The following is a 908,167-nucleotide window of genomic DNA, read 5'->3' on the forward strand; positions in this document are numbered from 1 at the left end:
GGTTGACGCCGATCAGCGGAAAACGGCCGCGGCGGCGCTTCGGCAGCAGCGATTTCTGGATCGTGCGCGCGAGCAGCATTTCGCGCCGGATGCGCTGCTGCTCGGCGACTTCGAGGGCGAGGCGCGCATTGTTGATCGCCAGCGCCATCGGCGCGGCGATCAGGCGCAGCACTTCGGCGTCGTCCTCGTCGAACGCACCGCCGTCGCGGCGGTTGATGATTTCGAGCGCGCCGATCGGGCCCTGTGCGGTGGCGAGCGGCACGCACAGGATCGCGCGTGTGACGAAGCCGGTCTCGGCATCGACGCGCGCATTGACGCGGGCGTCGCGGCGCGCGTCGTCGACGCGCTGCGGCGCGTTCTCGGCAACGCTGCGGCCGACCACGCCCTGGCCGACTTCGAGCTTGAGTCCGACGATGTCGACCGGGCCCGCGCAGATTTTGCATTCGAGCAGGTTCGTCGCCGGATCGAGCAGGAACAGCGAGGCGCCCTCGGCCTGCATGAAGTCCATGATCCGTGCGAGCGCCGGTTTGAGCGTGGTCTTGAGGTCGAGCGAAACCGCCAGCGACTGCGAGAGATCGGCGAGGAAACTCAAAGCGCGCCGTCCGCCTGCGCGCGCCGGATCGCGCGCGCTCGGAGCGGAGGGCCGCAGCGCGTTCACGGCGGCGGCGGCTCCGCGCCGGGTTTGGTTTCGTCGCCGCGCTCCTCGCGGCGGCCGCGCACTTCGCGCATGCCCCAGAGCGTCATCACCGGACCCGAGATCACGTACAGCGCGGCGATCAGGAACAGCACCGGCGCGGTATCGACATACAGCGCGACGAGGACCAGCACCGCGAGCGGAATGATCGCGAACGGCACCTTGTCCGACTTCGGTCCGGCCTTGAAGCTCCAGTAGCGCACGCGGCTGACCATGAGGCCGCCGGCGAGTACGGTCAGAAACGGTGCAACGAACTGCGCCATGACGCCGTCGATGCCGTATTCGGTCGCGGCCCAGAGGAACGACATCAGAAGTCCCGCCGCGGCCGGACTCGCGAGCCCCTGGAAGTAGCGCTTGTCGACGACGCCGACCTGGGTGTTGAAGCGCGCAAGACGCAGCGCCGCGCAGGCCGTGTAGATAAACGCCGCGCTGAAACCGACCTTGCCCCAGAGCGGGCCGTAAACCTTCAGCGTCGACAACGACCAGGTGTACATCACCACCGCAGGCGCGATGCCGAAGCTGCACATGTCGGAAAGCGAGTCATACTGCACGCCGAACTCGCTCTGCGTATTGGTCAGGCGCGCGATGCGTCCGTCGAGCGAGTCGAGAATGCCGGCAACGAAGACCGCGATCGCCGCACCGGCGTAGTTCCCCGCGAACGCCGCGAGCACGGCGTAGAAGCCGGCGAACAGCGCGCCCGTGGTGAACAGGTTCGGCAGCAGATAAATGCCGCGGCGCGGTTTCGGCGATGGGTTGGCTACGGGATCCACACTGCCCCTGCAAGGTTGATGCAACAGCGGAAGTGTACCGCAAGCCCTCGCAGCGCTAGAATCGCGCCCCGGTTTCCAGGCCTCGGAGCCTTCCATGCCTAGCGTCCGCGCCGCTCTCCCCCGCCTTGCCGTCATGCTCGCTCTCGCCACCGTGCTTGCAAGCGGCGTCGCCGCTGCGGCCGAGCTGTACAAGTGGACCGACAGCAAGGGCGTCGTGCATTACTCCGACACGCCGCCGCCGAAAGGCGGCGAAGCGCCGCAGCGCCTGCGCCTCAACGGCACGGAAAGCCCGACCAAGCCCGATCCGACCGCAGAGCAGAAAGCCGCGGCCGAAACCGAGGCCGGCAAGGCCGCCGAGGCGACGCCGACGACCCTGCCCGACACGCCGGAGAACCGCAAACGCTTTTGCGAACAGGCGCAGGCGCAGCTCGATCTGCTGCAGAGCAAGTTCCAGGTAGCCGACTCGAACGGCAAACCGCTCGACGACAAGACGCGCGCCGAGCGCACCGCGCAGGCGAAGCAGGCCGCGACCACCTACTGCCAGAACCCGAGCTGACGGACGCTTCCGAGCGTCGTTTCGCGGCGGGTTTGGCCGCATTGTGCACTGCAGCTACAATCGCGGACCCTCCCGTGTCCCGCGAGTCACCATGCGCCTGTCCCAGTTCCATCTCGCCACCGTCAAGGAAGTACCCGCCGACGCGGAAATCGCCAGCCATCGGCTGATGCTGCGCGCGGGCATGTTGCGCAAGCACGCCGCCGGCCTGTACACCTGGTCGCCGCTCGGCCTCAAGGTGCTGAAGAAGGTCGAGACGGTCGTGCGCGAGGAAATGAACCGCGCCGGCGCCCTCGAAGTGATCATGCCAACCGTGCAGCCGCGCGAGCTGTGGGACGAAACCGGCCGCTGGCAGAAGTTCGGCGCCCAGTTGCTCAAGATCAAGGACCGCAAGGAAAGCGAGTACTGCTACGCGCCGACCGCCGAGGAAGTCGTCACCGACTTCGCGCGCAGCGAGCTGAAGAGCTACAAGCAGTTGCCGGTCAATTTCTACCAGATCAACACCAAGTTCCGCGACGAAATCCGTCCGCGTTTCGGCGTGATGCGTGCGCGCGAGTTCCTCATGAAGGACGCGTATTCGTTCCATCTCGACGAAGACGGTCTCGGCCGCGAATACGAAAACATGTACGCGACCTATGCGCGCATCTTCACCCGCCTCGGCCTCGCCTTCCGCGCGGTCAACGCCGACACCGGCGCGATCGGCGGCAGCCGCAGCCACGAGTTCCAGGTGCTCGCCGATTCGGGCGAAGACGCGCTCGCGTTCTCCGACAGCTCCGACTACGCGGCCAACGTCGAGCTGGCCTCGTACCTCGCTCCGGGCGCTCGCGCCGCGGCCGCCGAGCAGATGCGCGACGTGCCGACGCCGGGCAAGACGACCTGCGCCGACGTCGCCGCGCTGCTCGGCATCGACATCACGCGCACGGTGAAATCGGTCTGCGTGATCGGCGAGCAAGGTTTCGTTCTCGCCCTCGTGCGCGGCGATCACGAAGTCAACGAGGTCAAGCTGCAGAAGATCGCCGGGCTCGCCGAATACCGCCTTGCGACCGAACAGGAAATTCTCGATGCGCTCGGCGCCAAGCCCGGCTATCTCGGCCCGGTCGGCGCGGATCGGAAAAGGGTTCATATCGTCGCCGACCGCACGGTCGCGGCAATGGCCGATTTCGTCGTCGGCGCGAACAAGGTCGATTTCCATATCGCCGGCGTCAATTGGCAGCGCGATCTGGCCGAAGCCGACGTCGTCGCCGATATCCGCAAGGTCGTCGAAGGCGATTTGTCGCCGGACGGCAAAGGCACGATCAAGCTCGCGCGCGGCATCGAAGTCGGCCACATCTTCGCGCTCGGCACGAAGTATTCCGAAGCGATGAATGCGAGCGTGCTCGACGCCGACGGAAAAAACCGTCCGATGCAGATGGGCTGCTACGGCATCGGCGTTTCGCGCATCGTCGCCGCGGCGATCGAGCAGAATCACGACGAAGCCGGCATCGTCTGGCCCGAACCGATGGCGCCGTGGCGCGTGGCCGTCTGCATGATCAATCCGAAGAACGACGCGAAGGTCGCCGAAGCCGCTCAGGCGCTTTACGACGAACTGAATGCGGACGGCATCGACACCGTGCTCGACGATCGCGGCCTGCGTCCGGGCGCGATGTTCGCCGACATCGAATTGATCGGCATTCCGCATCGCATCGTCGTCTCCGAACGCGGCCTCGCCGCAGGCACGTTCGAGTACCGCGCGCGCCGCGAAAGCGAAAGCCGCCAGCTAAAACGCGAAGAAATCATCGCCCTTTTGCGCGGCTGAAATACGCCGCGTTAAAAGCAACGAATTGCGCGGCGCATTCGGCCGAACATACTCCGGCGTATTTTTATTTGCGCATCGCGGTTTATTTTTGAGGGTTTCAATGGCATCCTAGCGGTTCGCCATGAGGTTCGTCCGTGCTCGTGGCGTAAGTCGACGTCATCCAAATTAGAGGCAAACAATGGCAATTGATCTGAAAAGTCTCAGTCAGCATCAGCTGAATGAGCTCATCAACCGCGCCGAATCGCGCAAGCACGAATTGGCCAAGGAAAAGGTTTCCAAGGCGCGCGAAAAAGTGGTCGCTATCCTCAAGGCCGAAGGCATCTCTCTCGAAGAGCTGTTCGGCGGTCGCAGCCCGGGCCGTAAAACCCGTCGTCCGGCAACGCCGAAGTTCCGCAACCCGGCCGATCATGCCCAGACCTGGTCCGGCCGCGGCAAGCGTCCGCGCTGGTTCAATGCCGCCCTCGCGGCGGGCAAGAAGGAAAAAGATCTGCTTATTTAAGGCAAATCAAAGTTGGAGATTTGAAGAAAAGCGGCCAGTCTTGGCCGCTTTTTCGTTGCGCGTTGCGCAAGCGCGCACATTTACAACGAGCGTCGCGGCGCAACGATCAAATCGCCGAACAGCAGCCCGGCGACGAGCGATACGAGGATCACCAGCAGCGACGCGGCGGTATTGATGCCGAGAAACACGTCGCGACCGACGATCAGCGACACGGTCAGAAATCCGAGACTGCCCGGCACGAGCAGGATGATGCCCGGCTCGCGCACGAGCGCGCCGGGGCGGTCGGTTGCACGCGCGTAGATGTTGCTCAGCGCACCCATCGTCGCGCCGGCGAGAAACACGCCGAACTCCGGGCTGAACTGGCGGCCGCCGAAATAGGTGATCGCATAACCCAGCGCCGCCGCGGCCATGACCAGCGGAAAGTCGCGCTGCGCCGCGCGGAACAACACGGCAAATCCGTAGGCACCGAAAATCAGCGCGACCCAGATGCTCCAGACCGGGATCGGCGGCAGTGCGTCGGACGAAGGCACTAGGCCGAGCGATTTGCACAATTCGTTGGCGACGAGCGTGCCGAAGGCGAGCTTGATCAAGGTCGCGACCGCATCGGCGAAGCGCGCGACGCCGGAAACGAGATGGCGCGTGGACAGTTCGCGTACCGCGGTCGTCAACACCATGCCGGGGAACAGCACGATCAGGCTCGCGAGCACCGTCGTCTTCAAGGTCAGCGGGGTCAGATAGAGGCTGATCAGGGTCGCGAGCACCGTCGCGATCAAGGCGCTCAGTGCTTCGAGCGTGAGACGCATACGCTGGCTGCGCGCGCTGATCTCCGCGACGAGGCCGACGATGAGACCGATGCTGCCCGCCGCAACCACGTCGGCCCAACCGCCGCGCATCAGCACGGCGAGAGTCGCCGAAACGAGCCCGAAGCAAAGCACCTCGTGCGCCTGCGCGCGGCGGCCGATGCGGTCGCTCAGCGTATGCAGCAGATGCGAACCGCGGTCGATGTCGAGTTCGCCCGCAATCACTTTGTCGGCGATCTCGTTGACCTCGACCAGATGGCGCAGGTCGATGTCGCCCGGCGACAGGCGGATCACCTGGGTATTCGCGGCGATATGGTCGCGATCGCCGCTCTCGGCAAATGAAATGATGATCGCGGTCGGGCTCGACCACACCTGCGTGGACAAGCCGAGGCGCGCGGCGAGTTTGTCGACCGCGCCTTCGAGGCGCGGCGCCGCGGTGCCGTACTGATGCAGGCGCCGCGCCGTCTCGACGACGAAGGCGATGCGCGCGTGCAGCGGCGCACGCGCGCTGAGCACGACCGCGTCGCGCGCAAAGGCAGGCTCGTTGGAGATCGGGGCGGACGACATACGCCGCGCATTGTATCCATGTCCGCACGCGATACTGCGTCGGTTCGCGCCGCTAGCCGGTAGTTTTTACGAGAAGCGCGGCCAAGCGCGTCCGCGCTCGATTTCCGTGCTCAACGGCGCGCGCTGATATGCCGGAACGTCAGATTGATGCGCGCGCCGACCGGACGCGCCGTCTTCGGCAGATCGTGGCGATAGTAGCGCTGCGTTGTCCCGGCCATGCGCAGCAAGCTGCCGGAAGGCAACGCGAGTTCGAGGTGCAGGTGCGGATCGCGACGATGACGCAGACGGAAGCGGCGCACGCCGCCGAAGCTGAAGGACAGGATCGACGGTTCGGGGCCGAGTTCGGGTTCGTCATCGCTGTGCCAGCCCATCGAATCGCGCCCATCGCGGTAAAGATTCGCGAGCACGCTGTTGCAGTGCTTCTCGCCGTGCACGCGCAGTGCGGCATTCAGCTCGGCCAGCGCCGGAGTCCAGGCATGCGGCACGAAGCGCGTGCCCGAATAGACGTAGACCGCATCAGGGTCGCCGACCCAGCACGACAATCGCGGCGAATCGACCTCGCGGCCGAAGATGCGCAGGCGATGGCGTTCCCACGGAATTTCCGCATGCAGCCGCGCGAACCAGCGTGCGGCCTCGTCTTCGCTACAGAACTGCGCCAGATGGACGTCGGCGTCGGGCAGGTCGAAGGTTTGCCATTCCATAGGATTAAGAGCGGGTTTCGACACGGATCAACACGGAAGGACACGGATAAGAGCGGATCGAAGGAGTCGTCACCGAACGCTCCTTCCGCTTGGCAATGTTTCGGCCTGGACGCGGGCCGTTCGCCCTTCGATACCTCAGAGCGAACGGGTTCTGCTCATAGCGGATTCTGCTCGTAAAGACACAGCATCACTCATAAAGGCGCGGCATCAATCGGACAGCGCATTCCACGAATTCTCCCATCAATCCGTTCCGCTCCATCCGCTTTTATCCGTGTCCTTCCGTGTTGATCCGTGTCCAAATGCTCTTCCGCTCAACCACCAACCGGATAAGCAGGCGCCGCATCGAGCGCTGCGGCACAGACTTCGGCGAGTTCGAGCAGGCGCAGATCCGATCCGGGCGGCCCTACGAATTGCATGCCGACCGGCAGGCCGTCCAGCGTCAGGCCCATCGGGATCGTGACTGCGGGCAGGCCGGCGAGGTTGGCGATGCAAGTGAAGTCGCCCGCATTGTCGGGCAGCGGCGCTTCGAGCGGGAACGCGGTCTGCGGCGTGGTCGGCGTGACGAGTACGTCGACCTCCTCGAACAGCTTGCGCGCGGCGACCACGGCCGCGTCGAGCAGCCGGTCGGCCGCGGCATAGTCGGCGGCCGATTTGCCTCGCGCGTAATCGAGCCAGGCGCGCAGCTCGGCCGAGACCGGATGCGCCGTGTCGGCGAGCGCGCGCGCATGCGTCACCAGCATCTCGGCTTCGATCATGAAGAACGCCGCGCGCCGCGCGCGCATCAACGGGAAATCGCCGAAGCTGACTTCGCGCCGGTTTTCGAGTTCGTGCGCAAGCGCCATCAGCGCGCGCTCGAAGGTGAATTTGACCCCGGGCTCGACCGCGTAGGCGTCGAGATCGCCGAGCAGGCCGACGCGCAATTTGCCGGGCTCCCAGTCGGGCAACGCGAGTTCGACGCGGCGCCGCCGCGAGCGCGGGTCGGCCGGATCGTGACCGCCGAGCACATGCAGCATCACGCCGAGATCGTGCACGCTGCGCGCGATCAGGCCAACCGAGTCGAGACGGCGCGCCGCAGGCAGCATGCCGCGCGTGGAAATTTCTCCGTGGGTCGGCTTCAGCGCATACAGCCCGCAGTAGCTCGCCGGAATGCGGATCGAACCGAGGCTGTCGGAACCGATCGCGACCGCCGCGAGCCCCGCCGCCACCGCGGCCGCGCAGCCGCCCGAGGAGCCGCCGGCCTGATAGCCGTGGCGGAACGGATTGTGCGCCGCGCCGGTATGCGGGTTGTTGCTGGTCGCCGCGAGGCTCGCCTCGGGCACCTGGGCTTTGCCGAGGATCACCGCGCCGGCGCCGCGCAGGCGCGCGACCACGTGCGCATCGGCTTCCGCCGGCGCGTGCGCGCCCGGCATGCCGCAGCCGGTCGGCAGACCGGCGACGTCGAAATTGTCTTTGACTGCGACCGGCACGCCGTCGAAACGGCCGAATTTCCCGCTGCCGCGGCGCGCCTCGCTCGCCTGTGCCTCGGCGAGCGCATGCGGATTGAGCGCCACGTAGGCGTTGAGCTTCGTATTGTCGGCCGCGATCGCGTCGAGATAGGTCTGAGTGAGCGCCGTTGCGCTCACACGCGAACTCGCCAGCCAGGTCAGCGTCTGGCAGAGGTTCGCCCCGCGCAGCCGCTTCGCATCGAGCGGCGGCAGTGGTTCGAGGGCAACGGCTGGGTCCAACTCCACGTTCATGCGCTCCTCCCCTGATGTCGCCTGCATTATTACCGAATTCTTGTTAGCGAAACGTGCACGCGCGAACTCGAAATCGAAGCGCGGCCAACTGCCGATTTGCCGCGCGCGCAGCAAATCCGCACAATTCCACTTCTATACGAATCCCCGCCCGCGAGAAAGCCAGCATGAGCGAATCCACCCCACGCGATGTGATGGAATACGACGTCGTCACCGTCGGCGCCGGCCCGTCGGGCCTCGCGTTCGCTATCCGGCTCAAGCAGCTCAAGCCCGACATCCGCGTCTGCGTGATCGAAAAAGCGTCGACGATCGGGGCGCAGATTCTTTCCGGCGCGGTGATCGAACCGCAGCCGCTCAACGAACTGCTGCCGGAATGGGGCAAGAACCCGCCGCCGATCTGCGTGCCGGTGACCGAGGACGAATTCTGGTATCTGCCGAGCGCGGAGCGCGCGATCAAGTCGCCGATCGTGCCGCCGCAGTTGCACAATCACGGCAATTTCATCGTCTCGCTCGGCGCCCTGTGTGCGTGGCTCGCGCCGCAGGCCGAGGCGCTCGGCGTTGAAATTTATCCAGGCTTCGCCGCGAGCGAACCGCTGTACGACGACAACGGCGCGGTCAGAGGCGTGCGCATCGGCGACATGGGCGTGGCCAAGGACGGATCGCACAAGCCGAGCTACACCCAGGGCATCGACATCGTCGCACCGATCACCGTGCTCGCCGAAGGCTGCCGCGGCAGCCTGTCGAAACAGCTGATCGCGAAGTACCAGCTCGACGCGGATTCCGATCCGCAGTGTTACGGCATCGGCATCAAGGAACTGTGGCAACTGCCTGCGGGCCGCACCACGCCGGGCAAGGTCATGCACACGGCCGGCTGGCCGATGGATACGGCGACCTACGGCGGCAGTTTCTGCTACCACCTCGACAAGGATCGCGTCGCGCTTGGTTTCGTCACCGGCCTCGACTACAAGGACGCGCTGCTGTCGCCGTTCGAGGCGTTCCAGCAGTGGAAGAATCACGCCCACATCAAGCCGCTGCTCGAAGGCGGCAGCATCGTCTCGGCCGGCGCGCGCGCGATCGCCGCAGGCGGCTGGCAGTCGCTGCCGCGCTGCGAAATGCCGGGTGCGATCCTGATCGGCGACGCCGCGGGCCTGTTGAACATGCCCAAGATCAAGGGCACGCATCAGGCGCTGCGTTCGGGCATGCTCGCTGCCGAGCATGTCGTCGCGACGAACAAGCCCGACGGCTGGGACGCGAAACTGCGCGCTTCCGCCGTCGGCAAAGAACTGTACAAGGTGCGCAACATCAAGCCCGGCTTCCACAAGGGCATGTGGCTCGCGATGGCGAACTGGGGCTGGGAAACGGTCACGATGGGCCATTCGCCGTGGACCCTGAAGAACCACGCCGACTGGTCCTCGCTGGACAAGGTCAAACCCGGCGAGACGCCGGCCGAGCAGCAGGCCAAATACGGCTACGTCGAACGCACCCTGCCGCCACGCGACCGCCTCGCCGAAGTCTATTTCGCCGCGACCGAGCACGACGAAGACCAGCCCGTGCATCTGCACGTCGCCGACACCGACGTCTGCGTGACCAAGTGCGCGAGCGAATACCAGAACCCGTGCACACGCTTCTGCCCCGCCGGCGTTTACGAAATCGTCGCCGACGAAACCGCGAAGGCCGGCAAGCGCCTGCAGATCAATTCGGCGAACTGTGTACATTGCAAGACCTGCGATATCAAGGATCCGTATCAGATCATCAACTGGGTGACGCCGGAGGGTGGATCGGGGCCGAATTACCAGAATCTTTAAGCAGGTTGTGCCACGGGTTTCGAATCGATTGACCCGCGACACAGAGCAAACAGGGGGATCGATGGCGCGATTCACAGCGCGAAGCCGGAAGGCCTTGATAATTATCAGCCTACTGCTGGCAAATCTCGCCTATGGCATGGCGTATGGCTATCGCAGTCCGGAGCGGCTCTCGGCCTCCATCGAAGGCACTTATCTTCTTTCGATAACTCTGCTGATTTTCTTGTGGTATCACGTCGATTCCACGGCGAAAAACTATCCTCGGTCTTCGATGCTCAACGTCTCCATCGTGGGATTGAGTCTGGTCGCGTTACCGTATTATTTTTTTCGATCGCGCGGCTTCGCGAAGGGCGCGGGAGCGACGGTTCTATCGTCGCTGATGCTGCTCGGCTTTGCGGTTTCGTACACAGTAGGCATCTGCATCGCCAATCCCGGCGCGATTGCCGAACCGGCTTATCGCGCACCGCCTGCACCGCCCACAACGCCAGGGCAGCCGAGCATCAAGACTGCGAGCCTCCCTGTCTATCCGCGCAGTTTGGTAGAGCAGGGAGTGGGTGGCAGAAACATAGTACGAGTCCTGGTGGGAGCAGACGGAAGCGTGCGCGAAGCCACTATTGAAACGAGTTCCGGGGAAAGTCTCCTCGACTCAGCGGCGCTCGAAGCCGCTCGAAACACAAAATTCAATCCCGCGATCGTGGACGACAAGGCAGTGTCAGCTTACGCGTTGCTTCCTTTTGACTTCTCGCTGTCCTATCAATAGCGCTCAGCGCCGTCCGCTTCGTTTGAGCTCACATAACAGCACGCCAAACCTGCCATATCAGCCGTTCAAGACCGAAGTCTCGACATTGTCAGGCTTGGCAGGGCAAGGCATGCTGCGCAATCGAACTTACTTGCCAAATTCCCGCGTATGACTGCACCTAAAATCGCCCTCGTCACCGCCGCCGCCGCTCGCGACCTCGACGAAGATCTGCCGCCGCTGGCCGACGCGCTGCGCGCGCAGGGCACGGATTTCGAGATCGTGAATTGGGACGATGTGCAAACGGATTGGTCGCAATACCGGTTGGCGGTGCTGCGTTCGACCTGGGACTACACGGCGCGGCTCGGCGAATTCCTCGATTGGACGGCGCGAGCGAGCGCTGCGACGAATCTGGTCAACCCGCTCGACGTAGTTCGCTGGAACACCGACAAGCATTACCTCGGCGATCTCGCGCGCGCCGGCGTGCCGGCAGTGGCGAGCCACTTCATCGAACCCGGCGAAGACGCGGACACACTGCTCGATCGCTTTCTGCACAAACACGCGTCGGCCGAGTTCGTGGTCAAGCCGAGCGTCGGCGCCGGTTCGCGCGACGCGCAGCGTCATGGGCGCGAGGAACGCGCCGCTGCGCTCGCGCATGCGCAGCGCCTGCTCGATGCGGGCCGCAGCGTGCTGCTGCAGCCCTATCTCGATCGTGTCGACGAACACGGCGAAACCGCGCTGATCCTTTTCGACGGCGAATTCAGCCATGCGATCCGCAAGGGGCCGCTGCTGCGCCGCGGTGAAGGCTCCACGCGTGCCCTGTTCGCCGCCGAACATATCACCCCGCGCGCGCCGACTGCGGACGAGTTGCGCGTGGCGCAGGAAGCGCTCGCGGCGATTCCGTTTGCCAAGCCGCTGCTCTACGCGCGCGTCGACCTGATCCGCGACGGTGCCGACAAGCCCTGCGTGCTCGAACTCGAACTGACCGAGCCTTCGCTGTTCTTCACTTATGCCGAAGGTGCAGCGCAACGCTTCGCGCAGGCACTCGCGCGACGACTGCCGCAGTAGCGAACACGTTTCGATTCAAACTGCGCGTGAGTATTCGCGGGGACGCAATTCAATGCGCCCCGCCTTCCATCCAGCGAGCATGGCCAAGCAGGCGCGATAGACCGCAGCGCGGCGGCTCCCTCCAAGGAAGCGCGCCGGCGGCGGGACTGCGGCACTGCACCGCATTTTCTTCGGCAAAAGGCGCGGTAGACTTGGCGCATGCTTCGCTCCTCGCCAGCGATCAGCCCCCGCCCGGACCCCGCGTCGTCGTGGTTTCGTTCGGTCGAGGGACGCCGCTACGGCCGCCATTTTCTCGGCCTGATCGTGCTCAAGATCGTCCTACTCACGGCGCTCTATTTCGTCTTCATCGCGCAGCAGCCGCGCGCCGACACGTCGCCCGACCGCGTCTTCGACGCGATCCGCGGTACACCGGCCGCCGCCGCGCCCGCCAGCCCACCCGACAGCCAGCCCCAAAGCGAGTCCAAGCCATGATCGACAACGAAGTCGTCACCCTGTCGCGCCTGCAATTCGCCCTGACCGCTCTGTATCACTTCCTGTTCGTGCCACTGACCTTGGGCCTGTCGTGGATGCTCGCGATCATGGAAGCGGTTTACGTGATGACCGGGCGCGAGATCTGGAAGCGCATGACCCAGTTCTGGGGCGTGCTGTTCGGCATCAACTTCGCCATGGGCGTGGCGACCGGCGTGACGATGGAGTTCCAGTTCGGCACCAACTGGGCCTACTACTCGCACTACGTCGGCGACGTGTTCGGCACGCCGCTCGCGATCGAAGGCCTGATGGCGTTCTTCCTCGAAGCGACGTTGATCGGCCTGTTCTTCTTCGGCTGGGACCGCCTGTCCAGGGTCAAGCATCTGCTCGTCACCACGTTTCTCGCGCTCGGCACGAATCTGTCCGCACTGTGGATCCTGATCGCCAACGCATGGATGCAGAATCCGGTCGGCGCCGAATTCAATCTCGACACGATGCGCATGGAGGTCACTTCCTTCGCGACCGTGGCCTTCAATCCCGTCGCGCAGTCGAAGTTCGTGCACACGGTCAGCGCGGGCTATGTGCTTGGCGCGATGTTCGTGCTCTCGATCAGTGCATGGTACTTGCTCAAGGGACGCAATATCGAGTTCGCCAAGCGTTCGATGACGGTAGCGGCGAGTTTCGGCCTCGCCTCTGCGCTCAGCGTGGTCGTGCTCGGCGACGAGTCGGGCTACACCGTTTCGGAGAACCAGAAGATGAAGCTCGCCGCGATCGAGGCGATGTGGGACACGGAGAAGCCGCCGGCCGCGTTCACCGCATTCGGTTTCCCCGACGTGGCCGAGCGCAAGACGCATTTCGCCATCCATATCCCGTGGGTGATGGGCATCATCGGCACGCGCTCGCTCGACGGCGTGCTGCCCGGCATCAACCAGCTCGTCGAGGAAGCCGCGCAGCGCATCGAGAACGGGCGCATCGCCTACGCCGCGATGCAGCGCCTGCGCGCCGACCGCAACGACACCCAGGCACGCGCCGACTTCGACGCGCACAAGAAGGATCTCGGCTATGCGCTGCTGCTGCGCAAGGTCGTCGCCGACCCCGCACACGCGACGCCGGCCGACGTGCAGACCGCGGCGAACAGCACGATCCCGAACGTGCCCGTGCTGTTCTGGGCGTTCCGCATCATGGTCGGCTGCGGCTTCTACTTCATCGCGCTGTTCGGCTATTCGTTCTGGCTCGCCTCGAAACGGCAGCTCGATCGGCATCGCTGGTATCTGAAACTCGCTCTCTACAGTCTGCCGTTGCCGTGGGTTGCGATCGAGCTCGGCTGGATCGTCGCCGAATACGGACGCCAGCCATGGGCGATCGAAGGCGTGTTGCCGACCGCGCTCGGCGTGTCCTCGGTGTCCGCCGGCCAGGTGCTCTTCTCTCTGTGCGGATTCGTGATCTTCTACACCGCGCTCGCGGTCGTCGATGGCGTCCTGATGGCCAAGTACGCGCGGCGCGGGCCTGACGGCCTGGGCATTTCGCCCGAGGTGAAACCTTCCCTGGGAGCCGCGTCATGATCGATTACGAAACCCTGCGTCTGCTCTGGTGGCTGATCCTCGGCGTGCTGCTGATCGGTTTTGCGATCATGGACGGCTTCGATTTCGGCGTCGCCGCGCTGTTGCGCGTGCTCGGCCACAACGACGAAGAGCGGCGCGTGCTGCTCGAAACGGTGGAACCGGTGTGGGAAGGCAACCAGGTCTGGTTCATCCTTGGCGGCGGCGCGGTGTTCGCCGCGTGGCCGTTCGTCTATGCGGTCGCGTTCTCCGGTCTGTACGTGGCGATGTTCCTGCTGCTCGTCGCCTTCATCCTGCGCCCGGTCGGTTTCAGCTATCGCAACAAGCTCAACGATCCGCGCTGGCGTAACGCCTGGGACTGGGTGCTGACCGTGTCCGGCCTGGTGCCGATGCTGATCTTCGGCGTCGCCTTCGGAAATTTATTTCTTGGCCTGCCGTTCCGCCTCGACGCGGAAATGCGTATGACCTACGAAGGCGGTTTCTTCGGTCTGCTCAGCCCGTTCGCCGTGCTGAGCGGCCTGGTCAGCATCGCGATGCTACTTGCGCATGGCGCGAGCTACGCCGCGTTCAAGGCCGACGAGTCGCTCGCCGAGCGCTCGGGCCGCGTCGCGCGCATCGCCGCGCTCGCCTACATCGTGTTTTATCTACTTGCCGGCGCGTGGCTCGCGTTCGGATTGCCGGGTTATGCGATCGTCTCTGCGGTGAACGGCAATGCGCCGTCGAATCCGCTGCTCAAGCAGGTCGCCATACAGGGACACTGGTTCGCGGGCTATGCCGCGCATCCGGCGTTCTGGCTCGCGCCGCTGGCCGCACTCGTCGGCGCGGTCGGCAGCATCGTCTTGATCTCGGCGCGGAAATATTTCGCCGGTTTTCTCGCCAGTTCGCTGGTCTGCGCCGGCACGATTCTCTCGGCAGGCTTCGCACTGTTCCCGTTCCTGATGCCGTCCAGTCTCGATCCGAACAGCAGCCTGACCGTGTTCGACGCTTCGTCGAGCCAGACCACGCTCGGCATCATGCTCGTCGTCGTGATCATCTTCCTGCCGATCGTGCTCGCCTACACGAGTTGGGTGTACCGCGTCCTGCGCGGACGCGTCACTCTAGAGCACATTAAGCATCACCTGGGATATTGAGGAGCCGCCATGTGGTATTTCAGCTGGATACTCGGCATCGGACTTGCCTGCAGCTTCGCCATCCTCAACGCGATGTGGTTCGAGGTGCACGCGGACTCGCAGGCCAGGTCTCCGCGCGACGAAGCCTGAGGCCTCGCGCTCCACGCGCAGCGGCCGACGGCCATGTGGCGCACTGCGAGTGCGCCACATGGCATCGCGATGGACTCAGCCGTGCGAAGAAGAGGTCGGCAGCGGCACCTTGATGTCTCCCGCGTCTTTCGACACCACGACGGCCGTCGCGAGATCACCGGTAACGTTGAGCGAGGTGCGGCACATATCGAGGAAACGATCGACGCCGAGGATCATGCCGATCGCCTCGGGCGGCAGATGCAGGTAGCCGAGAATCACCGCGATCACCGGTAGCGAGCCCGCCGGCACGCCCGCGGTGCCGATCGAGCCGACAATGCACAGGCCGACGACCGTCAATTGTTGAGCGATGCTGAGGTCGAGGCCGAAGCACTGCGCGATGAACAGCACAGTCAGACCCTCGAACAGCGCCGTGCCGTGATGGTTCGCCGAAGCGCCGATCGTCAGCACGAAGCGCGCGATCTGCGGGGGCAGCTTGAGATTCTGTTCGGCGACTTTCAGCGTGGTCGGCAAGGTGCCGGTCGACGAAGCGGTGGAGAACGCGAGCAGGATCGCCTCCTCGCTACCCTTGAAGAATTTGACCGGACTCATGCCGCCGAAGATGCGCACCCATAGCGGCAGCACGATGAACATATGGATGGCGATCGCGAGAACGACACACCCCGCATACTTAAACAGCTTTCCTAGAACATCGGTGCCAAAGCTCGCCACCAATGCAAACATCAGTGCCGCAACAGCATAAGGCGTGAGCTTGATGATGAGCTCCATCAGCTTCATCACCAGATCCAGCAACCCCTGAATGGTGGCCTTAAACGCCGCAGTCGCAGGCGTGGGTTTGAGCACGAGGGCGATACCGAGCATGACGGCGAAGAACATGACTGCGAGGAAATCGCCGTCAGCCGCCGCCTTGATCGGATTGTCAGGCACGAGACCCAGAATGATCTTCACGCCGGACAGTGTCGGCTTGGATGCGGTGATTGCTTGCGCGTCGGCCGAATGCGCTGCGAGCAAACCATCGCGGATAGCCGGATCGAAACCAACACCGGGCTGCAGCAGGTTGATCACAAGGAGACCCACCACGATCGCAATGCTCGTAACCACTACGATGTATATCAACATGCGTAAGCCAACGCGACCGAGACTCGCGATGTCGCCGATCTCGGTAATACCAACGATCAGCGCCGAGAACATCAACGGCAGCACGAGCATCTTGAGGAACTTCAGGAACAGTAAGCCAGCGGGTTGCGCGATCGTGTCGACAAACCAGTTCACCCAACTTGGGTCGCCGCCATGCCGCGCCCACCAAAATGCGAGCGCACCAGCCGCGGTGCCGACGACAAAACCGATCAATACGCGCGTGTGCAACGCCAATTTCATGCAACAACCCCGACAATTTACTAACCCTGGCGGGATGGTACACGAGTCGGAAGGCCGGCTGGACCTTGCCGCCGGAGGTATCGCCTCGTCGCCGAGATCAACCGCTACGGCCGCGCGGCGAGCAGCAGGCTCTGGCCGACTTGCACAGTGGCGAGCCGGCAGATATCGAAGTCATGGCGTACGACGCTGCGTCCGTCGGCAAGACCGATGCGCAGATCGCGCAGGCAGTCGTGATCGCCATTGCGGATCGCGACGGTGACAGTCTCGTCCGGGTTCTGCGGCGAAAACTTGATCGGCACGGGATGAAAACGCCCGCTGCCGCGCGCCGCGATCTCGAACGAGACGATGCGGCTGCCCGCTTCGGTGCGCAGATCGAAATAGTAGACGGCTTCGGCCGAAGCCAGATTGGACAGGCCGGTGAGCAAAACGGCGAAGCAGATGCGCTGCATGACGTTCTCCGCTGAGTGATCGTGGAAGAAACTGCGGCAAGCCGACCCCGGCGGCATCGGGCGATGCCGCTGTTTTCCTATCTCAATGGACTGCCGCCGGGTCGCAGCGGCGATACGCGATTCAGCCGTTGCGCGTGAACTTCGTCGACAAAGCGAAGAAAGCGAGCTGGCCGATGCCGACCGAACCGGCGAGGACGGCGACGACGCCCGGAGTGATTTCGGTCCAGCCGTAGGACTGGATCAGGCCGAAGCCGACGCTGACCGCGACCAGGGCCAGGCCCCAGCGCAGCGAGGACAGGCGCCGCTGCTGCTGCTCGCCGGTCAGGATCGAGCGCAGGAGATCCTCGGATACGGCGTCCTTCGCGAGCAGGCTGCGCATGCGCGCCTCGACGATCGTCTTGACCGCGAACGTGAACGCGTAGGTCAGGCAGACGAAGAGGACGATCGGTACCCAGTCGATTTCCATTGCAGACTCCTTCAATCGGTAACGCAGCACATGGATACGCCATCGGCCGGGGCGGTTGCAAGTTCTGCGTCGGCCCGACGGTGCAACCGCCGCGCGGCTTTGCGTATCTGCTCGGCTTATGGAAGATTCGCGCTGATGAACACCGATCGCGAACTAGTCGATGCCGTGCTGGCGAACCGCGCCGGCGCGTTCGAACAGCTCGTGCGCGATTATCAGGGTTTGGTCTGGCATATCGTCCAGCGCATGACGCGGCACGCCGAGGATACACGCGAGCTGTGCCAGGAAACCTTCCTGCGCGTGCACCGCACTCTGCACCAGTACCGCCACGACGCGCCGCTGAAGGCCTGGATCGGGCGCGTGGCCTACACGATCGCCCTGCGCCACCTGGAAAAAAAACGCGTCGAAATCGCCGAGACGGCCGGCAATCTCGATGAAGAACCGGAGCTGCTCGATCGCATCGACGACGGCTTCGACCTCGAAGCCGCGAGCGCCGACGCCGATCTCGCGCGCCATCTGCATGCGGCGATCGAGACGCTGCCGCCGCTGCAGCGCACGGTGATCACCCTGTATCACCTCGACGAGCTGTCGCTGGCGGAAATCGGTGCGGTCACCGGACTTGCCATCGGCACGATTAAGAGCCATCTTTTCCGCACGCGGCTGCAATTGCGCCATGTGCTCGAGTCACGCTTGGGCAGCTTCGCGTAAGGCGCAGCCGCCCGCGGGTCGAGGACGACCCGCCAGGAATCCGGCGCGAATGCGCTGGATTCGATATAGCCGGGGCCGGACTTGTTTCGGACTCGGCGCAGGCTGCCGGCCTTGGGATGAGGACGCGCGGACCTTTGTTTCGGAGCTAGCGTATGAACGACCAGACAAAGCCATTCGATGATCCCGCCCGCGAAAGCGAATGGCTCGCACAGGAGCGCGCACGCCAGGCCGAGCGCTCTCGCAACGCGACGCGCGAGGACGACGCCCGCGTGCGCCAGTACCGCCTGATTGCACGCGCGCTCGGCGCCGCGCCGGCCAATCCACTGCCGGCCGATTTCGCCGCGTCCGTGGCGCGGCGCGCGCTCGGACAACGCCGCAGCGCGTCAGGGCTCGCCGCCGATCCGCTCGCGTCACCGTTCGAAAGGCACCTGCTGCAAATTCTCGTCGCCGTGTTCGGGCTGGCGATCGGCATTGCCGCGGCATTGTTCGGCGGCGATGACGCGGTGCGCGCCGTGGGCCGCGGCGCGCTGCACATGAGCGCCTACGCGAAAAATTCCTGGCTGCTCGCCCTGGCCGGCTGCCTGGCGTTCTCGGCAATCATGCAGTTCTGGCGCCCGCACCGGCACTAGGCCGGGCCCAGCGGACTCAGTGCAGCGTCCGCGACGATCGCTCGGACTGGATCGAGAATGGATACAGCGGCGGTACCGCAGCCGGCGCCGCGGCCTGGGTCTTCGCAGCGAACTCGAAACCATTGCGGAACGCCGCGGCGACGCGCTCGCCGCTCGACGTACCCGCTCCGGCTGCGTAGAGGCTGCGTTCCAGATCGTTCAACGCCGCGCGCTGCGCTTCGGACGCGAGCGTCGGCGTCAGCTCGCCCAAGGTACGCGCCGCACTGCCGTCGCTGCGCGCCCAGGCGAGCAGCGCACGCGCGACCGCCGACGCATCGTCGCGCTTGCAGGCATCGAGAAACGCCTTGCGCGCGGCGGCTGTGTCGGCATTCACCGGACCCGCCGCCGCGGCGACGGCGCCACCCGCCGCGGCCCTGCGTCGCGCGAGCAGCCAACCTGCCCAGGCGAGTGCGGTCAACAACCATAGGGCCAGCGCTGCAAAGGCGATCGCGCGCCACGGCTGCGCGGTGCCGCCGTCGAGCACCAGTTCTGGCAACGGCGAAGATGCCGTCGGCGCGGCGCTCTGCGTGCTTGCGGGATTGATCGCACCTGGCGCGGCGCCTGCGGTCGCATTGGCCGCGCCCGCGGCGACGTGGAGGCTCAGAGCGGGCAGATCGGCATTCGCGGCACGGTCGTTTGCGGTGTCCCACCAGGCCAGACTCAGCGGCGGTATCGTCAGCTTGCCGGTGCGGTTCGGCACGATCGCGAATTTGCGCGTGCGCTCGCCGTACTGCCAGGTGCCGTCTTCGCGATTGACCGTGGTTTCTTTGTCCGGGTAGATGTCGGCGCCGTCGATCTTCGGCAGCTTGAGTTCGGGCAGTTGCTCGAACGCGAGCCCCTGCGCTTTCATGCGCAGGGTCAGGGTCAGCGGCTCGCCGACGTGCGCGGGCGTATTCGCATCGACGCCGTCGGCGCTCAGGCTTAGCGACTGCGCGGGCAGCCAGGCGTCGGTGCCCGAATTCGCCGGGCGCGGACGCACCTCGAGCGTCTGGCCCTCGACGCGCGCGGTGACCGCGCGGCCGCGGGCGAAGAAGCTGTTCATGTCGTTGCGGTTGACCGCGTGGCCGCGGAACACGATCGGCGCCATCGTCGCGGTGCCGCTCTTCTCCGCGGTCAGCGCATAGTGCCGTTCGAGCACACGGTAGCGGCGGCCTTCAACGTCGGCCTGATAGCCCGCGTCCTGGCCGAGCTTGCGCGAGTTGAGACCCTCGCCGTGCGGATCTTCAAGATTGCCGTCGCTGAGGTCGAGCGCGTAGTAGAGCTTGACCGTCACCCGCACCTGCTGCTGCACATAGGGCGATTTCGGCTCGACCGCGACATCGAGAAACAGATCGTCGCCGGCCTTGCCCGTCGCCGCGCTCGCCGGCGTCACCGTGAGAGTCAGCGCCTGCGTCTGCGCGCCGGCGACGCTGAGCGCCGGAATCGTCAACGCACCGGCATGCTTGGGTTCGAGACCGACGGCCCAGAGGAGCTTCGACGTCGCCGTGCCGTTGACGATATTCATCGAGGTCGAACTCTGCGTGCCGAGCAGATTGAAGTCCGGCTGCAGCACGCTGAAATCGGGCTGGCTTGCGCTCGTGTTGTCGCTGACCTCGACGTTCAAGGTCACCGTCTCGCCGAGCTGCATACTGCTGCGGTCAAGCCAGGCACGGACTTGAGCAGCGTGCGCATCAACACACACGAACAGGACGGCCAGCATGGCGATAACGCGAAGCGCCGAACGCGCGCGGTCCGTCATTCGTGCCAAAACGGGCCATGCAGACGGGACCTGTCCGATGTTTGATTCGGCGATGCGACGAACAGATACGCGCGAATATCGCGCGGACGACGAAAACGGCTTCATGGCGGGTTCTCCTGCGCCGCGCCTTGCTGGCGGCGTTGATGCTCGAGCTGGAACTTGCGGCGCAACAGGCCGCCCGGGTCGTCGGGCACGCGCTGCAGCCATTGCTCGACGGCCTGATCCTTCTCGCTGTGCTGCTCGCCTTCGCGCGCGCCAAGGCGCACGGGCTGCGGCTCCTTGCCTTCCTTGCCGTTTTTGGTCAGCGCCTGATCCATGCTTTGCTGAAATTTCTCCTGCGACTCCTTGCCCGCCTCGCTGCCCTGCTTGGGCTGCTGCGCGGCGGCGTTCTTCTCGTCGCCCGGCTTGTTCTGCCCGTCGGCGGACGAATTCTGCTGCTGCGAGTCCTGCTGCTTGCCGTCCTGCGCGCTCTGTCCTTGCTCGTTCTTGCCCTGTTCCTTCGATTCCTTCTTTTCGCTGTTGTCGTCGCCTTGCTGATCGCCCTTGCCGTCCTTCGAATCTTTCGAATCCTGCGGCTGGTCATTGCCGGGCTGCTGTTGCTTGTTGCCCTGATGATCCTGCGAATCCTTCTGCTGCTGATCCTGCTTTTGCTGCTGCTGTTTTTTGAGGAATTCTTCGACGGTTTTCTTGTTCGTCACCGCATCTTCCATGTCCGGCGCGCGCTTGAGCGCCGCATCGTAAGCCGCGATCGCTTCCTCGAACTTGCCTTGCTTGGCAAGCGCGTTGCCGCGGTTGTACTGCGTATCGGCGGTCGCGTTCTTCGCATCGCCCGCGGCGGCGAAATCGCCCGTGGCCGCGGCATAGTCGCCGGCGCGATAGGCCGCGGTGCCGCGCAGTTCGGGATCCTTCGCCAGCGCTTGCGCTTCCTTGGGCTTGCCCGCATCGAGCTGTGCCTGTGCCTGCTGATCGGAGCGCTGCCAAAGATCCGTCCATACACTCGCTTCGGCGTGCTGTGCCGGCATGGCGAGAACCAGCGGCAGCAACATCAGCCAGCCGCGACGAAAGCCGAGTGCGACCAGCGGCAGCAAAGCGAGCAGCAGCCACGGGCCGCGGTCGAGGAAGCGTTCGCTCTGCACCTGCGCGCCGGCCGCGTCCTTCGCCGCCTCGCCGCCCTGCCTGAGCGGGCCGAGCACCGTATCGAGATCGCCCGCGTCGCCGCGGTACTCGGCATAGCGCCCACCTCCCGCGCGCGCGAGTTCGGCCAGCGCCGCGCCGTCGAGTTTGGGCAGCACGATATTGCCACCTTTGTCCTTGAGAAAACCGCCGTCGCCGAGCGCGATCGGCGCGCCCTGCGCGCTGCCGAGGCCGAGTACCGATACGTCGACGCCCGCGCTGCGCGCGCGCCCCGCAGCAGCCGCCGCATCGGCGCTTGCGCCGTCGGCGAGCAGGACGATTTCGCCGTCGCGCAGGCCGGCCTGGCGGATCAGCTTGACGCCGAGATCGATCGCCTTGCCGGTGTCGTTGCCCGGCGCGGGCATGATCGAAGGGTCGAGCGAGTCGACGAGATTGGCGACGGTGTTCGCATCGTCGGTCAACGGCGCGACGACGAAGGCATCGCCCGCATAGGCGATCAGCGCGACTTGCGCATCGCCGGAGCGTTTGAGGATATCGGCGATCTTATAGCGCGCACGCTCGTAGCGGCTCGGCTTCACGTCCTGGGCCAGCATCGTCGCCGACAGCTCCAGCGCGATCACGCGCGCAGCCTGGTTCTTGTAGAGCGGCTGCGGCAGGCGCTCCCACGCTGGGCCGGCCAAAGCGAGGCTGGCGAGCGTCAGCGCGGCGAGCGCGAGCCATGCGGGGCCGCGCGTGGGTTTGGCCGCTTCGTTGCGCACGATCAAATGTTCGAGCAGATGCGCGTCGACCGCCCCGCGCCAGGCCTGCGCGTCGCTGCCCGCCGACTTCAGCGCGCGCCAGGCGAACGGCAGCGCGAGCAGCAGCAACAGCCACGCGGGACGCAGGAAATGGAAATCGTGCAGCAAATCGTTCATGCCGCCGCCCTGCCCACTCGATCCGCCCGCATTGCGAACCGCCCGGCGACGAGTGGCACTATCGCACCAAACAGCGCGAGTAGCAGCGCGGCCGACAGCGGCCAGAAGAACAGCTCGTCTATCGGGCGGAACTGCTGGCCTTTGTCTGCGCTCGGTTCGAGCCGGTCGATATCCTCGTAGATCTTTGCGAGTTCGGCCGTGTCGCGCGCGCGGAAGTAGCGACCACCGGTTTTCTGCGCCATGTCGGCGAGCATCTTCTCGTCGATTTCGGCGGACGGATTGACCACGCGGCTGCCGAAGAATCCGTCGTTGATGCGCATCGCCTCGGCACCGATGCCGATGGTATAGACCTTCACTTTTTCCGCGACGGCGAGATCGATCGCCTTGAGCGGATCGAGCTCGCCCGCATCGTTGACGCCGTCAGTGAGCAGGATCGCAACGCGCTGGTCCGCGGGCCGCTCGCGCAAGCGCTTGACCGCAAGGCCGACCGCGTCGCCGATCGCGGTTTCGCGGCCCGGCAGGCCGACCACGGATTCGCCGAGCTGCTTGCCGACCGTGTCGCGATCGAACGTCAGCGGCGTCAGCAGATAAGCCTGACTGCCGAACACGATCAGGCCGAGGCGGTCACCGACACGGCGGCGGACGAAATCGCCCGCGATCGCCTTGACCGCGCCGTAGCGCGTGACGTCCTGGCCGCCGATGCGCATGTCGGGTGTGTCCATACTGCCCGACGCATCGACGATCAGCATCAAATCGCGGCCGCTGCGCGCGAGATCGATCGGCTCGCCGATCCACTGCGGCCGCGCCGCAGCGGCGATGAGCAACGCCCAGGCGATGAGCGCGAGCCAGCGTTTCCAGCGCGCCACCGGATTCGCGCCGCCGGCGAGATCGAAACCCGCGAGCACGATCGGCAGGCGCAGCGCGGCGCTCGCGTCCGTCGTCGCCGGCGCCAGCATGCGCGCAGCGAGCCACGGCAGCGGCAGGAGGACGAACAGCCAGGGCCACGCGAACTCAAACATGCGCGGCCCTCTTTACGCAGAGAAGCAATTTTTGCGCAACGCATGCGGGAGAAAGTTCGTCCACGCGAGCGCGCTGTGTGTAACAGAGTACGCTCGCGGCGCGACCGATTTTTCCCGCGCGGAGACCGTCGGTGACGGCCTCGATAAATCGAGCCCTTGCAGCCGACGCGAATGCGGCATCGAAGCGACTCACCGCGAGACCTCGTTAGCGGAGAATTTTTCTGCGGCACGACGCGCCAGCGCGATCAGCGCAGGCTCATCGAAGCTAGCTTGCGCGCGATACGGCGCCTCGATCAGGGCGCGGCCGACGCCATGGGAAAATTCCTCACCCGCCATTTCTGCGTCGAGATGGCCGAGCCACGCCTCACCCTTGAGCGCCGCCGCACCGGGCGACGCGCGCATTGCCAAGCGGCGCAGAAACGCCGAAAGGCTCGCCGCAAGCGCGGGCGCATCTCCACGCGATGCCGCAACCGTGCGCTCGAACTCGGCCATCACCGCGAGTCTGCGCTGACGACGACGGTAATTTCTATATAAGTGCAGAAAGAGAAAAATGCACAGCGCGACGACGAGCACTGTGAGCAGCCACCAGCCCGGCGCGGGCGGCCACCAGGACGGCGGTGCCGGCACGTGAATGTCGCGCAGTTCGGGCCCTTGCATGGCGGTCGCCTGCAGCATCTCAGCCCGCCTTCTTCTTGCGCGCATCGAAGCCGAGCAAGGTCCGCAATGCAGCCTCGGGTTCGGACGAGGTGTCGAGAACGATCGAATTCAGCGCGCGGCGCTTGAGCATCGCAACGAAAGCCGCGCGCTGCTCGTCGAACCAGGCCGGCCAGCGCGCACGCGTGTTCGTCGCGGCGAAATCGAGCAGAACGGGAGCGCCCTCTTCGCCCTGCAGCGCGTAGCGCGCCGGCGGCGGAGCGTGGTGCTCGAGCGGATCGCTCAGAATCACGGCAGCGACGTCGCAATGGCCTGCGAGCAGCGACAGTGCAGGTTCGGCCGCTTCGTCGCAGTCGAATCCATCGGTCAGCAGAATCACTTGGGTGCCCGGCCGGGCAAGACGCTGCGCGCGCTGCAGTGCCTGCGACAACGGCACCGATTCCTTCGAGCCGCGCGTGATCGCATCCCATTCGACGAAGGCGCGCAGGCAGCGCAATGCGCCGCGCATACCGCCGCCGGGCTTCACTTCGGCATTGAGGCCGGGGCCGTAGCCGATCGCGCCGATGCGGTCGCCCGACAGCGCCGTGGCCCAGGCGATCAGCGCTGCCGTACGCGCGGCCTGCACCGACTTGAAGCGCACGCGCGTACCAAAGCGTAACGACGGATTGCAGCTCAGCACGACAAGCACACCGCGTTCGCGTTCTTCGGTGAACAGCTTCGTATGCGGGCGTCCGGTGCGCGCGGTGACGCGCCAGTCCATCTGGCGGATATCGTCGCCGGGCTGATACGCGCGCGACTCCGCGTAGTCGACGCCGCGTCCGCGAAAACGCGAAGCGTGCACCGACGCATGACTGCCCGCGACGCGCTGCGCAAGCTGGGCCAGGCGCGCGGCGCGCAGGCGCATCGAGAGCAACTCGTCGAGCGTCACGGCTACGCCATTATGCGAAGCCGAAGATTGGGCGTTGGCGGCGGAAGAGTTCGAACGCAGCATGATGGGTTTGTGAGAACGCGGCGGATGCGGATTGATCCCCGCAGGCTGGCGGTTTTTCAGACCTCAGCTCGCTGCCTACGGCAGCGGAACCCGATCCAGCAACGCCGATACCACACGCTCCGGCGTCACGCCTTCGGCTTCGGCCTCGTAGCTCAGGAGCACGCGATGGCGCAGCACATCGGTCGCCACCGCATGCACGTCTTCGGGCGAGACGAAGTCACGGCCGGCGAGCCACGCATGTGCGCGGGCGCAACGATCGAGCGCGATCGTGCCGCGCGGGCTTGCGCCGTATGAGATCCAGCGCGCGAGGTCGCTACCATAGGCTTTCGGCGTACGTGTGCCGAGCACAAGCTGGACGACGTACTCCTCAAGCGCCGGCGCAAGATGCAGCGACAATACCTCCGCGCGTGCGCCGAATATTTGCTCCTGGGTCAGCAGACGCTGCGGCACCGAAGTTTTCACCAGGGTCTCGCGGGCACGATCACGCGCCAGTTTCAGGATCGCCGCTTCGGAAGCGCCGTCGGGATAGTCGATGCGCACATGCATCAGGAAGCGGTCGAGCTGCGCCTCGGGCAACGGATAAGTGCCCTCCTGCTCGATCGGATTCTGTGTCGCCATCACGAGGAACAGCGGCGGCAGCGGATAAGTCGTGCGCCCGACCGTGACCTGGCGTTCACCCATCGCTTCGAGCAGGGCCGACTGCACTTTGGCTGGCGCGCGGTTGACCTCGTCGGCGAGCAGCAGATTGTGGAAAATCGGCCCTTTCTGGAACTCGAAACTCGCCGTCTGCGGACGATAGATTTCCGTACCGGTCAGATCGGCCGGCAGCAGGTCGGGCGTGAACTGGATACGGTGGAAATCGCCTTCGATGCGCGCCGCGAGCTCCTTCACCGCGAGCGTCTTGGCCAGTCCCGGCGCGCCCTCGACAAGCAGATGCCCGTCGGCGAGCAACGCGATCAGCAGGCGATCGACGAGCGCGCTCTGGCCGATGATGCAGGCGGACAGTTCGTCGCGCAGTTTGTGAAAGGCGTCGATGACGGCCGGCGCCGAAGCCGGCGCGGACCGAAGGTCGGGATCGATCATATCCATGGTTTGAGAAATTCAGAGAGTATTAGATTAACCGCATCGATGAAACCGCGCGCGAGACGAAAGTCATGCGCGCTCTGCGGTTGACCTACCACCGCAGCACGGCCGGCTGCTAGGACTGCGAACAGGGGAAAAGGTTTCCATCGTGGCTACTGTTCTCGCCCTGGCCCCTCCCGTGATTCAGCTTGAACCGGTGGCAGCAAGGCAGATGAGCATAAAAAAGGGCCGCATTGCTGCGGCCCTTTAGCTAACAATCTAAGCGCCTTGGACTCAAGGACCGTTCACATGGAGTATGCAACTCAATGGGGAAGCGACCGTGGTCGGCACCGACAATGTGGCACTAGAGCCCGATCCTACGCAGTCGCCAGTCCAGTTCACGATCGTCCCAGAAGAGGGCAGCGCAGTCAGCGTATAAACTGAATTCGGCTGCAACAGTACCGGGCAGGTCTGCGTTTTTGCTGCAGCCAACGAACAGGAAGCGCCGTTCGGCGAACTGTTGATCGAAACCGACGCATTGTTGCCATTGTCGGACTGAATCGTGAAGTTCGCCGGAATCGGCGCCGGCCCGGTCACGGTCAGGGTACAAGCGAACGAAGCACGTGTCGACGACATATTAAGCGTCGCCGTCTTATTGGGATTGCCAGGCACGGGTATGCAATCGCCACTCCAGCCAATGATTGTAGTTCCCGTACCCGCAATCGGGTTCGGCGTGAGCGTATAGGTCTGGCCGCTCTGCAATAGCACGCTGCACGAACTTGATGTGCCGGACAGGCTGCAGTTGCCCTGGTTGATTCCCGACAAATCGCTCGTTACATAGGCGTTCGCTACAGCGTTATTGATAGATACCAGGTTGATGGTCACTGGCAGCAGACCCGGCTGCGTGCCGCTGATGATCAGCGTACAACTGAGCGACGACGCATTCGCAGGTACGGCCAATGTCGCTGTAACCGTGGTCGGATAAACGTTGGGCGCCGGTGGCGGCGTCGTATTCTGACAGTCCCCAGACCAGCCAACGAACCTACCCGCAGTGATGACGCCGGTCAGCGTAACCGGTGAAGACGCAGGGTCGACCTGAGGTGTGCAGGACTGCGATGTGCCCGCGATATTGCAGGATACGCCGTTGGCAAAGCCAGTGACCGAAGCAATCACGGATTGCGCGTTGTCCGACTTGATCGTCATTGCTACCGGCACGGTCGCAACCGTGCCTGGGCCGTTGACGACGAGCGTACAACTCACCTGCGTCACCCCGGTCGCGGGCACAGCGAGGTTCGCCGTGTTCCCAGTGCCCGAACAATCACCGGCCCAGCCAACCACCGTCGTGCCGCTGGATACCGATGCCGTCAGTCCATAGCTCGTGCCGGCCGCCAACTGACTGGTGCAGTTCTGGGTCAGGCCCGTCAAACTGCAAGCTACCCCGCCGGGCGCACTGCTGATACTTGCCGTCGCGGTCTTGCCGTTATTCGACTGGATCGTGATGTTGCCCTTGACCGGTGAAGTCAGCGCTCCACCGCTTACCTGCAGATTGCAAGTCAGAGTCTGCGCCGTAGCAGTGGCGGCAGGCACGGAAAGTGTTGCCGTATTGCCTCCGCTCGACTGACAGTCGCCAGTGAAACCAACGATCACTGACGGACTCACTGGGGTCGCAGTCAGCGTGTAATTGCCCGCTGCAGGTGTCGCACTGCAGGATTGCGTCGTCCCGTTGGACAGATTGCACGACAGCCCGCCAGGCTGGCTCGACAGCGAAGCAGTCGCACTGGATCCGTTGACCGAACTAATTGTCATGTTGACCGTGACCGGTTTCGGCGCAACGTAGCCGGGGCAGCGCGGATCAGTGGTAACGCCAGCGCATAGATCAGTCCCTTTGAGATTGACCGTTACCGTCGGCGAACCCGAAGGCGTTGTAAAGGTGCAACTGCCCGATTTGGGACTGCCGTAACCGTCGAGATTAGCGATGATAGCCGCACTCGTCACGCCACTCACATTCGTCACTCCAGGCGGCGACGACAAGCCAATCGTATCGCCAGTACAACTGCCGCTAAGCTGAGTATTCGCCACCGGCACGCCATTTGCGGAGAGCAAAGTCAGCGTGACGCTGCCTCCTGAGCCGCCAAGGACCGACGGGGTAGCGAGCAGAATGAGATTACCGCCGGCAGTGATCGGCACAGCAACAGCTGCGCTCGGCGCGGTGCTAAAGGGGACGTTGAAGGTCAGTGTTGGTGCTGCAGTAGAACCACCAGTCGTGGCACTGGCGATGCCTGCCGTTTTGACCTGAACGACTAGACAACCGGAGGCATCGGTCAAGTCATCCGTCCATCCGGAATTGGTATGCCCATCGACCGAACCGGAACCTGCGCCGAGATTACTGAAATTGAAATTAAAGCGGACTCCAGGGATCGGAATGCGCAGAGCATCAACAACGCATACCGTCATCGGAATGGGCAGATTACCGGGAACCGGGTTCGGGCTGGCTGTAATGCTCGGTTCGGCTAGCGAAGGGTAAACCGTCACCATCGCGTCGGTTACGATACGCGTGCCCCCGATCGGCAACGGATTCGTGGAAAGACCCTGCGCCCATATCACCACGCCACGATTGAGCTGAGATACCGGGTAGTTCAGCGTCGTCGAGGCGGTACCGGTAACTGTCGCGCGACCCAAGCTGTCAGTCATCGCCGGCGAATTGATATTACCGATCGTTGCACGGCCGACTACGTAGGGCAGCGGATCCGTCAGTGTTGAAGAGCTAGTGGTCGCGCTGAGGTTAAACGGAAAACCGGTTATCAATTGAGTTTCGCTTTGCACTCCGATGATGCCGACTGCGCTCTCGAAATCATCGTTGCCCGCCGGTGCGCCATGCTTTTGCTTGCCGAGCACAATGAGCTTGTCGCCCGGACTGGTACCGCCGCCCGCGGTACGGAAGCCACCTTCGGGCGCGCTGAAATAGACCGATCCGGGCTGTAACGTGCCGTCCCAGCCGCAAATCTGGAACGCGCCAAAGCCGTTGCAGGACGAAAGGAAATTAGGGTCCTGCGGGGTATCTATCACGCCGAAGAGGATCGGCGTGCCCGCAGGCACCGGATTGCCCTGACGATCTGTCGCAATTGCACTGACGGTGAGGCTGTATGTCGCATCAGGCTGTGTCGGAACCGTGCCACCTGGTGGAGACGACGCTGTGACGCCGTTAACCGCGACTGCATTGACCTTCGGCGATGTGATGGTGAGGCTATAGAGCTGGCCATCCGAGACGATTACCGTCGTCGTTGCCGAGATCGGTGCGGTAATTCCGTTGTCTATGTTGCCGTCGAAACCATCAACCGTTGCCTTGATTTGCACGGGGCCTTGCACCGATCCGGCTAGCAGACTGATGTACGCTGCTCCACCTCTCGTCGCCGTCTTGACCGAACTCCCACTTTGGATGGTGCCGCTCGCATCCATGGAGTACAGAGTAGCGTCGGTGCCCATCGGACCGATGATCTGAAACTGCACGTTGTTCGTGCCGAAATCCGGATCGTCGACTGCCGAACCACCGCCGTCTACCACCGTGGCCTTTATCGTCTTGCTCTGCGGGCCGTTGCCACCGTTGATGTAAACGCCACCGGTACTTTGCGACAGAGTCACCGCACCCGGCATTCCACCGCGCACTCGGTTGACGGTGATGGTCACCGGCTGCGCACTCAAAGTGCGATTAGTTTCCGGATCAAGCGCGCTGACCGTCAATGTGGCAGTGCCTGGTACGTCGCCCGCGCTGACAAAAATCGTGCCGACTCCCGCGACAACATTAACCGTACCGCTGCCGAGCAACGTAAGAAACTCGTTGCCTTCCGCCGTTGGCGGATTTTTCGTTTGCCCCACCCAAGGCGTGCTCGGATCATCCAACGTGGAGAATGCGGCCACTCCCACCGGTGATATGGCAACATTGACCTTACCGTTGAGCGGCTGCCCCGAGATCAATCCGGTCCACTGCACTTTCAGCTCGGCCATATAGGGTGAACCCAAATACGGGCCTATGTTGTCTCTGTTCTGCGGCAGTGTTGCTGTGTTCGGGGTGACCTGCAGACTTGAGTTGCTGCTACCTCCGGAAGTTACTTTGATCGTCGTACGATTGACGACCGTGTTCGGATACCCATTGGATGGCGGCAGAGAAACCGTGATCGTCGCCGTCGCAGGGTCGACGCCCTTGTAATTGCCGGCGATGAAGACAAAAGAAGCTACGCCGCCAATCAAGGAGCTAGTGCTGCCGCTCGCAGCGCCGCCTGAACCCACCCCCGCGATCGTACCAAGTGACGAAGGCGACACCGTCGCACTGATGACCGTTCCGTCGGCTTCGGGAGTGCCGTTGCGCCGAGTAACGGTCACCGTCACAGTCGCCGTCGAGTTGGAGCTAACTGATGGTGAAGACAAGTCGACCCTCACAGTGTCGGCCGGCGGGGGGCCGAATCCAGACGCGTACGCCTGCCCGTCGCCTACGACGAGAAGCAATGGGCCGAACAACATCGCGAGGAAACGAATCGGCGTTTTCATAGTTGACTCCGGTATTGCTACGGCTGTTCTTGCGAGTGGGAAAAATGAGTTTGTGGAACAGTTGGAACCCGACGTGACTATTTCAGGTTCTCGTCGAGAATCTTGGGAGTGACGAAAATCAACAATTCCGCCTTATTGTTCGACTTCTGGACATTACGGAAAAACGCCCCAAGCCCTGGCAAATCGCCGAAGAAAGGTACCTTGGTAACGGCGTTCTGCTTATCGAATTCATAGACGCCACCGAGGACGACGGTCTGGCCGTTATCGACCAGTACCGCTGTGCTCATCTCGCGCTTGTCGATGATCGGATAGGAGCCCGACTGGTTCGTGTAATAGCCGGCGAGCGCGTCTTTCTTCACTTCGAGATTGAGGAAAACTCGGCCGTCTGCGGTGATAGTCGGTGTCACCTTTAGACCGAGCACCGCATCCTTGAAAGACACGGTCGGCAGCGCGGCACCGCCGCCGGTCGAGGTAATGGTCGAATACGGAATTTCCTGCCCCTGGGTAATGTTAGCTTCCTGCTGATTCGCGGTGACGACACGCGGACTGGAAATCAACTCACTGCGGCCTTCGGTTTGGCCTGCCGAAATTTCAAGATCGAGCAGATAGTTGGCGCCAAGCACCGACAGGCCGATGCTGCCTGCCTGTGTGGTAGTTGTCGGCAGATTAACGTTGAGACGGTCGCCGAGACTGGTCGCCCCGGTCGTAGTGGACGTGCGCCCTCCGGCCACTCCTGGCGGGTTCACAGGGAGCGCATCGCCGAGAGTTTGGCGATTGGCGAACGCTTGATTGATCATGTACTGAGAGCCGTTCAAATTGCCGCTTGTCGTTACAACCTGGCTACCTACCTTGCCCGCACCCGTGATGCCGAACTTGGCCCCAAGCTCACGCGCAAAATTGTCGGTCGCAACAACAATACGTGCTTCAATCAGCACCTGCTGCACGGGCTTGTCGAGTTTGGCAACGAGTTCGCGGATCGAACGCACCTTTTCGGGCGTGTCTATCACAAGCAAGGTATTGGTACGGTCATCGGCAGATACGCGCCCGCGGTCGGAAAGGAACCCACTGCCAGCCGCCGGCGCTGCACCTCCACTTCCACCACCCGCGCTGCCTCCCTGGTTGCTCTGCTTGGATTTTTGTGTCAGCAAGTCGGCGATATCTTTGGCCTTGCCATAGCTGATCGGAATGTACTCGGTCACCGTTTCGCTGACCTGCTGAAGCTTGAGCTTGGCATCGGCGATCGCCTGCTCGCGGTCCGCAATTTCTTTCTGCGGCGCCACCCAGATCACATTGCCGTTCTGACGTTTGTCGAGGCCTTTGGCCTGCAGCACGATGTCGAGCGCTTGATCCCAGGGCACGTTGTTCAAGCGCAGCGTGACATTACCGGTAACGCTGTCCGCGACGACGATATTGAGTTCCGACATCTGTGCAATCAACTGGAGAACCGCGCGCGCCGGAATGTCCTGGAAATCGAACGTGACGCGGCTGCCCGAATAGACCGGCGGCGCATTCGGATCTTTTTTCTCTTTTTCCTTCGCCTGAGATATCTCGACGATGTATTGATTGCCGGTCTGATAAGCGAGCTGCTCGAACGGCGCCTTGGCGGTGATTTCCATATGCGCGCCGCCGGCTTTGCTGCGCGTCTCTACGAACTGCACCGGCGTGGCGAAATCGAGCACATCGAGGCGTTGCGCGAGCTGGGTCGGCAGACGTGCGTTGTAGATCTCAAGCAGAATCTTGTCGCCTTGGCGCTTCAGATCGGCGCTCGAACCTTCACCCGAGAAGGTGATGATGATGCGGCCTTCGCCATTCTTGCCGCGGCGAAAGTCGATGTTCGAGACTTCCTGGGCCACCGCACCGACGCTCTTGGTCTGATCACCGGCAGCGATTGCCGCCGTGACGTTGGCCGCGTTGCCGTTGTTGACGACAAGGACGAAGTTGTTGCCGTCGGCGCGCGTTTCGTAGCTCGATGCGCGATACAGGTCGACGACGGCGCGCGTGCGGCCAGCGGCCTCAGCGATGTTGATCGCGCTCGTCGCGCCGCTGCCGACTTCGATATGGCGCTGGCTCACAGCAGAACGTGTGCCTGGGATATCCAGCGCGATGCGCGGCGGGTTTTCCGTCGTGAATACACGCGTGCCTTCTGCGGGCCCGCTGAGTTTGAACGTGATCTGCACACGGCCGCCGGAAAGCGGCGCGAAGCCGACGTCCTGCAGCACGTTTTCCGCGCGCGCAGGCGGCGCCGCGAGTACGGCCAGGAGAAGTCCGAGCATCGCGCCGAATCGCTGTGCGCCGGGCCGTCCAATCAAGCCCGCGTTGGTCCACTTCATGGTATTCCCCAATTCAATGTTCATTGCGCAGGTTCAACCCGCCGATTCCAATTCGCCGCTATTTCGCATTCGCACCGATTTCGATCGCCGCCGGCCGTTCCATCCAGCCACCGTTGCCGTTGCTGATCAGCTCGACCAGATCGATGCTGTTCGCGCTGACCGCCTTGATCTTGCCGTTGTTCTGGCCGACGTAATTGCCCGGCCGCACCGTCGATACCGTCCCCTCCGGATCGCGGATCAATCCGAGCATGCTCGCTCCGGCACCGATCGTGCCGACCATCTTCAAGCTGTCGAGCGCAAAGTCTTCGAGTTTTTCCTTCGGATGCGGATCGGGCATGGCGACCTTTTCCGCTTCTTCGGCCTTCTGCTCGGCGAGGCTCGGTGCAAACGGGTCACGCTGGGCCTGCGCCTTGTACTCGAAGGTTTCGAAGGTTTTGAGCACGGGCAGCGGCGGCAGAGGTCCGCCGGGCAAATTCTTTTCGTCGGCAACCCACTTGCGCAGATCGGCGTCGCCTTTCATGCAGCCGGCGAGCGCCAACAGCAACGGCACGATCAGGCCCCAACGCGCGGACTTGGCGCGGCGCATCGATAATCCGCTCATTGGGCCGCCTTCGCCGGCGCACCCGGCTTCTTCGGCGCGGCCGCCTCGGCTTCGTCTTCGTCGACATAGCGATAAGTCTTCACGATGCCTTCGAGCGTCAACATGCCCGGAGCGGGACTGCCCTTACCGCCGGCCGCTTGAGTCGGCTTCAAGGCCACATCGTGCATGGTCAGGATCACGACGCGCGGCAGGCGCGCGACTTCGCTGATGAAAGTCCCGAACTGATGATAAGTGCCGAGCATGCGTAAGGTGATCGGCTTTTCCGCGTAGAACCCTTCTTGGATCGTTTCCGCGCCGGGCTCGAACAACTGCGTTTCCAGACCCGCGGACAGCGCCGCGCGCGACACATCGTCGAGCAGCTCGGGCATCTCCGTCTTGCCGGGCAGCTGGCGCAACAACTGGCGCAGGATTTCTCGCATGTCGTCGAGCTGCGTCTTCAACTTTTCCAGATTGACGACCTTGAGCTGTTTGTCGTGGAAATCCTTCTTGAGATCGATTTCCTGCTTCTGTTTTTGCGCGAGCGTGTCGGACTGACCACTGATCGACCACCACCAACCGAGAAACAGCAGCAGAACGAAGAGCAAGCCGCACGCGGCATACTTGACGCTGTCCGGCCAGCTACCAATGTTATTGCGATCGAGATTGCGCAGGTCGGAGAGCTTCACGATGCACTCCCCGCCGACGAGATGGCAGCCTGCGCGGTCGGCTTGCCCGCAGGCGCCGCGGGTTTTGCAGGCGTACCGGGCGCTGCGACATCGGGTTGCTCGGGTGAACGCAACTTGACCGTTAGGCCGAATTCGTAACGATTGCGCTTGTCGTCGCCTTTGATCTCGGTCTTCTGCAGATCCGAGCCTTGCATCCACTGCGACGAATTCAGATTCCGCATATAACTTGACACGTCACCATTGGCCTGCGCCACGCCTTGCACTGCAAGTGCGTTGCCGCTCTGCTTGATCGAGGTCAGACGCACGCCTTCGGGGATAGTCCTGACCAACTCGTCGAACAGATGCACCATCTGCGAACGGCTGGCCTGCAGTTGTTCGATGATCTGTTTGCGCGCGAGCAGCTTGGCCTTGGTCGTCTCGAGATCCTTGATCTCGGTGAGCTTGCCTTCGAGCTGTTTGATTTCCCCACTCAAATAAGCATTGCGCGCGCCCTGATCTTCGATGCGCATATCCATCCAATAGCCCCACGCGAACCAGGCGAGAACGGCCGCCGCGGCCGCCGCGCCGAGCATCGTGTAGAAGTCGCGTTCGCGCTGGCGGCGCCGCTCTGCGCGCCAGGGTAGTAGGTTGATTGTGGCCATCAGTCGAAGCTCCGCATGGCCAGACCCGCGGCAATCATCAGCGTCGGTGCATCCAGACGCAGCGCCGATGCCTGACTTTGTACGCGCTGCGACAGCGACATGCTCGCCAGCGGATTGGCGATGATGCACGGCACGCCGAGCTGCTGAAGAATCTTCGCGCCAATGTCGGGCACGAGCGCGCAGCCGCCCGCGAGCACGATCTGGTCGACACGGCTATAGTCACTGCCCGCATAGAAGAACTGCAGCAATCGGCTGATCTGCTGCACGATCGCTTCCTTGAACGGCTCGAGTACCTCGACTTCGTAGGACTCGGGCAGGCCGCCCTGACGCTTGGCGAGGCCGGCCTCCTCCTGCGACAGGCCATAACGGCGCATCACCTCGTCGGTGAGCTGTTTGCCGCCGAATACCTGTTCGCGCGAATAGATGGTGCGCTGACTCTTCAGCACGATCAGCGTGGTCATCGTCGCGCCGATGTCGACGACGGCGACGATCGCGTCTGCCGGCACGGTGAGCTGATCGGCGATCAGCCGGCATGCGTTTTCCATCGCGAACGCTTCGACGTCCATGACTTTCGCAGTCAGGCCGGCGAGTTCGAGTGCGGAGACGCGCAGTTCGACGTTTTCCGTACGTGACGCGGCGATCAGCACATTGACCGATTCAGGCGCATCCTTGACCGGACCGAGCACCTCGAAGTCGAGACTGACTTCCTCGATCGGATAGGGAATGTACTGGTTGGCCTCGACCTGGATCTGCTCTTCGAGCGCATCTTCGCCGAGATCCGCCGGCATCGTGATGACCTTGGTGATCACCGCCGATCCGGCTACTGCGGCAGCGGCGGTCTTCGCCTTCGTGCCCGAGCGCGCGAGCGCGCGCCGCAACGCCTCGCCGACCGGTTCGACGGCGACGATGTTCTTTTCCACGACCGAATTGGCCGGCAGTGGCTCGACGGCGTAGTGTTCGATGCGATAACGCCCGCCGGAACGGCTCAGCTGCAGCAATTTCACCGCAGACGAACTGATATCCACGCCGATCAGCGATGTCGACTTGGCCTGAAAGATATTCAACCCAGCTCCCCGAGATCACTAAAGCGTTTGTAAACAAAGAGAACGCGTCGCCCATTAAACCGGATTGTTAAATTTTTGGCAATGGGGAAAACTGCTGGACGAACAAACACTTCCCGAAAATATTTAGAGAACTGCATCGCGTTTTACCCGAAATGAATGACAGATGATCGCTTGCGCACCGCCCGCGTTTCGCCAGAATCCTCCCTACCGACCCCACCGGTACCCGCATATAATTCCATGATCTCGCCCGTCTCGGGCCCGCCGACACTACTGCATGCGTTTTTTCCGTCGTTTGCTTCGCTACGCCTTGATTTTCGGGCTGGTTTGCATCGTGCTTGGCGCGGTCGGGATCGGTGTCGTCTACTGGTTGATCGTGCCGCGTCTGCCGTCGGTCGACTCGCTACGCGACGTCACTCTGCAGGTGCCTCTGCGCATCTACAGTTCCGACAACAAGCTCATCGCGACCTACGGCGAGACGCGCCGCATCCCGGTCAGGATCGACGAAGTGCCGGCGCAGGTGAAGAACGCCTTCCTCGCCGCTGAAGACGCCAATTTCTATGCCCACCCCGGCGTCGACTACCAGGGCATCCTGCGCGCCTTCGGACTGATGATTTCCAAGCGCACTCTGCACGTGCCAGGCGGCAGCACGATTACTCAGCAGGTCGCGCGCGACTTCTTCTTGAGTTCCGAGGTCAGTCTGTCGCGCAAGGCGACCGAAATCCTGCTTTCGTTCAAGATCGAGAACACGCTGAGCAAGGATCAGATTCTTGAGCTTTACTTGAACAAGATCTTCCTCGGCAACCGTGCCTACGGTGTCGCTGCTGCGGCAGAGTTCTACTATGGCAAGACGCTTGATCAACTCGATCTCGCCGAATCCGCAATGCTCGCCTCGCTGCCGAAGTTTCCCTCGACCGGCAATCCGCTCAACAACCGTACGCGTGCGCTCGAACGCCGCCGCTACGTGCTCCAACGCATGGTCGAGAACGGCTATATCGACGAAGCCCAGTTCAAGTTGGCCGACGCTGAGCCGGAGCGCGCCTTCGCGCATGAGCCGCCGATCGAAGTCGAAGCGCCCTACATCGCCGAACTCGTGCGCCAGGAAGCCATCCAGCGCCTCGGCAACAACGCACTCACCGACGCCTACACGATCCGCACCACGATCGACTCGCGCAGCCAGACCGCGGCGAACGAAGCGGTGCGCAACGGCCTGATGTCCTACGATCGGCGCCACGGCTGGCGCGGCCCCGAAGCGCACGTCGATCTCCCTTCCGACGCCTCGCCCGCCGATCTCGACAAGAAACTCGACGCGTTCCGCACCACGTTCGGCCTCGTGCCCGGCATCGTCACGCAAACCGCGGAAAAGGAAGCTCACGTTCACCTCAACGACGGCCAGACCGTCGTGCTGAGCCTCGACGATATCGCCTGGGCGCGCCGCTATCAGGACGAAACCAGCCGCGGTCCGGCACCGAAGCGCGTCGACGCTGCACTCAAGGTCGGCGATATCGTGCGCGTCGCACGCAGCACCGACCCGAAGAAGGACGGCCGCTGGCAGCTCGCGCAGATTCCCGCCGTGCAGGGCGCGCTCGTCGCGCTCGATCCCGAGGACGGTGCGGTGCGCGCCGAAGTCGGCGGCTTTTCGTTCGCGCGCAGCAAGTTCAACCGCGCCGTGCAGTCGTCGCGCAATCCGGGTTCCAGCTTCAAGCCGTTCTTTTACGCCGCCGCGTTCGAGCACGGTTTCACTCCCGCTTCGATCGTCAACGATGCGCCGGTGGTCTTTCCCGACCCGTCCAAACCGAGCGGACAATGGACGCCGAAGAACGACGACGATTCATTTGCCGGCCCAATGCGCCTGCGCGAGGCGATGGTGCAGTCGAAGAACCTCGTGTCGGTCCGCCTGCTCGACGCGATCGGTATCCGCTACGCGCGCGAATTCGCCACACGCTTCGGCCTGACTCTCGAACAAGTGCCGCCGAATCTGTCGATGGCGCTCGGTACCGCGTCGGTGTCGCCAATGAACATGGCACGCGCGTTCGCCGTCATCGCCAATGGCGGCTATCTTGTCGATCCGTATTTCGTCGACGCGATCTATGACCGCGACGGCAAGGAAGTCTACAAAGCGCAGCCTGCCCAGGCCTGCGCTCAATGCCCGGAGCGCGCCAACGATGACGGTCGCGTCGCCGCCACACCCGGCGCGCCCGCCACGCGAACGACGGTGGACAACAACGGCGTGACCACCACTCAGAGCGGTATCTCGCCGATCGGCAGCGCGCAGGCCACGACCACCGCGCCGACGACGCCCGCGTCCGCGGTCAAACTCGCGCCGCGCACTCTCGACGCGCGCACTGCCTACCTGATCGGCTCGCTCCTGCGCGACGTGGTACGCCGCGGTACGGGCAGTGGTGCGATGGTGCTCAAGCGCAACGATCTGTTCGGCAAGACCGGTTCGACCAACGATCATCGCGACGGCTGGTTCGTCGGCTACAACCTGGATCTCGTCACCGCGGCCTGGATGGGCTTCGACGATTTCAGTTCGATGGGGCGTATCGAATTCGGCGCGCAGACCGCACTGCCGATCTGGATCGATTTCATGCGCGCCGCGCTCGAAGGCGTGCCCGAAAAACCGTTCGACATGCCGCCCGGCATCAGTACCGCACAGATCGACGCCGAAACCGGCCTGCTCGCTTCGCCGGGCGCCGAGCGCACGATTTCCGAAGTGTTCCGCACCGAAGATCTGACCCGCATCGCGAACAGCCCGAACCAGCCGACCGAGGCCGAGAAGAAGGTGCAGCAGGAAGCCTACGGAATTTTCTGATGCGCCAGCGCCGTGCCGATACCGGCGCGCGCCGCGGGCACGACCTCGGCGCGCTGCATCACGACCCGATCCGCGCGCGCATCGCCGCAGAAGCCGCGCGCCTGATCAGCGAAACCGGTCTGCGCGACTATGCGCTGGCCAAACGCAAAGCCGCCGCACGCCTCGGTGTCAACGACGAATCCGCGCTGCCGAAGAATGTCGAGATCGATGCCGCGCTGCGCGAATATCAGCGCCTGTTTCACGCCGACGATCAACCGCAACGGTTGCGCATGTTGCGCGAAACTGCGATCGAAGCGATGCGATTTTTCTCGGCGTTCGAGCCGCGCCTCGTCGGCGCCGTCCTCGACGGGACAGCCGATGAGCATTCCGCCGTGTGTCTGCATCTCTTCAGCGACGATCCGGACGCGCCGGCGCGTCATCTCGACGAGCACGGTATCGACTATGAGACCGAGACGCGCCGCCTGCGTTTCGACAGAGAAGACGAAACGGATTTCCCCGTGCTGCAGTTCGTCGCCGACGATGCGGCCATCGACGTGACGATCTTCGCCTACGACGGCCTGCGCCAAGCGCCGCTCGACCGCATCGACGGCAGGCCAATGCAACGAGCGGCAGCAGCGTCGGTGCAAAGACTTCTGAACGAAGAAACCGCCCGCTAGGGCGCCGTTGATTCCAGCCGCTCTTGCGGCTGCATCAGGCGAGAACTTGCTGGCGAAGCGGGGCGCGATGCATTCGCGCCCCTTCGACTCAACGCTTGTCGAGCGGCACGTAGTCGCGATTCGTTGCGCCAGTGTAGATCTGGCGCGGACGGCCGATCTTGGTGTCCTTGTCGTTGTGCTGCTCGAGCCAATGCGCGACCCAGCCCGCGGTGCGCGCGATCGCGAACATCACGGTGAACATTTCGGTCGGAATCTTCAACGCCTTGTAGATGATGCCCGAGTAGAAATCGACGTTCGGATAGAGCTTGCGCTCGACGAAATACGGATCCTTGAGCGCGACCTCTTCGAGTTTCATCGCCACGTCGAGCAGCGGATCGTTGACGCCGAGGTCGGCGAGCACCTTGTGGCACATCTCGCGAATGATCGTCGCGCGCGGATCGAAATTCTTGTAGACGCGATGGCCGAAGCCCATCAGGCGGAAGCCGGAGTTCTTGTCTTTCGCCTTCTCGACTGCCTTCGACACGTTGTCCGCCGTGCCAATCTCGCCGAGCATCTTGAGCACCGCTTCGTTCGCCCCGCCGTGCGCCGGGCCCCACAGTGCGGCGATGCCGGCAGCGACGCAGGCGTAGGGATTCGCGCCGGTCGAACCGACCAGGCGCACGGTCGACGTCGAGGCATTCTGCTCGTGGTCGGCGTGCAGGATGAACAGCAGGTCGAGCGCCTTCGCCGCGACCGGCGAGAGCTGCAGCGGCTCGCTCGGCACCTCGAACATCATGTGCAGGAAACGAGTGACGTATTCCAGGTTATTGCGCGGGTAGCGCACCGGCCAGTCGATCGAGAAACGGTAGGCCGCGGCGGCCAGCGTCGGCATCTTCGCGATCAGGCGGAGCGCGGCAAGGCGGCGCTGCTCGGGATCGGCGATGTCGAGCGTATCGTGATAGAACGCCGACAGTGTCGCGACCGAACCGCACAGCATCGCCATCGGATGCGCGTCGTAGCGGAAGCCGTTCAAGAAATGGCGCAGCGACTCATGCATCATCGTGTGATGCGTCACCTCGTCGTCGAACGCGCCGAACTGCGCTGCGGTCGGCAACTCGCCGTTGATCAGCAGGTAGGCGACCTCGAGAAAGCTCGACTGCTTGGCGAGCTGTTCGATCGGATAGCCGCGATAGAGCAGCACGCCCTTGTCGCCGTCGATGAAGGTGATCGCGCTGCGCGTGGACGCGGTTGAAACGAAGCCCGGATCGAAGGTGAAGTAGCCCGTTTCTTTGTTGAGTTTGGCGATATCGAGCGCCGGATCGCCGAGGCTGCCGGTGACGACCGGCAAAGCCGTGGATTTGTTCGCTGCGGAATCGGTCAACTGCACAGTCTGATCGGCCACGTTAGGCTCCTTCTCTTCAGAAATAAGAAGCAGTGCGCGGGGTTGCCGAGGGGGCGCATCGTTCGATGGCGAGCTCGTTTGGGCTCGCGACGCTGCACTGCACAACCCACGCAGAATATCACACGGATGTTTGATTCCGCGTTACGAAATCATCATACGCAGGCGGGTTGAAAGGCACGGGATCGATGCAAGATGCAAACGACGAAAGCCGGCACTGGGCCGGCTTCGATATCGATCAAAAACACTGTCCGCGCCGGCGCAGGTTGCGCACGACACGGAACAAGGCTTTCCGGGCTTACTTGCCCGCGGTGGCGCCGTAGCGCTTGCGGAACTTGTCGACGCGACCGCCGGAATCGACGATCTTGTGCTTGCCGGTGTAGAACGGGTGCGAGGCGCTGGAAATTTCGATCTTGATGACCGGATATTCCTGGCCGTCTTCCCACTTGATCGTTTCCTTGCTCGTCATCGTCGAACGCGTGAGGATCGCGAAGTTGGACGAGACATCCTGGAAGACCACAGGCTTGTATACGGGATGGATGTCGGCTTTCATGGTTTAAGGCTCCGCGAAGCGGTGTTGCGCTGAGAAAAGAGGGCGATTTTAGCCCGAAAATCGCCAACAGCGCAAGATTCCGGCATCTCGACCGGATTCTGCCCTGTGCGGGCCGATTCTTAGGCGGTATTGCGACCGTACCGAAGTTCGAAGGGCTCGCGCCAAGCGCGAGTTCGTTCTTCTACGGTCCGATTCGAGTGGTGGCGATGGGTGGGCTCGAACCACCGACCCCAGCATTATGAGTGCTGTGCTCTAACCAGCTGAGCTACATCGCCAACGTTGCCGAATTGTACTGCATGACTGGGTATTACGAGTGCCGCGCTCCAACCGTCTGAGCTGTCCAGCCGGAGTTTCGTGCTTTCGCGCGCCCGGGCTTTTGTGACGCCGGCCATCGGAAAGCCACGGAAATCCGCCCCGGCTTGCGCCGAAGGGGGCGTGATTGTTCGGATTCGCGCCGCGCATGTCAAGTAAATCCTCGCGGGTGCGGCGTTTTCCGCCGATTGCATTGCTCGCGCGGGCCGTCGAAAATGACTGCATGCTTTCCCGTGCACTCTCCCTCCCCGACCGCATCCTGATCGAAGCCGAGCGCGCCCTCGGCACTGTTTTCGGCGCAGTTCCCGAAGCTTCGCGCCCGTCGCCGGCCATCGGTATGGCCGAGGCCGAACTGAACGAAGACGAGCGCCGTCACGCCGCCGGCCTGATGCGCGTGAACCACACCGGCGAAGTGTGCGCACAGGCGCTCTACTCCGGCCAGGCAGCGGTCGCACGCAATGCGGATACGCGCACGCAACTGCTCGAAGCCGCCGCCGAAGAAACCGACCACCTTGCCTGGTGCGCGGATCGTCTCGATGCCTTGCACGATCGCCCGAGCCTACTCAATCCGCTTTGGTACGTGGGAAGTTTCGCGCTTGGCGCGATCGCCGCGCTGGTCAGCGACAAAGTGAGCCTCGGCTTCGTCGTCGAGACCGAGCGTCAGGTCGAAGCGCATCTCGGCGAGCACTTGGAAACACTGCCTGCCGCCGATACCGCGAGCCGCGCGGTCGTCGTTCAAATGAAGGAAGACGAGGCGCGGCACGGCCGCCATGCCCGCGAAGCCGGCGGCGTCGATCTGCCGCCGCCGATTCCCGCCCTGATGCGCCTCGCCAGCAACGCAATGAAGGCGGTGGCGTATCGCTTCTGAGTCCGATCCGGGACCGCTTCCGACGCCGTCCCGGCCTGCGCATTGGGCCGAGCCGCTGCCCGGATTCGGCGTGGAAAATCTGCATCGTTTGAGTGACACGCTATATCGCAGTGCGCAGCCGCGCAGCCGCAACGTGCAGGCATTGGCCGAACTCGGCATTCGCACCGTCGTTTCGTTGCGCGCGTTCAACGGCGACGAACGCCGCTTCGCCGACAGCGGCATTGCGCTTGTGCGTTTCCGCATCAACACCTGGAACATCGACGACGCCGAGGTCGCACGCGCGCTCGCGACGATCGAGAAATCACAGAAACACGGACCAGTCCTGATCCATTGCTGGCATGGCGCCGACCGCACCGGCGTCGTCTGCGCCGCCTACCGCATGGTCGTGCAGGACTGGAACAAGGACCAAGCGCGCGCCGAGATGTTCGACGGCGGCTTCGGCTACCACGCTGTGTGGCGCAATATTCCCACCTACATCGACCGCTTCGACATCGGGGCGATGCGGCAGCGACTGAAAGAGCGCTGATTACTTCGGCGCGCCGTCGCGCAACCAGGCGAGTACCGCTTCGCGTTCCGCATCGGTCATCTGGGTGATGTTGCCGACCGGCATCGTGCGCGTCGCAAGCTGGGTCTGCATGGCGACGGTGTGGGCAAAGATATGCTCGGGCGTGTCGAGTAGCACGCCTTTGGGTGCGGCAGGGAATCCGGCGAAGCTCGGTTTCGCCGCATGACAAGGCACGCAGCGCTGATTGACGATGGATTGCACGTCGGCGAAACGCTGCGCGGCCGCGGCCGGATCGGCGACGACGCCTTGCGTATGCGCCACCGTACGCGGCGCAAGCGCGGCGATGGTGGCCACCAGCACAACCAGGCCGATAACGAGCGGCCATGGCGAGGTCTTGCCGCCGCGCTCGTGCGCTTTGTGGCGCATCACGAACCAGGTGCGGATCGCCGCGCCGGCCACGCTCATCGCGATCAGCACGAGCCAGTTCCACTTCGCCCCGTAAGTCAGCGCATAGTGATTGCTGATCATCACAAACAGCACGGGCAGGGTGAAATAGGTGTTGTGCACCGAACGCTGCTTGCCGCGCAGGCCATAGACTGCATCGAGCGCCCGCCCCTCGGCCTTGGCGCGCACCATCTCACGCTGGCCCGGAATAATGACGAAGAACACGTTCGCGACCATGATCGTGCCGATCATCGCGCCGTACAAAATGTAGGCGCCGCGGCCGCTGTAGAGCTGGCACAACGCCCAGGCCGCGATGCCGAGCATCAGCGCGACGAGCAGGCCGAGGGCACGTTCGTTGCGCTGGAAGAAGAATCGGCACAGCACGTCGTAGATCAGCCAGCCGGCGACGAGAAACGCCAGTGCGATGCCGATCGCGATGGGCTTGGACAAGGCCATCACCGACGAATCGATCAGATAAATCTCGGCCTGGCCGAAGTAGAGAAGGCAGAGCAGGAAGAAACCCGACAGCCAGGTCGTATACGCTTCCCAGTAGAACCAATGCAGCGGCTCGGGCAACTCCGCAGGCGCGGTTTTATACTTTTGTGCATTGTAGAAACCGCCGCCGTGTACAGCCCAGACTTCACCACCGACACCAGCGTCGATCAGTTCCTTGCGCTTCGGCGGCAACAGGGAATTGTCGAGCCAGACGAAATAGAACGAGGCGCCGATCCAGGCGATGCCGGTGATCAAATGAAGCCAGCGGCCCAGCAGATTGGCCCAATCGTAGAGGTAATCGATCATTGCCTTGGCTAATCGGAGAAGTAATTTTCAGCCACGGATTGACATGGACATGTACGGACAAAAGCTGCGGGCATGGCGCATCCACGCTTATCTGTGTTCATCCGCGTTTATCCGTGTCCAATACATTAATCTTATCGATCGCGCGCAATACCGACTCCGGCGTAGCCGGCGCAGCGAGATCGGGCAACGCATCGCCATCCCCACAGGCCGCCACGGCATCGCGAATCGCATGCAAGGTCGAGATCGCGAGCATCAATGGAGGCTCGCCGACGGCCTTGGAGCGGTGGATCGTGTCCTCGGGATTCGGCGCGTGTTCGAGGATGCGCACGTCGGCATGCAGCGGCCAGTCGCGCACCGAAGGAATCTTATAGGTCGACGGCGCATGCGTTTTCAGCTCGCCCTTCGCGTTCCACCAAAGCTCTTCGCTCGTCAGCCAACCAACACCCTGCAGAAAACCGCCTTCGATCTGGCCGCGATCGATCGCCGGATTCAGCGAAGTGCCGACATCGTGCAGGATATCGACGCGGGTCAACTGCGTTTCGCCGGTCAACGTATCCACCGCGACTTCGGAGACCGCGGCACCGTAGGCGAAGTAGAAGAACGGCCGGCCGTTGAGGCGGCTGCGATCCCAATGAATCTTCGGCGTCGCATAAAAGCCTGTGGCCGACAGCGAAATCCGCGCCTGATACGCCGACTGGACGAGCTGCGCGAACGTTTTCCGCTCGTTGCCGATATGCACAAAGCCGCCGGCGAAACGCACCTCGTCCGCCTCGACACCGTGCGTCGCGCAGGCATGCTCGACCAGCCGCGCGCGCAGGGTTTGGCACGCCGCCTGCGCGGCCTTGCCATTGAGATCGGCGCCGCTCGACGCGGCCGTCGCCGAAGTATTCGGCACCTTGCTCGTATCGGTCGCCGAGCTGCGCACGGCCGACAGCGGCAGGCCGAACTCGTGTGCGACGACCTGCGCGACCTTGGTATATAGCCCCTGCCCCATCTCGGTACCGCCGTGATTGAGCAACACGCTGCCGTCGGTATAAATGTGCACCAGCGCACCGCCCTGATTGAACACGGTCGCGTTGAACGAAATACCGAACTTGACCGGCGTGATCGCAATGCCGCGCTTGATCGTGCCGTTGACCGCGTTCCACTGCGCAATCTCGGCGCGGCGCGCGCGATAGCGGCTTGTCGCTTCGATCTCGTCGGTCAGACGGTCGAGGATATTGTCTTCGACGTACTGTCCGTACGGCGTCACGTCGCGCGGTGCGGCGCCGTAATAATTGCGCCGACGCACGTCGAGCGGATCGAGTTTCAAGCTGCGCGCAATGTCGTCGATCGCCTGCTCGATCGCGAGCATGCCTTGCGGGCCACCGAAGCCACGGAACGCGGTATTCGACACCGTGTGCGTCTTGCAGCGATGCGAAAGGATCTCGATGTTCTCGATGTAGTAGGCATTGTCGACGTGACAGATCGCGCGATCGTTGACCGGCCCGGACAGATCGGCCGAATAGCCGCAGTTCGAGGCGAGCATGACCGCGAGCGCGGTGATGCATCCGTCGTCGTCGAAGCCGATGTCGTAATCGGCGATGAATCCGTGGCGCTTACCGGTGATCAGCATGTCGGCATCGCGCTCGAGACGCAGCTTGACCGGACGCTGCGTCTTGCGCGCGAGCACGCAAGCCGCGGCGGCGATCAGCGCGGGCTGCGATTCCTTTCCGCCGAAGCCGCCACCCATGCGCCGGCATTGCACGACGACTTTGTGCGCGGGTAGCGCCAACGCATGCGCGACCACGTTCTGCACCTCAGTCGGATGCTGGGTCGAAGAGTGCACGTGCAGCGTGCCGTCTTCGCCTGGCAGGGCAATCGCGATCTGGCCTTCGAGGTAGAAATGATCCTGGCCGCCGACGGTCATCGTTCCCTGCAGCCGATGCTGCGCGGCTGCAAGTTCCTCGCGTGCGCGACCGCGCGCAAGCACCTGGCTCGGGATCACATAGCTGTGCGCGGCGAGCGCGCTGCGAATATCGAGTATCGCCGGCAGTTCTTCGTATTCGACCTTGGCCTTGAGCGCGGCCTTGCGCGCCAGCGTCATCGACGATGCAGCGACGGCGAACAGCGGCTGGCCGGCGTACTGCACGAGATCGTCGGCGAAAATCGGATCGTCGTGGACGATGCCGCCGTAATTGTTTTCGCCTGGCACATCCTGCGCCGTCGCTACGGCGATCACACCGGGCGCCGCCAGCACTGCCGACAGATCGATCGACTTGATCCGCCCATGTGCAATGGCGCTGATGCCGAATACCGCATGCAGCGTCGACGCGGGCAATTCGAGATCATCGGCATAGACCGCGCGGCCCGACACATGCAGGTGTGCGCTTTCATGGCGCACGGATTCACCGATCAGTACACCGGGCATTTCCTGCTTGGCCGAGGAAAGGTCATTCATACCTTTCCCCTCTCAATAATGGCCGGCATTCCCGCATCCGCGCGCGGGCAAACGTGCGACCGAGAAAACGGCGCGCAACGAACGCTCATACCGAAACCTCGACGAGGTGCGTGCGCAATGCCTGCGGTGCCGCATGCGCGAGATAGAAGCGTCGCAGAAGGTTTTGTGCACCCTGCAATCGATACCCCGCACTCGCGCGCATGTCGCTCAGCGGCTTGAAATCGGCGGCGAGCGCTGCGGCGGCCTCAGCGAAAATCGCTTCGGCGAACAGTCTGCCGACCAAGGCTGCTTCGGCATGTTTGGCGCGCGCGGGAATCGCCGCCATGCCGCCGTAGGCGATACGTGCGGCGACGATGCGGCCGTCCGCAACTTCGACGGCGAATGCCGAACAAACTGCCGAGATATCCTGATCGATGCGCTTGGACAGTTTGTAGCTCGCCACGCGCGTCGCCGCATTCGGTACGGGCACGCTTACCGCGACGACGAATTCGCCGCGCGCGAGATCCTTTTTCATGTAGTCGACATACAGCGCTTCGAGCGGCAGCGTGCGCGCCACCACGCCGCGGCGCAGCTCGATCGTCGCGCCAAGCGCGATCAGCGCCGGCATTGCGTCGCCGATCGGCGAACCGTTGGCGATATTGCCGACCAGGGTGCCGGAATTGCGCACCGGCGGCGAAGCGAAGCGCTGCGCCAGCTCGGCAAGTGTAGGCACACGCGCGACGATCGCAGCCCAAGCATCCGCGAGCGAGACCGCGGCGCCGATGCGCAGGGCACCGCCGCGATCTTCGATCTGCCGCAACTCGGCGACCTCGCCGAGGTAGATGAGCGGCGGCAATTCGCGCAGATGCTTGGTCACCCACAAGCCGACATCGGTGCCGCCGGCGAGAAGCAAGGCATCGGGATTCTTTTCACGCAGGGTGGCGAGCTCATCGAGCGTGCGCGGCGCCGAAAACCCGGGCAGCGCAAGCGGCACTTCGCGGCCGAGACTGCGCAGAGTCTCGACATGCTGCTTCGACTGCGCGGCCGCACGCGACCAGCACTGCGGAGCATCGTAGGTGTGCATGGCGCAACCCGCATCGATGATCGGCCGATACCCCGTGCAGCGGCATAAGTTGCCGGCCAGTGCTTCGATGACTTCCTCGCGATTCGCCGCTTCGTTTTGCTGATACAAAGCGAACAGGCTCATAACGAAGCCCGGCGTGCAGAAGCCGCACTGCGAGGCGTGATGGTCGACCATTGCCTGCTGCACCGGATGCAGCTTGTCGCCGTCGGCAAGACTTTCCACGGTGACGAGTTCTTTGCCGTCGATTGTCGGCAGGAAACGGATACACGAATTGATCGCGCGATAGCGCACATGCTCCGCAGCGCCCTCACCTCCGCTACCGGCGTCCAGCTCGCCGAGCACGACCGTGCACGCACCGCAATCACCCTCCGCGCAGCCTTCCTTGGTGCCGCTGCGATGCCGATGTTCGCGCAGCCATTCGAGCACGGTCGTGGTCGGCGCAAGGCCCGCCACTTCGACGACTTCGCCGTCGAGCACGAAACGGATAACTTCGCCCGCGCGCGCGCTCATCGCTCAGCTGCCGCGATACGTCGAATAACTCCACGGCGAAACCAGCAGCGGCACGTGATAGTGCTGGCCGGCGTCGGCGATGCCGAACGCGATCGTCACCTCGTCGAGAAACGGCGGATCGGGCAACGCGACGCCGCGGGCGCGGAAGTAGTCGGCGACGAAGAACGTCAACGTGTAACGGCCGGACTGCAACGCGGAGCCTTCGAGCAGAGGCCCGTTTCCACGGCCGTCGTCGTTCGTGGAGAAGTTCGCAAGCCGTTCACCGGAGAGCGTCGAGCGCAGTTCCACCCGCATTCCGCGTGCCGGAATGCCATGCGCGGTGTCGAGCACATGTGTCGTGAGTCTGCCCATGCTTTCCTCGCCGGCGGCCGTCCGCCGGATTGCGATCGCTGTTGCGTTGTACTCATGTGTACAAAACTATTACAGTCGTTGCAAGCACTTCCTGGGGAGCGAACGACCATGACCGACGCCGCGATGGAGGACTTTATCCGCGCCTTGCCCAAGGCCGAGCTGCATCTGCATATCGAAGGCACGCTCGAACCGGAGCTTACGTTCGAGCTGGCGAAGAAGCACGGAGTCGTGCCGAAATACGCCGACGTCGAGGCGCTGCGCGCCGCCTACGACTTCAGCGACCTGCAATCCTTCCTCGATCTCTACTACGCCGGCGCCGATGTGTTGCGCGACGAGGACGATTTTCACGCTCTCACCATCGCTTATCTGCGCCGCGCGCAGGCCGACGGTGTCGTCCACGTGGAGATCTTCTTCGATCCGCAGACGCACACTTCGCGCGGGATCGCGCTCGACACGGTGCTCGCCGGCATTCGCCGCGCCCTGGCCGACGGCGAGCGCGAGTTCGGCATAAGCCACCGGCTGGTTCCATGCTTCCTGCGCCATCTCGACGAAGACGATGCGATGCGCACGCTCGACGCCCTGCTGCCGCACAAGCAGCACTTCGCTGCGGTCGGCCTGGACTCGTCCGAGCGCGGTCATCCGCCGTCGAAATTCACGCGCGTGTTCGAGCGCGCACGCCGGGAAGGACTAGCGGCTGTCGCCCATGCAGGCGAGGAAGGGCCGCCCGAATACATCTTCCAGGCGCTCGATTTGCTCAAGGTATCGCGCATCGACCACGGCGTGCGCTGCGAGGAAGACGCGGCTCTCGTCGAGCGGCTGGTGCGCGAGCAGATTCCACTGACCGTCTGCCCGCTGTCGAACGTGAAGCTCTGCGTGTATGCGCGTATCGAGGACCACAATCTCAAGCGTCTGCTCGATCGCGGCCTCAACGTGATGATCAACTCGGACGATCCCGCCTACTTCGGCGGCTACGTGCTGCGGAACTATCTGGCCGTCTGGCGTGGCCTCGATCTGTCCAAAGCCGATATCGTCCGGCTTGCGCGCAATTCGATCGAAGCGTCGTTTCTACCAGCGTCGGCCAAGGCGCACTGGGTTGGCCGAATCGAGTCGCTCGCAGCGGCAAGCTGACCCATTGGATGCGGTCGCGCCAGTTGCGCGACCACATCGAAGTGACAGGGAAGCTTACTGGCAGGCGAGGCTGTTGATGCTGCCGAGGCGCTTCCAGATCTTGCCGGTGCCGGTGCCGCCCGGACCGCCGGTCACGGTCGGGGTCGCACCGCTATAGTCGAACTTGATCGTATTGCAGTCGGTGAACTGCACGTTCATCGTGCCCCAGTTGTTGCGCGTGGTTTTGGTGAAGTTGCCCGCGAACCCGCCGCCGGTCGCGTAATAAACCGGAACGTTCAGCAACTGCGTGGTGCCGATCGGGAAATCGGTCTGTATAGCGAGCCAGAACGGAATGCCATTCTGGTCGTACGTGTACCACGAGGCAAAGAAGGTGCGCGTCGTTGCGGTACTATCGAACACTTGAGTCAACAGGCCCTCGCCACCGTGCGTCGGGTCGTACCATGAACCGGTCAGATAGCCGTTGATCGGCATCGGCAGGAACGCAGCCGGATAGGTCTGCTGATTCGGCGCGTAGGCACCGATGTTGAAGATCTTGCGGCCGTTCTGATAGCCGTTGTCGAAGCGGATCTGGAAGCTCTGATTGAAATCGAAGAAACCGAAACTCGGATTCGCATAGTTCTCGAGCACATAGGTGGTGCTGTTGATGATCGGCGCACCGACCAGCATGTCGGACAGCACCGTATTCGGCTCGACCGCCGTACGCACGAAATCGGTTAGGTTCTTGTTGTCGAACTGAATGCCGTTCTGCGAGATGCGAATGTCTGGATACTGCGGGTAGAGCTGGTTGTCGCCTTCATACGCAGCCTGGCGCTGGATGCGCACCAGCGTGGCGCTGGCCGGGAATCCGTCCGTGTTGTAAGGCAGCTTGTCGCCGCTGCTGCTGCAAGCGACGCGGAAGACCGTGATCGTCACGTCTTCGGCACTGTCCGTGTTGTTCGGACCGCGCTCATACAGCGTCACCGTGCCGCTATAGAGCACGCCGCTCGGCGAAACCGGCAGCGGCTGGATCGCGTTCGACGGATTCGGCAGGAAGTCGGAGAAGCAGCTCGCCGGATAAGCGCGATAGCTGTTCGCCACGAGTTCATTCGGACTCACGGTGGCGGCCGCGGAAGCGGCAGACGCAGCAGAACTGTTGCTCGTGGCCACCGGCGCCTTGCGCGATCCCGCAAGCAGCGCGGCGCGCTGGGCCTGCACGGCGCCAGTATCGCTGCGTCCGCCCGCTGGAACCGCTCCACGATCTGCGGCGAAAGCCTGTGAGGTGAGTGCACACGCGAGTATCGCGGCGCCGGCAAAGACGCGGTTCGATAAAGAAGACATGATTGGAACTCCTGCGGGGAACGGGTGGTCCGGATTGTAGGCACAACCTTGACGCGTCGCGGTTAACGCGCGGTGAATGTCATGCCGCTCTGCGATAATGTCGACGAACTCACTGATTACGAAGTCTTAACGCATCCGCATGCAATTGGTCGACATCGGCGCAAACCTTACCCACGAATCCTTCCGCCATGATTTCGATGCCGTGCTCGCGCGCGCACAGGCGCACGGCGTCGCCCAGTTCGTCGTCACCGGCGCAAGTGCGCAGGGCACGCGCGACGCGTATGCGCTCGCGCTGACGCGTCCCGGCGCGCTCTACGCGACCGCCGGCGTGCATCCGCACCATGCCAGCGATTTCGACGCGGAGACGGAAGACCTCCTGCGCGAGTACCACGCCAAACCCGAAGTCGTCGCCGTCGGCGAAACCGGACTCGACTATCACCGCAACTTCTCGCCGCGCGATGCGCAACTGTTCGCCTTCGAGAAGCAGCTCGAACTCGCGGCGGCCTGCGGCAAGCCGCTGTTCCTGCATCAGCGCGATGCGCATGCGGACTTCCTCGCCTGCATGGACAACGTGCGCGGCCGCATCGGCGCCGCCGTCGTGCACTGCTTCACCGGCGAAAAAAACGAACTGTTCGATTATCTCGACCGCGATTTCCATATCGGCATCACCGGCTGGATCTGCGACGAGCGCCGCGGCGCGCATCTGCGCGAATTCGTCAAGGACATACCTGCCGATCGCCTTATGCTCGAAACCGACGCGCCGTATCTGTTGCCGCGCACGGTGCGGCCGATGCCTTCGCACCGGCGCAACGAGCCGATGTATCTCGCGCACATTTGCGAGGAAGTCGCGCGCGACCGCAGCGAGGACGTGGCCGTTACTGCCGCCAACGCGACGGCGACCGCGCGGCAGTTCTTCGGTTTGGATTGAATGCCCGGATCGGGCGGCCCGCCGCTCGTGCTGTACCGCAAGAAACGCCCGCCGGACCTGTTCATCGGCGTCATTTCCTTATCCCGACGGCGAGCCTGCGATAATGCGCGCCGCGCCCGCACATTTCGACCATGACCGAAACCGCCGACACCCCGCACCACACCCAGCCGCCGAGCCTCGTCGCACGCCTGCGCTGGCTCGTGCCCGTGGTGTTTCTCGCGGTGACCGGCTGGCTGCTCTGGCGCGAACTCGGCCATCAGTTCGACCTGCCCGAAATCCAGCGCACCCTGCTCGACGTGCCGACCGTGCCCGCACTCGGCATGGCCCTGCTCGCCCTGTTTGCCGTCGCTTTCACCGGACTCGTCGACAGCCTGATCGGACATTGGCTCGGGCTCGGCCTGCATTGGCGCGACTATCTGCGCCTGTCCTTCGTCGCCAATGCGTTGGCCAATACCTTGAACCTGTCCGGCGCGATGGGCGCAGGCATCCGCCTGATGGGGCTGACTTCGCATAAGGTCCATCTGCCGCGCGCGGCCGCGCTGATCGGCATGCAGGCGCTGTCGTTGCCGCTCGGCCTGTCCCTGCTCGTTGTGCTGACCCTGGCGACGCGTTCGCTGCCGCTGACCGAGGGCACGACCGAGCGCACGATCGCCTACCTCGTGCTCGCTGCGGCCGCGCTGTATCTGCCGTTGTATTTTTTCCTGACCACAAAGCGGCGCCTGATGCGCTGGCTGCCGCACGATCTCGGCCTGCCGCCGCTGCGCCTGAAAATCGAACTTACCGTCGTCTCGCTGATCGACTGGGTGCTCGCCGCCGCGGTCCTCTGGGCCTGCCTGTACATCTCGGGCGCACACGTGAAGCCCGGCCTGCTGCTCGGCGCGTTCGCCGGAGCTTCGGTGCTCGGCCTCGCGAGCCAGGTGCCCGGCGGCATCGGCGTATTCGACGGCCTGATCCTGATCGCGCTCAAGGAGGCCGGCTACGACCCGCCGGTGATCGTCTCGGGCCTGCTTCTGTTCCGTATCGCGTACTACTTGCTGCCCTTGCTCGCCGGGCTCTACGTCGGCTCGGAGATGTTCACCCAGAATTCGCAGTTGATCGCGCGCCTGCGCACTCGGCTCGGCAGCCATCCGCTGTTCGGCCTGCTCGGCCTGCCGGCCGTGCTGCTCGCCGATCTCGGTACGCGCCTCGTCGCCGTGCTGACCTTCCTCGCCGGTGCCCTGCTGCTCGCCTCGGCGGCGATGCCGTCGGTGATCGAGCATATCAACGATGTGCGCGCGCATCTGCCGATCCTGTTCGTCGAAACATCGAGCTGGTTTTCGGTATTGACCGGCGTGCTGCTGCTCGGCCTCGCGCGCGGAATCGACGGGCGCCTGCGCGTCGCCTACCGCGTGACGATGTGGCTGCTCCTGATCAGCGCGGGCCTTGCGGTGGCGAAGGGCCTGCATTTCGGCGAAGCCCTGTTTCTGCTTGCGGTCGCTTTATTGCTGCGCGTGCGCAAGCGCGCTTTCACCCGGCGCGCGATGACCTTGAGCGCGATGACGTCGGCGGGCTGGTACGCCGGACTTGCGGTCTGCGTCCTCGTCTTCTTCGCGATCGGCGCGGCGCAGGTGCTCGGCGACGATTCGTTCGACTTGTTCTACTTCGGCTTCGGCGAACACACCTCACGCATCGGTCGCGGCCTCGCCGCGGCCGCGCTCGGTCTCGTCGTTTACCTGATCTGGCAGTTTTTCGCCGTGCGCCGGCCGGAACTGTCGCTGCCGAACCGCGGTGATCTCGAACACGCGCGCACGATCTACAACGAACACGGCGGCGGCGAGTTCGCCCACCTGACCTTCATGCGCGACAAGCACCTGTTCTGGGCCGCCGACCGCCATGCCGTGGTCGCCTACGGCAGCGTGCGCAACCGTCTCGTCGCGCTGGGTTCGCCGTGCGGGCCGGAAGCGGTGATCGACCAGGCCATCCTCGAATTCCGCCGCCATGCCGACGCGCAGGATCGCGTACCAATCTTCTACGAAGTGCTCGAACCCGATCTCTCGCATTACCACGACGCCGGCTTCGATCTGTTCAAGCTCGGCGAACTGGCGATCGTGAAGCTCGACGAATTCTCGCTCGCCGGCAAACGCTGGGAAGACCTGCGCCAGGCGGTCAACCGTTCGACCAAGGAGCAGCTCACGTTCGAGATCGTCGATGCACCGCACGACTCGGCTCTGATCGCCGAAGTGCGCGAAGTCTCGGACATCTGGCTCGCCGACAAGGGCTCGGTCGAAAAAGGTTATTCGCTCGGCCGCTTCGACGGCGATTATCTCGACTGGAGCCCGCTCGCCCTCGTGCGCCGCTCTGGCAAACTGATCGCATTCGCCAACATCCTGCCGCCGTACGGCCCGAACGGCACCGCGAGCGTCGATCTGATGCGCCACGTCAGCGATGCTCCGCGCAGCACGATGGATTTCCTCTTCGCCAAAGTCATGCTCTGGGCGCAGGCGCAGGGGCACAAGCAGTTCAGTCTCGGCATGGCGCCGCTCTCGCGCGTCGGCGACAACCCGTATGCGCGCATCAACGAACGCCTCGCTTCGCTTGCCTTCCGCTACGGCAACAACCTATACAACTACCAGGGCGTGCGCCGTTACAAGGACAAGTTCAAGCCGGAATGGACCGGCTCGTATCTCGCCTATCCGCGCGGCATCTGGGTTCCGGGCTTGCTGATCGACATCGCCGCGCTCGTCGCCGGCGGCTACGGCCGCTTCCTGCTCGGCCGTTAGCCGGCGACCACCCAGGTTAGTGCCAGGCGTTGACCAAGTTGGCGACGTTGACCGTGCCGATGCCCGTGGCGAAGTCCCAGCCGGTCTGCGCCTTGAACGCGGGCGAGTTGGTCACACTCGATGTCGACAGTACGCCGTAGTAGAAGCTCGACGTCGTGCCAGTGTAGCCGTAGCAGTCGAAGCCGAAGCAATTGACCGTGATGTCGCCCTGGGTCACGTCGTAGAAGATGCAGCCGCTGCCGACCGTATTGCCGTTGCTCGAATTGCAACTCGCGCTGCCACCGCTGCCGTATTCGCTCGCGGCAAGTCGGTAATAGGTGTAGTTCGGATTGCCCTGCGCCGTGCCGGTCTTCTGATTGATCAGCGCCTGCACGCCGGCGAGGATCGGCGCGGAAATCGACGTGCCACCGAGCAGCGTCCAGTTGTCGGGCGTGCCGGTGCACGGATTGCCGCCGTTGGCGACGTCGCTGTAGCACTCGACATAGGCGTGGCCCCAGAACCCATTCGAGGCGAACATCGATACGTCGGGAAGGTCGCGCACGCCGTCGCTCGGCAGGCCGAACACACCGGCCTGCCAAGCCGGTTTCGCCACGCCCTGGCAGCTTCCGAGCCCTGAGATCAGGCCGTTGCTGCCAGTGGTCGGAGCGCCCGACGCGCAGTTGCTCGGGCCGCCGCTGCCGGCGCCTGTCGTGTTCATCGCGTACTGCAAGGCAAGGATGGTGCTGCAGAAGCCGGTCGAACCGTAGGCGATGCTCTCGCTCAGAAAGCCCAGGATCATCGAGCCCGCACAGGAATCGTTCCACGGAATTTCCGGGATGTAGGAAAGCGCCGCGCCGTTGCTGCCCCAATACGTCGACGTGGTCTTCGCGTACTCATCGGAGAAATCCGTGCCGCCGACCGCGACGTTGTACGCCGTCGAGGCGAAGCCGTTGACGGCGATGCCGTTGTAGGCGCCGTTCTGGCCGCCGTCGCAACTCGCCGCGCCGTCGTCGCCCGATGACACGAACACGGACACGCCTTCGGCCACGGCTTGCTGATACGCCGCCGCATACGCCGCATTGCCGGCCGTGCCGAGCGCGGCCTCGCACTCGCCGTAGCTCATGCTGATGATCGGCGGCGGTACGCTCGCCTCGATCAGGTTCTGCACGGCGATAAGGCCGCCGAACAGGGTGCTCGTGTCGGCGCACGCAGCGACCACGATCTTCGCGCCCGGCGCGGCGGCGCTGGCCCATTCCGCATCGACTTCGGCTTCGATCGCGGTGCCGCTGATGCCGGGATCGGCACAGTTGTTCGCCCCGTTTTTCGGCGCCGGGTGGACTTGCACGAGGCTCGCCGTGGTGTAGCCGGCAAGACCGAGCTTGCTGCGGAACGTAGTCCAGTCCTGCGCGCTGTAGACGTCGGTGTCCTCGACCACAACGATCGTCTGACCCTGCCCGGTATTGCCCGCGGCGAAGACCGGATTGAAGTTGTAGATCGTCGCCAGGTCAGCCGGCGCGAGATTGGTGCCGCCGCCGGACGCAGCGTCCTGCGGCAGGAACTTCGCCTTCTGCGCACGCTTCGCCATTGCATGCGGGCGGAAATCGTTGAGCGACACAACGCCTTTGACCACGGACGCGAGCGCGGCCGGAATCTGCGGATCGCTCATGTTGGCGAAATGCCGCGCGCCCTTGACCGCGAGCCGGTGGATCTCGGTGCGGAACGCGTCGTGCACCGCGCCGGCGCTGCCGGAGAAGTCGATCGTCAGCGCATTGGCGTAGACGCGATTGACCGTGAAGCCGTGCGCGGTCAGCCAGCCGGTGACCGCCGCGACGTCGGCCTGGGCGACGCCGTACTGTGCACCGAACTGTTCCGCGCTGAGCCAATGATGGAACGTCGGCGACGCCGGATCGTGCAGCGCGTCGATCGCGCTCGCGAGCGCGCGCTCCTGTTCGGGCGAGCGGCGCAGCAGCAGCTGCATGTGATCGAGCGGCATCGTATCGGCGACGGCGCCGAGATCGTTCGCCGCCGTGGCCTCGGGCCGTACGTTGCCGGCCAGAGTCACGCGCGCGGCGTCGTCGACTTTCGCGGCGACGCGCGCGACCGGCTGGACCGCTGCGGCCTGCGCCGCGCAGGCGAATCCGAGCAGGCCCAGCATCGTCCATCCGGTTCGCTTGATCATGGTCTGCGCCTTGCGATGAGAGTCTGCGCACCGATGCGATGCGGCGAGGAATAGGGTTTTCATAGAGTGCACCCCGCCGGTTGCGGGCCGAGCCGGACGAGCTGGATCGTGCCGCTGGCCGACTGCGAATTGAGCGAGTTCGGCGAGATCGTGTAAGTCAACGTGGCCGCGATGCAGCTTTGGAAGGTGAGACTGACCGACCCGACCGTTGCCCGGTTTACACCGCCGCCGACGGCGAAGCTGCCGCCATTGGCCTGGAGCAGCGGCATATTGCTCATCGAGGTCGCATTCGGCGCGAAGCTGTTGCTCTGGAACGAGAACCACTGCTGCCGCGGCGACGGCGCGGAATAGCCCGTGGGGAAGAACGTGTACCAAGCGCCAAAGAGGGTCGTGATGCCGGGGCTGACGTCGAAGTAGAAACCCTGCCCGCTCTGGTTCTGGTCGTACCAGGCCCCGGAAAGAAGATAGTTCGCCGGCGCGTTACCGTTGTCGCCGCTGGCGCCGCAGGTCGTGTTTGCAGTCAGACGCGTCAGCGGGATCGAACCGGCGCGGCCGTCGTTGAATGCGTAGACCAGGGTGGCGGTCGAGCAGTCGCTGAAGCTCAGCGTCGCCGTGCCCACCTGGCTGCGATTCGGGCTCGGGCCGGCCTGCAGATTGCCATCCGTCGCCGTGAAAATACCGAGCGAGGCCGACGAACTGTTGCTGTAGACGTCGCCTTGCAGCGCATACCAGCGCTGTGCGCCGCTGCCGGCGGAGTCGAACGTGTACCAGCCCGCAGCGAGCGTGCCGTGTCCGGCGCCAACGTTGTCGGCGTAGAGATTGATCAGGAAACCCTGACCGCTCATTTGCGAATTCCACCAGGTGCCGCTCAGGCCATGCTGGTCGAGATTGATCGTGGTTGCGCTGAGGCCGCAGGCGCTGTACCACGGAGTGACGCCGGTCGCCGCGTCCCAGTTGGCGTCGGGCGTTGCGCTGAATGCGTTGCCGCAGAGCACCGACGCACCGGCCTGTAGATTGTTCGGGTTCGGCACCACCGCCACATTGCCGCTCAGTTGATTGCCGCCGACGTCGATGCCGGTCAGCGCGGCGAGGCCGTTCAACGACGGCATCGTGCCGTTGATCTGGTTCGCATGCACGTTGAACGTGGCGAGATTGGCTAGCCCAGTCAGTGCGGGAATCGAGCCGCTCAGCCGGTTGTTGCTCGCATTGAAGAATTGCAGAGCGCTGAGACCGCCCAGGGAGGGAATCGCGCCGCTGAGCTGGTTGGAGAACACATAGAACGCCTGTAGGCTGCTCAAACCGGTCAAGGCCGGGATCGAACCGCTCAGCGCGTTGTTGTCGACGTCGAAAACGACCAGATTGGTCAATCCGCTCAGCGACGGCAAGTTGCCCGAGAGGCCGTTCTTTGCCGCGTTGAAACTCTGCAGGCTGATCAGGCCGGCGAGGCTCGGTATCGAACCGGACAGCCGGTTGCCGCCGACGTCGAAGCCCTGCAGTTGATTCAGGCCGCTCAGCGAGGGAATCGCACCGGTGAACTGATCGCCTTCGATGCTGAAACCGCGCAAGGCCGCGAGGCCGCCCAGCGGTGGGATCGCGCCACCGAGACCGCAGTTGGTGTCGCTGCTGCTCGAACAATAGTTGTTGTCGGAGACGATGAAGGTCTGCAGATACGTCAGCGCGGACAGATCCGGCAGAGTGCCGATGAGGCCGTTCTGCGCCAAATTGATGCTGACGACGTGATTGCCGCCGGCGTCGCAGTCCACGCCGAACCATGCCGGCGTGGTGCTGCTGCCGCACTCGCTGCCGGCCGCGCCGTTGCCGCCGTTGCCGTTGCTCCAGCCGCCATTGTGGACCCAGCCCGAGCCGCCGGTGCTGGTGTAGAAATTCAGCAGCGCCTGGCGCTCGGACGCCGGAATCGCCGCCTGCGCGGAAGCGATCCACAACGCCGCGCACGGTAGCGCGCAAAGCCATTTCGAGTGGAGCCTCATCAGATTTCCTCGGCGCGGCGGATATACGCGCAAAGGTATCCTTCGGCGGTTAAGGCGATCCAAATTCCGCGCGCAAAAAGCATGGAGACGCCGGCACCAGGCGTCGAACATGAACCGAAACGCTACTGCCGGCCGCAGAAGACCGCCCGCGGATGCGGCAGTGCATCATTTCGCGTATGCTGCGCTCCCTTTTTTCGGCGGCACGGGCCGCCCCCGCGCGCCGCGGGCAGCTACACGCACAGGAGCAAATTCATGGGCCTCGACCTCGTATCCAGCGGCAACGACGTGCCGAACGAAATCAATGTCGTCATCGAGATTCCGAAAGACGCGGAACCGGTGAAGTACGAAGTGGACAAGGCCTCGGGCGCGATCTTCGTCGATCGCGTGCTGTCCACACCGATGCGCTATCCGTGCAACTACGGCTACGTGCCGCGCACGCTCGGCGGCGACGGCGATCCGCTCGACGCACTCGTGATCCTGCCGCTGCCGCTGGTGCCGGGTTCGGTGATCCGCTGCCGTCCGGTCGGCATGCTCAAGATGACCGACGAAGCCGGTGCCGACGAGAAGCTCGTCGTCGTGCCGGTCGCCAAAGTCTTCGCCGGCTACGGCCATATCGAGGACATCGGCCAGGTTTCCGGCCACTGGCTCGAGCGCATCGGCCACTTCTTCGAGCACTACAAGGATCTCGAGAAGGGCAAGTGGGTCAAGATCGACGGCTGGCAGGGCGCCGATGCGGCGAAGAAAGAAATCGTCGACGGCGCGAAGCGTTACGAGTCGTCGCCCGAGAAGCCGAAATTCTGATTGTCCGCGGGGCGGCCTGACCGGCTGCCCCGCGACGTTTCTTCCGGTCGGCTGCCGAACGTCAATCGTCCGGCGTATCGTCGGTGTCGGGCTTGCCCTGCTGCTCGATGTGCGGACCGTTGCATAAATCGGCTGCGCGCCAGATCAGAATCCGGCCGAGCCGGTACGGCACCTCCGCCTCGGGCTTCACCGGCACGCCGTACTTGCTGTAGATCGTGATCACCTCGCCGTCCGGATGCGCGGTGCACCAGGTGTACAGGTTGCCCAATTCCACTCTCTCGAACGGCTGGGTCAGACGACCGGGGAAGCCGAACAGGCCGTGGTGATTGCCGATATGCGCGATCGGCTTGCCGGCCTCCTGGGCCGCACGGACACGCAGGGCGACTTCGGTCACATCGACAGTCGGCCCGACCGCCTGGGCGATCGTCAGCATGCCGATCGATGCGGCGCCCGCACTCGCGAGCGCCAGCACAGGCAGGCGCGTATGCGCGCGCGGATGCGCGAGCAGGAATACGCCGATCAGGGCGATAAGCCCGCCCCATAGCGGCCAGATGCCGCCGATCACACGCTGCTCGGTCGGCGAGAAACTGCCGCTGTGCACGAGTCCCGAGAAGTAAGGCAACTGTGCGGAATGCCCGACCAGCCACGGCGCCGCCGCGAGCGCGATGCCGATCACGAGCAGAAGCAGGCCGAACAGGCGGCCACGCACGCGCGCGTTGCCGTCGCCGAGTACGCGCGCGGCGTAGATCGCCAGTCCCGGCAGCAGCGGCAGCAGGTAATGCGGCTGCTTCCCGCTGATCAAGAAACAGAAAATCAGAAACGCCGGCACGAACCAAACGAGGCCGAAACGCGCGGCCTTGTCGGCCGTGACGCTTTCGCGCCACGCGCGCCACGGTGCGCGCAGACTCACGATCCACGGCAAGATCATCACCGGCAGCACCATGAAGTACCACCAGAACGGTCGCGCGTGCGCGAACGAATTGGCGATGCGGCCGGCGGTCTGCTTGAGCACGATCGCTTTCCAGAAGCCGACAGGACCGAACGAAGCGATCGCCCAGACCAGGGCGACGAGCACGCCGCCGAGGATGCCGGCCAGCAGCGCACCGTACCAGCGTCCCGCCTGCGCGCGCGCGGTGTCGCTCCACCACGGCGCGAGCACGGCGACGAAGACGACGTCGAGCAGCACGACCGGACCTTTCGTCAGCAGGCCGAGGCCGAGGCCGAGCGAGAGCACGCCGATACCACGGCCCCAGCGCCGTTCGTCGAAATCGACGAGACCGTGCAGCGCGACCAGTACGAACAGCGCCAGCACGACATCGAACATGATTGCGCTGGCGAACACGGCGAAGAACAGCACGCCGGAAAAAATCACTGCCGCGCGCCGCGCCAGCGCCGCGTCCGCGCTGAGGCGCAGCACGAGGCGCTCGAACACGAGCAGCGAGACGAGCGAAGCGACGAGCACGCCGAGGCGCACGATCCAGACGTGCATACCGCCGACGAGCCAGGACAGGTTGATCAGCCAGAACAGCAGCGGCCCCTTGTCCGCGTAAGGACCGCCGTTCAGATGCAATTGCAGCCAGTCGCCGGACGAGCGCATCTCCCACGCGACGGTGAGATAGCGCGTCTCGTCGATCGGCATCGCCGGCAGAAACAGCGCGACCGGCAGCAGAATCAGAAACCAGTAGAAGCGCCAGTCGGAAAGAATGGATTTCATGTTGCCCCAGGTACCAACGAATATTCGTGCGCCGCCCCACCCGATCGCGGGGACAGCGTAGTGCTTCTGCGCGAAACTTCTAGCCGCGGTTGAGCAGATTTTTCAGATCGATGATCGCCGCGTTCGCGCGCGATACGTAGTTCGCCATCACGAGCGAATGGTTCGCGAAGAAGCCGAACGGGCTGCCGTTGAGGATCACCGGACTCCATACCGGCTTCTGCGATTCTTCCAGCTCGCGGATCACCTGCTTCAGGCTGACCATCGCGCCCTTGCGCTCCAGCACCGGGCCGAAATCGACCTCGATCGCCTTCAACTGTTCGAGCAGCGCCCAACTGTAGCCGCGCGACTCGTAGAAGATATCGTCGATCTTCGTCCACGGCGTGCGCACGATCTGCTGGCCTTGCGCATTCTGTGTCGTAGCGCCGCCGGTCGGCGCATCGCCTTGCAGCTGCAATTGCCCGACGCTCGCCGACAGCCGCTGCGAAAGCGAACCGAGGCGCGTGGAGACGATATCGAGATAATCGGCGAGGCTGTCCGCGCGCGCGTAGAACTGCGCGCCGTTCGGATCGTTCTTGCCGAGGCGGGCGAAGTAGCCTTCGACGCGGCTGATCGCCTTGCGGTACTGGCCTTCCGAGCTTGGCAGCAGCCAGCGGTCGTTCGGAGAAGAGAACAGCGGATCCGCCTCTTTCAATTCGGCGTCTTCTTCCGACTGCGACTGCGAGCGCGAAAATTTGTTGCGCATTTCACGCGCCAGGTCGCGCGTCGCGGTGAGCACGCCGAATTCCCAATTCGGCACGTTGTCCATCAGCACGCCGGGCGGAAATTTGTCGTTGGAAATGTAGCCGCCGCGCTTGTCGAGCAGAGTCTCCGCGCTGCCGATCAGGGCTGCGGTGACGACGCTACCGGTGACGACCGGCTGGTTGTGCTGGGCCGAGCGCTCCTGGGCGAATTTGACCACGTCGAACTGCGCCGGCTCGTAACTCCACCACCACATCAGCGCGAGCACAACGACAACGTACAGCGCGAAAACGATCGCGATGCCGCGCAGCCAGGGGCGGCGGTTCGCCGTGCGCGATTTCGGAATGGCGTTCATCGGAATCTCCTGCCGGCGCCCGGCGCCGATATGGCCGCCATTGTGCCGCATGCGGACGGCACTTACACGCGCGCGCCGCGGACTTCAGCGTGCGGCGAACGCGTCGGCGCGTGTGCGCGTCTCGCGCAGCTCCGCCAGCACGGTTTCGATCTCGGGCTCGAAATGGCGCCATTTTTCCGCATCGGGCGCGGATACCGTGTAGCGCGCAAGCGGCAGCGCGGATTCGAGCGGACGATCCCAGGCAAAGTCGACCGCAGTACACAGGCGCGCGATTTCCGCGGCCGGATCGGCGGTCAGCGCGTCGTATCGCGCGACGTGCACGCGCTCGCGCGGCAGCGCCGCAAGATCGTCGAGCAGGATTTGCGTCACCGCACGCCATTGCGCGGCGACGATCTCGTGCAGCGGTTTGCCGTCGAGTTCGCGCCAGCCCGGCGTCAGCAGGAGAGACCAAGGCGGCCCGCTCCATTCCGGCAGTTGCGGATACGTGCGGAAGCCGCCCGAGTTCCACGCTTCGATCATGCTCGCAAGAACCTGGCGCACGTCGCGATGCAGATAGATGAACTGCGCCTCGGGGAATGCTTTCGCCAGGAACGGAATGCGCAGCGAATTCTTCGGCGTCTTTTCCAGCAGACGCAGCGGCCATGCAGTCGGCGGCAGGTCGTCGCGGTCGCGCAGCGCGTCGCGAAAACGCGCACGCAGTTCCTTGACCACGTCGCTGCCCGCCGCCGCCGCGTCGAGGCGATTCGACGCGAAACCACGCGCCGAAGGATGCAAAACACCGATGCCTTCGATCAGGCCGTGGCTTTCGTCGCCGATCGTGTAGACGCCGGCTGCCTGAGAAAGCGTCTCGAACAACAGCGTCGAGCCCGAACGCGGCGGCGACACGATGAAAACGGGGCGATCGAATTCCGCATCGCGTCCGCTGCGAACTCTGGTCGGCGCGTCGCGCGGCTCGCCGGTCACCACCGGCGTGGCCTCGTCAATCAGCATCGAGCCGAGCAGCATCACGCTCAACACCCTGTGAAAATCGAGATCGTTGCGCAGTGTGAGCCTGCCGCGGAAGCGCTGCATCTCGGCCGCATAGCCGTCCAGCAGCCTGCGGAACGCTGCGCGACCGTCCGCCGCTTCGCCGTAGCGCGACCACAGCGCCTGCCAGCGCCGCATGAAGCGCATCGAGAACTGCTGCGCCTCGGCAGCCGCCGCCTGCTGCGGAGTCAGTTCGCCGAACAGGAAGGTCAGATGCGAATGCAGTTCCCACGGCGACATCACCGCCGGCGAGTTGACCGACTCGAACTGCAGTTCGCGCGATGCCTCGGCCAACGGCGCAACGAGTCCGGCGTTCCATCCGGGCATGTTCATGCGATACGGCCGCGAGCGCGTCATGTGCTCCCAGAAGCCTTCGCCGCCGACCGTATCGGCGACGAGATGAATGCGCACTTCATCGCCCTGGTTGAGCACCCGATGCAGGCGCCAAGTGTCGAAGATCCAGCACTCGCCCGCGGCCATGTTGATTTCGTCGTCGCCGCAATGGAAACGCACGCCGGGCTGCGTCACGATCGGCACATGCACGCGCATACGCTCGGCCCAGTAGTAGGCCTGATCGATATGCGGCGTGACTTCGGCATGGCCGGACAGGCGCATCAGGCGCGTGCGTCCGAGCACGGCGCCGAGCGTGGAAAGCACCTGGCGCAGATAACTGAAACGTTCGAGCAGCGGCGTCGGCCGCATCGGCCCGATCAGGCCGTCGTTGTCGGGATCGCCATCGACCGCAACGAGCGGCAGCGCCGAGTTGCCCGGGAAACCCTGCGGATGCGGGCGCCATTCGGATTCGTCGATCGCGGCCACTTCTGCAGCCAGCGCCGCCGCGTCGAAACGCAGCGGCAGTTGGATAAACGGAAATTGCAGTCTCATGCGACCGGCGTCGAAAAGCGGCGCTCTAGTCTACTTGAGCACGGGGGACTTACGAATGCTCAGGGCACCGGGCGCCGACGCAGCTCTTCGAGTATCGCTTCGAGCGTCGCGGTATTGCGTCGCGCAAGTTCCAGCGATTCCTGCATCCTCGCCTGCTGCGCTTCCTGCAGTGCGGCGGCACGTTCGAGGTTCTCGCGGCTGCGCCGCGTGATGTCGTCGGACGCGCTCAATTGCCGGTTCGCGCGCCGCTGCACGCGTGCTACGGTCCACAACACGGCGGCGAGGAGGGCCACGAGCCCGATCGGCAGGGCATAGTCGAGCAGCCACCAACCGAGGCCCGCTCTTCGCCCGCTGCGATAGTAGGATTTCGCCCAGTCAGCCATCGGCAACCACGTCTGCTTCGCATCGTCGTACACGAAGTTTTGCCGTTCCGCCTTCCAGCTCAGCAGGCCCACCGACCCAGGCAATTGAGTCGATGCAGGCAGGTCGGAAAGATCGAAATCTACGCTGCCGCGAGCTCCCATACCTTCGGCCAGACTAGCCCCGGCGCCGTCCTTGTTGACGATCGCGGTGAGCAATTTCACGCCACCGTCGTAGCCGATCGCTTCGTTGCGATAGTGGTAGCTGCCGTCGGCTTGCAAGTCGAGCGCGCCGTCGCTGCGCAGCGACGCCTCCCAAGCATGGATCAATCCGGCGCGGTCGGGCGCAGCACCGGCGAGTGCGGGCCACAGCAGAAGCCAAAAAATACAGCTACGCATGCCAGCTCCCTTTGCGTTTTATTCGGGGCGATAAATCTCACTGCCTTGCTCGCGGAACTCGCGCGCCTTGTCTTCCAAGCCCTTGGCGAGCGCCTCGGCTTCGTTGGCGACGCCCTGGTCCTTGGCGTAGTCGCGCACGTCCTGGGTGATCTTCATCGAACAGAAATGCGGGCCGCACATCGAGCAGAAATGCGCGTGCTTGGCTGCTTCTTTCGGCAAGGTCTCGTCGTGGAACTCCTGCGCCTTTTCCGGATCGAGGCCGAGGTTGAACTGATCCTGCCAGCGGAACTCGAAGCGCGCCTTCGACAAGGCGTTGTCGCGCGCCTGCGCGCCCGGATGGCCTTTGGCGAGATCGGCCGCGTGCGCAGCGATCTTGTAGGTGACGATGCCGTCGCGCACATCCTGCTTGTTCGGCAGGCCGAGATGTTCCTTCGGCGTGACGTAGCAAAGCATCGCCGTGCCGTACCAACCGATCATCGCTGCGCCGATCGCGCTGGTGATGTGGTCGTAGCCCGGCGCGATGTCGGTGGTCAGCGGCCCGAGCGTGTAGAACGGCGCTTCGTGGCACTTCTCCAGCTGGCGCTCCATGTTTTCCTTGATCAGATGCATCGGCACGTGGCCGGGCCCTTCGATCATGGTCTGCACGTCGTGCTTCCAGGCGATCTGGGTCAGCTCGCCGAGCGTGTCGAGTTCGGCGAACTGCGCCGCGTCGTTCGCATCGGCGATCGAGCCCGGACGCAGGCCATCGCCGAGCGAGAACGACACGTCGTAGGCCTTCATGATCTCGCAGATGTCTTCGAAGTGTTCGTAGAGGAACGACTCCTTGTGATGCGCGAGACACCACTTCGCCATGATCGAGCCGCCGCGGCTGACGATGCCGGTGACCCGCTTCGCCGTCAGCGGAATGAACGGCAGACGCACGCCGGCGTGGATGGTGAAGTAATCAACGCCCTGCTCGGCCTGTTCGATCAACGTGTCGCGGAAAATCTCCCAGGTCAGTTCCTCGGCCTTGCCGTCGACTTTTTCCAGAGCCTGGTAGATCGGCACCGTGCCGATCGGCACCGGCGAGTTGCGCATGATCCACTCACGCGTCTCGTGGATGTGCTTGCCGGTCGACAGATCCATGACCGTGTCGCCGCCCCAGCGGATCGCCCAGACCATCTTCTCGACTTCTTCGGAAATGGAACTGGTCACCGCGGAGTTGCCGATGTTCGCGTTGATCTTGGTCAGGAAGTTGCGGCCGATGATCATCGGCTCGGTTTCCGGATGGTTGATGTTGCACGGAATGATCGCGCGGCCGCGCGCGACTTCGCTGCGCACGAATTCCGGAGTGATCAGTTTCGGAATCGACGCGCCGAAGCTCTCGCCCGGATGTTGCCGCAGCAGCTCGGCATCGCGCAGTGCATCGAGGCGCTGGCTCTCGCGGATTGCGATGTATTCCATTTCCGGCGTGACGATGCCGCGGCGCGCGTAGTGCATCTGCGAAACGTTGGCGCCGGCCTTCGCGCGCAGCGGCGCGCGCGTATGTGGAAAGCGCACGCCGGCGAGCTTGGGATCGACGGCGCGGCGGCGGCCGAACTCGCTCGACAGGCCTTTCAGCGTTTCCGTGTCGCCGCGTTCGGCGATCCAGGCCGTACGCAGCGGCGCGAGGCCGGCGATCAGATCGATGCGCGCAGACGGATCGGTGTACGGCCCCGAGGTGTCGTAGACGGCAAGCGGCGCGTTCTTCTCCGCGCCGAACACGAGCGGCGTGTCGCTCAGCGCGACTTCGCGCATCGGCACTTTCAGGTCGGCGCGCGAACCGGACACATGGATCTTGCGCGAGCCCGGAATCGGGCGGGTGACGGCTTCCGACAGCGCGGTGGTGTCGCGGATCAGATCGGCGGCGAGTGCATTCATGGCATCAACTCCTCAGGCTTGCGGCGAGGCCATGACGGTGGAAGCTGTTGTTGAAAGTCCGCACCGAGCATGCGGTGCTTTTTCTTTCGCACGCCAGCAGACGTGCAGGAACAGACCAACTCCAAGCTCCCTACGCCGGCACGACCCGGATCAGGTACGAAGGGTGTTTCTCAGCCCGCCGGAACGACGAGCACCCCCGCTTCTCTAGCCGTATTGAAGCACGAAGATCGAGGGATGGCGAGCCGTGCGCCCGATCCAGCCGCAGCGAGCCTCAGGCCGGGCGGCCGCCGGATGAACGTCGGACAAACCGCGACGCGGTCAGCATTGCAACGAAAACGCCGTTTCGCCCGTCTTGTATGGCGACCCGGCCGCCCTTACCGTAGTTGGACGGGTTCCATTTGATGAGGCTCGCCATGAAAACACCACTTCAATCCTTGTTCCGCCCCTTCGTCGTCGCGGTCGTCGCCTGCCTGGCACTCGCCGCCTGCGCCGCTCCCGGACCGAAGCAGCCGCTGCCCGAACGCGTCCAGGTCACCTGGGCACCCGACGACCAGCTCAGCGAAGTCAGGGACAACCAGATCCAGCGCGGCTGGCTGCGCACGGAAGACTGGAAGAAATCGCTGAGCGAATACCTGCGCCAGCGCGCGAACCTGGTGCTGCCGAACGGTCAGAGGCTCGACGTGAAGTTCGACGACATCAAGCTCGCCGGCAGCTTCGAGCCGTGGCGCGGGCCGAATGCCCAGGACATCCGCTTCATGACCGATCTGTATCCGCCGCGCGCAACCCTGCAGTACAAGCTGATCGGCGCGAACGGCCAGACCATCCGCGAAGGCCAGAGCAAGCTGATCGATATGAGCTATCTGCAGCGCACGGTGACCACGTCGACCGATCCGCTGCGCTACGACAAGCGCATGCTCGACGACTGGATCAACAAGGAATTCGTGCGCAAGGACGTTTGACGCACTCCGCCGCCCCGGAGATTCCGCAACGGGATTTCCGGATCGGTTGCAGCAGTTAGTGATTCACCCCGGGCGCGCCAATGCGGCGCGCCCGTTTCGTCAGCGCGTCGCGTAGGCGCGCAGGAAGAAATCGACCGTCGCGTCGAGATGCTCGTCGATCTCACGGGCAGTCGGCGGATCGCCGCAGCCGAACTCGAGCCGCGCGTGGCATTCGCCCTTGAGCAGGCAGAAGAACTGCGAAGCGGCGCGGTGCAGATCGGCGATATCGAGTTTGCCGACTTCGACTTCGGCGCGCAGGAACGATTCCAGACCTTCCTGCACCTTCAGTGGTCCGGCTTCCCAGAACAGCGTCGCCAGCTTCGGCGAACTCGCCGCATTGGCGACGATCGTGCGATGGATCGCGATAGCGTCCTCGCTCGTGATCAGATTGAAGAAAGCCCGCGCGATCGCGAGCAGTTGTTTGCGCAGCGGGCCTTTGAGGTCGGCATGGAACAGCTCCTCCGGCATCAGCGTTTCGCATTTGCTGCTTACCGCTTCGGCGAACAGCGTCTCTTTGTCGCGATAGTGACTGTAGACGGTGAGCTTGGACACGCCGGCCTTGTTGGCGATGGCGTCCATGCTGGTGCCTTCGAAACCTTGTTTGACGAAAAGCGCCTTGGCCGCTTCGAGAATCGCGGCGCGCTTTTCCATGTCCTTGGGACGGCCGGGGCCGACGGATTTGGTGACGGCTAACAGAGACATGACATCAACATCGCTAGGTACTCACTGAAGAATGTTTTGGATATTAGGGACGTAATTGGCATTCAAAATACTAGACAGTTCAGTTTAGTATTTGTACGATACCACGAAACGCAGCTCTAGGGCGAAAAAGTTCTCTCATTTCTGCCCCTACTTTTGCGCGATTCGCCAGCGTACGCAATCTGCCCCGCAGCAACGCCACCGTTCGACCTTTAGGGATTCGAGGCCATGTCCGACGTTCTCCTGTTTCGTGCATCCACCCGCGCGGCGACCCGCTGCGCCGCGACGGCGCTCGCCGCGATCGGCGCGCTCGCGCTCGCCGGCTGCGGCAGCCACGCCGCTGCGCCGGCGCCGCCGCGTAGCGCGATCGTCGCCCACCCGCAGACCGCCGATGCGATCAACGCTGAGGTCTATTCTGGCGACGTGCGCGCGCGCTTCGAGAGCCAGCTCGGCTTCCGCGTCAACGGCAAGATCAAGACGCGCAAGCTCGACGTCGGCAATCACGTCGACGCGGGACAGGTGATCGCCGAACTCGACCCGATCGACCTGCAATTGCAGGTCGGCAGCGCGGGCGCGAACCTCGCCGCGGCCAAGGCCGCGCGCGATCTGGCCCAGGCCGATTACAACCGCTATCAGAGTCTGCTCGCCAAACATTACGTCAGCCAGACTCAGGTCGACGCGCAAGCGAACACGCTCAAGGCCGCGCAGGCCCAGGTACAGCAGGCGCAAGCCGCGCTCGCGGTCGCGCAGAACCAGGCCGAATACACCAGCCTGCGCGCCGACCACGCCGGCGTGATCACCGCCCTCAACGCCGAAGCCGGTCAAGTCGTGACTGCCGGCCAGACCGTCGCCACGCTCGCCTGGGACGGTGCCGTCGAGGTCGAGATCGCCGTGCCCGAAAACCGCATCTCGGCCTACAAGGTCGACACGCCGTTCGCAATCGAATCATGGGCCGATGCAGGCAAGCAGCTCGGCGGCCATCTGCGCGAAATCTCACCCGAAGCCGATCGCGTCACACGCACCTACCGCGTGCGCATCCGCTTCGACGACGTCGCCCATGCTCCGCGCCTCGGCCAGACTGCGCGCGTCTATTTCGCCGACGGCGCAAGCGCCGGACAGACTCTGATTCCACTCTCGGCGCTGCACGAACTCGGCGGCAAGCCTGCCGTGTGGCTGGTCGATGCGAAGTCCCGCCAGGTGAACCTCGCGCCGGTCACCGTCGCCACTTATCGCGAACAGGGCGTGACTCTGACCGGCGGCGTCGGCGTGCAGGACTGGATCGTCACGGCCGGCGTGCACAAGCTGCGCGAAGGCGAAACGATCGCCCCGGTCGACGCGCTCAACCGCCCGCTTTCGCTTTGAAGGAGCGCGCGCCATGCTTGCTTCGGCCCTCGCCGCCTTCGCCCACCATCTGGCCGCGTTCGCAATCGCCGCGGCGCTCGTCGTCGAACTCGTCAGCCTACGTGGCGAGCTGACCGTCGCGAGTGCGCGGCGGTTGCTCAACGCGGACCGCATCTACGGCATCGCTGCCGTCGCGATCATCCTGATCGGTGTTGCACGCGTGGTCTGGTTCGAGAAAAGCCCCGGCTACTATCTGCACAGCGTGCCGTTCATCGCCAAGATGGTGCTTTTCGCCGCGATCGGCCTGCTCTCGATCCGGCCGACGCTGACTTTCCTGTCCTGGCGCAGCGCGCTCGCCGACAACCGCATACCGACGTTCGACACAGCCGCCCAGAACAAGCTGCGTTCGATCGTGCATCTCGAACTCGCCCTGCTCGCCGTCCTGATTCTCTGCGCGGCCTTGATGGCCAAGGGCGTCGGCTTCCTCGGAGCATAAAATGATTCCGCATCGGACTTCTTCCTCTTCCGCCGATCCCGGCGTTGCCGGCGGCGTACGCCTCGTACTGCGGCTGGAAGGCCTCGCCGCGTTCTTCGTCGCCACAGCGCTGTACTGGCAGACCGGCTATGGCTGGGGCGTGTTCGCGCTCGGCTTCTTCGTTCCCGATCTCGCCATCGCCGCCTATCTGGCCGGTAGTCGCGTCGGCGCGATTGCCTACAACTGCACCCACTCCTTCCTCGGCGCCGTCCTTGCCCTGCTCGCGAGCGTCTACTTCACCTCGCCCGAGCTGTTCGCCGCCGGCCTGATCTGGTGTGCGCACATCGGCTTCGACCGCACGCTCGGCTACGGACTCAAGTACACCACCGGTTTCGCCCACACCCATCTCGGCGGAATCGGACGCAGCGACGACAGCGCTCCGGCCACCGCTTCCACGCGCCCCACGGACCTGCACGCATGACCGGCTTCAATCTTTCCGAATGGTCGCTGCGCAACCAGCCGCTGCTGCGCTACTTCATCGTCTTGTTCGCCGCGCTCGGCGTCTGGTCGTACATGGGCCTCGGCCAGTCCGAGGATCCGCCGTTCACCTTCAAGGTCATGGTCGTGCAGACGCAGTGGCCCGGTGCGACCGCGGCTGAAGTCACCGAGCAGGTGACCGAGAAGATCGAGAAGAAGCTGCAGGAACTGCCGCAGGTCGACTATCTGCGCAGTTATTCGCGGCCCGGCGAATCGATGGTCTTCGTCGTCATCAAGGATTCGCTGCCGGCCGGCGACGTGCCCGACTTTTTCTATCAGGTGCGCAAGAAGATCGGCGACATCCGCTACACCTTGCCGCAAGGCATTCTCGGCCCGTTCTACAACGACGAATTCGGCGACACCTTCGGCAACATCTATGCATTGACCGGCGAAGGCTATTCCGACGCGCAACTGCGCGACTACGCCGAACGCCTCAAGCTCGAACTGCTGCGCGTACCCGACGTGGCCAAGGTGCAGTTCCTCGGCCTGCAGGACGAGAAGGTCACGATCGAATTGTCGAACGCCAAGCTCGCCACGCTCGGCGTCAGCTTCAATCAGCTGCAGCAGACGCTCGCCGCGCAGAACGCGATCACACCGGCCGGCAGCTTCGAAACCGGCGCCGACCGCATCTACCTGCGTCCGACCGGCGCGTTCGATTCGGTCGAGGCGATCCGCAACATTTCGATCCGCGCCAACGGCAACCTGTTCCGCCTCGGCGACATCGCCAATGTCACGCGCGGCTATGCCGATCCGCCGAATCCGCGCATGCGCTTCATGGGCAAAAACTCGCTCGGCATTGCCGTGTCGATGCGCGCGGGCGGCGACATCATCCATCTCGGCAAGAACCTCGACGAAACAACCGCACGCCTGCAGCAGAATCTGCCGGTCGGTCTCGAACTCGAACGCGTCACTGACCAGCCGCGGGCGGTCGCGCGCTCGGTCGACGAATTCGTGCACACGCTGGCCGAAGCGGTGATCATCGTCCTGCTCGTCAGCTTCTTCTCCCTCGGCCTGCGCACCGGCCTCGTCGTCGCGCTGTCGATTCCGCTTGTGCTCGCGATGACTTTCGCGGCGATGAAGTATTTCGGCATCGACCTGCACAAGATTTCGCTCGGCGCACTCGTACTCGCGCTCGGCCTGCTCGTCGACGACGCGATCATCGCGGTCGAGATGATGGCGATCAAGATCGAACAAGGCTACGACCGTATTCGCGCGGCCGCGTTTGCCTACACCTCGACCGCGTTCCCGATGCTCAGCGGCACCCTGGTCACGGCCGCCGGCTTCCTGCCGATCGCGACGGCGAAGTCGGGCACCGGCGAATACACCCGCTCGATCTTCGAAGTGGTCACAATCGCGTTGCTGATCTCCTGGGTCGCCGCGGTGATGCTGATCCCGTATCTCGGCTACAAGCTGCTGCCCGAACGCGATCAGGCGCCGCCGCCGGCCGGTTCATGGCTGATGCGCCTGCCGCCGCGCCTGCGCCGCATCGTCACCGGCGAACATGCGCCGCACGCCGACCACGATCCGTATGCGACGCCGTTCTATAAAACGTTTCGCAGCCTGGTCGATTGGTGCGTCGGCCATCGCTGGCTCGTGATCGGAGCGACCGTCGGCGCGTTCGTGCTCTCGATCGCCGGTTTCGGCCTCGTCCAGCAGCAGTTCTTCCCCGACTCCACGCGGCCCGAGCTGATCGTCGATCTCAAGTTGACCGAGGGCGCGTCGCTCAACGCGACCGAAGCTCAGGTGAAGAAGCTCGAAGCCTGGCTCGCCAAGCGCCCGGAGCTGGAAAATTACGTGAGCTTTGTCGGCAGCGGTGCGCCGCGCTTCTACCTGCCGCTCGATCAGCAATTGCCGCAGGCCAGCTTCGCCGAATTCGTACTGTTGACGCGTTCGCTCGCCGACCGCGAGAAACTCCGCGCCGATCTGATCGAACTGTTCGACAAAGATTTCTCCGAACTGCGCGCGCGCGTCGTGCGCCTCGAAAACGGGCCACCGGTCGGCTATCCGGTGCAGTTCCGCATTTCCGGCGCGGACGTGGCAACGGTGCGTGAGCTGTCGCGCAAGGTCGCCGGCGTAATGCGCAAGAATCCGATCCTGCGCAACGTGAATCTCGACTGGGAAGAACCGTCCAAGGTGGTCAAACTCGACATCGACCAGGAGCGCGCGCGCGTGCTCGGCGTGTCCTCGCAGGATCTCGCCAACTTCCTGCAAAGCTCGCTGTCCGGCGTGCCGATCACTTATTACCGCGAACGCGACCAACTCATCGAAGTCGACTTGCGCGGACCGGGCGACGAGCGCGCGCGCCTGTCCCTGCTCGAAAGCCTCGCCGTGCCGACGCCGTCGGGCAAGGCCGTGCCGCTCAAGCAGATCGCCAACGTGTCCTACGGCTTCGAGGAAGGCATCATCTGGCGGCGCAACCGCCTGCCGACGGTGACCGTCCGCGGCGACATCTACGGCACGACGACGGCACCAACCGTAACCGCGCAGGTGCTGCCACAGCTCGACGAGATCAAAGCCTCGATGCCGCAGGGCTACCTGCTCCAGGTCGGCGGCGCGGTCGAGGAGTCGGCCAAGGGCCAGACCTCGGTCAACGCCGGCATGCCGCTGTTCCTGATCGTCGTCCTCACCGTGCTGATGATCCAGTTGCGCAGCTTCAGCCGCGTGCTGCTCGTGTTCCTGACCGCCCCGCTCGGCCTGATCGGCGTAACCTTGTTCCTGCTCGTGTTCCACGTGCCGTTCGGTTTCGTCGCGATGCTCGGCACGATCGCGCTGATGGGCATGATCATGCGCAACTCGGTCATCCTCGTCGACCAGATCGAGCAGGACATCGCCGCCGGCCACGAGCGCTGGACCGCAGTCGTCGACGCGACCGTGCGCCGCTTCCGTCCGATCGTGCTGACCGCGCTCGCCGCGATCCTGGCGATGATCCCGCTGTCGCGCAGTGCGTTCTACGGGCCGATGGCCGTCGCGATCATGGGCGGCCTGCTCGTCGCGACCGCGCTGACCCTGCTTTTCCTGCCCGCGCTGTACGCCGCGTGGTTCCGCGTGCAACGCGACGAGCCCGAGACGCATCGTAGTACCGAGGCGGATGTGCCGGGAACGGCCGCCGTCGCCGGCAGTCATTGAATTCCGGTCGTCGCGCCCAACCGTATTGACGCGGCCGTTACCGATCAGTAACATCTCGCCCGTTACTGATCGGTAACATCGCAACGGGTGGGCGGCGTCAACTCGACGTCAGCGGCGATGCGCGATGATCCAGGAAGGTTTGAATGACTTCCGGCACTTCGGCCGCCGGAGGACGATACGGCATCGTACGATTGCCGGCGTAAACCCCACACTTTATGCTTTGATTCTTTTCAAGAAAGCCGGAAACCAGCCATGTCGCTCAACGTCGAACTCGCCCGCAACAACATGATCGAACAACAAGTGCGTCCGTGGGACGTGCTCGATGAGCGCGTGCTCGAGGCGCTCAGCGCGATCCCGCGCGAGGATTTCGTGCCCGAAGCGACGAAAAATCTGGCTTTCGCCGATCTCGAGCTGCCGCTTGGCCACGGCGAAATCATGCTCAAACCCGTCGTCGAGGGCCGGCTGCTGCAAACCGCGCTGCCCTTGAAAAGCGAGAGCGTGCTCGAAATCGGCACCGGATCGGGCTTTCTCACCGCCTGCCTTGCGCGCCTCAGCGCCGAGGTCGTCAGCATCGAGCAGCACGCCGATTTCGTCGAAGCGGCGCGCAGCCGCCTCGCCGCTGCCGGCGTGCGCAACGCCAAGATCGAATGCGCCGAGGCGGTCAACCAATACCAGCCCGGACGCCAGTTCGACGTGATGATTGTCACTGGCGCGGTCGCCGTCCTTCCGCCACGCTGGCGCGAATGGGTCAAGCCGGGTGGGCGTCTGCTCGTTATCGTCGGCGAATCGCCGGTGCAGCGCGCGACGCTGTACGCGGGCGGCAGCGGCGAAGGCACACCTTTGTTCGAAACCGATCTGCCCTATCTCGCCCACGCGGCGCCGGCCGCACGCTTCGCGCTCTGAGCGCGGACGGCGGCCCACAACGAAAAATTCCCAAGGAAATGCACAATGCGCAAAAGTAAAGAAGTCAAAAATGCCGCATCCGGCCGGATCAAGCTCGGTGCGCTTACCGCCGCCGTCGCGATCGCCACGCTGACCTCGCCGCTGCGCGCGGAAGACCTGAGCCAGATATACATGGACGCGCGCCAAGCCGATCCGACGCTCGCCGGCGCCGATGCGAACCGCCTCGCGACCAAGGAAGGCTCGCCGATCGCGCGTGCGCCGTTGCTGCCGCAGATCAACGGCAGCTACGGCTACAACCGCAACAACAGCAACGTCAGCCCGATCACCGACAACAACGGACAGACGACGCCCGGTGAGCAGATCACCCGCGCTCGCTCGCGTCCCGCGTCGGTGACCCTGACCCAGTCGATCTTCAACTGGGGCAACATCGAGCGCTTCCGCAGTGCGAACGCCCTGTCCGAAGGCGCGGATTTCACTTACGATGCCGCTTCGCAGGACCTGCTCGTACGTACAGCGACCGCCTACTTCGCCGTGCTCACCGCCGAAGATCAGCTCACCTTCTCGCAGCTCAACGAAAAGTCGCTGCAGAAACAGCTCGACCAGGCCGACGAACGCTTCAAGGTCGGTTTGTCCGCGATCACCGACGTGCACGTGGCGCGCGCGCAGCATGACGCCGCCGTAGCCCAGGTGATCACCGCGCAGAACTCGGTCGAGACCGCACGCGAAGGCGTCGTGCAGATCATCGGTAAGAATTTCGGCGAGCTGAAGAAGCTGCGCGACCCGATTCCGCTCGAGAAGCCGGCGCCTTCCGACATGCAGGCCTGGGTCGACCTGGCCGGCAAGCAGAACCCGACCCTCGCCTCGGCGCAGAAAACGGTCGACTCCTCGGAGCACCTCATTTCGGCGAACCGCGCGGGCCACTATCCGACGCTCGGTGCGACGGTGACGCGCTCCGACACGCCTTCGTGGGGTAGCCAGGGCTATGACATTCCGGGCCAGCCCGGCAGCTCGCTTCGCAGCAACGGACTGACCGGCAACACGACGATCGGCGTCACGCTGAACATTCCGATCTTCAGCGGCGGCCTCGTCACCTCGCAAACGCGCCAGGCCATCTATCAGCGCGACGCGGCGCAGGATCAGCTCGAACTGACCCGGCGCACGGTCAACGCCAACACACGCAATGCCTACCGTGCCGTTATCGCGGGCATCAGCGAAGTCGAAGCGGCCAAGGCTGCGGTCGTCTCGGCGCAGAGCGCGGTCGATGCGACCCAGGCCGGTTTCGAAGTCGGCACCAAGACCATCCTCGACGTGCTGACTAGCCAGAGCACCCTGCTGCAGGCACAAAGCTCGTACTCGCAAGCGCGCCACCAGTTCGTGCTCAGTGGTCTGCAGCTCAAGCAAGCCGCCGGCGTGATGGCGTCCAAGGATCTCGACTCGGTCAACGCGCTGTTGCAATAAGAAGGCTGTGGGCACGATTTAGTGCGCCAATCTTTCGCTATTTGAATGTAGGGGCGCGAGAAATCGCGCCCCTATTTCGTTTTTAGCTCGACATAACGCTCGTCGCACGCCTTCTTTTTAGCTCCGAAAGGAACGGCCGCGCGGCCACAAGATGCCGCTGCAATATCAGCACGGCCGCTACTGCAGACTGCAACTTGCCGCGACGGGGCCGGTCGGCTGCAGCGTCATGCTTCCGCGCCGGCCATCGTCGAATGCGTAATTTATCGTCATCAAAAAGCAGTTCTGGAATGTGACCTGAGCCGTACCGAGCACCTGAGACGCTACCGGGTGCGCCATGTTGAATGCACCGCCCGTCGCCGTGAGAATTTGCACCGTAGCCGTCTTCTGCCCCGGCGTAAGCGGTCCCTGCAAACTGTACCAGCGCTGGCCGCCCGTGCCGTCGGCAGCATACGTATACCAGCCCGCGAAAAACTGCTGATTGATCGGATTGACGTCGACCATCAGACCTTGTCCGCTCGTCTCGCGGTTGTACCAAAATCCGGAAAGCAGATTGTTCGATGCCGCGGAGCCGTCATCACCGACTGCAGCGCAGGTCACGTTCGCTGTCAGCCGCGTCAATGGCACTGTGCCGATACGACCGTCGTCCAAGGCATAGCTCAATACACCGTGTTCGCAATCGCGTAGCGCAAGCGTGCCGTGGCCGACTTGCACTGCGGGCACCTTGGGCGGGGAATCAAAGCGACCACCCGTGCCGGCATAGATTTTCACATCGGCGGAGGGGCTGACCGGATCGACTTCGCCGTCGAGGTAGTACCAGCGCTGCCCGCTCGCATCGCCCACCGTATTGCCGGATGTATCGGCCGGCGCAAACGTATACCAAGAGCCGGCAAGCAGGCCGTTGCCGGCGCTATTCATATCCGGATAAACCTGGAAAGAGAAGCCCTGTCCGCTGGTTTGCGGGTTGTACCAGGTGCCGGTGATGCCGCGCTGATCGAGATTCACCGGCGTATACCCGTTGTTGAGGTAGGCGTAACCCAGATTGTCTCCGGCGGATTGTCCGGTGTAGCCCTGGCTCTGCATATCCGCGAGCAGCGAGTCGGGGAAAATCGCATAGTCGCCGCGCGTCGCGTTGTATCTGCGCAGCAGCTTAACCGTACCCACGGGCTGCACATCGGCCGCAGAGTACAGATAGCCCTCAATACCATCGAGCAGATAACCCGCTGCAATCAAAGCCTGCATGCTCTGCACGTCGGTCGCATAAGCCACGTCCATGTGCTGAGGGGTGCTTTTGCAAACGTCCGGCATCGGCGACGCCGATTGCCCGCAGCGCCAGGACAAGCGATACAGCGGCACCAACGGATCGGCAGGGTTCTTCGGATTGTCCGGTGTGGTGAACACCCACACCTGCGCGGCGGGTTGCGCGCCGGCGACGCCGGGTATTGCGTAGTCGTCCGGAAGGCCTGTCCCGACCGGGACGTACTTGATGCTGTCATAGCTGCTTACGTTGTCTTCGCACGCGCTTACCTCGCTCTGGATGTCCGCACCAGGCGGTGGATTGCACGCGTTGTTGGGCTGCAGGGTCCCCCTGAGCGCAGCCCCGCCCATCTGCGGCACGATCGTATAGAAATGATCGAGACGCCCGTTGCTGTAGTACGAATAAAGTGGGGTCAAGCGATGGCCGGCTATCTTCATGATTGCCCCTGCGGCACGCGCCGCGTCCACCAAGCCACAACCTACCTCATCAGTGCAATTCGGAAAGTTACTACCGCTGGCGCGGATCACATCGCGCACCTTCGCTTCGGCGTAGGTGGGATGAATCGAACGCAGAATGCCGCCCAAGGCGGCGATAAACGGTGTGGACATCGAGGTTCCGGTGCAACTGGCATAGCCGTCGCCGGGCACGCCCGATTCGTCGCCGAGATAGGTTATGCCGTCCAAGCCCACGGTCGGCCCCGAGTCCGTGCAACTGCCTACGGCTCCCGGCGTGGCCGGGGGCGAGTAATAATTCACACCCGGCGGAAATGTGGACACGATGTGCTGCGCGGGCGCCATGACGCCGTTAACCCCAGGATGGTTGGTTCCGGGCTGATACAGATTCACGAGGTGCTGGTCCCACGGCTGCCAGCCCGCCGCTGGATCGTCTGCTTGCCGTATCTGCGCCCCACCTACGGCAAGCACCCGCGTGTCGGCGGCCGGGTATTCGGCTGCGGGTTTCATGTAGTTGCCGGCGGCGGCAACCAGGAGCACGCCTCGAGCGTTGGCCATGGCAACAGCATCAGCCATGCTTGAATATTGGGCCGGGTCATCAAAAGCAGTGCCGAAACTCATGCTCACGACCTGTACGCCTCGATTCACGAGACCTCGGAGCGCTGCGGCGAAATAACTATCCGAATTGCCCGCCTGGATCATGGCAAGACCGCAATTCGGGCATGCTCCGGCCACGCCGATCCGGTTGTTCACCGTCGCAGCGATGATGCCCGCCGTGTGCGTGTCATGCGCTTGGATCACCGAAGGACGACAACCGGATAAGCAACGCGAGAACTGTTTGCGATAGTTCGCCGCCAAGTCGGCAGGCGGCGCGGGCGTAGTCAGAACCACGGGATTCCCCGAATCATCGACATCGCTGTAGTCCACCGACCACGACACCGATCCGACAATGCCGACGTAGGCCGAACCGGGATAGATGCCCCAAGCAGCAGGAAAATTCATCGCCTGCAGCCCCCATTGGTAAGTGGCCTCTTTGCCAGGCTGATAATGGGGATTGGCGGCGATGTTGTTCGCAAAGTATTCGTCGTTCGGAGTCGAGGAAAATTTCAGCACGTGATTCATGCTGACCGCGTCTCTGCCCAAGATCACCTGCAACTGTTGTTGCGCAGCCCGCGCGTGGGCGATATCCGGATATTGCAGCACGACGCGACGCAACAGGCGCTCTTCGGGATCGTCTTTGCGCAGGCGCGCGCGCGAATGGTGATCCAAACGCTCGCTACCGATCAGGTAGCGTGCGCTGTCGGGAAACGAAAAACGGCTGAGCGCATAGGCATCGCGTGCTCCAATCGCGTCTACGATCGCGTCTTCTCCACGCACAGCGGCAGAGAGGGCGCTGGCATTTCCTTTCGGCAGCAACGTGCGCAACGCCTCGCTTTCACCGTCCACTAATACGATCAATTCGTTGCTGTCGCCCGCAGCATCAGAAAGAAAGCCCAACTCCTCGGGAACACGCAGTGGAGGATGCCAGGCGGATCGCAGCGAATCTGCGCGCTGGACTGAAGATGCACCGACCGACGACGGCGCGTACGTGAACCCCATTGTTGCGATTACCGTGACGCCGACCCAGAACAAATGTCGGATCCATGTTGCCGGCCCAACCGGAGCTGCGGAGGAAACGTGCTTTGCGACTAGCGCAGGAAGAATCCGTGACGTCATTTGCTTTCCCCCTCTCGGTCCAATGGACGATCGCGACGGACGATAGCAACGGCAACGCATCCCGCGCCAGACCTCCCAACTCACTTCGTTCCATTGCACCCGATGTGGTCTACGCGAGCGCCGGCGCGCGAACCCTTAGCGATTGATTGCTTTCTCCACGATTGCCAGCGTGCGCAGCACGCTGCCCTGCTCGCGCTCGAAGGCCTGTTGCGCGGCGGCGCCGACGCGGCGGCGCAGGTCGGTGCCGGAGAACAAGCGCGTGATCGCGGCGCCGAGTTCGTCGCCGTCGAGCACCTGCAGTGCGGCGCCAGCCTCGGTCAGGCTCGCGTTGATCTCGGCGAAGTTGAACATGTACGGCCCGACCACGACCGGCACGCCGAGCGCGGCCGGTTCGAGCACGTTGTGTCCGCCGATCGGCACGAGGCTGCCGCCGACGAAGGCGACGTCGGCCGCGGCGTAGAAATTGAGCAGCTCGCCAAGCGTGTCGACGACGAAACACTGCGTGTCCGCGGCGGCCATGCCGTCCTCGCTGCGCGTGCGCGTGACGAAGCCGAAGCTGCGGCAGGCGAGCGCGACCGGCTTGAAGCGCTCGGGATGGCGCGGCACGAGCAGCATCAGCGCGTCGGGGAAGCGGCGCAGCACTTCGGCGTGAGCCTTGAGCACGGGCAGTTCCTCGCCGTCGTGCGTCGACGCAGCGATCCAGACCGGTCGGCGCGCGCCCCAGGCGTCGCGCATTGCCGCGGCTTCTTCGAGCAGGTGTTTCGGCACGGTCATGTCGTACTTGAGATTGCCGATGACACCAAGCCGCTCGCCCGGCGCGCCGAGTTCGGCGAAGCGCGCCGCATCGGTCGCCGACTGGGCGGCGATGTAGCTCACGCCGTCGAGCGCACGCTGCACGAGCGGGCGGATCGGCGAGTAACCACGCAGGCTTTTTTCCGACAGGCGCGCATTGGCGATGATCAGCGGAATGCCGCGCTCCTCGCATTCGAAGAACAGGTTCGGCCAGATCTCCGTCTCCATGATCAGCGCCACGCGCGGCCGCACGCGATCGAGAAAGCGCGAAGTCGCGGTCGGCAGATCGTAGGGCAGATACAGGTTGATCACGCGGTCGCCATAGACGCGGCGCACGCGCTCCGAGCCGGTCGGCGTAACCGTGGTGATGACGAACGGCGTGTCGGCATAGCGCCCCATCAGGGCGTCGATCAGCGGCAATGCGGCGTTGACTTCGCCCATCGACACGGCGTGGATCCAGATGCTTTCCTTGAGCTGGACCGTGGAGTAGCCGAAGCGCTCACGCCAGCGGTCGAAGTATTCACGGTAGCGCAGACCGCGTACGGCAAGCCGGTAGAGGATCGCCGGCGTCAGCAGGTACATGGTCAGGGTGTAGAGAAGGCGGCGTAGCGGCACGTGCGGGAGCGCGAAGAAGGATGACGAAGTATAAGGGCTGAGGGCCGGCTCCCGAGGGCACTCGACCGGGAACACGCCGGCTTTCGACCTCTCGGCCGATCGGCCGCGCCCTCTATAATCGCGGCGATGACGTCGCCCTCTCCGCAGCAGCCCGACCTGCACGCCCCGCGCTACTGGCCGTCCTGGCTCGGCGTCGGCGTGATGCGGCTGATCGCCTGCCTGCCCTACCGCGCCCTTTACCTGCTCGGCCGCGTGCTCGGCAAGCTGACCGCATTGCTGCCCGGCGAACGCCGCCACGTCGCACGGCGCAACCTCGAACTCTGCTTTCCCGAACTCGACGACGATGCGCGCGAACGCCTGCTGCGCGCCACCCTCGCCGACCTCGGCCTGATGCTGGTCGAGTTCGCTTTCGCCTGGATGGGCAGCGACCGCGCCCTCGGGCGCGTGCCATGCACCGTCGAGGGGCTCGAACATCTCGACGCCTGTCGCAAGAGCGGCCGCGGCGTGCTCCTCGTCGGTGCGCATTTCTCCCATCTCGAACTCTGCGCACGCCTGGTTTCGCAGCGCATCCGCATCGCCGGCATGTACCGGGTGATGGACAACCCGGTATTCGAAGCGACCGTGCTGCGCGCGCGCCTGCGCTATGCGGAGACGATGTTCACCAAAGACGAGTTGCTCGCGACAGTAAAGTACCTGCGGCGCGGCGGCGCGCTCTGGTACGCGCCGGACCAGGATATGCGCGGCAAAGACTCTGTGTTCGTGCCGTTCTTCGGCATCGACGCCGCGACGATCACCGCGACCCATCACCTCGCCCGCCTGTCCGGCGCCGCGGTGATCCCGTTCTTCCACCGCCGCCTGCCCGACGGGCACGGCTATGCGCTGCGCCTCGAAGCGCCGCTGGAGGACTTCCCGACCGGCGACGCCGTCGCCGACACTGCACGCGTCAACGCGCAGATCGAGCGCATGGTGCGCGAAGCGCCCGAGCAGTACCTCTGGGTGCACAAGCGCTTCAAATCGCGACCGCCCGCCGCGCCCGCCCTCTACTGACCTGCTAGCATCGGAGCGGGGGTTTGTCCGCGCGAACCGCGCGGGAAGAGAGGGACGATGACGTTTCTGTGGATGTTGATCGGTGCGATTGCCGGCGGCTGGTTGAGTTGGGTCGTGCTCGACGGGTCGGTCGGCCTGTTCGGCATGGTCTGCGGCATTGTTTTCGGCTGGCTGTTCGGGCGCACGCTCAAGCTCGGCCGGCGCATCGACCAGCTCGAAGCGCAATTGAAGGCGCTCGCCAGCAAAGAGCCGACTTTTCAAACCACGCCGTCTGCGCAAACCCAGCACGCTGCGGCTGCACCGACGCCGGCACCGCAGGCAAAGACCGCCGCGGTTCCTGCGACTGCCGTACCCACTGCCGCAATCGCAACGGCGCCGGATACCGCACCGACCATCGATCTGCGCGATCTCTCCTCACGCACCGAACCCGCGAGCGCAGATACCGATCCCGCGGCTGCGCATGCAGCGCCGACTTTGCGCATCCCGCGCCCGCAGCCGGAACCGTTGCGCGACAACGCCGCCATAGTCTGGATAAAACGCTGGCTCACCGAAGGCAATCCGCTCGTCAAGGCCGGCGTCGTTGTCGTGTTCTTCGGCGTCGCCTACCTGTTCAAGTACGCCGCCGACCAGGGCTGGCTTACCGTGCCGATCGAATTCCGCTTCCTCGGCGTCGCGATCGCCGCGCTCGGCGCGCTCGTGTTCGCGTGGCGCAAGCGCGAATCGCATCGCTCGTTTGCGCTGAGCCTGCAGGGCGGCGCGATCGGTGTGCTGATCCTGACGATTTTTTCCGCCTATCGTCTCTATGCCTTGCTGCCGCCGACGCTGGCGTTCGCGCTTCTCGTCGTCGTCGTTGCCGGAGCGGGCATGCTCGCCGTACTGCAGGACGCGCTCGCGCTCGCCGTGCTCGCGATCGTCGGCGGTTTTCTCGCACCGATCCTCGTTTCGAGCGGCAGCGGCAATCACGTCGCGTTGTTCTCATACTACGCCGTGCTCAACGCCGCGATCTTCGCCATCGCCTGGATCAAGCCGTGGCGCGCGCTGAACTTGCTCGGTTTCGCCTTCACCTTCGGCGTCGGCACGCTCTGGGGTGCACTCCAATACCGGCCCGAACTCTTCGCTTCGACCGAACCGTTCCTGCTGTTGTTCTTCGCCTTTTACCTACTGCTGCCCGTACTGCACGCGCACCGCCAGGCGCAGGACAGACGCGATTTGATCGACGGCAGTCTCGTCTTCGGCACGCCGCTCGTCGCATTCGGCCTGCAGACCGTTCTGCTCGACTACGCGCGCATGCCGCTCGCATTCAGCGCACTCGGCGCTGCGGCGATCTATGCCGCGCTCGCTGCGCTCGAATTGCGCCGCTGGCGCCTGCTTCTGCTCGGCGAGTCGCACGCACTACTGGCGCTTGGCTTCGCCACACTCGCTGTGCCACTCGCGCTGTCGGCGCAGGCGACGACCTGCACCTTCGCGCTCGAAGGCGCGGCCCTGGTCTGGCTCGGCCTGCGCCAGCAGCGCCGCATTCCGCGCTGGATCGGCTATGCGCTGCAGGCCGTTGCCGGCGGCATCTTCGCCGAACGCTACGCGAACGTCGAAAGCACCATGCCGATATTGAACGGCGAATTCTTTGCCGCGGCGATCCTCGCCCTCGCCGGTCTCGTCAGTGCGCGCCTGCTCTATCGTCGCGATGCGCGTGCGCCGCTCGCCGTGCTGTTTCTCGTCTGGGGTGGCCTCTGGTGGTACGCGGCCGGCGGCAACGAAATCGAACGCTTCGTCGCGCACGAGCGGCGCTGGGATGTCTGGCTCGGATTCCTCAGCGCCACCGCGCTCGTCGCCGTCGAAGCCGCGCGCCGTATGGCCTGGCGCGAACTGTTGGTTCCGGCCGCCGCGGTCGTTCCGCTCGGCCTGCCGTTCATCGCGCTGACCGTGCTCGACGGTCACGGCCCGCTCGAAGGCTGGCATCTGCTCGCCTGGGCGGCCTGGTTGGCCGCCGCGTGGCGCACGCTGCCGGCCGTGGTCGCCGAGCACGCCCTCGGCGCGCGCATCCTGCACTTCGCGCACCTATGGATTTGCGCACTGCTGCTCAGCGTCGAACTTGGCCATCTCGGCCGCGATCACCTGCATCTCGGCGACATCTGGCTCGCGCTGACCATGCTCGCCCCGCTCGCCGCGCTGTTCCTGCTCGCCCTGCATCGCGCCGCGATCGCGCGCTGGCCGCTGGCCGACGAGGCCGATGCGCTGCGCACGCCGTTGCTCGGCAGCCTCGCCGGGGTGATGGGCATCGCCTGGCTCGTCGGCCTCGTCCAAGAAGGCCGGCCGGCACCATTGCCCTACCTGCCGCTGCTCAATCCGCTCGAACTCGCCCAGATCGGCTGGCTCGTTCTGCTTGCGCTTTGGTACCGCCAGGCCCAGGCCGAAGGCAAGGTCTACTTCGATGCCGAACTGCGCGCACGCGTGCTCGCCGCCGCCGCACTGGTGCTGCTGACGACAATCACTCTGCGCGGCGTGCATTTCTTCGGCGGCGTGCCGTGGAATGCAGGCATGGCCACGTCGCCGCTTGCCCAATCGGCGCTGTCGATCGTGTGGACGCTCGCCGGTATCGTCGCGATGCTCGCCGGCAAACAGCGCGGCTCGCGCGCAGTCTGGTTCGGCGGCGCGGCGCTTATGGCGCTCGTCCTCGTGAAGCTGATGCTAATCGACCGCAATTTCCTCAACGACCTCTCGGCGATCGTCGGCGTGCTCGTCGTCGGCGTGCTGCTCGTCGCCGTCGGCTATTTCGCACCGGTGCCGCCGAAGCCGGCCGCGGGAGAAAACGCATGAGGCGCCTCCGCATTGCCGCCCTCGCGGCTTGCGCGCTGTTCGCCACGGGACTGCACGCGAACGAATCGCAGCGCTATGCCTATGCGTGGCCGCTGAGTCTCGATGGCGACGGCTCGGCCTGGCAGGTCGAGCTGCCGATCGAGGTCTACGCCGTGCTGACGGATAGAGAGTTGCGCGACCTCGTCGTCGTCGATGCGCAAGGCAATCCGGTGCCGACCGCGTTGCGCGCGACCGAATCGGCGCCAGCGACATCCGCCCTCAGCGCTTTGCCGCTGTTCGCGCTGCCGCCGAGTGCGCAGGCCGCAGACGAGAGCCCGCTCAATTTGCGTATCGAGCGCGATGCCGATGGACGCCTGCGCAGTCTGGACGCCGATCTCGGCAGCACGAAGACGAATGCCGCGACGAACGACTGGCTCATTGACGCGAGCCGGCTCGCCGCCGGCATCGACAGCCTGCGCCTCGACTGGGACGACGCCAACGGCACCGCGCAATTCGCGATCAGCGTGAGCAACGATCTGCAGAACTGGCGTACCGTCGTGAGCACGGCGAGCGTGCTCAGCCTCGCGCAGAACGGTAACCGGCTCGACCGTCACGATATCGATCTCAGTGGCGTGCACGCGAAATATCTGCGCCTGCGCCGTCTCGACCACGGCCCCATGCTGCCCGGCCTGCGCGTCAGCGCCGCCACCTCGGCGCGGGCCGATCCGGTGCGCGCGGCGCGGCAATGGATCGTCGCGACGGCACAAGACGCAGCGGCTGCACCGGCCGCCAGCGACGCGAAGGAATACCGCTACACGCTGCCTGGCGCGCTGCCGGCCGAGGCGCTCAAGTTCGATCTCGCCGACGACAACTCGGTCGCGCGTGTGGACGTCAGCGGTCGCCGCAGCGAAGGCGCCACCTGGTATGCGCGTGCGGATTTCACCGCGTTTCGCCTGCATTCCGAAGGCACGACGATCGGCAACGACGAAGTCGCGCTCGCCGGCATCGCGCGCGATACGCAGTGGCGTGCGCGCGCGGCGACGCCGCTCAATCTGGCACCGCGCCTGAGTCTCGCCTGGCGCCCCGACCGTTTCATTTTTCTCGGCGAGGGCAAAGGCCAGTACCGGCTCGCCGCCGGCAGCGCAACCGCGCGGCGCGCCGACTATCCGGTCGACGTGGCACTGGCGCAATTGCGCGGCAAACTCGGCACCGACTGGCAGCCACCACTCGCCCGGCTCGGCGCGCGCGAAACGCTGGCCGGAGACACCGCGCTGCAGCTTCCCGCACCCACGGCGAAACACGACTGGAAAACCTTTCTGCTTTGGGCCGTGCTGGTGGTTGCCGCCGCGCTGATCGGCTATCTCGCGCTGAGCCTGCTGCGCGCGCAGAAACCGCCCGAATAGCATCCAGATCACGCCGCGCCATCAAGCAGACCAAACGCGCGACAGTCGCGTCCTAGCGCTGGGGATGATTCTCGATCCAGTGCCGCGCGATGTCGACGCGCCGGCAGATCCACACCTTATCGTGAGCAAGCGCGTAGTCGAGAAAGCGTTCGAGCGAGGCGATGCGTGCCGGCCGGCCGATCAGGCGCGCATGCAGTCCGATCGACAGCATCTTCGGCGCATCGAGGCCGTTCGGGTCGCCTTCGCGGTAGAGCACGTCGAACGCGTCCTTCAGATAATCGAAGAACTGCGTGCCCGAATTGAACCCCTGTGCGGCAGCGAAGCGCATATCGTTGCTGTCGAGCGTGTACGGCACGATCAACTGCGACACGCGCGCCTGCACACCCGCGCGCGCGATGTCGACCTGCGTCCAATACGGCAGGTCGTCGGCATAGGAATCGGCGTTGTAGAGATAGCCGCCGTGCTCGGCGACCAGGCGACGCGTGTTCGGGCTGTCGCGTCCGGTGTACCAGCCGAGAGGCGGCTGGCCGACGAGTTCGCCGAGCAGCGCGGTCGCTTCCGCGATATGCACGCGCTCGGTCGCCTCGTCGATAGACTGATAACTGATCCAGCGCAATCCATGACAAGCGATCTCGTGGCCAAGTTCCCTATAAGCGGCAAGTGCTTCCGGATGCCTACGCAACGCCTCGGCGACGGCGAAAATCGTTAACGGTAATTTACGATTTTCGAACGCACGCAGCACACGCCAGAGCCCCGCGCGCGAACCGTACTCGTACAGCGACTCCATGCTCATATGCCGCGCGGCAAACGCCTGCGCGCCGATAATTTCGGAGAGGAACGTTTCCGATGCGGCGTCGCCGTGCAGCACGCAGTTCTCCGCGCCTTCCTCGTGATTGAGCACGAACTGCAGGGCGATGCGCGCGCCGCCCGGCCAACGCGGATGCGGGGCATTGCGACCGTAGCCGATCAGGTCGCGCGGATAAGTCGAATCGGAAGTCGGCTGCATGGCGAACTTGCGCAATGAACGATGCCGTCATCATAGCGATTCGGCACAATGGCGCCATGCCATCGGCGACAATCTCACTCCGCACCCGCGTCCGCATCGTTTGCATCGCAATGATCAGCCTGCTCGCCGCCGCCTGTTCGACCCTGCGCTACTACGCACACGTCGCCCACGGCCAGGCACAGATCGTCGCGCAGCGCGAGCCGCTCGACCGCGTCATTGCCGATCCGGCGACCGATGCGAAACTCGCCGCACGCCTGCGCCTCGCGCTCGAAGCGCGCCGTTTCGCCTCGGCGCGTCTCGGCCTGCCCGACAATCGAAGCTATACAAGCTATGCCGACCTCAATCGGCCCTACGTGGTCTGGGACGTCTTCGCCGCGCCGAAATATTCCGTCGATGCGATCCTGCACTGCTTCCCGATCGCCGGTTGCGTGCCGTATCGAGGCTATTTCGACGAGGCAATGGCCAAGGCCGAAGCGGCGCGCCTCGAGTCGCGCGGCGACGATATCTACATCGGCGGTGTCGCTGCGTATTCGACGCTGGGCTGGTTCGCCGACCCAATCCTGTCGACCATGCTGCGCTGGGACGACGACGAACTGATCGGCACGATCTTCCACGAACTCGCGCACCAGTTGATCTACGTGAAGGACGACACCGCGTTCAACGAATCGTTCGCGAGCTTCGTGCAGGACGAAGGCCTGCGCGAATGGCGCGCGGCGCGCGGCGAAGCAGCACATGAGGCACGCAATCGCACAGCCGGCGACGATTTCGTGCGCCTCGTGCTCGACCTGCGCGAACGCCTGCGCAAACTGTACGCGAGCGGGCTCGATGCGACCGTGATGGAAACGGCCAAGCAGAACGAGATCGCCGATTTCCGCGCGCGCTACGCACAGTGGCGCGATGCGCATTGGCCCGACGATCATCGTTACGACGCCTTCGTCGCCAAGCCGATCAACAATGCAAGCCTGCTGCCGTTCGGTCTCTACGACGGCTGGACGCCGGCCTTCGCCGCGCTGTTCGCGCAGAGCGGACGCGACTGGCCGGCGTTCTATGCACGCGTGCGTGAACTGGCGCACATCAGCAAGCCCGCGCGCGAGGAAAAGCTGCAAACTCTGACGGCGAAGCCGGCCCAGTAGGTTTTGCCGTCTAGACGTCCAAACGCGCAGATACTTGCCTCGTGGCGGCGTTCGTCTGTTAGAATCGGCGCATGCGCACTCTGCCGCTCTCGCCGCTCCTTCTTGGACTCGACCTTACCCTCGGCCGGGATCCGCAGCGCGCACTCGCAAACTGACCTCTCCCTGATCCCGGCCATCGACCAGACCCGCAAGGTCTGACGGGAGAGACGCGCGCTTCGGCAACGACGCCCTCCCACTCCGCTCCATGGCCTTATCATGATCTCCAATCCGCAATCCAAATACCGCCCTTATCCCGTCGTAGACCTGCCCGACCGGCAGTGGCCGTCGCGCCGCATCAGCGCGCCGCCGATCTGGCTCTCGACCGACCTGCGCGACGGCAACCAGGCCTTGTTCGACCCGATGAACAAGGCAAAGAAGCTGCGCCTGTTCGACGAACTCGTGCGCATCGGCCTCAAGGAAATCGAACTCGGCTTTCCGGCCGCGTCGCAGATCGACTTCGACGTGATCCGCCACCTGATCGAGAACGATCTGATCCCGCACGACGTCACGCCGATGGTGCTGACCCAGGCGCGGCCCGACCTGATCGAACGCACGATCGCTTCGGTGCGCGGCGCGCGCCGCGTCATCGTCCACGTCTACAACGCGACCGCGCCGGTCTGGCGCCGCGTCGTGTTCAACATGCGCGTCGACGAAATGCTCAAGCTCGTCGACAGCCAGGTGTCGCTGATCAAGCGTCTCACCGACGCGCAACCGGAAACCGAATGGCGCCTGCAGTATTCGCCCGAGACGTTCTGCATGACCGAGCTCGACGTGTCGCTGGCCGCCTGCAACGCGGCGACGCGCGCGTGGAACCCGGGACCGGGCCGGCCGATCATCCATAACCTGCCGACCACGGTCGAAGTGTCGACGCCGAACGTCTTCGCCGACCAGATCGAGTGGATGGACCGCCACCTGGAGCGGCGCGAACACGTCGTGCTCTCGGTGCATCCGCACAACGACCGCGGCACCGGCATCGCCTGCGGCGAACTCGCTCTGCTCGCCGGCGCGCAGCGCATCGAAGGCTGCCTGTTCGGCAACGGCGAGCGCAGCGGCAACGCCGATCTGGTCACGCTCGCGCTGAATTTGTACACGCAGGGCATTCATCCCGGCCTGGATTTTTCCGACATCAACGCGACCGCGCGCGTTGCCGAGGAATGCACGCAGTTGCCGATCCATCCACGTCATCCGTACGTCGGCGATCTGGTCTTCACCTCGTTCTCGGGCTCGCACCAGGACGCGATCAAGAAGGGCTTTGCCGCGCGCCGTGACGGCGATTTCTGGGAAATGCCCTATCTGCCGATCGATCCGGCCGACGTCGGCCGCAGCTACGAGAGCATCGTGCGCGTCAACAGCCAGTCGGGCAAGGGCGGCATCGCCTACCTGCTCGAACGCGACCACGGCATCGTCATGCCGCGGCGCATGCAGATCGAATTCTCGTCGGTCGTGCAGCGACACACCGATTCGAGCGAAGCCGAGATCACCAGCCGCGATCTGTGGGATCTGTTCGAGCGCACCTATCTGACCTGCGCGAACGATACGAGCGGCCTCGTTTATCTCTCGCACAACGCGCGCGCGCTCGACGACGGCCATGCGATCGATCTCGACGTCAGCGTCGCGGGGCGGCCGCATACCTTGCAGGGCCAAGGGTCGAGCGTGCTCGACGCGACAGTGCAGGCGCTGCCGATCGCGCTGCGCATCGACAGCCATGAGCTGCTCGGCGCGGCCAACGGCGACGCGGTCGTGATCATCGAAGCCGCCCACGCCGATGCGCCCGGTGCGCGTTTCGGCGTCGGCCGCCATGCCGACCGCGACACCGCGGCGATTCTCGCCGTGCTCAATGCGGCGGCACGACTGGCGGCCAAGCCGGCGGCCTGAACGGCATAGCTTCACGTTGGAATCAGGGTTCCCCGTTCGTGGCGAGGTATCGAACCACGAACGGCGGCATCGGCGTAAGGTTCGCATCTCCGCGCCTCGAACTCTATCTGGCAACGGACGAAGCCTGATTTCAAACTCGTCCGCTGCCGCTATCATCCCCGCTTCGCGCAGAGCAAGGATGACCCCGTGACCCGACTTTTGATTCTCAGCGTCAGCGCCGGCAACGGCCATGTGCGCGCCGCGCAGGCGCTCGAAGCGACCGCGCGCGCGCTGCCCGACGCGCCTGAAGTCGCGCATCTGGACGCGATGGATTTTGTCGCGCCGGGTTTCCGCAAGATGTATACCGACTGGTACATCAAGCTGATCAACGAGCATCCGGGCATCTGGGAGCAGTTGCATCATCTCTCCGACACCACGCCGCACAGCGCCGCCTCGCAGCGCCTGCGGCGCGGGATCGAGCGCCTGTCGAGCGGCGCACTGCGGCGTGAGGTGCGCAAGCGCCAACCCGACGCGGTGATCTGCACGCACTTCCTGCCGGCGGAATTGCTCAAGCGCGAAATCGATCACGGCCACCTGCACTGCCCGGTCTGGCTGCAGGTGACCGACTACGATCTGCACAATATGTGGCTCGTACCCGAACTGGCCGGGTATTTCGCCGCGACCGGCGAAGTCGAGTTCCGTATGCGCGCGCGCGGCCTGCGTGAAGACCGCCTGCACGTCACCGGCATTCCGGTGATGCCGGCGTTCTCGCGGCCCAATGCCGAGGAACTCGATCGCACGCTGTGCGCGCGCGAACTCGGCCTCGATCCGGCACGCCGCGTGATCCTGATCGTCGCCGGTGGCGCCGGAGTCGGCGACCTGCCGACGCTCGTCCGGCGCGTGCTGACCCTGCCGGGCGATTTCCAGATCGTCGCCGTCACCGGCCGCAACGCGCAGGCGAAAGAAACGCTCGATGCACTCGCGAACGAACATCCGCAGCGCCTGCTTGCGCTCGGCTTCACCGACAAGATGCACAAACTGATGGCGGCAAGCGATCTCGTCGTCACCAAGCCGGGCGGCCTGACCGTGTCGGAGTGCCTCGCGATCGGCCGGCCGATGCTGCTGATCTCACCGATACCAGGGCAGGAAGAACACAACGCCGGTTTCCTCATGGAAGAAGGCGCGGCGTGGCTGGCGTACGACGGCATCGGCCTCGAATACAAAGTACAGCGCCTGATGGCGGAGCCGGCGACGCTCGCGGCAATGGCGGCGCGCAGCCGTGCGCTCGGCAAGCCGCACGCGGCGCAGGCGGTGCTCGATTTCGTCCTCGGCGCAACGCGATGAACGGAACGACAAATACCTCGGCAGCGCCGGGTTGGCCGCGTACGCTGACTTATATCGTCTGGGTGCTGCTGATGGCCTGCTTCTTCGCCGAAGTCGAAATCCAGATCGAAGGCGCGTCGGGCTGGGCGTCGAAGCTGCCGACCTGGCGTATCGAATCGCACTGGCTGCTCGACATCTTCTGGGGCGGCCGGCCGATGACCGGCTATCACGCCTGGGTTTTCAGCTTTATGGCGCTGGCGTTTTTCGCGCCGCTGGTCTTTTTTGCTCAGTACACCTGGCGCGCCGCCGGACAGGCGCTCGCCGGCGTGATGCTGTTCTGGATGGTCGAAGACGCGGCCTGGTTCGTGTTCAACCCGGCTTTCGGTTGGAGCCGCTTCGCACCCGAGTACGTGCCGTGGCACAAACATTGGGTGCTCGGTGTACCGGCCGACTATTGGGTCGGTCTCGGCGGCGCCGCGCTGATTTTCTGTCTGATCAATCGTAAGCCCAGGTAAATTCTTGCAAAGAAACCGACTTCAATAATGGAATCTCCGGTCTAATCCTGGAATTTTCCTACCCGATGGCGAAAGGTCCGCGCCGGTACGCGAAATTCGCGGCGCGCACAGAAGGCTGGTACCGCCGCATCGGATTCGATTTTCCCAATCTAGTGTGAACCAGTCTTGTCATCCGTTTGCCTGCCTCCGCGTTTTTCGCTGCTGGTTGCACTGACCGGATAGAAAACGGGTGACTGAACTGACGACTTTGCAAGCTGCACCGATTTTCGTCGGTGGCGCTGGCCGCTCTGGTACGACCTTGTTGAGGGTCATACTCGATGCGCATCCGAGTATCGCTTGCGGCCCGGAATTGAAAGTGACACCACTGGTCTGCCGCATGTGGCAGGACTTCCAGTACGGTTATTTCCCAACGCTGCAGCACCATCACCTGACCCAGGACGATCTCGCCGAAGCGTTCCGCAATCTCCTGATATCACTGCTCGAGAAGGATCGCCTGTTCACCGGCAAACCGCGAATCGCGGAAAAATCCCCGAACAATATTTTCTTCTTCCCGCATCTGCACCGCCTGTTTGCAGACAGCCCCCTGGTCCACGTCATCCGCGACGGACGCGACGTCGTATGTTCGTTGCTGACCATGAACTGGCGGGACTCGTCGACCGGACAGCCGATCGACTGCACGCGCGACGCACGCGGCGCCGCCACCTATTGGGTCCAGGCGGTAAAGGCCGGGCGTGCCGCCGCTCAGCAACAACCGTCACTCGCGCAGCGCTACTTCGAGCTGCGTTATGAAGACTTGATCTCCATTCCGGAAACCGCGCTGCGCTCTCTGTTCGCGTTCCTCGGCGAGACATGGGAGCCACAGGTATTGAGCTACTACAAGCAGCGGCGCGATCTGGCCGGTGAGTCGAGCGCAGATCAAGTGTCGCGCCCGATCAATAGCGAAGCGCTCGCGCGCTGGAGGACCGATCTGAAAGAAGCGGACAAAGACGTCGTCAAGGAAATTGCCGGCCCGCTGCTGCAGGAACTCGGTTACGTCAGCGACCAGAATTGGTAGGCGGTGCTGCCTGCGCGGCCTACGCATGCAGCGGATTGCGTGACGCAAAAATCGCGTCGGGGCGGACGTAGTGAAATTCGCTTCCACTTCGTCCGCCCCGCGCAGGTTTCTCACTTTCATTCGTACCGCAGCGCTTTTGCCGCGGCACTGAGTATTACCAGATCGTCACCCGCTTCTCCGGCGGGTTCCACATCTTGTCGCCTTCCTTGACGCCGAAGGCTTCGAAGAACGGCGGCTGGTTGGCGAGCGTGCCGAGCACGCGGTCGACCGGCGGCGAGTGCGGGTCGGACTTGATCAGCTCGATCGCGAACTTCTCGCGCACCTTCGCCTGCCAGGCCTGCGCCCAGCCGAGATAGACGCGCTGCTCACCGCTGAAACCGTCGAGCGAAGGCGCAGGTTTGCCGTCGAGCGAGATCTTGTAGGCCTTGTAGGCGATCGCGAGGCCCGAGTTGTCGGCGATGTTCTCGCCAAGCGTAAGCTCGCCGTTGAGGTGATAGCCCGGCACCGGCTCGAACGCGCCGTACTGGGCGACAAGCGCCTTGGTCTTCGCCGCGAACTTCTCGTGGTCTTCCTTCGTCCACCAGTCGCGCAGATTGCCGTCGCCGTCGTACTGCGCGCCCTGGTCGTCGAAACCGTGGCTGATCTCGTGGCCGATCACCCCGCCGATGCCGCCGTAGTTGACCGCGTCGTCCGCCTTCGCATCGAAGAACGGCGGCTGCAGGATCGCGGCCGGGAAGACGATCTCGTTGAGTTCCGGGTTGTAGTAAGCGTTGACCGTCTGCGGCGTCATGCCCCACTCGCTGCGATCGACCGGCTTGCCGAGCTTGTCGATGTTGCGCTGGTACTCGAACGCATTGCCGCGCATGACGTTGCCGACCAGATCGTCCTTCTTGATCTCGAGCGCGGAATAATCACGCCACTTGTCCGGGTAGCCGATCTTCGGCATGAACTTCACCAGCTTTTCCTGCGCGGCCTTCTTGGTGTCCGGGCTCATCCAGTCGAGCGTGTCGATGCTCTGCTTGTAGGCCGCGAGCAGGTTCTTGACGAGCTGGTCCATGCGCGCCTTCGACTCGGGCGGGAAGAACTTGGCCACGTAGAGTTTGCCGACCGCTTCGCCGATCAGATCTTCGGTCAGCGAAACGCCGCGCTTCCAACGCGGTTGATCGGCCGGCACGCCGCGCAGCTCGGTGCCGTAGAAGGCAAAGCGGGTTTCAACGAAATCCTTGCTCAGATACTTCGCATAGCTGCGCAGCAACTGCCAGCGGAAGTAGGTCTTCAGCGTGGCCAGCGGCGTCTTCGCGAGGATCTTGTCCATGCCGGTGAAGTAGCTCGGCTGGCCGACGATGATGTAGTCGGTCTTGCCCTCGATGCCGGCGGCGACGAGGAAGCTCTTCCAGTCGTAGCCTGGCGCGAGTTTGGCGAGATCGTCGAACGACTTCTTGTTGTAGCCCTTGATCGGATCACGCAGTTGCACCTTGGTCCACTGCGCGCGCGCCAGCTCGGTCTCAAAATTGAGGACCGCCTTCGCGTTCGCCGCGGCGGTCTTGTCGCCCGACAGGCTCAGCATCTTCTCGATGAACTTCGCATAGGCTTCGCGAATCTGCTTGAGCTTGGCGTCGTTCTCCAGATAGTAGTCGCGATCGGGCAGACCGAGACCGTCCTGCTGCAGGTCGACGACGTACTTGGTCGAATCCTTGTTGTCCTGATGGACGAAGCCGCCGAACGGCGCGGTCGCACCGATCTGGGCGAAATGCGCGGTCAGCGCGGCGAATTCCTTCTTGTCCTTGATCGAGTCGATGCGTGCGAACTCGGTCTCGAGCGGCTTCAGGCCCGCAGTCTCGAGGGCCGCTTCGTCCATAAAGCTCGCGTAGAGGTCGGCGATCTTCTGTTTGTCCTTGTTCGCCGGATCGGGCGTCTTCGCCGCGTCCTCGACGATCGTGCGGATGTTTTCCTTGGCCTCGTCGTCGAGCTTGACGAAGGCGCCGGCCATCGGTTTGTCGTCCGGGATTTGCGCAGTGTCGAGCCAGTGCCCGTTGACGTAGCGATAGAAGTCGTCCTGGGCGCGCACAGCCGTATCCATGTTCGCCTTGGTCACGCCGGAAGTCAGCGGCGGAGGCGGCGGCGGCGAGGGCGGAGCAGGCTTCGAGCAGGCGGCGATGAAGCCGGCGCAAGCCAGCCAGACGAGGGTACGTTTCATCGGAATATCTCCAGGAAAAATGCGACCGGGTAGTCTAATCGTGGTCGCAAGGCAGCCGCATAGGCCAAAGGTAATCGTGCGCGGCGGAGAGCGCGGCCGATCCCTCATGGCGGCGCTTTTCTGCTTTGCTTGCCGCGCAATCGGCGGGCTCGAAGCAGCGCGCGATCACCCGACGGGCCGCGCCTGCGCGCCGCCCGCATTCAACGCGGCGCAGTAAAGCGCAAGCAGCCACCAGAACACGAGCCCCCACCACGCCGAATAAAACGCCAGATGGGTATTGAACGGAAAGGTCATCGCAACGAGTGCGAGTGCGGGCGCGAACGCGCGCGCGCGCGCATCGGCATCGGCACGCCGCCATGCGCGCCAGGCGAATACGAAACCGGCGATCCAGAGCAGCAGACCGATTGCGCCGGTCTCGCTGAGCACCTCGAGCACGATCTGGTGTGCGTGCAGCGCGCCCTCGTCGGGATCGGCATTGGCGAACTGATCGTTCGTCCCTGCGTACTGCGCATAGGCATAGCGGAACGCGCGCACGCCGACGCCGTTGAACGGATGCGCCTCGACCATGCGCAACGCAGTCGGCCAGATATGCATGCTGCGCCCCGAACTCGCGTAGTCCACCGCGGCTTCGGTGCCCTGCAGCGCATGCAGGGTGCGATCGACACGTGCGTCGAACGCCGGCGAAGCGTGCAGCGCGAACAGCACGGGCACGGCCGCAACCATTGCGGTCGCCGAACTCCAGCCGACGAAACGCAGCGGCGTGCCGGCCTCGCGCCAGACGAAGGCGAGCGCGACCAGCGCATACATGAGCCAGCCCGAGCGCTCGCCGGCCAGCAGAATCGGCACCAACGCGAACACGAAGGCGACAATGAGACCGATGCGGCCGAAGCGTTCGCGCGCGGCCGCAAGCACGAACGGCGACAACACCGCGAGCGCGGGACCGAGCTTGAGATTGCCCGCGCCGAAAATGCCGGACAGGCGCTCCGGATCGGAAGCACCGGCGATGCCGTAACCGGTCAGCGCCTGTATCCAGGCATCGAGCAACCACAGCGCAACGACCGCACCGATCGCCTGCACCATGCGCGGCCATGCCTGCGCCTTGCCGTGGGCGAGGCAGGCGAAGACCGCGAAAGGCAGAAAGCGCAGCGCGCCGGCGACCGTGCCCCAGGACTTGCCCGGCGCAACCGAATCGAATGCCGAGATCAATGCGGCGAGCCAGTAGCAGGCGAACAACGCAGCGGCCAGACGGACACCGGCATCGCTGCGCAGCCCATGCCGTTCGCGCCAAGCTAAGACGAGGCCGGCGATCGCGCAGAGTGCGATCGGCACGGTCGCCGCGCCGATACCGAGCGGCAGCAGCACGAGCACGCCGAGCACGAGCAGTGCCGGCCACAGATCGCGCAACGGATTCGAGGGTGCGGCCGATGACATCAGTGGAATCTTCCTTGCCGGCCCCGCGCCGGCGCCGCGATTGTAGCCTGCGCGCGCATCAGCCTCGCGCGGCGATGTCGGCGTACAACCGCAAGGTCGACGCTTGCATATCGGCCAGGCGATATTTTTCCAGCGGCGCCACCGGCGGCGGCGCCTGCAGCAATTCGACCGCGCGTTCCCACAGCTCAGCGGCATCACCGAGCGCCACGCCGCCGCGCGGATACAGCTCGGCAAGCAGTTCGCCGACACCGCCATGCGCGTAGCCGAGCACGGGCCGGCCCAGCGACAGCGCCTCGACCACGGTGCGGCCGAACGATTCCGGCTGGGTCGAACACTGCAGGATCAGATCGGATATCGCATAGACCTCGCGCACATCGCTGCGCGGCGGCGTGATCGCGAGACGATCGAAGACGCCGCGTTCGCGCGCGAGCGCCTCGACTTCCTCGATGTAGGCTTCGCGCCCCGCTTCGCGCGCGCCGAGCAGGAGCAGGCGCGCATCGATCGCGCGCGCGCGCAGATTCGCGAGCAGTTCCACCGCGTCGCGATGGCCTTTGAGCCGCGTGCCGCGGCCCGGCAGGGTCAACAGCTTGCCGCCGCCGAGCTGCGGAAATTCGTCGAGGAAATGCGCGCGCCACGCTTCGCTCGCGCAATAGTCGCGCGGAAACTCGGCCGGATCGATTCCGCGCGGAATCACCGCGATACGCCCCGGATCGAGCTGCGGATAATGGCGCAGCACATAATCGCGCAAGGTGTTCGATACGCAGATCACGCGTTCGCCGCGAGTCAGGATCGCGCTGTAGCGCCCAGGCGAATTGAGGCCGTGCACGGTGGTCACGAAATGCGGCCGTGCATCGCGCAGTCCGCCGAGCGCGCGCCAGCCGATCCATGCCGGCAGGCGCGAGCGTGCGTGCACGATGTCCGGATTGATCTCGGTGAATAGACGTCTAAGCGTCCAAATATGGCGAAGGGTCGCAAGCGATTTACGGCCGATGTCGACGGCGATATGTTCGCTGCCCTGCCCGACGAATTTCTCGACGAGGCGCCCGCCGGCAGAAATCGCGATCGAACGATGCCCGGCCGCAGCCAGCGCCGCGCCAATTTCAAGCGTGGAACGTTCGACCCCGCCCGCGTTGAGCGCAGGCAGCAATTGCACGACTGTCAGGGAACGCGCGGGCATCGCGACGCGCGGCGGCGCAGGTCAGCTCTTGAGCGTGTAGACCGCGCCGCAATACGGGCACTTCGCGCTGCCGGTCGCCTCGATCGGCAGATAGACCTTCGGGTGTGAATTCCACAGCGACATGCCCGGCATCGGGCAGGACAGCGGCAGGTCGGCCACGGTGACCTCGTAGCGATTCTCCGCATTGGCGGGAATCGTCTTGGCCGCGGCGGGATTGTTCGGGGCAACGGCGGCGGCGGTCATGGCGCGATTTTCCTTGGAAACTGAGCTGTGGAGCGGCTGGAGAAGCGAATTCTAGCAAGGTTCGCCGCGCCCGCGCAGAAATGTGACGCAATCGGCTGTCGGCCATTGTGCAGGGCCGCATTTCGGCGACACAAAGAATGAGTATGATGCATCGGACGCCACTTCCGACGGGGAAATCGCAATGGACTTCAATAAACTGATCGCGCGCGCCAAAAATATCCTGCTCACGCCGAAAACCGAATGGCCGGTAATCGCCGCCGAACAGGATACGGTGCAGGGCATCTTCACCAACTACGTCATGATTCTCGCCGCGATACCGGCGGTCATACAGTTCCTCAAGCTCAGCATTATCGGCACGGCGATTCCGTTCCTCGGCAACTTCCGCCTCGGCATCGGCGCCGGCATCACGCAGATGGTGGTGACCTATGTGCTCGCGCTCGGCGTCTGCTATCTGATGATGCTGATCATCGACGCACTCGCGCCGACGTTCGGCGGCGAGAAAAATCAGGTGCAGGCGCTCAAGTCGATCGCCTATGCGAACACGGCGGGATGGATCGCGAGCGTGCTCGGCCTGGTCGGAATCCTCGGTTCGCTCGCAGTGCTCGCCGCGGCCATTTACGGCATCTACCTGCTCTACATCGGCCTGCCGAGCACAATGAAGTGTCCGCAGGAAAAGGCAGGCGGCTACGCAGCCGTAACAATCATCGTCGCCTTCGTCCTCTCGCTCGTTCTCGGCGTCGTGCTCGCGAGCGTGACCGGCCTGAGCGCCGCCATGTCGGGCGCGATGACCGGCGGCCTGCACAGCTCGTCGACCTACACGCCGGACAAGGACAGCGCGCTCGGCGCGCTCGCCGCAATGGGCCAGCGCGCCGACGCGGCGAGCAAGAAGCTCGAAGCCGCACAGAAGTCCGGCGACGCGAACGCGCAGGCCCAGGCCGCCGGGCAGATGCTCGGCGCCGTGCTCGGCGGCGGCGCACAGGTGGAGGCGCTCGCCCCCGATGCGCTGAAGCCTTTCGTGCCGGACACGCTCGGCGGCCTGCCGCGCACGGGCTTCTCGGTGCAGAAGCAGTCGCCGATGGGCGTGCAGGTGTCGGTGGCGGAAGCGCGCTATGGCTCGGGCGATGGCCCGAGCTACGAACTCACCGTTTCCGACATGGGCGGCGCCAAGGGCTTGATGGCGCTCGCCGGTTTCGCCGGCGTCGAGAGCGAACAGCAGAACGACCAGGGTTACGAGAAGACCTACCGCCAAGGCGGCCGCCTCACCCACGAGAAATGGAACAACTCGGGCAGCGGCGAATACACCATCGTGCTCGGCGATCGCTTCGTCGTCGCGGTGAAAGGCTCGCGCGTGCCGAACGTCGACGCGCTCAAGGCCGCGACCGGCGCCCTCAATCTCGCCGGACTCGAAGCGCTCAAGACGCAGGGCGTCAAGAACGGCTGAGTATCGCCGGCAACAAGATCGCTGCGTACTTCGCAGCGGGTGAGAAGGATTCCTCACCCACCGCTTTCAGGGCCGAAACGCCCTTTCCTCACCGCCTCGCAGACTTTTCCGCCGCACTCGCGCGCTGCGACTCTTTCGGGTGAGAAGAAACTGCAATCGAAACTTACTTCGCCTGCGCCTGTTTGGCGTCGAGCGTGATGCGCACAGGAATGTCGTCGCTCACCGCAGGCGCGTACTTGCCGACGCCGAAATCCGAGCGCTTGATGACGGTTTCGGCGTCGAAGCCGGCCGCCTGGGCCTTGTACGGGCCCATCTCGAACAGGCCGATCTTGTTGACCTTGGCGTTGAGCGTCACCGCCTTGGTCACGCCGTGCACGGTCAGATCGCCGGTGATCTTGAGGCCGTTGTCGCCGGCCTTCTCGACCTTGGTGCTTTTGAACGTAATGGTCGGATACTTGGCTGCGTCGAGGAAGTCCGGGCTCTTCAGGTGTTCGTCGAGTTTGGCCACGCCGGTGTCGAGGCCGTCGAGCGGCAGGGTGACGGACACCGACGACTTGCTCAGGTCGGCCTTGTCGAGCTGCAGGCTGCCTTCGATCTTGTCGAAGCGCGCGGTCGGGTTGGAGAAGCCGAAGTGATTCCAGCCGAAGGTCACGCCGCTGTGCGACGCATCGATGTCGTACTTCTCGGTGGCGGGCGCCTTCGCGCCATCGGCGGCGAAAACGGGCAGGCTGGCGAACAGCAGTACGGCCAAGGTCAAACGTTTCATGGGGAAATCCTCTCGGGTTGGTGTCGGAACTACAGCAAACAATCGGTAAACGGAACGTTAGGCGAAAGCAGCGCAGCGAAGAGAACCGCTGCCGGTCCGGCAAAGATGGGCGCAGTATATCGACCCGCAATCCCCGTGATTGTGTCCGCGGATAGAACGGTGAGGCATATCAAACGTACAATCGTCGCGTGAAGCAGGAATCACCCCATCGCCGAGGACGCGCCGCGGGAGTCGTGGCCATTACCGACGGCGCGGCCGGCAACGAGCGCCAAGCGCTGTCGCTCGCGCTCGCGATGCGGGTTTCGCCGCGCGTGCTGCGCATCGCACTACGCGCACCGTGGCGCTGGATCGGGCCGGGGTTCACGCGCGGTGCGCGTCTATCGATCCTGCGCTGGCAATGGCAAACGCTGTCGGCACCGTGGCCCGCGCTCGCGATCGGTTGCGGGCGCCATGCCGCCGTGATCACGCGCGCCCTGCGCGAGGCGAGCGGCGGCGCCACTTACGCCGTGCAGATTCTCGACCCGCGCGTCGACCCCGCGCATTTCGATCTCGTCGTCGCCCCGCGCCACGACGGCCTTGAAGGCGACAACGTGATCCAGACGATCGGTTCGCTCAATCCGGTCGACGACACCTGGCTCGCCGACGCAAAAGTGGAATTTTCCACATTGCAACAATTGCCGCAGCCGCGCACGGCCCTGCTCGTCGGCGGCCGCCGCCACGGCCTGAACGTGGACGACGCCTGGTTCGGCGCCCTGCTCGCCCGGCTCGAACAGTGGCGCGAGCGCGACGGCGGCTCGATGCTGGTCACCACGTCGCGACGCACGCCGCCCGAATGGCGCGAGCGCCTGCGCTCCGCGTTGAAGAACGGCACCACCTGTTTTTGGGGCGGCGACGCCGACGGTGCGAATCCGTATCCGGGCTATCTCGCCGTCGCCGACCGCATCGTCGTCACGCCCGACTCGGTCAATATGCTCAGCGAAGCCTGCGCGACCGGCGCGCCGGTGTTCACGTCGCTGCCGGCCAATCCGCCGGCCAAACTCGCCGCCCTCCACGCCGAACTCATCGATCAGGGTTGGCTGCACGATATCCACGCGGAATTTTCGCCCGCGCATCAGCCGCCGCCGCTGCGCGAGATGGCCGCGGTCGCGAGCAAGGTCTGGCATCGCATCGAAGCGACGCGGCCCGACGTCACTGTCGCTCTCGAAGCGACCTAAGCCGCAACGAATCGACGGCTACAGGCCGAAACGCGCCGCGGCGTCGATCACCGTGCGCGTGTGGCGCAACAGTTCCGCATCGCGCTCGACGAGGCGCGGACGCGCGTCGAGCGTGCAGGTCAGCGAACGCGCGAGCAGCGCCGCATGCGCATCGGCAAGCGCGCGCGCCTGGGCGCTGTCGAACAGCCCCGCCTGCCGCGCGAGCGCGATCAGGGTCGCCGTATTGCCACTGCGCAGCAAGGCCGGATGCGCGCGCGAGTGGATCAGCACCATCGCCTGCAGCAGGAATTCGATGTCGAGCAGGGCACCCTGGCCCTGCTTCAGATCGAACAGTTCTGCACTCGAACGGTCGCGCTCCACGCGCCAGCGCTCGCGCATCCCGGCAACCTGCTCGATCACGTCCTGCGCCCGGCGCGGCTGCGCGAGCGCGGCCGCGCGCACCCCGGCAAAGCGCGCGAGCGTCGCCGCATCGCCGGCAATCGGCCGCGCACGCACGAGCGCCTGCTGTTCCCAGACCCAGGCGCGCTCGCGCTGATACTCCGCGAACGACTTCATGCTCGTCACCAGCAGGCCCTTGCCGCCGTCGGGGCGCAGGCGTACGTCGACTTCGTAGAGCTTGCCCGCATGGGTCTGCACGCCGAGCCAGTTGACGATGCGCTGGGCGATGCGCGCGTAGTAGCGCATGCCGTCGAGCGGACGCTGGCCGTCGCTCTCGGCGTGTACGTACGCGTCGTTGTAGACGAAGACCAGATCGAGGTCCGAGCCGAAACCGAGTTCGGCGCCGCCGAGGCTGCCGTAGCCGATCACGGCGAGGCCGGCGTCATCGGCTCCCGCGCCGAGGCGTCCGTGCTGGCGCTCGATTTCGCGCGTCGCCATCGCAAGCAGTTCGGCGACGACGAAATCGGCGGTGTTGGACAAGCCGCGCGCGGTCGCCGCCGCACCGAGATGCCTGCTACGGTAGGCGAGGCCGACGCGGAACGAAGCGCTGTTCTTCTCCTCCTGCAGCACGACCAGGCGCGCCTCGGTGTCTTCCAAGGGCACGTTGGCGAGATGGCGGCGGGACGACGCGATCAGCTCGTCGTGGCTCGGCGCCTGGGTTTCCAGGCGCGCGTCGAGCAGGTCGTCGAGCAGGAGTGGATGCGCGATGACACGCTCGGCGAGCAATGCGCTGTCGGCGAACAGCGCGACGAGGCGGCGGCGCGCGCCGGCCTGTTCTTCGAGCAGCGCCAGATAGGCGGAGCGGCGGATCACGCCGTGCAGCAGGCGCAGCAGGCGTTCGAGGCAGACATCGGGAGCCACACCACGCGCCGCCTCGTCGATCAGGATCGGCAGCAGCGCATCGAGGCGCGCGTGCCCGCGCGCCGACATGGTGCGTGCCGTGTGCACGAGCGCGACGGTTTTGGCATGCAGCGCCTCCGCGTCTTTGTAGCCGAGCACCTGCAGCATCATCGCGTCCGCGCTGCCTTCGGCGACGCGACGCACATAACTCGTCGCCGCCGCGGCGAGCGGGCGCTCGTCGGCCTGCAGCGGTGCCATCACTTCGGCGAAGATCGCGGCGACGTCGGCGCGCACGCGCGCCAGTTCGACTTCGAGCGCCTCGACGTTCGCATAGCCCAAGGTCTGCGCGACGCGCGCGCGCGCGTCGCGGTCGTCGGGCAACTCGTGCGTCTGTTCGTCGCGGAACATCTGCACGCGGTTTTCGGCGCGGCGCAGCAGCAGATACGCCGAGCGCAGGCGCTTGGCGCGGTCGGCGGCGATCACACCGAGCCGCTCGCAGGCGGCAAGCGCGGGCAGCAGCCCGCGTTCGCGCAGCGCGGGCTCGCGGCCGGCGCGGATCAATTGCAGCAACTGCACGATGAATTCGATCTCGCGGATGCCGCCCGCGCCGAGTTTGAGATTGCCTTCGAGATCCTTGCGCGCGACTTCGGCGTCGATCAGCGCCTTCATCTCGCGCAGCCCGGCGAACGCGGTGTAGTCGAGATAGCGGCGGTAGACGAACGGCCGCAGCGTTTCGATCAGATGCTTGCCGGACTTGGCGTCGCCGGCGACCGGGCGCGCCTTGATCCAGGCGTAGCGCTCCCAGTCGCGGCCCTCGCGCTGGTAGTACTGCTCCATGGCGGCGAACGACAGCGCGACGCGGCCCGCGCTGCCGAACGGACGCAGGCGCAGATCCACGCGATAAACGTAACCGTCGACCGTGATCTCGGCGAGCAGCTTGACCAGCGCCTGGCCGAGCCGGGCGAAAAAGGTTTCGTTGGCGAGCGGCCGCGCGCCGTCAGTTTCGCCGTTTTCGTCGAAGGCAAGGACCAAGTCGATGTCGGAAGAGAAATTCAAATCGGCGCCGCCGAGCTTGCCCATTCCGATGACGACGAGCCGTTGCGCGACACCGTCGGCCGAGCGCGGCGTGCCGTGGCGGCGGATCAACGCGCGCTCGCCGAAATCGTGCGCGGCGGCGAGGCAGGACTCGGCGAGCGCGGTCGAACCGGCCAGGGTTTGTTCGACCGTGTCGAGGCCGTTGACGTCGCGCCAGATCAGGCGCACCGCCTCGCGGCGGCGGTAGCGGCGCAGCGCGCGCATCGCTTCGGCCTCGTCGAGCGCCGGGTCGAGCGCGAGCGGACGCGTGTCGGCGTGGTGCGGGTTCGCCATCAGCATCAGGCCGTTCGCCGAGAGCAGTTCCGGCTCGCGCTGGAAACTCTCCGCGGCGAAATCGCTCGCGAGCAACACACGGCGCACGCGCTCGTCGACGCCCGCGTCGTCGTGCAGAACCACGCCGGCCTCGCGACAGCGGGCGAGCAAACCGGAATAGCGTTGGGCGACGAAGCTGGCGAGATCGAAGGCGGCAGTCATGCGCCGATTCTAGGCGATGTTTTCGCGCGGCCGATCCGCGCGCACCGCGGAAAATGCCGCATCTACGCGCCCCGAAACGAAAAAGCCCGCCGCGATTGCTCGCGACGGGCTACCCTCCCCCACAAGCCCTAGGGCTGTGTGGGACGCATTGAATTACAAATCTTTCACGTAAGCACGTCGCGTCGCATCAATTCGCCGGCGTATGTACTTCAGCGTGATCTCACGCCGACGCGGGCGCACCGCTACACTGCGCGTTCTCGACGCAGACGCAAAACGCACGGTGATGCCATGAATGCCGCCATACAGGTGCCGGAAGAATGGCGCGACTGGATCGCGCACAACATCGCACGCGGTTGCGATCTGGAAGTGATGATCGCCGACATGATGCGCGCCGGTTTCGCCGCCGATGCGGCGCGCAGTGCGGTGTTCGGCCTGAGTGGTCGCGATGCGGCCACCGCATCGGCGGCGAACGGCGTCTACGTTTACGAAACGCCGCGCCTGCCCGCAGGCAATCTGATCCGCACGCCGAACCGCGACGTGCGCATCACGCTGCGTATCGAACGGCCGACGGTCGCCTTCGTCGACAACCTCTTCGACGCGCAGGAATGCGACGAACTCGTGCGCCTGTCCGCGCACAAGCTCGTGCGTTCGACCATCGTCGACCGCGAGCGTGGCAGCGCCGAGGTGATCGCCGGGCGCACGAGCGAAGGCACGTATTTTCCGCTCAACGCCGACGCCTTCATCGCGCGCCTGGACCGGCGCATCGCCGCGCTGATGAACATGCCGATCGAAAACGGCGAGGGCCTGCAGATCCTGCACTACCGCACCGGCGGCGAATACACACCGCACTACGATTATTTCCCGCCCGAAGACGCCGGCAGCCACGCGCATCTCGCCCAGGGCGGCCAGCGTGTGGCCAGCCTGGTGATCTATCTCAACGATGTCGAGGACGGCGGCGCGACGGTGTTTCCGAAACTCGGCCTGACCGTCGGCCCGAAGAAGGGCGCGGCGGTTTACTTCGAGTACTGCAACAGCCTCGGCCAAGTCGATCCGCAGACGCTGCACGGCGGCCTGCCCGTGCTGCGCGGCGAGAAGTGGATCGCGACGAAATGGATGCGCCAGCGCCGCTATGGCGGCTGAGGCGGCAGCCGCGGAGCGCATCGAAACGACGCGCTCCGCAGCAACGCGCTACAGGCAGGAGAAACTCGTGTAGCCCGTGTAGAACGTCCCCGACGGCGGCAGGTTTCCGCTGACGACGATGGCCAGCGGCGTATTCGGCGGAACCGCGATGCCGCTGGCCGAGCAAACCTGCGGTACCGAGGTCGACGTCGCCGCGTTGGCTATCGTGCACGAGCCGAGCGTCGCACCGCCCGTACCGTTTTGGCTGGTGAGGCTCGGCACGACCGCCGTCAGCGCATAGTTCAGACCGGCGATCGGTATGAACGAGAACACCTTGAAGGACGCGGTGCAGGCCGTCGGCGCGATCGTGAGCTGGGAGGAATTGAAGACCGCTCCGCCGCCGTTGCCCGCCGGATTCCACTGAAAGCTGGCCGAACCAAGCACGTGTCCGGTCACGCTGTACGGTATGCCGGCCGGGCTCGATCCCGTGCCCGCATTGCCGGGGCCGGTCGGCCCGGTCGCTCCGGTGGCGCCGACAGACCCGACCAGGCCTTGCGGTCCCGTCGGCCCCGCTGCGCCGGTCGGGCCCGTGGGTCCAAACGGCCCTTGGCTGCCCACGCTGCCGGTCGGACCCGTAGCACCCACGCTGCCCGCAGGGCCGGTCGGACCGGTGATCCCCGCTGCGCCGGTCGGACCGGTTGCGCCGTTCAACCCCGTCGGACCGGTCGGGCCAGTACTGCCCGCGCCGGTGGCGCCCGTCGCGCCGGTCGTGCCCACACTGCCGATTGGGCCGGTCGGACCCGGAATGCCTTGCGCTCCCGTTGCGCCGGTAGGACCGACTACGCCGATTGGACCCGTGACGCCGGTCGGACCGGTCACACCCTGTGCCCCGATCGGACCCGTGGCGCCGATTGCGCCGGTCGGGCCCGTAGGGCCGACACTGCCTGTACCACCCGGACCGGTCGCACCCGGGATGCCTTGTGCTCCCGTTGCGCCAGTAGGACCGGCTGCGCCCGTGACGCCGATCGGACCGGTCACACCCTGTGCACCGATCGGACCCGTGGCGCCGATGGCACCGGTCGGGCCGGTAGGACCGACACTGCCTGTGCCGCCCGGACCGGTCGCACCCGTGGGGCCGGCGACACCGGTCGGGCCTGTCACGCCGGCTCCGGTCGCCCCGGTCGGGCCCGTCGGACCGGTTGCGCCCGCGGCGCCGGTCGGACCGGTAGGGCCTTGTGGGCCGACCAAGCCGCCGCCAGAACCCGGCGCACACGGGCCGAAGGTGCCGGTTGCCGTACTGAAACAGACGAGGGTGTTTTGCTGGCCGGCCGCGGCGAGTCCCGGAACGATGACGTTGCCGTTCGCATCGACCTTGAAGCGCACGGCATTGCCGCTGCTGTCCTTGACCACGAAACCGCCGCCGGGCGGCGGAGTCACGCTGACATCCTGAGCATAGACAGTGACGGAAAGCGCGCAGGCAACCGCCAGCGCAAGCCTAGAACAAGGCAAAGCAGACATGAGTATCCCCTAATGAAAGATTAAGCCGCACGGGCGCCCGCAAGCGAAACTCCTGCGAAAAACGTCGATCCCGATGCACGGCGTACGCAACTACGAACCGTGCCACGACGGTGAACCGCGCTCCCCGCAAAGCGCATTCACATAGGCAACGTTTATGCTACGTAGCGGGCGCGCAAAATTTGTTGACCGAAATCACATTACGCTGCGACCTTTGCAAGCGCGATCGGCCCATGCCGGTCTCTCCTGTTCCCGGTTTCGAACTCTGAGACAATCCCCGGATGAAATTTCTGCGCCTCGGCCTCCTCCTGACCGCTCTCGCCTGCCTGTCCGTTGCGCCCGGCGCCCGTGCCGCGGAAGCGGACGAACTGCTGCTGGTCGAGCAAGCCTACCGGCTCGAAGCCAAGGCGCTCGATCGCGAGACGATCCGCCTCGACTGGAAAATCGCAAAGGACTATTACCTCTATCGCGAGCGTATCAAGGCGACGACGAGCGATGCGAACGTCACTCTCGGCGCGCACGACTTGCCGGCCGGCGAAAAGAAGCACGACGAATTTCTCGGCGACGTGGAGGTGTATCACCAGGATTTTTCCTCGACGCAGAAACTGACCGCGCCGGCCGATGCCGCGCAGGTCACGCTTGCGGTGCGCTACCAGGGCTGTCACGAAGTCACGCCGAAGATTTGCTATCCGCCGCACACGGTAAAGCTCACCGTCTCGCTGCCCGCGGCGAGCGGCGGCGGCGCATCGGTGCTGCCGGTCAGCGGCAATGGCGCGAATCTGATCACGGGAGCGAGTTCCGGCAACGCACTCGATCCCGGCGAACCGCTGCCGGTCGACAAGGCCTACGTGTTCGAGGCGATCGCGACCAGCCCCAACGAAGTGCTTGTGCGCTTCACCATGCCGAAGGGCTATTACCTCTATCGCGACAAGACCTCGTTCCGTGCGAGCAATGCAACGCTCGGTGCACCGCGCTGGCCGGAAGGCAAACAGCATGAGGACGCCAGCTTCGGCAAGACCACGGTGTACTTCGATCAAGTCGAGGTGCCGGTCGCCGTGTCGGGGCTCGCTGCCGGTCAAGCGCTCAAACTGACCTCGACTTTCCAGGGCTGCCTCGAAGGCAGCGTCTGCTATCCGCCGACGACGCGCAGCCTCGACGTCACGATGACCAGCGGCGGCGGCACGGCCGGCAACGCAGCCGCGCCGGCGGCCATGGACAGCGCGCAGCAGCAGGCGCGGCCGGAAGCGCCGGGCACCGGTTCGCTGTTCGCCGCGTTGTTCGCCGCGCTGCTCGGCGGCCTGATCCTCAATCTAATGCCGTGCGTGCTGCCGGTGCTTTCACTCAAGGCGATCTCGATCCTAGAAGGCGGCGAGTCGCCGGAGAAAGCGCGCACCCACGTGCTCTGGTACACCGCCGGCGTGATGATTTCGTTTGCCGCCGTCGGCCTCGCCGTGATCGCTCTGCGCCAGGCCGGGCTCGCCTATGGCTGGGGCTATCAACTGCAGCAGCCGCTGATCGTCGCGATCCTGGTCTACGTGATCGTCGCGATCGGCCTGTCTCTGTCGGGCGTGGTCCAGTTCGGCGTCGGCCTGACCAATGCCGGCCAAGGCCTCGCCTCACGCTCGGGACCGGCCGGCGACTTCTTCACCGGCGTCCTCGCCGTTGTCGTCGCGAGTCCGTGCACCGCGCCGTTCATGGGTTCGGCGCTGGCGTTCGCGTTCGCCAGTTCGACCGTGGTCGCCTTCCTCGTCTTTATCGCGCTCGGTTTGGGTCTTGCCCTGCCGTTCCTGCTGATCGGCTTCGTGCCTGCGCTCGGGCGTCTGCTGCCGCGGCCCGGCGCGTGGATGGAGACACTCAAGCAACTGCTCGCTTTTCCGATGTATCTCACCGCCGCGTGGCTGATCTGGGTGCTCGGCAACCAGCGCGGCGTCGATGCGATCGGCCTCGTCCTCGTCGGTGTGATCGTGCTCGGACTCGCCTTGTGGTGGTTCGAACGCAGCCGCTACGGCAACGGTGCATGGCGAGCGCTCGCGCTGGTCGCCCTGCTGCTCGCGCTGCCGCCGCTGTACGCGATCTCACGACTCGAAAGACAGGCTGCCGCGCAGACCAACAACGCAGATCAGGTTGCTTTCAATCCCGCCAAGCTCGACGAACTGCGCAAATCGGGCAAGGCAGTCTTCATCGACGTCGGCGCGGACTGGTGCACGACCTGCAAGGTCAACGAACGCGCGGTGCTGCATACCGACGCGTTCCGCGATTTGCTCAAGCGCACCGACACCGTGTTCATGGTCGCCGACTGGACCAATCCCGATCCCGATATCGAAGCCTTCCTTGCGAAGTTCCGCGCGGTCGGCGTGCCGCTCTACGTGGTGTTCCGCAAGGGCGAGGAAGGCCGCGCCTTGCCGACTGTATTGACCCACGGCATAGTTCGGGAGGCGCTCGAAGGCAAAACGGCCCCCTAGGGACGGACCTTCGCGCAGCACGCCCGAAAAGCATTCAATCGCAATCCACTGCGGCGGACCTCGGCTTCGTCGGCGTGCGGCAAGACACAGGGCGCGAGGAATCGCGCCCTTACGACATTCCACGGACTCGTCATGTTCAATCGCTCCAATCTCATCATCGTCGCCGTCGCCATTTTCGGCGCCGCGCTCGGCCTGTTCGCGTCAAGCCGCATGGGCGGCTACGCCGACAAGCCGGTACCGCCCGGCGTCACCGTGCTCAAGATCGGCGATACGCGCGCCGATCTCGAACTGACCGATCTCGAAGGCAAGCCGCGCCGTCTGTCCGAATTCGACGGCAAGTTCGTGCTGCTCAATTTCTGGGCGACCTGGTGCGGCCCGTGTCGCGAGGAAATGCCGCTGCTCGACGCGACCCACGAAAAACTCGCGGACAAAAACGTCCGCGTAGTCGGCATCGCGATCGACGACGGCGAAGCGGTGCGCGACTTCCTCAAGCAATATCCGGTGCGCTATCCGATTCTGCTCGGCAGCGACGAGGACGATCCGTCGCTGCGTTTCGGCGACACCAAGAGCGTGCTGCCGTACAGCGTGCTGATCGCGCCCGACGGCAAACTACTCGCCCAGCGCGCCGGCTACTTCAGCGAAGAAACCTTGGCGCACTGGCTGGCGCCGCACCTGCCTCCGAGCTGAGGCAAACTACTCAATCGACGCACGGCGCGACGTGCAGACCACTCGCATCGTCCGTCGCCACTTCCTCCGCCGCAGACTCTTCGTGCGCCGCGGCCGTGCCGAGCAGGGCCAGCACGAGCACAGCCGTGACCGCGGTCGCGACGGCCAATCCATAGATCAGCGTACTCGACGCATCGCAATAGAGCCGTGAAAGCGCGCCTACGTCGGCAGCCGCGCCAAGCGTCTGCGCAGCGCCGGCCGGATCGGCGATAGACAGGCGCTGCAGCGCCGATGCCGAGGCATCGCCCTGCAACAACGGCAATGACGCAAGCAGGCGTTTGCCGAGCAGGGTCGCCAGCGCCGCGGCCGCGAGCGCAAGCACGATGCCTTCGCCGGCAACGCGGCTCGCGCCGAAAATGCCGGCGGCCATGCCGGCGCGTTCCTTCGGCACCACGCTGATCGCGAGGCCGTCCATCAGCCCCCACGGCACCGCCGCGCCTATACCGATAACGATAAGCGGCGCGATCCAATCGCTGCCGGCCACGCCCGCGGCAAGATGCCCGAGCCATACCAGGCCGGCCGTCGCGAGCAGCAGGGACGCGCTGCACAGCACGCCCGGCGCGATGCGATGACTCAGCAGCGCGCCGAGAAACGGCACCACGAGCATCGGCGCAGACAAGGCGGCCATCAACAGACCGGCGTCGAGCGCGCTGTAGCCGTCGACGCCGATCAGGCGCACCGGCAGCACGACGATCAGAACGAGATAGCAGAAACCCGTGCCGATCGGCAGCAACTGCGCGCCGACGAAGCGCGGATAACGGAACAAGGACAAGTCGAGCATCGGCCGCGCCATGCGCTGCTCGATGCGCACGAACAGCGCGAGCAGCAGCGCCGATGCGATGAGCGCGGCGAGCACGAGCGGATGACTCCAACCGTACTCGGGCGCTTCGAGCACGCCGGCGGTGAACAGGGCCAGCATCGCGGTGAAGGCCAGACTGCCGGGCAGATCGATGCCGGCCGCATCCGGGTCACGCGATTCGCGCATGCGCGGCACGCCGAACACGGCGGCGGCGACCGCGACGACGAGGCTGGAGACGAAGATCGTGCGCCAGCCCCACTGCTGCACGAGCGCGCCGGCCAGGCTCGGACCGAAGGCGAGACCGACACCGAACGTGGTGCCGAGCAGGCTGAACGCGCGCAGCCGCGCCGGACCGTGGAATTCCTGCGCGAGTGCCGCGTTGCCGCCGGCCAACGCCGCGGCCGCGGCGACACCCTGCGCGGCGCGCAGTAGGTTGAGCACGAGCAGATTCGGCGTGAACACGAGCGCCAGCGACGCGGCGGCGAAGCCGACGATGCCGAGCGCGAACACGCGCTTGCGGCCGATCGCGTCGGCGAGCCCGCCCGCAGCCATAAGGCAGCTGCCGAAGCCGAGCATGAAGGCGTTGGTCATCCAGTTGAGCGCGGCCGGACTGCCGCCGAGCTCGTGGGCGATCGCCGGAATGGCGATCGGCGGCCCGGTGAAATTCAACGGCAGCACGAGGCCGGCCAGACACACCGCGGCCAGGATCAGATAGCGATCCAGACGCGCCTGCGCGGGCTCTGCAGAAGAGGTCGATGCGGGGAGAGACATAAGAAAATCGGGATCGGAAAGAGGGCGTACAAAGGCTATCTGCGCTTCAATTTCCGAAAAATAGGCCGACTTTCCTTTCTTTGTGGAAAAATACGCTTCAATTTCCGCGCTCGATCCCCGCCCATGGACAAATTCGGCAGCCTCCTCGCCTTCGTGCGTACTGCGGAAACGCGCAGCTTCGTCGCCAGCGCACGCCTGCTCGGCATGTCTGCGTCGGCGGTCGGCAAGAGCGTGGCCAAGCTCGAAGCCGAACTCGGCGTACGCCTGTTCGAGCGCAATACGCGCAACGTCAGCCTGACCGAGCAGGGCCGGCTCTACTACGAGCGCTGCCGGCCGCTGCTCGACGAACTGGCCGAGACCGAGGCGATCCTGACTCATTCGATGCAGGCGCCGCGCGGGCGGCTGCGCGTCAGTCTGCCGACCAACGGCTATCGTTTCCTCGTGCCCGTGCTGCCCGAGTTCCGCGCGCGCTATCCCGACATCGAACTCGATCTCGACTTCAACGACCAACTTGTCGACGTGGTCGCCGATGGTTTCGACCTGGCGATCCGCAGCGGCGCCATGCCTGATTCGCGCCTGCAGGCACGGCGGATGATGCCGTTCTGCTTCCGCCTCTGCGCGTCGCCCGACTATCTCGCCGACCGTGGCGTGCCGAAGCGGCCGGCCGACCTGGAAAAACACGCCTGCATCCATTTCCGCTTCGCCCACAGCGGCAAGCTGCAGGAGTGGGCGCTGAAACTCGAGCCTGACGAACGCCCGCCGGCGCTGCCGGTCAGCCTGATCTGCAACAACAGCGAGGCGGCGATCACCGCGGCGATCCATGGCCTCGGCATCATCTACAGCGTCAACTTCCTCGTCGATGCGGCGCTCGCCGAAGGACGCCTGGTGCGCGTGCTCGCCGACTACGAGGCGCAATCGGGCCAGTTCTGGCTGCTCTGGCCGAGCCAGAAGCAGATGCCGCCCAAGTTGCGCGTGTTCATCGATTTTCTCAGCGCGTGTTTGTGCCGCGGTCCCCAATTGCCCATGGCATAGCCAGGGAGGAGATCGATTTCGTCAAACAGCGTCCAACTCCGGCGATTTTGCGAACATCGTGCTGGACAACCTCGGACCGTCGGCGCAAACTTGCGCGCCTTGGCCGGACCCTCGGCCGGCATCCAGCGAACTCGTGGCGAAAATTCTCGTCCTGCACGGCCCCAATCTGAATCTGCTCGGCACACGCGAGCCGGAGATCTACGGCCGCGCCACGCTCGACGATATCAACGCCGACCTGGCCGAACGCGCGAAAGCGGCAGGCCACGCGCTCGAACACTTGCAGTCGAACGCCGAGCACGAGCTGGTCGGCCGCGTGCAACAGGCGCGCAGCGACGGCACGGCGTTCATTCTGATCAATCCCGGCGCGTTCACCCACACCAGCATCGCCCTGCGCGACGCGTTCGCGGCCGTGGCGATCCCGTTCATCGAAGTGCACCTGTCGAACGTCCATGCGCGCGAGGCGTTCCGCCGCCACAGCTACCTATCCGACCTCGCGGTCGGCGTGATCTGCGGTCTCGGACCGATCGGCTACGGCCTCGCGCTCGCAGCCGCCGTGCAGCGGCTCGATGCGGCGTCGGCGTAACGGGCCGCGCCCGCCGAAATCCTAAAAGCAAAAGATAATCGGAACCAAAAGAAAGGTTTATATATGGACCTGCGCAAAATAAAAAAACTGATCGATATCCTCGAGGAATCCAACCTCGCCGAACTTGAAATCAAGGAAGGCGAGGAATCCGTGCGTCTGTCGCGCGTGCCGAAGGGCCTCGTGGGAACGGCGGCCGTCGCGCCGGCGACGCACGTCCAGGTTGCGGCGCCCGCGCACGCGCCGGCACCCGCCCCCGCGGCCAGCGCACCGGCGCCGGCGGCTGGCGGCAAGGAATTGCCGCCGGGCCACGTGCTGCGCTCGCCGATGGTCGGCACTTTCTATGCCTCGCCGAATCCCGAGGCGCCGCCGTTCGTCAAGGTCGGCCAAACCGTCAAGATCGGCGACACGCTCGGCATCATCGAGGCGATGAAGATGTTTAACCAGATCGAAGCCGACGCGGCGGGAACCGTGCTCGCGGTGCTCGCGACGAGCGGCCAGCCGGTCGAATTCGATGAGCCGCTGTTTGTTATCGGGTGAGCGGCTGAACGGTGAGCGGTGAGCGGAAAACGCTCTTGCCGCTGACCGCTCACCGCTGACCGCTCACACGGATCAGTCCAGCCCATGACAAACAGCGAAAGCGTCTCATGCTAGATAAAGTTGTTATCGCTAACCGCGGCGAAATCGCGCTGCGCATCCTGCGCGCCTGCCATACGCTCGGTATCAAGACGGTGGCCGTGCACTCCACGGTAGACCGCAACCTCAAGCACGTCGGCATGGCCGACGAATCGGTCTGCATCGGACCCGCGCCCGCGGCGGAAAGCTATCTGTCGACGCCGGCGATCATTGCCGCGGCGGAAGTCACCGACGCGCAGGCGATTCATCCGGGTTACGGATTCTTGTCGGAGAACGCCGACTTCGCCGAACGCGTCGAGCAGTCCGGCTTCATCTTCATCGGCCCGACCGCGCCGGTGATCCGCCTGATGGGCGACAAGGTCGAAGCGATCAAGGCGATGAAGGCCGCCGGCGTGCCCTGCGTGCCCGGCTCGGGCGGACCGCTCGGCGACGATGCGGCGACCAACGCGAAGATCGCGCGCGAAATCGGCTACCCGGTCATCATCAAGGCTGCGGGCGGCGGCGGCGGACGCGGCATGCGCGTGGTGCACACCGAAGCGCATCTCAACAACGCGATCCTGACCACCAAGTCCGAGGCCAAGGCCGCGTTCAACAACGATCAGGTCTACATGGAGAAGTTCCTGGAGAATCCGCGCCACGTGGAGATCCAGGTGCTCGCCGACGGCCAGGGCAACGCGATCCACCTCGGCGAGCGCGACTGCTCGATGCAGCGCCGCCACCAGAAAGTCGTCGAAGAAGCGCCCGCGCCGGGCATCACGCCGGAACAGCGCGCCGAGATCGGCCGCGTCTGCGTCGATGCCTGCATCCGCATCGGCTACCGCGGCGCCGGCACGTTCGAGTTCCTTTACGAAAACGGCCGTTTCTACTTCATCGAGATGAATACGCGCATCCAGGTCGAGCATCCGGTGACCGAGATGATCACCGGCGTCGATCTGGTGCGCGAGCAACTGTTGATCGCGAGCGGCGAGAAGCTGTCGATCAGGCAGGAAGACATCCAGATCACCGGCCATGCGATCGAGTGCCGCATCAACGCCGAAGATCCCGACACATTCATGCCTTCGCCGGGCACGATCAAGCGCTTCCTCGCCGCCGGCGGTCCCGGCGTGCGCGTCGACACGCACATCTACGACGGCTACCGGATTCCGCCGAACTACGACTCGATGATCGGCAAGCTGATCGTGCACGGCCGCGACCGCGAGACCGCAATCGCACGCATGCGCATCGCGCTCGCCGAAATGGTGGTCGACGGCGTGAAGACGAATATCCCGCTGCAGCAGCGCATCATGGCCGACGGCGGATTCCAGGCCGGCGGACAGAACATCCACTATCTCGAAAAGCGCATTGCTGAGCAGCGCGAGAAAGGCAAAGGGCTGAGGGTCGAGGGCTGAAATTGCCGAAGGCTATGGCGACGAGGAGCGACGCCCTCGTTCGTCATTCCCGCGAAGGCGGGAATCCAGCGACTTCGCTCTTGCAAACATATGCAGCGCAAGAGCGGAAGAGATGACCCACCCTGCGGCTGTTGAAAACGCCCCGCCTTTGCGGGAACGACGGCAAAAATATGTCATGGCTTGAACTCTCCCTGACCCTGCACGCAAAACAGCAGGAACAAATCGAACTCGCGCTCGAAGATCTCGGCGCGCTGTCGATCACGCTGCGCGACGCGGACGCCGACACCCCCGACGAGCGCGCGATCTTCGAACCCGGCGTCGGCGAGCTGCCGCTGTGGAACGAGATCGTGCTGCAGGCGCTTTTCGACGGCGGCACCGACCGCAGCGGCCTCGTCCATGCGCTGCACGAACTCGTGCCCGAACTCGCGCCGGAGCGCATCGCGTTCCGCGAGGTCGAGGACCAGGATTGGACGCGCGCGTGGATGGACACGTACCAACCGATGCAGTTCGGCGCACGCCTGTGGATTTATCCGAGCACGGTCGCGCCGACCGCGGACGATGGCGGCAAGGTCATCGTCCATCTCGATCCCGGTCTCGCCTTCGGCACGGGCACGCATCCGACCACGGCGCTGTGCCTGGAATGGCTCGACGCGACCGCCGTCGCAGACAAGACCTTGATCGACTTCGGCTGCGGATCGGGCGTGCTCGCCGTGGCCGCACTCAAGCTCGGCGCCGCGCGCGCGATCGGCGTCGACAATGATCCACAAGCGATCGAGGCGAGCCGCGTCAACGCCGAACGCAACGGCGTGGCAGAAAAAGTCGAGTTGTATCTGCCGCAGGATTTCCCCGAAATGCGCGCCGACATCCTGATCGCGAACATTCTCGCCGGGCCACTCGGCGATCTCGCCGCACAGTTCGCCGCCTGCGTCGAGCCGGGCGGCCTGCTCGCGCTGTCGGGCATTCTGCAGGGTCAGGAAAGCGAATTGCTCACGCGTTATGCGCAATGGTTCGACGATCTCGCCGTGGCGACGCGCGAAGACTGGGTGCGTATCACGGCAAGAAGGCGTGAGCGGTGAGCCGTAAGCGGTAAGCGGTGAAGAGCCAACTGCGCCGCTCTATTTCTTTTCCCGCTCACCGCTCACCGCTTACGGCTCCCCGGCCCAGTACAATCCCTCCATGTACACGCAGTGCCCCGAATGCCTGACGATCTACCTGATCGCGCCCGAGGCGCTCGCGCAGGCGCGCGGCAGCGTGTCCTGCAGTCATTGCACGGCCGTGTTCGACGCCCTGCGCACGCTGACCGACAATCTGCCGATCGGCGCACAGCGCCTCGCTTCGCACGAATCGGATGCGTCGGTGCCCGACCTTGTCCAGCCGGTCATGCGCCCGATCGCCGCCGCGAACATCGCCACGCATGCGGGGCCGGCCGCCGCGCCGACGCCGGAGTTCGCGCGCACGCATCCGGCGCCTTCGGCGAGGTCGAATCGGATCTGGAAAGGCGGCATCGCGATTCTCGCGCCGCTGCTGCTCGCCCAGATTGCCTGGGCCGAGCGCACCGAACTGTTGCAGAACCCGACTTCGCGCGCCTGGCTCGAACGCGGCTGCTCTCTTTTGCACTGCACGCTGCCGGTGGCGCACGACGCAGAAAACTTCGTCCTGCTCTCGCGCGACGTGCGTCCGCATCCTTCCGTACCGAACGCGCTGATCATCTCGGCCACGCTGCGCAACGACGCCGACGTGGCCCAGGCGTTTCCGATCGTCGAGATCACCCTGACCGATCTCGACGAACAGCGCATTGCGATGCGGCGCTTCAAACCGTCCGAGTATCTCGGCGACGTGCGCACGCTCAGCGCCGGTCTCGCCGCGCACGCATCGACCGCGCTCGTGTTCGAAGTCGCCGATCCGGGCAAGAACGCGGTCGCCTACGAATTCAAATTTCTCTGAGCAATGCACGCCAAATAGGAACGGCGCTTGCATATATGCCTTCGTCTTCGAAGACAAGACAAAAAAATACTTAACTAGTGAGCGCCGCAGCGATAAACTATCCGACCCGCGCTGCAAAATCTTCAGCTTCGATCGCGCACGCAGGGTGCGGGTTTGCCGTACACAGGGAAGACTGGAAACAAAGGGGACACCCAGACCATGAACGCCGCTCCGAACCTTCGCCTCGCCGAGGCGACCGAATCCGCACTGCAGCCCGCATTGCGCGAGTGCGTCGCACGCGCCGTGCGCCGCTACCTGCTCGACATGGACGGAGAAGCGAGCGGTCTCTACGAACTCGTGCTCGACGAGGTGGAAACACCGCTGCTGCGCGAAGTGATGAGCTGGGCCGGCGGCAACCAGAGCAAGGCGGCGACGGCGCTCGGCATCAACCGCGCGACTTTACGCAAGAAGCTCGCCGCGCACGGGCTCTGAGCCTGCGTTTTCGCGATCCGCCGCGATCGCGCGAGTCGAAAAATCTTCTTCCGCGGCCGCATTCAAAGCTTTCTCGGCGATTATCCCGGTCGCCGAAATCGAAAACCGCCCGTCGCGGGCCGCACCTCCCGGCAAGACCGTTATAATTTCCGCCTGTTTGCCTTTGCGGCCACGCGTGGCCGCGTAGTCGACGAGCGGCCGCGAGCGGCCGCGCTTCTTCAACGAACTGCGGAAATCCCATGTCCGACACTCTCGTACCGATCCGGCGCGCGCTGCTCAGCGTCTCCGACAAGACCGGCCTGATCGAACTCGCGCGCGCGCTGGCCGCGCGCAAAGTCGAACTGCTCTCCACCGGCGGCACGGCGAAAGCGCTGCGCGACGCCGGCATCGCGGTACGCGACGTGAGCGAGGTGACCGGCTTTCCGGAAATCATGGACGGCCGCGTCAAGACCCTGCATCCGAAGATCCACGGCGCCCTGCTCGGCCGCGCGGGCATCGACGAAGCGGTGATGGCGCAGCACGACATCGGCCCGATCGATCTGCTCGTGCTCAATCTGTATCCGTTCGAGGCCGTCACGGCGCGCGCCGGTCATACGCTGGCCGAAGCGGTCGAGAATATCGATATCGGCGGCCCGGCGATGCTGCGCGCCGCGGCGAAGAATTATCCACGCGTCGCCGTGCTGACCGATTCGGGGCAGTACGCCGCCGCCCTCGCCGAACTCGAAGCGAACGACGGCGCGCTCTCGGCGGCGACGCGTTTCGCCCTGTCGGTCGCCGCGTTCAATCGCGTCGCGCAGTACGACGCCTTCATCAGCAATTATCTGTCGGCTATCCAGGCCGACGGTTCGCGCGCGCTGTTCCCGGCGCAGAACAACGGCAACTTCATCAAAGTTATGGATCTACGCTACGGCGAGAATCCGCACCAGCAAGGCGTGTTCTACCGCGACCTGTGGCCGGTAGCGGGCACGCTGGCGACGTTCACCCAACTGCAGGGCAAGGAACTGTCGTACAACAACCTCGCCGATGCCGACGCCGCCTGGGAATGCGTGCGCCAGTTCGGCGACGTGCCCGCCTGCGTGATCGTCAAGCATGCGAACCCGTGCGGCGTGGCCGAAGCGGCGGGCATTCTCGACGCCTACGAAGCCGCCTATGCGACCGATCCGACGTCGGCGTTCGGCGGCATCATCGCGTTCAATCAAAAGCTCGACGCCGCGACTGCGAAAACGATTCTCGACCGCCAGTTCGTCGAAGTGCTGATCGCGCCCGACTACGACGAAGCGGCGCTCACGGTCTGCGCGAAGAAGGCCAACGTGCGCGTGCTCAAGATTCCGCACGGAGCCGGCCGCAACAATGTCGACGTCAAGCGCGTCGGCTCCGGCCTGCTGATGCAGACCGCCGACGTGCACGAAGTGCAGCGCGCCGACCTCAAGGTGGTCAGCAAGCGTGCGCCGAGCGTGGCCGAACTCGAAGACCTGCTGTTCGCCTGGCGCGTGGCGAAGTTCGTCAAATCCAATGCGATCGTCTATGCCAAGGACCGCCGCACCGTCGGCATCGGCGCCGGCCAGATGAGCCGCGTGGTCAGCGCGAAGATCGCCGCGCTCAAGGCCGAGGAAGCGGGCCTGATCGTGCCCGGCAGCGCGATGGCGAGCGATGCGTTCTTCCCGTTCCGCGACGGCATCGACGCGGCGGCCAAGGCCGGCATCCGCAGCGTGATCCAGCCGGGCGGCTCGATGCGCGACGGCGAGGTGATCGCCGCGGCTGACGAACACGATATCGCCATGGTGTTCACCGGCATCCGCCACTTCCGCCATTGACGCTTCCCTTCGCCCACCGGAAAAGGTGGCGTGAAGCGCCGGATAAGGGAGGGGTTTCACACGATCCCCTCTACTCGAAAACGGCAAGGCTTATCCCTTATTCGCCTCTAATGAGGCACCTTCTTCCAAGCGGAGAAGCAAAGCAGGAGTCGCTATGAAAGTTTTGGTCATCGGTTCCGGCGGACGCGAACACGCTCTGGCCTGGAAGCTGAAGCAATCGCCGCGCGTGAGCGAAGTGATTGTCGCGCCCGGCAATGCGGGCACGGCAAGCGAGCCGGGGCTGCGCAATGTGCCGATCGCTGCGACCGACATCGATGCCCTGCTGCATTTCGCCCGGACGGAAAACATCGCATTGACCGTGGTCGGCCCCGAAGCGCCGCTCGTCGCCGGCCTCGTCGACCGCTTTGCCGCGGCGGGACTGCGCTGCTTCGGCCCGAGTGCCAAGGCCGCACAGCTCGAAGGCTCCAAGGCGTTCGCCAAAGATTTTCTCGCGCGTCACAACATTCCGACTGCGCACTACGCCGTGTTCACCGAACTCGCGCCCGCGCTCGCCCACGTACGCGCGCACGGTGCGCCGATCGTGATCAAGGCCGACGGCCTTGCGGCCGGCAAGGGCGTGGTCGTCGCGATGTCGCTCGCCGAGGCCGAACACGCGCTCGAAGACATGCTCGGCGCGCAGACCTTAGGCAGCGCCGGCGCGCGCGTCGTGATCGAAGAATTCCTCGAAGGCGAAGAGGCGAGCTATATCGTCATCGCCGACGGCAAACACGCGTTGCCGATGGCGACGAGCCAGGACCACAAGCGCGTCGGCGACGGCGACACCGGCCCGAACACGGGCGGCATGGGCGCGTATTCGCCCGCGCCCGTGGTCACGCCGGCGGTCGAAGCGCGCGTTCTGCTCGAAGTGATCGAACCGACCCTCGCCGGCATGGCCGCGGACGGTGCGCCGTTCACCGGCTTTCTCTACGCTGGGCTGATGATCGACAAACACGGCGCGCCGAAGGTAATCGAGTTCAATGTGCGCTTCGGCGATCCGGAAACCCAGCCGATCATGCTGCGCCTGCAATCGGATCTCGTCGAACTGATCGAGGCCGCGCTCGACGGCCGGCTCGGCACCCAGCGCACGCAATGGGACGCGCGCCCCGCGATCGGCGTCGTGCTCGCCGCACACGGTTATCCGGGCACGGTGCGCACGGGCGATGCGATCTCAGGCCACGACCTCGATTTCGGCACGGACGTGAAGGTGTTCCACGCCGGCAGCAAATTCGACGACGGCCATGCCGTCAGCTCGGGCGGGCGCGTGCTGACTGTCTGCGCACTCGGCGATGACCTGCGCGCGGCGCGGACGAATGCCTATGCCGCCGCCGAACGCATCCATTTCGACGGCGCGTTCTACCGTCGCGACATCGGCCATCGCGCGCTGCAGCGTCGGAGCTGAGCGCGCCGCGAGCGATCCGCCGGACTATTTTTTCGCCGGCGCCGCCGCCGGCGCAGCGGGTTGCGCCGCGACGGCGCGCGTGGCGGTCAGCAGCGGCGCCTTGAAGTAAGGATGCTCGGCCGGCCACGGCCGATCGGGCATCTGCTGTTTGACGAACTGCTGCATCGTGGTGCGGAACAACGCGGCCGCCTCGGCGTCGCGCGCACGCGTCGCCTCGAAGATCGCCTGCGCCTGATATTCCTGTGCCTCTTTGAATTTGCCGTGCGCGGCGAGCGCGAGCGCGAGTGCGGTCGAGTTGTTTGCATCGGGCCGCTCCTTGTAGAGCAGCTTGCCGTAGTCGAGGGCGACGTCGCGCGTCTTCGCGTCGGCATCGGGGCAGGTACTCGCGGTGCGCACGAAGACCTGGAGCAAGTCGCCGTCGTTCTTGTTCTTCGCGACCGCATCGTTGATCGCCGACAGCGCATCCGCGCACTTGCCCTGGGCGAACAGCGCGGCGACGAGGTGCGCGTAGGCGACGGCGTTGGCCGGCTGCAATGCGACCAAGCCGCGATACTGCTCGACCGCCTGCGCGTAGCGTGCGCGGCGCATCTCGGCATTGCCGAGCAGCAGCCACGAATCGGGCTGCTTGCGATCGATCTTCTGCGCCTTGCGGTACTCGTCATAGGCTTTCGCATCGTCCGCACCGTATTCGGCGACGATACCGGCCGATACGTGCGTGACCGCGTTCTCGGATTTCGCCTGGAGCGCCCGGTCGATATAGGTCTGCGCGATCGCCTGGTTGCCGAGCGTCGCCTCGATGCGTGCGGCGAGCGCGAGCGCTTCGACGTCGTCCGGGTTCTTCTTCAGCAGCCCGGCCAACGTGTCGCGCGCGGCCTGGATATTGCCCTCGCGCGCCAGAGCCTGTGCATCGGCGACCGTCGTGCCGACCCGCGGCGGCGGCGAGAGCATGCCGGCGACGAGCGGATCGTTGATCTGCACCGCGACCGACCCGGCCTTGGCGCGCGCCTCTTCGGCGGCCTTGGTATTGCCCTGCCCCGCGTAGGCGTCGGCGAGATAGGTATACAGCCCGTTCGCCTGCGGTTCGAGCTTCAGCGCCTTGTTCAATCCGTCGACCGCATCCGCGTAGCGCTTCTGCTTGAGCGCGAGCTGACCGAGCATCGCAAACGGCACGGCCTGGTCGGCGTGTTCGCGCGCCGCGTCTTCGAGCAGCTTGCGCGCGCCGGCCGCATCGCCGGTTTCGAGCAGGACGTCGGCAAGGCGGAAGCTGATCGGCAAATACACCTTGTCGCGCTCGAACGCGGCCTGGAAGTTCGCACGCGCATCGTCGTTGCGCTTGAGCCTGCGCGCGATCACGCCGCGCAGGTAGTACCAGCGGCCGTCGTTCGGGCTGATCTGTGAGGCGTCGTAAAAGGCGACCGCCGCAGCCTCGTCGAAATCGTTGCGCGCATAGAGCGCGCCGAGGTCGGCGTAGGCCTCGGCCAGCGGCGGACCGACCAGGCTGGCCCTGGCCTTGTCGATCACGGCGCGTTCGTCGGCGATTTTCTTCGCCGCTTCCGGCGCGAGCTTGGAGGTGTCGGGCACCGGCACGGGCTGGATCAGCGAGTCCGCGTGCGCAGCGCCGGCGGCGGACAACGCAATCAACGTGGCGGCAACGAGCGTGGAAATTCGAGGCATGGGATCGGTCTGCGCGCAAGCCGCGCCATAGAAGGAGTGGCGCGTAGTTTATCAGCCATCCGATTTGCTACTCTCAACCCGGGGTGAATGCGCCCGCAGGCCCAGGCGCAAATTGCTATACCGAACCGTGCACATTGCGATACCGCGGCACGAGAAGAATACGAATCCGGCCGATGCGATGATCATGCGCGCATCGGCCACCAAGGAGCGTTCGATGTCGGCACAAAACCAGTTCGACCTGCTGCGCCAGCGACGCTTCCTGCCGTTCTTCCTGACCCAGGGGCTCGGTGCGTTCAACGACAACGTGTTCAAGCAGGCGCTGGTCATCCTGATCGCGTTCCTGACCCCGGGGCTCACCGCCGCCGATGTGAACATGTATACCAATCTCGCGGCCGGCTTGTTCATCCTGCCGTTCCTGCTGTTCTCGGCGACGAGCGGCCAGCTCTCGGACAAGTTCGACAAGTCGCGGCTGGCGCAACTGGTCAAGCTGCTCGAGATCGCGATCATGGCGATCGCCTGCATCGGCTTTCTCGGCCGCAATATCCCGCTGCTGCTTGCGATGCTGTTCCTGATGGGCCTGCATTCGACTCTGTTCGGCCCGCTCAAGTACGGCCTGCTGCCGCAGGTGCTCAACGAGCGGGAGCTGGTCGGCGGCAACGGCCTGATCGAGATGGCAACCTTTCTCGCAATCCTGATCGGTACGATTCTCGGCACCTCGCTGATCCGCATCGACGGGCTCGGCGCGTGGCTGGTCGGCAGCACCACGATCGCGATCGCCGTGATCGGCCTGCTCTGCGCGCTGGCGATGCCGCGCACGCCGGCCGCCGATCCCGCGCTCAAGCTCAACTGGAACCCGTTCACCGAAACCTGGCGCAACATCGGCTACATCCGCGGCAACCGCACGGTGTTCCTGTCCTGCCTCGGCATCTCGTGGTTCTGGTTCTACGGCTCGATCTATTTCACCCAGTTGCCGGTCTACGCGAAGGACGTGCTCGGCGGCGACGCCGGCGTCTACACCCTGCTGCTGACCGTGTTCTCGATCGGCATCGGCGCCGGCTCGATGCTTTGCGAGCGCCTGTCCGGACACAAGGTCGAGATCGGCCTCGTGCCGTTCGGCTCGCTCGGCATGACCGTGTTCGGCATCGATCTCTACTTCGCCCATCCGGTCGCCGTCGGCGAACTCGGCCTGACCGCGACGGCGATGCTGCGCCAGCCCGGCATCTGGCGAGTGCTCATCGATCTCGTGCTGATGGCGATCTTCTCCGGCTTCTTCATCGTGCCGCTGTTCGCCCTGATCCAGACGCGCAGCGACCCGGAGCGCCGCTCGCGCGTGATCGCGGCGAACAACATCATGAATGCGCTCTTCATGGTCGTCGCCGCGGCGCTGTCGGCGATCCTGCTCAACAAGGCCGGCCTGAGCATTCCGCAACTGCTGCTCGCGACCGCGGTGATGAACGCGATCGTCGCGATCTATATCTACACGCTGGTGCCGGAATTCCTGATGCGTTTCCTTACCTGGATTCTCATCAACACGCTGTACCGGATCCGTCTGCAAGGACTGGAGAACATTCCCGACGAAGGCCCGGCGCTATTGGTGTGCAATCACGTCAGTTTCGTCGACCCGCTGATCCTCGGCGGCAGCGTGCGCCGGCCGGTGCGCTTCGTCATGTACTACAAGATCTACGACATCCCCGGCTTGAACTTCATCTTCCGCACGGCGAAGGCGATACCGATCGCGGGCGCGAAGGAAGATCCTGCGCTGCTGCAACGTGCGTTCGAGGAAGTCGACAAGGAACTCGCCGAAGGCAACGTCGTCTGCATCTTTCCCGAAGGCGGAATCACGCGCGACGGTGAGATCGCGCCGTTCCGACCCGGTGTCGAACGGATTCTCGCCGCGCGCCCGGTGCCGGTCGTGCCGCTGGCGCTGCGCGGCCTCTGGGGCAGCATCTTCAGCCGCAAGGATTCGTGGCTCAACCGCGCGCGCCTACCACGGCGCTTCCGTTCGCGGATCGAACTCGTTGCCGGGCCGGCGGTACCGCCGGGCGAAGCGAGTGCAGAGGTGTTAGAAGCGAAGGTGCGCGAGTTGCGCGGCGAGATGGCTTAGTGGGAGTGAGCGGTGAGCGGGAAGCGGTGAGCGGGAAGAGCGAGGCAGCCGATCATTTGCTTTTCCCGCTGACCGCTTCCCGCTCACAAATCTCTCTACCCAAACACACCCGCAATCACGACCACGGCCAGAACGGCCAGCCACACAATCAACACGCGGCGAATCAAGGTCATCGCATCGTCGAGTTCGACGAGCGGATCACTGACGTCGACCGCATGGCCGTCGCCCGCTTCCACGTCGGCATCGACGCTCGCGCGCGCGATCGCGCCGAGAAAACCCGAGTCGAGGCTCCAATATCCTTTGCCGTGCGCGGCGTGATAGTCGCGCCAGGTCTTGAGCACCGCATCGAAATCCGAGGCGATCGCCAGCGCGAGCGCGATCAGATGCGCGGGCAGCCAGTCGAGCAGGCGCGCGAATTTGTCGGCGAGCGATTGTTGCGCGGCAGGCAGTGCCTGCGCATGCGTCGGGGTGTAGGCGAGCAGAACGACGAGACGGTAGAGCAACGCGCCGACCGGCCCGAGCACGGCGAACCAGAAGACCACGCCGAATACGCGCCGCAATCCCGCGGTGAACGTCGCTTCGACGAGCGGCTCGGCCTGGAACGGCAGTGGCGCACTCGACTCTTCGGGCCGCAGCGCCTGTACCGCATCGATGCGGCGGCTGCTGTCGGGCGCCTTGTCGACCGCTTCGACGTCGCGTTCGAGGTCGCGCGGGCCGAGGCAGTAGAACAGCACGACCACGGCAAAGACCAAGGTCGGCAAGCCGAATACGTTGCCGCGCAGAGCGAGTTGCACGATCAGGCAGACCAGCACCGGCAGACCGATCGTGATCGCGAGTCCGAGCTCCGCGCTCGACTGCGCGGCACCTTGGTCCTGCCAGCCGCGCAGCCAGGAAAAATTGCGCAGGCGCTGCGAATCCGGAACGAAGTGCGTGAACAGGAGGACGAGTACGATCGCGACGAACACGATGGCCATGCAGGATTTCCTTCCGCGCACGATGCGCGGGCGCGAAGATTGTAGCAGCGCCGCCGCGGGCCGTTTATGCCTGGGTTTCCAGCTCCGCCTCGGCTTCGGCGGCGACGAAGCCGCCGGTCTGGCGCGCCCACAGGCGCGCGTACAAGCCCTCGCGCGCGATCAGTTCGGCGTGAGTGCCGGACTCGACGATACGGCCGCGGTCCATCACCACCAGACGATCCATGCGCGCGATCGTCGACAGGCGATGCGCAATCGCAATCACGGTCTTGCCTTGCATCAGCTCGTCAAGGCTGTCCTGGATCGCCGCCTCGGCTTCGGAATCGAGCGCCGAGGTCGCCTCGTCAAGCACGAGGATCGGCGCGTCCTTGAGCAGCACGCGTGCAATCGCGATGCGCTGGCGCTGGCCGCCGCTCAGTTTGACGCCGCGTTCGCCGACGTGCGCCTCGAAGCCGCGGCGGCCGTCGCCGTCGACGAGCTGCGGGATGAATTCTTCGGCGCGCGCGCGGCGCACCGCGTCGGCGAGCGCGGTCTCGTCCGCATCCGGGCGGCCGTAGAGCAGGTTGTCGCGGATCGAGCGATGCAGCAGCGAAGTGTCCTGCGTGACCATGCCGACCCGGCTGCGCAGGCTTTCCTGTGTCACCGCGGCGATGTTCTGGCCGTCTATGGTGATGCGGCCGCCTTCGAGGTCGTGCAATCGCAGGAGCAGGTTGACCAGGGTCGACTTGCCCGCGCCGGACGGGCCGACCAGACCGATTTTCTCGCCGGGCCGGATCGCAAGGTCGAGCCCCGAAATCACCCCGCCCTTCTGGCCGTAATGGAAATGGATGTCGTGGAATTCGACCGCGCCAGCGCGCACCGCGAGTTCCGGTGCTCCGGCCGCATCGACGATGTCGCGTGGCTGCGAGATCGTCTCGATGCTGTCCTGCACCGTGCCGATGTTCTCGAAGATGCCGTTGACCACCCACATGATCCAGCCGGACATGTTGTGGATGCGGATGGTCAGGCCCGTGCTCAGCGCGATCGCGCCGGCGCTGACCGCGCCGCGGCTCCACAGCCAGGTCGCGAGCGCCGCCGTGCCGACGATCATGAAACCGTTGACGATCGAGATCGAGGCATCCATACCGGTGACCTGCCGAGTCATTTGCCGGCTCGCGGCGACCTGTTCGCGCAGTGCCTCGGCGACGTAGGCGTCCTCGCGGTCGCTGTGCGCGAACAGCTTCAGCGTGAGGATGTTGCCGTAACCGTCGACCAGACGGCCCATCAGCTTCGAACGCGCCTCGGACGCGCGCCAGGAACGCGCCTTCGTGCGCGGCACGAAATAACAAAGGATGCCGACGTAGACGAACAGCCAGATCACCAGCGGCACGATCAGCCAGAGGTCGGCTTCGGCGAACAGCACCAGGGCGCTCGCGGTGTAGATCAGCACGTACCAGATCGCGTCGACGATCTGCACCGACGATTCGCGCAGCGAGTCGCCGGCATGCATGACGCGGTTGGCGATGCGGCCGGCGAAATCGTTTTGGAAAAAGCCGAGGCTCTGGCGCACGACGTGGCGATGGCTGAGCCAGCGCACGCGGTTGTCGAGGCTCGGCGCGACCGCCTGGTTGATGAACAGGCAATGCAGCCAGAGCAGAAACGGCCGCGCGATCAGCACGACGAAGGCCATCCAGGCCAAGGCGGCGGCGTGTTCGCTGAAGAAGTCCGCCGGCTTGCTCGCGTTGACCAGATCGATCAGCTGGCCGAGATAACCGAACATCATGACTTCGGCCAGCGCCAGCAACAGTCCGGCCACGCAGGCGCCGGCGAACACACGCCAGACCGGACGCAGGTGGAACAGATAAAAGCGCAGTACGCCGCGCGGCGGGGTTTCCGGCGGGGCAGCGACGAATACTTCGATCAGCGATTCAAACCAGCGCAACATGACGAGCGGACAACGAAAAAATAGTTGCGCAGTCTAACAACGCGCGCATGAACGGCATGCGCTCGCGTTCAACGCGATCTCGGCTTGCGCATCGGGTCATCGAGAGTCAGTGTGTCGAGTTCGACGCCGGCCGCTTCGCGCAGCCAGTGCTCGACCAGCCGATAGGACACCGACAGCGGCGACGGCATCAGCAACTCGCCCGAAGCGAGACCATCGATGATTTGTTGCGCGGTGAACCAGCGCGCGTCTTCGAGTTCGGGCCCGAGCTTGATCGTCGGATCGTCCGCGCGCGCGAGAAAGCCGAGCATGATCGATGCGGGAAACGGCCACGGTTGCGAGGAGTGATAATCGCAGTCGACCACGCGCACGCCGGCCTCTTCGTGGACCTCGCGCTGCACGGCGGCTTCGAGCGTCTCGCCCGGCTCGATGAAACCCGCGAGCGCCGAATAGCGGCCTTTCGGCCAACTCGCCTGGCGGCCGAGCAGGCAGGCGTCGCCGCAGGAAACGACCACGATCATCGCCGGATCGGTGCGCGGGAAATGCTCGCTGCCGCAGTGCGGGTTCGTACATTTGGCGCGATGCCCGGCGCTTTCCAGCCGCAGCGGCGAAGCGCAGACGCTGCAATAGCGCGTGCGTTCCTGCCAATGCGCCAGCGCGCGCGCATAGGCGAACAGGCCCGCGTCGAACGCCTGCAGTAACATGCCGACCGCGCGCAGATCGAGGAACTCGCCGCCCGCTTGCGCGGCGATATCGGCGCAAACCGCGTCTTCCGCGCGCCAGACGAACCAATCTTGGTCCCGCGCCTGCCCAAGATAGGAAACGGCGTTTTCCGTGCCGCCGAAGCGCACGAAGTCGTCGTGCTGCAAGCCGCGCAGGCTATGTCCGTCGGTACCGATCAGGGCGCGGCCGTCGCTGCGCAACAGAAGGAAGCGCACCGCGTCGCCGTGCAGACGCCGGTTGATCACCGCCGTGTCGCTGCGCCAATCCGCGTCGCGTTCGATTTCTAGGGAGGAAAAGGTGTTGTTGCGGCTGCGCGAGAGTGAGCTCATGCCGCTATTTTAGCGCCCCTGCATGACTGCAAGAATCGAAAGGCGCTCATTTCCAACGCGCCCTTCTTAGATTCGAATCGATGTCAGACGCTGAAAGAGGAACCGCAGCCGCAGGTCGTCTTCGCGTTCGGATTGCGGATCACGAACTGCGCGCCCTGCAGGCTTTCGCTGTAGTCGATCTCGGCGCCCATCAGATACTGCAGGCTCAGCGGATCGACGACGAGTGTCACGCCTTCCTTCTCCAGCGCGAGATCGTCCTCGGCACGGGCTTCGTCGAAAGTGAAACCGTACTGGAATCCCGAGCAGCCGCCGCCCGAAATGTAGACGCGCAGCTTGAGGTCGGGATTGTTCTCCTCGGCGATCAGCTCGCGCACTTTGTGCGCGGCCGCGTCGGTGAAGATCAGCGGCTGATCGAGGGCGGTCTGATAACTTGGCGTGGCGTCCATGGGGGCTGACATCGTGCCTTTGCGCACGATTTCAAGGGCGAATCATGTCGACGCGGCGCCCGACAGGGCGAATTCGTCGGCGCCTTCGCCTGCACCGCCCGGCGCGGCGAGCTGCCGCGGCGGCTCGGCGCGATGCACGATCTTGCCGTTGATCTGCGCGCCGGCGGACATTTCCATGACCTTGTAGTAGACGTTGCCTTCGACGCGTGCGCCCGCAGCGAGTTCGAGCCGCTGCGTCGCGGTGACGTCGCCGTTGACCTCACCATTGATGACCACGTGCGGCGCGGTGATCTCGCCCTTGATGCGCGCGCTGTTCGACAAGGTCAGCACCGCATTGTCGCCTTCACCGAGCAAGGCGCCTTCGACGCTGCCGTCGACATGCAGGCGGCCGTTGAACGTGACGTCGCCGCGAATCTGCGTGCCGCCCGCGATCAGCGAGGTCGTCTCGGCCGGCGTCGCGACCGGATTGGTCTTACTTCGATTCCCCAGCATTCGTCCCTCCCGACGTGGCCAATACTTCCGCCCATGCGAAATCGCGCGAACTCTTGCCGAATTCGGATCCGGCATCGGCCTCCACGCGAATACCGTTCGGCACAAAGCCTTCCGGCAGCAAGAGAGTACCTTTTATTTGTTGAAAATACTTGAAGGCAAATCCCATTCCTTTGGCGTCGGCATTCCCGGCGAGATCGGTCCAGTCGACCGTCGCGAGCTTGTCGGCACGCATGCCGCTGACGCTGAGCCTGACCTGCCCGCTCGCGACCTGGCCCGGCTTGAGATTCTGGGTCAGGGTAACAGCGAAGTTGAACAGGCGCGGATTGTCGTGCGCGGCGGTGAGCCTGAGCGCTTGCACGCTGAGACCTTCGCGCTTGGCGTCCGCGCGTGTCAGGCTGCTGTAGAAAGCGAGATCGGTGCGCAAGCCGGCGAGTTCTTCCTGGCGCTCGCCAATCTGCCGCTGCAGGTCGGCATTCGCTGCACTCGCCACCTGTTGCGCGCGTTCGAGCACGGCGACGCGCTGTTGCAAGGCCGTGTTCTGATCGAGCGCACGCTTGAGCTGCCCCGTGCCGTCCGCCGGAACGTTTTCGCGCAGCACCCAGGTGACCGCGACGGCGACGAGAATCGAGGCGAACCAGAACAGTCCGATCGTCGCCCATTCGCGCCAGCGCGAGCGTTCCTCGTGCGGGCGGATGACCAGGGCGGGAGGTGGCGGGACGTGGGCCATGCGTACGATCAGCAGCGGACCGGCAGAGCTTAACCAAAAACGCCGGCGTCCATCCATTCGCCGCGGCTATACTGCGCGGACGTTCTCATTCGCCGACATTGCGCCATGCTCTGGATCAAGGCTCTGCATATCGTCTTCGTCGTGACTTGGTTCGCCGGGCTGTTCTATCTGCCACGGCTGTTCATCTACCACGTCGAGTCGGACAACACCGCCGTGCAAGCGCAGTTGCAGATCATGCAGCGCCGCCTGCTCGGGATCACGCATATCGGCGGCGCGCTGGCGCTGACCTTCGGTATCTGGACCCTGATCCTCGTGCCCGGCTATCTGCAGCAAGGCTGGCTACACGCCAAGCTGACCCTCGTGCTCGGGCTCATCGCCTACCACGCCTACATCGCGTACCTGGTGAAGCAGTTCGCGCAGGGGCGCAATACCCGCTCTTCGCGCTGGCTGCGTATTTTCAACGAAGTGCCAGCGCTGTTCCTGATCGCAATCGTGCTGCTCGTCGTGGTCAAGCCGTTCTGAGCGACGGCTTGCCCGCGGGGACCCGGCTACGCGGGTCCCCGATATGAAACTCAGCTGCCGCCGAGCTTCTGCTGCAGATAACCGGTCTCGCTGAGCTGCTTGACCAGGCCGAGCTGGGTTTCGAGCCAGTCGATGTGCTCTTCCTCGGATTCGAGAATCTCCTCGAACAACTCGCGGCTGACGTAATCGCCGATCTTTTCGCAGTGCGCGATCGCCGCCTTGAGGTCGGGATGCGCGATCATCTCGAGCTTCAGATCGCACTTGATCGCTTCGATCGGCGACTCGCCGATCAACAGCTTGCCGAGCGTCTGCAGGTTCGGCAGGCCTTCGAGGAACAGAATGCGCTCGATCAGCTTGTCCGCATGCTTCATCTCGTCGATCGATTCCTTGTACTCGTGCTCGGCGAGCTCCTTGTAGCCCCAGTTGCGGTACATGCGCGCATGCAGGAAATACTGGTTGATCGCGGTCAACTCGTTGAACAGCACCTTGTTGAGATGGCCGATGACTTGCTTGTCGCCTTTCATGTTTGCAGCTCCCGATCGTTCGTGACGGGCGCGACTATAGCGTGCGCGCGCGACGCGTGACGAAACGCGAATCGGGAGCATTTGCAGTGGTTCGCCGAGCGCAAAAAGCACCGGCGGCGAGAAGCGTTTGCGCCGTTACGCCGCCTGCGCGACCAAAGGCAGATTGAATCGTACCTGCCTGCGCGAGTGTGCAGCGCGCAGCACTTCCTCGGCGAGATCCGCGCAACTGCCGCAATCGCCCGAGCAGCCCGTGCGGCGCGTAAGTTCGCTCAGGCTGCGCACGCCCTCGGCGGCGGCCTGATGGATCATCTTCTCGGTGACGGCGTTGCAGATACAGACGTACATGGACGTGTACATGGTGGTGTGACAGCTATATTCAATTGCAAATGAGAATGATTGTCAAATACTTTCATTCCCTGCCATCCGAGAGTTCACAATGTCGCGGTATCCCACGCTTGCAGCCAGCCCCAGTCCGCCACCGCGGGACCTGCATATTTCCGATTTTGCAGGATCACCGTCGACCTCCGCGCAATTCGGCGTAGGCCGTCGCGACAGTCGAAAAACCCATTGCTAGACTCCCGGCCGAGGATTCGATGAACGCAGAAGAACCCAGCCACATCGCCGCGAATTCCGATCTGACCCGCCTGCTGCGCGAATGGCGCGACGGCGACGGGCAGGTCTTTTCTGCCTTGATCGAACAGGCGTATCCGGCCCTGAAGCGCATCGCTGTGCGTCGTGTCGGCAATCAGAACGGCTCGGCCACGCTGTCGCCGACCGAACTGGTGCACGAGTCCGCGCTCGGGATCATGCAGTCGCCGATGGACTTCGCCAATCGCGCGCATTTCTTCGCCACGATGTCGTTGGCGATGCGCTCGATCCTGGTCGATCACGCCCGCGCGCGTGCCGCCGACAAGCGCGGCGGCGGCGACCTGCAGATCAGCCTGTCGCGCGTCGACGCCGGCGACGAGGGCGGCCTGGCGGTCGATCTGCTTGCGCTGGAACAGGCGCTCGAGCGGCTCGAAATGCTCGATCCGCGCTGCGGCCAGGTCATGCACCTGGCTTATTTTGGCGGCCTGCAGCAAGAAGAGATCGCCGCCGTGCTCGGTATTTCTGTGCCGACGGTGAAACGCGACCTGCGTTTCGCGCGCGCATGGTTGCTGAAGGCCATGAACGATGGAGGCTGACCGTTATGCGCTTCTGCGCAGCCTCTACGACGCTGTAGTCGACATCGAACCTTCCTCGCGCGCCGAGACGCTGCGGCGGCACGGCGCCGATGCCGAACTCGCGAGCGAGGTGCTCGCTCTTTGCGCGGCCGACGACCGCGATCGCACCGGCGCACTGACCACCGCGCGCGACCTCGCATTGGAGGACGCCACCGCACCACCGCCCGCCGTCGGCGACGTCTTTGGTGCGTGGCGCATCGTCGAAGAAATCGGCCACGGCGGCATGGGCCGGGTCTATCGCGTCGAACGCAGCGACGGCAGCTACGAGCAGACCGCTGCGCTGAAATTCATCAAGGGCTTGGCCGGCGAAGTCGCCGTCGCAAACTTCGTACGCGAGCGGCAGTTGCTGGCCAATCTCAATCACCCCAACATCTCGCGCCTGCTCGACGGCAGTGCCAGCGCGCTCGGGCAGCCGTTCCTGGTCATGGAATTCATCTCCGGCCAGCCCATCGACGCCTATTGCCGCGCAAACCAGCTCGGCTTGAATGCAATCCTCGACTTGTTCGTCGCCGCCTGTTCGGCGGTGAGCCATGCGCACCGGCAACTGATCGTGCATTGCGATCTCAAGCCGTCGAACATCCTCGTCAACGCACAGGGCCAGCCGATCCTGCTCGACTTCGGCATCGCGCAGCTCGCCGATCGCTATGCCGCCGATGCCGACGCGGCATCCGACCGCGCTTCGTCCGGCTACACGCCGGGCTATGCCAGCCCCGAGCAGCGCCGCGGCGAGCGCCTCGGCGTCGCCAGCGATGTCTACAGCCTCGGCGTGGTGTTACGCGACATGCTCAAGGCCGCGCACGTCGAGGCCGAAGCAGAACTCGCCGCCATCCTCTCGATGGCGACGCGCGAAGATCCCGCAGCACGCTACCCTTCGGTCGATGCGCTCTGCGACGATCTCGCACGCCTGCGCGCGCATCGCCCGGTGCGCGCCCTGCCCGCAACGACGACGTATCGGTTCTCGCGCTTCATGCGGCGCCATTGGGTGGCGACGTCGATCGCGACCGGCATCGTGCTGCTGTCGGCGCTGTTCACCTGGCGCGTGATCGCCGAAAGCCGCCGCGCGCAGGCCGCGGAGCAAGTCGCGCTGACCGAACGCGACCGCGCGCGGCAGGCCGAAGTGGAAGCGCGCGCCTCCGAAACCGCCGCGCACGAAACCAGTCTCTTTCTGACCTCGGTATTCGAAGGCGCCAACCCGGACGCCGGCAGCGGGAATGTCTCGATCGCCGCCCTGCTCGATCAGGCGCTGTCACGCCTCGAACGCGATCTGGCAAATCAGCCGGCGACGCGCGCGCTGATGTCGGCCGCGCTGGCCAAGGTGCTCTTCGTGATTGGGCAGCACGAACGCGCACGAACGCTGTACGACTCGGCCATCGCGCTGGAGCGCACGCAGAAGCGGCCGCTCGTGCTCGCGCAAATGTTGATCGACGACGCGGACATGTCCTTCCGCTACACGGAACGCATCGCTTTGTTCGACTACGTGCACGAAGCCCTGCGTCTGCTCGAACAAAACGCCGCGCCCGATTCGCCAGCCCGGATCAAACTGTCCCTCGCCGCAGCCCATGTGCTCGGAGTCGCCGAACACGACGAAGCCGCAAAGTTGTTCGAGCAAAATCTTTCGCTGATGCGCAAACTCGATCCCGACAGCTTGGACTTGTCGGCCAGCCTCGGCGAATACGGCTGGCTCGAACGCAATCGCGGCAACTACGAGCACGGCATCGCCCTGCTCAAGGAGTCCGCCGAACTGCGCGAGCGCATCGACGGCGACCGTCACGAAGACTATGCGGGAACCCTGGAGTCCCTCGCCAACACCCTCACACTCGCACGCCGCTTCCGCGAAGCCGAACCGATATTCCTACGCGCGCAGGCACTCCACCGCCGCGAGGGCCGCATGGACGGCCGGCGCGGTGCGTGGTCCCTCGACCAGTACGCGACCATGCTCTACGAATCCGGGCGCTCGCGCGAAGCGCTGCCTCTCTACGACGAGATCTTCGCCATCGCCGCACGCAAGGTGCCCAAGGAAGACGATTCTCTGCTGGTGTGGCGCTACAACTTTGCCAAGAACGCGGCGATGGCCGGCGACTTCGTGCGCGGCAAGAAAGTGATCGACGAAGCCGTTGCGGATGCGCGACGGCTCGGAATTCCGGACTATCTGCAGGCGCGCGGCATGCGCACGCAAGCCTACATCCATAGCATGCCCGGCTGCGCAGCCGAATCCGCCGACGCCTTGAGCGCGGCCGAGTCGATTTATGCCACACGCCACAAGCCCGACGATGCCGATCTGAACGCGACGAAGGTCGAACATGCACTCTGGCTCGCCTCGTGCGGGCATGCCGAACAAGCACGAAGTGTGCTCGACGAAGTCACCCCGCACCGCGCCTCACTCAAACCCGCGCCGTCCTGGCAACTGACGCAAGCGCAGGCACTCGTGCGCCTGCAGCGCGACGGCGACGCGGCCGCGCTGGCCAATATGCAGGACACCGAAGCACTCGCCACCAAGGTCTACGAGCCGGCCGATCCGCGTATCGTCCTGGCCAAACTCCCGCGCGCGGAGTGGCTGCATGCCCACGATCGCAAGGACGAAGCGACGAAATTGGCCGGAGATATTCTCGCCGGCGTCGAAGGCAAACTCGTGCCAGACTCGGTTCTGTTCACGCGCATCCGCGCCTTGCGCTGATTTCCCTCGCGGTGCGCGCTATCGATGCGCTCGCAAATGCCACGCGGCGTACGTTGTTGAGTCGGCAGCGAATGGCGAGCGAATGCCTGCAACTAATTCGCGCAAGATCGCCGAGAGTCTTTCGGCTGCAGAAATTCGATCCACATTCCGTGCGCGAATGCCGGCGCGGCATAGACACTCTTACCTTCCACTGACTCACCTTCGACCAGAGCGGAAAGACCGCCGGCCCGAAGCACATCTTTGGTCTTGGCGAGATCGCAGACGCGAAGCGTGACGCCAACGATCGGATGTCCCGGTGCGGCTTCGTACGCGGCCGGTAACAGGCGCACCTCGCCCGCGCCGAAACGAAACGTCGTCGCTCGCGCCTTTATCGGCTTGTCGATCGAGCGGACGCCCTGCACGCCGCCGAGCCGCTGCAGGAGTTGCCGCTCGGCCGAAAGATCCTTGCCGGCAAGCCACACCGCCAGTAGACCATCGGCCCCGTTGGCATGCGCGAAGTGTTGCGGCAGATCGGTCGGAGAGTGATTGAGGCCGCCGAAGAAAATTTCCGCGGCCGGCGCGTCGTCAGGAAAAGAAACGAAGCCTTCGCCACGCTCGCTGGCGACGCCCCAGGTATCCATCGACTGCGCCAGTCTCGCCAGGTCGCGCACATACAGAGACAGAAAGGCGGGACCGTCTCCGCGCGACAGAAAGCGCAGGTATGACGCGGTGATCGAGTCGACGCTGCGCGACGCGGCAATCAGTTCGAGTTCGGTTCCGTCGCGAAATTTGATGTGGTTGTTGCGAATGCCATTGGCGTGCGGCCTTCCCGGCTTGAGGACAAAGCCGAGCCGGGCAAAGTCCTCCGATGCCCGCTGCAGATCGTTGACGGCGGTCGGCACATGGCTCAGCCCATCGACCGAAGGAGGTCCGGCGGCAGCCGCAGCCCGGCACCCGGCGATGGAGGCAGCAAGCAAAACCAGGACGAGAGAGAACAATGTCGAACGCACGAATCGGTCGCGAAGCTGCACGGAGAGCGCAGCCTGCGTTCGGCATGTGGCTAAACGAGGGCGGCGGTATGTCGATGTGCGACGGCGTGCGCGCGACGCAGGCGAATCGGCGGCGATAAATGCATCGTCCGCCGGCAAAGCCAACGGCATTCGTGAGCGCGAAGATGCGCCAGAGTGTGTCGGATTCTTAGCCGGTCTTCGCCAGCGCCGCGTCGGCGAGCCTATCGGCGAGATCCGCCATCGTTTCCGCCATCACGCGCGCATTCTCGGCCATCGACTCGGCCGCGGCGAAGGCGGACTCGGTCATCTGCCCGGCCACCGCGAGCGCTTCGTCCAACGCGTCATGGCTGAAGGTCGTCGCGAGCGGGGCGAGATGGCGCAGCGCGCGCTGATAGACATCGCGCTTGAACGAGACGACATGCGCGGCCGGATACCAGAAATCGACCCAACGCCACTGATCGAACTCGGGCTCGTCGGTGACGTCGAGACGCAGCGCGGATTCTTCGGCGACGAAACGCAACAGGAACCAGACCTGCTTCTGGCCGATGCACATCGGCTTCTGGTTGCGCCGGACCATGCGCGACGGCAGGCGGTAGCGCAGCCAGCCCGGCGTCGCGCCGAGCACCTGCACGTGATGCGGACGCAGGCCGGTTTCCTCGTGCAGCTCGCGGTACATCGCCTCGATCGGCGTCTCGTCGCTGCGCATGCCGCCCTGCGGAAACTGCCAGCCGTCCCTGAACGCACGGCGCGCCCAGAACACCCTGCCGTCGTCGCGCAACAGGATGATTCCTACATTCGGACGGTAGCCATCCGGATCGATCACGCGTTCTGCTCCAATATCCCGGCGCTCCGCGAAGAAACCGATACCAGCCGCGGAACAGCGCCACTTTCGGCCGATTCTTCCATAGCCTGCCGCCCCGGGCAAGGGAACGCGGTACAACGACGGCCGTGCGGCGGAGACCCTCCGCGCGCCTAGATCGGCGCTTAGAGCTCTTCGACCGCCGTGCGCTTGGAGCGGCGGATCAGCCAGGCCACGCCGCGCAGGTCGGAGATGCCGACCAGGGCGCGGTTGAGATTGTTGTACTTCGACACGCCGGCGCCGCGCGCGCGGTGGTTCACCGGCACGCTTTTCACCTGCCAGCCGGCGCGCTGCACGAGTGCGGGCAGATAGCGGTGCATATGGTCGAAATACGGCAGATCGAGGAACACCGAACGCTCGAACAGCTTGATGCCGCAGCCGGTGTCGGGTGTTTCGTCCTTGAGCAGGTTCGAGCGGATGCGGTTGGCCCAGCGCGAAGCCCAGCGTTTGCTGCCCGAATCCTGGCGGTTGACGCGCCAGCCCGCGTAGAGCTTGATCGCGGCCGGCGATTCGTCGCGCATCGCCAGCAGCTTGGGAATGTCGGCGGGATCGTTCTGGCCATCGCCGTCGAGCGTCGCGATCCACGTGCCGCGCGCGGCCTTGATGCCGGTGCGCAGTGCCGTGCTCTGTCCGCTCTGCGCGACATGCCGCAGCACGCGCAGTTCGGGAAACTGCGCTTTCGCCGCGGTCAGCACGGCCAGCGTGTCGTCGCGGCTCAGGTCGTCGACGTAGACGATCTCGAAATCACTCTTGCCGCGCAGCGCGGCGGCGATTTCGCTGAGCAGCGGGACGATATTGTCGCGCTCGTTGTGCACGGGCACGACGACGGATAAGTCGGGCATCGCTACGGTCCAGGGTACGTTGGCTGCGGATTATCGCCTGCCGCACCGGCGCTTGTCGCCCGCCGGCGTCAGCCCGCGATCGCCGCGCGCCAGAGATTGCCGATGCGCGCGAACTCGGCGCTGCTCTTCGCCAGCAGGATCAGGGTGCCGTTGCCGACCGGCATGCTGCGCCCGCGCAGACCGTCGCGCTCGAAATCCTCGGCCGCGGCGAGCTTCTGGTCGGCGACATAGATCACCGTGACCGGACCGTCCGCGGTCGGCATGACGACGTGCACCGAACGATGCTCGCCGACCGGGCACGGGGCGACGAAACTGATGTCGTCGGGCACCTGCTTCAACACCACGCCGCGCTTGGCGAACACCTCGCTGACCTCGTCCGCGGCGATCGGCTTGGTCAGCACGAGCACGTCCTCTTCCTTGCGCAGATGCTCGACCGCCTGCAGCGACAAGGGCTTGGCCTCCGCGCGCATGCCGACCACGCCGATCGCGAGGACCAGCGCCGCGGCCACGGCGAACATCGAGATGCGGCGCAGGCCCGTGCGCCGGCGCCGCTCGGCGGTGGTCTGCGCGAACAGGATCGCCTCGGCGAGCTGCGCCGGCACGGCGACGTTGAGCGCGCGCGCCAAGCCATTCTCGAACGTGAGCGCCCGCGCATGCGCCTCGGCGCAGCGCGGACACTCCGCGCGATGCTGCACGAAGTCCGCCGCGGACGCGTGCGGATCGATCGCCAGTTGTCGCCGGAACTCAACGCAATTCATAAACCTGTGCCTCAATCGGCTCGCCGCCGAGTATCGCCTTCAACTTCTGTCGCGCGCGGAACAACTGGGTCATCACCGCCGCACTGGAAATGTTCAATTCGCGCGCGATCTCCTCGCAGGAGAATCCGCCAAGCACCTGCATCAGCAGCGGCTCGCGATATTTCACGTCGAGCTTCAGCATCGCCGCGCGGATCAGCGCGTCCTCGCCCGCGCCTTCCGGCGTCAGCGCCTCGCGATCGTCGGCGACCTCGACATCGTCCACGTCGACGAGCTGCGGCGTCTTGCGCTCGTACAGGCGCGCATGCTCGCGGCGCAGGATCGTGATCAGCCAGGCTTTCGCCGCGCCCGTTTCGCGCAGCGAATCGAGCGACCGCCACGCGCGCAGGAACGACTCCTGCACCAGATCCTGCGCAAGCGCTTCCTCGCCGCAAAGCCAGTACGCGTAACGAAACAAATCGCCCGAATATCCGCGTACGAGCGCGTCGAACTGTCGCTGCTTGCTGCTCACGGGAGACATGACCGGGCGAATGCTAACGAACTTTCAACGAAGAGTTGGGATTTTGGCGCGGCGCGCTCATCGGCGGATTTTTTCCAGGATGCCCTCGAGCTCGTCGAGGCTGTGGTAGCCGATCACGAGCTTGCCGCGACCGCCGCTGCCGTGCTGGATCGCGACGCGCGCGGCGAGCCGCTCGGACAGCTCGCGTTCGAGCGAGACGATGTCCGCGTCGCGCGCGGCGGTCTTCTTCGCCTTACCCTGCGGCGCTGTCTGCGCCTTGCGCGCCGCGGCTTCGAGCTCGCGCACCGACCAGCCGTGCGCGGCGGTCTGCCGAGCGAGGCCGAGCGCGAGCGCCGGATCGAGGGTGAGCAGCGCCTTGGCGTGACCGGTTTCGATCTGGCCTTCCTTGAGCAGGCGGCGAATCTCTTCGGGCAGGTCGAGCAGGCGCAACAGGTTCGACACCGCGGAGCGCGAGCGGCCGATCGCCTCGGCGACCTTTTCGTGCGTATGCCCGAATTCGTCGATCAAGCGGCGCAGCGCGTGCGCTTCTTCGAGCGGAGAAAGATCCTCGCGCTGAATGTTCTCGATCAAGGTCATCGCCGCGACCGCCGGGTCGGCGACTTCGCGCACGACGGCCGGAATCTCGGTCATGCCGGCGAGCTGCGAAGCGCGCCAGCGGCGCTCGCCGGCGATGATCTCGTAGCGACCCACGCCTGCCGGGCGCACGACGATCGGCTGGATCAGGCCCTGCGCCTTGATCGAGGCGGCAAGCTCGGCGAGCTTTTCCTCATCGAACACGCGCCGCGGCTGGTACTTGCCCGGCGCGAGGCGATCGACCGGCAGCATGCGCAGATCGTCGCCGGACGCAGCCGCTTCGTCGGCGGCATCGCCACCGCCCAACAGTACGTCGAGATCGCGCGAGCCCAAGCCGCGCCGCTTTGCAGCTGCCATGTTTCGTCAATCCGGATTTGAGGCGCGTCAGTTTAGCGCACGAGCAGCGAAGCGATGGACGGCGGCGGCATTTCCGCGGCCGGCGCGGCCTCGGCGGCGTCTTCTTCAGGCGGTTCGGAATGGGTGACGGCCGGCGCAACGGGCGCCGCTGCCGCCGCCGGCTGTACCGGTACGGAACCGGCCGCCGCGGCGCGGTCGCGCCGCAGCAACTCGCCGGCGAGGCCGAAATACGCGATCGCGCCGCGCGACTCGCGGTCGTACAGGTTGATCGGCTGGCCGTGGCTCGGCGCTTCGGCGAGGCGGATATTGCGCGGAATGACCGAGCGCAGCAGCTTGTCGCCGAAATGCTTGGCGAGCTGCGCGGAAACGTCGTTGCCGAGGTTGTTGCGCACGTCATACATGGTGCGCAGCAGGCCGTCGATTTCGAGGTGCGGATTGAGCCGCGCGCGCACCGCCTTGACCGTGTCGAGCAGGCTGGTCAGGCCTTCGAGGGCGAAATATTCGCATTGCACCGGGATCAGCACGCCATCCGCCGCAGTCAGCGCATTGACCGTCAGCAGGTGCAGCGACGGCGGGCAGTCGACCAGGATCGTGTGGTAATGGTCGCCGAGCTTGGCCAATTGCTCCTTCAGCCGGGACTCGCGCGCGAGCATGTCCATCAGCTTGATCTCGGCCGCGGTCAGATCGCGGCTGCCGGGCAGCAGGTCGAAGCCCGCCGGCGTCGGCAGGATCGCCGTTTCGATCGGCGCCTCGTCGAGCAGCACCTCGCAGCCGGTCGGCTTGGCCGTGCGCTTGTCGATGCCCGAGGCCATCGTCGCATTGCCCTGCGGATCGAGATCCACGAGCAGCACGCGGCGCTTCGCCTCGGCCAGCGCCGCCGCGAGGTTGACCGCGGTCGTGGTCTTGCCCACGCCGCCCTTCTGGTTCACTACCGCGATGATCCGCGTCATGGCGCTCTATTCGAAAACTGAAAAGCTAGGAAGATTTTGAGACTGGGCCACAAAGAGTACAGAGCGAGCAAAGACAAGCCCGCTTTCTTTTCTACGAGTTCTTTGTGCTCTCCGTGTTTCAGGCTTTTGCTCCTGCCTCGACTTTTGCCGAGATTTCGCCCTCGCTGCGGCGAATTATGACGGCATGCCGCGCCGCGCCCAAGCCCGGCACGCTCAGCGGCACGATTTCCTCGATGCGGAAGCCCGGCGGCAGGCCAGCCGTTTCGTCCCGGTCGATCACGCCTTTCATCGCGATGCAGACGCCGCCCGCTGCGAGCAACTGCCCGCCGAGTTTCAAAATATCGCCGAGCGCGGCGAAGGCGCGCGCGACCAGGCAATCGTACTGGCCCGACAATTCCTCGGTGCGCGCCTGCTCGACGCGCGCGTTGGCGAGGCCGAGCACGCGCACGGCCTCGCGCAGGAAGCGCGTCTTCTTGCCGTTGCTGTCGACCAGGGTGACGCTGCGCTCCGGCGCGAGAATCGCCAGCGGGATGCCCGGCAGGCCCGGGCCGGTGCCGAGGTCGATCAGACTCGCGCCGCGCACCAGAGGTGCGATCGCGAGCGAGTCGAGCAGATGGCGCGTGACCATCTCCATCGGGTCGCGCACCGCGGTCAGGTTGTAGACCGCGTTCCAGCGCACGAGCAGGTCGAGATAATCGAGCAGGCTGTTGCTCTGCGCCGCGGTCAGGCCGAGCCCGAGCACCTCCGCACCTTTGTGCAGGCGGGCGCGAAGCGCGGCGCGGTCTACGGCGGCGGAAGGCGAGGACATCGTGCGCTCGGACCCGAAAAATCAAACAGGGCCGGAAAGTATCGCGGCTGCGGCCGGCAAATTCCACTGCGCGGCCTTCGAGCGACCGCGCGGGACGTGGTTAAGCCAGCGGCGGAATCGTCAGCGCTTCGCGCAGAAAACGCTCGTCGCAGTTCGCGCCCGGCCCGGCCCGATCGACAACGAGGAAGTCGCTGACTTCGCCGAGCGCGAGCAAAGGATGGTGCCAGACGCCCGCCGCGTAGTTGACGCCCTGATCGCCGCGCGCAAGGAACACGCGCACGTCGTCGGCCTCGAACGTTTCCGCGCGCGCCGCCACGGCGACGAGGTATGGCCGCCCGTTCAGCGGCATAAATGCCTGACTGCCGCGCGGGTGACGTTCGAGCATCGTCAGCGTGAACGGGAGGCTACGCGGCTGCGCACGGAAGATGCTGACGATCGCACGGCCTTCTTCATCGAGATCGATCTTGACCAGATCGTGATATCGCTCGGTCGTGCCGCCGTTGATTGGGAAATGGCGCGCGGCATCGCTCGCCTCGATCACGTCGCCGAACGCGGCGAAGGCGGCGCGCGTCAGCGGTTCGATGCGGGCGAAGCGCGTGCTCACTGCGCCGGCCGCCCCCACAGGCGCAGGCGCGACACGCCGCCGTCGGGGAAGATGTTGAAGCGGATATGAGTGATCGGCCCGAGCGCGGCGATTTCCTTTTCGTAGCGGTGCTCGGCGTCCATCGACAGCTTCTGCTCGGGCAGCATCACCGGCCAGAACATGCTCTGCGTGATCAGTGACTGCTCGGTGCCGCCGTCGATGCGTGCGGCCTGGATCGAACAGCCATCGGGATAGTTGCCTTTGAAGTGCGCGGTATCGACGTCGATGCGTTCGATGGCACCCGGCGCGGCGAGCGCGATTAGGCACCAGTCGTTGCCGGGCTCGCGCCGCCGCCGCGTCTCCCAGCCGTCACCCATGTCGACGCCGCGGCCTGGTAGCAGCAGATTCGCTGCCGCGCCGAAATGCGCGTCGTTCCACGCCACGGCGCGGCCGCCGTTTTCGAGCGCGGCGAGATCGTGCAACGCATTCGCATCGGCCGCGGCGAACGCGCCGTCGATGGCGCCGTAGACACGCAGACGTGCGACGCCGCCGTCGGGATAAATATGCACGCGCAGATGCGAATACGCACCGCCGCCGATCGCTTCGAGCAAGTGATGACTATTGCCCTTGAGCGATGTCGCGGCGAGCACGGGCGTCCACGTCGCCTGCTGCAGATCCTCGAACCGATCGCTCGCCGACAGCGTGCCTTCGATTGCGATCGCCGGCGCGTAGTTGCCGGTGAAATGGCTCGTGTCGACATCGAAACCGACGATGCGCCCGCGGCGAATTTTGACCACGGCCCAGTCGTGCCCGCTCACGCGCTTGCGCCGCGTTTCCCAGCCGTCCATCCACTTGCCGTTGGCGTCGTACTTGCCCGGCACGAACACCGCGGGTGCCGGATCGAGCATGCGCGCGAGCGGTGCGAAGAACTCGTCGCTCGCATGGACCGCCGCGGCGCCGATGCGCGGATCGGCCAGATTGACCGCGCGCCGCGCCCAGTCGGGCAGATCGGCCGCCGCGGCCAGGATCGGTGCGCCCGTCGCATTGGATGAAGCCATGTCGTCTTTTCCTTTTCCAGTCGAATCCGATTGTAGAAAAACCGCAGCGCCAACAAAATGCTCGAATCTCCGCAAGCGCCAAAATACGCCGCAATGGACCTGGACGCACTCAATCGGCTTTCCGCAGCCGAATTCACCCGGACGCTCGCCGGCATCTACGAACATTCGCCGTGGATCGCGGCCAATGCCCATGCACAGGCGCCATTTGCCGACGTGGATGCGCTGCTCGGCGCACTGCGCTCCGCCGTTGCTGGCGCGCCGCACGCGCGCCAGCTCGACCTGCTGCGTGCACATCCCGAACTGGCCGGCAAGGAAGCGGCCAGCGGCACGCTGACCGCACATTCGAGCGAAGAACAGAAAGGCGCCGGCCTGATCAATTTGAGCGAGGCGGAAAAAGCCGAGCTGACCGAACTCAACCTGCGCTACCGCGACAAGTTCGGCTTTCCGTTCATTATCGCGGTGCGACACCACACCAAGTCGGGCATTCTCGCGGAGTTGCGCCGTCGCGCGGGCGGCGACGATGTCGCGCGGGAATTCGCGGTTTGTCTTGAACAGGTCCATGAGATAGCGCGGTTGCGCTTGGCTCATTTGTTGTCTCCGTAGGGGCGCGATTCTTCGCGCCCGGCTTTGCTTCTTTCGCTCGTCATTCCTGCGAAAGCAGGAATCCAGCTCCTGCCTCTGCTCGTCATCCCCGCGTGCTCTTGGCGGGGATCCAGCGACTTTGCTTTGGTTTGTGCTGGTTTAAAAGCAAAGGCTTCCACTCGCCCTACGGGCGAGCGGGTCACTTTCTTGTCTACAGCGACAAGAAAGTAACCAAAGAAACGCCGCCCCGGGAGCCGCGCCGCCTACGGCGGTACGCGAGGTCATGCCGGGGTTCGCTCGATGGACATCCCTGTCCATTCGCGAACTCGCGCGCATCCTGCGCGCGACCCTGAAGGGCGAATCCGTCATGCCCTCGCCGCGGCTGACGGGGACCCGAGAATCAAAAGACGTAGCAGGAGCAGAGCAGAAGCAGAAGCAAAAGCCGAGGCTCTCGCGCACTGCTTTGATCGCTTTTGCGCAAAGCGCCGACGTCATGCCTCTATGAATGCGTCGATCCGCGTTTAGAATTTGCTATGCACAATACGAAATTCCCGATCGCCGAAATCTTGCCTGAGCTACTTGCTCGGCTCGAAGCCGGTTCGCGCCTGGTGCTCGAAGCGCCGCCCGGCGCGGGCAAGACTACCCAGGTGCCGCTCGCGCTGTTGTCGGCGCCGTGGCTGCAGGGGCGCAAGATTGTCATGCTCGAACCGCGCCGGATCGCCGCGCGTGCGGCGGCGGAATTCATGGCCGCGCAGCTCGGCGAGAGTGTCGGCGACACCGTCGGCTATCGCATCCGCTTCGAGGCGAAGGTGTCGGCGCGCACGCGCGTCGAGGTGGTCACCGAAGGCATTCTGACGCGGATGATCCAGAGCGATCCCGAACTCGGCGAGGTCGGTGCGATCCTGTTCGACGAATTCCACGAGCGCCATCTCAACGGCGATTTCGGCGCGGCGCTCGCCCTCGAAATCCAGAACTCGCTGCGCCCCGATCTGCGCCTCGCCATCATGTCGGCGACGCTCGACGGCGAGCGCATCGCGCGCTGGTTCGACGCGCCGCGCCTGACCAGCGCGGGTCGCAGCTTTCCGGTGCGTGTCGGCTATCCGCCGGCGAAGCAGAACGAGGACTGGCCGTTCCATCTGCGCCGCGCCGTCGAGCAGGCGCTGGCCGAGACCGAAGGCGACCTGCTCGTCTTCCTGCCGGGACGGCGCGAGATCGACCGCGCCCAGCAGACCCTCGCCACCCTGGACGCGGCGAACGGCAGCGAGATCGCCCTGGTGCCGCTGCACGGCGAACTCTCGCTTGCCGATCAGCACGCCGCGCTTGCGCCGGCACACGCGGGCACACGGCGCATCGTGCTGGCGACCAACGTCGCCGAGTCGAGCGTCACCCTGCCGGGCATCCGCGCGGTGATCGACACGGGGCTGGCGCGCGAGCCGTACTACGATCCGAACTCCGGCTTTACCCGGCTCGAAACCGTCAACATCTCCCAGGCTTCGGCCGATCAGCGCGCGGGCCGCGCGGGCCGCGTCGCCGCAGGCGTCGCCTACCGGCTCTGGCCGCAGAGCCGGCGCCTGGAACCGTCACGCCGCGCCGAAATCGCGCAGGTCGAATTGTCCGGCCTCGCCCTCGAACTCGGCGCCTGGGGCGCGAGCGATCTGCGCTGGCTCGACGCGCCGCCGCCGGGCGCGCTCGCCAGCGCGCGCGGGCTGCTGCACCTGCTCGGCGCGGCGACCTCGCCGAACGCGGACGCCGGCCTGACCGAGCTGGGCCGCGCAATGCTTGCGGGCGGCGCTTCTCCGCGCCTCGCCACCGCCGTGTTGCGTGCCGCGCCCGCGCAACGCGCATTGGCTTGCGACGCGCTCGCCCTGATCGAGGCGCGCAATCCGCTGCGCGGCGACGGGGCGCGCAACGACGATTTCCGCCTGCGCCATGCCGCGCTCGTCGCGTTTCGCGGCGCGGGCGGGCGCGGCGCGCGCGAATCGGGCGCCGATCGCGGCCTGCTCGCGACGATCGCACAGGCCGCCGACGCATGGCGGCGGCGCTTCGGCGTGCGCGACGCCGCACCTGCGCAAGCACCTGGCCTGACCGCGATCGGCGACGTGCTCGCGCACGCATTCCCCGACCGCATCGCGCGCCAGGACCCGAACAATCCGCGCCGCTACGCGCTGAGCAACGGTCGCGGCGCAAGCCTGCACCAGAACTCCGCGTTGTACGGCGAGCCGTGGCTCGTCGTCGTCGATCTGCGCATGGACGAGCGCGACAGTCTTGTCCTCGCCGCCGCACCGTTCGATGCGGATCTGCTCGAACGCGATTTCGCCGACCGCCTCGAACGCAAACGGACCGTGCGCTGGAATCGCGAGACACGTGGCGTCGAGGCATTCGAGGAATATCGCTTCGCCGAACTCGTGCTCGAACGCCGCAGCGTGCCGGCCAAGGCGGAAGACGCGCTGCCCGCCTTGCTCGCCGCGGTGCGTGAGCTCGGTCTCGACGCGCTCCCGTGGAGCGACCATGCGCGTGCCCTGCGCGCGCGTGCCGCCTTCCTGCGCGAAGCCTGCCCCGAACTCGAACTTCCTGATCTGTCCGACACGGCTCTGATCGCCACGCTCGAGGACTGGCTCGCGCCCGCGCTTGCCGGCAAGAGCAAGCTCGACTCGCTCGGTGCGGCGCAGCTCGGCGACGCGCTCGCGGCCAGGTTCGACTATACCCAGCGCCGCGCGCTCGACGAGCACGCGCCCGAAGCGCTGCGCGTGCCGAGCGGCAACGAACGCGCGCTGCACTACGAAGCGGGCAAACCGCCCGTTCTCGCGGTCAAGCTGCAGGAATTGTTCGGCCTCGCCGACACGCCGCGCATCGGCAAAGGCCGCATCGGCGTGACGCTACATCTGCTCTCGCCGGCGCAGCGGCCGATCCAGGTCACCCAGGATCTCAAGGGATTCTGGGAACGCACGTACCCGGAAGTGAAGAAGGAACTGAAGGGCCGCTATCCCAAACACCCGTGGCCCGACGACCCGTGGACTGCCGTGCCGACCGCACGCGCGAAGCCGCGGCCGCGCTAGATTCGAAATCGCTGTACGACTTGCCCTAGAGCATACTCACGGGTTTCTAAAGAAGCTCCAATCTACTCGTCATCCCAGCGCAAGCTGGGATCCAGCTCTTCGCCCAGCCCGCATAAAAGCGGGACTCCTGCGTGGCCAGCCTTTCGGCTGTTGAGAACCGCCGGAATCAGAGCTTTACCGAAATCAAAGCTATGCAGCAGTTCGCCAAACGAGAATTCTTTTTCCATCGCAGGCGTTGCGCGCGCCCCGCTCGCACAAGACCGCGTGCCTTCAGCGCGTGAGGAACTTGAGCACGAAGTCCGCCAGACCACCATACGGCGGGCGCAGCAGCTTCATGCTGCTAAAGCGTGCCTGATAGAGCACGGGCTTCTGCTTGCTGAAGGTGAGGAAGCCCTCGCGGCCGTGGTAGTGGCCCATGCCGGACGGACCGACGCCGCCAAACGGCAGTTCGTTCTGCAGAATCTGCAGCAGGGTTTCGTTGACCGCAACGCCGCCCGAGGTCGTGCGTTCGAGCACGCGTTGGGTGCGTGCTGAGTCGTTGTCGAAATGATAGAGCGCGAGCGGCCGCGGCCGCGAGTTGATGAAGTCGATCGCGGCATCGACCGACTCGACCGGCACGATCGGCAGAATCGGGCCGAAGATTTCGTCCTGCATCAGCGCCAGGTTCTTCGGCGGATCGACCACGAGCGTCGGCGCAAGGATGCGGTTCGCCGCGTCGCCCTGGCCGAGTTCGACCACTTCGGCGCCGGCCGCACGCGCTTCGTCGAGATAGCTGCTCAGGCGTTTGTACTGACCGTCGTTGACGATGCTCGTGTAGTCCGGGTTCGTCGCCGGATTCGGATAACGCTGCGCGACGATGCGCTGCATCTCGGCGACGAACGGCGCGACGCTTTCCTTCTGCATCAGCACGTAGTCGGGCGCGATGCAGGTCTGCCCGGCGTTGAGCAGCTTGCCCGCGGCGATGCGGTCGACCGCGGTCGCGATCGAATAGCCCGGCGCGAGGATCACCGGCGACTTGCCGCCGAGTTCGAGCGTCACCGGGGTCAGGTTCTGCGCAGCGGCCTGCATCACTCTGCGCCCGACCGTGGTCGAGCCGGTGAAGAACAGATGATCGAACGGCAGCGCGGAGAACGCGGCGGCGACATCGGGGCCGCCGAGCACCGTGGCAACGCGGTCGGCCGGGAATACTTCGTCGAGCAGCGCCTTCAATTCTTCCGAGGTGCGCGGCGTGTGCTCGGACGGCTTCAGCATCACGTGATTGCCTGCGGCAATCGCGGCCGATAAGGGCAGCAGGGCGAGGTTGACCGGATAATTCCACGGCGAGATCACGCCGACGACGCCGAGCGGCTGGTAGCGCACTTCGATGCGCGCGGGCCAGAACAGCCAGTCGGCGAGGTCGCGCTTGCTGCGCATCCAGCCGTGCAGGTGGCTGCGGATATGATCGATGTCCTGGATCACGGTGACTGCGTCGCCGAGCGCGCATTCGTGCTTCGAGCGGCGGCCGAAGTCGGCGTTCATCGCGCCCGCGAGCGCATCGAAGCGCGCCTTGAACGCGCTGCGCAGGCGCTTCAAATCGTCCATGCGCTGCGTGTAGCTCGGCGTCTGCGCCTGCTGCGCGGCGCGCAAGCGCGCGAGGGTGGCGGCGAGATCGGGCTGGGTGACGGGCATGTCCATCGGCTTGCATCCGCAAAGGAGCCAGGCGGACAGTTTACATGCGTATGCGTATGGCGGAGCGGCGGCGGCGACCGTGCGGCGGGGGCAAAGCGGCCACAGTGTTACGATGCGCGCCCGGTTTCTTCCAGTGCGGAATCGAACTCATGCCTCTGCGTTCCTATCGCGGCCAGTCGCCGCGCCTCGGCAAAAATGTCTACGTCGATGCGGCCGCCGTCGTCGTCGGCGACGTCGAACTCGGCGACGACGCCTCGATCTGGCCGTTCGTTGCCGCGCGCGGCGACGTCAACCGCATCCGCATCGGCGCGCGCAGCAATATCCAGGACAACTGCGTGCTGCACGTCACCCACGACGGTCCGTACACGCCGGGCGGCGCGCCGCTGATTGTCGGCGCCGACGTCACCGTCGGCCACGGCGCGGTACTGCACGCCTGCACGATCGAAGACGCCTGCCTGATCGGCATGCACGCGACCGTGCTCGACAAGGCGCACGTGCACAAGCACGCGATGATCGGCGCGGGCGCGGTCGTTTCGCCGGGCAAGATCGTCGGCGAAGGCGAACTGTGGCTCGGCAACCCGGCGCGCTGCGTGCGCAAGCTCAGCGACGCGCAGATCGAGCAGCTCTACTACTCGGCCAAACACTACGTGCGGCTGAAGGACGAATACCTCGCGATGGGCTGAAGACCGGCGGCGCGAAGCCTACGGTTTCGTGTAGACCACCTTGCCGTCGAAGATTGTGTAGTCGATCCTCGTCTTGAGCAGCTTCTCCGGCGGCCCGGCAAGAATGTCGTCGGAGAGCACGACGAGATCGGCCAGCTTGCCCGCGGCGATGCTGCCCTTGATGTCTTCCTCGTGCGAGGACCATGCCGGATTGATCGTGTAGGCGGCGATCGCCTCCTCGATCGTGATCGCCTGCTCGGGATGGAACACCTTCGTCGCGTCCGAGTGCGACGCCTCTTTTCGCGTCACCGCCATGTAGATGTTGCGCAGCGGATCGTAGGTCGCGAGGCTGGCCTTGTTGAACGGGCCCGGCAGGTCGGAAACGATGTTGAGGCGCAAACCGTCGTCGATCATCGTGCGCCAGGCGAACGCGGACTTCGCGCGCTGCGCGCCGAGAATCGCTTCGAGCGTGTCGGGATCGCGCATCATATGATCCGGCGTGATGTCGGCGACGAGGTGCATCGCACCCGCGCGCTTGAGGTCGGCCGGCGCCGGATACCAGACGTGGATCAGGCGATCGCGGCGATCGCGCGGCCGGCGCGGTTCGCCGTTCGCCTTGACCGCATCGGCATACCAGCCGACCAGTTCGTGGATGCCCTTGTCGCCAATGATGTGGGTGCCGATGTCGTAACCGGCGCGGTCGGCTTCGACGATCTTTTTCGCCACCGCCGCCTCGCCCATGAAGCGGTAGGCCCAGTCGCCCGGCAGGCCCATCGTGTCCTTGAGCGGCTCGAACATCAGGCCGGCGTCGCCGAACACCTTGAGCGCGCCGTAGCGCACGAGCGCATCGCCCGAGCCCGGCGTGATCCCGATCGAGGCGAGCTCGCTCCAACTGTCGAGCGGCAGGAACGCGTAGACGCGCAGGCTGAGTTGGCCGCGCTTTTTCAGTTCCTCGAAAATGCGCCGGTCGGAATAGCTGCGCTCGACGTAGGTCGGATAGATCTGCCGCTGCGAAATTTCGTCGTCGCGGGTGATGTCGGCGATCGAGGTGATACCGACCGCGTTGAGCTGCGCCTCGACGCCGCGCGCGCCGATCAGCTTCTGTTCGCGCGTCGCCGGCGGCATGATTTTTTCCATCGCCTCGCCGGCGCTGCCGTAGAGCAAGCCGTTGAGCGCGCCGGTCTTGGCGTCGCGGCCGTAGCGGCCGTTGCGCGGGTCGGGCGTCTTCGCCGTGAGGCGGGCGAGTTGCAGAGCTTTGCTGTTGGCGAACCAGACCCGATCGTAGCGGCGCAGCAGCACGGGATGGTTCGGCGTCAGCTTGTCGACCGCGGCGAGATCGGGCTCGAACGCGACGAACGCACTGGCGCCGCCCTGCCTCGCATGTGTGCCCGCGGCAAAGTCGCTCCAGTCGCCGCCGGTGATCCAGATGCCGGCCGGCACGCGCGTGACGACTTCGGCGAGACGCTGCAGCATCAGCTCGGGCGTGTTCACGTCGATCAGGCGCACCTGGAAGTACCAGTCGGTCGCGTTCTCGAAATGCGTATGTGCATCGTTGAATCCGGGCAGGACGAGGCGGCTCTTGAGATCGATCGTGCGCGTATCCGCGCCGCGCAGTGCGAGCACTTCGGCGTCGCTGCCGACCTTGACGATCTTGCCGCCGGCGACAGCGACCGCCTGCGCGACGGGCTGCTTCGCCTCGACCGTCCATACCTTGCCGTTGTGCAGGATCAGCTCGGCCGGCGCCGCGGCAAACGCGGCCGCGCAAGTCAGACTGGCCGCCGCGGCGGCGAAACGAATCAGCGTGCGTAGCTTCATCTCGACTTCTCCACGACTTTCGATTGCGCGAGGATGGCCTCCCTGCGGACCGCGCGCGGCGGATCGAACGGACCCGATCGCTGTGCCTGTTCCCAATTCGTCTAGATTGTATTATTGTCAATAATAATGCAATTATTTGTCGTGTGCTGGGAGTCTGCGCACGACGCATCGGCGGCCAAGGCCTGCCAGGGATGGGCATACGGTCCCGCCGCCAGATCGGCCAGAGGAGAGTTTGCGTGCGCTACGTCCGGATGCCCATCGAAGTCGAGTCGCCCGAGGAATACGGCTATGCGCGTATCCGCTACAACCTCTCGGAAAGTTCGGTCGCCGACCGCAAGCTGTCCGACCTCGGCTTGGCCGTCCCCGATCTGACCTTACTCTACGGCGAACATCGCGGCCGCGAACGCCTGCGCGCGCTGATCGCGGCGCAAGGCTGCGGCCTTGCGCAGGACGACGTGCTGATCACCACGGGTGCGGCCGGCGCGCTGTTCATCATCGCCACCGCGCTGCTCGGCACCCACGACCATCTCGTCGTCGTGCGCCCCAACTACGCGACCAATATCGAGACGCCGCGCGCGATCGGCTGTGCGACGACCTACGTCGAACTGAATTTCGACGACGGCTTCCACATCGACCTCGACAAGGTCGCGGCCGCCTTCACTCCGGCAACAAAGATCCTCAGCGTAACCTGCCCGCACAACCCGGCCGGGGTCATGTGCAGCGAGACGGAACTGCGCGCGCTGGCCGAACTGGCACAGCGCAATGGTGCTTACCTGCTCGTCGATGAGACTTACCGCGACCTGTCGCTCGACGGCGCGCTGCCGCCGGCCGCTTCGCTCGGCGCGAACGTCATCGGCGTGGCCTCGCTGTCGAAGGCCTACGGCGTGCCGGGCATCCGCCTCGGCTGGATCGCCACGACCGACAAGAAACTGCAGGAAATCTTCCTCGCCGCGAAGGAGCAGATCAGCATCTGCGGCAGCGTCATCGACGAGTGGGTCGGCGAACAGATCATGGAGAACCGCACCGCGATCCTCGAACCCGTGCTCGCGGAAATGCGTCGCCGCCGACAACTCGTCGCCGGCTGGATCGCCGGCGAGGAACTGCTCGAATGGGTACCTCCGGCCGGCGGCGTGGTCTGCTTTCCGCGTATGCGCGCCGCACCCGCAGGCGGCACCGACGCGTTCTACCGGCGCCTGCTCGACGTACACGGCGCCTACGTCGGCCCTGGCCACTGGTTCGAGATGCCGGACAATTATTTCCGCCTCGGTTACGGCTGGCCGACGGCCGCCGAACTCGAAGCGGGCCTCGGCGCGATCTCGGCTGCATTGCGCGGCTGAGAAGTGCAGCGACGCGCGGTTTCGCGGCCAAAACACGATTGCATTTTATTTTCTCTAAATGCAATTTTTCACAAATAACCCGACATTGATAAAGACGAGACGAGTAGCGACATGAACAAACGCCCCTCCACCGCGATCCTGCTCGGCCCTCTGCTGGCTTCCCTGCTGCAGCCGCATGCGCTGTACGCGCGCGACGGATCGACGCCGCCAGCGCGCGGTGAAATCTTGCGGCCTGCAGATCCTGTGGTGCCGCCGTTCGAGTGCGAAGCGCGCGTCGGCTACGACCGCGACCTCGTGCTGCCGGGTTACCTGCTGCCGACCTCGGCCGGCGCACGCACCTGCATCCCGTTCACGAGCACCGCGGCGCACGCGCCGGCCGGCTACAAGGGCGATTACTACGTCGACGAATTCAGCGACGCCAAACTGCGCGAGCGCTGGCAGGCGTGCAAGGCGGACAAGGCCTGCTACGACCGCGTCTATAAACAGGTCATGGCGCGCCATCCGCCGAACAAGGAATACAACGACGCCGATCCGCGCCACCGCTTTCTGCTCGGCAAGGTCGAGGAGAAAGGCGGCGACACCGACCTCAAGACCGTGCGGCGTCCGGCGTTCTTCGCCGCCGCGCCGTACAACGAGCCGATCGCCGCGGCCGACGCGTCGACCTACATCGTCGAATTCACCGCGCCCGCGGAGCCGTACGAGCGGCTGCACAAGAACCTCAGCGACGATATCAGGCTGCGCGGCTGGTACATCCGCGGCGCCGGCGTCGACGACGGCAAGGGCGGCAAGCGGCGCGCGCTGATCGTCATGAGCGGCGGCGGCGGCGATCGCGTCACCGCCGTAGACGATCCGGCCGACACGCTCTACTCGATCGACGCGAAGACCGGCGAAAGCGTGCTCAACAATTACCCGAGCAAGACCACGGGCGCGAAAGGCCAGGCGGCGTGGCGGCGCGTGCAACATAGTCTGCTTCAAGCCGGCTTCGACGTGCTCGCCTTCGATCGCCGCGGCATCGGCGTATCGGGCGGCTTCAGCGATACGAATACTTTGCAGCAAGGCCGCGACCTGCTCGCCATTCTCGCCAGCCTGCGCACCGGCAAGGGTATGCGCGCGCTGACGCCGAGCGGCGATCTGCAGCAGGGCCGCGCCGCAGCGAGCGCGCTGCGCGGCGGCGCACCCGACGCCGGCCTGCCCGTGCTGCTGCTCGGCAATTCGCGCGGCACGATGGCGACGTCGTGGGCGATGACGATGAACTTCGACAAGGACTGCAGCTACGACCTGCCCACCATCGCCTGCAAACCGGCTGCCGGCGACCGCACGATCAAGGGCGCGATCCTCGTCGCCGAATTCTCCGCGGGCGCCGGGCATGTGCCCGCGCAGACCAGCGCGGTCGACGACGGCCGCGGCCCGGGCAAAGACCGCGGCCTGTTCATCGGCGGCATCGAGGTCGAGCACAACATCGTCTTCTTCCCGAGCTCAGCAACGCTCGCCGGCATAAGCAAATGGCCGAGCGCATTCTTCGCGCGCGGCCTCTGGTGCTATGCGAGCGGACTCGAAGGCACGATCGATTCGTACCACCGCGTGAAGGGACTCAAGGATCTCGTCGTCGTGCGCGCACCGCATCCCTACGAAACCTGGCCCGAGGAAGAACAGAAGCGCATGCAGGAACGCATGATCGCCTACGCGCAGGCCGTGGTGCTCCGCCGCAGCGAAATCCCGGGACGGCGCACTTGGTCGAACATGAAGGAACTCGTGGCGACTTCGGGCGATGTCTGGGAGCCGTCGACGCACCCGACGCTCAAGCCGTAGTTTTTAATCTACAGATTAAAGAAGACCTGGTCCGCTTCGAGGTCGGCCGGGATTCTCCCTTCTCCCCCTGGGAGAAGGCGGCGCGAAGCGCCGGATGAGGGAAGAGCGTCACGACTATTCCAGCCCCTCACGCATGCGAGGCTTTTCCCTCATCCGCCTCCCGGTACCTTCTCCCGATGGGAGAAGGGTTTCTCCATAAATTCTTAGCGCAACTCGACTTGGACCGCTGCCTTGATCGGTCGACCAAGATCTTTCCTTCTCCCTCTGGGAGAAGGTGGCGCGAAGCGCCGGATGAGGGAAGAGCGTCCCGACTATTCCAGCCCCTCACGCATGCGAGGCTTTCCCCTCATCCGCCTGCCGGCACCTTCTCCCGGTGGGAGAAGGGTTTCTCCATGAATTCCTAGCGCAATTCGACTTGCACCGTCGCCTTGATCGGTCGAGCGGGATCTTCCCTTCTACCTCTGGGAGAAGGTGGCGCGAAGCGCCGGATGAGGGGAGTGCGTCGCAACTATTCCAGCCACTCAGCTCATGCGAGGCTTTTCCCTCATCCGCCTGCCGGCACCTTCTCCCGATGGGAGAAGGGTTTGTCCGTGGATTCCTAGCGCAATTTTGACTTACACCGTCGCCTTGAGCGAATGATCGCTCAAGCCGCCTTGCCGATCGCCGACGTCAGCTCGCGCAAACCGTTCTCGATGATGCCAAGGCCTTGATCGACGAGTTCGTTTGCCGCGGTCAGCGGCACGAGGATGCGGATGACGTTGCCGTAGATGCCGCAGGCGAGCAGGATCAGGCCGTGCTGCAGCGCGTACTTGACCAGGTTCAGCGCAAGCGCGGCATCGGGCTTGCCGTCCACGGTGAACAGCTCGAACGCGACCATGGCGCCTAAGCCGCGCACGTCGACGATCGCGGGGAATTCTTTCTGCAGGGCGTGCAAGCGCGTGGTCAGATGCTCGCCGAGCACGTGCGCGCGTTCGAGCAGGTTTTCTTCCTCGAACGTGCGGATCACCGCCAGCGCCGCGGCGCAGGCGAGCGGGCTGCCCGCGTAGGTGCCGCCGAGTCCGCCCGGCAGCGGCGCGTCCATCACCTCGGCGCGACCGACCACGGCCGACAGCGGAATGCCGCCGGCCAGCGACTTCGCCGTGGTGATGAGATCGGGCACGACGCCGGAATGTTCGATCGCGAACCACTTGCCGGTGCGGCCCGCGCCGGTCTGGATTTCGTCGTCGATCAGCAGGATGCCGTGTTTATCGCACAGCTCGCGCAGCCAGCGCAGGAACTCGAACGGCGCGACATAGAATCCGCCCTCGCCCTGCACGGGCTCGATCACGATCGCGGCGACGCGCGCAGGCTCGACGTCGTTCTGGAAGATCGTTTCGAGCGAGGCTTTCGCGTCGTCGATCGACACGCCATGCAGCGCGTTGGGAAAGCGCGCGTGGAACACTTCGCCCGGAAACGGCCCGAAGTTGAGCTTGAACGGATTGACCTTGCCGGTCATCGCGAGCGTCATCAGGGTGCGGCCGTGGTAGCCACCGGTGAACGTGATCACCGCCGAGCGCTTGGTCGCGGCGCGCGCGATCTTGACCGCGTTCTCGACCGCTTCGGCGCCGGTCGTCAACAGCACCGACTTCTTGGCGAAGTCGCCCGGCGCGAGTGCATTGAGTTTCTCGGCGACCTCGACGTAGTTGTCGTGGGCGACGATCTGGAAACAGGTGTGGGTGAAGCGCGCGAGCTGCTCTTGCACCGCTTCGACGAGCTTCTCGTGGCGGTGGCCGGTGTTGAGCACGGCGATGCCGCCGGCGAAGTCGATGTAGCGGCGGCCTTCGATGTCCCACAGCTCGGCGTTGTCGGCACGCGCAGCGAAAATCTCGTGGGTCTGCTTGACGCCGTTGGCGACCGCGGCGCGGCGGCGCTGCATCCAGCCGCGGTTGTTGGAAGTGGTTTGGTCCATAAGGGTCTCTACGAGAAAACGGTTCGATCAGCGCGCGATCAGCTCGTCGGCGACGACGGGCTGCAGTTCCTTGCGCACGCCCTGCTTGTTGTCGGCGATGGCCTTCCATTCCGAATTCTGCTTGAGGCGCTCGCGCACCTTGGCCACGGTCACGTCGCGCGCGCCGAGGCCGTCCTCGCTCGCGTACTCGTAGACGAACATCGCGCTCCACGGCCGCCCGGCCGCATAGCGCGAGAGATAGAAGCCGTAGCCCGACAGCACGCCCTCTTCGATCCAGCCGTCGGTCTGCGCGAGCACATAGGCGTCGACGTATTTGATGTACTCGTTGACCGAGACGAGATAGTCGTAGGGAATCATCAGATAGACCGGCGGCTTGCCGTTCTTCGCCGGCTTCGACTTGTTGCGCATCAGGTCGGCGACTGTGGTGTGGATCGCCGTGGTCAAGGCGAGCGCCGCCGCATTGAGGCCGGACGGATGCGCGGATTCGATCTGCGCCCAGCGCGCGGTGCCGTTTTCGGCGGCGAGGGTGACGACGGCGAGCATGTCCCAGTTGTCGGAATCGATGTAGCGGTTGAAGTAGACGTGGTAGTCGGCGATCGCGCCCTCGCGCTTCCACTGGGCGAAATCCTTGAGGCCGGCGCCGAGCATGTAGCTGCGCAGTTTTTCGCGGTTTGCCGGCGCCGTGTGGTAAGCGACGATCAGGCTGCGCGGTCCGCTCATGCGCGGATCGGGCTCGGCGGCTCGCGCGGGCATCTGCGCGAGCAGCAGGAACAGGGCAAAAAACAAGGACAAATATACTTTTGCAAATTTGCAATTCACGGCGAATCTCCGGAGATTGGGTGGTATCCCGTCCTGCCCGCATGCTCCCGGCGGGCAGGACGAGCGTCTTTATCGGTTACGGCTTCAGATACTTGCCGAGGAACTCGAAGCAGCGCTGCATGGCATCGCGCTGCTCGGGCGTGTCGCCGTCCATGAAGATGTGGCCGCCCGGTGCGTTGTCGTAAATCTTCGACTCGAACACCTTGCCTTTGGCCTTGAGCACGTCGAGCAGACGACCGGTGTGCAAGTCATACGGCGCGATCTTGTCGCCCTTGGTCGCGATCACGAGCAGCGGCGCCTGGATCTGGTCGACGTGATTGATCGGCGACACATCCATGTACGCGGGCAGGTTCTCGTCCGGCAGCTTGCCCTTGAAGTGGGCGCTTTCCTTCGCCACTTCCCGGCGCCGGTATTCGGGCTTGTAAGCCATGTAGGCAACGAAGTCGGCGAGGCCGACGATGTCGATTCCCACGGCGAAGCGCTTCGGCTCTTTCTCGAGCGCAAGCAAGGTGACCATGCCGCCGCGGCTCTGGCCGAGAATGCCGAGGCGCGCCGGATCGACATAATCGAGACCGGCAAAATACTCGGCCGCGGCGAGCACGTCGGCAGTGTCTGTCACGCCGTACTCGTTGACGTAGTGGTTCGCGCCGTAGCCGCGGCTGCCGCGGTATTCAGGGAAGATCACCACGTAGCCTTTTGCTACTGCCGCATCGATAAGCTGAAACCAGCGCCAGTCGAAGCGCTCGTGGAAGCCGCCGTGGACCATGACGATGCCCGGATACTTCTTGCCCGCTTCGGGTTTGACCGGAGTGAAAATATAGCCCGGGATCAAGCTGCGGTCGGCGCTCGCGAAGGCGACACGCTTGAGGCGCACGCGCTCGCCGTACTCCTGCATAAAGGTCAGCGTCACGATGCGCTGTTCCTGCTCGTAGAGCGTATGCGTGATCACGTCGATCTTCGTGTTCAGATCGTCGGAGTCGGGGTTGATGAACTTGTCGAGGTCGCCTTCCTTGCCGCCCTTTTTCTCGACTGCTTCCTTCTTCGGCGCCTTGGCGTCGTCGTTGTCCTTGGCCGCAACGGAGCCCGCGGCGACGAGCGCACCGAGCGCGAATGCCCAACACGCGATGATGGGTTTGGCTATTTTCATTTTGTCTTCCTCCCCGAAACGGATCTTGCGCGGAAATCCGGCGTCGAGCCTGCCACCGGATCCTGTCGGAAACCTGAAAACGGCACCGCGGCCGCAGCGGTCGCCGGTCTGTCGATGCGGCGCACGTTCCACAACCGCTCATGGGCGACGCCCCACGGCCGGAAGCCGTCGAGATCGCGCTTGATCGCAACGACGTCGGCCGGGCAATAGAGAACGACGAGCGGCGTGTCTTCGAGCATCAGCGCATGCAGTTTGTCGAACAGCGTCTGGCGCTCGCCGCGGTCGGCGGTCGCGCCCGCGGCGGCGAGCAACTCGATCGCCTGCGGATCGTCCCAGACCTTGCGCTTGCTCTTGTTCTTGTCGCCAAGCATCGCGTCGTAGCTCAGGTACGGATCCGAGCGCGAGGTGTAGCTGAACGATATGAGCTGGTAATTGCCGCTCTGGTAACGTTCGAGCGCGGTCGCCCACTCGGTGACTTCGAGTTCGATGCGGATGCCCGCTTCGCGCGCCATCGACTGGATCATGATCGACTGGTCGTACATGTCCGGATAACGGCGGTTGGTGACGAGCTTGATCTTCTCGCCCCGGTAGTTCGACTCGGCGAGCAACTGCTTTGCGCGTGCGAGGCTGAACTCGTAGCTCTTCTTCTGCGCCGCGGAAAAGTACGGACTCGACACCGGCACGATCGATGCGCTGGCGACACCGGTGCCGCCCGAAGCGATCTCGGCGATCGCATGCGTGTCGAGCGCGGTCGCCAGGGCGAGACGAAACTTCGCATCGGCAAGGATCGGATCGCGCGTCTGCATCAGCAGCGCGTTGACGCCGAGCAGCGGCGCACTCTTCAGCACGACCTGCGGCAACTTCTTGATCTGCGCGAATTCCGACACCTGCACGATCGGCAGCACGTCGATCTGGCCCTTGATCAGGGCGACGCGGCGCGCGGCGTCGTCGCGGATGAACAACCAGCGCAGCTTCTGCGCGTAGGCGATCTTGCCGCCGGCGTAGCCGTCGGGCGGCCCGCCGCGCGACGCGTAATCCGCAAACGCGGCCAGCTCGATGTATTCGCCGCGCCTCCAGGTATCGAGCCGGTACGGGCCGGTGCCGATCGGCGATTTCCACGAGCCGTCGGCGTTCACCGAATCGCGATGGACGATCGCACTCGCACCGCAGTGCAGCGCGGCCATCTGGGTCAGCAGCAGCGGCGCGGCGCGGTTGAGGCGGAACACCACCGTGCGCGGATCGGGCGCGTCGATCGATTCGATCTTGAGTCCGCGGCTGCCGTCGAAGTCGGCGAGGCAGGTCCACATCGTCTTCGGATCGAGATAGCGGCGCCAGCTCCAGATCACGTCGTCGGCTGTCAGCGCAGCGCCGTTGTGGAACTTGATGCCCTCGCGCAGATGGAAGGTGTAGGTCTTGCCGTCGTCGGCGACGTCAATGCTTTGCGCGAGCAGCGGTGCCGGCGCGCCGTCCTCGCGGTAGGCGACGAGCCCTTCGACGATATGCATCATCACCGAGTCGGTATTGCCGTCGCGGTTCACGCCGGGATTGGTCGTGCGGATATCCGAATTCATCGCGACGACGATCGTGCCCTCCGGCGTCACGTCCTGCGCCTGCGTGCGCACGGCGGCGAGCAGGAAAAAAGCGAGCAGGAAAGGAAGACGGGATCGCATGGCGGAGTCGGTGAATGGAGCCTGCAGAGAGCGTCGCCGGATACGAACGACGCATCGATATTGTATTAGATGATAGTAAAATGCAATACACTTATGCCGCGCCATCGCTGCGCATGGTGCTGCGGCAGGCATGCCGCGCACGGGCCGGCCGGGGCGCACGCTATACTCGCGCGCAGCCAGGTTCACTACTAGCAAAGGAAGCCGGATGCAGGACGAGCACGCTCCCCAACCCAGCTCGCTGCAAATCGAGATCGCCAACCAGATTATGGAAATGATCCGCAGCGGCAGCGTCGCGCCGGGCGAACATTTGACCGAGGCGGCACTGGCCAAGCGCTATGGCGTGTCGCGCTCGCCGGTGCGCGCCGCGCTGAAGATGCTGCAGGACCGCGGCTACCTCGAAGCGCGTGCGAACGCCGGCGTGTTCGTGTCCAAGCGCGCGCCGCGCATGCGCATGACCGCGCTCGAAAATCCGAACCCGACCGCCGAAGACCTGTACCGCTCGATCATCGCCGACCGCGCCAGCGGCAAGCTGCCGAAGGCCTCGTCGGAAACCGAATTGATGGCGCGCTACGGCGCGCCGAAAAGCGTGCTGATGCACGCCCTGCTGCGGCTCACGCGCGAAGGCCTGATCCGCCGCCGGCGCGGCCACGGCTGGCAGTTTCTGCCCGGCCTCGATTCCGAAGAAGCGCTATACGAAGCTTATCGCTTCCGCATGATCATCGAATGCGCCGCGCTGCGCGAGCCGAGCTTCAAGGCCGTGCCCGAAGAACTCGCCGCGGCGCGCCGCCGCTACGAGGATTTCCTTGCGCGCAGCCCGCGCGCGCAGACTTCGTCGGCGTTCTTCGAGATGAACGCGGCATTCCACGAAATGTTGATGCGCTTCTCCGGCAACCGCTACATCCTGCAGGCGATGCAGCAGCAGAACCAGTTGCGCCGCTTCGAGGAGTTCTCGAGCTATTCCGGGCCGAACCGCAACGTGATCGAGTCGTGCAAGCGCCTGCTGCAGATCATCGCGGCGATCGAAGCGGGCGACACCGCCTTCGCCGAAGCGCTGATGCTGCACCACCTCAAGATCGCCAGCTCGTTGTCGATCGGCCGCCGCCACGCGCGGCCGCCGGCTGCCGGCGATGCGGACGATCATCTTTCGCCCTGATTTCCTTCGAACGCTAGGCGGCTTGCCGGTGCGCGCGGATCGAGCGCGCGCGTAGCGTCGCGCTGCATCGCGACCCGGCTTGCTCGATCGCTAGACCAAGCAGACCGAAGAGCTTCAACCTTGGAGAACGCAGAAAGCACAGCGAAGATCTGCAATGTTCATCGTTGTTTTCTTTCTCCGCGTTCTGCGCGCATCGATCTTTTGCTCGTTTCGACTTCACCGCACGCAGGATCGGCAAAGCGGGGCGCGCAATCCGGCGCTCGCCGTTTCCCGTGAAATCCACAACACGCCCCCCGCCCTCGCGCGGATGACGGACAGCAATCGCTTTCGGCAGCGCTCTTCACCGGGTTCCCCGGAGCTGCCGACGCGAGCGGACTGATCTCGCACAGGAATCCCGTTTGCGCTCGCCGCAGCTGCCGGGCGTGGCCTGCGCTTTCGATCAAATTGTATTTTTCGTTTTAAAATGCAATCATCTCGACCGTACCCGATTCCAAACCGAGATGGCCGCGATGAATTCTCCGACCCACGACGATCAACCTGCGGCTGCAGGCACCCGCGCCTACTGGATGCCGTTCACCGCCAACCGCCGCTTCAAGCGCGATCCGATCCTGTTCGACCGCGCCGAGGGCATGTACTACTACACGCCGTCCGGCGAGAAGGTGCTCGATGCGATGGCCGGCCTCTGGTGCGTCAACGCCGGCCACGGCCATCCGCATATCACGCAGGCAATCGCGAAACAGGCCGCCGAGCTCGACTACGCGCCGTCCTTCCAATACGGCCATCCGCGTGCGTTCGAGCTTGCCGAGCGCGTCGCCGCGCTCGCGCCGCCGGGCATCGACCAAGTGTTCTTCACCAATTCGGGCTCGGAAGCGGTCGACACCGCGCTCAAGATCGCCCTCGCCTATCACCATGCCAAAGGTCAGGCCGGACGCACACGGCTGATCGGGCGCGAGCGCGGCTACCACGGCGTCGGCTTCGGCGGCGTCTCGGTCGGCGGCCACGCCGGCCACCGCAAGCCGTTCGGCAACCTGCTCGCGAGCGTCGATCATCTGCCGCACACCTACAACCGCGCCGAGACCGCGTTCACCACGGGCGAGCCGGCCTGGGGCGCGCATCTCGCCGACGACCTCGTGCGCCTCGTGCAACTGCACGACGCTTCGACCATCGCCGCGGTCATCGTCGAGCCGGTCGCCGGTTCAACCGGCGTGCTGATTCCGCCGGCCGGCTATCTGCGCCGGCTGCGCGAAATCTGCGACCAGTACGGCATCCTGTTGATCTTCGACGAAGTGATCACGGCGTTCGGCCGTCTCGGCCGCGCGTTCGGCGCAGATTATTTCGGCGTCGTCCCCGACATGATCACCTGCGCCAAGGGCCTGACCAACGGCTGCGTGCCGATGGGCGCCGTGCTCGTGCGCGGCGGCGTGCACGACGCGCTGATGCAGGGGCCGCCGGCGGCGATCGAACTGCCGCACGGCTACACCTACTCGGGCCACCCGCTCGCCTGCGCGGCCGGCCTCGCGGCGCTCGACGTCTACGCGCAAGAAGGCCTGTTCGCGCGCGCCGCGGCGATCGCGCCGGCATTTGCCGATGCGGTGCATTCGCTAAAGGGACTGCCGCACGTGGTCGATATCCGCTGCATCGGCCTGATGGCCGCGATCGACTTCGAGCCGATACCGAGCCAGCCCGGCGCGCGCTCCTACGCCTGCCATCGCGCCTGTCTCGACGCGGGCGTGGCGATCCGCATGGCCGGCGACGGCATCGTGCTGTCACCGCCGCTGATCATCGAACAGGAGCAGATCGAACGGCTCGCCGCGGTGCTGCGCGAAGCGATCGCGAAGCTCGATTGAACCCGCTTGGTGTCCCGATGGGAAATCTGGCCCGTTCGTCCTGAGGTATCGAAGGACGAACTCACGCGAGGATTGCCGTTCGCCCTTCGATACCTCAGGGCGAACGGATTGGGATCTGAAGCCAAGACGCAATTGAGCGCATCTCGCGCTTCTCAAAACTTTCTTTGGGTTTGTCTTCGTGTTCTTCGTGGCTCGATCTTCATCTACTTCATCAGCCGCATCCGACGCGAAACTTTGTCGAATTTCATGCGCTTTTAATATGCCTTTCAGGTTTGCCACGCAGACTCGCGCGAAAAACGAGGGAGGCTACGCATGAAAGTTCTGGCCGTATTTCTGCTCGCTCTGCTCTGCGCTTCGGTGCAGGCGGCGCCGCGCGAACGCATCGTCCTTCTCGTCGACGAGATCAAGCAGATTCGCTCGTTCCCGGTCGTACTCGCCGAGCGCCTCGGCTACTTCAACGACGAAGGCGTTGACGTCACCGTGATGAACATCCGCGACGACATGCCCTATATGGACATGCTGATGGACGGCCGTGTCGACGCGGTCATGGCCTACTACCACCACAACGTCGTGCAGCGCGCCGAGGGCAAGCACATCGAGGCCGTGGTCGCGCTCGGCCTGACGCCGGGCGTGAAAGTGCTCGTCGCCAACCCGGCGCGCGATAAGTACAAAACGCCGGCCGATCTCAAAGGTAGCCGCTTTATCACGGGCGGTGCGGGCTCGGCGAAGACGACCGTGGCGAATGCTCTCGTTCTCGCCGGCGGCCATAAGCTCGACGAGTACACGCGCCTGCCAACCGACGGCAAGGACGCCAACCTCAAGGCCCTGCGCGACGGTTCCGCCGATCTTGTCGTCGCGCCGACGCCCGACGGTGCGTTCTACGAGCGCGAAGGCGTCGCCAGCGTGTTCGCCGACCTGACCACGGTCGCCGGCACGCGCAAGGCCTTCGGCACGACGTTCCCGTCGAACACCATCTTTATGACCAGTGCGCGCGTGCAGGCGCAGCCGCAGATCGCCCAGCATCTCGTCAACGCCTTCGTGCGCACGCTCAAGTACATCAACACGCACACGCCCGAAGAAATCGCCGAGAAGATGCCGCCCGAGGTGCGCAAGCAATACGGCGATGCCTATCTGCAAGTGCTCAAGGAACAGATTCCGATGTTCGCCGGCGACGGCCGTATGCCCGAGGACGGCGCTGCCGCGGAGTGGCGCGTGCTTGCCGAAGCGAATCCGAAGTACAAGTCGGTCGACGTGAAGCGCACTTACACCAACGTCTTCGTCGAGCGCGCGCTCAAGGCGCCGCGTTGATGCGAGGCAGACGATGATCCGGCTGCGCCGCATTCTGCGTCCCGTCCACCGCTGGACCGGCCTCAGCGTCGGCCTCGTCATCGTGCTGATGGCACTGACCGGCGCAGCGCTCGTGCTGCGCAAGCAACTGGAACTGCCGCTCGACCGCGATCTGCTCAGCGCGCCCGCCTGCGCCTCGCGCCTGCCGCTCGATACGCTGACCGCGAATGCGCAGAAGGCGTATCCGAGCGGCAAGCTCGACTACATTCGCCTGATCGCCGCCGAAGCGGACGACGCGCGCACGCCGACGGCGATGGTGCGCTTCACCGACCAGATGTTCGTCTATCTCGATCCGTGCACGGGCGCCGTGCTCGGCCTGCGCAACCGCTATCGCGGCGCGTTCGGCGTGCTCGAACAACTGCATCGCTTCCGCTTTATGCCGAACGGCAATCTCGTCGTCGGCACGAGCGCGATCGTCTTTGCCCTCGTCCTCGTCGGCGGCGGCCTCGTGCTCTGGTGGCCCGGCACCTGGCGCGGCGCGCGCCGCGCGCTGGCCCTGCGTGCACCGCGTGCCGGCGGCGCCGCGCGACACATCGGCCTGCACAAATCGGTCGGTCCCTACGCGGCGCTGATCGTGCTGATCAGCGCGCTGACCGGCCTGCCGCAATCGTTCGACTGGTATCGCAATGGCGTCTACACGCTGACCGGCTCCGCGCCGCCCGCGCATGCGCCGGCTTCGCTCGCTCACGCACCCGATGCGGCGCGCCTGCCGATGGAAGCGATCTGGCAGAAGGTCCAGGCGCTCGTGCCGCAGCCGCGCGAAGCCCTGCTGCACTATCCGTCGCGCGCCGACGACGCGGTCGACATTTACACCATCGACCGCGATGCGCCGCATCCGAATGCGCGCAGCCTGATCGCGCTCGACGCCTACACCGGCGACACGCTGAAATTCACGCCTTATGCCGCGAGCAGCGCGGGACACAAACTGTATTTCTGGACGCTGTCGATCCACACCGGCCTGGTCGGCGGCTGGATCGGCCAGGCGCTGCTGCTGTTCGGCGCGCTCTGCGTTCCGCTGCTCGCCTGGACCGGCCTGCGCAGCTGGCTGCGCCGCGCCGAACGCGATCCTGCACGGCTGCCGCGGCAAGTGCGCGTAGTGCGCAAAGCGACCGAGGCGGCCAACGTCTGCACGTTCGAGCTGGCCGATCCCGACGGCACTGCGTTGCCCGCGTTCGCCGCGGGCGCGCATATCGACGTGCAGGCGCGCGACGGCCTCGTGCGCCAGTACTCGCTGTGCAACGATCCGCGCGAAACGCACCGCTATCTGATCGGCGTGCTGCGCACGGCCGATTCGCGCGGCGGCTCGCGCGCGCTGCATGACGAGGTCGGCGAAGGCGACCTGTTGCGCATCGGCGAACCGCGCAATCATTTTCCGCTCGCGCACGCCGCCGAGCATTCGCTGCTGCTCGCCGCGGGCATCGGCATCACGCCGATTCTGTGCATGGCCGAGCGCCTGGCGAACACCGGCGCGGAATTCCGTCTGCACTATTGGGCGCGTTCGCGCACGCACGCCGCCTTCGTCGAGCGCATCGAACGCGCGGCGTTCGCGGACCGTGCACAATTTCATTTCAGCGAAGGGCCGGCCGAACAGCGCGGCGATCTCGAATCGCTGCTCGCACATCCCGCTGCCGGCACGCACCTCTACGTCTGCGGGCCGACGCGCTTCATGGACGCAGCGCTCGCCGCGGCGCAGCGCGCCGGCTGGCGCGAAGAGAACGTGCATCGCGAATATTTTTCCGCCGATCTGCGCCACGCGGCTGACGACGCCGAGTTCGTCGTCAAACTCGCGAGTTCGGGCAAGAGCTACACTGTCGGCAAGAACACCAGCGCGCTCGACGTGCTCGCCGCGCATGGCATCGTTCTACCGCGTTCGTGCGAGCAGGGTGTCTGTGGCAGTTGCCTGACCGGCGTGCTCGACGGCTCACCCGATCATCGCGACCGCGTGCTCAGCGCGGAAGAACGCGCGCGCAATGACCGCTTCACGCCGTGCTGTTCGCGCGCGAAGAGCCCGCTGCTGGTGCTGGATCTGTGAGCGGGAATCAAGTTCGGGAGAAACCATGTCGCTGCGCAATCGTTGTTCCGTTTTCTTGCGAGGCGCGTGCGCCGTCACGTTGGCAGTCGCCGCCACGGCCGCGCACGCCGATCTGACCGACGAGATCCAGATCTACGACGACAGCATTAACAAGAAAGGCCAGATCGGCCTCGAACTGCATCTCAACACCACGCTCGACGGGCGCAGGACGCCGGACTGGCCCGGCGAGATTCCGCCGAATCACGGCATGCGCGCGACGATGGAATGGTCCTACGGCCTGACCGACTCGCTCGAAGCCGGGCTGTACCTGCCGTTCCTGCGCGACGCGTCGGGCACGACATATTTTGCCGGGCCGCGCTTCCGCATCAAATGGATGGCGTTCAAGCCGGCCGAGGGCGCAGCGGGCATGTTCGCCGGCCTCAACCTCGAAGTCGGCGACGTCAACGAGCGTCTCGAACAGGGCCGGCCGGCCATGGAACTGCGGCCGATCATCGGCTATCGCAACGAGGACTGGCTGGTCTCGTTCAATCCGGTGGTCGGCAAGACCTTCCGTTCGCGCTACGTCAGCTCGAAGCCGGATTTCAGTCCCGGCATCAAGATCGCGCGCAACATCGGCGGCGACAATTTCGTCGGCATCGAGTACTACGACGAGATGGGCGCGTTCGGCGATTTCAAACCGGCGCGCGAGCAGAATCAGCAGCTGTTCCTCGCCTTCGACATCGGCAGCGTCGCGGTGCCGTTCAATCTCGGCATCGGCCGCGGCCTCAACGGCGCCAGCGACAAGTGGACAGTCAAGGCGATCTTCGAAGTGCCGCTTTAAGCGAACTCCCTGTCAAATCGCCGAGATCTCTCTTGTCTCGTCATCCCCGCGAAGGCGGGAATGACAGCGCGTGAATTTCCTGCGCGCCGTCGAATTCAAGCCGACCTCTAGCCCCGCTGAGCCGGCGACTCCGCCGCCTGCGCAAAGCGCACGCCGATGCGCAAGCCCGGCGCGTTGTCGCCGAGCTTGAGTTCGGCCTCGTGCAGCATGGCGACCGCGTGCGCGAGAGCAAGACCGAGGCCGTTGCCCGGCGTGGTGCGGCTGGCGTCGATGCGGACGAAACGCTGCAGCACTTTCTCGCGCATATCGGCCGGAATGCCGCGGCCGTCGTCGGCGACGACGACCTCGACCGCGTTGCCGGTTTGCCGTGCGCGCAGCTCAATGCGCGCGCCGGCATCGCAATGACGCGAGGCGTTTTCCATCAGATTGGCGAACAACTGGGTCAGCAGTTCGCGGTCGCCGTTCACGCTGAGCCCCGCGGCGATGTCTTCGCGCAGCGTCTGCGATTTTTCCTCGATCGCCGGCTGATAGATTTCGCCGACCGTGTGCAGCAGTTCGGACAGATCGACCGTGCGGAAGCTCGCTTTACGCGCACCGCTCTCGATCTGCGCGATGCGCAGCAGCGCGCCGAAGGTCGACAGGATCGCGTCGATGTCGGTCAGCGTCGCGCCGAGCGTCGCGTGCAGCGCCTGTGCATCGGGCGGCCGCTGCCGGGCGAGTTCGAGGCGCTGGCGCAGGCGCGTCAGCGGCGTGCGCAAATCGTGGGCGATGTCGGTCGAGACTTGGCGCAGCCCTTCCATAAGCACGCCGATGCGGTCGAGCATCGCATTGAGGCTGACGGCGAGATGGTCGAATTCGTCGCCGCTGCCGTTGAGCGGGATGCGCCGCTGCAGGTCGCCGGCGACGATGTCGCGGCTGGTCTGGCTGACCGCTTCGATGCGGCGCAGGACCGAGGCGCTCATCAGCGCGCCGCCGACGAGCACGAGCAGCATCGCCGCGCCGAGACCCCAGAGGAACGACTGCGCAACCGACTCGCGCAACTCGTGGACTTCGTGCGCGCCCGTACCGACGAACAGATAGCCGCCGCCGTCGACCGCTTCGCCGCGGCCGCGGATATCGACCTTCGGAAACCGCGGCAGACGCCTTGGCTCGACCCATTCGCGCACGCCGGGCACGGCGTCGAGCGGCGGCAGGTCGCCGGCGAGCACGCTGCCGTCGCTCGCCTGCAGCAGATAATAGAAACCGCCGGCCTGCTTGGTCGACGATTCAATCGCGCGGCGCAGGTTGTCGATGCTGCCGTCGCCGGCCGCCGTGCGCACTTCCTTGATCTCGGCTTCGACGGTGATGTCGATCTGGTGCTGCATGAAGCGCGTCGTCGACCAGAAGATCACGGCGAACAGCACGAGAAAACTCGCGCCGGTGAACACCGCGTAGAGCAGGGTCAGGCGAAAACTCGACGTGCGGACCAGCCGGCGCAGGTTCACGGCGCCGCTTCGCGCAGGGAATAGCCGGCGCCGCGCAGGGTCTGGATCAGGCTCACGGCATGGCCTTTGTCGACCTTGCCGCGCAGGCGGCTGATGTGGCTTTCGACAACATTGGTATGCGGATCGAAATGCAGATCCCAGACCTGTTCGAGCAGCATCGTGCGGGTGACGACTTCACCCGCGTGGCGCAGGAGGAACTCGAGCAGGCGGAATTCGCGCGGCTGCAGTTCGATCGCCTGCCCGGCGCGCTGCACGCTGCGCGCAAGCAAGTCCATTTCCAGGTCGGCCACGCGCAGCACGGTTTCCGCCGCGGTGCGCCGCGGCCGCCGGCCGAGCGCAGCGACGCGCGCGGCGAGTTCGGAAAACGCGAACGGCTTGACCAGATAGTCGTCGGCACCGGCATTGAGGCCGTTGACGCGATCGTCGATGCCGCCGAGCGTGGTCAGGAACAGCACCGGCGTCTCGATGCCGCCCGCGCGCAGCGTGCGCACGAGGGTCATGCCGTCGAGCCCCGGCAGCATGCGGTCGACGAGCAGCAGATCCCAGTCCTGGCCGGTGGCCTGAAACAGGCCGTCACGGCCGTCGCGCGCGACGGCGATGTTGTGGCCGGACTCGCGCAGACCGGCCATTACGTAGTCGGCGGTCTCGGCGTCGTCTTCGATCAGTAGAATTCTCAAGGCACGTGGGCCCGTTGTGGATAGTTGCTTGCGACTCGGGCCGCAACCGCCGACTCAATGCGGCGGATGTTTCCTGTCCGCCGCGGCTTCCTTGGCTTGGGCTTGCGCATTCTCTATTTCCTTGGACACGATCACGCCCGAGACGGCGCCGACCTGAATCTCGGTGATGTCCTTCGACCCGGCGCGTTTGATATCGAACGACCACACCAGCTTGCCATGCTCGCGCTCCAATTCCGAGCTGGCGACGACGCCACCCGGAACCGCGTCCAACGCGGTTTTTTGCGCGGCATCTTTCGAGACCTTGGCCTCTTTGCTCAGATCTTGCGCGGTTGCCGCATCGTGCGCCCAGGCACTCGCGTGGGTGGCGGCCGCGCAGACCAACGCGGAAAACAGAATGCGGCGAAGCGTCATGGCCGGCTCCGGCAGAGATACGGTGAGCATCAGATCGAACACGGCGGCCAAGTTCAAGTTGTGAATCGGTAATGTTGCCGACATCGGGCCACAAGGCGCGCCCACGTATGGTGCTGAGCGATGTCGAACTTCGCAAGCCTTCGAAGCATGTCCTCTTTCCAGCGTTGCCTGCCGCCGTTGTTGTTTTGCGCGCTGTTCGCGTTGGCCGGATGCGCAACCTATTCCGCGCGCCCGCTCGATCTCGCCGCGAGCGGAAAGACCTCGCTCGCCGAACTGCGCCACGACGGCACCCTGCCCGCGCGCCTCGCGCCGGACGACGTCGTGCGCCTCGCGCTCGACAACAATCCCGATCTCGTCGCCGTGCGCGCGCAGCACGGCATCGCCGAGGCGCAGGTGCGCACCGCGGGCATCCTGCCGAATCCGGTCTTCAGCGGCAGCTATGCCAATGTACTCAGCGGACCGGGCACGGTCGCCGCGCTCGCCGCGAGCCTGACCCAGGACCTGAAATCGATCGTCACGCTCTCGTCCAAACGCCACGCCGCGCAGGCCGCCGCGCAGTCGGTCGATGCGACGGTGCTCTGGCAGGAGTGGCAGACGATCAGCAAGGCGCGCCTCGCCGCGATCGACCTGATCGAAGGCGACAAGCAGCTCGCCCTGCTGCGCGACAACGCCGCGCTCTGGCAGGAGCGCGTGCGCCGCAACCGCCGCGCGCTCGAACAAGGCGACGCGACCCTCGCCACGCTCGCGCCCGATCTCGCCGCCGGCTCCGACGCGCAGAAGCAGCACGACGATTTCGAGCGCGCACAGCAAACGCGGCGGCGCGATCTGAACCTACTGCTCGGCCTCGACCCGAAGGTGAAGCTCGACCTCGCCGACGATCTGCAGCTGCCGCCGCTCGACGTCGCCGCGATCCGCGCGCAGTTGCCCGATCTCGCCAACCGCCGCCCCGACCTGATCGCGCTGCAACTCGGCTATCGCGCGCAGGAAGAAAAAGTGCGCGGCGCGGTGCTCGCCCAATTCCCGCTGTTTTCGCTCGGCGCGACCTACGGCCGCGACACGAGCAACGTGAAGACGCTCGGCCCGCAGGTCACCATGGACCTGCCGGTGTTCGACCGCAATCAGGGCAACATCGCCCAGGAGCGCGCCACGCGCGAACAGCTGCACGCCGAATTCCGCGCGCGCCTGATCGCGGCGAAGAGCGAAGTCGAGGCGATGCTCGCCGATCAGGTATTGCTGCAGAAGCAGCTCGAAGCCAAGCACGCCCTGCTCGCGCAGATGGAGCCGATGGCGACGCACGTGCAGAGCGCGTTCCACCAGGGCGATATCGACGAGCGCAGCTACGTCGACCTGGTCGCCTCACGCAATGCCAAACAACAGGAAATCCTCGCGTTGCAGCTCGTCCTGCACGAGCAGCAGATCGCCATCGCGACGCTCGTCGGCGCCGGCATGCCGCATGCCGAGATGCCCGACGCGCAAACCATTACGAAGCAAGGTCAACCATGAAAGTCAAACTCCTCGCCGCGCTCGTCGCGGGCATGCTGATCGCCGGCACCGCCGGCCTGCTCGTCACCTATACGGCCGGCGCCGCCGAAGAAGAAGTAAAGGGCAGCGTGCTTGTCGAAACGCAATCGACCAAGCAAGGCACGATCGCCGACACCCTGACCGCCTACGGCACGGCCGTGCCCGCGATCAACGGCGGCATGAGCATGAGCGTGCAGGCGGAAGGCCGCGTCATGCGCATCGCGGTGACGCCCGGCGAAGCCGTGCACAAGGGCCAGACCTTGATGGAGTTCCATCTGTCCGCGGCCGCGTCGAGCACCTATGCGCAGGCAGTGACCGCGCTGAAAACGGCGAAGGAAGAACAGACGCGCATCAACCGCCTGCTCGGCGAGCAACTTGCCACGCGCGACCAGAAGGCGCTCGCCGACAAAGCCGCGGCCGACGCGCAGGCCGCGCTCGACGCACTCGAACACGAGACCGGCGGTAAGCCGCAGCAGACTCTCGTCGCGCCGTTCGACGGCGTCATCGCCACGGTGCCGGTCAACCAGGGCGACCGCGTCGCCGCCGGCGCGGCGCTGCTGACGATCACGCGCAGCAACGGCCTCGTCGTCACCTGCGGCATCGAGCCGTCCGAACTGAAGCGGCTCAAGCTCGGCCAGACCGTGCGCATCAAGCCGCTGTCGGGCGATGCGGAAGCCGTCGAAGGCAAGCTCGCGCGCATCGACAAGAGCCTCAATCCGAAGACCCGCCTGGTCGACGCCGACGTCGCCGTCGACGACGAGCTGATCCAGGGTCAGGCGTTCCGCGCGCAGATCGAAGTCGGTGAATTGAAAGGCTGGCTGGTGCCGCGCGACGCCGTGCTCGACGACGACGAAGGCACGTACCTGTTCCAGGTCGCCGGCGACAAGGCCAAGCGCGTCAAGGTCAAGCGTCTCGGCATGGACGACGACACCGCAGCGGTCGAAGGGCCGCTCGATCCGAAGCTCGAGGTCGTCGCGGTCGGCAATTACCAACTCGAAGACGGCGGCGCAGTGCGCAAGGAAGAAGCCGATGCTAAGGACGACAAGGCCGATGCGAAGCAGGAAAAGGCCGCGCCGAAAGACGCAAAAAGCAATCCGCTTTGAGGTTTTTAGCCCTCCCCGTCAAGGGGAGGGTTGGGTGGGGATGGTGTTGCTCGTGAATCCCGTATCGACACCATCCCCTCCCGGCCTCCCCCTTGAAGGGGGAGGAGAAGTGCGGCACAGATGCGCCAGTCGCCATATCCATCGGAACCCGGCATGAATTTCATCGGCCTGATCGAACACCACGCCCGCTCGCTGCTCTGCATCGCCTTCGCCCTCGCGCTTGCGGGACTCGTCGCCGCCTTCGTGCTGCCGGTCGGATTGTTTCCGCAGGTGTCGTTCCCGCGCGTCGTCGTCGATCTGTCCTCGGGCGACCGCCCGGCCGACCAGACCGTGCTCGCGGTGACGCGTCCGGTCGAAGAGGCGATCCGCTCGGTGCCCGGCGTGCGCGAAGTGCGCTCGGCGTCGTCGCGCGGCTCGGCGCAGATCTCGGTCGACTTCGGCTGGGGCCGCGACATGATCGCGACGACCCTGCTCGTCGATTCGGCGATCGCGCAGGCGCTGCCGAAGCTGCCGCCCGGTACGACCTACGGCGTGCGCCGCATGGACCCTACCGTGTTTCCGATCATCTCCTATGCGCTGACCTCGGAGACTCTCACCCCGAATCAATTGCACGACCTCGCCCAGTTCGAGATCGTGCCGCTGCTCGCGCCGGTCACCGGGCTGGCGCGCGTCGACGTGCAGGGCGGCGCGATCGACGAAGTCCACGTCGAGGCCGACGTGCATCGCCTCGCCGAGTACGGCATCGGCATGAACGAACTCGTCGCCTCCATCACGGCGGGCAACGCACTGCAGGCGGTCGGCCGCGTGCAGGACCGCAACAAACTCTTCCTCGTCGTTTCCAACAGCAATCTGCGCAGCGTCGATGAATTGAAGAACATCGTCGTGCGCGGCGACGCGGCCGGCGTGGTGCGCCTGTCCGACGTCGCCGAGGTCGGCGCCGGTGCGGCGCCGTTCTGGCTGCGCGTGGTCGAGGACGGCAAGCCCGCCGTGTTGTTCAACGTCTACGAGCAGCCCGACGGCAACGCCGTGCAGATCGCCAGGGACGTGCGCGCGCGCCTCGCTGCGTTCAAATTTCCGGCCGGCGTGAAGCTGGTGAACTGGTACGACCAGAGCGCGCTCGTGCTCGAATCGGGCGCGAGCGTGCGCGACGCGGTCATCATCGGCCTGATCCTCGCCGGCATCGTGCTGTTCGTGTTCCTGCGCAACCTGCGCGTGATGCTGATCGCCGTGCTCGTCGTGCCGGCAACGCTGACGATTACCGTGCTCGTGCTCAGCGTCGCCGGCATGAGCTTCAACATCATGACTCTCGGCGGCATCGCCGCGGCCGTGGGCCTCGTCATCGACGACATGATCGTCATCGTCGAGCACATCGCACGGCGCGCCGGCGCGCCCGGCGTGACCGACGGACGCGCGGCCGTGCTGCCGGCGACGCGCGAATTCCTGCGCCCGCTGACCGGGTCGAGCCTGGCGACACTGATCGTGTTCCTGCCGCTGAGCTTTATGAGCGGCGTCACCGGATCGTTCTCCAAGGCGCTCGCGGTGACGATGGCCTCGGCGCTGATCGTGTCCTATCTGTTTGCCGCGTTCGTCGTGCCAGTGCTCGCGCGCACCTTCATCGACTTCAAGCGCTGGCACGATCCGGCCGCCGACCGCGAGGACTGGCTGTCGCGCACGCATTCGCGCGCGCTCGACCGCGTGTTCGCCAAGCCCGTCATCCTGCTCGGCGCGATCGTGCCGCTGCTGCTGCTCGGCGCGCTCGCCTATCACAAGGTGCCGAGCGGGTTTATGCCGAAGGTCGACGAAGGCGGCTTCGTCATGGACTTCTACACCAAACCCGGCACCTCGCTCGACGAGACCGAGCGCGAGTTGCATCAGATCGAAGCGATCCTGCGCGAACAGCCCGAAGTCGACACCTTCTCGCGGCGCACCGGCACCGGCCTCGGCGGCGATCTCGGCGAGCCGCACCACGGCGATTTTTTCGTGCACCTGAAGCCCGACCATGCGCGCGCGACCGAGGAAGTCATGTCCGCCGTGCTCGAGGACGTGCAGAAGAACGTACCCGGCGTCGACATCGAACTCGCCCAGTTGATGGAAGACCTGATCGGCGACCTCACTGCGGTGCCGCAGCCGATCGAGATCCAGCTCTACGCCGAAGACCCGGCCAAGCTGATCCCGCAGGCGAAGAAAGTCGCCGCGGCGATCGCGAAGATCCCCGGCGTGGTCGAGATCAAGGACGGCGTAATGCTCGCCGGCGACGGCATCGACATGAAGGTCGATTCGGTCAAGGCCGCGTTCGAGTCGGTCACGCCCGACGAAGTGACCAAGGCGGTCGATGTCGCGATCAACGGCGCGATCGCCACGCAGCTGCCACAGGCGAACAAACTGATCGACGTGCGCGTGCGCACGCCGAAGGCGATGAACCTGCATCTCGAAGACCTCGCCGACCTGCCGATCCGCGCGAGCGACGGCCATGTGTTCCCGCTCAAGCGCGTGGCGACACTGACGCCCGTGTCGGGCGAGCCCGAGATCAAGCGCGACAATCTGCAGCCGATGGTTGCGGTCACCGCGCGCATCGAAGGCCGCGGCATGGGCGCCGCGGTCGCCGATGTCGAGAAGGTGCTCGCGCAGAAAGGCATGCTCGCCGCAGGCGTGCGCTACGAGATGGGCGGCCTGTACCGCCAGCAGCAGATCGCCTTCGCCGGCCTCGCCGTGGTCTTCCTCGCCGCGCTGATCGCCGAACTCGTCCTGCTGCTGATCCTCTACGAAGATTTCTGGCTGCCGCTGATCATCGTCGGCACCTCGCTGCTGTCGACGACCGCGGTGTTCACCGCGCTATGGATCACCGGCGTCGAACTCAACATCACCGCATTGATGGGCATGACGATGGTGATCGGCATCGCGACCGAGATGGCGATCTTCTACGTCAGCGAGTACACCGAACTCGCGCACACCATACCGCTGCGCCAGGCGCTGATCGAAGCGAGCCGTAACCGCCTGCGCCCGATCACCATGACCACGCTCGCGGCGATCCTGACTCTGCTGCCGCTCGCGTTCGCGATCGGCCAGGGCTCGGGCATCCAGCAGCCGCTCGCGATCGCAATCATCGCCGGCCTTATCGTGCAGTACCCGCTCGTGCTGCTCGCGGTGCCGGTGCTGATCGCGCTGACGCGGCGCAATGGCAACAGCGTGCATCCGTCCGGCGCAGCGGTTCGCGCGCACTGAGCGTCGCGACGGGAGCCGCCGCGTCTTCAGGCCGCTCCGTCGACGAGACGGCGAGCCAGATCGAATGCGGCCTGCCGTGTGGCGACGGCTTCGTGCGGAATGCCGAAGGCCTTGACCGCGATCGCGCCGGCGGCTTCGATCTCGGCGCGGCGTTCCGCGTCGGGTTCGATGCTGATGAGCGCCTTGCAGAGGCGGCCGAGTGCCTGCTTGTTGTGTTTGAGCCAGATGCCGCGATGGCGGCGGTCCTCGTGGCTCTCGTCGGAGCGCACGCGGTCGTAGACCACGACGAACGGCAGGCCGTTTTCGACGAGGGCGATCATTTCCTTTTCCCAGCGGCCCGCATAGCCGGGCCACGCCGCGGCCTGGTTGAAAACGACGAACGGAAATTCGCCGATATCGTGGACGACGAAGGTTTGCGGATCGAGGTTCATGCCGGCTCGCTGCTTGTGAAAGGAAATCGGATCGTCATGGAGCGGCAACCGCCGTGGCGGCATCCGCCTGTGCGCGAGCGCCGGTGTCGCTTTCGTCGCTTGCGGCGCCGTCTTCGGACCAGCCCGCGCCGAGCGCCTTGTACAACGCAATCGCGTTACGCACTTCGCCGCCGCGCCCAAGCGCGAGCACGTCGCGCGCCGCGTTCGCCGCGCGCTGCGCCACGAGCACCGGCAGGTACGCGCTCAGGCCGCCGCGATATAGGCGCGTCACGCGCTCCAACGCGAGTTCGCTGTCGCGTACCGCAGCGTCGAGCGCGGCGCGGCGGCGGCGTTCGCCGTTGAGGCTCGACACGGCATCTTCGACGTCGCGCAGGGCCAAGCGCACGTCGCGCTCGTAGACCAGCCGCGCCGCATCGGTCGCGGCTTGCGCTGCAGCGACGCCGGCCTGTGCACGGCCAGCGTCGTAAAGCGTGTGCTCAACTTGCAGCCCCGCCGTCCAGGCCACGCTCGCGCCCTTGAACAGATCGTGCAGCATGCTCGCCGTGGTGCCGAGGCTCAGCGGAATGCTGAAACGTGGGAAGCGCGCGGCTTCGGTAACGCCGATCCGTGCGGTAGCCGCGGCGAGGCGGCGTTCGTCCGCGCGCAGGTCGGGCCGCTGCAGGATCACGTCCGACGGCAGCGTCAGCGGCAATTTCGGCGGCGTGGGCGGCATCGGCGCGGGTGCGGCGAGTGCAGCGCTCCAGTCGCCCGCGAAGCCTCCGGCAAGTACACCGATGGCGTGACTCCATCGCCCGATCTCGGCCTCGAACAGCGGCGGCTGTGCCTCCGCGGCTTCGCGCTCGGCGCGCGCCTGCGCCCATTCGGCCGACGTGCCGAGGCCCTGCCGCAGCGCGTGCTCGGCGAGACGTTCGCCTTCGCGCAGATTGCCGATGTTGTCGCGCGCGATCTGCAGCCGCGCCTGTGCGGTGCGCAGCTCGGCGTAGTCGAGCGCGAGTTCGGCGAGCAAGCTGACCTGCAGCGCGCGGCGATCGCTCGCGAGCGCTTCGACCTGCGCGTCGGCCGCTTCGATCGCGCGCCGTGTGCCGCCGAACACGTCGATTTCCCAACTCGCGTCGAAGCCGGCGCGCCAGGTACGCGAGCCGCCGATGCCGGGCGGCCAGTCCAAGTTTTGGCTCGAACGCAGAGCTTGTGCGGTTCCCGCGGCGGATACCGTCGGCCCCGCGTCCGCGGCGATCTGCGCGCGTTCGGCGCGCGCCTGGCGCAGCCGCGCAAGTGCGATGTGCAAATCCTGGTTGTCGGCCAGTGCACGTTCGACGAGCCGCTCGAGCAGCGGGTCGTCGAATGCGCGCCACCAGGCGCGCAGCGCAGACGGGTCGGCCGCGGCGAAATCGCCGTGCGCTTCGCTCCATGCGGCCGGAGCGTCGAGCTGCGGCGCACGATAGTTCGGGCCGACTGCGGCGCAGGCGGAAAGCAGCGCGGCGACGATGGCGGCCGCGGGTCGCAAGTGTACAAAAACGTGAGCAAGGGAATTCATGGCTCGGGTTACAGCCAACGATGCAGCCAAGCGGCGAGACGGCCTTGCGGCACGGAATGCTCGCCCGCTTCGGCGACTTCGACACTGCCGGTCATGCCGGCGGCGAGCAGCACGCCGTCCGGCAAGGCGTCGATCTCGATGCGCACCGGAATACGCTGGGCCAGACGCACCCAACTGAAACTCGGTTCGACGCTCGGCAAGCCCTGCGCATCGGCCTGCTCATTCGCGTTGGTGATGCCGCGGCCGATGCTGGCGACGTGGCCGTCGATCGTCGCGTCGAAGCCCATCAACTTGATCTGCGCCGGCGCACCGGGATGCACGCTGCGCAGCTTGGTCTCCTCGAAGTACGCGGTGATCCAGAAACTGTGCGCGTCGAGCAGGGCGATATTGACCTGGCCGGCGACGGCGTAGTCGCCGCGGCGCAGGCGCAGGTGGGTGACGTAGCCGTCCACCGGCGCGTACACGGCCGTGCGTTCGAGATCGAGACGCGCGACATCGAGCGTAGCCTGCGCACGCCGCTGTTCCGCCTGGGCAATGGCGACGGCGTGCGTCGCGCGCTGGATTTCCTCGCTCGGCACGAGTTCGTCCATGCCGCGGCGGCGGCGCGCGTCGTCGGACTTCTGCCGCAGCGCGGCGCTCGCCGCAGCCCATTGTGCCTCGGCCTGCTCGGCCGCGAGCCGATAGCGCTGCGCGTCGATGCGATAGAGCAGGTCGCCGCGGCGGACATAGGCGTTGTCTCTCACGGCAAGCTCGACGACGGTGCCGGCGACCTCGGGCGCGATGCGCACGACTTCGGCGCTGACACGGCCGTCGCGAGTCCATGGCGCAAGTACATAAGCGCGCCACAGAGCACTCACGAGCACGGCGGCGGCGCCGACCGCGAGCAAGGTGACGACCGCGCGGGCGATCGCTTTGATCAATGACGGAACGCTAGACATAAAGGATCAACGCGGAAACGAGACAAAGCGAAACGGCGAACTCCAGCAGCGCCGGATGCCACACCCAGCGCAGCACGCCGCAGCGCGCGAGCACGAAGCGCACGGCGAGAAACAGCGGCACGGCAACGCAGGCGTAGACGAAAAATGGCGGCAGACAGATGCCGGCGACGGCGAATTCACTGAGCACGGGCGCGACTCCGTGCGGGGGCGAAATAGTCGGCGTGGCGTTCGAGTAGAACGGCCAGATCGAGCAGGATGGCGGCGAGGCGCTGCCGTTCCGCTGAGGAGGGTGTTCGCGCCGCGCACAGCGAGCGCACCGCCCGCCGTGCATGGCGCGCCGCGCGCACGGGATCGTCTGCGCGCGCCGCCATGCGGCGCAACGCCGTCTCCATCAACGGCGTGAGGAATGCGTCGCGCGGCGCCCGGCGCAGCCACTGCCGAAGGCGCAGCACTTCGCGCCCAAGATGCAGGCTCGCAAGCGCATCGGTGATCGCGCGTTCCATCGCGTCGGGCCGCGACTTCAGCAGCGCGCTGAGTTGGGCGAGGCGATGCTGCTGGCGCAGCCGCCACGCGAGCGGGTTCGCGTGCGCGCCGCGCAGCACGGCCAGCGCTTCGTCGCGGATGCGTCGGCGCAGGCGCTCGGTGTCGCGCACGGCATCGCGCGGCCACAACAGGCGAAAGCCGAGCAGAACGAAAAACGTCGCCAAGATCCATGCGACCGACCAGTTCAGGAACAGGCCGGGGTCGTAGTGCATGGGATTGCCGGCGCCGGTCAGCGTGTTGAAGCCGACCAGATAGGCAAGCCCGGCGAGGCTATGCCGCGGCAGCCACGTCGCATAGATGCCCGGCAGCCAGAACAGGCCGAGCGTTGCGAGCAGCAGCGGCAGGCCATCGATGTGCGGCAGCACGCCGAACGCGCAGAGCCATGCCATCGGCACGGCGGGCAGCGTGCCTTTGACGAACTCGATCGCACCGGCGACCGGATTCGCTGCCGTCGCGAGCAAGGCGCAGTACGGCGCGAGCACGAGCAACATCATGTCGCCGTGCGGCCAGCCGGTGACGATCCAGAACGCGCCCGCGAGCACGAGTGTCGCCATCGCGCGCAGACCGTTGCGCAGCGCCATGCCGGGATCGCGATGAAAGTGCACCGGCGCGCCGGCGCCGCGCCGTGGCGTGAGCAGATGCGGCGCATGCAGGGCCGCAATGCCGCGTAGTGCAAGCGCGTAGTCGTCGATCTGTTCGATCGCGCGGTCGATGACGATCGACAATGCGCCCTGCCCTGCATCGGCTTGCGACGATGCGACAACGAGTCGTTCACGCGCACGACGCAACACATCGAGCGCAGCACCGAGGTCACGCGCTGAGGAACCGATCGCCGCGCCAACCTCGCGCCACGACTGTTCGAGTTCGACGCGCAGCCACGCCGGCGCTTGCCGGTCGGCCGCGGCCGAAGCGCCGCCGACGAGCGCGGCGAACAGCGCGGCCATCGCCTCGCGCACGGCGGCCGCGCGCTGCGCGAGGTCCGCCGACTCGGCCTTACCGAGCGCGAGCAGATCGTCCGCGGCGTAGATCTCCGTGATAAGGCTGCGCCGCGCCGAGTCCGTGCGCGCCTGCGCGTCTTCGTTGTCGACGCGTCCGTAGCGCAGCACCAGCGCCTCCGCCACGCCTGCGCCGAGGCGCGCGAGCAGGGCTTCGAGCCGGCCGCGTAGTGCGCGCGCGCTGAACAGCGCGGACACGAGGCCGAGGCAGACGACGCCGACGACCACGGTCGAGCCGCGGCCGACCACGTGCTCGAACGTCGACAGCGGATGCTGCATGGCACCGAAGGTGGCAAGGCCGACGGTGTAGCCGGCGACCACCGTGCCGGAAGCGCGGAAATGCCGCAGCAAAGTCATGCCGGCAACGCACAGGCCGAGCCACGCGCCGAAGCCGAGGACGAACAGCCACGGCATCTGCGCGAACGCACTCATCAGCACCACCGCGGCGAGCATGCCAACCAAGGTCCCGAGCACGCGCCAAGCGCCCTTGCCGATCACCGCGCCCTGCACCGGGTTGATCACGAGCAGCACGGTCGATGCCGCGGAGTACGGCGTCTCCAGTTGCAGCAGATAGGCGACGGTCAGTGCGAGCCAGGCGGCGAGGATCGAACGCAGAACGTAGCGCGCGCCGGGCGCGGCCAGATCGACGCGTGCGAGCCACGCCACGAAGCGTGCCCGCCGTGCGCTCGCGGCGACGCGCAAATCAGATGGCGCCGGCAGCGACGCGGAACGCACGATGGTTTCCTTTCGAAGTGGTCACCCGAAACATTCTGGGTTGCGGCGACCATGTCGAAAAGTGACTTTATCGGAATCGACGTTTGCGTCCGACGCACTATTTGCCGGCGGATTTTTTCCCGCGTGCGCTTGGGCGATTCGCACTCGTGCACAGTTCGCGGATCGTGCGGCGCAGCCATTGATGACCGGGATCGCCCTGCAGGCGCGGATGCCAGGCCTGAGTGATCGGCACCGCGGCGACGGTCACCGGAAGCTCGAACAGTTTGATCCGCAGCCCAGCGGACTGCGCGCCACGCGCGAGGTGTTCCGGCAGCGGCAGCAGCAGATCCGATTCCTGCAAGGCGAACACCGCCGCATACGGCGTCGGCACAACGAGCACGACGCGGCGGCGCAGTCCGAGCGCCTGCAGGGCGTCGTCGATCGGCCCCGCGGACTTGCCGCGCCGCGATACGCCGATATGACCCCATCGCGTCAGCCGCTCCGGCGTGATCTCGGCGCGAAAAATCGGATGGCCCTGGCGCGCCACGCCGACGAAGGACGTGGTGAACAACGGCTGCACGCGCATTTCCGGGCCGAGCTTGCGCGCCGCGCTGATGAACAGGTCGATGCGCCCGCTGCGCAACGCTTCGTCGTCGACATCGTCCTGCTCGGGCGCGAAGCGCAGCATCGCGCGCGGCATCGCCGCGGCCATCGCCTCGAGCAGGCGTCCCGAATAGGTGCCGACGAAGATATCGTTGGCGCGCACATTGAAGCGCCGGTCGAGCGTACGCAGGTCGACTTCTTCGCCCGGCGCGAGCGCCTGCGCGGCCTGTTCGACTGCCGCCCGAACCTGCTCGCGCAAGGCGAGCGCGCGCGGCGTCGGCACGAGTTTCCTGCCGGCGAGGACGAAGACCGGATCGCCGAGGGTCTCGCGGATGCGGCTCAGCGTGCGGCTCATCGCCGGCGCGCTCAGGTTCATGCGCCGCGCGGCGCCGACCACGCTGCCCTCTTCGAGGAGGACGTCGAGGGCGAACAGCAGGTTGAGGTCGGGGCGCTCCATCTCGGCTTCCGCATCGTTGCTCTTGGCCCAATGCTAATCCGACGGCCGCGTCCGCGGCGATGGGCCGCCTAGTTTTCGCCGTCGCCGTAGTACTGCACGCCGATATAGATACGCTCGCGGCCCTGCGCGCGGCGATGGCGGTTGGTATCGCGCAGCGAGTAGACGCAGCCGCAGTATTCCTGCTGGTAGAAGCGTTCGCGCTTGCTGATCTCGATCATGCGCTGGCTGCCGCCGCCCTTGCGCCAGTTGTGCTCCCAATAGCTGAGGCCGGCATACGGCGCGACCGCGCGGCGGCCGCTGTCGTTGATCTGATCCATGTTCTTCCAGCGCGAGATACCGAGCGAACTCGTCATCGCCGCGAAGCCGTGTTCATGCGCATAGAGCGCCGTGCGCTCGAAGCGCATATCGAAACACATGCTGCAGCGGATGCCGCGCTCGGGCTCGTTCTCCATGCCCTTGGCGCGCGCGAACCAATTGTCGGTGTCGTAGTCCGCATCGACGAACGCCACGCCGTGTTTATCGGCAAAGCGGATGTTCTCCTGCTTGCGCAGTTCGTATTCCTTCGCCGGATGAATGTTCGGGTTGTAGAAGAAGATCGTGTAGTCGATGCCCGACTCGACGAAGGCTTCCATCAGTTCGCCCGAGCACGGCGCACAGCACGAGTGCAGCAGCAGTTTGTCGGCGCCGCCGGGCAAGGTCAGTTTTTCCCGCACGCCGCTCACGGTGCTTTCGCCACGAGTTTCACCACGCTGGAAAAATCGAGGTGGCCGTTGCCAGCGCGGCGGTTCATCGCGTAGAGGTTGCGCGCGAGTTCGCCGAGCGGAATCGACGCGCCGACGCCCATCGCCGCTTCGGCGGCGAGGCCGAGATCCTTGAGCATCAGATCGTTGCCGAAGCCGCCCGAGTAGCCGCGCGACGCCGGCACATTGTCGAGCACGCCGGGCCACGGATTGCAGACCTCGGTCGCCCAACTGCGGCTCGTGCTGACCGCCATCATCTGCGACAGCGTCTTCGCATCGAGTCCGTGCGCGACGCCGAGCGCGATCGCCTCGCCGGTCACCGCCATGATCACGCCGAGCGCCATGTTGTTGCACAGCTTGGCGACCTGGCCCGCGCCCGCGGCGCCCATGTGGAAGACGTTCTTGCCCATCGCCGCTAGCAAGGGCCGCGCGCGTTCGAGCGCCGCCGCTTCGCCGCCGACGATAAAGGTCAGCGTGCCGGCCGCCGCGCCCGCGGTGCCGCCGGACACCGGCGCATCGAGCATTGCTAGACCGTGCGCGGCGGCGGCTTCGGCGACTTTGCGCGCGGACGCGGGCGCGATCGTGCTGCAGTCGACGACGAGCGCGCCGGCCGGAATTTTTGCGAGCAGCCCGTCGGCGCCGAGATAGAGACTCTCGACATGCGGACTCGCCGGCAGCATCGAGATCACCGCCTCGGCATCGGCGACCGCTTCGGCGGCGCTGCCCGCGGCCCTGGCACCGGCCGCAACCGCGGCTTCGACCGCGGCCGGAACGAGATCGAATACGCGCAAGGCATGCCCGGCCTTGAGCAAGTTGGCGGCCATCGGGCCACCCATGTGGCCGAGGCCGATGAAAGCGATGCGACTCATGCGGAAGTCTCCGTCGGGGCGCCGAGGTCGGCCAGCGGATGCGCAGGATCCGGCCACGGTGCGGTGAAGAAAGGCGCGGCCCACGCGCTCGTGGCGGCAGCCAGCATCGCGGGGTTCCAGCGCGGGCTGCGGTCTTTGTCGATCAGCAGCGCGCGGATGCCTTCGGCGAAATCGCCGTGCGCGGCGCAGTGCAGCGAGGCGATGTATTCGAGACGGAACGTGTCGGCAAGCGACAAGGTTGCGGCGCGGCGCTGCAATTCATAGCCGAGCCGCGCCGAACCGGGCGAGCCGGCTGCCAGCGTCGTCTTCGCCTGCTGCAGCCACGCGTCGTCCGACGCAAGCTCGGCAATCGCGGCGGCAATCGTCTGCAAATCGTCGTGCGCGCAGATCGCGGCGATCGTCGGTGCGTTGCGTTGCAGCGGGCCCGGTGCTAACGGCGATTCGAAGTCGCGCAGCAATGCGGTCAGTCGCTGGCGATTCTGTGTGGCGTCTCCGTTCCAATCCTGCGTGAGCAAAGCGTCGATAACCGCAGCGCGTTTGGCTTCTTCGATATAGCAGTCGGCAAGACCGGCATGGATGGCATCGCCGGCATTGAGCAGCGCACCGGTCAGCGCGAGGAACACGCCGCCGCGATCGGGTACGCGGTTCAATAGCCAACTGCCGCCGACGTCCGGATACAGACCGACGGTAATCTCCGGAAACGCGAGCTTGGAGCGTTCGCTGACCACGCGATGACTCGCGCCCGACATCAGGCCGATGCCGCCGCCCATGACGATGCCGTGGCCCCAGCACAGCAGGGGTTTCGAATAGGTGTGAATGCGGTAGTCGAGACGGTACTCGGTGGCGAAGAAGTCCGCCGCGTAGGCATTGCCGCGGATGTCTCCGCTGCCGCTGTCGCGGAACGCGAGCATGCTGCGATACAACCCATGCAGGTCGCCGCCCGCGCAGAACGCTTTTTCGCCGGCGCCTTGCAGCACGACAAGAACGATGGATTCGTCGTGCGCCCATTGAGCGAGGCGCGCATCGAGCAGCCGCGCCATGTCGAGCGAAAGGCCGTTGAGCGTCTTCGCCGCGTTGAGCGTGGCGACGCCGACGCGCCTGCCGCGGCCGGCCGCACGTTCCTCGAACAACACCGGTGCTTCGATCGGCGCGACCGTGTCGTTCATGCATTCTTCCATTGCGCCGCACGCTTTTCGAGGAAAGCGTTGACGCCCTCGGCCTGGTCGGCACGGTCGAACAGATCGACGAAGGCTTCGCGCTCGCGCACGAGTGCAGTCGCGTGCGACTGGCTGCGCGTGGCCTGCACGAGCGCCTTGCAGGCGGCGACGCTGGTCGGGCTCTGCTTCTCGGCCTGTTTGGCCCAGGCCAGCGCCTTCTCTTTCGCTTCGCCCTTCCCTACCACTTCCTCGACCAGACCGATGCGCTGCGCGGTCGCGGCATCGAGGCGCTCGCCGAGCAGGATCATGCGCTTGGCCCAGCCCTCGCCGATCAGGCGCGGCAGGTTCTGCGTGCCGCCCGCACATGGCAGCAGGCCGACGGTCGCTTCGGGCAGGGCCATCTGCGCCTGCTCTTCGGCAATGCGCAGATCGCAGGCCAGCGCGCATTCGAGGCCGCCGCCCATGGCGAAGCCATTGATCGCCGCGATGCTGACGCCGCGGAACGCACTCAAGGCCTCGAACGCCTCGCCGAAACGTCGCGCCGCTTCGCGCGCGAGCGCCTTGTCGCCCGTGGCGAACTGCTTGAGATCGGCGCCGGCCGAGAAGAATTTTTCGCCCGCACCGGTGATCACGAGCGAGTAAATGTCGCGGTCGGCATCTAGCTCGGCGACGAGATCGCGCAGCGCGGCGAGACTGTGCACCGTCCAAGTGTTCGCCGGCGGATTGCTCAAGGTGACGATCGCGACGTGGCCGTCGATTTCGAGCTGGAGGCCGGTCCAGTCACGGCTGCGATAATCATTGATAGCGGCGACACTCATCGCAATTCCTCTTCGCTGTTGAGCAGGTGGCGCGCGACGATCACGCGCATGATTTCGTTGGTGCCTTCGAGGATCTGGTGCACGCGGCAATCACGCAGCAGGCGCTCGATCGGATACTCGCGGATGTAGCCGTAGCCGCCGTGCAACTGCAGCGCGTCGTTGCAGATCGCGAAGCCGGCGTCGGTGGCGAAGCGCTTGGCCATCGCGCACCAGACCGTGGCATCGCCGCTGCGCGCATCGAGCTTGCGCGCGGCGGTGTGCACCATCTGCCGCGCGGCGACGAGTTCGGTCGCCATGTCGGCGAGCTTGAACTGCAGGGCCTGGAACTCGGCGAGCTTCCTGCCGAACTGGCGGCGCTCGCCCATGTAGCGGCGCGCAGCGTCGAGCGCGCCCTGCGCAGCGCCGAGCGAACAAGCGGCGATGTTGAGGCGGCCGCCGTCGAGTCCCTTCATCGCGATGCGGAAGCCATCGCCCTCGCTGCCGAGCAGATTCGCCTCCGCCACGCGTACGTTCTCGAAGGTGACGCCGCGCGTCGGCTGGCTGTTCCAGCCGAGCTTGTCTTCCTTGCGCCCGTAGCCGACGCCCGGCGCATCGGCCGGCACGGCGAACGCGCTGATGCCGCGCGCACCTTCGCCGCCGCTGCGCGCCATGACGACGAGCACGTCGGTCGCGCCGGCGCCCGAGATAAACGCTTTGCTGCCGTTGAGCACGTAGCCGTCGCCGTCGCGCACCGCGCGTGTCTTCAGCGAAGCGGCATCGGAGCCCGCGCCCGGTTCGGTCAGGCAGTACGACGCCAGCTTGGCGCCGCTCGCGAGCGCCGGCCCCCAGGCATCGCGCAGCGCCGGCCGCGCATGCGCGGTCAGCATCCACGTCGCCATGTTGTGGATGCTGATGAACGCGGCAGTGGACGGATCGACCGCGGCGAGTTCCTCGAACACGATCGCAGCATCGAGACGGCTCAATCCACTGCCGCCGGCGATCTCGTCAGTGTAGAGGCCGCAGAAGCCAAGTTCGCCGGCCTTGGCAATGGCGTCGCGCGGGAAGATGCTCTCGGCGTCCCAGCGCGCCGCGTGCGGCGCCAGCTCGGCCTGGGCGAAATCGCGCGCGGCCTCGCGGAAGGCGAGCTGCTCTTCGCTGAAACCCAACGGTGCCGCGGTCGCCATGTCCATGACCGCGGCCGTCACTTCAGGCTGATCGTGGTGTTGACGCCGTGGCCGAGCGTGTCGTCGTCGAACCAGCGCGCGGTCACGGTCTTGGTCTGGGTGTAGAACGTGACGACTTGTTTGCCGTACGGACCGAGGTCGCCGAGCTTCGACGCACGCGAGCCGGTGAACGAGAACAGCGGCACCGGCACCGGAATCGGCACGTTGATGCCGACCTGGCCGACGTCAATGTCTTCCTGGAATCTGCGCGCGGCGGCACCGGATTGGGTGAAGATCGCGGTGCCGTTGCCGTTCGGGTTGGCGTTGACCAGCGCAATCGCCTCGTCGAGCGTTTCCGCTTCGAGGATCACGAGCACCGGCCCGAAGATTTCCTCGTCGTAGATGCGCATGCCGGGCTTCACGCCCGAGAAAATGGTCGGACCGACGAAGTTGCCGCGCTCGAAGCCGGAGACAGTCGGATGACGCCCGTCCAGTTCGAGCGTGGCGCCCTGCTCGACGCCGGCGGCGATGAATCCTTCGACACGCTCGCGCGCGGCGCACGAGATCAGCGGACCGACATCGGTGCCGGCCACGCTGCCGGCGTTGACTTTGAGCGTCTTCGCCTTGGCGACGAGTTCGGGAATCCAACGGCGCGTCTCGCCGACGAGCACCGCGGTGCTCGCCGCCATACAGCGTTGGCCCGCGGCGCCGAACGCCGCACCGGCGAGGGCATTGAGGGTCTGCTCCTTGTTCGCGTCGGGCAGCACGACGGCGTGATTTTTCGCGCCCATCATGCACTGCACGCGTTTGCCGGCGAGCAACGCGCGCCGGTAGACATGCGTGCCGACGCGCGTCGAACCGACGAACGAGACGGCCTTGATGTCCTTGTGATCGCAGATCGCGTTGACCACGTCCTCGCCGCCGTGGACGACATTGAGCACGCCGTTCGGCACGCCGGCTTCGAGCGCGAGTTCGACGAGGCGCATCGTCACCATCGGATCCTGTTCGGACGGTTTCAGCACGAAGGTGTTGCCGGTGGCGATTGCCATCGGGAACATCCATAGCGGAATCATCGCCGGGAAATTGAACGGCGTGATGCCGGCGCAGACGCCGAGCGGCTGCAGGATCGTGTACGTGTCGACGCCGCCGGCGACGTTGTTGGCGAGTTCGCCAAGCTGAAGATTGCCGATCGCCGCGGCATGCTCGACTACTTCGAGGCCGCGGAACACGTCACCCTCGGCGTCGGCGAGGGTCTTGCCCTGCTCGGCGGTCAGGATCGCCGCGAGTTCCCGCATGTGCTCGCGGATCAACTGTTGGTATTTGAGGAAAATGCGCGCGCGCGTGCCGATCGGCGTCTTGCGCCAGGTCTTGAACGCGCGCTGCGCCGCGGCCACGGCGGCATCGACTTCGACCGCGGTGGTGAACGGCACGCGTGCGAGCACGGTCTGCGTCGCCGGATTGACGACGTCGCGCCATTGGGAAGTCTTCGATTCGACGAACTGCCCGTCGATAAGCAGCTTGACCGTGGCAACCTCGGTCACCGTTCGGTGCATCTCGTTCATGGTCCTGCCTCCGTATCGCTCACCCGCGTGACGGGGATGCGAGAGCAGGACGGTCGAATCGAGGCAACGGGACGCCGCTCCGAGTCAGCTCGTCCGGTTGCCCGCCGCAACACCCGAGAACAGCGTCGCCGAGGACGCTCGCCACAGGCCGGTCTCCGGGCTTGCGAGCAATGCCTGAAGCATCCCCCCGACACCTTCCCGCGCAAGCGCAGTGGTCGTACGTCGGGTTTTCTCGCCTACCGTTGCGGGGGCAGCGCCGGAATTGAGGACTGCGGCCATTGCTGACCGCTTTCGATCTTCGCGATCGCGGACGATCGCAAAAACCCTCGCACCGACTTCCCGTTTCACCCTGCGCGCCGCGACGGCGGCAGGGCACCTGAGGTGCGTGCAGTGTAGGCGCCCTCCTCCCTCGGAGACAAGCCGAGCGCCCGATGCCGGGTCTGCACGATGTCGAATCGGCCCGCGTAACGACGACGGCGACGCTGTCGTTCAGCCGCGCGACTAAACGCGGGGGCGCGTTTGCTAGTACGATGCGACGTAGGCGCCGGGCACGGCCCGGTCGCAGCGCCGCTCCATCGAACCCCTTGAGGTCGGAAACCGGCGATGCCCGATCGGCATCCAGCCCCGGCGCTGAAAATTTACTTAGCCAAATCAGAATATAGTGCCGCCATGCTGCTGATGATCGACAACTACGACAGTTTCACCTACAACCTCGTGCAGTATCTCGGCGAGTTGGGCGAGGACGTGCGCGTGGTGCGCAACGACGAATTGAGCGTCGCCGAAATCAAGAAGCTCGCGCCGACGAAAATCGTGATCTCGCCGGGCCCGTGCACGCCGAACGAGGCGGGCGTGTCGCTCGAAGTGATCGAAAAGCTCGGCGGCCAAGTGCCGATCCTCGGCGTCTGCCTCGGCCATCAGGCGATCGGACAGGCATTCGGCGGCAAAGTGGTGCGTGCACGCGAGATCATGCACGGCAAAACCTCGCCGATTCATCACAAGAACGTCGGCGTGTTCGCCGGCCTGCCGAATCCGTTCGAGGCGACGCGGTATCATTCTCTCATTGTGGAGAAAGATACTTTGCCGGCCTGCCTCGAAGTCACTGCGTGGACCGAACATGCCGACGGCAGCCTCGACGAGATCATGGGCCTGCGCCACAAGACCCTGCCGATCGAAGGCGTGCAGTTCCATCCCGAATCGATCATGACCCAGCACGGCCACGATCAGCTGCGCAATTTCCTGCGCGCGCCGAAGCTCGCAGCGTAAGGTTCTGAGTTCCATGGCGATCACTCCGCAACAGGCGCTGCAGCGCACGATCGAGCACCGCGAGATTTTCCACGACGAGATGATCGACCTGATGGGTCAGATCATGCGCGGGGAAGTGTCGCCGACCATGACCGCCGCGATCCTGGCCGGCCTGCGCGTGAAGAAGGAAACCGTCGGCGAGATCGCCGCGGCCGCACGCGTGATGCGCGAGATGGCGGCGAAGGTGCCGTTGACCGAAGGCAACGGCACGAACCGCCATCTGGTCGACATCGTCGGCACCGGCGGCGACGGCTCGAATACGTTCAACATCTCGACCGCGTCGATGTTCGTCGTCGCGGCGGCCGGCGCGCGCGTCGCCAAGCACGGCAACCGCAGCGCCTCGTCGAAGTCGGGCAGCGCGGACGTGCTCGAAGCGTTCGGCGCGGCGATCGACCTCGGCCCGGCCCAGGTCGCTGCCTGCCTCGACGAGACCGGCATCGGCTTCATGTACGCGCCGAACCACCACCCGGCGATGAAGAACGTGGGCGCAGTGCGCAAGGAAATGGGCGTGCGCACGCTGTTCAACATTCTTGGGCCGCTGACCAACCCGGCCGGCGCGTCGCATATTCTCATGGGCGTGTTCCATCCCGATCTTGTCGGCATTCAGGTGCGCGTGCTGCAGCGCCTCGGCGCGGGCAACGCGCTCGTCGTCTGGGGCCGCGACGGCATGGACGAGATTTCGCTCGCGGGCCCGACCCTGGTCGGCGAGCTGCGCGACGGCAGGGTCGACGAGTACGAAATCGAGCCGGCGCAGTTCGGTTTCGCCGCGGTCGACAGCGCGGTGCTGCGCGTCGAGAATCCCGAACAGTCCAAGGCGCGCGTGCTCGAAGCGTTGGAAAATCGCGCCGGCGCCGCACACGACATCGTCGCGCTCAATGCCGGCGCGGCCTTGTATGCGTCGGGCCGCGTCGATTCGATCGCAGCCGGCGTCGAAGCGGCGAAAGCGGCCCTGGAAAACGGCACCGCGCGCGCTAAGCTCGATCAATTCGTCGCGACGACGCGACGCTTGAAAGAGGAGTCCGCATGAGCGGGACGGGATTTGCGAAGACGCCGCCACCGCCGTACTACGCGGTGATTTTCACCTCGCAGCGCAACGGCAGCGGCGAGGCCGACTATGCGGCGGCAGCCGATGCGATGTTCGAACTCGTGCAGCAGCAGCCGGGGTTTCTCGGTGCCGAGTCGGCGCGCGGCGCCGACGGCCTCGGCATCACCGTCGCCTATTTCGACAGCGAAGAGAACATCCGCCGCTGGCGCAATCACACCGAACACGCGGCCACGCGCGAACGCGGCAAGCGCGAGTGGTACGAGCATTTCGAGGTGCGCGTAGCGAAGGTCGAACGCGCGTACTCAGGTCCATAAATAGCCGTTTTTTTGTCAATCTCGCGAGAAGCGAGGAACCCGTTTTTTCTTTCGCCGAAGAGCATGAAAAGACGAAGCTGGATTCCCGCTTTCGCGGGAATGACGGCGCTTTTATGCTTTCACCGCTTACCGCTTACGCTCCGACTCCGAATGTCCGATATCCTGAAAAAAATTCTCGCGCGCAAAGCCGAGGAAATCCGCGAGCGCAGTTCGCGCCAGTCCTTGCGCGAGCTGTCGGCGCGCGCCGCCGATGCGCCGCCCGTGCGCGGCTTTGTCGCCGCGCTCGAAGCGAAGATCGCCGCCGGGCAGGCCGGCGTGATTGCCGAGGTGAAGAAGGCGAGCCCGTCGAAAGGCGTGATGCGCGCGGACTTCCGTCCCGCTGACATTGCGCGCAGCTACGAAGCCGGCGGCGCCACGTGCCTGTCGGTGCTGACCGACGTCGATTTCTTTCAGGGCGCCGACGCGTATCTGCAGGAAGCGCGCGCCGCCTGCGCGCTGCCGGTGCTGCGCAAGGATTTCACGATTGATCCTTACCAGGTCTACGAAGCGCGCGCGCTCGGCGCAGACTGCATCCTGCTGATCGTCGCCGCGCTCGGCGACGCCGCGCTGCTCGAACTCGCCGCACTGGCCGACGAACTCGGTATGGACGTACTCGTCGAAGTGCACGATGGCGAAGAGCTCGATCGTGCACTGGCGACCGACGCGCGCCTGATCGGCGTCAACAACCGCAACCTGCGCACGTTCGAGACGCGCCTCGGCACAACGCTCGATCTGCGCGCGCGCGTGCCGGCCGAACGCCTGCTCGTCACCGAGAGCGGCATCGTCACGCGCGACGACGTCGCGGCGATGCGCGCCGCCGACGTGCACGCGTTTCTCGTCGGCGAAACCTTTATGCGTGCGGAAGATCCCGGCGCCGAACTGCGGCGCCTGTTTTCGTGAGTGCCGCAACAGGCGGCCGCAAACGACCGCACTGCGATCCTCGCACCCATGGATGAAGGCGCCAATCGCGTCGTCCTCTTCGATTTCGACGGCGTTCTGTTCAAAGGCGATGCGTTCACGAGCTTCCTGCGTGCGCACTGCCGACGCCAGTGGTGGCGCGTGGCGCTCGCCTCGCCGCTGCTGCTCGTCGCATCGCCGTTCGTCGCGGCGCAGCGGACGCGACGGCGCGCGCTGAACTTCCTCGTGCGGCTCGCCCTGCTCGGCGTGTCGCTGCCGCGTTATCGCAGCCTCGCCGAGAAATTCGGCAGCACGCTTGCGCGCGATGCGCGACACTTTTCCCGACCTGCGCTCGACGCGCTCAACGCGCATCGCCATCGCGGCGCGCGCGTCATCGTCGTCACCGGCTGCGAGGAAACCTTGGCGCGCGCGCTGCTCGACGGACTCGGCCTCGGCGAAATCGAACTCATTGCATCCGTACTCGCCGCTGGCCGCCTCGGTCCGCGCGTCGGCGTGCACAACATCGGCTTTCAGAAAGTGCACCAGTTGCGCCTGCGCGGCGTGCGCGCGCCGTGGGACGTGGCTTACGGCGACTCGTTCGCCGATCTCGACATGCTCGCCGCGGCGCGCTCGGCCGTACTCGTCAATCCCGACCGCGCCCTGCTCGCCAAGCTGTCGCCGCGCCTCAAGCAGAGACTGTCGATCGTCGAGTGGTAGCGCGCGGCGCCGGTCGTCGCACCCCGTTTCGTGAAGCCGCGCACGCTTTCGCCCGCGTTCGATCGCCGGAGCGGCCTTGCGGTCATGGCGCTGTCACGCCGTGTGCATATTGATCTGAGAACGTATGCACACACAGGGGGCGGGTTCGCGCACGGTTGCGCGCCGCCCGTCCGGCATTCCAGTCGAGCCGATGAACTCCGCAGTACAACCCGTCGCGGCGCTTGCGCCCGCTTCCGCTTCCCCCGCCCGTCCATCCACGGCGAGCGTGGAATTGCGTGTCGACTCACTCTGCCAATGGCTCGAACCCGCCGCACCGACCGCCTCGGTGCTAGCGGTCGGCGAGCGCTTTCTCGATGCGGCCAGCGCGCCGTGGCTGTCGCTGCCGGTCGTCGATGATGGCCGTCCGGTCGGCAGCGTCAGCCGCTACGAACTCATGCAGCGCGTCTACATCAAGCCGTTCGGCCGCGAGCTGTACGGCCGCCGCGCGATCGCCAGCGTGATGCACATGCAGCCGCTCGTCATCGCCGCCGACGCCACGATCGAAGAAGCCAGCCGCACGATCGCCGCGCGCATCCGCCAGCCGATCATGGAGGACTTCCTCATCGTCGATGCGGACGGCCTCTACGTCGGCATGGGCAAGGTGCTCGACGTGCTCGGCGCGATGGAGCAGCGCATGGCCGCGCATTCGCACGAACTGGAGCGCGCGTATCACCAGCTCAAGTCCTCGCAGGCGCAGCTCGTACAGTCGGAGAAGATGGCCTCGCTCGGCCAGATGGTCGCCGGCGTCGCGCACGAGATCAATACGCCGCTCGGCTACGTGCGCAATAACGTCGAGATGACCAAGGAGTCGCTCGGCGAACTGCGCGGCCTGCTCGGCGCCTACGAACAAGTCGTGGATTTCTTTGCCGACGGCGGCGACGAAGCCCGGCTCGCCGCACATCTGCAGGAACTCGACCTGCGCCGCGAAAAGTTCGATCCGGCTTCGCTCGACGATCTCGCCGGCCTGCTCGACGACACGGTATTCGGCGTCGGCCAGATTTCCGAACTGGTCGGCAACCTCAAGGACTTCAGCCGCCTCGACCAGGCGCATGTCTCCCGCGTCGACGTGCATCAGCTCATCGAAAGCGCACTGAAGATCGGCGGTAATCTGCTGCGCAAGAAGAACGTCGAAGTCGTGCGTCGTTTCGGTACGGTGCCCGAGATCGTCTGTTCGCCCGCGCAGATCAACCAGGTGCTGCTCAACCTCGTCACCAACGCGACGCAGGCGATCGACCACGAGCAAGGGCGCATCACGATTCGCACGCACGCGGTCGGCCAGTACCTGATGATCGCGGTCGAGGACAACGGCGCCGGCATTCCGGCCGAACACCTCGCGCGCATCTTCGATCCGTTCTTCACGACCAAGCCGATCGGCCAGGGCACCGGCCTCGGCCTGTCGATCTGCTACCAGATCATCGAACAGCACCAGGGGCGCATCCGCGCCGTGTCCACGCCGGGCGTCGGCACGCGCTTCTTCATCGCCCTGCCGATACGCGGCAAGGCGGAGGCAACGCCATGAACGACGAACGCGCGACCGTCCTGTTCGTCGACGACGAGGAGCGCATCCTGCGCTCGCTGCGCATGCAGTTCCGCGGACGCTACGACGTGCTGACCGCCGGTTCCGGCGCGGAAGCGATCGAAGTCGTGCGCGGCCGCCTCGTCCACGCAGTGGTCAGCGACCAGCGCATGCCGGGCATGCTCGGCGCCGAGCTGCTGAGCCGGGTGCGCGACATATCGCCGGCGACGATGCGCCTGCTGCTGACCGGCTATTCCGACATGCAGGCGATCGTCGCCTCAGTCAACGAGGGCGAGATCTTCCGCTTCATCGAGAAGCCGTGGCAGCCGCAGCGGCTGCTCGAAGCGGTCGAACAGGCCGTGCAGATTGCGCGGCGCGAACTGGCCGTGCCGGCGCCCGTCGTCGTCGCGGCGGCGCCCGAAGGGCCTGGCATCAAGCTGCTGACCATCGACGAGGATCCGGCGACCTACGCGCTCGTGCGCGAACTCGCCGGCGTGCGCCACGATGTGCAGTACGCGACGACGCTCGAAAGCGCGCTCGCCGTGCTCAGCGAACAGGAGATCGCCATCGTCATTGCCGGCCTCAAGCATCGCAGCGACGACGTGATCGGCGCGCTGAAGACGCTCAAGCGCTATAGCCCGGGCACGTTGACGATCGCGGTGTCGCCGCTAGGCGACAGCTACGGCCTGATCGAGCTTATCAACCAGGGTCAGATCTATCGCTTCCTGCCGAAGCCGCTGTCGCGCGAACTGCTGCGCCGCAGCCTGCAGTCGGCGATCGATCACTACCGCCGCATCAAGGTCGCGCCGGCGCTCGCCGCACGCCACGCGGTCGAAGAACCGGCCGCCTCCGCGGCTGAGCCGCCCGCAACGTTGTCCGCGCGCCTACTCGGCTACTGGCGGCGCATCCGCGACAACGGCCGCATCCAGCAAAGCGCCTGAACCCGCGTCATGCGCCGCGATTGAGGCGCTTGCGTCGCTGCGCCTGAAGATATACGTTAGCGCTAACGTAATCACTGACGGATATTCCGATGTTCTTGCAATCACAGGCCGAACTCGCGCTCGGCAGTCGCTTCAAGGCGCTGAGCGAACACTGCTACCGCCTCGCCAACGCGGCCTATCGCGCGACCGGCGTCGAACTCGACGCACACTGGTTCCCGGTGCTGCGCTATGTGCAGGTCAAAGGCCCCGGCACGGTCACCCAGATCGCGCAGGCGATCGGGCAGACACATTCGGCGGTGAGCCAGCTCGCCACGCGCCTCGTGCGCGAAGGCTGGCTCGTACGCAAGTCGGACCGCGCCGACGCGCGGCGCAGCGTGCTCGATCTGTCGCCGACCGGCGAACAACGGCTCGCTGAGATGGGGCCGATCTGGACCGCGATCCGCCGCGCGACCGCCGCGCTGCTCGTGCGCCATGCGGGCAATCTCGGTTCGGCGATGACTGCGCTCGAAGCCGAGCTGTCCGGCGAACGCGTGCTCGAAGACATCCTCGCCCAGCATGCACGGCTCGTCGCGGCCAAGGTCGAGGTGCGACCGTTCCGCCCGGAGCTGCGCGAGCATTTCTATCGCATCAACGCGCAGTGGCTGGAACGCTACTGGTCACTGGAGCCGATCGATCGCCAAGTGCTCAGCGAACCGGAAAAGCACGTGATCAGGCCCGGCGGCGCGATCTTCTACGCCGCGGTCGACGACGAAGTGATCGGCACGGTGGCGCTGCTCAAGGATGCCGCGCCCGGCGAGTACGAGCTGTCGAAGATGGGCGTGGAAACCGGCTGGCGCGGCCGCGGTACCGGCCGGCGGCTGCTCGATGCCGCGATCGCCGAATTCAAGCGCCGCAAGGGCGGACTATTGTTTCTCGAATCGAACTCGAAGCTCGGGCCGGCGCTGCAGTTGTACGAAAGCGCCGGCTTCGTGCACCAGCCGGCACTGCGCCCCGGCTCGCACTACGCGCGCTCGGACGTGTACATGATCTATCAGCCCGGTAAACGAACGGCAAAAGGCGGTGAGCGGAAGAAACGCGGGTCCGCCGCGCCTGCCGCTCGCCGCTAGACGGCTCGCTTCAGCGCGAGTCGAACACCACCATGTTCTTTCCGGACACCGATATCATGCCCTGGCTTTCAAGTTGCTTGAGGACGCGCCCGACCATCTCGCGCGAGCAGCCGACGATGCGGCTGATTTCCTGACGCGAAATGCGGATCTGCATGCCCTTCGGATGCGAGAGCGCGTCGGGCTCGCTGGTCAGATCGATGAGGGTCTTGGCGACGCGGTTGGTCACGTCCATGAAGGCGAGGCGGCTGACCTTGCGCGAGGTATTGAGCACGCGGTTGGTGAGCTGGGTGCCGATCGCGAACAGGATCTTCGGCAGATCCTCGCGCAGCGGACCCTCGGCGAGCTGGAACAGACGCTCGTAGCTGATCTCGGCGAGGTCGCAGGGCGTGCGCGTGCGCACGGTGACTTCACGCTGCGGCGTCTCGACGAACAGGCCCATCTCGCCGATGAACTCGCCCGCGTTGATGTAGGCGAGGATCAGTTCGCGGCCTTCCTCGTCCTCCGAGGAAACGGTGACCGAGCCGTCGATGATGAAGTACAAAATATTCGCCGAATCGCCCGGTCGGATGATCACCGTCTTGCGCGGGTAGTGACGCAGGTGACAGTCCTCGAGGAACCGATTGAGGGCTGCCTGGTCCAGAACCAGTGCGGGTGGAGTTTGCACACGCGCTACGGTTTTCTGCAGGGTGTAACGCAAGGGCTGGGGCACGCTCGACCTCATTCTTTAAAGGGTTGCTCACGAATCGCCGATCGTCCCTTGAATCGCAAGGCGATTTCAACAAGGCTCCCGGATCGACCGTTTGCATCTTAGACGAAAAAAAGCGGCGAAAGTTATCTGTGTAGAAAAATGTTATGGGTGAAACCATCGGCAATGCCCCAGGGTGCCGCACAGTTCACGGAATCGCGGTGCGGAGCGGCCTGCGCAGGTGTTCCAGCCCCCGCCGGGACGCCCGTTTCGTGCTCGATTTGGCACACGGTTTCGCCCGTCACGATCTTGGCCCATAATGCGCCCCCTTCACCGCCCCCAAGGTGCCCTGCGAGGAAACGAACCATGGTCAAGCCCCTTCCGCGTCTGAAGCTGCAAGGCTTCAACAATCTGACCAAGGCGCTGAGCTTCAATATCTACGACATCTGCTATGCGGTGACGAAGGAGCAGCGCGACCGCTACATCGAGTACATCGATGAAGCGTACGACTCCGACCGCCTGACCAAGATCCTGACCGACGTGGCCGAGATCATCGGCGCGAACATCCTCAACATCGCACGCCAGGATTACGATCCGCAGGGTGCGTCGGTGACGATCCTGATTTCCGAGGAGCCGGTGATCGACAAGCGCGATGCCGGGCGCGAAATCATTGCCGATGCCATGGTCGAGCACAACGAGGCGAGCGTCGTCGCGCACCTCGACAAAAGCCACATCACGGTGCACACGTATCCGGAGACGCATCCGCACAACGGCATCGCGACGTTCCGCGCCGACATCGACGTCGCCACCTGCGGCGTGATTTCGCCGCTGAAGGCCCTGAACTACCTGATCGACAGCTTCGAGTCGGACATCGTGACGATGGACTATCGCGTGCGCGGCTTCACCCGCGACGTGCGCGGCAAGAAGCACTACATCGACCACCGCATCAACTCGATCCAGGAATACCTGGCCAAGCACATCCGCAACAAGTACGAGATGTTCGACGTCAACGTGTACCAGGAAAACATCTTCCACACGAAGATGCACGTGAAGGAATTCGACCTCGAAACCTACCTGTTCGAGGCGCACGCGAAGGATCTGTCGTTCAAAGAGCGGCTGCGCATCGAATCTCTGCTCAAGCGCGAGATCGAAGAGCTGTTCCACGGCCGCAATCTCTCGTAAGAGCCGCGCACAAAGCAAAGGGCGCGCAATCAGCGCGCCCTTTGGCGAAAGAAACGAATAGCCCGACGGGCCGCGAAGGCCCCGAGCTGCGGTTAGGCGAGCTGAACGCGCGTGACGAGCAGGCCGCGCTCGCGCAGAGAGCGGTTCAATTCGGTCTTGAGGTGTTGATTGCGCGCCGCGGTGTCTTCCGCGGGTGCGTTCGCGATCAGCTGCGGCAGACGCTCGCGCACCCGCGAACCGACTTCATCGATGATCGCGTCGGCGCGCGTGGCGTCGAGCACTTGGTAGTAAATCTTGCCACGCAGCTCGCGCTGACCCGGGGCGGCGACTTGACCGATCTCGACGACGTTGCCGAACAAGCGAATCTTGTGCGCGACGCGTTCGAGCAGCGGCAGGACGAGATGCGTGCCGGCACCGAGCGTGCGCATATGGCCGTCGACGCGGCGCAAGGTATAGGCCTGGCCTTCGGGGATGCGTTTGACCGAGGCAAGGAAGAGCAGAACGGTGGCGCCGAGCAGCGCCAATACTACGACCGGGGTCAGCATTTTTATTACCTCTTCCAAGAGGTTATATGGAACTTGTAATTCGTACTCTGGAAAAGACCGGCATAATCATGAAATACCGGACTTTTGTGAAGTATGCCGCGACGTGTCGGAATCCGTGCTGAATAATTTCGGGAATTTTCCGGGCAGCTGCGACCGCTTGCCCGATTCCGCCGCCGCGCCGCTTGGATTATCGTGTGCGTTCTTGTACGAGGTAACGTCAAACCATGTCCTACCCTGCCACCCGCCCGCGCCGCATGCGCCGCGACGCGTTTTCGCGCGCGCTCATGCGCGAAACGACCCTGCTGGCCAGCGATCTGATCATGGTCGCCTTCGTCATCGAGGGCGAAGGCCAGCGCGAGCCGATTGCGCCGATGCCCGGCGTCGCGCGGCTGTCGATCGACGAGCTGGAGAAACTGGCCGGCGAATGCGTCGAGGCCGGCATTCCCGCCCTGGCGCTGTTTCCTTCGCCCGGTAACGCGGTCAAGAGCGAGGACGCGCGCGAGGCCTGGAATCCGGACGGCCTGTTCCAGCGCGCCGCACGCGCACTAAAGAAGCGCTATCCCGACCTCGGTCTGATCGGCGACGTCGCCCTTGATCCGTACACCACGCATGGCCAGGACGGCCTGATCGACGAGACCGGCTATGTGATGAACGAGCCGACGATCGAAGCGCTCGTGAAAATGTCGCTCGCCCAGGCCGAGGCCGGCTTCGATTTCGTCGCGCCGTCGGACATGATGGACGGCCGCGTCGGCGCGATCCGCACCGCTCTCGAACTGGCGGGGCACATCCACACGCGCATCCTCGCCTATTCGGCCAAGTACGCGTCGGGCTTCTACGGCCCGTTCCGCGACGCGGTCGGATCGAGCGGCAGCCTCGGCAAGGGCAACAAGCACACCTATCAGATGGACGTCGGCAACAGCGACGAGGCTCTGCGCGAGATCGAGCTTGACCTCGCCGAGGGCGCCGACGCAGTGATGGTCAAGCCGGGCATGCCCTATCTGGACGTGGTGCGCCGCGTGAAGGACCGCTTCGGCGCGCCGACCTTCGTCTATCAGGTCTCCGGCGAATACGCGATGCTCAAGGCCGCGGCGCAGAACGGCTGGCTCAATGAAAAAACCGTCGTGCTCGAATCGCTGACGGCGATCAAGCGCGCGGGCGCCGACGCGATCCTGACCTACTTCGCTCTCGATGCGGTGCGGTATTTGAAAGAGTGAGCCGGTGCCTGGCCCGGCTTGAACTGCACAAAACCTCGGACCCGGCGCGCCAGCGCGGAAGGCATTGGGAATGTGGCGACAGGAGTGGAAATGGAGTCCGATCACCGCCATGAATCCACAGCGGCGTGATTTGTACGACGGCTTGATCGGATAGCGGCAAGAGCAGAAACGGGATGCCCGCCTGTGCGGGCATGATGAATAAAAGAAGCAGCACCGAGGACGCAACACCATGCCCCCGCCCAACTACGCCGTCTTCGGCCAGCCGATTTCCCACTCGCTGTCGCCGCGCATCCATGCCGCGTTCGGCAGGCAAACCGGCACGGCGCTGCGCTACGTCGCGATCGAAACGCCGGCGGAGTCGTTCGCGGCGACGCTCGCCCGCTTCGCCGACGAAGGCGGGCGCGGCGCCAACATCACCCTGCCGCTGAAGCAGGATGCGTTCCGTGCGAGCGCGCAGACCTCCGATTTCGCTCGGCGCGCCGGTGCGGTGAATACGCTGTCGCGCGTCGACGACGCCTGGCACGGCGACAACACCGACGGCCCCGGCCTGATCCGCGATCTGACCGAGCGCCACAGCCTCGATCTGCGTGCGCGCCGCACCCTTCTGCTCGGCGCCGGCGGCGCCGCGCGCGCGGCCGCGCATGCGCTGCTCGACGCCGGCATCGGCGAGCTGGTCATCGTCAACCGCAACGCCGAGCGCGCCGATGCGCTCGCCGATTCGGTGCGCGATCCCGAACGCGTGCACACGCGCTACTGGCACGATCTGGGCGACCTCGGCAGCTTCGATCTGATCGTCAACGCCACCTCGGCCGGCGTCGGCGGCAGCCGTCTCGAGTTGCCGTTCGGCCTGGTCGCGCCACGCGCGCTCTGCTATGACCTGTCTTACGGCGCCGCCGCGTTCGGCTTCGTCGCCTGGGCGCGCGCCGCAGGCGCGGGCCAAGCGCTCGACGGCCTCGGCATGCTGATCGAACAGGCCGCCGAATCGTTCTCGATCTGGCACGGCACGCGGCCGGAGACCGATCCGGTCTACGCCGAGCTGCGCGGCGAACTGCCGCTGCGCGCGACGGACTGAAACCGATGCACTGCCGGGCCGGCTGCGGCGCGTGCTGTATCGCGCCGTCGATCTCGTCGCCGATCCCGGGCATGCCGAACGGCAAACCGGCCGGCGCGCGCTGCGTGCAACTCGACGAGGGCAACCGCTGCCTGCTGTTCGGCAAGCCAGAACGGCCCGCCGTGTGTTGCAGCCTGAAGCCTGAGCCGGCAATGTGCGGCGGCAGCGCCGCCGATGCGCTGCGCACGCTTGCCGCATGGGAAGCGGCGAGCACGCCTTAGCCACCGCCCTGGCGAATCAGTACGCCAGGCTCACCGACTTCGTCACGAGGAAAGCGTCGAGCCCTTCGATCGCCCCTTCCGAACCGTAGCCCGACGCCTTGACCCCGCCGAACGGCGTTTCCGGATACGAAATCTTGCAGGTATTGATGCCGATCATGCCCGCTTCGAGGCCCTCGGCAAGCGCGTGTGCATTACGCAGCGAGCGCGTGAACGCATACGCGGCAAGACCGTAGGGCACGCGGTTCGCGCGCGCGACCGCTTCGTCAAGCGTCTTGAACGGCGTCACGCCGATCACCGGGCCGAACGGCTCGTCGCGCATCAGCTTGGCCTCGTCGTCGAGATCGGCGACGACGCTCGGCGCGAGGAAGGCGCCGTTCGCGTCGGCCGCCGGCCGGCCGCGCAAGATGCGCGCGCCACGCGCCTTGGCGTCGTCGAGAAAAGCCTGCACGTCGGCGACGCGGCGCGTGCGCACGAGCGGGCCCATCGCCGTGTCCGCGGCGAGGCCGTCGCCGAGTTTGAGCGCGAACGCAGCCTTGGCGAAGGCATCGATGAAGGCTTCGTAGAGATTTTCCTGGACGAAGAAACGCGTCGGCGAGATGCAGGTCTGGCCCGCATTGCGGAACTTCGACGCGATCAGCAGCGGAATCGCCGCATCGAGATCGGCATCGTCGAAAACAAGCACGGGCGCCTGGCCGCCGAGTTCAAGCGTGAGCTTCTTTATGCCCTCGGCGGCAAGGTGAGCGAGGACGCGACCGACGCGCGTCGAGCCGGTCAGCGAGACCTTGCGCACGACATCGCTCGCGATCAGATGTTCGGAAATCGCCGGCGCATCGCCGTAGACGACGTTGACGACACCGGGCGGCATGCCTGCGTCGATCAGCGCCTGGGCGAGCAGTAGACAGGTTAGCGGCGTCTCTTCGGCCGGTTTGACGATCAGCGGGCAGCCCGCGGCGAGCGCGGCGGCGATCTTGTAGCCGGGATTGCGCGCCGGGAAATTCCACGCGGCGAACGCGGCGCTGACCCCGACCGGTTCGTGCAGCACTTGCTGCTGCAGATTCGGCGCGCGCGGCGGAATGATGCGGCCGTAAGCACGCACGCCTTCCTCCGCGAACCAGTCGTACATGTCGGCGGTGATCTGCACCTCGCTGCGGGCTTCGGCGAGCGGCTTGCCCTCTTCCTGGGTGAGCACGCGCGCGATCGTCTCGATGCGCTCGCGCATCAGCGCCGCCGCGCGGCGCAGTATCTGGCCGCGGTTGAACGCCGGCGTCGCGCGCCAGAGCGGGAACGCCTTCTGCGCCGAGACGAGCGCATCGTCGAGATCGGCCGCCGACGCACCGGTATAGCGCGCGAGCGTGGCGCCGTTGGCCGGATTGACGAGTTCGACAAGCGCCTCGCCGGTGCCGCCGCGCCAGACGTTGTCGATCAGTTGTTTCGGTTGCCGGCAGAGTTCGGGGAGTTCGTTCATGTGGAGGTCTCTTGCGTTTGCGCCGCGCCCACGGCGCAGGCGACATAGTGATTCGGGCCGACGGCGAGCATCTGCGGTTCGCCCGCGCTGAGCGGTTGTCCCGGCAGGCTGCCGTGATTGAAGTAGACGTAGCCCTCAGGCGGCGGCTGCGCGCGGCTTTCGTGCTGTTCGAGCCGGTAGCCCGCGCCGCCCTCGATACGGCGGATGCGCGGCGTCGCCTGCAACAGGCGCAACGTGTACGGATGGCGCGCATCGGCGAAGATCGCGTCGCGCGGGCCGGTTTCGAGAATGCGCCCGCGATAGATCACCGCGACGCGGTCGGCGATCTGCTCGACCACGCCGAGGTCGTGGGTGATGAACAGATAAGCGAAGCCGAATTTTCTTTGCAGGTCTTCGAGCAGCGCGAGCACCTGCTTCTGCACGGTGACGTCGAGCGCCGACACCGCCTCGTCGGCGACGAGGAAGCGCGGCCCGGCGACGATCGCGCGCGCGATGCAGACGCGCTGGCGCTGGCCGCCCGACAGTTCGTGCGGAAAGCGCTCGGCAAAATCGCCCGGCAGGCCGACTTCGGCGAGCATCGCCGCGGCGCGCGCGCGGCGCTCCTGTTTCGACAGCGCGGGCACGCAGCGCAACCCTTCGGCGACGATCTCGACCAAGCGCATGCGCGGATCGAGCGAGGAATACGGGTCCTGGAACACCATCTGCGACTTGAGCCGATAGGCGTCGAGCTCGCGCCGGCCGCAGGCGGTGATGTCACGGCCTTCGAAACGGATGCGGCCGCCGCTCTCGCGGACCAAGCGCACGAGCGCGCGCCCGATCGTGGTCTTGCCCGAGCCCGATTCGCCGACGACGGCGAGCGTTTCGCCCGCATGCAGGTCGAGATTCGCGCCGCGCACCGCGCGGAAGGTTTCGCGCTTGCGCCAGAACGCGAACGGCGATGACGGCTTGCCGAAATCGACGTCGAGGTCGCGGATCTCGACCAGCGCTTCGCCCGGCGTCGGCGTGCGGCAGCGTTCCGCGCGCGCCGGCAGCGAGGCAAGCAGCTTGCGCGTGTACTCGTGCTGCGGATCGGCGATCACGCGCCCGGTCTCGCCCATCTCCATTGTCTCGCCGCGGCAGAGCACGACGACGCGCTGCGCATAGCGCGCGACCATGCCGAGATCGTGGCTGACGAGCAGCACAGCCGTGCCCATCTCGCGCGTGAGCTGAGCCATGATGTCCATGACCTCTTTCTGCACGATGGCATCGAGCGCCGTGGTCGGCTCGTCGGCGATCAGCAGGCGCGGCTCCATCGCCAGAGTCGAAGCGAGCATGATGCGCTGGCGCATGCCGCCGGAGAACTGGTGCGGATAGGCGTCGAGGCAGGCGAGCGGATCGGCGATGCGCACGCGTTCGAGCAGTTCGAGGCAGCGCTTGCGTGCAGCGTCGTAGCGCAGGCCGCGATGCAGGCGCAGGCCCTCGGTCATCTGCACGCCGATGCGCAGCGCCGGATTGAGCGACACCATCGGCTCCTGGAACACCATGCCGATCGCGTTGCCGCGCAGCGCGCGCAGCCGTGCGGCATCGAGCCGGGCGAGGTCTTCGCCGGCGTAGCGGATCGTGCCGCCCAACGGCACGACGCCGGGCGGCAGCAGACGCAACACCGCACGCGCGATCATGGTCTTGCCGCTGCCCGATTCGCCGACCAGGGCGAGCATTTCGCCCGGCGCGATCGAGAAGTTCGCGTCCATGACGATGCGCCGGGTGTCGCCGCCGGGTTTACGCAGACCGATATCGAGATGCTCGATGGCGAGGACCGGGCCCTTGGAGCCGTCAGTCGCAGGCGCGGAGATGGGCGTCGCTGCGTTCATCGCGGGCTAGACCAGATTCTTCATATGCGGATCGAACTCGTCGCGCAGCGCGTCGCCGAACAGGTTGACGCCGAGCAGCGACAGCGAGATCGCCAGACCCGGCGCGATTGCCAACCACGGCGCCTCGCCGACGTAGTTGCGGCTGTCGGCGAGCATGCCGCCCCAGCTCGACGCCGGCGGCGGCACGCCGAGACCGAGGAAGGACAAGGCGCTTTCCGCGAGCAGGGCCCAACCGAACAGCGCGGTCGCGAGCACGATGATCGGCGCGACCGCGTTCGGCAGCGCGTGGCGCAGCATCGTGTAGATTTCCGCGTTGCCCATGACGCGCGAGGCTTCGACGTATTCCTTCTCGCGCAGGCTCAGCACGTTGGCGCGCACGACGCGCGCGACGGCCGGGATATAGGTGAGGCTCAGCGCGACGATCACGCCGATGCTCGACGCGCCGAACACCGCGATCACGCCGAGCGCCATGATCAGCGACGGAAACGCGAGCAACGCGTCGATCACCAACATGACCAGACGCGAGGCCCAGCCGCCGAAGTAGCCGGTCAATGCGCCGATCAAAGCGCCGATGCCGACCGAGAAAAGCACGGTGGCAAAGCTGACGAACACGCTCACGCTCGCGCCGTTGAGCAGGCGGCTGAACACATCGCGGCCCCATTCGTCGGTGCCGAACCAGTGCTGCGCCGACGGTGCGACGAGGCGCGCGTGCAGGTTGTTGATGATCGGATCGTAGGGCGTGTAGATCACGCCGAACGCCGCGGCGACCAGCATGACGGCGATCAGCGCGATGCCGATTTTCGCGTTCGGCCGGCGCAGCAGTCTGCTCATGACGACGTCCTCATGAGAGCCGCACGCGCGGATCGAACAGCGGATACGACAGGTCGATCAGCAGATTCACGCCGACGTAGATCGCGGTGATGAACAGCAGCGCGCCCTGCACCACCGGATAGTCGCGCGCGAAGATGCTGTCGACGAGCAGGCGGCCGATGCCGGGGATCGTGAACACGGTTTCGGTGACGACCGCGCCGCCGAGCAGCGAACCGAGGGTCAGGCCGATCACAGTCCAGGTCGGCGCGAGCGTGTTCTTCAGCGCATGGCGCAGGGCGACCGTCGTTTCAGCGAGGCCCTTGGCGCGCGCGTGGGTGATGTACTCCAGGCGCAGCACCTCGATCGTACTCGCGCGCGCCATGCGCACGATCACGCCGGTTTCGATCAGCGCGAGCGACATCACCGGCATGATCAGATAGCTGATGCCTTCGCGGAAATTCTCCAGCGGCGAGACGTAGCCGACCACCGGAAACAGGTCGAGCTTGAGGCCGAAGAACATCAGGAACAGCAGGCCGAGCCAGAAACTCGGGATCGACAGGAACACGATCGCCAGCGTCATCAACGCCGCATCGACCTTGGTGTTCTGCTTCCACGCCGCGAGCATGCCGAGCGGGATCGCGAGCAGAGCCGCGATGACGACCGCCGGCACGACGATCGACGCCGTCACCGCGAACGAGCCGAGCAACATGTCGAGCACCGGCCGCTGCTGCACGATCGACACGCCTAGGTCGCCGTGCAGCACGCGCGCGATCCACATCGCGAACTGCACCGTCAGCGGCCGATCGAGGCCGAGTTCGGCGTGCAGCCGCGCGAGCGCCTCCGGGCTTTCCATGTCGCCGAGCATGAGCTGGGCCGGGTCGCCCGGAAGCAAATGCAGCATCGCGAACACCGCGACCGCGACGATCGCCAGCGTCGGGATCGCGAGCAAGAGGCGCTTGGCGGCGTAGATCAGCACGGCGCCGAGCTTACAGCTTGTATTCGGCGAAGACGCGGCTCACATAGGGCTGGCGCGCGATCCACATCGTGCGCGCCGCCGTGTCCATGATCGTCGTCGCGACGGTCGCGGAGATGCTGTCGAAGCTGACCGGCTTCGGCGAGCGCAGCACGCTGTCCGGCTTGCCGAATTCGTCGAACAACGCCGTCTTGATGTCATCGACGGTGACATCGCCGCGCTTCGCGCGCAGCGCAGCGGCGACGCGGCGCTGGCGGTAGATCGACTCGGGATTGTTGCGCAGGCCGAGATCGCGCAGCTTGACCTGGGCGATCGGGCTGACCCAGTGGTTCGCGTGCACGAGCACGCCGTCCTCGGGCACGATCCAGAACACTTCGTCGGGCGCGCATTCGAGATCGACCGCCTCGCCGTCGGCGTGGCTCAGCATCAGGTTGTTCGAGCACAGCCGCGACTTGTTGAACACCTGGCCCATCGCCGTGGCGAGGTTGTGCGATTCGAGCAGCTTGCGCCGCAGCAGCGCGAGCGGCGCCTGGCCTGGCTGCGCGTAGTCGCGTTCGCACATGAGGAAGTTGCCGGTGATGGCGACGCCGGCGCCGTTGAAGCCGTGGCGCGCCAGCGCGCCGGCCTCGGCGAAGACGAGGATGTCGGGCGCGTCGTCGTTGCGGATGCGCAGGACCACGCCGGTATCCACGCACTCCTCACGCCAATCCCAGTTGTGCGCGTGGATCAGGCGGCCTTCGCGCGTCGCTTCGGGCAGGACGACCAGGCCGGTGCAGCCGTCGTCGGGCTCGCGCGACGGTTTCAGCTTGGCCTTGCCGAGCGTCTCGTAGCCAAACATCATCTCGGTGCGGCAGTTGATGATGACGATGTCCTCGAGCGCGACGCCGGCGCCCTCGGCGATGCCGCGCATTTCCTCCAGATAGGCCGGATCGTAGGCTTCGATCGTCGGCACGAACCCGCGCGCGAGCCGGTGCTGCTCGGCCTCGTCGACCCCGCGGCGCTGCATCTGGCCGCGATAGAGGGCGACGCTGCGCGCGATGCGCTCGGGCACCGCGGCGCCGTAGGCGCGGCCGCGCGCGTGCGGCGCGCCGGCCAGGTCGATCAGGGGAAACGAAGCTGCGGTCATGGGCATCCTAGGAACGGTCGATGTTGTATAAATAAGTAGATCAATACAATGACTCGTCAGTCTACATATTGACTTCGTTCGATTGTACGTGAATCCATCTCAAAATAATTGTTTTTTTTCATTTCAAAATACAATAGTATCGAAACCCGAGTGTGACGTACAGATGACGGGACAACCCGCGCACTCAAGGATCAGGCCGCAAGATTCGGGCGATCGGACTGCCTTCCTTTACTTTCACGACCGGGGAACTTGAGATGAATTCGACAGGCTACAGACTGACCGCGCTGCCGCTGTGCGTCGCCCTTGCCCTCGTCTGCGCGCAGGCGCGCGCCGACGACGCAGCGGCCGCGGCGGACGCGCAGGCACAAAGCGGCGAGGCGAAAACGTCCGCCGACGCAAACGAACACCGGCTCGAGACGATCAGCGTCACCGCCGACGTCGGCAAGGGCTTCCAGACCAAGACGTCTCAGGTCGGCGCGTTCCGCGACCAGAGCATTCTCGATGTGCCGCTGTCGATCAACGTGTTGCCGCGCGCGGTCATGGACGCGCAGGCGGTCAGCAATCTGTTCGACGTACTGAAGAACACCGCCGGCGTCAGCCAGGCGCAGGTCAACGACACCGTGTCGCAGAACCTCGCGATCCGCGGCATCCCGATCGACAACCGCACGAGTTACCGCCTCAACGGCGCGCTGCCGGTCAACAACCTCATCGAGATGCCGATGGAAGACAAAGAGCGCGTCGAAGCGCTCAAGGGCTCTTCCGCGCTCTACTACGGTTTCACCAGTCCGGCCGGCATCATCAACATGGTGACCAAGCGCGCGCGCGACAAACCGATCGATCAGTTCACCCTGTCGACCGACTCGAACGGCCAAGTCGTCGGCGCGCTCGATGTCGGCCGCCGCTTCGGCGAAGACAATCGCTACGGCCTGCGCGTCAATGTCGCCAGCGGCAAGCTGCAGGCCGCGGCCGACGATCAGTCCGGCAGCCGCAGTCTCGTCGCCGCGGCGTTCGACTGGCGCCTCAGCGACCGCCTGAGCCTCAAGCTCGACTACGAGAATTTTTCCAAGCGCCTGGTCGAGAACGCCTCGATCGCACTGCTGCCGGCGGTCAACAATCAGATTCCGCTGCCGCGCATTCCCGATTCGAGCAAGCTGATCTCGGGCACCTGGGCGAAGAGCAAGGCCAGTTCGGAGAACATGCTCGGCCGCCTTGACTGGACGCTCTCCGACACCTGGGCGGCGGTGTTCGAGTGGGGCCGCGCCGAAACCGACCGCGACGCACGCTCGTTCACTTCGATGCAGAAGTACAACATCGCCACCGGCGCGGGCACGCTCAACGAATCGATCGCGCGCGGGCAGAAGTACATCAACAACAATGCGCGCGCCGAGATCGACGGGCGCGTGCAGACCGGCTTCCTCGACCATGAACTCTCGTTCGGCGCGATGCAGAACCTGCGCAACCAGAACAATCCGACCCAGCAGACCTACAGCATCGCGCAGAACATGTACAACCCGGTCGTGCTGCCGCCGGCGTACTACACGATCACCCCGACCTACCGCCCGCAGGACATCAGCGACCGCGGCGTCTACGTGTTCGACCGCATCCGCATCGGCGAGGACTGGCAGATTCTCGCCGGTGCGCGCCGCACCAAGTATCGCAACGCGTCGACCGGCTCACCGCTGTACGAAGTCGAGAAGACCTCGCCCTCGGTCGGCGTGATCTACAAGTTCCGCGAGGACACGAGCATCTATGCGAACTACATCGAAGGCCTCGAAGAAACCGGCACCGCGCCGATCACCGCGGTGAACAGTGGCGTCGTGCTGTCGCCCGCGGTGAGCAAGCAGAAGGAACTCGGCGTGCGCAGCGAAGTGATCTCGGGGATCACGGTGTCCGCGTCGCTGTTCGAGATCGAGCGCGGCTCGGCCTATCTCAATACCTCGAATGTCTACGTGCTCGACGGCCGCACGCATTATCAGGGCATCGACTTCTCGGCCAACGGCGAACTGACGCCGGAGTGGTCGATCTACGCCTCGGCGCTGTTCCTCGACGCCGAGCTGCGCAAGGCGCAGAACACGGCCCTGATCGGCAAGAAGCCCGAGAACACGCCCGACACCACCGCGAGCCTGTTCGCCGACTATCATCCCGAGGCGCTCGCCGGCTGGAGCTTCAACGCTGGCGTGTACTACATGGCCAAGCGTGCGATAAACAACCTCAACCAGGGCTACATTCCCGACTACGCGCTGTTCAACGCCGGCGCGCGTTACACGACGGAATGGTTCGAGAAGAAAGTCACCCTGCAGCTCAATGTCGAGAACCTTACCGACAAGAGCTACTGGAGCGCGGTCGGCTCGGGTTATCTCGGCTACGGCAAGCCGCGCACGGTGAAGTTCACCGGCCGCGTCGACTTCTGACCGGCGCGGGCGAAGGAGGCACGGTGAATCGCCGGCATCGTGCCTCGTCTCTACTTCATCTGTTTGCCGGCGCCTTGACCGCGGCGGCGTGCATGCCGGCCGCCGCGATCGATCCGACGTCGCAGCCGCCCGCCGAGCGGCTGCGCCTATACGAAGAGCGCCTCGCCGACTGGCCGCAGCTCGCGCGCTACCGCGAGGGCAATGCGCAAATCGGCGCGCCGAAGCCCGGCGAGGCGCGCGTCGTGTTCCTCGGCGACTCGATCACCGAAGGCTGGCCGCGACGCGCCGGCAGCTTCTTTCCCGGCATGCCCTACGTCAACCGCGGCATCTTCGGCCAGACCACGCCGCAGATGCTGCTGCGCTTCCGCGCCGACGTGATCGCGCTGAAGCCGCGCGCCGTGGTCATCCTCGCCGGCAGCAACGACCTTGCCGGAAAGACCGGGCCGAGTTCGCTCGCGATGATCGAAGACAATCTGGCTTCGATGACCGAACTTGCGCAAGCCAACGGGATCAAGGTCGTGCTCGCCTCGCTGCTGCCGGTGAACGACTATGTCGAGCCGAGAACGTTTCGGCGCAGTCCGCAGAAAATCGTCGAACTGAACGCCTGGATCAAAGCCTATGCGCAGCGCAAGAACTCGGTCTATCTCGACTACTACGCCGCGCTGGTCGATGCGCGCGGCGCACTGAAGAAGGAACTGTCCGACGACGGCCTGCATCCGAACGCGGCCGGATATGCGCTGATGACGCCGCTGGCACAGCGCGCGATCGAATCGGCATTGGCGCGCTGAATTTACTCAGGAAGCTCACGCCATCCGGCGCCGAGGTCGTAGGCGCTCGCAGGCTCGTCGACCACGTCCCCTGTTTGAACATATCCATGCGCGCGCGGCGCGGACGGACGGAAACCTCAAGGACGATATTCAGGGAATATCTTCAAGCCTTTCTCGTCGCGCGGCACCGCGACACCAAAGAACCGGACGTCGAGCATCATGCCGGCAAGGACTTGCCTGTCTTTGTCGCACATGCGCTTCGCCATCGGCTTTCCGCGTTGCTCTACCAGCACGCCACCGTTTTCTTCGGCGCCTTCGCCACGGTAGTCCGGAGCAATGCTTTGCGTGAAGACCGAATAAGTCGTATCGCCATTCTTCAAGCTCAGATAGACGAGCGTGCCTCTGTGCCCGTCGCCGAGAGAATTGCCGGCAGCGTAGGACGCAACCGGCATGCTCGTCCCGGGGACTTCCAAATCGAGGTGCTCGCCCGTTCCGAATCGATAGCGCAGGCCGGCGAAAGCGGAGTGGCTGTCCGCGCGGGCGCAAACGGCGATCTTCTTCGATCGCGAGTCGCAGGCAAACATGATCGTTTCGCCGGCGCGGCACAGCGTGCCGTCGCGATACTCGCCGAAGAACGACTGCGCATGCAGCGGCAACGCCGCGACCGAAAGGCACAGACAGGTCGCGGCGCCGAGGGAACGATACACATTCCGACGTTGGGGCATGGCCGGCGGAGTTTTCTTCAACGCAAAAGTGCGGGCGGGCATTGTGGCGGGCTGCCATCCGGGAACGAAACGTTTGCAGTATTGCGGACCATCGAACGGCGGCCCGCATGGCTGCCGCATGTCCATTTCAGGATGGCGCGTAAGCAACCCAGCCCTTGAACGTGAAGCCCGCGTAGAACAACTCGACCGCGTCGAAACCGGCTTCCCGTAGCAGCGCGACGTCTTGCTCTGGGGAAAGCAAAGGCAGCCGGGCGCCGATCGCGTCGATCGCATTGCGCATGTTCGACGCGGGAATTCCGGACGACACCGCGAACGCGGCATATCGCTCCAGCCAGCGCGCCTTCTCGCGCTCGCCTTGAGGAAAGCTGTGGTGGGCGACGACCAGCGGCGCGCCGGGCTTCAGCCGGCGGCGCAGTTCTTTGAGCGTGTGCAGGCGCTCATCGGCCGTGAGGAAATGCAGGGTCAGCAGACAAGCGGCTCCGTCGAAGGGACCGGCCGCCGCCGCATCGACATAGCCTTCGACGAAATCGACACGCGACGCGAGCGGCCCCAGTGTTGCGACAGCGAGTTTCAGCATCTCGGCCGACGGATCGACACCGACGAAGCGCCATCCGGGCTGCGCCTCGGCGAATACCTTCAACTCCAAACCGCCGCCGGCACCGACGACGAGAACATTGCCGTCGGCCGGAACGGACTCGGCCAGAAGCAAGGCGGCCATCCGCTGCAAGGCAAGAAAGCCCGGGACTTGCCTGATGGGCCCTTCGGCATAACGAGCGACCGCTTCGGGATCGGAGAAAGAGGACATGGAAGAGTTCATCGTCAAGGGAATGGTCAAGTTACCGCACGAGGCACGCTGCCGACCGCATTCGCTCGTCTGCGTGCGGCGCGAACGCCGAGAACAATCGCCGCGCGATGCTGTTGCAGCGGCCTGTTGTATGCTGATGCTCATCGCGGCAGCGGCTACTTTCACGAGCATCGAGCGGCATGAAACAACTCCTGCGACTGAGACTGACGGTGGTGGCGCCGCCGAGCGGCGTTGCGTTTGCGGTGCAGCGGGGACATTCCGGGCTTCTCGCGCCGGCCATCCAAGCAGATGGTTCGCTGGTCTTCGATTTCCAAGCCCTCGTCGCCGATCTCGACAGCGTGCCGCCCCGGCTTACCGGCGAGTTCACGCAAGGGCCGCCGGCCGTGCGCTTCGTTTACGTCAACTCGGGCACCTGCGCGGGACAGGCGGATTCCCCTTGGACGCGCCGCGCGAAAGTACCGCTCTTCGGCATCGCCGCAACGCAGATCGAAAGCGCGCTCGCCCAATCGGCGCTGTTGCAGGCGAGCATTCGCGGCACGGGAAAAGATGGCGGCCCCGCCTGCGCCAGCGTGCCGTTGTCGTCGAATTGGTCGATCGCCATTGCCGGTCGATAATTCCTTTATGCCGACCTGCCTTGAACTGCAACTCGTCTCGGCAATCGAAGATCCGCGCGTGGTCTTCAAGATCGGCGCAATCATTCGATCGTCCACTCCAGAACCGTGATCACCGCTCTTCCCCATTCGAATTCTCTCGCGCGCCGGCTCGGCAGAGCCAGAGAACTGCTGTGCCACACGCTCGATCAGAAACTGACGCTCGAACAGGCGGCGCGCGAAGCAGCGCTGACGCCGAGCCACTTCATCCGCGCATTCAAGTCCGTGTTCGGGCAGACGCCGCAACAGATGCGCATCGATGCACGCATCGATCTGGCGAAGAGACTGCTTATTCTCGATTCCATGTCGGTCACCGACGTCTGCGCGGCGGCGGGATTCGCCAGCCTCGGCACATTCAGCCATGTATTTGCGCACCGCATCGGCTCATCGCCGTCGGTGTTCCGGCGCGATGCGCGCACACTGGCGCAAGTGCCGGGAACGCTGCCGCCGAAGCTCTATCCGGGCTGCTTCACGCTTATGGCGTATTGGCCGGCGGGCGCAATTTTTGAGAAGCGCGACCGCGCCGACTCTGCCAAGCTGCGACCTCCCTCGCAACGCCAACTCTAGAAGGTAAGCAACGCCATGAGCCTGAAGATCAAGTTGAACAGCGTCATCGTCGACAACCAGGACAAGGCGCTGAAGTTCTACACCGACGTGCTCGGCTTCGCGAAATGCCGCGACATCGACGTGGGCGGCGGCTTCCGCTGGATCACGGTATTCGCGCCGGACGGACATCACGACGTCGAACTGGCACTGGAGCCGAACGTGAATCCGGCCGGCAAGACCTACCAGGCGGCGCTGTTCGAGCAGAACATCCCGGCGACCGCATTCGAAGTGGAGGATATCGACGCGGAGCATCAGCGCCTGAAGGCTCGCGGCGTCGTCTTCACGACGACGCCTACGCAGATGGGGCCGGTCAGCATCGCCGTGTTCGCCGACACCTGCGGCAATCTGATCCAGATTTACCAAGCGCTGAACTGACGCGACAGCGCGCCATCGCCGACTTCACCTCGGCGCAAAAAACGGCAGCGCGGCAGTCCTCGATACGTCTCGCTGCCCGGAAGCCGGAACGGCCGAAGTTCTCCGGCCGACGGCCCATCCCGCAATCGCTGCGCCCCTTCCACGCGGGAGCCCTCCAGCGACTGCCGGCGTCGACTGCGTTCCGCCTCTGAACGGCTGGACAGACCGCTAACGGAACCTGCCGGCTGACGCTCGGCGCCGAATCCGCATAACCCGCTCCCTTCGCGAGCGAACTTTCTCAACCTTGTGCATTTTACGATTTTTTAATATAACATTGCCTAAGAATCATTCTCATTCGTTTTAAACCTATGTCGCATCGACTGGTGGGCGCATGATCGCTGGGTGGTCGTTGTGTGCGGGCAAGTCCCGCAATGTTTCGCATGGCTTACGCGCGGCGCTTTGCGCCCTGCTGCTCGCCGCGGCTCCGGGCTTCGTTTCCGGCGGCGGCAATACGGTTCCCGCGCAGGCGGCGCTGTCCGCCTTGGGCCAGAAAATCTTCGCCGACGAATCGCTTTCGGCCTCGGGCAAGATGGCCTGCGCGACCTGCCACGATCCGAAGTTCGCCCACGCGCAGAACAACGCGCTCGCCGTGCAGTCGGGCGGCGCGAATCTCGACGTGCCGGGATTCCGCTCGGTGCCGAGCCTGCGCTATCTCAACCTCAACATCCCGTTCTTCTTCGCCAACGACGGCACGCCGACCGGCGGTTTCAACCGCGACGGCCGCGCCAACGATCTCGTCGCCCAGGCCGAGCGCCCGTTCCTCGCCGCGCACGAAATGGCCAACGGCGATGCGGCCGCGGTGGTCGACAAGCTGAGCCGCGCGAGCTACGCCGACGAATTCCGCGGCCTGTTCGGCGCCGACGTGTTCACCAAGGCCGACACGGCGTTTCTCGCCGCGCGCTACGCGCTGTCGGTATACGAAACCACCGAGCCGCAATTCCGCCCGTTCTCGTCCAAGTTCGATCTGTTCCTCAAGGGCAAGCTCAGGCTCAGCGAGCAGGAACTGCGCGGCTATGCGCTGTTCAACAATCCGAACAAGGGACGCTGCGCCGCCTGCCATTTGTCGACCCGGCAGGCGAACGGCGATCCGCCCGTGTTCACCGACTACACCTACGACAACCTCGGCGTGCCGCGCAATGCGGAGATTCCGGCCAACGACGACCCGGCCTATTTCGACATGGGCCTGTGCGGCCCCGAGCGCACCGATCTCGCCAACCGCAGCGATCTGTGCGGCCAGTTCAAGGTGCCGACCCTGCGCAACATCGTCACGCGCAAGGTGATCTTCCACAACGGCTACTTCAAGTCGCTGCGCGAGGCGGTGCAGTTCTACGTGCAGCGCGACACCAACGCCGACAAGTGGTATCCAGCCGACGGCGACGGCGCGGTGCACAAGTTCAACGACGTGCCGCCGCTGCTGACACGCAACGTCAACACCACCGAAGGCCCGTACGACCGCCATCCGGGCGATGCGCCGGCGCTGAGCGAGCCCGAGATCGACGACGTGATGGTCTTCCTCGCCACGCTGACCGACGGCTACGACCCGGCGACCGGCACAGCCGATCCCGCTCGCGACCTGCCGAAGCAATGACGCCTGCGCGCGCTTTCCCGCGCGCGGCGATGTCCTTCCGGGAAAAGTATCTTTTTATCTTTTTGGAGAAACGACATGCAGCGTAAACAGCTGGCGCTGGCTATCCTGATGTCCTGCGCGGGACTCGCGCCGAACGCCTACGCCGACGATGCGAAACTGAAGGCGGAAGTCGAAGCGCTGCGCGCCGAAGTCGCCGAGTTGCGCGGCCTCGTGCACGAGATGCAGGCGCAGCGCACGCAGCCGCCCACGCCGGCAGCGCCCGTCTCTGGGCAAAGCATCGCTGCGACCGCGGCCCCTGCGGCCCCGGTTGCGGCAAACGCGCCGACCGCGCCCGCGCCCACGCAGCCCGTCGCGACGACGACCGCCGGCGAGCCGATTCCGGGCACCGGCGGCAGCGGCGTCGCGCTCGGCGCGAACACCTCGTTCTGGGGCTACGGACAGCTCGACTACAACCGCCCGACGGCGCGCGCAGGCGATACCGTGGCCGACCTGACCCGTGCGGTGATCGGCTTCAACCACGTCTTCGACGAGAACACGCGTGTCTACGGCGAGATCGAGTGGGAACACGCGGTCGCGTCGAGTTCGGACAAAGGCGAAACCGAAATCGAGCAGCTCTACGTCGAGCATGCGCTCGCGCCGAACTACGGCGTGCGCGTCGGCCTCATGCTGGTTCCGCTCGGCCTGCTCAACGAGCACCACGAGCCGAGCAACTACTACGGCGTCGAGCGCAACTTCGTCGAGCAGGCGATCATCCCGAGCACGTGGCGCGAAGGCGGCGTAGCGATGTACGGCAGCACCGAATGGGGACTCAACTGGAACGTCGGCGTCGGTACCGGACCCAACCTCGGCGCCTGGGACCCGACCGCGGACGAAGGCCGCATTTCGCCGCTCGGCAGCATCCATCAGGAATTGCAGCTCGCCAAGGCGCGCGATCCGTCGATCTATGCAGCCGGAAACTGGCAAGGCATTCCGGGCCTGCTCGTCGGCGGCGGCATCTTCACCGGCAAGATCGGACAGGGCAATGCGACCCTGCCGGTCAACGACTCGCGCCTCGTCCTCAGCGAAGCGCACGTGCGCTGGCAGCCGGGCCCGTTCGACCTTTCCGCGCTGTACACGCGCGGCACGATCAGCAACACGCAGGATCTGAACCTGCAGTTCCTCGGCCAGCCGACGCCGGTGCCGAAATCGTTCTGGGGCGGCTACGTGCAGGGCGCGTGGCACGCGCTCGCCTGGGGCAACGATTCGAGCCTGTCGCCGTTTCTGCGCTACGAGATGTTCAACACCGCGGCGTCGTATGCGACGCAGCCGTTCGGTCTCGGCACGGCGCCGCTACCGACTCAGCGCGTGTGGACGGTCGGCGCGAACTACTATCTGAACCCGAACGTGGTGTTCAAGATCGACTATCAGAAATTCCACTACGAAGATGTGGCGCTCAGTTACGGCAATCGCTTCGATCTCGGCCTGGGCTACCAGTTCTGATCCGGGTCGCCTAGCATGCGGCTTCCCGCCGTCCCGGCGGGGCGGGAAGCAGTGAGGTGCTTATGCACGTGCGTTGGTTGATTCCATTCGGTGCCGCGGCAGTGAGCCAGGCGGCGTTCGCCACGCAGTACATGAGCGTGCAGCAGGCGCAACAGGAAGCATTCGCCGGTGCGAGCGAATTTCGCCCGACGGCGGCGCCCGACGCAGCGGCACTCGCGGCGGTCGGTGCGCCTGGCGGCTGGTCGCCGCAGATCTTCACGGCGCAGGCGGGCGACAAGAAACTCGGCTGGCTGATCGTCGATCAGGTGATCGGCAAGAGCGAGGCGATCACCTATTCGCTCGCGCTCGACACGGCCGGCACCGTGATCGCACTCGAAGTGCTCGAATACCGCGAGTCGCACGGCGGCGAAGTGCGCATGCCGGCCTGGCGCAAGCAGTTCGTCGGCAAGACCGCTGCCGACGCGGCCGCGCTCAACCGCGACATCAAAATCATCTCGGGCGCGACCCTGTCCTGCCGCCATCTCACCGAAGGCGTGCAGCGATTGCTCAAGCTCTATCAGGCTGCGTTGAAGACGCCGGCATGAGCGTGCGCCTGCAACGCGCGCGACCGTGGCTCGGCACCCTGGTCGAGATGCGCGTCGATGCAGCCGATACGGCCTGCGCGCGCGCTGCGATCGAGGCGGCCTTCGCCGAAGTCGAAGCGGCGCACCGCCGTATGAGTTTCCACGAACCCGACAGCGATCTGTCGCGACTGCACGCCGCACTGCCCGGAACGGCGGTCGACATCGATCCGCGCACTCTCGACGTCCTGCGCTGCGCGCTCGAACTGGCCGAACGCAGCGACGGGCATTTCGATCCGAGCATCGCCGGCGAACTTGTTGCGCAGGGATTTCTGCCCGCGCCGCGCTCGCCGTTCGTTCCCGATCGCGGCGCGAACTGGCGCGACGTCGAACTGATCGAAGCCGGCCGGGTACGTTTGCATCGGCCGCTCTGGCTCGATCTCGGCGGTATCGCCAAGGGCTATGCGGTCGATCGCGCAATCGAGCAGTTGCTTGCGCACGGCGCCGACATCGCGCTCGTCAATGCCGGCGGCGATCTGCGTGCGGCCGGCGCATTCGAGGAAATCGTGCACCTGCGCGGTGCGGACAATTCGGCCGTCAGCGGCGCCGTCGCGATCCGCGACGCAGCGCTGGCGACGAGTATCGGCGCAGCGACGCGACGGCGCAGCGGCAACGCCTGGATCGGCACGCATTTCGACGCGCGCGACAGGCGAGCCGTCGGCCTCTCCGCCGCGGCCAGCGTGATCGCGCCGACCTGCATGCTCGCCGATGCGCTGACCAAGGTCGTGTTCGCGGCGCCGGCCGCGCTGACCCGGCGCGTGCTCGATCACTATCGAGCGCAAGCCGTCGTCGACGAAGCGGGCACCGCCCGGCATTACTCGAACGCGGCATGAGCGGCCCCGCATCGCGCCCGCATTCCGCGCATCGCCATGCACACGGCACACACGGCCTGCGCCTGTCGCCGCGTCATCGGCGCCTCGCCTACGCCACGTTCGCGGCGATCTGGCTCACCGGTATACTTTGGCTGATTTTCCACTATTTCCTGCAGCGCCACGGAGAATTCGGCGCCGAGCCGCATCCGCTCGAAGCCTGGTGGCTGCGCCTGCACGGCGCCGCGGCGTTCCTTGCGCTCTGGCTCGGCGGCGTGATCTGGATCGTGCATGTGCGCCACGGCCTGGCGCGGCCGAAGCGGCGCCGCAGCGGTCTCGTGCTGATCGCCATGTTCGCCGTGCTCGCCGCGACCGGCTATCTGCTCTACTACGCGAGCGACGACGGCGTGCGCGACGCCGTGCGGCTTCTGCACTGGCTGGTCGGACTCGGCCTCGCCGCGCCGTTCCTGATCCACAGCCTGCACGCGCGCCGTGCACGCCGGACAAACGAAGCGAACACGCGTTGAGCGTTTCCGACACTCGCCAAGTTAGCTGGCACGCTTAAACCTGACAGTGCGGACTCGCATCTTTATCGCTGTCGTCATCGAGGCGGAAATACTTATGCGATTTGCTGTACTCATTTGTTCGACGCACCGCCGGTCTTTATTGTTTTTCGGTTTTTGGGCCGCTTGCTTGACTGCGCCTGCCGTGGCTCGGCCTGCGGATTCCGCGCCTTCCACCGACTGTTCCTCGCAACGGCCGTTCTGCGCAGCCATTGCGCGCTACGCGAAGCAGCTGCGCCTGCCCGGCTACGCGCTGGCCGTCGCGCGCGATGGGCGCATCGTCTACACACAAACGGAAGGTTTCGCCGACAGCGAACGCCGCACGCCGATTCGCACCGACTCGATCTTTCCGATTGCCTCGATCACGAAAACGTTCACCGCGGCGCTGATGATGCGCTACGCCGAAGCGGGACGCATCGGCCTCGACGATTACCTGACCGGCTATCCGCAGTTCGCCAATGCCGCGGCTTGGCTTTACAACAGCCCGGACATCCGCATCCGCCATGTGATTTCGCAGACGTCGGAGGGAGCGAAACCGGGCGCAGTCTTCAGCTACAACGGCAACCGTTTCAACGCCGTCTACGGCGTCTTCGCCAAGCTGAGCGGAGACACGGATTACGCACGCGCATTCGCAGGCGAAGTCCATGCGCAGATCCTCGCCCCGCTCGGCATGCACGACACATTGACTGCGTTTCCCGGCGCGGCGGCTGATGCACACGCCGCACGCATCGTCACTCCGTACCGCTACGACACGCAACAACACGCATTCGTCGCAGATAACGACCTGAAGACCGGCCACCGCCTCGCCTATCCGAACAGCGGAATGCTCTCCACGCTCGCCGATCTCGTGCGCTATATCGCCGCGCTCGACCGCGGCGAACTGATGCGCGCGGCGAGTGTGGAGGAAATGACCACACCTTTCCGGCTCAACCGCGGCGCGTCATCGCCCTACGGGCTAGGTTGGTTCAGCGAGGAGTGGAACGGAACTAAGATTTATTGGGTTTATGGCCTCGGCCCCTCCTACTGTTCGTTCCTGCTCCACGTTCCGAGTGAAAAACTCAGTTTCGTCTTCTTCGCCAACAACGACGCGCCGACCGCTGCTTTGCGTCTCAACTACGGCAACGCATTGCAGTTTCCGCCGGCGGCGGCGTTTCTGCGCCAGTTCGCCGCGCTCGGCCGGACGATTCCCGCCATCGATCCGATGGCGGATGCGCGCACGCTCGAATCCACAATCGCCCGTCTTCCGGCCGCCGCGCGGCAGGCGGCTTTCGCCCAGCTCACCGGTGTTGCGCTGACCCAGCGTTATACAGAAAAAACCTATGAGGAACGCCCCGGTGGCGCACTCGCGCTCGCCGCGATGCTGCGCCGGATCGACCCGGGATACTTCCGTGCGCTGCGGCCGGAACTGATCGCGCTTGCGCTCGAACTCGCCGATCCGAGCCTGACCGATGCAATGGACGATCTCGGCAGTGCGTACGCCGCGGCCGGCGCCATCGATCCACGCATCAGCCAGTATCTCGCCAACTTCTATGCCCAGGTCGGCGCCGAAACCCGCGCGATCGACTATCGCGCTGCGCTCATCGCAGCGCCAGGCTACGAGACCAACGAAGCGACCATCGCCAGCGCTTTCGCGCTCGGTGATCAGTATTTCCACCGTGGCGACATTGCCGCGGGAAGAAACGCCTACTGGATCGGCATACGCGACGCCACGGCCGCAGGCTGGAGCGCGGAATTCGCCAATACCAAGCGACAGCGGATGAACGAGCTGAGCGGCGCGAAGGGCGTGCGCGCGGATTCTCCGCCCGGACAGCCGCGATAGAGCCGGCGCCGGCAGCGTGTAGTGCGGCGGCTGGCACTTCAGTCGGACCAAACCGTCGAGCGGAGTTGGCAGAACATCCAGTCAATCCGAGTCGGACACCGTGATACCGGAGAACTCGGCCATCGCCGGCATCGGCGTCAGCGCATGTCACACACCGCCGCGCTGTTCCGTCTACGCGAAGTGTGTGGTGCACTTCCCAGCCCGTGAAAAATCCGATCGATATGACGACTCTTGCCGAACGCGCGCTGCGCTACGACCGCGAACACGGGCGCAACCTGCGCGCGCTCGCCTATCGCATGCTCGGCTCGCGCAGCGAGGCCGAGGATATCGTGCAGGAGGTCTGGCTGCGCTGGGCCGAGGTGGACGAGAGCAGCGTGCAGCATGCGGGCGCCTACCTTTCGCGCCTGGCGACCAATCTGTGCCTGGACAAACTCGGCTCGGCCGCCGAAAGGCGCGAACACTATGTCGGCATCTGGCTGCCCGAACCGCTGGTCGACGAAGAGGCGGCCTGGTCGTCGGGCCCGGAGGCACACACCGAATTCGCCCAGGACGTGTCGGTCGCCTTCATGCTCGCGCTCGAACGCCTGTCGCCGCTGGAGCGCGCAGCGTTCCTGCTGCATGACGTATTCGATCTCGACTTCGACGAAATCGGCCGGCGCCTCGACCGCAGCGCGGCGGCCTGCCGCCAGCTCGCGAGCCGCGCGCGCAATCACGTGAAGGCCGACTACGCGCGTCGCGAAGTCGAAGAAGAAGAACGCGAGCGCTTGTTCAACGCGTTCAGCGACGCGGTGCGCGAGTTCGACGTGGACGCTCTCGCCAAGATACTCGCGGAAGACGCGGTGATGTTGTCCGACGGCGGCGGCAAGGTCAGCGCGTTGATGCGCCCGCTGCATGGCAGCGCGATGATCGCCAAGACCTTTATCGGCTTCGCCGTGCTGCCGACCAGCGCCGGCTGGCGCTTGCAGCCGGCGCGCATCAACGGCCTGCCCGGCTGCCTGATCTTCGACGACGCGACCGGGCAGTTGATACAGACCGTCGCGCTGGCTCTGTCGGCCAGCGAACCGGGCCGCATCGGTGCGCTCTACATCCAGCGCAATCCCGACAAACTGCGCGGCATTCCGGCCGCGCTCGCGCACACCAACGCGGCCGGCTGAAGCCGGCGCGTCAACACGATCGATGTTTTTCCGCGGCGATGTCACATCGCGCCGTGCCGGATCGTCTTGAGGTTGTGATCGGCAACGACACGCCGATCCGACACCCGAAAACCTCACAGGAAACAGAACGATCATGAGCACCACGCACACCCAGCCGCGTCTGAACTACGCCGCGCAATCGCCCGAACTGGTCAAGAAACTGTTCGATCTCGGCGCGGCCATCGCCGACAGCGGCATCGAACCGCAGCTCGCTTTGCTCGTCGATATCCGCGCCTCGCAGATGAACGGCTGCGCTTTTTGCCTCGACATGCACGCGAAGGAAGCCAAGCTGCACGGCGAACGCGAGCTGCGCCTGCACCACATAGCGATCTGGCGCGAGTCGCCGCTGCTCAGTGCCAAGGAGCGCGCCGCGCTGGCGTGGACCGAAGCGCTGACGCAGATCGCGCCAGGCGGCATCTCCGACCCGCTCTATGCCGAGATGCGCGAGCAGTTCGCCGAGAAGGAACTCTCGACGCTCACCTTCCACGTGATGTCGATCAATGCCTGGAACCGCGCCAACGTGGCGTTCCGCACCGTGCCCGGTTCGCTCGACAAAATGTTCGGTCTCGACAAGGCCGGGTTGGCTTGAGCGACAGGCAGGCGAGCCGCTCGATACGGTCGGCCGCCTTGCAGCGCGATTGAATTGCGCCCGCGCGATCAGCGCTGGATCGTGGCGACCTCGGGCCAGGTCAGCGCAACGCGCAATCCGCCGAGTTCCCGTGAGCGCCCGAGTTCGATCTCGCCGGCCGTCGCCTCGACCAGGTCGCGCACGATCGACAAGCCGAGGCCATGGTGTGCGGTGCCCGATTCGTCGAGGCGACCGCCGCGCATCAACGCGGTTTCGGCACTGACGTCGAGGCCCTGGCCGTCGTCTTCTACGCTCAGCGCGAGGCCGCCTTCGCGCGCGCCCGCGATGCGCACGCGGCGGCGCGCGAAGCGCACGGCGTTTTCGACGAGCGCGCCGAGAATCTCGGTGAGATCGTCCTCGGCGAGCGGCGCGCGCAGGTTTTCGTCGATGTCGACTTCGAAGACGATGCGCGCACCCGCGTCGGTGCGCTCGACCACGCCGATCACGCGCTCGGCGATGCGCTGCGGCGACGACTCCGGCGTATTCGTCGCGTCGCGGATCGCTGCCGCGCGCGAACGCGCGAGTTCGGTTTCGACCGCGGCCGAGGCTGCGGCAATCGCACGATCGAGGCCATCGGCCGCTTCGATCGCGCCCGCTGAGCGCGCGCGCCGGCTCTGCGCGCTGAGCGCGGCGAGCGGCGTCTTCAGCGAATGGGCAAGATCGGATGCACGGCGGCGCGCGCGCGTGAGGTCGCGTTCGCGCGCCTGGGCGAGATCGTTGATCGCCTCGGTCAGCGGCGCGATCTCGTGCGGATGCGTCGCTGAAAGGCGCGCGGCCGGATCGCGGCGCAGCGCGGCGAGTTCTTCGCGGATGCGCTGGAGCGGACGCAGGCCGAGCTGTACCTGCACCCAGGCGGCACCGCACAGCGCGGCCCAGAGCAGGGCGAGAAACAGGGCGAGTTCGCGGCCAAATTCGCGGCGCACGTGGCTCAACTGCGCTTCGTCGATCGCGACCTGCACGAGCACGTTGTCGCCGCTGCGGTCGGGACGCACACTGCGTTCGAGCAGGAACACACGCCGGCCGAACGGCCCCGGCGCAAAGCGCGTGGCCCACTCGGCGGACTCGGTCGCGCGCGCCGCGTCGAGATCGACCGCCGGCAGCGATTCGTCCCAGAGCGAATGCGAACGCAGCGCCCCCTGCTTGGTCGTGAGCTGCCAGTAGTAGCCGCTGTCGGGCTTCTCGAAGCGCGCGTCGTGCGGCGGATCGTCGACCGCCGGCACGCCGCCGTCGAGGCGCAGCCTGGCGACGAGTTCGACTGCGTCGTAGGTCAGCTCCTTCGCCGCGCGCCGCTCGATGTGATGCGCGAACAGCACGGTCATGATGACCCAGGCGAGCAGCATCGCCACGAACACGGCGGCGGCCGCGCCGATCAGCAGGCGCAGGCGCAGCGAGCGCGCCATCAGGCCGGACCCGCGAGCACGTAGCCGAAGCCGCGCCGCGTCTGCACGACGTCGGCGCCGAGCTTGCGCCGCAAGCGCGTCACCAGTGCTTCGATCGCATTCGTGTCGCCCGACTCGGCCGCGCCGTAGAGATGCTCGGCGAGTTCACCCGCGGACACGGCGCGGTCGCCCTGGTGAGCGAGGTAATCGAAGAAGCGGTATTCGAGCGGCGACAGCGCCACCGGCTTGCCGTCGAGCGTGGCCGACATGCGCCGCGTATCGAGCGTGAGCCGGCCGCAGACGAGCACCGCCGAGGCGCGCCCGGCCGCGCGGCGCACGAGCGCGCGCACGCGCACGATCAGCTCGCCCATCTCGAACGGCTTGGCCAGATAGTCGTCGGCGCCGGTTTCGATGCCCTGCACTTTCTCGGTCCAGTCGCCACGCGCGGACAGAATCAGCACGGGGAAATCGCGGCCGCCCGTGCGCCAGCGGCGCAGCACGGACAAGCCGTCGAGACGCGGCAGGCCGAGGTCGAGCACGGCGATCTCATAGTCCTCGACGTCGCCCTTGAACCAGGCGTCCTCGCCGTTCGTGCACAGATCGACGACGAACCCGGCCGCGCGCAACGCGTCGGCGACGTCGGCGCCGACGTCGGGATCGTCCTCGACCAGCAGCGCGCGCAATTACTCGTCCTCGACCTTGATCACGTCGCCGCTGCGCGCATTGAGCACGACCTCGCGCACGCGTCCGCTCGCGGTCAGCACTTTGATCTCGTAGACCGGGCCGCCCTTGAATTCGACCTCGACCACGTCGCCGGGCACCTTGGCCTGGGCGATCGCGAGGATCTTGGTCAGCGGCAGGATTTCGCCGCGCTGCATCGCCGCGAAGGCTTCCTGCTGCGCCTGTTTCTTGCGCGCTTTCTCGGCGTCCTTGTCCCTGCCGTCGCCGGCATGGGCGAGAGTCGCACCGAGCGCGAGCGCCGGAATCAGCGCAATGAGTTTTCTGCGTGTCGTCATGGAAGCGCACCCTGCCAGCGCGCCGCTGACATTTGCCTGACGCGATCCGCCGGATTCGCGTCAGCGTCGCTGATCTAGTTTGGCCCGGCCGCCATCCGGCGACCTCATTCGATACGGAGTTTAGCCATGCCCACCACGAACGCCAAATCCTTGCTCGCCGCCGCGCTGCCCACGCTGACCCTCGCTCTCGCCGCCGTCGTCCACACGCCGGCACAAGCGGCGCCCGCCGCCGCTGCGGCCGCGCCCGTACTGAGCCTCGACGAGATCGAACGCCGCGCCACCGCGCAGGGAGTGCAGGTCAAGGAAATCAAGCTGCGCGACCGCCTCGTCGAAGTCGAAGGCCGCGACGCCGACGCGCAGAAAGTCGAGCTGCTGATCGACCGCCGCTCCGGCGAAGTGCTCTCGCGCGAGACCAAGCCGTCCAAGGGCGAGAAGTCGAACCACAAGCGCGATTGATCGACATCCTCATCCGTCATCCTCTGCGCCGCGCCGGCAATCGCCCGGCGCGGCACCGTCCGAATTAGCAACCGCAAGGCCATTGGCAATGAAGAAATCCGTCCGCATCGCGCTCGGCGCCGCGGTGTTCGCCCTCGTCCTCGCCGGCACCCTCGGCCGGCAGATGTTCGCGCCGGACGGCGCGACAAAGTCGGCCGCGCGCAAGTCCGCGCCGCTGGTCGGCGTGACCACTTCGCAGACGCTCGACCTGCCCGTGCGCTTCGCCGCACAGGGCCATATCGTGCCGCTCAACCAGGTCGACGTGCGCCCGCAGGTGACCGGGGTGATCCGCAGCGTGCACTTCCGCGAAGGCGACGAAGTGCAGGCCGGCCAGCTCCTGTTCGAGCTCGACGCAAGCGACGTCGTCGCCCAACTGCGCCGCGCCGAAGCGCAGGCCGCGCAGATCCGCGCCCAGCTCGACGACGCGACGCGCGATCTCAACCGCACCCTGCAACTGGTCAAGTCCGGTTTCATGTCGGCCGCGGTGGTCGACACGGCGCGCAGCAAGGCCGATTCGCTGCAGGCCCAGCTCAAGGCCGCGCACGCCGACGTCGAAAGTTCGCGCGTGCGCGTCGGCTACACGCGCATCGTCGCGCCGATCGCCGGCAAGGCCGGCGCGCTCGCCGTGCATCCGGGCAGCCTCGCCCAGGTCGGCGACGCAGCGCCGCTGGTCAACCTCGTGCAGTTCGATCCGATCGCGGTCGAGTTCACCCTGCCCGAGCGCGACCTCGCCGCGGTGCGCGCCGCGCAGGACGCGACGGCAACCAAGGTCGGCCTCGATCTCGGCGACGGCGGCATGCACACGGGCGAACTGAGCTTTATCGACAACCGCGTCAACGCCGCGACCGGCACGATCGGCCTCAAGGCCAGTTTCGCCAACGCCGACCGCCGCCTCTGGCCCGGCGCCTATGTGCGCGTCGCCCTCGACGCCGGCACGAGCAAGGGCGCGGTCGTGCTGCCGCCGCAGGCCGTGCTCGAAGGGCCCGACGGCCATTTCGTCTTCCAGATCGGTGCCGACGACCACGTCACCGCGCGGCCGGTCACCCTGCTGCGCATCCAGGACCGCCACGCGGTCGTCGGCGGCCTCGGCAGCGGCGAAATCGTCGTCGTCGAAGGTGCGCGCAATCTGCGCAGCGGCATGACGGTCACGGTCGACCACACCGCCACAAACGAAGCGAATCTCGCCCACGGAGCCGCACGATGAATCTCGCCGGCCTCTCGCTGCAGCGTCCGGTCGCGACGATGATGCTGTGGCTCGCGGTGATCGTCGCCGGCGTCGTCTGCTGGACGCGCCTGCCGATCTCGGCGCTGCCGCAGGTGGAATCGCCGACCATCGAAGTCACCGCCAAGCTGCCGGGCGCGAGCCCGGAGAACATGTCGACCTCGGTCGCGACGCCGCTGGAAAAAGAGTTCTCCTCGATTCCCGGTCTGGTCGGCTCTACCTCGCAGAACATCCAGGGCGAAACCAAGATTCAGCTCGAATTCGATCTCGGTCGCGACATCGACGCCGCCGCGGTCGACGTGCAGGCCGCGCTGTTCCGCATGGGCCGCTCGCTGCCCGCAGAAATGCCGACGCCGCCGACCTACGCCAAGGTCAATCCGGGCGACGCGCCGATCCTGCAGATCGGCCTCAGCTCGCCGACCATGCCGCTCAGCGAGCTCAATGCCTACGTCGACGATCTCGTCGTGCCGACCTTGTCGACGATCAACGGCGTCGCCCAGGTCATCGTCAAGGGCGGCAAGCGCTACGCGGTGCGTGCGGCGATCGATCCCGAACGCCTCGCCGCACTCGACCTGTCGCTGATCGACGTCAACAACGCGCTGAAGACGGCGAACTCGATCACTCCGCTCGGTCAGCTCGACAATCCCCGTCAGACTCTCGCGCTGCAGATGCCGCGCGGGCTCATGAAGGCGGCCGATTTCGCCGACGTCGCCGTCGCCGTGCGCGAAGGCCGCACCATCCGCCTGTCCGACCTCGGCCGCGTCTACGACAGTATCGAGAACACGCAGAACACGAGCGAGGTCAACGGCAGCAATTCGGTGCTGCTGCAGATCAAGCGCCAGCCCGGCGCGAACACGGTGGCGACGATCGACGCGGTGCGCGCGATCCTGCCGCGCCTGCGCGGGCAGTTGCCCGATTCGGTCGAGATCCAGACGCTCGGCGACCGCTCGCAGTCGATCCGCGATGCGATCCACGACGTCAACATGACCTTGCTGCTGACGATCGCGCTGGTGATCCTCGTCATCCTGCTGTTCCTGCGCCGGCTCAGCGCCGCACTGATTCCGTCGATCAGTCTGCCGCTGTCGCTGTTCGCGACTTTCGGCCTCATGTACTGGGCCGATCTGAGCCTCGACAATATTTCGCTGATGGGCCTGACCATCGCGGTCGGCCTCGTCGTCGACGACGCGATCGTCGTGCTCGAAAACATCATGCGCTACATCGAGCAGGGGCTGGCGCCGCGCGAAGCCGCGCTGCGCGGCGCACGCGAAGTCGGCTTCACCGTGCTGTCCATCTCGATCTCGCTGGTTGCGGTGTTCATCCCGATCTTCCTCATGCGCGACTTGAGCGGCGCGCTGTTCCACGAATTCGCCATCGTCGTCTCGCTCGCCATACTCGTCTCCGCGGCGGTCTCGCTGACCCTGATCCCGGTGCTCGTGCCGATGCTGATCAAAGAAGCGCCCGCGCACGACGAGGCGCGTGGCTGGAACCGCGCGTTCGAGGCCGGCTTCGCGCGCGTGCTCGATGCGTATCGGCGCACGCTCGAACTCGCACTCGCCCACCGCAATGTCGTCCTCTTCGTCGGCGCGACGACCGTCGCGCTGACCGCCGCGCTCTACGTCGCCGCGCCGAAGGGCCTGTTCCCGCAGGAAGACACCGGCCAGATCGCGGTCAAGATCAAGACCGCCGAAGACATGTCCTACGAGGGCCGTCTCGTCGTGCTGCGCAAGGTGCAGACCGGCCTGCTCGCCGATCCGGCGATCGCCGCGGTCGCCTCCAAGGTCGACCACGACACCACTGCGCTGACCATCGACCTCAAGCCGCGCGACGCGCGCCCGGCCATGCCGCAGGTGCTCGAACGCCTGCGCGCGAACGCCGCGCGCCTGCCCGGCATCACGGTGAACTTCAGCCCGGTGCAGAACCTCAAGGTTGGCGCGAGCACGTCCGACAGTGCGTTCGAATACACCCTGCAGTCGGTCGGAGCGGACGAACTCGATCCGTGGTCGCGCAAGCTGCTCGCCGAACTGTCCAAGTCCGGCGTGTTCGCCGAGATCGACCGCGACTACGAAACCAACGGTCTCGAAGCACAGGTCGAGATCGACCGCGACAAGGCCGCCCAGCTAGGCATCGACATGGCCAGCCTGCGCACGACCCTGCACGCCGCATTCGGCACGCGCCAGGTGTCGACGATCTACGCGCAGCAGGCGAGCTATCAGGTGATCATGGAACTCGCCGACGAAAGCCGCCGCGACGAGACCGATCTGAGCCGCGTGTTCCTGCGCGGCGGCAACGGCGCGCTGATTCCGCTCGATGCGATCGCCAAGGTCAAGCGCGGCAACGGCACGACGATGGTCGCGCACAAGGCGCAGCTGCCCGCGATCACGTTCTCGTTCGAGCTTGCGCGCGGCAAATCCCTGTCCGACGCAGCCGACGCGATTGCGAGCGCGCGCGAGGCGATCGCCATGCCGCAGACCCTCTTCGGCAGCTTCGGCGGCCAGGCCGGCCTGTTCGAGAAATCGCGCACGAGCCAGCTCTGGCTTATCGCGATCGCGGTCGCCGCGATCTATCTCGTCCTCGGCGTGCTCTACGAAAGCTGGATCCACCCGCTGACCATCCTGCTCGGCCTGCCCTCGGCCGCGGTCGGCGCCCTGCTCGCCCTGCGCCTGCTCGGCATGGAGCTGACCTTCATCGCGATGATCGGCATGCTGCTGCTGATCGGCGTAGTCAAAAAGAACGCGATCATGATGATCGACTTCGCCCTCGACGCCCAACGCAGCCAGGGTCTGCCGCCCGAACAGGCGATCCGCCAGGCCTGCCTGCTGCGCTTCCGCCCGATCACGATGACGACTCTCTGCGCCCTCGCCGGCGCGCTGCCGATCGCTCTCGGCCTCGGCGCGGGCGCCGAACTGCGTCAGCCGCTCGGTGTCGTTATTGTCGGCGGTATGTTGTTTTCGCAGTTCATCACGTTGTATATCACGCCGGTGTTGTATCTGTGGTTTGATTCGATTGGGGCGCGGCGGCATCGCCGCGCGGATGCATCAGCGATGGTGGCGCCTGTCGCGCATTAACGGCGGCGAGGATTGCTTCTTTTCTTGTCATCCCCGCGTGCTCTTGGCGGGGATCCAGTGACTTTGCTTTGATTCTTTTGTGTTTGTAAGAGCAAAGCTTCCACTCGTCCTGCGGACGAGCGGGTCACTTTCTTGTCTACAGCGACAAGAAAGTAACCAAAGAAACGCCGCCCCGGAAGCCGCGCCCTTCGCGCTGCGCGCTACGGGTACGCGAGGTCATGCCGGGGTTCGCTCGATGGACATCCCTGTCCATTCGCGAACTCGCGCGCATCCTGCGCGCGACCCTATGGGCTTATCCGTCATGCCCTCGCCGCGGCTGACGGGGACCCGAGATCAATAGCAAAAAAAAGAGCCTCCATGAAGGCCGCTTTTGCTTGGGCGCGCAGGATGCGCGCTGCTCTGGCTTCTCCGGGTCCCCATTACATTGCGGCGGCAGCGGACGAAAAGGCCCCGCAGGGGTGCGCGCGAGGACCGCGCGCATTCCGCTATTGCACATGGACGTGCAATTAGCGGAACCCGGCCGCTGACGCGGACCCTTCGGGCAGGATGCCCGAAGGGCGCAATGTTCTGGGGCGGCGTTTCTTTGGTTACTTTCTTGTCGCTGTAGACAAGAAAGTGACCCGCTCGCCCGTAGGGCGAGTGGAAGCTCTGCTCTTAAACCAACAGAGCAAAGAGCAACGTCACTGGATTCCCGCTAGAAGCACGCGGGAATGACAAGCAAGAGAAGAGCTGGATTCCCGCTTTCGCGGGAATGACGAGCAAGAGTAAAAAGCCGAACCTCCACCACGCGGGGATGACGCGCAAGAAAAACACCAACGTCAAAACGTCACCAACAGTGCCAACCGAACCCGATCAAGCCAATCGCCCGCATCAAACGCCGGCGTATCGATCCCGTTGTACGGTTTGTAGCGCGCCCAGGTCGCATTGATGAACGTGCCGGGGGCGAGTACGTAGTCGGCGCTCAGCATGTGCTGGCGGTAGTTGGTTGCGAGGCTGGTGTTGTCGTGCGAGAACGCGGCGAAGACTGAGTCGGTCTGCGCGACCGAATAACCGTAGCCGACGCGCCAGTCGCCTTTCTTGCTCGCGCGGCCGAGCAGCAGGTCGACGCCGTAGCCGGTGTCAGCCGAGGTCGCGGCGCCGAAGTTGTGCACGAAGTCGCCGACGATGCGCAGCGGCCAGCGCTCGCCGAAGCCGCTGTAGGTTGCGCCGACGATCAGGTCGCCGAGATGGAAGTCGGACAGGTAGGTGCCGTCGGGCTTGCGCAAGTTGGTGCGGAAGTCCGTCGCGGTCGCGCCCGCGATGCTGCCAAGCGTGTAGTGGTAATAGGCCGCGGCCGCGTCGTACTTCCAGTTGCCGAGCGCGGGCGATTCGTAAGCGAGCTGGCCGCCGAGCATCGTGCTGTCCTTGCCGGCCGCCCATTCGTCGACGACGAAGAACAAACCGTTTGCTTTGATCGCGCCTCCGCCGGCGAGCAGCAGCTTGTAGTTCGCGCTGACGCCTTGCGGCATCACGTCGCCGTCCCAGACCAGTTCGGTGCGCACGAACGGCTGCGGCACGCGGCCGGCGTAGACCTGGGCGCCGCCGAAATCGAGGCGCGTGTAGGCGAGGTCGAGATTGACGCGGAACTTGTTGTCGAAGTTGGACACCGGCACGTCGGTGCTCTTGGGATTGTCGTAATCGCCGGTGACTAGGCGCGCGCCGACGGTGACGAAGTCGGACACGGCATACGTCGCGCCGAAGCGGCCGCGCACCTGCGCGCTGTTGCGCTCGTCGCTCTTGCCGGCGTTGTAGTCGGCTTGTGCGCGTACGCGCAGATCGCCGGCGACGTTGAGCCGCGACGCGAGTTCCGCCAGCGGCGCCGGCGTATTGGCCGGCGCGGGTGCGGCAGCCGCGGACAGCGCGATCGGATTGGTTTCCGTCGCCGGGTCGGGGCCGACGCCGCGCGCGGGCGGACTGGCGACGCCGAGCGAGGCTTCGAGCGCGCGGATGCTCGCCTCGGTGCGCGCCTGCATCTCGGCGATGTGCGCCTGTTCGGCGCGCAGCGCTTCGATCTGCTTGAGCACCTCGGCGACGTCGACCGCCGGCGCGGACTGCGCGCCGACGACGCCGCTTGCGGCGAGCGCAAGCGCGGAGGCGATGAAACGCAATAGCGACGGCGCGCCGTTGCGCCGCCGCTGCGGCAATGGCGGCACGGCGCCGCCGTCTTGTTTTTTTGTATACATATTTATTTTTCCCTTTGTGTATTCAACCCCGGATAACGAAGCGGACCGAGCGGCGAACGAAACCCCGGCCGTGGCCCGCAAGCGACGATGCCGCCGTCGCGCTGACATAAAGCTGACACGGTGCGCGTGCGTCGGACGCGACTCATTCGCGGGGCCGACACCGGCGGCGCGCATCCTTAACGCTTTTTCAGAAACGCTTAAGGCTTGCGTCAGTTTGGGCGCCTACATTGCCCGGCGAACGGACGCGAACGCTCCACGGGGAAGGAATTGCACGCCTACGAATAGAACGACGAGACTCCGCAGCAGACAGGGGCTCGCCCGGGAGGAAACATGTTCGTCAGATCGAGTTTGGCGTCGGCCATCGCGGCCGGCCTTTCGTTGGTTTTAGCGCAAGCCGTACCGGCCTACGGCACGGAGGTGGATGCCACGTCGCCCGCCGCGGCCGCCGCGCCGGCCAATGCGGCCAAGGACGGCGGCAAAGACGAGAAGAAAGAACAGCAGGAACTCGAAGCCGTGCAGGTGACCGGGCGTTTCATCGCCAGCGGCGCGCGCAGCGCGATGAAGCAGGACCTCGACGTGCGCGACACGCCCTATTCCGTCGCCGACTATTCGAGTTCGTTCATGAAGGCGATCGAGACGGCGAATCTGACCGATCTCTACAGCTATATGACCGGCGTGTCGCGCGGCGGCGTCACCGGCTACGACATCTCGATCCGCGGCTTCAAGACGACCCAGTCCGACGAGAACGCGATCCTCATCGATGGTCTGCCGGGTCTGGCCGGCCGCTTCGGCTCGCCGCCGACGGTGATGGCCGAGCGCATCGAAGTGGTCAAGGGGCCTGCCTCGGTGCTCTACGGCGAGGCGCAGCCGGGCGGCTTCGTCAACATCGTCACGAAGAAGCCGCAGGACAAAGCGGCGGGCGTCATCGACGTGCTCGCGACGAGCTACGCGGGCTCCGGCCTCTCGCTCGGCGACACCGCGAGCTTCACCGGCGATCTCGACCTCACCGGGCCGATCGACAACGAGCGCCGCCTGCTCTACCGCGTCGTCGCCGAAAGCAGCGACCGCGACACCTTTCGCGGCGGCTGGGAGCGCAGCTTCTATTTCGCGCCGAGCGTGACCTGGCGCGTCAGCGACGCGACCTCGCTGCGCCTGTCCGCCGAATACCGCAAGCGCACCAACGCCTACGACAACCTGCTCGTCGCGCCGAACAAGGACGCGCGGCTGATCGCGCCGATCACCACGCGCTACCAGGAGCCCGGCGACGTGCAGCAGGAGACCGGCCGCTCGGTCACCGCGGCGCTCGAACACGAGTTCGACAACGAGGGCGTGTGGAATCTCGCCGCACGCAGCGTGCGCGGCTCGGACACCGCGGTCGGTTACGACAACGTCGCCGTGCTCGCCGATCTCGTCACCCTGCAGCGGCGGGCGCGCAGTCAGCAAAATCATCGTCAGTACGACTACGTCGATACGAACTACAGCATGCCGTTCAAGACCGGCTTCATCGAACACAAGTTGCTCGTCGGCGGCGGCGGCGGCACCAATCGCACCGACTTCAACCGCATCCAGTTCTACAACGGCGCGACCACGGGCGCACTCGCCAAGCCGGGGCCGAAGTCGCTCAACATCAACATCTACAACCCGATCTTCGGCATCTCGCCGCCGCTGTCCTCGTTCCCGGCCGGCACGGTCAACGACCGCATCACCACGGAGACCAACGTCGGCGCCTATCTTTCCGACGTGATGACCCTGTCGGAACATTGGAAAGCGAGCTTCGGCCTGCGCTACACGCGCGACGAGCAGAACGGCAAGGAAGTGAAGACGCCGCCGCTGACGAGCAGCAGCAAGGCCGACTCCGACCTGCTGCCGACCGCCGGCATCCTCTACCAGCCGAATGCTCATTGGACTTTCTACTACAGCTACGCGACCTCGTTCATCGCCGCGGCGCCGACCGCGCAGGACATCTACGGCAACAATCCGTTCAAGCCGACCACAGCCAAGCAGAACGAGGCCGGGATCAAAGCCGACCTGTTCGACGGCCGCATCAACACCACGTTCGCCGTGTTCGACATCCAGAAGTCGAACACCCTCGCGGTCGCGACCTGCAATGTCGGCGTGCCGGGCACCTGCTCGCAGCAGGTCGGCGGCGAGGAATCGAAGGGCTTCGAGTGGGAAGTCGACGCGCATCTGAGCGAAAACTGGCAGGTGCTGTTCGGCTATGCACATGCTGATGCGACGGTGACCAAGTCGAACGGCGCGAAGACCTCGCCGCTGGTCGGCTCGCGCCTGACCAATGCGCCGCTCGACAGCGCACACATCTGGTCGCGCTACGACTTCAGCGAAGGCACGCTGCGCAACTTCGGCATCGGCGCCGGCGTCACCTACGTCAGCGAGATCGCCGGCAGCCAGCCGAGTCTCGGCGATTCGCGCGTGCTCGTGCTGCCGGGCCACGTCGTCGCCGATCTGGTCCTGTATTACCAACTGCTCGACAAATACACGGTCACCCTCAAGGTCGGCAACGTGTTCGGCAAGACTTACTTCGAGGGAGTCAATTCGACCACCAACGAAGTCGGCGTCGTGCCGGGCGCGCCGCGCACTATCCAGTTGGCCGTGCGGGTGCCTTTCCTATGAACGCCGCGAACATCCGATCGCTCGGCCGTTTCGCGCGCATCGCGCTCGTCCTCGCCTGCGCCGCCGGCATCGGCTCGGCCTGCGCGGCGGCGCCGCCGCAAACCGCAACCGCCGCCGCGACGCCGGCGCAGTTCAGCGAATGGGTCGACGCGCCGCGCGCGGCGGCGAAGCCGCAGACCGAAGCGGAGGCCGAGGCCGGCAAGCAGAACGGCCGCGCGCTGCCCGAAGCCGAACTGCTGCAGCCGCGGCTCGATCCGGCGCTGCCGGCCTACGTTCCGACCAAGGGCCTAAAACTGTCGGGCACGTTCAAGGGCGCCGCGTCCGACGTGCTGCCGGGCCTTGCGAATGCCTGGTTCGCCGTGTTCGCGAAGTTCCATCCGAACGTGCACCTGAGCGTCGCGCCGCCGTACGCGGGCAGCCTCGGTGCGAAGGAACTGGTCAAGCAGAACATCGACTTCGTCTTCGTCTCGCGCGAACTCAAGCCCGACGACATCGCCGAGTTCAAGACCAAGTTCGGTTACGCGCCGCTGAGCGTGCCGATCAGCGGCGGCAGCTACCGCCACTTCGGTTTTCTCGACACGGTCGGCTTCTTCGTCAGCCGCGACAATCCGCTCGACAAGATCAGCTACGCCCAGCTCGACGCGATTTTTTCGAGCACGCATCACCGCGGCGGTACGCCGATCACCACCTGGGGCCAGCTCGGCCTCGGCGGCGAATGGGCGGACAAGCCGATCCACGCCTACGCGATCAAACCGTGGAACGGTTTCGAGGAATTCGTGCGCCAGCGCGTGCTCAGCCGCGACGGCAAACGCGGCGAATGGCGCGAGGACCTGCACTACGACAAGCTCGTGTTCCCGATGGCCAAGCATGCGGCCGAAGACCGCTACGCAATCGGCTACACCGGCATCGCCTATGTCGACGCGCCGGTGAAGATGCTCGCGCTCGGCGAAGACGCCGCCGGGCCGTTCCTCGCGCCGAGTTACGAGAACGTCGCGCGCGCGAGCTATCCGTTGTCGCGGCTGATCTATTTCAACGTCAACAAGGCGCCGGGCAAGCCGCTCGATCCGGCGCTCGCCGAATTCCTGCGCTTCGTGCTGAGCCGCGAAGGCCAGCAGATCGTGCGCGACCAGGCCGTGTACCTGCCGCTGCGCGCCGGCCAGACCGAGCGGGCGCGCGCCCTGCTCGAACCCTAATGTTTTCGCTTTACCCAACGCCCAGAGGAAACGCCATGAATACGCTGTCGAAACTTTTCTCCGCAAGCCTGTTCGCTGCGGCTGCCCTGCTCGCCGCGCCGGCATCGTCGTTCGCGCAGGCGCCGGCTGCCGCCGCCGAAAAGAAAAAGAACTGGACGCCGCCCGCGCACAAGATCTACGCGCAGACGCTGAGCGAGCAAGTCATGGCCGCGCATCCGGAGCTGCTCAGCCTGACCTTCCACGGCGTGCCGCCCGGCCAGAAAGAGGTCTACACCATGTTCGCCGGCTCGTTCCCCGACCGCCTCGGCAATGCCGACGATCCGGACGATGTCGACGTCATCGTCAAGGGCATCACCATCGTCGATCCGCGCTGGCACCGCGCCAACGACCCGGTGAAGAAGTTCGTCATGATGATGCCGCTGCGCGACGCGTCGAACGAGAACGTCGGCCTGCTCGTCGCTGCGTACAAGCTCGACGCGAACCCGGGCAAGGGCGAGAAGGAATTCTTCCTCGCCGGCACCGAGCTGCGCGACAGTCTGCGCAAGCAGATTCCGAGCTACGCCAAGCTGTTCGAAGCGGCGAAATAAGCACGCCCCGAACGCCGCGGCGGCCATCGCGCCGCCGCGGCCGGCCCGAACCTCTCGCCGTCCAACTCATCTCCGAGGCCTTATGAAACAGCCAACCCCATCACGCCGCAGCAAGGCGCTCGCCCTCGCCGGCGCAGTCTGCGCCGCCGCGCTCTTCGCCGCCGTCGCGCCGCCCGCGTTCGCGCTCAAGTTCGCCGCGGTCGAGCATCACCTCAAGGTCGATCCGGCCACGCCGGTATGGAAGCCCGCCGCGGTGCAGACCGAACCCGAGGAAGAACTCGGGCTCGTCGGCGCCGACGTCATGGACGAAATCTGCCTCGGCTGGGCGAAGATTTTCCGCGAGGCCTATCCACACCTTTCCGTCACCCTCGACCTGCGCGCGTCGGGCGCCGGCGCGCCTGGCCTGATCGCCGGCGCGAAGGCGCCGAACTCGGTGATTGCGCCGATCGGCCGCGAGATGCTGCCGGCCGAAGAGAAGGCCTTCGTCGACAAGTTCGGCTACGAGCCGTTCCGCGTGCGCGTCGCAACCGGCAGCGTCGGTTCGCTCGGCAAGACCGCGACCTCGATCGTCATGGTCGACAAAGACAATCCGATCAAGGGTCTCTCGCTCGCCCAGCTCGACGCGATCTACTCGACCACGCGCAAGCGCGGCCACGCCGACGTGAAGACCTGGGGCGATCTCGGCCTCGGCGGCGACTGGGCCGCGCGGCCGGTGCATAAGTACGGCCTCAAGGCGCCGAACGGCATCGAGTGGTTCTTCAAGATCAACGTGATGGAGATGGGCGATTACAAGGACGACATCGAGTTCGTCAAAGGCAAGGGCTTCACTCACGCCTTCAACGTCGCCGCGCAGGACATGGCCAAGCATCCGGGCGGCATCACCTACGCCCTGCTCGCCAACGTCGAGCCGAACGTCAAGGTCGTGCCGCTCTCAGTCAACGACGGCGGCCCCTACCTCGCGCCGACGCTCGAAAACGTCTACGCACACAAATATCCGCTAAGCCGCTACGTCTACATCTACGTGAACCGCAAGCCCGGCACGCCGCTGGAACCGAAGGTCAAGGAATTCCTCAAGATGGTGCTGAGCCGGCAAGGTCAGGACGTGGTCGCGAAGGAAGGCGTCTACATCCCGCTGATGCCCGAGGTCGTGAAAGAAGAACTCGCCAAGCTCGAATGATTGACCGGCGGCGACGGGATACTATGCAAAGCCTCTCCTGCGTCCCGCGCCGCGTTTTTCTTCTCGCCTGCGCCGGCGCGCTCGGCGCACTGCGCGTCGGCGCGGTCGCCGCGGCGCTGCCCGCCTATGCGCCGAAGACGAAGGTCAGCGGCAGGCTGCGCTGCAGCGGCGCCGAGACGATGCGCGATCTGGTCGCGGCGTGGGCGCACGGATTCGCCGCGCTGCAGCCGCGCGTCGTCGTCGACAGCGCGGCGACGACACTGTCCGCGGAGGGCTTCGACGCCCTGCTCGACGGTCGCGCCGATGTCGTCACCTTCGTGCGCGAACCGTTTGCCGCCGAGATCGCCGCGTTCGTGCGCAAGTTCGGCTATGCGCCGACCTTGATCAACGTCGCCGGCGGCAGCTATGCGACCAAGGGCGGCACGCATGCGTTGGCGATCTACGTCAACGCGGCCAATCCGCTCGCGCGCACCGACCTCGACGCGCTCGACGCGATCTACTCGAAAGAGCGGCGGCGCGGCGGCAAACCGATCTCAACCTGGGGCCAGCTCGGCCTCGGCGGCGAGTGGGAATCGCAGCCGGTGCACGCCTACGGCATGCTGCACCGGCGCGCGAGCGGCAACCCGCCGGGCATCGCCAATTTCCTGCAGCAGCGCGTGCTGCGCGGCGGCGAGTTCCGCGACGACGTGCGCGAACAGGTCGATCGCCCCGGCGAAACGGCGCTCGATGCGATCGTGCGCAGCGTCGCCGAAGACCCGTTCGGCATCGGCTACAGCGGCTTCGCCTATGCCGCACCCGGCACGAAGACACTCGCGCTCGCCGAAACGCAGCGCGGCCCCTGGTATGCCGGCGCGCCGGACGAGGTCGCGCGCCGCCTCTATCCGCTATCGCGGCAGATCTATCTCGGCATCCACCATGCGCCCGGCACGCGCCTCGCACCGGCGCTGGCCGAATTTCTGTCGTTCGTATTGAGCCGCGAGGGACAGCAGGCCGTCGCCGCCGACCGCATGCGCTTTATTCCGCTCAACGATGAACAGGCCGCCTCGGCGCGCCGCGTGATAACGGCGGACGGCTAAGCGGCAGGGCACACTTCGACCAACGCCGCGCATCGAGCTGCTTGAAACTCGCGGCTGTCTTTCGCTCGCGCCGCAGGCTGCAGATGCGCGAAGACTTTCACCGCTCCAGATGCGGGCGCATCAGCATCGCGAACCATTCGGTAAACGCAGTCAACCGGCGCGAGCGCTGGCCGCGATGTGGATACAGCATCGACACGTCCATCGAGGCCGCGCGCAGCGCCGGCATCACTTCGACCAGTTCGCCGCGCGCGAGCAGATGCTGCACGTCGTAGCGCGGCACCTGGATCAGGCCGAGGCCCGCTCGGCAGCAGGCGATGTAGCTTTCCGCATTGTTGACCACGACGCGGCTCGGCATGGCGATAAGCTCTTCGCCGCCGTCGGCGGTTGCCACCTCCCACGGCAGCTCGCGCCCCGTCGTCGGCGAGGCGTAGCCGACCATCCAATGTCCCGAGGCGAGATCGGCGAGCTTCTGCGGCGTGCCGAACTCACGCAGGTAGCCTGGACTTGCGCAGTTGACCAGGGCCAGACGCCCGAGCGGACGCGCGACGAGGCTGCTGTCGTGCAGGCTGCCGATGCGCACGACGCAATCCACGCCTTCGTGGACGAGATCGACCTGGCGGTCGCCCGAACCGAGAGAGAGCTGCAGGCGCGGATGGCGCTGCAGGAATTCCGGCAGCGCCGGCGCGACGAGGCGGCGCGCGATGCGGCTCGGCACGTCGATGTTGAGGCGGCCGGAAACTTGGCGCTGGCCGGCGTGGAAAAGTTGGCCGACTTCGTCCGCATCGGCGAGCAGCGGGCGCACGCGTTCGAGCAATTGCATGCCGTCGCTGGTCAGGCGCACTTCGCGCGTGGTGCGATGGAACAGGCGCGCGCCCATCGCGGTTTCGAGCTGCTGGATCGCCGCCGACACCGACGCGCGCGGCAGGTCGAGCGCATTCGCCGCCTTGATGAAGCTGCCCATCTCGGCGATGCGGACGAACAAGCGGTATTGATCGAGGGTATCCATTCGTGAGCAGCTCCGTTCAAGGCGGTCGTCCGCACAAGATATCAGCCGGCGAAACCTCCGCCGTCGAGAAAGGCTTGTTCCTGCGGCGTCGTTTCGCGGCCGAGCATGGCGTTGCGATGCGGAAAGCGGCCGAAGCGGCGGATGATCTCGCGATGATCGCGCGCATGCGACAGCCACGGCTCGCCGAGTTCGAGATGCAGTTCGAGCGAGCGGTCCTGGTCGGCCATCGCTTCCGAGTGCGCGAACGGCAGGCAGAAGAACACGCGCAGTTCGGGCTCGACCTGGCGCATCTGCGCGGCCTCGTGCGCGCGCCGGGCGAAGTGGCGCGCAAGCGGGTCGGTCGCGTACATGTGCGCGCTGCCGCGGAAGGCGTTGCGAGGAAACTGGTCGACGAGGATCAGCAGGGCGAGGCTGCCGTCCGCGCTCGATTGCCAGTGGTCGAGTTCGCGCCGCGCCGCGGCCAGGTGCGAGGACAAGAAGGCGTCGCGAAAGCGCCGGTCGAAATCGGCGTCCTTGTCGAACCAGCGCGCCGGTCCGGCGCTCTTCCAGAAGCGCGCGATTTCTTCGGCAGCCGCATGATCCATGGCATCAGTCTAGCGGGTCGCGCCGGCGCGGTTGTTCAGGATCGGGCGGCCGGCGCCCGCGCGCGACCTGCGTGGCTTTACCCAGGATGGAAGGTTCGTCATCGGCATCTCGTGCAGCGGTCGGAATGCGGATTCTAGGCAGGACGCGGGCGCGCATTGGACGGCGCGGCCTGGATTGATCGTTCAGAATATCCGACCAATCCGCGGTGCCGCGACCGCGGCGGCTGAAACCTCGATGCAACAAACGTTCGACTGCATCGATGCCGCACCTCGACACCGTTGCATCGAAGCAGGCAGTTTGGTTTTAATGGAACCCGGCCATATCTCTGCAGTCTTCTTTCCTCCTCGTTGTCGCAAAAGGTCCGCGATGATGAACACCGCTACTCTTGCTTTTCCCAATTCGAACTTCCTCAGCCTGCTCGCCGACTCGGTGACACGGGCGCGCACGCTCGAAGAACTGGTGCGCCCGCTGCTCGAACTGCTGCAGTCGGTCACCGATCTCGAATCCACCTATCTGACCACGATCGACTCCGGCGCGGGCTTTCAGTACATCCTGTTTTCGCGCAATACGAGCCGCATGCAGATCCCCGAGGGCCTCTCCGTGCCATGGGAAGGCACGCTGTGCAAACGTGCGCTCGAAGAAGGCAAGCCTTACACCGACGACGTCGCCAATTGCTGGGCCGATTCGGGGCCGGCGCGCGAACTCGGCATCGCCACCTACGTCAGTACGCCGGTACGCACCGAGGACGGCACCCTCTACGGCACTCTGTGCGGCGCGAGCAGCGAACGCAAACCGCTCGCCGACGGCGCCGAGCGCGTGCTCAGCATGTTTTCGCGCCTGATCGGCCAGCAGATCGACCGCGAGCGCATGGTGCAGGCGCTGCGCCATGCCAACGATTCACTCGCCCTGAGCGCGTTGACCGATGCCACCACGGGCCTGCCCAACCGGCGCGCACTGATGGAAGAGATGAAGCGTCGCCGCGAGACGCTGGCGCAGCGCGGCGACGAGCTGGTCGCGGCCTTTATCGACCTCGACCGTTTCAAGGCGATCAACGACCGCTACGGCCACGAGATCGGCGACCGCTTCCTCGCCGCGATCGGCGAGCGCCTGCGCGGCGCCTTGCGCAGCGACGACTTCGTCGCCCGCCTCGGCGGCGACGAGTTCGTCGCCCTGTCGAGCGGCACGCGCGGCGACCGCGCGGCGATCGCGGCGGCGATGCATTCGCGTCTGTTCGCCGCGACGAGCGGGCGCTACGCGTTCGACGGCGTGGTCATCGACTACGCCGGGCCGAGCATCGGCGTCGCCATCGCCGGAACCGAGGAAGAGCCGGATGCCCTGCTCGCCCGCGCCGACACCGCGATGTACGCCGACAAGCAGGAGCGCAAATTGACCGCGACGACGCACTGAGCCCGTGCGTCGCCGCGATTCGCGTCAGCCCGGCATCCCCGGCCGACCGACGAACGCCACCGTTCGATACGTCACGCCGACCTTGCCGTCGCGCGCATGTTCGTCGAACAGCTTGGAAAGAAACTCCACCGCGCGCGCGCCGTCGGGGGTGCCGCGGCCCGGCATCGCCGAGCGCGACAGCGCGAGGCTGATCAGCCCCTCGCGGTCGAGTTCCTGCGCATGCGCCAGCTCGAAGCGTTCGAGCGATTCCGCGGCGAAGAACGCCGGCACCTTGGACAGATCCTGGCGGCGGTCGAGTTCGGCCTGGCGGTCGCCGCCGAATTCGTGGCGCAGATCGGCGAGCGCCTTCTGCAGCGGGTCGCTGAGCGGGCGCGTGTTCCAGACGAGGACGACGCGGCCCTGCGGCTTGAGCACGCGCAGCCATTCGCGCCGCACCGCCTCGACGTCGAACCAATGGAACGCCTGCGCGGCAGTGATCAGATCGAGCGAGGCGTCGGCGAGCGTGGTCGCCTCGGCGCTCGCCTCGATACTGCGGTATTTGCGGTACTGGCCGAGCGTGGCGTCGGCGACGGCGCGCATCTGCGCATTCGGCTCGATCGCGGTGACCGCGTAGCCGCGGTAGAGCAACTGGCCGGTGAACAGGCCCGTGCCCGCGGCGATGTCGGCGATCTGCGCCTCGGCGAACAAGGCGCGGCTCGCGCGCAGGTGTTCGAACAGCGCGGCCGGATAGCGCGGCCGCGCGGCGGCGTAGTCGGCGGCCTTGCTGGAAAACGCGCCGGTCGCGCCGCCGGTGTGGGCAAACAGTGCGGCGAGCGAAGCCACCGCGGACGAAGAAGATGCATTCATGCCGGGAATTGCGCTCTTGCCTCTCTGGCCGTCAATGATACTGCGCCATCGCGATCAGGCTCAGGGTCACCGTGATCGCGCCGCCGATGCGCGTGGCGATCTGCGCAAACGGCATCAGGATCATGCGGTTCGCCGCGGTCAGGATGGCGACGTCGCCGGTGCCGCCCTGGCCGCTGTGGCAGGCGTTCACGATCGCCGTCTCGATCGGATACATGTTCAAGCGCCGGCCGACGTAGAAGCCGGTCGCCATGAGCGAGGCCACCGTCGCCACGATCGTGATCAGATTCGCCAGAGTGAACGCGGCGATCAGTTTGTCCCACGGCGTCATCGACACGCCGATCGCGAACAGCAGCGGATAAGTGACGCCGACCGAGAAGAACTTGTAGACGACGAATGCGCCCTGCTGCAGTTGCGGCGAGACCATATGCGCGAGCTTGGCCGCGACGGCGACGAACAGCATCGTCACCGGTGCCGGAAAGCCGAACAGCTTGTGGCCCATAAGGCCAATCATATACAGCGAGATCGCGGTGAGGCCGGCCGCGGCGATGTGACTGATATCGACGTGCGCGCCGATCTCTTCCTGCGCGGGCTGCATCTCGTCGTTTTCGCCGGGCTGCAGGCGGCCTTCGCCGGTAAGGTGCGGGTAGCGCTTGCCGAGCGAGTTGAGAACGCCCGAAAGCAGGATCGCGGTCAGGCTGCCGAGCATGACCATCGGCAGCACTTCGGCGAACAGGTCGCCCTGCTTCTGGCCGAGGATGCCGGAATAGCCGATCGATAGCGGAATTGCACCTTCGCCGACGCCGCCGGCCATGATCGGCACGACGATGAAGAAGAACGTGTGCCAGGCGCCGAGTCCGAGCAGGGTGCCGACCAGGGTGCCGACGATCGCGGCGACGACCGAACCCGCGGCCAGCGGCACGAAGATCTTGAGGAAGCCTTTGACGAGGACGTTGCGGTCCATGCTCAGCAGGCTGCCGACGATGATGCCGGCGATGAACAAGTAGAGGAAATTCGTCGACTTGGTGAAGTCGGTGACGTTCTTGACCACGACCTCGGGCAGCGCTTTGTAGTATTCCAGCGCCGAAGGAATGAAGGTCGCGAAGATCGCGCCCGCGCCGACGTGGCGGACCAGCGGCAGGCGCTTGCCGAGTTCGGCGCAGGTGAAGCCGCCGATCGCGAGCACGGCGATAGTCACGTTGATCTCGGCCGGCAGGGCGCCGAGATAGACGAAGCCGGCGATCAACAGGACGAGCAGGACATAGATCGGCAGCGGAATCACGCCGATGCGCAGTTCCATGAGCTTCCACCAGCCGTTCGGCCAGAACGGCTCCGCCGCGGCGGCCGGCGATCGGGGAAGGGGCGATACGTTCGTCGTCGGCATGTCGTGATCCTGCGTTGAGAGGTGCCGCGCGTCAGCGCGAGTAAGTGAGCACGGTGAAGCTGTCGTCGTAGTAGGTGTTCGGATAGAACGTCGCCACCGCACTGTTGATCTTCTTCGCCGGGTCGGCGGCGCCTTCGGCGGTCACCGTGTAGACCTTCTTGCTCTTCGCGTCGAGCGCCATCGTGCGCGCGTACGGGCGCGTGGTCACCGCCTCGACGAGCTTGTAGTTGTCGGCGTCGGCCTGAGCATAGACGACGAGATTGGCGTCGACCCCGTTCGACGTGTAGATCTGCCGGGTCGACGCGTCGAAGACGACGCCGTCGTTGCCGCGCCCGATCGGCAGCGTGGTCACGACCTTGCCGCTGTCCGCATCGAGCACGGCAAGCACGGGCTTGTCGCCGCGGCAGCCGACGAAGACACGCTTGCTCGCCGGGTCGTAGTCGAGGCCGGTCGGCTGGCTGCAACCCTCGGTCGGCCATTCGGCGACGAGTTTGCGCTGGGCGACGTCGATCTTGGCGACGCGGTTCTTGTCGCGCTCGGCGACGAACATGTGGCCCTGCCCATCCGCGGCCGAGCCGTCGAGCTTGTGGCTGTCCATCTTGAGCGTGCCGGCGACGTTGCCGGTCTTCGCGTCGACGAAGGCGAGCGCTTCGCTGTCGCCCATGGTGAACACAAGCTGCTTCGATTTCGGATCGTAGAACACCGAGTCGCAGTCCTTGCCGAACGCGATTCGCTTGAGCGTCTTCAGCGTCGACAACTTGAACATTGTCGTCGAGCCGTCTTCGTTCGCCGTGTAGCCGAGGTCGAATTCGGGCACGAGACGGATCGCGCCGGCTTCGTCGGATTGTTCGATGATCTTGACGACCTGTTTCTTGCCGAGGTCGAACACGGTCGCGCCGTCGCCGCGGCGGCCGATGAACAGGTACGGGCGCGTCGCGTCGAGCGCGACGTAGTCCCAGTCGGGCGACTTGCCCTTGATCGTCGTCGCCGACTCGAGCCGGTAGAACGGCTGCGCCGCGGCGGGAGCGGCGAGCGCGAGGCTCGCGGCGAGCGCAGCGCCGGCGCAGAGCAGCGGACGGAGACGGCTGAACCGGGATGCGGGTACGGACGGACGCTTCATTTCGTTTCCCTTGCGCAATGGAATGTAATTGTATTTATCATGCAAATAGTACAATCAAGATGCAACTGAATTCTTTCTCTATTCAGTTTTTTCCGAAGAAACCGTACGCAAAATTTAACTTTCTCTGAGAAAAATCCACCGATTGCGCGGCGGCTTCCTGGCTCTCAAGACCTATTTGAGAACGTTGTAGCTCAACACCGCGGCGGTCGCCTGGGTATCGCCGGGCGAGGCGGCGACAAAGAGCTTGCCGAGTTCCGGCACGAGGATGCCGGTCTTCGCGCCGGGTGCCGACGCGATGCGCGGCAGCTCTTCGTAGTGGTCGGCGTCCTTCTCGGCGAACACGCCAATATAGCCTTCGCCGCCGAGCGCGTAGATGCGGCGGTTGATCTTGTCGAACAGCACCTGGTCGCAGCGTTCGGGCGCCTTGAAGTTGGCGATGGTTTTGCCCGTGTCGGCGTTGAGCACGAGCAGGCGCCCCGGCGCGCGCGTGATGACGAACAGGCGTCGCGTGGCCTCGTCGAAAGCGAGCGGCGCGTTCTTCTGCGCTTCGCGGATCGGCCAGCTCGCGATGATACTGCGCGTCTTCTTGTCGACCACGGCCATCTCGTTCTTGCCGGTGACGTTGATGTAGAGCTTGTTGCCGCGCTCCTCGATCGCCATCGCCTCGACCTTGTCGGTGGCGAACTTGAGTTCGCCGTAGTTGCGGCCGGTGTAGGGATCGATCTCGACGAGCCAGGAATCGGTCTGCTTCATGTCACGGCCGCCGGCGACGACGTACAGGCGCTTGCGCGTCTTGTCGTAGCCCATCGAGTCGGCGCCCTTGGTGTGCTTGAACGAGCCGACGATGCGGTAGCTCGTGCCGTCGATGACCTTGGTCGCGCCGTCCGAGCCGGTCTGGGTGACGACGAGCCTGTTCGCATCGGGCAGATAGAGCAGGCCGTGCGGCGTGCCGACACCCTCGATCGTCTTCAGATGGCGGCCGGTGGCGAGATCGAACACTTCGAGCGTGTCGTGGTCTTCCGCGGCGAGGAACAGGCGGTTGCCTTTCAGATCGACCTCGAAATGATCGAAGTCGCCCGTGTAGCCTGGCAGTTCGACGCGCCCCGCCGCTTCGAGCGACGGCGCCGCGGCGCCGTCCTGCGCGGTCGCGTGGGAAGGCTGCCACGCCGCCACGGCGGCAAAGGCGAACAGCATGAGCAGGGACGGAGTGCGCATCGTCATGTATTTCTCCTTGAGTATTCGTCGGCGGCGCGTTGGCTCAGCCGGCCGGCTGCAGCAGCCGGTCCACGCCGGTAATGCGCGCGGCCATCGAGCCGCGCAGGGTTTCGGCGCGGCGGTGCAGCGCCTGCTGGTCGTCGCCCTTCTTGTACGGAAAGACGATGCCGACCGCGCCGATCACCTTGCCGCCCGCATCGCGCAGCACGCCTTCGGATTCGAAGCGGTCGCCGCTGTCGTTGACTTCGAGGCGCGGCTCGCCGGTGGTGATCACGCTCATGTCGTCTTCGTCGGCCGCCTTGCCGATGCGGCCGATGTTCGAGGCGATGATCGGGTACTTGGCGTTGCTCGGCGCCGGCGCGTGCACGGCGACGATGACGAGATCCTTGTTCGCGTCGAGCATGTCGTCGACGAGCTTCTGCGCGAAGCTGCTTGTCGGAATCGACGCGTCGACCGGCGTGTCCTCCATCAGGTTCGCGAGGTGCGAAATGCGCCGCGCGATGCGGTCGCGGATTTCTTCGGCCTGCTTGCGCAGCGCGGCCTGATCGTCGCCGCGGTGGTAGGCGAACGCGATGCCGAGCGAACCGACCGTGCGCCGCGACGCGTCGAGCAGGCGCTGGTTGACCTCGTAGCGATCGCCGGCCTTGTTCAGCGCCGCGCTGACCTTGCCGCTGGCGATCACGTCGAGGTCTTCCTGGTCGGCCTTCTCGCCGAGATGGCCGTTGCGCGCGGCGATCACGATGTTCGCGGCCGACTTCGGCGGAGTCACGTGCATCTCGATCGCGATGACTTGCGGATGCGCCGCCGCGGCGCGGTCGACGAGTTCCTGCGCGTAGATTTTCTTCTGCGCTTCGCCCGCGTGCGCGGTGGCGAAGACGGCGAGCGTCGCGAGCAGACTGGCAATGCGGAACATCTGTCCTCCCGGTTCTTGATCGGCCCGGCTGCATGGCCGGCGCGTTGTTCGGACCCGCGCGGCGCCGCCTTCAAAGCCGATGCGGCGGCGCTTCTGCGCGATTGCGGCGCACCTTATCCGCGCAACCTTTCGCCGCCCTGAAGCCATTCTTAAAGGGAATTCAGATTGGTGTTGCAGCGCGTATCGCATCTGCGCGGGCAGTCTGATTTATTGGCGCTCCGGCATCGCCAGCGAGTCGCCCCGCCCATGAAGATCATGATCGTCGAAGATCAGCCGCGCCTCGGCCAGTTCCTCAAGCAGGGACTCGCCGAACGTGCCTATACGGTGGAATGGGTGCATAACTGCAGGCAGGCGCGCGACGCGCTGTGCGAAACCAATTACGACGTCATCGTCCTCGATCTCGGCCTGCCCGACGGCGACGGCCTCGCCCTGTTGCGCGAGTGGCGGCAAAGCGGTTTCGTCGAGCCGGTGCTGATCCTTTCTGCGCGCGATACGGTCGACGATCGCATCGCCGGCCTCGACCAGGGCGCCGACGATTATCTGCAGAAGCCTTTCAGCTTCGAAGAACTGCTCGCGCGCGTGCGCGCACTGATCCGCCGCCAGGGCGCGGTCAAACAGACCATGCTCGAATACCGCGGCATCCAGCTCGACCTGCTCAGTCATACCGTGCGCATCAACGCCGATCCGATCGACCTGACCAGCCGCGAGTTCGCCCTGCTCGAAATCTTCATGCACAACCCGGGGCGCACGCTCACGCGCACGCTGATCTCGGAGAAGATCTGGGCCTCGCACTACGACATCGACACGAATCTGCTCGACGTCTACATGAGCCGCCTGCGCGCCAAACTCGAACCCGGTTTCGACAAGCCGCTGTTCAAGACCGTGCGCGGCGTCGGTTACCAGCTCGTCTGAACGCGGACCGGACGGCGCGCGCACCATGATCCATTCGATCGGCATGCGTCTCGCGGTGTGGTACGCGTTCGCCGCGACGATCACCCTTGCCTGCCTGTTCGTCGTCGGCTACGAGCTGCTGCGCAGCCGCCTCGTCCACGGCCTCGACCTGCTCAATGAGGCCGAGGCGCGCCAGATCCGTTCGCATCTCGGCCCCGACTACGCCTCGCTCGACATCGAAGCGATCGACCAGCGCATCCGCGAGACCACCGAATCAGCCTCGGTGCTGTTCTACATCAACGTGCACAACACTTCGAGCAACATCCTGTTCTACTCGCACAACCTCAACGGCGTGGCGATTCCCGATGTGCGCGGCGAACGCATCTTCGACACGGTGATCGACGGCGTCGGCCCGGTGCGCGTCGGCGAGGTCGTGCTCGACGGGCTCGATATCGTCATCGCCACGCCGTCGACTCAGGTCAACGCGACGATGCGCGACTACGTCGAAGTCTGCGCCGCGCTGCTTCTCGCCATGCTGCTGGTGAGCATGGCGATCGGCTACGGCCTGAGCCGGCTCGCCCTGCGTCCGGTGCGTACGATCGCCGAGACCGCACGCCGCATCGGCTCAGACAATCTCGGCGAGCGCATGCCGGTCGGCGAGGTGCGCGACGAAATCTCCGATCTCGCGCGCCTGCTCAACGAGATGTTCGATCGCCTCGAAACCTCGTTCAACCAGATCCGCCGCTTCACCGCCGAAGCCTCGCACGAGCTGAAGACGCCGCTCGCGCTCGCGCGCCTGCACGCGGAAAAGCTCATTGTCGACGGCCGTTTCGCGCCCGCACAGGAAGAAGGCTTGCAGATTCTGCTCGAAGAGATCGGCCATCTCGATCACATCATCGATCAGTTGCTGTTTCTTTCGCGCGTCGAAGCGAAGGTGACGCGCCTCGATCTCGTCGCGCAGGACCCCAGTGCGTTCCTGCGCGGCTTCGCGCCCGACGCAAGCGTGCTCGTCGAACACCGCGGCCTGCGTTTCCGCTGCGACCACGAAGGCGCCGGCACGGTGCGCTTCGCCGCGAAGTGGATACGCCAGGTGCTGCTCAACCTGATCAGCAACGCGATCAAGGCCTCGCCCGCGCACGGCCTGATCGAACTGCAGTCGACGCTCGCCGACGGCGTCTGGCGCGTCGCCGTCATCGACCAGGGCCGCGGCTTGCCGCCGACCGAACTCGAACGCATCTTCGAGCGCTTCGTGCGCGTGCAAGGCGCCGGCTACGACGACGGCAAGAGCAGCGGCCTCGGCCTCAGCATCTGCCGCAGCATCGTCGGCCTGCATGGCGGCCATATCCGCGCGGAGAACGGCGCGGCCGGCAGCGGCCTCAGAGTGATCTTCGAGATTCCCGAATAGATGCCGCAGCGCGCGGCGGCGCAGCTACAGGCCGCCGACCGCCTCTGCGACCGCGCGGAACAGCGCGCGGCACTTGTTCATCGTTTCTTTCCATTCGAGCTCGGGCACCGAATCGGCGACGACGCCGCCGGCCGCCTGCACGTGCAGTTGGCCGTTCTGCACGATCGCCGTGCGGATCGCGATCGCGAGATCGGCCTCGTCGTGCCAGTTCCAGTAGCCGATCGCGCCGCCGTAGACGCCGCGCTTGACCGTTTCGAGTTCGGCGATCACTTCCATTGCGCGCACCTTCGGCGCGCCGGTCAGCGTGCCCGCGGGGAACGTCGCGCGGAACACATCCATGAACGACAAGCTAGGCTTGAGCTTGCCGACCACTTCGGAAACGATGTGCATCACGTGCGAGTAGCGTTCGACCTCCATGTTCGCGGTCAGTTCGACCGTGCCCGTTTCGGCGATGCGGCCGATGTCGTTGCGGCCGAGGTCGATCAGCATCAGATGCTCGGCGCGCTCTTTCGGATCGGCGAGCAACTCGGCTTCCATCGCCACGTCTTCCTCGGGCGTGTGCCCGCGCCGGCGCGTCCCGGCGATCGGGCGCAGCACGGCCTGGCCGGCCTGCGCGCGCACGAGGATTTCGGGCGAAGAGCCGATGATCTGCTCGCCGCCGAGATCGATGTAGTACATGTACGGCGACGGATTCAGCGCGCGCAGCGCGCGGTACACGTCGAGCGGACGCGAGCGGAACGGCACCGACAGGCGCTGGCTGATCTGCACCTGGAACACGTCGCCCGCGTAGACATATTCCTTCGCGCGCTCGACCGCCTTGAGGTAATCCTCTTTCGGGAAACTCGAGACAAAATGCGATTCGTCGATCGCCTTCGGATCGACGCTGTCGGGATAGGCCGCGCTGGTCGAGCGCAGGCGATGCACGAGCGAATCGAGCCGGCGCTGCGCACGCGCGTAAGCGCGCGGCTCGGCGGGATCGGCGTTGACGATCAGATAGAGCTTGCCCTTGAGGTTGTCGAACACGGCCAGCTCTTCGGCGAGCATTAGGCAGATGTCGGGCATGCCGAGCCGGTCGGGCTTGGCGTCCGCCTTGATGCGGCGTTCGATGTAGCTCGCGCACTCGTAGCCGAAGTAGCCGACCAGACCGCCGGCGAATTTCGGCAGGCCCTCCATGCGCGGCACCTTGTACTGCGCCTTGATCGCGGCGATCTCGGCGAGCGGGTCGGCGACCTCGCGGTCGTCGACGGTTTCGCCTTCCTCGGTGATGGTCAGGCGATGCCCAGCGACGCGGATCACGCGCCGCGCCGGCAGGCCGATGATCGAATAGCGTCCCCAGCGCGCGCCGCCCTCGACCGATTCGAAAAGATAGGCGTACGGCCCATCGGCGAGTTTGAGGTACACCGACAGCGGCGTGTCGAGGTCGGACAGCACCTCGCGCACGAGCGGAATGCGGTTGTAGCCTTGCGCGGCGAGCGCGGCGAATTCAGCGGGGGAGATCACGGCGGGTCGGCGAGAGCGAAAAGGCTGCTGAAGATAGCAAGCGACGGGGCCGCATCACAATGGATACGCTCTTCGCGGCGGCAAATCGGCGCACGCGGTGCACAAGGTGGCAGCGATGAGATGCGTTGCCGAAACGCAGCGATTCCGCGGCCGGATGCGACGCTCAGAGGAACAAATACCAGAACAGAGCGACCTCGTTCGGCCGATCGCCAAGCGCCGAGTAAAGCTGCTTGTCGTAGCCGCCGAGGACGAAACCGTAGCGCTTGTAGAAGCGGCATGCGGGAACGTTGTTCGACTGCGTCTCCAGCCTCAGTCCGGGCAGCCCGCGCTGGCGAGCCCATTCGACTGCGCGATCCATCAGACGGATGCCGACACCGGTGCCGCGCGCGCCGCGATCGACGGCGAAGTCGTCGATCAACGCATAGCGGTTCCAGCTTTCGGAGACGAGGATGTAGCCGCCCACGCGACCGGCGCTGCGCGCAACCGCAAGCATGCTGTCGGGGCCGACGTCGGCGAAATCCTCCTCGGCGAATCCGTAGGTTTTGCGATAGGCAGCGACCGGCACGATCTGCTTGAACGGGTTGTCGTACGGCGGCACCAGCTCACGCGTCACGTCGAAAGAGAAATCGCATTGCGCCACGTCCGCGGGCAGGAGCCGGTCCAGATTTTCGACGATCATTCTTCTACTTCCATGCTTTCGTAATGCGGCGGATTGGGCCAACGCGCGCCGGTCGTTGCGGCCGGTCAGGCGCAGCGTCTGTGAACGCAGCGAGGACCTTGTGCGGCTTGCCCATCAGGAAGAAGGCGACGCGGCACGAGGACGGCGAAACGGCAACGCAGGCGCCGGTGCAGCGCACGGCGCGGAGATCGACTCCACCGGCCGCGCGCTGCCGGCGCAGCGCTAGTTCTGCTTCGGCTGCGGGAACGCCTCTTTGGCCGCGCCTTCGGGCACTTTCAGCGTCTCCACGTCGCCGACGGTCACGCGCCCGGTGATGCGTTCGATCATCGCGTTGCGCGAAGAGGTTTGACGGCGCAAATATTCCGCGCCGTTCTCGCCCGCAGCCCCCTGCCCCGTCTCGTACACGAGAACGTTGCCGCTGAAGCCGACGCGCGAACCGGTCACGGCCTTCGCCTGCTGACTGAACACGCCCAGCGCGCGCGGTATGGCCACGTCGTCGCCGTACTTCGCTTCGAGATCGGCGAAGATGTCGCCGGCATCGCGCTTTTCCTTTTCGCTCAGGCTCGCGTAGGCAGCCTGCAACGAGGTCATTGCCAGATCGCCCGACGCCTCGGCCGCGATGCCGAGCCAGGCTGTGCCGCGCGCGCGATCGACCGGCACACCGATGCCCTTGTAGTACATCAGCCCGGCGTTGTACTGCGCCACTTTGTTGGCCCAGAAGCCGGCCAGCTCGAACAGGCGCAGGGCCTCGCGGTAGTCCTTCTTTTTCAGATAGAACTGCGCCTTGTATTCGAAATATTTGCCGGGAAGGAAATTGCCCGGCGGATCGGTGTTGCCGCCGCCCATGGCGAAGATGTTGTTCGGCTGTGCCTGCGCACCGAGGCTCAGGCCGAGCAGCAGAAGCACGAAGACGTTGCGGATGATGCTGAGCTTGCGCATGCGAACCTCCCGGCAGAAGTTGTCCCTAACCCGAGACGAGGAACAACGGCAGATCGTCGCGGACCAGTATGCCTGCCGTCATCCTACCAGCGAACGCCGCGGCATGCCGCGCAGTTCCAGGGCGAATTCCACCCCGGAACCGTCGGCGAGATTGCTCGCCTGCGCCTTGCCGTGATGCAGCTCGGCGATCAGGCGCACGATCGACAGACCCAGACCCAGGTGCGGCGGTTCGGCCGGCGCGCCGGTGACCACCGTGACTTTCTGCGCGCTCGACGGGCGCACGCTGACCAGCGAGTCGAACAGGCGGTCGGCCATGCTGCTCGGCAGCGGCGGGCCCTGGTTGGCGACGCTGACGATCGCACCGTCACCGTGCACGTGCAGCGCAATGCGGATCCAGCCGTCCTCGGGGGTGAAACTCTTTGCGTTGTCGATCAGCTTGTCGAGCGCCTGCGCGATCAGCTCGGGCGCACCGTGCATGACGAGCCGCGCCGCCGGCAGGTCGGCTTCGACGCGGCGCGGCGCAAGCAGCGGCCGGTACGCATCGACGCAGCCGCGCACGACCGCGGCGAGATCGAATTCTTCCGCATCGACGCCGGCGATCGCGCGCTCCATGCGGCTCGCCTCGCTCATCGCGCGCACGATCGCGCCGAGACGCTCGGCGCCGCTGCGCGCGCGCACGAGGTAGGTACGCGCATCGGTGGACACCGCCTGCTGGTCGAGGTTGTCGAGCGAGGATTTGACGATCGCGAGCGGCGTCTGCAGTTCGTGCGACAGCTTCGACGCCAGGGTGCGCAAATAATCCGTGTAAGCGGCGACTTCGTCGAGCAAGTGCGAGAAGCTGCGCGCAAGGTCGCCGAGTTCGTCCTTGGCGCCGATCAGCGGCAGCGGCGCATTGTCGAGTTTGCCGCGCGCGTGCTGGGCGCGCTCGACCGCGTCGCGCAGGCGGCGGATGCGCAGGCCGAGCACGCCGGCGAACGCGAACAGAATCGCGCCGGCGAAAACCAGCGCGCCGAGGCTCGCGCCGATCAGAATCAGCAGCGCGCGGTTGGTCAGCAGCGGCAGCGCGTCGCCCGACTGTTCGAGCAGCAGCGCGCCGCGCACCTCGTTGTTCTCCTTCAACGGCACCGCCGCGGCGAGCACGACCGAACTCTGGCCCGCCGCCGCGAGGCTCGGCGCGGGATGCCAGGCCGTCGCAGCAACGCCCGACAGCGCCTGCCAGATCTCGGGCGAGGACAGGCGCGGCAGGTTGGTCGCGAAATCCTGCGCGCGGGTCATGTCGGGCGCGATCAGGCTGCGGTAGATCAGGTTCTCGAACCAGCGCCGCAGCGCCGGTGCCGTGGCCTTCGATGCCGGCGCTTCGAGCTGGCCGGACTCGGCGATCACCCAGCCTTCCGCGCTGAGCACGCGCACGCGCATACCGTCGGGCGCGAACTGGGCGAGGTCTTCGGACAGGCTCGGCGAGCGCAGCAGCAGCGGCCGCAGTTCGATGTGCGCGTTGTTCGGCGAATCGGCGTCGAACTCGTTGAGAGTCAGCGAGTCGGGCATCTGCGTGCGCGGCAGGCGCAGCTCGACGCGATAACCGTTCGCGTCTTCCTGCCAGACCGCGCTGAGCACTTGCGGCAGCGACTCGCCTTCGCCGTCGAGCACGCGCGCATCGAACCGGCCCGGCGCGGCGCTGGCAAGCAGGTAGCGGCGCAGATCGTTGTCGTGGGCAAGACTCAGGGTCAGATGATCGCGCAACAACGCATTCGAGTCGTTCGCGTCCGCACGCGTGCGCGTGGTGTCGCGCACGACCGCGAGCAGGTACAGATAATCGCCGTCCACGCACAGCAGCAGCTTGGCTTTCTGCGCATCGTCGGCCGGACCGATGTTCTGCGCGAACGGCATCAGCGCGGCCCAGTCGTCGGCATAGCCGTCGACGCGCATATCCTGCGCGCACGGATGCACGTAGAACGCCTGCCCCGCCGGCGGCAGTACGGTCTTGAGCGCGGCCAGGCTGCGCGCAAGCGCCTTGGCCGAGGCGGTCAGGGTCTGTTCCTGGCCCTGGCGCAGCAACTCCTCCATCTGGCGCACGATCAGCCAGCCCGCGAGCGGCAGGGCCAGCGTGGAGAGGGCGAGTAGCAACAATTTGAAACGCAGCGACATCAAACGAGCCGGCTAGTGCCAAAACGCGCGACGCAAGGGCGCCGCGAGTGCGTCATCGAACACGATGCCGGACATCGTCTTTGCGAATGTCGCACAGGCCAACGGCGAACCTGACTTACCATGCATCTCCGCAAGCAGGCCAGCAACACCCACAGAAGCGCCTCGCGTCTTGTCGATGAACGTGTTGGTCAGAACCTTGAATTCGTAGTGTTTTCCGGAGCGTCCGTCGAGTTTTATCGGCTCGAACTTCTCACCCAATTCGGCGAGCTCTTCACTTGACTTCGAACGGTATGGTCCGAACTGGCTGCTTAGAAGAAATTCCACATCTTTCATGTCCATCGACGCGTGCATGCTCCAGAATTTATTGAGCTGACGCACGCCGATGCCGCTGCCAAAGACGAGAAATGCCCAGTAGACCATCAACACCATCACTGGGACGATCGACCAGCGCTTGAATGGCGACATCTGTGGATCGAGAGTCAAAGCGACCAGGATGCCGAGCACCAAAGCAAGCGCAGCCAGTACATGCACGAATCGCGGAACCCAATAGCCATTCTTCCGCCAGTTCAGAAACCCAACGATTACAAAAGCTATCGCAACGAGCCATCCAAACGAATCGCGCAAAGAAATTTCTCCTTAACGAAGAATTCTACGGCCGCCAACGATACCCGGCGCCATGCACCGTCTCGATCGCATCGAAAGACTCATCGATGGCGAGGAATTTTTTGCGGATGCGCTTGATGTGCGAGGTGATCGTCGCATCGTCGACGACGACCTGCGCTTCGCGCATCAACTGGTCGCGGTTCTTTACGTGACCGGGGAAGCGGACCAGGGTGTGGATCATCCAGAACTCGGTCACCGTCAACGGCACTTCGACGTTGTTCCAGGTCACGCGCATGCGCTCGGCTTCGAGTTTGAGCGGTCCGTGCTCGACTACGGTTTCCTTTGACGCTGGCTTGTTCAGCGAATCGACGCGGCGGAACAGGGCGCTGATGCGCGCGGCGAGATGGTGCAGGCTGACGTCCTTGGTCAGGTAATCGTCGGCGCCGAGACGCAGGCCGGAAATCACGTCGAAATCCGAATCGCGCGCGGTCAGGAACAGAATCGGCAGGGTCGGCGACTGCGCACGCAGCTCGCGGCACAGCTCGAAGCCGCCCTCGGGCTCGTCGCCGAGGCCGACGTCGATGATGACGAGCTCGGGCAGGCGCTGCGCGAAAGCGCGGCTCGCGTCCGGGCGCGTGGCGAAGCCCTGCGTCGTATAGCCGAAGCGGTTGAGCGCTTCGACATAGTTCGCGCGGATCGCGGGTTCGTCTTCGACGATGGCGATGTGGCGGCCCATGGTGGAAAGTCCTGCATGATGAGGTGTGCGCAGCTTACGCAACGCGCCCCGCGCCCGGCAATGCCGCCGGCGCATTTGCCACGGCTTCGCCAGATTTGATCGCAGACGCGCCGCAATCGGGCACATTGCGTTCATGCGCGAACGCGAAGATCACCGCACGGCCATCCCCGGCCGCATCCTTCGACGAAAAAGCCGCCCGCCATGAACACCAGCCGCCCCGAACCGAATCTCGAATTGCACCAGACCGAACCGTTCCGCGTCGTCTTCGCCCTACTCGCGCTCGTGCTCGGCGCGGTCGCTGCGCTACAGTTCTGATACTCAAAACAGGGGGTTTGCATGCGTGCGTCTTTCTGGCTCGGGATGACGTTGTTCTGCGCACATGCATTTGCCGGAACAGAGCCGGTCGCCCCATCCTGGCAGGGCGAATGGGGACAATGGAGGCAGTCGCCGCCCGGAACAAACCCCGCGCTGACCGGCAGCAGCATTTCCATCTCCGCCTGCTCGCCGGCGGACGGAACCTGCCGGCTCCGGCTGGAAGCCGCATCCGATAGGGGCCGCTGCAGTTTCGTCGGCAAAAACGCAGGACAAGAAATGCGACTAACGTCACCCGTGACCGCAACTGTCGCCGTCCGCGGATTCGATGGAAGCGCGCACGACTGCCGAATCGATCTCGCCCTGGATGCGACGGACAGCTTGCGGCAGATTCGCGCGTCCTTGAGCGGAGACGAATGCGGCTACTTCTGTGCCCACGATGTGATCGTGCCGGAAACCCATCCATTTCGTACCAATGCCTCCTATCCGCAGCAGGCGGTCGCGGACTGCTTCGCGGATCAGCGTGCATCACGCCGATCCTGGTGTCTCAACACAGATTTGCAGGCGCAAGAAAAACGCTTGAACGAACTGAGCAACACTTACGCCGAACTCAGCCACGATGCCTCGAACCATTCGCTGTCACGCAGGTTGCCGACCGACCGCGAAACGCTTCTGGACACGTGCAACCGCTCGCAGCAGATCGAATCCTGCCTGAAATCGGGATTCGAGCGACTGGTGGTTAATTATTCGCACGAAACGGATGCGGCCCGGAGCGCTCACGATGCACTGGAAGTGCAACTGGCCGCGAAAGGCGACGCCGGGCGAGCCGAAGCGCTTATCGACGCTTACGCGGGAGTGTACAAACGACGCTTCCCGAACGGCTTGGTCGACGGTTCGACATTCACCTCGGAAAACATCCTGGAAGTCGTAAAGGTCTCGCCCGATACGGTCTACTTCCGCACGCATCTCGAGTTCTACAACGGGCATACCTGCGCCTTGTACGGGCTCGCAAGCTACATGCAGACAGGCACGTTCGTGTTCAACGATCCCAGCGGCGTCAAGGATGGGCTGCAGAATCGCACCTGCCGCATGCAGCTTCGTCTCGATGCCGAAGGCGCCGCACTTATCGACCCCGACCACGGCTGCAATGTCTATTGCGGGGCTCGCGGCGGCATCGACGGCACCGCCTTCGCCGCCAAAGAGCGGGGCACGATTCGCTATATGAGCCTGCTCAAGAATTCGCGCCAGTACCAGGAATCGATCAAGCTGCTGCCCGCGCCGGCTGCGCCATAGCGTGCGCATGGGATTGCGCGGCGCGTCTGAGCGATGGCGCCGCGAGGATGTCTACGTCCCGCTCCCGCTCACCGCATCGAAGCGCACGCGGCCGGATAAGGTTTCAGTCTGAGATCCGTTCGCCTTGAGCGTAGGCCCGAAGGGCCGGAGTCGAAAGGCGCTGGAAGTGGCGCTTCGACTTCGCTCGCTACGCGAGCTACGCTCAGCGCGAACGGAGATCGGAAATCTCAAACCGAGACGCCACCCGCTGCCGGGACCGCTCGCTGCCATCCACCGCGACGCACTAGAATGCCCAATCCTTCCGCGCCGCGCCTACCCATGCGCCACGACTACATCCTCACCTTGTCCTGCCCGGATCGCACCGGCATCGTCTATCGCGTCAGCGGACTGCTGTTCGAGTCGGCGTGCAATATTCTCGACGCGCAACAGTTCGGCGACGAAGAAACGCGGCGCTTCTTCCTGCGCATTCATTTCGACGTGGCCGCCGCGTCGGACATGGCCGCGCTCGAAGCCCGCTTCGGCGAACTTGCGCGCGAGTTCGGCATGGACTGGCAGATCCGCGACGCGCGCAAGCGCGCGCGCCTGCTGATCCTGGTCAGCAAGCAGGGCCATTGCCTCAACGACCTGCTGTTTCGCGTGCGCAGCGGCCAGTTGCCGGTGGACATCGCCGCGGTCGCGTCCAATCACGACGACTTCGCCGAACTCGCCGCGTCGTATCGCGTACCGTTTCATCATCTGCCGGTCAACGGTGCGACGCGCGAGGCGCAGGAAACCGCGATCGCCGGACTCGTCGCGAGCGAGCGCATCGATCTGGTCGTCCTTGCGCGCTACATGCAGATTCTTTCGCCGCAGCTCTGCGACGCGTTCGCCGGGCGCGCGATCAATATCCACCACAGCTTTCTGCCGAGCTTCAAGGGCGCCAAGCCGTATCATCAGGCGCACCAGCGCGGGGTGAAGGTGATCGGCGCGACGGCGCACTACGTCACGCGCGATCTCGACGAAGGCCCGATCATCGAGCAGGACGTCGCCCGCGTCGATCATGGCGCGACGCCGCGCGACCTCGTACGCATGGGCAGCGACATCGAGTCGCTCGTGCTCGCGCGCGCCGTGCGTTGGCACGTCGAGCACCGCATCCTGCTCAACGGCCATCGCACGGTCGTGTTTCGGTAAGCGGCTTCGCGAACGGGCGACCTGCCTGGCGGGTCGGGCAGTGTCTCAGTTTGAAATTTCAAAAATTCCGTTCGCGCTGAGCGTAGCTCGCGCAGCGAACGAAGTCGAAGCGCCACCCCAGGCGCCTTTCGACTCCGGCCCTTTGGGCCTACGCTCAAGGCGAACGGGTTTTGAACTGCTGCGCTTCTGAAGATCAAGAGCGTTTGCCACGGATTTGCACGGAAAGACACGGATAGAGCAGATCATTCAAATGCTCTATCCGCAGTTTTGGCTTTTTATCCGTGTTAATCCGTGGCAAACGCTCTTCCGCTCGCGCAGATCAAGCCACCGCGTGCAGCATCTTCGCAACGATGTCGCGGTAGTCCTTGTGGCCGAAGATTGCCGAGCCGGCGACGAAGGTATCAGCGCCGGCGCGCGCGATGTCGCCGATGTTGTCCGCTTTGACGCCGCCGTCGATCTCGAGACGGATCGCGCGGCCGCTGCGGTCGATGCGCTCGCGCACTTCGCGCAGCTTGCCGAGCGCGGACGGAATGAAGCTCTGGCCGCCGAAGCCCGGATTGACGCTCATCAGCAGGATCAAGTCGATCTTGTCCATCACGTAGTCGAGATAAGACAGCGGCGTGGCCGGATTGAATACGAGACCGGCGGTGCAGCCCGAATCGTGGATCAGGCCGATCGTGCGGTCGATATGCTCGCTCGCTTCGGGATGAAAACTGATGTGGCTCGCGCCGGCCTTGGCGAAGTCGGGCACGATGCGATCGACCGGCTTGACCATCAGATGCACGTCGATCGGCGCGGTCACACCGTGCTTGCGCAGCGCCTCGCAGACCAGCGGGCCGATCGTCAGGTTCGGCACATAGTGGTTGTCCATCACGTCGAAGTGCACCCACTGCGCGCCTGCGGCGAGCACAGCGTCGACTTCCTCGCCGAGCTTGGCGAAGTTCGCGGAAAGAATCGAAGGGGCGATGACGGGAGATTGTTTCATGAGCCGGGATTCGGGATTCGGGATTCGGGATTCGGGATTCGGGATTCGGCAAAGGATAGCGCGATGGCCGTCGCGAATCTGCAGCGCTCAGTCGCGCATCGCGGTCATTTCATGCCGCGTTCGCTGCGGATCTGCTCGTAGGCCGCATTGATGTCGCGCGCGCGCTCTTCGGCGCGGCGCTTGAGTTCGTCGGGCACGTTGCCGAGTTTGTCCGGGTGATGCTGGCTCATGAGTTTGCGATAGGCGCGCTTGATCTCGGCATCACTCGCCGCGCTGCCGACGCCGAGCACGGTGTAGGGATCCTTGCCACCCCTGTCGCCCGACGCCGTGCCGCGCGTGCGCTCGCCGCGCTGCGCGCGCACGTATTCTTCCCAGTTGTCGGGCGCGACATAGGCATAGCCCTTCATCACCGCGATGCCGATAAGCTGGCGCTCGTCGACGCCGAGCGCCGCGCAGAGCTTGCGCACCAGGGCGAGCTTGGCCGGCGCAAGCGGACCGTCGGCGCAGACGATGTCGAGCAGCAGGTCGATCAGGATGAAGGAGCGGTCGCGGCGCCCACGCGACCACGCGCGCAGTTGCACGATCGCGCTGGTCGTCGAATAGTTCGGTTGCTTGCCCGCGTTGAACTGGCCGATCGCCGCGTTGCGCAGATCGGCGGAAAGCTGCAGGCGCAGCATCAGGTTCTCGGTCGCGGCGATTTCGGCCTCGGAAACGCGCCCGTCCGATTTCGCGATCGCGCCGGCCAGGCCGAACAGCGGCGCGACGAAGGACAGCGGCGCCGAATCGATCGGCGCGCCGAAGCTGCCGACGCTGCGGTCGAAGATGTGCCCGAGCGCGATGCAGACGAGGATCGCGACCGGGTTGTGGAATACGCCGATGCCGATCGCGAGGCCGATCAGCTTGCCCCAGATATTCATGCGCGCATCCACATGCCGTCGCTGGCGCGCGCCGGCTCAGGAACGAAAAAAGGGAGTGTCATCGATCGTTGCCGCACTTTCGGAGCGCGAATTCTAGCCGAACGCGGCGCGCGCGGCTGAACCGCGCCTATCGGCCGCGGCCTACTCGGGACGGGACCACAGGCCCTACAATGCGCGCCTTCGCTCCGCATATCGAGGTCGCCGTGCCCACTACGCTTTCGCAATCCCACCTGCCCGGCCTCGATCTGATCCATCGCGGCAAGGTGCGCGACGTCTACGCCCTGCCAGCGCAGGAACTGCTGATCGTGGCGAGCGACCGGCTCTCCGCGTTCGATGTGATCCTGCCCGACCCGATTCCGGGCAAGGGCGAGATGCTCTGCCAGATTTCCAATTTCTGGTTCGCGAAAACCGCGCACCTCGTGCCGAATCACCTGACCGGCAAGAGCGTCGCCGCGGTGCTGCCGCCCGGCACCGATGCGAGTCTCTATGCAAAGCGCAGCGTGGTGACCAAGCGCCTCAAGCCGGTGCCGGTCGAGGCGATCGCGCGCGGCTACCTGATCGGCTCCGGCTGGAAGGACTACCACGCGAGCGGCTCGCTATGCGGCATCAAGTTGCCGGCCGGACTGCGCCAGGCCGAGAAACTTGCCGCGCCGATCTTCACTCCGTCGACCAAAGCCGCGATCGGCGACCACGACGAGAACATCGGCTTCGACCAAGTCGTGGCGACGATCGGCGCCGACCTCGCCGAGCAGGTGCGCGACGCGACCTTGAAAATTTATACTTTTGCCGCCGAGTTCGCCGCGTCGCGCGGCATCCTGATCGCCGACACCAAGTTCGAGTTCGGCACCGACGCGGACGGCAAGCTCTATGTCATGGACGAGATGCTGACGCCCGATTCCTCGCGCTTCTGGCCGGCCGACGAATACCGCGTCGGCATCAGTCCGCCAAGCTACGACAAGCAGTTCGTGCGCGACTACCTGGAAACGCTGGACTGGAACAAGACCGCGCCCGGTCCGGCGCTGCCGCGCGCGGTGATCGACGGCACCTCGGCGAAGTACGCCGAAGCGCTCAAGCGCCTCGCCGGCATCGAACTCGACTGAGCGCGACGCGCTCGCACGGAATCGCTGCGTGCCCACTTACGCCGCCCTGCTGCGCGCCGTGAACGTCGGCGGTACCGGCAAGCTGCCGATGGCCGACCTGCGCGCGATGTGCGAGTCGATCGGCTTTGCCGATGCGCGCACCTATATCGCCAGCGGCAACGTCGTATTCAAGAGCCGGCTCGGCGAATCAGCAGTCAAGGCCAAGCTGGAGCGTTGCCTGGAAGCCTACGCCGGCAAACCGGTCGGCGTGCTGGTACGCACCGGCGCAGAACTGGCCGCGGTGCTCGCGGCCAATCCGTTCAAAACCACGGCAGCAAACCGCACGCTCGCCATCTTCCTCGACGCGGCACCGCCGGCGAATACGCTGGCGACCGTGAGCGGCCGGCAAACCGAAGCCGTCGCGCTCGGCGCACGCGAAATCTACGTACACTACCCCGCCGGCATGGCGCAGTCGAAGCTGAAAATCGGCGCCGCCAAGGCAGGCACGGCACGCAATATGAACACCGTGGAGAAGCTGGCCGAGTGGACGGCGGAGTGAATCGCCGGCGCCGGAGCGCGGCCCGGCGTCCGCGCAATATTTGCGCTGGACGGGCGCCCGCTGCAGAAACCTGCGGTCAACGGCCGCTTGTCGCGCGCGGATCGATGTGATATCTGTATGCCCATGACCTCCATCCGTCGCGGCTACTTTTTTTGGTATTACGACATTCCCAAGCCGTCGGCGGAGGAAGGGGCGCGATCGATCTGAAGATTTCGCAAAACGAATACCCTCAAAAAACCGCCGGCCCGCCCGGCGGTTTTTTTATGCGTTGTTTTTACCCTGATTCCCCTACCAGCCAGAGGTTTTCATCATGACCAGCCACCACACCGACGATCTGCGCATCGCCGAACTCAAGGAACTGTCGACGCCCGCGCAGGTGATCGGCGAATTCCCGCTCGACGCGCGCAGCGAGGAAACCGTCGCCTCCGCGCGCGCGGCCGTGCATGCCTCCCTCGACGGCAGCAGCGACCGCCTCGTCGTCGTCGTCGGGCCGTGTTCGATTCACGACACCGCGGCGGCGATCGAGTATGCGCAGCGCCTGCGCAAGGAGCGCGAACGCCACGCCGGCGAGCTCGAAATCGTCATGCGCGTCTATTTTGAGAAACCGCGCACCACGGTCGGCTGGAAGGGCCTGATCAACGATCCCGATCTCGACGGCAGCTTCCGCATCGACAAGGGCCTGCGCCTCGCGCGCGGCCTGCTGCGCGACATCAATGCGCTCGGCCTGCCGGCCGGCTGCGAATTCCTCGACATGATCACGCCGCAGTACATCGCCGACCTCGTCGCCTGGGGCGCGATCGGCGCGCGCACGACCGAGAGCCAGGTGCACCGCGAACTCGCTTCCGGCCTGTCCTGCCCGGTCGGATTCAAGAACGGCACCGACGGCAATGTGAAGATCGCGGTCGACGCGGTGCTGTCCGCGGCGAGCCCGCATCATTTCATGGCGGTGACCAAGGAAGGCCGCACCGCGATCGCGGCGACGCGCGGCAACCGCGACTGCCACGTGATCCTGCGCGGCGGCAAGACGCCGAACTACGACGCGGCGAGCGTCGACGCGGCATGCAGCGCAATTGCCAAATCCGGTCTCGGCGCGCGCGTGATGATCGACGCGAGCCACGCGAATTCGTCGAAGAATCCGGACAACCAGCCGAAGGTCGTCGACGATATCGCGCTACAGATCGAAGCGGGCGAACGGCGCATCATCGGTGTGATGATCGAAAGCCATCTGGTCGGCGGACGCCAGGATCTCGTCGACGGCCGCGCGCTGCGCTACGGCCAGAGCATCACCGACGGCTGCATCGACTGGGACGCGACGGTGCGCACGCTCGACCGGCTTGCACAGGCTGTGCGCACGCGACGTGCTACTGGGCGATCGAATTCCGATCTGGCGGCTTGAAGAGCATTTTTTTGCCACGGATAAGAGCGAAAGAACACGGGTAAGGACGGATGGAGCGGGGGCAGAAATTCGATTCGTTCACTCTGCCGTTCTTGTCCGTGTCCATCCGTGTAATCCGTGTCTTATTGCTTGCTTCTCGGCGATCAGATTCCTAGCCGGCTGCCGTGTACATCGGCCGATCCGTGTCTTAATCTTCTTTCGCCGCCTGCCCGGATTTACAATCGCCGCCATGTCGACGGTGTACTACGACTATATGCAGACTCCGATCGGCCGCCTGATGCTCGCGGTCGATGGTCGCGGCCTGCGTCATGTCGATTTCGAGAACGGCAAATATCCGGCGACGATCGGCGAAGACTGGGAACGCGGCGCCGGCGCCCTGCATGAAGCGCGCGCGCAGCTCAAGGCGTATTTCGCCGGTAAGCTGACCTCATTCGACCTGCCCCTTTCGCCGCAAGGCACCGACTTTCAGCAGCAAGTGTGGCTGGCCTTGCTGAGTATTCCCTACGGCGCGACAACGACCTACGGCGAGATCGCGCGCGAACTCGGCGACGCCAATGCGACGCGCGCGGTCGGCGCGGCGAACGGACGCAATCCGCTGCCGATCATCGTGCCCTGCCATCGCGTGATCGGTGCGAACGGCAGTCTGACCGGCTTCGGCGGTGGCCTGCCGACCAAGCGTTGGCTGCTCGACCATGAACAACAGTACAGCGCTTTTCGGCTGACCTAGGCCGAACCCGTCGATCCGAAGGGCATTGAAGTTTTCGTCCACTTTCAGAAAAAAGACGAGGCGCACCATGGCACTGGTCCACGATCTGCGCGACATCATCAATCTGGCGCATGCACGAGCTTGGGATGCGGCCATCAAGCACGGGAAGTCCTCTCCCGATGAACCCGGCATTGTTTCGCAATTGGTGCGATCCACCACCTGTCAGGACATGACCGCTGCCGTCGCGAAGTGGCCGGCCGCGCTCGGCAACACTTACGCCACGCTTTCGGGGAGCTTTATCCACCAGTCTCCGAAAGTGGAATTCAATTTCAACGGAATGCGGAGAACGACGGAGATAGGAGATTTGCTCCTGATCGCGATCGATCACGCCAATCAAAGCGGCACAGCAACCTTGCTTCAGGCGAAAAAGTCGGCGCAGAGAAGCACCGGCGCACTGGCGGGCGGAAACGCCGACGCCCAATTCCATCTCTACGAACAATGGCCGCAGTTCATCAGCGCCAATAGCACTTTCCCGCAGCATAGTCCCAGAACAAAAAGCGACTGGGATCTGTTGGTACAGCCGGATACCGGAAGTTATCTGACGGTCTACGACGATCATGCCTACCAAGTTCCACCCTTGGCAGGCAGTTGGGCACCGCAACGGGGCCCTCGGCACGCAGCGTTCCAAACCACCTTCGATTGCAGTGTTCAACGAGACGACGCGAGCATGACATTCGGCAGTCCGCTGGCAGCGGGAGCCAGTATCACTACCGGCGTCGATTGCCCCAGTCTTCTCGGCGACTTCATGCAAGCGCTGCTGCTTGGACGGCAGGGGCGACCGTTCCAGTTGCTCACCTTACCCAATGCGATCTTCACCGACTGGGATCATTTCATCGACGAAATGCTCAGACTCGGCGCCAAGGCGAGCTATACGTTCAATCACGCGGCCAGCGGTGCGAAAAACCAACCCCGACATCGCGTCCTCGCTCTCTGCAATGACTTTCCGGCCCAGGCATTGGCTGCGACAACGCTTTTTGATCCGCGGAGCGCCGAAGCCATCCGCACCATTGCAAAAGCGATCTGGGGTAAGACTGACTTTCACTCCTACATGAAGTGGCGTGATTGGTTACACGAATGGCCTGTCTTCGACGCGCCCATGCCGACACCCGGCGTTCCCGATTTCATCCCGCCGCCCGGCGAAGCCGATAGAGGCCCCGAAGGAGGCGGTCTCGGCATGCTCGTATTCCACCTCTTCGGAATGGATGGAGAACAAGCCCGCCCACGTCCCGAATGGGACGGCGGCATTCGCCGTTAGTCCGACGTCGCGTAGGCGACGTACTGCTGCTCAGCGAGCCAAGCAGCATTCGCTGCGACCGCGTAACGCGTTTCTTCGTCTTGGTGGAGTAACCTGACGCTGCGAATCTGCTTCGCGCTCGAAGCACAATCAAACGACCTCGTTCCACTCCCGACCAAAACGCCGATGAGCAAGTACGCCGCCATCCTTGGTTCCTGTCTGCTGGCCGCCACGCTGTCGGCGTGTTCGACGTATCAGGCCTACCGCAAATGCGGATTCGGCGGCTGTCCCGGCGACGAGCAGATCGCGGCGCAGGTGAACGAGGCTCTGCTCAATACGCCCGGTATCAGCTACTGGACCATCGACGTGCAGTCGCTCGACCACGTCGTCTACCTGCACGGCCTCGTCGATACCAATCCCGAGCGCGCGAAGGTCGAGGAAATCGCTTTTCAGGCTTCGGGCGGCAAGAAAATCGTCGACTCGATCGAGCTGCGCAACGCAACGCGCTACTGAAATCGGCGACGCCGGTTTCTCAAGGCCACGCCGCGCAATCCGTCGGCATAACCTTCGTTCATCACGCCGGGACCGTCACTTCGCCGGCTTGCCGTCCGCATCGAGTATCTGCACGTCGGCGATCTTCAGATCAGCGATCGATTTTTCGATCTGCTTGCGGTCACCGACCATGACCCAGGTCAACGCGCCGGGGCGAACGACCTCTTTCGCCGCGGCCTGCACGGCCGCATCCGTCTGCGTTTCGATGCGCTGCTTCGCCGTTTGCACCCAGTCGTCCGCGCGGCGATACACGACCACGCCCTGCAGCGCGAGAAGCACATCTTGCGTGGTTTCGTAGTTGGCCGGCAGCGCGCGCGCGTCGTTGGCCTTGACCTTGGCGATCTCGGCCGCCGTCAGCGGCTTCGTGCCGACGAGAGCCTGCGCTTCGCTCAGCATCTCCTTCATCGAATCGGCGGTCTTGTCCGCCTGCACCGGTGCATAGAGCAGGAACGGACGCTGCCCGAGCGCATTCTGCGAAAAGCTGAAGGCGCCGTAGGCCCAGTGTTTTTCCTCGCGCAGATTCATGTTGAGGCGCGAAGTGAACAAGCCGCCGAAGGCGTTGTTCACGGTGTCGATCTCAGTGGTGTTCGGTGCCAGCGTCGACGGCGAGACGATGCCGGCGATGATCACCGACTGCTGCGAACCCGGCCGGTCCATCAGATACATGCGCGGCCGCGCCGGCACGCTCGCGGACGGCAGACTCTTCTTCGGCAGCGGCGATTTCGGCGCGGCCCAATCGCCGATCGCCGCATCGAGCTTGGCGATGATTTCATCGAGCGTGATGTCGCCGGCAACGACGATCCTGGCGTTGTCGGGACGGAACCAATCGCGCGCGAACGCACGCAGATCCACATCGTTCAACGCGGCGACCGAGGCTTCGGTGCCGCTGCCGGTCAGCGGTGCGGCATAGGCATGACCCTTGCCGTAGATCAGCGGCGGCAGCACGCGCAAGGCGAGCCGCGTCGCGTCGTTCTTCTCCTGCGCGATGTTCGCGAGGCGCTGGCCGCGCACGCGGCTCATGTCTTCGCTGCGAAACGCCGGATTGCGCACCATGTCGCCCCAGAGCGCGAGCGACGCATCGAGCCGCGACTTCAGCGCGTCGAGCCCGATCGCACAGGTGTCGAGATCGCAGCCTGCGGCGAGGTTCGCGCCGAGTTCCTGACGGCGGCGCGCGAGCGCAAGCGCGTCGAGGCTTTTCGTGCCCTCGGCGTACATCGCCGCGGTGAACCCCGCCGTGCCGAGCTTGTGCCCCTGGTCGGCGGCGTAGCCCGAATCGAACAGAATATTGAGCTTGACCAGCGGCACGGCGTGGCGTTCGGCGAGCACTACCTCGATGCCGTTCTTGAGCTTGCCACGCTGCAGCTTGGGGAAATTCAACTCGGGGAACGTGTCGACGGCCGGCACGCCCTGACTGCGATCGACATCGCTCTTCACCGTTTTGTATTCGCGCGCCGGCGGCAACACCGGCTTCGGCGCGCCGTCGAGCGCGGCACGGCCCGGCTGCGCGGCGGCGTCTTCGCTCGCATCGGGCGTGCCGGGCTTCACGGTTAGCGTATAGCTGCCTTTCTTCAGCCACTTGTTCGCCGCGGCGGTCACGCCGGCCGGCGTCGCCGTGTTGAGGCGCGCGAAATTCGTCTTGTAGAACACTGGATCGCCGCGGTAGAGCTGACCCTGGGCGAGCACGGCGCCGACGCCGCTGAAGCCGCCGACTTTTTCCATCGCGCGCGCGAACTGCGCATGGCGCTGCACGCGCGCGCGGTCGAGTTCGTCTTCGCCCGGTCCGTCCTTGAGAAATTTCGCGAATTCGTCAGCGATGGCCGCTTCGACCTTGGCCGCGTCCGCGCCCTGTTTGACGTCGGCCTGGATATTGAACTGGCTGCCGAGCGGCGAATTCGCATCGACCCAGACCGAGACGTTGTCGGCGCTCTTGTCCTTGAGCACGAGACGTTCGTAGAGACGCGAAGCTTTGCCGCCGCCGAGCGCCAACGCGGCGAGATCGAGCAGGGGCAATTCGGCGTCGCCGTACTGCGGCACGTTCCACACGCGGATAAGGCTGGTCTGCGCAACGCGGTCGATCATCTCGCCGCGCACGTCGCGTTCGAGCGGCACGATCCACGGCTGCTGGCGCGCGACCGCCGGGCCGGCCGGAATGTCGCCGAAGTATTTCGTCGCCTTCTGCTTCGCCTGCGCGGGCGTGATGTCGCCGGCAAGCACGAGCGTGGTATTGGCCGCGCCATAGTGATCGTCGAACCAGCGCTTCACGTCGTCGAGCGATGCGGCATCGAGGTCCTTCATCGAACCGATCACCGTGTGGTGATACGGATGATTCGCCGGAAAGGTATTCGCTGCAATGTTTTCCCAGGTGCGGCCGAAAGGCTGGTTCTCGCCCTGGCGTTTTTCGTTTTGCACGACGCCGCGCTGGGTGTCGAGTTCCTTCTGCCCGATCGCGCCGAGCAGGTGGCCCATGCGGTCGGACTCCATCCACAAGGCCATATCGACCGCGGTCGACGGCACCGTTTCGAGATAGAGGGTGCGGTCGGTTCCGGTGTTGCCGTTGCGGTCCGTCGTGCCGACCTGCTCGAACGGTTTGGCGTGCACGTCGCGGTGGTTCTCCGAACCCGCGAACATCAAATGCTCGAACAGATGGGCGAAGCCGGTGCGCCCGGGCGGCTCGTCGGCCGAGCCGATGTGATACCAGACCGACACGGTGACGATCGGCGCCTTGTGATCTTCGTGGACGATCACGGTGAGGCCGTTGTCGAGCTGGAACTTTTCGTAGTTGAGATCGATTGTGTCGAACTTCGCCGACGCGCCCGCCGCCGTATCCGCGAATGCCGTCGCCGCAGCCAATGCCAGCGCGCACGCTGCCGCGGCGCGGCCGAGAAAAAGTGAGTTCAAACGCATCAGTCGCCCTTGGTTGTATTGCCCCGATTCGCCGCAGGAATCGGGACTGCCGTCCAAGCTCTTCCTTTGCGTCGAATAACCCGCCTCACCCACCACCCCGATATCCCCGCGCGCGACGCATCGGCGCGACGACGAGGAACGATCCGGCTTTCTAGACCGGCACATGCGAGAAGTTCTTTCGACGCAGCCGTTCGCCGATTGGGTAGTTCTACCGATTACAGCGACCGGCGCACACGGTTCGATTGTCGGCTCCGACGATCACGGCAGCCGCGCACATGATTCGCACTCTTTGTTGTCTGTTCACCGCAGCATTTCTTGCCGGCTTCGCATCGACGCCGGCGAGAGCGCAACAACCCGAAGCGACACTCGCGGCCGACACACCGAAAGAATTCAAGCCCATTCGCGACGAGTTCGACTACGAGCGCCGCGAAGCGATGATCGCGATGCGCGACGGCGCCAAACTGTTCACCGTGATCCTGATTCCCAAGGGCGCGCAGCGCGCGCCGATGTTGCTCACGCGCACGCCGTACGACGCGGACAAGATGACCCGCCACGCGCAGAGCAACCGCCTCGCCGCAACCCTGCACGGTTACGACAACTTCGAAGACCTGCACACGCGCGACGGCTACATCCGCGTCATCCAGGACATCCGCGGCAAGTACAAATCCGAAGGCGACTACGTGGTCACGCGGCCGCCGCACGGCGCGCTCAACCCGACCGCGATCGACCACGCGACGGACACCTGGGACACGATCGACTGGCTGGTCAAGAACGTGCCCGAAAGCAACGGCAAGGTCGGCATCCTCGGCATTTCCTACGACGGCTTCACCGCGCTGACCGCGCTGTTCAATCCGCATCCGGCGCTCAAGGTCTCGGTGCCGATGAACCCGATGGTCGACGGCTGGATGGGCGACGACTGGTTCCACAACGGCGCGTTCCGCCAGATCAACCTCGCGTACATCTACAACCAGGTCAACACGCGCGACAACAGCGCCGAGTGGTGGGACTCGCATTACGACCAGTACGATTTTTATCTCAAGGCCGGCTCGGCCGGCGCGCTCGGCAAGGCGCGCGGACTGGAGCAGAACGGCTTCTTCCGCAAGCTGCTCGCGCATCCGGCCTACGATGCGTTCTGGCAGGAGCAGGCGCTCGACAAACTGCTTACGCGCGAACCGCTCAAGGTGCCGGTGATGCTCGTGCACGGCCTCTGGGACCAGGAAGACATCTACGGCGACATGGCCGTCTACGCCGCGCTCGAACCGAAAGACACGCGCAACGACAAAGTGTTTCTCGTCATGGGCCCGTGGAACCACGGCGGCCAGCAGGAAGAAGGCAGCTCGCTTGGCGCGCTGCATTTCGGCAGCGACACGTCGCTGTACTTCCGCGAACGCGTGCTGCGTCCGTTCCTCGATCAGTATCTCAAGGACGGCGCGGCCAAGGCCGACATCGCGCCGGTCACTGTGTTCCGCACCGGCGAGAATCACTGGGACCGCCTGCAGCGCTGGCCCGACGGCTGCGCCGCGGGCTGCACGATCGAACCGCGTGCGCTGTACCTGCTGTCGGAGCGCAAGCTGGATTTCCGCGCGCAGACACAGGCCGATGCGGCCGAGTACGTTTCCGATCCGGCGACGCCGGTGCCGTTCGTGCCGCGGCCGGTCAAGTCGGCGGGTTACGAAGACAATATCTGGCCGCAATGGCTGGTCAGCGATCAGCGCACGGCATCGAGCCGCCCCGACGTCGCCACCTTCGTCAGCGATGTGCTGAGCGAACCGCTGCGCATCAGCGGCCAGGCGAAAGTGACATTGAGCGCGTCGACCAGCGGCGGCGACGGCGATTTCGTCGTCAAGCTGATCGACGTCTATCCCGACCTCGTGCCGGCGCAGCCGGCGATGGGCGGTTACGAACTGATGGTCGCCGCCGACATCCTGCGCGGCCGCTACCGCAACAGCTACTCGCAGCCCGAGCCGATGCCGGCGAACACGCCGGTACCGCTACGCTTCGCCCTGCCGCCTGCGCATCACACCTTCCTGCCGGGGCATCGCATCATGGTGCAGGTGCAGTCAAGCTGGTTTCCGCTCTACGACCGCAATCCGCAGACCTGGGTCGACAACATCTTCCTCGCGCGGCCGCAGGACTATCGCCGCGCGACGATCCGCATCCGCCTTGGCGGCGCGGACGGCAGTGCGCTCGTATTGCCGGTCGTGCGCGGCGGCGAACCGAGGCACTGAGAGCTTGTCCACGATGACCCGTTCGCACTGAGCGCTTATCCGCAAATAGCCCGTTCGCACTGAGCGTAGCGCCGAAAGCGCGAAGTCGAAGTGCTGCAGGCCGTGGAATTCCGGGTATTTCGACTCCGCGGAGTTGCGCTTCGCTACGCTCAACACGAACGGTCTCTTAGTTTCTCGAACGATTTCCTATTTCACGAACGGTTTCTTATTTACGGACAAGCTCCAAGCCGCAGAGCTTGCCCGCAAACAACCCCTTCGCACTGAGCGTAGCGCCGAAGGCGCGAAGTCGAAGTGCTGTAAACCGCGACGAGGCTTCGAGTCAGTCGAGATCGACGTCGAGCGCGAGGCCCGCCTCGCGCGCGCGGCGCAGGACGAGCGCGGCGATCGCGAGGTCCTGCAGGGCGATGCCGGAGCTGTCGAACACGGTGATCTCGTCGGGACTCGTGCGTCCACGAATGCGCCCGGCGATAACGCCGCCGAGCGCGCGCACGTCGTCGGTGCCGAGCGCACCGGCCGCGTGGCCGTGCTGGAACTCGCCCATCGTCAGCGACTGCTGCGGACTGTCCGCCCACAGCGACGCGCCAGCCGGCAACTGTGTGGGCAGCTCCTGCTTGCCGGGGCCGTCGGCGCCCATCGCCGAAACATGGCAGCCTGGCCGCAGATCGGCCGCTTGCAGCACGGGCGCGGTCGCCGCGGTCACGGTGCTGACGATATCGGCTTCGGCCAGCGCCTGCGGCAGCTCGCCCGCGCGTGCCGGCAGCCCAGCGTCGCGTAGACGCGCAGCGAGATCGGCTGCGGCTTCGCTGCGCCGCGCGCAGACAATGACCGCGCGCAGCGATCGCACGCGTGCGATGGCGAGGGCATCGTAGTAGGCCTGATGACCGCTGCCGATCAAAACAAGCGTCACCGCATCGGCGCGCGCGAGATGTTTGACCGCGACCGCGTCCATCGCCGCGGTGCGCAGCGCGGTCAGCCAGGTCGCGGCGACGATCGCCGTCGGCAAGCCGGTCGCGTCGTCGAGAAGAAGCGTGGTCGAACCGTGATTGCCGAGTCCGCGCGCGCGGTTGCCGGGCCAGTAGCTGCCGACCTTGAGCCCGGGCACCTGGTTTGCGCCGTCGTATCCGGCCTTGACGCCGAAGCGTGTGGCCTTGTCCGAGCCGTGTCCGCGCACGGCCGGAAATAACAGCGACTCGCCGCGGTCGAGTGCGGCCAGCAGGGCTTCGGTTTCCGCGATGGCGTCATCGATGTCGACGACGCGGCGCGCGGCCGCCTCCGAAACGAGAGTGAGCATGCAATCGATCCGCTGCGCCGCCGTCACCAGCCGCCGATGCGCGGCCACTCGGCTTCCACCGTGCTGTCGCCGGCGACGACATGATAACGATCGTACGCGGCCGAGGTCAGGCAGGCGTGATTCGGCAGGATACGCAGGCGCCGGCCCGGCGCGAAGCGCGTGTAGTCGATCGGCGCGCCGCGGCTGCGCACGATGCCGTGTTCCTGGTAGGCGACGTGCACATAGAGGCCGTCGATCACGTCGCCGCTGTCGGCGTCGGCGACAAGGCCGTAACCCGCATCGCCGCGCACGCCGAGTGCGCGCGTGCTGAGATCCTTGCTCAAGGCCAGCGAACCGGCATCGATCACGAGCTGCTCGCGGCGAGGATGACTGCCGATCACCGTGGCGAGCACGCTGACCGCGATGTCGTCCTGCGCGCAGCCGCCGATCCCGGCCTGGAACAGATCGCCGAGCATGTACACACCCGCACGCACCTCGCTGACACCGGGCAGCGCGCGCGCGTGGATCGCCGACGGCGTCGAGCCGATGCTGACGATCTCGCAGGCGTGGTCCGCGCCGCGCAGACGTTCGGCGGCGCGAACGACGGCCGAGCGTTCCTGCTCGGCCACCGCCGCGTGTTCGTCCGTTGAACGTCCCGAATAGGAATGGCCGCCGTGGGTGAATACGCCGGCGACGCGCGCGCCGGGCGCGAGCGCGGCAGCGATCTGCAGCAGCGCGTCGTCGTCGGCCTCGATGCCCGAGCGCCCTTCGCCGCTGTCGATCTCGATCAGCGCTTCGAAGCTCACGCCGAGTTCGCCGCCGCGGCGCGCGAGCAGGCTGGCGATGGCGACGTCGTCGACCGCGAGCAGCAGGCGCACGCCGCCGCGCATCAATGCCGCGGCGCGTTCGAGTTTCTGCGGCGCGATCGCCACGGCGTAGAAAATGTCGGTATGACCGTGCGCGGCGAAGTACTCGGCTTCGCGCAAGGTCGAGACAGTGATGCCGGCGCCGGCAACGCGGCGCGCGATGTCCGCGCTCTTGGTCGTCTTCATATGCGGGCGCAGGGCCACGCCGAGTGCGGCCGTGCGTTCGCGCATGCGTGCGATGTTGCGCTCCAGCCGCGTGCGGTCGAGCACTAAGGCCGGGGTGTCGATCTGCGCCAAGGTTCTCGCCATCGCCGGAGTCATCTGTTTACGTCACCGTTCGCCGTGCAGGGAAGGCCATGCTAGAAACGCCGGCGAACGGCAGCATCCGCAAAAGTACTGAAGGCCGCGCTGCGCGCACGCAGCGCCGCGGCCGCTGCGGATTCACGGCACGACGTGGCTGTCCGCCGGCGCGAGCACGCGCCCCGGCAGGGCCAGTGTGCGCTTGCCTCCATCGACCACGAAGCGGCCGTTGACGAGCACATAGTCGACGCCGTCGGGATAGACGCTCGGTTCGAGATAGGTCGTGTTGTCGCGCAAGCGCGCGAGGTCGAACACGGCGATGTCGGCCTTCATGCCCGGCGCGATGCGGCCGCGGTCGTTGATGCGCAGCACCTGCGCGGGCAGCGCGGTCATCTTGCGCACCGCTTCTTCGAGCGTGTCGACGCCCTGCTGCTGCGAGTAGTAGGCGATGCGCCGCGGATAGCTGCCGAACACGCGGCGGTTGGTATCGACGTACTTGCGCGCGCCAACGGCCTCCTCGGGCAGAACCACCCAGCCGTCGGTCGAGGTCATCGTCCACGGCTGCCGGTAGAAGGTCTTGATGTCTTCGTCGTCCATGCTGAAAGAGCGCATATGCGCGCCGCCGGCCCGATGCGCATCGCCTTCGAGCTGCAGCGCCTGGATCATCTGCGCTTCGTCGAGCTTGCGCTGCGCCATCAGCTCGGACAGGCGCTTGCCGACATAGCTGCGATCGGGATAGTCGAGCACGACGATGTTCTGCGCGCCGCCCTTGAGCGCGACGAAATGGCGGATGTCCGTAGCCAGTCCGTCTTTCTGTCGCGCATCGGCGCCGGCGAGGAAACGCTTGAACGCGGCCTTGTAGTCGAAGTTTTTGATGCCGTCGGGGTTCTTCACGCCGTAGATGTCGGCGGCGATAGGTATCGCGACGAAGTCGCCGTCGGAGCCGCTGCTGTCGTACGGATACACATCCATGTACACGGCGAGGCCGCGGTCGCGCGCAGCTTGCAGGCGCGCGACGAGGCGCGCGGCCTGGCCGCGATAGCCCGGTCCCCAGGCTTTCATGTGAGTGAACACGACAGTGGCGCCGGCCTGTTCGGCGACGGCGAGCGTCTCGTCGATCGAGCCGTCGAGCGTGTCCGGTTTGCCGCCGAGGCTCGGGCGGAAGAACATGGTCGAGTCGCCCTGGCTGCGCAGATGCGGAATGTAGATACCGTTCCATGCCGGCAGCACGCGCGCGAGTTCGACGAGTTCGTGCAGGTTCGAGGAATCGCCGGTCTTGTACTCGAGGCCGAGCGACAGACCGAACGAACCATCGTGCTCCATTTCGTCGGCGAGGATGCGGCGCATGCCGGCGATTTCCTCGTCGCTGGCTGGGCGCTCGGCGTTTTTACCGAGCACGCGGTCGCGCAGGCCGTTGTGGCCGCTGGTCAGGGCGAGGTTCACGCCGATGCCTAGCGCTTCGAGGCGCTTGCGCTGCTCCTTCATCGGTATCGACTGCGCACCGTCGGGATTGCCGAGCACCGTGGTCACGCCCTGGGCGACGTAGTTCTGCACCGCGCGGTGCTTCGGATCGGGTGAGAACATACCGGCCGCGCCGGCCTGGTCGTCGGCGACGTGGGCGTGCATGTCGAGAAAGCCCGGCGCGACGATATGTCCACGCGCCGAGACGACGCGGTCGGCCTTCGATCCGCCGAGCCGGCCGACCGCGACGATGCGGTCGCCGACGATGCCGATGTCGAGGCGCGTGCGCGGTGCGCCGCTGCCGTCGACCACCTCGCCGTCGACGATCAGCACATCGAAATGCCGCTGCGGCACGGCGCTGTCGGCCGCAGCCGCATGCGTGCCGTGCACGCCGAGCAACAGAAGAGCTCCGGCGAATATCGCCCGACCGCACGCGCTCATTTCGTCTTGTCCTTCGCCTCGCCGGCCGGGAGCTGCGACAGCACGAGCTGGGCGAGCGCCTCGCTGATCTCGGCGCCCTTCTCGGTCTTGCCGGCCCAGGCGTTGACGTGCACGGCGACGACCAGGTCGCTCTCCGTGTAGTTGACCAGATCGGACGAGGTGCCTTTCACGCTGCCGCTGTGGCCGACGTGGCGATGGCCCCACGGATCGGTTTCGAGAAACCAGATCAGGCCCTGATTCGGATACAGCGCGGGAACCTGCGGACGGTACATTTCACGCAAGGTCGCCGGCTTAAGCAGAAGGCCGCGGTTGATCGCGTGGCCGAAACGCACGAGGTCTTCGTCGGTCGAGATTACGCCGCCGCCGGCGTATTTGTAGCTGACATTTTCCTGCGCGGCGTTCTTCAGATCGCCGGTCTTGGCGTCGCGCTCGTAGCCGCGGCCGCGCCGCGGCACGATGCGCGCGGGCACGTCGAACTGCGTGTCGAGCATGCCGGCCGGCTGCCAGACGTGGACGCGCAGATATTCTTCGTAGCCCTGGCCGCTGACTTTCTCGATCAGCGCCTGCAAGAGATTCGTCGCATACGACGAATAACTGCGCTTGCTGCCCGGGGTGAATTCGAGCGGCTCGTTGATCCAGCGCTTCGATGCTTCTTCGATACTGTCGAACTGACGGAACGCGAGCACCTCGCCTTCACCGAACTCGCCGTCCTTGTAATGGCGGATGCCCGAGGTGTGGGTCATGATCTGGCGCACGGTGATCGGCGCCTGCTTGCGCGGAAACCACGGCACGTAGGTCTGAATTTCCGCGTCGAGATTGACCTTGCCCTGTTCGACGAGCTGCATGACCGCGATCGCCGCCTGGGTCTTCGAAATCGAGCCGATGTTGTGCACGACGGTGCCATCCTGCGCCATGCCGGTTTCGACGTCGGCGAGACCGACGCCGCCCGAATAGACCAGCTCACCCTTGACCATGATCGCCGCCGACACGCCCGGCGCGCCGCTCTGCACGCGCAGCTTTTCCAGATAGCGCTCGACCTGCGCGCGATCGACTTCGACCGCGGATGCGACGCCGGCGTGCACGGCCAGCAGCAGACAGAAAACCAACGACAGAGAGTTCCAGCAAGCCTTGCGCAGTTTCATGGGTATTACCTCGATGGTGATGTTTGCCGGCGATCCGCGCGCCGATGCCGCAAGGGTATCGGTGCGAACGGCACGCTGCCCACTCAGAATTTTTTCGACACTTGCAGACTGACGAATTGGCCCACGTAGTCGGCATACGAGTAATTGCTCGCGATGCTGCGCAGGTCGTACGACAGATAGACCGGAATACTCTCGTCGAACAGATTGCTCACGCGCAGACTGATCGTGGTGCCGCCGAATCCCTGCGGCTTGCTCTCGGCGCGATCGAAATCGTAGGTCACGGCGAGATCGCTCGTGCGATAGAAGCCGACGCTGGCGTTGTTGTAGAAGCTGTTCTTGATATTGCCGTAGTAACTCGTGGTCAGACTCGTCGTCCACGGCCCCCAGGTATTGCTGACGTCAAACTTGCCGCGGTATTTCGGAATCGACGCCCAGAGCAGATTGCCGAGCGCGTCGATATCGCCGTTGCCGTCCTGCTGGTTGAACGCGAACTTGGTCATGAAGGTGTTGTACAGACCGAAATTCCAGCGTCCGAAGCGGTCGGTGTCGCGCGAGTACAGCAGGTTCAGATCGATGCCGCGCACATAGCGTGTGCCGCCGTTGACGATCGTGTTGATCACGCGCGTGACGCGGCCGACCGGCTCGCCGGCATAGTGGTCGCCCGGCGTCAGCGTGCCGGAGCGCTCGACCGTGCCCGCAGCCCAGCCGTTGAGCACCGACTGCACGGTCGGCGTGATAAAGGCATTGGTCTGGTCGAGGCGCCACCAGTCGATCTGCGTGGTGAAGCCTTCGAGCCAGTCCGGGCTGTAGACCGCACCGATGTCGTAGTACTTGCCCTTGGCCGGCTGCAGATGCGGATTGCCGCCGCCTTCGATGGTCATCTCGTAGACCAGCGGCTTGCCGTGGGCGTCGAGGATGCGCGGGTCGGTGAAGTAATCCGTGTTGACGTCGCCCGACGGCACGAGGTCGGCAACGTTCGGCGCGTAGAAGCTCTCACTGTAGGAGCCGCGCAGCATCAGCGAACTGTTGTCGAACGGTTCCCAGCGCAGACTCATGCGCGGCACCGTGGCCGAGCCGAAGTCGCTGAACTTCTCGCGGCGCACGGCGAGGCCGAGGTCGAGCGCGTGCACGCCGGTGATTGCATTCGCCGCGCCGAACAGCGGCACGTTGGTTTCGGCATAGACCGAATCCACCGTGCGCGAACCCGCGCCGGGCCCATCGTTGAGGAAGGTCAGCGAGGCGACGTCGCCGGCCTGCATGCCCGAGTCGGGCGTCGAACGCACGCCGAGCCAGCGCTTCTCGAAACCGACCGCCGACGACACCGTTCCGCCCGGCAGGCTCAGCGGCTCAAAGCGCACCACGCCGCTCAGCGAGCGCACCCAGTATTTCCACGAGCGCGAGAACGTGCGCCGCGCCGCGGCGAGTTCGTCGGACGTCACCGCCTGGTTGCCGAACAGGTTCAGCGCGGAAGGATCGCTGCGCGCGAGCGACGCTTCGATCAACTCGCGGCTCAGGCCGTCGTGAGTCTGCTCGGTCTTGCTCTCGGAATCGCTGTAGGCGAGTTCGTAGCTGAAACTGTCGAGATTGCCGCGCAGACCGACGGTGACCAGGGTGTTCGTCTCTTCCGAGGTCATCGATTCGGGCCGGCGCTCCCTGCCGTAGTCGAGCAGGTAGCGTACGTGCACGTTCTGGTGGAACGGATTCCAGTAATTCGCCGCCGGCACGTCGTAGTCGAGATAAGTGCCGCGATGATCGACGATGTCGAGATCGCTTTTCTTGTACATCGCGTCGTAGAAAAACACGAGGCGCTTGTCGAGAAGATCGTAGTGGCCGCCGCTGTACAAGGTCGCGACGTGCTTGCCGTTCTGCAGATTGTTGAACTGGCGCTTGTCGATCAGGTTCTGGTACGGGCTGACGTAGTCATTGGGCGAATGGCCGGTCTGACCGACGCCGAAGCTCGGATTGAGCATGAGCCGCGTGCCGTCGGCGAGGGTGACGAGGCCGGGGTTGTAGCGGTCCGAGCGCAGATCGGCGCCGCCGAGGCTGCGCTGGTCGTCGGTCCGGCAGCGCGAGTCTTCGAGGCAGAGAATGCTGTTCTGTTTTTCGAACTGCGCCGAGACCAGCATGCTGCCACGATCGGAATGCATGCCGGTCACGAACGAAACATAGCTGCGCATGCCGTCGTTGAAATGCGTCGTTTTGCCGTAGCCGGCGTTGACGAGGAAACCGTCGTAGTCCTGCTTGAGGATGATGTTGACCACGCCCGCGACCGCATCGGCGCCGTACACCGCGGAGGCGCCGTCGCGCAGGATCTCGATGCGGTCGACCGCGGCGAACGGCACCTGGTTGAGATCGGCATTGGCCATGCGCCGGCCGTTGAGCAGGACGAGGGTGTATTGCTCGCCGAGGCCGCGCAGGTTGACGCCGCTGTGGCCCGACGCGCCGGCACGCGTGTCGTTGTCGGCGTCGCCGACGAAGAACGGCTGGCTCTGCAGCGCCTGGAACACCGTGGTCACGCCGGTGATCTTGAGTTCCTTCGCGTCGATCACGGTGACCGGCACCGGCCCTTCCATCGCCGCCGAGGTGGTGGCGAGATTGGAACCGGTGACCACGATTTTCTCCAGCGTCTTGCCGTCTTTCTTCGCTTCGTCGTGCACGTCGGCGGGGCTCGCCTGCTGCGCCGCGGCCACGGAGGCAAGCGCGCACGACACGGCGACGGCGAGGACCGCGAGCGCGGGTTTGACTGCGCATCTCGCGGATTTCTTGTTGTTCGATCTGGGGAGCATGGGGAAACGGAACTCCGAGCTGGCTGTTATCGGGTGCGAGCGCCCGCACAAGCGGGCCGGCATCGCAGCGACTGGCTGGATCGCCCGGCAAGTGTCCAAGCCGCCCGTCCGCGCGGCATCGTGGAAAACACGCAAACTGGCATCGCCGCCGCACGGCGGTCGAACATGCGCACGCACGGCGGCGCGGCCGCCAACGCAACGCGCGGCAGATCGATTTGCGGCGAAACGGAATAACCGCGCACCACGCGGGCGCGATGCCCGCGGCCCCTGCCCGACTCCATGCTCAGGCGTGCAGGTCGGCGGTCGGACGCAGCGCTTGCGCGAGTTGCACGCGGCTGTTGATGTCGAACTTCGCGTAGATGGAATTGAGCTGCGACTCGATCGTGCGCCGCGAGCGGAACAGGCGTTCGGCGATCTCGTAGTTGCGCAGTCCTTCGGCGACGAGCAGCGCGACCTTGCGCTCGCTCGGCGACAGTTTTTCCAGCAGCCCCGCGGAGCGCGACGGCGCGGCGTGAGCGCCGATGAAATCGACGAGAAAATGTCCGTTGCCCGCGAACAGGCCGTCGCGCGGCGCGACGCGACGCAGGCGGATGCGCAGTTCGGGAATACGCGGATGCGCGACTTCGTATGGCGCGATGCCCATGCCGAAGCGCCGCCACGGCAAGGCGCTGCCGTCGGGCAACGCCCAGGCCGACCACGGCGGCGACGGCGGCAGGCCGTTGTTCCAGGTCGCGACGAGCTGGCGCGCGGCGGCGTTGACGAAGGCCGGATCGCCGCTTTCGTCGAGCAGCAGATACGGCGCAGCCGCGGCATCGAGCGCCTGTTCGATCAGCGAACGATTGAGGCGCTCGCGCTCGAGCGCGTGCAGGCGATGCACGCCGGCGTCGATCAGCGGGTAGACGTGGCGCAGGAACTGGATTTCGTCATGCGTGAACACCGGCTGGCGATCCGCGCGGCGAATGCTGAATACCGCGAGCAGCCGGTCCGCTTCCCAGAACGCGAGATGGACGAACTCGGCCCACTCTTCCATCGGCTCGCCCTGATCGAGCCGGCGCTGCTGCGCCTGGCGGTCCTGGGCGAGAATCTGCGAATAGGTGTACAGGCGCACACGCGGATGGTTGGCGAGGAACGGCCCGCTGACCGTGAGGCTGGTCGCCGGCCGGTAGTCGCGGCCGCAGGCGACGGCGACGTGATGGCAGGCGGTGCGCGGCTGGGTGTACTGCGCGTCGATGCCGAGCATCAGGCTGCATGAGTGATGCGGTAGGTTTTCGCGCAGCAGGCGCAGGCTGGCCTGCCAGAACGATTCCAGATCGACGGCGCGCAGCAGATCGCGCGCGCCGACGTCGACCGCATCGAACCAGAATTCCGAAGCGGCCCCGTTGGCCGCGGCAAGGCCGTCGCCGTGCGCGAGCATCGTTTGCGTGCTCGTCCCTCCCGGACAGATCATCGTCCTCGCTCCTCCCCAGTCGTCGGTGCGGTCGTAGCGCCGCTTATAAGCCCCCTCCGTGGTGATATGCGGACCCACGGTACGGCAGGCGATGCGGCGCGGCTTCGGTAGAAATACCTAATCCCGACTCGCCGCGGCCACGAAACCGCAACCGGAGTGCAACATGCGCGGCGAACCTTCCGTGCGCCGTGCCGCGCCGGTCGATCCTATCACCGTGCGCGCGGCGGCGAGTAGGCCGTTTGGCCTACTCCGGTACCGCCGCGGCGGCGTCTTCCTGCGCCTGCTGCGGTTCGTTGCGCGCCACGAGCAGGGCGAGGCAGGCGTCGCCCCAGACATTGACGCCGGTGCGCGCCATGTCGAGCAGACGATCGACACCGAGCAGCAGGGCCAGCCCGTCGGCCGGCAGGCCGGCCGCGGCGAGCACTGTGGTCAAACCGATCACGCCCGCGCCGGGCATGCCCGACAGGCCGAGCGTGGTCAGCAGGGCGACGAGGACGACGAGCAATTGCCCCGACAGGCCGAGCGGCACGCCGTAGAGCTGGGCGACGAACAACGCCGCGACGCACTCGTACAGCGCCGAGCCGTTCATATTGACCGTCGCCGACAGCGGCAGGACGAAGCGCGCGATGCGCGGACTCAGCAGGGCGCGGCCTTCCATCGCCTCCATCGTGATCGGCAGCGCGGCCTTCGACGAGGCCGTGGAGAACGCGGTCAGCACCGCCGGCGCGACCGCACGCCACAGGCGCAACGGCGAACGGCGCGCGACAAAGACCAGCAGCAGCGGCAGCACGACGAGCGCATGCGCGGCGAGCCCGGCGAACACGGTCAACATGTACCAGGCCAGTTGCCGCAGCGTGCCGAGGCCGTGCACCGAGAACGCATCGAGCGCGAGCAGGAACACGCCGAGCGGAGCGAAGCCGAGCACCCAGCGCGCCATGCCGATCATCGCCGCGAACACCGCGCGCGCGAGGCCGGCGATCGCCTGGGCCTGCGCTTCGGGCAGGCGCGCGGCGAACACGCCGAAGACGATCGAGAAGAACACCACGCCGAGCAGATGATCGCCGGCCGCGGCGGCGAGCGGATTCGCCGGCACGATGCCGAGCAGCACGTCGAACAGCCCGGCCGGCGCGCTCTGCCGCGCAGCACCCGCAGCCGCAGCCGCGGCCGCGCCGCCACGCCCCGGTCCGATCAGATCGACCAGGGCGAGCCCGAGCAGCGCGGCGGCGAGGCTCGTCGTCAACACCCAGAAACACAGACGGCCGAACAAGCGGCCGAAATCGCCGCCGCTGCCGAGCCCCATCACCGCGGCGACGAGCGAGGACGCGACGAGCGGCATCACCAACATCTTCAGCGCATTGATGAACAGGCCGCCGCCGAGTTTGCACAGCATCGACACGCCGTCGGCGAACGGTCCGTCGGCCGCGCCGAGCAGCGGGCTCAGCGCCATCGCCGCGACGAGCGCGGCGAGGATGCGCCAATGCGCCGCTATGCGCGACCAGCGCATGCCCGCTCCCGCATCGCGCGCGGTTGCTGCGCGCTCTGTGCAAATCTCATCGACTCCCGCCTCCGTAAACGAGGTTGCCCGATCGATACACGCTGCGGGCAAACGCGCGACGATATCGGCATTGCGGCATGCACGCTATGCAATGCGGCGGCGTATTTGTTTTCAGCCTTCACACCGGCGCCGCGACGACGGGCCCACGTTGCAGCGCGAAGCGGCGCATCCATTCGGCCAGCGCGACCTGGCCGAGCAGATCGAGCCCCTGCACGATGTCGGCGAAGACGTCGTCGCGTTCGTCCTGACCGAGTTTGAATTTGCTGCGCACCGATTTGATCTGCGCATGAAAGCCGACCACGCCGGCCGAGAGGCGCGCGTAGCGTTCGCCCATGTCGGCGATGTGCCACGCCGCGGGGCGCTGCGCTTCCATCTGTGCGACGAGGCCGTCGAGCAGGGCTTCAGCGTCGGCCGGCGTATCGCGCAGTTCGATCTCGACATCGAACACGGCCCAGGCGTAATTCCACGTCGGCGCCTGCGTGCGGTCGCGGAACCACGACGGCGAAATGTAACCGTGCGGACCGAGCAGCAGCACCGTCGCCTGTGGCGCTTGCGCGAGCGCGCGCAGTTGCGGATTGCCGCGACCGAAATGGCCGAGCAGACGTTCGGGGCGGCCCTCTTCGTCGCATACCAATTGCACTGGCAGCACGCTCGCGTCGAGCTGCGCCGCCGCGCCGGAGACGATCCAGGCGAGCGGCTGCGCGCGCACCAGATCGATCAGATCGGCGGGAGACTGTGCGGAGAAAATCGAAGTCACGGCAGCGTTCATCGGGAAAATTTCTTTATGCGCCGGACAGCCGCGCGGCGTTGACGACCGAAAGCGCCGGCCAGCGCGCATGCCACGGCGCGGCCTGTTCGAGTTCGTAGGCGAGCGCGAGCAGCAGGTCTTCCTGGCCGCGGTCGACGGCGAACATGCTGCCGATCGGCAGGCCTTGCGCGTCGGTGAACAGCGGCAGCGAGATCGCCGGCGTGCCGGCAAAATTCTGCAGCGGCGTGTAGGCCGCCCACTCGAACAGTGCAGGCAACAATTCGTCGGCCGGCACGCACGGACCGAAGGTGCCGAGCAGCGGCGGCGGCGTGTGCGCGACCGGCGAGAGCAGCACTTCGTATGCGGCGTGGAAACGCGCGAGCTGCGTCGGCAGTTCGGCCAGTTGCGCGTAGATGCGCTCGAGCGAACGCGGCGTCAGGCTCTGCGCGCGTTCGCCGAGCGCGAGCGTCCACGGTTCCAGTGCGCACTGCGCGCGCTCCGCGCCAAGCGCGGCGTACGTCGCGTCGACGCAATCCGCGCCGAGGTGGGTCCAGACGTCGCGAAAGACATCGAGGAACGCCGCGCCGTCGAGCGGCCAGTCGACGCGCTCGACCGCATGTCCAAGCCGCGCGCACAGATCGGCGCTGCGGCGCACTGCAGCGGCGACGTCGTCGTGCGGCGCGCGGCCGTAGAGGTTGCTTTCGACCACACCGATGCGCAGGCGCCGACTTGCCGGCGCCGTGACCGCGACGCGGCGCGCATCGAGATGCGTGGCGGCAAATCCCCACGCAGTGTCGCGCACGCTGCGCGACATCAGGCTGTCGCCGACCAGCAGGTCTTCGAGCAGATGGCGCGAGCGCACGCGCACGGTCGCGTCTCGGCCCGGCTTGAGTCCGACGATGCCGCAGCACGACGCGGGCAGACGGATCGAGCCCGCACCGTCGCTGCCATGCGCAAGCGGCACGAGGCCCGCGGCGACCGCGGCCGCGGCGCCGCCGCTGGAACCGGCCGGCGAACGCTCTGGCGACCACGGGTTGAGCGTGACCGGGCCGAGCAGCGGTTCGGTCGAGGCGAGCAGACCGAACTCGGGCATCGCCGATTTGCCGACCGCGACGAGACCGGCTGCGTCGAGGCGCTGCACGAACGCGTACCCGCTGCGCGCGGGCACGCCGCTGCGGCTGCGCGATCCGGCCAGGCTCGGCATGCCCGGATAGTCGAGCGAATCCTTCACCAGCCACGGCACGCCGGCCATCGGCAGGGCCGGCAGAACGCCGGCCGCACGCGCAAGCGCCAGTGCGTCGGCACGATGGCTCAGCGCGCCGAGCGCGGGATCGAGCGCGTCGATGCGCAGCAGCGCCGCCTCGGTCAATTCCGCCGCCGAGACTTCGCCGCGCTCGCGCAGTGCGGCCTGATCGTGCGCATCGAGCTTGCCGATGTCGAGAGCGTCGGCGAGAGAGAGCGGGGAATTGCGCATCAAGACCGGGCTCCTGAAGATTCGGAAAGAAGAGACGCCGCCCGCATCGCGCGCGGGCGGCCGTAGTAGCGGTAGATCAACCATCCCGCGACGCTGTAGACCGACAGCAGCACGGCCGGCAGAACATCGCCGCGCCGCGCCTGGCCGAGGATGTCGAGGGCGACCGGCAGGGTCATCGCGATGCTGACGACGATCGCCGTCACCGGCACCGTGCCGAGCCAGACGCCGCGCACGTAGACGCCGCCGAACGGCACGCGGAAGCGGCGCTCCAGCTCCAGCTGCGTGCTGCGCAGACGGATCAGGCTGACCGCGACCGCGGTGAACATGAAGGCGACGCCGAAGCAGATGATGTCGGCCATCACCGCAATCGGCAGCAGCGCGGCATTGATCGCCGCGATCGTCGCAAGCAGCAGATTCGCCTGCCACAAACTGCCGCGCCTTGGGTGCACGCGCGTGAACAGCGCCGGCAGCAAACCGTCGCAGGCCATCGCGTAGCAAATGCGCGAATGGCCGAAGGCATTGGCGAGCAGCACCGAGGCGAGACCGGCGAGCGCGCCAAGCTTGATCACGATCGCAAAGCCCGCCCAACCGATGCGGTCCACCGCGACGGCGATCGGATCGGCCACGCCGAGTTCGCGGAAGGGCACCAGCCCGGTCAGCACCGTCGAGGTCAGCACATAGAGCAGCGAGCAGACGGCGAGCGAGCCGAGGATGCCGATCGGCACGTCGCGCTGCGGATCGCGCGTCTCCGCGGCCGCGGTCGAGACCGTCTCGAAACCGAGAAAGGCGAAGAACAACAGCGACGAGGCGCGCAGCACGCCTTCCCAGCCGTAGGCGAAACCGCCTTCGTTGGCGGGAACGAACGGCGCCCAGTTCGCCGGATCGATCGCGCCCGCGCCGATCGTGATAAAGCCGGCGAGCACGGCCACCTTGATCACGACGAGGACGGTGTTGACCAGGGTCGAACGCGACAGGCCCCAGGCCTGGATGCTGCCCGCGGCGAAGGCGGCGAGGCCGGCAATCAGATTGACGCCCGAGCCCCAGGTCAACGCTGTGCGGCCGCCTTCGATGCGCGCCAGCACGAGCGGCGAGCTGATCGCCGCGGGCGCATGCACGCCGAGATCGCCGAGCAGACTGCCGAGGTAGCCGGAAAACCCGACCGCGAGCAGCGACGCGGCCACGCTGTATTCGAGAAAGGCGAGCCAGCCGAGCGCCCAGGCCGGGCCCAGACCGAGCGCCTGCCGACAATAGGTATAGGCCGAACCCGATGCGGGCATGCAGGCCGCGAGTTCCGCATAGCACAGGCCGACCAGCACGCAGGCACTCGCGGCGACGACGAAGGACAGGGAAACCGCGGGGCCGGCGAACTGCGCCGCGGCCGTGCCGGTCATCACGTAGACGCCGGCGCCGAGGATATTGGCGATGCCGAGCACGAGCAGCGAGCGCCAGTTGAGCCGGCGCTGCAGCAGGCCCGAAGTCTCGTCGTTGCCGGCCACGGCGCGCATCAGCGATTTCCGCCGGCGCGGCAAACGCGATGCCTGACGGAAGGATCGACCGCGGCGTGGCGGCGAAAGTCTCTGTGCGAAGAAGTCTGGCGGCTCATCGGCGCCATTGCAGCGACATCGCGCGCACATGGCATCGGTAAAAACTCGGTTCCTTGCACGGCTCGTCAGTCGGAAGGCCGATCTCGCACCGGCGCGGCGTGGCGCTCACCTCGGCTAGCGGCGCACAGTGCCGCCGACTTCTGGCTCCGGCTGCCGCGCCGGAGTAAGGTTCGCGAAGTCGTCCGCATGGCAGCGCAAGCAGATGAAGACTTCACTTCCGCGTTTTCTGTTGCTGATCGCCGCACTGATGTTCGCCGCTGCCGCCCAGGGCCGCGACGAGGTGAAGAAACTCGCCGCACAGACCCTGACCGTCACCACCGACAGCGGGTCCGCGCAATTGCCGATCGAACTGTCGCAAAAACTCGGCGAGGCGCAGCCGAACGCGACGCGCGCCGTCATCGTCATCCACGGCAAGGGACGCAATGCCGACGGCTATTTCGACGCGATCAAAAAGGCCGCGCACGCAGCCGATGCGGGCAAGACGACCTTTATCCTCGCGCCGCAGTTCCTCAACGATGCCGACATTCCTGCGCATAGGCTGCCCTCTTCGTATCTGCACTGGAAGCGCGGCGAATGGACCGGCGGCGAGGACGCGGACGGCCCGGCGCCGATCAGCTCGTTCGCGATCGTCGATCAATTGCTGCTGCAGTTGATCGACAAGACGCGCTACCCGGCACTCAAGGAAGTGGTGCTCGCGGGCCACTCGGCCGGCGGTCAGTTCGTGCAGCGCTACGCCATCGTCGGTCATGCGATCGACAAACTCGCCCAGGCCGGTCTCTCGCTGCGCTTCGTCGTCGCCAATCCGTCGTCGTACTTCTATTTCGACGACGTGCGTCCCGACGACAAGGGCATGCTCGCTCCTTTTGCCGGCGCGGCGGCGTGTCCGGGCTACAACCATTGGCGCTACGGCCCGCTGCACCCGCCCGCGTACGTCGGCGGCGTGGCGCTCGACACCCTGCGCGGCGCGTACTTCGGCCGGCGCGTGTTCTATCTGCTCGGCACCGCCGACACCGACCCCAACCACCCGGACCTCGACAAGTCCTGTGCCGGCGAGGCGCAGGGCCCGTACCGGCTCGCGCGCGGCAAGGGCTTCTTCGCCTATGCCCAGGCGCAACACGCCGATCCGAGTCGGCAGCAGTTCTGGCTCGTGCCGGGTGCGGGGCACGACGACCGCGCGATGTTCGAGTCGAAATGCGGCGTCGCCGCGCTGTTCGACGCAGGTGCGTGCACGACGCGCCTGCCCTGACCGGGCCGCCATTGCATGCGGGGAGCCGCCGCACCGAAGGCCGCGGGCGCGGTAGGCACGCACGCGGGGCCAATTCGATTGACAAGGCCGGTCGCCTCCTCTATATCTGCGCCGCGCGTTGAGAGAGAGCGTGCGGCCGCGACAGCGGCCGGCAGCGCCGCCGAAGGGGTAATCCCACAAACTCTCAGGCAAAAAGATCAATTGCGCCGGAAAAGCACGTGCCGAGTTTTGCGCAGGTGCCGATCCGCACTCTGGAGAGCGATAGGAGTCGAACGCGGATTTCGTCCGCCGCCGATGAACTATCCACCGAAGGGGCAACCACGACGGCTTACGCCCGCCGTGCAATCTCTCAGGTAACGAGGACAGAGGGGTTCTGTTGGCTGTCCGCGTGGCGCGTTCGCGCCTTATGCGGCCTGCTGCAATCCCATTTGTCCGCGCCGCATGCGGCGCTGCCCGAGGTTTTGATGACCGCTCTCAAACACACACCGCTCCACGCCGCGCACCGCGCGCTGCAAGCCCGCATGGTCGATTTCGGCGGCTGGGACATGCCCGTCAATTACGGCTCGCAGATCGACGAACATCAGGCCGTGCGCAGCGACGCAGGCATGTTCGACGTTTCCCACATGCGCGTGGTCGATTTCACCGGGCCGCGCGTGCGCGCCTTCTTCGAGCACGCCGTCGCCAACAACGTCGGCAAGCTGAAGACGCCCGGCAAGGCGCTCTATTCGTGCCTGCTCAATCCGCAGGGCGGCGTCATCGACGACCTGATCGTCTACTACTTCGGCGAAGAATTCTTCCGCGTCGTCGTCAACGCCGGCACCGCCGACAAGGACATCGCCTGGTTCGAGCGACTCAACGCCGACGGCGGTTTCGGCCTCGCCATCACCCCGCGCTGCGAACTCGCGATCGTCGCGGTGCAGGGCCCGAATGCGCGCGAGAAAGTCTGGGCGACGGTGCCGTCCGCGCGCGAGGCGACGAGCGCGCTGAAGCCGTTCAATGCGGCCGCGATCGCCGCCACGCCGTTCGGCGATCTGACCGTCGCGCGCACCGGCTACACCGGTGAAGACGGTTTCGAAGTGATCGTCCCGGCCGCGCACGTCGAGGCGCTGTGGGACGCACTGCGCGAGCACGGCGTGCGTCCCTGCGGCCTCGGCGCGCGCGACACGCTGCGCCTCGAAGCCGGCATGAATCTCTACGGCCAAGACATGGACGAAACCGTTTCCCCGCTCGACGCCGGCCTCGCCTGGACCGTCGACCTGACCGCACCGCGCGCGTTCGTCGGCCGCGACGCACTCGAACGCGACGGCTCGCGCGCCGCCTTCGTCGGCCTGATTCTGCAGAAGGAAAACGGCAAGGCCGGCGGCGTGCTGCGCGCTCACCAGAAGGTCGTCACCGCGCACGGCGACGGCGAGATCACCAGCGGCACGTTCTCGCCGACGATGCAGGAATCGATTGCGTTCGCGCGCGTGCCCGCGGGCGTGGCGCCCGGCGACACGGTGGCCGTGCAGATTCGCGACAAGCAGTTGCCGGCGCGCGTGGTGAAACTGCCGTTCGTGCGCAACGGCAAGGTACTGGTCTGATCCGCGCGCAACGCACCGTACTTCCAGCCAAACCTACGAATTCGACTTCAAGGAACATCCGATGAGCCAGATTCCGAACGATTTGAAATACACCGCAGAGCACGAGTGGATCCGCGTCGAAAGCGACGGCACGCTGAGCATCGGCATCACCGACCACGCGCAGCAGACCCTCGGCGACATCGTCTTTCTCGAACTTCCGCAGGTCGGCAAGACGGTCGACGCGGGCGAAGCCGTCGGCGTGATCGAATCGGTGAAGGCGGCGTCGAGCATCTATTCGCCGGTCTCCGGCGAGGTCGTCGCGGTCAATGCCGCGATCGTCGACGCGCCCGATGCGGTCAACAACGATGCCTACGCGAGCTGGCTGTTCAAGTTGAAGCTCGCCGCCGGCGCCGATACGAGCGGTCTGCTCGACGCCGCTGCGTACGCAAAGCAGATCGACTGAGCCGTCACCCACCCCATTCGATGCCGCGTATCGACTTGTCCTCCGCACGCGCGGCATCTCGTTTCAGCTACGAACCCGAACCCAGGATCGCCCGATGAACCGCACGCCCCTCACCCTCGCCTCGCTTGAAACGCACGACGCGTTCGCCGAACGCCATATCGGCCCCGACGCCGCCAGCCAGAACGCGATGCTCGCCGCTCTCGGCTTCGCTTCGCGCGCCGCGCTGATCGACGCGGTGATCCCCGCCTCGATCCGCCGCGCCGACACGCTGCCGCTCGGCGCGTTCGCCCAGCCGAAGAGCGAAGCCGAAGCGCTCGCCGCGCTGCGCGAACTCGCCGACAAGAACGAGGTGTTCCGCACCTACATCGGCCAGGGCTACTACGACACGCACACGCCGGCGGTGATCCTGCGCAACGTGCTCGAGAATCCCGCCTGGTACACCGCGTACACGCCGTACCAGCCGGAGATCTCGCAAGGCCGCCTCGAAGCGCTGCTAAACTTCCAGCAGATGATCACCGACCTGACCGGCCTGGCGATCTCGAACGCGTCCCTGCTCGACGAAGCAACCGCGGCCGCCGAGGCGATGACCCTGCTGCAGCGCGTCGGCAAGTCGAAGTCGAACGTGTTCTACGTCGCCGACGACGTGCTGCCGCAGACCATTGAGGTGGTGCGCACGCGCGCGCAGCCGCTCGACATCGAAGTGAAGGTCGGCCCTGCCGCCGACGCCGCGGGCGCGAATGCGTTCGGCGTGCTGCTGCAATATCCGGGCGTGAACGGCGACGTGCGCGACTATCGCGCGCTTGCCGAGGCGATCCACGCTGCGGGCGGCCACGTCGTCGCCGCGGCCGATCTGCTTGCGCTGACCCTGCTGACTCCGCCCGGCGAATGGGGCGCCGACGTTGCCGTCGGCAACTCGCAGCGCTTCGGCGTGCCGATGGGCTTCGGCGGCCCGCATGCCGCCTACATGGCGGTGCGCGACGAATTCAAGCGCCAGATGCCGGGCCGCCTCGTCGGCGTGACCGTCGACGCGCAGGGCAAGCCCGCGCTGCGCCTCGCCCTGCAGACGCGCGAACAACACATCCGCCGCGAGAAGGCGACCTCGAACGTCTGCACCGCGCAGGCGCTGCTCGCGATCATGGCAAGCATGTACGCGGTCTATCACGGCCCGCACGGCCTGAAGACGATCGCACTGCGCGTCAACCGCATCGCCGCGCTGCTCGCCGCTGGCGTAAAGCAGCTCGGCTACGCGACGGTCAACGAAAGCTTCTTCGACACGATCACGGTCGAGACCGGCGCGCGCACCGCGCAGGTCCACGAACTGGCGAAAGCCAAGCGCCTCAACCTGCGCCATGCCGGCGACACGCGCGTCGGCATTTCGATCGACGAAACGACGACGCGCACTGACCTCGCCGGCCTGCTCGCGCTGTTCGCCACAGCGGCCGGCGCCGCGGCACCGGCCGTCGATGCACTCGACGCCGCGTTCGGCGGCGAGGCCGCGCTCCCGGCCGGTCTCGTGCGCACGAGCGCGTACCTGACCCACCACGTGTTCAACCGCCATCACTCGGAAACGGAAATGCTGCGCTACCTGCGCAGCCTCGCCGACAAGGATCTCGCCCTCGACCGTTCGATGATCCCGCTCGGCTCGTGCACGATGAAGCTCAACGCGACCTCGGAAATGCTTCCGGTCACCTGGCCCGAATTCGGCCGCATGCACCCGTTCGCGCCGGCCACGCAGACCGCCGGCTACCGCGAGATGATCGATCAGCTCGAAGCGATGCTCGTCGCCGCGACCGGCTACGCCGCCGTGTCGCTGCAGCCGAATGCGGGCTCGCAGGGCGAGTACGCGGGCCTGCTGATCATCCACGCCTACCACCAGTCGCGCGGCGAGGGCCACCGCGACGTGTGCCTGATCCCGGCGTCCGCGCACGGTACGAATCCCGCTTCTGCGCATATGGCCGGCATGAAGGTCGTCGTCGTCGACAGCGATGCGCACGGCAACGTCGACATCGCCGACCTGAAGAAAAAGGCCGAGCTGCACGCGAACAACCTCGCGGCGATCATGATCACCTATCCGTCGACGCACGGCGTGTTCGAGCACAACGTGCGCGAGATCTGCGAAATCGTGCACGCGCACGGCGGCCAGGTCTACGTCGACGGTGCCAACATGAACGCGATGGTCGGCCTCTGCGCGCCGGGCCAGTTCGGCGGCGACGTGTCGCATCTGAACCTGCACAAGACCTTCTGCATTCCGCATGGCGGCGGCGGCCCGGGCATCGGCCCGGTCGCGGTCGGCGCGCATCTCGCCAAGTTCCTGCCGAACCAGCGCTCGACCGGCTACACGCGCAGCGACGACGGCATCGGCGCGGTGTCGGCGGCCCCGTACGGCTCGGCGTCGATCCTGCCGATCTCGTGGATGTACATCGCGATGATGGGTGCGAAGAACCTGACCGCGGCGACCGAGACCGCGATCCTCAACGCGAACTACATCGCCAAGCTGCTCGCGCCGCACTACCCGGTGCTGTACTCCGGCCCGGGCGGCCTCGTCGCGCACGAGTGCATTCTCGACCTGCGTCCGATCAAGGAGTCGAGCGGCATCAGCGTCGACGACGTCGCCAAGCGTTTGATGGACTACGGCTTCCACGCGCCGACGATGAGCTTCCCGGTGCCGGGCACGCTGATGGTCGAGCCGACCGAATCGGAATCGCAGGAAGAACTCGACCGCTTCATCGCCGCGATGATCGCGATCCGCGAAGAGATCCGTGCGGTCGAAGAAGGCCGCGCCGACCGCGAGGACAACCCGCTGCGCCACGCGCCGCACACCGCCGCCGTGGTCACCGCGAACGAATGGCCGCACGCGTACTCGCGCGAACTCGCCGCTTATCCGGTGGCCTCGCTGACGGCGAACAAGTACTGGCCGCCGGTCGGCCGCGCCGACAACGCGCACGGCGACCGCAATCTGTTCTGCTCCTGCGTGCCGATGTCGGACTACAAATAACCGTCGCCGGGGCGCAGCCTGCGCAAAGGCCCGCCCCATTCACTTCATTCCGGGGAAAGAACACATGTTCAACAAATCGATGCAGATCGCCGACTACGATCCGCAGTTGTGGAGCGCGATACAGGCCGAGGATCGCCGCCAGGAATCGCACATCGAATTGATCGCTTCCGAAAACTATGCGAGCCCGCGCGTGATGCAGGCTCAGGGCACGACGCTGACGAACAAGTACGCCGAAGGTTATCCGCGCAAGCGCTACTACGGCGGCTGCGAAAACGTCGACGTGGTCGAGCAGCTCGCGATTGACCGCGCCAAGCAGCTCTTCGGCGCGGACTGGGCCAACGTGCAACCGCATTCGGGCTCGCAGGCCAATGCCGCCGTCTATCTCGCGCTGCTCGTTCCGGGCGACACGATTCTCGGCATGAGCCTCGCGCACGGCGGACACCTGACCCACGGCGCCAAGGTCAATTTCTCCGGCAAGATCTTCAACGCCTTCCAATACGGCGTGACCGACGACGGCGTGATCGACTACGACCAGCTCGAAGCGCAGGCGCTGGAATGCAAGCCGAAGATGATCGTCGCGGGATTCTCCGCGTACGCGCGCCATCTCGACTTCGCGCGTTTCCGCGCGATCGCCGACAAGGTCGGCGCGCTGTTGTTCGTCGACATGGCTCACGTCGCCGGCCTCGTCGCCGCCGGGTTGTATCCCAACCCGGTGCCGTACGCCGACATCGTCACCAGCACGACGCACAAGACGCTCAGAGGTCCGCGCGGCGGCATCATCCTCGGCCGCGCCAACACCGACATCGAGAAGAAGATCAATTCGATGGTGTTCCCCGGGACGCAGGGCGGGCCGCTTATGCACGTGATCGCGGCCAAGGCGGTCGCGTTCAAGGAAGCGCTCGAGCCGGCGTTCGCCGTCTACCAGAAGCAGGTCATCGACAACGCACGCGCGATGGCCGCGGTGTTTATCGAGCGCGGGTATCGCATCGTTTCCGGCGGCACCGACGATCATCTGTTTCTCGTTGACCTGACCACGCGCGGCATCACCGGCAAGGCGGCCGACGCCGCGCTCGGCGCGGCGCACATCACGGTCAACAAGAACGCCGTGCCGAACGATCCGCAGTCGCCGTTCGTCACCAGCGGCATCCGCATCGGCTCGCCGGCGATCACCACGCGCGGCTTCGGCGAAGCCGAGTCGCGCCAGCTCGCCGGCTGGATCTGCGATGTGCTCGACAACATCGAAGATGCCTCGCAAATCGAAAAAGTGCGCGGTCAGGTGACCGAGTTGTGCTCGCGGTTTCCGGTGTACGCGTCCTGACAGACGGCAATCGCGGCCTCGGTAGCGCGGGCCGTGCGCGTCGACACGTAGCCGCCGGGCGATGTTGTTGCCCGACGGCTCATTCGGACTCGTCGGCCGCCTGCGCTTGCGGGTGACACACGTGCAAGGACGCACCCCGGTGTGCGCCTTTGCGTGTCGCGCGAGTGAGTCCAACCATCGCGATCAAAAAAGCTCGATGACGACGCGTCGATTCCCGCGTCCTATCGAATCACCTCGAATGCAAGCGGCCCGGTAGCTCCACCGCCATTGCACCCCGAGGCAGGACAAGCCGACAGCGCAATCGCGAGATCCATCTCGGCGCGCAGGATCATCGAGTCGCCGGCACGCGACTTCGGCGGCGCAATGATCAGACGGCCATCTGCCGCAATCTCGACGTTCATGAAAAAATTGAATGCCGTCGGCAACGGCGCCGGCTCAAGCCCCAGCTCGCGCATGGCCGAGCAGAGATTGTCGTAGCAGTTCGCGTAGTATTCCGTCACGCCGTACTGCATGCGATACATCTCGATGCTGCACGAAGAGTAGAGAAAATCGTGCCGCCCGACCGCATCGGCAACGATGGTCAGCATCGGGTTGCTGCGGTCGGACCACAGAACATCGCCCGTCGACAAATAGATTTTTCCGCCGTAGTCGAACGTGCACCCGTTCGACAGACGCTCGGCGCCGTCGTGGGAGAAGGCGAGCAGATCGCCGCTCTGTCCGCCATGCGGATCGATGAGGCGGATCTGCTCTCCACGCCGCAGCCGCAGGCCGACGCCGTGACCGGCCGGAATCACTTCGGGATTAACCATATATGCCTCCATCCTTGCACTGGCGGAAACGTCTTGTCGGCGCGACAGCGCAAGGCCAATGCGAGAGATGCGTGACTGCTGCGCGAAGAAGATCAGGATAACGCAAGCCGTTCGCAACGGTCCGTGCGGGAATAACCTTGAACTTCAATCGGGCAATTCGAGCAAAGCCGCGGCGCACGATCTTTTGCGTTCCCAAAATTTTCTGTGTGACTCGCTTCGGTCGATAAGCGCATGACGATGCGTGGGGCCGAGCTACGCGAAGCGCATCGCGACATGCGTATCCCCAAGCGCGCTCGTCCGCGCAAAGACCTTCCGCGCCTTCGGCCCTTTAGCGTTTAAACCAATTCCCGCTCCGCGCCAATCCTATCGGGCAAGTTTGTGGGACGAAGCGGGCATTGCGCCCGCACTTCATGGCAGCGAATCCATCCGGCCGACGATGCCGTGCTGACGAACAGCGCGGCATCGCGCCGATTTATGCGCGTCGATCCGCAAGGGGAAGGGGGCCGGATGCCGCGACGCGGTTCAAACACTCATTCACCCTGAGGTCCATCACATGATGCGAGCGGCTCTGTTTGTCCCGATTTTCTTTCTGCTCATGGCGACGGCGAACGCCGCACCCATCCGCAAAACGGTGGAACCTGCCGACCTGGTAAATCTGAAAGGCGTAAGCGGTGCGCAAATCTCGCCGGACGGTGCGTCGGTCGTCTACGTGGTCGATGCCGGAGACAGTTCGTCTCTGTGGGTCGTCACCACCGATCGCAAGAGTCCCGCAAGAACCATAGCGGCGGGCGACGGCTCCGAGACGTCGCCTCGTTGGTCACCCGATGGCCAGACGATCGCGTTTCTCTCAAGCCGCGCCAATCCGCATGCCGCGGACGCAAGGTTTCGATTCAGCGTCGCCAACGCAGACGACCGGATCGACTTTCATGCGAAGAGCGGCGGCGATAAGGACAGCATGGAGTCGGACGCGAAGCCGGGCCGGCAGATCTGGATCGTCGCAGCCACAGGCGGCGAAGCGACGCCTCTCACGAATATCTCGGGCAATGTCAGAAACTTCAAATGGTCCAGAGACGGCAGATTCCTGGCCTTCACCCGCAAAGACCAGGAGACCCGCGCCGAGGTGCGATCGCGGGAGCAGAAACAGGACCAGGTCGTCGTCGATCGGGTTCTGAAATATAGCCGCTTGTGGATCTACGATCTTTCCACGCGTGAGGCGCGCTTGCTGACCAAGGGCGATACCAATGTCGTCGACTACGACTGGTCGCCGGATGGAACACATATTGCCGCCACCGTTTCGGCGACGCCGCGTACCGACGACGTAGAAAACCGTCTGTCGGTTATGACCTTCTCGACCGAGTCGGGCAAGGTCGACCGCACCCTGCCCGGCTACGCCAGTGAACGCATGATCCGCTGGTCGCCGGACGGACGCGCACTGGCGTTCATACAACTGGCGCCGACGACGGACACAGGGATTCCCGTGCTGTTCGACCTGAAATCCGGAAGCAAAATCGTCGTCGGCGCCGGGATTCCCATGGGTGTCGGCGATATGGTTTGGAATGAGGACGGAAAAACTTTGACGTCCTTGGTGCTGCGCGGTGCAACCTATTCGCTAGCCCGAATCGATGCGGCGTCCGGCGCGGTGACGGATCTCGGAATTCTCGAAGGCGCCGCCGACAAGGTCACGGTCAGCCGCGATAGCCGTAAGGCGGCTTTCGTCGAAGAGACGCCGCAGCATCCTGGTGAAGTCCATGTTTTCTCGGGCTCCGTGGCGCGACCGCTTACCGACACGAATCCCCAGGTCGCCTCCTGGAATCTCGGTACTCAGCAAGCCCTGTCGTGGAAGAGTTCGAAGGACGGCCGCAGCATTCACGGCGTGCTTCTGCTTCCGCCGAACTACGACCGCACGAAGCGCTACAAAACGATCGTGCATCTTCACGGCGGCCCGGTTGGCGCGTGGACGTTGGGCTTTCATGCGTCCTGGTACAACTGGGGTCTCGTCGCAGCGTCGCACGGCTACGTCGTCCTGCTGCCCAATCCAAGGGGATCGAGCGGCCAGGGTCCGGATTTCAGCGCGGCCAACGATCGCGACTGGGGCAATGCCGAATTCCAGGACATCCTCGACGGAGTCGATCTCTTGATAACTCGCAATATCGCGGACCCGGATCGTTTGGCCATCGGCGGCTGGAGCTACGGCGGCTTCCTGACCGCCTGGGTCGTGACGCACACCGATCGGTTCAAGGCCGCCGTGGCCGGGGCAGCCATGACCGATCTGTTCGGCATGGCCACCACGACCGATATCGCACCGAGTTTCCTCGACCGGTATTTCGGACCGCTCGTCTCCAACCGGGCGTTGTACGACGCTCATTCCCCGGCGCGCTTCCTCGAAAATTGCCGCACGCCTACCCTGGTTTTGGATGGCGAGGAAGATGCCCGGGTGCCGATCAGCCAAGGCGAAGCTCTGTTCAACGGGCTGCGCTTTATCGGCCGGGAGACGCAAATGGTCCGCTATCCCCGCGAGGGGCATTTCTTCGACGAAAAGCCGCATCAGCAAGACTCGTTGGAGCGCATGCTTGCTTGGTACGACCGGCATTTGGGCGAGTAAATCGATGCGGCGCGGTCGAGCGCACACTCATCCGGATTCCGGCCGGCCGACATGCACGATCCAGAACACCTGCTGCGGAAAGGCTGCCGGCCGCCTATCCCATGTCGTTCGGGCTTGCATTTAGGGTGGCGCGCGATCAGTCTGTCCCATAAGATCGCCATTGCTCGTCTCTATCAACATCAACACCGCTACAGGAAAAAAACATGGCTGCCAAAAAAGCTACCAAGAAAGCTGCACCGAAATCTGCCTCCAAGCCGGCTGCAAACAAGCCGATCAAGCAAGCCCTCAACAAAACCGGTCTGGTCGAATACATCACCGGCGCATCCGACGTCGTCGCTAAGGACGTTCGCGCTGTGCTCGCCGCGCTGGAAGGCGCCGTAATCGGTTCGGTCAACAAGAACGGCGCGCGCACGTTCACCCTGCCGGGCCTGTTCAAAGTCACGGTGGCCGCGATTCCGGCCAAGCCCAAGCGCAAGGGCATCAACCCGTTCACCAAGCAGGAACAATGGTTCGCGGCGAAGCCGGCTTCGGTCAAGGTCAAAGTGCGTCCGTTGAAGAAGCTCAAAGACGCTGCCGCTTAATCAGGAGCTAAAGACCAACGATGGCCAATATCGGCTCACTGCTGAAAGACGAAATTTCGCGGCTCAGCAGACGTGAAATTCGCAAGGCCATCGCGGCCATACAAAGAGCGTCGGCGTCATACCGTCGTGACATTGCTGCGCTGAAACGCCAGGTGGCAGCGCTGCAGAAGAAGTCCGCCTCGTTTGAAAAACGGGCGGACTTCGCGGCCAAGGGCAAATCCACGGAGTTGCCCGATCGCCCGGTTCGATTCGTGGCGAAGGGATTGCGTTCACTGCGCTCACGGCTCGGCTTGTCCGCGCCACAACTGGCGCTGTTGCTCGGCGTCAGCGAGCAATCCGTTTACAACTGGGAAACCAAGAAGGCGACGCCGCGCAAGGAGCAGCTGGCGGGAATCATTGCGCTACGCGGTGTCGGCAAGCGCGAAGCCCACGAGCGTTTGGCCGCCGTCAAATCGACGCCCGCTGCGCGAAAAAAGAAAAAGGTCTCGGCTTAATAAGATCGGAAGTCGAACCTGGCGGTTAAGCCGCTTGGCTGCCCGTTCCTTCTGCCTTAAAGAGAAGCACTTGGGCTGGAGGGAGTTCGCGATGTTGCAGACTGTCCTGGTCGATCTTTTCTAGTCACGAAGCGCCCTCTCGCACATTCCCAACAGTGCGCTATAGGAATTCCGCTCAATTGACGGCGCACGTGGGAATGCGCAACGGAAGAATTCCGATAGCGGTGTTCTTCATATCTTGCATCGTCAATTCCCGCGCTTTGGTCCAAGTTCCGATCAAGCGATGAGTCAACCTTAGTCTTGCACGACACTCAGTTTCGCCGAGACTTCGCTTCAACCTCGCCGCAGGCCCAGCGCGAGTCCGTCGCTGGCATTCCGCGCTTAATCCGTCATCGCAAACATTGCGATGACGACGATCGGATCGCTGCGGTCACCAGATCGGCCATCAGGCAGTCCGCTTGAGCAAATAACGGGGCGTGCTCCGTCTGCGCTGCAGTGGGCAACTTTTGAGAACTTCAGCGCAGCGCGCGCGCAGTCGCCCGATTCAGTGCTCTGACGCTCGATGAGGCGATTGAGTATTCGTCAGGAATCTGACAGGAAGAATCAATAATAATAATGATTCGCATCTGCGATTTCTCAATCCGCCCGATCGATCCGTCCGCCGCATGAATTCACCTCAAATGTCTACGACAAGGTTTTTGACGAAGCTCTTCACCCCGGCCGCAGCTTGGATAGCCAGCATTGTCTATTCGAGCGCGGCGACCGCGGCTCCTCCACCTATCTCCATTCCTGCATCGGGTGACGAGAGCCAAGTCACGCCGTCCGGCCTCTTCGGCTTCGTCGAAGGGATCAACCGCAGCCCCGCTCTGCTCGGCGATATGTGGGGTTTGCGCACGTTCCTGAGCCAGTACGGCATCTCCCTCGCCTTGCAGGAAACCAGCGAGGTGCTCGGCAACGCGTCGGGCGGTACCCATCAGAGCTTTAAGTACGACGGCCTGACCCAAATGGTGCTGCAGCTCGACACTCAGCGTGCCTTTGGACACTACGGCGGCCTGGTCAATCTCAGCGTTCTGAATATCCACGGCGACAATCTGAGCGCGCACAACCTGCAGACGCTGCAGACCGCAAGCGGCATCGAAGCCGATCGCGCCACACGCCTGTGGGAATTTTGGTACGACCAGAAATTTTTGGAGGAAGACCGGCTCGATATCAGAATCGGCCAGCAAAGCCTCGACCAGGAATTCATGGTGAGCACCAACGCCCAGGTTTTCGTCAACACCATGTTTGGCTGGCCCATGCTGCCTTCGGCCGACATGCCCGCAGGCGGCCCCGCGTATCCGTTGTCGGCACTCGGAATCCGATTCAAGGCAACTCCGGTCAACGGCTTCAACATTCTGGCCGGTGTATTCAACGGCGATCCGGTGAAGAACGACAACGGCACCGATCCGCAATTGCAGAATCGACACGGGACCAATTTCCCGCTGGGAGACGGTTATCTCGCCATCGCGGAATTGCAGTATTCCTATCCGGCGCTCGGCAGCATGGTCGAGCCCGATGCGCAGGAACCGTTGGGCTGGACGTATCGGCTGGGCGCTTGGTACGACAGCAAGCGCTTCGCCGACCAGCGCTTCGGCACGGATGGATTGTCGTTGGCCGATCCGGCGAGCAACGGCCTCCCGCTGCAGCACAAGGGCGATTGGGCCTGGTACGCCGTCGCCGACCGCCTCGTTTGGCGGGACACCAAGGATCCCAATCACACCATTGCGGTTTTTGGGCGCGTCATGAGCACTCCGCAGAAGGACCGCAATCTGATCGACCGCAGCATCAACGCCGGCGTGGTAGTGCATAGCCCTTTCCCTTATCGCACCGACGACACCTTCGACGTTGGCGTCGGCTACGCCCACGTCAGTCGCCAGGCCGGGCTGTTCGATGCCGACAATATCGACTACGGCACGCGCCCCGGAGGCCCGATCCGCAACGACGAGACGTATGTCGAAGTTACCTACCAGTATCAGCTCAAGCCATGGATCGTGTTGCAGCCCGACCTTCAATACGTGTGGCGCCCCGGAGCAGGCGTACCGCTGCCTAATAACCCGCTGGGCCGAATCAAGAACGAGCTGGTGCTCGGCTTGCGCGCCAACATCGCTCTTTAGCCAAGAGGTATATCCGCATGTACACCGCCCGTAATCCGCTGCGTCCTGCGGCAACGAAAAAACTGCGCCGATGGCGCACGACGGCCGTCTCGATATCACTGGCCGGGATGGCTGCGATGACGTTGTCCGCCCATGCCGAAATCAAGGGCATGCTGGAGACCATCCACAAGCACAAGTTCCTCAGTTCCACCGTTGCTCCGAACGGCGACCTCAATCCCTACGCCGTCGTCGTCGCGCCCGTATCCGCGGGCCAGATCGAGCAGGGCGACGTCTTGGTCGACAATTTCAATAGCATCGCCAATCTCCAAGGCACCGGCACCACCATCATGCGTTACCGGCCAAGCACGAAGGAAATGAAGCTGTTCGCGCAGTTGCCGCAGAAATTGAAGGACTGCCCTGGCGGCGTGGGATTGTCGACCGCAATGACCATGCTCAAGAGCGGTTGGATCATCGTCGGCAGCACGCCGAGCACGGACGGCACCACGGCGACCAAAGGCGACGGGTGCCTGCTGGTGCTCGACGCCGACGGCAAGCACGTCGCGACCTGGGCCGGTCCGACGATCAACGGTCCTTGGGGCAATATGGCGGTCGTCGACAAAGGCGACCATGCGACTCTGTTCATCAGCATGGCCGGCTTCGGTCTGCAGGGACCGAACGTCATCGATCCCGACACGAAGTTTCCGGTCAAGCAGTACAAAGCCACCGTGCTGCGGCTGGAAATCAGTACCCCGGCGGGCAAGCCGCCGGTGCTTGAGAGCCAAACAGAAATCGGCAGCGGATTCGCGCAGCGCGCCGACAAAGACAATTTTCTGTTTGGACCCACGGGTCTCTTCCTCGGCACCGACGATACGCTCTACGTCACCGATGGTTTGGACAACGAAATCACTGCGATAGCCGACGCCAGCACACGCACGGACAGTGCCGGCAAGGGTCGCCTGATCACCAAGGAAGGGTTGCTCGCGTGGCCCCTGGCCATGCTGGTCACGCCGCAGGGACACCTGGTCGTCGCCAACGGCAAAAACGGGCAGGCCGTCGAAGTCGATCCGCAGAGCGGCAAGCAGATCTACGCGCATTGGCTCAACACCGATCAGGCGCAATCGCCGCCCGGCAACGGCAATCTCTTTGGCGTGGCCCTGGCGCCCGACGGCAAGAGTTTTTACTACGTGGAAGACGACATCAATTCCTTGCGGGTCGCCACGCCGTGAGTCGCCACATCGACTGCGACAGCAAGGGGCGTCGACTCTTCCTGGCGCGCTCGGCCGCCGCCACGGCAACGCTCTCGCTCGGAGCGGCAACGCTCGGCGACGCTCGCGCCGGGACGATCAGCGATGCAGCCGCCGCCAGGACCGAACCGTTCTGGGGCGCACACCAGGGCGGCATCCTCACTCGCATCCAGCGGCACACCTATTTCATTGCCTTCGACCTCGTCACCGACCAGCGCAACGACGTCATCAAGCTGCTGCGCGCGTGGACTCAGGCTGCTGCCGAGATGACGGCGGGTTCTGCCCGCATCGCCGCAGGAGCCGACAAGGATCAACCCGGCGCAGAATCGGGCGCCGCGACCGGCATACCCCCTTCGCGCCTGACTGTCACTTTTGGCTTTGGTCCGACGCTGTTCGACAAAGACGGCAAGGATCGCTATGGACTCGCCGCAAAGCGCCCGGAAGCGCTCGTCGACATGCCCAAATTTCCGGGGGATCAGTTGATCCCCGAGCGCACCGGCGGAGATTTGTCCGTGCAGGCAAGCGCCGACGATCCGATGGTGGTGGAAACCGCAGCGCGTCATTTCGCCAAGCTGGCTTCCGGCATCGCCGTGATGCGTTGGGCGCAAATGGGATTCACCGGCGGCTACGCAGCGGGTGAAACGGGGCGCAATCAAATGGGTTTCAAAGACGGAACGATGAACCCCAAGACGTCCGCAGAGATGAATCAGTTCGTCTGGGTCGGCAAAGAAGGACCCGCCTGGCTTCAAGGCGGAAGCTACATGGTCATTCGGCCTATCCGCATCGCGCTCGAACACTGGGACGAGATGAAGATCGCCTTCCAGGAGCGAAGCGTAGGCCGCGAGAAAACCAACGGAGCCCCGCTCGGCAAGAAGCATGAAAACGATCCCCTGGATCTTGCGCGTGAAGACAAGGAAGGCAACTCCGTCATCCCCGAGGAGTCGCACGTCGCGCTGTCTGCACCCGAGAACAACGGCGGCGCCCAGATCCTTCGGCACGCATTCAACTACGACAACGGTATCGCAAAGATCGCCGAGCGCTGGCCGCCATGGCGGCAAATCGTCACTTTCGATGCGGGACTGTTGTTCCAGTGCTATCAGAAAGATCCGCGCACCGGATTCATCAGGCTATTTGCGAAAATGGCCGTGGTCGACATGCTCAACCAGTTCACCACGCATACCGGCAGCGCCCTATTCGCCTGCCCGCCAGGGGCAAAACCAGGCGAATTTATCGGCCAGGATTTGTTCGCCTGATCCAAGGGCTGCCTCGGCGGCCCACTCTTCATCAACGGCCGGAGCACAGGAGCGTCCTCCATCCCGGGTCGATTGCGTGCGCCCCGAAAGCCCGACGTTGAACGCTCCACTTCCGCTTCCGCTTCCGCTTCCGCCCCAATGCTGTCATTCGCAAGCGAGAGCTTTGGCTGACTATTCAAGTCCTACGGACCGGCGCCGGACTTACAAGAGGTCTTTGAGCACCAGCGAGACATCGCGTTTGCGCCCGTCCTTGCCGACGACGTCGAATGCGATCGACGTACCGGGCGCGCCGCCGAGCAGATCGCGAAAGGCCGACTGCGTCCACGTCGATGCCTCGCGGCCGTCGATCGCCACGATCGAATCGCCGACGATGAGCCCCGCGCCGGCCGCAGGTGTGGCTGCGACCACGTCGATGACCTTGAAGCTGTCGGCTTCGCGCTGCGCAACGAGTCCGCTGCGCGTCGCCGCGAATGGCTGTGCGAAGAGCGTATTCGGACGCAGGTACAAGCGGCGCGAAGGCAGGTCGATGGTCATCGAGAAGCGCCGCCACAACTCGCCGCCGAGATTGCCCTGCGTATCCGGCAACGGATGAGCGAAGTAGCCTTGATCGGCGAGCGAGAGTTCCACGATCACGCGCTCGAAGCGATGCGGACCGATGCGCACTTCCGGCACGCGCACCAGTTCGCCGCGCGTGTACCCACCCGGGCTGATTCCGGTCACCATGCTCAAGGCCGCGCCGAACGAGCCGCGCAAATGCGCGCGCTCTACCGTCGGCGTGAACATCGTCACCGCGTTGCCCGCGCCGGTGTCGAGCGAATACCAGCCGTCGACGCCGGCGGCGCTGGCCTTCACGAAAATCTTGCCGGCCTCTAGATGCAGCGGCAGCGCTTCGAGCCGCGCCGCAGGGCGAAAGCGTTTCGGCGCCTCCAGTTCCAACTTGCCGGCGGCGTAATCGAGTGTGACGACGAAGTCCTTGAACAACGGTATGCCAAGCACGCCGTCGGCGTTCGCCTCTTCGGGCAGCGGCACGATGAAGGCGATTTGCTCGCGCAGTTGCACGTCGCCGATCGCAACGGTATCGAGGTGCACCCAAGGCACCGCGCTGAACGCACCGGCCGCGCCGCGACCGGGCAGCGTCTGCGAACTCGGAACGAGTCCGAGCTTCGCTGCCGCCTTCGCCGAGATGACGTTCTGATCGGCGCCCGTATCGACCACCATGCGCAGGGTCTCGTCCTTGACCCGAACTTCGACCACGGGATGCACTCCCTGCAAAACCATCGGCACGCGCCCCTGCGATGGTATGGACTGGCTGTGCGCTGTCTGCATCTGGGCGCAGGCTGTGACGAGCAGCCAGACTAGGCACCTCACGGTACGGCCCGATGCCACGGCAATCTCCTGCGAAGTCGAACGTTTTGTCCGCCGGCTACTGTAGACGGACGACGAAGTCCGATTCTGAAGCGCACCTAAGCAGTTGAATTTCTCTGCTAGCGGAACGTCCAGCTTTGAGCCTTCCTATGAAAGCGAATCGGATCGATCCCAACGACCAATGTCTCCCTGTGCAGGCGTTATCGCCGATATACATTCCGAAAGAAGCGCTCCGGATAAACGAATCTTCGGCCTGAAATACCGAGTAGCTCACACTCGATCGCAGGTGCAAGACTGCCGCCTTTGATAACGCTCCCTTTTTTTTCGCCAAGCGCGTAATCTCGCAATTCCGCTGCGGCGACTCGAGCAATTTCTGCAAATTCACACGTCGCCGTACGGCATCCGGCTTATCCATCCACACGTTTTTCTACAGGGGGAAAAACATGGCTTTCACTCCAGTACCTGGTGCCAGTTACTATCTCGTTGCCGCGCACAGCGGCAAGGTTCTCGAAATCAAGGACAAGGCCACGCAGAACGGCGCGATCGTCCAGCAGGGCGACGCCAAGCCGTATCTCGACTCGTCTCATCAACAGTGGGAGTTCCTGCTCAATAGCGAGCGCATCTATGTGATTCGCTCGAAACTTGTGGATCGAGTTCTCGATATCGAAGCGGCGTCGAAAGACGACGCCGCCAAAGTGCATATGTGGGGATGGCACGGAGTCGATCACGAACGGTTTCGCATCGTCGATGCCGGCGACGGCACGTTCTATCTTGAAGCCGTGCACAGCGGCAAGGTGATCGAGATTTACGGCGAAGAGAAAGGCGCCGGCCATCCGGCCAAACAGTATCGCAATCACCTCAGCGGCAAGAACCTGCATCAACGTTTTCGGCCGGTGCTGGCCGAGGAAGGTTTCGATCCGAAGGCGCTGCCCGGTTTCACCAATCCGAGCCAGATGGTGCGTGATGCGACGCTCGGCATCGCCGGACTGATTCCCGAAGTCGGCGGCGCGATCAAGGGCGTGGTCAGCCTGCTCTGGCGCGATGGCAACTCGGCGATGATCTGGAACCAGGTCATGCGCTACATCGAGGCTTACGTCGAGAGCAAGCTGCAACAGGAACGCATCAAATACTTGCGTCAAACGATCGACGGCTCGCGCAAGAATCTCAACGATTTCGTCGGTTACACAGCCGGCAGCGAGAAGGCCGGTAAGCTCAACGCGACAATCACCACGCTCAATCTTGCCGACCGTCCGTTCTTCGACGCCAGCGCGCCGGAGCGTACGCTGAGCTACTTCGTCACGATCGGCACGATCAAACTCACGCTGCTGCAGGAACAGGCTCGCAACTACGCAGAGATCGCCGGCGAGAAAACCGACGTAAACAAGAGACAGCACGTCGCGGCGATGAAGGAAGGCATTGCCGAGTACACGCACGCAGCCCAGTATTTCCGCGAACAGGTGCTCAAAGCACGCGTCGACCAGATCGGAAACGACTTTCGCGTGCTCGACCGCACGCCGTCGTACCATCAATTCACTTACGACATCATCCTGCGCGACGGCGGCGACGGCGGCGAGGTCGTCATCCGCATCGGACCAAACGGCGGCGCGCAAACGGTGCAGGGGAGAGAAGAGGCAAAGGTGCGTCTCAAGAAAGCGCGCGAGCAAACCGTGCGCGCCCTGCTCGGCGCGCGGCTCGACGCGATTCTCGCGCCGGCGCTGCTGTGGCGTTCGTTCGATCCCGAGGAAACGCGTCCGTCGACCAAGATCGTGAGCACCTCCGTCGGTCCCTACGGCAACGTGCACGACCCCGTCAAACTGAGCCAGGGCAAGGAAATCGCCAAGATCGAAGTGTGGTCGGACGATCGCGTGCGCGGCCTCCGCGTCACCAACCGCAGCGGCGCACAGAAGATGGTCGGCGGCACGCTCGGTACACGGCAGGAGCTGCTACTGGCCAAAGACGAATTCATCGCCGGCGTATGGGGCAGCGCTTATCACTACCTGCACTCGGTGTTCTTCGAGACAACCTTCGGCAAGCGCCTCGGTGCGGGCCGACTGGACGTCGCCTATCGCTTCCATGCCGACCTGCCGCCGGAATTGTCCGCGCACCTCGTCGACATCACCGCGTCGAGCGGCAACAATCACGTCGACAGTATTCAGTTTGATTGGCAGTACGAACTGAAGGGCGAATATCCGCAACCCAAAGTACTGCGTTCGGAATCGACGCTATGGTCGCCGCTGCCGGCGCAGAGCGAGGAAGCAGAAGTAACCGCTAAACCAAAGCGCAGGTTGGCGGCGAAGAAGAAGGCGACGAAACGCGCCACATCGGAGAAGCGGGCACCCGCCAAGCGGTCGGGCAAGACTCCTCGTCCGAGCAAGGCAGCCACGAAGGCGGCCAAGACGACGCGGCGCAGTCCCGCCAAGAAGGCGAAATCATCTCGGAATAAAGGTAGGGCCTGAGCATCCGCTCGGAGCGCCGGCGTTTCGCACGAGGCCATACATCGCGAAACGCCGGCGCCTGCCTCGATGATTGAGGATACGAATAGGTTATGGCGATGGCGGCAGAACACTCTGCTTGAAAGCCACGCCTTTCTTGATCTTGAACGCGACGATGAATTTGAGCGGCTGCGTGTTGCTCGGATTCCTGAACACTTCGTGGGTGACCTGCGCAAGATCGATGTAACTGTCCCCAGCGTTGTAGTGCTGCAGCGGATAGCCCGCGTACTGCGACTCCACAGCACCTTCGACGATGTAGTTCATTCCCTGCACCGGATGGACATGTGGCTCGCTCTGCGCGCCGGGCGGTACGGTGATAAGCATCATCTGCAGCTCTTCGTCGGCACCTTCGACAGGGATCCTTTGGATTATTTTTCGCTCGATATTTGGGCTCGTTTCACCTGTCGCTTGGGAAATTTGAATTCCGCACGTCCCGAGTATCAACACACACAGAATCGCCAAGTTTCTCTTCACGGCTGCTCCTATTGAAGGCATTGGGTCGATCGGTTTTCGACGGCGGGAAGGAAGTCCCTTTCCTCGAACCGGAGACTCCGGCTGCACACTCCCGCGCAAATGTCCCGAAATCGAAATTTTCCGGGGGTTCGGCTGGACGAAACGCGTTTCAGCCTTTCGCTACCGTTTCACCGAGTTGCTGATTGGTGAGCGCATTTCCGGCAATGCCCCAGGCACCGTCGACCGCGTGCATCACGTTTACCCAGATGCGTTCGACAGGCTGTTTACCGTGGCTCGCATCCGACGCGATCTGGGTGGCTTCTTCGACGTATCCCTGCTGAATCTCGCGAGTGGCGAATGCGAACGAAGGCACCTTCCATTCGATGAACACGACCGTGCTTTCCTGAAGGCCGGCATAGGTCAGCTCTTTGGGCAGGATGTTGATCGAACCGACGACGTTCGGAGTCATCGCGCGGTTGCCGGTCAGGCCATGCCACTTCAGCATGGATTCGCAAAGTTTCTGAAAGACCTGCTTTTCGGTGCCTTGAGGAAAGACACCTGCGGTGGCGGTGAGAGTGAGAGGCATATCGAGTTCCTTTTTCGGTTGGGAGCGGTGACGCGAGCAAAATGATACAGACCTGTCTCTCACGTTACAAGCAAAAAAGATACAGACCTGTATCATTCAGTGCTATCCTTGCGCCATGCAAGCATTTCCGAAAGCAAGTAAAAAGAACGTCGCCTCTGCCAATCTCGCGCAGAGCCCGCTCACAGCCGGCGAGTTGCTGCAGGCGGACATCTCGCAGCTCGCACCGCGCGATCGCATCCTGCGCACCGCTTTGATCCTGTTCAACCAGAAAGGCGTGCACCGGACCGGTACGGACCTCATCATCGAGCAGGCCGGCGTTGCCAAGATGACGTTCTACCGGCTCTTCGAATCCAAAGCGCGGCTCATCGCAGAATGCCTGCGGCTTCGCGACGGCGAGTGGTTTTCCCTCCTGCGCAAGCACATCGAACGGCACAAGAATCCGGAACTCCGCGTCCTCGCCCTGTTCGACGCGTTCGAGGAATGGTTTCGACAACCCGACTATGCAGGCTGCCCCTTCATCCGCGGGCTGTACGATTTCAACATCGAAGAAGACGACAGCGAAATCGTCGGCGTAATTCAAACGCACTTCGCCGCGATCCAGGATCTCCTCACCGAGTTGCTCAAAGCTGCCCGCCCGAAAGACTACGCAGCGATCGCCCCGCTATTCATGTCTTTGCTCAGCGGCTCGATCGTCGTCGCGCAGGTTACCGGCAAGTCCGACATCGCCAGGATCAATCGCGAGCAGGCCGAAGCCCTGCTGAAAGCGAAGCCGAAGCGGTCGAAGGCGTAATTTGCGCTGCGGCCGCGCTCGGAAAATTTTCCGTTCGATGCAAGGGGAAATAGAGCTGTACCGTCGACCAGCGCGCTGAGAACTTGAAATGCCCCGACTTTTCCAAATTCCCGGCGTTGGGAAGGCACAAGCCCAACGGCGCAGGAATCTTGAAACGATTCTTCTCGTTCCGCCCATCATCGGCCGCTTTGTTGCAGCTGCGCCAATGGCGTCGGCACCCGTTAAGGACGGCGCACCGGGTGCCGAAGTCAGCCTATCTCCAAATCGTTCAAATTTTTAGTCTGGGTCAATTATGTCGGGAGAGATCGGCCGCACGGCGGCGCAGAGCCCGCGCGGTGAACAGGGGGAGCAAAGCAGCGAGCAGCCACGGGGCTAGGGGGCCCAGTGGCGCCGGCACGACCGCGGCGGCGACAGCAACCCACGAGACCGCGGCGGAGTCGGTGACACGGAAGGTGCTCGGCGCGACGATCATCAGAGTCTGAGCATGGCTAGCGGCGGTGGCGGTACCGCCCACGGTGTCCGGAACGGAGAGGATATTTCCGGAGACGCTCGAGCCCGCAGCGCTGACAGTGACCGTTGCAGACCCCGCCGCGGTTACCCCGGTGAGATCGATGTAGATATTCTCCCCGTCGGTGACCGCAGAGGTGTTGATCGCCGTCCCGCTGGCATCTGTCAGCGTGTAGCCACCCGTCACCGAAACACTGGCAATCGACTGGTTGGTGTTGACCGTGAACGGGCCGACCAATGTGCCTGCGGTATGCGCGCCGCCCGGAGCAACGATCGTGGCCGTACTCTGAACTTGTGCAGTGGTCATGCCACTGCTGGCGTTCGCCCCATTGACGAGATACCAGTAGGCCGTCTCCGAATTCGTCGTCGACCAATTCCAGGCAGCGTCGAAGTTCAGATCGGTGTAACGCCAGATCGCGTACTGAGCCGCCTCAATGGCGTCACTCGCCGAGATCCCTGGAGCACCGGCGGCGGTACCGAGGTCGGATAGACTCAGGTAGGGATAGCTGTGCGCCATCACCCAGAGCACCTTGGCCTGGATCGCGGCACTCGTGAAGTAGTTGCTGCCCAAGTACGACGGCGGCGCCGCGACCGCCGCGGTCCGAAAGGTCCCTGCAGGGACGTCGTGCTCGACACAGTAGCCCCAATAGTCCGGAGTGCCGAGATTGTTGATGTCAGCCGGCGTGCTGGCGAAGATACCTTCTAAAGCTGTCCCGCCATAGCCCTGCATCTTGTGTGCAACATAGACCGAGCCACCCACGCCGGGCTCAGCCGCAGGAGCCGTGCTCAACGGCAATAATGATGCGATGGCCATCGTCACTACGACCCAAGCGGCGGTAGCCCAGGCCGACTTCTTACGCCAACGCAACACAGCGGTGTTCATAGCGATCACTCCCCCTTGATGCTGATCATCGTCATACAAAAGAAATGGCAAGCAGAAAGACAGAAACGGGATCGGAGTGCCTTATTCGACCCATTACTCCCCATCGCACAACTTGCAGCGACGGATAAACACGGAGCGATTGCTGTGCCCGTACTGCAGACGCGTAAACAGCGGAACTGCATGCGTTTTCATTGATCATGCAAAGGCCCGGCGAAAAACAAGTCACGATGCCATCGCCAACGCCATTGCCGCCCATGCGGCGGACGTTGGTGAACGACGCATCGATCGAAAGGACTACCGTGTTGCCTCAAGGCGATGCTGCTCGAGCCGGCTCCTCGCTTGCTTCTCTATTTCGCAGATGAGCAATGAATCCGGACATGGCCCCTGATGAAAATGCCTTTCGCTCCCGTGGCGCATCAGAGTTGCGCCAGTCCGCCGTCAACGGCGACTTCGCCGGCTGTCATGAAGCTGCTGTCCGAGGACGCGAGAAAGGCAGCCCCACCCCAATCTCCGCAGGATCGGCCATGCGTTGGAGCGGAGTCATGGAAGCGAAGATCCTTGATGCGAAGCTGCAGGCACTCAAGCTTGCGCATGCCAGTCCTGCACAGGAGTCGAAAGACGAGCTGGTGCAACCCAATTGCGAAACGCAGTCGTCGGCATATCGCATCTTGACTCAGAACGACTGGCAAGGAGGCCCCTGGGCGATTGAACCCGGGCTAGTAGTACTGCCTCAAAATTCCTTGCGTGCTTGGTGGTGAGTACGGCAGCTCAAATATCGTAACTGTTCCTCTGCCTTTAGCGGAGTATCCGTATCAGTGTGCCGAAGTTCTATATCAGACTTCGGACTTGCATATCAGCGTGTGCCGCTGCTGGCGACGTCTGAAGGCAGGCGCAAGTCACAGTGCATCTGTGCTCGCTCGGTTCGGTTGCGATGAAGAGTAAAGCCTTCTCTACGCAGCTCTGCTTGCACCGCATACAAAATTGGAGCGAACTTCTTTCGCCGTCGGCGCTGAAGCCATAGGGGCGTAAATACACCCAACGGAAGCAGGCGAATCCGGCACCCTTCCAATTGAATGGATACATCGATATGCATTCCGTCGATATCGTGCCCGTTGGTTCCGAAGATATCCGCAATCTCCTTGCGCCGATGGCAGTAAAGCACCGAGAAAACAAAGACACCTAACTTACGGAATACTGTGCGGGCGGCGCCCAGCGCGGCTGTGGCGGGCTCGTAGCCGCGGGTCACGATCAAGCAGATGCGGTCCGGCAGGGCTACCTGCACCCGAAGCAGTTTCTGCAACGTCAGACTGTCGATGCAGACTTGGCGAGCCGGCCAGCGAGGGCGGATGCATAGAGGCCCGATCGTGCCGTACCGTAGCTGGACTAAGGTCATGAACGCGACCAAGAAAAAGGAAGAGTGATGGTATTTCAGAACAAAGCAACTCGCCATTGAGGAGCGCTACTTACTCTCCAGTCTGAAATACCCGCGGCACTTGGAGGTTTGAAGGACGAGCGCGCCAAGCGGGTTGGGCGGAGATGTGCGACGGCTGAGTGCGGGCGCGATCGAAAATTCGTCGCGCACTCGGCGCACCGACGGATTTTTACGTTCGTGGTACGGGTCGCCGGCAGTTGATACGCGCGACCGGCATTTGTGATCAAGTCGGCCGGCACCGGCATCCCTCTGCGTGATCTGGTCGCTGCATCGGGTGTTGCACTGAATCGGCTGTCGGGAAGATTTCTGATTCCAGTCATGCCTGCGTAGCAAAGCATCGATAGCTTTGCGCGTCGCATCCGCGCCAGACCTAGCCGACATTACTCAATATGTTTAGACGTCTATTTCAGAATGGGCGGTTCCGTCGCTCGCGCTTCACCGCTGCGCTTGTTGCAGCACTATGCACAACCTTGCAGTTCAATCCGATCGACGCAAAAGCCACCTCGAATTTGAGTTCCGCCGCGTCGAACGTAGGAGTCTCTTTCGCCGGTTGGCCGTATGTCACAGGACTGACGGTGCTCGTGAACGGCGCCCAAATTGCTCCGGTGAACGGCGTGTATACAGTACCTTCCGGTAGCAGTCTGACCGTCCTGGTCGAGGGAGTGCAGATCGCCGTTCTCGCTGCGAAGCCGAACATCAATCTATTCAGTCTCGTGTCCGCGCAAACCTGCGGGAGCTCTCCTGAACTCGCCAAATTGCTGAGCCTCCTACTCAGCTTCAATCCCAATCCAAGTTCGACAAACGGCATTTCGATTCCAGCCGTACCCGTGCCGGCGCAACCGGTGCGGCTCAGCGACCTTTCCGAGGCTGCCCTGCTTTCGCTGGAGACAACAATGACGGGACGCAGCGTGGCGCTTACCACAGCATTGCGTACCGCGAACGATGCACTCGACCAGGAAACGTGGACCGAGTCCGCGTCACGAACGCCCCTCGTCAACGACATGAGCGTGCTGCAGAGCTACCTGGATCGCGTGCTCGGATCGTTTGCGTTCGATCCGGCTTCCCTGGAGGGCTTTTCGCGTCTCGCACCGTCCGAAGTCGCGAAGATTCCGGCCACGCTGAGGAGCCAGGGTCTGTCGTTCGACGGCAGTACACCGGTGTTCTCTTGGCGCTATGGTTTGCAGCGCGCCGATCCTGCGACCTGGGAAGCGACGCTCGCCTATCCCTTGGATTTTCCGCAGGACATTCAGGCGATCTTCGCGACCTTCGGCAACAAGCCGGACCTTGGACATATTGGCGACATCGATATCGCCAACGGCAAGCTGTACGCCGCGATAGAAGACGAAGACAACACCAATTTCCAGAGCTACGTTGCTGTGTTCAACGCCAAGACGCTGCAATACACGGGCGAGAAGCATCCCCTCCCACTCGCAACGCATACGGACGGAGTGCCCTGGATCGCAGTCGATGCGCTGCGAAAAGAGGCGTACACGGTTACCTGGAGCGGCGCCGCGGCAGGCAGCTTAAATGTCTTCGATCTGACGACATTCAACTCGGTGAGAATCGTGCCGCTGCAGACGTCGTTCGACGGTATGCGAGTTCAGGGAGCGAAGATTTACGATGGAATGCTTTATGCGGCGAGCGATTCGCATCAGTCCGGCTCTTTTTCCGGCTCTGCTCGAAAGTACATTCTCAAAGTCGATCCGGTCAGCGGCAGTGTGATTACGCTCTTCTCCTACGACGAGCCGCACCGGACCGAGGTAGAAGGGCTGGGTTTCGATCCCAACGGGGCGATGCACGTCATCGTCATTTCGCCCTACACCACTCCGCTCTACGCGACCGGGACCAACAATCCGAAGCCGTTCGATGGGAGCTACAGCATCGATGGCGATGACTGGAATCCTTCGGGTACGTTGCGCCATTTCACTCGCACGGCAATGCCGTTGCGCGACCAACTTTGCAGCTCGCGCTGACACGTGGGCACATGACTCAACACTTCGGGTAACACGCGCACCATGTTGAAGACGATTTCGGTTGCAGTCGCACTCCTTGCTTTATCTTCTCTCACCCAAGCCAAGGCGCTCGACTCCTTCGGCCACTTGCCTTTGGCATTCGAGCTCAACCATGGGCAGACTCATACACCGGCCGACTTCATCGCGCGCGGACCCGGCTATCACCTGTACCTGACGTCCGGAAACGCGATATTGAGCCTGCGTGACTCGACTCATACCGACTCGATAGTGCGCATGTCCCTCAAGGGGGCAAACCCTCACCCGCAGGCCGTCGGTGCAGATATGTTGCCCGGTGTAACCAACTATTTCGTAGGCAATGATACTTCCGCTTGGCGCTCTGGCATTCAACAGTACGCACGCGTCAAGTACGAGGCGGTCTATCCAGGCGTCGATCTGGTCTACTACGGGCATCAGCAGCAGCTTGAATACGACTTCATCGTCGCACCAGGAGCCGACCCTTCGACGATAGCCCTTACGTTCGAGGGCGCAAAAACGCTTGCAGTCGACAAGGAGGGCAATCTCATTTTGGACTCCGGGATTGCCAGGCTGGTACAGCACAAGCCGGTAATCTATCAGGAAGTAAACGGGCGCCGGCGTGTCGTTTCGGGTGGCTATGCTGTAAACGGCCCCAATGCACGCTTCAACATCGGCGCCTACGATCATACTCGTCCACTGGTCATCGATCCGGTTCTCTCTTACTCCACATATCTTGGCAGCAAAAATTTCGACGATGGTTACGGGATCGCAGTCGATGCGATCGGCGATGCTTATGTGGTGGGTTCCATCTATTCGGATGTCTGCTCCATGCCGCCCTGCGGCAGCGGAGACGTGTTCGTCGCAAAATTGTCTCGCGACGGTACACAGTCGATGTACACCACCATTCTTGGTGGCAGCGGGCAGGACTTCGGGCATGCCATCGCTGTGGATTCCCAGGGCAGAGCCTATGTGACGGGATATACGCGATCGGCAGACTTCCCGACTAAATCCGCGATTCAAAACCAATACGCCATCGGCACTACGCAAAATGCCTTCGTCACACGTCTCGACGTTCATGGAGCGCTTTCCTACTCAACTTATCTTGGCGGCGAGAGCAGCGATACCGGAGAAGGAATTGCCGTAGACGCGAATGGCAATGCCTATGTGACCGGCTACACGAGTTCCAGCCGTTTCCCGACCACGCAGGGCGCATTGCAAACGAATCTAAATGGTTTACAGAACGCCTTCGTCGCCAAAATCGCGCCCTCCGGATCAACGCTGGTGTACTCGACATTGCTCGGTGGAAACGACTACGACTTCGGCTCCGGCATTGCCATAGACACCGCCGGTAACGCCTACGTGACCGGCACGACCAGCTTCATCCAGTCGAGCACGTTTCCGGTAACGGCGCATGCCTACCAGGCCAAGCAAGGTGGCGGCAGTTCCGATGCGTTCGTCAGCAAGCTCAGCGCCGATGGTTCGACGCTGTTGTACTCGACGTTCCTCGGCGGGAACGGCTATGACGCCGGTCGCAGCATCGCGGTGGATACCGGTGGAAATGCCTATGTCGCAGGATTCACCCAGTCGAAGGCTTTTCCGACCACAGCGGGTGTCGTACAACCGACACTGAAGGGCACTACAGATGCTTTCGTCGCCAAACTCAGCAGCGATGGATCGACTCTCGTCTATTCCACCTACCTCGGAGGGAGCGGAAGTGACTCGGCCTATTCCATTGCGGTGGGTGCAAATGGCAATGCCTACGTCACAGGCTTCACCCAGTCGACCGACTTTCCCACGAGCAGCGACGCCATCAAGACGGGCAGCGGAATTACTCGTGCCGCGTTCGTCGCAGTATTGAATTCCAACGGCGGCCAACTAAATTATTCCACTTATCTTGGCGGCAGCAATTCCGATGGAGGCCGAGGACTGGCCGTAGATTTGGACAACAACGTCTATGTGACTGGATTCACCAGTTCGTCGGACTTTCCGACCATGGCCGGAGCCTATCGTACGACCCTCGATCCTAGCGCAAGCCAAGACGCCTTCGTCACCAAGATCCAATTTGGAAGCGCAGCCGGGAAGGCCAATGCCGTGGTGTCGTTGACATCGTCGGCGAATCCGTCGGTGTACGGTCAATCGGTGACGTTGACTGCCAACGTGTCCGCATTGAGTACTGGTACGGTCACCTTTTTGGATGGCGCCAATGCGATCGGCACCGGCACCCTCGATGATTCCGGTAAGGTCACGCTCACCACCTCGACGTTGGCTGCCGGCAATCATACGATCACCGCGAGCTATGGCGGGGACATCAACTTCAATGCCGCGACGGGCGCATTGAACGGTACTCCGCAAGTCGTCAACCAGATCGGTCAGACGTTGACGTTTCCGCTGCAAACGCCAGCAAACGAGGCGTTTGCGCCGAATGGCACATTCGCGATCAATCCTCCGGCAAGCAGCGGCGCGCCAAATTCCGGCAATGCGATCACGTATTCGTCGCTGACACCTAGTGTGTGTGCTGTGTCGAGTACGACGGTGACGATGGTTGCCGCGGGCACCTGCACAATCGCTGCGAATCAGGCGGGCAACGCCAACTATGCAGCAGCGGCCCAAGTGACGCAGACCATCGCGATTGGCAAAGCGAATCAGGCGATCACGTTCACATCGACGGCGCCGGCGAGTCCGACCGTTGGCGGCACGTACGCCATCATCGCGACAGGCGGCGCGTCGGCCAATCCGGTGACGTTCTCAGTGGACGGCGGAGCAACGGCCGGCGCCTGCTCCCTCGCAGGGAGCAGTGTGTCGTTCACCGGCGTGGGCACCTGCATCATTGATGCGAATCAGGCCGGCAATGCGAACTATGCCGCCGCCGCGCAGGTACAACAGGTTGTGACGATCAATAAGGCGTCGGGTGCTTTGACCATGAAGAGCTCAGCCAATCCCTCGTTGTTCAGTCACGACATAACGTTCACCGCCACGGTAACGCCGGCCAGCGGGAGCACTCCACCAACCGGTACGATCGCTTTCACCGACGGTGCCGCAACCTTGTGTGCGAACGCGAACCTGTCGGGCGGCAGCGCGTCGTGCAGCACGAGAGCGCTAGCTGTCGGAACGCACACCATCCAGGCCAGCTATTCAGGAGATGCCATCAACCTGGCCTCAAGCGCAACGCTGATGCAAATAGTGGACAAGGACGCGACCACGATAACATTGACGGCAAGCCCGAATCCTGCCGGCGCAGGTCAGACAGTGACGCTGATGGCGACGGTATACGGTGATCCACCTGCCGGCACGGTAGTGTTCTATGACGGTACGGTGCAAATCGGTACGGGCGTCCTTGCAGCAGCAAGCGCGACATCGAGTGTGGCGACTTTCTCGATCAATACCCTGACCCCAGGCATGCACAATCTCAGTGCGAACTACATCGGCGACGGCAATAACCAAGCAAGCGCGAGTGCAGCGGTCGCAGTGGCCGTGAGCGTACCGCCAGTAGCGGCGCCGATGCTGTCCGCATGGATGTTGTGCCTGCTCGGCTGCGGACTGGCGCTCGGGGTCGCGATGAATGCGTCGGCTCGGGAAGCCAGGCGCACTTAACAAGGAATATCGCCATCTACGCTGGGCGGCTTGCAAAACAGCCGCCTTTTCCTGGCGCAGACTCATGCGGAAGGAAGTGCCGCGAAAAATTGTCGCTTACCCGTACCGGCGCACCACGCTGCGCCACCAGACGATTGCAAACATCGACTATATGATCTGCGCGCAAGCTCTGGCCTATCGTGACGGCAAGCTCTTCCCTCGTGAACACATCAACCACGATTGACGGGCTTCGCTGGCTCGCCGTGATGCTGAAGGAACGCGAGCCTTCCAGTGGCCGGTACCGAGAGGGCACGAGCGACGCGTTGGCGGGCTTGGTGGCGGCTGCATTGAGCTCCGATGCGCAGGCTCTGCGCAACATGCTGAAGCGCGGCAGGCGCTTGTCGAAATAGCTGCGGCGCTTGCAGCTATGAACATCCCAACCGCCCTGGCTCTCCAAGAGCGCATTAAGCGGCTGCGATAGCGGTCGAGGGCAGGCTTAGACTCAAAGCCGGCATGGCCAGTCGGCTGGCCAGCGCATTCATTTCCATGACGCCTCCCACCTGAAGCGCGTGCTTGATTTTCATGTGCGGAAAAATATCTTAACTGAGCGCCAATTTCACAGCCAATACCGTTCTTCCCGGCCGTGAAGTAATGTCGAGCTTACCGCCGACGCGTGCAACGCGCGCCCTCATGCTGCGTATGCCAACGCCGGTGCCACCGTGAATGACCGAGTCGACGTCGAGCCCGACGCCATCGTCTTCGATGTTCAGGCAAAACGAATCGGGTTCGGGCTGTTGGCCTGCGATTACGATACGGCGGGCTGCGCTGTGCTTGATCACGTTGGAGAGGGCTTCTTCGACGACGCGCGTCAACGTCAGACATTGGCGCGCGCTTGGCGCGCATTGCCATTGCGGCGGAAACGACCATTCCGACGCCATGCCGATTTCATCGAACACGCGGGTAAAGCGATAGCGAAGCGGAGCTATCCATAGGGTCGGCCCAGCAGGTACGACGTCGTCGATGTTGGAATCCTGATCGACCAACTGGCGCAAGTCGTCGCGCAAGAGTTTGAGGAGAGACAGCATGCGCTCGTTGGGCAAAGGCTCGGGTGCGCGTTCGACCATCGCCATGGCGCGCACGAGGCTGCTGCCCAGGCCATCGTGCAAATCATGGGCAATCTGCATGCGCTCCTCCAGTTTGGCAAGGTTCACTGCGCTGGCTTGCTCGTTGCGAAGAACCAGCGACAACTCCTCGCGCGCGCTCGCGATACCCGCGACGAGTTCTGCATTGAATCCTTCGACCTGACGCATGCTGGATGCTACGTGGCCACCGAGCACGGCCGCCAGGAAGCCGGTTGAAATCAGACCCGCATAAGGGGCGAAAATATTCTGATCAAGGAGGACCCCGAACACGACCAACATATCGTGTACGCCGGCAAAGACAAAGGTCAGATAAGCCACAGCCAGAAGCAGATGCAACGGATTGCGTGTGCGCCAGGCGTACCAAGGAAACTGCAAGCAATTCGCAAAAAAAATCAGTGGAAAGCACGAGAACACGAAGAAAAGCGTCGTGCCGGCCACCGCCGAAGGGCTGAACCAAAGTGCAGCCAGCGCCAGCGCCGTTGCAGCCCACAGCAGTTTTTCGATGCGCGGCAACGATTGGCCGCCGAATCGCCAGGTGAACAAACAGAAGCAACTGATGTACAGCACGAAGGCGGAGAGGACCCAGCGAGCATACGTCATGCTGTCGGAAAAGGGCCAAGTGCTGGTCGCTATCGTGTCATAGATGTACAACAGCCAGAACAGCGACATCAGTGCATACCAACCGAATGCACTCTCCCGGCGCCGTAGAAACCAAATCGCCAAGGCGATCGCCCCCAGCGCTGCGGTCAAACCGATGTTGACAATGAAGACCGTGCGTTGCTCCCACACTGTCACGAAGTGGTTTTTCTGCAAGGCCGCCACGTCGCCCAACTCGACCGCGCGCAAACCGGGGCTCACGAAAGCGGGGCCGACAACGCGAATCCAGATTGTGTTGAGGCCCGCATGCAGCGACGCCTTGGGCAACACCCAAAGGTGCGGCAAGTTCCAACTACGCGAAAGGGGCTCGATCAACGATGCGTCACGCCAAAGCAGATCGTCGTTGACACGAACTTCACCGGCCAGGGCCATTCCCCTCATGCGAAATGCCACGGGTGACGGTGGCAGTACCGCAGCCTGACAAGACCCACCCCAGAGGATGCGATACCACACCGTGCCGTTGTGTTCGGGCCAGCGGCGGTTCCAACGATCGGGAAGCTCAACGTTCACCCAACCTACGGCCGGGGGGATTGCCTCGTCGCCCACGGGGGCGATTGCTGCGGCTACTGAAACGATACGAGGCTGGCATGGCGATTCGTCCGCCCGCGCGATGCTCGAACTGAGCATCGCAAACAGCGACAGCACGAGCCAGGCTCTCACACGAGCAGACCGCGATTGCGTGCCTCGTTTATTGCCCGCGTGCGCGAGCTTACCGCGAGCTTGCGATAAATATGCTTGATATGGCATTCGATGGTGTAGCGGGACAGCGACAGTTTGGCTGCGATTTCGAGATTGCTCATACCCGTCGAAATCATACGCAATATCTGGTCCTCCCTACCGCTCAAGGCGTTTTGGTTCGCAACAGCTGTTGTGCCTTCCGACGCACCGTCCGGCAGCAGTTCGAGGATGCGCTGCGCGATGAAAGGGTCGATGGGGGCGCCGCCGCGCAGCACGCTGCGAATCGACAGCAGCATCTCGATTTCGTCGCGCTCTTTGAGCACATACCCGGTTGCGCCGGCCTTCAGCGCGCTGAGTACGGCTTCGCGCGAACTCCAGGCAGACACCACGAGAATCGGCAGGCTGGGATCCGCGTTGCGCATTTCCTCGATCAGCGTCAAACCGTTGCCGTCCGGCAGACCCAGATCTACGAGTGCCAACGCAATCGGTTGAACCTCGAGCAATGCGCGCGCTTCCGCCAGCGACGCGGCAAAAAGAACCGCTTCGGTTTCGTACCCGGTCTGCTGCAGCAAATCGCCCAGACGCAACCGCAACAGCGGCTCGTCTTCGACAACGAGCACCGGTGCAGGCAATACGGGTGCTTCGGCAAGCATGAGAGGGGGCGATATGCGTAGAGGCAATGTAGTCCGTCCGGCCAAGGAATCGCTGCAGGTGTACCGGATCGTAGACGAACGAGCCTTTCCTGCCCATCCCCAGGATCAGTGATTGTCGCGATGGAGGCAACGAGTCCAAAGCCTCGCATTTCACGTCAACTTACCAAGTTTCAGTGATACCGCCGCGATCGCTTTGCTCCTAAGCTCCTAAGCCAACAGCTCGGAAGCTGTTATCGGGGGGCCTGGATCTCGGCATGCTTGGGGGAATGACAGGGCGGCCGCGATTCAATGCGAATCATGCGGGTCTCCGAATGTCCACCACATGGATGATTTCGCTTCTATGCTCAAAATTTACATGTAAGTTTTTCAAAAACAACCTATCTGCTTTTATTGCTCAGGAGCAAAAAATGATTTCGCGTATTGCTTTCGCCGTCGGCTTGATTGCCTGTGTTATTGCTGTGCCCGCCATTGCCGCGGACCGCAATGTGGATCTCATCAACAAAGCATCAAAGTCCATCAAAGGGCTTTATGCGTCGCGCGTAAGCGTAAATAGTTGGCAAGAAAATATCGTGAAAGGCGACCCGATCAAGCCGGGCGAAACGCAAACAGTTGACGTTGACGATGGAAGCGGCGCTTGCAAGTTCGATTTCAAGGCCGTGTTCACCGATGGCAGCGAGGCTGTGAATGAAAATGTCGACGTTTGCCAAGTCAGCTCGATCACCTACCACTAGCAACGTCTCGTAGCACCTATCAAATTTCAAAGTTACGGCCCGCCCAGCGGGCCGTAATTGTGTTTCTGATTGGGGTCGAGTCTCGGTTGCCCAGTAACGCTGCCAGCCCAAGCGGGCTTCCAGACCTGCCATCGAAGCCTGCCCGCAGCCACCAGCCAGTTGATCTGGTCAATGAATCCGGCGGAACTACGTGACCTGACTTGGAACCCCTGGTCCAGATCGAAAGTTCTTACACTGAGAACTGAGCCGCTACGACTTCCCTGGCCAGAGGCAGAGTTAGGTCGCTACGCAAAATCATCTGAGCGAACGCGAATCACAGGGGGGCCGGCTGCTGAATCCCATTGGAGGCAGAGCAATGCTCTCTCCTTGGTACTTTCCTCGGCATCGTGGCGCTATCCGTACCAGAGATGTGGCTCGGCGGGACGCTCGCTGCCGCACAGGTTAGGCCGTTGCAGCCTAACCATCTTGCTCGGGTCTAGATGAGAAATTGGGCCAAAAGTAGTGGGATGCGACGATCGGCTTTCAGGCGCCGAGGAGAGCAACCTCGTTTTCGCATCATTGACCGGTTTTCGATCTCACTTTACGCGCGTCAATTCTCGGTCATGCGGAACGCGACACTTGCGCGTTGCATCAGCGGCTGCTCGAGGGCCGCCCAGCGTGCGTTCGGTTTGCCGTCGGTCGTCACGTCATTGAAAGTGAGACCGCTGGGCGCGAGGTCCTCGCCGTAGACTAGCATCAGCTCGCGCCGACCAAACCCGGTATCGCCCGGATCATCGAGGAGGCGCACGAGGCGAGCCGTCATCATTCCGTCTGGCATCGAATATCCTGCTTTTCGGATGATCTCGCGAAAATGCTCGGTGTCCGTTCCTGGACGCGGCGTTCGGGTCATCAGCGCCGGTTCTGAACTCGTCCAAACCGTGAGATTCCAGATCTTGGACCGCTGATCAGTGTCAGAGTAATGCATAATATCCTTCGGTCTGCTCGGCAGGTTGGATTCAAAGTGCACCCAATAGAAGCGGCGAACCCTGCGATTGGCATCCGCCTCGACAAATATATGCATTTCGCAATCGCTAAGTTCTTTTAGCACGAAGCGGTCAGCACCGACATACTTTGCTGCCGCGGGCACCGTGACGCGAATATGCGGCGAGCCAGGGCGATCAACAGCGTTGCGCTGAATGCGCGCCGCTAGATCGGAGTTTGGAGCTTGAGCATTCGCCATAGTAAGGGCCATGACCAACGCGACAAGAAGAGACCAACGCATACTGTTTCCTTTCCGAGTTTGTTTGAAGAGCAATCTCGCCGGACGAGCCAGTCAGGCCGTCGGCTTCACTTAGAACATAGCCGGCCCTCTCCCTAAAGCTCAATCCGATGGCAGGCTGCGTACGAGATATGTTGCCTACAAGTCGTACCGTATCTCATTGGGCTGTGGTTGCCTTAAGGACAGTTCGCGGCGGTCAGTCAGCAGCAGACTGACTGGCCTGATTGGATTGGTCCAGAGCGAGAATTAGTTTAAACGCGCGGATTCACATACTAAGTGCAACACCCGATCAGCAAGGAGGGTGAGCGGTGATACTGGCCGCACCTTTCCGGCAAGAAGGGGTTGCAGCCATGACGTATCACCAACTCCCCCAAGAAGAACGATATCTCATTTCCGGTGGAGTGCGATTGAAGCGCAGCCAGCGTGAACTGGCCAAGCTGCTGGGCCGTTCGCCCAGCGCTATTAGCCGGGAGTTGCGGCGCAATGCCACCGCACACGATGGACTGTATCGAGCAGCCAAGGCACACAGCTACGCCTTGGGCCGACGACGACGATCACGTCGTGGCCCGCAATTCAGCCATCAGATTTTCAATCAGGTTGATGCAGCGGTTCGACAGCGCTGGAGTCCCGAACAGATCGTCGGATTGTTCCGAGCCCAAGGCCAACTCGTTCCCGGCCACGAAACCATCTACCGCCGTTTGCGACGCGACAAACGCAATGGCGGAAGCTTGTGGCGATTCACTCGAATCCTGTCGAAGATGGGCCGCAAACGTTACCGCAGCCGTCCGGCTCGCGGCGTACTGCTGGGCAAACGTCACATCAGCGAACGTCCGGAAGTTGTCCAATCGCGAGGCCATATTGGCGATTGGGAAGCCGATACGGTCATCGGCACCGGCTCTTCGCACTGCTTGCTGACTATGGTCGAGCGCCGCAGCGGCTTCACCCTGATTCGCAAGCTCGAAGCCAGGACGATGACCGAAGCAACCAAGGCTGCCGGCCAAATCATGGCTCGCATGCGCGGCAAGTTCCGGACGATCACCTTCGACAACGGCACCGAATTTCACGACTACGAAGCACTCGAGCGGCAATTTGGTGTGACCTGCTACTTTGCTACGCCCTACCACTCGTGGGAACGCGGGACGAATGAGAACCTCAACGGACTGGTGCGCCAGTATCTGCCCAAGGGCCTTTGCCTGCGACGGATCAGCCAAACCCAATGCGGCCAGATTGCAAAGCAACTCAACGACTGGCCGCGCAAGCGGCACAACTCCAGAACGCCGAGAGCCGTGTTCGCTCGGTCCTGCTAGGTGTTGCACTTAGAAGTTGAATCTAGGCGCACTACTGCACGATATTGATGCTTTTCAGTTCACCGTTGCGCTCGTAAAGTGCTTTTGCACCGAGAGAATTTGCAAGCTGGCCAATTTCGATGAGATTCTGCAGAGAGGATGGATTGGGGCCATTGAGCAAGCGAACTTCAGTCACGTGTGGCGCCAATGGTGATTTGAGAGTGCTTGTAAGCTCGTCAATCTGCCAAAAGCGTCCGTGCCAAGCATATGTGCCGTTTTGACCAACGGTTAATTCGAGCACAGAAGATGGGCCGCTCTGTGGCGAGCTACGGCTAGAATCTTTGGCAGAATGCGCGCATGCGGCTAGAAGACCACACAAAGCAGTAGCGAACACAAGATTTATCAAACGCATGTTGTGAGCCTAACGCTTGAGTTAAGCGGCTGGCGCCGCAATGCCAAACAGTCTAGCGCAACCGGCCAGCGCCAGTCCGCTTGAACGAATAGTTAGGCCTCGCGCTGCTTAAGAACTCTCGGCACGATTGCCAACGCGGGCCAGAGGTCAATGCGATAAGAGTCGTTACCCTCCAAGCCATCTTTTGAGACAGACTTTAGCCCCGAAAAATATGCGCGAACCCGATAGACGGGTGCCGGCGCTTCGATGCGCAACGCGTTAGGAAAGTAGTCAGTGCAACCCGCCACGACGATTCGACCCGTGTGAACCTCTAGCGAGCACTCTACGACTTGGCCGTATGGTGTAAAGGACTTTTGAGGCTCTTGGTCAAGCACATTGATAAGCACCGGGACTTCGGCGTTTCGGAGCGTGCCGATTCCAACAGAACGCGGTGAAGTTGCAAGCATGCGTGAAGTTGCCTCTTCGCTCCACGCCTCAGACAGGTCACCACACGATATCTCATCGTCTTGAAGGTAGAACTGAAAGTAGTCAGCGAGCAACTCGACTTGATATGACGCCATTGGCGAGGCCTAGCGCTTAAGCTAAGCGCGCGGTGAGTGTCAGGATGCCGCAACCCGTCGCAGCGGTCCGCTTGAGCGATTAATTAGGTGCTACCACCACGAAGCGGCCTGACCAACTAGCAAGACAATGCTACCAAGCACTGGAATGTATGAAATTGCCGCTAGAAGATGCCAACGGCGCAAATAGAGCACACCCACCGCTACGACGAAAGCCCCGATGAAAAGAGCGATTGCAGAGAACAGCGGATCTACCATGCAGCAGGTAGGCTTATTGAAAATACACCAGTAAGCGCTTGCATCGAACAGTGCGCCCACGAGTAGTAGGCAGCTGCCTAGAAACAGCACACCAAAGACTGTAACTCGATACATGTTATAGCACCTAACGTTTAAGGCAAGTGGCCGCCGCCACAGTGCGTGTCAAATTACCGTGGCACGTCGCAGCGGTCCGCTTGAGCGAATAGTTAGCTACCCATCTGCGGGTGCTGAGTTGCAGGTATGCCAACCATTGGGCTGTGACCACTTGGAAATGTTGAACTTGGTTTGGAAGCAAAGGTGCCAGCAGCCGCCCCCTACTTTGTTGTTCATTCCTTTCGCGATGCATTGAGCTAGACAATCGTCTGCTTCGGAGCAGCGTGAAGCGAGTTTTGAGATGAAGCAGTGCTCTTTGGCAGATAGCAAGTGTTTTGATGGGCCCACCCTGCACTTCGAGTAAGGCATGCCTAAAAAGCTCAAATCCAAGGAATTTCGCCACTGCAGATAGGCCGCTTCCTCTTGATAGGCAGACGACCATGCAGCCCATGCCCAAGAGCTGCTGTAAGGACTACAAGCTACTTGCGGGGGGAAAAAGAAGTACAGGAGAGAAGAGACGAGGCAAAGGCTCACATGAGTAGCTAACGCTTGAGCTAAGCGGCCGCTGCCGCAGGGAGTATCAGAATACCGCAACCCGTCACAGCGGTCCGCTTGGGCGAATAGTTAGGTTGCACCTACGAATTGCCTAGGACCAGGACAACGACGACAGCTTTAAGCCAGAAGTGAGCCAACATTGCAGCGCTTCGGCTGCCTGCGCGCGCCCGACGACCTGCGACGGCAGCACCTCGAATAGCTCATTGTCCTCGTCTTGAAATTGAATGGATGGCCCAACGAATGATGCTCTCAGAGGATCTGATGCGTAGTGTTCTCGATGTTCGTCGAGACGGACGAAGGCGAGGTCTTCGTTATACCAAACATAAAAATTTCCGTAGTCCACGTGGTGGACGATGTGCACTATGAAGATTGCGCAACGGCGGGCGGCAAGACTTGAACCAAAGCGAGTTGCCGCATCGCGAGTAGGAAATGTGTGTCGCTGCTCAGCGGGCACGGCGGAAAAATCTGTGACTACAAATTCGTACATTGGTCCGATGTGCAACCTAACGCTTCGGTTCAGCGACGGGCCGCGCAGCGGACCTTCCGCTGCAACCGGTTGTTATGTGATAGGTCCTCATTTCTGTACTTGGGATAACCTGTATTTCACCATCTTGACGACCAGCGCCTTTGGAATCGGTTTGCTCAATGGGAATTGAATGGATCCCTTGGCGAGCTTGTACCCCGTAAGCTGATCTGCGAATGCGTCGATCACGTCCGGGTTGGGATAGAAGCCGACATGCTGGGCATACCCCGCGATCATGATCTGCTTGTCGCGCTTGCCGCCAACGACCAAGGCAAACGCTGGGATGTTGTAGTTCATCAGTTCGGAAACGCCGGGCGCGGCCTTCCAAATGCATGAGCGCAGTTCTTCAAGCGCACGCTGCGTATCCGGAGGTCGAGTAGCGATGTACGCATCCACTTCCTTTGACTTATTCACTGCTTTACCCATCGCTGCCCCCTGTGATGAATCACATAACGCTTGAACGAATAGGAAGTTGAATCTAGGTGGCCTTTCTCAGTTCTGAACCCCACCCATCATAGTCGAGGCCGAAGATTTCGCTAATGCAAGCCATAAGCCCAGAGATGGAGCAGATGATGTTCTGCTGTATCGGGGTATGAATGACTACAAGAACATCTGTGTCCTGGACTTTGGCGAAACCGTACTGATTGTCGTTGATGAAGCTACAGACCAAGTTGGCTTTCTCAACATTGGAAGCACGCAGCAAGAAATCGACATCTCTTGGCACGTGAAGTTGGTCACCAAGCGAATCGTTTTTGAGCAAAAGCTGCGTATCTTCGTAGGCATTTCGGAGCAGGACGTCGACGATTGCCATACTTGGACACCTAACGCTTGAGCTAAGCGGCAGCTGCCGCGAGGAGTGTCAGCATACCGCAAGCTGTCGCAGCGGTCCGCTTGAGCAAATAGTTAGCCCTCGGCACGCTGTCTGGTGCCACAGGCATACGTGGAGATTTCGATGCCAAGTTTGGCCACTGCGGCGAGCTGGATAAGGCTCGGAGGTAAACAAGAGAACGTGGTGAAGCTGCCCTCAAACAAGGCAACACCGAAGTCGAGAGTTGCTCGACGCCAGCGAAGCTTGCCAAAGCTGTAACAGCCGCTGAGTTTGACGAGAGAAATGTTATGGCGTCTGCGATTTGTTGATCAAAGGCGTCGAACTCTGCGTCACTAGCGATGAAACTCGCGCCGGAGTCAGCGTGTGTACGCGCAACGGCTTTGCTCCGCAGTTCGCCTTTGCGCCATGTCCGATTTGGTGCAAGCGCAACGCTCGACAACAAGGCATCGATATCGAGTGCCGTTCCAGAAATTCGTAAGACACAGGACATGAAGTCGTGAAATTCCGAGGGCTAACGCCTGAGTTAAGCGGCTGCCACAGCGATGTGCTGCAGCCTAACGCAGACCGACACCGGCAGTCCGCTTGAGCGAATGGTTAAGCGCCACTGGGATGATAGTTGTCCATGAACTTCCCCACGAAATTTCCTTCCTCGGACCCGTCGGGCTTGGTGATTAACCAGTCAAGCATTTCGTTTTCGGAAACTGTAATGGGATCACCTGGCTTATAGCCATGAATTAGCTGTATTTGACTCGAAATTCTTCCGGTGATCTTTTGATCGACAATTCTGCTGACAGCGATGAAGACTTGCTCTCTCCTCCCGTTTGAGTCGCGTAGCCGAACTGTGACGAAGAAAGATCCGCCTCGCGGAAGACCATCGTAAAAGCGCTGCTTCGCTGCTGGATAAGTGGCCTTTGCTTGCCTAACCGACGGCTCAATCGCTTTGTCGAGAGCGTCCATCTGGGCGGACGTAGCTCGCTGCGGCATATCAACCGGCGCATTTGGAGAGATTTGCTCGCCATGCGCGATACCTGCAATAAATAACACCGCCGCAGTAAAAGTACCGAGATATGTTGACATTCGTTATGGCGCTCAACGCTTGAGCTAAGCGGCTGCCGCCGCGGACGCTGAGATCTTAGCGCAGACCGACATCGGCAGTCCGCTTGAGCGAATAGCTAGGCCTCAATGACCTCAGGCAACATGAGCGTGACCAATGAAAGAGAACCTTGGGGGTTCGGAGCCCATTGGACGACCTGATTTCGTGAACCACTGCGCATGAAGCGATCAACCTCTTGCGAGAGTCTTCGCGAGGCTGCTGCCGAAGAACGGCCATTCGCGACTGACGGCTTCGGGTCGAAAGTTGTCATTCGGCGTCAGGTACAAACCTTGATCGAGCTATCGGCAGCCTGATCATCTAGGGTCGGCCTACTGATGCATTTCTCGTGACGCACGCACATGTGCGACGATCGCCCATCTGCAGCGCACGATTGGACCAACTCTTTACTCTGATCATAGATAGCGCCAAACAATACAGACTTTAATATTAGTTACAGACTTTATTCTTCGGGATCAAGCCGCAAACTTGGATCGACCGTTACTCGACGGTAACCGATTTCGCCAAGTTACGCGGCTGGTCTACGTCGGTGCCGCGCAGAACGGCGACGTGGTAGGCGAGCAATTGCAGCGGCACGGTGAACACCGCCGGCGCGATGAAATTGCCGCCGGAGTCGAGCTTGATCACGGCGCCGTGACCGTCCTTTGTCGAGACATAGGTTTCGCCGATCTCGGCACGCTCGTCGGCGAAGACGAATAGCTCGCCGCCGCGCGCGCGGACTTCGGCGAGATTCGATTTGAGTTTCTCGAGCAGATGATCGTTCGGCGCGACGGCGACGACGGGCATCTGCGTGTCGACCAGGGCGAGCGGGCCGTGCTTGAGTTCGCCGGCCGCGTAGCCTTCGGCGTGGATGTAGGAAATTTCTTTGAGCTTGAGCGCGCCTTCGAGCGCAACCGGCCAATGCGTGCCGCGGCCGAGGAACAAGGTGTGCTGCTTCGGCACGAAGCGTTCGGCGAGCGCACGCACTTGGTCTTCGGTCTTGAGCGCTTCGGCGACCCGGCGCGGCAGGCTCTCGAGTTCCGTCACGAGTTCGCGCAAGCGCTCGGCGGGCAGGCCGTTGATGCGCGCGAGTTCGAGCATAAGCAGCGCCAGCGCCGCAAGCTGGGTCGTGTTGGCCTTGGTCGAAGCGACGCCGACTTCGGGACCAGCTCGCGTCATCAACACGAGGTCCGACTCGCGCACGAGGCTCGACTCGGGCACGTTGCAGACGACGAAGGTGCCCAGATAGCCGCGCTTCTTCGCCTCGCGCAGCGCGGCCAGCGTGTCGGCGGTTTCACCCGACTGCGAGATGGTCACGAACAGGCTGTCCTCCGGCACGACGAAATCGCGGTAGCGAAATTCGCTGGCGATCTCGACGTTGCACGGGATGCCAGCAAGCGCCTCGCACCAGTAGCGCGCGACGAGGCCGCCGTGATAGCTGGTGCCGCAGGCGACGATCTGCACATGACGCACGCGCTGCAGCAGCGCGTCGGCATCGACGCCGAAGATGTTCGGCAGGATGCGATCGTTGGCGATGCGGCCTTCGAGCGTGTCGGCGATCGCCTGCGGCTGCTCGTGGATTTCCTTGAGCATGTAGTGCGCGTAGTCGCCGCGCTCGACCGCGTCGGCGGACAAGGAAGATTCATGCAGCTTGCGCTGCACGACATGGCCGTCGGCGTCGAATACGGTTACCGCGTCGCGGCGCACGTCGGCGACATCGCCTTCTTCGAGGAAGACGAACTTGCGCGTCACCGGCAGCAGCGCCTGCACGTCGGAGGCGACGAAATTTTCGCCGTCGCCGAAGCCGATCACGAGCGGGCTGGCGATGCGCGCGACGACGATGCGGTCCGGCTGCTGCGCGTCGAACACGAGAATCGCATAAGCGCCGGTAAGCCGCTTGACCGCGAGCTTGACCGCGTCGGTGAGATCGTGGCCCTGTTTGACGAAGTCGTGGATCAGATGAGTGATGACTTCGGTGTCGGTCTCGGAAGTGAAAGCGTAGCCTTTGCCGAGCAGCGCTTCACGAATCTCGAGATAGTTCTCGATGATGCCGTTGTGAATCAGCGCGATGCGGTTCTGCGAAACGTGCGGGTGTGCATTCGCCTCAGTGACGCCGCCGTGCGTGGCCCAGCGCGAATGGGCGATGCCGAGCACGCCGGCGCGCGGCGCCGCGGCGACTTTGTCGGCAAGCCGGGCAACCTTGCCGACCGTGCGCCACAAGGCAAGGCTCCCATCGGGCTGGGCGAGCGCGATGCCGGTGGAATCGTAGCCGCGGTATTCGAGCCGGCGCAGGCCTTCGATCAGGATGGAGGTGACATCGCGCTGCGCGATCGCGCCGACAATTCCACACATGGTACGTTCCTCGAATCAATAGCCGCGCATTTTATGATGTTCCGGACCCGCAATGCTGCGGGCGCGGCTACTTCGGGGCTTTTTGCGGGCGCTTCCAGCCGCGGACGGTCGTCTGCCGCGCGCGTGCGACGGTCAGTTCCCCGGGCGGCGCATTGGTGCCGATGGTCGAGCCGGCGCCGATGGTGGCGTCCTTGCCGATCGTTACGGGCGCGACCAGGGCGCTGTTCGAGCCGATAAAAGCGCCGTCCTCAATGACGGTACGATGTTTGTTCGCGCCGTCGTAGTTGCAGGTGATCGTGCCGGCGCCGATGTTGACTGCCGCACCGATGGTCGCATCGCCGATATAGCTCAGGTGATTCGCCTTCGAATCGTTGCCGATTATCGCGTTCTTCACCTCGACGAAGTTGCCAACGTGCGCGCCGGCATGGATTTCCGCACCGGCACGCAGGCGCGCGTACGGGCCGATGACGCAGGCGCCGTGAGTGACGACGCCGTCGAGATCGCTGTGCGCCTGCACGACGGTGCCGGCGGCGAGCGTGGAATTGCGGATGCGGCAGAACGCGCCGATGCGCACCTCGTCGCCGAGCGCGACGGTGCCTTCGAGCACCACGTCGACATCGATCTCGACGTCGCGCCCCGCGCTGACGCTGCCGCGCAGGTCGAAGCGCGCGGGATCGGACAGGCGCACGCCCTGCGCGCAGAGGTTGCGCGCGGCGCGCAGCTGGTAGCGGCGTTCGAGCTGGGCGAGCTGCCACGCGTCGTTCGCGCCGGCAATCGCATTCGGATCGGTCGACAGCACGGCGAGCGCCGGCTCGCCATCGGCCGCGGCGAGCGCGAACACGTCGGTCAGATAAAACTCGCCTTGGACGTTGTGGTTGTCGAGCCGCGCGAGCCAGCCGCGCAGGCGCTGGGCGTCGGCCGCGATCACGCCGGTGTTGATCGTGCGCACCGCGCGCTGCGCGGGCGTCGCGTCCTTTTCCTCGACGATGCCGGTGACGCGCTGCGCGGCGTCGAGCAGGACGCGGCCGTAGCCTTGCGGATCGGGCAGGTCCGCGGCGAGCACGGCGAGCGGCGCCGACGCCTCGACGAGCGGCTGCAGGGTGACGGTACGGATCAGCGGCACGTCGCCGTAAAGCACGAGCACGCGCGCGGCATCGGGAATGCCGGGGATCGCGAGCTGCATGGCGTGGCCGGTGCCTTTCTGCTCGGCCTGATGCACCCAAGCGAGATCGGTCTGGTTGGCGAACGCGGCCTGCACCTGCTCGCCGCGATGGCCGTAAACGACGTGGATTTTCGCCGGGTGCAGCGCGCGTGCGGTGTCGAGCACGTGGGCGAGCATCGGCCTGCCGGCGAGCGGCAGCAACACCTTGGCGTGCGCCGATTTCATGCGTTTGCCCTCGCCCGCGGCGAGGATGACGATATGTAGGGGAATCATATTCATGCGTTCAGCCTAGCAGAAGACGCCGGGCGAGTTCGGGCGCCGCCGAGGCCGGATTCGGGCTAACCGTTTACGCCGAACAGATGCCCGATCGCCGCGGTCGCGAGCATCGCCAGCGAGCTCCAAACGAGGACGCGCAGCGCACCCGGCAGCATCCGCGCACCGCCCGTTCGCGCGGCGATCGCGCCGAGCACGGCGAGCGAGGTCAGCGAGGCAATCGCCACGGTCAGCGCGAGCTGGCCCGGCGCGGCGAGCAGCACGGCGAGCAACGGCAGCGCCGCGCCGAGCGAGAAGCACAACGCCGAGGTCAATGCCGCCTGTAGCGGACGCGGGCGCTGTTCTTCGGTCAGACCAAGTTCGTCGCGCAGATGCGCACCGAGCGCGTCGTGCGCGGTGAGCTGGTCGGCGACCTGTTCGGCCAGCGACCTTTCCAGGCCGCGACCGACGTAGATGCCAACCAGTTCCTCGCGTTCGCCGTGTGCATCGGTAGCGAGCTCGTGCTTCTCCAGATCGCGCTCGGCATTTTCCGCGTCGGTCTGCGAAGACACCGACACGTACTCTCCGGCCGCCATCGACAGGGCACCGGCGACGAGCCCGGCGACGCCGGCAATCACGACGTTGCTGCGTGCGGCTTCGGCGCTGGCGACGCCAATGACCAGACCCGCCGTCGACAAGATACCGTCGTTGGCGCCGAGCACGGCCGCACGCAGCCAGCCGACGCGCTCGCCGACGTGGCGTTCGTGATGACGGCGGGCAACGCTATTCAGATGTTTCGGTCGCATCTATGGTGTGGATTTAAAGAAAGAAGAAATTCAGCCACGGATTACACGGATAACCACGGATCAGAAAGAGCGGTTGCAAATTTTGCGCAACCCCCACGAGACGGAATTTAGTTTGTTTCATCCGTGTTTATCCGCGTAATCCGTGGCAAAAAGCTCTCGATCGATAACGAGCGAACTTACCAACGGCGGACAAGGCTATCCGGATGTTTCGGTCGCATCTATGGTGTGGATTCAATGAAAAAGAAATTTGGCCACGGATTACACGGATAAACACGGATCAGAGAGAGAGAGCGGTAGCAAATTTGCACAACTCCTACGAGACGGAATTTAGTTTGTTTCATCCGTATTTATCCGTGTAATCCGTGGCAAAAAGCTCTCGATCAATAACCAGCGAACTTACAACTCGTGTTGCCCGCCGAGATCGTCGTGGTACTCCTCGTCCGCTTCGAAGCGCAGGTGTTTGACGCTGCGGCCGTGGCGGCGCACGAGTTTGAGCGCCTCGATGCCGACCTTGATGTGTTTCTCGACGTAGTTCGCCGTGATCGACTTGTCGCTCGCCTCGGTCTTCACGCCTTCAGGGATCATCGGTTGATCGGAGACGAGCAACAGCGCGCCGGTCGGGATGTGGTTCGCGAAGCCGGCGGCGAAGATCGTTGCGGTTTCCATATCGACCGCCATGCTGCGCGTGCGCCGCAGCAGATTCTTGAACTCCTCGTCGTGCTCCCAGACGCGGCGGTTGGTCGTGTAGACGGTGCCGGTCCAGTAGTCGTGGCCGAGGTCGCGGATCATCGTCGATACGGCACGCTGCAGTTGGAACGCGGGCAGCGCCGGCACGATCGGCGGCAGGTAGTCGTTCGACGTGCCTTCGCCGCGGATCGCCGCGATCGGCAGGATCAGATCGCCGAGTTGGTTCTTGCGCTTCAGGCCCCCGCACTTGCCGAGGAACAGCGCGGCCTTAGGCGCGATCGCGCTGAGCAGGTCCATCATCGTGGCCGCGTTCGGCGAGCCCATGCCGAAATTGATCAAGGTGATGCCGTCGGCCGTGGCGTTCGGCATCGGCCGGTCGGCGCCCTGGACGGGCACGTCGTGCCACTTGGCGAACAGCTCGACGTAGTTGCCGAAATTGGTCAGCAGGATGTGCTCGCCGAAGTCCCTGAGCGCCGTGCCGGTGTAGCGCGGCAGCCAGTTTTCCACGATCTCTTTCTTGTCTTTCATATCGGTGTTCCGCTTGGGGTTGCCGATGACGACACATCGGCGGGATGGCAGGTCATGGGTATCGCCGACCAGTGTAGTGAATGCCCGCGGCAATGTGCAGTGTGGCGAACGGGCGCGGCGGGCAGTATCTTTCGCGTTCGCTCACTGCCGGTTGGAACATGCCTTTGTCGTCCGATGCGCTGCAACGAACGCTAGGCGTTTCTCCGGAATCTGCCGATGCGGCGCTAGATCTCGCGCGTGCCAACCTGAATTCGATGCACTACGGGCGCAGCGTCGCGGCGGCACTGGCAGCGATCAAATTTCGCCCCGAAAGCGCCGAAGCGTGGCTCCTGCTCGGCGTCGCCAGCCGCTATCTGAAAGCCTACGACAAAGCCGAAGCCGCGCTGCTTCATGCCATCGAATTGGCACCGGCGTCGGCCGAGGCGGTCAAGGAGCTGGCGATGGCGCGCTACGAGCGCGGCGATCACGAGCTCGCAGCCGTCGGTTTCCACCGCGCAAAAATCTTGGCGCCTCTGGATCTCGGCATCGCCTGGCTCGATGCGCTCGCCCACCCCAAATTCCTCGCCGACTCGGCGCAGGCCGACGCCGCCGTTTCCCGTTTCGAGCACGGGCTCGAACAGGCCATCGCCCTGGCCGAGGCGAATCCGCACTGGGACAAGGCGCTGCAGGCCGCGGTCTGGATCAAGCCCTTCCACCTGCACTACTACGCCCGCGATACCGAACGGCTGAGCTTCCGCTTCGGCGATCTGCTCGAAACGATCGTCGATTCGCACACCGCGCAGTTTTCCGCGCCCATAGCCACGCGACAGGCAGCCGGCCGCCGCCGCATCGGCTTCGTCTGCAGCGCACTGCGCACGCACACGGTGGCGCGCTACTTCGCCGAATGGCTGCTGCGTCTCGACCAGTCCCGCTTCGAGCCGCAGGTGTGGAATCTGAGTGCGACGCTCGATGCAGTCAGCGCGGAAATCCGCGCGGCGATCACCGCGACGCACGAAGTCGGCAATCTCGACGTGGTCGATATCGCACAATCGATACGCGATGCGCAGCTCGACGCGCTCGTCCATCTCGACGTCGGCATGGACGGCCGCACCGGCCTGCTCGCGGCGATGCGCCTCGCCCCGGTGCAGTGCGTCGCCTACGGGCATCCGGTCACGACCGGCTCGACGCGCATCGACTATTTCCTCAGCGGCGACGCGATGGAGCCCGCCGACGCCGACGCGCATTACCGCGAGCGGCTCGTGCGCCTGCCCGGCCTCGGCGCGCTGCCGCGCCGGCCGCCGGCAGCGGGCGACGGCAGCTGGCTCGCTCGCGACGGCGATCGTCCGCTGATGCTCTGCGTGCAGAACCTGATCAAGATCGTGCCCGAGTTCGATGCGCTCGCTGCACGCATCGCCGCGCGCAGCAACGCGACGATCGTGTTCTTCGAGAATCAGCCGGCGATGGCCGCACGCTTCCGCGCACGCCTGGAGAAATCGTGCGCCGCGCAAGGCATCGACTTCGACCGGCACTTCCGCATCGTTCCACGCCGTGCCTACGCCGAGTATCTCGGCGCCGTCGCCGCGGCCGATCTCGTGCTCGACTCAATCCACTTCAGCGGCGGCTCGACCAGCCTCGACGTGCTGAGCCTCGGCACGCCGCTCGTGACCCTCGAAGGCAAGCGCATGCGCGGCCGGCAAACCGCAGGCATGTTGCGCATGCTCGGCGTCGAAGAGCTGATCGCCGCGGACGCGGATGCCTATGTCGAACTCGCGGTCGGTCTCGCCGCCGACCGCGCGCGCCGCGACGATCTGCGCCGGCGTCTGCTCGCCAAACAGGACCTGCTTTTCTCCGATGCGCGCGTGATGCCCGCGCTCGAAGCCTTCCTCGCCGACGTGGCTGCGCCGCAACGAAACGCCTAGCATTCCGCGCCATGCTTTGCTTTTTTTCGCGCGGCGCAGGACGATGGAGCAAACGCCATCGGAGTTCATGATGCTGATCACACTCCTGCTCGCCCTCATCGCGCTCAGCGTCCTCGCCTTCATCGGCCGCGGCTTTCTCGCCTGGGTCGTCGCCGCCGGCATCTGGCTGGTCGGCTGGCGCCTGACCGGCATCGCCTCGCCGCTCCTGTTCGAGGCCACGGTCATCGTGCTGACCGTGCTCGCTGTGATCTTCGGTGTGGCGCCGATCCGCCGCGCGCTGATCACGAGCCGGGTCATGCCGATCTTCGCCAAGGTACTGCCGCGGCTCGGCGAGACTGAGCGCATCGCGCTCGACGCCGGCACCGTGTGGTGGGACGCCGAGCTGTTCTCGGGCAAGCCCGACTGGAAAAAGCTGCTTGACTTTCAGCCGCAGAAGCTGACCGCAGACGAGCAGGCGTTCATGGACGGCCCGGTCGAACAGCTCTGCGCGATGCTCGACGACTGGCAGATCAATCAACTGCGCGACCTGCCACCCGAAGTCTGGGACTTCATCAAGAAGCAGGGCTTCTTCGGCATGATCATCCCGAAGGAATACGGCGGCCACGGCTTCTCAGCGATTGCGCATTCGCGCGTGGTGACGCGGATTTCCTCGCGCTCGGTCGCAGCAGCGGTCACGGTGATGGTGCCGAATTCGCTCGGCCCGGGCGAACTGCTCTTGCATTACGGCACCGACGAGCAGAAGCAGTATTACCTGCCGCGGCTCGCGCGCGGCGAAGAGGTTCCGTGCTTCGGCCTGACCGGCCCGGAGGCCGGCTCCGATGCGGCGGCCACGCAATCGACCGGCATCGTCGAAAAGCACGTCGTCGACGGCAAGGAAATCCTCGGCCTGCGCCTGGAATGGAAGAAGCGCTACATCACGCTGGCGCCGGTCGCCACCCTGATCGGCCTCGCCTTCCGCATCAAGGATCCCGACCATCTGCTCGGCGACCAGGACGATCTCGGCATCACCTGCGCGCTGATTCCGCACGACCTGCCGGGCATCGAGATCGGCCTGCGCCACGATCCGATGGGCGTGCCGTTTATGAACGGGCCCATCGTCGGCAAAGACGTGTTCGTGCCGCTGGACCAGGTGATCGGCGGCCGCGCGGGCATCGGCCAGGGCTGGCGCATGCTCATGGAAAGCCTCGCCGCGGGCCGTTCGATCTCGCTGCCCGCGCTCAGCGTCGGCGCCGCGCAGATGATGACGCGCATCTGCGGTGCCTATGCGACGGTACGCGAACAGTTCGATACGCCGATCGGCCGCTTCGAAGGCATCGAGGAACCGCTCGCGCGCATCGCCGCAAAGACCTACATGATGACCGCCACGCGCACCCTGACCTGCGGCGCGCTCGACGCGGGCGAGAAGCCGGCCGTGCTCTCGGCGATCGCCAAGGCGTATCTCACCGACAGCATGCGCGAGGTCGTCACCGACGCAATGGACATCCGCGCCGGCTCGGCGATCCAGCGCGGGCCGCGCAACTCGCTCGCGCGCGCCTGGGACGCGGTGCCGATCGGCATCACCGTCGAAGGCGCGAACATCCTCACGCGCTCGATGATCATTTACGGCCAGGGTGCGATCCGCTGCCATCCGTTCGTGCAGAAGGAAATCGCCGCGGTCGCCGCGAACGATCTCGCCGCGTTCGATGCGGCGCTATTCGGCCACATCAATCTGGTGCTGCGCAATGTCACGCGCGCGAAGCTGCTCGCGCTGACCGGCAGCCGTCTTGCCGCCGCGCCCGACGTGCAGGACACGCAGCGCTATTACCAGCATCTCTCGCGCTTCTCGGCCGCGTTCGAGTTTGCCTCGGACGTCGCCATGGGCACGCTCGGCGGCTCACTCAAGCGTCGCGAGAAAATCTCCGGACGGCTTGCCGATGCGCTCGCCTATCTCTACCTCGCATCGAGCGCACTCAAACGCTATCACGACGAAGCGAAGACCACGGCGAACCTCAACCTCGTTTCCTGGTGCGCGGAATATTCACTATACAAAGTGCAGGAAGCGCTGCTCGGCGTGATCGAGAACCTGCCGACGCGCGGCGCGGCATGGGTGCTCCGACTCGCCACATTCCCGCTCGGCGCGCATTTCCGCCCGCCGTCGGACAAGCTCGGCGCACGCGTGGCGCGCGACATCCTCGAAAACCGCGAGGCGCGCGCGACCCTGACCGGCGACATCTTCATCCCGCCGCCGACCGAACAGGGCCTCGGCACGCTCGAAGCCGCACTCGACAAGGCGGTGCGCGCAATCCCAGTCGAAACCAAGCTGCGCGACGCGGTGCGCGCCGGCACGCTCGACCGCGCGCCGGGCTACATGCTCGACGAGATGGGCTTGAAAGCCGGCGTGATCACCCAGGCCGAGTACGACCTGCTGCAGGACGCCGAAGCCGCGCGCAACGAAGTCGTTGCGGTCGATGCGTTCGACCCGGCGATTTTCAAGACCTTGCATTGATTCGTCGCTGTCGCGAAAGCGGAAACGGAAACGGCGACGGCGACGGCGAAAAGCCACTCGATCGTGCGTCGGAGATTCGCGCTACGCGTCCGCTAGACTTAACCCCTGCTTTCGGAGAGCGTCGTCATGCAGAAATTTTTCGTCCTCGCTTTTCTGCTGCTGTCGGCATTCGTCACGACAGAGAACGCCTCGGCCGACACACGGCTCGGCGATAGTTGCGATCTTTCCGTGCTCGGCGCCAAGGACAAGGACGGCTTCCTGCGCTTCGACGGCGCGCTGCGTTCGGCGCTCGCAAAGCAGGACGCCGCTGCGCTCGCCCTGCTCGTCGATTTTCCGCTGACCCTGAACTACGGCGACGGCGCCCATGTTTCGCTGAACGATGCGGCCACGCTGCAGATACGTTTCCCCGAGGCCTTTCCGCCGGCGCTGCGCAGCGCGGTGCTCGCGCAGAAACCCGAATCGCTGTTCTGCAAGTACGACGGCCTGATGTACGGCAACGGCGAGCTCTGGGCGAATCTGGTCGGCGAGGGCAACGCGCCGCAATTCCGCATCACCGCGGTCAACCTGCCCGATGTCACCGCGCGCAGCGCCAAGCCGGCCGAAACGAAGGTCCAGCTCGCCTGCAGCACCGACAAGTTCCATATCGTCATCGACGGCAAGGATGACGCTCCGCGCTATCGCTCGTGGAACAGCCCGCATGCGCCGCCCGACGCGCCGGCGCTCGAACTCGTCGGCCAGGGCGACGGCGAGGGCACCGGCGTATGCTTCCACCGCATCTGGCGTTTTCGCAACAGCAATGTCGGCTACGTGCTGAGCCAGCCGGGCTGCAGCGAGGGCAGCGTGCCCGAGAAGGCCAAGGCGCAGCTCGAAGTACGCATAGGCAACCGCCCGCCCCTGACTTCCTGGTGCTACTGATATGGACAAGGCCGCCTGGTACTTCGATTTCGTCTCGCCGTTTTCCTATCTGCAGCTAAACAAGGTGCTGAGCTGGCGCGCGCGGCTCGACATCACGCCGATACCGATCGCCTTCGGCGCGGTGCTCAAGCATCACGGTCAGCTCGGCCCGGCGGAGATCGCGGGCAAGCGCGAATTCACTTATCGCTTCGTGCAATGGCAGGCCGATCACGCGGGCGCCGCGCTGCGTTTTCCACCGCAGCATCCGTTCAACCCGCTCGCCGCGCTGCGGCTTTGCATCGCCGCGGGGACGACCTGGGATGCGATCGAGACGATCTTCCATCATCTCTGGCGCGACGGCAAAGCGGGAGCGACGGCGGGCGAACTCGCCGACGCGGGCCGCGCACTCGGCATCGCCGACGTCGAAGCCGCGATCAACGATGCTGCGGTGAAGAATGCTTTGCGTGCGAATACCGACGGCGCGATCGCGGCCGGCGTGTTCGGCGTGCCGACATTGATGGTCGGCAAGGACGTCTTCTGGGGCAACGACGCGACGCCGATGATCGAAGACTGGCTCGCACATCCGCAGCGCTTCGCCACCGACGAGTACCGGCGCATCGCCGACCTGCCGTTCGGCGTCGAACGCAGACGCTGACGCCACGATCGTCCGCGCGGTCTGCAAGGAGCGATGAGCGGTTACTATGCGCTCCCCCTCCTTCATTCTGCCTCGATCGTGACGCACGCCGATTCCGCCTCCCCGCCCCTGCTCGAACTCCATGACGCGCGCCTCGTGCGCGGCGGCAACGAAATCCTCCATGGCCTCAGCCTGCGCATCGAGCCGGGCCAACACACGGCGATCGTCGGGCCGAACGGCGCGGGCAAATCCTCGCTCGTGCGCATGATCCATCGCGACGACTATCCGCTTGCCCACGACGACGGCACGCCGCCGATGCGCATCCTCGGCCGCACGCGCTGGGACGTGTTCGAGCTGCGCAAGCACCTCGGCATCGTCTCCGGCGATCTGCAGCAGCGCCTGACCGGCGAGGATCTCGTCGACGGCCTCGATGCGGTGATCTCGGGTTTCTTCGCCAGCCACGTGCTCTCGTTCAATCACGAGGTGACCGATGCGATGCGCGAAGCCGCGAACACCGCGCTCGAACGGCTAGGCGCCACGCGCCTGGCGCATCGGCGCTTCTCGACCTTGTCGACCGGTGAGGCGCGCCGCGTGCTGATCGCGCGCGCGCTCGTGCACGATCCCGGCGCGGTTCTGCTCGACGAGCCGACCGCCGGCCTCGATTTCGTCGCCCAGCGCACCTTGCTCGAGAGCCTGCGCGGACTCGCGCACGGCGGCACCACACTGGTTCTCGTCACCCATCATCTGGAAGAGATCCTGCCCGAGATCGATCACGTGATCCTGCTGCGCGAAGGCCAGGTTTTCGCCCAGGGATCGAAAGCCGAGGTTCTGCGCTCGGAGGTATTGAGTGCACAATACGGGGTGCCGATCCGGGTGCGCAGCAACGGCAGTTATTTCCACGCGGAGTTCGACGAGACAGACTCGGGCGGCTGACCTGCGCCGCCTGGGAGGCGCATTCCGCCCAAGGAGTTGAGCGATGCCGACGGCCTCTTCCCGCAATCCCCCGATCCTCGCCTGGATCTTCCTCGTCGCGGCCATCGTCACCGAAGTCATCGGCACGTCGTTCATGGCGGAAGCCGCGCGCGACGGCGGTTATCTCGGCTATCTCGTCATGGCCGTCGCACTGGCGGTTTCCTACTATTTTCTCGCCCTCTCGATCCGCAGCATCGCCGTCGGCATCGCCTACGCGATCTGGGAAGGGCTCGGCCTTACCCTGCTGACCCTGGTCGGCGTGTTCGTGTTCAACGAAGGGCTGTCGATGCGCGAATTCGTCGGCCTGGCCATCGCCGTCGCCGGCATCGTCTGCGTCGCGCTCGGCGAGGAGCACGCAGCATGACCCTCGTACCGATCCTGTTCGTGACGACTTCCGCGCTCATCGATATCGCGGCCAATATGATGATCGCGAAGTCGCAAGGCTTCCGCAAAGTCGGTTGGGGAGCCGGCGCGATCGCGCTGGTATGGATCGCCTTCGCCCTGCTCGGGCAGGCGGTGAAGAGCATGGATCTTGCCGTCGCCTACGCCATGTGGGGCGCGATCGGCGTGTTCGGAACGGCGATCGTCGGGCGCATTCTGTTCGGCCATCGCCTGCGCCCGATCGGATGGATCGGCATCGCGCTGGTCACGACGGCGGTCGTGATTCTCTCGACGGCCTGACGCGGCCTAGGCGCGCTTTCGCCTTTGCCGGGCCCGCTGCGCAATCGATCGGACTAGGCGCGATCGACAGCGATCCGTTTCAGTTCAGATGCGCTTCGATCAGCGCGCGTGTCGCTTTCGCGAGCGAGCTGACCGGGCCGGAATTGTTCGCAAAGGTCAGACGCGTGTAATAGCCGCCTTCGAGCAGCAGCATCAGCGCATCGCCGAGTGAATCCGGCTCGCGCGCACCCATCTCGCGCGCGTACTTGCGCAGGCGGCGGCGGATTTCAGTCTTGTAGTTGTGCACGATCGCGTTAAGGCGCTCGTTGTCCTCGGGAATCTCGACCGCCGCATTGCCGAGCGCGCAGCCGCGGCTCGAACGGCAGCCGCAATCGACCTTCGGCTTCTGCTTGGTCAAGTCGATCATCGCCTGCATCAGCGCTTCGACCTGGCGGCGCGGATCGCCCGCGTGCGGCGCGACGGTTTCGTCCCACCATTGCCAGTAGCTGCGCTCCTGGTCCATCAGGTATTCGGCGACCAGATCGTCCTTCGACGGAAAGTTGCGGTAGAAGCTCATCTTGTTCGTACCCGCGTCCTCGACGATCGCGTCGACGCAGACGCCGCGGATGCCGTGGCGGTAGAACAAGTCGGAAGCCGAGTCGCGGATGCGGTCGCGTACGCGCGGCTTGTCGCTGCGCGAAGGCGCTTCACTCACTAGCGAAACGGCGGCCGCCATTGATTTTGCGGACATGACACACACTCCTCTTGACAGGTTAGTGACTGGTCAGTAACATCCCGTCACGTTACTGACCGGTAACACACATTGTGACAGCTTCGCGCAGGCCGGGATCCAAGTCAAGGCATTACGCAACACAGATCACAAACGGTTCAGTCCAAAGGATACGAGGAGACCGCCATGCAGTACCCGAAATTCGTCAAAGCCGGCATTGTCCTGACCGCAATCGCCGCCGCCGTGCTCGCCGGTTGCTCGCGCTCACAGGCGAGCAATGCCCCGGCCGCGGCGCCCGCGCCGGCGGTCAGCGTTGCCGAGGTGGTCGCCAAGCCTCTGCGTGATTTCGAGGAGTTCACCGGACGCCTCGAGTCGGTCACCACCGTGCAGATCCAGCCGCGCGTGAGCGGCTTCATCGAATCGGCGCAGTTCGCCGAAGGCGCACACGTCAAGAAGGGCCAGATTCTGTTCCGCATCGATCCGCGTCCGTACCAGGCCGAGGTCGACCGCCTCGCCGCGCAGCTCAAGCGGGCGCGTTCGCAGGCCTCGCTCGCCGCGCAGAACCACGAACGCGGCAAGCAGCTGATCGCCAAGCACGTCATCGCCCAGCAGGATTTCGACCAGCTCGAAACCGCGGCGACCAGCAGCAGCGACGACATCGGCTCGGCGCAGGCGGCGATGGAATCGGCGCGGCTCAACCTGGAGTTCACCGAGGTGCGCTCGCCGATCGAAGGGCGCGTCTCGCGCATGCTGATCACGCCGGGCAATCTCGTCGCGACGACGAGCGTGCTGACCACCGTGGTCTCCGACAATCCGGTCTACACCTACTTCGACGTGGATGAGGCGACTTATCTGCGCTTCGCCCACGGCGTCGCTGGCGGCGAAAGCCCGGTGTACATGGGCCTGGTCGACGAGCAGGGTTATCCGCACGAAGGCCGTCTCGACTTCGTCGACAATCAGGTCGACCCGAAGAGCGGCACCATCCGCGCACGCGGCGTGTTCGACAACAAGGACGGTCACTTCACGCCGGGCCTGTTCGCCCGCATCAAGCTCGTCGGCGGCAACGCGCGCGACACCGTCCTGATCGACGAACGCGCGGTCGGCACCGACCTCGGCAAGAAGTTCGTGCTTGCGCTGAAGAAGGACAACTCGCTCGAGTACCGCCCGGTGACCCTGGGCGCCGCGATCGAGGGCCTGCGGGTGGTGCGCGAGGGCCTCGCCGCCGGCGACGTGATCGTTGTCAACGGCCTGCAGCACGTGCGCCCCGGTGCGACGGTGAATCCGACACGCGTGCCGATGACGACCGACAGCAAGGCCGTCGCTCAGCTCACGCCGGCCGCGCCGAAGACCGTTTCGACCGCAACCGGCAATGGCGGACGCGCCGCGTTGAACTGATCTGTATTTCCCTTCTCCGCGTGGAGAAGGTGCCCCGAAGGGGCGGATGAGGGAAAAGCCTTTCGCCACACGATGGCGTTGAAGTAGCGCGGCGCCTTCCCTCATCCGGCGCTGCGCGCCACCTTCTCCCGCGGGGAGAAGGAAAGATTAAAGGCACACTATGAATCTCTCGCAATTTTTTATTACACGTCCGGTCTTCGCCGGCGTGCTGTCGGCGCTCATTTTGATCGCCGGCTTGGTCTCGATTCCGCAATTGCCGATTTCCGAGTACCCGGAAGTGGTGCCGCCGACCGTGGTCGTGCGCACGACCTATCCGGGCGCGAATCCGAAAGTGATCGCCGACACCGTCGCCGGTCCTCTCGAACAGGCGATTACCGGCGTCGAGGACATGCTCTATCAGTTCTCGCAGGCGACCAGCGACGGCGTGATGACACTGACGGTCACGTTCAAGCTCGGCACCGACGTCGACAAGGCGCAGCAGCTCGTACAGAACCGCGTCGCCCAGGCGACGCCGAAGCTGCCGTCCGACGTGCAGCGCATCGGCGTGACGGTGAACAAGTCCACGCCGGACATCACCATGGGCGTGTTCCTTACTTCGCCCGACGGTCGCTACGACCTCAACTACCTCGCCAACTACATGGTCCTGCACGTCAAGGACGAGCTGGCCAAGATCGACGGCGTCGGCGACGTGCAGCAGTTCGGCGGCGGCAACTATTCGATGCGCGTGTGGCTCGATCCGGAGAAGGTCGCTGCGCGCGGCCTTACCGCGGGCGACATCGCCAACGCGATCCGCGAGCAGAACGTGCAGGTCGCCGCGGGCCAGCTCGGCTCGCCGGCGACGCCGAGCGTTTCCGACGGATCGAGCAAGCCGACCTTCCAGATCGCGGTCAGCACCAAGGGCCGCCTCGTCGACGAAGAAGACTTCGCCAACATCATCGTGCGCACCGGCGAGAACGGCCAGATCACGCGCCTCAAGGACGTTGCGCGCGTCGAACTCGGCTCGGACAACTACGCGCTGCGCGCGATGCTCAACAACAAGACCGCGGTCGGCGTCGGCATCTTCCAGCGTCCGGGCAGCAACGCGATCGCGATCTCCGACGCGGTGCGCGCGAAGATGGCCGAGCTGAAGAAGTCGTTCCCCGACGGCATCGACTACGACCCGGCCTACGATCCGACCGTGTTCGTGCGCGGCTCGATCGAAGCCGTGCTGCACACCCTGCTCGAAGCGATCCTGCTCGTCGTCATCGTCGTCATCGTGTTCCTGCAGACCTGGCGCGCGTCGATCATTCCGCTGCTCGCGGTACCGGTGTCGCTGATCGGCACGCTCGGCGTCATGCACCTGCTCGGCTTCGGCCTCAACACGCTGTCGCTGTTCGGCCTCGTGCTCGCGATCGGTATCGTCGTCGACGACGCCATCGTCGTGGTCGAGAACGTCGAGCGCAATATCAGCGAAGGCCTGTCGCCGTACGAAGCGACCGTGCAGGCGATGAAAGAAGTGACCGGCCCGATCATCGCGACCGCGCTCGTGCTCTGTGCGGTGTTCCTGCCGACCGCGTTCATCAGCGGTCTGTCGGGCGAGTTCTACAAGCAGTTCGCGATCACGATTGCGATCTCGACGATCATCTCGGCATTCAACTCGCTGACCCTGTCGCCCGCGTTGTCGGCCCTGCTGCTCAAGGCGCACGACGCGCCGCCCGACCGCGCCACGCGCATCCTTAACGCCGCGCTCGGCTGGTTCTTCCGTCCGTTCAACCGCTTCTTCACGCGCGCGTCGAACGGCTACGTCGGCACGGTCAGCCGCATCCTCGGCCGCAGCTCGGTCGCGGTGTTCATCTACGCCGCGCTGATCGCGGTCACGGCTTACGGCTTCATGCGCACGCCGACCGGCTTCGTGCCGCCGCAGGACAAGCAGTACTTGGTCGGCTTCGCCCAGCTGCCCGACGCGGCCACGCTCGACCGCACGACCGAAGTGATCAAGCGCATGGGCGCGATCGCGCTGAAGACGCCGGGCGTCGAATCGGTGCCGGCGTTCCCGGGCCTGTCGATCAACGGCTTCACCAACGCGCCGAACATGGGCATCGCGTTCACCCCGCTGAAGCCGTTCGACGAGCGCCGTGACGCCTCGAAGTCGGCCGGCGCGATCGCCATGGCGATGAACATGCAGTTCGCGCAGATCCAGGACGCCTTCATCGCGATCTTCCCGCCGCCGCCCGTGCAGGGCCTCGGCGTGGTCGGCGGCTTCAAGCTGCAGCTCGAGGATCGCGCCAACCTCGGCGCCGACGAGTTGTACAAGCAGTTGCAGAACGTGATCGCCAAGGCGTCGAAGCGGCCTGAACTGGCCGGCCTGTTCTCCGGCTTTCTGGTCAACGTGCCGCAGATCGAAGTCGATGTCGACCGCGAAAAGGCGAAGTCCGCCGGCGTGCCGCTGCAGAACATCTACGACACGATGCAGATGTACCTCGGCTCGCTCTACGTCAACGACTTCAACCGCTTCGGCCGCACCTACCAGGTCAACGCGCAGGCCGAGCCCGGCTTCCGCCTGACCGCGGACGACATCGGCCGCCTGAAGACGCGCAACGCACGCGGCGACATGATCCCGCTGGCGAGCTTCGTCACCGCGCGCGAAACCTCGGGCCCGGACCGCGTGCCGCACTACAACGGTTTCCTCGCTGCCGAGCTCAACGGCGCCGCCGCGCCGGGCTACAGCTCGGGCCAGGCGCAGAAGGCGATCGAAGAAGTGCTCGCGCAGGAACTGCCGAACGGCTTCGGCTACGAATGGACCGACCTGACCTACCAGCAGATCCTCGCCGGCGACACGATGATGATCATCTTTCCGCTGGTCGTGCTGCTCGTCTTCCTCGTGCTCGCCGCGCAGTACGAGAGCGTGACCCTGCCGCTGGTGGTGATCCTGATCGTGCCGATGACCCTGCTCTGCGCGATCCTCGGCGTGCAGGTCACGCGCGGCGACAACAACATCTTCACCCAGATCGGACTCATCGTGCTGATCGGCCTCGCCTGCAAGAACGCGATCCTGATCGTCGAGTTCGCCAAGGACCGCGAAGCGCAGGGCGAATCGGTCTGGCAGGCCGTGCTCGACGCCTGCCGCCTGCGTCTGCGCCCGATTCTGATGACCTCGCTCGCGTTCGTCATGGGCGTCGTGCCGCTCGCGCTCGCCACAGGCGCCGGCGCCGAGATGCGCCGCGCGATGGGCGTCACCGTGTTCTCGGGCATGCTCGGCGTGACCTTCTTCGGTCTGCTGCTGACGCCGGTGTTCTACCTGCTCGTGCGCCGCCGCAAACAGCGTGCGGCGCAGCCGAAGCAGGACGATACGGCACCGCCTGCGTTGCCGGCGATCAGTCACTGATCGCCGCGCAGACCTGCACACAGCATCCGCTCATGTCCAATCCGATCTCGATTCCCGCGGGCGACGAATGCCCGCCCAACGTACGCCCGGAAAGTCGCACGAGCCAATGGACGGCGGTGATTGCCATGAGCATCACCGCGTTCATTCTGGTCACCAGCGAATTCCTTCCGGTCGGCATTCTCAATATCCTCTCCGCCGATTTGAACATCAGCGCCGGCACCGCCGGCGCCACTATCGTGCTGCCCGGGTTGTCCGCCGCGATCGCGGCGCTCGCCGTGCCGTACTTCGGCCGCAACAGCGATCGCCGCAACGTCGTGCTGGCCACGGTTCTCGCCAGCGTCGCCGGCAATCTCATCTCGGCCTGCGCTTCGTCCTACGCCATGCTGCTCGTCGGCAGGCTGTTGCAGGGAGTCGCCGTCGGCGGCTTCTGGTCGGTCGCGCTCGGCATCGTTCCGCGAATCGGGCCGCAGGGAATGCACATCGCCAAGGTCATGTCGGTCTATATGCTCGGCGTGACCGCGGCGACCGTGCTCGGCGTGCCGCTCGCCACCTGGCTGACCGGCGCGATCGGCTGGCGTCCGACCTTTGCATTCATCGCCGGCGTCTGCATCGTGGCGATGGTCGGCCTCTGGCGCTTCGTGCCGCGCGTGCCAGCGATCGGCAACTATCGCCTGCGCGATCTGGGGCTGTTGCTGACGGCAATGCCTTCGCGCATCGGCTTCATCGCGATCCTGCTCGTCGGCACAGGACACTTCATGTCGTATGCGTACCTCGCGCCGTTTCTGCAACAGGCCGCACACTTCGACGTGGACTTGATCGCCATCACTCTGCTGATCTACGGCGCCGCCGGCATCGTCGGCACCTGGGCGGGCGGCCACCTCGGCAGCAAGGACGTCCGCTACGGCTTCCTCGCCACCGCGGTCGTCCTCATGCTCAGCATCGGACTACTGCCCGTCCTGGCGAGTTCGACCATCGCGATGATCCTGCTCGTGAGTCTCTGGGGCGTCGCCTGGGGCTGCTTTCCGATGATGGCCAACACCTGGATGTACGTCACCGCGCCGCAAGAGGCGGAACGCGGAATTTCGGCGCTGGTGGTCGCGTTTCAAATCATGATCGGCGGCAGCGCTCTCGCCGGCGGTTGGCTGGTCGATCATGCCGGCGTCAATCCGGTCTTGCTGTTCGGTGCCTTCGCGGCGCTGATCGGCGGCCTTGTCGTGCTCGCCTATGCGCACAAGATCACCCTGCATTCCGGTACCACTGCGCCCTAGCGCAGCCGGCAGTATTTTTTGTATCCCTCTCAACTCACGGAGCATCCCATGACCCAGAAAATCGCCCTCGTCACCGGCGCCACGCGCGGCATCGGTCTCGAAACCGTGCGCCAACTCGCCCAGAACAACGTGCACGTGCTGCTTGCCGGGCGCGACCGCGCCAAGGCCACCGAAGCCGCGCTGAAGCTGCAGTCCGAAGGCCTGCCCGTCTCTGCGATCGCACTCGACGTCAACGACGCGGGCAGCATCGCCGCCGCGGCGAAAGACGTCGAAGCCAAGCACGGCCATCTCGACATCCTCATCAACAACGCCGGCGTCCTTCTCGACGACACGGCGAAGAAATCGTCGGAGCAGTCGCTCGATGCGTGGCGCCAGACCTTCGACACCAACGTCTTCGCCGTCGTCGAAGTGACCCAGGCCTTCCTGCCGCTGCTGCGCAAATCCGACGCGGGCCGCATCGTCAACGTGTCGAGCATCCTCGGCTCGATCACCCTGCACAGCGATCCGAACTCGGGCATCTACAACTTCAAGGTGCCGGCCTACGATGCGTCCAAGTCGGCGGTCAACGCCTGGACCGTGCATCTCGCCCACGAGCTGCGCGACACCGCGATCAAGGTCAATGCGATCCATCCGGGTTCGGTCAAGACCGATATGAACAGCCACGGCGAACTCGAAGTCGCCGACGGCGCGAAATCGAGCGTCGAACTCGCCCTGATCGGTGCCGACGGCCCGACCGGCAGCTTCTCCCACCTCGGCCAGACCCTGCCCTGGTAAACGCCGAAGTTTTTACTGAAATCAGCGGCATGCCGGCGACGCTGGCATGCTGCACTGCACATTGCTTGAGTGTGCGTCGCACGACAGACTTGTCAATCGAAAACCGAGAGGCTTGTCACAGAGCCATATGGCCGATCTGGTATCACCGGACCAGCTGCAGAAATATGTCCCCGGCGAGGTGCTGCTGAGCAGCGACGCCCTCGGCTGGGGCGAAGTGAGCATGCGCGCGTATCGCTACGGCGCCTCCGACGTCAACGTTCCCGCCCTGCGCGATTTCGTCATCGTCACCTACCGCGACGGCGTCACCCATATGCACCGCCGCGTCGACGGCCCCTGGCAGGCCAAGCGCGCGGTGCCCGGCAGCGTCTCGATCCTGACCCGCGCCGAAGAATGCCAGTGGGTATGGGACGCGCCGATCGACGTCATCCACGTCTACCTGACCCGGCAACTGCTCGCAAAAGTCTCGGCCGACGCCTTCGACAAAGACATCGCCGACGTGCAACTGCAGGACGTGCTCAGCACCGAGGACGATCTGGTCAAGCGCAGCCTCAACGCGATCGCCGACGAAGTACAAGCGAACAACCTCGGCGGCAGGCTCTACGTCGACGCGATCAGCACTCAGCTCTGCGTACACCTGCTGCGCAACTACGCCAACGTGCAACTGCGCGAGCCGCGCGAAGTCCACGGCCTGTCGCACATGCAGGCGCGCGTACTCAACCACTACATCGAATCGAATCTCGACCGCCAACTGTCGCTCGAAGAACTCGCCGCCGTCACCCGCACCAGCACCTCGCACTTCCTGCGCCAGTTCAAGGCGCGCTTCGGCGTCCCGCCGCACGCCTACGTGCTGAGGATGCGCCTAGAGCGCGCGCAACACCTGCTCAAGCGCACCCACTTGCCGATCAAAGACATCTCGGCACAGTCGGGCTTCTCCGACCAGTCGCATATGACTCGGGTTTTTCAGCGCTTCTTGAAGACGACGCCGCATTCATATCGGCAGGCGGCTGCTTCCTAATTTCGCGTTCGCGCGATTCGCGAGGGCGCGCCCCTTTTTTGCTTCTTTTCGCTCGTCATTCCCGCGTGCTCTTAGCGGGAATCCAGTGACTTTGCTTTTTTTGGTTTGAGAACCAGGGCTTCCACTCGTCCTGCAGACGAGCGGGTCACTTTCTCTTGCTTGTGCAAGAGAAAGTAACCAAAGAGAACACACCCCGGGAGCCACGCCCTTCGCGCTACGGGTTCGCGAGGTCATGCCGGGGTTCGCTCGATGGACATCCATGTCCATTCGCGAACTCGCGCGCATCCTGCGCGCGACCCTGCGGGCGAATTCGTCATGCCCTCGCCGCGGCTGACGGGGACTCGAGGTCAAAACCCAAATAAAAAGCTGAATCCATCACTGCCGAACGGTACTCTTCGTCCTCTGTCTTCACAGCAGCGCCGGATCAGCATGAAGGGCGGCCAATGGCCAATCGATGTTCAACGCATTCTGCGCGTGAATCATTCAGGCGAATTCGGCGCGATCGGCATTTATCAATCGCAGCTTTTCCTCGCGCGCATGATTTGGCCTTCGGGTCGTGATTTGTTGGCGGAAATGCTCGTCGATGAGCGAAGACACTTGAACGTCTTTGCCGGAATGCTGGCTCAACGGAATATTCGTCCCTGCCACGCCCTACTGCTCTGGCGCATTGGCGGCTACGCCTTGGGTATAACCAGCGCGCTGTTTGGAAGAACCGGAATACTGGCATGCACCGCCGGCGTGGAATCTATTGTTCTTGGCCATCTTCGCGAACAGCGAGCCATTCTTCGCAACAGAGATGCCGAACTCATCGCCGCCATCGACGGCATCGAAGCCGACGAGCAGTCACACCATGATCACGGTCAGGATGGACTGCGTCAACAAAGTAGAGTTGGTGCAGGCGTATTTACTTTGTCTGCCAATCTTACTCGATTCGCGATCTGGCTTTCATCAAGACTCTGATTCGAAGAAGAGGCGTTTCGCTTGGGCGCGCACGATGCGCGCTGCTCCGGCTCTTCCGGGTCCCCATTACATTGCGGCGGCAGCGGACGACAAGGCCCGCAGGGTCGGCGCGATGGATCGCGCCGATTCCGCTATTGCACACGGAGGTGCAATTAGCGGAACCCGGCCGATGTCGCGGACCCTTTGGGCAGGATGCCCATAGGGCGCAATGTTCTGGGGCGTGTCTCTTTGCTTACTTTCTCTGCACGAGCAGAGAAAGTAAGCCGCTCGTCCGCAGGACGAGTGGAAGCCTTTGCTCTTAAACAAAACAAAAAGCAAAGTCGCTGGATTCCCGCTAAGAGCATGCGGGAATGACGAGCGAAGGCAAGAGCTGGATGACCAGCCCTGCGGCTGTTGAAAGCCCCGCTTTCGCGGGAATGACGAGAAAAAAGCGAGCCCCGTGTCAGGTAATCACCGGCGCAGACACCAACCCAAAACTCTGCAGCACCCCAAGCAATTCGCGATGACCAAGCGCCTGACAGCCCGAGGCGAAGCCATAGCGCTTCGGCGGCGCCTGCAGCAAGTGATGCGCGAAATGCGCCTGCAGCAGGCCGGTCTGTTTGTAATTCTGGTTGCCGCGGATGACGACGTGCTTGAATCCGAGCGGGCCGCTCGCCATCACCGAGTCGATTGAAATATTGACGAGCGGATTCTCGCGCGGCGGCATGCCTGCCTGCACGCTGGCTGCCATTTCCGACAGCGCCTTCTGCTGCTCCTTGGGCGGCAGCGGGCGGATATCGGCATCGATCTTCGCGTTCATGGCGACGACGTTGTCCATGACCGCGCGCGCGAACACGCCGCCCATGACCTTGCAGTTGTGCACGCGCGGATCGTTCTTGAACCAGACCGGATGCGCAGTGCCGCCCCACGGCAGCACGAGCGCAGTTTCGTGCTGGCCCGGAACGATCGCGTCCGCTTTCGCACCCTGCTGCCACTTCACGTATTTGTTGCCTTCGAGATAATAGAAGTCGGACGTGAGGATCGCGAAAATCGTCTGCACCGACGCGTAGGTCGGAAAGCCCTTCCACAGCACGAGCATGTCGAGCGTGTGCAATCCCGGCGTTTCGAGCGCGATCTGCGCCGCAATCTCGCCGGTGGTATACATTTGCGCGATACCGGGAGCGAGGCACAGATTCTTGTCGCCAAATTTCTGTCCCCACTTCTCATCGCACTCGATCATCCAGTTCTGTTCGCCGTTCGTGTCGGTGTAGTGCACGCCGGCGGCAAGCGCGGCTTCGACCGCCTCGGGGCCGTACTTGGCGAACGGCCCGACCATGTTGCACAGCACCTTGCTGCCCTTGAGCAGCTTGGTCAGCGCCGGGACGGTGTGCTCGACCTCGGCGATTTCGTAATCGGCCGTTTCGATGCCCGGGATCTTGTCGATCACTTCCTTGATGCGCTTGCCGTCGCGTCCCGCGGCGATGAAGGGGATGTTGTACTCGCGGCAATACTCGGCGACGAGGCGGCCGGTGTAGCCGTTGACGCCGTAGATGACGACAGGCTTTTTGCTGCTCATGGTGTGCTCCTTGGTGAATTCGATTGGGATTTCTGGACGTCTAAACGGCTAGAACATGAACCCGCCCGAGCAGACGACGACCTGCCCGCTGATGTAGTCGGATTCGGGTATGCAGAAGAGATAAACCGCGCCGGCCGCTTCGGCCGGCGTGCCGCCGCGGCCGAGCGGGATGCCGGCCTCCATCGTCTTCATCACCTCGGGGTTGACGCCGACCTTGATCTCGCGACCCTCGACCCGGATCGCGCCGGTGCCCGCCGCGCTCTCGGTCAGGCGCGTCTTGATCAGCCCGAACGCCACGGAGTTGACGTTGACCTTGAAGCGCCCCCACTCCTTCGCCATCACGCGCGTCATGCCGTTGACTCCGGCCTTGGCCGCGCCGTAGCCGAGCTGGCCCGCGTTGCCGCCGACCCCGGCGAGCGAGGAGATGTTGACGATCTTGCGGAACACTTCGCGCCCGGCCTCGGCCTCTTCCTTCGCTTTCGCGCGGATGAAATCCGACGCGGCGCGCAGGATGCGGAACGGCGCGGTCATGTGCACGTCGAGCATCGCGTACCACTGCTCGTCGGTCATTTTTTGGATCACGCCGTCCCAGGTGTAGCCGGCGTTGTTGACGATGATGTCGAGGCCGCCGAACGTATCAACGGCGGTCTGCACGAAGCGTTCGCCGAAGTCCTTGTCGGTCACGCTGCCGACGCAGGCCGTGGCGTCCGTGCCGGCGGCGCGCACCGCAGCGACGGTTTCCCCGGCGAGCGCGGCGTCGAGGTCGTTGACGACCACGCGCGCGCCGTCCGCGGCGAGCTTGAGCGCGATCTCACGGCCGATGCCGCGGCCCGAGCCCGATACCAGAGCGACTTTGCCTTCGAGTTTCTTCATCCGCATTTCCTTCATATCGATGCGTAGCCCTCCCGCGCACGCGCGCGGGAGGGATCAGGTTTTGGGCGCGCTTTCTCGCGCTCGCCGAGAAATGTGCGCACCACGCGCCCGGCTTCGGCCGCGTCGGAAATCAAGAACAGGTGGCCGTCGTGGAACACATGCAGACGTGCGTTGCGAATCAGCCGCGCCATCAGCCGCGCGTTGACCAGTGGGATCACCGGGTCATCGTCGCCGGCCAGGATCAGGGTCGGCTGGCGCAGCAGCGGCAGCCACGGCAGGCTGGTCCAGCCGGCGATCGCGAGCTGCTGCAGCAAATAGCCGACGCGACCGGTCTTGTGGAACTCGCGCAGCAGTCCCGGCTGGGTGCGCGCCTTGCCGCCATAGATGTCGCCGGCGATCGCGCGGCGGAACACCGGATCGTTGAAGCGCCGCGGGGTGAGGAATTTCGCCAGCACCGACGGCTTCGGCGGCACCATCAGCACACCCTGCGACGTCGCGGCGAGGATCAGGCGCTGGCAGCGGCGCGGATTCTGCAGCGCGAACTGCTGCGCCATCGCGCCGCCCCAGGACACGCCGAGCGCGTCGACGCGCGCATAGCCGAACGCGTCGAGCACGCGCGAGCTGAGCAGCGACAGCATCCACAACCGATACGGAATCGGCGGCAGCGAGGACTCGCCTACACCTGGCGCGTCGAACACGATCGTCTCGATGTCGCCGAGCGCATCGACGAACGGCGCGAGCAGTTCGAGACTCGCACCGATGCCGTTGAACAGCAGCAGCGGCGTTTTCTTCTTGTCGCCGGGCCATACCGCGACGCGCAGGCTGGTGCCGAGCACGTCGATCTGGCGCAGCTCGATCCTGCGCTTCGAGCCCGGCTTAAGCGGCGTCGCGACGGCGACCGTCATACGTCCATCTCCATCTGCTCGTCATTCCCGCACGCTCCTGGCGGGAATCCAGCGCCTTTGCTCCAATCCGCGCGCATAAAACTAAAGCTCACCCAACAACCGGCGATTCGCCTGCCGCGACCCGCGCCTTCGCGGGAATGACCAACAGCTATGTACGCTGTCGTGGGATTCACTGGATCACCGTCCTCACACCCGCTCATGCACATACACACCCGGCGCAGCGCACAGCGGCGGATATTTCTTGTTGCCGGCCATCTTCGGCGCCGCGACAAGCGCACCCGCATGCGCGCGCGTCCAGGCAACGCAGTGATCCCACCAACTGCCCTGATGGCGCTCGGCCGAGGCAAGCCATTCTTCGGCCGTGGCCGACAGCGACGTGTTGGTGCAATAGCTCGACTTCGGATTGCCCGGCGGATTGACGATGGTCTGGATATGGCCGCTGTTGCCGAGCACGAACTGGCTGCGTTTGCCGAGCAACTGCGCGCTGCAGTAAACGCCCTGCCAGATACACAGATGGTCATTGGCCGCGCCGACCACGTAACTGTCGATGCCGAGCGCGTCGAGCGCCGGCATCGCCTTGCCGCGCACCTTGAACGCGCCCGGCGTGACGAACGGATTGGTTTCGACGAACTCGGCGAAATCGTAGTTGAACTGCGCGGTCATGCCGGTGCCGTCGCCGTTCCAGTAGAGCACGTCGAACGCGGCCGGCGTGTTGCCGAGCAGATAGTTGCTGACCCAGTAGTGCCAGATCAGATCGTTCGCGCGCAGCATCGCGAACAACACGGTGAATTCCTTAGCGCTCATGCGCCGCTTGCGCAGCGCCTTCTTCGCCGGCTGCGCCACCGCATCCGCCGACGCCGTATCGACGAAGGCGCCGACGCCAGGCGCCTTCGACATCGCGCTCGTGTCGAGCGGCGAGACGAACAGCATCATCGAGTGGATCTTCTTTTTCTTCACCGCGGCGAACCAACCGGCGAGCGACACCGCGACCGGCCCCGCGCCGCAGACGGCCCAGAGGTTCACGTCCTTGCTTTTGCGGATCGCGCAGGCCGCATCGATCGCGGCTTCGATCGCGTCCTGGTATTCGGCCATGCCCCAGCGGTCGTGGCGCGGCTGCGGATTGCGCCAAGCGACGACGAACACGGTCATCGACTGCTTGATGAAGTATTCGATCAGACTGCGCCCCGGCGCGAGATCGAGCACGTAATACTTGTTCACTATCGACGGCACGACCACGATCGGCCGCGCATGCACGCGCTCGGTCTGCGGCGCGTACTGAATCAGCTCGAACATCTCGGTGCGCAGCACGACCTCGCCCGGCGTCGCCGCGAGATTGCCGCCGATCTTGAACGCCTTCTCGTCGACCTGGGACGGAATCGGCCGGCGCTTCCACAAGTCGCCGAGCAGATTCTTCGCGCCGCGCACGAGCGACAGCCCCCAGGTTTCTTTCGCCCGGCGCAATGCGGCCGGATTGCCGAAGAGGAAATTGCTCGGCGCGAGCGCGTCGCCGATCTGGGCGAGGAGGAAATCCACGCGCTCGACCTGGCGCGGGTCTAGGCTCGAATTCTTCGCATAGCGCGACATCGATTCGCGCAGCGCGAGATAACTTTGCAGCAGGCCCGAGTAGATCGTGCTCTCCTGCCAGGCCGGATCGCTGAAGCGGCGGTCGCCGGCGTCGGGCGCGTGCTGCGATTCGCCCGCCGCGACCTTGCCGAGTTCGCCGAAGAAGCCGAGCGAGGCGCGCGCGAGCGCGAGCGGCTGACGCGCGCTCTGGCGCAGCAGGGTGCCGGCGGTGTCCCACAGATCGCTCGGACGGAAATCGCCGAGCGCGTTCTGGCCGAGCACGTTGTCGACGCCGCGCGCGACGAAATCCGCCGCGCCGCGCGGCTTCGCCTTGCGTGACGGCCGGCCTTGGCCCGCGGCGCGCGCGCTCATCACGCGTTCTCCGTCCGCGCGGCTGGTGCGCGCCAGGTGTAGTCGGCCGATTCGTCGGCGAAGCGCACGAAGTAATCGATCGCCTCGGGATTCTGCATCGCGTCGCGGCTAGCGGCCTTCTCCAGCGGCCAGCCCATGAGGATCTTGCGCACCGGCACTTCCATCTTCTTGCCGGTCAGCGTGTACGGCACCGCGGCGACCGCGTAAATCTTGTCGGGCACGTGGCGCGGGCTGCAGTCTTCGCGCAGGCGCTTGTTGATGCGCGCCTTCACCTCGTCGCTCAAATCGAAGCCGGGCTTGAGCTTGACGAACAGCGGCATGAAGAAATTGCCGCCCGGCAGTTCGCAGCAGACGATCAGGCTGTCGGCGACTTCGGGCTCCTGCTCGACCGCGCGGTAGATTTCCGCGGTGCCGATGCGCACGCCGTAGCGGTTCAGCGTCGAATCCGAACGGCCGTAGATATAGCAGCCGCCGCGCGCGTTGATCTTGATGAAGTCGCCGTGGCGCCAGACGCCGGGAAACGTGTCGAAGTACGATTCGTGATAGCGCTTGCCGCCTTCGTCGTTCCAGAATTTGATCGGCATCGACGGAAACGGTTTGAGCACGACAAGCTCGCCGACTTCGTCGACCAGTTCCTTGCCGTCGTCGCTCCACGAATGCACGTCCATGCCGAGCATGCGCGTCTGGATTTCGCCCGCGTGCACAGCCAAGGTCGGCGAGGCGCCGACGAAGCCCGAGCAGATTTCCGTGCCGCCCGACTGCGAGGTGACCCACAAGTCCGGCTTGACGTTGCGGTAGCACCAGGCGAACGTCTCCGGCGTCGATGGCGCGCCGGCAACGAGCATCGATTCCAGGCGCGAAAGATCGAACTGCTCGCCGGGTTTCAGTCCCGCCTTCTCCATCATCTGCACGAAGGTCGGGCTCGCGCCGAACGAGGTCGCGCCGGTGTCGGCGGCAAGCCGCCAGAGAAAATCGAGGTTCGGCCAGGTCGGATTGCCGTCGTAGAGCACCACCGACGAACCGGTCAGCAGCGCCGCGATCAGCAGGTTCCACATCATCCAGCCGGTCGTCGAATAGAAAAACATCGTGGAACCGGGCTTGAGGCCGAGATGAAAGTGCATCAACTTGAGATGCTCGATCAGCACGCCGACATGGCTGTGCACGATCGCTTTCGGCAGGCCGGTCGTGCCCGAGGAGAACACGACCCAGATCGGATGGTCGTACTCGACGCGCTCGAAGCGGAAATCGGCCGCGCTAATGTCGGGCGCATCGATCAACGCTTTCCAGCTCAGCACGCCGCGCAGATCGACCGGCATCTTCGATTCCGCCTTGATGCCGCCGTCTTCGAGATACGGCAGCCAGACGATGTGTTCGAGCGTCGGCAGTTCACCGGCGATCTTGCGCACTTCGGCTTCGCGCGCGAAGGTCTTGCCGCCGAACTGATAGCCGTCGGCCGCGAACAGCAGCTTCGGCGCGATCTGCGAGAAACGCTCGATCACCGTCTTGACGCCGAACTCGGGCGCAGCCGACGACCAGACCGCGCCGACGGCGATACTCGCCATCATCGCGATCGCCGTCTCCGGCACGTTCGGCATGTACGACACGACGCGGTCGCCCGGCTTGAGGCCGAGCTTGCGCAACTGCGTCGCGACCTTGCGCACCGCGGCCGCGACGTCGCCCCAGGTCATGTTCGCGAGCGGGCGGAACTCGGTCAGATGGCGGAATGCGACTTCATCGGCGCGCGCCTGCCCGGCATAGCGCAGCAGATGCTCGGCATAGTTGACGCGCGAACCCTCGAACCACTTCGCGCCGGGCATCACGCGGCGGTCGAGCACCTGCTTGTACGGCGTCGACGAGGTGACGTTGAAATAGTCCCAGACCGAACGCCAGAACTTCTCGATCTCGGTCACCGACCAGCGCCGCAGCGATTCGTAGTCCGACACTTCGGCGCGCCCGCTTTCGCGCAGCCAGTCGATGTAGTGCGCGACGTTCGAGTCGGCTGCGAACTTCGCGTCGGGCTTCCACAGCAGTTGGCCTTCGCTCACCATCTCACTTCCTCCCTTTTCGCTAGCCCCGTCATTCCTACGAAGACGGGATTGCGCTTCTTCTCGCGCCGGCCGGCTATCGGAAACATCCAATCCGAGAACCGGACTGCGGGCTTCGTCTGCAACGACGGCGAATGATTCATCGCACCGCGTACACGTCGTAGCTCGCGCTCAGCGTCGCCAGATCGAACTCGCCGATCGAGATCGCGAACGCGCGATGCAGCCATTGGTATTGCGGATGCGCGGTGCGTGCTAACACGCGGTTCTTCAACGGCAGCTTCGCCGGCAGTTCGCCGCGCGCCATTTTTTCGTAGCCGTCTTCGCCCATGTCGGCAAAGCCCGCATATTCGACATAGATCAGCGCGCCGTCGTCGGCCTCGATCGTGGTGCGCACGTCGGGGCCGCCGATGCCGTCCCGGCGCAGATGGAACCAGTCGCAGCCTACCGGCCGGACCTTGCCGTTGAGCCGCGGCCCCTTCACTTCACCGCCGGTGATATAGAAGTTGCCGCGTATGCCTTCGGGCACTGGCCCGATCAGTTCGGGCGGCGCAAGGCTGCCGGTAAAAGAAAACAGATGCTCCATTTCGTACTTGAACATGGTCACTCCATTCAGAGCGGAATCAAAAGACGTCGACACGGAAAATACGGAGAAGAGCGGAAGATTTTTGCTCTGACTTCCTCTCGTTCTTTTCTCTATGCTTTCCGCGTTCCCCGTGATTCAAGCTGTTCTTTGACATGGCACTCACTGCGCGATGTAACCCGCATCGACGACGAGTTCGATGCCGGTCTGGTTGCGCGTTTCGTCGCTCGCGAGATACACGCAGGCGTGGGCGACGTCGGCCGGTTCGCACAAGCGGCCGAGCGGATGGCGCTCGATCAACGCGGTGAGAAAGGCCTGTGGGTCGGCGAGTTTGCCGGCCGCGCCGGTGACCATGTCGGTCAAGATGAAACTCGGATGCACCGAGTTGATGCGTATCTCGTAGCCCGATTTCGCGCAGTGCAATGCGGCCGACTTGGTGAAGTTGCGCACGCCGCCCTTCGAGGCGTTGTAGGCCGCGGTCAACTCGCTGCCGACGATGCCGTAGACCGACGAGATATTGATGATCGAGCCGCCGCCGCGCGACTTCATCGCGCGGATGCCGGCGCGCGTGCCGAGAAAGACGCCGTCGAGGTTGACCGCGAGCACCGCACGCCATTGCTCGAACGTGCAGTCCTCGACCGAGGCGAGGTGGCCGATGCCGGCGTTGTTGACCAGCGTGGTCAGCCCGCCGAAATCGGCGACCACCTGCGCGACGACGCGGTCCCAAGCCCCTTCGTCGGTCACGTCGAGCGCGTACGCTTTCGCGCTCGCGCCGATCTCGCCGGCCAGCTTCTGCGCCGCGGCGAGATCGATGTCGGCGATCGCGACCCTGGCGCCCTCGCGCACGAAGGCGTGGCAGGTCGCCGCGCCGAGGCCGCGTGCGCCGCCGCTGACGAGGGCGATCTTGTTGTCGAGACGTGCCATTTCCTTTCCCCTTCTTTCAACGCAGCGTCGCGAGCCGCGCGAGCACGGTTTCCGGTTTCGCCGCCGCCGGGATCGTTGCGTAACGAAACTTCGTCGGCGGCGCGGCGGTGTCCGTGTTCCAAAATGCCGCGTCGAGCACGGCGCCGCAGCGCGGCGAGGCCGGCGGCTTTGCGGCCACCGCGTAGCCGGCCGCGCAGGCCGTCGCCTCGTCGATGGCGCCGCCGACCTTGAGGCCCGTATCCCAGCGATAGTTGTCGGCGACGTTGAGCACGGCCTGGTACAGCGCCACGCTCTGCGCATTCGGCGGCACGTAGCCCGGCGCTTCTTCGAGCAGCAGCGCGTCGATGCCGGCCGCGGCGAAGCCGCGCAGAAAATCGGCGAGATAGACCGCTGCGGAATCGGCTTCTTCGTCGCCCGATTCGACCGCCTCGCCGTGTGCCTGCGCATACGCCATCGCGATCCACGCGCGCGGCGACGGCAGAACGAGGGCAAAGATCGCGCCGGCCATACTCGCGCGCAGGCCGTTCGCGAGTTCGAGTAGGTGCGCGCGCAATGCTTCGTCGGCGAGCAGGGTTTTCAATGCGAATACGGCGCGCGACTTGGCGCCCATCGCGGTGCGCAAGTCCGCGTGCACGTCTAGCCACGCGGTGCACGCCGGTGCGAGATGCAGGCCAACGATGTCGGACTTGAGCAGACCCTGCGCGCGCCGCTGCAAGGACACGAACTCGCCGACGTCGAGCCACGGCACGACGCCCTTGTTGAGCAGGGCCGCCGCGTAGTCCGTGCTGTCGAGCCACACGGTGGCGGTGCCTGCGTCGAGGCGGTCGGTCAGCGCGCCCATCGTTCAGATCGCCGTCAAGCCGCCGTCGATCACGAGTTCCGAGCCCGTGACCCACTTGCCCGCGTCGGAGGCGAGATAGACCACGCCGTTGGCCACGTCGGCCGGCTCGCCGAAATGGCCGATCGGGTGCATCGCCTTGACCGCGGCTTCGGCCGACGCATAGTCGGGAGCGAGACCGAGGTCGACCAGATGCTGCATGAAATTCGCACCCATCTCGGTCTGCACGATTGCCGGATGCACCGAGTTCACGCGCACACCAGTCTGCAACTGCGCGCATTCGATCGCCGCGGCCTTGGTCAGCAGGCGCACCGCGCCCTTCGAAGCGTGATAGGCGACGTGGCCCGTGGTGCCGATCAAGCCAGCGACCGAGGACATGTTGACGATCACACCGCCGTTGCCGTTCGGCTTCGCCATCGCGCGGATCGCGTGCTTGACGCCGAGAAAGACGCCGTTGACGTTGATGTTCATCACGTTGCTGAAGTCTTCGAGCGTGCAGTTGGCGATCAGCGCCGCGGTCTCGATGCCGGCGTTGTTGACGACGATGTCGAGACTGCCGAATTCGCGCTTGGCCGCAGCGACCGCGGCTTCCCATTCGGCTTCGACGGTGACGTTGTGTTTGAGAGCGGCCGCCTTGCCGCCCGCGGCCTTGATCTTGGCGACGGTGTCGCCGGCGTCGGCCAGGTCGGTGACGAGCACCGCCGCGCCGGCGTTAGCGAGCGCAAGCGCGATTTCCGCGCCGATGCCGCGCGCCGCGCCGGTGACCAGGGCGACCTTGCCGTCGACGCGAAACACATTGTTTGCTGCTGCCATATCGGACTCCCTCTCTTATCTGGATTTTTTCTTGACGCCGGCCTTGGCGGCGGGCGTCTTCGTCGTTTTCGCAGGGCGAGGCGGCTTTTTCAACCGTGAAATCTCGGCTTCGAGTTCGGCGATGCGCAGGTCTTTCGGGTTCAGCATGAAAGCGCCCTGGATCGCGTCCGCGGGCATCGCAACGCGGCGGCCGTAGCTCGTCGCGTAGATCGTCGTGCGATCGTTCCACGAGCCGTAGTACGGGATGTGCGCGGGCGGTTCTTTCGTCACCCATTTCTTGCAGAACGCGTCGAACGGCTTGCCGCGCTTGATACGCTCGCGGCGCGTCCGGTCGCGCAAGGCTTTCGTCGCCGCCTCGTCGACGACCAGGGTCGTCGCGTCGTAGACGACCTTGTAGATATCGCGCGCGTTCTCGTGCGACATCAGGTCTTCGGCCAGATCTTTCATCACCAGCTTCGGATCGCGTTCGAGCACGTCGCCGTAGCCGCCGCCCGAGCCCTGGCAGATCATGTAGATCTCGCCTTCGTTGCAGATCTCGAAGGTCATGCCCATGTCGTTGCTGCTGTACTGGGCGCCCTGGATCGGCTGCTTGTTCATCAGCTCGACGATGTCGAATACCTCGACCACCTTCGGGTTCTTTTCCAGTTCCGCGAAAATGTTGATGCCCTTGATCTTCATAAGCTGATACGACGGGCACGAGTAGCCGCCGAACAGGCCCTGCGCCGACGGAAATTTCGAGCCTTCGCAGCCGGTCATGAAGCCCCACAGGCCGGTGCCGCGCACAGTCGCGATCTGCTCATAGCCCATGCCGGCGCGGTACTTGCCCCAGCCGATGCGGTCCTTGGCCAGGCGCTGCGCGCCGAGGCGGATGATCGGCGTGTCTTCCTCGTTGATTTCGTGCTCGCCCGAGTCGGCCATGAAACCGAACACCGGCGACACGCTGTGCTCGCCGTCCGCATGCGAACGCGCGCCCTGGCCCATGCCGTTGATGTCCGAACAGAAATTGCCGGTCACGTCGCCGTGCTGGGTGAGGCCGCCGTAGACGAAGGTCGCGGCTTGGTCGTACTGCGAAGCGATCACCGCCGAGTAGCGATGCGGCACCGAGTAGTTGAGCTTGTTCATCGGGATCGTCCAGACCACGCAGGCCTTGAACATCGGCATCAGGCTCATCGACTGCGGCATCTCGCCTTCCGCGTCCATGATCGAATTGCGGTCGGTGAGGATTTCGATCGGCGACAGCACCGCCATCGTGTGCGGCAGGTCGGGCCAGATGTTCTGCAGCAGGCCCGTGCACAGCGCGGCCTTGAAGCTGGCGACGTTGGTGTTGACGCAGCGGTTGAGGAATTGCGGTGCGCTGCCGCGGAAATCGAGCGTCATGCGCTCGCCCTTGACCGTAATCGCGCAGGCCACCTTCTGCATCGCGCTCTCGCGCAGCGACGAGTCCATGAACTGCAGCACGCGCGTGGTGCCGTCGGGTAGCTCGGCGATGCGCCGGCGCATTTCTACTTCGACGTCTTCGAGATGACTGCGCAGCGTGCCGATCAGCGCATCACGTCCGTATTGTTCGAGGATCGCGAGGATGCGCTCGCGCAGGCGCATCACCGCGTGTAGCTTCACCTTCATGTCTTCGAGCTGCAGCTTGGGATCGCGCACCGAGTTCTGCAGGAAGGTGACGAGATCGCGCTTGAGCTGGAAGTTCTCGACGACCTTGAACGGCGACATCTTGATGCCTTCGTCGTACTTGCTCTCGGCCGCAGCCGGCATGCCGCCGGGCTCGCAGGCGCCGTTCTCGCCCTCGTGGATCGTCGACGACAGCCAGCAGATCAGCTCGCCTTTCCAGAACAGCGGCATCATCATCGACTGGTCGGTGTTGTGCACGCCGCCGTAGCGCGCGTCGTTGTGGATGAATCCGTCGCCGTCGCGGACTCCGACCGACGCGTCGTTCACCCAATACTTGATGATGAACTTGATCGGATAGAAGCAGCACGCGGCGAACGCGATGATGCCGTGCGGCGCGATCATCGCCAGATCGCCCGAGTTCGTGTAGATGCCGGTGACTAGGTCGCCCCACTTCGCGCCGGGCGCCGCGCCCATCTGGTTGACCATGGTGAACGCTTCGGACAACGCCGCGTTGATCAGGCCGCGGATATGGTGAGTCTGGTGCTTGTCGACGCCACGGCCGAGGATGTCGTCTTCGGCCGCAGTGCGCGGCGCCAGCGAATGATTGCGCATGATCTCCGGATCGGGGCCGAGGAACAGCATGTTGTCGGCGAGGAATTTCTCGCGCAGCGCGCGATCTTCGTCTTTCGTCAGCACATTCATGCCGCCACCTCGTTCTTGATGAACCAGACGCCGCCCTGGGCGACGGCGTGGTAGGTCCAGCCCGGCTCGACCAAGTAAGTCGTCGCGCGCGTAACGACGATCGCGGGCCCCTCGATGCGCGTGCCGTCGGCGCGCGCCGCGTCGTCGTAGACCGGCGTATCCAGCGCCTTGTCGTGGCCGACGAAATGCACGCTGCGCCGGCTCGCCGGTGCGGGCGCCGGTTTCACAACGCCGTTGAGCTTGAGCTTGGCGAACTTCACCGTCGGCTGTTCGACGTAGGCGCAGACGCGCAGCGTGTTGATGCGCACGCCGGTCTCGGGCGACTGGCTGCCTTCGCCGAAGCGCGCGCCGTAGCTGCGGTGGAACTGGTCCATCAGCGCAAGCACGTCGCTTTGCGAGTCGAGCCGCGTGCGGTCGGTGACGACCGCGGTCTGCACGCGCTGATTGCCGTAGCGCATATCGAGTTCGAGCCGGTAGCGGATCGCATCGGCCTGCATGCCCTGGCGCAGCAGGTCTTCGCGGCCGCGACGTTCCAGCTCCTCGACGCCGCGGTTGAAACTCGCATAGTCGGCGAAGAACGACTTGGTCGCCGGATTGAACAGCACGGTCCAGGTGCTCATCTCGTGGATGTGCATCTGGTTGACGTTGCCCGCGCCGCAGGCCGAGAACGTCGACGCATACGGCGGCGCGAGGATGCGGCCGACGCCGAGCGCGTTGGCGATGCCGCAGGCATGCAGCGGGCCGTTGCCGCCGTAGGCAAGAATGGTGAAATCCTTCGGCTCGTAGCCGCGCGTGCGCAGTTCGGTCGCGATGCCGTTGGCCATATGCGCATCGACATTGCGTTTGATCAGCTTCGCCGTTGCGATCAGGTCGAGATCGAGTTCGTCGCAGAGATGATCCTCGATCGCCTGGCGTGCGCGCTTCGGGTTGAGCGGAATGCGTCCGTTGGCGTAGTGCGCCGGATCGAGATAGCCGAGCACCAGGTCGGCGTCGGTGACCGTCGGCTGGGTGCCGCCGCGGTCGTAGCAGGCCGGCCCTGGATCGGAACCGGCCGACTGCGGGCCGATCTCGACCGCGTCGAACATGCGGTCGTAGCGCGCGATCGAACCGCCGCCCGCGCCGAGCGTGACCAGGTGCACCATCGGGATCGACACGAGCCAGCGGTCGATGACCGGATTGAAGTCGTAGTGCTTGACGCCGCCCTGATCGACGATGCCGATATCGAAACTGGTGCCGCCCATATCGGTCGCGACGACGTTGCCGAGTTCGGCGGCCGCGGCGAGATGTTCGCTCGCCGCGACGCCCGCGACCGGACCCGAGTGCACGGTCTGCAGTGCGTCGGTCGAATTGAGCTGGGCCATGCCGCCCGAGTTGTGGCTGACCAGCATCGGCTTCTTGTAGCCCTGCACGCGCAGATTGAGTTCGAGCGTGCCGAGGCCGTGATACATGGTCTGGTGCAGGAACGCGTCCATGATCGTCGAAGTGCCGCGCGCGTACTCGCCCTTGCGCCCCGCCACTTGATGCGACAACAGAATCGGAATCGCGCCGAGCAGGTGCGCCGGATACTCGTCGCGGAAGATTTCGCGCACGCGCAGTTCGTGCGCCGGGTTGACCACGCTGTTGGTGAACATGACCACGAGCGCTTCCGCACCCGCGTCGACGAGTTCGCGGATGCGCAGGCGCACGTCGTCCTCGTCGAGCTTCCAGAACACCGCGCCGAGATAGTCGACGCGCTCGCGCACCTCGCGGATCATCGGAATCGGCACGATCGGCTGCGGCCGCCGCGCATTCGGGATGTCCATCTGCTCGCTTTCCGGCAGGCCTTCGCCGTAGCCGCGCGCGCGCGACAGCGGGATCGTGCTCTTGAAACCGGTGGTGACGAGTACGCCGATGCGCGGCCCCTTGCGCTCGATCAGCGCATTCGTGCCGAGCGTGGTCGCATAGCGCACCGAATCGACCTGCGAAAGCAGGGCCGGCGTATCGACGCCGAGCTGGGTGCAGGCGTCGCCGAGCGACTCGTTGAAACCGAGGGCGAGATTGTGATGCGTGGTCAGGGCCTTGCCTTCGACGTAGCGGTCGCCCCAGACGACGAAGGTATCGGTGAAGGTGCCGCCGATGTCTACGGAGACGCGTTTCATGGGTGCTCCGGTGTCGCGCGCGGCGCGGCGCGGATGAGCGGGGAAGCGGTGAGCGGTGAGCGGGAAAAACAAAGCAGCGGGCCGACGGCTTTTTGCCTTTGCCGCTCACCGCTCACCGCTGACCGCTCCCGCATCGACGACTCTTGCCGCGACAACAATCCATCAGTGCGCATGCCCATGCTCCTTATGCAGCGCACGCCTATGCAGCGCTTTTTCCAAAGCCAGATCGGGCCCGATCGTCGGTTCCACGACCTCCTTGCGATCTTTCCACTGCGCCTTGAGCGCATCGATGTCGAGTTCGATGTCGTGCAGCGGCGGATGCCCCGGCGGCAGGTATTCGGCCTCGACCATCGTGCCGCACGACGCGCAGTAGTATTCGAGGATGCGGCACCAGGTCGGGTCGGGCGAATAGGTGCGCTCGTACTTGGCCGGATCGAGCAGCGGCTTGTGGATCTCGCGCGGATCGCGGTCGTAGACGAGCAGGCCGCGCTTGTAGTTCTCGCGCGCGCTGCCGTGCGCGTGGCCGCAGCGCCGGCATTCCCACTGCTCGCTGTCGAGATTGATGCGCAGGTATTCGGTGATAAGGACGTTCATTGCGTTGCGGGCCTTGGATTACGTGTTTCGCCGTACTTTCCGCGAGAGCGGTCAGCGGTGAGCAGTGAGCGGGAAAACATTTGCGGTACCTTTGCGGCGTGCTGCTTGTCGCTCATCGCCGATCCTCTCTGCGCAGCAGGATGTCGCCGGCTTCGTTGATCTCGAAGTGCCAGCCGGGATCGATACGGCAGGTGAAGAACGCTTCTTCGAGTACGGCCGGGCCGATCGCACCGGCGCCGGGCTTCTGCTCTTCGACGCGGTAGAGCGGCACCTCGATCGTCTTGCCACCGGCGTGCAGCGCACGCGTCGCATTCGACTTTGCCGCGATCGCCTTCGCGCCGAACTTGCCCGACATCGCCGCATGGCGGATCGGTTTCACCGCATGCAGGATCAGCGAGGCGTCCTTGGTGAAACCTTTCGGCAGCTTCGCGTCCTTCGCCGCGAGCGCGACTTCGTCACCCTGCGCGTTCTGCACGAGCCAATGCAGCTTGCAGTCTTTCAGTTCGACACCTTCGGCGAACATGCCGTGGCGCGCGCGTTCGCTGAGGCGCTTGCGCGTCGCGTCGAGCGCCTTCGCGTCGGCCAGCGGCGCGGCATATTCGTGCGCGATGTCGGAGAAGCCGATGCCGAACGCGGAGAACACCGCGGCCAGGCCGGGAATCAGCACGCGCGTCGCGCCGACCGCGTCGGCGATCTTGCACGCGGCGAACGGACCCGCGCCGCCGAACGCGGCAAGCGTCGTCTTCGGCGTGATCGTCGTATAGCGCTGCAGTGCCGCTGCGATCTTGGCGATCCAGGCGTCCTCCATCGCCGCGGCGGCCGCTTCGACGGAAAGGCCGAGCGGTTTGGCGACGTGCGCATCGATCGCCGCGCGCGCGCGCGCCGCGTCGATATTCAATTCACCGCCGAAGAACGACGCCGGATCGAGCAGCCCGGCGACGAGAAACGCGTCGGTGATCGTCGCTTCGGTGCCGCCGAAACCGAAGCAGGCCGGGCCCGGTGCGCTGCCGACGCTTTCCGGACCGACCAGAATCTTCTTACGGCCTTTGCCGTCCGCATCGACGCGGATGATCGACGAGCCGCCGACGCCGTGGCTTTCCACGTCGCAGAGCGCGAACGACGTCGCCACGCTTTCGACCTTGCCGCGGCGGTTCGCGCGCACGACGCCGTCGCGCACTTCGCCGATGTCGGTGGTCGTGCCGCCGACGTCGAACGAAACCAGATGCGAGAATTGGTAATGTTTCGCGAGCGCCTTCGCGCCTTCGGCGCCGCCACGCGGGCCCGACGAATAGGTCTTGACCGCGATCGTCTTCGCCACGCGCGCCGAATGGCCGTCGTTGCGGAAGATCAGCAGCGGGTTCTTCGTCTTGAACTCGCGCAGGCGGTGTTCGGCGTTGTAGAGAAAGCGCTCCATCGCCGGATGCAGAAAGGCGTTGAACAACGCGGTCCAGGTGCGGCGCACGTCGTCGGCGTCCTCGACGACTTCGTGCGAGTAGAGCAGCGGCACTGCGCCGAGCAGATGCTGCGGAAATTTCTGCAGCAGGATCGCGCGCAGGCGGCGCTCAACCGCCTCGCGCTGCGCGCCGCCGACCGCGATAACGATGCGGCTTGCACCCTGCGAGGCAAGCTGGGTCACGGCTCGCGTCGCGGCGAGATCGAGTTCGCTTTCGCCGAGCGCGATATCGAGTACCGCGCAACGTTCGCCAACCAGGGCGGCGAACAAGGCTTTCGCCTGTTTGTCGTTCTTCAGCGCGGCGGCGCTCAGTGCGCCGCCGACGATCAGGCCGAGCTGCGGCCCCTTGCGTTCGACGAGTGCATTGGTGCCCTGGGTCGTCGAGTAGCGGATGTAGTCGGTCGCGAGCAGCAGGCGCTGGATGTCGTCGGCGCCGTAGATCGCGCGCGATGCTTTCTTCAATCCCTCGAACAGGCACTTCGACAAGTCGTACGGTGTGGTCACCGTTTTCGTGCGATGCACGCGCGCGCCGTCGATCACGCAAATGTCGGTCAGGGTGCCGCCGTTGTCGATATTGATCAGCATCGCCTCGTTGCCTTCACTGCCATCGGGTATGCCGATCCTCGTCCTTGGGCGCGGCGTCGATCTTGTATTTCCGCATCGTTCTTTTGCACATTCTTCGCCGGCATGAAAAAAGTCGGCGTGCGACTGCGACCGAGGTCACGCCGAGCCGAGCCGCATCAGCGCCGCGTTGGTCAGATATTTGTCGTAGATCGCTGCATCGTTTGCACTGCTGCGATAGCCGCCCGGCAGCTCACGCACCTGTTCGAGCCGGGTCATGCGCCCGGTTTGCAGGTCGAACGCATGCACGTGCGCCCACGACCAATACGCATGCGCGCCGTCCATGAAGCGCCGGTCGCCGTTCTCGTAGAGCGCATAGGCGCCGTCGAACGAGCGGTAAGCTTCGCCGCGGCGGTCGTACGAGACCATGCCGATCGGCAGACCGGTGCGCGCGTCGAACCAGACGCGCTTCTTCGACACCGGCGCACGCGGGAATTTGACCGGCTCGGCTTCGACGACGATCGCCTCGGGCACGAGTTCGACCTTGGTGTCCCAGAACGTCTTGCCTTTCGGGCCGCCGTGCGTGGCGTGTTCCCAGTTCGCGTGCGCGCCGTTCCAGTTTTCCGATACGGCGGCGAGAAACGGACCGCGCCCGACGATGCGGTAGTTGCCCCAGGTGTAGAGCGGATCGCCCGCGGCCCACGCGTCGGACAGATACAGATTCGATCCGGGCATCAGCCCTTCGAAGCGCTGATTGGTCGGATAGGTGCGGATGCGCTTGAACTCGGGCAGATAGCCGCACAGATACGGCATCTCGCGCTGGTCGTACGCCCAGATGTTGAGGAACGAAGTGCCGCGCGCGTTCTGCGGCGCGGTGAAGAACACCGACTGGTAGCGCAGCTTGTCTTCGTGGCCCGGCCAGTACGGCTTCGGTTCGAGCACGGTGCGCGCGACCGGCGACAGTTCGGCCCAGCCCGACTGGTATTCGTAGGCGGGATTGCCGTCTTCGAGCAGGTCGGTTTCCTTGACCGCGTAGAACGACGCGTCGTGGCGGCCCCAGCTCATGGTCAGGCCGGCGAACAGTTCGATCGCGCTGTTCGCGTCGGGAAACGGATTGCCGCCGATCCACGGCTTGCCGTCGCGCGTGACGACGTTGCCGTCCTTGTCGAACTGCGCCTGGCCGCGGTTGCGCGCGGTCGCTTCGAGATATTCCCAGGGACCGAGCCGCATCAGTTCGGTCGTGGTCTTGACGATCTGCAGGCGCCGGCCGAGCTTGGCGATCTGCTCGTATTTCACCGGTTCGAGCAGATCCTTGACCTTGTCGACGTTGGCCGCGCTGATCTCGTCGCCGGTCTTGATCGCGCCGCGCGTGTAGTCCTCGATCGACAGCAGTTCATGCGGATAGGCGCGATCGATCTCGCCGTGCGCCTCGATCGCCTGCCACAGCGGCATCAGCACCCCCGCGCCGGCCACGCCGCGCGCGAGCTTGTCGAGAAACACGCGGCGGCTGTGCGAGCGCGGATAGCGGATGGGGTGCATGCGTTTGTTGCCGATCGGGATAAGCGCGAGCCGGAAGCGGGCCGTCGAAGCGGCGGTGCCGGTGCAAAAAGCACGGGGAGAAACGCGTCCTGCATTCCCTCCCCGTGTCGTCCGCACTCGTCGCTTCCGCCACCGGCCGGTCATGAATGGGCGATCAGAACTGGTAGCCCACGCGCACGCTCAGCTCGTTCGCGAATTCGAGTGCGCCGAACATGTTCTTGTTCGGGTTGCCGCCGATCTTCGCGTTGATGTAGTTGTAGAAGATCTCCGCGGTCCATTGCGTGTTCGGCTTCCAGCGCACGGCCGGCTGCACGAGCACGCCTCCCTGCAGGTCGTAGAGCACCGACAGGTCGAAGCGCCAGACCAGGTTCGGAAAAGGCTGCTGCACGGCGAAAGCGACGGCCTTGAAGCCGCCGCCGTGGCCGCTCGCGTTGGTGAACTCGCTGCCGTTATAGCCGCCGCCGTCCTGGCTGCCGGTGTAGCGGCCGAACAGGTCGCTCTTCGATTTGTACATGAACTCGGCGACGAGATAAGTCGCCGGCAGGTTGTCGAAGAAGCGCTGGTATTTTTCCAGCGAGATGTTCGACACCCACTCGTTGGTCTTGAGGAAGTTGATGTTGAGATCGGGCGCGGTGAAGGTGCGGTTCGGCGTGTACAGCACTTCCCAGTTCAGAATTAACTGGTCGGTGATCGAACCGGGCGCGCCGGAGAAGGTGTAGGTGATGCCGCCGCCGAAGTTGTCTTCCTGCTTGTACTCGCGCGCGAGATGGCCGCGCAGGCCGCCGAAACCGAGACCGCCCGAGTTGAGGCCGCCGACCTGGAAGAACGTATTGAGGATCGCGCTCGCCGTGCCTTGGCCGATCTGCGGCAGCGGCCCGCCGGTCAGCGCCTGGCTGCACGGAAAATCGTTGGCCGCGGCGCGCAGCGCCTGGATCGCGTTCAAGCGCGACTCGGCCGCGCCCTTGAACCATTCGTTCGCCGACCAGACGCCGGTCGGATCGGCCTCGAACGGCGTGCACGCGAGCAGAGAGCCCGGCACGCCCGCCGCGGGAATGCCGCGATCGACGCCCGACTGAGTCCAGCGGAACACGCCGTCCGGGTTGTAGCGGTGCGCATAGATCGCCTGCACGCCGAACGCGCCGATCTCGCCCTTGGCGCGCAAGCCGAAATCCATCTTGTCGTTGTAGTTCGCGTACATGTCGTGCACGGTGAACTGCGAGAAGATGATGTTGTACGGCGTGTTCGGATTGCCGAGCACCGACGGCTGGAACTTCTGCACGTAGCCGTCGAGCAGCCAGCCGTTGTTGAACTGGTAGTTGGCGCGCAGGCCGAGCGCCGGCACGCGCTTGTCCGAATATTCTTCGGGCGCATAGTCGAAGATCGAATGGCGGCGCAGGTCGAGGCCGTCGGGTACGTCGAGCACGCGGAAGAACAGCGACTGGCCCCAGGCGATCTGCTGGTTGCCGAGGCGCACGTTGAGCGGGCCGTTGTTGTATTCGAGGAAGAACGCCGGCAGGTCGACCATGTAACTCGATCCCGCCCATTCGAGCGGATTCGGCCGCGCGAGGCCCTCGGTGTAATACTTGAAGTAGTTCGGGTCCTGATACACCTTGCCAACCGCATGGCTGCCGAACGCGGCCGGGCTGTATTCGTCGTACCAGCCCGGATCGTAGAGGATGCGCATCTTGACCACGCCGGTCAGGGCGTCGTTGAAGTGCATCTTCGCGTCGAACTGGGCGCGGAACATCTGCATGTTCAAGCTCGCGTCGTCCTTGCCGCCGATGCGCGTGGCGACGTCGGGCACGCCGGTCCCGCTCGGCGGCGGCAGGATCACCGGCCGCGCGATCGGCACGCCGTTGAAACTGTTGCCGAGCTGGTTGTGCACGTTCGCCTTGTTCGTGTTGATCGCGGTTTCGGAGCGGATGAAGCCGCCGAACTCGACGCCGGAACTGCCGCCCGAATTCGACGATTCCGACGTCCCGCCCGAGGCCGCGGCCGCGGCGAGAGGGTCCGCATCGGCCGGCGCCGCGGCGAGCGATTGCGCGATCGCGAGACTCAAGCTGCCGACGCCCAGGATGATCTTGTTCTGCGACTTCATACTTCTCCTCCTCAAGTATTCCGTGGTAGCGATGTCGATGCTTGCGGCCGCGCGCACGCGCGCGCCGGCCCGCGTCCCGGCGTCTATTTCCCCAATCTCAGAATCTGCGCGGTCTGGCCGACCGCGATCGCGGCGTTGCCGCCCGGCACGGCGGCGAGGCCGGTGTTCCACAATCCCTGCGTGCCCTTGCCGCTCAGTTGCTGCCACGGCTTGCCGTCGTCGCGGCCGGCGAACATCTCGTGCATGCCGGTCGCGTAGATCGCGCCGTCCGCGGCGACCGCAACGCCGAGCAGGTTGGTCTTGATGCCGGTGTCGAGGTCGTTCCAGGTCGCGCCGCCGTCCGCGGTCTTGATCACCGCACCGTCCTGGCCGACCGCGTAGCCCGTGCCGTTCGCGGCCATATCGAGGCCGAACAGCGTCGCCGCGCCCTTGTGTTTGCTTTCCCAGGTCGCGCCGTTGTCGGTCGAGCGCGCGACGATGCCGAATTCGCCGGCAACGACGACCGTGCCGTCGGCGCCGACGTGCACGGCGTAGAGATTCGGATCGGCACCGTCGGCCGAATAGTCCTGCCATTTCGGCGCGGCCGATTCCCAGTGCGCACCGCCGTCGGTGGAACGCAGCAGCGCGCCGAACGAGCCGACCGCGACCGCGGTGCCTGCGTGCATGCCGACCGCAAGCAGGCGTTCCTGGCTGCCCGAGGTCGCCGCACTCCATGCGCCCTTGTCGTCGCGCACGAAGATCGCGCCCTTCTGTCCGACCGCGATCGCGCGATTGCCGTCGACCGCGACGCCGAACAACGAGGCCGGCACGGGTGCTTTCACTTCTTTCCAGGTCTTGCCGCCGTCGCTGCTCTCGCGGATGTCGCCGGCCGTGCCGACCGCGACGCCGCCGGCACCGGCGAACGCGATCGCGAACAGCGCCTGATGCACCGTGCCCGAGGCGACCAGAGTCGTCTCCACCGCCGCCGGTTCCGCGGCGGCGGCGAGGTGCGCGGCGCCGCCGAGCACGGTGGCGCAGACGAGAGCGAGCAGGCGGATGCGCGGCATGGCGATCAGGCCGCGCCCAGGCGCTGGATCGCCTGCACGGTGAGGTACTTGTTGTAGACGTCGACGTTGCCGGCCGAGAGCAGCGACTTGTAGCCGCCCGCGCAGGACTGCGTGTGGCAGCCGCGGCTCATGCGGTTGGTCTGCGAGTCGTGGCTCAGATAGTAGGCCCACGACCAGTCGACGTTGCCCTTGGCGTCCTTCTCGACCGCGCCGCCGTCCTGCAGACGACCGTAGGCGCCCTCGAAGGATTTCCACACTTCGCCGCGGCGGTCGAAGGTGATGTAGGAATTGGCGAGCTGGTTGCGCACGTCGATCCAGACGCGCTTCTTGCCGACCGGCGCGCGCGGATAACCGACCGGCTCGGCTTCGAGCACGATGCACTCGGGCACGAGCGAGAAATACGAGTCGAAGAAGGTCTTGCCTTTCGGTCCGCCGTGCGCGGGGATTTCCCAGTTCGGCTTCGAGCCGCGCCAGTTGCCCGACACCGGCGCGAGCCACGGCCGGCGCTCGACGATTTTGTAATTGCCCCAAGTCAGCATCGGATCGCCCGCGGCCCAGGCGTCGGAGAGGAACCAGGTCACGCCGGGCAGCAGCGGCTCGAAGCGCTGGTTGGTCGGGAAGTCGCGCACGCGCTTGAACGCGGGCAGGTAGCCCTTGAGTTCGGGGAACTTGCGCTGGTCGTAATACCAGGTGTTGAGGAACGACGTGCCCGACACGTCTTGCGGCCCGGTGAACCACACCGACTGCAGGCGCAACAGGTCCTTGCGGTTCTGGAACACGCTGCCGTCGGTGCGCGCCTGCGCTTGCAGTTCGGCCCAGACGAAGTCGTACTGATAAGCCTGGTCGCCGCCTGGGTCCATGTCCCACTGGCGGATCGCGTACTGGCTGTAGTCGTGGCGGCCCCACGACAGAGTCAGGTTGGCGATCGCTTCCTCGCCGGTCTTCGCGTCGGGGAACGGCAGGCCGCCGATCCACGGATTGCCGGCTTCGTCGACGACGTTGCCGTTGGCGTCGAACTTGGCCTTGCCCTTGTTCTTCAGCGTGACTTCGAGATAGTCGGCGGGGAACAGCTCGGCCACGCTCTTCGGCGGCTCGATGATGTTGATCTTGCGCCCCATCGTCTTGATCTGTTTGTAGGTGATCGGATCGAACAGATCCTTGACCACATCGACGTTGTCGGCCGAGATCACATCGCCGACCTTGATCTTGCCCTTGGTGAAGGCTTCGATGTGCAGCAGCTCGTCCGGATACGCCTTGCTCGCGTCGGCGGCGTTGGCGATATGCGACCACAGCGGCGCCAGCACGCCCGCACCGGCGCCGATGGCGGCCTTCTGCAGCAGCATTCTGCGGCCGTAGTCGAAATCGAATTTCTTGATGTGCATAGTGCCTCCTCGTTGCGGATCCGGCTTGCGCCGTGGACGCGCGCGGCGGCGCGCAGTGAAAAATCGTTCAACTCATTCGCGAATAAAGCTTCATGCTTTCGCCGTTCCCGACTTGCCGACGCCGTCGACCTCCTCGTCGTCGGCCGTGTACGCGGACAGATCGACACCTTCGCCGACGAGCAGGTCGGTGCGGCTGACGAATTTCGGCTTGACCAGATAGACGAGCAGCGGCAGCAGGACGAGGGCGAGCACCATGTTGATCACCATCGTCAGCACGAGCAGCAGGCCCATGTTCGCCATGAACTTGAGGCTGGACAGGAAGTACCAGGGCAGGATGCCGATCACCATGATCGTTGCGGTGAACATGATCGCTTTGCCGGTCGTGGTCAGCGCCGCGGTGATCGTGCGGCCCCAGTCGCCTTCGTGGGCGTGGTACTCCTCGCACAGGCGCGAGAGCAGATAGATGCCGTAGTCGATGCCGACGCCGACGCCGACGCAGGCGACGAGCAGCGAATTGATGTCGAGGCCGATGCCGATCAGATGCATGCCGGCGCCGAGAATGAAGTTGGCGCAGTTGACCGGGATCAGCAGGATGATGCCGGCGACGAACGAGCGATAGGCGAAGCTGCAGCCGAGGAAGATGGCGAGATTGAGCAGGCCGAGAATGATCCAGTGGTATTTCTCGACGACGTTGTTCATCGCCTGCTGCAGGGCAATCGTGCCCGAGCCGAGCAGCACCTTGAAGGTCGGATGATCGACACCGACAGTCTCGACTGCCTTGCGCGCCGCTTCGAGCGCCGCATCGACCGTGCCCTGCCGGTTGTCCTTGTACCAAAGCGAGACCGTGCCGTTCTGCTGGTCGAAGTCGATCACGTTCGAGTACGCCTTCGAACTCGTGCCGACCAGCACCGCGTTCGCCGCGGCGTTGACCGCCGCATCGGTGTCGTCGAGCGGCAGCCATTTCGGATTGCCGCCGGCGAACAGGCGGTTGCCTTCCATGAGGTAGTCGCCGAACGACAGCGTCGCGCGCGGCGGATTCGGCCCCTGCTCCATCAGACTTTGCAGGCGCAGCATGGTCAGGATCGCATCGGCCTGGTGCATCAGGCGGTTGCCCTGCTTTTGGTCTTTCGACTCGAGAACGATCTCGAGCGTGTTCACGCCGGGAAAGTTTTCGTTGATCGTCGATACGCCGCGGTTGTATTCGGCGATCGGCCAGAGCAGATCGCTGCCTTCGACCGGATTGCCGATCTTGATCTGCAGAAACGTATAGGTCGCACCGACCGCGAGAATCGCCGCGAGCACGGCCGAGACCGGCGCGACGCGGCCGTAAGACAGCTTCGCCGTGCCGCGCAGCAGCGCCTGGAAACCGTGGTCGAGACCGCCGGGCTTGCCCTTGCCAATCAGGCGGTCGACGTTCTTCGGCGCCGGCAGCGACGCGAGCAGCAGCGAGATCAGGAACACGCCGGTCGGGATCAGCCAGATCGCCCAGAAGCCGCAGAACAGGGCGAAGCGTTCCATCGCCGGGATCGGCGCGACCGCGATGAGGAAGATGCCGACGATGTCGGTGAAGATGCCGAGCACCGACGGCGCCATCATCACGCTCATCGTGATCTCGGCCGCCTTCACCCGGTCTTTCACGTGCGCGTAGATTTCGTAATAGCGCTCGGTGAACTGCACGCAGTGCGAGAACGAGCGCGCGACGAGCAGCAGCGGCACGACCATGAGCAGCGGCTCGATCGGCGACTTGAGCCAGCCGACGAAGCCGAAGCCCCAGATCGCCGCGACCGCGCTGGTCACGATCGGCGTGACCACGCCGACGACGTTGCGCATGTAGAGCACGAGACAGAGGATCAGCAGTCCGATCGTGATGCCGGCGATCCACAGCATCTGGCCTTCGTACTGGTAGATCCATCCGGTCAGCGCCGGCTGCCCGGCCATGAACACTTCGTGGTCGGCGTCGCGTGCCTTTTCGACGATGCCCTGCACGTACTTGAACACCGCGCCGTAGTCGAGGCGCTGTTCGATGAAGGTGGCGTTGATCAGCGTCGCCGAGGCGTCGCGCGAGATCAGGAAGGTGCGCGCACTGGCCGAGCGGTCGACGCGCGAACGGAACTCGTCGATCTCTTCCTTGGTCGCCGGCACGTGGTCTTCCATGAGCGGGCGGATGTCGATGCCGGTCGGCGTCGCCTCGGCGTAGCGCGCCTTCTCCGTCGCGATCGAGAGAATCTGGTCGTGATCGACGCCGGGCGCGAGGTCGGCATCGCGCGTCAACTGCCAGACTTTGGCGAGCGTCGACGCGTTGTAGATGTCGCCATCCTTGCGCTTGACCATGATCGTCACGGTCAACGGATTGCCGAAATTGCCGTGGTTCTTGAACACCTGGACGTAGGGATCGTCCTTCGGCAGCAGGTCGGAGAACACCGTGCGAATCTCCACGCGCAGCATGCCGACCGCGAAGAAGATCGTCGTGACGATGAAGAACGCCGCGGTCAGACCGCGATGCGCCATGACCCAGCGTGCGATGCGGGCGCGCAGGTTCAACACGTTCCTGCCCGCCCGTTCGGGAAAATCGCCGCGTCGTCCCGCATGCCCGTCCTCCCGATGCGCTGTGCGGACTTGCGTGTCCGTCTTGGTCGTCAGCGTGGCGAAAAACTAACAGCGGGTACGTGAGGGGTATTGAACGAACGCGGACTGGCCTTTGTAAAAAATTGCCGATGCCGCGATGACAACGGGAACAGCGCGCGACGCCATCGATTCGCACGCGGACGGCTGCGCGGCTGTGCGACCTGTCATCAATTTGTATACAACTTTACATTTGACTGAAACGCGGCTGCCCCGCCGCTGACTTTTTCCGCCACTAGCCTTGCGCCCGTTGAACGTGCGCCTGGGGAGTCCCGCGCGTTCCGGTTTCGTCCCCACCCGACCGGAAGGCTAACGATGACAACTCTGGACCGCCGCAATTTTCTGCGCCTGACCGGCGCCGGCGCGCTTGCCGCCGCATTGCCGAACAGCATCCGCCGCGCGCTCGCGATCAACGCGAACAACCGCACCGGCACCCTCGAAGACGTCGAACACATCGTCATCCTGATGCAGGAGAACCGTTCGTTCGACCACTACTTCGGCACGCTGCGCGGCGTGCGCGGCTACGGCGATCCTCGTGCGGTGTTCCAGCGCGACGGCCGCGCGATCTGGCGGCAGAGCAACGGTGCGAGCGAAGTGCTGCCGTACCGACCCGACGTTCCCGATCTCGGCGCCACCTTCCTCGACGGCACGCCGCACGACTGGAACACCGCGCATCAGGCGTGGAACGGCGGCCAGAACGACAACTGGGTGCCGGCCAAAGGCACGACGACGATGGCGCATATGGTTCGCTCGGACCTGCCGTTCCACTACGCGCTCGCCGACGCATTCACCATCTGCGACGCCTATCACTGCTCGGTGATGAGCTTCACCGATCCGAACCGCTACTACATGTGGACCGGCTACGTCGGCAACGACGGCACCGGCGGCGGCCCGATCATCGACAACTCCGAAGCCGGCTACGGCTGGTCGACGTATCCCGAGCGGCTCGAACGCAACGGCATCTCGTGGAAGGTCTATCAGGACGCCGGCGACGGCCTCACCGCGGGCGGCTATTGGGGCTGGACCGGCGACGCCTACATCGGCAACTACGGCGACAACTCGCTGCTGTATTTCCATCAGTACCAGAACGCCCAGCCCGGCAGCGCGCTCTACGAGAAGGCGCGCACCGGCACCAATATCAAGACCGGCGGCAGCCTGTTCGACGTGTTCCGCGCCGACGTCGCCGCGGGCAAACTTCCGCAAGTGTCGTGGATCGCCGCGCCCGAGGCGTACAGCGAACATCCGAACTGGCCGCCGAACTACGGCGCCTGGTACGTCGCGCAGATCCTCGATGCGCTGACCGCGAATCCGGAAGTGTGGAGCAAGACCGCGCTGCTGCTCACCTTCGACGAGAACGACGGCTTCTTCGACCACGTGCCCGCGCCGGTCGCGCCGGGCAACGGCGTCGGCGGCAAATCGACGGTCGATACGCGCAACGAATATTTCGCCGGCGACTCCAAATACATTCCGGGTCCGTACGGCCTCGGCGCGCGCGTGCCGATGCTGGTGATCTCGCCGTGGACGCGCGGCGGCTACGTCAACTCGCAGGTGTTCGACCACACCTCGATCATCCGCTTCATCGAGCAGCGCTTCGGCAACGGCAATGCGGATATGGTCGAAGCGAACATCTCGCCGTGGCGCCGCGCGGTCTGCGGCGATCTCACTTCGTGCTTCAACTTCTCCACGCCGAACTCGGCGACGCCGCACCTGCCCGACGTCAGCGCGTTCCAGCCGGCCGACAATCTGCGCCACAACAGCTACGTGCCGACGCCGCCCGTGCAAGGCGCCGTGCCGACGCAGGAAGCCGGCGTGCGCCTCACGCGCGCGCTGCCTTACGCGTTCGAGGTCGACGCCAAGCTCGACGGCAAGACCTTCACCTTCGACTTCGTCAACACCGGCGCCGCGGGCGTGTTCTTCCAGGTGCGCGACGGCGCCGGCAGCGCCGGACCGTGGGGCTACACCGTGGAAGCGGGCAAGTCGCTCAGCGACACGCTGCCGATCGCCGCCGCGAACGGACAGTACGATTTCTCGGTCTACGGCCCGAACGGTTTCATGCGCCGCTACAAGGGCAACGCGGGCGGCGCGAATGTCGACGTGACCCTGCATCATCCGGGCACGAGTTCGCATCTCAAGCTCGATCTGCGCAACGACGGCAGCGCCGACGTGCACCTCAGCGTGCTCGACGGCTATCTCGGCATGCGCCACTCGGTGACGCTCAAGGCCGGACAGCACAAGCCGTTCTATCTCGATGCACGCCTGTCTCTGCGCTGGTACGACTTGATCGTCAGCGACGGCACCGACGGCGGTTTCCGCCGCGAGTTCGCCGGCTATATCGAGAACGGCCGCGACGGCATCAGCGACCCGGCGATCGCGGCCGGTCCGGCGACGTTGCAGGACGATCTCTGACCCGAAAAATTCATCATTCCTTCGGGTGATAAGGCGCAACGGCAACCGCACGGCGCAACGCTGTGCGGTGCAAACACGAAGAGAACGGCGAACCGCTTGACCGCGCGGGGTTTTCTGCTGCGTACGCAGCATGTTTGCGCATGCGTTTTCGGCCTATGAATATGCGCTCGTGCAATGGAATTTGTACATGGAATTAGCACCGCGCTAACGTTGGGCATGGTCGAATGGCGGCTCTCGAAACTCTGTGGACTTGCACTTTATGTCCCAACCGCAAATCACCCTTGCCGCCAACTGGAGCCGCGCCCTGCGCGGCATCACCGAAGGTCTGTACGGCGAGATCACACCGAAAGAAGTCGGCGAACTGCGCGACTCGCTGACTCAGCTCGCCTGGGCCGAAGGCTGCCCGCGCGCCAGCTCGTTCTTCAACCCGACGCAGACGCCGCGCTATCGGCGCCAGCTGATCGCTGCGGCGAACGATGGCGCCTACACGATGCTGCTGATCGCGTGGCCGCCGGGCTACGTCACGCCGCTGCACGACCACGCCGAACTCTGGGGCATCGAACTCGTACTCGACGGCGCGCTGCAAGTCGAGGAGTTCTACTCCGACGGCGATCCGCAGCAGCCTGCGCTGCAGCCGCATCGCTCGCTGATGCTCGGCTCCGGCGACGCCGCCGTGTTCATCGATCCGGCCTATGTGCATCGCTGCCGCAATCTGTCGGCGCAGCAGCCCGCGCTGTCACTGCACGTCTACGGCGGCGTGCTCGATCACTATCAGAGTTTTGTCGAAGTCAGCGACAACCTGTATCGCATCGCGCAGCAGAAAGCCGTACTCGACTCGGTGTCGATCTGACAAAGAAACGGCCGCGCACCCGGCGCGGCCGCAAAACGTGGCGTCACTCGATCTCGCAAAGGCCCCGGCGGAATTTCCGTCGGGCCTTGTCGTTGCGTGACGCCACGCGCTCCGATTCTTTTCTCCGCCATCACAGCGGCAGTGTGAACACGATCGGCACGAGCGCCCAGCCCGAATAAGCGGTGCCTCCGCGCATGCCGGGCTTGAACTTCCACTTCATCACCGCCTCGCGTGCGGCGCGGTCGAGATCGCGTGAGCCGCTCGTGTGCTCGATCTCGATCTGTTCGACGCTGCCGTCGGTGCCGACCAGCACGCGCAGGACCACTTTGCCTTCGGCGCGATTGCGCAGCGCGATTGGCGGATAAGGGATTCTCGTCTGCGTGCCGTAGCTGAGCGCCGATGGCGCCGTATCCACAGCGCCGCTGTCGACAGGCGTCTGCAGTGCGGGTGAGTCCGAAGGCGGCGCGATCGTATTCGTCGGTGCGGCGGGCTCGAACGGCACGGGATTGGGCACCGGTGTATTGAGTACAGGCTGCGGCTTCGAGGGCGCCGGCTCGACCTTCTTGGGCTTGGCCGGCGGTTGCGGCAGCTTCGGTTCGGGCTTCTCGATAGGCGGCGGCTCTATAAGCGTGACGTCGGTCCGATCTTCCGCCACGAAACGTTGCATTTGCATGGCCAACGGCGGCACCAACAGCATCAGAGCAATGATGACGTGCACGGAAAAAGCGCCCGAGTACGCTGCGACGCGCGACCAGTTCAATGCGAGCGCGCGGCGCAGCGATGGGAGCGAGGGAACGTGACTCAAAGCGAGCGCAGTCATGGCGGACTCCTTCAGCAGGTCGGGATGCCCGGCGCATCGCGCCGGAGCGTTTATCAGCGTGGACTACGCTAACAAGCTCGGCCGCGAGGAAACATCACGATTTTCTTGAATCGCTGCAGCGCCATTCCACGCCGCGGATTTCAAGCGCGCTCGGATTCCGCCGCACGCGGATGTTTCGCGTCAGCGAGATAACCGCTCGGCGACACGCCAAGTTCGCGGCGGAACATCGCGCTGAACGCACTCGGACTTGCGTAACCGTGTTCGAGCGCGACTTCGAGCACCGACGCGCCCGCGGCGAGCCGCTGCAGACTCAATAGCAGGCGTAGGCGCCGCAGCCACGCCGCGTAGCTCATGCCGACTTCGCGCTGGAACGCGCGCGCCAAGGTGCGCCCGCTCATATGCAAACTGCGTGCGAGCGCGTCGAGTGCGGGCGTGCGCGCCGGCGCGGCGATGATGCGTTCGCAGGCACGGCGCAGGCGCGCGTCCAGCGGCAGCGGCACATGTAGGGCGAGACGTGGCGCGCTGTCGAGTTCGTCGAGAATCAGTTCCATCACGCGCTCGTCGCGGCTGCGCGCGGCATAATCGAGCGCGATCGTCGTCGCCGCGACGATCGCTTCGCGCAGCAATGGCGACACCTCGATCACCTCACAACGATCCGGCATGCCGGGCCGCGCCCGCGCATCGACGAACACGGTGCGCATCGCCACGTCGCCGGCGATGCGGATCTGATGCTCGGCCTGCGCCGGCATCCACACTGCGCGCCCGGTCGGCACCACCCAACTGCCGCTCGCACCGACCACGGTCATCACGCCGGTGACCGCATGAATCAGCTGCGCGCGCACGTGGCGGTGCGGCGCGATGTGCTCGCCGTCGGCGTGTTCGGTGGCAAGCGCGGCGATCGGCCGCGGGGCCGTCTGGCAATCTTCAACGCTGCGCGGTTTGTCCATAATGCGACGAATGCTGTCCGAAACGCGGCAGAAAGACAAACCCCGTTCTGGCCCAATGAACGCCGTTCCCGTTCAAGTCCGATTTGGTCATGTCGATCTTTTCCTGTCTGCGTCTGCGCGCATCGAGCCTGCCCTGCGCGCTTCTGCTCGGCGCCTGCGCCGCCGGCCCGAGCCGCCCGCCACAGGCGACCGTCGCGCTGCCGGACTCGTTCGCTGCACACAACGACGCGATTGAGAACGCACCGGCCGCTACGCATTGGTGGCATCTCTACGACGATGCGGCGCTCGATGCACTCGTCGCCGACGCACTCGCGAACAACCGCGATCTGCGCGTCGCCGCCGCGCATCTCGCCGAGGCGCGCGCCGCGCTGCGCGGGCGCGAGAACGCGCGCCTGCCGCAGACCCGCTTGAACGCCGGCGCTGGCTACGGCAGCACGATGACCGACCAGCTCGCCGCGGCGCTCGGCAATCAGCCGGTGCGCACCGGTCAACGTTTCGACGCCGGCTTCGACCTGGACTGGGAAATCGATCTGTTCGGCCGCCTCGGCCGCACCGTGCAGGCCGCGGGCGCCGACGCCGAGGCGCAGCGCGCCGTCGAAGACGGCGTGCGCGTCGAAGTCGCCGCACGCACCACGCAGGCGTATCTCGATGCCTGCGGCTACGCGTTCCGCATGGCGACGGCGAAGCGTTCGCTCGAACTGGTCACGCGCAGTTGGCAGACCAAGACGAAACTGCGCGCGGCCGGCGCGGCGCCGGCGCTCGACGTCGCGCGTGCGGCCGCGCTTGTCGAACAGGCACGTGCAGCGGTGCCGCCGCTGGCCGCGGCGCACACGTCGGCGCTTTACGAACTTGCCGTGCTGACCGGCAAGCCGCCGCGCGAAGTGCCTGCAGCGGCCGCCGCATGCAGCGCGATTCCGTCGCTGCGCGCGCCGCTGCCGATCGGCGACGTCGCCGCGCTGTTGCGCCGCCGTCCCGATGTGCGCGCAGCCGAGCGCCGGCTCGCCGCAAGCACGGCGCGTATCGGCGTTGCCGTCGCCGATCTGTATCCGTCGGTGTCGATCGGCGCGATGGGCGCTTCGTCGGCGAGCACGGTCGCCGCGCTCGATCGACACGAGTCGACGATCTGGCGCCTCGGTCCGCTTCTGTCCTGGAATTTCCCCAACTTCGGCGCGGCGCGCGCACGCATAGCCGGTGCGCACGCGCAGGAAGCCGCGGCACTCGCGCGCCTCGACGCGGCCTTACTCACCGCGCTCAAGGAAGTCGAACAATCGCTCGCCGCGTATGCCGCGGCGATGGAAAAGCGCAACGCCCTCGACGCAGCGGCGCGGCAGTCGAACACCACCGTGCGCCTCGCGCGGTTAGGCCGCGAAGCGGGTGCCGCAACCGCACTCGACCTGCTCGATGCCGAGCGCGGCGACGTCGAAGCGCAGGCCGCGCTCGCCGCCGCCGATGCCGAGGTCGCCACCGCGCAAGTGACCTTGTTCAAAGCACTAGGCGGCGGCTGGGAAGACGCGCCTGCCGTGGCCGCGGCCATGCTCGTGCGCGACGCCGACGCGAAACGCTGACCGAATTCCTACTCCGAGACCGACATGAAAGATGCTTCCACAAACCTCGCTGCCGACACCGAAGCGCGGCGACCGCCGCCGTCGCGCTGGCGCACGCTCGCTTTCGCCGGTGCGGCCGTCGCGACCGTCGCCGTCGGCGTTGCCGGCGTACGCTGGTGGAGCGTCGGCCGCTATCTGCAAAGTACCGACGACGCCTATGTGCGCGCCGACATCGTCAGCGTCAGTCCGCGCGTCGCCGGCATGCTCGTCGACGTGAACGTGCGCGACAACCAGCACGTCGACGCCGGCGCCGTGCTCGCGCGCATCGACGACAGCGACTACCGCGCGCACGCTGAGCAGGCCGAAGCGGCGATCGCCGCTGCGCGCGCCGACATCACCGCGCAGGAAGCCGCCGCGGCGAACCTCGACGCGCAGACGGCGCAGCAGCACAGCGCGATCGCGGCCGCGGTCGCCGCGCTGTCGGCACGTGCGGCCGATGCGCAGCGCGCGGCTCTCGAACATCGGCGCCAACAGGACCTGATCAAACAGGAAGTCGCCAGCGTGCAGCAACTCGAAGCTGCCGACGCAGAGGCCAAGCGCAGCCGCGCGGCACAACTCGCCGCCGGCGCCGACGCCGATGCAGCGAGGCAGCGCCTCGACGTGCTCGCGAGCGAACGCCGCCGCATCGCCGCCGCGCTCGACAAGGCGCGTGCGGCGCTGGCGCAGGCAACCGCGGCGCACGAACTCGCGCGCCTCGATCTCGAACGCTGCGTCATCGTCGCGCCCGTCGCCGGCCGCGTCGGCCAGCGCAGCCTGCGCGTCGGCCAGCATGTCGACGTCGGCGCCGCCCTGCTCGCACTCGTCCCCGAAGACGCTTACGTCGTCGCCAACTACAAGGAAACGCAACTCGACCGCATCTCGCCGGGCCAACCGGTGAGCATCGCCGTCGACGCGTTCGGCGGCGCCGTGCTCAGTGGGAGCGTCGATAGCCTCGCTCCTGCCTCGGGCGCGCAGTTCGCCTTGCTGCCGCCCGACAATGCGACCGGCAACTTCACCAAGATCGTGCAGCGCATTCCGCTGCGCATCCGCGTCGACGCCGATGCGGCGCGGCGCGCCGACCTGCGCCCCGGCATGTCGGTGGTGACCACTGTGGACACGCGGCAGCATTCGCATGACGGCGGTTGAGGCACGCGCGCAAGCCGACGACGCGGTTTCGCTGCGCGCCTGGGTCGCGGTGATCGGCGGCGCGGTCGGCTGCTTCATGGCCGGCATGAACGTGCACGTCACCAATGCCTCGCTGCCCGACGTGCGCGGCTCGCTCGGCGCGACGTTCGACGAAGGCTCATGGATCACCACTGCCTATCTCGTCGCCGAGATCATCATCATTCCGCTGACCGCGTGGCTCGCTTCGGTGTTCTCGATCCGGCGCGTGCTCATGGTCGGCACCGCGGGCTTCGTCATGTTCTCGCTGGTCTGTTCGATCGCACCCGACATCGGCACGATGATCGTGGCGCGCGCGCTGCAGGGTGCGTTCGGCGGCGTGCTGATCCCGCTCTCGTTCCAGTTGATCGTCACTGAACTGCCGCCGTCGAAGCATCCGCTCGGCATGGCCCTGTTCGCGATCTCGAACAACGTCGCCCAGGCCGCCGGTCCGTCGCTCGGCGGCTGGCTGACCGACATGTACTCGTGGCGCTGGATCTTCTATCTGCAGATTCCGCCGGGGCTGATCCTGCTCGCTGCGATCGCCTGGGCGATCCGCGCGCAGCCTGCTCAGCCCGGCAAACTGCGCCAAGGCGATTGGGGTGGCATCGCGGCAATGGCGATCGGCTTGTCTGCGCTGCAGATCCTGCTCGAAGAAGGCGGACGCAAGGACTGGTTCGCCGCGTCCTTCATCATCAACGCGGCGATCGTCGCCGTACTCGGCATCGTCGCGTTCGTCGCGATCGAACTGCGCCGCGCCGATCCGTTCATCAATCTGCGCCTGCTCGGCCGCTACAACTTCGGCCTTGCGAGCCTGATGCAATTCACCTTCGGCGCGGTCGTGTTCGGCGTCGTCTTCCTCGTGCCGAACTACTTCGCCGACGCGCAGGGCTACAACGCGCGCCAGATCGGCATGACCATGATTCCGTACGGGCTCGTGCAATTGGTGATGTCATTCGCGACGCCGCCGTTGATGCGCTGGACCAGCGTGCGCACGGCGATCATCGCCGGCTTCGCCATCATGGCCCTGGGCTGCCTGATGAACACCCATCTCAATCTCGACGCGGCGGCGAACGTCATCGTGCCGTCGCTCGTCGTGCGCGGCATCGGCCAAGCATTGATCGTGGTCGCGCTCGGCACGATGGCCGTGCAGGGTCTGGAGAAATCCGAAATGGGTTCGGCGTCGGGCGTGTTCTCGATGGTACGCAACGTCGGCGGCGCGATCGGCATCGCGATCGCCGGCCAGTTCGTCGTCGAGCGCGAGAAGCTGCACGCGATGCGCATCGGCGAAGCGGTGACGACGTACTCGCAGGCCGCGCAGGATCGCATCGTCGAACTCGTGCGCCTGTTCGCGCATGCCCACGTCGAACGCGCGGCGGCCTTGCATGATGCCGCGTTCGCGCCGCTGCGCCAGCGCGCGCTCGCGCTGATCGACCACGGCGTGCATCGCGACGCGCTGATCCTCGCCTACAGCGACGCGTTCCTGTTCGCCGGCATCGCCATGCTCGCCTGCGCCGCCGCAAGTTTTCTGCTGCGCGGAAAGAAACCCGAAGGCAATGCTGCGGCACCTGCGCCGCGAAACAGCGCCGCGCAGAGCATGCCGATCAGCGCGCCGAAAACATGAGCCTGCCAGGCGACGCGCACGCCGTCGCCGAGGCCGGAAAAATCGGCCGGGCTGCCGATCGCCTCAAAACCGGTCTTGAACACGAACAGTACGGCGACGAGCAATACACACACACGCATTCGCCGCGACCCATTCCATAGCATCAGGGCAAGCGCGCTGCCGCAGGCGACGCACAGGCCCGATGCGCCGCGATAGACGGCCAGCTCGGGCACGCAGAAGAACAACGCCAGCGACAACAACGGCGGCGCGCAGAGCAACAGGCTGGCCGTCACGCGGTACTCGCAACGCATTTCGACGGCCCAGGCGAGCACGGCCAACGTAGCGAGATCGACCACGGCATGACGTACGGAAAAATGGACGAGATGGCCGGTCCAGATGCGCCACATCTCACCGGCCGCAAGCGCATGCCGATCGTATTCGAGTGTGCTGCGCCAGGATTCGGGCGCGGCGGCAAGGATCGCGCCGAGCCCGAGCACCGCGAGCGCCGTCCACGGCAATCTAGGCAACGCGGCGCGAGGCATGCACGAGAACGACAAGCACCACGCCAATCAGCAAGCCCGACCAGCCGACGTCGCCGCCACCGCGGTAGCCGGCCTTGTTTTCCACCTTGACGTAGGCGTCGTGCTTGGAGCGTTCACGGAAATCGTCCATCGCGGTCTTGAGCTGCGGAATCAGATCGTCGACCGCTTTCACGTAGCCCGTGTCGCGCGCCTGGCGCGAACGCTCGCTGAAACTCGCCAGCGTGCCGCTGCCCTTCTCGCGGCTCGACCCCGGCGCGCGGAACAGCAGCTTGCGGCTGGCCACGTCGAACACCGTGGCGTCGACCAAGGTCTGCACGTCGTACTTGTCGCCGCGAATCACGTAGGCGCCGACGAGTGTCCAGTACAGCACCGCGGCAGCGCGCGTGTCGTTGAACTGCACCTGGTCGTAGGACAGCAGCGCGACGATCTCGACGTTGAACAAACGCGCGACCTGATCGAGATTGTCGAAACCGCCGCGCGCGCGCAGATAGTTCGACGGAATCACTTCGATGCTGCCGATATACGGATACTGCGCGAACGCCGCCTTGACGCGCTCGAGCAGCAGCCGCTTCGATTCGTCGGACGCGCCCGAATCCCACTGCCCGCCCGGCACAAAGGCGATGCCGACGCGCACCGGCGGCCGCAGGGTCGTCGTCGCCGGCTGCAGTTGCGGCGCTTCGCTCGCGTTCGGATAGAGATAGTCGACGACGCTCGCGGCGCGATGCTCCTGCTGCGCGCGGAACAGCGTGGCGCAGCCGGACAGCATCAAGACCAACAAGCAGGTCGCAACCATTTTCAGCATCGACGAATTACTGACTCGCGGAAGCATCGCTTTTCTCCCTGATGGATGTGGACCGATCTAGCAGTCCCTTGGCGGCAAGCCACGCAGGGAGACGATCGGCAAACAAGCTGTCGTCGAACTCGCAGTCTCCGTGACCGCAATCGAGTGGCACAAAGTCCGCGCGCGGCGAGGCGGCGACGAGGCGCAGCCCCATCTCGTACGGAATCACTTCGTCGCGACGCCCATGCTCGACGAACAAAGGACCGGGAAATTCCCGTACTCGCGCCAGAGTGTCGTACTGATAGCGCAGCAGAAAACCGGGCAGCCAGTATCGATGCGCCATATCCTCAAGCGACGTGAACGTCGACAACAGGATCAGCGCCGCCGCGTGGCGCCTGCCGACGAGATCCGCCCCGATGCCGCCTCCTATCGAATACCCCATGACGACGATACGCTGCGCATCGACCGCCGGCTGTTGTGCCAGCCAGTCGTAAGCCCGGTCTGCGGCCTCATTGATTTCGCCGAACGTCGGTTCGCCGTCCGCGCCGCCGAATCCCGGGTATTCGAGCTGCATTACCGAGACTCCCGCACGTACCAGCGGTTGAACGAGCGCGAACGAGTCTTCGATCCGTTCGTAGTTCCCGTGCAGATAGAGTACGGAAGGCCCTCGTCCGGATGAGGTCTGCGCCGACCAGAAAACGGCGCGCACTTTGCCGAAACTTCCCGGCAGCTCGATCTGCTGAGCGCCTTTCGGCAGCTTTTCGGCAAGAGGATGCCGATCGTCTGAAGCCGCCGGGAACAGAATCGTGCGCTGTTTGGCGAACATCACGCCGCACCACATGGGATAAATTAGCAGCAGAAGCACGACGGCGCGGAAGTTCATGGCGGCTTGGGCGGACGGAATGGCAGGAGCATTTCGAGAACCCGAACGGCTCGCAAGTTCCTTTGCTTATGCGCTACCTTTTAATCTAGCGAGTATCAATTCCTGATACTCAGTGGAGAAACCGCCGTGAGCACCAGCGCGACCCTGCTGCAATCGATCCGCGCCACCTTGCGCGCGCGCAACATGACCTACCGGCAATTGGCCGCGGCGCTCGGGGTCAGCGAGCCGACGGTGAAGCGCGATCTGTCGCGCGGCGATTTCTCGCTGAGCCGACTCGACGCGATCTGCGCCGCGCTCGATCTGTCCCTGGCCGATCTGCTGCAATCGCCGGCACCGACCCTGCTCACGGCCTTGAGCCAGACCCAGGAGCGCGCGCTCGTGCGCGATCCGCGCCTGCTCGTCGTCAGCTATCTGCTCGTCAACGATTGGAAGTGGCAGGAGATCACCTCGACCTTCGCCCTCGACGACAACCAGCTCACGTCGATCGTCCTGCGTCTCGACGCGCTCGGCATCGTCAACTATCGGCCGCCGCGGCGCATCCGCAAACTGACTGCGCGCAATTTCGCCTGGCGCAAGGACGGACCGGTACACGAGTTCTTCGTCGCGCGTGTCGCGCCCGAATTCCTGCGCGCGCGCTTCAACGCGCCGACGGAAGAGTTGCGCTTCATCGGCGGCGTGTTGTCGGCCGCATCGCAGAAGCAGATCAAGGCGGCGATCGAACGTCTCGCGCGCGAATTCGACGAACTTGCCCACCGCGATGCGCGTCTGCCGCTCGAATCCAAGGACGGCTGCTCGGCGCTGCTCGCGTTCCGTCAGTGGGAATTTTCCGAGTTCACGCGCCTGCGCCGGCCTTAGCAGTGCGCCGGCGCGATGGCGCCGCGCTTGTCAGGTGCGCAGGCCGACGCCGCGATGCAGCAGGCTGAGGCAATAGGCCGCGAGCACGACGACAAAGGCGAGCATGACCACGTAGGCCCAGGTCAGGTCGATGTCGGACACGCCGAGAAGGCCGTAGCGGAACGTGTTGACCATGTACAGAATCGGATTGAGATGCGAGATCTCTTTCCACGGCGACGGCAGTTGGGCGACGTTGTAGAACACGCCGCCGAGATAAGTCAGCGGGGTCAGCACGAAGGTCGGGATGATCGCGATGTCGTCGAATTTGCGCGCGTAGATCGAGTTGACGAAGCCGAGCAGGGCGAAGATCACCGCGGCGAGCAGGAAGGTGCTCAGGGTGACGAGTGGGTGATAGAGATGGATCTTGGTGAAGAACAGGCTGATCAGCAGCACGATCACGCCGACCATGAAACCGCGCAGCACGGCGCCGGTCACATAGCCGGCGAGGATGGTCCAGCTCGGCATCGGCGAGACCAGCATCTCTTCGATGAAGCGCTGGAACTTGGCGCCGAAGAACGAACTGGTGATGTTGCCGTAGGCGTTCTGGATCACCGCCATCATGATCAGGCCCGGCGCGATGTATTCGATGTACGAGATACCCGGCGCCATCTCGCCGATGCGGCTGCCGATCAGACTGCCGAAGATGATGAAGTACAGGGTCATCGTGATCGCCGGCGGCAGCAGGGTCTGCGACCAGATGCGCAGGATGCGCATGACTTCGCGGCGCGCGATCGTGCCGAGCGCGATGAGGTTGGCTTGGGCGTTCATGCGGCCTCTTTGTTCGTGTTGCCGTTGTCGCTCATGCGGCCTTCGACGAGGCGCACGAACAATTCTTCGAGGCGATTGGCCTTGTTGCGCATCGAATTGACCGTGATGCTGTGCGCGCTGAGCGCGGCGAACACGGAATTGAGATCGTGCGCGCGCGACATTTCGGCTTCGATCGTGTGCGAATCGATGCGCGTGAGCTTGACCTCGTCGACCGTCGGCAGGCCGTCGATCGGATGGGCGAGATCGAAGACGAAAGTTTCGACGTCGAGCTTCGACAGCAGGTTCTTCATCGAGGTGTTCTCGATGACGCGGCCGTGGTCGATGATGGTGATGTTGCGGCACAGCTGCTCGGCTTCTTCGAGATAGTGCGTGGTCAGGATCACCGTGGTGCCGGCCGCGTTGATGCCTTCGATGAATTTCCACATCGAACGGCGGATCTCGATGTCGACGCCTGCGGTCGGCTCGTCGAGGATCAGCAGCTTCGGCTCGTTCATCATCGCGCGCGCGATCATCAGGCGCCGCTTCATGCCGCCCGAAAGCGTGCGCGTCACCGCGTGCGCCTTGTCCCAGAGCGCAAGCTCCTTGAGGTATTTCTCGGCGCGCACGAGCGCGGTCTTGCGCTCGATGCCGTAGAAGCCGGCTTGGTTGACGCAGATGTCGAGCGGCGTTTCAAACAGGTTGAAATTGATTTCCTGCGGGACGAGGCCGATCTGTTGCATGGCCAGGCCGCGCTCGGTGCGCACCGAGTGGCCGAACACGCGCACATCGCCTTCGCTCGGGTTGACCAGCGAGGAAATGATGCCGATCAGGGTCGATTTGCCGGCACCGTTAGGGCCGAGCAAGGCATAGAAATCGCCGGCCTGAACGGTGAGGGAAATGCCTTTGAGAGCTTCGACGCCGGTGGCGTAGGTCTTGCGCAGGTCGGCGACTTGGAGAGCCGGGACGGGTGACAAAGTGTTGCTCATGGCTGCTTTGACGGTGCTGAACGCGTAGTATAGCGGCCTTTGGAAACTCCGATCCGCTCGGAGGCTTCCCGCAGGCCAGGAAGACCTGCTGCGAACCGGGCGCGCCGCGCCCGGTTCGACGTAGCCGAGTCCGGACCTGTGCCGGGCTTTAGCCAGTCCGGAAGATTCGCGGACGGAATTTCCGGATTCACCCCCTTCCCTCTTGCCGATTTGGTTTTCACGTGGCCGAACATTTCACCCTGCGCCTAGCCGACAGCCGTATGCTCGCCCCGAGCGTGCGCCACCTTTCCTTCGAACGCGCCGACGGTGCGCCGTTCGCCTTTATCCCCGGACAGTTCCTGCAGGTGCATTTCCACTACGCCGACGGCAAGCCGACCAAGCGCAGTTATTCGGTCGCAACGATCGGCGCGGGCGATGCGTCGCCGGTGCAGCGCATCGAAGTCGCCGTGTCCTATGTCGACGGCGGCGCGGCCACCGCGCTGTTCCGCGATCTCGAACACGGCGGCACGATCGAGGCGAGCGGACCGTACGGCCGCTTCTGCCTGATGGACCCGGACGCGAACGGACGCTATGTCTTCGTCGCCACCGGCACCGGTGTGACCCCGTACCGCGCGATGCTGCCGCAATTGAAAATGCTGTTCGCCAAGCGCGACGTCGAAGTCGCCCTGATCTACGGCGCGCGCAACGAGTCCGAGCTGCTCTACGGCGACGAGTTCGAGGCGTTCGCGCGCGAGAATCCGCAGTTCCGCTTCTACGCCTGCTTCTCGCGTACGCCGCGCGCAGTGCCGCGCGCGCACGACCGCAACGGCCGCGTACAGGTCGCGCTCGACGAGATCAAGCCGGATGCGGCGCGCGACATCGCTTATCTCTGCGGCAATCCCGACATGGTCGACCAGGCCTTCAACGCGCTCAAGGAAGCTGGCCTGCCGGTGCCGCACATCCGCCGCGAGAAATACGTCTCCTCGCGCTGACGCCGCCGCGCGACGCGGCGTCAGTAGTTGACGTTGACCTGGACGATGTCGCTGTAGGTATCCGGCGTCACGTCGGTGCTTCCGGTGACCTTGGCGTAGACGGTCATGCTTTGCGCCGCACCGCTGCCGGTACCGGCCATGCCGTTGCCGACCGTCGTCGTCGTCGCCGTGTTGCCCCAAACCGTGGTCAGCGCGGAATTGGAATAGAGCTGATAGGCGATCGTGTCGGTATTCGTCCCGCTGCCTTTCATCTGGCCGACGCCGGTCGTGCTCGCCGTGTTCAACGACGCCAGGCCGACGTAGTACTTCGTCCCGCTCGAACAGGTCATGCTGATCCCGGTATTGCCCGCGGGCGGAACCGTGCCCGACGGCACGCTGGTGAAGATGAGGTCGTTGGCGCTCACCGTGCAATTCTTGATCACGTTCGCAGTGACGCGGAAAGTGAAGGGGCCATTCACCGTGGTGCCGCCGCAATTCGCCGGCGCGGTCGTACCGGTCTGCTCGTTGATCGTCATCAGCGTGTCGCCGGCGCCGTAGGCGTCCACATAGCTGCCCGGCGCGACGCCGGTCTGCCCGCCGATCACGCGGCCGTACATGGTCACTGCGCCGGTGCGGGTCTGATTGGCGGGAATGGTCAGGGTGAACGCGTTCGACGACCAGCCCATTGCCGGATTTCCGCCCCAGACGTCGCTGCCCCAGACTTGGGTGTGTGCGACGTCTTCGTAGAGCTGAAACTGCAGCGTCCCGGTGCCGGACATCTGGCGCGGATTGGTCGGACCGCCGCCCGCTTCGCCGATGCTCAGGCAGATCCGCGCCGAACGCTGCGTGCCAGTGGTGTTCCTGCAACTGTAGGAAACGCTGCCGTTGACGTCGGTCTGGCTCGACAGCGGATCGACCGAAGAGAACAGCACGTCGGTCGCGCTCAGCGTGCAGGTGATGTTCTGCGCGCGCACGGCCGGCGCGGCGAACAACAGCAGGCCGAGGAGGGCGAACGCGTAGAACGGCAATTTCCTCATGGCTTTTCCTTGCGGCACGGCAGTGGCCCGATCTGCGGCACGCCGTCGCCTTCTTTGCGGTAGTCGAACTCGGCGCGGCAGGCGCCGCCCGGGCCCTGCACGTCGAGCACGTTGTGCGTTTCAAGCGTGTCGAGATAGACGATGCCATCGTAGCCGACCAGGGCCGCGTCGCCGGTCTGCCCGGCGAGGCGCACTTCGCTGCCGAGCGCGAGCGGCTTGCCCGCCGCGTCGACGAGCACGATCGTCGCCGCGCGTATCGGCGTGATGCCGAAGCGCACCAGCGTGCCGCTGCGGTCGCCCGGCGTGGCGAAGGTCTTCACCCGGTCGATGCGCACGTCGGCCGGCAGGTTCATCGGATCGATCGCAAGCTGATTGTTCTGATACGCATTGAGCGGCGTGATCAGCATGAGGCCGTTCGTGTCGGTCTTGCCGAGCACGCGGTTCTCGAGCTTGACCGGCACATCGGCGATGCCGTCGGTCGAGACCACGGCGAAGGCGTCGTCGATATGGCGCGCGGCGAACAGATGTCCGTCCATGAAGACCAGCGAGCCGGTCACGTCGGCGTAGGCATAGCGGCTGTCGCCGAGCGCGCTGACGCCAACGGAGTAGCGCCCGGCGCCGCCGAGATAATCGAGTTCGGCCTGGCCGCCGTTGCGGCCTTCGCCCGCGCTGAGGCTCGCGCGCCAGCCGATGCCGCCTTCCATCGGCGTCGACCGGCTCGCGCTGACCACGGCGGCATCGCGGCCGTTGTCGCGGCTCAGGCCCGTGCTCACCGAAGTGTTTCCGCCGAGAGCGAAGCTGAAGCTGAAGAACACGCTGCGGTCTTTGCTCGTGTCGAGGTTCTGATTCAGCGACAGGCCGAGCGAGGCGTTGCTGCCGACCGCCTTGAACCAGCTCGCGTTCGCGTAGCGCGACGCAGGCTTGCCGATTTCGCGCAGATGCAGATAGCCGACGCTGAAGCTGCCGAAGTCCGCAGTGTTGAGACCACCCTGCGCATGCGCGCTGATGCGCGGCGGCGGCGAACCGGACAGCGAGGCGACGTCGCGGTAGTTGCCCGAGGTGCGCGTGCCGCCGAGGTTGAGATAGTAGATGTCGCTGCGCCAGTCGTAATTCAGGCTGACCAGCGATCCCGCGCTGCCGTGATAGTCGCTGCGCGCGTACGCGGCGGAGACGACGCCGAAGCTGCCGATCGCGACGCTGCCGCCGGCGCCGGCGTTGCTCAGTCCGTCGCTCGTTTCGGCATGCGCCTCGGCGGTGAAGCTGTTGCTGAAGCCGTAGCGCCAGGTGCCGCTCGCCATCGGCTTGCCGGCATAGTCGAACGAACTGAGACCGTAGTTCTCGCGCACCGCGCCGAGTTCCACTGACCAGTCCGACAGCCCCTGCGCGAGCAGTTGCTGGGTGTTGTACATGGAAAAGTTCAGCGTCGTCGCGCGGCCGAGCGCGTCGGTCACGACGATCTGCGCGTTGCCGACGCCGTTGACGTTCGGCACCGCGTTGAGCTGGAACGGGCCGGCCGGCACCTGGCCGCTGTATTGCTTGACCCCGTTGATGTAGAGCTGCACGTCCGACGGCAGCGCGGCCGAGCCGAAGAACGCCGGCAGCGGCGCGGTGATGCGGTACGGCTGCAGGGCGAAGTCTGTGCCGAACTGGATGCCGCCGATGCGCGTGGCGCGCGACCACGACAGCGCGTCGGTGATCGTGTCGCCGATGCGCAGCGAGAGCATCTGCTCGGGGAACGAGGTCGTCCACGTCGTGTCGAGGCGGCGGTAGTTGTTGGTCCAGCCGCCGACGTCGTCGTGCGTCGCCTGGGCGAGCGAAGTGAAGCTCAGCACGCCGAAACGATCGAACGCGCGCAATTCGGTGAAGGCATTGACGCCCGCGGCGCCGTGTTCGCCGATGGTGCCGTAGAGATCGTAGTTGAGCAGCGCGCCGGGCGACGTGGTGACGCGCGGAACGCTGTTCTGCTGCGCATTCAGCACCGTCGAAGGCAGGTCGAGCAGGCCGAGCGGCGCGTCGATCGACAGCGCCTGGCGTCCAGCGTCGTACTTCGTCTTCACCCCGGCGAGACTGTCCACGCGCAGCGGATCGCCCGCGCCGCTCGGCAGGGTGAAGCCGAGACTGCGCAGCGCGGCCGCGCTCGCATAGATCGCGCCGTCGTGTTCGCTGAAGCGCCCGAGACCTTTGTCCGCGCCGTTGACCGTCACTTCCAGGTACAGACTCCCGCCGTCCGTATCGGCCGCCGCGTCGCCTGCGGCGTCGTAGCCCGCTATCGCCGCGGGGGCAGCCGCATCCGCCGCGCCCGTCGATACTTCGAGGGCGAAACCAAGCGAACTGAGGGAGCTGTAGAGAAGAGTGGCTTCAACGAGGCGGATCGGCCAGCGAAGCGGCTTGCGTCGCTTTTTCACCATTGACCATCGCCTCGATGTGGCCGCCTGCACTAAACGCGGCTTGTGAGATTTTCAGATTCCAGTGCACGCTGGCGCCGGGCAGCGCGTAGCCGACCAGTCCTCCCGCGAGCGTGGTGCGTTGATCGCCGGCACCGACGAGGGTCAGATCGGCGATCTGTGCATGACCGTTGCCCTGGTTGCCGAGATCGAGAGTGACGCCCTCGCCGTTGCGGCGGAATGCCCAGACCAGCTTCGGCGCGACCGCGGCCGCACCGACCGGCTCGACGAACACCGGCACTGAGTAGTGCAGGACGAAGCGCAGACCTTTCTTGACCTTGGTTTCCACCGGCAGCTCGTCGATCGCGATGCGGTAGGCATCCTCGACCGCGCCCGCACCCGACGGCGGAGCGCCGGTGCGGATCACGCGGATCAGCTGCTTCTCGCCCGGCGCGAGCTTGAGCATCGGCGGGCTGACGACGAGGCCGCGGGAGGGCGTGAGTTTTTCCTCGCCGCCCTCCTGCGTCCAGTGGAACACGCGCACCTGCGCCTGCACGTCGTTGTCGCCGCTGTTCGAGAGCCACAGACCGTCCGCGTTCTGCGTGGGCGTGAGGCTCAGCGACACCGGCGAGACTTGCAGGCCGCTCGCATGCGCACCGGCCGCCGCGGCGAAGCCGGCGAACAGCGCGATGCAGGAAAGAAAGGTACGCGTCGACATGGCTTCAGACTCAGTAGGTCACGGTGACCGCGACGACGTCGAGGTAGTCCGTCGACGGGGTGACGTCGAGCGCCGCCACTTTGCCGAACACGGTGTGCACCTGGTTGGCCGTGGCCGCGGCGAGACGGTTGCCGCTCTTCACGTTGCCGCCGGTGCCGGTGGTGTTGCCCCACACGGTGTTCGCGGCGTCCTGGAACAGCGAGTAGGCGACCAGTTCACCGGTCGTCGCGCTCTTCATGCTGCCGGTGCCGTTGGCGGTGCCGCCGTTCGCCGCCGAAGGCAGCAGGCCGATGGTGTACGGCGTGTTCTTCGAGCAGGCCACGGTGACCGAACCGTTGTTGGCGGTGATGTTGGTCGCGGTCGACGCCTGCGAGCCGAAGTCGAGGTCGGTCGTCGTCACCACCGAGCACGTCTTGGTGACGGTCAGCTTGACGTTGAACTGGCCGGTGGCCGTCGCGGCGGAAACCGACGCCGCGGCGCCGGCGAGGCCGAAGCCGGCGATAAGAGTCGCAAGAGCGAGTTTGGTCTTCATTTCGTTACTCCCGATTAGGTCGATTGAGTTGTCGTTGGTGGATCCCGCTGCGGGCGGGAGACGCTTGAACTTGCGTCTCCTCGGGGCAGGTCGCAGGCCCATCTGCAATCGCCGTGCCAATGAAATACGAATGTAAAGAAACGAAAATCGGTGTAGGTCGTCACAAATTTTCATGAGAGCTGGAACACGTTTCGCGTCGTTATGTGACGCAGTACGGCAAGTCGGCTGCACCGCAGGCAGTTTGCGAACGCGGTTTCGCCTGTGCACAGCGATGTAAAGCGTGCTTGACACCCGGAACGTCCGTCGCTACATTGCCCATGTCAAGCATGCTTTACATGTCGAATCGCCGACCGACACCCCAGCCGAGCAGACCCGCGCACGTGAACCGCAACGCCAACAGGACTTACCAGCGCCAAGTCATGATCACGATGGCGGCCTACACGCTCATCCTGATTCTGGTCTGGCCGCTCGCGCGCAGCGCGACCGAACTGCCGCAGAAAGTGCTGCTCGCGCTGACTCCGGTGCTGCCGCTGATCTACGTGATCTGGCTGATGGGCCGGCGCATCTGGACCAGCGACGAACTCGAACAACGCACCCATCTGATCGGACTCGGCGCCGCGACCGCGGTCGTGTCGCTGTACAGCCTCATCGGCGGATTCCTCGCCGCAGCCAAGGTGCTGTCGCCGTCGACGAGCGCGGCACTGCTGCTGTTCGTGTTCCCGATCCTGATGATCTGCTACGGCGGCACGCGCGTCTGGGTCGCGCGCCAGTACGGCGGCGACGCGTTCTGCGAGGACGACGAAGGCATGCCGCTCTACCTGCGCCTGCTGCTCTGCGCCGCGGTCTTCGCCGCCATCGCAGTCTGGGCGCTGCTGCAAGCCAAGGACGACATGGCGATCGGCGTCGCCAGCGGCGCCGCGGCGACGCTCGGGGTTGCCGCCGTCTTGCTCTACCTGCGCCGCCGGCGCAAGCAGCGGCGCGACGCGGCGGCCGAATGAACAACAAGGTGCGTGAACTGCGCGCCGAGCGCGGCTGGTCGCAGGGCGATCTTGCGGAAAAGCTCGATGTCTCGCGGCAGACCGTCAACGCGATCGAAACCGGCAAGTACGATCCGAGCCTGCCGCTGGCGTTCCGCATCGCCAAACTTTTTCGTCAACCGATCGAATCGATTTTCCAACCGGGGAAGGATTGAAGCATGAGCAAACGAAATCTCCTGCGCATCGCCTTGCTGCTCGCCGTTGTCGGCGTGTTTGCATGGAAGCGCTTCACTGCGGCGCCTGCGGACGGCGGCGGCGCGCGCGCGCCGGCCGCGGCGGCGATTCCGACCAACGCACGCGAGTTCAAACTCGGCGCGCTCACGTTCAAGGCCTGCGATCTGCCGCAAAAAGATTCCGGCGCAACGACCGCCGCGTACTGCGCGCCGTTCTCGGTCGCGGAGAACCGCGACGCGCCGGGCGGCCGCAAGATCGACCTCAATCTGGCTTTGATCAAGGCCGAGACCGAGCGCGCGGACAGCGACATCGTCGTCTTCCTCGCCGGCGGACCGGGCCAGGCCGCGGTCGAGACGTATCCGATCGTCGCCGGCGCGATGGCACCGCTGCGCAAGCATCATCACATCCTGCTGCTCGACCAGCGCGGCACCGGCAAATCGCATCCGCTCGACTGCGCCGCGGTGGAAGAAGCCGAAAAGCATCCCGACCACAGCGACGAGGCCGGCAGCGGCATCGATCCGCAGAAGACGCGCGAACTGATGACCCAGTGCCTCGCCGAAGTCGAAAAGAAGGCCGACCCGCGCTACTACACGACGACGGTCGCGACGCGCGATCTCGAAGACCTGCGCCAGGCGCTCGGCGCGCCGCAGTTCGATCTGGTCGGCGTTTCCTACGGCACGCGCATGGCCCAGCAGTATTTGCTGCGCTACCCGGACGGCGTGCGCAGCGTCGTGCTCGACAGCGTCGCGCCGAACGAACTCGTCTTCGGCCAGGAATTCGCGCGCAATCTCGAAGACTCGCTCAAGGCGCAGTTTGCCGGTTGCGGCAAGAACGCGGCATGCGCGAAAGCCTTCGGCGACTCGTATGCGAGCTTGAAGCAACTGCGCGACAAGCTGCGCACGCAGCCGGAAAAATACGCTTTGCGCGATCCGACCACGTTCCAGTTCAACGACATCCGCATGAGCGCGAATCGCCTGATCGGCCTCGTGCGCATGTTCGCCTACAAACCGGAAACCGCCGCGCTGCTGCCGCTGTCGATCGCCGAAGGACTCAAGGGCAACTACGCGCCGCTGGCCGGGCAGAGTCAGCTGCTGCTCAACGACATGTCCGGCACGATGAACGGCGGCATGTCGGCGTCGGTGATCTGCGCCGAGGACGCCGCCCTGATCAAGCCCGATCCGAACGACGCCGACACCTTGCTCGGCACCACGCTCACCGACGGCATCGCCGCGCAATGCGCGGTCTGGCCGCACGGTGCGATGCCGGCCGATTTCCACGCGCCGCTCAAGTCCGACAAGCCGATCCTCGTCCTCGGCGGCGAGTTCGATCCGGTCACGCCGCCGCGCTACGGCGAGCAGGTGATGAAAGGATTCACCAACGCCAAGCTGATCGTCGCGCGCGGCCAGGGCCACGGCGTCATGGGCCTCGGCTGCATTCCGAAGCTGGTCGGCGAGTTCGTCGAAAAGCTCGATCCGAACACGCTCGACGCGAAATGCGTCGACGCGCTCGGCCCCACCCCCGCCCTGATCAACTTCAACGGAGCCGCGCCATGATCGAACTGAAGAATCTGCGCAAGACCTTCGGCAGCGGCGAGAAGAAAGTCGTCGCCGTCGACGGCGTCAGCTTCCTCGCACGCGACGGCGAGATCACCGGCCTGCTCGGTCCGAACGGCGCCGGTAAGACGACGACGCTGCGCTGCCTCTACACACTGATGCAGCCGGAGTCGGGCCAAGTGCTCGTCGACGGTGTCGACGCGGCGAGCGATCCGCTCAGCGTGCGCCGCAACCTCGGCGTGCTGCCCGACGCGCGCGGCCTGTACAAGCGCCTGACCTGCCGCGAGAACATCGCCTACTTCGGCCAGCTCCACGGCCTCGACGCGGCGACGATCCGCACGCGTACCGACGCCGCGGTGCGCGCGCTCGAAATGGAAGACATCGCCGACCGCCGCACCGAGGGTTTCTCGCAGGGCCAGCGCGTCAAGACCGCGATTGCGCGCGCGCTGATCCACGATCCGAAGAACGTGATCCTCGACGAGCCGACCAACGGCCTCGACGTGATGGCGACGCGCGCGATGCGCGTCTTCCTCAAGCAACTGAAAAACGAAGGCCGCTGCGTGCTGTTCTCCAGCCACATCATGCAGGAGGTCGCCGCGCTGTGCGACCGCATCGTCGTCATCGCCAAGGGCCGCGTCGTCGCCGACGAATCGCCCGACGCACTGCGCGCGCAAACCGGCGAAGCGAATCTCGAAGACGCGTTCGTCAAACTGATCGGCACCGACGAGGGACTCGCCGCATGAGCGTGAGCCTTCGCACGTCCGCCCCGTCGCCGCAAACCCCATCGCCCTTCCCTCATCCGGCGCTACGCGCCACCTTCTCCCGCGCGGAGAAGGAAGGAGCAAACGCATGAAATCCGCTCTGATCGTTTTTCTCAAAGAAGTCCGCGAGAACCTGCGCGACCGCCGCACCCTGATCAACACCCTGCTCACCGGTCCGCTGCTCGGGCCGCTGGTGTTCGTGCTGCTGATCAACACCCTGGTGACGCGCGAACTCAACAAGGCCGACGCGCCGCTCAAGCTGCCAGTGATCGGCGCCGAACATGCGCCGAATCTGATCGAAGCGCTCAAGCAGCAGCGCATCGAAATCCTGCCGGGCCCGGCCGATGCCGAGCGTGCGGTGCGCGAGCAGGACGCCGACGTCGTGCTGCGCATCCCGCCGCAGTACGCCGAGAACTGGGACAAGGGCCAGCCCGCGCAGGTCGAGATGATCCTCGATGAATCGCAACGCGATTCGAGCGCCGCGGTGCGCCGCGTGCAGGCCACGCTCGAAGCCTACGGTCAGCGCACCGGCGCACTGCGCCTACTCGCGCGCGGCCTGTCGCCGAGCGTGATGAAGCCGGTCGTGGTTGCCGAGCGCGATCAGTCCACGCCGCAGAGCCGCTCGGGCACGCTGTTCAGCATGCTGCCGTACTTCTTCATTCTCGGCACCTTCCTCGGCGGCATGGCGCTCGCGATCGACACGACCGCGGGCGAACGCGAACGCCAGTCGCTCGAACCGCTGCTTGCCAATCCGGTTTCGCGCGGGCAAGTTCTGATCGGCAAACTCGCGGCGACGACCGCGTTCGCGATGACCACGACCCTGCTCAGCATCCTCGCTTTCTCGGTCGCCGGGCATTTCCTGCCGACCGACCGCATCGGCATGGAACTCGACATCGGCGCCGGCTTCGCCGCACGCGTGCTGTTCGTCATGCTGCCGCTCGCCGTGCTTCTCGCCAGCCTGCAGACCATGGTCGCCGCGTTCGCCAAGAGCTACCGCGAAGCGCAGACCTATCTGTCGCTGCTGATGTTCGTGCCGGTGATCCCGACGATGATGCTGAGCATCCTGCCGTTCAAGCCGCAGATGTGGATGTACGCGGTGCCGCTGATGGGCCAGCAGGTTGCGATCACGCGCCTGCTGCGCGGCGAGATGGTCGCGCCGCAAGCGCTACTGCTGTGCTTTGCCTGCACCGCGCTCGCCGCGCTCGTCGTCTACTTCGTCACCGCGCACATCTACCGCAACGAGCGCCTGGCGATCTCGGCCTGAGCGCGCGATGCACGCGCGTCTCCGCCTGCCTTGAGCGGCAGGCGGAGACGCGCCGCCGCGACGCTCGCCGCCGATACGCCGCACCAGGTCGAAAAGTTTTCGCGTTCGCGGCATATCCGCCGGGCATAATCCACGCCGCGATCCGGCACAGCGCGATGCTTCGGCGCGCGCCGCGCAGCGATTGCAACGTTCGGGATTATTCCAGGAGAAGTACATGGCAACGGCCATTCGCGGCGCCTTCCTCAGCTACACCGGCAATCCGTTCAAGGACGACGCCGAATCGACCTATCGCCACGAAACCGATGGGCTGATCGTCATCGATGCGGGCAAGATCGTCTATGCCGGCGCCTGGGACGCGAGCCGCGTTCCGGCCGGAGTGACACCCGAGCATCATCGCGACGGCCTGATCGTGCCGGGCTTCGTCGATGCGCACGTGCACTATCCGCAGACTCCGATGGTCGGCGCCTACGGCAAGCAGTTGCTCGACTGGCTCAACAAGTACACTTTCGTCACCGAGCAGCGTTACCACGACAAGGATTTCGCGCGCCGCATCGCGAAGATCTTCCTGCGTGAGCAGTTGCGCGCGGGCGTGACCACGCCGGTCACCTACGCGACCGTGCATAGCGAATCGGTCGATGCCTACTTCGAAGAAGCCGAAGCGCTCGGCCTGCGCACCGGCACGGGCAAGGTGCTGATGGACCGCAACGCGCCGCAGGCGTTGCTCGACACGGCGCAGACCGGCTACGACGAGTCGAAAGCGCTCGCCGCGCGCTGGCATGGCCGCGGCCGCCTGTTCTACGTGGTCACGCCGCGCTTCGCGCCGACGAGCACGCCGCAACAGCTCGAAGCGGCCGGCGCGCTGTACAAAGAAATCCCCGGCGTCTACATGCAGACGCATCTTTCGGAAAACCAGAACGAAGTGCAGTGGGTCACCGAGCTGTTCCCCGATGGCAAAAACTATCTCGACGTCTACGACCGCTACGGCCTCGTCGGCCCGCGCGCGCTGTTCGGCCACGCCGTGCATCTGGTCGAAGCGGAATGGAAACGCCTCGCTGAATCGGGCGCCGCCGTCGTGCATTGCCCGACCTCGAACCTGTTCCTCGGCTCGGGCCTGTTCAATCTCGAACGTGCGCTGGTGTCGAGCAACCCGGTGCGCACCGCGCTCGGCTCCGACGTCGGCGGCGGCACCAGCCTGTCGCCGCTGATCACCCTCAACGAGGCCTACAAGATAGCGCAACTGCGTGGCTTTCCGCTCTCCGCGCATCAGGCTTTCTATCTCGCCACGCTCGGCTCGGCGCGCGCGATCTACCAGGATGCCCACATCGGCAGCATCGAAGCCGGCAAGGACGCCGACCTCGCCGTGCTCGACTTCGCCGCGACGCCGCTGCTCGCCGAACGCCAGTCCTACGCGCAGACGCTCGAAGAACAACTCTTCGTGCTGATGACGCTCGGCGATGACCGCGCGATCAAGGCAACCTACGTCGCTGGGCGCAAGGTCCACGCGCGCGACGCCTGATCCGGCGCGCGACAGCGCGCCCGCGTAATACGTTTGTCACAGCGCCCCCGTTATCGTGCCGCCACTTCCACGGCGCCGCGGCACGGGTGCGCATCGATGCATATCGCCGACATCACCTTGTTCTTCGCACCGCACTCCGGCGGCGTGAAGCGCTATCTGTTGGCCAAGCATCGGCACTTGGCCGGACGCACCGGCGTGCGCCACAGCCTGCTCGTGCCGGGCACGACGACGGCCGAGATCGAGCCCGGCGTGTACGCGCGCGCCGAGTGGAGCATCCCGTGCGCGGGCGGCTATCGCGTGCCGCTGCGGCGCTCGCTCTGGCGCCGCGCGCTCGTCGAGCTCAAAGCCGACGTGATCGAAGTCGGCGATCCCTATCATCTCGCCTGGACCGCGCTCGACGCGGCGCGCGAATGCGGCGCGATGACCGTCGCGTTCGCCCACTCCGACCTGCCGCGCATGATCGCGAGCCGCTTCGGCCGCTTCGCCGGACGCGCCGCCGATGCCTACCTGCGCCGGCTCTATTCGCGCTTCGATCTGGTCCAGGCGCCGAGCCGCCTGATCGCGCAGCGCCTGCGCGACAGCGGTATCGCGCGCATCGTCGTGCAGCCGCTCGGCGTCGATGCGGACCTGTTTCATCCGTCGCGGCGCGACGCGGCATTGCGCACGGAACTCGGCCTCGGCGACGACGTGCACCTCTCGATCTTCGCCGGACGTATGGCGCGCGAGAAGGACGTGCCGCTGCTGCTGCGCACCTTCGCCCGGCTTGGGCCGCGGCATCACCTGATCCTCGTCGGCGGCGAGAAGCGCAGCGCGCTGTCGGCCAACGCGACGATGCTCGCCTACGAGCAGGATCCCGCGCGCCTCGCGCGCCTGCTCGCGAGCGCCGACGCGCTCGTGCATGCGGGCGCACTGGAAACTTTCGGCCTCATCGTCGTCGAAGCGATGGCCTGCGGCCTGCCGGTGATCGGCGTGCGCGCGGGCGCGCTGCCCGAGCTGATCGACGACCAGGTCGGCGCACTCGCCGAAGCCGGCGACGTCGATTCGCTCTGCGCGGCGATCGAAAAAGTCTACGCGGGCGACGTCGCGCGGCTCGGCCGCCAGGCACGCCTGCGCGTCGAGCGCCGCTACGCCTGGACCAGCGTGTTCGACCTGCAGCTCGAACGCTACGCACGCCTGCTGCGCACGCGCACGCATCCGTCGCTCGGCGTCGAGCACGCGTCCGAACCGGCCGACGCGCCGAGCCCGCCGTGAGCGCACAACTCTGCATTGCCCTGCACGACGTGGCGCCGGCAACGTGGCCGCAATGCGCGCGCCTGCTCGAACTCGTCGATGGACTCGGCGCACCGCCGTTGACCTTGCTCGTCGTGCCCGACTGGCACGACCGCGGCCGCATCGATGCGGCGCCCGACTTTCTGCGCGCTATCGATGCGCGCATCGCGCGCGGCGACGAGGTCGCTCTGCACGGTTATCGCCATCGCGACGACGCGCCCGCGCCGCGCTCGCCGGCCGCGTGGCTGCGCCGCCGTGTACTGACCGCGGGCGAAGGCGAATTCGCCGAACTCGGCGAAGAAGATGCGCATGCGCGTCTCTGCGCCGGGCTCGACCTGCTGCGCGGCCGCGGCTGGACCGTCGACGGCTTCGTGCCGCCGGCGTGGCTCGCCGGCGCGGGCACGCGGCGCGCACTGCGCCGCACGAACCTGCGCTGGACATCGACGCATACCACGCTTGTCGCGCTCGACGGCGGCAGCGAAACGCGCATCGCCGCACCCTGCCTGACCGCATCGCCGCGCTCGGCGTGGCGACGCGCAGCGAGCCGCGCGTTCCTGCGCACCGGCCTGCGCTGGACCGCGCGTGCGCCGTTGCTGCGCGTCGGCCTGCATCCGGCCGATGCCGAACATGCCGACCTCGTCGCCTGCTGGCGCGACGTATTCGGCGCACTGTTGCGCGATCGCACGGCGTTGACCAAGTCGCGGGTCGTTGCCGCCGTGGTCCGCGATCGCGCCAATCCGGAGGCCGCCGTCTCCGGCGGCGCAGCAGGTTAAGCCCATGCGCCGCGCCGGCACTTTCCTGATCTTCGTCGCCCTCGTCGTCGCGCTGATCGTGCCGATCTGGCTCGGCGGACGTCATGCGCTGTTCACCAGTTTCGATCTGCCGACTCACGCGTATCTGTACATGCTCGTACTCGTGCTGTTCGGCTGGGCGATGCGCGCGCTCAAGCAGTGGCTGCTGATCCAACGGCTCGGATTGCGCGTCGGCATCTGGCGCAACTTCGCCATCTCGCTCGCCACCGACTTCGCGTTTCTCGCCACGCCGGGCGGTGTCGGCGGCTATGCGGCCGGCATCTACTACATGCGCGGCATCGGCGCCTCGTATGCGCAGGCGACCGCGATCTCGGCCGCCGACCAAGTGCTCGACCTGATGTTCTTCGCGATCGCGATGCCGGTCGCCGCGCTGTGCCTGTCGCAGACTGCCGAGCTATCGCCGCTGCTCGCCCACGGCGCCGCGTTCGGCGGCATCGGCGCGCTCGCCCTGCTCGTCGTCCTCGTGCTCGCGCGACGGCCGCTCGGCGCGTGGTTCTTCGGCCCGCGCGGACCGATCGAGCGCATCGGCTTTCTGCGTCGGCGCCGCGAAACCCTGCGCGGTTTCGTCAACAACGTGCTCGCGCAGACCCAGGTGCTGATGCGCGGCTCGCCTGCCTACTTCGCCCTCGCGTTCGCCTCGACCGCAGTGCAGTGGCTCGCGCGCTACGGCGTGCTCTGGCTGATCCTCGCCGAACTCGATGCCTACGTGCCGTTCTCGCTCGTGCTGCTGTTGCAGGGCGTCGTCCTGCACGTCGCGCAATGGACCGGCATGCCGGCCGGCGGCGGCGGTGCCGACCTCGGCCTCGCCGCGACGCTCGCGCCGTTCGTCTCGACCACGGCGATCGCGAGCGCCTTGCTGCTCTGGCGCATCGCGACCTTGTACCTGAGCCTTCTCGCCGGCGTGATCTCGATCGCGATGCTGCGCCTGCGCAGCAAGCGACGCGGACTGACGCAGATCGGCCCCGATCAGGCCTGAGCACCGCGACGACGCCAGGCCCTCGCCGACCCGACTCCGCTTAGACCGCGCGATGAGCGCCTTGGAAACCCTGCGTGACCGCCCCCCAAAAAAAGAACCGGCGGCTAGGGGGGTGCCGCCGGGTCAGCTTCCTTGCTGAACTCTTCGTGCTTATGCGAAACGCGCTCAGCGCCGACGCCGGGCCTGCTCGGCTCGGCGCCGCACCGACAGCAGCATTACCAGCGCCATGAGGATCAAGGTCCAGGTCGTCGTCGCCGGCACCTTGGCGATATCGGCAGGAGGACCGGGATCATCGACCGTACCCGTTACCGCCGCCGTGCACGGCGGCGTCTGCCCGTTCGCGCAGGTGCCCTCTGCGGGCGGCGTGACGCTGGCGATATTCGTAACGCTTTGCGGCGGCGTCGCTTCGACCTGCGCGCTGATCGCATAGATCAGGCTCGATCCGGCCGGGAAGGTCGCGATCGTCGCGTTGATCGCGCCGCTGCCGCTCGCACTCGGGCATTGTGCGCCGCCGCTTGCGCTGCAGGTCCAGCTCGCACTGGCGATGCCGAGCGGCAACGGATCGCTGACGCTGCTGCCCGACGCATCGACCGTGCCGCTGTTGCGCACGGTGACGACGTAGCCGACGTTGCCGCTCGGTTCGAGCACGGTGCTGCTTGCGCTCTTGGCGATATCGACCTGGGCCTTCGCCGCCGGCGTGGTCACCGTCGACGTGCATGGCGGCGTCTGCCCGCCCGCGCATGTGCCGCCGCCCGGCGGAGTGACCGACGCGACGTTGACGATATTCGCCGGCGGATTCGCCGCGACCGTCGCGGTCACCGTGTAGACCAGGCTCGATCCGGCCGGGAACACGGCCAGCGTCGCATTGATCGCACCGCTGCCGCTCGCCGCGGGACATTGCGCACCGCCGTTCGCCGTGCAAGTCCAGGTCGCGCTCGCGATGCCTGCGGGCAGCGGATCGGCGAGCGTCGCTCCTGCGGCGTCGGCACTCCCGACATTACTCGCCGTGACCGTGTAGGTGATCGTACCGCCGGCCGTCGCGCTCGTCGCCGTCGTGGTCTTGCTGATCGCGACGGTCGGCGCAACCGGGGTCGTCACCTTGGACGTGCACGGCGGCGTCTGGCCACTCGCGCAGGTGCCGCCGCCGGGCGGAGTGACCGACGCGACGTTGACGATATTTGCCGGCGGATTCGCCGCGGCGGTTGCGGTCACCGTGTAGACCAGGCCCGATCCGGCCGGGAACACGGCCAGCGTCGCGCTGATCGCACCGCTGCCGCTCGCCGCGGGACATTGCGCACCGCCGTTCGCCGCGCAGGTCCAGGTTGCGCTCGCGATGCCCGCAGGCAGCGGATCGGCGAGCGTCGTGCCGGCGCCGTCGACGGCGCCGAGGTTGGTCGCCGCCACCGTGTACACGATCGTGCCGTTGGCCGCGACGCGCGTCGCCGAGGTCGTCTTCGACACGCCGACGACCGGCCCGGGCGGCGTGATCGCTGTTGACGTGCACGGCGGCGCCTGGCCGTTGGCGCAGCCGCCGCCGTTCGGCGGTGTCGTCGTCGCAACGTTGACGATGCTCGCCGGCGGCGTGGCGCTGACCGTCGCGGTGATCGTGTAAGTCAGGCTCGCTGCGGAAGCGAACGGCGCGGCGACGGTTTCGTCGAGCGCGCCGCTGCCGCTCGCGTGCGGGCACTGCACGCCGCCCGAGGCGGCGCAGGTCCAGCTCGCCGCGGTGATACCGGCCGGCAACGGATCGCTGATGCGCGTGCCGCCTGCGTCAACCGTGCCGGCGTTGCTCACGACCACGCTGTAGGTCAGCGTGCCGCCCGCGGGCACGACGGTCTGCGTCGTGCTCTTGCGGATGTCGATCAGCGGCGTCACCGGCGTGGTGACGGTGGCGTTGCACGGCGGCGCGCTTCCGTCCGCGCAGGCGCCGCCGCCGGGCGGGGTCACCGTCGCGACGTTGACGATGTTCGCCGGCGGATTCGCCGCGACCGTCGCGGTGACCGTGTAGACCAGGTTCGATCCGACCGGGAACGCCGCGATCGTCGCATTGATCGCACCGCTGCCGCTCGCGCTCGGACATTGCGCGCCGCCGTTCGCCACGCAGGTCCAGGTCGCACTCGCGACACCTGCCGGCAGCGGGTCGGCCAGCGTCGCGCCCGCCGCATCGACGACGCCGGTATTGCTCGCCGTCACCGTGTAGACGATCGTGCCGTTCGGCGCGACGCCGGTCGCCGTCGTGATCTTGGCGATGCCGACCTGCGGCTTGGGCACATAGGCGTTGCTCGCGGTCAGCGCCAGGCTCGCCGCCGAAGCGACACTGAGATTCTGCAGCGCGCCCGGATTGGACAGGACGAAGTTCGGATCGCCGCCCGACTCGACGATGTCGTAGTGGCACGCGGTGCTGCCGTCGCCCTGCACGGGCGGCACGTTGGCGAAGCTGCCGGTCGCACCGGCCGCGAGCACGAGTGGATTCGGCGTCACGCCGGCGACGGAACAGCCGTCGGTCGGCGTCAGGGTGAAGCTCCACTGCGCGCCCGCTGCGGGCGTGCCGCCACTGGTCTGCTTGGTCAGCGCGATACTGCCCGGCGCAACGACGGTGAGATCGCCATAGGTAAAGCACGGATTCTGATTGTTCGCGCAGGCCACCGGACCGCCGCCGACGTCGGCCTGCAGGATCGCGTTGCGGTACTGCCCCGTCGCGCTCGCGACGAGCTGATAGGTGACGTCGCAGTAGGCGTTGGCCGGCACGCTGATCGCGCTCAACTGGGTCTGGTCGTTTGCCGTGCCCGCGATCGTCGTGTTCGAGCCAAGCGCGCAGCCCGCCGCGGAATTCGCCGCGAGCGCCACGCTGCCGGGCACGATCTGCCAGGTGGCGTTCGGCGGCGCGAGATAGCCTTGCGGCACCACGCCGTTCGGATAACCGCCGCTCGGATTGATGCGGTCGAGCACGTCGATATTGCCGATCGCGCCGGCCGTCGTGTTGAGCACGCGCACCGTCGCCGTGACCGGCTGGCCGATCGTCGCGGTCGCCGGCGCGATCGACTTCACCACGGCCGAGGCCGGCACACCGACGATCGTCGCACTCGCGTCGCCGACGTTGGTCGCGCCTTCGCTCGTGGTCACCGTGCCGCCCGCGATGACGTTGGTCACCGGCGCGTTCGCCGTGGTCAACTGCACGTCGACGCTGATCGTGCACGAGCCGCTCGGCGCCAGCACGATGCCGGCGACCGACAGCACCGGCGGCGTCGCGCTCGACAGGCTCGCGTTCGCCGGTGCACCCGTGCTGCCTGCGCTACAAACCACTTGGACGTTCGGATTCGCCGCGGCGATCAGCCCGGCCGGGAACGCGTCCTGGAACGACACGTTGTTGAGCGTCGCGCCGTTGGCGGTCTGCGGATTGGCGACGACGATGCTCATGCTCGTGGTTTCGCCCGCGGTGACGGTCGCCTGTGCGAACGACTTCGACACGGCGATGCTCAGGTCGCCGACCGAAAGTGTGGCCGTGTTCGAGGACTGTGTGTTCGAGATGCCCTGATCACTGCTCATGCTGCCCGCAACGATCTGGTTCGGATAATTCGCCGACTGCGGCTGCCCGGCCGCTTGCTGCACGTACACGTCGAGCACGCAGGTGCCCGGGTTGACCGGCGATCCGGTCGCGGCAGGCACGCCCGCGTTGGCGATGGTCAGCACGGTCTGGCCGTTGACTACGTCCGAACTCAGGCTCGCCGCGCCGCAGTCGGCCGAGAACGCCGGGCTGCCGTTGCCGGCGAGGACCAGGCCCGCGGGCAGCGGGTCCTGGTAGCTGACGCCGGTCAGCGGCATCGCGTTGACGTTGGTCAGGGTGATCTTGAGATCGGCGACGCCGTTCGGCGCGACCGTGGTCGGATAGAACGACTTGCGGATCGTCACGCCGTCATTGACCACCAGGGTGACGCCGTCGGACGGCCCGGCGGAAAAGCCGACGTTGTTCGCGGCGAGGACGCCGGTCACGCTGTCGGCGCCGAGCGCGTCGTGATAGGTGCCGAGCGAGTCGGTGATCGGCGCGGTCGCATCGATGTAGACCGGAAAGCTGATCACGCAGGTGCCCGGATTGATGCTGCCGTCGGACTGCGCCGCGGCCGCCGGCACGCTCGTGTTGGCGAACTGCAGATTGAGCGTCGTCGCCGTCGATCCCGTCGCGGTCACCGTGCCGAGGCTGCAGGTCTGCGCCGTCGTGTTCGCATATGCGCCGTAGGTGACGTTCTGTGCGACCGTGGCCGGATCGATGCGCAGCGAACGCCCGGCGATGTTGGTGAAGCCGGCCGAGTCGAGCACGTCGCTCAAGGTCGCCAGATTCAGCGCGCTCGTGGTCAGCGTGTTCTCGACCGCGACGAAGACATAGGCTACTTCCTGCGTCGCCGGAGCGGCCGGCCGGGTCACGCGCAAATAAGTGTTGAACGGCGGATTGCCCGGCATCCACGGCGCGGTCGACAGGCGCTTGTACAGGTTCGGCTTGTAGTTGCCCGGGCCGCCGCCGTTCGAGATCGTGTTGACCGAAAGCGTGGCCGACGCGGCATTGCCGTTGCTCGTCGGCGTGGTGCCGTTGGCGCCGCCGGTGCCGGTCACCGTGTTGACGCCGAGCTGGTTGACGTAGGCGCCGGCCGTGCTGCCGCGCACCCAGACGACGATCTGGCAGCTGCCGTTCGCCGCGATGCTGCCGCTCGCGACATCGAGCGCGCCGGCGCCGTCGGTCACGTTGGCGTGATTGAAGTTGCACGAGTCGGACACCACCGGTGCGCTGCCGCCCGCGGAGGCGTCGAGGACGAAACCGGGGCCGCCCGGAAAGGCGTCGTTGAACGCGAGATTGCTGACCGGATACTGGGTCGGGTTGCTGATCTGGATCGTCATCGTCGTCGGCGAACCGTCGACGAAGACGTTGCCCGCGGCGAAGCTCTTCGTCACCGACAACTGATTCTGCACGCTCAGCGTCGCGTTGATCGGCGACGTGTTCGCTGCCGCGGCGCCGCGCTGGCTGCTGGTTACCGCGCCGACCGGAATCGTATTGACCGCATTGCCGGTCGACGCCGGCGCCTGCACGCCGACGACAACGGTGCAGGTCGCGCCGGCCGCGAGCGTCGCGCCGGTGATGCCGACACTGGACGCGCCTGAGGCGGCGGAGAGCGTCGCACCGCCGCAGCCGGTCGCGCTCGGCGCGGGTGTGGACAGCAGGGTCATGCCGTTCGGCAGCGCATCGGTATAGGCGACGCCATCCATGGCGAAATTGTTCGGGTTGGCGATATTGATCGTCAGCGTGACCGGGCCGCCGGTCGCGCTCGTCGACGGCGAGAAGTTCTTGTTGCCGTTGAGTGGCGCCATGTTCTGCACGGTCAGGCTGTTGCTCGCGCTCGTCGCCGCGTTGACCTGATTGCCGCCGACCGACGCCGAGACCGCGGTCGGTGCGAGCGTCGTCGGATAGGTCTGTCCCGCCGAGGCATAGCTCGTGACGAGATACTTGACCACGCAGACGCCGGCCTGGCCGGCGTTGATGCCGGGCACGCTGCCGCCGCCGAGACCGTAGCTGCCGCCTGACGGGCCGCCGTTGCCGGACGGCGTGCCGCCGCAATTCGGTTCGCCGGAAGGCCCGGTGCCGCTGCCGTAACCGACGATCTGTAAACCGGCCGGCAAGGTCGAGTCGATCGCGAGAGCGCTGGCGGCCGCCGAATTGTTGTTGACCACGTAAATCGTCATCACCGCCGCGTCGCCCGGCGCGATGACATTGGGATCGAAAGCCAGATTCGTGATCAGGGGGTTCTGCGCCTGCGCGGCGAACGAAGCGGAAAGACCGGAAATGCTGAAAAGAAGCGCGCAAAGGCCACGCGCCAAGCCGCGATCGACAGAAAACATCGAGCCACCTCGGCAAGATCAAAGGAAATTAATGTGATTTCTATCACAAAAATAATGTGAATCAAATCACATTTTCTCGATCCACAGAAAAAGCCAGGGCAAGGCGCGGCCGGAGCGGCGGCCGGAAATCGTGGCGGATTTTTGCGCTGGCGCGGGGCCGGGCGGCGGTTTCAGGGGAGTTCGCGCCGTGCCTCTGCCCCGATTTGCAGTGGAGCCGCAGCAGGTCGGCGGTTTCCGCGCGCGCTTAGGGGGAGTCCGGCACGCGTCGCGCCGGGTAACGCAAGCCTTGGCCGCAGTCCAGCGCCACCCTTATGCGCCCGCAGCAGCTTCTCGCACACATGCGAGGGACAGCGTCGAATTCTTCCGCGCTACCGGCAAACGCCCACGACGAAACGGCTCGTGCACGGCCGCAGCCGGGACGACCGTACTGATCCCAACTTCAGGAAGCCGGCTGGTCGACGACGACCGGCGGCACCGTGCGCGAGCGCCGCAGATTGCCGAGCATAAGGCCGCCGCGCAGCAGGCGGCCGGCGATCATGCGCGTGATGCGGGTGACATCGCGGAACGGCTTGAAGTGGCTCGCGCGCCGCTCTTCTTCGTAGCTGGCCTTGATCGGCACCGATACCGCATGGATGCCGCGCGCGGCACATTCGATGAGGATTTCGCTCTCGAACACGAAGCCGTCGTGCGGCAGCGCGAGCGCCGTCTCGATCGCGCTGCGCGGGTAGTAGCGCTGGCCGCTCTGCGAATCGACGATGCGCTGGCCGCAGGCCCACGACACCCAAAAGTCGGCCTGTTCGTTGCCGAAGCGGTTCTTGTCCGGCTGCGCGTCCTTGCCGAGCAGGCGCGCGCCGATGACGATGTGGTTCGGATACTGTGCCGCGGCCGCGAGCAGGCGCGGCAGGTCGGCGGCGTCGTGCTGGCCGTCGCCGTCCATGGTCAATACGCCGTCGGCGCCGAGCTTGCGCGCCAGCTCGAAGCCGTCGCGCAGGGCCATCGCCTTGCCCTGCGGCGACGCATGGCGGATGCGCTCGATCGGCAGGTCGGCGACCGCCGCGCTGGTGCCGTCGCTCGATCCGTCGTCGACGATGATCACGCGCGCGCAGTAGCGCAACGCGGACTCGACCACGCCGCGAATCGCGCGCTCCTCGTTCAACGCCGGAATCACGACGACGCCGGCCGGCGCCGTATTCCGCGCAGCCTGTGCTTGCTCCCCGGTCAAAACGAAATCTCCAAATGCAGTGCTGATGGCGGTAAATCTTTGTCGCCGTGCAGGGCGAAGTCAAACCCCGCTGCCGCACCGCTTGCAAGAGCGTTCAGCAAAGGCAGGGCCGCGGCCGCGGGATTGCGCCCGCGCAAGGCCTCCAGCGCGGCCGGCAGCGGCACCGATTCGGCCACGGCGCGGTCGTGCACGGACAGGCGCAGGCGCGCCACGCCGGCCGTCGAGGGCGGCGCCAGAACGAAGCCGGCGCCGAACGGCTGGTCGCAGGCGACCACGTCGGCGAGCGGCCCGGCCGCGGCAACGTCGAACGCGGCGAACAGCACCGGCACGCCCTCGGCCGCGGCAAGCGTCGCCGCTTCGAGCATGCCGTTTGCGAACGTCGCCGGCCCCGCGCTCAGCGCGGTCGACGAGGCCATGCAGCCGCTCGCGATCGTCCAGTAGCCGGCCGGCGCATTGTGTACCGAGTTGTGGAACTTGGTCGGCGACAGCTCGAACGGCGCGCGCGCGAGCACGGCGCAAAGATAATCGTTGATCGCAAGATCGCCGTAGCTCGACGCGAACACGTTCGGCAGGTCGCGCGGCGCGCGGCGCGCCATCGCGCAGGCCTCTTCGGCGACGGCGAGCGCGAGCAGGACCGACTCGGGTGCGCGGCGGCGCTCGTTGGCCGCGAGCAGCGCGGGCGCAGGCCGCACGAGCGGCTCGGCAGAAAGCGCGCGCGCGCCGTTGAACACCTCGCGCGCCGAGGCCCAGTCGGGCATGCCGGGCGCACGCACGCCGACGCCTTCGATCGCCAGTTCGAGCGTCGCGCTCACAGCGCGTCCGCCCGGGCGAAGGCGAGGCAGCAGTTGTTGCCGCCGAAACCGAACGAATTGGACAGGGCGATGCGCAGATCCGCTTCGGCGTTGTCGATGCGGATCTGCGGCCCGCAGACCGGATCGAGGTCGCGCGTGGTCAGCAGGCCCGGCGCAAGCCCGCGTTCGAGCGCGATCAGGGAGATCGCGGCTTCGAGGATGCCGGCCGCGCCGAGCGTGTGCCCAGTCCAACCCTTGGTCGAACTGGCGCGCGTCGCTGCGGGGAAACGGCGCGCAATCAATGCCGCCTCGACCTCGTCGTTCTGCCGACTCGCGGTGCCGTGCAGGTTGATGTAATCGACCTGATCGGCGCGAATGCCGGCGCGCGCTAGCGCATCGTCGAGCGCGCGCTCCGCGCCGGCGCCCTGCGGGTGCGGAGCGGACATGTGATGCGCGTCACTCGATTCGCCGCAACCGATCAGCAGTTTTGCCGCTTTTTCCACTTTTCCACTTTGCGGCATGCGTTCGAGGATGGCGAAACCCGCGGCCTCGCCGAGCGAGAGGCCGCTGCGGTTCGCGTCGAACGGCCGGCATGCCTGGCGCGAGACGAGTTCGAGCGAATTGAAGCCGAACAGCACGCTGTCACAGAGGGTGTCGACGCCGCCGACGACGACCGCATCGGCGAGGCCGGTGCGCAGCAGGCGCTCGGCGCTGGCAAATACTTTTGCGCTCGACGAGCAGGCCGTGGCGATGGTCAGGCACGGGCCGGACAGACCGAGCGCATGCTGCACGAACAAGCCGAGCGCGTGCGGCTGGTGCACCTCGCTGCGGCGCTGGTCAGCGCGGAAGCGGCCCTGCGCGTCGAGTTCGCGGTAGGCGCGTTCGGTCTCGCCGATGCTCGACGTCGAGGTGCCGAGCACGAGCGCGATGCGCGCCGCACCGACGCGTTCGCGCAGTGCATGCGCGCGATCGAGGAAACCGTCTTGATTGAGGCCGAGCCAGGCGAGGCGATGATTGCGCGAATCGAAACGCGCGAGCGCATCCGGCAGGACAATCTGCTCCAGGCTTTCGATGCGGCCGATCTTGCATTCGAGCGGCTGGGTCGAGAAGGTGTTGTCGGTCAGGCCGCCGCGGCGCGTTTCGAGCGCGCGCGCAATCGCCTCCGACCCATGCCCGGCGGCGCAGGTAGCGGTATAGGCGGTGACGGCAAGCGGCGCAATGCGGGCTGGCAAGTAAAGCGTGCGGAAGCGAAAATACGGTGATGAAGTATAGGTTTGCGCGGCGAGAAGCCGCAACGTGGCGATGAACATCGTGCCGGATTGCCTGCGGCGCGGGCCGTGGCGGCATCTGTCCGATCTCGACGTGCTGCACTCGCTCGCCATCGCCGTGCTCGCCTGCGTCGCCAGCGGCGGCCTGTTGTTCGTCTGGTATTTCGTGCGCAGTTTGGCGATTGCGCGGCACGCACCGACGACGATGCAGCGCGCGCGCACCTTGCTCGTGTTCGGCAAGCGCCTGGTCGGCGGCCATGCCGATGCGGACTATCTCGCACGCATCAGCCGCGCGCACGAGCAGATCGCCGCGCGGCGCTGCGAACGCGTGTTCCTGCTCGGCGGCGCCGACACGGGTCCCACTGAGGCCGCGGTCGCAGACGCGGAGCTGCGCCGGCTCGGCCTGCCCGCGGGGATCGAGGTGATCCTCGAACAGAGTTCGGTCGACACGCTGGAAAACCTGCGCAACGCGCGCGATCTGCTCGCGGCATATGGCCGCACGCCGGTTGCGCTGCTGTCGAGCCGCTACCATCTCGCGCGCTGTGCCTTGCTCGCGCGCCAGCTCCGCTTCGATTTCGAGCTGGTCGCGGCCGAGGATCGTTTCGTGCCGAGCTGCGCGCGGCTGCGGCGTCTCGCGCTCGAAGCGGGTTACATTCTCTGGGCCGACATCGGCACGCGCTGGGCGCGCCTGATCGGCAACCGGCGCATGCTCGAACGCGTGACGTGATGTTGACGCTCATCCGCGAGCGCGGGAACCAAGCAGCGGCTTTGCACCGCCGCGCCGCTCGATAAAAGTTATTCTCTGCCTGCCTGGAATACTGCATGTCTACCGACTCTCTCGCCGCCATCGAAACGTTTCTGCACGGCCTGCAGGACCGCATCTGCACGGAACTGCAACGCGCCGACGGCGCCGCCGCGTTCGCCGAGGACGCATGGACGCGCAAAGAAGGCGGCGGCGGCCGCTCGCGTGTGATCAAGCGCGGCGCCGTCTTCGAGCAGGGCGGGGTGAATTTTTCGCGCGTGGAAGGCAAGACCCTGCCCGCGTCGGCGACCGCGCACCGGCCCGAACTCGCCGGACGCGCGTGGTCGGCGCTCGGCGTGTCCCTGGTCATGCATCCGCAGAACCCCTACGTGCCGACGACGCACATGAACGTGCGCTACTTCGAAGCGCGCGCGGAGAACGGCGACGCGGTCTGGTGGTTCGGCGGCGGCTTCGATCTGACCCCGTACTATCCGTTCGACGAGGACGTCGTGCACTGGCATCGCGTCGCGCGCGATCTTTGCGCGCCGTTCGGCGCCGACGTGTACGCGAAATACAAAAAATGGTGCGACGACTATTTCTTCCTCAAGCATCGCAACGAGACGCGCGGCGTCGGCGGCCTGTTCTTCGACGATCTCAATGGCGGTGGATTCGAGCAGAGCTTCGCCTTCATGCAGGCGGTCGGCAATGGCTTCCTCGACGCCTATCTGCCGATCGTCGCCAAGCGCGCCGACACGCCGTTCGGCGAGCGCGAGCGCGAGTTCCAGCTCTACCGCCGCGGACGCTACGTCGAGTTCAACCTGGTCTACGACCGCGGCACGCTGTTCGGCCTGCAGTCGGGCGGGCGCACCGAATCGATCCTCATGAGCCTGCCGCCGCGCGTGCGCTACGAGTACGCATACGCGCCGCCGCCCGATTCGGCCGAAGCGCGGCTGGCCGAGTATCTTGTGCCGCGCGACTGGGTCTGAGCCTCGGCAGCGCAACGAAGCACGTGCGCTGCAATGTCGGCGCGTCCCTAGCCGCGCCGCGCCGTCGCGGCCGCTGCCGGCGCCGCTGGCAACAGTGACAGCAGAAACAGGATGGCCGCGAGCACCACATACGCCGCGGTGAATTGCCAGACCAAGGCGCGCGCGCCGGCCTGCAGGGTCCACGGCAGATAGATCGTGCCGATCGGATCGACCGAATGGATGATGCCGAACGCGGTCAGCGCGGCACCGGCGAGCAGGATCGCCGCGGCCTTGCGCGGACGATGGTCGATCAGGGCGACGACGAAGCTGGCCCAGACCATCGAGGTGATGATGAAGCCGTTGCCGAGAATGAAGGTGACCGCCATGACCGGCAGGCCGCCGTCGCCGTTCACGTATAACTGCGCGAATTGTTCCGGCGCCACGACGGTCGGGTCGCCGAGCTTGATCGCGACCATGCGCGCAATCGCCGGGAAGAACGCCATCACCACGGCGGCGAAATATTTCTGCGGCGTCGCCTCGAACGCCTGCATGGTGATCAGGATCGCGATGTAGATCAGGATCGGCGCGAGCACGCAAAGCGGAATCAGCTCGACCAGGTTGGACAGATAACCGAACACACCGCCGAGGCCCACGAAAAGACCGGCAAGCAAGGTGTAGGCATGGCGCGCGCCCATCGCGCGGAACGCCGGCTGGCCGATGTACGGCGTGGTCTGGGCGACGCCGCCGCAGATGCCGGCAACCAGGGTCGCGATCGCCTCGGTCAGCAGAATGTCGCGCACGCGATAGTCGTCGCCGGCCGCGCGTGCGCTTTCGGTGACGTTGATGCCGCCGACGACCATGAGCAGGCCGAACGGCAGGATCACGGCGAGATACGGCAAGGTGTACTTGAGCCCTTCGACGAAACCGAGATTCGGCCACGGCAGGTTGAAGCGCAGCGTCGGCGTACTCGGCGCGTGAAAGCCCGAGCCGAGCAGATCGAACGGGCCGAGCACGTAGTACAGCGCGACGCCGACGACGACCGAGAACAGCACGCCCGGAATGCGCCACGGCAGCGGCGCATGTGCGACCAGCGCATAGAGCACGATGCCGAGACAGGCGAGGCCGACGATCGGCACGCGCAGAATGTCGACGAGCGGGAAGAAACCCATCAGCACGAGGGCGATGCCGGCGATCGAGCCGAGCAGTCCCGCGCGCGGCACGTTGCGCATCACCCAGTCGCCGAAGAACGAGAGGATCGTCTTGAGCACGCCCATGACCACGAGCGCGGCCATGCCGAGCTTCCAGGTCGCATCGGCCGCGGTCATCTCGTCCATGCCTTGCTGCTTGAACGCGAGGAAGGCCGGGCCGAGCACGAGCAGGCCAAGGCCGATCGTCGTCGGCGTGTCGATGCCGAGCGGCATCGCGCAGGCGTCGGGCCGGCCACTGCGCAGGGCCATGCGTGTATAGACGAAGTTGCCGACCAGGGCACCGAGCGCGGTGCCCGGAAACATCTTGGTGAAGATGATCTCGGCCGGAAAATGAAAGATGCCGATCAGCGCGCCCGAGAGAAAGGCGAGCACGGCGACGTTGTCGACGACAAGGCCGATGAAGCCGTTGACGTCGCCCGGGGCGATGCGCAATTTCATTGCAGTCATGTCAGAACGAGACATCCGCAGGCTGGGTCACGCGCAGCACGGACAGATCACCCGTCTCCTTCTTCCACGCCGCGCGGATCGCTTCGAGATCGGCGCGCTGCTTCGGCGCGTCGGCGTGCAGCAGCATGATCACTTTCGAGTGCAGACGTTCGATTTTGTTCTGGCCCTGTGTCCGCCATTGGCCGTAAACGTCGTATACGCTCAGACCGTCGGGAAAGCGCGGCGTCACTTCGCGGTCGAGAAAGTCGCGCCAGCGCTTCTCGTTTGCGGCGGTGTTGGCCTCGTCGCCCTGCTCGGAAATCACGCCGACGCCGAAATACAGTTCGGTGCGCACCCAGTTTTTCGTCGCATCGGGATGCGCGGCGTCGCCGACCAGCGTGCTCGCCGCGGAATGCGATTGCGGCGTCGTGGTCGCGCACGCGGAGAGCAACGCGCCGAACAGCATAAGCGCAATAAGTTTTTTCATATGGACGTCTATTTCACAGCGTGACCGAGTTGCCTAGTATTGGTCGTTTATGCGCCGCGGCGCAACCGCGCCCCTTTATCCTTGTGGAAATAACGATGAAAGAAAACGTCACTTCGGCATCGCGCCGCCCGCTGTTCAGCGCGATCGCCGCCCTGCTCGCCGCCGTTCCCGCGGCCCACGCCCAGCAAGCGCCCGATGCGCAGACTGCCAGTCTCGACACCGTCGTGGTCACCGGCACGCGTGCGCGCAACCGCACCGTGCTCGATTCGACTTCGCCCATTGACGTCGTCACCGCCGACGACCTGAAAGCGGCCGGCGCGATCAACGGCGAACTCGGCCAGGCGCTGCAAACCCTGCTGCCTTCGCTGAATTTCCCGCGCCAGTCGAACGCGGGCGGCGCCGACATGGTGCGCTCGGCGCAGCTGCGCGGCCTTTCGCCCGACCAGGTGCTCGTACTGATCAACGGCAAACGCGTGCACACCTCGGCGCTCGTGCAGACCGAATCGACCACCGGGCTCGGCACCACGCCGGTCGATCTCAACGCGATTCCGATCTCGGCGGTCAAGCGCATCGAAGTGCTGCGCGACGGCGCTGGCGCGCAGTACGGTTCCGACGCCATCGCCGGTGTGATCAATATCATTCTCGACGACGCGCCGCACGGCGGCGAAGTGACGACGAGCTACGGCGCATACCACACCGATTTCGAGCCGACCCACCGCACCATCACCGACGGCCAGAGCCGCTATCTGAGCGCGAAGTTCGGCACGACGCTCGGCGCGGAGACCGGCGGTTTTCTACGCGGCGGCGTCGAACTCAACAATCACAACGCGACCAATCGCGCGGGCTTCGACAATTTCGCCGGCTCTTCGACGCCGGACAATCTCGCGCTGCAGGGCAAGGTCAACTACGCCGCGGGCGATCCCAAACTCGAAAACTATTCCGGCTGGCTCAACGCCGCGCTGCCGCTGTCCGACGCGGCGACGCTGTACGCGTTCGGCACTTACGCGCACCGGCATTCGACCGGCGACGCGTTCTTCCGCTACCCCGACGACGCGGCCAACGTGAAGTCGATCTATCCGTACGGCTATCGTCCGGTCGGCCTCGGCAGCAGCGACGACTTCCAGGGTTCGGCCGGCGTGCGCGGCCGCCTCGGCGAATGGGACTACGACGCCAGCCTGACCTACGGCGACAACGATTTCGACTACGGCCTGCGCAACTCGCTCAACGCCTCACTCGGCACCGCGAGCCCGACTTCGTTCAAAACCGGCAAGTACGAGTTCGCGCAGACCGTCGCCAACTTCGATGCAACGCGTGGAGTGAACTTCGGCGGCCGCGACTACACCTTCGCCGTCGGCGCCGAACTGCGCCACGAGTGCTTCCAGACGCGCCCGGGCGATCCCGCGTCGTATGCGATCGGCCCGGTCAAGGGTGTGCCGGTCGGCGCCCAAGCCGGCGCGAACCTCACTCCGGCCGATGCCGCCGACGTCTCGCGCAACGTGCAGGGCGTCTACGCGGAACTGTCCGGCAACGCCACCGACGCCCTGTTCATCGACGCAGCCGTGCGCTACGAGCACTACAACGACTTCGGCAGCACGACCAACGGCAAACTCAGCGCGCGCTACGAGATCACGCCGGAATTCGCCCTGCGCGGCGCGGTGTCGACCAACTTCCGCGCACCGTCACTCTCGCAGATCGGCTTCGAGTCGACTTCGACCGGCTACGACAGCGCCGGCAACCTGATCAATTCGCGCATCCTGTCGGTCGACAACCCGATCGCGCGCGCACTCGGCGCCAAGTCGCTGACGCCGGAGAAGTCGCACAACTACAGCATCGGCTTCACCGCGACGCCGGCCGAGAAGTTCGACGTGTCGCTCGACATCTACAAGACCGACATCGACAACCGCGTCGTGCTCTCCGAGCAGATCGGCGGCGACGCGCTGACCCAGTTCATCGACACGCATTTCGGTATCCCCGGCGTGCAGGCGGTGAACTTCTTCACCAACGCCGTCGATACGAGCACCAAGGGCGCCGACCTCGTCGCCAACTACCGCCTGCCGCTCTACGACGGCACCCTGACCCTGACCGGCTCGTACAGCTACGCCGACACCAAGATCGAACGCGTCGCCGCGACGCCGTCCGAACTCGTCGCGCTCGGCAACGACAACGTCCTGTTCGGCCTGCAGGCGCGCAACATCCTCACCAACGCTGCGCCACACAACCGCGGCATCCTCTCCGCGCGTTGGGCCGACTCGAAATGGTCCCTGCTCGGCCGCGCCACGCGCCAGGGCGCAACGACGCGCGTGTTCGACTTCGGCGGCGGCTTCACGCCGACGCAGACCTACTCGGCGAAGTGGCAGTTCGATGCCGAGGTCGAATACAAATTCACTCCGGACTTCTCCGTCGCGTTCGGCGCAATCAACCTGACCGACAACTACCCGACGCGCTCGAACAGCAACATCAACTACTTCGGCAATCTGCCGTACGACATTATTTCGCCGATTGGATTTAATGGGGCGTATTACTACGCGCGGGCGCGGTTTACATTCTGACGGTCGAGGGTTGTTTTTTGTTTTCGATGGCAATTCGTTATATCTCGTCGATTGCTCTGCTCGTCATTCCCGCGTGCTTCTAGCGGGGCTCTCAACAGCCGCAGGGCTGGTCATCCAGCGACTTTGCTTTGGCTCTTTGGCGTTTAAAGAGCAGAGCTTCCACTCGTCCTGCGGACGAGCGGGTTACTTTTCTTCTACAGCGAAGAAAAGTAACCAAAAGACGCCGCCCCAGAACATTGCGCCCTTCGGGCTCCTGCCCGAAGGGTCCGCGTCAGCGGCCGGGTTCCGCTAATTGCACATCCCTGTGCAATAGCGGAATCGGCGCGATCCATCGCGCCGACCCTGCGGGCCTTTTCGTCCGCTGCCGCCGCAATGTAATGGGGACCCGGAGAAGCCACAGCAGCGCGCATCGTGCGCGCCAGAGCAAGAAGCAGGCACTCCGCGGATGGCTCTTGATCCGTCTTTTGATTCTGGGTCCCCGTCAGCCGCGGCGAGGGCATGACGGATTCGCCCATAGGGTCGCGCGCAGGATGCGCGCGAGTTCGCGAATGGACACGGATGTCCATCGAGCGAACCCCGGCATGACTTCGCGAACCGCCGTAGGCGGCGCGGCTCCCGGGGCGGCGTTTCTTTGGTTACTTTCTTGTCGCTGTAGACAAGAAAGTAACCCGCTCGTCCGCAGGACGAGTGGAAGCCCTTGCTTTTAGACCAACAAAAAACCAAAGCAAAGTCGCTGGATTCCCGCTAAGAGCACGCGGGAATGACGAGCAGAGGCAAGAGCTGGATTCCTGCTTTCGCAGGAATGACGAGCGAAAGAAGCAACACGGGGGCGCGAGGAATCGCGTTCTACGACGCCCCGTCGGCAACTGCGGCTACCGCCGCCATCGCGGCGACAGCCGTGCGCCAATCGCCCAATCGACATTAGCGAAACTAATATTCACCAGAAACAGGCAACGGCAGCGCCAAGTCAGCGCCTAACTCAACGCAGAACGCGAAGAATCAGAAGGCGTTACAGAGGAGAGAAGAGCCCCCCGCGCCGCGCGCGGAAGACACCGCAAGGAAAACGTCAGACCGTGACGTGAACGCGGCGCGCGCCGGCCCAGCGCTTGGCCCAGTACGGGCTGGCGAGTTCGTCGACGCGGACGCGCTTGCCCGGCGACGGCGAATGGATGAAGCGGCCTTCACCCATGTAGATGCCGACGTGGGTGATGCGATTGCGCACGCCGAAGAAGACGAGGTCGCCGACCTTGAGTTCGTCGCGGCCGATCTTGTCGCCGCTGTGGAACTGGCTCGGTGCGTCGTACGGAAGTTCGAGGCCGTAGGTCTTGCTGTAGACGTAGTGGGTGAAGCCCGAGCAGTCGAAGCCGGTGTCTGGATCGCGGCCGGCGCGGCGATAGCGGATGTCGCGCAGGGTCATGGCGAAATCGGCGACGCGCTTGCGCGGGGTCTTGTAGATCGCGCGCTCGATGACCTGTTCCATCGTCGCGGCGAAGCCCGCGTCGGTATCGAGCCCCGGTTTGGCGGCAAGCGGCACGCGTACGGCGACCGGCGCCGCTACGAACGGGCGGTACTGCGGAACGACTTGATCGAGCGAGAACGCGGCGGAGCGCGCTGCGGGAGACGGGGAAACCTGGACCTGGGCAAACGACGAAATCGGCGCGACTACGGCAAAAGCGAGCACGACAAAACGGACGATTCGAGTTTGCAACATGGTCGGTGTTCCCCCTGAAGCGGACGGTGGAGCGACAAACGAAGGGGCGACCCTAGCAAACGACTTGTTCGGATTCTGTTAATAAACCGTTCAGTTCAAGAACGCTGGTGGTAAAACAACCACTCGATCACAGAAGAGTGATGGAAATCGCAGTCACACCCGGTAGTAGTTCCGATACCAGGCGACGAATTGCGCAATTCCGGTTTCGATCGGCGTCGATGGCGTGTAGCCGGTGTCGCGCGTCAGCTCCTCGACGTCGGCATAGGTGTCGGGAACGTCGCCCGGCTGCAGCGGCAGCAGGATCTTCTCGGCCTTGCGCCCGGTGCACTCCTCGATGACTTCGATGTAGCGCGCCAGTTTCACCGGCTGGTTGTTGCCGATGTTGTAGACGCGATACGGCGCGCTCGACGTGCCCGGATTCGGCGCGAGCGGATCGAACGCGGGATCGGGCGACGGCACCTTGTCCAAGGTCCGCACGACGCCCTCGACGATGTCGTCGATGTAGGTGAAGTCGCGCGAGTGGTCGCCGTGGTTGAACACTTCGATCGGCTCGCCTTTGAGAATGCGGCTGACGAACAGGAACGGCGACATGTCCGGCCGGCCCCACGGCCCGTACACGGTGAAGAAGCGCAGGCCGACGGTCGGCAGGCCGTAGAGATGGCTATAAGTGTGCGCCATCAGTTCGTTGGCCTTCTTCGTCGCCGCGTAGAGGCTGACCGGATGATCGACCGCATCGCGCACCGAGAACGGCAGCTTGCGGTTGGCGCCGTACACCGAACTCGACGAGGCGTAGACGAGGTTCTCGACGCCACCGTACCGGCAGGCTTCGAGAATGTTGATGAAACCGACTAGGTTGGAATCGACATAGGCGCGCGGGTTCTCGCGCGAATAGCGCACGCCGGCCTGCGCGCCGAGATTGACCACGCGTTGCGGCACGAACTCGGCGAAAACGCGATCGACCGCATCGCGGTCTTCGAGTGCGCCCTTGACGAAGCGGAAATTCGCCTGCGGCGTCAGCCGCGCGAGCCGTGCTTGTTTCAGCGCCGGATCGTAGTAGTCGTTGAGGTTGTCGTAGCCGAACACCTCGTCGCCGCGCGCGAGCAGGCGCTCGCTCAGGGCCGCGCCGATAAAGCCGGCCGCGCCGGTGACCAGTACACGCATGGGATTTCTCGATAGGAGCGCGATTCATCGCGCCGCGTACTTTATCTCAACCGCGCAAAACCCGGCGCGACGAATCGCGCCCTACGCGCAACGCGTGCTCACAAGCGGTCGTCCACTGCCTCGCGCGGCAGCACCTGCTTGACGTCGAACACGACGCCGCCCGGCTTGACCAAGGCGCGAATGCCGTCGGCACCGAGTTCGAGGAACAGCGTGTGCGCGACGGCGAGGATCACCGCGTCGTATTTCTCGCCGTCGAGCCGCGACAACATTTCGATGCCGTATTCGCGGCGCGCCTCGTCGTCGTCGGCAAACGGATCGTAGACATCGACCTGCGCGTCGTAGCCGGCCAGCTCGGCGATCATGTCGGCGACGCGCGTGTTGCGCAGGTCGGGACAGTTCTCCTTGAAGGCGAGACCGAGCACGAGCATGCGCGCACCGGCGATGTGGATGCGCCGGCGCGCGAGCAGCTTGACCACGCGCTGCGCCACGTGCGCGGCCATGCCGTCGTTGATGCGCCGCCCGGACAGGATCACCTCGGGGTGATAGCCGACTTCCTGCGCCTTGTGCGTCAGGTAGTACGGATCGACGCCGATGCAGTGGCCGCCGACCAGGCCGGGCCGGAACGGCAGGAAGTTCCATTTCGTCCCCGCCGCGGCGAGCACGTCGGCCGTATCGAGGTTGAGACGATGGCAGATCAGGGCGATCTCGTTGATCAGCGAAATGTTGAGATCGCGCTGGGTGTTCTCGATCACCTTGGCCATCTCAGCGACGCGGATGTTCGGCGCGCGGTAAGTGCCGGCGTGCACGATCTCGCGGTAGAGCGCGTCGACGAATTCGGCCGCGGCCGGTGTCGAGCCCGAGGTGATCTTGAGAATATTTTCGAGCCGCCGCTGCTTGTCGCCCGGATTGATGCGCTCGGGGCTGTAGCCGGTGTAGAAGTCGACGTTGTGCTTGAGGCCCGATTCGCGCTCGATCAGCGGCACGCAGACTTCCTCGGTTGCGCCGGGGTAGACGGTGGACTCGAAGATCGCCACGCCGCCGCGGCGGATCGCCCGGCCGATCGCGCGGCTCGCGGCCTGCAGCGGGCCGAGATCGGGTCGCTTGGCCGCATCGATCGGTGTCGGCACGGTGACGATGAAGACGTCGCTGCCGGCAAGGTCGGCCGGATCGATGCTCAGTCTCAACTTGGCTGCGGCGCGCAGTTCATCGGGCGAAGTTTCGCCGGTGCGGTCGTGGCCGCGGCGCAGTTCGTCCACGCGCACAGCGTCGATATCGAAACCGAGTGTCGGCCGGCTGCGGCCGAAGGCCACGGCGAGCGGCAGGCCGACGTAGCCGAGACCGATCACGGCGAGTTTGGCTTCTGCGAGTTGGGGCACGGCGGCGTCGGACATCGAAACTTTTCCAGAATTGGCTAGAACCATGCTTGTTCCCTTTATAGCTGAGCCGGGAAAAGCGTTTGCAGAATGAACCACGAAGTACACAGAACGCAGAGAAAGAAAACCAAGAGGGAGATTGAAACCGCTCTCTATGTTCTCTGCGTTCTCCGTCGTTGAAGCTGTTCGATCCGTTCCATCAACCGATCGAACGCGCACGAATAAACGAACCACCTTCGGTCGCGCGCAGCATACGCGTAGAATGCGCCGCCTCGAAAGATCGGAAACCTCCATGCGCATCTGCGTCTACGCCGCCTCCAGCCGCTACTGCGACCGCGTTTATATCGACGCGGCGCGTGAACTCGGCGCCACGCTCGCGCGCGAACAGTGCCAGATCGTCTACGGCGGCGGCGCGGTCGGGCTCATGGGCGCCCTCGCCGACGGCGCGCTCGACGCGGGCGGCGAGGTGATCGGCATTATTCCGCGCTTCATGACCGAAGTGGAGTGGCAACATCCGGGCGTCGCCAATCTCGAAGTCGTCGAGGACATGCGCGAGCGCAAGCACAAGCTGCTGACCGGCTCCGACGCGGTGATCGCCCTGCCCGGCGGCAGCGGCACGCTCGAAGAGCTGTTCGAGGCGATCACGCTCAAGCGCCTCGGCATCTACTTCAATCCGATCGTGCTGCTCAATATCCGCGACTTCTACACGCCGCTGCAGGCGTTCATGCGCCAGATGATCGAACAGCGCTTCATGAATACCGAACATCTGGACATGTGGTCGCTGGTCGATACCGTCGCCGAAGCGCTGCCGCGCGCCCGTGCCACGCCGCGCTGGCGCGAGGATGCGCGCGCGCATGCGGCGGTGAAGGCTTAACTCGATTTCCTCCCTTCTCCGCGGGAGAAGGGAACGCATTCAGTCGAAGCGGTTGTTGGCGCCGTCGCCACCGGAGTGCGACGCGCCATCGGCGTCGTCGAGAAACCCCGACGAATGCGCCTCGCCTTCCTCGCTCGACGTGTTCGCTCCCTGCGATTCGCCTGCGCTGCGGTCGGCCTGCTTCTGCCAGCGCGTCTTGATCGGATTGGCCGCTTCGGCCGCTTCCGCGCCGGCAAGCAAGGCCGCCTTGCGTTCGTCCGGCAGGTCGGCCCAATGGCAATCGACCAGCGCGCCTTCGAGTGCGTAGAGCAGGTTCAGGCTCGGGCGGAAGCCGGCGCGCTTGACCTTCATGAACGCTTCCACGGCGCCGAGGCGGACGAGGTCCTCCTGCGTGCGCACGCCGACCTGGCGCAGCCACGCGGCCGATTTCGGCCCGACGTTGCGGATTTTTCCTGCGGTGTCTTTCGCTGCCATCGCCGTTCCTGTTGTTTCAATCGCCGAGCAGCGACTGCAGATAAATGTTCGCCAACGTCTCCATGCCGGCCCGGTCGTCGTCGTCGAAGCGCGCGAGTTCGGGGCTGTCGACGTCGAACACGCCGATCAGTTTGCCGTCGGCAACGAGCGGCACGACGATTTCCGAGCGCGAAGCCGCATCGCAGGCGATATGCCCCGGAAACGCATGCACGTCGCGCACGACCTGGGTCGTTCGCGTCGTGGCCGCCGCGCCGCAGACGCCCTTGTCGAGCGCGATGCGCACGCAGGCCGGCTTGCCCTGGAACGGGCCGACCACGAGTTCGCTGCCGTCGAAGAAATAGAACCCGGCCCAGTTGAGGTCGGGCAAGGCGCCGTAAACGAGCGCGGCGAAGTTCGCCGCGTTGGCGATGCGGTCGCGCTCGCCGTGCAGCAGACCGTGCGCCTGCTCGGCGAGTTCGGCGTACTGCTCGGATTTGCTTGCGGATTGAAGTGCGGCAGCGGTGAACATGGGCGGGCTCGTCAAAGTCGATCCATTCTACTCCAGCGCCCCACTCCGGCGCCGACTTTGCTTTGCGCCTGTCAGCGCCTATGCTGCCGCCTCGTCCGCGCCGAGCCGCCCCATGCCGACTTCGCCCGCTCTGAAAAATGCGATGCGCATCCGCCGCCACCAACCATCGCGGCTGGAAAGTTTCGTCGACGCCTCGTTCGCTTTTGCGATCACCCTGGTCGTGATCGCGGTCGGGCATATTCCGAGTTCCGTGCCCGAAATGCTGCGCGCGCTGCACGGCCTGCCGACGTTCGCGGTCTGCTTCCTCCTGCTCGCGCGCATCTGGCTCGCGCACCGCAACTGGAGCCGCTACTACGACCTGGAAGACACGCCGACGGTCACACTGAGCCTGGCCCTCGTCTTCGTCGTGCTGGTCTTCGTCTATCCGATGCGCGTGCTGTTCGCCCAGGCATTGCTCGGCTGGAGCGGCAACTGGCTGTCGGACGGCAGCGTCGCCCCGCTCGACACCATCGACGAACTGCGCGCGGCCTACACCGTTTTCGGCTGCGGCTTTGCCGCGGTCGCGGCGATTTTCGTCCTGCTGCACGCGCACGCGCTGCGCTGCGCGGAGCGCATCGGCCTCGACGCGGGCGAACGCATCTATACGCGCATGGGCATGTACGATTGGATCGGACACGTCGCCGTCTGCCTGCTTTCGATCGCGCTCGCGCGCTGGCTGCCGATGCGCAACGTCTTCGAGTTCTCGCTGCCCGGTTTCGTCTACGTGCTGACCGCTCTTACCGCGTGGATATCGGGCAGCCGCTCGCGCATCGCGTTCGCACGCCTGTCCCCCTCCGACCTATGAAACATTCCAGCGTCTACATCACCGGCACCGATACCGGCGTCGGCAAAAGTCTCGTCTCCGCGAGCCTGCTCGCCGCGCTCAACGCGCGCGGCGCGCGCGCCGTCGGCATGAAGCCGATCGCCAGCGGCAGCGAGTCCACACCGGCCGGCCTGCGCAATGCCGACGCGGAACTGCTGCTCGCGCACGGTGCGGGCAAGCCGGCCTACGCCGAGGTCAATCCCTACACCTTCGCCGATCCGATCGCGCCGCACCTTGCCGCGGCCGATCAGGGCGTGGAGATCGAGGTCGCGCGCATCCGCAGCGCGTTCACCACGTTGTCCGCGAATGCCGACATCGCCGTCGTCGAAGGCGTCGGTGGCTGGATGGCGCCGCTCGGTCCGCGCCTGATGCAGGCAGACTTGGCGCGCGCGCTCGGATTGCCGGCGATCCTCGTCGTCGGCCTGCGCCTCGGCTGCATCAACCATGCGCTGCTCAGCGCACGCGCGATCGAAGCCGACGGCATCGAGCTGGTCGGTTGGATCGGCAGCGGCATCGATGCGCAGATGGCACGGCGCGAGGACAATCTCGCCACGCTCGGCGAACGCCTGCGCGCACCGTGCCTCGGCGTGCTGCCACACGACACCGCGCCCGATCCCGCCGCGCTCGCTGCGTATCTCGGCGCGGCCTGCGACCGGCTGCTGCGCTGAATGAGCGCGATGTCCTCGGCATCACGACCGTGGTGGCCGCTGGCCTGGGTCGCGCTCGCCGGCATCGTCTTCGTCGCCGCGTGCTACTACCCCGGCGCGATGTCCTACGACAGCGCGGTGATCTGGTCGCAGGCGCGCGGCGCGCCGAGCACGAACATCTACGGTGCCGGCTTGCGCTGGCTGTGGCAGTTGACCGACAGGATCTGGAGCGGACCAGCGCCGCCGTTCCTGATCCAGCTCACGCTGTTGTGGAGCGGTCTGACGCTGATTGCGCGCGCACTCGAATGCTCGCTCGCTGCGCGCATCGCATTTATGCTCGTCGCCGCGTTCGCACCGGTGGTTTTCGTGTTGCTCGCGCATGTGTGGAGCGACGTGTTGCTGCTCGCCACGCTGGCCTTCGCGGTCGGCGCGTTGCTGCGTTGGCGCGACGACAAACAGGCGGGCTGGCTGATCGCGTTCTGGATCGCGCTCGCCATCGCCGCGACCCTGCGCCACAACGCCCTGCCGGCGCTGCTGCCGCTGGTCGCCTACGCCGTCTGGCTGCATCTCGAACCGCGCGCGATCGAACCGCGGCGCAAACGCGGCGTGCTCGTCGGCGCCGTGGTCGCGCTGTGCCTCGGCTTGAACGCGATCGGCGGACTCAGCGTGCTGTCCGCGCAACTACGCGTGCCGATCTGGCCGGCGACCGCGATCTGGGATCTCGCCGGCATGTCGCTCGAAGCGGACGAAGTGCTGCTGCCCGCGCCGGTGCGCAGGCCGGAACTGACGCTCGACGATCTGCGTGCGGCCTACGCGCCCTACACCAACGTGCCGATTTTCTCCACGACGCACGGCCGCGTGATCGGGCCGTACTTCCTTCCGCCCGATCCGGCTCCGGCGGTGCTGCTCCGAGCGTGGCCCGAAGCGATCACCGCGCATCCGCGCGCTTACCTTGCCCATCGCCTGCGTCTGACCGCGGCCTTGTTCGGCAGCAAGCCGCGTGCGTGGCCGCACGAACTCGTCTACGTCGACGAGGAAATCCACTTCGGCGACAACCCGCCGGTGGCTCGCAATGACTCGCCGCTGCACGCCGCATGTATCCGCGTTGCCGAAGCGCTGCGCGATACGGTCGCGCTCGCGGCGTGGCCGTACCTTGTAATAAGCCTCTTCGCTTTCGCCGTCGCCTGGCGCCGGCGCACTCAAGCGAATGCGCAGGCAGCGCTCGCCGTGCTCGCGAGCGGTCTCGCCTACGCCGCGCCGCTGCCGCTGATCGCACCGTCGGCCGAACTGCGCTACTTGGGCTGGACCTGCCTCGCCGCAATGATCGGCGCCGCGCTTGCGCTCGCTAGCACGGCACAGGCGCGCAGAAGCCGGGAACAGGCGAACTGGTAGACTTGGGGCTTCGCCGGAAATAAGGAGTTGCCCATGTCCAAGCAGGCGTTCTTCATCGTCGTCCCCGATCTTGCCAAAGCGCGCGGGCAGGTTCCCACGCTGTCGTACACCGGCGGTTCGGCCGAAGGCTTCGCCACCGAATTGCAGGCCGCCTTGCGCGAGCCGGGATTGTGGGAGCGCTGGCGCTCGATGCAGCCCGATCCGGACGCAGTCGATCCGCTGCTTGGCGCGAGCGATGCGCAGGCCGTGGTCGAGGCGCATCAATCCGATCTGCATTGCGACGTGAAGATCGTCACCTCGCTGCCGCACGCGGTGATAAAGCATCGCCTCGGCCTGCTGATCGGCGCGCACTGGACTCTGCGCGACGTCAGCGCGGCCTGAGATCGCGCTCACAGAATCGAAGCGCGGTCGGGCCCGGCCGCGCGCTTCGCCGAGCAGATAGGAAAAACGGCACATGCCCGCCGCACCGCAACATCGCTACGCTGCGCGTTCGCCTCGCGCCCGCACGAGCGCCTTCCTTTTCACCGCCATCCTGTACGGGGAAATTCTTCCATGCTTCGACTTCGACCGATCGTCCTCGCCATGAGCATCGCCTTCAGCGCGCACGCGCAGCCACCGCAGAAACCCGCCGAGCCGGCCAAGAGCGCCGATGCCGCCAAGGCGGTCAATCCGTTCTTCGCCGCGAGCACGCTGCAGTACCAGGCGCCGCCGTTCGACAAGATCAAGGACAGCGACTACGCGCCGGCCTTCGACGAAGGCATGAAGCTGCAGATCGCCGAAGTCGAGACGATCGCGAACCAGAGCGCAGCGCCGACCTTCGACAACACCATCGTCGCGCTCGAACGCACCGGCCAGACGCTGACGCGCGTGTCCAAGGTGTTCTTCGCCCTCGCCCAGGCGAACACCAACGACGACATCCAGAAGATTCAGGAAGACTACGCGCCGAAACTCGCCGCGCACCAGGACGCGATCTTCCTCAACGGCAAGCTCTATGCGCGCGTGAAGAAGCTCTATGAAGGCCGCGCCGCACTCGGCCTCGACGCGGAATCGTCGCGCCTGCTCGACCGCTATCACCTCGCCTTCGTCCGCGCCGGCGCCGAGTTGTCCGCGGCCGACCAGACCAAGCTCAAGGACCTCAACAAGGAAGAGTCTTCACTGCAGACCGCGTTTCAGCAGAAGCTGCTCGCCGCGACCAAGGCCGGCGCGCTCGTCGTCGACGACAAGGCGCAGCTCAAGGGCTACAACGACGGCGATCTCGCCGCCGCGCTCGAAGCGGGCAAGAACCGCAAGCTAGACGGCAAGTACGTCGTCGCGCTGCAGAACACGACCCAGCAGCCGGCGCAGGAATCGCTCGCCGACCGCGCCACGCGCGAGAAGCTGTTCAAGGCCTCGATCGACCGCGCCGAACACGGCGACGGCAACGACACGCGCGCGACGATCCAGCGCCTCGCCGAACTGCGCGTGCAGAAAGCCAACCTGCTCGGCTTCAAGACCTGGGCCGACTACGGTCTCGCCGACCAGATGGCGAAGAAGCCCGAGAACGCGATCAAGCTGATGACCGACATCGTGCCGATGGCCGTCGCCAAGGCCAAGGACGAAGCCGCAGGCATGCAGAAACTGGTCGACGAGCAGAAGGGCGGCTTCAAGCTCGCACCGTGGGACTGGCAGTACTACTCCGAGCAGGTGCGCAAGAAAAACTACGATCTCGACCAGAACGAGATCAAGCAGTACTTCGAACTCGACAGCGTGCTGCAGAACGGCGTGTTCTTCGCCGCGAACAAGCTCTACGGCGTGACCTTCAAGGAGCGCCACGACCTGCCGGTCTACCAGCCCGACGTGCGCGTGTTCGAGATGTTCGACACCGACGGCAAGTCGATGGCGTTGTTCTATGCCGACTACTTCAAGCGCGACAACAAGTCCGGCGGCGCGTGGATGGACAGCTTCGTCGATCAGAACAATTTGCTCGGCACGCGTCCGGTCGTGTTCAACGTCTGCAACTTCACCAAGCCGGCGCCCGGTCAGCCCGCGCTGATCAGCCACGACGACGCGATCACCATGTTCCACGAGTTCGGCCATGCGTTGCACGGCCTGTTCTCGAACGTGAAGTATCCGTATCTCGCCGGCACCAACGTGCCGCGCGACTTCGTCGAGTTCCCCTCGCAGTTCAACGAGCACTGGGCCGACGAGCCGAGCGTGTTCGCCAATTACGCCAAACACTACAAGACCGGCGCGCCGATGCCGGCCGAACTGGTCGCCAAGATCAAGAAGGCCGGCACTTACGGCCAGGGCTTCGCCACGACCGAATACCTCGGCGCCGCCTTGCTCGACCAGGCCTGGCACAGCCTGCCGAAGGACAGCACGAAGCAGGACGTCGACAAGTTCGAGACTGCAGCGCTTACGCGCTATCACGTCGACTACGCGCTCGTGCCGCCGCGCTATCGCACCAGCTACTTCGCCCACATCTGGGGCGGCGGCTACTCGGCCGGCTACTACGCCTACCTGTGGACCGCCGTGCTGCGCGACGACGCCTACTACTGGTTCAAGGAACACGGCGGCATGACCCGCGAGAACGGCCAGCGCTTCCGCGACATGGTTCTCTCGCGCGGCGGCACCGAGGAGACCGACGCGCTCTACCGCGCCTGGCGCGGCCGCGATCCAAGCGTCGAGCCGCTGCTCGAAGTGCGCGGCCTGAAGCCGGCAAAAGCGGACAAGTCGAAGTAAACTTCCGCCACCACGCAACACACCGTCGCGCCGCTCTGCGGCGCGACGTTTTTCAGCCGAGGCAATCCATGTTCCGCATCCGTCCGATCCTTGCCGCTTTGACCGTCGTCCTCGTCGCGTCCTGCTCGACCGTGGCCGACAAGCCCGCCGCCGATACCGCCGATAAAGCCGCCGGAAAGAAAGACAAAGACAGCGCCATCGCTAGCGATATCACCGACCCGCTGCCGGGCAATCCGTTCGCCGAAAAGAGCGCCCTGCCGTTCGAGGCGCCGCAGTTCGACCGCATCCGCGACGGCGATTTCCAGCCCGCGATCGAAGAAGGCATGCGCCGTCAGATCGCCGAAATCGAGCGCATCGCCAACAACAAAGAACCGGCGACGTTCGACAACACTCTCGTCGCGATGGAAAAGTCCGGCGCGCTGCTGACACGCGTGAGCCGCGTGTTCTCCGCGCTCGCGCAGGCGAACACCAACGACGTCCTCCAGCGCGTGCAAAAAGAAGAAGCGCCGAAACTCGCCGCGCACCAGGACGCGATTTATCTCAACGCCAAGCTGTTCACGCGCGTGAAGACCCTCTACGCCAAGCGCGATACGCTCGGCCTCGACGCCGAATCGTCGCGTCTGCTCGAGCGCTACTATCGCCTGTTCGTGCGCGCCGGCGCAGAGCTGTCGTCCGACGACCAGGGCAAACTGCGCGACTACAACAAGGAACTGTCGTCGCTGTCGACCGAGTTCCGCAGCAAGCTGCTCGCCGCGACCAAGGCCGGCGCTCTCGTCGCCGACGACAAGACCGACCTGGCCGGCCTGTCGGAAAGCGATCTCGCCGCCGCGCTTGAAGCCGGCCGCACGCGCATGACGCCCGGCAAATACGTGATCCCGCTGCAGAACACCACGCAGCAGCCCGCACTCGCCTCGCTGCAGAAGCGCGACACGCGCGAGAAGCTGTTCAACTCGTCGATCCTGCGCGCCGAGCGCTACGACGACAACGACACGCGCAAGACCATCACGCGCACCGCCGAACTGCGCGCGGAGAAAGCCAAGCTGCTCGGCTACGACACCTGGGCGGCCTATGTGCTCGACGACCAGATGGCGAAGAAGCCCGAGAAGGCGATCAAGCTGATGACCGACATGGTCCCGGCCGCGGTCGACAAGGCGAAGAACCAGGCACGCGAGATGGAAAAGATCGCGAAGAAGGACGGCATCCAGTTCAAGCCCTGGGATCTGAAGTTCTACTCGCCCAGTGCGAAGAAGGAAGGCGGCGCGCTGCGCCCGTGGGACTGGGACTACTACGCCGAGCAGGTGCGCAAGAGCCGCTTCCAGCTCGACGCCGAGGAGATCAAGCAGTACTTCGAACTCGACAGCGTGCTGCAGAACGGCGTGTTCTTCGCCGCGAACAAGCTCTACGGTGTGACCTTCAAGGAACGCAAGGACATTCCGGTCTACCAGCGCGACGTGCGCGTGTTCGAAGTGTTCGATGAAGACGGCACCTCGATCGCCTTGTTCTACGCCGACTACTTCAAGCGCGACAACAAAGCCGGTGGCGCCTGGGCGACCGCGTTTGTCGGCCAGTCGACCCTGCTCGAGCAGAAGCCGGTCATCACCAACACCTGCAACTTCACCAAGCCCGCGCCGGGCCAGCCCGCGCTGCTGAGCCGCGACGACGTGATCACGATGTTCCACGAATTCGGCCATGCGCTGCACGGCATGTTCTCGAACGTGAAGTACCCGCTGCTCGGCGGTACCAGCGTGCCGCGCGACTTCGTCGAGTTCCCCTCGCAGTTCAACGAGCACTGGGCCGACGAGCCGAGCGTGTTCGCCAACTACGCCAAGCACTACAAGACCGGCGAAGCGATGCCGGCGGCGCTCGCCGCGCGCATCCGCGAGGCGGGCATGTACGACCAGGGTTTCGCCACCACCGAATATCTCGGCGCCGCCCTGCTCGACATGGCCTGGCATACCCTGCCGCGCTCGCTGACCATCGTCGACAACACCGACGCCTTCGAGCGCACCGCGCTGAAGAAGTACGACGTCGACTACGCGCTCGTGCCGCCGCGCTATCGCACCAGCTACTTCGCCCACATCTGGGGCGGCGGCTACTCGGCCGGCTACTACGCCTACCTGTGGACCGCCGTGCTGCGCGACGACGCCTATTACTGGTTCAAGGAACACGGCGGTATGACCCGCGAGAACGGCCAGCGCTTCCGCGACATGGTTCTTTCGCGCGGCGGCACTCAGGAAACCGACGCGCTGTACCGCGCCTGGCGCGGCCGCGACCCAAGCGTCGAGCCACTGCTCGAAGTGCGGGGCCTGAAGCCGGCGGCAAAGACCCGCTAACTCAAGGCGCTCTTAATTTTTGAATTTCCCACACTTAACTAGCGAATAACGGGGTTTAATTTTAGAATCCAGGAATGGCCAGACCGAGCCGTTCCAAGGAAATCGAAACCGCCCTGTTGCAGGCGGTCGCCAGCCATCCGCGCGATTTGGTGGGCATGGTGGCCGCGCAACTGGGCTTATCGAGCGCAAGAATTACCAACGAAGTGCGCTCGCTGGTCGCGCAAGGCTATCTGGCAAAGGCGGGATCGACACGTCCTACCTATAGCCTCGGACACAATCGACGCTTCGAGCACACCTATCGACGCGAAGGACTGGCCGAACATCTCGTGTGGCAGGAAAATCTCCTTCCACTGTTGCGTGATGTGCCGCGAAACGTGCTCGACATCGCGCAGCACGGCGTGACCGAGATGGTCAACAACGCGATCGACCATTCCGATGCCACGTCGATCATCGTCGGCATGGACCTTCGCGACGGTCACTTGTCCCTCACGGTCGCCGACGACGGTATCGGCATCTTCCGCAAGATTTCACGCGCGCTGCAACTGCCCGATGAACGCCTCGCGCTACTGGAATTGTCCAAGGGCAAGTTCACCACCGATCCGCAGCGGCATTCCGGCGAGGGCGTGTTCTTCACCTCGCGGATGTTCGACGATTTCCAGATCATCTCGGGCGGATTGGCATTCGATCACGCGGAAAAGCGCACAGACATGCTGATCGACATCGACTCGGCGCCCAAAGCAGGCACTCTGGTTCGCATGGCGATCAGTACCACCTCGACGCGCACCGCGAGCGAAGTGTTCAAAGAGTATTCCAGCGGCCCCGATGACTATGCTTTCGCCAAGACCATCGTTCCCGTGCGTCTGGTGCAAATCGGCGACGAAAATCTGGTGTCGCGCTCACAAGCCAAGCGCGTCCTGCAACGGGTGGAAAAATTTCGTCACGTCGTCTTCGACTTCGAGGGCATTCTCACCATCGGTCAGGCATTTGCCGACGAAATATTCCGCGTGTTCGCCTTGGCGCACCCGGAAGTGGAACTGATCGCAACGCACGCCGTTCCCGAAGTGCAGCAAATGATTCGACGCGCCGAAGTCGCGCGAGACGAAACGGCGGCCAACTCTCTCTGATTTGCAGCGGCTCAGTAAGCGAACTCGCCGAACAGCGGATCGACGCTGCCCTGCCACGGCCCGTGGAACAGTTCGAGCTTGCGCTCCGCCGGCGTCTGGTTCGCTTCGACATATTCGATCAGCGGCTCGATGAAGACGGCTTCGGTCGCGCCGGTCGCGTTGAGGCGGTTGCGCCGCGCGAGGCCCTGGCCGGAAATCTTCAGCGCTTCGCGCGCGAGTTCGCGCACCGTGGCGCCGCGGAACGGCAGCTTGAGCGCGTGCTTCGGCACGCCGTCGCGCAGGGCGTGGCGTTCGGCGAGGCTGAAATCCTTGACCAAGTCCCAGGCCGCGTCGAGCGAGGTCTGGTCGTAGAGCAGGCCGACCCAGAACGCCGGCAGCGCGCAGAGCCGGCCCCAGCGGCCGCCATCGGCGCCGCGCATTTCCAGATACTTTTTCAATCGCACTTCGGGGAAGGCCGTGGTCATGTGATCGGCCCAGTCCTTCATCGTCGGCTTGGTGCCCGGCAGCTCGGCGAGGTCGCCGGCGAGGAATTTGCGGAACGATTTGCCGGCGAGGTCGAGGTACTTGCCGTCGCGATAGCTGAAGTACATCGGCACGTCGAGCAGGTAGTCGACGTAGCGCTCGTAGCCGAAGCCGTCGTCGAAGACGAAATCGAGCATGCCGGTGCGGTCGGGATCGGTGTCGGTCCAGATGTGCGAGCGGTAGGAGAGATAGCCGTTCGGCTTGCCTTCGGTGAACGGCGAGTCGGCGAACAACGCGGTCGCGATCGGCTGCAGCGCGAGCGAAACGCGGAATTTCTTCACCATGTCGGCTTCGTCGGCGAAGTCGAGGTTGACCTGCACCGTGCAGGTGCGCGTCATCATGTCGAGGCCGAGCTTGCCGACCTTGGGCATGTAGTCGCGCATGATGCGGTAGCGGCCCTTTGGCATCCACGGCATGTCGGCGCGCGTCCACTTCGGCTGGAAGCCCATGCCGAAAAATCCGAGCCGCAACTCGTCGGCGACGGTCTTGACCTCGTGCAGATGGCCGGTCACTTCCTCGCAGGTTTCGTGGATCGTGCGCAGTTGGCCGCCGGAAAGCTCGAGCTGGCCGGCCGGCTCGAGCGTGATCGAGCCATCGCCGCGCGAGAGCGCGATGACATTGGTCGCACCGTCCACGGTCTCGCTGATCGGCGCCCAGCCGAAGCGCGTCAGGCCCTGCAGCATCGCGCCGATGCCTTGCGGGCCCTCGTATGTCGGCGGACGCAGGTCGTCGAGGCGGAAACCGAATTTCTCGTGCTCGGTGCCGATGCGCCACGCCTCGGGCGTGCGCGCGCCGGACGCGACGTACTCCACGAGCTGGTCGCGGCTTTCGATCGGGGTTTCTTTTACCGCGCTGGGTCCGGACATGAGTTCGCGTGCGTGGGATGGAGGGAGGCCGAACGCGGCCGCTATTCGATTCTAGCGACCGGAGACGACCGCAAAGGCAGATAGGGGCGAAGCCCCGGAACAAAAGACCCCCGCAACCGCGACAAACTTACGCCGCAGCGTATCAGTTCCGTGACAGCAACGCGGTCAAGGCCGTGCGCGCTTCGTCGAGGCCGACCTTGTTCTGCGCGGAGAACAGCTGCGCGGTCGCGTCCGATCCGGAGGCGACGATCTCCTTGTGCACCAGGGCGAGCGTGCGCGCCGCCTCGCTGCGCGCGAGCTTGTCGGCCTTGGTCAGCAGCACGTGGCAGGCGAGGCCGATGTCCTGGCAGTAGGCGAGCATCTGGCGGTCGAATTCTTTGAGCGGATGGCGGCTGTCGACGATCAGAACCACGCCGTGCAGCGATTCGCGCTCGCGCAGATAGCGGTCGATCACCGCGCGCCAGCGCTCGCGCATCGCCTCGGGCACCTTGGCGTAGCCGTAGCCCGGCAGGTCGACGAGGCGGCGCCCGTCGTCGATCGCGAAGACGTTGAGCAACTGCGTGCGCCCGGGCGTCTTCGAGGTGCGCGCGAGGCCCGACTGGTCGCAGATCGCGTTGAGCGCGCTCGACTTGCCCGCGTTGGACCGCCCGGCAAAGGCGATCTCGGCCCCCGAATCCGCCGGCATCTGGCGCAATTCGGCGGCACTGGTGAGAAAAGCGGCGGCGCGGAAAGGATTGTGCTTCATGGTCTGATGTTCACGGGTTTGACCGCCGCCAAGCGCGGCTGAGATAATTCGTCGGTTACGCCTGCCGGCTGGGGTTCGCCGCTGCGCCGGCATCGTTGCGCTTTCTTCGGAGTGAAGTGTATGAGCTTTCGGTACGTGATTGGCATGGCTGTCCTGCTCGGTGCGGGCGTGGCGCAGGCCGCGGACAAGCCCATCGTCGGCGACGCCACGGCCGGCGCGGCCAAGGCAGCCACCTGCGGCGCCTGCCACGGCGCCGACGGCAATCCGGCCATGGCGCAGTATCCGAAACTCGCCGGCCAGGGCGAAAACTACATCGCGCGCCAGACCGATCTGATCAAAACCGGCAAGCGCCAGAACCCGGTCATGGTCGGCTTCGTCGCCAACCTGAGCCTGCAGGATATGCACGACATCGGCGCATTCTACGCGACCAAGACCTCGCTGCCCGGCGTCGCCGACCAGACCCTGGTCGCGCGCGGACAGGCGCTGTACCGCGGCGGCAACGCCGACAGCCGCACCCCGGCCTGCATGGCCTGCCACGGGCCGGACGGCCGCGGCAATCCGGGCGCGATGTATCCGCAGCTCGGCGGTCAGTTCGCCGACTACACCACGGCCAAGCTCAAGGCGTTCCGCGACGGCCAGCCGTTCACCGACGACGAGCACGGCAAGATCATGACCAGCGTGGCCAAGCCGCTCAGCGACGCCGACATCGCCGCGCTCGCGAGCTACATCGAAGGCCTGCACGCGGCGACGCCGAAGACGGCCGAAGTCGCGAAGTAGTCCATTCCGGTTCTCGCCGGAGCAGGACGCCGGCGGAAACTTTCCGCGCCGGCCAGCGTCAGTATCCCGTGGCACCGCCGGTCGTATCGGCGGTGCCATTTCGTTATTGCTGCAAAGGAATCTTCATGTTCGCCCGTCTGCTGACCGCGCTTTTCGCTTCCGCCGTTATCGCCCCGCTCGCCCAGGCGCAGGCACCCGCCGCCGCTCCGGCCTGGAAAGAAGGCACTCATTATTTCGTCGTCGAGCCGACCGTGCCGAGTGAATCGGGTGACGGCAAGATCGAAGTCACCGAAGTGTTTTCCTACGGCTGCCCGGCCTGCAACTTCTTCTACCCGACGATCAACAAGCTCAAGAAGGCGCTGCCGCCGAACGCGGTGATGAACTTCGTGCCGGCCTCGTTCAATCCGAGCGAAGACTGGCCGATGTTCCAGCGCGCCTATCTGACCGCGGTGACGCTCGGCATCGCGGAAAAATCGCACGACGCGATGTTCGATGCGGTGTGGAAGCCGAATGCCCCGCTCGCGATCATGAACCCCGACGGACGCACGCTGAAGAAGCCGCTGCCGTCGATCGAAGACGCGGCGAAGTTCTATGCGCAGTACGGCGTCAAGGCCGAAGATTTCGTCGCGACGGCGAATTCGTTTGCGATCAATGCGAAGATGAAACGCGCCGACGCCTTCCTCAAGGCGACGATGACCGACTCGACGCCGACCATCGTCGTCGGCGGCAAGTATCGTTTCAACCCCGGCTCGGCCGGCGGCGAAGACAAAGTCGTGCCGTTGACGCTGTATCTGATCCAGCAGGCCGCAAGCGCCAAGTAAGCCCTCACGCCCACGTCGTATCCGGAGCCGCCATGTTCAAACGCCTTGCCTTCCTGTTCCTCGCCATGCTCGCAGTGTCCGCCTGCAACGGCGACAAGAGCGCGACCGCCGCTCCGGCCGCGAAGAATGCCGCGAGCACGCCGGCTGCGCCTGCTGCGGCGACGGCCGCTTCGGCTGCTACGCCGGCGCGCGAATGGCAGCTCGGCTCCGACTACTATTTGATCGATCCGCGCGTGCCGACCTCGACCGGCGACAAGGTCGAAGTCGCCGAAGTGTTCTCCTACGCCTGCCCGCACTGCGCGCACTTCCAGCCGACGATGGACGAACTCAAGGCCAAGCTGCCGGCGAACGCGCAGATCGTTCTGATCCCGGCCGTGTTCAATCCGCAGTGGGAGCCGTTCGCGCGGGCGTTCTACACGGCGCGTGCGCTCGGCCTGCTCGACAAGACTCACGTCGCCCTGTTCGAAGCGCTGCACACCGAGCACCAGCCGCTGTATTCGATCGACTCGCTCGCGAACTTCTACAGCAAGTACGGCGCGGATCCGAAGTCGTTCCTCGCCACGGCCAACTCCTTCGTCATCGACAGCCAGATCGCGAACGGCAACCGCCTCGTCACTTCCTACGGCGTCGGCTCGACGCCGACGCTGGTGATCAACGGCAAGTACCGCGTCGAGATGAGCGCCGAGAAAAATATCGGACCGAAGGAAGCGCTCGACATCGCCCTGATGCTGGTCAAGCAGGAAAGCGCCAAGTAAGCGTTCGATTTATCGAACCCGTTTCCTCGCATCGAGCAAAGGCCGGGCGCCGTGAATCGCGCCCGCGTGCACAGCGCCTCGTGATCGCCTTCTTGCGATCGTCACGCCCGCGCCGTAGGCTCGCGGTGTGTCCGCCGTCGTAAAAACCCCCGCCGACAAATCCGCATCCGCAGACTCGCGCCTGCGGATCATGAGCTGCAACATCCTCGCGGGCGGCAGCGTGCGCAAGTACCGGCACTATGTCACCGAGGGCTGGAAGCAGGTGCTGCCGATGCGCAGCAAGCGCGAGAATCTCGACCGCTTCGCCGCTCTGCTCGCCGGTTTCGACATTGTCGGTTTGCAGGAAGCCGATGCCGGCTCGCTGCGCTCGGGCTTTCTCAATCAGACCGAATACCTCGCCGAAGGCGCAGGATTCCCGTACTGGAGCCACCAGCCGAACCGCAAGATCGCGCAGTTCGCCGCATCGAGCAACGGCCTGCTGACGCGGCTCAAGCCCGCCGAAGTGCGCGACTATGCACTGCCGAGCCGCATTCCGGGACGCGGCGCGATGTGGGTACGCTTCGACCTCGACGGCGCCGACTTGATCGTGGTCGTCGTGCACCTGTCGCTCGGCCCGCAGTCGCGCGCGCGCCAGCTCAATTTCATCGCCGACCTGATCTGGGCGAGCCCGCACGCCGTGTTGATGGGCGACTTCAATTGCGCGCTCGACAGTCCGGAAATGACCCAGTTGCTGCGCCGCACGGGACTGACCCCGGCGCATGGCACGCCGCCGCCGACTTTTCCGAGCTGGCGGCCGCGGCGCGCGATCGACCATATCCTCGTCTCGGAAAAAATGCAGATCGAGTCCGTGTACACCGTGCCGCATGCGGTTTCCGATCATTTGCCGATCGCCGCCGAGGTGCGCTTGCCGGCGCCGCTGCGCCTGCCGCCGGGGCGTTGAACGCATTCGCGGATGACTGCTGCGCGCATACCCGGCATCGCTCATCGTCGATCGATCGCAGTCATGCAGACGACGACAACGCCCCGAGAATTACAATAGGATCAGCGCAATACACAGGCCAGTATCTACATCAGCCGCAAAAGCTGCGCCGGCCGCGCCGTCCGGAACTTCGGCGTTTGCTTGAAGTTCATTGAGCTGTCCCGAAACACATCGAACTCATCTCCTGATTCCTCTGCACATGATTCGCCGAACGTCCCTCGCCATCCGTCTTCTCTCCCTGCCCTGCCTGGTCGCGGTTTCCACGGCCGCCGTCGCCGACAGCGCCGAACTCGTGCGCCAGCGCGAACAGTTCCCAGCCGTGTGGGAGCTGGCCAAGCGCGATCCGACCGGCAGCTGGGCCAAGCTCGCCTCTGGCCTGGAGACGTATCCGCTCTATCCGTATCTCGGCCTCGCCTCGATGCAGCGCCGCGTCAAGGACGTCAAACCCGACGAAGCCGCGGCCTTTCTCAAGGCGTGGCCCGATTCGCTGCCGGCGACGATCCTGCGCGAAACCTATCTGCCCGAACTGGCGAAGCGCCAGGACTGGAAAAACTATCTCGCGCTCTACGACGAAGACACGCGCAATCGCGAACTGCGCTGCAACGCGCTGCAGGCGAAGCTCGCGCTCGGCCAGAAAATCGATTTCGCCAAGGACTATCAATCGCTCTGGCTCAGCGCCAACACGCTGCCCGACGCCTGCGACGCAGCGACGAGCTGGGCGCGCGCGCAGGGCAAGCTGACCCCGGCGCTGGTCTGGCAGCGCATCGAACTCGCTTCGGGCAAGGCCGCGAATGCCGGCGTGGTCGCCTCGCTCGCGCCACTGCTCGACGGCGCCGACAAGACCGCGGCCGAACATATCGCCCTCGCCCTGCGCGATCCGGGCGCCGCACTCAAGCAGGCGAACGGTTGGCCCGATACGCCGCGCTCGCGCGATGCGATCGCCATCGCCGTCGAACGCCTCGCCAAGCGCGATGCGGACACTGCCGATGCGAAATGGTCGGCGCTGAGTACCCAATTCCACTTCGATAAAAATCAGCAGGGTCGCGCGCTGCGTACGATCGCGCTGTATCGCGCGTCGAGCTATTCGCCCGATGCGTTCGCGCGCCTGACCGCGCTGCCTGCCGACCTTGCCGACGACGCGACGCGTGAATGGCGCGTGCGTTCGGCGCTCGCGGCGGGCGATTTCAAGGCGACGCTCGCTGCGCTCGACATCATGCCCACGAGTCAGCGCGAGGATTCGCGCTGGCGCTATCTGCGCGGCCGCGTGCTCGCGAAGCTCAATCGCAAGGACGAAGCGAACGCGCTGTTCCGCTCGCTTTCGGGCGAAGCGAATTTCTTCGGCTTTCTCGCCGCCGACCAGATCGACGCGGGCTACACGATCTGCAGCAACGAGTTGCCGAGCGACAAGAACGCCGAAGCCGCGCTGCGCAAAGACCGCAACCTCGCACGCGCATTCGAGTTCTTCGCCATCGACCGGCTCAGCGAAGCGCGCCGCGAATGGGATTTCGCCCAGAGCGGGCTCGACACCGAACAGCGCCGCCAGGCAATCGCACTCGCCTCGAAGCAGGGCTGGCTCGACCGCGCCGTCTACGCCTTCACCCAGGGCGACGACATGCGTTTGTATACTTTGCGCTTCCCGCTTGCGCGCAAGGACCAGATTCTGCGCGACGCGAAGAACGGCGGCGTTGAACCGGCGTGGGCCTATGCGATCATCCGCGCCGAAAGCGCATGGACCAGCGACGCGCGCTCCGGCGCGAACGCCTACGGCCTTATGCAGCTTCTGCCCGGCACGGCCAAACAGCTCGCCGCCGCCGAAGGCGTGTCGTACAGCGGCGCGAGCGACCTGTTCGATCCCGACACCAACATCCGCCTCGGCACCGTCTATCTCGGCAAAGTCGCCGCGCGCTTCGACGGAAGCCCCTGGCTCGGCAGCGCCGCGTACAACGCCGGACCGGTGCCGGTCGATAAATGGGTCAACGCACGTGACAACCTCGATCCCGATTTCTTCATCGAGACGATCCCGTACAAGGAAACGCGCGAATACGTTTCGCGCGTGCTCGCGTTCAGCGTGATCTACGATTGGCGCTTGAACGGCTCGACCCTGCCGCTGTCCTCGCGCCTGCCGCGCATCGGCCAGACCTACGAGCCGCCCGGCGAGAAAGCTGTGCGCAAGGCGGTGACCTGTCCCGCCGCGAAAGACGCCCACGCACCGTAGGGGCGCGATTTACGACTTCGCCCGCTGTCTCATCGCCTGCATGATGCGGTTCCGTGGGCGTGGATGCTGTGCCGCCGCACCACGTGTGCCTCGATCCGTCGTGGCCCGGCCCGCGCAACTGCAACCACACCGTTCGGCACTGCGCTGCTCGGCGAACTGGTGCCGCCGATCAGCTCCGGCGTCGGCACGGCGCGGCCAACGAGTCCTTGTCGGAATCGACCAGACGTCGCGCATAATGCGCGCATGAACGTCTATCTCGTCGGCGGCGCGGTGCGCGACCGCCTGCTCGGCATCCCCGTCAAGGATCGCGACTACGTCGTCGTCGGCGCGACGCCGGACGACATGCTGCGCGCCGGCTACAAGCCGGTCGGCAAGGACTTCCCCGTGTTTCTGCATCCGCAGACGCACGAGGAGTACGCGCTCGCACGCACCGAACGCAAGACCGGGCGCGGCTATCACGCGTTCGCGTTCGACACCGCGGCCAGCGTGACGCTCGAAGACGACCTGCGCCGCCGCGATCTCACCATCAACGCGATCGCAGAAGACGAACACGGCGGCCTGATCGATCCGTTCGGCGGCGTGCGCGACCTCGAAGCGAAAATCCTGCGTCACGTCTCGCCCGCATTCGCCGAAGACCCCGTGCGCGTGCTGCGCGTGGCGCGCTTCGCCGCGCGCTACGCCGATCGCGGTTTCCGCATCGCCGATGAAACAATCGCGCTGATGCGCGGCATGGTCGCCGACGGCGAAGTCGATCATCTCGTGCCCGAACGGGTCTGGGCCGAGACGCAGAAGGCGTTGAGCGAGAAGACGCCGAGCGCGTTCGTGCGCGCTTTGCGCGATACCGGCGCGCTGCGCGTGCTTTTTGCCGAGGTCGATGCACTTTACGGCGTGCCGCAGCGCGCCGAATTCCACCCCGAAATCGACACCGGCGTGCATATCGAACTCGTCGTCGACATGGCCGCGCACCTCGCTCCGGGCAATGCCCTGATCGGTTACTGCGCGCTCGTGCACGACCTCGGCAAAGCGCTGACGCCACAGGACGTTCTGCCCAAACACATCGGCCACGAACATCGCGGGCTCGCGCCGATCGAGGCGATGAATGCGCGGCTCAAGGTGCCGACCGAATACGCGGCGCTCGCTCTGCTCGTCTGCAAACTGCACCTGCTCGCGCACACGGCGCTCGAATTGAAACCCGCCACCGTACTCGGCGTGTTCGAACAACTCGACGCATTCCGCAAACCCGAGCGCGTCGAGCAATTCCTTACCACTTGCGAGGCAGACAAGCGCGGGCGCAAGGGCCTTAGCGAATCCGCCTATCCGCAGGGTGACTATCTGCGCCGCGCCTTCGCTGCCGCAGCCAAGGTCAACGCGAAAACGTTCGTTGACCTTGGCCTGCAGGGCCCAGCGGTCGGCGATGCGATACGCCGGGCGCGCGTTGATGCGATCTCGAACTTGAAAAGCGAGAGCGGTTGACCACGGATTTACACTGAAGAACGACAAAGAACACGGATCGACACGAATGGTGCATTTTCCGCACAGAGCTTTCTTGATCCGTGCCAATCGGCTCTTATCCGTGGTGATCCGTGGTCAACGCTTTTCCGAGAGCAATTGACCACGGATTTACACGGAAGGACCGCAAAGAACACGGATCGACACGGATAGTGCATTTTCCACACGCGCATTTCCTGATCCGTGTCGATCGGCTCTTATCCGTGCTGATCCGCGGTCAACGCTTCTTCAAGAGAAGTTGACCACGGATTTACACGGAAGGACGGCAAAGAACACGGATCGACGCGAATGGTGCATTTTCCGCACAGAGCATTTCTTGATCTGTGCCGATCGGCTCTTATCCGTGGTGATCCGTGGTCAACGCTTCTCCAAGCGCATCACACGAAACTTCTCGCCCATCTCGCTCGGCAAGGTCAAACGCTTTACCTGCTGCGCGAGCGCATAGCGAGAGGCTTCGTCGGCCGCATTCTCGTACGCCTGTGCGAATACCTCGTCGAGGCCGTTGGCGATCAGGAACTGAGCCTGCGTGGCGTGTTCCGCCACGCGCAGTCCTGCCTTTGCAGACGCGCGCGCGAGCGCATCGAAATCGACCCACGCCGTGATGTCCTGCAAACCCGGCAGAATCAGCGGATCATTGTGCGCGCGGTGGCGATAGTGGCAGCGCAATGTGCCCGCGTGGCGCGACGGATCGTAGTAGTCGCCATGCGCATAGCCGTAGTCGATAAACCACGCGCTGCCGTTTTCGAGCGTGCGCGTCACCTCGTCTAGCCAGGGATCGAGCAGGACGCAGATTTCGGAGAGATACGGTCGCGGCAAATCCGCGAGCCGTTCGCCGAGCGCGCGCTCAACCGCGGCTTGCAGTGCCGCATCCGCAGCCGCTTCGCGCCAGACGAAACGTCCATCTTCATCGAAAGCCACCGCACGCGCGGACAAACCTTCGTCGCGCAGGGCAAACGCACGCACCGGCAGCGCGTCGATCACTTCGTTCGCGATCAAGGCTCCGCGCCACGGCGTGTCGGGCGGCGCATCGAGCCAGTCGACGCGATCGGCGAGATGCGCACAGCGCGCAGCGAGCGTATCGCGCTGCCGCGCACGCAGGTCAGCGCTGCGTTCGAGCAAGCGGTAGCGGGCCGGCAGCGCATCGAGACGCTCCAGCTCGAGCAGCAGTTCCGCGGCAAGCGCCGCGGTGCCGGGGCCAAGTTCCACAAGGTCGCGTCCAGAGTCGGCGTTGCCATTGCGCAACTCGGGCGCCAGCGCGCGTGCGAGACAGCGCGCGAACACCGAACCCAGCTCGGGCGCGGTAACGAAGTCGCCCGCGGCACCGAATTTCGTCGTGCCCGCGCTGTAGTATCCGAGTCCCGGCGCGTACAAGGCGAGTTCCATGTAGCGCGCGAAATCGAGTGCGCCGCCGGCGCGGTCGATCTCGGTACGGATGCGTTCGGCGACGCGTTCGCTGTGCGCGCGTTCGTCGGGAGTAGGTTCTGGCAATTCGACGTGCATGCTCGGCTATGAAAAAATCGTCATGAAAGGATGAGCCTTGCGCAGTGACGCGATTTGTCGCACCGCCGCGCAAGCAAAAGCATACCGGTATCCTGAGGGAACGAGGCAATGAACGCAGTCAAAAACGAACGCCCCGTCGTTCTGATCACTGGCGCCGCCAAGCGCGTCGGCGCAGTGATCGCACGCACGCTGCACGATGCCGGCTACGATCTTGCGCTGCATTACCGCCGTTCGCGCGAAGAGATGGATGCGCTGAGCGCCGAACTCGAAGCGCAGCGCGCGAACAGCACGCTGGCGCTGCAGGCTGAGCTGGCCGAGATCGAAAACCTGCCGAAGCTGATCGACTCCGTCGTTGCCCGCTACGGCCGCCTCGATGGCATCGTCAACAACGCGTCCACGTTCTATCCGACCCCGATCGGCAGCGTTGCCGTCCAACAATGGAATGAGTTGTTTGCGAGCAATGCGCAGGCACCGTTCTTTCTCGCTCAGGCCGCGGCGCCGCATTTGCGCAGCGCGCGCGGCAGCATCGTCAGCATCGTCGATATCTACGCGCAGCACCCGCTCGCGCAGCATCCGGTCTATTCGATGGCCAAGGCGGCGCTGGCTGCGATGACGCGTGCGCTCGCGCGCGAACTCGCGCCCGACGTGCGCGTGAACGCGATCGCGCCCGGCGCGATCCTCTGGCCCGCATCGGGCAAGGCCGCCGCCGATCAGTCCGATCTGCTGGCGCGCACGCCGCTCGGCCGCATCGGCACGCCCGCCGACGTCGCCACCGCCGCGCTGTTCCTGCTGCGTGAGGCGAAGTTCACGACCGGGCAGATTCTCAGCGTCGACGGCGGCCGCGAACTCGTCGTCTAACCGCGCCGCGTCAGCGGTTGCGGAAAATGCCGTCCTGCTGCTTCGGCTGGAACGCGTTCGCGATCAGGGCCTGGTCGAATCCCGGGCTGGTGGCACCTTCCTCGGCATAGCGATAGATCGCCGCGGCATAGATGCCTTGCAGTGCGGACTGCACGAGCGCGATCAGGATCACCGCGAGCACGATCAGGGCACATACCGCGCCGATCGCGACGGCGGACTGCGAACCGATCGCCGGGATCACGAGCAGCACACCGACCAGGACCACAACGACACTGAGCAGACCGAAGACGACGCCGATGCCGACGTTGCCGAGCAGGTTCTCACCCCAAGTGCGCTTGAGCAATTCGGCGCTGTGCTTGATCGCATCGACCGGGCCGACGTCGCTATTGACCAGGATCGGCACGACGAGAAACGTCGCCAGCGACCAGGCCATGCCGATCAGGCCGATGACCCAGCGGCCGATGAATCCCGCGCGTTCCTGCAGTGAGCGCAGGATCATGCCGACCGTCGCCGCGATCGCCGCGTAGCCGAGGATCGCCGGCAGGCGCGCCTTCGCCGCGTTGAAGCCATCGGCCAGCGTCGGCTCGCCGCCGCGCAGGCGGATCAACGCCGCTGCGACCAGGGCCGAATTGAAGAAAATGATGACCGAGTACTGCACGAGATAGAACGCGAACAGCAGCAGTGCGCGGCCCGGTGTCAGATGGTCGCCCATATTGCGCGTGAACACGCCTGCAAACGCGGCAGGCACGAAGAAGCTCGCCGCCACGATCACCGTGCACACCGCCGACAAAGCCGGATAGACGAGCAGTTTCTTGTCTTCTTTGAGTACCGCGGCGCTGGCCTTGACCAGGATCCAGCTGCGCGAAAGTTTCTCGAACATCACCTCACTCCCCAGGTTGGTCGCCAGCGGTTTTGTAGCATCGCCGCGCGCTGCGGTAAAGCGGGGCAAGTCACGTTTCGCGGCTACAGGCTTACCGGCCGTATCGACTCGTCGGCCGGCGCATGCTCGGCCCAGAGCGTCGCCAGAGTTTTGCCGGAAATCGGATGCACCGCGTCGGGCGCGATATCGACGAGCGGTTTGAGCACGAAGGCGTGCTTCAATTCGGACCGCGGCAGTTCGAGATGGCCTTCGCCCTGCATCACGAGATCGTCGTAGAGCACGATGTCGACGTCGAGCGTGCGCGAAGAGAAGCGCGGCACGTCGCGGCGGCGGCCTTGACGGTCTTCGAGCGCATGCAGCCAGTCGTTCAGCGCGACGGGTTCGAGATCGGTGTCGATCGCGACGGCGAGATTGAAGAAATCCGGCCCGTCGAAGCCGACCGCCTTGCAGCGATACGCCGGCGAAACAACGATGGCGCCGAAGCGCGCACGCAGTTCGGCGAGTGCCGCTCGCAGGTTCTTTTCCGGTTCGAGATTCGAGCCGAGGCTCAGGTAAGCACGGCTCATGCGGCGGGCTTGCTGCCGCGCTCGATGACGACGCCGACCGATTTCGCACCACGCACTGCGCCGGGCTTGGCCAGCTTCAGGCGCAGCCAGGGCACCTTGAACTCGCTCAGCACGATTTCCGCGCAGCGTTCGGCCAGGGTTTCGACGAGCTCGAAATGGGCGCCTTCGACGAAGGCGATAAGGCGCTTCGACACAGCCTTGTAGTCGAGCGTGTCGTCGATGCGGTCGGTCGCGGCCGGCTTGCGGTTGTCGAAGGCCATTTCCAGATCGAGAGCGACGACTTGGCGGATTTTGCGCTCCCAGTCGTAGATGCCGATGACGGTTTCGATGCGCAGGTCTTCGATGAAAACTGTATCCATTGGGTCGTGAGCGGTGAGCGGTGAGCGGTGAGCGGTGAGCGGTGAGCGGTGAGCGGTGAGCGGTGAGCGGTGAACGGTGAACGGTGAACGGTGAACGGTGAACGGTGAACGGTGAACGGTGAACGGTGAACGGTGAACGGTGAAAGTATAAAGCTCGTCATTCCAGCGCAAGCAGGGCTTTCAACAGCCGCAGGGCTGGTCATCCAGCTCTTTTTGCATCAGGTGAACGGCAAAGGCTGGATTCCAGCTTGCGCTGGAATGACCTGGAATGACATCGAAAGATCAGCCGATCGCGGCGAGGCTTTCCAGATCCCAGCGCGGCGCGACTTTGATCTGCGGCCCTTCGCGCAAGCCCGCTTCGAGGCGCAACGCGCCGGCCAACGCGATCATCGCGCCGTTGTCGGTGCAGAACTCGGGGCGCGGGAAGTAGACGCGGAAACCTTCGCGTTCGGCGGCTTCGGCCAGCTGCGCGCGCAGGCGCTTGTTCGCACCAACGCCGCCGGCGATGACCAGCCGGCGCGCGCCGGTCTGCGCGAGCGCGCGGCGGCACTTGATCGCCAGCGTATCGACGATCGCCTCCTCGAAGCCGCGCGCGATATCGGCCTTGGCGCCCGGCGCCTGCGCATTCGCCTGATAGGCGAGCAGCACCTGGGTTTTCAGCCCGGAGAAACTGAAGTCGAGGCCCGGCCGGTCGGTCATCGGCCGCGAGAATTTGAACCGCCCCGGCTCGCCCGATTCGGCCAGTTTGGCCAGCGCCGGGCCGCCCGGATACGGCAGGCCCATCAGTTTGGCGGTCTTGTCGAAGGCTTCGCCGGCGGCGTCGTCGAGGGTGTCGCCGAGCAGACGGTAGGCGCCGATGCCGCTGACCTCGATCAGCATCGAATGGCCGCCCGAGACGAGCAGGGCCACATACGGCGGCTCTGGCGGATCGGCTTCGAGCATCGGCGCAAGCAAGTGTCCTTCCATGTGGTGGACGCCGATCGCGGGTACGTCGAGCGCCCAGGCCAGCGAGCGAGCGCAGGCCGCGCCGACCAGCAGGGCACCGACGAGGCCGGGGCCGGAAGTGTAGGCCACGCCGCCGAGGTCACGCAGGCTCATGCCGGCCTTGCGCAGGGTTTCGCGGATCAGCGGCAGCAGCTTGCGCACGTGGTCGCGGCTGGCCAGCTCGGGCACGACGCCGCCATAATCCGCGTGCATCTTGATCTGGCTGTAGAGCGTATGCGCCAGCAGACCGCCGCGTACGTCATAGACGGCCACGCCGGTTTCGTCGCACGAGGTTTCGACCCCGAGAACGGGGCGCAAGACAGGGATTGCGTTTGATTCGGTATTCACGTTAAAATGCGCGGCTCTTCGCCCAGTATGGGCAATCATTCGACTCGGAGTTTACATGCCCAGCGTCAAAGTTCGCGAGAACGAGCCTTTTGAGTTCGCTCTGCGCCGCTTCAAGCGCACTTGCGAAAAGGCCGGCGTCCTGGCCGAGACCCGCAAGCGCGAGTTCTACGAAAAGCCGACCCAGGAACGCAAGCGTAAGGCCGCCGCGGCGGTGAAGCGCCATCTGCGCCGTGTGTCGCGCGACGTGACCAAGCGCCAGCGTCTGTACTGATCTGCTGACGTAACAAGCGTCTTTCAAGACGGCCGGTCGCGTACCCACGTGACCGGCCGTTTTTGTTTTTCTTCTCCCCCGGCGGGAGAAGGTGCCCGGAAGGGGGCACAAGGGAAAGCCTCGCGCGATTCGGCGACGCTACTGCCCTGAGAGCCCCTTCCCTCATCCGGCGCTTCGCGCCACCTTCTTCCGCGGGGAGAAGGGGAGACAAGGATTTGCCATGACCCTCAAAGCCCAGCTTACCGACGACATGAAAACCGCGATGAAGTCCGGCGACCGCCCGCGCCTGGAAGTCATCCGCCTGATCAACGCCGCGATCAAGCAGCGCGAAGTCGACGAGCGCATCGTCCTCGACGACGCGACCGTGCTCGGCGTGCTCGAAAAAATGCTCAAGCAGCGCCGCGACTCGATCACCCAGTTCGAGGCCGCCGGCCGCACCGATCTCGCCGACAAGGAGAAATTCGAAGTCGGCGTGATCCAGCATTACCTGCCGGCCCAGCTCAGCGCCGAGGAAGTCGATGCGGCCATCGCCGCCGCGATCGCCGAATCGGGCGCGACCGGCGCCAAGGACATGGGCAAGGTCATGGGCCTGGTCAAGCCCAAGGTCGCCGGGCGCACCGACATGGGCAAGCTGTCGGAGCTGGTCAAAGCCAAGCTCGCGACGCTCGGCTGATCGATTTCGCTCCGCGAGGAGCACTGCAAGGAGACGTGCCATGAAACACTACGCCAAGCTCCACGACCGCGATTGCTTTCGAGGTCATCAGTAAGCGTCGCAAAGGCTATCCCTCGGAAACCCGGGTCAAACGAGGCTATCGCGTCGTACACGGGGACAAAGAGCTGCTGGAAAAGCTCGGCCGCAACGATCCGTGCCCTTGCGGTTCGATGCGGAGGTTTAAGGAATTGCTGCCTGCGTCTCGGCCGTTTCGACGGCGCCGAACGCGACGACTACTTTTAGAGATTGAAAACGAAGCCGGGCTTGCCCGGCTTTTTCATTTGCGCCCGCGGCGCAATAGGTCGCGCAACTCTCTTTCACCGTCGGCGGTAAACAGCACCGCACGCGACTGCCGGGCGCGGCGCGCCCAGCCGAGGGCGAAGAATCGATCGAGCAGGGCCGCGCCGAGCGATCCGGCGAGGTGATGGCGCCGCGCGCTCCAGTCCAGGCAGGTGCGGCACAGCGCGCGTTTCTGCGCCGCGAGCGCTTCGACGTCGATGCCGAAATCGCCGAAGAAGCGCACGCCGCGCGCATTCGGCCGCAAGCCGTGCTGCGGCTCGACGAAGTAACGCGGGACGAGCTGCTCGAACATCTCCACGCCGAGATCGCCGGCGAGATGGTCGTAACAGACGCGCGCATGGCGCAACGCAGGATCGCTCGGACCGCAGCGTTGCTGCGACGGCGCTCCCAGGCGCGTCGACAGGCTCGATAATTGTTCGAGCAACTGCGCGACGACACGATCGCCGAGGCGGAAATAACGATGCCGCCCCTGTGCTTCGACAGCGAGCAGGCGTGCCTCGCAAAGGCGGCGCAGATGCGAACTCGCAGTCTGCTTGGTCACGCCGCCGACACGCGCGAGTTCGGTCGCGGTCAGCGCACGCCCGTCCATCAGAGCCATCAGCAATTGCGCGCGCACCGGATCGCCGATCAAGGCGGCGATGACGACGATATTGGGCTCTTCGCGCATGCGCCGATACTGCCACGATCGCGCCCGGCATGGTTCGATCCGCGTCGAACCATGCACCGTCGCGGCCGCGCTATCGTCGCTGCGCAACCGTCACGGAGACCCGCATGAGCATCACCTGCTTCATCCGCTATCAGATCGATCCGTTCCAGCGCGCGCAGTTTGCCGAATACGCCGAGAAATGGGCCACCATCATCCCGCGCTGCGGCGGCGACCTGGTCGGCTACTTCATTCCGTACGAGGGCACGAACGACGTGGCCTGGGGCCTGATTTCGTGCGAAACCCTGGCCGCCTACGAAGCCTATCGGGCACGCCTCAGAAGCGACCCGGATGCGCGCGCGAACTTTCTGTTCTCGCAGGAGAAGCGCTTCATCGTGCGCGAGGAACGCACGTTTCTGCAGAACATCGACAGCACGCTGCACCGGCCGGCGTCGAACAAGCCGGCGCCGCCGCGCTAAGCGCGACTTCTGCGGCAACGCCCGCGGCCTGCGATCGGCCGCCGCGACAACTACGCTTACGCCGCCGCGCGCGCGTCGGTCATGGGGCTCATGCGATACTGCCCCTATCCGCAAATACCAGGGGAACGCGCATGATCATCGCCACCACCGAGAACGTCGCCGGGCATCGCGTCAAAGAGACCAAGGGCCAGGTATTCGGCGTGGTCGTGCGCAGCCGCGGCATCGGCGGCAACTTCATGGCGAGCCTGCGCTCGATCGTCGGCGGGGAAATTCCTGAGTACACGCAGATGCTCGAGGAAGCGCGGCGCCACGCGATCGATCGCATGACCGCGAATGCCGCCGCGATGGGCGCGAACGGCGTCGTCATGATGCGCTTCGATTCGGGCGAACTCGCCGAGACGATGAGCGAAATCGTCGCCTACGGCACCGCCGTCGTGCTCGAACGAAGCGCCTGAGCGACGTGCTCTCGACGCTCGCCATGTTGCTCGGCGGTCTGCTCGTCGTGGCCGGCACGGTCATCGCCTTGTTCGGCGGCCTGTTCGTCATCTTCGTGCCGCAGTTGATCATCGGCGGACTGTTTTTGATGATCGGCCTGGCGATCGAACGCTGGCGCTACAAGAGCATTGCGCACGCCGCCCCGGACCCGCGCTGGAAGGACACCGGCGAGCGCTTCGTCGATCCGGAAACCGGCGTGCTGACCGCGGTCTATTTCGATGCCGCCAGCGGCGAGCGGCATTACCTCGCAGCGAATCCGAAGTAGCGCGACACGTCGTCTGCGGTATTTCCTTCGCTCGCGGTCAAGCCGGATAAACTAGCGGTCCATGTCCGGCCGCATCCCCGCCCAATTCATCGACGAGCTGCTCGCTCGCGTCGACATCGTCGACCTGATCGAGCAGCGCGTGCCGCTGCGCAAGGCTGGGCGCGATTGGACCGCGCGCTGCCCGTTCCACGACGAGCGCTCGCCGTCGTTCACGGTCAGCCCGGCCAAGCAGTTCTATCACTGCTTCGGCTGCGGTGCGCACGGCAGCGCGATCGGCTTCCTCATGAACTACGATCGCATGGAGTTTCCGGATGCGGTCGAAGAGCTGGCTTCCCGCGTCGGCCTCAAGGTGCCGTACGAAGGCGGCGGCAAGCGCCCGGTCGAGGATTCGACCGACCTGTACACCGTGCTCGATGCGGCAGCGAAGTTCTATCAACGCGAACTCGGCAAGAGCGCGAAGGCGCGCGCCTATTTCGATTCACGCGGACTCGACACGGCGACGGTCGAACGCTTCGGTCTCGGCTATGCGCCCGACCAGTGGGACGCGCTCAAAACCGCGCTCGGCACGTCGAAGCAGCGCATGGACTTGCTGGAAAAAAGCGGCCTGGTCAAAAGCGGCGAGCGCGGCAAGTACGAGTATTTCCGCAACCGCGTGATGTTCCCGATCGCTGACCGGCGCGGACGCACGATCGCGTTCGGCGGCAGAATCCTGGAGAAGACCGAGGACTCGGGCCCGAAATATCTGAACTCGCCCGAGACCGCGCTGTTCCACAAAGGCCAGCAGTTGTTCGCGCTCTGGCAGGTGCGCCAGGCGCACGCGAAGATTCCGCGCCTGATCGTCGTCGAAGGCTATATGGACGTCATCGCCCTGTTCCAGAACGGCGTGACCCAGGCCGTCGCCACGCTCGGCACGGCGACGACGCGCGATCACGCCGAACTGTTGTTCCGCAACTGCGCCGACGTCTATTTCTGCTTCGACGGCGACCGCGCCGGCCGTGGCGCGGCGTGGAAAGCGGTCGAGTCGGTGCTGCCGCGCATGCGCGACGGGCGCCAGGCGTTCTTCCTGTTCCTGCCCGAAGGCGAAGATCCGGATTCGCTCGTGCGCAGCGAAGGTCAGAGCGGTTTCGAGGAACGTCTGAAAACGGCCACGCCGCTGTCGGAATTCTTCTTCGCCAATCTGAGCGGCGACGTCAACCTCGCCAGCCTCGACGGCAAGGCACGCCTCGCCGAACGCGCGCGGCCGCTGCTGACCCAGATTCCCGACGGCGCGTTCCGCGACCTCATGCTTGCCGAACTCGACCGGCGCGCCAACGTGACCTTGCGCATCGAGGCGCCTCCAGCCGATGCGCCGCGCAAACCGGCACGCCCGCAGGAGCGCTCGCTCGTGCGCACCGTCGTCGCCCTGCTGCTGCAGAACCCCGGCTTCGCCGCGGCGATCGAACCGCCACACACGTTCTCGGCGCTGCGCCTGCCCGGCGTCGTCCTGCTCGTCGAATTGATCGCGCTGTGCCGCGAACGCCCGGAAATCTCCACCGCTGCGATCGTCGAACTTTACGCCGAGCGCGAGGAAGGCCGCGCCCTGCAGAAGCTCGCGGTGATGGAATTCCCCGGCGGCGAGGACGCCTGGCGCGCGGAGTTCTTCGACGCGCTCAGGCAGCTCGACCGGCAGACGCAGATTCAGCGCCGCGACGATCTCGACGCGCGCATCCGCGCCGACGGCCTCGCCAGCCTCAGCCCCGAAGAGAAAGACGAGCTGCGCCGGCTCAAGCTCGCGATCGCCACGCCGATCAATCGTGAATCTGGCTCGGCCTGATCGCGACCACGGCCAATAGAGTCAGCAGCGCCGACACCGATAGATACCAGCCGACCGAGGCGATGCCATAGTCCTTGGCCAGCGAGGTCGCGAAGTACGGCGCAAGCGACGCACCGAGAATGCCGGCCAGATTGAACGCGAGCGACGCGCCGGTATAGCGCACCGCAGTCGGGAACAACTCGGCCATCGCCGTACCGAGCGGCCCGTAGGTCAGGCCCATCAGGAACAGGCCGAGCGCAAGAAAGGCGAGCACGAGGATCGGCTGATCCTTGACGAACATCGGCGCGAACAGAAAACCGAACAGAAGGATCGCGACCGTGGCGACGATCAGCATCGCGCGCCGCCCGCGCTTGTCGGCGATCACGGCGGACAACGGAATGCCCGCGGCGAACACGAGCATCGCGACGATCTGCAGAATCAGGAACTCCCCGCGCGGATAGGCCAGCGCGCCCGTGCCCCAGCTCAGCGAAAACACCGTCATCAGATAGAACAGAACGAAAGTCGCGAGGCAGGTGAACGTCGCGATCACGAGGATCAGCGGATGCTGCGTCAACACCGCGCCGAACGGCACGGCGACGCGCTCGTTCTTCTCGATCGCGCGCAGGAACGCCGGCGTCTCCGACAACTTCAAGCGCACATAGAGGCCAACGATCACCAGCAGCGCGCTGAGCAGGAACGGCACGCGCCAGCCCCAGGCGAGGAACTGCGCATCGCTGAGGAAATCGCTCAGGACGAGGAAAATTCCGGCCGAGCAGATGAAGCCGATCGGCGCGCCGAGCTGCGGGAACATGCCGTACCAGGCGCGCTTGCCCGGCGGCGCGTTCTCGGTCGCGAGCAAAACCGCGCCGCCCCATTCACCGCCGAGGCCGAGGCCCTGGCCGAAGCGGCACAGCACGAGCAGCAGCGGCGCCGCGATGCCGATCGATGCGTAGGTCGGCAGCACGCCGATGACGACGGTCGACAGGCCCATCGTCAGCAGCGCCGCGACGAGCGTCGCCTTGCGTCCGACGCGATCGCCGAAGTGGCCGAACACCGCCGAGCCGATCGGCCGTGCGAAGAACGCGACGGCAAAGGTGGCGAATGACTGCAGCTGCGCCGAAGTCGGATCGCTCGCCGGGAAAAACAATTTGGGAAACACGAGCACCGAGGCGGTCGCGAAAATATAGAAATCGAAGAACTCGATCGCCGTGCCGATCAGGCTCGCGAACAGCACACGCCACTTGGAATTCACGGGCCCTTCGCCGGCCTCGATCGCCGCCACACTACTTGCCATCGCCGCACACCTCGCTGCCTTTGTCGAATACCACGCGCCATACACCCGGCGCTTCGCGGCGCCAGATCGAATTGAAAGTCGCAATGATTTTGCCGTCGCCCGCACGCACCGGGCCGGTGCTCAGCGCCAGCGTACCCGAGTCGAGCACCTCGACTTGCGCGGGCTCCCAGGAGAACGGCGCCGCCGGTTTGTCGAAATACTTCTTCCAGCCGGCCGCGACCTGGGCCTTGCCGCGCAGCGGCTCTTTGCCGCCGAAGAAGATCGCGTCGTCGGCGATGAAACCCGCGAAAGCGGCGTGGTCGCGGTCGGCCATGGTCTTGGCGAAGGCGCGCTCGGCGGCCTCGACTTCGCGCTGCGCCTCGGCACGCGCGACCTTCGGCGGAGCCACCGCACAGCCGGCCAGGACGAGGCTCGCAACCAGGGCGATACTCGCGAATCCGGGCAATTTCATGGGTTCCCCTTGCACAAATAGGGCGATTCTGACAGGTCGCGCACAGATTAAGCAGCGTCTGGTGATGGCTTTTCGCCGAGTTTATCTGTATCGTGCGCGCACTGCGTTTGCTCTAGGTCACTGTGCATCGTGGCCGTTGGTCGATCCAACGAACCGCTTCACGTTCCGCCCGTGTTCTCCTTCCGCATTCCCAGTCTCGATCTTGCGGGCCTCCCGAAGGTCGCGATTTTTTCCGTTTCAATATTCAGGAGTTAAACATGGCTGACCGTCAAACCGGCACCGTGAAATGGTTCAACGACGCCAAGGGCTTCGGCTTCATCACCCCGGAAAGCGGCGCGGACCTGTTCGTGCATTTCCGTTCCATCCAGGGTTCGGGCTTCAAGACCCTGCAGGAAGGCCAGAAGGTCACCTTCGTGACCGTGCAGGGCCCGAAGGGCCTGCAGGCCGACCAGGTGCAAGTCGCCTAAGTTCGGTTCGCTTCGGCGAACGAAAAATCCCCGCTCTCGAGCGGGGATTTTTTTTGCCCGTCGTTTCATCTGCGCACGATCTCCCGGCTCTTCTCCAGGGGCATTGCGCCGCGCCGCGCCGCGGCGATCTTCGCCGCTTTTTGCGAAACCTGGGACTGCATCGCATTTTTGAATTTGCCTAACGCTTGGCATTTCCGCAATCCGGTCGAAAAAATCCACATTTTTCGTTACCCGGCTGCAGAACGGGTCACACAATTTTCCTTGCGAGCTTCCTAATATCGGCTCATGCCATTGCAAGAGCGAAAAATAATTCTCGGCTTGCAACTGACGGATTGAAATCAGGGGGAAAAGGATATGGGCATTCGCTACCCGCGAGCGAGGATTGGGTTTTTGCGGCCATCACGAAACCGCAGCCGCTATGGCTGGGAGCCGCCGGACCTGGCGCCGCACGCGCCGGATCGACTTCTGCGCACGCATTTTATGCCGCGACGAACTTTCGTTATGCGCCGACGCAATGTGCGCAAATTTGCGATTTTTACGTCATTCACTCGTTAGCCCTTCCGCCCATGCTTTCGAGAGCGCGGAAATTGACCACGGTCGGATTGCCTTTGCGCGACGAGCTGCTTATTCGCTCGCTGGTCCAGGTGATCGGCACTAAAACCGTCGACGAGTGGACTTTCCAGGAAAGTTTCGACGCCGACGTCGCCCTGTGCAATCCGAATTCGAGCCTGTCCGGCGTCGCGCTGCGCCGCGCCGAGCAGTCCGCCGCGCTGACCTGCGTTTCCGTCGTCCACGACGGCGACGCTCCGCTGCCGGGCACGCGCGTGCTGCACGCGCCGATCAAGAGCACCGAATTCATCACCCTGCTCAACGACATCTCGCACTCGGTCGGCCAGGTTCGCCACGCCGATTCCGACCAGGCCGCCGAGACGGGCGACGGCCACAGCTTCGCCGAGGCGCTGCATGAACTGATGCGCGCCAAGTCCACCGACATCCATGCGGTCGAACGTACCGGCGCGGCGATCTTCGTCGTCCCGGCAGCCCGCGCGTTTTATGCGCTCGCGCTGCCGACCGAGGCACAGATGGAAGAATGGCTCGGCGCGCGCGACGTGCGCGTACGCCGCGTGGACGAACTGACCGCGCGGCGCATCGCCGGCAACGGCGAAGACCGCCACGATGTCGACGGCCTGCTCTGGCGGGTCGGGCTCGAAGGCACGGCCGGCGCACCGCTGCACGGCCTGCCCGCGGGCGCCAAGTTCAAGCTCAAGCGCTGGCCGGACTTCGGCCGGCTCAAGCATCAGGCGTTTCATTTCCGCATGGCCGCCCTGCTTTCGCGCGGCGCGTACACATTCGAAGCGCTGGCGACCGCCTCGGGCCACGATCGCGGCGAAACCTGCGCCTTCGTCAACGCCTGCGCGATGTGCGATCTGCTTCTGGTCGATGCACCGGTCGCCGTCGAGCCGCCGCGGCCGGCGCCGCGCGTGCAGCGACGCTATTCGGCGATCCTCAGTTCGATCCGTTCCGCCCTCGGCCTGCGCACCTGACCGCCATGCCGCGCGAGTACAAACTGATCTTCACCGGCAGCATGGGCGCCGGCAAGACCACCGCCATCGCCGCGGTCAGCGAGATCGAGCCCTGCCGCACCGACGTGGCGAACAACGATCACGCCGGCCACGCGAAGGCAACGACGACGGCCGCACTCGACTACGGCGAGGTGACCCTCGCCGGCGGCGACAAGCTGCGCCTGTACGGAACGCCGGGCCAGTCGCGCTTCGATTTCATGTGGAAGATTCTCGGCCAGGGCTCGCTCGGCGTGGTCATCCTCGTCGACAACAGCCGGCCCGATCCGCTCGCCGACCTGCGCGACTACGCGCACGCCTTCGGCGACGCGCTCGCTGAATCGCGCGCCGTGATCGGCGTCGGGCGCTGGCAGAAGCATCCTGCACCGACCATCGACGACTACCACCGCGCGGTCGTTGGCCTCGGTTACGAAGCGCCGATCCTGTCGGTCGACGCGCGCCGGCGCGGCGACGTGCTGATGCTGCTCGACGTTTTGTTCCACCAGATCGAGGCCGCCGAACAGCGTCTGGGCGCGTCAACCACCGCGATGGAAACGCCATGACCGTAGACACCCATATCGTCAGCCGCATCGAGACGGCGATCTACTACTCGCACATCGACGCGCTGATGACGCTGCAGCCGGAAATCACCGGCGCGCTCGTGTCGACGGTCGACGGCTTCGAGATCGCCTCGCGCCTCGCAAGCGGCGTATCGGCGGCGAAGCTGTCGGCGATGACCAGTTCGCTGCTCGCCCTGGCCGAGGCGATGTGCGCGGAAGCCGCGAGCGGCGCCTGCCGCGATCTGGTCATCGACGCCGAGGCCGGCCGCCTGCTGCTGATGGAACTGCCGCGGCGCACGCAGAACCTCGTGCTCGCCGTGCAGTGCACGAACAAGGTCACGCTCGGCCAGGTGCTGTGGGCCGTGCGCAGCTGTCGCGAAGAGCTGTCGCGCCGGCTCGAAGTGTTGTGAAGCGCGGGGCCGGGTGCGCATCGGCCCTCCCGCGTCGTTGCATCGATGCCAACTATCAAACAGAGGAGATCGAAGATGTCGAACTTGAATGAATCGGTGACCGAACTGATGACGATCGACGGCGCGCTCGCCGTGGCGCTCGTCGACGGCGGCAGCGGCATGCTGCTCGCCCAGGCCGGCGGCGGCGTCGATCTCGAAGTCGCCGCGGCCGGCAACACCGAAGTCGTGCGCGCGAAGATGAAGACGATGAAAGCGCTCAACCTCAAGGACGAGATCGAGGACATCCTCATCACCCTCGGCAAGCAGTACCACATCATCCGCCCAGTCTCGAGCAAGGGCGGCCTGTTCTTCTACGTCGTGCTCGACCGCGGTCGCTCCAACCTCGCCCTCGCCCGGCGCAAGGTGCTCGACGTGGAAAACAACCTGAAGATGTGAACCCCGAGTCCGCGCCCGCCGCGAGTAACCGGGCGGCGCGCGGACGACGATTCGCGCGCTGCGCGATCGCTCAGCGCAGATCCTTGACGATCACCTTTGCCGCATTGTGCCCCGGCGCGCCGGTCACGCCGCCGCCGGGGTGCGTGCCGGCACCGCACAGATACAAGCCCGGCAGGGCGCCGCGGTAGCCGGCCTGGCCGAGCATCGGCCGCGCGCTGAACAACTGGTTGAGCGACAGCACGCCGTGCATGATGTCGCCGCCGATCAGGCCGAAGTCGCGCTCGAGATCGAGTGGCGATTTGAGCTGCCGGCCGACGACGAGATCCTTGAAGCCCGGCGCGAACTTGTCCACCGTGGCGATCATCAGGTCGGCGACTTCCTCGCGGCAGTCGTCCCAGGATTTGCCGCCCGGCAGGGTCGGCGCGACCTGCTGGCAGAACAGACTGGCGACATGCTGGCCTTTCGGCGCGAGCGAGTCGTCCAGGGTCGACGGAATCAGCATCTCGACGATCGGCTCGCGCGACCAGCCGTAGGCGCGCGCGTCGAGATAAGCGCGGTCCATATAGTCGAGGCTCGGCGCCATGATGATGCCGGCGGTGAGGTGATCGCCGTCGCCGGGCAGGCAGGAGAAATTCGGCAGGCCCGACAAGGCCACGTTCATGCGAAACGTGCCCGAACCGCACTTCCAATTCTTCATGCGCTCGCGCGTCGGCGCGGGTACGACGGCCTGGGCCATCAGGCGTTCGTAGAGCAGCTTCGGATTGACGTTGGCGACGACCGCGCGCGCCTGCAGCACATCGCCCTTGTCGGTGACGACGCCGGTCACGCGCGGCTTGCCGCCCGCGGTATCGACGAGGACTTCGCGAACGCCGGTGCCGACGCGGATGTCGGCGCCCGCGGCCGCTGCCGACTTGGCCATCGACTGGGTGATCGCGCCCATGCCGCCCATCGCGTGGCCCCAGGCGCCTTTGACGCCGTTGACCTCGCCGAACACGTGGTGCAGCAGCACGTAGGCACTCCCCGGCGTGTACGGGCTCGCGTAGTTGCCGACGATGCCGTCGAAGCCGAGCACGGCCTTGATCGGTTCGCTCTCGAAGAAGCGGTCGAGATACTCGCCCGCGGAAATCGCGAACAGATCGAGCAGCTCGGTGCGCATCTGTTCGTCGAGCGCGGAAAGACGCTTGCCGAGCTTGCCCGCGCGGATCAGCTCCGGCAGCGCGGCGAGCCAGCCGCCCGACATCGCGTTCGGCGGCGCTTCGAGCGCCAGCTCGCGCAATACGTCGGCGATCAGGTCGAGGCGACGCTCGTATTCGGGCAGCGCTTCGGCGTCCTTCTTCGAGAACTTGGCGACTTCGTCTCGCGTCCGCCCCGCACCGGTGAGCAGATAGCTGCCATCCGGCCGCGGCAGGAAATTGTTCGCCTTGCGCAGCACGACTTTGAGTCCGTGCTTTTCCAGTTCGAGATCGCGGATCACTTTCGGCTGCAGCAGCGAGACGGTGTAGGCGGCGACCGAGTTGCGGAAGCCGGGATGGAATTCCTCGGTCACCGCGGCGCCGCCGACGACGCCGCGCTTTTCCAGCACGCAGACTTTGAGTCCGGCCTTGGCCAGGTAGGCGGCGCAGACGAGGCCGTTGTGGCCGCCGCCGATCAGGATCGCATCGAGGTTGGATGAGCTCATGCGGCCGATTATGGCGAGCGCCCCGGCACCACGCCAGCGCAGCGGAATCTGCGCGAAAACCGGTACACCCGAGGGCACCTCGAAAAGCCTACCGCGCTCGATGTTGCGCACCGGCGGTGCTCGGAATCCTCACATACTCGTTTGTATGCTCCGGTTGCTCCGCTCCCCGCCACGCAAATTCTCGTCGTTCGCTACGGCTTTTCGAGGTGCCCGTGGACGAAAGCGGCCGCGATCGCCGATCATTGCACGATGAAACTGCGTACCGTCAGCGCCACCCGCTATGTCACCCCGCTGCGCGAAGGCGGCTCGCTGCCGGCCATCGTCGAAGGCAGCGACGAAGGTTTGTACGTACTCAAGTTCCGCGGCGCCGGGCAAGGCCCGCGCGCGCTGATCGCCGAACTTGTCGCCGGGGAGATCGCGCGTGCCGCGGGCCTCGTCGTGCCCGAGATCGTCTTCGTCGAGCTCGATCCCGAACTCGCGCGCACCGAGCCCGATGCGGAGATCCAGCATCTGATCCGCGCCAGCGCCGGCCTCAATCTCGCCCTCGACTATCTGCCCGGCTCGGTCACCTTCGACCCGCTCGTCGAGCGGCCAGACGCCGACCTGGCCTCGCGCATCGTCTGGTTCGACGCCTACGTCAGCAACGTCGACCGCACCGCGCGCAACGCCAACATGCTGGTCTGGCACCGCAAGCTGCGCCTGATCGACCACGGCGCGGCACTCTACTTCCATCACGACTGGAGCGACTGGCAGGCACGCAGCGTGCTGCCGTTCGCGCAGATCAAGAACCACGTGCTGCTGCCGTTCGCGAGCCGCATAGCCGAGGTCGACGAAAGCATGCAGGCGGCGATCACGCCGCAGGCGATCGCCGCGATCGTCGCGCAGATTCCCGATGCGTGGCTCGACGACGGCGCGCCGTTCGCCGATGCGAAGGAGCATCGCGCAGCCTATGTCGAATACCTGACGCGGCGCCGCGAAGCGCCGCGCGCATTCGTCGCGGAGGCGATCCGTGTCCACGCCGGCTGAGCGCGCACCTTCCACCTACGACTACGCGGTGATTCGCGTGGTGCCGCGCGTGGAGCGCGGGGAGTTCGTCAATGCCGGCGTGATCCTCGCCTGCCAGGACGCGAGCTTTCTCGACGCGCGCATCGAGCTCGACGCGACGCGCGTGCTCGCGCTCGATCCGGCCGCGGACCTCGCGACGATCGCCGAGCATCTCGCCGCGATTCCGGCGATCTGCGCCGGCGGCAAGCGCGCGGGTGCGCTTGGCGCGCTGTCGCGGCGCGAACGTTTCGACTGGCTGACCGCGCCGCGCAGCGCCTTGATCCAGACCTCGCCCGTGCACACGGGCCGCTGCAGCGATGCCGTCGCCGCGCTCGACGCGCTTATGCGGAAGATGGTGCGTACGAACGCTGCCGCGCGGTAAGCAGCACGACCGCGATGCCGAGCAGGCACAGCGCGGCGACGTAATGCGCCGGCGCGAGCCGATCGAAGCGCAGCACCCAGCCGATGAAGATCGGCGTCAGTCCGCCGAACACTGCGTAGGCCACGTTGTACGAGAACGCGACGCCGGTGAAGCGCACCGGCGCGGGGAATGCGCGCACGAGCAAGGTCGGGATCACGCTGACCACGCCGACGCTGAGGCCGGCGACGAAGGAAAGCGGATACAAGTACTGCGGCGCCGCGGCGACGCCGAGATAGAACGCGTAGACGACGCCGATCAGCACGGCGCAGCCGAGTGCGGACACGCGCGTCGTGCCGTAGCGGTCCGCGGCGAGGCCGAAACCGATGTTGCCGATGGCCAGACCCACGGTCGCGATGGTGTCGGCGATGAAGGCGACCGCCGGCGTGATGCCGTCGAGTTTCTGGATCAGCTTCGGCGTCATCAGGATCACGACCACGATCGCCGCGGTCAGCACCCAGGTCAGCGCGATGCAGGCGAGCACGGCAACGCCGTGACCGCGCAGCGCCGCCTTGAGCGGCAGCTCGCGCGCGAGTTCGCGACGGCGGCGGATTGCCTCGAACACCGGCGTTTCCGCAAGCATGCCGCGCAACAGCACGGCGAAGAAGCCGAACACGCCGCCGATCAGGAACGGAATGCGCCAGCCGTAGTCGAGCATCTGCGCCGGCGTCAGCGCCGAGTTGAGCGCGGCGGCGAGCAGCGAGCCGGTGAGGATGCCGAGGGTCAGGCCCGAGGTCAGCGTGCCGCAGGCGAATGCCGTGCGCGTCGCCGGCACGTGCTCGGCGACAAAGGTCCACGCGCCGGGCACTTCGCCGCCGACCGCCGCGCCCTGCACGATGCGCAGCAGCAGCAGCGCAAGCGGCGCGAAGTAGCCGACCTGCGCGTAGGTCGGCAGCAGGCCGATCAGCAGGGTCGGCACGGCCATGAGGAACACGCTCAGAGTGAACATGCGCTTGCGCCCGCTGCGGTCGCCGAAGTGCGCCATGATCACGCCGCCGAGCGGCCGCGCGAAATAGCCGGCAGCGAATACGCCCCAGGTCTGCAGTTCGCGCAGCCACGGCGCCGTCGACGCCGGGAAGAACAGCGTACCGATCTGCTCGGCGAGGTAGATGAAGAGGATGAAATCGTAGAACTCGAGCGCGCCACCGAGCGCGGCGAGCGAGAGGGTTTTCAAGTCTTGACGGGTGAGGGACGCGTGATTGATTGCGGACATCGATGAATTTGAAACGCTGTTGCCGTCATTCCAGCGTAAGCTGGAATCCAGCTTTGAGGGTGGTTGGGAGAGCTGGATCCCAGCTTGCGCTGGGATGACGAGCTAAAGCACGGCGTCCAGTTCTTTGCCGATGCTTTCCGGCGTATCGGTCGGCGCGTAGCGCTTGACCACCTTGCCGTTCTTGTCGACGAGGAACTTGGTGAAGTTCCACTTGATCGACTCGCTGCCGAGCAGACCCTTCGCTTCGTGCTTGAGGTACTTGTAGATCGGGTCCGCGTTCGCGCCGTTGACGTCGATCTTCGAGAACAGCGGAAATTTCACGTCGTAGGTCAGCGAGCAGAAGTTCTTGATCTCGGCCTCGTCGCCGGGCTCCTGATGGCCGAACTGGTCGCACGGAAAGCCGAGCACGACGAGGCCTTTGTCCTTGAACTTTTCGTAGAGCGCTTCGAGGCCGGTGTACTGCGGCGTGAATCCGCATTTGCTGGCGACGTTGACGATGAGCATCGCCTTGCCCTTGTAGGCGCCGAGCGGCTGCTCCTTGCCGTCGATGTCTTTCGCGCTGAAGTCGTAGATGCTACTCATGCCCGCCTCCGCCCGTTTGTGCAGTCCGCGTAATGTGCGCACGCGACGGGCGAAAGTCCAGCACCGCCTTTTCTACCGGTCATTCCCGCAGGCTTCTGGCGGGAATCCAATGCCTTTGATCCTCGCACGAGGAAACGCAAAGTCACTGGATAACCCGCCCTGCGGCTGTCGAAAATCTCGTCTTCGCAGAAATGACGAGCACGAGCAAAAACGATCAAAGCAGCGATTTCGCGTGGTCGAGCACGCTCGCGCAAGCCTTCTTCGTGACCGACTTCTTCATTTCGCCGAGTTTGCCGATGTCGACCGATTTGCCGTCGCTGGTCTTGACCAGGCCCTTGGCGCCGTCGGCGTAGTCGGCCTTGTCGTTGTCGCTGCCGCCGGTGACCTTGCCCATCAGCTTGTCCTTGACCGAACTCGCCGCGTCGCCGCCGAGATAGTTGTTCTTCACGCAGTATTCGACCACGCCGGCCGCATTGCCCGCACTGCCCGAAGCCAGCGAGGACATATCGCCGCCGCCGGCGAGACCTTTGAGGTCGCCGAGCTGCGCGCCCGCGCCGCCGCACAATCCGAATGCCGCAACGACGCCCGCTATCGCCAAACCGATCTTGTTCGACTTCATGGTGCTGACCTCCATTGGTGGCCGCAGCGACCGCTCGCCGCGGTGAGGCGGAATCTACCTCCCGCGGGAGGAAGAATCCGTTAATCCACGCAGCGCCGACGCGATCGGCCGACGCCGTTCAGTAGCGCCAGCTTTTCAGATCGGCCCCGGCCGGCGCGGTCTTCTCGATGCGCTCGACGATCTTGGGCAGGTACATGGTGTTGTAGCGCAGGCGCGAATAGGCGTTCGGCGTGTTCGCATCGCCGTTCCAGCAATGCTCATCGCGCATGCCGTATTTCACTTCGCCTTCGTAGGCCGGCTCGCGGAAACTTTCCAGCGCGGCCTGCATGAGGTACACGGCGTCGTTGAGGAAATAGTTGTCGGACAGGCCGACATAGACGTGCAGTTTGCCGCGCAGCTTCTCGCCGATCTTCGGCCAGTTGCGCTTGAGGTAGTCGGTCAGGTCCCAATGCTCACGCCAGTATTCGGCAACGCTGCGGTCGATCACACCCGTGCGCTTGTCGAAGATCGGCTTCGGATAACCGTCCGGCCCGACCGGCGAGTACACCGCCTGCCAGATGTCCCATTGCTCGGTCGAGCGGCCGTTACTGCCGAGCATCAATTCGTAGTTCATCGCGTCGGGCAACGACCAGATCGTGCGGCCGAGATAGTCGCGCATCGCCGGCTGCGCGATGCGCTTGAACGGCCCGTCGGTCCAGATCGCGTTCTTGTCTTCGTACAGGTTGATGTGGGTGTAGGCGTGGAAGTCGACCGGATCGGGACAGGCGCCGAACGCGCCGTTGTAGTAGTCCGGATTGAAGATCTGCACGGCGAGCGCTTCCCAGCCGCCGGTCGAGCCGCCGTAGACGAAGCGCGACCAGCCGGTGCCGAGGCCGCGGAACTGCCTTTCGATCGCCGGGATCAGCTCCTGCTCGATTGCGCTGCCGTAAGGCCCGACGTTGGCCGAATCGACCGCGTAGGAATCGTCGTAGTACGGGTTCGCATGCTGCAGCTTGACGATCAGCACGCGCGGGAAATCCTTCGACGTCCATTGCTGGTAGAACTTGTACGCCTCCTCCTGCTGGATGCGGTTGTAGCCGGCGAGATGGAAGCGCTCGCTGTAGTCGGGCTTGAGGTTCGGATCGGGCGGCTCGGTGCGGAAGCCGTCGAAGTCCGGCACGAAATGATCGTGGAAGATGACCAGCGGGAAATGCGACTGCGGATGCGCGTCGAAACCTTCCGGCACGAGCACCGCGGCGGAGAGGAACATCGGCCGGCCCCAGAACTTCGACAGCAGCTTGCTCTGGATGCGGATGTGGCGGATGTATTTCGTGTCCTTCGGCGGCACGATCGGCGCGATGGTCTGATCGAGCGCGATCGTCAGCGGCGCCGCGCCTTCGAGCTTGCCGCCGGCGGTCAGAGTGATCTTCTGCGGCTTCGAGTAGAAATTGCCGGGCTTGATGTTCCAATGCTGGCCTTCGCCCTGGTCGGGCGGCAGATCGAGCACGCGGCCGTCGGCGAGATGGAAGGTCTCGTAGCGGTTGAGCAGGGCCTGCACGTTGTAGGTGCCCGGCGGCAGGTCCTTGAGGCGCACGACCGGATAGCCGTCGGCCGCCGCGTCGATCGCGACCGCCGTGCCGGGTTTCCAGTCCTTCACGTTCTGGCCGAACGCCGCCTGGGTCTGGATCATGTGATCGACCTGGTTGCGCGGCTCGTCGGAGAAATCGCTCGAGAACAGCAGCATCAGGCGGCCCTGCTGTGGCGCTTTCGCGGCTGTCGCCGGCAATGCAACGCTAAAGCTCGAGGCTGTCTCATCAGCCTGCAATGCGATCGAAAAAGCGGCAGAGCACAGTATCGCTAGCTTCCAAAAAACTCGTGGCGCGTAGGTTCGCATTGCGGTCGCTCCTATAAGAGACGCTCGATCCTATCCGAATTGGCGTTTTTTCCGAACGCCCCCTGGCACGCTGCCTATAAATCGGCAGCCGATTGCCATTGCGTCAAGTCTTCCACCGGCTGTGGCAGGCGGCCTTCGAGCCAATCTGCAACCGTTCCGGGCTTGAATGTCCGGTCTCGCGATTCGATTACCCACGAAAGGAAATCGGCCGGGCCGCCATTGAGATAAGGCGGGGGAGAAACCGGCATGAATATTGTGGGCAATCGTTCGTTGAGCGAGAGGTAGTTCAGCACGCAACTCAACTCTTGCACTACGTTCCATGCCAAAGGGTTGCTGATATCGATCGAGAACTTCACCCACCAGTTGCCGTCTGGATACTTCCCAGAACCTATGGATCCAGCAATCGAAGGCACGCGCCGCAGATAAGCTAGCAGCTTGGCGAAATCGCGATCGTCCCCCATATGAATCGCTTTCCTACCCGATGCGCTCGAGCGGTACCACCGTGCGATGCAGCACCGGCGTATCGATGTAGTGATCGATCAGCAGGAACGCGAAGAGCGCCATCAGATAGATGATGGAATAGTTGAACACCTTCATCGCGAAGCGTTCCGACGGCGGTTTGAGCAGAACGATCGCATAGTAGAGAAAGCCCGCGCCGAGCACGAGCGCGCCGCCGAGATAGAACATGCCGCTCATGCCGGTGAGATACGGCAGCACGGTGACGATGATCAGCAGGATCGTGTAGTAGAGCACGTGCCAGCGCGTGTACTCGACGCCGTGGGTGACCGGCAGCATCGGCACCATCGCGCGCGCGTAGTCGTCGCGGCGGAAGATCGCGAGCGCCCAGAAATGCGGCGGCGTCCAGACGAAGATGATCAGTACGAGCAGCCAGGCGTGCGGATGGATATGCCCGGTCACCGCGGTCCAGCCGAGCAGCGGCGGCGCCGCGCCGGCGACGCCGCCGATCACGATGTTTTGCGGAGTGGCGCGCTTGAGCCACGCGGTGTAGACGATCGCGTAACCGATCAGCGATGCGAAGGTCAGCGCCGCGGTCAGCGGATTGACCAGGGCGATCAGGATCGTCATCGACAAAGCGCCGAGGAAGACCGCGAACGCGAGCACCTTGGCCGGGGTCAGCGCGCCGGTCGCGAGCGGCCGGTGCGCGGTGCGCGCCATCAGCTTGTCGATGCGCTGATCGATCAGATGATTGATCGCCGCGGCCGATGCGGCGGCGAGCCAGATGCCCAGGAAGCCCGCGACCGATTCGCGCAGCGGCGGCCAGCCCGGCACTGCGAGGAACATGCCGATGATCGCGGTGAACACGATCAGCGCCACTACGCGCGGTTTGGTCAGTTCGAGGTATTGGCGAAGCATTCGGCGTGAGCGGTGAGCGGTGAGCGGTGAGCGGTGAGCGGTGAGCGGTGAGCGGTGAGCGGTGAGCGGTGAGCGGGAAGAGCTTACATAGAATCGTCATTCCCGCGAAAGCGGGAATCCAGCTTCTCTACCCTCGAAGATCAAGAGCAAGGTCGCTGGACGAGCGGTCATTCGGTCATTGAAACGTCACTTTCATTGGCCGATTCCAAAACGGACACTCGCGTGGCGGATCGATCGCACGCAAAGACTACTGCGGTCGGCGAACCCTCACTAGCAACGCCAGCAGCGACAGCAGCAGCATCGCGGCGACGCCGTTGTGCGCGGTCGCGATCGGCAGCGGCAGGCCGAGATGCACGTTGGCGATACCGAGCGAGATCTGCAGCAACAGCGCGATCGCGATCGCGACGGCGAAGGGCCGCGTTTCGGCGTAGCGCGCCGCGCGCAGCACGACGGCAAAGGCAACGTGGCCGAACACGAGCAGCGCGCCGATGCGGTGGGTGATCTGAATGGCAATGCGCGCCGAACCGTCGAGCACACCGCCCTCGTAGTTGACGCCGATGCCGCGCCAGAGGACGAACGCTTCGCGGAAATCCATATTGCCCGGCCACCATTGGCCGAGGCAGGTCGGAAAATCGAGGCCGCAGGCAAGCGCGGCATAGTTCGAGCTGGTCCAGCCGCCAAGCGCGATCTGCACCGCGACCAGGCCGAGGCCGATCGCAGTCAGCCGCCAGAGCTTGTCTTTCTGCGCGGCGGAAAACCGCGGATTGGGAATTTGCGGAATGGTCAGGCGCAACGCCGTATAGGCGAGCAGGACGAAGATCGTCATGCCGCCGAGCAGATGGGCCATGACCACGACCGGCTTCAGCTTCCAGGTCACTGTCCACATACCGAGCAAGGCCTGGAACAGGATGAAGATCGCCGCGGCAAATGGCACGGCGGCGAGGCCGTGCAGATCGCGGCGGCGGCGCCAGGCCCAGATCGCGAGCGCGAACGTGGTCAGGATCAGGCCGCCGGCGAGGAAGCGGTGCACCTGCTCGCGCCAGGCCTTGTCGGATTCGACCGGCCGATCGGGAAACGCCGCATTCGCCGCGTCGACTTCGTGTCCGTGCACGGGCCAGGTGATCTTGCCGTAGCAGGTCGGCCAGTCCGGGCACGACAGGCCGGCATTCGACAGGCGCACGAACGCGCCGAACACGATCACGACGAGCGCGAACGCGGCGGCGATCCAGGCGAGGCGGGCAATTCCGGTTGTACTCATTTCTTCACTTCACCAAAAATAGATTGGCCACGGATTGCACGGATCAACACGGATAGAGCAACGAGATTTCGCAGACGTCGTGGCCGACCTGTTCGCCTTTGTCTTTATACGTGTTCATCCGTGCAATCCGTGGCGGAAAAGCTCTTGCGTTTGCGTCGGTCACTTCACGACCTTGGGCAAATCGCGACGCACGCCGCCGAGGTCGTAGCCCTCGGCATAACGCATCATCAGAAAACCGCCCGGATCGACCAGGGCGAGCGCGAGCGCGTCGTCGCCCTTCGCGCGCAGATCGGCGAACGCGCTCGTGTCGTCGCTGCCCGCCTGCAACGGCGCGAGCGCGGCGAATGTATCGGCCGGCAGCGCCGGGCCGAGATAGACCAGACGCACACGAGTCGCATTGCGGCCGAGTGTTGCGCGCATGCGCACGAGCTCGCCGAGCGCGGCCTGACATTGCTGCGCGCAGTTCGCGCCGGGAAGCGCGAGCAGGGTCCACTGCCATTGCGGATTGCGCCAGACGAGCTTCTCGCCGCCGGCCAGGCTCACCGGCACCGCTTCGACCTGGCGCGGCGGATCGATCAGGGTGCCGTAGGCTTTCGTGCCTTCCGGCCGGTAGCCGCTCAGATTGAGCGCGAACGCGATCAGCATCGGCACGACGAAGACGGCGACCACGCCGATCAGCATCCAGCGATTGCGGTTGCGTACGGCATTGGCGTCGTTGCGGGATTCGGACATATTCAGCGTATTTTCTTGTAGTGCAGCAGGACGAAAATCGCGATCGCGGCAATCACGAAAGCGAACCATTGGACCGCGTAGCCGCGATGGCGCTCGGGCGGCATCACGCTCGGCGTCCATGCGCGCACGAAACCCGAGGCCGCGTCCGCGTCGAGCAACAGCACGCGGGGCAGCAGCGGCCGGTCCAGATCGGCGGCAATCTCCTGCGCGTCGATCGCCAGCGTCAGCTTCGGCCACGTCGTCTGCCGGACCAGCGCGTTGCCGCCGACGCGGATGCCGTTGCCTGGGAACGGCGCGTAGACACCGGCCAGCGTCGCTTCGCCTGACGGCAGCGGCGGCAACGCGGGCTGCGTACCGCGCTCGTGCGACCAGGCGATCCAACCGCGATCGACGAGCAGCACGTCGCCGCCGCCGCTCGGCACGAATGCCGCGTAGGCCTCGACGCCGCGCTTGCCGTCGCGTATCTGCTCGTCGCGCAGCCAGCCGCGGTCGGCGAGAAACTGTCCGCTGACGCGCACGTGCGGGAAGCGGTCGGCCGGCGGCGCGGAGTGCACCGCGGCGAAATCCTCGAACGCGGCTTTCGGCGCCGAATCGAACGCCGACAGCAGGCGCTGCGCCTCAGCAGCGCGATCGAGCTGCCACACGCCGAGCCGCGCAAACAGCGCGATGCCGGCCAAGGTCAACGCGATCGCGAACCACGACGGTCGCTGCCAGCGCCTCGCGGTCATGGAACCAGGCCGATTGCGGCGGCGCTATACTCTTTCATCTTCGTTACAACGCGGCCGGACTTATCGCCATGTGGACCAAGATCATCATCGTCGCGTTCCTCGCCGTCATCGTCTACAACCTTGGCGCCGGGCTGTACTACATGATGACCGACAAGAGCGGCAGCGATCGCGTGGTCAAGGCGCTGACGCGGCGCATCGGCCTCTCCGTACTGCTGATCCTGCTCGTGATCCTCGGCATCTGGCTCGGGATCATCAAGCCGCACGATTTGGGGCAGTAGAGCCGGGATTGGAGATTCGCGATTGGGGATTCGGAAAAGCGCGTTCGCGATTCCTGTCTCCGATCCCGGTAAGCAACGTGGATTCGGAAGCGCCACCGGCTCTTCCGAATCTCGAATCTCCAATCTCGAATCCCGGCCTTTACAGCACGTAGACGAACAGGAACAGCCCGAGCCAGACCACGTCGACGAAGTGCCAGTACCAGGCGACGGCTTCGAAGCCGAAGTGGTGGTCGCGGTCGAAGTGGCCCTTGGCGCAGCGCAGCCAGATCACGATCAGCATGACCGTGCCGAGGGTGACGTGCAGGCCGTGGAAGCCGGTCAGCATGAAGAAGGTCGAGCCGTAGACTCCGCTGCCGAGCGTGAGGTTGAGCTGCCCGTAGGCTTCCATGTACTCGTGTGCCTGGAAGTACAGGAAGGTACAGCCGAGCAGAATCGTCAGGCCGAGGAAGATCATGAGCTGGGTGCGCTTGCCCGCGCGCAGCGCATGGTGAGCGATCGTGATCGTCACGCCCGAGGTCAGCAGGATCAGGGTGTTGAGCAGCGGCACGCCCCACGCCGGAATCGTCTCGAACGCACCGCCGATGCTGCCGGGGCCGTTGGTCGGCCATGCCGGGGCGTAGCCCTTCCAGAGGAAGAAGTTGGTCAGCGCACCGTCGCCCTCGCCGCCGATCCACGGCACCGACAGCGCACGCGCGTAGAACAGCGCGCCGAAGAAGGCGGCGAAGAACATCACCTCGGAGAAGATGAACCACATCATGCCCATGCGGAACGAGGTGTCGACCTGCTTGTTGTAGGCGCCGGCGACCGATTCGCGGATCACGGTGCCGAACCAGCCGAACACCATGAACAGGATGATCGCGATGCCGAGCAGCATCGACACTTCGCCGGCCGGATGCTCGTTGAGCCAGAGCGCCGCGCCGCCGAGCGTGAACAGCAGGCCGAACGAGCCGACGATCGGCCACTTCGTGCCGTGCGGGACGTAGTAGACGTCGGGGTTTGCGTGGGTCGTGTCGGACATGGCCGTTTCCTTAACTCTTGGGTTGCGTGCTCGCTTCCTGCGCGGCGAGGCGCTTGGTCGCTAGCTCGTTGTTGTAAAAAGTATACGACAGGGTCAGCTGCTTGATGTCGGCGGGCAGCTTCGGATCGACGACGAAACGCACCGGCATGCGCCGCGACTCGCCCGCCTTGAGCATCTGCTCGGTGAAGCAGAAGCACTCGGTCTTGTTGAAGTAGAGCGAAGCGCGGTTCGGCGCGATGCTCGGCACGGCATTGCCGACGATCGCCTCGGGCGCGAGATTGCTCGCGTCGAACCAGGCTTCGGTCAGCACGCCGGGATGCACCTTGACGCTGAACACCTCAGGCGCGAACTTCCAGCTCAGCGCGCTGTTGACGTTGCCGACGAACTGCACTTCGACCGTGCGCTCCATGTCCGGCGCGAAGCCCGCGACCTTGGCGCCGTCGGCGACCTTGTTCTCGAACTTGATGCCGAAGATGTGCTCGCAGGCGATGCGGTAGATCGGCGGCATCACGCGGAAGCCGAACAGGAACGAAGCGACGCAGACGATCAAGCCGATCTTGATCACCCGCCAGTTCTTCTTTTGGCTTTCGCTCTGACTCTCGTTCGTATTGCTCATCGATGCGTGCTCACGGTCTGCACGAAGAACAGCACGAAGATCGTGAACGCCACGCCCGCGACGATCCATGCCGTACGCCGCGCGGCAGCGCGGCGGCGGTCGATGTCGTTAGCGGGGGCGTGCTGCATTGATCCAACTCAAAACTTTCAAAATTTGCGGATTTTGTTGAAAAGTGCGGCCACGGACGGCCGCTTCTTGATTCTCGCGATCAAGGACGGTCGCAAAAATCAATGACTCACGTCACCGTGCGCGAGCATGCCCGGCTTGATCACCGGCGGCGTCGTGAAGGTGTGGTGCGGCGCCGGCGAAGGCACTTCCCACTCGAGGCCGTGCGCGCCTTCCCACGGACGCTGCGTCGCCTTGACGCCCGACTTCTTCGACACGGCGAAGATCGCGATCATCATGAACGGCGTCAGGAACATGCCGAACGCACCGATCGAGGAAATGAAGTTCCAATCGGCGAAGGCGACGTTGTAGTCCGGAATACGGCGCGGCATGCCGGCGAGGCCGAGGAAGTGCTGCGGGAAGAAGGTCAGGTTGACGAACACCATCGTCCACCAGAAATGGAACTTGCCCCAGGTCTCGTTGACCATGCGGCCGGTCCACTTCGGCCACCAGTAGTAGATCGCGGCGATGATCGAGAAGATCGCACCGGTCACGAGCACGTAGTGGAAGTGGGCGACGACGAAGTAAGTGTCGTGGTACTGGAAGTCGGCCGGCACGATCGCGAGCATGAGGCCGGAGAAACCGCCGATGGTGAACAGGATGACGAAGCCGATCGCCCAGAGCATCGGCGTCTCGAAGGTCATCGAGCCCTTCCACATCGTCGAGACCCAGTTGAACACCTTCACGCCGGTCGGGATCGCGATCAGCATCGTCGAGTACATGAAGAACAGCTCGCCGCCGAGCGGCATGCCGACGGTGAACATGTGGTGCGCCCAGACGATGAACGACAGGAACGCGATCGAGGCCACGGCGTACACCATCGCCTGATAGCCGAACAGCGGCTTGCGGCTGAAGGTCGGGATGATTTCCGACACGATGCCGAACGCCGGCAGAATCATGATGTAGACCTCGGGGTGACCGAAGAACCAGAAGATGTGCTGGAACATCACCGGGTCGCCGCCGCCGGCGGCGTTGAAGAAGCTCGTGCCGAAGAACTTGTCGGTCAGCAGCATCGTCACCGCGCCCGCGAGCACCGGCATGACCGCGATCAGCAGGAACGCCGTGATCAGCCAGGTCCAGGTGAACAGCGGCATCTTGAGCAGGTCGACGCCCGGCGCACGCATGTTGAGGATCGTCGCGATGATATTGATCGCGCCCATAATCGAAGAGATACCCATCATGTGCACCGCGAACACCATGAAGGCGACCGAGGCGCCGCCCTGCAGGGCGAGCGGCGGGTACATGGTCCAGCCGCCGGCCGGGCCGCCGCCGGGCATGAACAGCGTGCCGAGCAGCATGAGGAAGGCGAACGGCATGATCCAGAACGACCAGTTGTTCATGCGCGGCAGGGCCATGTCGGGCGCGCCGATCTGCAGCGGAATCATCCAGTTGGCGAGGCCGACGAAGGCCGGCATGACCGCGCCGAAGATCATCACCAGCGCGTGCAGCGTGGTCATCTGATTGAAGAAGTACGGCTGCACGTGCTGCAGGCCGGGCGACATCAGCTCGGTGCGGATCACCACCGACATCGCCGCGCCGATCACCGCCATCGTGAACGCGAAGATCAGGTACAGCGTACCGATGTCCTTGTGGTTGGTCGTGAACAGCCAGCGATCAAGAAAGCCTTCCGGCTTGTGATCGTGGTCGTCGTGGGCGTGGTCGTCTGCGTGCGCGGCGGTGTTGGCCATGATTGGAACCCTTATTTTTGCGATCATCCCTGATCGCGAGAATCACAAAGCGGTCGTCCTGACCGCACTTTTCAATTGAGCGCCACTTAGCCGTGCGACGGCGCAGCGGGGGGATTCTGTTGCGCGACCGGCGCAGCGGCGGCCGCAGCGGCAGGCGGGTTTTGCGCCGCTTCCTGCTGGTCGAGCCAAGCCTTGAACTCTTCGGGCGGCACGGCCTTGACCACGATCGGCATAAAGCCGTGGTCCTGGCCGCACAGCTCGGCGCACTGGCCGCGGTAGATGCCCGGCTCGCGGATGTTGGTCCACGTGTCGTTGATGATTCCGGGGATCGCGTCGGACTTCCAGCCGAGCGCCGGCACCCACCAGGAGTGGATGACGTCGTCGCCGGTGATGACGAAACGCACCTTGGTGTTGGTCGGCAGCACGAGCGGCTTGTCGACGTCGAGCAGGTAGGTGTTCTCGCCCTGCGCGTTCTTCACGTCGGCCGGGTTGAGGCCGGAGTGCAGCTGGCGCGTGCGGTCGCTCACGCCGTCAAGCTTGGAGATGAAACGCACGTGGTAGGCCTTGTCGCCCCAGTTGACGTAGTCGTAGCCCCACTTCCACTGATAGCCGGTGATCTTCACCGTCATCTGCGATTCGTTGGTGTAGGCCTCGCTGATCAGCACCTTGGTCGCCGGGTAGGCCATGCCGACCAGGATCAGGATCGGCGTCACCGTCCACAGAATCTCGGCCTTGGTGTTATGCGACCACGTCGCCGCGACCGCGCCTTTGGATTTGCGGAACTTGAACATGGCGATGAACATCGCGCCGAACACGATCGCGCCGATGACGACGCAGATCCACAGCGTCAGCATGTGCAGGTCGTAGGCTTCCTGTGACGTCTGCGTCACGCCCGGGTGCATGTTGAGCTGCCACGGTGCACGCTCGGCCGCCGCGAGAGCCACCGACCAGCCCGCCGCCAGCACGGCCCCCAATCCCAACTTGCCCACAACTCGATTCATTCCATCACCTAGATGTTTGATATCCATCCGCTCGCGCAGAGGCCGCTTTTGCGTTCTGCCCGGACCGCGGAAATTCACCGCCGGCCATCCTGACCGCAGTACGTTTCACGCGATCGTCCGTGACCGCCAAATCGCAACGAGGCCGTCCCGGCCCCTCTTCAATCCACTTCTTCGCCGCTTCGCCTGGCATGCGCGAGCAGCTCGTTCAACTGTCGCGCCAGCGCGGCACGCTCGGCTTCGTTCAAAAACCGGCCGATCTCGGTCTCGCGCCCGTGCGAACGCAGCACGAGCCGGCTCGGCCAGCCGAACCTGCGGCCCGGCTTCAGCTCCAGACGCGCCCAGTACGGGTGAAACCGCGGCGGTTCCGCGCTCGCGTCCGTACGCGCGACCTCCACTGCCGATGCGCTCAGCGTAATCACCTCGCCCGCGGCGCTTTTGCGCCAGACGCGGCTCAGGGCATACGCCACCACACCCAACTCCAGCACGGCGAAGAACGGTGCGAACACGTTGCCGCGCCACGCCGCCAAGCCCGCAAAACTTCCCGCGGCCATGCTCTGCATGGCGAGGAACAGCCAAAGACCCGCGCGCGTCAGCGATCGATGCGGCAGGATCATCAGCCTTGCCGGCAGCGTCGAAGCCGCTTTCAGCGTCTCGTTCATCGCGCGCCAAGCCATTAAAGCCCATAAATGATAGTGAGCGCGCCGAAACCGGGCAAGAGACGATGTTGTTCCGACGCGGATTTCCGCACAACGCCGCGGCCCCGGCGGCGCATCGCCTGCGACATTTTGCCTCGCCCGCGACCGCTTCCGCGCACCTCGCGGCGATGTTCGGCTCGCCGAGCCTCGACTCGCCGCCGCGTCGCCGGAGCGCACCAAAGGCGCCGATTCTTCACGTCGATGCGTGGCGAAATGCCCGCGAGCGCACCGAATACGTATGCAGCTTTCTTCGCACGCGCACAGCGCGCGCTAAGCTCACCGCCCAAGAAATCAAGGCGACGCGCGCACCGCGCGCAACCGCCACGGGGAGCCGATTTTTCATGTCCGATCCAGCCTGGTGGCGCGGCGCCGTCATCTATCAAATTTATCCGCGCAGCTTCTTCGACACCGGCGGCGACGGCGTCGGCGACCTGCCCGGCATCATCGAAAAGCTCGACTACGTGGCGAGCCTCGGCGTCGACGCGATCTGGATCTCGCCGTTCTTCAAGTCGCCGATGGCCGATTTCGGCTACGACATTGCCGACTACCGCGAAGTCGATCCGCTGTTCGGCAGCATGGCCGATTTCGACCGCCTGCTCGCCAAGGCGCATGCGCTCGGCCTCAAGGTCATGATCGACCAGGTATTGAGCCACACCTCGAACGCGCACGCCTGGTTCCGCGAGAGCCGCGAGGACCGCACCAATCCGAAGGCCGACTGGTACGTCTGGGCCGATGCGCGCGCCGACGGTACCCCGCCGAACAACTGGATGAGCTTGTTCGGCGGCATCGCCTGGCGCTGGGAGCCGCGGCGCGGCCAGTATTACCTGCATAATTTCCTCGCCGCGCAGCCCGATCTGAACTTCCACAACCCCGACGTGCGCGCGGCGACGCTGGCGAACCTGCGCTTCTGGCTCGACAAGGGCGTAGACGCGTTCCGCCTCGACGCGATCAACTTCTGCTTCCACGACGCGCAACTGCGCGACAACCCGCCGAAGCCGGTCGAGCAGCGCGTCGGCCGCGGCTTTTCGCCGGACAATCCCTACGCGTTCCAGTACCACTGGTACAACAACACGCAGCCGGAAAACCTCGGCTTCCTCGAAGACGTGCGCCGCCTGACCGACGAATATCCGGGCACGGCGACGCTCGGCGAGATTTCCTCCGAAGACTCACTCGCGACCACGGCCGAATACACGCGCGCCGGCCGCCTGCACATGGGCTACAGCTTCGAGTTGCTCGTCGACGATTTCTCCGCGGGCTACATTCGCCGCACCATCGAAACGCTCGAGACCAAGGTCGTCGACGGCTGGCCGTGCTGGGCCGTGTCCAACCACGACGTCGAACGCGCAGCGAGCCGCTGGGGCGGCGCCGAGCCGGCGCCCGATTTCGTCAAGCTGCTTGCCGCCCTGCTCGGCTCATTGCGCGGCTCGGTCTGTCTCTATCAGGGCGAAGAACTCGGCCTGCCCGAAGCGAACGTGCCGTTCGAGGCACTGCAGGACCCCTACGGCGTCGCCTTCTGGCCGAACTTCAAAGGTCGCGACGGCTGTCGCACGCCGATGCCGTGGACCGATGGCGACGACGCCGGCTTCAGCGCCGGCAAACCCTGGCTGCCCGTGCCGGCGGCGCATCGCGCACGCGCCGTGGCGCGGCAGGAAGCCGACGCAGACTCGCCGCTCAACGCGTTCCGGCATTTCCTGCGCTGGCGCAAGACCCAGGCCGCGCTCGTGCTCGGCGATATTCGTTTTCTCGACGCCGACGAACCCGTGCTGATGTTCACGCGCACGCACGATGGCGAAACCGTACTCGCCGCGTTCAATCTCGGCGGCGATCCGATAAGCGTGCCCGCGCCGCAAACACTGCATTTGACCCAGACCGACTGCCCCGGCCCGCGCAACGGCCGCATCGAGGCGGGACGGATGGTGTTGCCGGCATATGCGCTGATCTATGCTCGCGTCTCCGCATAAGCCGAAGACCCGCACATGATTCTCAAAGCCGTCGCCGCCACCGCTTTGTTGACCTCGATATCCGCCGCGGCCGCCGTCGCCGACACCGACGGATTCGTCATTTGGCAGAACTTCATCGCTTTCGAGAACCGGCACGCAGGCGCCGCTGTGGAAAAAGCCGGCTATCGCCTCGACTCGAACGGCACGGCGCGGACGATTCCGATGCAGGCGATGCGCAGCGAAACCGCGAGCCCGATCGTCGATGCGCTGTTCGCGCTCGCCCAAGTCGAAGCCGACGGCGCCAAGACCAAGGCCCTGACCGACGGCGCCTACAACCACGGCAAGCCGATTGCGTGCGACTGCTTCGTCACCGGCGTGAAGTGGCCTTTCGTCTGGACGCGCGATTCGGCCTATTCGATCGACCTCGGCCTTGCCTGGCTCGACCCGGCGCGCTCGCGGCGCACGCTCGACTTCAAACTCTCCGACGTGCGCGAAGCCTCTGCGCAGCAGGGACTTTACGTCGTGCAGGACACGGGCTCGGGCGGAAGCTGGCCGATTTCGACCGACCGCGTCGCCTGGTTCCTCGGCGCGCGCCGCTTGCTCGACGACAAGGCGTTCGCCGACAAGACGTACAAGGCGCTCAAGGACACGCTCGCGCAGGACAAGCAATATGTCTTCGACGCGCAGTTCGGCCTCTACCGCGGTGAAACCTCGTTCCTCGACTGGCGTGAACAGACCTATCCGGTCTGGACGGAAAAGAACGTGCGCTTCATCGCCGAGTCGTTCGCGCTGTCGACCAACGTGTTGCACTACGAGGCGCTGCGCCTCGCCGCAACGATGGCGCAGGCGCGCAACGACGCAGCCGCAGCGCAATACCGCAACGAAGCCGATGCCCTGCGCGCGGCGATCGACCACCGTTTCTGGCGCGAAGACCGCGGCCTCTACATGAGCTATATCGGCCCCGCGGATGGGCCGCAGACGATCGAAGCCTACGACCTGCTCGGCACCTCGCTCGCGATTCTCGCCGACATACCCGCGCCCGACCGCGCGCGCAAGGCGCTCGCGAACTACCCGACCTGGCCGGCCGGCAGCCCGGTGATCTGGCCCGAGCACCGCGACGCCGCGATCTACCACAACCGCGCGATCTGGCCGTTCGTTTCCGCTTATGCGCTGCGCGCGGCGCGCAAGCTCGACGACGGCAAACGCATCGCGCACGAGCTGCTCTCGATCCTGCGCGGCGCGGCGCTGTCGGGCTCCAACTACGAGAACTACGAACTCGTCAGCGGCGCCGTCCACGTCGAAGACGGCAAATGGAGCGGCCCAGTCGTCAACTCTCCGCGCCAGCTCTGGTCGATCGCGGCGATGCTCGACGCGGTCGTGCAGGGCGTGTTCGGGGTCGACGGCGACAAGATCGAACCAAAGATTCCTGCCGAACTCGTGCCGATGCTGTTCGGCACGCGCAACGAAATCCGTCTGCATCTGGCCGACCGCGACATCGTCCTGGTCAAGCCTGCGCATTTCGACCAGGATAATCTGCTCGTCGCCGGCGAAACCGAGCGCAAAGGCAAGAACGTACGCGTGCAGCTGCGCAGCGCGGAGGCGACGCCGATGGCGTTGCGGTTCAACAGCGTGCAATTCGCGCCCGACACGCCCGAGATCATTCCGACCGCGCCGAAGATCGCCGACGGCAGCCATGCGCCCGTGCGCTTCTGGCTCGACGGCAAACCCGTGCAGACCTGGAAGCCCGGCAGCGACCAGGCGCTCAAGAGCGTCGAGATCGCCGACACCGGCGCCTTGCAAAGCCTGTGGACGACGCGCGTCGATCCGACCAGCCAGCTCGAATCGCTGCCCGGCCCGATCGTGCGCCTCGGCCAGTTCGACGACGTCGGCGGCGCGTGGCCGCGAACCTGGACGCCCACGCGCGATGGCCGCTACCAGCTGCGCCTCGGCTACGAAAATCCGCACGGCCCGATCAACACCGGCGTCACCGCCGCAGTGAAGACGCTCGCGATCGACTGCGGCGGCGAGGCGAAGCAGAGCGCGCCGCTGGTGATGCCGCACACCGTCGCCAAAGATCTCTCGACCGCGGCCGCGTTCACCGCGAAGGCCGGCAAGAAGTGCACGTTCACCCTTGAACAAGGCTTCAACATGAGCTTTTTGTCACGCAACCGGCTCTACACCGGCGAACAGGGCGGCGAGAAAGGCCCGGTCAACGACGCGGACTACGGCACGCTGCGCATCGTGCCGTTGCCGTAGCTTTTCCTTCTCCCGCCGGGAGAAGGTGCCCGAAGGGCGGATGAGGGACGCACGTTTCGATCTATTCAATCGCTTCATCCATTGCCAGGCTTTCCCCTCATCCGGCGCTTCGCGCCACCTTCTCCCGCAGGGAGAAGGGAAGAAATACTTTTTCGCGAGTTCTTGATGACGAACAAACCCAACCTGAGTTTCTGGCAAATCTGGAACATGTGTTTCGGATTTCTCGGCATCCAGTTCGGCTTCGCCCTGCAGAACTCGAACGTGAGCCGCATCTTCCAGACGCTCGGCGCGAGCGTGGACGATATCCCGGTACTGTGGATCGCGGCGCCGCTGACCGGCCTCGTCGTGCAGCCGATCGTCGGCTATCTGTCCGACCGCACCTGGACGCGGCTCGGCCGGCGGCGGCCGTATTTTCTCGTCGGCGCGATCGCCGCGACGCTCGCGTTGATCGCGATGCCGAACTCGTCCGCGCTGTGGATCGCGGCCGGCCTGCTGTGGATTCTCGACGCCTCGATCAATATCTCGATGGAGCCGTTCCGCGCTTTCGTCGGCGACCAGCTGCCGACCGCGCAGCGGCCGAGCGGCTATGCGATGCAGAGCTTCTTCATCGGCACGGGCTCGATCATCGCGAGCCTGCTGCCTTGGCTGCTCGCTCAGTTCGGCGTCGCCAACGTCGCCGCAGCCGGCGCGGTGCCGGACACGGTCAAATATTCGTTCTATCTCGGCGCGGTCGTGTTGTTCGGCGCAATCCTGTGGACCGTGCTGTCGACGCGCGAGTATCCGCCTGAAGTGCTGCGCGATTCGTCCGATACGCCCGCAGCCGATGCAGCAGCGTCGCGCGATACGTCACGCGCGACGACCGCCGATCTGCTGTGGCTGATTGTGGGCATCGCGATCGCCGCCGCGGTCTGGCACTTCAAGATCGACAAGCAGCTTTATCTGCTAGCCGGCATGATCGCGGCCTACGGCCTGCTGCAACTCATCGCCGGCGCGATGCGCACGCACAACATCCTCACCGACATCGTCGGCGATCTGCGCGCAATGCCGCAGACGATGCGCCAGCTCGCCGTTGTCCAGTTTTTTTCCTGGTTCGCCTTGTTCGCGATGTGGATCTACACGACGAGCGCAGTAACCGAAGTTCACTTCGCGACAAAGGACGCCGCCAGCGCCGCGTACAACGAAGGCGCGAACTGGGTCGGAGTGCTGTTCGCCGCCTACAACGGCTTCGCCGCGGGCGCGGCGATCCTGATCGCACCGATGACGCGGCGGCTCGGCCTGCGCCTGACCCATCTCGTCAACCTCGCGCTCGGCGGCCTCGGCCTGCTGTCGTTCCTCTTTATTCGCGACCCGCACTGGCTGATCGCCTCGACGGTCGGCATCGGCTTCGCCTGGGCGTCGATCCTGTCGATTCCCTATGCCCTGCTCTCCGACAGCGTGCCGGCGCAGAAGATGGGCGTATACATGGGCATCTTCAATTTCTTCATCGTGATTCCGCAGTTGCTCGCGGCGAGCGTGCTCGGTTTTCTGCTCAAGACTTTTTTCGGTGGTGCGCCGATGGCGGCGTTGGCGATCGGTGGGGTTAGTCTCATCTTGGCGGGGGTTTGCACGCTGCGCGTGCGGGAGACGGCGTAGGACGCGCTTTGCGTGTTCGTTTTCTCTCTTGGTCCGAGAGTTTTCGTAGGGGTGCGATTTATCGCGCGCGGCTTTGCTTCTTTCGCTCGTCATTCCTGCGGAAGCAGGGCTTTCAATAGCCGCAAGGCTGGTCATCCAGCTCCTGCTCTCGCTCGTCATTCCCGCGTGCTTCTAGCGGGAATCCAGCGACTTTGCTTTGGTTTTTTGTTGGTCTAAAAGCAAAGGCTTCCACTCGTCCTGCGGACGAGCGGGTCACTTTCTTGTCTCCAGCGACAAGAAAGTAACCAAAGAAACGCCGCCCCGGGAGCCGCGCCCTCCGCGCTACGCGCTACGGGTGTGCGAGGCCATGCCGGGGTTCGCTCGATGGACATCCCTGTCCATTCGCGAACTCGCGCGCATCCTGCGCGCGACCCTGAAGGGCGAATCCGTCATGCCCTCGCCGCGGCTGACGGGGACCCGAGATCAAAAGACAGATCAAGAGCCTGCACGAAGGTCGCTGTGGCTTTGGCGCGCACGAAGCGCGCTGCTCCGGCTCCCGGGTCCCCATTACATTGCGGCGGCAGCGGACGACCAGGCCCCGCCGGGGTGCGCGCGAGGATCGCGCGCATTCCGCTATTGCACACGGATGTGCAATTAGCGGAACCCGGCCGTTGGCGCGGACCCTATGGGCAGGATGCCCATAGGGCGCAATGTTCTGGGGCGGCGTTTCTTTGGTTACTTTCTTGTCGCTGCTGACAAGAAAGTGACCCACTCGCCCGCAGGGCGAGTGGAAGCTCTGCTCTTAGACCAAAAAAAGCAAAGTCACTGGATCCCCGCCAGAAGCGCGCGGGGATGACGAGCAAGAGAAGAGCTGGATTCCCGCTTCCGCGGGAACGACGAGCAAAAAAGTAACCACGAACGGCAGAGAGAAAACCCGTCAGCAATGAATTTCGCATTGCCGAGAAAAACGACCTCGCTCTTCATCGAACAAACACGACTTCCTTAATACCTTCGCTCGACAACGAAACACGCAAACGCTTCATCGCAGGATCGTACGAGGCATCCGTCGCCGATTTGCCATCGATCGTAACCGCCGACGGCGCCGCCTCGACGCCGAGGAACTCGACGGCGCCGACGCGCTGGTAGGCATTCGACTTCGGAATATCGAGCGTCACCTTGCCTTCGGCAACGGCGACCTTGATCGTGCGCGAGGCACCTTTGCGATAGGCGTAGCCGTCGCCGGCATCTTGATAGATTTCGCTCGTTCCGGCGGCGCCGGTTGCGACGGCGATCGTCAGCGGCGCGTTTTTCATTTCGCCGGTGCGCTGGATCACGGGCTGGGTCGGCACGCTTGCGCCGGCGCGCACGAGCAGCGGCAGGCCGTCGAGTGGGGCGTCGACGACGATCCATTTGCCGCCGTCGTGGCGTGCACCGCTCCACCAGTCGATCCAGGCGTCGCCTTTCGGCAGGTATACCTTGCGCGAGCGCCGGTTCTGCTCGACGACCGGGGCGACGAGCAAGTCGCCGCCGACCAGGTATTCGTCGGCGATGAGCGCGGCGGCGGTGTCGTGCGGATAGTCGAACCAGAGCGGGCGCAGCGGCGGCGCGGCGCCGGCTTCGCTCTGCGCGAACAGCGTGTAGATGTACGGCAACAGGCGGTAGCGCAGTTCGATCGAGGCACGGTTGATGCGCTCCCAATCGGCGCCGTGGCTCCATGGCTCGCGCTGCTCGGTATCGGCGGCCGAATGCGTGCGGAAGAACGGCGTCAGCGCCGCGGCCTGCAGCCAGCGTGCATAGAGTTCGGGCGTCGTCGTCGCGGCGAAGCCGCCGACGTCGGCGCCGACGAACGGCACGCCCGAGATCGACAGGTTGGTCAGCAGCGGAATGGTCAGCGCGAGATGATCCCAGCTCGCGTCGTTGTCGCCGCTCCACACCGCGGCGTAGCGCTGCACGCCCGCATAGCCCGCGCGCGTGATGACGAACGGGCGGCGTTCGGGCGCGAGCTTGGCCAAGCCCTCGAAACTCGCGCGCGCCATCTGCATGCCGTAGACGTTGTGATAGCGCGCGTGCGCGCCCGGATCGCCGTCGCCGTCGTGTTTCACGTCGAGAGCGAAGGTCTTCTGCGGGCCCTGCGCGATCGGCGGTTCCTTGAAACCGTCGGGCGAAAAGACCGCCGGCTCGTTCATGTCGTTCCAGAAACCGGCGACGCCTTCATCGAGCGATTTCTTGTACAGCGCGCCCCACCACGCGCGCGCCTTCGCATCGGTGAAGTCGGGAAACGCGCAGATGCCGGGCCAGACTTTCTCGTGCAATTCCTTGCCGGCCGCGTCGCGCACATAGATGCCCGCGTCGCGCCCGCTGCGGTAGACGGCATAGTCAGGATCGAACTTGACCCCCGGGTCGACGATCGTCACCGCGTGGAAGCCGTCGCGGCGCAGGTCGGCGAGCATCTTTTTCGGTTCGGCGAAGGTCTTCGGGTTCCAGGTGAAGACGCGGTAGCCGTCCATATAGTCGATGTCGAGATGGATCACGTCGGCCGGGATCTTCTTTTCGCGGAACGTGTGCGCGATCTCGGCGACTTTGTCTTGCGACATGTACGAGTAGCGCGACTGCTGATAGCCGAGCGCCCACAGGGGCGGCAGCGCGCTGCGGCCGGTCAGCGCGGTGTAGTCGCGCAACACGTTCGCCGGAGTGCGTTCCGCGCCGCCCGTGAACACGTAGTAGTTCAGCTCGCCGCCGTCGGCGCCGAAGGTGTAGCGGCGCGGGTCGGTCTTGCCCATGTCGAAAACGCTGCGCCAGGTGTTGTCGAAGAACACGCCGTAGCTCTTGCCGTCGCGCAGCGCGATGAAGAACGGAATGGTCTGGTAGAGCGGGTTCGTGCCGAGCGCGTATCGGTACGAATCGGTATTCCAGTTGACCAGGTACTGCGCGTCGCGCGAAATCGGCAGGGCCTGCTCGCCGAAGCCGTAGTAAAGCTCGTAGACGCCGCGCTGCTTGGATGTTTCGACCGCGCCGGTTTCGGCATCAAACGCCATTGGCCGCGCCGGATCGTCCGCGGCGACGAGGTTGCCGCCCGCATCGTAGACCGCGACGGAAAGCACGGGAGTTTTCTTCACCACCACGCGCGCACCACCGGCGCCCTGTGCGCGCAGTTCGCTGCGCTCGGCATTGTCGTCGAACGCGAGCTTCACCGACGGCGGCGCGTTGCCTTCGAGCGCATAGGAGAAATCGCGGCCGAATTTTCCGTTCGGACTCATGCGCACGCGCACGACGCCCGGCGCGACGAAGCCGATGACGACGTGGGCGCCGCTGCTCGTGGCGAACTCGACGCGGTCGCCGACGCGTGTCGCCGCGGTCACCGCGCCGACGCTCTGCCAGGCGGCCTGCGCCGGAAGACTTGCCGCCCATGCCAGCAGCGCGACGAGCGCGCGCTTCGCTTTCCACGTCATTGCCGACTCTCCCCGATCGTTGTGTGCGCCGATGATGGCCGATCGGCCGCGCCGAATCTTCCGCATACGAATGCGCCGCCGCAATGAATACGTATGCAAGAAATTGTAAGGGCGCAACCGCACGACTAGGCTAGCCTCAGTTTGAAACGGCATACAGCGTGGCTGGGAGACCCGGCCGTTTCTCGCAAGAATTCCATCAAAAAAAGAGTGACGGCGCGGGCCGAAGAACGGGCGCCGACACCACTCAATCACCTGGGGAGGACAAATGACACTCAAGCGTAATTTGCTCGCGCTCGCGATCGCGTCGATTTTCGTCGGCGCCGCACACGCGGCACCGGCGGCCGAAGTTGCCGCCCCAGAGCAGGCGACCACGACACCCGACACGGCCGATGCGGCGAAGAAGAAGGACGACAACACGGCCGAACTCGGCGAGATCCAGGTCACCGGCACGTTCCAGAAGAGCCTGATGAAGGCGATGGACGCCAAGCGCGAGTCGCAGACCATCGTCGAGGTGATCTCGGCCGAGGATATCGGCAAGCTGCCCGATTCGAGCATCGCCGAAGCGATCAGCCGCCTGCCCGGCGTCGCCGGCCAGCGTCTCGACGGCCGCCAGAACTCGATCAGCGTGCGCGGCTTCGGCGAGGACTTCAGCGCCACCACGTTCAACGGCCGCGAGCAGGTCAGCATCGGCGACAACCGCGGCGTGTCGTTCGATCTGTATCCGGCCGAGATCATGTCCGGGGTCAAGGTGTACAAAACTTCGGAGGCGAGCCTCGTCGCCCAGGGCATCGCCGGCACCATCGACCTGATGACGGTGAAGCCGCTCGAAGTGCCGCGCACGTTGCACTTCGGCGTCGACGCGGAGAAAAACAGTTTCGGCAAGCTCAACGCCGACGGCAAGGACCGCGGTTGGCGCGGCGATTTCGCCTACGTCGACAAGTTCGCCGAAGGCAAGGTCGGCGTCGCCGTCGCCGCCGCGATACTCGACTCGCCCAACCAGGAGAAGCGCTGGCAGGCCTGGGGTTATCCGACCGACCCGGCCGGCGATTTTCTGCTCGGCGGCGCCAAGCCGTTCGTGCGCTCCTCGGAACTCAAGCGCGACACCGTCATGGCGGTGGTCGAGATGAAACCGTCCGACAACCTGCACGTCAACCTCGACGCGCTGTACATCAAGTACAAGGACAAGAAGATCCTGCGCGGCATCGAAATCCCGGGCGCGATCTGGGGCGGCGACTATTCGGTCATCAGCGCAAGCAACGGCTTCGTCACCAAGGCGCTGTGGCCGAACCGCGCGGCGCAGGTGCGCAACGATTTCCAGCGCCAGGACGCCAAGCTGCGCGCGTTCGGCGCCAACGCGATGCTCTATCTCAACGGCAACTGGTCGCTCAGCGCCGACGCCACTTACAGCGAGGTGAATCGCGACACATTCAGTCTGGAAAGCTACTCCGGCGTCGGCCGGCCGAACTGCTCGGGCGGACTCGACACGCGCACGCGCGACAACATCATCGTCGACATGCTCTCGGGCAACGACGGCGCAAGATTCACCCCGTCGTTGAACTACAGCGATCCGAACCTGATCCACCTCGGCGGCGCGCAGTGCTGGGGCAACGGCGTCTCGGTGCCGGCGAACGGCCAGGACGGCTTCATCAACATGCCGCACGTCGACGACAAGCTCAGCGCATTTCGTCTCTCGGGTCTCGGCGAGTTCGACGGCGCTTTTTGGAAGAGCCTCACCTTCGGCGTCAACTATGCCGACCGCAAGAAGACCAAGGTCGACGACGGCATCTACCTGACCTCACCCGACTACCCGGGCGTCGGCGCGGTGCCGAAGCAGTTTCTGCTGCCGAGCACGGACCTCGGCTTCATCGGCATGGGCCCGATGCTCAGCTACGACTCCTACGCGCTGTGGAAGAGCGGCTACTACAAGCAGACGCCGGGCAGCCTGACCGATCCGAATCGCCTGCTGAATTCGTGGCGCGTCGACGAGAAGGTCACCACGTACTACGTGCAGAGCAATTTCGACACCGCGCTCGGCGACACGCGCCTGAACGGCAATTTCGGCGTGCAGGCGGTACATACCGACCAGAGCTCGAGCGGCTATGCCGCGACGATCGACACGAACGGCAGCACGCTGGGCGCGCCGGTCTCGGGCGGAACGAGTTACTGGAACGTGCTGCCGAGCATGAACCTGATCTGGCACCCGACCGAGACGCAGCAGGTGCGCTTTGCCGCGGCGCGCGCGATGTCGCGCTCGCGCATGGACCGCATGAACGCGAGCGAGGGCTATACCTTCGACACCACGCTGAAGGTGTTCGGCGGCCAGTATTCGAACACCGCGCTGAAGCCGGTGAAGTCGGATCAGGTCGATCTGGCCTGGGCGTCCTATTTCAGCCGCGACTCCTTCGTCTCGATCGGCACCTTCTACAAGAACCTGACCGACTGGCAGGTGCTCGTGCCGACCCTGACGGATTTCACCGGCGTGAAGCCGCCGAGCGGACAGACGCCGATCAGTTGGAAAGGCTACGTCTCGCAGTGGCAGAACACCGCATCGGGCCACGTCAGCGGCATCGAGGCGCAGTTCGTCCTCGCCGGCGGCGTTATCCATCCGCTGCTCGAGGGCTTCGGCGTCACCGGCAGCGCGACCTTCCTCGACGGCTCGATTCCGTTCAAGGGCCAGCAGATCACCGTGCCCGGTTTGTCCAAGCGCATCTACAACCAGACCTTCTTCTACGAGAAGAACGGTTTCAGCGCGCGCATCAGCGGCACCTATCGCAGCGACTTCCTCGGCGAAGTGCAGGACATCGCCTTCCAGCCGACCCTGGTGCAGGTGAAAGCCGCGCACCTGTGGGACGCGCAAGTCAGTTACACCTTCGAGAAAGCGGACAACCCGGCGCTGCACGGGCTGACCCTGACCTTTCAGGTGCAGAACCTGTCCAACACGCCGTTCGTCACCTACAACAACGGCGACCCTCGCCAGATTCGCGACTATCAGAACTACGGTCGGGATTACATGATCGGTCTTCGCTACAAGTTCTGAGGTTCGTTTGAATAGGCGGCGATGAATGGGAGTTTCGCCCGGACACCACGGAAGCCGCTGCGCATCGCCGTCTCCTCGTCCATACACGTTTCGACTCAAGCACGACACCGATTCTCAAGCGACGCACTTTCATACTGGAGCATAGCGATGCGAACTCAATTTCTCCGCGGGCCCACGGCTCTCCGCCCGCTCGCACTGGCCGCCGCGCTGTTCGCGGCGACCCCGCTTTACGCGCAGACTTGCACCTCGATCGGCCCGGTCACTTCGAAAGACACGATCTACCAGTTGCTGACCGACCGCTTCTTCAACGGCAGCACCAGCAACGACAAGCCGACCGGCTTCGATCCTTCGCTGTTCGACGGCACCGGCAGCGACTTGAAGCTCTACCAGGGCGGCGACTGGGCCGGCCTCTCGCAACATATTTCCTATCTGAAGAACATGGGCGTCACCGCGGTGTGGATTTCCGCGCCCTACTTCAACCGCGACACCGAGATCGACGACTACCAAAGCGGCGGCGGCATCAACCGCTGGACCAGCTTCCACGGCTACCACGCGCACAACTACTTCGTCACCAACCGCCACTTCGGCTCGATGGCCGACTTCAATTCGCTGTGCAACACGCTGCACCAGAACGGCATCAAGCTGATCATCGACTTCGTCACCAATCACACCAGCCGCTGGCAGAACCCGACGCAGAACTTCTCTCCCGAGGACGGCAAGTTGTGGGAGCCGAACAAGGACGCCAACGGCAACTATCTGTTCGATTCGTCGGGTGAACCGATCGTCGTCGGCAGCGCCTTCGAGACCCTGCTCGCCGATCCGAACAACAACACCAACGGCTGGTTCCACGATCTCGGCGACCGCGGCACCGACTCGTCGCGCTTCGGCTACCGCCACAAGGATCTCGGCTCGCTCGCCGACTTCTCCCAGGAGAACGGCAACGTCGTCGCCCACCTGGAAAAAGCCGCGCTGTTCTGGAAAGCCAAGGGCGTGGACGGTTTCCGCCACGACGCCACGCTGCACATGAATCCGGCCTTCGTCAAAGGCCTGCGCGACGCGATCGATTCTTCGGCCGGCGGCCCGGTCACCCACTTCGGCGAATTCTTTATCGGCCGCCCCGATCCGAAGTACGACGAATACCGCACCTACCCGAACCGCACCGGCGTCAACGATCTGGACTTCGAATATTTCCGCGCGGCGACCAACGCGTTCGGCAGTTTCTCCGAGACGATGGCCGACTTCGGCAACATGCTCGTGCAGACTCAGACCGACTATAGTTACTCCAACCAGGCGGTGCCGTTTCTCGACAACCACGACGTCACCCGCTTCCGCAACATCCAGCCGAACGACAAGCCGTATCACGCGGCACTCGCGACCCTGCTGACCTCGCGCGGCATCCCCGCGATCTACTACGGCACCGAGCAGTACGTCACCGGCGTGGACACCAGCGACACCGGCGGCCGCCGTTATTTCCAGACCACGACGACGGCGAACGAGACGACCACCGCGTTCAAAATCGTGACCGCGCTCTCGGCCCTGCGCCAGGCCAACGATGCGATTCCGTTCGGCACCACGAGCGTGCTCTACAGCAACAACGACGTGCTCGTGTTCCAGCGGCAGTTCTACGACAAGCAGGTGATCGTCGCGACCAACCGGCAGCCGTCGGTCTCGTACACGGTGCCTGCGATCAACACGTCATTGCCGACGGGAACCTACGCGGACTCGCTCAACGGCCTGCTCTCCTGCGGCTCGGGCACGGTCACGACGGTGAGCGGGCAGAACAAGATCTCCAGCTTCACCCTCGCCGGCGGACAGACCTGCGTGTGGTCCTACAACCCGTCGCTCGGCACCACGGTGCCGCGCATCGGCGACATGATGCCGACCACGGGCCGGGCCGGAAACACCGCGTACATCTTCGGCCGCGGCCTCAGCGGAACGGTCACCGTCAAGTTCGGCACGACCGCGGCGACTGTCGTCTCCAACTCCGATACGCAGATCAAGCTGACGGTGCCGTCGGGGGTGACCGGCCTGACCAGCGTGACGGTGACGAAGGGCACGAGCACGAGCAACGGCTTCACCTACAACGCGCTCTCGGGCGACCAGAATCAGGTGATCTTCCACGCCAATGTGACCACCAATTCGGGTGAGAACATCTACGTCGTCGGCGACATCGCCGAACTCGGTGGCTGGGACGCGAACAAGAGCACCGAAGCGATGCTCAACCCGAACTACCCGGGCTGGTTCCTGCCGGTCAGCGTCCCGGTGAACACGAGCTTCCAGTTCAAGTTCATCAAGAAGGACGCGAGCGGCAACGTTACCTGGGAGACGGGCAGCAATCGCAGCTACACCTCGGCTTCGGGTTCCACGGCGACGGTGGACACACCGACCTACTCGCCGGCGTTCTGACCCTTGCGCTACCGGAGCGCCGCCGCGCGCTCCGGTAGCGATTTGCCTACAATCGCTAGCGCGGGCTGCGCCACGCAGTCCGCGCCTATCCGGATTCGCTCGAACCGGATGCGTATCGATGCCTCGACGGGGAGAGCGCATTGGCGGAAAAAATCAGCCATGTGGTGATCGTCGGCGGCGGCACGGCCGGCTGGATCGCCGCGGCCCTGCTCGTGAAGATTCTCGGCAACGCGCTGAAGATCAGCGTGGTCGAGTCCGAACAGATCGGCACGATCGGCGTCGGCGAAGCGACCATCCCGCCGATCCTGACGCTCAATCGCGCACTCGGCTTCGACGAAGCGGATTTTATCCGCGCCACGCGCGCGACGATCAAGCTCGGCATCGAATTCGAAAACTGGAGCGGCATCGGCAGCCGCTACATGCACGCCTTCGGCGGCATCGGCAAGGATTTCCCGTTCTGCACCTTCCACCACTTCTGGACGCGCTCGCTGCGCGAAGGCCGGCGCGAAACTCTGTGGGACTATTCGCTCAACTACCAGGCCGCGAAGCGCAACCGGTATGCGCCGCTCGATCAGATCGAGAGCGGCAAACTGCCGGGCCTGGTCCACGCCTACCATTTCGACGCGGGACTCTATGCGACCTACTTGCGCGCGTTCAGCGAGCGCCTTGGCGTACAGCGCGTCGAGGGCCTGATCACCGATGTCGATCTCGATGCCGCGAACGGGCATGTGAGGTCGGTCCGCCTGCAAGGCGGCGGCGAAGTCGCCGGCGATCTGTTCATCGACTGCTCGGGCTTTCGCGGCCTGCTGATCGAGCAGGCACTCAATACCGGCTACGAAGACTGGGGCCACTGGCTGCCGTGCGATCGTGCGCTCGCTGTTGCCAGCGAGTCGGCCGAACCGCTGACTCCTTACACGCGCGCGATCGCGCACCGAGCCGGCTGGCAGTGGCGCATCCCCTTGCAGCACCGCACCGGCAACGGCCTGGTCTACTGCAGCCGCTATCTCGGCGACGACGAGGCCAAGGCGCTGCTGCTCGCCAACCTCGATGCGGCGCCGCTCGGCGAGCCGCGGCCGATCGCGTTTCGCACCGGCCGGCGCAAGCGCCAATGGAATCGCAACGTGGTTTCGATCGGGCTGGCCAGCGGCTTTCTCGAACCGCTCGAATCGACCAGCATCCATCTGATCCAGTCGGGCATCATCCGTCTGATCAAGCATTTCCCGCATGCCGGCATCGCCGGCGCCGAGGTCGACGAGTACAACCGGCAATCGCAGATCGAATTCGAGCACGTACGCGACTTTCTCATCCTGCACTACTGGCAGAACGCGCGCGACGATTCGGAGTTCTGGCGCGAATGCCGGCGCATGCCGTTGCCGCCGTCGCTGCAGCACCGCATCGACTTGTTCGCGGCGACCGGCAAGCTGTTCCGCGCCCAGGACGAACTGTTCGGCGAACTGGCCTGGCAGCAGGTGATGATCGGCCAGGGCATTCTGCCGCGCGACTATCATCCGCTCGCCGACGCGCTGAGCAGGCCGCAGCTCGACGAACTGCTCGACGGCGTGCGCGCGATGATCGGCCGCGCGGTCGACGGCCTCGACTCGCATCGCGAGTTCATCGAGCGCTGCGACCGCCGCGCCGGTGCAGCCGAGGCCTGAGCGCCGACACCGACGCCTGGCGATTTTTCGACGGTTGAAAGTGGCGATTGTGCGCAAGCGCCGAGTTGAACGACACTTCGCGTTTGGGGCGAGCGCACTTCATCCGTAGGGGACACGATGCACGCGACGATCAGCACGACCGAAATTTTTCTTATCGCGATGGGGATCATCCTCACCGTGCCGTACCTGATCTGGCGCATCGGCCGCACCGACTACTTTGCCCCGCTCGTCGTCGTGCAGATCATCGCCGGCATCCTGCTCGGCCCGGGCATCCTCGGCAAAGTTTTTCCCGACTACTACGCTTTCGTCTTCAGCCCGGCCGTGATTGCGCCGCTCAACGGCATCGCCTGGTGGGCGGTGATGCTGTTCGTCTGCATCGCCGGCGTCGAACTCGATCTGAAGAAAGTCTGGGAATACCGCGCCGAATCGGGCGTCACCGCCGGTCTCGCGCTCGGCACACCGCTCGCGTTCGGCAGCATCGTGGCGGTCGGCCTGCTCGCGTTTCCGGGCTGGATCGGGCCGAAGGCGCTGGACTGGCAATTCGTTCTCGGCGTCGGCATGGCCTGCGCGGTGACCGCGCTGCCGATCCTGATCCTGCTGATGGAGAAACTCGAAATCCTGCGCCAGCCGATCGGCCAGCGCATCCTGCGCTATGCCAGCCTCGACGACGTCGCCATCTGGGGCGTGCTCGCCGTGATCCTTATGGACTGGGCGCGCGTCGGCAAGCAGGCCGGGTTTCTCGTCGCATTCGCTCTCGTCACCCTCGTGTTCCGCCGGCTCATGCGCGCGCTCGCCGAGCGCGATCGCTGGTACATCGCCCTGATCTGGCTCGTCGCCTGCGCCTGGGGCGCGGACTGGTCCGGCCTGCACTACATGGTTGGCGCCTTCCTCGCCGGCGCGGTCATGGACGCGGACTGGTTCGATCAGGAGAGCATGGACCAGTTCCGCCGCTTCGTGCTGCTCGCCTTTATGCCGGTGTTCTTTCTCTCGACCGGACTGCGCACGAACTGGGACGTCGGCGGCGCCGCGGTGTTTCTTGCCGCGGGCGTGCTGCTCGTCGCCTCGGTCAGCGGCAAGCTGATCGGCATCCACGCCGCCGGGCGCATTCTCGGCTGGCCGCGCGGCGAAGCCTCGATCATCGGCTGGCTGCTGCAGACCAAGGCGCTGATCATGATCATCTTCGTCAACATCCTGCTCGACAAACAACTGATCACCAACGAGACCTTCACCGCCCTGCTGCTGATGGCAATCGCGAGCACGATGCTGACCGTGCCGATCGTCGCGCCGCGCCTGCGCCGTGCGCATGAGCTGATCTTCAAATCGGCCTGAGCGGCGCACGCGAATCACGTTCCGATTCGCAAAAGTCCGTTCGCCCTGAGGTATCGAAGGGCGAACCGGACGCACGCCGCTACCGGCAGCTCACCGAGTTGACGCCGAACCGCGCCTGCGCTGCGTCGCTTTCATCCGACTCGAATCTCGATGTTGTGCCGATCGGGATCGTAAAAGTACAAGGCCTCGGCCATGCCCGCGGCGCCGAGCGCCGAACCGCTGCGCCCATCGCGCTCGAACGGGCCGCCGCCGAAAGGGATGCCGAGATCGAGCAGGCGTTGCCGCGTCGCATCGAATTCGTCGCGGCCGAGGCGGAAGGCGAGGTGCATCGTGTCGCGCACTTCGCCTTCGAGCAGATCGAGCACGAGGCCGGCGTTGACGCGCAGAGCCTCGAACGGCCCGCGGCGGCCTTCGTGGACAAAGCCGAGCGTGCGCGTGTAGAACTCGGCCGATTCCGCACTGCGCCGCACGCGCAGAATCAGGTGATCGAGCGCGATCATGGCCGACACGCTCAGGCCAGCGCCGACGCGTAGCGGAACACGGCCATCGCGATCACCGCGAGGCCGAGCAGCCCGGCGGCGGCACGCACGCCGATCAACTGGCGGCGGCGCAGCACGGCGATTCGCTGCAGCGTGTCCGCCGGCGGCGGCGCCGCGTCGGCAAGCGCCTGCTGCAGGCGGCCGAGCTGCATTCCGGCCGGCCGCGCAATGGCGATGCCGACCGCGATCGACAATAGCGCCGCAGCCGCGCCGGTCTTGAGCACGAAGCCGCCGGCCGACGCGTCCTGCGCGTGCAGCACGGCGAACAAATAAATGCCCGACAGCACGGTCAGCAGCGCGGCGATCATCGACGACATCCCCGCGCGGCGCGCGGCGAGGCCCATCCAGCGCCCCGCGCCCTCGGCGCCGTGACGCAGCGCGATCGGCACAATCACCGAAGCGAGCATGAAAGTCGCGCCGGCCCAGGCCACACCGGCGATGACATGGATCGCGCGAGCCAGCACAATGAGATCAATCTGCAGCATGACGGTCTCCGTTTCGCAATTTCGATATACATACTGTACATCTAATTCATGAATGTCAAGCGCCGCAAGGCGACCACGCCGCCTGTCGCGTCCACACCGGACGGCCGCCGTCCGTACCACAGCGCCGTCCGCGCCGAAGCGGCCGACGCGACACGTGCGCGCATCATCGAAGCCGCGCGCGCCCTGCTGAGCGGCGGCTCCGGCAAGCCCGCGTTCTCCATCGACGGCGTTGCGCGCGAGGCCGGGGTGACGCGCCTGACCGTATACAACCGCTTCGAGTCGCGCCTCGGCCTGCTCGAAGCGGTGTTCGACGACGTCGCCGAGCGCGGCGGTCTGCTCACCGACTTGCCCGCGGCTTTCGCCGAAAGCGATCCGCATGCCGCGCTGCACCGCCTCGTCGCGGTGTTCTGCCGCTTCTGGGCGCGCCACGACGCGCTGATGCCGACCTTTCATGCGGTGACGAAGATCGACGAGGAGATCGCCGCGAGCCTGAGTCAACGTTCGGAGCGGCGCCGGCACGGCCTCGGCGTTCTCGTCGCCCGGCTCGTGCCGAACGCGGGCAAGGCCAGGCAGGCCGACCTCGTCGATGTGCTGTTCGCCCTGACCGGTTTCGAAATGTTCGAAGCGCTGTCAGTGCGCAACCGCGGCGCGAAGGCGGTCGAAGCGCTGATCCAGACGCTCGTCGCCGAAGCCGTGCGCGCGCTCGCGGAAAACTAGACGGCGTTACGCCGGCTGGTGAAAAAGCCGTTCAACGTGAGGCGGCCGCGCAGCGGATCGGCGCTGAGCCGGTCCGGCGCGAAGATGTCGCCGGAGTGCAGCATGCTGCCGTCGTAGAAGACGATGCGGTTCCATTTCGCCGCGACGCGGCCGATATGCACGAACCAGTCATTCGACTCGTGGATGTAGCTCTGGGCGATGCCGTACTTGCGCGTAAACGCCTCGGCCGACAGCGCAAGCGCGTCGCGGAACAATGCGGCGGTTTCCGCCGGCGAACGTGCCGGCTCGTAGAAACTGGTGCCGCCGAGAGTTTCGTCCTTGAACAGATAGAGCACCGAGGCCTGGATGCTGTGGCGTGCGTCGATGTCCTGGCCGTCGGCGTGGCAGATCGACTGGTACGGCCGCAACGCCTGCGGCGGCAGCGTGACCAGCGACAGCCGGCACTGCATGTGCAGGATGCGCCGCGCATCGAACGCGCGGCGCAGATGCTCGGAGAAAAAATCGCCGAGCCGCGCGGCGACCGGTGCCGGCATTTCCAGATAATTGCCCGGATACGCGCTGAAGTTGACCGGATTGAAGCGGCCGCGATGCGCCGCGGCGAATTGCACGAGCGCATCGGGATCGGTCAGTGCATCGTCGATCACATAACAGGCGTTGCCGTTCGGCAAGCGCAGCCGTTCGATCTGCGGCCGCGGATTGAACGCGGCGATATGTTCCAACCCTTGCATGCGGCGCGGCTCGCTTCGGTTCGCTTCGGCGGACGCGCAACGATAGCACCGCCTCTGCAAACCGTGCGCGCCACACGATTTCGCCGCGGCGGCTTTAGCGATCGCAGCGCGGCCTCTTCACTTTCCCGCTGCGCGTTTACTCGCGGGCGCGCTGCTGTGCGAGAGCAGCACGCTGCCGTACATCGCCGGCACGGTCAATTCGAGCGTGCCGGCGGCCGCGGCGAGTCTCGCGCCGGTCAACGCGTCGCGAAAATGCGCGGTCGCGATCGCCGCGGGCAGCCTCACTTTCAGCGTGCGCGGCGCCGCGTCGTTGTTCATCGCGACGAGCGCCCACTGCGCACCGTCGCGTCGCGCGAGCACGATCACGCGGTCGTCGATATAGATCGGCGCATCGAGCGAGCCGCGGCGCAGCACGGATTCGGCGTGGCGCAACCGGGTCAGCTTCTTGTACTCGGCGAGCAGGGCCTCGTCGGGCTTGCCGCCGAGATCGGGCCACGGATAAGTGCCGCGGTCGAACGGGTCGTCGCCGCCGGTCACGCCGACCTCGTCGCCGTAGTAGATCGCTGGCGCACCGGGCGAGGTCATCTGGAAGAACGCGGCGAGGCGCAGGCGCCGCTTGGCGAGTGCGACGGTTTCCGCTGAGTCCTTGGCTTCGTCACGCCAACCGAAATCGTGTAGCGCGCGCGCGGAGTCGTGCGAGTCGATCAGGTTCATCAGTGCGTAGAACGCCTGCGGCGGATAGTTCTCGCGCATCAGTTCGATGTTGCGGTAGATGTCGCCGGCCTTGGCGCCGTTCGCGTAGGCGACGACGCTGCTGCGGAAAATGTAGTTCATGGTCGAGTCGAACTCGTCGCCGAGAAAATACTTCGACGCGTCGAAGAATGTTTCCGCAACGGCCACCGCGTCGGGCTTGGCCTGCTTCACCGCTGTGCGCCATTCGCGCCAGAAGTCATCGGGAATCCACGGCGTGACATCCATGCGCCAGCCGGACAGGCCGTGGCCGAGCCACAGCTGCATGACGCCGTCCTTGCCGTAAAAGAAATCGCGCAGCGAACGTTGCGACTTGTCCAGTTCGGGCAGATCGGCGACGCCGGCCCAGCCTTTGTATTGGCGGTCGGGATCGGTCTCATCCGCATAGAACAGGTACCACTTCGCATACTTCGAGTCGGGGTTGATCTTGCCGTGGTCGAACGCGCCGCCGGCGGGGAAGTTCCCGTAGCGGTTGAAGTAGAGCGAGTCGCGCCCGGTGTGATTGAGCGAGGTGTCGAGAATCACGCGCATGCCGCGCTTGGCCGCTTCGCGATTGAGTTTCTCGAACTCGGCCGTCGTGCCGAAATGCGGATCGATCTCGCGATAATCGGCGGTGTCGTACTTGTGATTGCTCGACGCGGTGAAGATCGGATTGATGTAGAGCGCGTTCGCGCCGAGCGCGCGGATGTAGTCGAGCTTCTCGATGATGCCGGCGAGGTCGCCGCCGAAGAAGTCGTTGCTGTATTCGCCGTCGGAGCCGTCGCCCGAACGCGGCAGCCACGGCTTGTCGAGCCAGTTCTTGTGGAACTCGACCGTGCCGGCGTGAAACTTGTCCACGCCCGGCTTCGGATCGTTGCCACGGTCGCCGTTGCGGAAGCGGTCGGGGAAAATGTAGTAGTACACCGCATCGCGCGCCCAGTCGGGCACGCGATAGTCGGCGCGATACACGGTCTGGCGATAGCGGCGGATGCGCGCGGCGTCCGTCGGCGCGTTGATCACCGCACCGCGGCCGTTCGAGCCGACCTCACGTGTGAACGGCACCGGATCGGCGTTGTTGGTGTAGAGATAGCGGCGCCCGCCGCTCTCGATCTCAAAGTAGTAGCCGTAGATGCCGATCTCGTCGAATTTGTACTTGCCCTCCCAGCGTTCGTCCGCGCCGTTCGCAACGCGCGTCAGCGGCACACGCGCCAGCTCGCGGTATTCGAGCACTTCCTGCCAGCCTTCGAGGCGGCGCGTTTCGATCACGAGGGTCGCGCGCGCAATGCCGGGCTTGGCCGACAGCGCGACTTCGATTTCCTTGCCCGCGACGATCGCGCCGAACGGTTGCTTGTGCGCGGAATCGCGCGAGTCGTAACGCAGACTCAACGCGGCCGCATCGTCGATCGGTTTCTCGTCGACGTCCACAAAACTCTTCGCGCCGATCGTGACGGTCGGCTTGCCGCCCGTGCCGCCGAAGTCGAGCCTGACCGTCGCCGGGCCGGCGAAAACGTATTTCAGTTCTCCCGCATCGGCGCGCAGGCCGCCGGTCAAAACGAATGCGGTATTCAGCTGCAACGCGGTCGTCGCGCCGGGCGGTCCGCCGAACAAAACGCCGCCGCCGAGCCGCGCATCCTGGATGCGGAAAGTCTGCTCGCCGCTCAGATCGACATTGATCAGATAGGCATTGCAGCGCCACTGCAGCGCGTAATCCTCACGCGCCACGCCTTCGGTGAATCTGCCGCGCAGGAACAAGGTTTCCTGGTACGGCGCAGGCAGGCAGTGGGTTGCGGCCGGCTTGGCCGCGGCGGTTTGCGCACGCGGCGCCGTGCAGCCGGCGAGCAAGGCGGCGCCGCTCAGAACGGCGACCGCGGCGACGGCGATGACTTTCGTGTTACGCATAAAAATTCTCTCTCCCCGAGAACCTTTAAGCGTAGTGATGCACCGACGCACAAGCCAGCCGCTGCATACGAATTCATTGCATTCGACACAGAAGGACTCTTTGCTTGTCGTTCCCGCTTGCGCCCGAGCGGCGCACGCGAGCGCGGGACTTCAGCGCTGCGTCGATCTGCGCAACACCAGCGACGCAGGAATCACCTGGTTCTCTACCGGCTCTTCGCGGATCAGCTTGAGCAAGGTGTCGACGAGGACGATGCCAGCCTGCTTGGTGTCCTGCTGCGCCGTGGTCAGGCTTGGATCGACGAAACCGGCAAGCGGGATATCGTCGAAGCCGGCGACGAGCACGTCGTCGGGCACGCGCAGGCCGCGCTCGCGCAGCGCCTTCACCGCGCCGATCGCGATCAGGTCGCTCGCGGCGAAGATCGCATCGAACTTCGCCTTGTGCGCGAGCAGGGACGTCGCCGCCTCGTAGCCGGACTGCTCCGACGAAAACGCCGCCGCCTGCAGTTTCGCGTCGGCCTTGCCGCCGTTCTCTTCGATCGCCGCGCGGTAGCCGCGGTGGCGTTCGAGAAATTCGGGCGAGGAAGCGGTGGCGTCGCCGAGAAACGCGATGCGCGTCGCGCCGCGTTCGATCAAATGCCGGGTGATGTCGCGCCCGCCCTGGAAATTGTCGCAGCCGACCGAGACTTCGGGCTGGTCGGGCGCGATCGCGCCCCAGCGCACGAAATGCGTGCCGCGCTCGACCATGAATTTGAGCCGCTCGCGGTAGTCGAGATAGTCGCCGTAGCCGAGCAGGATGATGCCGTCGGCTTTCTTCGATTCCTCGAAGCTCGCCTGCCAGTCGTGGTTTTTCGGCTGCTGGAACGAGATCAGCAGATCGTAGCCGCGCTGCGCGCAGGCGCGCGTGATCGAGGCGAGCATCGAGACGAAGAACGGATTGATCAGCGAGTCGTCCGGCGCCGGGTCCTCGAAGATCAGCAGCGCGAGCGTGCCGCTCTGCTGGCTGCGCAGACTCGACGCGTGCTTGTCGACCTTGTAGTTCAGTTCGGCCGCGATCTTCTGGATGCGCTTGCGCGTCGTCTCGTTGACCATCGGGCTGCCGCGCAGCGCGCGCGACACCGTCGGCTGCGAGACGCCGGCCAGATGCGCGATGACGAGCGACGTCGCTTTTTGTTTGCTGCGAATGATGGTCTCCTCCCTCGCTCGGAGGATAGGCAGGCCCGCTCGCACCCGGCAAGGTCGGACGCACAACGGGATCACCGGGCAAGCAAATACGCCGCTGCTGTCGCAGCGCATCGCCCTCGCTCAGCCGCGATCGGCGAGACCCTCGTAGACCAGCTCGGCCGCGGCCAGATCTTCGAGCGCGGTGCCGACGGCCTTGAACAAAGTGATCTCGTCGTCGCTGCGGCGGCCCGCGCAGCGACCCGCGCAGAGATCGGCCAGCGTGCCCTGCAGCGCCGCTGCGGCGAACGTGTTCGCGGCGATCGCGTCGAGCAGGTCGCCGGACTTGGTCAGCGCCTCCGGGATGTCCACGAAAACCTTCGCACGCGCGAAGCAGTGCGCGTCGGCCTCGTGCATCGCCGGAGTGAAACTGCCGATCAGATCGAGATGCGTGCCCTGCCGCAGCCACCTGCCTTCGATCAGCGGCGTGTTCGACAGGGTTGCGCAACTGACGATGTCGGCGGCAGCGACCTCGACCGCGAGATCGTCGCCCGCCCGCGCCGGCATTCCCGCCAGGCGCAGCGAAGCGGCGAGACGTTCGGCACAGGCGCGCCGGTGATTCCACACGACCACCTCGGAGATCGGCCGCACTGCGCGCATCGCCGCAGGAATCTGCGCCGCGACGCGGCCCGCGCCGACGACGAGCAAACGGCGCGCATCGCGCCGGGCGAGATAGTCCGCGGCGAGCGCCGCGGCGGCCGCGGTGCGGCGCGTGGTGATCTCGTCGCCGTCGAGCTGCGCCAGCGGCTGCCCAGTCGCCGCGTCGTAGAGCAGATAAGTCGAATGCAGGCCCGGCAGGCCGCGCGTCCCGTTGCCGGGAAAGATCATCACCGTCTTCAATCCGAAATAGCGGCCCGCGCGCCATGCCGGCATGATCAGCACGGTGCCGCGCGCCGCGTTCGCGTCGGCGCCGGCGATGGTGTGCACATGACGTTGCGGCACTTCGCAGCCGGCGACGAACATCGCACGCAGAGCTTCGATCAGTTCGGCGTAGCCGAGATGGCGGCGGGTGGCGTCTGCGTCGGCGATGCGCATCGGGCGCAGTGTACGCGAGCGTTTACGCCGGACCTCGACGGTTACGGTTTGCCCGCATCGGCCGCGACGCGCGAGGAAGCGGCAAATGCCGCGAGCGAGCGCAGCACCACGGTTGCGGCGAGTGCGCCGACGATCGAGTCGAGCGTGGCGATGCCGGTGACCGAGATCCCGGCGTGCGCACTGGCAAGACCGAGCGCGGTGCCGGCGATCCACGCGACGATCGCCGGCCAGCGGAACGCGGGATTTCCCACCGTGTTCTGGGTCGGCCGGATCGCCTCGCTGCATTGCACCGCGGCGACCGGCGGCAGGGCGATGCTGAGCAGTTCGAGGAACGGCATGAAATGTTCTTCGACGTGGAGCAGCGCGAGTACCGCGCCGAATACGCCGACACCGATGACGATGCGCTGCAGCGGCCAGCGCGGAAACAGATTCGCCAGCGACAGGCTGCCCGAATAAAGACACGCCGACGAATCCATCCACGCGCCCATGAGCAGCAGGCCGAGCGCGGGCAGGCCGATGCCGAGCGCGACGAGCGCGGCGACGAGATCCGGCTGGCCGAGCGCGGTACTCGGAATCGCCGACATGAACAGGACCAGCGGATAGGCGACGCCGAGCGCGAGGAAGCAGGCCATGCCCGCACCGAGCGGACGCCGCACGAAGCGACCGTAGTCGGGCTGGATGGTGATGCCGACGATGTACGAGCCGACGACCGCCGATACGGCCGCACCGAAACCGAGCGCGCCGCTGCCGTGGCCGAGCGCGGCCGTATCGAGTTTGCCCGCGGTCATGAACACGGCGATCGCGAGCAGCACGGCGGTCAGCGGCACGATCACCTGGCCGAGCCGCTCCAGGCCGGTGACGCCCTTGAGCACGACGTAGGTGATCAGCGCACTGAGCGGAATCGAGATCGCCGCCGATGGCACCGCGATGCCGAAGATGCGCTGCATCGTCGTTCCGGCGGTCGCGCCGAGCACGCTGACGATGACGCCGAACCAGCCGATCAACGACAGCGCGATCGCGAGTTTGACGACCTGCGCGCCCCAATGCCCGAACGTGCGCTGGGCGAGCAGCGGCAGCGACATGCGCGTGCGCGCGCCGGCATAGGCGGAGAGACCGCCGAGCACGCCGCTGATGATCGAGCCGACGACGAAGGCCGCCAGCGCGGGACGAAAGCCGAGCCCCGAAGTCACGTTGGAAGCGAGGATGAAGACCGGCAGGCCGCAGCAACTGCCGGCGACGATGAAGAAGACCGTGCGCGCGGGCCCGGTGGCCTCGTCGGGAACGGTGCTGTGGGCGAAACCCTGGGCCGATTCGTCGCGCGCGTTGCTGGTCATTCGTCCGAATCTAGTCGGGCATGACGGCGGTGCCAAGTCTGCGCATGGGTAGGTCATGCACGAAGCCGTCGCGGCGCACCTACCCGATCGAGCTAGCAAACCGACGAGACTTCCCTGATTGCTCCGGCGCATGCAAGATGGAGTGTCACGCCCAGACTGTCCATCGGTTTTTTCCAGGTGTCGTCCGACTCCGCCAAAACGCTCGCATCGAGCATTCTTCTCGTCGGCAAGCTCGAGCCGCCGAGCCAACGCGTCGCCCTGGCCACGCGCGAGGCCCTGCTCGCGCGGCTGAAGGGCTGGCGCGATCACGCGCTGACCTTGCTGGTTTCGCCGCCGGGCTTCGGCAAGACCACCTTGCTCGCGCAGTGGTGGCTCGATCTGCAGTCCGAATCCGGCGTCGTCGCGGCCTGGCTGACGCTCGACGAGGACGATGCCGAGCCGGCGCGGCTGATCGCCAACATCATCCTTTCGCTGCACCGCGCCGGCCTCGACGTCGGCGCGCTCGAGACGATCGCCGAGAACGGGCTGCTCGAATCATCGACCAAGGCCACCCTGCTCGGCCTGATCAGCCGCATCGCCGCGCACCGCGCGGCGGTCGTGCTGATTCTCGACGACTACCAGCTCGCCCATTCGCCGGCCGCGGCCGAAGTCGTGGAAACCCTGCTGCGCCGCGGCGGGCGCAACCTGCATCTGGCGATCAGCTCGCGCGATCGCCCGTCGATCCACCTTTCCGCGCTGATTGCGCGCGGCCTCGTGCAGACCATCGGCGCAGCCGACCTCATGTTCACTCAACAGGAATCGGCAGCGCTGTTCTCTGGCATGCTCGCGCCCGAAGAGCACGCCCTGCTCTACGCGCGCAGCGAAGGCTGGGCCGTGGTCTCGCAGCTCGCGCGCATCTGGATGCGGCGCGGGCGCGAGCACACCCTGCCCGAATTCGCCGGACGCAGCGGCGAGATCGCCGACTATTTGAGCGAACAGGTGTTGCGCGACCTGCCGCTGGATCTGCAGGAGTTCCTCATGGACGCCGCGGTCTTCGACCGCTTCTGCGCGCCGATGATGGACGAGGCGCGCGCGCGCAACGACAGCGCGGCGCTGCTCGAACGCCTCGCCCATCTCGACGCCCTGCTGATTCCGCTCGGCCGTGAGCGCGACTGGTTCCGCTTCCATCCGCTGTTCGGCGACTTCCTGCGCTGCCGCCTCGGCCTCGCCCATCCCGAACGCACTGCGGCACTGCAGATGCGCGCGTCGAACTGGCTGCGCCGGCACGGCGACCTGCTCGACGCCGTGCGCCAGGCCCTGCGCGCGGGCGAGACCGCGCATGCGCTCGCCCTCGTCGAAAAGGCGCGCAGTTGGCAGCTGATCATGACCCACGGTCTCGGTTTCGTCAGCAACCTGCTCAAGCTGTTTCCGCGCGACACGCTCGAAAACGATCCGCTGCTGCTGGTGCTGCAGGCGTATCTCGACATCAAGCGCGGCGAATGGTCGAACGTGCGCCGCTGCCTGGAAAGCGTCGGCCCGCGCATCGCCGTGCTGAATGCCGAACAGCGCAACAGCTACACCGTCATCCACGCCTTGTGGATCGGCTACCTCGACGAAACCGGCAAACCCGAGCGGCGCGCGGAAATCGACGATTTCATCGCCTCGCTCGCTGCCGACGACCACGTCACGCGCGCCACCGCCGAGGCTGTCAACGCGATCGATTCGATCGCACTCGCCGAGTTCGACCGCGCCGAACGCTATAGCCGCGACGGCGTCGCCAACATGCAGGCCGGCAACTGCGTCGTCGGCACGACCTATTGCCTGTTCCATCTCGGCGAAAGTCTCTACTGCCGCGGCGAATGGGCCGCGGCCGAAACCATATACCGCCAGTCGCTCGACCTGGCCGAAGCGAATTTCGGCAAGGACAGCATGCTCAAGGCCGTCGCCTGCAGCCTGCTCGCGCCGCTGCTCTATCAGCGCAACCGGCTCGCCGAAGCGAGCGCGCTGGTCGACGCCTCGCTCGCCACGATCGAGCGCCAGGACGGCTGGTTCGACATCTACGCACTCGCCTACGAAACCGCGGTGCGCATGGCCTACTCGCAGAGCGGCGCCGAAGCCGGGCGCGCCATGCTGCAGCGTGCCCGCACCAATGCGCGCCTGCGCGGACTGCGCGAACTCGAACGCCTCGTCGACGCCTGGCAGGTCGAACTCGACAGCGGCAAAGCCGCGCCGGCCGCCGCGCTCGAACCGGCCGGCGCCGCACTCGAAGAGCCACGCCTGCGCACCGACGCGCGCGTCAACTGGCGCGAGCGCTACGCGTGGACGGTGACTGCGGTGAAGCTGGCCCTCGCCTGCGGGCAACACGCGCGCGCACTGCAATGGAGCGAACGCGAGATCGCCGTCTGCGCCGCGCAAGGGCGGCGCGCGGACGCGGCGAATCTCGACGTGCTCGCCGCACTCGCACTCAAGGCGCAAGGCGACGCACAAGGTGCGGTCGCGCGCCTCGCCCGCGCGCTCGACTTCGCCGGCGGCGTCGACGCCGTGCGCCTGTTCTTCAACCTGCCGCCGTCGGCCGACGCACTGATCCGCGAAGCGCTCAACGACGCGCGCGCCCTGCCGCCGCTCGGCGCGCAGCGCGCCTTCCTGCTGCGCGTGCAGCGCGAACTGCGCACGCAGCAGGCCGACGACGCCGGCGTACTCAGCAGCCGCGAACTCGACGTGCTGCGCGAACTCCATCGTGGCCGCTCGAACAAGGCCATCGGGCGCCTGCTCGGGCTGTCCGAGAACACGGTGAAATTTCACTTGAAGCAGATTTATCGCAAGCTCGGCGTCGATTCGCGCGTTGCGGCGCTGGCGGCGGCGCAGCGGCTGGCGTTGCCGCTCGATACCGCCTAGGTCGTTCTTGCTTTTTTTGCTCGTCATTCCTGCGGTTCTCAACAGCCGAAGGGCTGGTCAAGCAGGAATCCAGCTCTTGGCTCTGCTCGTTATCCCCGCATGCTCTTGGCGGGGATCCAGTGACTTCGCTTTTTTTGTTGGTTTCAGAGCAAAAGCTTCCACTCGCCCTGCGGGCGAGCGGGTCACTTTCTTGTCTACAGCGACAAGAAAGTAACCAAAGAAACGCCGCCCCGGGAGCCGCGCCCTTCGCGCTACGCGCTACCGGTTCGCGATGGCATGCCGGGGTTCGCTCGATGGACATCCGTGTCCATTCGCGAACTCGCGCATCCTGCGCGCGACCCTATGGGCGAATCCGTCATGCCCTCGCCGCGGCTGACGGGGACCCGAGATCAAAAGACAGATCAAAAGCCGCGGCCTACGAAGGTAGCTCTTGCTTCGGCGCGCACGATGCGCGCTGCTCCGGCTCCCGGGTCCCAATTACATTGCGGCGCCAGCGGACGATAAGGCCCGCAGGGTGCGCGCGATGGATCGCGCGCATTCCGCTATTGCACACGGATGTGCAATTAGCGGAACCCGGCCGCTGACGCGGACCCTATGGGCAGGATGCCCATAGGGCGCAATGTTCTGGGGCGGCGTCTTTTGGTTACTTTTCTTCGCTGTAGAAGAAAAGTAACCCGCTCGCCCGTAGGGCGAGTGGAAGCCTTTGCTCTTAAACCAACACAACCAAAAGCAAAGTCACTGCATTCCCGCCAGAAGCACGCGGGAATGACGAGCAAAGTAAAAGCTGGATTCCGGCTTCCGCCGGAATGACGAGCAACAGCGAGTCCTGCCGCGCGACCGCGCGATAACAACGAACGACGACAAAACCCGCAATTTCCACCCAATCGGGTTAACCCCGCACGCGCTTTCCACCGCGCCCACCCGCGCCACCGATGGACAGCGCAACACCCCTGTCATCATTCTGCTCAGCGACGGAATCGTCCGTTTTCCGCCTACGAGTCTTTCATGAGCGCTAGCCCCCGTTTGACGCCCGCGCGGTTGAGCATGTCGGTTGCCCTTGCCCTCGCGGCGGGCGGTGCCTTCGCCCAGCAGACCGCATCCGACGCCGGAACGAATGCCGCGGCCTCCGCCGCCGCGGCGAACGAGACCAAGGACAAATCCACTCTCGAACAGATCACCGTGACCGCGCGCCAGCGCAGCGAGTCGCTGCAGGACGTGCCGATCGCGATCACCGCGTTCACCGCCAAGGAGATCGAACGCGCGAGCATCGACACGCCGGCCGATTTCGTCCAGCTCACTTCGAACGTGAGCATGGTGCAGGCGCAGAACTCGGGCACGAGCTTCCTCACCATCCGCGGCATCACTCAGGTGCGCAACGGCGAGCCGCCGGTCGCGACTGTGATCGACGGCGTGCAGCAAATCAGCCCGAACCAGTTCAACCAGCAGCTTTACGACCTCGATTCGATCGAAGTGCTCAAGGGGCCGCAGGGCGCGCTCTACGGACGCAACGCCGAGGGCGGCGCGATCCTGATCACGACCAAGCCGCCGGGCGACACGTTCGCGGCGTCGTTCAAGGCCGGCGTCGGCAACGGCGGCCTGATCGATTCGATGTTCAGCGTCAGCGGCCCGATCGGCGACGGCAAGGTGCGCTATCTCTTCGCCGGCTCGGCGAGCAACTTCGACGGCCTGATCAACAACGTCTATCTCGACAAGAAGGTCGACTACGAGCGCGACCGCAACTTCCGCGCGCGCGTCATCGCCGACCTCAGCGACGAGCTCAGCATCGACACGCAACTGAGCAGTTCGCGCACCACGGGCGGCGCACTCAACTACGTGTTCCAGCCACTATACGGCGTCGACGATCCGAACAACACCTCGATTCCGATCAATGCGAACAACCGCGGCTACGACAAGCGCGTGCTCGATCATTTCTCGGTCAAGGCCGACTACAAGCTGCCGTTCGCGACACTGACCGGCATCGTCGGCTACGACCACATCAACGAGTTTTATTCGGGCGACCAGTTTCCGTATTCGCCGGCGATCTCGTCGAACTCGCCGTTCGGCCCCGGCACCGACGGCACGCAGACGCAGTATCTGTCGACCAATGCGACGCAGTTCGAGCTGCGCCTGACCTCGCCGTCCGACCAGCGCCTGCGCTGGATTGCCGGCGCCTACTATCTCTACGGTCGCCGCTATCTGTCGTCGACGACCGGCATCGATCTCGGTCTCGGCATTCTGCCGGTCAAGGAGGAACCGTTCGGGCCGAACACGATCAATCCGACCAGTTATTTCGCCGCCGACCACAACCAGCAGAAGGCCAGCGCCGTGTTCGGCCAGGCCGATTACGATTTGACCGAACGCCTCGAACTGGCCTTCGCGCTGCGTTACGACCGCGAAGAGCACACGCAGAAGAATGCGGCACCGCCGTCGTTCGATCCGTATTCGGGCCAGGTGCGCAGCGCGACGTTCGACAAGTGGCAGCCGAAGCTGACCCTGACCTGGAAGGCGAACGACGATCTGCGTCTCTATGCCAGCTACGGCGAAGGTTTTCGCAGCGGCGGCTTCAACCAGAGCGGCACGGGCGCCGCCGCGGCCTCGGTCGGACTGGTCGGCGTCACCGACCTGTATCAGCCCGAATCGGCGAAGAGTCTCGAAGCCGGTTTCAAGAGCCGCTTCGACGACGGCCGCCTGCAGATCGACGGCAGCGTGTTCCACACCGAAGTGAACAACATGCTGTATTTCGTCTTCGTCGGCCAGCTCGGCGCGCAAGTGCTGACCAATATCGACAAGGCCAAGCTCGACGGCTACGAGATCAACGCGAAGTATCGTTTGCGCGAAGACCTCACCGTCTACGGCGGCTACGGCTACACGCTCAGCGAGGTGAAGCGCTTCACCCTCGCCCCGGCCGACGCCGGCAACAGCGCGCCGTACGTGCCGCGCTACACGTCGAACGTCGGCATGCAGTACACGCCGCGGCTCAGCGCAGCGCTCAACGGCCTCGTACGCGTCGATTACCAACGCATCGGCCAGCAGTACTGGGACCCTGGCAATACGCGTTCGCGCGACGCGTTCGGCCTGCTCAATCTGCGCGTCGGCGTGGAGTCGCACGACGGCACCTGGAGCGCCGGCCTGTGGGCGAAGAACGCGACCAACACCAAGTACAACGCCGAATACGTGCTCGGCGGATTCGCCCAGATCGGCATTCCGCGCACGTTCGGCGTCGACTTCCGCTACAACTACTTTTAATGCGCGCCCGGCGTCCCGCGCGCAGCGCGGGACGTCACGCCTCCCGAACGGAATCCCCATGTCCGCAATCAATACGATCCGTGTCGCCACCGATGTCGGCGGCACGTTCACCGACCTCGTCTATTTCCGCACCGACCCCGTCAGCGGCCACCAGCAGGTGGTTACGGCCAAGGCCGACACCACGCCGCCGAACTTCGAACGCGGCGTGCTCGACGTTATCGCTCGCGCCAAGGTGCCGGTGCGCGAGGTCGCCTTCCTCGCCCACGGCACCACGGTCGTCATCAACGCGCTGACCGAACGCAAGGGCGTCAAGGTCGCCTTGATCACGACCGAGGGATTCCGCGACACGCTCGAAATCGCGCGCGGCAATCGTCCCGACTTCTTCAATCTCGGCTATCGCAAGCCGGAGACGTTCGTGCCGCGCCACCTGCGCCGCGAAGTGCCGGGGCGCATCGGCCCGAACGGCGAGGAACGTGCCGCGCTCGACCTGTCGGTGCTGCCCGCGATCGTCGCCGACTTCCGCCGCGAAGGCGTCGCCGCGGTCGCAATCTGCCTGCTCCACGCTTACGCCAATCCCGCGCACGAAGCGCGCGTGCTCGACGAAGTGCAACGCCTCTGGCCCGAAGTCAGCGTGGTCGCCTCGCACCAGATCACGCGCGAATGGCGCGAGTACGAACGCAGCAACACCGCGGTGCTCTCGGCTTTCGTGCAGCCGATTGCCGAGCGTTATCTCGCCGGCTTGAAGCGCGGTCTGAGCGAGGAAGGCCTTGCCGGCCAGCTTTACGTGATGCAGTCCAACTGCGGCGTCGACTCGATCGAGCGCGCCAGCCGCATTCCGATCACGATGGTCGAATCGGGGCCGGCGAGCGGCTTCTGGGGCGCCGCCGAACTTGGCCGCCTGATCGGCGAGCCGAACATCCTCGCTCTCGACATCGGCGGCACCACGGCCAAGTGCAGCCTGATCGAGAACGGGCAGGTGCGCATCATGACCGACTACTGGATCGAGCGCAGCGCGACGAGCGCGGGCTATCCGATCATGGTGCCGGTCGTCGATCTGGTCGAGATCGGCAACGGCGGCGGCAGCATCGCCTGGATCGACGAGTTCGGCAAACTGCACGTCGGCCCGAAGTCGGCCGGCTCGACGCCCGGCCCGGCGGCGTACGGCCGCGGCGGCACGCAGGCGACGACGACCGACGCCAACCTCGCTCTGCGCCGGATCAATCCCGAGTATTTCTGCGGCGGCGCGATCGAGGCCGACCTCGGCGCGGTCGAGCGTGCGCTCGCCCCGCTCGCGCAAGGGCTCGGCATGAGCCCGGTCGAAGTCGCGCGCGGTATCGTGCGCATCGCCAACCACAACATGGTCAACGCGCTCAAGCTCGTGTCGATGAACCGCGGCCACGATCCGCGCGATTTCACGCTCGTCGCCTTCGGCGGCGGCGGCCCGATGCACGCGGTCGCGCTCGCCACCGAGCTGAACATGCGCCGCGTCGTCATCCCGCGCGCGGCGGACGTGTTCAGCGCCTGGGGCATGCTCATGAGCGAACTGCGCCGCGACTATTTCCTCAGCCGCCTCACCACGCTCGACGCAAGTCATGCCGGCACGATCGACGGCCTGCTCGGCGAGACCGCGGCGAACGCACTCGAACAGTTCGGCGCCGAAGGCATCGCGCCCGAGCGCGTGAAGTTCCTGCGCTATGCCAAGCTGCGCTACGAAAATCAGGAGCACCACGTCGAAGTTGCGCTGCCCGACGGCGCGCTCGACGCGCAGACGATCGCGGCGATCGCGAGCGCCTTCCACGAAGCCTACGAACGCGAGTACACCTACCGTCTCGACGCCGCGATCGAGTTCGTCGGCCTGCATCTCGTCGCCCTCGCCGACGTCGGCAAGCTGCAGCCGGCCAAACTGCCGACAAGCGGACGCACGCTCGAAGCAACGCTCAAGGGACGCCGCGAGGTCGACTACGCGACGCAGGGCGTCCACGCCGCCGACATCTATGACGGCGCTTTGCTCGAAGCCGGCATGCGCTTCGCCGGCCCCGCGGTGATCGAGACCTCGGGCACCACGATCCTGATCCATCCGGGCAACCGGGTACGCATCGACGACTACGGCAACGTCATCATCGACCTCGGCACCGACGGCGCCGCCACGCAAGGAGTCCAGCCATGAACGACGCGACCACGACGCTGAGCGCCGCCGATTCGATCACGCTCGAAATCATCCAGAGTTCGCTGCAGGCGATCTCCGACGAAATGTTCGCCGCGCTGCGCAAGACCGCGATGAGCGCGATCATCTACGAAGTGCTCGACATGGGCACCGGCATCACCGACGGCGCCGGCAATCTCGCTTCGAGCGGCGCCGGCATCCCCGGTTTCGTCGGCGTGCTCGACAAGGCGGTCAAGCGCATTCTGCAGTTGCACGCGAAGCCCGGCGACATCGAACCGGGCGACGTGTTCATCACCAACGATCCTTACTACGGCGGCGTCACTCATCTCAACGACAACATCCTGTTGATGCCGGTGTTCGCCGACGGCGACATCGTCGCCTGGACCGCGAACATCGCGCATTGGAACGACGTCGGCGGCGCCTTCCCGGGCTCGTTCTCGCCGGACGCGAAGGAGATCTTTCAGGAAGGCCTGCGCCTGCCCGCGGTCAAGCTGATCGCGCGCGGCCAGCCGCTCCGCCCGGTGCTCGACATCATCCGCATCAACAGCCGCCTGCCCGACTTCCTCGAAGGCGACCTCTGGGCCGGCGTCGCCGCCGCGCGCATCGGCGCCAAGCGCATCGAGGAACTCGTCGCCAAATACGGCAAGCCGATCTTCGTCGCCGCGATGAAGCATTTCATGGACTACGGCGAACAGGTCGCGCGCGCCGGTCTGCGTGCGCTGCCGAAGGGCCGCTTCACCATCGAAGAAGAGCAGGATTCCGGCGTCGTCTACAAAGCAACGATCGAGATCAGCGACGACGCCTTCGTCGTCGACCTGCGCGACAACCCCGACCAGGACGCGGGGCCGAACAACTGTAGCGGCGACGACAGCCTGGTTTCCGTGCAGATGATCTTCAAGAACATCACCGACCCGCGCGGCGTCAGCAACGGCGGTTCATTCCGCCCGATCCGCATGCTCACGCGGCCCGGCAGCGTGTTCGATGCGCAGGCACCGGCCGCCGTCGGCATCTACTACGAAGTCGGCATGCGTCTGTACGACCTGCTCTGGCGCTGCCTCGCCGCGCATCTCGGCGAGCGCCTGCCGAGCGGACACTTCTCCAGCATCTGCGGCACGGTGATCGGCGGCGTGCACCCGGACACGGGCCGCCATTTCACCATCGTCGAGCCCGAAGTCGGCGGCTGGGGCGCATCGGCGCACGGCGACGGCAACAGCGCCGTATTCAGCGCGATGCACGGCGAAACCTTCAACTGCCCCGCCGAGATCGCCGAGACGCGCTACGGCCTCTACGTCGATCGCATCGCCCTCAACGACGAGCCCGGCGGCGAGGGCGAGCATCGCGGTGGCAAAGGCATCGTGCTCGAATACCGCGTGCGCAGCGACAACTGTTTCCTCACCGCCGCGTATTCGCGCAACAAGCACCGCCCGTGGGCGATGCACGGCGGCAGCGAGGGTTCGGCGAACTACATCCGCGTGATCCGCGCCAACGGCGAAACACGCGATCTCGCCGTGGTCACCGCGCTGACGGTCAACCGCGACGACGTGATCCGCGTCGTCACCGCGAACGGCGGCGGCTACGGCGATCCGAAGAAACGTCCGCGCGCCGCGGTCGAGGACGACATCAAGAACGGCTACGTCAGCCGCGAACGCGCAGCGGAAATCTATGGCTAGCATCGATGCGGCACCGATCACCGAAGCGCTCTGGCGCAACGAATACGATTCGTTGATGCGCCTGTGCGCAGAGACCGACGGTAACTTGCAAGGCATTTACCGTTCGGTCCATCGCGAGCGCGCCGGCCTGCTGGCCGGCGACCCGAGCGCAAGCCACCTGCGCGGCGTTTACCGTTCGCATACCGGCGCCAGCGGCGAATATCGCGTGCGCGGGTGTATCGCCGCCGCGGCCGACGAAGCGAAGGGGCGCGGCATCGCCCTGTCCATCAGTTGGCGCGCGCTCGGCAGCCATGACGACGACGGCCGACACTGGGTGTCCGGCATGGGCGGGCAGATTCTGCAAACGCCGCAGGGCCTGCGCCTGCTCGTGCTGCACAATCTGGTCGTGAGCACCGAGGGCGATCGCGGTCCGGCCGCGGGGTTTCACGTCGACAAGCTGCACTTCGAAGTTGCCACCGAAGGCGCGCTCGACATCGCCGCTGCCGCCGTCGATCGCGCCGCAGCGGATGCCTCCAACCCCTTGAACGGCGCCTGGGCCTGCACCGCGCCAGGGGGCCTGCGCCTGCAATTGAGCATCGACGCGCAAGGCGACATCGACGGTACTTTCAGCGCGCATGACGGCGCGACCGACCATCTGGTCGGCCTGACCGACAACGAAGCACCCGCCGCCGGCTTGCCACGGCAGGCGGTCACGCTCGGCATCGCCACCGGAACGCGCGCGATCAGTCTCTCCGGCTGGCTCGACCGCGAGCGCGATGAACTGGTCCTGCTCGAATTGAACAGCGCCGGCACCACGTACGCCGAACGCTGGCTGCAGACACGCGCCGAAGGCCTGCGCTTCAACCGGGTTTGACCGGGCCGCCGTGCGCTGCGGGAATCCGGATCCGACACCGGTTCTTGCAGCGCGCGGCGCTCTTTTTCACGCGCGAAGCTGCGCCATCCGGTTGCCGCAAAGTGGCACCGAGCGCGGCCTTCCCGCATTGCCGCGCGCTGCTAGAATGCGCAACCCTGTCTCTGTCTTCGTGATCCGCCTGTGAGCGAAATCCTGAGTCCCGAACTGCCGCCCGCGCCCGATGCGGCGCACGCGCTGATGACCGCGGCTTACTGCCGCGACGAAACCGAAGCGATGAACGAACTGCTCGGCCAGGCCGCGCTGCCGGCCGCCGAGCGCGATCTCGTGCTCGCGCGCGCGACCGAACTCGTCGCACGCGTGCGCGCCAAGGCGCAGGACGCCACGGCGGTCGAAGCGTTCATGCGCCAGTACGATCTTTCCTCCGAGGAAGGCGTGCTGCTGATGTGCGTCGCCGAAGCGCTGCTGCGCATTCCGGACAAGGACACCGCCGACAAGCTCATCTCCGACAAGCTCGGCGAAGCGAACTGGGAAGCGCATCTCGGCAAGAGCGACTCGCTGTTCGTCAACGCCGGCACCTGGGGCCTGATGCTGACCGGCAAGTTCATCTCGCTGGCCGAAGAAACCCAGCACAATTTCACCGGCGCGCTCAAACGCCTCGTCGGCCGCGCCGGCGAGCCGGTGATCCGCCTCGCCGTGCGCCAGGCGATGCGCATCATGGGCCACCAGTTCGTCATGGGCCGCACGATTAAGGAAGGCCTCGACCGCGCCCAGGAAAAGGAAAACCGCGCCTACCGCTATTCCTACGACATGCTCGGCGAAGGCGCGCTGACCACGCCCGACGGCGAGCGCTACTACCGCGCCTATGTCGACGCGATCAAGGCGCTCGGCGCGCGCGGTCCGTTCAAGGACATCCTCGACGCGCCGTCGATCTCGATCAAGCTCTCGGCGCTGCATCCGCGCTACGAAGTCGCCAAGCGCGCGCGCGTGCATGCCGAACTCGCGCCGAAGCTGCTCGCGCTCGCCCAGCTCGCCAAGGCACAGGGCATCTGCCTGACCGTCGACGCCGAGGAAGCCGACCGCCTCGAACTTTCGCTCGACCTGATCGCCGCGGTGCACGCCGATCCCTCGCTCGACGGCTATCAGGGCTTCGGCCTCGCCGTGCAGGCCTACCAGAAACGCGCGCCGTTCGTGATCGACTGGCTCGCCGAGCAGGCGAAAAAATCCGGCAAGCGTTTTTGCGTGCGTCTGGTCAAGGGCGCCTACTGGGATTCGGAAATCAAGCGCGCACAGGAAGGCGGCCACGCCGGCTATCCGGTGTACACGCGCAAGCCCAACACCGACGTCTCCTACCTCGCCTGCGCCAAGCGCCTGTTCGAGCACGGCCAGGCCGCGTTCTATCCGGCCTTCGCCACGCACAACGCGCACACGATCGCGGCGATCCACCATATCGCGCAGGGCCGCCCGTTCGAGTTCCAGCGCCTGCACGGCATGGGCGCCGACCTCTACAACGAGGTGATCGGCGAGAACAACCTCAATGTGCCGTGCCGCGTCTACGCGCCGGTCGGCTCGCACGAAGACCTGCTGCCTTATCTCGTGCGCCGCCTGCTCGAAAACGGCGCGAACACCTCGTTCGTGAACCGCATCGTCGACGAGTCGACGCCGATCAAAGACCTGGTCGCCGACCCGGTCGACGTCGTGCGTGGCTTCGCCAGCAAACCGCATCCTCGCATCCCTCAGCCGATCGGTCTTTTCGGCGAACAACGGAAAAATTCCATGGGCGTGAACTTCGGCAACGACAACGAATTGAAGGCATTGGCCGACGCGGTCGGCACGGCGAGAGCAGACTGGAACGCGACCCCGCTCGTGCCCGGCGCGAAATCCGCCGAGCCGCTGCAGGACGTGACCAACCCGGCCGACCGGCGCCAGAAGATCGGCACGATGCAGCACGCCGACGCGGCCACGATCGACCGCTCGCTGGTCAACGCCGTCGCCGCGCAGCCCGCGTGGGACGCGCTGCCGGCCGCCTCGCGTGCGAAGATCCTCGAACACGCCGCCGACCTGCTCGAGCAGCGCCGCGCCAGCTTCGTCGCCCTGCTCGTGCGCGAAGCCGGCAAGACCCTGCCCGCAGCGATCTCCGAAGTGCGCGAAGCCGCCGACATGTGCCGCTACTACGCGGCGATCGCGCGCAAGCTGTTCCAGCCCGAGAATCTGCCGGGACCGACCGGCGAATCGAACCAGCTTTCGCTGCACGGCCGCGGCGTGTTCGTCTGCATCAGCCCGTGGAACTTCCCGCTGGCGATCTTCACCGGCCAGGTCGCCGCGGCGCTCGCCACGGGCAACGCCGTGATCGCGAAACCCGCCGACCAGACCGTGCTGATCGGCCATGCCGCCGTGAAGCTGCTGCACGAAGCCGGCGTGCCCGAAGGCGTGCTGCAGTTCCTGCCCGGCCGCGGCTCGATGATCGGCAACGCGCTGCTGACAAAACCCGATATCGCCGGCGTATGCATGACCGGCTCGACCGAAACCGCGTGGACGATCAACCGTACGCTCGCCGCGCGCAACGCACAGATCGCCGCGCTGATCGCCGAGACCGGCGGCCAGAACGCGCTGATCGCCGACTCCTCGGCGCTGCCGGAACAATTGGTCAAGGACGTCGTCGCCTCCGCGTTCGACTCCGCCGGCCAGCGCTGCTCGGCCGCACGCGTGCTGTTCGTGCAGGAAGACATCGCCGACAAGGTGATCCACATGCTCGCCGGCGCGATGGACGAACTCAAGGTCGGCGATCCCGGCCTGCTTTCGACCGACGTCGGCCCGGTGATCGACGAGCCCTCGCGCAAGAACCTCGCCGACCATGCCGCGCGCATGGACCAAGAGGCGAAACTCATCAAGCAGGTCGCGCTGCCCGCCGAGGCGCAGAACGGCACCTTCCTCGCGCCGCGCGCCTACGAACTCAAGTCGCTGTCGCAGCTGACCAAGGAAGTGTTCGGCCCGATCCTGCACGTCATCCGCTGGAAGTCCGACCAGCTCGACCAGGTCATCGACGCGATCAACGCGACCGGCTTCGGCCTCACCCTCGGCATCCACAGCCGCATCGATTCGACGATCGCCCACATCGCCCAGCGCGCCAAGGTCGGCAACTGCTACGTCAACCGCAACCAGATCGGCGCGGTCGTCGGCGTGCAGCCGTTCGGCGGCGAAGGCCTCTCGGGCACCGGCCCGAAAGCCGGCGGCCCGCACTATCTGACGCGCTTCGTCACCGAGCGCACGCTGACGATCAACACGACCGCGGCGGGCGGAAACGCGTCGCTGCTCACGCTCGGCGAGTAACTGGCGACGTCACTTCATTGCGATAAATAGTGATTGATAATAGAAAGGTCTTCTCGTAGATTCGCAGCAAATAGTTCTGACTGGGCCATTCCAGACCGCCCCGAGAGAATCGCGTCATAATTCAAGCCACAGGAGCAGGATTGTTATGAAAATGAAATTCTTAGCAAAGCTCAGCGGAATTCTTATGTTTGCATCCAGCTTGCCTATGCTTGCGCATGCATCCTCATTTACCGGCACCGGCAATCAGATCTCTGTTCTTTATGTGAGTCCAGACTCCGATGGGACACTCCGCGTAACCATCACCATTCCTACGGCGACAACTGCATCCTGCGCGACGACTTATCAACATCTTTATGTAACGTCGATCACGCAGAGCGAAGCCACTCGAGCAGCTCTCTATTCGACGTTGAAGAGCATAAGGAACGGAAACAAGAGTTTCACCATCGCCGGGACAGGATTCTGCGACAGCGCCGGAATGGAGCAAATTTCAACAATTAACTATTGATTTCATTCGACGGAATGAATCTTTGAGAAGCAGCCTAGCCTCTCATTCCGCCAATATTTCAAAGAGATACTGCTGCACGGTATACGGTCCGTAGACCGTGCAACTTTTCCGCGGGGCGTGTATTACGCGTGTACGACTTGTACAGGCATTTTGTGCAGGCCCTGGCGATCCCCCTTCAGAAATCGTGATGATGTACTGCCAGCAACGCAGTCGACGAGTTCGGCGGTTGCACTGGGTGCTATCGAAGTCGATTGGGTGCTCGGCGATCCAACCAAACCGTGAGTTAGATCTACGCCCCCTCGTCGCTCCACGATACTTGATCCGTCCAATCCGATTTCAGACACACATGAGCGGCGTGGCTCACGCTCGGCGAGTAATTCGCCGCAGCAGCTCGTTCCGGCAGGCGATGCGCCGTTCGCGCAGGCGCTCCTGCCGGGACTCGGCGAGTTCCTCTGCGCCCTGGCGCTCAACCAGCAGATAGATCATGTTACGGGCGCCGTCGAACGCCAGGTCGGCGTCGGCGACCTGTTCACGCGGTATGCCGTCGATGAGCGTGCGCATTTCGCGCTCGTCGCGATAGATTCGCTGCCAGGCCATGTAACTTTCGAGATAGCCAGCATCGGCAATGTCCGGCACGAAGTTGGCGACGAGCATGCGGCCGCCTGGATTGAGCATCGCAAACATCTGCTCGCAGAGCGTCGCGGCTGACGGCTGCGCAAGATGATTGAACATCGTCGCGGCGTAGACCAGATCGAACCCGCTCAAGCCGTGATTGCCTGCCAGCAGCCGCCCGGTCGGAACATAGAGCTTGCGCACGCCGCGTGCAGCATAGGCGTACTCGATGACGGCAAGGGCATCCTCGTCCTGCTCTACCGCGACGATCTCCCCGACGAACGCGGTGCCGAGCGTCCGCATCAGTTCGATCTCGCGCAGATGGCCTGCGCCGAGTGCAAGCACGCGCGCATCGCTGCGCTCGCGTACCGTCTCGTCGATCAACGCGGCGAGGCGTCGCCGACAATTTCGAATCGATCGCGCCGAAGGACTGTCGACGTTGTAGCGGAACGCGGCATCGCCGATCGTGTCGACAACACCGGCCGCGTATTTCATCGTATAGATCATGTCGATCGACGTGGCATCGCCGGCGTAGCCCTGCGGCTTGGCAAACGCGCGAGACGTGAGCGGGTCCCGATGTAGCAATTCCCGGATCGGATGCCGTAGCAAGACGTCGGCAACGTAGCCGCGCCATGCGTCGGCTTCCATCGCCGCGCGCCGTGCGTAGAGGAATGCAACCAGCGAGTCCATCGACTCATGGACGAGGCCATTGCGCATCTGGTCGCGCAGGAAATCGATTCGCCCCGCCCCATCCTTGAGGCGGGGCGAATCGCCTACCCTCCACGCTCCAACGTCAAATGCAGTCAGTCGCACTCGCTTCCGGCCTTTCCATGTCCATCGTGCAACCCACCCATCCAATGCTCGAAAAGGAAGTCACGCAACAAATAGACGCATCGAATCGGTCATCTGCCCACACCGGGGCGGATAAGAAAAATCGTCCCACGGCACCGCGAGCTTGCTCTTACCTTTCGTCACGCTGGCGCCTCTTCACCGGTGGATTTTCTTTCGGTATGCAGTCTCGGCGCGTGTAGTCCGGCGCCCGAGCAAGACCAAGTAGTCGGCCTCAGACAAGATGGAGTCTGCTCAGCGAGCCGCACCTCATCCAGAAAGGATCTGCGCTCGGTAGGCGAAATCACCGCGGTGACGTTCGCGCCGCGGACGACGACGAGCTTCGAGGTGTCGGTCACCCAGACGCGCGTCTTTCCATAATCGGGCTGGTGGAACCAGCCGCTGATCGAAAACAGTCCGGCATTGCCCCAGGTGCGCGTCGCGCCGGCCATCGCTTTGTCGTCACTGACGGCACTTTCGATACGGTCAGTGACGAGCAGCCTGCCGATCGGGCGTACGACATAGAGCGCGCCATTCCTGATTTCATAGCCCTGGACCGCGAAAAGCGCGCAGAGCCCGAGTGTGCAAAGCGGAAACACCACCATGCCGATGAAGAAAGGCAGGCCGTTTCGATACTTCGCCACGCCGTAGATCATCATTCCGAGCAGGAGCACGCCGACGATGAGCGTGGTCAATCGGACTGTCGTTCCGTAGTTCACCGAAAACATAAATGCTCCTCCGCATTCATCATCCAGTTCCTCCGACGTCGAGCGGTTATCCCGCTCCGCGTTTGTTTGCTGTCGCTAGCCGACGCCACCCCCAAACAAGCAATGCCTTGCTTGCCCGCATCTGACGATTTTTCCCAGGCGCTCGGCCGCGTACACGTCCCTTCAGCGACCGAGCCGCTCCTCGCCGCGTGATGCAATCGCCGCTTTTGCTCCTTGTCGCAATATCGCGAGGTAGGCGATATTGCATGGGCCGTCGAGCGCCCATTCGGCGGTCGCGAGCGCCCCTCGTTTGCCTCGATCCGGTCGATACGAATCCATGCAGTTTTTCAACTTGCCGGCATCGGACAGGTATGGCTGTGCGCTTTCGCCGGCAAAGCTCCGATCGAGACTGCCGATGTTGTTGCGGATACCGGAGACGCATGTCGTCTCAACGCGAAGCGCACGCTGTGCTGAAGCAGCACGATCCAAACGGATCGCGATTGACGGATTCGCCTCAACGGCCTCGGCGTCGCACTGCAGCAGCCCTTTCGTGTCGGCGCCGGATAGATGCGCACGGCGAGCAGAAAACGCCACGCTCCGTCTCGTTTTCGCGGCGGCGGACTCCGGCCAGGAAATTTCCCCTACTCGGTCCGCGCCGTATGTCGAACTCTGCGACATTCCCGGCCCCCTTCGTTGCGAGTGCATAGATAGTATCACTAACAATTGTTGTGATGCAAGTCACACGAACAACGACTGCGGAACAAAGCGTCTATATAGCCTTCGCATGAAGGTGCGAAGGGAATGAGCAAGCTCTATCAGCGCGTGCGGGAAGCCAGGAAGCTGGTCGACCTTTCGCAGGAAGAGCTTGCCGGCGAACTCGAAGTCAGCCGCAGCGCGGTCGCGCAATGGGAGATGACGCGCGGCACTGCGCCGAGCGTGGAAAACCTTATCGCCCTGGCCCGCCGCAGCGGGATGGCGTTCGAATATCTGACGACGGGACGCGGGCCGAAGGTGCAGGGCGCGCCCATCCTCGCCGTCGCCGAGGAACCGGCGGACTATCCTGGCCTGTCGCGGCAGCAGCAGCGCCTGCTCAGCCTGTTCGATTCGCTCTCGACGAAACAGCGCAGCGGCCTGCTCGATTTTCTCGAGGCCCTGGCGTCAGGCGCCGTACGTCAGCCGAAGATCTGAGCGGCAAAAAAAGACCGGGAGATCCCGGTCTTTTTCAGTTCTCAAGCGTACTTCACATTGCCTCGCCATGCGGACCGGTTGCCTCGACGGCGAGCCGGGCGCGTGGCGTAGCGCGAATCAGTTGACCGCATCTTTGCTCGGCGCCGTCGCACCGCGCGGCAATACTTGCGCGGCGAGCTTGGTGTCGGCGCGCAGCAAGTCGACTTCGTCGGCGACGATATGCGCGGCCTCGTTGAGGACGACGTCCTTCAGTGCCTTGCGCCGCTTTTCCTCGGCGAGGTCGGACTTGAGGCTGCGTTCGTCGGCCTGCAGGCCGTCGTCCTGATTCGAGTTGTCGCCACCGCGCCTGACCGTTTTCGCGGCATTCGTCGAGCCGATCTTCGCCGACTGATTGACGCCGTCCGGATCGTCCGCCGCCTTGCGGTCATCGGCATTGGCGACCGGCTTTGCGCCCGCGGCAGCGGGCTTGCCGGCCGGTGTCGCCGCATCGGCGAATTGATCGGGATGGCGCTCACGGCGCTTGGCTTCCTGCTCGTCGCGCTCCTTGCGCCGCGCTGCTTCGTTGAGCGAGATGGTCTTGTCCTCGCGCAGCTTGCGCACGTCGCTCACGTCGGCCTGATAGGCGAGCCACTCTTTGTCGCTCTCGGCGCGCTTGTCATGGCGCGCGGCGAGCAGCGGCGCGAGCGACTTGAGGTCACCGGCCGGCGCGTAGTCGGCCGCCGGGATCGACGTCCACGGCAGCGCATTGTCGAAGGACTGTTCGCCGTTCTGGGCGAAGTCGCCCGTGACCGGGAACTTGATGTCGGGGGTAACGCCGCGCAGCTGGGTCGATCCGCCGTTGATGCGGAAGAACTGCTGGATAGTCATCTTGAGCTCGCCGTAGATCGGCTTCTCGTTGCCGTAGAGCTGGTCGAGATCGTAGAGACTCTGCACCGTGCCCTTGCCGAACGTCGGCTCGCCGAGAATCATGCCGCGGCCGTAGTCCTGGATCGCGGCGGCGAAGATTTCCGACGCCGACGCCGAGTTGCGATTGACCAGCACTGCGAGCGGGCCCGACCAGACCATGCCGCCGCGACGGTCTTCGTGCTCGTCGATGCGGCCGTTTGCGCTGCGCACCTGCACGACCGGGCCCTTGTCGATGAACAGGCCGGTCAGGCCGGTCGCTTCGTCGAGCGAACCGCCGCCGTTGTTGCGCAGGTCGATCAGCACGCCTTCGACGTTCTGCTTCTTCAGATCGGCGATCAGGTTGGCAACGTCGCGCGTGGCGCTCTTGTAGTTCGAGTCGCCGCGGCGGCGCGCTTCGAAGTCCTGGTAGAAGGTCGGCAGGGTGATCACGCCGATCTTGTGCGAGACCTCGCCGTCCTTGGTCTCGATGACCGAACTCTTCGCCGCCTGTTCCTCGACCGCTACCTTCTTGCGCACGAGCGCGATCGTGACGTGCTTGCCGTCGGGGCCCGTGTCGGCGGGCAGAATTTCCAGGCGCACCGTGGTGTCCTTGGCGCCGCGGATCTTCTCGACGACGTCGTCCAGACGCCAGCCAATCACGTCGGTGACCGGACCGTGATCGCCCTGGCCGACGCCGACGATGCGGTCGCCGACCTTGACCTTGCCCGACAACGCGGCCGGGCCGCCCGGCACGACTTCGCGGATCGCGGTGTAGTCGTCGTCGCGCTGCAGCACCGCGCCGATGCCTTCGAGCGAGAGCTTCATCTGGATTTCGAAGTTCTCGGCCTGGCGCGGGCTCAGATAATTGGTGTGCGGCTCGATCGTCATCGCATACGCGTTGAGGAACAGCGAGAACGCATCCTCGCCCGTCAGCTGGCGCATGCGCTCGGTATAGTTCGCGTAGCGCTTATCGAGCATCTCGCGGATCTTCATCTCGTCTTTGCCAGCGAGTTTCAGGCGCAACCAGTCGTTCTTCGCGCGCTTGCGCCAGAGGTCGTTGACCTCAGCTTCGGTCGCGACCCACGGCGCCTTCTCGCGCTGGTACTGGTAGCTTTCTTCCTTGGTGAAGTCGAAGCCCTTCTTCAGCTCGGCGCGCACGAACGCGGTGCGCTCGGCGAGGCGCTGGACGTAGAGGTTGAAGATCGCGAACGGGGCCGAGAGATCCTTGTCGCGGATCGCATCACCGAGCTTGTCGCGCATCGGCATGAAGCGGTCGATGTCGGCCTGCGTGAACAGCATGCGATCGGGATCGAGCTGGTCGAGATAGCGGTCGAACACCTGCTGCGACATCTTCGTGTCGAAGGCTTCAGGCTTGTAGTGCATGCGCGAAAGAATGCGCATCGCCATCTGCGCGGCATCGGCCTGGTCGGCCGTCGGTTTGAGCGCGATCGACGTCGCGACGTCGCCGGCGGGCTTGGCGAAAACCGTCGCCGCAGCGAGCGCCGCGGCCAGAATGGTCGGCGCGATCCAAAGGGCCTTGCGATTACGCACTAACATTTCTACCGATCTCCGAAAGCGTTGCGTTTGCGTCCATCCGTGCGCGCGGGATCACGAAGCGGTCATCCATGGCCGCACTTTGGTTTGTTGCTGCGTTCGTCCTCGAACGCGAAGATCACGAAGCGGCCGTCCCTCGCCGCCATTTTCAATTCTTTCGCTTCAAGCCACTTCTTCGACGAATCCTGCCGCATGTGCCATCTGGTCGGCGTGGTACGACGAGCGTACTAGCGGACCCGAAGCGACATGCTCGAAGCCGAGCTTGTGGCCGTATTCGGCCAGGGCGTCGAACTCCGCCGGCGTCCAGTAGCGCAGCACGGGATGATGATGCGGGGTCGGCTGCAGGTACTGGCCGATCGTCACCATATCGACATCGTGCGCGCGCAGATCGTTCAACGCGCCGTGCACCTGCGCTTCCGTTTCGCCGAGGCCGAGCATGATGCCCGACTTCGTCGGCACATCCGGATGCTGCGCCTTAAAGCGTTTAAGCAGGCTTAACGACCAGTCGTAGTCGGCGCCGGGGCGCACGTTCGGATACAGCTCGCGCACCGTTTCGAGGTTGTGGTTGAACACGTCGGGCGGCATGTCCTTGAACACTTCGAGCGCGCGCTCCATGCGGCCCTTGCCGCGGAAATCGGGGGTGAGGATTTCGAGCTTGATGGTCGGATTGAGCGCGCGCACCTCGCGGATGCAGTCGGCGAAATGCTGGGCGCCGCCGTCGCGCAGATCGTCGCGATCGACCGAGGTGACGACGACATAGCGCAGGCCCATATCGCGGATCGTCTCGGCGAGATGGCGCGGCTCTTCGGCATCGGGCGGCTTCGGCCGGCCGTGGGCGACGTCGCAGAACGAGCAGCGGCGCGTGCAGACTTCGCCGAGGATCATGAAGGTCGCGGTGCCCTTGCCGAAACATTCATGGATGTTCGGGCACGAGGCTTCTTCGCAGACCGTGACGAGGCGGTTCGCGCGCAATTTCGACTTGAGCTTGGCCACGGCGTTGCCGGGCGGGATGCGTACGCGGATCCAGTCGGGCTTGCGCAGCACCGGCGCACCCGAGTCGAAACCGGCGCGATTGCGCGCAATCTTGTTTTCGCCGAGCAGTTTCTCGCCGGTGCGGATCGGTGCGGCGTTCGCGACGACCGCGTCGTTCACCAGGGCAATCGGAATGGTCTTATCGAGGGAATTCATGCGTGCACGCTAACATCCACGGAGGGGGCCGCGCCAGCACCGGAGGTCACGGGCGGCGGCGCAATCTGAACGGTCAGGCCGAGCTGCAGGGCCAATTGGGCGACGAGTTCGGCTTCCACGTCGGCCAGCGCGGACGGGCCGCCGAGGTCCATGAGCTGGGTCACGGCGAGTCCTTCGTAACCGCAGGGATTGATGCGATGGAACGGTTCCAGGTCCATGTTCACGTTGAACGCGAGGCCGTGGAAGGTACAGCCGCGGCGCACGCGCAAGCCGAGCGCGGCGACCTTGGCGCCGGCGACGTAGACGCCCGGGGCGCCGAGTTTTCGTGCGGCCTCGATATTCCAGGTCGCCAGCGTGTCGATGATCGCCTGCTCGATGCGGTTGACCAGCTCGCGGATGCCGAGCTTGAGCCGGCGCAGGTCGATCAGCGGGTAGGCGACGATCTGGCCGGGGCCGTGGTAGGTCACCTGGCCGCCGCGGTCGACCGGCACGACCGGAATCTCCCCCGGCATGAGCACGTGTTCCCATTTGCCGGCCTGGCCGAGCGTGAACACGGGCGGATGCTCGACCAGCCAGAGTTCGTCGGTCGTTTCCGCGCTGCGCGTGTCGGTGAACGCCTGCATCGCGCGCCAGACCGGTTCGTACGGCGAAAGGCCGGGGAAGCGACGCACCAGAAGCCGGGATTCGGGATTGGAGATTCGGGATTCGGGAAGAGCGGACACAGCCGGGCCTGCAATCGGTTCGGAATTTCTAGATGCCGGTGATAGCGCGAATATCAAGCGCGCGGGCAGGCGCGCCTTGCTTTCGACGTATCCCGAATCTCCAATCCCGAATCCCGGCTCTCAAAGCGTCCACTTCACCGCCGCATCCTCGCGCAGGGCCGCATGCGCCGCCTCGTACATCTCACGCGAAGGACAGGTGAAGGTGACGCTGACCGAGACGAAGTTGCCGTTGCTCGACGGCCGCACGCGCTCGGAGCCGTCGAGCACGGCCAGGCCGAGGCCGGCGATCAGCGCGGGCACGCGCTGCTCGAGACCCGCATTGGCGTGGCCGACCGCGGTGATCTCGAACGCGCCGGGGAACTGGAAGCCCTGGCCGGGATTCTCCGCGTGGATTTTCTCGAGTTCGTGCGGGTCGAATTTCTTCATCACTTGATCGGGGCAGGTTGGGGATTACCGACCGTCGCCGTGCCGACCGGCGCGGTTTCCGTGGTCGGCGCGCTCTTGAAGAACAGCACGATGCCGTCGATGAAACGGCGCCAGAAGCCACCTTCGGGCTGCTCTTCTAGCACGACGAGCGGGCGTTCGACGAGGACCTTGTCGTCGAGCTTCACGCGCACCGTGCCGACCTGCTGGCCCTTGGTGTACGGCGCGATCAGGCGGCTCGGCATGTCCATCGTCGGCTTAAGATCCTTGTAGCGTCCGCGCGGCAGGGTGATCAGCATGTCCTCGGCGAGACCGAGCGCCGCGCTGTCGTTGGCCCCGCGCCATAGCGCCGGCGACGCCAAAGCCTTGTTTCCGTCGAACAGCTTGTGCGTCTCGAAGAAGCGGAAGCCGTAGTTGAGCACGGTCTGGTTGGCGTCGGCGCGCTCTTTCTCGCTGCCCGTGCCCATGACCACCGCGATCAGGCGCTGGTCGCCGCGCTTGGCCGAGGTGGCGAGGCAGAAGCCCGCGTCCTTAGTGTGGCCGGTCTTGATTCCGTCGACCGTCGAATCGCGCCACAGCAGCGAATTGCGGTTGTGCTGGGTGATCCCGTTCCACTCGAATTCCTTGATCGAGTAGATCTTGTATTCCTCGGGATAGTTGTGGATCAGCGCGCGCGAAAGTAGCGCAATGTCGCGCGCCGTCGTGTACTCGTCGGGCGACGGCAGGCCGGTCGGATTGACGTAGTGCGTACCGGTCATGCCGAGCTGCTGCGCGTACTGGTTCATCAGCGCGGCGAAGGTCTGCTCGGAGCCGGCGACGTGCTCGGCCAGCGCGATCGCCGCATCGTTGCCCGACTGGATGATCATGCCGTAGAGCAGGTCCTTGAGCGGCACCTTGGAATTGAGCTTGAGGAAGCTGGTCGAGCCGTCCGTGCTCGCACCGCCGCCGCGCCAAGCGTTCTCGCTGATGTAGACCTCGTCGTCCATCTTCACCTTGCCCGCGGCGAGCTGGGCGGAAACGACATAGGACGTCATCACCTTGGTGATCGAGGCCGGCTCGACGCGCGTGTCGATATTGTCGCCGGCAAGAACCTGGCCGCTGGTGAAGTCCATCAGCACCCAGCTCTTCGCATTGAGCTGCGGCTGCGGCGGCACCGGCACGTTGAGCGCATTCGCGCCCGGCATCGGCGTGGCGGGCTGCACGGGCAGCGCTTCGGCGGCAGCTGCGTCTTCGGACTTCTGCTGCTCGGCGCTTTTCTGCTCCTGCTTCTGCTGCGCCTGCTGGCGCCGGTGCTTGACCGCACCCGCCTCCGGCGCCGCAACGATCAGGGCGGCGGCGGTAAAAATACACAATGCAGCTTTTTGTACGAATTGCAGATTCTTCATTTCTCGAAATATTCCATTCTGGCTGGCCCCGCGCGCGGTTGCGGGGGCGAGGCACGAGCAAAACCCGCTCCGGACCAGCGAATTTTACACGTCAAGGCTGAACACGACGACTTTCGCGCTTCAGTCGTCGATCGCCACGCGCGGCTCGCCGAGGCCGAGCGCACGCACTTTCGGGGTCAGCGCGTCGGCCTCGTCGACATCGCGCAGCGGCCCGATACGCACGCGCCGCACCGCGCGACCGTTCGAGGTGCCCTCGACCACGCGCACCGCGCCGAGTTGCGCATTGCGCACGGTCGTCGCGGCGCGCTCAGCGTTGGTCTGGTCCGAATACGCGCCGACCTGGAGATATAGCGCGGGTTTGTGGATTTTTTCGGGCGGCGCGGCGGAGGCGACGCGCGGCTCGGGCCGCCCCGGCGGCGCGCTGGCCGCAGGCGGGACCGGCGCAGGCGCCGCGGCGCGTGCAGGCGCACGCGCGATCGGATCGCGATCGGGATGATCCGGATCGATCGCACGCACTTCGACGAGACCCGTGCCCTTCTGCCAGATGCCGAGCTTGAGCGCGGCGACGTAGGACAGGTCGATGACGCGGTTCTCGGCGAACGGTCCGCGGTCGTTGACGCGCACGATCACGCTCGCGCCGTTGTCGAGATTGGTCACGCGCGCGTAGCTCGGCAGCGGCAGAGTCTTGTGCGCGGCACTGAACGCGTACATGTCGTACTTCTCGAAGTTCGACGTGGTGTAGCCGTGGAACTTGTTGCCGTACCACGAGGCGATGCCGCGCTCGACGTAGCCCGACGCACTCGGCAGCACGGAATAGGTCTTGCCGAGCACTTCGTAGGGCGATTTGTTGCCGTAGACCGAGCGCGCCTCGGCCTTCGGTACGGGCTCGGGAATCTTGCTGAGATCGGGCGGCGGACCGCCGGGACCGGAATCGCTGTCCTGAGCGTAGCGCTTCGATTGTGGACGCGACACGTCGTCCGAGCTAGATGATGCCGATCCGCGCTTCACCGGCTTGTGCCCGCCGCAACCCGCCAACAGCAGCAACGCGGCCGCGGCTCCCGCGCGCAGCAGCATGGCGGCCTCGCCTCGCTTCATTTGGCCGCGGGCTTGCCGCCGACCTGGGCGGCGATTTCCTGGCTGAGCTGATAGACCGCAAGGCTGTACAGCGGGCTGCGGTTGTAGCGCGAGATCGCGTAGAAGTTCTGGAACGTGATCCAGACTTCAGGGCCGTCTTCGCCTTCGAGCTTGATCAGCGTCGCCGGCGTGTCCTTGCCCGCGTCGGTCTTCCCGGCAGGCGTATAGCCCCACTCGGCGAGTTGCTGCACGGTGTAGACCGGCTTGAGATTCTCCGGCGTCACCGCGCGCGCGTTGGCGCTGACCTTGGCACGCACCGCAACCGGGCCGCCGGTCTGCCAGCCGTTGCCGACGAAATAGTTGGCGATGCTCGCGACAATGTCGGGCAGCGAATTCCACAGATCGATCTTGCCGTCGCCGTCCTCGTCGCGCGCGAACTTGGCGATCGACGAGGGCATGAACTGGCCCCAGCCCATCGCGCCAGCGTACGAACCCATCAGGCTTTCGATCGGATACGGAAAAGTCGTCCCGTGCAGCAGGAACAGTTGGCGCAGCTCACCGCGGAAAAAATCGGCGCGCGGCGGATAGTAGAAACCGAGCGTGGTCAGCGCATCGAGCACGCGATAGCGCGTCGGCGTGCGTCCGTAGTTCGTCTCCACGCCGATAATCGCGACGAGAATCGGCGCGGGAACGCCGAATTCCTTCTCGACGCGATCGAACAGGCTGCGGTTGGCGCGGTAGAACGCCACGCCGCCGTCGATGCGCGCATCGGTCAAAAAGATCGGCCGGTACTCGCGCCATGATTTCGACTCGGCCGGACGCGAGATCGCATCGATGATCGACTGCTGATAGCGCGCCTTCGCGAGCGTGGCGAGGATGTCGGCTTCGGACAGATCGGTATCGCGCGCGAGATCGGCTGCGAACTGCTTCTGCGCTGCGGTGACCTGTGCAGGCGTAGGCGGATCGTAGGCACGCGCATGCGCGGCCAACGAAGCGAACGCGAGGCAGGCGCACCAGAAAACTACGCGAAAAGTCATCGATCGAACCGGCGGGAAGAAGTGCGGCGAGGTTAACATGCCGTGCCGCCGGCGTGGCGCGAAAGCCGAACGGCCGTTAAGCAAACACGCGCTGGCGCAGCCACTTGGTCGCAATCCATTTTTCGCCCATGGAGACTGGCGCACCGCCGTGCAGAGTCTGCGTCGACGGATGCGGCTGCGCGTAGCTGAAGAACACCGCATTGCCCTGCTGCGGCAGCACCGACAGGCCGACGTCCGGGAATGTCGTCGCGCCGCCGTTCTGCGGTGTGTTGAGGTAGATGATCAGGCTCGCCACGCGCTGGCCACCGCGGCGCGTCAGTGCCGGCGTACCGGGATCGGCCGGATCGAAGTAGTCGTAGTGTGGTTCGTACTCGGCGCCGGGCTGATAATGCAGCACCTGCAGGCCCTCGCCGTTTTCCGCGGGCCAGTTGAGCAGTTTCGCGATGCGGTTTTCGATGCGCATATGCAGCTCGCTCTCACCGCGCTGGAAGAACATGCCGCGGCTCGTGCGCGCGGCATCGACCTGATACTCGCCGGTCTGCCGGTTCACCGTCTCCGAGCGCGCCATGCGCGGCTGCGCGGCGGCGATCAAGGCGGCGCATTCCTCTGCGCTCAACAGATCGCCGAATACGACCACGCGCGGTGCCTTCAACTCGACCAGCACCTTCACCTGGCGGTCGCCGGCATCGAGCGACAGCGGCATTTTTTCGGTATCGGGCTCGGGCACACCTTCGGTCAGCTTGCCGTTCGACGCCGCCGCGACGCGCGCTTTCGCATTCTCGGCGACGACGACCGCGAGCGCGTCGCTCGCCGCCTTGCGCTGCCAGCCCGCGGCGGCGAGTTCGGCGATCACCTGGTCGCCGCTCGCGCCCGCGAGCATGCGGTTGACGATCCATTGCTTGGCTTCGGCGCTGACGTTGATCTTGCTCATGCGGCGAACTTAAAACACCTCGAACCTGTTTTCAATTTGCGCTGCACTCTCAAGCAAAAGTATTGAAGGCGCGTTCAGGGATCAATGCGGCGAACGCCGGTTGTTGTGAATCGACATAAGCATGCCGAAGCCCGCAAGCAGCGCGACGACCGACGTACCGCCATAGCTGATCAACGGCATCGGCACACCGACCACGGGCAGAATCCCGGCGACCATGCCACCGTTGACCATGACGTAGACGAAGAACGACATGCTGATCGAGCCGGCGAGCAGGCGCGAGTAGGTGTCACGCGCGTTCGCCGCGATCATCAGCCCGCGGCCGACGATGAAGATGTAAAGCAGGATCACCGCGGCGACGCCGACCAGTCCCCATTCCTCGGAAAACACCGCGAAAGCGAAGTCGGTGGTGTGTTCGGGCAGGAATTCGAGCGCAGACTGCGTGCCCTGGTGCCAGCCCTTGCCCCAGATGCCGCCCGAGCCGACCGCGATTTCGCTCTGCATGATGTGCCAGCCGTCGCCGAGCCGGTCGGCAGCCGGATCGAGGAAAGTGAACAGGCGCTTCTTCTGGTAGTCGTGCATGAAATGCCAGGCCACCGGCGCGGCTGCAGCGGCAGCCGCGGCGACCAAGCCGATGCGCCACCAGGCCATGCCGGCGAGGAAGATCACGAACATGCCGCTGGCGACGACGAGCAGCGCCGTGCCGAGATCGGGCTGCTTGGCGATCAGCCCGGCCGGAATCGCGATCAGCAGGCCGACCAGCGCGAGCGAGGCGAAACGCGGCGGCAGTTCGCCGCGGCTCAACACCCAGGCCGCCATCATCGGCATGGTCAGCTTGGACAGCTCCGACGGCTGGAAACGAAATATCTTGAGATCGAGCCAACGATGCGCGCCGCGGCCTTCGCCCATGACCGCGACGACGAGCAGGAGCAGCACGCTGCCGGCATAGAGCCACGGCGTCCACTTGCGCAGGCTCTGCGGCGAGATGCGCGAGATCAGCACCATCAGCGTTGCGCCAATTAGAAAGCGCGCGCCCTGGTTGAACGCCACTTTCGTGTCCGGCGCGCCCGCGCTGTAGAGATTGACGAGACCGACGCCGGCGAGCAGCAGCAGCGCGCAGGCGAGCGGCCAGTCGAGCGCAGGCGGGCGCAGCCAGCGCCGCGCGAACATACGCAGATGCAGGCCGAAGCCTTCGAGCGCGAGGATCACGGCGCCGCCTCCGCGACGCGGCGCACCGGTACGTCGTCGGCGTACTTGAGCCAGGCGTCGAGGATCTTGCGCGCGATCGGCGCGGCATCGGAAGCGCCGCTCTTGCCCGCTTCGAGCGCGACGACGACGGCAATGCGCGGATCCTCGGCCGGCGTGAAGCACTCGAACAGAACTTGATGGCGGTCCGCGGACGAGGTCGCGATATAGGTCCAGCTTTCGTCGAAACGCGAGAAGCGCTCGGCCGTGCCGGTCTTGCCCGCGATCGCGTAGGGAAATTCCTTGCCGAGCCCGCTCACCGTACTCGGCGGCGGCCCGTTCACCGCGAGCCACATGCCCTCTTCGATCGCTTTCCAGGTGCTCGCGCGCGTGCCCACGTTCGGGCCCGGCAGAGGCAGCGGCGCCAATTGCACCGGCGCACCGATGCCAGTCTGGGTCGCGTGCAGCACGTGCGGCGGACGGTTCGCGCCCTTCGCCGCGACCACGGTCAGCGCATGCGCGAGCTGGATCGGCGTGACCACCCAGAAACCCTGGCCGAAGCCGGCGTTGACCGTGTAGCCGGCGAACCACGGCTGGTTGCGCGTCTGCCGCAGCCATTCGGCCGAGGGCAACACGCCGACGCCTTCGCCGGCGACGTCGATGCCGGTCTTCGCGCCGAAGCCGAACTTGGCGAGAAAGCCGCTCAAACGATCGATGCCGAGTTCGTAGGCGAGCGAATAAAAATACGTGTTGACCGACCAGGCCAGCGCGAGCTTGAGGTCGACGCGGCCCGCTGCGAAGTCGTCGCGATAGCCGCGCTTCTGTCCGGGAATGTGGTACTCGCCGGTGGAGACCACGGTATCGGACGGCGTGCGCACACCGAGTTCGAGACCGGCGGCGGCGACGTAGGGCTTTACCGTCGAGCCGGGAATGAAGCCGCCCGCGATCGCGCGGTTGAGCAGGGGCTTGCGCGGGTCTTCGGTCAGCAGAGCGTAGTCGGCGCGGCTGATGCCGTTGACGAACAAATTCGGATCGAACTCGGGTTCGCTGACCAGGGCGAGCACCTCGCCGTTGCGCGGATCGATCGCGACGACTGCACCGAGGCGCGGGCCAAGCGCTTCCTCGGCCGCGCGCTGCAGGCGCGCATCGATCGACAGGTACAGGTTCTTGCCCGGCGTGGGCGCGATGGTGTCGAGCTTTCTGCGCACCTGGCCGTTGACGTCGACCTCGACCGTTTCACTGCCCGGTGCGCCGTGCAGGTCATCCTCGTACCAGCGTTCGACGCCGGTCTTGCCAATGTGCGTGGTGCCGGCGTAGTCGTTCGGGTCGAGCCGCGTGAGTTCATTGATGTCGATGCGGCCGACGTAACCGACGGCGTGGGCGAAATTCGGCCCGAGAGGATAGGCGCGCGTCAGGTAGGGCGCGATTTCCACGCCCGGAAAGCGCCAGCGGTTGACCGAGAAGCGCGCGATCTCGTCCTCGCTGAGCTTGAGCCGCAGCGGCACGTTCTCGAACGCTTTTTTCTTCGCACGCGCGGCGCGGAAGCGCTCGATGTCGTCGGCGCTGATCGCGATGACGTCGCCGAGCTCGGCAAGCAGCTTGTCGAGACCCTTGCGCCCGCCTTCGACCGTCTCGGGCACGATTTCCAGCCTGAACGCGGCGATGTTGTCGGCGAGCAGCACGCCGTTGCGGTCGTAGATCAAACCGCGAACCGGCGGCACGCTGCGCACCGAGATGCGCTGCTTGTCCGAGGTCTGGCCGAATTCCGCGCCGCGATAGACCTGCAGGAACACATAGCGCGAGACCAGCGCGCCGAGACAGAGCACGATGACGAGAAAGCCGACGATGGCGCGCGCACGGAACGTTTCCGCGTCGGCGCGGGCATTCCTGAGGCGCATGCGCATGCTCGGCAGATTCATCTCAGGTATCGCCCGCGCGCAGGCGCGCGCGCAAGTCGTCCAGCAACAGGAACAGCCAGGGCCACGCGAGCATGCCGGCCACCGGCGCGAACCAGAAATCGAGATCGGGCGGCGGATCGCCGGCGATCGCGTGCACCATCAGGTAGACGATGCGGTCGTTGAGCAAGAGCGCGAACACCGCCAGCGTCTGCTGCCACATCGGGAAAAACCGCAGGCGCGAGCGAAAGCGCAGCACGATGAAGCAGAGAATGCACAAGCGCATCGCCTGCTCGCCAAGCACTTCGCCGCCGACCAGGTCGGCGACGATGCCGAGTGCGAAGCAGAGGCCGAGCGGCACTTTCTCGGGCAGTTCGATCATCCAGTAGATCAATACGAGCGCGAGCCAGTAAGGCTTGAACGGCAGCAGCACTGCCGGCAGCGGCATGAGCTGAAGCACGAAGCTCGCGACAATGCCGCCCAAGAACAGCCAGTTGAGACCGCGTACGCGCATCAGGGCTCTCCCTGCTTGGCCGGGTCTTCGACCGGTGCCGGCGGCGTGGTGGCCGGCGGCGCGGGCTCATCGCTGCCCGCGAGCGCGGCCGGCGGTCCGAACTCCTCGGCCTGCGCGGGCGGTCCTACCGGGTTGGCGAGCTCATGCAGGACGAGCACCTCGGCGCTGCGGTCCAGCGTGGCATCGGGCGTGGCCTTGGCCGCGGCGAACATGCCGGTCGAGTCGTTGCCGACCGAGCGGACGACACCGACCGGAAAGTCCGCGGGGAAGCGCCCGCCGAGGCCCGAGGTGACGAGCTTGTCGCCGGGCTTTATGTCGGCGCTGATCGGAATGTTCGGCAGATCCAGCGTATCCAGCGTGCCGTTGCCGCGCACGATCGTGCGCAGGCCGGTGCGTTCGATGCGCACCGGCACCGCATGCGATTTGTCCGAGATCAGCAGCACCGTGCAACTGCGCGGACGCACTTCGACGATCTGGCCGAGCAGCCCGCGCGCATCGATCACCGGCTGGCCGATCTTGATGCCGTTGTCGCTGCCGAGATCGAGCATGATCGTATTGCGCCGATAAGGGCCGAAATCGACGTCGATCACCTTGGCGAGCTGCACAGACAAGCCGAGAGTCTTCTGCACCGAGAGCAGTTCCTGCAGGCGCTGATTCTGCTCCTGCACGGCCTCGACGCGGCGCAGCCGCGTCTGCGCGAGCAGCAGTTGGCGGCTCAATTCGGCGTTCTGCTCGGTCAGCACGCGCCGGTCGGCGAGGGCGACGCGCGCGTCGCGCGCCAACTCGGACGGCGCCGCGGCAAGCCGGTAGATCGGTTCGATGAAGGTGCCGGCCGCGGCGCGGAAGCGTTCGAGCCAGTCCCCGCGCCGGTCCGCGATCATCAGTGCGACCGCGATGACCAGGTAGACCACGAGACGCAATGTGCTCGATGCGCCTTCGCCGAACAGCGGTGCCGTGTTGTTGGCGGGGATGGCCATTCAAGAGCCGGAGTCAGGGATGCGGAATGGGAGAGTCGGAAAAGCCCGCCGAGTCGTCGTTCCGATAGTCTCTCACGCGCTTTCCGAATCCCGAGTCTCCATCCCGAATCGCGGCGCTATTCCGCTGCGAAGAAATCGCCGCCGTGCTGGTCGACGAGTTCCAGCGCGCGGCCGCCGCCGCGCGCGACGCAGGTCAGCGGATCGTCGGCGACGTGCACGTGCAGGCCGGTTTCCTCGGAGATCAGGCGGTCGAGGTCCTTGAGCAGGGCGCCGCCGCCGGTCAGCACGATGCCGCGCTCGTAGACGTCGGCGCAGAGTTCGGGCGGGGTCTGTTCGAGCGCGACGCGCACCGCGGCGACGATGCCGCCGAGCGGTTCGTGCAGCGCTTCGAGCACTTCGTTCGAGTTGATCTTGATCATGCGCGGCACGCCTTCGGCAAGGTTGCGGCCGGAGATCTCGATCTCTTTCGCCTCGTCCTGCTTGAACGCGCAGCCGATCTCGACCTTGATGCGTTCCGCGGTCGATTCGCCGACCAGGGTGCCGTGGTTGCGGCGCACGTAGTTGATGATCGCTTCGTCGAAGCGGTCGCCGCCGATACGCACCGACTGCGAGTAGACGATGCCGTTGAGCGAGATGACCGCGACTTCCGACGTGCCGCCGCCGATGTCGAGCACCATCGAGCCGCGCGCCTCGTGCACCGGGATGCCGGCGCCGATCGCGGCGGCCATGGGTTCTTCGATCAGATAGACGTCGCGCGCGCCGGCCGACTCGGCCGACTCCTTGATCGCGCGGCGCTCGACCTGGGTCGAGCCGCAGGGCACGCAGACGAGCACGCGCGGACTCGGCCGGAACATGCGCGCCTTGTGCACCTTCTTGATGAACTGCTTGAGCATCTCCTCGGTCATCGTGAAGTCGGCGATGACGCCGTCCTTCATCGGCCGGATCGTGGTGATCGCCGCCGGCGTGCGGCCGAGCATGCGCTTGGCGTCGGCACCCACCGCGGCGACCGAGCGCGGACCGCCCGGACCGCGGTCCTGGCGGATCGCGACGACCGAGGGCTCATTCAGCACGATGCCTTGGCCGCGCACATAAATGAGAGTGTTCGCCGTGCCCAGATCGATCGACAGATCGTTGGAGAAAAGCCCGCGTAAACCTTTGAACATTAGGAAATTCCGTACCGCTCGAAACGGTGAAGCCGCGTCTTGGAAGAAAAGCGCGACAGTGTAGTAAGCGCCTTGGGGCGAAGCAAGGAAAAATGCTGTTAAATTGCGGGCAATTTCGGGGATCAGGGCGAGATTCGGGATCGGCGATTCGCGATCGGCAACAGGCTTGCGCAGCGCCGTCGCCGAGCCGTGCGCGCCTTGCCCGCACAAGGCAAATCAGCGATGCTTCCAAATCCCGTATCGCCGCGCCCCGCTCCGCCATGTCCATCGACGCCGCCACCGTGCGCCACATCGCCCGCCTTGCGCGGCTCGCCGTCTCCGACGACGAGCTGGCGCCGATCGCCGGCGAACTCAACGGCGTGCTCGGCCTCGCCGACCAGCTCGCTGCGGCGCAGATCGACGGCGTCGCGCCGATGGCACATCCGCACGAGGAGATGCTCGCGTTCCGCACCGACGCGGTGACCGAGCCCGATCGCGCCGATGCGTTCCTCGCGCTCGCGCCCGATGCGCGCGGCGGTCTCTATCTCGTTCCCAAAGTTCTCGAATAAACGGCAATGAGCTCTTCGATAGCGCAACTCGCGCAGACCTTGCGCGAGCGCAACACTTCGGCGGTTCAATTGACCCGCGACGCCTTCGCCGCGGCGAAGGCGAGTCATGCCGACCTGAATGCCCTCGTCACGATCGACGAAGCCGGCGCGCTCGCCGCGGCCGAACGCGCCGATGCAGCCCTCGCCAACGGCTCGCCGTCTGCGCTGGCCGGCATTCCATTTGTACACAAAGACATTTTTTGCACGAACGGCCTGCGCACGACCTGCGCCTCGCGCATGCTCGAACATTTCGTGCCGCCATACGATGCAACCGTGGTCGAGAAGCTCGCGGCTGTCGCGGCCGTGTCGATCGGCAAGGCCAATATGGACGAGTTCGCGATGGGCTCGTCGACCGAGAATTCGTTCTTCGGCGCAACCAAGAATCCCTGGGACGCGGCGCGTGTGCCGGGGGGCTCTTCGGGCGGCTCGGCCGCCGCGGTCGCTGCCGGCATCGTGCCGTATGCGACCGGTACCGATACGGGCGGTTCGATCCGTCAGCCCGCGGCGTTCTGCGGCATCACCGGCCTGAAGCCGACCTACGGCCGCGTTTCGCGCTTCGGCATGATCGCCTACGCGTCGAGTCTCGACTGCGGCGGCGTACTCGCGCGCTCGGCCGCCGACTGCGCCCACGTGCTCGCCGCAATCGCCGGCCATGACGGCCGCGACGCAACCAGCGCAGACCGCGTGGTCGACGACTATGCCGGCACGCTGGCGAAGCCGCTGCAAGGCCTGCGCATCGGCGTTGCGCGCGAATATTTCGGCGCCGGCGTGGCCGCAGGCGTCGGTGCGGCCGTGCACGCCGCGCTCAAGGAATACGAAAAACTCGGCGCCGCGCTCGTCGAGATTTCGCTGCCGAGCGCGGCGCTCGCGATTCCGGCTTACTACGTGATCGCGCCGGCCGAGGCGTCGAGCAATCTTGCGCGCTACGACGGCGTGCGCTACGGCTATGCGGCGAAAGAGCCGAAGTCGCTCGAAGACTTGTACACGCGCACGCGCGCCGAGGGCTTCGGTGCGGAAGTGAAGCGCCGCATTCTCGTGGGTACCTATGCGTTGTCGGCCGGCTATTACGATGCCTATTACTTGCGCGCCCAGCGCGTGCGCCGTCTGATCGCGAACGATTTCAGCGCGGCGTTCAAGTCGGTCGATCTGATCGCGGGACCGACCACGCCGACGGTCGCCTTCAAGATCGGCGAGAAGACCTCCGATCCGCTCGCGATGTACGCCGAGGACGTCAACACGGTCGCAGTCAACCTGGCCGGCCTGCCCGCGATCTCGCTGCCAGCCGGATTCAGCGAAGGCCTGCCGGTCGGCCTGCAACTGATCGCGCCGGCGTTCGCGGAAAGCGCGTTGCTCAATGCCGCGCATCAATTTCAGCTCGCGACGGATTGGCATTTGCGCACACCGGGAGGCGTGCAATGAGCACAGCATCGCGCATCCCGCCTCCCGAATCCCAGCTCTCAGGCTGGCAGCCGGTGATCGGCCTGGAAATCCACGCCCAGCTCTCGACGCAGTCGAAATTGTTTTCGGGCGCTTCGACCGCTTACGGCGCGGAACCCAACACGCATACGGGCCTCGTCGATATCGCCCTGCCGGGCACCCTGCCCGTGCCGAACCGCGCCGCGCTCGACAAGGCGATCCGCTTCGGCCTCGCGATCGGCGCGCGCATCGCGCCGCACAGCGTGTTCGCACGCAAGAACTATTTCTATCCCGATCTGCCGAAGGGCTACCAGATCAGCCAATACGAGCTGCCCGTGGTTGCCGATGGCACGCTCGCCGTGCGTCTCGACGACGGCCGCGTCATCGAGGTAGCGATCGAGCGCGCGCACCTCGAAGAAGACGCCGGCAAGTCGCTGCACGAGGAATTTCACGGCGCGACCGGCATCGACCTGAATCGCGCCGGCACCCCGCTGCTCGAAATCGTCTCCAAGCCCGTGCTGTACTCGGCCGCGGAAGCGGTCGCGTATATGCGCGCGGTGCACACTCTGGTGCGCTGGCTCGGCGTCTGCGACGGCAATATGCAGGAAGGTTCGTTCCGCTGCGACGCCAACGTGTCTGTGCGCCCGGCCGCCAGCGACAAGCTCGGCACGCGCACCGAGATCAAGAACGTCAACAGTTTCCGCTTCGTCGAGAAGGCGATCGAGTACGAGATCGAGCGGCAGATCCGCGCGCTCGAAAACGGCGAGAAGATCGTGCAGGAAACGCGGCTCTACGACCCCACGCGCCATCAGACGCGGCCGATGCGCGGCAAGGAAAACGCCAACGACTACCGCTACTTCCCCGACCCCGACCTGCCGCCGCTCGCAGTGACGGCCGACGACATCGCCGCAGTCAAAGCGGCCATGCCCGAGCTGCCCGAAGCGCGGCGCGTCCGCTACATCGACGCACTCGGCCTGCCCGAAATCGACGCGACCCAGCTCTGCGCCGACCGCGCGACGGCGGACTACTTCGAAGCGGTGCTCGCCGCGCTGCCCGGTGAAGCGAAGCTCGCGGCGAACTGGACCCTCGGCGAAGTCTCCGCCGCGCTCAACGACGCGGCGCTGACCATCGACGCCTCGCGCGTGCCCGCCTCCGCGCTCGCGCAGTTGCTGACGCGCGTACGCGAAGGTGTCATCTCCGGCAAGATCGCCAAGGACGTGTTCGCCGCGATGTGGACCGGCGAAGGCAGCGCGGACGAGGTGATCGAGAAACGCGGCCTCAAGCAGATCTCCGACTCGGGCGCACTCGCCGCGGCGATCGACGCCGTGCTCGCCGAGTATCCCACGCAGCTCGCGGACTTCCGCGGCGGCAACGAAAAGCTGCTGCAATTCTTCGTCGGTCAGGTGATGAAGCGCACGCGCGGCCAAGCCAATCCGCAGCAGCTCAATGCGTTACTGCGTGAAAAACTGAAAGGCGAATGAAGCCGGTATTCGAGAGCCGCTCTCCCGCTGGCGGGAGAGGGGTTGGGGTGAGGGTGGCGCATGGAGCTGCGACGCGATATCGACAAGGCAAGAGGCTTGCGCGAACGATCGACCGATTGCGAGCGCGAGCTCTGGCGACATCTGCGCCATCGCCGACTGGACGGATATAAATTCCGCCGCCAATTCCCGATCGTCGGCTATGTGGTCGATTTTGTATGCCTGGAAAAGAAACTGATCGTCGAACTCGACGGCAGCCAGCATGCCGAGCAAAAGGTCTACGACGGTCGGCGCACCGAGATTTTGAAGAAAAACGGTTACCGCGTGACCCGATTCTGGAACAATGCGCTACTTGAACGACGCGACGACGTGCCGGGCCGGATACTCGAATGCCTGGAAGAAGTTGTCGCGCCACCCTCACCCCAACCCCTTTCCCGCCGGCGGGAGAGGGGCTGAAAGCGATTGCTTAGGAGCACGAAAGTCAAATGTCAGCACTGATCTGCGGTTCGCTCGCCTACGACACCATCATGGTGTTCCAGGACCAGTTCCGGAATCACATCCTGCCCGACAAGGTGCATATCCTGAACGTGTCCTTCCTCGTGCCGCGCATGCGCCGCGAGTTCGGCGGCTGCGCCGGCAATATCGCCTACAACCTCAAGTTGCTCGGCGACGATCCGATCCCGTTCGCCACGGTCGGCCAGGATTTCGAGCCCTACCGCGAGCACCTGCAGCGCTGCGGCATCCGCCTCGACCATGTGCGCGTGTATGACGAGCTGTTCACGCCGCAGTGCTTCATCACCACCGACATGGACAACAATCAGATCACCGCCTTCCACCCGGGCGCGATGCTGAATTCGCACGAGCACCATGTGAAAGACGTCGAAGGCGTGACCTTCGGCATCGTCGCACCGGACAGCCGCGACGGCATGCTGCAGCATTCGCGCGAGTTCGCCGAGAAGGGCGTGCCTTTCATCTTCGATCCGGGCCAGGCCCTGCCGCTGTTCTCGGGCGAAGAGTTCCGCACGATGATCGAGCAGGCCGACTACGCCATCGTCAACGACTACGAGTCACAGCTGCTGCAGACGCGCACCGGCTGGAGCACCGAGGACATCGCCTCGCGCGTGAAGGCCTACATCGTCACCCAGGGCCCGAAGGGCTCGACCGTGCACGAGGGCAAGAAGACCCACGTGATCCCGCCCGGCCAGGAGCGCCGCATCGTCGATCCGACCGGCTGCGGCGACGCCTACCGTGCCGGCTTGATCTACGGCCTCATGCGCAACATGGACTGGCCGACCACGGGCCGCATCGCCTCGCTGATGGGCACGCTCAAGATCGAGCACCCCGGCACGCAGAACCAGCGCTTCACCTACCGCGAGTTTGCCGACCAGTTCAGGCAACAGTTCGGCTATGCGCTGGATTGATTGGGGCCGGGATTCGGGATTCGGGATTCGGGATTCGGGATTCGGGATTCGGGATTCGGGAAAAGCTTACATTACCGTCATTCCCGCGAAAGCGGGGCTCTCAACAGCCGCAGGGCTGGTCATCCAGCGACTTTAGCTTTTCATTGCGGCCAGTGCCCGCCTGAGTCCGAAGGCACCCACTGAGCAGCCCTTCGGTCCTGCTCAAGCGGCAACCACTCCTCATCCGCCCGACGCAAACCGCGATACCAAAACGGCGCGCGCTAGCTCAGCGCCGCCGTCCTGGATCCTGCAGCGCCTTTTCGACCGCCGCACGCGTCATCGGGTGATAGCCCGGTTTCGCCTCGGCATAGATCTTCTCGGCCAGCGCCTTGCCCTGCGCGGTCTTGGCGAGGCTCGCATATAGCGGCACGACGAGGATGCGGCGGCCGATGCGCAGCATGTGCTCGCGCATCGCCGGATACGCCGCCTGGTAATCGCTGCCGATCGCGAGGCGATACCAGCGGAACGCGATCTCGGCATTGCGTGTACCGGTCAGGTGATACGCATCGTCCAAGCCCTTCATCTGCGCCGCGCTGAGCTGCGGCGGCAGTTGATCGAGGAAATACTGCCATTCCTGCGTGCGCCACGACTTCGCGCCGAGGCCGTTCGCGTCGATCTTGCCGGCGACGAACTGTTCGCGCAGCTTGTCTTGCGCAGCAAACGCACTCGACGCGGGCAGCGGCGCATTGGCCGGAATGCCCGGCTGGTGCAGCCACGCGTCGACTTCAGCCATGCTCACCTTGCCCGGATACTTGTCGAGCAGATTCGCTTTCAAGTAGCCGACGAACTGGTCGGTGGTGATGCTCTGGAAGGCGAAGTGGTCGAAGTAGCCGCGCAGGAAGGCATCGAAGTTCTCGCGGCCGAATTTTTCTTCGAGATACTGCAGAAACCACGATCCCTTGATGTACGGCACGTCGCTCAGCGAATCGTCTGCGTCCTTGCCGGTCAGGTCGGGCACGAGCAGTTGCTCGCCGGGCTTGGCTGTCTTGAATTCTTTTCTCAGCTCGTTCGCGGCGACGAGGAATTCCTCGTCCTTCTGCTGCTTGCCGTAGACCGCCCCGACGATACGCCCCTGCACGTACGTGGTGAAACCTTCATTGAGCCAGACGTGCTTCCACGCCGCATTCGTCACCAGATTGCCCGACCACGAATGCGCCAGTTCGTGCGCGATCACGCTGACCAGCGACTTGTCACCGGCGATGATCGTCGGCGTGGCAAAGGTCAGGCGCGGATTCTCCATGCCGCCGAACGGGAACGACGGCGGCAGCACGAGGATGTCGTAGCGATCCCAGCGGTACGGACCGTAAAGCTTTTCCGTCGTGACGATCATCTTCTCGATGTCGTCGAATTCCTTCGCCGCGGCGGCGACCGTTTCTGGCTCCGCGTAGACCGCACTGCGCGGGCCGATCTCCTTGACCGCGATGTCGCCGATCGCGAGCGCGAGCAGGTACGACGGAATCTTCTGCGGCATCGCGAAACGGAAATCACCGTCGAGCGTATGCTTAGCGTCGTTGTTTGCACTCATCACCGCGCGCAGGTCCTTCGGCGTCGTGATATGCGCCGTGTAGGAGAAGCGCACCTGCGGCGTGTCCTGCAGCGGAATCCAGCTGCGCCCGGCGATCGACTCGGACTGCGAATAGACGAACGGATATTTCTTGCCCGCGGTCTGGCTCGGATCGAGCCATTGCAGGCCGGCCGCGTCGGGGCTCGTCGAATAGGCGATGCGCACCTTCGCGCTTTGCGCGGGCAGGGCGATGCGCAGCGCCGAACCGAGCAACGGATCGACCTTGTCGAGCGAGAATTTCGCCGCGTCCCATTTGCCCGCGCCGCCTTCGGCCTCGATCTTGTCGATCTTCAGGCCGCTGGTGTCGAGCACGAGTTCGTGCGCGCCTTTGTCGACCCATTCGAGACTCAGGATCGCGTTGCCGGACAGCACGTGCTTCTCAAACGATACGGCCAAATCCAGATCGAGCGCCGTGACCCGCACCTTGTCCGGCTGCGCATAGGAATGCGGATCGGTTTCTGCGTGGACGGAACTCATAGCGGAGACGGACATTGCGGCGGCAAGGAGAAGACGAGGAAGAAAATTCATGGCGATTCCGATTCTGCGCACAACGCTCTGAAACACTATCGCCGATCCGCCTGCGCGAAACGGCGTCATTGGCGATACGTCAGCGCGTCGCCGCGCTGTCGTAGAACTTCACGAGGTCGGCCTTCATCTGCTTCAACGCATCGAGATTGAGGTAGACCATGTGTCCCGACGGATAATAGGCGAAGCTCAGGTTCTTGCGCAGGCCCGGATCGATGTCGAGGTGGGCGAGATCGTATTCGGTGGCGAAGAACGGCGTGGCGAGGTCGTACCAGCCGTTCGCCGAAAGCACCTTGAGATGCGGATTGGTGCGCATCGCTTCGGACAGGTCGCCGACCATCGCCGGCAACTGCACCTTGCGCGACGAACCCGGAATCGCGTGCCGCCAGTCCCACTCGCCGATCGCCGCGCCGGCGTTCATGCGATACGGCACGTCGCTCGTGTATTTCAGATCCCGCGCCAGATAGTCGTTGATCGCCGAGAAGAACGCGCCGCTGATCGCCGTGCTCGACGGATCGAACTCGGGCGACTCGCCGGCCGCGTCGGCGTCGATACCCTCGAAACGGCCGTCGTAGCGGCCGAGCGTGCGGCGCTGGTCGCGCAGCAGTTCCTTGCGGAATCGCGGCTGACTGACGCGCAGGTTGGCGTCCTTCAGATAGGCGACCGACAGACCCGTGTAGCGGCTCAGTTTCTGCGCGATGGCGTCGCGCTCGGCCGCGCCGAGATCTTGGCCCTTGGCCAGAGCCACCGAATATTCACCGCGTGCAAAGTTGCGCGCTTCGTCGAGGAACGGCTCCATCGCCGCGGGCCGGTTGACGATCTTATTGTGATACCAGGCGATCGCCGCGTAGGTTGGCAGCAGATTGACGTAATCGTTGTCGAGCCCCGGAATACGCGAGCCGTAGTTGAGGATCGACGACAACAGCACGACACCGTTGAGCGACACGCCGCGGTTTTCGAGATAGCGCGCGAGGCCCGCCGAACGCGGCGTGCCGTAGGATTCGCCGAACAGAAATTTCGGCGAGTTCCAGCGCTGGTTGACCGTCAGGTAGCGAATGATGAAACGGCCGAACGCTTCGATATCCTGGTCCGTGCCCCAGAAGCGCTTGCTCGGATTTTCGTCCTTGTCCGCGCCGGGTTTGCCGTCTTTCTCTTTGAGCAGACCCTTTGAATAGCCGGTGCCGATCGCATCGATAAAAACCAGGTCACTCTTGTCGAGCAGACTGTCTGCGTTCGCCACGAGTTGATACGGCGCCGGCGGCGTCGCATCGGGGCTCGTCGTCGCCACGCGCACCGGACCGAACGATCCCATGTGCAGCCACAGGCTCGCCGAACCGGGACCGCCGTTGTAGAAGAACGTGACCGGCCGCTTGGCCGCGTCTTTGCCGTCGCCGCTCGTGTAGGCGACGTAGAACACGCTCGCGTCCGGAGCATCCTTGTCGTCGCGAATCGTCAGCGTGCCTGCGGTCGCCTTGTACGCGTAACTGCGTCCGCCGATGCTGACGCTGTGGCTCGTGACGATCGCTTTCTCGGCAGCCGCATCGGCCTTCTCCTTGGCCGGCTTCGCCTCCGACTTGGCCGATTCTTCGTGCTCGGCTGCAAAGGTGTTTGCGCCGACGACGACAAAAGCGAGCAGAGAAACGAGAGCGAATTTGCGCATAGTGCCTCCCCGGACGAGTCGGCGATTATGCCGCGACGCGGCGCGCCGGGCCTATGCCGAAAGCCCTGCCGGCAGCGCTCGCGAGGTTAAATCTTGTAACCGCGATGAAGGCGCGGGCGGAATTTCCGCCCGCGCAGAATGGTATGGACGGCGAAGCTACAACCCCTGCGCTATCTGCTGACGTCGTGCGAAGGTTTCTCGCTCCAACTCGATGCGCAAACGCTGTTCCTCGAAATAATCAGCGATCTTTCCGAGCATCCATCCGACCAATGCGAAGGCCGCCACGGCCGGCGCCGCATATGGCAGCAACGGCGTGATGGCAGGTTGTTGGGAATTGGCCGGCCCCAAAGAAACGAAGAGTACGAAACCGAGTGCGCCGAGCACGATGATCCAAGCTGCCGCACCGATCAGATTGGCAGCCAACTCGAGGACTTTCAGCGGCAACAGGAACCAATTCGCATGGCGCACGCTGAAAGGCGGATTCGGCGCGTGCAGCGTGATCATTGCATCGATGATCGGCGCAGTTGGAAGCCCGTGCTGTCTCTGCATGACCATTACTTCGGCTTTTATCTTCACCACCTCCCATTCGTCCCTGCGCCAACGCGAGGGACGGAAATCAATGAACGTTCGCAGCAAAGCCCCAACGAGAACAACCAGCGATACGCTGATCGCCAGCCACCTCGGACCGGACTGCGAGAACAGCGTCTCCAATGTGCGTGCAATGGTAGCGGCGTCTTGCATGGGATGGCTCCGTCAAAACAGCGAACGCGAAACGATGAGGAACACACTTTTTCCGGACGCCGTCTTGTAGCGAATCTGCGATTCGCCCGACGGAAGAGGCTGGTTCGCCTGCAGTCCGTCGCCCAGGCGCTTGCTCTGACTTTCGAGCATGATCCCGATTCCGAGATTCCAGCCCATGAGGCTGTGTTGCTGTTCGCCGTCCGCGGTGAAGCTCTTCGTGCCAGCTCCTACCGGGTCGCTCCAACCGAACATCCAGCCTATGCCGAAGGAAGCCAGCGACGACGAATCCGATCCCGTCTGCACCGACACGAACGGCCCGTTCGCGAAAGTGCGCGTGTCGTTCGCTGTAGAACCCGAATACAGATAGCGATGCGCTTCGAAGGCGATCAACGGTCGCGTCGTACGCGAGTCGTCCACGCGCACGATTCCGTTCACGACCGAGGCGGAATCGATTGGATGTGTGCCCAAGGCCTTGGAGACACCGATAGCAACGCCGAAATTGCTGCCCAAGAAGCTCTGCACGTCCTTCATGCGGCTTCCGGTGCTGTCCATGTTATTTCCATCGGGGGCAGCTGTCTCCAACTCAACGAGATCGAATCGTTTGTCTTGTATTTTCTTTTTCGCTTCACGCGACGCTTTTTCACACGCATTGATGTATTGCTGAATATTGCTCGGGCTCAATGCGGCATTCGGATCGCAACTCTGCGCTCGGACGGGGACCGATACCGCAACAAACGACCAAACCAGGACATGGAAAAAGATTGTGTTGAATACGCGCATAGAGACCTCCAGGCGGACCGCGGAATGTCGTGTTCAAGGACCGGATGCGGAAAGCCGGTCCCGAACTGCCGGAGTCTCTGGAGCGAAATTTGTCTCAGCGGGGAATCGGCGTCGGCCTGTTTTGCACACGACGTCGTCAGGGCACGCGGCGCACTGCAGGCGGTTTCGCTGGCAATTCCTCGGTGACGACATCGAGGCGTTCGATCGCCTGCATGCCAGCCCAGAAGAACGGATGCGCAAAGGCGCGGCTGTGGGCCAGGTGCAGTTGCGCGCGGCGGAGTGCCGCGGCCGCGTCGCCCGGATTGTCGCGCAGCGCCGAGTAGAACGCAGGCACCCAAAGCACCGTGGCCGAGTCGCTGACCGGCCACAACGAAGCGACCACGCGGCGTGCACCTGCGCGCGCGACCGCTGAAGCGAAACTCAAGTTGCCGTTGACCGCCGTACCGGAGTCGCCGAGCTGGCAGGCATTGAGCACAACCAGATCGGCACGCACGCCGGCATCGAGGATATCGAGCCAACTCAGGAACGACGGCATCGTCTCGCCCGCACTCGGCTCGAGCCAGACGCCTGCGTAGCCGATGCGCGGCGGTTGTGCCATGCCGTGCGCGGCGATATGCACGAATGCGTCGCGGTCGTGCAGGGAATCGAACACCGCGTCGCGGGTGGCGCTCATATTCGCGTCGATATGCATGCCGGCAGGAACGAGTGCATCCCGTATCTGCTGCGCTTCGACGGCGGCATTCGTGAGATTCGGCAGTGAGATCTCGCCGGCCTTCAGTTGCGCGGCAGCGAGCACATGCACGCTCACGGACGAGCGCTTCGCGGCGACACTTTCGCGGGCGCCGAGGACACGCGCGAGAACCGTTGTCGTCGATTCGATCAGCGGCGCATCGCGGCCGGGCCAGCGCAACATCGCCCATGGAATGCCGTCGGAAAGCTCGTCGGCCACTATCCAGAGCCGCCGTGGCGGCGCGCCGGGAACTTCGTGCAACAACGCATCGGACAATCCGCCCGCTGCTGCCTCGGCAGCAGTCAGCGAGCTGGTGGGCACGCGAAGCAATTCGCGCAATGTGGCCGTCTTTGCGCGTACCTCGTCGGCGTCGGCCGCTGGAATCAGCGCAGCCGAGCTGCGCGTCACCCAAAGCAACGCGCCGCGCGTGCCGCCGTCGAGATACGCCGCAAGCACATCGCCGTCGGACAGCGCGGCCTGCAGATGCGTCAACGTCAAAGCGGGCGATTGCCGAACGGCGACTGCCATGCCGTTCGTGGAATTGTTTTCGCTCGTCAGCAGCGCGAGCATACTTCGATGCGTTGCCGATTCCGCGGCCGCCCTCGCTCCCGGCTCCGTTGCGAGCAGTTCGGCGGCGACCGCACGGTCGAAAACCGAGCCGTCGCCTCGCGGCGTGCCGGCATCGCGATCGACCGCGATATCGCCCTGACCCAGCACCAGCCACGGCGCGATCGCTTCGACCGATGCTGTGGGCAATGGCGTAATCGGGCTCCCGATCAAATAACCCAGCGCCTTTCTCCGCAGCGGCACGGCGAGACGCTCGATGGTTTGGCCGAGCACGCCGTTGCCGGCGCGGCCGGCGAGAAGGCGTATTTGCTCTTTTGCGCCGGTCAGCGCCATCAAGCCTGCTTCGACGTCGCCGCTGCGCAGCCTGATCTCTGCGTCGACGTCGGCCAGCGCAACCTGATCGGCGAGCGGAAGCGGTCTGCTCCACGCTCGCTCCGCGGCGGATCGAGCCTCGACGAGATCGCCTCTTTTCAGCGCAAGCATCGCCGTCAAGATTTGCCGCTGCCCTTCGTACAACGGCGGCAACTCACGAATTTCCTGCACCGTAGCAGCCGCCGCGCTATGGCTTTGCCGCTGCGCCGCAAGGCGCAAACGCGCGAGGCGCGTCCAATCCCGAGCGGGCGATGCGCCTTCGCTCGCGTAGCGGTCTTCCGCGAGACCGTACCAGAACAGCGCCGAATCGAAGTGCTGCGTTTGTGCTTCCAGATCGGCAAACACGCGTGCGCGCAACGCAAGCGAGTGTTGCGACGGCAAAAATGCATTGACTTCGGAAAGCGCGCCGTAGGCTTCGTACCAGGCGCCTATCTGCCCGAACAATATTGCTTCGTTTAAGCGCGAAGACGCACGCCAGAACAACGCCCCCGATCCCGCCTGCTCGAATTCGCGGTTGGCCAGATCGATGTGCCGTATCGACGCGACGACGTCGCCCGCCTGCTGGTCGAGCACTGCCAACAGAAGATGCAGCCGTCCGCGCGTCATCACGGCATTCGGACCCGCGGTAAGTGCGAGTGCGGACGATGCCAGCGCGCGCGCCGACGCGAGCTTGCCCTGTACGCGCTGCAGCGTCGCCAGGTTCCGCATCACGCTGGCCGATTCGTTGCGTTCGTCGAGCGTCGCAAGTGCGGCGAGCGCGCGGTTGTAGCATCGTTCGGCATCGGCATATTTTCCCGAACGATGCAAAACGAGACATCGAGCGTTGAGCAGGCGCGCGTCGAAATAAGTCGATGGAGCCGCGGCGCCGGCAAAGCGTTCGGTGTCGCGCAACACCGCGGCGTCGTCACCTCCCTCGTAGAATGCCTCGACCCGGCCGACGCGCGCCGCCGCAGCATAGTTCGGCTCTGCGGCAAGAATCCAGCCACGTTCGCTTTCGGCGAATGCTTCGGCGGCGCGTCTGCCTTGATTCGCGGCCAAGAAGGTCATGGCCCGATAGTGGTCGATCAGCGCGTTCGCGTGCGGATCCGTAGCAGAGCGCTGCAGTTCATCGAGCGCGGGCAGCAAGCGCAGAACGCCAGCGGCATCTTCGGGAGAATCGATCTGCGCATCGATTCCCGCCAGTTTCGTCAACCAGTCCAATTGAGCTCGATTACGGGCGGCGAGATCGCAGTGCGCGGTCAACGCAACCGCGCCGGCCGCCTCGTTCGGCTCTCCGCGGCGCAACGCGATCTTCTGCCCGGGATGCGTATCGAGCCAATAGCGTCCGTAGCGGCGAGGCTGCGAAATGCGGATTGCCGACGACTCCGCACCGGGCAGAACGAGCAATTGACCGATTTCTTCGATTTCCAGCCATCCGCCGGCACTCTCGAAAACGCGCTCACCATCCTTGGACGGCAGTGCAAACACCTCCCGCTGCGCGACGCAATCGATTCGCACCATATCGGCAATCGCGGGAAAGCACGGTAAGCTTGCCAAGAGCAGAGCCCATGATGACAGCGCCGCGAACCGCCGCACGACGCGCACACTGAACTCAGGTATGAAATGTAGGTAACCCGTCTACGCTGCCCAGATATTCCCATGGCAGCGTATAAATCGGGTTTGCCACAGTGAAACCTCCTTCCCGGGCCAACACCAGTCCCACAGCGCAATGTGACTGCTGGCCCACGATGACCGCGCCCGAGTCTCCCTGGTGAGCCTGACACTCCTTGAAAAACAGTTGCTCGTAGAACATCGTCCACCCCCCGTCATTCCACCTTACTTTTCTCGAACCAACGCCGCCGAACGTCATTGCCGGCGTCACACATCCTGACCCGGCTCCGATAAAGCGAAACGGCTGGTTCACCTGAAAATCATCGGCACTCCCCAATTTGCTCGGTGGAGACCATTCCAATACTTGATCCAAACCCGTCCCGCCCACTGGATCTGTCATTTCGATCAAAGCACAATCGAAACGACGCGGGGCATTCACAGAGTCCGGCTCAAATTTAAGCAGCTCACCAATTTTTACATCTTGGGCTCCGCCATACCGCAAGTACACCTCGGTTCCAGCATAATTTTGGGCTTGGTCACTCGGATAGAGTCCATGGCGGCTACCAATGCCGACGACGCGGTCATCCAACTTAAAAATCCACCCCAGAGTGCTGTAAGCCTCCCTGTCTTCGTTTACAGGGTAGATCCCATCGCCCGCCGAACCGGCGAGGAGTTGCAGGTGGAGAGAGTAATCGCTTCCCGGCATCCTTATAACACCATGAACTTCCATGGCATGTCGAAACCTCTCGCTGCCATCGAACAGCCTCTTATCGATTGGCATGGCTATCGCTGAATTCGCAGGCAGCAGTTCAGGTATTGCAATGGCACACTGATAACCCTCCGGATCCAAGCGCAGACCTGCAAAACCAGGGTCGTTTCGAATTTCGCTCGGTACGGCATTCTCGAGCGCACGGAGCTTGAGCAACAGTTGATCCATAGGCATAGGCATGTCTGCTTGTCTCCATTGATTCAAGGATAGTCGTGGCCACCGCTGCCGGTGCCGTTTTCAGTTTTGCCGCCTATCACATCGCATGTATCGTCGTTGGGCTTGGTCGGCCACTGCCGAAATTGCACGCCATGGTCCGGGCGATCCCCCGCACATGTAGAGTCTTTAGTAAAAGCTTCGACGTAATAGTAGCGTTCGATACGAGGCACGTTCGGCGTATCTGCCAAGTTCATTTGCCCTTTTCGATCATCCGCCAGCATGACAAAGTAAGTGACGCCATCACGCTCACCATACCAATAGAATTCACCCTCGTTTCCTCCGGCCTTCAGATCCAGATCGAACAGTGAGGGCGTTGTCTCCCATGCGTCGGTATCCACTATGTCGCGCGGGTACAAGGATGAGTTGAATAGACGTAAAGTCAGTTCTTTGTCTTTGGAGTTTTTCTTTTTCACGATCACGAACCAGTCGTTTTCCTTGATGCCCACGTTCGCGAAAGTGAACGACTGGCTCTTGCAAGAGCCTTCGGACGGGGCGTTCAAATGGATGATCTTCGCCGATCCCAACTTGCCTTCGGGCGTCATTGTCAACAAAGCTTCCGGCTTCATCATTTTTCGTACATGCATCGGGTCGTGCTGGGATTCGCGTAGGCAATACGATTGAGGTCCCACCAAGTCTTGTCCAATGCAATAGAAACCGGATTTGCCGTCTCCGGATTTCCTCGGGTTCGATGGGTCGTTGCAGGTCACGTTTTTTTGCGGTGCCGCCAGGGCCGAAGAAGATTTGGCGCCATACGCGGAGCAAAAGACCCCCATCAAGGCTATGCAGAAAATGCACAGCCTCGTGATTTTGAATGCGTTCATTGTCAGCTCCCGTTTTGCGGCGCGGTGCGTACCGGTTGCACGATGCGTTGCGCGCCGAGCGAATAGGTCAATTCGATTGGTTGATCCAAACGGTCGGACGAAAGTAAGAAAGTGACGAAACCTTCGTCCGAACGCTGCACCGCTACACTCTTCAAACCTACGATTCTCAGTTGCAGATCCTGTGCGCCTTGCGGAACGGCGACCTCCACGAGAACGTAACCGGATCTGTTTTTGCCGCTGTTTGTCACGATTGCGGAGCCGCCCCCTCGCATCGTGCCGTAGTCTCTGATCAGCACCGGGTCGACGATGAGTGCCGGCCCTCCGCCGTCCGGGGTCGCGATGCGCTGCGCGAGCCATCCTCCGCCCACGCCGAGCAGGAGGCACGCCGCCATCACTAACCCCTGCCAGCCATGCCGACGCCGCTGCGTTCGGCCGGCATCGACGGGACGAAACATCTCGACGTTGTCACCCGTTGCACTCCAAGCCGCCATGCCCGCTCCCGCGTCCGCCAGACCGTCGCGCAAATCCGAATCCGCATCGATCTTCTGCAGCAGTTCGGGTTTGTCTATCACGTACGCTTCGAACCAAGCCTCCTCCTCGGCGTCCAGTTGCCGATCGAGGTAACGCTCGAGCCAAGCGGCTTCCAGCCACGTGGCCAAACGGCTTGGGCGATTCGCTTCCGTCACGGGGTGATTCCTGTTGCATGCCCCTGACATTTCATCAGGAGTTGCCATGGCGAGATTTGTCTCATCGAATATCTCCAACGCTGCTTTCGATCAGTTCGCGCAGGCGTTCGCGGGCCCGGAAAATCAGGCGGCGAAAATGGCTCGGATCGATACCGAGATCGGCACAGATTTCGTCTTTATCATGTTCTTCCAGGTAGAAACGCGCCAATAGCGCGCGATCGCGCGCGACCGGCATTTCGGCGAGCACCGTGCGTACATGCGCAGCAAGCTGCTGGGTACGCAGTCGTTCGGCTGGATCGCCGTGTTCCGCGGGTAGCTGTTCCAGCACTTCCGCAGCCACGGGCTCGCCGCGACCTGCGCGGCGGCGGTATTCCGCCGTGGTGGAGTGGACGATGGCCTGACGCAGATAACCCGGCAGCGCCGCGGGGTCGCGAAGTTCGCGCGCGCGCAGCTTCTCCAGCACATGATGCAAAACGTCTTGGACGAAGTCGTCGAGCATCGGCTCGTTCGGCCGCGTATGCCGTCGCACCAATACGCGCACTACGTTCTGATATTCGCGCACAAACAGGGTTTCTGCGCTTTTGTCGCCCGCGCCGATGCGCGCGACGAGATCGCGCGCCGTATCGCCCGTTTGCGGTAGTACGGCCGACACCCAATCCCCCTGCCGGGGCTTCTATGCACCGGCCGCTCTTTTATAGCAGTTTTGCACGCAAGCCGGGTAGTGACTGCCCCCGAGGGCACAGAATTGTGGCTCCGGTCACACGGGAGCGACGAGCATCAGACTTTGTAACCGCGATGAATCGCCACGATGCCGCCGGTGAGATTGCGCACGTCGACGCGGGCGAAGCCGGCCGCTTCCATCATCGCCTTGAGCGTGGCTTGGTCGGGGTGCTTGCGGATCGACTCGGCGAGGTACTGGTAGCTCTCGGCGTCGCCCGCGATCAGCGCGCCCATGCGCGGCAGCACCTGGAAGGAATGGAAGTCGTAAAGTTTCTTGAGCAGCGGGTCGCGCACTGCGGAGAATTCGAGAATCAGCGCACGGCCGCCGACGCGCAGCACGCGGAGCATTTCGCGCAGCGCCTGGTCTTTGTCGGTGACGTTGCGCAGGCCGAACGCGATCGTCACCGCGTCGAAACTCGCATCGGGAAACGGCAGCGCCTGCGCGTTCATCTGCGCATAGTGCAGACCGCGCACGCGTCCTTCGTTGAGCAGGCGGTCGCGGCCTTCGCGCAGCATCGCCGCATTGATGTCGCCGAGCACCACGCTGCCAGTCTCGCCGACATAGGGCAGCAGTAGCGCAGCGATGTCGCCCGTGCCGCCGGCGAGATCGAGCACGTGGTCACCCGTGCGCACGCCGCTTGTCGCCGCGAACCAGCGCTTCCACAGGCGATGGACGCCGAACGACATGGCGTCGTTCATCACGTCGTACTTCGACGCAACCGACGTGAACACCTTGCCGACGAGTTTTTCTTTCTCGCCGACCGGCACGTCGCGGTAGCCGAAATGGGTGGTCGGAGTGGGGTTGGAGTTGGCGTCGCTCATACCGCTATCTTATTCGAGATCGCATCGCCGCGTTCAGCGCAGCGCCTTGGCCAGCGCCTTCTGCACTTCGCCGGCGATGTCGTCCTGGATCATCAGCAGGTCGGCGGCGGGCCGGTCGTAGGTTTCGGACCAGAGCACGTAGCCGTCGTCGGCGCGCATCAGCCGCGCGGCGACGCGCAGGGTCGAGCCGGATTTGCGCACGCTGCCGTCGAGCACGTAGACCACGCCGAGCTGCCTGCCGACTTCGGCGACCGCGAGCTGCTTGCCTTTGAGATGGAACGACGCGGTCGGCGCGGGTACGCGCGCGCCCGGAATCTTGCTGAGCTTGCCGATCAGTTCCTCGGTCATGCCGTCGGCGAACTCTTCCTGGACCATGCCTTCGGTGAGGTCGAGAAACGGCAGCACGCCGATCGACGGCGACGCGGGATGCGCGGCACTCGCGGCGCCGATGCCGCCTGCCGGCGGACGGCTCAACAACAAACCGACCGCGGCGAGGACGAGGATCAGCGCGAACGCGGCGGCGACCAGCGGAACGACGCGCCGCGCACGCACGGGCGGCTGCGCCGCATGCGGCGCGTCCGTCGAGGGCGCAGCCTCCGGCAGTGGTGGCGCGGCGGCCGGCACCGGCTCGTCATCGTCGGACCAGGGGCCGACTGCGGCGATCATGCGATAACCGAGCCGCGGCACGGTGGCGATATAGGCCGGTCGCTTCGGGTCGTCGCCGAGCTGGCGGCGCAGCGAGGTGATCGCCTGGTAGACCGAATCCGGCGTCACGATCACGCCGGCCCATACGCGGTCGAGCAGTTCGTCGATGCTGACGACCTCACCCGCACGCCCGGCGAGGTGAAGCAGCAGACGCATGGTGCGCGCCTCGACGCGCACGATTTCTCCGCTGGCGCGCGACATCTCGCCCGCGAGGGGGTCCACGCGCCACGCGCCGATGCGCAATGGAAATTTCGCCGATTCGTTCACGTTGCCAGGTGCGGACTCAGAAACATTCGCGCGAAGTATAGCGAGACCGCCGCCGCCGCTACGCGATAACGGTGCGGTATCGCCCGCGTCCTACCGCGGTTTTCAGACGGCTTCAGAGTTTTTCAGACCGCGCTCAGGACTTCCGTGTGGCGGCGCAGGCAGAGTCGGCGCGCATTTTCCCATCCACCGCCGCCGGCTCCGTGCCGGCCGCACGAAGGAGCCGCCATGCTGCATCACCATGTCCTCGCCGTCATGCTCGCCCTTGCCTCGCTTCCGTTGCAAGCGGCCAGCTACACGATCGATCCGCGCCATACCCAGGGCGTGCTCAGTTGGAACCACCTCGGTTTCTCCAATCCGACCGCGCAATTCAGCCTGGTCCAGGGTGCGCTGCAGTTCGACCCGGCCAATCCGGCGGCGTCGACCGTACGTGCCACGATCGCTTTGACTCATCTGCACACCGGCGTGCCTGAGTTGGACGACTATCTGCGCGACCCGGTGTTTTTTGACGTCGCCCAATTCCCGACCGTCACGTTCAAGAGTTCCAAGGTCGAAACCGCCGGCGCGCCGAACCGGCTCAAAGTCGGCGGCGACTTGACCGTGCGCGGCGTGACCAAACCCGTCATGCTCGAGGTTACCGTCAACAAGATCGGCTCCGATCCCCGCTACAGCGAACTGACGATGGCCGGATTCGAAGCGACCGCGGTTCTCAAGCGTTCCGACTTCGGCATGGGCAAATACGTCGACCTCGTGAGCGACGAGATCCGCATCCGCATCACCTGCCAGGCCATTGAAAGCAACGCCTACGCGAAACATCTGCAAGCCGACGCCGCGCGCGCGGTCAAAGACGCCGCAGAGAAGGCCCTCCTCGCCAAAAATGCCGCGGCGGACGCCGAAGACGCGGAGAAGGATGCGGCACAGCAAGCGGCTTTCGCCAAATACGCAGCCGAGAACACGGGCATGGCCGGACAGGCCGCAGAAAACACTTCGGCGACCATGGACGGTATGGAGAAGAAACAGTGAGATCGTCCCGCGCACGCGCAGGCCGCTTGTTTGCGCTTCTACTCGCAGCGATGCCGCTCGCCGGCACAACTGCACACGATGCGGCGGCAGCCGACATGTCCGATCCGAACTGGGTCGGCACCTGGAGCGCCGCGGCGCAGCCGTATATGCCCGGCCAGCTCGCTGCGTGGCGCAACCAAAGCCTGCGCCTGATCGTGCATACGAGCGTCGCCGGCAACAAGGTCCGCGTGCTCGTATCGAATCGTTACGGCGAGCGTCCGCTGAATATCGGCGCGGCGCATGTTGCGCGCCGCACACACGACGCCGAGATCGATCCGGCTTCGGACCGGACACTGCACTTCGACGGCCAAGCCGCGACGACGATTCCTGCACACGCGGAAGCGCTTAGCGACGTGGTCGATCTCGACGTGCCCGCGCTGTCCGACCTGGCGATCAGCCTGTTCCTCCCCGATGCAACCGAGGCGACCACCTCGCACCTGCTTGCGCAGCAGACGAGTTACGTCTCCACCGCAGGCGACGCCACCACGACCGCGAAATTTCCAGTCGCCGCGACGATCGATTCATGGCCGTTTCTGACCCGCATCGACGTCGCCGCAACGGCGCGTGCCGCCAGCGTCGTCGCCTTCGGCGATTCGATCGTCGATGGCGACGGATCGAGCGAGGATGCCAACCAGCGCTGGCCGGACCTGCTCGCCGCGCGCCTGCATCGCGCCGGCCGTGATATCGGCGTGCTCAACCAGGGGATCATCGGCAATCGCCTGCTGCGCGACAGCCCCGGCGATGCGCGCTTCGGCGCCGCGCTCGGCGAAGCGGGGCTGGTGCGCTTCGCACGCGATGCGCTCGACGCGCCTGGCGCCGCATGGGTGATCGTGCGCAACGGCGGCAATGATCTGCGCTTTCCGGGCGCACTCACACCGGCGAGCGAGACCGCCACGGCACAGGACCTGATCAAGGGTTATCGCACACTGATCGCGCAGGCGAAGCGCAAAGGCATCCGCATCATCGGCACGACAACCACACCTGCCGAAAACGCGACTTTGTTTCCAGGCGCCTCGACGCCGCAAAAGGAAGCAGCGCGTCAGGCGGTCAATGCGTGGATGCGCAGCAGCGGCGAGTTCGACGCCGTCGTCGATTTCGACGCGGTCGTGCGCGATCCGCAGCGGCCCGCGCGGCTGCTGGCGAGATACGACAGCGGCGATCATCTGCATCCGAACGATTCAGGCTATGCGGCGCTGGCCGAAGCGATTCCGCTGTCGCTCTTCGACACTGCCAGCGGAGCGAAGTGAGCCGCCATGACCTCGTCTGAATTGTTGGAATCCCGGCTGCTCGATGCGCCAGTGTCGAAGCGTACGAAAGCGCGCGGCGATGTCTTTTATCTGGTCATGGCAATCGTCGTTGCCGCCGTCGTCACGATCGGCTTCGCCCCCAACCTCGATGCGCGCTTGCTGCATCCGTCGTCGCCGCGCCCGACCATCCTCTATCTGCACGTCGCCGTTTCGATAAGCTGGGTGTTGCTGTTCATCGCACAGGCCGCGCTGGTGCGGACGCGCAAAGTAGCCTGGCATCGCCGGCTCGGACTCGGCGGTCTCGCAGTCGGCACCTTGCTGCCGCCGCTCGGCCTCGCCACGGCGATCGTCACCACGCGCATGGGCATCGCCGAAGACCCGGCCGGCAGTATCGGCGGCATGGCGTTCTTCGCCGTGTCCTGCCTCGACATGCTCGCCTTTAGTCTCGCGTTCGGACTCGCGATCGCCTGGCGCCGCCGGCCGGACGACCACAAACGCTTGATGCTGATCGCGACCTGTTGTCTGCTCAGCGCGGCCTTCGCGCGCTTTCCGCATTGGCTGGTGCCGAGCCGCATGTGGTACGTCGCCGTCGATCTGCTGATCCTCGCCGGCGTCGCGCACGACATCGTCGTCGCGCGCAGCGTCCATCGCGTCTATCGGTACGCGCTGCCGATCCTGATCCTCGGCCAGGCAGCGGCAATGTGGATTTCTCTCACGCGCGCGCCGGCATGGATCGCCGCGGTGCGGCCTCTGTTCGCTTAGCGAGCGAGGCACGTTTCGGCGGCCGAAACCGCCGAAGCGTCAATGCAAAAGCAACGCCCAGACAAAGATGCCGGCGCCGATCAAGCCGAGCGCGGTCGAACCGAGCCACGCGAGGCGCTTGCGCGTCAGCGCCGCGACGGCACCGAGCGCGATCGCCACCTGCAGCATCGCGACCGAATAGGCGAAGTAGTGATGCTGATGGATCAGCTCGTCGGCCTCTTTGCCTTTTTCGTCACGTGCGTGCTCGAGTTCTTCGGCCTTCTTCTTCGCTTCCTGCTGCTCGTCCTTGTAGCGCGCAACGTTCTTTTCGGTCTCGGGCGGCACCGGCTTGTCCGCACTCGCGAGCACGCCTTTCTGCGCCTCGAACACGACGGCCTTGATGCCTTTGGCCTGATAGTAGGCCCACTGGTCGGATGCCTGCGCCTGCAACTGCGTGGCCTCGGTTTTCAGCGCGAGCGCTTCGTTGACCGTGCCGCCGGCGAGCAGCGACGCCACCGCGGCGAATGCGGCGAACAGCGCCGTCGTCAGCGCGATCGTGCGCAGCAGTTCCCCGCCTTCCTTTTCGACTTCTTCGTGGATCGCTTCGTGCAGTTTATCGGTGTCGATTTCGATTTCTTCAGGCATGGCAATTTCCCCTATCGAACGATGGCAATCAGTCTGCCGAGAGCGATGTTAAGGAATGTAGAAGTCGCCCGATCGGCCGCGCACCGCGAGTCTTCGTGCCGATCGTCGCTAGCGCGAAGACGGCGCGTCAATCGAGAAACAAATCCGGCAGCAGCGGTTTCGTCGGATCGACGGCATAAGCGGAGAAATCGCCGACGCCGGCCGCGCGTAGCACCTCATCGTCGATGTAGAACCGGCCGGTCGCCGCACGCGCAGGCTGGGTGAGGACCGCGTGCGCGGCATCGGCCATGATTTCGGGCTTGCGTCCGTTGCCCGAGTCGACGCCCGGAATCATGTTGAGCGCATCGGTCGCGATCAGCGTACGCGGCCACAGCGCATTGATCGCAACGCCCTGATCGGCGAACTCGGCTGCGAGGCCGAGGGTGACGAAGCTCATGCCCATTTTCGCCAGCGTGTAGCCCGTGTGCGGCGCCCACCACTTCGGGTCGAGCGAAGGCGGCGGCGCGAGGGTCAGGATATGCGGATTCTGCGCCTTGAGCAGATGCGGCAGGCACGCCTGCGCGCACAGGAACGAGCCGCGCGAATTGACCTGCGCCATCAGATCGAAACGCTTCATCGGCGTGTCGAGCGCGCCGCGCAACCAGATCGCGCTGGCGTTGTTGACGAGGATGTCGATGCCGCCGAAGCGCGCGGCGGTCATGTCGACGGCGGCGCGCACTTCGGCCTCTTCGCGGATGTCGCACTTGATCGCGAGCCCCTTGCCGCCGGCCGCGTCGACCGCCGCCGCGGCCGTATGGATCGTGCCGGGCAGCTTGGGATTCGGCACGTCGGATTTCGCCGCGATGACCACGTTGGCGCCGTCGCGCGCGGCGCGCAGCGCGATCGCCAGGCCGATGCCGCGCGATGCGCCGGTGATGAAGAGGGTCTTGCCTTGCAGCGTGGCCATCGTTGTCGTCCTCTGATTGTGCAACTGAAAAATCCGTCTCGCGCGAAGCGGCGATGAAACGGCGCGAACTCGACTGTCCCGCGCCTTGGAGCGAATCCGCTCGCGCGTCACGGCGGGATTGAATCAACCTTGCTGGAATCTCGGCAGAGTGTGCATCAACTGTGTGAGCCTTTCGAGCGGGTCGGTGGTCTGCAGCAGCATCTGCCGCTCGCGGTTCTCCAGCGGCAGCAGTTCCGCGAGGCGGAAGCCGACCCAGCCGGCGTCGTCGAACTGGGCGCGCGGCGCCTTCGCGTGCGCGCCGCCGGTTTTTTCGAGCAGGCGTTCGAGGATCGTCGCGAGCAGGTGGAATTCGACCGGCACTTCGGCCCGGTCCTCGTCCGGCCAAACCTCGACTTCGCCGTGGGCGAGGCCGTTGTCGCGCACGCGCGAACGCGCAAGGCGGAAACGCCGCTCGCCGCGGGCGCGAATGCCGAGCAGGCCGTCGGGCGTGGTCGAAAAATCGACGATGTGCGCGAGCGTGCCGACCGCGGCGGGCGTCGCCGGCTCGCCGACTTCGGCGCCGTCGAGGATCAGGCAGATGCCGAACGGCGAACTGCCGCGCGCGCAGTCGCGCACCATGTCGAGATAGCGCGGCTCGAAAATGCGCAGCGCGACCTCGCCGCCCGGAAACAGCACGGCGTTGAGCGGGAACAGCGGGATATCGATGCGCGTCGCGGAAGCAGTCACGCGACCACTTTAACATTCCCGCGCCAACCTTCTGCCGCGAGTCAATGCGCGCCGAGGGTTGCCGACGCGGACATCCACTACAAATCGAAGCCGACGCCGACGAGCACGGCGGTCTCGCCCCAGTTCGGCTTGCGCGCGCCGCCGTCGGAGATGTGACGGAGCTGCAGACTCAAGTGATGCCAGGTATAGCCGAACGTGCTGACGAACTCGAAGCCGTCGCTCAGCGCGCGCGTGCGCCCGTCCTGCGCGGCGACCTGGAAACTGAAGAACAGATTGCGATACCAATCGTCCGCGCCGCCGTAGCGAAAACGCGCACCGCCGGCGAGCAGGAGCACGTCGTCGTCGGTGCGGTAGCGGCGCGATTCGCGGCGGCGTTCGTCGCCGCGCCCCTCGATCCAGCCGAGGCTGACGTCGGGCGCCCAGGTGAAGCGACTGTCACCGAAGCGATGTTCGTCGAACACGGCTTCGACGAAGACGGTGTTGGTGCCGTCGCGCGAGGACATGAAACTGCGTCCGGCCTCTAAATTCCATTCCGCCGCGGCGGCGGGCAAAGCAAGAAAAGCAAGCGATGCGGCGGCCAGCGCGCGCAGTCGGTGGAGAAGTACGTGCATGTGTCGATCCGGTTGCTGCGAAAGAACGTAGCCGAAATCGATTCACCTTGCTGAATTTTCAACTGGCGAGTACAGAAATTCTCTGTTCCGTATGGCGAACGATCGCCGACGGTGCGTCACGTCACATTTCTATTTCGCGGCGACGGCGGCGACGAAGCGCCGCGGCGCATTCTCGAAGCCGCCGTTCGACATGAAGACGACGTGGTCGCCGGGCTTCGCTTGTTCGCGCAGTGCGGCGATGAGGGCATCCACCGTGGGCGCTGTGTGGCCGCGCCCGTGCAGGGCGTCGGTCACCTTGGCCGCGTCCCACGGCAGCTCCGCGCGGCGCAGGAAGACGACGGCATCGGCGTCGGCGAGGCTCGGCGCGAGTTCGTCGGCGTGTGCGCCGAGGCGCATCGAGTTCGAGCGCGGCTCCATGCCGACAAGGATGCGCGCCTTGCCGACTTTCGCGCGCAAGCCGGCGAGTGTCGTCGCGATCGCGGTCGGATGATGGGCGAAGTCGTCGTAGACCTTGATGCCCTGCGCTTCGCCGACGAGTTCCATGCGCCGCTTCGCGCTGCGGAAATCGGCGAGGCTCGCGATCGCCGTGCCGATGTCGGCGCCGCCCGCGTGCGCCGCGGCCAGGGCCGCGAGCGCGTTGGCGACGTTATGCCGGCCGATCAGCGGCCAACGCACGATGCCGACTTCTTCGCCTGCGCGGATCACGGCGAATTCGCTGCCGTCGGCAACGATCAGGCGCGCGCGCCAGTCGCCCCGGTCGAGCCCGAACGTCGTCACCGGCGACCACGCGCCGAGCGCGAGCACTTCGGCGAGATGCCGGTCCTCGGCGTTGACGATCAGGTGGCCGTTGCCCGGTACGGTGCGCACGAGATGATGGAACTGGCGCTGGATCGCGGCCACGTCGGGGAAGATGTCGGCGTGGTCGAACTCAAGATTGTTGAGGATCGCGATCTGCGCGTGGTAGTGGACGAACTTCGAGCGCTTGTCGAAGAACGCGGTGTCGTATTCGTCGGCTTCGATGACGAAGTCGGGACTCGCACCGAGCCGCGCCGACACGCCGAAATTTTCCGGCACGCCGCCGACGAGAAATCCGGGTTCGCGACCGCAGGCTTCGAGAATCCAGGCGAGCATCGCCGTGGTCGTGGTCTTGCCGTGGGTGCCGGCGACGGCGAACACGCGGCGCTCGCGCAGCAGCGCATCGCCGATCCACTGCGGGCCGGAGACATAGGACAAGCGCGCGTTCAACAAGTATTCGACCGCCGGATTGCCCCGCGACAGCGCGTTGCCGACGACGACGAGATCGGGCGCCGGTGAATCCGCGTCCGCCTGCAGATGCTCGGCGCGATAACCCTGCTTGAGCGCGATGCCGAGCGCGGCGAGCTGGTCGCTCATCGGCGGATAGATGTTCTGGTCCGAACCTTCGACTTCGTGGCCGAGCTCGCGCGCAAGTGCGGCGACGCCGCCCATAAAGGTGCCGGCGATTCCGAGAATATGCAGTTTCATGCTTGGGCCGATCGCTCTCGATCTAGGCGTTCAACGGCGAACGCAGGCGTGCCGGCTCACGCGGGTGCTCCGGAAAGCGAGGCCAGAGCGACTGCCGCGAGTATCCACATCAAGGCCACGCTGATGCCGCCGCCAAAGGAAATATCCAAGCTGTGGCGGAACACGTGCGCATCGACCATCACCTTCCAGATCAGCAAAGGCAGCGCAATCAGGCCGGCCAGCATCTGCGCGCCGGTCATCTGCTCGGCAGTCTGCGGCGGGGTACCGAAGAGCAGCGCGACCGGAATGCCCATCACTTTGAACGCCACGTCGCAGCCGACAAACGCCGTCGCGGTCTGCACGAAGCGGCTGCCCTTGTCACGCAGCGTCAGCAACAGGCGCAGCAGGCCAAGCGAGAATGCCAAGGCCAACGCCGACCCAACCAGCACCATTCCCACACTGATCTCGCGTATCCACGCGACCGGCAACTGCGCGGCAATGGACAACGCCGCGACGGTGACGAGCAATTGCGTCGAATACGGCAAATCCTGCGGGCCGCGGCGCAGCAGCAGGATATCGCGGAAGGTTTCTACAACGGAGGACATGGAAGCAGGCGCGGACAAAGTTCACACATGGTCCACGAGTGTACCAGTTTGCTCTCAATCCTCTGCAGCCGAAGGCCAAACGCCGCTTTGGTGTTCGAGAACACAGGCATCACCGTTGACGAAAGATTTGCCTGGTCAACGCTCGGTGCGCGAAGTGAGGGTTGCAATGCCTGGGCATCGTCACGCACCGCTCATATCGTTCCGATCAGCCGGCCAACTTCTTCCGTCGTGCCGCCGCTTTGCGACGATATATCCGCCCTGCGAGACGATAAGGATCGTTGCCGTTGCTATAGGCAAGGCCCTTCTTCGCCGCCCAATAGGTACCTGAGCCGATCCCTACGCCGAAGGCGGAAAACAGCAAGGAAAACAAGAAACCGTTCACCTCACTAACGACGTTGCTCTGTCGATCGCGGACTGGCACCACGCCCCATCCGTACTGATGGAATATATATACCGGAAAGAGCAACGCCAAGACGACTATAACGATCGAGAAAAATTTCTGGATCCGACAAAATATTCTGATTTCGGCGCGCGTGCGAACCAGCATGCGAGCCCGAGCGATGTTCGGCTTCTGCGGCCGAGTCGGCCTCAAAACCCCCCACTATTTATCTCGGCAAGACCGCCAAAATCCGCTTGAACACTTCCTGCACCTCGCCGACGCCGTCGACATGGCGCAGCTTGCCGATCGCCTCGAAATGGTCGGCGACCGGCGCGGTCTGCGCACGGTAGACGTCGAGGCGCTTGCGCACGACGATCGGGTCGTCATCGGGACGGTGTTCGGCGGCGAAGCGGATTTCGCAGCGCGCGAGGATGGCCGCATCGGGCACGTCGAGCTTGATCGCCACGTCGAGCGGCTGGCCGATGCGCGCGAGCAGGTCTTCGAGCGCGGCGCACTGGGCCAGGTTGCGCGGATAGCCGTCGAGGATGAAGCCGCCCTTGGCATCCGGCTCGGTGATGCGCTCTTCGAGCATGCCGAGAACGATGTCGTCGGAAACGAGCTGGCCGGCGTCCATCACCGCCTTGGCCTTGACGCCGAGCGGCGTGCCGGCCTTGACCGCGGCGCGCAGCAGGTCGCCGGTGGAGATATGCGGGATGCCGAGTTCGCTCTTGAGCAATGTCGCCTGGGTACCCTTGCCCGATCCGTTCGGGCCGAAGAAAACGATGCGCATATCTGATCCGGTGAAAGCGAGGTGATGGGTGCAATGCGAGCTGCGTCCGGCTAACCTAGCGGCAGTGCGGCAGCGAGTCAATGAAACCCTGGAAACTCCGCGCCTCGCGCAGTTTTCCTATCCCAATTCCATTGAGGATTCCATGAGCAAAAAGCAGGGCAAGTCGGGCAAGGGCGCGCTGTTCTACGCGCAGTCGGGCGGCGTGACCGCGGTGATCAACGCCAGCGCCTGCGGCGTGATCGAAACCTGCCGCAAGCGCGGCATTCCGGTCTATGCGGGACGCAACGGCATTCTCGGCGCGCTGCGCGAGGAACTGATCGACTTGTCGAAGGAAGACCGCACGGCGGTTGCGGCATTACGCCACACCCCGGGCGGCGCCTTCGGCTCCTGCCGCTTCAAGCTCAAGTCGATCGAAGCGGACCGCGCGCGCTACGAGCGCCTGATCGACGTCTGCCGCGCGCACGACATCCGCTACTTCCTATACAACGGCGGCAACGATTCGGCCGATACCTCGCTGAAGATCTCCAAGCTCAGCGCCGAGTTGGGCTACGACTTGAAGGTGGTCGGCGTGCCGAAGACGGTCGATAACGACTTGCCGGTCACCGACTCCTGCCCCGGCTTCGGCTCGGTGGCGAAGTACACAGCCGTGTCGATCACCGAGGCCAGCCTCGACGTCGAGTCGATGAGCGAGTCGTCGACCAAGGTCTTCGTCATGGAAGTGATGGGCCGGCATGCCGGCTGGATCGCGGCCGCGGCCGGTCTCGCGAGCCACGGCAAGGACGCACCGCCGCATGTAATCCTGTTCCCCGAAGTGCCGTTCGAGCAGGACAAGTTCCTCGCTCGCGTGAAACAAGTCGTGGCCAAGGTCGGCTACTGTTCGGTGATCGTCTCCGAAGGCGTGAAGACGGCGGACGGCAAGTTCCTCACCGACTCCGGCGTGGTCGATGCGTTCGGCCATACCCAGCTCGGCGGCGGTGCGGCGCCGATCATCGCGGGACTGGTCAAGGACAGGCTCGGCTTCAAGATTCACTGGGCCGTGCCGGACTATCTGCAGCGCTCGGCGCGGCATTTGGCCTCGAAGTCGGACCTGGAACAGGCCTACGCGGTCGGCCAGGCCGCGGTCGAATACGCGCTCGCCGGCAAAAATGCGGTCATGCCGGTGATCAAGCGCACGTCCTCGAATCCGTTCAAGTGGAAGGTCGAGCCTGCACCGATCACCAAGATCGCCAATATCGAAAAGAAACTGCCGGCGAACTTCATCAGCAAGGACGGCTTCCACATCACCACGGCCGCGCGCAACTATTTCGAACCGCTGATCCGCGGTGAGGCTTATCCGCCGTACGACGCGAAAACGGGCCTGCCGAAATACGTGCGCCTGAAACGCGTGCTGCTGAAGAAGAAGCTGCCGAAGTACGAGATCGCGGACAAATAATTTTCCGGAGAGCTGCCCATGCGAAATGGATTTTTCTGGATAGCCGGGACAATGCTGGTCTTGGCCGGGTGTGCAACGTCGGCGGACAAGCGCAGTACAAGCCCGGAGCTGTCCGGCACCGTGCAACAGGCGCCGCCGAACGAACAAACGGCCGCGGTTTCCCGTTTCGAGAAAGCCGTGGAATTGCTGCATTCGGGCAAGGTAGCCGAAGGCAGGGCGATGTTGCGCGAGATCGTTTCGGCGATGCCTCCAGACTGGCGGGCGATCAACGAGGGTGCCGACAGCGTCGCCATCGCATATTGGGATCAACAAGAGTTCATCGAGTGCTCTCCGGGTGATGCCAAGCGATACAAGAAAAAGATCCTATGGACATTGCCTTCCTATACGCAGGCTTGGTATTTGCTGGCGTTCTTCGCGATTGAGAACAAAGATGCGGCCGAAGCAGATGCCGATATCGACCGTGCGCTCGCACTGGAACCGGATCGCCCCATGCTGCTGAACGAGAAAGCCACGATCGTCCAACAATCTCCGCAGCGCCTTGCGGATGCCGTGGCGATAAACCGCAAGGCAGTCGATTCGCAACATTGCACCAGCACCGCAAACCGCAAGAGAGATCTTTCACGCGCATGGCGGTCGATGGGCGTTGCATTGATCGATCTGCGCAAGTGGGACGAGGCGGACGCGGCGCTGGAAGAGTCGCTCAAGGTCGATCCCGGCAATCCCAACACGATCAGAGAGTTGATGTATCTGGAACAGGCGCGCGGCAAGAAACCGCCGTCGAACACCTCGACTGTGATCAAGCGTGTCACTCAGTAGCGATGCGATCCGATTCTTCTGCTTCAACGGCTTCCAACGCGATCTCGTCCATCCCCGAAAACGAGCTGATCGAGACCTTCGTGCGCGCCTCCGGGCCGGGCGGGCAGAACGTCAACAAGGTCGCCTCGGCGGTCGAGTTGCGCTTCGACGTGCTGCATTCGCCATCGCTGTCCGAGGCGCTGCGTGCGCGCGTGCTCGCGCGGCGCGACCGGCGCCTGACGGCCGAGGGCGTGCTCGTAATCCAGGCGAACCGCTTCCGCGATCAGGCGAAGAACCGCGAGGACGCACGCGCGCGCCTCGCCGAGATTCTGCAGGCGGCCGCTTACGTGCCGAAGAAGCGCGTCGCGACCAAGCCGACGCGTGCCTCGAAGGAACGGCGTCTCGACGCCAAGCGACTGCGCAGCACGCACAAACAGCAGCGATCGAAACGCAATTGGGGTGATGATTGAAGAGCGCTTTTTGATCATGGATTACAGGGATGTACTCGGATCAGAAGTAAAGCGGAGGAAGCAAAATCCTCTTGCTCTCTCCGGTTCTGCTTTATCCGTGCCGATCCGTGCAATCCGCGGCCAAAACGCTTTTTAGGGGAATCCGGCTAAGTGACGACTTCGATATTTCCGCAAGTGCCGCCGCAGGCGCCGCAGTTTCCGCCGTCGTTGGTCAGCCGGTTGTGCCGCGCGCTGCTGCGCTGGTCCGGCTGGCGCGTGACCGGCACGTTGCCCGACGTGCCGAAGCTCGTCCTGATCGGCGCACCGCACTCTTCCAACTGGGACGGCGTCTGGGCACTCGCCTTCAAGGTCGCGCTGCGCGTCGACGTCCGCTTCATCATCAAGAACGACTACACCAAGGGCGTGCTCGGCCCGCTCGTGCGCGGCCTCGGCGGCATCGGCATCGACCGCGCGGCGGCGCACGACGTGGTGACTCAGATGCGCCTGCAGTTCGCCGGGCAGGACAAGCTCTGGCTCGGCATCACGCCCGAAGGCACGCGCAAAAAAGTGAAGAAGTGGAAAAGCGGTTTTTGGCACATCGCGCGCGCCGCCGGCGTGCCGGTGCAGCTGCTGTATTTTCACTACCCCGACAAGACGATCGGCCTCGGCCCACTGATCGAGCTGACCGACGATCTCGACGCCGACATGGCGCGCATCCGCGAATACTACGTGCCGTTCCAAGGCAAGAACCGCGGCACCGTATGAGCACGCCGGTGCTGCTCGCCTGGAGCGGCGGCAAGGACTCGACGCTGGCACTGGAGCGTCTGCGAGCGGATCCCAGTTATCGTGTCGTCGGGCTTCTCACCACGGTCACTGCCGTATACGAGCGTATCGCGATCCATGGCGTGCGTCGGTCGATACTTCAGCGCCAGTCCGAAGCATTGGGCCTTCCGCTGATCGAAGCGACGATTCCGCCGCAAGCATCCAACGACGTCTACGAAGCAGCATTCGCCGACGCGTTGGCGCGGGCGCAGGTGACGGAACCCAAGCTCGACGCGATCGCGTTCGGCGATCTCTATCTCGCCGACGTGCGCGCGTATCGCGAGGCGCTGCTGCAGCGGCTAGGTTGGCGCGGCGTCTATCCGATCTGGGGCGAAGACACCGCCGAAGTCGCGCGCCGTTTCATTGCGCGCGGCTATCGCGCGATTTTGAGCTGCGTGGATACGCAACAGATCGACGCGGATTTCTGCGGGTGCGATTTCGACGCCACCCTGCTCGCCGATCTGCCCGCCTCGTGCGATCCCTGCGGTGAGAACGGCGAGTTCCACACCTGCGTTTATGCCGGGCCGATGTTCGCCCAGCCGATCGCGCTCGCGCGCGGCGAGCGCGTTCTGCGCGACGGCCGCTTCGAGTATGTCGATCTGATCGAAGTCTGAGGCAACACGCTACGGCGCCGCGAACAGATCGGCGAGATCGGCCTCGTCGAAGCGCAGGCTCTGCGCATCGCCGCCTTCGAGTACGGCGCGCGCGAGTTCGGCCTTGCGCTCTTGCAGAGCCTGGATCTTTTCTTCGACGGTGCCCGAACAAATCAATTTGTAGACGAAGACCGGCTTGTCCTGACCGATGCGGTGGGCGCGGTCGGTGGCCTGATTTTCCACGGCCGGGTTCCACCAGGGATCGTAGTGGATGACCGTATCGGCCGCGGTCAGGTTGAGGCCGACGCCGCCGGCCTTGAGGCTGATCAGGAACAACGGCACGCGCCCGGATTGGAAGCGCTTGACCAAGGCGGCACGCTGCGTTCCGGGCGTCTGCCCGGTCAGGGTCAGGTAGGCAATCGAGCGTTCCGCCAACGCCGCTTCAATCAAGGCGAGCATCTCGGTGAACTGACTGAACAAAAGAACGCGGCGCCCTTCGTCGACGAGGCTGTCGATGAGTTCGAGCAGCAGATCGAGTTTGGCCGAGGTCTTGACCCCGCGTGCGGCGTCGAGCTTGACCAGGCGCGGATCGCAACAAGCCTGGCGCAGCTTGAGCAGGGCATCGAGCACGACGATGCCGCTTTGGGCGAGACCGCGTTTCTTCACTTCGTCGAGCACGCGCTCGTGCTGCGCGAGGCGCAGGGTTTCGTAAAGCTCGCGCTGGTCGCCTTCGATCTCGACGGCGCGCGTGATCTCGGTTTTCGGCGGCAGGTCGGCGAGCACGTCCTGCTTGCGCCGGCGCAGCAGCAAGGGCGCGATGCGGCGCTGCAGGCGTTCGCGGCGCTCGACGTCGCCGCGCTTTTCGATCGGCGCGCGGAAGAAACGCGTGAAATTCTTCTCGTTGCCGAGCAGGCCGGGCTCGACGGCGTCGAACTGCGCCCACAGTTCGCCGAGATGATTCTCGAGCGGCGTGCCGGTCATCGCCAGGCGTCGGCGCGCAGGCAGCTCGCGCACGATCTTCGCCCATTGCGTCTTCGCGTTCTTGATCGCCTGCGCTTCGTCGAGCACGAGCAGGGAATATTCGTGCGCGCGCAGCTCCTTGCGATCGCGCAAAAGCAAAGGATAAGTAGTGATGACGAGATCGTGGCGCGTGATCGCCTCGTGCAGGCCGGCGCGTGCCGGACCGTGCAGCACGAGCACGGACAGGTCCGGCGCGAAGCGCAGGGCTTCGTCGCGCCAATTGGCGACGAGACTGGTCGGCGCGAGGACGAGCACGGGCGCACCGAGGCGACCGCGCTGTTTTTCCGCGAGCACGTGGGCGAGCACCTGCACAGTCTTGCCGAGACCCATATCGTCGGCGAGCACGCCGCCGAGACCCGCATCGGCGAGCAGGCCGAGCCAGGCGAGACCGTCGCGCTGATACGCGCGCAGAGTCGCATTGAATCCGCGCGGTTCGGTCGCCGGTTCGCGCGCGGCGGAGAGGCGATCGATGAGGCCGCGCAGCGCACCGCCGCCGCGCCACGGCACGGCAAGCTCGTCGAGTACGCCCGCCTGCGCGCGGCGCAGGCGCAGGGTTCCGTCTTCGCCGGCCGATCCTTGCAACCATTCGATGAGCGGCGCGATCAGTTTGCGCAACCGCGCCAGCGGCAAAGCCGCACGCCGGCGTTCGTCCAGCGGCACGAGCCAGCTGGCATCGTCGGCTTCGCCCTTGCGCGCCACGAGCGGAAAGGCCGGATCGGCAAGCAGGCGGCGCAGGATCGGCAGCAGATCGACGCGTTCGCCGTCGACGTCGATGCCGAGGCGCAGATCGAACCAGGGATTACCGGCGTCTTCGTCTTCGCTGCCGTCGACTTGCAGGTACCACTCGCCGGTTTCGCTGACGAGGGCGAACGGAAAACCCGCAGCCGATTCGAGCTTGAAGCCGAATTCGCGCAAGCTCGGCGCAAGCGCGAATACCTGCTCGACGGTGGCCAGTTGATTGCGCCGCGATTCGATGACGAAGTCGCCGTCGACGAGTTCGCCTTCGGCAGCGCCGATCAGATGGCGCAGCAATTCGGCATCGACGAAGCCGAGGCTCTCCAGTTGTTCGCAGGCTGCGAGTTCCGCTCCGCGGTCGCGCACGATGTCGAGCACACGGCCGTTGAACAGGCGCCGCTCGCGTACGGACGCGGGTGCGAACAGCAATCTGGGCCCTGCATAGTCGAAGCACAGACGAACAAGACCGGCGTCATAGCGGCCGGCAGAGTCGCCGATCGCGACGCTGCGCAGGATGGCGATCGGCGTCGGTACGACGCGATGCTCTTCGGCTGCCATTGTCGAGCCGGCTTGCACGGCTGATGCTCCGGGTCGCGGCGTCCGCATGCGCGGATTCGGCGGCGCCGAATCGGCTTTCGCCGGCTCGTCGCCGCTTATATCGGCCAGGCCGTATGCAGCGGTGAATTTCAACGCGATCGCGGCGACATGTTCACATGCGGCCCCGAGTACGCAAGTGCACTGCGTGACGACATCGGGTTCGCCTTCGCCGCCGTCGATCCGAATCTGGGCTGCGCACGCAAACAAATCGCCGCCGTCCACTTCACCGGACAGGATGCCGGATTCGGGCGCGGCCGAGGCGTAGCGCAAACCGTGCACGCGGCCATGGCGCAGAAAGTCTGCGCCTTGATCGAGCATGTGGCGGTCGAGCGTACGGCCGATCAGGCCAGATAGCAGCCGGCGGAATCGCGCTTCATCCATTTATGCGGACTGCTGCGAGCAATCAAATAGGTGAGTCTGACCAGATGGGTCGTCGGCGTCCAGTCGCAAGCTCAGGCGCGAGCGGCGGTTGCCTTCAGTTTCGCCGACGCGTCGCGCGCGATCGAGCGGAATCCGGCTGAAATGCGCGTCTCGTCTGCAACGTCGCGCCAAAATGCCAGGGCCGCCTCGGCGGCGATTCGCCAGTCTTCGCGATGCTCCGGCAAAGGCTGAACGACGACATATTCGCGCTCGACAACTTCGCCGCTCGGCAGCGGGCGGAATGTCATCGGCAACATGTCGTAAGCGGGTGCAAGCGGCAGCGGCCGAGCATCAACGAGCTGCAACGCGGCATTGCCGAGATGCATGTCGCTGTTCGCGATCAACTCGCCGAACCAGCTGAGCCTGCGCAGCAACATCGCGTCGTCGGCATTCAGCCAACCGTCGCGCGCGAGCTCGGATGCAAAGCGCCACCAATCGATGCGGCCATGGCCGTAGTAGCCCGCGTCGAGTGCGGCGAACGAGACGAAGCCACGGCGGCCGAGTTCCGGCGTGCGGTCGAAGCGCGTCGATTCGAGAAACACGCGCCCGTCGGCCTCGACGATATCGCTGATCGCCGCAGGCAGGCCATGCTCACGCAGGGTTTCGCCGGCCAAATGCTCGCAGATCAGAAGATCGGCCCAACGCCGCCCCGCTCTCGTCGTCACACGATCGCTGAATTTGACGATGACGGGCTTGTATCCGTCGTCGGAACGCAAGGTCGCGGTGAATTTGGGCTGCTCGCCGCCCGCGGAAGAACCGATGCTCTCGCCTCTGAGCGCAATGTCCGCCAGTTGCGGATACGCCTTGGCGCGTTGCCGTGCGGGGAACACGGCACGCGGCTCTTGGATATCGCGCAGGGCTCGCTGCAGTGTGGCTTCGCCGAGGACGAGGTCACCGGCCTGATCCTCGCCGTGGCGCAGCAGGCCGAGCACGATATCGTCGCTATGCCAGAGTACGATGTCGTCGCGCGCGCCGATGTCCGCGGCGATGCGTCGGCCGAAGGCGCGGCCGAGAAATCCCTGCGGGCGTTGATCGTCGAGAAACCATGGCAGGCCCGGAAACAGGCCGCTGCCGAAGTCGCCCTCGAGAAAGGCGGGCAGCGGGCGCGCCGGCTCGAACAAGAAGGCGTCGTTGTGCAGCGCCTGCAGCTCGCCGAGTTTCTCCGGACGGGCGCGCGCCTCGATGCGATAGAGCGGCCAGCGGCTGCCTGCGCGGGCGATGGGGTGAGCTAATGCGTAACGCGAAGCGCGCGCCTTGCCGATGCGTACGATGCGCTCGCCCGCCGCGGCGACGAGCCGCGAAACACCGGCCTGACTGACATCCAGTTCGCGCGCGATTTCTGCCGCCGTGACGATGCCGCGGCGGCGCAGAAGGGTCTCGAGCTGCTCGAATCTCGACTCGTCCATGAGTCTTAGTGAATAGATTTATGAATAGATAGTCAAGTGCGAATTTTCAAAAGACCCAGTCTTTATGCTGATGTTCTGGCCGAGACCACCGAAAATCACACAGATTCCGAATAGATTTATGCAGCGATAGCCGACGGCTTGCTGTTCCGCCATGCCGCCAACAACTGCTCGCGCTGCTTCGCCGCCTTGGCGAAATTCGCTTCCTTGATGTGACCATAGCCACGAATCTGCTCGGGGATCGAGGCGATGTCGACCGCGAGCTTGAGACTGTCGCGATCGAGCTTGGACAGCAGTTCGTCGATTGTGGCGAAGTACTCGACGATGAGCTGGCGCTCCATCTTGCGCTCCTCGGTCTTGCCGAAGATATCGAGCGCGCCGCCGCGCAGGCCCTTGAACTTGGCCAGCAGCTTGAACGCGCGGAGCATCCACGGGCCGAACTCGCGCTTGATCAAATGACCGTCCGCGTCCTTCTTGGAGAAGGTCGGCGGAGCGAGGTTGAAGTGAATCTTGTAGTCGCCGTCGAAGGTGCTCTTGATCTGCTTTTCGAACTCGCCGCTCGTGTACAGGCGGGCGACTTCGTATTCGTCCTTGTAGGCCATCAGCTTGAACGCATAGCGAGCGACCGCTTGGGTAAGCGCGGTCTGCCCTGGCGCCTTTGCCTGCTCGGCGCTGCGCACCTTGTCGACCAGAGCCTTGTACTTCGCCGCGTAGGCTGCGTCCTGGTAGTCGGTCAGGAAGGCCACGCGACGAGCGATCTGATCGTCGAGATTCGCACTGAGCACCGCGTCATTCAGCGGTGTGGCGACCGGCAGCGCCGGAACGGACGCGGCCGTGCCGCTCGCGACTTCCTTCACTTTCTTCATGTCGACTGCGGCAAGACGGCCCCAATTGAACGCCGACTTGTTCATCTCGATCGCGGCACCGTTGAGTTCGATCGCGCGCATCAAGGCAGCCTCGGAGATCGGCACCCAGCCCTTCTGCCAAGCATACCCAAGTATGAACAGATTGCTCGCGATCGAATCGCCGAGCAGCTTGGTGGCGAGGTCGGTCGCATCGACCAGCTCGGGCTGATCGCCGTCGAGCGCAGTGCCGACGGCCTTGACGATCTGCAGTGCCGGGAACTGCATGTCCGGCTTGGTCGTGAACGTACCGGGCATCGCCTCATAGGTGTTGAGCACAACGTGCGAGCGCTTGGCGCGGATCTTCGACAGCGCCCAGTAATCGTTGACCACGACCATGTCGCAGCCGAGCACGAGGTCGGCTTCGCCCGCGGCGATGCGCACAGCGTGGATGTCGGCCGGCGTCTTCGCGATGCGCAGATGACAGGTCACCGCGCCGCCCTTCTGCGCGAGACCGGTCTGGTCGAGCACGGTCGCGCCCTTCGACTCCAGATGCGCGGCCATGCCGATCAGCGCACCGATCGTGACCACGCCAGTGCCGCCGATACCGGTGACGAGAATGTTCCACGGCTGCGCCAGGTCGCTGGCGAAGTTCGGTTGCGGCAACGTGGAGAAATCCACTTTTCCTCCGCCCGGCTTGCGCTTCTTCAAACCGCCGCCGTGAATCGTGACGAAACTCGGGCAGAAGCCTTTGACGCAGGAAAAATCCTTGTTGCAGTTCGACTGATCGATTTCGCGCTTGCGGCCGTATTCGGTTTCCTTCGGCAGCACCGAGACGCAGAACGACTTCTCGCCGCAGTCGCCGCAGCCTTCGCAAACGAGCGAGTTGATGAAAACGCGCTTCTTCGGATCTTCGAGCTTGCCGCGCTTGCGCCGGCGGCGCTTCTCGGTCGCGCAGGTCTGATCGTAGATCAGCACCGACACGCCGGGCACTTCGCGCAGGCGCTTGGAGACCGCATCTAGCTCGGCGCGGTCGACGAATTCGACATCGCGCGGGAACAGCTCGCGCCGCGACCATTTGCCGACATCGTCGCTGACGACGATGATCGTCTGCACGCCTTCGGCACGCATCTGGTTGGCGATGTCGGGCACGGACAACTTGCCGTCCACCGGCTGGCCGCCGGTCATCGCGACCGCGTCGTTGTAGAGAATCTTGTAGGTGATGTTGACCTTGGCCGCGATCGCCTGACGCACGGCGAGCGAACCGGAATGGAAATACGTGCCGTCGCCGAGGTTCTGGAAAACGTGCTGAGTTTCGGTGAACGGCGCCTGGCCGCACCAGGTCGCGCCTTCGCCGCCCATCTGGGTGAACGTGTCGGTGCGGCGGTCCATCCAGGTGACCATGTAGTGGCAGCCGATGCCGCCGAGCGCGCGGGAGCCTTCGGGCACGGCGGTCGACGTGTTGTGCGGGCAGCCGGAGCAGTAGTGCGCGGCGCGCGGAAAGCTCGCACGCGGAAGGGTCAGCTCTTTCTCTTTCGCCTCGATCCAGGCAACGCGTGCCTTGATCGTGTCGTTGGAGAAGAAGCGCGACAGGCGCTTGGCGATAACGAGCGCGATCATCGCCGGCGTCAGCTCCGCCGTCGACGGCAGGATCCAATTGCCTTCTTCGTCGTACTTGCCGACCACGCTCGCGCGCGTCGGCCAGTTGTACATATATTCTTTCATCTGCGATTCGATGAAGGAGCGCTTCTCTTCGGCGACGATGATGTCTTCGAGGCCGTCGGCGAAGCGGCGGATGCCGACCGGTTCGAGCGGCCAAGTCATGCCGATCTTGTACACGCGGATGCCGATATCGGCAGCCATCTTGTCGTCGATGCCGAGATATTCGAGCGCCTGCAGCACGTCGAGATAGCTCTTGCCCGTGGTCACGATGCCGAGACGCGCCTTCGGCGAGTCGATGACGATGCGGTCGATGTTGTTGGCGCGCGCAAAGGCCTGCGACGCTTGCACGGCGTATTGGTGCAGGCGCATTTCCTGATTGAGCGGCGGATCGGGCCAGCGGATATTGAGACCGTCGGCCGGCATGACGAAGTCCGTCGGCAATACGATATCGAGCTGATGCGGATTGACGTTGACGCTGGCCGACGATTCGACCGTCTCAGCGATTGTCTTGAAGCCGACCCAGCGGCCGGTATAGCGCGACATCGCCCAGCCGAGCATGCCCATGTCGAGGATGTCCTGCACGCCGGCCGGATTGAGGATCGGCATCATCGCGCTGACGAATTCGAGTTCCGAACCGTGCGGCAGGGTCGACGAGCGGCAGGCGTGGTCGTCGGCCGCAAGCGCAAGCACGCCGCCATTCTTCGAAGTACCCGCGGCGTTGCCGTGCTTGAACACGTCGCCCGAGCGGTCAACGCCAGGACCCTTGCCGTACCACATCGCGAACACGCCGTCGTACTTCGCGCCCGGGAACAAATTCGCCTGCTGGGTGCCCCAGACCATCGTCGCACCGAGGTCCTCGTTGAGGCCGGGCTGGAATTCGATGTTCGAGGATTTGAGATGTTTCTTGGCCTTCCACAGCTCCAGGTCGAAACCACCGAGCGGCGAGCCGCGATAGCCGGAAATAAAGCCGGCGGTGGAAAGCCCCGCCGCGCGATCGCGCATTTGTTGCATCAACGGCAACCGCACCAGCGCTTGCACGCCGGAGAGATAAATGCGGCCTTGGGTACGCGTGTACTTGTCCTCGAGCGTGTAGCCGAGGTCGAGCTGGGTTGCGGGAACAGACATGATGGCCTTGCTCGCAGCGGGGTTTTGAACGCGCAAGTTTAGCATTCGGCGCAAGTCCGCTGGGGCAAACGCTCGTTCGAGTCTGTGGGGACTACTGAGTTTGCGCGATCAGCGCGTCGAGCGTATAGGGCGCCGGAGGCTCGTTGTCCGCCTGCGCGGGATAGTCGGTGCCCGCGTCGAACTGCACCGACGCGACGAGCGAACTCAGTTCGTCGACGCAGGATTTCGCCGCCTTCGCATCCATGCCGGCGATGCTGAATTCGAGCACGCCTTTGCGTGCGAGACGTACGGCGTGGCAATCGAACACGCTCGCTTTCGCGCCGTCAAGCTGACGCTCCTCGCTCCAGACGACCGTCGCGCCGTCGCGTGCCGGCGGCGAGTCGTAACGCAGCAGCGAACCGCCGCTGCCGAAAAGTCGCGACGCATAAGCGCGCGTATGCGCTGCTTCGAGCAGGGCGTCGGCATCGGGCATCGCGGATTCGGCGGCGACGAGACCGTCGTGACGCCAGCGCACACGCACGATGCGCAAATTGGCGTCGGTCAGCGTCTTGTTCGCGGCGACCATCCAACCGACCAGATACGCGTCGTGCTCGCCGCGTAGGGCCGTGTCGGCATGGCGCGCGTCGGCGCCTGCGAGCAGATGCTGATTGCGCGGAATTTCCAGACGCATGCCGATCGCTTCGCGCGCGAAACGGCCGCGCAGGAAATCGACTTTTTCGGCGAGCCTTTGCAATTCCGCAGGCGTCGCACGACGTGGAGGTTCGGCCTCGGTCGCCGGCTCAGGGGACGGCGGCGTTCGCATCGCAGGTGAAGCGGGCGCCGCCTTGTCCGGCGCCGAGGTCGAACAGTTGGAAGAGGAGCGCCGCACTGTGGCGCCCTCGTCAGAGTCGATAGTGTCTTCGCTCGCCGCACGCGCATTGCTCTGCGCTACGGCAGGACGATTCTCGCCGGCTGTCGCGGACGCAACGTGGAATGCGCTGCAGGCAAGCAGCGCCGCCGCGGCACACGGGCCAAGCAGTAGCCGAGGCTTATCGCGATCGACGTCGTCCGAATATTTGCACAGAGCATAGAAGACGTAGCCCGGAACGAAGAGGCTCAACACGCCGTCGAGCGTGCGCCTGCGCCAAACGCGCGCAGCGATGTGAATTCCCAAGACAAAGGAAACCACGTAGAGAACCACCAGCCCCTGTAGCATCGCTCCAACTTCCCCGAGCGGACGAATGCGCCGAAGTGTAGACGAGCGCGTCGGACAAAACCGGGCAGCTTGCCGCGGTTTCGTCGCGAATTTTCAATTTTCGGCTAGGTCTCGGGCTTGATCATCGCCTTGAACGGGAACAACTGCTGGTTGACGAAGCCGTCGGGCATGTAGTCGCCGACCACGCCGTAGCGTTCGGGGAATTTCCTTTCCGACTTCACCGCAGTGCCGAACAGGTAATCGAGAAACGAGTAATGCGCGGCATAATTCTTGTCGATCGCTTCGTCGTCTTGCGAGTGATGCCAGTGGTGAAAATCCGGCGTCACGATCAGATACTTGAGCGGCCCCCACGGCAGATGCACGTTGGCGTGATTGAACACGGCCTGGAAGCCGACGATGATGATGTAAGCATTGATCACAGCCTCGGAAAATCCGATCACGAACAGTGGCGCGAGCACGAACACACGCGTGGCAATGATTTCGAGCATGTGCTGACGCGAGCCCGCGAGCCAGTCCATCGTCTTCGTCGAGTGATGCACCGAGTGGAATTTCCACAGGAACGGCACCTCGTGATAAGCGCGATGAGTGAAGTACTGCGCAAGATCGGCGACGAGGATGCAGAGCAGAAGCTGCGGCACGAACCAGATGCGCTGCACGGCGAGCTGGAAATCGTGATTGACCAGCCAGCCAAACACGTTGTGGATGAGAAAGTTGACGGTCAGCAGGATCAGGCCGACAAGAAAGTGGTTGACCGCGAAATGCTTGAGGTCGGTCTGCCATTCGCGGCGAAAGATCGGCTGTCCTTTGTATAGCGGAAACAATTTTTCGAGCACGACGAAGATCGTCGTCGAACCGAGCAGGTCGAGGATGAACCAGTCGAGGCCGATGTACGGCGTGTTGTCCGGAAAATCCCCGACCGGCACGCGCGAGCCGCCCAACGCCACGGCAACGACGACGCAAATGAACGCGACGAGATTGAGGTTGCGTCGGCGATTGAAGACCAGATTAGTCAGCGACAGTGCGCCGGCGACGAGCAGCCCGGCGAACAGCAGTTGGCGCAGCACGTCGACCGAATACTTGTGGCGCAGCTCCGGCATGGTCAGGTACTGCGGAAAATGGAACGCGATCACTGCGAGCAGACTGAGGATGCCGAGCAGCAGCGCGATCACGGTGGTGATCAACGCCTTGCCGGTACGCAGGTCTCCGCTGCGATGAAGCAGGTCGTCGGTGTCGTCGACGACTTCGTTCACGCGCCGCGCCGTGGCCGCAAACGGCGCAATGAGAATACGACGCGAAATCGCGCGCTTGGAACCGGGCGGCAGGGACGATCCGAACATGACGTTACTGTGACCAATTGGACGTTGCGCGCACTATAGCTTCGGATTCAGGCACTTGCACGAGCGCGCCGCGCATCTTGAAAAGGCCTGCCTCATCCCTACTTCATGGCGAAGGAAAGCAGTCATGCTTACCGTATCCGCCAGGGGTTTGATCCAACCGCCGCTCGTCGCGATCGACGCGACCGAATTCCGGCCAGGCGAACCTTTGCCTTCGCATCCCACGCCCGCCATCCCGCGCACGGCCGCCCCTGCACGCATCCGTTTTTCCCAGTACTTGGAGTGGTCCATGCCGCCCATGTAGCTCGTCGTTGTGCGTGTCCGTTTGTATACCTTTTCACTTTGTCCCAACCTGTCGAAGGATAGAACGTCATGTCGTGGCTTAATACGGAATTGAGTCTTGGCAATATCGTCATCATCGTCGGCGTGATCGTCGCGCTGATGCTGCTGTATTCGTCGGTCGTCTACGTGCCGAATAATCGTGTCGGCGTACTCGAACGACTATGGGCCGGCAAGGGCTCGGTCAAACGCGGCCTGGTCGCCCTCAGCGGCGAAGCGGGCTATGTGCCCGACTTGCTGCGCGGCGGCTTTCATTTGTTGTTTCCGTTCCAATATCGCGTGCACAAGGTCGACCTGGTGACCGTGCCGCAGGGTGAGATCGGCTATGTGTTCGCGCGCGACGGCCGGCCGCTCGAAGCGGGACAGACGTTGGGAGCGAACAGCACGCATCCCACGCGCGAAGATCGGGAAGCCGGCGCTGCTCAAACGAGTGCAGGTGACTTTGAGGACGTTCGCAGCTTCCTTGCCGGCGGCGGCCAGAAAGGTCCCCAGCGCAAGGTGCTGCGCGAAGGCGTCTACGCGATCAATATCGCGCAGTTCATCGTGCTCACGCGCGCCAATACCTACGCCGTCGCGCTCGCGAAGTCCGACGCGGATACGATCGAAGCGATGCGCGCGCAGATCGAAGCGCGCGGCGGCTTTCACCCAGTCGTCATCGGCGAGCAGTCGGGGCAAAGTGTCCGCGTCGCCGATCCCGGCACGAAGGAAGCGCGCATCATCAGCGACGTCATCGGCATCGTCACCGTGCACGACGGCCCCGGCCTGCCCGCCGGCGAACTGATCGCGCCCGCAGTCGGCGCCGACCGCAGCGCGGCCGCGACGTATCACAATAACTTCCAGGACGCCGACCGCTTCCTCGCCGCCGGCGGTTTCCGCGGCCGCCAGTATCAGGTGCTGGTCGACGGCACTTACTACGTCAATCGCCTGTTCGCGAGCGTCGAGTTCATCGAGAAGACCCTCGTGCCGATGGGCATGGTCGGCGTCATCGTCTCGTTCACCGGCCGGCGCGGTGCCGACCGCTCGGGCGCTGAGTACCAACACGGCGAACTCGTCGGTGAAGGCGAACGCGGCGTCTGGGAGGCTCCGATGCTGCCGGGCAAGTATCCGTTCAACCGCTTCGCCGGTTCGATCGTGAAAGTGCCGACGACCAACTTCATCCTCAAATGGGAATCGGGCCAATCGGGTTCCGACTTCGATCGCAACCTCAAGGAAATCTCGCTGATCACCAAGGATGCGTTCGAACCCACCCTGCCGCTGTCCGTGGTCGTGCATATCGACTACAAAAAGGCGGCGAAGGTGATCCAGCGTTTCGGCGATGTGCAGAAGCTGGTCGAGCAGACGCTCGATCCGATGGTCTCCGCGTATTTCAAGAACACCGCGCAGACCAAGACGCTGATCGAGCTACTGCAGCAGCGCGCCGACATCCAGGGCCAGGCGCTCGCGGACATGAAAGGCAAGTTCGCCGCCTATAACCTCGAACTGCAGGAAGTGTTGATCGGCACGCCGAAATCGCCGGCCGGCAACAGCCAGATCGAAAACATCCTCGCCCAGTTGCGCGATCGTCAGGTCGCACGTGAACAGATCGAGACCTACGAGCAGCAGGAGGCCGCCGCGGTCAAGGAACGCACGCTGCGTGAGGCGGCGGCGGTTGCGGCCCAGCAAAAGGGCCTGACCGAATCGCGCATTGCGATCGAGATTGCCGAGAACAAGGGTCTGGCCGAAGTGAAGACGCAGACACGTCAAGGCGAAGCCGACGCGGCGAAGATCCGCAACGTCGCGCTGGCCGATGCCGAACGCATCAAGGCGATCGGCGCGGCGAACGCGAACCGCATCGAACTCGAAGGCGAGGCGACCGCGCGCGCGGCGCACAAGCAGGTCGAGGCTTACGGCGGTCCCGAGATCCGTCTTGCGCAGGAAATCTCCGCGCAGATCACCAAGGCCATTGCCGACGGCAAGCTGCCGGTCGTGCCGCAGATTCTCGTCGGCGGCGACGGCAAGAGCAGCAATGCGATCGAGGCGATCACGGCGATGATCCTCGCCGCGGGTCAGCAGTTCCGTCAGCCGAAGACGACGACGGTGCAGTGATGCAAATACCGCAGCCGGCGCATACCGCCGGCTGCTTTTTGCGCCTTCGCTCAGGCGTGGCGGCGGTGCAGGTCCGGCAGGAACGCCGTCAGCAGACCGATCGCCGGCAGATAGGCGCAGAGCTGATATACATACTCGATGCCCTTGTGGTCGGCCAGCTCACCAAGCACCGCGGCAGCGATGCCGCCCATGCCGAAGGCGAAGCCGAAGAACATGCCGGCGACCATGCCAACATTGCCGGGCAGCAGCTCGGTCGCATAGACCAGGATCGCCGAGAACGCGCTCGACAAGATCAGGCCGATGATCACGGTAAGCACGGCGGTCCAGAACAGGTCCACGTGCGGCAGCAGCAGCGAGAACGGCAGCACGCCGAGGATCGACACCCAGATCACCCACTTGCGTCCGATGCGGTCGCCGATCGGGCCGCCGACGAGAGTGCCGAGCGCGACCGCGCCGAGGAAGTAGAACAGATGAACCTGCGCGCTCTGCGTGGAGACGTGGAACTTCTCGATCAGGTAGAACGTGTAGTAGTTCGACAAGCTGATCAGATAGAAATACTTGGAAAAGATCAGCGCAAGCAGCACGCCGATGGCGAGGATGACGCGGCTTCTCGGCAGATCCGTCGTCGCTTCGACGACCCTGGCGACTTTCGGCTTCGCGCGCGGTGCATACCAGAGGCCGACGCGGGTCAGCAGCACGATGCCGGCGAGAGCAAGTACCGACACCCAGGCCAGCGCACCCTGCCCGTGCGGCAGAATCACGAAAGCCGCGAGCAGCGGCCCGAGCGCCGAGCCGGCATTGCCGCCAACCTGGAATACGGATTGCGCCAGTCCGTGCCGGCCGCCCGAGGCGAGCCGCGCAATGCGCGAGGATTCCGGATGGAAGATCGATGAACCGGTGCCGACCAGCGCCGCTGCGAGCAGCAGCATCGGGAACGATCCGGCCTGCGAGAGCAGGAGCAGACCGCACAGGGTGAAGCCCATGCCGAACGGCAGTGAGTACGGCAGCGGCTTGCGGTCGGTGTAGGCGCCAACGACCGGCTGCAGCAGCGAGGCGGTGATCTGATAGGTGAAGGTCAGCAGGCCGATCTGGCCGAAATCGAGCGCGTAATTGCTCTTGAGGATCGGGTAGATTGACGGAAGCAGCGATTGAATCAGGTCGTTGAGGAAATGCGAAGAACTGACTGCCGCGAGGACGCCCAGCACCGCGCCCGAAGCGGGCGGTGCGGCGGACAAGGATTCTTCGGAGACAACGGCGGGATTGGCGCTCACGGCTGCTACTCGGTACTACGAATTCGAGGCGTGCAGGTTAGAATCGTTCGCATTAGCCCACCGCCGCAGGCAGGTCAACGATCTACGAGACTGGGCCACTGATAAAAACGTCGCGCGCAAGCGCGACTCGGATTAGCTCCGCTGGGCTTCTCCCAGCCTGTGTGCACTCATGCGCAACGCCAACGTCGACGACTACGAATCCGTGCCGCGGCCGATCATTTCGGTCGGCAACGACTACGCGCCCGGCATCGCGCGCGGCTCGCATCAGCACCGGCGCAATCAGTTACTGTACGGCGCGAGCGGGCTGATGATCGTCACCACGCCGCAGGGCCGCTGGGTGGTGCCGCCGCAGCGCGCGCTGTGGATACCGGCCGGCATCTATCATGACGTCTACGCAGTCGGCCCGGTGACCACGCGCAGCATTTTCCTCGAACCGGCGGTCAGCAAGAAGTTGCCCGAGGAGTGCCGCGTCCTCGGTATCACTCCGCTCGCGCGCGCCCTGCTGCTCGAAGCGGTCGACCTGCCGGCGAAATACGATGTGCACGCGCGCGCCGGCCTGATCATGCGCCTGCTGATCGCCGAGATCGAAACCCTACCAACGTTGCCGCTCAACATCGGCCTGCCGACCTCGCCGAAGCTCGCCGCGCGCTGCCGCGCTTTTCTCGACAAGCCGACCCCGCACGAGACCATCGACGACTGGTGCGAGTCGCTGGCGATGTCGCGCCGCTCGTTCACGCGCCTGTTCCGCGAACAGACCGGGACGAGCTTCGCCGCCTGGTGCCGCCAGGCCTGCGTGGTCGCCGCGCTACCGCGCCTTGCCGCGGGCGATTCGATCACCACGATCGCACTCGATTTCGGCTACGCCAATCCGTCCGCGTTCACCCAGATGTTCCGCAGCCAGACCGGGGTCGCACCGAGTGCATACGCGGGTGCGTCCGCGCCGGAATGAACCGAACGATTTGAACCCACGGCAGACGATGCTCGCTTCTGCGAAAATCGCACACGGCGAAGCCCAGCTGCGACCCGGCGGCGCTGCTTCGCATCCCGGAACTATGCCGCTCGGCACCGTGTCTTTAGACACTGGCCGAGGCGGTGCGGTCTGCGGAAACTGATTCTGCGATACCGGCGCCCGGCGGCCCGGTGACGCAACCCCAAGGAGAGAACGATGCGTGCAAGTTTCGGAAAACGGATGCTTTGTGCCGCGCTCGCGGCGGCGATGCTGGCACCGGTGGCCCATGCCGACGGCGATCCGCTCGACGATCCCGGCGTTCAGAAGACCCTGCGCGCAATGGCCAACGCCTCGACCTGGTACCACCCCGACATTTTCGGCATGACCGTCGGCATGCGCCGCTACGCGCACAAGGACTATGCCGGCGCGCTCAAATATTTCGAGATCGGCTCGTACTACGCCGACAAGCTTTCCCAGCTCAGCACCGGCCTGATGTACATGAACGGCGAAGGCGTGAAGAAAGACCCGGTCACCGCCTATGCGTGGCTCGATCTTGCCGCCGAGCGTGACTATCCCGAATTCGTTTCCACACGTGACAACCTCAAGGCCGAATTGTCGCCCGAACAGCTCGCTCAAGCGACAGAGATGCGCAAGAAACTCAGCGAACGCTACGGCGACGCCGTCGCCAAGCCGCGCATGGCCCAACAACTACGCCAAGGCCAGACGGAAATAACCGGATCGCGCACCGGCTTCGACTCGGGCGCCAACCATATCGCCACGAATACCCACTGCGGCCCCGCCCTCGTCATCGGCGGCCGCACCATCCCTCAGGTCGGCTGCGGCAGCGTCGACATGTACGCGCGCGACAACTGGGATCCCGACAAATACTTTGCCGGCCGCGACCGCGAGTGGAAAGCAACCGTCACCGTCGGCTCGCTCGAAGAACAGGGCAAGCCGGCCGGCCAATCCACGGCATCGCCTCCCGCTACAACCAAGCCCGTTGACGCGCCGGCCGCCGGCGGCGTACAAAAGCAGTAGCGCTCGCCTGGAAGCGCCCTCGTTCCTAACGGAGGCAAGGGTGATGAGGAGAAGGCTGAATAATCCGCTTCTCGTGGCGGTCGTTGCGCTTTGCGTGACGGCCACCGTTGCATACGCCGGCGAAGATCGCTCCAACGATCCTGAAATGTCGAAGACCCTGCTTCTGATGAAGCGGACTGCGACATGGTCCCACCCGGACAAGTACGGCATGACCACCGGCATGCGCCACTACATTCATGGCGACTATCCCGGCGCACTGCATTATTTCGAGATGGGTGCCTATTACGCGGACAAGTTTTCGCAGCTCAGTCTGGGCCTGATGCACATGAACGGCGAAGGCACCGACAAGGATCCGATAACCGGCTATGCCTGGCTCGATCTCGCCGCGGAACGCGGCTATCCCGAATTTCTTGCGACGCGCGACCGCTTCAGGTCCGAATTGAGCCCACAACAGATCGAACAGGCCATGGCTGTGCGCGCCGAATTGGCGTCGCGCTATGGCGATGCCGTGGCCAAGTGGCGGCTCACCATGGAGCTGCGTCAGGGGCAAATGAAACTCACCGGCTCGCACACCGGCTTCGGCTGGGATTTGAGCGAATGGGATCCGGCCCAGTACTTCGCCAAGCGCGACCGCGAATGGCAGGGCATCGTCACTGTCGGCCCGGTCAAACAGGAGGAAGAGCCGACTCCGGACGATAATGCCACCAACCCACCGACGGGCAACGACAGCCGCAAGCAATAGCCAAGGCGTTTGTTCGCCGCCTGGGTGAAGACATCGGCAGCGGCACGCACGGTGTTCGCTCGAAAATATGCCCTGGGTGGTTAACTCGGCAGCTTCATGAAGCCGTGACGGCACGCGGTTATACTGCCTTCACTCCGCCACCGGTTGCTGCCCTCATGTCGCACGCGCTTCGCTCGATTCTGCTTGTCTCCGCCATTGCCTTTGCCCTCACCGCCTGCGGCAACAAGGGCCCGCTGGTGTTGCCCGACAAGACCGCCGAGCAGCAACAACAGGACAAGGACAAGAAGAAGGACCAGCCGGCGAACGCGGCGCAACCCGTGGCCAAGTCCGGGGACGTGGCCAACCAGCACTGAGCTTAGCGGCGCGCACGATGAGTCTGCACTTCACCAAGATGCACGGCATCGGCAACGATTTCGTCGTACTCGACTGCCGCACCCAGCCGTTCGCGCTCAGCGCCGCCGAGATCGCGCGCATCGGCGACCGCCATCGCGGCGTCGGTTTCGACCAGTTGCTGACGATCGAACCGGCGCGCGATCCGTCCTGTCTGTTCTACTACGGCATCTACAACGCCGACGGCTCGGGCTCGGGACAATGCGGCAACGGCGTGCGCTGCGTCGCCGCATGGCTCAAGCGCGCGGGCGCGCTGCAGGCCGGCACGGCACGACTGGAAAGTCCGTCGGGACCGGTCAGTGTCGAACTGCTCGCCGACGGCCGCGTACGTGTCGATATGGGTGAGCCGCGCTTTGCGCCGGAGCAGATTCCTTTCGCCCTCGCCGCGGCCGACCCTTATTCGCTGACCATCGACGGACAGTGCATCGAATTCGGCGCCGTGTCGATGGGCAATCCGCATGCGGTGGTCGAAGTGGCCGACACGGCGGCCGCGCCGCTCCACGCGTTCGGTGCAGCATTGTCCACAAATGAACATTTTCCACAAAGCTGCAATGTCGGCGCGGTGCAATTCGTCGACCGCTCGCATCTGAAGCTGCGCGTGCGCGAGCGCGGCGTCGGCGAAACGCTGGCCTGCGGCACCGGCGCCTGCGCCGCGGCAGCGGTGCTGCGCAAGCGCGCCAAGGTCGACGCGATTGTTACGGTCGATCTGCCGGGCGGCCGCCTCGACATCGAATGGCAAGGTCCCGGGCACACACTGTGGATGACCGGACCCGCCGCATTCGTCTACGAAGGAGATTGGAATGAATGACACCGTGATCAAGGACGGCGTCACGCCGGCGGAAATCGCGAGCTACCTGCGCCGCCATCCGGCGTTTCTGCACGACTATCCCGACCTCGCCCTGACCCTGCTGCCGCCACGCGAGGAAGGCAAGACGACTTCGCTCGCGAGCTACCAACTCGACGTGCTGCGCGACAAGAACCGCGAACTCGGCCGGCGCCTGACAGAACTGGTCAATATCGCCGGCGAGAACGAGCAGCTCGTGCAGCGCGTGCACGCGCTCAACGTATCGCTGATGCGCGAACCGACGCTAGCCGGCAGCGTGCGCCGCATCGTTGCCGGGCTGCGCGAAGACTTCAGCACGGACTTCGTTCGCCTCGTCCTGCTGCGCGCCGACGCCGACCTGCCGGCGGCCGACTGGCTGATCGTGCAGCCGCAGGGCGTCGCAGCGTTGCCGGAGTTCGCCGAGTTCTTCAACAGCGGCGAGGCGCTGTGCGGCCGCCTGCAATCGGAAAAACTCGACTTTCTGTTCGGCGCGCAAGCCGATGACGTGCGTTCCTCGGCGCTGCTGCCGCTGAACGACGGTGCGGCGCCGCTCGGCATGCTCGCGATCGGCAGCGGCGACACGAACCGTTTTCATCCGGGTATGGGCACGCTGTTTCTCAAGCTCATCGCCGAAACCGTGTCCGCCGGGATAGCGAGATTTCCGGCGCGCGGATGAGCGCGCTCGCCGCGACGGTGGAGCGGTTTCTCGACCATCTGAAAGTCGAGAAAAATTATTCGCCGCAGACCCTGATCCGTTATCGGCACGATCTGACCCGGCTGATCGACTACGCGGGCGCGCGCAACGTCGACGATTTTTCCGCACTGCGCAGCGACGCGGTGCGCAACTTCATCGCCGGCGAACATCGCGCCGGCATCGCACCGAAGACCTTGCAGGCGCGCCTGTCCGCCTGCCGCAGCCTGTTCAAGTTCTTGCTGCGCGCGGGCGAACTCAAACACGATCCGGCCGCCGGCGTGCGCGCGCCGAAGGCACCGCGCAAACTGCCGCAGGTGCTCGACGTCGACGAAATGAGCCGGCTCGTCGAGATTCCGACCGACGGCGCGGACGCCGTGCGCGACCGCGCGATCCTCGAACTGCTGTATTCGAGCGGCCTGCGCATCTCCGAGCTGACCGGCCTGAAATGGCGCGATCTCGATCTTCCCGACGCAAGCGTGCGCGTGACCGGCAAGGGGCGCAAGACGCGCATCGTGCCGGTCGGTTCGAAAGCTCTCGCCGCGCTGCGCGACCTGCGCGAACTCGAACAGGTCACGAGCGAAGACGAGCCCGTGTTCCGCGGCCGCAACGGCGCGCCGATCGCCGCGGCGACCGTGCGCACACGCATGAAGGCCTGGGCCAAGGCACAGGGCATCGAGCGCCGCGTCTATCCGCACCTGCTGCGGCATTCGTTCGCAAGCCACATGCTCGAATCTTCGGGCGACCTGCGCGCCGTGCAGGAGCTGCTCGGCCATGCCGATATCGCGACGACGCAGATTTACACGCACCTCGATTTCCAACATCTGGCGCGCGTCTACGATGCGGCGCATCCACGTGCACGCAGAAAGAAATAACGTTGCACCGCCCTTTCTTGCTCGTCATTCCAGCGGAAGCTGGAATCCAGCTTTTGCTCGAACAGCATGAAAAAAGAGCTGAATTTCAGCTTCCGCTGGAATGACGGGAATTATTAGAATGACGCCGAAAACTCGCAGGTACGCCCAATGAAATTCGATGGCACCGAACGCTACGTCGCCACCAATGAACTGAAGCTCGCGGTCAATGCGGCCATCGCGCTGCAGCGCCCGTTGCTCATCAAGGGCGAGCCGGGCACGGGCAAGACCCTGCTCGCCGAGGAAATCGCGCTCGCGCTCGATGCACCGCTGCATACCTGGCACATCAAGTCGACGACCAAGGCGCATCAGGGCCTGTACGAGTACGACGCGGTCAGCCGCCTGCGCGACTCGCAACTCGGCGATCCACGCGTGGCCGACGTGCGCCACTACATCAAGCGCGGCAAGCTGTGGCAGGCGTTCGACGAAGACCGGCGCGCGGTGCTGCTGATCGACGAGATCGACAAGGCCGACCTCGAATTTCCGAACGATCTGCTGCACGAACTCGACCGCATGGAGTTCCACGTCTACGAGACCGGCGAAACCGTGCGCGCGAAGCAGCGCCCGATCATCGTCATCACCTCGAACAACGAAAAGGAACTGCCCGACGCGTTCCTGCGCCGCTGCTTCTTCCACTACATCGCCTTCCCCGACCGCCCGACTCTGCAGCGCATCGTCGACGTGCACTATCCGGGCATCGCCCAGGATCTCGCCGCGCGCGCGCTCGATATGTTTTTCGAGCTGCGCGAAGTGCCGGCGCTGAAAAAGAAGCCGTCGACCTCCGAACTGATCGACTGGCTGAAGCTGCTGCTCGCCGACCATATCCCGGCCTCCGCACTCGCCGAGCGCGATCCGGCCAAGGCGATCCCGCCGTTGTATGGCGCGCTGATCAAGCACGAGCAGGATGTGCAGTTGCTCGAACGACTCGCCTTCATGCATCGCCGCGCAGGTCGCGGGTAAAGCACTTCGCCACGGATCAACGCGGATGGACACGGATAGAGCAACTGCCTTTGCTCGTCATTCCAGCGCAAGCTGGAATCCAGCCTTTGCTCTTCTACCGTGCGGTCAAACAGCGAGGAGCTGGATTCCAGCTTGCGCTGGAATGACAAGTGGGCTTTCGTCATGCTGATCGGCCTGTTCGAAACCCTGCGCACCCACCGCGTACCGGTCAGCCTGCGCGAATGGCTCGACCTGATGGCCGCGCTCGACCGTGATTTCGCCTTCGCCGATCCGCAGGAATTTTTCCACCTCGCGCGCACGACGCTGGTGAAGGACGAGCGTCACTTTGATCGCTTCGAACGTGCCTTCGCCGCGTATTTCGACGGCGTCGCCAAGATCGATCCGACGCTGCTCGCGCAGATTCCCGAAGACTGGCTGCGGCAGAGTTTCCAGCGCCTGCTCAGCGAGGAAGAGAAAGCCAAGCTGCAAGCACTCGGCGGACTCGACAAACTGCTCGAAGAATTCCGCAAACGGCTCGAAGAACAGAAAGAGCGCCACGCCGGCGGCAGCCGCTGGATCGGCACCGGCGGCACGAGTCCGTTCGGCGCGGGCGGGACCAACCCGATGGGTATGCGCGTCGGCCCGAACGGCGGCGGTCGCAGCGCAGTGAAGGTCTGGGATCAGCGCAACTATCGCGCGCTCGATGGCGATGCCGACTTATCGCCACGCAATTTCAAGCTCGCCCTGCGCCGCTTGCGCCGCTTCGCGCGCGAAGGCGCGGCCGAAGAATTCGACCTCGACGCGACGATCGACGCGACCGCACGTGAAGCCATGCTCGACGTGAAGTTCCGCCCCGAGCGGCACAATGCGATCAAGGTACTGCTCCTGCTCGACATCGGCGGCTCGATGGACGATCACATCAAAGTCTGTGAAGCGTTGTTCGGCGCGGCCAAGGCCGAGTTCAAGCGTCTCGAACATTTCTACTTCCACAACTTCATTTATTCGAGCGTCTGGCGCAACGACTCGCTGCGCATGAGCGAGCGCATCGCCACGAGCGATCTGCTGCGTCGCTACAACGCGGACTACAAAGTGATCTTCGTCGGCGATGCGGCGATGGCGCCCTATGAGATCACCCACGTCGGCGGCGGCATCGACGATTTCGGCGGCAGCGAAGAGCCCGGCGAGGCGTGGTTCCGCCGCATCATGGCGCATTTCCGCAAGGTCGTCTGGCTCAATCCGACACCGCGCAATCAGTGGGGCTACACGATGTCGAACCAGATGATCCGCGAACTCGTCGACGAGCATATGTATCCGCTGACGCCCGACGGGCTGACTGAAGCCACGCGCTGGCTCGCAAAGTAGCCGAGGAAATCCCATGAGCGAGCTTCGCGGCAACGGCGACGGCGACGGCAATGCGGCACCCGAACGGCGCAAGCGCATACCGCTGCTTTCGGCGCTGCCGCGGCTGCCGCAGATCGCCTGGCGCGATCTCGCCGTCACCTTGGGTCCGGTGCTGCTGCTGAGCGCGCTCGCGGTCGCGCTGACCCTGCATTTCGTCCAGCCCTCGCCGCCGCGCCGGCTCGCGATAGCGGCAGGCCCGGCCGGCAGCTATTTTCAGCTCGCGGCGCAGGGCTACCGCAAGGTGCTCGCGCGCAGCGGCGTGGAGCTGCAGATCGTCACCACCGAAGGCTCGCAGGACAATCTGCACCGCATGCTCGCACCGAATCCGAAGGTCGACGTCGCCTTCGTCCAGGGCGGCGTCGAGCCGAACGAGGGCGACGCGAGCGAACTAGTTTCGCTCGGCAGCGTGTTCTATCAGCCGTTGACCGTGTTCTACCGCGCCGACCAGCCGATCCGGCAATTGTCCGAACTCGCCGGCAAGCACATCGGCATCGGCGCGGTCGGCAGCGGTACGCACTTTCTCGCGCTGGCAATGCTCAAGGCCAACGGCATCGAGTACCAGAAGGGATCGAGCACCCTGCTGCCGATTGAGAACGACGCGGCGACCCAGGCCTTTCTCGAACACAAACTCGACGCGGTGTTTCTTTCCGGCGAATCGGTCGCGCTGAGCAATATCCGCAAGCTCATGCATGCCGAAGGCGACGGCGTGCGCCTGTACGATTTTCCGCAGGCCGACGCCTACGTGCAGCGCTTCGCCTACCTGAGCAAGCTGCAATTGCCGGCCGGCGCGTTTGACCTCGGCAACAATATTCCGCCGCAGCCGCTGACCCTGCTCGCGCCGACGGTGGAGCTGATCGCACGCAGCGATCTGCATCCGGCGCTGGTCGATCTGCTGATCGAAGCGTCGAGCCAGGCGCCGCGCAACGCGATGTTCCAGAAGCCCGGCGAATTTCCCGCGCCCTCGCAGCACGGCTACCCGCTCAGCGACGAGGCGGATCGTTACTACAAATCCGGCAAGGGCCTGGTCTACCGATATCTGCCGTTCTGGCTCGCGAGTCTGGTCAACCGCCTGCTCGTGATCCTTGTGCCCGCCCTCGTCGTGCTGCTGCCGGGCCTGCAACTCGTGCCGAGACTCTACGCCTGGCGCGTGAAGCGGCGCATCTACCGCCGCTACGGCGAGCTGATGGCACTGGAACGCCTGAGCACGCAATCGCCGTCGCCGGAACAGCGCGACGCGATGCTCGAGCGCCTGGCCGAAATCGAACGTTCGACGATCGCGGCGAAAATGCCGGGCACGTTCGCCAGCGACGTCTACATCCTGCGCCAGCACATCGACTTCGTGCGCACGCAGTTGACCAAGACGTTGAGCTAGGTGCGCGAACGCTCGCGCCGCGCGCGCAACAGGCCCTCGCCGGCGTAGATCGCCAGCGCCAGCCAGATCAGGGCGAAGCCGAACGCGCGCGCAGTGCCGAACGGCTCGTGGAATAGCACCACGCCGATCAGCAGTTGCAAGGTCGGGCCGATGTACTGGCACACGCCGACGGTCGAGTAGGCGATGCGCCGTGCGCCGTAGGCGAACAGGGCGAGCGGCAACGCCGTCACCACGCCGCTGACGACGAGCCAGAGGTCGATCAAACCGCCGGCGTGGCCGAACGCGCCGCTGCCGTCGAACTGCGTCCAGATCAGATAGGCGGCGCCGATCGGCGCGATCAGCAGGGTTTCCGCCGCCAGCCCGTCGACCGCCTCGACCGCCACGGTCTTGCGGATCAGGCCGTAGGCGCCGAACGAGAGCGCCAGCGCGAGCGAAATCCACGGCGGCGCGCCCGCATGCCAGGTCAGCCAGGCGACGCCGACGGTGGCCAGGCCGACCGCGCCCCACTGCACGCGGCTGAGCCGCTCCGAGAGCAACAGCACGCCGAACAGTACGTTGACCAGCGGATTGATGAAATAGCCGAGGCTCGCTTCGACGATATGGCCGTTGTTCACCGACCAGACGTAGACCAGCCAGTTGACACTGATCATCGTCGCCGACGCGGCGAGCCGCCAGCGCGTCGCCGGCGTAGCCAAGGCCGCACGTACGCCGCCGAGGCGGCCGCACGCAGCGAGCCACAAGCTGACGAACAGGCAGCACCAGACCAGGCGGTGCGACATGATCTGCAGCACCGGCACGGACTGCAGCAGGCGCAGATACAGCGGCAGCACGCCCCAGATCAGGAAGGCGCCGATCACCGCGGCAAGGCCGCTGCGGCTGTCGGCTGAGGAAGGAGACGTGTTCATAGGAATTGCGGCGCAGGGCCGTGCAGTCTGCACGCGTTCGCCGATCAGGGAAAGGACCGAATGCTTGGAATTCACGCATGCGTCCACATAATGAAAAACCAATCCCGAATCCGGATTTTTCCCATGCAGGACAGTTTCCACGCCACGACCATCGTCTGTGTGCGCCGCGACGGCAAGGTCGTGATCGGCGGCGACGGCCAGGTCACGCTCGGCGCGACCGTGGTCAAGGCCAATGCGCGCAAGATCCGCCGGCTCGGCGCCAAGGGCGAAGTCGTCGCCGGTTTCGCCGGCGCGACGGCCGACGCGTTCACCCTATTCGAGCTGTTCGAGCAGAAGTTGGACAAGTACGGCAACAATCTGACCCGCGCCGCGGTCGAACTGGCCAAGGAATGGCGCACCGATCGCCGTCTCGGCCGGCTCGAAGCGATGCTTGCGGTCGCCGACAAGGAAGCCTCGCTGCTGATTTCGGGCAACGGCGACGTGCTCGAACCGGAACACGGTCTGATCGCGATCGGCTCGGGCGGCCCGTATGCGCAGGCCGCGGCACGCGCGCTGCTGCAACACAGCGACCTGCCGGCCCGCGAAATCGTCGAGAAGGCGCTCGGCATCGCGGGCGATATCTGCATCTATACCAATCACAACGTTACGATCGAAGAGCTGTAAGCGGTGAACAGTAAGCGGTGAGCGGAAAGAGCCAATCCGCCAGCCGCGTTGCTTTTCCCGCTCACCGCTCACTGCTGACCGCTCACCAATCACTAGCCATGTCCGAACTCACCCCCCGCGAAATCGTCAACGAACTCGACCGCTACATCATCGGCCAGAACGCGGCCAAGCGCGCCGTCGCGATCGCGCTGCGCAACCGCTGGCGGCGCATGCAGCTCGATCCGTCCCTGCGCAACGAAGTCACGCCGAAGAATATTCTGATGATCGGCCCGACCGGCGTCGGCAAGACCGAAATCGCGCGCCGGCTCGCCGCGCTCGCCAATGCGCCGTTCATCAAGGTCGAAGCGACCAAGTTCACCGAAGTCGGCTACGTCGGCAAGGACGTCGAGCAGATCGTGCGCGATCTCGCCGACGCGGCGGTGAAAATGGCCCGAGAGGCGGCGAAGAACCAGGTCAAGTCGCAGGCCGAGGAGCGCGCCGAAGAGCGCATCCTCGACGCGCTGATCCCGCGCCGCGCGTCGAGCTGGGACCAGCCGCCGCCCGAAGCGCTCGATACCGACACGCGGCAGAAACTGCGCAAGCAGCTGCGCGAAGGCACGCTCGAAGACCGCGAGATCGAAATCGAAACCCAGGTCAACGTCGGCGTAGAGATCATGGCGCCGCCGGGCATGGAGGAAATGACCAGCCAGCTGCGCGGCATGTTCTCGCAGATGGCCGGCAACAAGACGCAGAAGCGCAAGCTCGCGATCCGCGCGGCGCGCCCGCTGCTGATCGAAGAAGAGGCGGCCACGCTGGTCAACGACGAAGAGATCAAGCAAAGGGCGATCGAAGCGGCCGAGCAGAACGGCATCGTCTTCATCGACGAAATCGACAAGGTCGCGCAGCGCGGCGAGTGGGGCGGCGCAGGCGTCAGCCGCGAGGGCGTGCAGCGCGACCTGCTGCCGCTGGTCGAAGGCTCGACCGTGTCGACCAAGCACGGCCTGGTCAAGACCGACCATATCCTGTTCATCGCCTCGGGCGCGTTTTCTCTGGCGAAGCCGTCGGACCTGATTCCCGAGCTGCAGGGCCGTTTCCCGATCCGCGTCGAGCTGTCGGCGCTGTCGGCCGGCGATTTCGAGCGCATCCTGCGCGAGCCGCACAGCGCGCTGACCAAGCAGTACAGCGCCCTGCTCGCGACCGAGAACGTCAAGCTCGAATTCACCGACGACGGCGTGCGCCGCCTCGCCGAAATCGCCTTCCAGGTCAACGAGCGCACCGAGAACATCGGCGCACGCCGCCTGCATACCGTTTTGGAGCGCCTGCTCGATACGATATCCTATGAGGCTCCCGACCGCGGCGGACAGACGTTCAACGTCGACGCCAAGTACGTCGACGACCATCTGGCGATGCTGGTCCAGGACCAGGATTTGAGCCGCTACATTCTTTGACGCGTCCGTTGACGCAGATTTCTATACAATTATAAAAATGGTAACCATCAATCATCACCGTGAAGGCGGCAGCAACGTCGTCCAGTTCCGCGCCCGCGGAGCGCGCGCGCAATTGCGCGAGGCGCTGGAGACGAGCGTGCCCGTGCGCGTGATGCGCGAGAAAATTTCCGCCGGCTGGACGCACGGCTACGTGATCGGCATGTCGGCCGAGTTCTGCCTGATCGCCGAGGTCTCCGACGCGATGCGCTTCGACGGCTTCCTCGTGATCGCGGTGTCCGACGTCAGCCACGTCGAGGAAGATCCGGGCCGCGAGTTCGTCGAGCGCGCGCTCAAGCTCAACGAGGAGACGATTCCTGCGTTGACCGAGATCGACCTGACCGATTGGCAGACCATCGCGCAGTCGGCTGCCGCGGTGACGCCGCTGATCTCGCTCAATATGCTCGACGACGAGTCGGGCGAGGTCAGCTACGTCGGCCGCCTGACCGGTGCCGAGCCCGATGCGCTGCTGCTGCAGGAAGTCGACCCGAACGCGCATTGGTATCCGGACACGGGCGCTTACGAGTTCCCCGCGATCGGTTCGATCGCATTTGCCACGGCCTATATGCTGCTGCTCGCGCGCATCGCCGGCGTGCCGCCGATTCCGCTGCCGCCCGAAGCGTTGCCGGCTTCCTGACGAAGCCAAAGCTTTTTGCCACGGATTACGCGGATGACACGGATAAAGCAAGAGCGTATCTGTGCGAGAAAGAGCAGCTGCGCTTCATCTCAGACGCTCTATCCGTGTAATCCGTGGCCAACAGCTCTTTTTCTTGCATGAACAGCCCGCAGCCGACCGACATCACCCTGCATCGCGCTTCGCGCATGCTTGAAGTCGCCTTCGACAGCGGCGAAGTCTTCCGCCTGCCGTGCGAATACCTGCGCGTGCATTCGCCGAGCGCCGAGGTGCAGGGCCACGGGCCGAGCCAGCGCGTGCTCCAGTACGGCAAGCAGAACGTCAACATCGCCGCGATCAGCCCGGTCGGCCAATACGGCGTGCTGCTGCGTTTCGACGACGGCCACGACACGGGCATCTACTCCTGGTCGGTACTGCACGAACTCGGCACGCATCAGGCGCGCAAATGGCAGGCCTATCTCGACGAACTTGCGGCCGCCGGAAAATCGCGCCTGCCTTAGCGCGTGAATCCACCTTGGCGATAATCCGGCTCCTCGAACCCGTTTCTTTCTCCCGGAGAACTGCGCCATGCGCTACCTGCACACGATGATCCGCGTCCGCGATCTCGACGCTTCGATGAAATTCTTCTGCGAGGGCCTCGGCCTCGTCGAAACCCGGCGCATGGAGAACGAGAAAGGACGCTATACCCTGGTCTATCTCGCCGCCAAAGCCACGCCCGATGCCGAGGTCGAGCTGACCTACAACTGGCCCGGCGCCGACGGCGTCAGCGAAGACTACGGCTCGGCGCGCAACTTCGGCCATCTCGCCTTCCGCGTCGAGGACATCTACGCCACCTGCGCGCATCTGCAGGCGATGGGCGTGACCATCAACCGGCCGCCGCGCGACGGCCACATGGCCTTCGTGCGCTCGCCCGACCTGATTTCGATCGAACTGCTGCAGAACGGCCACTTGCCGCCGCAGGAGCCGTGGGCGTCGATGCCGAACGTCGGTACGTGGTAGCCTCGCGCGCGTTTTCGCTTTAGCCCGTCCTTCCCGCTCGCGTGGGAAGGACGGAACCCCGCCACAACATCCGAGTTTCTTCATGTCCACGACCGCCGACCTGCTCGCCGCAGGCAAACGCTACTACGTCCCCGTCTACAAACCGCGCGAAACCATCCTCGAACGCGGGCTCGGCGCGCGCGTCTGGGACCGCGAAGGCAAGGAGTACGTGGATTTCGGCGCGGGCATCGCGGTCTGCGGGCTCGGCCACTGCGATCCCGATCTGGTCAAAGCGCTGACCGAGCAGGCCGGCAAACTCTGGCATACAAGCAACGTGTTCTACTCCGAGCCGCCGCTGCTCCTCGCCGAAGAACTCGTCAACGCTTCGCGCTTCGCCGAGCGCGTGTTCCTGTGCAATTCCGGCGCCGAGGCGAACGAGGCCGCGATCAAGCTCACGCGCAAATGGGCCGCCGCGCAGGGCCGCCCGCCCGAGCGTCGCGTCATCGTCACTTTCCGCGGCAGCTTCCACGGACGCACCCTCGCCGCGGTCACCGCGACGGCGCAGCCGAAGTACCAGGAAGGCTACGAGCCGCTGCCGGGCGGTTTCCGCTATCTCGATTTCAACGATCTCGCCCAGGCCGAAGCCGCGTTCGCGGCCGGCGACGTCGCCGCCGTGCTGGTCGAGCCGATCCAGGGCGAAGGCGGCGTGATGCCCGCCGCACCGGGCTTCCTGCGCGGCCTGCGTGCGCTCTGCGACAAACACGACGCGCTGCTGCTGCTCGACGAAATCCAGTGCGGCATGGGCCGCACCGGCACGCTGTTCGCGCACTGGCACGACGAGATCAAACCCGACATCGTCACTTTGGCGAAAGCGCTCGGCGGCGGTTTCCCGATCGGCGCGATGCTCGCCGGCCCCAAGGTCGCCGAAGTAATGCAGTTCGGCGCGCACGGCACGACCTTCGGCGGCAACCCGCTCGCCGCAGCCGTCGCGCGCGTCGCGCTGCGCAAGCTCTCGTCGGCACCGATTTCCGCGAACGTCGAGCGCCAGTCCGCCGCGCTGACCGCGGGCCTGCATTCGATCAACGACGAGCTGAACGTGTTCGCCGAAGTGCGCGGACGCGGCCTGATGCTCGGCGCGGTGCTTGCCGATGCGCACAAGGGCAAGGCCGGTGCGATCCTCGATCACTGCGCCGCGCAGGGCTTGCTGCTGCTGCAGGCCGGCCCCGACGTGCTGCGCTTCGTGCCTGCGCTCAATATCGGCGACCGCGACGTTGCGGAAGGATTGACGCGGCTCGCGCTCGCGTTGCGCGCCTCTCTCGCCTAGCTTTCCTTCTCCCACCGGGAGAAGGTGGCGCGGCAGCGCCGGATGAGGGAAAAGCACTACATCACTTGTAGCCGCATGCAAAAATTGCGGCGTTCTTGCCTAATCCGCCCCTGCGGGGCACCTTCTCCCGAGGGGAGAAAGGGAGCGATTACTTCTTGCGCTTGAGGCGGATCAGCGCCGACACGTCTTCATCGCCGTGTCCCTGCGCCATCAATTCGGCATAGTCGGCGAGGCATTTTTCGATCACGCTGCGGTCGGTGCCCGCGGCTTCGGCGACTTCACGCACGATGCCGAGATCCTTGTGCAGCAGGGCGAGCTTGAAGCCGACGTTGAATTCGTCGCGCATCGCCGAAGCGCCACGCTTTTCCAGGTACCACGAATTCGCCGCACCGCCCATCAGGGTCGGCAACAGCACTTCGGGCTTGAGGCCGACTGCTTCGGCGAGCGCCAGCCCTTCGCAAATGCCCTGCACCGCGCCCGCGACGAGAACCTGGTTGACCGCCTTCGTGTTCTGTCCGGCGCCGATATCGCCCATATGGCTCACGCGTGCGCCGTAGGCGTCGAGCACCGGCTTGACGCGAGCCAACGCCGCCTCGTCGCCGCCGACCATGATCGAGAGCTTGCCGTTCTTCGCGCCTTCGACGCCGCCCGAAACCGGTGCATCGAGAAAATCACCGCCGACCGCACGCATCAGCTTCTGCGCGTCGACGGCGGTCTTCGACGACACGGTGGAATGATCGACGACGATCGTGCCGGGCTGCGCATGCGCGGCGATCGCACGCGTCACTTCGAGCACGTCGGCATCGGCCGAAACGCACAGCGCGATCACGTTGCAGTGCGGCGCCAGCTCAGCGGGCGCCGCCGCGCCGAGCACGCTATATTCCTGCGCGAACGCCTGCGCCTTCGCCGCGCTGCGGTTGGCGACGCCGGCAAGCAGGCCGACGCGCTGCAGATGCCCGGCCATCGCCCAGCCCATTGCGCCGAGGCCGACAAATCCCGCTTTGATTTCTGTCATCTTCGTCTCGCTCAGTGTTCGGCAAGGTAGGTGTAGCCGGTCAATCCCGCTTCGAGCGCGGCGTTGAGCCGCTCGGCCTCGTCGCCGGCGATGCCCGCGCGTTCGATCTTGGCGCGATATTCCGCGCGCAGCGCAGCGAGGTCGTAGCCGACGTAGTCGAGCATCAGGTCGGTGGTATCGCCGCGGCGCAGATGCGAGAACTCGTAGCCGCCGTCGGCACCGATGCGCACGTTGACCGCGTCGGTATCGCCGAACAGATTGTGGATGTCGCCGAGCGCTTCCTGGTAGGCGCCGACGAGGAAGATGCCGAGGCGGTAAGTTTCGCCTTCGCGCGGCGCATGCACCGGCAGGCTGACGTCGACGCCGTCGGCATCGACGTAGTCGTCGATGCGGCCGTCGGAGTCGCAGGTCAGGTCGGCGATCACGGCGCGGCGGTCGGGCGCACGGTCGAGCCCGGCGATCGGCACGATCGGGAAGATCTGGTCGATCGCCCACGAATCGGGAATCGATTCGAAAATCGAGAAATTGACGAAGTACTTGTCGACGAGCTTTTCGTCGAGTTCGTCGAGCGCCTGGCGATGCGCGCGTTCTTCCGGCTTCAGGCGCAGGCGCAGCGCGTTGACGATCGCGTAGTAGAGATCGTCGGCGCGCGCGCGCTGGCGCAGGGTGAGCTGGCCGAGCGCGAACAGGCTGTGGCCTTCGCTCCAATGATGCTGCGCCTCGTGATACAGCTCGATCACCGAACGCTCGCCGATTTCGCCGTGGATCTCGCGCAGGCGGCGCAGCGCGACCGGCTCGTCCGCGTCGGCCGGCGGAATGCGGCCCTCGGGCGCGCGCTCGATGTCGCTGACGTTGGTGACGAGCACGGCATGGTGCGCGGTCATCGCGCGGCCGGTCTCGCTGATCACGTGCGGCGGCACGAAACCGTGCTCGGCGCAGGCCTCGGCGAGCGGCTCGACGATGGTCGAGGCGTACTGGTCGAGGCCGTAGTTGATCGAACACGCCGAACGCGAGCGCGTGCCTTCGTAGTCGACGCCGAGACCGCCGCCGACGTCGACGTAGCGGATCGGCATGCCGAGCTTGCACAGTTCGACGAAGTAGCGCGTCGCCTCGCGCATGCCGCTGGCGATGTCGCGCACGTTGGAAATCTGCGAGCCCATGAAGACGTGCAGCAACTGCAGCGAATTGGTCAGGCCGGTCGCCTTGAGTTCGTCGATCAGGGTCAGCAGTTGGCGCGGCGTCAGGCCGAACTTGGATTTCTCGCCGCCCGTGTTCTGCCACTTCCCCGCGCCGAGGCTGGTCAGGCGCATGCGCACGCCGAACAGCGGCTCGACGCCGAGGGCCTTCGCTTCTTCGAGCGCCGGCTTCAGTTCGGACGGCTTCTCGATGACGATGAACACGCGCAGGCCGAGCTTGCGCCCGATCAGGGCGAGGCGCAGGTATTCGCGGTCCTTGTAGCCGTTGCAGATGACGATGCTGCCCGGATGGGCGAGCGCGAGCACGGCCATCAGTTCCGGCTTCGATCCCGCTTCGAGGCCGAAGCCCTCGCCGCCGGCCTGGGCGAGTTCGCCGGCGACGCCTTTCTGCTGATTGACCTTGATCGGGTAGACCGCGCTGTAGCCGCCGGCGTAATCCCACTCCTTCATCGCCTTGGCGAACGCGCCCTGCAGGCGCGACAGACGATGGCGCAGGATGTCGGCAAAACGGACGAGCAGCGGCAGGCGCGAGCCGCGCTCGCGCGCCGTGTCGACGATCGCCGGCAGGCTGAATGCGGGGCCGTCGGCGCCGCGCGGGCGCACGCTCAGGTCGCCGTGTGCGTCGACGTCGAAATAACCTTCGCCCCAGTGTGCGATCGCGTACTGCGCACGCGCGTCGTCGGTCGTCCAGCGCTTGTTGCTCACTTCAAAACTCCACCGGGGGAAAATGGACGCGTATTGTAGGATGCGAAGAGAGCTTTTTGGCCACGGATTACACGGATCAACACGGATTAAGAGCCAGGAAAATCTCTATTTGTCATCTCGACGTAATCGAAACCCGGTTCCGCCTGCGACCGACCTTCCGTGCACGCAGGCAAAATGCAATTCAAAGCTCGATCCGTGTTTATCCGTGTAATCCGTGGCCAACTGCTCTGCAATCTTTTCCGGCTACAATCGTGCCCCTCCCTTTTTGCCGACGGAACGACCATGTCGAACGAACACGCCACTTGGTTCAACGAAGAACACGACTACTCGGGTTCGTCGATCGGTTTCCGCATCACGGCGAAACTGCACGGCGAGAAGACGCCGTTCCAGACGATCGACATCTACGACACGACCGACTGGGGCAAGCTGATGACCATCGACGGCTGCATGATGGTCACCACGCGCGACAATTTCTTCTATCACGAGATGATGTCGCACCCGGCGCTGTACACGCATGCGAATCCGAAGAACGTCGTCATCATCGGCGGCGGCGACTGCGGCACCTTGCGCGAGGTGCTCAGACACAAGAACGTCGAAAGCGCGATCCAGGTCGAGATCGACGAGCGCGTGACGCGCCTCGCCGAGCAGTATTTCCCCGAGCTGTGCGAATCGAACCACGACCCGCGCGCGCAGTTGCTGTTCATCGACGGCATCAAGTGGATGGCCGAGGCCGAGCCCGAATCGCTCGACGTCATCATCATCGATTCGACCGACCCGATCGGCCCGGCCGAAGGTCTGTTCAATGCGGCGTTTTACGCGACCTGCCTCAAAGCGCTGCGCCCGGACGGCATCATCGTGCAGCAGAGCGAGTCGCCGCTCGCGCACCTGCCGCTGCTGACCGACATCCGCAGCGCGCTGACGACGGCCGGCTTCGAATCGCTGCACACGATCTGCTTCCCGCAGCCGTGCTATCCGTCGGGCTGGTGGAGCGGCACGATGGCGCGCAAGCGCGGCAAGCTCGATTCATTCCGCGAGGCCGACGTGGCGGCGAAGCCGTTCGCGACGCAGTACTACAACCTCGACATCCACAAGGCCGCGCTGGCGCAGCCGGAATTCCTCAAGCGCGCGTTCGCCTGAGCATCCGCGGCGCGTCGGCAACGGCGCGCCGTTATCGGCGCTGATTGGCGAGAAACAGCAGGATCAGCAACGCGAGCGGGCCGAGAAACAGGGCGACGACGAACCACAGCAGGCCGCTGTGTCCCTTGCCTTGCGCCACGCCGGCGATCAGCAGAGCAAGCGTGCCCCAGCCGACGAAGAATTCACGGTTGAGGGAATACACGGGCATGTCGGTCTCCGTCGGTTGTGCGCGGTCTCAGCGCGCCGAGTCGCGACGCTGCCGCCAACGCCGATAGTGTACGCCGGCGCAGAAATCAATGCGGTCCAGCAGGCGCGCGACGAACATCGATTCGCCGGCGATCAGCGCCGCGCCGACCGCGATGACGAGCAGGCCGGGCCCGGGCGTGACCAGCATGATCAGGCCGAGCAACAGCAGCAGCACGCCGCCAACCACCGAGAGAATGGTGCGCACGAGATGCGGCTGCGCCTGCCGCCGCCGGTGCTGGCGGCGGAAGCGCGTGCCGCTTCTCGATTCGAGAAACGTGCGGAAGTGCGCGCGCAGCCAATTGAACATGCCTTATCCCATTCCGCAGTCCGGCTAGTCATGACGACGCCGCGCAGAAAGTTCAAGCGTGGCCGCTCAACTCGTTCAGCGCTGCCTCAAGTGCCGGCCGATTTTCCCTGCGGCGCGGATAACGGCGCATGAAGCCCGCAGCGGTTACACTGACGCCCGTTTTGTTTCGAATAAGGACGGCCATGTCTCGGATCTCGACCCTCATTCTCGCCGCCTGCGCCGTGGCCGGCGCCGCGCTCGCACTGCCCGCCGCCGCGCAGACCGCCGCGCCCGCCAAGTCGGCCGCACCGGCGAAGAAAGCCGCCACTCCCGCGGCTAAGGACCCAGCACCTAAGAGCGACACGGGCGCACCGCCCGAAGACCCGGCGTTCAAGCTGTTCCGCCACGACCTGATCAATCTGCTCGCCCTCTCCGGCGACCCGCGCAAGCAGATCGCCGCCGCGCAGATCGCCGCGCCCGACGAAGGCGACGCTTCGCGATCGGCGATCAAGAAGACATCGGCTCTGGTCAAGCGCGCGCTCGAACTCGGCCCGCAGGACCCGCTCGTGCTCTGGATCGCGTCCTCGAACGCCTGCCTGACCCAGCCGGGCTGCGCCAACCCCGCCGCGCTGAAGACGCTGCAGACCGTCGATCCGGACAACACCGCGGTGTGGCTGCTCGCCTACCCGACCGACAGCGATGCCGACAAGCAGCGCGCCGCCGTCGCGCGCATGGCGCAGACCCAGCGCTACAACGATTTCTGGGGCGCCGACGTGGTCGCGCTCTACCACGCGCTCGAAGTGCTGCCGGTGCCGAAAGCGATCACCTCGCTCGGCCTGAGTTCGGAAAGCGCGCGGATCAATTTCGCTACGTCGATCGCTAGCGCCTTCCTGCCCGTGCCGCTGCAGCGCCTGCACCAGTTCTGCACCAAGCTCGATGCGGCCAACGACGCCACGGCGATATCGGACTGTATCGCGGTCGCGCGCAAGCTCGAAGCCGGCGGCACCTTCGTCGCCCAGGGCATCGGCTTTGCGATCGAAGAAGCCCTGCTCAGCCCGGGCGTCGACAAGGACGTGATGGCGACGCGCCGGCGCTCGGCCGCCTGGCAGAAGGAACGATTCATGGAACTGTCGGGCCGCTTCGCCCACGAGCCGGCGCTGGCCCAGGCCTATATCGAAGCGCTGGAGAAGGAACCGGACGAGCCGTCGGCCGTCGTCGCCTTCCTGCGCGCGCAGAAAGAGCGCACCGACCCGCCGGGCGATTGGCAGCCCGCGCCGCCGCTGAAGACGCCCGATGCGCTGCAGTCTCCCGCGCCGCAACAGTGATCCCGCGGCGGCTTCGTGTACTCTTGGGCGACGCGGCAAGGCGGATTGAACGAATGCGGCCGAAACCCATTCGAATTCTGCCCGCTCGCTTCGATCGCTCCTTGATCCGCGCCGATCCGGGTTAAAGTCTTCTCCCGTTCACTGGAGCAGTCTCGATGCTGAAGATTCTGGTGGCCAATTCGAAAGGCGGTTGCGGCAAGTCCACGATCGCGACCAATCTCGCCGCGTACTATGCGCAGGACGGCAAGAACACCGTGCTCGTCGACGCCGACCGGCAAGGTTCGAGCCGCAGTTGGTGCGAGAAGCGCGCCGGCTACACCACGCCGGTGCTGCCGCTTGCCGGCACGCGCGCGGACTGGCGCTCGCACATCCCGTCGGGCGCGCAGCGCATCATCGTCGACGCGCCCGCGGCGATCCGCCCGCAGGACGTCGACGCGTTCATCGACGACATCGACGCGGTGCTGATTCCGGTGCTGCCCTCGCGCATCGACCTCGAAGCGAGCCAGCACTTCATCGACGGCGTCGCCGGCCTGGCGCGGGTCAAGCGGGGCAAGGTCGCGGTCGGCATCGTCGCCAACCGGCTGCGGCCGTGGACCACCGCCTCGCAGCTCGCGATCGAGGAAATGAAGGCCCTGCCGTTCCCGCTCGTCGCGCAGATCCGCGATTCGCAGGCCTACGTGCTCATGGCCGGCCTCGGCAAAAGCATCTTCGACTATTCTTCCGAGACCGTGCGTTCGCACCAGGAAGACTGGAACAAGCTGCTGCGTTGGCTGAAAAAGATGTGAGAGGCGCGGATCGGGAATCGCCGAGGCGACAAGATGCCCGCTCCGCCATTCCGATTTCCCGTTCCCGACTCCCGACCCCGGTGCCCATGAAACGCGAACTGATCCTGCTCCGCCATGCACATGCCGAAAGCCTCAAAGCCGGCGAGGACGACGCGCAGCGCACCCTCAGCACGCGCGGGATCGTCGAGGCCGAAGACGCCGGTCACTGGCTCGTCGAACATAAGGTGCTGCCCGCGCGCGTGCTCTGCTCGCCCGCGCGGCGCACGAAACAGACCCTCGACTACGCGCTCGGCGCCGTCGCGCCGACCATGGAGCCGCGCATCTACGAGGCCACCGCGGGCGAGCTGATCGCGCTGATCGACGAACACATCGACAGCGAACGCCTGCTCATGGTCGGGCACAATCCGGGCTTCGAAACGCTCGCAGCCCTGCTCACAACAGGGCAATCCGGCGATTTCCGCGGCATGCCGCCGGCCGGCATTGCCTGGATCGAACTCGATGGCGCCGTCGAACCCGGGGCAGGCCGGCTGAAAGCGTTCTGGGCGCCGTAACGACGCTGCGTTATCTTCGCGCAGCGATGACGACGAAAGGAAAAATCTGGCGCCCACGGGCCGCTTTCCTCTTCGGCTTCGCTGTCCTCGTTGCGCTGCAGCCCGTGGCCGTCCGCGCCGAGCAGCGCGTCGACTATCTCGCCCTCGACGGCGAAAAATCCTGGGTCGATTTCGAGGTCAAGGTGCTTTGGCTGGTCGGCGTGCGCGGCCGCTTCGGCAGCGTGCACGGCATGATCAAGGTCGATCACTTCCGCAGTGCGGCGACGGTCGAGGCGCAGATCGACGCGAACGTCGTCTCGATGCGCAGCAAGAGCCACGAGGAATGGGTCAAGTCGCCGGAATTCTTCGACGCCGAGCACTATCCGCAAATTCTTTTCGTATCCGACCCGATCCCGCTCAAGCGCCTGCAAAACGGCGGCGAGATCGAAGGCACGCTGACCTTGCGCGGGATCAGCAAACCAGTGCGCCTCAACCTGATCAAGCCCGATTGCCCGGGCGAGAGCGCCGACAATTGCCCGGTCGAGGCTGAAGGCAGCATCCGCCGCAGCGATTTCGGCATGAGTTCGCGCCGCGGCACGCTGTCGGACAAGGTCGAACTGAGCTTCTCGATCGCGACGAAGCCGATGAACGGTTCGAGCGCAATTCCGTGACATCACGAGCAAGAGCAGAATCGGCCACGGATTTCACGGATGAACACCGATAGAGCCATCAAGAGAGGGTTTGCGAGGACTTTCTTTATCCGTGTCCATCCGTGAAATCCGTGGCTAAAAGCCGTTTCTTGCTCTTCGCCGCCGTGCTCGCCGCAGTATCGGGCTGCGCGCTCGATCCGATCCATGCGCGTCGCGCCGCGGCGACCGCGAGCGCCGCGCAGGACCAGACTCTCGACTGCCCGCCCGAACGCACCGACGCCTGCGCGCCCGATTCGCCGTACCGTGCGCTCGCGGCCGCGGCGCTGAAGCAGTCGACGCCGGCCGTGCCGGTGCACTACGTCAATCTGATCGAGCGCGGCGAGGATTCGCTGCTGCTGCGCCTGCATCTGATCCGCAGCGCGCAGCGCAGCATCGAGATCCAGACTTTCATCTTCAGCGAGGACGACGCCGGCTATCTGGTCCTCGACGAGCTGGTCAAAGCCGCGCGCCGCGGCGTCAAGGTGCGCGTGATCGCCGACCAGTTGTTCTCGCTCGACGACGCGTCGCTCTACGCGGCGCTCGCGCGCGCGCACGAAAACTTCGAGTTCCGCGTCTACAACCCGACCTTCCACAAGGCATCGACGCCGCCGCTCGAATTCGCCGCGGGCGTGCTCTGCTGCTTCTGGCGTTTCAACCAGCGCATGCACGACAAGATGCTCCTGGTCGACGGCACGATCGGCATCGTCGGCGGCCGCAACTACGAGAACCGCTACTACGACTGGGACGGAGAATTCGACTACCGCGACCGCGATCTCGTCGCCGCAGGCCCGGTCGGCACGGCGATGCGCGCGTCGTTCGACACGTTCTGGAACTCCCCGCATACCGTGTCGCTGAGCCGTCTGCGCGACGTCGCCGGCGACATTCTCGACGCCGGCATCTCTGCCCTGCCCTACGCGACGCACACCTATCGCAACGCCGAGCGCGTCGCCGAGCTGCTGCGACGGGCCGACGATGCGGAGTACATGCGCGCGCATTTCGCGAGCGAGGTTCTGCGCGTCGGCCGCGTCGACTATTTCGCCGACGCGCCCGGCAAGCCCGAGCCGTCCTCGACACGGCGCGAAGCCACGCGTCCGCTCGCCGCGCTGTTGCGCGCGGCGAAATCGGAGATCGTGCTGCAAACGCCGTACCTCGTACTCAGTTCGACCGCGCGGCGCCTGTTCCGCGACCTGCACAAGCGGCCGCAGCCGCCGCGCGTCATCGTCTCGACCAACTCGCTCGCGGCGACCGACGCGTTCTACGTCTATGCGCTGTCGTACAAGTACAAGAAGCGTTATCTCAAGCTCGGCTTCGAGATCCACGAGTTCAAGCCATTCGCCGCGGAGGCCGCAGAGCTGATCGCCGACTATGCCAACCTCGGCGCCGCCCCGGCGCAGGCGCCCAACGCGGTGCGCGAACGCGCGCAGAACAGATACCGCCACGCACCGCTGAAGAGTCCCGGCGTGCGCGTCGGCCTGCATGCCAAGTCGATGGTGATCGACGGCGAGATCGCGGTGATCGGCTCGCACAATTTCGATCCGCGCTCGGAAATCTACAACACCGAATCGGGCTTCATCGTGCGCGACGCCGAACTCGCCTCGCGCCTGCGCGCCTCGATCCTGCTCGATGCGGCGCCGGAGAACGCCTGGACCATCGCCAAGCGCCAGCGCACGCCGCTGTTCGGCGGCATCAGCAATGCGATCGCCAACTTTTCCGAAGCGCTGCCAATCTTCGACCTGTGGCCGTTCCGCTATGCGTCGAGCTTCGAGTTCGATCCCGCCGGCAAGCACGGCGAATGCAAGCCGATGCGCCCCGGCGCGGCGGATTTCTATGCCTGCTACACCGATGTCGGCGATTTTCCCGAGGTGAACCTGCCGCTGAAGACGATCTACACGCGCATCGTCACCGCGTTCGGCGCCGGGCTGGTGTCGATCATGTAGGGCGCGCGGACCGCAAAACGGAGCGTTTTCCGCCCTCGATTTGCGGTCCGTGGGCCGCCGCCCCCGGTGCCCAAAAACGATTGACGCGCAGGCACGCGCTGGCTACGCTCACCAGCCTTTACGGGGATAAACGGACCACGCCATGTCACTGCAGATCACGATCGACCTCAAGGATTCCGACCTTCAGTACTTCATCGACGCCGCCAAGCGCGCGCAGGCGAAGGCCGGCAACCTCACCCCGAAGCAGATCACCGATGCGGCCAGCAAGCTGCTGGTCGAATCCAAGAGCGTGAACGTGCCCGAGTTCATCGCCGCGCGCCTGTCCAAACTCGACGCCATGATCGGCATGGTCAACGACGCCGGCTGGGCCCTGTCCGAGGAAGACAAGAAGCGCGTGCTGTCGGCGCTGACCTATTTCGCCGAACCCGAAGACGTGATTCCGGACAGCGTGCCGGTGCTCGGCTTCCTTGACGACGCGATCATGATCGAGCTGTGCCAGCGCGAGCTCAAGCACGAGATCGACGCCTACGAGGAATTCGTCGCCCACCGCGCCGCCGAAGCCGCGCACCGCAAGGTCAATGTCGATACGGTAAAGATGGAGCGCGTGGACTGGCTCGAAGACCGCCGCGCCGAACTGCAGGCGCGCATGGCGTCGCGTCGCCGCGACTCGTACGTGCCGACGAGCTTCTCGCAGGCGCTGTTCCGCTTCACCTGATCTTTGCCGTCCGCGTTGACGGCCCAAAGCAGACTGCCAACGTTCCCAGCTTCGATGCCGGGGCGTTGGCTGGTGCTTGTCCGATCCGTGGGCAAAACGGATTGAAGCGCGTCAATCGCGGAAAATACTGAGAGCACGGAGAAAAACCTCGGCATCCGCCGTTCTCCGTCTCCGTGTTTTCCGTGATTCAATCTTTCACTCTCCCGACTCGAAAGAAGCGATCAGCGGCGTTCGACCGCAGACCGCGGTCACTCCTGCGCTTCGGCCGGCCGCCCACCGAGAATTTCGCGCAGGCCCGCGGCCGAGAACGGCTGCGCGAGCTGGCGCAGGAATCCGCGTGCGATCGTGCCGCTGATGCCGATGTCGACCGACGAAGGCCGCGGCGGATTGAAGTAAGTGCCGAAGACCTGGTCCCAGAGGATCACGTTCTCGCAGTAATTGGTATTGCCCTCGCTGAGCTTGCGCGAATGGTGCCAGCGATGCAGGCGCGGCGTGCTGAACACGTAGTCCAGCCAGCCCGTGCGCACGTCGATGTTGCAGTGGGTCAACAGGCCAGTGAACGCCGTCACCGCACCGATCCAGAGAAATACCGGCAACGGCGCACCGAGCAGATACAGCGGCACCTGGCTCAGGATCGCCTTGAACAGCGAATCGACGATGTGGAACCGGCCAGTGTTGACGACCCACAGGCGCACCACGCTGTGATGCAGCGCATGGAAGCGCCAGAACGTCAGCCGCTCGTGCGCCAGGCGATGCGCCCAGTACAAGCCGAATTCGGCAAGGAAGAGGCCGAGCACGACCTGCGCGAACAAAGGCCACTGCGTCGGCCATAGACCGTTGTGCGTGGCCAGCACCGGCTGAGCAAAGGTCGCCACGAGCAGCGGAAACGACGCGCCGACCGCGGCCACAACCTGCACCAGCCCTTTCGACATCAAGGTGTGGGCGACGTCGTTGAACGCTTCTCCGTCCGAATGGTGCCAGCGGCGCGCGTAAGGCATCAGGCGCTCGAACACGCCGATCGCCAGCACCACGGACAAGTAGACGACGTTGAACCACAACACCGGCCGCTCACTGCGAAACGCGAAATACGCGCCGAGCAGGCCGCCGCCGTAGAGCAGCGGCCAGAGGCTGACGGACAGGATCGAATAGGCCCTCGTCGTCGGCCCGATCGCGGGTATCGGCATGCGTTCTCCTCATATTTCGCTTGCGTGAAAGCGCATTGATACCGGACGAAGATTGCCGTGATCTTGCCGAGTTGCGGTCCGTCGCCAGAATCCCGCAATGTTTTTCGGCCGAAATGCGCGGGTCCTCGTACCCGGTGAGCCGAAATGTCGTCGTCCGATAAGCTGCGATTCTTCCATGCCTGGCTCAAAGCGCCCCTGCGCGTGGCCTCGATCACGCCCTCGGGAACCGGGCTTTCAGCGCTGATCACCTGCGAAATCGGCCCGGCCACGGGGCCGATTCTGGAACTCGGCCCGGGCACCGGCGTGTTCACCCGCGCGCTGCTCGCGCGCGGCGTCGCCGAACGCGACATCAGCATGATCGAACTCGGCGGCGAATTCGTCCCGCTGCTCAGGCGGCGTTTTCCTGCCGCCCGCATACTGCGCACGGACGCCCGCGAGATCGGCCGCGACGACCTCCTTCACGGCACCTTGTTCGGCGCGGTGATCAGCGGACTTCCTTTGATTTCGATGAAACCCGAAGCGGTCATCGACATCGTCGGCGGCAGCTTCTCGCGCCTGAAACCGGACGGCGCGTTCTATCAGTTCACTTACGGTCCCGTATGCCCGATCCGAAATTCGATCCTGAAACGCCTGCATCTGCGCGCGGAATGGATCGGCCACACGTTTCGCAACTTCCCTCCGGCCAGCGTCTACCGCATCGCCCGTGAGACCATTCGCGCACAGCAGGCCCTGCCGCCGCAGCCGGCGTAAGGCGCAACCCAAGGCAAGAGACTGAGCATGCGGATACTGCTGATCGAAGACGAGCCGCAGATGGTGGTCGCGCTCAAAGCGGCGTTTTCCCGTCACCACATTCTTCTCGACGACGTCGCCACCCTCGCGCAGGCGCAGTCGGTCATGCACGACGACGTTTACGATGCGATGCTGCTCGACCGCACTTTGCCCGACGGCGACGGCATGAAGCTGCTGCGCCAGTTGCGTGAATCCGGCAGTTCGCTGCCGGTCATCGTGCTGACCGCGAAGGGGCAAGTCCCCGACCGTATCGACGGACTCGAAACCGGCGCCGACGACTACATCAGCAAGCCGTTCGTGTTCGACGAGTTGCTCGCACGCCTGCGCGCCGTATTGCGGCGCCCGACCGTGCTGCGCGATTCCGTCATCGCGGTCGGCAATCTTTGCTTCGACCTCGCCGTCGCCGATGCGCGCGTCGGCGACTGTTCGCTCGAACTGCCGCGCCGCGAAATGCTCGTGCTCGAATGCCTGGTGCGCCGCGCCGGACGCATGGTGCCGCGCCGCGTCCTCATGGAGGCCGTGTTCGGTTTCGACGACGATGTGCAATCGAATGCGCTCGACTCGCATATCTCGCGCCTGCGGCGCAAGCTCGGCGATCTGCAAGCCGGCGTCGTCATCAATGTCGTGCGCGGAGTGGGATATCTCCTGCGCGAACAGGCATGAGCACGGAGCGCACGCCGCCGCTGAAGAAGCGGCTGTTCTGGCGGCTACTCGGCGTGCAGTCCGCCGTGCTCATTGCGGTGATCGCGATCCTGTTCGTCTCCGGTTTCGTGGTCAATTTCTCCAACACCGACAGCACGATTGAAACCCTGCGCAAAGCCGTTTCGCGCGATGCACGCGGCAGGCTGACGCTCGCGCAAACGCCGGCGCTGCGCGATCTGCGCCGCAGCGAGCCCGACTTCTGGTTCGTCATCCGCGACCGCGAGGGGCACCGTCTGTCCGAGGGCGAGATTCCATTCGAATATGCGGATATCGGCGACGCGCTCGACCGGATCGGCCAGGCCCGACTCGGCTGGAACATCGGCGATCCCGATCGGCCGACCGCACGCATGCGCTGGGCCGATTCCGCGGCCGGCAAACTGCAGTTCACAACCGGAACGGATTCGCCGCTGTCGCCGCTGCTGATCTTCTACGCAGCCTCGCTGTTTCTGCTCAAAGAGGCGCTGCCGATTCTGATCGTGATCGCCCTCGGTGCGTTCGTGGCGACGCCGCTGGTTGTGCGGCGCTCGCTCGCCGGCGTGGAACGGGCCGCGCGCCAGGCCGATTCGATCGACGTCGGCAAACGCGGCGGCAGGCTGACCGCAGACGATATCCCGCAGGAAATCACCCCGCTCGTGCGCGCGGTGAACGGCGCGCTGCACCGGCTCGACGAAGGCTACGAACGCCAGGAAAGATTCCTTGCCGACGGCGCGCACGAATTGCGCACGCCGCTGGCGATTCTCAATGCGCGCATTGCCTCGCTGCCCGCGTCCTCTTACAAGTCCGAATTGTCGGGCGATGCGGCGCGGATGGGCGTCATCGTCGAACAGATGCTCGACCTGCAACGCCTGCGCTCAGGCGGCGAGTGCTTCGCCGAAGTCGATCTGGAAGCACTCGCGCGCCGGGTCGTGCTCGACATCGGGCCGCTGGTTTTTGCGGCGGGCTATCAGTTGGAGTTCGCGGCCGAGGGCGGCGCGGCGCCGGTGCGCGGCGACCGCAGGTCGATCGAACGCGCGCTGACCAATCTGCTGCAGAACGCCATCGACCACGGCGGCGGCAAGGGCAGCCTGCACGTGTCCGTCGGCCCGGCGTGGGTTGACGTGAGCGACGAAGGACCGGGCATTCCCGCCGCGCTGCGCGAACGCATCTTCGAGCCGTTCTACAAGGAACACAAAGAAAGCCGTGGCGCAGGCCTCGGCCTCAGTCTGGTTCACGAGGTCATGCAATTGCACGGCGGCCGCGTGTCGATCCTCGACCGCGCGACCGGCGCCGGCTTTCGCCTGAGTTTTGCCGACGCGGCCGCCCGCGACTGAGATCCGCGTGCCGAGCGAGGCGCACGCAAAGCGGAATCTACGGCCGTTCGAGGATCGCCGTGACGCCCATGCCGCCCGCCGTGCAGATCGAGATCAGGCCGCGGCCCGAGCCTTTCTCTTCGAGCAGCTTCGCCAGGGTCGCGACGATGCGCGTGCCGGTCGCGGCGAACGGATGGCCGAGCGCCAGGCTCGAACCGTTGACGTTGAGCTTGGCCGGATCGATCTTGCCGAGCGGCTTGTCGCGGCCGAGGCGGTTCTTGCAGTAATCGGCGTCTTCCCAAGCCCGCAGGGTGCACAACACCTGCGCGGCGAAGGCTTCGTGAATCTCGTAGAAGTCGAAGTCCTGCAGGCTGATGCCGGCCATGTCGAGCATGCGCGGCACGGCCACGGTCGGCGCCATCAGCAGGCCCTCGCCGTGGACGAAATCGACCGCGGCGACCTGCGAATAGGTGATGAAGGCCTGCGGCTTGAGGCCACGCGTCGCCGCCCATTCCTCGCTCGAAATCAGCACGGCGGAGGCGCCGTCGGAGAGACCGGTCGAATTGCCCGCGGTCAGCGTGCCCTGACCCGAGGTCTTGTCGAACGCGGGCTTGAGCGCGGCGAGTTTTTCCAGCGTCGAATCGGGGCGCAGGAAGCCGTCGCGTTCGAGGCCGCGGAACGGCACGACGAGGTCCTTGAAGAAACCGCGCTCATAAGCGGCGGCGGCTTTGAGGTGACTCGCGAGCGCCAGTTCGTCCTGTTCCTGGCGCGTGATCTTCCACTCGCGTGCCATCAGCTCGCAGTGATCGCCCATCGACATGCCGGTACGCGGCTCGGCGACGCCCGGAAAGCTCGGCTTGAGTTCGCCGAGCGAGAAACCGCTGACCGCGGCCTTGAGCTTGTCGCCGGTGTCCTTGGCGCGGTTGACCGCAAGCAGGCGCTGCTGCATCGCGCGGCTGTAGACGATCGGCACGTCACTCGTCGTGTCGGAACCGCCGGCGATGCCGACTTCGATCTGCCCAGTCGCGATCTTGCCGGCGATCAGCGAAACATTGTCGAGCGAGGTGCCGCAGGCGCGCGCCGTGGTAATGCCCGGCGTCAGCGGCGACAGACCCGAGGACAACACCGCTTCGCGCGCGAGGTTCCAATCTGCAGCGAGCTTGATCACCGCGCCGAAAGCGACTTCGCCGAGTTCGACGCCGTGCAGGTCGTAGCGCTCGACGAGCGAGCCGAGCGTTTTCACCGCCATGCCGAAATTACCGACGTCGGCGTAAGCGGTGTTGTTGCGGCAGAACGGAATGCGGACTCCGCCGAGGATGGCTGCGCGTTTGCTCATACGGATTTCACGGTCAGTGTAGGCCGGCTGGTATTATGCGCCGAGTTCACGAAGATCGACCATCCATGTACGTGTTCGACACCGACCGGCTCATGCGTATCGCCGAGGCGCAGGCGGAAGAATTCCGCAATGCGCAGCCGTACCCGCACATCGTCATCGACGATTTCCTGCCGAAGGACGTCGCCCATCGGCTCGCCGGCGTGTTCCCGGGGCCGAACGATAACGTGGCCTGGGACCACTACGCCGCACCCGGGCTCGAAGTGAAGCTCGGCTGCGGCGACGAGACCAAGTTCCCGCCGGCGATCCGCACCGCGGTGCGCGACATGAACTCGTCGATCTTCGTACGCTGGCTGGAGAAGATGACCGGCATCCCGTACCTGCTCGTCGACCATCACCTGCTCGGCGGCGGCATGCACCTGACGCGCCAGGGCGGCCTGCTCGGCATCCATTCGGACTTCAACTGGCATATGCAGATTCACGCGCACCGGCGCCTGAATCTGCTCGTCTATCTGACCCCGGACTGGCGTCCCGAGTACGGCGGCGAACTCGAACTGTGGAATACCGAGGGCACCGAACTCGTGCGCCGCGTCGAACCGATCTTCAATCGCGCCGTGCTGTTCACGACGCGCTCGGATACCTTTCACGGCCATCCGAAGCCGTGGGACGCGCCCGCCGGCATCAACCGCCAGAGTATAGCTTTATACTATTACACCAGCGAACGACCCGAAGGCGAGAAGCGGCCGGCGCACAATACGCTGTACAAGGGCTACAACGCCTGAGCAGGGCTTAAAGGCGGCACCCCTCCGCCTCGTCGAATTTCACCCCGCCTTCACAGAAGGCGCACGAAGGCTCCATCGGGAACTGCCTTCAAGTCATACGTAAAGCCTTGCCAGCCTGCGCGACGAGCATTTGGAGAGAGCGGCTTTCGGGCCGAAAACAATGCCGGGCTCTGAAAATCCGTAGGCAGATAATAGATCGCCGGCTCAGAGGGAGCTTTCAATACAAGAAACAGCGGGAAATAAATCGCTGCGTCCATGCGCACCTTTTGCGGGCCCCAAGCTGCGCCAAGAATTCGCTTTGGCAAAGGCGAAACGGCTACCGCCGTCATCGCCTTAACTTGGGCCAAAAACCCACAAAAGTCGCAGATGAGGTCAGCGCACTTGAAGTTTGGGGGCAGACGTTTGAGCGTTCTCGGTTTCTTGCATCTCGGGCAACTGCAGTTTCCAGCTACAAGTTGCTCACCCCAGATACCCAACTGCTGCTTTGCAGTCGCCATAAAGTTGAGACCTCATCGGCGCCCAGCAATTCTCAGGGGCGCGCCAGATGCGCCGGAATCGGCCCCCAAGAGGCCTCGTTGTGGCGCCAGACTTCGATGAACGCCGAACGGAACAGCGGCACTTCCTCGCCGCGCGAATCGTCCTGCATGGTTTCGAGCGCGGCGGTCAACGACATCGAGCCTTCGATCTGAGAGCGGATCAGGTTGTCGAACAGTTCGGTCCACAGCGGCGAGTAGGCGATACGGCTCTTTGCGGCCTGTACGCGCCGGCGCTCGGCTTCAATGTCGCCGCCGCCGCGGCGCATCGCAATCGCCTGCACCCACGGCGAATCGCTGAACATCTCGACCACGTCGAAGCCGGCATGGTCGAGGAAGCTGCGTACTTCCTCGGGGTTGCTGAACTGGTTGCGCGCCACGTCCTTGCGCTCGGTCGGCACGACGTCGCGGAACGGATTGAGCTCGACGGCGAAACGGCGCCAGCCGCTCGGATGCGAGGTATTCCAAGTATCGAAGAACAGCAGGCCACCCGGCTTGACCACGCGCGCCCAGTCTTCGAGGTAGAGATAGAAATCTTCCTTGTCCATGTGAATGAACACGGCGATGCTGTAGGCCTTGTCGAAGCTCGCATCGGGCAACGGCTTGAAATTGCTGCGGGTCAACTCGGTCAAGCCGGTATTGTTGAATCCGCTGAGGCGCTCGCGCGCGATCTTGAGCATGTTGCCGGAGATGTCCGAGCCTTCCCAATGCGCCAAGTGCGGGGCGAGTTCGCGGCCGATGCGGCCGACGCCGCAGCCGAGTTCGAGCACGCGGTCGGTCGGCTTGAGATCGAGCGCCGCCGTCACCTGGCGCGCCGTGTAGGCGCCCGTCGCGCGAATCCGCTCCTCGCTGGCGCTGCCGTCGACCGACAGCATGGCGTGCACCGGCGTGGTGGACTTGGCGTCCCAGGTGGTCTTGTAGTTCGGCAGATGCAGCATTCGTGATCCAGCGCAGGAGGGGGCGCAGGATCATACCCGCGCAGGCCACCGCGTTCAACGCGAGCGGCTGTCTATCCCTTTGTTTGCGCAGATCATTTCCCGCGGCGACTGCGTGAAGCGCCGACCTTGCGCGTGAGCGTGTTGCGGCCGAGGCCGAGCTGTTCGGCGGCGCGCACGCGGCGCCCGGCGTTTTCCGCGAGCGCGGCATCGATCAGCGCGGCGTCGAATTCGCGGCGCAGCCCCTCGTAGATACCCTGCTCGCCGTCGGCGAGGCGCGCGCGTGCCAGGCGCTTGAGGTCTTCGCGCCAGCCCTCGCCGGCCGGCGCGGACGCGGCGGCGGCGCCCGGCGGCAGATCCTGCGGGCGGATTTCGCGGCCCGGCGTCATCACGGCGAGGCGGCGGCAAAGATTTTCGAGCTGGCGCACGTTGCCGGGCCAGGACCGCTTGCCGAGTTCGGCCAGGGTCGCCGGAGTGAAGCGCTTCGCTTCGAGCTTCATTTCCTGCGCGGCGCGCGCGAGGAAATGCGTCGCCAGCAGCGGAATGTCGGCAGCGCGGTCGTCGAGCGGCGGCAAACGCAGGCGTACCACGTCGAGACGATGCAAAAGGTCGGCGCGGAACTCGCCGCGCTCGACCTTGCCTTCGAGATCCTGGTGCGTCGCCGCGACCACGCGCACGTCGGCGCGGATCAGCTCGCGCCCGCCGACGCGGTAGAACTCGTTCTCGGCAAGCACGCGCAGCAGGCGCGTCTGCAGGCTCAGCGGCATGTCGCCGATTTCGTCGAGGAACAGCGTGCCGCCCTCGGCCTGCTCGAAGCGGCCCGCGTTGCGCTTGACCGCGCCGGTGAAGGCGCCGGCCTCGTGGCCGAACAGCTCGGATTCGAGCAGCTCGGCGGGAATGGCCGCGGTATTCAGGGCGACGAACGGCCGCACGGCGCGCGAGCTGTGCCGGTGCAGGGCGCGCGCGACCAGCTCCTTGCCGGTCCCGGTCGGCCCGGTGATCAGCACGTTGAGATCGCTTGCGGCGACGCGGCCGATCGCGCGGAAGACATCGCGCATCGCCGGCGACACGCCGATCAGTTCGGTTACGCCGGCCTCGTCGGTCTTTGCCGGCGCGGCGGCAACGGTCTGGCGCGTTTCGCCGAGCGCGCGCTGCACGGCGGCGACCGCCTCGTCGAGATCGAACGGTTTCGGCAGGTAGTCGAACGCGCCGTTGCGGTAGGCCGCCGCGGTCGAGGCGACGTCGGTGAACGCGCTCATCACGATCACCGGCACGGCATTGCCGGCCGCGCGCAGGCCGGCAAGAAACTCCAGCCCGCTCATGCCCGGCATGCGGATGTCGCTGACGATGACGTCGGGCTGCGCTTCGGCGAGTGCCGCGCGCAGGCTCTCCGCGTCGGCGAAAGCGCGCACGGCGACGCCGGCTTCGCGCAGAGCCTCAGCGAGGACGAAGCGGATCGCTTCGTCGTCGTCGGCGATCCATACCTGCGCAGGTCGCGGATCAATGGCCATGGGTCTCTCCGCGGTACATCTGCGCGATCGGCAGCAGCAGGGTGAACGCGGTCTGCCCGGGCCGGCTGCGGTAGTTCAGCGCGCCGGCGTGCTCGGCGGCGATCTCCTGCGCGAGCGCGAGGCCGAGGCCGGTGCCCTTGCTGCGTCCGGAGACGAAGGGCAGGAACAGCGTGTCGCGCATCTCGTCCGCGACGCCACGGCCGTCGTCGATCACGTCGAGGCGCGCGGCGAGTTTCGACACTTTTTCGCCGATCAGCACGTTGTGCTCGACACGCGTGCGCAGGCCGATGCGCGTCGCGCCGGCCTGCAAGGCGTTGCGCATCAGGTTGAGCACGAGTTGGAGCAGGCGGTCGCCGTGCCCGCGCAGCAGCGGCAGGCTCGGGTCGTAGTCGCGGTCGAGATGCAGCTGCGGTTCGGCCTCGGCGGCGATCAGCGCTCGCGCGCGCTCCGCGACCTCGTGCAGATTGAGCGTGGACAGGTGCGGCTTGCCGCCCGGTTCGAGCAGGCGGTTGGTCAGCGCAGCGAGGCGATCGGCCTCGGTCACGATGAGATCGGCGAGGCGCGCCAGCTCCGGGTCGGCGACGCGCCGCGCGAGCAATTGCGCCGCGCCGCGCACGCCGGCAAGCGGATTCTTCACCTCGTGAGCGAGGCCGCGCAGGCTTTCCGACAGGCTCGACGGCAGCGCCGCGTCGAGCTCGCCGCCGAGCGGATGCACTTCGATCAGCAGCGCCGCGTCCTGCGCCGGGCCGATGGTGATGTCGGCATGCAGGCTGCGCCCGGAGCGAGTCTCGATGCGCTGGTCGCGCCGATGCAGGGTGGCGCCCTCCTGACGCACGCGGTCGATCAGCGGCGCGAGCGCCTGCGCCGCTGCACCGAGCGCGCCGAGCGGCAGGCTGCGCAAGCGCGATGGGCTGACCGCGAACAGCTCGCAGAACGCCGGATTGGCGTAGACCAGCGTGTCGTCCGTACCAAGCAGGGCTACGCCCGTTTCGAGCTGGTCGGCGACCTCGGTGGCTCGTATCGGGGCGGATTGTTGGCGCGTTGCGGCGTTCATAGCACCAGTTTAGTGCGAATCATTCTGGGACATGGACAACTTCGCTCAATTTCGACACGCCATTCTCGTCGAACGCCTCGACAGCGACGTCATAGGCGACGCCCGCGTTCAACGCTCGCAGGTCGAGCGTCGTGCCGCGGTCGGCGAAGACCTGGTAGCACAGATTCAGCCGATCGGGCTGGACGCCCCAGCGCACGTTGTAGCCGACCGCGCCGCGCACGGGCTGCCAATCGACGCGCATCGCGCGCGCATCGCTGCGCCGCGCGCGCACTTGCGCCGGGGCGGGCGGCGCGGGGCCGTCGGCAAGGCCGAAGACGCGCAGATCGCTGATCGCGAGATGGCGTGCGCCGACGTGGCCGTGCACGTAGCGCACGTAGCGCGCACGCACCGGCGCGGGCAACTGAAAATACGCATTCGGCCGATCACGGCGCGGCGGCTCGGTCTGTGCGAGCGGCATCCAGGTTTTCCCGTCGAGCGACGCTTCGAGTTTGAATTCTGTGTAGATGTCGGGCGCGTCGGCGTAGCGTCCCGATTCGTAGTCGGCGAAATTCACCTGCACCGCGCGCAGTGTTTTCGTCGCGCCGAGATCGACGGTCAAAGTCTGTCCGGGCTCGTTTTTCGCCGCGACCCAGAACGTGCGCGGATTTTCGTCGGTGACGTTGCCTGCGCCGAATTTTTCCAGGGTCGACGAAGCCGTCGCGGGCTTGCGGTAGGACAGCAACATCCAGCCGGTGAACAGACGATCGGGATCGTCGATCTTTGCATCCGGCATGTAGTGCGGAAAATCGCCGAAACGCGTATCGACGCGCATCTGCCCGTCGGCAGCGAATGCCGCCGGCCACAGGCCGATGCGCCGCTCGAACGGCCAGTTCACACCGATCCACGGCGTGCCGGTGTTCCACCAGTTGCCGAACTCGTCCTGGAAGGTGTTGCCGTGCCCGGCGCCCTCGACGAAGCCGCCGGGCTTGTAGCCGACCGGGTTGTAGGGCACGTACTCGAAAGGGCCTAGCGGATGGTCCGACACCCAGGTTCCTGTCGCATAGGCGTTGTACTCGGTGCCCGGCGCGCCGTACTGCAGGTAGTAGCGGCCGCTGTGCTTCGTCATCCATGAGCCTTCGATGTACGAAGGATGGTTTTCTTCGCGATGGTCGCGGCCGAAGCGTTCCCAGCCGTGTCGTTGCGGATCGAGCGTGAACAGCGCGCGCGGCTTGCCGACGTAGGTGAAGCCTTGCGACAGATCGACTTCGATGCCGAACAACGGAAAGCGCTCGAACGAACCCCAGTACAGATACCAGCGGCCGTCGTCGTCGCGGAACAGATCGGGGTCCCAAGGCCCCGGCGCGATCCTGTCGAGCTGGGCGTCGCCGTTGTGCCACGCGGGCAGATCGCGATCCCAGCCCGGCGGCACGGCATTCGGCAGTTCGGGCGCACGCCGCGTGAGGAAATCGAGCTGACCATGCGCGGGATCGGTCGTGACGAGCACCGGCGCCGGCGCCATCGTCGAACGCATCAGCAGCAGGCGCTTGCCGTCCGACGTCGCGGCCGGCGCGACCATGCTGTCGAACGGCCACCGCGACGGCGTAATAAAACTCCAGTCGAGCAAGTTGGTCGAGCGCCAGTAGCCGTCGGCGAGGGTCATGAACAGGTAATAGGCGTCGCCGTGGCGCACGATGACCGGATCGGCGCCGGTGCGGTAGGAAATTTTTTCGTTGAGCTGCTCGAAGTTGTAGCGGTAGTCGACATCGACCGGATTCGCGTAGGTGCGTGCGCCCGCAGGCGTCTGCGCCGCTGCCGATGCGACGCCGGCAAGGCCGAGGAACAACGCGCCGATCCACGCAACCATTTCGTTCGTCTGCATGATTCAACTTATCGCCAAAACCGCATCATCGCAGACTGCATTCGGATCTGCCGGAACGTTTCCAACGAGAACCGGCGGCATTGCGCCGCCGGCTCCGTCCCCACACATTACATGTCGTAGGCCGACTCGCCGTGCGAGGTGATGTCGAGGCCTTCGCGCTCTTCTTCTTCAGTGACGCGCAGGCCGACGATCAGGTCGGCGATCTTGAACGCGATGAACGCGACGACCGCGGTCAGCACGATCGTGATGCCGACCGCCTTGGCCTGGATCAGCAACTGCGCACCGATACCCGGATAGCCGATCGTGCCTTTGACCCAGTCCTGCACCGAGCCGGGCCCGCCGAGCGCGGGCGAATTGAAGATGCCGGTCAGCAGCGCGCCGCTGATGCCGCCGAGCGCGTGCACACCGAACACGTCGAGCGAGTCGTCAGCCTTGATCAGCCGCTTCAAACCGGTTACGCCCCACAGGCAGATCACGCCGGCGAGCAGGCCGATCGCAAATGCGCCCGGAATACCGACGTTGCCCGCCGCGGGAGTGATCGCAACGAGGCCGGCGACCGCGCCCGAAGCGGCGCCGAGCATCGACGGCTTGCCCTTGTGGATCCACTCGGCGAAAGTCCACGACAGCACCGCGCAGGCCGTCGCCAGATAGGTGTTGATGAAGGCCAACGCCGCCGAACCGTTCGCTTCGAGCGCGCTGCCCGCGTTGAAGCCGAACCAGCCGAACCAGAGCAGCGAGGCACCGATCATCGTCATCGTCAGGCTGTGCGGCTTGATCGCTTCGCGCCCGTAGCCGACGCGCTTGCCGAGCAGGAACGCGCCGACCAGGCCGGCGACGCCGGCATTGATGTGCACGACCGTGCCGCCGGCGAAGTCGAGCGCGCCCATCTGCCAGATATAGCCCGCGCTCGCGTTGAGCGCATCGACCTTCGACGCGTCGGTATACGCGTCCGGCCCCTGCCAGAACCAGACCATGTGCGCGACCGGAAGGTAGCTGAAGGTGAACCAGATCACCGCGAAGATGAGCACGGCCGAGAACTTGATACGCTCGACGATCGAGCCGAGGATCAGGCACACTGTGATCGCGGCGAAGGTCGCCTGGAATGCGGCATAGAGCAGTTCGTACAACGGCGTGTTCTTCGAGAATGTCGCCGCCATCGAGAACGAACCGTCGGCCGGATTGAAGGTGCCGTTCAAGAACAGGCGCGAGAAGCCGCCGAAGAACGCATTGCCCTCGGTGAAGGCGATGCTGTAGCCGTAGACGCACCAGAGCACGGTGATCAACGAGAACACGACGAACACCTGCATCAGCACCGAGAGCATGTTCTTCGTGCGCACGAGACCGCCGTAGAACAGGGCCAGCGCGGGCACGCTCATCAGCAGCACGAGCGCAGTCGAGGTCAGCATCCAGGCGACGTCGCCCTTGTTCGGCACCGGTGCGGGCGCGGGCGTAGCCGCGGCGGCCGGCGCCGCAGCCTGCGCGGCTTCCTGCGCGTAACCGTGCTGAGCGAGCAGCAGCGCAAGAGCGCCGCCGGCGAGCGCGACGAGGATCGGCAGATATCGGCGGAAGTCCACTGACGTGTGCATGGCGAGAGTTCCTCGGCAATTTGAAGATGCGGCGATCGACGGCCGCGTCGCGATCGCGGACGAGCGCATGAGTTTGAAAGTGCGGCTATCGATGGCCGCTGTTTGATCCTCGCGATCAGGGATGAGCGCACTCATAGCGCGTCCTTTCCGGCTTCGCCGGTGCGGATGCGCAAGGCCTGTTCGATCGGGCTGACGAAGATTTTGCCGTCGCCGATCTTGTCGGTGCGCGCGCCGGCGATGACGGCGTCGAGCGCGCGTTCGAGCAGTTCCTCGGGCACGACCGCTTCGATCTTGATCTTCGGCAACAAGTCCACGACGTACTCGGCGCCGCGGTAGAGCTCGGTGTGGCCTTTCTGCCGGCCGTAGCCTTTGACTTCGGTCACGGTGAGGCCCGATACGCCGGCTTGAGTCAGTGCCTCGCGCACCTCCTCCAATTTGAAGGGCCGGATAATGGCGGTAATCAGTTTCATCGCGTTCTCCTCGATGGGGAAAGTTCGTTTCGCATGATCGTCTCCGCGCTCAGAACAGCACGCCGGCTTCGACGAGCGCGCGCGCCTGGCTCGTGCGCGTGCCGCTGTCGCCGAACACATAGCCCGGGACAGCGCTGCTCGCCTTGATGTAGGAAAGCTCGACGCGGGTGAAGAAACGTTGCCACTGCCAGGTCGGTGTGATCGTCGCCGACCAGGCGCTGCTGCCCGGCCCATAGAGCAGGTTCGGCGTGCCGTCGGCCGGATTGCCGTTGGTCCCGAGATACTCGATGCGGCCGGCAAGATTGAAGGTCGAGCTGACCTGGTAGTTGGCGAGCACCGCGCCGCCCCAGGTCGAGGCTTCGCGCACCGTGCCGATCTTGGTCGAGGCCGGCACGCGGCTGTATTGCAGATAGCCCTGCCACGTCCACGGCCCGGCGAGGTGCGTATAGAAGACGTTGTAGATCTGCTCGTTGTTGAGCAGCAGCGGCGTGGCGCTCGACGAGTACGCCGTGCGCTTGGTGTTGCCGCCGGCGATAAAGCTGAGAATGTTCGACGGATCGAAGGTGTAGGCGAGCGATGCGGACACCCAGCTATAGCGATTCGAGTAGAAGCCGTCGGTGACGGCGACGGAGAGCGCGACAGGTCCGTTCGTGTAGTTGGCCTGCGCGCCGCGCGTGACGACGTTCTCCTGATTCCAGAGCAGGCCGCGTTCGATGTTGAGGTTCTGGAAGCCGAAGCTGTATTCCGCGCCGATCAGGGTCGGCAGCTTGCCGAGCTGCAGCGAGAAGTTCGCGTTCGGCACGAGCTTCAGATAGGCGACCGGCGCGTAACCGTAGAGCGCAGTCGCCGTGTCGGTCGCCTTCATGTACGGCGTGCCGACCGTCGGGAACGAGTAGCCGCCGAGCTGCACGTAGTACTGCAGCACGCCGTCGGTCTTCTGCAGGAAGACCTGGGCGTTGGAAGCGTCGATGCGCCCGTCCTTGTCGGGCGAAGGCAGCGAATGGTTCTGCTCGAAACCGAGCAGCGAAATCGCACCGCCGACATAGGTCTTGCCGAGCGGGCCGAGATCGATCGAGATCGGGTTCGGGTTGGCGCTCAGCGAAGCGCTCATCGACGGTGTCGGCAGCGCCGTCGGCGCGGCGGGCGTATCGGCGGAAGCCGCGGGCTGATCGTCGGCCCAGACCGCGGCCGGCATCGACAGGGCAAAGAGAATCGCAAACGAAAGGCGTTTTTTCATCGCGTATGACTCCGTAGGATCGGGGAAGAAAAAGCGCATGCGCCGCGGACGACGCACGTTTGATCCCGCCCCTCAGCCCTGCGCTTGAACATCGCGCCTCGACTGCCTTTCTTCAGGCAACACTCGGCCCTGAGCGTCAGTACTCAAACCTCCAAAAGATACTTTTATACTTTTCCCGCTCCGGAGCGATTCGCCGATCCGGAACCCTCGCCCCTCCCGACGGGAGGGGATTCAACGATCGAACCGGGCGGTTGGTCCGCACCCAGTTCGGCTCAGGCCGGACGGCACCTGCCTCCGGCCTGCTCCCGCTTCGGATCGAGCGATATCCGCACCGATCCTTTCACTACTCAGATCGAACCGTGCACCTGCACTCGATCTGCTTCAGATCGAGTAATACATTTGATATTCGATCGGATGCGTCGCCGCACGGAAGCGCGACACCTCGCCCATCTTCAGCTCGATGTAGGCGTCGATGAAGTCGTCGGAGAACACGCCGCCGGCCTTGAGGAACGCGCGATCCTTGTCGAGCGCTTCGAGCGCCTGGTCGAGCGAATGGCACACGGTCGGGATCAGCTTCTCTTCTTCCGGCGGCAGGTCGTACAGGTCCTTGTCGGCCGGCGCACCCGGATCGATCTTGTTCAAGATGCCGTCGAGGCCGGCCATCATCAGCGCGGTGAACGTGAGGTAGCCGGTGTTCATCGGATCGGGGAAGCGCAGCTCGATGCGGCGAGCCTTCGGCGAGTGCACGAACGGAATGCGGCACGAAGCCGAGCGGTTGCGCGCCGAGTAGGCGAGCATCACCGGCGCTTCGAAGCCCGGCACGAGGCGCTTGTAGCTGTTCGTCGTCGAGTTGGTGAACGCATTGATCGCGCGTGCATGCTTGAAGATGCCGCCGATGTAGTACAGCGCGGTCTGCGACAGGCCGCCGTAAAGGTCGCCGGCGAACAGGTTCGTGCCGCCCTTCGACAGCGACTGGTGCACGTGCATGCCCGAGCCGTTGTCGCCGACGATCGGCTTCGGCAGGAAGGTCGCGGTCTTGCCGTTCTGGTGGGCGACGTTCTTGATGACGTACTTCATCGTCAACAGTTCGTCGGCCTTCTTCGTCAGCGTGTTGAACCGGGTGCCGATTTCGCACTGACCCGCGGTCGCCACTTCGTGGTGGTGCACTTCGACGACGAGGCCGCAGGCTTCGAGCACCTTGCACATTTCGCTGCGCAGATCCTGCAGCGAATCGACCGGCGGCACGGGGAAGTAGCCGCCCTTCACGCCCGGACGGTGGCCCGAATTGCCGCCGTCGAACTTGTCGTTGGTGCTCCACGCGGCTTCTTCGGAATTGATCTCGAAGCTCGCACCCTGCATTTCGTTCTTGTAGCGCACCGAATCGAAGATGAAGAATTCCGGCTCCGGTCCGAAGAACGCCGTGTCGGCGATGCCCGAAGACTTCAGAAAGGACTCGGCGCGCTTGGCGACCGAACGCGGGCAGCGCGTGTAGGCCTGCATCGTCGACGGTTCGAGCACGTCGCAGGTGAGGATCACGGTCGGATCGGCCGCGAACGGATCGAGGATCGCGCTGTCCGGATCGGGCATCAGCACCATGTCGGAATCGTTGATGCCCTTCCAGCCGGCGATCGAGGAACCGTCGAACATCTTGCCGTCTTCGAACAAGCTTTCGTCAATGCCCTTGGCCGGGAAGGTGACGTGATGCTGTTTGCCGAGCATGTCGGCGAAACGCAGGTCGACGAATTCGACGTTATTGTCTTTGACGAACTGGGCGAAGCTGGCGGACATACGATTCCTTGGGTTGAATTATTTGGACGGAGGTATTTCAGCAAGTGGCGTGCCAAGTGCTGGAATTCGTTTTATTTCATATGCTTATTACTTCACTCGGTTGCAGCGCAGCAGCAAGCCGCACAAATTTAGTGCTTTTCTGTTTCACGCTGCACCAAGATGGCAATCTACCGCGTCCGCGGCCGCCCTGTCAGGCATCGGCGACGTGCACCACGAGTTTGCCGAAATTGCGCCCTTCGAGCAGACCGATGAACGCGGCCGGTGCGTTTTCGAGTCCCGCGACCACGTCCTCGCGCAGCTTCACCTTGCCGCTCGCGACCCATTCGCCCATGTCACGGCGGAACGCGTCGAAGCGATCGGCGTAGTGGTCGAGGATGATCAGACCCTGCATGCGGATGCGTCTCTGCAGCACCGTCGACATGGTCAGCGGCAACCGGTTCGGGCCGGACGGCAGAGTTTTGTCGTTGTAGTGCGCGATCACCCCGCAGACCGGCACGCGAGCGTGATTGTTGAGCAGCGGCAGCACCGCGTCGAACACGGCGCCGCCGACGTTCTCGAAATAGACGTCGATGCCGTTCGGGCAGGCCGCGGCCAGATGCTCGGCGAGGCGCGGATCGCGATGATCAAGACAAACGTCGAAACCGAGTTCCTCGACCGCGTAGCGGCACTTGTCGGCACCACCGGCAATGCCGACCACGCGCGCACCCTTGAGCTTGGCGATCTGCCCGACCGCCGCGCCGACCGCGCCGGTCGCCGCGGCGACGACCACGGTCTCGCCGGGCTTGGGCTGGCCGATGTCGAGCAGGCCCACGTAGGCGGTGAAGCCCGGCATGCCGAGTCCGCCGAGAGCGAGGGAAGGCTGCGCCATCTCGCCGAGCGCGCGCAGGTCGCTGCCGTCGGACAAGGCGTAGTCCTGCCAGCCGGCATTGCCGAGCACGAGGTCGCCGACGCGGAACTGCGCATGCCGTGAGGCAACGACGCGATTGATCGTGCCGCCGACCATGGGCTCGTTGAGCGGCACCGGCGCGGCGTAGACCGGGCCGACCTTGTCCATCAGATTGCGCATGTACGGATCGAGCGACAGATACAGCGTGCGCAACAGCACCTGGCCCTCGGCCGGCACCGGCACGGCGGTTTGTTCGAAACGAAATTCCTGCGGAGTCGGCGCCCCGTGTGGATGTGCGGCAAGGACGAAGCGGCGATTGACGGTATCGGTTTGCGACATGGTTTGCTCTCGGAGACTCGAAGGGATCGAGCGGTCGTCCGAGAGTTGCGTCGAAACTTGTGCGCGCAAGGCGGCCTTGCGGAAAATCCGTCCGCACAGACCGTCGCGCCGGGCGGTTATGCCGAATTGACTCCGCCGACGTGATTGAAATCACCGATCGCGCCGACGAGCAAAGTCACCGCGTCGCGCTCAATCTCGGTCAGATACGGATTCCAGCAATCGATCAGCATGACCACGCGCGTGGACGCGCCGCGGTTCCATGCCTCGTGCTCGAAGGTGTCGTCGAAGGTGAAACATTCGCCCTCGCGCCATTCGCGCTTCTCGCCGCCGACGACGATGGCGCAGTTCTCCGGCACGATCAGCGGCAGATGAGTGACGAGACGCGTATTGGTCACGCCGCGATGCGGCAAGATATGCGTGCCCGGCGTGAGTACCGAAAAGCACACCTCGGGCGCATGCTCGCGGATGCGCACCAGCGGCAGGCTGTCGAGAATTGCCGCGGTGCGCGGACAGCGCGCGCCGTTTTCCTCGTTGCGTTCGCCGTAGCGATAGAAGAAGAACGCGTCCCAGGCCGGTGGCGCCTCGGCGCCGGCGAGTTGGTGACCGACGCGATCGAGCGCATTGGTGCCGAGAAACGGCGCGATGCCCTCCTCGCCGCTCAGCACCGCACGCAATTCTTCGCGAATGACGGCGACGTTGTCCTCGAGCGCCGCGTACCACGGGAACAACGCGCGATCGAAATATGCCGTCGTCGGCAGCCCGGGGAAATAGAGAAACTTCGGCCGCTGGCGCGGATCGGGGAAATTCGCCGGCGCCGCGCCGAGATAGATGTCCAGACAGTGCGTCGCACGCGCGAGCGCGGCGTCACCGTACTTCGCGCGCAGCGGTTCGAGCACTTCGGCGAGCATCGGCCGGCGAAAACGATCGATGACGTCCATCGCGTGCAGCACGCGTTCGCGCATCGCCGGTGGCGTGGTCGTGTCGTCGAGCCAGAGGCCCTGCGCCTGGGCAGCGACGATTGCGCCGAAATAGTGCATCGTCGCTTCGCGCACGCGGCCGGCGCTTTCATGGATCTCGGCGAGGAAAAGACGCGCGCGGAAAGCCTTCGGATCGAGTTCGACCGCGCGGCCGAGCGCGATCGCGGCCGACTCCGGCTCGCTCGCGCCGATGCGCGCAAAGCCGAGGTTCTTCCACAGCTCGGCGCTGCCGGCCTCGCGCGCGGTCGCGTGTTCGAGCATCGCGATCGCCTGCGCCGCCCGCCCGCTCGTCAGCGCGCGCTGGGCGAGAAAGTTCAGCGCTTCGAGATGATCGGGATCGCGCGCGAGCACTGCCTCGAACGCCACGTCGGCCTCGTCGAAGCGCCCTGCTTCCGCGGCCGTGCGCGCCTGCTGCAGATGCGCCGAGAGTTCCGCGTCGTTCGCCGCCATCGTCACGCCTGCCGGCCGAGGCTCGCGCGCACCTGCGCGGCTTCGTCGCCGCGACCGAGGCGGTCGAGCAGTTCGGCCAGCGGCGGCCGCAGTGCTTCGGGGTCGGCCGAACGCTCTACGCCGTCGCTGAGATAGCGCACCGCGCCTTCGAGGTCGCCGAGTTTTTCCATACACCAGGCGCAGGCATTGGCGACGCCGGCATGGGTCGGATCGAGTTCGAGCGCGCGCCGGTAGAACTTCAGCGCCTTGACCGTCTGCCCGCTCTTGCGTGCGATGTCGCCGAGCCCGGCGTTCGCGCCGAAGGCCTGCTTGTTTTCGGCGAGCAGTTCGCTGAAATCTTCGCGCGCTTCTTCGTCCTTGTTCTGGCGCATGCGCGAGCGGGCGAGAAAAAGTTTGGCCAAGCCCGAATCCGGCTGCAGGCGCAGCGCATTCGAGAACGCCTGCTCGGCGAAGGCAAAGCTGCCCTGCGCGAACAGGCTCTGGCCGAGCGTGGTCTGGATCGCCGCGTCGTCCGGCTTCAGTTCGGCCGCGCGGGCGAGGAACTTCGACGCGTTCACCGCGTCGCCGCGGGCGAGGTGGACGTTGCCGAGGCCGAGCAGGATCAGCGGATTCTCGTTCTCGAAAATGTCGGTCGCGCGGCGGCCGATCTTGAAGCGGCTCTCGGCGTCGTCGATGTCACCTTCGCGCAGTTGCAGATGGCCGAGCATGCTGTGCGCCTCGACCAGATTCGGATCGAGTTCGAGCGCGCGCAGGAAGGCGCCGCGCGCGGCCTCTTCCTGATCGGTCTGCAGCAGCACGCCGCCAAGCGAAAGATGCAGGCGCGCGACGTCGGGCGCGATCTGCACGGCGCGCAGCAGCGGCTCCATCGCCGCCGCGCTGTCGCCGCGCTGATGCAGGAGCACGCCGAGCAGATGCCAGGCGTCGGCGTCTTCCGGTTCGGCGGCGAGATGGGCGCGGTAGCCGTGTTCGGCGGCGGCGAGATCGCCGCCACGATGCAGTTCGAGGATTTCTTCCAGGGTCATTGCGGGCAAACGTGTGCGATGCAGGCCGACATCATAATGGAACGGCGCCGCGGCGCGCGCCTGCGGCGCGCCGGCTCAGGCTTTGGGACCGAGCCTTGCGGCGAGCTTCTCGGCGAGAAAATCCTCGGCCCAGCTATGCAGACTCGCGTCGCGGATGAAGCCGCAGTGGCCGCCGTGCGGCACGATCACGAGTTCCGTCTGCGCGGCGAGCGTCAGCGCGCGGAAATCGGCTACGGGAATGATCGGATCGTCCTCAGCGGTGAGGATCGTCGCCGGCACGTCGAGCGCGGCAAGCGCTGCGCCGGTCAGCGCGTAGCCGTCGAGGTAGTTCTCGAGCGTGCCGAAATCCGTATGGCGCACGACCATGCTGCGCGTCAGTTCGCGCATGCTGCTGCGCAGTTCTTCGCGGGTGAACCAGTCCACCTGCGGAAACAGCGAGCGCTTGCGCTGCAGCGACGAGCGCCATTTCTTCAGGAAGTAATATTCGTAGATCGCCGGCGCCGCTTCGATCGCGTGCATTGCCGCAGTCGGGCTGACCGGCGGGCACACGGCGAACACCCAGTCGAGATCGACGCCGACCTTGCGCGCGCGCAGACCGACGCGCAGGGCGAAATTGCCGCCGAGCGAATAACCGCCGACGATCAGCGGCCGCTCGGGAAACTTCGCCGCGATCGCTTTGACCGCACCGACCACTTCGTCGATGCGGCAGGAATGGAACAGCTCGCGGTTCAGATGGTGCGTATCGCCGTGATCGCGGAAATTCAGGCGGAATACGTCGCAGCCCTCGGCAAGCAGGCGCGCGCTCGTGTTGAGCACATAGGTCGACTGCACGCTGCCTTCCCAGCCGTGCAGCAGGATCGCCAGCGCGCGCGGCTGCGGCAGCGCGGTCTGGCGTGTATGGAAGCCTTGCAGGCGCACGCCGTCGCCGCAGTCGAGCAAATGTTCGCTCGCGCCGTTTTCGACCAGCGCGCCACGGTGGCGGAAGAAATAGCGGCGCACGCCGCTCGAAGCGAGCACCGACTGCACATGCGGATTGCGCAGCCAGCGATGCGGACGAAATATCGCGGGCTGCGCGCTCATCTCACTCGTAACCGAGCGCGGCGGCGATGCGCGCACGCGCGGCTTCCGCGATCTCGCGGCGGCCCTCGTCGGCGATCGTGACCGGTTCGAGAAAGTGCACCTCAGCGTCCAGGCGCGGGCCGCCGAGCAGGCGGACGACGTTGCCGAAGAAACTTTCCTTGGCGCCGAACGGGACGCTCAAGTCCATTTTCCCGTTCTTGCCGTAACACAGCGCGACCGGCTGGATCGGCACATTCGCATCGGCCGCGACCTGGAAGATGCGCGCGTGGAACGTGCGCACGCGATCGCCCGGCCCGGTGCCGCCTTCAGGAAACACGCCGGCCGAGCCGCCTTCGCCGAGCCGCGCGACGACCGCCTCCATCACCGACGCGAGCGAATGAGTCGAGCCGCGCTGGTGATAGATCGTGCCGGCGCGCGTCGCCAGCCAGCCGACGAACGGCCAGCGCGCAATCTCGCTCTTGGCGACAAAGCTCATCATGCGCTGGCTGTGCATCAGCTCGATGTCCATCCACGACACGTGGTTGGCGACAAACAGGGTCGCCCCCGGCAGCGGCTCGCCGACGCGGCGGATGCGGAAACCGAAGCATCGGATCAACGCGCCCGACCACCAGCGCGTCGCGCGGTGGTCGAGGCGTTCGCCGTTGATCGAGAGCTTCGCGCCGAGCGGCGAGAACACGAAGATCGCCATCGGCGGCGCGATCACGACCAGCAGGATCAGCAGCGGTATGCGCACGAGGTAGCGCAGGGGCCGCAGCCAGTCGCGGCGCGGCGCATCGGTGTTTTCGATCGCGGCATTCATCGCCCGCGATGGTAGCCAAGCGCGTCGCGCGCCGCCAGCGCTGCAGCGCAACAACGATAGAACCGATTCAGCCGATCAGCTCGGAATCGCCTGCTGCGGCACCACGGCCATGGTCAGTCGCGAAATGCAGACCAGCTTGCCGACCTCGTCTTCGATGCGGATTTCCCATACCTGGGTGGAGCGGCCGACGTGCAGCGGCCGCGCGGTGCCGGTCACCGTGCCCTTGCTCACCGCGCGCACATGGTTGGCGTTGATGTCGAGGCCGACGCAGTAGGTGCCCGGCTCGGCGCAGAGCATCGCCGCATAGCTGCCGAGCGTTTCGGCCAGCGCGACCGAGGCGCCGCCGTGCAGAATGCCGTAGGGCTGGTGCGTGCGCGCATCGACCGGCATGGTCCCGCGCACGTAGTCCTCGCCGATCTCGGTGATCTCGATGCCGATCGTGTTCATCAGGGTCTTCTGATTGGCCTGCTTGATCTGGGCGAGGTCGGGCTGGGTTTTCCACAGGGGCATAGTCGGTCCTTGGAGATAGCGCGCGTGGCGCGCGGCGTGGGTTACTGGCGCGGAAGAACGAGCTGCGGCACGCCGTGCTCGCTACGCTGTTCGAGCACGCTCGCGCGCGTGTCGAGCGCGCCGCGCAGGGTGTCGGGCAGCGATTCGGTTTTCTCGCCGCGCTCGGCGCGCAGAGCGTTGTGGTAGGCGCGCTGGGCGACGTCGGCGTCGCCGAGTCCGGCACAGGCATCGCCGAGCGCTTCCCAAAGCGGCGCATCGGCCGCGATGGCGAGGCCGCGGCCGAGATATTCGCGCGCCTTGCCCCAAAGCTCGCTCTGGTTGCACAGCCGGCCGAGGGTCAGCATAAGGCCCGCGCTGTTCGGCTGCGTGGCGATCCAGCTCTCGGCCTGGCGCAGACGCGCGGCGAGATCCGACGGGCCGAGTTCGGCATAGGCGCGAACGAGATTTTCCGACCAGTCGCGGCGCAGCGCGGATTCGATTTCACCCATCGCCGCGAGCGGCTGGCCGAGCGCGGCGGTGCGCTTCGCGTAGGCGATCACCAGGCTTTCGCGCTGGCGCTGGGCGCGGCTCGCGCCGGCCCAGATCGCATTGAGCGCGTCGGCGCCCGGCGCATGCGTAAGCGCGCCGGCCAAAGTTTTCGTTTCGAGTTCGGTAAATGCCTCGTCCGACAGCGAATGGCTCTTCGCGAACGCCGCCAGGGCCGACAGCGCTGCGGCCGAATCGCCGCAGCGCGACGCCGCTTCGATCAGACTACGCAGCGCGGCGGGCGGCAGCGGCGCCGCTGCCATTTCGGTCTTGAGCAGGTCGAGCGCCTCGATGTTGCGATTTTGATCGAGCAGAAAGCGCGCACGCAGCGCGAGCGCCGCGGCGGGTGCCGTCTCGGCCGCGGCGTCGAGCGCGGCACTCGCCTCCGCGGCATCGCCCTGCGCCTGCGCCGAACGCGCGCGCGCGAGCAGCGCCGGCGCCTGCAGCGTTTGCACATGCGCAGCGCGCTCGAGCGACTTCGCCGCCTGCGCGTGGCGGCCTTCAATCGCGGCGACGAGTCCGTCGGCAATGCGCTCGTGGCCGCGCCGCAGCGCACGTCGGCGCAGGGCCCGTCCGGGCCAGAACAGGCCGCGCACGACCAAGCTCAGGATCGCCCAGAGCAGCAGCGCCGCGATCACGCAGAAGACGAAACTGGTTTCGATGCGCCAGCCGGCGAAGCGCAAATGCACCTCGCCCGGATCGAGCGCGAGCGCATGCCAGCCCCACGCCGCTGCGACGGCGACGATAAGCAGGAGCAGAACGGCGGTCCACGATCTCACGGCTGGCCTTCCGGTTGCGCGGGCTCGACCGGCTTGGCCGCAGCGGGCAGCGTCTGCAGGTTGTGCGTCGCACGCAGATTGTGCAATTCCTTGAGCGCGGAGCCGAGCACGGCCGGTGCCGGTGCCGCGATCGCGGTCTTGGCGAGCGAATCGAGCGTGGCCTGAGCTTTTACGACATCGGGCGCTGCGCCGTCGAAATCGTGCGCGAGCTGGGCGCGTGCCGTGCTCAACGCCTGTTGCCAGCGCGATGCATCGCGGATCAACAACGCCGCCTGCGCGTCGCGCAGGCTCGCATCGACGAGGGCACGCGCGAGCATCGGATCATTGTGGCCGAGGCGGCCGCCCGTATCGTCATCGCGGCGGATGCGGATGAACTGGCCGAAGATGCGCGCAAAGCGCGAGGACCGGTCCGCGTCGGCGACGTTCTCATCGTGCTGCGCGGTCGGCAGTTGCGCGAGCGACGCGCGTAACTGGGCGAGCGACTGCTGCAGGGCCGAAGGGTTGCCGGTTTCAAGTGCGCCGAGCGCAGCGATTTCCGCGCCGATGCTTTGCCGCACCGAGGCGAACGCCGCGTCGTTGGCCTGCGCGAGCGCCGCGTCGGCGAGCCGGTATGCGACAAGCGACGGCGCCGGGTCGGCGAACAGCGCGTAGCGCTCCTGTGCGAGCACGAGCAGCAGCTCGGCTTCGTTGAGCAGCACAGCGTCATGCCCGGACAGGCGCTTGTCGGCGAGATTCGCGATCGCGTCCTCGGACAGGCGCGCGCGTTCGGACAGGCCGAGCACCTGGCCGCGCAGCGAGTCGTTGACCTTGGCCGTGTCGTCGAGGCGCGTGCGCAGCGTCTCCGCCTCGCGCTTGGACGCATCGGCGCTGCGCCGCAACGCGTCGACTTCGTCGCGCAATTTCTGCGCCGCGGAGGCTTCGTTCTGTACGGTCGCCTCGTGGCCCTGTTCGATGCCCTGCAGGCGCCAGTAGCCGTAGCCAGCCGCCGCAAGGACGAGAATCAGCAGCAGCCAGCCGAAGCCGCCAGCGCTACGCCGGGGCGGCGGCGGTACCGGCGAAGACTCGACCGGCGGCGGCAATGCGGTGCGGATATCGTCGGCATCGTTTTCGCTCATATCCGAATGCTATCCAAACGAGACACTTCGTGCACGAATCGACGTTGGAACCTGTGCAAAAACCGTGGCGGGCGACGGCGGTTTGCGTGCCGCCGGAGCGCAGGAACCGGAGTGCGCATAGAAGCACATGAGGTTTCCGAGCACCGCCGGTGCACACGCTGCCGAGCGCAATAGGTTTTGGGCGGATTTTTACAGGCGATGGTGCGCCAGGGCATTCTCGGCGGCAATCAGCATATCGGCCGTGCCGGCCGATGCGGCAATGTGGACGCGGCCAAATCCCGCGGCGCGCGCGGCCTCGGCAAGACGCAGGCTGCTGACGATGCACTCGCCGGCCGCGAGCTTGGCGAACAGCGGCGACGCGAGGCCCCGAATCAAATTGGCGAGCACCTCGGAACTCGACAGCAAAGTCAGCAGCGGCGGCGCGGCGTTTTCGAGCGCGGCGGCGTGGCGGCGATTCCAGCGCGGCGGCGCACGCCGGTAGACATGAATCGGCTGCAGCGACGCACCGCGCGCGCGCAGGGTCTGCGGCAGCAGTTCGCGCCCACCCGGTGCGCCGATCAGGGCCACGCGGCGGCGGCGCAGACGCGCAAGTTGCGGCAGGGCGAGCAGGCCTTCACTGTCCTGCCGATCCGCCGGCCGGATCACACCGTGTACGTCGCGCCGCGCAAGAGCCTGCGCCGTCGCGCGGCCGACCGCGCAAACGAGCGTGGCGCGCGCGAAGCGCAGCCGCGGCAGCAACGCGAACGCATAGCGCACCGCGTTGGGACTGATGAAGATCGCGACGTCCGCTGCGCGCGCGTCACCCAACGCGACGCGCACGGCCGCAGCGTCTTCGCTCGCACGCACCGCTACTCCGGGCAGAGCAAGCACAGTCCCACCGAGCGCCGCGACTCGCCGCTTGAGCCCCGCAGCCGACGCCGCGGGACGCGTGACAATCACCGTCGCGCCCGCGAGCGGCGGCATGGCGGCTGGCCGATTCGGCGGTTTCTTCATGTTCATAACTTACTCTACCAAGCCGGCTTGATCGCGGCAGCGTGCCTGCGCACACTACGCGCCCCTTCGCTCCGCTCCACCACGATGAAACCGGTACTCGATCTTGCGTTCGCGCACGCGCATCTCGATTCTTTGCTCGGCGCGATTCCGCTGACGCGGACGATGCAGATCGCACTGCGCGACTACGACGGCGACAACCTCGCGCTGGCCGCGCCGCTCGAACCCAACGTCAACGACAAAGGCTGCGCGTTCGGCGGCAGCCTTGCGAGTCTGACGACACTGGCCGGCTGGGGGCTCGTCGCGCTGAAGCTCAGGTCGCTCGGCCTCGACTGCGAAATCTACGTGCAGGATTCGACCATCCGCTATCTCGCGCCGGTCTGGGGCGAACTCGTCGCGAATGCCCGCCTCGCCGACGGCGAATCGTGGGACGCCTTTCTCACCGCGTTGAATGCACGCGGCCGCGGCCGTCTGCGCATCGCATGCCGTGTGCCGCTCGACGACGGCAAGGACGCGTGCACGCTCGACGCGCGTTTCGTAGCGATCCGCGACAAACGCTGACCGCACGCAGCGGCCACGTATACAATGGCGGCGGTCTTTTGCCGGATACCGCCATGCCGCGCCTCGCCGCCCTGTTGATTTCGTTGTACCTGCTCGCCGGATGTGCGACGCCGAGTTCGAAAAGCGACCAGCTCAACTCGACACTGGAAAGCTACGAGGCCACGATACGCTGGGGCAACTTTGAGAACGCAACCGCCTTCGTCGATCCCGACACGCTCAAGGACCATCCGCTGACCGGCATCGATCTGCAGCGCTACCAGCAGGTGCGCGTCACCGGCTACACCGCGCAGCCGCCACATCCGGCCGGCAACAACGAGATCAGCCAGATGGTCGAGATCTCGCTCGTCAACAACAACACGCAGGCCGCGCGCTCGGTGCTCGACCGCCAGCGCTGGCGCTACGACGAGCAACGTAAGCGCTGGTTGCTGGTCACGGGCTTGCCGGACATTACTCAGCACTAAAAAGTTGCGGGCAGCATCGATGCACGCTATTCCACCCCGGACGTTCGCGCGCACGGCCTGCTTGGGACTGTTGTTCGCTTTCGCCTCCCAAACTGTGCCGGCTTCTGCGCCCTCGCCCGTTGCCGTACCGAGCATGCGATATGCCTTGGCCGAACCAGCGACGACCTACACCCTGCGCGCGCAGGCAGTGGACCGCGACGCAGAACTCGCCGCCGATCTCAAGCGCCCGCGCTCTCTGGCACCGCGCTACGCAGTCACGCGCGCGATCCAGGCACGTCATGTCCACAATCAGACGCTAGGCGGTGAGTGGCGCGAACTCGGTGACGGAATGGCGCTGTGGCGTGTTCCAGTCGCAGCCGACAACGCGACAAGCCTCGCCTTCAGCTTCAGCCGTTTCTTTCTGCCGCCCGGCGCACAGATGTATCTGCGCAACAATTCGCAGACGCTGGGGCCGTACACCGATGCCGACAACCCACGCTCGCTCCAATTCGCCACGCCGCTGATCCGCGGCGACCACGCGGTGATCGAGGTACTGGTACCAAGATCGATGAAATCCGCGCTCGACCTCGAGCTGGCTGCGGTGCACGCAGGCTACCGCGATATCCTGACTCCGGATTCGCTGCGCAATCCGGAGTTCGCCAGCGGCGCGTGCAACGTCGATACGATTTGCCCACAGGGCGATCCCTGGCGCCGTGAAATCAATGCCGTCGCCGTGCTGATTTCCGCTTCTACATACTGCAGCGGACAACTCGTCAACAACACGCTCAACGACCGCGCCCCGCTGCTTGCCACTGCCGCGCATTGCTTCGACACGCAATGGGCGGCGTCGAATCTCGTGGTCTATTGGAAGTACGAAAGCCCCGTCTGCCGCGAACCGGGCAGCGATGCGAGCGGCCAGCCCGTGCCCACAGACAATGCCATCGCGCAGACCGGGGGAGCCCAACTGCTCGGTACGCATGTGGAGTCCGACTTCACCCTGCTGAAATTGAATACTCAGCCGCCCGCGAATGCAAATGTCTATTTCAACGGCTGGGACCGAACCGAGTCGACCTTCGGCGGCGCCGTGGTGATCCATCATCCACGTTCCGACGCAAAGCGCATCAGCATTGCCGCTGGGCTCGTCACGCTGAACAACGATACGCATACCGGGCAGGGCATCTACCACTGGCGTGTGGATCACTACAGCCAGGGCACGACCGAACCCGGCTCGTCCGGATCGGGGCTGCTTGACGGCAACCACCGCCTGCGCGGGGTGCTTTCCAACGGCGCGACTGCTTGCAACGTCCCTCAGGGCGACGCGAATTTCGGCCGCCTGAGTACCGCTTGGCAAGGCGGCGGCACGGCAGCGACGCGCGTTGCCGAATGGCTCGATCCCGCAGGCAGCGGCGCGACGCAGATCGACGGCCTCGCCGGCTGCACCCTGCCGGGCACGACTCTGGACTTGAGCGCCAATTCGATCGGTGCCGGCGACAAAATCACGTTGACGGCAGGGACGAGCGGCGGCGCTGCTCCTTACACTTATGCTTTCGACGTCGACGGAGACGGCCTGCCGGACAGTACCGATCCCAGCCAGGCAAGCATTTCGGCGGTCTATCCCACAGGCTGGTCCGGCAACGTCAGCGTGAAGGTGGTCGATAGCGCCGGCTGTGTCGGCACGGCGTCGCGCGCTTTGATCGTGCAGGCTCCGCATGTTGCGCTCGCGGCCGCGCCTCCGGCTCCACAGGCCCTCTGCGGTACATCACCAGGGACGATCAATCCGGGACAACGTTGGCGCACGCAAGTGAATTTGGTCAATAACAGCACCGTCGCCTCGCAAGCCGGCTACGCCGTGTTTGCGCAAGATGCTGCGACGTTGAATCAGAGCAAGCTCACTGTGGAAACTCCGGCCGTCGCCGTGCCCGCACTCGCATCGGGACAAACGGTCACGATCGATCTCGACTACGCAGTCGACGCGCAAAATGTCTGTGGCGCTCCGATCAAGATCAACTTGGTCGGCACTACGGACGGCCGCAGCTTCACGCCCTCTTCGGCCTCCGTCGTCGATACGAAGGTAAGCGTCAACTGCCAGGCCATCACCACTTGCCCGGCACAAACGACGCCATTGAAGCTCGACTCGGGCAGTTACTACGACACGCTGCGCGGTGGCAACGGCATCAGCGTGACGAACATCCTGCAAAGTGGTGCCGATCCCGTAGTTTTCGGAGTCTGGTTCACTGGCGATGCGGCTCGCCAGCCGACCTGGTACACCACGCAGGCCGCGCTGCATGCCAATCAGGTCAACTCGCCCGTGTACCGCGGACGACTCACCGCGCCGAGCAACTGGCCGATCACCACGAGCATCGTCGGCGGTGCGCAGCTCACCCTCATCGATTCCAACAAATTCATCTACAGCTGGAGCTTGGACGGCAAGGCGGGCGGTGGATTGTTCACGCCGCTCACGCTGCAGCCGTCGAAGGTCCGTCTCTGGTACAACTCGAAAGAAAGCGGCTGGGGATCTTACGACCAGCTCGCGCAGATCAACGGACCCGCGGCGCAGCCGCTGATGTTCAACGCTGTCTATTTGTACGATGCATCGGGCGCACCACGCTGGCTCGTCGGAGTGAATCCGGCCTACGCGGACGGTGCGCCGATCAACGCGATCGCCTCGCGGCCGACCTGTCCGGGCTGCGTCTGGCTCGATCCGAATGCGGGCAAACAGGATGCCGGCAGCCTGTTCTATACGATCGACGGCAGCAACGCGCAGATTTCCACGAATCTGTCCCTGCCAAGCGCAGTCGGAGGCACCTGGATACGCAGTCAACTGCCGCTGAGTCCGCTCTATCTTTCGCCTTGACTTGGCTTGACGGCGCGCTCTGACGGATAATCCGCGCCCGCCTGCTCTTCTTCGGCGCGCGCCGCGCCAGATACCCATGTCCGATATCCTTCACCGCTTGCCGGAATTCATCGGCAATCATCTCGTCCTCGTGACCTTGTTTCTGGTCGTGCTCGTCAGTCTGATCGGCAACGAGATCTCGCGCTTCTTCCGCGGCTACCGCGAGCTGACACCCGCCGCGCTGACCCAGCTCATCAATCGCGAGAGCCCGCTGGTCGTGGACCTGTCCGCGCCGGGCGATTTCGAGAAAGCGCACATCCCGGGCGCGCGCAACGTGCAATTGAGCCAGTTCGATCCCGAGAACAAGGACCTGGCGCCAGTGAAAGACCGGCCGGTCGCGGTCTACTGCCGCGCGGGCACGACCTCGGCGCAGGCAGCGGCAAAGCTGGTCAAGGCCGGTTTCAAGCAGGTGTTCTGGCTCGGCGGCGGTCTGGCCGCGTGGCGCGAGGCCAATCTGCCGGTCGCCAAGGGACGCTGATCGCAGTCTGCGTGGATGCGCGCGGGCCGCGTGCATGGGATAATCTTCGGCCTTTTAGCCGACCGTCGCGGCCCTCGCCGGCTGCAGCGATCGAAAAACAGCCGTCGCCGGCTACGCCTTAATTAAATATTTCGTTGCGATCATTCTTGATTGCAAAGATCAAAAACCGGCCTTCGCTGGCCGTACTTTTCAATTCTTAGTTCCTGGAGCGATCGAAATGACTGACAACATCCCCGCCAACGGTGCCGCCGAAAACTCCGCGCAGCTGCAGCTGCAGAAGGTCTACGTCAAGGACGCCTCGTTCGAAGTGCCGTCCGCACCGCAGATTTTCCAGGAGCAGGGCCAGCCGCAGGTGCAGCTCAATCTTGAGCACAAGGTGGGCACGCTGGGCCAGGACGTCTACGAAGTCGTGCTTACGGTCACCGTGACCTGCAAGCTCGAAGAGAAGACCGCCTATCTCGCCGAAGTCCAGCAGGCCGGCGTGTTCGGCATCATCGGCTTCGATCAGCCGTCGCGCGACGCCGTGCTGGCGACTTACTGCCCGAACGTGCTGTTCCCCTACGCGCGCCAGGTGATTTCCGACCTGGTCCAGAACGGCGGCTTCCCCCCGTTCCTGCTGCAGCCGATCAATTTCGATGCGCTCTACGCCGAGCAGCAGCGCCGCCAGGCCGAAAGCCAGGGCCTTTCCGGCAACGCGTAAGCTCGCCTTGCGCCGGTCGCTGTGCGTGACAATCCAGGAGCGGCCATTTGTGGCCGCCTCGCGAGTCGTCGTTGCGCTCATCCATGATCGCGATCGCCGTTCTCAATGAGCGATAACAAACCCAGCGTCGCGGTGCTCGGAGCGGGCTCGTGGGGTACGGCGCTCGCCGCCGTGCTCGCGCGCAACGGAATCGCGACGACCTTGTGGGGCCGCGACGCGCAGGCGCTCGCCGAGATGCGTGAGACTCGGCGCAACGCGCGCTATCTGCCGGAAATGGATCTACCGGCGACGTTGAACTACGAAGCCGATCTCGCCGCCGCCGTGCGCGGTGCGAAGGTCCTGCTGATCGTCACGCCGAGCCACGCCTTTGCCGATCTGATTGAGCACATCGCCGCCGACGTCGCGCCCGATGCCGGCGTGGCGTGGGCGACCAAGGGCTTCGATCCGGCCTCGGGCCGCTTCCTGCACGAGATCGTCGCCGAACGCCTGCCCGGCGTGCCCGCGGCGATTGTCACCGGCCCGTCGTTCGCACGCGAAGTCGCGCTAGGGCTGCCTACCGCGGTGACTGTGCATTCGGCCGACGAAGCCTTCGCCCAGACCGTCGCGCAGCTTCTGCACTCGACGCATTTCCGCGCCTACACCGGCGCCGACGTGATCGGCGCCGAGCTTGGCGGTGCGATGAAAAACGTGCTCGCCGTGGCGACCGGCGTCGCCGACGGCATGCAGCTCGGCCTCAATGCGCGCGCCGGCATGATCACGCGCGGCCTCAACGAAATGCTGCGTCTCGGCGCGGCGATCGGCGCACGCGCGGAAACGCTGATGGGCCTCGCCGGTCTCGGCGATCTCGTACTGACCTGCACCGGCGATCTGTCGCGCAACCGCCGCCTCGGCCTCGCGCTCGGGCGCGGCACGAGCCTGAAGGACGCCGTTGCGCAGATCGGCCAGGTCGTCGAAAGCATCGAGACCGTCGACACGGTGATGCGCCTCGCCGATCAACATGACGTCGAATTGCCGATCTCGCGCGGCGTGCAGCGCGTGCTGCACGAGGAAATCACGCCGGCCGAGGGTTTGCGTGAGTTGCTCGCGCGCGAGCGTAAGCCTGAATATCCGTCGTAGGAAAAGCAGAGCGTTTGCCACGGATTTACGCGGATAACACGGATAGAGCGAAAAGCAAAAATTCGGCTTTATCCGCTTTGATCCGTGCTCCTTGCTTCTTATCCGTGTAAATCCGCGGCAAACGCTTTACCCGACGACCAAGCGCATTCTCACGCGCCACCAGCAAAACCTTGCTGGCGCCAGGCTTCGTAGACCACCACGGCAACCGCATTCGACAGATTAAGGCTGCGATTGTCCGGGCGCATCGGCAGGCGCAAGGTCTGCTGCTCCGGCAGCGAATCGAGCAGCGGCTGCGGCAGGCCGCGCGTTTCCGGGCCGAACACGACCGCATCGTTGCCGTCGAATTTCACATTCGTATACAGCGTGCGTCCGCGCGTGGACAGCGCGAACAGGCGACCCGGACGGATCTTCGCGACGAACGCGTCGAGATCGTCGTGCACGGCGACCGCGGCGAATTCGTGATAATCGAGGCCGGCGCGGCGCAGCTTGGCATCGTCGAGCTCGAAACCGAGCGGGCGGATCAGATGCAGGCGCGCGCCGGAGTTCGCGCAGAGGCGGATCACATTGCCGGTGTTCGGCGGAATCTCGGGCTGGTACAGAACGACATGCAGCATGCCGCGATTATTTCCTGCCGCCGCGGTCGGCGACAAGCACAACACCTCGTGCCCGGCAGATGAAGGCCTGTCGTCGAGACCGGCGGCCGTGCGACGAGTCGCACGGTCAGCGCATCGCGAACTGCGGCGACACTTCCTTCGGGCCGAGCGTGATCGGCTCGCCGACGGTGACGCGCGCCTTGCCCTGCGCCTGCGAGTAGACGACGCTGTCGTCGACGTCGCCCGGCGAAGCGGTGACCGTGATCGTACCGAGCACCTGGATTTCCTGCGGCGCGCCGACGGCGACGGTCGGACGCGAGGCGGCATATGCACTGACGGCCGCGCAGAACGCGACGGCTATAAGACCGCGACTGATGTGGGTGGAAAGATTCATGACTTGCTCCTTCGTATACTTTGAGAAAAGTGGCATTTGTGCAAAAAGCAAAGCCTGTGCCAACGAGAGTGGATTTGCGTTTTGTTCGAAGGATTCGATGCACAACCAAGGCTTTGGGTTGCATGAATTTCGTCGATCGTGACTTCCGGCCTAGGTGGACGCGCTCTGAGCGGCCGTCACGCGTGACTTGTGGCACGGGTACGCGACTGTCCGCGGACAGTTTGTGTCCGCACGCACCTCAGCGCATGACAAAACGATGACGTAAAAAAACTCGGCGAGCGCTAGGCTCGCCGAGTTTCCATAACCGATCCGTCGTGCCGGAGTGCCGGCAGGCGGACAATCAGCGCGAAGCGCGCGCGATGTCTTCGGCGGTCGGGTTCGCGTCGACCATGACCGGGTTTCCGACGTGCACGCGCGCGGTCTTCACCGATTCGGCGTCGAACGCAGCCGGGGCGGCGATCTCGATGCGCGTTTGCACGACGTCCGCGCCTGCCGACTTGTTGACCGTCTCGGCCTTGGTCAGGGCGGTGAAGCCGATCGCGGCGAACAGCGCCAGCGCGGCAACGGTACATTTGATTTGAGTAGCAAAGTTCATGTCTTTCTCCTTTCTCTTTCTTCGTTCGTAGGCAGTGATGCACGGCTTGCCTGCAGCGCGGCGAATAACCGGCCCATGGCGTCGCTAAGCGCCGTCCGGTTCCGGGGTGGTCAGGTCAACCGCCGTCGGCGGATTCGCGATCGCGCTTGGATTTATCCGGCTGCGGAGGCACTGCGGCGTCCGCGGTGAGGTATGCAAGGCGATCAGCGCAGGCAAGCTCGTTTGTTGCAGTGCATCATACGCACCGATCCCTGAACAAATACCTAACTTATCGGTATAGTATTAATTCAGGGAATATTCGATTGAAAATCAATCATTTAAATTAAATCTCCATCGATGCCGGGCGACGAATTGCTTCTTGCAGGGAACCCTGACTTTCGGCCATTGCTCCGGTCGCGTGAGCTCAGCTAGGCTCAGCCGCTTTGGCCGAACTGGAGGAAATGATGCCCGCCGCGACACTGCCCACGAACCCTGCTCCGACCTTGTCCCGCCAATTCCGATCCAGTCTGTTCAGATCGGTCGCCCTGGCCCTGGCCGTCGCTGCGAGCGGTTACGCCAGCGCGTCGCAGGCCGAAGAGGCAAAACCCGTGAAAACCACGCCGGCGGCGAGCCCCATGATCGACATTCCGTTCACCAAGTTTCAGCTCGAAAACGGCCTGACCGTCGTCGTGCACGAAGACCACAAGGCACCCGTCGTCGCCGTGTCGGTCTGGTATCACGTCGGCTCGGCCGACGAACCGGCCGGCAAGACCGGCTTCGCCCATCTGTTCGAGCACCTGATGTTCTCCGGCTCGGAGAACCACAAGGGCACGTACTTCGCCCCATTCGAGAAAGCCGGCGCGACCGGCATGAACGGCACCACCTGGTTCGACCGCACGAACTATTTCGAGACCGTGCCGACCACCGCGCTCGACATGGCGCTGTGGATGGAATCCGACCGCATGGGCCATCTGCTCGCGGCGATCGGCAAGCCCGAGCTCGACACGCAGCGCGGCGTCGTCCAGAACGAAAAGCGCCAGGGCGAAAACCGTCCCTATGGCCGCGTCGACGAAAACATCCTGCTCAACGCGTTCCCGGCGAATCATCCGTATCAGCACGACACGATCGGCTCGATGGCCGATCTCGACGCCGCCTCGATCGATGACGTGAAGAAGTGGTTCCGCGACTACTACGGCGCGGCCAACACGACCATCGTGCTCGCCGGTGACATCACCCCGGCGGTGGCGAAAGAAAAGGTACAGAAATACTTCGGCGACATCCCCGCCGGCCCGCCGGTCGCGCGCCAGCAGCCGTGGGTGGCGGAGCGCAGCGGCGCCACGCGCGGCACGCAGTCCGATCATGTCGCGCAGACGCGCATCTACCGCGAATGGAACGTGCCGCAGCTCGGCGCGCCCGACAATCCTCTGCTCGATCTCGCCGCTTATGTGCTCGGCGGTGGCAAGACCTCGCGCCTGTATCAGCGCCTCGTCTACAAGGACAAGCTCGTCGACGACGTTTCCGTCGAGGTGCAGACTTTCGCCCTGGTCAGCCAGTTCGTGCTCCAGGCTGACGTGAAGAAGGGTGTCGATCCGGCCCAGGTCGAAGCGGCGATCGCCGACGAATGGGCGAAGTTCCTCAAGGACGGCCCGACCGCCGACGAACTCGCACGCGCGCAGACCTCGGTGAGCGCGGGCTTCATCCGCGGCCTCGAGGAAGTGGGCGGTTTCCGCGGCAAGGCGGTGATCCTGGCGCAAAGCCAGGTCTATCTCGGCGATCCGGCCGCGTACAAGAAAGATCTCGAACGCAGCGCCGCGGCCACGCCGGCATCGGTTCTCGAAGCCGCGCGCAAATGGATCGCGAAAGGTGATTACACCCTGACCGTCGTGCCGGCCAAGGCAGGCGCCGACCTCGCCGCCGAGGACAAGCAGGTGAAGGGCCTGCCCGCGCGCGACGGCAAGCCGGCGTCGAAGATGCCGGCCGAGAAGAAATACACCACAGCGAAGAGCGACGTCGACCGCGCCAAGGGCGTGCCCGAAGTCAGCCAGTTCCCGGAACTGAGCTTCCCGAACGTGCAACGCGGCAAGCTCAAGAACGGCATCGAAGTCGTGCTCGCCGAGCGCCACACGATTCCGGTCACGCAAATCCAGATGCAGTTCAATGCCGGCTACGCCGCCGACCACGGCAACAAACTCGGCACCGCGAGCTTCGTCAGCGCGATGCTCGATGAAGGCACCAAGACGCTCGATTCGGTCGAGATCGCCAAGCGCCGCGACGGCCTCGGCGCGATCATCCGCTCGGGCACCGGCCTCGACACCTCGAACGTCAGCCTCAACGCGCTCAACGCGAACCTCGCGCCGTCGATCGATCTGTTCGCCGATGTCGTGCGCAATCCCGCGTTCCGCGACGCCGACATCGAGCGCATCCGCGCGCAGTGGCTCGCCGGCATCGAGCAGGAGAAGACGCAGCCGCAAGGCATGGCCCTGCGCACGCTGCCGCCGCTGCTGTACGGCGCGAACCACGCCTACGGCATTCCGTTCACCGGCTCGGGCACGGAGAGTGCAATCAAGTCGCTCGCCGCGACCGACCTCGCCGCGTTCCATCAGGCTTGGTACCGTCCGGACAACGTCAAAATCCTGATCGCCGGCGACACCACGCTTGCGGCGATCGTGCCGCTGCTCGACAAGGCGTTCGGCGACTGGAGTGCGCCGGCAAAGCCGGTTCCGACCAAGAACATCGCCCACGTCGATGCGCAAAAGAAGCCGCGCGTATTCCTGATCGACCGCAAGGATTCGCCGCAATCGCTGATCCTGGCCGGCTCGCTCGCCGACCCGACCACCGCGCCGGACTATCTGCCGATGCAGACGGCGAACTCGGTGTTCGGCGGCACCTTCACCTCGCGCTTCAATATGAATCTGCGTGAGGACAAGCGCTGGTCCTACGGCGCGCGCAGCCAGTTGCAGGACGCGCTCGGCCAGCGCCCCCTCGTGCTGCAAGCGCCGGTGCAGACCGACAAGACCGCCGAGTCGGTCACCGAGACGCTCAAGGAAGTGCGCAGCATCGCCGACAAGAACCCGCCGACCCAGGCCGAGATCGACAAGATCAAGGCACAGCGCGTGCGCGCACTGCCGGGCAGCTACGAAACGACCGGCGCCGTGCTCGGCGCGCTCGCCTCGAACCAGCTCTACGGCCGTCCGGACGACTACGTGTCGACGTTGAAACAGAAGATCGAGGCGCAGACGCAGGCGCAGGTCGACACGGCGGCGAAGCAGTTGTTCGTGCCCGACGTGCTGACCTGGGTCATCGTCGGCGATCTGTCCAAGATCGAGAAGCCGGTGCGCGATCTCGCCATCGGCGACACCAAGGTGATCGACGCCGACGGTAAAGTCGTACGCTGATCGAAACGCTCCTCCACATCGCCCCGCTCAGCGGGGCGATGTTTTATCCGCCACAGATAAATCAAGGAAATCGCCGTGCGCTCGATGAAGCTCTGGTTCAAGCCCGTTGCCCTCGCCTGCGCACTGGCCGCGGCGCCTGCGCTCGCCGATACGCCCGCGAGCGCGCCGGCGAGGACCGATACGGTCGACATCAAGTATGAGAAATTCCAGCTCGACAACGGCCTCACCGTCGTCGTGCATGAGGATCACAAAGCGCCGATCGTCGCGGTGTCGGTCTGGTATCACATCGGCTCGGCGGACGAACCACGCGGCAAGACGGGCTTCGCCCATCTGTTCGAGCATTTGATGTTTTCCTATATCGGCGGATCGCAGGAAGGATTCTTCAAACCGTTCGAGCTGGTCGGCACGACCGACCAGAACGGCACGACCGATTTCGACCGCACCAACTATTTCGAGACCGTGCCGACCACCGCGCTCGACATGGCGCTGTGGATGGAATCCGACCGCATGGGCCGTCTGCTCGACACGCTCGGGCAGAAACAGATCGACACGCAGCGCGGCGTGGTCCAGAACGAGAAGCGCCAGGACGAGAACCAGCCCTACGGCCGCGTCTGGGAGAACCTCGGTGCGAACGCGTTCCCGGCCAATCACCCCTATCACCACTCGGTGATCGGCTCGATGAAGGATCTCGACGCCGCATCGTTGCCCGACGTGAAGCAATGGTTCCACGATCACTACGGCGCGGCGAACACCACCCTCGTGCTCGCCGGCGACATCACGCCCGCCCAGGCCAGAGACAAGGTCGCGAAATACTTCGGCGACATTCCGGCCGGCCCGCCGGTCGCGCGGGAACAAACGTGGATCGCACCCGCCGACGTTTCCCGGCGCGAGGTCATGCTCGACCAAGTGGCGCAAGACCGCATCTACCGTATCTGGAACATTCCCCAGCGCGGCGACGCCGAAGCGCCGTTGCTCGACCTCGCCGCCGGCGTATTGGGCGGCGGCAAGACCTCGCGCCTGTACGAACGCCTGGTCTACAAAGACAAGCTCGCTGACGCTGCCAGCGCATTCACCTACAACCTCTCGCTCGCCGGCGTGTTCGGCCTGCAGGTCGATGTGAAGAAAGGCGTCGATCCGGCCAAGGTCGAAGCCGCCATCGCCGACGAATGGGCGAAGTTTCTCAAAGACGGACCGACCCAGGACGAGATCGACCGTGCGCGCGTGCAAACCCATGCGCGCTTCGTGCGCGCGATCGAGAAAGTCGGCGGCTTCGAGGGCAAGGCCGTGGTGCTTGCCGAAGGTCAGGTCTATCGCAACGATCCGGGCGCGTACAAGACCGATTTCGCCCACCTCGATGCGGCCACCCCGGCCAGCGTCCTCGCCACGGCGAAAAAGTGGCTCGGCAAGGGCGACTACACCCTGACCGTCAAGCCGGGCACGCCCGACCCGAACAAGGACGAAGCGGAAATCGCCGGCCGCGCCGCACTCGACGGCAAACCGGCGCCCGTGCTGCCCGCGCCGCGCGAGTACAAGACCGCGAAGAGCGACGTCGACCGCAGCAAGGGCGCGCCCGCGGTGACGAACTTCCCCGATCTCAACTTCCCTAAGCTGCAGCGCGGCAAGCTCAAAAACGGCATCGAAGTCGTGCTCGCCGAGCGTCACGCGATTCCGACCGTACAGGTCAAAGTGTTGTTCGACTCCGGATACGCCGCTGACCAGGGACGCAAGCTCGGCACCGCGAGTTTCACCACGGCGATGCTCGACGAAGGCACGAAGACGCTCGACTCGCTCGCGATCGCACGCAAGCGCGAAGCGCTCGGCGCCGACCTCGGCGGCGCATGCGATCTCGATACCTGCGTGATCGGCCTCGACGCGCTCAAGTCGCAGCTCGATCCTTCGCTCGCGCTGTGGAGCGACGTGCTGCGCAATCCGGCGTTCCGCGCCGACGACATGGCGCGCGTGCGTGGCCAGTGGCTCGCCAATATCGCCCAGGAGAAATCCGATCCGACCAGCCTCGCCCTGCGCACCTTGCCGCCGCTGATCTACGGCAAAGGCCATGCCTACGCCGTACCGCTGACCGGCAGCGGCACGGAAGCCTCGATCAAATCGCTGACCGACAAAGACCTGCACGCCTTCGTCGCCGACTGGTTCCGGCCGGACAACGCCAGAATCGTCGTCGCCGGCGACACGACTCTCGATGAGGTCATTACCAAGCTCAATGCCGCGATCGGCGACTGGACCGTACCGAAGTCTGCGCTGCCGAAGAAGAATCTGCCGATCTCGCTCGCGCAGACGAAACCGCGCGTATACCTGATGGACCGCCCCGGCTCGCAGCAGTCGACGATCATCGCCGGCCTCGTCGCGCCGTCGACGATGGCGCAGAACGATACCGAGATAGCGACCATGACCGACGCCTTCGGCGGCGTGTTCACCTCGCGCCTCAATCTGAATCTGCGCGAGGACAAACACTGGAGCTACGGCGCTTTCGCTTTCTCGCGCAATGCGGTCGGCCAGCGTCCGTTCGCGCTCTACGCGCCGGTGCAGACCGACAAGACTGCCGAGTCGATGCAGGAAATGCTGACCGAGGCGCAGGGCCTGGTCGGCGACAAGCCGCTGACCTCCGCCGAAATCGCCAAGGTGAAGGTGAGCAGCGCGCGCGCGTTGCCGGGCGACTACGAGAGCACGCAGAACGTGCTGCGCGCCATGCAGCGCATCGTCGTCTATCACCGCCCCGACGACTACGTGCAGAACACCAAGCAGCGCATCGAAAGCCAAAAGGACGCCGACGTGCAGGCCGCGGCGAAGCAAGTCGTACAGCCGAACGCCCTGACCTGGGTCGTGGTCGGCGATCGCAAGCTGATCGAGAAATCGATCCGCGAGCTGAAGATCGCCGATGTGCAGATACTCGATGCGGACGGCAACGTAGTAAAGTAGCGAAAACTCGTCGCAACGCCACGCAGACGATGGCCGGCCGGTGCCGGCCATCGCCGTTTCTGCGGCGGCGAATCCGGAGCATCATGAAAAACGCCGCATTCTCTATTTCTATACTTTCCCTCGCCCTGCTGCCCGCCGCCTGCACCTGGGTCGAGCCGACCGTGAGCGGCAACGCGGTGCGCGTCGCCTACGACGGCAAGGTCGCCGGTTGCCGCGACGCGGGCACGGTCGCGGTCACCGTCGCCGACAAGATCGCCTTCTACCATCGCAACGAATACAAGGTCGCCGACGAACTCGAAACGATGGCGCGCAATGAAGCGGCCAGCCTTCCCGCCGACACGATCGTGCCGCGCACCGAGGCGAAGGACGGCTCGCAGCGCTTCCAGGCCTATGTCTGCGGCAGAACCCAACTGCACCAGCGCAGCGATACGCAGCCGGCCGCGCAACCCGGCACGGCGCAGGACGGCGTGCAGACTTTTCCGGTCAAGGAACACTGAGGCTTATCGGTCGCGGCTCACGTTATCTGTGCCTTGTCCGTGAAGAAAAGCGTTTACCACGGATCAACACGGATAAGAGCCGATAGACGCGGATAGAGCAAATCATTCGATGGCTCTGTCCGCGTCCATGCTGTGGAACGCTCTTGAGTAAGGAGCACTGAGGCTCGCCACCCTGCTTCGACTTATCACCAAGTCCGCGAAGAAAAGCGTTTACCACGGATCAACACGGATAAAGAGCCGATGGACACGGATAGAGCAAAGCATTCGATGGCTCTGTTCGCGCCCATGCTGTGGAACGCTCTTGAGTAAGGAGCACCGGGCTCGCCACCCTGCTTCAACTTATCACCAAGTCCGCGAAGAAAAGCGTTTGCCACGGATCAACACGGATAAAGAGCCGATAGACACGGATAGAGCAGTCCAATAATTTGCTCTATCCGCGCCCATCCGCTCTTATCCGTGGCCAAGGCTTTTGATTTTCAACCCAGCACAAAGCCGCGATTGACGCCGCTGCGCATTCCCGCAATGATGCAGTGCAGCGAGCGCCGTCCGCTCGCCCGTGAGGAATCGCACTGCGATGCTGCCGGCCGAGCCCGCGCCAGTCCCCGTCGCCGCGCATCAGCGCGTGGACGGCGCGACGCGGATCGAGTTTCGCGCCGACGGCGCGGCAACGCGCTTGACCGATCTCTACCAGCGCGCGCCCTGCCGCGCCCTGTTTCCCGACACCGATAGCGGCGAACCCGCCCAGGCCGTGTTGCTGACCACGAGCGGCGGCCTGACCGGCGGCGATCGTCTGCGAACGAACTTCAGCGTCGGCGCGCAGGCCCGGGCGACGCTGACTTCGCAGGCCGCGGAAAAAATCTACCGTGCACTGCCCGGCGCCGGGCCCGCACACATCGATGCGCAGGTCGCGGTTGCGGCCGGCGGCTATGCCGAATATCTCGCCCAGGAGACGATCCTGTTCGATGGCGCGCGCTTGCGCCGCTGCTTCGACGCCGACCTCGCGCCCGGCGCGCAACTGCTCGCGGTGGAAAGCCTCGTGTTCGGCCGCGCCGCGATGGGCGAGCGCTACGTGCGGGGCCTTGTCCACGACGCCTGGCGCATTCGTCGCGATGGGCGTCTGATTTTCGCCGACGCACTGCATCTGGACGGCGACGTCGCGGCGCTACGCACAGCGCCATTCGGCTTCGGCAACGCGACCGCCTGCGCCACGCTGATCTATTCCGCCGACGACGCGCCCGCATTGCTCGAACCGGTGCGCGCGCAGATCGCCGCCGGCGACGACCTGCCGATCGCCCAGGCAACGACGCGCGAACACGTGCTGATCGTGCGCGTGCTCGCCGTCGATGCCGCGGCGGTGAGGCGCGCCGTGGTCCGCACCGCCGGCGCGATTCGCCGCCTCGCAGCGGGCCTGCCCGAACGATTGCCGAAAGTCTGGCATTGCTGAAAAACGGAACGACTATGACCCACCGCACCGCACCCGACTCCATCAATCTCGCCGAAAAGCTCGCCCGGTTTTCCGAACACTGGTCGCCGCGCGTCGTCGCCGAAATGAACGATTACCAGTTCAAGCTCGTCAAGTTGCGCGGCGAGTTCGTCTGGCATGAGCACAAGGACACCGACGAAGTGTTTTTCGTGATCAAAGGCCAGATGCAGGTCGGCTTCCGCGACCGCGACGTGACGATCGGCGAGGGCGAATTGTTCGTCGTGCCGCGCGGCGTCGAGCACATCACGCGCGCATCGGACGAATGTCACGCCTTGATCATCGAACCGCGTGGTGTCGTCAACACGGGCGAGGCCGGCGGGGATCTCACAGCGCAGAACGACCGCTGGATCTGAAATCTTGTCTGAAAGCGCGGGCACGACGCCCGCTTTTTGATTTTCGCGAGCAAGGAGGCGAACAAAGGAAACCGATGAACCTGACTCCGCGCGAAAAAGACAAACTGCTGGTGGCGATGGCCGCGATCGTCGCGCGCAAACGGCTCGAGCGCGGAGTGAAACTGAACCACCCGGAGGCGATCGCGCTGATCACCGACGCGGTCGTCGAAGGCGCGCGCGACGGACGCAGCGTTGCCGAGCTGATGCAGGCCGGTGCGAATGTGCTGACGCGCTCTCAGGTGATGGAGGGCATCGCCGAAATGATCCACGAAATTCAAGTCGAGGCGACGTTTCCCGACGGCAGCAAACTCGTAACCGTGCACCGGCCGATACGTTGAGGCAGAGACCGATGATCCCCGGCGAAATCCTGGCACTCGAAGGCGACATCGAACTCAACGCGGGACGCGACAGCGTGACCTTGACCGTGGCCAACGGCGGCGACCGGCCGATCCAGGTCGGCAGCCACTATCATTTTTTCGAGACCAATCCAGCGCTGCAGTTCGATCGCGACCGCGCGCGTGGTATGCGCCTCGATATCCCGGCCGGCACGGCGATCCGCTTCGAACCGGGGCAAAGCCGCGAAGTGCGGCTCGTCGCTTACGCAGGCGCGCGCATCGTCACCGGCTTTCGCGGCGAGATCATGGGCGAATTGGAGACGCCGACGAAATGAGCACCACTCTCTCGCGCCGCGCCTACGCCGGCATGTACGGCCCGACCACGGGCGACCGCATCCGGCTCGCCGACACCGAGCTGTTCATCCGCATCGAGAAAGATTTCACCGTCTACGGCGAAGAAGTGAAGTTCGGCGGCGGCAAAGTGATCCGCGACGGCATGGGCCAGGCGCAGGTGTCGCGCGCCGACGGCGCGATGGACACCGTCATCACCAATGCGGTGATCCTCGATCATAGCGGCATCTACAAAGCCGATATCGGCCTGCGCGACGGGCGCATCGCGAAAATCGGCAAGGCCGGCAATCCGGACGTGCAGCCCGGCGTCGACATCGTCATCGGCCCGGGAACCGAGATCATCGCCGGCGAAGGCAAGATCGTCACCGCGGGCGGCGTCGACGCGCACATCCACTTCATCTGCCCGCAGCAGATCGAAGAAGCTCTCTATGCCGGGATCACCACCATGCTCGGCGGCGGCACCGGTCCGGCGCATGGCACGCTCGCAACGACCTGCACGCCGGGCCCGTGGCATCTCGCGCGCATGCTGCAGGCCGCGGAAAGTTTTCCGATGAACCTCGGCTTCTTCGGAAAAGGCAACGCGAGCCGGCCGGCGGCGCTCGAAGAAATGGTCCTCGCCGGTGCCTGCGGCCTGAAACTGCACGAAGACTGGGGCACGACGCCCGCGGCGATCGATTGCTGCCTTGCGGTTTGCGATGCGCTCGACGTGCAGGCGACGCTGCACACCGACACGCTCAACGAGTCCGGCTTCGTCGAATCGACGATCGCCGCGTTCAAGGGCCGCACGATCCACGCGTTTCATACCGAAGGCGCCGGCGGCGGCCACGCGCCCGACATCATCAAGGTCGCGGGCCTGGCGAACGTGCTGCCGTCGAGCACGAACCCGACGCGGCCCTACACGGTCAACACGCTCGACGAGCATCTCGACATGCTCATGGTCTGCCATCATCTCGACCCGAAGATCGCCGAAGACGTGGCCTTCGCCGAGAGCCGCATCCGCAAGGAGACGATCGCGGCCGAGGACATCCTGCACGATCTCGGCGCGTTCTCGATGATGAGTTCGGACTCGCAGGCGATGGGCCGCGTCGGCGAGACGATCATCCGCTGCTGGCAGACCGCGGACAAGATGAAGCGCCAGCGCGGCGCACTCGGCAGCGACGATGCGCAAGCCGACAACTTCCGCGTGCGCCGCTACGTCGCCAAGTACACGATCAATCCGGCGATCGCCCACGGCATCGCCGATCACGTCGGCTCGGTCGAGGTCGGCAAGCTCGCCGACCTGGTGATCTGGTCGCCCGCGTTCTTCGGCGTGAAGCCCGACTGTATATTGAAGGGCGGCACCATCGCCGCCGCACCGATGGGCGATCCAAACGCGAGCATTCCGACGCCGCAGCCGGTGCACTACCGGCCGATGTTCGGTGCGTTCGGCCGCGCGCGCATCGAGTCCTCGCTGCTGTTCGTCAGCGGCGCATTCGCCGCGAGCGACCACGCGCGCAAGCTCGGCATCACGCGCCCGCTCGCCGCGGTGAAGAACACGCGCGGCGGCATCGGTAAGCGCAGCATGATCCTCAACGATGCAACGCCTAAGATCGACGTCGATGCCGAGACTTACGAAGTGCGCGCCGACGGCGAGCTGTTGACCTGCGAGCCGGCCACGGTATTGCCGATGGCGCAGCGGTATTTCCTGTTTTGAACACGAATCGCCTAGAACGAACATGACCGATTTGTTTGCCCGCGATGTTCTTGCAGCCGGCGCCTGGGACGCGGCGCACGCGCACGACCGCATCACACTCGATTACGAGGGCCGCCACCGCCGCCGCTATCGCTACGTTGCCGACGGTGGCCTCGATTTCATCCTCGACCTCAAGCAGACCACGCTGCTGCATAACGACGACGGTCTGCGCCTCGAAGACGGTCGCATCGTGCTCGTGCAGGCCGCACCCGAGGCCCTTGTCGCGGTGACCGCCGACAGCGTCGATGCGCTGATCAAGCTCGCCTGGCATATCGGCAATCGCCATCTGCCCGCGCAGCTTTCGGCCGATCGCATCTTGATTCGTGACGATGCGGTGATCGTCGATATGCTGCTCGGCCTCGGCGCGAGCGTCGAAAAGATCATTGCGCCGTTCACGCCGGAACGCGGCGCCTACGCGCACGCGCATGGCGACCATCAGGCGGCGTCGCATCCATTTGTGTTTGCTCCGGGGCAAGCGCATGGGCACTGAAAAACTCTTGACGTCATTCCCGCGAAAGCGTGAATCCAGTGCCTTGGCTTCTACAAAAGAAGAGTCGCTGGATTCCCGCTTTCGCGGGAATGACGAGCAGAAAGCGCTCTATCGCCTGCTCGTGTGGACCTCGCCGAGCTACCCCACCGGCGCCTTCAGCTACAGCCATGGTCTCGAATGGGCGGTCGAGGCGGGCGACATGAACGATGTTGCCAGCTTGATCGACTACATCGAGGCCGTGCTCGCTCGCGGCGGAGGTTGGATCGATGCGGTGCTGTTCGCGCACGCCTACGAATGCGCGCACGACGCGGCGGCCTTCGACGAAATCGCCGATCTTGCGGCCGCGTTTCGCGGCAGCGCCGAGACCGCGCTGGAAAGTCATCAGCAAGGCGCGGCGTTTCTTTCCGTCACGCGCAAGGCATGGCCGCATACACTGCTCGACGCTTTCGCCGAACGGCGCGGCGACCTCCCCGTGGCGCACAGCGTCGCGATGGCGCTTGCCTGTGCTGCGCACGACATTCCGCGCGCAGCCGCGCTCTCCGCTTGGCTGCATTCGACCGCTGCAAACCTCGTCTCCGCCGGCGTGCGCTTGATTCCACTCGGCCAAACCGACGGTCAGATCGCGACTGCGCGCCTCGCGCCACGCATTGCCGCGATCAGCGCCAACGCCTTCCAAACACCGCTCGACGAACTCGGCACTGCAGCGCCATTGCTCGAACTTTACTCGATCCGCCATGAGACCCAGTACACGAGATTGTTTAGGAGTTGATTGCTCTTAGGAAAATGACAATGACCCACGAGGAAATCGAATATTGGGCTCACGCCTACATCCAAGCCCAAATAGATCCCAAGCGTCTGCAGGCGGGGTACCCCTTGTGGTGGGCAATTGAGCGATTCATGCCAGTGGTCAGCAAAGTAGACACAGAAGATTGTTGGTTGTGCATCCTCGAAATCCTTAGGCTGAGTCCATCGGAAGAAGTTTTGGCTGTTTTGGCTGCAGGCCCCCTAGAAGATCTCATTGACGATCATGGCCCAGTCTTCATCGATCGGGTCGAAACCGAGTCCCGAAGAAGTCCAGCCTTTCGTCACTTGTTGGGCGGGGTCTGGAAAAGTAGCACCCCCGAGATTTGGGCGCGCGTAGAAAAAGCGCAGGGAGCGTTGTGGTAAGAGAATGGCTAAACCTTCAATTTTTTCCAAAAGAAATTTAAATGATCGAGAATTTATCTACTCAATCTGGCCCACTGCGCGTCGGCATCGGCGGCCCCGTCGGCTCGGGCAAGACTGCGCTGACCGAGCGCTTGTGCAAGTTGCTGCGCGACGCTTACAACGTCGCCGCGATTACCAACGACATCTACACGAAAGAGGACGCCGAATTCCTCACACGCGCCGGCGCGCTTGCGCCCGAGCGCATCGCCGGCGTCGAGACCGGCGGCTGCCCGCATACGGCGATCCGCGAGGACGCGAGCATCAACCTCGCTGCGGTGGCCGCGATGAACAAGAAATTTCCCGGCCTCGAAATCGTCTTTATCGAATCGGGCGGCGACAATCTCGCGGCGACGTTCTCGCCCGAACTCGCCGACCTGACGATCTACGTGATCGATGTCTCGGCAGGCGACAAGATTCCGCGCAAGGGCGGCCCCGGCATCACGCGCTCGGACTTGCTCGTCATCAACAAGATCGACCTCGCGCCGCTCGTCGGCGCCTCGCTCGAGGTGATGGACCGCGACGCGCGCAAGATGCGCGGCGCGCGCCCGTTCGTATTCAGCAATCTCAAAGTCCACCACGGCCTCGACGCGATCGCGCGCTTTATCGTCGAGACCGGCGGCCTGCCTTCCCGCCCTCTGCCGGAGCTCGCGCAATGAAAAAAGCCATGTCTTGTGTACTTGCCATCGCCCTTGCCGGCCTCACCGCGAACGTCTACGCGCATCCCGGTCACGGCGTTTCCGGCGGCTTGCTCGCCGGCTTCGTGCATCCGCTGTCGGGCGCCGATCACCTGCTTGCGATGGTCGCGGTCGGCATCTGGGCCGCGCAGCTCGGCGGCCGCGCCTTGTGGGCCGTTCCGCTCGCCTTCGTTTCGGTCATGGGACTCGGCGCGGCGGCGGCGATGACGGGGCACGTCGGCATTGCCGCCGGTGCGATCGAATCGGGCGTCGCCGCCTCGCTGTTCGCGCTCGGTCTGCTGGTGTTCCGCGCGCAGCGCCTGCCCTTACCCGTGGCGATGGCCCTGGTCGGCGCGTTCGCCTGGTTTCACGGCGCGGCACATGGCGGCGAACTGCCGCTGGCTGCCGATCCGCTGCGCTATGCGCTCGGCTTTCTCAGCGCGACCGCGCTGCTGCACGGCGCAGGCGTCGCGTTCGGCACATGGGCACAACGGCATGAGCCGTCGCTCGGCCGCGCCGGCGGGGCGATGACGGCGATCGTCGGCGGCAGCCTGTTGATCGTTTCGATCTAGCGTTCAAGACGGACAGGCCGCGATGCCCGCAGGCACGGTCAGACGGCGCAGCGCAAACGTCTGCACGCCGCCGCCGTTGCGCGCGGTGAGCGTCGCGGTGCCGCTCGCGCAGCCGAGCTGCATGGTCACGTCGTAGTTGACCGGCTTGGCGATCTTGGTCGCGTCGAAACCGCTGCCGAACTGCGTGCCGCTCGGCTCGGACAGCGCCGCGCTGTAGCCGCCCTGACCGTCGGTCGTCGCGCTGCCGACCAGCCACGACTGCGTGCCGTCGGTGTTCTGCTGGAAGTACATCACCTGCAGAGTGTTGGCGTTCGTGCGTTCGAGCAGAAACCCGTTGCCGGTCGTCGCCGGGTCGTACCAGGCGCCGCTGACCTGGGAGAACGTCGTCGCCGACGAGCCGCAGCCGAGGCCGTCGAGTTCAGCAAGCTTCACGAGTGGCACTTCCATCGAACCCCAGTTGGCCGGGCCGTCCCAACGCATACCGCCGCTGCCGCAATTGTCGAAGCTCAGCGCGATGCGGCCCCAGTGCTGCGAATTCACCTTGCCCTGCGCGTCGCGCGTCGGCAGCAGCACATCGGCGAATTCGATGCCGTTGCCGACGACGTCGCCGACGCCGAGCAGCCATGCCTGCCTGCCCGTGCCGCCGGCCGGCGGATAAGTGAAGTAAGTGACCATCGCCTTGGCGCCCGGCAGGATTTCCAGTTCGATGCCTTCGCCGCTGCGCGCCGGGTCGTACCACATGCCGCTCCAGCGTGCGTCGACGTTCGGCGCGGTCGACGCGGGGCGCGGCGCGACCTGGCTGTCGAAGCTCGGCGGCACGATGCTCGCATCGACGCGGCACGGCCCGGCGCTGCCGCCCGACACGGCGTTCTGGCAGGCGCCCTGGATGCCGGCAATCGTCGGCTGCGCGCCGCCGGCGATCCATGCACGCAACGCTTCCCACGCGCCAACGCCTTCGGCCGTGGTGAAACCGCAATGAGTCGGCGTCGCCTCGTTGACGATCGCGCTGGTGAGCTGCACCGCGGGCAGGTTGGCGCGCAATACCGACTGGTTCGCCGGGATCACGAGCTGGTCCTGGCTGGTCTGCAGCGAGATCACCTTGGTCGACGGATCGACGCGGCCGCGGAAATCCGAAGCCCAGCGCAGGTACAACTGGGCGAAGCGATCGGCATCGATGCGCGCGATGCCGGCATTGATCGCCGGATCGGAATAAACCACGCCGGTCGTCGTGAACGGATTGAGGCCGCCGAGTTTGTCCGGCGCGCGCACCAGATCGGACAGACCGTAGGTCGCGTAGCCCATATCGGTAAGGAAGAACTTGTCGCTGGTGATGTGAGCGAAGTCCTTCATCTGGTTCAAGCGGCGCACCATCGCGTCGTTCTGCAGCACGGGCGGCAGGTTCACGCCGGTGCAGACGTTGACCGGCAGCAGGGTTCGCACGAGTTCGGCCTGGTCTTCGAGATCGGAAAGATCGCTCGGAATGTCGCTAAGGTTGTACGCCCAGGTCAGCGGCGCTTTGCCCTTGGGCAATTGTCCGGCGCTGTTGACGTCCTTGCAGACGACGTCATAGGCGAGGCGCGCGTCGATGCCGAAATCCCAGACCCGCGAGCCGGCCGCGGGCGGACACAGCGAGAGCACGCCGGGCACGGGCGCGAAGCGCACATCCTCCGCGAGCTTGAGCGAGATCAGGCCACCGAGCGAGCCGCCCCACGGAATGATCGTGCCGGGCGCGCCGACCTGCTGTTTGAACGCGTCGAGCAACTGCGCGTTGTCGTCGGGCGCATTGAACAGCGCCCACGAGCGCTGGCTGTAGCTCGTTGCGGCGACGGCATAGCCTTCGCTGAGCTGCAGCGCGGCCAACGGGCCGAGGTCCGGGTTCGGCGCCGGCGGATCGAATGACAGACCATGCTGGAACAGCACCAGCGGTCCGCCGGGCTGCCAGCCGTCGGGCACTTGGATCTGGTAGTACGCGCCCGAGGCGGTTTGCCCGCTCAGGGTCTGCACGGCCGTCGCCGCGTCGACACAAATGAAGAGACCGGCGATCGTTGCGAGTCCCGCTGCGAAATAATGGCGCATAACTTCCGCCCCTCTACCCTGTAGTCCGTCGCAGAATGATCTGCCTCGCAGTCTGAAACGCGGGTTAATCTTTCGCGTTTACCCGTTCATCGTTGTTAGCATCCGTTTCCGGCACAGCAAACGCGACAGATTCCGCTGCGCCAGGTCCGCAAGATCGTCGCGCACAACTGCATCCGATTCGAGGAGGCGAGATGAAGGTATTGGTGACCGGCGGCGGAGGCTTCCTCGGCGGCGCGATCTGCACGCAACTCGCCTCGGCGGGCCATGCGGTCCGCGCGTTCAACCGCTCGCCGAGTATCACAGCCAACAATATTGAATGGTTCAAGGGCGACATCGTCGATCGCGATGCGCTGCTCGCGGCCGCCGAAGACGTCGATGCGATCGTGCACAGCGCCGGCAAGGTCGGTGCCTGGGGCGCGCCTGCCGAATACCACGCGATCAACGTGCACGGCACCGAGAACGTGCTCGCCGCCTGCGTGCGCCACGGCATCCGCAAGCTCGTGTTCACGTCGAGTCCGAGCGTCGTCCAGCGCGGCCGCGACATCGAAGGCGCCGACGAGTCGCTGCCCTACCCCACGCATTTCGCTTCGGTCTATGCGCAGACCAAGGCGCTCGCCGAACAGCGCGTGCTCGCCGCGAACGGCGCGCAGCTCGCGACCGTCGCGCTGCGGCCGCATTTCATCTGGGGACCGGGCGATCCGAATCTACTGCCGCGCGTGCTCGCACGCGCCCGCGCGGGACGCCTGCGCCTGATCGGCCAGGTCAACAAGCGCGTCGATATCGTTTATGTCGACGACGCGGCGCGCGCGCACGTCCTTGCACTCGACAAACTCGATGTCGGCTCGCCGGTCGCCGGCAAGTGCTACTTCATCAGCCAGGACGATCCGATCACCCACGTTCGTCTGTTCAATGCGTGGCTCGAAGCGGCCGGACTGCCGAGCGAAACGCGGCGCATTCCGGTATGGCTTGCGCAGTTTCTCGCCGCGACCCTCGAAGACGCGTACCGCGCGGCCGGCGCAAGCAGCGAGCCGCCGCTGACCCGCTTCATCGTCGAGGAATTCTCCACCGCGCACTGGTTTGATATCGGCGCGGCCAAGCGCGACCTCGGCTACGCACCGCAGGTCGACTTCGCAGAAGGCATGCGCCGGCTGCGGCGGCACTTGGCCGCGAACCCCGGCTGAGCGCCGCGAAAAGCCTCGCGGCGCCGGGCTACAATAGCGCTCCGTCCTTCGATCCGCTTCGCGATGTCCGATCCGCGCACGCCCAATCCGATCCTGCAGCGCCTGGGCGCCGCGCTCGAATTCGCCCTCAATCGCGCACTCGCGCTCGACGCCGAGACAGCGCAGCGCATGAGTGCGCTCGAAGGCAAACGCATCGGCGTCGATCTGCGCTGCAGCGGTCTTGCACTGGCGATCTCAGTCACCGACGGCAAGCTCAAGGTCGGCCCGCACTGGGACAAGGCGAGCGATCTCAGCCTGCGCGCGGCGCCGGCGAGCCTGCTCGCCTTCGCCCTGCGCCGCGGCGACGACGACGCGGCACCGCCCGGCAAGGTCGAGATTTCCGGCGACGCCGATCTTGCCCGGCGCATGGAGAAACTGGTCCGCGGTTTTCGCCCCGACATCGAAGAGGCGTTCGCGCGGACGTTCGGCGACGTTCTCGGCGTACCGCTCGCGCGCACCATGTTGCGCGCCTTCGCCTATACGCGCGAGTCCGCGCAGGCGGCGGCGCAGGACACGGCCGAATTCCTGCGCGAAGAAAGCCGTGATCTCATCGCCCCCGCGGAGATGGAAACGTTCCTCGACGGCGTCGATGCGCTGCGCGAGCGCGCCGACCGCCTCGAAGCGCGGGTGAAGCGCCTCGCCGCACAGCGCGGCAAGGACGCCGCATGACAACGCTCGGCCAACTGCCGCGCCTCGCCGGCATCCTCGCCACGATCGCCCGCTACCGTCTCGACGAAATCGTCGACGGCTTCCAGCCGCCACGCGCGCTGCGCCTGCTGCGCGTCGTGCTGCCGAAACCGCCGGCCGAGATCGCCGGTCTGCCGCGCGGAGCGCGGTTGCGCGCCGCGCTCGTCGATGCGGGCCCGATCTTCGTCAAGTTCGGCCAGATCCTGTCGACGCGCCGCGACCTGCTGCCAGCCGACGTCGCCGACGAGCTGAGCGTGCTACAGGACAAGGTACCGCCGTTCCCAGGCGAACAGGCGCGCGCCGCGGTCGAGACTGCGCTCGGCGCACCGGTGGCTTCGGTCTATGCGAACTTTGATACGACGCCGCTCGCCTCGGCGTCGATCGCGCAGGTGCACGCGGCGCGCCTGCTCACTGGCGAAGAAGTCGTGGTCAAGGTGCTGCGCCCCGGCATCCATGCGCGCATCCGCGCCGACATCGCCCTGTTGCGCGCGCTCGGTGAACTCGCCCAGCGCTGGCATCCGGCGGCGGACAAAATCCGCCCGCGCGACATCGTCGCCGAGATCGAGAACACGCTGGAAAACGAACTCGACCTGCAACGCGAGGCGGCGAACGGCTCGCTGCTGCGGCGCAATTTTTCCGCGGGCGACGACGTCTACGTGCCGAAGGTGTACTGGGATCAGACCAAGGAATCGATGCTGACGCTGGAGCGCGTGCACGGCATCGCCGTCGACGACCTCGCCGCGCTCGACCACGCCGGCATCGATCGCATCGCACTCGCCGAAAAGGGCGTGCGCCTGTTCTACACCCAGGTGTTCCGCGACAATTTTTTCCATGCCGACGCGCACCCGGGCAATATCTGGGTCGATCCGGCGCGACGCGAGAATCCGCGCTTCATCGCGCTCGACTTCGGCATCGTCGGCTCGCTGCCCGATGAAGATCAGTTCTGGCTCGCCGAGAACTTCATGGCGCTGTTCGACCGCGACTACCGGCGCATAGCCGAGCTGCACATCGCCGCCGGCTGGATTCCGAAGACCGCGCGCATCGACGAACTCGAAGCCGCGGTGCGCACGGTGTGCGAGCCGTACTTCACCCGGCCGCTCTCGCAGATCTCGCTCGGCGACGTCGTGGCGAAGTTGTTTTCCGTCGCGCGCCGCTACCAGCTCACCGTGCAGCCGCAGCTGATCCTGCTGCAGAAGACCTTGCTCAATATCGAAGGCGTCGGTCGCCTGCTGCATCCGCAGATCGACATCTGGGCGGTCGCGCGGCCCGTGCTCGCCGAAATCCTGCGCAAGCGCTACGGCGTGCGCCACGCGCTCAAGCAGGTGCGCAAGCGCCTGCCCGAATGGCTGGCGGTCGCGCCGCAACTGCCCGAACTCGTTCACGCCAGCCTGCAGCGCGCCGCGAACGGCGAACTCGACCGCGACAGCCAGCTCGCCCTACGCGAGCAGACCGAGCGTCTTGCGCGCGCGCAGCGGCACCAGCTCGCCGTGCTACCGCTCGCCGCGGCCTCGCTGATCTGCGCCGCCCTGCTCTACGCCTTCGATGCGCACGGTGCGCAATGGGCGCACGTGCCCGTCTCGGCGTGGCTTGCGCTCGCAGTCAGTGCCGCCGCGTTCTTCGTCGCCTGGCGGCGCGCGCGTTGACCGCACCGATCGAAATCATTTTCGAGGATGCCGACCTGCTCGCCGCGAACAAACCGGCGGGCCTGCTCGTTCATCGCAGCAAAATCGCGATCGACGAGAACGATTTCCTCCTCGAACGCCTGAAGGCGCAGGCCGGCACGAATCTGTTCCTCGCTCATCGGCTCGACCGCGCGACGTCCGGCGTGCTCTTGCTGGCCAAGTCGCGCGAAGTCGCCGGCGAGCTCGGTCGCCTGTTCATGGCGCGCGAGGTGACTAAAAAATATCTCGCCGTCGTGCGCGGCTGGCCGGCGGCCGAAGGCGTGATCGACTATCCACTGCCCGGCGTGCGCGAACGCGGCCCGCGCAAACCCGCGATGACGCGCTGGCGCACGCTCGCGACCACGACCGTGCCGATCGAGATGGGACGATATCCCGAGCAGCGTTACGCGCTCGTCGAAGCCGCGCCCGAAACCGGGCGCTACCGGCAAATCCGCAAGCACTTCCACCACGTCTCGCATCACATCGTCGGCGACACCAGCCACGGCCGCGGCGATCACAACCGCCTCTGGCGCATCCACTTCAGCATGCACCGCATGCTGCTGCATGCGTGGCGCTTGGAGTTTGCACATCCGCTGTCGGGAATATCGCTGACGCTCACCGCTGCGCCCGACGAAATCTGGCAGCGCGTGCTCGAACGCTTCGCATGGCTCGGCGCCGTCGAAACTTGAAGCGCATTGCGCGAACGTAGCGATTTCCGCGGTTCTCACGAGCCGCGGAAATAATGAGCGGCGCTTCAGCGCGGCAGCGCGAACCGCAGCTTGTTGCGCTCTCGGGCGCGCTCCGCTTCGGTCTCGCGATTGCGCGGATCGGCCGTGGTCACGAGCGAATCGACCAGAGCGCGCGCGATCGCGGTGACGTCCTCGACCGCACGATCGAAGACGGCCTGGTTGGCCTTGGACGGCGCGTTGAAGCCGCTGAGCTTGCGCACGAACTGCAGCGCTGCGTCGTGCACTTCGGCGTCGGTCGCCGGCGGGTCGAAATTGAACAGCGTCTTGATGTTCCGGCACATGGCACACCTTTTTCGCGGACGTTTCGTGCTTGCTAGAATGCCAGAAACCCCGGACCGCACAGAACCATGCCTTCGTTCGATATCGTTTCCAAACTCGACCTGCACGAATTGACCAACGCGGTCGACCAGGCCAATCGCGAACTCGCCAACCGCTTCGACTTCAAGGGCAGCGGTGCGGTCTACGAGCGCGAGGACACGGTCGTCACGATGAAGGCGCAGGCCGAATTCCAGTTGAAGCAGATGCTCGACATTCTCAAGCAGCGCCTCACGAGCCGGCAGATCGATATCCGCTGCATGGAGATCGACGATCCGGAGACGAATCTCGCAAGCTCCAAGCAGAAGGTGACGCTCAAGCAAGGCATCGATCAGCCGCTGGCGAAGGAGATCATCAAAAAGATCAAAGACGCCAAGGTCAAAGTCGAAGCGCAGATCCAGGGCGACAAATTGCGCGTCAGCGGCAAGAAGCGCGACGATCTGCAGATGGCGATCGCACTCGTGCGCGCGGCCGATCTGAAGATGCCGCTGCAGTACGAGAACTTCCGCGATTAAGAGCTAAGAGAAGTTGGCCACGGATTAACGCGGAAGGACATGGATAAAAGCTGCTGGACCGAGGGGATTCGTGACGCGGCATGCGCAGGAGCTCAGTTGCGCCAACCCCGGCGTTGTCTTTCGCTCTTATCCGTGTCCTTCCGTGTTGATCCGTGTCGAAAAACGCCCTAGCGCTGCGCAGCCGGCTGACCCGGCAGCGGCATCGCACCCGGCAAACGCACGGTCAATTCGGCAGCGACGTCGATAAAGCCGAGCAGATCCGCGACTTCACGCGGCGTGCGCCCCATCGAATCGGCCGCTTCCGGATCGGCGCGCGCGGCGAGCAGTGCGCGTGCGGGCAGGATCAAGCCATGCATCGCGCAGGCATGCAGCGGCGAGACACCGCGATCGTCCTGCAGGTTGACGTCGGCACGGCCGACGAGGAACAGCGAGAGCAGCGACTGCAGATGCTGCTGATCGCCGACGCTGCGCGGTTCGGCGCGCGCGCCGAGCAGGATGTGCAGGGCGCTGTCGCCGCGATCGTCGCAGGCGTCGAGTTCGGCGCCCTTGCCGACCAGTAGTTCCAGCGTCTGCCGTGCGCGTGCGGTGTCGCGGTGGGCGAAGGCGAACTGGGCCGCGGCATGCAGCGGCCGCGTGCCGTGCTCGTCCTGCGCATTGGCGTCAGCGCCACGCGCAAGCAGGGCCGCGACGATGTCGGGATAGCCCAGGGCTGCGGCGATCATTAGCACGGTACCGCCGCCCGGCATGCGCTGATCGACAGTCACGCCGCGCTCGAGCAAGGCTTCGACCACGTTCTGACGGCGCGCGCTGACCGCCGCGGACAACGGCGTCGCGCCGCTCACAGTGGTCTGCGCGACATCGGCGCCGCGTTCCAGCAGCAGCTTGACGATATCGGCGCGACCCGCGCCGGCGGCGCGCATCAGGGCGCTGGCGCCCTTTGCATCGTGCGCATCGACGGGGAAACCGAGATCGATGAGCTTCGCCACCGCGGCCGCGTCGCCGAGCTGCGCGGCCGCAGGCAGGTCGGCCGCACGCAGCGCGCGCTTGGGCAACTTCCACTCGGCCCAATCGAACCAGGCGCGCAGACTGGACTGCGGCGAACCGAGTGCGAGGCCAAGCGGTGTTTCGCCGTTGGCCGCGGCGAGTTCCGGATCGGCGCCGGCGCGGATCAGCGCGCGTGTCGTGGCATCGGCAAGCGAGGCGGGCAAGGCGAAGGCGGCGAACAGCGGCGAACGCCCGTGGCGATCGCGCAGGTTCGGGTCGACGCCGCGCGCGAGCAGGGCCTGCGCCACGCTCGCGCTGCCACCGGCGACGGCGCGCGCGAGCGGCGTTTGCCGGTTCGCGTCCGCGGCGAAGATGTCCGCGCCGCGCTCGATCATGGTGAGGGCGAGTGCTTCGAGTTCTTCGCGTCGTTCGGGATAGCGCGCAATCGCGTCGAACAGGGGGTCGAGCATGCCGACGCCGGTGACCTGCGCGCCCGCATCGACGAGCTCGCGCAGCGCGGCCAAACTGGTCGGCAACTGCACCAGCAGCGCGCCAGCCAAGGACAGGCCGCCGGGCAGACATGCGTTCGGATCGAGACCGTGGTCGATCAGCCACGCTCGCGCAGCGGGATCGCCATGCGCGGCAAGATCGAAGAACAACTGCGCGCGCTGCGCCATCGGCCAACCGCGCTGTGCCTCGGCGAAGCTGTCGGCAATCTGCCAGTGGCCGAAGCGCAGCGCATCGAGCAGGTGCGCGGGCGAATCCTCGCGCGCCGACGCCGCAGGCGCCGAAGAAGTGTCGACGTTGGCGGGCAAGACGTAGCCGGGATCGAGCAGGGCGACGATGCTCCAGCGGCCCGCCGCGGCGGCGAAATCGACCGCGCGCCTGCCGTCTGCCGTCGCCGTGTCGCGTGATGCGCCGAGCGCGAGCAGGCGATCGACGAAGGCGTCGTCGGCATTGATCGACTCGGCCGCGAACATCAGCGCGGTGCGCCCGGTATGGTCCGCCTGTTCGAGCACCGGCGCGTTCGCGCCGAGCACGTCGAGCGCCTCGTCGGCACCGGCAATCGCGGCTTCCATCAAGGCGGTGACGCCGAGCGCGTCGGTCGCGCCGATCGCCGCACCGGCCTTGAGCAGGACCGTGGCGATATGCGCATTGTCGTGCTGCGCGGCGACCGCGAGAGCGGCGCGGCCGTGGCCGTCGGTGGCATCGACGCGCGCGCCGCGCTTGAGCAACAGCTTGACCGTGTCCGTGTTGTCGTCCGGCGCAGCGGCGGCGGCGATAAGGGCAGGCAAAGCCGCTTCGATTTCGACGTCGGCGCGGCGTTCAAGCAGGAAACGCGCGAGATCGCCGCGGCCCAACGCGCAGGCGATCGCGAGCGGCGTATAGCCCTCGCGATTGACCGCATCGATCGGCGCCGACGCATCGCAAAGCAGCGCGGCGACGGTCGGTTCGGCCGCGCGCACGGCGAAGTGCAGCGGCGTGTTGCCGTCGGCATCGACACAATGCGGATCGGCACCGTTGGTCAGCAGGGTGATCACGACATCGGGCCGGCCCTGGTAGCTGTCGCGCGTCGCCGCGATCAGCGGCGCCAGGCCCGCGTGCATGCGGTTGATGTCGGCGCCCTTGGCGATCAATGCGCGCAATAGAGCGAGATCCTGAGCGACGCAGGCGAGGACGATGACCGAACGCTGGTCGCGATCGCCGGGCGCCGGCACGAAGTTCGGATCGGCGCCTTGAGCGAGCGCGCCGAGCGCGGCCTTGCCCTGGCAGCCGCGCGCATGCCGCAGCAAGGCGGCGTCGAGCTCGGCCTGATCTATTGGCGCGGGCGGCGGAGCCGACGCCTCGGCGGGAGCAGAAACGGCCTCAGGCTCCGCCCAGGTCGGCTCGCGCTTCTGCACCGCGTCGCGGCGTCCACGGGTGCGGCGCATCAGATCGCGCTGGGCGAGCAAAGCACCGAAGCTCGCGCGGACAATGAGCCAGTGCGCGAGCGGCGCGCACACCAACGCATAGACGGCGAGCGCGATCAGACGCGTAGTTTCGTCCAGCTCGATGCCGATTTCGGCGATCGCGAATGCGCCGAAGGTCAGCACGAACAAGGACAGCGAGACGACCAGCCCTTGCGGGAAGAACAGGTCTTCGCGCCCGGTGAGGCGGTGGGCCAGATCGACGCTGCGCTCGATCGTTGCGGGCATGCCGCCCGGTTTGCGCGCCGGGAACAAGTCATCGAACAGCGGCGCGAGCCCGAACGCCGGCCACGCGCGCCACGGCGCGAGCAGTAGCACGAACACGGCGGCCGACAGCAGCAATGCCGCGGCCAGAGAGGCGCTGCCGAGGATCAGGCGCGAAGGAAAGAACGCGACGAGGGCGAAGACCGCCGCATACGCCGCCAGCAGAACGAAGTACGCGACGGCGCCCGGTGCGAGTTTCGATGCGAACGACGTCTTGCGTCCCCGATGCAGCGCATGCGTGACCGCCGCCATGGTCAGCGCATTGCCGACGATCAGGGCCAGCGCGATCGCGGGATGACGAACGAAAGCGGCGAGCGAAAAGACGGCCAGCGCCGGCAGGAAACAGGCAAGATCGAAAAAGAAGTTTTGCGGGCGCCCTGGCCGGGGTTTCGACATTACCGTTGCGGTCTGCGATTGAGGAAAACGGCGCGAGTATACCGGCAAACCCGGCACCGTCTGTTAGCCGCGCGTGAGATTCGTCGCGCCGACACTTTGGCCGCAGATCGTTGCAGAATACCGGCTCAATCCCGGATCGAACCCGATCGCTCCCGCCAGGACTCCCGATGATCCTCCGCCACCTCGCCTTGATCCTCGCCGCCTCGTTCGCAGGCGCCGTTCCGCTCGCCGCGCAGGAAGCCGCAAAAACCAAATTCGACGCGCCCGCGCCGACGCCGCCGTTCACCGATTTTCGCTACGAGGCGCCGGGCACCACACGCAAGATCACCCCGGCCGATCTGCCGGTGCCGTACGCGACGCAATCGGTCGGCAACGGCCCGCGCATGGTGCCGCGACCCGCGAATGCGTGGCCGAAGGCACCGCCGGGATTCAAGGTCGAGCTGTTCGCGAACGACCTGAAGAATCCGCGCCAGATTCGCCGCGCACCGAACGGCGATATTTTCGTTGCCGAGACTGCCGCGGGACGCGTCCGCGTGCTGCGCGGGATCGGCGCGGACGGCAAGCCAAAGCAGACGGAAATCTTCGCGACCGATCTGAATGCGCCTTTCGGCATCGCCTTCTATCCGCCGGGCACCGATCCGCAATGGATCTACATCGGCAACACCGATGCCGTCGTGCGTCTGCCTTATCGCAACGGCGACCTCAAGGCGCGCGGCAAGCCCGAGAAGCTCGCCGACCTGCCGACCGGCGGCCATTCGACGCGCGACGTCGTGTTCTCGGCGGACGGCAAGCGCATGTTCGTCGCGGTCGGTTCGCGCTCCAACGTCGACGATCCGGACACCACGCCAGAGGAAAAGCTGCGCGCGAATATATTGGTATACAAGCCCGACGGCAGCGAGCGAAAAGTATTCGCCTGGGGCATCCGCAATCCGGTCGGTCTGGCCATAGACCCACAATCGGGCGACTTGTGGACCTCGGTCAACGAGCGAGACATGCTCGGCGACAACCTCGTGCCCGACTACATCACCCGCGTGCAGGAGGGCGGTTTCTACGGCTGGCCGTGGTGGTACATCGGCGCAAACCAGGACCCGCGCCTCGCCGGCAAGCGCGCCGACCTCAAGGACAAGGTCATCGTGCCCGACGTGCTTCTGCAGCCACACAATGCCTCGCTCGGCCTGGCCTTCTACGACGGCAAGCAGTTTCCATCCGAATACGCAGGCGACGTCTTCGCCGCCGAGCACGGCTCGTGGAACAAGGCCGCACGCGCCGGCTACGAAGTGATCCGCGTACCGCGCCACGGCACTGCGAAGGCAAGCGGCGAGTATCAGGATTTCCTCACCGGCTTCGTCCTCGACGACGGCACGGTCTGGGGCCGCCCGGTCGGCGTCGCCGTCGCCACCGACGGCTCGCTGCTCGTCACCGACGACGGTTCGGGCTCGATCTGGCGCGTGAGCTACGCCAAGGCGAAAGACTAGGCGGCGCGGACAAGGAATTTCGCGATCGGGATTTTGAGACCCGCCTTGAAGTCGCAAGACTAGGCACGCACGAGCACTTCGCCTAACATGCTCGCCGTCCGGGCCTATAGCTCAACGGTTAGAGCAGAGGACTCATCGAAAGGTGCCGCCGCGCGGAAACGCGCGGACGGGAACGGGATGAATTCAGGGAAACCGCAGCGGTTCGGCCGGCGGCAATCCTGAGCCAAGCCGGCGGTGCACCGCCGGAAGGTGCAGAGACTACCTGAGGGCTGCAAGTGCCCTTCATAACAGGCTTAGAGCGTCCCGCACCCCACCAGCTTCGAGTCGCCTCGAAGCTGCGGGTGAAGAGATAGTCCGCGCCGAACGGAAACGTTCGGAACACGCGAATCCTTTGGTTCTAGGTTCGAATCCTAGTGGGCCCACCAAATAAGCTTCACCCAAGACTTTTGTGGGTGAAAGCATAGTTTGGCCGTTTTGGCCAAACTATCCTTGCAATGCAAGCATAGTTTGGCCACGGATCGATCCAGAAAGGTTAGGCTCCAATCCACCGCCCGCTTCAGCGCGGCATAGGCAACAAAGCCGTCAGGTCACCTCCTCAAGGCGCGCCGCAGCCTCGCGCTTGCCCATCTTCCGCAGCGCGGCGATGGCAGGCAACTGGGAGCGCCGTGGCGTAGATCGTTTCGTCTCCCACGCATAGACCGATTGCCCACTGACCCCGAGCAACTTCGCGGTCTGCTCCGCCGAAAGGCCGAGCTTCTTTCTCAGAGTCTTGAACCCATCCGCGCGGAAGCGCAGCGCGGTATCGGGTTCGGCGGCGACCGTAGCGGTCTTCTTCAGCTGCTTATTCTGGGCTTTGGTTGTGCGCTCCAGGGCAACAACTTGGCGCTTGAGCGTCGCAATGTCACGGCGGTAGCTCGCGGCCGCCTTGTGTAGGGCGGTGGTGTGCTGCTTAATTTCACGTCGCGCCAGACGACTGATTTCCTGTTTAAGAATGTAGCCAATATTGGGCATAAGCGCTCACGATCAGGAATGTCACTATCAGTATAAAAGAACCCGCCAATCGACAGAGTGCTTAAATTCCTAGCATCTATGCGACACCCGATCGAATGCATCGCACGATCGATCCGTGACGACCAGTTCGCCACCCAGCATGATCAGCCGCGACTCTGCGTCGACTGGCGGAAACCGACCGATTCTGTTGAAAAACTCGGCCACCAAATTTTTCAGCGAAAAAGTTGGGCCTTGAGAAGCGCTCTTGAACGAAATTTACGCGCTCAACCTGACGTAGAAGCCTTCTCATGGCCCCCACTTTTCGTTACGAATCTGCCTTTCCGGAAGACCACCGAGTTTTTCAACAGAATCGACCCAAAGCGGACATTCGGTGTCTCAGAAACTATGGCCGTCCATTCCGTCTAAAACCTCCGCGCCCATCCGAGTCAATCAGTAAGAGTAACCCCCGCTTCCGATTGTGCGAGCGCGTGGGCAACGTAGTTGAATCCAAGATCTAAAGTGGACCGCTGCTGGCTAGTGAGCCGAAGTTTGAATAGTGTGACCACAAAGGGCCACGATAAGTGGTGCCATCCGGCTGGCTTTGGAACGATAGTCTCATCCTGTGAGCCTCGATCGACTAGGATCCTTGCAATGCGCTTCGATTACGCCACCATAGAAATGCTGCGCCAGCACCATCCGGCGTGGCGGCTATTGCGCGCCGACCACGCGGCGCTTCTGGCCAGTTTTCTGCACCGAATTTTCGTGGCACCAAACATGCGTAATATCGCCCAGGCCGATCTGGTGGAAGCCCTCGAGGATGAGCTGTTCGATCTACGTGAGCAGCTAGGCAACGACGCGTTCCCGAAGACGGCCCTGCAGTATCTCGACGATTGGGCGGCCAATGACAAGGGCTGGTTGCGCAAGTTCTACGGACCCGGTTCGGATGAACCGCAGTTCGATCTGACTCCCCCCGCCGAAAAGGCGATCCTCTGGCTCGGCACGTTGGGCGAACGCGGCTTCGTCGGTACCGAATCGCGCCTACTGACCCTGTTCGAACTGCTGCGACAGATCAGCGAGGGCACCCAGACCGATCCGGCGGCGCGGGTAGCGGAACTGCAGCGGCGTCGCGCCGAGATCGACACTGAGATCAGTCAAGTACTGGGTGGATCTCCACCGCTGCTGGACGATACGGCGGTGCGCGATCGCTTCCAGCAGTTCCTGCAGCTGGCACGTGAGCTGCTGGGCGATTTTCGCGAAGTCGAGCACAACTTCCGCGAGCTCGACCGGCGGGTCCGCGAGCGCATCGCGCTCTGGGAAGGTGGCAAGGGCGCGCTTCTGGAAGATGTCATGGGCGAACGTGATGCCATCGCCGAGTCCGATCAGGGACGCAGCTTCCGTGCGTTCTGGGACTTCCTCATGTCCAGCCGCCGACAGGAAGAGCTGTCCGAGTTGCTGGAACGAGTCCTGACCCTGCCGGCGGTGAACGAACAGCAGCCGGACACGCGGTTGCGGCGCGTGCACTACGACTGGCTGGAAGCCGGCGAACACACACAACGCACCGTCGCCGAACTCAGTCGTCAGTTGCGCCGCTTTCTCGATGACCAAGCCTGGCTGGAGAACCGCCGCATCATGGACCTGCTGCATTCAATCGAGGCCCATGCCCTGGCACTGCGTGATGGGCCGCCTGCCGACGTGACCATGCACATCGACGGCACCGCTGCCTCGATTGAACTGCCGATGGAGCGGCCGCTGTACACGGCCGCCCTGCAACCCAAGATCGTGGACGTGGTGCTGAAAGCCGACGGCGCGGACGTGGACGATGCCGCGCTGTATGCGCAGGTCTTCGTGGACAAGGCCCGGCTGGTCCGCCACATCCGCCATGCGTTGCACGGGCGCAGCCAGATCACGCTGGCCGAACTGGTCCGGATGCAGCCTATGCAGCAAGGCCTAGCCGAGCTGGTCGCCTATCTGCAACTGGCCGACGATGGCTTTCGGAGCACAGTCGACGAGCACGTGCACGACCCGGTGGCCTGGGAAGGCCTGGATGCCGGGGGCCGCCCCTATCATCGCCAGGCCCGCCTGCTGCGGGTGATCTTTCTGGGGGCCGCATGATGATGGACAACTCGTCCGCCTCGCTTGCCGGCGATGACTTGCCCGTGCTGGCGGTGAAGCTGCTCAAGGGTGTGCTCTACCAGGAATCCGATCCGCAGCTATGGGGTAGCCTGCTCGGATTGCAGTCGCAGGTACGCGACTACCTCTCAGTGCTGGGGCTGGAGCTAATTCTGGACGAAGCCGAAGGCTACGCCTTCTTGCGGTCACGACGTGCCCCCGAGGCCGACAATGGCATTGCCGACCCGATTCCAAGACTGGTGGCACGCCGGCAGCTGTCGTTTCCCGTCAGCCTGCTGCTCGCCTTGCTGCGCCGCAAGCTGGCCGAAGCCGATGCTAGTGGCGGCGATACCCGGCTCGTGCTCACACTTGAGGAAATCGTTGAGATGGTGCGGGTATTTCTGCCCCCCTCGAGCAACGAAGCGCGGGTACTCGACCAGCTCGAAATCCATCTGGGCAAAATCGCGGACCTTGGCTTCTTGCGCCGCATGAAGCCAGCTGCGGGACAGGGCGGGTCGCAACCTGCGTTGTATGAGGTACGCCGCATCCTCAAGGCATTCGTGGATGCGCAGTGGTTGGCGGACTTCGATGCGCGCCTGGCGGCGTATCGGGCGCAAATAGGGGGGGGCGAGGATGAACCGGGTTGAAGAGCTAGCGTACGACGACGTTGCGCATCTCGCGCCAAGCGAGGCCGAGCACACCGAGGGCTCCCTAGCCGGTTTCCGACTTCAGCGTCTGGAAGTATTCAATTGGGGCACCTTCGACCAACGCGTATGGACACTGACGCTGGATGGGCGCAACACGCTGCTGACCGGCGACATCGGCTCCGGCAAGTCCACGCTGGTCGACGCGGTGACCACCCTGCTGGTACCAGCCCAGCGCATCGCCTACAACAAGGCCGCGGGTGCCGACAGCAAGGAGCGCTCGCTGCGCTCCTACGTGTTGGGCCACTACAAGTCCGAGCGTAGCGAGATCACTGGCACCGCCAAGCCGGTGGCACTGCGCGACCACAACAGCTATTCGGTCATCCTCGGCGTGTTCCACAACACCGGCTACAACCAGACGGTCACCCTGGCACAAGTCTTCTGGATGAAGGACGGAGTGGGGCAGCCGGCACGGTTCTTTGTCGGCGCCGAGCGGGACTTGTCGATCGCCCACGACTTCTCGGGCTTCGGCAGCGAGATCGCCAAGCTGCGGCGTAAACTGCGCGGCCTGGGCGCCGAGGTCGAGGACAACTTTCCACCCTACGGCGCGTGGTTCAAGCGCCGCTTCGGCATCGACAACGAACAGGCATTGGAACTGTTCCACCAGACCGTGTCGATGAAGTCGGTCGGCAACCTGACCGACTTCGTACGCGGGCACATGCTCGAGCCCTCGGACGTCGGAGCACGCATCCAGGCGCTAATCGGACATTTCGACGACCTCAACCGTGCGCATGAGGCGGTGCTCAAGGCCAAGCGGCAGGTAGAGCTACTGACCCCGCTGGTGAGTGACGGCGAGCGCCTGAACGGCCTGCTGGCCGAAACCGAAGATCTGCGCGCCAATCGCGATGCGCTTCACGCGTACTTCGCCGGGCTCAAACACGACCTGCTCGAACGCCGCCTGGCCCTGCTGGCCCAAGACCATGCAAGGCACAGCGCCCAATTGCAACGGCTGGAAGAAAGCCTCAGCCTCCGCCGCACGGACGAAATCGAACTCCGACGGGCGATCCATGACAACGGTGGTGACCGGCTCGAACATCTGGATGCGCAGATCCGGAAAACCGGCGACGACCTCACCCGCCGTCGCCAGCGCGCAGAGCAATACACCGCCCTCCTGCGCGAGATCGAACAGCCGCCCGCCACCGATGCCGGTGAGTTCCAGGCACAGCGCCAGCAGTTGGGCGGGTGGATCGAGGCAGCTCGCAACCAGGAAGCGGATCTGGACAACGACCGTACCGAACTGGCAGTACAGGTACGCGACGGCCGTGAAGCACACGCACGCCTGACCGAAGAGATCGAAAGTCTCAGGCAGCGCCGCTCCAAGGTGCCGGACGACCAGATCAAGCTTCGGCGCATCCTGTGCGCCGCGTTGGATCTGGATGAGGAAACGCTGCCCTTCGCCGGCGAGCTAATCCGGGTGCGGGAGGATGAGCAGGCATGGGAAGGCGCGGCCGAGCGCCTACTGCGTGGCTTCGGCCTGTCGCTGCTCGTACCCGATGCGTACTACGCGCGCGTGGCCGACTGGGTCGATCGCACCCATCTGCGCGGTCGCCTGGTGTACTACCGGGTACGAGAGCGCAAACAGGGCGATCTGCCGTCGCCACATCCGCATGCGCTGGTCCGCAAGCTGGAGATCCATCAGGAGACGCGCTTCTACGACTGGCTGGAGCAGGAGTTGTACCGCCGGTTCGACATCGCCTGCTGCGAGACGCCCGAGCAATTCCGGCGGGAAGTCCGCGCCGTCACTCGCACCGGACAGGTCAAGATGCCAGGCGAACGGCACGAGAAGGACGACCGGCATCGGCTGGACGATCGTGGTCGCTATGTATTGGGCTGGAGCAACGCCGACAAGATCCGAACTCTCGAGGAGGAGCGCGGGGAGCTAGAGCGTACGGTGGCAGAGGTCGCCAGCAGGCTCACCATCCTGCAGAAAAAGCAAGAAGATCTGAAAGCGCGCCAGACGACGCTGGGCAAACTGGAGGTGTACGACGACTGGCGTGAACTCGACTGGCGCGGCCTGGCCGTGGAGCTGGCCCGGCTTGAAGACGAAAAGCAGGCGCTGGCGCAGTCCTCAGACCAGTTACAACGACTCAGCGAGCAACTGAAGGCGCTGCAAGCACAGATCGCAAGCGACGAACGCGAACGGAGCGAGCACGAAGGCAAGTTGGGCGGTGTTGTGCAGAAGCAGGATGATGCGCATGCCCTGCAGCAGCAAACCAGGCAGATCCTGGACGCTCCCGATGGCGCTGTACACGCCGCACGATTCCAGGTGTTAGCCGAACTGCGGGAAGCCGCGCTAGGCGAACACCAGCTCAGCGTGGAATCGTGCGACAACCGCGAGAGCGACTTCCGCCGGTGGCTGCAGGACAAGCTCGACGCTGAGGACAAGCGGATCGTCCGGCTGCGCGAGAAGATCGTCAACGCGATGGGCGACTTCCGGCGCGAGTACCCGTTAGATACCGCCGAGTTCGACGCCAGCATCGAAGCCCTCGATGAATACGGCAAGATGCTGCAGGCCTTGCAGGCCGACGACCTGCCCCGGTTCGAGGCGCGATTCAAGGAACTGCTCAACGAGAACACCATTCGCGAGATCGCCAACTTCCAGTCGCAACTGTCCCGCGAGCGAGAGACCATCAAGGACCGCATCGACCGCATCAATGGCTCGCTAGTGCAGATCGACTACAACCCAGGGCGCTACATCCTGCTGGAGCCGCAAGCCAGTCAGGATGCGGACATCCGCGACTTCCAGTCCGACCTGCGAAGCTGCACCGACGACGTGGTGGGCGCCAACCAGGATGCCCAGTACTCGGAGGCCAAGTTCCTGCAGGTCAAGGCCATCATTGATCGCTTTCGCGGACGCGAGGGCCTTTCGGAGCAGGACCGGCGCTGGACCGCCAAAGTCACCGACGTGCGCAACTGGTTCCTGTTCGGCGCCAGCGAGCGCTGGCACGAGGACGACACCGAGCACGAGCACTACTCCGATTCCGGCGGCAAATCCGGCGGCCAGAAGGAGAAGCTGGCCTACACCATCCTCGCCGCCAGCCTGGCCTATCAGTTCGGGCTGGAATGGGGCGAGGCGCGTTCGCGCACCTTTCGGTTCGTGGTGATCGACGAGGCTTTCGGGCGCGGCTCCGACGAGTCGGCACAGTACGGTTTGACCCTGTTCGCCAAGCTCAACCTCCAACTGCTGATCGTCACTCCATTGCAGAAGATCCACGTGATCGAGCCGTTCGTGTCCAGTGTCGGCTTCGTCCACAATGAAGCCGGGCGCGCTTCGAAGCTGCGCAATCTTTCCATAGCTGAGTACCGTGCCGAGAAGGCGCGGGTCGCTGGATGAGCTGGACACGGCCGGCGGACCTGGTGGCACAGGTTGGCAAGGCTTGGGACAGCGGCGCGCTGCTGGCACCCTTGGCCGGCGGCGAATCGCCGTTCCCGATGCGGTTAAGGCTGCGCGGCCCCACCTCGGCCGACCTGATCGATCGTTTCGACGAGGTGCGGGTCTGGGTGACCGAGCTGCAGGCACTGCGGCACATCCGCATGCAGACGCGCCAGTTCCGGCACCGCGTGCGCGGCAACACCATCCTGCCCGACGAAGCTTGGGTCGATACGCTGGACAATGCGCTCTCGCTGATCGACCGCAAAGATAAGGCCGCCGCCTTCGAGGCCCAGGTTCAGCAGACCCGCGACCGTCAGCCCAGTTTGCTCGGCTGGCTGCACAAATGGCCGTTGCGGGCGTTGGCCCTGGACGCGGACTGGTGCCGCTTGCTGGACGTCGTCGCCTGGATGCAGGCGCACCCACGTCCCGGCATCTACCTGCGCCAGGTCGACATTCCCGGTGTGCACAGCAAATTCATCGAACGCCATCGCGGCGTGCTGATTGAGCTGTTCGATACCGCCCTTCCGGAGAGCGTCATCGATACCGTGGCAGGCGGCGTCAGTGGCTTCCAGCGCCGCTACGGTTTTGCTGCCAAGCCCGAGCGCGTGCGCTTTCGGGTGCTCGACTCGGCGCTTTCACTGCTGCCTGGCGTAACCGGGGGCGATGTCACGCTGGACGTGAACAGCTTCCGCGCGCTGCGCTGCAACGCCACGCGCGTGTTCATCACCGAGAACGAAACCAACTTCCTCGCCTTTCCTTCAGTGACTGGCAGCCTGGTGCTGTTCGGCGCCGGCTATGGTTTCGATGCGCTAGACGGAACCGACTGGCTCCGGCAATGCCAGCTGTACTACTGGGGCGACATCGATACCCACGGCTTCGCCATCCTTGATCAGCTACGCGCCCGCTTTCCCCAAGTGCAGGGTTTCCTGATGGATCGGGCTACGCTGATGGCATTCGAGCCGTTCTGGGGTCGAGAGGAACATCAACTGACACGCGACTTGCCGCGGCTGCGCGACGAGGAGTACAGCCTGTACGACGATCTGCGCGATCAACGCATTCGTGACAATTTGCGGCTGGAGCAGGAGTTCATCGGTTTCGACCGCGTGCATGGCGCACTGGTGGCATTATGTTGAAACGACTCCGGGCCAAAATTGCTTGTTTTGAGATTGGCTTGGCTGTCGTCCGGAAGATGCTTGGGGCATTAATCGTCTTCGATTCAGACGCTGTTAGTACGAGATGAGAGCACCGGACTTGCGTGTCGCAGCTACCACCGTCCGATAGTATTTTCCAATCCGTCCGTAATCAGATCCAGTGTGAAGTCAAATTTGAACTGGCTGTCGCAGTAATCAAAATGTTCTACGGAATGGACAAACTAACTAGAAGCGGCACTGTACAAGCGTCAATGAGCGTCTGCTCTTGATCAGAAGCGACTCGTACGGACAGTCAGTCGTCGCAGAAATAAAGACCGAAAACATTTCACTTAGCACCCTCGCGTCTCCTTGCGGGAATAAAGGTTAATCCCCCTCCGGTGTAGGAGCGGGTTCAACTGCGCCGTCGAACCAATTGTTCAGCATTGTCAACGAGGCGTCGGAAAGCTCTTGGGTAAGAGCAGAGCCAAGCGCGTTGTCGGACGTGAACAGCACACATAGAACAGATTGCGGTACCTCTCAAACGCCTCCCTCTTATCAGCCGGAACTCCCTCAGCTGACCAAAGTTATATCTGTTTGCATACCTGTAAATACTTGAGAAAGACAGCCTCTGCCCAAAAGAGATCTAGGATGAATCCGGGAGCTTAGGTCATGCAAACAAGCATTGCGCGGGTTGAGAAGAACGGTGAGCTAGTTCTCCTTATTAATGGAACGAAATGGGCCATCAGCTCATTCGATGCGTTTTACACCAGGATGTGGCTCGTGGGAGACAAGATCGAAACCTCGATGTCGTCACTCACGAACGTCAGCCGCCAGAACAAGAAAGTATCTGCTAGGCAGGTTTGAAAAACCTTGGTGGTACGGAAGCCGGCCAGTCATCGTCTTCCTAGGTGGTCCGGCATGGCCAAATTATGCTTTCAAAATTGATTTTCTCGCTTTCGCAACGAGTTAGCTCTTATCGAGCGGTTGGACGTCACGAGCGTACAAAAAGCCGAAGTTCTGGGTCGTTGATTTTCGAAGGATATGGCGTGCCTGCTTGGCGGAAGCCAGCACGAAAGAGAGAAGCGTGCATGCGCGTATTGTCGACGCGACACGTTGCGTATATCGCCGTCCCTTTTAGACGCGACAGTAGCTCTTGCACAAGGCTGCTGGCCAATCGATGGCCCCGAGCGGATGGATGTACATAGACCCACCCGAGTTCAAACTCAAAATTGCTTGCGTTTAGCTCAGGGCGCGCCTTGGCAAGACCTTGCCTCGATGCGAAGCGTATGGGCGCTTGATAGCCCCAACGCCCACCAGCAAGCTATCCGACTTCACGAAGGCTAGGAACCGCGCGGCTTCAACGAGAGCCGGAAGGGTGCGGTGATCGACCTCACCGCCTTTGCGCACGAGCGCCTGGAATGCAGCAAGCTCTGCTGCACTGCAGATGCTTGGTTCCGATATTTGGATGGTGAAGGCGTCGCTATGTTCGTTCATGACGCCGAACCCTTGCCGCCTGACCTCAGGACGCTTTCGGACGACTTCATTCAAGAATAGCTATTCGTCCTTAGGCTTCCAAACCTTCTCGCCCTTTGGCAGAACCAATAGCGACATGACGGCGTCGTATTCATTCGACGTAATTTTCATCTCCCGCAAGGAAAAGTCAGCGGGAGCGTGGGGAAACCACTTGCGGGCAGCAATCTCCACACCGGTACGCTCGTGCGACACACCCATGTCGGCGGCCAATGTGTCGTTTGGAATAGCGATAGTCTGGTTGCGGGTTTTGAAAAATGCTCCGCTCTTAAGCGCAGGCCCGCTGGAGAAAGCCCAATTCATATAGCCGTCTCTGTGCACAACGAGGATGGCATGATGTTCTGTGTGCTTCAACCAACGAAGGGTTGTGGCTGTCAGCGAAACCCCATATCGGGCCGCGCATGCACCGAGGCAATCGAAATCGGCCGATCCATTCATCTGACCACGAAAGTCATCGAGAGGCATGAGTAGCGTCGAGGCGAACGAATCCGCTTGAGCCTCTATCGTTGCGTCGTCGGTTTCCAAGTTGATCAGATCCCCCTCTGTGCAACTGAAAGAGTCTCTTTGGTGACGATGCAGTAGGTAGTGCCCAAGTTCATGGGCCTGCGTGAAGCGAATTCGCCCTTCTGATTTCAGGTTGCTGTTATAGAGCAGCAGCCAATCTCGCCTTCCCTCACTAGGGATCAGTGCTCCCTCAAAATTCTTGATGCTCTCTGCCTGAACTTTCGTTATTGGATCGCTCCAATGAAACTGATTCGCGGCGTCTTTGGCGAGCGCGACAATATCGATGGGGAAGCGTGGTGTCCCGTGATACTCGGCAAACAGATTAAGGATACGAGTGAATCGATAGGCGGCTTTTGATGCCGTCAACTCGTCGGCCATTACGGCAACTTCCTGAAGGACTCCACGATCTTACGAATGCGTTCTCGATCATCGCGATCGAGATTCTTGAAGTTCCGAAAGAAGGCTTCGTTTAGATGCTCTTCTTCTGGAGGCGTCGAGTCTTCTTCCAAGAAATAGGACACAGGCGCACCAAGGATTCTCGCTAGTGCATCGAGTTTCTCCGCAGATGGGCGAGGAGATTCTCTGTTTTCAAGTTCCCATAGATAGCTCTTGCTCATGCCGGCGGCAGCCGCCAGCGCATCTAGGGTCAACCGCTTTTCCTTTCGTAGCGTCCTTATCTTATCGCCGAGTTTGGTGCTCATGGGAGGGGGCGGTTGGTTCTGAGCATAAGTATGGGAATACTACTACACCGAACCTGAAGTTTGACAAGTCCGAACAAGGCTGGGAGAATCTCTGCGTTCGGTACGCCGAACGAAATTTGCTAACAAGATGTGAAAAAACTAGCACTCGATGCAAAAGAGTGCTAATCTATCCAGCAAAGCAAAAGGGCCCAGCCTGTGGCTGAGCCCTAGATGTAGTGATTCACGCTCTTTTACAACCTAAATCTTGTGGTCGATCTGGTAAATCGACCGTAGAACAGAAAATCACACTTGCATGATACCTAGCATCGTGTGGTCTTCCGGTGAGAGCGGCTGCCCGCTAAGACAGGTTGGAGAGTATAGATTTGCTCGCCGAAACTGTCAATAAGTCGCCTTCCCGAAGTTCTTGGTTGGGTATCACCAACACGAGGAACCTCGGCCATGTCTACGACAACGCCGGCAATTCCCCCTCGTCCAGGCTACAGGCTGGTTTTCAGTCCTGTGATTACCCTGCGGAACGGCAAGAAGCTCCTTGCCGCTTCCTACGGTAAGAAAGCATGGGCGTTCTGGGTGCCTGAAAACTTCCAAAAGAAGTGATCGGGCTGGCGGCTGGACAGCAGTGATGCTGTCCAGCCGTTGGAAGAACCACATTGGCTGCGGTTCCATTACAACCCACTCATCAAAAGGAGGAAGCTACAAATGGCAACAAATCCACCGAAAGGGGATGGGCACCGAAACGGTGCCGTCCGCGAAAGGTCTCAGACACAAACTCCGTCTGGACATTATGTGAAACGCGACACCAGCACCGGACGCTTTATGGATGTCAAACACGACACCAAGCCCTTCAAGGGCGTACGTAAAGAAAAGTAGCTGCAATATGTAACGAGGGGGCCGTAAGGCCCCCTCTTTTTTTTGCTGCCAACGCCCTTACAGCTAAGCGTTTGCACTGCCGGAGCGGCGACTCGATCTCAACTGGATTGCCAGGACGTTATCGATTGACAACGCTCACAATGTTGAAGCCGGCACAGGCACTGCAGCGAAAAGCTCTCGTAGAGCAACACTGGAAAGCCATTCTCTACACTCATTCGACACCTCACATGGCGATGTTGGTCGTCGAACTTTCTGTCTGGCGCTTAATTTCCTCCCTTAACAAGTTCTTCGGCAATCCAGTTCTAGCTCTCACAGAGGAGAGAAGTGCCTTTTTGCTGAAGGGGCGATCTTCGACCTGGCTCCAACGAGCGATGGTCTTACGGACATTCGAACGGCACTGCGTCGAAGTAGATGCCCGTCTCCGTCGCCTGCTCAGCTGATAGGTCTGGATTATCTCGCTCGACTGCTTGGGTAGGTGATATCGCAGCGCCCCCGCAGAGACACCGAGCTTCCTAGCTACCTCGGTCAGGGAAAGCGCTTCACTGGCCGTCTCGATAATGCGGGTGGCCTCGTTAGCTAGTACCTGAATACTCCTGATTCGACGGCGTCTTTGAGGCGCGATGACATCCGGAAGCGCCTCTTTCATCCCCCTGAGGATAGATTTGTTCGTCCCTTGCAATCGCCCAAGAAGAAGGTCGACCAGCGGAACGTTCAGCCAAAAGGCAATTCGCAAAGCGGAAATCAGTGTCAACGGTTCGGTTGGATCCGCGAACCGAACGCACGCGTCACGCGGCAATATGTAGAGCACTTCTTCGCTGCAGTCTTCCCATGGCTCATCGAGAAGGCGCCGCAGCACGTCGCTCACGCCGTGCTGTGGAAAGCGAATGCCTGGATGAGTGGCTATGTACCCAACTACAGACCGAATATTCTCTGCGTAGAAGTCCCGACTGATATCGCTCAAGGTTGTTTTGTCTAAACGCGCTTTGCAATGAATGCACTCCGCTAGGCTCCTGCGAGCCAAATATCCGTCCTGGATTCTTCCGCAGGAACCACAGTGATCGTGAAGACAGACCCCGTGGACCTCGCAAGTCTCGACAGTGAGAACTTGCCAGGCCAGCTCAAAGTACGGCTCGCCGCAATTCCTCATCTGTTCGGATAGGCAAGCAGGGCACCAACGAAGGCATGAGGAAAATGCTTTCATTGGACGACAGAGAGCACTGCCCAGTGCAAGAAATGTCGTCTGTTCTATATCGGGAACAGGAACAGAGAGGCCGGAGGCCAGCGACTCCAAGATCAACTGCGTCGTGTCGTTGGGTCGGATCAGTGTCGAGATGCGGGACTGAAGAATTCCAGCTCGTCGTGGAGCATCGGGCCAACAGTAACGTTCGACGATGGATGAAAGGAATTTGCCGGACGTGATTGCGTGCACGCGGGCAAGCCGAAGCAAGTAGGAGCTCAGTGCTTCGACGTGAGAAGTACCTGCACCGCGAATGGGGAGAGGCAACAGCCAGCTCATAGTCAGCCCCTCCCTTTGAGCCTAAATCGCTGCGTTGCCCGCTGGAAGGGTTTTCGCTTGCGCGGTTTTGTGTTGACTTGGGAGACGTGAGTGGCTCTGCTGCTTGCTTCCTTATGTTGTTCGCCGACTTGAATCGAGTGTTCACCACGGAGAATCTCAGCGGCGATCTCTTGTTCTTGGCATGCTGGAAGGCATGTAGCTCGGAGCGCGTCTTCGTTGAGAACCTCTAGTCTCCGCGAACGGGCGAAGCCGAGCGCTGCCCTCAACCACATCGACAAATGGCCAGCGCAGCCAAAGGTATGCTCGAAGAGATACCGATTCCATGTTCGAAGCGATTGTCCCTCCTCAAATCGGAGTAGCCCGCTCCACACCTTAAGAATCTGTTCGAAGGCGATGATGTCTTCTCGGTTTTCTATTCGGTAGCGAGGGAATTCGACAGGTCGTTGCCGACCAAGCAGGTGAGGTGCCTGTGCGATCATGTCCAGAAGCTGATACGAACCAACCAGGCACAAGACCACACCCGTTTTATTCGCCAGGCATTTCCAAGAGTCAAGGACGGCAATCGCGTTTCCCTTGTTCCGAGCCACATAGGCGACATGATGTGCCTCATCGATGACGACAAAACGTGTTTTCAGCAAACGAAGAGCGTGCTCAAAGGCATCTCGTAACATCCCTTCTGAGGTTCGGCTGATCTTGGCATCGAGACGTTCCCGCCAGGGGTCACTTTCGTGGGCAACACCGTAGAAAGGGTGCTGAATCGCCTCACACGCCGCGCGCATGAATGATTTCGTCGAGAACGTTCCTTGTGTGCTTGCGTTCTCGGCCTCGATCAACACGTAAGGGCGCCTATTGCTGAATTCTGATGGACGTCCAACAGCGGCATTTACTGCTTCCACGATTGCCCTGCTTTTTCCGACGCGGCTTGGACCGACCACCACAACGAGCTCGCCGTTCTGAGCGACAGCCAAAGCGTTGAACACATCTCCTACAGTTTGCTCATAACTTCGATGGGAAATGCGTTCAGCCTTGATTCGTTTCACCGCTTCGCGAATCCAATCGCCACTCATAGGACCTCCCAAGAAGTCGCGTTCGGAGACTCCACGTCCAAGTCGCGAAGGGACGCGAATGGGTCTATTGCGACCTCGTCTTTCTTGTCCGGCACGCTTATCATCGCTTCTTTCGCTTTAAGACGTTCGTCTGCTTTACGCACCTCACCCACCAAAGCGATGTCGGCCTTGTCTTTCGCTTCCTTGCGCGCTTCGCTGCACGTGAGACTGACAATCGAATCGCAAAACGCAATGATCGGATCCTTCGCTTGCGCGAGGTCATGACCTGAAGAAAAGCACGGATGCCACTGATCACCAATACGCGCATAAACAGTGGTTTGATCTTCTGGATCTCTCCTAACCTCAAGCTTCTTTCTTGCCGAAGATCGAGCAAGTACCGGTGACCAATACCACTTCTTCGGATCGCCGATAAGCAATCCTCGAGCGGGATCGAAGCTAACCTTCGCTTCCTCAATGGCAGATGCGATTCGAAAGGTGTCGTCGAACGGAATTTCGTGCCCGGAAAAGGGGAATCGACCCAATCCTTCCTTGAAAAGCACCCTCGGGGCACAAGGCCCGGAATTTGGAATGATGTCTTCTCTCCAATCGGAGAACTGCCCGATTTCCTGATAGAGGTCAGAAAGCCACATCTCTGCGTGGGCAGATGCCTTGTGACTACTGGATACCGATCTAGATTCTTGGTGAACCGCCGTATTGCCAGGCCTGAGATTGAGCCACTGGGTTTTGAAGTCTCCGAACAATCGCTCGGCTTCCGATCCATATCTCGGATGAGATGACGGTCGCAGGATGAGAGCAACCGCACAGTGTGCGAGCAACGCAGCAAAATAGACCGAACGGAATTCCGACCCGCGATCGACGACGATGCCTTCGGGAAGGCGGCCATGCCGGCGCAAGCACGAGCGCAGAACCATGGCGCATGCAGTTCGGCTCGGCGATCGAAAGCTCAGCCAATACCCTAGCAAAACACCCGTCGCACAGTCTCTGAGAATCGTCAGCCACGGCTTGGCCGTGTAGACCTTCTTTTCTTCAACGAGCACTGCACAGTAGACATCGCAAAGATAATGATCGCAGGATGCACGTTCAAAGGGACGCGTGGCGGGAAGTACGCGATCCTCAACATTCGTTGGACTTTCGACGGCATTTCCAGCTCTGATACCGCCTCGCGATTGAGCACCCTCATGAGTATGGCGCGAGATAATCGCTTTCAGCGTCGGACGTGATACCGGGGCTTGCCCAGGATGTTGCTTAGCCGCGTGCGTTTTATACAGACGCAGACAACTCGCGCGAGTTCGACGGCAAACATCTCCCCATTGTTCGCGAATAAATCGCTCCGCCTCCTCCAAAATGTCCGGCGGGCGTTTCCCGTTACGGTTACCGGACAGATAAGTTTTTGGCGTGACCGCCGCAAGGGCAGATTTGCCGCTTGCCGTCGCTTCCTCGATCGCCTTTCGATATCGCCGAATGCTTCTGCCTTTTTCGTTGGCTTCGAGGCGAGAAAGTATGTCAACGCCACGCCGCACTTGGAGAAAAGGTGGAACATGTTCTACGTTGGCAGAGCCTATATTTCCTTTGGTCGGAGCGACGGCTGCGAGAACGCGGGGCGAACGAGACACCCAACAAGAATCGGGCTGGGACAACAACATCGTGTCGAGCAAAGTGTGAATTTGTCCGTCATCGACCATCAGAATGATCGGAGTGAGGTCCGTCATTTTGAGTTGCTGTGCTAACTCGGACACGCGGAGCACCGCATTCCGATCGAGCACTCGCAAAATTTCTGACCGAAGCGCGACGTCGTGTAAGTCTGCCTTTGCTTTCGCTTGCAGAAGAAGCTGCAGGTTTGCTACCCGAATCTTCGGAAGATCGTGGGAGCCGACGACTTCGTGGACCAGACCCAGTTTGGCAAAAGCGCTTTCGGCGGCCAGATCTCGAAATCGATCGCCCTCCCGACACCAATCGGTGGGATACGACTCCGTCTTTTCCACCAGCGCGTCATAGGGCTTGACCTGGGCAACCGTAGGAGTCGTGCATCTGAGGACGAGAAAGTCAGGGTAGTACGCTCGAACACCTCGACGGCCCTTGCGATCAGTACGCACGCAATCGACCATGGGCGGCTGCTCATAGTAGGCAAGCACATCGGGGTCGTACTCGAGCAAGCTTGCATATGCAAATTCGCCCGTTCGGCTTTCCGTGGCAATGGAGGTACCCATCTTTCGCGATGGGTACTCGCATACCACCGAACGATACGTTGTCGTTCCGACATCGCGTGATGGCCCTTGGGAGGCAGCGCGGATATAGTCGCGAGCACGTTCGGATAGATCGTGCTTTTTCAAATAGTCGTCGAGGTCTTTCGTTGAAAAAGACATAAGTCTGCTCCTCGCGTCGGCTTTGCCGACGCGTTCGATGAGATTTGCGGGGCAAGCCGTCACCCTCCCTGGGAAGGGCTTGCAATCGAAGGATTAGGGGAGCAGAATCGAATGAACTAGCAACTTATCAAAGCTAGCGATCCAACAAATCCCGGCTGCCAGGCCGGGATTTGCGTTTCTGCGCCCGACGAAGGCGCTAAGTCATATTCGTACCTCCTGTTGCGCGAGCGTTCGGCATAGCCGGATCACATAACAAGCGATCTGATTTGATTTCGGTCAGGTCGTTGATCGTTCATGTACGCGACATCGAGCAACGAATCCACTGGGCAAGATCCACCGTTCGCACATACCTGCCGCGTCGGTGCGGCAACGTAAGCGGTTCGATCGGCATAGTCCCGCGTGCAGCGGCTTTACGCGCAGCGTCGAGACTGCTGAAAGACAAGCGTCGCCAAACCGCTGAGATGGGCGCAAATGGCCCGTACTCATCAAAAAGTTCACGTTCCAAATCCAAGTCGGTCATGTGAAGTCCGCGCGCTCACGTTTCCGCGAGTGTGCGCGCGTGTCCAGACATGCGCAAGCCAAAATTAATCGCAAGTCATTGTTTTTATTTCATATAATGGCATTGAAGTGGTGTTTACAATGAAACTACACTGCAATAACAATGAAATTCACTTCCTGATGTTCCGATGTCATCTCCCGCACAAGCGGATCGCGCATGCGCTCAGCGTGTCCAAGGGTGTCTCGGTCAGGAAATACGCGATGCACGCGCACCTCGGCGGCTTGAGCGGCAGCTCGCCAAGGAATGGCGCGCTTAGGAAGAGCGTCGACGCAAGCAACAGGACGTCCATAGGGCGCCCACTTGGACGTCCGCTTCCTGCCAGAAGTAGACTCTTATTGAAAGTAGGAAGCGGCCTCATCGGGTGATGAGAGGATTCGGTTCGGACTCGGTTCCAACTTCATTACTCAGACTTTCAATGAACGATTCACACGTAGGCGACGCTCTTCCGCTTCTTTCTCTATTCTGAGTTTTTCCAGGCGTTCGCGGCGCTTATTGTCTGCCTCTCGCTCCAACCTAGCCCTATAAACTTCCGTCGCTCGTGGTAGCCATTGCTTGAAATGGTCAATCACAGGTTGCGCGGCGTGCTCCTGGCATCGTACAGAAGCTTTCGCACCTGAAAACGAAAACCGCTGGGGGTCAACACCCAAAACCGAAGAGTAATTTCCCATGTTATGAAGCGCGAGCACCCAGCCCTGAGAAACCGATCTATCTAGAGTCAGTGTAAGCTGATCGTTGTCCCATTCGGCACCAACGAGTTTCGGAGGTTCAAACGCCAAAGGGTCATCGATTGCGCCTTCTGGAATGACTGTGTTGGTGATTCTGTCAATCTTTTGGATAGTTATGGCTTCAGCCTTGAATTTTTCGATCGAGGCTTTCAGCACGGCAATGCTTTCTGGGCGATCCGCCGGGTTCTGCCGCATCATTGAGCTGACGATATCGTCCAGAAATGCGTAATCTGCTGCGACGCTCCCTATTTGCTTGAACCCCGTGCCGTGAGGCACATCGCCGGTGAAGAGTTCATTCAACATGAGGCCAAGGGCGTAGATGTCGGCCGGTGGACCAACGATTTTTCCTCTGCTGCGTTGCTCAGGAGCAGCATATTGAAAGTTGGCCAAGCGCTGGTTGGCCTGAGTTTCAACGAGTGTTATGAGCAACTCGTCGGTGAAGGCAGCAACCCCAAAATCAGCAATAGCGACTAAGTTTTTCTGCCTGTCAACCAGAATGTTCTCGGGTTTCAAATCGCGATGAACGACACCACTTAGGTGAGCAGCTTCCACGCCATTCAAGAGTTGACTGAAGAGCCTAAAGACGGCATCTGGCGCGAGGCCCGCTCCAATGCAAGCACGGAGGTTTTCCGTGTATCGAGGCATGACGTAGAAAGGTTGAGACGTATTGCTGCCGTTGGGGACATGGAGACCATGATCTAGCACCCTAACGATGTTGCTGTGCTTCGCTTGCGACAAAAAAGCAATTTCGTTCTGGAACCGCTTTCTCTTGTCTCGTGAGATTCGTTCTCCCGACAGCAGCTTTACCGCAATCGGACTGTCGTCGGGGTCAGTCCCACCGTATACCGTTCCCGCGCCGCCTTGACCCAATATCTCCGTGGCGGTGTATGTCCCAAAGCTGGTTTCAAAAGAAATAGGCTTCTTGAGCACAACAAAATCCTCGAAATCGGCGTAGTGACGGTGTTTTCCTGGACTACTTAAGGAAGAGCGTGCGCTCGTAGCTCGTCCAGGATGACGACGTGTTCAAAGGGCGCCGAGCTGCGGTGATTGATTGCGATACGCCTGATCAAAAGGACACGAAGATAGATGCCTCTAAGCGGATCTGGGGCGCCGGACCCCAATGCACTAGCCACGTCCTACCCCTCCCGGAAACGCATGCCGGGAGTGACAAAACTCCACTTAGGCAAACGATACGCGTGCTCTTCAATGGGGCCCTAGCTTCCCCTCTATGTCATCAAGCAGTGGTTGTACAGCAGCTTGAGCTAGGCAATGTTGCGCCCACACGGAGCATGCCGCTCTCCACAAGTCATCGCCACCCATAACGACTGCTTCGGCTGCATGGTTCACCCAGTCGTGATGATCAGGCAATGTAGCCGCCTGTGTCATGGCATCTACTAGCGACGCATGCGTTCGGTTGGTTCTTGCCGCCAGCCCAACATACTGCACGACCGCGAGCGCGGCAAAAACGACGCGCTCCGGTGCATCTTGCCCTGGCAGCAAATGCACACCTGCGGTTTGTGCTTGATCGCCGTCGAGAACAACTATAGTAGGCCTAGGGAATCGATTCCCTGCCACCATCTGCCCGAGAGCCTGGCCAACGTTTGCCGCGCCGAATGCTGTTATCTGAACTCGCCTTGAGTGTTCTGGGGAGAATCTGAATAACAATTCCTCTACCAAAATTGCTGCACGTCGATCTTCGACGTATATGTCCAGTTCCGGGTGCTGAAAATCATCCATGAAAGTCATCGCATATTCGGCGCTCACACCCACCATCGGCGTTCGCGGGGCACCGGCCGTACCCCCAATGTACAAACGTGCTTCTGGAGGTAGTTCTTCCAAGACGTACGGTGAATGCGTCGTAAGCAGTATTTGCAAATGTCGTTGCCGAGCGATAGTTGCAAAGTCGCGAATTATTCGTCGTTGAGCCCTCGGGTGCAAAGACGTTTCGAGTTCGTCTACTAGCACCAATCCATTGTCAAGAAAGTCTTGGGCGAGCAAGTCTGCAATAGCATTTTCGCCGGCTCCTTGGTGAAAACCGGAATATTGCACCCCCGAGGCGGATAGCACGGGAACACGTCGCGAGGGATCAAGGTTTGTAGTCGCATGCCGTGCCGCATCGTACTGCTTTCCCAAGATCGTTGATGCGCGAGCCCGTTGGGCATCGTCAAATTGCACTGCATTCGTCTCGAGCGCATTTGGTTTTGCAATCGCCTTGTATCCGACCCTTGCGTATATTGGCTGGGTTCGTCGCAAGTCTAGATATGTGATTGGACGTATCCGACGTTGCGGATTGCCAAGCCAGCGCGTGGTAGGTTTCCGAACAGACCTTTCAAAAGTCTCAGTACCTTGGCGACAAAAACCCCGAATGGTTACTCCGTCTATGGATTCCCACGTCGTCGACGGAAAAAAATCCGATGCGAAAAAACCCGTGCGCCCTTGCGGAGGTCGGTAGTAGCTAGCAGCGGCCTGAAGAACGGTACTCTTTCCAGTCCCGTTTTCTCCAACGATCGCTACAATTGGAAACTGAAAGTCGAGTCTTTGACCGGTCCAGCCGCGAACGCCGGTAATTTCCATCCAATCAAGGAATTGGGGCCAATTATTGCGATTTTGAATCCATCGATTGCTTAGCAAGCGAAGTTCTTGGCTTAGCATCTTGGCGCCGCTCGATATGGTGTGCGTGATGGAATAGCTCTGAACGTCATGGGTGTGGCAGTCAGGCAAAAAAAGGTAGCAGTCCGTTCGCATTCCGTTTGGGTACTGGCAAATTTTTGCTCTGTAGCCAACTGAGCAAAAATTCTTCCCTATGTGGTGCCCATCCTTCCGGACTGGCGTTGATGTGAACAGTGCATATGGTCATCTGATAAGTCGGCAACCAACGCCCTTCCCAAACACCATGCCCCATGTTCAATCGCTTCTTGCAATCTGGCAAATCGCAAATCGCCTCGCTCATTATCGCTTCCTTTTGATCAGGCGTACGTAACGCATTTGCTTCGCCTATTCGCCGGGAGAATACTCTGCCGCCCCGGTAACACGATTGACGCTCACCCAAAAAAAGCAGCCCGGCGGAACGGGGCCTGGGGCACATTCAAAGTAGAACGTCCATTCCTTGCCGTCTTCACTGAGTTCCCGTGGAAACGAGCCGAGCTTGTAGTGCTTAAGGTCAATTCCATTGGCTTTGGCGGCCTTCTCAGCGATAGTCAGCGCATCTTTGCGCGACAGCTTGTCATCGGCGAACACCGACGAAGAGAACGCCATGCCAATGAACAAACAGATCAGGGCGTAACGCATGCTTAGCGCCGAGCTGAGCGGCCACCACCGCGAGGATTCACAGCTTACCCGATCCGTTCAGTTTAACGACCATTTCCCGGCATCCAATCGACCGCTCGGAGTGCCTCCAAGTGACCGAAGGCGGGTATCGAAAGTGGGGTATTTGATCTGGCCACAGATGGTACTCTCTGACAACCATCGGGGCATCAAGGGCAATATCAGTCGATAGCAACTGATATTTATTCCCAATAGCTGATTGCAGGAGCCGGCATCCGATGTTGACAACCAGACGCTGATATCAAGAATCGGCGCTGGTGATCAAGCTGGCCGGTACGGGCAGTACGAGCCCGCGCAAGTTGCGGGAGGAAGTAGTGAATTGGTCCCGGGGAACGACCGCCACGTTGGAATCCGTCCAAGGCTTTCAATATTTCGTCCAGCAATTCGCATCATTCGATGCCGGTAGCCACAGGAAGTGATGCCAGCGCTTCCGCCATATTGTCGATTGACATTCGACAGGCGTCGATCACGACGTCATCGACGCCGGCATCCGCGGCGATCTTTGGCAACCGTCCCACCGTCTGTGCGAACACGTGCAGCTCGCCGGCAAGGAGGAGCTTTTCTTTCTCCGGCACGTCGAGCGCCTCGAGAATGTGCGTCCAATCGTGCAAGCGCCGCCCGGATCGGTCGCGCCAGTGCACCGAGCGCGCGATCATCTCCGGATCGCGAAACATCGGCGCGAAGTCAAACACCGGCGTCAACTGCACGCGCCCGTCGGGTAGCACCTGCACGGCCGTGTTCCTCGCGTGATTGTCGGTGTTGCGCAGCGCCAGGTTCAGCACATCGCGCTTCAGGTATTCGACCGTCTCAGCAAAGGGATCATCGACGTGCGTGCGCAGCGCACACAGCAGCATGCCGTGATCAATCGGGCGACCGAATCCGCGCAGTCCTGCGAGGCTGGCCAAGCTCTCCTGATGCAGTCGCAGCACGCCGTGGGGTGTGACCTGACGGTCAAAGCGGCGCACGAACAACTTGTCGCCGTGGTGTTGGTGTTCATCGATCGTGCGTAACCCGCAAGCCGCGGCCACACGGAGGTAGGCTGCCTCGTTGCGCAGTACAAGCTTATCGTCCTCTGACGAGCCGCGCGGCAGTTTGACGAGCCAGTGCGTCCGAGCATGCCTATCCTCGAGCGCTCCATCGGCGTACCAACCGCCATCGTACGCCTGGGTCAACAGGAGTTTGGGAGCCACCCCCTGTACCCCAGTCGTGCCGGCGGCGAGCCACTCATCAACATCGAGGCGCTCCAGCAAGCCTTCGTCATTCCGGAACATCTCATCAAGATCGAATCCACGCCTCGCGTCCACAGGCCTGGATTTCCTTGCCACCTGAGCCTGGTAGTAGTCGACGGCCTGATCAACACGAAGCCGACCGATCGGGTTGAGTGCGCCGTTCAGCACAAAGGGCATCACCAGGCCGTCATGATCGCGCAACCCCAGTTGAGCGACCAGACGTTGACGCCCCGGGCCCTGCGGCACGAGATCATAAAGAACCGGGGGGACGCGACGGTACGAATCAGTTTCGTACGAATCGCCGTCAAGTCTCGTCTCGAAACCCACTGGCAGGCCGAGACCGATCGGCTCGGGATGGTCGCCAAACACGTACTCGGGCAGGTATTCGACCCGGCAAGCCTCATCACCGAGGAACACGATCTCTGCGGCAGGCTGCCAGGTACCATGACGATGGATTTCGATGCGCGCCGTCATGCCGGAAGTCTAGACTGTTGAGCGGAGTTGATCATGCAATCGCGATCGACTACATCTCCCAACTGAGATGTCGATGCCCACATCAACCGCACTCACACGTAAGCGCCGCTCTCCATCGTCTCCAACAAACGCCGCACGATGGCGCGCCCTTCTACAGATGCCATCAGCTCTTTGGGAGTGCGGCCGCCCAGGGGACACTGCGGCGTTGCTAGCCACTGCGTGACCCAGCGTGATGCATCAAAACCTGGGCCTCGGCCGCTGGGAATCATGCCCTCAACCATCTTGGTCAAGTCGGCAGCGAACTTCGCCCTCGAAACTTGTTTGGACATACTTCATTCCTACCAGCGTGGCGCCCCTTAAGCATCGTCACCTTAGCCTTTCTACGGTGTACCTAGATTCACATTCACCACCGGAGGGGCGAAAACATGCTCGCAACGATGGCAAAAGAACGATCGATCCCACTGCGTCTTTTTCTCGACCCAGACCGTACGGTTGTATTCACGGTTCGCTGCGCTTATGCCCGCCATTCTTTTGAACAGAAAACAGGTTCCCGCGCAAAGAGCGGCGATAGTGGCCCACTTGCCGGTAGCCCCGCCCAACGCATAGCCGATGCCGATTGGAATCACCGACAGAAGCAGGCCGAGCGGAATCAGGAGGACCAGAAATAGCAGGAGATTTTCCGGCTTTCGGGCCGGCGCCGACAAACGGCGAGCCAGTCCAGACTGCGTCGTCGATGCATGGTTTGTATCAGCCTGTCGCTGGATGGTCACGCGGCCGTAGCTGTGTACCGAGGAGAGCCCCCTCGGCCCCATCGCTACCCCCATACCCGAGGTCGTGCCGGTAGAGAGCGAACGGGTCCGAGCACGTCCATGTACATGCTCGGTGCCGCTCGCGACGATTGCGGACAGCTTTTGCGTGTTTTCGCTGTGGCATTGCGGGCAGCTTAGATTCATCGCCATCGTCCCAATAGCCGCACTCGATCTTCGATCCGATAGACGCCGCTTGCTCAGAAGCGCCGGAGCAGCTGATTTCTCTAGCGTCAGCGTGGCGTATTCCGCATTGCTCTTCGCGTCTCGTATTGGTACGGGGTCGCGAACGCATACCTCGAGCATAAGTCGTTTTACACGTTAAATGCAAATTTCACGTTGATAGGCACAGCCACGTACGGTCCCGAACCAGAGGCCGTATGAAGCGAACATCCATTTACTCCACCGAGCATGCCCAGCTCATCGACATCCTGCGCGAGTGGCGGCTCGAGGTCGGCTTGTCGCAAAGCGAGGTGGCAAAGCGCCTGAAGCGTCCCCAGACTTACGTCTCCGCCATCGAAGTTGGGCGCCAAAGCGTAACGGTGTTCCAACTGCGCGATTTGTGTCGGGTCTATGGTCGCACGCTAGCGCAATTTGTGGCGGAGCTGGAAAAGCGGCTTGAAACGATCGATCAGCGACCGCGAACTGTCCGCCCCAAACGATCCGATGCTGGCAAGGCAAAGCGGACGCCACAGACGAGTCGTCGCGCGGATCGCTCCTAACCTACATAGGCACCATCCTTGCCGGCAAAGGACAGAGGCACTTGTATGATATGACACTGCCTACAGCTCAATAGCAAAGCGGATCCTTTTCATCTTTACATCAAGTGAGCTTGGCTTGTTTCAGTTCCACGCATTTCTCAAGATAGCTATCCGAGAACGCCTGAAGATTTGAGCGACGTATTGATTGCTCCACCCCGGAATCTTCACTAGTGCGGCGAAGCAGATAACGAGCAAGCACCTCGCCAAGGTGTGTATGAAGCCGCCCCTCCGGCCTCAACTCCCAAACTCCATTGGCTCGCCCATCCGGCATCACCACCACGGTACTGCACCGAACTTCACCTAAGAAGTCCTGCAACAAATAGTCGCGAGTTGCAATGTAAGGGAACACGAACGTGTCTCCGTCACCGCCAGGAAAAATGGCCACTGCTGGTAACATCACGTCGTGTCCAAGATTGAGCACCTTCTTCTTTTGCTCGTCAAGACGGGACATCAGCTTGGTGTCTTTCTGAACTTTGCTGACCGACTTGCTACGAAAGAGGGTTGGCTGTTCCTTAGTCAGGAACAACAATGCTGCGAGATAGAAAGGCAGTTGCAAAAATGGCAGATCTACTGCTTGGATCAACTCACTCAACCACTTCAGTTTGGATTCTGCGCTGCCAGACTGGTGATAGATGTACAGAATGGCTGGGAGATAGCCCGACAATAGCTCTACGTTTTGTGCAATGACAAATTTCCCATCCTCCAGCAACCTATCAAAGGTCTTGGCATTGCGCGAAGCCTCCCACGAACCAAAACGCTGTCCCAGCAGTTCGGCGAATTTGTGAAGCGCTTGACTGGCCCCATCGAACCCCCGCCGCTGTTCGAGCATGGCCATCACCGGATTTAACTCCAAGGGTGTAGAGCGCAGCAGGTTCTCTAGGAAGTCGGTATTGCCCGGACGCCGACTTTCGATGATGTCGGTCAGCACATTGTTATCGAGCACCAGCGAGTGTAATACCCTCGTGCCTACTGGTACCGCTCCCCTTTGGTGAAGTATCGGCCGGATATGTAGCGCGTCGGTATCACCAGGTGGTGATGTCACCGCCTTCCCATCCACTACCCAAATCTCGCCAACTAACGGCTCCACCACGTCAAATGTCTTCATCGATATCTCCTGCGAGCTAAGGCTTTTCGCTCTATCGGATGCAACACTGCGGTGTGATGGCGACTGTCGGTGCAGAGTCCCTGCCCAAGGCTGCGTGCCTCGCATTCGGCTTCCGGCATATCTTGCTATGGTCGCAGAGGCTCCGCCTCGAATTCGTACCGCTCGTAATGCGGCTTGAGTTTGTAGACCCGCAATGGCAGTGGGCGTCGATCAACCAAGGCGAGTAGTCGATTGCGATTTTCGGCTGAAATTCTGTATCCAAGGATCAATTCTTGCAGCGCCTCTACCGGAAACTCGAAGTGTCCGGCTGGCACTCCACTACGCACCAGCCTAACTTCGTCCTCACGCTGCCAATGCACCGACTTAGACAGCAATGCGTCGCGCACGAATTGGTCAGCGGCTCCACGATTGCGCTTTGTGTCGAGAGACAGGTCGATTTTCGGACGATCGAGTACATAGTCAACTTCGATCGGGATCGCGTGTTCCGACCAGCCATCCTCGAACCTGAAACCTAAGCAATAGTCAGTGTGGTTTTCACCGTAGTGCGCCCACATCGGCACATCCTGCCATGTGCGGTTGAAACAACACACACTGGAGTTGTCGATGTAATCCAGCGAGACAATTTTCTGCATTGGATTTAGGGCTATTTGTCACTCGTTGAGTTCACAGTATTCCCAGAAAGTCTCGCCGCAACTTCGTCCGCATCTACTTCGACGGTACGGGTTACGTGAAGGACCTCACAAGGGCTTGAATCTCCCGGAGGAAGCCATATCGGGACTCGACGCCATTTCAGCGCTCTCCAGAGATGACGGATTTGTGGAAGATCAAAAAAATACTCCCTTGCAGCTTTAGGTGCATCATCGATTGTTTCGTAGATTAGCCTCGATGACATGGCTTTCCAATTTTCATAGCCAGATGAGATGAAATCTGTTTCCAACAAGTTCCGCACAAAAGGAATCAGCAAAATCTCGTCCAGAACAGGAACGTCAGATACAACGATGCCAGCGTGAATCGCATGATTGAGAACAACGAATGGGATGGCTTCAAAATTCGCTGAAATTTTGATGCCGGAATCGCTGAGCTGAGCCCTGAAAGATTCTCGATTTCGATTGACGGATGCTATCTTGCGCTGAATTTGAGAAACCGCCTTTAGGACGAGGGAACGATGCCGAGACCACATTTCTCGGCTAGTTGGACGCACGGTGCATTTGGCTTCACCCAATAACACTAGATTTCCGACTACGATAACCAGATCGATTTCTTCTTTTTCCTCGTTCTTCGGCGCAAAAACAAAGGACTCTCTGACAACCTGTGCTACTGGAGGTGTTGATGCACTGGCTGCTGTCAAGCAGTTTTCCCGAACATAGGCTTCGAACGTATTTCCCCTAGGAGAAAGGTCAAACCCTAGTTGTTGAAGCCAACGGTCAACGCTTCTTGAGAGATTGCCGTGTAAGCACGCTGCGAATACCGGGGTCAGCCGATCCGTCGAGATCGGTACAAAGGGCTGCGTCCACAATTCTTGATCTGGTTTGGCGCGATAAGTGAAGAATTCGACAAGCGCCTGTGCATCCGCCTTCGAGAAGCCAAGCCCTCTACGAAGCAGGGAAATCAAAGCGTCGCGTTTAACAATGCGCAAATAATCCCCCAGCCGCCCCCCTGCATCTTTCATCTCTAGGCCGGGAGACATCTTATCGTGAGAAGACGATATTGATTCCCACAAGCATCGCATGGCGCTTGCTATTAAATTCCACGCCGCGATGACCATTATGAGCGTCAGACCAGAACCGTTTGGCGCTGAACTGGTTTCCAGCGTAGCGTAGTAAATAGGGACAGCGGTAAGAGTCTCGGCGATTTCGACAACCCGATACCGGTCAGCCATATCAGGTTTGCCCAATACAAAATGCAGGCGCTTCCCTTGCCGCCGCAACTCGACCACTTCTGGCTGCTGGATTACGAATTGTGAGATACGCTCACGGCGGTCTTTTGTGCTCCGAGTAGCTTTAAGATGGCCACCGAGAATAAGCATCGAGTCACGATATGACGAGAGCGCTTCCCGATCCACCCACTCCAAGTGGTTTGGTGAAATAGTAGCTGAAGCTTCCCCGTTTGCTTCGTTCGTCAAGCCAAAATCATTCCACACTATATCGTCCCAGCGATCCTCGAGAGAGGCAAAGGACACGCCTATATTCAACGCAATGGCAAGTTCTGAGAAGTCGACATTTCCCGCTGCCTTGGGACCCTTCCTGCGGCTAGGTTCGCGCAATAACATAGCTATCGGAATTTGAGCAGAGTCGATCGTGGATTGGATAATCTCATCGGGCGAGAATTCGCCACCTCCCGAAAGCTCCAACTTCAATCCGGCAAACTCATCCACGGTAGTAAAAGGTTGATTAGGTGTTCGCCGCAGTATTCTCTGCTTGGCTGATTCTCCGGTGACCAGTGTTTCCCTGTTACACAAAGCAATTAACCCGCGCAACCTTGCCTCGACGGAAGCCGGGTGATCTCCAATAATGGTCACCGCACTTCGGATCCAGCTTAACTTTTCGTCGAACCACACGCCGGCTGTAGCTAGAGCTCGGTCTTCGTTAGAGATCTGAGTGGATTGCGCTAGATTTCGCCATCGCGTCTTATCAAAACCACGTCTGGTCGGTGAAACGACCCTTCCTTTCCTTACATCATCCAATAGAGACACGAGAAATTCCTTGTGAATGTCTTATTCGCCACGGAAGTGACACCGGCCGTCCGTTTGAGCGAATAGTTAGGTACCAGTGATGCCACTGGCCTATTTGTAGCGACGGCGCGCGTCTTTGAGTACTGCGTCACTGACAAAGCCTTTGCCGCACGCACCGCAGAAGTAGCCATCAACGAATTGTGACATGGGCTCGCTTCGAACGGCCTCTGGTTTGAGATCATCGACTCTCAGATCTGCGAAGTATGCAAGTCGTGGGTCTACGCCCGGTCTTTGTACCCAAGCCTCGTCAATAAGTAGCAGCTTTGGTTGAATAGACGCGGTGCTGCCACAAAGCGGACATGGCTCGAAGGTGACTTGCGGCATCGGGTGTGGCGCCTAACGCTGAGCTAAGCGGCCGCTGCCGCGAGGAGTGTCAGGATACCGCAAGCCGTCACGGCGGTCCGCTTGAGGAATAGTTAGGTGCACGCCTCGGCTTCTGACCACCAGCGTAGGTTTGAAACCTTGCCGCTCCCAAGTAGCAGCGCCTCAAGTGCAGAGGCAAGCTCTGTGACCTTTGCTGTGGCGTCGATTTTGCGAAACAACCTACGGACGAACGGCTTTGATGGCTCGATGAAACAGAGGAAGCCGTCTTGGAACTCCTCGTAGTTACCGCAGCCGACCCACAAGGGAAATTCGGAATTGGCTAACTCAACCCGCCAGCACCAGTCTTCGGGGTCAACTGCGGTTACCGAGAACCCGTAAGCAGGCAAGTGTTGTGCAACGTAGTCAGCCAGCTTTTTGCCAAAACGCCCTGGATTTATCTGCTCACCCTCGCCCGGCTCGGCAGGGAATTCCGAAGAAGCAAACTCAACGTGAGTTCTCACGGATAAGCACCTAACGCTCGAGCTAAGCGGCCCCTGCCGCGAGGGGTGTCAGGATACCGCAACCTGTCGCAGCGGTCCGCTTAAGCGAATAGTTAGGTGCAGCCCTCATCAGCAACTAGCGTATGCAGATACTGGATACATGCGCGACAAATGACTGCCCTGCTCGATGCAAGCATTCCGCCTTCGACCTGATTGCTTGACTTGCCACAAAAAGAACAACTGATCGGAACTCCATCAGAAGCGCCAGTGCTCGGATCGTAACGGTGAAGCGTTGGCACCGTTGGCGAGACGTGCTCGACCAGACGCACTGAGACGACGTCTCCAAGTTGAAGGGGAGCAGAAAGCCAAGCCGCTTCCGCGTTGGGCTCGCCTTGAATTTCAACGGAACCCGACACAACGAGAACAGTTTCGTCCAGCTGCGGAGCCGTAAATACTCGCGCCTCAATACTCTCAGCGTTTGGCACTCCAGCCACACTTTTCAGCTCGCCATTTAGCGAAATTTCAAGAGAAAGCACAGGATCTCCTGTTGCACCTAACGCTTGAGGCAAGCGGCCGCTACCACGATGAGTGCCAGGTTGGCGTGCAACATCGCAGCAGTCCACTTGACTGATAGTTAGGTGTCATCGAGCGGCATGGGATCTGCCAAGTGAACGCCGACGTAGGTAGTTATGGAACCAGCAACAGGTTTCCCTTTGTCTTCAATCGGCTTGAACGTCCAAGTAAGTACCGTGTCCACCATTGACTGCATTTCTTTCTGGGTCATCTGCATTTTGGGCTCTGTTCGCAACGCCTTGACGCTCTTCGGCAAACCCTTCTCATCGAGATATACCGTGCAGTAAATCCTGAAATACGTCGTCGATCTTTTGGGTACAGGAGGCGACACGCGCACCTGAGGGTTCGATGCATCAAATCTGGCTTCGCCAGGTATCGCGACGACCAACGCGACCAAGCCGAGAAAGCTCATCAAGAATGTCGCTCTCAACATTTGGGCACCTAACGCTTGACCTAAGGGGCTGCCGCCGCGATGCATTGCAGTCTAGCGCAGACCGACATCGGCAATCCGCTTGAGTGATAGCTTGGCGTCATACTTCGGACCGATGCCAGTGGTCGTGTAGCTGGCGCAAAAAGTCGTCGTTCAGCTCGTAGCGGCTCGCTGAGCCGATGACGGAATCGTAGCTGCAAGCGGGACAGCAGGCCTTTGTGCCGCGAAATGGAGACGAATCATTGCGCAATGCGCCTGGGTGCTTCGGAAGCCCTTGAACAGCTTCGCCGCGGCGCAGCGAGTGCGAGCTGATGTCATACTCGCAAGGCAATGTGGCGGAGGTTGCGCTGGCGTATCGAGACAGTGGCGAAGCGTTTGCCGCGGAAGGGTTTGAGCTGATACCCGGTGTTCTATCAGAGCACGAATGCGACAATATGATCCGTAAGGTGACGGACATCGCGTGTGGAAGCGCCGGTACGCGGAACCTGCTGTGCCAGTCATGGTGCTGCGATCTTGCTGGGCTTCTTCGCAAGGAACCTCGGATCCGACGCCGCCTTCCCCAATTGGCCGTTGCGGTTCAATGCACTTTCTTCGACAAATCGGATCGACAGAACTGGCTCGTCGCTTTTCATCAGGATCTCTTAATTCCGGTAGAGCAGAGGATTGACTCGCCGGACTGCGCGGCGTGGTCTGAGAAGGAAGGTGCGGTCTTTGTTCAACCGCCGACCGAAGTGCTTCGACAACTTGTCGCAGTTCGCGTCCATCTCGACAACAGTGCGACTGAGAACGGACTGCTAAGAGTTCTCCCAAGGTCGCACCAGGACGGCCGCTTGCGTGCTGAGCAAATTCAGCAGTGGCGCAGAACCACCCGGGAGGTTAGCTGCCTCGCGCCGAAAGGTAGCGTGCTGCTCATGAGTCCGCTCCTTCTTCACGCGTCATCGAAGGCAAAGAGTTCAGAGCCCAGACGCGTGCTTCATTTCCTCTTCGGCCCTCCGAATTTGCCTTCAGGGCTGAAGTGGCGAAGCTTTAACGGCGACGCTGAACTCCCCTCCGAATGAAGGCAAAGACGCCATCACTGAGTGAGCAGGTTGCTGCCCTGCAGATCGAGAATGCGCGGCTGGTTGCACTCCTTGAAACGCACGGCATTGCATGGCGCAATGCGTGCGAAAAACTGGCGCCGCCACCAACGCCCGAATCCGAAAGTCCGAAACGCAGCGCGGCGGAGAAGGTTGAACTATTTCGACATCTATTCCGCGGGCGCTTGGACATCTATCCGGTCCGCTGGGAGAGCAAGTCCACTGGCAAGGCGGGCTATGCACCAGCATGTGCCAACGAATGGCGTCCCGGTGTCTGCGAGAAGCCGAGAATCAAATGCTCCGACTGTCTCCATCGCCAGTTCATACCGCTGACTGACGCCGTCGTCTACGACCACCTTGCTGGTAAGCAGACCATCGGCGTCTATTCATTGCTGACCGACGACACGTGCCACTTCCTGGCGGTCGACTTCGACGAAGCGCAATGGCGCGAGGATGCAAGAGCATTCATCCAGTCTTGTCGAGAGCTTGGAGTCCCAGCCGCCCTAGAAATTTCCCGGTCCGGCAATGGTGCTCACGTATGGGTGTTCTTTACGAGCTCAGTCGCGGCGCGTGACGCACGACGCCTCGGCACATCTATCATTAGCTACACCTGTGCGCGAACGCGACAGTTGAATCTGAATTCCTACGATCGCCTGTTTCCGAACCAAGACACGATGCCGAAAGGCGGGTTTGGCAATCTGATCGCGCTGCCCCTGCAGAAGAAACCACGCGAGCAAGGATGGAGCCTGTTTGTCGACGATGATCTCGTACCTCACGGCGACCAATGGGCGTTTCTCGCTTCGCTCGGTCGAATGTCGCCGAACGACGTCGAACCGACCATCTTGCGCGCGACCGGTGGTTCACATCCGCTCGATGTGACGTTCATCGAGGAGGAAGATCATCGCGAGCCATGGAAGCGGAACGCGGCAGCCACCAGTAGGTTGGCGGGTCCGATGCCCGAGGCGTTGACGGTGACTTTGGCCGACCTCCTCTACTTCGAAAAATCGTTGCTCCCGCAGCCGCTCGCGAATCGCTTGATTCGGCTCGCCGCCTTTCACAATCTGGAGTTCTACAAAGCGCAGGCAATGCGGTTTCCTGTGTGGGACAAACCGCGGGTGATTGGGTGTGCGGAGAACTTTCCCAATCACATTGCCTTGCCTCGCGGTTGTCTGGATGCGGCGGTTAGATTGCTGACGGAACACAGCATTCGCGTGGAACTGCGAGACGAACGGTTTCAGGGCAAGGCGATCGACGTCTCGTTCGTCGGCAGCCTGCGGTCGGACCAGGAAGTCGCGGTGTCGGCCATGATGAAATTTGATATCGGAATCCTGTGCGCGCCGACGGCATTCGGCAAGACCGTTTGCGCTGCCTCGATGATTGCCCGGCGACGGACCAACACGCTTGTGCTCGTCCATCGGACCGAATTGCTGAGGCAATGGCAGGAACGTTTGCAATCTCACTTGCAGGTGGGCAAGGACGTCATTGGCGTCATTGGTGGGGGCAAAAAGAAGCCGACCGGAACGATCGACATCGCGGTGATCCAATCTCTGTACCAGAAAGGTGAGGTCAGCCCGATCGTTGAGAATTATGGGCACGTCATCGTCGACGAATGCCATCACGTCGGCGCTCAGTCGTTTGAAGCGGTATTGAAGCGAGCCAAGGCCAAGCATGTAGTGGGTCTCACGGCTACGCCGATTCGACGTGACGGGCAGCAACCGATCATCTTCATGCAGTGCGGGTCGGTCCGACATTCCGCAGCCAAGCCTGAAGACGCGCCGAGCGACCAGGAGGTTGTGGCCCTGTATGTCAAACGAGAGATTGGTCTCCCAGAGACCGCAGGAATTCAGCAGGTCTTCCGCGACATCGCTGCTGACCCGCAGCGAACCAAAGTCATTGCTGATGAGATCTCCACGGCGGTCGGACATGGACGGAAGATTCTGGTTCTGACCGAGCGCACTGAGCACTTGGATTCATTGCTGTTGGCACTCGACGGGAATGTGCCGAAACCGTTCGTGCTTCATGGCCGAATGTCAAAGAAGCAGCGCGCGAAGCTTATCGAAGAACTCGATGCGCTACCGTCGGACGCACCACGCGTGTTGCTTGCTACGGGCAAACTTGTCGGAGAAGGCTTTGATCATCCGCCGCTCGACACGTTGATACTCGCGATGCCGATTTCGTGGAAGGGAACTTTGCAACAATACGCAGGGCGCTTGCACCGGACCCATGCGAACAAGGCTCGTGTGCAGATCGTGGATGTCGTGGACACCGGGCACCCAGCGCTCATGCGCATGTGGGAGAGACGACAACGCGGTTACAAAGCAATGGGCTACCGATTCGCGCCGAGTGAAACCGATTCTCCACAATTGCCAATCGACTCTCCACGCTAATCCAGTTTGCCAGGATACTACTGCAACCTGTCGCAGCGGTCCGCTTGAGCGAATAGTCAGGCAACCTCAGGAATGCCCATGCAGACGGCGTGCTGCGAGGGGCGCCGACGGCCTATTTGGGACGCGACCCAGAAGGACGCCTTATGAAGGTGATGAAGAGCCAATGAGCAAGAAAACCAACGATGCCAAGAAAAATTGCTCGTGGCCAATCGAGTCGGTAGACGCCAGAACCTGAGATGAGCAGGCTGTATATGAGGGTGCCAACAAGCAGACCAAATCCGGTTTGCATAGCTTTGAGCATGAGTTGAATCTCTTTGCGGCCTAACGCTGAGCTAAGCGGCCGCTGCCGCTGGGAGCGTCAGGATACCGCAACCTGTCGCAGCGGTCCGCTTGAGCAAATAAGTTAGCCTTGCTACAACGCCGGTTGAAACTCAGCCTTACACGAGGCATCGTCGATGGTAACGCCAAACCCGCCGTGGACAAGGACAACCCAAGTGCAAGAAGTGCCCGAGCAAGAGTAGGACGAGGAAAAACTTGCGTTGCTGGGAAGCTCGACCCGTTTCAGATGAAGCGTTGCTCGCGCGATAGCCTCGACTTGCGGACGATTGAGGCATGACGTTTTGGCGCTAGAGACGCAGTGAACTTGGTGTGCGGCTACTGCCTCGTCGGATGGGCACGAGTAGCCGAATGCAGAGCGCGCCGCAAGTAAACTGATGCTGAGGATGAGAAAACTTCTCATGCGAGGTTAACGCTTAAGCTAAGCAGCCGCTGCCGCGGGGTGTCAGAATATGGTAGCCGTCGAACAGCGGGTTCAGGCAAACGTGAGGAAGCGACATTCATGTTTCTGTCACATGTGGCCGCTAAACGGGGAACTCAAAAGCCACAGCAAAAAGCGAGGTGGTTCTCAAATTTTCGTGGCCAAACTATGCTTTCAAAAAGTGGCCAGACTATGCTTTCACCCACACTTTTGTGGGTGAAAGCATAAGTTGGCCGTTTTGGCCAACCGATGCTTGCAAAATAAGCATAGGTTGGCCACGAGTCGATATTTTGGCGATCCGGTGCCAACCGATAACTTCGCTGCCGGACTGATACAGGAAGGCCCTCGCTCGCTACTGGATTTCGTGGAAGGTCCGGTTTCGGCCAGAAGCGGACTTATGGAGATTCGAATTGCTTGCCCCCAAGCAGTCACTCGCGGATCCGCTTCTGGCCCAACGCTTGAGCTAAGCGACTTCCACCGCGATGCGTCGCAGTCTACGCAGACCGACACCGGCAATCCGATTGAGCGAATAGTTAGGCGGCAAACACAACCGAACTACGAACTGACCTTGAAGGGATTAGCAACGTGGATCGCAGTGCCGCGATGGTCGTTGAACGCCCCTTCAAGAGACCACCGCTCTTCGCGGTAGCACCACAAGGCTTGAGTTTCTTGAACGGCTACTGCGACATCACTCTGAGTATCAATTAGCTCAAGGGGGTAGCCAGCAAGCCCGCCGCGTACCCGAACGGGCATCAACTGCACCCACTCGACCTCCCGAAAAGGCAGCGGGCCCCAACACGCTTCAAGATAGCCATTGATGGGAATCGTGAGGAGTTGACCCTACGGAGACATGCCTTTTTTTGACGCAAGCCGTGTCCAACAGCGGAAGCAGTGGACGATGGCACAGATGGGTTGCCAGTAGCTTTGCGCGTCGCGCGTCATGAGCCGGTGCCTTTGTGCCGCCTAACGCTTGAGGTAAGTGGCCGCTGCCACAGCGGGTGTCAGGTTACGTGGCAGGTCGCAGCGGTCCGCTTAACCAACTAGTTAGAGCCGAATACACGCCACGCCCGGAAGCGAGGAATGCCAAAGAAGATGCGTACTTTGTCGCTGAAGTACATGCGAAGCGGATAAAGAACCGCGAGGATAGTTACCAAGGCCTCGCCGACCGCGGCGCCCAGCATTTGATTCGGAGCAATTGGCAGCAGAGGAATTGGCCCGGAAGGCGGGGAGATTCGGCTGTGAAATATCACAAAAAGAATAAGAAGGGCGAACGCTATGCCGCAATACCAAGCCCAACGCTTGCGGCGAGCGAGGCCCACGAAAAGTGCAATGAAGACGACGAGCATAGTTAGCGGCCAGAGCAGGATGAGGACGAGCCTTGGTAGGGGTGTGCCACTGTTTAGCAGCCCTGGTAATGCGAGAATGATTCGCTGCAGTGCGAAAAGCGCCGAGAGCATCACCGCGATGAGAATAATTTGCGTAACCCAAATCAGAAGCGGACGACGGGGAAATGGGGCATTTGTTGCTGCGCTCGAAGACTCTTCCATCCGGCTTTAATGCTTGAGCTAAGCGGCCGCTGCCGCGATGAACGCCAGGATACCGCAACCCGTCACGGCGGTCCGCTTGAGCGAATAGTTCGCATGCGTCACAACGAAACCCAAAGGATGAGACTCTTGTGACCCTGTACAGCGCTCGATGAAAGCTTACGCACCGCTTGGAGCATTGCCACTACGTCTGATACCTGCCAGCGGTCCATCGCGAGCTCGTCCGTGCGAGACCATAACTCCGCAACATGCAATATGTCAGAGTCTTTGACAGCTGCGATGTTCGCAGTTAACTCCCCAGGCACGACGATAGCCCACGGGCCTTCGTGTTGATCATTAGAAAATAACTTGAACTTGGAAAGATCTGCTTCGTTGAATTCAGAATGCTTAAGGATTGCCCAGAGCTGGCAGAGATTGACCTCGCTTAGCCCTTTGAATTGAGCGCTTTCCCATTTCGCTGAGGGATTGACGCTCTTTAGAATTGATGGAACCTCACGCGTGTCCGCTACGATGAAGTCAGAAAGCATTCCCACTGAGTCTCTCCTAAGCACGCTAACGCTTGAGCTAAGCGGCCGCTGCCGCTGGCTGTCAGGATACCGCAACCGCCCCGTAGCGGTCCGCTTGTGCGAATAGTTAGGGCTCAACTGACATCTACGAAGAACTGAGCCACATTGTAGTTGGCAATGGTGCGAGCCAGGCTGACTGGCGAAACACCATGTTTATTTGAAGCAGCAGGGTCTGCACCTGCCTGCCGAAGAAGCGCTATAACGGAACCGTCGCCTTTTGAACTAAATACGGCTGTCGAGAGCAGTGTATTGCCATGCATGTCGCGTATATCTGGAGTGGCACCCGCACCGAGCAAGAGCGCAATAACTTCGCCTGAAGTAGCTTGAGCAGCAAAATGAAGCGGCGCCCAGCCTCGGTTGTCTTGAGTATTCGGATCAAGACCAGATGATAGTAGTGTCTTGCACAGGGCGGCATCGCTCTCTGCGGCAGCATAATGGAGCGAGGTGCGACCTTCGCGATCGACACCAAGGCGCTCTATTTTGGGTTGCCTGTATTTCACAAATTGAGCCCTAACGCCAAGCTAAGCGGTTGCTGCCGCGAGGGATGTCAGGATGCCTCAACCCGTCACAGCGGTTCGCTTGAGTGAATAGTTAGGGCTGCTTGGCGACATATGCAGAGCTGACACCGTACGCGAGCCCGAAAATACCCCCGAAAACTACAAACCATAGCGGCACCACCACAGGCGCAGTTTGAGGGACCACCAAGATTGCTAGCAGCCATCCGAAGACGTTGTAGCCGAAGAAAGCGAGCGCCAACAGCCGAGTAGCTCTTTGTTTTGCACGAATGAACGCTACAAGCGACACAATGGCCCAGATGAACTCAATGCTGGAGAACGTGATAGAAACGCTATCGCAGGCGCCATTGTTTTTGAAAAGGATGGCGGCATCGATGACCTGGGTGACGCCGATTGCTGCGCTGCCGATTGAGTAAGTTCTCATGCAGCCCTTGCGCTTGAGCTAAGCGACTGTCGCCGCGATGCGCTGCAGTCTAGCGCAGACCCACATCGGCAGTTCGTTTGAGCGAATAGTTAGGTGCTGCTGTCTTGTGGCTGGGTCGCCAACTGTTTTGCTAGGCGGCGCGAACCAACTAGCGCAATGCTAACAAGTACGAGTACGACAAGATGCATGACGAAGCCAGACCAAAGACCGAGATACGCCGCAAGCAAAGTGTCTGCAATGTAGATGGCTAGCCCTACTGCAAGAAGTGCACGAAATTTTGAGGAAAAATACGCGAGTGCTGCGAACACGGCTGCGGCGGCGAAATGAGGCCAAGCAGCGGTTAGAAGGAAAGGCGCGACCAAGCCGGCGAGAATTAAAAAGTCCTGACCTATAAGTAGGAAAAGCCCGTTGAGAAAAGTGAAGAAAGCTACCCAATAGGTCCAGTTACGCGGAGCGCGACGCATACGCTCAACGCGAAATGAGATGACGCTTTCGTTCTGACTCTCGGACACGAGAATTCTCTCCTTGGGTGCCTAACGCTCGAGCTAAGCGGCTGCCGCCGCGACGCGCTGCAGTCTAGCGCAGACCGACACCGGCAGTCCGCTTGAGCAAATAGTTAGTCATGGCTTGCTGAGTAATATATCGCGAGGTCTGCGAGAGCTAGACGGAAGCTGGGCTCGGGATATGCTTGAAGAGCAACGGTTTCAGCGTCGAACGCGTCGGGTGGCAGCCGCTCAAGATGAGCGAGACGAACCTGACGGTCGTGTAGGTACAGCCCGGCGCCGAGTTTGCTGATCGCAGATTCGAACTGTGCCAAGGTTTGTTTTGCACCAAGGCGAGCAAGACCAGACAACACAAGCGAGCTTAAATCACCGCATGAGTTTGCAAAGAATTGATGAAGGCCGCCGTTCATGACCTCGCCCTCGAGCCAGAACAAGGCGATAGCCTCTTGCTCGGGGTGGGAAAGCGCCTCAAATCCGAGTTTAGACCAGCGTTCTTCGAGCTTCGCATGCGCTTGAGATTGCTGTGGCGTTTCTGCCATTTTTAACGCTTGAGCTAAGCGGCGGCGGCCGCGAGGGATGTCAGGATAAACGCGCTGAACTTCAAGCGCGAATGCGCCACAACACACGCGCTTCCTCCGCAATCACATCCGGAAATTCCTCGGGGAAGAACAGCTTCGCGCCGGGCAGGCGGCGCACGCCTTGCGAATTGGGGAAGACGCGCGCCAGGTAGTCGGCGTCGCTCTGCGCGAAGATGTCGTCATCGGTGCCCCAAACGATGCGCACGGGCACTGTGCAACGTTTTAGCGCGGTTTCTATGCCGGCGAGCGGATTGGGTTCGAGCGCGAGATGATAGGCCTCGAACTGTTTGCGGCGCAGTGGCGAACTCACGAGCGGTGCGATGTAATAGTCGATGGTTTCGTCGGCGAATGCCGCCGGATCGCGGAACACGGCCGCACCGAGGGTCGCGCGAGCGAGCGCTTTGTCCGACACCCATTTGGCTATCGAGTCGGCAAGCGTGCCGGCACGTGCCTGCTCGATCATCGGCTTGACTTTGGGCGGCGGGCTGTCGGGCTCGACGTCGCAGTTGGTCAGCAAGAGCGAACGCACGCGGCCGGGATTGTTCGCGGTGAACAGTTGCGCGACCGCGCCGCCGCTGTCGCTGGCGACGAGGTCGACGTCGGCGATGCCGAGTTTGTCCAGCAGCGCGGCGATCATCGCGGCCTGGTCGCCGGCACCGAGCGCCTGCTGCGCGGGCACTTCCGAATAGCCTAGCCCCATCAAGTCGGGCGCGATGCAGCGCCGGTGTGCGCCGAGGCGGTCGATCGCGCCGCGCCATTGATAACCGTTGAGCGGCAGTCCGTGCAGGAACAGCGCGGCCCGGCCTGCACCGCGCTCGACGTAGGCGATGCGTCCTTGCGGCAGTTCCGCATGGCGACGCGCGGCGCGGAATGCGGCAACGTCCATAGGCTTCGCCGCCGACGCGGCAGCGGTACCGTACTGCCATGTTGCCAGCGCGCAAGCGCCGGCTGCGCCCGCTGCCAAACCGAGGAATTGCCTGCGCTGCATAGGTGCTCCTTTGCGATGTCTGCGATGGCGAAAGTCTCTCAGTCGACATCGCGACGCGCGCGCACGAACGGCCACAAGCAGACACGCGCAGATGACTTTCGACACATGCCGTGTGCATGGCACGAGCACATCATCGCGGTGTGAACGACCGCCCCGGCAGCTATCCGCTTCCCGCGCCGTCCTCGATGGCCGGCCCCGGTGGCTTGCGCGCACCGCTGCTCGACACGCTCACCGTGCCGGTGCCAGGCGGCGCTTTCGATCCGCCGCTCGACCACCGCCATGTGCTCTGCATACATCTCGGCGGCCCGGTACCGGTGTCGCATCGCGCCGATGGCCGCGACAACCGCGGCGTGCGCCTGCACGGACAAATCTGCGTTTCTCCGACCGGCTCGACCACGCGCTGGATTCTGTCGCGGCCGGCGCGCTCGTTGCTGCTGCGGTTGACGCCTGCGCTGATCGGCGACACCGCCGAAGCGATGGGCGTGGCCTTGGCTGACGCGGACCTAGCGCCGTCGGCCCATGTCCGCGACCCGCAGATCGAACGCATCGCCTGGATGATGCAGGCCGAAGGTCGCGACAACTATCCGGGCGGCCGCCTGTTCGCCGACGGCCTTGCGTGCGCGCTTGCCGCGCGACTGCTTGCACGGCAGGCGCGCCGCGGTGCGCAAGCACCGGACGACGACGGACCGGCACTGCCACCATGGCGCCTGCAGCGCGTGCTCGACTACGTGGATGCGCATCTCGACGAGGACTTGTCGCTCGCCGAACTCGCCGCCGTGGCCGGATTCAGCGTGTCGCATTTCAAGCCGCTGTTCCGGCGCGCGGTCGGCATGCCTGCACATCGCTTCGTGCTTGAGCGCCGCGTCGACCGCGCGCGTTCATTGCTGCTTGACAGCCGCAAGAGCATGACCGAAATCGCGCTCGAATCGGGCTTCGCCCACGCCAGCCATATGGCGCGCTGCATGCGGCGCGTGCTCGGCTGCAGTCCGGCGCAGATCGTGCAGGCCCGCTAGCGCAGCCGGACCGGCAAAATCTACATCAGTCAGATCGCGGACAACGACCGGGGAACGGTCCTTGTTCAAAGCGGCGGGCTCATCGCCGATCGCCGCAACATGCGCCGCGGCGATCGCATCGGATACTTCAGTGCCGCTCTTCGCGGTGCTCGGCTTCGCGACGCGGCTCCACGCGCGGCGGTTCGCGGTGTGTCTCGATCGGACGGCCGACCGGCGCATGCGCAAACGGATGCCCATTAAGTTCATGCACCGGACCATGCACATAGTCGCGCACCGGGCCGCGGTACACCGGCGGCGGCCGGTGTGCGAACGGACGCGCAAACCAGCGGTCGTGCTGAGCCCAGAACGGGCGGCCGCGATAATAGCGGCCCCAATAGTCGGCAATCGAAAACGTCACGATGGGAATGCCGATCGCGGCGCCGATTCCGGCGACGAAAGCAGGACCGCCGTTGTATTCGTACTGAATGATGTTGCCCGGCAGCCAGCCGCGGTCCTCACCGGCAACCACGTCGCACCAGGCATAGCCGTCGGTGCACCCCTCGACAAAGACGCGTGCGCCGGCCGGCACCGTTTCGATCGGCGGATAACCCGGATCTGGCGCGGAGTACAAGGTTGTCGTTGCGACCGTATATCCCTCCCCGGCCAGCGCGCCGGTGGAGATTGCGGCAAGCACGCACACTGCTATCGAACGAACGAAACCACGCATGCGTCTACTCCTCGTCGACTGCGATGACTCGATTCTCCGCCCGCTTTTCGACAGTCACAAGAAATAGCGCGTTAAAAATTGTCGCCGCTCGTCAGCGAATTGTGTCTCGCGCAAATCGGTTTCGTCGCACGCGATTGTTGTTCGCTCAATTCCAACGACACCATTAAATTTCGGCAGTCTCGGTAAATCGTGATCGCCCGATTCTGACAATACTCGCGGCGACCGACAAATACTTACGCGCCTCAGCATGCGAGGCGCGAAGAACGCGCTCGCAGACTTTCGATCTCAAACCCCTCTCGCCTTCGATCTAGGAAGACGAAGCGTGCGTCTGCGCTATCCACGCATCGATGCGCGCTTCGAGGACGTTGAGTGGAAGCGCACCGGAATCGATGACGGTGTCGTGGAATTTCTTGATATCGAACCCGGCACCCAGGCGCGTTTGCGCGCGCTGGCGCAGGTCGAGAAGTTTGAGTTGTCCGATTTTGTATCCCAAGGCCTGACCGGGCCAGGCGATGTATCGGTCCGTCTCGCGCTGAACATTGGTTTCGCTCACCGAGGAATGATCGTGGAAGAAGTCCACGACTTGCTGGCGGCTCCAATGTTTAGCGTGAATCCCGGTATCGACGACGAGGCGGATCGCGCGCCAGATATCGCTCTGCAGGCGGCTGTAGTCGCTGTAGGGATCTTTGTAGAAGCCGAGATCCTTTCCGAGCCGCTCGCTGTAAAGCGCCCAGCCTTCGAGATACGCGGTGTTCGTATACTTTTTGCGGAACTCCGGCAGCGCGGTCAGTTCCTGCGCGATGGATATCTGCAAATGATGACCCGGGATACCTTCGTGGTAGGCGATCGGCTCGGCATCGCCGAGCACGATTTCGTCGGCGTTGTAGGTGTTGACGATAACGCGACCGGGACGCTTTCCGTCCGGCGTGCCTTCTTCATAAGTGGCAGGCGGACTCTGCGCTTCCACGTATGCCGGAAAGGCTTCGACGATCAGATCGGCTTTCGGCAGCGTGCCGAAGAGTTCCGGAAGTTTGGTCTTCATCTGCGCGATATCGGTTCGATACAGATCAAGCACCTGCTCTTTCGAAGTCGCGTGAAGTTTGCGATCGGTCTTGATCGCCGCATTGAAACTTTTCAGGTCGTCGTAGCCGAATTTTTTCGCGATGGCAAGCATCTCGGCTTCGTCTTTCTTCACTTCGTCGAGGCCGACCTGATGAACTTCATCCGCAGTCATATTGAGTGTCGTGCTGCGGCGAATGCAGAAGTCGTAATACGCCTTGCCGTCGGTCGTGGTGTCGATGCCGGGCTGCTCGCGGCTTTTCGGGATGTACTGGGTCCGAAGAAACTCCGCAAAGCGCCGGTAGGCCGGCATGACGTCATGGGCTATTGCCGCTTCGATATCGCCCGATAGACGCTTGCGCTCCGCTGCGCCCACGCTCGCAGGAAATTTTTTGATCGGTGCGGCGAACGGGCTGTCCGCCGGCGCCGTGTCGATCAGGGCATGGGTCTGGGTCAGGACTTTTTCCGAGACGAGTTTGGCCTGAACGCGCCCGTCGCGGATGCCCAGTTGCATGTCCGCGGTGATCTGCGCGAACAATACGGGCAGCTTGTGCAAGCGCGCGAGGTAGTTCTCATAGTCCTTCACGTCGTCGAAAGGAATGGCATCGACGAGCCGTGGAACATCGTTATGCACGCCGTGAATCTGGTTGACCGGCATCTGCCATTCCTTGAAGCGGATGCTTTCCTGCTCCTCATCGAGAGAACGCAGGAGCAGTTCGGCCGAGAGCTTGTCTTGTTCGGACAATCCCGCCGTATCGACGGCGCGTACGCGCCGGGTAAATTCGCGGCTGCGCCGCAGTGAATTTTCGATTCCGGTTGCGGAATAGTCGCTCCAGCGATCGTTGTAGCGCTTGTCGCCGAGGGCGGTCGCCTCTTCGGGCGCATAGCGCAGATGATCTTCCCAGTAATCCGAGAAGAGTTTCTTCAGCGTCTGCGAGCGCGCATCGACGCTCGCCACGTTGTTGCCGGAAGCCGCAGACGTCTGCGCGGCCATCGCCCACGACGGTATTGCCGAGAGGCCGAAAACGATCGCGATCGTGCGAAATTTGATCGTGCTCAAGGTTGTGCCCGCTTCCAGATCGAGTAGGCGATCGTGCCATTTCCCGACGCGCTGGCCGGTACCGAATAGGTTAGCGTGCCGTCCTTGAAGGTGTAGTCGCGAGTCTGTTCGCTGCCCTCCCAATTCGGATACGAGGACGACTCGATCTTGAAGACCAGCTTGTGGTGCACGGTATCGATCGATGCGCGGCCCGTATGCGTGCTCGAACCGAGCACCGCATCGCGGTATTCCTGCGCAGTGCCCTGAGCTTTGACGCCGGACGCGAACTTCGCCCGGCCGGGGCGGAAAATCTGCAGTGAATAGCGTCCGCTCTTGTCGATCATGAGCAAGCCTTCGGGATGTTCGCCGTAGTTCGTCGTGCGCGTTCCATCGGCCAGCACCTCGTAGGCCGATGCCATGACCCAAGTGCCTTCCAACGTTAGCGAATCCGTTTCCGTGGCCATTGCGCAACCCTCAAAGGCAAATAGAGCAAGAAAAGTAGTGCAAGCGATTCGATGGAGAATCATGATTTCCTCGTGCAAATGGACGCTTTAGTGAGTATCGGTGGCGGCCTGCGGGTACGTCGCCTGAAAAGTGCCGCGGTCGCCCTGGGCGTTGAACCAGGTTCCGCTGAAAGAAATATTCGGAAAGGTGCCCGTCGGCGGAAATGGCTGGCTGCCGACCGCCGCGAACAACGGAAGTTGATGGCCGAAAGTCAAAGGCGAGACGGTATTCGCGCAGCTGAAGCCGATTCCGGCGAAGCCGTCATTGATCGACGCTCCGGTAGCGATCGCGTTCGTCATCACATAGGGATCGATCAGCGGAGACTGCGCGCTGCTGCTGTCGAACGTGCAAAGCACTGCTCCGTTCGAGGCGATGTAGATGGTCACCGCGCCCGAGTCGTGAATCCCGCTGTAGGTCCCCGTGTACACGGAATACGTCGACTGCGGCGCAGCCGATGCGCTGGACGTGATCAAGAGAATGGACAGCGCCGAAAGAAGGGTAGCTTTGCCGATATGGGTCAGTTTCATAGCAATACTCCGAAGTGATGGTGAACCTGCTGCCTCGAATCCGAACTCCAAAAAAGGAGGTACTCAATAGAGGGCCTTGAATATCCCTGGCTGACACGAAGACGCGTGCACCGTTACGCTCGCCGGCGTCGCAGTCCGCCGATACCGGCGAGGCCGAGGCACATCGCGATCCATCCCCAAGCGGTCATGGCCGGGGCAGGTATCGTCGGCGCAGACGACGAGGCGTTGACGGTTACGCTGAGCGGCACCGCGCTCGCACTGGCACTGTCGTTCGCATCGCCGGAATAGAGCGCGGTGAAGCTATAGGTGCCCGGCGTCAGATTGGGAATGGTCAGCGTCGCCACTCCGCCTCCGGCCAACTGCGCCGCGCCGACCGTCGAACTGCCGTTCTTGAATGTCACTGTGCCGGTCGGTACCGCTGCGGCGGCCGCGCCGGCGGCGACAGCGCGCTTGACCAAACCGTTTGTCACGGCGTTCGTCGTCACCGTAGCGATCAACGTCAACGGTTGTCCGACTTGAGCGGGATTCGGCGTTGCGGTCAACGTGGTGGTGGTGGAAGTGAGCGCGATCGGCGCAAAGCTGGCGATGACGCTGCAATCCGCGGTCACCGCATTCGTCGTATAGGTGACACCCGACAAGTTACCGCCGCAGCTGCCGCCGACACTCGCGCGATAGCCGTTGTTCGGCGTTACCGTGAAAGTGGCCGTTGCGCCGGAAGCGACTGTCTGCGTGGCCGCGGGCGAAATCGATCCGTTCGCTCCGGCGCTCGGCGTAACGACATAGCTGGGCGAACTCGTGCTGCAGACTACGCTGACGTTGGTCACGTTCGCTCCGGCCACGGTGCCGCTGCCGTTGCTCACCGAGCAGGACTGCACCGGCGCACCGGGCTGTGTCGCAACGCCGACTGCGTACGCCGAACCGTTCGTCAGCGCGGCCGGAAAAGCGAAGCTGCCGTTGGCGCTGACCGGCAAGGTCTGCGCGCCATTGTTCAAACTGAGCACGAGGCCGCTGCCGGTGAGGCCGCTGACCGTGCCGCCGATGGTGTAGTTGCTGGCGATCGCAGCGCAGGTGACGGCGATATTGGTCACGTTCGCCTCGGCGATCGAACCGCTGCCCTGACTGACGGTGCAGGTCTGTGCGGGCGAAGCGGTCGGCTGGCTGGAAACCGTTACGGCATAAGGCGAGCCGTCGACCAGCGCAGTTGGAAAAGCAAAGCTGCCAACGGCATTGAGCGTGAGCGTCTGGCTGCCGCCGTTCAAGCTCAACACCAATCCGGAGCCGGTAAGACCCGAGACGGTGCCGCCGACTGTGTAGCCCACTGCGGCGGGAAAAACGAGCTGCGAAACGAAATTCCAAGACCCGTAGTTCGTGACCGTCCCAGGCGACTTGGTTTGATAGGCATTCGCCGTGGTCGGAAAATCGGTGGAAGCGGTGCCTCCAGCGATATACAACGACCCGCCCGGCGCCAGCACAGCACCGAAAGGAGTGTCGAGACCCGATCCACCCAAATAGCTGGCGTAGAGCAGACCGGAGCCGCTGGGATTCAATTCAACGACGAAAGCATCGTCGCTGCCGGCGTATTTCGACTGATACGCATCGGGCGTGACCGGCAGTTTGGGGTCGCCGTAACTGCCTCCCGCACTCGACACGAGATACGCGTTGCCGTTGGCATCGACCGACACGATGTTCGATGCAGCAATATTGGTGTTCGTGCCGCGGAAGCCGGTGGCCGCATAGTAGCTGTCGCTCGCGCTGCCAACGCCGTGCACGTAGGTCGAATAGATCAACGCGCTGGCGGTCGGATTGATTTTGGAAACGAACGCAGACGTGTTGACGCTCCACTCGGGATGAGTGGTCTGGAACGCTCCCGGTGTCGTCGGAAAGTTCGGCGACTGGCTCCAGCCGGCCACATAGGCATTGCCGCCCGCGTCGAGGGCAATACTGTCGACGGCTTCGGAGTAGTTGCCCAGATACGTGGAATACGCGAGTGCCGAACCCGCCGGATTCAACTTCAGCACAAAGCCGATGGAATAAATGCTATTCGCAGGATGCCCGGCCGCCGGCTGGAACACGCCTGCGGTGACCGGGAAGTGAGTCGAAGAGGTTTGGCCGACGACATACGCGTCTCCGGCCGCATCGACCGCGAGGTTGTACGCACCTTGCGTGGCGTCGATGCCGATGAAAGTCGAATAAACAAGTTGGCTCGCATCGGCATTGAGTTTGACGACATAAGCATTGGTCGCGCTCGACGGCGACGAGCTGCTGGTAGTCAGCTTGTTCACAGGCAGTGGTTGATAGGCGCCTGGCGTGGTCGGAAAATCGTTCGAGGTGGTTTCGCCGGCGACATAAACGTTGCCGTTTGGATCGAGTGCGAGCGCGAACGCCGGATCGTCGCCGCTGCCGCCGAGGAAGGTCGAAAACTTCAGACTTCCACCGTCCACGGCAAGCTCGGCGACGAATCCATCGCCGATCGCCAGGGAAATGGAATTGCTGCCGTTGCCGCCGTATTTGCGCTGCACGACGCCCGATGTCGTTGGAAAGTCCGCAGACGCAGTAAAGCCAGCCACATAGGCATGGCCTTGGGCGTCCACCAGCATGCGGAAAATTTCATCGGATCCGCTGCCGCCCAGATACGTGGAGTATTCGAGGCTCTTGCCGTCCGGGCTGAGCTTGCTGATAAATCCGTCTGTCGCCACCGTGTTTTTGCCGAGATTGGCCTTCGGTTCGAGAGCCCCGACAGTCACCGGATACCCATTCGAAAATGTCGAACCGGCGATATAGATCGCACCGCTGCTGTCCACGGCGACGGCATACGCGGAGTTGGGCCCCGCGTTTCCCAGATACGTGGAGTAAGCCAAAGTCGGGTCGATCGTCAGCGCCTGTGACTTGTCATAGGCGGCTACTTGAAATGCGGCGTGGTTTCCACGAACGACGTAGCCGCCATCGATCCGCTTCCGCTGTCCTTCGATGGTTTGATAGATCACCGGTTTGTGCTGAACGACCTTGCCGCCGGCGGTGGCGAGCACGAGATTGCCCTCGGCATCGATGCTGAGTTTGTCGACGCCGTCGAAATCGAGTTTGATCGCCGCAGGATCGGCACCGGGCGCAACGATAAAGTCATATTCGAGCTGCTGCTGATTGCCGTAATAGACGAGGTCAACGCCCGGATAGACGCCGGCGTAACGCACCTTGCCGTAGTGCTGAATCCTGGTATGCCATTTTTCCGGATCGTTGCCGATCAGATAGTTGCTTACACCGGGCTGCGGATCGAGCCCCGTCGCCGGAGCGGCCGCATTTGCATCGCACAGACTCATGCGCACGGCGGCATGAGTGGATTCGCCTTGCGCTTCGGATGCACCGGCCATCGCCGCGCCGGCATGCGCCTTCGCTTTCTGCGGCGAAAGCACGAGCCCGTCTGCGCTTCGGTGCAGATCGAGCACGGCTTCTGCCGCATTGAGGTACAGCCCGTATCCCTGCCCGCGCGCGAAGAATTTCACCCGCGCATCGGTTTGCCCCTGATTGAGCTCGAACGCAATCGGCAAGTTGCCGTAGCTGGCGCTGACCGCCGGTTGACTCGCTTTTGCCGCAGCCTGCGGCGGTGCGATGCTCATCGATGCCGGAGTGGTCGTCGCATCGGCCGATCCATAGCCGATTTCCATTGCAGCCGTGCTGGCCGGAGAGGATGACTCCGCGCTCGCGACTCCGGCGAGCACGGAAAATGCGGCAAGGCCGGCGATCAGGACAGATCGGGGCGATTTTTTATGATGATCGAAAATCTTCGGCATTGACGAACTTCCTGGTAAACGCAGTGCACGCTGCGGCGTCGAAACAAATCAGGGATTTCTTTGATCCGTGTGCTTGTTCTGCAAAAATGTATACATTTTCGGTTTGCGGAATTTCAGCACGAACTTGTCCGTGTGCCCTTTGATTTCCGGCGCGAAGATCAGCTTGCTGTGATCGTCCTGCGCATCGGCGAGTACCTCGCTGCGCCCTTCCAGAACGAATCCAACTGCCTTTGCTTGCGCAATGACGGTTTCCGCTTCGATGCGATGCAGGGTCTTCGCATCGGCGCCACCCGAGCCCGCTTTGGCGGCGTGGTCGATGACGATAAAGACTCCACCGGGCTTGAGCGCCTTGAACGCAGCGGCGTCGAATCGCGCCGCCTCTTCTGTGCCGCTGACGCCCGCGACGGCGAACGGCCCGACCTCGCCGTAGACATCGTGGTAGTTCTGCGAGGTCCAGACCATGTCGAGCGGCATGTCGGCGCCAAGGTCGTCGTAAGGCTGGATGAGCAGGGATACGTTTCGATAATCGGCAGAGGCCGTGATCTCTTTGATCGGATCGACGCGCTTGGCCCCGCTCGCTGCCAGACTCTGCGGGATCACCGCGAACACATGTCCCTTCGGCCCGACGACGCGCGCGAACAGCCGCGTGAAGTAACCGCCGCCCGGAATGAAGTCGGCGACTTTGTCGCCCGGTTTGATCCCGGCGAAAGCGAGCAATTCGGCCGGCTTGCGCGCGTTGTCGACCTGCGTATCGGCCAAGGGGCGCGCGCTGTCGGCGACAGCTGCGGCGATGAAAGCGGGAGGCGACGATGCGGCATTGGCCAGCATCGATGCGTTGAGAAGAATGAGACTGACTAGTGCGCGTTTCATGGAGGAGGCTTTCTAAAGAGTGACGTTGTTGTTGAGCGGAGATGCACCACGCCTGCTGCGTCGCTGCGCGATTCGTCCGACGCCGCGCGCGCGACAGATGAATTTGCCGACGCTGGACGCAGACAAAGCCTAGTCGCTATGATCTATTTGCTGAACCAGTTGACCAACATTTCAGTAATTGAAAATCGATATGGCCAGCTCCAACTCCGCCAAACCGCTCGACCTCAGCGCCGTCAGGGCTTTTGTCCTTACTGCGGATCTGCAGAGCTTCACGCGCGCCGCGGAGGCGCTCGACAGCACGCAGTCGGCAGTCAGTCTCAAACTGCGCCAGTTGGAAACCCAACTTGGCCGCCGCCTGCTCGAACGCACGCCGCGACACGTGCGCCTGTCGGCCGAAGGCGCGGCTTTTCTCGACGCCGCGCGCAATCTCATCGGCGCGCACGAGCAGGCGGTGGCCGCGTTCGACGCAACGCGCCGACGCCTCGTCGTCGGCGTCAGCCATCTCATCGTCGGCAGCGAATTGCCCGCCTTGCTCAAGCGCATGAACGAGCACGATCCGAATCTGCAGATCGAATTCCGCGTGGCCGGCTCGAAGGACGTGCTGGAGGCGTACGAAGACGACACTCTCGACGCGGCACTTATCGTCGAGCCACCGACCAAGCGGCGAAAAGGCGAAGTGCTGTTCTCCGAGCAGTTCGCCTGGATCGCCGCGGCGAACTGGCGGCCGCGCGTCGGCGAATCGCTGCCGATCGCGACGCAAGGCGAAAGCTGCGCCATCCGCAATTCCGCAGTGCGTGCACTCGATCAGGCCGGCATCGCATGGAGCGAGGTTTTCATCGGCCGCGGCGCCGCCGTCGTCGGTGCCGCGGCGTCGGCCGGTCTGGCAATCGCGGTGATTGCGGGCCGCTCGGCACCGAGCGGGACCATCGATATCGGCGACGAGCTGAAATTGCCGTCCCTGCCGAAGTACGAAGTGGTGCTCTACACGGCGCTTCACGATCAGCGTTCGCGCGTCGCCCTGCGCACGCTCGCCTCTGCGTTCAAGAGTCTGGCAAAGCACTAAATGTATCCGCGGTGCTACCGCGCCTCGTAGACGCTACGCGTCCATGCACGGCCGAATCATTGAAACCGCCAATGATTGAAATATCGAATCGCGTCTGTCGCGATCGATTGCTCGATTCCATCATGACGGCCAAGGCATCGATCCGATGCGCACCTTCCTTTCTGCATGCGTTCGAGAAAAATCCTCTGGGCTGCCGCTGCACTCTGTGCCGCGGCGTTGGCCGCGCGCCAGTTCAATAGCGGCCCCGCCACAGCCGTCGCGGCAGCGAACACGGCGACCGTTGGCGTGCCGGTCAAGGTCGTCAGCGCGACACGCGGCGACGTCGACATCACGTTGAAAGTCGTCGCACACGCCGAAGCCTGGTCGAGTGTGATGGTGCGCGCGCGCGTGTCCGGGCAAATCGATTCGCTCGCATTCACCCCAGGCGCGAAGATTCGCAAAGGCGATGTTCTCGCGCAGATCGACGCGCGGCCGTTTCGCGCCCAGCTCGATCAGACGCGCGGCAGCGTCGCCAGTGCGCGCGCCCAACTCGGCAAGGCGGAGACGGATTTGCAGCGGTATTCGGCCGTGCTCGCCAAAGGCTTCGTATCGAAGGCCGACTACGACAGCTACAAGGCCAACGTCGATCTCGCGCGCGCAGCGGTGCAGACGCAGCAGGCCGCTTTGGAACTCGCGCAGTTGCAGCTCGACTACACGCGCATCGTCGCGCCGTTCGACGGCGTGGTCGGCGCGCCACTGATTTTTCCGGGCGCACAAGTCGCCGCGAGCGCAACCGACATCGTCAGCTTGAACGAGATCAAGCCGATTCACATCGTCTTCCATATTCCCGAAGGCAGCCTCGACGCGCTGCTCGAATTGCGCATGCATGGCCCCGTCGAAATCACCGCGCGCCTGCCGGACAACCATGCTTCGCTGCAGGGTGTTCTCGATTTCATCGACAACAGCGTCGATCGCACGACCGGGACGATCGCGCTCAAAGGCCGCTTCGACAACGACGATGCCGCGCTCGTCCCCGGTCAGTTCGTCGAAGCGAGTGTGCCGACGCAACACCTCAAGGATGCGATCAGCGTGCCGGCGGAGACTCTGCAGACGTCCGACAAGGGCGCATTCGTCTTCGTCGTCGATGCCGACGGCAAGGCACGCCAGCGCTTCGTCGAACCGGGCCCCAGCGCGGACGGACGCACCGTTATCACCAAAGGGCTTGCCGCGAGCGAACGCGTGGTCACCGACGGTCAGTTGTCGCTGACCGAAGGCAGCGTCGTGCGCATTGCCGGCAGCGGCTGAAGACATCGCCATGAACTTGCCCGAGATATGTATCCGGCGGCCGGTGATGGCGACGCTGATGATGGCGGTCGTGCTCGTCTGCGGCATCGGCGCGTATCCCAAACTCGCGGTCAACGAGTTGCCGAATGTCGATTTTCCGACGATCCGCATCAGCGCCGGTCTGCCCGGTGCTTCGCCCGAGACGATGGCCGCCACCGTCGCAACGCCGCTCGAAGCGCAGTTGTCCGGCATTGCCGGCATCGACTCGATGGTGTCGTCGAGTTCGCCCGGCACGACCGGCATCACGCTGACGTTCCGGCTCGATCGCAATATCGACGCCGCGGCGCAGGACGTGCAGGAAGCGATCTCCGCGGCGCAGCGCCAACTGCCGGCCGAGATGCCGACGCCGCCGACCTTGCGCAAGATCAATCCGGCCGACGCGCCCGTGCTGAATCTCGCGATGACTTCGACGACGCTGTCACCCGCGCAACTTGACGAATACGCAGAAACGCGCCTCGCGCGACAGTTGTCGACGATCGACGGCGTCGCCCAGGTCAAGGTATGGGGCTCGACCAAGTACGCCGTGCGCATCAGCCTCGATCCCGATCGGCTGGCCAAGGCCGGCGTCGGCATCGATCAGGTGCAAGGCGCCGTCGCCAAGGCCAACGTGAATCTGGCAACCGGCGCGCTCTATGGCGTGCGCCAGCAATTCCAGGTGCGCAGCGAAGGGCAGTTGCTCAGCGCTGCGCCGTACAACGACATCGTCGTCGCGTGGCGCAACGGGGCGCCGGTACGGCTCAGCGACGTCGGCAGCGCACGCGACGGCGTGCAGGATGATCAAATCGCCAGTTGGTACAACGGCGAGCGTTCGGTGCTGCTGTCGATCCAGCGCCAGCCCGGCTCGAACACGGTCGAGACCATCGACCGCATCAAGGCCGTGCTGCCCGCCTTCGTCGCCAGCCTGCCGCCGTCGGCGAAACTCTCGGTGCTTTACGATCGTTCGCAGACGATCCGCGCATCGGTCGAGGACGTGCAGTTCACCCTGATTCTCGCCGGCTTGCTGGTCGTACTGGTGATCTGGATTTTCCTCGGCAGCCTCTCGGCGACGCTGATCTCCGCGGCCGCGTTGCCTCTGTCAATCGCCGGCACGTTCGCCTGCATGTACTGGTTCGGCTACAGCCTCGACAATCTTTCGTTGCTCGCATTGACGCTGGCGGTCGGTTTCGTCGTCGACGATGCGATCGTGATGCTCGAGAACATCGTGCGTTACATCGAAAGCGGACTGACGCCGCTCGATGCAGCACTCAAGGGCGCAAAGGAAATCGGCTTCACGATCGCTTCGATGACGCTGTCGCTGCTCGCCGTATTCATCCCAGTGATGTTTATGCACGGCATCGTCGGCCGGCTGTTCCACGAGTTTGCGGTGACGATCAGCGTGGCGATCGCGATATCGGGACTCGTCGCGATCACCCTGACGCCGATGCTGTGCAGCCGTTTTCTCAAAGCGGGCACGCTCGAACGCCGGCCGCGGCCGCTGCTCGTATTCGAGCGCGGCTTCGCCTTCGCCCGCGATCACTATCTGCGCGGCTTGCGCTGGTGCATGCAGCGGCCCGGATGGGTGCTCGGCGCGTTCGCTTCGAGCCTGATCGCGACGGCCGCTCTGTTCTACAGTGTGTCGACGGATTTTATGCCGCCCGGCGATAGCGGCCGCCTGCAGGTGAATACCGAAGGCCCGCAGGACACCTCGTTCGGCGGCATGGTCGAGCGGCAGCGGCAGCTCGGCGAAATCGTCGTGGCCGATCCGAATATTGAGGCATATATGTCCTCGATCGAAGCGGGCGGCTCGACGATCAACGACGGCGAAATGGTGTTGAAGTTGAAGCCGCGCGCAGAACGCCAGCTCGGTCCTACGGAAATCGTCCAGGAGCTGCGCAAGAAGTTCGCGAACGTCGTCGGCATGCGCGCTTACGTGCAGAATCCGCCGTCGATTCAAATCGGTGGCCTGCGCTCGAAAGCGCAGTATCAATACACCTTGCGTTCGGTCGACCTCGCCTCGCTCTACGAATGGGCCGCGAAGGCGACGACCGCGTTCGCGGCGATTCCGGGCTTGCAGGACGTGACCAACGACCTGGCCTTGAACAGTCCGTCCGTCGTCGTCGCGGTCGATCGCGAGAAACTCGCGCCACTCGGGCTCTCGATGGCGCAGGTGCAGTCCGCGCTGGGTGCCGCGTTCAACCAGACGCAGGCCTCGACGATCTACGGCGCGGCAACCCAGTATTGGGTCGTGATGGAGGTCGCACGCGCATTGCAGAACGATGCGGACGTGCTGTCGAAACTCTACGTGACCGCGAGCGGCGGCAAACTCGTTCCACTCGACACGATCGCGCACTTCGAGCGCAAGCCGCAAGTGATGACGGTCAATCATCAGGGGCAGTTGCCCGCCGTCACGCTTTCATTCGGGCTCGCGCCCGGAGTCAGCCTGAGCGACGCGGTCGCAGGCATCGACAAGGCCGTCGCGAAGATCGGCATGCCCGCGCAAGTCACGGGCAGCCTGCAGGGCACGGCGCTCGCGTTTCAGGAATCGTTCCGCGGTTTCGGCTGGCTCTTGCTGCTCGCCGTGTTCGCGATCTACGTCGTGCTCGGCATCCTCTACGAAAGCTTCGTGCATCCGCTGACGATTCTTTCCGGCCTGCCGGCGGCCGCCGTGGGTGCGCTCGCCACGTTGATGCTCTGCCGGACCGCACTCGATCTGTTCGCCATGGTTGGCATCGTCATGTTGATCGGCATCGTCAAGAAGAACACGATCATGATGATCGACTGTGCGCTCGAATTGCAGCGCGGCCGTGGATTCGATCCGGCGGAGGCGATCTTCGAAGCCTGCGCCCTGCGCTTCCGCCCGATCATGATGACCACGATGGCCGCGTTCGCCGGCACCCTGCCGATCGCCTTCGGCATCGGTGCCGGTGCGGACACGCGCCGTCCGCTCGGCCTCGCCGTGGTCGGCGGCCTGCTCGTTTCGCAGGCGTTGACGCTTTATCTGACGCCGGTGATCTATCTCTTTCTCGACCGTTATTGCGCGAAGCCGGCGAACGGCGTGTCGGCGATGGAGAAAAAGCGGCAGCGGCCAGATGTGGTCGATCCTCAGCCAGATGCGGGATCAACGACTTTTCAACCTTATTCTGGTGGATTACTCGGCAAATTAAATATGTGATACCGTTCACAATCTAACAACCACCGCAACGCCGGACTGCACCGCCGGGGAGCGTTGGCGGACCGCGATTCCGCCTATTCGGCCGGCGTCTTTCCCATTCGTCTCTGCGAAACGTTTGTCATAGGCAGACCGACAGATACGTGCACCGTGATCGACCGCAATCCCACACCCCCTCTCGACCGTCTGCGCAGTTCGACCGAACGCAGCGAGCCCACGCACATCTCGCACGTGGCCAGGTTGTTTTCGGAACATAATCGCAGCCTGATCGCGTTCCTCTACAGCAAGTTGAATTCTCTTGCCGATGCGCAGGAGGTCGCTCAGGAAACTTACGTACGCTTGCTGCGCTTGGGCGAACCCGAGCGAATCAGCTTTCAGAAGGCGTTGCTGTTCCGCGTCGCGGCCAATCTTTGCGTCGACCGGATTCGCATGCGCCGCGTGCGCGAACAGGCGGAAGCGGAAGAAACGCTCGATCAATCGCAGGATCGGCGGCTTCCGGAGGATCCGGAAATGGGTTACGAAAAAATGCGCATCGTCCAGCGCGCCTTGGCCGAGCTTCCCGCGAAGACGAGCCGCGCGTTCGTTCTGCACGTGCTCGAAGGCAAGGACATTGCGAGCATTGCCAAGACCTTGAATCTGACCGCGCGCATGGTGCGTTATCACATCGCCAACGCCCTAGCCTATTGCCGCACGCGCGTCGAAGAGGGGAAAAAATCGTGAGCCTCCACGACGCAACCTCTCTTGGCGACAGCGTGCTGTTCCGCACCGCGGCCGAGTGGTGGGTACGCCTGCGCGAAATCGAAGACGATCCGGATACGCTCGCCCAATGGATCGCCTGGTGCGAAGCGGACGAACGCCACATCGCGGCCTTCGAGCAGGTCTCCGAATTCGCCGCGGAGATGGTCAATCTCGACGGCGCCGGACGCGAACGCCTGATCCGCAGGTTCGACGTCGGCATCGCGCGCCGCTGGCAGTATTTGGCCGCCGCCGCAGCGCTTGTCCTCGGCCTGGCCTTCGGCGCCTACGCCGGATGGAAACACTATTTCCCCGAGGCTCCGTGGCAGGTCTACGCGAGCGCGACCGCGGTCAATCGCGAGATCGATCTGGCCGATGGCTCGCACGTCGTCCTAGGCGGGGCTTCGCAGCTGCGCGTTCGTCTCAGCGCCGAGCGTCGCTCGATCGAGCTGCAATCGGGCGAAGCCTTTTTCCGTGTCGCCCACGACAGCCGGCGCGAATTCACCGTACGAACCGGCCGGATATCGATTCACGCCGTCGGCACCGCGTTCGACGTGCGTCACAGCGGAGAACGCGTGCAGCTTATTGTCGCCGAGGGCCGTGTCCGCCTTTCTAGCGACGACGGTTCGTGGGGCTTAGGTCCGTCCTCGCGGCCGGCGCTCTTCGTCGATGCCGGACAGAAGGTTGTCTTCGATCCTTCCGCGTCGCAACTCTCTTTCTCTTCGGCGACTGCCCAGCAGGCCACGTCCTGGCAGGAGGACCGCCTGGAATTCATCGACGAGCCGCTGGCGTCGGTCGTGGCGAACGTGAATCGCTACGCTTCTCCGCCGCTCGTCATCTCGACAGCCGAACTCAACACGCTGACGTTCACCGGCACGGTGTACACGAACTCGATCGACGGCTGGCTGTCGGCGCTGCCACAGGCCATCCCGGTGGAAATCGTTCGGAGTGCGGACAAAGTTACCCTCGTCAAAAGTGACCGCGCGAAGAGATAGAAGCAGCGTGCGCGACCGCAACGAAACGTCCGCGCGCAAGCCGGCTGCCGCAGCGAGCTGCTTTGCCGCCGATCGCCGGCATCGAGTCGACATGTGCGGCGCCAGGCCGCGCGCGCGCAGCAGGGCCGTCGCGCAAGCGATTTTCCGGCAATCCCTGCATTGCGTTCTCGCCGCGCTCGCGGTCGTCGCCGGCGTTCGATCCGCCTGCGCGGGGCCACAATCCGATTCGACCGGGCAGGTCGCTTTTGCCATCCCTGCACAGCCGCTGCCCACCGCACTCATGGCTTTCAGCAAGCAGGCGCATATCCAAGTGTTGACCGGCGGCGGCCTGTCGAAAGAAATACGCGCTCAAGAAGTGAAGGGAGCCATGGCACCTCGTGCCGCCCTGAGCCAATTGCTTCAGGGCACGCGTCTGACTTTTGTGTTCACCGACGAGCAGACCGTGGTCGTCAAACCGGCCGCGTCGCCACCTGCTGCGCAAGCCGCCCCAACGCACGGCGAGCCCGCGTCGACCGGACCGCCGCATACGCTGAAACAGATCGACGTCACCTCGTCCGTTATCGACCCGCTGGCGACACGGGCCAATCTGCCTTTGCGCCGCATTCCGCAGTCCATCTCGATTCTCGATCGCCAGCAGCTCGACGAACAAAACCTGACCAGTCTCGCCGATACGTTCGACTATGCAACGGGGACCGTGGCACTGCGCAGCAGTTTTCCTTTCGGCACGACGCTTTATTCGCGCGGATTTCCGGTCACCGCCTACCACGTCGACGGCAGCGCGCCGCTGAGTTGGGAGCGATACGGATTCGGCGCCGTCGATCCCGATCTCGCGGAATACGACCGCATCGAGATCCTTCGCGGCATCGACGCCCTGTTCGGCGGCGCGGGCAATCCGAGCGCATCGGTGGTGCTATGGCGCAAGCGCGCCTCCGGCGATTCGGCCGATTCGATCACGCAGTTGCTCGACGCGCGCGGCCGTATGCGCAGCGAAGTCGATGCCGGCGGTGCGCTGTCCTACGACCGCAGCCTGCGCGGCCGTGCCGTCGTCGCCTACGATGACCGGCCCGAGTTCTACGGCCCCGCATCGAGCCGGGGTACGTTGTTGTTCGGAACGATCGAATACGATCTCTCGCCCGCGACGACGCTGGATGCCGGCATGAGCTACCAACTGCGCCGCGCGCTTCCGATGTTCAGCGGCTTGCCGCGCTATACAGATGGCAGTGACGCTCATCTTCCCCATTCCGAGTTCTTCGGCGTGCCGTGGAACCGGACCGACTCCGAGAACGCAGAAGCCTTCGTGCAACTCGAACACAGGTTCAGCGACGGCTGGAAGTTCAATGTCGATCTCGCGCATTTCATTCAGAAAGCGACGAGCGCCGGCGTGCAGTACGGAGGCGCCATCGATCCCATTGCTGACGACTTCCAGATCGGTGCCTATCAACAGGCGTTCTCGCAGCGCGCGAGCCTGCGCCGCACGACCGCGGAAATTCAGCTGACGGGAAAATTCGAAGTCAGAGGCAGAACGATCGAAGCAATCGCCGGCATGGATTTCGAGCGCGAGCGATCCGACCTCGTGGAATACGTGACTCCGCCCTCGGCACCTTCACTCCCCATCGACGAGAACTACCGCCCGTCCCCCGCCGACTATGCGCGAACATCGACGCCGCTCAACCTGACCACGCAACAAGGCTTCTACACCGCACTCCGATTCAATTCGGCCGATGACCGGCTGCACCTGTCCGGCGGAATTCGTTGGAACCGCTATGTGGAAAAAGGACTGACCGTCTACAACGACGTGTTCGGCACCACCGACTATCCCGAAGCGCGTCGCGTCCAACACTTTCTCGGCGGGGTCTACGATCTTTCCCACAGCCTTTCGGTATACGGCAGTTTTGCCGAAACCTATGGCCCTCAATACAACGCACAGACGGCCGAGGGCGGATTGATCGGGCCTTCGCACGGCACCAACGCAGAGGTTGGCGTGAAAGGAGAATGGGCATCCGGAGCGATTACCGCTTCCCTCGGCGCCTTTGAAATTCATCAGTTCAATGTCGCCGAACTGCTGTTTTCAGACGTTGGCGGTGGCTTCTGCTGTTACCTCGCGCGCGACGGCAAAAGCACCGGTTTCGAAGCCGAATTGAAGGGCCGCATTTCCGAGCGCTGGAACGTGCGCATCGGCTACGCATTGCAAACCAGCGGATACGAGCAAACGCCTGCGACCGACGGCACAACGCTGAGCACGACACTCAATAGCCGCTTACCGCGCCAGAGACTGAATGCCTGGCTGACCTACCGGCCGCGCGAGCAAGTCGAGACGTGGGACTTGTCTCTGGGCTTACGCGCGCAAACGCATGTGGCTCAAACCGGCTTCAGTTGCCCATCCGCCTTCGCACTCTCTTCGTGCGGCAGTTTCCAGGTCGCCCAACAGACCTATGCCGTGGCCGATCTACGCTTCGGATATCAATTCAATGCGACCTGGTCGGCGTCCGTCGCCGTCACCAATCTTCTCGATCGTCGCTACTACCAAACGATCGGCCTTCCGCAGAACGGGAACTGGTACGGCGATCCGAGAAACGTCACGTTGTCGATACGCAAAATTTTGCACTGACGATCTTTGACGGGCCACCCGAAAGCACTCCACTTGCGGCCAAGTCAAAATTTCTCACTTTGCGTCTGCTTCGGCGAGAAGCTGACTTGCAGAGACTTGGATTTCCCGCGCTCAAGCAGCCACTCGCTGATCCGGTGCTGGTCCAACACCTGAATTAAGCCGAAGCGCGAAGCTAGTTGGGTTTGCATGAATTGTTTGGCCAGACGGCTCAGCAAACTCTACTAGGACTCCGGGTCATACATGATCTCGCGAACTTCCTGCGCGCAGCGGCATGCAGCGGCGATCCTGGCAGCCCAATCATGCGCCTCTTCACGCGAAGAAACTTCGATGATCGAAAACCCGCCGACAACTGCCTTTGCCTCCTGCGCAGGGCCGGCCGTGACGGCCCCGTCGATCGCAACAACGGTCGATTGTTGGCGTGCTATACCGCAGCCGAAAATCCAAACCCCCGCCGCCTTTGCCGCCCGAAGCACCTTATGTGCTGCCTCGCCCACCGCTGGAAAATCCTCCTCGGGAATATGGTCCATCGAGCCATCATCAAACGAAATCAGGTAGCGTTGAGTCGCAACTTTGGTATCGGTAGTGATAAGAGCCTCTTGTAAGCTGGATCAGGCCGCCAGCCACGGTGGCTAGCTTGGCTTGGTCCTACCTACTAGACGTGCAAGGGTGCACGGGATCGACATAGTGCAAATATGTCGCGTCCACGGGGCTAACGTTTGAGGTAAGCGACGGCGGCCATGATGAGCATCGGGATCAACCCGTCTCTGCAGTTCGCTTGAGCGAATAGTTAGCCTTCAATCTCGGGATGGTGAGGCGAAATGAAACGCTCAACAAATAGACCATGTTGATGCGCGAAATTAATTGACCTCGGGCATTCGCACGGAACGCCCAAGTACATATAGTAGTCGTAACCGATGTGCACAAACGCCTCAGTTGATTCGAGCCGACACCAGAACTTCTCTCTGAGCATTGCGCCAATGATCGCAGAAATTCTTTCATGCTTGATGAGATCACCCTCCTGCGGAACATCCTCGGCGCGCCCGTGGTTCTCGACGTCTCGCACTTCCAGGAATTGAATTTTTGCTTCCTCAAGAAAGTGCGCCACGGAATCTATGTATGCGCGCTCGACAGTCTGGTATGTCTCCGAGCTTAGCTGTTTGCCCGAGAAATAACGTCCAATGTCGGAGAAAGAGGTCCAGTCTTCGCGCAAGAATCTGCCTCGCTCGTCGCGGAGATCTGGATCGTATTTCGTGATTCGAAATTCGTACATCAATCAGATGAGAGCTAACGCTTGAGCAAAACGGCCGCCGCCGCGGTGCGTCGCAGTCCAGCGCAGACCGATATCGGCAGTCCGAATGGGCGGATAGTTATGCTGCATCATCTGAGGATCGAATTGCATGACCGAAGGCAAATGCTTCGATTGAAGCGTGCGTACCATCAAGATGAAGCAAGCGGCGACCTTCATCGACAAATTTGCCTAGAAGATCAAGGCCGAGCGAAATTGCCAAACACAACGAGTGCATGGAATCGGAGCCTACGATGTGGGCGAGGCGCGGATAGAGCGGCTCCAGTGATATAGGGCAGCACCACTCTTCGGCCTCAGATTGGGTGTTGCGATATGGAGCGCCCACTGCGAAGGTTATCGAGATGGTTGAGCCGTCCTGACATTGCCCTAAGACTTGCATGCTTGCAATCGGATCAGACATATCTCAATGCAGCAAACGCCTGAGTTAAGCCGTGTCGATAAGCGGCCCTGACTTGAACAAATTGTTGGATCGCCGCCGGCTGGTGCTTGTACCGAGCCCGTCATCCCTAGTGCCCGAGCCGGAATACTACTTCGGCAGATTCGAACGAATTAGGTTCACGGTTTCGGTAAGTTGCTTCGCAGAAACTTGAACGCGCTCTCGACGCTGTGCGTCCCCGCTTGGATCGTGCGAGGCACCCTTTTCGCGTCCGGCGCCATCGAATGTTGCGAGTTGAGGCGGCCCTATGCCCCAATCACTGCCCTTCTGCCGAGGCACGACGTGGAAATGGAAGTGCGGTGTTTCCTGTCCGCTGTAGACCCCATTGTTTTGGAACGTAAGTATTCCGAGGGGCTGATAAGTCTTGACGAGCGCCTCTGCGACTCTCTTGGCCGAGGCCATTATCGTCCCGCACTCTTGGTCGGAAAGATCGAGCAGCGTCGCAACATGCCGACGTGTGATCACGCAGCATTGGCCAGCTTCGAATTGCCACGGGTTGATCACCGTCAGTGTATGTTCGCTTTCGTCTATGACCTTCCACGTTTCTTCGCGAACTGCCACGCAAAGGTCGCACGGATCTCTTATGGGAAGTTCGATCATTCGCCCTCTCTGTTTAAGCTGGTTTGCCCTGAGCGGCTCAACGCTGGGATATGCGGCGGCCGGCTGCAAGAGCAGCAATTTTGGCGCAAGCGCCATTCCCGCGATCCGCTTGAGCGAATGGTTAAGCAGCACACACGAGCAGGGCAGACCAACGTTAAACGAGGCCAGCCCAGATAGCTGCGGCGAGTGCAGCGACTGCTAAGCAGAGCGTTGCCATAGCGTACCGGTAAGTACGAAAGCGAAAGAGCGCCAGCGCAGGCGCCGTACGAAATGAGGCCCGAAGTTGGTCTGGATTGATGCGCACGAATAGCAAGCCCATCCCGGCAATCAGTGCAAGCACCGCAAATAGAAGTAAGACAATACTTTGCGGTTGCATGTGCTACAGCCTGCGCGTGAGCTAAGCGGCCTCTGCCGCCGGGAGTCTCAGAATATCGCAACTCGTCACCACGGTCCGTTTGAGCGAACAGTTAGGTGCGCACTGATCGACCGGCTTTGACATAGTCGTGGTATTCGGCGCAGATAAGCGTTGAATTGACCCACCGCTCAGGACTTGCAGTGAACGCACTATGAGCAAACTGCAATGCCCCGTCAGCAGTGGCAAGTGTAGCCACAGGGCTCTCCGCGCCTTCACCGAACTCATATACGTCCACGAACCCGCCCCCGCCCCCGCCGATATCAGGCACCTCGAAGTGCCAGACCTCGAATCCTTGTGCGACGGGCCGTACCTCAAGCCAGGAGATGAGACGCTCGCCGTTGCGAACACTACCACCAAGGAATTGCTCGAGTGACTTGCCACGATGGAGCGTGGACTCTTGGAATGCAGGAATTACATATCGCATCCTGCGCACCTAGCATATGAGATAAGTGGTCGCTACCACAGTGAGCGTCAGATTACCGTGGCACGTCACAGCGGTCCACTTAACACGTACGTCAGACGAGACAGTCTGCAATTGTCCACACCGAAAATTCTTCCAACGCTTTCGTTCCAAACCACTCGAACCCACTCCCTCGGCCCTTGCTGACCGAGGGAGTGATCGAAAGCTTCGAGGCTAGTTGTAGCTGCCCGTCAGTGAGACGCCTGAGTAGGCCTGATAGGCGTTGAGCTTGATATGGTAGGTGCCTCCGGCCGATGGCGGTGTCAGCGTGCAGGTTTCATTGTTGCCCGCCTTATATGGCCTGCAGTCGTAACTCGACGTGGTCGGCGCCGCATTGAGCTTGACGTACAAATCTGCGTCGCCCGTTCCGCCCGCGATCTTGATGGTCACCGATTTCTTTCCTGCCGGAACCGTCAGCGTATAGTCCGCCGACAAGCCGCTCGTACCCGACAAACCGGTCGCCGCGACACCGTTCGTCAGCGCGTTGCCGCTGTTCGCGACCGTGACTGATTTGGTAGCGGAATTTTGTTTGCCGCTGCCGTTCTCGGTGACGGTCTCGGTCACGCTGTATGTGCCTGCCGCCGCATAGGTATGGCTTGGATTGGTCGTGGTCGACGTGGTGCCGTCGCCGAATGTCCATGAACGCGAAGCGATCGTTCCACCCGTGTCGGTCGACGTATCGGTGAATGCGACGGTCAGACCGTTCGTCGTGTAACTGAAGCTCGCCGAGGGTCCGCCGGCCGCGCCGCCGCTGACGGTCACCGATTTAGTCGTGAAGATCACCCGTTTATTGGTGGTGTTGGTGACCGTTTCGGTGACGTAGTAGGTGCCCGCTTTCGCATAAGTATGGCTCGGGCTGGTCGTGGCCGACGTAGTGCCGTCGCCGAAGGTCCACGTACGCGAACCGATCGTATCGCCCGACGCGGCCGTGGAAGCATCGGTGAAGGTTGCCGTCAAACCGTTGGCGGTCGAGGTGAAGCTTGCCGTCGGCGTATCCGCGCTACTCGGTGCGGCCACGGCGAGCAGGGTGACGTCGTCGAGCAGGAAGGTCGTCTTGAGCGAGGCGTTTTCCGCACCGGTGAATTTGATCGTCACCGTCTGGCCGATGTAGTCCTTGAGATCATGCGAGTACGGCGCGTAATCCGCATTTGCGTTCAAATTGGAATAGGTCGCCAATGTCCGCAGCAGGGTGCCCGCGTTGTCGTAGACGCCGACGGTCAGCGTATCGTTTTGATCGGTCGTCGTCGTCTCGGCCGTGGTGATGTGCAGGTAGTACTGCAGGGTTGCCGTGGTGACGTTCAAAGTGCTGATCGTCTTCGGTCCGGTGCGGGTCTTGGTCGTGTTGGCGATGCTGGCCGGAATCTTCACGCTCTGCGACAAGGTATCCGTGTAAGCCGCGCCGTAACCGTTGAGCTTGGCGAACCCCGTCGATGCAGTGCTCGTGTAGGCCTCCTGCACACCTGTCGAACCGGCACATCCGGCGGAACAGTCCGACGCACCGTTTGGATTCGTGCTCGTCGCCGTCCACGGCGACAATTGCGATTCGAAGCCCGGGTTGTCGAGCAACTGGCCGAGAGACTGGGTGAACTGGATATACGGCGAGTTTCCTCCGGCCGCAACGCAAGGAAACAGGATCAGATTATTGGTCTCTCCGGTAGACCCCTGGCCACCCAGGCACGTCGGCGCTGTGATACCGCCGCTGTTCACCTGCAGCTTCACGGTGATCGACGATCCGTTGTTGAACGCGGCTATCGAGCCGCCGGCATTGCCGACGACGTTGAATTCCGATTCGGTCCACGTATCTCCGATATCGAGCGTGCTGCCCTTTTGACTGACGGCTTTGGCTGTCGTGCCGTAGGTGAAGGTCACGGTGTCGTTGCCGCTGGTCGATGCCGACCCGGAAAGCTTGACCAAGGCGAGCTTTGTTCCGGGAACGTTGTCTGTAGCTACGGCCAAGCTGTTTTTGGCACAGCCGTAGTTGTTGTCGTCCGCAGCCTCCCAGCCTTTTGGACAACCTTTGTTGTTGTAATCCGAGGAAGAAAGAAAAATCCAATTTTGGATGAAGGCTTGGGCTCCATTGACTCCTGTGTTGAACGCAGGATCGGTGGTGCCATAATCGGTCGCGTAGACGAATTGCTCCCAGGTTTTACAGCCGACGGCATAGCCGAGCCCGGTACAAAAAGAATCCGCGGCCGTACCCGTATTGCTGTTGATTTGCAGGGTATAACCGGAATTGCCGGGTCCGAACTGGGAATTTATTATCTTGCCCGAAGCCATTGCCTCTGATGTAACACCGATCACCGCGGGAAAACTTCCCGTTGCCGACGAGGTTGCCGTCGACGTCACAGCCGCATAGTCGTCGCCGTTGCCGACGTAATTCGGCGTTGCTCCGCCGCTGGCCGCGGAGCCGTCAGTGGAGACGCTGGCCACGCCATTCGCATCGCCGGCCTCGGGATTCTTGAAGGGAATGCCCACGCGGCCAATTTTCGGAGGCGCCGATTTGTATGCGGGTGCGGGCAGACAAGCTTCGCGCTCCCAAACCAGATTGGGAAACGAGGCGTGGAAGCACCCTTCCTCCGTCGGCGGAAACGTTTTGAGATTCTCATGCCAGGCGTGCAGCGCTTGAGGCGTCGCCTGAGCGACGATCTCTCTGACCGCCTCGGCGGCGACGAGCGATTCGGAAGGAAATGCGCCGGCAATGCCGACACCGATCAGCGAGGCAATCTGCAAAGCAGATAAAAATCCATTCTTGCGCTTTAACCGCATACAGTTTCTCCAAGGAAGGAAGATCGACGGTTGATTTGCGTGGCGTTGAATCGGTCGAAACATCTTCGGCATCGAATTCGATGCAAATCCCTGAAACGCACAAGAAGGTCAAATCGGAAATTCAATTTTTGGTATGAATCTGCGCAAAATTTTTCCGTGCCGTAGTGCGGCCGGCGGGAATGACGTCAGAATTTTTTCTCTCCGATCGGAGAGAAAAATATCGAGAAAGGAAATTCCGGCGCGCAGCGTGCAATATGTGCCGCTGTCGTGAAGGCTCGATCTGTCCGATCGATGAGGCGAGCGCGACGACGCCTCCGCCGCGGATTTCCAGCGGCAGGTCCCAATATGTCCGATCGGTGTTTTTGTTCTAGCGCTGTCTTGGTGCCGGCGGGCTCGGCGCAAAACGATCACGCACGGCCCGCAAGGCGTTCGACGTCCGCGCCATCCATTGCGGCGCGGACGTTGAATCGAGCTTCGATCAGTTGCTCGCGTTGACCAGAACCGGGATCGTGGCTCTCGGAAGAACCAGTGGAAAGTCGTTCTGGTAACCGGTTCCCAAACAGACGAGTGCAGAGGCGGACGCCTGCGGCGCGAAGCCGGCCGAAGTCGCGGTGAACTTGACCTGCGCCGTGCTCGCCGACGGCGCGACGCCGCTGCCGGGAGCGATCGACAGCCACGCGGGCGGCGCCGAGCAGCCCGCCTGGGTGGTGATGGTGGCCGCAAGACCGTTCTGCTTCAGATCGCTCGGCACGCTCCAGGACGAACCGCTATTCGTCGTGTTGACTTGTACCGGCAGCGTCGCATCGCCCGCGTTGCTGGTGAACCAGTTCCACACGAAGGTGCATTTGCCGTTGCTGTTCGCGTTGCACGGCAGGTCGGGGTAGACGACGAGCCAGTAGTGTCCCTTCGGCAATACAGTGTTGAGCTTTGCCGCCGTGAGATTCAGGACGAACGAACTGCCGTAGGCGCCGCCCACGGTGACGCCCGCGCTCGCGGCCGTGGCATCGTATTTCCACACGGCATTGTCGTTGTTGTCCGGATTGCCCGCGGGAACACCCTGATTGTCGGCATAGATGCGCCAGTGCAGGCCGAGCGAGGAACCGAAGTCGGTCAGCTTCTGCGCACCGCTGTTGACGAATCCATCGACGCTGATTTGAGTCAGTGCGGTGCCGTCGGACGGGATCGTGAAGTCGTCCGCCATGTAGTAATTGCCGGAAGCCAACACGTGTGTGCTGTTGTATCCGCTCTGAATCAGCGCCGGCTGTTTCATCGCCGCAAACGCCACGGCACCGGCCGTCTGCGTGTTGAACAGCATCGTGCCGTCGCCCGGATTGGTCAGGTTGAGGTTCGCGCTGCCGCTCGGCTGGCCGTTCAACGAGATCGCAATCTTGTTCGTGGAAGCAAGCAGAGTCGGCGTCGGTACTGCGACGGCCAGCGGAATATGCAGCGTCGGTGACACATAAAACGCCTGCGGAAGATCCGCGGTTTGCGACAACTGCACTTCGCCGAAGTGATACTTCGTGTCGTCCGGCGTCAGGCTTTTCGTATTGACGGTGAAGGTCAGGCTCACCTCGCCACCGGCGGGAACCGAAAACTGGGCGGGGGTCACGCTGATCCGATTGCCCAGTTCGCCCGTCGCCCACGTCGTCCAGGTGCTGCTGCTCGACAGTGTGCTGTGGAACGTGCGGGTGAAACGGCATTGGACCGCACAACCGGCTTTCTGCAGGCTGGCCAGATTGAGCGTACTCGGATCGCCGCCTTTCGCCGGATTGGCGTTCTGCATGTTCTCCACGGTTTCATTCAAGACCAGGCCGGCGCGGCTGGCGACGTCCACCTGGACCCGGCCTGCGCCGCGCTTGAAGTAATCCGCGGGGACGACGGCCGAAAGATCGTTGGCATTGATCAGATTTGCCTCGCTCGCCGTCATCATCAAGGCGGACTTGACCTCCATCGGCGTCCAATCCGGATGCAGGCCCATTAGCAACGCGGCGGATCCGGTGATGTGCGGCGTCGCCATCGAGGTGCCGCTGTCAAAGCCGACGGTCTCGGGTGTCTGCGGACTCAATTCCTGCAGATAGGTTTTGCTCTTCGTATCCGTGTCGCGGACTTGATTGTTGAACGCCGCCAGCACGGCGACGCCCGGCGCGGCGATCTCGGGCTTGAGGACGTCGAACGACGCCGGCCCCCACAAGCTGAAGTTGGCGAGGACGTCCGGCACCTGCGGCGCGCGCGCGAGCAAGCTCAACGATACGGTGCCGCCGACAGAACCGGCGCCTTGGAGCAGCCTCGCCTGTACCGCACCTTGTTGCTGGCCGAGATAGAAAACAGGAATGGACGATCCCGCCGCATTCAAACCCGGATAGGCCTCGGGGCGGTTGTCGGCAATCACGGCGGCGATCGCACCTGCCGTCGCCGCGTTGACCGCCTTGACGGAAAAATTGCAGGTGCCGCGACTGAGCAGCGCCACGGCATTCTTGAATGTGTTGGCGGGGAACGGTGCGCATCCGTCGCTTCCCGTCGTATCCGCATTTTTAAAGGTCGGGCTCAATAGATACGGCGTGCTGTTTGGCAGTGCCGCGGTCAGCGGTGGCGTGCTGTCCATCAAGTACGCAGGTACGTTCTGCGTATTGGCTTCGTTGCCTGGTGGCGTGACCGGACTGGTAAGACTGAGAAAATTGGCCGGCGATCCGCCGGTGTCGGTGGTCGCGGCGACACCGAGCGTCCAGGGCTCCAGATGATTCGCCGAGCCTGGCACCGCGATGGGAATGGAATCGCCCGTATTGCCGGCCGCGGCGGCGACGAAGATTCCCGCCCCTTCGGCCGCGAGGAACGCCTGCGATACGGAATCATCCCAAGGCTGGCTGCCGCCGCCGATCGAGAAATTCAGTACATGAACCAGACCGTCCTTGATCGCCTGCTCGGCCGCGGCGGCCGAGGCATCATTACCGCAGCTCTTCGGATTTTCGCAGACGAAGAACACCATCAAGTTGGCGTGCGGAGCGATGCCGGAAATGTTGGTCGGGGACGTAAAGCCGTCCACTTGCGCGCTACGTGCGTTGCCTGCCGCAGTACTCGCGGTGTGGCTGCCATGTCCTTGATAGTCCTCCACCGAAAAGAAGGGAAGCTGCGTCGGATCGGTGGCGTGGATTTTGTCGTAGACGCCGATGACCTTGTCGTTGCATCCGCCGAGGCTGATGCCCGCGACGGCGCAGTCACCGAGGTACTTGCCGCTGCCGAGAGGATTGGTGATCGTATAGCCGCTCGCGTCGGTAGCCTGGAACGAAGGGCTGAGGCTGTTGTAGCCCGTGTCGATGTCGCCGACCACGACGCCGTCGCCTTTGAAGCCGGACGGCGTCTGCAAGGTGCCGAACAAATCCTGCAACGTCGGGAAGGTAAACGTGGCGTCGCCCGGCAGGGGCCGGCTCGACGCGGTCCACAGCCGATGCGCGCCGATGAACTTCGTCGAGACATCGTCGCTGACGGCTTCCTGCCGAACCGGTTCGACGCGCGCGACGCCGGGCAGTTTGGCGACCCTGGCCGCTTCCTCGCCCGTCATTTCGATGACGGAAGCGTTGAGCGCATAGGAGAACGTACGCACCACCTGGACGTTGCGCTGCAAGGTCTGTCGGATGTCGGCGAGGCGCCGGCTCTGCACGCTTTCGAGGCGGGAAACATAAGCTTGGGCTTCGCGGCTGTCGACATCGAGACGATGCCGACCACTCGTTTCCAATCGATACGGAATCGCGTCTATGGTCGTCGCGGTCGCCATACTCGCTGCCACAGTACTGTTCGCCTGGAGACTGGCCGAGCCGTTGGCGTTGCTTGAGGCCGAAGCCGAAGCGCGGTTGTATGCGGCGACCGAGGGCTCGGCATAGTGGACGAAGTAACGGCCCGTCGGGTTGAGATACGCCACCTTCGCGGCATTGTCATTCTGCGGATTTTGTGCAGCCGCGGAGCCGGAAATCAAACCCACAGCGAGCAGAGCTGCGGAAATCGATGCGCAAAGTGTACGTTGCCTAGCGACAGCAAATGTCACGTGTTTTCTCCTGTGCCCGACGGGCCTCGAAATGGAATCAATCCCTCATTGAACGCGATATGCGGCGAGTACTCGTTCGCCGGACCGAAGCACATTCGACAAACGCTCTGGTCGGTACGAACCTAAACGAAGCGCCGACGTTGCAGGCAACGTCCGCTTCGTCGCTTCCTTCCCCGCATCACGCTTCCCTCGAGGCGATAACGGCTCAGACTAGGAAAAGGGAAATCCGGTCCGTTTTAGCATTCGACTGGCACGTCGATCGAGCGTAAACGCCAGCCGGATGGCTTGCGGCGATCCGGGACCATTGGCGTAGGGGGCAGGTGACTTTTACTTAATCTCGGGTTTGCCCAGATCGGGCTCGACATTGCTCGCCGCTCTTTTCCGGCAAACCCGCGCTTTCATGTAGGCATCGAGAGAGCTCTCGCCAAATGCGGCACCGCGAAGCGGCGTGCCGAGCACGAAAACAAAGCTCGCGGAACGCGGATATCACAGCTTCGGCCTCTGAAAGATTTCGGGGCTGAGTTGATTCGGCTCAAGCGCGCGTGTGAGGAATTGGTCTCGGAGTAATAGATGCTCAGGGACGTGGTTTCGCGAGGGCTCTGAGCCGGACTCTGCGCGCAAAGCCGGGGCTGATGAGGCAAACCAATCGCTATCGGCGCACTCGGTTTACTAGTCGAGTTGCGCAGTACGCAGACCCCTGCGCTCCCATGACGGAGCTGAGTTCATCAGCGAGGTGTAGATTTCGATGCGCTACGCGCGCATCGGGCTGATTTACGTCCAATCAGGCGAAGCTCTGCAGACCGTCTGCCTTGAAAAATGACAAGACTTCGGACTGTATCTCCGGATAAGCAGTGGCTTTTCACCGGGAATCCGCTCCACAGAACCTGAAATACGAACAAAAGAAAACCCCCAGCCTTTCGGCTGGGGGTTCTTTTGTAAAGCCCCTGGCAGTGACCTACTCTCACATGGCTTAAGCCACACTACCATCGGCGCGGGTGCGTTTCACTTCCGTGTTCGGGATGGGAACGGGTGGGACCACACTGCTGTTTCCGCCAGGGAACCGTTGGGGTTTGCAAGCCAAATCCGATTACGGATCAGCGCAAACCCAGCATTGGGACTTGGGACGTAACTTGCGTCGAGCTCTCATCGAGCGACGTGTCTTGAGGATTGAGAGATTTACTTTTCAGTGAATAACTCAAAGCGACTTTGAGTTATATGATCAAGCCACACGGATCATTAGTATCAGTTAGCTCGGCATTACTGCGATACACACCTGACCTATCAACCACCTAGTCTTGATGGTTCCTTTAGGGAGCTTAAGCTCCGGGATGTCTCATCTTGAGGCGCGCTTCCCGCTTAGATGCTTTCAGCGGTTATCGCTTCCGTATATAGCTACCCGGCAGTGCCACTGGCGTGACAACCGGAACACCAGAGATACGTCCACTCCGGTCCTCTCGTACTAGGAGCAGCCCCTCTCAAACATCCAACGCCCATGGCAGATAGGGACCGAACTGTCTCACGACGTTCTGAACCCAGCTCGCGTACCACTTTAAATGGCGAACAGCCATACCCTTGGGACCGGCTACAGCCCCAGGATGTGATGAGCCGACATCGAGGTGCCAAACACTGCCGTCGATATGAACTCTTGGGCAGTATCAGCCTGTTATCCCCGGAGTACCTTTTATCCGTTGAGCGATGGCCCTTCCATACAGAACCACCGGATCACTAAGACCTACTTTCGTACCTGCTTGATCCGTCGATCTCGCAGTCAAGCACGCTTATGCCTTTACACACATTGCACGATGTCCGACCGTGCTGAGCGTACCTTCGTGCTCCTCCGTTACTCTTTGGGAGGAGACCGCCCCAGTCAAACTACCCACCATACACGGTCCCCGACCCGGATTACGGGCCTAGGTTAGAACGTCAAGCACTTCAGGGTGGTATTTCAAGGATGGCTCCATGCAAGCTAGCGCCTGCACTTCGTAGCCTCCCACCTATCCTACACAGAAGAACTCAACGTTCAGTGTAAAGCTATAGTAAAGGTTCACGGGGTCTTTCCGTCTTGCCACGGGAACGCTGCATCTTCACAGCGATTTCAATTTCACTGAGTCTCGGGTGGAGACAGCGCCGCTGTCGTTACGCCATTCGTGCAGGTCGGAACTTACCCGACAAGGAATTTCGCTACCTTAGGACCGTTATAGTTACGGCCGCCGTTTACTGGGGCTTCGATCAAGAGCTTCGCCTTGCGGCTGACCCCATCAATTAACCTTCCAGCACCGGGCAGGCGTCACACCCTATACGTCCACTTTCGTGTTTGCAGAGTGCTGTGTTTTTGATAAACAGTCGCAGCGGCCTGGTCACTGCGACCCAGGATCGCTCAGCTACGCATGTAGCCACGATCTTGGGTGCACCTTCTCCCGAAGTTACGGTGCTATGTTGCCTAGTTCCTTCACCCGAGTTCTCTCAAGCGCCTTGGGATTCTCACCCTGCCTACCTGTGTCGGATTACGGTACGGTCCTCGTGATCTGAAGCTTAGAAGTTTTTCCTGGAAGCGTGGTATCAGTGACTTCGTCCTAAAAGGACTCGTCTCGGTGCTCGGTGTAGAGACCTCCGGATTTGCCAAGAGATCACACCTACCGCCTTTCCCCGGGACAACCAACGCCCGGTACACCTAACCTTCTCCGTCACTCCATCGCAATCACGAGCGGTTCTGGAATATTAACCAGATTCCCATCGACTACGCGTTTCCGCCTCGCCTTAGGGACCGACTCACCCTGCGCCGATGAACGTTGCGCGAGGAAACCTTGGGCTTTCGGCGTGGGGGCTTTTCACCCCCATTATCGTTACTCATGTCAGCATTCGCGCTTCTGATACCTCCAGCAGACCTATCGATCCACCTTCGCAGGCGTACAGAACGCTCCTCTACCGCGCATAATCGAAGACTATGCACCCCGAGCTTCGGTACATCGCTTAGCCCCGTTAAATCTTCCGCGCAGACCGACTCGACCAGTGAGCTATTACGCTTTCTTTAAAGGGTGGCTGCTTCTAAGCCAACCTCCTGGCTGTTTATGCCTTTCCACATCGTTTTCCACTGAGCGATGATTTTGGGACCTTAGCTGCGGGTCTGGGTTGTTTCCCTTTTCACGACGGACGTTCGCACCCGCCGTGTGTCTCCCGTGTAGCACTTCTTGGTATTCGGAGTTTGCCATGGTTTGCTAAGTCGCGATGACCCGCTAGCCATAACAGTGCTCTACCCCCAAGAGTGTTCGCACGAGGCGCTACCTAAATAGCTTTCGAGGAGAACCAGCTATCTCCAGGTTCGGTTAGCTTTTCACTCCTAGCCACACCTCATCCCCTACTTTTGCAACAGGAGTGGGTTCGGGCCTCCAGTGCGTGTTACCGCACCTTCACCCTGGGCATGGCTAGATCACCTGGTTTCGGGTCTACTGCCTGCGACTATTCGCCCTATTCAGACTCGGTTTCCCTTCGCCTTCCCTATACGGTTAAGCTTGCCACAGACAAGTAAGTCGCTGACCCATTATACAAAAGGTACGCAGTCGCCCTTGCGGGCTTCCACTGCTTGTACATCTACGGTTTCAGGTTCTATTTCACTCCCCTCTCCGGGGTTCTTTTCGCCTTTCCCTCACGGTACTGGTTCGCTATCGGTCGGTCAGGAGTATTTAGCCTTGGAAGATGGTCCTCCCATGTTCAGACAGGGTTTCACGTGCCCCGCCTTACTCACTTTCATCGTATATGCCCTTTCGCCTACGGGGCTATCACCCGCTATGGCCGGACTTTCCAGACCGTTCGACTAAAACATATACGACTTTTGGGCTAATCCGCGTTCGCTCGTCGCTACTAGCGGAATCTCGGTTGATTTCTTTTCCTCCAGGTACTGAGATATTTCAGTTCCCTGGGTTCGCTTCCCAATCCTATATATTCAGATTGGGATACCTCTTGCGAGGTGGGTTTCCCCATTCGGACATCACGGGATCAATGCCTATTGCCGGCTCCCCCATGCTTTTCGCAGGCTGTCACGTCCTTCATCGCCTCTGACCGCCAAGGCATCCACCGTAGACGCTTATTCGCTTGATCATATAACCCAAAGTTGCCTTCGGATCGATCAACTTACTGATAAATCGCCTAATTGCCTCAACGACACATCTAATCTCGGTGAGAGATCAGACGCTTGTTACGTCCCAAGTTGTCAAAGAACCTTGTCGAGCTTCAACGCTCGGCAAGAAAAATTCGTTTAGTGTGCAGGCATTCAGAAGATGTTGCTTTCGACGTACTCGTCGAGAGTGGTGGGTCTGGGAGGACTCGAACCACCGGCCTCACCCTTATCAGGGGTGCGCTCTAACCACCTGAGCTACAGACCCAACGATCGAACCATTTCGGTCGATTAAATCTGGGTATTCGCAAAACTGGTGGAGCTGAGCGGGATCGAACCGCTGACCCCCTGCTTGCAAAGCAGGTGCTCTCCCAGCTGAGCTACAGCCCCGGATAGTGCTTGGGCGCCGGGGCCGAAAAGCCCTAGGCCCGAATGCTTCTGAATGCAGGTGTCTTGTGTGGACGCCGTGGAGTGCACGTCGTTCTCGAAAGGAGGTGATCCAGCCGCACCTTCCGATACGGCTACCTTGTTACGACTTCACCCCAGTCATTGACCACTCCGTGGCAAGCGTCCCCCTTGCGGTTAGACTACCTGCTTCTGGAGCAACCAACTCCCATGGTGTGACGGGCGGTGTGTACAAGGCCCGGGAACGTATTCACCGCGACAATGCTGATTCGCGATTACTAGCGATTCCGACTTCACGTAGTCGAGTTGCAGACTACGATCCGGACTGAGAGAGGTTTTCTGGGATTGGCTTCGCCTCGCGGCTTCGCAACCCTCTGTACCTCCCATTGTAGTACGTGTGTAGCCCTGGCCGTAAGGGCCATGATGACTTGACGTCATCCCCACCTTCCTCCGGTTTGTCACCGGCGGTCTCCTTAGAGTTCCCACCATTACGTGCTGGCAACTAAGGACAAGGGTTGCGCTCGTTGCGGGACTTAACCCAACATCTCACGACACGAGCTGACGACAGCCATGCAGCACCTGTGTTCCGATTCCCGAAGGCACTCCCGCATCTCTGCAGGATTCCGGACATGTCAAGGCCAGGTAAGGTTCTTCGCGTTGCATCGAATTAAACCACATACTCCACCGCTTGTGCGGGCCCCCGTCAATTCCTTTGAGTTTCAGTCTTGCGACCGTACTCCCCAGGCGGCGAACTTAACGCGTTAGCTTCGATACTGAGTGCCAAGTTGCACCCAACATCCAGTTCGCATCGTTTAGGGCGTGGACTACCAGGGTATCTAATCCTGTTTGCTCCCCACGCTTTCGTGACTCAGTGTCAGTGCTGGTCCAGGTAGCCGCCTTCGCCACTGGTGTTCCTCCCGATCTCTACGCATTTCACCGCTACACCGGGAATTCCACTACCCTCTACCGCACTCTAGCTTCCCAGTATCCACTGCAATTCCCAGGTTGAGCCCGGGGCTTTCACAGCAGACTTAAGAAACCACCTACTCACGCTTTACGCCCAGTAATTCCGAGTAACGCTTGCACCCTTCGTATTACCGCGGCTGCTGGCACGAAGTTAGCCGGTGCTTATTCCTCTGGTACCGTCAGTCCGCAAAGGTATTAACCTTGCGTGTTTCGTTCCAGATAAAAGTGCTTTACAACCCGAAGGCCTTCTTCACACACGCGGCATTGCTGGATCAGGCTTGCGCCCATTGTCCAATATTCCCCACTGCTGCCTCCCGTAGGAGTCTGGGCCGTGTCTCAGTCCCAGTGTGGCTGATCATCCTCTCAGACCAGCTACAGATCGTCGCCTTGGTGGGCCTTTACCCCGCCAACTAGCTAATCTGACATCGGCTTCTCCAGCCGCGCGAGGTCTTGCGATCCCCCGCTTTCACCGTTAGGTCGTATGCGGTATTAGCGTAAGTTTCCCTACGTTATCCCCCACGACAGGGCAAATTCCGATGTATTCCTCACCCGTCCGCCACTCGCCACCCACAGTATTGCTACTGCTGTGCTGCCGTTCGACTTGCATGTGTTAGGCATGCCGCCAGCGTTCACTCTGAGCCAGGATCAAACTCTTCAGTTGAAATTGCAGTCAACATTGCTGCTGACAAATTACTTTAGAGAGTGAAACCAAGCTTTTTTGATTACTCAAATTTTGATCGATTTCTCGATCGACTTGATGACGCTCTTGATTCGATGGACGTGTTGTCCACCCCAAGGCGCCCACACAAGTCACCTGCGCACACTGTCAAAGATCGAATTCTTGCTTAGCGTTTCCGCTTTCGCGTCCCGAACATTTCGTCCGAGAGAGCCGCCTACTATACAACCATTTTCGAAACCGTCAACACCTTTTTGAAAGTTTTTTTCGAAAAGTTTTGCCGGGATTCCGTCCCTTCGATCTCGCCAGCGGCGGCACCAATCGAAGGGGGGCGAATCTTACACCCGATTTCCGTTTCGTCAACACCCCGAAATCAACTTTCTGCTTCGGCGTTGCTGCGATCCCGGAAGATCGTCCCTTTCGTCTTCCGCCCGCACCGGGCGATCAACTTAGGGCCGCGAATCCTACAACCAATTTTCGATTCGTCAACACCCCGAAATCAACTTTCTGTTTCGGCGTTGCTGCGATCCCTGAAAATCGTCCCTTTCGTCTTCCGCCCGCATTGGACGATCAACTCAGGGCCGCGAATCCTACAACCAATCCTCGATTCGTCAAGCCCTCTCGCGTGCAGTTTTTTTCGCCCGGGATGCGCCTTGCTACGCAGCGACCAAACGCACTCGTGCAAACGAACGCTTGCCTATCTGCAGCAGATGCTCGCCGCCCACCGCGAGCACGCGTTCGCGATCCTCGACGACGGCGCCGTCGATACGCACGGCGCGCTCATTGAGCTTGCGCGCCACTTCGGAATTGCTCGCCGCCAGCTTCGCCGCAACAAACAGCGGCGCAACGCGAATGCCCTCGGCGGGCACCGTGACGTCCTGTAACGGCAGATCAACGTCCACGCGTTGTTCGCGCACCAGCGCGTTCCATTGCTCGATCGCGCGCTCAGCCTCAGCCGCCCCCTGGAAGCGCGCGGCCAATTCACGCGCCAAAGCAAGCTTGGCGTCGCGCGGGTGCAGGCCGCCCGAGGCCACTTCGTTCTTCATCGCCTCGATTTCCCCCGCGGAGCGATCGAGACTCAAAAGCTCGTACCAGCGCCACATCAGCTCGTCGCCGATTTTCATCGTCTTGTTGACGATATCGATCGCCGGCTCGTTGATGCCTATGTAGTTGCCCAGCGACTTCGACATCTTGGCGACGCCGTCGAGGCCTTCGAGCAGCGGCATCGTCAATACGATCTGCGGCAGCTGGCCCGCCTCTTCCTGCAGTTGCCGGCCGACCAGCAAGTTGAATTTCTGATCGGTACCGCCGAGCTCGACGTCGCATTGCAGTGCAACAGAGTCGTAGCCCTGAACGAGCGGATAGAGAAATTCGTGGATCGCGATCGGCTGATTGCCCTTATAGCGTTTGGCGAAATCATCGCGCTCGAGCATGCGCGCGACCGTGTGTTTGGCCGCAAGCTTGATCATGCCAGCCGCATCCATTTTGCCGAACCATTCAGAATTGAAGCGGACTTCGGTTTTTTCCTTGTCGAGCACCTTGAACACCTGGTCCGCATAAGTCCTCGCATTCGCCTCGATATCCTCGCGACTGAGCGGCTTGCGCGTAACGTTCTTTCCGGTCGGGTCGCCGATCATGCCGGTGAAGTCGCCGATCAGGAAAATGACCTGGTGACCGAGGTCCTGGAACTGGCGCATCTTGTTCAGCAATACGGTGTGGCCGAGATGCAGGTCCGGCGCGGTCGGGTCGAAACCTGCCTTGATCCGCAGCGGCCGGCCGAGCTTTAGCCTCGCCTCCAGGTCTTCGCGCTTGATGATTTCGTCGGCGCCGCGGCCGATCAGGTCCAGCGCGGCTTCAATTTCTGGCTTGGTCGTTGCTGACATCGTTTTCCATCCACTTTCAGGCAGAAGTACATCGGTATGAACGACCCGATCCGTTCAGTTTCCGGCGGGTCGAGGTTAAAAAATCATTATTCGAGAAACGTACTAGAACCCCTTGAAAAACAAAGAATTGACGCAAGCTTATCGACTGGATATGGTACGGCCTGTTTTGTCGGAAACCGGCCGTGAACCTGAACAATAACGACTCCGGCGCCCAGGGCGCACCTCATTCCTGCGCCACGCGAATCGACCCGCAGAACGGCGTTGCCGACATCTCCACTGATGCAGCAAAGTGGACTTTTATACAAAACCTGGCGAAGTCGCCACTGTCGTGGCGCCGTCGTCACGTCGTTCTCGCCGGCGCCATCGTCGCCGTGCTGATCGCCGCAGGTGCAACGATTCCGACCTGGGCGGTTGCGATGCGCGACTCGGGCAGCGTTCCGCGCACGACGCTCGATCTTCCGCTGCCGACATTATCGCCAGAAGACGCGGCCCTGTCTGCCGCACTCGATCACGCGAACAGCGATCCTCTGACCGATGACAGCGCATGGCAGGTAGTCAAAGTGAAATCCGGCCAGACACTGGCCGACATCTTCCAACAGCAGGGCCTCAACGCGACCGACTTGGCGCGCCTGCTCGATGAGCCGGGCAACGCATCCTGTCTGCGCAGCATTCATCCGGGCGACGAATTCGCATTCTTGAACAACGACGACGGCTCGCTGCGCGCGATCCGTTTCGACCGCGACGACCGCACGCGCGTCATCGCCAGCTTCCGCACCAACGGCATCAAGCAGATTGAACTTGACCGCAACGTCGAGCGCCGCACCCAGGTCGCTCGCGGCGTCATCGACTCGTCGCTGTTCGGCGCAGGCGAAGAAGCCGGCCTGAGCGACGCGATGGTGCTCAAGCTCGCCAACGCGTTCGGCTACGACATCGACTTCGCCCAGGATCTGCGCCAGGGCGACAGCTTCACCGTGATCTACGACGATGTCTACCGCGAGGGCGAGCGCCTGCGCGACGGCGATATCATCGCCGCGACCTTCGTCAACAAAGGCAAGCGCTATTCGGCGTTCCGCTTCACCAACAGCGCCGGCGAGACCAGCTACTACAGCGCGGAAGGCCGTCCGCTCAAGAAGAGCTTCTTGCGCACGCCGCTCGATTTCACCCGCATCACCTCGTTTTTCTCAGTGGCGCGCATGCACCCGATTCTCGGCACGATGCGCGCGCACAAAGGCGTCGACTACGCGGCGCCGCAGGGCACGCCGATTCGCGCCGCCGGCGACGGCAAGATCGCGTTCCGCGGTTGGCAGCCCGGCTACGGCAACGTCGTTATAGTGCAGCACAACGCGCACAACACGACTCTGTACGGACACATGTCGCGCTTCGGCAATGCCCAGGTCGGCCAGCACGTCGGCCAGGGCCAAACGATCGGTTATGTCGGCATGACGGGCCTCGCCACCGGTCCGCATCTGCACTATGAATTCCGCATCGACGGCCAGCATCGCAATCCGTTGACCGTGACGACGCTGCCGCCGGAACCGCTTCCGGGCGCCGAGCTGGCACGTTTCCGCAGCCAGACACAGTCAATGTTGGCGCGCCTCAACAAGCTGGAAGCCACGCAGCTCGCTTCGGCGAAGTAAACCCGGCGTCTGGCATTGCAGCGTAAAGGCACAAGCGAACGTCGAGGCGACCAATGGGACAGCATTCCCTTTGAAGTGTTCCGACGCGTTCTGCGGGCTTTCTGCAGAGCGTTCGGATTTTGATCGGAAACACGCATGGCCTCGCTCTATCTCGGTCTGATTTCCGGTACCAGCGCCGACGGCATTGATGTCGCGCTGGCCTCGTTTGCGCGCCGACCGAAGCTGCTCGCCAGTTTGACCTTTCCCTATCCGGAAAAACTGCGCCTACGCATCCTCGCGCTCGCCCAGGGCGACGGCCGCATCTCGCTCGATGAGTTCGGCGGCCTCGATGTCGAAATCGCGCGCACATTCGCTGCGGCAGCCCTGAAATTGCTACGCCGGGAAGGTATCGATCCCGATCAGATCCGCGCCCTCGGCTCCCATGGTCAGACCGTGCGCCATCGTCCGCTCGGCGAAGCGCCTTATACGATGCAGCTCGGCGATCCGAACGTCATCGCCGAATTGACCCGGGTGACGACAGTCGCCGATTTCCGCCGCCGCGATCTCGCCGCAGGCGGCCACGGCGCACCACTCGCGCCGGCGTTCCACGCCGCGATGCTCGCAAAGGACAAAAGCACACCGACCAAGGGCAGTCGCGTCGTGCTCAACCTCGGCGGCATCGCCAACATCACGATCCTCTCCGGCGATGGAAAGAAACCGCTGCGCGGCTTCGACACCGGCCCGGCAAGCTGCCTGCTCGACGCATGGGTCGCCAAGCATCTCGATCTGCCTTACGACAAGAACGGTGCCTTTGCCGCGTCGGGCCGCGTCGACGAAACCCTGCTCAAGCGTCTGCTCTCCGATCCGTACTTCGCCGAGCCGCCGCCGAAAAGCACCGGACGCGAAGTTTTCCACCTGACCTGGCTCGCCGAACATCTGCGCGGCCTCGCCATCGCGCCGAAAAACGTCCAGGCCACCCTCGTTGCGTTGTCGGCGCTCACGATCGCCGATGCGATCCGCACACATGCGCGCGACGTGCGCGAAGTCTGGGTCTGCGGAGGCGGCGTGCACAATCCCGTTCTGATGGCGGCGATCGGCGATGCCCTTGCGCCCATTCCGGTCGCCAGCGTCGCCGAAATCGGCATCGATCCCGACTTTGTCGAGGCGATGACGTTCGCCTGGCTCGCGCGCGAGCGCCTCGAAAATCGCGCCGCGCCGAACGTGCACACGGTCACCGGCGCACGCGGACCGCGCGTGCTAGGCGGTATTTACTCGGCCTGAGCGGCGCAGCAGCCACAGCACAAGCAGGATCGCCGGCACTCCGGTCACGGCGGTATAGACAAAAAAGGCCGGATAGCCGAAGTGGTCCACGATCGCGCCCCACTGGCTGGCCAACGACTTCGCCGGCAGGCTCCAAAGCGTGCCGAATAGCGCGTACTGCGTGGCCGTATAGGCCACATTGGTCAGCGACGACATAAAAGCGATGAACGCGGTGCCGGCAATGCCATTGGCGATATTGTCGAGACTGACCATCGCCGTCAGCCAGATGCGATCCGGTTCGAGCACATGTTTCGGATCTGCCGCATGCTGGGCGAGGAAGGACGCGAGCTGGTCGGCCGAGTAGGCATAGAGCAGATTGGCGCACGACAACAGGACAACGCCGAGCAGCAAAGTCGCCGGAATACCGATGCGTTTGACCAGATAGCCGGCCAGGATCGCGCCACCGAGCGTCAGCGCCACACCGTAGCCCTTCGAGATCAGCGCAATGCTGTCGAGCGTGTAGCCGAGATCGACGTAGAACGGAATCGCCGCGACGCCCATCGTGGTGTAGTTGAGCCGATAGGTGACGATGAGCGCGAGCAGCGGCACGGCGACACGCCAGCCGTTGCGCGTGAAGAAATCGACGATCGGGCTGACAATCGCGCCGAGCAGCCATGCCGCCACACTGCGCAATGCGGCCGGCCAGTGCGCGGAACGTTCGAGGAAGGCAACGACGCGCGCCTCCTGCGCCTTCGTTGCGCGCGAAACCGGCGCCTGCGGTTCGCGCATGAACAGAATCGTCAGCGGCCCGATGGCGAAACAGAGGGCCATGATCAGATAAGCCGTGGTCCAGCCGCTTTTCGACGCCGCGTACAGCGCGCCCGCGCCGCCGGTGATCAGTGCGCATTGATAGCCGACCTGATACGCGGCTGCGAGCGCACCCTGCCATTGCGGCTCGGCGGAATCGATGCGATAGGCGTCGAGCGCGATATCCTGCGTCGCCGAGGCGAAGGCGGTGATCACCGCGAACAAGGCAATGCTCTCGGCGTGTGCGGTCGGATCGGTCAGCGCCATGGCGACGATGCCGAACAGGATGCCGAACTGGGCAAGCAGCATCCAACTGCGGCGGCGGCCGAGCCGGCCCAACAGCGGCAGGGCTAGTCGGTCGACGATCGGCGACCAGAGGAACTTGAGCGAGTAGGCCAGGCCGACCAGACTGAAGTAGCCGATCGTGGTGCGGTCAATGCCGCCCTGGCGCAGCCGTGCCGACAGCGTCGTCAGCACAAGCGGAAACGGCAGGCCGGCCGCGAAACCGAGCAGCAACATCGCGCGCACGTCGGCGCGCGCGTAATCGCCGAGCGCGGCGCGCCAACGCTGCAGCAGTTCGCTCACTTGTATTCGACGAGAAACGGCGCGTGGTCGGAGAAACGCGGCGCCGGCGTGACCGCGCAGGATTTCACGCGCTCGCGCAGACCGGGCGTGATGATCTGGTAGTCGATGCGCCAACCGACGTTGTTTGCGCGCGCGCCGCCGCGGTTCGACCACCAGGTGTACTCAACCGTATCGGGCTTGGCGACGCGAAACGCATCATGCCAACCGGTTTTCGGCGGCGTGCTCGCGCCGTCGCCGTGCGCGTCGGCGATGAGGCCGTTGAGCCAGTTGCGCTCCTCGGGCAGGCAGCCGGAATTCTTCTGGTTCGAGGACCAGTTCTTGATGTCGTTCTTCGCGCGCACGATGTTCCAGTCGCCGCAGAGCACGTAGTCGCGCCCCGACTTGAGCCATTCCGCGAAGATCGGCTTGAGCCAGTCCATCACCTGGAATTTGAACCCCTGGCGTTCCTCGCCCGAGGAACCGGACGGGATATAGAACGACACCACGCTGAGCTTGCCGTAGCGCGCTTCGATGTAGCGGCCTTCGTCGTCGAACGGCGCCCAGCCGAGCGCGGTGCGCACCTCGTCCGGCTCGCGTTTCGAATAGATCGCGACGCCGGAATAGCCTTTCTTCGTCGTCGCGTCACGGTAAAAACAATGATGTCCGTCCGGACGGAACATCGGATCACTGAGCTGATCCTCCTGCGCCTTGGTTTCCTGCAGGCAGACGACGTCGGCATTCTGCGTCTTCAACCAGTCGAAGAACCCCTTGTTCGCGGCGGAACGGATGCCGTTGGCATTGAAGGTGAGGATTTTCACGAGGATCGGAATTCGGAGAGCGGGAACCAAAGCGTAGCCGATTCGCGCGGCCTGTGCGCAGCGACAGAACGGCGTCTTTCTTTTACGATTCCCGCTCCCGATTCCCGACTCCGGCCGCGATGAAACCCCACCAGCAATCCTTCCTCGAATTGGCCCTGGCCAAGAACGCGCTGCGCTTCGGCGAATTCACGCTCAAATCGGGCCGCATCAGCCCGTATTTCTTCAACGCAGGCATGATTGATTCTGGCGCCGCGCTGGCGACGCTCGGGCAAGCGTATGCGCAGGCCGCGCTCGAATCGGGCATCGAGTTCGACATGCTGTTCGGCCCGGCCTACAAGGGTATTTCCCTCTCGACGGCGACCGCGATCGCCCTGGCCGGCTCGGCTGGGCGCGATGTGCCCGTCGCGTTCAACCGCAAGGAGGCGAAGACCCACGGTGAGGGCGGTGTCGTCATCGGTGCGCCGCTCCAAGGCCGCGTGTTGATCGTCGACGACGTGATCACCGCGGGCACGGCGATCCGCGAATCGCTCGCCCTGATCGCCGCGCAGGGCGCGACCGCCGCGGGCATTCTGATCGCGCTCGACCGCCAGGAACGCGGCCAGGGAGCGCTGTCGGCGGTGCAGGAAGTCGAACGCGAGTTCGGCATCCCCGTGATCGCCATCGCGCGCCTCGCCGAACTGTTCGGACTGATTGCCGCACGTCCCGAATTGTCCGTGCACCGCGAGCGCATGGAGGCCTATCGGCAGGCGTATGCGGCAAAAGAATGATGCGGCAACATGCGCGAATCGATCGCCTGGGATCGAGTATGCTGCGCGAAACGGGGATTCCTTCATGCGACTGACCACCACTTTGGCCTTGACGCTTGTCTTCACTGCGTCGCAGGCTTTTGCGCAAGAGAGCGGCACGCACAACCGCTACCGCTGGACCGACGCGCGCGGCGTCGTGCAGTACGCCGATTCGCCGACACCCGAAGCGCTGCGTGCAGGCTATGACGTGATCGACTCACGCGGCCGCGTGGTCAAGCACGTCGACCACGTGAAAACCGCTGAGGAAAAGAAATCGGACGCCAGGACCGCGGCTTCGCTGGCCCAGGAGAAGCAGCACGCCGCCGATGTCGAACAGGCCGATCGGCAGTTACTGCAGGCCTACCCATCCGAGGACGCTCTGATCGAAGCGCAGAAGAAGCGCATCGCCGCGATCGACCTGGACGTCGCCAATGTCAAGGTCAGTCAAGCCGACCAGGAGAAGAGCCTCGCCGAACAGTTGCTCTATGCTTCGACCTTCGAGCGCGACGGCAAACCCGTGCCTGCGCCGGTCAAGCAACAGATCGAGACCTTGCGCACGAATGTCGAAGGGCAGAAGAAATTCATCGCCGACAAACTCGCGCTGCGCGCGGCGACAGAGCAAAAGGGCCAAGCCGAGCTGCTGCACTATCGCGAGCTACGCGCGCAACAGGCGAAACCCGCGGACTGACACTGAGCGGCGCCGCGATCGAAATGATCGCGGCGCGGAAGCGCGTTAGAACGGCAACTTCAGCTTCGGATTGATCGTGAGCAGTTGCGCACGGAAAACATTCTGCACGCGCTTGAGCGCTTCCATATTCTCCGCATCGAAGCGCAGAACCAGGACCGGCGTCGTGTTCGACGCGCGCACGAGGCCCCAGCCGTCCGGCCAGTCGGCGCGCACGCCGTCGATCGTGTTGATGTGGGCGCCCTCGAACTTCGCTTCCTTCTGGAAACGCTCGATGAATTTGTAGTGCTCGCCCTCGGCCAGCTCAATCTTGAGTTCCGGCGTCGAAACACTGTTCGGCAGCGACTCGAACACTTCCTGCGGCATGCGCTGCTGCGCGTCGCCGGACAGAATCTCGAGCAGACGCGCGCCCGCATAGAGGCCATCGTCGAAACCGTACCAGCGCTCCTTGAAGAAGAAGTGCCCGCTCATCTCGCCAGCCAGCGCCGAGCCCGTCTCGCGCATCTTGCCCTTGATCAGCGAGTGCCCAGTGCGCCACATCAGCGGCGTACCGCCTGCTGCCTCGATCACGGGCGCCAGCTTGCCGGTGCATTTCACGTCGTAGATGATCGTCGCGCCCGGATTACGCGAGAGCACGTCCTGCGCGAACAGCATCAGGGTGCGATCGGGGAAGATCACTTCGCCCGCAGGCGTAACCACACCGAGACGATCGCCGTCGCCGTCGAAGGCGATGCCGAGGTCGGCCTTGATCTGTTTGACCGTCAGGATCAGGTCTTCGAGATTGTGCAGATCGGACGGATCGGGGTGGTGGTTCGGGAAATTGCCGTCGACTTCGCAAAACAGCGGCACGACGTCGGCGCCGATGCGCTCGAACAGCTGCGGCGCGATCGCGCCCGGTATGCCGTTGCCGCAGTCGATAACGATCTTGAGCGGACGATGCAGGCGCACGTCGCCGGCGATGCGCTCGATATAGTCCTGGCTCAGGTCGCGCTTCTCGAGCATGCCTGCGCCGCTCGTAAAGTCTTTCTCGACGATGCGCGTATACAGCTTCTGGATCGCGTCTTCGGCCAGCGTCTCGCCGCCGAGCACGATCTTGAACCCGTTGTAGTCGGGCGGATTGTGGCTGCCGGTGACCATGACGCCCGAGCCGAGCTCGAGGTGATGCGTGGCGAAGTACAGCACCGGCGTCGGCGCGGCGCCGATGTCGGTAACGTGCGCGCCGCTCGCGCGCAGGCCTTCGATCAGCGCGGCGGACAGGCTCGGCCCGGACAAACGCCCGTCGCGGCCGACCGCGATGGTGCTCAGGCCGCGGCTCGCCATTTCGCTGCCGATCGCGCGGCCGATCAGGCGCGCGACATCGGCATTCAAGGTTTTGCCGAGCACGCCGCGGATATCGTAGGCGCGGAACATGCTGCGGCTGACGTGAACATCTTTTTCTTCGACCGCTTCGGGGCGGGCGGATTGAGTCTGGGGTGCGGACATCGGCACGGTTTCCTGTGGTAGTTCTTCCATGGCGTTCACACTCCCGGCCTGCTTGCGCCGCAACATCGAATCGAACGCCTCGCGCCAGCCGACCAGGCGAGCGTAGAACATTATTCCGCCGGCAAAGAGTGCCAGCAAGGCGAGCAACCCACAGACAACCAGACTGTGTGGGGCGACGATCAGCGACGAAGGCTTCACGAAGCCGACACGAAACAGGCTGTTCGCTATCGGTTTGCCGACATTGTCCACCACATCGCCGGCTGCTGAACCGACGCTCGCCAGCACCAGATCGTTGCCGCCGGTGCCTTGACGCAGCTCGAGTTTGCCGGCGCCGGGATCGACTTTGCGAAACGCCGCGGTCACCAGATCGAACGGCAGTTCGGCGTAGGCGTAAGCGACAATCTGCTTTTCAAGCATCACCGGCTGCGCGAACACGAGTACGCGTTTACCGCCTTCGCTCATCATCGATTGCGCCGGCGCAGGCTCATGCGTGCGGCTGGCCTGCACGAGCATGGCCGAGCGCGCGTAGCCGGTCTTGGCGAAGTCGCTCGTCAGTACGTCGGAGATGTCGGGACGGTGGAAATAGATGCCGGCCAGCTCGGGCAGCGCCTGCTTCGCGGCTTCGCTCGCCGCGGCATGGCCGTCTTCCCAGGATTGCGCGAGCGGCGCCGTGACCGCTTCGCTCGCCAGCACCTGCTGCAGCCGCACGCGCGCGTCGGTCAGCGTTTGGCTTACGACCTTGATTTCGCTGTCACGCGCGGCGCTGATTTGTGCCTCGTCGTCCTGCTCGGTATAGACGAGCCATGCCTGCCAGACGAAGAACGCGCCGAGTATCCACAGCAGCATCGCGCCGACCAGCATTGCATATCGGCTCAGTCCGATATTTTCGGAACGCTCCCTTCGCGGAGGCGGCGCCGGAGCGCTCTCGGGCACCGGTGCGGCACCTTCGAGTTCGGCGTCGGGTAAAACTTCGGGTTTCTTTCTCGCAAGCCAGCTTCCCATGCTCGATTCCCCCAGTTTCATGCCGGGGCGACAGCGGCGCGTTACGCGCTGCCGGAGTGGCCGAATCCGCCGATGCCGCGTTCACTGGCATCGAAGTTCTCGACCACACGAAATCGCGCATGCGCGACGGGCATGAAAACCAGTTGCGCGATACGTTCCCCCGGCGCGATGGTATATGCAGCTGCAGAGCGATTCCAGCACGAAATCATCAACGGACCCTGGTAGTCGGCGTCGATCAAACCGACGAGGTTGCCGAGTACGAGACCGTGTTTGTGACCCAGTCCCGATCTCGGCAAAATAACCGCGCAGTAGCTCACATCTCCGATATGAATGGCGATGCCGGTAGGGACCAAAACGGTCGCGCCGGGCTCCAGCGTCAGCGGCGAATCGAGCGCGGCGCGCAAGTCCATGCCGGCCGAACCGGACGTGGCCTGCGAGGGCAGCGGAATCTCATTGCCAAGACGCGGATCGAGGATCTTCAGCTCGACGTCGATCATCGCGACGCCCGCTTTGCGGCGGCGCGCGGTGTTTTCTTCGCGGACGGATTGCGCCCGGCATAACTCTCGGCGACGCGCGCGACCAACTGGCGCGCGAGTTCGAGTTTGTCGGCACGCGCCAGACGCTCGGCGCCGTCGCGCGAAATCAAAAGGATTTCGTTTTCGCGTGCGTCGAAACCCTCGCCTTCGCCGACCTTGTTCGCGGCGATCAGGTCGAGTTTCTTGCGTTCGAGCTTGGCACGCGCGTAGTTCTCGACGTTCTGCGTCTCGGCGGCGAAGCCAACGACGAACGGCCGCTGCTTCAACGCAGCGACGCCGGCGAGGATGTCCGGGTTTTCATTCAAGGTGAGGGTCAACGCGTTGCCGGTCTTTTTGAGCTTGTGCGCCGCGATCTCCTGCGGGCGGAAATCGCCGACCGCGGCGGCCGCTATATAAATGTCGCTCGTCGGTGCGCGCGCCATCACCGCCTCGCGCATGTCGCGCGCGCTGCGCACGTCGACGCGCGCAACGCCGGCCGGCGTCGGCAAGTGTACGGGACCGGCCACGAGTTCGACGCTGGCACCCTGCTCGACCGCTGCCTGCGCGACGGCAAAGCCCATGCGCCCCGAACTGCGATTGCCGATAAAGCGCACCGGATCGATATCTTCGAAAGTCGGTCCCGCGCTGACCAGGACACGCTTGCCGGTGAGCAGCTTCGGGCCATGCAGCGCGGCGAGTTCGGCGACGATCTGCGGCGGCTCGAGCAATCGGCCGGGACCGGATTCCGGCTCGGCCATCGGACCGTCGGCCGGACCGAAGAAATTCACGCCGCGTGCGCGCAGTGCGGCGACGTTGGCTTGGGTCGCCGCGTGTGCCCACATGCGCAGGTTCATCGCCGGCGCGATCGCGACCGGAGCGAGACTCGCGAGATACAGGGTGGTCAACAGATCGTCGGCGAAACCGTGGGCAAGCCGCGCAATCAGGTCGGCGCTCGCCGGCGCAATGAGAATGCGCTGCGCCCAATGCGCGAGTTCCAGATGACCCATCGCAGCTTCGGCGTTCTCGTCCCACAGACTCGTGCGCACGGGCTGGCCCGACAGCGCCTGGAACGTCAGCGGCGTGACGAAGCGCGCCGCGTTTTCAGTCAGCACGACGCGCACGTCCGCACCGGCGTCGCGCAAGCGGCGCACGAGTTCGCAGGCTTTGTACGCCGCTATGCCGCCGGAAACACCGAGCAGCACGCGCAGGCCGGCGAGTCCGTTTCGAGCTTCTTGCTGCTGCGCCATGTAGGAGATCCAAGGACGACGAAATGCGCTTATAGCTTACCGGAATTTGCATCGCCCCCGGCTGTGCGAGCCGGCATATCGACCCAAACTTTCGCCATGACAATCCTCAACTGGCCTGCCGAAGAACGTCCGCGCGAGAAGCTCCTGGCGCGCGGTGCCGCCGCCCTCTCCGATGCGGAACTGATCGCGATTTTTCTCGGCAGCGGCCGCCGCGGCCGCAGTGCGGTCGATCTCGGCCGCGACCTGCTGAGCCGCGACGGCGGATTGAAGTCGCTGCTCGAACTCGATGCGGCCGAGCTGTCGGCGCTGCCGGGCCTCGGTGCGGCAAAGGCCTGCCGCCTGCATGCCGCACTCGAACTCGGGCGACGCTACCTCGCCGTCGATCTCGATCGCCCGCATGCCTTGTCCAATCCGCTCGCCTGCGCCGAATTCGTGCGCGCCAGGCTCGGCAGGTATCCGTACGAGGTCTTCGCCTGCCTGTTTCTCGACAGCCGCAATCGCATGATCGCGTTCGAGGAGTTGTTCCGCGGCTCGGTCAACGGCACGAGTGTGCATCTGCGCGAAGTCGTGCGCCGCTGTATCGCGCACAATGCCGCGGCAGTGATCTTCGCCCACAACCATCCGTCGGGCATCGCCGAACCGAGCCAGGCCGACAAGGAAGTCACGGTGGAATTGAAGCGTGCGTTGCGACTGATCGACGTGCGCGTGCACGATCATCTAATCGTCGGCGCGACCACGACGACTTCTCTGGCACAGGCCGGCTTTATCTGACGCGCAATTCGTGCGGCCGCGCTGCGCAGCCCCCATCGAGAGCGGGCGAGACGTCGAAGGCGAAGAGCGAAAGATGAAAACGACGGTGCAACGATCCTTGTGCACGCGCCGTTTTCGGGCGTCCCGAACAGACGTTTTCGCGAGAACCAGTCTCGGAACATAGCGCGAGCAAGCCGCTCGAATCGCTTGGCGGCATGGCCGCAGTTCCGTGATGAATTCAAAAAGACTCAGGCGTCGGTACATCCTTGTCGGCCATCCTTGCAGCCATTCCGCAACGTGCGCATCCCGCACGCCACGTCGCTCCTTGAACCTTGTTGCGACGCCTGACCCGAGCAAGATTACGCATGCTTTGTTGCCGAATTCTTACGCCGGCTCAGACGTTTAGCGGGTGGATTTATACACAATGCAGCATTCGCCGCATTTGCTGCGTTTTACACTGAGGTTACCGTTAAAAGACATGTATTAAACCCATGAATATCATGTAGTTACACGGGAAATTGGCAGTTCCGGCCGACTGAACATCTGCCTAACCGATTTCCGCAACGCGTGCAAGGGGTTGGGCTATACACAAAGTTATCCACAGGCTGTGGAAATTCGTGCCAAGAGGAACCGGCCGGCAAAAGCCGTCGGCTCGGCAGTGGAAATCGGCCGCGACGGGAAGCGCGCCATACGGATCAGCATGGACGCCTCCGCGAATTCCTCAGGGCTGGGCGAGTTTGTACCGCCCCCGATCGCAAGGAAAAGTTGCGTCTGAAAATGCGCGCGCGGATTCTTTTCCCCTATGGCCGCGCCCAAACTGCGCGGCATGACGCCCTGGATTCGCAGCAAATTGTTTCTTCCCGGCTCACGCCCCGAGCTGTTCGCCAAGGGCCTTGCCGGGGAGGCCGATGCGCTTTCCTTTGATCTCGAAGACGCGGTGCCCGACGACGGCAAGGCCGCCGCGCGTGCCTGTGTGGCCGAATGCGTGCGCTCACCCGTCACGCGCGCCGCGGGCAAGCTCGTGATCGTGCGCGTCAACGCCCTGGGCACGCCGCATTTCGTCGACGACATCAAGGCGCTCGCCGTGGCCGGCGTCGATCTGATCAATCTGCCCAAATGCGAATCGCCCGACGAACTGCGCGCCGCGGCCGCCGCGATCGCGCATGTGGAGTCGTCGAATGCGACCGAAGCGCCGATCGGCCTGCTCGTCAACATCGAGAGCGCGAAAGGACTACGCCTCGCCGCGCAGATCGCCGCGGCGCACCCGCGCGTGCGCGGGCTGCAGCTCGGCCTCGGCGACCTGTTCGAGCCGCTCGGCGTCGCCCGGCGCGATGCGCTCAACGTACACGCCGCGATGTTCGCCCTGCGTCTCGCCGCGGGCGAAGCGGGGGTATTCTGTCTCGACGGCGCGTTCTCCGACCTTGGCGACGACGAGGGTTATCGCGCCGAAGCACGCATGGCGCAGAGCCTGGGTTTCGTCGGCAAGACCTGCATTCATCCGAAACAGGTGCCGCTGGCCAATGCCGCGTTCACCGCGAAGGCGGACGACATCGAATTGGCGCGGCGCATCGTCGCCGCGGCGCACGAGGCGACAGCACAGGGCCGCGGCGCCTTCGTCGTCGACGGCCGCATGATCGACCCGCCGTTTTTGCGGCGCGCCGAAGCGATACTTGCCGCAACGCGCACGCCTTAGCGACTCGCGGCGCGAAAAAAGAACAAAGATGGGGAGAGGTTTTTGATTCCGACGTTTCGTTCGCTGTTCGCCCGCCTGCCGAACTGGGCCGCCTGCGTTTTCCTGCTCGGCTTCGCCGTGCCGGCCGCTGCCGAGAATCTGACCACGATCAAGACCGGCGCTCTGCCGGCATTGAACGACGCCGGCCCGCTGATCGGCCTCGCCGCGATCGACGCGCGGCCGCTCGTCGTGACCGCGAACGGCGCATATGTGCTCGGCGCGGACCGCAAAGCCTGGCAGCGTGTCGATACCGGCACAACACCTCCGGCCGCCGTGCGCGATCTTGCCAGCGACGGCACGCGCACGTTCGCGCTGACCGGCAGCGCTACAGCGACCGGCGTCGCCCAGTGGTCGCTCGACGGCAACACGCTCAAGTCGCGCGAACTACCGCCGCCGTCCGCGGCGCTCAGCCAGGCGCATATGGCGTTCAAGGGCGACGCGATCGTCGTCGCCGGACTCGACGCGAACGGCAAGAACGTCGCCCTGCAGCTCTCGCCGCTCGCGAAAGATCCGCAATGGCAGACCCTGCCCGAACCTCCCGCCGGCAACACGAGTTCGATCGCGCTGCAGACTTCGGCCGTGTTCGTCACCGAGCCCGTGCCGGGCGATGCCAGCGATCGCCTCTGGCGCTGGTCGGCCGACAAAGGCTGGAAGGACGTCTCCGTCGCGCCGGGCAAAATCGTGCCGGGCTCCGCGCGCGCGATCGGCCAGGCGACCGTGCTCTATCTGGTCCGCGACGACACCGCGACGAAGATGGTCAGCTATCACACCATCACCGGCGCCTGGGCCAAGCTCGCCGAAGCCGGCGCGGCCGATGCAAACGGCGCGGCCGCATGGAACAACGGCATGTTCTGGACGCACGCCGATGCGAACGGCGCATTCGCGTTCGGTTACGCCGAAATCGAAGCGGGCAAGGCGCTGCTCAAATGGCTCGACTGGGTCGTCATCGTCGTCTACCTCGCCGGCATGATCGGCATCGGCATGTACTTCTACCTGCGCGACAAGAACGCCTCGACCTCGGAATTCTTCGTCGGCGGCCGCAGCATCCCATTCTGGGCCGCCGGCGTCAGCCTGTACGCCGCGAACACCAGCTCGATCAGCTTCATCGCGATCCCAGCCAAGGCGTTCGAGACGAACTGGACCTACATGGCGAACAACCTCACCGCGGTGATCGGCCTCGTCTTCGTCGCCATCTGGATCGTGCCGCTGCTGCGTCGGCTCGACCTGATGAGCGTGTTCTCCTACCTGGAGACGCGCTTCCACCCGGCCATACGCATGCTCGCCAGCGCGCTGTGCATCGCGATGCAGCTCGGCAGCCGCATGAGCGTGATCCTGTTTCTGCCGGCGCTCGCGATCGCCACGATCACCGGTATCGATGTGACCTGGAGCATCCTGCTGATGGGCGGCTTCACCATCGTCTACACCGCGCTCGGCGGCATGAAGGCGGTGATCTGGACCGACTTCGTCCAGGTGATCGTGAAGATGGGCGGCGCGGTCTTCGCGATCCTCTTCATCATCTGGCAGCTCAAGGGCGGCTTCGGCGAGTTCGTCTCGACCGCGCTCGCCGAGGACAAGACCAAACTGTTCGACTTCAGCTTCGACCTGACCAAGGCGACGGTATGGGGATTTCTGTTCCTCGTGCTGTTCGAGGTCGTGCTGACCTTCCCGAAAGACCAGGTGCTGATGCAGCGCGTGCTCTCGACCAAGTCGGACAAGGAAGCCGGCCGCTCGATCTGGGCGCTGGCCGTGATCATGATCCCGGGCGGCTTCGTCTTCTACACGATCGGCACCGCGCTGTTCGTCTACTACAAGACCCACCCGGAGCGCATGAATCCGCTGTTGCCGATCGACGCGACGTTTCCGCTGTTCATCGCCTCGGAACTGCCGACCGGCGTGACCGGCCTGATCATCGCGGGCATCTTCGCCGCGGCCATGGCGACGCTGTCGGGCATCATGAACTCGGTCGCGACCCTGGCCTCGGTCGATTTCTACGAGAAGATCGTCAAACAACCCGATTCGCGCAAGAGCGTGCGCTTCGCCGAGATCATGACCGTGGTCGCCGGCCTCGTCGGCATCGGCATGGCGCTGCTGCTCTCACGCTACGACATCCATTCGCTGTTCGATGTTTCGATCGAACTCGCCGGCCTGCTCGGCGGCGGCTTCGGCGGCGCCTATACGCTCGGCATGTTCACGCGCCGCGCTAATGCGCCCGGCGTCGCGATCGGCATCGCCGCAAGCATGGCGCTGACCCTCGGCGTATGGTCGCTGCACATCGTGCACCCGTACTTCTATCTCGCCATCTCGATCCTGCTGTGCATCGTGATCGGCTATCTTGCGAGTCTCTTGTTCCCGCCGCCGACGCGTTCGCTCGACGGCTTGACCATCTACACCCGGCCGAAGCGCAGTTGAGGATCGCCTACATGCCGACCGCGGTACGCTCGCCGGTGCGCTGGTTCACTTTGACCCGCCAAGAATAATGATCGCCCGAGCCGCCCGTGCCGACCGCCTGCAGATGATTGGTCACCGCCTTGCGCCAGGCCGGGCCGTCGTTGGCGCCGCTCATATGCGGCGTCTTCGAGTGATGAAAGGCCACGTCGCCGCGCGCCATCGGACACGGCACGTCGAAAGTCTCGTCCACCTCGCAGGTCAGCAGGTCGCTTTGCATGCCTTCGACCAAGTGATGCGGCAGCACGCCGAGCTTGTGTCCGCCGTCGATGAAGTGCATGCAGCCGTTGACGGTATCCACGGCTTGCAGCGGAATCCAGCCGGTGATGCCGCGGTCGGCGAGATTGCGGCCCCAATAGCCTTCGTCCTGGTGCCAGAAGGTCGGCGCGCTGTTACCGGGCGGCTTGCCGAGAAATTGGTCGTACCAGAACTCCATATCCAGATCCATCAGGCTGCCGGCGAACACGGCCAGCCATTGCCGGTATCTGGCCGCGGCGATGTCCTTCCATACCAGGGTCGGCGTGGATTGCACGATGCGGAACGAGCGATTCTCGCGGCTTTCCTTGGCGTCCCAGGCCCAATCGTTGGCGAGCTCGTGCTTCTGCGCGATAAGCTCGTCGCAGTATTTTTCCAGTTCGTCCAGATCCGCTTGCGGAATCGCGTTTCTGACGACGAGGTATCCGTGCTCGCGGAAGAACGCGATCTGTTCGGCGTTGGCTTGCGGGTAGCTCATGATGTTCTCGGAAGGCGGCGCGCACGACGTGACGCGTGCGCGGATTCTTCGCCTGCGCAGCGCACGCAACAATGCCGCCGCGCTATCTTCAAACGATATTCCCGCTAAGGTTTACTGCGCAGATGCGCGCTCTTCGTTCAAGGTGAAACCGTGGATACTCTGTTTCTCAACACGTTCGTCAGTGTGGTCGAGCGCGGCTCGATGGCCGCCGCGGCGCGCGTGCTCGACATCACCCCGGCCGCGGTCGCGCAACAGATCCGCACGCTGGAGCGCGAGATCGGCGTACCGCTGATCGCGCGCGTCGGACGCACGGTCAGCGTGACCGAGGAAGGCGCGCGCATCCTCGACCGCGCACGCGGCCTGCTGCGCGACGTCGCCGACCTGCGCAGCATCGCCAACGACAGCGCGGTCTCGGGCGAACTGCGCCTCGGCGCGTGCCCGACCGCGCTCGCGGGCATGCTGCCCGATATCCTCGCGCGCATGGTCGCGAAGTTTCCGCAGATCAACGTGTTCATCCGCCCCGGCTATTCGGCCGAACTCTACCGCGCCGTCGAGAACGGCGATCTCGACGCGGCGCTCGTGCTGCAGGCGCCGTACGCGCTGCCGAAGACCTGCGACTGGCTGCTGCTGCGCGAAGAGCCGCTCGTCGTCATCGCGCCAAAGAAATTCGCCGGGCGCGATCCGCACGAGCTGCTCGCGCACGAACCGCTGATCCGCTACGACCGCAACCAGTGGGGCGGCCGCCTCGCCGACACCTACCTGCGCAACAACGGCATCGTGCCGCGCGAGCGCTTCGAGCTGAACGCGCTCAATGCGATCGCGGTGATGGTCGACCGCGGCCTCGGCGTGTCGATCGTGCCCGACTACGCACAGCCGTGGCCCGAAGGCCTGCAGCTCGTGCGCATGCCGCTGCCGCAGCCGAGCGAACCGCGCCGCATCGGCACGGTCTGGTCGCGCTCCACCGTGCGCATCCGCCTCGTCACCGTCCTGCTCGCCGAGGCGCGCGCGGCGATGACAACAAAAAGTAGAGTCTGAACATAGGCGCGGGCGATTCTTCCGCCTCGGGCGAACGCCTAGGCTCCAAACGTCGAGTGCTGCATCCAAAGCGTCCATAACGAGACGCGCAGCGCGCCGCTTGCTGGGAAGGCAGGCAGACGACACCACCGGAGCCGTGCCGTGCGGCTCCCCTACCAAGAATTAGACCGGGGAGAACGAAATGACCAGACCAGTGACTGCCGCGATCGGCTGTATCGTGCTCGCGGCCGCCGCCGGCGCGCGCGCCGAAGAGCCCGCCGCCGCAACCGCTGCCGCCGTCGCCGCGAGCACACCCGCCGATCCGGCCCAAGCCGGCGGCACCCAGCCGAACGACGCGCCGCGCCAGGAACTCGAAACCGTCACCGTGACCACGGGTACGCGCAGCGCCAAAGCCGTGGACAAGATTCCGGGCGCGATCACCGTGGTCTCGCGCGCCGAGATCGGCCGCACGCTCGCGCTGACCGACGACGCCACCGCCGTGCTCGCGCGCAGCGTGCCGGGCTATGCCGAATCTTCGCAGGCGATGAGCAATACCGGCGAGAACCTGCGCGGACGCATTCCGCTGCGCCTGTTCGACGGCATCCCGCAGGGCTCGCCGCTGCGCGAAGGCACGCGCAACGGCACCTTCACCGACATGGGCATCGTCGATCGCATCGAAGTGATCAACGGCCCGTCCGCGGCCGAAGGCATCGGCGCGGCCGGCGGCATCATCAACTACATCTCGAAGACGCCGACCAAGGAAGGCGACGAGTACACGCTCAACCTGCGCACCTCGAGCCAGTTCAAGAACGATTCGGCCGTGTACAAGGTCGGCGTAAACTGGGCGCACAAGCAGGACAATTTCGATATGTACCTGGCCGGGTCGTACATCGACCGCGGCATGACCTGGGACGGCAACGGCCGCCGCGTCGGCATGAACCAGTCGGGTTCGGTCGCCGACTCGACCTCCGACAATCTGTTCGCCAAGTTCGGCTACAACTTCGGTACCGACAACGCGCAGCGCGTGCAGCTCACCCTGACCAAGTTCAAGATCGAAGGCAAGGACAACTACATCGAGCAGCTCGGCGACCGCAGCAAGGGCATCACCGACACGTCGGTGCGCGGCCACAACCCGGGCTCGTACACGCCGTTCAACGACTTCTGGCAGGCGCAGATCAAGTATCAGCATGCCGACTTCTTCGGCGGCACGCTGACCATGGACGCCTACCGCGCGAGCCAGGCGATGCGCTACCTGCCCGAGAACACGGTCGACAAGCAGGACCCGGACATCGCGCCGATCAATACCTTGATCGACCAGTCCGAAATCAATTCGCAGAAGAAGGGCTTTCGTACTTCGTGGACACGCCCGGACATCCTCGGCGTTTCCGGACTCGAACTGCGCACCGGCATCGATCTGGTCGAGGACACCGCGCAGCAGAAGCTCGCGATCACCAACCGCCTCTGGGTGCCGCCGATGGACTACCAGAGCTGGGCGCCGTACGTGCAGCTGTCGTGGGATCTCGGCCCGGTCACTTTGTCCGGCGGCTTCCGCCAGGAGAACGGCACGCTCGACGTCGACAGCTACCGCACGACCTGGTACCGCAACAAGGTCTTCGTGCAAGGCGGCTCGATCGACTACAAGGCGAATCTGCCGAACCTCGGCGCGATCTATCGCCTCAGTGACGAGTGGAGCGTATTCGGTTCCTGGGGCAAGGGCTTCACCCTGCCGAACGCCGGCATCCCGCTGCGCAACATCAGCGTGCCGGGACAGTCGGTCTCGCAGATGAAGGACCTGCAGGCAATCATCGTCGAGAACAAGGAGATCGGCTTCAATTGGCGCGGTGAACGCGCGGCGTTGTCGGGCTCGGTATACAAATCCTCATCGCAGCTCGGCGTTTCGCTGACCGTGGACCCGGCGACCAAGGACTACGTGATGAACCGCGCGCCGGTCGACATCAAGGGCGTGGAACTGTCGGGCGAATACAAGTTCAGCGACGACTGGAAAGCGAGCATGGTCTACTCGAAGATCATGGGCTACACCACCTTCGTCAAGAACGGCCCGATGGATCGGCACATGGGCGTGTCCGACATCAATCCGAACAAGCTCGTCACCTCGCTGACCTGGAACTACTCCGAGCGCGGCGACATGACGCTCGGCCAGACCACCCTGTTCTCGCGCACGATCAATCAGAACACGACGGCGTACGAAAAGACCAAGGGCTACACCCTGTGGGACTTCGAGCTGAACTACGACGCCGGCAAGTTCGGCAAGCTCACCCTCGGCATCGAAAACCTGACCGACAAGTTCTACATCCTGTCCTACTCGCAGGTGGACGGCTACCAGAACTACTTCGCCGGCCGCGGCCGCGTGGTGTCGATCAGCGACAAGATCACGTTCTAAGCGTTTCGCCCTTACCCCGCCGAAGTAGTCGTTTTGTATACTTTTCGCAGGGTTTTGCCGCCGCGGTTTCTCCAACCCGCGGCGGCATCTTCTTTCCGCCGCGCAACCGGCGCGACCGGCCTACAATCGGCAGACTCCGCTTGAACTCCGTCGCCAGGTGCTGACTTCATGAGCAACGCTGCTTCCGACCGCCACATTCTCGTCGCCGGCTCGGCCAATCTCGATTTCGTCGTGCGCGCCGCGCACGTACCCGCGCCGGGTGAAACCGTGCTCGGCCGCGAGTTCGCCACCTTTCCGGGCGGCAAAGGCGCGAACCAGGCCGCGGCCTGCGCGCGCGCGGGCGCGGCACCGACGCGCATGCTGCTCGCGCTCGGCGACGATCCCTACGCCGCGCCGCTCGAAGCCTCGCTGCGCGCGGCCGGGGTCGAACTGCACATCGTGCGCACGCGCGACGCAGCGACCGGCACGGCTTTCATCTGTCTCGCCGACGACGCCGAGAACGCGATCACCGTCGCGCCGGGCGCGAACAATCTCCTGCGCGCGGAACATCTGCCCGAGCTCGCCGGCGCAAGTCATCTGCTGCTGCAGCTCGAAACACCGATCGACGCGGTCACCGCCTACGCCGTCGCCGCGCGCGCCGCGGGCGTCAAGGTCGTGCTCAACGCCGCGCCCGCGCGTGAGCTGCCGACCGCGCTGCTCGACGCGCTCGATGTGCTGATCGTCAACGAGGGCGAACTCGCCACGGTCACCGGCGTGCACGGCCATATCGCGGAGGCGCTGACGCATCTTTCCGTACCGTGCGTGATCGTCACCCTCGGCGCGCGCGGCGCCTGCGCGCGTGTGCAGGACAAATTCCATCTGCAGGCCGCCTACCGCGTCAACGCGATCGACACGACCGGCGCCGGCGACACGTTTTGCGGCGCGCTGACCGCCGCGCTCGGCAGCGGCCTCGAACTGCCGCAGGCACTCGCGCGCGCCAGCGCCGCGGGCGCACTCGCGACGACGCGGCTCGGCGCGCAGGCAAGCGTACCGGCGCACGACGAGGTCGATCGCTTCGTCGCCGCGCAGGCCGCGACGGTGAACAACCCCGCCGCGCTGCGCGACCTCGCCGTGTACTGCGGGCTGGAAAACTAAAAAGAGCTTCTGCCACGGATTGCACGGATCGACGCGGATAGAGCGCAAACATCGATTTCTGTTTTATCCGTGTCGATCCGTGCAATCCGTGGCAAAAAATCTTCTCTTCCGAACACCTCACATGAGCACCGACGACAAACCGCGCCAGACGCATTACCACTTCTCCCACGTCACCACGGGGCGCTACCTGCCCGCGCCCGGTAAGGCGCCGGGCTGGCCGTTTGCCGAGATCGGCCACTGGAAGATCGACGTCAACGTGAGCAGCGACGACTGGATCGCGAGCCTGCGCGAATGGCGCCGCGAACATCTGACTCGCATCGGCTACGACGATGCGAACTACCGCCGTCCCGAGCTGCAATGGGCGCAGCGCAACTTCGTCCACGCGCAGATGATGGTCGAGGACCGCTATTTCTACGATCCGGTCGCGCAGAAGTACACGGTGGACCGCTATCTCGACGATCTCGAAGCCCGCTACGGCGGCATCGACAGCGTACTGATCTGGTACGTCTATCCGAACATCGGCGTCGACGACCGCAACCAGTTCGATCTCGCGCGCGACCTGCCCGGTGGGCTCGACGGCCTGCGCAGTGCGGTCGACGACTTCCACCGCCGCGGCGTCAAAGTGTTCCTGCCGACCATGCCGTGGGACAACGGCACACGCGAGCAGCAAGAGACGGATTGGCTCGCCGTCGCCGAGATCGTCAAAGCAGTCGGCGCCGACGGCCTCAACGGCGACACCTACAACGGCGTGCCGCGCGCATTCTTCGACGCCTGCGATGCACTCGGCTGCCCGGTCGTGCTGCAGCCGGAATCGACCATCAGCGCCGAAGAACAACTGATCTGGAACGTGTCGAGCTGGGGAAAAAAGGCGCCGGCTGACGTGGTGCCGTCGGTGGCCAAGTTCAAATGGCTCGAACCGCGCCACATGATCAACTACGAAAACCGCTGGGGCCGCGAGCGCACCAACGACCTGCAATACATGTTCTTCAACGGCGTCGGCTACAACGCCTGGGAAAACGTCTGGGGCATCTGGAACCAGTTCACGCCGCGCAACGCCGAGGCGCTGCGCCGCTGCATCGCGATCGAACGCAAGTTCGCCGCGCAGATGACCGGCGCCGACTGGCGCCCGTACGCGCCGACCCTGCAGGCCGGCGTGTTCGCGAGCGAATTCCCACACGGCGGCGTGCGCGTATGGAATTTCGTCAACCGCAACGAATACGCGGTCGAAGGCGAACAGATCGCACTCGCGCATCGCGACGGCGTGCGCTACTTCGATCTCTGGCACGGTGTCGCACTGACGCCGCGCCGCGATGGCGACCGCTGCGTGTTCGAGTTCGCCCTCGAAGGGCACGGCTTCGGCACGCTGCTCGCGATCGACGCGGACGTACAAGTCGATGGCCTCGACGCCTTCCTCGATGCGATGCGCGAACGCGCGAAGACGCCGCTGCAGTCGCTGTCGAATACCTGGCACGCAATTCCGCAGCAGCTCGTCGCAATTGCACCGACCGCGGCAGTCGCCACCGCGCCCGCAGGCATGATCGCGATTCCGGGCGGCGATTTCGATTTCGTCGTGCAGGGCATCGAGATCGAAGGCCAGACCTGGGCCGGCCTCGACGTGCAGTATCCGTGGGAGCCGAACCCGCGGCGCAGCCATCGCCGGCGCATGCGTATCGCGCCGTTCCACATCGACCGCACGCCGGTGACCAATGCCGAGTTCAAGCGTTTCGTCGACACGGCGAACTACGCTCCGCGCGATGCGCACAACTTCCTGCGCGACTGGAAGAACGGTGCACCGCAGCCCGGCTGGGAGAACAAGCCGGTCACCTGGGTCTCGCTCGAAGACGCGCGCGCCTATGCGGCCTGGGCCGGCAAGCGCCTGCCGCACGAGTGGGAATGGCAGTACGCGGCGCAGGGCAATGACGGCCGCGCCTATCCGTGGGGCAATGCCTGGAACGACGACGTCGCGCCGAAAACGAATCGCGGACGCCGCGTGCCGGCGCCGGCCGATGTCGATGCGCACCCGCAGGGCGCGAGCCCGTTCGGCGTGCTCGATCTCGTCGGCAATGTCTGGCAATGGACCGACGAGTACGCCGACGAGCACACGCGCGCCGCGGTGTTGCGCGGCGGCAGTTCGTATCAGCCGCAGACCTCGCATTGGTACTTCCCGCAGGCGCACCGGCTCGATCAGCACGGCAAGTATCTGTTGATGGCGCCGAGCAAAGACCGCTCGGGCCTGATCGGCTTCCGCTGCGTGGTCGATGCCTGAGATTGCCGGTCGCGAGCATGCGCCTGCTTCGGCTCTACGTTGTGTTGATGCTCGCCGCGTGCGCGCAGGTGCACGCCGAAGCGGTGGCAGCAGGCGATAAGCCGCTGCGCATCGTACTGATCGGCGGCGCGAACAGCGAAGGCCCCGGCCGTCACGAGTACGCGGCCGGCATCCGCTTGCTCGAACGCGCACTCGCGGCGGCGCCCGATGCACCGCGCCGCCTCGAAGTGAAGAGCTATCCCGACGGCTGGCCGCAGGACGCGCATGCGTTCGATGGCGCGGACACTGTGCTCTGGTATTTCGACGGCGCGGATAAGCATCCGCTGCTCGACGCACAGCGGCGTAAGCAGTTCGAGCAGGTCATCGCGCGCGGCGTCGGTCTCGTCGCCCTGCATCAATCATCCACGCAACTCCAGGACCGCACCGCGCTCGACCTCGCACCGTGGCTCGGCGCCGCACGCAAGGGTTTGTACGACCGCACCACCGAATACGTCGAGGCGAAAATCGCCGACGCGGCGCATCCGCTGACGAACGGCGTCGGCGCATTCGCCTATCGCGACGAGTTCTATCCGAGCTTTCGCCGATTCGACGGCGGCAAGCCGATCACGCCGATCGTGCACGCGACCTTGCATGTGCAGTACCGCGCCGGCGCAGCGGTAGTCGAAGACTTGCCCGAAGACACGCCGCTTGCCTGGAGTTTCGAGCGCGCCGACGGGGGCCGTTCGTTCACCTATACCGGCGCGCACTTTCTTGCCGCGCTCGACCAGGCGCCGCTGCGCACTCTGCTGCTCAACGCGATCCTGTGGACCGCGCACGCCGAAGTGCCGGCGAACGGCCTGCGCTCGTCGTTGCCCGCTGAGGCTGCGAACGTGTCGTTGCGACCCAACGCAAAAGCATCCGCGCACGACGTAACCACCTTCCACCACGACGCGCAGCGCAGCGGCTGGTACGCCCCGGAGACCCTGTTGTCGCCCGCGCGGATCAAGACCGAGACGCTTGGGCTGCAATGGGAATCGCCGCCGCTCGACATCGTCGACGGCGCGCCGCCGCGGCTCTACGCCTCGCCCCTGTATCTCGACTCTCTGCGAATCTCGGGCGGACCGTACAAGACGCAAACGTTCGCCACCGTGATCGCCGCGAGCAGCAACGGCTACGTCTACGCAATCAACGCGGCGAAGAACGGCGACGTCGCGCCGGGCCGCATTCTCTGGCGCACGCGTCTCGCGCCGCCATGCCGCCTGCAGCCCGCACCGCTCGACGGCGTGCCGACCGGCGTGCTGAGTACGCCGGTCATCGACCGCGCGGGTAGCCGTCTCTACGTCACGAGTTGCGATCCGGAGAAACGCTGGCAGGCCTATGCGCTCGATCTCGGCAGCGGCGCGGTGCTGCCCGACTGGCCGGTGCAGCTCGACGAGAAAACGCTCAACGCGCTCAATCGCAACGCCGGGCCCACACTCGTGCCGCCGCAGCGGCGCTTCGATTTTCGCGTGCAGCGCGGCGCGCTCAACCTGAGTCCCGACGGCGGCACACTGTACATCGGCTTCGGCGAAAGCGAAACCGGCTGGCTCGCCGCGGTCGACACGCAGGCGGCGAAAGTCGCCAGTGCGTTCGCCGTCTCGGCGATGCCGCATCGCGGCAGCGGCGGCATCTGGGGTTCGGCCGGCGCGAGCGTCGATACGGACGGCAGCGTCTTCGTCGCCACGGGTACCGGCTTCGGCGGCTATGTCGAGCAGGCACATGACTGGACGCAGTCGGTGCTGAAGTTTGCGCACGGCAAGGACGGACTGACCTTGGTCGGCACCTACACGCCGTTCAATCATTGCGCGACCGCGGCCAATGACGTCGACCTCGGGTCGGGCGGCATCGCTTTGCTGCCGGCGCAGGCAGGTACGCGTCTGCTCGCAGTCGGCGGCAAACAGGGCAACGTCTATCTGCTCGAACGCACGCATCTGCCCGGACGCCTCGACCGGCGGCCGCCGTGCAGCGACGACGCGAGCAGCGATCTGTCCTTGCTCGCGCCGCAGGCGCAGCCGCAATTCGGCACACGCGGTCCGCTCAATGTGTTCGGCCCCTACTCGGAGAAAGATGCCGCACTCGGCGCTGCACGCTCGCGCAGCGTGCCGGCCGTGTTCCGCGACGAGCGCCGCATGGATCATCTGTTCGTCACCGGCAATACGAAGAAAGCGGCCGGTTCGTCGGTCAGCGTGCCGCCTTCGCTGGTCCGGCTCGACGTCGTCGCGCAGGCCGGCAAGCCTGCGTATCTCGCCGTCGCGCGCACGCAGGATTCGATCGTGCTCGAAAATCCCGGCCCGCCCGTCGTCACCAGCAACGCTGCGCGCGACGCGGTCGTCTGGGTACTCGACGAGAACGCGCCGCGCGCCGCCGCGTTGGCCGGCAACACGACGCCGCAGCCCGTGCTCTACGCATTCGACGCGATGTCGCTCGCGCTGCTCTGGCGCAGCGAAGCCGGTGCGATCTATACGAGCGGCAAGTACAACGAACCGGTGTTCGCGCACGGCCAGGTCTTCGTCGGCAGCGACCGCATCCAGGCATTCGGCCCGGGGCCGTCAATCGTGCATCACGCGGCCATCGCGAACTCTACGCAAGCAGGCGCGGCAAGCACGGAACCCGCCGACGGCAAGACGCTCTACGCGCAACGCTGCGCCGTCTGCCATGAGCACGCGCAGGGCAATATTCCGCCGCGCCGGCAGATCGCCGCGCGCGGCCGCGCCGCCATCGTCGAGGCGCTGAGCGAAGGCACGATGCGCGCGCAGGCTCAAGGCCTCGCGCGCGAAGAAATCCAGGCCGTCGCCGACTATCTGCAAGGAACCGCCAGCTCACCATGAAACCCTTGTCCATCGAAATCCACGGCCTGCTCGGCGACGCGCTGCGCGCGAACGCGGCCGGCCGGCTCAGTCACTTCATCGTCGACGAAACGAGTCCGGCGATCGCGATCTTCGCCGCCGAACACACGGCGCAGAACGAGGAAGGCGATTGGTACGGCGAGCATGCCGGCAAGTGGTTGTACGCAGCGGCGAAGGCCGCGGCGCGCACGCATGATGCCGACCTGAGTGCCCACGTGCGCCGCGTCGCCGACTTCCTCGTCTCGCGCCAGGATACGGACGGCTATCTCGGCACTTACGCGCCGGAGCGCCGCTTCACGGTCAAACGTCCGCCGAAGCCGAAGTCGTGGAACGGCGAACCGGTGCCGCGCACTTGGGACGCGTGGATCCATGCCTATCTGATCCTCGGCCTCGTCGAAGTGCACAAACATTTTGCCGATGCGCGCTATCTCGACGCGGCGCGCCACATCGGTGATCTGTGCTGGCGCATGCTGAGCGAGGGTGGCATTGACGTCTGCGAACTCGGCAATCATCACGGCATGTCGGCGACTGTGCTGCTCGACGCCGCGGTCGAACTGCATTTCGCCACATGCGAGCCGCGCTATCTCGATCTCGCTTTGCTGATCCTGAAGCAGGCCGACGCGAATCCCGACCTCGCCCTGCTCGCAAAGGCGCTCGCCGGCGCGGACGCGAGCGAGATCGCGACGGGCAAGGCCTATCAGTTGATCTGGAATCTGGTCGGCCTCGCCAAGCTGCATCGCGCGACCGGCGCGCCCGAGTATCTGCGGGCAGTCGAAAACCTGTGGACGAATATCCGTGACTTGCATCTGAGTCTCGGCGGCGGCCCGTGGGGCGGCGTCGCGCATCGCTCGCGCGAGGTGTTCAACGCGCCGGGCACGTTCTTTCCGCAAGGCTATGTCGAAACCTGCTCGACCCTGGCTTGGATTCAGCTCAACCGCGAACTGCTCGCGATCACCGGCGCGGCGAAGTACGCCGAGGAAATCGAGCGCAGCGCCTACAACGACCTGCTCGGCGCGTTCGCGCCGAACGGCGAAGACTGGTGTTATTACTCCTATGCCAACGGCAAGCGCATACACACGACCTATTGGCGCTGCTGCAAGTCCTCGGGCGCGATGGCGCTCGAAGAATTGCCGGGCCTGGTCTACTCGGCGACGGACACGGGCATCGACGTGAATCTGTACGCGCCGGCCAAGGCGACGCTCGCGCTCGCGCAGGCCGGCACGGTGACGATCGAGCAACGCACGCCTTATCCGTTCGACGGCGCCGTGCAGCTCGATCTGACGCTCGAACGCAGCGCACGCTTGTCCCTGCGCGTGCGCATTCCATCGTGGGCAAAGCAGGCTTCGATCGTGATCAACGGTGAGCGCACAGGCGTCGAGATCGTGCCGGGCGAATACGCCGCGATCGAGCGCGAGTGGCACAGCGGCGACAGCGTCACGCTCGATTTCCCGATGACGCCGCAGATCCACCGCCGCACGCATCGCAACGTGCAGGAATCGCGCGCGCCGGATGGTTCGCCCGTGCGCCAGGAGGTGCTGCGCCAGGACTACCTCGCACTCACGCGCGGCCCGCTCGTCTACGCGACCGGGCTGATCGACGGCTACAAGACCGAGGAATCGCTGCTGCTGCCGCCGACGCCGTCCGAACAATGGCTGCACACCGACGCGGCAGCGGACGGCGAACAGGGCGCGACGATTCTGCTCGAGCCCGAGCGCCGCGCGCCGCTCGCCTTCGTGCCGTACTATCGCGCAAGCGGACGCAGCGACGGCGCCTGGCGGCTGACCTGGATGCCGCTCGCGCCCGATGCGCCGGCGTGACGCAAGAATTTGTAGGGCAAGAAACTAGTCGGGCGGCCTGTTTCCGCGCGTGAGCGCCGCGCAGACTTGCCGCTTGGGGAAAGAAGGATTCTTCATGGCAACATCGTCCGCCTTCAAACTGGTCAAGCGCAGCGGAGCGCAGGGGCCGCTCTCGGGAGTGCGCGTACTCGACCTGTCGAGCTACATCGCCGGTCCTTATGCCTGCACCTTGCTCGCCGACCAGGGCGCCGAGGTGATCAAGATCGAGCCGCCCGACGGCGACAATCTGCGCAACTATCCTTCGACCCTGACCGCCGAGAGCCGCGCCTTCATGGGCGTGAACCGTTCCAAGCTCGGCATCGTGCTCGATTTGAAGTCGCCGGCCGGCCACGCTTCGCTGCTGCGCCTCGTGCGCGAAGCCGACGTGCTCGTGCACAGCTTCCGGCCGAGTGTGCCGAAGCGCCTCGGCCTCGACCACGAACAACTCAATCTGATCAATCCGCGCCTGATCTATTGCGCCATTTCCGGCTACGGCGAAAGCGGGCCGATGAAGGACAAGGCCGGCTACGACCAGGTGCTGCAGACCATGACCGGCATGTGCGCGCTGCAGGGCAAGCGCGGCGGGCCGCCCGAAATCATCTACGGCTCGGTCGTCGATTACTACGCCGCGGCGTTGCTCAGCGCGGGCGTCGCCTCGGCGCTGTACGAGCGCGAGCGCTCGGGCCGCGGCCAGTTCGTCGGCGTGTCGCTGCTGCGTAGCGCGCTGACCATGCAGTCGGCGCGCATGATCTGGGCCGACGGCGAGTCGCTCGACATCGGCCGCGACATGCGTTCCGGCGGCGTCACCGGCATCCACCCTACGCGCGAAGGCCATCTGTACATTTCGGCGAACACGCCGCGCTTCTGGAAGGCGCTCTGCGACAAAACCGGCCTTGGCGAACTCGCCGCCGACGCGCGCTACGACAGCGTGCGCAAGCGCGCCGAGCATGCCGCGGAGATCATTCCAAAATTGCATGCCGCACTCGCCGCGCGCAGCGCGCTGGAATGGGAAACGCTGTTCGGCGACGAAGTGCCCTGCGCCGCCGCACGCCGCGTCGAAGACATGTTCGAACATCCGCAGGTGCTCGCCGAAAACATGATCGCGACGATCGAACATCCGGTCGTCGGCCGCTATCACGGCGTCGCTTATCCGATCAAATTCGGCCGCACGCCGGGGCCGGCGCCGTTCGCTTCGCCGTGCTTCGACCAGGACTCGCAGGCCGTGCTCGGCGCGATGGCCGGCGCGGACAAGAAAACCGCGTAGACGCCGCGCGCGATCTCTGTGTTGCGCGGCGCTATGCCGCCGTGTGGCGCAGATGGATCAGCGGATACGGCCGGCCCTGGCCGTCGAGTTCGGAACGCCCGACGCGGCGGAAACCCAAGCGCTCGTAAAAACCGACCGCCTGCGCATTCTGTTCGTTGACGTCCGTCGTCATGTTCGGATGAAGACCGAGCGCGTGCGCGACGAGCGCGCGCCCGACGCCACTGCCGCGCGCGGCGGCGTCGATGAACAAGGCTTCCATATGGCCTTCGCTGAGCACCATAAAGCCCGTGGCGCGGCCCTCGTCGTCGAGCGCGAGCCACATCGGCAGGCTGGGCAAGAACGTAGTCACTTCGACCTCGATGTCGTGTCGATCCTGCGCGGAAAGAAAGCCGTGGGTCGCATCGACCGCGCTGCGCCAGATTTCCAGGATGCGCGGGCCGTCCGCCGGGGTCGAGGTGCGTATGCGGATCATGATCGTCGATCTCGTCGAGAGGAAAACCGATTGCGGCCGGCACCGAATCGATTGCATTGCCCGCGTCGCGAACGTGGCAGCGCGGGGCGGCGATCATACGTCCTGCGCACGGGCTTGTCGCGTGCAGGCGATGCGGGCGAATCGCAACCACGCGCGGCAAACGCCCGTATCGAACATGCGCGCCGACTGCGCGCTGAGCGCCTCGGCAATCGCCGCCGCTCATCGATTTTTCGATAGCCGCTTTAGAGATATCGCCAATTGTCGGCGGACCCCGGCGCAGCGAAGATTTCGGCAACGGCATTCGCCGTCCCGAGACCCGAGGATCCACGCAATGAACAACGCCGACTCGTCCGCCGCCGCCCGTCTGGCGATCAATCCGAGCGCCGCCACCGTCGCCGTGACCGAGCTTGAAATGTCGGCGCCGGCCAGCGCGGTCTGGGCCGTGCTGACCGATTTCGCAGGCTGGCCGAGCTGGATGCCCGAGATCTCGTCGGCGCGTCTCGACGGCCCGCTCGCTCCGGGCTCGGTCATCGTGTGGACGCCCTACGAGGCGCACGTCGAATCGCGCATCGTGCTGCTCGAAAACGAACGCAGGCTGATCTGGAACGGCACTGCCGGCGCGGTGCATATCTGGGAACTGTCGCCGATGGCGAACGGCACCCTGTTGCTCAACTCCGAATCGATCGAATCGTGGCAAGCCGTCGACGCCGGCCAGGACAGCAGCGCCGTGCTGACCCAGGCGCTGAATACCTGGAACGCCAGGCTGGCCGAACAGGCGCTGCGCCGCGGCGCGTAGTGCAATGCTTCCTTTCCGTCGCGCAAAGGATGGCGCGATCGGATAGCAGAATGGCATCGCTTGCCAGTGCGGTCCGCGCCGCCGCTGCTTACGCTGGGTGCCCAACAAGGAGCACCCATGAACAAGACCATTCTGATCACCGGCACGTCGAGCGGCCTCGGCCGCGCCGCGGCCAAACTCTTCCAGGCAAAAGGCTGGAACGTCATTGCGACGATGCGCGAACCCGACCGCGAGACCGAACTCGCCCGGCTCGATCGCACCCTGGTCGCGCGCCTCGACGTGCAGGACGTCGACTCCATCCACGCCGCCGTCGATGCCGGGCTGGCGAAGTTCGGGCGCATCGACGCGCTCGTCAACAACGCCGGCTACGGTTCCTTCGGTCCGCTCGAAGCCGCGCCGCTCGAAAAGATCCGCCGCCAGTTCGATGTGAACGTATTCGGCCTGCTCGCGACCACGAAGGCGCTGCTGCCGCATTTCCGCGGCCAGCGCAGCGGCGTCATCGTCAATATCTCGTCGATCGGCGGGCGCATGACGTTCCCGCTTGGCTCGCTTTACCACGGCACGAAGTTCGCGGTCGAAGGAATATCCGAGTCGCTGCACTACGAGCTCACGCCGCTCGGCATCCGCGTGAAAATCGTCGAGCCGGGCGGCATCCAGACCGATTTCGGCGGCCGCTCGCTCGACTTCAGCAATGACCCGGCGCTCGGCGAGTATCAAGCGCTCGTGCAGACCGTGCCCGCGGTGATGGGCCCGATGATGGCGCAGGGTTCGTCGGCCGAATTGATCGCCGATGTCGTCTACGCGGCGGCGACCGACGACACCGACCGGCTGCGTTACGAAGCCGGTGCCGACGCCGTGCAACTGCTCGCAAAGCGCCGCGCCGACGACGACGCGACCTTTTTCGCCGGCATGAAGGCGCAGTTCGGTATCGGCGGCTAGAACGCGCGCTGCGTCGCTGCGCATTGCGCGACAATGCACGCATGACTCGTTCCGATATCGATGCTGACCGTGCAGACGCCTAGCTACGCTCTCGACACGACCTGGCGCACCCTGCTCAAGGATCTCGGCCTGACGCCGGCCAACGTGCTGCGCCGCGCCGGGCTCGCCGACGACCTGCTGCAACAGCCGTCGGCGCGCATCGGCACGATGGAGTACTACCGGCTCTGGAACGCGGTCGAGGCAGAGACGGCCGATCCGCTGTTTCCGATCCGGCTCTGTGAGGCGGTGCGCAGCGAATCGTTCCTGCCGCCGCTGTTCGCCGCGCTGTGCAGCCCGAACCTGCTTATGGCCGCACGGCGCATCGCGCGCTACAAGGCGCTTATCGCGCCGATGCGCCTCGACGTCGTCGAATCGGCCGGCAGCGTCGCAATCGAACTGAGCTGGCTCGATGCGGAGCCGGCGCCACCGCAATCGCTGATCGTCATGGAGCTGCTTTTCTGCGTGACGCTCGCGCGCATGGGTACGCGCGAGCGCGTGTGCCCGATCGAGGTCACCACGACGATGCCGCCGTCGCCGCTCGCGCCGTACGAAACCTTCCTCGGCGCGCGCCTGCAGCGCGGCGCGAAGCACCGCGTCGTATTCGCACGCGAAGACGCGATGCGGCCGTTCCTCACTTCGAACGAATCGATGTGGTCCACGTTCGAGCCCGAGCTGCGCCGGCGCCTCGCCGATCTCGAAGGGCCGGCGACGACCGCACAGCGCGTGCGCGCGGCCCTGCTCGAAGGGCTGCCGAGCGGCCTCGTCACGATGGAAGCGGTTGCGCGCAAACTTGTCCTGAGCAAGCGCACCCTGCAGCGGCGCATCGATGCCGAAGGCACGAGTTACCAGGAGATACTCAAGCAAACGCGCGAAGCGCTCGCACGGCACTATCTCGAAAAGACCGCGCTGCCGGCCGCGGAGATTTCTTTTCTGCTCGGTTTCGACGAACCGAATTCGTTCTACCGCGCTTTCCGCACCTGGACCGGCACGACGCCCGACAGCGTGCGGCATGGACAAAACGCAGCGCCGACAAACCGGCTCGATGCTCCAGCCGGCGGATAGCCGCGAATCGTTGGCGTCACTCCTGCGCACCGGCCTCGCCGAAGACCGGCATTCCGTGTGCGTCCCAGCGGAACCGCTGGATATACGGCGCGCGCTTGGCCGTGCATTTCCAGCCCGGACCGCCGTTGGCGTGGAAGATGATCCAGTCCTGCTTGCCGTCGAGCGACTTGAAGAAACCGTTGTGCCCAGGCGCGTAGACACTGTGCTTCGCCGAACTCGCAAGCACGGGCTGCGGCGATTTGCTCCATGCACGCGGATCGGCGAGATCGCTCGCCGCGTCGGCGCTGAGCAAGCCGAGCGCGTAGCCATCCGACCAGCACGCACTCGCCGAGTAGGAGAGAAACACCTTGCCGCCCGGGCCGGCAAGAAACTCCGGCGCTTCGAGAATCTTGCGCCCGCCCTGCATCTCCCAGGCATAGGTCGGCGCGGCGATATCGACTTGGCGATCCGACAGTTGCCACGGGCTCAGCATCGGCGCGATCACCAGATCGCTGTGATCGCCGACGTAGGCCGAGTAGACGAAATAGCGCTGGCCGCGATGCTCGAACACGGTACCGTCGATGCCGCTCAGTTTGGTATTGAGCCGGCCTCTGTCGATCCACTGGCCGACGGTCGGATCGGGCGAAGCGTTTTCCAGCACGAATACATAGCGATGCGCGTCGTCGTCGTGCTGTTTGTCCGCGGCGCTGTAGTACAGCCACCATTTGCCGTCGAAGAAATGCAGCTCGGGCGCCCAGATCGACGTCGAGTTCGCGCCCTGCGCCGGCGGCCGCCAGACCACGACCGGCTGCGCCTTGCCGAGCTCGGCCATGTCGGTCGTCTTCCACAAGGCGATGCGGTCGCCGAGCGTGTGCATGTAGTAGTAGACGCCGGCGTGGGCGATGACCCACGGATCGGGGCCGGACGGCAGCAGCGGTTTCGGCTGCGCCGCCGGTGTGGAAGCTGCGCCGCAGAACGCGGCGCAGCCAAGGAGAAGCATGCAGCAGAATCGGAACATCACAGGATTTCTTCTTTGCATCCGCTATCGAAACCGATGCCGTCTAGTTGCTCGGCACGAAGGTCCATTGCTGTGCCGGCGCGCCGTTGTCGGTCCAGATGCGCAACTGCGTACCGTGCGTGGTCGAGCCGTTCGGATCGTCGAGGATCAGCGAGCCCGACGCCTGGTTCATCATTTTGAACTTGCCGCCGCCGACCGGCATGATCATCCAGTTCTGGTTGGCGTTGTTGGCGCAGCCCCACAAAGTGACCAGATTGCCGGCCGTGGTGCTGCCGCCGGTGTTGTCGAGGCAGAGGCCGGAATACTGGTTCTGCAGGCTGTACCAGCCGCTGCCTTTCGCATGCACGGTCCAGTTCTGCACGGACAGGCCATTGCAGTCCCACAGCTCGGCGCTGGTGTTGTTCGTTGTCGCCCAGCCGGTGTCGTCGAGGCACAGGTTCGGCGCCTGCACGCTGTGCACGGAATAAGTCGCGCCGTCCGTCAGCAGTTGCTGCAACGTCCACTGCTGCGGCGCGAGGCCGTTGTCGGTCCAGATCTGCAGCTGAGTCCCGTGCGTGGTCGAGCCGGACGGGTCGTCGAGAATCAGCGAACCCGAAGCCTGATTCTGCAGCTTGAAGCTGCCGTTGCCGAGGTCCATGAACAACCAGCTCTGGTTGGCGTTGTTCGCACAGCCCCACAAGGTCACCTTGTTGCCCGGCGCGGTGCTGCCGCCGGTGTTGTCGAGGCACAGGCCCGTAGCCTGGTTCTGCAGCGAGAAATAACCGCCGCCCTGTGAATGCACGGTCCAGTTCTGCACCGGATAGCCCGTGCAGTCCCAGAGATCGGCGCTGGTGTTGTTCGTCGTCGCCCAACCGGCGTTGTCGAGGCACAGGCTCGATGCCTGCACATTGCGCAGCACGTAGGTGGCGCCGTCGGTGGGCAGGCGGTTCCACGACTCGGTGGCGAAGTAGGTGTTGCACACACCGTTGTTGTAGTCGGAGGCGAGTTCGAGAATGCTCGATCCGTCCGTCGCCGGCAGCAGGGCCGACGAATAATTCGGGCAATAGTTGTCGTACGGATTCGGCACATGCACGGGCGCGTTGATCGTGTACCAGTTGCCGGTGCCGTCGACATTGGTGTTGACGAAGAGCACGTTGCCGTTGGCCGCGGACACCTGGCCGTTGCTGTCGTAGACCATCTGCCCGGTCAGAATGATCGCGCCGTTGCTCGACAGCGGCGACGGCGTCCACTTGTTCAGCGGCGTGTGTTCGAGATACTGGCCCGACGCGGTCTGTATCCTGGTGCCCATGTCGTTCGGGTTGCCGAAATTCCAGCCGTCGGTCGAGACGCGCGAGAACGCCGTGCACGCCGCGGGCCCGCACAGTTCGTTGGTCATGAAGTAGTGCCCGTTCGGCAGCTTGCTGACCGTGATCATGCCGGGCCGGTCGGCCTGGATGGTGCTGCGTATCGTGTCGGTCTTGTCCTGCCAGCTCGTGCCGTTGTAGCTGCGCATCTGCACGAGCTTCTGGCTGCAGCACGGATCGGTTTCGTCCGACCAGAACGCGACGAGCGCGCCGTCGCTGGCGATCTCGAATTCCGGTTCCCAGAGGCCGTGCGCATTGTCGCCGCCGACCGCAGGCATGCTGTGATAGCTCCAGGTAACGCCCTGGTCGGTGCTCGTGTAGACCTCGATCGCCGGCGTGCTGCCGTAGAAATACGAAGCCGACGACAGCAGCGTCCCCGCGGCGAGCGCACCGACCGCCTGCGGCATCTCGAACAGCGTGGCGCAGCAGCGCTCGGTGCTGCCGGACGCGGTCGGCACGGTGCTGATCTGGCTCCAGCTCGCGCCGTTGTCGTCGCTGCGGAAGATGACGCCGTTCGTGCTCGCGATGAGCCGTCCGTTCGATGCGGGCGGCCCGTGGGCGAGACGCACGACGCGCGGATACAAGGTGCCGCCTTGCAACAATGTTCCGCTCGCCGCATGCGCACACGACGTGCAGAGCGCGATAAGGAACAGGAGAATAACCAAGGCGATCGAGTCTGCTGAATTGGATTTCAAACCGGTCATAAGCTGCTCGCTAGGTTGTGAGTCTGAGGGGTGAGCTCGTACCGAGCCGTGCGAAAAAAAGAGCCCGCGGTCACTCCTTCACCGCGGGCTGCTCCGGTGGAGATCAAAATTGCAGGCGCGCTCCGGCGCCGGCCGCACAGTCCTGCGGAAACGCGTTAGTTGGTGCAGGATCTACTGCATGCGCTGAAAGTCGCATCGCACGCAGCGAGGCAGCTCGCACTGCCTCCTGTGTTGTTGCAGCTCGCTTTGCACGAGTACCAATTCACACTGCAGGTGGAACAGGAATATTGGGCATGCGCCAACGAAGAAGTCCCCGCGCCCAAGCCCATGGAGAAGCAGATTGCCGCCAACACACTGAGCGAACGAAGTCGCATAAATCTCTCCTTATCAAGCCGACGGCTCCGTGTAGGCCACGACCCGGATGGACTGGAGCCGACACGTCCATCCGCACCCGAGCAGCGGGCGCGCGCCATTCAGGGATGGCGCACGCCCGCTGCGGCTAGAGCCTCGCGAACCGCGGTTTCGCGAAAGCCACGAATTTCCCTATCGCCGATGTAGATGAGCGGCACGGCACCGCCGCCGCGTGCGGAGAATTTCTCTTCTGCGGCTTTCGACTGATCGACTACATAGTCCGTGTAGGCGATTCCGTGTTCCGCGAAAAACTCGCGAGCTTTGCGGCAGTACGGACACGTCGAAGTCGAGAACAGAACGACGGATCGATTCGCTTCGGCGTACAAGCCGCTGAAATTGCCGTTCCGATATTCGTCCGCCGGAAACACTTGCCGGTACGTCTTCTCCGCAAACGGCGCGCCGTAGAAGCCAACGGCAAATACCGCGGGGATCAATAGTGCCGTTCCGAATCTCTGCAACCACTTCATTTCGCTTTCCTCACGAAGAAGCCGTATTGCCTGCTGCTTCAACCGCCCGGGCGATCGGCGAACAACGCCTCCTGCGCCGCCGATCGCCACGCACGTTTCTGCCTACAGCTTGAAGCGCAGGCCCAGCGCGACCGTGCGATCCTGATAGCGGATGTCGCGCGGACGCGTGTCGCCGTCGCCCCAGTACTGGTGCAGGTTCGCGCCGAACAAATTGGTCGCGGTCAGAACGATCGTGCTGTACTGGTTGATGTTGTAGGCAATCGACAGATCGACCTGATTGGCCGGCTTGACCTCGTCGTTGATGCCGGCGACGGTCGGCTGGGTGAAGAAGTCGATGTAGCGGCTGCGGTAGTTGTAGGCCAGGCGCGCGGAGATGTCGTACTTCTCGTAGAACAGGACGACGTTGTAGTTGTTCTTCGACACGTTCTGCAGCGGCGCGATCACCGACGGGCCGCCGATGTACTGCGGCGTGACCGTCGAGCCGTCGATGTAGGTGTAGTTGATCTGCGCGCCGAGTCCGCTCCAGATGCCGGGCAGGAAATCGAAGGTCTGCTGATAGGCCAGCTCCGCGCCGGCGAGATGGCCACGGCCCGCGCTCTGCGGCGAGGACAGCTGATACTTCTCGCCGCCGATGACCACATCGGTCACGTAGTTCTGGATGTAGCCGTCGATCTCGCGATAGAACACGCCGCCGCTGAGCGAGCCGACCGGCGAGAAATACCATTCGAGCGTCGCATCGTAGTTGTTCGACTTGGTCGGCTTGAGATTCGGATTGCCGCTGCCGCCGTAGCCGAGACGATTGACCGTGCCCGGAGTCAGCGACATCGACGGGTTGAGCTGGCCGAAGTCGGGATAGGTCAGCGTCTTCGCCGCGACCACGCGCGCCTGCAACTCGTCGGACAGGTGCACGATCAAGCTCGCGTTCGGCAGCGTCGTCGGCTTGCTCGTCTTCACGTTGAGCGGCGTGTAGGTCACCGTATCCGTATTGAACGCGAACGCGTCGAGATTGCGCTTGACGTTTTCCAGACGTGCGCCGACGACGCCCTCGATCTGCTTGCCGAACAATTCCGTGTCGTAGGCCGCCTGCAGGTAGCCCGCGTACTTCTTCTCGTCGATCTCGAAGAAACGTCCCGGATTGAGCGGCGCCAGTCCGGGCGCCAGGCCGTACATCCGGCGCAGCGCGTCCTGGTTGCCGATCAAATAGTCGTAACAGCCGGTAAGAAAACCGTCGGGCAGCGCCGGGTTTTTCGGCATCGAGCAGAAATAGTTGCCCGGAAGACGCTTGACGACCTGGTTGTCCGGATTCGGCGCGAGCTGAGGGTTGTTCGCCGGCGTGCCCGGGCCGCCCGGCGGCGGCGTCGAAATCTCGACGCTGCCGACATAGTTGGCCTTGTGGTCGGAAAGGCGTACGCCGAATTGCAGATTGTGCAGCGGGCCTGCGTCGAGATCCCAAACGCCGTCGAGGCGCAGCGCGTTTTCCTTGCCGCGTTCGGTATGCCAGGTCTGAAACAGACCGTTGAGGTAGTAGTTGTTCGGATCGTTCTGCGGATTGCCGGCAAGGCCCCAGTTGGTGTGGCCGTTGGCGTACCAGTTCGTCGTGAGCGGCCCCTTGAGAAATTGGTCGATGATGAAGTTTTCTTCGTGGTACGACGACAAGGTCTGCGACAGGTCGCCGGTCAGATGCAGACGGCCGTGGTTCCACTTGAAGCCGACAGAGTTCTGGATGTCGTGGCCCCACGCCTGTTTTGCCTGCGTGCTGGTCAACGCGTAGTTGCTCGCGGTCCAACTGCCGCTCGACGCGTCGCATATCGTCTGGCCGTAGTACGGGCTGCCGCCGAGCTGGTTCTTGTAGCAGTTGTCGGTCACCTTCAGATTGGTCGGCGCGACCCAGCCGACCGGAAAACTCGCATAGAACGTGTTGTTGTTGCGATCGCTGAGCCAGTCGTACAGGCCGCGCGCGTACAGCTCCAACTCGTCGGAGATTTTCCACTGCAGGCCGTAGTTCACCTCGGGGCGCTTGCGGTAGCCCATGTTGTAGGTGGCGCCGAATGCGTTCGGCACGGAAATGAGATTGCCCGAACTCGTGCGAATCGGGCTGTCGATCGTGCCGCCCGGATTGTTCGGATCGGGCAGCGGCTGTGTCAGCACGCGCGGGTTGTCGCCCCAGACCGCGTTGTACGCGTAGTGCTCGGTGATCGTGCTGAAATTGATCAGCGCGCCGAATTCGCCCGCGCCGGTCTCCCAGCGATCACTGAGCAGCAGACTCGCGGTCGGATCGGTGCGCGCCGAGTACTTGCCGTTGGTCTCGGTCAGCGTGCCGGCGATCTTGCGTCCCTCGAAGTCGAACGGCTGGAACAGTTCCATGTCGACGAGGCCGGCGATGCCGCCATCGGGCAGGCTCGCATCGCTGGTTTTGTATACTTTTATCGCCTTGACCGCGGTGGCCGGCAGATTCTGGAACGCATAGCCGCGGCCGGCGCCGCTGGTGATTTCGTTGCCGTTGAGCGTGGTCACCACATTCGGCAGACCGCGCACGACGACCGTGGTCGTTTCGCCCTTGCCGTCTTTCGCGACCTGTACGCCGGTGATGCGCTGGATCGCCTCAGCGACGCTGTTGTCGGGCAGCTTGCCGATGTCTTCGGCGATGATCGAATCGACGATCATGCGGTCATACTGCTTGATCGACTGCGCCGAGCTCAGGCTCGAACGCAGCGAGCCAGTCACGGTGACGGTTTCCAGTTCGGCGGCAGGCTTGGCCTTGCCGTCGGGGCCGTCCGCCGCGGTGGCGCCCGGTGGCGCGGCCGTCGCGGCCGTGACCGCCGCGGCGTCGGGCGTGGTCGTTTGCGCCGCGGCACCTGTGGCGAGCGACGCCATGATCGCGCCCGCCAACAGGGAAACGGCGAATCTCTGTTCGGTTCTATTCTTCACTTGCGCCCTCCTCTCAATGAAGTACGGCGAGCCGGATGCGACTCGCATCGTTTTTTTGTTTTTGTGTACGGTTATTTCGCTGGCTTGGGTGCCAGGGGACTCAACGCGGTCTCGGGTACCGCGCCGCGCGGCGCCTTGCTCAGCGCGCGCAGGATGTCGGCTTCGCGCTGGCGGTAAGGCGAACCGTCGGCGCGCAGCAGATCGTGGAACCACAGCGTCGGCGGACGCAGCGTGTACGGCCGCTCCCACGAATCCCACGGCATGATCGTCTGCGTCTTGCCGTCGACGAAGCCCCAGTTGACCATGCCGACGTCGAGCTTCTTCGCCAGCGGCAGCACACCGTCGATCGTCGAGCCGTTGCCGCGCGCCATGTACTCGGTGCAGAGCAGCGGACGCCCGTATTTTTCGAGCTGGCGCACGCGCACCAAGAACTGCTCGGGCCAGTCGTAGCTATGGAAACTGATGACGTCCGACTGCTCGATCTGCGTGCGCTCGACCGGATTGAGCTTGGCCGGATCGGACCAGTCGTCGTTGTGCCAGACCCCGCTGGTCAACGGCTGGGTCGGCGCCGCGCTGCGCGCCCAGGCGAAGACCTGCGGCAGCAACTTCGCGACGAGTTCGTCCTTGCCCTTCGGCTCGCGCGCCTGATAGTGGCCGCCGCCCTCGTTGTCGGGCTCGTTCCACACGTCCCAGGCGAGCACGCGCTCGTCTTTGGCGAAACTGCCGATGATGTCCTTCACATAACGTTCCAGGCGCGGGTACTGCGCCGGATCGGCGAGCGCGACGCCAGGGCTCTGCACCCAGCCCGAGTTGTGCACGCCCGGAATCGGCGGATGCTGCGCGCCGAGCTTCGGCTCGGGGTCCCAGCACGAATCGAACAGGACGAAGATCGGCTTGATGCCGTGCTTGGCCGCGATCGCGAGAAAGCGGTCGATGCGCTGCTTGAAGCCGGCCGCGTCCTGCTGCCAGAGCAGATCGTGTAGGAACACGCGCATCGTGTTCATGCCGAGTCCCTGCGCCCAGCCGAGTTCGCGATCGATGCGCTCGGCGTCGAAGGTGTCGGCCTGCCACATTTCGAGTTCGTTGATCGCGTTGGCCGGCACGTAGTTGCTGCCGAGTACCCAGCGCTGCTGCGCGTACCAGGTTTTCGCTTTTGCCTCAGACCAGCGCGCGGCGCCGTCGGCGGCATGCAGCGGCGCCACCGCCAGAATCGACAGCGCCAAGACCAATAAGATGCGTTTCATGTATCTCCCCAGATCGGTGTTTCAGTGCGACGGCGGCGCGGCCGCGGTCGAGAATTCGTAGACGATCAGATTGCGGTATTCCTTGCCCGGGTCGAGCCGCGCCGAGCCAAACGCGGGCTGGTTCGGCGTGTCCGGAAACAACTGCGGTTCGAGTGCGAAGGCGTCGCCCTGGCGATAGACGCGGCCGCCCGTGCCGACCGTGCTGCCGTCGAGGAAATTGCCAGAATAGAACTGCAGGCCCGGTTGTGCCGAGAGGAGTTTCAGCACGCGGCCGGAAGCCGGGTCTTCGACCTGCGCGACCAAACGCGGCGCGCTCGCCATGCTGCGTGCGACGACGAAGTTGTGGTCGTAGCCGTGGCCGACCAGCAATTGCGCGTCGTCGCCGCGGCGGATGTCGCGGCCGATCGGCTTGGTCTCGCGGAAATCGAACACGCTGCCGGCGACGCTGCGCACTTCGCCGGTCGGGATCAGCTTTTCATCGACCGGCAGATAGGCATCGGCCACGATGCGCAGGCGCTGGTCCATCACCGAGCCCGAGCCTTCGCCCGACAGATTCCAGTAGGCGTGGTTGCTCAGGTTGACGATGGTCGGCTTGTCGGTGGTCGCGCGGTATTCGATCGACAGGCGGTTGTGCGTGTCGAGCGTATAGGTCGCGGTGATCGAGAGCTTGCCCGGATAACCCATCTCGCCGTCGGCGCTCACATAGCTCAGGCTGACGCTCGCCGCGTCGACGCCGTGCTTGAGTTCGCCGATCTGCCACAGCACCTTGTCGAGACCGCGCTCGCCACCATGCAGCGACGTGGTCTTTTCATTCGTCGACAGTTGATACGTATGCCCGTCGAGGTCGAAGCGGCCGTTGGCGATGCGGTTGGCATAGCGCCCCACCGTGGCGCCGAAGTACTGCGGCTTCTTCAGATAATCGTCGAGAGCGGCATAGCCGAGCGTGATGTTCGCGCTCTTGCCGGCGCGGTCCGGCACCGACAGCGTGTGCAGGCTCGCGCCGAGCGTGATGATCTGCGCGATCGCGCCGCGGCCGTTGTCGAGCGTCACCGTTTCGACCGCACGGCCGTCGGCAAGCGTGCCGAACGATTCGCGCTTCGTTTCCGCCGCCTGCGCGGCGCCGCTCAGCGCGCACAGACCGAGCGCCAAAGTTGCCAGTTGCTCTCGCATTTGTAGCCTCCCGAATTCGTTCTTGTGTCTTGCTATTGATCATCTAAGCATATTGTATGATGATCTTGCAAGCATACATGTTCGAAAGACACAACGATGATGCATCGCGCCACGAAACAAGAACTGCGCAACGCACTCGAGAACGAGCGCCACCTCTTGGTTTTTCGTGCCGCAGCCGCGTATACACGGCGAAAAGAAGCGGTTCCGCATGCTGCGGCACGGCATTTCGCGGCGCGGAACGAACGCCGCGGCCGATGCGCAGCGAGACGGAAATTCGCTTTGGAAAACCTTTGCTGAAATTATTATAGTATGACAAAGTAGAGCATGACCGGTAAGCGGAACGATGGACTGAGGAGGATTCGATGAGAAAGCAGAGCGCGGTGCGCAATCTTTATGGACATGTGATGCACGAGCTGGGACAACGCATCGTCAGCGGCCAGGTGCAGCCGGGCGAAGTGCTGCCGCGCGAAGAGACGCTCGCCGAGAGCCTCAGCGTCAGCCGCACCGCATTGCGCGAGGCGATGAAGGTGCTTTCGGCCAAGGGCCTGATCGAGTCCCGCGCCGGCGTCGGCGCGCGCGTGCTCGAAGAGCGCTTCTGGAACCAGCTCGACGCCGACGTGCTGACCTGGCGCTGCGCATCGATGCCGGCCGACGACTTCGTCGACAAACTCGTCGAGATGCGCGAAATCATCGAACCCGCGGCCGCCGCCTCGGCCGCGCGCAAGCGCACGCCGGCGCAGCTCGCCGAGATCGAACAGGCCTACGCGGCGATGGAAGCCGCGAACTCGCTCGACGAATGGGCCGAAGCGGACCTGCAGTTCCACGACGCCGTGCTGCGCGCCACCGGCAACGAGCTGCTGCAGTCCTTGTTCTCGGTGGTCGAAACGGCGCTCGGCACCTATCTCGTCCTATCGGCGCGCACGGCGAACAACTTCAAGTATTCGCTGCCGCAACACAAGAAAGTGCTCGACGCGATCAAGCGCCAGCAGCCCGACGTCGCACGCAAGGTCATGCACGGCGTGATTGCGGACTCGCAGGCGAACCTGCAGCGCAGCCGCGCCAAGCCGGCGAAGAAAACCTCGGCCTGACGCCGCGGCGCCGGCGGTCGAGCATTCGAAACGAAGGGGATAGGGAGCAAGCGTGGGCGAAATGCAAGGCAAAAGGCTTGCGGGCAAAGCGGCGATCGTCACGGGTGCCGCAAGCGGCATCGGCGCCGCGATCGCCAAATTGTTCGCCGCGCACGGCGCCCGCGTCGCCGGCTTCGACCGCAGTGCACCGTCGGCCGACGTGGCCGCGGTGTGCGAACACTTCGCCGCGGGCGACGTCGCCGACGAAGCCGCGGTCAATGCATTCGTCGGCGAGGTCGGCCAACGCTTCGGCGCCGTCGACGTACTCGTCAACAATGCCGGTGCCGACGTGTTCGGCGAACCGCTGACCCTGACCACCGCCGAATGGCAGCGCAATCTCGCCACCAATCTCGGCGGCGCGTGGAACTTCAGCCGCGCGGCATTGCCGTTCATGCTCGAACGCAACGCCGGCTCGATCGTCAACATCGCCTCGGTGCACGGGCACAAGATCATCCCGGGTGCGTTCCCGTATCCGGTCGCCAAACACGGCCTGATCGGCATGACCAAGGCGCTCGGCATCCAGTACGCCGCGCGCGGCGTGCGCTGCAATTCGATCTCGCCGGGCCTGATCCTGGTCGAGCGCATCGAGCGCTGGTTCGAGCGCGAACCCGATGCGCGCGCGCGCCAGACCGAACTGCTGCCGTGCAAGCGCATCGGCACGCCCGAGGAAGTCGCCTACACCGCGCTGTTCCTCGCCAGCGACGAAGCGCGCTTTATCAACGCCGCCGACATTCTGATCGACGGCGGCCGCTCGCAGCTTTATCACGAGTGAGTACGCGGACATGGACTGGACTTCGCATCTTCCCCTGATCGCCATCCTGCGCGGAATCAAGCCTGACGAAGTCGCCGCACACGTGCACGAGCTGATCGCCTCGGGCATCGGCCTGATCGAGATTCCGTGCAATTCGCCGAACTGGCGGCATAGCGTGGAGATCGCCTTGCATACCGCTGCCGATCGCGCGGTCATCGGCGCGGGCACCGTGCTCAACAGTGCCGATGCCGACGCGCTCGCCGCGACCGGCGCGAAACTCATGGTGACGCCGAATACCGAACCGGCCCTGATCCGCCACGCCGTCGCCGCGGGACTGACCGTCGCGGCCGGCTTTCTGACGCCGAGCGAAGCCTTCGCCGCGCTCGGCGCAGGCGCGCAGATTCTCAAGCTGTTTCCGGCGTCGAACCTCGGCCCCGGTTACGTACGCGCGCTCAAGGCCGTGCTGCCGGCGAGCACGCCGCTGTTCGCGGTCGGCGGAGTCAATCCGCTCAACCTGCCCGACTTCCTCGCCGCGGGCTGCGCGGGCGCGGGACTCGGCAGTGATCTGTATGCACCGGGCCAGGCCCCCGCCGCGACGCGCGCGCGCGCCGAGGCGTTCGTTCAGTCCTTCAGGAAGAAGTCGCAGTGAAAATCACCCAACTCACCACCTATCGCGTCGCCCCGCGCTGGATGTTCCTCAAGATCGAGACGGACGAAGGCCTCGTCGGCTGGGGCGAGCCCGTGGTCGAAGGCCGCGCGCGCAGCGTCGAGGCCGCGGTCGCCGAGATCGGCGAGCAACTGATCGGCAAAGATCCCGCGCGCATCAACGATCACTGGCAGACCATGTACCGCGGCGCGTTCTACCGCGGCGGCGCGGTATTTATGAGTGCGATCGCCGGCATCGACCAGGCGCTCTGGGATATCAAGGGCAAGGCGCTCGGCGTGCCGGTGTATCAATTGCTCGGCGGTCTCGTGCGCGAGCGCATGAAGACGTATTGCTGGGTCGGCGGCGATCGCCCGGCCGACATCATCGCGCAGATCCGCAGCCGTCTCGAACACGGTTTCGACACGTTCAAGCTCAACGCCTGCGAAGAACTCGGCCTGCTCGACACGAGCCGCGCGATCGACGCGGCCGTCGCCAAGGTCGCCGAAATCCGCGCTGCGTTCGGCACCACGATCGAGTTCGGCCTCGACTTTCACGGTCGCGTCGGTGCGCCGATGGCGAAGACGCTGATCCGCGAGCTGGAACCGTATCGCCCGCTGTTTATCGAAGAGCCCGTGCTCGCCGAGCAGGCCGAGCACTATCCGCGCCTCGCCGCGCAGACGGCGATTCCGCTCGCCGCGGGCGAGCGCATGTATTCGCGCTTCGAGTTCAAGCACGTCTTCGAGCGCGGCGGCATCGCGATTCTGCAGCCCGACGTGTCGCACGCCGGCGGCATCACCGAATGTATGAAGATCGCGGCGATGGCCGAAACCTACGACGTTGCACTTGCGCCGCACTGCCCGCTCGGCCCGATCGCGCTCGCTTCGTGCCTGCACGTCGATTTCGCCAGCTGGAACGCGGTGCTGCAGGAGCAGAGCATCGGCATCCACTACAACGCCGACGGCGAAGTGCTCGACTATGTGGTCAACAAGGACGCGTTCGCGATGGAGCAGGGCTCGGTCAAACCGTTCACGCGGCCCGGCCTTGGCGTCGAGATCGACGAAGCCGTCGTGAGCGAGCGCAGCCGCCATGCGCCGGACTGGCACAACCCGGTCTGGCGCCATGCCGACGGCAGCGTGGCCGAGTGGTGAGATGAGCACGCCGCACGCCGCACCGGCGACCGCTTCGACAACGGCGCCGCTTCCGTTTTCTGCATCGACACCGCAGGCGCAGCTTGTCGTCGACAGCCGCTGCACTCTCGGCGAAGGTGTGCTCTGGTGCGAGCGCGAACGCGCGGTGCTCTGGACCGACATTCACGCCGCGCGCCTGTGGCGCTATCGGCCGCATAACGGCGAAGTGCGCTCCTGGCGCCTGCCCGACCGGCTCGGATCGTTCGCCCTCTGCGAATCAGGCCGGCTGCTGCTCGCGCTCGCGAAGGAAATCCATGTCGCCGACTTGAATGCCGACGAATCGGGCGACGCGCTGCACACGCAGGCACTCACCGCGGTCGAACCGGGCCAAGCGCATCTGCGCAGCAACGACGGCCGCGCCGACCGCGCCGGCAATTTCGTTTTCGGCACGCTCAACGAAGACGCCGCGCGCGCGCCGCTCGGCCGCTTCTATCAGTACTCGGCAAAACACGGCCTGCGCGAACTCGACCTCGGCGGCGTGGCGATTCCGAACAGCCTCTGCTTCGGCCTCGACGGGCGCAGCCTGTATTTCTGCGATACGCGGCAGGGCCGCATCATGCGCTGCGACTACGACGCGGACGCGGCCGGCGTCGGCCGGCCGGAAGTGTTCGCCGAAGTCGAATTGCCTGCGACGCCCGACGGTGCGGCGATCGACCGGCACGGCCGTTTGTGGAGCGCGCAGTGGGGTGCCGCGCGCGTGGTCTGCTACGACCGCGACGGCCCCATCGCCCGACACGTCGACGTGCCGACGCGCCAGCCGAGCTGCGTCGCGTTCGGCGGCACCGATTTCGACACGCTCTACATCACGACCGCGCGTGAAGATCTCGACGCCGACGCGCTCGTATGCGAGCCGCACGCCGGCGGCTTGTTTGCCGTGCGCCTCGATGCACCCACGGGTTTGCCCGAATCGCGGTTCGACGACCGATGATCGCGATCGACTGGGGCACGACGAGCCTGCGCGCTTTCCGTCTCGACGCGGACGGCGCCGTCACCGACACGCGCCGCTCGGCACAGGGCGTGCTCGCCGCGGCCGGCCGATTCGACGCCGTGCTGCACGATGTCATCGACGGCTGGAACGACGGTTTGATCGTCATGAGCGGCATGATCGGCAGCCGCCAGGGCTGGCGCGAAGTGGCCTACGTCGAATGTCCTGCCGGGCTCGACGACATCGCCGCAGCGATGGTGCCGCTCGACGCTGCGGCATTCGCCGATCGCCGCATCTGGCTCGTGCCGGGACTGACCGTGCGCGATGCCGACGGCATGCGCGACGTGATGCGCGGCGAAGAGACGCAAGTCTGCGGCCTGCTCGATCAACTCGGCAGCGGACGCCATCTGGTCTGCCTGCCGGGCACGCACAGCAAGCATGCCGAAATCCGCGACGGCCGCATCGCGGCTTTCCACACGGCAATGACCGGCGAGCTGTTCGACCTGCTGTGCAAACACAGCATCCTCGGCCGCCTGATGGAATCCGGCGCGCCGCATCAGCCTGCCGCGTTCGCCCAGGGCGTCGACGACGCGCGCAAGCCGCGCGACCTGCTCAACCAGTTGTTCGCCGTGCGCACCCAGGGTTTGTTCGGCACGCTGCGCGAGAACGAGCTGGCGTCCTATTTGTCGGGCCTGCTGATCGGGCACGAACTGAACGATCTGCCGGTCGCCGTCGATTCCCTGCATCTGGTCGCGGCCGACCGGCTGCTCGAACTGTACAGTGAAGCACTGCTCCGGCGCGGACTGCATGCGCGCAATCACGCCGATCATGCGGCGGCGCGCGGGCTGCATGCGTTGGCCGCGCGGCGTGGATTGCTCACGGTCTAGCAACGTCATATCCAGATTGAGCGGCACAGAAAAATAAAACATCCGCTGCGGCAACGCGGCGGGACCAGAAAAACAAAGCGGGAGGTCAAATGAAGTTGTCGGCGTCGGATATCGTCATCGTCCTGGTCTATCTCGTGGGCATCTTCGCCCTCGCCCAGTGGGTGTCGCGCGAGAAGCGCGGCCACGAGAAGGACAGCAAGGACTACTTCCTCGCCAGCAAGGCGCTGCCGTGGTGGGCCATCGGCACGTCGCTGATCGCCGCGAACATCTCGGCCGAGCAGATCATCGGCATGTCGGGGTCGGGCTATGCGCTCGGCCTCGCGATCGCGTCGTACGAATGGATGGCGGCGCTGACCCTGCTGATCGTCGGCAAATTCTTCCTGCCGGTGTTCCTGCGCAACGGCATCGACACCATGCCGCAGTTCCTCGAGAACCGCTACGGCAAGCGCATCCGCACGGTGATGGCGGTGTTCTGGCTGATTCTCTACGTGTTCGTCAACCTGACTTCGATCCTCTGGCTCGGCTCGATTGCGGTCAGCCAGGTCACCGGCATGGACCAGTTCACCGCGCTCGTCCTGCTCGGCGCGTTCTCGCTGGCCTACCAGCTCTACGGCGGACTCAAGGCGGTGGCGCTGACCGATTTCGTCCAGGTCGGCCTGCTCGTCGTCGGCGGTCTCGCAATCACCGCGCTGACCTTGTCGCGCCTCGGCGGCGACGGCGGCCTCTTCGCCGGGTTCGCCCAGTTGCGCGCGGCGCATCCGGAACACTTCCACATGATCCTCAAGCCGGACAATCCGTTCTACAAAGACCTGCCGGGCCTCAGCGTTCTGCTCGGCGGCATGTGGGTGATGAACCTGAGCTACTGGGGATTCAACCAGTACATCATCCAGCGCGGACTCGCGGCGAAGAGCGTGGAAGAGGCGCAGCGCGGCGTGTTGCTCGCCGCCTTCCTCAAACTGCTGGTGCCGCTGATCGTGGTCGTGCCCGGCATCGCCGCGGTGATGATCGCACCGGGCCTGGCCAAGCCGGACCAGGCTTATCCGACGATGATGGCGCTGCTGCCGGCCGGCGCGCTCGGCCTCGTGTTCGCCGCGCTGATCGCGGCGATCATGGCTTCGCTCGCCTCGAAGATCAATTCGATCGCGACGATCTTCACTCTCGACTTCTACACCAAGATCGCGCCGCAGACAGGCGAAGCGAAAACCGTCGCGGTCGGCCGCCTCGCCGCGGTCGGCGCGGTCGTCATCGGCGTGCTCAGCGCGAAGCCGCTGCTCGGCAGCTTCGATCAGGCGTTCCAGTACATCCAGGATTTCACCGGCTACTTCACCCCAGGCGTCACCGTGATCTTCCTGCTCGGCCTGTTCTGGAAGCGCGCGAACGAAAACGGCGCGCTCGCCGCGGCGATCGGCTCGGTCGCGCTGTCGATCGCGATCAAGCTGCTGTTGCCGGCGATGCCGTTCATGAACCGCGTCGGCTGGGTGTTCGTGTTGTCGACCGTGCTCGCGGTGCTCGTCTCGCTGATGACCGCGGCGAACGCGACCAAGGACACGATCCGCACCGACGACATCAGTTTCCGCACCTCGACGACGTTCAATGTCGGCGCGGCGATCGTGGTGCTGATCCTGATCGTGCTCTATTCGGTTTTCTGGTGAGCGCGGGAATGGCCGATTCGTTTCGATGCGCTGCGCGTCCGACTGCTCGACGAGATAGATCCATGAAAAAAGCGATGCTGTTTTCCGCACTGGCGTTGGCGCCATCGGCGTTCGTGTTTGCCCAGAACGCCGACACGAGCCCGACGCTCGCGATCCTCGCCGCGCGCCTCAACGACGACGAGAGTCGTCTCGCCGACTGGCCGCTGTTCTCGCGCTACCGCGAAGAGAACGGGCGCCTCGCGGCACCGAAGCCGGGCGAAACACGCGTGGTTTTCATGGGCGATTCGATCACCGACTTCTGGGGGCTCGGCGACGATCACGGCACCTTCTTTCCGGGCAAGGCCTACGTCAATCGCGGCATCCGCGGTCAGACCACGGCGCAGATGCTGGTGCGCTTCCGCGCCGACGTGATCGCGCTCAAGCCCAAGGTCGTCGTCATCCATGCCGGCACGAACGACATCGCCGGCAATACCGGCCCGGCAACGCAGGGCATGATCGAAGACAATCTGGCTTCGATGAGCGAACTGGCCGAGGCCAACGGCATCAAGGTCGTCATCGCCTCCGTGCTGCCGATCAATACGCTGATCGACGAGCACGCCGCCGACGCGCGCCCGCCGCAGCGCATCCGCGATCTCAACGCCTGGCTGCGCGCCTACGCGCAGCGCAAAGGCTACGTCTATCTCGATTACTACGCGGCGATGGTCGACGACAAAGGCGCGCTCAAGGAAAAACTGACCTACGACGGCCTGCATCCCAACACCTCGGGTTACGACATCATGTCGCCGCTCGCGCAGCGGGCGATCGAGCAGGCGCTCGCGCAGAAATAGCCTTTTATCGCGCGCAGGCACCGGCCCGAAATCCCGCGGTCGGGGCCAGGGCAAGCCCGGGCTACCGGCAAATTGCCGGTTTTCATTTAAAATTGTCTGATTCGCGGCCCTGCCAGGCGCCGCAAACAGGCAAAAAATGGATCAATCCGGTCAAAAAACGCTCGAAACGACGCGGCCCTATGGGCCGTGGGCGCTCTGCGTCGCGCCGATGATGGACTGGACCGACCGCCATTGCCGGTATTTCCATCGCCTGCTTGCGCCGCATGCGCGCCTATATACCGAAATGGTTACAACGGGCGCGATCATCCACGGCGACCGCGCACGCCACCTCGATTTCGACGCGGCCGAGCATCCGCTCGCGCTGCAGCTCGGCGGGCACGAGCCGGCGGAACTCGCGCAGTGCGCGCGCATCGGCGCGGACTGGGGTTACGACGAGATCAATCTCAATGTCGGCTGTCCGTCCGATCGCGTGCAATCGGGCCGCTTCGGCGCGTGCCTGATGCGCGAACCGGCGCTAGTCGCCGACTGCGTCGCGGCGATGCGCGCAGCGGTGTCCGTGCCGGTGACGGTGAAGTGCCGCATCGGCGTCGACGAGCAGGACGACTACGAAGACCTGCACCGCTTCGTCGAAACCCTGGTCGGCGCCGGCCTGGAAACGCTGATCGTGCACGCGCGCAAAGCCTGGCTGCACGGCCTGTCGCCGAAGGAGAACCGCGAGATTCCGCCGCTCAACTACGAGCGCGTGTATCGACTGCGCCAGGAATTCCCGCAGCTCACGCTGGCGATCAACGGTGGCATCGTCGATGTGGTCGCAACCAAGTCGCATTGCGCGATCGTCGACGGTGTGATGCTCGGCCGCGCGGCCTATCACGATCCTTACGTTCTCGCGCAGTGCGAACACGCGCTGTTCGGCACGCCGCTGCCCGATCGCGACGAGGTGCTCTATCGCATGCAGCCGTACATCGAAGCCAAGCTCGCACGCGGCGGCGCACTCAACCATGTGACCCGGCACATCCTCGGCCTCTATCACGGCCTGCCCGGTGCGCGTGCGTTCCGCCGCACGCTGAGCGAGCGCATGCACCGCAGCGGCGCCGACTTCCGCGTCGTCGAGCAGGCGATGGCGGGCCTGCGCGAACACGCGCAGGCGGCATGATCCGCGCACGAGTTATCGTCGGAATCGCGGCAGTTCCGCGACCGATGCCGGCCAGTTCAGGCCCAATTCAATCGAGTTTCCCATAGTGGCCTTCCCGGATTGCAAATTCTCTTCCGCCGCCTGCCAAATCACGCCCGCAATGAAATTCCGCTTCGCCACGATCCTCCTGCTTGCCGCGTTTGCGTTGTCGTCGCATGATGCCGATGCGGCCACGCTGACGATGAAGGATGCGATCGCCAAGGTGCAGCGCGAGACGGGCGGCAAGGTGTTGTCGGCGGAGTCGAAGACGCAGGGCAAGAAGACGATCTACCGGATCAAGGTGCTGACCCGCGACGGTCAGGTGAAGATCGTCGAAGTGCCCGCCGAGGATTAGCGGAACCGATGAGCGGCGCAGCCATGGACGGTTGCCGGCAAGCCTTGCAGTCACGGACGACGATGCCACCGAAAAGCGCGGGCAGGATGCCCGCTTTGCGTTGTTCGCGGTCCCGGACGATCGCACAGAAACAGATTACCTGGAGCATCCCATGCGCGTACTACTGGTCGAAGACGAAGCCCCGCTGCGCGAAACCCTGGCTGCGCGCCTGAAGCGCGACGGCTTCGCTGTGGACACCGCCGCCGACGGCGAGGAAGGTCTCTTCCTCGGCCGCGAAGTGCCGTTCGACGTCGCCATCGTCGACCTGGGCCTGCCGAAGAAGTCGGGCATGGACCTGGTCAAGGATCTGCGCGACGCCGGTCAGAAATATCCGATCCTGATCCTGACCGCGCGTTCGAGCTGGCAAGACAAGGTGCAGGGCCTCAAGCACGGCGCCGATGATTATCTGGTCAAACCCTTCCACGTCGAAGAGCTGCTCGCGCGCATCAACGCGCTCGTGCGCCGCGCGAGCGGCTGGACCAAGCCGACTCTCGAATGCGGCCCGATCGTGCTCGACACGACCGCGCAGACCGTGCACGTCGCCGGCGCGGCCGCCGACCTGACCAGCTACGAGTACAAGGTGCTCGAATACCTGATGCTCCACGCCGGCGAACTCGTGTCGAAGGCCGACCTGACCGAGCACATCTACCAGCAGGATTTCGACCGCGATTCCAACGTGCTCGAAGTCTTCATCGGCCGCCTGCGCCGCAAGCTCGACGCGGACAACAGCCTCAAGCCGATCGAGACCGTGCGCGGCCGTGGCTACCGCTTCGCGATTCCGCGCAGCGAAGGCCAGCACGAAGCCGCGGGCGAAGCTGCGGCAAAGTAAAAAAATATAAAATACCGCATGGCGCGCCGACCGCTCTCGCTGCAAGCGCGCTCACTGCTCGCCGCTGGCGTGATCCTTACCGCGTTCCTCGGCCTTGCCGGGGTCGCGCTCGATCGCGCGATCAACGAAACCCTGCTGAGCAACCTGCACGACCGCCTGCAGAGCTACGCTGAAGCGTATATCGCCAAGTCCGACGTCAGCCGTGCGCGGCGCTGGATTCCGCCCGAAGTCGATCCCGAACCGTTCATCAGCCCCGACAGCGGCTTCTACGCCGGCATGGTCGGTCCGGTCGAGGTCGACGGCGCGCGCTTCGACAGTTGGCGCAGTCCGTCCGCACTGCTCGGCGCATGGCCGTTCGACGGCGTGCTCAAACCCGGCGCGCGCCAGTTCGACTCGGTCGACGGCCCCGACGGCAGCAGGGTGTACATGTACAGCATGGGCCTGTCCTGGCCCGTCGCCGGCAGGGAACCCGTGCTGACGACGATCCACGTCGCCGAGGACGCCCGGCACCTCGAAGGACAGCGCAGCGTATTCCGGCGCAGCCTCGTCTTCACCTTCGGCGGCCTCGTCGTCGGCCTGCTCCTGCTGCTGCTCGGCCTCGTGCGCTGGATCCTGCAGCCGACGCGGCGCATCGCCACCGAACTCGGCCGCGTCGAGCGCGGCGAGCAGGAACTGCTGTCGACCGACTACCCGCTCGAACTCAAGCGGCTTTCGCGCAGCATCAACGACTTCATCGAGAGCGAGCGCAACAGCCTCAAGCGCTACCGCAATACCTTGTCCGATCTCGCCCACAGCCTGAAGACACCGCTCGCGGTCGTGCGCAGCCAGCTCGAATCGGGCGCGGACGGCAAAGAATTCCGCTGGACCGTGCTCGAACAAGTCGGACGCATGGATTCGATCGTCGCCTACCAGCTCTCGCGCGCGGCGACGAGCGGCCATTCGACCTTCGCCGCGCCGATCCTGATCGAACCACACGCCGAGGAAATCGTCAGCGGCCTGGAAAAAGTCTATTCGGCGAAAAACGTACTCTGCGAATTCGATGTCGATCCACGCGCGCAGTTTTACGGCGAAGTCGGCGATCTGCTCGAACTGCTCGGCAACTTGCTAGAAAACGCGTTCAAGTGGGCCGGGCATCGCGTGCTGCTGACCGCACGCGTGATTCCTGGCGCTCAGGGCGCGCGCCGCAATGGCTTGATCTTCATGGTCGAGGACGACGGCCCGGGCATTCCCGAGGACAAGGTCGAGCACCTGCTCCAGCGCGGCGTGCGCGGCGACGAGCGTGTGCAGGGCCACGGCATCGGCCTTGCGATCGTCCAGGATCTGCTCAAGGCCTATCGCGGCAACCTGACCGTGTCGCGTTCGGAGAATCTCGGCGGCGCCGCATTTACCGTGCGCTTCGCCGCAGGCTGAGTTCGCCTTACTTTCCGCATCGGCTCCGTCGGCTTGATCGCCGGCGCGAAAACGGCGAGAGTCCCGCGCGACGTCAATACGGCTTCGCAGGCGGTGCAGTTCATGCCGCGAAAATATCTGCGCGCTTGCGCCGCCGTTGCGTGATTGTGTTTTCAATCGACCCGGCTATCTGGAATCTCGCCCATGGAGCAAGCCTCGCCCCCCGCCGTGGGCACGCCCAAACTCTCGTTCTTCTATCGGCTCCGGATCGCGCTGTTCCTGCTGTTCGGCGCGTTCGCGATGATCGTCGTCCTGTTCGCTGCAATCGTCGTACTGGTGCTCGTCGCTGCGCTCGCGCTGACCGGCAAGGGCCTGATCGTGCTCGCCAAACTGGCCAAAGTCATCTGGATCGCGCTGCTGCCGGCGTGGGCGGTGATCAAGATGGGCTGGCGCACGCTGAGCTTCCGCGAGCCGCCCGTGCAAGGCCGGCGCCTGAAGCGCGAAGACGCGCCGATGCTGTTCACCGCGCTCGACGATATGCGTCGTACGCTGCGCGGGCCGAAGGTCGCAGAAGTCGTGCTGAGCAATGAACTCAACGCCTACGCGATCACGCGCCCGCTCGGCGGCTATTGGTTCATTCCGCTGCGCCGGCGCATCATCAGCCTCGGCGTGCCACTGCTGCAGACGCTGTCGGCCGACGAGATGCTCGCCGTGGTCGCGCACGAGTACGGCCATCTGTCCGGACATCCTTCGCGCTTCGACGCGTTCGTCTACCGTTGCCGCTGGCATTTCCTGCAAATGCTCCAGCAGACCGCGAGCTGGCAGGACTGGGCCTCACGCAAATTCGCCGGATTCCTCAACTGGTATATCCGCAAGTTCGACCGGCTCAGCTTCGCCCTCTGCCGCGATTCGGAATACGCCGCCGACGCGATCTCCGCGCACTACGCCGGCAAAGACATCGCCGCCGCTGCGCTCGCGCGTGTCAACGTCGCCAGCGGCTACATCAACGGCCACGGTTTCTGGGCGCCGATCTACGCGCGCACCGAAACCGAGGCCGAGCCGACCGTCCGGCCGTGGTCGCAACTGCCCGCGCTCGTGCGTCCGCGCCACGACCAGAACGTTTCCGCGGACCTGCTGCGCAACGCGCTCGACACCGAGACCGGCACGCACGACACGCACCCGGCCCTCGCCGACCGTCTCGCCGCACTCGGCGTCGATGCCGAAGCGTTCCGCGACCATCGCATCGAAATCCGCCCGGTCGCCGAAAGCAGTGCGGCGGAAGCCTGGTTCGGCACGAACCTGGCGCGCCTGCTCGAACCGTTCGATCGCGAATGGCAGGACCGCGTGCGCGATGACTGGCGCCGCCGCCACGAAGAACAGCGCGCGCAACAGGAACGGAAGTCTGCACTCGCCGCCGCACGCGACGAGGCCCTGCAGAATGCGCGCGCACTCGATGCGGACACCGCCTGGGGTCTGCTCGAAATGCGCCTCGACGCGAACGAATGCGAAGATCCCGATCGCGAGCTGCTCGACTTTATCGCCGCCTATCCCGATCACGCGCAGAGCCGTCTGGTCTGGGGCCGCGCGAATCTCGATCAGGACGAAGCGCGCGCCGCCGCTGCGCTGCGCGAAGCGGTGCTGCTCGATCCGGCCTGTGCCGGCGACGCCGCACTCGCGCTCGCACGCCACTACAGCAGTAAAGAGGATGGCGACGAACGCGCCAAGAGTGCGCGCTATGCGCTGATGTGGCGCCACTATGCGCAGGGAGGAACGGCATGAACGCGATCCTCGACCATCACGCCGCCGGCGCCGACAGTGCACTCGCCGGTCTGGAAAAACTCTGGGCGGACTATCTCGCCGACGAGAACGACGCGACACGCAAGGCCTTCGTCGACGCCGCCGACGCACTCGCCCTCGCGCCGTACGACGCGCTCGCCGCCGCGGCGGCGCAGACCGAGCGCAGCGCCGCGCAACTGGCGCTCGCGTTGCATCACTGCGCGAAGGCAAATGCGCACCGCGGCACGACGACGGTCGATCGGGTCAGCCGCAAGGATTGGCAGGCGATCGAATTCCATCAGCAGGCCGCCGAGCCGCTGCTGCGCCGCGCGATCGAGCTGCGTTTCGCGCCCGGCATGGCGCTCGCCGCGCTGATGCGACGCGAACAGATCAACGGCAGCCGCAGCGCCGCCGAGCGCCTGTTCGACGAAGTGCTCGAGATCGCGCCGCGCTGGCTGCCCGCATGGCGCAGCATCCAGGGCGTGCGCGAGCCGCGCTGGGGCGGCACGGTGAAGGACATGAATGCGCTGCTCGACATCGCGCCGAAGCATCTCGCCGCCGCCGATGTCGCGATCCTGACCGCCAACCACTGGTGGTGGCGCGCGAACTACACCTCGACCTGGGACGACGACGCCAAGGCCGCGCTGCCGATGATCGAACGCGGCCTCGCGCTCGACGTGCCGCCGCGCATCCGCGCCTGGCTGCTCGACGAGAAAGGCGCGATCCTTTCGCGCATGGACCGCGACGCCGAAGCAGCGCAGGTCACGCGCGAAGCGGTCGCGCTCGAACCCGCCGACGCCGAGTACCACCACCATCTTGCCCAGCGCCTGCGCTGGTCCGGCAATCTCGATGCCGCTGCCGTCGCCTACACCGACGGCGCTGCGCTCGGCGGCGAACATGCCTACGAGTGCGCGCGTGCACTCGGCGATCTCTACGCCTACGACTCGAAGACCGAAGGCGTGCCGCGCGACCGCACGCGCGCCGTCGTCGGCTACGAACGCGCACGCGAACTCGCGGCCGACGACGCCACGCGCGCGCGCTGCCTGAACTGGATCGGCCTCGAATGGAGCGAGGTCGAGCCGCACGACTATGCCCGTGCCGACGCCGCGTTCGCCGAGGCCGCCGCGCTCGGCGACCGCTACGCCGCGCGCAACCTTGCCCTGATGCTGAAGAAGACGCACGCCGACGCCGCCGATGCGCAGCGCCGCGTCACCGAGCTGCTCACGATCGCGGCCCGCGGCGGCAGCGTCGCATCGATGCGCGACCTCGCCGAGCGCCACGAGTCGGGCGTCGGCTGTAATGCCGATGCGCAGGCATCGGCCGCGTGGCGGCGCAAGGCGGCCGTGCACGGCGACGTCACTTCGCTCGGCGCGCAGGCCGACGCGCATGCCGCCGAGCGCGACACGGCCCGCGCCGAAGCGACGGGCTGGCTCGCAATGGCCGAGTCGGGTTCCGACACGGTGCCGGTGCGCACTCTCGTCAACGCCTTGCTCGAAGGGCGCTACGGCAACGCCGACCATGTCGCCGCGCTCGGTATCGTCCAGCAGGTGCTCGGCAATGAGGAGCGTGCCGACGCCGATCTCGCGATCAGCAAGACCGTGCTCGACTACAACGCGCTCGCGCCGAAGCAGCGCGATCCGAAGAGCACGCTCGCGGCGCTCAAGAGCATCCGCAAGACCGTCGACGGCTACATCAAGTCCGCGCAGACCGGCAAGGGCGAAGACCACGTCGTCGCCTACGCGAAACTGCATGAGGCGCGCTTCCGCGCACTGTCCGCCGAACTCGCCGAACTGATCCGCACCATGCCCGGCAACACCTGGGGCGCGTTCTTCTGGAATTGGTTCGGCGGTCCGCTCAAATGGAGCGTCAATCTGTTCCGCGGCGCCAGGGCATGGCCCGCGATCCGGCGCCCGAACTGGCAATGACGCCTCGGCGGCCGTGGTTCTCACGGCCGTCTGCGGATTGGTCCTGATCAAGCACCGCTGCCGCGCGCATACTCGCTCCAACGACCGACGGAGATTCGCCATGCCCATTGCGCTCGCCGAAAAACGCGCCGCGTTCCGCGCCCTGCACGCCGACGGCTGCTTCGTCCTGCCGAACCCGTGGGACATCGGCGGCGCGCGCCGGCTCGAAAAACTCGGCTTCAAGGCGCTCGCCTCGACCAGCGCCGGCATCGCCTGGTCGCTCGGCCGCGCCGACAACGAATTGTCGCGCGACACCGTGCTCGACCATCTGCGCACGCTCTGCGCTGCGACCGACCTGCCGGTCAACGCCGATTTCGAAGACGGCTTCGCCACGGCGCCGGAAGGCGTCGCGGCGAACGTGAAACTCGCCGTCGCCACCGGTGTCGCCGGCCTGTCGATCGAGGACCGTGCCGAACACGATCTGCATTCGCTGTCGCTCGCGGTCGAACGCATCCGCGCCGCGCGTGCGGCGATCGATGCGAGCGGCGAAGACGTTATGCTCGTCGCGCGCTCGGAAGGTTTCCTGCTCGGCCGGCCCGATCTCGACTCGACGATCGCGCGGCTCGTCGCCTACGCCGAGGCCGGCGCGGACGTTCTGTATGCGCCGGGCATTGTCGACCTCGACGCGCTCGCCCAGGTCGTCCGCGCCGTCGCGCCGAAACCACTCAACGTCTTGCTGTTTTCGCCGCAGATGCGCGTCGCCGATCTTGCGGCGATCGGCGTGCGTCGTGTCAGTACGGGCGGTGCGCTTGCTGCGGCCGCTTGGCGCGGGTTTGATCTGGCGGCGAGGCAGCTACTTGAGTTGGGGACATTGCCGCCGCGCGGTTGATGGCGTTGTTTGTTGTTTTCACTGGGGCGGTAGTTCCGCACCCGCTTTTGCTCGTCATCCCCGCGCGCTCTTAGCGGGGATCCAGTGACTTTGCTTTTTGTTTTGGTTTCGAAGCCAGAGCTTCCACTCGTCCTGCGGACGAGCGGGTCACTTTCTTGTCTCCAGCGACAAGAAAGTAACCAAAGAAACGCCGCCCCGGGAGCCGCGCCCTTCGCGCTGCGCGCTCCGGGTACGCGAGGCCATGCCGGGGTTCGCTCGATGGACATCCGTGTCCATTCGCGAACTCGCGCGCATCCTGCGCGCGACCCTACGGGCGATTCCGTCATGCCCTCGCCGCGGCTGACGGGGACCCGAGATCAAAAGACGGATCAAGAGCCTTCCACGAAGGGAGCTGTTGCTTAGGCGCGCAGGAAGCGCGCTGCTCCGGCTTTTCCGGGTCCCCATTACATTGCGGCGGCAGCGGACGATAAGGCCCGCTAGGGTCGGCGCGATGGATCGCGCCGATTCCGCTATTGCACACGGAGGTGCAATTAGCGGAACCCGGCCGATGACGCGGACCCTTCGGGCAGGATGCCCGAAGGGCGCAATGTTCTGGGGCGGCGTCTTTTGGTTACTTTTCTTCGCTGTTGAAGAAAAGTGACCCGCTCGTCCGCAGGACGAGTGGAAGCTCTGCTCTTAAAACACAAAAGAACCAAAGAAAAGTCGCTGGATTCCCGCCAAGAGCACGCGGGAATGACGAGCGGAGAAGAGCTGGATGCCTGCTTTTACGGTAGTAACGAGCGAAGAAAGCAAAGCCCGGCGCGACAAGTCGCGCCTTACTTACCCCCCGAGAGAAAATCGAGACTCGCCTGCAACATCGCCGTCATGCCGACCGCGAGTGCCCCCTCGTCGAGAAAGAACTTCGGCGAGTGGTTGGTCGGCGCGGTCGCGGCGTCCTGTCCGGCCGGCGTCGCGCCGACAAAGAAGTAGACCGACGGTGCCTTCGCTCCGATCGCGAGGTGCGGGAAGTCTTCCGAAGCGGTCCAGCGTTCAGCGTCGATGACGTGTTCGTTGCCGAGTGCCTTCTCCAGACTCACGCGCACGCGTGCGGTCAGCGCGGGATCGTTGTAGTTGACCGGATTGCGGTCCTCGTCCGATTTCGGCATTTGCACTTCGACTGTCGCGCCGTTCGCCGCGGCGACGTGCTCGGCGATGCCGGTCAGGCTGGTGATGATCTGCTTGCGCATGCCTTCGTCGAAGGTGCGGATCGTGCCGGACAGGTCGGCCGCGTCGGGCACGATGTTGAAGCGCGAACCGCCGTTGAAGGTACCGAAGGTGACGACGGCCGGCTCCTTGTTGAGGTTGAGCTGTCGGCTGACGATGGTCTGCGCCATCGTGACGATTTCCGCGGCGGTGACGATCGGGTCGATGCCCATCCACGGCGTCGCTCCGTGCGCCTGTTTGCCGTGCACGGTCATGCGGAAGGTGTCCGAGCTCGCCATCGCACCGCCCGCGCGCACGCCGACCTTGCCGACGTTGTACGCGGCGACGACGTGCATGCCGAAGACTGCATCGGGCTTGAAGTCCTTGAAAATACCGTCGCGCACCATGCCAGGGGCGCCGCCGGTTTCGCCGGGCGGCACGCCTTCTTCGGCGGGCTGGAAGACGAGCATGATTTCGCCGGGCAGATCGTTCTTCATCTTGGCGAACGTCTCGGCGAGGCCGAGCAACATCGCGGTGTGCGCGTCATGGCCGCAGGCGTGCATGACGCCGACGGTCTTGCCGAGGTATTCGCTCTTCACCTTCGAGGCGAACGGCACATCGACCTGCTCGGTCACCGGCAGCGCGTCCATGTCGGCACGGATCGCCAGCTTCGGCCCCGGCTTGCCGCCCTTGAGCACGCCGGTGACGCCGGTGTGCGCGACGCCGGTGCGCACGGTATAGCCGAGCTTCTTCAACTCGTCGGCGACGATTTTCGAGGTGCGCACCTCGCGATTGGACAGTTCCGGATGCTGGTGCAAGTCGCGGCGCCACGCGGTGACGTCGGACAACACGCTTGGCGAGATCTGGGCGGAAGGTTCTGCGGCGGAAATCGTTCCGCTCATCGCCAACAACGCTGCCATTACACGTACTTGCATAAGATTTTCTCCGATCAAAGATTCAACCATTTTCATGCAGATTCACTGCCCGCGCTTATTCGGACACCACCTGAAGCCGAGAGCACAAGACGTCACCACGCAGAAGAGCGGAACACGCCGAACAAAACGGAAAATTCCTTCGGTACGCTTTGCGGTTCCTGCTCGTGACGTTCGTGATGCAGGCTATTGCTCTTCGATCGTCAGGCGATCGCACGAACACGCCAGCATCACACCCCCAACACCAGATCTTCCGCCTCGACGCGGTCGAGACGAATGCGATTGGCGAACAGCGAGAACGCGAGCGTGCCGGCAAGCCCGTGCGCGTTCTGCACCCACGGCGGAATATACACGGGCGCGGCGATGTAGCCCGAATCGAAAAACGGTTCGAGCGCGAGCACGTCATGCAGGGTCATCTTGCCGGCGAACAGGCTGCGGCAGAGTTTGAGTTTCTGATTCTTCAGCGCCCAGCGGAAGAACGTGTGCACGGAGAGCAGCCCATGCAGATAGACCGCGTCCTTGGTGAACGCGGCGCCTCCCGTGGTCGGCGCGCCGCGGAAAACGCGCATCGCCGAAGTGAAGCTATCGGCTTCGTTCTGGCCGGCGTCGAGAAAGAACTTGAACACTTCGATGAAGTCGGCGCCGCTCAACGCCCGATCGATCGCGACGATGCGCAGGCTGATGCGCTTCATGCGGCCGATGTCGATCGCGCCGGACATCAGCTCGGCGAAGGTCGCGAGCCCTTCCTGCGTCGCGGTGATGCGCGGCGAGTTGAGCGCGAGCGATTTCAAATGCGGCTGTTCGCGCCCGTTGAGCGCGGTCAGCGAATGCACGAAGGCTTCGTGTTCGAGCAGCTGGTGCCGGTCGTACTGGGAAAAGTTGGCGCCCGCGCGCACGCGGATGCGCGTCGGGCCTGCGGCGGCCTTGGCGATCAGGTCGGGATCGAGCTCGACCGTCACCTTGCTGTGGGTAAAGAACGCGCTGATCTGCTGCTGCAGATCGCCGCACAATTGTTCGGCCGGAATGCGTGGTGCGTCGTCGCTGTCGTCGAGTTCGCGGCCGAGTTCGTCGGCCAGCTCGATGAAATGCCGCGCGGCATCGAGATTGCTGACCGCGCCGCCCGGCAGGCGGTCGCCCGGGCGACCGAACAGGCGCGCCGAGTGTTCGGTGATCGCCATCGTGCCGGCCGCGTCGAGCAGTTCGGTCGCGTAGACCCACGACTGCGCCGCGCGGCGCAGATAGTCGCCGATTGGATGCTGCGCGTCGGCGGCGAGGAAGATGTTCTGCAACTCCTCGCGCACGGCCGAGTAGTCGTGCTTGGCGTAAGCGACGGTCGGCAGTGACGGAGCCTTGCGCCGCCAGCCGTCGAGGAACTGCGCCTGCACCGACGCCGGCCAGCTCACCGCGCCGAGCAGCTTGATGCCTTTCACCGCCGCGACGAGGCGGCGGTCCAGTTCGGCGAACGCGTTCAACGCAGCGGTGTCGTCGCCCATGCCTCCCTCGCGGTTAGAGAGGCAACACTACCTCATCGACACGGATTTTCAAGCCGATCCGATCCGGCGCTCGCCGCGCCGCCGCGCGAACGAGATCAAGTCACCGGAGGATTGAGCCGGGCAAAGCCGGCCTGGCGGCGATACGGGAAATACGGATAGGGTGCTTCGACGGCGCTCGCCGCGTCGAGGCGCGACATCTGCCCGTCGCTCAGCGTCCAGCCGATCGCGCCGAGGTTGTCGCGCAATTGCTCCTCATTGCGCGCTCCGAGAATCACGCTCGATACCGTCGGCCGGCGCAGCAGCCAGTGGATCGCCACCTGGGCGATCGACTTGCCGGTCTCCTGCGCCACTTCGTCGAGCACGTCGACTACGCGGTACAAACGTTCGTCGTCCACTGGCGGACCGAAGTCCGCCGTCGCATGCAGCCGGCTCGTCGCCGGCAACGGCCGGCCGCGGCGGATCTTGCCGGTCAAGCGCCCCCAGCCGAGCGGGCTCCACACCAGGGCCCCGACGTTCTGCTGCTTGGCCAGCGGCATCAGTTCCCATTCGTAGTCGCGGCCGATTAACGAGTAGTACACCTGATGAGCGACATAGCGCGGATAACCGTACTTCTCCGCCACGCCGAGCGAGCGCATCAATTCCCAGCCGGCGAAATTGGAAGCGCCGACGTAGCGCAGCTTGCCCGCACGCACGAGATCGTCGAGCGCCGACAAGGTTTCCTCGAGCGGGGTGCCGGCGTCGAACGCGTGCAACTGGAGCAGATCGATGTAGTCGGTCTTCAGCCGGCGCAGCGCCGCGTCCACCGCGCGGATCAGCCGCTCGCGCGAGGCACCCGCATCATTCGGTCCGTCGCCTGTCGGCAGCGCGGTCTTGGTCGAGATCAGCGCCTTGTCGCGGCGTCCGCGCAGGGCTTCGCCGAGCACTTCTTCCGACGCCCCGTTGGAATACACATCGGCGGTGTCGAACAGATTGACGCCGGCATCGAGGCACAGATCGATCAGGCGCCGTGCCTCGGCCACGTCGGTGTTGCCCCAGGCGCCGAACAGCGGGCCCGTCCCGCCGAAGGTGCCGGTACCGAAACTCAGCGCCGGCACCTTGAGGCCCGACGCACCCAGACTGCGATATTCCATTTCGTTCTCCTCAGGACAGGTTCAACGGCAGGCCGCAGCGGCGACGACGGCGGGCGACGACACGGCGCGTGCATCGAGACGCAACGCGACGAGTGCGACACCGAGACCGGACAGTGTGACAACCGCGGCGATCCACGGCAGCGCCGCCAATCCCGGGCCGTGATCGATCGTCATACCGCCGAGCCACGCGCCAAACGCGTTGCCGAGATTGAAAAAGGCGATGTTGAAGCTCGACGCAAGGTTCTGTCCCGCGCCTTCGGCCTTGCGCAGCACGCGCAGTTGTAGCGGCGAGACGGTGGCGAACGCGGCAATGCCGAGCAGGCCGACGAACACCGGCATCGCGACCGGGCTATGCAGGACGAAGCTCATCGCGCCGAGCACGGCGGCGAGCGCAAGCAGGGTGCCGACCAGGGCCGGCGTCGGCCAGCGGTCGGCGAGTTTTCCGCCGACGAGATTGCCGACGATCATGCCGCCGCCGAACAGCAGCAGGACCGGCGACACCGCTGCCTCGGAAAAGCCGCCGATCTGCACCAGCAGCGGCTGCACGTACGCGACCACGACGAACACGCCGGCGAAGCCGAGCATGGTCATGACGAGTCCGAGCGCGACCTGCGGACGCGCGATGCCGCGCAGTTCCTCGGCAAGCGGCGCCGGCACGTGCGCTTCGCGGCTGCGCGGCACGAGCGCGGCGATCACCGCCATCGAGACGAGGCCAATCGCGGCCATCGCCCAGAAGGTCGCGCGCCAACCGAAATGCAGGCCGAGCCAGGCGCCGGCCGGCATGCCTAGCAGGGTGGCGAGGGTAAGCCCGGCGAACATCACCGAGATCGCCGATGCCTTGCGGTCCTCGGCGACGAGGCCGGTCGCGACGACGGCGCCGACACCGAAGAAGGTGCCGTGGGTCAGCGAAGTGATCACGCGTGCGACCATGAGGATTTCGTAGTTCGGCGCGAGCGCGCAGAGCAGGTTGCCGACCGTATAGATGACCATCAGGGCGATCAGCACTGCCTTGCGCGGCATGTACCGGGTCGCGACCGTGAGCACCGGCGCGCCGAGAAACACGCCGAACGCGTAGACCGAGATGAGCATGCCGGCCGCGGCGATCGATACATGCAGGTCGGAGGCGACCTGCAGAAGCAGGCCCATGATGACGAACTCGGCACAGCCGATGCCGAACGAGCCGGCCGTCAGGGCGTACAAGGCGAGAGGCATGGAAATCTCCGGGAAGGAATGGACGCGAAATGCGTCGATGCCGGCATTCTGGTGGCGCATTCCATCTGTGACTAGAATGCCGCTGGGAAAACCATTTGTGATTTGAATTCTCATGCCGAGACTCGAAGTCAACCGCGCGGGCGAGATGGAGGCGTTCGTGCGCGCCGTGTCGCGGCGCAACTTCTCCGCGGCCGCGCGCGAGCTGCGCATGACGCCGTCGGCGATCTCCAAACTCGTCGCGCGGCTCGAAGCGCGGCTCGGCGTGCGCCTGCTGCAGCGTTCGACGCGCAAGCTCGAGCTGACCGCCGAAGGCGCAGCGTTCTTCGAGCGCAGCCAGCGCGCGCTCGCCGAACTCGACGAAGCCGAGCGTTCCGTCGCCGCAGGCGCCGCGCCACGGGGCCGGGTGCGGGTCAACTGCAGCGTGGTGTTCGGCCAGTGCCTGTTGATGCCGGCCCTACCGAAATTTCTTGCGCGTTATCCGGAAGTGACGCTCGACGTCGACCTGACCGACCGCGTCGTCGATCTCGTCGACGAGCGCGCCGACGTGGCGATGCGTCATGGGCGCCTGCCTTCGTCGCGCCTCGTCGCGCGCCATCTCGGCGACAGCCGCAAGGCCATCGTCGCGGCGCCCGCCTATCTACGCCGGCACGGCACGCCGACGATCGTAAAGGAACTCGAAAAGCACGTGCGGCTCGGCTTCAACTACGCGCACAGCACCGAGACCTGGCCGCTGCGCGAACGCCGCGGCGGCACGGCAAGCCTGCCGATCAACGGTCCCGCGCGCGTCAGCAACGGCGAGGCGCTGCGCGCGCTCGTGCTGGCCGGCCTCGGCCTCGCGCGCTTGTCGACGTTCCACGTCCAGCGCGATCTCGACGCGGGCCGCCTCGTCGCCGTGATGGAGGCGTTCAATCCGGGCGACATCGAGCCGTTGAACGCGGTCTATCTCGGCCGCGGCGGCCATCTTCCGGCGCGCGTGCGCGTGTTCCTCGACTGGCTTGCCGAGGAGTTCAAGATCAGTTGAACCCCGCGCTCAGGCGCCGGCTTCGTAAGGCGGCAGGCCCAACGCGGTGCGCAGCGGATCGAGCAGGCTGCCGTATTTCGCCGCCTGCGCCGTATCGCCGCGCAGCGGCTCGCGCACCTGCGCGGCACTGATCGTCGAGACCTTGCGTTCGGTCTCGAAAAAACGCAGACAGGCCGGATCGAAATCGAGGCCGCAGAACCCGAGCAGCGCGCGCGTCTGCGCTTCCTGATCGCGGACGAGATCTTCGTAGACGAGTTCGTACACGTGATCGGGATGCTGCGCCTGCCATTGCGCGCAGGCGCGATCGAAGTCGCGCCAAAAAGCGGACAGCTCGCCGATGTCGTAGCTGTAGGGATGGCCGCCGGCACTGAACAATTGGCGATAACACGAGAAGCAGGTTTCGACCGGGTCGCGCCGGCAGACGACAATCTTCGCCGCCGGCAGCATCGCGCGGATCGCACCGACATAGCGCCAGTTCGACAAGGCTTTGTCGGTAAATTTCGGCCGCTGTCCATGCAAGCCTGCGGTGAGTTCAAGATAACGCTTGCCGAGCCGCGACCAATCGTCTGCACCGGCCTGCGCCGTCCACTCGATCAGCGGGACGCCGCATCGGCGCGTTTCCTCGTCGAGCACGGCCTGCAGATCGTAACGCTCGCCGGCGCCTTCGACCTGCGGGTGCGAGGCGAGAATTTGCTCGATCAGGGTCGAACCGGAACGTGGCAGGCTGACGAGAAAAATAACCTCGCCGCCCTGACGGTCCGGCGCAGAAACGGAGAGCGATGCAAAAGCGCGCAGCAAATCATCGACCTCCGCGCTCGACTCCTCGGCGTTCCATTGCACCCGTCGCCGCTCGTCACGATTGCCTTCGGTCAGCGCGGCAAAGGCCTGCGCATACAGCTTATTGTCATCGCAGGCCTTGGCCAGGGCGAACAACAGCGCGGTGCGTTCGACGTCGGCCTCGGAATGTACGGCCAGGGCACGCCGGATGCCGGCAAGTTCGGCCTCGCTCATCGGCACGTTTTTCAGATTGGACAGAGCGAACCAGGCCCACGGCGAATCGGGTTGACGCGCGAGCACGGCACGGTACTCCGCGGTGACCTGGGCGATGCGCCCCTGTTCGCGCAGCATGTGGCTGCGCACGATGTGCGCCTGCTCGTTGCCTGGCGCGAGCGCGAGCATGCGGTCCATCGCGGCGAGGCCTTCTTCGCCACGATCGAGCATGAACAGGACGATCGAATAGTTGTACCAGAACGGCGGCACGTCGGGAGCGAGGTCGCAGGCCCGTCGCAGAGCGGCGGCAGCGCCTTCTAGATCGCCGAGCGAGCGCAGCACGGCGCCAAGGCTGTTCTGCGCGAGCGGATTGTCGGGCCGGCGAGCGGCGAGCGCGGCGAGAACCCTTCTCGCCTCAGGCAATTGGCCGCGACCGCGCAAGGCGGCGCCGAGCAGGCGCATCGTTTCCTCGTGCTCCGGAAAGGCATCGAGCAACCTGCGCGCTTCCGTCTCGGCGCGCTCGAAGTCCCCTTGCTTGAGAGCCTGCTCGAGGCCGGACAGATCAGGTCTCGAACTATTCATCACGTCCTTGCCGTGTGGTCAAACACTCAGCGCCTCCCATATTTGTCCACCAGGCGTTTGCTCAGCGCGCGCGTCAGCACTTTCGCACCGGCCTTGCGTTCGAGCTGCGCCTGCAGCGACTCGTTTGCCGCATTGAGTTCATCGCGCAGCTTTCTGAAATTTTCCCAGCGCGCCGGATCGAGTGCACCGGACTCGAGCGCCGCGCGCACCGCGCAGCCCGGCTCGTTGCCGTGTGCGCAGTCGCCGAAGCGGCATTCAAGGGCGAGCGCTTCGATGTCGTCGAAGCTCGACGCGGTGAGATCTTCCTCGCCGGTGAGCTTGAGCTCGCGCATGCCCGGCGTGTCGATCAGACAGCCGCCGCTCGGCAGCGGAATCAGCGCACGGTGCGTGGTCGTGTGGCGGCCGCGGCTGTCGTGATCGCGCACGCTGCCGGTGGCCTGGCGCTCGTGGCCGAGCAGAGTGTTGGTCAAGGTCGACTTGCCGGCGCCGCTCGATCCAAGCAGCACCGCGGTGTCGCCGCGTTGCAGATGGTGCAGCAGCGGCGCGACCGCGGCCGCATCCTTGGCGTTGACCGCATGCAGTTCGACGCCCAGCGGAATCTGCGCGCGCAAGGCTTCGATCTCGGTGTGCATCGCCTCGTTCTCGAGCCTGTCCGCCTTGGTCAGCACGATCACGGGGGCGACCCCGCTGCCGGCGATCAGGAGCAGGTAGCGCTCGATGCGGCGCGGATTGAAATCGCCGTCGAGGCCCATGAGCACGAAGGCCGTATCGATATTCGCCGCGATGATCTGGCGCGCATAGCGCTCGCCGGCCGCGGCGCGCGCCAAGGTCGTGCGCCGCGGCAGCACGGCGTGGATGACCGCCGGCGTCGCCGCGTCGACCACGACGAAATCGCCGACCGCGGGGCGCAGGGCCGGATCGGCGCTGCGGCGCAGGAAGCGTGGTGCGGGTTGGGCGGCGAATTCGGCCTCGCCGTCGCTCGCCACGTAGCCGTTGCGGTGCTGCGCGATTACACGCGCGATGCGCGAGTCGGCCGCGGCATCGTCGGGCGTCGCTGTGTCTTCACGCCAGCCGATCGCGCCGAGTCGAAGCTGGGTTGCATCATCGATCTGCATTGGCGCAATTCTACCTGCCCTACCCGTTAAGCCCGCAAAATGCTTGAAATTGGACCTTGTTTCGCTAGCATGACCGATTCCACTATTTGCCTCCCCCAACAAGGCTGCGGTTCCCATGTCGATGCAAGGCCAGTCCACCCGAGTCCCGAGTCCCGTGCGCACCGGCGCGCGGCTGGAAAACGTGCGCTATGAAATCCGCGGCGCCCTCGCCCGCCGCGCGCTCGAACTCGAGGCCGCCGGACGCAAGATCGCCAAGCTCAACATCGGCAACCCCTCGGTATTCGGCTTCACCGTGCCCGACCACGTGCGCCAGGCGATCGAGCGCAATCTCGTGTCGAGCGAGGCCTACTGTCACCAGAAAGGCCTGGTCGAAGCGCGCGAGGCGATCGTCGCCCAGCAGCACAAGCACGGCATCGCCCAGGCGCACGTCGACCGCATCTTTATCGGCAACGGCGTCAGCGAACTGATCGACCTCGCGCTGCGTTCGCTGCTCAGCGACGGCGACGAAGTGCTGCTGCCGAGCCCGGACTATCCCTTGTGGAGCGCCGCGGTCACCCTCAACGGCGGCCGCCCGGTCTACTACACCTGCCCGGCCGAGCGCGAGCACACGCCCGACGCGGCCGAGATCGAGGCACTGATCACGAACAAGACACGCGCAGTCGTGCTGGTCAACCCGAACAACCCGACCGGTGCGATCTATCCGCGCAGCCTGCTCGAAACGATCGTCGGCATCGCCGAGCGGCACGGCCTCGTCCTGCTCTCGGACGAGATCTATGACGAGATCGTCTACGACAACGCCGAATTCACGCCGCTTGCGAAGATCGCCGGCGAGGTGCCATGCCTGACCTTCGACGGCTTATCGAAGGTGCAGCGCGCCTGCGGCTACCGCGTCGGCTGGCTGTCGATGACCGGCGCCAAGGCGGCGATCGAACCGCTCGAAGCCGCGCTCGACCTGCTCGCCTCGCTGCGCCTCTGCGCGAACGTCGCCGGCCAGTACGCGATCGCGCCGTCGCTCGAAGGACCCGAGACGATCGCCCAGCTCGTCGCCAAGGGTGGCCGCCTGTACGAAACCCGCGCGGCCGTGATCGAATCGTGCGCGACGAGCCGCTTCCTCGATCTGGTCGCACCGAAGGGCGCGATGTATGCCTTTCCGAGTGTGCGCGCCGATCTTCTGCCTGGTTTCGACGATGAGACCTTCGCCCTTGATCTGCTTGAGAACGAAAGCGTGCTGATCGTGCCGGGCCGCGGCTTCAATTGCGTGCCGCGCAATCACTTCCGCATCACCTTGCTGCCGCTCGCGCCGCAGATGCGCGAAGTGTTCGCGCGCATCGAACGCGTACTGGAGCGCATGGCCGCGGCGCAGCCGCAGCGGCAGGTGGCCTGAGCGATGTCGGCGGTTGTTGCCGGTGCCGCCGCAGCGGGAATCAAGAACAGCACTCGCTTCCTCGCTCTCGGCGACTCGTACACGATCGGCGAAGGCGTCGCCGAGCACGAGCGTTGGCCGGTGCAGCTCGCGCACGCGCTGCGATACCGGCACACGATCGACGCACCCGAGATCGTCGCGCGCACCGGTTGGACGACCGACGAACTCGCCGATGCGATGTCGCACCACGTCTTCCATCCGCCGTACGCGCTGGTCACCCTGCTCATCGGTGTCAACAATCAATACCGCGGCCGCGACCTGCAGAACTACCGCGACCAGTTCCGCGCTCTGCTCCACCGCGCGATCGAGTTCTCGGACGGGAAACGGCAGCGCGTGATCGTCGTCTCGATTCCCGACTGGGGCGTCACCCGTTTCGGCCGCGACAGCGACCGCGATCCCGCCCAGACCGCCCGCGAAATCGATCTCTACAATGCGGCCAATGCGGAAATCGCCCGTGCCGAACGCGTGCATTACGTCGATGTGACGGCGTTTTCGCGCGAAGATCCCGAGTTGGTTGTCGACGACGGCCTGCATCCGAACGGCGCGGCCTACCGGCGCTGGAGCGAGGCGATTCTGCCGGTCTCGGAACGAGCTTTGGCCGCACCCTGATCCGGCCCGGCCCCGCGTCGGTGTCATCGCACTGACTTTCGCAAGAAACAAACTTTTTATACTTTTTGCTTATGCTGCATTCCCGGGTCGAACCGGGATACAGCCATGCAAACGCGCCGCTACCGCAGCATTTTCATCTCCGATGTGCATCTGGGCCTGCGCGACTGTCAGGCCGACTATCTGCTCGATTTCCTGCGCGCGACGACGAGCGAGAAGCTCTATCTCGTCGGCGACATCATCGATCTTGAGAACATGCTGCTCAAGCCGTACTGGCATGCGAGCCACACAGCCGTACTGACCGAGCTGTTCGCGATCGCCGCACGCGGCACGCGCGTGATCTTCATCCCGGGCAACCACGACGCGCCGCTGCGCCGCTTCGTCGGCCAGCGCTTCGGCGGCATCGACATCGCGCTCGACGCGGTCCATGTCGGTGCCGACGGCCGTCGCTACAAGGTCAGCCACGGCGACGAGTTCGACGGCGAACACACCGCACCGGCGTGGCTCGTGCGCGTCGGCGATGCGCTGCAGCGCTTCGTCGGCGGCCTCAACCGCCTCGGCAACGGCCTGCGCCGACGCCTCGGCCTCGAATACCGCACGATCTCGCTCGGCATCAAACTGCGCATCGGCACGGCACGGCGTTTCATCGAGGATTTCGAGGCCCGCGTCGCCGAACGCGCCCGCGCACACGGCTACGACGGCCATATCTGCGGCCACATCCACCGCGGCCGCATCCGCGACGAAGCGGGCGTCCTCTATCTCAACGATGGCGACTGGGTCGAGCACTGCACGGCGCTCGTCGAGCATCACGACGGCGCGATGGAAGTGCTGCACTGGACCGAGCGCGAACTGTCCGTGGCCAATTCGCCGGCTGTCCAAGCAGCAGGCGTTGAGCTGCCCGATCCGCTGCCGGCCGCGGCCTGACGCCTGACCGGCACCGCGGTTGAGAATCGCGGCGGGCGGCCCAAGATCGGGGATAATCTCCTGCCCCGATCTCAAGTGGAACCTGCCATGTCGCTCGCCCCTGCCACTCGTACCCGCATCGAAACCCTGCTGCGCGACAACCCCGTCGTGCTATTCATGAAGGGCTCGCCGCAGGCGCCTCAGTGCGGCTTCTCCGCGGCCACGTCGGGCGTGCTCAACGAGCTGCTGCCGGAGTACGCGAGCGTGAACGTGCTCGAAGACGCGGAGATGCGCGAAGGCATCAAGGAATACGGCAACTGGCCGACGATTCCGCAGCTCTACGTGAAGGGCGAACTCGTCGGCGGCGCCGATATCGTCCAGGCGATGTACAACGCGGGCGAACTGCAGGCGCTGTTCGGTCTGCCGCAGCCGGACCGCACGCCGCCGTCGATCACGATCACCGACCAGGCCGCGCAGGCGATCCGCAGTGCGCTCGCCGATGCCGAGCCCGGGCTTGCCCTGCATCTCACGATCGATGCGCGCTTCCAGCCGCAGTTTCATCTCGCCGAACCGGGCGACGATGCGATCCGTTCCGAATCGAACGGCATCGACGTGCTGTTCGACTTGGGGAGTGCTCAACGTGCGCGCGGCATCCGTATCGACTGGGTCGAGACAATGCAGGGCGCGGGGCTGTCGATCGACAATCCGAATGCACCGTCGACGGTCAAGCAGCTTTCCGTCGCCGAGCTCGCCCAGCGTCTCGCGGCGAACGAAGCGATCACCATCGTCGACGTGCGCCCGCCCGAGGAACGCGCGCAGGCCGCGCTGAAGCATGCGTTCCGCACCCTCGACGACGGCATCGGCGCGCTCGCCGACCTGCCGAAGGACGCGCCGATCGCCTTCCTCTGCCGCAGCGGCGGCCGCAGCCAGCGCGCGGCCGAGCAGTTCCACGCGCACGGTTACACCAAGGTCTACAACATCGCCGGCGGCATCAACGCCTGGGCGCGAGAGATCGATCCGACGATTTCCCAGTACTGATCGCGGATCGCGCGCTCACTTTTCCAGCCGGCGCAGAAACACCGCCATCTCTTTTTCCGCTTGCTTGTCGCCGCGCTTGAGCGCGGCGGCGATGCCGTGGCGATAAGCGTCGATCGCGGCCGGCGCATCGCCGGTGCCGGTCAATGCTTTGCCGAGCAGTTTCCACGCCACCGAATAATCGGGATCGAAGTGCAGTGCTGCGCGCAGTTCGCCGATCGCGGCCGCTGCGTCGTCCTGCGCGAGCAGGGCCGTCGCAATCGATACGCGCAGCAGGGCGCCGTCGCGCGGGCCTCCGCACATCGCACGCAGGCGGTCGATCGCGGAACCTTGCATGCCGAGCCCTACTTCGCCGAGGCCGGACCGCGCCCGTGCCGATGCACGTCGTGGGTGACGACGCCAACGCGTCGTGAAGGCGGCACAAAGAACTCGGGATGCGACAGCGTGTTACGCATGTCGGCGAGGCCGGCGCGCCAATGCTCGGTCATCGTGCTCGGCGCGAACGCGTAGTCTTTGTACTGCTCCTCGAACGGCTTGGTCTTGTAGATCAAGTGGACGATGTTGTACACGCGGTCGGACAGCCACGGCTCCAGCTCGGCGCGCATCTGCGCGGTGAGATGACCGGGCGGAATCTCCTTGAGCAAGGCGGTGAGCGTGGTGCGCAGATCCTGGAAACGCTGCACGATCTTGGTGCCGTAGCGCGTGCGGCTCGAATACTGGATGTCTTTCTGCCGCTCGAGCACTTCCATGACATTGCGCGGCAACACGCCCTGCGCACGCCACAGGTCGACCTGGAAGACCAGGCTGTCGCGGCGCGGCGTATGACTCAGCACGTGGTCGAGCGGCGTGTTGCTGACCAGGCCGCCGTCCCAGTAGTGCTCGCCGTCGATCTCGATCGGTGCGAACGCGGGCGGCAGCGCGCCGGACGCCATTACATGCTCGGCACGGATGCTGCGCTTGTCCGCGCCGAAGTTGTCGAAGTAGACGAAGTTGCCGCTGCGCACATTGACCGCGCCGACCGAAAAGCGCACGTCGCCCGCGTTGATGCGGTCGAAGTCGACGAATTCTTCGAGCGTCGATTTCAGCGGCGCGGTGTCGTAGAAACTCGTCGCCGACTGCACATGGCCGACGCCGACATAGGGCGGCGGAAAGCGCGGCACGAAGAATCCCGACTGGCCGAACAGCAGCGCCGCGAGTGCACCCTGTACATTGGCGAGCGCGAGCGTGGAGTTCTCCAGCGGCAATTTCTGACGCAAGGCCTCCTGCCACTCGAACATCTGATGGCCGAACGGGATCGCGGGAATCGAAATGCGCTCCCAGAATGCACGCAGGCGGTCGAGGCGCTGCTCGGGCGCGTTGCCGGCGAGGATCGCCGCGTTGATCGCGCCGATCGAAATACCCGCGAACCAGTTCGGCAGGATGCCGGCCTTGTGCAGGCCTTCGTAAACGCCGCATTGATACGAGCCGAGCGCACCGCCGCCCTGCAGCATCAGCGCGATCGCGTCGTACTTGCGTGCGGATTCCGCCGGCGTCGGCGCCTTCGCGCGCGGCCGCGGCGCGACGAGTTTTGCCGCCTTCTTTTTCACGGTTGCCATACGCGACCTTTGTGACGAAGGAAAAGATTCAACGGAGAGGAAGATTCAATCGCCAAGAATGCGCAGAACACGGAGAAAGCACGGTCAACGACCTTGCGGTGTCTGTCTCTGTGTTCTGCGTGGTCCAGATTCTTGCTCCCACTCTAACCGCAAATGCGTTACTGCATGAACCAGCCGTGGCTGACGACGAGCGACTGGCCGGTCAGCGCGTTGGTCTCGAAGCCGCCGAGGAACAGCGCGCAGTTGGCAACGTCGTCGACCGTGGTGAACTCGCCGTCGACGGTGTCTTTGAGCATCACGTTCTTGATCACGTCGGCCTCGGAAATACCGAGTTCTTTCGCCTGCTCGGGAATCTGCTTGTCGACCAGCGGCGTGCGCACGAAACCGGGACAGATGACGTTGGCGCGCACGTTGTGCGCCGCGCCTTCTTTCGCCACGACCTTGGCCAGGCCGATCAGGCCGTGCTTGGCGGTGACGTACGGCGCCTTGAGCTTGGACGCTTCCTTCGAGTGCACCGAGCCCATGTAGATGATCGCGCCGCCCTTGCCGGCGTACATGTGCTTGAGCGCCGCGCGCGTGGTCAGAAACGCGCCGTCGACGTGGATCGCCATGAGCTTCTTCCAGTCGGCGTAGCTGAAATTCTCGATCGGATTGACGATCTGGATGCCGGCGTTGGAGACGAGGATATCGATGCTGCCGAGATCCTTCACGCACTTGTCGATGCCGGCGTCGACCGCCGCTTCGTCTGTGACGTCCATGATCACGGTCGTCGCCTTCACGCCGCGCGCGCGGATTTCCTCAGCGGCGGCGTCCGCCGCGGCCTGGTTGATGTCGGCGATCGCGATATGCGCGCCGTTGTCGGCGTAGACCTCGGCGATACGTTTGCCGATGCCGCTCGCGGCGCCCGTGATCAGGGCGACTTTGCCTTTTACGCTCATGAAATTGTCCTTATGGAGAAGAAAGCGTTTGACACGGATTTACACCGATCAACACGGATAAAAGCCTGCCAGTCACGAGATAGGGTAAGAGCAAAGGGATTGCAATTGTCTTAAACCCGATCTGCGATTTCGCTTTTATCTGCTCTATCCGTGTTCATCCGCGCAAATCCGTGTCCGATAGCTTTTTAAGTCATTCTTCTCGCGCGGAGGATTTCACATCAACGCCGAGGTCGCGCAGCTTGCGATAAAGATGCGTGCGCTCCATGCCGACCATCTTGGCGAGCTTGCCGACGCTGCCGCCGGCGTCCTGCAGCTGGCGCAGCAGGTAGGCGCGTTCGAACTGCTCGCGTGCTTCGCGCAGAGGCAGGTTGAAGTCGATCGCCGCGGCCGGCGAATCGGCCGCCGCTTCGCGCGCGGGCGTAGGCGACGCGGCGCGGCCGAGCGCGGATTCGACTTCCTCGATCGTCACCTCGTCGCCGTTGCCCATGATCAGCAGGCGCTGCACGAGGTTGCGCAGTTCGCGCACGTTGCCCGGCCAGTCGTGATTGCGCAGGCGGTTCTGCACCGAGACCGGGAAAACGCGATACGGCAGCTTGTCGCGATGCGAGTAGAAATCGGCAAAGACGCGCAGCAGCTCGGGCACGTCCTCGTTGCGCCGGCGCAGCGGCGGCACGGCGAGCGGCACCACGTTGATCAGGAAATACAGGTCTTCGCGGAACGCGCCGGCCCTGACCAGCGCTTCGAGATTCTGCGCGGTCGCGGCGATCACGCGCAGATCGAGCGGTACCGCGCCGGCGCCGCCCGAGCGCACCAGAGCGCGGCGTTCGAGCACGCTGGCGAGGCGCTGCTGCAGTTCCGCATCGAGTTCGGCGACTTCGTCGAGGAACAGCGTGCCGCCGTGCGCCTGTTCGATCAGTCCGGCCTTGGCGCCGTTCGCGTCCTCGCTGCCGAACAGCGTCGCGACCAAGTTGTCGCGCGGCACCGAGCCCGGCGCGACCGCGACGAACGGGCCGCCCTGACGCTGCGAACGCGCATGCAGCCAGCGAGCGAGCGATTCCTTGCCCGTGCCGGCCTCGCCCTGGATCAGGATCGACGCGTCGTGCTGGGCGAGCTTGTCGAGCTGCGCACGCAGCGCGGCCATCGCCTTCGACGCGCCGATCGGTTCGAGCGGCAGGGCGAGCTGTTCGCGCAGGCCCTCATTCTCGCGCTTGAGCCGACTCGCCTCGCGCGCGCGCTCGATGGTCAGCAGCAGCTTGGCCAGCGAAATGGGCTTTTCGACAAAGTCGTAGGCACCGAGACGCGTCGCCTCAACCGCCGTTTCGACCGTGCCGTGGCCCGACATCATGATCACCGGCGTGGTCAGCGCGCCCGCACCGGCCCATTCGCGCAGCAGACTGATGCCGTCGGTCTCGGGCATCCAGATATCGAGCAGGATCACGTCGGGCCGGCTCTGCGTGCGCACCTCGCGCGCGGCCGCCGCGCTCGCCGCGAGCGCGACCTGGTAGCCCTCGTCTTCGAGGATCTCCTTGACCGTGGTGCGGATATCGGGCTCGTCGTCGACGACCAGGATGCGACCGGAAGCCATGCGGAATGCCTGTTGCGAAAATGCGACGGCTAGGATAGCGCAATCGCCTTGCAGACATGCGCATGGCAAGAAGCGTTTGCGCCGCCTTCCCGCGCGGCCTTCAAGCATTGCTTAACCGCTGCTGCCTATAATCGCGCCGCAAGTCGGCCGCCTTGAGCCGATCTCGGGCCATCCTCCACATGCCATCGCAAAACGGGCCGGCGCGCCCCCTGGTTCCGCTGGTCATCCGTTTCGGCCGTCTCGGCGACATGGTTCTGCAGGAACCGATGCTGCATTTGCTGCACCGGCGCTACGGGCTTCCTTGCCGCGTGCTGAGCCGCGGCACCTGGTCAGGCCAGTTGTACCGCGACCATCCCGACGTCGGCGAAGTCTGGCAGTTGATGAAGCGCAACCGTCGGCTGGTTTTCAGCCCGGAACGCTGGCGCATGATCGCGAAGATCCGCGCCCACGACGGCCCGATCTATATCAGCGAAGACACACGCGGCTCGCTCAAGCGCATCCGCTGGATGTTGCGTTTCGCCGGGGTTCCGCGCGAACGCTGCGTGTTCATCCGTGACATGGACCTGCGCGGCGACGAGCACTGGGTCGACCAGGCGCTCGCGTTCGGCTGCGTGACTCCGCCCGCGTACCGCGAGGCCGACTATCCGTGGCAGGACGCCGACCTGCGCACCGCGCCGCGCCTTTACCTGGGCGCCGACGATCGCGCCGACGCCGATGCGTGGCTGCGCCAGCGCGGCCTCGCCGACGCACCTCTCGTCTTGCTGCAGCCCGGCAACTGGCACGTGCACCGCTGGTGGGAGCGGCGCGGCAGGGATCCGAAATTCTGGCCGGTGGAAAACTGGGCGACATTGCTGCGTGCGATGCACGAAACGCTGCCGACGGCGAACCTGCTGCTCTGCGGCGCGCCGGTCGAGACGGCCGTATGCACGGCGATCGCGCGCGCGGCAAATCTCGAACAAGTACAGACGGCGACGACCGATCTGCCCGTGCGGCGTCTGCTCGCCGTGCTCGAACGCGCACACAGCATGGTCTCGGTCGATACCGGCCCGGCGCATCTCGCCGCGGCGATGGGCTGCCCGCTCGTCGTGCTCTACGGCGGCAAGTACGGCCCCGACAAGTGGGACCGGCGCAGCGCAGTCGGCAAACCGGTAATCAACGTCGGCGTCGCACCGCAGGTGCCGTCGGTTTCTGAAATCGCGCCTGAGCAGGTGTTTGCGGCGTGGCAGCCGCTCGCGCGCGGTTGAGGGGCAAGAGCTTTTTTGCCACGGATTACGCGGATAACACGGATAGAGCAAAACGAAAATTTATTGGCTCTGCTTTATCCGTGTTATCCGCGTAATCCGTGGCCAAATCTCTTTGGCTTTTGCAACAGCACCAGTCCCAGCGTCCTAGGCCGTCATCGCCGCAGCGAGACCCGCGCGCAAGCGCTCGCCGAAGCCGCGGTCGTTGTCTTCGTACCACGTGCGTGCGGCGGCGCCGAGACGGTCCAGTTCGGCTTCGTCGGCGGCGATCAGACCCTCGACGGCGGCAGTCATCGCCGCTTCGTCGAATTCGTAGATCGTGGCGAGATTCTTTTTCCCCGCGACGCGGCAGGCGACGAGCACGCCGCGCTCGCGCGTGACGAGTTCGTTCATCGGCTCGGCATCGTTGCTGACGACGATCGCGCCGACGCTGAGCGCCTCGACAAGATAGTGGCCGTAGCCCTCGGTTTCCGACGGGCACAGATGAAAGCGCAGTTCGTTCTGCAGGCGCTTGAGTTCGGCGTCGTCGACATAGCCGATGCGATGGTCGATGTTCGCCGCGGGCGCACCCGGTTTCGCCGTGATCGCATGCTGTACGCAGGTCAGCTTCGGCCACTCGGGATGCCGGCGCCATAGCGCGAGCAGGCGCTCGGTGCCCTTGAGTTCGCTGCGTCCGGCGAGATGAAAGAACTCGCGCCGGCGCGGCACCAAGCGGTCGAGACGGTCGGGACTGGTGAAGCCGATGTAAGTCGTTGCGCAGCCGTGCGCGCGGAAGATTGGCTCGGCGTGACGGGTCTTGACCAGGACATGATCGAGCGTGCCGAAGCGCGCGACTTCATCAGGCCACTGCCACTCGGGGTTCGGCAACATCACGTTGCGCTGCGCGAGCGCGGCGTATTCGTCGCGGATGTGCTCGAGCATCAGATTCACGTCGTAGCGCGGCGCGCGCACGAGACCGCGCAGCGCATTCTTGGCGCGCATCAGGGCGGGCACGACGTACTTGTGCAGCTTGCCGCCGCGGATGTTGGTGTAGTCGACCGTATGACCCTGCGCACGCAGCGCGTCGGTCAGCAGACGCAGATCGGTCGACAGGCCGACACCGTTGTTGCGCGCGATCAGATTGATGCGCAGGCCCGCACTCATGCGCCGCCCAGCCCGAGTTCGCCGCAGGCGGCGACCGTCGCCGCGGCAACCTCTGCGGCGTCGAGCCCGCGCGCGTCGATCGTATGGTTGTGCGCGCCGTACACACTCCAGCCCGGAATGTCGGTGACGGCGAAGATGCCGACAGTCGGCGCGCCGCTCGCCGCGGCGAGATGCATGATGCCGCAGTCGGCGCTGACATAGAGCGAGAGATTCGCGAGCACGCCGCCGAGTTTGCGGATGTCGCTGGCGAAGTAAGTCGGATAGCGATCGCCGAGCAGGGAACGGCCGAAGCCCGGCACGATCTCGACGATCGCATAGTCCGGGTAGCGCGCGGCGAGCGCGGCGAGGAATTGATCCCACCATTCGCGCGGATAATTCTTCACGCCGGTGGCGAAGGCGTAGACGCCGATCGTGCCGCGCGGCTGCGCGAGTGCGCCGGTCGCGGCGACGGCACGCAGACTGGCGCGGCCCTGTTCGCGCTCGGCCGCGCTCAGGTGCAGATCGAGTTCCGGGTAGGTCCATGCCGTCGGATCGCCGGCGACGCCCATGGTCTTGCGCAGCAGATAGATAGGCAGCTTCGCCGCGTGCTCCTCGTCATTCGGCTCGCCGATCGCGTGGGTCAGATGGCCGCTCTTCTTCGCTCCGTCGAAGCCGATGCGGAAACGCGCCTGCGAACTGCGCACGAGCAGACGATCCGAGTGCGAGAGCAGGTACGGATCGATGGCGAGATCGTAGCCCGTCTCGCGCAATTGCTTGAGCACGCGCCGGTAACGCAGCGGCGCCTTGGCGAGGCTCTTCGGCAGCACGGTCACGCGCCGCACCTGGGCATAAAGCGAGAACAGCGCCGGTGCCGCGCCACAGCCGCTGACTATATCGACCTCGGCGCCGGGATAGCGCGCTTCGAGTTCCTGCAGCAGCGGTGACAGGAGCAGGGTTTCGCCGAGCGTCTTGGTCGCACGGCAGACAAGGATGCGATGGATACCTCGCGTGGGAATATGCGTCGGCAGATCGGCCGCAGGCGCCGCCTCGGGCGCGAGGCGCTGCGAGAACCAGCGCGCCACGCGGCGGCGCAGGCTCTTCGTCGGCGAATCGTTGCTGTGTCGGATTTCTTGCGTCATGGCCGCGCAGTCTAGCCGGCTTTACTCCGCCTCGGCGTCGACTTCCTTGCGCGGCGCGGGCACGTTGCCGCCGCGGCAGGCGTCCGCCACGGCATCGCTGCGGAACAGCCACCATTCGCGCCGGTTCGCATGGCCGACGTAGCGCGCCTTGACTTGGTCGATGCACGGCGCCATCGCGTCGGCGAGAACGAAGACCCAGCGCGAGTCGGGCTTCGCCTCCTGCCAGCGGATCGCCTCGCCAAGCTGTAGATGCGCCGGTTTGACGAAACCGAATTCGGCGGCCTTGCGGTCGGCGAACAGCAGGTTCTGTTCTTTCCACGCGACCAGGCCCAGCTCGGCATCCGGGCCGATGATCCCGCCGGCATCGTGCATAAGGCCGCGAGCGGAACTCGAATCGTTGAGCAGCGGACTCGCCCACACGCCCCAGAGCAGCCACAGGCCGGCGAGCCCGGCAACGAGGCCGCGCGAGGCGCGCGCGAAGCGGAACCAGGCGGCGCAGAGCAGGAGCCACGCACCGAGCGCGATCAGCAGTCCCCACAACGCCGCGCCGCCGCCGAAGCCGCGCTGTTCGGCGAGGTCGTTGGCGAATTTCCAATGCCCCGACCAGGCATGCAGCCCGGCGCCGGCGAGCACGGCGCCGAGGGCGACGAGCACGAGCAGGGCGAGCGCGCGGAACCAGCGCGTTTCGACGATCGCGGGCAGGAACGGCGCGCAGGCGAGGGCGACCATCGGCAGCGCCGGCATGATGTACATGTCGCGCTTGCCCGCCGGAATGCTGAAGAACGCGATCACGAGCACGGCCCAGGCTAGCGGCAGGAGTACGCGCGCGTCGCGCGCCTTGAGCGCCCGTGCCCAGGCCGGCACCGTGCCGAACCAGGTCAGCCACAGCGGCAGCCAGCCGCTCGCGATCACGCCGATGAAGTACCACGGCGGCTGCTGATGGTCCCAAGAATCGGTGTAGCGTGCGGCGGTCTGCTTGAACAGAATGTCGTTGAGATAGGCCTGGTAGTCCGGCGACGGATCGAGCCAGACGGCGAGGCCGAGCGGCACGAGCCAGAGTCCGATCGCGGCGAGAAAAGCGGCGAAGCCGCCTGCCCAGCGCCAGGCGGAATTCTGCGTCGAGGCGACGCCGTTCCAATGCAGGCATCGGGCAAAAATGTACGGTACGAACATCAGCAGGGCGAGCACGCCGACGCCCTTGGTGATCACGCCGAGCCCGGCGGCGAAGCAGCCAAGCCAGTACATGCGCCAATTGGGGCCAACTATGAAATGCCGCAGCAATCCGTAATTCGCCAAAGTGATAAAGAACGTCACCGTCGGATCGATCTGCGCGCGCTTGGCCTGGTAGACGAACTGGAATACGCAGAGCAGGGCGACGCCGGCGTACAGCCCGGCGCGGCGATCCCACAAGCGCCGCGCCAAGTCGTAGACCAACAACAGCGTGCCGAGCGCGGCGAGCAGCGACGGCAGCAGAAAAGCGATGCGCCAGCTGCGCGTCAGCTCGAACGCGACGGCCTGCATCGCCATGAATGCGGGCGGTTTATCGGCGTAGATTTCGTGACCACGATGCGGCACCAGCCAGTTGCCGCTCTCGACCATCTGCTTGGCCGACAGGGCGAAGCGCGGCTCGTCCGCCGGCCACGGATCGCGCAGGCCGATGCCGGCGCCGATCACGACGAGGGCGAACAGCAGAAACAGCCACAGCTCGCGGCGGGATTGAGAGGGGTGAACTGCAGTGTTCATCGGATCGCTTCGAGCAGAGCAAAAGAAATCTTCGCCACGGATTGCGTGGGTCGGCACGGATAGAGCAAGAACAGGGATAGATTAAGTTTCTTTTGCCTCATCCGTGTTCATCCGTGCAATCCGTGGCAAAAAAGCCATGCGGTTCTCATGCGACGCCGTCGCGCGGCAGGCGCAAAGTGAATATGGCGCCGCCTTCGGCACGGTTCTCGGCGCGGATCGTGCCGCCGTGTTCCTCGACGATCTTCTTCGCCACGGCGAGGCCCAGGCCGGTGCCTTTGACCTTGCTCGTTGTGTACGGCTCGAACCAACGCGCGTCGAAGCCCTCGGGCAGGCCCGGGCCGTTGTCGGCCACGGCCAGCTCGATCCAGTTGCGGTCGGCGTCGCGCACTTCGCGCGTGATCACCTCGATGTGCGGCTTGTGCTCGCCGGTCACCGCTTCGAGCGAGTTCTTGATCAGGTTGTGCAGGAGCTGGCGCAGGCGTACTGCGTCGGCGCGCAGATTCGGATCGCCCGGCGCGAACTGGCGCGTGAGCTGAATGCGCTGGTCGTTCTCATAGAGATCGACGACCTCGCCCGCTAACGCATTGATCGACAGCGGCCGCGCATCGATCTGCGGCGGCCGCGCGTAGTCGCCGAACGCATTGACCATCGCCTTGAGCGCTTCGACCTGGTTGACGATGGTCAGCGTGGCGCGGTCGAGCACTTCGGTCTCGTCGGGCGGCAGGCGGCCGATGAAACGCCGGCGCAGGCGCTCCGCGGCGAGCTGAATCGGGGTCAGCGGGTTCTTCACTTCGTGGGCGAGGCGGCGTGCCACTTCGGCCCAGGCCGCGTCGCGCTGGGCGCGGTTGAGCAGGGTCAAGTCGTCGAACACGGCGACGGTGCCGGCGTCTTCGCCAAGCGTCGGCGCGAGTTCGGCGCCGCGCAGCATGAGCACGCGGCGCTCGCCGCCGTCTTCGAGCACGACTTCCTCGCGCCATTCACGCGCCGCTTCGCGCATGTGCTTGAGGATCGGATCGATCAGCGGCGCCAGCGCCGGCCGTTCGCGCCGCACCGCGCCGAGATGTTGGCCGATATAGCGCGACAGGGGCAGGTCGAGGATCGACTCGGCGGCGTGATTGGCTGTGCGCAGCACGCCTTCGCGGTCGAGGCCGAGAACGCCCGCGGACAGGCGTTCGAGCACGGCCTTGAGATAGGTGCGCTGGCTGTCGGTCTCCTGTGCGCTGCGCACGAGGCGCGAACTCGCGCGTTCGAGTTCGCCCTGCATCTGGTTGAACGAATGCGTGAGGAAGCCGAGTTCGTCGTCGCTCGCAACCGGCAGCGGCGTGTCGTAGCGGCCGGCGCCGACCGCGCGCGTGGCCGCGGCGAGACGGCCGATCGGCGAGGTCAGGCGGCGCGCGAGGCCGAACGCGGTGAGCACCGCGAACAGCGCCGACAGAAGCAGCACGAAGGTCAGCACGAAGGTCAGGGTCAGCTTCAGCGAATCGCGCAGGAACTTCAGGCGCTGGAAGTCATAGCCGGCCTGCTCGACCGTTGCCATGAGCGGCTGCACTTGCGCGGGCACCGGATACAGCGCCTGGAGCAATCGATTGGCGCCGGGCGTGGTATCGGGCAGCGGCAGGATCACGCGTAGCTTGAGTGCGCCCGGCTCGCCGACCGGTTCGGCGACCGCGTAGCGGCCGGCCGTCTTCAACTGGATCAGCGCATTCGCATCCGGATAGACCGCGTCGAGAAAACGCGGATCGGAACCCGCGTTGGCGAGCACGCGGCGGTCATCGCCGAAGACCACGAGCTGGGTGATCGGCTGGGCGTCGAGCGCGGTGTTGAGGCGCGTCTGCAGATCGGCGTCGGGCGCATCGGCGAGTTCGCGCGCGATCTTCGTCGCGCTCGCGTCGGCCGCACGCAGACGTTCGTCGAGGTAGGCCTTGCCGACGCCGAGCGCGGCGGACAATCCCTGCTCGATGCGCGCGTTGAACCAGGTGTCGACTGTCGCATTGAGAAAATACAGCGAGAAGCCGTAGACCACGAGCACCGGCGGCACGGCGAGCGAGATCAGCATGAGCAGCATGCGCCGGGTCAGGCGCGCGCCGGGCAGGGCACGCGCGAGTTCGCGCGAAAGGCGCACGAGACGCTGGACGATGATCGCGATAAGCACGATCAGCGCAAACGCCGAGGCACCGAGAATCCACGGATAGAAGCGACTGAGCCGGTTGTTGTCGCTCGCCGCGTCGCGCGCGAGCAGCAGCGCCGCCGCGAGCAGGGCGGCGATCGCCAGCGCCGGCAGCACGCGCCGGGCGAAGAAGTTCAGCCCGTACCGGACTTGGGCTGCCATGCGTAGTTTCCGGTGGAAAGGCGCCAGTCTGCGTCGATCATGGCGGGCAGGCGCAGTGCGCCGGGCAGGGCGTCGCGTTCGAGATCGATGCGCAGCACGTAGCACTGCGCGGCTGCGGCGCTCATCGTCGGATCGAGCGGCAGGCGCAGGTCGGCGATCGCGGCGATGACGAGCTGGCGCACGCTGTAGCTGCGCGTCTGCACGTTGTCCTGGGCGAGGTCCGGATCGCGCAGCTGGTATTGCCGGGTCAGTGGAAAATAGCGCAGCTCGCGGCGCCAGCGCTGTTCGGCGATATTCGTCTTCCAGCCGAGCGGGCCGGCCGCCTGCGCCGACAGGGTGATCTCGAACACCAGCGGGATGCCATGGTCGAGGCCGTCAAGCAGGGTCTCGTTGGGCTGCCAGTCGAGCTGCGCGGTCAACGCGCCGCCGCCGACCGCGGCTTCGCGCACCGCGAAACGTGCGCCGTCGCCCGTGCGCGCACAGGCGCCCGCCATCGCCGCAAGGGCGATCGGAAAAAGTGTACTAATGAACTTTTTCCAATACCGCATAGTAGAACCCGTCCATGCCGCGCTCCCCCGGCAAGTTCTGCGCGCCACCCTGTTCTGGACGATGCCAGCCGTCCGGCGCGGCGGCGGCGATCCGCGCGTCGCCGTGCCGGGCGAGGGCGCGCGCGATCTGCCGCGCGTTCTCTTCGGCGAGCACGGAACACGTCGCATAGACTAAGCGTCCGCCCTTGCCAAGCAAAGGCCACAGCGCATCGAGGATGCGCGCCTGCTCGGCGACGAGGCGCGGAATGTCGTCCGCGCGACGGTGCAGCTTGATGTCAGGCTGGCGGCGCACGATGCCGCTCGCCGAGCACGGCGCATCGATCAGAATGCGGTCGAACGGGCGCCCGTCCCACCAGGCGGCGGGCTCGGCAGCGTTGCCCGCGCGCACGTCGGAAGCGACGCCGAGACGCGAAAAGTTTTCGGCGACGCGCGGCAGGCGCCGCGCATCGGCATCGAGCGCGACGAGTTTCACCTGCGCGCTTTCGAGGATATGCGCCGACTTGCCGCCGGGCGCCGCGCAGGCGTCGAGCACGCGCTGGCCGTCGGCGAGGTCGAGCAGCCCGGCGGCGAACTGGGCCGCGCCGTCCTGCACCGAGAACTCGCCCTCGGCATAGCCGGGCAGACGCGTCACGTCGGCACTCTGTGCGAGCACGATGGCGTGCTCGAGCCGCGTGTCCGCCTGAGCTTCCACGCCGGCTGCGGTGAGCCGCGCGAGCAGATCATCACGGCGCACGCGGCGCCGGTTGACGCGCAGCCAGAGCGGCGCCTGGGCGTTGTTCGCTGCGACGATCGCGTCGGCCTGTTCCGGCCAATCGGCGCGCAGCGCTTCGAGCAGCCAGGCCGGATGTGCGCTGCGCGTCAGCGGATCGGCGTCGAGCTGTGCAATCAGACTGTCGCGCTCGCGCAGCCAGCGCCGCAGCAGGGCGTTGACGAGGCCGGCGAACTTCGGCTTGCGCAAGGCACGCGCGGCCTCGACCGTCGCCGCCACCGCGGCGTATTCCGGCAGGCGCAGGACGTCGAGCTGGACGAGGCCGAGTACGGCGAGGGCGTGCACCTGCGCCTCGCGCTCGCGCAACGGGCGTTCGAGCAGGCGGTCGAGCGCCGCGTCGTAGCGCAGCCACCAGCGCGCGCCTTCGTGCAGCAGGCTCGACAGCAGGGCGCGGTCGCGTGCATCGGCGAGCTTTCCCGACGACGCGGCGAACGCGGTGCGCAACGATTCCCCGTGGACGATCCGCGCGAGCGCCTGCGCGGCGATCGCGCGTACGTCGGCCGCTTGCGGCGGACGCGCGTTCATTGCGCGGGTTTCGGTGCCGGCCGCTTCAATTCCGGCCGCGCGTTGAGATAGTCGGCGGCGGCGATGCACCGCCCGCCCGCGCGCTGCACGTCGAGCAGGCGCAGCACGCCATCGGCGCAGGCGATGTCTATGCCGTCGCGCGACGCGGCTACAACGGAACCGGGAGCGGCGAGCGCTGAGCGGTGAGCGGAAAGAGCCGCCGCGTTCCACAGACGCAGCGTTTCGCCTTCGACGATCGCTTCGGCCACCGGCCACGGATCGAACGCGCGCACTTTGCGTTCGAGCGCCACGGCGGATTCATTCCAGTCGAGCCGCGCCTCAGCCTTGTCTAGCTTGTGCGCGTAGGTCACGCCGGCTTCGGGCTGCGGCGTCGCCGCGAGTAACTCGTCGCGCACGACGCGATCGAGTCCGTCGCCAAGCAGTTCGGCGCCGAGCGCGGCGAGTTTGTCGTGCAGGCTGCCGCCGGTATCGTCGCATGCGATCGGAACCGCGCGGCGCAGCAGCACGGGGCCGGTGTCGAGACCGGCCTCCATGCGCATCAGGCAGACGCCGCTTTCAGCGTCGCCGGCGAGCACCGCGCGCTGGATCGGTGCCGCGCCGCGCCAGCGCGGCAGCAGCGAGGCATGCACGTTCCAGCAGCCGAGCGCCGGAATCGCGAGCACCTTGCGCGAAAGGATCAGGCCGTAGGCGACCACGACCATAAGATCCGGCGCATACGCGGCGAGGCGTTCGCGCGCGGCGGCGTCCTTCAAGTTCTCCGGCTGCTCGACCGGCAGGCCGGCTTCGAGCGCGGCCGCTTTGACCGGGCTCGCGGCGAGTTTGCGCCCGCGGCCCGACGGTCGGTCGGGTTGGGTATAGACGGCAACGACGTCGACGCCTTCGCGGCGGCACGCGGCCAAGTGCGGCACGGCGAAATCCGGCGTTCCGGCGAACACCACGCGCAGGGGACGGTTCATCGCGGGAGTTTTCAGCTCGCCGCGGCGCGGCGCTGTTTTTCCAGCTTCTTGCGCACCAGCTCGCGCTTGAGCGGGGACAGATAATCGACGAAGAGCTTGCCGATCAGATGGTCCATCTCGTGCTGGATGCAGATCGCGAGCAGGCCGTCGGCCTGGAAGTTCTGCGGCTTGCCGTGGCGGTCGAGCGATTCGACCGTGATCGTGTCGGCGCGGTCGACGTCGGCGAAGATGCCGGGCACCGATAGGCAGCCTTCCTGATAGGTCTGGCTGCCGACGCTGGCGACGATCGCCGGATTGATCAGCACCATCGGCTCGTTTTTCTCTTCCGACACGTCGAGCACGAGCAGTTGCTTGTGCACGTTGACCTGGCTCGCGGCCAGGCCGATGCCAGGCGCGTCGTACATCGTCGCGAACATATCGTCGATCAAGGTCTGCAGCGCGTCGTCGAACACGGTCACGGGCTGCGCCTTGGTGCGCAGGCGCGGATCGGGATATTCGAGGATGGGCAGCAGACTCATGACACGAAACCGGAAAGTTTGGAAGGAAAGTATACGCCAACGCGCCCCGGGCGACGAACCTGCGCGCCGCGTCGCGTTTCAGGAAGAGGATTTTCCTCTACACTTCGCGCACTTGCCCGCGATGCATGGAGGCGGGTTCTTGGGCCTTGGGGAACATCGGGACTCACTATGCTGAAGAAGTTGCCTGCGATTTTCGCCGGACTCGCGTTGACGCTCGTCGCTTACGCCGCCACGGTCGAGCTCAAGCCCGGCCACCCGGACACCTATGTCGTGCGCCGCGGCGACACGCTCTGGAGCATCTCCAACAAGTTCCTCAAGAAGCCCTGGCAATGGCCTGAGATATGGCAGGCCAACGGTCAGATCAAGAACCCGCACCTGATTTTCCCGGGCGACGTGATCAATCTCGCCTATCTCGACGGCGGCCCGCGCCTGAGCAATTCCGGCGGCCCGCACGCGCGCGTCGAGCAGCTCGAGGACGCGGTGAAACCGATTGCGCTCGAACGCATCGACAAGTTCCTCAAGCGCACGCGCGTCATCGACATCGACCAGTTCAAGAACGCGCCGCACGTGGTCGGCGCCGAAGAAGCGCATCTGCGCGCGACGCCGGGCCAGCTCGTCTACGTGCGCGGACTCGACGCCGCGCCGGGCCAGCAGCTCGCGATCGTGCGCGTGCTCGGCCGCTACTACGAGATCGTGCCGCGCAACGGCGAGCCGCAGCGCTTCTACCGCGACTCGACGGACGAGCCGAGCCGCGACCACGAGATCCGCGGCGACCTGATGTGGCGTCACGGCCCGCAGGAATCGAGCCTTGCCGGCAAGGTCAATTTCATCGGCTACGAAGGCTTGCAGATCGGCACGGTACGCGTGACCAAGGCGGCCAATCCTTCCTCGGCCCTGCTGCTCGCCTCGGACATCGAAGTGCGTCCGGGCGATCTCGTCCTGCCGCTCGACGACAAGCCCTACGACGCCCAATACGTGCCGCATCCGCCGAAGCAGGTGCCGGCCGGCATGCGCGTGGTCGCGTTCACCGACACGATCGACCCGTCGGGCTGGATGGTCGCCGGACGCGACCAGGTGCTCGCTCTTTCGCACGGCGCCGCCGACGGCGTGGAGAACGGCCAGGTTTATTCGATTTTCCACCCGGGCGAGCAGGTCAACGACAATTTCGACTATTCGCCTGAAAGCGGGAAGAAATTCTTCCATCCGAAGGACGCCAAGGTGCAGCTGCCCGAGGAATACATCGGCCATGTGATGATCTTCCGCACCTTCGACCACGTCAGCTACGGCCTTGTCGTCGACGGGGTGAAGCCGGTGCACCTGCTCGATCCGCTCTACGAGCCCGATCACCTCTGAACGCACGCAAGCCAGGGAGATGGCGATGTCGGATGCACTGGAAACCCGCCGCACGCGCGCCTGGTTGACCCTGCTGCGCGCGCCCGGACTCGGCGCCGCAGCGATCCGCGACCTGCTCGCCCGGCATGGCGACGCCAGCACCGCGCTGGAGCGTGCGCGGCGTGAAGCACCCGAAGAAGCGCGCAGCTGGCTCGCCGCACCCGACTCGGTGCGGCTGGCCGAAGACGAAGCCTGGCTTGCCGAGCCCCACCATCACCTGCTCGTCTGCGACAGCGAAGACTTCCCCGTCCTGCTGCGCGAGATCGGCAGCGCTCCGGCTGCGCTGTTCGTGATCGGCGACCCGGCCTTATTGTGGACCGCGCAGATCGCCGTCGTCGGCGCGCGCAGCGCGAGCGCCGCAGGTGTGGCCAATGCGCGTGCATTCGCGCGGGCGTTTGCGCTCGCCGGCAACACGGTCACGAGCGGACTCGCCGAAGGCATCGACGGCGCCGCGCACGCGGCCGCGCTCGACGCCGGCGGCAAGACCGTCGCCGTGCTCGGCACCGGCATCGATCTGGTCTATCCGCTCCAGCATGCGGAACTCGCCGCGCGCATCGCCGCGAGCGGCGCCCTGGTCAGCGAGTATCCGCCGGGCGTGCCCGGACATCCCAAGCATTTTCCGCGGCGCAACCGCATTATTTCCGGGCTGAGCCTCGGCACCCTCGTGGTCGAGGCGAGCCTGAAATCCGGGTCGCTGACCACCGCGCGCTATGCCGCCGAACAGGGCCGCGAAGTCTTCGCCCTGCCCGGCTCGATTCACAGCCCGCTCGCACGCGGCTGCCACAAGCTGATCCGCGAGGGCGCGAAACTCGTCGAGACCGCGGGCGAGGTGCTCGAAGAGCTGCACGGCGTCGGCGCATTACTTGCCGACGGCCTGCGCGAGCGCTTGGCGACGACCGCTGACGGCCAAGACGCAGCGGCCGCGCGTTTCGCCGGCGATCCGCGCGCTCGCGATCCCGACTATGCCGCACTGACGAAAGCGCTGGGGCCGGAACCCGTGGCGCTCGATGAGCTGGCCTTGCGCACCGGCCTGGCCGCCGCCTCGCTTTCTTCGATGCTGCTGATGCTCGAACTCGACGGCCTCGTCGTTGCCGAGAATGGGCGTTACGCGCGCAAGACGCCCACGCCGGGTTGACCCAGAGTCCAAACTCAGGCTTGACGATTGTTCGGAACGGGTGCCAACAATCCCGCCAAGGCGCCGAGCGCAGTCGAACCCAGCGCGATCAAATAGTCGGAGGGTTTGGCGACGAAAACATTCGCAAACGACAAGGTTTCCACCCCCGCCACTAGAAACACGAGGAGCGCCAGAGTGATCACCACGGTGCGGTAGATGAATCTGTCGTTGTGAGCCAGCTCCAGGCGTCGCTCCTGAGCCGCGAGCGTGGCGAGTATCGGCAGCGGCGCGGCCAGAAAATCTTTCATCCCCTGTTCGTTCGCGAGGTGTGCAAGCAGCTCGGTCGCGGACTTCGGGATTTCTGCACTGTTCATCCTGTTTTCTCCGGTAATTGAACGAGGGATGGGCATTGACCGGGACGCATCTCGGCGTCACCTCACAGGCATAGGAATCAGCATGAAGAAAGTTGTCTCAGCTTTTGTTTCCGTCATTTAGTACTTGACAGCGCGCCCGCTGTCGGGGTTGACTGAAAAAAAGGGCGCCCTAGACTCCTGCGCCGCAATTCCTTGAATTTCCTTCACTCCCATCCATTTATCCGCATCGAAGCGGATGTGGTTGCGCCCGCAAAGTAATGCCATGGCAAAAAATCTCCTCATCGTCGAATCGCCCGCCAAGGCGAAGACGATCAACAAATATCTCGGCAAGGACTTTCAGGTCCTGGCGTCCTACGGTCACGTGCGCGACCTCAAGCCGAAAGAAGGCGCGGTCGATCCCGACCACGACTTCGCGATGGCCTACGAGCTGATCGACAAGAACGAGAAACACGTCGACGCGATCGCCAAGGCGGCGAAGGCGGCCGATTCCATCTATCTCGCGACCGACTTGGATCGCGAAGGCGAAGCCATTTCCTGGCACATCTCGGAAATCCTCAAACAGAAGAAACTGCTCGACGGCAAGGAAGTGCACCGCGTGGTGTTCTCCGAAATCACGCCGCGCGCGATCCAGGAGGCCGTGGCGAATCCGCGCCGGCTCTCGCACGACCTGATCAACGCACAGCAGGCGCGCCGCGCGCTCGACTACCTGGTCGGCTTCAATCTCTCGCCGGTGCTCTGGCGCAAGGTGCAGCGCGGCCTGTCCGCGGGCCGCGTACAGTCGCCGGCGCTGCGCATGATCGTCGAACGCGAGGAAGAGATCGAAGCGTTCAAGGCGCAGGAATACTGGACGATCGAAGCCGATTGCGCGCATCCGGACCAGCGCTTCGCTGCGCGCCTGATCAAGCTGCGCGGCAAGAAATTCGAGCAGTTCGACCTGACCAACGAGGCCGACGCGCATGCCGCGCGCGACGCGTTGATCAAGTCCGCGCAGGGCCGCCTCGTCGTCGCCGAAGTGCAGTCGAAGGAACGCAAGCGCCGTCCCGCGCCGCCGTTCACGACTTCGACCTTGCAGCAGGAAGCCGCGCGCAAACTCGGCTTCTCGACCACGCGCACGATGCGCATTGCCCAGGGCCTTTACGAGGGCGTTGCGATCGGTGGCGAAGGCACGGTCGGCCTGATCACTTATATGCGTACCGACTCGGTCAGCCTCGCGGCCGATGCGATCACCGAAATCCGCAAGGTCATCGCGCGCGACTACGGCGCTAAAGGCCTGCCCGAAACGCCGAACTTTTACCGCAGCAAGCAGAAGAACGCGCAGGAAGCCCACGAAGCGATCCGCCCGACTTCGGCGCTGCATACGCCGCGCGAGATGGCCCAGTACCTCAGCGACGACCAGCGCAAACTCTACGAGCTGATCTGGAAGCGCGCAGTCGCAAGCCAGATGCAGTACGCGACGCTCAACACCGTGTCGGTCGATCTCGATCCGGGCAACGACTCGATGTTCCGCGCAAGCGGCACGACTGTGGTCGATCCGGGCTTTCTCGCCGTCTACGAGGAAGGCCGCGACGCCAAGAACGCCGAGGACGACGACGAGAACCGCAAGCTGCCGGCGATGCAGATTGGCGAAGCGGTGCCGGTTGCCGGCATCGCCGCCGACCAGCATTTCACCGAGCCGCCGCCGCGCTATTCGGAAGCCTCGCTGGTCAAGACGCTCGAGGAGTACGGCATCGGCCGGCCGTCGACCTACGCCAGCATCATCCAGGTGCTGCTCAACCGCGAATACGTCACTCTCGACAGCCGCCGTTTCCGCCCGACCGACGTCGGCCGCGCCGTGGCGAAATTCCTCTCGGGCCATTTCACCCAGTACGTCGACTACGATTTCACCGCGAAGCTCGAAGACGAGCTCGACGCGGTCAGCCGCGGCGAAGAAGAGTGGGTGCCGCTGCTGAAGAAATTCTGGACGCCGTTCAAGGCGCTGGTCGAGGACAAGACCGAGACCGTCGATCGCAGCGAAGCCGGCGGCGAGCGCGTGCTTGGCGACGACCCGGTTTCCGGCAAGCCGGTTTCGGTGCGCCTCGGCCGCTACGGGCCGATGGCCCAGCTCGGCGGCCGCGACGACGAAGAGAAGCGCTTCGCCTCGCTGCGTCCGGGCCAGAGCATCCACACGATCACGCTCGATGACGCGCTGCATCTGTTCAAGCTGCCGCGCGAACTCGGCCTCGCCGACGACGGCGACAAGATCAGCGTCGGTGTCGGCCGCTTCGGCCCGTTCGTCAAGCACGGCAAGACCTACGCCTCGATCAAGGCGCCCGACGATCCGTACACGATCGAGCTGGCGCGCGCGAAAGAACTGCTGCACGAAAAGGCAGAAGCGATCCGTAACCGCGTCATCGCGAGCTTCCAGGACGGCGCGATCCAGATCCTGCGCGGCCAGTACGGTCCGTACATCACCGACGGCAAGAAGAACGCAAAGATTCCGAAGGACCGCGAACCGGCGAGCCTGACCGAAGCCGAATGCGCCGAGCTGCTCGCCGCCGCGCCCGAGAAGCGTGGCCGCTTCGGCCGGGCCGCCAAGGGTGCGCCAGCGAAGAAGGCGGAAGCCGCACCGGCCAAGAAGGCCGCGAAGAAGGCGCCCGCAAAGAAGGCCGCGGCGAAAAAGACCGCAACGAAAAAGGCCGCCGCCAAGAAAACGGCCGCCAAGGCCGAGTGACGGCAGCGGAATGCAGCCCGCTCTCGATTCGGCCGTTGCCGCACTGCGCGCAGGCGGCGTGATCGCTTATCCGACCGAGGCCGTATTCGGCCTCGGCTGCGATCCGTGGAACGAAGCCGCGGTCACGCGCCTGTTTGCGCTCAAACGCCGCCCGCCGACTCAGGGCGTGCTGCTGATCGCGGCCGACGTCGCCCAAGTGGAAGAATTCATCGATCCGGCAGCCGTGCCGGACGAGGCGTTCGCGCGCGCGCGCGCGACCTGGCCCGGACCGCATACCTGGGTGTTTCCGCGCGCCGCGGCGACGCCCGGCTGGCTCAGCGGCGGGCATGCCGGCATCGCCCTGCGCGTGACTGCGCATCCGCTCGCCGCCGCGCTGTGCCGGGCCTACGGCGGCGCGCTCGTTTCCACCAGCGCCAACCGCCACGGCGAGCCGCCGGCGCGCAGCGCCGAGGCCGCCCATGCTGCGTTCGGCGGCGAGGTAGCCTATATTCTGGCTGGCGAGACCGGCGGACTGGACCGTCCGACGCCGATTCGTGACGTCATCACCGGTGCAGAATTTCGAGTTTAGCGACACGTTTGAAGGCGGTTTGAGGGGCAATCGCGGCGCACGGGGAGCGCCGGCATAAACGGCACTTCCTGCTGTTTGTAGCAAACGTGGCACGGCCATGCCGCCAAAGTTGGTTTGCCCGATCCAACACGGTGCCGGACGCCACTGTCCGGCGTCGTGAACTATTGATAAAAGGGAGCCGCATGTCGGCCGTATTCGAGAACGCCCTTTCCGGCAACGCGCGAGCGAACATTCCGCTGCTCGCCGATGAGGACTTCGCCCGCGTCTTCGCGCGCGACGGCGAGCGCCAGATCAGCGCGGCGGAATTTCTCGCCGACATACTCGCCCTTGCCGAGCGGCTGCCCAAGGCCCGCTATGCGCTCAACCTGTGCACGCAGCGTTACCGGTTTCTCGTCGCGTTCTGCGCGGCCGCCGTCGCCGGGCAGACCAATCTTCTGCCCGCATCGCGCGCGCCGCAGGCGCTTGCCGAAATTCTGCGCGCCTACCCGCATCACTACGCGCTCGCCGACGAGGACGGCGAACTCGCCGACACGTACACGATCGACGTCCGCGAAGTATTGTCGGCCACGCCGGCCGGCATTCATTTCGTCAATGTGTCGATACCGGCGAAGCAACTGGTCGCGATCGGCTTCACCTCGGGCTCGACCGGCGCACCAAAGGCGAACCGCAAGACCTGGGGCGGATTTTGCGCGAGCAGCGCGCTCAATCTCGCTGCGCTCGAGTCCATCAGCGAGGCGTTCAACGTACTCGCCACCGTGCCGCCGCAACATATGTTCGGCATGGAACTGTCGGTGCTGCTGCCGCTGCGCTCGCGTGCGGCGATCCATATCGCGCAACCGCTGCTGCCGGCCGATATCGCCACGGCGCTCGAGGAAAGTCCGGAGCCGCGCATCCTCGTGACCACGCCGTTTCACCTGCGCGCACTGCAGGAATCGGGCGTGACCTTGCCGCCGCTGGCCGCCGTCGTCACCGCGACGGCACCACTGTCGGCCGAACTGGCCGCGCGCGTCGAGGCGCAGTTTTCCACGCGCGTGATCGAACTGTTCGGCTCGACCGAGACCTGCGTGATCGCTCGGCGCCGCACCGCGATCGCCGCGGCCTGGTCGCTCTACGACGGCGTGGAGCTGCACCCGCAGCCCGACGGCACTCTCGTCAACGCACCGCATTTCCTTGAGCCGACTTTGCTGCAGGACATCGTCGAACTGCTGCCCGAACGGCACTTCAAATTGCGCGGGCGCAACGGCGACCTGCTCGAAATCGCCGGCAAACGCGCCTCGCTCACCGACCTGACGCGACGCCTGCTCGCGATCGACGGCGTCGAGGACGGCGTGATATTCCAACTCGACACGGAAGCCGATTCGTCGACCGAACGCGGCGTGCGCCGGCTCGCCGCCCTCGTCGTCGCGCCGTCACTTAGCGAGACACAGATCCTCGATGCGCTGCGTGCGTCGATCGATCCGGCCTTTCTGCCGCGGCCGCTGCGTTTGGTCGCTGCGCTGCCGCGCAATGCCACGGGGAAGTTGCCGAGGGATGCCTTATTGGCGGCGTTGTAGTTGCGCGATTCATCGCGCCCCGGGGATTTTTTGCTTCTTCGCTCATCATTCCTGCGGCTCTCAACAGCCGAAGGGCTGGTCAAGCAGGAATCTAGCTCTTGCTTATGCTCGTCATTCCCGCGTGCTTCTTGCGGGGCTCTTAACAGCCGCAGGGCTGGTCATCCAGTGACGTTGCTTTTGTTCTTTTGTGTTTTAGAAGCAAGAGCTTCCACTCGCCCTACGGGCGAGCGGGTTACTTTCTTGTCTACAGCGACAAGAAAGTAACCAAAGAAACGCCGCCCCGGGAGCCGCGCCGCCTACGGCGGTTCGCGAGGTCATGCCGGGGTTCGCTCGATGGACATCCGTGTCCATTCGCGAACTCGCGCGCATCCTGCGCGCGACCCTACGGGCGATTCCGTCATGCCCTCGCCGCGGCTGACGGGGACCCGAGATCAAAAGCCGCAGCCTACGAAGGTGGCCGTTGCTTTGGCGCGCACGATGCGCGCTGCCTTGCTTCTCCGGGTCCCCATTACATTGCGGCGGCAGCGGTCGATCAGGCCCGCAGGGGGCGCGCGAGGATCGCGCGCATTCCGCTATTGCACACGGATGTGCAATTAGCGGAACCCGACCGCTGACGCGGACCCTATGGGCAGGATGCCCATAGGGCGCAATGTTCTGGGGCGGCGTCTTTTGGTTACTTTTCTTCGCTGCTGAAGAAAAGTAACCCGCTCGTCCGTAGGACGAGTGGAAGCTCTGCTCTTAAACAAACCAAAACAGAGCAGAGCTAGAGGAGAGCAAGAGCTGGATTCTGGCTTCCGCCGGAATGACAATGCGGAAGAAGCAAAGTCGCTGGATTCCCGCCAAGAGCACGCGGGAATGACGAGCAAAGGCGAGAGCTGGATGACCAGCCCTGCAACTGTTGAAAGCCCCACTTCCGCGAGAATGACGAGCAGAACAACCGCCCGCAGGTTTTACCAGCCGAAGACCTTGTACTGCACCGCCCCCGGCTTGCCATGCATACCGGCATTCAGATCCGGCGGCATCGGCCCCTGATATGCAGGATCGACGTACCACTTCTCCGATCCGCCATCCTTCGACTTGATGTACTGGGCGAAGATCTTGCCGCGCTTGCGGTATTCGGTGATCGTCTCGTTGCCTTCCTGGCGCACGGTCACGACAGGCAACTCGGTCGCCTCGGCGGCCTTCTGTACTTCAGGCGGCAGGCCGGGGCTGTCGAACTTCTTTTCCGGTTCGGGCGGTACGGTATTCAGCGGCTGCGCAGCGCGGCGACGCGCGGCGTCTGCGTCAGCCTTCGCGTCGGCATCGGAGTTCGCGATCGGAACGGTTTTGGCACTGCTCGCCGCAGGCTTCGCCGACGTGGCAGGAGCGGCGGGTTCGTCCATCGGCGGCGGCGGCTGCACGGGCGGCAGACCGTCGTCGGTTTTCTTCTGACCTTGAGCGTGGACCTGCGCTGCGACCAGTCCGCAGACGAGCATGACAGAAGCGATCTTGCGCATGACTCTTCTCCGTCAGTAGTTCATAGCGAGCATAGCAAAGCGCGAGTGAAAACGGCATGAAGCGACGCGTGTTCACACAGGCTTCGCGATTGCAAATCCAGGGCGTCTGGCCCAAGCTCTTCGCCCCAAGGAATTTCGTGCCGCGCATGTCAGCCAAGACTTTCACCCTGATCGACGGCTCCGGCTATCTGTTCCGTGCCTTTCACGCGTTACCACCGCTGGCGAACCGCAAGGGCGAACCAACCGGCGCGCTGTTCGGCGTGTTCAATATGCTGCGTACGACGCTCAAAGCCAAGCCCGACTATCTCGCTTTCGTCGTCGACGCGCCGGGACCGACGTTCCGCGACGAACTCTATGCCGACTACAAGGCCCAGCGTCCGCCGATGCCGGAAGATCTGGCCGCGCAGATCGAGCCGATGATGAATCTCGTCGCCGCGATCGGTATTCCGATCCTGCGCGTCGATGGCGTCGAGGCCGACGACGTGATCGGTACGCTCGCGAAGCAAGCCGCCGCGGAAGGCATCGACGTCACCGTCTCGACCGGCGACAAGGACATGGCTCAGCTCGTCGACGCGCACATCAAGCTCGTCAACACGATGACCAACACGACGCTCGACGAGAAGGGCGTTTTCGACAAGTTCGGCGTGCGGCCCGACCAGATCGCGGACTATCTCGCACTGATGGGCGACACGGTCGACAACGTACCCGGCGTGGAGAAATGCGGGCCGAAGACAGCGGCCAAGTGGCTGGCCGAGTACCATACGCTCGATGGCGTAGTGGCCAACGCCGACAAAGTCGGCGGCAAGATCGGCGAGAACCTGCGCCGCGCGCTGCCGCAGCTGCCGCTGTCGCAGAGCCTGACGATCATCAAAACCGACGTAGCGCTCGATCAGAAGCCGGCCGATCTCGTGCTGCGCGATGCCGATACCGACAAGCTGCTTGAGTTGTATGCGCGCTACGAGTTCAACGCTGCGCTGAAGGAACTGGATGCGTCGCAGCCGTCGGCTCAGGCGAGTGCGCCGAGTCAAAATGCCGCAAACGGTAAAAGCACGGCGAAAGAGGAAGCGGATACCGGCCTTGGCGGCGATGGCCAGCAAGGTACAAGCAGCCCTCAACCGTCGCCCAACCCGAGCGTCTACGATCTCGTCCTCACTCAGGCCGACTTCGACACTTGGTTGAGGAAGCTCGAAGCCGCCGACCTGATCTGCATCGATACCGAAACCACCGGTCTCGATCCGATGCGCGCGGAAATCGTCGGCGTGTCGTTCTCGGTCGAGCCGGGCCATGCCGCCTATGTGCCGCTGACCCACGATTATGCGGGCGCACCCGCGCAGCTCGACCGCAGTGCCGTGCTAGAAGCGCTGCGGCCGCTGCTGGAGAACGCCGACAAGTACAAGCTCGGCCAGCACTTGAAGTACGACATGAACGTGCTGTCGAACTACGGCATTGCGGTGCGCGGCGTGCGCTACGACTCGATGCTCGAATCCTACGTGTGGAACTCGTCGGGCAGCCGTCACGACATGGACACCCTGGCGAAGAAGTATCTCGATGTCGACACGATCCATTACGAGGACGTAACCGGCAAAGGTGCCAAGCAGATTGCGTTTTCGCAGGTCGACGTGCGCCGCGCCGCCGACTACGCTGCCGAGGACGCCGACATCACGCTGCGCCTGCACGAGACGCTCTGGGCCAAGCTCGAAACCGAGCCGAAGCTGCAGAAGGTATTCGACGAGATCGAGATGCCGCTCGTGCCCGTGCTCGCGCGCATGGAGCAGACCGGCGTGCTGATCGACACGGGCAAGCTGAAGAAGCAGAGCAACGAACTCGGCAAACGCCTTCTCGAGCTCCAGCAGCGCGCGTACGAAGTCGCCGGCCGCCATTTCAGCCTCGACTCGCCCAAGCAATTGCAGGCGCTGCTCTACGACGAACTGAAACTGCCGGTGTCGATCAAGACGCCGACCGGCCAGCCGTCGACGAACGAGGAGGCGCTCGAAGCGTTGGCGAACCAGCACGAGCTGCCGCGCTTGATCCTCGACTACCGCACCTTGGCCAAGCTGCGTTCGACCTACACCGAAAAACTCGCCGAGCACGTCAATCCGCGCACCGGACGCGTGCACACGAGCTATCACCAAGCGGTCGCGGCTACGGGCAGGTTGTCGTCGAACGATCCGAACCTGCAGAACATTCCGATCCGCACCGAAGAAGGCCGGCGTATCCGCCAGGCGTTCGTCGCGCCGGCCGGTTTCAAGATTCTCGCGGCCGACTACTCGCAGATTGAACTGCGCATCATGGCGCACCTGTCAGGCGACGCCGGTCTGCTTGCCGCGTTCCACGGCAACCAGGACGTGCACCGCGCGACCGCCGCCGAAGTGTTCGGCGTGCCGCCCGAACAGGTCGACGCAAACCAGCGTCGTGCGGCGAAGGCGATCAACTTCGGTCTCATGTACGGCATGAGTCCTTGGGGGCTTGCGCGTCAGCTCGGCATTGAACGCGGCGAGGCGAACGAATACGTGAAGCGCTATTTCGAGCGCTATCCCGGCGTGCAGGCATTTATGACCGCAACGCGCGAGCAGGCGCATCGCGACGGTTACGTCGAAACGCTGTTCGGCCGCCGCTTGTACTTGATCGAAATTCATTCGCGCAACCAGGGCCTGCGCGCAGGCGCCGAGCGCGCGGCGATCAACGCGCCGATGCAGGGCACCGCCGCCGACATCATCAAGCGCGCGATGATCTCGGTCGATACATGGCTGCAATCGCTCAAGAGCGAAGCGCGCATGATCATGCAGGTGCACGACGAACTGGTATTCGAGGTGCGCGAGGATGCGACGAAACGAATTTCAGAAGGCGTACGCGAACGCATGATGCACGCGGCGGAACTCTCGGTGCCGCTCATCGTCGATATCGGCATCGGCGACAACTGGGACGAAGCGCACTGACTCGCGCCGAGGAATTCGGGCGCGAAATCGCAATCTCGGCGGATGAAAGCGCCGCTTTTCCAGACGCTTAACGGAATCTTTTCGAGCGCGAAGATGAAGTTTCTTTCACCTTGCTGGATACCTGCTCGCGCGTATACGTAAGTATCTGATTTTTCAGCTAATGAATGAAAACTAAACCGAACCGTGCAATTTTTCGGCTCGCCTTGAACTAACTCCCCCCAACCGCATCTAATTTCACGGTGCACGCAACGGCACCTCGGCTGGTCCACCTCCCTGGACCTAGCCCACGAAGGCCGATCCCTCCCCAGATCCGCCTTCGGACCCGGCCCCGGAAGCTCCCCCCTAAGCTTCCGGGGCTTTTTTATGCGCGTACGCGTGCGATCGTCTTCGATAACGAAAATCAAAAGGCGTCCGTTCTAGGCCTAAGCTGTCGAAAACAACCTCGTTACTTTGCAATCTTGTTCGACGGCGCGCGCGCGATTTCGCCGTGCAGCCATTCGCGAAACGCGACCAAGGGCGGATGTCGGGACGAGCGCGACGGATAGACGAGATGGTGGCCGTACTTCGCCGCCATACGCGCACGCGTCAGCATCACCAGACCGCCATTGTCGATCAGCGGCTTCGCGAGCAGCAGGCGTCCCATCGCCACACCGAGCCCTTGTGCCGCTGCTCTGTGCAACAGTTCCACGTCGGTGAAGCTCGCCGCGTAGCGCTTCGGCAGCGTGCCGCCGAATTCGGCGAACCAACGCCGCCAATGCGCATTGCCGTCGTCGTACTCGCCGAGCAGCGGCCAGCTTTCGAGATCGGCCGGTTTCGGCTTGCCGAACCGCTTCACGAGCTCGGGGCTCGCCACGGGGACAAGCTGCTCGTCGAGCAGATGCTCGGAGGTCAAGCCGGGCCAGACGCCAGCGCCGTAGCGCAGCGCGACATCGACCGGTTCGCGATCGAAATCGACGACGTTCGCCGTCGTCTGCAAATTGAATTCGAGGCCGGGATGCTTCGCCATGAAAGCCGGCAGGCGCGGCAGCAACCAGCTCGACGAGAAAGAGGGCAGCGCGCTGATCGTCAGCGTGTCCCCGGCTTGAGCACGGCCGCGCACGAAGACGCGCTCGATGCCGTCGATATGCGCGGCAATCTGGTCGAACAGGCGCTCGCCGTGCGGAGTCAGGCCGACACCGCGCGGGCCGCGCGTAAGCAGCGTCTGTCCGAGGCGCTGTTCGAGCGCACGCATCTGATGACTCAGCGCGCTGACCGTGAGGCTCATCTGCGCGGCCGCGCGCGTCAGATTCTTCTCGCGCGCGACGGTGACGAAGGCTTGCAGGGTGTGCAGCGGCGGCTTGCTCATGGTCTGGCATCGCTTCCCCATCCCATGCGGCAAGGAGAAGAGAGCTTTGAATCCCGTTCAACTCTGACTTGCAAAAGTATCGCTTTTCCGCGACTTGGAGCAAGCGTAGCTTGTGTCCCCGTCAAGACTCATCGGGAGCACGTCATGTTGAACTGGCTCAAAAAATTCGAGGAGACATCGCTTGGAATGCTGTTTACCGACCAGCACCTGTCGCCCACCGAAATCATCCGCATCGCCAAGGAAGCACGTACCGCGCAGTCCGAGCAGTACCGAAGCGAATCGCGGGGCATCGGCCGGAGGGAACCCCGTACCGACGCACGGTGCAGCAGCATCCAAGCCTGATTTCGCCTATCGGCGTTGGTGGATTTATCTTCGTTGAATTCTGCTTGGAATCGTCAAAGCCGCTCGGCTCAACCCGAGCGGCTTTTTCGTAATTCGCAATCAATCACCGATGCTTTGCGCATCGAGTTGCGTGAGAACGCCACTTCTCCGGCCTATGCACTCAGTCAGCAATACTGATGTGCTGAATTAAGCAGTATCCATTTGAGATTTTATACGTGTCGTCTACGCTGACTGTCACTGCGATATTCGCAATGCGCGCGGACTGTGCCAACTGAAGCATTTGCTGTCCCCTTACATCGTCCTTCATCATGAGAGGGAGTCGACCACCTACGGTCGCGCAGCTTCCTGCGGATGTGAAACCCGACACGGCTATCCAGTTGACGACGTTGTACCCGTAGCTGGCATCGAAGATTCGCAGGAAGCTTACTGTTCCCGTCGCCAAAAACTGTGTCGCCCAAGTGGACGGCGCCACAAGGATTGCCGCGATAAATACGAGACCTTTCAACTTCGATTTCATAACCACCCCCTTCTAGGATTTAAGGTTCTGCCACAAATGGCTAAGACATACACTCAGAGGTTCTTGATCAATTCGTCGCCGAACTCCGAGCACTTCACTTCGGTCGCGCCCTCCATCAGACGGGCGAAATCGTAGGTGACCTTCTTGTTCGCGATCGCCTTGTCCATCGCGGCGATGATCGCGTCGGCCGCCTCGGTCCAACCCATATAGCGCAGCATCATTTCGCCCGAGAGGATAACCGAGCCCGGGTTGACCTTGTCGAGGCCGGCGTACTTCGGCGCGGTGCCGTGCGTCGCCTCGAACACAGCATGGCCGGTGAGGTAATTGATATTGCCGCCCGGCGCGATGCCGATGCCGCCGACCTGCGCGGCAAGCGCGTCGGACAGATAATCGCCGTTGAGGTTGAGCGTGGCGATCACGTCAAACTCGTCGGGGCGCGTCAGCACCTGCTGCAACGTGATGTCGGCGATCGCGTCCTTGATCAGCACCTTGCCCGCGGCGAGCGCAGCCTTCTGCTCGGCGTTCGCCTCAGCCTCGCCCTTTGCCGCCTTGGTCTTTTCCCAAGTCTCCCAGGTGTAGGTCTGGTTCGGGAAGAACTTCTCGGCGACCTCATAGCCCCAGTTGCGGAAGGCGCCTTCGGTGAACTTCATGATGTTGCCCTTGTGCACCAGGGTCACCGACTTGCGCTTGTTCTGCACCGCGTACGAGATCGCGCTATGCACGAGGCGCTCGGTGCCGAGATAGCTGACCGGCTTGATGCCCACGCCGACGTTGACACCGACTTCGCGATGCGGCGCGCCGATCGCTTCGAGCTGCTTCTGCCATTCCTCGGCCTTGGCCTGGGTGCCGAAGCGGATCTTGTCGAACGCCTTCGGATCGTTCTGTGCAATGAAGTCGAGGATCTTCTGCGCGCCTTCGCTGCCCGCAGCGTATTCGATGCCGGCATAGATGTCCTCGGTGTTCTCGCGGAAGATCACCATGTCGACCTTCTCCGGCGTGCGCACGGGCGAGGGCACGCCCTTGAACCAGCGCACCGGACGCAAGCAGACGTAAAGATCGAGCATCTGACGCAGGGCGACGTTGAGTGAGCGGATGCCCCCGCCGACCGGCGTGGTCAGCGGGCCCTTGATCGAGACGAGATAGTCGCGGCAAGCATCGACGGTCGAATTCGGCAGCCAGGTGCCGAACTGGTTGTTCGACTTTTCCCCGGCGAACACTTCGAGCCAATGGATTTTCTTCTTGCCGCCGTAGGCCTTTGCCACGGCCGCGTCGAGCACGCGCACCGAGGCGCGCCAGATGTCAGCGCCGGTGCCATCGCCTTCGATGAACGGGACGATCGGATTGTCGGGAACGTTGAGCCTGCCGTTCTGGATCGAAATCTTCGCGCCGCCGGCGGGCGCGGTGTAGGTCGGTTCGGCCATGGGCTGCTCGCTTATTCGGGAGTACGAGAGGGGCGTGCAAGCGTATCAGGAACGCACGTAAATCCGCTGCGCTCCTATTGCTGGACCTTACCTCCGAATGTCAGCCGGGACACGCTTCAGCTGGTCATTCCCGCGAAAGCGGGAATGACCAGCTGAGAATCAGGGCCGATCGGGATGTTCGAAGCGCAGGAGCAAATCGATGCGTCTCGCGCGGGCGGCAGCCGGCCTCCGCCGCGCTTGCCCCTTCAGCTCGCGAACGCTGCCAGTGCCGCGTTCAACGTCGCGCTGGGCCGCATCGCTGCGTCGGTCTTGCCCACGTCGGGCAGGTAATAGCCGCCGATGTCGACCGGTTTGCCTTGTACGACCGCGAGTTCGTCCACGATCTTCGTTTCACCGGCAGCGAGGGCATCGGCCAGCGGCTTGAAGCGGGCGGCGAGTTCACCGTCCTCGGTCTGCGCAGCCAGCGCCTGGGCCCAGTACAGCGCCAAGTAGAAATGACTGCCGCGATTGTCGAGCTGGCCGGCCTTGGGGCTCGGGCCCTTGTTATTATCGAGCAACTTGCCGGTGGCGGCGTCGAGCGCCCGGGCCAGCACCTTGGCCTTGGCGTTGTTGTTCTTGATGCCCAGGTCTTCGAAGCTCACGGCCAGGGCCAGAAATTCGCCGAGAGAGTCCCAGCGCAGGTGGTTCTCCTCGACCAGCTGCTGCACGTGCTTGGGTGCCGAACCGCCGGCACCGGTTTCGTACATGCCGCCGCCGGCCATGAGCGGCACGATCGACAGCATCTTGGCCGAGGTGCCCAGTTCCATGATCGGGAACAGGTCGGTCAGGTAATCGCGCAGGATGTTGCCGGTCGCGCTGATCGTGTCCAGTCCGCGGATCACGCGCTCGAGCGTGTAACGCATCGCACGCACCTGGCTCATGATCTGGATGTCGAGCCCGGCGGTGTTGTGCTCGTGCAGGTACATCTTGACCTTGGTGATCAGCTGGGCCTCGTGCGGACGGTAAGCATCCAGCCAGAACACCACCGGCATGCCTGAGTTGCGCGCGCGCGTGACGGCAAGCTTGACCCAGTCGCGGATCGCCGCGTCCTTGACCTGACACATGCGCCAGATGTCGCCTTGCTCGACGTTCTGGCTCATCAGCACCTCGCCCGTGGCCAGGTCGGTGATGTTGGCGACGCCGTCCTCGGGGATCTCGAAGGTCTTGTCGTGCGAGCCGTATTCCTCGGCCTGCTGCGCCATCAGGCCGACGTTCGGCACCGTGCCCATCGTGCGCGGATCGAAGGCGCCGTGCCATTTGCAGAAATTGATCATCTCCTGGTAGATGCGCGCGAAGGTCGATTCGGGCATCACCGCCTTCACGTCCTTCAGGCGGCCGTCGGCGCCGTACATCTTGCCGCCGCTGCGGATCATCGCGGGCATCGAGGCGTCGACGATGACGTCGTTGGGCGAGTGGAAATTGGTGATGCCCTTGGCCGAGTCCACCATCGCCAGTTCAGGACGGTGCTCATGGCAAGCGTGCAGATCGCGTTTGATCTCGTCCTGCGTACTCTGCGGCAGGGTGGCGATCTTGTTGTACAGATCGATCATGCCGTTATTGACGTTGATGCCGAGCTCGTCGAACAGCTTGCCGTGCTTCTCGAAAGCCTCGCGGTAGAAGATGCGCACGCAGTGGCCGAATACGATCGGATGGGACACCTTCATCATCGTCGCTTTGACGTGCAGCGAAAACATCACGCCGGTTTTGCGCGCGTCCTCAATCTCTCTTTCGTAGAAGTCCAGCAGCGCTTTCTTGCTCATGAACATGGAGTCGATCACCTCGCGGTCCAACAGCGAGACCTTGGGCTTGAGCACGATGGTCTTGCCGCTCTGGGTGATCAGTTCCATTTTCACGTCGCGCGCGCGGTCCAGCGTCATCGACTTCTCGCCGTGGTAGAAGTCGCCGCCGTGCATATGCGACACGTGCGAGCGCGAAGCCTGGCTCCACTCGTCCATGCGATGCGGATTCTTGCGTGCGTATTCCTTGACCGCCTTCGGTGCGCGGCGGTCCGAGTTGCCCTCGCGCAGCACCGGGTTCACCGCGCTGCCGATGCACTTGTTGTAGCGCGCGCGGATGTCCTTCTCCTCGTCGCTTTTCGGACTTTCGGGGAAGTCGGGAATCTTGTAGCCCTTGTCCTGCAGTTCCTTGATCGCCGCCTTGAGCTGCGCCACCGAGGCGCTGATGTTGGGCAGCTTGATGATATTGGCCTCGGGCTTGAGCGTGAGCTTGCCCAGTTCGGCCAGATTGTCGGGAACGCGCTGCGCCTCGCTCAACGCCTCAGGAAACTGACCGAGGATGCGGCTGGCCACCGAAATGTCGCTGGTCGCCACCTCGATGCCCGCCGGCTTCGCGAAGGCCTGGACGATCGGCAACAGCGAGGCCGTGGCCAGACGCGGCGCTTCGTCAGTGAGGGTGTAGATGATCTTGGGGTCTGCGGCGGTCATGGAGATTCTCTTGCGGGCGGTTTCGGGTGACTGGACCGACGCACGCAAGGACCTTGCCCACTAGACGTGCCCCGGCGCCAGCGGCCGGACGCCAGTGTATCAAGTTGCTGCCGGTCTGCGGCACGGCCACGCCGGCATCATTGCACCGGAGCGGCGCCGAACCAGTGGTTGGATGCAGCCAGTGCGGCCACATCGCCGACGATGAGCAGCGCCGGCGCGTGCACATCGAATGCGCGCGCGCACTCGACCAATTCGGCGAGCAGGCCGACGAGCACGCGTTGCTGCGGCCGCGTGCCGTTCTCGACGATCGCGAACGGCGTCGCCGGCGACCAGCCGTCGGCGTAGAGGCTGTCGCGCAGCGTCGCCGCTTCGGCCACGCCCATGTAGATCGCGAGCGTCTCGCCGGCGGCGGTGAGTTCGCCGGCCTCGCTGTCGCTGCGCCGGCGATGCGCGGTGGCGAAGCGCACGCTCTGCGCGTGATCGCGATGGGTCAGCGGAATGCCGGCATAGGCAGCGCAGGCGATCGCCGCGGTGATGCCCGGAACGATGGAATACTCAATGCCGTGCGCGCGCAGGTACTCGATCTCTTCGCCGCCGCGACCGAAGATGAAAGGATCGCCGCCCTTGATGCGCACGACATGCCTGCCCATGCGCGCATGCTCGACGAGCAGAGCATTGATCGCCGCCTGCGGCGTGTGATGCTTGCCGACGATCTTGCCGACGTCGATGCGCTCGGCGTCGCGGCGTGCCAGATCGAGGATTTCGGCGCTGACGAGGCGATCGTAGAGGATCACGTCAGCTTCGTTGAGCGCGCGCAGAGCATGCAAGGTCAGCAGGCCCGGATCGCCGGGACCGGCGCCGACGAGCGCCACCGAGCCTGGTGCTCCGTCGGGCACTTCGGCGCGTTCCAGCTCCGCGTCGAGCGCCACGCGGGCCTCATCAACGCGGCGCGCGCGCACGAGTTGCGCGATCGGGCCGCGCAGCACGGTCTCGTAGAAACGCCGGCGTGGTTCAACGCGCGCGTAGCGTACACGAATACGCTCGCGCGCCTGCGCGAGCAGGGCGGCCAGCGCGCCCCAGCTTTGATCGAACAGGGTTTCGATGCGTTCGCGCGCCAGCCGCGCAAGCATCGGCGCGACGCCGCCCGAGGAAATCGCGATCGTCAGCGGTGCACGGTCGACGATCGCCGGCACGTGGAAACTCGACAGCTGTGCATCGTCGACGACATTGACGAACAGGCGCCGTGCCGTGGCCGCTGCAGCCACGGCCGTATTGACCGCCGCGTCGTCGGTCGCAGCGATCACGAGCCAGGCGCCGTCGAGGCAGGTTTCATCGAACGCCTGCGCTCGATGCGCCAGCCGGCCTTCGCTAGCTGACTGCGTGAGATTCTCGCTCAGTGCGGGCGCGACGATTTCGACCTGCGCGCCCGCGGCCAGAAGCAGCGCCGCCTTGCGTTCGGCCACGGCGCCGCCGCCGACGATCCGTACGCGGCGGCCGGCGAGATCGGCAAAAATCGGAAACAGATTCATCGGCGTTCGAAGCGTTATTCGAACGCCGATTTTGACATGGACCGCGTACGCTAGAAGTCAGCGCGTGCCGCCCGAGGCGATCAGCTTCTCGCCGGTCAGCCACGCCGAATCATTGGAAGCGAGGAAAACCGCGATCGAGGCGATGTCTTCCGGCTGGCCGAGGCGGCCGAGCGGGGTCTGCGCGATCATCTGCTTTTCGAAATCGCTGCCGATGATGCCGGCCGCATGGGTGCCTTCGGTTTCCACGCCGCCCGGGTTGATCGAATTGACCCGGATCTTCTTCGGCGCCAGTTCCTTCGACAGCACGTGGGTGATCGTGTCGACCGCGCCTTTCGTCGCCGCGTAGATCGACGAGCCCGGCAGGCCGAGCTGGCTGGCGACCGAACTGATGTTGACGACGTTACCGCCTTCCGCGCCGAAGTGCTTCACCGCTTCGCGCGTGGCCTGCAGCAGACCGAGCACATTGATGTTGAACTGGCGGTGGAATAGTTCCTCGGTCACTTCCTCGAGCGGCACGAACTGATAAACGCCCGCGTTGTTGACGAGTATGTCGAGACGGCCGTAGGTCTTCTTCGTCTCCGCGAACAGACGCTCGACATCCGCGGACTTGGCCACGTCGCCCTGCACGGCGATAGCCTTGCCGCCGGCCGCGGTGATCTCCGCGACGACGCGATCGGCGCCTTCGCGGCTCGCCGCGTAATTGACCACGACCGCCGCGCCGGCCGCGGCCAGCGCCTTCGCGATGCCCGCACCGATGCCTTTCGAAGCGCCTGTCACCACCGCCACTTTGCTCTGTAACTTGCTCATATGCTTATCCCGTTGGAAGAATGTCAATTAGATGATTATCTAACTGTCTAACTCATAAGGGGTGCAGGACGAGCCCTTTCAAGGCCGGCAACGAAGAAAATTCAAAGTGCGCCGCAGAGCGGCGAATCAGATCGCCGCGAGCCGGGCCAGGTAGGCGGCGAGCACGTCGCGGCGCAGGACCAGATGCACGAACTTGCCTTCGCGCACGAGATCGATCAGGCCGGCGGTTTCCAGTTCCTTGAGGTGATGCGAGATCGTCGCCGCACTGACTTTGTGCGCGCCCTGCAAGGCGCTGCACGGCGTCGCCTGATCGCAATTGCCGATCTGCTGCAGTATCTCGACGCGTCGCGGTTCGGCCAGCGCGCGCGCGATGCGGGCGAACTGGCGATCGTCGAGTGCGGTCTTGGCCTGGGGCATGTGCTCAAGAATGGGTGCACATTGGCATCGATGCAAGCCATCCCGTGCGAACGGACTTTCCACTTGCCGAAACGCAACGGCCCGGAAACCCGGGCCGTTGCATCGACATCAACGCGTATCGACTCAATGCGCGCCGTGCTGCTCCGCCTCCGCGAGCGCCGCCTGGGTTTCCTCATTCGATTCGAGCTTGTCGCCGAGCAGGCGGCGCACGAACACGTAGAAGACCGGGATGAACAGCAGGCCGAGGAAGGTCGCGAACAACATGCCGCCGATGACGCCCGTACCGATCGCATGACGCGAATTGGCGCCGGCGCCGGTCGAAATCGCGAGCGGGAACACGCCGAGGATGAACGCGAACGAGGTCATCAGGATCGGGCGCAGACGCAAACGGGCCGCATCGATCACGGCCGCGCCGAGTGGACGCCCGCGACGCTGTTCGTCGACGCAGAATTCGACGATCAGGATCGCGTTCTTCGCCGCCAGACCGATGATGGTCAAGATTCCGATCTTGAAGTAGACGTCGTTGGTCAGACCGCGTCCCCAGGTTGCGAGAAGGGCGCCGGTGATGCCGAGCGGAACGACCAACAGCACGGCGAACGGAATCGACCAGCTCTCGTACAGCGCGGCGAGGCAGAGGAACACGACCAGGATCGACAGCGCATACAACATCGGCGCCTGATTGCCCGAGATGATTTCCTGCAGCGACTGGCCGGTCCAGTCGAAGCCAAAACCGGCCGGCAATTCCTTGTTGATGATGTTGGTTATCGCGTCCATCGCCGCACCCGAACTGCTGCCGGGCGCTTCGGCACCGACGATTTCGATCGCTTCGAAGCCGTTGTAGCGGGTCAGCGCGGGCGGTCCGAAGCTCCACTTCGTCTGCACCACGTTCGACAGCGGAATCATCGCCGGCACCTTGGCCGTGCCGCCGCCGCTGGTCGGCACGGTCGAGCTTTGCGTCGCGCTCGGCAGATAGAAACGCGTCAGGCCCTCGGTCGAGGCGCGATACTGCGCATCGGCCTGCATGTTGACGCGCAGCACGCGGCCGCCGTAGAAAAAGTCGTTGGCGTAAACCGGAGCGAGCATCAGCTGGATGGCCGTATAGACATCCGACAGCGACACCCCCATCGACTGCGCCTGCACGCGGTCGACCGTCATCAGCAGCTGCGGCGCGTTCGGCAGCACGTTCGGACGTACGTTGGCGAGCAGATCCTTCTTCTCTGCGGCTTTGCCGAGCAAAGTATTTTGCGCGGCGATCAGCGCGTCGTGACCCTGGCCTGAGCGGTCCTGCAGATAGAGATCGAAGCCGCCGAACTGAGACAGGCCGCGGATCGTCGGCAGGTTGACGACGAACACCATGGCGTCCTTGACGCCGCCGAACAGCTGGCCCTGGAATTTTCGGATCAGTTCCATCGCCGTGTGCTGACGGCTGTCCCAGTCCTTGAGCTTGACGAAGGCCATGCCGACGTTTTCGCCGTTGCCGACGAAGCTGAAGCCGCTGATCGCGAAGACGTGGTCGACTTCCGGGTCCTTGCGCAGCATGTCCGAAACCTGATCCATGACCGTATTGGTGCGCTGGATGCCGGTGCCCGACGGCAGCGTCGCGATGACCAGCGCATAGCCCTGGTCTTCGTCGGGCACGAAGCTTGTCGGCAGGACTTTGAACAGCCAGCCGCAGATCAGCGCGACGACGAGGAACACCGCCATCCACGACGGCATGTGGCGGATCGCGCCGGTGATGTGGCCGACATAAGTGTGGCGCACCCACTCGAACACGCGGTCGAAGGCGCGGAACGCGATGTTCTTCTTGCCGTGTTCGTGCACGGGTTTGATGATCGTCGCGCACAGCGCGGGCGTGAACGCGAGCGCGAGGAAGGCCGAGAACGCCGTCGACAGCGCGATGGTCAGAGCGAACTGCTTGTAGATCACGCCGACCGAACCCGACTGTAGCGCACTCGGAATGAACACCGCCATCAGCACCAGGGCGATCGCGACGACCGCGCCGGAAATCTGGTCCATCGCCTTGCGCGTGGCTTCCTTCGGCGACAGGCCTTCCTCGGTCATGATGCGTTCGACGTTCTCGATCACGACGATGGCGTCGTCGACGACGATACCGATCGCGAGCACCATGCCGAACAAAGTGAGCTGGTTGATCGAAAAGCCGACCGCCCACATCGACAGGAAGCCGCCCATCAGCGCGACCGGAATAACCAGGGTGGCGATGATCGTCGCGCGGAAGTTCTGCAGGAACATCAGCATGACGATGAAGACGAGGACGATCGCCTCGAACAGGGTCTGCACGACTTCCTTGATCGAGATCTTGATGAAGTCCGTGGTGTCGTAAGGCAGCACGTAGACGACGCCCGGCGGGAAGGTCGGCTTGAGCTGTTCGAGCTTGGCGATCACCTCGTCGCGCACGGTCAGCGCGTTCGCGTCGCCCGACAACTGCACGCCGAGGCCGGCCACGCCCTTGCCGTCGAAGGTCGAACGCAGGCCGTAGCTGAACGGGCCGAGTTCGACGCGGGCGACGTCGCGCAGGCGCACCGAGGTGCCGTCGTTGTTGGTACGCAGAATGATGTTGCGGAATTCGTCAGGGCTGGTGAAGCGGCCTTCGGCGATGACCGGCGCGGTGAACGCGTCGCCGGCCGGCGCCGGTTCCGAACCGATCGAACCCGCCGCGATCTGCACGTTCTGCGCGCGCACCGCGTTGAGCGCGTCGACCGGCGACATGCTGTAGCCGTGCAGCTTGTCGGCGTCGAGCCAGATGCGCATCGCGTATTCGGAACCGATCTGGCGCGTGCTGCCGACGCCCGGAATACGCGCGATCTGGTCGGCGACGCTCTGCGACATGAAGTTGTTCAGCGCGGCCGAGTCGTAGCGCCCGTCTTCCGAGACGAGCGAGAAGAACATCAAGAAGTCGGGGTTGGTCTTCAACACCGTGATGCCCTGCGCGGTCACTTCGGACGGCAGGCGCGGCGTCGCCAGCGAGACGCGGTTCTGCGTCTGCACCTGGGCGATGTCGGGATCGGTGCCGGGCTGGAAGGTCAGCGTGATCGTCGCGTTGCCGTTCGCGCTCGAGGTCGAGCTGAAGTACATCAGATTGTCGATGCTGGTCAGCTGCTGCTCGATGACCTGGGTGACGGTCTTCTGCACCGTGTCGGCATCTGCGCCCTGATACGTTGCGCTGACCGCGACCTGGGTCGGCGCGATTGCCGGGTAGGACGCGATGCTCAGATTGAGGATGGCGATCACGCCGCCCATCGTGATCAGGATCGCGATCACCCAGGCGAAGATGGGGCGGTCGATAAAAAATCTAGGCATGGGAAATTCCTACGAGCCTCAGGCTGTGCTTGTCGTTCCGGCACGCGCCGGAGTCGGTCCGCTTTTCGTGCTTCAAGATCACGCTGTTCGATCCGTCACGACGAGCAGCGCTTGGGTCAGTGCTTGTCCGCCGGTGCAGCGGCCGCGGCCTGCGCGGGTGCGCCCGCTGCCGCCGGCGGCTGGAACGGAACCGCCTTCGCCGGCGCGCCGGGCTTCACCTTCATCACGCCGGAGACCACGATCTGGTCGCCGTCGGCGAGGCCGTCGGTAACGATCCACTCCCCGCTCTTGAGCGTGTCGGTGGAAACGCGCTTCTGCACGACCTTGCCGTCGCCGCCGACCACGAACACGAACGGACCCTGCGCGTCGCGCTGCACCGCTGCCTGCGAAACGCGCCAGGCATGCGCGAGATCGCCGAGGGTCAGGCGCACGTTGACGTACTGGCCCGGCAGCAGCCGGTGTTCGGCGTTCGCCACCGAAGCGCGCAAGGTCACCGCGCCGGTCGACGGATCGACGGCGGTGTCGGAAAAATCGAGAACGCCGGCGACGCCATTCGGATTGCCGCCCTGATCAAGCAGCTCGACCTTGGCTTTGCCCTGATCGGCGAGGGTGACGCTGCCTTTGGCCGCGGCCTGGCGCAGCGTGTCGATCTGGCCGACCGCCTGGCTGAAATTGACGTAGATCGGATCGACCTGTTCGACCGTGGTCAGCAGCGTGGCATCGCCTTGACCCACCAGAGCGCCTTCGGTCACCTGTTGCTGGCCGGAGCGGCCCGAAATCGGCGCCACCACGTCGGTGTAGCCGAGATTGATCTTCGCCGTGTCGAGGCTGGCCTTGGCCTGCTGCACCGCCGCGGCGGACGTACGCTCGGCGGCGACCGCGTTGTCGACGTCGCTCTTCGACAACAGACCTTTGGCGCCGACGGAGCGCGCACGGTCTGCGGCGACGCGATTGTTTTCGTAGGTCGCATTAGCCGAGGCGAGGTTGGCGATCTGCACGTTCAACGCGGCGCGGTAGGGCGCCGGGTCGATCTGGAACAGCGTTTGACCTTCCTTTACATCGCTGCCTTCGGTGTAGACGCGCTTAAGCAGCACGCCGGCGACGCGTGCGCGCACATCCGCGCTGCGCGTAGCGGACAGGCGCCCGACCAAGTCCTGGGTCAGCGGCACGCTTTCCGATTTGGCTTGGACCACGCCGACTTCGGGCGGCGGCGGGGTCTGCTGTTGCTGCTGGGATTTGGCGCAGCCGGCGGCGAGTGCGATGACTGCCGCGAGAAGTACGGGACGCACGGAGATCAGGGGCATGGGAGCCTCATAGCGGGTGGAACAGCAAAGGGCCGGCCAAGAAGCTCGCGCAAATTCGGCGCAAAGGCAAGTCCGGCCAGGTGGATTATTGTACTGATCAGTATGTAAAGAAATGTTGCGGCGCGACATTCTGCGCCAGCTGCCACACGATCAGCCGCCCTCCGCGGGCGTCAGTGACGGTGTCCGCCGGCGAGATATTCGCGGCTCTGCATCTCGATCAGGCGGCTTTCGGTACGCGCAAATTCGAACTTGAGGCGCTTGCCGCGGTACAGCTCGGGGATCGGCACGGCCGCGGACAGCACGAGATTGACGCCGCGGTCGTAGAACTCGTCGACGAGGTTGACGAAGCGTCGCGCCGCGTCTTCGCTCGCGGAAAAATCGACGAACTGCGGCACCCCGGACACGAGTACGGTGTGGAAGCTCTTGCCGATCTCGATGTAGTCGGCGACCGCGCGCGGACCTTCACACAGCGCGGCGAACTCGAACCAGATCGCGCCGTCGCTCTGGCGCACGATCGGGATTTCGCGGCCGTTGATCTCGATCGATGCCGGGATTCGGGATTCGGGATTGGCGATTCGGGAAACGTCTGCGAATACGGCGGACAGGCGCTTTTCCGCAGCCTCGCCGAGCGGGGTGAAGTAGACGCCGGCCTGGGCGAGCGTGCGCAGGCGATAGTCCTGCACGGCGTCGAGGCTGACGATTTCGCAATTGTTTTCGAGCAGCTCGATCGCAGGCAGGAAGCGCTCGCGCTGCAGTCCGTCCTTGTACAGGTCCTTCGGCACGATGTTCGAGGTCGTGACCAGGGTGACGCCGCGGGCGAACAGATGCTTGAGCAGGCCGCCGAGGATCATCGCGTCGCCGATATCGGTGACGAAGAACTCGTCGAGGCAGAACACGCGCGCTTCGGCGGCGAAATGCGCGGCGACGGCGACGAGCGGGTCTTCGTGTCCCTTGAGCCGGTTCAATTCCGCGTGCACTTCCTGCATGAAGCGGTGGAAATGCCGGCGCAGCTTGGCTTCGATCGGCAGCGACTCGAAGAACAGATCGACGAGGAAGGTCTTGCCGCGTCCGACCGAGCCGTACAGATACAGTCCGCGTACCGGCGGCGTGGTGCGCAGACGCTGCCACCACTTGGTCTTTTCCGCGGCGAGCAGGTCGGCCTGGATGCGGTCGAGATGGGCGAGCACGGCGCGCTGCGCCGGATCGTCCTCCCAGCGCTTGTCGGCGACGCCCTGCGCGTAGAGCGCGCTCGGCGTGCCGGCTTCGACGGCGACGAGCCGGTTCATGCGCTGCTGTCCGCGAGCGGCGGCAGATTGGCGCGCACCCGGTCCTGCACGATGCTGCGCAGTTCGATCAGCTTGCCGTGGAAGAAGTGTCCGGTGTCGGGCAGGCGCACCAGGGTCGGTGCGGGCCGGGTCGCGGCGACGAAATTGTAGACCGCGTGCGGATCGACCACTTCGTCGGCTTCGCCCTGGATCACCAGCCACGGGCAGGTCGGCACGGGCACTACGCTGAAATCGAGCCGCGTGACCGCGGGCGCGACGGTGATCAGCTGGCGCACCGGCATCAGGCCGGCGACGCGCGTCGCGACGTAGCTGCCGAACGAGAAACCAGCCATCCAGAGTTGATCCCGAGGCCGCACTGCCTGCACCCAGCGCGCGACCGCAAGCGCGTCCTCGGTTTCACCGGCGCCATTGTCGAAGGTGCCTTCCGATGCGCCGACGCCGCGGAAATTGAAGCGCACGGTCGCCAGGCCGAGTTCGCGCAGGGCGCGTTCCAGCATGGTCACGACCTTGTTCGTCATCGTGCCGCCCTGCAGCGGGTGCGGATGGCAGATGACAGCAATCGCCGCGCGCGCGATATCGGCCTGCGCCACGTCGGTCGCAACTTCGAGCATGCCGGCGGGGCCGGGCAGGGCGAACTTGGCGGCGGCTTCGGGGAACCGGCCCGGAGCCGGGGTCTGAACGGTATTCATGGGGTTGCGAATGATACTCGAAGCCTACATGGTCTCCGCATGAACCACCTCGCCCACGTTTTTCTCGCCGGCCCCGACCCCGACCTGCAACTCGGCGGCCTGCTCGCGGATTTCTGGCGCGGCGCGCCCGATCCCGGATGGCGCGAGGGCGTGCGCAAAGGTGTCGCACTGCATCGGAAAATAGACGTCTATACGGATAGCCATCCGATCGTCGCCGGAATGCGCGAGCGCTTTGAACCGCCGTTCCGCCGCTACGCGGGCATTCTGCTCGACATTTATTTCGATCATGCACTCGCGCGCCGCTGGTCCGATTACGCGGGCGAGGAGGTCGACGCCGTGTCCGCGCGCGCGCTGCGGTTGGTCGAAGAAAACCGCGACTGGCTGCCTGCGGACCTGCTGCGCTTCGCCGCCTATATGCACGCCAACGGCCTGTTCGGCGCCTACGCGCGACGCGACATGATCGAGCATGTGCTGGCCGGAATGAGCCGGCGGCTGAGCCGCGCCAATCCGCTCGCCGAGGGCGGCGCGGTGCTTTGGCAAAACGCCGAGGCGCTCGACCTCGGTTTCGCGGAATTCTTCCCCGATCTGATCCGCTACGCGCAGGAACAAAGAAGCGACGCCTGATTCAAGGCCGGCCATCCGCGCCGGATCGAGGCTATCCGTCGATCGTGTCGTAGAGGCAGTTCTGCTCTTCCTGCCGCTGCACGGTCTTGACGTGGAGCAGGCAGTAGCTGAAATCGCGCCACGGCAGTTTTTTCCGCGCGCGGTAGCCGGTGAATTTCTCATGCACCTTGTTCTGCCAGCGGATGCGCCCGTTGTTGCGCGCGATGCGCGGCTGATGATCCGGATAGTTCACATAGCCGTTGGCGTCGATCGTCCAACCCCATTGCGCAATCTGCTCCGGCGTCGCGCCGCGCACGACGTTGATGCGCGGCACGCGCAGGCAGTCCACAAAGAAACTGCGACGCAGGGCCGGCTTGAGCTTGGCGAGCAGCGACGGCGTCGGTACCTCGTCGGCGTCGATCTGGAACAGCCAGTCGCCTTTCGCCGCGGCGAACAATCGATTCTTGAACGTGGCGAAGTCGCCGTCGAGCCGCGCTTCGACGACGCGCACGCGATCGGCACGGTCGGCCAGAACCCGGCTGACCGCTTCGGCCGGGCGGGTGACGTCGCGCAGGACGACGACTTCGTCCTCGGCGTCGATCGCGGGCAGCAGCGCATCGAGCAGGGCGGTCAGCTCCTGCGCTTCGGTGCAGACGGTGATGCCGTAGGTGATCGACAGCGGGCGGGCGCCGCGCCGAGCGAAGAGTCGGGAGAGAAAGCTCATCGCCGCAAGACCTCGGCGCCGATGTCGCGCCTGGAGTCTTGCGCGGCAACCGTCGCCGCGGCGGCAACGGTGGGCAATGGGAGAGTGACTAATCGAGCTTCGTTGCCGAAGCATCCGCCGCCCGGCATCGTTGCGCGACCGGCGGTTCGCGCGCGATGCGCTTCAACGCATCGCGCAAACACGGGTCACTTGACCTGGGTCAGCATCCACTCGACGGTGGCCTTGACCTGCGCGTCGTTCAGCGACGGATTGCCGCCGCGCGCGGGCATCACACCCTTCTTGCCGGTGAAGCCCTCGATCGCATGCTTGACCAGCACCTCTTCGCCTTCGGCGACGCGGTCTTTCCAGGCGGCCTTGTCGGTCAGCACGGGCGCGCCGGTCGCGGCGTTTTCATGGCAGGTGTGGCAGAGGTTGCCGAAAATCGTCTTGCCGTCAGTCGTGCCGCCGTAGGCAACCTGCGCAGCCGCGGCCTTGGCCGCCGCTTCCTGCGCCGCCGCGAGTGCGGCCTTGCCGGTGTCGCCCGCATAGACACCGCCGACGGGCGCGATGCGCTGCTGCACTTCTTCGGTGTGCGCCGGGTTGGTCGGCGGCGGATTCTTCGAATACAGGTACATCGCCAGGATGATCAGGGCGAACATGACCAGCACGAGAAAGCCGATCACCATCGAGAAATGCTTGAGGAAGGTCCGGTCGGCGTCGGTTACGGGATTGGTCACGGGTCAGCACCTGTAAAAACCGGCCGCCACGGGCCGGAGGGATCGATTTGCGTGGCGCGGGCCACGCGCAAGGCCGCAAAGTATAACGGCGAGTCCCGGCGCGCGGAAGGCGTCGCCCGCGAGCGCAGGCTGCCTACATGGGACAACAGGCCCTAGGCCATCGCGCCGTTGACGCCGATCACCTGCCCGTTGACGTAGCCGGCCGCATCGGAGCACAGGAAGGCGATCAGTGCGGCGACTTCCTCGGGCCTACCCGCGCGCGCGGCCGGCACGAGCTGCTTGATCTGCTCCTCGCCGAACGTCGCCTCGGCCATGCGCCCCGCGATCACGCCGGGCGCGACCACGTTGACCGCGACGCCGCGCGAGGCCATTTCGCGAGCGAGCGACTTGGCCGCGCCGTGCAGCGCCGATTTCGCCGCCGCGTAATTGGCTTGGCCGCGATTGCCGAGCTGCGCGGCGACCGACGACACCGCGACGATGCGGCCGAAGCGCGCACGCGCCATCGGCAACAGTAACGGTTGTGTCACATGAAAGAAGCCGTGCAGCGACACGTCGATCACGCGATGCCACTGCGCGTCGCTCATGCCGGCCAGCGGCGCGTCGTCATGGATGCCGGCATTGTGCACGAGGATGCCGATCGATCCCGCCGCGAGCAGGCCATCGATCGCGGCGCGCGCCGCGGCCGCGTCGGTGACGTCGAACACGACGACTTCGCCTGCGCCGCCGTTCGCTCGGATCGCATCGACCGTGGCCTGCGCGCGCGCCGGGTTGGCGTGCGCCTGGGCATAGACGAAGCAACCCGCGTCGGCCAGAGCCGCGCAGATCGCCGCACCGATATCGCCGCTCGCGCCGGTGACGAGCGCGCGGCGTGTCGTAGTCGTCATGAAGGGCTCTGTGACTGAGATACGCGGCTATTGTGGCGCAAAATGAAAAAATCGCGCGGTCGCGTGTACCTGGGTTCGAAGCAACCTGCTCTCCGCCACAAAGGACCACCCATGAAACGACTGATCTTCGCCATCGCTTTGAGCTCAGCCCTGCTCGCCGGCTGCAGCGGCGACAAGCCCGGCACCGCCGATGGCAGCATTCGCCTTGAAATGCGCGTCTATCAAGTGCCGCCGGAAGACACCGACGCCATCGTCAAAACCCTGTTCAACGTACTCGGCACCGGCGACAAGGGCACGGGCCGCGCGAGCAGCCCTGCGCCGGGCCAGATCGTGGTACTCGCGCCGGCCAACCTGCAGGACAGCATTGCGCAGACCTTGAAGTCGATCAAACCGGCGGCGAAAACCAAAGCGGAAGTCGCACCGGCGCAGCAGATGCGGCTCGACTACTGGAGCGTGGATGCCCTGGCCGGCGCCGGCCAGGACGATCCTTCGCTGAAAGAGCTCACGCCCGCCTTCGCCGAATTACGCAAACAGCTCGGCGACGTGCACTTCGTTGCGGTCAATCATATCAATGGGGTATCGAGCCTTGGAGAGAAAGTCGAACGCAGTTACCCGTCCAACCTCGGCGTAAGTGGCAATCCGACCCTCAGCCAGCTCAACTACGAACTCAACAATAGACCGGAGGGGTTGATGCTGAGGATTACTTCCGGCGAACAGATTCCGTACTACACGAGTTCCGGCGGGGCGGGCGCAACACAGTATGTCAATATCGGTGGAACGACGACGACGTTAGTTCGCCTCGGGCAGATTCTCGTTCTGGCCCAGAACTTCGTACCAGTCAACGTGGCGAATCCTTCAGCGGGATCGCGCGCCATACACCTGTCCTTAATCCGCGTGGACGCAATAAACCCGACGCCTTGATTCGAGAGCATTCATGGCGCTCAGCGAGGATGCGCTTTACGCCTGCTACCGGCGTATGGAAAAGCCGCTCTACAACGTGCTCTACCGCTGGCTCTGGCAACCGCAGGAATGCCAGGACACTATCCACGATGCGTTTATGCGCGTCTGGGAAAAGCGCGCCCGCGTCGATGCAACGCGGCTGGACAAGCTCGTCTGGACGACCGCGCTCAACCTCGCGCGCAATCGGCTGCGCTGGCGCGGCCTGTGGCGTTTCGCCGAGCCTGACGAGGGCGCGACCGCCGCGGATGACGGTCCCCTCGAAACCACCGAGCGGTGGCAGAGCGACCAGCGCCTGCGCGCGGCGCTGGCGACCCTGCCGCGCGCGATGCGCCAGGTGTTACTGCTGTCCGAATTCGGCGGCCTCGGCGTCGCCGAGATCGCCGAAGTGCTCGGCATCCCCACAGGCACGGTCGGCTCGCGCAAACATCAGGCGCTCGCGCGGCTGCGCGCGCAACTGAACGAGGAAACACGATGAACGACATCCGCGCAGACGACTGGCGCGAAACGCTCGACCCGCCCGCGGGCGGACTGACACGGCTGGTCGATGCGATCGAATCCTCGCGCGCACGTTCGCTGCGCCTGCAGCCGCGCTTCGCCCTGATCGGCGTTGGCGCGATGGCCGCGGTGGTCGCTGTCTTCGGCCTTGCGCTGCAGATACAGCGCAATTCTCCGCAACATCGTCTGCGCAGCGCGCTCGAAGCCGCGCTCAGCCCCGCCGCCGAGGACGCAGGCATCCGCGTCGACAACGGCGCTGCCGTGGAAATTCCGAGCGCCAATCCGAACGTGCGCATGTACTGGGTAGCACAGTTGCCGCCGGCCGCGGCGGAACCGGCCCGGCCCTAGTCGGCGCACTCCGCGCGGGCATTAGGGCATCATGCGCGCTCGCCCGCGTGCCACCGCCCAGGATGCCCATGTCCACACCGATGTATTCCGTCCCCCTTGCGCATCGCCGCACCGAAAATCTGCACATCGTGTTCTGGCTGATCAAGGACATCAGTTGGTGCCTGATGTGGCGCACGCTCGGCATGATCATGATCGTGCCGACGCTCGGCGCGGCGATCTTCATTACCTGGCGTGCGCGGCACATCAAGGAAGATCTCGCGCACAATCTCGCCGTCGTGTTCTGGATCAGCGCGAACGCCTGGTGGATGGCCGCCGAGTTCTATGAATTCGACGAAACCGTGGTCTGGCACGGCATCACGGGACGACAGCTTGCGCTGATTCCGTTCTGCATCGGCGCGGCGATCCTGTTGCGCCACTATCTCGGCCGGCTTGCAGCCGCGCGCATGGGTCGCCTCGACCGCGCCTGATACACCGCGCCTCGAAGGCAGATCGTGGCGCCCTACGACGACGACGCCATCACCGCTGCGCGGCCTTCAGCCAGCAAGCGGCCTTGGTGTTCGACGCGGAATTCGTACTGCCAGCTTGCGCCGCTTTCGAGCAGCTTGAGTGCACGCACGTCGAGGGCTCCGGGCAGATCGTCGATGCGCGCGGCATGCAGGCGAACGGCGCGCAGGGCGACGAGGAAACCGGGCGCCGCGATGCGACCTTCGCGCTGTGCGACCAAACCGCCGTGCACGGCCATCGCCTGCGCGCCGTACTCGCACAGATGCACGGCGCGCAACATGCCGCCGCTGCGCAGCGGGTTGTCGGCCAGCGCATGCGAGACCGCGGACATATGAATGCGGTCTTCGTCCCAGGCCAGCACCGCGTCGAGCAGGCTCATCGCACCGCGATGCGGGATCAGGTTTTCCCATTGAGCTTTTGTCAGCATCGCGAATCGAGGCAATTGAAAGAACTGTTTTGACACGGATGAACAGGGATCGACACGGATAAAGCAAATAAATTTCGGCTTTCACCTTGGCTCTTATCCGTGTTCATCCGCGTTTCTGCGTGTCCAACGAACACCCCTGCGAATTTCTCGCCATGATCGTCGACAGGCAAAAGTGGAACGCAACGCCGAGCGCGACGGTCAGGCCGATCGCGCGCAGCACCGGCACCTGCGACGTGGCGAGCAGGCCGAACACGAGCACTGCCGAGATCACGCAGATCAAGGTCGCGTGCAGGGTGCGGCGCGCTTCCGCCGCATCGTCGACGCGGCGCTCGAAGAACAACGCATAGTGCAAGCCGAGTCCTGCCGCGAGCGTCAGCGCGACGAGATGGAACAGCGACAGCGATACGCCTCCGGCGCGCAGTACGGCGAGCACGAGCAGGGTCGCGAGCGACATCGGCGCGATCACATGCCAGGCACGGACGAGATCGCGGAACGCGACGGCGACCGTGACCGCAAGCAGCACGAGGGCGACGAGCAAGGCGATACCGATGCGCGCCCGATAGTCGGCGACAAGCGATTCGGATGCGGCTTTCAGGTCGATCAGACGCACGCCGTTTCCGAGCTGCGCGACCGCATCGGCCAGGGCGACCGGATCGTGCACACCGCTCAGCGTGCCGAGGCCAAGCGCACGGCCGCCGCGCGCGGCGAGCATCGCGTCGAGCCGAGCGCCGAGCGGCGTCGCGGCGAACGCTTTCGGCGTCAGCGGCGGCAAGCCGCGTGCTTTCTCAACGTCGTCGACGAACGGCGCGAATAGCTCGGCCTGGAACTCGGTATCGGCCGCGGCGGCATCGAGCGTGGCCTGCAGGGTTGCACGGTCGGGCAACTCGGCTTGGCGCGCCGCTTGCGTCGCCACGCTCGGCAGGTAGCGGCTCGGCAGTTCGACGTCGTCGACGAGTTTGCCCGCAATCCATTTTTCCACTTGCGGAGAAATTCGCTCCGACAGAGCGAGCACGCCGTCCGCGTCGTTCGCTTCGAGCACGAGCAGATAGCGCACGTCGGGCGCGCCGAGCGCCGAGCGCAGCTCGCCTTCGCGCTGCAACAGCTTGGCCGGCACCGGCGTCAGCGCGGCGAGATCGTTCTGCCAGAACGGCTTCGGCGCAAGGACAAGAGCGACGCAAGCGAGTGCGAGCAAGGCCCACGGTAAAGCCCCTGAAGAAACGAGGCGCAGACGCGGCACGGCATCGAGACGGACGCGCAGCCGCTCCAGCCACGGCGACTCGGCGACATCGCGGAAACGCACAGGCAGCACCGCGGGCAGTAGGCTGCGCGTGGCGAAGCCGGCAACGATCAAACCCGCGATCGTGAACATGGCAAGCTGCTGCAGTCCGCTGACGCCCGAGGCGAAGAAGGCGAGATAGGCGATGCAGGCCGAAGCGATCGCCAGGCGCAACAGTGGCCAGACGCCGAGCAGGCTTTCGCGCGCACCGACGCCCGCGCGACGATGGCTCAGCAGACGCAGCGGATACTCCTGGGCCACGCCGAGCAGGGTGAAACCGAACGCAAGAGTGATGCCGTGGACCGGCCCGAACACCCAGGTCGTTGCAGCGATGCCGGCGAGCGCGCCGCTCGCGATCGGCAGCGCGGCGCTGAGCAGCGCGCCCGGGTGGCGATAGGCGACGAGCAGCAGCAGGGCGAACGCGGCCGTGCCGATACCGCTGAGCCATTCGGCTTCGCGGCGCGTGTTCGCGTTGACGAGCACGCTGAAGTAGCCGGGACCGCTGATCTCCAGGTTCGCGTTTTCGCTGCCCGGCAGCGCGCGGAACTTGGCGCGTAGCGTTTCGACGACTTCACCCTGTGCGGCGGGATCGAAAGCCGGCGCGGCGGTTTCAACGAGCAGCAGGGCGCCGCCGTCGGGCGCCGCCCAGACGCCGTCGCGCAAGACCGGCGCCTTCGCCGGCGTCCAGCGCTGTGCGAGCTTGAGTGTTTCCAAAGTCGGATCGCGCGCGAGCCACGGCTTGAGCATGCCGGCCGCGGGTGAAGCGAGGTCTTCGATGCGCTGCTGCAGTTCGTCGCGCAGGAAATCTGCATCGAAGCGATGCGTATCGAGTGTCGGCGAGAGCAGATATCGATACGGCAGCAACGCGGGATCGAGTTCGGCTAGATTGCCCTCGCCGTTCATGACGCGGGTGAAATGCGCATCGCCGTGCAGCGCCTGGACGAGACCGCGGCTCAGCTCGGCGGTCTGCTCGAAAGTGGCCTGCTCCGGTGCGACTTCGAGCAGCAGCAGTCGCGACGCGGGCCCCTCGCCGATCTGTTCGAGCAGCAGTTTCTGGTCGGCGTTGCGCGGCGGCGGCATAAAGGCGCGCAGGTCGCTCGTGACGACTAGATTGCGTGCGAGTACAAACGCCAACAACGCAAGGCCAACCAGCCATCCTGTGACAAGAAAAATACGCCGCAACCACATTGGAAAGGTATCAATACAAAGGCAGAGACGGCTGGCAAAGTTTCTCGAGCTCTTTTGCCGGGGCGGTGCTAGGAATCTGAAAATTGGCGAAAGCACCTAATCGCATCACGCTCGAATCGCCGTCGGCTTCGCGCATCGTGATGCAATGAATTCCGGCATTTCCTCCGTCCACTATCAGATCTTCCAATTGCTTAGCCAGTTGAGGTGAGCGTGGTCGCAGTATCAATCGCCACGAAGCCGTGCCCCCTGACTTCACAATAGCGAAGTGTCGATAAAGCTCCGTTGCGTCTCCACCCAGAATCCCGGAAATGCCAACTATCAGCGCACTGAGTTCAGGCGATCGGCTTAGCGAAAATTGTTGAGGACTACGACCTTCGCGCTTTACCTCAACTGTTCCGTTCGCGATGGTGGTAATTTCCTGATACGGGGCTTCAACACGTTTCCCGAGCGTGCCGAATCCTTCGTAGCGCAACTCTCCTCGCAGCTGCATCGGCTTTTTCAGCATTTTCGAGAAGCGCGCTTCTACATAAGGCGTCGCCGAAGGTACCGGTACCTTCAAGCTAGCGACCAACTCTGTTATCTCCGATGAAGGACCCGCCTCAAGGGACGCCTCCGAAGGAGACGGCTGCATTGCGAGTGCGCTGCTCATCAACAGAACGATCCCAGAAATCATAGAAATTGCACCAGTTGTAAGGGTATTGCCGCACGTAGTGTTCGAGCCGCGCAGCGAAACATTGCGCCCACGCCTGCAGAGCGGCGGCACGGCCCTGGCGCGGAATGCGGATTTCCTGCGCGAAGGTTTCGAAATGCAGGTCGTAGCGGTTGCCGCCGCGATAGACGCCGAAGGCGAGCACGATCGGCAGTTCGAGCATCGAGGCGATCTGGTACGCCGCGGTCGGAAACTGCGCGGCGCGACCGAAAAACTCGGCCGCTGCTGTCGCTTCATGCGCGCGCGAACGGTCGGCAAGCAGGCCGATCAACGCGCCCTGGCGCGCGGCCTCGTGCAGCGACAAGGCGAGCGCGCCCGGATCGACGCCGGCGTCGATCACGTTCGCCGCGATCGCCGGATTGAGCGCATGCAGCAGTTCGTTGAGCGCACGCGTCTGCTTCAGGTCCATGATCACGCGCAGTTGCAGGTCGGGCCGGCGCGCGGTCAGCGTGCGCAAGACCTCGAAGCTGCCGAAGTGCGCGCCGAGCAGCAGCACGCCGCGGCCGGGCGCTATCTCGGCTTCGAGCCGGTCGAGGCCGTGGATGCGCACGTCGAAGCGGTCGAGGCTGGCGTCGTTGAGCAGGAAGGCGCGGTCGAGAATCGTCGCCGCATAGCAGTGGATGTGTTTGAGTACGTCCAGTGCACGCGCGGGCCGGTCGAGCGCCAGGCTCAGGAATGCGCGCGAGTCGCGGCGTTCGTGCGTACGACGGAAGTAGAAGTACAGGGTGATCGGATAGAGCCAGACGCGCGCGAAAGCGCGGCCGCCGAAAAGACCAGCGGCGCGGATCAGCCAGATCGCAACGCGGCCGCCGGCCTCGCGGCGCTCGCGCCACTGCGCGCTCACGCGCCGGCCTCGGTGAGTTCGGCCACGCCGCTCGCCACGGGTGCCGCGCCGCAAGAAATGTGGAAATGTATCTTTTTGTCTTTTTCTTCGAGCCGCAGTTCTGCCTCTTGGCCCGGCAACAGCGGCGCGAGGAATTTCACCTGCGGCAACGCCGAGATGCGCGCGCCGAATTGCGTTTCGATCGCGGCGGCGACGCGGTCGAGCAGGACCACGCCCGGCACCACGGGCCGCCCCGGAAAATGGCCGGGCAGCGCGGGATGGTCGGCGTCGATCTGGAAGCGCATCGGATTCATGCGCCGATAATACCCGCAATGCCGCGACACGCCGGCGACGCGAACGCGGCACATCTCCCATGTCGCTTCGCCGCGCAAACGAAGGTCATGCCGGAAAGGCGGGTCAATTTTCGATCAGGTCGGACCAGACACGAGCCAGCGCGGCGAGGAAAGCCGGCAGCGTGTGCCGCGGCGCCTGCGGCAGCAGGCGCGAACGCAGGAAGAATTCGCCGAAGAACAGGGCGGCGACCGCGAGCGGCAGGACGGTCATCCCGAAGGTGCGTGCTGACGGCAAGACGAACCATGAAGGCCCCCAAGTCTCGGCCGCGACGCAAAGCAGGCACAGCGCAGCGAGGGCGAACTGGAGCCAGACCCAGAGCCGCGTCAGGCGTTCGGCGTAACGCACGACTGCGGGATCGCGCAAATGCGCCGGGCCATCGATCGCCGCGATCGCGCGCGCTATCAGCGGCGTGCGCGGCGGCACGAGGCTGCGCGCGAACAGCCAGCCGACGAAGGCGGCGATCGCTGCCGGCAGGATATCGATCATCAAGCCGATGCCGCCGAACAACCATGCTATGGCTTCGGCGGCAGCGATCGCGGCGATCGCCCCGCGCAGGGCGCGCGGCGACATGAAGACGAGGAAAAGCAGCGCGACCGGCACGATCGCCGCGGTGATCGCATCGCTGTGCTCCCAGCGTCCGAGCAGCGCCAGCGCAAGGATGGCGAGCCAGACCAGGATGCGCACGTTCAACTCACTTTGTGGGTTTCAATGTGCTGCGACAGCGCGCGCAGGCTGGAGAAGATGCGCTTGTTGTCTGCATTGTCCGAACGCAGTTGGAAACCGTAGCGCTTGGACACGGCGAGCGCGAGCTCGAGCGCATCGATCGAATCAAGACCGGTCTCGGCGCCGAACAGCGGCGCGTCGGGCACGAAATCGTCGGCCTTGATGTGTTCGAGGTTGAGGCTCGAAACGATCAGGCTGGCGAGTTCGTGTTCGGCGGGAGTTTGCTGGTGCATAAGGGCTTTGGCTCAGAACCTGTTCAAAACTTATTGCGCCCGCTCCGCTCGCGCCCCCTGAATCGGGCGCACCCGCGGCGCACGAAATGCCTTGGTTCGTTACGGATTTTTCGACGCCCCCGGCCTCGCCGAGAGCGCACGGCGGCGAAGGCGGCGCAGTGTATCATTGCGCGATCTCAAACCTGATGCCGCCGCAGCGGCGCCGATTTCCTTGTCCATCGCAACGCCTCATATCCCCGCCGCCACGCCGCATGCGCACGCCGCCGAGCTGCCGCCGCTGCGCGTCGCCTACGAATCCACGCCACTCGACGCGATCCTGGCCGGCGCCGACGTGCTCGCCGTGTTCGGCTTCGGCACGCACGCACCGGCCGCGCATGCCGATCCACGCTATCTGCGCGTGAACCTCGAACCCGCGGACGGCGAAGCGCCGTTCGAAGTCTGGCGCGTGCGCGGTCCGGTGCGCGCGGAACGCCGCGACGGCATCGCCTGGGCCGAGGGCGACGACTATGCCTACGGCGCGATCGAAGTCGACGAGTCCGCGCACGGCGACGTCGAAGGCGCGGCCGAGTTCGCCTATCGCTGCCTGGTCGATGCGATCGCGGCGAGCGCCAAGCCGCATACCTTGCGCATCTGGAATTATCTCGACGCGATCAATCTCGGTGCGGGCGATGCGGAACGCTATCGGCGTTTCTGCGTCGGCCGTGCCGCGGGATTGGCCGCGCAGGGTTTCGCCGACGACTATCCCGCGGCGACCGGCATCGGCGTGCGCGACGGCCGCCGCGTGCTGCAGATCTACTGGCTCGCCGCACGAACGCCCGGCACGGCGTTCGAGAACCCGCGCCAGGTCAGCGCTTGGCGCTACCCACGCCAGTACGGCATCAAGGCGCCGACGTTCGCCCGTGCGATGCGCGCACCGACGCAGCAAGTGCAGGTCTACATTTCCGGCACCGCCGCGATCGTCGGCCACGTTTCGCACCATCACGACGATTTCGCCAAGCAGCTCGACGAGACGCTCGCCAACATCGACAGCGTACTCGCCGCGGCGCAGGTCGCCGCGGCCGCGCGTCTCGATGCCGGCGCTGCGCTCAAGGCCTATGTGCGCCGTGCCGAAGACCTCGATGCGGCACGCCGTCTGCTCGGCGAAAAACTGCCCGCGCAAACACCGACCTTGTTCCTGCTGGGCGATATCTGCCGCAGTGAACTGCTCGTCGAGATCGACGGCATTCAAGGCGCCTGAGCGTGCGCCGGCGCACGCGCTTCGGCTGGCATGGACTCTAATTTGCACGTCCGCGCCTATCGCGCCGACGACTGGTCGGCGCTGTGCCGGATACACGATGCGGCGCGCAAGCATGAACTCGATGCGGCCGGGCTCGGCGCGGCGTATCTGACTCTGGAGCAGACTTCCGCAAACGAGGGCCTGTTCGATTACACGGTGCTCGTTGCCGAGGATGAAGACGGAGTCCAAGGCTTCGTCGCCTACAACGACGACGAACTCGCGTGGTTGTACGTTCGCCCCGATCGTTACCGGCGCGGTATCGGCCGGCGACTGGCACAAGAAGTCATGTACCGGTCGCGCGGCGCGATGGCGGTCGAAGTACTTGTCGGCAACGAGGCCGCTCTCGGCCTGTATCTCAACTTGGGCTTCAAGATCGTGGAGCGCGTCGAAGGCCGGCTGCCCGGCAACGAAGCGTTCAAAGCCTCGGTGTTCGTACTCGAATGGAAACGCGGCGACCGCGTTTCCTGACTACGCCGCCGCCCGTGCGCGCCGGCGCGTGCGCGGAAACAGCATGCGCGTGGCGGTGACGAGTGCGCTGATCCACCAGACCAGGGCCGCGTTGTAGACCAAATGGCCCTGCTTGGGCACGTCGGCGAGGCCGTCGCCGAGCACGGTCACGGTCAACGTGCCGAGCGTCACCACGATGGTCAGCACGGTGACCGTCAGCAGGCGCGGCCACGCGCGCCACCGCTGGCGCCAAAGCAGCACGACGAGCGCCGCGAACGGCGCGCCGAACAACAGCACGCGCAAGGCGGCCTGCTCGGCGAACACGTCGCTCAAGGAGAAGAACGAGTCGGGCAGTGGAGCGAAGTGGCCGCCCTCGACGACGCCGAGCCCCGGCGCCACCCACGGATGCAGAGCGGTGAAACCGGCGACGCCGACACGCAGCGCCATGTCGGGCTCGCGCACCAGGGCCATCAGCTCGCGTCCGCGCGATACCTTGGTCAGCTCGGGGCAGAGATCGGCCGGGAAACCGGGCATCTGCCAGGCGCGCAGGCCCTTGTACTGCAGGCATTGCGGCGACAGCCCGAGAAACTCCGCGGTCGCTGCCGGATCGCGCGAGTTCGGCAGCAGCGCGGTGAAGACCACGTCAGCCTGGTTGAACACATTGATCGCGCGGATCGCATCGCTGTCGCGCTGCAACTGCACGACCTGGACGACGAGCCCGGCGAGTGCGCCGATCAGCAGCGCCTTGCCTTTCCACAGCCAGACGCGGTCGCGCCAGCGCCCGATCGCGAGCATCGCCACGGCGATGCCGAGCGGCAGCACGATGTGCTGGATCTTGCTGACCGCGAGCGCAGAGGCGGCGAGCACGAGCAGGCCGAAAGCATGACCGCGAGCGGGCTTGCCCTCGTGGATCAGGATCAGCCCGGCGACGGCATACAGCGCGAGCAGGGCGGTCCACTCGGCATAGAAGGTGTTGAGATAAATCGTATTCGCCGGATCGGTGAACAGAAACGGCAGCAGCAGACCGTTGCTCAGCGCCGACCACGGCTCGCCGCGGCGGATCCAGGCCCAGTTGAAGCCGGCCCACAGCACGAGCAGGGCACCGATCTTGAACGCGCCGACCCAGCGCACCGGGAACGCCTGCGCGCCCGTGGCCGCAGCGTCGATGCGGTAGACCGCGGCAGCCGCACCCTGGAACAGCAGTTCGGTCGACCAGTAGCAGATCGGATTCGCGGCGGCGACGAACTTGTAGCGCGAGTACGGCGCTTCAGGGCTGTTCTGCGCGGGCTGGATCGATTCGCGCCGGTCAGGGTAGAGATCGAAGCAGGCGCTGTAGCGCACTTCGTCGTAACTGTTGGCGAGTGCGATCAGCGGCTCGTGCAGATAAAGCGCGCCGATACGCCAGACTCCGACGAGAAAACAGAAAGCAAGCGCGACCCATAGCCAGCGTGGTGTCGGGCCCCGCGGTTTGGCGGCGGGTGCGGAGGCGGAGTCGAACGGATCGGCAGGGCGCATAGGGGCCGGAAGTCTAGGGTCGCATTGTGACGCCGACAATCGTTGCACGCGGTGGCAAGAAATGTGAGGCGTTTCGCAGATGCGGCGTCGATTCTGCACGGTTGTTCCCGCCAATCGCAACGCGGACTGGCCGAATGTGCGGTGCTAGACTTTTTCCCGTTCAGACAGGCGCCGTGCGCCGTGGAGAGCGTCATGAAGCAGCAACTGGGGCATTACGATCTCGTCGCCGAACTCGGCCGTGGCGGCATGGGCGTGGTCTACAAGGGCTACGAATCGCAACTCCACCGCTACGTCGCGATCAAGGTGCTGGCCGATTCGCTTGCCCACGATCCGGCGATCAAGGAGCGTTTCCTGCGCGAAGCGCGCAGCATGGCCGCGCTCAACGATCCGCACATCATCCAGATTTATTTCATCGGCGAAGACGAAGGCCAGACCTACTTCGTCATGGAATTCGTCGACGGCGAATCGCTCAGTTCGGTGCTCAAGCGCGAGACGCGGCTGAAGCCCGAGCAGGCGGCGAAGATCGTCTACCAGACCGCGCTCGGCCTCGCCACTGCGCACGACCGCGGCGTGATCCACCGCGACATCAAGCCCGGCAACATCATGATCGACAGCCGCGGCAACGTGAAGATCGCCGACTTCGGCATCGCCCTGTCGAGCGCGGACCTGTCGAAGAAACTGACCTCGACCGGCGAGTTCGTCGGCACGCCGGGCTATCTCTCGCCCGAAGTCTGCCTCGGCAAACTGGTCGATCAGCGCTCGGACATTTTCTCGCTCGGCATCGTGCTGTTCGAGATGCTCGCCGGACGCATGCCGTTCACCGACGAGTCGCCGCTCGGCCTCATGCTCGAAGTGGTCAAGGCCGAGATTCCGGACGTGTGTTCGCTCAATGCCGACGTCGATGCGGAGCTCGCGCGCATCCTCTCGCGCATGATCGCCAAGGAACCGGCCGACCGCTATCAGAGCTGCCAGGATCTCGCCGCCGACCTCGCCCGCCATCCGCTGCTCGCCAACGGCGCAACCCTGCAGTTGCGCACCGAACCCTCGCCCGCCGCGGCAACCGTGATCGGCATGAAGACGCCGATTTCCGGCCAGAACGCGTTGCCGAACACGACGCCGACGCCGCGGCCCCTGCCGCGCAGCACGCCGGCGCCGGCAAGCACGATCACGCCGCCGCGCCCGCAGAGCACGCTGCCGACGATCGTCGCCGCGACGGCGGCGGCCAACGGCGCGCATCAGTCCCTGCTCGAACGCCAGGCCGCGGCGTCGAAGAAATCGACCTCGCCGATGGTGCCGCTTGCGATCGCGGCCGTGCTGTTGCTCGGCCTGGCCGGCGGCGCGTTCGCCTATCGCGACCAACTCGGCTTCATGAAGCAATGGCTGCCGGCGAACCTACTCGGCTCGGTCTCGGCAAGTGCGCCGACGCAGACCGCGGCGACGACGACCACGTCCGCAACGACCACTTCGGCCTCGACCTCGGCCACCGCGGCATCGGCCCCAGCGGCGGCGGCCAGCGTCGCGACCTCGAATCCGCCGCCCGCCGCAGCCTCATCGCCGCCGCCTGCGGACACTACGGCTGCGACAGCCGCGGCGCCTTCCACGTCGAGTGCCGCCACGGCGACAGCGCCGGCCGGAACAGCGACGGCCACGGCCGACCCTGCCACCGGCGCCGCGGTCGCTTCCAGCGCCGCTGCAAGCGCATCGACCGGCGGCGCGACCGTTGCCGAATTGACGGCGACCGGCCCCACCGGCTCCAGCGCCACGGCTACGGTCGGCAGCACCGCAGCCGCCCAGCCCGAAACGGCCGCGCCATCTCCGCCGCCAGTACCCGTCCCCGCCGTGCCGACGCCGCCTACCGCGCAGATCGCCAAGGCCGTACCACCGCCTGCGCCGGTCGCGCCGCCGAAGCCGCACGTGCCGACGGTCGCCGTGCTTTCGGGCGGCGATATCGCGGTCTCCGAGCCCGCCGGCCGCGCGATCGAACAGGTGCTCGCGCGCCGCGGCTACCGCCTGGCCGATGCGGACATGATGCCCGGCGCCGGCCGCTATCTGTCCGGGCAGCGCGTGGACGTGCTCGCGTTGCTCGACTTCCTCGCACGCAACGGCCGCATTGATGCCGTGGTCATCGTCCACGCCCGCCCGACCGGTGCGCAGAACCTGCCGGCCTACGGCATGAACGTGGACGCGACGACCGCACAACTCAATGTGACGACCTACGCCGTGCAGGGCCGGCACAAACTCGGTGCGGGCTGGACGCAGAACGTGATCTACACGGGCCTGTCGGCCAAGCAACAGGGTGAGGAGGCGGTCGAGGAGATCGCACCGCAGGTCGAAAGCACTCTGGTCGAATACCGCGCCGGCCGCGGCCGCGGCTGACGCACACAGAACAGTTTCAAGGCAGGCCGCGCGGCTTGGCGCCGCGCCCGAGCACCTCGCGCGCATAGCGGTAGCCGGCGGCAATCGCCTGTTCGTATTTGTGCCAATCGAGCAGGCCGACGTTCTGCACCGGCGGCGCCAGTAGAAGACTGGTTTCGGCGCGGCGCGCCGTGCTCGCCGCTTCTGAATTGACCATGCCCGCGCGCAGCAGGATGTTGACGATGCCGGGCCGCAGCCGGCGTCCGCGCAGGCGCTGCAAGGCGAGGCGAAACGCCGACGGCAGGGCGAATTCCTCGACCTGCGCGCGCAGCACGTCGTCGGCGCCGATATCGATGCCGATGACGTCGCCGATGCCGTGCTCGCGCATCGGATCGACCGGCAGATTGTTGATCACCGCGCCGTCGACGAAAACTTCACCGCGATGGAACACCGGTGGCAGCACGCCCGGGATCGCACTCGCCGCGCGCAGCCAGAGCCAGAGCGGGCCGGCACGATGAATCTGCGCGGCGCCCACGGTCAGGTTCGCGGTGACTGCGTAGAACGGCAGGACCAGATCGCTCAAGTCACGCTCGCCGAACGCCTCGCGCAGCAGACGCGCGACGCGACGGCCGCGGGTCAGCGACACGAACGGGAATGTGTAGTCGCGCAGCGGCCGGCCGTCGACGAAGGCGCGGCGGTAGTTGTAGAACATTTCCTCGCCGCTCCAGTCGGCGGCGACGCCGGCGCCGATGATCGCGCCGATCGAAGTGCCCCCGACGTAGTCGATCTGCTGACCGGACTCGCGCAGTGCATGCACGACGCCGATCTGGGCGAAGCCGCGCGCGCCGCCGCCCGAGAGCACGAGGCCCATGCTGCGCCCGATAAGGAGGCGCGCGATGCGTTCGATGTCGGCCGCGGCTCGGTCGCCGCGCACGTGGTGATGGCGCGCGCCGCGCACCTGCGCGAGCCAGGCCGCCGCGCGGCCGAGGCCGACGTCGCCCTGGTGCAGCAGAACCAGATGACGCGTGCGCAGGGCGCTGCGCTCGGCATTGATGTAGGCGACTTCAGGCCAAGCGCTCGCCTCGTCCGCCGCGTTGACCGGCAGCAGGAACGCATCGGCCTGGCGCGCACAGCGTTCACGCCAACCGGCGTCGTTGGCGTCGCCGAGCAGCAACACATAACGATGCGCGAGTTCGACCGAGTGCAGCCACGCCGCATCGCGCCCCTGCGCCGTCGCGGCGTCGATCAGCGCGCAGGAGCCGTAGCTCGACAGTACGGTGGCGAGGCTGCGCACGAAGCCCTGCGCGTCAACGCCGGCGTCATGCGGCAGGATCGCGAAGGTGCGCGGCGGCGAGTAGCGCGCGTTGCCGGGGCGGTCGAGCAGATGCCGCGCGGTCACGCCGACCGTGTGCAGCATCGCCTGCGGGTATTTCGCGACAAGGCGGTGGAACGCCTCCGCCGACAGGCGCAGCACGACGCTGTCACGCAACGCGCGCAGCAGCGAGCGGCGCGGTATCTGCGCGATCAGGCTGATTTCGCCGGCGACTTCGCCGACGCCGACCATGCCGAGCAGGAGCAGGCTTGCGCCCGATTCGCGCCGGTACGCGGCGAGGCCACCCGTGCGCACGACGTACAGCGCGTCGGCCGGATCGCCTTCGTCGAACAGCACCGCACCGCCCGGAAGCGCGCGCGGTTCTAGTTCGGCGGCAAGTTCGTCGATCCCGGCCGCGTCGAGTGGGGCGAACAGATCGATGCCGCGCAGGAACGCGCGCAGGTCGGCGATGGGCGTTGCGGGGTCGGAAGCGTTCATATGTTCATGCTAGCGCTGCGACCGCTTGATTTTCCTGCGGCGACGCATCAAGTTGAGTATTCGCATAGCCCCTCGTTCCGGCGAACGCCGGAATCCAGCTTCCTCTCCGAGAAGCACTGGATTTCCGCTCGACCCGCCCGCGGCCGTCGAGAGCCGCAGGAATGAGACCGGCAACAACATTCCGCCTTTCTGTTTCCCGATTTCGTAGCCATGACCCAAACCAATCCCCTGCTCGCCGACACCGCACTGCCCGCATTCGCCGCGATCAAACCCGAACACGTCGGACCCGCGGTCGACGCCGTGCTCGCCGACTACCAGAAGCAGATCGATGCGCTGACCGCCGAATCGGCGTCGCGCACCTTCGCCAACACGATGCTGCCGCAGGAGGCGCTCGAAGTGCGCCTGGAACGCGCTTGGTCGCCGGTGTCGCACCTGCACGCCGTTGCCGACTCGCCGGCGCTGCGCGAAGCCTATTCGGCCGCGCTCGAAAAGATCACCGATTTCGCCAGCGAACTCGGCCAGAACCGCGAACTCTACGCCGCAGTGAAGGTGGTCGCCGAGCGCGCTGATTTCGCCGAACTGCCGCGTCCCGCACGCACCCTTGTCGAACATGCGCTGCGCGACTTCCGCATGTCCGGCGTCGCGCTCGAAGAACCCGCGCGCTCACGCTTCAAGGAAATCGCGAACCAGCTGTCGAAGCTGTCGAACGAGTTCGAGAACGCCGTGCTCGACGCGACCGAAGCATGGTCGGAGAAAATCGGCGAGGCGCAATTGGCCGGCCTGCCCGAAGCCGAGCGCGCGCTGCTCAAGCAGTATGCCGAAGAGGCCGAGCAGGACGGCTGGCTCGTGACGCTCAAACAACCGAGCGTCACCGCCGTGCTGACCTACGCGGACGATCGCGGCCTACGCGAACGCACTTACGCGGCTTACCAGACGCGCGCGTCCGACGAGGGCCCGGCCGCGGGCAAGTTCGATAACTCGCGGCGCATCGAAGAAATCATGGCCCTGCGTCACGAAGGTGCGCAGTTGATCGGATTCAAGAACGCCGCCGAGGATTCGCTCGCGACCAAAATGGCCGGCACGCCCGAGCGCGTGCTCGCCTTCCTGCGCGATCTCGCCTCCCGCGCCAAGCCGGTCGCGCAGCGCGAACTCGCCGAGCTGCGCGACTTCGCGCGCGACGAACTCGGCATCGCCGATCTGCAACCGTGGGACGTCGCCTACGCGGCGGAAAAGCTGCGCGTTAAAAAGTACGCGCTGAGCGAAGAAGAATTGAAGCCTTATTTCCCGGCAGCAGCGGCGATCGACGGCCTGTTCGCGATCGTCGAGCGCGTGTTCGGTGTGCGCTTCGCCGCGCGCGACGGTGTCGAGGTCTGGCACCCCGATGTGCGCTACTACGATGTGCTCGATGCGAACGGCAAAGTCATCGCCGGAGCCTACTTCGATCTCTATGCGCGCTCGGGCAAGCGCGGCGGCGCCTGGATGGACACCTGTCGCTCGCGCTACAAGGACGGCAGCGAAACGCATCCGCCGATCGCGTACCTGACCTGCAACTTCGCCCCGCCGACCAAGGACACGCCGTCGCTGCTGACCCACGACGACGTGGTCACGCTGTTCCACGAAACCGGGCACGGCCTGCATCACATGCTGACCGAAGTCGATCTGCCGAGCGTCGCCGGCATCGACGGCGTCGAATGGGACGCGGTCGAGCTGCCGAGCCAGTTCATGGAGAATTTCGCCTGGCAGCGCGAAGCGCTCGCGTTGTTCGCGCGCCATTGGAAGACCGGCGAGGCGCTGCCCGAGGCACTGTTCCAGCGCATGCTCGCTGCGCGCCACTATCACGCAGGCTTGTTCCTCGTGCGTCAGCTCGAATTCGGCTTGTTCGATTTCCGCCTGCATCTCGAATTCGATCCCACGCGTGGCGCGCGTGTGATGGAACTGCTGCGCGAAGTGCGCGAGGAAGTCGCCGTCATCCTGCCGCCCGCGTGGCAACGCATGCCGCATGCGTTCGGTCACATCTTCGCCGGCGGCTATGCGGCGGGTTACTACAGTTATCTCTGGGCCGAGCTGCTTTCCGCCGACGCGTTCTCGCGCTTCGAGGAAGCCGGCTTGTTCGACCGCGCCGCGGGCGATGCCTTTCGCCGCAGCGTGTTCGCGGTCGGCGGCTCGCGGCCGGCGCTGGAATCGTTCGTCGAGTTCCGTGGGCGCGAGCCGGAACCCGATGCCTTGCTGCGCAGCTACGGTTTGGCGGCTTGAAGAAGAGCTTTTTTAGCCACCGATTACACGGATAAAGATAAAAAGGGTTTTGATCTATCCATATTCGTCCGTGTAATCGGTGCTGAAATTCTTTGCTTATGCTCTCGATCGTCGTTAACTTCTACAACAATCGCCGTGAGGCGATGAATACCTTGCATTCGATGACGCGCGGCTATCAGCGCAGCGCGCAAGATATCGAATTCGAAGTGATCGCGATCGATCACGGTTCGAGCCTGCCGCTCGACGAAGCCGACGTGCGCGCGTTCGGGCCTGAATTTCGCTATCGCTACGTCGAAACGAAGTCGGTGTCGCCGGCCGCCGCGATCAACGCGGCCTGCCGCGAGGCGCGCGGCGAGCATCTGCTCGTCGTCATCGACGGCGCACATATCCTCTCACCCGGGATTTACACACGCGCTAGCCGCGTCTTCGAGCAATTCGAGTCACCGTTCGTCGCCGGCGTCTCATTTCACCTCGGGCCGAAGCAACAGAACGAGTCAGTGAAGGAAGGCTACAACCAGCAAGTGGAGGATCGTTTGCTTACACGTTGCGGTTGGCGCGAGAACGGCTATCGCTTGTACACGATCGCTGGCTCGTTCGCCGATCCGGGCATGGGTTGGTTCGGTTGTGCGTTCGAATCCGGTTGCTTCGCGATCGGCAAGCAGAACTACCTTGCCCTCGGCGGCTTCGATGAACGCTTCGTCGCGCGCGGCGGCGGCCTCGTCGCACTCGATTTTTTCCAGCGCGCCGTTTCGCGCGAAAAGGGCGATTACGTGATGCTGCTCGGCGAAGGCAGCTTTCATCAGTTCCACGGCGGCGTCGCGAGCAACGCAACCAAGGCTGCGCATCCGTGGAAGGAATTCCACGAAGAGTATCAGCGCATCCGCGGCAAGTCCTTCGCACGCGTGCCGCGGCGGCCGTTCTATTTCGGCACGCTGCCGAACGAGGCGCTTCTCGCCGCGCGCATTTCCGCCGAACACGGCCTGGCCCAGTGGGAAAAGGCGGTCGCCGCGGGCGAGGCTTGATCGCAATCTGAATTTTGCGGTGAGGGCCTGATCGGACAAAAGCCGCCGGGCGCAACATGGTTGTCGCGTTTCCGCCTTGTCCGTGTTCATCCGCGCCGATCCGTGGCAAAGTTGCTCCCTCTTCGTCCGACGAAAGCGACCCATGAAAATCGCGAGCTGGAACGTCAATTCGCTCAACGTGCGCATGCCGCATCTGACGACGTGGCTCAACGAAGCGCAGCCCGACATCGTCGCGCTGCAGGAAACGAAGACGGAAGATTCCAAGTTTCCGCGCGAGGCGATCGACGCGCTCGGCTACCGCGTCGCATTCTCGGGGCAGAAGACCTACAACGGCGTCGCCATCCTCGCGCGCGAGGAACCGCGCGACGTGATCACCGACATCCCGGGGCTCGACGATCCGCAGCGGCGCATTCTGATCGCGACAGTCGGCGAGCTACGCATCGCCGATCTCTACGTTGTCAACGGCCAGGATGTCGGCACGGAAAAGTACGCCTACAAGCTCGACTGGCTCGCCAAGGTGCACGCGTTTCTCGCCGAGGAGATCAAGCGCTATCCGAACCTCGTCGTGCTCGGCGATTTCAACATCACCCCGGACGACCGCGACATCTACGATCCGGTTGCGTGGAAGGAGCAGATTCTGTGCTCGACGCCCGAGCGCGATGCGCTCAAGGCGATCGTCGACCTCGGTTTGCACGACACGTTCCGCCTGTTCAACGACGAGGCCGGGCACTACTCGTGGTGGGACTACCGCCAGGCCGGCTTCCGCCGCAATCTCGGCATGCGCATCGATCTGGTTCTCGCGAGCGAGGCACTGCGTGCACGCTGCCGCACGGCCAGCATCGACCGCGTGCCGCGCACCTGGGAACGGCCCTCCGATCACACACCGGTGCTGCTCGAACTGGAGAGCTGACCGGCGCCGCTTCGGCGACGCGCGGACGGTCGTATGCACCCGAGGTGCTAAAATCCGCCTATGACAGATTCCTTGCATCAAGCCGATTGGCCCGCCGAGCTCGACGATCAGGAACTCGAGGAACTCGATCAATACCTGCGCGCGCACGCCGGCGAGGACCACCTTCTGCTCGATGGCGTACACGGTTTGTTGACCGCGATCGGCATCGGCCCCGAAAAGGTCGCGCCGGACGAATGGCTGCCGGAAGTGCTGCACGAGCCGTTCGCCGACGAAGAAGAGGGCAAGCGCGTACTCGAACTGCTCGCGCGCCTGTCCGAGAGCGTCGAGCTCGAAGTCGAAGCCGACAACTACGAACCGATCCTCGGCGAGATCGAACTCGACGACGGCGACTCCGCCTTGTCGGCGCTCGGCTGGTGCGAGGGGTTCTCGCGCGGCGTCGATCTGCGCGCGCGGCTGTGGGAATCGCGCCTCGGCGCCGACTCGCATCTGACCGAACTGCTCGGGCCGATCATGGCGCTTGCGGTCGAGGAAGGCGTGTTCGCCACCGATGCCGATTTCGCGCCACTGTCCGAACAGGAATACGACGACTGTCTTGCGCAATTGCCAGGCGCAGTCAACGCGGTCGCGCACTATTGGGTCGACGCGCCGCTGACGCCCGAAGAACTCGCCGGCTCGCCGCACCGCACCTCGTCCGACAACGAACCGAGACGCAAGCGCGGCGGGCGCTGGCTGCACTGAATCGATGACCGCGTGCGGCTCGTGCCGAGCGAATCACGCTCGGCACGAACGTAGCGGTATCGTCGAGACCGCGCCTTACTTCGCCTTGCGCTGCGCCGGAATAAATTGCTCGCGCACCGCCTTCGCAAGCTGGTCGGGCGGAAGCAGACCCTGGTCGAGCAGGAAGTTGTTATAAGCGCGGCGGTCGAACTGTTTGCCGAGCGCGAGTTCGGTTTCCATGCGCAGTTCCATGATCCGGCTGTAGCCGTAGAAGTAGCTGCCTGCCTGGCCGGGCATGTTGAACGTGTAGCGATCGAGTTCCTGGCGTGCCATCGGCTCGGACAGTACGACGTCGTCGGTCAGCACCTGGCCCGCGCGTTCACGGTCGATCTGGCCGAGGTTGAGCATCGGGTCGAGCATCGCGCGCGCCGCGCGCAACAGACGCAGCTGCAGCGCGATGAGCTGACCGTCGAGCGGCTCGTACGGCACCATCTCGGCCTCGGCGTAGAGCGCCCAGCCTTCGACGTTGACGCTGTTGAACGCGAACAGCGTGCGCGCGAGCGAGATGCCGCGCTCGACCATCGCGGTGAACTGCAGCTCGTGGCCAGGGCGGCCTTCGTGTGCGGCGAGAGTCCAGCCGCCGGCTTCGTAGGTGAAGTCGTCGTAGGCGGCGCCCTTGCCGTCCTTGCCGCTCGACGCCGGATTGCCGAGCGGCAGTACGAACTGGCCCTGCTGGCCGGTATTGCCGATCAGCGGCGCCGGCAGGAAGTGCGGCGCCGGCTGCGCGGCGGATTCGGCGTCGGAAGCGAGGCGCATGACCATCGGCCGCTGCGGCAGATCGACGACTTTGTTCGCGGCGATCTGCTTCTCGAGTTCCGGCATGACCGTGTTGCGGTAATAGCCTTCGATCGAATCCTTGCCGAGCTGCTTCTTCTTCAGCTCGTGGATCACCGCGCGATAGTCGGTCGCCTGAATGCCTTTTGCCTTGGCAACGAGCGGCGCGATCTGCTGCATCGCATTGCGCGTTTCCATGAATTCCAGGCGCGCGCGCTGGATCAGCAGTTCGGGGGCGATGTCGATGCCGACCTGCTTGAGCTTGAACGCATACAGCTCGGGCGGCAGGCGTGTGTCGGCGCGCGCGACCGGCAGCACGTCCTTGCGCATCCAGTCGGCGTAGTCGCGAAACTGCTGGTCCATCGCCGCGAGCGCGGCGTCGCCTCCGTCGATCTTGTACTTGTCGAACAGTTTGCGAATGCCGGCCGCATAGGTGTCGGCATTGCGCAGCGCCTGCTCGACTTCGAGCTTGGTCGGTTTCAGCAGGGCGGGGTTCTTGAGTTTTTCCTCGTAGCGCTGGCGCGCGAGCGTGGCGATCGCCGTACTGCCAGGCGTCAAGCCGACATAGCGCTGCAGGCGATCGAGTGCCTTGGTGCGGCGCGCCGGATCGGTCTGGTCCTGCAGCAGCGCCTGCTCGCCCTGGAAGACGAGCTGGCCCACGTCGGTGAACGGCAGCAGCAAACGTTCGTTGAGTTCGCTGCCTTCGATCTGCCGGTCGGCGGCGACGAGCATGATGTCGATGTCCTGGCGGACGTTCGCGTTCTCTTCGGTCTTCAGATCCTTCTGCAGCGCGTCCTTCGCACCGCGCAGCGCTGCGCGCTGGCGCGCTTCGGTGTCGGGGCCGAGATCGGCGACGCGGTCGTCATAGCCGGGCAGGCCGAAGAACGAGGCGAATTCCGGCGCGAAATCAGCCTGCGCCTTCAACAAGGGCTGGGCCAGCTCGTTGCTGCGCTTGACCCACTCCGGTGCCGGCCGCACGGCCGTGGCAGCGGCGGGCTTCGCCGCTGGCGCGGGGTCTTTCGCGGAAACGGCAGCCACCGAAACGCAGGCGAGCGCGATGGCGCTGGTCAACAACAGGCGACGCATGGAATTCTCCTCAGGTCAGATTGGGGCACGCGATGTCGTGTTTCTAGGCTTCGCAGCAGGCGAAGCCTTTTGCTTAAATCAGCGGCAGGAATGCAGAGCCGGTGCAGGCGTCACTCGCTCGAACACGGCCCCACTTCGCGCAGTTCGATGCTGCACCATTCCGCGGCCGGGCAGTTCGCCGCAATCGCAAGCGCCTCGTCGCGATCGACGTTCTTCAGATAGTAGAAACCGCCGACGATTTCCTTGGCCTCGGCGAACGGGCCATCGACGACGTTCGTTTTGCCGTTGCGCTTCTCGATGCGCGTGCCGTGCGCGACGCTCTTCAGCGACTGCGCGGCTTCGAGCACGCCGCGCTCGTTGAGGCTGCCGGCATAGGAAACCATGCGTTCCCATTCCATCGCCGCCTGCTCGGGCGGGCGGCCCTTACGCCGGTCGGCGCGTTCCATGATCAGCATCAGATAACTCATTTTCCTCTCCGCAATTTGAAAAGCGAGGTCAACGACGAGCGCCGCTCAAGCCGGCGATTCGAAACCGTCGCATCAGTGCACCCGTACCGACGACGCATCGCATTTTCCCGCACGATCGAGCATCAAGCGCTGCTCACGCGCATTACGCGTCAGCGCGGCGGCACGTTCGAATTCGGCGCGCGCTTCGTCGAACCGCCCGAGTTTTTCCAGCAGGTCGCCGCGTACGGCCGGCAGCAGGTGGTAGTTGCGCAGCGCCGTCTCGTCTTTGATCCGGTCGATCAGGTCGAGCCCGCGCTGCGGGCCGAACGCCATCGCGACGGCGACCGCACCGTTGAGATCGACGATCGGCGACGGCGAAACCTGCCCGAGTTGCGCATAAAGCGCCGCGATGCGCGCCCAGTCGGTGTCTTCCGCACGGCGCGCGCGCGCATGGCAGGCCGCGATCGCCGCCTGCAATTGATAACCGCCGCGGTCCACGCCGAGTTTTTCCGCACGTTCGAGTGCGTCGAGGCCGCGCTGGATCAGCAGCCAGTCCCAGTGCGCGCGATTCTGTTCGAGCAGGAGGATCGGCGCGCCATTCTTATCGGTGCGCGCATGCAGGCGCGAAGCCTGGATTTCCATCAGCGCGACGAGACCGTGCACTTCGGCCTCACCGGGCGCGAGTTCGGCGAGGATGCGCCCGAGCCGCAGCGCTTCCTCGCACAATGCCGGGCGCATCCAGTCCTCGCCCGCGGTCGCGGCGTAGCCTTCGTTGAAGACGAGGTAGATCACGTCGAGCACCGAAGCGAGGCGCGCCGCACGGTCCTCGCCGCGCGGCAGCTCGAACGGCACGTTCGCTTCGGTCAGCGTGCGCTTCGCACGCACGATGCGCTGCGCGATGGTCGGTTCGGGCACGAGAAAAGCACGCGCGATCTCGTCGGTGGTGAGGCCGCCGAGCAGACGCAAGGTCAGGGCCACGCGCGCATCGGGCGAGAGCACCGGATGGCAGGCTGTGAACATGAGCCGCAACATATCGTCGCCGACGTCGTCATCTAGCGCCGCGATGAAGTCGTCCGCGCGTGCCTCCTGCTGCTCGTCGAGTTCGCGCGCGATTTCCGCATGCTTTTCCTCGGCCAGCTTGCCGTGCCGCAGCCGGTCGATCGCGCGATGTTTCGCCGTCGCCATAAGCCATGCCCCCGGATTGTCCGGTATGCCTTTCTCCGGCCACTGCTCGAGCGCGGTGACGAGCGAGTCCTGCGCCATCTCTTCGGCCAGCCCGACGTCGCCGAGCATGCGCGCAAGCACGGCGATCAGTTTCGCCGATTCCATGCGCCAGACCGCGTCAATCGTGCGCCGCGTGCGGGTGAGGTTGTCCGTCGCCATCATGGCGACGGATCAGAACATCAAGTCGTTGCCGAAGGCAAGGGCCGTTCGTCGCGGTGCCTGCTAAAGCCGCCCCTGCGCGTCGTGCGCAACCTCAGCAGTCGTCGTGGCCTTCGGCGATCGCGTAGGTCAGGCACTCGCCGTCGCCCGCCACTTCCATAAAGCGCTTGGCGCCGTCGATCGCCGCCTCGCGCGAGTCGTACTGCAGCATGGCGAAGCCGCCGATCAATTCCTTCGTTTCGACGTAGGGTCCGTCGATCACGCGCGATTCGCCATTGCTGCGGCGCACGACGGCGCCGTGTTCCTTGAGACAGAGGAACCCGCCGCCGCTGAGGAACTCGCCGCGGGCGAGCGCCTCGCCGACGAAGCGGTCCATGTCTTCTTTCTGCTTGCCGGCCGGCGGGCCAACCAGGCCGGTTTTTGCGTCGGGGATGAAGATGCTGAAATATTTCATGACTGTTCTCCTGGGGATCAGTTCGGTTTGCGTTGTTGGATGTCCGCGCGCAGGCGCTCTTCCTGCTCGCGCAGTTCGGGGGTGAATTCGGCGCCGAAGTCCTCGGCCTCGAAGATCTGGCGGATTTCGATTTCCGACTCGACGCCATTGAACGAATTCGGGCAGCGCTTGACCCATTCGATCGCCTCTTCGAGCGACTTGACCTGCCAGATCCAGAAACCGGCGATCAGTTCCTTGGTCTCGGCGAATGGTCCGTCGGACACGGTGCGCGAGGCGTCCTTGAAACGCACGCGCGCGCCTTTCGCGCTCGGCTGCAGGCCTTCGCCGGCGAGCATGATGCCGGCCTTGACCAGTTCTTCGTTGTAGCGGCCCATGTCGGCCAGCAGTTTTTCATCGGGCATCACGCCCGCTTCGGATTCTCGGGTCGCGCGGACCAGCACGGCAAAACGCATGACGGTTCTCCTCGGGATTCGGACGACGGCTTATTTGTTTTCGATGGAATAGATCATCCACGGCACGCCGAATTTGTCGGCAAGCATGCCAAACGCCGGCGAGAAGAACGTCGCGATCATGGGCTGGTGCACCTGGCCGCCGTCGGCCAACGCGGCGAACTTCTGCTCGGCTTCGGCTTTCTCCGCGCAGGTCAGCACGAGGCGCATGCCTTCGAATTTCGGTTGGCCCGAGCAGAAGCCGTCCGATGCGCCGACCGTGCTGTTGCCGATGAGAAAACTCGCGTGCAATAACTTGTCCTCGTTGCCGGGCGGAACATGCTGGCTCGGCTCGGGCGAATCGCCGATGCGCACGATCGATTCGACCACCGCGCCGAGCGTCTTCTTGTAGTACTCGATGGCCTCTTCGGCACGGCCTTCGAAAAACAGATAGGGATGTACGGACATTCGAGCTCTCCTTGTTGACTTGCGAAACCGTTCCCGCTGCCGGTCTCTTGCCGATACGACGTACCACGATCCGGCGAATCGACACGCCGGAGAAAAATATTTTGCGCAGGGCTTCGGGGCCGGTTTTCTTGCGGCGCAGTAGAATGGTGCGGTAAGCGGCCATTCCCGCCGCACGTTTTGGCTGGACCGTGATGCTGTTGACGCTACGCCTGGTTTTCTTCGGCCTATTCGCTTTTTTCGTGCTCTGCGTGCTGCTCGTGCACCTGCGCGGGCGCATACGCCTGCGTTTCGACCGCCAGCTCGCCGACCACTCGGCCCTGTTCGCGCCGTACAACCTGTTGATGTACGCGTTCTCGCGGGTGCCGGCGAAACCGATCCTCGACCGTGCCGGTTTTCCGCATCTTGATCCGCTGCGCGCGCACTGGCAGACCATCCGCGCCGAAGCCGTGCAACTTTTCGACGAAGGTCACATCCGCGCGGCCGAGCAGCGCAACGATCTTTCCTTCGACAGCTTCTTCAAGCAGGGTTGGAAGCGGTTCTATCTGAAGTGGTATGGCGAGCCACTCGCGACCGCGCAGGCGCTTTGCCCGCAAACCGTGGCCCTGCTGCGCGAAATCCCGCAGGTCAAGGCGGCGATGTTCGCGCTGCTGCCGCCAGGCAGCCGGCTGACGCCGCACCGCGATCCGTTCGCCGGCTCGCTGCGCTACCACCTCGGCCTGGTGACGCCGAACGCGAACAACTGCCGCATCTTCGTCGATGGCGAAGAATACGCCTGGAGCGACGGCGGCGACATCGTGTTCGACGAGACCTTCGTGCACTGGGCCGAGAACAACAGCGACGTAACGCGCGTGATCCTGTTCGCCGACGTCGAGCGGCCCTTGCGCGCGCGCTGGATGGAAGCGATCAACCGGCGTGTCGGCGCTTTCATGGGCGCGATCACCGCCTCGCCGAACGACACGGCGACCGAGAAGACCGGCCTCGTCAATCGCCTCTATGCGCGCATGCGCGGCCAGAACCAGCGCGGCGTGACGTTCCGCAAGCGCCATCCGCGGTTGTATCGCGTGATCAAATATCCCGCGATACTGCTTGCGCTATGGCTGCTGTTCGCTGCGCCGTGGCCGTTGTTTTGACTCGTCGCAGAGGAACGAAGAACCGTCAGGGCACGTGCGAGCCTGCACGCTTCACCTTCGCATCGAAGTAATCCGCGATCAGGTGATACACGTGCTTCTTCATCGCCGGCGTCGACAGGCCGTGCTTGCCGCCGGGGTAGGTCATCAAGTCGAACTGCACGCCGCGGTCCTGTAGCGCGGCCATCAGCGCGGTCGAGTTGGTGAACAGCACATTGTCGTCGGCCATGCCGTGCACGAGCAGCAGCGGTGAGGTCATGCCGTCGAGCCAGTTGAGCGTGCCCGACAGTTTGTAGCCCTCGGCGTTGTTCTGCGGTGTGCCGAGATAGCGCTCGGTATAGAACGTGTCGTACAGGCTCCAGTCGGTGACCGGAGCGACGGCGACGCCGGCGGCGACGTCTTTCGACGCCTTGGCCAGCATCATCGTCGTCATATAGCCGCCGTAGCTCCAGCCGAACACGCCTATGCGCGCAGGATCGACGAAGGTCTGCAATTTCAGCCAGCGGATTCCGGCGACCTGATCCTCGACTTCGACCTTGCCGAGCTGGCGATAGATCGCGTCGGTGAACGCGCGGCTACGCCGCGCCATGCCGCGGTTGTCGAGAGTGAACACGACATAGCCGCGCTGGGCCATGTATTCGCAGAAGTAGTCGATCCAGCCGCGCGCGACCATTTGCGAATGCGGGCCGCCATAGTAGAAATCGAACACCGGATAACGCTTGGCCGGATCGAAACCACGCGGTTTGTAGACGCGGTAGTACAAGTCCTGACCGTCGGCCGATTTGATCTTGCCGAACTCGGGCACTATATGCGCGTCGCGATACGGCCAGTAGGGATGCTTGTCGTCGAGTGCGTTCTGCTCGATCCAGGCGACGAGGCTGCCGTCGACCGCCTTGCGCAGACTGACCTGCGGCGGTGTCGCCGGGTCGGAGAAGGTGTCGATGTAGTACTCGGCGTTCTTGGTGAATTCGGCGTGATGCTGGCCGTCGCCCTTGCTGATCCGGCGCGGCGCGTCCGCGGTCGTGCCGTCGAGCCTGAGCGCATAGACCTGGCGGTCGGGAACGAAGTCGCGGTTGGACTCGACGTAAACGAGGCCGAGCTTTTCGTCGACACCGAGCAGACTGTCGATGTTCCAATCGCCGGCCGTGACCGCGTTTTTCAGCTTGCCGTCGAGGCCGTACAGATACAGATGCTTCGAGCCGCTGCGCGAACTGGCCCAAACGAAGGTGTCCTGCGACTTGAGGAAACGCAGATCGTCGTTGAGGTCGATCCAGGTGTTCGCTTCTTCGGTCAGCAAGGTGCGCTGCGCGAGGGTTTTCGCCTCGACGAGATTGACATCGAGGCGCTGCTGGCTGCGCTGCATCAGCTGGTAGCTGAGACGCTTGCCGTCGGGCAGCCAATCGACGCGGGTGAGATAGATGTCGGTCGATTCATTCAATTCCGCGGCGCGAAGATCGACGAAACGCGGCTCGCCGCCGTCGGGCGCGACCAGGCCGAGTTTCACTTCCACGTTGTTCTTGCCCGCCGCCGGATAGCGCTGTTCGATCGTGTCGGTGCGGTCGGCATAGACTTCGGTGCGTTTGACGATCGGCACCTTCGCTTCGTCATAACGCTCGAACGCGATCGCGCTGTCGTCGGGCGCCCACCAGTAACCGGTGTAGCGGCTCATTTCTTCCTGGGCGACGAACTCGGCTTCGCCGTTGTGCACGGTACCGCCGCCGTCACGAGTTAGCTGCCTGGCTTTGCCGTCGCGCAGGTCGATGGCCCAAAGATTCTGCTGATGCACATAGGCGACGTAGCGGCCGAGCGGCGAAATTTTCGGATCGATCGCCTCGCCGCTCGTGTCGATCAAGCGCACGGCTTTGTCGCCTCGTGCGGCGAGATCGTACAAGTATAATTTTCCGCCTAATGGAAAAAGCAATTTTTTTCCATCGGGCGACCATTGGTAATCGACGATGCCGCGGCGCCCGGCGATGCGCGCGCGTTCACGCCGCGCCTTCTCCGCGTCGGACAACTCGGCCGGCTTCGGCTCGACGATCTTCGAGTCGACCAGCATGCGCGTCTGTTTCGAGTTGAGGTTGTATTCCCAGAGATCGAATGCGTTCTGGTCTTCCTGCTTCGGGCGCAAGAAGGTCACGCGCGAGCCATCGGGCGACGTCCTGAGCTTGACCGGCGTTGGCCCGGACAGGCTTGCGCCGTCGAAAATGCGCTCGATGGTCAGTTCCTTGCCTTGCGCCGTGTTCATCGCTGCCAGCATCATCAATCCCAAAATCCAGCCTTGCATCATGGTCTCCCCAACAGATTTTTTGCCACGGAATGCGCAGATAAAAACGGATACGGCGCAAGAACAAACCTTGCTCTTGCTCCATGCGCTTTTACCAGTGCCATTCGTAGCCCATGGTTCTTATGCTTTGCCACCCTGGCCGAACAGGATCTTGCGTTCCTCATCGGACATGGTCGTGTTTTTTTCGCGAAGCTCGCCCACCACCTCGGCACGCACCGTTGCGGGACGCGCGGCGACAGACGCACGCCAGCGGCGCACTTCGGCGTAGGGCGTCAGGTCGAACGGCGCCTTCTGGTACGCGTCGATCCACGGCCAGCAGGCCATATCGGCGATCGTGTACTCGTCTCCACAAATATACTTTCGTCCGACCAGGCGGCGATCGAGCACGCCGAGCAGGCGGCCGACCTCGCGCGCGTAGCGCTCCTTCGCATAAGGAATCTGCTCCGGCGCGTAGACGTGGAAGTGCCCGTACTGACCGGTCATCGGACCGAGCCCCGCCATCTGCCAAAACAGCCATTCCATACATTCGGTGCGGCCGCGCACGTCGGCGGGGAGAAACTTCCCGATCTTTTCGGCGAGATATTGCAGGATCGCACCCGACTCGAACACGCTGATCGGCGCGCCACCGTCGGCCGGTGCGTGGTCGATGATCGCCGGCATGCGGTTGTTCGGGGCGATCTTGAGGTAGTCCGGCTTGAATTGGTCGCCCTTGCCGATGTCGATGCGCGTGACTCGGTAGTCGACGCCGGCCTCTTCGAGGAACAGCGGGATTTTGCGCCCGTTTGGCGTCGGCCAGTAGAACAGTTCGATCATGAGCGAAACTCCGTCGTCAGAGAAATTTAGTGTGCCAGCGCCTGCTCGATCGCACGCTGCGCGAGCGGCGCCATCACAGCGTAGCCGACCGTGTTTGGATGCACACCGTCGCCGCTCAGCGCGCCGCGCAGGCCACCCTGGCCATCGGCCATGGCGGCGTAGTAATCGAGATAAATCAGTTTCTCGCGCGCACAATAGGCTTTGATCCAAGCGTTCAATTCGCGGATCGTATTCGCCGGCCGCACGCCTGCGCGCCACGGATAAGCCGACGCAGGCAGAACCGAGGCAAGCACGACCTTGATGCCGTTGGCGCGCGCCAGTTCGGCCATCGAAGCCAGGTTGTCTTCGATCATTTCGAGCGAACTCGGACCGGTATTGCCGGCGATATCGTTCGTGCCGGCAAGAATGACGACGGCACTCGGCTTGAGCGAGATCACGTCGGCGCGGAAGCGTACCAGCATCTGCGGCGTGGTCTGGCCGCTGATGCCGCGGTTGAGGTAAGGCTTGCCCGGGAAAAATTCGCCGGCACCGCGCCCCCAGCCGTCGGTGATCGAATCGCCGAAGAAGACCACGCGCGTCTCACCGGATGCGGGCACGGCGAGACGCGCATTGTCGTCGCGATAGCGCATGAATTCCGGCCAGTCGGCAAGACGCTTTTCGCCTGCGTCGATTCGGCCGGCGAGGGCCTGCAGGTTAGTGCCTTGCGTCGGGTTCTGCGCGAAAGCGAACCCGGCGTGGAGCAGAAGCAGGAGCGGAAAAGTATATTTTTTCATCACGGCCTCCGATTTTTTCGCTGACTACTTGCCGATGCAGAATGTCGAGAAGATGGCGCCGAGCAAATCGTCGCTCGAATATTCGCCGGTAATTTCGCCGAGAGCATGCTGCGCCTGCCGCAATTCCTCGGCGGCGAGTTCGCCGGCACGCGCGATGCGCAGATGCGTTTCGGCGTGCTGCAGATGTTCGGCAACGCGTTCGAGTGCATCGACGTGGCGGCGGCGCGCGCTGAATGCGCCGTGCGTGCCGTCGCCGCGTCCGGCCAGCGAGGCCAACTCGGCGCGCAGCAGGTCGAGACCGGCGCCTGTCTGCGCGGATAGAGCGACGTGCACTTCGCCGTCACGCCGTTCCCGTGTGGGCTGCTTTCCATGCAGATCGATCTTGTTGTGCACGATGAGACGCATAGCCGTGGTGCTGCATTCGCTCAGCAGACCGCGATCGGTCTCGGCATGTTCGTCGTCGGTGACGAGGACGGCGACGTCGGCGCGCGTCAGTTCTGCGCGAGCGCGGCGAATGCCTTCGGCCTCGACCACGTCTTGCGATTCGCGCAGGCCTGCCGTATCGACGAGGGTCAGGCCGATCCCGTCGAGATCGACGCTTTCGCGCAGCACGTCGCGTGTCGTGCCGGCGATCGGCGTGACGATGGCGCGTTCGCTGCGCGCGAGTGCATTGAGCAGACTCGACTTGCCCGCGTTCGGCCGGCCGACGATGACGACGTGCAGACCGTCGCGCAACACGACGCCGCGGCGCGCACCTTGCAACAGTTCCGCGGTTCCTGCCTGCAGCGCGGCGAGCTGGTCACGCAGCTGCGGTGCCGAGAGAAAATCGATTTCTTCCTCGGGAAAATCGAGCGCCGCTTCGAGCCAGGCGCGCAGGCGCACGAGCGCAGCGAAGAGTTCCTGCACCGCACGCGAGAAATCGCCTTCAAGGCTGCGCATTGCCGCACGCGCAGCCGATTCCGAACCGCTTGTGATCAGGTCGGCGACCGCCTCGGCCTGGGCCAGGTCGAGCTTGCCGTTGAGGTAGGCGCGTTCGGAAAATTCACCGGGCCGGGCGAGGCGTGCGCCGAGCGCGAGCGCGCGGCGCAAGATCAGATCGAGTACGACAGGGCTGCCGTGCGCCTGCAGTTCAAGTACATCTTCGCCCGTGTAGGAGTGCGGCGCGGCGAAGTAGAGAACGAGACCACGGTCCAGCACGGCGCCTTGTGCGTCGAGAAAACTGGAAAAGTGTACTTTGCGCGCCTGCGGCTTTTTCCCGGTCACCGCCTGCGCGATTTGCTTGCAGAGCGGACCCGAAATGCGGACGACGCCGATGCCGCCCGCGCCCGCGGCGGTCGCGACCGCCGCTATGGTCTCGGCGGACGCCTCCGGCGCGATCCGGCCGCGCGCCATTTTACGCCTTGGCCGGCACCGCGGCGCCGATGCGCTTGGTGATGATCCACTGCTGCAGCAGCGACAGCCAGCCGTTGACGGTCCAGTACAGGGTCAGGCCGGCGGGCGCGAACGCAAACATCACGGCGAAGATCAGCGGCATGAACTTCATCATGCGCTGCTGCATCGGGTCCATGTTCGGCGACATCGGCGAAATCCACTGGGTCGCGAGCATCGCCACGCCGTTCAAGATCGGCAGGATGAACAGGGGATCGGGCGCGGACAGATTCTGGATCCAGCCGAAGAACGGCGCCTGGCGCAGCTCGACGCTCTCCTGCAGCACCCAGAGCAGGGCGAAGAAGATCGGCATCTGGATCAGGATCGGCAGGCAGCCGCCGAGCGGATTGATCTTTTCCTTCTTATACAGCTCCATCATCGCCGTGTTGAGCTTCTGCTTGTCGTCGCCGTAGCGCTCCTTGAGCGCTTCGAGACGCGGCTGGAACTGCTTCATCTTCGCCATCGAGCGGTACTGCGCTTCACTCGGCTTGTACAGCAGCAGTTTGATCAGCAGCACGAGCAGGATGATCGCCACACCCCAGTTGCCGGTGAGCTTGTGCAACTGCACGAGCACCCAGTGCATCGGTTGCGCGATAAAAGTCAGGATGCCGTAGTCGGCGGTGAGGTCGAGGCCTGGAGCAACATTGGCGAGATCGCTCTGCAGCTTGGGACCCATATAAAGACGTGTCGCGAAAGTGCCGGTCGCATTCGGCGCGACCGTCTGCGCGGACGACATCGCGCGGATCATGTAGCGCGGCGCACCGTCGGTCGTGATCGTCGTCGTGCTGTATTGATCGGCTTCACCCGCCGCCGGGATGAACGCGGCGAAGAAGTAGTGCTGGAGCAGGGCGATCCAGCCGCCGCTGACTTCGGTGTTGTTGAGCGGGGATTCCGCGTACTTGGCAAACGGCAGCTTGTTGAACTTGCCCTGGGCATACCAGGCCGCGCCGACGAAGGCGTAGGCCTCGGGGTTGTACACGGCGAACAGACCACCGCTGACGGTCGGCGGGGCGGTGCGCTGCAACTGTCGGTATTCGTTGCCGACCCACGGCGCGGCGCTCGCGTTGGTGACTTCTTCGCGCGTTTCGACCAGATAGCTGCCGCGTGTGAAGACGTAGATCTTGCGCACGCTGATGCCGGAAGCGTCGGTCCAGGTCAGCGGCACTTCGATCTTGTCGCTGCCGTCGGCAAGCTCGTAGCTCGATTTCTCGGCATTGAACAGTGCCTTGTGATTCGGCGCCGCCGCACCGTTGCTGACCAGGCCGGTCTGCGCGACGAAGTAGTGCGGGTTGCCTTCTTCGAGCAGGCGCACCGGCTGGGTTTTGTCCTTGGGATCGATCGGATAGGCGAGCAGGTCCGCACGCACGACGCTGCCGCCGGCGGTGCTGATCGCAACGCGTAGTACGTCGGTCGTGATGGTGATCGTCTGCGCCGCCGGATTCTGCGCCACATCGCCCGTGGGCACTGCCGCGGTGGCGGAAGTTGCAGCCGCAGCGGCAGCCGCGGGTACATCATTGGCGCCGGACGCCGTCGCCGGTGTCGAGCTGTTCGTGCCGGCCGCCGCCGTGGGGGCGGCAGATTTCGGACCGTAGTCCTGCTCCCAGGCCTGATAGAGAAAATAGCTGACCGCAAGCAGGGCGAGCAGCAGGAAGGAACGGGTGCTGGACATGGATGACTCGAGGTAAAGAATGGCGCGCGTTCAAGCGGTGAGGGCGTGAACGCGGAGGTTCAAGCGGATCAAACGCGGTCGCGCATTGTGCCGGTACCCTCGGCGGGGTTCAACAACGGCGCCGCGGCGGGATCGCGCGCCGTCGCGGCAGCTTCACCTGCGATCTGTTTCAATTTGTGCCAAAGCTGGTCGAGCTCGCGGCGCAAATGAGCGTTATCGAGTTCCGCGGCGGAGACTCGTGCGATCACGAGCACGTCGCAGAACGGCAGGTCGCGGCGGCAAAGGCGGAAACTTTCGCGTATCTGCCGGCGCACGCGGTTGCGTACGACGGCGAGTTTGGAGACACGACGAGACACGGCCATGCCGAGACGCGCAGTCGGCGTCTCGTTGAGCCGGAATTCGCATTGAAAATGCCGCACGGAGATGCGCTTGCCGGAGCGGCGCAGCGCGGCGAATTCGTCGGGCCGCAGAAGACGTGCGGCGCGAGGAAAGGCAAGACCCGGCGATGAGGAGCTCATCGCACGCGAGACTTCAGTACGCGGAAACGCGTTCCGAGACCGAGCCGGTTTACGGGATCAGACGCTTGCGGCCCTTGGCGCGACGCGCGTTGAGCACAGCGCGACCGCCGCGAGTTTTCATGCGCGCACGAAAACCGTGGGTGCGGGCGTGTTTGAGATTGCCGGGTTGGAAAGTGCGCTTCGTGGCCATGACACTTAGACAAATGCAGGGAAAAAGAGGCGGGATATTAGCGATCAAACCGGACCGGAGTCAAGCGTGCCGGGCTTGGCGGTCGTCGCCGGGCAAGCGTAGACTCGCCTGCCGTTCGAGCGAAGGCCGCACGAACGCCATCCGTGGATATTTCCTAATGACCGATCTCTGGCGTCGCTGCCTGGAACGCCTCGAAGGCGAACTCAGCGTCGAAGACCTGCACACTTGGCTCGCCCCTTTGCAAGCCACCGAAGACGAGGACGGTTTGCGCGTCCTCGCGCCGAATCACTATACCCTCGACGTCGTCCGCGAGCGCTTTCAGTTGCGTATCGCCGCCGTGCTTCAACATCTCAACGGCGGCCCGGTGCCGCTGCGCCTAGACGTCGGCACGCTCAACAAGGCGCCGGTCCCCGGAGGGCGCAAGCCCGCGCCGAACGGCGCCCACGGCCGCGCTGCCAAGTCTGCGACCGAGGCGGATTCGTTCGAGCCGAATCTCGATCCGCATTACACCTTCGAGCTCTTCGTCGAAGGCAAGTCGAACCAGCTCGGCAAAGCCGCGGCGATCCAGGTCGCGAACAACCCGGGCCGCGCGTACAACCCGCTGCTGCTTTACGGTGGCACGGGGCTCGGCAAGACCCACCTGATGCATGCAGCGGGCAATCTGATGCGCTCGCTCAATCCGGCGACCAAGGTGATGTACCTGCGTTCGGAACAGTTCGTCAGCGAAATGATCCAGGCCTTGCGCACCAAGAGCATGGACGACTTCAAGCGCCGCTTCCGTGCGGTCGATGCGCTGCTGATCGACGATATCCAATTCTTCGCCGGCAAGGACACGACGCAGGAGGAGTTCTTCCACACCTTCAACGCGTTGGTCGAGAGCAAACAACAGCTCATCATGACCTGCGACCGCTATCCGAAGGAGGTCGACAATCTCGAGCCGCGCCTCAAGTCGCGCCTCGGCTGGGGCCTCAGCGTGGCAATCGAACCGCCCGACTTCGAAACGCGTGCGGCGATCGTGCTCGCCAAGGCGCAAGCCAAGGGCGTCGATCTGCCCGACGAAGTCGCACAGCTCATGGCCAAGCGCATGCGCTCCAACGTGCGCGATCTCGAGGGCGCATTGAATACGCTGGTGGCGCGCGCGAATTTTCTCGGCGCGCAGATCAACACCGAGTTCGCGCTCGAAACCTTGCGCGATCTGCTTACCGTGCACGCGCAGGCGATCACGATCTCCAACATTCAGAAGACGGTCGCCGACTACTACCAACTGCGCTTATCCGACCTGCTGTCGATGAATCGCAGCCGTTCATTGGCGCGGCCGCGGCAGCTGGCCATGGCGCTGGCGAAAGAGTTGACCGAACACAGTCTGCCCGAGATCGGACGCGGCTTCGGCGGACGCGATCACACCACAGTCATGCACGCGTGCCGAACCATCCGCGACCTGCGTGCGACCGACGGAAAATTGCGGCAAGATTGGGAAAAATTGCTTCGTGTGCTTACGGAATAGGATATTCTGTGGATAGTTTTTCCGGCGCGCTCACGCCCGGACTTATCCACAGATAGAACACAACGCGGACGGGCAGATATCCCGACCGACGGAAATTTTTATCTATCTGATTTTATTGATAATAATAGGCTGTTTCCGGTTACGCACAGGACCTACAGCTACTACGCTTTTCATATCTTTTCAAAAGACTAGAAGCAGCGAATCCGAAGGACTTTGATCTATGCGGTTTACCATTCAGCGCGAAGTGCTCCTCAAACCACTGCAGCAAGTCGTCGGCGTAGTCGAACGGCGGCAGACGCTGCCGGTGCTGGCGAATCTTCTCGTGGTCGCCACGCCACAGCAGGTGAGCTTCACGGGCACCGATCTCGAAGTCGAGATGGCCGCAACCACGCAGGCCGATCAGATCGAAGCCGGCGAGATCACGATTCCCGCGCGCAAGTTGTTCGACATCTGCCGCGCACTGCCGGACGGCAGCAAGATCGAGTTCAAGCTCAACGGCGACCGAGTCGAGGTCAAATCGGGCCGCAGCCGTTTTACTTTGGCGACTCTGCCGGCGAGCGAATTCCCGGTCATCGAGAATATCGACCTCGTCGAGCGCGTCAGCCTGCCCGAGGCCACGCTCAAGGGCCTGATGGATCGCACCGCATTCGCGATGGCGCAACAGGACGTACGCTATTACCTCAACGGCTTGCTGCTTGATCTGCGCGAACACGCGTTGCGCAGTGTGGCGACCGACGGACATCGTCTCGCCGTTGTTGAGACGAATCTTTCGGCCGGCGTTGCGGCGCAGCGACAGATCCTTATCCCGCGCAAGGGCGTGTTGGAACTGCAGGGTCTATTCGAGATTGGTGACGGAGCGGTCGAACTCGAGTTTGGCCGTGCCCACCTGCGCGTCAAGCGCGGCGAGGTGACGTTTACATCGAAGCTGATCGATGGCCGTTTCCCCGATTACGAGGCCGTCGTGCCGATCGGCGCCGACAAAGAAGTGCGCGTAAGCCGCGAGGCGCTGCGCGGCGCCTTGCAACGCGCGGCGATTTTGTCGAACGAGAAGTATCGGGGCGTGAAGCTCGAAGTCAGCCCGAACAAGCTGCGCATCATTGCGCATAACCCGGAGCAGGAAGAGGCGGTCGAAGAAATCGAAGCCAAGACCGGTGTGGCCGAACTCGGCGTCGGTTTCAACGTCAATTATCTGCTCGACGCGCTCAACGCGCTCGGCGGTGAGGAAGTGTTGATGTGCCTGCGCGACGGCAACTCCAGTTGCCTGTTGCGTGCCCCGGACAGCGAGCAGGCGCGGCACGTGATTATGCCGCTGCGTCTCTGACCTGCATTGCTCGCCAGCACGGCGCAGACCTGAATCCGGTCTGCGCCGTTGATTCTTTTCCCTTCTTTCTTCGATCAGCCGGATACTTCCCGAGAGGGAACGTCATCGCAGCCGTGCGGGATCATAAGCAATCCTCTGTCGCGTCCCGCTCTCTCGCGCGTGGAGCGGGGACAGCCGACCGCAGGGAAGACCTGCTTCGACGTCGGCGGTCTGAATTTCCTTCCGCAGCCTCCAGCGGCAAGGGCATACGGGTCGAAGTTGCGATGACATCGACTTCACATATGCCCGCTCACCCCATTGTATTCGGAGCAATCTCCTTTAGGTATTCGGAAGGCGCAGACTCAGCTCGCTTAGCTTGCTGCGTCAAATCCAGCGATTGGAAGTCGGAATCGAGCGACGGAACGTCGAGACTGTCGTGTATCTGACCGAGCTGCGAATTCAGAACCTGCGCAACATAGAAGACGCGCAGATCGAACTGAGCGCCGGGCTGAACTTATTTGTCGGTCCCAATGGCGCGGGCAAGACCAGCATGCTCGAAGGAGCGCACTTGCTCTCGCGCGGAGTGAGTTTTCGTACGCACCAATTGGATCATGTTCAGCGGCGTGGTTCGGCCGAGTTGGCTTTGTTTGCGAAGCTGGAACATCAAGGCGCTGCGCATCGGGTGGGCCTATTGCGCCGGTCCGGACGCTGGACCGCGCGCGTCGACGGGGACGCGCCGGCGACGCTTTCTGAATTGTTTTCGATCTGCGCCGTCGTCTGCTTCGAACCGGGAAGCCATGCTTTGATCTCGGGACCTGCAGAAGGGCGGCGCGGGTTTCTCGATTGGGGCGTGTTCCACGTGGAACACGACTTTGCGATGCGCATGCGCCGCTACCGCCGCGCGCTGCGTCAGCGCAACGCATTGCTTAAACAGAACGCCCCGGAGGATGAGCTTTCCATCTGGGACAGCGAGCTAGGCGAGGCAGCCGAGCCGTTGGCCGCGGCGCGCGAAGCCTATGTCGAACGTTTGCGCGCGCAGCTAATTCCCCTGCTGTCTGAGTACTTGCCCGAACTTGGGCAGGCCGACTTGAAGTTCCGTCCGGGTTGGAACCGCAGCCATTCTCTTGCGCAAGCTCTTGCCGAGATTCGAGTCCGGGACCGCGCGCTCGGCCATACCTCACGAGGTTTGCATCGCGCCGATTGGAACATTGCGTTCGCTTCGGCGCCGACGCACGAACAGCTATCGCGTGGACAGGAGAAGCTGTGCGCGATTGCCTGCATGCTTGCGCAGGCTCGCGTTTATCAGGCGCTGCGGCACGACTGGCCGATCATTGCGCTGGACGACTTGTGCTCGGAACTCGACGAGGCTCACCAGCAGGCCGCGCTGGCTGCGATGATGGCAAGCGGTGCGCAGATTTTGTTGACGGGGACGGAGATACCGGTTGCATTGACGGAGCGGTTTCCTCCGCAGCGTCGGTTCCACGTGGAACAGGGCAGGATGCGCGAGGTGGTATAATTCGCTGTTTGGTATTGCTTTAAATCTTGCTCGTCTATCGAGCCATTGCAGGTCGAAAATATGTCCGAAGTCACCGAAGAACAGCCCAACGGCGGTCAATACGATTCGCGCAACATCAAGGTTCTCAAAGGCCTCGAGGCGGTGCGAAAGCGTCCGGGCATGTACATCGGCGACACCGACGACGGCACCGGACTGCATCACATGGTGTTCGAAGTCGTCGACAACTCGATCGACGAAGCGCTCGCGGGTTACTGCGACCATGTGATCGTCACTATCCATACCGACGGCTCGGTCAGCGTGATCGACAATGGTCGCGGCATTCCAGTCGGCATTCACCCCGAAGAGGGCGTATCGACGGCTCAGGTCGTCATGACCGTGCTGCACGCCGGCGGCAAGTTCGACGACAACTCGTACAAGGTTTCGGGCGGTCTGCATGGCGTCGGCGTCTCGGTGGTCAATGCGCTGTCGGACCATCTGCGCCTGACGATCTATCGCGAAGGCTATGAGCACGAGCAGGAATATCGCCTCGGCGAACCGCTGTATCCGTTGAAGCAGGTCGGCCCGTCGACGCGCCGCGGCACGACGGTGCGCTTCCATCCGAGCCCGGAAATTTTCACCAACACCGAATTCCACTACGACATTCTCGCCAAGCGCCTGCGCGAGCTGTCCTTCCTCAACTCGGGCGTCAAGATCGAATTGCTCGATGAGCGTTCGGACAAACACGACGTGTTCGAATACGAGGGCGGAATCCGCTCGTTCGTCGAGCATCTGGCTCAGTTGAAAACCCCCTTGCACCAGAAGGTCGTCTACTTTTCGGCGCAACACGAGGGCACCACGGTCGACGTGGCGATGCAGTGGACCGACGCTTATCAGGAAACAGTGTTCTGCTTTACCAACAACATCCCGCAGAAGGACGGCGGCACGCATCTGGCCGGTTTCCGCGGCGCGCTGACGCGCACGATCTCGAATTACATCGAGGCGTCGGGCCTGCAAAAGACCGCGAAGGTCGGGCTTGCTGGTGACGACATGCGTGAGGGTTTGATCGCCGTGCTGTCGGTCAAGGTGCCCGATCCGAAGTTTTCCTCGCAAACCAAGGACAAGTTAGTTTCGAGCGAGGTGAAGGGTGTCGTTGAAGGCGTCGTAAATCAGAAGTTAGAGGAGTTTTTGCAGGAGAACCCTGCAGAAGCGCGCGCGATCGGCGCAAAAGTCGTCGACGCGGCACGCGCGCGCGAAGCCGCGCGCAAGGCACGCGAGATGACGCGGCGCAAAGGTGCACTGGACATCGCCGGACTGCCCGGCAAGCTCGCTGATTGCCAGGAGAAAGATCCGGCGTTGTGCGAACTCTTCATCGTCGAGGGAGACTCGGCCGGTGGTTCGGCGAAGCAGGGGCGCAACCGCAAGACTCAAGCGGTGCTGCCGCTCAAAGGCAAAATTCTCAACGTCGAAAAGGCACGCTTCGACAAAATGCTGTCTTCGGCCGAGGTTGGCACTCTGATTACCGCGCTGGGCACCGGCATCGGCAAGGAAGAGTTCAATCCGGACAAACTGCGCTATCACCGCATCATCCTGATGACCGACGCCGACGTCGACGGTTCGCACATCCGCACCTTGCTGCTGACGTTCTTCTATCGGCAGATGCCGGTGCTGATCGAGCGCGGTCACATCTACATCGGGCTGCCGCCGCTGTACAAGCTCAAGCAGGGCAAGAACGAGCTGTATTTGAAAGACGACAGCGCGCTCAACGCCTATCTCGTGACCAACGCGGTCGAGAATGCCGAGCTGCACTACGCACCGGGCACGCCGCCGATCACCGGCGCGGGTCTGGAAAAGCTCATGCTCGACTACCAGGCTGCGCAGGATCAGATCGCGCGCCTGGCGACGCGCTGCGATACCAGCGTGCTCAATGCGATGCTCGATCTCGCACCGCCGACGCCGGAACAGTGGAACGACGCGGGTGCACTCGAGAGCTGGCTGCGCGCGATCAGCGCGAAGGTCAATTCAAGCGGTCTCGGCCGCCCGGGCTATCGGCTTGAGGTGCGTGGGGCGACGGCGGAGCACCCGGCCGCGCTGACGATCGAGCGCCGCCATCACGGTCTCGTCGCGACCCAAGTGCTGCCGGCAGCGTTCTTCGCCGGCGGCGAATTCAAGCCGCTGCGCGATCTCGCGCAGCAGCTTGCCGGTCTCGTCCAGCCCGGTGCGGAAATCCGCCGCGGCAATCACGCGCATCCGATCACGAGCTTCGCCCAGGCACAGCAGTGGCTGCTCGACGAAGCGAAGAAGGGCCGCACGATCCAGCGCTTCAAGGGCCTCGGCGAAATGAATCCGGAACAGCTTTGGGAGACCACCGTGAATCCGGAATCGCGCCGCCTGTTGCAGGTCAGCATCGAGGACGCCGTCGCCGCAGATCAGATCTTCTCTACCCTGATGGGCGACGTGGTCGACCCGCGCCGCAACTTCATCGAGCAGAATGCGCTGCGCGTCGCGAACTTGGACGTCTAAACATAATTCGCAATCGCGGCGCATCAAAACGTTAACGTTTTCGTGCGTAGAATAGTCCGATCAAAAACACGACGCCGGCAGCGCCGGCGTCCACAACGGCCGTGAGGGAGGAACCATGAGCAGTCGCAGTTATACACGTATACTTTTTAGCATCTTTGTCGCCTTCACTCTGCTGGCGGGCAACGCCTGGGCAGACAAGAAGAGCGAAAAAGAAGCGCCGCTGTATCCGAACGCGACGCGCAAGGATCCGAAGAACGACATGAATTCCGCGAGCGTGCAGAAAGATCTGCAGAAGGCGCTCGATTTGCTCAACGACAACAAGGCCGATGAAGCCGCGCCGCTGCTGCAGAAAATCATCGACGACTCCAAGTCGGGCAAATACGCGAAAGCTCTCGCGACCCAGGGCCAGGGCCAGATCGCCTACGACAAGCAGGACAACGCCGGCGCGGTCAAATCTTGGCGCGCCGCTTACGACATGGACGCGCTGCCGAACAATCAGCAATTCACCTTGCTGCTCAACATCGCCAACCTGCAGCAGCAGGACGAGAAATACCAGGATTCGCTCAACACGCTCGACGAATACTTCAAGGCGACCAACGGCGGCAAGCCGGAGGCTTACGCCCTGCAAGGCAATGACTACTACCGCCTCGACAAGTACCAGGACGCGATCAATTCGATCACCAAGGCGCAGTCGATGACCGACAAGCCGAATGACAACTGGAATCAGATCCTGATGGCGTCGTACGCGAATCTGGACCAGTACGACAAGGCCGGCGAACTGATTGAGAAACAGCTCGCCAAGACGCCCGGCGATGCGAAGCTCGTCGAGCAGGGAGTCAAGATCTACGTCAACGGCCGCCAGTACGACAAGGCGCAGGCGCTGCTCGACCAGAACAAAGGCAGCCTAAGCAACGACACTCTGTATCAGTTGTATCGTGCGCTCGGCGCCGCTTACTCGCAGGAAAAGGACGCCGACGCCAAGGCGATCGATGCGTTCGCGAAGGCGTCGCCGCTGGCCAAGACCGGCGAAGTCGACTACTACCGCGGCAGCCTCTTGCTCAACAACGACCGCGCCAAGGATGCGACCCAGGCGTTGCAGCAGGCGATCACGAAGGGCGGCCTCAAAGAGACCGGCAAGGCCTATCTGATGCTCGGCGACGCCTACAACCAGATCGACGACGTCGCGCATGCGCGCGAAGCGTGGACGAAGGCCAAGGGCTATCCGGAATCGCAGAAGTCCGCGGAGCAGCGTCTCAACGTCGGCGGTCACGTCAAGATGACGCCGACGCAGAAAAAGAAGAACTGATTTCCAGAGGCGGGACGCGCGATCGGCCCGTTTTCATCCGAGTATACTTTTTGCACCAGCCGCGGCAATTGACGCGCCGCGGCTTGCATGAGTATGCGGAAATTGGCATGCTGCAAGACCGCGAGCGATTGCAGCACCAGGGGCAGAATACTTGAGTGAGGCGGTGAAAATGCTTGTACGCACCGCCCGCGCTGTTGTAATTTGCTAAGCGACTCGCGCGATTGAGTTTTGGGGTTGGCTACGGCGGTTTCCGCCGTTGCCCGGGATGATGCTCCCTACGTAATTGGTTGGCACTGATGTCATCAGCAGAAACGGACAAAACGAGTTTCAATTGGCGGCGCACCATAGCCTGGGCCGGTGCGCTTGCCCTCCATGGCTTCCTTTTCCTCATGTTGCTGGCGCCCGTGCAGCCGCCGACGGCCAAGGAGCGCGCCAAAGAGAACGTGGTGCAGGTCGAGTTCATCGAACCGCCGCCGCCGCCGCCACCGCCACCGCCGCCGC

The 908,167-nt window shown here is 64.4% G+C and carries 749 protein-coding genes, 3 tRNA genes, 3 rRNA genes, 5 pseudogenes and 4 riboswitches (1 of these 764 cut by a window edge); of the genes and pseudogenes, 351 read left to right on the forward strand and 409 right to left on the reverse strand.

What is annotated here, in order from left to right; all coding sequences use genetic code 11:
• Positions 1-658, reverse strand: partial view of a SpoIIE family protein phosphatase gene (locus tag FFS30_RS04235; RefSeq protein WP_137911846.1) — the beginning only. The gene continues 1,070 nt to the left of window position 1, outside the view; 658 of the gene's 1,728 nt are visible here — the first part of the coding sequence; its start codon is at positions 656-658; its stop codon lies off the left edge, out of view.
• Positions 655-1,464, reverse strand: a complete 810-nt coding sequence (locus FFS30_RS04240; RefSeq protein ID WP_249352159.1) for a phosphatidylcholine/phosphatidylserine synthase — start codon at positions 1,462-1,464, stop codon at positions 655-657. Before FFS30_RS04240 ends, FFS30_RS04235 begins: the two co-directional genes overlap by 4 nt.
• 94 nt (positions 1,465-1,558) lie before the next feature.
• On the opposite strand from FFS30_RS04240, the gene FFS30_RS04245 reads away from it, so the two are divergent.
• The 3 genes from FFS30_RS04245 (at position 1,559) to FFS30_RS04255 (ending at position 4,311) form a co-directional block, all read left to right on the forward strand.
• Complete coding sequence (locus FFS30_RS04245; RefSeq protein ID WP_137911847.1) at positions 1,559-2,020, forward strand: DUF4124 domain-containing protein; 462 nt, start codon at positions 1,559-1,561, stop codon at positions 2,018-2,020.
• 91 nt (positions 2,021-2,111) lie between these two features.
• Positions 2,112-3,812 carry a proline--tRNA ligase gene (locus FFS30_RS04250; RefSeq protein ID WP_137911848.1) on the forward strand — a complete coding sequence of 567 codons (1,701 nt, stop codon included), beginning with the start codon at positions 2,112-2,114 and terminating at the stop codon, positions 3,810-3,812.
• 178 nt (positions 3,813-3,990) lie between these two features.
• Positions 3,991-4,311, forward strand: a complete 321-nt coding sequence (locus tag FFS30_RS04255) for an H-NS histone family protein (RefSeq protein WP_137911849.1) — start codon at positions 3,991-3,993, stop codon at positions 4,309-4,311.
• An 80-nt stretch (positions 4,312-4,391) separates the two neighbouring features.
• Here FFS30_RS04255 and FFS30_RS04260 read toward each other — a convergent pair whose 3' ends face one another.
• From FFS30_RS04260 to FFS30_RS04270, 3 genes are all read right to left on the reverse strand, one after another.
• Entirely contained in the window at positions 4,392-5,678 is a 1,287-nt protein-coding gene (locus FFS30_RS04260) for a threonine/serine exporter family protein (RefSeq protein ID WP_137911850.1), read from the reverse strand.
• 110 nt (positions 5,679-5,788) lie between these two features.
• Positions 5,789-6,379, reverse strand: coding sequence for an alpha-ketoglutarate-dependent dioxygenase AlkB (locus FFS30_RS04265; RefSeq protein ID WP_137911851.1), 591 nt, complete (start codon positions 6,377-6,379; stop codon positions 5,789-5,791).
• A gap of 311 nt (positions 6,380-6,690) precedes the next feature.
• Complete coding sequence (locus FFS30_RS04270) at positions 6,691-8,115, reverse strand: amidase (RefSeq protein ID WP_137911852.1); 1,425 nt, start codon at positions 8,113-8,115, stop codon at positions 6,691-6,693.
• A gap of 164 nt (positions 8,116-8,279) precedes the next feature.
• On the opposite strand from FFS30_RS04270, the gene FFS30_RS04275 reads away from it, so the two are divergent.
• The 7 genes from FFS30_RS04275 to cydX all read left to right on the forward strand — a co-directional run bounded on the left by FFS30_RS04275 (position 8,280) and on the right by cydX (position 15,004).
• Positions 8,280-9,917, forward strand: coding sequence for an electron transfer flavoprotein-ubiquinone oxidoreductase (locus tag FFS30_RS04275; RefSeq protein ID WP_137911853.1), 1,638 nt, complete (start codon positions 8,280-8,282; stop codon positions 9,915-9,917).
• Positions 9,918-10,011: 94 nt separating this feature from the next.
• Entirely contained in the window at positions 10,012-10,674 is a 663-nt protein-coding gene (locus FFS30_RS04280) for an energy transducer TonB (RefSeq protein WP_171014408.1), read from the forward strand.
• A gap of 147 nt (positions 10,675-10,821) precedes the next feature.
• Positions 10,822-11,718 (forward strand): hypothetical protein, encoded by an 897-nt coding sequence (locus tag FFS30_RS04285; protein WP_137911855.1) that lies wholly within the window; start codon positions 10,822-10,824, stop codon positions 11,716-11,718.
• A 198-nt stretch (positions 11,719-11,916) separates the two neighbouring features.
• The gene (gene cydP / locus FFS30_RS04290) at positions 11,917-12,189 is read left to right on the forward strand and encodes a cytochrome oxidase putative small subunit CydP (protein ID WP_137911856.1); all 273 of its coding nucleotides are present in this window, start codon (positions 11,917-11,919) and stop codon (positions 12,187-12,189) included.
• A complete protein-coding gene (locus FFS30_RS04295; RefSeq protein ID WP_137911857.1) occupies positions 12,186-13,748 on the forward strand; it encodes a cytochrome ubiquinol oxidase subunit I in 1,563 nt (520 codons plus the stop codon). Before cydP ends, FFS30_RS04295 begins: the two co-directional genes overlap by 4 nt.
• Positions 13,745-14,875: a cytochrome d ubiquinol oxidase subunit II gene (cydB, locus tag FFS30_RS04300; RefSeq protein ID WP_137911858.1), complete on the forward strand. Its 1,131-nt coding sequence runs from the start codon at positions 13,745-13,747 to the stop codon at positions 14,873-14,875. Before FFS30_RS04295 ends, cydB begins: the two co-directional genes overlap by 4 nt.
• A gap of 9 nt (positions 14,876-14,884) precedes the next feature.
• Positions 14,885-15,004, forward strand: a complete 120-nt coding sequence (gene cydX / locus FFS30_RS04305) for a cytochrome bd-I oxidase subunit CydX (RefSeq protein WP_137911859.1) — start codon at positions 14,885-14,887, stop codon at positions 15,002-15,004.
• 75 nt (positions 15,005-15,079) lie between these two features.
• On the opposite strand, the gene FFS30_RS04310 is transcribed toward cydX, so the two are convergent.
• The 3 genes from FFS30_RS04310 to FFS30_RS04320 form a co-directional block, all read right to left on the reverse strand.
• A complete protein-coding gene (locus tag FFS30_RS04310; RefSeq protein ID WP_137911860.1) occupies positions 15,080-16,378 on the reverse strand; it encodes a dicarboxylate/amino acid:cation symporter in 1,299 nt (432 codons plus the stop codon).
• 104 nt (positions 16,379-16,482) lie between these two features.
• Complete coding sequence (locus FFS30_RS04315; RefSeq protein ID WP_137911861.1) at positions 16,483-16,827, reverse strand: hypothetical protein; 345 nt, start codon at positions 16,825-16,827, stop codon at positions 16,483-16,485.
• Positions 16,828-16,948: 121 nt separating this feature from the next.
• Entirely contained in the window at positions 16,949-17,293 is a 345-nt protein-coding gene (locus FFS30_RS04320) for a hypothetical protein (RefSeq protein WP_137911862.1), read from the reverse strand.
• 135 nt (positions 17,294-17,428) lie between these two features.
• On the opposite strand from FFS30_RS04320, the gene FFS30_RS04325 reads away from it, so the two are divergent.
• Positions 17,429-17,998, forward strand: coding sequence for a sigma-70 family RNA polymerase sigma factor (locus tag FFS30_RS04325; protein WP_137911863.1), 570 nt, complete (start codon positions 17,429-17,431; stop codon positions 17,996-17,998).
• Positions 17,999-18,150: 152 nt separating this feature from the next.
• Positions 18,151-18,627 carry a hypothetical protein gene (locus tag FFS30_RS04330; RefSeq protein WP_137911864.1) on the forward strand — a complete coding sequence of 159 codons (477 nt, stop codon included), beginning with the start codon at positions 18,151-18,153 and terminating at the stop codon, positions 18,625-18,627.
• Positions 18,628-18,643: 16 nt separating this feature from the next.
• On the opposite strand, the gene FFS30_RS04335 is transcribed toward FFS30_RS04330, so the two are convergent.
• From FFS30_RS04335 to FFS30_RS04390, 12 genes are all read right to left on the reverse strand, one after another.
• Entirely contained in the window at positions 18,644-20,365 is a 1,722-nt protein-coding gene (locus FFS30_RS04335) for a BatD family protein (RefSeq protein WP_171014409.1), read from the reverse strand.
• Positions 20,366-20,505: 140 nt separating this feature from the next.
• Positions 20,506-22,452: a VWA domain-containing protein gene (locus tag FFS30_RS04340; RefSeq protein ID WP_137911866.1), complete on the reverse strand. Its 1,947-nt coding sequence runs from the start codon at positions 22,450-22,452 to the stop codon at positions 20,506-20,508.
• Positions 22,449-23,471: a VWA domain-containing protein gene (locus FFS30_RS04345; RefSeq protein WP_137911867.1), complete on the reverse strand. Its 1,023-nt coding sequence runs from the start codon at positions 23,469-23,471 to the stop codon at positions 22,449-22,451. Before FFS30_RS04345 ends, FFS30_RS04340 begins: the two co-directional genes overlap by 4 nt.
• A 189-nt stretch (positions 23,472-23,660) precedes the next feature.
• A complete protein-coding gene (locus FFS30_RS04350) occupies positions 23,661-24,146 on the reverse strand; it encodes a DUF4381 family protein (RefSeq protein ID WP_171014410.1) in 486 nt (161 codons plus the stop codon).
• Between the two features lies 1 nt (position 24,147).
• Positions 24,148-25,116 carry a DUF58 domain-containing protein gene (locus FFS30_RS04355; RefSeq protein WP_137911869.1) on the reverse strand — a complete coding sequence of 323 codons (969 nt, stop codon included), beginning with the start codon at positions 25,114-25,116 and terminating at the stop codon, positions 24,148-24,150.
• Between the two features lie 75 nt (positions 25,117-25,191).
• On the reverse strand, positions 25,192-26,205 hold the full coding sequence (locus FFS30_RS04360; protein ID WP_137911870.1) for a MoxR family ATPase: 1,014 nt from the start codon (positions 26,203-26,205) through the stop codon (positions 25,192-25,194).
• A 267-nt stretch (positions 26,206-26,472) separates the two neighbouring features.
• The gene (locus tag FFS30_RS04365; protein WP_137911871.1) at positions 26,473-30,720 is read right to left on the reverse strand and encodes a hypothetical protein; all 4,248 of its coding nucleotides are present in this window, start codon (positions 30,718-30,720) and stop codon (positions 26,473-26,475) included.
• 77 nt (positions 30,721-30,797) lie between these two features.
• Positions 30,798-33,050, reverse strand: a complete 2,253-nt coding sequence (locus tag FFS30_RS04370) for a type IV pilus secretin PilQ (RefSeq protein WP_249352161.1) — start codon at positions 33,048-33,050, stop codon at positions 30,798-30,800.
• Positions 33,051-33,108: 58 nt separating this feature from the next.
• Complete coding sequence (locus FFS30_RS04375; protein WP_137911873.1) at positions 33,109-33,651, reverse strand: pilus assembly protein PilP; 543 nt, start codon at positions 33,649-33,651, stop codon at positions 33,109-33,111.
• Positions 33,648-34,319, reverse strand: a complete 672-nt coding sequence (locus FFS30_RS04380) for a type 4a pilus biogenesis protein PilO (protein WP_137912573.1) — start codon at positions 34,317-34,319, stop codon at positions 33,648-33,650. Before FFS30_RS04380 ends, FFS30_RS04375 begins: the two co-directional genes overlap by 4 nt.
• Positions 34,313-34,957, reverse strand: a complete 645-nt coding sequence (locus FFS30_RS04385) for a PilN domain-containing protein (protein WP_137911874.1) — start codon at positions 34,955-34,957, stop codon at positions 34,313-34,315. The genes FFS30_RS04380 and FFS30_RS04385 overlap by 7 nt, the downstream gene beginning before the upstream one ends.
• Entirely contained in the window at positions 34,957-36,021 is a 1,065-nt protein-coding gene (locus FFS30_RS04390; RefSeq protein ID WP_137911875.1) for a pilus assembly protein PilM, read from the reverse strand. Before FFS30_RS04390 ends, FFS30_RS04385 begins: the two co-directional genes overlap by 1 nt.
• 274 nt (positions 36,022-36,295) lie before the next feature.
• On the opposite strand from FFS30_RS04390, the gene FFS30_RS04395 reads away from it, so the two are divergent.
• Both FFS30_RS04395 and FFS30_RS04400 read left to right on the forward strand, forming a co-directional pair.
• Positions 36,296-38,833, forward strand: coding sequence for a penicillin-binding protein 1A (locus FFS30_RS04395; RefSeq protein WP_137911876.1), 2,538 nt, complete (start codon positions 36,296-36,298; stop codon positions 38,831-38,833).
• Positions 38,833-39,489 (forward strand): hypothetical protein, encoded by a 657-nt coding sequence (locus FFS30_RS04400; protein ID WP_137911877.1) that lies wholly within the window; start codon positions 38,833-38,835, stop codon positions 39,487-39,489. Before FFS30_RS04395 ends, FFS30_RS04400 begins: the two co-directional genes overlap by 1 nt.
• 88 nt (positions 39,490-39,577) lie before the next feature.
• Here FFS30_RS04400 and FFS30_RS04405 read toward each other — a convergent pair whose 3' ends face one another.
• The 3 genes from FFS30_RS04405 to FFS30_RS04415 all read right to left on the reverse strand — a co-directional run bounded on the left by FFS30_RS04405 (position 39,578) and on the right by FFS30_RS04415 (position 41,695).
• Positions 39,578-40,870: a citrate synthase gene (locus FFS30_RS04405; RefSeq protein WP_137911878.1), complete on the reverse strand. Its 1,293-nt coding sequence runs from the start codon at positions 40,868-40,870 to the stop codon at positions 39,578-39,580.
• Between the two features lie 295 nt (positions 40,871-41,165).
• Entirely contained in the window at positions 41,166-41,420 is a 255-nt protein-coding gene (locus FFS30_RS04410; RefSeq protein ID WP_137911879.1) for a type B 50S ribosomal protein L31, read from the reverse strand.
• A gap of 198 nt (positions 41,421-41,618) precedes the next feature.
• Positions 41,619-41,695, reverse strand: a tRNA-Met gene (locus tag FFS30_RS04415).
• A 260-nt stretch (positions 41,696-41,955) separates the two neighbouring features.
• Between FFS30_RS04415 and coq7 the strand changes: the two genes are divergently transcribed.
• Positions 41,956-42,600: a 2-polyprenyl-3-methyl-6-methoxy-1,4-benzoquinone monooxygenase gene (coq7, locus tag FFS30_RS04420; protein WP_137911880.1), complete on the forward strand. Its 645-nt coding sequence runs from the start codon at positions 41,956-41,958 to the stop codon at positions 42,598-42,600.
• A 70-nt stretch (positions 42,601-42,670) separates the two neighbouring features.
• On the forward strand, positions 42,671-43,126 hold the full coding sequence (locus FFS30_RS04425) for a tyrosine-protein phosphatase (protein WP_249352163.1): 456 nt from the start codon (positions 42,671-42,673) through the stop codon (positions 43,124-43,126).
• Here the strand turns inward: FFS30_RS04425 and FFS30_RS04430 are convergent, their stop codons facing one another.
• The 4 genes from FFS30_RS04430 to uraH form a co-directional block, all read right to left on the reverse strand.
• Positions 43,127-44,350 carry a urate hydroxylase PuuD gene (locus FFS30_RS04430; protein WP_137911882.1) on the reverse strand — a complete coding sequence of 408 codons (1,224 nt, stop codon included), beginning with the start codon at positions 44,348-44,350 and terminating at the stop codon, positions 43,127-43,129. It lies immediately after the preceding gene.
• A 97-nt stretch (positions 44,351-44,447) separates the two neighbouring features.
• Entirely contained in the window at positions 44,448-46,790 is a 2,343-nt protein-coding gene (xdhB, locus tag FFS30_RS04435; RefSeq protein ID WP_137911883.1) for a xanthine dehydrogenase molybdopterin binding subunit, read from the reverse strand.
• A gap of 85 nt (positions 46,791-46,875) precedes the next feature.
• The gene (xdhA, locus tag FFS30_RS04440) at positions 46,876-48,363 is read right to left on the reverse strand and encodes a xanthine dehydrogenase small subunit (protein ID WP_137911884.1); all 1,488 of its coding nucleotides are present in this window, start codon (positions 48,361-48,363) and stop codon (positions 46,876-46,878) included.
• Positions 48,364-48,366: 3 nt separating this feature from the next.
• A complete protein-coding gene (gene uraH / locus FFS30_RS04445) occupies positions 48,367-48,714 on the reverse strand; it encodes a hydroxyisourate hydrolase (protein ID WP_137911885.1) in 348 nt (115 codons plus the stop codon).
• A gap of 108 nt (positions 48,715-48,822) precedes the next feature.
• On the opposite strand from uraH, the gene FFS30_RS04450 reads away from it, so the two are divergent.
• On the forward strand, positions 48,823-49,842 hold the full coding sequence (locus FFS30_RS04450; RefSeq protein WP_212742396.1) for an adenosine deaminase: 1,020 nt from the start codon (positions 48,823-48,825) through the stop codon (positions 49,840-49,842).
• A gap of 54 nt (positions 49,843-49,896) precedes the next feature.
• Here the strand turns inward: FFS30_RS04450 and FFS30_RS04455 are convergent, their stop codons facing one another.
• Positions 49,897-51,159: a hypothetical protein gene (locus FFS30_RS04455; RefSeq protein WP_137911886.1), complete on the reverse strand. Its 1,263-nt coding sequence runs from the start codon at positions 51,157-51,159 to the stop codon at positions 49,897-49,899.
• A gap of 139 nt (positions 51,160-51,298) precedes the next feature.
• On the opposite strand from FFS30_RS04455, the gene FFS30_RS04460 reads away from it, so the two are divergent.
• Complete coding sequence (locus FFS30_RS04460; RefSeq protein ID WP_137911887.1) at positions 51,299-52,087, forward strand: TatD family hydrolase; 789 nt, start codon at positions 51,299-51,301, stop codon at positions 52,085-52,087.
• A 131-nt stretch (positions 52,088-52,218) separates the two neighbouring features.
• Positions 52,219-54,846, forward strand: coding sequence for a bifunctional lysylphosphatidylglycerol flippase/synthetase MprF (mprF, locus tag FFS30_RS04465; RefSeq protein WP_137911888.1), 2,628 nt, complete (start codon positions 52,219-52,221; stop codon positions 54,844-54,846).
• Positions 54,847-54,862: 16 nt separating this feature from the next.
• Here the strand turns inward: mprF and FFS30_RS04470 are convergent, their stop codons facing one another.
• Positions 54,863-57,004: a S53 family peptidase gene (locus tag FFS30_RS04470; protein WP_171014411.1), complete on the reverse strand. Its 2,142-nt coding sequence runs from the start codon at positions 57,002-57,004 to the stop codon at positions 54,863-54,865.
• Positions 57,005-57,063: 59 nt separating this feature from the next.
• A complete protein-coding gene (locus FFS30_RS04475; RefSeq protein ID WP_137911890.1) occupies positions 57,064-58,992 on the reverse strand; it encodes a hypothetical protein in 1,929 nt (642 codons plus the stop codon).
• A 252-nt stretch (positions 58,993-59,244) separates the two neighbouring features.
• Between FFS30_RS04475 and ppa the strand changes: the two genes are divergently transcribed.
• On the forward strand, positions 59,245-59,793 hold the full coding sequence (ppa, locus tag FFS30_RS04480) for an inorganic diphosphatase (protein WP_137911891.1): 549 nt from the start codon (positions 59,245-59,247) through the stop codon (positions 59,791-59,793).
• 61 nt (positions 59,794-59,854) lie between these two features.
• On the opposite strand, the gene FFS30_RS04485 is transcribed toward ppa, so the two are convergent.
• The 5 genes from FFS30_RS04485 to thiC all read right to left on the reverse strand — a co-directional run bounded on the left by FFS30_RS04485 (position 59,855) and on the right by thiC (position 67,168).
• Positions 59,855-61,507, reverse strand: a complete 1,653-nt coding sequence (locus FFS30_RS04485; protein WP_137911892.1) for a glycosyltransferase family 39 protein — start codon at positions 61,505-61,507, stop codon at positions 59,855-59,857.
• 79 nt (positions 61,508-61,586) lie between these two features.
• The gene (locus tag FFS30_RS04490; RefSeq protein WP_137911893.1) at positions 61,587-62,600 is read right to left on the reverse strand and encodes a DUF2333 family protein; all 1,014 of its coding nucleotides are present in this window, start codon (positions 62,598-62,600) and stop codon (positions 61,587-61,589) included.
• An 84-nt stretch (positions 62,601-62,684) separates the two neighbouring features.
• On the reverse strand, positions 62,685-64,511 hold the full coding sequence (locus tag FFS30_RS04495) for a sulfotransferase (RefSeq protein WP_137911894.1): 1,827 nt from the start codon (positions 64,509-64,511) through the stop codon (positions 62,685-62,687).
• A gap of 59 nt (positions 64,512-64,570) precedes the next feature.
• Positions 64,571-65,269, reverse strand: coding sequence for a hypothetical protein (locus FFS30_RS04500; RefSeq protein WP_137911895.1), 699 nt, complete (start codon positions 65,267-65,269; stop codon positions 64,571-64,573).
• A gap of 18 nt (positions 65,270-65,287) precedes the next feature.
• The gene (gene thiC, locus FFS30_RS04505; RefSeq protein ID WP_137911896.1) at positions 65,288-67,168 is read right to left on the reverse strand and encodes a phosphomethylpyrimidine synthase ThiC; all 1,881 of its coding nucleotides are present in this window, start codon (positions 67,166-67,168) and stop codon (positions 65,288-65,290) included.
• Positions 67,169-67,278: 110 nt separating this feature from the next.
• Positions 67,279-67,376, reverse strand: a riboswitch (TPP riboswitch).
• Between the two features lie 205 nt (positions 67,377-67,581).
• On the opposite strand from thiC, the gene FFS30_RS04510 reads away from it, so the two are divergent.
• The gene (locus tag FFS30_RS04510; protein WP_171014412.1) at positions 67,582-68,127 is read left to right on the forward strand and encodes a DUF3016 domain-containing protein; all 546 of its coding nucleotides are present in this window, start codon (positions 67,582-67,584) and stop codon (positions 68,125-68,127) included.
• 99 nt (positions 68,128-68,226) lie between these two features.
• Here the strand turns inward: FFS30_RS04510 and FFS30_RS04515 are convergent, their stop codons facing one another.
• A complete protein-coding gene (locus FFS30_RS04515; RefSeq protein ID WP_171014413.1) occupies positions 68,227-68,868 on the reverse strand; it encodes a TetR/AcrR family transcriptional regulator in 642 nt (213 codons plus the stop codon).
• Positions 68,869-69,093: 225 nt separating this feature from the next.
• Here FFS30_RS04515 and FFS30_RS04520 point away from each other — a divergent pair, with 225 nt between their 5' ends.
• From FFS30_RS04520 to FFS30_RS04545, 6 genes are all read left to right on the forward strand, one after another.
• The gene (locus tag FFS30_RS04520) at positions 69,094-70,227 is read left to right on the forward strand and encodes an efflux RND transporter periplasmic adaptor subunit (protein WP_137911898.1); all 1,134 of its coding nucleotides are present in this window, start codon (positions 69,094-69,096) and stop codon (positions 70,225-70,227) included.
• A 13-nt stretch (positions 70,228-70,240) separates the two neighbouring features.
• Complete coding sequence (locus tag FFS30_RS04525) at positions 70,241-70,702, forward strand: DUF2214 family protein (protein WP_137911899.1); 462 nt, start codon at positions 70,241-70,243, stop codon at positions 70,700-70,702.
• Position 70,703: 1 nt separating this feature from the next.
• Positions 70,704-71,162: a DUF4260 domain-containing protein gene (locus FFS30_RS04530; protein WP_137911900.1), complete on the forward strand. Its 459-nt coding sequence runs from the start codon at positions 70,704-70,706 to the stop codon at positions 71,160-71,162.
• Positions 71,159-74,344 (forward strand): efflux RND transporter permease subunit, encoded by a 3,186-nt coding sequence (locus FFS30_RS04535; protein ID WP_137911901.1) that lies wholly within the window; start codon positions 71,159-71,161, stop codon positions 74,342-74,344. The genes FFS30_RS04530 and FFS30_RS04535 overlap by 4 nt, the downstream gene beginning before the upstream one ends.
• A gap of 252 nt (positions 74,345-74,596) precedes the next feature.
• Complete coding sequence (locus FFS30_RS04540; protein ID WP_137911902.1) at positions 74,597-75,247, forward strand: protein-L-isoaspartate O-methyltransferase; 651 nt, start codon at positions 74,597-74,599, stop codon at positions 75,245-75,247.
• A 45-nt stretch (positions 75,248-75,292) separates the two neighbouring features.
• On the forward strand, positions 75,293-76,705 hold the full coding sequence (locus FFS30_RS04545; protein ID WP_249352165.1) for a TolC family outer membrane protein: 1,413 nt from the start codon (positions 75,293-75,295) through the stop codon (positions 76,703-76,705).
• A 177-nt stretch (positions 76,706-76,882) separates the two neighbouring features.
• Here FFS30_RS04545 and FFS30_RS04550 read toward each other — a convergent pair whose 3' ends face one another.
• Entirely contained in the window at positions 76,883-80,044 is a 3,162-nt protein-coding gene (locus FFS30_RS04550; protein ID WP_171014414.1) for a S8 family serine peptidase, read from the reverse strand.
• Positions 80,045-80,263: 219 nt separating this feature from the next.
• Positions 80,264-81,535, reverse strand: a complete 1,272-nt coding sequence (gene waaA, locus FFS30_RS04555; RefSeq protein WP_137911904.1) for a lipid IV(A) 3-deoxy-D-manno-octulosonic acid transferase — start codon at positions 81,533-81,535, stop codon at positions 80,264-80,266.
• Between the two features lie 126 nt (positions 81,536-81,661).
• On the opposite strand from waaA, the gene lpxL reads away from it, so the two are divergent.
• From lpxL to FFS30_RS04570, 3 genes are read left to right on the forward strand one after another with little or no spacing between them, the layout of a single operon-like run.
• Positions 81,662-82,582 (forward strand): LpxL/LpxP family Kdo(2)-lipid IV(A) lauroyl/palmitoleoyl acyltransferase, encoded by a 921-nt coding sequence (lpxL, locus tag FFS30_RS04560; protein ID WP_137911905.1) that lies wholly within the window; start codon positions 81,662-81,664, stop codon positions 82,580-82,582.
• Positions 82,583-82,639: 57 nt separating this feature from the next.
• Positions 82,640-85,396, forward strand: a complete 2,757-nt coding sequence (locus tag FFS30_RS04565; protein ID WP_137911906.1) for a DUF2339 domain-containing protein — start codon at positions 82,640-82,642, stop codon at positions 85,394-85,396.
• Positions 85,393-86,778: a DUF3999 domain-containing protein gene (locus FFS30_RS04570; RefSeq protein ID WP_137911907.1), complete on the forward strand. Its 1,386-nt coding sequence runs from the start codon at positions 85,393-85,395 to the stop codon at positions 86,776-86,778. The genes FFS30_RS04565 and FFS30_RS04570 overlap by 4 nt, the downstream gene beginning before the upstream one ends.
• Before the next feature lie 52 nt (positions 86,779-86,830).
• On the opposite strand, the gene puuE is transcribed toward FFS30_RS04570, so the two are convergent.
• Positions 86,831-87,784: an allantoinase PuuE gene (puuE, locus tag FFS30_RS04575; RefSeq protein WP_137911908.1), complete on the reverse strand. Its 954-nt coding sequence runs from the start codon at positions 87,782-87,784 to the stop codon at positions 86,831-86,833.
• 110 nt (positions 87,785-87,894) lie between these two features.
• Between puuE and FFS30_RS04580 the strand changes: the two genes are divergently transcribed.
• The 5 genes from FFS30_RS04580 to FFS30_RS04600 all read left to right on the forward strand — a co-directional run bounded on the left by FFS30_RS04580 (position 87,895) and on the right by FFS30_RS04600 (position 93,702).
• Positions 87,895-88,917 carry an aminopeptidase gene (locus FFS30_RS04580; RefSeq protein ID WP_212742397.1) on the forward strand — a complete coding sequence of 341 codons (1,023 nt, stop codon included), beginning with the start codon at positions 87,895-87,897 and terminating at the stop codon, positions 88,915-88,917.
• Positions 88,918-89,172: 255 nt separating this feature from the next.
• Entirely contained in the window at positions 89,173-90,831 is a 1,659-nt protein-coding gene (locus FFS30_RS04585; RefSeq protein WP_137911910.1) for a 2-isopropylmalate synthase, read from the forward strand.
• A 186-nt stretch (positions 90,832-91,017) separates the two neighbouring features.
• The gene (locus tag FFS30_RS04590; RefSeq protein WP_137911911.1) at positions 91,018-92,154 is read left to right on the forward strand and encodes a glycosyltransferase; all 1,137 of its coding nucleotides are present in this window, start codon (positions 91,018-91,020) and stop codon (positions 92,152-92,154) included.
• Positions 92,151-92,648 carry a hypothetical protein gene (locus FFS30_RS04595; protein ID WP_137911912.1) on the forward strand — a complete coding sequence of 166 codons (498 nt, stop codon included), beginning with the start codon at positions 92,151-92,153 and terminating at the stop codon, positions 92,646-92,648. The genes FFS30_RS04590 and FFS30_RS04595 overlap by 4 nt, the downstream gene beginning before the upstream one ends.
• A 229-nt stretch (positions 92,649-92,877) precedes the next feature.
• On the forward strand, positions 92,878-93,702 hold the full coding sequence (locus FFS30_RS04600; protein ID WP_137911913.1) for a sulfotransferase: 825 nt from the start codon (positions 92,878-92,880) through the stop codon (positions 93,700-93,702).
• Between the two features lie 154 nt (positions 93,703-93,856).
• Here the strand turns inward: FFS30_RS04600 and FFS30_RS04605 are convergent, their stop codons facing one another.
• The 4 genes from FFS30_RS04605 to FFS30_RS04620 all read right to left on the reverse strand — a co-directional run bounded on the left by FFS30_RS04605 (position 93,857) and on the right by FFS30_RS04620 (position 98,750).
• Entirely contained in the window at positions 93,857-95,899 is a 2,043-nt protein-coding gene (locus FFS30_RS04605) for a M13-type metalloendopeptidase (RefSeq protein ID WP_137911914.1), read from the reverse strand.
• Positions 95,900-96,064: 165 nt separating this feature from the next.
• Positions 96,065-97,330 (reverse strand): O-antigen ligase family protein, encoded by a 1,266-nt coding sequence (locus FFS30_RS04610; RefSeq protein ID WP_249352167.1) that lies wholly within the window; start codon positions 97,328-97,330, stop codon positions 96,065-96,067.
• A 58-nt stretch (positions 97,331-97,388) separates the two neighbouring features.
• Positions 97,389-98,507 carry a glycosyltransferase gene (locus tag FFS30_RS04615; RefSeq protein WP_137911915.1) on the reverse strand — a complete coding sequence of 373 codons (1,119 nt, stop codon included), beginning with the start codon at positions 98,505-98,507 and terminating at the stop codon, positions 97,389-97,391.
• Between the two features lie 21 nt (positions 98,508-98,528).
• Entirely contained in the window at positions 98,529-98,750 is a 222-nt protein-coding gene (locus FFS30_RS04620) for a zinc-finger domain-containing protein (protein ID WP_137911916.1), read from the reverse strand.
• A 181-nt stretch (positions 98,751-98,931) separates the two neighbouring features.
• Here FFS30_RS04620 and FFS30_RS04625 point away from each other — a divergent pair, with 181 nt between their 5' ends.
• Positions 98,932-100,191, forward strand: coding sequence for a Yip1 family protein (locus tag FFS30_RS04625; protein ID WP_137911917.1), 1,260 nt, complete (start codon positions 98,932-98,934; stop codon positions 100,189-100,191).
• A 163-nt stretch (positions 100,192-100,354) separates the two neighbouring features.
• Here the strand turns inward: FFS30_RS04625 and FFS30_RS04630 are convergent, their stop codons facing one another.
• On the reverse strand, positions 100,355-100,957 hold the full coding sequence (locus FFS30_RS04630; RefSeq protein ID WP_137911918.1) for a YceI family protein: 603 nt from the start codon (positions 100,955-100,957) through the stop codon (positions 100,355-100,357).
• Positions 100,958-101,190: 233 nt separating this feature from the next.
• On the opposite strand from FFS30_RS04630, the gene FFS30_RS04635 reads away from it, so the two are divergent.
• Positions 101,191-102,171 (forward strand): mitochondrial fission ELM1 family protein, encoded by a 981-nt coding sequence (locus tag FFS30_RS04635; RefSeq protein ID WP_249352169.1) that lies wholly within the window; start codon positions 101,191-101,193, stop codon positions 102,169-102,171.
• Between the two features lie 18 nt (positions 102,172-102,189).
• On the opposite strand, the gene glnE is transcribed toward FFS30_RS04635, so the two are convergent.
• Entirely contained in the window at positions 102,190-105,018 is a 2,829-nt protein-coding gene (gene glnE, locus FFS30_RS04640; protein ID WP_137911919.1) for a bifunctional [glutamate--ammonia ligase]-adenylyl-L-tyrosine phosphorylase/[glutamate--ammonia-ligase] adenylyltransferase, read from the reverse strand.
• Between the two features lie 288 nt (positions 105,019-105,306).
• Between glnE and FFS30_RS04645 the strand changes: the two genes are divergently transcribed.
• The gene (locus FFS30_RS04645; protein ID WP_137911920.1) at positions 105,307-106,158 is read left to right on the forward strand and encodes a 2OG-Fe(II) oxygenase; all 852 of its coding nucleotides are present in this window, start codon (positions 105,307-105,309) and stop codon (positions 106,156-106,158) included.
• A 48-nt stretch (positions 106,159-106,206) separates the two neighbouring features.
• Here the strand turns inward: FFS30_RS04645 and FFS30_RS24400 are convergent, their stop codons facing one another.
• Positions 106,207-107,655, reverse strand: a complete 1,449-nt coding sequence (locus FFS30_RS24400) for a collagen-like protein (protein ID WP_212742398.1) — start codon at positions 107,653-107,655, stop codon at positions 106,207-106,209.
• Between the two features lie 278 nt (positions 107,656-107,933).
• On the opposite strand from FFS30_RS24400, the gene FFS30_RS04655 reads away from it, so the two are divergent.
• The gene (locus FFS30_RS04655; RefSeq protein WP_137911921.1) at positions 107,934-110,114 is read left to right on the forward strand and encodes a protein-disulfide reductase DsbD; all 2,181 of its coding nucleotides are present in this window, start codon (positions 107,934-107,936) and stop codon (positions 110,112-110,114) included.
• A 132-nt stretch (positions 110,115-110,246) separates the two neighbouring features.
• Positions 110,247-110,801: a TlpA disulfide reductase family protein gene (locus tag FFS30_RS04660; RefSeq protein WP_137911922.1), complete on the forward strand. Its 555-nt coding sequence runs from the start codon at positions 110,247-110,249 to the stop codon at positions 110,799-110,801.
• A 10-nt stretch (positions 110,802-110,811) separates the two neighbouring features.
• Here FFS30_RS04660 and FFS30_RS04665 read toward each other — a convergent pair whose 3' ends face one another.
• The gene (locus tag FFS30_RS04665) at positions 110,812-112,410 is read right to left on the reverse strand and encodes an MFS transporter (protein ID WP_137911923.1); all 1,599 of its coding nucleotides are present in this window, start codon (positions 112,408-112,410) and stop codon (positions 110,812-110,814) included.
• A gap of 123 nt (positions 112,411-112,533) precedes the next feature.
• Between FFS30_RS04665 and FFS30_RS04670 the strand changes: the two genes are divergently transcribed.
• The 7 genes from FFS30_RS04670 to FFS30_RS04700 all read left to right on the forward strand — a co-directional run bounded on the left by FFS30_RS04670 (position 112,534) and on the right by FFS30_RS04700 (position 118,461).
• Positions 112,534-113,442 carry a LysR family transcriptional regulator gene (locus tag FFS30_RS04670; protein ID WP_137911924.1) on the forward strand — a complete coding sequence of 303 codons (909 nt, stop codon included), beginning with the start codon at positions 112,534-112,536 and terminating at the stop codon, positions 113,440-113,442.
• 133 nt (positions 113,443-113,575) lie between these two features.
• The gene (gene aroQ / locus FFS30_RS04675; RefSeq protein ID WP_137911925.1) at positions 113,576-114,025 is read left to right on the forward strand and encodes a type II 3-dehydroquinate dehydratase; all 450 of its coding nucleotides are present in this window, start codon (positions 113,576-113,578) and stop codon (positions 114,023-114,025) included.
• A gap of 63 nt (positions 114,026-114,088) precedes the next feature.
• Entirely contained in the window at positions 114,089-114,562 is a 474-nt protein-coding gene (accB, locus tag FFS30_RS04680; RefSeq protein ID WP_137911926.1) for an acetyl-CoA carboxylase biotin carboxyl carrier protein, read from the forward strand.
• A gap of 107 nt (positions 114,563-114,669) precedes the next feature.
• Complete coding sequence (gene accC / locus FFS30_RS04685; RefSeq protein ID WP_137911927.1) at positions 114,670-116,046, forward strand: acetyl-CoA carboxylase biotin carboxylase subunit; 1,377 nt, start codon at positions 114,670-114,672, stop codon at positions 116,044-116,046.
• A gap of 170 nt (positions 116,047-116,216) precedes the next feature.
• Positions 116,217-117,122: a 50S ribosomal protein L11 methyltransferase gene (gene prmA / locus FFS30_RS04690; RefSeq protein WP_137911928.1), complete on the forward strand. Its 906-nt coding sequence runs from the start codon at positions 116,217-116,219 to the stop codon at positions 117,120-117,122.
• A gap of 100 nt (positions 117,123-117,222) precedes the next feature.
• Positions 117,223-117,990, forward strand: coding sequence for a zinc-ribbon and DUF3426 domain-containing protein (locus tag FFS30_RS04695; protein ID WP_137912579.1), 768 nt, complete (start codon positions 117,223-117,225; stop codon positions 117,988-117,990).
• A 198-nt stretch (positions 117,991-118,188) separates the two neighbouring features.
• Positions 118,189-118,461 (forward strand): helix-turn-helix domain-containing protein, encoded by a 273-nt coding sequence (locus FFS30_RS04700; protein ID WP_137911929.1) that lies wholly within the window; start codon positions 118,189-118,191, stop codon positions 118,459-118,461.
• On the opposite strand, the gene FFS30_RS04705 is transcribed toward FFS30_RS04700, so the two are convergent.
• Positions 118,429-118,683, reverse strand: a complete 255-nt coding sequence (locus FFS30_RS04705) for a hypothetical protein (protein WP_137911930.1) — start codon at positions 118,681-118,683, stop codon at positions 118,429-118,431. The genes FFS30_RS04700 and FFS30_RS04705 overlap by 33 nt on opposite strands.
• A 17-nt stretch (positions 118,684-118,700) precedes the next feature.
• On the opposite strand from FFS30_RS04705, the gene purH reads away from it, so the two are divergent.
• Positions 118,701-120,275, forward strand: a complete 1,575-nt coding sequence (purH, locus tag FFS30_RS04710; protein WP_137911931.1) for a bifunctional phosphoribosylaminoimidazolecarboxamide formyltransferase/IMP cyclohydrolase — start codon at positions 118,701-118,703, stop codon at positions 120,273-120,275.
• A 154-nt stretch (positions 120,276-120,429) separates the two neighbouring features.
• Complete coding sequence (gene purD / locus FFS30_RS04715; protein WP_137911932.1) at positions 120,430-121,713, forward strand: phosphoribosylamine--glycine ligase; 1,284 nt, start codon at positions 120,430-120,432, stop codon at positions 121,711-121,713.
• A 24-nt stretch (positions 121,714-121,737) separates the two neighbouring features.
• Here purD and FFS30_RS04720 read toward each other — a convergent pair whose 3' ends face one another.
• Positions 121,738-123,387 carry a tetratricopeptide repeat protein gene (locus FFS30_RS04720; protein WP_137911933.1) on the reverse strand — a complete coding sequence of 550 codons (1,650 nt, stop codon included), beginning with the start codon at positions 123,385-123,387 and terminating at the stop codon, positions 121,738-121,740.
• A 214-nt stretch (positions 123,388-123,601) separates the two neighbouring features.
• On the opposite strand from FFS30_RS04720, the gene FFS30_RS04725 reads away from it, so the two are divergent.
• Positions 123,602-125,491, forward strand: coding sequence for an MFS transporter (locus FFS30_RS04725; RefSeq protein WP_137911934.1), 1,890 nt, complete (start codon positions 123,602-123,604; stop codon positions 125,489-125,491).
• 95 nt (positions 125,492-125,586) lie between these two features.
• Here FFS30_RS04725 and ampE read toward each other — a convergent pair whose 3' ends face one another.
• From ampE to FFS30_RS04755, 6 genes are all read right to left on the reverse strand, one after another.
• Positions 125,587-126,465 (reverse strand): regulatory signaling modulator protein AmpE, encoded by an 879-nt coding sequence (gene ampE, locus FFS30_RS04730; protein ID WP_137911935.1) that lies wholly within the window; start codon positions 126,463-126,465, stop codon positions 125,587-125,589.
• A 64-nt stretch (positions 126,466-126,529) separates the two neighbouring features.
• A complete protein-coding gene (locus FFS30_RS04735; RefSeq protein ID WP_137911936.1) occupies positions 126,530-128,386 on the reverse strand; it encodes an ABC transporter ATP-binding protein in 1,857 nt (618 codons plus the stop codon).
• A gap of 68 nt (positions 128,387-128,454) precedes the next feature.
• Positions 128,455-129,435 (reverse strand): NAD(+) diphosphatase, encoded by a 981-nt coding sequence (gene nudC, locus FFS30_RS04740; protein WP_137911937.1) that lies wholly within the window; start codon positions 129,433-129,435, stop codon positions 128,455-128,457.
• An 83-nt stretch (positions 129,436-129,518) separates the two neighbouring features.
• Positions 129,519-129,893: an iron-sulfur cluster insertion protein ErpA gene (erpA, locus tag FFS30_RS04745; RefSeq protein WP_249352171.1), complete on the reverse strand. Its 375-nt coding sequence runs from the start codon at positions 129,891-129,893 to the stop codon at positions 129,519-129,521.
• A 30-nt stretch (positions 129,894-129,923) separates the two neighbouring features.
• Complete coding sequence (locus FFS30_RS04750; RefSeq protein WP_137911938.1) at positions 129,924-130,373, reverse strand: polymer-forming cytoskeletal protein; 450 nt, start codon at positions 130,371-130,373, stop codon at positions 129,924-129,926.
• Positions 130,354-131,100 carry a DUF6776 family protein gene (locus FFS30_RS04755; RefSeq protein WP_137911939.1) on the reverse strand — a complete coding sequence of 249 codons (747 nt, stop codon included), beginning with the start codon at positions 131,098-131,100 and terminating at the stop codon, positions 130,354-130,356. Before FFS30_RS04755 ends, FFS30_RS04750 begins: the two co-directional genes overlap by 20 nt.
• A gap of 105 nt (positions 131,101-131,205) precedes the next feature.
• Between FFS30_RS04755 and FFS30_RS04760 the strand changes: the two genes are divergently transcribed.
• Positions 131,206-131,622 (forward strand): CopD family protein, encoded by a 417-nt coding sequence (locus tag FFS30_RS04760; protein WP_137911940.1) that lies wholly within the window; start codon positions 131,206-131,208, stop codon positions 131,620-131,622.
• Between the two features lie 50 nt (positions 131,623-131,672).
• On the opposite strand, the gene bfr is transcribed toward FFS30_RS04760, so the two are convergent.
• The gene (gene bfr, locus FFS30_RS04765) at positions 131,673-132,146 is read right to left on the reverse strand and encodes a bacterioferritin (RefSeq protein WP_137911941.1); all 474 of its coding nucleotides are present in this window, start codon (positions 132,144-132,146) and stop codon (positions 131,673-131,675) included.
• Positions 132,147-132,281: 135 nt separating this feature from the next.
• Positions 132,282-132,491, reverse strand: a complete 210-nt coding sequence (locus FFS30_RS04770; RefSeq protein WP_137912581.1) for a (2Fe-2S)-binding protein — start codon at positions 132,489-132,491, stop codon at positions 132,282-132,284.
• Positions 132,492-132,739: 248 nt separating this feature from the next.
• Here FFS30_RS04770 and FFS30_RS04775 point away from each other — a divergent pair, with 248 nt between their 5' ends.
• Both FFS30_RS04775 and FFS30_RS04780 read left to right on the forward strand, forming a co-directional pair.
• Positions 132,740-133,330, forward strand: coding sequence for an ECF-type sigma factor (locus tag FFS30_RS04775; protein ID WP_137911942.1), 591 nt, complete (start codon positions 132,740-132,742; stop codon positions 133,328-133,330).
• A complete protein-coding gene (locus FFS30_RS04780; RefSeq protein ID WP_137911943.1) occupies positions 133,320-136,043 on the forward strand; it encodes a serine/threonine-protein kinase in 2,724 nt (907 codons plus the stop codon). The genes FFS30_RS04775 and FFS30_RS04780 overlap by 11 nt, the downstream gene beginning before the upstream one ends.
• A gap of 92 nt (positions 136,044-136,135) precedes the next feature.
• On the opposite strand, the gene FFS30_RS04785 is transcribed toward FFS30_RS04780, so the two are convergent.
• From FFS30_RS04785 to alc, 10 genes are all read right to left on the reverse strand, one after another.
• Positions 136,136-137,053 carry a VOC family protein gene (locus FFS30_RS04785; protein ID WP_171014416.1) on the reverse strand — a complete coding sequence of 306 codons (918 nt, stop codon included), beginning with the start codon at positions 137,051-137,053 and terminating at the stop codon, positions 136,136-136,138.
• Positions 137,054-137,219: 166 nt separating this feature from the next.
• Positions 137,220-137,855 (reverse strand): RNA pyrophosphohydrolase, encoded by a 636-nt coding sequence (locus FFS30_RS04790; protein WP_137911945.1) that lies wholly within the window; start codon positions 137,853-137,855, stop codon positions 137,220-137,222.
• Between the two features lie 161 nt (positions 137,856-138,016).
• Entirely contained in the window at positions 138,017-138,733 is a 717-nt protein-coding gene (locus tag FFS30_RS04795) for a glycosyltransferase family 2 protein (protein ID WP_137911946.1), read from the reverse strand.
• Between the two features lie 68 nt (positions 138,734-138,801).
• On the reverse strand, positions 138,802-139,491 hold the full coding sequence (locus FFS30_RS04800) for a DUF3379 family protein (RefSeq protein WP_137911947.1): 690 nt from the start codon (positions 139,489-139,491) through the stop codon (positions 138,802-138,804).
• Positions 139,478-140,008: a sigma-70 family RNA polymerase sigma factor gene (locus tag FFS30_RS04805; RefSeq protein ID WP_137911948.1), complete on the reverse strand. Its 531-nt coding sequence runs from the start codon at positions 140,006-140,008 to the stop codon at positions 139,478-139,480. Before FFS30_RS04805 ends, FFS30_RS04800 begins: the two co-directional genes overlap by 14 nt.
• A gap of 57 nt (positions 140,009-140,065) precedes the next feature.
• The gene (locus tag FFS30_RS04810; protein WP_137911949.1) at positions 140,066-140,938 is read right to left on the reverse strand and encodes a ParB/RepB/Spo0J family partition protein; all 873 of its coding nucleotides are present in this window, start codon (positions 140,936-140,938) and stop codon (positions 140,066-140,068) included.
• Positions 140,939-140,970: 32 nt separating this feature from the next.
• Positions 140,971-141,888, reverse strand: a complete 918-nt coding sequence (locus tag FFS30_RS04815) for an AAA family ATPase (protein ID WP_137911950.1) — start codon at positions 141,886-141,888, stop codon at positions 140,971-140,973.
• 118 nt (positions 141,889-142,006) lie between these two features.
• Positions 142,007-142,696, reverse strand: coding sequence for a 16S rRNA (guanine(527)-N(7))-methyltransferase RsmG (gene rsmG, locus FFS30_RS04820; protein WP_137911951.1), 690 nt, complete (start codon positions 142,694-142,696; stop codon positions 142,007-142,009).
• Positions 142,697-142,796: 100 nt separating this feature from the next.
• Entirely contained in the window at positions 142,797-143,300 is a 504-nt protein-coding gene (locus FFS30_RS04825; RefSeq protein ID WP_249352177.1) for an ureidoglycolate lyase, read from the reverse strand.
• Positions 143,297-144,337 carry an allantoicase gene (alc, locus tag FFS30_RS04830; RefSeq protein ID WP_137911953.1) on the reverse strand — a complete coding sequence of 347 codons (1,041 nt, stop codon included), beginning with the start codon at positions 144,335-144,337 and terminating at the stop codon, positions 143,297-143,299. Before alc ends, FFS30_RS04825 begins: the two co-directional genes overlap by 4 nt.
• Positions 144,338-144,430: 93 nt before the next feature.
• Here alc and uraD point away from each other — a divergent pair, with 93 nt between their 5' ends.
• Positions 144,431-144,940 (forward strand): 2-oxo-4-hydroxy-4-carboxy-5-ureidoimidazoline decarboxylase, encoded by a 510-nt coding sequence (gene uraD, locus FFS30_RS04835; RefSeq protein WP_137911954.1) that lies wholly within the window; start codon positions 144,431-144,433, stop codon positions 144,938-144,940.
• A 512-nt stretch (positions 144,941-145,452) separates the two neighbouring features.
• Positions 145,453-147,975, forward strand: a complete 2,523-nt coding sequence (gene hrpB / locus FFS30_RS04840) for an ATP-dependent helicase HrpB (RefSeq protein ID WP_137911955.1) — start codon at positions 145,453-145,455, stop codon at positions 147,973-147,975.
• Positions 147,976-148,037: 62 nt separating this feature from the next.
• On the opposite strand, the gene FFS30_RS23750 is transcribed toward hrpB, so the two are convergent.
• Positions 148,038-148,202, reverse strand: a complete 165-nt coding sequence (locus FFS30_RS23750; RefSeq protein WP_171014417.1) for a hypothetical protein — start codon at positions 148,200-148,202, stop codon at positions 148,038-148,040.
• A gap of 43 nt (positions 148,203-148,245) precedes the next feature.
• Entirely contained in the window at positions 148,246-149,649 is a 1,404-nt protein-coding gene (locus tag FFS30_RS04845) for a coniferyl aldehyde dehydrogenase (RefSeq protein WP_137911956.1), read from the reverse strand.
• Positions 149,650-149,792: 143 nt separating this feature from the next.
• Here FFS30_RS04845 and FFS30_RS04850 point away from each other — a divergent pair, with 143 nt between their 5' ends.
• A complete protein-coding gene (locus FFS30_RS04850) occupies positions 149,793-150,326 on the forward strand; it encodes a gamma carbonic anhydrase family protein (protein ID WP_137911957.1) in 534 nt (177 codons plus the stop codon).
• A gap of 18 nt (positions 150,327-150,344) precedes the next feature.
• Here the strand turns inward: FFS30_RS04850 and FFS30_RS04855 are convergent, their stop codons facing one another.
• Positions 150,345-152,120 carry an amidohydrolase gene (locus tag FFS30_RS04855; protein WP_137911958.1) on the reverse strand — a complete coding sequence of 592 codons (1,776 nt, stop codon included), beginning with the start codon at positions 152,118-152,120 and terminating at the stop codon, positions 150,345-150,347.
• Positions 152,121-152,356: 236 nt separating this feature from the next.
• Here FFS30_RS04855 and FFS30_RS04860 point away from each other — a divergent pair, with 236 nt between their 5' ends.
• Together FFS30_RS04860 and FFS30_RS04865 are read left to right on the forward strand one after the other, a co-directional pair.
• Positions 152,357-153,457 carry an aminotransferase class I/II-fold pyridoxal phosphate-dependent enzyme gene (locus FFS30_RS04860; protein WP_171014418.1) on the forward strand — a complete coding sequence of 367 codons (1,101 nt, stop codon included), beginning with the start codon at positions 152,357-152,359 and terminating at the stop codon, positions 153,455-153,457.
• Between the two features lie 111 nt (positions 153,458-153,568).
• The gene (locus tag FFS30_RS04865; protein WP_137911959.1) at positions 153,569-155,266 is read left to right on the forward strand and encodes a hypothetical protein; all 1,698 of its coding nucleotides are present in this window, start codon (positions 153,569-153,571) and stop codon (positions 155,264-155,266) included.
• A gap of 643 nt (positions 155,267-155,909) precedes the next feature.
• Here FFS30_RS04865 and gabT read toward each other — a convergent pair.
• The 4 genes from gabT to FFS30_RS04885 all read right to left on the reverse strand — a co-directional run bounded on the left by gabT (position 155,910) and on the right by FFS30_RS04885 (position 160,850).
• Positions 155,910-157,214 carry a 4-aminobutyrate--2-oxoglutarate transaminase gene (gene gabT, locus FFS30_RS04870; RefSeq protein ID WP_137911960.1) on the reverse strand — a complete coding sequence of 435 codons (1,305 nt, stop codon included), beginning with the start codon at positions 157,212-157,214 and terminating at the stop codon, positions 155,910-155,912.
• 27 nt (positions 157,215-157,241) lie between these two features.
• Positions 157,242-158,033, reverse strand: a complete 792-nt coding sequence (locus FFS30_RS04875; RefSeq protein ID WP_137911961.1) for a hypothetical protein — start codon at positions 158,031-158,033, stop codon at positions 157,242-157,244.
• Positions 158,034-158,109: 76 nt separating this feature from the next.
• Positions 158,110-159,180, reverse strand: coding sequence for an alpha/beta fold hydrolase (locus tag FFS30_RS04880; protein ID WP_137911962.1), 1,071 nt, complete (start codon positions 159,178-159,180; stop codon positions 158,110-158,112).
• Positions 159,177-160,850, reverse strand: a complete 1,674-nt coding sequence (locus tag FFS30_RS04885) for an ABC transporter substrate-binding protein (protein ID WP_137911963.1) — start codon at positions 160,848-160,850, stop codon at positions 159,177-159,179. Before FFS30_RS04885 ends, FFS30_RS04880 begins: the two co-directional genes overlap by 4 nt.
• 205 nt (positions 160,851-161,055) lie before the next feature.
• Between FFS30_RS04885 and FFS30_RS04890 the strand changes: the two genes are divergently transcribed.
• The 6 genes from FFS30_RS04890 to FFS30_RS04915 all read left to right on the forward strand — a co-directional run bounded on the left by FFS30_RS04890 (position 161,056) and on the right by FFS30_RS04915 (position 168,049).
• Entirely contained in the window at positions 161,056-162,003 is a 948-nt protein-coding gene (locus FFS30_RS04890; protein WP_171014419.1) for a GntR family transcriptional regulator, read from the forward strand.
• Positions 162,004-162,157: 154 nt separating this feature from the next.
• Positions 162,158-162,382 carry a hypothetical protein gene (locus tag FFS30_RS04895; RefSeq protein WP_137911965.1) on the forward strand — a complete coding sequence of 75 codons (225 nt, stop codon included), beginning with the start codon at positions 162,158-162,160 and terminating at the stop codon, positions 162,380-162,382.
• Between the two features lie 130 nt (positions 162,383-162,512).
• On the forward strand, positions 162,513-163,850 hold the full coding sequence (locus FFS30_RS04900) for an aminotransferase class III-fold pyridoxal phosphate-dependent enzyme (RefSeq protein ID WP_137911966.1): 1,338 nt from the start codon (positions 162,513-162,515) through the stop codon (positions 163,848-163,850).
• Between the two features lie 312 nt (positions 163,851-164,162).
• Positions 164,163-165,158, forward strand: coding sequence for an ABC transporter substrate-binding protein (locus FFS30_RS04905; RefSeq protein WP_137911967.1), 996 nt, complete (start codon positions 164,163-164,165; stop codon positions 165,156-165,158).
• Positions 165,159-165,171: 13 nt separating this feature from the next.
• A complete protein-coding gene (locus tag FFS30_RS04910; protein ID WP_137911968.1) occupies positions 165,172-167,229 on the forward strand; it encodes a PepSY domain-containing protein in 2,058 nt (685 codons plus the stop codon).
• A gap of 25 nt (positions 167,230-167,254) precedes the next feature.
• Positions 167,255-168,049, forward strand: a complete 795-nt coding sequence (locus tag FFS30_RS04915; RefSeq protein WP_137911969.1) for a hypothetical protein — start codon at positions 167,255-167,257, stop codon at positions 168,047-168,049.
• Between the two features lie 107 nt (positions 168,050-168,156).
• Here the strand turns inward: FFS30_RS04915 and FFS30_RS04920 are convergent, their stop codons facing one another.
• From FFS30_RS04920 to FFS30_RS04930, 3 genes are read right to left on the reverse strand one after another with little or no spacing between them, the layout of a single operon-like run.
• A complete protein-coding gene (locus tag FFS30_RS04920) occupies positions 168,157-169,533 on the reverse strand; it encodes a HAMP domain-containing sensor histidine kinase (RefSeq protein ID WP_137911970.1) in 1,377 nt (458 codons plus the stop codon).
• The gene (locus FFS30_RS04925; RefSeq protein ID WP_137911971.1) at positions 169,530-170,210 is read right to left on the reverse strand and encodes a winged helix-turn-helix domain-containing protein; all 681 of its coding nucleotides are present in this window, start codon (positions 170,208-170,210) and stop codon (positions 169,530-169,532) included. The genes FFS30_RS04920 and FFS30_RS04925 overlap by 4 nt, the downstream gene beginning before the upstream one ends.
• A 54-nt stretch (positions 170,211-170,264) precedes the next feature.
• Positions 170,265-170,678: a PepSY domain-containing protein gene (locus FFS30_RS04930; protein WP_137911972.1), complete on the reverse strand. Its 414-nt coding sequence runs from the start codon at positions 170,676-170,678 to the stop codon at positions 170,265-170,267.
• Positions 170,679-170,768: 90 nt separating this feature from the next.
• On the opposite strand from FFS30_RS04930, the gene FFS30_RS04935 reads away from it, so the two are divergent.
• From FFS30_RS04935 to FFS30_RS04945, 3 genes are all read left to right on the forward strand, one after another.
• Positions 170,769-172,124 (forward strand): TolC family protein, encoded by a 1,356-nt coding sequence (locus FFS30_RS04935; protein ID WP_171014420.1) that lies wholly within the window; start codon positions 170,769-170,771, stop codon positions 172,122-172,124.
• A complete protein-coding gene (locus FFS30_RS04940; protein ID WP_137911974.1) occupies positions 172,121-173,245 on the forward strand; it encodes an efflux RND transporter periplasmic adaptor subunit in 1,125 nt (374 codons plus the stop codon). The genes FFS30_RS04935 and FFS30_RS04940 overlap by 4 nt, the downstream gene beginning before the upstream one ends.
• Positions 173,246-173,398: 153 nt before the next feature.
• A complete protein-coding gene (locus FFS30_RS04945) occupies positions 173,399-176,467 on the forward strand; it encodes an efflux RND transporter permease subunit (RefSeq protein WP_137911975.1) in 3,069 nt (1,022 codons plus the stop codon).
• 26 nt (positions 176,468-176,493) lie between these two features.
• On the opposite strand, the gene FFS30_RS04950 is transcribed toward FFS30_RS04945, so the two are convergent.
• From FFS30_RS04950 to FFS30_RS05005, 12 genes are all read right to left on the reverse strand, one after another.
• The gene (locus tag FFS30_RS04950) at positions 176,494-176,898 is read right to left on the reverse strand and encodes a hypothetical protein (RefSeq protein ID WP_137911976.1); all 405 of its coding nucleotides are present in this window, start codon (positions 176,896-176,898) and stop codon (positions 176,494-176,496) included.
• Positions 176,899-176,932: 34 nt separating this feature from the next.
• Positions 176,933-178,432, reverse strand: a complete 1,500-nt coding sequence (locus FFS30_RS04955) for an efflux transporter outer membrane subunit (RefSeq protein ID WP_137911977.1) — start codon at positions 178,430-178,432, stop codon at positions 176,933-176,935.
• A gap of 8 nt (positions 178,433-178,440) precedes the next feature.
• The gene (locus tag FFS30_RS04960) at positions 178,441-179,370 is read right to left on the reverse strand and encodes an efflux RND transporter periplasmic adaptor subunit (RefSeq protein WP_137911978.1); all 930 of its coding nucleotides are present in this window, start codon (positions 179,368-179,370) and stop codon (positions 178,441-178,443) included.
• On the reverse strand, positions 179,363-179,557 hold the full coding sequence (locus tag FFS30_RS04965; RefSeq protein WP_137911979.1) for a DUF1656 domain-containing protein: 195 nt from the start codon (positions 179,555-179,557) through the stop codon (positions 179,363-179,365). Before FFS30_RS04965 ends, FFS30_RS04960 begins: the two co-directional genes overlap by 8 nt.
• A complete protein-coding gene (locus FFS30_RS04970) occupies positions 179,547-181,643 on the reverse strand; it encodes an FUSC family protein (protein ID WP_212742399.1) in 2,097 nt (698 codons plus the stop codon). The genes FFS30_RS04965 and FFS30_RS04970 overlap by 11 nt, the downstream gene beginning before the upstream one ends.
• A 97-nt stretch (positions 181,644-181,740) precedes the next feature.
• On the reverse strand, positions 181,741-182,682 hold the full coding sequence (locus FFS30_RS04975; protein ID WP_137911980.1) for a LysR family transcriptional regulator: 942 nt from the start codon (positions 182,680-182,682) through the stop codon (positions 181,741-181,743).
• 68 nt (positions 182,683-182,750) lie between these two features.
• A complete protein-coding gene (locus tag FFS30_RS04980) occupies positions 182,751-183,404 on the reverse strand; it encodes an epoxyqueuosine reductase QueH (protein WP_137911981.1) in 654 nt (217 codons plus the stop codon).
• Positions 183,401-184,291 carry a 3-hydroxyisobutyrate dehydrogenase gene (mmsB, locus tag FFS30_RS04985; protein ID WP_137911982.1) on the reverse strand — a complete coding sequence of 297 codons (891 nt, stop codon included), beginning with the start codon at positions 184,289-184,291 and terminating at the stop codon, positions 183,401-183,403. Before mmsB ends, FFS30_RS04980 begins: the two co-directional genes overlap by 4 nt.
• Positions 184,288-185,457, reverse strand: a complete 1,170-nt coding sequence (locus tag FFS30_RS04990; protein ID WP_137911983.1) for an enoyl-CoA hydratase/isomerase family protein — start codon at positions 185,455-185,457, stop codon at positions 184,288-184,290. Before FFS30_RS04990 ends, mmsB begins: the two co-directional genes overlap by 4 nt.
• Complete coding sequence (locus FFS30_RS04995) at positions 185,454-186,266, reverse strand: enoyl-CoA hydratase (RefSeq protein ID WP_171014421.1); 813 nt, start codon at positions 186,264-186,266, stop codon at positions 185,454-185,456. Before FFS30_RS04995 ends, FFS30_RS04990 begins: the two co-directional genes overlap by 4 nt.
• Positions 186,263-187,429, reverse strand: a complete 1,167-nt coding sequence (locus FFS30_RS05000; protein WP_137912585.1) for an acyl-CoA dehydrogenase family protein — start codon at positions 187,427-187,429, stop codon at positions 186,263-186,265. The genes FFS30_RS04995 and FFS30_RS05000 overlap by 4 nt, the downstream gene beginning before the upstream one ends.
• Positions 187,430-187,446: 17 nt before the next feature.
• Entirely contained in the window at positions 187,447-188,961 is a 1,515-nt protein-coding gene (locus FFS30_RS05005; RefSeq protein ID WP_137912586.1) for a CoA-acylating methylmalonate-semialdehyde dehydrogenase, read from the reverse strand.
• A 137-nt stretch (positions 188,962-189,098) separates the two neighbouring features.
• Positions 189,099-189,365, reverse strand: a riboswitch (cobalamin riboswitch).
• 274 nt (positions 189,366-189,639) lie between these two features.
• Between FFS30_RS05005 and FFS30_RS05010 the strand changes: the two genes are divergently transcribed.
• The 8 genes from FFS30_RS05010 (at position 189,640) to FFS30_RS05045 (ending at position 196,886) form a co-directional block, all read left to right on the forward strand.
• Positions 189,640-190,233, forward strand: a complete 594-nt coding sequence (locus tag FFS30_RS05010; protein WP_137911984.1) for an aminodeoxychorismate/anthranilate synthase component II — start codon at positions 189,640-189,642, stop codon at positions 190,231-190,233.
• 13 nt (positions 190,234-190,246) lie between these two features.
• Entirely contained in the window at positions 190,247-191,299 is a 1,053-nt protein-coding gene (gene trpD / locus FFS30_RS05015) for an anthranilate phosphoribosyltransferase (protein ID WP_171014422.1), read from the forward strand.
• The gene (locus tag FFS30_RS05020; RefSeq protein ID WP_137911986.1) at positions 191,296-191,631 is read left to right on the forward strand and encodes an antibiotic biosynthesis monooxygenase; all 336 of its coding nucleotides are present in this window, start codon (positions 191,296-191,298) and stop codon (positions 191,629-191,631) included. The genes trpD and FFS30_RS05020 overlap by 4 nt, the downstream gene beginning before the upstream one ends.
• Before the next feature lie 150 nt (positions 191,632-191,781).
• A complete protein-coding gene (gene trpC / locus FFS30_RS05025; RefSeq protein ID WP_137911987.1) occupies positions 191,782-192,570 on the forward strand; it encodes an indole-3-glycerol phosphate synthase TrpC in 789 nt (262 codons plus the stop codon).
• A 48-nt stretch (positions 192,571-192,618) separates the two neighbouring features.
• Positions 192,619-193,284 (forward strand): HAD-IB family phosphatase, encoded by a 666-nt coding sequence (locus FFS30_RS05030; protein WP_137911988.1) that lies wholly within the window; start codon positions 192,619-192,621, stop codon positions 193,282-193,284.
• Positions 193,285-193,555: 271 nt separating this feature from the next.
• Positions 193,556-194,842 (forward strand): ATP-binding protein, encoded by a 1,287-nt coding sequence (locus FFS30_RS05035; protein WP_212742400.1) that lies wholly within the window; start codon positions 193,556-193,558, stop codon positions 194,840-194,842.
• Positions 194,839-195,780, forward strand: coding sequence for a response regulator (locus tag FFS30_RS05040; RefSeq protein ID WP_137911989.1), 942 nt, complete (start codon positions 194,839-194,841; stop codon positions 195,778-195,780). The genes FFS30_RS05035 and FFS30_RS05040 overlap by 4 nt, the downstream gene beginning before the upstream one ends.
• Positions 195,781-195,869: 89 nt before the next feature.
• Complete coding sequence (locus tag FFS30_RS05045; protein WP_137911990.1) at positions 195,870-196,886, forward strand: helix-turn-helix domain-containing protein; 1,017 nt, start codon at positions 195,870-195,872, stop codon at positions 196,884-196,886.
• 10 nt (positions 196,887-196,896) lie between these two features.
• On the opposite strand, the gene crp is transcribed toward FFS30_RS05045, so the two are convergent.
• Positions 196,897-197,532 carry a cAMP-activated global transcriptional regulator CRP gene (crp, locus tag FFS30_RS05050; RefSeq protein ID WP_137912588.1) on the reverse strand — a complete coding sequence of 212 codons (636 nt, stop codon included), beginning with the start codon at positions 197,530-197,532 and terminating at the stop codon, positions 196,897-196,899.
• A gap of 405 nt (positions 197,533-197,937) precedes the next feature.
• Here crp and speD point away from each other — a divergent pair, with 405 nt between their 5' ends.
• The gene (gene speD / locus FFS30_RS05055) at positions 197,938-198,753 is read left to right on the forward strand and encodes an adenosylmethionine decarboxylase (protein ID WP_137911991.1); all 816 of its coding nucleotides are present in this window, start codon (positions 197,938-197,940) and stop codon (positions 198,751-198,753) included.
• A gap of 92 nt (positions 198,754-198,845) precedes the next feature.
• Here speD and FFS30_RS05060 read toward each other — a convergent pair whose 3' ends face one another.
• Positions 198,846-199,298 carry a hypothetical protein gene (locus FFS30_RS05060; RefSeq protein ID WP_137911992.1) on the reverse strand — a complete coding sequence of 151 codons (453 nt, stop codon included), beginning with the start codon at positions 199,296-199,298 and terminating at the stop codon, positions 198,846-198,848.
• A gap of 224 nt (positions 199,299-199,522) precedes the next feature.
• Here FFS30_RS05060 and hemB point away from each other — a divergent pair, with 224 nt between their 5' ends.
• The 3 genes from hemB (at position 199,523) to FFS30_RS05075 (ending at position 201,844) form a co-directional block, all read left to right on the forward strand.
• Positions 199,523-200,512, forward strand: coding sequence for a porphobilinogen synthase (gene hemB / locus FFS30_RS05065; RefSeq protein ID WP_137911993.1), 990 nt, complete (start codon positions 199,523-199,525; stop codon positions 200,510-200,512).
• Positions 200,513-200,741: 229 nt separating this feature from the next.
• Entirely contained in the window at positions 200,742-201,584 is an 843-nt protein-coding gene (gene aroE, locus FFS30_RS05070; protein ID WP_137911994.1) for a shikimate dehydrogenase, read from the forward strand.
• 5 nt (positions 201,585-201,589) lie between these two features.
• Positions 201,590-201,844 carry a YkgJ family cysteine cluster protein gene (locus FFS30_RS05075; RefSeq protein WP_137911995.1) on the forward strand — a complete coding sequence of 85 codons (255 nt, stop codon included), beginning with the start codon at positions 201,590-201,592 and terminating at the stop codon, positions 201,842-201,844.
• 16 nt (positions 201,845-201,860) lie between these two features.
• Here the strand turns inward: FFS30_RS05075 and FFS30_RS05080 are convergent, their stop codons facing one another.
• Genes FFS30_RS05080 through FFS30_RS05100 form a run of 5 tightly spaced genes read right to left on the reverse strand, consistent with a single transcriptional unit; the run spans position 201,861 to position 208,068 of the window.
• Positions 201,861-203,309, reverse strand: a complete 1,449-nt coding sequence (locus FFS30_RS05080; RefSeq protein ID WP_137911996.1) for an NAD-dependent succinate-semialdehyde dehydrogenase — start codon at positions 203,307-203,309, stop codon at positions 201,861-201,863.
• The gene (locus tag FFS30_RS05085) at positions 203,306-205,159 is read right to left on the reverse strand and encodes an ABC transporter ATP-binding protein (RefSeq protein WP_137911997.1); all 1,854 of its coding nucleotides are present in this window, start codon (positions 205,157-205,159) and stop codon (positions 203,306-203,308) included. Before FFS30_RS05085 ends, FFS30_RS05080 begins: the two co-directional genes overlap by 4 nt.
• A 6-nt stretch (positions 205,160-205,165) precedes the next feature.
• A complete protein-coding gene (locus FFS30_RS05090; RefSeq protein ID WP_249352180.1) occupies positions 205,166-205,990 on the reverse strand; it encodes an ABC transporter permease in 825 nt (274 codons plus the stop codon).
• A 10-nt stretch (positions 205,991-206,000) separates the two neighbouring features.
• Positions 206,001-206,945: an ABC transporter permease gene (locus tag FFS30_RS05095; protein ID WP_137911998.1), complete on the reverse strand. Its 945-nt coding sequence runs from the start codon at positions 206,943-206,945 to the stop codon at positions 206,001-206,003.
• A 10-nt stretch (positions 206,946-206,955) separates the two neighbouring features.
• Entirely contained in the window at positions 206,956-208,068 is a 1,113-nt protein-coding gene (locus tag FFS30_RS05100) for a C45 family peptidase (RefSeq protein WP_137911999.1), read from the reverse strand.
• 254 nt (positions 208,069-208,322) lie between these two features.
• On the opposite strand from FFS30_RS05100, the gene FFS30_RS05105 reads away from it, so the two are divergent.
• Together FFS30_RS05105 and FFS30_RS05110 are read left to right on the forward strand one after the other, a co-directional pair.
• The gene (locus tag FFS30_RS05105; protein WP_137912000.1) at positions 208,323-210,479 is read left to right on the forward strand and encodes a TonB-dependent siderophore receptor; all 2,157 of its coding nucleotides are present in this window, start codon (positions 208,323-208,325) and stop codon (positions 210,477-210,479) included.
• Positions 210,480-210,571: 92 nt separating this feature from the next.
• Positions 210,572-211,267: an SGNH/GDSL hydrolase family protein gene (locus FFS30_RS05110; protein ID WP_137912590.1), complete on the forward strand. Its 696-nt coding sequence runs from the start codon at positions 210,572-210,574 to the stop codon at positions 211,265-211,267.
• Positions 211,268-211,383: 116 nt separating this feature from the next.
• Here FFS30_RS05110 and FFS30_RS05115 read toward each other — a convergent pair whose 3' ends face one another.
• Positions 211,384-212,097: a hypothetical protein gene (locus FFS30_RS05115; protein WP_171014423.1), complete on the reverse strand. Its 714-nt coding sequence runs from the start codon at positions 212,095-212,097 to the stop codon at positions 211,384-211,386.
• Between the two features lies 1 nt (position 212,098).
• A complete protein-coding gene (locus FFS30_RS05120; protein ID WP_137912002.1) occupies positions 212,099-212,776 on the reverse strand; it encodes a class I SAM-dependent methyltransferase in 678 nt (225 codons plus the stop codon).
• A gap of 179 nt (positions 212,777-212,955) precedes the next feature.
• Between FFS30_RS05120 and FFS30_RS05125 the strand changes: the two genes are divergently transcribed.
• From FFS30_RS05125 to FFS30_RS05175, 11 genes are all read left to right on the forward strand, one after another.
• Positions 212,956-213,390: a DUF5990 family protein gene (locus FFS30_RS05125; RefSeq protein ID WP_137912003.1), complete on the forward strand. Its 435-nt coding sequence runs from the start codon at positions 212,956-212,958 to the stop codon at positions 213,388-213,390.
• Positions 213,391-213,495: 105 nt separating this feature from the next.
• Positions 213,496-213,993: an AraC family transcriptional regulator gene (locus tag FFS30_RS05130; RefSeq protein WP_212742401.1), complete on the forward strand. Its 498-nt coding sequence runs from the start codon at positions 213,496-213,498 to the stop codon at positions 213,991-213,993.
• A gap of 15 nt (positions 213,994-214,008) precedes the next feature.
• Positions 214,009-214,407 carry a VOC family protein gene (locus FFS30_RS05135; protein ID WP_249352182.1) on the forward strand — a complete coding sequence of 133 codons (399 nt, stop codon included), beginning with the start codon at positions 214,009-214,011 and terminating at the stop codon, positions 214,405-214,407.
• Between the two features lie 370 nt (positions 214,408-214,777).
• Entirely contained in the window at positions 214,778-216,034 is a 1,257-nt protein-coding gene (locus FFS30_RS05140) for a cytochrome c peroxidase (protein WP_137912004.1), read from the forward strand.
• A gap of 75 nt (positions 216,035-216,109) precedes the next feature.
• Positions 216,110-217,513, forward strand: coding sequence for a porin (locus FFS30_RS05145; RefSeq protein WP_137912005.1), 1,404 nt, complete (start codon positions 216,110-216,112; stop codon positions 217,511-217,513).
• Positions 217,514-217,575: 62 nt separating this feature from the next.
• Positions 217,576-218,097, forward strand: coding sequence for an FMN-binding protein (locus tag FFS30_RS05150; RefSeq protein WP_137912006.1), 522 nt, complete (start codon positions 217,576-217,578; stop codon positions 218,095-218,097).
• Complete coding sequence (locus tag FFS30_RS05155; protein WP_137912007.1) at positions 218,094-218,966, forward strand: FAD:protein FMN transferase; 873 nt, start codon at positions 218,094-218,096, stop codon at positions 218,964-218,966. The genes FFS30_RS05150 and FFS30_RS05155 overlap by 4 nt, the downstream gene beginning before the upstream one ends.
• A complete protein-coding gene (locus tag FFS30_RS05160) occupies positions 218,963-219,469 on the forward strand; it encodes a DUF4405 domain-containing protein (protein WP_137912008.1) in 507 nt (168 codons plus the stop codon). The genes FFS30_RS05155 and FFS30_RS05160 overlap by 4 nt, the downstream gene beginning before the upstream one ends.
• Before the next feature lie 181 nt (positions 219,470-219,650).
• On the forward strand, positions 219,651-221,324 hold the full coding sequence (locus FFS30_RS05165) for a serine hydrolase domain-containing protein (RefSeq protein ID WP_171014424.1): 1,674 nt from the start codon (positions 219,651-219,653) through the stop codon (positions 221,322-221,324).
• A gap of 203 nt (positions 221,325-221,527) precedes the next feature.
• Positions 221,528-222,478 (forward strand): RNA polymerase sigma factor SigJ, encoded by a 951-nt coding sequence (sigJ, locus tag FFS30_RS05170; protein WP_212742402.1) that lies wholly within the window; start codon positions 221,528-221,530, stop codon positions 222,476-222,478.
• 133 nt (positions 222,479-222,611) lie between these two features.
• Positions 222,612-223,106 (forward strand): carboxymuconolactone decarboxylase family protein, encoded by a 495-nt coding sequence (locus FFS30_RS05175; RefSeq protein WP_137912010.1) that lies wholly within the window; start codon positions 222,612-222,614, stop codon positions 223,104-223,106.
• 68 nt (positions 223,107-223,174) lie between these two features.
• Here the strand turns inward: FFS30_RS05175 and FFS30_RS05180 are convergent, their stop codons facing one another.
• From FFS30_RS05180 to FFS30_RS05190, 3 genes are read right to left on the reverse strand one after another with little or no spacing between them, the layout of a single operon-like run.
• Complete coding sequence (locus tag FFS30_RS05180) at positions 223,175-224,545, reverse strand: HAMP domain-containing sensor histidine kinase (protein WP_137912011.1); 1,371 nt, start codon at positions 224,543-224,545, stop codon at positions 223,175-223,177.
• Positions 224,545-225,207: a response regulator transcription factor gene (locus FFS30_RS05185; protein WP_137912012.1), complete on the reverse strand. Its 663-nt coding sequence runs from the start codon at positions 225,205-225,207 to the stop codon at positions 224,545-224,547. The genes FFS30_RS05180 and FFS30_RS05185 overlap by 1 nt, the downstream gene beginning before the upstream one ends.
• Positions 225,208-225,540 (reverse strand): PepSY domain-containing protein, encoded by a 333-nt coding sequence (locus FFS30_RS05190; RefSeq protein ID WP_137912013.1) that lies wholly within the window; start codon positions 225,538-225,540, stop codon positions 225,208-225,210.
• Positions 225,541-225,666: 126 nt separating this feature from the next.
• On the opposite strand from FFS30_RS05190, the gene FFS30_RS05195 reads away from it, so the two are divergent.
• The 3 genes from FFS30_RS05195 (at position 225,667) to FFS30_RS05205 (ending at position 230,322) form a co-directional block, all read left to right on the forward strand.
• Positions 225,667-225,996, forward strand: coding sequence for a PepSY domain-containing protein (locus FFS30_RS05195; RefSeq protein ID WP_137912014.1), 330 nt, complete (start codon positions 225,667-225,669; stop codon positions 225,994-225,996).
• An 88-nt stretch (positions 225,997-226,084) separates the two neighbouring features.
• On the forward strand, positions 226,085-227,239 hold the full coding sequence (locus tag FFS30_RS05200; RefSeq protein WP_137912015.1) for an efflux RND transporter periplasmic adaptor subunit: 1,155 nt from the start codon (positions 226,085-226,087) through the stop codon (positions 227,237-227,239).
• Positions 227,236-230,322, forward strand: a complete 3,087-nt coding sequence (locus tag FFS30_RS05205) for an efflux RND transporter permease subunit (protein ID WP_137912016.1) — start codon at positions 227,236-227,238, stop codon at positions 230,320-230,322. The genes FFS30_RS05200 and FFS30_RS05205 overlap by 4 nt, the downstream gene beginning before the upstream one ends.
• 818 nt (positions 230,323-231,140) lie before the next feature.
• Here FFS30_RS05205 and FFS30_RS05210 read toward each other — a convergent pair.
• Positions 231,141-232,544, reverse strand: coding sequence for a putative porin (locus FFS30_RS05210; protein ID WP_171014425.1), 1,404 nt, complete (start codon positions 232,542-232,544; stop codon positions 231,141-231,143).
• A gap of 330 nt (positions 232,545-232,874) precedes the next feature.
• Here FFS30_RS05210 and FFS30_RS05215 point away from each other — a divergent pair, with 330 nt between their 5' ends.
• The 5 genes from FFS30_RS05215 to FFS30_RS05235 all read left to right on the forward strand — a co-directional run bounded on the left by FFS30_RS05215 (position 232,875) and on the right by FFS30_RS05235 (position 239,208).
• Positions 232,875-235,175 (forward strand): TonB-dependent receptor, encoded by a 2,301-nt coding sequence (locus FFS30_RS05215; RefSeq protein ID WP_137912018.1) that lies wholly within the window; start codon positions 232,875-232,877, stop codon positions 235,173-235,175.
• Positions 235,172-236,368 carry a substrate-binding domain-containing protein gene (locus FFS30_RS05220; RefSeq protein ID WP_137912019.1) on the forward strand — a complete coding sequence of 399 codons (1,197 nt, stop codon included), beginning with the start codon at positions 235,172-235,174 and terminating at the stop codon, positions 236,366-236,368. The genes FFS30_RS05215 and FFS30_RS05220 overlap by 4 nt, the downstream gene beginning before the upstream one ends.
• A gap of 35 nt (positions 236,369-236,403) precedes the next feature.
• Complete coding sequence (locus FFS30_RS05225) at positions 236,404-236,955, forward strand: hypothetical protein (RefSeq protein WP_212742403.1); 552 nt, start codon at positions 236,404-236,406, stop codon at positions 236,953-236,955.
• Between the two features lie 82 nt (positions 236,956-237,037).
• Positions 237,038-238,132: a substrate-binding domain-containing protein gene (locus FFS30_RS05230; protein WP_137912020.1), complete on the forward strand. Its 1,095-nt coding sequence runs from the start codon at positions 237,038-237,040 to the stop codon at positions 238,130-238,132.
• Between the two features lie 23 nt (positions 238,133-238,155).
• Positions 238,156-239,208: a substrate-binding domain-containing protein gene (locus tag FFS30_RS05235; RefSeq protein ID WP_171014426.1), complete on the forward strand. Its 1,053-nt coding sequence runs from the start codon at positions 238,156-238,158 to the stop codon at positions 239,206-239,208.
• A 97-nt stretch (positions 239,209-239,305) separates the two neighbouring features.
• On the opposite strand, the gene FFS30_RS05240 is transcribed toward FFS30_RS05235, so the two are convergent.
• Positions 239,306-240,214, reverse strand: coding sequence for a LysR family transcriptional regulator (locus FFS30_RS05240; protein ID WP_137912022.1), 909 nt, complete (start codon positions 240,212-240,214; stop codon positions 239,306-239,308).
• A 41-nt stretch (positions 240,215-240,255) separates the two neighbouring features.
• Positions 240,256-240,798, reverse strand: a complete 543-nt coding sequence (locus FFS30_RS05245; protein WP_137912023.1) for a DUF924 family protein — start codon at positions 240,796-240,798, stop codon at positions 240,256-240,258.
• A 370-nt stretch (positions 240,799-241,168) separates the two neighbouring features.
• Here FFS30_RS05245 and FFS30_RS05250 point away from each other — a divergent pair, with 370 nt between their 5' ends.
• The gene (locus FFS30_RS05250; protein ID WP_137912024.1) at positions 241,169-242,206 is read left to right on the forward strand and encodes a sensor domain-containing diguanylate cyclase; all 1,038 of its coding nucleotides are present in this window, start codon (positions 241,169-241,171) and stop codon (positions 242,204-242,206) included.
• Between the two features lie 24 nt (positions 242,207-242,230).
• On the opposite strand, the gene FFS30_RS05255 is transcribed toward FFS30_RS05250, so the two are convergent.
• The 5 genes from FFS30_RS05255 to FFS30_RS05275 all read right to left on the reverse strand — a co-directional run bounded on the left by FFS30_RS05255 (position 242,231) and on the right by FFS30_RS05275 (position 247,681).
• Positions 242,231-243,052, reverse strand: a complete 822-nt coding sequence (locus tag FFS30_RS05255; protein ID WP_137912025.1) for a class I SAM-dependent methyltransferase — start codon at positions 243,050-243,052, stop codon at positions 242,231-242,233.
• A gap of 31 nt (positions 243,053-243,083) precedes the next feature.
• Entirely contained in the window at positions 243,084-244,433 is a 1,350-nt protein-coding gene (locus tag FFS30_RS05260) for a 2-hydroxycarboxylate transporter family protein (protein ID WP_137912026.1), read from the reverse strand.
• Positions 244,434-244,464: 31 nt separating this feature from the next.
• Positions 244,465-245,553 carry a YncE family protein gene (locus FFS30_RS05265; protein WP_249352184.1) on the reverse strand — a complete coding sequence of 363 codons (1,089 nt, stop codon included), beginning with the start codon at positions 245,551-245,553 and terminating at the stop codon, positions 244,465-244,467.
• Between the two features lie 171 nt (positions 245,554-245,724).
• Positions 245,725-246,774, reverse strand: coding sequence for a hypothetical protein (locus tag FFS30_RS05270; protein WP_137912027.1), 1,050 nt, complete (start codon positions 246,772-246,774; stop codon positions 245,725-245,727).
• Positions 246,775-246,811: 37 nt separating this feature from the next.
• The gene (locus FFS30_RS05275) at positions 246,812-247,681 is read right to left on the reverse strand and encodes a hypothetical protein (RefSeq protein WP_137912028.1); all 870 of its coding nucleotides are present in this window, start codon (positions 247,679-247,681) and stop codon (positions 246,812-246,814) included.
• 246 nt (positions 247,682-247,927) lie between these two features.
• Here FFS30_RS05275 and FFS30_RS05280 point away from each other — a divergent pair, with 246 nt between their 5' ends.
• Both FFS30_RS05280 and FFS30_RS05285 read left to right on the forward strand, forming a co-directional pair.
• Complete coding sequence (locus FFS30_RS05280; protein ID WP_137912029.1) at positions 247,928-248,593, forward strand: response regulator transcription factor; 666 nt, start codon at positions 247,928-247,930, stop codon at positions 248,591-248,593.
• A 25-nt stretch (positions 248,594-248,618) separates the two neighbouring features.
• Entirely contained in the window at positions 248,619-249,977 is a 1,359-nt protein-coding gene (locus FFS30_RS05285; RefSeq protein WP_249352186.1) for an ATP-binding protein, read from the forward strand.
• A 24-nt stretch (positions 249,978-250,001) separates the two neighbouring features.
• On the opposite strand, the gene trpE is transcribed toward FFS30_RS05285, so the two are convergent.
• The 6 genes from trpE to pdsR form a co-directional block, all read right to left on the reverse strand.
• Entirely contained in the window at positions 250,002-251,477 is a 1,476-nt protein-coding gene (gene trpE / locus FFS30_RS05290) for an anthranilate synthase component I (protein ID WP_137912030.1), read from the reverse strand.
• Between the two features lie 163 nt (positions 251,478-251,640).
• Complete coding sequence (locus tag FFS30_RS05295; protein ID WP_137912031.1) at positions 251,641-252,156, reverse strand: GNAT family N-acetyltransferase; 516 nt, start codon at positions 252,154-252,156, stop codon at positions 251,641-251,643.
• Between the two features lie 222 nt (positions 252,157-252,378).
• Complete coding sequence (locus tag FFS30_RS05300; protein WP_137912032.1) at positions 252,379-253,095, reverse strand: sel1 repeat family protein; 717 nt, start codon at positions 253,093-253,095, stop codon at positions 252,379-252,381.
• Between the two features lie 78 nt (positions 253,096-253,173).
• Complete coding sequence (locus FFS30_RS05305) at positions 253,174-255,240, reverse strand: ATP-binding protein (protein WP_137912033.1); 2,067 nt, start codon at positions 255,238-255,240, stop codon at positions 253,174-253,176.
• A gap of 12 nt (positions 255,241-255,252) precedes the next feature.
• Entirely contained in the window at positions 255,253-255,864 is a 612-nt protein-coding gene (locus tag FFS30_RS05310) for a hypothetical protein (RefSeq protein ID WP_137912034.1), read from the reverse strand.
• A gap of 25 nt (positions 255,865-255,889) precedes the next feature.
• Complete coding sequence (gene pdsR / locus FFS30_RS05315; RefSeq protein ID WP_137912035.1) at positions 255,890-256,579, reverse strand: proteobacterial dedicated sortase system response regulator; 690 nt, start codon at positions 256,577-256,579, stop codon at positions 255,890-255,892.
• A gap of 336 nt (positions 256,580-256,915) precedes the next feature.
• Between pdsR and FFS30_RS05320 the strand changes: the two genes are divergently transcribed.
• Together FFS30_RS05320 and purU are read left to right on the forward strand one after the other, a co-directional pair.
• A complete protein-coding gene (locus tag FFS30_RS05320) occupies positions 256,916-258,184 on the forward strand; it encodes a hypothetical protein (protein WP_137912036.1) in 1,269 nt (422 codons plus the stop codon).
• Between the two features lie 318 nt (positions 258,185-258,502).
• Positions 258,503-259,354, forward strand: coding sequence for a formyltetrahydrofolate deformylase (purU, locus tag FFS30_RS05325; RefSeq protein ID WP_137912597.1), 852 nt, complete (start codon positions 258,503-258,505; stop codon positions 259,352-259,354).
• Positions 259,355-259,673: 319 nt separating this feature from the next.
• On the opposite strand, the gene rpe is transcribed toward purU, so the two are convergent.
• Complete coding sequence (gene rpe / locus FFS30_RS05330) at positions 259,674-260,339, reverse strand: ribulose-phosphate 3-epimerase (RefSeq protein WP_137912037.1); 666 nt, start codon at positions 260,337-260,339, stop codon at positions 259,674-259,676.
• Positions 260,340-260,443: 104 nt separating this feature from the next.
• Entirely contained in the window at positions 260,444-261,256 is an 813-nt protein-coding gene (gene djlA / locus FFS30_RS05335) for a co-chaperone DjlA (protein ID WP_137912038.1), read from the reverse strand.
• Between the two features lie 203 nt (positions 261,257-261,459).
• On the opposite strand from djlA, the gene FFS30_RS05340 reads away from it, so the two are divergent.
• From FFS30_RS05340 to FFS30_RS05365, 6 genes are all read left to right on the forward strand, one after another.
• A complete protein-coding gene (locus FFS30_RS05340) occupies positions 261,460-262,356 on the forward strand; it encodes a phosphoribosylaminoimidazolesuccinocarboxamide synthase (RefSeq protein WP_137912598.1) in 897 nt (298 codons plus the stop codon).
• A gap of 28 nt (positions 262,357-262,384) precedes the next feature.
• Positions 262,385-262,894, forward strand: a complete 510-nt coding sequence (locus FFS30_RS05345; protein ID WP_137912039.1) for a DUF1697 domain-containing protein — start codon at positions 262,385-262,387, stop codon at positions 262,892-262,894.
• Between the two features lie 310 nt (positions 262,895-263,204).
• Complete coding sequence (locus tag FFS30_RS05350; RefSeq protein ID WP_137912040.1) at positions 263,205-264,290, forward strand: 3-deoxy-7-phosphoheptulonate synthase; 1,086 nt, start codon at positions 263,205-263,207, stop codon at positions 264,288-264,290.
• 229 nt (positions 264,291-264,519) lie between these two features.
• Complete coding sequence (locus tag FFS30_RS05355) at positions 264,520-265,017, forward strand: methylated-DNA--[protein]-cysteine S-methyltransferase (RefSeq protein WP_137912041.1); 498 nt, start codon at positions 264,520-264,522, stop codon at positions 265,015-265,017.
• A 67-nt stretch (positions 265,018-265,084) separates the two neighbouring features.
• Complete coding sequence (locus FFS30_RS05360) at positions 265,085-266,311, forward strand: hypothetical protein (protein ID WP_137912042.1); 1,227 nt, start codon at positions 265,085-265,087, stop codon at positions 266,309-266,311.
• Between the two features lie 165 nt (positions 266,312-266,476).
• Positions 266,477-266,803, forward strand: coding sequence for a BON domain-containing protein (locus tag FFS30_RS05365; protein ID WP_137912043.1), 327 nt, complete (start codon positions 266,477-266,479; stop codon positions 266,801-266,803).
• Positions 266,804-266,878: 75 nt separating this feature from the next.
• Here the strand turns inward: FFS30_RS05365 and FFS30_RS05370 are convergent, their stop codons facing one another.
• Positions 266,879-269,746 carry a pitrilysin family protein gene (locus FFS30_RS05370; RefSeq protein WP_137912044.1) on the reverse strand — a complete coding sequence of 956 codons (2,868 nt, stop codon included), beginning with the start codon at positions 269,744-269,746 and terminating at the stop codon, positions 266,879-266,881.
• A 275-nt stretch (positions 269,747-270,021) separates the two neighbouring features.
• Here FFS30_RS05370 and FFS30_RS05375 point away from each other — a divergent pair, with 275 nt between their 5' ends.
• Entirely contained in the window at positions 270,022-271,974 is a 1,953-nt protein-coding gene (locus FFS30_RS05375; RefSeq protein WP_137912045.1) for a CocE/NonD family hydrolase, read from the forward strand.
• Positions 271,975-272,293: 319 nt separating this feature from the next.
• On the opposite strand, the gene FFS30_RS05380 is transcribed toward FFS30_RS05375, so the two are convergent.
• From FFS30_RS05380 to FFS30_RS05425, 10 genes are all read right to left on the reverse strand, one after another.
• A complete protein-coding gene (locus FFS30_RS05380; protein WP_137912046.1) occupies positions 272,294-273,265 on the reverse strand; it encodes an ornithine cyclodeaminase family protein in 972 nt (323 codons plus the stop codon).
• 23 nt (positions 273,266-273,288) lie between these two features.
• Positions 273,289-274,419 carry an alanine racemase gene (locus tag FFS30_RS05385; protein ID WP_137912047.1) on the reverse strand — a complete coding sequence of 377 codons (1,131 nt, stop codon included), beginning with the start codon at positions 274,417-274,419 and terminating at the stop codon, positions 273,289-273,291.
• A 132-nt stretch (positions 274,420-274,551) separates the two neighbouring features.
• The gene (locus tag FFS30_RS05390) at positions 274,552-276,312 is read right to left on the reverse strand and encodes an amidohydrolase family protein (protein ID WP_137912048.1); all 1,761 of its coding nucleotides are present in this window, start codon (positions 276,310-276,312) and stop codon (positions 274,552-274,554) included.
• The gene (locus FFS30_RS05395) at positions 276,309-277,454 is read right to left on the reverse strand and encodes a serine hydrolase domain-containing protein (RefSeq protein WP_137912049.1); all 1,146 of its coding nucleotides are present in this window, start codon (positions 277,452-277,454) and stop codon (positions 276,309-276,311) included. The genes FFS30_RS05390 and FFS30_RS05395 overlap by 4 nt, the downstream gene beginning before the upstream one ends.
• A gap of 83 nt (positions 277,455-277,537) precedes the next feature.
• A complete protein-coding gene (locus FFS30_RS05400) occupies positions 277,538-280,240 on the reverse strand; it encodes a TonB-dependent receptor (protein ID WP_171014427.1) in 2,703 nt (900 codons plus the stop codon).
• A gap of 283 nt (positions 280,241-280,523) precedes the next feature.
• Positions 280,524-281,687 (reverse strand): helix-turn-helix transcriptional regulator, encoded by a 1,164-nt coding sequence (locus FFS30_RS05405; protein WP_137912051.1) that lies wholly within the window; start codon positions 281,685-281,687, stop codon positions 280,524-280,526.
• Between the two features lie 244 nt (positions 281,688-281,931).
• Entirely contained in the window at positions 281,932-283,191 is a 1,260-nt protein-coding gene (locus tag FFS30_RS05410; protein ID WP_137912052.1) for a dicarboxylate/amino acid:cation symporter, read from the reverse strand.
• Positions 283,192-283,360: 169 nt separating this feature from the next.
• Positions 283,361-284,011, reverse strand: a complete 651-nt coding sequence (locus tag FFS30_RS05415; RefSeq protein ID WP_171014428.1) for an FMN-binding negative transcriptional regulator — start codon at positions 284,009-284,011, stop codon at positions 283,361-283,363.
• Between the two features lie 13 nt (positions 284,012-284,024).
• On the reverse strand, positions 284,025-285,464 hold the full coding sequence (locus tag FFS30_RS05420; protein ID WP_249352280.1) for an amidase family protein: 1,440 nt from the start codon (positions 285,462-285,464) through the stop codon (positions 284,025-284,027).
• Positions 285,464-286,969, reverse strand: a complete 1,506-nt coding sequence (locus FFS30_RS05425) for an amino acid permease (protein ID WP_171014430.1) — start codon at positions 286,967-286,969, stop codon at positions 285,464-285,466. The genes FFS30_RS05420 and FFS30_RS05425 overlap by 1 nt, the downstream gene beginning before the upstream one ends.
• 301 nt (positions 286,970-287,270) lie before the next feature.
• Between FFS30_RS05425 and FFS30_RS05430 the strand changes: the two genes are divergently transcribed.
• From FFS30_RS05430 to glyA, 5 genes are all read left to right on the forward strand, one after another.
• Positions 287,271-288,314, forward strand: coding sequence for an alpha/beta hydrolase (locus FFS30_RS05430; protein ID WP_137912056.1), 1,044 nt, complete (start codon positions 287,271-287,273; stop codon positions 288,312-288,314).
• 109 nt (positions 288,315-288,423) lie between these two features.
• Positions 288,424-288,525, forward strand: a riboswitch (glycine riboswitch).
• Between the two features lie 30 nt (positions 288,526-288,555).
• Positions 288,556-288,690, forward strand: a riboswitch (glycine riboswitch).
• 88 nt (positions 288,691-288,778) lie between these two features.
• Complete coding sequence (gcvT, locus tag FFS30_RS05435) at positions 288,779-289,894, forward strand: glycine cleavage system aminomethyltransferase GcvT (protein ID WP_137912057.1); 1,116 nt, start codon at positions 288,779-288,781, stop codon at positions 289,892-289,894.
• A 61-nt stretch (positions 289,895-289,955) separates the two neighbouring features.
• A complete protein-coding gene (gene gcvH, locus FFS30_RS05440; protein WP_137912058.1) occupies positions 289,956-290,336 on the forward strand; it encodes a glycine cleavage system protein GcvH in 381 nt (126 codons plus the stop codon).
• Positions 290,337-290,430: 94 nt separating this feature from the next.
• Positions 290,431-293,331 (forward strand): aminomethyl-transferring glycine dehydrogenase, encoded by a 2,901-nt coding sequence (gene gcvP / locus FFS30_RS05445; RefSeq protein ID WP_137912059.1) that lies wholly within the window; start codon positions 290,431-290,433, stop codon positions 293,329-293,331.
• A 64-nt stretch (positions 293,332-293,395) separates the two neighbouring features.
• The gene (glyA, locus tag FFS30_RS05450; protein WP_137912060.1) at positions 293,396-294,649 is read left to right on the forward strand and encodes a serine hydroxymethyltransferase; all 1,254 of its coding nucleotides are present in this window, start codon (positions 293,396-293,398) and stop codon (positions 294,647-294,649) included.
• Between the two features lie 221 nt (positions 294,650-294,870).
• On the opposite strand, the gene FFS30_RS05455 is transcribed toward glyA, so the two are convergent.
• Positions 294,871-295,458 carry an urea carboxylase-associated family protein gene (locus tag FFS30_RS05455; protein ID WP_137912061.1) on the reverse strand — a complete coding sequence of 196 codons (588 nt, stop codon included), beginning with the start codon at positions 295,456-295,458 and terminating at the stop codon, positions 294,871-294,873.
• A 553-nt stretch (positions 295,459-296,011) separates the two neighbouring features.
• Between FFS30_RS05455 and FFS30_RS05460 the strand changes: the two genes are divergently transcribed.
• The 6 genes from FFS30_RS05460 to FFS30_RS05485 all read left to right on the forward strand — a co-directional run bounded on the left by FFS30_RS05460 (position 296,012) and on the right by FFS30_RS05485 (position 303,764).
• Positions 296,012-298,060 carry a S9 family peptidase gene (locus FFS30_RS05460; RefSeq protein ID WP_137912062.1) on the forward strand — a complete coding sequence of 683 codons (2,049 nt, stop codon included), beginning with the start codon at positions 296,012-296,014 and terminating at the stop codon, positions 298,058-298,060.
• Positions 298,061-298,263: 203 nt separating this feature from the next.
• On the forward strand, positions 298,264-298,641 hold the full coding sequence (locus tag FFS30_RS05465) for an HU family DNA-binding protein (RefSeq protein WP_137912063.1): 378 nt from the start codon (positions 298,264-298,266) through the stop codon (positions 298,639-298,641).
• A gap of 20 nt (positions 298,642-298,661) precedes the next feature.
• Complete coding sequence (locus tag FFS30_RS05470) at positions 298,662-299,135, forward strand: helix-turn-helix transcriptional regulator (protein WP_137912064.1); 474 nt, start codon at positions 298,662-298,664, stop codon at positions 299,133-299,135.
• 698 nt (positions 299,136-299,833) lie between these two features.
• Complete coding sequence (locus tag FFS30_RS05475; RefSeq protein ID WP_171014431.1) at positions 299,834-301,288, forward strand: carbohydrate porin; 1,455 nt, start codon at positions 299,834-299,836, stop codon at positions 301,286-301,288.
• 17 nt (positions 301,289-301,305) lie between these two features.
• Positions 301,306-302,493, forward strand: coding sequence for a hypothetical protein (locus FFS30_RS05480; protein ID WP_137912066.1), 1,188 nt, complete (start codon positions 301,306-301,308; stop codon positions 302,491-302,493).
• Entirely contained in the window at positions 302,490-303,764 is a 1,275-nt protein-coding gene (locus FFS30_RS05485; protein WP_212742405.1) for a Dyp-type peroxidase, read from the forward strand. The genes FFS30_RS05480 and FFS30_RS05485 overlap by 4 nt, the downstream gene beginning before the upstream one ends.
• A 201-nt stretch (positions 303,765-303,965) precedes the next feature.
• On the opposite strand, the gene FFS30_RS05490 is transcribed toward FFS30_RS05485, so the two are convergent.
• Complete coding sequence (locus tag FFS30_RS05490; protein WP_137912067.1) at positions 303,966-305,150, reverse strand: aspartyl protease family protein; 1,185 nt, start codon at positions 305,148-305,150, stop codon at positions 303,966-303,968.
• Between the two features lie 422 nt (positions 305,151-305,572).
• Between FFS30_RS05490 and FFS30_RS05495 the strand changes: the two genes are divergently transcribed.
• A complete protein-coding gene (locus tag FFS30_RS05495; protein WP_137912068.1) occupies positions 305,573-307,585 on the forward strand; it encodes an RICIN domain-containing protein in 2,013 nt (670 codons plus the stop codon).
• Between the two features lie 87 nt (positions 307,586-307,672).
• Here FFS30_RS05495 and FFS30_RS23755 read toward each other — a convergent pair whose 3' ends face one another.
• Together FFS30_RS23755 and FFS30_RS05505 are read right to left on the reverse strand one after the other, a co-directional pair.
• Positions 307,673-307,948, reverse strand: coding sequence for a cupin domain-containing protein (locus FFS30_RS23755; RefSeq protein ID WP_171014432.1), 276 nt, complete (start codon positions 307,946-307,948; stop codon positions 307,673-307,675).
• Between the two features lie 295 nt (positions 307,949-308,243).
• On the reverse strand, positions 308,244-308,660 hold the full coding sequence (locus FFS30_RS05505) for a 4-oxalocrotonate tautomerase (protein WP_137912070.1): 417 nt from the start codon (positions 308,658-308,660) through the stop codon (positions 308,244-308,246).
• Positions 308,661-308,853: 193 nt separating this feature from the next.
• Between FFS30_RS05505 and FFS30_RS05510 the strand changes: the two genes are divergently transcribed.
• Entirely contained in the window at positions 308,854-309,450 is a 597-nt protein-coding gene (locus FFS30_RS05510) for a TetR/AcrR family transcriptional regulator (protein ID WP_171014433.1), read from the forward strand.
• A 286-nt stretch (positions 309,451-309,736) separates the two neighbouring features.
• Here the strand turns inward: FFS30_RS05510 and FFS30_RS05515 are convergent, their stop codons facing one another.
• The 3 genes and pseudogenes from FFS30_RS05515 to FFS30_RS05525 form a co-directional block, all read right to left on the reverse strand.
• Positions 309,737-310,840, reverse strand: coding sequence for a thioester domain-containing protein (locus FFS30_RS05515; protein WP_137912072.1), 1,104 nt, complete (start codon positions 310,838-310,840; stop codon positions 309,737-309,739).
• 416 nt (positions 310,841-311,256) lie between these two features.
• Positions 311,257-311,393 (reverse strand): annotated as a pseudogene (locus FFS30_RS05520) (SDR family oxidoreductase); the annotation flags it as partial.
• Positions 311,394-311,693: 300 nt separating this feature from the next.
• Entirely contained in the window at positions 311,694-312,140 is a 447-nt protein-coding gene (locus tag FFS30_RS05525) for a hypothetical protein (protein WP_249352188.1), read from the reverse strand.
• Positions 312,141-312,742: 602 nt separating this feature from the next.
• Here FFS30_RS05525 and FFS30_RS05530 point away from each other — a divergent pair.
• Complete coding sequence (locus tag FFS30_RS05530; protein WP_137912074.1) at positions 312,743-314,245, forward strand: hypothetical protein; 1,503 nt, start codon at positions 312,743-312,745, stop codon at positions 314,243-314,245.
• A 42-nt stretch (positions 314,246-314,287) separates the two neighbouring features.
• Positions 314,288-317,851, forward strand: a complete 3,564-nt coding sequence (locus FFS30_RS05535; protein ID WP_137912075.1) for an SBBP repeat-containing protein — start codon at positions 314,288-314,290, stop codon at positions 317,849-317,851.
• Between the two features lie 106 nt (positions 317,852-317,957).
• Here the strand turns inward: FFS30_RS05535 and FFS30_RS24170 are convergent.
• The 3 genes and pseudogenes from FFS30_RS24170 to FFS30_RS05545 all read right to left on the reverse strand — a co-directional run.
• Positions 317,958-318,068: pseudogene (locus FFS30_RS24170) on the reverse strand (IS3 family transposase); the annotation flags it as partial.
• 361 nt (positions 318,069-318,429) lie between these two features.
• The gene (locus FFS30_RS05540) at positions 318,430-320,274 is read right to left on the reverse strand and encodes a 7TM diverse intracellular signaling domain-containing protein (RefSeq protein WP_212742406.1); all 1,845 of its coding nucleotides are present in this window, start codon (positions 320,272-320,274) and stop codon (positions 318,430-318,432) included.
• 11 nt (positions 320,275-320,285) lie between these two features.
• Positions 320,286-320,960, reverse strand: coding sequence for a response regulator transcription factor (locus FFS30_RS05545; protein WP_137912077.1), 675 nt, complete (start codon positions 320,958-320,960; stop codon positions 320,286-320,288).
• A gap of 311 nt (positions 320,961-321,271) precedes the next feature.
• Between FFS30_RS05545 and FFS30_RS05550 the strand changes: the two genes are divergently transcribed.
• The gene (locus FFS30_RS05550; protein WP_137912078.1) at positions 321,272-321,691 is read left to right on the forward strand and encodes a hypothetical protein; all 420 of its coding nucleotides are present in this window, start codon (positions 321,272-321,274) and stop codon (positions 321,689-321,691) included.
• A 589-nt stretch (positions 321,692-322,280) separates the two neighbouring features.
• Here FFS30_RS05550 and FFS30_RS05555 read toward each other — a convergent pair.
• Positions 322,281-322,952: a hypothetical protein gene (locus FFS30_RS05555; protein ID WP_137912079.1), complete on the reverse strand. Its 672-nt coding sequence runs from the start codon at positions 322,950-322,952 to the stop codon at positions 322,281-322,283.
• Positions 322,953-323,299: 347 nt separating this feature from the next.
• Here FFS30_RS05555 and FFS30_RS05560 point away from each other — a divergent pair, with 347 nt between their 5' ends.
• The gene (locus FFS30_RS05560) at positions 323,300-324,256 is read left to right on the forward strand and encodes an IS30 family transposase (RefSeq protein ID WP_137912080.1); all 957 of its coding nucleotides are present in this window, start codon (positions 323,300-323,302) and stop codon (positions 324,254-324,256) included.
• A 31-nt stretch (positions 324,257-324,287) separates the two neighbouring features.
• On the opposite strand, the gene FFS30_RS05565 is transcribed toward FFS30_RS05560, so the two are convergent.
• The 9 genes from FFS30_RS05565 to FFS30_RS05610 all read right to left on the reverse strand — a co-directional run bounded on the left by FFS30_RS05565 (position 324,288) and on the right by FFS30_RS05610 (position 334,339).
• On the reverse strand, positions 324,288-324,536 hold the full coding sequence (locus FFS30_RS05565) for a hypothetical protein (protein ID WP_212742407.1): 249 nt from the start codon (positions 324,534-324,536) through the stop codon (positions 324,288-324,290).
• 1,665 nt (positions 324,537-326,201) lie between these two features.
• Positions 326,202-326,597 (reverse strand): hypothetical protein, encoded by a 396-nt coding sequence (locus tag FFS30_RS05575; protein WP_137912083.1) that lies wholly within the window; start codon positions 326,595-326,597, stop codon positions 326,202-326,204.
• Positions 326,598-326,684: 87 nt separating this feature from the next.
• A complete protein-coding gene (locus FFS30_RS05580) occupies positions 326,685-327,059 on the reverse strand; it encodes a DUF1801 domain-containing protein (RefSeq protein WP_171014435.1) in 375 nt (124 codons plus the stop codon).
• Between the two features lie 52 nt (positions 327,060-327,111).
• A complete protein-coding gene (locus FFS30_RS05585; protein ID WP_137912084.1) occupies positions 327,112-327,444 on the reverse strand; it encodes a hypothetical protein in 333 nt (110 codons plus the stop codon).
• A 612-nt stretch (positions 327,445-328,056) separates the two neighbouring features.
• Positions 328,057-328,539, reverse strand: coding sequence for a DUF2314 domain-containing protein (locus tag FFS30_RS05590; protein ID WP_137912085.1), 483 nt, complete (start codon positions 328,537-328,539; stop codon positions 328,057-328,059).
• Between the two features lie 514 nt (positions 328,540-329,053).
• The gene (gene glmS / locus FFS30_RS05595; protein ID WP_137912086.1) at positions 329,054-330,904 is read right to left on the reverse strand and encodes a glutamine--fructose-6-phosphate transaminase (isomerizing); all 1,851 of its coding nucleotides are present in this window, start codon (positions 330,902-330,904) and stop codon (positions 329,054-329,056) included.
• Between the two features lie 67 nt (positions 330,905-330,971).
• A complete protein-coding gene (glmU, locus tag FFS30_RS05600) occupies positions 330,972-332,345 on the reverse strand; it encodes a bifunctional UDP-N-acetylglucosamine diphosphorylase/glucosamine-1-phosphate N-acetyltransferase GlmU (protein WP_137912087.1) in 1,374 nt (457 codons plus the stop codon).
• Between the two features lie 59 nt (positions 332,346-332,404).
• Positions 332,405-333,124, reverse strand: coding sequence for a VIT family protein (locus FFS30_RS05605; protein WP_137912088.1), 720 nt, complete (start codon positions 333,122-333,124; stop codon positions 332,405-332,407).
• A gap of 396 nt (positions 333,125-333,520) precedes the next feature.
• The gene (locus tag FFS30_RS05610; RefSeq protein ID WP_137912089.1) at positions 333,521-334,339 is read right to left on the reverse strand and encodes an AMP nucleosidase; all 819 of its coding nucleotides are present in this window, start codon (positions 334,337-334,339) and stop codon (positions 333,521-333,523) included.
• A 158-nt stretch (positions 334,340-334,497) separates the two neighbouring features.
• On the opposite strand from FFS30_RS05610, the gene FFS30_RS05615 reads away from it, so the two are divergent.
• From FFS30_RS05615 to FFS30_RS05645, 7 genes are all read left to right on the forward strand, one after another.
• Positions 334,498-336,237, forward strand: a complete 1,740-nt coding sequence (locus FFS30_RS05615; RefSeq protein ID WP_171014436.1) for a hypothetical protein — start codon at positions 334,498-334,500, stop codon at positions 336,235-336,237.
• 70 nt (positions 336,238-336,307) lie between these two features.
• Positions 336,308-338,722: an acyl-CoA dehydrogenase gene (locus FFS30_RS05620; protein WP_249352190.1), complete on the forward strand. Its 2,415-nt coding sequence runs from the start codon at positions 336,308-336,310 to the stop codon at positions 338,720-338,722.
• A gap of 126 nt (positions 338,723-338,848) precedes the next feature.
• The gene (locus FFS30_RS05625) at positions 338,849-339,637 is read left to right on the forward strand and encodes a hypothetical protein (protein ID WP_137912092.1); all 789 of its coding nucleotides are present in this window, start codon (positions 338,849-338,851) and stop codon (positions 339,635-339,637) included.
• A 1-nt stretch (position 339,638) separates the two neighbouring features.
• On the forward strand, positions 339,639-340,271 hold the full coding sequence (locus tag FFS30_RS05630; protein ID WP_137912093.1) for a 2-hydroxychromene-2-carboxylate isomerase: 633 nt from the start codon (positions 339,639-339,641) through the stop codon (positions 340,269-340,271).
• A gap of 78 nt (positions 340,272-340,349) precedes the next feature.
• A complete protein-coding gene (locus FFS30_RS05635) occupies positions 340,350-341,183 on the forward strand; it encodes an ATP-binding cassette domain-containing protein (protein WP_137912094.1) in 834 nt (277 codons plus the stop codon).
• A 43-nt stretch (positions 341,184-341,226) separates the two neighbouring features.
• Entirely contained in the window at positions 341,227-341,586 is a 360-nt protein-coding gene (locus FFS30_RS05640; protein ID WP_137912095.1) for an SMR family transporter, read from the forward strand.
• A complete protein-coding gene (locus tag FFS30_RS05645) occupies positions 341,583-341,903 on the forward strand; it encodes an SMR family transporter (RefSeq protein WP_137912096.1) in 321 nt (106 codons plus the stop codon). Before FFS30_RS05640 ends, FFS30_RS05645 begins: the two co-directional genes overlap by 4 nt.
• A gap of 79 nt (positions 341,904-341,982) precedes the next feature.
• On the opposite strand, the gene FFS30_RS05650 is transcribed toward FFS30_RS05645, so the two are convergent.
• Positions 341,983-342,633, reverse strand: coding sequence for a TetR/AcrR family transcriptional regulator (locus FFS30_RS05650; RefSeq protein ID WP_137912097.1), 651 nt, complete (start codon positions 342,631-342,633; stop codon positions 341,983-341,985).
• Between the two features lie 165 nt (positions 342,634-342,798).
• On the opposite strand from FFS30_RS05650, the gene FFS30_RS05655 reads away from it, so the two are divergent.
• The 6 genes from FFS30_RS05655 (at position 342,799) to FFS30_RS05680 (ending at position 351,388) form a co-directional block, all read left to right on the forward strand.
• Positions 342,799-344,007: an efflux RND transporter periplasmic adaptor subunit gene (locus tag FFS30_RS05655; RefSeq protein WP_137912098.1), complete on the forward strand. Its 1,209-nt coding sequence runs from the start codon at positions 342,799-342,801 to the stop codon at positions 344,005-344,007.
• 160 nt (positions 344,008-344,167) lie between these two features.
• Entirely contained in the window at positions 344,168-347,371 is a 3,204-nt protein-coding gene (locus FFS30_RS05660) for a multidrug efflux RND transporter permease subunit (RefSeq protein ID WP_137912099.1), read from the forward strand.
• Between the two features lie 32 nt (positions 347,372-347,403).
• Complete coding sequence (locus FFS30_RS05665; protein WP_137912100.1) at positions 347,404-348,639, forward strand: MFS transporter; 1,236 nt, start codon at positions 347,404-347,406, stop codon at positions 348,637-348,639.
• A gap of 48 nt (positions 348,640-348,687) precedes the next feature.
• Complete coding sequence (locus tag FFS30_RS05670) at positions 348,688-349,413, forward strand: SDR family oxidoreductase (RefSeq protein WP_137912101.1); 726 nt, start codon at positions 348,688-348,690, stop codon at positions 349,411-349,413.
• 127 nt (positions 349,414-349,540) lie between these two features.
• Positions 349,541-350,428 carry an AraC family transcriptional regulator gene (locus tag FFS30_RS05675; RefSeq protein WP_171014438.1) on the forward strand — a complete coding sequence of 296 codons (888 nt, stop codon included), beginning with the start codon at positions 349,541-349,543 and terminating at the stop codon, positions 350,426-350,428.
• A gap of 249 nt (positions 350,429-350,677) precedes the next feature.
• Entirely contained in the window at positions 350,678-351,388 is a 711-nt protein-coding gene (locus tag FFS30_RS05680; RefSeq protein WP_137912103.1) for a demethoxyubiquinone hydroxylase family protein, read from the forward strand.
• A gap of 442 nt (positions 351,389-351,830) precedes the next feature.
• Here FFS30_RS05680 and FFS30_RS05685 read toward each other — a convergent pair whose 3' ends face one another.
• From FFS30_RS05685 to FFS30_RS05770, 18 genes are all read right to left on the reverse strand, one after another.
• Positions 351,831-352,943 carry a DUF5938 domain-containing protein gene (locus FFS30_RS05685; RefSeq protein WP_137912104.1) on the reverse strand — a complete coding sequence of 371 codons (1,113 nt, stop codon included), beginning with the start codon at positions 352,941-352,943 and terminating at the stop codon, positions 351,831-351,833.
• A gap of 48 nt (positions 352,944-352,991) precedes the next feature.
• Positions 352,992-353,816, reverse strand: a complete 825-nt coding sequence (locus FFS30_RS05690; RefSeq protein ID WP_137912105.1) for an SDR family oxidoreductase — start codon at positions 353,814-353,816, stop codon at positions 352,992-352,994.
• Between the two features lie 11 nt (positions 353,817-353,827).
• Positions 353,828-354,721, reverse strand: a complete 894-nt coding sequence (gene phaZ, locus FFS30_RS05695) for a poly(3-hydroxyalkanoate) depolymerase (RefSeq protein ID WP_137912106.1) — start codon at positions 354,719-354,721, stop codon at positions 353,828-353,830.
• A gap of 186 nt (positions 354,722-354,907) precedes the next feature.
• A complete protein-coding gene (locus tag FFS30_RS05700; protein WP_137912107.1) occupies positions 354,908-356,656 on the reverse strand; it encodes an alpha/beta fold hydrolase in 1,749 nt (582 codons plus the stop codon).
• Complete coding sequence (locus FFS30_RS05705) at positions 356,656-358,701, reverse strand: acetoacetate--CoA ligase (protein WP_212742408.1); 2,046 nt, start codon at positions 358,699-358,701, stop codon at positions 356,656-356,658. The genes FFS30_RS05700 and FFS30_RS05705 overlap by 1 nt, the downstream gene beginning before the upstream one ends.
• 139 nt (positions 358,702-358,840) lie before the next feature.
• Positions 358,841-359,299: a DUF3237 domain-containing protein gene (locus tag FFS30_RS05710; RefSeq protein ID WP_137912109.1), complete on the reverse strand. Its 459-nt coding sequence runs from the start codon at positions 359,297-359,299 to the stop codon at positions 358,841-358,843.
• A 144-nt stretch (positions 359,300-359,443) separates the two neighbouring features.
• Positions 359,444-360,205, reverse strand: a complete 762-nt coding sequence (locus FFS30_RS05715; protein ID WP_137912110.1) for a glucose 1-dehydrogenase — start codon at positions 360,203-360,205, stop codon at positions 359,444-359,446.
• Between the two features lie 16 nt (positions 360,206-360,221).
• Complete coding sequence (locus FFS30_RS05720; RefSeq protein WP_137912111.1) at positions 360,222-361,046, reverse strand: hypothetical protein; 825 nt, start codon at positions 361,044-361,046, stop codon at positions 360,222-360,224.
• A gap of 3 nt (positions 361,047-361,049) precedes the next feature.
• On the reverse strand, positions 361,050-361,856 hold the full coding sequence (locus FFS30_RS05725) for a glucose 1-dehydrogenase (RefSeq protein ID WP_171014439.1): 807 nt from the start codon (positions 361,854-361,856) through the stop codon (positions 361,050-361,052).
• A gap of 15 nt (positions 361,857-361,871) precedes the next feature.
• Complete coding sequence (locus FFS30_RS05730) at positions 361,872-364,178, reverse strand: hydantoinase B/oxoprolinase family protein (RefSeq protein WP_137912112.1); 2,307 nt, start codon at positions 364,176-364,178, stop codon at positions 361,872-361,874.
• Positions 364,175-366,316 carry a hydantoinase/oxoprolinase family protein gene (locus FFS30_RS05735; protein WP_137912113.1) on the reverse strand — a complete coding sequence of 714 codons (2,142 nt, stop codon included), beginning with the start codon at positions 366,314-366,316 and terminating at the stop codon, positions 364,175-364,177. Before FFS30_RS05735 ends, FFS30_RS05730 begins: the two co-directional genes overlap by 4 nt.
• 162 nt (positions 366,317-366,478) lie before the next feature.
• Complete coding sequence (locus FFS30_RS05740) at positions 366,479-366,910, reverse strand: acetone carboxylase subunit gamma (RefSeq protein ID WP_137912114.1); 432 nt, start codon at positions 366,908-366,910, stop codon at positions 366,479-366,481.
• Between the two features lie 112 nt (positions 366,911-367,022).
• The gene (locus FFS30_RS05745) at positions 367,023-368,948 is read right to left on the reverse strand and encodes a hydantoinase/oxoprolinase family protein (protein WP_137912115.1); all 1,926 of its coding nucleotides are present in this window, start codon (positions 368,946-368,948) and stop codon (positions 367,023-367,025) included.
• 135 nt (positions 368,949-369,083) lie between these two features.
• Complete coding sequence (locus tag FFS30_RS05750) at positions 369,084-370,463, reverse strand: DUF1329 domain-containing protein (protein ID WP_137912116.1); 1,380 nt, start codon at positions 370,461-370,463, stop codon at positions 369,084-369,086.
• A 154-nt stretch (positions 370,464-370,617) separates the two neighbouring features.
• Entirely contained in the window at positions 370,618-372,561 is a 1,944-nt protein-coding gene (locus FFS30_RS05755) for a DUF1302 family protein (RefSeq protein WP_137912117.1), read from the reverse strand.
• 83 nt (positions 372,562-372,644) lie between these two features.
• Positions 372,645-373,607 carry a YCF48-related protein gene (locus tag FFS30_RS05760; RefSeq protein ID WP_137912118.1) on the reverse strand — a complete coding sequence of 321 codons (963 nt, stop codon included), beginning with the start codon at positions 373,605-373,607 and terminating at the stop codon, positions 372,645-372,647.
• Between the two features lie 5 nt (positions 373,608-373,612).
• Positions 373,613-374,989 carry a DUF1329 domain-containing protein gene (locus FFS30_RS05765; protein ID WP_137912119.1) on the reverse strand — a complete coding sequence of 459 codons (1,377 nt, stop codon included), beginning with the start codon at positions 374,987-374,989 and terminating at the stop codon, positions 373,613-373,615.
• Positions 374,990-375,079: 90 nt separating this feature from the next.
• Positions 375,080-377,530: an MMPL family transporter gene (locus tag FFS30_RS05770; RefSeq protein ID WP_212742409.1), complete on the reverse strand. Its 2,451-nt coding sequence runs from the start codon at positions 377,528-377,530 to the stop codon at positions 375,080-375,082.
• Between the two features lie 396 nt (positions 377,531-377,926).
• Between FFS30_RS05770 and FFS30_RS05775 the strand changes: the two genes are divergently transcribed.
• The gene (locus FFS30_RS05775) at positions 377,927-380,017 is read left to right on the forward strand and encodes a phospholipase C, phosphocholine-specific (RefSeq protein WP_137912121.1); all 2,091 of its coding nucleotides are present in this window, start codon (positions 377,927-377,929) and stop codon (positions 380,015-380,017) included.
• A 259-nt stretch (positions 380,018-380,276) separates the two neighbouring features.
• Positions 380,277-380,867, forward strand: a complete 591-nt coding sequence (locus FFS30_RS05780) for a cysteine dioxygenase family protein (protein ID WP_137912122.1) — start codon at positions 380,277-380,279, stop codon at positions 380,865-380,867.
• Between the two features lie 130 nt (positions 380,868-380,997).
• On the opposite strand, the gene FFS30_RS05785 is transcribed toward FFS30_RS05780, so the two are convergent.
• The gene (locus tag FFS30_RS05785; protein WP_137912123.1) at positions 380,998-381,687 is read right to left on the reverse strand and encodes an energy transducer TonB; all 690 of its coding nucleotides are present in this window, start codon (positions 381,685-381,687) and stop codon (positions 380,998-381,000) included.
• A gap of 140 nt (positions 381,688-381,827) precedes the next feature.
• Entirely contained in the window at positions 381,828-382,634 is an 807-nt protein-coding gene (locus FFS30_RS05790) for a helix-turn-helix transcriptional regulator (protein ID WP_137912124.1), read from the reverse strand.
• An 89-nt stretch (positions 382,635-382,723) separates the two neighbouring features.
• Here FFS30_RS05790 and FFS30_RS05795 point away from each other — a divergent pair, with 89 nt between their 5' ends.
• The 3 genes from FFS30_RS05795 to FFS30_RS05805 are packed head-to-tail and all read left to right on the forward strand — an operon-like array spanning position 382,724 to position 387,002.
• A complete protein-coding gene (locus FFS30_RS05795) occupies positions 382,724-384,199 on the forward strand; it encodes a TolC family protein (RefSeq protein WP_137912125.1) in 1,476 nt (491 codons plus the stop codon).
• A 24-nt stretch (positions 384,200-384,223) separates the two neighbouring features.
• Positions 384,224-385,363 carry an HlyD family secretion protein gene (locus FFS30_RS05800; RefSeq protein WP_137912126.1) on the forward strand — a complete coding sequence of 380 codons (1,140 nt, stop codon included), beginning with the start codon at positions 384,224-384,226 and terminating at the stop codon, positions 385,361-385,363.
• The gene (locus FFS30_RS05805) at positions 385,350-387,002 is read left to right on the forward strand and encodes an MDR family MFS transporter (RefSeq protein WP_137912127.1); all 1,653 of its coding nucleotides are present in this window, start codon (positions 385,350-385,352) and stop codon (positions 387,000-387,002) included. The genes FFS30_RS05800 and FFS30_RS05805 overlap by 14 nt, the downstream gene beginning before the upstream one ends.
• Before the next feature lie 11 nt (positions 387,003-387,013).
• On the opposite strand, the pseudogene rrtA reads toward FFS30_RS05805, so the two are convergent.
• The 3 genes and pseudogenes from rrtA to FFS30_RS05820 all read right to left on the reverse strand — a co-directional run.
• Positions 387,014-387,523: pseudogene (gene rrtA, locus FFS30_RS24175) on the reverse strand (rhombosortase); the annotation flags it as partial.
• Entirely contained in the window at positions 387,501-388,325 is an 825-nt protein-coding gene (gene rhlP, locus FFS30_RS05815; protein WP_137912129.1) for a rhombotarget lipoprotein, read from the reverse strand. The pseudogene rrtA and the gene rhlP, both read right to left, overlap by 23 nt.
• Positions 388,326-388,332: 7 nt before the next feature.
• Positions 388,333-389,187 (reverse strand): alpha/beta hydrolase, encoded by an 855-nt coding sequence (locus FFS30_RS05820; RefSeq protein ID WP_137912130.1) that lies wholly within the window; start codon positions 389,185-389,187, stop codon positions 388,333-388,335.
• Between the two features lie 126 nt (positions 389,188-389,313).
• Between FFS30_RS05820 and FFS30_RS05825 the strand changes: the two genes are divergently transcribed.
• The gene (locus tag FFS30_RS05825) at positions 389,314-390,042 is read left to right on the forward strand and encodes a helix-turn-helix transcriptional regulator (protein WP_137912131.1); all 729 of its coding nucleotides are present in this window, start codon (positions 389,314-389,316) and stop codon (positions 390,040-390,042) included.
• A gap of 30 nt (positions 390,043-390,072) precedes the next feature.
• On the opposite strand, the gene FFS30_RS05830 is transcribed toward FFS30_RS05825, so the two are convergent.
• Entirely contained in the window at positions 390,073-390,849 is a 777-nt protein-coding gene (locus FFS30_RS05830) for an ABC transporter permease (RefSeq protein ID WP_137912132.1), read from the reverse strand.
• Positions 390,846-391,814 (reverse strand): ABC transporter ATP-binding protein, encoded by a 969-nt coding sequence (locus tag FFS30_RS05835; RefSeq protein WP_137912133.1) that lies wholly within the window; start codon positions 391,812-391,814, stop codon positions 390,846-390,848. Before FFS30_RS05835 ends, FFS30_RS05830 begins: the two co-directional genes overlap by 4 nt.
• A gap of 221 nt (positions 391,815-392,035) precedes the next feature.
• Between FFS30_RS05835 and FFS30_RS05840 the strand changes: the two genes are divergently transcribed.
• The gene (locus tag FFS30_RS05840) at positions 392,036-392,785 is read left to right on the forward strand and encodes an FAD-binding oxidoreductase (protein WP_137912134.1); all 750 of its coding nucleotides are present in this window, start codon (positions 392,036-392,038) and stop codon (positions 392,783-392,785) included.
• A gap of 20 nt (positions 392,786-392,805) precedes the next feature.
• Here the strand turns inward: FFS30_RS05840 and FFS30_RS05845 are convergent, their stop codons facing one another.
• From FFS30_RS05845 to FFS30_RS05860, 4 genes are read right to left on the reverse strand one after another with little or no spacing between them, the layout of a single operon-like run.
• On the reverse strand, positions 392,806-393,801 hold the full coding sequence (locus tag FFS30_RS05845; RefSeq protein ID WP_137912135.1) for a spore coat U domain-containing protein: 996 nt from the start codon (positions 393,799-393,801) through the stop codon (positions 392,806-392,808).
• The gene (locus tag FFS30_RS05850) at positions 393,798-396,209 is read right to left on the reverse strand and encodes a fimbria/pilus outer membrane usher protein (RefSeq protein ID WP_137912136.1); all 2,412 of its coding nucleotides are present in this window, start codon (positions 396,207-396,209) and stop codon (positions 393,798-393,800) included. Before FFS30_RS05850 ends, FFS30_RS05845 begins: the two co-directional genes overlap by 4 nt.
• On the reverse strand, positions 396,160-396,903 hold the full coding sequence (locus FFS30_RS05855; protein WP_137912137.1) for a fimbria/pilus periplasmic chaperone: 744 nt from the start codon (positions 396,901-396,903) through the stop codon (positions 396,160-396,162). Before FFS30_RS05855 ends, FFS30_RS05850 begins: the two co-directional genes overlap by 50 nt.
• A gap of 10 nt (positions 396,904-396,913) precedes the next feature.
• On the reverse strand, positions 396,914-397,435 hold the full coding sequence (locus FFS30_RS05860) for a spore coat U domain-containing protein (protein WP_171014440.1): 522 nt from the start codon (positions 397,433-397,435) through the stop codon (positions 396,914-396,916).
• Between the two features lie 380 nt (positions 397,436-397,815).
• Between FFS30_RS05860 and FFS30_RS05865 the strand changes: the two genes are divergently transcribed.
• From FFS30_RS05865 to FFS30_RS05905, 9 genes are all read left to right on the forward strand, one after another.
• Positions 397,816-398,433, forward strand: a complete 618-nt coding sequence (locus FFS30_RS05865; protein ID WP_171014441.1) for a hypothetical protein — start codon at positions 397,816-397,818, stop codon at positions 398,431-398,433.
• Positions 398,430-398,627: a helix-turn-helix transcriptional regulator gene (locus tag FFS30_RS05870; RefSeq protein ID WP_171014442.1), complete on the forward strand. Its 198-nt coding sequence runs from the start codon at positions 398,430-398,432 to the stop codon at positions 398,625-398,627. Before FFS30_RS05865 ends, FFS30_RS05870 begins: the two co-directional genes overlap by 4 nt.
• A gap of 3 nt (positions 398,628-398,630) precedes the next feature.
• Complete coding sequence (locus tag FFS30_RS05875; RefSeq protein ID WP_137912140.1) at positions 398,631-400,199, forward strand: alpha/beta hydrolase; 1,569 nt, start codon at positions 398,631-398,633, stop codon at positions 400,197-400,199.
• The gene (locus tag FFS30_RS05880; protein WP_137912141.1) at positions 400,196-400,942 is read left to right on the forward strand and encodes an ATP-binding cassette domain-containing protein; all 747 of its coding nucleotides are present in this window, start codon (positions 400,196-400,198) and stop codon (positions 400,940-400,942) included. Before FFS30_RS05875 ends, FFS30_RS05880 begins: the two co-directional genes overlap by 4 nt.
• Before the next feature lie 106 nt (positions 400,943-401,048).
• The gene (locus tag FFS30_RS05885; RefSeq protein ID WP_137912142.1) at positions 401,049-402,224 is read left to right on the forward strand and encodes an ABC transporter permease; all 1,176 of its coding nucleotides are present in this window, start codon (positions 401,049-401,051) and stop codon (positions 402,222-402,224) included.
• Between the two features lie 214 nt (positions 402,225-402,438).
• Positions 402,439-403,740, forward strand: a complete 1,302-nt coding sequence (gene guaD / locus FFS30_RS05890; protein WP_137912143.1) for a guanine deaminase — start codon at positions 402,439-402,441, stop codon at positions 403,738-403,740.
• A 96-nt stretch (positions 403,741-403,836) separates the two neighbouring features.
• Positions 403,837-404,991 (forward strand): glycosyltransferase, encoded by a 1,155-nt coding sequence (locus FFS30_RS05895; RefSeq protein ID WP_137912144.1) that lies wholly within the window; start codon positions 403,837-403,839, stop codon positions 404,989-404,991.
• Positions 404,988-405,782, forward strand: a complete 795-nt coding sequence (locus FFS30_RS05900; protein ID WP_171014443.1) for a polysaccharide deacetylase family protein — start codon at positions 404,988-404,990, stop codon at positions 405,780-405,782. Before FFS30_RS05895 ends, FFS30_RS05900 begins: the two co-directional genes overlap by 4 nt.
• Before the next feature lie 4 nt (positions 405,783-405,786).
• Positions 405,787-406,797 (forward strand): lysylphosphatidylglycerol synthase transmembrane domain-containing protein, encoded by a 1,011-nt coding sequence (locus tag FFS30_RS05905; protein ID WP_137912145.1) that lies wholly within the window; start codon positions 405,787-405,789, stop codon positions 406,795-406,797.
• A 165-nt stretch (positions 406,798-406,962) separates the two neighbouring features.
• On the opposite strand, the gene FFS30_RS05910 is transcribed toward FFS30_RS05905, so the two are convergent.
• From FFS30_RS05910 to FFS30_RS05925, 4 genes are all read right to left on the reverse strand, one after another.
• Complete coding sequence (locus tag FFS30_RS05910) at positions 406,963-412,680, reverse strand: DUF11 domain-containing protein (protein WP_137912146.1); 5,718 nt, start codon at positions 412,678-412,680, stop codon at positions 406,963-406,965.
• A gap of 439 nt (positions 412,681-413,119) precedes the next feature.
• On the reverse strand, positions 413,120-413,902 hold the full coding sequence (locus tag FFS30_RS05915; RefSeq protein ID WP_137912147.1) for a glycosyltransferase family 2 protein: 783 nt from the start codon (positions 413,900-413,902) through the stop codon (positions 413,120-413,122).
• Positions 413,899-414,714, reverse strand: a complete 816-nt coding sequence (locus FFS30_RS05920; RefSeq protein ID WP_249352192.1) for a beta-ketoacyl synthase chain length factor — start codon at positions 414,712-414,714, stop codon at positions 413,899-413,901. The genes FFS30_RS05915 and FFS30_RS05920 overlap by 4 nt, the downstream gene beginning before the upstream one ends.
• Complete coding sequence (locus tag FFS30_RS05925; RefSeq protein WP_171014484.1) at positions 414,711-415,925, reverse strand: beta-ketoacyl-[acyl-carrier-protein] synthase family protein; 1,215 nt, start codon at positions 415,923-415,925, stop codon at positions 414,711-414,713. Before FFS30_RS05925 ends, FFS30_RS05920 begins: the two co-directional genes overlap by 4 nt.
• 70 nt (positions 415,926-415,995) lie before the next feature.
• On the opposite strand from FFS30_RS05925, the gene FFS30_RS05930 reads away from it, so the two are divergent.
• Both FFS30_RS05930 and hemF read left to right on the forward strand, forming a co-directional pair.
• Positions 415,996-416,688, forward strand: coding sequence for a YdcF family protein (locus FFS30_RS05930; RefSeq protein WP_249352285.1), 693 nt, complete (start codon positions 415,996-415,998; stop codon positions 416,686-416,688).
• A gap of 95 nt (positions 416,689-416,783) precedes the next feature.
• Complete coding sequence (hemF, locus tag FFS30_RS05935) at positions 416,784-417,689, forward strand: oxygen-dependent coproporphyrinogen oxidase (protein WP_137912149.1); 906 nt, start codon at positions 416,784-416,786, stop codon at positions 417,687-417,689.
• 47 nt (positions 417,690-417,736) lie between these two features.
• Here hemF and FFS30_RS05940 read toward each other — a convergent pair whose 3' ends face one another.
• Both FFS30_RS05940 and FFS30_RS05945 read right to left on the reverse strand, forming a co-directional pair.
• Entirely contained in the window at positions 417,737-419,323 is a 1,587-nt protein-coding gene (locus FFS30_RS05940) for a hypothetical protein (protein WP_137912150.1), read from the reverse strand.
• Position 419,324: 1 nt separating this feature from the next.
• Positions 419,325-419,789 (reverse strand): DUF3574 domain-containing protein, encoded by a 465-nt coding sequence (locus tag FFS30_RS05945; protein ID WP_137912151.1) that lies wholly within the window; start codon positions 419,787-419,789, stop codon positions 419,325-419,327.
• A 95-nt stretch (positions 419,790-419,884) separates the two neighbouring features.
• Here FFS30_RS05945 and FFS30_RS05950 point away from each other — a divergent pair, with 95 nt between their 5' ends.
• Positions 419,885-422,338 carry a TonB-dependent receptor gene (locus FFS30_RS05950; protein WP_137912152.1) on the forward strand — a complete coding sequence of 818 codons (2,454 nt, stop codon included), beginning with the start codon at positions 419,885-419,887 and terminating at the stop codon, positions 422,336-422,338.
• A gap of 1,066 nt (positions 422,339-423,404) precedes the next feature.
• Here FFS30_RS05950 and FFS30_RS24180 read toward each other — a convergent pair.
• From FFS30_RS24180 to FFS30_RS05965, 3 genes are all read right to left on the reverse strand, one after another.
• Positions 423,405-424,049, reverse strand: coding sequence for a C40 family peptidase (locus tag FFS30_RS24180; RefSeq protein ID WP_249352195.1), 645 nt, complete (start codon positions 424,047-424,049; stop codon positions 423,405-423,407).
• A 153-nt stretch (positions 424,050-424,202) separates the two neighbouring features.
• Positions 424,203-425,210 carry an NAD-dependent epimerase gene (locus FFS30_RS05960; RefSeq protein ID WP_137912153.1) on the reverse strand — a complete coding sequence of 336 codons (1,008 nt, stop codon included), beginning with the start codon at positions 425,208-425,210 and terminating at the stop codon, positions 424,203-424,205.
• Between the two features lie 98 nt (positions 425,211-425,308).
• Positions 425,309-426,601: a nucleotide sugar dehydrogenase gene (locus FFS30_RS05965; protein WP_283235192.1), complete on the reverse strand. Its 1,293-nt coding sequence runs from the start codon at positions 426,599-426,601 to the stop codon at positions 425,309-425,311.
• Positions 426,602-426,875: 274 nt separating this feature from the next.
• Between FFS30_RS05965 and FFS30_RS05970 the strand changes: the two genes are divergently transcribed.
• Positions 426,876-427,457 carry a TIGR00730 family Rossman fold protein gene (locus FFS30_RS05970; protein ID WP_137912154.1) on the forward strand — a complete coding sequence of 194 codons (582 nt, stop codon included), beginning with the start codon at positions 426,876-426,878 and terminating at the stop codon, positions 427,455-427,457.
• 39 nt (positions 427,458-427,496) lie between these two features.
• Here FFS30_RS05970 and FFS30_RS05975 read toward each other — a convergent pair whose 3' ends face one another.
• On the reverse strand, positions 427,497-427,931 hold the full coding sequence (locus FFS30_RS05975) for a TfoX/Sxy family protein (RefSeq protein ID WP_137912155.1): 435 nt from the start codon (positions 427,929-427,931) through the stop codon (positions 427,497-427,499).
• A gap of 16 nt (positions 427,932-427,947) precedes the next feature.
• A complete protein-coding gene (locus FFS30_RS05980; RefSeq protein WP_137912156.1) occupies positions 427,948-428,439 on the reverse strand; it encodes a GAF domain-containing protein in 492 nt (163 codons plus the stop codon).
• A 112-nt stretch (positions 428,440-428,551) separates the two neighbouring features.
• Here FFS30_RS05980 and FFS30_RS05985 point away from each other — a divergent pair, with 112 nt between their 5' ends.
• The 7 genes from FFS30_RS05985 (at position 428,552) to FFS30_RS06015 (ending at position 437,518) form a co-directional block, all read left to right on the forward strand.
• Positions 428,552-429,283 carry a TMEM175 family protein gene (locus FFS30_RS05985; RefSeq protein WP_171014444.1) on the forward strand — a complete coding sequence of 244 codons (732 nt, stop codon included), beginning with the start codon at positions 428,552-428,554 and terminating at the stop codon, positions 429,281-429,283.
• Positions 429,280-429,969 carry a dethiobiotin synthase gene (gene bioD / locus FFS30_RS05990; RefSeq protein ID WP_137912158.1) on the forward strand — a complete coding sequence of 230 codons (690 nt, stop codon included), beginning with the start codon at positions 429,280-429,282 and terminating at the stop codon, positions 429,967-429,969. Before FFS30_RS05985 ends, bioD begins: the two co-directional genes overlap by 4 nt.
• Positions 429,970-429,978: 9 nt before the next feature.
• Complete coding sequence (locus tag FFS30_RS05995) at positions 429,979-431,340, forward strand: hypothetical protein (RefSeq protein ID WP_212742411.1); 1,362 nt, start codon at positions 429,979-429,981, stop codon at positions 431,338-431,340.
• 33 nt (positions 431,341-431,373) lie between these two features.
• On the forward strand, positions 431,374-431,721 hold the full coding sequence (locus tag FFS30_RS06000; RefSeq protein WP_249352197.1) for a hypothetical protein: 348 nt from the start codon (positions 431,374-431,376) through the stop codon (positions 431,719-431,721).
• Positions 431,722-431,892: 171 nt separating this feature from the next.
• Positions 431,893-434,061 (forward strand): peptidyl-dipeptidase Dcp, encoded by a 2,169-nt coding sequence (gene dcp, locus FFS30_RS06005; protein ID WP_137912161.1) that lies wholly within the window; start codon positions 431,893-431,895, stop codon positions 434,059-434,061.
• A gap of 68 nt (positions 434,062-434,129) precedes the next feature.
• The gene (locus FFS30_RS06010; protein WP_137912162.1) at positions 434,130-436,394 is read left to right on the forward strand and encodes a M3 family metallopeptidase; all 2,265 of its coding nucleotides are present in this window, start codon (positions 434,130-434,132) and stop codon (positions 436,392-436,394) included.
• A 116-nt stretch (positions 436,395-436,510) separates the two neighbouring features.
• Complete coding sequence (locus FFS30_RS06015; protein ID WP_249352199.1) at positions 436,511-437,518, forward strand: DUF4325 domain-containing protein; 1,008 nt, start codon at positions 436,511-436,513, stop codon at positions 437,516-437,518.
• An 11-nt stretch (positions 437,519-437,529) separates the two neighbouring features.
• Here FFS30_RS06015 and FFS30_RS06020 read toward each other — a convergent pair whose 3' ends face one another.
• Both FFS30_RS06020 and yihA read right to left on the reverse strand, forming a co-directional pair.
• Positions 437,530-438,906: a glutamate--cysteine ligase gene (locus FFS30_RS06020; protein WP_137912164.1), complete on the reverse strand. Its 1,377-nt coding sequence runs from the start codon at positions 438,904-438,906 to the stop codon at positions 437,530-437,532.
• A 142-nt stretch (positions 438,907-439,048) separates the two neighbouring features.
• The gene (yihA, locus tag FFS30_RS06025; protein ID WP_137912165.1) at positions 439,049-439,651 is read right to left on the reverse strand and encodes a ribosome biogenesis GTP-binding protein YihA/YsxC; all 603 of its coding nucleotides are present in this window, start codon (positions 439,649-439,651) and stop codon (positions 439,049-439,051) included.
• A 144-nt stretch (positions 439,652-439,795) separates the two neighbouring features.
• On the opposite strand from yihA, the gene FFS30_RS06030 reads away from it, so the two are divergent.
• The 6 genes from FFS30_RS06030 to FFS30_RS06055 all read left to right on the forward strand — a co-directional run bounded on the left by FFS30_RS06030 (position 439,796) and on the right by FFS30_RS06055 (position 446,671).
• On the forward strand, positions 439,796-440,428 hold the full coding sequence (locus FFS30_RS06030; protein ID WP_249352201.1) for a c-type cytochrome: 633 nt from the start codon (positions 439,796-439,798) through the stop codon (positions 440,426-440,428).
• 125 nt (positions 440,429-440,553) lie between these two features.
• Entirely contained in the window at positions 440,554-441,249 is a 696-nt protein-coding gene (locus tag FFS30_RS06035) for a thiol:disulfide interchange protein DsbA/DsbL (protein ID WP_137912167.1), read from the forward strand.
• 32 nt (positions 441,250-441,281) lie between these two features.
• On the forward strand, positions 441,282-442,004 hold the full coding sequence (locus tag FFS30_RS06040; RefSeq protein ID WP_137912168.1) for a thiol:disulfide interchange protein DsbA/DsbL: 723 nt from the start codon (positions 441,282-441,284) through the stop codon (positions 442,002-442,004).
• A 190-nt stretch (positions 442,005-442,194) separates the two neighbouring features.
• Complete coding sequence (locus tag FFS30_RS06045; protein WP_137912169.1) at positions 442,195-442,944, forward strand: endonuclease/exonuclease/phosphatase family protein; 750 nt, start codon at positions 442,195-442,197, stop codon at positions 442,942-442,944.
• Between the two features lie 238 nt (positions 442,945-443,182).
• Positions 443,183-445,198 (forward strand): transglycosylase SLT domain-containing protein, encoded by a 2,016-nt coding sequence (locus FFS30_RS06050; RefSeq protein ID WP_137912170.1) that lies wholly within the window; start codon positions 443,183-443,185, stop codon positions 445,196-445,198.
• A gap of 243 nt (positions 445,199-445,441) precedes the next feature.
• Positions 445,442-446,671 carry a multifunctional CCA addition/repair protein gene (locus FFS30_RS06055; RefSeq protein ID WP_137912171.1) on the forward strand — a complete coding sequence of 410 codons (1,230 nt, stop codon included), beginning with the start codon at positions 445,442-445,444 and terminating at the stop codon, positions 446,669-446,671.
• A 393-nt stretch (positions 446,672-447,064) separates the two neighbouring features.
• Here the strand turns inward: FFS30_RS06055 and FFS30_RS06060 are convergent, their stop codons facing one another.
• Complete coding sequence (locus FFS30_RS06060; protein WP_137912172.1) at positions 447,065-448,207, reverse strand: SAM-dependent methyltransferase; 1,143 nt, start codon at positions 448,205-448,207, stop codon at positions 447,065-447,067.
• Positions 448,208-448,315: 108 nt separating this feature from the next.
• On the opposite strand from FFS30_RS06060, the gene FFS30_RS06065 reads away from it, so the two are divergent.
• Entirely contained in the window at positions 448,316-449,065 is a 750-nt protein-coding gene (locus tag FFS30_RS06065) for a pteridine reductase (RefSeq protein ID WP_137912173.1), read from the forward strand.
• Positions 449,066-449,075: 10 nt separating this feature from the next.
• Here the strand turns inward: FFS30_RS06065 and FFS30_RS06070 are convergent, their stop codons facing one another.
• The 4 genes from FFS30_RS06070 to tsaD all read right to left on the reverse strand — a co-directional run bounded on the left by FFS30_RS06070 (position 449,076) and on the right by tsaD (position 452,172).
• Positions 449,076-449,945 (reverse strand): DUF6159 family protein, encoded by an 870-nt coding sequence (locus tag FFS30_RS06070; RefSeq protein WP_137912174.1) that lies wholly within the window; start codon positions 449,943-449,945, stop codon positions 449,076-449,078.
• 83 nt (positions 449,946-450,028) lie between these two features.
• Positions 450,029-450,511 (reverse strand): 2-amino-4-hydroxy-6-hydroxymethyldihydropteridine diphosphokinase, encoded by a 483-nt coding sequence (gene folK, locus FFS30_RS06075; RefSeq protein ID WP_137912175.1) that lies wholly within the window; start codon positions 450,509-450,511, stop codon positions 450,029-450,031.
• Positions 450,508-450,870, reverse strand: a complete 363-nt coding sequence (gene folB / locus FFS30_RS06080; RefSeq protein ID WP_137912176.1) for a dihydroneopterin aldolase — start codon at positions 450,868-450,870, stop codon at positions 450,508-450,510. The genes folK and folB overlap by 4 nt, the downstream gene beginning before the upstream one ends.
• 282 nt (positions 450,871-451,152) lie before the next feature.
• The gene (tsaD, locus tag FFS30_RS06085) at positions 451,153-452,172 is read right to left on the reverse strand and encodes a tRNA (adenosine(37)-N6)-threonylcarbamoyltransferase complex transferase subunit TsaD (protein ID WP_137912177.1); all 1,020 of its coding nucleotides are present in this window, start codon (positions 452,170-452,172) and stop codon (positions 451,153-451,155) included.
• Between the two features lie 85 nt (positions 452,173-452,257).
• Between tsaD and rpsU the strand changes: the two genes are divergently transcribed.
• Entirely contained in the window at positions 452,258-452,473 is a 216-nt protein-coding gene (gene rpsU, locus FFS30_RS06090) for a 30S ribosomal protein S21 (protein WP_137912178.1), read from the forward strand.
• A gap of 220 nt (positions 452,474-452,693) precedes the next feature.
• Positions 452,694-453,146 (forward strand): GatB/YqeY domain-containing protein, encoded by a 453-nt coding sequence (locus FFS30_RS06095; protein WP_137912179.1) that lies wholly within the window; start codon positions 452,694-452,696, stop codon positions 453,144-453,146.
• 316 nt (positions 453,147-453,462) lie between these two features.
• On the opposite strand, the gene FFS30_RS06105 is transcribed toward FFS30_RS06095, so the two are convergent.
• Positions 453,463-454,152, reverse strand: a complete 690-nt coding sequence (locus tag FFS30_RS06105) for a helix-turn-helix transcriptional regulator (protein ID WP_137912180.1) — start codon at positions 454,150-454,152, stop codon at positions 453,463-453,465.
• Positions 454,153-454,256: 104 nt separating this feature from the next.
• Here FFS30_RS06105 and FFS30_RS06110 point away from each other — a divergent pair, with 104 nt between their 5' ends.
• The 4 genes from FFS30_RS06110 to dnaG all read left to right on the forward strand — a co-directional run bounded on the left by FFS30_RS06110 (position 454,257) and on the right by dnaG (position 457,180).
• Entirely contained in the window at positions 454,257-454,607 is a 351-nt protein-coding gene (locus FFS30_RS06110; RefSeq protein ID WP_137912181.1) for an NIPSNAP family protein, read from the forward strand.
• Positions 454,608-454,738: 131 nt separating this feature from the next.
• Positions 454,739-455,062 (forward strand): heavy metal-binding domain-containing protein, encoded by a 324-nt coding sequence (locus FFS30_RS06115; protein ID WP_137912182.1) that lies wholly within the window; start codon positions 454,739-454,741, stop codon positions 455,060-455,062.
• A gap of 5 nt (positions 455,063-455,067) precedes the next feature.
• Positions 455,068-455,367, forward strand: a complete 300-nt coding sequence (locus tag FFS30_RS06120) for a hypothetical protein (protein ID WP_137912183.1) — start codon at positions 455,068-455,070, stop codon at positions 455,365-455,367.
• 61 nt (positions 455,368-455,428) lie between these two features.
• Positions 455,429-457,180, forward strand: a complete 1,752-nt coding sequence (gene dnaG, locus FFS30_RS06125) for a DNA primase (RefSeq protein WP_137912184.1) — start codon at positions 455,429-455,431, stop codon at positions 457,178-457,180.
• Here the strand turns inward: dnaG and FFS30_RS06130 are convergent.
• Entirely contained in the window at positions 457,155-458,453 is a 1,299-nt protein-coding gene (locus FFS30_RS06130; protein ID WP_137912185.1) for an MFS transporter, read from the reverse strand. The two genes, dnaG and FFS30_RS06130, sit on opposite strands and share 26 nt — an antisense overlap.
• Positions 458,443-458,904 (reverse strand): nuclear transport factor 2 family protein, encoded by a 462-nt coding sequence (locus FFS30_RS06135; protein WP_171014445.1) that lies wholly within the window; start codon positions 458,902-458,904, stop codon positions 458,443-458,445. Before FFS30_RS06135 ends, FFS30_RS06130 begins: the two co-directional genes overlap by 11 nt.
• Positions 458,905-459,161: 257 nt before the next feature.
• On the opposite strand from FFS30_RS06135, the gene FFS30_RS06140 reads away from it, so the two are divergent.
• The 5 genes from FFS30_RS06140 (at position 459,162) to FFS30_RS06160 (ending at position 462,335) form a co-directional block, all read left to right on the forward strand.
• On the forward strand, positions 459,162-459,371 hold the full coding sequence (locus FFS30_RS06140; RefSeq protein WP_018971780.1) for a cold-shock protein: 210 nt from the start codon (positions 459,162-459,164) through the stop codon (positions 459,369-459,371).
• Between the two features lie 566 nt (positions 459,372-459,937).
• On the forward strand, positions 459,938-460,915 hold the full coding sequence (locus FFS30_RS06145) for a hypothetical protein (protein ID WP_212742412.1): 978 nt from the start codon (positions 459,938-459,940) through the stop codon (positions 460,913-460,915).
• A gap of 5 nt (positions 460,916-460,920) precedes the next feature.
• Positions 460,921-461,493 carry an ATP/GTP-binding protein gene (locus FFS30_RS06150; protein WP_137912187.1) on the forward strand — a complete coding sequence of 191 codons (573 nt, stop codon included), beginning with the start codon at positions 460,921-460,923 and terminating at the stop codon, positions 461,491-461,493.
• Positions 461,490-461,900, forward strand: a complete 411-nt coding sequence (locus FFS30_RS06155) for a roadblock/LC7 domain-containing protein (protein ID WP_137912188.1) — start codon at positions 461,490-461,492, stop codon at positions 461,898-461,900. The genes FFS30_RS06150 and FFS30_RS06155 overlap by 4 nt, the downstream gene beginning before the upstream one ends.
• 75 nt (positions 461,901-461,975) lie before the next feature.
• On the forward strand, positions 461,976-462,335 hold the full coding sequence (locus tag FFS30_RS06160; RefSeq protein ID WP_137912189.1) for a hypothetical protein: 360 nt from the start codon (positions 461,976-461,978) through the stop codon (positions 462,333-462,335).
• A gap of 70 nt (positions 462,336-462,405) precedes the next feature.
• Here the strand turns inward: FFS30_RS06160 and FFS30_RS06165 are convergent, their stop codons facing one another.
• Positions 462,406-464,013, reverse strand: a complete 1,608-nt coding sequence (locus tag FFS30_RS06165) for an NAD(P)/FAD-dependent oxidoreductase (RefSeq protein ID WP_137912190.1) — start codon at positions 464,011-464,013, stop codon at positions 462,406-462,408.
• Between the two features lie 255 nt (positions 464,014-464,268).
• On the opposite strand from FFS30_RS06165, the gene FFS30_RS06170 reads away from it, so the two are divergent.
• Together FFS30_RS06170 and FFS30_RS06175 are read left to right on the forward strand one after the other, a co-directional pair.
• Positions 464,269-465,039: a HipA family kinase gene (locus tag FFS30_RS06170; protein WP_171014485.1), complete on the forward strand. Its 771-nt coding sequence runs from the start codon at positions 464,269-464,271 to the stop codon at positions 465,037-465,039.
• Positions 465,023-465,439 (forward strand): DUF3037 domain-containing protein, encoded by a 417-nt coding sequence (locus FFS30_RS06175; RefSeq protein WP_137912192.1) that lies wholly within the window; start codon positions 465,023-465,025, stop codon positions 465,437-465,439. The genes FFS30_RS06170 and FFS30_RS06175 overlap by 17 nt, the downstream gene beginning before the upstream one ends.
• On the opposite strand, the gene FFS30_RS06180 is transcribed toward FFS30_RS06175, so the two are convergent.
• The 9 genes and pseudogenes from FFS30_RS06180 to FFS30_RS06220 form a co-directional block, all read right to left on the reverse strand.
• A complete protein-coding gene (locus tag FFS30_RS06180) occupies positions 465,399-466,688 on the reverse strand; it encodes an MFS transporter (protein ID WP_137912193.1) in 1,290 nt (429 codons plus the stop codon). The genes FFS30_RS06175 and FFS30_RS06180 overlap by 41 nt on opposite strands.
• 102 nt (positions 466,689-466,790) lie before the next feature.
• Positions 466,791-467,270 carry a glutathione peroxidase gene (locus FFS30_RS06185; RefSeq protein WP_137912194.1) on the reverse strand — a complete coding sequence of 160 codons (480 nt, stop codon included), beginning with the start codon at positions 467,268-467,270 and terminating at the stop codon, positions 466,791-466,793.
• A 214-nt stretch (positions 467,271-467,484) separates the two neighbouring features.
• The gene (locus tag FFS30_RS06190) at positions 467,485-467,889 is read right to left on the reverse strand and encodes a DUF2501 domain-containing protein (RefSeq protein WP_137912195.1); all 405 of its coding nucleotides are present in this window, start codon (positions 467,887-467,889) and stop codon (positions 467,485-467,487) included.
• 118 nt (positions 467,890-468,007) lie between these two features.
• Positions 468,008-469,612, reverse strand: a complete 1,605-nt coding sequence (locus FFS30_RS06195) for an alpha/beta hydrolase-fold protein (protein WP_249352203.1) — start codon at positions 469,610-469,612, stop codon at positions 468,008-468,010.
• Between the two features lie 224 nt (positions 469,613-469,836).
• Positions 469,837-470,223: a hypothetical protein gene (locus FFS30_RS06200; RefSeq protein ID WP_137912197.1), complete on the reverse strand. Its 387-nt coding sequence runs from the start codon at positions 470,221-470,223 to the stop codon at positions 469,837-469,839.
• A gap of 13 nt (positions 470,224-470,236) precedes the next feature.
• Positions 470,237-471,160, reverse strand: a pseudogene (gene cyoE / locus FFS30_RS06205) (heme o synthase); the annotation flags it as partial.
• A gap of 223 nt (positions 471,161-471,383) precedes the next feature.
• A complete protein-coding gene (locus tag FFS30_RS06210; RefSeq protein ID WP_137912199.1) occupies positions 471,384-472,394 on the reverse strand; it encodes a COX15/CtaA family protein in 1,011 nt (336 codons plus the stop codon).
• 159 nt (positions 472,395-472,553) lie between these two features.
• Positions 472,554-473,126: a hypothetical protein gene (locus FFS30_RS06215; RefSeq protein ID WP_137912200.1), complete on the reverse strand. Its 573-nt coding sequence runs from the start codon at positions 473,124-473,126 to the stop codon at positions 472,554-472,556.
• A 2-nt stretch (positions 473,127-473,128) separates the two neighbouring features.
• Entirely contained in the window at positions 473,129-473,854 is a 726-nt protein-coding gene (locus FFS30_RS06220) for an SURF1 family protein (RefSeq protein WP_137912201.1), read from the reverse strand.
• A gap of 68 nt (positions 473,855-473,922) precedes the next feature.
• Here FFS30_RS06220 and FFS30_RS06225 point away from each other — a divergent pair, with 68 nt between their 5' ends.
• The gene (locus tag FFS30_RS06225) at positions 473,923-474,132 is read left to right on the forward strand and encodes a twin transmembrane helix small protein (protein WP_137912202.1); all 210 of its coding nucleotides are present in this window, start codon (positions 473,923-473,925) and stop codon (positions 474,130-474,132) included.
• Positions 474,133-474,271: 139 nt separating this feature from the next.
• On the opposite strand, the gene FFS30_RS06230 is transcribed toward FFS30_RS06225, so the two are convergent.
• From FFS30_RS06230 to FFS30_RS06250, 6 genes are all read right to left on the reverse strand, one after another.
• Entirely contained in the window at positions 474,272-475,150 is an 879-nt protein-coding gene (locus FFS30_RS06230) for a cytochrome c oxidase subunit 3 (RefSeq protein ID WP_137912203.1), read from the reverse strand.
• A gap of 10 nt (positions 475,151-475,160) precedes the next feature.
• Positions 475,161-475,766, reverse strand: coding sequence for a cytochrome c oxidase assembly protein (locus FFS30_RS06235; RefSeq protein ID WP_137912204.1), 606 nt, complete (start codon positions 475,764-475,766; stop codon positions 475,161-475,163).
• Complete coding sequence (locus tag FFS30_RS24405) at positions 475,763-475,894, reverse strand: hypothetical protein (RefSeq protein WP_283235193.1); 132 nt, start codon at positions 475,892-475,894, stop codon at positions 475,763-475,765. The genes FFS30_RS06235 and FFS30_RS24405 overlap by 4 nt, the downstream gene beginning before the upstream one ends.
• Positions 475,895-475,993: 99 nt before the next feature.
• Entirely contained in the window at positions 475,994-477,619 is a 1,626-nt protein-coding gene (ctaD, locus tag FFS30_RS06240) for a cytochrome c oxidase subunit I (protein WP_137912205.1), read from the reverse strand.
• An 86-nt stretch (positions 477,620-477,705) separates the two neighbouring features.
• Positions 477,706-478,620 carry a cytochrome c oxidase subunit II gene (gene coxB / locus FFS30_RS06245; protein ID WP_137912206.1) on the reverse strand — a complete coding sequence of 305 codons (915 nt, stop codon included), beginning with the start codon at positions 478,618-478,620 and terminating at the stop codon, positions 477,706-477,708.
• A gap of 158 nt (positions 478,621-478,778) precedes the next feature.
• Positions 478,779-479,279 (reverse strand): DUF2244 domain-containing protein, encoded by a 501-nt coding sequence (locus FFS30_RS06250; RefSeq protein WP_249352206.1) that lies wholly within the window; start codon positions 479,277-479,279, stop codon positions 478,779-478,781.
• A 377-nt stretch (positions 479,280-479,656) separates the two neighbouring features.
• Here FFS30_RS06250 and FFS30_RS06255 point away from each other — a divergent pair, with 377 nt between their 5' ends.
• From FFS30_RS06255 to FFS30_RS06265, 3 genes are all read left to right on the forward strand, one after another.
• Entirely contained in the window at positions 479,657-481,276 is a 1,620-nt protein-coding gene (locus FFS30_RS06255; RefSeq protein WP_137912207.1) for an alpha-glucosidase family protein, read from the forward strand.
• 15 nt (positions 481,277-481,291) lie between these two features.
• Positions 481,292-483,511 carry a Six-hairpin glycosidase-like protein gene (locus tag FFS30_RS06260; RefSeq protein ID WP_137912208.1) on the forward strand — a complete coding sequence of 740 codons (2,220 nt, stop codon included), beginning with the start codon at positions 481,292-481,294 and terminating at the stop codon, positions 483,509-483,511.
• Positions 483,512-483,676: 165 nt separating this feature from the next.
• Positions 483,677-485,143: an MFS transporter gene (locus FFS30_RS06265; protein ID WP_137912209.1), complete on the forward strand. Its 1,467-nt coding sequence runs from the start codon at positions 483,677-483,679 to the stop codon at positions 485,141-485,143.
• 959 nt (positions 485,144-486,102) lie between these two features.
• Here the strand turns inward: FFS30_RS06265 and FFS30_RS06270 are convergent.
• Positions 486,103-488,571, reverse strand: coding sequence for a glycoside hydrolase family 31 protein (locus FFS30_RS06270; protein WP_171014447.1), 2,469 nt, complete (start codon positions 488,569-488,571; stop codon positions 486,103-486,105).
• A 265-nt stretch (positions 488,572-488,836) separates the two neighbouring features.
• On the opposite strand from FFS30_RS06270, the gene FFS30_RS06275 reads away from it, so the two are divergent.
• The 4 genes from FFS30_RS06275 (at position 488,837) to FFS30_RS06290 (ending at position 496,998) form a co-directional block, all read left to right on the forward strand.
• Positions 488,837-491,608, forward strand: a complete 2,772-nt coding sequence (locus FFS30_RS06275; RefSeq protein WP_137912211.1) for a TonB-dependent receptor — start codon at positions 488,837-488,839, stop codon at positions 491,606-491,608.
• Between the two features lie 147 nt (positions 491,609-491,755).
• The gene (locus tag FFS30_RS06280) at positions 491,756-494,014 is read left to right on the forward strand and encodes an alpha-amylase family glycosyl hydrolase (RefSeq protein ID WP_137912212.1); all 2,259 of its coding nucleotides are present in this window, start codon (positions 491,756-491,758) and stop codon (positions 494,012-494,014) included.
• 140 nt (positions 494,015-494,154) lie between these two features.
• On the forward strand, positions 494,155-495,669 hold the full coding sequence (locus tag FFS30_RS06285) for a tryptophan halogenase family protein (protein WP_137912213.1): 1,515 nt from the start codon (positions 494,155-494,157) through the stop codon (positions 495,667-495,669).
• 117 nt (positions 495,670-495,786) lie between these two features.
• Complete coding sequence (locus FFS30_RS06290; RefSeq protein WP_137912214.1) at positions 495,787-496,998, forward strand: cation:proton antiporter; 1,212 nt, start codon at positions 495,787-495,789, stop codon at positions 496,996-496,998.
• Between the two features lie 131 nt (positions 496,999-497,129).
• On the opposite strand, the gene FFS30_RS06295 is transcribed toward FFS30_RS06290, so the two are convergent.
• Both FFS30_RS06295 and FFS30_RS06300 read right to left on the reverse strand, forming a co-directional pair.
• The gene (locus tag FFS30_RS06295; protein WP_137912215.1) at positions 497,130-497,498 is read right to left on the reverse strand and encodes a VOC family protein; all 369 of its coding nucleotides are present in this window, start codon (positions 497,496-497,498) and stop codon (positions 497,130-497,132) included.
• Positions 497,499-497,509: 11 nt separating this feature from the next.
• Positions 497,510-498,022 (reverse strand): hypothetical protein, encoded by a 513-nt coding sequence (locus FFS30_RS06300; protein WP_137912216.1) that lies wholly within the window; start codon positions 498,020-498,022, stop codon positions 497,510-497,512.
• Between the two features lie 48 nt (positions 498,023-498,070).
• Between FFS30_RS06300 and FFS30_RS06305 the strand changes: the two genes are divergently transcribed.
• Positions 498,071-498,739: a TetR/AcrR family transcriptional regulator gene (locus FFS30_RS06305; RefSeq protein ID WP_137912217.1), complete on the forward strand. Its 669-nt coding sequence runs from the start codon at positions 498,071-498,073 to the stop codon at positions 498,737-498,739.
• Here the strand turns inward: FFS30_RS06305 and FFS30_RS06310 are convergent.
• From FFS30_RS06310 to FFS30_RS06330, 5 genes are all read right to left on the reverse strand, one after another.
• Positions 498,736-499,467: a DUF6445 family protein gene (locus FFS30_RS06310; protein ID WP_137912218.1), complete on the reverse strand. Its 732-nt coding sequence runs from the start codon at positions 499,465-499,467 to the stop codon at positions 498,736-498,738. The two genes, FFS30_RS06305 and FFS30_RS06310, sit on opposite strands and share 4 nt — an antisense overlap.
• A gap of 117 nt (positions 499,468-499,584) precedes the next feature.
• The gene (locus tag FFS30_RS06315) at positions 499,585-502,095 is read right to left on the reverse strand and encodes a glycoside hydrolase family 13 protein (RefSeq protein WP_137912219.1); all 2,511 of its coding nucleotides are present in this window, start codon (positions 502,093-502,095) and stop codon (positions 499,585-499,587) included.
• A 150-nt stretch (positions 502,096-502,245) separates the two neighbouring features.
• On the reverse strand, positions 502,246-503,277 hold the full coding sequence (locus FFS30_RS06320) for a LacI family DNA-binding transcriptional regulator (RefSeq protein WP_137912610.1): 1,032 nt from the start codon (positions 503,275-503,277) through the stop codon (positions 502,246-502,248).
• Positions 503,278-503,397: 120 nt separating this feature from the next.
• Positions 503,398-504,348 (reverse strand): ornithine cyclodeaminase family protein, encoded by a 951-nt coding sequence (locus tag FFS30_RS06325; RefSeq protein ID WP_137912220.1) that lies wholly within the window; start codon positions 504,346-504,348, stop codon positions 503,398-503,400.
• Positions 504,349-504,389: 41 nt separating this feature from the next.
• On the reverse strand, positions 504,390-505,682 hold the full coding sequence (locus FFS30_RS06330; RefSeq protein WP_171014448.1) for a cytosine permease: 1,293 nt from the start codon (positions 505,680-505,682) through the stop codon (positions 504,390-504,392).
• 177 nt (positions 505,683-505,859) lie between these two features.
• Between FFS30_RS06330 and FFS30_RS06335 the strand changes: the two genes are divergently transcribed.
• The 7 genes from FFS30_RS06335 (at position 505,860) to FFS30_RS06365 (ending at position 520,321) form a co-directional block, all read left to right on the forward strand.
• Complete coding sequence (locus FFS30_RS06335; protein ID WP_137912222.1) at positions 505,860-508,556, forward strand: LuxR C-terminal-related transcriptional regulator; 2,697 nt, start codon at positions 505,860-505,862, stop codon at positions 508,554-508,556.
• A 1,005-nt stretch (positions 508,557-509,561) separates the two neighbouring features.
• Complete coding sequence (locus tag FFS30_RS06340; RefSeq protein ID WP_137912223.1) at positions 509,562-511,802, forward strand: TonB-dependent receptor; 2,241 nt, start codon at positions 509,562-509,564, stop codon at positions 511,800-511,802.
• 58 nt (positions 511,803-511,860) lie between these two features.
• The gene (locus FFS30_RS06345; protein WP_137912224.1) at positions 511,861-513,969 is read left to right on the forward strand and encodes a hydantoinase/oxoprolinase family protein; all 2,109 of its coding nucleotides are present in this window, start codon (positions 511,861-511,863) and stop codon (positions 513,967-513,969) included.
• Complete coding sequence (locus tag FFS30_RS06350) at positions 513,966-515,636, forward strand: hydantoinase B/oxoprolinase family protein (RefSeq protein ID WP_137912225.1); 1,671 nt, start codon at positions 513,966-513,968, stop codon at positions 515,634-515,636. Before FFS30_RS06345 ends, FFS30_RS06350 begins: the two co-directional genes overlap by 4 nt.
• Positions 515,629-516,489: a hypothetical protein gene (locus FFS30_RS06355; RefSeq protein ID WP_137912226.1), complete on the forward strand. Its 861-nt coding sequence runs from the start codon at positions 515,629-515,631 to the stop codon at positions 516,487-516,489. The genes FFS30_RS06350 and FFS30_RS06355 overlap by 8 nt, the downstream gene beginning before the upstream one ends.
• A gap of 189 nt (positions 516,490-516,678) precedes the next feature.
• Positions 516,679-519,816, forward strand: coding sequence for a bifunctional proline dehydrogenase/L-glutamate gamma-semialdehyde dehydrogenase PutA (putA, locus tag FFS30_RS06360; protein ID WP_137912611.1), 3,138 nt, complete (start codon positions 516,679-516,681; stop codon positions 519,814-519,816).
• 145 nt (positions 519,817-519,961) lie between these two features.
• Entirely contained in the window at positions 519,962-520,321 is a 360-nt protein-coding gene (locus FFS30_RS06365; protein WP_137912227.1) for a hypothetical protein, read from the forward strand.
• Between the two features lie 360 nt (positions 520,322-520,681).
• Here FFS30_RS06365 and FFS30_RS06370 read toward each other — a convergent pair whose 3' ends face one another.
• The 3 genes from FFS30_RS06370 to FFS30_RS06380 all read right to left on the reverse strand — a co-directional run bounded on the left by FFS30_RS06370 (position 520,682) and on the right by FFS30_RS06380 (position 523,062).
• Positions 520,682-521,317 carry a class I SAM-dependent methyltransferase gene (locus tag FFS30_RS06370; protein WP_137912228.1) on the reverse strand — a complete coding sequence of 212 codons (636 nt, stop codon included), beginning with the start codon at positions 521,315-521,317 and terminating at the stop codon, positions 520,682-520,684.
• A 587-nt stretch (positions 521,318-521,904) separates the two neighbouring features.
• Positions 521,905-522,489: a PH domain-containing protein gene (locus FFS30_RS06375; RefSeq protein WP_137912229.1), complete on the reverse strand. Its 585-nt coding sequence runs from the start codon at positions 522,487-522,489 to the stop codon at positions 521,905-521,907.
• 162 nt (positions 522,490-522,651) lie between these two features.
• Positions 522,652-523,062 (reverse strand): hypothetical protein, encoded by a 411-nt coding sequence (locus FFS30_RS06380; RefSeq protein WP_137912230.1) that lies wholly within the window; start codon positions 523,060-523,062, stop codon positions 522,652-522,654.
• Between the two features lie 207 nt (positions 523,063-523,269).
• On the opposite strand from FFS30_RS06380, the gene FFS30_RS06385 reads away from it, so the two are divergent.
• Entirely contained in the window at positions 523,270-523,656 is a 387-nt protein-coding gene (locus tag FFS30_RS06385; protein ID WP_137912231.1) for a helix-turn-helix domain-containing protein, read from the forward strand.
• 117 nt (positions 523,657-523,773) lie between these two features.
• On the opposite strand, the gene FFS30_RS06390 is transcribed toward FFS30_RS06385, so the two are convergent.
• The 13 genes from FFS30_RS06390 to FFS30_RS06450 form a co-directional block, all read right to left on the reverse strand.
• Positions 523,774-526,098, reverse strand: coding sequence for a carboxy terminal-processing peptidase (locus FFS30_RS06390; RefSeq protein WP_137912232.1), 2,325 nt, complete (start codon positions 526,096-526,098; stop codon positions 523,774-523,776).
• A 159-nt stretch (positions 526,099-526,257) separates the two neighbouring features.
• On the reverse strand, positions 526,258-527,283 hold the full coding sequence (gene lipA, locus FFS30_RS06395; protein WP_171014449.1) for a lipoyl synthase: 1,026 nt from the start codon (positions 527,281-527,283) through the stop codon (positions 526,258-526,260).
• Positions 527,280-527,981, reverse strand: a complete 702-nt coding sequence (gene lipB / locus FFS30_RS06400) for a lipoyl(octanoyl) transferase LipB (RefSeq protein ID WP_137912613.1) — start codon at positions 527,979-527,981, stop codon at positions 527,280-527,282. The genes lipA and lipB overlap by 4 nt, the downstream gene beginning before the upstream one ends.
• Positions 527,982-528,125: 144 nt before the next feature.
• Entirely contained in the window at positions 528,126-528,431 is a 306-nt protein-coding gene (locus FFS30_RS06405; RefSeq protein WP_137912233.1) for a DUF493 family protein, read from the reverse strand.
• Positions 528,431-529,813: a D-alanyl-D-alanine carboxypeptidase family protein gene (locus FFS30_RS06410; RefSeq protein ID WP_137912234.1), complete on the reverse strand. Its 1,383-nt coding sequence runs from the start codon at positions 529,811-529,813 to the stop codon at positions 528,431-528,433. The genes FFS30_RS06405 and FFS30_RS06410 overlap by 1 nt, the downstream gene beginning before the upstream one ends.
• Positions 529,814-529,933: 120 nt before the next feature.
• Positions 529,934-530,908: a septal ring lytic transglycosylase RlpA family protein gene (locus tag FFS30_RS06415; RefSeq protein WP_137912235.1), complete on the reverse strand. Its 975-nt coding sequence runs from the start codon at positions 530,906-530,908 to the stop codon at positions 529,934-529,936.
• Positions 530,905-531,924 (reverse strand): lytic murein transglycosylase B, encoded by a 1,020-nt coding sequence (gene mltB, locus FFS30_RS06420; RefSeq protein WP_137912236.1) that lies wholly within the window; start codon positions 531,922-531,924, stop codon positions 530,905-530,907. The genes FFS30_RS06415 and mltB overlap by 4 nt, the downstream gene beginning before the upstream one ends.
• A 76-nt stretch (positions 531,925-532,000) precedes the next feature.
• On the reverse strand, positions 532,001-532,855 hold the full coding sequence (locus FFS30_RS06425) for a 2OG-Fe(II) oxygenase (protein WP_137912237.1): 855 nt from the start codon (positions 532,853-532,855) through the stop codon (positions 532,001-532,003).
• 81 nt (positions 532,856-532,936) lie between these two features.
• Positions 532,937-534,022 (reverse strand): rod shape-determining protein RodA, encoded by a 1,086-nt coding sequence (gene rodA / locus FFS30_RS06430; RefSeq protein WP_137912614.1) that lies wholly within the window; start codon positions 534,020-534,022, stop codon positions 532,937-532,939.
• Between the two features lie 35 nt (positions 534,023-534,057).
• Positions 534,058-535,956, reverse strand: coding sequence for a penicillin-binding protein 2 (gene mrdA, locus FFS30_RS06435; RefSeq protein ID WP_249352208.1), 1,899 nt, complete (start codon positions 535,954-535,956; stop codon positions 534,058-534,060).
• 1 nt (position 535,957) lies between these two features.
• Positions 535,958-536,446: a rod shape-determining protein MreD gene (gene mreD, locus FFS30_RS06440; protein WP_137912239.1), complete on the reverse strand. Its 489-nt coding sequence runs from the start codon at positions 536,444-536,446 to the stop codon at positions 535,958-535,960.
• A complete protein-coding gene (gene mreC, locus FFS30_RS06445; RefSeq protein ID WP_137912240.1) occupies positions 536,446-537,423 on the reverse strand; it encodes a rod shape-determining protein MreC in 978 nt (325 codons plus the stop codon). Before mreC ends, mreD begins: the two co-directional genes overlap by 1 nt.
• 116 nt (positions 537,424-537,539) lie before the next feature.
• Positions 537,540-538,586 carry a rod shape-determining protein gene (locus FFS30_RS06450; RefSeq protein ID WP_137912241.1) on the reverse strand — a complete coding sequence of 349 codons (1,047 nt, stop codon included), beginning with the start codon at positions 538,584-538,586 and terminating at the stop codon, positions 537,540-537,542.
• Between the two features lie 260 nt (positions 538,587-538,846).
• On the opposite strand from FFS30_RS06450, the gene gatC reads away from it, so the two are divergent.
• The 5 genes from gatC to FFS30_RS06475 are packed head-to-tail and all read left to right on the forward strand — an operon-like array spanning position 538,847 to position 543,488.
• Positions 538,847-539,134, forward strand: a complete 288-nt coding sequence (gene gatC / locus FFS30_RS06455) for an Asp-tRNA(Asn)/Glu-tRNA(Gln) amidotransferase subunit GatC (RefSeq protein ID WP_137912242.1) — start codon at positions 538,847-538,849, stop codon at positions 539,132-539,134.
• Between the two features lie 6 nt (positions 539,135-539,140).
• Positions 539,141-540,592 (forward strand): Asp-tRNA(Asn)/Glu-tRNA(Gln) amidotransferase subunit GatA, encoded by a 1,452-nt coding sequence (gatA, locus tag FFS30_RS06460; protein ID WP_137912243.1) that lies wholly within the window; start codon positions 539,141-539,143, stop codon positions 540,590-540,592.
• Entirely contained in the window at positions 540,589-542,070 is a 1,482-nt protein-coding gene (gene gatB / locus FFS30_RS06465) for an Asp-tRNA(Asn)/Glu-tRNA(Gln) amidotransferase subunit GatB (protein WP_137912244.1), read from the forward strand. Before gatA ends, gatB begins: the two co-directional genes overlap by 4 nt.
• Before the next feature lie 60 nt (positions 542,071-542,130).
• On the forward strand, positions 542,131-542,523 hold the full coding sequence (locus FFS30_RS06470) for a DUF559 domain-containing protein (RefSeq protein ID WP_137912245.1): 393 nt from the start codon (positions 542,131-542,133) through the stop codon (positions 542,521-542,523).
• Positions 542,524-542,552: 29 nt separating this feature from the next.
• Positions 542,553-543,488 (forward strand): carbohydrate kinase family protein, encoded by a 936-nt coding sequence (locus FFS30_RS06475; protein WP_137912246.1) that lies wholly within the window; start codon positions 542,553-542,555, stop codon positions 543,486-543,488.
• Between the two features lie 265 nt (positions 543,489-543,753).
• On the opposite strand, the gene FFS30_RS06480 is transcribed toward FFS30_RS06475, so the two are convergent.
• From FFS30_RS06480 to FFS30_RS06530, 11 genes are all read right to left on the reverse strand, one after another.
• The gene (locus FFS30_RS06480) at positions 543,754-545,568 is read right to left on the reverse strand and encodes a M1 family metallopeptidase (RefSeq protein WP_249352210.1); all 1,815 of its coding nucleotides are present in this window, start codon (positions 545,566-545,568) and stop codon (positions 543,754-543,756) included.
• A 130-nt stretch (positions 545,569-545,698) separates the two neighbouring features.
• Positions 545,699-547,276 carry a peptidase S10 gene (locus FFS30_RS06485; RefSeq protein ID WP_137912248.1) on the reverse strand — a complete coding sequence of 526 codons (1,578 nt, stop codon included), beginning with the start codon at positions 547,274-547,276 and terminating at the stop codon, positions 545,699-545,701.
• A 156-nt stretch (positions 547,277-547,432) separates the two neighbouring features.
• Complete coding sequence (locus FFS30_RS06490; protein WP_137912249.1) at positions 547,433-548,017, reverse strand: hypothetical protein; 585 nt, start codon at positions 548,015-548,017, stop codon at positions 547,433-547,435.
• A 12-nt stretch (positions 548,018-548,029) separates the two neighbouring features.
• On the reverse strand, positions 548,030-548,797 hold the full coding sequence (locus FFS30_RS06495) for a hypothetical protein (RefSeq protein ID WP_137912250.1): 768 nt from the start codon (positions 548,795-548,797) through the stop codon (positions 548,030-548,032).
• 136 nt (positions 548,798-548,933) lie between these two features.
• A complete protein-coding gene (locus FFS30_RS06500; protein WP_137912251.1) occupies positions 548,934-551,966 on the reverse strand; it encodes a CHAT domain-containing protein in 3,033 nt (1,010 codons plus the stop codon).
• A 91-nt stretch (positions 551,967-552,057) separates the two neighbouring features.
• Entirely contained in the window at positions 552,058-552,993 is a 936-nt protein-coding gene (locus FFS30_RS06505; protein ID WP_137912252.1) for a hypothetical protein, read from the reverse strand.
• Between the two features lie 32 nt (positions 552,994-553,025).
• Positions 553,026-553,862, reverse strand: coding sequence for a hypothetical protein (locus FFS30_RS06510; protein WP_137912253.1), 837 nt, complete (start codon positions 553,860-553,862; stop codon positions 553,026-553,028).
• Positions 553,863-553,864: 2 nt separating this feature from the next.
• A complete protein-coding gene (locus FFS30_RS06515; RefSeq protein ID WP_137912254.1) occupies positions 553,865-554,548 on the reverse strand; it encodes a hypothetical protein in 684 nt (227 codons plus the stop codon).
• A gap of 61 nt (positions 554,549-554,609) precedes the next feature.
• Entirely contained in the window at positions 554,610-555,200 is a 591-nt protein-coding gene (locus tag FFS30_RS06520) for a sigma-70 family RNA polymerase sigma factor (protein ID WP_137912255.1), read from the reverse strand.
• Between the two features lie 125 nt (positions 555,201-555,325).
• On the reverse strand, positions 555,326-556,090 hold the full coding sequence (gene ubiE, locus FFS30_RS06525; RefSeq protein ID WP_137912256.1) for a bifunctional demethylmenaquinone methyltransferase/2-methoxy-6-polyprenyl-1,4-benzoquinol methylase UbiE: 765 nt from the start codon (positions 556,088-556,090) through the stop codon (positions 555,326-555,328).
• Between the two features lie 33 nt (positions 556,091-556,123).
• Positions 556,124-557,062, reverse strand: a complete 939-nt coding sequence (locus tag FFS30_RS06530) for a winged helix-turn-helix domain-containing protein (RefSeq protein ID WP_137912257.1) — start codon at positions 557,060-557,062, stop codon at positions 556,124-556,126.
• Between the two features lie 225 nt (positions 557,063-557,287).
• Between FFS30_RS06530 and FFS30_RS06535 the strand changes: the two genes are divergently transcribed.
• From FFS30_RS06535 to FFS30_RS06545, 3 genes are all read left to right on the forward strand, one after another.
• On the forward strand, positions 557,288-558,082 hold the full coding sequence (locus FFS30_RS06535) for a YceI family protein (RefSeq protein WP_137912258.1): 795 nt from the start codon (positions 557,288-557,290) through the stop codon (positions 558,080-558,082).
• Positions 558,083-558,177: 95 nt separating this feature from the next.
• Positions 558,178-559,368, forward strand: coding sequence for an SGNH/GDSL hydrolase family protein (locus FFS30_RS06540; protein ID WP_212742413.1), 1,191 nt, complete (start codon positions 558,178-558,180; stop codon positions 559,366-559,368).
• Between the two features lie 6 nt (positions 559,369-559,374).
• A complete protein-coding gene (locus FFS30_RS06545) occupies positions 559,375-560,130 on the forward strand; it encodes a hypothetical protein (RefSeq protein ID WP_137912259.1) in 756 nt (251 codons plus the stop codon).
• Between the two features lie 39 nt (positions 560,131-560,169).
• Here FFS30_RS06545 and FFS30_RS06550 read toward each other — a convergent pair whose 3' ends face one another.
• The 8 genes from FFS30_RS06550 to FFS30_RS06585 all read right to left on the reverse strand — a co-directional run bounded on the left by FFS30_RS06550 (position 560,170) and on the right by FFS30_RS06585 (position 566,293).
• Positions 560,170-560,754, reverse strand: a complete 585-nt coding sequence (locus FFS30_RS06550; protein ID WP_137912260.1) for a DUF4337 domain-containing protein — start codon at positions 560,752-560,754, stop codon at positions 560,170-560,172.
• Between the two features lie 127 nt (positions 560,755-560,881).
• Complete coding sequence (locus tag FFS30_RS06555) at positions 560,882-561,700, reverse strand: NAD(P)-dependent oxidoreductase (RefSeq protein ID WP_137912261.1); 819 nt, start codon at positions 561,698-561,700, stop codon at positions 560,882-560,884.
• Positions 561,701-561,823: 123 nt separating this feature from the next.
• Complete coding sequence (locus FFS30_RS06560; RefSeq protein WP_137912262.1) at positions 561,824-562,426, reverse strand: LON peptidase substrate-binding domain-containing protein; 603 nt, start codon at positions 562,424-562,426, stop codon at positions 561,824-561,826.
• Between the two features lie 77 nt (positions 562,427-562,503).
• Positions 562,504-563,037 carry a lipid A 3-O-deacylase gene (locus tag FFS30_RS06565; protein WP_137912263.1) on the reverse strand — a complete coding sequence of 178 codons (534 nt, stop codon included), beginning with the start codon at positions 563,035-563,037 and terminating at the stop codon, positions 562,504-562,506.
• A gap of 129 nt (positions 563,038-563,166) precedes the next feature.
• Positions 563,167-564,540, reverse strand: coding sequence for a UDP-N-acetylmuramate:L-alanyl-gamma-D-glutamyl-meso-diaminopimelate ligase (gene mpl / locus FFS30_RS06570; RefSeq protein WP_137912264.1), 1,374 nt, complete (start codon positions 564,538-564,540; stop codon positions 563,167-563,169).
• Between the two features lie 56 nt (positions 564,541-564,596).
• Positions 564,597-565,124 (reverse strand): hypothetical protein, encoded by a 528-nt coding sequence (locus FFS30_RS06575; RefSeq protein ID WP_137912265.1) that lies wholly within the window; start codon positions 565,122-565,124, stop codon positions 564,597-564,599.
• Between the two features lie 205 nt (positions 565,125-565,329).
• Entirely contained in the window at positions 565,330-565,671 is a 342-nt protein-coding gene (locus tag FFS30_RS06580; RefSeq protein WP_137912266.1) for a hypothetical protein, read from the reverse strand.
• A gap of 58 nt (positions 565,672-565,729) precedes the next feature.
• Positions 565,730-566,293, reverse strand: a complete 564-nt coding sequence (locus FFS30_RS06585) for an adenylate kinase (RefSeq protein WP_137912267.1) — start codon at positions 566,291-566,293, stop codon at positions 565,730-565,732.
• Between the two features lie 142 nt (positions 566,294-566,435).
• On the opposite strand from FFS30_RS06585, the gene FFS30_RS06590 reads away from it, so the two are divergent.
• The 5 genes from FFS30_RS06590 (at position 566,436) to FFS30_RS06610 (ending at position 570,405) form a co-directional block, all read left to right on the forward strand.
• A complete protein-coding gene (locus tag FFS30_RS06590) occupies positions 566,436-567,725 on the forward strand; it encodes a 6-phosphofructokinase (protein ID WP_137912268.1) in 1,290 nt (429 codons plus the stop codon).
• Between the two features lie 18 nt (positions 567,726-567,743).
• Positions 567,744-568,541: a hypothetical protein gene (locus FFS30_RS06595; protein WP_137912269.1), complete on the forward strand. Its 798-nt coding sequence runs from the start codon at positions 567,744-567,746 to the stop codon at positions 568,539-568,541.
• A gap of 2 nt (positions 568,542-568,543) precedes the next feature.
• Positions 568,544-568,990, forward strand: a complete 447-nt coding sequence (gene arfB / locus FFS30_RS06600) for an alternative ribosome rescue aminoacyl-tRNA hydrolase ArfB (protein WP_137912270.1) — start codon at positions 568,544-568,546, stop codon at positions 568,988-568,990.
• 150 nt (positions 568,991-569,140) lie between these two features.
• On the forward strand, positions 569,141-569,734 hold the full coding sequence (locus FFS30_RS06605) for a lysophospholipid acyltransferase family protein (protein ID WP_137912271.1): 594 nt from the start codon (positions 569,141-569,143) through the stop codon (positions 569,732-569,734).
• The gene (locus FFS30_RS06610; protein ID WP_137912272.1) at positions 569,731-570,405 is read left to right on the forward strand and encodes an ATP-binding protein; all 675 of its coding nucleotides are present in this window, start codon (positions 569,731-569,733) and stop codon (positions 570,403-570,405) included. The genes FFS30_RS06605 and FFS30_RS06610 overlap by 4 nt, the downstream gene beginning before the upstream one ends.
• Before the next feature lie 9 nt (positions 570,406-570,414).
• Here FFS30_RS06610 and FFS30_RS06615 read toward each other — a convergent pair whose 3' ends face one another.
• The 5 genes from FFS30_RS06615 to FFS30_RS06635 form a co-directional block, all read right to left on the reverse strand.
• A complete protein-coding gene (locus tag FFS30_RS06615) occupies positions 570,415-573,117 on the reverse strand; it encodes a DEAD/DEAH box helicase (protein ID WP_137912273.1) in 2,703 nt (900 codons plus the stop codon).
• A 71-nt stretch (positions 573,118-573,188) separates the two neighbouring features.
• Positions 573,189-574,562, reverse strand: a complete 1,374-nt coding sequence (yjjJ, locus tag FFS30_RS06620) for a type II toxin-antitoxin system HipA family toxin YjjJ (RefSeq protein WP_137912274.1) — start codon at positions 574,560-574,562, stop codon at positions 573,189-573,191.
• A 116-nt stretch (positions 574,563-574,678) separates the two neighbouring features.
• A complete protein-coding gene (locus tag FFS30_RS06625; protein WP_137912275.1) occupies positions 574,679-578,188 on the reverse strand; it encodes an indolepyruvate ferredoxin oxidoreductase family protein in 3,510 nt (1,169 codons plus the stop codon).
• 91 nt (positions 578,189-578,279) lie between these two features.
• Positions 578,280-579,383 carry a DUF2167 domain-containing protein gene (locus FFS30_RS06630; RefSeq protein WP_137912276.1) on the reverse strand — a complete coding sequence of 368 codons (1,104 nt, stop codon included), beginning with the start codon at positions 579,381-579,383 and terminating at the stop codon, positions 578,280-578,282.
• A 104-nt stretch (positions 579,384-579,487) separates the two neighbouring features.
• Positions 579,488-580,720, reverse strand: coding sequence for a sterol desaturase family protein (locus FFS30_RS06635; RefSeq protein WP_137912277.1), 1,233 nt, complete (start codon positions 580,718-580,720; stop codon positions 579,488-579,490).
• 369 nt (positions 580,721-581,089) lie between these two features.
• Between FFS30_RS06635 and FFS30_RS06640 the strand changes: the two genes are divergently transcribed.
• Positions 581,090-583,141: an SPFH domain-containing protein gene (locus FFS30_RS06640; RefSeq protein WP_137912278.1), complete on the forward strand. Its 2,052-nt coding sequence runs from the start codon at positions 581,090-581,092 to the stop codon at positions 583,139-583,141.
• Between the two features lie 50 nt (positions 583,142-583,191).
• Here the strand turns inward: FFS30_RS06640 and FFS30_RS06645 are convergent, their stop codons facing one another.
• The gene (locus FFS30_RS06645) at positions 583,192-584,376 is read right to left on the reverse strand and encodes an MFS transporter (RefSeq protein ID WP_249352291.1); all 1,185 of its coding nucleotides are present in this window, start codon (positions 584,374-584,376) and stop codon (positions 583,192-583,194) included.
• Positions 584,377-584,581: 205 nt separating this feature from the next.
• Here FFS30_RS06645 and FFS30_RS06650 point away from each other — a divergent pair, with 205 nt between their 5' ends.
• The 10 genes from FFS30_RS06650 (at position 584,582) to FFS30_RS06695 (ending at position 593,668) form a co-directional block, all read left to right on the forward strand.
• On the forward strand, positions 584,582-585,361 hold the full coding sequence (locus FFS30_RS06650; RefSeq protein WP_137912280.1) for a helix-turn-helix transcriptional regulator: 780 nt from the start codon (positions 584,582-584,584) through the stop codon (positions 585,359-585,361).
• Between the two features lie 216 nt (positions 585,362-585,577).
• On the forward strand, positions 585,578-586,399 hold the full coding sequence (locus FFS30_RS06655; protein ID WP_212742414.1) for a sel1 repeat family protein: 822 nt from the start codon (positions 585,578-585,580) through the stop codon (positions 586,397-586,399).
• Positions 586,400-586,442: 43 nt separating this feature from the next.
• Entirely contained in the window at positions 586,443-587,141 is a 699-nt protein-coding gene (locus FFS30_RS06660) for a sel1 repeat family protein (RefSeq protein ID WP_249352212.1), read from the forward strand.
• Between the two features lie 155 nt (positions 587,142-587,296).
• The gene (locus FFS30_RS06665; RefSeq protein WP_137912281.1) at positions 587,297-587,494 is read left to right on the forward strand and encodes a lipoprotein; all 198 of its coding nucleotides are present in this window, start codon (positions 587,297-587,299) and stop codon (positions 587,492-587,494) included.
• 17 nt (positions 587,495-587,511) lie between these two features.
• Positions 587,512-588,339: a diaminopimelate epimerase gene (gene dapF, locus FFS30_RS06670; RefSeq protein WP_137912282.1), complete on the forward strand. Its 828-nt coding sequence runs from the start codon at positions 587,512-587,514 to the stop codon at positions 588,337-588,339.
• Positions 588,332-589,030, forward strand: coding sequence for a DUF484 family protein (locus FFS30_RS06675; protein ID WP_137912283.1), 699 nt, complete (start codon positions 588,332-588,334; stop codon positions 589,028-589,030). The genes dapF and FFS30_RS06675 overlap by 8 nt, the downstream gene beginning before the upstream one ends.
• On the forward strand, positions 589,027-589,920 hold the full coding sequence (xerC, locus tag FFS30_RS06680; protein ID WP_137912284.1) for a tyrosine recombinase XerC: 894 nt from the start codon (positions 589,027-589,029) through the stop codon (positions 589,918-589,920). The genes FFS30_RS06675 and xerC overlap by 4 nt, the downstream gene beginning before the upstream one ends.
• Before the next feature lie 147 nt (positions 589,921-590,067).
• A complete protein-coding gene (locus FFS30_RS06685) occupies positions 590,068-590,916 on the forward strand; it encodes a MoxR family ATPase (RefSeq protein ID WP_137912285.1) in 849 nt (282 codons plus the stop codon).
• 132 nt (positions 590,917-591,048) lie between these two features.
• Positions 591,049-592,257 (forward strand): VWA domain-containing protein, encoded by a 1,209-nt coding sequence (locus tag FFS30_RS06690; protein ID WP_249352214.1) that lies wholly within the window; start codon positions 591,049-591,051, stop codon positions 592,255-592,257.
• Between the two features lie 13 nt (positions 592,258-592,270).
• On the forward strand, positions 592,271-593,668 hold the full coding sequence (locus FFS30_RS06695; protein ID WP_137912286.1) for a TAXI family TRAP transporter solute-binding subunit: 1,398 nt from the start codon (positions 592,271-592,273) through the stop codon (positions 593,666-593,668).
• On the opposite strand, the gene rarD is transcribed toward FFS30_RS06695, so the two are convergent.
• A complete protein-coding gene (gene rarD / locus FFS30_RS06700) occupies positions 593,665-594,573 on the reverse strand; it encodes an EamA family transporter RarD (RefSeq protein ID WP_137912287.1) in 909 nt (302 codons plus the stop codon). The two genes, FFS30_RS06695 and rarD, sit on opposite strands and share 4 nt — an antisense overlap.
• A 123-nt stretch (positions 594,574-594,696) precedes the next feature.
• Here rarD and hslV point away from each other — a divergent pair, with 123 nt between their 5' ends.
• From hslV to FFS30_RS06730, 6 genes are all read left to right on the forward strand, one after another.
• On the forward strand, positions 594,697-595,236 hold the full coding sequence (gene hslV, locus FFS30_RS06705; RefSeq protein WP_137912288.1) for an ATP-dependent protease subunit HslV: 540 nt from the start codon (positions 594,697-594,699) through the stop codon (positions 595,234-595,236).
• A gap of 98 nt (positions 595,237-595,334) precedes the next feature.
• Positions 595,335-596,663, forward strand: a complete 1,329-nt coding sequence (gene hslU, locus FFS30_RS06710; RefSeq protein ID WP_137912289.1) for an ATP-dependent protease ATPase subunit HslU — start codon at positions 595,335-595,337, stop codon at positions 596,661-596,663.
• A 37-nt stretch (positions 596,664-596,700) separates the two neighbouring features.
• Entirely contained in the window at positions 596,701-597,336 is a 636-nt protein-coding gene (locus FFS30_RS06715) for a hypothetical protein (RefSeq protein ID WP_137912290.1), read from the forward strand.
• 137 nt (positions 597,337-597,473) lie between these two features.
• Entirely contained in the window at positions 597,474-597,833 is a 360-nt protein-coding gene (locus FFS30_RS06720; protein WP_137912291.1) for a DUF971 domain-containing protein, read from the forward strand.
• A 67-nt stretch (positions 597,834-597,900) separates the two neighbouring features.
• On the forward strand, positions 597,901-598,332 hold the full coding sequence (locus FFS30_RS06725; RefSeq protein WP_137912292.1) for a VOC family protein: 432 nt from the start codon (positions 597,901-597,903) through the stop codon (positions 598,330-598,332).
• Positions 598,333-598,414: 82 nt separating this feature from the next.
• The gene (locus FFS30_RS06730) at positions 598,415-599,635 is read left to right on the forward strand and encodes an acetylornithine transaminase (RefSeq protein ID WP_137912293.1); all 1,221 of its coding nucleotides are present in this window, start codon (positions 598,415-598,417) and stop codon (positions 599,633-599,635) included.
• Positions 599,636-599,783: 148 nt separating this feature from the next.
• On the opposite strand, the gene FFS30_RS06735 is transcribed toward FFS30_RS06730, so the two are convergent.
• Together FFS30_RS06735 and speA are read right to left on the reverse strand one after the other, a co-directional pair.
• Positions 599,784-600,650 carry an NAD(P)-dependent oxidoreductase gene (locus FFS30_RS06735; protein WP_137912294.1) on the reverse strand — a complete coding sequence of 289 codons (867 nt, stop codon included), beginning with the start codon at positions 600,648-600,650 and terminating at the stop codon, positions 599,784-599,786.
• 11 nt (positions 600,651-600,661) lie between these two features.
• Entirely contained in the window at positions 600,662-602,551 is a 1,890-nt protein-coding gene (speA, locus tag FFS30_RS06740; protein ID WP_137912295.1) for an arginine decarboxylase, read from the reverse strand.
• A 282-nt stretch (positions 602,552-602,833) separates the two neighbouring features.
• Between speA and speE the strand changes: the two genes are divergently transcribed.
• Positions 602,834-603,688 (forward strand): polyamine aminopropyltransferase, encoded by an 855-nt coding sequence (gene speE, locus FFS30_RS06745; RefSeq protein WP_137912296.1) that lies wholly within the window; start codon positions 602,834-602,836, stop codon positions 603,686-603,688.
• A 31-nt stretch (positions 603,689-603,719) separates the two neighbouring features.
• Here speE and FFS30_RS23765 read toward each other — a convergent pair whose 3' ends face one another.
• Together FFS30_RS23765 and FFS30_RS06750 are read right to left on the reverse strand one after the other, a co-directional pair.
• Positions 603,720-603,896 (reverse strand): hypothetical protein, encoded by a 177-nt coding sequence (locus FFS30_RS23765; protein ID WP_171014452.1) that lies wholly within the window; start codon positions 603,894-603,896, stop codon positions 603,720-603,722.
• 27 nt (positions 603,897-603,923) lie between these two features.
• Positions 603,924-604,241 carry a PGPGW domain-containing protein gene (locus FFS30_RS06750; protein ID WP_137912297.1) on the reverse strand — a complete coding sequence of 106 codons (318 nt, stop codon included), beginning with the start codon at positions 604,239-604,241 and terminating at the stop codon, positions 603,924-603,926.
• A 182-nt stretch (positions 604,242-604,423) separates the two neighbouring features.
• Between FFS30_RS06750 and FFS30_RS06755 the strand changes: the two genes are divergently transcribed.
• The 6 genes from FFS30_RS06755 (at position 604,424) to FFS30_RS06780 (ending at position 610,201) form a co-directional block, all read left to right on the forward strand.
• On the forward strand, positions 604,424-605,545 hold the full coding sequence (locus FFS30_RS06755) for a hypothetical protein (protein WP_137912298.1): 1,122 nt from the start codon (positions 604,424-604,426) through the stop codon (positions 605,543-605,545).
• 155 nt (positions 605,546-605,700) lie between these two features.
• A complete protein-coding gene (locus tag FFS30_RS06760; RefSeq protein ID WP_137912299.1) occupies positions 605,701-606,330 on the forward strand; it encodes a ParA family protein in 630 nt (209 codons plus the stop codon).
• A gap of 86 nt (positions 606,331-606,416) precedes the next feature.
• The gene (locus FFS30_RS06765; protein WP_137912300.1) at positions 606,417-606,881 is read left to right on the forward strand and encodes a histidine phosphatase family protein; all 465 of its coding nucleotides are present in this window, start codon (positions 606,417-606,419) and stop codon (positions 606,879-606,881) included.
• 26 nt (positions 606,882-606,907) lie between these two features.
• On the forward strand, positions 606,908-607,531 hold the full coding sequence (locus FFS30_RS06770; RefSeq protein WP_137912301.1) for a YceI family protein: 624 nt from the start codon (positions 606,908-606,910) through the stop codon (positions 607,529-607,531).
• Positions 607,532-607,641: 110 nt separating this feature from the next.
• On the forward strand, positions 607,642-609,486 hold the full coding sequence (locus FFS30_RS06775; protein WP_137912302.1) for a phospholipase D family protein: 1,845 nt from the start codon (positions 607,642-607,644) through the stop codon (positions 609,484-609,486).
• 142 nt (positions 609,487-609,628) lie between these two features.
• Positions 609,629-610,201, forward strand: a complete 573-nt coding sequence (locus FFS30_RS06780) for a YkvA family protein (protein ID WP_137912303.1) — start codon at positions 609,629-609,631, stop codon at positions 610,199-610,201.
• Between the two features lie 248 nt (positions 610,202-610,449).
• Here the strand turns inward: FFS30_RS06780 and FFS30_RS06785 are convergent, their stop codons facing one another.
• Entirely contained in the window at positions 610,450-611,385 is a 936-nt protein-coding gene (locus tag FFS30_RS06785; protein ID WP_137912304.1) for a sterol desaturase family protein, read from the reverse strand.
• A gap of 144 nt (positions 611,386-611,529) precedes the next feature.
• On the opposite strand from FFS30_RS06785, the gene FFS30_RS06790 reads away from it, so the two are divergent.
• From FFS30_RS06790 to FFS30_RS06800, 3 genes are read left to right on the forward strand one after another with little or no spacing between them, the layout of a single operon-like run.
• On the forward strand, positions 611,530-612,135 hold the full coding sequence (locus FFS30_RS06790; RefSeq protein ID WP_137912305.1) for an SAM-dependent methyltransferase: 606 nt from the start codon (positions 611,530-611,532) through the stop codon (positions 612,133-612,135).
• Between the two features lie 27 nt (positions 612,136-612,162).
• Positions 612,163-612,837 (forward strand): response regulator transcription factor, encoded by a 675-nt coding sequence (locus FFS30_RS06795; protein WP_137912306.1) that lies wholly within the window; start codon positions 612,163-612,165, stop codon positions 612,835-612,837.
• Positions 612,834-614,186 carry a HAMP domain-containing sensor histidine kinase gene (locus tag FFS30_RS06800; RefSeq protein ID WP_137912307.1) on the forward strand — a complete coding sequence of 451 codons (1,353 nt, stop codon included), beginning with the start codon at positions 612,834-612,836 and terminating at the stop codon, positions 614,184-614,186. Before FFS30_RS06795 ends, FFS30_RS06800 begins: the two co-directional genes overlap by 4 nt.
• Before the next feature lie 37 nt (positions 614,187-614,223).
• Here the strand turns inward: FFS30_RS06800 and FFS30_RS06805 are convergent, their stop codons facing one another.
• On the reverse strand, positions 614,224-615,501 hold the full coding sequence (locus tag FFS30_RS06805) for an acetyl-CoA C-acetyltransferase (RefSeq protein ID WP_137912308.1): 1,278 nt from the start codon (positions 615,499-615,501) through the stop codon (positions 614,224-614,226).
• A gap of 65 nt (positions 615,502-615,566) precedes the next feature.
• On the opposite strand from FFS30_RS06805, the gene FFS30_RS06810 reads away from it, so the two are divergent.
• Positions 615,567-616,280: a 2OG-Fe(II) oxygenase gene (locus FFS30_RS06810; protein WP_171014454.1), complete on the forward strand. Its 714-nt coding sequence runs from the start codon at positions 615,567-615,569 to the stop codon at positions 616,278-616,280.
• A gap of 50 nt (positions 616,281-616,330) precedes the next feature.
• Here the strand turns inward: FFS30_RS06810 and FFS30_RS06815 are convergent, their stop codons facing one another.
• The 18 genes from FFS30_RS06815 to FFS30_RS06900 form a co-directional block, all read right to left on the reverse strand.
• On the reverse strand, positions 616,331-616,777 hold the full coding sequence (locus FFS30_RS06815) for a DpnI domain-containing protein (RefSeq protein WP_137912310.1): 447 nt from the start codon (positions 616,775-616,777) through the stop codon (positions 616,331-616,333).
• Positions 616,778-616,809: 32 nt separating this feature from the next.
• Positions 616,810-617,751: a class I SAM-dependent methyltransferase gene (locus FFS30_RS06820; protein ID WP_137912311.1), complete on the reverse strand. Its 942-nt coding sequence runs from the start codon at positions 617,749-617,751 to the stop codon at positions 616,810-616,812.
• A 92-nt stretch (positions 617,752-617,843) separates the two neighbouring features.
• The gene (ntrC, locus tag FFS30_RS06825) at positions 617,844-619,259 is read right to left on the reverse strand and encodes a nitrogen regulation protein NR(I) (protein WP_137912312.1); all 1,416 of its coding nucleotides are present in this window, start codon (positions 619,257-619,259) and stop codon (positions 617,844-617,846) included.
• Positions 619,249-620,313, reverse strand: coding sequence for a nitrogen regulation protein NR(II) (gene glnL, locus FFS30_RS06830; RefSeq protein WP_137912313.1), 1,065 nt, complete (start codon positions 620,311-620,313; stop codon positions 619,249-619,251). Before glnL ends, ntrC begins: the two co-directional genes overlap by 11 nt.
• A 19-nt stretch (positions 620,314-620,332) precedes the next feature.
• A complete protein-coding gene (locus tag FFS30_RS06835) occupies positions 620,333-622,171 on the reverse strand; it encodes a family 43 glycosylhydrolase (protein WP_212742415.1) in 1,839 nt (612 codons plus the stop codon).
• Between the two features lie 107 nt (positions 622,172-622,278).
• The gene (gene amt, locus FFS30_RS06840) at positions 622,279-623,757 is read right to left on the reverse strand and encodes an ammonium transporter (RefSeq protein ID WP_137912314.1); all 1,479 of its coding nucleotides are present in this window, start codon (positions 623,755-623,757) and stop codon (positions 622,279-622,281) included.
• A gap of 131 nt (positions 623,758-623,888) precedes the next feature.
• Entirely contained in the window at positions 623,889-624,227 is a 339-nt protein-coding gene (locus tag FFS30_RS06845; RefSeq protein ID WP_018972066.1) for a P-II family nitrogen regulator, read from the reverse strand.
• A gap of 49 nt (positions 624,228-624,276) precedes the next feature.
• Positions 624,277-625,464 carry an outer membrane beta-barrel protein gene (locus tag FFS30_RS06850; RefSeq protein ID WP_171014455.1) on the reverse strand — a complete coding sequence of 396 codons (1,188 nt, stop codon included), beginning with the start codon at positions 625,462-625,464 and terminating at the stop codon, positions 624,277-624,279.
• 381 nt (positions 625,465-625,845) lie between these two features.
• Positions 625,846-627,252, reverse strand: coding sequence for a type I glutamate--ammonia ligase (glnA, locus tag FFS30_RS06855; protein WP_137912316.1), 1,407 nt, complete (start codon positions 627,250-627,252; stop codon positions 625,846-625,848).
• 190 nt (positions 627,253-627,442) lie between these two features.
• A complete protein-coding gene (locus FFS30_RS06860; RefSeq protein ID WP_137912317.1) occupies positions 627,443-628,477 on the reverse strand; it encodes an NADP-dependent oxidoreductase in 1,035 nt (344 codons plus the stop codon).
• A 116-nt stretch (positions 628,478-628,593) separates the two neighbouring features.
• On the reverse strand, positions 628,594-629,904 hold the full coding sequence (locus FFS30_RS06865) for an aspartyl/asparaginyl beta-hydroxylase domain-containing protein (protein WP_137912318.1): 1,311 nt from the start codon (positions 629,902-629,904) through the stop codon (positions 628,594-628,596).
• A gap of 2 nt (positions 629,905-629,906) precedes the next feature.
• Positions 629,907-630,926, reverse strand: coding sequence for a tetratricopeptide repeat protein (locus FFS30_RS06870; RefSeq protein ID WP_137912319.1), 1,020 nt, complete (start codon positions 630,924-630,926; stop codon positions 629,907-629,909).
• 75 nt (positions 630,927-631,001) lie between these two features.
• On the reverse strand, positions 631,002-632,006 hold the full coding sequence (locus FFS30_RS06875) for an alpha/beta fold hydrolase (protein ID WP_137912320.1): 1,005 nt from the start codon (positions 632,004-632,006) through the stop codon (positions 631,002-631,004).
• 1 nt (position 632,007) lies between these two features.
• A complete protein-coding gene (locus FFS30_RS06880; RefSeq protein ID WP_137912321.1) occupies positions 632,008-632,805 on the reverse strand; it encodes a lysophospholipid acyltransferase family protein in 798 nt (265 codons plus the stop codon).
• A gap of 75 nt (positions 632,806-632,880) precedes the next feature.
• Positions 632,881-633,315: a hotdog fold thioesterase gene (locus FFS30_RS06885; protein WP_137912322.1), complete on the reverse strand. Its 435-nt coding sequence runs from the start codon at positions 633,313-633,315 to the stop codon at positions 632,881-632,883.
• A 41-nt stretch (positions 633,316-633,356) separates the two neighbouring features.
• On the reverse strand, positions 633,357-634,619 hold the full coding sequence (locus FFS30_RS06890; protein WP_171014456.1) for a heme biosynthesis HemY N-terminal domain-containing protein: 1,263 nt from the start codon (positions 634,617-634,619) through the stop codon (positions 633,357-633,359).
• The gene (locus FFS30_RS06895) at positions 634,616-635,734 is read right to left on the reverse strand and encodes a uroporphyrinogen-III C-methyltransferase (RefSeq protein WP_137912324.1); all 1,119 of its coding nucleotides are present in this window, start codon (positions 635,732-635,734) and stop codon (positions 634,616-634,618) included. The genes FFS30_RS06890 and FFS30_RS06895 overlap by 4 nt, the downstream gene beginning before the upstream one ends.
• A 189-nt stretch (positions 635,735-635,923) precedes the next feature.
• On the reverse strand, positions 635,924-636,733 hold the full coding sequence (locus FFS30_RS06900) for a uroporphyrinogen-III synthase (protein WP_343182322.1): 810 nt from the start codon (positions 636,731-636,733) through the stop codon (positions 635,924-635,926).
• Positions 636,734-636,811: 78 nt separating this feature from the next.
• Here FFS30_RS06900 and FFS30_RS06905 point away from each other — a divergent pair, with 78 nt between their 5' ends.
• From FFS30_RS06905 to FFS30_RS06930, 6 genes are all read left to right on the forward strand, one after another.
• Complete coding sequence (locus FFS30_RS06905) at positions 636,812-637,285, forward strand: YiiD C-terminal domain-containing protein (protein ID WP_137912325.1); 474 nt, start codon at positions 636,812-636,814, stop codon at positions 637,283-637,285.
• 53 nt (positions 637,286-637,338) lie between these two features.
• Positions 637,339-637,746, forward strand: a complete 408-nt coding sequence (locus tag FFS30_RS06910) for a hypothetical protein (protein WP_137912326.1) — start codon at positions 637,339-637,341, stop codon at positions 637,744-637,746.
• A 133-nt stretch (positions 637,747-637,879) separates the two neighbouring features.
• Positions 637,880-640,579 carry a trypsin-like peptidase domain-containing protein gene (locus tag FFS30_RS06915; protein WP_171014457.1) on the forward strand — a complete coding sequence of 900 codons (2,700 nt, stop codon included), beginning with the start codon at positions 637,880-637,882 and terminating at the stop codon, positions 640,577-640,579.
• Between the two features lie 76 nt (positions 640,580-640,655).
• Positions 640,656-641,096: a rhodanese-like domain-containing protein gene (locus FFS30_RS06920; protein ID WP_137912328.1), complete on the forward strand. Its 441-nt coding sequence runs from the start codon at positions 640,656-640,658 to the stop codon at positions 641,094-641,096.
• 217 nt (positions 641,097-641,313) lie between these two features.
• Positions 641,314-641,796 carry a protein-export chaperone SecB gene (secB, locus tag FFS30_RS06925; protein ID WP_137912329.1) on the forward strand — a complete coding sequence of 161 codons (483 nt, stop codon included), beginning with the start codon at positions 641,314-641,316 and terminating at the stop codon, positions 641,794-641,796.
• 105 nt (positions 641,797-641,901) lie between these two features.
• The gene (locus FFS30_RS06930; protein WP_137912330.1) at positions 641,902-642,912 is read left to right on the forward strand and encodes an NAD(P)H-dependent glycerol-3-phosphate dehydrogenase; all 1,011 of its coding nucleotides are present in this window, start codon (positions 641,902-641,904) and stop codon (positions 642,910-642,912) included.
• A gap of 149 nt (positions 642,913-643,061) precedes the next feature.
• Here FFS30_RS06930 and trmL read toward each other — a convergent pair whose 3' ends face one another.
• From trmL to FFS30_RS06945, 3 genes are all read right to left on the reverse strand, one after another.
• Positions 643,062-643,526 carry a tRNA (uridine(34)/cytosine(34)/5-carboxymethylaminomethyluridine(34)-2'-O)-methyltransferase TrmL gene (gene trmL / locus FFS30_RS06935; protein WP_137912331.1) on the reverse strand — a complete coding sequence of 155 codons (465 nt, stop codon included), beginning with the start codon at positions 643,524-643,526 and terminating at the stop codon, positions 643,062-643,064.
• Positions 643,527-643,632: 106 nt separating this feature from the next.
• Entirely contained in the window at positions 643,633-643,899 is a 267-nt protein-coding gene (locus tag FFS30_RS06940; protein WP_137912332.1) for a hypothetical protein, read from the reverse strand.
• Between the two features lie 340 nt (positions 643,900-644,239).
• Positions 644,240-644,494 (reverse strand): hypothetical protein, encoded by a 255-nt coding sequence (locus tag FFS30_RS06945; RefSeq protein WP_137912333.1) that lies wholly within the window; start codon positions 644,492-644,494, stop codon positions 644,240-644,242.
• Positions 644,495-644,934: 440 nt separating this feature from the next.
• Here FFS30_RS06945 and FFS30_RS06950 point away from each other — a divergent pair, with 440 nt between their 5' ends.
• The 13 genes from FFS30_RS06950 (at position 644,935) to FFS30_RS07010 (ending at position 658,534) form a co-directional block, all read left to right on the forward strand.
• Complete coding sequence (locus tag FFS30_RS06950; RefSeq protein ID WP_137912334.1) at positions 644,935-647,868, forward strand: pitrilysin family protein; 2,934 nt, start codon at positions 644,935-644,937, stop codon at positions 647,866-647,868.
• An 84-nt stretch (positions 647,869-647,952) separates the two neighbouring features.
• Entirely contained in the window at positions 647,953-650,802 is a 2,850-nt protein-coding gene (locus FFS30_RS06955) for a pitrilysin family protein (RefSeq protein ID WP_137912620.1), read from the forward strand.
• Between the two features lie 83 nt (positions 650,803-650,885).
• Complete coding sequence (locus FFS30_RS06960; protein WP_137912335.1) at positions 650,886-651,299, forward strand: DUF4156 domain-containing protein; 414 nt, start codon at positions 650,886-650,888, stop codon at positions 651,297-651,299.
• Between the two features lie 556 nt (positions 651,300-651,855).
• Positions 651,856-652,743, forward strand: a complete 888-nt coding sequence (locus FFS30_RS06965; RefSeq protein WP_249352216.1) for an urease accessory protein UreD — start codon at positions 651,856-651,858, stop codon at positions 652,741-652,743.
• A 14-nt stretch (positions 652,744-652,757) separates the two neighbouring features.
• Positions 652,758-653,135: a cupin domain-containing protein gene (locus FFS30_RS06970; protein WP_137912336.1), complete on the forward strand. Its 378-nt coding sequence runs from the start codon at positions 652,758-652,760 to the stop codon at positions 653,133-653,135.
• 74 nt (positions 653,136-653,209) lie between these two features.
• A complete protein-coding gene (locus tag FFS30_RS06975) occupies positions 653,210-653,512 on the forward strand; it encodes an urease subunit gamma (protein ID WP_137912337.1) in 303 nt (100 codons plus the stop codon).
• Between the two features lie 11 nt (positions 653,513-653,523).
• Positions 653,524-653,844, forward strand: coding sequence for an urease subunit beta (locus FFS30_RS06980; RefSeq protein WP_137912338.1), 321 nt, complete (start codon positions 653,524-653,526; stop codon positions 653,842-653,844).
• Entirely contained in the window at positions 653,841-655,553 is a 1,713-nt protein-coding gene (gene ureC / locus FFS30_RS06985; protein WP_137912339.1) for an urease subunit alpha, read from the forward strand. Before FFS30_RS06980 ends, ureC begins: the two co-directional genes overlap by 4 nt.
• Positions 655,554-655,575: 22 nt before the next feature.
• Positions 655,576-656,082 carry an urease accessory protein UreE gene (locus tag FFS30_RS06990; RefSeq protein ID WP_137912340.1) on the forward strand — a complete coding sequence of 169 codons (507 nt, stop codon included), beginning with the start codon at positions 655,576-655,578 and terminating at the stop codon, positions 656,080-656,082.
• Positions 656,083-656,125: 43 nt separating this feature from the next.
• The gene (locus FFS30_RS06995) at positions 656,126-656,851 is read left to right on the forward strand and encodes an urease accessory protein UreF (RefSeq protein WP_249352219.1); all 726 of its coding nucleotides are present in this window, start codon (positions 656,126-656,128) and stop codon (positions 656,849-656,851) included.
• Between the two features lie 20 nt (positions 656,852-656,871).
• Positions 656,872-657,249 (forward strand): DUF6869 domain-containing protein, encoded by a 378-nt coding sequence (locus tag FFS30_RS07000; RefSeq protein ID WP_137912342.1) that lies wholly within the window; start codon positions 656,872-656,874, stop codon positions 657,247-657,249.
• A 41-nt stretch (positions 657,250-657,290) separates the two neighbouring features.
• Positions 657,291-657,944: an urease accessory protein UreG gene (gene ureG, locus FFS30_RS07005; protein ID WP_137912343.1), complete on the forward strand. Its 654-nt coding sequence runs from the start codon at positions 657,291-657,293 to the stop codon at positions 657,942-657,944.
• Positions 657,945-657,952: 8 nt separating this feature from the next.
• A complete protein-coding gene (locus FFS30_RS07010) occupies positions 657,953-658,534 on the forward strand; it encodes a HupE/UreJ family protein (protein ID WP_249352221.1) in 582 nt (193 codons plus the stop codon).
• A gap of 3 nt (positions 658,535-658,537) precedes the next feature.
• Here the strand turns inward: FFS30_RS07010 and FFS30_RS07015 are convergent, their stop codons facing one another.
• A complete protein-coding gene (locus tag FFS30_RS07015) occupies positions 658,538-660,610 on the reverse strand; it encodes a hypothetical protein (protein WP_137912345.1) in 2,073 nt (690 codons plus the stop codon).
• 191 nt (positions 660,611-660,801) lie between these two features.
• Between FFS30_RS07015 and FFS30_RS07020 the strand changes: the two genes are divergently transcribed.
• From FFS30_RS07020 to FFS30_RS07035, 4 genes are all read left to right on the forward strand, one after another.
• A complete protein-coding gene (locus FFS30_RS07020; RefSeq protein WP_137912346.1) occupies positions 660,802-661,791 on the forward strand; it encodes an NAD-dependent epimerase/dehydratase family protein in 990 nt (329 codons plus the stop codon).
• A 63-nt stretch (positions 661,792-661,854) separates the two neighbouring features.
• Entirely contained in the window at positions 661,855-662,499 is a 645-nt protein-coding gene (locus FFS30_RS07025; RefSeq protein WP_137912347.1) for an SCP2 sterol-binding domain-containing protein, read from the forward strand.
• A complete protein-coding gene (ubiB, locus tag FFS30_RS07030; protein ID WP_137912348.1) occupies positions 662,496-664,160 on the forward strand; it encodes a ubiquinone biosynthesis regulatory protein kinase UbiB in 1,665 nt (554 codons plus the stop codon). The genes FFS30_RS07025 and ubiB overlap by 4 nt, the downstream gene beginning before the upstream one ends.
• The gene (locus FFS30_RS07035) at positions 664,157-664,867 is read left to right on the forward strand and encodes a pseudouridine synthase (RefSeq protein WP_249352224.1); all 711 of its coding nucleotides are present in this window, start codon (positions 664,157-664,159) and stop codon (positions 664,865-664,867) included. Before ubiB ends, FFS30_RS07035 begins: the two co-directional genes overlap by 4 nt.
• A 65-nt stretch (positions 664,868-664,932) precedes the next feature.
• Here the strand turns inward: FFS30_RS07035 and FFS30_RS07040 are convergent, their stop codons facing one another.
• Positions 664,933-665,208: a DUF2277 domain-containing protein gene (locus tag FFS30_RS07040; RefSeq protein WP_137912350.1), complete on the reverse strand. Its 276-nt coding sequence runs from the start codon at positions 665,206-665,208 to the stop codon at positions 664,933-664,935.
• 66 nt (positions 665,209-665,274) lie between these two features.
• On the opposite strand from FFS30_RS07040, the gene FFS30_RS07045 reads away from it, so the two are divergent.
• The gene (locus FFS30_RS07045; protein WP_137912351.1) at positions 665,275-665,757 is read left to right on the forward strand and encodes a YajQ family cyclic di-GMP-binding protein; all 483 of its coding nucleotides are present in this window, start codon (positions 665,275-665,277) and stop codon (positions 665,755-665,757) included.
• Between the two features lie 167 nt (positions 665,758-665,924).
• On the opposite strand, the gene FFS30_RS07050 is transcribed toward FFS30_RS07045, so the two are convergent.
• Positions 665,925-669,368, reverse strand: a complete 3,444-nt coding sequence (locus tag FFS30_RS07050; protein ID WP_137912352.1) for an ankyrin repeat domain-containing protein — start codon at positions 669,366-669,368, stop codon at positions 665,925-665,927.
• A gap of 167 nt (positions 669,369-669,535) precedes the next feature.
• Here FFS30_RS07050 and FFS30_RS07055 point away from each other — a divergent pair, with 167 nt between their 5' ends.
• Positions 669,536-670,843 (forward strand): sorbosone dehydrogenase family protein, encoded by a 1,308-nt coding sequence (locus FFS30_RS07055; protein ID WP_137912353.1) that lies wholly within the window; start codon positions 669,536-669,538, stop codon positions 670,841-670,843.
• A gap of 582 nt (positions 670,844-671,425) precedes the next feature.
• Here the strand turns inward: FFS30_RS07055 and FFS30_RS07060 are convergent.
• Positions 671,426-671,854: a helix-turn-helix transcriptional regulator gene (locus FFS30_RS07060; RefSeq protein ID WP_137912354.1), complete on the reverse strand. Its 429-nt coding sequence runs from the start codon at positions 671,852-671,854 to the stop codon at positions 671,426-671,428.
• A 630-nt stretch (positions 671,855-672,484) separates the two neighbouring features.
• Here FFS30_RS07060 and FFS30_RS07065 point away from each other — a divergent pair.
• Genes FFS30_RS07065 through FFS30_RS07080 form a run of 4 tightly spaced genes read left to right on the forward strand, consistent with a single transcriptional unit; the run spans position 672,485 to position 679,152 of the window.
• Positions 672,485-673,945 carry a DUF3375 domain-containing protein gene (locus tag FFS30_RS07065; RefSeq protein WP_137912355.1) on the forward strand — a complete coding sequence of 487 codons (1,461 nt, stop codon included), beginning with the start codon at positions 672,485-672,487 and terminating at the stop codon, positions 673,943-673,945.
• A complete protein-coding gene (locus tag FFS30_RS07070) occupies positions 673,942-674,589 on the forward strand; it encodes a DUF4194 domain-containing protein (RefSeq protein ID WP_212742416.1) in 648 nt (215 codons plus the stop codon). Before FFS30_RS07065 ends, FFS30_RS07070 begins: the two co-directional genes overlap by 4 nt.
• Positions 674,576-677,980: an ATP-binding protein gene (locus FFS30_RS07075; protein WP_137912356.1), complete on the forward strand. Its 3,405-nt coding sequence runs from the start codon at positions 674,576-674,578 to the stop codon at positions 677,978-677,980. The genes FFS30_RS07070 and FFS30_RS07075 overlap by 14 nt, the downstream gene beginning before the upstream one ends.
• Positions 677,977-679,152 (forward strand): Wadjet anti-phage system protein JetD domain-containing protein, encoded by a 1,176-nt coding sequence (locus FFS30_RS07080; RefSeq protein WP_137912357.1) that lies wholly within the window; start codon positions 677,977-677,979, stop codon positions 679,150-679,152. Before FFS30_RS07075 ends, FFS30_RS07080 begins: the two co-directional genes overlap by 4 nt.
• Before the next feature lie 1,236 nt (positions 679,153-680,388).
• Here the strand turns inward: FFS30_RS07080 and FFS30_RS24070 are convergent.
• The 3 genes from FFS30_RS24070 to FFS30_RS07100 are packed head-to-tail and all read right to left on the reverse strand — an operon-like array spanning position 680,389 to position 681,884.
• On the reverse strand, positions 680,389-680,643 hold the full coding sequence (locus tag FFS30_RS24070) for a hypothetical protein (RefSeq protein WP_137912358.1): 255 nt from the start codon (positions 680,641-680,643) through the stop codon (positions 680,389-680,391).
• Positions 680,644-680,703: 60 nt separating this feature from the next.
• Positions 680,704-681,561 carry an ImmA/IrrE family metallo-endopeptidase gene (locus FFS30_RS07095; RefSeq protein ID WP_137912359.1) on the reverse strand — a complete coding sequence of 286 codons (858 nt, stop codon included), beginning with the start codon at positions 681,559-681,561 and terminating at the stop codon, positions 680,704-680,706.
• Positions 681,561-681,884 carry a helix-turn-helix transcriptional regulator gene (locus FFS30_RS07100; RefSeq protein WP_137912360.1) on the reverse strand — a complete coding sequence of 108 codons (324 nt, stop codon included), beginning with the start codon at positions 681,882-681,884 and terminating at the stop codon, positions 681,561-681,563. Before FFS30_RS07100 ends, FFS30_RS07095 begins: the two co-directional genes overlap by 1 nt.
• Positions 681,885-682,322: 438 nt before the next feature.
• Between FFS30_RS07100 and FFS30_RS23775 the strand changes: the two genes are divergently transcribed.
• Complete coding sequence (locus FFS30_RS23775; RefSeq protein WP_171014459.1) at positions 682,323-682,478, forward strand: hypothetical protein; 156 nt, start codon at positions 682,323-682,325, stop codon at positions 682,476-682,478.
• Between the two features lie 496 nt (positions 682,479-682,974).
• On the opposite strand, the gene FFS30_RS24185 is transcribed toward FFS30_RS23775, so the two are convergent.
• The 9 genes from FFS30_RS24185 to FFS30_RS07145 form a co-directional block, all read right to left on the reverse strand.
• On the reverse strand, positions 682,975-683,616 hold the full coding sequence (locus FFS30_RS24185; RefSeq protein ID WP_249352226.1) for a hypothetical protein: 642 nt from the start codon (positions 683,614-683,616) through the stop codon (positions 682,975-682,977).
• Between the two features lie 653 nt (positions 683,617-684,269).
• Positions 684,270-685,334, reverse strand: a complete 1,065-nt coding sequence (locus tag FFS30_RS07110; protein WP_137912362.1) for an ATP-binding protein — start codon at positions 685,332-685,334, stop codon at positions 684,270-684,272.
• Complete coding sequence (locus tag FFS30_RS07115) at positions 685,331-687,697, reverse strand: DDE-type integrase/transposase/recombinase (RefSeq protein ID WP_137912363.1); 2,367 nt, start codon at positions 687,695-687,697, stop codon at positions 685,331-685,333. The genes FFS30_RS07110 and FFS30_RS07115 overlap by 4 nt, the downstream gene beginning before the upstream one ends.
• Before the next feature lie 963 nt (positions 687,698-688,660).
• Positions 688,661-689,911: a serine/threonine-protein kinase gene (locus tag FFS30_RS07120; protein ID WP_137912364.1), complete on the reverse strand. Its 1,251-nt coding sequence runs from the start codon at positions 689,909-689,911 to the stop codon at positions 688,661-688,663.
• A 273-nt stretch (positions 689,912-690,184) separates the two neighbouring features.
• Entirely contained in the window at positions 690,185-691,726 is a 1,542-nt protein-coding gene (locus FFS30_RS07125) for an AAA family ATPase (RefSeq protein ID WP_212742417.1), read from the reverse strand.
• A gap of 249 nt (positions 691,727-691,975) precedes the next feature.
• Complete coding sequence (locus FFS30_RS07130) at positions 691,976-692,269, reverse strand: hypothetical protein (protein ID WP_137912365.1); 294 nt, start codon at positions 692,267-692,269, stop codon at positions 691,976-691,978.
• A gap of 425 nt (positions 692,270-692,694) precedes the next feature.
• Positions 692,695-694,008 (reverse strand): HipA domain-containing protein, encoded by a 1,314-nt coding sequence (locus FFS30_RS07135; protein WP_137912366.1) that lies wholly within the window; start codon positions 694,006-694,008, stop codon positions 692,695-692,697.
• 92 nt (positions 694,009-694,100) lie between these two features.
• Positions 694,101-694,337, reverse strand: a complete 237-nt coding sequence (locus FFS30_RS07140; protein ID WP_137912367.1) for an MbcA/ParS/Xre antitoxin family protein — start codon at positions 694,335-694,337, stop codon at positions 694,101-694,103.
• Between the two features lie 51 nt (positions 694,338-694,388).
• Positions 694,389-694,967, reverse strand: a complete 579-nt coding sequence (locus FFS30_RS07145; protein ID WP_171014461.1) for a hypothetical protein — start codon at positions 694,965-694,967, stop codon at positions 694,389-694,391.
• A 227-nt stretch (positions 694,968-695,194) separates the two neighbouring features.
• On the opposite strand from FFS30_RS07145, the gene FFS30_RS07150 reads away from it, so the two are divergent.
• Positions 695,195-695,536, forward strand: coding sequence for a helix-turn-helix transcriptional regulator (locus FFS30_RS07150; protein WP_137912369.1), 342 nt, complete (start codon positions 695,195-695,197; stop codon positions 695,534-695,536).
• 100 nt (positions 695,537-695,636) lie between these two features.
• Here the strand turns inward: FFS30_RS07150 and FFS30_RS07155 are convergent, their stop codons facing one another.
• The 6 genes from FFS30_RS07155 to FFS30_RS07180 form a co-directional block, all read right to left on the reverse strand.
• The gene (locus FFS30_RS07155; protein ID WP_212742418.1) at positions 695,637-696,680 is read right to left on the reverse strand and encodes a hypothetical protein; all 1,044 of its coding nucleotides are present in this window, start codon (positions 696,678-696,680) and stop codon (positions 695,637-695,639) included.
• Positions 696,681-696,805: 125 nt separating this feature from the next.
• Positions 696,806-697,312 carry a DUF2971 domain-containing protein gene (locus FFS30_RS07160; protein ID WP_137912370.1) on the reverse strand — a complete coding sequence of 169 codons (507 nt, stop codon included), beginning with the start codon at positions 697,310-697,312 and terminating at the stop codon, positions 696,806-696,808.
• Positions 697,313-697,323: 11 nt separating this feature from the next.
• Positions 697,324-699,372 carry a hypothetical protein gene (locus tag FFS30_RS07165; protein ID WP_137912371.1) on the reverse strand — a complete coding sequence of 683 codons (2,049 nt, stop codon included), beginning with the start codon at positions 699,370-699,372 and terminating at the stop codon, positions 697,324-697,326.
• Between the two features lie 455 nt (positions 699,373-699,827).
• Positions 699,828-700,235 carry a hypothetical protein gene (locus FFS30_RS07170; protein WP_137912372.1) on the reverse strand — a complete coding sequence of 136 codons (408 nt, stop codon included), beginning with the start codon at positions 700,233-700,235 and terminating at the stop codon, positions 699,828-699,830.
• A 92-nt stretch (positions 700,236-700,327) separates the two neighbouring features.
• Positions 700,328-700,750 (reverse strand): ClpX C4-type zinc finger protein, encoded by a 423-nt coding sequence (locus FFS30_RS07175; RefSeq protein WP_171014462.1) that lies wholly within the window; start codon positions 700,748-700,750, stop codon positions 700,328-700,330.
• Between the two features lie 98 nt (positions 700,751-700,848).
• Positions 700,849-701,220 carry a hypothetical protein gene (locus tag FFS30_RS07180; RefSeq protein WP_137912374.1) on the reverse strand — a complete coding sequence of 124 codons (372 nt, stop codon included), beginning with the start codon at positions 701,218-701,220 and terminating at the stop codon, positions 700,849-700,851.
• A gap of 308 nt (positions 701,221-701,528) precedes the next feature.
• Between FFS30_RS07180 and FFS30_RS07185 the strand changes: the two genes are divergently transcribed.
• On the forward strand, positions 701,529-702,275 hold the full coding sequence (locus FFS30_RS07185) for a phytanoyl-CoA dioxygenase family protein (protein ID WP_137912375.1): 747 nt from the start codon (positions 701,529-701,531) through the stop codon (positions 702,273-702,275).
• Positions 702,272-704,680, forward strand: coding sequence for a DEAD/DEAH box helicase (locus tag FFS30_RS07190; RefSeq protein WP_137912376.1), 2,409 nt, complete (start codon positions 702,272-702,274; stop codon positions 704,678-704,680). Before FFS30_RS07185 ends, FFS30_RS07190 begins: the two co-directional genes overlap by 4 nt.
• A 1,797-nt stretch (positions 704,681-706,477) precedes the next feature.
• Here FFS30_RS07190 and FFS30_RS07195 read toward each other — a convergent pair.
• From FFS30_RS07195 to FFS30_RS07225, 7 genes are all read right to left on the reverse strand, one after another.
• Positions 706,478-706,984: a hypothetical protein gene (locus FFS30_RS07195; protein ID WP_137912377.1), complete on the reverse strand. Its 507-nt coding sequence runs from the start codon at positions 706,982-706,984 to the stop codon at positions 706,478-706,480.
• 98 nt (positions 706,985-707,082) lie between these two features.
• Positions 707,083-707,514 carry a hypothetical protein gene (locus FFS30_RS07200; RefSeq protein WP_137912378.1) on the reverse strand — a complete coding sequence of 144 codons (432 nt, stop codon included), beginning with the start codon at positions 707,512-707,514 and terminating at the stop codon, positions 707,083-707,085.
• Between the two features lie 107 nt (positions 707,515-707,621).
• Positions 707,622-708,047, reverse strand: coding sequence for an ankyrin repeat domain-containing protein (locus tag FFS30_RS07205; protein ID WP_137912379.1), 426 nt, complete (start codon positions 708,045-708,047; stop codon positions 707,622-707,624).
• Positions 708,048-708,138: 91 nt separating this feature from the next.
• Complete coding sequence (locus FFS30_RS07210) at positions 708,139-708,486, reverse strand: hypothetical protein (RefSeq protein ID WP_137912380.1); 348 nt, start codon at positions 708,484-708,486, stop codon at positions 708,139-708,141.
• Positions 708,487-708,575: 89 nt separating this feature from the next.
• Positions 708,576-708,998 carry a hypothetical protein gene (locus FFS30_RS07215; RefSeq protein ID WP_137912381.1) on the reverse strand — a complete coding sequence of 141 codons (423 nt, stop codon included), beginning with the start codon at positions 708,996-708,998 and terminating at the stop codon, positions 708,576-708,578.
• A gap of 104 nt (positions 708,999-709,102) precedes the next feature.
• Positions 709,103-709,615, reverse strand: coding sequence for a DUF4375 domain-containing protein (locus FFS30_RS07220; RefSeq protein ID WP_249352228.1), 513 nt, complete (start codon positions 709,613-709,615; stop codon positions 709,103-709,105).
• Positions 709,590-710,555 carry an alpha/beta fold hydrolase gene (locus tag FFS30_RS07225; RefSeq protein WP_137912383.1) on the reverse strand — a complete coding sequence of 322 codons (966 nt, stop codon included), beginning with the start codon at positions 710,553-710,555 and terminating at the stop codon, positions 709,590-709,592. Before FFS30_RS07225 ends, FFS30_RS07220 begins: the two co-directional genes overlap by 26 nt.
• 116 nt (positions 710,556-710,671) lie before the next feature.
• On the opposite strand from FFS30_RS07225, the gene FFS30_RS07230 reads away from it, so the two are divergent.
• Positions 710,672-711,568 (forward strand): AraC family transcriptional regulator, encoded by an 897-nt coding sequence (locus FFS30_RS07230; protein ID WP_249352230.1) that lies wholly within the window; start codon positions 710,672-710,674, stop codon positions 711,566-711,568.
• 127 nt (positions 711,569-711,695) lie between these two features.
• Here the strand turns inward: FFS30_RS07230 and FFS30_RS07235 are convergent, their stop codons facing one another.
• The 6 genes from FFS30_RS07235 to FFS30_RS07260 all read right to left on the reverse strand — a co-directional run bounded on the left by FFS30_RS07235 (position 711,696) and on the right by FFS30_RS07260 (position 720,058).
• Complete coding sequence (locus tag FFS30_RS07235; RefSeq protein WP_137912385.1) at positions 711,696-712,274, reverse strand: SH3 domain-containing protein; 579 nt, start codon at positions 712,272-712,274, stop codon at positions 711,696-711,698.
• A 307-nt stretch (positions 712,275-712,581) separates the two neighbouring features.
• Positions 712,582-714,393, reverse strand: coding sequence for a DUF885 family protein (locus FFS30_RS07240; protein WP_212742419.1), 1,812 nt, complete (start codon positions 714,391-714,393; stop codon positions 712,582-712,584).
• Positions 714,390-714,836: a lipocalin-like domain-containing protein gene (locus tag FFS30_RS07245; RefSeq protein WP_212742420.1), complete on the reverse strand. Its 447-nt coding sequence runs from the start codon at positions 714,834-714,836 to the stop codon at positions 714,390-714,392. Before FFS30_RS07245 ends, FFS30_RS07240 begins: the two co-directional genes overlap by 4 nt.
• Positions 714,837-714,923: 87 nt before the next feature.
• Entirely contained in the window at positions 714,924-715,403 is a 480-nt protein-coding gene (locus FFS30_RS07250) for a hypothetical protein (RefSeq protein WP_137912387.1), read from the reverse strand.
• A 113-nt stretch (positions 715,404-715,516) separates the two neighbouring features.
• Positions 715,517-719,188 carry an SBBP repeat-containing protein gene (locus FFS30_RS07255; protein WP_137912388.1) on the reverse strand — a complete coding sequence of 1,224 codons (3,672 nt, stop codon included), beginning with the start codon at positions 719,186-719,188 and terminating at the stop codon, positions 715,517-715,519.
• A gap of 48 nt (positions 719,189-719,236) precedes the next feature.
• Positions 719,237-720,058: a class I SAM-dependent methyltransferase gene (locus FFS30_RS07260; RefSeq protein WP_137912389.1), complete on the reverse strand. Its 822-nt coding sequence runs from the start codon at positions 720,056-720,058 to the stop codon at positions 719,237-719,239.
• A gap of 190 nt (positions 720,059-720,248) precedes the next feature.
• Between FFS30_RS07260 and FFS30_RS07265 the strand changes: the two genes are divergently transcribed.
• From FFS30_RS07265 to FFS30_RS07290, 6 genes are all read left to right on the forward strand, one after another.
• Positions 720,249-721,121 carry a LysR family transcriptional regulator gene (locus FFS30_RS07265; RefSeq protein WP_137912390.1) on the forward strand — a complete coding sequence of 291 codons (873 nt, stop codon included), beginning with the start codon at positions 720,249-720,251 and terminating at the stop codon, positions 721,119-721,121.
• Positions 721,122-721,286: 165 nt separating this feature from the next.
• The gene (locus tag FFS30_RS07270) at positions 721,287-722,405 is read left to right on the forward strand and encodes an efflux RND transporter periplasmic adaptor subunit (protein ID WP_137912391.1); all 1,119 of its coding nucleotides are present in this window, start codon (positions 721,287-721,289) and stop codon (positions 722,403-722,405) included.
• A gap of 10 nt (positions 722,406-722,415) precedes the next feature.
• Positions 722,416-725,595, forward strand: a complete 3,180-nt coding sequence (locus FFS30_RS07275; RefSeq protein WP_137912392.1) for an efflux RND transporter permease subunit — start codon at positions 722,416-722,418, stop codon at positions 725,593-725,595.
• A 147-nt stretch (positions 725,596-725,742) separates the two neighbouring features.
• On the forward strand, positions 725,743-726,312 hold the full coding sequence (locus FFS30_RS07280; protein WP_249352232.1) for a sigma-70 family RNA polymerase sigma factor: 570 nt from the start codon (positions 725,743-725,745) through the stop codon (positions 726,310-726,312).
• Positions 726,309-727,322: a FecR domain-containing protein gene (locus FFS30_RS07285; protein ID WP_171014463.1), complete on the forward strand. Its 1,014-nt coding sequence runs from the start codon at positions 726,309-726,311 to the stop codon at positions 727,320-727,322. The genes FFS30_RS07280 and FFS30_RS07285 overlap by 4 nt, the downstream gene beginning before the upstream one ends.
• 280 nt (positions 727,323-727,602) lie before the next feature.
• A complete protein-coding gene (locus tag FFS30_RS07290; protein ID WP_171014464.1) occupies positions 727,603-729,930 on the forward strand; it encodes a TonB-dependent receptor in 2,328 nt (775 codons plus the stop codon).
• A gap of 44 nt (positions 729,931-729,974) precedes the next feature.
• On the opposite strand, the gene FFS30_RS23785 is transcribed toward FFS30_RS07290, so the two are convergent.
• The 13 genes from FFS30_RS23785 to tyrS all read right to left on the reverse strand — a co-directional run bounded on the left by FFS30_RS23785 (position 729,975) and on the right by tyrS (position 747,990).
• Complete coding sequence (locus FFS30_RS23785; RefSeq protein ID WP_171014465.1) at positions 729,975-730,145, reverse strand: hypothetical protein; 171 nt, start codon at positions 730,143-730,145, stop codon at positions 729,975-729,977.
• Positions 730,146-730,151: 6 nt separating this feature from the next.
• Complete coding sequence (locus tag FFS30_RS07295) at positions 730,152-730,457, reverse strand: YciI family protein (protein WP_137912395.1); 306 nt, start codon at positions 730,455-730,457, stop codon at positions 730,152-730,154.
• Between the two features lie 260 nt (positions 730,458-730,717).
• Complete coding sequence (locus FFS30_RS07300) at positions 730,718-731,140, reverse strand: hypothetical protein (protein WP_137912396.1); 423 nt, start codon at positions 731,138-731,140, stop codon at positions 730,718-730,720.
• A 63-nt stretch (positions 731,141-731,203) separates the two neighbouring features.
• A complete protein-coding gene (locus FFS30_RS07305) occupies positions 731,204-731,395 on the reverse strand; it encodes a hypothetical protein (RefSeq protein WP_137912397.1) in 192 nt (63 codons plus the stop codon).
• A 367-nt stretch (positions 731,396-731,762) separates the two neighbouring features.
• Positions 731,763-732,272 (reverse strand): HIT family protein, encoded by a 510-nt coding sequence (locus tag FFS30_RS07310; protein WP_171014466.1) that lies wholly within the window; start codon positions 732,270-732,272, stop codon positions 731,763-731,765.
• Positions 732,273-733,321: 1,049 nt separating this feature from the next.
• Positions 733,322-735,913, reverse strand: a complete 2,592-nt coding sequence (locus FFS30_RS24410; RefSeq protein WP_283235197.1) for a PKD domain-containing protein — start codon at positions 735,911-735,913, stop codon at positions 733,322-733,324.
• Positions 735,914-736,391: 478 nt separating this feature from the next.
• Positions 736,392-739,886, reverse strand: coding sequence for a S8 family serine peptidase (locus tag FFS30_RS07320; protein ID WP_137912399.1), 3,495 nt, complete (start codon positions 739,884-739,886; stop codon positions 736,392-736,394).
• Positions 739,887-740,891: 1,005 nt separating this feature from the next.
• Positions 740,892-741,006 (reverse strand): 5S ribosomal RNA (gene rrf / locus FFS30_RS07325).
• A 158-nt stretch (positions 741,007-741,164) separates the two neighbouring features.
• Positions 741,165-744,044 (reverse strand): 23S ribosomal RNA (locus FFS30_RS07330).
• Positions 744,045-744,251: 207 nt separating this feature from the next.
• A tRNA-Ile gene (locus FFS30_RS07335) sits at positions 744,252-744,328 on the reverse strand.
• A gap of 46 nt (positions 744,329-744,374) precedes the next feature.
• Positions 744,375-744,450 (reverse strand) — tRNA-Ala (locus tag FFS30_RS07340).
• Positions 744,451-744,547: 97 nt separating this feature from the next.
• Positions 744,548-746,092, reverse strand: a 16S ribosomal RNA gene (locus FFS30_RS07345).
• Together the 16S, 23S and 5S rRNA genes with 2 tRNA genes alongside form the textbook arrangement of a ribosomal RNA operon.
• Before the next feature lie 671 nt (positions 746,093-746,763).
• On the reverse strand, positions 746,764-747,990 hold the full coding sequence (tyrS, locus tag FFS30_RS07350) for a tyrosine--tRNA ligase (RefSeq protein ID WP_137912400.1): 1,227 nt from the start codon (positions 747,988-747,990) through the stop codon (positions 746,764-746,766).
• 182 nt (positions 747,991-748,172) lie between these two features.
• Here tyrS and FFS30_RS07355 point away from each other — a divergent pair, with 182 nt between their 5' ends.
• Together FFS30_RS07355 and FFS30_RS07360 are read left to right on the forward strand one after the other, a co-directional pair.
• Positions 748,173-749,627 carry a peptidoglycan DD-metalloendopeptidase family protein gene (locus FFS30_RS07355; RefSeq protein ID WP_249352234.1) on the forward strand — a complete coding sequence of 485 codons (1,455 nt, stop codon included), beginning with the start codon at positions 748,173-748,175 and terminating at the stop codon, positions 749,625-749,627.
• A 135-nt stretch (positions 749,628-749,762) separates the two neighbouring features.
• Positions 749,763-750,887: an anhydro-N-acetylmuramic acid kinase gene (locus FFS30_RS07360; RefSeq protein ID WP_137912401.1), complete on the forward strand. Its 1,125-nt coding sequence runs from the start codon at positions 749,763-749,765 to the stop codon at positions 750,885-750,887.
• Here FFS30_RS07360 and FFS30_RS07365 read toward each other — a convergent pair.
• Both FFS30_RS07365 and FFS30_RS07370 read right to left on the reverse strand, forming a co-directional pair.
• Positions 750,864-752,258 carry an MFS transporter gene (locus tag FFS30_RS07365; RefSeq protein WP_249352236.1) on the reverse strand — a complete coding sequence of 465 codons (1,395 nt, stop codon included), beginning with the start codon at positions 752,256-752,258 and terminating at the stop codon, positions 750,864-750,866. The two genes, FFS30_RS07360 and FFS30_RS07365, sit on opposite strands and share 24 nt — an antisense overlap.
• Positions 752,255-753,055, reverse strand: a complete 801-nt coding sequence (locus FFS30_RS07370) for an exodeoxyribonuclease III (RefSeq protein ID WP_137912402.1) — start codon at positions 753,053-753,055, stop codon at positions 752,255-752,257. Before FFS30_RS07370 ends, FFS30_RS07365 begins: the two co-directional genes overlap by 4 nt.
• Positions 753,056-753,174: 119 nt before the next feature.
• Here FFS30_RS07370 and pyrE point away from each other — a divergent pair, with 119 nt between their 5' ends.
• Both pyrE and FFS30_RS07380 read left to right on the forward strand, forming a co-directional pair.
• Positions 753,175-753,822 (forward strand): orotate phosphoribosyltransferase, encoded by a 648-nt coding sequence (gene pyrE / locus FFS30_RS07375; protein WP_137912403.1) that lies wholly within the window; start codon positions 753,175-753,177, stop codon positions 753,820-753,822.
• Positions 753,823-753,886: 64 nt separating this feature from the next.
• Positions 753,887-754,528: a DUF4124 domain-containing protein gene (locus tag FFS30_RS07380; protein WP_171014467.1), complete on the forward strand. Its 642-nt coding sequence runs from the start codon at positions 753,887-753,889 to the stop codon at positions 754,526-754,528.
• A gap of 45 nt (positions 754,529-754,573) precedes the next feature.
• Here the strand turns inward: FFS30_RS07380 and FFS30_RS24415 are convergent, their stop codons facing one another.
• Genes FFS30_RS24415 through coaBC form a run of 3 tightly spaced genes read right to left on the reverse strand, consistent with a single transcriptional unit; the run spans position 754,574 to position 758,771 of the window.
• On the reverse strand, positions 754,574-757,009 hold the full coding sequence (locus FFS30_RS24415) for a phosphomannomutase/phosphoglucomutase (protein ID WP_283235198.1): 2,436 nt from the start codon (positions 757,007-757,009) through the stop codon (positions 754,574-754,576).
• 41 nt (positions 757,010-757,050) lie between these two features.
• Complete coding sequence (dut, locus tag FFS30_RS07390; protein WP_137912405.1) at positions 757,051-757,506, reverse strand: dUTP diphosphatase; 456 nt, start codon at positions 757,504-757,506, stop codon at positions 757,051-757,053.
• On the reverse strand, positions 757,503-758,771 hold the full coding sequence (gene coaBC, locus FFS30_RS07395; protein ID WP_137912406.1) for a bifunctional phosphopantothenoylcysteine decarboxylase/phosphopantothenate--cysteine ligase CoaBC: 1,269 nt from the start codon (positions 758,769-758,771) through the stop codon (positions 757,503-757,505). Before coaBC ends, dut begins: the two co-directional genes overlap by 4 nt.
• A gap of 96 nt (positions 758,772-758,867) precedes the next feature.
• On the opposite strand from coaBC, the gene radC reads away from it, so the two are divergent.
• The 3 genes from radC to FFS30_RS07410 all read left to right on the forward strand — a co-directional run bounded on the left by radC (position 758,868) and on the right by FFS30_RS07410 (position 763,662).
• Positions 758,868-759,542 carry a DNA repair protein RadC gene (gene radC / locus FFS30_RS07400; RefSeq protein ID WP_137912407.1) on the forward strand — a complete coding sequence of 225 codons (675 nt, stop codon included), beginning with the start codon at positions 758,868-758,870 and terminating at the stop codon, positions 759,540-759,542.
• Positions 759,543-760,323: 781 nt separating this feature from the next.
• Positions 760,324-761,214, forward strand: a complete 891-nt coding sequence (locus FFS30_RS07405; protein ID WP_249352238.1) for a CoA ester lyase — start codon at positions 760,324-760,326, stop codon at positions 761,212-761,214.
• Positions 761,215-761,256: 42 nt separating this feature from the next.
• Entirely contained in the window at positions 761,257-763,662 is a 2,406-nt protein-coding gene (locus FFS30_RS07410; RefSeq protein ID WP_137912408.1) for a sodium:solute symporter, read from the forward strand.
• Positions 763,663-763,669: 7 nt separating this feature from the next.
• Here the strand turns inward: FFS30_RS07410 and FFS30_RS07415 are convergent, their stop codons facing one another.
• Positions 763,670-764,431 (reverse strand): phytanoyl-CoA dioxygenase family protein, encoded by a 762-nt coding sequence (locus FFS30_RS07415; protein ID WP_137912409.1) that lies wholly within the window; start codon positions 764,429-764,431, stop codon positions 763,670-763,672.
• A gap of 150 nt (positions 764,432-764,581) precedes the next feature.
• Between FFS30_RS07415 and FFS30_RS07420 the strand changes: the two genes are divergently transcribed.
• From FFS30_RS07420 to FFS30_RS07450, 7 genes are all read left to right on the forward strand, one after another.
• The gene (locus FFS30_RS07420) at positions 764,582-765,466 is read left to right on the forward strand and encodes a LysR substrate-binding domain-containing protein (protein ID WP_137912410.1); all 885 of its coding nucleotides are present in this window, start codon (positions 764,582-764,584) and stop codon (positions 765,464-765,466) included.
• Between the two features lie 181 nt (positions 765,467-765,647).
• The gene (locus FFS30_RS07425) at positions 765,648-767,846 is read left to right on the forward strand and encodes a TonB-dependent receptor (RefSeq protein WP_137912411.1); all 2,199 of its coding nucleotides are present in this window, start codon (positions 765,648-765,650) and stop codon (positions 767,844-767,846) included.
• A 168-nt stretch (positions 767,847-768,014) separates the two neighbouring features.
• Complete coding sequence (locus FFS30_RS07430; protein WP_137912412.1) at positions 768,015-768,980, forward strand: ribokinase; 966 nt, start codon at positions 768,015-768,017, stop codon at positions 768,978-768,980.
• Between the two features lie 121 nt (positions 768,981-769,101).
• Positions 769,102-771,246, forward strand: a complete 2,145-nt coding sequence (locus FFS30_RS07435; RefSeq protein WP_137912413.1) for an SUMF1/EgtB/PvdO family nonheme iron enzyme — start codon at positions 769,102-769,104, stop codon at positions 771,244-771,246.
• Positions 771,247-771,263: 17 nt separating this feature from the next.
• On the forward strand, positions 771,264-774,092 hold the full coding sequence (locus tag FFS30_RS07440) for a ThuA domain-containing protein (RefSeq protein WP_137912414.1): 2,829 nt from the start codon (positions 771,264-771,266) through the stop codon (positions 774,090-774,092).
• Positions 774,089-775,927, forward strand: coding sequence for a beta-L-arabinofuranosidase domain-containing protein (locus FFS30_RS07445; protein WP_137912415.1), 1,839 nt, complete (start codon positions 774,089-774,091; stop codon positions 775,925-775,927). The genes FFS30_RS07440 and FFS30_RS07445 overlap by 4 nt, the downstream gene beginning before the upstream one ends.
• Positions 775,928-776,021: 94 nt before the next feature.
• Entirely contained in the window at positions 776,022-777,209 is a 1,188-nt protein-coding gene (locus tag FFS30_RS07450; protein WP_137912416.1) for a CoA transferase, read from the forward strand.
• 31 nt (positions 777,210-777,240) lie between these two features.
• On the opposite strand, the gene FFS30_RS07455 is transcribed toward FFS30_RS07450, so the two are convergent.
• On the reverse strand, positions 777,241-777,681 hold the full coding sequence (locus tag FFS30_RS07455) for an acetyltransferase (RefSeq protein WP_137912417.1): 441 nt from the start codon (positions 777,679-777,681) through the stop codon (positions 777,241-777,243).
• 331 nt (positions 777,682-778,012) lie between these two features.
• Here FFS30_RS07455 and FFS30_RS23790 point away from each other — a divergent pair, with 331 nt between their 5' ends.
• The 3 genes from FFS30_RS23790 to FFS30_RS07470 all read left to right on the forward strand — a co-directional run bounded on the left by FFS30_RS23790 (position 778,013) and on the right by FFS30_RS07470 (position 780,517).
• A complete protein-coding gene (locus FFS30_RS23790; protein WP_171014468.1) occupies positions 778,013-778,477 on the forward strand; it encodes an SRPBCC family protein in 465 nt (154 codons plus the stop codon).
• 117 nt (positions 778,478-778,594) lie between these two features.
• On the forward strand, positions 778,595-779,416 hold the full coding sequence (locus tag FFS30_RS07465; protein ID WP_137912419.1) for an SDR family oxidoreductase: 822 nt from the start codon (positions 778,595-778,597) through the stop codon (positions 779,414-779,416).
• 60 nt (positions 779,417-779,476) lie between these two features.
• Positions 779,477-780,517 carry an AraC family transcriptional regulator gene (locus FFS30_RS07470; RefSeq protein WP_137912420.1) on the forward strand — a complete coding sequence of 347 codons (1,041 nt, stop codon included), beginning with the start codon at positions 779,477-779,479 and terminating at the stop codon, positions 780,515-780,517.
• 16 nt (positions 780,518-780,533) lie between these two features.
• Here the strand turns inward: FFS30_RS07470 and FFS30_RS07475 are convergent, their stop codons facing one another.
• From FFS30_RS07475 to FFS30_RS07500, 6 genes are all read right to left on the reverse strand, one after another.
• Positions 780,534-781,496: a glycoside hydrolase family 43 protein gene (locus FFS30_RS07475; RefSeq protein WP_249352240.1), complete on the reverse strand. Its 963-nt coding sequence runs from the start codon at positions 781,494-781,496 to the stop codon at positions 780,534-780,536.
• 61 nt (positions 781,497-781,557) lie between these two features.
• A complete protein-coding gene (locus tag FFS30_RS07480) occupies positions 781,558-783,561 on the reverse strand; it encodes an RICIN domain-containing protein (RefSeq protein WP_137912422.1) in 2,004 nt (667 codons plus the stop codon).
• A gap of 473 nt (positions 783,562-784,034) precedes the next feature.
• The gene (locus tag FFS30_RS07485) at positions 784,035-784,529 is read right to left on the reverse strand and encodes a glutaredoxin family protein (RefSeq protein WP_137912423.1); all 495 of its coding nucleotides are present in this window, start codon (positions 784,527-784,529) and stop codon (positions 784,035-784,037) included.
• 12 nt (positions 784,530-784,541) lie between these two features.
• Positions 784,542-787,367, reverse strand: a complete 2,826-nt coding sequence (locus FFS30_RS07490) for a TonB-dependent receptor (protein WP_249352242.1) — start codon at positions 787,365-787,367, stop codon at positions 784,542-784,544.
• 71 nt (positions 787,368-787,438) lie between these two features.
• Positions 787,439-788,611, reverse strand: a complete 1,173-nt coding sequence (locus FFS30_RS07495) for a 1,4-beta-xylanase (protein ID WP_137912425.1) — start codon at positions 788,609-788,611, stop codon at positions 787,439-787,441.
• 21 nt (positions 788,612-788,632) lie between these two features.
• A complete protein-coding gene (locus FFS30_RS07500; RefSeq protein ID WP_137912426.1) occupies positions 788,633-789,781 on the reverse strand; it encodes an aldose epimerase family protein in 1,149 nt (382 codons plus the stop codon).
• Between the two features lie 362 nt (positions 789,782-790,143).
• On the opposite strand from FFS30_RS07500, the gene FFS30_RS07505 reads away from it, so the two are divergent.
• The 15 genes from FFS30_RS07505 (at position 790,144) to FFS30_RS07575 (ending at position 806,135) form a co-directional block, all read left to right on the forward strand.
• Complete coding sequence (locus FFS30_RS07505) at positions 790,144-790,869, forward strand: FadR/GntR family transcriptional regulator (protein ID WP_137912427.1); 726 nt, start codon at positions 790,144-790,146, stop codon at positions 790,867-790,869.
• 61 nt (positions 790,870-790,930) lie between these two features.
• Positions 790,931-791,680, forward strand: a complete 750-nt coding sequence (locus FFS30_RS07510) for an SDR family oxidoreductase (protein WP_137912633.1) — start codon at positions 790,931-790,933, stop codon at positions 791,678-791,680.
• Between the two features lie 10 nt (positions 791,681-791,690).
• A complete protein-coding gene (locus FFS30_RS07515; RefSeq protein ID WP_137912428.1) occupies positions 791,691-792,308 on the forward strand; it encodes a 2-dehydro-3-deoxy-6-phosphogalactonate aldolase in 618 nt (205 codons plus the stop codon).
• The gene (gene dgoD / locus FFS30_RS07520) at positions 792,305-793,453 is read left to right on the forward strand and encodes a galactonate dehydratase (protein ID WP_137912429.1); all 1,149 of its coding nucleotides are present in this window, start codon (positions 792,305-792,307) and stop codon (positions 793,451-793,453) included. Before FFS30_RS07515 ends, dgoD begins: the two co-directional genes overlap by 4 nt.
• 1 nt (position 793,454) lies before the next feature.
• The gene (locus FFS30_RS07525; RefSeq protein WP_137912430.1) at positions 793,455-794,420 is read left to right on the forward strand and encodes an SMP-30/gluconolactonase/LRE family protein; all 966 of its coding nucleotides are present in this window, start codon (positions 793,455-793,457) and stop codon (positions 794,418-794,420) included.
• Positions 794,417-795,304, forward strand: coding sequence for a 2-dehydro-3-deoxygalactonokinase (locus FFS30_RS07530; RefSeq protein ID WP_137912431.1), 888 nt, complete (start codon positions 794,417-794,419; stop codon positions 795,302-795,304). The genes FFS30_RS07525 and FFS30_RS07530 overlap by 4 nt, the downstream gene beginning before the upstream one ends.
• Positions 795,305-795,393: 89 nt before the next feature.
• Complete coding sequence (locus FFS30_RS07535; RefSeq protein WP_137912432.1) at positions 795,394-796,956, forward strand: sodium/sugar symporter; 1,563 nt, start codon at positions 795,394-795,396, stop codon at positions 796,954-796,956.
• Positions 796,957-797,018: 62 nt separating this feature from the next.
• Positions 797,019-797,783: an SGNH/GDSL hydrolase family protein gene (locus FFS30_RS07540; RefSeq protein ID WP_137912433.1), complete on the forward strand. Its 765-nt coding sequence runs from the start codon at positions 797,019-797,021 to the stop codon at positions 797,781-797,783.
• Positions 797,784-797,919: 136 nt separating this feature from the next.
• Complete coding sequence (dusA, locus tag FFS30_RS07545) at positions 797,920-798,936, forward strand: tRNA dihydrouridine(20/20a) synthase DusA (protein ID WP_137912434.1); 1,017 nt, start codon at positions 797,920-797,922, stop codon at positions 798,934-798,936.
• 139 nt (positions 798,937-799,075) lie between these two features.
• The gene (locus tag FFS30_RS07550; RefSeq protein ID WP_137912435.1) at positions 799,076-799,309 is read left to right on the forward strand and encodes a PepSY domain-containing protein; all 234 of its coding nucleotides are present in this window, start codon (positions 799,076-799,078) and stop codon (positions 799,307-799,309) included.
• A gap of 151 nt (positions 799,310-799,460) precedes the next feature.
• The gene (locus FFS30_RS07555) at positions 799,461-800,177 is read left to right on the forward strand and encodes a response regulator transcription factor (protein WP_137912436.1); all 717 of its coding nucleotides are present in this window, start codon (positions 799,461-799,463) and stop codon (positions 800,175-800,177) included.
• Between the two features lie 18 nt (positions 800,178-800,195).
• The gene (locus tag FFS30_RS07560) at positions 800,196-801,587 is read left to right on the forward strand and encodes an ATP-binding protein (protein ID WP_137912437.1); all 1,392 of its coding nucleotides are present in this window, start codon (positions 800,196-800,198) and stop codon (positions 801,585-801,587) included.
• A 183-nt stretch (positions 801,588-801,770) separates the two neighbouring features.
• Positions 801,771-803,345, forward strand: coding sequence for a M48 family metallopeptidase (locus FFS30_RS07565; protein WP_137912438.1), 1,575 nt, complete (start codon positions 801,771-801,773; stop codon positions 803,343-803,345).
• Positions 803,342-805,267, forward strand: a complete 1,926-nt coding sequence (locus FFS30_RS07570; RefSeq protein ID WP_137912439.1) for a sel1 repeat family protein — start codon at positions 803,342-803,344, stop codon at positions 805,265-805,267. The genes FFS30_RS07565 and FFS30_RS07570 overlap by 4 nt, the downstream gene beginning before the upstream one ends.
• A gap of 100 nt (positions 805,268-805,367) precedes the next feature.
• Entirely contained in the window at positions 805,368-806,135 is a 768-nt protein-coding gene (locus FFS30_RS07575; RefSeq protein WP_137912440.1) for an isocitrate lyase/phosphoenolpyruvate mutase family protein, read from the forward strand.
• 815 nt (positions 806,136-806,950) lie between these two features.
• Here FFS30_RS07575 and FFS30_RS07580 read toward each other — a convergent pair.
• The 4 genes from FFS30_RS07580 to FFS30_RS07595 all read right to left on the reverse strand — a co-directional run bounded on the left by FFS30_RS07580 (position 806,951) and on the right by FFS30_RS07595 (position 812,084).
• A complete protein-coding gene (locus FFS30_RS07580) occupies positions 806,951-808,237 on the reverse strand; it encodes an amidohydrolase (RefSeq protein WP_249352244.1) in 1,287 nt (428 codons plus the stop codon).
• 242 nt (positions 808,238-808,479) lie between these two features.
• Positions 808,480-809,742, reverse strand: coding sequence for a flavohemoglobin expression-modulating QEGLA motif protein (locus FFS30_RS07585; RefSeq protein WP_137912442.1), 1,263 nt, complete (start codon positions 809,740-809,742; stop codon positions 808,480-808,482).
• A gap of 95 nt (positions 809,743-809,837) precedes the next feature.
• Positions 809,838-810,872, reverse strand: coding sequence for an aldo/keto reductase (locus FFS30_RS07590; RefSeq protein WP_137912443.1), 1,035 nt, complete (start codon positions 810,870-810,872; stop codon positions 809,838-809,840).
• Between the two features lie 21 nt (positions 810,873-810,893).
• Positions 810,894-812,084: an MFS transporter gene (locus tag FFS30_RS07595; RefSeq protein WP_137912444.1), complete on the reverse strand. Its 1,191-nt coding sequence runs from the start codon at positions 812,082-812,084 to the stop codon at positions 810,894-810,896.
• Between the two features lie 112 nt (positions 812,085-812,196).
• Here FFS30_RS07595 and FFS30_RS07600 point away from each other — a divergent pair, with 112 nt between their 5' ends.
• Positions 812,197-813,105, forward strand: coding sequence for a LysR family transcriptional regulator (locus FFS30_RS07600; protein WP_137912445.1), 909 nt, complete (start codon positions 812,197-812,199; stop codon positions 813,103-813,105).
• Between the two features lie 9 nt (positions 813,106-813,114).
• On the opposite strand, the gene FFS30_RS07605 is transcribed toward FFS30_RS07600, so the two are convergent.
• Both FFS30_RS07605 and rsgA read right to left on the reverse strand, forming a co-directional pair.
• On the reverse strand, positions 813,115-814,677 hold the full coding sequence (locus FFS30_RS07605; RefSeq protein WP_137912446.1) for a sulfotransferase: 1,563 nt from the start codon (positions 814,675-814,677) through the stop codon (positions 813,115-813,117).
• Between the two features lie 26 nt (positions 814,678-814,703).
• Positions 814,704-815,792, reverse strand: a complete 1,089-nt coding sequence (gene rsgA, locus FFS30_RS07610; RefSeq protein WP_137912447.1) for a ribosome small subunit-dependent GTPase A — start codon at positions 815,790-815,792, stop codon at positions 814,704-814,706.
• 115 nt (positions 815,793-815,907) lie between these two features.
• On the opposite strand from rsgA, the gene FFS30_RS07615 reads away from it, so the two are divergent.
• The 4 genes from FFS30_RS07615 to grxD all read left to right on the forward strand — a co-directional run bounded on the left by FFS30_RS07615 (position 815,908) and on the right by grxD (position 819,762).
• A complete protein-coding gene (locus FFS30_RS07615) occupies positions 815,908-817,176 on the forward strand; it encodes an aminotransferase class I/II-fold pyridoxal phosphate-dependent enzyme (protein ID WP_249352246.1) in 1,269 nt (422 codons plus the stop codon).
• A 3-nt stretch (positions 817,177-817,179) separates the two neighbouring features.
• Entirely contained in the window at positions 817,180-817,824 is a 645-nt protein-coding gene (locus FFS30_RS07620) for an SGNH/GDSL hydrolase family protein (protein WP_137912448.1), read from the forward strand.
• A 105-nt stretch (positions 817,825-817,929) separates the two neighbouring features.
• Entirely contained in the window at positions 817,930-818,745 is an 816-nt protein-coding gene (locus FFS30_RS07625; protein WP_137912449.1) for a UDP-2,3-diacylglucosamine diphosphatase, read from the forward strand.
• A gap of 87 nt (positions 818,746-818,832) precedes the next feature.
• Positions 818,833-819,762 carry a Grx4 family monothiol glutaredoxin gene (grxD, locus tag FFS30_RS07630; protein WP_137912450.1) on the forward strand — a complete coding sequence of 310 codons (930 nt, stop codon included), beginning with the start codon at positions 818,833-818,835 and terminating at the stop codon, positions 819,760-819,762.
• A gap of 15 nt (positions 819,763-819,777) precedes the next feature.
• Here grxD and FFS30_RS07635 read toward each other — a convergent pair whose 3' ends face one another.
• The 4 genes from FFS30_RS07635 to FFS30_RS07650 all read right to left on the reverse strand — a co-directional run bounded on the left by FFS30_RS07635 (position 819,778) and on the right by FFS30_RS07650 (position 823,877).
• Positions 819,778-820,095: a hypothetical protein gene (locus FFS30_RS07635; RefSeq protein ID WP_137912451.1), complete on the reverse strand. Its 318-nt coding sequence runs from the start codon at positions 820,093-820,095 to the stop codon at positions 819,778-819,780.
• A gap of 8 nt (positions 820,096-820,103) precedes the next feature.
• Positions 820,104-821,354, reverse strand: coding sequence for a patatin-like phospholipase family protein (locus FFS30_RS07640; RefSeq protein ID WP_137912452.1), 1,251 nt, complete (start codon positions 821,352-821,354; stop codon positions 820,104-820,106).
• Between the two features lie 158 nt (positions 821,355-821,512).
• On the reverse strand, positions 821,513-822,292 hold the full coding sequence (locus FFS30_RS07645) for a 3-hydroxybutyrate dehydrogenase (protein WP_137912453.1): 780 nt from the start codon (positions 822,290-822,292) through the stop codon (positions 821,513-821,515).
• 190 nt (positions 822,293-822,482) lie between these two features.
• The gene (locus FFS30_RS07650) at positions 822,483-823,877 is read right to left on the reverse strand and encodes a sigma-54 dependent transcriptional regulator (RefSeq protein ID WP_137912454.1); all 1,395 of its coding nucleotides are present in this window, start codon (positions 823,875-823,877) and stop codon (positions 822,483-822,485) included.
• Positions 823,878-824,056: 179 nt separating this feature from the next.
• Here FFS30_RS07650 and FFS30_RS07655 point away from each other — a divergent pair, with 179 nt between their 5' ends.
• A complete protein-coding gene (locus FFS30_RS07655; RefSeq protein WP_137912455.1) occupies positions 824,057-825,121 on the forward strand; it encodes a glycosyltransferase family 9 protein in 1,065 nt (354 codons plus the stop codon).
• Positions 825,122-825,265: 144 nt separating this feature from the next.
• Here the strand turns inward: FFS30_RS07655 and FFS30_RS07660 are convergent, their stop codons facing one another.
• The 8 genes from FFS30_RS07660 to def all read right to left on the reverse strand — a co-directional run bounded on the left by FFS30_RS07660 (position 825,266) and on the right by def (position 834,767).
• The gene (locus tag FFS30_RS07660) at positions 825,266-826,261 is read right to left on the reverse strand and encodes a glycosyltransferase (protein WP_137912456.1); all 996 of its coding nucleotides are present in this window, start codon (positions 826,259-826,261) and stop codon (positions 825,266-825,268) included.
• The gene (locus FFS30_RS07665) at positions 826,258-827,379 is read right to left on the reverse strand and encodes a glycosyltransferase family 9 protein (protein ID WP_137912457.1); all 1,122 of its coding nucleotides are present in this window, start codon (positions 827,377-827,379) and stop codon (positions 826,258-826,260) included. Before FFS30_RS07665 ends, FFS30_RS07660 begins: the two co-directional genes overlap by 4 nt.
• Before the next feature lie 21 nt (positions 827,380-827,400).
• Positions 827,401-829,122, reverse strand: a complete 1,722-nt coding sequence (locus tag FFS30_RS07670; protein ID WP_137912458.1) for a glycosyltransferase family 39 protein — start codon at positions 829,120-829,122, stop codon at positions 827,401-827,403.
• Positions 829,123-829,267: 145 nt separating this feature from the next.
• Positions 829,268-831,451 carry an ATP-binding protein gene (locus tag FFS30_RS07675; protein WP_137912459.1) on the reverse strand — a complete coding sequence of 728 codons (2,184 nt, stop codon included), beginning with the start codon at positions 831,449-831,451 and terminating at the stop codon, positions 829,268-829,270.
• Entirely contained in the window at positions 831,424-831,999 is a 576-nt protein-coding gene (locus FFS30_RS07680; RefSeq protein ID WP_137912460.1) for a DUF4390 domain-containing protein, read from the reverse strand. Before FFS30_RS07680 ends, FFS30_RS07675 begins: the two co-directional genes overlap by 28 nt.
• The gene (gene rsmB, locus FFS30_RS07685; protein WP_137912461.1) at positions 831,974-833,293 is read right to left on the reverse strand and encodes a 16S rRNA (cytosine(967)-C(5))-methyltransferase RsmB; all 1,320 of its coding nucleotides are present in this window, start codon (positions 833,291-833,293) and stop codon (positions 831,974-831,976) included. The genes FFS30_RS07680 and rsmB overlap by 26 nt, the downstream gene beginning before the upstream one ends.
• Positions 833,290-834,237, reverse strand: coding sequence for a methionyl-tRNA formyltransferase (gene fmt / locus FFS30_RS07690; RefSeq protein WP_171014490.1), 948 nt, complete (start codon positions 834,235-834,237; stop codon positions 833,290-833,292). Before fmt ends, rsmB begins: the two co-directional genes overlap by 4 nt.
• 23 nt (positions 834,238-834,260) lie before the next feature.
• Entirely contained in the window at positions 834,261-834,767 is a 507-nt protein-coding gene (gene def, locus FFS30_RS07695) for a peptide deformylase (protein ID WP_137912463.1), read from the reverse strand.
• 168 nt (positions 834,768-834,935) lie between these two features.
• Between def and FFS30_RS07700 the strand changes: the two genes are divergently transcribed.
• Both FFS30_RS07700 and dprA read left to right on the forward strand, forming a co-directional pair.
• Positions 834,936-836,120, forward strand: a complete 1,185-nt coding sequence (locus FFS30_RS07700; RefSeq protein WP_137912464.1) for a LysM domain-containing protein — start codon at positions 834,936-834,938, stop codon at positions 836,118-836,120.
• 25 nt (positions 836,121-836,145) lie between these two features.
• A complete protein-coding gene (dprA, locus tag FFS30_RS07705) occupies positions 836,146-837,294 on the forward strand; it encodes a DNA-processing protein DprA (RefSeq protein ID WP_137912465.1) in 1,149 nt (382 codons plus the stop codon).
• Positions 837,295-837,308: 14 nt separating this feature from the next.
• On the opposite strand, the gene FFS30_RS07710 is transcribed toward dprA, so the two are convergent.
• Complete coding sequence (locus FFS30_RS07710) at positions 837,309-837,647, reverse strand: hypothetical protein (RefSeq protein ID WP_137912466.1); 339 nt, start codon at positions 837,645-837,647, stop codon at positions 837,309-837,311.
• A gap of 262 nt (positions 837,648-837,909) precedes the next feature.
• On the opposite strand from FFS30_RS07710, the gene FFS30_RS07715 reads away from it, so the two are divergent.
• From FFS30_RS07715 to FFS30_RS07725, 3 genes are all read left to right on the forward strand, one after another.
• On the forward strand, positions 837,910-840,357 hold the full coding sequence (locus FFS30_RS07715) for a DNA topoisomerase I (protein WP_137912467.1): 2,448 nt from the start codon (positions 837,910-837,912) through the stop codon (positions 840,355-840,357).
• Between the two features lie 10 nt (positions 840,358-840,367).
• A complete protein-coding gene (locus FFS30_RS07720; RefSeq protein ID WP_137912468.1) occupies positions 840,368-840,925 on the forward strand; it encodes a Sua5/YciO/YrdC/YwlC family protein in 558 nt (185 codons plus the stop codon).
• Between the two features lie 182 nt (positions 840,926-841,107).
• Positions 841,108-842,478 carry an AMP-binding protein gene (locus FFS30_RS07725; RefSeq protein ID WP_137912469.1) on the forward strand — a complete coding sequence of 457 codons (1,371 nt, stop codon included), beginning with the start codon at positions 841,108-841,110 and terminating at the stop codon, positions 842,476-842,478.
• Between the two features lie 950 nt (positions 842,479-843,428).
• Here the strand turns inward: FFS30_RS07725 and FFS30_RS07730 are convergent.
• Positions 843,429-843,974: a hypothetical protein gene (locus tag FFS30_RS07730; protein ID WP_137912470.1), complete on the reverse strand. Its 546-nt coding sequence runs from the start codon at positions 843,972-843,974 to the stop codon at positions 843,429-843,431.
• Between the two features lie 146 nt (positions 843,975-844,120).
• Between FFS30_RS07730 and polA the strand changes: the two genes are divergently transcribed.
• A complete protein-coding gene (polA, locus tag FFS30_RS07735; protein WP_137912471.1) occupies positions 844,121-846,910 on the forward strand; it encodes a DNA polymerase I in 2,790 nt (929 codons plus the stop codon).
• Positions 846,911-847,355: 445 nt separating this feature from the next.
• On the opposite strand, the gene FFS30_RS07740 is transcribed toward polA, so the two are convergent.
• Positions 847,356-848,255, reverse strand: coding sequence for a LysR substrate-binding domain-containing protein (locus FFS30_RS07740; protein WP_137912472.1), 900 nt, complete (start codon positions 848,253-848,255; stop codon positions 847,356-847,358).
• Between the two features lie 144 nt (positions 848,256-848,399).
• On the opposite strand from FFS30_RS07740, the gene FFS30_RS07745 reads away from it, so the two are divergent.
• Positions 848,400-848,597, forward strand: a complete 198-nt coding sequence (locus tag FFS30_RS07745; RefSeq protein WP_137912473.1) for a hypothetical protein — start codon at positions 848,400-848,402, stop codon at positions 848,595-848,597.
• A 160-nt stretch (positions 848,598-848,757) separates the two neighbouring features.
• Here FFS30_RS07745 and FFS30_RS07750 read toward each other — a convergent pair whose 3' ends face one another.
• The 10 genes from FFS30_RS07750 to FFS30_RS07795 form a co-directional block, all read right to left on the reverse strand.
• Positions 848,758-849,114, reverse strand: coding sequence for a hypothetical protein (locus FFS30_RS07750; protein WP_137912474.1), 357 nt, complete (start codon positions 849,112-849,114; stop codon positions 848,758-848,760).
• Between the two features lie 53 nt (positions 849,115-849,167).
• Positions 849,168-850,535 carry an isocitrate dehydrogenase (NADP(+)) gene (icd, locus tag FFS30_RS07755; RefSeq protein WP_137912475.1) on the reverse strand — a complete coding sequence of 456 codons (1,368 nt, stop codon included), beginning with the start codon at positions 850,533-850,535 and terminating at the stop codon, positions 849,168-849,170.
• Between the two features lie 245 nt (positions 850,536-850,780).
• On the reverse strand, positions 850,781-853,018 hold the full coding sequence (locus tag FFS30_RS07760; protein ID WP_137912476.1) for an NADP-dependent isocitrate dehydrogenase: 2,238 nt from the start codon (positions 853,016-853,018) through the stop codon (positions 850,781-850,783).
• Positions 853,019-853,155: 137 nt separating this feature from the next.
• Positions 853,156-854,547: a siroheme synthase CysG gene (gene cysG, locus FFS30_RS07765; protein WP_137912477.1), complete on the reverse strand. Its 1,392-nt coding sequence runs from the start codon at positions 854,545-854,547 to the stop codon at positions 853,156-853,158.
• Between the two features lie 57 nt (positions 854,548-854,604).
• On the reverse strand, positions 854,605-855,354 hold the full coding sequence (locus FFS30_RS07770) for a glucose 1-dehydrogenase (RefSeq protein WP_137912478.1): 750 nt from the start codon (positions 855,352-855,354) through the stop codon (positions 854,605-854,607).
• Between the two features lie 126 nt (positions 855,355-855,480).
• Entirely contained in the window at positions 855,481-855,771 is a 291-nt protein-coding gene (locus tag FFS30_RS07775) for a helix-turn-helix domain-containing protein (RefSeq protein ID WP_137912479.1), read from the reverse strand.
• Positions 855,772-855,894: 123 nt separating this feature from the next.
• Positions 855,895-859,089, reverse strand: a complete 3,195-nt coding sequence (locus tag FFS30_RS07780) for an efflux RND transporter permease subunit (protein ID WP_137912480.1) — start codon at positions 859,087-859,089, stop codon at positions 855,895-855,897.
• A gap of 116 nt (positions 859,090-859,205) precedes the next feature.
• The gene (locus FFS30_RS07785) at positions 859,206-860,393 is read right to left on the reverse strand and encodes an efflux RND transporter periplasmic adaptor subunit (protein WP_137912481.1); all 1,188 of its coding nucleotides are present in this window, start codon (positions 860,391-860,393) and stop codon (positions 859,206-859,208) included.
• A gap of 170 nt (positions 860,394-860,563) precedes the next feature.
• Positions 860,564-861,679, reverse strand: coding sequence for a cell division protein ZapE (zapE, locus tag FFS30_RS07790; protein WP_137912482.1), 1,116 nt, complete (start codon positions 861,677-861,679; stop codon positions 860,564-860,566).
• Positions 861,676-862,368, reverse strand: a complete 693-nt coding sequence (locus FFS30_RS07795; RefSeq protein WP_137912483.1) for a CocE/NonD family hydrolase — start codon at positions 862,366-862,368, stop codon at positions 861,676-861,678. The genes zapE and FFS30_RS07795 overlap by 4 nt, the downstream gene beginning before the upstream one ends.
• 39 nt (positions 862,369-862,407) lie before the next feature.
• On the opposite strand from FFS30_RS07795, the gene FFS30_RS07800 reads away from it, so the two are divergent.
• A complete protein-coding gene (locus FFS30_RS07800) occupies positions 862,408-862,992 on the forward strand; it encodes an ACP phosphodiesterase (protein ID WP_137912484.1) in 585 nt (194 codons plus the stop codon).
• A gap of 31 nt (positions 862,993-863,023) precedes the next feature.
• Here FFS30_RS07800 and FFS30_RS07805 read toward each other — a convergent pair whose 3' ends face one another.
• From FFS30_RS07805 to fabG, 3 genes are all read right to left on the reverse strand, one after another.
• Positions 863,024-863,695, reverse strand: coding sequence for a glycosyltransferase (locus tag FFS30_RS07805; RefSeq protein ID WP_171014471.1), 672 nt, complete (start codon positions 863,693-863,695; stop codon positions 863,024-863,026).
• A gap of 185 nt (positions 863,696-863,880) precedes the next feature.
• Positions 863,881-864,411, reverse strand: coding sequence for a c-type cytochrome (locus FFS30_RS07810; protein WP_137912486.1), 531 nt, complete (start codon positions 864,409-864,411; stop codon positions 863,881-863,883).
• Positions 864,412-864,563: 152 nt separating this feature from the next.
• Positions 864,564-865,295, reverse strand: a complete 732-nt coding sequence (gene fabG, locus FFS30_RS07815) for a 3-oxoacyl-ACP reductase FabG (RefSeq protein ID WP_137912487.1) — start codon at positions 865,293-865,295, stop codon at positions 864,564-864,566.
• 111 nt (positions 865,296-865,406) lie between these two features.
• Here fabG and FFS30_RS07820 point away from each other — a divergent pair, with 111 nt between their 5' ends.
• The 4 genes from FFS30_RS07820 (at position 865,407) to FFS30_RS07835 (ending at position 867,565) form a co-directional block, all read left to right on the forward strand.
• On the forward strand, positions 865,407-866,216 hold the full coding sequence (locus tag FFS30_RS07820; protein WP_137912488.1) for a hypothetical protein: 810 nt from the start codon (positions 865,407-865,409) through the stop codon (positions 866,214-866,216).
• Positions 866,217-866,229: 13 nt separating this feature from the next.
• Positions 866,230-866,730: a sigma-70 family RNA polymerase sigma factor gene (locus FFS30_RS07825; RefSeq protein WP_137912489.1), complete on the forward strand. Its 501-nt coding sequence runs from the start codon at positions 866,230-866,232 to the stop codon at positions 866,728-866,730.
• Positions 866,727-867,098 (forward strand): hypothetical protein, encoded by a 372-nt coding sequence (locus tag FFS30_RS07830; RefSeq protein ID WP_137912490.1) that lies wholly within the window; start codon positions 866,727-866,729, stop codon positions 867,096-867,098. The genes FFS30_RS07825 and FFS30_RS07830 overlap by 4 nt, the downstream gene beginning before the upstream one ends.
• 68 nt (positions 867,099-867,166) lie before the next feature.
• The gene (locus FFS30_RS07835; protein WP_249352248.1) at positions 867,167-867,565 is read left to right on the forward strand and encodes a hypothetical protein; all 399 of its coding nucleotides are present in this window, start codon (positions 867,167-867,169) and stop codon (positions 867,563-867,565) included.
• Positions 867,566-867,597: 32 nt separating this feature from the next.
• Here FFS30_RS07835 and FFS30_RS07840 read toward each other — a convergent pair whose 3' ends face one another.
• The 7 genes from FFS30_RS07840 to FFS30_RS07870 all read right to left on the reverse strand — a co-directional run bounded on the left by FFS30_RS07840 (position 867,598) and on the right by FFS30_RS07870 (position 873,335).
• A complete protein-coding gene (locus FFS30_RS07840; protein ID WP_137912491.1) occupies positions 867,598-868,029 on the reverse strand; it encodes a phosphotransferase in 432 nt (143 codons plus the stop codon).
• Between the two features lie 103 nt (positions 868,030-868,132).
• Positions 868,133-870,493 carry a xanthomonadin transporter gene (locus FFS30_RS07845; protein ID WP_137912492.1) on the reverse strand — a complete coding sequence of 787 codons (2,361 nt, stop codon included), beginning with the start codon at positions 870,491-870,493 and terminating at the stop codon, positions 868,133-868,135.
• 10 nt (positions 870,494-870,503) lie between these two features.
• Entirely contained in the window at positions 870,504-871,142 is a 639-nt protein-coding gene (locus FFS30_RS07850; RefSeq protein ID WP_137912493.1) for a LolA-related protein, read from the reverse strand.
• Entirely contained in the window at positions 871,093-872,046 is a 954-nt protein-coding gene (locus tag FFS30_RS07855; protein ID WP_137912494.1) for an acyltransferase, read from the reverse strand. The genes FFS30_RS07850 and FFS30_RS07855 overlap by 50 nt, the downstream gene beginning before the upstream one ends.
• Positions 872,043-872,330, reverse strand: a complete 288-nt coding sequence (locus FFS30_RS07860) for a hydroxymyristoyl-ACP dehydratase (RefSeq protein ID WP_137912636.1) — start codon at positions 872,328-872,330, stop codon at positions 872,043-872,045. Before FFS30_RS07860 ends, FFS30_RS07855 begins: the two co-directional genes overlap by 4 nt.
• Before the next feature lie 112 nt (positions 872,331-872,442).
• On the reverse strand, positions 872,443-873,063 hold the full coding sequence (locus tag FFS30_RS07865) for a hypothetical protein (RefSeq protein WP_137912495.1): 621 nt from the start codon (positions 873,061-873,063) through the stop codon (positions 872,443-872,445).
• Between the two features lie 2 nt (positions 873,064-873,065).
• Positions 873,066-873,335, reverse strand: a complete 270-nt coding sequence (locus FFS30_RS07870) for a phosphopantetheine-binding protein (protein ID WP_137912496.1) — start codon at positions 873,333-873,335, stop codon at positions 873,066-873,068.
• Positions 873,336-873,546: 211 nt separating this feature from the next.
• On the opposite strand from FFS30_RS07870, the gene FFS30_RS07875 reads away from it, so the two are divergent.
• Together FFS30_RS07875 and FFS30_RS07880 are read left to right on the forward strand one after the other, a co-directional pair.
• Entirely contained in the window at positions 873,547-874,572 is a 1,026-nt protein-coding gene (locus FFS30_RS07875; RefSeq protein ID WP_249352250.1) for a pteridine-dependent deoxygenase, read from the forward strand.
• A gap of 30 nt (positions 874,573-874,602) precedes the next feature.
• Positions 874,603-875,079 carry a GNAT family N-acetyltransferase gene (locus FFS30_RS07880; protein WP_249352252.1) on the forward strand — a complete coding sequence of 159 codons (477 nt, stop codon included), beginning with the start codon at positions 874,603-874,605 and terminating at the stop codon, positions 875,077-875,079.
• On the opposite strand, the gene FFS30_RS07885 is transcribed toward FFS30_RS07880, so the two are convergent.
• Positions 875,080-876,573 carry a hypothetical protein gene (locus FFS30_RS07885; protein ID WP_137912498.1) on the reverse strand — a complete coding sequence of 498 codons (1,494 nt, stop codon included), beginning with the start codon at positions 876,571-876,573 and terminating at the stop codon, positions 875,080-875,082.
• Between the two features lie 192 nt (positions 876,574-876,765).
• Between FFS30_RS07885 and FFS30_RS07890 the strand changes: the two genes are divergently transcribed.
• Entirely contained in the window at positions 876,766-878,949 is a 2,184-nt protein-coding gene (locus FFS30_RS07890) for a serine/threonine-protein kinase (protein ID WP_137912499.1), read from the forward strand.
• Between the two features lie 16 nt (positions 878,950-878,965).
• Here FFS30_RS07890 and FFS30_RS07895 read toward each other — a convergent pair whose 3' ends face one another.
• The gene (locus FFS30_RS07895) at positions 878,966-880,738 is read right to left on the reverse strand and encodes a patatin-like phospholipase family protein (RefSeq protein WP_137912500.1); all 1,773 of its coding nucleotides are present in this window, start codon (positions 880,736-880,738) and stop codon (positions 878,966-878,968) included.
• A gap of 210 nt (positions 880,739-880,948) precedes the next feature.
• Between FFS30_RS07895 and FFS30_RS07900 the strand changes: the two genes are divergently transcribed.
• From FFS30_RS07900 to FFS30_RS07915, 4 genes are all read left to right on the forward strand, one after another.
• Entirely contained in the window at positions 880,949-882,991 is a 2,043-nt protein-coding gene (locus FFS30_RS07900) for a M3 family metallopeptidase (protein WP_137912501.1), read from the forward strand.
• Positions 882,992-883,089: 98 nt separating this feature from the next.
• Positions 883,090-884,013 (forward strand): glycosyltransferase, encoded by a 924-nt coding sequence (locus FFS30_RS07905; protein ID WP_137912502.1) that lies wholly within the window; start codon positions 883,090-883,092, stop codon positions 884,011-884,013.
• Between the two features lie 142 nt (positions 884,014-884,155).
• Entirely contained in the window at positions 884,156-884,923 is a 768-nt protein-coding gene (gene xth, locus FFS30_RS07910) for an exodeoxyribonuclease III (protein WP_137912503.1), read from the forward strand.
• A 60-nt stretch (positions 884,924-884,983) separates the two neighbouring features.
• Entirely contained in the window at positions 884,984-885,661 is a 678-nt protein-coding gene (locus tag FFS30_RS07915; protein ID WP_137912504.1) for a YecA family protein, read from the forward strand.
• A 75-nt stretch (positions 885,662-885,736) separates the two neighbouring features.
• Here the strand turns inward: FFS30_RS07915 and FFS30_RS07920 are convergent, their stop codons facing one another.
• From FFS30_RS07920 to FFS30_RS07945, 6 genes are all read right to left on the reverse strand, one after another.
• A complete protein-coding gene (locus FFS30_RS07920) occupies positions 885,737-887,560 on the reverse strand; it encodes a DUF885 domain-containing protein (protein ID WP_137912505.1) in 1,824 nt (607 codons plus the stop codon).
• A gap of 110 nt (positions 887,561-887,670) precedes the next feature.
• The gene (locus FFS30_RS07925) at positions 887,671-888,027 is read right to left on the reverse strand and encodes a YciI family protein (protein WP_137912506.1); all 357 of its coding nucleotides are present in this window, start codon (positions 888,025-888,027) and stop codon (positions 887,671-887,673) included.
• Positions 888,028-888,099: 72 nt separating this feature from the next.
• Positions 888,100-889,392 carry an RNA polymerase sigma factor gene (locus tag FFS30_RS07930; protein ID WP_137912507.1) on the reverse strand — a complete coding sequence of 431 codons (1,293 nt, stop codon included), beginning with the start codon at positions 889,390-889,392 and terminating at the stop codon, positions 888,100-888,102.
• Positions 889,393-889,483: 91 nt separating this feature from the next.
• Complete coding sequence (locus tag FFS30_RS07935; protein WP_137912508.1) at positions 889,484-889,843, reverse strand: YciI family protein; 360 nt, start codon at positions 889,841-889,843, stop codon at positions 889,484-889,486.
• 17 nt (positions 889,844-889,860) lie between these two features.
• Positions 889,861-890,295 carry a YciI family protein gene (locus FFS30_RS07940; protein WP_137912509.1) on the reverse strand — a complete coding sequence of 145 codons (435 nt, stop codon included), beginning with the start codon at positions 890,293-890,295 and terminating at the stop codon, positions 889,861-889,863.
• Positions 890,296-890,325: 30 nt separating this feature from the next.
• On the reverse strand, positions 890,326-890,739 hold the full coding sequence (locus tag FFS30_RS07945) for a VOC family protein (protein ID WP_137912510.1): 414 nt from the start codon (positions 890,737-890,739) through the stop codon (positions 890,326-890,328).
• A gap of 191 nt (positions 890,740-890,930) precedes the next feature.
• On the opposite strand from FFS30_RS07945, the gene FFS30_RS07950 reads away from it, so the two are divergent.
• A complete protein-coding gene (locus FFS30_RS07950) occupies positions 890,931-891,869 on the forward strand; it encodes an aspartyl/asparaginyl beta-hydroxylase domain-containing protein (RefSeq protein ID WP_137912638.1) in 939 nt (312 codons plus the stop codon).
• Positions 891,870-891,894: 25 nt separating this feature from the next.
• Here the strand turns inward: FFS30_RS07950 and FFS30_RS07955 are convergent, their stop codons facing one another.
• The 7 genes from FFS30_RS07955 to rpmH form a co-directional block, all read right to left on the reverse strand.
• Positions 891,895-894,150 carry a S9 family peptidase gene (locus FFS30_RS07955; protein WP_171014472.1) on the reverse strand — a complete coding sequence of 752 codons (2,256 nt, stop codon included), beginning with the start codon at positions 894,148-894,150 and terminating at the stop codon, positions 891,895-891,897.
• Positions 894,151-894,270: 120 nt separating this feature from the next.
• The gene (locus FFS30_RS07960; RefSeq protein WP_137912511.1) at positions 894,271-894,963 is read right to left on the reverse strand and encodes a glutathione binding-like protein; all 693 of its coding nucleotides are present in this window, start codon (positions 894,961-894,963) and stop codon (positions 894,271-894,273) included.
• Between the two features lie 26 nt (positions 894,964-894,989).
• The gene (locus FFS30_RS07965) at positions 894,990-895,736 is read right to left on the reverse strand and encodes an SGNH/GDSL hydrolase family protein (protein ID WP_137912512.1); all 747 of its coding nucleotides are present in this window, start codon (positions 895,734-895,736) and stop codon (positions 894,990-894,992) included.
• A 24-nt stretch (positions 895,737-895,760) separates the two neighbouring features.
• On the reverse strand, positions 895,761-897,128 hold the full coding sequence (mnmE, locus tag FFS30_RS07970; protein WP_137912513.1) for a tRNA uridine-5-carboxymethylaminomethyl(34) synthesis GTPase MnmE: 1,368 nt from the start codon (positions 897,126-897,128) through the stop codon (positions 895,761-895,763).
• Position 897,129: 1 nt separating this feature from the next.
• Positions 897,130-898,833 carry a membrane protein insertase YidC gene (gene yidC / locus FFS30_RS07975; protein ID WP_137912514.1) on the reverse strand — a complete coding sequence of 568 codons (1,704 nt, stop codon included), beginning with the start codon at positions 898,831-898,833 and terminating at the stop codon, positions 897,130-897,132.
• A gap of 68 nt (positions 898,834-898,901) precedes the next feature.
• Positions 898,902-899,351 (reverse strand): ribonuclease P protein component, encoded by a 450-nt coding sequence (gene rnpA / locus FFS30_RS07980; protein ID WP_137912515.1) that lies wholly within the window; start codon positions 899,349-899,351, stop codon positions 898,902-898,904.
• Between the two features lie 49 nt (positions 899,352-899,400).
• Positions 899,401-899,541, reverse strand: coding sequence for a 50S ribosomal protein L34 (rpmH, locus tag FFS30_RS07985; protein WP_018972158.1), 141 nt, complete (start codon positions 899,539-899,541; stop codon positions 899,401-899,403).
• 157 nt (positions 899,542-899,698) lie between these two features.
• On the opposite strand from rpmH, the gene dnaA reads away from it, so the two are divergent.
• The 6 genes and pseudogenes from dnaA to FFS30_RS08015 all read left to right on the forward strand — a co-directional run.
• Positions 899,699-901,045 (forward strand): chromosomal replication initiator protein DnaA, encoded by a 1,347-nt coding sequence (gene dnaA / locus FFS30_RS07990; protein WP_137912516.1) that lies wholly within the window; start codon positions 899,699-899,701, stop codon positions 901,043-901,045.
• 220 nt (positions 901,046-901,265) lie between these two features.
• Entirely contained in the window at positions 901,266-902,366 is a 1,101-nt protein-coding gene (gene dnaN, locus FFS30_RS07995) for a DNA polymerase III subunit beta (protein WP_137912517.1), read from the forward strand.
• 415 nt (positions 902,367-902,781) lie between these two features.
• Positions 902,782-903,861 (forward strand): DNA replication/repair protein RecF, encoded by a 1,080-nt coding sequence (gene recF, locus FFS30_RS08000; protein WP_137912518.1) that lies wholly within the window; start codon positions 902,782-902,784, stop codon positions 903,859-903,861.
• 60 nt (positions 903,862-903,921) lie between these two features.
• The gene (gene gyrB / locus FFS30_RS08005) at positions 903,922-906,360 is read left to right on the forward strand and encodes a DNA topoisomerase (ATP-hydrolyzing) subunit B (protein WP_137912519.1); all 2,439 of its coding nucleotides are present in this window, start codon (positions 903,922-903,924) and stop codon (positions 906,358-906,360) included.
• 115 nt (positions 906,361-906,475) lie between these two features.
• Entirely contained in the window at positions 906,476-907,666 is a 1,191-nt protein-coding gene (locus FFS30_RS08010; protein ID WP_137912520.1) for a hypothetical protein, read from the forward strand.
• Positions 907,667-907,962: 296 nt separating this feature from the next.
• Positions 907,963-908,167, forward strand: a pseudogene (locus tag FFS30_RS08015) (energy transducer TonB); the annotation flags it as partial.

Origin of the sequence: Rudaea sp. 3F27F6 (genome assembly GCF_005503555.1) — a bacterium.
In the GTDB taxonomy this organism is placed as follows: domain Bacteria; phylum Pseudomonadota; class Gammaproteobacteria; order Xanthomonadales; family Rhodanobacteraceae; genus Rudaea.

Bases quoted from the DNA above. Each gene is read 5' to 3' on its own strand.
- FFS30_RS04245 (WP_137911847.1), top strand. From the start codon at position 1,559: ATGCCTAGCGTCCGCGCCGCTCTCCCCCGCCTTGCCGTCATGCTCGCT.
- FFS30_RS04250 (WP_137911848.1), top strand. From the start codon at position 2,112: ATGCGCCTGTCCCAGTTCCATCTCGCCACCGTCAAGGAAGTACCCGCC.
- FFS30_RS04255 (WP_137911849.1), top strand. From the start codon at position 3,991: ATGGCAATTGATCTGAAAAGTCTCAGTCAGCATCAGCTGAATGAGCTC.
- FFS30_RS04260 (WP_137911850.1), bottom strand. From the start codon at position 5,678: ATGTCGTCCGCCCCGATCTCCAACGAGCCTGCCTTTGCGCGCGACGCG.
- FFS30_RS04265 (WP_137911851.1), bottom strand. From the start codon at position 6,379: ATGGAATGGCAAACCTTCGACCTGCCCGACGCCGACGTCCATCTGGCG.
- FFS30_RS04270 (WP_137911852.1), bottom strand. From the start codon at position 8,115: ATGAACGTGGAGTTGGACCCAGCCGTTGCCCTCGAACCACTGCCGCCG.
- FFS30_RS04275 (WP_137911853.1), top strand. From the start codon at position 8,280: ATGAGCGAATCCACCCCACGCGATGTGATGGAATACGACGTCGTCACC.
- FFS30_RS04285 (WP_137911855.1), top strand. From the start codon at position 10,822: ATGACTGCACCTAAAATCGCCCTCGTCACCGCCGCCGCCGCTCGCGAC.
- cydP (WP_137911856.1), top strand. From the start codon at position 11,917: ATGCTTCGCTCCTCGCCAGCGATCAGCCCCCGCCCGGACCCCGCGTCG.
- FFS30_RS04295 (WP_137911857.1), top strand. From the start codon at position 12,186: ATGATCGACAACGAAGTCGTCACCCTGTCGCGCCTGCAATTCGCCCTG.
- cydB (WP_137911858.1), top strand. From the start codon at position 13,745: ATGATCGATTACGAAACCCTGCGTCTGCTCTGGTGGCTGATCCTCGGC.
- cydX (WP_137911859.1), top strand. From the start codon at position 14,885: ATGTGGTATTTCAGCTGGATACTCGGCATCGGACTTGCCTGCAGCTTC.
- FFS30_RS04310 (WP_137911860.1), bottom strand. From the start codon at position 16,378: ATGAAATTGGCGTTGCACACGCGCGTATTGATCGGTTTTGTCGTCGGC.
- FFS30_RS04315 (WP_137911861.1), bottom strand. From the start codon at position 16,827: ATGCAGCGCATCTGCTTCGCCGTTTTGCTCACCGGCCTGTCCAATCTG.
- FFS30_RS04320 (WP_137911862.1), bottom strand. From the start codon at position 17,293: ATGGAAATCGACTGGGTACCGATCGTCCTCTTCGTCTGCCTGACCTAC.
- FFS30_RS04325 (WP_137911863.1), top strand. From the start codon at position 17,429: ATGAACACCGATCGCGAACTAGTCGATGCCGTGCTGGCGAACCGCGCC.
- FFS30_RS04330 (WP_137911864.1), top strand. From the start codon at position 18,151: ATGAACGACCAGACAAAGCCATTCGATGATCCCGCCCGCGAAAGCGAA.
- FFS30_RS04335 (WP_171014409.1), bottom strand. From the start codon at position 20,365: ATGCTGGCCGTCCTGTTCGTGTGTGTTGATGCGCACGCTGCTCAAGTC.
- FFS30_RS04340 (WP_137911866.1), bottom strand. From the start codon at position 22,452: ATGAACGATTTGCTGCACGATTTCCATTTCCTGCGTCCCGCGTGGCTG.
- FFS30_RS04345 (WP_137911867.1), bottom strand. From the start codon at position 23,471: ATGTTTGAGTTCGCGTGGCCCTGGCTGTTCGTCCTCCTGCCGCTGCCG.
- FFS30_RS04350 (WP_171014410.1), bottom strand. From the start codon at position 24,146: ATGCTGCAGGCGACCGCCATGCAAGGGCCCGAACTGCGCGACATTCAC.
- FFS30_RS04355 (WP_137911869.1), bottom strand. From the start codon at position 25,116: ATGCTGCGTTCGAACTCTTCCGCCGCCAACGCCCAATCTTCGGCTTCG.
- FFS30_RS04360 (WP_137911870.1), bottom strand. From the start codon at position 26,205: ATGGATATGATCGATCCCGACCTTCGGTCCGCGCCGGCTTCGGCGCCG.
- FFS30_RS04365 (WP_137911871.1), bottom strand. From the start codon at position 30,720: ATGAAAACGCCGATTCGTTTCCTCGCGATGTTGTTCGGCCCATTGCTT.
- FFS30_RS04370 (WP_249352161.1), bottom strand. From the start codon at position 33,050: ATGAAGTGGACCAACGCGGGCTTGATTGGACGGCCCGGCGCACAGCGA.
- FFS30_RS04375 (WP_137911873.1), bottom strand. From the start codon at position 33,651: ATGAGCGGATTATCGATGCGCCGCGCCAAGTCCGCGCGTTGGGGCCTG.
- FFS30_RS04385 (WP_137911874.1), bottom strand. From the start codon at position 34,957: ATGGCCACAATCAACCTACTACCCTGGCGCGCAGAGCGGCGCCGCCAG.
- FFS30_RS04395 (WP_137911876.1), top strand. From the start codon at position 36,296: ATGCGTTTTTTCCGTCGTTTGCTTCGCTACGCCTTGATTTTCGGGCTG.
- FFS30_RS04400 (WP_137911877.1), top strand. From the start codon at position 38,833: ATGCGCCAGCGCCGTGCCGATACCGGCGCGCGCCGCGGGCACGACCTC.
- FFS30_RS04410 (WP_137911879.1), bottom strand. From the start codon at position 41,420: ATGAAAGCCGACATCCATCCCGTATACAAGCCTGTGGTCTTCCAGGAT.
- coq7 (WP_137911880.1), top strand. From the start codon at position 41,956: ATGCTTTCCCGTGCACTCTCCCTCCCCGACCGCATCCTGATCGAAGCC.
- FFS30_RS04430 (WP_137911882.1), bottom strand. From the start codon at position 44,350: ATGATCGATTACCTCTACGATTGGGCCAATCTGCTGGGCCGCTGGCTT.
- xdhB (WP_137911883.1), bottom strand. From the start codon at position 46,790: ATGAATGACCTTTCCTCGGCCAAGCAGGAAATGCCCGGTGTACTGATC.
- xdhA (WP_137911884.1), bottom strand. From the start codon at position 48,363: ATGAGCGCGCGCGCGGGCGAAGTTATCCGTTTCGTGCTCGACGGCGAA.
- uraH (WP_137911885.1), bottom strand. From the start codon at position 48,714: ATGGGCAGACTCACGACACATGTGCTCGACACCGCGCATGGCATTCCG.
- FFS30_RS04450 (WP_212742396.1), top strand. From the start codon at position 48,823: ATGACCGACGCCGCGATGGAGGACTTTATCCGCGCCTTGCCCAAGGCC.
- FFS30_RS04455 (WP_137911886.1), bottom strand. From the start codon at position 51,159: ATGTCTTCTTTATCGAACCGCGTCTTTGCCGGCGCCGCGATACTCGCG.
- FFS30_RS04460 (WP_137911887.1), top strand. From the start codon at position 51,299: ATGCAATTGGTCGACATCGGCGCAAACCTTACCCACGAATCCTTCCGC.
- mprF (WP_137911888.1), top strand. From the start codon at position 52,219: ATGACCGAAACCGCCGACACCCCGCACCACACCCAGCCGCCGAGCCTC.
- FFS30_RS04470 (WP_171014411.1), bottom strand. From the start codon at position 57,004: ATGATCAAGCGAACCGGATGGACGATGCTGGGCCTGCTCGGATTCGCC.
- FFS30_RS04475 (WP_137911890.1), bottom strand. From the start codon at position 58,992: ATGAGGCTCCACTCGAAATGGCTTTGCGCGCTACCGTGCGCGGCGTTG.
- ppa (WP_137911891.1), top strand. From the start codon at position 59,245: ATGGGCCTCGACCTCGTATCCAGCGGCAACGACGTGCCGAACGAAATC.
- FFS30_RS04485 (WP_137911892.1), bottom strand. From the start codon at position 61,507: ATGAAATCCATTCTTTCCGACTGGCGCTTCTACTGGTTTCTGATTCTG.
- FFS30_RS04490 (WP_137911893.1), bottom strand. From the start codon at position 62,600: ATGAACGCCATTCCGAAATCGCGCACGGCGAACCGCCGCCCCTGGCTG.
- FFS30_RS04495 (WP_137911894.1), bottom strand. From the start codon at position 64,511: ATGAGACTGCAATTTCCGTTTATCCAACTGCCGCTGCGTTTCGACGCG.
- FFS30_RS04500 (WP_137911895.1), bottom strand. From the start codon at position 65,269: ATGCGTAGCTGTATTTTTTGGCTTCTGCTGTGGCCCGCACTCGCCGGT.
- thiC (WP_137911896.1), bottom strand. From the start codon at position 67,168: ATGAATGCACTCGCCGCCGATCTGATCCGCGACACCACCGCGCTGTCG.
- FFS30_RS04510 (WP_171014412.1), top strand. From the start codon at position 67,582: ATGAAAACACCACTTCAATCCTTGTTCCGCCCCTTCGTCGTCGCGGTC.
- FFS30_RS04515 (WP_171014413.1), bottom strand. From the start codon at position 68,868: ATGTCTCTGTTAGCCGTCACCAAATCCGTCGGCCCCGGCCGTCCCAAG.
- FFS30_RS04520 (WP_137911898.1), top strand. From the start codon at position 69,094: ATGTCCGACGTTCTCCTGTTTCGTGCATCCACCCGCGCGGCGACCCGC.
- FFS30_RS04525 (WP_137911899.1), top strand. From the start codon at position 70,241: ATGCTTGCTTCGGCCCTCGCCGCCTTCGCCCACCATCTGGCCGCGTTC.
- FFS30_RS04530 (WP_137911900.1), top strand. From the start codon at position 70,704: ATGATTCCGCATCGGACTTCTTCCTCTTCCGCCGATCCCGGCGTTGCC.
- FFS30_RS04535 (WP_137911901.1), top strand. From the start codon at position 71,159: ATGACCGGCTTCAATCTTTCCGAATGGTCGCTGCGCAACCAGCCGCTG.
- FFS30_RS04540 (WP_137911902.1), top strand. From the start codon at position 74,597: ATGTCGCTCAACGTCGAACTCGCCCGCAACAACATGATCGAACAACAA.
- FFS30_RS04545 (WP_249352165.1), top strand. From the start codon at position 75,293: ATGCGCAAAAGTAAAGAAGTCAAAAATGCCGCATCCGGCCGGATCAAG.
- lpxL (WP_137911905.1), top strand. From the start codon at position 81,662: ATGACGTCGCCCTCTCCGCAGCAGCCCGACCTGCACGCCCCGCGCTAC.
- FFS30_RS04565 (WP_137911906.1), top strand. From the start codon at position 82,640: ATGACGTTTCTGTGGATGTTGATCGGTGCGATTGCCGGCGGCTGGTTG.
- FFS30_RS04570 (WP_137911907.1), top strand. From the start codon at position 85,393: ATGAGGCGCCTCCGCATTGCCGCCCTCGCGGCTTGCGCGCTGTTCGCC.
- puuE (WP_137911908.1), bottom strand. From the start codon at position 87,784: ATGCAGCCGACTTCCGATTCGACTTATCCGCGCGACCTGATCGGCTAC.
- FFS30_RS04580 (WP_212742397.1), top strand. From the start codon at position 87,895: ATGATCAGCCTGCTCGCCGCCGCCTGTTCGACCCTGCGCTACTACGCA.
- FFS30_RS04585 (WP_137911910.1), top strand. From the start codon at position 89,173: ATGATCTCCAATCCGCAATCCAAATACCGCCCTTATCCCGTCGTAGAC.
- FFS30_RS04595 (WP_137911912.1), top strand. From the start codon at position 92,151: ATGAACGGAACGACAAATACCTCGGCAGCGCCGGGTTGGCCGCGTACG.
- FFS30_RS04605 (WP_137911914.1), bottom strand. From the start codon at position 95,899: ATGAAACGTACCCTCGTCTGGCTGGCTTGCGCCGGCTTCATCGCCGCC.
- FFS30_RS04610 (WP_249352167.1), bottom strand. From the start codon at position 97,330: ATGTCATCGGCCGCACCCTCGAATCCGTTGCGCGATCTGTGGCCGGCA.
- FFS30_RS04615 (WP_137911915.1), bottom strand. From the start codon at position 98,507: ATGCCCGCGCGTTCCCTGACAGTCGTGCAATTGCTGCCTGCGCTCAAC.
- FFS30_RS04620 (WP_137911916.1), bottom strand. From the start codon at position 98,750: ATGACCGCCGCCGCCGTTGCCCCGAACAATCCCGCCGCGGCCAAGACG.
- FFS30_RS04625 (WP_137911917.1), top strand. From the start codon at position 98,932: ATGGACTTCAATAAACTGATCGCGCGCGCCAAAAATATCCTGCTCACG.
- FFS30_RS04630 (WP_137911918.1), bottom strand. From the start codon at position 100,957: ATGAAACGTTTGACCTTGGCCGTACTGCTGTTCGCCAGCCTGCCCGTT.
- glnE (WP_137911919.1), bottom strand. From the start codon at position 105,018: ATGACTGCCGCCTTCGATCTCGCCAGCTTCGTCGCCCAACGCTATTCC.
- FFS30_RS04645 (WP_137911920.1), top strand. From the start codon at position 105,307: ATGAATGCCGCCATACAGGTGCCGGAAGAATGGCGCGACTGGATCGCG.
- FFS30_RS24400 (WP_212742398.1), bottom strand. From the start codon at position 107,655: ATGTCTGCTTTGCCTTGTTCTAGGCTTGCGCTGGCGGTTGCCTGCGCG.
- FFS30_RS04655 (WP_137911921.1), top strand. From the start codon at position 107,934: ATGAAATTTCTGCGCCTCGGCCTCCTCCTGACCGCTCTCGCCTGCCTG.
- FFS30_RS04660 (WP_137911922.1), top strand. From the start codon at position 110,247: ATGTTCAATCGCTCCAATCTCATCATCGTCGCCGTCGCCATTTTCGGC.
- FFS30_RS04665 (WP_137911923.1), bottom strand. From the start codon at position 112,410: ATGTCTCTCCCCGCATCGACCTCTTCTGCAGAGCCCGCGCAGGCGCGT.
- FFS30_RS04670 (WP_137911924.1), top strand. From the start codon at position 112,534: ATGGACAAATTCGGCAGCCTCCTCGCCTTCGTGCGTACTGCGGAAACG.
- accB (WP_137911926.1), top strand. From the start codon at position 114,089: ATGGACCTGCGCAAAATAAAAAAACTGATCGATATCCTCGAGGAATCC.
- accC (WP_137911927.1), top strand. From the start codon at position 114,670: ATGCTAGATAAAGTTGTTATCGCTAACCGCGGCGAAATCGCGCTGCGC.
- prmA (WP_137911928.1), top strand. From the start codon at position 116,217: ATGTCATGGCTTGAACTCTCCCTGACCCTGCACGCAAAACAGCAGGAA.
- FFS30_RS04695 (WP_137912579.1), top strand. From the start codon at position 117,223: ATGTACACGCAGTGCCCCGAATGCCTGACGATCTACCTGATCGCGCCC.
- FFS30_RS04700 (WP_137911929.1), top strand. From the start codon at position 118,189: ATGAACGCCGCTCCGAACCTTCGCCTCGCCGAGGCGACCGAATCCGCA.
- purH (WP_137911931.1), top strand. From the start codon at position 118,701: ATGTCCGACACTCTCGTACCGATCCGGCGCGCGCTGCTCAGCGTCTCC.
- purD (WP_137911932.1), top strand. From the start codon at position 120,430: ATGAAAGTTTTGGTCATCGGTTCCGGCGGACGCGAACACGCTCTGGCC.
- FFS30_RS04720 (WP_137911933.1), bottom strand. From the start codon at position 123,387: ATGCCTCGAATTTCCACGCTCGTTGCCGCCACGTTGATTGCGTTGTCC.
- FFS30_RS04725 (WP_137911934.1), top strand. From the start codon at position 123,602: ATGTCGGCACAAAACCAGTTCGACCTGCTGCGCCAGCGACGCTTCCTG.
- ampE (WP_137911935.1), bottom strand. From the start codon at position 126,465: ATGGCCATCGTGTTCGTCGCGATCGTACTCGTCCTCCTGTTCACGCAC.
- FFS30_RS04735 (WP_137911936.1), bottom strand. From the start codon at position 128,386: ATGTTGCGCTGGTTTGAATCGCTGATCGAAGTATTCGTCGCTGCCCCG.
- nudC (WP_137911937.1), bottom strand. From the start codon at position 129,435: ATGAGCTCACTCTCGCGCAGCCGCAACAACACCTTTTCCTCCCTAGAA.
- erpA (WP_249352171.1), bottom strand. From the start codon at position 129,893: ATGTCAGCCCCCATGGACGCCACGCCAAGTTATCAGACCGCCCTCGAT.
- FFS30_RS04750 (WP_137911938.1), bottom strand. From the start codon at position 130,373: ATGCTGGGGAATCGAAGTAAGACCAATCCGGTCGCGACGCCGGCCGAG.
- FFS30_RS04755 (WP_137911939.1), bottom strand. From the start codon at position 131,100: ATGGCCCACGTCCCGCCACCTCCCGCCCTGGTCATCCGCCCGCACGAG.
- FFS30_RS04760 (WP_137911940.1), top strand. From the start codon at position 131,206: ATGCTCTGGATCAAGGCTCTGCATATCGTCTTCGTCGTGACTTGGTTC.
- bfr (WP_137911941.1), bottom strand. From the start codon at position 132,146: ATGAAAGGCGACAAGCAAGTCATCGGCCATCTCAACAAGGTGCTGTTC.
- FFS30_RS04770 (WP_137912581.1), bottom strand. From the start codon at position 132,491: ATGTACGTCTGTATCTGCAACGCCGTCACCGAGAAGATGATCCATCAG.
- FFS30_RS04775 (WP_137911942.1), top strand. From the start codon at position 132,740: ATGAACGCAGAAGAACCCAGCCACATCGCCGCGAATTCCGATCTGACC.
- FFS30_RS04780 (WP_137911943.1), top strand. From the start codon at position 133,320: ATGGAGGCTGACCGTTATGCGCTTCTGCGCAGCCTCTACGACGCTGTA.
- FFS30_RS04795 (WP_137911946.1), bottom strand. From the start codon at position 138,733: ATGCCCGACTTATCCGTCGTCGTGCCCGTGCACAACGAGCGCGACAAT.
- FFS30_RS04800 (WP_137911947.1), bottom strand. From the start codon at position 139,491: ATGAATTGCGTTGAGTTCCGGCGACAACTGGCGATCGATCCGCACGCG.
- FFS30_RS04805 (WP_137911948.1), bottom strand. From the start codon at position 140,008: ATGTCTCCCGTGAGCAGCAAGCAGCGACAGTTCGACGCGCTCGTACGC.
- FFS30_RS04810 (WP_137911949.1), bottom strand. From the start codon at position 140,938: ATGGCAGCTGCAAAGCGGCGCGGCTTGGGCTCGCGCGATCTCGACGTA.
- FFS30_RS04815 (WP_137911950.1), bottom strand. From the start codon at position 141,888: ATGACGCGGATCATCGCGGTAGTGAACCAGAAGGGCGGCGTGGGCAAG.
- rsmG (WP_137911951.1), bottom strand. From the start codon at position 142,696: ATGTCCTCGCCTTCCGCCGCCGTAGACCGCGCCGCGCTTCGCGCCCGC.
- alc (WP_137911953.1), bottom strand. From the start codon at position 144,337: ATGGCTTCATCCAATGCGACGGGCGCACCGATCCTGGCCGCGGCGGCC.
- uraD (WP_137911954.1), top strand. From the start codon at position 144,431: ATGGACCTGGACGCACTCAATCGGCTTTCCGCAGCCGAATTCACCCGG.
- hrpB (WP_137911955.1), top strand. From the start codon at position 145,453: ATGCACAATACGAAATTCCCGATCGCCGAAATCTTGCCTGAGCTACTT.
- FFS30_RS23750 (WP_171014417.1), bottom strand. From the start codon at position 148,202: ATGGAAAAAGAATTCTCGTTTGGCGAACTGCTGCATAGCTTTGATTTC.
- FFS30_RS04845 (WP_137911956.1), bottom strand. From the start codon at position 149,649: ATGGACATGCCCGTCACCCAGCCCGATCTCGCCGCCACCCTCGCGCGC.
- FFS30_RS04850 (WP_137911957.1), top strand. From the start codon at position 149,793: ATGCCTCTGCGTTCCTATCGCGGCCAGTCGCCGCGCCTCGGCAAAAAT.
- FFS30_RS04855 (WP_137911958.1), bottom strand. From the start codon at position 152,120: ATGAAGCTACGCACGCTGATTCGTTTCGCCGCCGCGGCGGCCAGTCTG.
- FFS30_RS04865 (WP_137911959.1), top strand. From the start codon at position 153,569: ATGAACAAACGCCCCTCCACCGCGATCCTGCTCGGCCCTCTGCTGGCT.
- gabT (WP_137911960.1), bottom strand. From the start codon at position 157,214: ATGGACCAAACCACTTCCAACAACCGCGGCTGGATGCAGCGCCGCCGC.
- FFS30_RS04880 (WP_137911962.1), bottom strand. From the start codon at position 159,180: ATGAAAATAGCCAAACCCATCATCGCGTGTTGGGCATTCGCGCTCGGT.
- FFS30_RS04885 (WP_137911963.1), bottom strand. From the start codon at position 160,850: ATGCGATCCCGTCTTCCTTTCCTGCTCGCTTTTTTCCTGCTCGCCGCC.
- FFS30_RS04890 (WP_171014419.1), top strand. From the start codon at position 161,056: ATGCAGGACGAGCACGCTCCCCAACCCAGCTCGCTGCAAATCGAGATC.
- FFS30_RS04895 (WP_137911965.1), top strand. From the start codon at position 162,158: ATGTTCATCGTTGTTTTCTTTCTCCGCGTTCTGCGCGCATCGATCTTT.
- FFS30_RS04900 (WP_137911966.1), top strand. From the start codon at position 162,513: ATGAATTCTCCGACCCACGACGATCAACCTGCGGCTGCAGGCACCCGC.
- FFS30_RS04905 (WP_137911967.1), top strand. From the start codon at position 164,163: ATGAAAGTTCTGGCCGTATTTCTGCTCGCTCTGCTCTGCGCTTCGGTG.
- FFS30_RS04910 (WP_137911968.1), top strand. From the start codon at position 165,172: ATGATCCGGCTGCGCCGCATTCTGCGTCCCGTCCACCGCTGGACCGGC.
- FFS30_RS04915 (WP_137911969.1), top strand. From the start codon at position 167,255: ATGTCGCTGCGCAATCGTTGTTCCGTTTTCTTGCGAGGCGCGTGCGCC.
- FFS30_RS04935 (WP_171014420.1), top strand. From the start codon at position 170,769: ATGTCCTCTTTCCAGCGTTGCCTGCCGCCGTTGTTGTTTTGCGCGCTG.
- FFS30_RS04940 (WP_137911974.1), top strand. From the start codon at position 172,121: ATGAAAGTCAAACTCCTCGCCGCGCTCGTCGCGGGCATGCTGATCGCC.
- FFS30_RS04945 (WP_137911975.1), top strand. From the start codon at position 173,399: ATGAATTTCATCGGCCTGATCGAACACCACGCCCGCTCGCTGCTCTGC.
- FFS30_RS04950 (WP_137911976.1), bottom strand. From the start codon at position 176,898: ATGAACCTCGATCCGCAAACCTTCGTCGTCCACGATATCGGCGAATTT.
- FFS30_RS04955 (WP_137911977.1), bottom strand. From the start codon at position 178,432: ATGAATTCCCTTGCTCACGTTTTTGTACACTTGCGACCCGCGGCCGCC.
- FFS30_RS04960 (WP_137911978.1), bottom strand. From the start codon at position 179,370: ATGTCTAGCGTTCCGTCATTGATCAAAGCGATCGCCCGCGCGGTCGTC.
- FFS30_RS04975 (WP_137911980.1), bottom strand. From the start codon at position 182,682: ATGGAGCGCCCCGACCTCAACCTGCTGTTCGCCCTCGACGTCCTCCTC.
- mmsB (WP_137911982.1), bottom strand. From the start codon at position 184,291: ATGAGTCGCATCGCTTTCATCGGCCTCGGCCACATGGGTGGCCCGATG.
- FFS30_RS04990 (WP_137911983.1), bottom strand. From the start codon at position 185,457: ATGAACGACACGGTCGCGCCGATCGAAGCACCGGTGTTGTTCGAGGAA.
- FFS30_RS04995 (WP_171014421.1), bottom strand. From the start codon at position 186,266: ATGAGTGTCGCCGCTATCAATGATTATCGCAGCCGTGACTGGACCGGC.
- FFS30_RS05000 (WP_137912585.1), bottom strand. From the start codon at position 187,429: ATGGCGACCGCGGCACCGTTGGGTTTCAGCGAAGAGCAGCTCGCCTTC.
- FFS30_RS05005 (WP_137912586.1), bottom strand. From the start codon at position 188,961: ATGCACCGAACGGTGACCGAGGTTGCCACGGTCAAGCTGCTTATCGAC.
- FFS30_RS05010 (WP_137911984.1), top strand. From the start codon at position 189,640: ATGCTGCTGATGATCGACAACTACGACAGTTTCACCTACAACCTCGTG.
- trpD (WP_171014422.1), top strand. From the start codon at position 190,247: ATGGCGATCACTCCGCAACAGGCGCTGCAGCGCACGATCGAGCACCGC.
- FFS30_RS05020 (WP_137911986.1), top strand. From the start codon at position 191,296: ATGAGCGGGACGGGATTTGCGAAGACGCCGCCACCGCCGTACTACGCG.
- trpC (WP_137911987.1), top strand. From the start codon at position 191,782: ATGTCCGATATCCTGAAAAAAATTCTCGCGCGCAAAGCCGAGGAAATC.
- FFS30_RS05030 (WP_137911988.1), top strand. From the start codon at position 192,619: ATGGATGAAGGCGCCAATCGCGTCGTCCTCTTCGATTTCGACGGCGTT.
- FFS30_RS05040 (WP_137911989.1), top strand. From the start codon at position 194,839: ATGAACGACGAACGCGCGACCGTCCTGTTCGTCGACGACGAGGAGCGC.
- FFS30_RS05045 (WP_137911990.1), top strand. From the start codon at position 195,870: ATGTTCTTGCAATCACAGGCCGAACTCGCGCTCGGCAGTCGCTTCAAG.
- speD (WP_137911991.1), top strand. From the start codon at position 197,938: ATGGTCAAGCCCCTTCCGCGTCTGAAGCTGCAAGGCTTCAACAATCTG.
- FFS30_RS05060 (WP_137911992.1), bottom strand. From the start codon at position 199,298: ATGCTGACCCCGGTCGTAGTATTGGCGCTGCTCGGCGCCACCGTTCTG.
- hemB (WP_137911993.1), top strand. From the start codon at position 199,523: ATGTCCTACCCTGCCACCCGCCCGCGCCGCATGCGCCGCGACGCGTTT.
- aroE (WP_137911994.1), top strand. From the start codon at position 200,742: ATGCCCCCGCCCAACTACGCCGTCTTCGGCCAGCCGATTTCCCACTCG.
- FFS30_RS05075 (WP_137911995.1), top strand. From the start codon at position 201,590: ATGCACTGCCGGGCCGGCTGCGGCGCGTGCTGTATCGCGCCGTCGATC.
- FFS30_RS05080 (WP_137911996.1), bottom strand. From the start codon at position 203,309: ATGAACGAACTCCCCGAACTCTGCCGGCAACCGAAACAACTGATCGAC.
- FFS30_RS05085 (WP_137911997.1), bottom strand. From the start codon at position 205,159: ATGAACGCAGCGACGCCCATCTCCGCGCCTGCGACTGACGGCTCCAAG.
- FFS30_RS05090 (WP_249352180.1), bottom strand. From the start codon at position 205,990: ATGAGCAGACTGCTGCGCCGGCCGAACGCGAAAATCGGCATCGCGCTG.
- FFS30_RS05100 (WP_137911999.1), bottom strand. From the start codon at position 208,068: ATGACCGCAGCTTCGTTTCCCCTGATCGACCTGGCCGGCGCGCCGCAC.
- FFS30_RS05105 (WP_137912000.1), top strand. From the start codon at position 208,323: ATGAATTCGACAGGCTACAGACTGACCGCGCTGCCGCTGTGCGTCGCC.
- FFS30_RS05110 (WP_137912590.1), top strand. From the start codon at position 210,572: ATGCCGGCCGCCGCGATCGATCCGACGTCGCAGCCGCCCGCCGAGCGG.
- FFS30_RS05115 (WP_171014423.1), bottom strand. From the start codon at position 212,097: ATGGACATGCGGCAGCCATGCGGGCCGCCGTTCGATGGTCCGCAATAC.
- FFS30_RS05120 (WP_137912002.1), bottom strand. From the start codon at position 212,776: ATGTCCTCTTTCTCCGATCCCGAAGCGGTCGCTCGTTATGCCGAAGGG.
- FFS30_RS05125 (WP_137912003.1), top strand. From the start codon at position 212,956: ATGAAACAACTCCTGCGACTGAGACTGACGGTGGTGGCGCCGCCGAGC.
- FFS30_RS05135 (WP_249352182.1), top strand. From the start codon at position 214,009: ATGAGCCTGAAGATCAAGTTGAACAGCGTCATCGTCGACAACCAGGAC.
- FFS30_RS05140 (WP_137912004.1), top strand. From the start codon at position 214,778: ATGATCGCTGGGTGGTCGTTGTGTGCGGGCAAGTCCCGCAATGTTTCG.
- FFS30_RS05145 (WP_137912005.1), top strand. From the start codon at position 216,110: ATGCAGCGTAAACAGCTGGCGCTGGCTATCCTGATGTCCTGCGCGGGA.
- FFS30_RS05150 (WP_137912006.1), top strand. From the start codon at position 217,576: ATGCACGTGCGTTGGTTGATTCCATTCGGTGCCGCGGCAGTGAGCCAG.
- FFS30_RS05155 (WP_137912007.1), top strand. From the start codon at position 218,094: ATGAGCGTGCGCCTGCAACGCGCGCGACCGTGGCTCGGCACCCTGGTC.
- FFS30_RS05160 (WP_137912008.1), top strand. From the start codon at position 218,963: ATGAGCGGCCCCGCATCGCGCCCGCATTCCGCGCATCGCCATGCACAC.
- FFS30_RS05175 (WP_137912010.1), top strand. From the start codon at position 222,612: ATGAGCACCACGCACACCCAGCCGCGTCTGAACTACGCCGCGCAATCG.
- FFS30_RS05180 (WP_137912011.1), bottom strand. From the start codon at position 224,545: ATGGCGCGCTCGCTGCGCCTGCGCCTGCTGATCGGCGCGGCCGCCGCC.
- FFS30_RS05190 (WP_137912013.1), bottom strand. From the start codon at position 225,540: ATGACGACACGCAGAAAACTCATTGCGCTGATTCCGGCGCTCGCGCTC.
- FFS30_RS05195 (WP_137912014.1), top strand. From the start codon at position 225,667: ATGCCCACCACGAACGCCAAATCCTTGCTCGCCGCCGCGCTGCCCACG.
- FFS30_RS05200 (WP_137912015.1), top strand. From the start codon at position 226,085: ATGAAGAAATCCGTCCGCATCGCGCTCGGCGCCGCGGTGTTCGCCCTC.
- FFS30_RS05205 (WP_137912016.1), top strand. From the start codon at position 227,236: ATGAATCTCGCCGGCCTCTCGCTGCAGCGTCCGGTCGCGACGATGATG.
- FFS30_RS05210 (WP_171014425.1), bottom strand. From the start codon at position 232,544: ATGTATACAAAAAAACAAGACGGCGGCGCCGTGCCGCCATTGCCGCAG.
- FFS30_RS05215 (WP_137912018.1), top strand. From the start codon at position 232,875: ATGTTCGTCAGATCGAGTTTGGCGTCGGCCATCGCGGCCGGCCTTTCG.
- FFS30_RS05220 (WP_137912019.1), top strand. From the start codon at position 235,172: ATGAACGCCGCGAACATCCGATCGCTCGGCCGTTTCGCGCGCATCGCG.
- FFS30_RS05225 (WP_212742403.1), top strand. From the start codon at position 236,404: ATGAATACGCTGTCGAAACTTTTCTCCGCAAGCCTGTTCGCTGCGGCT.
- FFS30_RS05230 (WP_137912020.1), top strand. From the start codon at position 237,038: ATGAAACAGCCAACCCCATCACGCCGCAGCAAGGCGCTCGCCCTCGCC.
- FFS30_RS05235 (WP_171014426.1), top strand. From the start codon at position 238,156: ATGCAAAGCCTCTCCTGCGTCCCGCGCCGCGTTTTTCTTCTCGCCTGC.
- FFS30_RS05240 (WP_137912022.1), bottom strand. From the start codon at position 240,214: ATGGATACCCTCGATCAATACCGCTTGTTCGTCCGCATCGCCGAGATG.
- FFS30_RS05245 (WP_137912023.1), bottom strand. From the start codon at position 240,798: ATGGATCATGCGGCTGCCGAAGAAATCGCGCGCTTCTGGAAGAGCGCC.
- FFS30_RS05250 (WP_137912024.1), top strand. From the start codon at position 241,169: ATGAACACCGCTACTCTTGCTTTTCCCAATTCGAACTTCCTCAGCCTG.
- FFS30_RS05255 (WP_137912025.1), bottom strand. From the start codon at position 243,052: ATGAATGCATCTTCTTCGTCCGCGGTGGCTTCGCTCGCCGCACTGTTT.
- FFS30_RS05260 (WP_137912026.1), bottom strand. From the start codon at position 244,433: ATGCCGACGACGAACGTATCGCCCCTTCCCCGATCGCCGGCCGCCGCG.
- FFS30_RS05265 (WP_249352184.1), bottom strand. From the start codon at position 245,553: ATGAAGCGTCCGTCCGTACCCGCATCCCGGTTCAGCCGTCTCCGTCCG.
- FFS30_RS05270 (WP_137912027.1), bottom strand. From the start codon at position 246,774: ATGACGATGCGCACTCCGTCCCTGCTCATGCTGTTCGCCTTTGCCGCC.
- FFS30_RS05275 (WP_137912028.1), bottom strand. From the start codon at position 247,681: ATGTTCCGCATTGCCAGTCTGCTCGCGACGCTCGCCGTCTTCGCCACC.
- FFS30_RS05280 (WP_137912029.1), top strand. From the start codon at position 247,928: ATGAAGATCATGATCGTCGAAGATCAGCCGCGCCTCGGCCAGTTCCTC.
- FFS30_RS05285 (WP_249352186.1), top strand. From the start codon at position 248,619: ATGATCCATTCGATCGGCATGCGTCTCGCGGTGTGGTACGCGTTCGCC.
- FFS30_RS05295 (WP_137912031.1), bottom strand. From the start codon at position 252,156: ATGATCGTCGAAAATCTGGACCGGCTCCTGCCCGCGGACGTGGCGCAA.
- FFS30_RS05300 (WP_137912032.1), bottom strand. From the start codon at position 253,095: ATGCGCAAGCTCAGCATCATCCGCAACGTCTTCGTGCTTCTGCTGCTC.
- FFS30_RS05305 (WP_137912033.1), bottom strand. From the start codon at position 255,240: ATGTCGCTGCGTTTCAAATTGTTGCTACTCGCCCTCTCCACGCTGGCC.
- pdsR (WP_137912035.1), bottom strand. From the start codon at position 256,579: ATGGGCCGCCACATCGCCATCGTCGAAGACGAACCCGCGATCCGCGCG.
- FFS30_RS05320 (WP_137912036.1), top strand. From the start codon at position 256,916: ATGCGTGCGTCTTTCTGGCTCGGGATGACGTTGTTCTGCGCACATGCA.
- purU (WP_137912597.1), top strand. From the start codon at position 258,503: ATGCGCCACGACTACATCCTCACCTTGTCCTGCCCGGATCGCACCGGC.
- rpe (WP_137912037.1), bottom strand. From the start codon at position 260,339: ATGAAACAATCTCCCGTCATCGCCCCTTCGATTCTTTCCGCGAACTTC.
- djlA (WP_137912038.1), bottom strand. From the start codon at position 261,256: ATGAATATCTGGGGCAAGCTGATCGGCCTCGCGATCGGCATCGGCGTA.
- FFS30_RS05350 (WP_137912040.1), top strand. From the start codon at position 263,205: ATGACCAGCCACCACACCGACGATCTGCGCATCGCCGAACTCAAGGAA.
- FFS30_RS05355 (WP_137912041.1), top strand. From the start codon at position 264,520: ATGTCGACGGTGTACTACGACTATATGCAGACTCCGATCGGCCGCCTG.
- FFS30_RS05360 (WP_137912042.1), top strand. From the start codon at position 265,085: ATGGCACTGGTCCACGATCTGCGCGACATCATCAATCTGGCGCATGCA.
- FFS30_RS05365 (WP_137912043.1), top strand. From the start codon at position 266,477: ATGAGCAAGTACGCCGCCATCCTTGGTTCCTGTCTGCTGGCCGCCACG.
- FFS30_RS05370 (WP_137912044.1), bottom strand. From the start codon at position 269,746: ATGCGTTTGAACTCACTTTTTCTCGGCCGCGCCGCGGCAGCGTGCGCG.
- FFS30_RS05375 (WP_137912045.1), top strand. From the start codon at position 270,022: ATGATTCGCACTCTTTGTTGTCTGTTCACCGCAGCATTTCTTGCCGGC.
- FFS30_RS05380 (WP_137912046.1), bottom strand. From the start codon at position 273,265: ATGCTCACTCTCGTTTCGGAGGCGGCCGCGCGCCGCGTCGTCGACATC.
- FFS30_RS05385 (WP_137912047.1), bottom strand. From the start codon at position 274,419: ATGGCGAGAACCTTGGCGCAGATCGACACCCCGGCCTTAGTGCTCGAC.
- FFS30_RS05390 (WP_137912048.1), bottom strand. From the start codon at position 276,312: ATGAGCGCGTGCGGTCGGGCGATATTCGCCGGAGCTCTTCTGTTGCTC.
- FFS30_RS05395 (WP_137912049.1), bottom strand. From the start codon at position 277,454: ATGAAACTGCGCAAGGCTTGCTGGAACTCTCTGTCGTTGGTTTTCTGT.
- FFS30_RS05400 (WP_171014427.1), bottom strand. From the start codon at position 280,240: ATGCTCCCCAGATCGAACAACAAGAAATCCGCGAGATGCGCAGTCAAA.
- FFS30_RS05405 (WP_137912051.1), bottom strand. From the start codon at position 281,687: ATGATCTGTCCGGGAGGGACGAGCACGCAAACGATGCTCGCGCACGGC.
- FFS30_RS05410 (WP_137912052.1), bottom strand. From the start codon at position 283,191: ATGCGCTGGTCGCGCATAGCGGCGCATTGGCGCATCCTCGCCGCGCTC.
- FFS30_RS05415 (WP_171014428.1), bottom strand. From the start codon at position 284,011: ATGAACGCTGCCGTGACTTCGATTTTCTCCGCACAGTCTCCCGCCGAT.
- FFS30_RS05420 (WP_249352280.1), bottom strand. From the start codon at position 285,464: ATGCGCAATTCCCCGCTCTCTCTCGCCGACGCTCTCGACATCGGCAAG.
- FFS30_RS05425 (WP_171014430.1), bottom strand. From the start codon at position 286,969: ATGCGCGCCGTGGCCGGCAACGACGAGACTTCGGGCCTGCTGCAGCGC.
- FFS30_RS05430 (WP_137912056.1), top strand. From the start codon at position 287,271: ATGAAGACTTCACTTCCGCGTTTTCTGTTGCTGATCGCCGCACTGATG.
- gcvT (WP_137912057.1), top strand. From the start codon at position 288,779: ATGACCGCTCTCAAACACACACCGCTCCACGCCGCGCACCGCGCGCTG.
- gcvH (WP_137912058.1), top strand. From the start codon at position 289,956: ATGAGCCAGATTCCGAACGATTTGAAATACACCGCAGAGCACGAGTGG.
- gcvP (WP_137912059.1), top strand. From the start codon at position 290,431: ATGAACCGCACGCCCCTCACCCTCGCCTCGCTTGAAACGCACGACGCG.
- glyA (WP_137912060.1), top strand. From the start codon at position 293,396: ATGTTCAACAAATCGATGCAGATCGCCGACTACGATCCGCAGTTGTGG.
- FFS30_RS05455 (WP_137912061.1), bottom strand. From the start codon at position 295,458: ATGGTTAATCCCGAAGTGATTCCGGCCGGTCACGGCGTCGGCCTGCGG.
- FFS30_RS05460 (WP_137912062.1), top strand. From the start codon at position 296,012: ATGATGCGAGCGGCTCTGTTTGTCCCGATTTTCTTTCTGCTCATGGCG.
- FFS30_RS05465 (WP_137912063.1), top strand. From the start codon at position 298,264: ATGGCTGCCAAAAAAGCTACCAAGAAAGCTGCACCGAAATCTGCCTCC.
- FFS30_RS05470 (WP_137912064.1), top strand. From the start codon at position 298,662: ATGGCCAATATCGGCTCACTGCTGAAAGACGAAATTTCGCGGCTCAGC.
- FFS30_RS05480 (WP_137912066.1), top strand. From the start codon at position 301,306: ATGTACACCGCCCGTAATCCGCTGCGTCCTGCGGCAACGAAAAAACTG.
- FFS30_RS05495 (WP_137912068.1), top strand. From the start codon at position 305,573: ATGGCTTTCACTCCAGTACCTGGTGCCAGTTACTATCTCGTTGCCGCG.
- FFS30_RS23755 (WP_171014432.1), bottom strand. From the start codon at position 307,948: ATGATGCTTATCACCGTACCGCCCGGCGCGCAGAGCGAGCCACATGTC.
- FFS30_RS05505 (WP_137912070.1), bottom strand. From the start codon at position 308,660: ATGCCTCTCACTCTCACCGCCACCGCAGGTGTCTTTCCTCAAGGCACC.
- FFS30_RS05515 (WP_137912072.1), bottom strand. From the start codon at position 310,840: ATGAACACCGCTGTGTTGCGTTGGCGTAAGAAGTCGGCCTGGGCTACC.
- FFS30_RS05535 (WP_137912075.1), top strand. From the start codon at position 314,288: ATGTTGAAGACGATTTCGGTTGCAGTCGCACTCCTTGCTTTATCTTCT.
- FFS30_RS05545 (WP_137912077.1), bottom strand. From the start codon at position 320,960: ATGCTTGCCGAAGCACCCGTATTGCCTGCACCGGTGCTCGTTGTCGAA.
- FFS30_RS05550 (WP_137912078.1), top strand. From the start codon at position 321,272: ATGTCCACCACATGGATGATTTCGCTTCTATGCTCAAAATTTACATGT.
- FFS30_RS05555 (WP_137912079.1), bottom strand. From the start codon at position 322,952: ATGCGTTGGTCTCTTCTTGTCGCGTTGGTCATGGCCCTTACTATGGCG.
- FFS30_RS05560 (WP_137912080.1), top strand. From the start codon at position 323,300: ATGACGTATCACCAACTCCCCCAAGAAGAACGATATCTCATTTCCGGT.
- FFS30_RS05575 (WP_137912083.1), bottom strand. From the start codon at position 326,597: ATGTACGAATTTGTAGTCACAGATTTTTCCGCCGTGCCCGCTGAGCAG.
- FFS30_RS05580 (WP_171014435.1), bottom strand. From the start codon at position 327,059: ATGGGTAAAGCAGTGAATAAGTCAAAGGAAGTGGATGCGTACATCGCT.
- FFS30_RS05585 (WP_137912084.1), bottom strand. From the start codon at position 327,444: ATGGCAATCGTCGACGTCCTGCTCCGAAATGCCTACGAAGATACGCAG.
- FFS30_RS05590 (WP_137912085.1), bottom strand. From the start codon at position 328,539: ATGTCAACATATCTCGGTACTTTTACTGCGGCGGTGTTATTTATTGCA.
- glmS (WP_137912086.1), bottom strand. From the start codon at position 330,904: ATGTGTGGAATTGTCGGCGCGATCGCGCAGCGCGATGTCACCTCCATC.
- glmU (WP_137912087.1), bottom strand. From the start codon at position 332,345: ATGAATATGATTCCCCTACATATCGTCATCCTCGCCGCGGGCGAGGGC.
- FFS30_RS05605 (WP_137912088.1), bottom strand. From the start codon at position 333,124: ATGCGACCGAAACATCTGAATAGCGTTGCCCGCCGTCATCACGAACGC.
- FFS30_RS05610 (WP_137912089.1), bottom strand. From the start codon at position 334,339: ATGAAAGACAAGAAAGAGATCGTGGAAAACTGGCTGCCGCGCTACACC.
- FFS30_RS05615 (WP_171014436.1), top strand. From the start codon at position 334,498: ATGCCTTTGTCGTCCGATGCGCTGCAACGAACGCTAGGCGTTTCTCCG.
- FFS30_RS05620 (WP_249352190.1), top strand. From the start codon at position 336,308: ATGCTGATCACACTCCTGCTCGCCCTCATCGCGCTCAGCGTCCTCGCC.
- FFS30_RS05625 (WP_137912092.1), top strand. From the start codon at position 338,849: ATGCAGAAATTTTTCGTCCTCGCTTTTCTGCTGCTGTCGGCATTCGTC.
- FFS30_RS05630 (WP_137912093.1), top strand. From the start codon at position 339,639: ATGGACAAGGCCGCCTGGTACTTCGATTTCGTCTCGCCGTTTTCCTAT.
- FFS30_RS05640 (WP_137912095.1), top strand. From the start codon at position 341,227: ATGCCGACGGCCTCTTCCCGCAATCCCCCGATCCTCGCCTGGATCTTC.
- FFS30_RS05645 (WP_137912096.1), top strand. From the start codon at position 341,583: ATGACCCTCGTACCGATCCTGTTCGTGACGACTTCCGCGCTCATCGAT.
- FFS30_RS05650 (WP_137912097.1), bottom strand. From the start codon at position 342,633: ATGTCCGCAAAATCAATGGCGGCCGCCGTTTCGCTAGTGAGTGAAGCG.
- FFS30_RS05655 (WP_137912098.1), top strand. From the start codon at position 342,799: ATGCAGTACCCGAAATTCGTCAAAGCCGGCATTGTCCTGACCGCAATC.
- FFS30_RS05660 (WP_137912099.1), top strand. From the start codon at position 344,168: ATGAATCTCTCGCAATTTTTTATTACACGTCCGGTCTTCGCCGGCGTG.
- FFS30_RS05665 (WP_137912100.1), top strand. From the start codon at position 347,404: ATGTCCAATCCGATCTCGATTCCCGCGGGCGACGAATGCCCGCCCAAC.
- FFS30_RS05670 (WP_137912101.1), top strand. From the start codon at position 348,688: ATGACCCAGAAAATCGCCCTCGTCACCGGCGCCACGCGCGGCATCGGT.
- FFS30_RS05675 (WP_171014438.1), top strand. From the start codon at position 349,541: ATGGCCGATCTGGTATCACCGGACCAGCTGCAGAAATATGTCCCCGGC.
- FFS30_RS05680 (WP_137912103.1), top strand. From the start codon at position 350,678: ATGGACATCCATGTCCATTCGCGAACTCGCGCGCATCCTGCGCGCGAC.
- FFS30_RS05685 (WP_137912104.1), bottom strand. From the start codon at position 352,943: ATGAGCAGCAAAAAGCCTGTCGTCATCTACGGCGTCAACGGCTACACC.
- FFS30_RS05690 (WP_137912105.1), bottom strand. From the start codon at position 353,816: ATGAAGAAACTCGAAGGCAAAGTCGCTCTGGTATCGGGCTCGGGCCGC.
- phaZ (WP_137912106.1), bottom strand. From the start codon at position 354,721: ATGACGGTCGCCGTCGCGACGCCGCTTAAGCCGGGCTCGAAGCGCAGG.
- FFS30_RS05700 (WP_137912107.1), bottom strand. From the start codon at position 356,656: ATGAGCGCGCGCGCCGCGGGCCAAGGCCGGCCGTCACGCAAGGCGAAG.
- FFS30_RS05710 (WP_137912109.1), bottom strand. From the start codon at position 359,299: ATGTTCAAGTACGAAATGGAGCATCTGTTTTCTTTTACCGGCAGCCTT.
- FFS30_RS05715 (WP_137912110.1), bottom strand. From the start codon at position 360,205: ATGGCACGTCTCGACAACAAGATCGCCCTCGTCAGCGGCGGCGCACGC.
- FFS30_RS05720 (WP_137912111.1), bottom strand. From the start codon at position 361,046: ATGGGCGCGCTGACCGACCGCCTCGACGCAGGCACCGCCACCGTGTGG.
- FFS30_RS05725 (WP_171014439.1), bottom strand. From the start codon at position 361,856: ATGGCAGCAGCAAACAATGTGTTTCGCGTCGACGGCAAGGTCGCCCTG.
- FFS30_RS05730 (WP_137912112.1), bottom strand. From the start codon at position 364,178: ATGAATGTGCTGACGAAAGACGAAGATCGCGCGCTGCGCGAGAAATTC.
- FFS30_RS05735 (WP_137912113.1), bottom strand. From the start codon at position 366,316: ATGAAACGCGTCTCCGTAGACATCGGCGGCACCTTCACCGATACCTTC.
- FFS30_RS05740 (WP_137912114.1), bottom strand. From the start codon at position 366,910: ATGAACGTCCTTATCACCGAATACCTGCGCATCAATCTCGACAGCGAG.
- FFS30_RS05745 (WP_137912115.1), bottom strand. From the start codon at position 368,948: ATGCTGATCAATATCGACAACGGCGGCACCCTGACCGACATTTGCGTG.
- FFS30_RS05750 (WP_137912116.1), bottom strand. From the start codon at position 370,463: ATGCACCCCATCCGCTATCCGCGCTCGCACAGCCGCCGCGTGTTTCTC.
- FFS30_RS05755 (WP_137912117.1), bottom strand. From the start codon at position 372,561: ATGAAGTCGCAGAACAAGATCATCCTGGGCGTCGGCAGCTTGAGTCTC.
- FFS30_RS05760 (WP_137912118.1), bottom strand. From the start codon at position 373,607: ATGCCGCGCATCCGCCTGCTCGCTCTCGTCTGCGCCACCGTGCTCGGC.
- FFS30_RS05765 (WP_137912119.1), bottom strand. From the start codon at position 374,989: ATGCACATCAAGAAATTCGATTTCGACTACGGCCGCAGAATGCTGCTG.
- FFS30_RS05775 (WP_137912121.1), top strand. From the start codon at position 377,927: ATGACAACTCTGGACCGCCGCAATTTTCTGCGCCTGACCGGCGCCGGC.
- FFS30_RS05780 (WP_137912122.1), top strand. From the start codon at position 380,277: ATGTCCCAACCGCAAATCACCCTTGCCGCCAACTGGAGCCGCGCCCTG.
- FFS30_RS05785 (WP_137912123.1), bottom strand. From the start codon at position 381,687: ATGACTGCGCTCGCTTTGAGTCACGTTCCCTCGCTCCCATCGCTGCGC.
- FFS30_RS05790 (WP_137912124.1), bottom strand. From the start codon at position 382,634: ATGGACAAACCGCGCAGCGTTGAAGATTGCCAGACGGCCCCGCGGCCG.
- FFS30_RS05795 (WP_137912125.1), top strand. From the start codon at position 382,724: ATGTCGATCTTTTCCTGTCTGCGTCTGCGCGCATCGAGCCTGCCCTGC.
- FFS30_RS05800 (WP_137912126.1), top strand. From the start codon at position 384,224: ATGAAAGATGCTTCCACAAACCTCGCTGCCGACACCGAAGCGCGGCGA.
- FFS30_RS05805 (WP_137912127.1), top strand. From the start codon at position 385,350: ATGACGGCGGTTGAGGCACGCGCGCAAGCCGACGACGCGGTTTCGCTG.
- rhlP (WP_137912129.1), bottom strand. From the start codon at position 388,325: ATGCTGAAAATGGTTGCGACCTGCTTGTTGGTCTTGATGCTGTCCGGC.
- FFS30_RS05820 (WP_137912130.1), bottom strand. From the start codon at position 389,187: ATGAACTTCCGCGCCGTCGTGCTTCTGCTGCTAATTTATCCCATGTGG.
- FFS30_RS05830 (WP_137912132.1), bottom strand. From the start codon at position 390,849: ATGAACGCCCAAGCCAACCTCATCGCGCTCGGCACGATCGCGCGCCGC.
- FFS30_RS05835 (WP_137912133.1), bottom strand. From the start codon at position 391,814: ATGAGCAACACTTTGTCACCCGTCCCGGCTCTCCAAGTCGCCGACCTG.
- FFS30_RS05845 (WP_137912135.1), bottom strand. From the start codon at position 393,801: ATGAGGAAATTGCCGTTCTACGCGTTCGCCCTCCTCGGCCTGCTGTTG.
- FFS30_RS05850 (WP_137912136.1), bottom strand. From the start codon at position 396,209: ATGGTGAAAAAGCGACGCAAGCCGCTTCGCTGGCCGATCCGCCTCGTT.
- FFS30_RS05855 (WP_137912137.1), bottom strand. From the start codon at position 396,903: ATGTCGACGCGTACCTTTCTTTCCTGCATCGCGCTGTTCGCCGGCTTC.
- FFS30_RS05860 (WP_171014440.1), bottom strand. From the start codon at position 397,435: ATGAAGACCAAACTCGCTCTTGCGACTCTTATCGCCGGCTTCGGCCTC.
- FFS30_RS05870 (WP_171014442.1), top strand. From the start codon at position 398,430: ATGAACAACAAGGTGCGTGAACTGCGCGCCGAGCGCGGCTGGTCGCAG.
- FFS30_RS05875 (WP_137912140.1), top strand. From the start codon at position 398,631: ATGAGCAAACGAAATCTCCTGCGCATCGCCTTGCTGCTCGCCGTTGTC.
- FFS30_RS05880 (WP_137912141.1), top strand. From the start codon at position 400,196: ATGATCGAACTGAAGAATCTGCGCAAGACCTTCGGCAGCGGCGAGAAG.
- FFS30_RS05885 (WP_137912142.1), top strand. From the start codon at position 401,049: ATGAAATCCGCTCTGATCGTTTTTCTCAAAGAAGTCCGCGAGAACCTG.
- guaD (WP_137912143.1), top strand. From the start codon at position 402,439: ATGGCAACGGCCATTCGCGGCGCCTTCCTCAGCTACACCGGCAATCCG.
- FFS30_RS05895 (WP_137912144.1), top strand. From the start codon at position 403,837: ATGCATATCGCCGACATCACCTTGTTCTTCGCACCGCACTCCGGCGGC.
- FFS30_RS05905 (WP_137912145.1), top strand. From the start codon at position 405,787: ATGCGCCGCGCCGGCACTTTCCTGATCTTCGTCGCCCTCGTCGTCGCG.
- FFS30_RS05910 (WP_137912146.1), bottom strand. From the start codon at position 412,680: ATGTTTTCTGTCGATCGCGGCTTGGCGCGTGGCCTTTGCGCGCTTCTT.
- FFS30_RS05930 (WP_249352285.1), top strand. From the start codon at position 415,996: ATGAACATCGTGCCGGATTGCCTGCGGCGCGGGCCGTGGCGGCATCTG.
- hemF (WP_137912149.1), top strand. From the start codon at position 416,784: ATGTCTACCGACTCTCTCGCCGCCATCGAAACGTTTCTGCACGGCCTG.
- FFS30_RS05940 (WP_137912150.1), bottom strand. From the start codon at position 419,323: ATGACTGCAATGAAATTGCGCATCGCCCCGGGCGACGTCAACGGCTTC.
- FFS30_RS05945 (WP_137912151.1), bottom strand. From the start codon at position 419,789: ATGAAAAAACTTATTGCGCTTATGCTGTTCGGCGCGTTGCTCTCCGCG.
- FFS30_RS05950 (WP_137912152.1), top strand. From the start codon at position 419,885: ATGAAAGAAAACGTCACTTCGGCATCGCGCCGCCCGCTGTTCAGCGCG.
- FFS30_RS24180 (WP_249352195.1), bottom strand. From the start codon at position 424,049: ATGTTGCAAACTCGAATCGTCCGTTTTGTCGTGCTCGCTTTTGCCGTA.
- FFS30_RS05960 (WP_137912153.1), bottom strand. From the start codon at position 425,210: ATGCGTGTACTGGTCACCGGCGCGGCCGGCTTTATCGGCGCGGCCCTG.
- FFS30_RS05965 (WP_283235192.1), bottom strand. From the start codon at position 426,601: ATGTCCGACGCCGCCGTGCCCCAACTCGCAGAAGCCAAACTCGCCGTG.
- FFS30_RS05970 (WP_137912154.1), top strand. From the start codon at position 426,876: ATGCGCATCTGCGTCTACGCCGCCTCCAGCCGCTACTGCGACCGCGTT.
- FFS30_RS05975 (WP_137912155.1), bottom strand. From the start codon at position 427,931: ATGGCAGCGAAAGACACCGCAGGAAAAATCCGCAACGTCGGGCCGAAA.
- FFS30_RS05980 (WP_137912156.1), bottom strand. From the start codon at position 428,439: ATGTTCACCGCTGCCGCACTTCAATCCGCAAGCAAATCCGAGCAGTAC.
- FFS30_RS05985 (WP_171014444.1), top strand. From the start codon at position 428,552: ATGCCGACTTCGCCCGCTCTGAAAAATGCGATGCGCATCCGCCGCCAC.
- bioD (WP_137912158.1), top strand. From the start codon at position 429,280: ATGAAACATTCCAGCGTCTACATCACCGGCACCGATACCGGCGTCGGC.
- FFS30_RS05995 (WP_212742411.1), top strand. From the start codon at position 429,979: ATGTCCTCGGCATCACGACCGTGGTGGCCGCTGGCCTGGGTCGCGCTC.
- FFS30_RS06000 (WP_249352197.1), top strand. From the start codon at position 431,374: ATGTCCAAGCAGGCGTTCTTCATCGTCGTCCCCGATCTTGCCAAAGCG.
- dcp (WP_137912161.1), top strand. From the start codon at position 431,893: ATGCTTCGACTTCGACCGATCGTCCTCGCCATGAGCATCGCCTTCAGC.
- FFS30_RS06010 (WP_137912162.1), top strand. From the start codon at position 434,130: ATGTTCCGCATCCGTCCGATCCTTGCCGCTTTGACCGTCGTCCTCGTC.
- FFS30_RS06020 (WP_137912164.1), bottom strand. From the start codon at position 438,906: ATGTCCGGACCCAGCGCGGTAAAAGAAACCCCGATCGAAAGCCGCGAC.
- yihA (WP_137912165.1), bottom strand. From the start codon at position 439,651: ATGAAGCACAATCCTTTCCGCGCCGCCGCTTTTCTCACCAGTGCCGCC.
- FFS30_RS06030 (WP_249352201.1), top strand. From the start codon at position 439,796: ATGGCTGTCCTGCTCGGTGCGGGCGTGGCGCAGGCCGCGGACAAGCCC.
- FFS30_RS06035 (WP_137912167.1), top strand. From the start codon at position 440,554: ATGTTCGCCCGTCTGCTGACCGCGCTTTTCGCTTCCGCCGTTATCGCC.
- FFS30_RS06040 (WP_137912168.1), top strand. From the start codon at position 441,282: ATGTTCAAACGCCTTGCCTTCCTGTTCCTCGCCATGCTCGCAGTGTCC.
- FFS30_RS06045 (WP_137912169.1), top strand. From the start codon at position 442,195: ATGAGCTGCAACATCCTCGCGGGCGGCAGCGTGCGCAAGTACCGGCAC.
- FFS30_RS06050 (WP_137912170.1), top strand. From the start codon at position 443,183: ATGATTCGCCGAACGTCCCTCGCCATCCGTCTTCTCTCCCTGCCCTGC.
- FFS30_RS06055 (WP_137912171.1), top strand. From the start codon at position 445,442: ATGAACGTCTATCTCGTCGGCGGCGCGGTGCGCGACCGCCTGCTCGGC.
- FFS30_RS06060 (WP_137912172.1), bottom strand. From the start codon at position 448,207: ATGCACGTCGAATTGCCAGAACCTACTCCCGACGAACGCGCGCACAGC.
- FFS30_RS06065 (WP_137912173.1), top strand. From the start codon at position 448,316: ATGAACGCAGTCAAAAACGAACGCCCCGTCGTTCTGATCACTGGCGCC.
- FFS30_RS06070 (WP_137912174.1), bottom strand. From the start codon at position 449,945: ATGTTCGAGAAACTTTCGCGCAGCTGGATCCTGGTCAAGGCCAGCGCC.
- folK (WP_137912175.1), bottom strand. From the start codon at position 450,511: ATGAGCCGTGCTTACCTGAGCCTCGGCTCGAATCTCGAACCGGAAAAG.
- folB (WP_137912176.1), bottom strand. From the start codon at position 450,870: ATGGATACAGTTTTCATCGAAGACCTGCGCATCGAAACCGTCATCGGC.
- rpsU (WP_137912178.1), top strand. From the start codon at position 452,258: ATGCCCAGCGTCAAAGTTCGCGAGAACGAGCCTTTTGAGTTCGCTCTG.
- FFS30_RS06095 (WP_137912179.1), top strand. From the start codon at position 452,694: ATGACCCTCAAAGCCCAGCTTACCGACGACATGAAAACCGCGATGAAG.
- FFS30_RS06105 (WP_137912180.1), bottom strand. From the start codon at position 454,152: ATGCGCGAAGAGCCCAATATCGTCGTCATCGCCGCCTTGATCGGCGAT.
- FFS30_RS06110 (WP_137912181.1), top strand. From the start codon at position 454,257: ATGAGCATCACCTGCTTCATCCGCTATCAGATCGATCCGTTCCAGCGC.
- FFS30_RS06115 (WP_137912182.1), top strand. From the start codon at position 454,739: ATGATCATCGCCACCACCGAGAACGTCGCCGGGCATCGCGTCAAAGAG.
- dnaG (WP_137912184.1), top strand. From the start codon at position 455,429: ATGTCCGGCCGCATCCCCGCCCAATTCATCGACGAGCTGCTCGCTCGC.
- FFS30_RS06130 (WP_137912185.1), bottom strand. From the start codon at position 458,453: ATGGCAAGTAGTGTGGCGGCGATCGAGGCCGGCGAAGGGCCCGTGAAT.
- FFS30_RS06135 (WP_171014445.1), bottom strand. From the start codon at position 458,904: ATGAAATTGCCCGGATTCGCGAGTATCGCCCTGGTTGCGAGCCTCGTC.
- FFS30_RS06140 (WP_018971780.1), top strand. From the start codon at position 459,162: ATGGCTGACCGTCAAACCGGCACCGTGAAATGGTTCAACGACGCCAAG.
- FFS30_RS06145 (WP_212742412.1), top strand. From the start codon at position 459,938: ATGCTTTCGAGAGCGCGGAAATTGACCACGGTCGGATTGCCTTTGCGC.
- FFS30_RS06150 (WP_137912187.1), top strand. From the start codon at position 460,921: ATGCCGCGCGAGTACAAACTGATCTTCACCGGCAGCATGGGCGCCGGC.
- FFS30_RS06155 (WP_137912188.1), top strand. From the start codon at position 461,490: ATGACCGTAGACACCCATATCGTCAGCCGCATCGAGACGGCGATCTAC.
- FFS30_RS06160 (WP_137912189.1), top strand. From the start codon at position 461,976: ATGTCGAACTTGAATGAATCGGTGACCGAACTGATGACGATCGACGGC.
- FFS30_RS06165 (WP_137912190.1), bottom strand. From the start codon at position 464,013: ATGAGCTCATCCAACCTCGATGCGATCCTGATCGGCGGCGGCCACAAC.
- FFS30_RS06180 (WP_137912193.1), bottom strand. From the start codon at position 466,688: ATGTCCGCAATCAATCACGCGTCCCTCACCCGTCAAGACTTGAAAACC.
- FFS30_RS06185 (WP_137912194.1), bottom strand. From the start codon at position 467,270: ATGAGTAGCATCTACGACTTCAGCGCGAAAGACATCGACGGCAAGGAG.
- FFS30_RS06190 (WP_137912195.1), bottom strand. From the start codon at position 467,889: ATGAAGTCGAACAAGATCGGTTTGGCGATAGCGGGCGTCGTTGCGGCA.
- FFS30_RS06195 (WP_249352203.1), bottom strand. From the start codon at position 469,612: ATGCTGCTGTTCTCGAGCGATTTCTCCGACGAGCCGCGCAACCAGGTC.
- FFS30_RS06200 (WP_137912197.1), bottom strand. From the start codon at position 470,223: ATGGGGGACGATCGCGATTTCGCCAAGCTGCTAGCTTATCTGCGGCGC.
- FFS30_RS06210 (WP_137912199.1), bottom strand. From the start codon at position 472,394: ATGAGTACAACCGGAATTGCCCGCCTCGCCTGGATCGCCGCCGCGTTC.
- FFS30_RS06215 (WP_137912200.1), bottom strand. From the start codon at position 473,126: ATGTCCGAATCCCGCAACGACGCCAATGCCGTACGCAACCGCAATCGC.
- FFS30_RS06220 (WP_137912201.1), bottom strand. From the start codon at position 473,854: ATGACCGCGAGGCGCTGGCAGCGACCGTCGTGGTTCGCGATCGCGTTG.
- FFS30_RS06225 (WP_137912202.1), top strand. From the start codon at position 473,923: ATGTGGACCAAGATCATCATCGTCGCGTTCCTCGCCGTCATCGTCTAC.
- FFS30_RS06230 (WP_137912203.1), bottom strand. From the start codon at position 475,150: ATGTCCGACACGACCCACGCAAACCCCGACGTCTACTACGTCCCGCAC.
- FFS30_RS06235 (WP_137912204.1), bottom strand. From the start codon at position 475,766: ATGAGCAATACGAACGAGAGTCAGAGCGAAAGCCAAAAGAAGAACTGG.
- FFS30_RS24405 (WP_283235193.1), bottom strand. From the start codon at position 475,894: ATGCAGCACGCCCCCGCTAACGACATCGACCGCCGCCGCGCTGCCGCG.
- ctaD (WP_137912205.1), bottom strand. From the start codon at position 477,619: ATGGCCAACACCGCCGCGCACGCAGACGACCACGCCCACGACGACCAC.
- coxB (WP_137912206.1), bottom strand. From the start codon at position 478,620: ATGAATCGAGTTGTGGGCAAGTTGGGATTGGGGGCCGTGCTGGCGGCG.
- FFS30_RS06250 (WP_249352206.1), bottom strand. From the start codon at position 479,279: ATGAACGAGACGCTGAAAGCGGCTTCGACGCTGCCGGCAAGGCTGATG.
- FFS30_RS06255 (WP_137912207.1), top strand. From the start codon at position 479,657: ATGTCCGATCCAGCCTGGTGGCGCGGCGCCGTCATCTATCAAATTTAT.
- FFS30_RS06260 (WP_137912208.1), top strand. From the start codon at position 481,292: ATGATTCTCAAAGCCGTCGCCGCCACCGCTTTGTTGACCTCGATATCC.
- FFS30_RS06265 (WP_137912209.1), top strand. From the start codon at position 483,677: ATGACGAACAAACCCAACCTGAGTTTCTGGCAAATCTGGAACATGTGT.
- FFS30_RS06270 (WP_171014447.1), bottom strand. From the start codon at position 488,571: ATGACGTGGAAAGCGAAGCGCGCGCTCGTCGCGCTGCTGGCATGGGCG.
- FFS30_RS06275 (WP_137912211.1), top strand. From the start codon at position 488,837: ATGACACTCAAGCGTAATTTGCTCGCGCTCGCGATCGCGTCGATTTTC.
- FFS30_RS06280 (WP_137912212.1), top strand. From the start codon at position 491,756: ATGCGAACTCAATTTCTCCGCGGGCCCACGGCTCTCCGCCCGCTCGCA.
- FFS30_RS06290 (WP_137912214.1), top strand. From the start codon at position 495,787: ATGCACGCGACGATCAGCACGACCGAAATTTTTCTTATCGCGATGGGG.
- FFS30_RS06295 (WP_137912215.1), bottom strand. From the start codon at position 497,498: ATGATCGCGCTCGATCACCTGATTCTGCGCGTGCGGCGCAGTGCGGAA.
- FFS30_RS06300 (WP_137912216.1), bottom strand. From the start codon at position 498,022: ATGCTGCAGATTGATCTCATTGTGCTGGCTCGCGCGATCCATGTCATC.
- FFS30_RS06305 (WP_137912217.1), top strand. From the start codon at position 498,071: ATGAATGTCAAGCGCCGCAAGGCGACCACGCCGCCTGTCGCGTCCACA.
- FFS30_RS06310 (WP_137912218.1), bottom strand. From the start codon at position 499,467: ATGCAAGGGTTGGAACATATCGCCGCGTTCAATCCGCGGCCGCAGATC.
- FFS30_RS06315 (WP_137912219.1), bottom strand. From the start codon at position 502,095: ATGCGTAACACGAAAGTCATCGCCGTCGCCGCGGTCGCCGTTCTGAGC.
- FFS30_RS06325 (WP_137912220.1), bottom strand. From the start codon at position 504,348: ATGCGCATCGCCGACGCAGACGCCACCCGCCGCCATCTCGGCTACGCC.
- FFS30_RS06330 (WP_171014448.1), bottom strand. From the start codon at position 505,682: ATGACCAGCAACGCGCGCGACGAATCGGCCCAGGGTTTCGCCCACAGC.
- FFS30_RS06340 (WP_137912223.1), top strand. From the start codon at position 509,562: ATGAGCGCTAGCCCCCGTTTGACGCCCGCGCGGTTGAGCATGTCGGTT.
- FFS30_RS06345 (WP_137912224.1), top strand. From the start codon at position 511,861: ATGTCCGCAATCAATACGATCCGTGTCGCCACCGATGTCGGCGGCACG.
- FFS30_RS06350 (WP_137912225.1), top strand. From the start codon at position 513,966: ATGAACGACGCGACCACGACGCTGAGCGCCGCCGATTCGATCACGCTC.
- FFS30_RS06355 (WP_137912226.1), top strand. From the start codon at position 515,629: ATGGCTAGCATCGATGCGGCACCGATCACCGAAGCGCTCTGGCGCAAC.
- FFS30_RS06365 (WP_137912227.1), top strand. From the start codon at position 519,962: ATGAAAATGAAATTCTTAGCAAAGCTCAGCGGAATTCTTATGTTTGCA.
- FFS30_RS06375 (WP_137912229.1), bottom strand. From the start codon at position 522,489: ATGTTTTCGGTGAACTACGGAACGACAGTCCGATTGACCACGCTCATC.
- FFS30_RS06385 (WP_137912231.1), top strand. From the start codon at position 523,270: ATGAGCAAGCTCTATCAGCGCGTGCGGGAAGCCAGGAAGCTGGTCGAC.
- FFS30_RS06390 (WP_137912232.1), bottom strand. From the start codon at position 526,098: ATGTTAGTGCGTAATCGCAAGGCCCTTTGGATCGCGCCGACCATTCTG.
- lipA (WP_171014449.1), bottom strand. From the start codon at position 527,283: ATGAATTCCCTCGATAAGACCATTCCGATTGCCCTGGTGAACGACGCG.
- FFS30_RS06405 (WP_137912233.1), bottom strand. From the start codon at position 528,431: ATGAAGAAATTCGACCCGCACGAACTCGAGAAAATCCACGCGGAGAAT.
- FFS30_RS06410 (WP_137912234.1), bottom strand. From the start codon at position 529,813: ATGAAGAATCTGCAATTCGTACAAAAAGCTGCATTGTGTATTTTTACC.
- FFS30_RS06415 (WP_137912235.1), bottom strand. From the start codon at position 530,908: ATGAAGCGAGGCGAGGCCGCCATGCTGCTGCGCGCGGGAGCCGCGGCC.
- mltB (WP_137912236.1), bottom strand. From the start codon at position 531,924: ATGACTTTTCGCGTAGTTTTCTGGTGCGCCTGCCTCGCGTTCGCTTCG.
- FFS30_RS06425 (WP_137912237.1), bottom strand. From the start codon at position 532,855: ATGAGCAAGATCAACGTCAGCGCCGAAGCCAAGCAATGGATCGTCAAC.
- rodA (WP_137912614.1), bottom strand. From the start codon at position 534,022: ATGTTCGCGCGGCGCTGGCTGCGCCCGCCTGCGCTCGACTGGCCGCTC.
- mrdA (WP_249352208.1), bottom strand. From the start codon at position 535,956: ATGAATCTGCCGAGCATGCGCATGCGCCTCAGGAATGCCCGCGCCGAC.
- mreD (WP_137912239.1), bottom strand. From the start codon at position 536,446: ATGCGCGTACGCGGTCTCAACTGGCTGTTCTTGGGCGGCATTGTCGCG.
- mreC (WP_137912240.1), bottom strand. From the start codon at position 537,423: ATGGCCATCCCCGCCAACAACACGGCACCGCTGTTCGGCGAAGGCGCA.
- FFS30_RS06450 (WP_137912241.1), bottom strand. From the start codon at position 538,586: ATGTTCAAAGGTTTACGCGGGCTTTTCTCCAACGATCTGTCGATCGAT.
- gatC (WP_137912242.1), top strand. From the start codon at position 538,847: ATGTCCATCGACGCCGCCACCGTGCGCCACATCGCCCGCCTTGCGCGG.
- gatA (WP_137912243.1), top strand. From the start codon at position 539,141: ATGAGCTCTTCGATAGCGCAACTCGCGCAGACCTTGCGCGAGCGCAAC.
- gatB (WP_137912244.1), top strand. From the start codon at position 540,589: ATGAGCACAGCATCGCGCATCCCGCCTCCCGAATCCCAGCTCTCAGGC.
- FFS30_RS06470 (WP_137912245.1), top strand. From the start codon at position 542,131: ATGGAGCTGCGACGCGATATCGACAAGGCAAGAGGCTTGCGCGAACGA.
- FFS30_RS06475 (WP_137912246.1), top strand. From the start codon at position 542,553: ATGTCAGCACTGATCTGCGGTTCGCTCGCCTACGACACCATCATGGTG.
- FFS30_RS06480 (WP_249352210.1), bottom strand. From the start codon at position 545,568: ATGAGTTCCGTCCACGCAGAAACCGATCCGCATTCCTATGCGCAGCCG.
- FFS30_RS06485 (WP_137912248.1), bottom strand. From the start codon at position 547,276: ATGCGCAAATTCGCTCTCGTTTCTCTGCTCGCTTTTGTCGTCGTCGGC.
- FFS30_RS06490 (WP_137912249.1), bottom strand. From the start codon at position 548,017: ATGCAAGACGCCGCTACCATTGCACGCACATTGGAGACGCTGTTCTCG.
- FFS30_RS06495 (WP_137912250.1), bottom strand. From the start codon at position 548,797: ATGCGCGTATTCAACACAATCTTTTTCCATGTCCTGGTTTGGTCGTTT.
- FFS30_RS06500 (WP_137912251.1), bottom strand. From the start codon at position 551,966: ATGGTGCGAATCGATTGCGTCGCGCAGCGGGAGGTGTTTGCACTGCCG.
- FFS30_RS06505 (WP_137912252.1), bottom strand. From the start codon at position 552,993: ATGGATCAACTGTTGCTCAAGCTCCGTGCGCTCGAGAATGCCGTACCG.
- FFS30_RS06510 (WP_137912253.1), bottom strand. From the start codon at position 553,862: ATGAACGCATTCAAAATCACGAGGCTGTGCATTTTCTGCATAGCCTTG.
- ubiE (WP_137912256.1), bottom strand. From the start codon at position 556,090: ATGAGCGACGCCAACTCCAACCCCACTCCGACCACCCATTTCGGCTAC.
- FFS30_RS06535 (WP_137912258.1), top strand. From the start codon at position 557,288: ATGCTGCATCACCATGTCCTCGCCGTCATGCTCGCCCTTGCCTCGCTT.
- FFS30_RS06540 (WP_212742413.1), top strand. From the start codon at position 558,178: ATGTCCGATCCGAACTGGGTCGGCACCTGGAGCGCCGCGGCGCAGCCG.
- FFS30_RS06545 (WP_137912259.1), top strand. From the start codon at position 559,375: ATGACCTCGTCTGAATTGTTGGAATCCCGGCTGCTCGATGCGCCAGTG.
- FFS30_RS06550 (WP_137912260.1), bottom strand. From the start codon at position 560,754: ATGCCTGAAGAAATCGAAATCGACACCGATAAACTGCACGAAGCGATC.
- FFS30_RS06555 (WP_137912261.1), bottom strand. From the start codon at position 561,700: ATGGCCACGCTGCAAGGCAAGACCCTCTTCATCACCGGCGCATCGCGC.
- FFS30_RS06565 (WP_137912263.1), bottom strand. From the start codon at position 563,037: ATGCACGTACTTCTCCACCGACTGCGCGCGCTGGCCGCCGCATCGCTT.
- mpl (WP_137912264.1), bottom strand. From the start codon at position 564,540: ATGAAACTGCATATTCTCGGAATCGCCGGCACCTTTATGGGCGGCGTC.
- FFS30_RS06575 (WP_137912265.1), bottom strand. From the start codon at position 565,124: ATGTCCTCCGTTGTAGAAACCTTCCGCGATATCCTGCTGCTGCGCCGC.
- FFS30_RS06580 (WP_137912266.1), bottom strand. From the start codon at position 565,671: ATGCTGGTTCGCACGCGCGCCGAAATCAGAATATTTTGTCGGATCCAG.
- FFS30_RS06585 (WP_137912267.1), bottom strand. From the start codon at position 566,293: ATGCGCATCGTTTTCTTCGGCCCGAACGGATCGGGCAAGGGTACCCAG.
- FFS30_RS06590 (WP_137912268.1), top strand. From the start codon at position 566,436: ATGAGCAAAAAGCAGGGCAAGTCGGGCAAGGGCGCGCTGTTCTACGCG.
- FFS30_RS06595 (WP_137912269.1), top strand. From the start codon at position 567,744: ATGCGAAATGGATTTTTCTGGATAGCCGGGACAATGCTGGTCTTGGCC.
- arfB (WP_137912270.1), top strand. From the start codon at position 568,544: ATGCGATCCGATTCTTCTGCTTCAACGGCTTCCAACGCGATCTCGTCC.
- FFS30_RS06610 (WP_137912272.1), top strand. From the start codon at position 569,731: ATGAGCACGCCGGTGCTGCTCGCCTGGAGCGGCGGCAAGGACTCGACG.
- FFS30_RS06615 (WP_137912273.1), bottom strand. From the start codon at position 573,117: ATGGATGAAGCGCGATTCCGCCGGCTGCTATCTGGCCTGATCGGCCGT.
- yjjJ (WP_137912274.1), bottom strand. From the start codon at position 574,562: ATGGACGAGTCGAGATTCGAGCAGCTCGAGACCCTTCTGCGCCGCCGC.
- FFS30_RS06625 (WP_137912275.1), bottom strand. From the start codon at position 578,188: ATGTCTGTTCCCGCAACCCAGCTCGACCTCGGCTACACGCTCGAGGAC.
- FFS30_RS06630 (WP_137912276.1), bottom strand. From the start codon at position 579,383: ATGCTACAGGGGCTGGTGGTTCTCTACGTGGTTTCCTTTGTCTTGGGA.
- FFS30_RS06635 (WP_137912277.1), bottom strand. From the start codon at position 580,720: ATGTTCGGATCGTCCCTGCCGCCCGGTTCCAAGCGCGCGATTTCGCGT.
- FFS30_RS06640 (WP_137912278.1), top strand. From the start codon at position 581,090: ATGTCGTGGCTTAATACGGAATTGAGTCTTGGCAATATCGTCATCATC.
- FFS30_RS06650 (WP_137912280.1), top strand. From the start codon at position 584,582: ATGCGCAACGCCAACGTCGACGACTACGAATCCGTGCCGCGGCCGATC.
- FFS30_RS06655 (WP_212742414.1), top strand. From the start codon at position 585,578: ATGCGTGCAAGTTTCGGAAAACGGATGCTTTGTGCCGCGCTCGCGGCG.
- FFS30_RS06660 (WP_249352212.1), top strand. From the start codon at position 586,443: ATGAGGAGAAGGCTGAATAATCCGCTTCTCGTGGCGGTCGTTGCGCTT.
- FFS30_RS06665 (WP_137912281.1), top strand. From the start codon at position 587,297: ATGTCGCACGCGCTTCGCTCGATTCTGCTTGTCTCCGCCATTGCCTTT.
- dapF (WP_137912282.1), top strand. From the start codon at position 587,512: ATGAGTCTGCACTTCACCAAGATGCACGGCATCGGCAACGATTTCGTC.
- FFS30_RS06675 (WP_137912283.1), top strand. From the start codon at position 588,332: ATGAATGACACCGTGATCAAGGACGGCGTCACGCCGGCGGAAATCGCG.
- xerC (WP_137912284.1), top strand. From the start codon at position 589,027: ATGAGCGCGCTCGCCGCGACGGTGGAGCGGTTTCTCGACCATCTGAAA.
- FFS30_RS06685 (WP_137912285.1), top strand. From the start codon at position 590,068: ATGAAATTCGATGGCACCGAACGCTACGTCGCCACCAATGAACTGAAG.
- FFS30_RS06695 (WP_137912286.1), top strand. From the start codon at position 592,271: ATGAGCGAGCTTCGCGGCAACGGCGACGGCGACGGCAATGCGGCACCC.
- rarD (WP_137912287.1), bottom strand. From the start codon at position 594,573: ATGAACACGTCTCCTTCCTCAGCCGACAGCCGCAGCGGCCTTGCCGCG.
- hslV (WP_137912288.1), top strand. From the start codon at position 594,697: ATGCAGGACAGTTTCCACGCCACGACCATCGTCTGTGTGCGCCGCGAC.
- hslU (WP_137912289.1), top strand. From the start codon at position 595,335: ATGTCCGAACTCACCCCCCGCGAAATCGTCAACGAACTCGACCGCTAC.
- FFS30_RS06715 (WP_137912290.1), top strand. From the start codon at position 596,701: ATGGTAACCATCAATCATCACCGTGAAGGCGGCAGCAACGTCGTCCAG.
- FFS30_RS06720 (WP_137912291.1), top strand. From the start codon at position 597,474: ATGAACAGCCCGCAGCCGACCGACATCACCCTGCATCGCGCTTCGCGC.
- FFS30_RS06725 (WP_137912292.1), top strand. From the start codon at position 597,901: ATGCGCTACCTGCACACGATGATCCGCGTCCGCGATCTCGACGCTTCG.
- FFS30_RS06730 (WP_137912293.1), top strand. From the start codon at position 598,415: ATGTCCACGACCGCCGACCTGCTCGCCGCAGGCAAACGCTACTACGTC.
- FFS30_RS06735 (WP_137912294.1), bottom strand. From the start codon at position 600,650: ATGACAGAAATCAAAGCGGGATTTGTCGGCCTCGGCGCAATGGGCTGG.
- speE (WP_137912296.1), top strand. From the start codon at position 602,834: ATGTCGAACGAACACGCCACTTGGTTCAACGAAGAACACGACTACTCG.
- FFS30_RS23765 (WP_171014452.1), bottom strand. From the start codon at position 603,896: ATGCCCGTGTATTCCCTCAACCGTGAATTCTTCGTCGGCTGGGGCACG.
- FFS30_RS06750 (WP_137912297.1), bottom strand. From the start codon at position 604,241: ATGTTCAATTGGCTGCGCGCGCACTTCCGCACGTTTCTCGAATCGAGA.
- FFS30_RS06755 (WP_137912298.1), top strand. From the start codon at position 604,424: ATGTCTCGGATCTCGACCCTCATTCTCGCCGCCTGCGCCGTGGCCGGC.
- FFS30_RS06760 (WP_137912299.1), top strand. From the start codon at position 605,701: ATGCTGAAGATTCTGGTGGCCAATTCGAAAGGCGGTTGCGGCAAGTCC.
- FFS30_RS06765 (WP_137912300.1), top strand. From the start codon at position 606,417: ATGAAACGCGAACTGATCCTGCTCCGCCATGCACATGCCGAAAGCCTC.
- FFS30_RS06770 (WP_137912301.1), top strand. From the start codon at position 606,908: ATGACGACGAAAGGAAAAATCTGGCGCCCACGGGCCGCTTTCCTCTTC.
- FFS30_RS06780 (WP_137912303.1), top strand. From the start codon at position 609,629: ATGTCACTGCAGATCACGATCGACCTCAAGGATTCCGACCTTCAGTAC.
- FFS30_RS06785 (WP_137912304.1), bottom strand. From the start codon at position 611,385: ATGCCGATACCCGCGATCGGGCCGACGACGAGGGCCTATTCGATCCTG.
- FFS30_RS06790 (WP_137912305.1), top strand. From the start codon at position 611,530: ATGTCGTCGTCCGATAAGCTGCGATTCTTCCATGCCTGGCTCAAAGCG.
- FFS30_RS06795 (WP_137912306.1), top strand. From the start codon at position 612,163: ATGCGGATACTGCTGATCGAAGACGAGCCGCAGATGGTGGTCGCGCTC.
- FFS30_RS06800 (WP_137912307.1), top strand. From the start codon at position 612,834: ATGAGCACGGAGCGCACGCCGCCGCTGAAGAAGCGGCTGTTCTGGCGG.
- FFS30_RS06805 (WP_137912308.1), bottom strand. From the start codon at position 615,501: ATGAGCAAACGCGCAGCCATCCTCGGCGGAGTCCGCATTCCGTTCTGC.
- FFS30_RS06810 (WP_171014454.1), top strand. From the start codon at position 615,567: ATGTACGTGTTCGACACCGACCGGCTCATGCGTATCGCCGAGGCGCAG.
- FFS30_RS06815 (WP_137912310.1), bottom strand. From the start codon at position 616,777: ATGGCGACTGCAAAGCAGCAGTTGGGTATCTGGGGTGAGCAACTTGTA.
- FFS30_RS06820 (WP_137912311.1), bottom strand. From the start codon at position 617,751: ATGCTGCATCTGCCGAACTACAAGACCACCTGGGACGCCAAGTCCACC.
- ntrC (WP_137912312.1), bottom strand. From the start codon at position 619,259: ATGGCCATTGATCCGCGACCTGCGCAGGTATGGATCGCCGACGACGAC.
- glnL (WP_137912313.1), bottom strand. From the start codon at position 620,313: ATGAACGCCGCAACGCGCCAACAATCCGCCCCGATACGAGCCACCGAG.
- FFS30_RS06835 (WP_212742415.1), bottom strand. From the start codon at position 622,171: ATGCAGACGAACGAAATGGTTGCGTGGATCGGCGCGTTGTTCCTCGGC.
- amt (WP_137912314.1), bottom strand. From the start codon at position 623,757: ATGCACACGTCAGTGGACTTCCGCCGATATCTGCCGATCCTCGTCGCG.
- FFS30_RS06845 (WP_018972066.1), bottom strand. From the start codon at position 624,227: ATGAAACTGATTACCGCCATTATCCGGCCCTTCAAATTGGAGGAGGTG.
- FFS30_RS06850 (WP_171014455.1), bottom strand. From the start codon at position 625,464: ATGAAAAAACGCCTTTCGTTTGCGATTCTCTTTGCCCTGTCGATGCCG.
- glnA (WP_137912316.1), bottom strand. From the start codon at position 627,252: ATGTCCGCCAGCTTCGCCCAGTTCGTCAAAGACAATAACGTCGAATTC.
- FFS30_RS06860 (WP_137912317.1), bottom strand. From the start codon at position 628,477: ATGTCGCAAACCGATACCGTCAATCGCCGCTTCGTCCTTGCCGCACAT.
- FFS30_RS06865 (WP_137912318.1), bottom strand. From the start codon at position 629,904: ATGGCGGCGAACGACGCGGAACTCTCGGCGCATCTGCAGCAGGCGCGC.
- FFS30_RS06870 (WP_137912319.1), bottom strand. From the start codon at position 630,926: ATGACCCTGGAAGAAATCCTCGAACTGCATCGTGGCGGCGATCTCGCC.
- FFS30_RS06875 (WP_137912320.1), bottom strand. From the start codon at position 632,006: ATGAGCGCGCAGCCCGCGATATTTCGTCCGCATCGCTGGCTGCGCAAT.
- FFS30_RS06880 (WP_137912321.1), bottom strand. From the start codon at position 632,805: ATGAATGCCGCGATCGAAAACACCGATGCGCCGCGCCGCGACTGGCTG.
- FFS30_RS06885 (WP_137912322.1), bottom strand. From the start codon at position 633,315: ATGCCCCTGTGGAAAACCCAGCCCGACCTCGCCCAGATCAAGCAGGCC.
- FFS30_RS06895 (WP_137912324.1), bottom strand. From the start codon at position 635,734: ATGAGCGAAAACGATGCCGACGATATCCGCACCGCATTGCCGCCGCCG.
- FFS30_RS06900 (WP_343182322.1), bottom strand. From the start codon at position 636,733: ATGAACATGAAGAAACCGCCGAATCGGCCAGCCGCCATGCCGCCGCTC.
- FFS30_RS06905 (WP_137912325.1), top strand. From the start codon at position 636,812: ATGAAACCGGTACTCGATCTTGCGTTCGCGCACGCGCATCTCGATTCT.
- FFS30_RS06910 (WP_137912326.1), top strand. From the start codon at position 637,339: ATGCCGCGCCTCGCCGCCCTGTTGATTTCGTTGTACCTGCTCGCCGGA.
- FFS30_RS06915 (WP_171014457.1), top strand. From the start codon at position 637,880: ATGCGATATGCCTTGGCCGAACCAGCGACGACCTACACCCTGCGCGCG.
- FFS30_RS06920 (WP_137912328.1), top strand. From the start codon at position 640,656: ATGTCCGATATCCTTCACCGCTTGCCGGAATTCATCGGCAATCATCTC.
- secB (WP_137912329.1), top strand. From the start codon at position 641,314: ATGACTGACAACATCCCCGCCAACGGTGCCGCCGAAAACTCCGCGCAG.
- FFS30_RS06930 (WP_137912330.1), top strand. From the start codon at position 641,902: ATGAGCGATAACAAACCCAGCGTCGCGGTGCTCGGAGCGGGCTCGTGG.
- trmL (WP_137912331.1), bottom strand. From the start codon at position 643,526: ATGCTGCATGTCGTTCTGTACCAGCCCGAGATTCCGCCGAACACCGGC.
- FFS30_RS06940 (WP_137912332.1), bottom strand. From the start codon at position 643,899: ATGAATCTTTCCACCCACATCAGTCGCGGTCTTATAGCCGTCGCGTTC.
- FFS30_RS06945 (WP_137912333.1), bottom strand. From the start codon at position 644,494: ATGAACTTTGCTACTCAAATCAAATGTACCGTTGCCGCGCTGGCGCTG.
- FFS30_RS06950 (WP_137912334.1), top strand. From the start codon at position 644,935: ATGATGCCCGCCGCGACACTGCCCACGAACCCTGCTCCGACCTTGTCC.
- FFS30_RS06955 (WP_137912620.1), top strand. From the start codon at position 647,953: ATGAAGCTCTGGTTCAAGCCCGTTGCCCTCGCCTGCGCACTGGCCGCG.
- FFS30_RS06960 (WP_137912335.1), top strand. From the start codon at position 650,886: ATGAAAAACGCCGCATTCTCTATTTCTATACTTTCCCTCGCCCTGCTG.
- FFS30_RS06970 (WP_137912336.1), top strand. From the start codon at position 652,758: ATGACCCACCGCACCGCACCCGACTCCATCAATCTCGCCGAAAAGCTC.
- FFS30_RS06975 (WP_137912337.1), top strand. From the start codon at position 653,210: ATGAACCTGACTCCGCGCGAAAAAGACAAACTGCTGGTGGCGATGGCC.
- FFS30_RS06980 (WP_137912338.1), top strand. From the start codon at position 653,524: ATGATCCCCGGCGAAATCCTGGCACTCGAAGGCGACATCGAACTCAAC.
- ureC (WP_137912339.1), top strand. From the start codon at position 653,841: ATGAGCACCACTCTCTCGCGCCGCGCCTACGCCGGCATGTACGGCCCG.
- FFS30_RS06990 (WP_137912340.1), top strand. From the start codon at position 655,576: ATGACCGATTTGTTTGCCCGCGATGTTCTTGCAGCCGGCGCCTGGGAC.
- FFS30_RS07000 (WP_137912342.1), top strand. From the start codon at position 656,872: ATGACCCACGAGGAAATCGAATATTGGGCTCACGCCTACATCCAAGCC.
- ureG (WP_137912343.1), top strand. From the start codon at position 657,291: ATGATCGAGAATTTATCTACTCAATCTGGCCCACTGCGCGTCGGCATC.
- FFS30_RS07010 (WP_249352221.1), top strand. From the start codon at position 657,953: ATGTCTTGTGTACTTGCCATCGCCCTTGCCGGCCTCACCGCGAACGTC.
- FFS30_RS07015 (WP_137912345.1), bottom strand. From the start codon at position 660,610: ATGCGCCATTATTTCGCAGCGGGACTCGCAACGATCGCCGGTCTCTTC.
- FFS30_RS07020 (WP_137912346.1), top strand. From the start codon at position 660,802: ATGAAGGTATTGGTGACCGGCGGCGGAGGCTTCCTCGGCGGCGCGATC.
- FFS30_RS07025 (WP_137912347.1), top strand. From the start codon at position 661,855: ATGTCCGATCCGCGCACGCCCAATCCGATCCTGCAGCGCCTGGGCGCC.
- ubiB (WP_137912348.1), top strand. From the start codon at position 662,496: ATGACAACGCTCGGCCAACTGCCGCGCCTCGCCGGCATCCTCGCCACG.
- FFS30_RS07040 (WP_137912350.1), bottom strand. From the start codon at position 665,208: ATGTGCCGGAACATCAAGACGCTGTTCAATTTCGACCCGCCGGCGACC.
- FFS30_RS07045 (WP_137912351.1), top strand. From the start codon at position 665,275: ATGCCTTCGTTCGATATCGTTTCCAAACTCGACCTGCACGAATTGACC.
- FFS30_RS07050 (WP_137912352.1), bottom strand. From the start codon at position 669,368: ATGTCGAAACCCCGGCCAGGGCGCCCGCAAAACTTCTTTTTCGATCTT.
- FFS30_RS07055 (WP_137912353.1), top strand. From the start codon at position 669,536: ATGATCCTCCGCCACCTCGCCTTGATCCTCGCCGCCTCGTTCGCAGGC.
- FFS30_RS07060 (WP_137912354.1), bottom strand. From the start codon at position 671,854: ATGCCCAATATTGGCTACATTCTTAAACAGGAAATCAGTCGTCTGGCG.
- FFS30_RS07065 (WP_137912355.1), top strand. From the start codon at position 672,485: ATGCGCTTCGATTACGCCACCATAGAAATGCTGCGCCAGCACCATCCG.
- FFS30_RS07070 (WP_212742416.1), top strand. From the start codon at position 673,942: ATGATGATGGACAACTCGTCCGCCTCGCTTGCCGGCGATGACTTGCCC.
- FFS30_RS07075 (WP_137912356.1), top strand. From the start codon at position 674,576: ATGAACCGGGTTGAAGAGCTAGCGTACGACGACGTTGCGCATCTCGCG.
- FFS30_RS07080 (WP_137912357.1), top strand. From the start codon at position 677,977: ATGAGCTGGACACGGCCGGCGGACCTGGTGGCACAGGTTGGCAAGGCT.
- FFS30_RS24070 (WP_137912358.1), bottom strand. From the start codon at position 680,643: ATGAACGAACATAGCGACGCCTTCACCATCCAAATATCGGAACCAAGC.
- FFS30_RS07095 (WP_137912359.1), bottom strand. From the start codon at position 681,561: ATGGCCGACGAGTTGACGGCATCAAAAGCCGCCTATCGATTCACTCGT.
- FFS30_RS07100 (WP_137912360.1), bottom strand. From the start codon at position 681,884: ATGAGCACCAAACTCGGCGATAAGATAAGGACGCTACGAAAGGAAAAG.
- FFS30_RS23775 (WP_171014459.1), top strand. From the start codon at position 682,323: ATGTCTACGACAACGCCGGCAATTCCCCCTCGTCCAGGCTACAGGCTG.
- FFS30_RS07110 (WP_137912362.1), bottom strand. From the start codon at position 685,334: ATGAGTGGCGATTGGATTCGCGAAGCGGTGAAACGAATCAAGGCTGAA.
- FFS30_RS07115 (WP_137912363.1), bottom strand. From the start codon at position 687,697: ATGTCTTTTTCAACGAAAGACCTCGACGACTATTTGAAAAAGCACGAT.
- FFS30_RS07125 (WP_212742417.1), bottom strand. From the start codon at position 691,726: ATGCGAACGGACTGCTACCTTTTTTTGCCTGACTGCCACACCCATGAC.
- FFS30_RS07130 (WP_137912365.1), bottom strand. From the start codon at position 692,269: ATGCGTTACGCCCTGATCTGTTTGTTCATTGGCATGGCGTTCTCTTCG.
- FFS30_RS07135 (WP_137912366.1), bottom strand. From the start codon at position 694,008: ATGACGGCGCGCATCGAAATCCATCGTCATGGTACCTGGCAGCCTGCC.
- FFS30_RS07140 (WP_137912367.1), bottom strand. From the start codon at position 694,337: ATGTCCAAACAAGTTTCGAGGGCGAAGTTCGCTGCCGACTTGACCAAG.
- FFS30_RS07145 (WP_171014461.1), bottom strand. From the start codon at position 694,967: ATGGCGATGAATCTAAGCTGCCCGCAATGCCACAGCGAAAACACGCAA.
- FFS30_RS07150 (WP_137912369.1), top strand. From the start codon at position 695,195: ATGAAGCGAACATCCATTTACTCCACCGAGCATGCCCAGCTCATCGAC.
- FFS30_RS07155 (WP_212742418.1), bottom strand. From the start codon at position 696,680: ATGAAGACATTTGACGTGGTGGAGCCGTTAGTTGGCGAGATTTGGGTA.
- FFS30_RS07160 (WP_137912370.1), bottom strand. From the start codon at position 697,312: ATGCAGAAAATTGTCTCGCTGGATTACATCGACAACTCCAGTGTGTGT.
- FFS30_RS07180 (WP_137912374.1), bottom strand. From the start codon at position 701,220: ATGTTGAGAGCGACATTCTTGATGAGCTTTCTCGGCTTGGTCGCGTTG.
- FFS30_RS07185 (WP_137912375.1), top strand. From the start codon at position 701,529: ATGTCATACTCGCAAGGCAATGTGGCGGAGGTTGCGCTGGCGTATCGA.
- FFS30_RS07190 (WP_137912376.1), top strand. From the start codon at position 702,272: ATGAAGGCAAAGACGCCATCACTGAGTGAGCAGGTTGCTGCCCTGCAG.
- FFS30_RS07195 (WP_137912377.1), bottom strand. From the start codon at position 706,984: ATGGAAGAGTCTTCGAGCGCAGCAACAAATGCCCCATTTCCCCGTCGT.
- FFS30_RS07210 (WP_137912380.1), bottom strand. From the start codon at position 708,486: ATGAGAACTTACTCAATCGGCAGCGCAGCAATCGGCGTCACCCAGGTC.
- FFS30_RS07225 (WP_137912383.1), bottom strand. From the start codon at position 710,555: ATGCAGCGCAGGCAATTCCTCGGTTTGGCAGCGGGCGCAGCCGGCGCT.
- FFS30_RS07230 (WP_249352230.1), top strand. From the start codon at position 710,672: ATGGCACGAGCACATCATCGCGGTGTGAACGACCGCCCCGGCAGCTAT.
- FFS30_RS07235 (WP_137912385.1), bottom strand. From the start codon at position 712,274: ATGCGTGGTTTCGTTCGTTCGATAGCAGTGTGCGTGCTTGCCGCAATC.
- FFS30_RS07245 (WP_212742420.1), bottom strand. From the start codon at position 714,836: ATGGCCACGGAAACGGATTCGCTAACGTTGGAAGGCACTTGGGTCATG.
- FFS30_RS07250 (WP_137912387.1), bottom strand. From the start codon at position 715,403: ATGAAACTGACCCATATCGGCAAAGCTACCCTTCTTTCGGCGCTGTCC.
- FFS30_RS07255 (WP_137912388.1), bottom strand. From the start codon at position 719,188: ATGCCGAAGATTTTCGATCATCATAAAAAATCGCCCCGATCTGTCCTG.
- FFS30_RS07260 (WP_137912389.1), bottom strand. From the start codon at position 720,058: ATGAAACGCGCACTAGTCAGTCTCATTCTTCTCAACGCATCGATGCTG.
- FFS30_RS07265 (WP_137912390.1), top strand. From the start codon at position 720,249: ATGGCCAGCTCCAACTCCGCCAAACCGCTCGACCTCAGCGCCGTCAGG.
- FFS30_RS07270 (WP_137912391.1), top strand. From the start codon at position 721,287: ATGCGTTCGAGAAAAATCCTCTGGGCTGCCGCTGCACTCTGTGCCGCG.
- FFS30_RS07275 (WP_137912392.1), top strand. From the start codon at position 722,416: ATGAACTTGCCCGAGATATGTATCCGGCGGCCGGTGATGGCGACGCTG.
- FFS30_RS07290 (WP_171014464.1), top strand. From the start codon at position 727,603: ATGGCTTTCAGCAAGCAGGCGCATATCCAAGTGTTGACCGGCGGCGGC.
- FFS30_RS07295 (WP_137912395.1), bottom strand. From the start codon at position 730,457: ATGGACCATATTCCCGAGGAGGATTTTCCAGCGGTGGGCGAGGCAGCA.
- FFS30_RS07305 (WP_137912397.1), bottom strand. From the start codon at position 731,395: ATGAAGGTCGCCGCTTGCTTCATCTTGATGGTACGCACGCTTCAATCG.
- FFS30_RS07310 (WP_171014466.1), bottom strand. From the start codon at position 732,272: ATGATCGAACTTCCCATAAGAGATCCGTGCGACCTTTGCGTGGCAGTT.
- FFS30_RS24410 (WP_283235197.1), bottom strand. From the start codon at position 735,913: ATGCGGTTAAAGCGCAAGAATGGATTTTTATCTGCTTTGCAGATTGCC.
- tyrS (WP_137912400.1), bottom strand. From the start codon at position 747,990: ATGTCAGCAACGACCAAGCCAGAAATTGAAGCCGCGCTGGACCTGATC.
- FFS30_RS07360 (WP_137912401.1), top strand. From the start codon at position 749,763: ATGGCCTCGCTCTATCTCGGTCTGATTTCCGGTACCAGCGCCGACGGC.
- pyrE (WP_137912403.1), top strand. From the start codon at position 753,175: ATGAAACCCCACCAGCAATCCTTCCTCGAATTGGCCCTGGCCAAGAAC.
- FFS30_RS07380 (WP_171014467.1), top strand. From the start codon at position 753,887: ATGCGACTGACCACCACTTTGGCCTTGACGCTTGTCTTCACTGCGTCG.
- FFS30_RS24415 (WP_283235198.1), bottom strand. From the start codon at position 757,009: ATGGGAAGCTGGCTTGCGAGAAAGAAACCCGAAGTTTTACCCGACGCC.
- dut (WP_137912405.1), bottom strand. From the start codon at position 757,506: ATGATCGACGTCGAGCTGAAGATCCTCGATCCGCGTCTTGGCAATGAG.
- coaBC (WP_137912406.1), bottom strand. From the start codon at position 758,771: ATGGCGCAGCAGCAAGAAGCTCGAAACGGACTCGCCGGCCTGCGCGTG.
- radC (WP_137912407.1), top strand. From the start codon at position 758,868: ATGACAATCCTCAACTGGCCTGCCGAAGAACGTCCGCGCGAGAAGCTC.
- FFS30_RS07405 (WP_249352238.1), top strand. From the start codon at position 760,324: ATGGCCGCGCCCAAACTGCGCGGCATGACGCCCTGGATTCGCAGCAAA.
- FFS30_RS07415 (WP_137912409.1), bottom strand. From the start codon at position 764,431: ATGAGCTACCCGCAAGCCAACGCCGAACAGATCGCGTTCTTCCGCGAG.
- FFS30_RS07425 (WP_137912411.1), top strand. From the start codon at position 765,648: ATGACCAGACCAGTGACTGCCGCGATCGGCTGTATCGTGCTCGCGGCC.
- FFS30_RS07430 (WP_137912412.1), top strand. From the start codon at position 768,015: ATGAGCAACGCTGCTTCCGACCGCCACATTCTCGTCGCCGGCTCGGCC.
- FFS30_RS07435 (WP_137912413.1), top strand. From the start codon at position 769,102: ATGAGCACCGACGACAAACCGCGCCAGACGCATTACCACTTCTCCCAC.
- FFS30_RS07440 (WP_137912414.1), top strand. From the start codon at position 771,264: ATGCGCCTGCTTCGGCTCTACGTTGTGTTGATGCTCGCCGCGTGCGCG.
- FFS30_RS07445 (WP_137912415.1), top strand. From the start codon at position 774,089: ATGAAACCCTTGTCCATCGAAATCCACGGCCTGCTCGGCGACGCGCTG.
- FFS30_RS07450 (WP_137912416.1), top strand. From the start codon at position 776,022: ATGGCAACATCGTCCGCCTTCAAACTGGTCAAGCGCAGCGGAGCGCAG.
- FFS30_RS07455 (WP_137912417.1), bottom strand. From the start codon at position 777,681: ATGATCCGCATACGCACCTCGACCCCGGCGGACGGCCCGCGCATCCTG.
- FFS30_RS23790 (WP_171014468.1), top strand. From the start codon at position 778,013: ATGAACAACGCCGACTCGTCCGCCGCCGCCCGTCTGGCGATCAATCCG.
- FFS30_RS07465 (WP_137912419.1), top strand. From the start codon at position 778,595: ATGAACAAGACCATTCTGATCACCGGCACGTCGAGCGGCCTCGGCCGC.
- FFS30_RS07470 (WP_137912420.1), top strand. From the start codon at position 779,477: ATGCTGACCGTGCAGACGCCTAGCTACGCTCTCGACACGACCTGGCGC.
- FFS30_RS07475 (WP_249352240.1), bottom strand. From the start codon at position 781,496: ATGCTTCTCCTTGGCTGCGCCGCGTTCTGCGGCGCAGCTTCCACACCG.
- FFS30_RS07480 (WP_137912422.1), bottom strand. From the start codon at position 783,561: ATGACCGGTTTGAAATCCAATTCAGCAGACTCGATCGCCTTGGTTATT.
- FFS30_RS07495 (WP_137912425.1), bottom strand. From the start codon at position 788,611: ATGAAACGCATCTTATTGGTCTTGGCGCTGTCGATTCTGGCGGTGGCG.
- FFS30_RS07500 (WP_137912426.1), bottom strand. From the start codon at position 789,781: ATGCGAGAGCAACTGGCAACTTTGGCGCTCGGTCTGTGCGCGCTGAGC.
- FFS30_RS07505 (WP_137912427.1), top strand. From the start codon at position 790,144: ATGAGAAAGCAGAGCGCGGTGCGCAATCTTTATGGACATGTGATGCAC.
- FFS30_RS07510 (WP_137912633.1), top strand. From the start codon at position 790,931: ATGCAAGGCAAAAGGCTTGCGGGCAAAGCGGCGATCGTCACGGGTGCC.
- FFS30_RS07515 (WP_137912428.1), top strand. From the start codon at position 791,691: ATGGACTGGACTTCGCATCTTCCCCTGATCGCCATCCTGCGCGGAATC.
- FFS30_RS07525 (WP_137912430.1), top strand. From the start codon at position 793,455: ATGAGCACGCCGCACGCCGCACCGGCGACCGCTTCGACAACGGCGCCG.
- FFS30_RS07530 (WP_137912431.1), top strand. From the start codon at position 794,417: ATGATCGCGATCGACTGGGGCACGACGAGCCTGCGCGCTTTCCGTCTC.
- FFS30_RS07535 (WP_137912432.1), top strand. From the start codon at position 795,394: ATGAAGTTGTCGGCGTCGGATATCGTCATCGTCCTGGTCTATCTCGTG.
- FFS30_RS07540 (WP_137912433.1), top strand. From the start codon at position 797,019: ATGAAAAAAGCGATGCTGTTTTCCGCACTGGCGTTGGCGCCATCGGCG.
- dusA (WP_137912434.1), top strand. From the start codon at position 797,920: ATGGATCAATCCGGTCAAAAAACGCTCGAAACGACGCGGCCCTATGGG.
- FFS30_RS07550 (WP_137912435.1), top strand. From the start codon at position 799,076: ATGAAATTCCGCTTCGCCACGATCCTCCTGCTTGCCGCGTTTGCGTTG.
- FFS30_RS07555 (WP_137912436.1), top strand. From the start codon at position 799,461: ATGCGCGTACTACTGGTCGAAGACGAAGCCCCGCTGCGCGAAACCCTG.
- FFS30_RS07560 (WP_137912437.1), top strand. From the start codon at position 800,196: ATGGCGCGCCGACCGCTCTCGCTGCAAGCGCGCTCACTGCTCGCCGCT.
- FFS30_RS07565 (WP_137912438.1), top strand. From the start codon at position 801,771: ATGGAGCAAGCCTCGCCCCCCGCCGTGGGCACGCCCAAACTCTCGTTC.
- FFS30_RS07570 (WP_137912439.1), top strand. From the start codon at position 803,342: ATGAACGCGATCCTCGACCATCACGCCGCCGGCGCCGACAGTGCACTC.
- FFS30_RS07575 (WP_137912440.1), top strand. From the start codon at position 805,368: ATGCCCATTGCGCTCGCCGAAAAACGCGCCGCGTTCCGCGCCCTGCAC.
- FFS30_RS07580 (WP_249352244.1), bottom strand. From the start codon at position 808,237: ATGGCAGCGTTGTTGGCGATGAGCGGAACGATTTCCGCCGCAGAACCT.
- FFS30_RS07585 (WP_137912442.1), bottom strand. From the start codon at position 809,742: ATGGGCGACGACACCGCTGCGTTGAACGCGTTCGCCGAACTGGACCGC.
- FFS30_RS07590 (WP_137912443.1), bottom strand. From the start codon at position 810,872: ATGGAATATCGCAGTCTGGGTGCGTCGGGCCTCAAGGTGCCGGCGCTG.
- FFS30_RS07595 (WP_137912444.1), bottom strand. From the start codon at position 812,084: ATGCCTCTCGCCTTGTACGCCCTGACGGCCGGCTCGTTCGGCATCGGC.
- FFS30_RS07600 (WP_137912445.1), top strand. From the start codon at position 812,197: ATGCCGAGACTCGAAGTCAACCGCGCGGGCGAGATGGAGGCGTTCGTG.
- FFS30_RS07605 (WP_137912446.1), bottom strand. From the start codon at position 814,677: ATGAATAGTTCGAGACCTGATCTGTCCGGCCTCGAGCAGGCTCTCAAG.
- rsgA (WP_137912447.1), bottom strand. From the start codon at position 815,792: ATGCAGATCGATGATGCAACCCAGCTTCGACTCGGCGCGATCGGCTGG.
- FFS30_RS07615 (WP_249352246.1), top strand. From the start codon at position 815,908: ATGTCGATGCAAGGCCAGTCCACCCGAGTCCCGAGTCCCGTGCGCACC.
- FFS30_RS07620 (WP_137912448.1), top strand. From the start codon at position 817,180: ATGTCGGCGGTTGTTGCCGGTGCCGCCGCAGCGGGAATCAAGAACAGC.
- FFS30_RS07625 (WP_137912449.1), top strand. From the start codon at position 817,930: ATGCAAACGCGCCGCTACCGCAGCATTTTCATCTCCGATGTGCATCTG.
- grxD (WP_137912450.1), top strand. From the start codon at position 818,833: ATGTCGCTCGCCCCTGCCACTCGTACCCGCATCGAAACCCTGCTGCGC.
- FFS30_RS07635 (WP_137912451.1), bottom strand. From the start codon at position 820,095: ATGCAAGGTTCCGCGATCGACCGCCTGCGTGCGATGTGCGGAGGCCCG.
- FFS30_RS07640 (WP_137912452.1), bottom strand. From the start codon at position 821,354: ATGGCAACCGTGAAAAAGAAGGCGGCAAAACTCGTCGCGCCGCGGCCG.
- FFS30_RS07645 (WP_137912453.1), bottom strand. From the start codon at position 822,292: ATGAGCGTAAAAGGCAAAGTCGCCCTGATCACGGGCGCCGCGAGCGGC.
- FFS30_RS07650 (WP_137912454.1), bottom strand. From the start codon at position 823,877: ATGGCTTCCGGTCGCATCCTGGTCGTCGACGACGAGCCCGATATCCGC.
- FFS30_RS07655 (WP_137912455.1), top strand. From the start codon at position 824,057: ATGCCATCGCAAAACGGGCCGGCGCGCCCCCTGGTTCCGCTGGTCATC.
- FFS30_RS07660 (WP_137912456.1), bottom strand. From the start codon at position 826,261: ATGAGTGCGGGCCTGCGCATCAATCTGATCGCGCGCAACAACGGTGTC.
- FFS30_RS07665 (WP_137912457.1), bottom strand. From the start codon at position 827,379: ATGACGCAAGAAATCCGACACAGCAACGATTCGCCGACGAAGAGCCTG.
- FFS30_RS07670 (WP_137912458.1), bottom strand. From the start codon at position 829,122: ATGAACACTGCAGTTCACCCCTCTCAATCCCGCCGCGAGCTGTGGCTG.
- FFS30_RS07675 (WP_137912459.1), bottom strand. From the start codon at position 831,451: ATGGCAGCCCAAGTCCGGTACGGGCTGAACTTCTTCGCCCGGCGCGTG.
- FFS30_RS07680 (WP_137912460.1), bottom strand. From the start codon at position 831,999: ATGCGGTATTGGAAAAAGTTCATTAGTACACTTTTTCCGATCGCCCTT.
- rsmB (WP_137912461.1), bottom strand. From the start codon at position 833,293: ATGAACGCGCGTCCGCCGCAAGCGGCCGACGTACGCGCGATCGCCGCG.
- def (WP_137912463.1), bottom strand. From the start codon at position 834,767: ATGAGTCTGCTGCCCATCCTCGAATATCCCGATCCGCGCCTGCGCACC.
- FFS30_RS07700 (WP_137912464.1), top strand. From the start codon at position 834,936: ATGCTGAAGAAGTTGCCTGCGATTTTCGCCGGACTCGCGTTGACGCTC.
- dprA (WP_137912465.1), top strand. From the start codon at position 836,146: ATGTCGGATGCACTGGAAACCCGCCGCACGCGCGCCTGGTTGACCCTG.
- FFS30_RS07710 (WP_137912466.1), bottom strand. From the start codon at position 837,647: ATGAACAGTGCAGAAATCCCGAAGTCCGCGACCGAGCTGCTTGCACAC.
- FFS30_RS07715 (WP_137912467.1), top strand. From the start codon at position 837,910: ATGGCAAAAAATCTCCTCATCGTCGAATCGCCCGCCAAGGCGAAGACG.
- FFS30_RS07720 (WP_137912468.1), top strand. From the start codon at position 840,368: ATGCAGCCCGCTCTCGATTCGGCCGTTGCCGCACTGCGCGCAGGCGGC.
- FFS30_RS07725 (WP_137912469.1), top strand. From the start codon at position 841,108: ATGTCGGCCGTATTCGAGAACGCCCTTTCCGGCAACGCGCGAGCGAAC.
- FFS30_RS07730 (WP_137912470.1), bottom strand. From the start codon at position 843,974: ATGCGCAAGATCGCTTCTGTCATGCTCGTCTGCGGACTGGTCGCAGCG.
- polA (WP_137912471.1), top strand. From the start codon at position 844,121: ATGTCAGCCAAGACTTTCACCCTGATCGACGGCTCCGGCTATCTGTTC.
- FFS30_RS07740 (WP_137912472.1), bottom strand. From the start codon at position 848,255: ATGAGCAAGCCGCCGCTGCACACCCTGCAAGCCTTCGTCACCGTCGCG.
- FFS30_RS07745 (WP_137912473.1), top strand. From the start codon at position 848,400: ATGTTGAACTGGCTCAAAAAATTCGAGGAGACATCGCTTGGAATGCTG.
- FFS30_RS07750 (WP_137912474.1), bottom strand. From the start codon at position 849,114: ATGAAATCGAAGTTGAAAGGTCTCGTATTTATCGCGGCAATCCTTGTG.
- icd (WP_137912475.1), bottom strand. From the start codon at position 850,535: ATGGCCGAACCGACCTACACCGCGCCCGCCGGCGGCGCGAAGATTTCG.
- FFS30_RS07760 (WP_137912476.1), bottom strand. From the start codon at position 853,018: ATGACCGCCGCAGACCCCAAGATCATCTACACCCTCACTGACGAAGCG.
- cysG (WP_137912477.1), bottom strand. From the start codon at position 854,547: ATGAATCTGTTTCCGATTTTTGCCGATCTCGCCGGCCGCCGCGTACGG.
- FFS30_RS07770 (WP_137912478.1), bottom strand. From the start codon at position 855,354: ATGAGCAAGTTACAGAGCAAAGTGGCGGTGGTGACAGGCGCTTCGAAA.
- FFS30_RS07775 (WP_137912479.1), bottom strand. From the start codon at position 855,771: ATGCCCCAGGCCAAGACCGCACTCGACGATCGCCAGTTCGCCCGCATC.
- FFS30_RS07780 (WP_137912480.1), bottom strand. From the start codon at position 859,089: ATGCCTAGATTTTTTATCGACCGCCCCATCTTCGCCTGGGTGATCGCG.
- FFS30_RS07785 (WP_137912481.1), bottom strand. From the start codon at position 860,393: ATGCCCCTGATCTCCGTGCGTCCCGTACTTCTCGCGGCAGTCATCGCA.
- zapE (WP_137912482.1), bottom strand. From the start codon at position 861,679: ATGAACCGGCTCGTCGCCGTCGAAGCCGGCACGCCGAGCGCGCTCTAC.
- FFS30_RS07795 (WP_137912483.1), bottom strand. From the start codon at position 862,368: ATGAATACCGTTCAGACCCCGGCTCCGGGCCGGTTCCCCGAAGCCGCC.
- FFS30_RS07800 (WP_137912484.1), top strand. From the start codon at position 862,408: ATGAACCACCTCGCCCACGTTTTTCTCGCCGGCCCCGACCCCGACCTG.
- FFS30_RS07805 (WP_171014471.1), bottom strand. From the start codon at position 863,695: ATGAGCTTTCTCTCCCGACTCTTCGCTCGGCGCGGCGCCCGCCCGCTG.
- fabG (WP_137912487.1), bottom strand. From the start codon at position 865,295: ATGACGACTACGACACGCCGCGCGCTCGTCACCGGCGCGAGCGGCGAT.
- FFS30_RS07820 (WP_137912488.1), top strand. From the start codon at position 865,407: ATGAAACGACTGATCTTCGCCATCGCTTTGAGCTCAGCCCTGCTCGCC.
- FFS30_RS07825 (WP_137912489.1), top strand. From the start codon at position 866,230: ATGGCGCTCAGCGAGGATGCGCTTTACGCCTGCTACCGGCGTATGGAA.
- FFS30_RS07830 (WP_137912490.1), top strand. From the start codon at position 866,727: ATGAACGACATCCGCGCAGACGACTGGCGCGAAACGCTCGACCCGCCC.
- FFS30_RS07835 (WP_249352248.1), top strand. From the start codon at position 867,167: ATGTCCACACCGATGTATTCCGTCCCCCTTGCGCATCGCCGCACCGAA.
- FFS30_RS07840 (WP_137912491.1), bottom strand. From the start codon at position 868,029: ATGCTGACAAAAGCTCAATGGGAAAACCTGATCCCGCATCGCGGTGCG.
- FFS30_RS07845 (WP_137912492.1), bottom strand. From the start codon at position 870,493: ATGTGGTTGCGGCGTATTTTTCTTGTCACAGGATGGCTGGTTGGCCTT.
- FFS30_RS07850 (WP_137912493.1), bottom strand. From the start codon at position 871,142: ATGAGCAGCGCACTCGCAATGCAGCCGTCTCCTTCGGAGGCGTCCCTT.
- FFS30_RS07860 (WP_137912636.1), bottom strand. From the start codon at position 872,330: ATGCGCTTCCAGATCGACGCCGACCATCCCGCGCTGCCCGGCCATTTT.
- FFS30_RS07870 (WP_137912496.1), bottom strand. From the start codon at position 873,335: ATGCACCAGCAAACTCCCGCCGAACACGAACTCGCCAGCCTGATCGTT.
- FFS30_RS07880 (WP_249352252.1), top strand. From the start codon at position 874,603: ATGGACTCTAATTTGCACGTCCGCGCCTATCGCGCCGACGACTGGTCG.
- FFS30_RS07885 (WP_137912498.1), bottom strand. From the start codon at position 876,573: ATGCGCCCTGCCGATCCGTTCGACTCCGCCTCCGCACCCGCCGCCAAA.
- FFS30_RS07890 (WP_137912499.1), top strand. From the start codon at position 876,766: ATGAAGCAGCAACTGGGGCATTACGATCTCGTCGCCGAACTCGGCCGT.
- FFS30_RS07895 (WP_137912500.1), bottom strand. From the start codon at position 880,738: ATGAACGCTTCCGACCCCGCAACGCCCATCGCCGACCTGCGCGCGTTC.
- FFS30_RS07900 (WP_137912501.1), top strand. From the start codon at position 880,949: ATGACCCAAACCAATCCCCTGCTCGCCGACACCGCACTGCCCGCATTC.
- FFS30_RS07905 (WP_137912502.1), top strand. From the start codon at position 883,090: ATGCTCTCGATCGTCGTTAACTTCTACAACAATCGCCGTGAGGCGATG.
- xth (WP_137912503.1), top strand. From the start codon at position 884,156: ATGAAAATCGCGAGCTGGAACGTCAATTCGCTCAACGTGCGCATGCCG.
- FFS30_RS07915 (WP_137912504.1), top strand. From the start codon at position 884,984: ATGACAGATTCCTTGCATCAAGCCGATTGGCCCGCCGAGCTCGACGAT.
- FFS30_RS07920 (WP_137912505.1), bottom strand. From the start codon at position 887,560: ATGCGTCGCCTGTTGTTGACCAGCGCCATCGCGCTCGCCTGCGTTTCG.
- FFS30_RS07925 (WP_137912506.1), bottom strand. From the start codon at position 888,027: ATGAGTTATCTGATGCTGATCATGGAACGCGCCGACCGGCGTAAGGGC.
- FFS30_RS07930 (WP_137912507.1), bottom strand. From the start codon at position 889,392: ATGATGGCGACGGACAACCTCACCCGCACGCGGCGCACGATTGACGCG.
- FFS30_RS07935 (WP_137912508.1), bottom strand. From the start codon at position 889,843: ATGAAATATTTCAGCATCTTCATCCCCGACGCAAAAACCGGCCTGGTT.
- FFS30_RS07940 (WP_137912509.1), bottom strand. From the start codon at position 890,295: ATGCGTTTTGCCGTGCTGGTCCGCGCGACCCGAGAATCCGAAGCGGGC.
- FFS30_RS07945 (WP_137912510.1), bottom strand. From the start codon at position 890,739: ATGTCCGTACATCCCTATCTGTTTTTCGAAGGCCGTGCCGAAGAGGCC.
- FFS30_RS07950 (WP_137912638.1), top strand. From the start codon at position 890,931: ATGCTGTTGACGCTACGCCTGGTTTTCTTCGGCCTATTCGCTTTTTTC.
- FFS30_RS07955 (WP_171014472.1), bottom strand. From the start codon at position 894,150: ATGCAAGGCTGGATTTTGGGATTGATGATGCTGGCAGCGATGAACACG.
- FFS30_RS07960 (WP_137912511.1), bottom strand. From the start codon at position 894,963: ATGATCGAACTGTTCTACTGGCCGACGCCAAACGGGCGCAAAATCCCG.
- FFS30_RS07965 (WP_137912512.1), bottom strand. From the start codon at position 895,736: ATGAAAAAATATACTTTTCCGCTCCTGCTTCTGCTCCACGCCGGGTTC.
- mnmE (WP_137912513.1), bottom strand. From the start codon at position 897,128: ATGGCGCGCGGCCGGATCGCGCCGGAGGCGTCCGCCGAGACCATAGCG.
- yidC (WP_137912514.1), bottom strand. From the start codon at position 898,833: ATGTCCAGCACCCGTTCCTTCCTGCTGCTCGCCCTGCTTGCGGTCAGC.
- rnpA (WP_137912515.1), bottom strand. From the start codon at position 899,351: ATGAGCTCCTCATCGCCGGGTCTTGCCTTTCCTCGCGCCGCACGTCTT.
- rpmH (WP_018972158.1), bottom strand. From the start codon at position 899,541: ATGGCCACGAAGCGCACTTTCCAACCCGGCAATCTCAAACACGCCCGC.
- dnaA (WP_137912516.1), top strand. From the start codon at position 899,699: ATGACCGATCTCTGGCGTCGCTGCCTGGAACGCCTCGAAGGCGAACTC.
- dnaN (WP_137912517.1), top strand. From the start codon at position 901,266: ATGCGGTTTACCATTCAGCGCGAAGTGCTCCTCAAACCACTGCAGCAA.
- gyrB (WP_137912519.1), top strand. From the start codon at position 903,922: ATGTCCGAAGTCACCGAAGAACAGCCCAACGGCGGTCAATACGATTCG.
- FFS30_RS08010 (WP_137912520.1), top strand. From the start codon at position 906,476: ATGAGCAGTCGCAGTTATACACGTATACTTTTTAGCATCTTTGTCGCC.